The following is a 922,746-nucleotide window of genomic DNA, read 5'->3' on the forward strand; positions in this document are numbered from 1 at the left end:
TCGCGGTAATTTACCGGGTTTGCGCACGGGAACAAAACCAACGCCCAGAGACAAGGCAACCGGAGCGCCGAACAGAAAACCACGGGCCTCAGTACCGACGACTTTCGTCACGCCCGCATCCAAATAGCGCGCTACCAGCAATTCGATGCTGGCAGCATAAGCTAATGGGTCTTCCAGCAAGCTGGTCACATCACGGAACAGTATTCCCGCTTTTGGATAATCTGGAATAGTTTTGATACTGTCTTTAATATATTTAAGCTGTTGTGCTGTATTAGTTGCAGTAGCGGTCATAATTTGTGCCTGGATAAAACTGCTGTACATACTAAAGCGCGGCAGCCAATACCAAGGTGGCATTGGCTAAGTAATTGACTCTATCAATGACTCCACGATAGTTTAAATCACTGCATCCTGAACCCTAAGGACACAACGAGGGATTACCCCGCGCACGAAAACGCTCAAATCTATGCAAACTGGCGCAAAATTGCAACTGATGAGCAGCACTCAGCGCCGTTTTTGTTGCGACAGGTCAATAACCGGTATGCGCAACATAAAGGTCAACAATATGATTAGTATCAGAAGTAATATGCCTCTCACCCACCAAATTTTCACTAACCAAAGTGAAAGGGAAAATGTTAGCAGGGTAATCAATACTGCTTTCCATTTCGCCCCAGGAGGTAACGCACGGTGCTGTTGCCAGCTTCGAATATAGCTACCAAACCACGAACGATAGAGCAGCCAGTGGTGAAAACGGGGCGAAGAACGTGCAAAACACCCTGCCGCCAGCAACAAAAAAGGCGTTGTGGGTAAAAGAGGAAGCACGACACCTAAGGTCGCCAATACAACAGCTAACCACCCCAAAGCTATTAACAACCAACGAGACATAAACTCCCTTTATAATACTAACCAACATGACGCTATCATTAACGTATGCGGTGCTTACCTTCAACAGAAACTGTTGCCATTATGACTACAACGGGGTCCATCCTCTTTTATATACCTGTCAGACCGCTTGTAACCCCCGCAGTTCATAGGCAAGCTAGCGGCAAACGTTCAGGAGAAGCGCCATGAGTACAGAAAAGTTATTGCAGGTGCTTGAAAGCCAGATCGAAGCACTGTCGACACAAATCGCTCCGCAGGCCAATGCCCCTTCACAACAGGCACGCTTTGACCTGAATCTATTTGGTAATCATGGTAACCGTTTTCGCGATTACCTACAGGAAGTTCGCAAAAACATGACGCAACTGAAACAGGTTGTTGCACAAAGCCGTACACAGCAGGTTGCGTTCCTGGCGGAAAAACTGGTCGCCCAAATTTCTGCGCTACAAAGAGAGCTTGCTACACAAAAGCTGCGAAAATCCAATCCTGAACCCCGCAATACCAAGATGGACCCTTACCACAAGTTGGCTGAGCATCAAGATTATGAGCGGCGAATACTGGTAATGATCCATGATAGAGAGAGCCAACTGGGTAAACAGAGTCTGTTATCCGAACAGCAAAAAATCCAAAAAGAGCTGGCCGCACTGGAGGGCCGCTTGATGCGCTGCCGCCAGGCATTAATCAAAATAGAGCGCAGTATTGAAAGAAAAGAGAACGGTTTTTGAATATTTGTCACATTTTTTGAATTGATAGGGTTCCGGCATCGATTTGTTCTCTATAATATTTATGAATCGATTGAAGCCAGATAGCAATCTGCTGTATGACTTCCCTATTAACTGAAGATTAAAAATGTTGGCTACCTTATGTCAGTTGAACAAGCTTCACCAGAATTGCAACTGGCAGTAGATCTTATCTATCTGCTCGAATGCAATGAAATCGCGCCGGAAACTGCATTGGCCGCGTTGGCAATCGTGCAACTTGATTACCAACGTAAGCTCGGCCATAAAATCTCAGATTGAATATTCCGACTACGCGTTTAATACTTATCAGGCTGACGAAAAAGAGTCGAGCCTGATAAGTTATGTTATCAAGCCAGTGGCTTGTTGATATCCGGTAAGTCTGGTTTAGTATCACCTAAACCAGATTGCGGTACAGGTAAGCCTTTAGCATCAAGCGGGCGACTCACTTCTTGTACCTCGGTGCCATCCGCCTTATGCAGATACACTTCCAACTGATTGAATGCGATATTGATGTCATTTTCACGGCATAATTTATCAATTGCACGATTCAATTCGTCTACCGTATAACTGCGATCGCGTAATTCCCGCACATACAAACGCAGCTCGTGATCCAGAGTGCTGGCTCCAAAGTTAAGGAAGAACACCTGAGGCTCAGGATCTGTCATGACACGATGGTTTTCATGAGCGGCCTGTAGAAGTATCTCTTTTACTTTTTCCAAATCAGAACCATACGCAACCCCCACTTTAATAATTATGCGGGTGATGGTATCGGACAGTGACCAGTTAATCAGGCGCTCTGTGACAAATGCTTTATTCGGGATAATCACTTCTTTGCGGTCAAAATCGGTGATTGTCGTCGCCCGAATACGTATTTTACTGACATTGCCCGAGAAGGTACCAATGGTGATGGTGTCGCCGATACGAACTGGACGTTCAAATAGAATAATCAAGCCCGAGACAAAGTTGGCAAAGATTTCCTGCAAACCGAACCCTAAACCGACCGATAGCGCAGCAACCAGCCACTGCAATTTATCCCACGATACACCCAGTGAACTCAGCGCGGTTATCCCGCCGATGGCGGTAATAAGGTAAGTTAGGATAGTGGTGATGGCATATGAAGTGCCCTGCCGCAGTTGTAGACGTGACAGTACCACGACCTCAAGCAAGCCGGGCAGGTTGCGCGTCAAAATATAAGCAACGACCAACGCCATCAGAGCCACCAGCATATTTCCTAGTGTGACAGCCTGTACCACACTCGCCCCCGCTACGGTGGTGGTGTAATGCCATAAAGAGATGCTATCCAGATATGAAATAACCGTAATCAGATCGGCCCAAATCCAATAGAAACAGGTGGCGAAAATCACGAACAGCGCCAGGGTGGTCAAACGCAATGACTGCTGGTTAATTTGATCCAGTGCCAATGGGGGTTCTTCTACGGGTTCGCTACCTTCAGCCCCCTCTTTTGCCAAACTTTGCCTTCGGGCAATCGCTCGACGATAAGCCAAACGCCGCGCTGCAACACCTAAGCCACGGATTGCCGTCAGATAAACAATATTCCATAGGAATAATAAGTACAGGCTATCTATCCAACGCCCTGCAAGTTGTAACGTCGTATAGAAATACCCTGCCACCATTAGACCTATCAATATAATGGGTGTGGCAGCCACTGCGGTAACAATGACTAACCGCACCGCATGGGAGTCTTTCTCGCGCCAGCTATCACGGCAGAATGGGTAGACAAATAACGCTAATAATGCCAAGGCAATAACAATCACGACCTGCCCGATAACATCATCAACCAACCGTAGCGGGCTTTTATCACCCAATGCAGACCAGAATATCACCGGCAGTAACGTCCCCCCTAAGCGCACCATCTGACGGCGATAATGCGCGCAGCGGTCAACCGCTATCATAAAGTGCCGTTCAGTAATCCCACCGGGGGACAACATGCGATAAGTCAGATCGAATACCAGCCAGAACAGTGCCAAACGCTGGAAGAAGCTCCAAAATAATTCGCTGAGATTGAAGTCAGAGCGCAGACACCAGTAACCAATACCTAATATAACTAATGAGCCGGGTAAAACTTTCAGCAAGGTCAGCAGAATAGCGTTTGGGGTGTGCATTTGGCTGTCGTGTTTTAATTGCCCGACATCGGCGGCCAACCGGTTCAGATGCTTATTAATGACACCATAACGGGAGCGGATTACCCCAGCTACAAGTAGCATTGGTATCAGGAAAACCAGCGAATTAATGAGGCCAGTCAAAACATCACCCAGTGACAGAGTAAAGTTGAAGCTGCTCAGTTCGGCTTTGAGAGCACCTGGCAATGCTTTCAGCCAGGACCAATCCATCGGTTTATTGCTGCTAACCCAAAAAATCTGCTGTGTTAGCGTGTGTTGTAGCGATTCATTAACACTCAGTAGCTGTTGCTGATTAATTTGCAGATTAATCGACAGTGTCAGTTGGTTACCTAGCTGTTTATTGAGTTGATCCAGCAGCTCACGACGAATATCAACAATCTGCCCCAGTGCATCTTCTACGTCTGAGTTAATCTTTTCTTTGCTCTCATTAATCAGGGTTTGGATGTAATCATCCCCCTGGAATAGCTGGTCGCGCTGCTGATTAATTTCAAATTGCTCTAGCCGCAAATCAGCAATGCGCGGCCCCATATTGGTAATCAAACCGGAGGCGGGTAAGTTTAGCTGCTGCTGGTACAGAATACGTGATAGCAGCAAACTGCCGCGCAATACCGTGATTTGCTCTTTGAGGTTTCGCTCAGATTGCAGCGCACGATCCAGCCAGTTTTTTACTCTGATATTCTGTTGAACCAGTGTGTTACCTTCTTTCGTGGCGTTAATTAGCCGTTGGCTCAACTCTTTGTTAATCGCCAATTCACGGCTGACGAGCGGGTCATTCTGGATATCGGTGGCATCATTCGGCACCTGAGCTTCTTTGGCTGTTTTTTCCGAAAGAATCAACCGTTTACCACTAACAACTTCTTGCAGCAACTGAACATAACGCTCCAGTTGGTTAATGTGAGCGGTGGTGTAATCCCGCTGTTTTTGCAGTAAATCTTGTAACGTGGTATTGGCTTCCAGGTTTTTACGTTGTAAATCCAGTTGCGCATTGAGCATTACCTGCTCAGTTAACAGCTCTTGTTGCTGGCTAGGACGTAAAACCTCCGGGTTTGGGGACAATCCATTCAGTTGATTGCGAATCTGCATTAAACGCATAGATGCGTTATACATCGCACTCTGCACCCGTTCGGGCTGAGTTTGTAGAGAGATCAATTGGCTATTGTAGGCTGAGAGGTCTTCCTGAGCGGATTGCAAATCGTCCAGGGTTTCATTCAAACGCGACTCTAATTGGCGCAGAGAATAGTTTGCCAGTGACTCACGCGTTAATGTATCTGCTGAACTATTCTTAAGTGCATCCAACCCCTCAGTGGCCTGACGTAGCTTCACCGGAGCTTGTGCTAATTGCTGTTTAAGCTGATTGGCTTCCTGCCGGGTGCGTTCAATGGTATCAAGGTACTCTAACGTCTTGGTGAGATCCTGCTGCGACAGCTTTTCCGCTGGCGACAATATTTTTTGTTTGGATAACGCATCTAACTGACTCATCACTTCATTGCGAGTCGGTACATCAATATTGATTCCCGCCGCAAATACCGACGACATGCAAATTAAACTAATTATAAGCATGGTAAGCATCATCCACTGGCGTAATAAAAATACGCCCGATGACGCGGTCAATGGCAATGAAAAGCGTGAAGACAGTACTAAAGAAGATTGTGCATGAAATCTGCTGTTCATATTTGAACTTCATTTCAACAGAGAGGCTGAAATCCTATTACGTTCAGTCTCGGGCCATAATAAGAAAAGTCTTTCAGAGCATGAATGGCTGTAAGAATGCGGGCCGTTACGCACTTGTGATTGAAGAGGATGTAACAGCTAGCAATATCAGTTGATGAGTAAACGAAATCACAGTAAGCCTCTAATGGTTTAGAACGTCAAAACCTTATCTGCCGCCAGAGTCCATTGAGCAAGCTCCACCAGCGTACCAATCTCTACACCCTCAACCAATGTTAACCCACTCACGCCACGGGCATCGGCACAGGTTTTGCACAATTTAACTGGCACATTCTGGGCAGTCAGAATTTCCAGCATTTGCTGTAAATTATAACCTTCGCGTGGCTGCTGCCCCTTCAAACCGGCAATTACCGCATCCGACATCAGGAATAGGCGCAAATCCAGGCAAGCTTGCTGTTCTTTTAAAGCAATAGATAAACGCAGCGCATTGAATAAAGATTCATGGCCATAAGCGGCACCATTGGCAATCACAACCAGCGAACTCATCTTTTCACTCATATTTGTATTCATATCACTTTCCTTCCAGTTAATCCGATAGCTTGCTATTAGCCTCTTTGCGCAATGAAAGACTATAGTTCAGCATTTCCAGGTAGGCATCGATTAATACCGGAGCTTCTTGTTTTATATCAAAACTTTCTGGCATATAAAGCCAATTTTCCATCAAGCCGGTAATATAGGCTCTCATGATAATCGCAGCACGACGCGTATCAAGATCTGCTGGTAATTGATTGGCCGAAATACAGCCTTGCAAAGCCAGCTCAATTCGCTCATAACTAGCTAAATCAAGGACTTTACGCGCGTCATGGACAGAGGTCATTTCACCGACAAACTCACACTTATGGAATACAATCTCCATCAAAGCACGACGTCGGTGGTCCTCGCGGGTGGAAACCAGAATATAAATAAGGATTTCGCGCAATATACGGAGTGGATTATCGGGATATTTTGCCTGATACTCTAACTCGAGCTGATCAATTTTAGACTCTGATGACTCCCAAACTTCGTTAAACAGGTCTACCTTGTTTTTGAAGTGCCAGTAAATAGCGCCTCGGGTTACGCCCGCGGCGACAGCAATATCAGTAAGAGAGGTGCCGGAAACACCATGCGCGGAGAATTCCCGCACTGCGGCATCCAGAATATGTTGCCGGGTCTCTTCGGCTTGCTGTTTGGTTTTTCGTGCCATAGGGTTGTTTTTTCGAGGGGGTGCGATTTACATACATTCACGAATGTATGTACCATAGCACGCACATACAATTTACGCAGCAATGGGTTTTAAAGCTTGTGATCCATTGAATTAAATTAAAAATCGGACACTTGAGGTTTATCTATGAGCAAAAACAGAGGGGTAATGCCTCTGGCTGCAATTCTGGTACTTTCAGGCAGCTTAGTACTTATAGGATGTAATGATAAAGATGCGGCACAAGCCCATGCTCAACAGGCTCCTGAAGTTGGTATTGTGACATTGAAAGCAGCACCGCTGAATATCACAACCGAACTACCGGGCCGCACGTCCGCATTCCGTATTGCAGAAGTTCGTCCGCAAGTTAGCGGTATTATCCTTAAACGTAACTATGTTGAAGGCAGTGATGTCACCGCCGGAACATCCCTTTATCAAATTGATCCGGCGACTTATCAGGCCGCTTATGACAGCGCTAAAGGTGATTTAGCCAAAGCACAAGCCGCCGCTGAAATTGCGCGTCTGACGGTAAACCGCTACAAACCATTACTGGGTACCAACTACATCAGTAAACAAGAGTATGATCAGGCGGTGTCTGATTCTATGCAGGCCAATGCTGCGGTTCTGGCAGCGAAAGCCGCAGTGGAAACTGCCCGCATTAACCTGGCATATACTCAAGTAACCTCGCCTATCACTGGCCGTACCGGTAAATCTTCAGTTACCGAAGGCGCTCTGGTAACCAGTGGTCAGGCGACAGCAATGACCACGGTTCAACAACTTGATCCAATGTACGTTGATGTAACGCAATCAAGTGACGAGTTCCTACGTCTGAAAAAAGAGCTGGCTGATGGCACGCTCAAGCAGGAAAACGGTAAAGCTAAGGTTCGTTTGTTGCTGCAAAACGGCACTGAATATGCTGAAACCGGGACACTGGAGTTCTCGGGTGTGACCGTCGATGAAACCACCGGTTCAATTACTATCCGCGCTATCTTCCCTAACCCGAATGAAGCGCTGCTGCCAGGAATGTTCGTTCGCGCCCGTTTGGATGAAGGTGTGCGACCTGATGCGCTGTTAGTGCCGCAACAAGGTGTTACCCGTAACCCGCGTGGTGAAGCAACGGCAATGGTGGTTGGTGCAGATAACAAAGTTGAAATGCGCACGCTGACCGCTAATCAGGCTATTGGTAATAAGTGGTTGGTTACTGACGGATTGAAAGCAGGTGATCGCCTGATTGTTTCCGGCTTGCAGAAAATCAAACCGGGCGTACAGGTTAAAGTGCAGGAAGTTACTGACCCGGCGCAAAAACCAGCCCCGGCTGAAACAGCGAAGAAGTCTTAAAAGGAGCCGGTAATTCATGGCTAAGTACTTTATAGATCGCCCTATTTTCGCATGGGTTATCGCCATCATCATCATGTTGGCGGGTGCCCTTGCGATAATGAAATTACCCGTTGCGCAATATCCAACCATCGCGCCACCGGCAATTTCAATCTCCGCCAACTATCCAGGCGCCGATGCGACCACTGTGCAGAATACAGTAACGCAGGTTATCGAACAGAACATGAACGGTATCGATAACCTGTTATATATGTCTTCCAGCAGTGACTCATCCGGTAGCGTGCAGTTGACGTTGACCTTTAACTCAGGCACTGATCCGGATATCGCTCAGGTTCAGGTCCAGAACAAACTGCAATTGGCCATGCCATTGCTGCCGCAAGAAGTGCAGCAGCAAGGTGTGAGTGTTGAAAAGTCCAGTAGTAGCTTCCTGATGGTAGCCGGCTTTATTTCTGAAGACGGCACCATGCAACAAGAAGATATCGCTGACTATGTAGGCTCTAACATCAAAGATCCTATCAGCCGTACCGCTGGGGTGGGGGATGTTCAGTTATTCGGTTCCCAATACGCAATGCGTATCTGGATGGACCCGCACAAACTGAATAACTTCGGCCTGACGCCGGTTGATGTTATCAATGCTATCAAAGTGCAGAACAACCAGGTAGCAGCCGGTCAGCTCGGCGGCACGCCACCAGTACCGGGTCAGGAACTGAACTCATCAATCATTGCGCAGACCCGTTTAACTAACGCGGAAGAATTCAGCCAGATCTTGCTGAAAGTCAATACTGACGGCTCTCAGGTGCGCCTGAAAGATGTGGCTATCGTTCAACTGGGTGCTGAAAGTTATAACGTCATCGCCCGTTATAACGGTAAACCTGCTGCGGGTATTGGTATTAAGCTGGCAACCGGTGCTAACGCCCTGAACACCTCTGCGGCGGTTAAAGCCGAACTGGAAAAATTGCAACCATTCTTCCCAGCCGGGTTGAAAGTGGTTTATCCGTACGACACCACACCATTCGTTAAGATTTCAATCCACGAAGTGGTTAAGACGCTGATAGAAGCTATTATTCTGGTGTTCCTGGTAATGTACCTGTTCCTGCAAAACTTCCGCGCAACCTTGATCCCAACGATTGCAGTGCCGGTAGTATTGCTGGGCACCTTTGCCATACTTTCTGTTTTTGGCTATTCGATAAACACCCTAACGATGTTCGGGATGGTGTTGGCGATAGGGCTATTGGTGGATGACGCCATCGTCGTGGTAGAAAACGTCGAACGTGTCATGCAGGAAGAAGGGTTACCACCGAAAGAAGCCACCAAGAAGTCGATGGAGCAGATCCAGGGCGCATTGGTGGGGATCGCGATGGTACTGTCGGCGGTATTTATCCCGATGGCCTTCTTCGGCGGTGCAACCGGGGCGATTTATCGTCAGTTCTCTATTACTATCGTTTCGGCAATGGTGCTCTCGGTTCTGGTGGCATTGATTCTGACACCCGCGCTGTGCGCAACCATGCTAAAACCTATCGCCAAAGGCGAACATGGGCCGAAAACCGGCTTCTTCGGTTGGTTTAACCGCATGTTCGAAAAAAGCACTCACCACTATACTGACAGCGTAGCCAACATTCTGCGCAGCACTGGCCGTTATTTGTTGATCTACTTGGCAATTGTAGTTGGTATGGGCGTGCTGTTCCTGCGTTTACCTTCTTCATTTTTGCCAGAAGAAGATCAGGGCGTGTTCCTAACGATGGTGCAGATGCCAGCAGGTGCGACACAAGAACGTACTCAGAAAGTGCTGAACCAGGTGACTGACTATTACCTCGACAAAGAAAAAGATGTCGTTAACTCGGTGTTTACCGTTAACGGCTTCGGTTTTAGTGGTCAGGGGCAGAATACCGGTCTGGCATTCATCAGTCTTAAAGACTGGAGCGAACGTCCGGGGGCTGAAAACAAGGTTCCGGCAATTGTAGATCGTGCATCCGCAGCCTTCTCGCAAATTAAAGACGGTTTGGTGTTCGCCTTTAACTTACCCGCCATTGTTGAGTTGGGTACGGCTACCGGTTTCGACTTCCAGTTGATTGATCAGGGTAACGTCGGGCATCAGAAATTAACCGAAGCACGTAACCAACTGTTTGGCATGGCGGCACAACATCCGGATATGCTGATCGGGATGCGGCCGAACGGGTTGGAAGATACGCCGCAGTTCAAAGTGGAAGTGGATCAGGAGAAAGCCCAGGCTCTGGGAGTATCTATCTCTGACATCAATACTACGCTCGGTTCAGCTATGGGCGGCAACTATGTAAACGACTTTATCGACCGTGGTCGTGTGAAGAAAGTCTATGTCCAGGCTGCTGCACCATTCCGCATGTTACCGGATGATATTGATAAGTGGTATGTCCGTAACAACGTCGGTCAGATGGTATCGTTTAATACCTTCTCCAGCGCGAAATGGGAATACGGTTCACCGCGACTTGAACGCTACAACGGGTTGCCATCAATGGAAATCCTGGGTCAGGCTGCACCGGGTAAAAGTACCGGTGAGGCAATGGACCTGATGCAGGAGTTGGCATCTAAATTACCAAGCGGCGTCGGTTATGACTGGACGGGGATGTCCTATCAGGAACGTCTGTCTGGTAATCAGGCTCCGGCACTGTATGCCATCTCGCTGATAGTCGTGTTCCTGTGTCTGGCGGCGTTGTATGAAAGCTGGTCGATTCCGTTCTCCGTAATGTTGGTGGTACCACTGGGTGTCGTGGGTGCGTTACTGGCCGCTTCCTTACGCGGTCTGAATAACGACGTTTACTTCCAGGTGGGCTTATTGACCACTATCGGGCTATCGGCCAAGAACGCCATTTTGATTGTTGAGTTCGCCAAGGACTTAATGGATAAAGAAGGCAAAGGCTTGGTGGAATCAACACTGGAAGCGGTTCGTATGCGTTTGCGTCCAATTCTGATGACCTCACTGGCCTTTATCCTTGGGGTTCTGCCACTGGTTATCAGTAGTGGTGCAGGCTCTGGCGCACAGAACGCGGTAGGTACCGGTGTTATGGGCGGGATGATCACCGCGACCGTATTGGCTATCTTCTTTGTTCCGGTATTCTTTGTGGTGGTTCGTCGCCGCTTCAGTAGAAAAAATGAAGATATAGAGCATACTCATGCGGTTGACCATACGGTGAAGTAAATCGTATAGGTATTAGATACCGAGTTCATGTATTACTATAAAGGCCGCTCAGCGGCCTTTTCTTTTGGCTCACCGGCCCCACTTTAGACCAGATAAAACAGCACGCTATCACTATTATTCAGTCATCCGCTGCATTCGTAGGGTTATATTGTGATCAGTCTATCAAATAGCGTCTTACGCATTTACAGTCAGGTAATAAGTTACTAAGATGAAAACCCTCATAAAAATGAATATAACCCAAGAGAGTAGCCACACAGCGAATACACCTGAGTATTTATAACAGTAGAGCTATAATATGACTGCCACACCAAATTCGTCTTATGCTCAGGTTAAATATTCAAAATAATGAAATTATATAATATCGGTCCAACGCTATTGAGGTTGCCGCTGGGCGGCGAATAACGATGCAACGTCAAGCAAGAAGGGAATCGCGAAGGGATTTATATGCTACTGAAAGCACTAGAAAAACAGAATCCAGCACTCATAGATGCGGCGCTCACATTGTGGCAACGGGGAGCCATTAAGCCTGATACTTACGTCATTGACGTCGATCAGGTCAAAGACAATGCCCGTTTACTGTTGGAAACCGCAGCACGCTATGGCATTACCCTTTACCTGATGAGCAAGCAGTTTGGCCGCAATCCACAGCTATGCAAAATCCTGTTGGAATGCGGCTATAAAGGTATTGTCGCCGTCGATTATAAAGAGGCACGCCAGCTTTATCGGCACCATCTGCCCGTCGCTCATATCGGCCACTTGGTGCAGATCCCAAGCGGAATGGTGGATGAGATAGTTGCCCACCAACCGGAGGTCATTACGGTCTACAGCGTGGCAAAAGCAAAGGAAATCGCCGCCGCCGCGACACGTCTGGGAATAAAACAAGCCTTGCTGCTGAAAGTCTGCCATCCCGATGACTTGATTTATCCGGGACAGGAAGCCGGATTCTCGCTAGATGAACTGCCTGAGGTCATTAGTGAAATAAAAATGCTAGCCGGTGTGCGACTGGCGGGCGTCACCCACTTCCCTTGCCTGCTTTTTGACAGTGAAAAAGGCAAAACCTTACCCAGCCCGAACCTCAATACGCTACTTCAGGCAAAAAGTATTCTTGAGCATCAGGGGATTTGTGTCGATCAGGTCAATGGCCCATCGGCAACCAGCGTCGAGAGTATCCCGATACTCGCACACTACGGCATTACCCATGCCGAACCCGGCCATTCATTGACCGGCACGATGCCTTCCAATCAGCAAGGTGAGCAGCCCGAACATATCGCAATGCTCTATCTATCTGAGATTTCTCATTGTTATCAGAACCATAGTTACTGCTATGGCGGTGGGTACTATCGGCGCGGGCACCTCAATCACGCTCTGGTGTATGACCAACAATGGCGGCCAGGCAACGTATTGAGCCACGATAATGACAGCATTGATTATACCCTCGGCCTGGCTGAAGTGTTCCCTGTCGGCAGCCCGGTCATTATGTGTTTTCGTACCCAAATTTTTGTTACCCGCAGTGATGTGGCTCTGGTAACCGGCATCCAGTCAGGCCAGCCCATGCTCCTCGGCATTTTTGATAGCCAGGGAAATACCATTCCACCATCCACACATTAGGAGGGGTTATGAGTAAATTCATCATTTTGGTGATTGATAGCTTTGGGGTTGGTGCTATGCCTGATGCTGCACAGGTTCGCCCACAAGATGTCGGAGCTAATACCTGTGGTCATATTTTACAAACCTATCCGCAAATGCGTTTGCCCCACCTGGAAAAGCTAGGTCTGATGAATGCCTTACATCTGGCAGCCCCCCATTTCACTGATAGCGTCATGCAGGAGAATCCACAAGCCTGCTTTGGTGTTGCCCGATTACAACATGTTGGCGGCGATACCTTTATGGGGCATCAGGAAATTATGGGAACCCTGCCGTGCGCCCCACGTCTTATGCCCTTTTCCAGGGTAAAAGCGCGTGTGGCTAATGCGTTGATCCGGCAAGGTTATCAGGTTGAGGAGCGCGGTGCGCCTGACGATAGCAGCAAGTTACGCTTTCTGTGGGTAAACGATGCTGTCGCCATCGGTGACAATCTTGAGGCAGACTTAGGCCAGGTGTTTAATATTTGTGCTAATTTAAATGCCATCAATTTTGAGCAGGTAGAAAACATGGGGCGCATTGTGCGCCGTTACGTGGAGGTAAACCGTGTCATTGCCTATGGCGGGCTATTGATGGATAGCCATGAAATCATAAGATCAGCTGAAGTTAAACAACAGCAATATATTGGCATTAATAGCCCGAAGTCTGGTGTTTATGATAATGGATTTCAGGTTATTCATCTCGGTTATGGTGTCGATGCCGATGTTCAGGTACCTCATCAACTTGAGCAAGTTCGAGTACCAACGATATTGGTTGGCAAAGTTGCTGATATCGTGGCCAATAGTGCTGGGCGGAGTTACCCGCAGCGGGTTGATTCGCAAACCATTTTAGATATCACATTGGCAGAAGTTCAGCGCCCTAAGAGTGCGTTTATTTGTACCAATATTCAGGAAACTGACCTTGCAGGACACGCGCAGGATGTGGAGCGCTACGCAGAACGTCTGCAATTGGTCGATAGCATGTTAGGCAAAATCATGGCCGCCATGACAATCGATGATTGTCTGGTCGTGATGGCGGATCACGGTAACGATCCCACTATCGGCCACAGTAAACATACCCGCGAGCACGTCCCGGTACTGGTTTATCGCATCAATCAAACCGCAACACAGCTTGGCATACGCCAAACAATGTCAGACATTGGCGCAACGGTATGCGAATTTTTCGCAGCCAAGGCACCACAGAATGGCCGCTCTTTCTGGAAGCAGTTAGCTGAACCCCGCAACTGATTGAACGTAGTAACCCTGTGACCTTAGGTAATGAAGCCACACATACCGAGATGACACCCCGTCGCCTGATACAACGCCAGCAGTCGAACTCCATTCATAGAGCCTGCGAACTTCAGTTTGTGGGCTTTTTTCTTTTTATTAGGCTTGAAACCCCCAAGTGAAGAGTGCATAATTAATGTTATATTATAACATAACATATGAGATTCTTATGAAAACGGGCATCCATCCTAACTATCGTACGGTGGTTTTTCATGACACCAGTGCAGATACCTATTTCACCGTCGGATCAACCATCGCGACCAGCCGCACTATCGAGCGTGATGGTCAAACCTATCCTTATGTCACACTGGATATCTCCTCGGCGTCACATCCGTATTACACCGGAAAACAAAAAGAGTATGCAAAAGAAGGCAGTACTGCACGCTTCAACCAACGCTTTGGCAGTTTCCTAACCAAAAAAACCAGCTAACCCAGAGAATTAACCATGCAAGTATTAAGTTCATTACGTTCTGCGAAAAACCGCCATCCAGACTGCAAAATCGTCCGTCGCCGTGGCCGTGTCTATGTGATTTGTAAAAGTAACCCGCGTTTTAAAGCAGTTCAGGGGGGAACCCATAAAAAGCGGTGATATTGCTGGTGAAGCTATTTGTAAGTCAAAGCCCTGTTGCTGCCCAACGGGGCTTTTTTTGCCTGTCAGAAATGTCAGTGAAAACTGGCCTCATTTCAAATCAGAGGCCAGCACTCATGTTTACACCATTACTTCATGCTCTTCACGAGAGTATCCACATTGTGTTTAAAAGCGTCGGTATATGTCGCTGCCGGGCCATCGGCTAGGGACAATGCCTCAGGATAAAGCTCGCCTCCCGCCTGAGCACCGCTGGCTGCGGCAATTTGTTTTACCAGGCGGGGATCGGTCTGATTCTCAATAAAATAGGTTTTTACTTTTTCTTGTTTGATTTGCCTGATCAAGCCAGCCACATCGCTAGCGCTGGCTTCAGCTTCAGTTGAGAAACCGACAGGTGACAAGAAAGTAACCCCATACTCTTGGCCGAAATAGCCGAAAGCATCGTGGCTGGTCAGCACTTTACGCTGTTGTGCGGGAATTGCGGCAAACTGCGCTTTCGCAAAAGCATCCAGCTTTTCCAAGTGCTGAATGTACTCTCCACCACGTTTGCGGAAATAATCAGCATCTGCGGGATCTGCTGCAATCAAAGCATTCATTACATTGTTAGCATATTTGATACCATTCGCCATACTGTTCCATGCATGAGGGTCTGTGACAGTTTTACCCTCTTCATCCATTTTGCGGCTATCAACCCCATGTGAAGCCGTAATGACCTGACCTTTATAGCCAGATGCGGTAACCAAACGCTCCAGCCACCCTTCCAGCCCCAAACCACTGATAAATACCACATCCGCTTTCGCTATCTGCTTACTGTCCTTCGGTGACGGTGAAAAACCATGCGGATCGCCATTCGGCCCAACCAGTGTGACCACATTGACATGTTCGCCCCCCACCTGCTGGACGATATCACCCAAAATAGAAAAGCTGGCTACCGCTTCGACGACTTTAGCCATTGCCAACGGGCTTGACAGCAGGGCAGCTACCGCCAAACCAATAGGTAAACGTTTCATTTAACTCTCCTTTAATAACAGGCACTTCTCAACGGCGCGCGGCAGTCAAAACACCACCACGCGTTCCAAATAAAATAGACAAAAAGAAGATAAAACTGGCACTGAGCACAATGGCAGGCCCGGCGGGTAATGATGCGTAATACGACCAGAGCAGGCCGATAACACTAGCAGCCACACCAATCAACATGGCGACAACCAGCGTATTTGGTAGGTTTTTTGCCCAGAAACGGGCGCTGGCAGCCGGTAACATCATTAATCCTACTGACATTAACGTACCAAGGATCTGAAATCCGGCGACCAGATTGATAACCACCAATGAGAGAAACAAGGCGTGTACCACCATCAACCAGCGGCCCATACTGACGCGCAGAAAGACCGGATCAAATGACTCAATCACCAGCGCACGATAAATAGCCGCTAAAACCAGCATCGACACGGTGGTAATCGCGCCGACCAGCGTCATGGCTTCTCTATCGACCGCCAGAATAGAACCAAACAAAACATGTAGCAGATCCATATTGGAACCGCGCAGCGAAACCAATGTGACCCCTAACGCCAGTGAACCAAGATAAAAACCCGCAAAACTGGCATCTTCCTTTAATAATGTCCGGCGGCTCACCCAACCAGACATCATAGCCACCGCCAAACCAGCAATAAACCCCCCTATCCCCATCGCCACCAGCGACATGCCGGAGATCAAATAGCCGATAGCCGCACCGGGCAATACCGCGTGAGACAAAGCATCGCCTACCAGACTCATTCGTCGCAATAATAAGAAAACCCCAAGTGGCGCTGCACTAAGTGACAATGCCAGACACGCAACCAACGCCCGTCGCATAAAACCGAAGTCAACAAAAGGATCGGTAAGCAAATGAAATACCATCATAAATTGATAACCGCCTGAGATTCGGGCTGACGCAATACTGAGGAAAGGGGACAAGAGGTATGCTGTGATTGATGTAACCGCGCAAGAACCCGGGCCGATTGCTGCCAATCATAGTGTTGGGGCGTTAACCACAATGCCTCTGTAAAATGATCTGCAACCATCGACATATCATGCAACACCGCAATAATAGTGCGGCCTTCAGTATGTAACTGATGGATGACTGCGAGTAAAAGTTGCACCGTCTGGCTGTCAATACCGCTAAAAGGTTCATCCAACAAAATCAATTGCGCCTGCTGTACTAATACGCGCGCGAATAATACCCGTTGCAACTGCCCCCCCGACAGTTCGGCAACAGGTCGGCGTGCCATATCAACCATCCCAACGGTATCCAACGCCTGCTCGATACGTTGTCGTGATAGGTGGCTCAGCCCAGCGAGTAACCCACATTGCGGCCAGCACCCCATCGCCACCACATCTTGCACTACGATCGGAAACTGCTTATCCAATTCAGCCTGTTGAGGAAGATAGGCAATTTGAGGCGATTTCCCGCAAGTGAACGTCATTTTCCCTGAGAGCGCAGGCTGTAACCCGGCCAACGTTTTAAGTAATGTCGATTTACCGGTACCATTGGCACCAATAACCGCAGTCAATGACCCCTTCCTAAAGCAACCCGTTAACGGGGGTGTCAGAGCCTCTCGCTCATAACCCAGTGCAATATTTTCCAGATTTATCATGGTAATACATTCGCCCAAATGATGGCGCACCATAACAGCAGGCACAGTAAAGCGACTCCTGCTACACGCTGCAATGAGGGTAGTGAAAATAGCGTCCAATAAGGCAGAGAATTTAATCGGGTAAGGAAAGCCTGTTTATTCATAGCGAAAATGATTGAACATTAAGTGATACATTATAACATCACATAAGATAACCAAATTCAAGTGGCCCTGAGTATTTGTCAGACTTTAAACATAGCAAACCGTATCGTTACAGCTTGCATGAACGGATGCAAAACCGCCCCTTCTTGACCAAACCCACAATGCCTTCTAGCTTAATAGAGCGAAATGTTAGATTTACTGTTAGTAATAGACTTTAATATGGGAAATCCTATTTATAGGATGTTATTTTATCGAGGAATGATGGCTCAAATAACGCCATGATGGCTTAAATGGCAGCATGTGTTGAAAATCTCATTTATCTTGAGTTTTCTGATTTAAATCATGTAAGTAGTTACTATCGAAAAAAACAGTACATTCTTTTGAGTATTGCCCGGCGAAAATGAATTATTCCCACTATCATAAACGGACAATTAATGAACAATGAAATAGCTGGCGACTTCACTTCAGGTCATTACCCGATCTCATTACTGAAAAATGTTATCCGAAATAATATCCATACAATCGAAGAAAGTTTTGTTTCCGGGTTAATGTATTATTCGGAAGATGCGCACTATACACCGGGTTCATTAGAGATCCTTGAGATTATGCATATCGAAGATAACCGTTATTCAATGACTTACCGATATCAGTGGTATATCTTTAACGCATGTCTGGATATCAATACTGAAGAACTTCTAACGAACGCTGTAACATTTATTGTACATCCCAAAAGAATTCTCTTTGATATAATTAACAACGACAGACCTTCAACCGCAGATGAATTGTAAGATTAAGTAATAAAGTTACGCGGCGAGTGGAGAAATGATTTATATTCATAGTATGGCAAGTTTATTTAGTTTAAAGATAAGCCTCTGCGTTTATACGATTATCAATCTACTCACATTGTGTTATCAACACCGAATTAAGTCTTTACGGAGGGGATGATATGGATGAGTACTCGCCTAAGCGGCATGACATTGCCCAGTTGAAATTTTTATGCGAAAACCTGTATGATGAAGGCATTGCAACCCTTGGCGATAGCCATCATGGCTGGGTAAATGATCCTACATCTGCGGTAAACCTTCAGCTTAATGATTTGATCGAGCATATAGCTTCATTTGTGATGAGTTTTAAAATAAAATACCCAGATGACGGCGATTTGTCAGAGTTAGTGGAAGAATATTTAGACGATACTTATACTCTGTTTAGTAGTTATGGCATCAATGATCCCGAATTGCACCGCTGGCAAAAAACTAAAGAGCGTTTATTCAGACTTTTCTCAGGGGAATACATCTGTACCCTGATGAAAACTTAAGGGATAGTTTCCCTATATTAATTTGTATATCGAGAAGAAAAACCACCATGACAAAAACTGACTACCTGATGCGTTTAAGAAAATGTACGACTATTGATACGCTGGAACGTGTAATTGAAAAAAATAAGTATGAGCTTTCTGATGATGAGTTGGAATTGTTTTACTCTGCTGCGGACCACCGTCTGGCTGAGCTAACAATGAATAAGCTTTATGATAAAATCCCACCTACTGTCTGGCAACATGTGAAATAGTCTGCTTAACGCTGGTTAAGACACACAACGTTGAGCCGATAATCGCTATCGGCTTCAATGAGTTCGGTGGTGAGTAAGTGTTTTAATTTTTGATGACTTATTGATTAAGTGACGGTATTGAAAGCAAATTTCAATCCTGCGTTATTGTGTACCCCGAGTTTAGGTAAAACACCTGAGTCATCAGACTTATGTAAGAGCATTTAAGTAAAGTAGCTAGGAACTTTCCAATTTATTCAATTTTAGTTAATAGCCGATAATTGAAACATATTATTAGTCCGTTATATTTAGCTTACTAAAAACCCACATAGAAACATACTTCATTACATAATAAGAAAAATCCCATTCCCGGTTACAATTTACCGATGCATTAACATATGCCACAACAATGTCTTATCGATAAAATAAAATCCCAGAGGATAAGAATAACGCCCATCGGGTGATATTGATGCAAAGCATGTCAGACAGTTAGCAATACAACAGTTAAACAGGTCAAGGTACCCATCAAATAGATAACAAAAGGAGGTAATAGTAGTGCGAGTGGCACTGAGTGGTTAATAAATGAAGCTACAGAAATGGTGGAGGCCCTGCCAGCTACATCCCGGCACACACCTCGCCTGCTACGGCTGCTTCCTTCCGGATCTGACCGAGTTCACAAGTTAGTGTTGCGGGAGAACCAACAGGGCCTCCATTGACGTTGACGGCCCCTAAACTCTGGAGCGGTGGGCATTATCGACCATGAGCCAGCAAATAGCAAGGCAACACGCGCTGACCGGTGCTTTCTTGTCCAGCCTTCATCAGCTTAGCGCTAAATCTATTTTCCTCAGACACTAAAATCGCCGATGATAGCCTTTATGCAGGTAACGGCTAATGGCAAGTAACAGGAGGCGGTGATGCCATCAAAATACGCTAGCGTGGATCAAAATGGGTCTGACGCCGCCCGGCAAGACACTCCGCCCCATCAGGACAGCTTTCGTCAGCGGGTATTCTATGTGGTTGCGGCTATTCCTCATGGTCAGGTAGCAACTTATGGCGATATTGCGCAACTCATCGGCTCCCCCAGAGCGGCCAGGCAGGTGGGTGGCGTATTGAAACGCTTACCTGAAGGCTCGACGCTGCCTTGGTTCCGGGTGATCAACCGTTATGGTGAAATATCGCTAACCGGCGAAGATTACCTGAGGCAAAAGAAGGCGCTACAGGCCGAAGGAATAGAAATGGATGCGGCTGGCCGGGTTGATTTACCACAGTATCGTTGGAAAAACCGAACAAAATAGCGCCACAGGATAACGAGTAGCCTGCGGTGCTATGTCAGTTTATGCGTGCGGGGGATTACTGTATGGTCGCAGCGCCCAGTGTCGATGCTGCCAGAGGCGTTGTCTCAATTGCGACAGAGGTAACAGGAACCAGCAACAAATTAGCCTGGGTGCCTGCACCACGGTTTATCACTTCCGCAATGGTATCAGTGATAAACAATAGCCGCCCGTTATGGGTAACGGCTGCACTGACGATTATCCGTGCATTTGGCTGAATCTCTGCTGGGTTAAACGGCAAAATGTAATTAAACGGTGCCTGCTTACCCTCAGTGCGCATCGCTTTCTGACTAATCACCCGTGATGGTGCATCAGCCAGTGAAGCATCCGACAGCGTGACGGTCACTACCGCATCGGGTGGTAATGCTACGCGCTCGCGGATATTCACGGTCCCCTTCACCGCCGGTTGTGCAATAGCGGCGTTCGCCGTTGATGAGCCTGCGGGCGCGGGTTCCGCAACATGAGTCCCTTGATGAACACAACCGGCCAAGCTGACCACAACGGCTGCACCACCCACTATCTGCCAGAATTTCATTGGTTGCCAAGGTTTCATAGGTCGCACTCCTTCTTATTATTAAGATGCAGGCTATTGACATAAGCTTGCGTTTAATAAGTGGCTTCAACCACCTAGCAAGCTAATTATAGCACAAAGTGCTATTTATTATCAGTTCATACCCGATTAAGCTATTTATCAGACGATTCCTTATCAGAAAATCAGCAACAAATTTGGCTTTCACCGCAATATATTGACGACTGACCAGCAGATTCAGCACACTGTGTATGAACTCAATTATCAGAGGCCACAACATGAGCCAGCCATTACAAAAACTGCTCGAACTACTCTCTCTGGAAAAGATTGAGGAAGGGATATTCCGTGGCCAAAGTGAAGACTTGGGCTTGCGTCAGGTCTTTGGTGGCCAAGTGGTGGGTCAGGCTATTTATGCAGCCAAGCAGACGGTGCCCGCAGAACGCGATGCCCACTCTTTCCACAGCTATTTTTTGCGCCCCGGCGACAGCAGCAAACCCATAATCTATGATGTAGAAACCCTGCGCGATGGCACCAGTTTTAGCGCCCGTCGGGTCAGCGCGATTCAAAATGGCAAGCCCATCTTCTATATGACGGCCTCATTCCAAAGCCAGGAAGCCGGTTTCGAACACCAAAACACCATGCCGAATGTGCCGCCACCTCAAGGTTTGATGTCTGAAACTGACATTGCCCATAAGTTTGCTCATTTAATTCCTGAAAAAGTGCGGGAAAAATTTATTGGCCATCAGCCCATTGAAATGCGCCCGGTAAAGTTCCACAACCCGCTGCAAGGCGAAGTGGCCGAACCGCATCGCGCTGTCTGGTTCCGTGCTAACGGCACCATGCCAAATGATTTATCGGTTCATCAATATTTACTGGGGTATGCCTCAGATTTCAATTTCCTGCCTACCGCCTTGCAACCTCACGGCATCGGTTTCCTTGAGCCAGGCGTGCAAATTGCCACCATTGACCATTCTATGTGGTTCCACCGGCCATTCCGTTTGGATGATTGGCTGCTTTATGCGGTAGAAAGCACCTCAGCCTCTGGCGCACGCGGCTTTGTTCGCGGGCAGATATACAACCGTAAAGGTGTATTGGTGGCCTCGACAGTGCAGGAAGGGGTTATCCGATTACATCGTTGATACCGGCCAAATAGATAAGGGGCGATCTCTTCATCGCCCCTTTTACTTTCTTATTATTTATTTCCTGACATTTATAACTTACTGATTATAAGCATTTTCGCCGTGGCTATTAACATCCAACCCTTCGCGTTCTTGTTCTTCTGGCACCCTCAGGCCCACAACCAAATCAGCGATTTTGAAGGCAACGAAGGCAACAACACCAGACCAAACCAGACATACACCGACGCTGAATAACTGGACACCGACCTGATGACCCATCGTGACACCCGCAGCATAACCTGTACCGCCCAATGAAGCAGAGGTGAAAACGCCGGTTAAGATACAGCCGATAATCCCACAAACGCCGTGGATACCAAACACATCACAGGTATCATCTACACGCAGCCATTTCTTTAGCAGAACCACGCCCCACAGACCAGCAACACCCCCGACCAAGCCGATAATCAGTGCGCCCCCGACACCCACCGTACCTGCCGCGGGAGTGATCGCAACCAAACCTGCGATACATCCTGAACATGCGCCCAACAATGAAGGCTTGCCGCGTAAAATCCATTCGGCAAATACCCAGGACAAAATAGCCCCGGCAGTGGCGACCACGGTATTTAGGAAGGCAAGTGCCGCAATTTCGTTGGCTGCACTGGCTGAACCGGCATTGAAACCAAACCAGCCAATATACAAAATGGCAGTGCCGGTAAACACCATCGGTAAGTTATGCGGTTTGAATGCTTCTTTGCCGAAACCGGCGCGTTTGCCCAGTAAATAAGCGCCGACCAAGCCCGCAATCGCCGCATTAATGTGTACAACGGTGCCGCCAGCAAAGTCCAGCGCACCATCCATTGCCAGGAAACCGCCGCCCCACACCATATGCGCCATTGGCAGATAGGAGAAGGTGAACCACAGCGCCGCAAAGATTAATACCGCAGAGAAACGAATACGTTCAGCGAATGATCCCACCACCAATGCCACCGTGATACAGGCAAATGACGCCTGAAATACCACATGGATATATTGATAGAAGGTGCCACTCAAGCTGGTCAGGCCAATACCTTTCAGCATTGCCATATCAAAACCACCGAAGAAAGCGTTACCGGCACTAAATGCCAGGCTGTAACCGTAGAGAATCCACAGAACGCACACCAGCGCAAAACTCACCATCACCTGCGTCATCATCGACAACACGTTTTTAGAGCGCAGTAGGCCACCGTAGAACAGGGCAATACCGGGGACAGTCATAAACAAAACTAAAGCGGTACAGATCATCATAAAAGCATTATCTGCTTTATCAGCCACAGCCGGGGCTGCGGCCATTGCCAAAGAAGGCAGCATCGCTACCGTACTCAGGCCCAACATGGATAAAAGTTTTTTCATCATCAACCCATCCCTATTCACTCAATTTGAGCCTACAAATTACAGTGCTGATTCGTCTGTTTCGCCAGTACGGATGCGAATAACACGTTGCAATTCAGCAACGAAAATTTTGCCATCACCAATCTTGCCGGTGTAGGCCGCCTTACTGATCACATCAATCACTTCATCCAATTGGTCGTCGGCAATCGCGACATCAATTTTTACTTTAGGTAAGAAATTGACGCTGTATTCCGCTCCCCGATAGAGTTCTGCATGTCCTTTCTGACGACCAAATCCTTTGACTTCGGTTACGGTCAGCCCCTGAATACCCACAGAGGATAAGGCTTCACGCACATCCTCGAGTTTGAATGGTTTTATCACCACGGTAACCAGCTTCATATTTTCCCCTTCTCGAGTTAAGTCGAATTTATCTCCGCCACCAACACATGCCTGCCACAAAACAAATAAAGCAAAGGCTATGCCACAAATTGAGCAGACCATGATTTAGCGTCGAAATGGCAGATACAGGCAGGTCAAACGGACTGATTCAGAGGAGATATGAGATTAGCGATGGCAGTGAGCAGTTTTTGCGCACCAAAAGAGTGCGATATGCGTCACAAAAGTGCGTGCGCCCTTCGCTGCACAATTGCTCTGCCTGATTAGGGTGCTCCAGTCATCATAGATGTGCATTAATAGAGCGATAGCATCGTAGCCGTAGGGTTATGGGAAAGATGGGGCCATGACCTTCAGCCCCAACGGAATTTTGTTAACCCACCGCGCTTTCAACTTGATCAATTGCGGCCAAGTCTTCACTGACTAACTGCAATTGGTACATCTGATAATAGCGCCCATGAGCAGCCAGCAATGCCTGATGCTTACCTTGTTCAACCGCGACACCGCGATGCAACACCAAAATAGTATCAGCATCGACAATGGTTGAAAGGCGATGGGCGATGACCACCAGCGTGGTATTTTGGCGAATCAACTGCAACGCTCGCTGTATCGCCTGCTCGGTGCCAGAGTCAATATTAGCGGTTGCTTCGTCGAGGATCAGGATTTGCGGCGTCTGCACCAACACCCGCGCCATCGCCAGCAACTGCTTTTGCCCCACAGACAACGTATTGCCTTGCTCACCCAGCAAACTGTGCAAACCGTCAGGTAAGGCGCGAACTAACGGTGCCAATTGCACCGTTTCAAGTGCATCCCACACTTGCTGCTCACTGATATCACGCCCCAGCGTCACATTGGCAAAAAACGAGTCAGCCAATACCACTGGGTCCTGCTGCACCATAGCCACCCCATGACGCAGAGTTTGGTGAGATAACCCCGACAACGACCGCCCATCGAGCAATATCTCACCATGCACGACCGGATAATAACCCATCAGCAGGTTAGCTAACGTACTCTTGCCACTGCCGGTATGCCCCACCAACGCGATAAAACCGCGTGAGGGCACATCAAGAGAGATGTTTTGCAGCACCATCTTGTCGCTACGATACGCAAAACTGACATTATTAACCTGAATACGGCCACTGGTCAGAGGGCGATCATCGGTGCCATAACCCTGTTGAGCGCGATCCATCAGGTCAAAAATGCGTTCGCCCGCAACCACGGCTTGCTGCAAGACTGATTGCTGTGAAGTCAATTCAATTAATGGTTCATTCAGGCGGCCAAGGTAATTAATGAAGGCATACAGGACACCAACCCCAACCGAACCTTCCGAGCTGAAGCCAAATAACAGCAATAAACCACATAACACCAGTGCTGAAAATAGGCTTAATAATGGGCGTAATAAAAAGCCCTCCAGCCGCAGTGTCTGCATACGCGCAACGTAGTGGGCGCGACTGGCTGATGCCATCCGTTCGCCAAATCGGGCCTGTTGGCGGAATTGCTGAATGACGCTCATCCCATTGATGACTTCATTAAAACCGTCGTTAATATCAGCCAGATAAGCCCTTACACGGCGCACGATCGGCGTACTGTAGCGCTGATAAATCGCCATAACCACCAGCACTGCCGGGAAGATACAAATAGAAATCAGCGCCATGCGCCAATCCAAACTGAACATCGCCACCAGCATCGCACCAATTAATGCCGCACTTTTCAATACCGTCGACACCACCATGACATACAAATCTTTGATAACTTCGGTATCGTTGGTTACACGGGAAATCAATTGCCCTACCGGTTGAGTATCAAACGCGCTGAGTGGTTGACGCAAAGCGGCATCCATCACTTCAATTCGCAGGCGTTGCACCACACCAACGGCCGCGCGATTAAACAACAATGCTTGAAAATAGTGCAATGCTGCCGCCAACAGTTGCAGCAACAGATAAGCGAATGCCAAACCACTAACCAACCCTAGCGGAAGAGTGCCTTTTGCCACCACATGGTCAATGAAATAGCTGATAAGCAGCGGGCCACTGACTTCTGCGGCCGCCGCTATCCACAACATCAATACCGCCAACCCCAACGGCTTACGGTATGCGGAACCATAGGAAAGCAGGCGTTTTAGTGTCGGCCAAAGTTGCTGAACCTTACTCATCTGCTGGCACCTCTGGCTCACCCTCGTCCAGTGCGGCCTCTAATTGCTGATAACGGTACATCTCCCGGTACCAACCGGATTGATTGACCAATAAGTTATGTGCTCCGCGCTGCACCACCGTGCCATGCTGCATCACCAGAATTTCGCTGGCCTCGGTCAACGCGGAGAGACGATGCGCGCTGATAATCACCGTGCGATACTCTCCCCACTCACGCAGGTTTTTCAGAATTTGATATTCGGTCTGGCCATCAACGGCGGAAAGAGCATCATCAAGAATGAGGATTTCGGTCTCTAACAGCAGTGCTCTGGCAATAGAAATACGCTGTTTCTGCCCACCAGAGAGCATCACGCCACGCTCACCAACCTCGGTGTCATAACCTTGGGGCAGACGCAAAATATCCTCATGCACACTGGCTAAACGAGCGGCCCGCTCAATCTGCGCTGGTGTGGCGTCAGGTTTACCCAAAGCAATATTACCAGCAACAGTATCGGAGAACAGGAAAGGGGTCTGACTGACCACCGATAAACGGCCACGCCAATCATTTAAACGCAGATCCGCCAGCGGATGCCCTTGATAACAAATGGCACCATCATCTACATCAAATTGCCGCTGAATCAGTGCCAATAAGGTACTTTTACCTGAACCAGTTGGCCCGCACAGCCCCAGCATTTGGCCTGGAACCAATTTCAGCGCCACATCATGTAATGCCGGTTGTTCAGTGGCAGGATAATGAAAATGGCGAATATTTACCGTTAATGTGCCGCGCCCGTCAGATAATTCGATATCACCGTCTTTAACCACCGGCGCTTCTTCGAGCAAACTGCGAATGCGACTATAGGCGGCACTCCCGCGTTCCACGATATTAAACATCCAGGCCAATGCCAGCATCGGCCAGATCATCAGCCCCAGATACATCACAAAACTGGTTAATTGCCCCAAGGTAATACTGTGGTTAACCACCATCCAACTACCGCCGCCAATGGCTAATAAATTGGCAACACCGATAGCAATATAAATAGTCGGATCAAAACGGGCATCAATACGTGCCACATACATATTTCTGGCACCGGCCTCTGATGCCACCTGCGCAAACTGCTGCGACTGACTCTCTTCCAGCCCAAAGGCCTTAATCATGCGGATACTGGTGAGGCTTTCTTGCGCCTGATTATTGAGCATTGAGAAAGCGCCTTGGGCTGATTTGAAACGTTGATGCAGTTGGTCGCCGTAATATTTGATCACCACCGCCATCACAGGCATCGGTAACAGTGATAGCAGGGTTAATTGCCAGCTAATTTGGGTACTCATCACAATCAATACCGCGCAGCCCATCACCAGTGAATCAACCAACGTTAGCACCCCCTCGCCTGCGGCAAAAACCACGCGGTCGACATCGTTGGTCGCTCGGGCCATCAAATCACCAGTGCGATGACGCTGATAGAAGCCAGGAGCCTGCCGACTAAGTTGGCGATAGAAATTAGCCCGTAACTCCACGGCCAATTGATAAGACGCACCGAATAAGAGCACTCGCCAGACATAACGCAGCAGATAAACCACCACCGCAGTCACTAGCATGACACCAATCCACACCAGTAACCTATCGGCGGACATCTGTTTAGCGCTAATGCCATCCACAATTACCCCTACCAGCTTAGGTGGCAATAATTGCAGAACTGCAATAATAATCAGCAACAGCACCGCACCTACATAGCGACGCCATTCTCGGCGGAAATACCAGCCTAATTGTGCAAACAGTCTCACTCGGTTTTATTCCTGGTCTAACAACAAATTAGAGGGATGTTCTTCCCGCTAAACGAGAATACCCTTGCTAAAACAGTATTCACTCGGGGACAGGTAGTACCGTGGTGTATTTAATCTTCTCCATCGCAAAACTCGATGTCACATCAATCAGCCCCGGTACGCCGTTCACCATACGTTTGTAAAAACTATCGTAACTTTTCATATCAGCAACTTCGACCTGCATAAGATAATCAAATTCACCTGCCATACGGTAAAATGCTAACACCTCAGGCATTTGCTTAGTAAATTCAACAAACTCCTGATACCAGCCACTATTATGCTGCTGCGTCTTGATCAGTACAAATGCCGTCAATCCTAATCCTAACTTTTCGCTATCCAGTAACGCCACCCGCCCGCGAATAAATCCCTCATCCTCCAGGCGTTTCAAGCGTTTCCAGCAAGGCGTCGAGGTCAGATTAACGGCTTCAGCCAGTACTTGCAGTGATTGCGTGCAGTCTTCTTGCAGCATACGGAGTAACTTGCGGTCTGTTTTATCTAACATATCGATCACCGATAGAATAAATTTCTACCATTTGGCGATAAAGAAGTAAAAATGGCAACGTTTTTTTCTTTGCTAACCGTTACTCTAGTCATCATTAGTTAACTCCCGACATCGCAGGCCATAATATGACCAATACTTGGGTAAAAAATGCTATCAGTGAAATAGAAGCTGATTTTCAACGCTCCGCTGATACTCACCTGATCCGCTTAAATTTACCGGCGTTTCCCGGCATCTATCTTTATTTAAAAGATGAAAGCACCCACCCGACGGGCAGTTTGAAACACCGTCTGGCACGCTCACTGTTTTTATATGGCTTATGTAATGGGTGGATAACCGAAGGGACAACCATCATTGAGGCTTCATCCGGCAGCACTGCGGTATCTGAAGCCTACTTTGCCCGGTTGATAGGCTTACCCTTCATTGCTGTTATGCCAAGCTGCACGGCACGGCGCAAAGTTGAACAGATCACCTTCTACGGTGGCCGCTGCCATTTTGTTGAGAGCGCCGGGCAGATTTATGCCGCCTCAGAACAATTGGCACATGACCTAAACGGCCATTACATGGATCAGTTCACTTATGCCGAACGTGCTACCGACTGGCGCGGCAATAATAATATTGCCGATAGCATCTTCCGCCAAATGGCGCGAGAACCGTTCACGGTCCCCGACTATATCGTGATGAGTGCTGGCACTGGCGGTACCTCAGCCACATTGGGCCGCTACATTCGCTACCAAGGGCATGATACGCAACTGGTGGTAGTTGATCCGGAAAATTCGGTATTTTATGACTGTTTTTGCAATCGTGATCGCACGGTAACCGGCAGTTGTGGTAGCCGCATTGAAGGGATTGGCCGTCCACGGGCTGAACCTTCGTTTATTCCGGAAGTGATCGACAGCATGTTGCGTGTGCCTGATGCCGCCAGTGTGGCAACGATTCATTGGCTGGAAGGTATCCTGGGGCGCAAAGTTGGGGCTTCAACTGGCACTAACGTCTGGGGAGCCTTGCAGTTAGCCAAGCAGATGCGTGAGCAAGGTAAAACCGGTGCCATCGTGACCTTACTGTGTGACAGTGGCGAACGTTATCTGGATACTTATTACAACACTGAATGGGTCAGCAACAATATTGGTGACTTGACCCCATTCAGCAATGAATTAGCTAACCTATAATCCCATGATAAAAAGCGGTTTTCCCGTATTAATCGATAATGGGGAAAACCGCCTTTCTGAAGAAAAAAACCGGATGGTTATCCGGCTGGCTAATAGCTATCCCCAAAGTTCAATATCAAGAACCAAGGGCATATAACCTCAGAATTCGGGGGAATAGGTGAGGTGTGGTGAACTTAGCCAATGTTGCAAATAGTGGGCGACGCCTTGTTGCTCGCAGCGACCAATAACCTGTAAATGAGGTAACTCTTGTTTCAATTGAGGTAATGCATTCCCCATCACCACCCCATGCCCAACGCGCGACAGCATCTCTTTGTCATTCATCGCATCACCAAATGCCATGCAGTCTGCCAGCGTTAAACCGAGGTGATGGCTCAACCGTTCTAAAGCCGCTCCTTTGTTACATCCACGCGGCAAGACTTCCAAACAATCGATGGCCGAGAAACAGAAATCGGCCTCATTGCCCATCTGCTGCTCCAACTGTTCCTTGAGCGCCACCAATTCCTGATGGGGTGCAATGAAACAAATTTTGTGGTTTCCGGTCAGCGGTAATGTATCCAGTGCGGTGAGATGGAAATGAAAACCACTGGTTTTATGGGCTGCCAGTAGCGACGGATCATTACAATCGGTAAACCACCCCTCGTCACGGAATATATGGAGAGTAGCCGTGGTCTTCCAAGGAGTACGCAACACAAACGCCACCAGCTCCGCCGCTAAATCCATGCCATACAGCGCTTCACCCTGCGCGTCACAAACCCGAGTACCATTGCCAGTAATCAGATAACCGCTCAGGGAAGAATGAGATAAAATCCCTTTCATATCAATATAATGACGGCCTGTTGCAAAAGTGAGTATCACTCCGCTATCCACAAGTTGATGGAGCGCGCTCAATGTGGCACCACCAATATTATGATCACGCATCAACAAGGTTCCGTCCATATCAAAAGCGGCCAGGCGATACATTTAAAACCTCGAAGAATGTGAAATTAGTAGCATGGATAAAATTATGACGTAGTATTTACGGAACTAATAGTGAACAAATAATTTAAACTATTCCTGATTTAGAGCCTATCTCAGTAGGTGTCATTGTGACAGGCAGCTTGAACATAGATAGCGCGGAAGAACCGTAGCGTACTCGCAGTACATGCGGATTCTGTGCACTACCGAGTTCAAAATGGCAAATAAAATAGTCCTAATGGGTAGATTCTTAATTATGCGCATTATTCACCGGCTAACCCAATATCAGCGTTTATATCAGAAATTCGGTGATCACCCTGCTGCCACGACTGTCAGTGAACTCGCCGGCTTACTTTTTTGCAGCGAACGACATACCCGCACCCTAATTCAGCAGCTACAGGCTAATGAGTGGTTAAGTTGGCATTCGCAGGTTGGCCGGGGCAAACGCGCACAGTTGCAATGCCTGAAAACCCCTGATCTATTGCGCGCAACTTACCTAAAACTATTCCTTGAACGAGGTGATCATCAAGCCGCACTCGAATTGGCAAAACTGGAGCCAGAACGCCTACAAGCCTTGCTTAACCCGCATATGGGCGGGCAATGGCAAGCTGACAGCCCAATTCTGCGAATTCCTTATTATCGCGAACTGGAACCCTTAAATCCAATGATGGTGGCGGGCCGGGCGGAGCAGCACCTAATTTATACCTTGTATGCTGGCCTGACCCGGTTTAATACCGGTGACCCACAGCCCAAACCCGATCTCGCACATCATTGGCAGGTCAGCGAAGATGGTCTAACCTGGCAATTCTTCTTACGTAGCCAATTACGTTGGCACAATGGTGACCCCATCCACGGCAAACAGTTACTGCAAACACTGATACTCTTACAGGCAAACCCACGCAGCCAACCCAGCTTTACCAATGTTTTGGCTATCACCCTGCCCCATGCACTGTGTCTGCAATTTACGCTTGCCCAACCTGATTATTGGCTGGCACACCGTCTGGCAGATTTGCCATGCCGATTGTTTCATCCTGACTCACCATCACTGGGGGCTGGCCCATTTAAGCTGGCCACATTTGATAAACGCCTGGTGCGGCTGGAGCAACACGAGTTTTACCATTTGCAGCACCCTTATCTGGAAATTATCGAATACTGGATAACGCCCAAAGCGGCGATACACCCGACTGACAGCAGTTGCCAACATCCGGTGCGCATTACTATCGGTCAGGAAGAGGATTTCCCCCAAGCTCGCCCCGTTCAGCGCAGCATGAGCCTCGGTTTTTGCTATCTGGCTATTAATCATCACCTCAGTAAAATCTCACCACAACAAGCAGCCAGGTTACTGATGTTAATGCAAACTTCTGGCATATTAGAAGAGCTATCAATAAGCCACGGCGTGGTCACACCGAGTCATGAAATGCTACCCGGTTGGCCTATTCCTCAATTTACAGCGGATGAAGATCAACCACTTCCAGCTCATCTGATATTGACCTATCAACCACCAATGGAACTTGAAGTGGTTGCCCAACGGCTCAAAACAGTGTTAGCTGCGCATGGCTGCACGCTAACAATACGAGCCAGCCATGACAAACACTGGAAAGATACTCACCAGATTGAAGAAGCCGATTTATTATTGGCAGATCATTTAGTTGGCGAATCTCCAGAGGCGACAATGGAAAGCTGGTTGCGACTTGATCCATTATGGCGCGGTATCCTCTCTTCTGAACAGTGGCTACAGCAGCAACAGACTTTAGTGCTCATTCAACAGATAGAAAATACCCCGGAGCGTTTTCGTCAGTTGCAGGCATATTACAATCATCTGATGCAAGCAGGCTTAATATTGCCGCTGTTTAATTATCAATATCAGGTCAATGCGCCACCGCGAATTAACGGCGTAATGTTAACCGCTTACGGTTGGTTCGATTTCTGTCAGGCTTGGTTACCCCCGACAACAACCTGATCAATGCAGAGCGCCACAGCCCGCGCGATGAGCTACCGAACGACAGGTACCTACCTTTTAGTCTGCTAACTGGGTAACATACCGGCAGTTATTAATTTTTGCTGCCGGTTTGATGAATATCACTACCGCGTAGCTGTATGAGGTAGTTTTATGAAACGTGCCGTAGTTGTCTTTAGTGGCGGGCAGGACTCCACCACTTGTCTGATCCAGGCGTTACAGCAATATGATGAAGTCCATTGCATCACTTTCGATTATGGGCAACGCCACCGTGCAGAAATCGATGTTGCCCGTAAGCTTGCAATTCAACTTGGAGCAAAAGCCCACAAAGTGCTCGATGTGGGGATGCTTAATGAATTAGCTGTCAGTAGCCTGACCCGCGACAGCATCCCCGTGCCAACCTTTGACGAGGAGGATGAAGATAGCGTTCCGAGCACTTTTGTCCCTGGCCGCAATATCCTTTTTCTGACACTGACAGCTATCTATGCTTATCAAGTGCAGGCTGAAGCGGTGATAACCGGTGTCTGCGAGACGGATTTCTCCGGTTACCCAGATTGCCGTGATAAATTTGTCAAAGCACTCAACCACGCTATCGATTTAGGCATTGGCCGTGATATTGCGTTTATTACCCCACTGATGTGGCTGGATAAAGCTGAAACATGGGCTTTAGCCGATTATTATCAACAACTGGACCTTGTTCGCCATCATACACTGACCTGTTATAACGGGATTCAGGGTGAGGGCTGCGGCCAATGTGCGGCTTGCCATCTACGGGCTAAAGGGTTGTCACACTATTTGGCGAATAAGGCACAAGTGCTATTGAGCCTGAAAAAGAAGACCGGTTTGGTTTGATACGCTGATAGTTTGGTTGCCTGATTTTATATAAATAAGGCAACCCCATTGTTTTGTTAATCTCAGTGCGTTTTGCGAACCTCAACTAACCCGATTGACCAGTTCTTCCAGCTTGACACGTAAGTCACCTTCCAATGGTAAAGCCTTCTGACTACGCAAATCGATACACACAAATGTCAACTCGGCATCAACAACTGCGGCTCCTGCGGGTTCCAGTGTTACGGTTTGTTTCATCACACCACTTTTACCGTTTAGTTTCAGTAACTGGCTATCAATGCGCAGCAGGTCACCCAACACTGCCGGTCGGCAGTAATTAATATTAATATTCACCACAATGAAAGCAATCTGGCGCTCAGTCATCCAATCAAATGCTGGCTGCCCATCTAACCACTCCCAACGTGCTTCCTCAAGAAACTCTAAGTAGCGGGCATTATTAACATGTTGAAATACATCAATATGGAATCCCCGGACTTTAATATAAGTATGCATAACGACGAGATTCTCCAGTCTAATCATTGAAGTTTATAGGGTCACTAACGCTACTGGTTAGACCTCATGGCAAGATTAGCAGAGGAAAATCACTCCATAGCAAGCCCGCTATATAATCTCGATCAGAGTCACAGTTTTACGTTAATGCCTCTGTTGTCTTGCATGGTGAGCAACAGAGGATCGTTAATTAAACATCGATTTTCTAAACAACAATTTGTGACGAAAGGGCCAGGCAAATACTCATTAATATCCGCCTGACCAGTACATCGACTTATGGCAAACCAGAATCACATTTTGAGCTTATTGCTATTTCTCTCTAAAAATGAAGGGCCAATGCCGGGAATCTCAAGGAGTTGTTCTGCATCCGAGAAAGGGCCAAACTGTTCGCGGTAATTAACGATTGCTTCAGCTTTTTTTCTGCCAATACCACTGAGAAACTGTGCTAGTTGTTCTGCACTGGCACTATTTACATTGATTTGGTTCGTCTGATTTTCTGTTGGGTGAGCAGCGATTGTTTTAGGGTTCTCAGATTTACCTTCAGCCACTTTTGCAGACTTTTTGCTGATGTTATCGGTTACTGAACTAAGGGGCTGACTCAGTACTTTCTCCTGAGAACGGCTGTCAGCACTAACAGGAGCCGCGCTCACTGCCTGATGGATATTAAGACTGGCAAGTAATGTGGTGATTACAAATAATTTTCCTATGAATTTCATGCTGTATCCTCCTTGTGTTTGACAGCATGACTACCTTGCCGCAGCCTTTGCTTCATCGCAAAGGGCAGATTCCAGATATGCGAAAGGCCGCCAGAGCGACCTTTCGTTGTTACATCGGTTTGCAAATCAATGCGAACCTTATTGCGGCAATGACGTTATTGCGCTTGTTGTTGCTCCGCAGGCCCCATCTTGATGGTTGCCTGTTTGTGCAGATTTGCCATCAACGCATCAAAGGTAACATTGCTTGCTCCTTCGGCCATTTTAGCGGTAAAGGTCTTCATTTCGCCTTCCGGTAATTTACCCGGCGTCACGGACAGCAGTTCGATCAATACGATATTGTCCTGGCGATCCTGAGACAAACCATATACTGGTTGGTCTTGCTGCGGATGAGCCAGCGCAAAGATAGTTTGTACTAATCGATCACCATCTGGCGCGCGTGACAAGGTTTTCTTCTCGCCGAAGGTGAGGCCAGCGGCTTTCATGGCCTCTTCACCTTTACCTTGTTTCAGTGCCGTCAGAATCTTCTCGCCATCAAGACGGGCTTCTTGCTCTGCTTTCTGACGTTTTACCAATTCCGCAACCTGATCACGAACTTGATCAAATGGTTCTATCCCTTCTGGTTTGTGACCGACAATGCGGATAACAAAAGCACGATCGCCATCAACAGTAATGACATCTGAGTTGCTGCCGGGTGCGCCATTCTCACCCACCAGACCACCGCCAAAGATTGCCTGAACCACAGGTTTGAAATTAACCTCAGCTGGCACCGCATCACGGGTAAACCACCCGGTCTGCTGGGCTTTAGCGCCAGCGACTTCTTCTGCTGACGCCAGTGACTCGTTATCACTGGTTGCAGCTTCACTCACTTTTTGCTGTAACGCATAATATGCGTCAACCGCTTTTTCCTGCTTAACCTGCTTAGCCAGTGCTTCATGCACTTCTGACAGCGGCTTAACCAGCTCTGGTTTGATGTCGTTTAAACGAACAATCAAATAACCCACAGAGGATTTAACCACATCAGATAACTGGCCTTTTTCCGTAAGATTCGCTTGTTTCAGCTCATCAGCGGTCGTTTCAGGCTCCAACCAACCCAACTCACCGCCGTTTTTGCGCGAAATGATGTCAGTCGATTTCTCTTTTGCCATCGCAGCAAAATCAGCACCTTTTTTCAGTTCATCCAACGCAGCTTTGGCTTCAGCTTCTGTTTTAAACTGAATGACACTGTAGTTACGGCGTTCAGGTTGGGTATAGCTGCTTTTATGTTGCTCGTAATACGCAGCGATATCTTCTTCAGTTACCGTGATTTTGTCTTGCATCGCGGCAGCATCCATCGCAATGAAACTGACTTTCATCTGTTCCGGTGCAATAAAGCTATTTTTATTTTGCTCGTAATACGCTTTCAGCTCTTCATCGGTCACTTTCTGCTGTGCTTGAAGAGCTTTAAGGTCAATGGTGGCCAGACGAACGTCGCGTTGCTGCAAAATCAGCTCTGACATCGCCTGTGCTTCGATTGGCAGGACAAATCCGCTATCACCAAAGGCTTGCAGCAATTGTTGATTGATAAGCTGCTGACGCTGTAATTGCGCGAATTGCTCGAGGGTATATCCCATCCGGTTAACCAGTTCGAGATATTTGTTATTGTCGAACTTATTATCGGTCTGGAAATAAGGTGCCTGACGGATGGCCTCTTTCACTTGTGCATCACTGGCACTCAGACCCAATTTTTGAGCATATTGGTCAAGCAGCATATTGTTGACCAACTGCCCGAGCACCTGCTGACGCAGTTGCAGCATGTAACCTTCGTTCGCGGCCAACGCGGAGAACTGTTCGCCCAATTGCTGTTGCAAGCGGCCACGTTCACTCTGCACAGCTTGTTCTAGCTGGGCACGGCTAATGTCTTGGCCGTTAACTTTGGCTGCATAGTCGTTGGAGCCTCCAATCAAATAGCTGCCAACCCCGGTCAGGATAAAGGACAACATGATCAGGGCCAGAATGATTTTGAGCACGACGTTATTAGCAGCCGCGCGTAAATTGTCCATCATAATGTGACAATACTCCGCTGTAATGTGGATTAAAACTGTTGCGCAGGTCTAAATAAACCCAGCATTCCTTGCGACAGCCCATTGTGCTGCTGCGCGTTAAAACTGCTTACTGTCTTTTGTTACCGTACTTATCTTACTTTACTTATCAACGCTCAGCCGTTGGCAGACTTACGCCAGGCCCATAAATGATGTCAGCGCGGCAACTAAACGAAAAAAAAGCGCATCATTAACGATGCGCCTTGTATCTTACCTTACCAACTCAATTGCGTCAGGTTATTGTTTAACACAAACACCGCTGAGTATTGACGCGGCAATCAGTTTACAGCGTCTTTCAGACCTTTACCGGCGCGGAAGCCTGGTACTTTGGCTGCTGGAATACTGATTTCTTTGCCTGTCTGAGGGTTACGGCCAGTACGTGCAGAACGCTCACGTACTGCAAAAGTACCAAAACCAACCAGAGCTACATCATCCCCTGCTTTCAAGGATTCTGTTACAGAAGCAATAATTGCATCTAATGCGCGCCCAGCGGCCGCTTTGGAAATATCAGCACCTGCGGCAATTTTGTCGATCAGTTGTGACTTATTCACTCTTTCATCCCCTTTAGAATTCTATCGTCGCGCCGAAAATCCCTACGGACAACACGACAGCGCAGCTGTTATATCAATCCTGCCCAGCCTTGGCAAGCAGCCCAAAGACTTAAACTTTTGCCGGACAGCCGAACTAACTTAGCGGCACAAAAAATAGCTGGCAAGTAGCATTTCACTTACCAGCATCAGTTTTATCAATACTTCTTGCGATCCATCACTATTTTGACGCTACCGGCTGTGCCCCGAAGGCGGGATTTTGCAATGCAATGGCTAAAACATCATCAATTCGTTTAACCGGATGAATTTCCAGATCGGCGATAACGTTGTCTGGAATCTCTTCCAAATCACGTTTGTTATCATCTGGAATCAGCACCACTTTGATGCCACCACGGTGAGCGGCCAGCAATTTCTCTTTCAAACCACCGATTGGCAATACCAGACCACGTAAGGTAATTTCACCGGTCATCGCCACATCAGCACGCACCGGGTTACCGGTTAAACAAGAAACCAGCGCGGTACACATTGCAATACCGGCACTTGGGCCATCTTTCGGCGTGGCACCTTCAGGTACATGCACATGGATGTCACGTTTTTCGTAGAAATCAGGGTTAATCCCTAATTTATCCGCACGCGCACGCACTACCGTCAGCGCAGCCTGGATGGATTCTTGCATCACTTCACCCAGTGAACCGGTGTAAGTCAGCTTGCCCTTGCCCGGTACACACGCGGTTTCGATGGTCAGCAAATCACCGCCCACTTCTGTCCATGCCAGGCCAGTCACCTGACCGACACGGTTTTCAGTATCAGCACGGCCATAATCGACTTTCTGCACGCCAAGGAAATCTTTCAGGTTGTCACCGTTGATTTCGATGTGTTTAACCGTTTTATCCATCAGCAGATTTTTTACTGCTTTACGACACAGTTTGGAGATTTCACGTTCCAGACTACGCACCCCAGCTTCACGGGTGTAATAACGGATAATGCTCATGATGGCGCTGTCATCGATGGTCAGCTCGCCTTTCTTAATGGCGTTGCGCTCAAATTGTTTTGGCAGCAAATGCTGCTTGGCAATGTTGAGTTTCTCATCTTCGGTATAGCCGGACAGACGAATCACCTCCATACGATCCAGCAACGGTGCTGGAATATTCATGGAGTTAGAGGTCGCAACAAACATCACATCCGACAGATCGTAATCCACTTCCAGATAGTGATCGTTAAACGCCACGTTTTGCTCTGGATCTAACACCTCCAACAAGGCAGACGCCGGATCACCACGCATATCGGAGGCCATTTTATCGATTTCATCCAACAGGAAGAGTGGGTTTTTCACCCCAACTTTCGCCATTTTCTGGATCAATTTACCCGGCATCGAGCCAATATAGGTACGACGGTGGCCACGGATTTCCGCTTCATCACGCACACCACCCAGCGCCATACGCACATACTGACGGCCTGTTGCCCGAGCAATAGACTGCCCGAGCGAGGTTTTACCCACCCCAGGAGGCCCAACCAGACACAGGATTGGCCCTTTAATCTTGCTGACTCGGCTCTGGACTGCGAGGTATTCCAATATGCGATCTTTAACGCGTTCCAGACCGTAGTGATCGATATCCAGAACTTCCTGCGCTTTTACCAAGTCTTTTTTAACTTTACTGCGGCTGTTCCACGGCACCTGCAACATCCAATCGATGTAACCACGCACCACGGTAGCTTCCGCCGACATCGGTGACATCATTTTCAGTTTTTGCAGTTCCGCTTCCGTTTTTTCGCGCGCATCTTTCGGCATTTTAGCCGCTTCAATTTTACGCTTCAGCGCTTCATGTTCATCCGGCGTATCGTCCATTTCACCCAGTTCTTTCTGAATGGCTTTCATTTGCTCATTCAGATAGTACTCGCGCTGGCTCTTTTCCATCTGCTTTTTGACACGATTACGAATCCGCTTCTCGACCTGCAACAGATCGATTTCGGATTCCATCATTGCCATCAGATATTCCAGACGCTCGGTGATATCGAACATTTCCAGAACAGCTTGTTTATCATTCAATTTCAATGGCATATGCGCTGCAATAGTATCTGCAAGACGCGCTGCATCATCAATACTGTGCAACGAAGCCAGAACTTCTGGTGGGATCTTTTTGTTCAGTTTGATGTAGCCTTCAAACTGATTAATCGCCGTGCGAACCAAGACCTCTTGCTCACGGTCATCCATCACGGGTGCTTCAAGATATTCAGCCTGGGCCGCAAAATGCTCGCCGCTGTCGGAAAGCGTGGTGATACGCGCACGCTGTAGCCCTTCAACCAGCACTTTTACCGTACCATCAGGCAGCTTTAACATTTGTAAAATCGAGGCTACAGTGCCGACTGAAAACAGATCATTGATACCAGGCTCATCCGTCGAGGCTTCTTTCTGCGCAACCAGCATGATTTTTTTATCATGGTCCATTGCCGCTTCCAGGCACCGAATCGACTTCTCCCGGCCAACAAACAGTGGGATCACCATATGCGGATAAACCACCACATCGCGCAGAGGCAATACGGGGATTTCTATGCGTTCGGAACGCTCAGGGTTCATAGAGCTCTCTCTTAGTTTAGCTTCCGCCAGATTACTGGGAATCTCGTGAAACACGAGTCATCACGAGTTTCACTAAATAGGTATTTGAGTATATGGGGACGAATGTCTTACATTCAACGATAACAATGCGAGGAAAAAGAAATGGGGGATAAAATCCCCCATTGTCACACTAACCACCTGGATTATTTGGCTAATTATTCGCCAGAAGCCTGCGCTTCCGGTTGACCGTAAATTAGCATTGGCGCAGATTGACCAGCAATAACTGACTCATCTACCACCACTTTCTCCACACTGTCCATTGACGGTAAGTCGTACATGGTATCGAGCAAGGCACCTTCCACGATAGAGCGCAGGCCACGAGCACCTGTTTTACGCGCCATCGCTTTCTTGGCAATAGCGGTCAACGCTTCATCACGGAACTCAAGCTCAACACCTTCAAGATTGAACAACGCCTGATACTGTTTAGTCAGCGCATTTTTCGGTTCTTTCAGGATCTGAATCAGCGCGTCTTCGCTCAGTTCACTCAAGGTTGCAACCACGGGCAGACGACCAATAAACTCAGGAATCAAACCGAATTTAATCAAGTCTTCTGGTTCAGCCTGGCTCAACAACTCGCCTTCAGTTGCCTTTTCTGACTTGCCTTTTACCGTCGCCCCGAAACCAATACCGGTACCGGTGTTAATGCGCTGGCCGATAACTTTGTCCAGGCCCGCAAAAGCACCACCACAGATAAACAGAATTTTTGAGGTATCAACCTGCAAGAACTCCTGCTGTGGATGCTTACGCCCGCCTTGTGGTGGCACAGCGGCAATCGTCCCTTCAATTAATTTCAACAAAGCCTGTTGCACACCTTCACCTGACACGTCACGGGTGATAGATGGGTTATCAGACTTACGAGAAATCTTATCAATTTCATCGATATAGACGATACCACGCTGTGCTTTCTGCACATCGTAATCACATTTCTGCAATAACTTCTGAATGATGTTTTCAACATCTTCGCCCACGTAACCTGCTTCAGTTAGCGTGGTCGCATCTGCCATTGTAAATGGCACATCCAGGAAGCGAGCCAATGTCTCCGCCAACAGCGTTTTACCACTACCGGTCGGGCCAATCAGCAGAATGTTACTTTTACCCAGCTCGATACCATTACTGGTATCACCGTTACGCAGACGTTTGTAGTGGTTGTACACAGCAACGGCCAGCACTTTCTTCGCCGGTTCTTGCCCGATGACATAATCATCAAGGTGGTGGCGAATTTCGTGCGGCGTTGGCAGCGAGCTACGCTCCCGGTGCGGGGCAACTTCTTTGATCTCTTCGCGAATAATGTCATTGCACAAATCGACACATTCATCGCAGATATACACTGACGGCCCGGCAATTAGCTTACGCACTTCATGCTGGCTTTTGCCGCAGAAAGAGCAATACAGCAGCTTTCCAGAACCGTCTTTGCGCTTATCTGTCATCAGTAAACCTCTTCTTCAGTATCTGCCATACCGGAAACTAGGGTGGCAGTGAGACTATTCTCGCTATTTCTGGACACCACGCTAACGTTCAGCGGGCAGCCGATATATCAGGCAGGCACTCAACACGGTGCAATACAGCGGTTCGATTACACGAATTGTTCTATTTCCATACCACTGTTGTTTACCTACAACGGTTGTTTACCTACAACTATAGTATATCGGCTCACAGAAATAAGTCGTTAGTCACGACGGGTAAACACGGAATCAACTAATCCGTATTCTACAGCCTGCTGCGCAGACAGGAAACGGTCACGTTCCGTATCTCTCTCTATTTCTTCGAGAGATTTGCCCGTGTGATGTGCCATCAGTTCATTCATGCGTGATTTCACTTTCAAAATCTCTTTGGCATGAATTTCAATATCTGTGGCCTGCCCCTGGAAACCACCCAGCGGTTGGTGAATCATGACCCGTGAATTCGGCAAGCAGAAACGTTTACCTTTAGCGCCAGCCGTCAACAGGAATGCCCCCATTGAACACGCCTGCCCCATACAAATCGTGCTCACATCTGGCTTAATGAATTGCATGGTGTCATAAATTGACATCCCGGCAGTGATCACCCCACCTGGTGAGTTGATATACAAAAAGATATCTTTTTCTGGATTTTCCGCTTCCAAAAATAGCATCTGTGCAGTGATCAGGTTGGCCATATGGTCTTCAACTTGGCCGGTCAGGAAAATAATGCGCTCTTTCAACAGACGGGAGAAAATATCGTAAGAACGTTCCCCGCGTGAAGTCTGCTCAACCACCATAGGCACCAGAGCCATGTTAGGTGCAAATTGATCTCGTTCGCCACTGTATGACATTACCGTCTCCTAATAGAATTTACTTTGGCGCCATTCATAACCGATTCTACTTGAGATAAGTAATGATGACTATGTTCATGCGTGCGAACAGTCTGGTTATCCAGATACGTTCGACCGTGGCAATCAGCCAGTGTTTCATCAACACCTTATATGAACGTCTGTTAGGTTAATTGGGGGATTACTCTTCATTTTCAAGCCCCACTGACATCTTTTTAGCCTAATCACGTTTTTTAACCCAACAATGCTCTTTTCAGCCGACCTTCGTTATCTCTGCCGTAATCCCGACGCCCTATAGTTTAATTATCTGTTAAGCACTTCATTCACTTTTCAAATATAGCGCAGATTACTCAGAAACATGCCAGATTAATCATACTATTGAGGGATTATTGTTACTAAAAGAAAAAGCCCGTGACCAGAGGGCTACGGGCTTTTTCAATACACCAGATAGATTATATCCGGTTTGATGCGCTAAAAACTATTACGCCGTCGTGGTCTGATTCATCAGTTCACTAAAGGTCGTTGGTTTTTCAGTAACTTTGGCTTTAGACAGCAGAGTTTCTACCGCTTGTTCTTCCAGAGCAACGTTACGCATATTGTTCATCAGCTCTTTGTTCTTGCTGTAGAACTCAATAACTTCTTGTGGATCTTCATAAGCAGAAGCCATTTCTTCGATCAATGCTTTAACACGATCTTCATCAGCTTTCAGTTCATGCTGGCTGATAACTTCGCCCAGCAACAGACCGACAACAACGCGACGTTTAGCTTGTTCTTCGAACAATTCGCGTGGCAGTTCAGCAGCTTGTTTTTCGTTGCCACCGAAACGCTGTGCAGCCTGACGGCGCAGAACGTCGATCTCACCTTCGATCAGTGCCGCTGGAACGTCGATTTCATTCGCGCTAACTAAACCGTCGATTGCCTGAGTTTTCACACGGTTACGTACTGCGCCTTTCAGCTCACGCTCCATGTTTTTACGCACTTCAGCACGCAGACCGGCAACTGAACCATCAGCAACGCCGAAACGTTTGATGAATTCTTCAGTCAGTTCTGGCAGTTCACGCACTTCAACTTTCTTCAACACGATGTCGAATTTAGCGGATTTACCTTTCAGGTTTTCTGCGTGGTAATCTTCTGGGAAGTTTACGTCGATGGTGAATTCTTCACCGGCTTTGTGGCCGATAACACCTTCTTCGAAGCCTGGGATCATACGACCCTGACCCATTGCCAGTACGAAATCAGTCGCTTTGCCGCCTTCAAACTCTTCACCGTCGATAGAACCGGTGAAATCCAGAGTTGCGCGATCTTCAGCCGTTGCTACAGCATCAGTTTCTTTCCAGGTAGCTTGTTGCTTGCGCAGCGTTTCCAGCATGGTATCAACGTCAGCGTCGTTTACTTCAACAACTGGCTTTTCTACTTCAATGCTTTCCAGATCTTTCAGCTCAACTTCTGGATAGACTTCAAACTCAACGGAATAAGTAAAATCTTCACCCTCTTTGTACTCGCCCGGCACATAGTTAGGTGCGCCAGCTGGGTTGATTTTTTCTTTAATGATCGCATCAACGAAGTTACGTTGCATCAGGGAACCTAAAACGTCCTGGCGAACAGAAGCGCCGTAACGTTGTTCAACGATGTTCATAGGCACATGGCCTTTACGGAAGCCGTCAATTCGAACATTTTTAGCGGCTTTCACTAATTCGCTTTTTACGGCTTTCTCAATGCTGTTAGCAGCAACGGTAATTGTTACACGGCGGCCAAGGCCTTGGGTGGTTTCAACAGAAACTTGCATCTTGTTACCTCAAAAAAATTACAGTGCTCGGTCAACTCCAGAAGCTGCAAACGAAGCACCACCACTCCCCTTTCAGGAATGATGCGAACTCTGAAAACACCTTCTAAGAACCGGGACGGCCGCATTAAACAGAACCGAGTATCCCAGATGTCAGAAGCGTCCCGAAACCATTCCGGAAAAATAAGACGCGACATTATAGCGGTGCGCAGGGTATGAGTCGAGGAAAGCAAGCGAATGTTGTCGCGGTAAAATTCACGCGTGAGTTGATCCCTCGGCTAAAACTCCTGCGGCACACTAATGAAACAACGGTGTCGCCTATACAGAAACACAAACGGCCCTGAGGCCGTTTGCAAAATTCTCATCTACTTAATACCCTAAATTAGGTCAGAATTACTACTGCTATTCACTCTATTTCCGATAAAATGAACAAATTAAGCCAATGTACCTGCACCACGACAAGACGGCGAGCGAGGTACCGTATCTTGCAACCCCTCCCACTCTTTTTGGGTATAAGTGTGCAATGCCAACGCATGGACACTGCCCGCCAGTTCATCAGCCAACACACTATAAATCGCACGATGACGGCTTAAAAAGCGTTGATCTTGAAATTTATCGCTGACGATCACTATTTTAAAATGACTTTCAGAACCGGCCGGAACATTGTGGCGATAACTTTCATTAATCACCTCCAGATGATCCGGTTCGAATGCCAATTTTAGTTTTTCTTCAATTTGTTCCCGAATCAAAATCATCTTAACTCTCCTTACTACTGAGGCAAAAAAACTGCCCACACTACTATTGCAATAGTAGTTGATTTTCGCTGTTTTATAACATTTAAGCTACAAAATATCTTGCACATCTCCACCTTATAGGTGCAGTGCTATGAGGCAAATCCGATAGCCAGTTGAAAGGTTAACTTGTAAGGTCTTTCGCGAGAATGGAAGATGACCGAAGGGAAAACGCTTTTTTGCTGAATTTCTCTCCATCGGGATCTTCCCCCAGCCAATGGCAGTGTTATGATGTTGCAACTGCAAATTCGCAAAATAATATGGCAGCTATCCCGCTCTGTTTATTAAAGAATTCCATAACTATTGAGAAAGTGAACATGCTAAAAAAAATTCTTTTCCCGCTGTTGGCTGTTTTTATACTGGCGGGCTGTGCGGCCAGTAACAACACCTTGAACGTTACCCCGAAAGTGGTCTTGCCACCGCAAGATCCAACGCTGATGGGGGTGACTATCAGCATTAATGGCGCCGATCAGCGCCAGGATTCTGCCTTGGCTAAAGTGAATCGTGATGGCCAACTGGTCGTATTAACACCGTCTCGTGATCTGCGTTTCCTGTTACAAGAAGTGCTCGAAAAGCAAATGACAACCCGTGGTTATATGATTGGCACTAATGCTCCCGTTGATCTACAAATTGTTGTGAATCAACTGTTCGCTGATGTGCAAGAAGGCAACCTTCGCTACAACATCACCACCAAAGCCGATATTTCTATCACTGCTACGGCGAAAAACGGCAACAAGCAGGTTAAAAACTACCGTGCGTCTTACAACGTTCAGGGCGCATTTACCGCCACTAACGAAAAAATCACCAATGCTGTTAACACGGTGTTGAGCGATGTGATCGCGGATATGGCGCAAGATACCAGTGTCAGTAGCTTTATCAAACAAAACGCCCGTTAATCCGGTGTTAGCTTAATATCATTATTTCTGCTTAACAGAATGCTCTGCTGCGACCATAGGGCGGAGCATGTAGGTTACACATGTCCAATCGCTATTCGAACCTTTTTACCCAACGTAATTCACTGGTACTTTTATTGTTGGGGTTTGCTTCGGGCCTTCCCTTAGCTCTGACCGGTGGTACGTTGCAAGCCTGGATGACGGTTGAAAACGTCAGCCTAAAGACCATTGGTATTTTCTCTTTGGTTGGTCAAGCCTACGTCTTTAAGTTCCTCTGGTCCCCTTTGATGGACCGCTACACCCCTTCATTTCTGGGGCGACGGCGCGGCTGGTTGATCATCAGCCAACTGTTATTAATCGTCGCCATTGTCGCGATGGGCTTTATGGAACCGGCTAAACATTTATGGTGGCTGGCCGCTATCGCCGTGCTGGTTGCATTCTGTTCTGCATCGCAAGATATTGTTTTTGATGCCTATAAGACCGACTTACTCACGGCAGAAGAACGCGGCACAGGGGCTGCCATATCAGTATTAGGCTACCGACTGGCGATGTTAGTTTCTGGCGGGTTGGCGCTATGGATTGCCGATCGCTATCTTGGCTGGCAATCCACTTACTGGCTGATGGCTGGTTTGATGTTAATTGGGGTCTTTGCCACCATTTTCGCTCCTGAACCCGACATTCGAATTGCTCCGCCAAAAACGCTGGAAGAGGCAATCGTCGCACCATTACGTGATTTTTTTGGTCGCAACAATGCCTGGTTGATCCTGCTATTGATCATATTGTATAAAATGGGTGATGCTTTTGCGGCCAGCTTAAGCACCACATTTTTAATCCGTGGCGTTGGTTTTGATGCGGGCGAAGTGGGGCTGGTTAACAAGACTCTGGGGCTGATTGCTACCATTATTGGTGCGTTATATGGCGGCCTGTTAATGCAGCGGCTGAGTTTATTCCGTGCTTTGATGATATTCGGTATTTTGCAGGCAATCTCGAATGTGGGTTATTGGCTGCTATCCATCACGGATAAAAATATCTTATCGATGGGCAGCGCCATCTTCCTGGAAAACCTGTGTGGTGGCATGGGAACTGCCGCTTTTGTCGCCTTGCTGATGACACTGTGTAATAAATCGTTCTCCGCGACACAATTTGCCTTGCTCTCAGCACTCTCGGCTGTGGGACGAGTTTATGTCGGCCCTATTGCGGGTTGGTTTGTTGAGACTCATGGCTGGCCTCTTTTCTATTTATTCTCAATTGCAGCAGCCATTCCAGGGTTAATACTGCTTTATATCTGTCGCCAAACACTGGAACACACCCAGAAAACGGATGAATTTCTACCTCGAACCGCCTTTAAAAATGCCTACCGTTGGGCGCTGCGCTTCTTAACCATCGGCTGTGCATTACTTGCAGCATGGCTAATTTTGCTTATCACCAATGCACTGGATTGGACTTCTGCAACAGAAGTGGCCGATATCTTGCTATTGCGCGGAATTCAGCTCAGCGTGGTGGGCATGGTGTTAGGCGGGATACTGGATTATCTGGCGCTCAGGCGGGAAAAACTCGCGTAATACACCATATTGACAACATAAGGCCGGTACTTGTACTGGCTTTTTTATACCTGATGAATAAACCTGCCAAATACATCACCGCTCAATTATTGAGCCACATCACAAATTTCAGTAACCCTTGCAAATTATTATTCATAAAACGAGATCTTCATCACTCTGAACTATTTATCCTTTCGTGCTGTGAGACTATGATGAGCGCACTTTTTGTTAAGGACTGTGTCCTTTTGTTTCTTCTGACATCTTTTAACTACACAGAGGCATTTATGCGTAAAATTCTTATCGGTGCGCTCGCACTGACTGCAATCACTTTGGCTCCGGCAGCTCAAGCTGAGTACCAGTGGGGGTTTGGTAATATCAGCATGAACTATCTTGACTGGACCCGCAGCACTACGCATAAATCAGGTGATTCTTCACATAAAGATGACTTCGCCTATATCGAGTTGGAAGGCGGCGCTGGCTTTAGCTGGGGCGAGGTTTACGGTTTCTTTGACCTGGAAAACCCATTCAACTCAAAGACAGCACAACCGGGTGATAATCAACGCTATACCTTCAAAACGACGGGTCGTTACTATTTAGGCGATAGTGGTTTCAACTTGTATGGTCATGTTTACGGCACTTACTCACTGCCCAGCGCTGAAGGCAACAATTACAGCAACTTCCACGAAGTAAATACCCTGTACGGGATCGGCTATAACGCCACCGTCGCTGGCGTGTGGATGAAGCCTTTCGTCGCACTGCACTATGTTGACCAGACTTACTATTCAGGTAACAACGGTTATGTGGTCGGTTGGGTTGCCGGTTATGACTTTACCGCTTTTGAAGAAAAATTCAGTATCACCAACTGGAACGAGCTTGAATTCAACCGTGCAGAGCGTTATGCCGCAGGTAATGGTGGCCGTAATGGGGTAAATGGTGCCATCGCGCTTTGGTGGACACCAGTTAAGCAATTTACTACCGGTATTCAGTATCGTTATGCCTATAACAAATTAGGCGAAGATTTTTTACAAGATGGCATCATTTACTCAATTAAATATAATTTCTAACTGAGTGATTCCGAGGTGCCTATTTATGACGCCTCGGAATTATTTTTAATTAACCCCTGCATCACATATTATTTACAGAAAATAAGCTGACGTCTCAATTTAAAATCAGTATTTACCACGAATAAAAGCGTAATTAACGTTATTTTTCCTTAACATCCACGGTTTCCATACCTGACACTATCGCCAACATATTGTTGCCATTAGTAAATTGTCACGTAGAGTAACATCTGTGACCCCCTTAACATAAAGTGTCAACAAGCCGCTGACACAATCTTAAGCATGTTTACAGTCTTGCAACCTTCCCGTAAAATGCCCGCACACATGAAACGACAATAGAGCCCTTTTGTAATTGAGGTCGTTAGATGAGACTTAAGAAATACATTAAAAATATGGGGATGTTGTCTTTATTAGCCGCCACGGTAATGCTCAGTGGTTGCGATATGGTATTGATGAACCCCAAAGGCGCAATCGGAGTCGAACAGAAAACACTGATACTTACTGCTATCGGTTTGATGCTGATCGTCGTTGTTCCGGTTATTTTTATGGCGTTCGCTTTTGCATGGAAGTTCCGCGCGTCCAACAAAAGTGCGACCTACACCCCAAACTGGTCCCATTCCAACAAAATTGAGCTTGTTGTCTGGGCTGTTCCAATCATTATCATCGCCATTTTGGCAACGATAACCTGGAAAACCTCCCACGAACTTGACCCGTTTAAACCGATTGAAGTGGCCGGTAAAAAACCGATTACCATTGAAGTGGTTTCTCTCGACTGGAAATGGCTATTTATTTATCCAGAACAAGGTATTGCTACAGTAAATGAACTGGCTTTCCCTACTGATGTTCCGGTGAATTTTAAAATCACCTCTAATTCAGTAATGAACTCGTTCTTTATTCCCCAGTTAGGCGGGCAGATTTATGCGATGGCCGGGATGCAAACCAAGCTGCATCTTATTGCCAATGAAGCCGGTAAATACAATGGTATTTCCAGCAGCTTCAGCGGTAAGGGCTTCTCTGGTATGAAATTTACTGCAATCGCAACACCGACGCAGGAAGACTTCAACCAGTGGGTTGCACAAGTGAAAAAATCGCCAAATACCCTGAATACCACTGAGGATTTCAATAAACTGGCTGAACCGAGCGAAAATAACCCGGTTGAGTATTTCTCCAGCGTCAAGCCGGAGATGTTTAAAGGAATCATTGGCAAATTTATGGGCGATATGAACATGCACCAAAAAGGCGATGACATGCATAAAGGCATGGATATGAGTCAGGGCATGGATATGGGCGAACACGCCGCTCACGCCGGAGCCGAGGAATAAACGATGTTGGGAAAATTAACACTTGATGCGGTTCCGCTACACGAACCAATCGTTATGGTTACCGTTGCTGCGATTGTTCTGGGTGGGCTGGGATTAGTCGCCGCTCTGACCTATTTTGGCAAATGGAAATGGTTATGGAGCGAATGGCTGACTTCGGTTGACCATAAAAAAATCGGTATTATGTACATTCTGGTCGCCATGGTCATGCTGTTGCGTGGCTTTGCCGATGCCATTATGATGCGTAGTCAGCAAGCACTTGCTTCTGCTGGTGAGGCAGGCTTCTTGCCGCCTCATCACTATGATCAGATTTTCACCGCTCACGGCGTTATCATGATTTTCTTCATGGCGATGCCTTTCGTAGTGGGCTTGATGAACGTGGTCGTACCACTACAAATCGGTGCTCGTGACGTTGCCTTCCCGTTCCTTAACTCCCTGAGTTTTTGGTTCTTTGTGGTCGGGGTGGTGTTAATTAACATCTCTCTGGGGGTCGGTGAATTCGCGCAAACCGGTTGGTTGGCCTATCCGCCACTGTCAGGTAAAGAGTACAACCCAGGTGTCGGGGTCGATTACTGGATCTGGAGTCTACAGATTTCTGGTTTAGGTACCTTGCTGACCGGTGTTAACTTCTTCGCCACTATTTTGAAAATGCGTGCCCCTGGCATGTCGATGATGAAGATGCCTGTCTTCACATGGGCGGCACTTTGCACCAACATTTTGATTATCGTTTCTTTCCCGATCCTGACTGTGACCGTCGCGTTACTGACGCTGGACCGCTACCTTGGCACCCATTTCTTTACCAATGATATGGGTGGCAACATGATGATGTACATCAACCTGATTTGGGCCTGGGGCCATCCGGAAGTGTACATTCTGGTTCTGCCGGTGTTCGGTGTGTTCTCCGAAGTGACCGCGACCTTCTCCAGAAAACGCTTGTTTGGTTACACCTCTTTAGTGTGGGCCACCATCGCGATTACCGTTCTGTCGTTTATTGTTTGGCTACACCACTTCTTTACTATGGGGTCCGGTGCCAACGTTAACGCCTTCTTCGGTATCGCGACGATGATCATTTCCATCCCAACCGGGGTGAAAATCTTCAACTGGCTGTTCACTATGTACCAAGGCCGTATTCAGCTTAACTCAGCAATGCTGTGGACCATTGGCTTCATCATCACCTTCTCTATCGGTGGGATGACCGGGGTTCTGCTGGCGGTTCCGGGTGCAAACTTCGTGCTGCATAACAGTCTGTTCCTGATTGCCCACTTCCATAACGTGATTATTGGTGGTGTGGTGTTCGGTTGCTTCGCTGGTCTGACTTATTGGTGGCCTAAGTCCTTTGGCTTTACGCTAAACGAGAAATGGGGTATCCGTGCCTTCTGGTTCTGGATTATCGGCTTCTTCGTTGCCTTTATGCCGCTGTACGTACTGGGCTTTATGGGCATGACCCGTCGTTTGAGCCAGGATATCAACCCTGAGTTCCACTCAATGTTGATGGTGGCCGCTGGGGGCGCTGTACTGATTGCCTGCGGTATCTTGTGCCAGGTTATCCAGGTGTTCGTCAGTATTCGTGACCGCGAGCAGAATCGTGACCTGACCGGTGACCCGTGGGGTGGCCGTACGCTGGAGTGGTCTACCTCTTCCCCGCCGCCGTTCTATAACTTCGCCGTTGTACCTGAAGTGACTGACCGTGACGAATTCTGGGATATGAAAGAGAAAGGCGAAGCATACAAACGCCCAGCGAAATACGAAGAAATCCACATGCCGAAGAATACCGGTGCAGGTGTGATTATTGCTGGCTTCAGCTTGATCTTCGGCTTTGCCATGATCTGGTACATCTGGTGGCTGGCCATCGTTGGCTTCGTCGGCATGATTGTGACCTGGATTGTGAAAAGCTTCGACGAGGATGTTGATTACTATGTGCCGGTTGCAGAAGTGGAGCGCATTGAAGATCTTCATCATGAACAAATCAGCAAAGCAGGCGTGAATCATGTCAACTGAAACTCTGACTAACCATAACGTCGCCCATGCAGAGCATGGGCATCACGATGCAGGAGCGACGAAAGTCTTTGGCTTCTGGATCTACCTGATGAGCGACTGTATTTTGTTTGCGACATTGTTCGCAACTTATGCAGTGCTGGTAAACGGAACCGCTGGCGGCCCTTCAGGCCGGGATATCTTCGACTTGAACTTTGTTCTGGTTGAAACCTTCCTGTTGCTGTTCAGTAGTATTACTTACGGCATCGCTATGCTGGGCATGAACAAAGGCCACAAAAACCAGGTTAACACCTGGTTAGGTCTGACCTTCCTGTTCGGCCTGGGCTTTGTGGCAATGGAAATCTATGAATTCCATCACCTGATTGCTGAAGGCTATGGCCCGGATCGCAGTGCGTTCCTGTCCAGCTTCTTCGCACTGGTTGCCACCCACGGTATTCACGTTACCGCTGGCCTGGTTTGGATCATCATTATGATGATTCAAGTTGCAAAACGCGGCCTGAATGAAACTAACCGTACCCGCCTGATGTGTCTGAGCTTGTTCTGGCACTTCCTGGACGTGGTGTGGATCTGCGTATTCACCGTTGTCTATCTGTTAGGAGCCATATAATGAGTCACCAAACATCTGGTCATCCAACAACGACTCACGGTGGAGCCAGCCACGGTAGCTTGAAGTCATATCTTATCGGCTTCATTCTGTCGGTCATTCTGACTGTGATTCCATTTGCGATGGTGATGAGCGGTACCGCTTCTCATACCACTATTCTGGCCACGGTGGTCGGTTTAGCTGTAGTGCAGATTATCGTTCACTTAGTGTACTTCCTGCATATGAATGGATCGTCTGAAGAACGCTGGAATCTGGTGGCGTTCCTGTTCACCGCTATGATTATCGCAATCGTTGTAGTGGGCTCACTCTGGATTATGTACAACCTCAACATCAATATGATGGTTGACTGAAGAGCTGCATGTGATGATTAAGCAATACCTGCAAGTAACTAAACCAGGAATTATTTTCGGCAATTTAATTTCTGTCGTTGGGGGATTTCTCCTCGCTTCCAAAGGCGTGATTGATTACCCCCTTTTTCTCGCCACCCTGTTCGGTGTCTCGTTAGTTGTTGCCTCCGGGTGCGTATTTAACAACTATATCGATCGTGACATCGACCGCATCATGGAGAGAACGAAGAATCGTGTCCTGGTCAAAGGGCTTATTGATCCGAAAGTGAGCCTGATTTACGCATCCGTACTGGGTATTGCTGGCATGTTACTGCTCTACGTGGCTGCCAATCCATTAGCCATGTGGCTGGCAGTCATCGGTTTCGTTATCTACGTTGGGGTTTACAGCCTCTACATGAAACGTAAATCAGTCTACGGTACGTTGATCGGCAGCCTGTCAGGTGCCGCTCCACCGGTGATTGGTTACTGTGCAGTCACCGGTCAGTTCGATATGGGTGCATTGATTTTACTGCTGATTTTCAGCCTGTGGCAGATGCCGCACTCCTACGCCATCGCGATTTTCCGCTTTAAGGATTATCAAGCCGCCAACATTCCGGTGCTGCCAGTGATAAAAGGCATATCGGTCACCAAAAACCATATTACCCTTTATATCTTGGCATTTATGGTCGCCACCTTGATGCTGACCTTAAGTGGCTATGCCGGTTACAAATACCTGGTTGTCGCTGCTGCGGTAAGTGTCTGGTGGTTGGGTATGGCGCTGCGCGGCTACAAAGCGACCAATGACAGCGTTTGGGCGAGAAAACTCTTTGTCTTCTCAATCATTGCTATTACGTCATTGAGCGTCATGATGTCGGTTGATTTCAATGTTCCTTCCTCGGCTGGATTACTGACTTACATCGGGTAACACCATTCGTATTGATATTAAAGTGGCTGTCTTATCAGCCACTTTTTATTTCTGCCCTACCCTGCTAAACCGCCCCTGTAATACATTCTAAACATCAATAGATTTACCCACTGGCCCTAACATCATTACAATGGCGCAGAATGTTTTTTTGAGGTGGTAATGAACGACAATAAAATGACCCCGCTAGAGCTTCGGGCAACTTGGGGGCTGGGTACGGTATTCTCTTTGCGTATGCTTGGCATGTTCATGGTTTTGCCGGTTCTCACCACTTATGGTATGGCGCTTTCCGGTGCCAGCGAAGCGCTGATCGGCATTGCAATCGGTATCTACGGGCTGGCCCAGGCCATTTTCCAGATTCCCTTCGGATTGGTTTCTGATCGCATAGGCCGCAAGCCATTGATCGTCGGTGGCCTGTTAATTTTCGCTCTTGGCAGTGTGATTGCAGCCATGAGTGATTCCATTTGGGGCATCATTCTGGGCCGCGCGCTGCAAGGCTCTGGGGCTATCGCCGCCGCAGTCATGGCGTTGCTGTCTGATTTGACTCGTGAGCAAAACCGAACCAAAGCGATGGCTTTTATTGGCGTAAGCTTCGGCATCACCTTTGCTATCGCAATGGTGCTTGGGCCAATCGTGACTCACGCCTTTGGCCTACAGGCGCTGTTTTGGGGAATTGCTGTTCTGGCCTTGTTAGGCATCGTCATCACTCTGGCAGTGGTGCCGAACGCCGATAACCATGTGCTTAATCGCGAATCCAGTATCGTCAAAGGCAGTGTGAGCAAAGTGCTCAACAACAGCCGGCTACTCAAACTCAATTTTGGCATCATGTGCTTGCACATTTTATTGATGTCGAGCTTCGTGGCTTTGCCACAAATGATGGACAGTGCCGGTTTAGCCCCAGCCCAACACTGGGTTGTCTATCTGGTGACGATGTTGGTTTCCTTCGCCGCCGTGGTGCCGTTTATTATTTATGCTGAAGTTAAACGCCGCATGAAGCAGGTCTTTATGGGCTGCGTCGCCGTGTTGTTTGCCGCCGAAGTTGTATTGTGGTCTGCGGGGCAACAACTGTGGATTATTATTGCAGGTGTACAGCTATTTTTCATTGCTTTCAATGTGATGGAAGCAATCCTCCCCTCATTGATCAGTAAAGAGTCGCCAGCCGGTTATAAAGGTACGGCAATGGGGATTTATTCCACCAGCCAGTTTATTGGTGTGGCTATTGGTGGCAGCTTGGGTGGCTGGCTGTTTGGTATGGAAGGGGCAAGTATGGTATTTGCTGGCGGTGCGGCTATCGCGCTGGTGTGGTTTGGCGTGAGTGCCACCATGCAAGAACCCCCTTATGTCAGTAGCCTGCGAATTACCTTGTCTGAGCTGGCGGTAAAAGACTCGGCTCTGGAGGAGCGAATCAAGGCGCAACCGGGTGTCACGGAAGCAGTCGTGGTGAGAGACGAGCGCAGTGCTTACGTTAAAGTCGATACCAAAAAAACCAATCGTAACCAGCTAGAAGCGCTAGTCAACGCGATATAAACAAAAGCAGGTACAAAAGTGATATAGGCTTTTGTACCTGCCTTAGCTATAAATCAATCGCGGAAGTTATTGAACTGGAACGGCTGGCCCAGATCAGCGCCACGAATCAATGCCATCACGCCCTGCAAGTCATCACGCGCTTTGCCGGTAACCCGAACTTGTTCGCCCTGAATCTGAGCCTGAACTTTCAGTTTGCTGTCTTTAATCAGCTTAACCAGCTTTTTAGCCTGCGCACTTTCAATACCTTGCTTTAGTTTGGCGTCCACACTGTAGGTTTTACCACTGCGATCCATCTCTTTTGGTATTTCCAGTGCCGCACCTTCAATGCCGCGCTTACTCAATTGCGCCCGAAGAATATCCAGCAACTGCTCAACCTGAAAATCAGATTCGCTGGTGACTTTGATACTTTCGTTCTTCTCATTTAACTCAAAACTTGCCGGAATATTACGAAAATCCCAACGGTTCGCCAGATCACGGGTGGCGTTCTCAACTGCGTTACGCACTTCCTGCATATCAATTTCAGATACGATGTCGAAAGATGGCATGTTCCCTCCTCCTGATAAGATGAATGGTGAGCATAATAACCGCTTTATCGCCGTAGACAAAGCCAAGCCGTTGATAATGACTTAACTCACGCCATATGGCAGCTAAGCCTACGTTTAATGACTAAAAAGTCTATAATCAAGGCATAATACTTAGAAATAAACCGTGTGTTGTCCGCTGATACCAAGGAGGTCTCAATGATAATTACTGTGCTTGGTTGCGGAGCTCTCGGGCAGTTATGGTTATCCGCGTTATACCAACAAGGCCACGATGTACAAGGCTGGCTTCGAGTACCACGCCCCTTTTGTTCCGTCAATGTCATCACACTCAATGGTGAGGCATTCAATCAGAACCTCCCCACCAATGATCCAGAGCATCTGTGGGAAAGTGATCTCTTGCTGGTGTGCCTAAAAGCGTGGCAGGTGTCCAGCGCGGTCACGGTGTTGCTGCCCAAACTTAACCCTAAATGCAAAATTTTGCTGTTGCATAATGGCATGGGGGCGGATCAAGAATTACCGCGCAATGAGTTCACTATCCTGCAAGGTGTCACCACCCATGCCGCACGTCATGACGGTAACACGATTGTCCATATCGCCAGTGGGATTACTCATATCGGCCCAACCTCACCTACCGCAACCGATATCAGCCATCTGGCCGATGTATTGCATCAGGCGCTACCGGATGTGGCCTGGCATAACGATATCTCAGCGGCCTGTTGGCATAAGCTGGCGGTAAACTGCGTGATTAACCCGCTTACCGGCTTGTATAACTGCCGCAATGGTGACTTGCAGCGTTATCCTGAACTCATTGAGACATTATGTGCTGAAGTGGCCAGTGTGATGGAAATGGAGGGCTACCATACCTCAACAGAAAGCCTGCTCGGCTATGTTAATGATGTTATCCAGAGTACGGCAGATAATATCTCATCACTGCTGCAAGACTTGCGCTGTCAGCGGCATACCGAAATCGACTACATTACCGGTTATTTACTGCAACGTGCCCGCCACCACGGTATGGTTTTACCCGAGAATACCCGGTTGTATGACTTAATTAGACGTAAGGAAAATGAGTATGAGCGTATCGGCGCTGGTTTGCCTGGCTCCTGGTAGCGAAGAAACCGAGGCCGTCACCACGATTGATATTCTGGTGCGCGCCGGTATTAAGGTCACGACAGCCAGTGTCGCCAGTGATGGGGCATTAGAAATAGTGTGCTCACGCGGCGTCCGTTTATTGGCCGATGTCCGACTGGTGGATGTCACGGATCTAGAGTTTGATGTGGTAGTGCTACCCGGTGGTATTAAGGGGGCTGAGTGTTTTCGCGACAGCCCTATACTGGTAGAAATGGTACGCCAAACCCATAACGAGGGCCGATTAGTAGCTGCTATTTGTGCCGCCCCCGCTTTAGTGCTTGAGCATCACAAGTTATTCCCGGTTGGCAATATGACCGGTTTTCCGGCATTGAAAGATAAAATTGATCCGACTAAATGGATGAATCAACGCGTTGTTTATGACCGTCGAGTCAATCTGGTTACCAGCCAGGGGCCAGGCACATCCATTGATTTCGCACTAAAGATTGTTTTTTTACTGCTCGGACGAGAAAAAGCCGCAGAGGTTGCCTGGCAACTAGTACTACCGCCAGGGATTTATAACTATACCCTTCGGACTTGAAGCCGCAGGGTTGTTAGCTACGCGCGTTCACCCGAATCACTTACCGTCGTGCGCTCATCGGGATGAGTTTGCTGGCTGCCTACCTGCAACTCCAATTACTTTGGGTATATAATGAATATGATCATAGCAACCACTGCGCAAGCTCAGAATGGCAAAGCGCAGTAGCCGTTAACATCCCGCAACAAGGCGTAGCGAGCGAAAGCAGTTTGGGTGCGCCCTGCGCGCAGAACCCGGAGCGTACAGGTAGTACGTGAGGAGTTCGAGCACCGCGCAATCCCAAAATCCACACGCACAGTAGCCGTTAACTTATCACCGTTAAGGGCGGTAAACTTTCACGTTGGTATACCCCTGCTCGCGCAGATACAAAGCCTGCAAACGGCTCATCACACCACGATCACAATATAACAAATAGGTTTTGCTCTGATCCAAATCGGCAAATTGCGAACTTAGTTTATAGAATGGCAGTGCCCGCACTTCAACACCTTCCAGCTTGAGCGGTTTTTCATCTTGCTCATCCGGCGCACGGATATCGAGCAACACATCGCTATCCGCTAACTCTGCCACCGTTTCAACTTCCACCACTTGCTCACGGCTTTGTTCGGCAATTTCACGAATATCGACGTTTTTGGCTTCGCTGACTACCCGCGCCAGAATAGAGAAATCAAAGTGAGACTCCTCTTCTTCAATCTTGGCCTTAACCGCTTTTACCGTTGGGCTTTTTGAAATCACACCGCAATATTCTGGCATGGTCTTCGCGAAATCTTCAGTGCCGATTTCACGCGCCAAATTGATGATGTGCTCTTTGTCATGAGAAATCAGTGGGCGCAAGATCAGGGTGTCAGAAGCATTATCAATTAAACGCAAGTTGGTCAGTGTCTGGCTGGACACCTGCCCCAGCGCCTCACCGGTCACCAAAGCCTGCACGCCGTAACGTTCTGCCACTTGAGATGCTGCGCGCACCATCATGCGCTTCAATACCACGCCCATCTGACCGTCTTCGACTTTTTCAAGAATTTCGCCAACAACCGGCTCAAAATCAATGGCAACAAAACGCACCCGATGGGAGCTACCAAAACGATTCCACAGATAATGAGCCACTTGCTTAACGCCAATCTCATGGGCTGAGCCACCAAGATTGAAGAAACAATAATGCACACGACAGCCACGGCGCATCAGCATATAGCTGGATACACCGGAGTCAAAACCGCCTGAAATTAGAGATAAAACATCTTCCTGCGTACCAATCGGGAAACCGCCCAGCCCTTCGTGACGCGCCTTGATAAGCGTCAGTTTTTCCTGATCAACTTCCAGATGCACCGTTACCTGCGGATGGGTCAGTTTAACTTTAGCGCTTTCAATATGTTGATTCAGCCCGCCACCGACATAGCGCTCCACATCCCCAGAGGAAAACTCATGTTTACCACGACGCTTCACCCGAACACAGAATGTTTTCCCGACCAGTGTTTCGCGATAAGCTTCCAATGTCTGCTCAAAAATATTGTGCATATCGGTGTAGCTGCGATCTTCCACTTCGAGAATATGGTGAATGCCCGGTACACGGGTTAAAGCATCACAAATCTGTGGGCCAAGATTGTCATCTTTGGTACGAATTTCAATATGATCCCAATGGCGAACCACCGCGAGGGTATCATCCTCAAGGTTTTTCAATACGTTGCGGATATTGGTTGTGAGGATCTTAATGAAGCGCAATCGCACAGATTGACTCTTGATGGTGATTTCCGGGAACAATTTAATGATAAACTTCATGGCGGTTTTTAGTTGTCTGGTTATGGAGTGATGGCGTCGCTATCGATAGCAACAGTCAAAGCCGTTAGCAAAAATAGGCAAGCCGTGGAGTATATCATTATATGATGTGCGGCTGCGTACTAAAAACCAGACCTAAACGTCACGATTTCCCCGTCATTATCCGCTAGAATAGCCGGTAATAAATTTTGGCCTGAATGCTTTTGATCTGATGCACCGCTTGCATAAGCAGGAATACGTTTCGCGCCGTTAAGGTTACGTTTCATAAAAAATATCGAGTCGAATAAAAATTATGCCGAAAAAAGCCGTATCACCTGAAACCAAAGCTGCCAGTTTTGAAACATCGCTCAACGAGCTGGAGCAGATTGTGACCCGCCTGGAATCCGGTGAATTACCGCTGGAAGAGGCGTTAAACGAATTCGAACGGGGTGTGCAACTGGCACGTATCGGGCAACAAACCCTGCTACAAGCTGAACAGCGGGTGCAGATCCTCCTTAGCGACGACGCCACTGCGCCGCTTTCATCGTTCACCCCGGATGCCGAGTAGCCCTATGTCTGACACCCACTCTTCAGTTGATTTCAGCCAGCAACTCGCGGCGCATCAGCAACGGGTCAATCAGGCCCTGCTGGACTTTATTGCGCCACTGCCATTCGGTAACAGTGATTTGGTCGAAGCAATGCGTTATGGTGCCGTGCTCGGCGGTAAACGGCTGCGCCCTTATCTGGTTTATGCCACCGGCCAAATGTTTGGTCTGTCGCCCACCAATCTGGATGCCCCGGCAGCGGCCATTGAATGTATCCATGCCTATTCATTGATTCATGACGATTTGCCGGCGATGGATGACGACGATTTACGCCGTGGGCAGCCGACTTGTCATGTAAAATTTGGTGAAGCCAATGCGATTTTGGCCGGTGATGCGCTGCAAACGTTAGCATTTTCTATTCTGGCGCAAGCCCCGATGCCGGATGTGGCGGATAAAGATCGCCTGTCGATGATTGCAGAATTAGCCCATGCCAGCGGTGTCGCCGGTATGTGCGGTGGTCAGGCATTGGATCTGGAGGCCGAAGCGCGTCAAATATCACTGGAAGATCTTGAGCGTATCCACCGCCATAAAACCGGTGCATTGATTCGCGCAGCCGTGCGTCTTGGCGCATTCGCCGCAGGTGAACAGGGCCGCAAGGCACTTACGTTACTTGATCGTTACAGTGAAGCCATCGGCCTGGCCTTCCAGGTGCAGGATGATATTTTAGATGTCATCGGTGATACCGCAACCATTGGTAAACGTCAGGGATCAGACCAACAACTCGGAAAAAGCACGTATCCGGCACTTCTCGGGCTGGATTGCGCTAAAACCAAGGCAAGGGATCTTTATCAGGAAGCGATCAGCGCCCTGAATGCCTTGTCAGAGCAATCCTATAACACAGCGCCGTTGCAGGCGTTAGCCTGTTTTATTATTGAGCGTGATAATTAGAACTCTGCTGGCAGTCCGTGAATGCCTACTTAACACTTTTGATATGAGCATCGAATGAGTCTTGATATAGCCAAATACCCGACATTGGCCCTTGCACAGCATCCTGAAGAACTGCGCATGTTGCCAAAAGAGAGCCTGCCGAAGTTATGTGATGAACTGCGGCAATATTTGCTCGCCTCTGTCAGTCGCTCCAGTGGGCACTTTGCATCCGGGCTGGGTGTGGTCGAGCTAACTGTCGCGTTGCATTACGTCTATAACACGCCATTTGATAATCTGGTGTGGGACGTCGGCCATCAGGCTTATCCGCACAAAATATTAACTGGCCGCCGCGAACAGATCAGTACCATTCGCCAGAAAGATGGGTTGCACCCATTCCCGTGGCGCGGTGAAAGCGAATACGATGTACTGTCTGTTGGGCATTCCTCTACGTCGATCAGCGCAGGCCTGGGTATGGCCGTGGCCGCAGAACGTGAAGGCAAAGGGCGGCGTACCGTGTGTGTGATTGGTGACGGTGCTATCACAGCAGGTATGGCTTTTGAAGCTATGAATCATGCAGGTGATATTCACTCAGACATGCTGGTTATCCTTAACGATAACGAAATGTCTATTTCAGAAAATGTTGGCGGCCTGAATAATCATTTAGCTCAACTATTATCTGGCAAACTCTACACCAGCTTGCGTGAAGGTGGCAAAAAAGCATTTTCCGGTTTACCACCGATTAAAGACTTGCTGAAACGGACTGAGGAACACCTGAAAGGGATGGTGGTACCCAGCACCTTATTTGAAGAGTTAGGCTTTAATTATATTGGCCCGGTCGATGGCCATGATGTACAGGCATTGACGCAAACCTTGAAAAACATGCGCGACCTGAAAGGCCCGCAACTGCTGCATATCATGACCAAAAAAGGCAAAGGCTACGCACCGGCTGAAAAAGATCCCATTGGCTGGCACGCAGTACCTAAGTTTGATCCCGCCTCCGGCACCTTGCCGAAAAGTCAGGGTAGTTTGCCGACTTACTCCAAAATCTTTGGCGAATGGCTGTGTGAAACCGCCGCTAAAGACAGCAAACTAATGGCCGTTACTCCGGCAATGCGTGAAGGCTCAGGGATGGTGCGTTTCTCGCGTGAATACCCACAGCAATATTTCGACGTGGCGATTGCCGAGCAACATGCGGTCACCTTTGCTGCTGGTCTGGCAATTGGTGGTTATAAACCTATCGTTGCTATCTACTCCACTTTCCTGCAACGGGCTTATGACCAGTTAATCCACGATGTAGCCATCCAGAATCTGCCAGTACTGTTTGCCATTGACCGAGGTGGTTTGGTGGGTGCTGATGGACAAACCCATCAGGGCGCATTTGATCTATCATTCATGCGCTGCATTCCAAATATGGTCATCATGACTCCAAGTGATGAGAATGAGTGTCGTCAGATGCTGCACACCGGCTATCACCACAACGGCCCTGCGGCGGTTCGTTACCCGCGTGGTAATGGAACTGGCACGGGGCTAGAGCCATTGGCAATAATACCGATGGGTAAAGGGATCGTGCGCCGCGAAGGTAAAAAAGTGGCTATTCTGTGCTTTGGCACATTGCTCGCTCAGGCGCAAATTGTGGCCGACAATCTCAATGCCACACTGGTGGATATGCGTTTTGTGAAGCCACTGGATGAAGAGTTGGTGTTAGAAATGGCGGCCAGCCACGAGATAGTGGTCACTATTGAAGAGAATGCCATTATGGGTGGCGCAGGCAGTGGCGTGAATGAGTTACTGATGGCAAAACGCCAGCGAGTGCCCGTATTAAATCTCGGTTTACCGGATAGCTTTGTACCACAAGGTGAGCAAGATGAAATGCGAGCAGAATTTGGTTTGGATGCCGCGGGAATACAGAGTCAGATTGAAACGTGGCTGGAGTGATAACACTATCTGAAGCATAACCTCTGGCTATACCTCAGACTGCGGACAAACCCCAACGACTCGATCTTGTAAGGTGAGGACAGGCAGAAGGACGGCGCGGCTCGAGCCCCCAGGGATGGGTTTACGGCGTCTTTATGATCTGCCTGTTTTCGCCGCTATGGAGCACTTTGTTATTAATCTCTGACATAACTTCTTAGTTATGCCTTAATTTTAATAGCTATTTAATAAAATAGATCTGCTGGCCAGTAATGCCCCACGACAAAAATAATCGCAGCAGCAATCACCCCAGCAATGATGTCATCCACCATGATCCCCATGCCGCCGTGAACATTGCGATCAAACCAACGGATCGGCCAGGGCTTCCAGATATCAAAAATACGAAATGCCACAAAACCAGCGACTATCCATTGCCAATCATTAACTGGCAAAGCCATCAAGGTGATCCACATCCCGACAAATTCATCCCAGACAATGCTGCCGTGGTCATGCACCTTCATGTCTCTGGCGGTACGGTGGCAGATATAAACGCCGATGCAGATACTGAACATTACTATCAGAGAATAGAGCTGCCACGGTAGCTGAATCAATAACAGCCAGAAGGGAATGGCTGCAATTGATCCCATCGTACCGGGTGCCCACGGAGACAAACCACTACCAAAACCGGTTGCCAGCAAGTGCCAGGGGTTAGTTAACTGCAAACGGCGTTTGGCTTCATCCATGAGATTTATCCGTTGAGAAGTGATCAAAACCACGAAAATTCAGCTCTACAGGCTGCTTTTCACGAAGAAATTTAACCCCCTCCGATTGTGGCCCTATCTGACCAATACAGGTATAACCGGCCCCCGTATTGCTGAGAGCAACATCCAGCGCCCCACGGTTTATTTCTGGCACGGTAAAGCACAGTTCGTAGTCTTCCCCCCCACTCAAGGCCCAGCGTAGCGCTTGATCCGCATCAACCTGATTTTTTAGTGCATCAGAATACGGCAAATCCTCCAGCTCAATGCTGGCACCACAACCACTGGCTTTCAGGATATGTTGCAGATCAGAAATAAGCCCGTCAGAAATATCAATCGCTGAACTGGCAAGCGAGCGCAATGCCTGCCCTTGCAAAATACGCGGCTGTGGCCGCAAATGACGGTGAATTAACGCGTCCCGATCAGCCTCGTTATCAACCTGCAACTCATTTTGCAAAATAGCCAGGCCAGCAGCGCTATCTCCCAATGTACCGGTCACATAAATCCAGTCACCAATCCGGGCACCCGCGCGCGTCAATGCCCGCCCTGCGGGTACTAATCCTTGGATAGTCAGCGTCAAACTCAGCGGCCCACGGGTGGTATCACCCCCAATCAATTGCATACCGTAATAGTTTAGCTGTTCAAACAAGCTATCACTGAATGATTGCAGCCAATCTTCATTAACATTAGGTAGGGTCAGTGCCAGGGATAGCCAGGCGGGAGCGGCTCCCATAGCGGCTAAATCGCTAAGGTTTACCGCTAACGCTTTGTATCCAAGATCGGCCGGATCGATATCAGCAAGGAAATGAACACCCGACACCAGTGTATCTGTACTGATGGCCAACAGCTGTTTCTCTGCCACTGTAAGAAGTGCGCAGTCGTCTCCAATACCCAGCTCTACATCCCGGCGATGACTTTCGCACCGGTCAAAGTAGCGAGCAATGAGGTCAAATTCGCCACATGCCATAATACAATTCCAGAAAGGTTAACTGATCAATAAATTAAGGCCGGAAACCGGCCTTAATTCAAGTCGTTAATATAACGATTTACTTTTTCTTACGTACTGTGGGAGCCACTTTATCCAGCACGCCGTTGACGAACTTATGGCTATCTTCCGCACCGAAAGTTTTGGCAAGTTCGATCGCTTCATTGATTGCCACTTTATAAGGGACATCTTGACGTTTGCTCAGTTCAAACAGCGCAATACGCAGAACCGCTCTCTCAACCTGGCCTAATTCTTCGAGCTGACGGGAAAGAAATGGCTCCATTAGCGCATCCAGAGATGCGGCGTGAACGGCAACCCCAGACAGCAATTCGCGAAAATAGGCGATGTCGACATCTTTGACATCCTGCTCCGACAGGAACTGTAATTCAACATCAGCGATGTCGTTTTTAGACAACTGCCAAGAGTAAAGCGCTTGAACAGCGCACTCACGAGCGCGGCGACGAGCAGCAGGTTTCACGGAATTCCCCTTAACTTAACTAAATTCAGCCTTTAATAGCTTTGATTACATTAATCATTTCAAGTGCGGTCAGGGCAGCTTCTGCGCCTTTATTACCCGCTTTAGTGCCAGCACGCTCAATTGCCTGCTCAATACTTTCAGTGGTCAGCACACCAAACGCCACCGGAATATCGCTGTTCATGGCAACACTTGCCAAACCAGAACTCGCTTCACCAGCAACATACTCAAAGTGCGCAGTGCCCCCACGGATAACCGTACCCAGTGCAATCACCGCATCGTAACGATTTGTTTTTGCTAATACATTTGCAACTAACGGCAACTCATAAGCCCCCGGCACCCAGACAATAGTGATATTGTCATCAGATACCTGACCAATGCGCTTTAAGGCATCAATAGCACCTTCCAGCAGGCTGTCGTTGATAAAGTTGTTAAAACGCGCAATTGCAATCGCCACGCGGGCATTAGGAGTAGCAACAACACCTTCGATAACGTTCATAGCTTTCCTCAATATGGGTTCATACCCCGCAGGGGGGCGGATTCTATCATATTCTTTCACGCCCTGCCCCTGCGCATTTGTAAAACGCCTGACAAGACTATAATTGAGCGTCGGGAATTTCAGCCCGCAAACGCCGCTAGCACTTCGGTTTTAAGCGCAATCGCAGGTCAGGGCCAACCTGACGAACATCACTAAATACGAATTCGGGGGCATCCCTTAGCTGTGTTAACCCTGCCAAATGGCATAACCCGCGCGCATCGCTACCTAACAATTTTGGCGCAATATAAAGAATTAGCTCATCAACCACACCTGCCTGCAACAAGGCTCCGGCCAATTGCGGCCCAGCTTCAACCCAAATTGAATTAATCTGCCGCCTGGCTAATTGCATCATCAATAAAACCAAATCCACACCGTTATTATGGCGTGGTAGCAGCAGTTGCTCGACATTGTCAGGCCACGGCTGTTCGTCTGCGTCAACCCGAGCGAGCCAGCATGGGCCATCTTGCTGTATGACTTTATGCTCTGGCGTCACACGGTTATGGCTATCGAGTATAATTCGAACGGGTTGGCGCAATCTATCTTGAGGATACAGCGCCTGGGTTTGTGCATCTAATTCCTGCCAGCGCACAGTAAGCGAAGGGTCATCAGCTAATACCGTGGCACTGGTGCTGAGGATAGCGGCGCTTTGTGCACGAAAACGCTGCACATCCTGACGCGCCTGTGGTGAGGTAATCCACTGGCTTTCACCTGAAGCCATTGCGGTGCGGCCATCCAGCGACGCGGCCATTTTCAGTTGCAGGTAAGGGAACCCCGTGCGCATCCGTTTTAGGAAGCCACGATTAACGGCCTCCGCCTCCGCCAGCATCACACCATGATCAACAGCAATGCCTGCCTGCTTTAGTAAGTACAGCCCACGCCCGGCGACCTGCGGATTAGGGTCCTGCATGGCAGCTACCACGCGTACCACCCCTGCGGCAACCAGGGCATCGGCACAAGGCGGTGTACGCCCGTGGTGGCTACAAGGCTCTAGCGTGACGTACGCAGTGGCACCGCGCGCTTTCTCACCCGCCATGCGTAAGGCATGAACCTCGGCATGTGGTTCCCCAGCACGCAGGTGATAGCCCTCACCGACTATTTCCCCCTCACGTACCAGCACGCAGCCGACGTTGGGATTAGGTGACGTGGTAAAACGCCCCAGCCGCGCCAATTCAAAAGCGCGGGCCATATAGAATTCATCGGGCTGCATGGCTTTCCTTAATATTTATCGCGGCGCTTTATTGTTCGCAAAAATAGACTTGCGCGGCAATAGATCTTTCGATAACCAGTAAATAACGATTTGGCGCAGATTAATCCTGCAAACGGGCGATTTCTTCACCAAATTCGCGAATATCTTCAAAACTGCGATAAACCGACGCAAAGCGGATATAAGCCACTTTGTCCAAGCGTTTGAGCGCTTCCATCACCAGATTACCGACCATTTTGGTAGGCACCTCGCGCTCACCGGTGGCACGTAACTGAGATTTGATATGACTGATTGCCGTTTCGACATCATCCGAGCTGACCGGGCGCTTTTCTAATGCTTTTAGCATCCCACGCCGCAATTTATCTTCATTGAACGGTTCGCGTACTTCATCACTTTTAATCACGCGTGGCAGCACCAGTTCGGCCACTTCAAAAGTAGTAAAGCGTTCATTACAATCTAAACACTGGCGGCGACGGCGCACTTGGGAGCCATCGCTCACCAGACGGGAGTCAATCACTTTGGTGTCCACTGCGGCACAAAACGGGCAATGCATAGCGCTTCCTGATGAGTGAGCCTAAACTTGGGCACAGTTTACCGCGAACTGCCCTGACAACAAAGGGTGGATATAATAGCTCACCTCAACGCGGTGAAATATCGGTTCAAACGCGTATTTTCTGACTTCTCCTGAACCAATAGATGAGAAACCGATTCATACATAAGCAAAAAGCCCTGACACATACTGTATCAGGGCTTATCTTTTGTTCTACCGCAGACTAACGATTACGGCAGGATTGAAGGCTGATCTGCGCCTTCTTTCTCAACTTTTTGTTGCAACATATGTTCACGTTTCATACCTAATTTCAACGCCAGCGCAGAGGCTACGTAGATGGATGAAACGGTACCGATGGAAACACCGATCAGCATTGTCAGTGAGAAGCCTTGCAGCATCGCACCACCAAAGATAAACAGCATCAATACCACCATCAGCGTAGTTGCTGAGGTCATGATAGTTCGGCTCAAGGTTTGGGTCAGAGACACGTTCATGATTTCGTAAGGCGTACCGCGGCGGATCTTGCGGAAATTCTCACGAATACGGTCTGAAACCACAATACTGTCGTTGAGTGAGTAACCGATAACTGACATCAATGAAGCCACGATAGTCAGATCAACCTCAATATGGAACAACGACAAGACACCCAGAGTAATGACCACGTCATGGGCCAGAGCGATAACCGCCCCCAGCGCCAGACGCCATTCAAAACGGAAACCGACATAAACCAGAATACACAGCAACGCTATCAGCAACGCCATAGCACCTGCCTGGGCTAAATCACTGCCCACGCTTGGCCCGACGAACTCAATACGTTTCACTGAGGCATTCTTATCAACTGACTCATTGATAATAGAGATGACCTTGTTACCCAGCTCCTGCCCGGCAGTCCCGGTGGCAGGTGGCATCCGTATCATCACATCACGGGTACTACCAAAGTTTTGTAGTATTGGTGATTCAAAGCCCGCTTTTTCCAACGTGTCACGCAATTGATCAAGATCTGCGGGTTTATCCAGGCTAACTTCAATCACCGTACCACCGGTGAAATCCAGACCCCAGTTGAACCCTTTTGTGGACATAACCGCAATAGATGCTATCAATAACAGCAGCGAAACGCCGAAAGCAACATAATCCCAGCGCATAAAGTCATAGACTTTACGGCCATAGTTCAGTTGTTCAACAGTATAATCCTGTGCCACAACGTACTCCTCAAATAGACAGCTTGTTAATGCGCTTGCCGCCGTAAAGCAGGTTGACGATGGCACGAGTACCGACTATTGCCGTAAACATTGACGTTGCAACGCCGATGACGGTTGTAATAGCAAAGCCTTTAATCGAACCAGTACCCACAGCATAAAGAATAATCGCTGTGATAAGCGTCGTGACGTTGGCATCGACGATACTGGAGAAGGCACCTTTGTACCCTTCATGAATCGCTTGCTGGATCGTCCGCCCGTTCCGATACTCTTCTTTTATTCGCTCATTAATCAGTACGTTAGCATCAACAGCTATCGCCAGCGTCAGGACTATCCCGGCAATACCCGGCATGGTCAATGTCGCCCCCGGTAGCAGGGACATCACGCCCACGATCAACACCAGATTAGCCAACAGAGCAATACTGGCAATCACACCAAACTTACGGTAGTAAACCACCATAAACAGGATGGATACTGCCAAGCCCCACAAACAAGCTTCCAAACCTTGGGTAATATTCTGAGAACCCAATGTTGGCCCGATAGTGCGCTCTTCCACAATCTGGATCGGGGCAATCAACGCACCCGCACGCAGTAACAGGGAAAGCTGACGAGCTTCGGCCGGATTATCAATACCGGTGATACGGAAACTGTTACCCAAGCGCGATTGAATGGTCGCCACGTTGATAACTTCTTCCTGCTTAACCAGAATCGCCCGGCCATTGGCATCTTTTTTACCGCTGTCTTTATATTCTACGAACAGAGTCGCCATCGGCTTGCCGATATTGTCTTTGGTAAAATTAGACATCGCAGAACCACCGGCACTGTCGAGCGAGATATTAACCTGAGCCTGGTTATATTCGTCGGTGCTGGAGGTTGAATCGGTAATATGATCACCGGTCAGGATGACGCGTTTGTACAAGACAACCGGGCGGCCTTCACGCGTGTTTTTGACTTCTGAATCACCCGGTACACGGCCAGACGCAGCAACGGTAGCATCAACATTGCTGTTTACCAGACGGAACTCCAGCGTTGCCGTGGCACCAAGAATCTCTTTGGCACGCGCGGTATCCTGAATCCCCGGTAACTCAACCACGATACGATCTGAACCCTGGCGCTGAACCAATGGTTCGGCCACACCCAACTGGTTAACCCGGTTACGCAGAATCGTAATGTTTTGTTGAACAGCATATTCCCGCGCTTCACGCAGACGTTCATCGCTCATCACCGCTTTTAAGGTATTGCTACCATTGGAGCCAATAACCAGATCACGGTGGCGAGGAGAAAGGTAACTGATAGCATCGTCGCGAGTTTTATCGTCGCGAAAACGCACTTCAACACCATAGTTATCGAGCTTACGCACTGTGGCATACGGGATATTCTTCTCGCGCAAGTCAGAGCGCAAGGTATCCATCGTTTGCTCTTGCAGTTTGCCAAGTGCGGTGTCCATATCCACTTCCATCAGGAAGTGGACGCCACCACGCAGGTCAAGACCCAGTTTCATCGGCTCTGCGCCTAACCTGGCAAGCCAGGTCGGTGTTGCTGGAGCGAGATTTAGCGCGATAACGTATTTGTCCCCCATCGCAGCCATCAGTGCTTCACGGGCGCGTAGCTGGACGTCGGGATCTCTAAAGCGAGCCAGGATTGCACCGTTTTCCAGCGCAATAGACTTGCTCGCTATGTTGTCTTTTTCTAAAACGTCACGGACTTGGACCAGCGTTGTTTCACTGGCGGCGATTCCTCGCGCACCAGTGATTTGAACAGCCGGATCCTCACCATAAAGGTTGGGAAGTGCATATAGCAGACCGACGAAGATCACAACGATCAGCATCAGATACTTCCACAAAGGATAACGGTTTAACACGGCAATTCCCTTCGGGAAAATCAAAAATTACAGGGCTTTCATTGTGCCTTTCGGTAAAACGGCAGCAACGAAGTCACGCTTTATCATCACTTCAGTGGTGTCGTTCAGTGCGATAACGATATAGCCTGTTTCCGCAACTTTAGTAACACGACCCAGTAAACCACCTGTGGTCAATACTTCATCACCCTTACCGATAGAGTCCATCAGTTTTTTGTGTTCTTTAGCACGTTTTTGCTGTGGACGCAGGATCATGAAGTAAAAAATCAGACCAAATACCACCAGCATAATCACCAGGGAGTACGGGCTGCTCTGAGCCGGAGCCCCAGCGGATGCGACAGCATCGGAAATGAAAAGACTCATTAAAATTCCCTCATTGTTATCAATATCAGTAGTGTGAAATCAGTGCGATAAAACAGAAACGATCAATCGTAACTGTTAGCGCTATAAATACAAAGGCAATAATTTTAAAATCAAACGCTTAATGGTGGAACAGGTTTCCCTATCCGACCATAGAAATCTTCAACGAAGCTTTCTAATTTACCTTCTTCAATAGCCTGCCGTAAACCCGCCATTAAGCGTTGGTAGTACCGCAGATTATGAATCGTGTTGAGTCGCGCACCCAGTATTTCGTTGCAACGGTCAAGATGATGCAAGTAGGCACGGCTATAATTGCGACAAGTATAGCAATCACAATGTTCATCCAGTGTTGCTGTATCACTCTTATGCTTGGCATTACGGATTTTTACGACTCCGTCAGTGACAAACAAATGGCCATTACGGGCATTGCGGGTTGGCATCACACAGTCAAACATGTCGATACCGCGACGCACACCCTCAACCAAATCCTCTGGTTTGCCCACGCCCATCAGATAACGTGGTTTGTCCGCCGGGATCTGCGGGCAGACATGTTCCAGAATGCGGTGCATATCTTCTTTTGGCTCGCCTACCGCCAGGCCGCCCACAGCGTAACCATCAAAACCGATATCTACCAGCCCTTTTACCGACACATCACGTAAATCTTCGTAAACACCACCTTGGATAATACCGAACAATGCATTTTTATTGTTCAGTTCATCAAAACGGTCTCGGCTGCGTTTAGCCCAGCGTAATGACATTTCCATCGAACGCTTAGCATAATCCCAATCTGCTGGGTATGGCGTGCATTCGTCAAAAATCATGACGATATCAGAACCGAGATCGTACTGAATTTCCATTGATTTTTCTGGACTAAGGAAGACTTTATCGCCATTGATCGGATTTTGGAACGTCACCCCTTCTTCTTTGATTTTGCGCATTGCCCCCAGGCTGAACACCTGGAAGCCGCCGGAATCAGTCAGGATCGGGCCATGCCACTGCATGAAATCATGTAAGTCGCCGTGCAGCTTCATAATTTCCTGCCCTGGACGCAACCACAGGTGGAAGGTATTACCCAGCAAAATCTGTGCGCCAGTCTCTTTTACTTCTTCCGGTGTCATGCCTTTAACCGTGCCATAGGTACCAACCGGCATAAATGCTGGCGTTTCTACCACACCACGCTCAAAGACCAGACGACCACGACGAGCACGCCCATCCGTTGTTTGTAATTCGTACTTCACATAACCTCCAGCATTAGAGAAACAGTCTAATGTTGTTATTGCCTGATCACACAATAAATGTGACTTGAAATTTACGGGTTAACCGTCTCTTGCGGTGCCCGTGGATTACGGCTGATGAACATCGCATCGCCATAACTGAAAAAGCGGTATTGTTCTGCCACAGCTTGTTGGTATGCATTCATGGTATTTTTATAACCAGCAAAAGCAGAAACCAGCATTATCAATGTTGATTCAGGTAAATGGAAGTTGGTTATTAATGCATCCACCACCTGATAGTGATAACCGGGATAAATAAAGATTTTGGTATCGCCAAAGAAGGGGGCAATCAGGCCGTTATCGGTGGCCTTGGCAGCGCTTTCCAGTGAACGCACTGAGGTGGTGCCCACCGCGACGACTCGGTTGCCACGCGCTTTACACGCCAAAACCGCGTCGACGACATCTTGCGGCACTTCTGCATATTCGGAATGCATAATGTGCTCTTCAATGGTATCCACTCGCACGGGCTGAAATGTTCCCGCGCCAACGTGCAAAGTGACAAAAGCCATCTCAATGCCTTTTTCGCGCAGTGCGGCCAGCATTGGCTCATCAAAATGCAGCCCAGCGGTTGGTGCAGCTACTGCGCCCGGACGTTGGCTATACACCGTTTGATACAATTCACGGTCAGCATCTTCATCAGGGCGATCAATATAAGGAGGCAAAGGCATATGACCGACAGCATTAAGGATAGTGAAAACGTCCCGCTCATCGTCAAAACGTAGCTCGAATAGCGTGTCATGGCGTGCCAGCATGGTGGCTTGGATGCTCTCATCATCGCCCAACAGCAGCTCTGCACCGGGTTTCGGCGCTTTAGAGGCTTTGACATGAGCCAGTACACGGTGATCATCCAAAACGCGTTCAACTAACACTTCAAGCTTGCCGCCACTGGCTTTACGGCCAAATAAACGCGCCGGAATAACCCGCGTGTTATTGAATACCAGCAGATCACCAGGTAGTAGTTTATCCAGCAAATCAGTAAAAATGCCGTGCGTTAGTGTGCCCGTTGGGCCATCCAGAGACAATAAACGGCAGCCGCTACGCTGGGGCTGAGGGTAATGGGCAATCAGAGATTCCGGCAGCTCAAAAGAAAAATCGGCAACACGCATGGCTTTCCACTTCATATCAAAACAGACCCGACCAGCACAGATGATGGGCAGGTTCACAAAAACAGGCGGCTAGTCTAGAGCCCTCAAGGGCTGGCTGCAAGAAATAAGGAGAGTTAGCGGCTATTTGCATTATACTCAACGCATGAATTTTCTTGCTCACCTCCATCTGGCAACACTGGCTGACAGCTCTTTATTGGGTAATTTGCTGGCCGATTTTGTGCGCGGTAATCCACAAGGGGAATACTCCCCTGAGATAGTCGCTGGCATTATGATGCATCGCCGTGTTGATGTCATGACCGATACGCAGCCGTTGGTCAAAGAAGCCCGTTCTTATTTCAGTGCCGATTATCGCCGAGTTGCACCTATAACACTGGATGTTTTATGGGACCATTTTTTGGCTCGTCACTGGGATCAATTAATGCCAGACCGCACCTTGCCCGATTTTATCCTACATGCGCAAAGCCAGATTTTACCCCATTTACCACAAACACCGCCGCGCTTTCAGAACCTGAATGCCTATCTATGGTCAGAGCGTTGGTTGGAACGCTACGCTGAACTCCCCTTTATAGCGGATGTGTTACAAGGTATGGCAAGCCGCCGGCCAAAACTGGTGGCACTTGCTGGCTCTTTTGGCGACATAGAACAACACTATCAGCCGTTAGAAAATCTTTTTTTGACGTTTTATCCTGAGATGATGCAGGAAGCGCAACGCAAACAAATCTAGACAAAACCACTCAATTAGCATGGTTATAAAGACTAAGTCACTTGCGCTTTTCGTCAGAATGGGTATCTTAACAAGACTACGAATCTAAAATCGTTATAACGATAGGCAAAAGCTATCACAGCGATTGGTATTTATCCCTTTATTCATAGCGATTAAATACCTATGCTGTGCCGATACTTTTAAGACAACTGGTTAATCCATCCCTATTAACAGGAGTAATTTATGGTTCTGGTAACTCGTCAAGCCCCTGATTTTACAGCAGCTGCTGTTCTTGGTAGCGGCGAAATCGTTGAAAACTTCAACCTGAAAAAACACCTGAACGGTCGCCCAGCCGTCCTGTTCTTCTGGCCAATGGACTTCACTTTCGTTTGTCCTTCAGAGTTGATCGCTTTCGACCACCGTTACGAAGAATTCCAGAAACGTGGCGTTGAAGTTGTTGGTGTTTCTTTCGACTCCGAGTTTGTACATAACGCCTGGCGTAAAACCCCGGTTGATAATGGCGGTATTGGTGAAGTTAGATACCCAATGGTTGCTGATATCAAACGTGAAATTCAGAAAGCCTACGGCATTGAACACCCAGAAGCTGGCGTTGCATTGCGCGGTTCATTCCTGATCGACAAAAATGGTATTGTTCGCAGCCAAATCGTTAACGACCTGCCAATCGGCCGTAACATCGACGAAATGATCCGTACTGTTGATGCACTGCAATTCCACGAAGAACACGGCGAAGTTTGCCCTGCTCAGTGGGAAAAAGGCAAAGCAGGTATGGGCGCATCTCCAGATGGCGTCGCTAAATACCTGTCTGAAAACGCCTCTAAACTGTAATAACAGTTTATGCCACCCCTGATTTATTCGGGGGTATCAAGCCAGTCAGTTCACGCTGACTGGCTTTTTTTATTTTGTAAAATTTGCAAATGGGTGCTTGAAAACTGCTACCTGACAACGAAAGACGGGGATTGCTCCCCGCCCGATTGCCTTACCGTTCAGATTCGTAAGCTAAAATGGCCGCAACCTCTTTGTTTCCATCTTTTAAGCGTAATTCACACAGTGACTTATGCGTAATCAATGTAAATGCCAGTACTGTTATACAAACAATTAATAGGCATAGAACAAACGTTTTTTGTGGCATATTCAGCCTCCTTGCCTTGCCTTTCGGCGGGTATAAGGCTACCGTAACGTTGTCTGGCGTTACAGAGAGCCTCGTATTGATTAATTTTAATACGGGGCTTTTCTCTGCCTGCTTTCAGCCGAACATAAGCACTTAAAGCAGACAGCCTCAAGCACCCGCCGCAGAGTCTATATAATAATCTTTTCGATTCCCAGCTTATGCAATTTAGGAATATTTACTTATTTTCAATAAGTTATTTCTATTTATCTTCACTCCACTCAAACAAAACATACCTCCCTGTCTGGCAACAACTGACTTCTTTTCCTTGCGCTGCCAATTAATTAGCAAACATAAACATTAATTCTGCTATTAATTATTACTGATGTGTATTCTGCACATTTCATAAGCAGCAATTTTAAGCTGCCAAACAAAAATGATCAGGTAATCCCTGGCGAGCAGGAAATAACAGGAGTCAGAATGTTTTTTAAAAAATGGAACAAACCTATCACTGTATTGGCCTTACTGGTCAGCGGCACACTTCATGCCGCCTCTACACCCGCAGTAGAAGCAAAAAATGGCATGGTAGTCACCTCACAGTACCTCGCTTCACAAGTGGGGACTGACATCTTAAAAATGGGCGGAAATGCAGTGGATGCTGCCGTCGCGGTGGGATACGCGCAAGCCGTGGTGAACCCATGTTGTGGCAATATCGGCGGCGGCGGCTTTATGACCATTCATCTTGCCGATGGAACCGACACATTTATAAACTTCCGTGAAACCGCGCCAGCCGCAGCCAGTGCTGATATGTATCTGGATAAAGAGGGCAAAGTCACCAAAGATGCCAGTTTGTATGGCTATCTGGCCGCCGGCGTCCCCGGAACAGTGCTGGGTATGGACAGCGCACAAAAGAAATACGGCAAATTAACTCGCCAACAAGTGATGGCTCCGGCAATCAAACTGGCACGGGAAGGCTTTGTGTTAACTCGTGCTGACACGGATATTCTTGACACAACAGTTAAACGTTTCCGTCAAGATCCTGAATCTGCTCGTATTTTCCTGCGTAAAAACGGCGAAGCTCTGCAACCGGGGGATCGCCTGGTTCAAACAGATTTGGCTGATACCTTGACTGCAATATCTGAAGAAGGGCCAGATGCTTTCTATCAGGGCAAAATACCACAAGCCGTTGAAGCAGCAGCTAAAAAAGGCGGCGGTATTTTGACCGCTGCTGATTTTGCCAATTATAAAATAACTGAAACTGCACCGATCACCTGTAGTTATCGTGGCTATAAATTCGTTTCATCACCACCGCCCAGCTCAGGCGGGGTGACATTATGTGAAACGCTAAATGTTTTGGAAGGATATGACCTGAAAAGCATGGGTTTCAACTCTGCGGCTTATATCCATACCCTGACCGAAGCCATGCGCCATGCCTATATGGATCGCAACACCTTCCTCGGCGATCCTGAATTTGTTAAGAATCCGATTGACCGCCTTTTGAGTAAAAGCTACGCCGCCGATATCCGTAAACAAATTGTCGCGAACCAGGCGACCCCCTCGGTAGAAGTACAACCGGGTATGCAACCCCATGAAAAACCTGAAACAACCCATTATTCCATTGTCGACCATGAGGGTAATGCGGTTTCGACCACTTATACCGTTAATGGCCGCTTTGGTGCGGTGGTCATCGCGCCCGGCACCGGTTTCTTCCTGAATGATGAAATGGACGATTTCACCGTCAAAGTGGGTGAACAGAATCTGTATGGTTTAGTGCAAGGTGCAACCAACTCCATTGCCCCCGGTAAGCGCCCACTATCGTCTATGAGCCCGACATTGGTGACCAAAGACGGTAAGACATTTATGGTGTTAGGCTCTCCGGGTGGTTCACGCATTATCACTATTACCCTGCAAACTGCTCTGAATGTGATTGACCACGGTATGGCTCCGCAAGAGGCGGTAGATGCACCACGGATTCATCATCAATGGTTACCGGATGAGGTTTATTACGAACAGCGCGGTGTTTCGGCTGATAGCCTTAACCTTTTGACAAAAATGGGATACAAAATGGTTGAACAGAATCCGTGGGGCGCGGCTGAATTGATTCTGGTCGGTCTGGCGGGTATCGAAGGTGTTAGCCCAGCTAATTCGGGTAATGATTCTGCTGTCTCAGGGAAAGTACGAGAGGGCTACTTGTACGGTGCTAATGATGTTCGCCGCCCGGCAGGGGCCGCCGTCGGTTATTAATAATGTAAAATGATAAATCCCCCATCAAGGTATCGATAGGGGATATTTATCAGGATAAGTCATATCACCACGGCAATGAATGGCCTTGATAATCGATGAAAGCGTGCCCACCCTTGCCTGATACATGTTCGATTTGATCTACCACCCCTTTCACACTGGTCGCGATTGTCAGCGGTGCAGCATCGCCGCCCATATCCGTTTTCACCCAACCTGGATGAAGGGATAATATAGTCAATGTCGGGTCAGCCACTTCAGCGACCAGATTGCGCGTCATCATGTTCAGTGCGGCTTTACTGGCTGAATATAACGGTTTATGGCCGGAAGTATTATGGCCCAAGCTGCCCAGTTGAGAAGACATAAAAGCCAGCACGCTGTGAGCCAGATTTCGTTGCCCCAACAAGCGCTGGGCGATACGAATTGGCGAAATCGCATTCGTTTGGAACAATTCGAGGATCTCTTGCGGCGTGGCATCAACAGCAGATTGATGCTCAGGGCCGGAAATACCCGCATTAACAAATATCAGGTCAAATTTTTCATCTTTAATTTGCGGCAAGAACTGCTCGATACTTTCTGATTGATTAATATCCAATGTTAACCAATGAGCAGCATGTGCTCCGCTCTCTTTCGCCGCACCGCGGGTTGTCGCAGTGACCGCCCAGCCACGGCGACTAAGCTCATCAACCAGCCCGAGGCCCAAGCCCCGTGAAGCGCCGATAATCAATGCCTTTCTTTTAATGGTATTCATGTGTTCTTTCCTTCGCTGAGTTTGCCGGTTAACCAGTGGTCTATCATATATATACAGTATCTCAACAAAAGAAAAAGCAGCACCTGGCTGCTTTTAATCTCTATCGGGTAACTATTTAGTTAGCGCTCACCAACGCCACGCCATAGCGTCACACTTTCACCCAACAATTGTAGATTGGCTCCCACTTCAGTGACATTCAACGCGGATTTACCCTCCAGGCAGCGCCACTGAGTAACATTGAGTAAAGGGGATGAGGGCAGTTGGATATCAGCATCACTGTTACGTTGCAGTGCCACCAGTACCCGCTCACGCTGATAACTGCGTATAAACACCAGAGAGTCGCCATCAGCATGGATCACCTGACAACCGCCACGCCTGAGCGCCAGGCTCTTATGGCGCAAAGCCGCCATACGCTGACACAGTTTTAGCAGGTTGTTATCCCACTGTGACTCATCCCACGGGAACGGCTTGCGACAAAAGGGATCATTGCCACCATCCAGGCCGATTTCATCGCCATAGAATAAACAAGGCACGCCAATCCAGCTAAACAACCACACCAACGCCATCGCCATACGCGCTTTATCATTATTTAGTAGCGTTATAAATCGGGCGGTATCATGGCTGTCCAACTGATTAAATAGTCTAAGCTGCTGATTATGAGGCAGCCCAGCGCGGTATTCATCCATCCAGTAAGCACAATCCTTAGCCGTCAGTTTTATCGGATGATAAGCCACGTCAAGACCGGCTAGAAAGCCACGAACGGGCAGCGCAAATCCCATATAATTCATTGCCGAATCTTCTACCCCGGCATGTAACCAATGACGCGCATCACCAAAGTGTTCACCCAGAATATAGGCTTGTGGGTTCTCTTGTTTGGCGGCCTGATAGATACCCGCCAAATGGCGTAAATTACCTTTCGCACCGCCCTCTTCGCCCAGCATATGCACCACGTCCAGTCGCCAACCATCAATACTGTAAGGGGGCCGCAACCAATACCTTACGACGCTATCATCACTGCGATAAATTTTATTCACCACATCTTGATGGGCAAAATTGAGTTTGGGTAAACTCGCATTCCCTTTCCAATTCAGCGCCCGCCCATCCGGGAAGAAATTAAACCAGCCGCGATACGGCGAGTCCTCATGATGACAAGCCCCATTTTCACCTTGCTGATGGCGGTCAAACCAATGATGCGAGTCACCGGTATGATTAAATACACCATCAAGTATCAGCTTTATTCCTGCATCCTGAGTCGCCGCGCGTAATTGCAGAAAAGCACGCTCACCGCCAAGGTAGGGATCAACCTGATAATAATCTTGTGTGTCATACTTATGCACACTGGGGGCGGTAAAAATGGGGTTAAGATACAGCGCTGTAACACCAAGCTGTTGCAAATAAGGGATTTTTTGGCTGATGCCGGTCAGGTCACCACCATAGAATGTTGAAGCCGCATTCACATCATCCAGTGGGTATTGCCACTCACGGCGGGCAACCGCATGACCCGCAGCATGATGAAAATAGCTGCCATCTTGCACACCATGTTCACCCAGACTCGAGGCAAAACGATCGGGGAAAATTTGATAAAAAATCTGATCGGCAACCCAATCAGGCCCACGGTCTGGGAACGCTAACGCAAACTGTGCCAACTGTGCGGGTGGAACGACCGAAAATCCTAACGGGCCAAACCACTGCTGATTATCATCCCATAACAGTTTGAAACAGTAGCGCCGAGTAGGCTGGCCTTCGTGTAACGGCAACGTTGCGCGATAACGCCAAAAGCCATGATGCAGCTCGCCTTTCATGGTGAGCAACCACTCTTCATTATCTGGCTCACAGCGTAAAAACACCTGTGTGGGTAATGTATCGCTCTGCAACGCTTCGCCATGCAGCCATAAAGTAATATGGAATGTGTCACCGCGCTGACGGACAAACGGCGGGACGGGAAGATGCCAACCACTAAGCATAGAACTCTCCTGCTTTAACCCAAACGATTGCTGTTAAGGCTATCTGGTGCAGACATTAACGCCGCGACACATTCACCTGTATAAATAAACCGGTATCAACAATGCCATGTTGTGCAGAAAACCCCCTCATCTATTAGCATAAATATCAGGGATGAGAACGGGGGCGGAGAGGATTATTGAATGACTAAATGAAAGAGACAAAAAAGCCGGGATATTTCCCGGCTCAAACCGCTGACAGAATCAACTGAAGAGGAATCGTGCTACATGAGCCACTGGCGTGCTCTTCAACACGGTAACCCCTCACTCACTGAGCTATCAGCGGCGTTGTTATTAATATTTTACTCTGCTTCTTTCACTGCTACTGCCTGTTTCTTCTGATGGCTGACCTTGAAGTAGTATCCCACCAATAGCAGCACAATCCACACTAACCCGACATACAGCGAAACCCGCGTCGTTGGGAACCAACCAATCAGGCCAATGATGAATACCAGGAAAATGATTGCCAGCACTGAGGTTAATGTCCCACCTCGCAGCGGGAAGTCCAGCGCTTTAATTTGATCTTCGCTCAACGAACGGCGGAAACCAATCTGAGAGCACAAGATCATGATCCAGACCCACACCGTGGCAAATGTGGCCAGTGATGCAATCACCAGGAAGACATTTTCTGGCATGATGTAGTTCAGATAAACCGCAATCAGCATGGCAAACATCATCACCAACACCGTGACCCACGGCACACCACGTTTGGAAATCGCACCAAACACTTTCGGCGCATGGCCCTGTTCTACCATCCCATTCAACATGCGGCCAACGCCAAACACATCACTGTTAATTGCAGATAACGAAGCGGTAATCACCACAAAATTCAGAATACCGGCCGCAACGGTTATCCCCATATGTTGGAACGTTAAGACGAACGGGCTACCATTAGTCCCCACCTGATTCCACGGGTAGATAGACATAATGACGAACAGTGTACCGACATAAAACACCAGAATACGCCACGGTACAGAGTTAATCGCTTTCGGAATGGATTCTTTCGGATTTTCAGCTTCACCGGCCGTAATACCGATGATTTCAATCCCGCCATAAGCGAACATCACCAGTTGTAATGACAACATCATGCCAACAAAACCATTACTGAAGAAGCCACCGTTAGTCCATAAATTATGAATGCCGGTCGGTTGCCCCCCGTTACCGATACCCCAGACAATAATACCGACCCCGGCCAGAATCATGATGATGATGGTGGCGACTTTAAAGAATGAAAACCAGAATTCCAGTTCCCCGAAGACTTTCACGCTCATCATATTGACTGCGCCAATAATAAGAACAACACTCAGTACCCATACCCAATGAGGAACATCTGGGAACCAGACCCCCATATAGATACCGAATGCGGTCACATCAGCAATAGCGACAATCAATATCTCAAAGCAGTAGGTCCAACCCGTAATATAACCCGCCATTGGCCCAAGATAGTCTTGTGCATATCGTGAAAAAGAGCTGGCCTGCGGGTTATTGACCGACATTTCACCCAAGGCACGCATGATGATAAATGCCACCACGCCACCAATCAGGTACGCCAATAATACACTTGGCCCTGCCATTCTGATTGCATCAGCCGAACCATAGAATAAGCCAGTACCTATTGCCGAACCCAATGCCATAAAACGGATATGGCGCGTTGTCAGGCCACGTTTAAGCTTATTTTTGACTGGTAAATCCATGAACATTGCCCCGTCTTTTTTCAGCAAAAAGCCACGGGGGTGAGCCGTGGCTAAGAATACTTCCTGACTGTGTCGTTATTGCTTGGCAGCAATTTCCTGACGACAGCAGATGCGATCGTACAACCCTACGACGACGAATACCAGCAAGGAAGGTGATAACCATGCCAAACCTTGCTCAGCCAGCGGCAGATGCTGAGTCCACGCAGGCAAGAAATGAGCAAGTGTAGAGGCTTTTACCGCATCAAGGATGCCGAATATCAAGCTTATCAACATCACCGGAGCGACGATACGTGACGCGTTACGCCACCAGCGCAGAGTGAAACTCATCAGAACCAGTACGATACAAGGCGGATAAATCGCCGTCAGAACCGGAATCGAAATCTGAATCAGATGACTCAACCCCAAATTCGATACCAGCATTGAGAAGATACCGAGGATAAACACCAACGAGCGGTACGATAGCGGCAAATATTGTGCAAAGAACTCAGCACAGGCACAGGTCAGGCCCACCGCAGTAACCATACACGCGATGAAGATCAATGCTGCCAGAAACACGCTGCCTAAACCACCAAAGGTATGCTGAACGTACGCATGTAATACCACCGCGCCATTTTGCGCCTCTGGCACCAGGCTGCCACTGCTTGAGCCTAATTTAAACAGACTCAGGTAGACCAGTGTCAGACCAATACCGGCAATCAAACCGGCCCAGATGGTATAGCGGGTCAGCAATTGTGAGGATACAACGCCACGAGAACGGGCAGCATTAACAATAACGATACCGAAGACCAATGCCCCCAAGGTATCCATCGTCAGATAACCATTGACGAAACCAGAGGAGAAAGGCACTTGCTGGTAAGCATCGGTGGCCGGAATCAAGGGGCCAGCAGGCCAAATCAACGCCGCGATACCCAAAATTGCCAACGCTAAAATCTTCAGCGGAGCCAGAATATGACCAACCGTATCCAGCAGGCGACCAGGATACAACGAGATACCTATTACCAGCGCGAAATAGACAACGCTATAGATAAACAGGGGTAATGGGCCGTCACCGGTCAGCGGGGCGATACCCACCTCGAAGGACACGGTAGCCGTACGCGGCGTCGCAAACAGTGGGCCAACCGCCAGATAACAGACCGTTGCCAACACCAAACCGGCACTGCGGCCAATGGGGGTGCTCAATGCATCAATACCGCCACCAACGCGGGCTAGCGCGATAACAGTAATGACCGGAAGCCCAACGGCAGTGATCAGAAAGCCAATTGCAGCCCACCAGACATGTTCACCTGATTGCAACCCCACCATTGGCGGGAAAATGATATTGCCCGCGCCAACAAATAAGGCAAAGGTCATAAAACCTAATGCCATAATATCTTTAGATGATAAACGATGACTCATAGTGATGTGTGTTGCCTAGTTAAAATGACCAAAAGAAAAAGTGCTGAGTTGTGGTCTTTCCGACGTGTTCGAAACGATACAAAGCTCTGATAAACGCAAACTCCGGCGGTTAATAGGCAATCTATTTCGACAGTATGCAGTGTTTTTGAAGTTATTTGCAGGTGGAATAGGCCAACAACGGCGCTAAGTAGACCGTTTATAGCGGAGAAAGGCAAGTCAGGATCATAAAAGCAGAGTGATCATCCAGATATTATTGTAAAAGCAGCAAATAATGCCAGATTTAGATAAATACACGCCATATGATTTGTAGCATTTATAGCCAAACATTAACAATTAGCAGCCAATCGGCTCTGACAAACTCCGTCAATTCACACTTGAACTAATCAGTAAAACCCACGGTATTTCTCGTTTGAATCAGCATCTCAGGGGGAAGCGGCAGGTAGCCATCATGGGTAGCCAATCTTTGCCCCTCCGGTGATAACACCCGCTCAAGGAATGCCGCAGTCAATGGCTCCAATGGCTGCCCCGGTGCCTTATTGATATAAATATACAGATAGCGCGACAACGGATAACGCCCCTCTCTGACATTCTCAGCCGTCGGCATCACGAAATCCTGCCCAACGGCGGCCAGAGCTAAGGCTTTCACTCCACTATGGCGAAAGCCCATGCTGGCATAACCGATACCATTTAATGAACCTGCCACGGCTTGCGCCACCGATGAAGAACCCGGCAATTTATTGATATTTTTCATAAAATCGCCATCACACAGTACCCGATGCTTAAAAAAACCATAAGTTCCGGAGGCTGAATTACGGCTATAACGTTGCAACGATCGCTCAGCCCAATCGCCACTTAGACCTAACTCGCCGAAACGCCGAATCGGGCGAGGTTCTCCACAGCGGCGATTCTGAGAGAAAATGGCATCAAGCTGCAATAAAGTCAGTTTATTCAACGGATTATCCTGATGCACAAACACCACCAACGCATCAACCGCCACCGGTACTGCCAACGGCGGGTAGCCATAGCGTTGAATAAAGGCGTTAATCTCACCAGCTTTCATCGGCCTGCTCATCGGCCCGAGTTGAGTTGCCCCTGACGCCAGCGCCGCAGGCGCGGTAGAGGAACCCGCCGCCTGTATTTGTAGATTAACACCAGGATAGTGATGATTGAAATCATCGCCCCACAGGGACATCAGGTTGGCGAGAGTATCAGAACCGACACTGGAGAGGTTGCCTGACAACGTGTTCGCAGCCGAGGCAGGTATGACGTTATCACCTGTCACCACGGGGGGGACTGCCGCCACAGCGTACACTAACGCCGCACAACTAAACCATAATATGGCAGACAATTGCGCCAGTTTTCCCCATTTCATCAGGTTAATGTCCGAGCCTTCTAAGATTTGACTGCATTCTCAGCTAAAACCGACGGAACAATCAACCGGTTCGGTAAGGTAAAAATAAAACGGGTGCCCAAACCGATTTCGCTTATCACGTCCAGCCGCGCGTCATGATGACTCAATGCATGTTTCACAATCGCCAGCCCCAGCCCGCTGCCACCGGTTTGGCGAGATCGCGCCTTATCCACCCGATAGAAGCGCTCAGTCAAGCGTGGGAGATGTTCAGGGCTGATCCCCGGCCCATTATCGCTCACCTGGAATTGCGCGCCTTGAGGGGTTTGCTGCCAGCAGACTTCAATTTTAGTCCCCTCTGGCGTGTGGTTCACCGCATTATAAACCAGATTTGATACGGCACTGCGCAGTTGATCCTCATTACCAAAAACTCTTAGTTGCTCATTGACCCTGAAAGTAATCTCGTGACGACCATTGCTCAATGCCTGCACTTCGTGCTGCAACACTTTCAACATCAAGGGGATATCTACCCGCTCATTCATATCCACATTCGGCGCGGCTTCAATACGCGATAACGTCAGCAACTGCTTCACCAGCCCATCCATCCGCTTGGTCTGCTCCTGCATTGTGCCCAAAGCCTTATCGCGCAACGGCCCTGTCAACGCTTGGTCATGCATCATTTCCAGATAACCTTGCAATACTGTTAATGGCGTGCGCAATTCGTGGCTGACATTAGCAAAGAAATTGCGCCTTGCCCCCTCCAACTGACGCATCTGGGTCACATCGCGGGCCACCATCAGCAATTGCCCTTCGGTATAAGGCATCACCCGGAACTCCACGAAATAACCATTATTCAATTGCAGGGTTAACGGACGGGCGAACTCTTGCTGTTGCAGATATTGGCTAAATTCCGGATAACGCAATAAATTGAGGATATGCTGACCGTTATCCTCTGGCCATCGGAACCCCAGCAGATGTTGAGCCAGGCCGTTACACCAGAAAATATTGCCCTCGATGGTGGTGATAACCACTGCATCCGGCAGTGATTCCGCCCCACTGCGAAAACGCTTGATAAGCAATGCCAGTTCACGCCGACGCCTGCGATTACGCAGTTGCATCTGGTATAAACCATAAAATAGCGGCTCCCAACTCCAGCGGCCAGCAGGCGGGGTCATACTGCGGTCTAACCATAGCCAGTGGGATAATTTGAGTTGGTTATAAAAATTCCAGACCAGTGCTGCGACGACCGAAACTAATAATAGCCACGGCAAATAGCCGATGACAGCACCTAACAAGAGTGCGGGCAAACAAAAAAGAGCCAGCTCTATAGCCAGCATTTTCCATGATAAGCGTTCTAACACAACGAATTCTCCGGCACTGAAAACTCAGTAGCGCGTTGAGAAACGGTATCCGGTTCCCCGGACAGTTTGTACCATTTTATCATGGCCATCAGTTTCAAGCGCCTTACGTAACCGACGAATATGCACGTCAACCGTGCGGTCTTCTACATAAACGTTAGTGCCCCAGACATAATTAAGCAACTGTTCACGGCTGTATACCCGCTCGGGATGAGTCATAAAGAAGTGCAGCAGTTTGAACTCGGTCGGCCCCATATCGAGCGCGTGTTCATTAGACATGACACGATGCGATGAAGGATCAAGACTTAACCCTTGCATTTCAATCACTTCTTCGACTGCCATTGGCGATATTCGACGCATCACAGCTTTAATACGTGCCACCAACTCTTTTGGCGAAAAAGGTTTAGTAATATAGTCATCCGCGCCCACTTCCAGCCCACGCACCCGATCTTCTTCTTCGCCACGGGCGGTCAGCATCATCACTGGTATATCCCGTGTTAATGCTTCACGTTTCATATGTTTAATAAACTGGATACCCGAGCCGCCGGGCAGCATCCAGTCCAACAGCACTAAATCAGGGAAAGGCTCCGACAGGCGCATTACCGCACTGTCATAATCTTCGGCTTCTAACGGTTGGTAACCATTTTGTTCCAACACAAAGCACACCATCTCACGGATAGGTGCTTCATCTTCCACCACCAGTATGCGTCTTGCCATCATCAACCCTGCCAGTATGTTAGTGGTCACTATTTGAGTTCGGAAGCCATTATGCGTCACTTTTGTGACAGATTTATGAAAAATATCACACATCCGCAACCAATAAGCATAGTGATAAGTTTCATGAAATTTGCAAAATTCAGTAGCCAACGTTGCGAGACGTCTCGAAGATTTATCTCATCATATTTTTTTAGCCGCGACATCCTGTTACCAGCGTTTATAATCAGCGCCATTCACTTTGACCGATAACCTGCCATCGCGGGAGATTTATGCGTATTATTCATACCTCTGACTGGCATTTGGGGCAGCATTTTTATACCAAAAGTCGTGCTGCCGAACATCAGGCATTTCTGCACTGGCTCATTGAGCAGATCGAAGAAAATCAGGTAGATGCGCTGATCATTGCCGGCGACATATTTGACACAGGTTCTCCACCCAGCTATGCCCGCGAGCTGTATAACCGCTTTATTGTCAGCCTCCAGCCCACTGGCTGTCAGTTAGTCGTGCTCGGCGGTAATCATGATTCAGTGGCAACATTGAATGAATCGCGCGGTTTGCTTTCATACCTGAATACCACCGTAATCTCCTGTGCCAGCAACCGGTTGGAACAACAAATTATTATTCTAAAAAACAGGCAACAGCAACCGGCAGCCATACTCTGCGCCATTCCGTTCTTGCGGCCTCGTGATTTGGTCACCAGTCAGGCGGGTGAATCCGGTGGGCAAAAGCAACTGGCATTACAAGAAGCCATCGCAAACCACTATCAGGTGCTCTACCAACAGGCCGTGGAACTGCGCACCAAGCTTGGCCTGCCACTGCCCATTATTGCCACAGGCCATCTGACCACCGTCGGCGTCACCACTACTGACTCGGTCCGTGATATCTATATCGGTACATTGGATGCTTTCCCCGCGCAAGCCTTTCCGCCAGCAGATTATATTGCTTTAGGCCATATCCACCGTGCCCAGCAAGTGGCTAAATCTGAGCATATCCGCTATAGCGGCTCACCCATCGCTCTCAGTTTTGATGAGTTAAGCAAAGAGAAAAGTGTTTATCTGGTTGAATTTTCGCAACAAACATTGGCGTCAGTAACCCCACTTTTCATACCACAATTCCAACCCATGCAGCTAATCAAAGGTGACTTAATACAGATAGAGCAGCAACTGGCTGTATTCTCTCATCATCAGGGCTTACCGGTATGGCTGGATATCGAAGTCGCCACACAGGATTATCTCACCGATATTCAACGACGAATTCAGGCATTAGCCGCAGACTTACCTGTTGAAGTGGTGTTACTGCGCCGTAGCAAAGAACAGCGTAATACCAGCATTCAACAACATGAAAAAGAGACACTCAACGAGCTGAGTGTCTCTGATGTCTTTGAACGCAGATTGGCATTGGAGGTGGATCTCGTCGAACCACGCCAACAGAGGATGTGGCAAATGTTCAATCAGGTGGTGAATGACGTTACCTTAGGCAAAGATGCCACAGAGGAGCCATCCGCATGAAGATTTTAAGCCTGCGGCTAAAAAACATTAACTCCCTGCAAGGTGAATGGAAGATTGATTTCACCGTCGAACCGTTTCTCAGTAGCGGTTTGTTCGCCATCACCGGGCCAACAGGAGCGGGTAAGACCACACTGCTGGATGCCATCTGCCTGGCGTTGTATCACCAAACGCCACGTTTGAATGTCACTCCCAGCCAGAATGAACTGATGACACGCCACACCGCTGAGTCACTGGCAGAAGTTGAATTTGAAGTGAAAGGCGTCAGTTATCGTGCCTTCTGGAGCCAGAGGCGCGCTAAAAATAGCCCTGAGGGGAATCTTCAAGCACCTAAAGTCGAACTGGCGTTGTGCGAGAGCGGTAAAATTCTGTCCGATAAAGTGCGCGACAAGCTGGATATGATTGCAGAACTCACTGGCCTGGACTTTGGCCGTTTTACCAAGTCCATGATGCTATCACAGGGGCAGTTTGCAGCATTCCTCAATGCCGATGCCAATGATCGGGCTGAACTACTGGAAGAATTAACCGGTACCGATATTTATGGTCGGCTATCTGAACACGTATTTGAGCAACATAAACAGGCGAAGACCCATCTGGATGCATTGCATCAGCGAGCCAGTGGCATTGAACTGCTCAATGAAGAACAACGTTTAGCTTTGAGCCAAGAAATAGATACCCTCAGCCAACAAGAACAACAGCTCAGTGCAGAGCAACTGGCGTATCAAAATCAAATAAATTGGCTTACTCATTGGCAGCAGCAGCAAAGAAATCTACTGGAATATCAGCAGCAACAGCAACTCATCGAGCAAGAGTATCAACAGCTACTGCCCGAACTGCAACGATTGGCCCGTAGTGAACCGGCAGAAAAATTGCGCCCGTTACTACGCGAGTGCTCAAAAAGCCAGCAGGATCTGCAACAGACACAACTACGCATCACCACATTGACCCAACAGCAGCAGCAACTTCAGACTCGCCTAACCCCCTTGGCTCAGGCACTGGAACACGCTAATACCGCCCGCCAACAACAAGCGGTAAAACAGCATGAGCAAGAAACACTGATCGAACAAAAAGTGGCTCCGCTGGATAACCTTATTGCTCAGCAACAGCACTCACTGGCACAACTTGCCACCCAATTACAGCAATTGCGGGGCAAAGAACAACAAGGTAGACAACAACTTGAACTAAATGAGCAACAACTAAAACAAACTCACCGGCGTCTGCAACAACTGGCTGAGTACAGCCACCAGTATGCCCACCATCAACACTGGGAAAAAAACCTGCCGTTGTGGCGCGAACAGTTCCGCCAATTGCAAATACAGCAACAGCAATCGGTTGAAAGCGAGCAGCAATTACAGCAGCAAGCCATACTACTGAATACACTGCAACAACAAGCCGCAACACTGAATGATCAAGATAAACAGCAGCAAATAGCATTAGCACAGGCGGCCTCGCAAGCAGCCAGCATCCAGCAGCAATTATCCGAATTAGAACAGCAGCAGCCCTCGGCCCAACTGCGCCAGCAACTTGATGAACTCCAACAAAAACGCTCAGTCCGGCAACAATTAGCCTCGTTATCGCCTTTGGCACAGCAAGTACAGGCATTGCATGATAAGCAACAGCAGCAATTAGCCAACCAGCAGCAACAACTAAAACAACTCGAACAACAGCTAGCGGAAAAACGTCAGTTATATAAACAACAAAAACAGCATCTGATGGATCTGGAAACCTTGCTGGAACGCGAGAATCAGATAGTCAGACTGGAAGCGGAAAGAGCCAAACTGCAACCAGGAGAGTCCTGCCCGCTATGTGGCGCGCTGGATCATCCAGCGATTACCGAATATCAGGCAATAAAACCCTCTGAAACAGCCCTGCGCGTTGATAAACAGCGCCAACAAGTTGAACGGCTATCAACCGAAGGCTCGGAACTCAATGCCCAGACACAAAGTTTGCAACAACAGCTCAAACATCTGGAACAAGAATTACAGCACAGCAATCAGCAATTAGCTGATTATCAACAGCGCTGGCAACTTCTGGTGCGCCCATTAGCACTGACATTTGCATTAAATGAACCCGTTGTATTAGCGAATTGGCTGGAACAACAGGAACAATCAGAACAAAACTGCCAACTCAAACTGGCAGAATATGAACGACTCAATCAACAACACCAGCAAGCTAAAGAGCTTCTGACTCAAGCAGAACAACAGCAGCAAAAATATCTGCAACAGTTGGCATTAATTACTCAGCGCCAGCAGGATACCCAACAATCCCACCAACAGTTACTTGCACAGCATCAACGCCAGCAAGATGAATTGGCAAGAATGCGCCAAGATTTCAGTAACGCACTGGTTGCATTATCGCTAGCAATACCTGAAACAGACCAGCAGCAGAATTGGCTGGCACAGCGGGAAGAGGAAAACCAACGTTGGCAGCAGCACCTACAAGAGCAACAGCAGCTTGCTCTGGGGCAAAAAACTCTGGAAACACGGCTTGAGGATGAGCGTCGCCATTTACAAGAATGTATTGACCAGTTATCTGTGCTCATTCAACAACATCAACAAGCTGAAACCCTGTTACAGCAGCAGAATCAGCAACGTCAGGCACTGTTTGGTAGCACCAGCGTTGCCGAAGCACGCCAGTTATTGCGCCAGCAACAGCAACAAATCGAGCTGGCGCAGCAGAATGCAGCCGAAGCCCTGCAACAGGCACAATCTCAACTTAACTTGCTATCGGGTGAACTGGCGGGATTAGAACAACAACATCAACAAAATCAGCAACGCGCAATCACCGCGCAGGCTGAATTACAGCAAGCACTGGCAAGCAGTGAGTTTGACGATGAGGCGGCTTTAACCGCTGCATTACTGAGCGAAGATGAAAGGCAACGTTTGCAGCAATTGAAACAACAATTGGGTGAGCGTCAACAGCAAGCCAATATCCGTCAGCAGCAAGCCAGTGAAGCACTGGAGCAACAGTTACAATCCTGTCCAATCGGAGTCGATCAAACCACTGAATTAGCAGTATTACAGCAGCAATTGGAGCAATTATTGGCACAACTGAAAGCCAATACACTACGGCAAGGCGAATTACGTAACCAGCTAGAAACGGATACAGCTCGCCGCAGCAACCAGCACGCGCTATTTGAGCAAATTGAGCGTAGCCAACAGCAATATGATGACTGGAGTTATCTCAATCAATTAATCGGCTCCAAAGAAGGCGATAAATTCCGCAAATTCGCGCAAGGTTTGACGCTCGACCATCTGGTCTATCTGGCAAATAACCAACTCAGCCGTTTACATGGCCGCTACCAGTTACAGAGAAAAACCAGTGACGCTCTGGAGTTACAAGTGGTGGATACCTGGCAGGCGGATGCAATACGCGATACCCGCACACTTTCCGGTGGGGAAAGTTTTTTGGTCAGCCTGGCACTGGCATTGGCGTTATCTGATTTGGTCAGCCATAAAACCAGTATTGACTCACTATTTCTTGATGAAGGCTTCGGTACTCTGGATGCAGAAACGCTGGATATTGCCTTGGATGCTCTGGATAGTCTGAACGCTTCAGGTAAAACTATCGGGGTTATTAGCCATGTGGAGGCGATGAAAGAGCGAATTCCGGTGCAGATAAAAGTTAAAAAGGTCAACGGATTGGGAGTCAGCCGTTTAGACAGTATTTTTCAGGTGAAGTAGTATGATTTGGGTAAATCGAACAGGGCATTTACCCAAAGTCATTGGCGTTACAGCCAGGCAGCAAACGAGTGCACCCCGATGAGCTTACTCAAGTAAGTGATTCGGGTAAGCGAGAGCTGCTAACGACGCAGTGGCGTCAAGGGCGAAGGGTTGGCCACAACCAGGCTGCACCACGCACCCCACTCGAATCCCCGTGTAATGCTTTGCAAATGGGTGTCTCACACTCACCGCCAAATACCCACGGACGAATTAACTTTGGTAGTGTTTGGTATAAACGATCAACATTGCTCATTCCCCCACCCAGTACGATTACATCCGGATCAAACAGGTTAACGACATGAGCCAGCGACTTGGCAAAGCGCCGCTCATAATTGTGCATTGCTCGTTCAGCAATTACATCGCCCTGCTCAACCAACGCCATGATCTCGTTACCTTTTAGTGGTTTTCCACTCATACGAAAGTAATCCGTGGCAAATCCGGTACCGGACACAAACGTCTCGACACACCCTCTTTTACCGCAATAACAGGATACATCTTGTTGATATTGCTGCTCTTCTTCATCTTGCCACGGTAATGGATTATGCCCCCATTCACCGGCAATACCATTACCACCAGCATGTACCCTCCCATCAATAGCAATACCTGAGCCGCAACCTGTGCCGATAATGGCTGCAAAAACCAGGTGTTTGCCCGCTCCGGCACCGTCTGTAGCCTCGGAAACCGCAAGGCAATTAGCATCATTTGCCAGCCGTACCGGACGAGATAGTAACCCCGACAGATCCTTATCGAACATCTGACCATTCAGCCACACTGAATTGGCATTCTTTACTTTGCCAGTAAAGGGCGAAAGCGTGCCCGGAATTCCAACGCCAACACTGCCCTGCTCACCGGTAGCCGCCTCTGCATCTGCAACTAAAGTAGCAATAGCCTGTAAAGTCTTCTGATAATCATGGCGCGGTGTATCGATCCGTTTGCGGAAAAGCTCCTGCCCGTCATTGGCCAGTGCGATAACCTCTATTTTGGTGCCACCTAGATCTATACCAATGCGCATAGCGCCTCACCTCATTGACAGGATTATTCGTTGTTTCCACTAAGAGCCTTTAGCGCCAACTATTTTCAGCGATGAATCTCCGGTTTACCAAACGCTTTCTGCTGTAAGCGTACTCGGCAGTTAAGCGGTGGTGATAAAAAAATCTCATCTATCCAGTTTGGACAATACCGCGCTGTGGCACAATCTTTGTCGCCTGTTATTTTAAATTTCAACGGGTTTACTGGTATTTCGATGAAAACGAAATCCAATGAAGAACAGGCTTATGCTATTTTTTTCTTATTCTTTTTACTAGGGACACTCGCGCCAATTCGTTATCATGCCGCCCTGCGTTTGATTAACTCGCGCGCTCCAAGCGCGCCCGAGCCAGGGATAACACTATGCTGTGGTTTAAGAATTTGATGGTTTACCGTTTGAGCCGGGAAGTTTCGCTGTCTGCGGATGAAATGGAGAAACAGTTAAGCGCCCTAAGTTTTACGCCGTGTGGCAGTCAGGATATGGCGAAAACCGGTTGGGTATCACCGATGGGTTCACGTAGCGATGCGTTAACTCATACGGTTAATGGCCAAATCGTGATTTGTGCCCGCAAAGAAGAAAAGATCTTACCGTCACCGGTGATTAAGCAAGAGTTGCAGGCAAAAATTGAACGCCTTGAAGGTGAACAACATCGCAAACTGAAAAAAACTGAAAAAGACGCATTGAAAGATGAAGTGCTGCACAGTTTATTGCCGCGTGCATTCAGTCGCTTTAATCAAACCTATCTGTGGATTGATACCGTCAATGACCTGATTATGGTCGATGCCGCCAGTGCTAAACGGGCTGAAGATACGCTAGCATTGCTGCGTAAGAGTGTCGGCTCACTGCCCGTTGTCCCGCTGACCTTAGAAAATCCTATCGAACTGACATTGACCGAGTGGGTGCGTAGCAAAGAGCTGCCTGCTGGCTTTGCGCTGATGGATGAAGCCGAATTAAAAGCGATTCTGGAAGATGGTGGCGTGATCCGCTGCAAAAAACAGGATCTCTTCAGTGATGAAATTGCAGTACATATTGAAGCGGGTAAGCTGGTCACCAAATTAGCACTGGACTGGCAAGAACGCGTTCAGTTGGTGCTGTCTGACGATGGATCGCTCAAGCGCCTTAAATTTGCTGACACCCTGCGCGAGCAAAATGATGATATTGATCGGGAAGATTTTGCCCGGCGTTTTGATGCCGATTTTATCCTGATGACCAGTGAATTGGCCGCCTTGATTAAGAATCTGATTGAAGCATTGGGTGGCGAAGCTCAACGCTAATTTAAGCGCAAAAAACAACATCGCCCTGTCATGATGAGAGGGCGAAATTTTCACTCATACCGGATCATTTAGATAAATATTTACACAAATATGATGATGCTTCCGCAACTTGCAGAGTAAATTCACTGTTCGCCGGAACATAAAATTTTTCACCTGGTGTAAATATTTGCCAATCTGGCGAGCCAGGAATGAGCGCTTTTAAGCTACCGGTAATCACCGTCATCTCTTCCGGTTTCGCTGTACTGAAATTGTACTCGCCCTTTTCCATCACCCCAACGCTAACTGGCCCAATACTGTCACTGTTAAAACCAATAGATTTCACTTTTCCGGTAAAATACTCATTAAATTTCAGCATAGTTTTGCACCCGCGTCTTAATCAAGATTGAGCTTTCATATTAGAGTCACTATAAATGTTCTGTCACTGATTATTATGACGAAATGGGATCATAATCGGGATCGTTGCCAAAGTAGCGGATAAAACGCACGATTTGGCAGCGGATAGTGCTTTTCCCAGCGAATAAAACAGATTGTTGCGATAAAAATGGCATGACCTAAACACCTTCACAACACAGACGAAGGCTCATTGACAGAAACAGAGAGTGGGTTTAGAGGTTACGTAGAATGTATAATGCCAGTGACGCTTCAAAAAGTATGATCATTATTGACCAGAATGCTGGCATAAAATTAGTGTGTTGATGGATAAATAACTTGAAATTTTTCATCGGCCCGCCTTGAATGGCCCTGCCTTAAACGGCATTGGATGAACGCAAAGGATTTACGTTAGAATGATTACGTGGGTGATAATTGTACTCCCCGCATAATTATCAGGCAATCAGATGGGCCGACTATTTACGTCACAGATAAGTTGAATTACAAATAAGTCATATTACAAATCGAACTTACAATCCTCCGGCTATTTCACTACAAAACTACTTCACCGTTTCATTGGCCAAAACTTGCAAAATTAGCTCGATAACATGCTCTGGTGGCAGAGTCGCATCCAATACATGGTGGGCTGCTTCCTGATATAATGCTTCCCGGCTAGCCAATACGTCTCGTATTTCATCAACAATGGGTTTACCGGTCAGGCTTGGCCGCTGAGCATCTTCTGGCTCTTCAGTTAACCGTTCAACCAGCACATTGGCTGATGCACGCAGATAAAGAACCAACCCATGATTACGCATAAATGTACGATTTTCACGCGCCAACACCGCGCCACCACCAGTAGCAACCACCGTTTTAGGCGCTGTTACGGTCTGCAATGCCATACTTTCACGCAGACGAAAACCGTCCCATCCCTCGCGTGCAACCACGTCGGCAACCGTCATTTGCAAACTTTGCTGCATAAACGAATCCGTATCTATAAACCGATATCCCAACGCCTGTGCCAACGCTTTCCCTATCGTTGTCTTACCCGCACCACGCGCACCTACCATGAAGATAGTTTGTGTCATTACTTGAACGTCCTTTCTCATCAACTTCTGAGGATAAATTCTCAACATCAAAAAACCGACCATTATGTTGACCGGCTAAATACAGCGCCACGCTGTAGAGGCAAATCATACCGATAATTAAGAGTAGTGCAAACTTTACGGACATGTAAAAATTACGATACACCCTCAACTGTGGTGTTGTTTTACAACCTGACAGGGGACTGAGATCCATATCAGGTTGATAATATAATCAGAAATCAACACTGGCCCGCAAAATAAATTACCGAGGCTCTCCTACAGCCACCCGCAGATTACCACCACTTGATAGATAATAGGTTTTATCAAACAGGTTTTTCACATTGAGCTGCCATTTCACCCAATAATGATTAACCGGCAATGAGTAAGAAATGAAGGTATCAGCGGCGGTATAATCATCTAAGGTAAAACTATTTCGCCGCCCGAAGTAACGCGCCCTTGCGCCAATCCGTAGGTTATCGCCACTCCGCCAGCCGGTAAAGCCAAGCGTCTGAGTCAAGAATAGCGAAGCACGGTTACGGGCAGCATTAGCCATCTGATTGGCTTTATTCTCGGGATCTTAGCTAACACGCGCATCAATATAAGCATAAGTGGCAATCGCACTCAGATTGCCCGTCAGTTGCCCGGAGACATCTACCTCAACCCCTTGTGAACGCACGCGCCCTGCGGTACGGGTGACAGCCTCACCATCCACCAACTCATTGACCATGACATTTCGTTTGGCGATATCAAATAGCGCCAGCGTCCCCGTCGCCCCATCGGATCATTCCACTTTACTGCTCACTTTCCATGATTGCCCCTGCTCTGGTGGCAATGAGTCTATTTGGGTTGCGATAGATGAATTGGATTTGAAGGATTCACTGTAACTGCCGTACCACGAGATTTCCGGTGTCAGTTTATAAACCACGCCGGTACGCGGAATCAATTTGCTGTCTGAACTGTCGGTATTGGTGACTAAAGACCGCCCTTTACCGGCGAAAATATCAAAATGATCGTAACGTAAACCTGCCAGTGCACCCCATTTATCGGTCAACTCAATTGAGTCCTGCATAAACCAGCCATAACTTTTAAGGTTTTCACGCTGATCACTGTCTTTGGCACTGACTGCGGTTGAAGGCGGCATCAAACCATATATCGGATGATAGATATTAAAGTTCGAGTTCTTTTTGCCCCGAACCATGTCACCGCGATAAGTTCGATTATCTTCAAAATCAAAACCCACCAATATCTGATGACCGACGCCGACTAAACCAAGATCACCCATTAATGTCAACTGCACCGCCTCACAGCATTAGCGGTGACGTCAGCCTGACGGCTTACACTGGATTGAGCGCTAGCACTGAATGCACGCCGTCCTGTTAAGAGCGCTGCTAAACAGACAAAAATCAGTAGACCTTGAAAATATCGCATACATTTCACATAATCATAAATAAGTCGCGTGTGATAATGATTGTTATTTTCAATTGTATTATGTAGGGAGTTGCGCTGAGAGCGCGAAACTTCAGGAAGGCTCTCTCAATTCTCTCGTTGACGAATAATATTGGTTTTACGCCCGATAATCCTCTGGCAAACCAGAGGTTATGGCACTGCTAATCAGCAAAGGCTGACAAGGAATTATATTAACGAGGCTGGCAAATATAGACCAGTGCTGGGGGGAAATTACGCACGACGCGAATTCTCTTCCAGGTAAAATAACGGGAGAGTAACGGTTCAGAAAGATGGCTATATTGAAAGAGGACTAGCACCCCATTGTTTGCACGCAAACGCTGTTGAGCCTGTTGTAATATTCTGATACTGACCTTGGTTGGAATCGATAACAGCGGTAAACAGCAAAATACAGCGTCATAATCCTGATCCAGTGCTTCAGCAGAACGGCCAACCACCTGTAAACGCAGATCTTTAATTTGATGCAGTGCATGAACAAAATGGGGTTGAATCTCATAAGCCTGCAAACGTGAGTTAGTCGACATATGCGATAAAATACGCTTAGTCAGTACCCCATCCGCAGCCCCTAATTCGGCAATATTGAGATTCTGTGTCCAATTAACCTGATTCAACATCGCCTGGCATAACCAAGGCGATGAGGGGGCTAATGTACCCACGGTGCGGGGTGAGGCAATAAAGCGCTGTAAATAGGAAAACTGACTTTTAAAATTACGCCGGACAGTGTTTAACATAGCCTCTCCTCGGAAAACCGAATGGACTACAATAACACCTTATATTTCTTAAGTTCTCATTAAGATTGCTCTAAAAATTGATTATTTCCATCAAAAAAATAATGGCTTCAATGCGAATGAAAAAATGAAATGAACAAGCCCATTGTTAACGAGGATACTTTGCTGTCACTAACAGGCTTGTGGTATGAATGAAAAAGAATCTATGTGATAGACGAACCATATAAAAATATATTTATATACTAATACTGTATCTAAATATTTCGTTATTTAGCTCTTATCATAACAATTAACGATAAATCTCGGCGCTGGCAATGTACCTGCTGGAATCACCAGGGTTACTCATGCCGATAATCCGATAGTAACCAGCACCACTCGCCATCGCTTTAGCATCCAGAGCTGACTCAACATCCATCGGTGAACCACTAATATTAGACAGCGAAATCACCCCCATGCTTTGCAGCTTAGTGGCTTGAGTTGAATTAACTTCTTGTGCAGCCATAGTGGTAAATGAAGCGGTAGCAATAAGCGTTGCTGCGATGACAGGTAATAGTTTCATAATATGCTCCAACTGACAGGTTATCTGTAACATCTTGTAGGCGTCAATTATGGGTGCAGCAATGCAAGGAGACGTAATGCAATGTAAAGAAGTTCAATCATTGTGAGGGGAGTAAGGAGAAAATACATGAATTTGTGTCAAATCCTGCCGCTACCATAAAATAAAAAATGAACAATACTGAATGCAGGCGTCAGTATATTATCACCGACACCTGTTTTTAGAAATAATTAGTCTCGTTTTGCAACAATCATTATTATATCGCTGGTAAATGAGCCATCTACCCGAATTTCATAATGTCGAATAACACTCTCTGACGCCAATTTTTGCAACTCACGAATAGCCGTAGCAAAGTGCAGTGGTGTGCGCATTCGGGCAATCCAGCTACTGTACTCCAAAAACAGCCGATCTAACGTGACCTCATTTATGACTAACCCGGCATCAGTAAACAGTGACAGCCATTCGCCAGGTGAATAATTCCTCACATGCGAGGTATCACGTAATACCTCCACCGTTTGCAAATAGATATCCAGCACCGGGTTACCGGGAGACGCTACATCCATAAAAATAACGTTCCCTCCGGGGCGTAACACCCGTTTGACTTCGCGTAATGCCAAGCCAACATCATGCCAGTGGTGAGCGGAATAACGGCTGATCACGATATCAAAACTGTTATCAGCAAAAGGCAATGATTCTGCAAGCCCTTGCTGCACATTAATATTAGTCAGTTTTTTATCTGCCGCGGCCTGGCTCACCACCTGTAACATTTGTGCCGAAAGGTCATAAGCAACGACTTCTTTCACCACCGCAGCGGCGGTAAAACTGGCATGTCCTGCACCACACCCCAGGTCCAGTAAACGGGCATCACCATGAGGTTGCAATAGTGCCATCAGGCGCTGTAAATCATTACCTTGAGCATGGACCGCACTGGTCAGATAGGCATTAGCTTGATCGCCAAATTGCCGCTCCACTGCATCTTTATGGCTATTTTTTACTGTCATTATGGCCCAGCCTATGGTTTAACTGTTTAAGTTAGCGAGTATCAGACATTAATCAATGTAAACTCTGAGACAAAATTACTATACCCTAAATAATGAGAAGGGTAAGTAGGCCAGAACATCACAATAGCGCGGTTTTATTAAGGTAAATATGATGACAACGCTCAGAGCAATGCGTACTGAGGAACTCTATGATTATCGGAATCTCTTTATAACTGAGTATGCGCAAGATTTATCATCCAACAGTGGTTATAGTGCCGAGCAAGCACTGACTTATGCAGCACAGCTCTTTGATGGTTATCTGCCTGAGGGCGTTAATAGCATCGGCGATTATCTGTATTGCATCCAGAATAAAGATAAGATGAGTGATGATGACCAACGGGTAGGTTATTTATGGTATAGCTTAGGTAAGGATGATACTGCGGCCTTTATTAAAGACTTCTATGTATTGCCCGCTTATCAACGCAAGGGCTATGGTTCGGCATGTATGCAGGCACTGGAACAATTGCTCATTGCTCAGGGCATATTTGAGATAAAACTAAGAGTGGCGGCAGATAACCCACAAGCAAAACGATTATATGAACAGATGGCTTTTGTAGTGACGGGATTTAATATGTCCAAATCGCTGAAACCCAAATAGCCACGACAACCCTCTTATTACGGGTAATGGCAATATTCATAGGACGCTCACAGAACTGCAAACGAGAAAATAAAGCCTGACAACCGGACGAACAGTGATTGAAGCGTGATACCCGCTGTTCCTCTGATAAGTCAGCCTAAGACAAAGTTGAATGGAAATTAAAGCGTTTTATCCTCATCCATCTGTTGCAATTTATTTTTGTACGACTTCACTTTCTGGCGTTTCTTCATCCAAATAGAAAATGATACGACGAAAATTCCGCCTGCCAGGGTTAATACACCTAATTCATGCTGATAAAACAGCATAATAACGAAATAGAGAGCAGAAATAATTGCTACCCATTTAGCCGAATGACCAATAGAGCTTTTTTCGTCAGTCAAACGGCGGATACTCTCTTCTTCACTGATCCCCATACTTAATCCTCCTTGTTGGCGAAACTTTATCTTCTCAATTCTCTTGGTTAATTGTCTCTATAATATTGGGGCAGTTGCATGATAATTCAACATATTTTTTAGCTTTATTTTATACAGTCGGGATAACTCTGATTGACTATCCCGACCAAGCCGATACGTACTACAAAGTAATAATCAATTCATACTCACCGCCATCCAGCGCTACCCGTAACTCATTGGGTTGAGATGGAATAACGCAGCCATTCAGTGTGACGGTGCTAATCCCCTGCCCCCGTTCAGCAGGGCTTTCGACGCGAATAACATAGCGGGTGTTCTCCAGATTAACCGTCGCCTCAAAACCAGGCCAACTGGCGGGAATACAAGGATTAAGTACCAGTTCTTTTCCCTCACGGCGAATACCCAGAATGCCTTCAATCCCCGCACGATGCATCCAGCCAGCAGAGCCGGTATACCAAGTCCAGCCGCCGCGCCCGACATGAGGTGCCACCGAATATACATCGGCGGCAACCACATACGGCTCAACTTTGTAACGCGCGATTCCTGTTGCGGTATTACCATGATTGACCGGATTGAGTAATGCAAACAGCCGGTGGGCTTTATCTCCCTCCCCCAACGCCGCAAACGCTAAAATCGCCCACATAGCCGCATGACTATATTGCCCACCGTTCTCCCTTAATCCCGGTGGATACCCTTTGATATAACCCGGATCATCCTGCGTTTTATCAAAAGGTGGGGTGAACAGTAATGCTAAACCATCATCAGGGCGAATCAGATACTGCTCCAGCGAGGCCATCGCCTGCGCTCTTCGTTGCGAATCTGCACCACCGGATAGCACTGCCCATGACTGTGCAATCGAGTCAATCTGACATTCATCGCTGGCTTTAGAACCCAGCCAAGTGCCGTTATCAAAGGTTGCACGACGATACCATTCACCATCCCATGCCTCACGTTCCAGCGCGGCAATGACTGCCGTGAGGTGATCTTGCCATAGCGTAGCGCGACGGGGTTCACGTTCAACCGCCAGTGGGATAAACATTTTCAGCGTTTTCACCAACAACCAGCCCAGCCAAACACTTTCTCCTTTCCCCTCCTCACCGACCCGATTCATGCCGTCATTCCAGTCGCCGGTGCCCATAAGTGGTAAGCCAAGTTCGCCGGTCAGTTCGATACATTGATCCAACCCTTTGGCGCAGTGCTCAAACAACGAAGCACTCTCCTCAGCCACCAGCGGTTGGAAGAAAGCATCATGCTCGCCCGGATGCAATATCGGCCCTTCAAGGAAGGGCACTATTTCATCCAACACCCCAGCATCACCGCTGGTAAGAATGTAAGTTGCGGTGGCGAAAGCGAGCCAAACCCGATCATCAGAAATACGCGTTCGCACCCCTTGCCCGGAATGGGGGAGCCACCAGTGCTGAACGTCGCCTTCGACAAACTGCCGTCCAGCGGCACGCAACAGATGATGGCGGGTAGTATCAGGTTGGGCAAAGGTCAGTGCCATACCATCTTGTAATTGATCACGAAAACCATATGCGCCACTGGCCTGATAGAACGCAGATCGCGCCCAAACACGACATGCCAGCGTCTGGTAGAGCAGCCAACCATTGAGCATGATATCCATCTGCCGATCCGGTGTTTTTACCTGAAGGGTTTCCAATAGATTACGCCAGTAATCGGTGACCTCCGTCAGGACGGCATCTAAATCTGCATCGCGATAGCGCGTAATGAGATCCTGTGCTTTCATGACAGTGGCGCACTGACCGATAAACCACACCACCTCGCGCTGCTCGCCCGCCGCCAGTTCTACCGTCAGTTGTAATGCACTGCACGGATCAAACCCGGCTCCCGTCACCCCAGATAGCGGCGTCTTACTCAACAGTGCGGCTGGGCCACTGGTGTTACCATAATGGCCGAGAAATTCACTACGATCCGCCGTCCAGTGACTTTGCTGACCATTTAAATCGGCAAACGAGACTCTACCGGGGAAAGCGGTGCTCCACGGATTACGGGCCAGCATCGCACCTGTTGAATCATCCATCTCAGTGATAATAAACGGCCCCGTAGCACCACGGGAGCTGGCCAGAACCCACTCTGCATAGGCCGTAACGGAGATTCTCCGCGGTTTATCCGACATATTGTGCAACGTCAGGCGAGATATCTTGATGGGATCAGCCAGCGGTACATATTGCAACAGCGATAAACCAATACCGTTGGCCTGATGTTCAAACCGGCTGTAGCCGTGACCGTGGCGGGCAATATACGTACCGCCATCACGAATCGGCTGCGCAGTAGCCCCCCACAGTTGGCCTGACTCTTCATCACGCAGATATAAACATTCACCACAAGGATCGATGACCGGATCGTTAAACCACGGAGTTATCTGATTTTCGCGACTATTTTCAGCCCAACTATAACCGCAGCCTTCGGCTGAAACCTGAAAACCAAAGGTCTGATTAGAAATAACATTTATCCACGGTGCCGGGGTATTCTCTCCGTCATTCAGGTAAGTCACATACTCCCGTCCATGCAGACCAAAACCCCCCAGCCCATTAAAGAACTCCAGATCATCCGGTAGGGGTAACAACGTTGCGGTTGAGGTATTGGCTGATTTAACCAAGGTAAACGGCATTTTTCGATCGGGTGCCAGCGCCTTTTTATTCTGAGCTAATAGCCGTTTATCCGCGCTGAGGAGTCGCTTATCTGTGGCGAACAGTTTTTTGTCCGACCGAACCACTTTTTTATCCAGCGTGAACAACAGGTGATTAAGCTGATTGGCTAACCGGCCATAGCGGGCAGAAAGCACCACGCGCGCGACCGATTGCAACAAGGCGCGGGTATCGGCACTCATTAAATCGGCGCGCAAGGCATAAGCCGAACCTTGCCTTAGTTCATCCCCCATACGTGGCCGCGACTGGCTACTGCGTACCGCCGTTTCTATGGCAATTTGTAAATCCTGTACATAAGAGGATGCCCGCTCATTGATGATAACCAGATCAACCGCCAGACGCTTCATGCCCCAGTATTCATGCGCGCGCAGTAGCTGCCGCACCTGCTCGATATCTTCAATATCATCAATACGTATTAAAACGATAGGCAGGTCGCCAGAGATTGATTGCGCCCATAGCTCGGACTGAACACCGGCACCACGTATAATCGTTGCCGAAGGCGAACGGAAGCGGGAGTCGGCATACAAGATAGGGGCGGCCAGTTGTTGAAAATCGGCCGCTTCATCGGCTTTAATTTCCAGATGGCGCAATTGCACCTGTGCCTGTGTCCACGCCAGTGTTTTGGCCCGGTCATAAGCACTGCGGTCGCGGTGTTTATCCACCATATCCAGCAACGCTTCTTTTGATGATGCAATCAGCGTCCAGAAAGAAACCGTCACCGTCTTTCCGGCCGGAACCAACAGGCTTTGGCGCAGCGAGAATATCGGGTCTAACACCGTGCCAACAGTATTAGATAAGTCCTTTCCTACCTGCATGGCAGCAGACGTTGCCACCCGGTTACCACGGCCAATAAATTTGGCGCGATCTGATTCATATTGCAATTCACGCACCGCCAGGCCATCAGCCACGCAGAAATGCGCCGCCCAGACTTCAGGCTCCTGCGCTGTCCGTGGACGGCGGGTCGCAATTAATGCGCCCAGCTCAGGTAGAAACTCCGTGACCACAAACATTTTGGCAAATGCCGGATGAGCGTTGTCGGTTGATGGTGCGGTGAGTACCACCTCAGCATAAGAGGTCAGTTCAATCTCACGGGCGCGGCGACCGGTGTTGAGCAATGAGATGCGCCGCACTTCACCATCATCTTCGCTGGATATCAGCACATTCATGGTACTGGTTAAGGTACCGTCGCGGCAGATAAATTCAGCATGATCCTCACCAAAGACAACCTCACGATGCGCATTCTCACTGGCCGCTAATTGCGATCCCGCAGACCAGCTACGGCCACTGCGTAAATCGCGTAAGAAAATAAATGAGCCGTAATCATCACAAGTCACATCCTCCTGCCAACGGGTCACCGCCACATCTAACCAGCGGCTATAACCCGCGCCAGCAGAGGTCAGCATCACGGCATAGCGGCCATTGGAGAGCAGATGGGTAATCGGTGCCACGGCAACCGGCGATGACAGGCGACGTAGCGTCGGTAGAGCACTGTCAGCGACCGTGGAAAGCAGGACTTCTTCAGTGCGTGGATAGCTAATGGCGACGTTGCGCGGCATCCGTTCCTGCAACAACAATTCGCAGGCTTGAATCATCGGTTCATGATGAAAGCGATTACGCATCCGCCCCTGATGCAACGTGTTGGCAATAGCCACAATGGTCATGCCCTGATGATGTGCCATATAATTACGCACAATCACCATCTGCTCATTTTCCGGCAAACGTGAACGGGTAAAATCAAGAGCCTCATAAAAGCCATAACGCCCCAATGCGCCCATTTCGGCAAGCCGCTCATAATTTCTTAGTGCGCCATGCGGATCAATCATCGTTGCCAACCCGGTGGCATAAGGTGCAATCACGGTATTTTCTGACAACCCGCGCTTCAACCCCAAGCCCGGCACACCAAAGTTAGAATATTGGTAGGTAAACTCGATATCACGCGCACTGTATGCTGACTCGGAGATCCCCCACGGGATATTCAAACTACGCCCATAAGCCTGTTGGCGCTCAACAACCAACTGGTTGGTTTGCTCCAGTAAACTGCCCGCCGGTGCACGCATCACCAGTGACGGCATCAAATATTCAAACATCGAGCCAGACCATGAAATCAAGGCTGCGCCGTGGCCAATCGGTGTGGCAGCCCGCCCTAAGCGGAACCAATGGCGGGTCGGGACATCACCTTTGGCAATAGCAAATAAGCTGGCAAGACGGGCCTCAGAAGCCAGTAAGTCGTAACAGCTCGGATCAAGGCTGTTATCCACCAGTGAATAACCGATGGACAACAGTTTGCGTTCAGCATCGAGCAGGAAAGCGAAATCCATTGCTAACGCCATATGACGCGATTCAGCGGCCAGTTTCAGCAATCGGTCATTGACCTGCTCTTGTATCTCTTGAGTCAGTTGCTGGTCATATTCATGTTCAGCCGCAGCCAGATTCAACGCTTCAATCCAATAGCTCAGATCAATAAATGCGTTATCTTCAATCGAACGGGCAACGCCATGTACCATCGCTGATGCCTTGACCAGTAGCGGCTTTAGCGTCAGTGGCAGCATTTCTGCATCACTCACACTTTTTAAATCCATGCGTATTTGTTCCAATACCGCCCAGAGTTTGCGCTTAAAATCTTTATCTCCGGCAGGTAAGTGTCGAAATGCCTCCTCGGCCAACAACAGGTTATCCATCAACCCGTTTGCGCCATTGGCAGCCAGGGGTTGTGTCACCCACTCCTCGCAGGTATTGGCCAGCACAATTAAATGACCGGCGAGATTTCCACTGTCAACGGATGAAACATAAGCCGGTTCCAGCGCACGCAGGTCTTGTGTGTCATACCAGTTAAAGAAATGCCCTCTAAAACGAGCCAGCTTATTCATTGCCTCAAAGGTGGCTTCGAGCCGCACCAATGTGCGATAGGTGCCTGCCCAGCCAAAATCGCGTGCGGCCACGGTCGAGAGAATGTAAAGCCCAATATTGGTAGGCGATGTGCGGTGCGCCACCACCGGTTTTGGATCTTCTTGAAAGTTGTCCGGTGGCAACAGGTTTTCGCCAGGAGTCACAAAAGTTTCGAAGAAACGCCAGGTGCGGCGGGCAATCAGACGCAACTCAGGAATATCGTCCTCCGTCATTGAGTTACGTCGTGCAACCTGACGGGAACGACTGACCCAGAGTGCAATTGCTGGGGCAAATAACCACAATGCTGCAAACGGCAGAATCAGCGGCCACGCGGTAGGAGACCCCCTTAAAGCGATGGCCGCCATCAGTAAACCAAAGAGTGTACCACCGGCCATATGACGATAAAAACCAGCTAATCCGGGGCGCGGTTTACCCGCAGATTGGGCTGCGGTAGTCCATTCCAGCAAATGGCGATGCGTGATAAACAGGCGAATCAGTGTGCGGCCAATCGCATCTGCCATCTGCCAGGCATGATCGGCTAAAAAAACCACGGAAAGCAGCGTTTGGTTGCCTGCCCGTTTAACGTCATCCAATAAGGCACGCAGATGGTTGCTAAGGCGAATATTCGGGGCAGGCCATAAAGAACACAACACGGGCAAGAAGAAGGGGATTGCTATCAACAAGATAACCAGCAACACCCCACACCACGCAACGGGCATAGGTAACAACCAACTGATCCCCAGCAAAAGCAGTATTAGGGGAGCAATCAATGAACGCCGCAAGTTATCGACCATTTTCCAGCGCCCCAGCAGCGGAACCGCTTTACTGTCTTTGGTGCTGCTGACCACCCAACGGAGTAACTGCCAATCGCCACGGGTCCAACGATGCTGGCGTTTGGTCACAACATCGTAACGGGCTGGCGACTCTTCAACCACTTCGATATCAGAGGCTAAACCCGCACGAGCAAATATGCCCTCAAACAGGTCGTGGCTGAGTAGGGTATTTTCCGGCACCCTACCGGCCATTGACGCTTCAAAGGCATCGACATCATAGATCCCTTTGCCGGTATAAGAGCCTTCGCCAAACATATCCTGATAAACATCTGAAACGGCGGCAGCGTAAGGGTCCATACCACCTGGGCCTGAGAATACCCGTTGATACCGCGACCCTCCCTTCCCCGTCGGTAGCGCCAGTGTGACTCGGGGCTGAAGAATGCCATAACCATCAATAACCCGTTGTTTATCTGCGCTAAAACGTGGCTGGTTGAGCGGGTGTGCCATTTTACCGATCAGGCGAATAACCGCATCTCGCGCAAGACGAGTATCGGCATCTAACGTGATGACATAGCGCACATCAGCAGGCACCTGTGGCTCACCGGCGGCGGTGGCAATAAACGAGGTGTCTGTCGCCCCGCGCAACAAGCGATTTAACTCATGTAACTTCCCTCGCTTGCGTTCCCACCCCATCCAGCGATTTTCGCTCTCATTAAACATACGCTGGCGGTATAACAGCAGAAAACGCGGGCCTGCTGAACCGGAACCATATCGTTGATTCAGTGCTGAAATAGCCTCTGCGGCAATCTCCAGCAACAGGCTATCACTCGGTAATACTTGTTGATCGGCATCAACGCCATCTAACAGTAACGCAAAGGTCAACGAGCCACCCGCGCCGGATAAATGATGAACCTCTAGCTGCTCGATTTGCTCCAGTAGTTCGGTTTTTCCGGTGAGTAACGTAGGGACTACCACTAATGTGCGCAGCTCTTCCGGTACACCCTGGGTTAACTCCAGCCCCGGTAAAATCGTGGCGCCAAAGCTCCATGTGATAACCCGGTTAACCCATGCGGTGGCCACTTCGGTCGCAGGTAAGAACCCGATCACGGCAAATAAGATCCACCAGCCCATATCCAGACCGGGGTAGGAGAGCAGCCACAAAGCCAATGCCAGTAAAGCGCTGGTCACCAGTAGAATAGCGCTGATATAGCCGCCAATTCCCAGCCGAACACTCAAACGGCTGAACCATAAACGGGCTGAAGGGCTGAATCTGAGCTGGTTTTCTAATTCACGCCTTCCGGCACCAATTAGGTGGTAGCCGGGATCACGACAGCGCTCAACATTTTCCGCAGTAACAGTTGCTGCGGCCTGCTGCGCCGCCTGCAAAGCATATTCAGTCACCTCCAGCTCAGTGAACGTTGAGCCACGGCATAGTTGCTCAATGGCGCTGCGATATAAATTACGGGTTTGAAAATCCATACGGGCGAAAGTGCCCTGCTGCCGCAGACATGCATCCACCAGACTGACACTCTCGAACAAATCAGCCCAGTCAATATCAGAGATCACACGCATACTGGTGATGACATTTCGCACCGAAACATTAGATGCCCCCTGGCGTAATTGCGCCTGTTGCACCACCTCACTAACGGTCACGCCCTGTAACTTCAGCCGATCCTCCAGCCACCCGAGCGCCGGTGTGGTACTGGGGTCTTGATCCCGCAAATTTTTCGCCAGATGGGAAGCAAACGGCACAGAAAGCGGCTCACTGGAATGCATAACGTCGTCAGATTCCAACGCTAACGGATTACCGCCAGCACTCAGTAAACGAGCCGCTAATGCTTCGGCATCCATACGCGCTTTACGGCCCAGCATTATCTGATCCGCTAATCGGCGCAAATTTTCGATAAGCACGATACGCAGAGTAATCGCCACCGCCCACAGTTCACCTATCGTCAGCGGTTGAACACGCTGATAAGCCATGATGAAGCGACACAAAACTTCAGGATCAAGATGGCTGTCGGTGTGTGCCACAAATGCCCAGGTAATGCCAAATACCCGTGGGTAACCAGCAAATGGCCCGTCTGCCAGTTTCGGTAACTGACGATAATAGCCCGGTGGCAAGTCATCACGGATCTCGCGAATTTGCTCTTCAACCAGATGATAATTATCCAACAGCCACTCAGCGGCGGGAACAACCGCCCGCCCCCTTTCTAACTCTGTGGCACTGGCCCGATATGCCGTCAATAATCTATCGGCGTTATTACTCAGTCGTGTATGTAAGGTAGATACTTTGGGTGGCTGGGCCGTGACTGACTGTGCTCTGGCAAGGCTTTCGGCGTGCTGCTCTAACCGTTCGACACTGAACAGCTCTTCTCTTACCGGAGCAGAATCGTGCCAGGGTGCCGCACTCTTGCGCGGTCCGAGGATAGCCTGTAGCAATGATTTCATAGATAACCTTTCTGGTCGGGTTGCTCATACAGTCTTAGGGCAATCTGCATAACAAAAGTCAGGGATAGCGTGAGAAAAGCGCATCCAGATGAGCCTCAGGTATGTTTCCTGAGCCGTGCGAGCCGCGTGACATTGAACAGAAAACACCCTAGTAGGCTGAATGCTGCCAAAGTGCAGAATGAAGGTGAAAAGCAAAAGCCTGATACGCCAAAGCGTTCAGTCAAAAATGAGGCGAGTAAAGGCTGACAATACGCAATAAGCATACGACAGCAAAAAAGCTGAATAATATTAAATATAGCCTAAAAGAGAAATTATGGATCAGGGCGCGAGATGAGAGAGATAAATCAGAAGGTTACAGTAGCAGCTAGCATAGAAAATAAATACCTGTTACCTGGTCACTATGACACCGACCGCAGGTATTCACCCCATACTTTCAGTGACTCAGTATCTTACTGAAATTTTCGCGCTTTGGCCGTTTGCTGTTTTTCCAGTTCAAAAATAGCACGTTGTAACCCTTTTTCCTGAATAGGACTTAAACGAGGGAATTTAAAACTCAAACGTTGCACGGTGAGGGTTTCACCTTTGTTATTTACCACTTGTTTATCAATGGCTCGGATAAATTGCAGATCCACTTTAAAAATACCAAAGCCACATAAATCTACCGAAACATCACACAGAATACTGCACCCCTGGAGTGGGAACTCACTGCCTTTCGCGGCATACAACCCCATGCCTCCCAGAGAGATATCAGCCAGTGTATAAGAGAACTTACTGCCATCAGCAAATTTCCCAGTGCAATAATACGCAGGCCATTGCGGTATATTGACGCGGAAATATTCCCGCCGCTGAATGAAATAGAGCTGATCCGGAATCGCCGTGCTAAAAGCAGGCAATGATAAATATTGAATATCTTTCAGTGCATTACAAATAAACTCAATTTTGGCACCGGTAGGTTCGGCAATGATGGTGAGCTGTTGTGCTGCCAACGCTAATATGTTTTCATGTTCCACACTGCCAAAATCAAAAATAAATTGATTAGTCTCAGGCAGCACATCCAGAATACGGCTAATAAACTGCCCGCGAGCATGAACGACCATCACTGCCGTATCATTCTTCTTTAAATCGCGAAGAATTGCACAGATAGCTAATTTATTCGTTTTAACAAAGTTCTCTTTAGACGTTTCGCTCATCTGCCAATCCCCATCTTTAATTTATCGCTCTGGCAAGCCAGATTATTATCAAAATGAACAGAAATAGTAACGGTGTTATCGGCAGGTGAAAGCATAACTTTAACGATTTATTTTTTGGATGTGTTAATTCAGGATAGTTTACTGGAGCAGCAACAGGGTTGTGGAACATTTATTATCAGCAAAAACCTCAAGCATGATAATAATTATCTAAACAGTTCTACCAAGGCATCAGAATTTAAAACCATGCGAGCACCACAGGCGATTGCCAGTCAATCAAATATCACCTCTAACGATAAGACTTATTATCTCAATCAATTACATGATGCCGACAAACACTTTTACCCGTCATCCCAGCCCGAATATTAGATATAAAGCGATACCGACAGGTGCCGAATATCGCTTTACTGAATTGCATCTGTTCAAAATAAATTAGCTACGGACTAAATCATCGCCATAGCCAATCCATTTATAGGTTGTCAGCGCCTCTAATCCCATCGGGCCACGGGCATGGAGTTTTTGCGTACTCACGGCAACTTCCGCTCCCAAACCGAACTGACCGCCATCGGTGAAACGAGTGCTTGCATTAACATAAACTGCTGATGAATCAACTGCTCGCACAAAATGTTCAGCGCTACTAAGGGAACGGGTCAGGATGGCATCCGAATGGCTGGTGCCGTGTTCGCGAATATGATCGATCGCAGCATCGATGTCAGCCACGATAGTGACATTCAGATCCAGTGATAACCATTCATCATCGTAATTCGCCGCATCGACGGCCACGACCTGCGCTTTACCCTCTGCCAGATAAGGCATTGCCTGTAGGCTGGCATGTAATGTCACCCCGAACGCATACATTCTGGCACTCAATAGCGGCAAGAACTGCTCGGCAATTGCCTGATGAACCAGCAATGTTTCCAGCGAATTACAGGCACTTGGCCGTTGGATCTTGGCGTTTTCAATCACCAATAGCGCTTTTTCAAAATCAGCACTGTCATCGACAAAGGTATGGCAAACACCAATCCCACCGGTGATAACCGGAATAGTCGATTGCTCGCGGCACAACCGATGCAAACCAGCCCCACCACGCGGAATCAACATATCCACATAACGATCCATACGTAGCAACTCATTCACCAACTCACGATCCGGGCTTTCGATGGCCTGGACCGCTGCCGCAGGCAGACCACACTGTTCCAGCGCCCGCTGAATCACTTTGACTGTCGCCTGATTGGTGTGGTGAGTCTCTTTACCGCCACGTAAAATGACCGCATTACCGGTCTTCAAACATAAGCTAGCGACATCAATCGTAACATTGGGGCGAGCTTCATAAATAACACCAATCACCCCCAGCGGGACGCGGCGGCGCTCTAGTTTCAAGCCACTGTCCAGCAAGCTGCCATCAATAACACGGCCCACAGGGTCATTCAGGCGACATACCTGACGCACATCATTGGCAATAGCGGCTAAACGCGGAGCCGTCAATAACAGTCGATCAAGCAGTGCTTCGCTCATACCCGCCGCGCGCGCCACCGTCATATCTTGTTCGTTGGCCTGTAAAATGGCATCACTTTCCGACTCCAGCAGGTTCGCTATTACTGCCAGAGCCTGATTTTTCTTGGCCGTGCTCAATACGGCTAATTGCCAGGAAGCCTGTTTTGCAGCTTTCCCCATCTGTTCCAGGATGCTCATACTTGCTCCTTAGCTGACAATCATATCGTCACGATGAACCGCCACCGGGCCATATTCGTACCCGAGAATTTCGCTGATTTGTTGCGAGTGGTGCCCCGCCAACATGCGCAGCGCATCGCTGTTATAGCGTGACACGCCGTGGGCCAGATCGCGCCCATCAAGATTACGAATTCTAATCACCTCGCCACGCGAGAAATCGCCTTTTACGCTGCGAATACCTTTCGGCAGCAGTGAACTGCCACGCGCCATAATTGCGTCTACGGCACCATCATCTACCGTGATTTCACCCGCCGGTGGCGCACCGAAGATCCAGCGTTTGCGGGTTTCCAGCGGTGTTTCCAGCGCGTGGAATCGAGTGCCGACTGGCGTGCCGTCAATCACATCAGCAATCACACCCACCTGGCTGCCCGCCGCGATCACCACATCAATACCCGCACGGCACGCAACGTCAGCCGCTTGCAGCTTGGTCGCCATACCACCGGTGCCCAGGCCAGAGACGCTATCGCCGGCAATGGCGCGCAAAGTATCATCAATGCCATGCACTTCACGAATTAATTCAGCTTGCGGATTGTTGCGAGGATCGGCGGTGTATAACCCAGCCTGATCAGTCAACAACAGCAGCTTATCGGCACTGGCGAGGATCGCTGCCAGCGCAGAGAGATTATCGTTATCGCCCACTTTGATTTCAGCAGTGGCAACAGCATCATTCTCATTGATAACCGGCACTATGCGGTTATCCAGTAAAGCATTCATGGTATCGCGGGCATTCAAAAAGCGCTCACGATCTTCTAAATCGGCGCGAGTCAGCAACATCTGACCGATATGGATACCATAGATGGAAAACAGTTGTTCCCAGAGCTGAATTAACCGGCTCTGCCCGACTGCGGCAAGCAGTTGCTTGGATGCAATGGTGGCGGGGAGTTCGGGATAGCCCAGATGCTCACGCCCGGCGGCAATCGCCCCGGAGGTAACAATAACGATACGATGACCTTTTGCGTGTTGCTGGGCGCACTGGCGCACCAATTCAACAATATGGGCACGATTAAGACGACGGGAACCGCCTGTCAGAACACTCGTCCCCAATTTCACAACCAATGTCTGGCTGCCACTCATAATTTTTCTGCCGTTGGGATGAAGAATAAAAGAAAGGGTATAGGGGTCTTTTTAGCAGGTGGGCGACGTTATGCCAAGCACTTTGCAGATCAGCGTCTTAATTGGCATTGCAGGTTGGATATACCCGTCATATTTCAAGCTGCATATGCGTTGGCTGCTTTCGTTCACCCGAATCACTTACCTGAGTAAGCTGGGACTAATGAGCCTCATCCTTGAGGCTCACCCTACGGGCTAGCATAAATGCTGTTCAAATCGATTCCCGACCGATTTGTCTCTCCGTTGCCGCCTTCCCGCAACTCGCATTATTTAGGGTACAAGCCTGCAATGCCAGTTAAACAGGCCTATTCTTATGCCGACAACTTCACGGGTTGCTCGCTAAAATCTTGTGCTGGCTCCAGCCTCATTTCAATCGAGGTAAGCATCTCTTTAAGACGTTGATGGAAACCGCGCAATGTAGTTTCCAGTTTCTCTTGTACTTCAGAATCTTTAATCTTTTCTACTTTCCAGTTACCGTCTTTATTAAACAGGCCAAACTGGTAAACATAGGTAAAATGGTCAGCCGCCGGTTCCAGCTCTAACCACCATCCCCAGAACTCACGCTTCTCTGGAGCAAGCTTCACATTGACGCACACCGCCAAACAGTCAAAGAAAAAATGGTCGTTCTGACACTGCCCTTCACGTAGATATGGCCCTAAAGCTGCAAATCGTTTCATAAGCTTACTTTTAGGATGAGCACTGGTTGACGTCATTCTTAAATCTCCTTATGTAGAAGATCCTTTGTAGCAAACTGCTAAAAATTAGCAACTCATTAACGCATTTTATCTTCTAACCACTGGCTGGTTTGCAGTAATGCACGGTGGAAATTGTCATACAGCGGCGTTGATGGTATAGGCAGCAGTTTACCGTCGGCAGAGGAAGAACAAATAAGTTTAGCTTCGTCTTTCGGGCTAAACGGATCATTCTCCCAAAAACCCGCCAACATTGGCGTTTGGCAGCGTCGCCCTAATAACCCTTGAGTTTTTAAAGAATAGCGGTTCATTTCTGCTCTAAGTATTTCATCCGCAGCATCCGCCATACCTAAGCGACTGGCCATCACATCCATATACATGTCGGGAACCTTGCGCTGACTATCTGCGTTGCATAAAAGGTGGTGAACGATCGGCCCCAGGCACGCCACAGCGCGCACACGTTGCGGCTCCAAATACCCCAAACGCACCGCCACATTGGCACCAAAGCGGAAACCAAATACACTGACGCGCTGATGGTCAACCCACGCAATATTCGGCAATGCCTGCAATACTTGCTGATGCAGGAAACTGGTATCCTGAGTGAGTTTCCAGCGTGATGAAGCCCCGACCGATGGCATATCAATGGTCAACATCGCGATCCCTTTGGGGGCCAGATAGTCGCGGAACAGGCGATGATAGTCACTTTGCAAGGTATCCAACCCGCCACACATCAATACTGTCGGGAAGGGGGCGCTGCCGACCGTCGGCATATGCAAGAACCCAGTAAGCGTACCGCCATCTGAGATATCAAAACTGAGTTCTTTCAAGGTGTAAGGCAGATATTTAGCCGCTTCTTCATACGCGCGGTTAGACATCACCTCGACCTGCTCGGCCAACTCATCTCCTTTCAGATGTGGGTAGCCAGCAATACTGTATAAGTTAGCCGCATTCAGCCAATATTGGCCCGCGTTTATCGGCTCAGCCTCTTCCATGGCTTTTTGCTGCCACAACATTCCCTGATGCGCCCACTCGTAGATCCAGTTACCGTTACGGTAACCCACCACGGTATCGAGCAATTCGTTATCACTGTGTTCTGCTTTCGAGCAGGCAATGCGCGATAAAACCTCTTCAATTTCAAGGGGGTCAACACCACGCCAGGTCCAGATTAGGCGGTTGATCATGCGGTACCAATGGCTGGTAGTATCACCATCCAGTGCCGAATGAACATTCATTGCATTGTTGCAATGCGCGTGCCGCACTAACGTTGAGGTTTCAGGATGTTTAAATTTTGGTTTGAACAGAATTTCAGAAAGGTTGGCTTGTGCCATGATAACAATAGCCTCCATAAGCCGTGATTCAGGCCCGTTAAGGGCTGGTCAGATGGGGTCAAGTGTACTCATACTGCGGGAAAAATGAAACGCCCGGTAAGCACCGGGCATTGAAAGCGAACTAAATTACTTACCGCTGAGTGGGGCAACGAAGGTTACCGCCATATCCCACGGTTGTTCTATCCAGGTATCCTGAGGGATATCAATTACATAGTCATCAACCAATGGACTACCTGCGGGTTTGGCAAAAATGGTGACAAAATGTGCTTTAGGATACATTTCGCGAATAGCTCTCGCCGTGCCGCCAGTATCAACTAAGTCATCAATCACGATAAAGCCTTCACCATCGCCTTCGGCACGTTTCAGAACTTTAAGTTCGCCTTGGTTATCATGGTTATAGCTGGCGATGCAAACGGTGTCAACATAACGAATACCCAGCTCACGCGCCAAAATACCCGCCGGTACTAAGCCACCACGGCTAACCGCGATGATGCCTTTCCATTGATCCGCAGGCAGTAAACGCTGCGCCAATTTACGGGCGTGAATTTGCAACATATCCCAGGTAACGACGTATTTTTCGCTCATAAAGTGTAATCCCAGCCAGTATAAGAAGTGGCTTGCCATGAATCAAAAGGGGAAAAAAGGTTGCGCGAGATTATAGTGAGGCAGGCGGATAAAAACCAGCAATTATCGGGCTAATTAATCGAAACGAATGCGGTAATCGTGCGGCGGCACGCGCACGATGCCAATGAAAGTGATATTCTCAAACTATCTCGCCATCCCGATGGCGGTTTGTCATCACCCTTAAAATCTTTAGTCATCAACCCAATAGCACCTCTGACACCTCCCTTGCGAGGCTGCCGATATGAGTATGCTGTTACAGGAGACTTACAGTGTCTGAACTGTCTCAACTTTCGCCTCAGCCGTTGTGGGATATTTTCGCAAAAATCTGCTCTATCCCCCATCCGTCTTACCATGAAGAAGCGCTGGCACAACATATTATGACTTGGGCCAAGGAAAAAGGGCTGTACGCCGAACGCGACAAGGTCGGTAATATCCTGCTGCGTAAGGCCGCCACCAAAGGGATGGAGAACCGCAAGCCTGTGGCGCTGCAAGCGCATCTGGATATGGTGCCGCAGAAAAATAATGATACGGTACATGACTTCACCAAAGATCCCATCCAGCCTTATATCGACGGTGAATGGGTTAAAGCCCGTGGCACCACATTAGGGGCGGATAATGGCATTGGAATGGCCTCTGCGCTGGCAGTGCTGTCTGATGAACGCGTTGAACATGGCCCGCTGGAAGTGCTGTTGACCATGACCGAAGAAGCCGGCATGGACGGTGCGTTCGGCCTGCAACCCAACTGGCTGAAAGCCGATATTCTGATCAATACCGATTCCGAACAGGAAGGTGAGATCTATATGGGTTGTGCCGGTGGTATTGATTTTATTACCACCTTAGCCCTAAAGCGCGAAGCAATCCCCGCCGGTTATCAGACGCTGAAACTCACGATTAAGGGTTTGAAAGGCGGCCATTCTGGTGCCGATATCCATATAGGTTTGGGCAATGCGAACAAACTGCTGGCGCGCTTCTTGTTTGAACACACAACAGATCTGGACCTGCGGGTATTGGATTTGAATGGCGGCACGCTGCGTAACGCTATTCCACGAGAAGGTTCTGTCACCCTGGCGATTGCCGCAAACAAAGTGGATCAGTTAAAAAACCTGAGCCAAGAGTACCTGGCAACGTTGAAAAACGAACTGGCTGCGGTTGAAAAGAATCTGACCATTGTGCTTGAGCCAGTTTCTAGCGAGGCAAAAGCGCTAACCAAAGAGACGCAACAGCGTCTGGTAGCACTATTGAACGCCACACCAAACGGTGTCATTCGCATGAGTGATGCCGTTAAGGGCGTGGTAGAAACCTCACTGAACGTCGGTGTGGTGACCATGAGTGAGAACGAAGCAGAGATAGTCTGCCTGATTCGTTCACTGATCGACAGCGGCAAAGATTATGTGGTGAGCATGTTAACTGCCATTGGTCAGTTAGCGGGCGCGCAAACGGCACCGAAAGGGGGCTACCCTGGTTGGCAGCCTGATCCAACATCGCCGGTGATGGCGCTGGTGCGCGAAACCTACCAGAAGCTGTTTAATAAAACACCCAATATCATGGTGATCCATGCCGGTCTGGAGTGTGGTTTGTTCAAAAAACCTTACCCGGATATGGATATGGTTTCCATTGGGCCAACCATGACCGGCCCGCATTCACCGGATGAACAGGTTCATATCGAAAGTGTGGGTCAATATTGGCAGTTACTGACCGCACTGCTGAAGGCCATTCCAGAGCGTGCATAAGCCAATCTGATTGTTTTTTTATGTTATAACGGCGGCGCTCAGGCCCGCCGTTTTTATTGGCAGCACTATTCCCAATCTAACAGCAATTGCCGTTCAAGTTGTGGGTCGAGCAACGTGACATGCAGCCCCACCAGCCGCACACCGCGCTCGGCGCGTCGTTCATCCCAGGCCATGCGTGCCACTTGCAGTAAATCTGCTTTATTCAGCTCGGGCCAGACATGTTCCTGCGTAGTTTGTTGAAAATCATGAAATTTCAATTTAATGCCCTGACGTGCAATATGCAGGTCTGGCCTAACCTTGCGTAAGCGGGTTTCCAATTCAACATAAAGCTGCTCAATCAATGATTCACAGCTTTCCCAATCGTGAATATCCTCGGCTAGCGTCTGCTCAACGCCGACCGATTTACGTAACCGGTCTGGCGATATTCCGCGCTCATCAATGCCGTGGCTGCGCTCCCACAGCACGCGACCAAATTTGCCAAATCGCTTTAGTAATTCAGCCTGTGAATAGTTTTGTACATCACCGCAAGTTGCCAGCCCCAATTCTTGTAAGCGTTTAGCGGTCACTTTCCCGACGCCGGGAATTTTACTCAGCGGCAGCTCATATAAGAAAGGTAAGATCTGGTCAGGCGTAATCACATACTGACCATTCGGCTTATTCAAATCTGAAGCGATTTTGGCCAAAAACTTTATCGGGGCGATACCGGCAGAAGCCGTAAGATTCAGCTCATCATAAATGGTCTGGCGGATCTCTCGTGCGATCAAGGTAGCGGAACCACTACACAAGGTGCAATCAGAGACATCCAGATAGGCTTCATCCAGCGACAGCGGCTCAATCAGTGGGGTGTAGCGGGCGAAAATTTCACGGATATGCAGTGAGGCTTCTTTATAAGCCGCCATTCTGCCGGGGATCACTTTGAGTTGTGGGCATAACTTGAGCGCCATTGCCGTTGGCATCGCGCTGCGCACACCAAATCGTCTGGCCGGATAATTAGCCGTGCTGATAACGCCTCTCCGATCTCGGCTACCACCAATCGCAATGGGGATATCACGCAGGCTGGGGTCGTCACGCATTTCAACCGCCGCGAAGAAGCAATCCATATCGACATGAATAATCTTTCGCATGTTATCTTTCCCCCCCGCCAAAACAACTGTACAAGTATACAGTTATTCGCAGGGGGAATTCAAGATTATCCTAATTTACAGCCAGACCAAAGCGGCCCTTCGATAAGGCACTGGTGAGCCTGAGTAATATCGTCGTAACAGATTGCTAATGGGGCCATCTTCAGCGTCCCCCGCCGTCTTACAACTTGAAATGCAGGGGTAAGACGGCGGAACAGGCAACCTCAATATGGCGGAGATCACAACACTCAACAGTGGTTAAAAATGCAATTTTTCAGTGACTTATCTTGCTGATGACGCGCCAAGGCCAACTCAATCAGTGTGGTGATCAGTTGCGTATAACTCACGCCCGTGGCACGCCATAATTTGGGATACATACTGATATTGGTAAAACCTGGTAACGTATTGACCTCATTAACAATAACCTCATTATCCGGTGTTAAAAAGACATCAACTCGCGCCATACCAAGGCATTCCAGCGCGCGAAAAGCCTCTAGCGCCACAGTGCGAATTCTCAGGCTGGCTGCATTGTCTATCGCCGCAGGAATCACCACCTGCGCACCGGTTTCATTGATGTATTTGGTCTCGTAAGAGTAAAACTCATCACTGATCACTACCTCACCGCAGACACTGGCTTGTGGATCATCATTACCCAAAACTGCGCATTCAAGCTCTCGCCCAACGATGGCAGATTCCACCAGCACTTTATGGTCAAAATCAAACGCTAACGCAATGGCTTGATGATATTCGTCCTCATTGCGTACTTTGCTCACGCCAACTGACGAGCCTTGATTTGCCGGTTTGATAAATAGGGGTAAACCCAGTTTTGCGGTTATCGCTTCGAAGCGGTATTTGTTTTTATTGGTGCGAGTCAGCGTGATAAATGGCGCAACGTTCAGCCCAGCATCACGTAGCAGGCGTTTGGTCATGTCTTTGTCCATACTAACCGCAGACCCCACAACACCAGCACCGACAAACGGAATATTTACCATTCTCAGCAGGCCCTGCAATGACCCATCCTCGCCCAACGTGCCATGCACAATCGGGAAGATAACATCCAGTTGAGCCAGTGCGCTGCCATTATCCGCAGCGATAAGTTGCTGACGTTGTTGGCCTGGAATCAATGCGACATTTTTGTTTGAGTGATTTAGCGAGATCAGCGCCGGATTTTCTGCATTTAACAAGTAGTTGGATACATCGTTAACATGCCATTGACCCTGCTTATCAATCCCCAATAGCGTGACATCGAACTTTTCTTTATCAATCGCCTCAACGATGTTTTTGGCCGACTGCAATGACACTTCATGTTCAGCCGACTTACCACCAAAGATCACACCAACCCGCAATTTCGACACGCAACATTCCTTCTTAAAATCTGGCACATAGAGGTGCATAACCGGATAGAATCCGATATAACACTAAACCAATGACATCATGCTTAACTAATGGTTTTTAAGATTTAAGCAGAAATCTCTCATCACACAAAGGAGATTAATCTGAGTAAGAATATCAATTTAGACGCAATTCCCCAATGATTAGCGATATCAAGTGGCAGAACCGCGAAAGTGAAGTAAGATACATTTAGTGATTTTCCTAATCAAAATGACAACAAATTAAGCCAATAACAGAATTGAATTCTGTTATTGGCTTAATTTAGCATTTTGTTATTTATTTTTAATAAAAAACGATTAAATTCGACAGTGTCGAAAAAAGTTAGTTATATGATTACCCTTCATCTCACAAATTCATTATAAAATAATGAATGGAAACTATATATCATGCGAAATTATATAATGGCTACCTTACTGCTCACAGCTACTTTTATCGTTAACGCTCAATCAGTCACACTCCCTGCACCACAAATCATTGCACACCGTGCAGGGACCGCCGATGCTCCTGAAAATACCTTACCGGCAATCGATAAGGCGTTGTCTAATGGTGCGAATGCTATATGGATCACATTACAGTTATCTAAAGATATTATTCCTGTCCTCTATCGCCCTTCGGATCTTAAAGAATTAACGGATAAGTCAGGAGCGGTTTCCAGTTATACCGCCCAACAACTCGCTAAAGTGGATGCCAGCGTTGCCTTTAATAAGAAACATAATATTCAGGGCAAACCTGATTCACATATTGGCATTCCTACTCTTGATGAAGTGCTAAAAAAATATCCTGACACCACATTTTATCTGGATATTAAATCACCTGATGCCAATCCTGAAACATTCGCCAAAGCCTTGCAAAAAACGCTTTCAACTCCCTCTAAAGGTGAGAAAAACCGCTTTGCGCGTACCCGAGTTTACTCTACGGATGATAACTATCTAAACGCGTTGAATGAGGTTAATAAAGAGAGCGATGCTTCACATAAAGTCAAACTTTTCGAAAGCCGTAACTACACTCGTACTCAATTAGCGAATATCACGATGGATCACAAGTGTGAATTACCGGCAGATGATAAAGAGCGTTGGTATGGTTTAGAGCTGCATCGCAAAGTAAAAGTTGTGGAAGAATATACCTTGGGTACAGCAAGTTCTGACGCAGTGTTAAGCTGGGACAAAGAAGCGATGGACTGCTTTAGAAGAAACAGTAATGCACATATCATTTTCTTCGGGATAAATACCTCTGAAGACTATAAGAAAGCGAAAGAACTACAGATAAATGGTGTCATGGTTGATTCCCCTGCACTTTTTAAAGATATAGCTAACAAATAAGAATGTATAAGCAAAAATTAACACGACGGGTATAGCGACAAATCAGAACATGATGAATAATAGCTTTAACGCCGTAAGCCAAGAAAGCAGACCAGAAAAACCAGATAAGTAATGAACTCTTCACTAAGTAAATACAAAAACCCCAGTTAATTATTATTTGGCTGGGGGTTTTTCTTCTGTATAGAGAGCGTTCATAATTCTGTGTCACGTTAAAAAATCATTACAACGTAATCACTTTATCGAGGCGGCCTTCAAAATAAATCGCCAACTGGGACAATGTCAAATTCCAGCTCTGGATCGGCATTGTCCATTTTTCCTGCGCATTCATTAATCCCAGATACAGTAATTTCAACAGACTGTTTTCATTCGGGAACGCGCCTTTCGTTTTTGTTAGTTTTCTGAACTGGCGATGCACCGATTCAATGGCGTTTGTCGTGTAAATGACCTTGCGGATCGTTGCCGGATATCGGAAGTAACACGACAGATTGGCCCATTTTCTCCGCCACGACTGAAGTACCACTGGATATTGTTGGCCCCATTTTTCTTCCAGTTCGTCCAGTGCGATTTCCGCTGCCTCTTTTGATACCGCACGATAAACTGGCTTTAAATCAGCCATAAACGCCTTGTGATGCTTCGATGCGACATATTTTATCGAGTTACGGATCTGGTGAATGACGCACAACTGAACTTCTGTATCGGGGTAAATGCTGTTTATCGCTTCCGGGAACCCTGTCAGACCATCCACACAGGCAATCAGAATATCGTTCACACCACGATTTTGTAGATCGGTCAGTACCGACAGCCAGAAATTAGCGCCTTCACTTTCAGACAGATACAGGCCCAGTATCTCTTTTTTGCCCTCCAGATTCAGGGCGAGAACAGTGTAGACCGCTTTGCTCTGATAACGCCCGTCTTCGCGGATTTTATAGTGGATAGCATCCAACCAGACGAAGGGGTATACCGCTTCCAGCGGGCGTTGTTGCCACTGTTTCAGCTCAGGAATAACTTTATCGGTGACCGCGCTGATGGTGGCACTGGACACGCTGAAAGCATATAAATCCTCAATTTCCTGGCTGATATCTTTGTAGCTCATGCCAAGTGCGAACATACGGATGATCTTGCGCTCGATCTCATCGGAAAGTGTGGTCTGGTGCTTCTTCACCAACTGAGGTTCAAAAGTACCATTGCGATCGCGGGGCGTGGCCAGTTCAAAGCTGCCAGTGGGTGTTTTAACGGTCTTTTTGCCTGAGCCGTTTTTACGGTTGGCTTCAACGTCCTGAGCCAGATGCGAATCGAGTTCAGCAGCTAATGCAGCTTCGGTTAACTGTTTGATTAATGGCGTTAAGATTCCATCTTTCCCGGTTAATGCCTGACCGGACTGGAGTGCCTTAAGCGCTTTGTCGAAATCGAAGGGTTGGGACATGTGTCATTCCTTTTTGATTGCATATTACTGGAATGACACAGAATTTCTAACACTCCCGGTTTTCTTCTGTATATGATCCAGTCGTATATAACTAATTTTTATACACAACTACCACTGTATTGACCATATCGTGATCTATAATATCTTTTATAAGATACGATATTGCTCTAGCTTCTTCTGACGAGCAGCCTCTTTAGCCAACCGTTTCTTACGAGAATCACAAGGCTCTGGGCAATCACATACCTTTTCCATCCCTAAAGCCCCAATTCCGCCGCAACTGCCCTGCAAGGTTTTACGTTTTACGATATAACCTAACGACATCCCGCCGATGACCAAGAGAAAAAAGACAAAAGATGCGATAAAAGTTGTCAACATATCCCCTCCTGCTATGGCCTTTTTTGCAGATAGGGTTTGAATGCATCAGAATAACGCTCCTCAAATCCCTCGTCTGTTTTGACTATCATAAATACCGGAATCCCCAGCAAGTTGGCCAAGGCCATCCCGCGTTCAGGCCCAAGGACATCCAGACCGGTAGAAAGACCGTCTGCTGTCATACAGCTTGGATCTAACACAGTTATTGATACCAGCCGATGATTAATTGGCCGCCCTGTCTCTGGATCAATCGTGTGTGAGTAACGCACACCATTCTGCTCGAAGTAATTACGATAATCCCCTGAGGTTGCAATTGCCATTCGCCCCGGTTCGATAATCTCTTGAGCACTTTGTGCTGAGCCAGCAACTGGTTTCTCAATGGCGATGCGCCAGGGTTTATTTTCCCCATTATTACCGCGAGTCCGCACCTCACCGCCGATATCAACCATATAGTTGGTGATATTCTGTGCTTCCAAATATTCGGCAACCACATCAACCCCATATCCTTTCGCAATTGATGAGAGATCGACATACAACTCAGGGAGCCGTTTGACTAAAGCCCCCTGCTCCACGGCCAGCTTATCAATACCAACCCATGCCCGACGAGTGGCTATTTCCGCATCAGTTGGAACAACATCTGGCCGCCCTTCAGGGCCAAAACCCCATAAGTTGACTAACGGCCCAACGGTGACATCCAGTGCACCATCAGTCAGACGGTTTATACGAATAGCCTCACGCACCACTTTAGCGGTCGCAGCTGAAACCGGGAACGGTGTGTTCAGTTCGCGACTTTTATTGAAACGACTCAGTTCCGAGTCAGGCCGATAAGTCGACATCTGATCATTAACCCGTTCCAACTCCAGGTCGATTTCCTGCTGTAATTGCTCTGCGCCGGGGGTGGATGAGTCACTGACATATTTAATTGAATATGAGGTTCCCATCGTTTTACCTTCGAGATTGATTTGCTCAGGACCACACCCTGAGAGCAGTAAAACCCCGACCACCGCCATTAGCCAATGCGTTATATATTTCTGCACAATATCCCCAATTACTGTAAAAAGCCGAGTGGTGGCAAATCAACCACCAAAATCATCCAGCATAATATTGTCGTCTTCCACACCAAGATCTTTCAGCATTTTGATAACAGCCGCATTCATCATCGGCGGGCCACACATATAGAATTCACAATCTTCCGGCGCGGGGTGATTCTTGAGGTAATTCTCTAGCAACACGTTATGAATAAAGCCGGTATAACCCGTCCAGTTGTCTTCGGGTTGTGGGTCAGACAACGCAACATGCCAACGGAAATTCTCATTCTCAGCCTGTAGCTGGTCAAAATCTTCTTCATAGAACATTTCGCGGCGCGAACGTGCACCATACCAGAAGCTGATTTTACGTTTCGAATGTAGCCGCTTGAGCTGATCAAAAATATGTGAACGCATCGGTGCCATCCCCGCGCCCCCACCGATAAAGACCATTTCTGCATCAGTATCTTTGGCAAAGAACTCACCAAATGGCCCCGATATAACCACTTTATCACCCGGTTTTAATGACCAGATATACGAGGACATAATCCCCGGAGGCGCATCGGGTAATGACGGTGGTGGTGTGGCAATACGCACGTTAAGCATAATAATGCCACGCTCTTCGGGATAGTTTGCCATAGAATAAGCACGCACGGTTGGCTCACTAACCGCCGACTCGAAACGGAACAAATTAAATTTATCCCAGTCACCACGATATTCCGCCGGCACATCAAAATCTGTGTACTTGACCGTATGCGGTTCAGCTTCAATCTGAATAAATCCACCGGCACGGAAAGGAACAACATCACCATCAGGAATTTTCAGCTTCAATTCCTTGATAAATGTGGCTTTATTATCATTAGAGATAACTTCGCAAGTCCATTTCTTCACACCGAAAATCTCTTCCGGCAACTCAATTTTCAGGTTCTGCTTCACGTTAACCTGACAAGCCAATCGACAACCCTCTTTCGCTTCACGCTTGGATATATGAGAAAGTTCGGTTGGCAGAATATCACCGCCACCTTCTTTTATTGTCACACGGCACTGCCCACAAGAGCCACCACCGCCACAGGCTGAAGACACAAAGATGCCCTGACTGGAAAGCATATTCAGCAGTTTATCGCCTGCTGGCGCGGTAAAACTTTTATCCGCATCGTCATTAACATCAACGGTAATCTCACCGGTATTCACCAATTTTGATTTGGCGAATAAAATCATCACCGTCAATGCCAGCACGATGAGGGTGAACATCACTACACCCAGAATTATTTCCATCAATTATTCCTGCCTTTATAGGTTCACGCCGGAGAAAGACATAAAACCTAATGCCATCAATCCGGTGGTGATAAAGGTGATCCCTAACCCCTGTAAGCCCGCAGGCACATTGGCATATTTCATTTTTTCGCGAATACCCGCTAACGCGACGATGGCTAGCATCCAACCAATACCGGAGCCAAAACCATAGACAATTGACTCAGGGAAGTTGTAATCACGTTGTGCCATGAATGATACCCCGCCAAAAATGGCGCAGTTCACGGTGATCAGTGGCAGGAAAATGCCCAGCGCGTTGTACAGTGCAGGGAAGTAGCGATCGAGGATCATCTCCAGCACTTGTACGATAGCGGCAATGACGCCGATAAAAGTGATGAAATTCAGGAAGCTGAGGTCAACGCCCTCAACGAGCGCACCATCACGCAACACCAGGTTATAAACCAAATTGTTAGCCGGCACTGCGATGCCCAAGACCACGGTTACCGCAATCCCCAGACCAAAAGCGGTTGATACTTTCTTTGAAACCGCCAGGAAAGTACACATGCCCAAAAAGAACGCTAATGCCATATTTTCCACAAACACTGCGCGGACAAATAGACTGATGTAATGTTCCATCGTCAATTACTCCTTCTCAATCTGCGCAGGTTTCAGGGTGCGCAGACCCCAAATCAGCAAACCAATGATAAAGAATGCACTAGGTGCCAGCAGGAACAATCCGTTCGGCTGATACCAGCCACCGTTCTGCACTGTCTCCAATACCGACACACCAAACAACTTACCGGAGCCAATCAGTTCGCGAACAAAACCGACCAGTACTAGCACCACGCCATAGCCCAAGCCATTGCCGATGCCATCCATAAAGCTTTCGATGGGGGGGGATTTCATCGCATAAGCTTCAGCACGCCCCATCACAATGCAGTTGGTAATAATCAGGCCAACAAATACGGATAGCTGCTTGGATATCTCATAGGCATAAGCGCGCAGGATCTGATCGACCACAATGACTAATGAGGCAATAATCACCATCTGAACGATAATCCGCACACTGTTTGGAATATGATTTCGAATCAATGAGATAAAGAAACTGGAAAACGCGGTCACCAAGGTAACAGCCAGTGTCATCACTAAGGCTGTTTCCAATTTGGTGGTCACCGCCAGCGCTGAGCACACGCCTAGAATCTGTAATGCGATCGGGTTGTTATCAAATAACGGCCCGAATAAAACCCGCTTAATCTCTTTGGTATCAGCCATTTTTTAACGCTCCTTCGCGTACTTTTTTCAGGAACGGGCCAAAGCCGTTTTCACCGAGCCAAAAATCGAAGCTGTTTTGCACTCCGTTGGAGGTCAGCGTCGCTCCTGACAAACCATCTATTGCATGAGGATCGCCCTCAGGTGCGCGCCCTTTAACAATACGAATAGCCGGTTGCCCTTGATCGTCAAATAGCCGCTTACCAATCCATTGGTTACGCCAGATTGGGTTCTGAATTTCGCCACCCAGCCCTGGCGTTTCACCTTGATCATAATAGGTGATGCCGCGTACGGTTTTGCCATCAGTGTCAATCGCGACAAAGGCATACATCATCGACCACAAACCTGAGCCATAGATAGGAAGAACTATCTTGTTAACTTGCCCACTTTCACTACGCACCAGATAGATTTCAACCACGTTAGCGCGACGACGAATACCGGCGATATCTTGCGCTGGCGTCAGCGCGATACTCATTTGGTTATCGCGCAATGCCTGAGTACGGTCAAATGTTACCGGATCTTGTTGAATAAACGCGCCACTTTGTAAATCAAGCAAACGAGGTTCAATTCGTGTTGCAAACTCTCGCTGAACGTCTTCTGCCGGCATTCTTGGTTGCAGCAAACCGGCTACCGCCAGGATATTACGTTGCTTATCCAGCAGCCGCTGTTCTTGTTGCCGGGCTTTCAAGCCAACCGCAGCGCCAGCCACGACGACTGAGCACACCAGACACAGCACAATCACCACCAGCAACGTTTTGCCGATGCTGTCATTATTTCTTGGTTTATTACTCGCCACGGGCTTTCCTCCGCTTGATGTTGGCCTGAACAACCACATAATCAAACAGTGGCGCAAACAGGTTGGCGAACAGAATCGCCAGCATCATTCCCTCCGGATAAGCCGGATTCGCAACGCGGATTAACACACACATTGCACCAATCAGGCCGCCATACCACCACTTACCTTTATTGGTAAAGGAAGCGGATACCGGATCGGTGGCCATAAAGATCATGCCGAAAGCGAAACCGCCCAGAACCAGATGCCAATACCACGGCATAGCAAATAACGGATTGGTGGCAGAACCTATCCAGTTAAACAGACAAGCCGTTGCGATCATCCCGATCATCACACCGGCCACAATCCGCCAAGATGCCACACGACCAAACAGAATAATGGCACCGCCAATCAAGATCATCAGCGTGGAAACTTCACCTATAGAACCGGGAATATTGCCGAGGAAAGCATCCATCCACGTAATAGGTTGATGAGTGATGCTGTTAATTAAACTGTGGCTACCGTTGACACTCCATTGCGACAATGGGGTCGCACCGGAAAAACCATCCGCCGCAGTCCAAACCAAATCACCTGATATCTGAGCCGGATAAGCAAAGAACAGGAAAGCACGCCCCGCCAGTGCCGGGTTCAGAAAGTTACGCCCGGTCCCCCCGAAGATCTCTTTACCGATAACCACACCGAAAGAGATCCCCAACGCCGCCTGCCATAATGGCAATGTCGGTGGCACAATCAGAGAGAACAGGATTGAGGTAACAAAGAAGCCTTCGTTGATTTCATGCTTACGGACAATGGAAAAGACCACTTCCCAGAAGCCACCCACCAAGAACACCACCGCATAAATCGGCAGGAAATAGGCAGCCCCGAGCACCATTTTACTTATCCAGCCAGCGTCTGGCGTCAGTGATGCTCCTAACATTTGCGCCAGGCGATAATGCCAATCACCAGCAATAACCTGTTGCAACTGCGCGCCACTGTAGAGCTGATTTAAGGCCGGAATAGCCTGTAACCCTACGTTATACATACCCCAGAACATGGCGGGGAATACCGCCAGCCACACCAGAATCATCATCCGCTTTAAATCGATAGCATCGCGAACGTGAGAAGCGCCGGGGGTGACTTTACCCTGTGTGTAGAAAATAGTGGCAGCCGCTTCATAGAGCGGATAGTACTTTTCTAATTTGCCACCCGCTTCAAAGTGGTGTTCGATTTTCTCAAGAAAATTTTTCAAGCCCATCAGTTATCCTTCCTGCTCAATCTTGGTCAGTATGTCGCGCAGTACTGGGCCGTATTCATACTTGCCGGGGCAAACAAATGTACATAAAGCCAAGTCTTCTTCGTCCAACTCTAAGCATCCCAGCGCTTGCGCACTGTCAGTATCGCCAGATAGCAGGTCACGCAGTAGATGGGTGGCCAGAATATCCAGTGGCATCACTCGCTCATAGTTACCAATTGGCACCATCGAGCGCTCACCGCCATGCATATCGGTAGAGAATGCAAACAGCTTATGTTTGAAGAAATGGCCTAGCGTGGTGCGGGTGATTGAGTATTTATCACGGCCCGGCATCACCCAGCCGAATAGCTCTTTTTCTCGCCCTTCGCGGATAACCGACACTTGTTGATGAAAACGCCCAAGATAGCCATGAGTAGCTGAAGATGCAGTGCCACTGAGCACCGAACCTGAAATGATGCGGTTATCATCCTCTTTTAGCTTACCGGCGGTCAGTTCAGATAAACTGGCACCTAAGCGGGTGCGCAGTAACACCGGTTGATTTACCTGCGGGCCTGCCAGAGCGACGATACGGTCAGTACACAGCTCGCCACGGGTAAACAGTTTACCGATGGCAATAACGTCCTGATAGCCTACATGCCAAACCATTTTGCGCAGGCTGACCGGTTCGAGGAAATGAATGTGAGTACCAACCAACCCCGCGGGATGTGGGCCAGAAAACTCATTGTACGTCACCTGAGCGCTGGTATGCCCAGCAGTAGCCTGCCCCGGCGCATGGCAAACATGCACTTTACCTTCAGTCAGCCGGGTAAGAACGGTTAAACCGTGGTTAAAAGCCGCCAACTCAGTGGCAATAATCACCTGCGGGTTGGCCGCCAGTGGCTGGGTATCCATTGCGCTGACAAAAATAGCCCGCGGGCTACTGCCTGGTACCGGTGTTTTGCTGAAAGGACGGGTTCGTAGTGCAGTCCATAAGCCAGAAGCCAGCAATTGGCGTTGTACCTGTTCGCGGCTCAGTTGATTGAGGGTGGCTTCATCAAAATGCTCAAAAGGAACCTGCTCATCACCGTCAATATCAATCACAACGGATTGCAATACCCGACGCTCGCCACGATTGATGGCACTCACTTTGCCACTGGCGGGCGCGGTAAACAGCACTCCGGGATTTTTTTTATCTTCAAATAGCGGCTGGCCTTTCTTAACCCAATCACCTTCTTGCACCAGCATTGAAGGCCGCATACCGACATACTCTTCACCGAGTAGCGCTACATGATGAATAGCAGGCCCCTCCTCTATTACCTGAACAGGTGCTCCAGCGATGGGAAGGTCTAGCCCTTTCTTTATTTTAATCATAGGTTTAAACGACTTCATTAGTTATATCAGATGCTGTACATAAGCCAACAGCGTACAGCGGCGTAAAAATGAGATCCATTCACAGTACAGTTAAACGGCGCTTTACTACAAAACCATCCTATCATCGTGGTTTTAGCTGAAAGAATCTCGGAAATTAATACTGATACCCGAATTGAATGCCTGAAGATAAAATAGACTGAAATAGCATGACAGATGTGGGTGACCAGAAGCGCATGATTTTAGCATTTCCATCTCGCAGTGTCTGACAAATGCAGTGACCCAGGTCAAGCAAACACAAATAAATTACGGTTAATTTGTGTATATACTCGGTAAAACCGTATCACTAATTCACCTTTACCGACTTTGTGTTTATTTTATACAAACATATATTGCTAAAAATTTTCTGACTGATAATCTGCGCCTATAAATCAAAAGATGCAGTGGCATAATTTACATAATATAAGTAGGAATAATAAATGGGCAAAATTGCGCCGTCGTTTGCGGCGAGAATGTTTGCAACGATAATGTTTGCAGCGATAATTTGTTTGCCTGCGGTTTCGTTCATTAGCTCAGCCAGTGAGCCTGTGGCGGTATCCAAAGAGCTAAAACAGCAATTACTCGGTTCATCAGTCTATATTCAGATCTTCAAAGAAGAACGTACTCTGGAATTATATGCCAGATTACAGGGCGAATATCGTTTGGTACAAAGCTATCGTATCTGTGAATTCTCCGGTGGCCTTGGGCCGAAACGCCGTGAAGGGGATTTTAAGAGTCCGGAAGGTTTTTACACTGTTGATATGCGCCATTTGAAACCCGATAGTAAGTTTTATCGGGCAATCAATATTGGCTTCCCAAATGAATATGATAAATCGCAGGGCTATTCAGGGAAATATCTGATGATCCACGGCGCATGTAAATCAATCGGCTGTTATGCCATGACTGATGCCTATATGGACGAGATATTTAACTACGTACAGACGGCATTTATCTTCGGTCAGGAAAAGGTGGATATCAGTATTTATCCTTTCCGCATGACAGAACAGAACATGCAGCGCCACCGTAACTCATCTGATTATAACTTTTGGCGTCAGTTGCAGCCGGGATATGCTTATTTTGCCAAGAACCGGATGCCACCGTCAGTTGCGGTGATCAATGGGCAGTATGTGTTGAGCCGCCCTCCGGTCTCCAGTGCGCCAGCAACACAATATGTACTGACCCAATCAAATTCGCTCACCAAAACAGAATAATGCGAACTCACCTGGTGCAATTTTGTGCCAGGTTTCATTTGCGGTCAGTGGCGCTGTGGCAATCACCGTAACCACATCATTGGGTGTGGTCTGGCGCTGGAAATCAATTTCTACATCCCTATCCAGCAATGTTGCTTTGCCGAAAGGCGCACGGCGAGTAATCCAATAGAGATTGGTCGAGCAAAATGCCATCACAAAACGGCCATCCGACAGTAACATATTAAATACCCCTTTTGCCCGTAACTGTTCGCATAAGGTGCCGATATAACGGAATACTGCCGGCCAGTTACTTGGGGTGCGAGGGTAGCGTTTTGCCAGTTGATTAAGTAACCAGCAGAATGCATATTCGCTGTCTGTTTGACCTATCGGCCGGAAAGTCCCGGTGTCCAATTGGCGATAACCTTTGAGCTGGCCGTTATGGGCATAAGTCCAGTTGCGCCCCCACATTTCGCGGGTAAACGGATGGGTATTTTCCAACGCCACCTCACCGCGATTAGCCTGACGGATATGGGAAACCACCGCACAAGATTTTATCGGGTAATCCTGCACCAGACGGGCAATGGGTGAATTAAAACTCGGTTGCGGATCTTTAAACGTGCGACAACCATTACCTTCATAGAAAGTAATTCCCCAGCCATCTTTATGTGGGCCAGTTCCCCCACCACGTTGCACCAGGCCGGTAAAGCTAAAGCAAATGTCTGTTGGCACATTCGCGCTCATCCCGAGCAGTTCGCACATATATTCCTCCGCGCATATACCCTTTGTTGTTGACGTTGCACCGGTGGCCGTCACCCGAATCACTGACTTAAATCCGCTCTACGGGCTTTGCTTTTTTGCTGCCCACCAGCAACACCGATGAGTTTGGGTATAAACCTTTAAGCCACGATTGATACCGGCCAATCGCCATGCCGATCACCCACATTCAAGGTGATCAACACTCGTTGATCACCTCAGTACATCAGGCTTTTACCATCTCTTTTTCGATTAATTGAATCAAGATGTGAATTGCTTTGATGTGAATTTCCTGAATACGATCGGCATAACCGAAATGAGGAACTCGGATTTCAATATCAGCAGAACCGGCCATTTTGCCACCATCTTTGCCGGTCAGCGTGATGACTTTCATGCCTTTAGCGCGAGCAGCATCAATCGCTTTGATGATATTACCAGAATTCCCTGAGGTGGAAATGCCCAGTAATACATCACCTTCGCGGCCTACCGCTTCAACATAACGAGAGAAAACGTAGTCATAACCAAAATCATTACTGACACAAGAGAGATGGCTGACATCGGAAATCGCAATCGCAGGATAACCTGGGCGATTCTCACGATAGCGGCCAGTCAACTCTTCGGCAAAATGCATAGCATCACAATGGGAACCGCCATTACCGCATGACAATACTTTACCACCAGCTTTAAAAGAATCAGCCAGCAACACGGCTGCGCGCTCAATGGCATCAATATTGGCATCATCTTTTAGAAAGTTTGCCAATGTATCTGCGGCTTCGTTCAGTTCACTGCGGATTAAATCATGGTACATGGGAGCCTCTTTATCGTTCTATGCCATCAATATTTGTCCGTTGCCAGTGTACCGGATCGCATAAACAGCGAGAAGCGCTGTGATGAATTTGACCGCAGGCTTTTAACCTTTAATGCGGTCAGTTTGTGAGATTAGTTGTAAATAACATGTAATGGTATTGATAAAAATAATGGAATGAACTACAACAAATGTATCATTCAACAGGTCAGACCTCCTACATCTCAGGAGCTTCATTATGATGATTCTAAGCATTGTTGCCTTGCTGGTTCTTATTAGTGTGTTGTTCTATCACCAGGTGAACCTTTACCTCAGTAGTTTGATTCTTGTGGTTTATACCGCAGCAATCGGTGCGGTGCAGTTATGGTCATACTGGGCATTATTGCCTCTGGTGATTGTTTTGCTGCCACTGACCCTGACTCCACTGCGCCAGTCTCTGTTCTCAGCCCCAGCGTTACGCATTTTCCGTAAAGTCATGCCAGCCATGTCTCGCACCGAAAAAGAAGCGATTGATGCGGGCACCACCTGGTGGGAAGGCGATTTGTTCCAGGGCCAACCTGACTGGAAAAAACTGCATAACTATCCAAAACCGCAATTAACCGCAGAAGAGCAAGCCTTTATTGATGGGCCGGTCGAAGAAGCCTGTCGTATGGCCAATGATTTCCAGATTACCCATGAGTTGGCTGATCTGCCGCCAGAGCTGTGGGCCTATCTGAAAGAGAATCGCTTCTTCGCGATGATCATTAAGAAAGAGTACGGCGGCCTTGAGTTCTCAGCCTATGCTCAGGCACGAGTGCTACAAAAACTGTCTGGCGTGTCTGGCATATTGGCCATCACCGTCGGCGTACCTAACTCTCTTGGCCCCGGCGAATTACTGCAACATTACGGTACTGAAGAGCAAAAAAATCATTACCTGCCGGGTTTGGCCCGTGGCGATGAGATCCCTTGTTTCGCCCTAACCAGTCCCGAAGCGGGTTCAGATGCCGGTGCGATTCCGGATACCGGTACAGTTTGCATGGGTGAATGGCAAGGTAAACAGGTTCTCGGGATGCGGCTGACCTGGAACAAACGCTATATCACTCTCGCGCCCATCGCCACGGTGCTAGGGCTGGCATTCAAACTGTCTGACCCTGACCATCTGATCGGTGACACCGTTGATTTGGGCATTACCTGTGCGCTGATCCCAACCAACACTCCAGGGGTAGAAATTGGCCGCCGCCACTTCCCGCTAAACGTGCCGTTCCAGAATGGCCCAACGCGTGGTAACGATATCTTTGTCCCCATTGATTACATTATCGGTGGGCCAAAAATGGCCGGTCAGGGCTGGCGGATGCTGGTGGAATGTCTGTCGGTTGGTCGTGGCATTACCTTGCCGTCCAACGCCACAGGCAGCTTGAAAAGTGTGGCAATGGGTATTGGCGCTTACGCCTATATTCGCCGTCAATTCAAAATCTCAATCGGTAAAATGGAAGGGATTGAAGAGCCATTGGCACGTATTGCCGGTAACGCTTATGTGATGGATGCCGCTGCCACCTTAATTACCAGCGGCATTATGCTGGGTGAAAAACCGGCGGTGCTATCTGCCATTGTTAAATATCACTGTACCCACCGTGGTCAACGTGCGGTGATGGATGCGATGGATATCGCCGGTGGTAAAGGCATCTGCCTTGGCCCGGCCAACTTTGTGGCGCGTGGTTACCAAGGTGCACCAATCGGTATCACGGTGGAAGGCGCGAATATCCTGACCCGCAGCATGATCATCTTCGGCCAGGGCGCTATCCGCTGCCATCCGTTTGTACTGGATGAAATGGCGGCGGCGCAATCTAATGATGTCTCTGCCTTTGATAAAGCGCTGTTTGGTCATCTGGGCCATGTCGGTAGCTGCAAGGTACGTAGCTTATGGTTGGGCCTAACCAATGGCCGCACCAGTGCCACACCAACTAAAGACAGTACCCGCCGTTATTACCAGCAGTTGAACCGCCTGAGCGCTAATCTGGCATTGCTGTCAGATGTCTCAATGGGTGTGCTGGGCGGCAGTCTGAAACGCCGTGAGCGTATCTCTGCCCGTTTGGGGGATATTCTTAGCCAAATGTATCTGGCCTCAGCCACGTTGAAACGCTATGAAGATGAAGGTCGTCAGACAGAGGACTTACCACTGGTGCATTGGGGGGTGCAGGATGCGCTAAATCAGGCGGAACAAGCACTGGATGATTTGCTGCGTAACTTCCCCAATGGCCTTATCGCCGGGTTGATGCGGTTCGTGGTGTTCCCATTTGGTCGCGTACATCAAGCGCCGTCAGACCGTCTGGACCATCAGTTAGCACAACTATTACAAGTCCCATCTGCCACTCGCAGCCGTATTGGTCGTGGTCAGTACCTGACACCGAGTGAATTTAACCCAGTTGGTTTGCTGGAAGAAGCATTGCAAGATGTGATTGCGGCGGAGCCTATCCACAAGCGTTTGAGCAAAGAAGCAGGTAGAGGTTTGCCATTCACCCGCCTGGATATACTGGCACAAAAGGCATTAGCTGAAGGTAAAATCAATGCCGAAGAAGCGGCCATTCTGACCAAAGCAGAAAATAGCCGTTTGCGTTCAATTAATGTCGATGAATTTGAAGCCGATGCCTTGGCAGCGAAACCCGCCGTAAAGCAGCCGGCTAAACCACGGCAAATTGAAGCTGCATAGTAAATAAGTCTCATTGATGTAAGTGTCTACTCAAGCCTCCGTCAACTTAAGGAGGCTTTTCTTATTATTCATCTAGTTAGCAGTCATTTCGACATATTCACCTGATTACTCGCTCTGGCGCTCATCAAGCAGGCCACGGACAATCCGCCCGAATTGCTCCGGTTTACCGGTAAATAACACGCTGTCAGGTTGAATCGCTAATAACTGCTGCCGTAAGCTATTGCGCCAATCGGTGTCATTAATCAGACGTACCGTGGCTGCGATGTACTCTGCTATATTATGCGTGATCAGCTCCTCAGCCAGCCCCAAACGACGAAATAGCCCTTCATCAATATGCTCATGAACTTCCGATCCACTGAGGCAAACGCCCGGTAGCCCCTGACGCACGGTATCGACGATGCCATTGGTATTGCCAAAGGGAAACGGATTAATAAACAGATCACACTGGTTAATCACCTGTAAATAAGCGGGATAACTCAAATGCTCGTAAACTCTGGCTTCGGTAACCATATCAATGACCGCTTTTTCCATCACCCGATGGGTAATCCCCCAGCAGAAACCGACTAAAAAATGAAATACCACCGGAGTCGCCGCTTGATCAGCTATTTCGGCACAGGTCGCGAGAAAACGGGGGTTAATTTTCATCGCCGATGCACAAACAGCAATATGGACAACAGGCCGCTCATCAAATTGATGTATAGGTTCCGGCTGGCTGATATTTATCGGCGGCACATATGGCAAACAATCTTTAGGTAATGAAACGACTTTTTCAGAAAAGCAGCCACTATCGCCCAGATAATCCTCTTCCACTAATACCGCGTCGATGTAATCGGAATGGGTCGTTGCTGGATGCCCCAATGCCATCACCTGCAAAGGTGCCAGGCGCAAGTTACTCAAAGCAATGGTAAGTGGAAACATCCCGACACTGGGAAAATAGATAACATCCGGGCGCAGTTGCTGTGCCAGAGCGGCTATAGCTTCAACCGCCCCCGCCCGCAGCACCTCGGTGAAGTCATCAAAAACCTCGCGAGTTGTGGCATCGGTTGCCTCCATTATCGTAACACCATGAGTAGAAAACTGCTGGCGAGCGGCCCGCAGAGTGCTGGAGTGAGTGCGATAAATAGAATGCCCGCTGTTAAACCATTCTAAAATAACCAGCATCAAGGGTTTGCTGCGTGGTGGGGGGCGAGAGTCATTATCAGATAACCCATTGTGTAGCAGCGCATTACGCAGATGAAAATTAATGCTGCGCTTTATGGCATGTTTTTTCGCTATATCAGCGTAACTGCAATGCATGTACACATCGTGGAGGATGCGCTCAGGTAAGTGTTCAAGGCTCTCTAGGGTTAACAGTTTTTCAGGCAACCACGCTAATAACAGCTCACGTTTCGCATGGCCCGCCGCACGGGGTAAAATGCGCGGTGACAATAATGCCAAAAAAAGTGCCGCCGCCGCATGAGGATTAAATTGCCACAATAAATCCGGCTGAAGCGGAATACCCGATTCGGGTAAATACATCAGACAAAACTTCAGGAAATTATTGTGCTCAAACCGTAAAGGGTGAGCGCACCCCTCCCCCGCCTGGTTAAGATTAGTAATAACATGATCCGCATGAACAAAAGGTGATGCAGCAAATATCAACGCAATCCAGCGGTGGAAATTGATCAGTTGTAAAAAGCCTTTATCTGAAATCACAAAATCAGGATCAGAAAACAGGTTGCTAATGGCCGCAGCTAAACGATTACAGAAACGCTCCTGCTGCTGTACCGATTGTTGATTAAGCGAAAAAACATCCCAGCGGCCATATTGGGTGTCCAGTTGCTCCAATACCAAGAGTAATAATCGCCCGGCCTCCTCATAGCGCCGCACACAGACGAGAAACTCGAAATAAGGTAATGAAAAGTCTACCGGCGTATCTACTGCGGGTGTTAATTCAACCGTTTTGTCCACCATTGCCCGTCCTCTTTGTCACGTCGACATTCCGACTTCTCTAGCAAATTTAGTTAGTTAAGAATTTGTCACTTCAGATCTGAGATAGCAGGTAGAGGCTTCCAGCGGCCTAGAACATGCGTATCGCAAGGTTGCGGTGGCGTGTTAACACCTTCAGGGAGACAAACGGCGACACTGATATTGGCTGAGATATCATGTTCAGACTCGGTCACGATAGGCGCGGGTGAGGTATGCCCTTCAAGAGAACTGAGGATCTGGTTTCGTTTTATCAATAACAAATCCGGCTGACTCCCCTCCTGAAGCGGCATTACTGTAGCACCAGCCACTGTTGTTGTTCGCTCAGGTGAGATAAGAGCAGCTTGGGTATTGGCAGCCGTATTGGTATTGACAGTGGTATTGACAGTGGTATTGACCGAAGTATTGGTGGTGACAATGCTATCAGCCACGGTGTAATCATCCAGGTTATTTTTATCAACCGCCTGACCGTTAATAGTGACATTCTCACCGACGCTTTCCGGCAAGGTTATCAAGACAGAAAGCTTGCGGGTCATGGTGCTGCTGCCACCAATCATAATGTCACTAACAATAGCCGCATCATTGAGGAGGACGCCGTGGTTATTGCCAGAATTACCGCTTATCGCGCCACCGCTGACGGTACCATTGACGTGTACCCCATGACCGCTGTTAGAGGCTATGCCATTGACCGTAGTGTTACCGCTATTAGTCACCGGCCCGGACAGTTCCACACCATGACCATCGGTGGCGTTACCATTTAACGAGGTGTTATCGAGGATATTGAAACCGCCCAATGTAACGCCGATACCTTGCTCGCCGTGGGCATTGCCGCTCACCTGTAGCGAGTCATCCTCGCCGCCACCGCTCAGTGTGGCATCTTTACCCACATAAACACCTATGCCGTTGGTGGTATTCCCCTGCACCACACTGCCGTGAGCGCCAGACAAATTACCGACGATGTCTATCCCCCTGCCATCCGTGCTGCTGCCATTCAATGTGGCGTTATGCAGTTGAGTGTTCCCGTCAACTTTGATGCCGCTGCCCATATCTGATATACCGCTGACCGTTGCGCCACTGACAGCACCGGCAAGTTGTACACCGTTACCGCCAACCGCCTTACCGACAATCGTGGTATTACCTTCATTTTGCTGCAAGCCACCAATATCAACCCCCGTCCCGTTAGTGGCATTGCCTGCCAGCGAGGTATTATCGAGGATATTGAAACCATCCAATGTAACGCCAGTGCCTTTCTCACCGTGGGCGTTGCCGCTGATGACCAATAAATCAACACCATCGCCACCGTTAAGGTGGGTACTGATATCAACCTCTACTCCGGTGCCATTGACGGTATCACCATACACCGCACTCCCATTGCTACCCGCAAGGTCACCGGCGATTTCCACACCTTTGCCATTGATGCTGTTACCGTTCAAGATGGCGTTATTGAGGCTGGAGTCACCGCTCACCTTAATACCACGGCCATTGGTCGACCCACCCTCAATTCTACCGCCTGCGACAGCCCCGTTTAGTTGAATACCATCGCCATCAGTGGCTTTACCGTCGACAGTAGTATTGCCGCTGTGAGTAAACGGGCCATTGATATTGATACCAATGCCAGCGGTGGCATTACCACTCAGCTTGATATTATCAAGGGTATTATTACCCATCAGCGTGACGCCGCTACCTTGCTCACCGGTCGCATTACCGCTGATAATCAGCAGCCCCCCGGTTCCATCACTCGTGAGATTGAGATCGTGGCTTACATACACACCCGTACCGTTTACAGTATCGCCATGCACCGTACTACCAAAGTCACCAATGAGATCGCCTGAAATCTCCACGCCCTTACCCTCCGCACTATTCCCCATCAGCACGGTATTGTTAAGAACCGTTTCGTCATCGACTTTCACCCCACTGCCACTGGCAGAGACACCGTTGATACGGCTATCGTCAAGAGTGCCTCTAACTTGCACACCAATACCGCTGGCTGAGGTACCATTCACCACACTTTCGCTAAGCGAGCCATTAACCTGCACACCAATACCTGCACCGGAAGCCGTACCGGTTAATCCCGTATTGATACCGTCGGTTAGCGAACCACTGATATCTAACCCAATGCCGTCCACAGCAGAGCCATATAAGCTAGTGTTGCTTAAGTCATTATTTCCGTTGAGTTTTATACCATCACCAGAGCCAGTTATTGCAATACCGTTTATGGTAAGCAAATCAGCCTGACTGGTACCCGTGACATTTATATTTTCTTTAATGTTAACGCCATAACCAGTTCCATCAGTAATACCGTTAATGGTGCTTTGATTAATGCCATTGATATCACCGGTTATTTCCATTCCGATGCCGTTATTACTGCGGCCATTGAGCGTTGTATTATCCAAAATCGTGTTAGCAACCCCACGGGAACCCGGTAATGAATCCACCGTCACACCACTGCCATTAATTGACTTACCGGTCAGAGTAGTATCGGTAATTGTGGTATTACCGCTAATTCTCAGCCCTTCGGCATGAGCCGAATGTCCTGTGACATTAATGCGATTAATTTGATGTTCTGCACTGAAGAGATGAACACCGGTGCCGTCGGTACTGGCTCCGACAAGCGTCACGGGGCCGCTACTGTTATTAACAATGCCAGAAAGAGAAACACCCGTTCCCGCAATGCTACTGCCTTTAATTAACGTGTCACCCTCGCCATGTAATATCACCGTATTATTACTGGTAGGGAAATTAATTCCCGTACCGCTGCTGGAGCGGCCCTCCATGGTTAAAGAACCATTATTATTTATGGTTAACATCGTCGCACCTGAATGGGTTATGCCATCTCCTCCAGTAGTATTTGATGCGCCTTTATTTTCACCAAGGAAAGCTAATTGACTACCTTTAGCAATATTGAATGTATTACTACCATGAAAATCAATCCCTCGGCTTGCTGTATCCACACCGTCTGTCACACCGTGAAAAGCGACATTCCCGTCGACTGAAAATGTATTGCCTGATCTAAAACCAATACCTACGCCCTGGGTTATATTAAGTGCATTACCGGTAAACGAACCATTTTTAGCAACCAACGTGTTATTTCCCTCTAGAATTAATGCTGCACTTTGCGAAGAGGCTAATGGCGAATTAGTCTCCGCATAAATGGAAACATTACCTAGCGAGGCGTTAAAATCAATATTATTTATGTAAATACTCCCCATACCAACCGATGAGCCATTGATGTCAATATTCTTACTCTCAGATATCAAACTCAGGTTTGATAAATTAATTGATGAGTGACTGCCGGTGCTATTCTTACCTAATAGAGTGATATCTCCTTGCGCCGTAATATTATTGCGTGCGCCCACTGAATCACCTTGAATAATAACGCCATTCGCCTCCCCAACACCAATTAACGTAATGTTTTTCTGTGCATTCAATGATGAGTTTGGTTTAATAAAAACACCATTATTCATCGCTGTAGCATTAAAATTAATGCTACCGGCTGTCGAGGTGAAATTGACCCCCTCTAATACAACTCCATCAGCGCCAGTAGCATCAGAATTTACTTCAATACCATTGGCGGTTACATTAGCGTTGCTAAATAACATGCTCTTTACACCATGAGCATTGGCGGTGAAATTACCATTACCCGTTTCGATATTGGCATAATCGACAACAATACTGGCTCCAGCCCCCTGACCGGAATGACTCCCCACCATCGCTATATTAGCGCCAGCCTTAATATTCACATAGTTACTGGTATTACCACTGATATTTATACCATCAGCATCTGCTTGCATTCCCGTTGTGATACCGTTCATATTGATATCTTTATGAGCATTTACACTGCTATTGCCTGAGATCCAGATACCTTTATGCGTTGTAGTGACATTCGCATTAATATTACCAGAGGTTGCCGTCATACTCCCATCGAATAATAAAAATGCGTCAGCGCCAGCAACATGGCTTTTAATATTAATATTTTTCCCGCTAGCATGTGACGCATTTAAGTAAATACCTTTATTAGCTTCACTGATAATATCGCCATTAACACTAAAAGAAAGATCACCAGAATTAGCGGTTATCTTACTATTCTTGAATACTATCCCACCCCATGCATTACCATTAGCCTTGAATACAAGGTCTTTTCCGCTAACAATACTTACATTATTGAACGCTCCCATCCATGCTATTTTAGAGTTAGAGTTTATTTCGAAGATCATATCACCAGCACTGACTATGGATGAACCATCGGATATATCAACACCACGCCACCCTTGCTCATTAGCATTACTGCTTTCACCGGATATATGTACCTCCCCTGCCGCTGTAATATTAGCCGCGTGGCTAATATTCACCCCGACCTGAGATGCTGCCCCTGTATTTCCATTAAGAGTAAGGTTGCCGACATCATACCGTCCTCCAATTAACTCTATACGTGCGGTATTATTTTCGTTAGCATGCTTTGCGAGTAGGTCACCACCATTTAATAAGATATGACTATTATTTAATGTAATAACCGAATCTACCGTAGTATTACCCGCCAATAAGTTCAGATTAAGTCGCCCCGAAGTAGAAGTGATATTACTATCACTCACAATATTGCCATCAGCGTGCAACGTCAGCGTCGCATTACCCCCAGTGGTTTTATTGATATCGGCTTGCAGTGTAATATTGCACCAGCGACAACTCAATAGACTGCTATTACTGGTGGTAATTGTCACGTCGGTGCCATTATTAAGCTGAGCATTGATACTGCTATTTAATATTTGGGCAACATTGGCGGTTGGCGTGAAAACCTGTGTGTTGGTGGCATATCCGGCCGGAATATTGTCTATCTGAACTGATACCCCAATCTCAGCACCGCGACTAACAATATTTACCTCTGCCGGATCGAGCAACCAGCGGCCGCTACGACCATGAATACTCGCAGTATCAACATGACCAAAGACCTGTAAATTACGCCTACTGGATGTTTCAACCTGCCCACCATCACCCGACTGCGGCCCACCACGGGCATGAATATCACCATAAAAACCGGTGTAATATTCAGACCATAACACCGCAGTCCCCCCCGCGCCTTTGTTTGATGAAGAAACATTAATATTCGCACCTTTATCCATGACAACTGAGCGAGAGTTTCTTATGCGACTATTTTTGCCCTGCCAACCTCCTCCGACCAATACATTGCCACCGCCAATGCTCCCCTGTGCATCTATTTTGCTGCCGGCAACCAAATGTATATTTTCACCTTGCAGGATAACGTACCCGCCATAGCCCTGCGAGCTACTGACATCCATCAGCCCCTGCTGGCGCACAACCCCCCCCTCACTGCCGCCATCAAGAAAAATAACCCCATTCTTTTCAGACAAACCCTGAGCCCGCAAAATACCGGTATTATCAATCACGGTATTCATTAACATCTCTTTGCCGCGAGCTGTTAGTTGGATAACCCCTTCATTAGCCTGAATCAGCCCACCGTTTTTTAGCAAAGCGCTAACTTGTTCGCCCTGAACTTGCACACCCAGCAAGCTACCGTGATCCAAATTAAGCGTGACACGGCTCGCGCTCACTAATGCCACTTTCCCTTGCGGCGCGTTGATAACACCTGATGCCTGATTATCAACCTGCTGGCCAATCAGCGCGATATAACCGCCCGCAGTGGTTCTCAGATTGGCCTGATTAATCACTTGGCCTTCACTTTTTAGGCTGGTCAGCGTATAGGATCCGTTAATAAAATCATGATTAGACATCGACTTAGTACTGGCAACTAAACCACCAACATTAACTTGCGCACCTTTACCAAATAGAATGCCATTCGGATTAAGCAAAAAGACCTGTCCATTCGCTTTTAAGTTGCCATATATCTGTGATGCATCACGGCCTAGCACCCTATTTAGCGCAATGCTCTGCGCCCTTGGCTGGTTATAAATAACACTGTTGCCCTGAGCAATATCAAAACTCCCCCAGTTGATTGCCAGCTTATCGCTTTGCTGCATTACCGTGAGGGTGGTGTTATTAACATCCAATACACCTTGACCGACTACGATATTACCGTTAGCTGGCAGTGAAGGATGGGCGAATGCCAACGAGGGTAATGTACCTGGCACTATTCCCATCAACATGGCCAGACGGCTTAATATTCTTGCTTTTGTTTTGTGATCATTCACTCGTTTTCCACTGGCAGACGAAAATGAGCGGCCATAAGATCGGGTAAATTCACTGACGGCAATCAAACATCCCAACCGGCGGCAGAAAATAAGTTTGTATAATGTACTGTTCATTATTCGTATCCATTCAATCTGACAAATATGCCGATCAGCGCTAGAACATCTTGTAAGCGCTAAGCCATAATTGATCGTTATCCGGTTGAGGAGTTGCGGCCTGGCCGGTTCGATGTGCCCAGGTCAGATTCAGGGAATAATCTGCCGGACGAGAGAGAGTGATATAGGCACCAAAACCAGACAGGTTGATATTATTTCCTGCCAGGCCCTCGATAGGCTGGCGATAATAACTCCCCCAACCTTGGTCAAAAAATGCGGCAAACGTGACTTGATTTCCTGCCCCAGCCCAGAGTGGCAGTGGAGGCAACCAACGGGCACGTAATTCAGTGGTGAAAAATGTGCCTTTATCCACCGCACCCTCGCCGATGCCATAGGCCCGAACTGCGAGTGGCCCACCCAGCAACAGTTTTTGCGAGCTATCGAGGTTTTTGCTAGCCATTTGGCCAGTGAATTGATTGAAGAAAGAGAAGTCAGAGCCAAAGCCCTGATCATGACCAACACGATAATTAAAGCGGCCAAAAGTACCGTCAATGCCCGTCAAGGAGTTCATGCTTTGACTGAATTCGTCATCCAGCGTCAAGTGACCCGTTGTTCCCAGCAAATTGAAATTACTAAGCCCACGGGATACCGCAGCAAAAGTTCCATCAATACCAAACTCACCGGCATTCAGATTGCGTTTTTGTTCTGGCAACATAATGAGTGAGTCACGCATTCTCGACTGATAATAACCAGCACTCACATCAATTCTCACCGCCGAATTACGTATCCACGGATGACGTAAATTAATCCCCCAGCTATCGAAATAACCATGAGCATCTAATGGGTCAAACGGCCCTGTTAGGGTATAATTTAGATGACTATAATTAAGTGCTGCACGCGTACCGTAACTATTAATAGGAAAATTGTAATCCAGCAAACCGCTAAAAACATCTGCCGAACTGGATAAAATAAAATCGGCCCGTAATTGATCACCCCAACCAGTCATATTATTTAGCGCACCACCTGCTAATAAGCGATTGTGACCAGAGTAATCATTCCCCTGATTATCTACACCGAGATAACCCATCGCAGTTTGACCGGGGGTAATATCAGCATACACTCGAGTCATTCCTGATTGAGTGCCCGGTTTTAATGCTAAAGAAGCATCAACTCCGGGTATTTCATTAAGTATGAGGGCTGTACGTTCCAGGCGGGATAATTCAGCCAGAGAAGCCGTGCAATCTTTCCCACCTAAAAAACCGACTTCTTTGCTGCAACTATTACTTTCAATCACAGCAGTAGCAAATCGGGTGCTCAACCGGCTCTGATTATTTACTTCTGGTTTATCTAATCTGCCAGCAATAATACGCACGACAACAATGCCCCCATGAACTGCCTGGGGCGGTAATATAGCCTGAGCAGCAACCCAGCCTTGCTGTCGGTAAAAACGAGTTACAGCCAACGTCATAGCCTGTAAATCATTAAAGGTTAATCGCTGGCCGATCCAAGGCTTAATCACGCCTGGTAAGGCTTTATTATTTACGTTACCCGAGTGCAATAACTGGATATCCCCCTCAAACTTGACCTCACGTAAAATGATGGTGCCAGACGTATTAGAGCGTTCTGATAACACAGAAGAAGCCAAAGGTGGGAGATTAATTTCCGCCTCTTCTGGTGCACGTAATGGTTCTATTGTTGTTTGCCGTATTTCATTACTAATCGTACCAGCATTTGGCACACGTATTACCCGAGGGGCAGCAATTAACTGTGAGCAAAAAAAAAGAACAAACAATATTACACAGAATTTCAATTGGAACTGGCACCGTAGCACTGCTGGATAATAAAGATATCGCATAAAACATGCCTGCTTAACATGATTAAAACGCCAGCTAAAACAATACAAACCCTTGTTGTTTAATACTGGCCCGCATAGTTAGTTATTTTTAATTAGCAAGTAAATACTTTTATGAAAGCACATTAAAATAAATCCCAATAAGATCGAGAGATAGAAATAAACATCAAAACAGTCGTTCTTTGCTGCTTCAGCCTAGTAGCCACAGCTTATTTGTCACAAATAGTTATTTATGGTTGATATAGTATTATCGACATGAAAGAATAATTACTTTAAATATAAAATAATTATTCAAATAGCCATATACTACAGAAATGCAAATCCCATAACATAAGTTAGTGAAATATAAAAAATTAACAGATAAGCCAACTCTATGGTCACGCGAGAACCTACCAAAAAGCCAAACAAGACGTTATAAAAAGCACCATGCAGCAGACAAATAATAATAAAACCCGCATGACTGAACGGGGTTCTTATATTATCTTTAATATTATTAATCATGCTATTACATTAATAAATTTATCATCCATTCTGTCGAATGCGAGCAATTAAATCATCAATACCATCAATGTGTAATGCGGCTAATATCAAGGTTCGCCCCAAACTTAGTGCGTGGCGCTGGCATGTCCTGCGCATCTCATCATCAGCGATACTATCCAGATCAGCCACATGGGCCAACCCAATGGTGCGTCGAATCAATTCACTACCACAATATCCCACTGCATCTTGCCAAACCTGCTGTAGAAATAGCTGGGCGTAACCCGCCGTTGCGAGCGCTGAATCTTGTGTTTTTTCCTCGCTTAATGCCAGAAAACGGTGGGCGAAGGTTTCCCACAAAATATGAATATCTTTCAACCGCTGTTCACGGCCCGCCGCTGCATCCCTTGGGCCAGCTAACCCCGGTAAACCACAGTAGTTAAGCAGTAAATTACCCAGTGCGGTGCCCACATCAAAACCTATCGGGCCATAGAAACCAAACTCGGCATCGATGGCTTTCAGCCGCCCCTCAGCAACAAAAAGAGAACCGCTGTGAATATCACCGTGCAGCAATGCTTCGGCTTTGCTCAAAAAGCGGTGTTTTAGCGAAGCGACCGCCAACTTGAGTGCATTATCCTGACGTAATGCCAGCACCTCAGGTAATAACGCCGGATCGAAATTATTACGATCATGATCAATGTAGGGATCAGTAAAGAACAAATCTTCGGTAATTTGGCACAATTCCGGGTTGGTATAGCGGCTGACTGCGGCCTTTTTAGCTTGGGCCGACTGATAAAAATCGGATGTATGGAATAAGGTTTGCGCTAAATATTCAGCCAGTTGTGCTGCGGCCTGAGGATAATATTTACCCTGAATCAATTCACTGCGCCAGATTTCGTGATCAGATAAGTCCTCCTGAACCATCACCGCCAGCTCTGCATCGTGATGCAGAACAGTAACCGTATGTTGTGGGCAAAATTGGCTGTGGGTTAACAGAGTTTCTGCTTCAATTCTGGCGCGATCCAAGGTCAGCGGCCAAGACTCGCCCACACAACGCACATAAGGCAGTGCTTGTTTAACAATCACCCGGCTAATCCCGGTAGCATCACGGATTTTAAATACCAGGTTGAGATTCCCATCGCCAATCTCATCGGCAGTGACTAAAGATTGCGGGTCAGCTACCTGACCAAATTGGCGAGCATATTCAACGGCATCCGCAGCAGTAAATGTATGGTAGCGCGACATCTTTAACCTCATTATTCTTTATCTGATTCAGATTCACTCACCGCCAGTCATTTGCTTAGCCGTGAAATCATTCCCTGTTCGAGCAAAAAAACGCATTTAGGCGTAAAACCATGTAGACGTCCATACATCCGTAAGTTATGTTGGCAGAATAAGAAACCAGATGCAATAACGCAACATGGATTTAACTGACAATGCAGACGCTTAACACGCTTGATTTACAAACGACCAGCTTAAAGATTGTTGATGGGAAGCTGTGGATACTTGACCAACAGGCCTTACCACAGCGCCAGGAATGGCTAGCTGCCAATACGGTAGAATTGCTGATTGAGCATATTCAAGCACTGCGTGTACGTGGCGCACCATTGATTGGTTTATCTGCCAGCCTGCTGTTGGCTTTGTTGGCCGATCGCGGTTTGCCGCAAGCCCAGCTTGAACAAGCACTGATTGCGCTGCGGGAATCGCGTCCAACCGCCGTGAATTTAATGAATAATCTGGCGCGGATGCAACAGGCGTTATTGCAAGCTAATTGGGTCGCAGCCATGACTCACGAAGCATTGCGTCTGGTCGAGGAAGACCGCGAGTTATGTGAGCAGATTGCCCAACATGGGGTGCAATTGGTTAAGCCTGGCAGCAACTTACTCACCCACTGCAACACCGGCGGGCTCGCCACTGCGGGCATTGGTACGGCCATCGGCGTGCTACTGAAAGCGCATCAGCAAGGTAAGATCAAGCAGGTGTGGGTAGATGAAACCCGCCCATTGCTACAAGGTGGCCGCTTAACCGCTTGGGAACTCGGCGAATTAGGGATTCCCTATCAATTAATTTGTGATTCGATGGCCGCCAGCCTGATGGCACAGGGCAAAGTTGATGCTGTCTGGGTGGGCGCTGATCGCATTGCGGCGAATGGCGATATAGCCAATAAAATAGGCACCTACAGTTTGGCTGTATTGGCGCATTATCACCGTATTCCATTCTATGTAGCGGCCCCACATACCACCCATGATCCTAACTGCCCGAATGGCGCGGCCATCCCCATAGAGCAACGGGATGCCAGCGAAGTCAAAGGGGTATCCGGCGGTTTCGGCCATTGCCAGTGGGCGCCTGCGAATGCGCCGGTGTATAACCCGGCGTTTGATGTTACCCCAGCCGCATTAATCAGTGGCTGGGTGCTAGATAGCGGTGTTATCACGCCAGAACAAGTCACCACAGGATTCTTCCAGCCCAAGAATTAGCCGTATTTGAAATTTTATCCTGTTAACAATATTGATAAGCGGGGAAATGTGCCGGATGGGTCGTAGCGGCGTGCGCCGCCGGAGCGCCCATCGGTGCAGTCACCCCGCCAGTCCCCGTGCTAACTAATATAGGTTTTGTATTTTAGTCTAAGCGCGGGTAGGCATCGGCAATCTTATCGCCGGTAAAACGCGCCACCCAACCCTCTGGATTATCAAATACCCGAATAGCGGTAAAATTCGGTTTAGACCCCATATCAAACCAATGCGGTGTATCCGCTGGAACTGACAGTAAATCATTCTTTTCACAAAGAATTTGGTAAATTTTGTTATTGAGATGCAAGCAAAATAACCCGGCTCCTTCGACAAAGAAACGCACTTCATCTTCACCGTGGGTATGTTCGGATAAGAATTTCTCGCGCAAGACTTCACGCTGCGCATTATCAGGACGCATACTGATCACATCCCAGCTCTGATAGCCCTTTTCCGCGACCAATCGATCAATTTCATGCTGATACGCTGCAATCACCGCGTCCGGTTGTGGGTTCTCGCCCAGTTCGCGATCCGCCTGCCAGCGCTCAAATCGTACGCCAATAGCGGTCAATTGCTGTTGAATTTCCTCAGCATCGCGGCTTTGCCACAGCGGCTGTTCTGGCTGCTTATCACTAAAAATGGTTAATCCGCTCATGCTGTAAAACCCTCTATGTCTATTTCATCAAAACGGCTGACCTGGGGATGACGGCTTTCGCTGTCGGGAAGATCTCGAATAAACTGACAAGTCTGCCAACCGGCAAGCTGTGCGGCATCCAATTCCTGGCGAATATCAGATAAAAACAGCAATGCTTGCGGGGTAATAGCCAACTGATTGGCAATATTCAGGTAAGCGCTCACTTCGCGCTTTGCCCCAACATGGGTATCAAAATAACCACTGAATAATGGCTGTAAATCACCGGCATCACTGTAACCAAACAATAATTTCTGAGCATCAACCGAACCGGATGAATAGACATACAACTTCAGCCCTTGCTGCTGCCAATCAGCCAGTTGCGGCGCAACATCGGGGTACAGATGGCCACGAAAATCACCTTGCAGATAACCGCTGCGCCAAATAATGCCCTGAATGGCTTTTAGCGCAGTAGATTTGCGGTCTTCATCCATAAAACTGTGCAATGTGGCAATCAGCGTTTCACTATCTGCATCCGGTTGCTCAATCTCGCGCTGCAAGCTGAGTAATGCGCTCGCAACCTCTTCATCCTGCTGATGTTGACGTAAAAAAGGCGTCAGCCGCTCACGAGCATAGGGAAACAACACTTGGTGGACAAAGCGGATGTCGGTAGTGGTGCCTTCAATATCGGTCACTATTGCCTGAATCATTTTGCCCCCAGTTTAAAATTGGCATCCAATAGACGGCGTTGCAGTTCACACTGGAACAAAAACTCCAGCCCTTCCAAATGACGGCGGGCTTCAGACACACTATTTCCCCAACAATACAAACCATGCCCACGGACCAAAAAGCCATAACGTAATGGATGATTATCAGCCAGCGCGGCAACTCGCTGTGCCAAGGCCGGGATATCCTGATCATTATCGAAGATCGGGATCACCACGCTATCCAGATGACTGCGTTGCCCTGAGAGGGATTTCTGCATCTCGTAGCCGTGCAATACCAACTCATTGCTACGCTCGACGCGCGATAGCACCGTAGCATTCACCGAGTGAGTATGTAATACCGCATTGATTTCAGGGTACAACCGATAAAGCAGGGTATGCAGACCCGTTTCCGCTGACGGGGTGCGCCCGCTGGGGACATGGTTATTGCCCGTCTCCACCAGCAAAAAATCATCAGCGGTCAAACTCCCTTTATCTTTGCCCGACTCCGTAACCAAGCATTGAGCGGAGTCCAGTCGCAGGGACATATTGCCGCCGGTCGCTGGACACCAGCCCTTCTCGCCAATCCAGTGGCAGGCGGCTAGCAGCGCGCCGAGTTGTACATTTTCTGTCATTGCATATCCCTGTTGTGGTGTTGGTATGCCAGCGCATTTTGCCACTGCAATCAGCCAGACGATTATTCTAAGCACATTTTTCACTCATGCTTAGTCAACTTCGTCGTTTAGCCGTTTAACCATCTAAGCGTCTCGATTGCCAAATATTAACATCGTGTTATATTAACGGCAACATAACAGCGTCGGGAGTATTCATCCGCCATGAGCACGTTATCTTTTATTCCAGACAGTAAATTACCTGCACAGGGCACCACAATCTTTACGCAAATGAGTACATTGGCGCAAAAACATCAGGCAATTAACCTGTCGCAGGGCTTCCCTGATTTTGATGGCCCTGATTACCTGAAACAACGATTGGCCTATCATGTCAGCCAGGGCGCAAACCAATATGCCCCGATGATTGGTGTGGCTCCGCTGCGCCATGCTATTGCTGAGAAAACGGCTAAAATCTATGGCTGGCAGCCCGATGCTGAAAGCGAAGTCACCGTGACCACCGGTGCCAGTGAAGCGCTATTTGCCGCCATTACCGCGCTGGTACGCCCAGGCGACGAAGTGATTTGCTTTGATCCCAGCTATGACAGTTATGCCCCAGTGGTTAAATTGGCTGGCGGAATACTCAAACGCATTGCGCTTAAACCTCCCGCATTCAACACCGACTGGGCCGAGTTTGCCGATTTGATCTCTGAACGCACCCGATTGGTGATTGTGAATACGCCACATAACCCCTCGGCGACAGTTTGGCGCGCAGCAGATTTTGAACAATTGTGGCAAGTGATTGCTGAACGCAATATTTATGTTCTCAGTGATGAAGTATACGAACACATCTGTTTCAGCGCGGCAGGCCATGCCAGTGTGTTGGCCCACCCACAATTACGCCAGCGGGCCATTGCGGTTTCCTCTTTCGGCAAAACTTTTCATATGACCGGCTGGAAAGCAGGTTATTGCATCGCCCCCGCCGCGATCAGTGCCGAAGTGCGCAAAATTCACCAATATTTGACATTTTCGGTGTGCACTCCAGTCCAGTTAGCACTGGCGGACATGCTTAATAGCGAACCGGAACATTGGCAACAATTGCCGGAATTCTACCGCGCGCGCCGCGATCGATTCGTCAAGGCGCTGTCTGCCAGCCGATTCAACATTCTGCCCAGTGAAGGAACCTATTTCTTGTTGGCCGACTACAGCGCTATTTCTGATCTCGACGATGTTGAGTTCTGCCAATGGCTCACCGAACACGTAGGTGTGGCCGCGATACCGTTATCAGTATTCTGCGCAGGCCCGTTCCCGCATAAATTGATCCGGTTGTGCTTCGCCAAACAGGATGCCACGCTGGATGCCGCTGCGGAGCGATTGTGTCAACTTTAAAATTGACTCTGCTGCAACAACCGCTGGTGTGGCTGGATGCTCAGGCGAATCTACGTCACTTTGCCATGCTGCTGGAACCCATACAGCAGCGTGATGTGATTATATTGCCGGAAATGTTTACCACCGGTTTTGCCATGAATGCCGCTGAAAATGCATTGCCAGAAACTGAGGTCATTGATTGGTTACGCCATTGGTCGGTGCGCACCGATGCCCTGATTGGCGGCAGCGTAGCACTGAATACCCCTGACGGCGCGGTTAACCGTTTTCTGTTGGTGCAGCCGGATGGGATAATCCATCACTATGACAAACGCCACTTATTCCGCATGGCTGGTGAGCACCATCACTATCAGGCGGGAAAAGAGCGAAAAATTGTAGAGTGGCGCGGCTGGCGAATTCTGCCGCAAGTCTGTTATGACCTGCGCTTTCCGGTGTGGTCGCGCAATCAGCAAGATTATGATTTAGCCCTGTATGTCGCTAACTGGCCTGCCGCGCGAGCTAAACATTGGCAAACTCTACTGGCGGCGCGAGCAATAGAAAATCAGGCTTATGTCGCTGGCTGCAATCGGGTTGGTGATGATGATAATGGTCATTACTATCAGGGTGATAGTGTGATTTTGGATGCCCTAGGCGAAATTCTGGCCCAGACAGAACCGGGGCAAGCGGCACGACTGGATGCGGAATTATCATTGAAAGCACTGCTGAGTTATCGGAAAGCATTCCCCGCATGGCGGGATGGCGACAAGTTTTTATTGGTGTAAAAACCAACCGATACGGCACGTTGCCCTTCAGGGACCAGGTCGTATTTGCTACCGCCAGCCGCTTATTTAAAATTCATCAACTAAAAATAATAACTTTGATTATCATTATTAATTATCTAATACTATCGCCTGTCGCTTTTCTCAAATAAGAACAGTCTCTCCCATGATGCAAAAAGCTGAAAACGCCGGTTTAAGTCCGGCATTGATCGTGTTGATGTCGGTCGCTACCGGGCTGGCGGTTGCCAGTAACTATTACGCCCAGCCATTACTGGAAACCATCGCACAAGCCTTTAATCTTTCGGTCAATCAGGCTGGTTTTATCGTCACGGCCGCCCAGTTAGGTTATGCGGTGGGGCTAATGTTTCTGGTGCCACTGGGTGATATGTTTGAACGGCGCGGGTTGATTGTCGCTATGACTCTGCTGGCCGCAGGCGGCATGTTGATTACTGCCATGTCGCAAAACCTCACCATGATGATTATCGGCACCGCTCTCACCGGTTTGTTCTCAGTGGTGGCTCAATTGTTGGTTCCACTGGCGGCAACACTGGCTAGCCCAGAAAAACGCGGCAAAGTGGTCGGGATTATCATGAGCGGCCTACTACTGGGAATTTTGTTGGCGCGAACGGTGGCGGGCGCATTAGCTTCTATTGGTGGCTGGCGCACAATTTATTGGGTTGCCAGTGCATTGATGTTCGTGATGGCATTAGTCCTGTGGCGCTACTTGCCACGCTATAAACAACATACCGGTTTGAATTACGGCCAACTGCTGGGATCGATATTCTCACTGTTTATCCGCACGCCAGTATTGCGCACCCGCGCCTTGCTCGGTGCGTTGTCGTTTGCCAACTTTAGTGTGTTGTGGACCTCAATGGCCTTCTTACTGGCCTCTCCCCCATTCGGCTACTCAGAAGCGACCATCGGGCTATTTGGTTTGGTCGGTGCCGCCGGTGCGTTAATGGCGACGAAAGCCGGTCAATTAGCCGATAAAGGTAAAGCACGTATTACCACCAGCGTTAGCTTGGGCTTACTACTACTGTCATGGATACCGGTAGCGCTTGGTCAGCACTCAGTTATCGCGCTGATTATCGGAATTGTGGTGCTGGATCTGGCGGTACAGGGGGTGCATGTCACCAATCAGAGCGTGATATATCGTATGATGCCGGAAGCCCGCAATCGGTTAACCGCCGGTTATATGACTACGTATTTTATCGGCGGTGCATTAGGTTCGATGATTTCAGCCGCCGCATATCAACATGCAGGCTGGTATGGTGTGGCGCTGGCAGGTTTAGTCCTGTGCATACTGAATATCATCACTTGGCTGGCCGGTAAACGCTTTGATCCTGCGGCAGATCAGCCAGTCGAATAATTATTAATTACCTAACTAATAATCAATATAGATATAAATTTGGGTTGTAGGGTATTAAGACAATAACCACTCTGGTAATGTTACCTTACGTATTATTTCGCCCTGTAACCCAAAAATCTTATGCCAAACCCAATCACCAACGCCCCGCCAGCGACGCGGTCGACTGCCACCTTTATCGAGGGCGTTACCGATAGCCTGCCCATTGTTATCGGCTACTTACCTGTGGCTTTCGCCTTTGGTTTGAGTTCAGTAAAGCTGGGGTTTACACCGCTGGAAAGCATTTTCTTTTCTTGCATTATTTATGCCGGAGCCAGCCAATTCGTTATCACCGCCCTGCTCAGCGCGGGAATGTCACTGTGGGTTTCCGCCTTGACCGTGATGGCGATGGATGTTCGCCATATTTTGTACGGGCCGGCACTTAAACACCGCATTCTGGCAAAATTATCTGGCAAAAAAACCGCCCTGTGGGCTTTCGGCTTGACCGATGAAGTGTTTGCCGCTGCAACCACCAAGCTAATGAAAGACCAAAGACGCTGGAGCGAGAACTGGATGCTCGGTATCGCGTTCACTTCGTGGCTATCCTGGGTAGCAGGCACAGCTATTGGTGCGATGTTTGGTAATGGGCCGTTGGATAATTATCCGGCTATCGAAGCTTCCCTCTCCTTTATGCTACCGGCGTTATTTCTCAGCTTCCTGCTGGCCTCATTTAAGCGCCAATACAGCCTAACCGTCATTGCCTCGCTGACCGGAGCCTTGTTGGGCGCACTGTTGTTCTCTATTCCAGTGGCTATTTTGGCCGGGATCGGGGGGGGTTGCCTAGCCACCCTGCTGCAATCCGCTCCTGAAGCAGTAACAGAACAACATGAGAATAACGAACAGGAGCCAACACCATGAACAGTGAGGTTTTGATCATTGGCCTAGTGGTGGGAACGGTAAATTACTTATTTCGCTATTTACCGCTGCGACTCGGGCCAGCGCGCAAGCAAGCCGGATTGCCACGGGGGAAAATCTCGCTGTTGCTAGACAGCATTGGCATTGCCTCTATTTGCGCATTATTGGTGGTTTCCAGCGCACCGGAAATCGTGCATAACCCGCAGAAATTACTTCCCACATTAATTGGTTTTTTGGTTATCTGCGGATACTTTTACAAAACCAACAGTATCATTTTCGCCACATTATTCGGCGCACTCAGTTATGGCCTGACATTCAAGTTACTAATGATTCTTGGCTAATAAATTGACCGAATTATGAGCAAAAACACAATATCCCTACATTTATTAATACTAATTGCTCACACACCACGATTGAATAACACGAATTGCTAAATTTTTATCGTATTATACCGTTTACATTATTAGTAACTATCGTTACTGTACCGTTTGAAACTAATGAGGCTCCTTATAATGGAAAGTTCGTTCACGCCCATCGAACAAATGCTTAATTTTCGTGCAAAACGTCAGAAAGATTTCCCTTATCAAGAGATTCTGTTGACGCGTTTGTGTATGCATATGCACAGTAAATTACTCGAAAACCGTAACAAAATGCTTAAAGCACAAGGGATCAACGAGACCCTGTTTATGGCATTAATTACGCTGGATGCTCAGGAAAGTCACAGTATTCAACCGTCAGAATTGAGTGCTGCACTCGGTTCTTCGCGCACCAATGCCACCCGCATTGCTGACGAGTTAGAAAAGAAAGGTTGGATTGAACGCCGTGAAAGCCACAATGACCGCCGTTGCTTGCATTTGCATTTAACCGAGGCGGGTGTTGAGTTTTTAAATCAACTCCTTCCACCACAACATAAATGTCTGCACTTTCTCTGGTCTACGCTCGATGCCGACGAGCAGCAGCAGCTTGAAACGCTCACGCGTAAGTTACTGGTCCGCTTAGATCAAATGGAAGTTCCGGAACAGTAATTCCACCGGTTCTATCCAGATACATAACTTTATCCAGGTAAATCACTATGTCATCCCCACATAGCTGGAGACTCGCGCCCCTGTTCGCCGTGCTAATACTGGCAGGTTGCGCCTCAAGCGACAATATTGCTCCTCAGTCTCAAATGTTGGATAACCAGCAACTGCAACTGGCACAGCCCAAAGTCAGCTCGCTGGCATTAAGTCCTCAGTGGTGGCGGGTGTTGGAAGATGCCCAACTCGATGCGTTGATGACACAAAGCCTGCAAACCTCACCCTCGCTTAAACAAGCGGCGGCACGGGTACGGGAAGCGCAGAGTGTGATGGGCCAGGCTGACGCGGCCAATGGCCCAAATCTGGATTTGTACGGCAGCAGCACACGGGAAAAAGTCTCGCAAAATACTTTGCAGCCGTTTTTGCAGGCTTATCCTAATAAACCGTTGTATGAAACCTCCAACCAGCTTGGCCTGAATCTCAGCTATGAGTTTGATTGGTGGGGAAAATATCGCAATCGGGTCAATGCCGCTAATGCCCAAGTGAATGCCGCTCGTGCCGAACAGCAACAGGCCGCGCTGACGCTTACCAGTTCAGTGGCATCGGTTTATTACCAGTTGCAGAGCAACTTTGCACTGCAAAAAGTGTTGCAGCAGGAAGTGGATAACAACCAGCGGCTGGCTGATTTGCGCACTAAGCAATATCAAGCCGGTATCTATGGCATTGAAATTCCACAGCAAACGCAAGCTCAGGCTGACACGGCCAAACAACAAATTATTCAACTGCAATCTCAAGGTGAACAACTAAAACATCAGTTAGCAGCCCTGACAGGCCAAGGCCCAAGTGGTACGCAAAATCTGCGCCCAATACCATTGCCTGAAATCACCCGTTTAGCCCCGAAAGGCGAGCTAACTACCGACTTACTCGGCAAGCGCCCGGACATTACCGCCCAGCGCCAACTGGTTGAATCTTATGATCAACGAGTGAAAGCGGCACGTAAAGAGTTTTACCCAAGCCTATCGATTAGCGGATTTGCAGGTTTATCTACCACCAACTTCCAGGGCACCAACCCTAATTTATTGGAAGCCGCCAGCCAGGCATGGAACTTTGCTCCGGCTATTTCATTGCCTATTTTCCATGCAGGCGCGCTGCGCAGTCAGTTAGGCGAGGAATCAGCCCGTTATGATGAAGCGGTTGAATCCTACAATCAAACCATCCTCAATGCGGTGCAGGAAACGGCCGATGCCATCACGATTCAGCAAAGCAGCCAACGCCAGCTACAGCAAGCCATATCAGCATCGCAATCCATGCAGAAGGTTTATGGCGTCGCCGATGCGCGTTATAAGGCAGGGATTATTGGCCGTGATGAGCTGTTGATCAGCGAATCACAATATCTACAGCAGCAGCAAGCAGAGCTTACCGCCAGTAGCAATTTATTGCAGGCCAAGATTGGATTGATCCGTTCATTGGGTGGCGGCTATCAAGCCCCCGTCAGTGATAGTTCACAAAATAAAACACTATAAATGTGGGGAAAACCATGAGTACAAGCGCGGAAGCTCAAATCCCGCAACAACCGCAGAATAAAAAGAAGCAACGTAAACGCGTGCTGCTACTACTGACGGTTATTTTTATCATTATTGGGGTGGCTTACCTTATTTATTGGTTCCTGGTGCTACGCCATCACCAAGAGACTGATAATGCTTATGTTTCTGGCAATCAGGTGCAGATCATGTCGCAGGTTCCTGGCAGTGTCGTCAGTGTCAATTTCGAGAATACTGACCGGGTTAAAAGTGGTGATGTACTGTTAGCTCTTGATCCAACCGATGCCGAGCAAGCTTACGAGCAGGCAAAAACCGCATTGGCAAACACGGTGCGCCAAACCCACCAGCTTATGATTAATAGTAAACAGTATCAGGCCAATATTGCGCTGAAGAAAACGGAGCTGAGCAAAGCACAGAATGACCTGAAACGCCGTGTGGTACTGGGTTCAGTTGATGCTATTGGCCGCGAAGAACTGCAACATGCGCGTGATGCCGTAGATGCAGCACAGGCTTCATTGGACGTAGCAATTGCACAATACAATGGTAATCAGGCGCTGGTGCTCAATACACCGCTGGAAAAACAACCGGCGGTTGAACAAGCGGCGGCTAAGCTACGTGATGCCTGGCTCGCCCTGCAACGCACCAAGGTTGTCAGCCCGATCACCGGTTTTGTTTCACGCCGCAGTGTGCAGGTGGGTGCTGAAATTGCCAATGGTGCGCCATTGATGGCAGTGATTCCGGCGAACGAAATGTGGGTTGACGCCAACTTTAAAGAAACACAATTAGCCAATATGCGTATCGGTCAAAGCGCTACCGTTATCGCTGATTTCTATGGTGATGAGGTGGTTTATCAGGGGAAAGTGGTGGGTCTGGATATGGGAACGGGCAGTGCCTTCTCGCTGTTACCGGCACAGAATGCCACCGGTAACTGGATCAAAGTGGTGCAGCGCTTGCCGGTTCGTATCGCACTGGACGCCAAACAATTGGCTGAACATCCGCTACGTATTGGCCTCTCTACCACGGTGAGGGTAGATACCGCCAATACAGATGGCCAAGTGTTAGCGCAAAACGTGCGTAAAAAACCGGCATTTGTCACTAATGCGTTGTCACTGGATTTAGCGCCGGTGAATCAAATGATTAGCGACATTGTTCATGCGAATGCGGGTTAATGTTGATGCAAATGCAAGTTAAGCGCGCCGGAGGCCAGTGTGGCACAAAAACCGCTTGAAGGTGCCCAACTCGCCTGGATGACGGTCGCGCTATCATTAGCGACCTTCATGCAGGTGCTGGATTCCACCATTGCTAACGTGGCTATTCCGACGATTGCCGGAGATCTTGGTTCGTCCAACTCCCAAGGCACCTGGGTTATCACCTCATTCGGTGTGGCAAATGCGATTTCCATCCCGATCACCGGTTGGTTGGCAAAACGCATCGGTGAGGTCAGATTGTTCCTGTGGTCAACCGGGTTATTTGCCCTGGCCTCATGGTTGTGTGGTATTTCCAACAGTCTGGGGATGCTTATCTTCTTCCGCGTCATTCAAGGGCTGGTTGCCGGGCCATTGATCCCGTTGTCACAAAGCTTGCTTCTGAATAACTACCCGCCCGCCAAGCGAAGTATGGCCCTGGCATTGTGGTCGATGACCATTGTTGTCGCCCCCATCTTTGGGCCGATCCTCGGCGGTTATATCAGTGACAACTATCACTGGGGCTGGATCTTCTTTATCAACATCCCAATCGGGCTGCTAGTAATTTTAGTGGCGGGCAGTACGTTGAAAGGGCGAGAGACTAAAACCGAAATCAAACCGATTGATACCGTGGGATTGGTGTTATTGGTAGTGGGTATCGGTGCGTTGCAAATCATGCTCGACCAAGGCAAGGAGCTGGATTGGTTTAACTCGACCGAGATAATCGTCCTGACAGTGATTGCCGTAATTGCTATTACCTTCCTGATCGTGTGGGAGCTGACCGACGACCACCCCGTTATCGATTTGTCATTATTCAAATCGAGAAACTTTACCATCGGTTGTTTATGTATCAGCCTGGCCTATATGTTGTACTTTGGCGCAATTGTATTACTGCCCCAGTTACTACAGGAGGTATATGGCTATACCGCCACCTGGGCCGGCCTGGCGTCAGCACCAGTGGGGATCTTGCCGGTGTTGCTGTCACCCATCATTGGGCGTTTCTCGCATCGAATTGATATGCGACAGCTAGTCACATTCAGCTTCATTATGTATGCGGTTTGTTTCTACTGGCGGGCTTACACATTCGAACCGGGAATGGATTTTGGGGCCTCGGCGTGGCCGCAGTTTGTACAAGGTTTTGCGATAGCCTGCTTCTTTATGCCGTTGACCGCTATTACATTATCTGGCTTGCCACCGGAACGAATGGCGGCAGCATCCAGTTTGTCTAACTTCCTGCGAACACTGGCCGGGTCGATTGGTACCTCAATCACCACCACCTTGTGGACGCAAAGAGAATCGATGCACCATGCGCAGTTGACGGAGTTTGTTAATCCATTCAACCCAAATGCCACGCAGACTTATCATGAGTTGGAAAAACTGGGGATGAACCAGCAGCAAGCGTCGGCTTATTTGGCGCGGGAAATTACCAATCAGGGGCTGATTATCTCTGCCAATGAGATCTTCTGGCTCTCGGCTGGAGTGTTCCTGTTGCTTCTGGCTCTGGTGTGGTTTGCAAAACCGCCATTTACCTCCGGTGGAGGCGGCGGCGGTGCCCACTAACAGGGCAATGCTGAGCAACAAAAAGGGCGCTGACTTATCATCAGCGCCCTTTTTTATTTTATGGTTCAGTTATATATACCCAAAGTCATTGGAGTTGCAGGTAGGCAGCCAGCAAACACATTCCGATGAGCTTACTCAAGTAAGTGATTCGGGTGTGTGAGCGCCGCTAACACCCCTGCGGCTTCAAGGACGCAGGGTATTTTGACGCCACCACTCTGCCAGGAGAATACCGGTCGCGACAGACACATTCAAACTTTCGACTTTGCCCGTACCACCGATAGACACACTCACATCACCCTGCTGCCAGGCGCTGTCGGTCAGGCCATCACTCTCTTGCCCTAATACCAGCACCATTTTGGCTGGCAGTTCAGCTTTTGACAGGCTGACACCTTTATGGCTTGAGGTCGTCACGATGGTGTAACCGGCTTTACGGAAGGTATCCAGCACCGAGAGGAAATCATCAGCATTGATTGCTTTGATATGCTCCGCACCGCCTTCTGCGGTACGAACTGCCGCACCTGACTCTAGCATCGCCGGGTCTTGCAGCAACACACCGTTAATACCAAAGTGCGCACAAGTACGCATAATGCCACCCAGATTATGTGGGTTACCCACGTCTTCCAGTGCCAGAACACAATCTTTCGCCTGAGTCTGCTGTTGCAGATAAGTTTCTGCATCCAAGCCCTGACGTTTTTTAATCAGGAAGCACACGCCACCGTGGTGTTCAGTGCCAGACGCTTTTGCCAGTTCATCTTCTTCAACCACATGGTAAGCCTTGCGGTTAGCCGCCATCCATTTCAGCGCGTCGCGAAAACGTGGCGTCACGGACTGCACAAACCAGGCACGCACGATAGCATCAGGGCGGCTTTCAAACAGCGCTTTACAGGCATTTTCGCCATAAACGCGTGTCTCTTCAGCCCGTTGACGACGCAATTGCGCAGGATCCACATGACTTTTGCCACTGATACCGCCGTGATCAAACTCAGGTTCTTCAGATGGCGCACGAGACACGGTTTTCCACGGTGAATCGTAAGGGCCACTGCTATCAGAACGCGCCGGACGACTCGGACTCACGCGTTCATTACGGCCGGAATCGTTACGACGTGAGTCATTATTACGCGGTGAACTGCCCCGACCCGCATTATCACCCGGACGACCTTTGCCTGCCGGACGCGGGTTTTTACCCCGGTTATTGCTGTTACGGTCGTCGCTGCTGTTTTCGTCACTGCGGACGTACATCACTTTAACTTTGCCGTTTTTGCCACTAAATGAATCGTTCATTGTCTTCTCCACCAACGCGCAGGGCGCGAAGATTACCTGATGTCCGCCCGGTTAGCCATAAGCAAGCGCTAAAAGCTAACAACTATCGTATTCATCGAATAAACCTTTTTGGCACTTATCTCGTTTATCTCCATAATAGATAACATCAACGAAACAATTCAGTGATATTTGGCTGTCTGGTTTCTCTTCTATCTATTGAGATACTAAATAAAGGCTAATTTATGAATACGGTATGTACAGCTTGTATGGCGACCAACCGCCTACCGGAAGAACGTATTGATGACGGCGCTAAATGTGGGCGCTGTGGCCACTCTTTATTTGATGGCGAAGTGATTAACGCCACCGCCGAAACACTGGATAAACTGCTGCAAGATGACTTGCCGGTGGTCATCGACTTCTGGGCAACGTGGTGCGGCCCTTGCCGCAGCTTTGCGCCTATCTTTGAAGATGCAGCCACAGAGCGCGCCGGAAAAGTTCGCTTCGTCAAGATAGATACTGAGGCTGAACCCGAGCTCAGCGCCCGTTTCCGTATCCGCAGCATTCCGACTATTATGCTGTACCGAAACGGGAAAATGGTCGATATGCTAAGCGGCGCATTGCCAAAAGCTCCTTTTGATCATTGGTTAGATGAACAATTATCAGTAGAGCCGGTTGCCCGCTAGGGTAGTTTAACTCATTTATACCCGCCATACTTCAAGTTGCATGTGTTTTAGCTGCGCTCAAATACCCGATAAAGCCCACGCCCTGACAGTTTTCTGTTAGGGCGTTGTTTTTTCTTTTGTGGTATGACTGAGTACAAGGGTTAATTAGAATAGCGCTATTTCTTCAGGAGTCCGTCGTGACTGAATCATCTGATATCGACCATGTTTTGCCTACGGTCATAACGACGGAAAATGCCGTACTGCGTTTACGCCAACAGCGTTTAGCCGCATCTACCCGCGCTTATCGTGCCCGTGGCTGTCGCGCCATTCGCTGCCAAGGCTGCTTGCTGACTGAGCGTTTTTGTCTGTGTGATACCATCAAGCCACAACCAGCCAACAGCCGTTTTTGCCTTATCATGTTTGATACCGAACCCCTAAAACCCAGTAATACTGGCCGCCTGATTGCTGATATTCTGCCGGATACCCAAGCCTTTCTCTGGGCGCGCACAGAAGTTGAACCTGCGCTACTCACCGCTATTCGCGATCCTTCTCGCCAGCCTTATGTGGTATTTCCGGAAAAATACGCCGAACCCGAACGCCAAGTGCTCAATCAATTACCCATTAGCAATAAACCTCCATTATTTATTCTACTGGATGGTACCTGGAACGAAGCTAAAAAAATGTTCCGCAAAAGCCCCTATCTGGCCGGTCTACCGATGCTATCGCTCAATGTGGCGGGTACTTCAGATTATCTGCTACGCGAAGCACCACGGCCGGAACAACATTGCACCGTAGAGATTGCCGCCGCTCTGCTGCAACAAGCCGGTGATATTCAGGCAGCGGATGGATTAACCGCACATTTCCATTATTTCCGTCAGCAATATTTAGCCGGAAAACCTCATCATCCAGTGGGCCGAGTCACAGCAAGTATCGAAGAAATCGCATAAAATCAGATAAGCAGCCGTTGACTTCTCCCCAATAGATTTCGGGTACAGAAAGGCGACATGAGCTGGCATCAGTCAGTGATTTGGGAACATACCTGTTGGGAGCAGATTTGAACGTGGCTTACAGCGGCCTCAACGAGGCGAGGCTCATGGATGGGCCGAGTAAGCGAACGCAGCCAACACACCTGCAATTTGAAAGATGACGGGGATAAATTATGAGTCAACGTGGACTAGAAGCCCTACTACGCCCGAAGTCTATTGCGGTTATTGGCGCGTCCGAAAAGCCTGAGCGCGCCGGTTTCCTGATGATGCGCAATTTGCTGGATGGCGGCTTTAACGGCCCTATTCTCCCCGTCACCCCGTCTCATAAAGCAGTTTGCGGTGTACTGGCTTACGCCAATATCGCCAGCCTGCCCATCACGCCTGATTTAGCCATTTTGTGCACCCATGACCGCCGTAATCTATCACTGTTGGAAGATTTGGGTACCCGTGGCTGTAAGGCGGTGATTATCCTGTCTGCGGCAACGGAGCAATTTCCGGAACTAAAAGCCTGCGCGCAACGCCACCACATGCGTCTACTTGGCCCAAACAGCCTGGGTTTACTGGCTCCGTGGCAAGGGCTAAATGCCAGTTTCTCGCCAGTACCTATCAAGAAAGGGCGGCTGGCGTTTATCTCTCAATCCGCCGCTGTAGCTAACACCGTCCTCGATTGGGCACAGCAGCGGGAGGTGGGTTTCTCATATTTTATTGCACTGGGCGATAGCCTCGATATTGATGTCGATGACTTGCTCGACTTCCTTGCCCGAGACGGTAAAACCAGCGCTATCATGTTGTATATCGAGCATATTAGCGATGCGCGTCGCTTCTTATCGGCTTCACGCAGTGCGTCGCGCAATAAACCTGTTTTAGTGGTTAAAAGTGGCCGCAGCCAGCGCGCCCAGCAGTTACTGGGGGGACAGCAAGGGCTGGATGCCGCCTATGATGCGGCAATTCAACGAGCTGGCCTGTTGCGGGTGCAGGATACTCACGAACTCTTTTCGGCGGTCGAAACACTGAGCCATATGCACCCATTGCGCGGAGAACGACTATTAATTGTCAGCAATGGCGCGGCACCCGCAGCGATGGCACTCGATGAACTGATTAGCCGTAACGGTAAGCTGGCAATACTCGCGGATACCACTCAATCCGCCCTGAGCGCGGCGTTACCGTCTTTTGTCTCCTTACGTAACCCATTAGACCTGCGGGATGATGCCAACTCTGAGCGCTATCTGGCGGCGCTAAAACCCCTACTGGACAGTACCGACTATGATGCCTTGCTGCTAATACATTCACCCAGTGCGGCAGCTCCAGGCAGTAAAACTGCTGAGTTATTGATATCGGCTATTCGCCAGCATCCGCGTGGCAAACGTATCACCCTGCTCACTAACTGGTGCGGTGAATATTCATCACAAGATGCCCGCCGTTTGTTCACTGAGGCCGGTATCCCAACTTATCGCACCCCGGAAGGGGCTATCACTGCATTTATGCATATGGTGGAATACCGCCGCAACCAAAAACAGTTGAAAGAAACGCCATCGCTGCCTGTGGGCCTCACCGCGAATACCGCCCATGTGCATCAGTTGATCCGTCAGGCACTGGCTGAAGGCATTACTCAGCTCGACACCCATGAAGTACAACCGATCCTCGAAGCTTATGGCCTCAGCACGCTACCAACCTGGATTGCCAGTGATAGCGCGGAAGCCGTGCATATCGCCGAGCAGCTAGGTTACCCGGTAGCAATCAAACTGCGCTCACCCGATATTGTGCATAAATCAGAAGTTCAGGGGGTAATGTTATACCTGCGTACCGCAATGGAAGTGCAACGGGCAGCGGATGATATTCTCGATCGAGTGAAACATACTTTCCCCCAAGCCCGAGTTCAGGGGCTGCTGGTGCAAAGTATGGCCAACCGGGCGGGAGCACAGGAACTGCGGATTGCAGTAGAACAAGATGCGATTTTCGGCCCACTGATTATGCTGGGTGAAGGTGGCGTCGAGTGGCATCATGAGACACAAGCGGCGGTCGCGCTACCGCCGCTGAACATGGCGTTAGCCCGCTATCTGATCTTACAAGCAGTCAAAGGTGGTAAAATTCGCAGTCGCGGGGCGCTGCAACCTCTCGATATCCCAGGCCTTAGCCACTTATTGGTACAAGTTTCCAACCTGATTCTTGATTGCCCTGAAATTACCCGTTTAGATATTCATCCAGTGCTTGCGTCTGGCAGTGAGTTCACGCTACTGGATGTGTCAATGCAGCTAGCCCCGATGATTGGCGACCCGCAGGCACGGCTGGCAATTCGCCCCTATCCGCATGAGCTGGAACAGGCTGTGGTACTTAAAGATGGCTCTCATTGTTTATTCCGCCCCATCTTGCCGGAAGATGAACCACTGCTAAAACTGTTTATTGATCAAGTCACTAAAGAAGATCTCTACTATCGCTATTTCAGTGAAATCAACGAATTCAGCCATGATGATTTGGCGAATATGACGCAGATTGACTATGATCGGGAGATGGCCTTCGTTGCTGTACGCCAAACTTCAGCAGGGCCGGAAATCATTGGTGTCACACGGGCACTCTCTGATCCAGATAATATCGATGCTGAATTTGCTGTGTTGGTGCGTTCAGATCTAAAAGGACTTGGCCTGGGGCGGGAATTACTTGAGAAAATGATCCAATACACTCGCAGCCACGGGTTAGCCCGACTAACCGCGGTCACTATGCCAAACAACCAAGGCATGATTGGTTTGGCGAGAAAACTCGGTTTTAGTATTGATGTACAAATGGAGGATGGAATCGTTAATCTGGAGCTAACACTGTAATTTACGTTACATGAATCACCGTGATATCGCCCACGTAGCGAAGTGATTCGGTTATAGCCAGGCAAAACTTGCGCACAATCCGGAAAAGTAGTGGTATTATCGCCCGACTCAATGGATTAGTGTTTTTAGGATATGGCGGTTCTGCCATCAAATAACAAGAGAAGAAGCGCACTGTGATGTTGTCAAAATTCAAACGTAGTAAACATCAACAACACCTTGCCCAACTGCCCAAACTCCCCCAGTCAGTTGAAGATGTCCAAACACTTTATTGTCCTAAGGTTTTCCGCTCTACTCTGCTGGATTTAATCGGTTTGGCAACGCAACGTATTTATCTGGTGGCACTTTATCTTGAGCAGGATGATGCAGGTCGTGATGTGATGAACGCCCTCTATCAGGCCAAGCTCCTGCGCCCTGATCTAGAGATTTGCGTGTTAGTTGACTGGCACCGTGCTCAACGTGGCCGTATTGGCGCAGCGGCGGTCAATACCAATGCAGATTGGTATTGCGAGATGGCGGCCAAACATCCAAATGTTTGCGTCCCTATTTATGGTGTTCCGGTCAATACCCGCGAAGCGCTTGGCGTTTTGCATCTGAAAGGTTTTATCATTGATGATACCGTGATTTATAGCGGAGCCAGTATCAATGACGTCTATCTCTATCAAAATGATAAATATCGTTATGATCGCTATCAGCTAATCACCAACCCTGCGCTGGCAGCCGTTATGGTCGATTACGTGAAACAGCGAGTACTCAGTGCTGGAGCGGTTCAACGCCTTGATCGTGTAGATCGACCAACCAATCCTGAGATCAAAAATGAGACGCGGCAGTTCCGCTCATCACTGCGTGATATTGGCTATCAATTTTCGGCGCAAGCTGGCAACGATGAATTGACGGTGACACCATTGGTCGGCTTAGGCAAAAAGAGTCAGTTGAACAAAACAATCCATCACTTGATGGCCTCTGCGGATGAACGGCTGATTATTTGTACGCCATATTTTAACCTGCCAGCACTGCTGGTTCGTAATATCATTTATCTGCTGCGCGAAGGTAAACAGGTTGAGATTATTGTCGGCGACAAAACTGCGAACGACTTTTATATTCCAGAAGATCAACCGTTTAAAATTATTGGCGCACTGCCTTATCTCTATGAAATCAATCTACGTCGTTTCCTTAGTCGCTTACAGCGTTTTGTCGATAGCGGGCAATTAGTGGTGCGCCTGTGGAAAGACGGTGATAATACCTACCATCTGAAAGGAATGTGGGTAGATAACAATTGGCAGTTGATTACCGGTAATAACCTGAACCCACGAGCATGGCGTTTAGATCTGGAAAATGCCATTTTGATCCACGATCCTAAGCATGAGATGCATGAGCAGCGCGCAAAAGAGTTGGAATGTATTCGAACTCATACTAAAGTTGTTTCACACTACCTTGAACTGGAAAATATTCAGCAATATCCGGTCAAGGTACGCAAACTTATCCGCCGCTTACGCAGAATTCGTATCGATCGGCTTATTAGCCGTATTCTTTAATATCTAAAACATAAAAACCCGATCTATAGAGCGGGTTTTTGTATCAAGCCAAAGGAGAGGCTGCATGTGGTGCTCACCTTATCTTCGCCTTTTAATTATTGCCCCGCTACTTTTCACCAGTTCAGCATGTACCCATATTGCCAATGACAGTTGGACGGGGAAAGATAAAGCCCAACATTTCTTTGCCTCCGCAGCTTTTGCCGCTGCGGGCACCGCCTATGGCGAACACCAGAATTGGTCAGATGCAAGAAGCCGCAATTTCGGTCTGCTATTTTCGATAGGTATCGGCGCAGGTAAGGAGCTATATGATAGCCGCCAAGGTGGTACTGGTTGGAGTTGGAAAGATTTTGCCTGGGATGTTGCAGGCGCGGTGACTGGCTATAGCCTTTACCAAGCAGTTAACTAACGTGACTTCAGCACTAAATCAAACTAAGACGTCATATAGTTAGTAGCGTATTTAAACCTCACTGAGTGGATAGAAAGGAATAATAAGAACGATAAAGCCCGCCCCCAAGAGTTACCTTTAATTTATCTCTCAGTACATAATTCTATAAGCAAAAACCAACACTTGTAATGTTTTTTATATTTCGCACACAGCAAAAACCCCACGCTTTTGGCATGGGGTCTTGGCTTGATTTGATGCCTGGCAGTGTCCTACTCTCGCATGGGGAGACCCCACACTACCATCGGCGCTACGGCGTTTCACTTCTGAGTTCGGCATGGGTTCAGGTGGTGCCACCGTGCTATGGCCGCCAGGCAAATTCTGTTTTAATTAACCCGCTACACAGTTCCCTGCACAGCCAGCCAATCTAATCTCGGAACTTCGCTGAAAATCAATCTCTCAAATCCAAAACACCTTTGGTGTTGTAAGGTTAAGCCTCACGGATCATTAGTACTGGTTAGCTCAATGCATCGCTGCACTTACACACCCAGCCTATCAACGTCTTAGTCTTAAACGTTCCTTCAGGGGGCTTAAAGCCCCAGGGAAGACTCATCTCGAGGCAAGTTTCCCGCTTAGATGCTTTCAGCGGTTATCTCTTCCGAATTTAGCTACCGGGCAATGCCATTGGCATGACAACCCGAACACCAGTGATTCGTCCACTCCGGTCCTCTCGTACTAGGAGCAGCCCCTCTCAATCTTCCAACGCCCACGGCAGATAGGGACCGAACTGTCTCACGACGTTCTAAACCCAGCTCGCGTACCACTTTAAATGGCGAACAGCCATACCCTTGGGACCTACTTCAGCCCCAGGATGTGATGAGCCGACATCGAGGTGCCAAACACCGCCGTCGATATGAACTCTTGGGCGGTATCAGCCTGTTATCCCCGGAGTACCTTTTATCCGTTGAGCGATGGCCCTTCCATTCAGAACCACCGGATCACTAAGACCTACTTTCGTACCTGCTCGAGCCGTCACTCTCGCAGTCAAGCTAGCTTATGCCTTTGCACTAACCTCACGATGTCCGACCGTGATTAGCTAACCTTCGTGCTCCTCCGTTACTCTTTGGGAGGAGACCGCCCCAGTCAAACTACCCACCAGACACTGTCCTCACCCCGGATCACGGGGCCGAGTTAGAACATCAAACATTAAAGGGTGGTATTTCAAGGTTGGCTCCATGCAGACTGGCGTCCACACTTCAATGCCTCCCACCTATCCTACACATCAAGGCTCAATGTTCAGTGTCAAGCTATAGTAAAGGTTCACGGGGTCTTTCCGTCTTGCCGCGGGTACACTGCATCTTCACAGCGAGTTCAATTTCACTGAGTCTCGGGTGGAGACAGCCTGGCCATCATTACGCCATTCGTGCAGGTCGGAACTTACCCGACAAGGAATTTCGCTACCTTAGGACCGTTATAGTTACGGCCGCCGTTTACTGGGGCTTCGATCAAGAGCTTCGCCTTGCGGCTGACCCCATCAATTAACCTTCCAGCACCGGGCAGGCGTCACACCGTATACGTCCACTTTCGTGTTTGCACAGTGCTGTGTTTTTATTAAACAGTTGCAGCCAGCTGGTATCTGCGACTGGCTTCGGCGCCGGGAGCAAGTCCCATTACCTAACGCCAGCGTGCCTTCTCCCGAAGTTACGGCACCATTTTGCCTAGTTCCTTCACCCGAGTTCTCTCAAGCGCCTGAGTATTCTCTACCTGACCACCTGTGTCGGTTTGGGGTACGATTTAATGTTACCTGATGCTTAGAGGCTTTTCCTGGAAGCTTGGCATCAACTACTTCATCACCGTAGTGACTCGTCATCACACCTCAGCGTTGATAAGCAACCGGATTTACCAAGTCGCTCCGCCTACATGCTTAAACCGGGACAACCGTCGCCCGGCTAGCCTAGCCTTCTCCGTCCCCCCTTCGCAGTAACACCAAGTACAGGAATATTAACCTGTTTCCCATCGACTACGCTTTTCAGCCTCGCCTTAGGGGTCGACTCACCCTGCCCCGATTAACGTTGGACAGGAACCCTTGGTCTTCCGGCGTGCGGGTTTTTCACCCGCATTATCGTTACTTATGTCAGCATTCGCACTTCTGATACCTCCAGCAACCCTCACAGGTCACCTTCAACGGCTTACAGAACGCTCCCCTACCCAACAACACCTAAGTGTCGCTGCCGCAGCTTCGGTGCATGGTTTAGCCCCGTTACATCTTCCGCGCAGGCCGACTCGACCAGTGAGCTATTACGCTTTCTTTAAATGATGGCTGCTTCTAAGCCAACATCCTGGCTGTCTGTGCCTTCCCACATCGTTTCCCACTTAACCATGACTTTGGGACCTTAGCTGGCGGTCTGGGTTGTTTCCCTCTTCACGACGGACGTTAGCACCCGCCGTGTGTCTCCCGTGATAACATTCTTCGGTATTCGGAGTTTGCATCGGTTTGGTAAGTCGGGATGACCCCCTAGCCGAAACAGTGCTCTACCCCCGAAGATGAGTTCACGAGGCGCTACCTAAATAGCTTTCGGGGAGAACCAGCTATCTCCCGGTTTGATTGGCCTTTCACCCCCAGCCACAAGTCATCCGCTAATTTTTCAACATTAGTCGGTTCGGTCCTCCAGTTAGTGTTACCCAACCTTCAACCTGCCCATGGCTAGATCACCGGGTTTCGGGTCTATACCTTGCAACTAGACGCCCAGTTAAGACTCGGTTTCCCTACGGCTCCCCTATTCGGTTAACCTTGCTACAAAATATAAGTCGCTGACCCATTATACAAAAGGTACGCAGTCACCCAACTAGTAGGCTCCCACTGCTTGTACGTACACGGTTTCAGGTTCTATTTCACTCCCCTCGCCGGGGTTCTTTTCGCCTTTCCCTCACGGTACTGGTTCACTATCGGTCAGTCAGGAGTATTTAGCCTTGGAGGATGGTCCCCCCATATTCAGACAGGATGTCACGTGTCCCGCCCTACTCATCGAGTTCACAGAATGCGTGTTTTGGTGTACGGGACTATCACCCTGTACCGTGCGACTTTCCAGACGCTTCCACTAACACACAAACTGATTCAGACTCTGGGCTCTTCCCCGTTCGCTCGCCGCTACTGGGGGAATCTCGGTTGATTTCTTTTCCTCGGGGTACTTAGATGTTTCAGTTCCCCCGGTTCGCCTTGCATGGCTATGTATTCACCATGCAATAGTGCAACGAATTGCACTGGGTTTCCCCATTCGGGTATCGTCGGTTATAACGGTTCATATCACCTTACCGACGCTTTTCGCAGATTAGCACGCCCTTCATCGCCTCTGACTGCCTAGGCATCCACCGTGTACGCTTAGTCGCTTAACCTCACAACCCAAAGGTGTTTTTCGTTATTGGTGTGGCTGTGAACACACTCTGCTATGTTGTGCAGTGCGCGCAATCCTCATGAACGTTAAGTTCACTCCGGTTGCTGTGCGCTGTACGCCTTGCTGAGTGTCTTCTCGCTCACACTGCAACAAGGATTAACCCATTGGCATTGCGATTATTTGAGAGACTCTAATACAGGGTAATCCTTATCTCAGTACATCTACGGAGAGATAAGTTTCAGCTGTATTGTTTCAATTTTCAGCTTGTTCCAGATTGTTAAAGAGCAATATTTCACAACCCACTGTGTCTACGACCGCAGTACGTTTTGAAATAGTTTTTTTATATGGTGGAGCTAAGCGGGATCGAACCGCTGACCTCCTGCGTGCAAGGCAGGCGCTCTCCCAGCTGAGCTATAGCCCCATATAAAAAGCAAAATACCTTATCGGCATAACTCATTCTCAGACAAGACGCAGTCACGCGACGTTTATGGGTATAACCGCGTGTGTCTGTAACGCAGTATGAGGATGAGTTGGTGGGTCTGAGTGGACTTGAACCACCGACCTCACCCTTATCAGGGGTGCGCTCTAACCACCTGAGCTACAGACCCAACAAGGTACTAAAGCCCGACTAATCTCTCAGCCCGGCCTTATTTGCTCGTTACTTTCTATCAGACAATCTGTGTGGACACTGCGCAATGCGTATCGTTTAGGTAAGGAGGTGATCCAACCGCAGGTTCCCCTACGGTTACCTTGTTACGACTTCACCCCAGTCATGAATCACAAAGTGGTAAGCGCCCTCCCGAAGGTTAAGCTACCTACTTCTTTTGCAACCCACTCCCATGGTGTGACGGGCGGTGTGTACAAGGCCCGGGAACGTATTCACCGTAGCATTCTGATCTACGATTACTAGCGATTCCGACTTCATGGAGTCGAGTTGCAGACTCCAATCCGGACTACGACAGACTTTATGTGGTCCGCTTGCTCTCGCGAGTTCGCTTCACTTTGTATCTGCCATTGTAGCACGTGTGTAGCCCTACTCGTAAGGGCCATGATGACTTGACGTCATCCCCACCTTCCTCCGGTTTGTCACCGGCAGTCTCCCTTGAGTTCCCACCATTACGTGCTGGCAACAAAGGATAAGGGTTGCGCTCGTTGCGGGACTTAACCCAACATTTCACAACACGAGCTGACGACAGCCATGCAGCACCTGTCTCACAGTTCCCGAAGGCACCTAAGCATCTCTGCTAAGTTCTGTGGATGTCAAGAGTAGGTAAGGTTCTTCGCGTTGCATCGAATTAAACCACATGCTCCACCGCTTGTGCGGGCCCCCGTCAATTCATTTGAGTTTTAACCTTGCGGCCGTACTCCCCAGGCGGTCGACTTAACGCGTTAGCTCCGGAAGCCACGCCTCAAGGGCACAACCTCCAAGTCGACATCGTTTACAGCGTGGACTACCAGGGTATCTAATCCTGTTTGCTCCCCACGCTTTCGCACCTGAGCGTCAGTCTTTGTCCAGGGGCCGCCTTCGCCACCGGTATTCCTCCAGATCTCTACGCATTTCACCGCTACACCTGGAATTCTACCCCCCTCTACAAGACTCTAGCTTGCCAGTTTCAAATGCAGTTCCCACGTTAAGCGCGGGGATTTCACATCTGACTTAACAAACCGCCTGCGTGCGCTTTACGCCCAGTAATTCCGATTAACGCTTGCACCCTCCGTATTACCGCGGCTGCTGGCACGGAGTTTAGCCGGTGCTTCTTCTGCGAGTAACGTCAATCAACCGTGCTATTAACACGACTGCCTTCCTCCTCGCTGAAAGTGCTTTACAACCCGAAGGCCTTCTTCACACACGCGGCATGGCTGCATCAGGCTTGCGCCCATTGTGCAATATTCCCCACTGCTGCCTCCCGTAGGAGTCTGGACCGTGTCTCAGTTCCAGTGTGGCTGGTCATCCTCTCAGACCAGCTAGGGATCGTCGCCTAGGTGAGCCATTACCCCACCTACTAGCTAATCCCATCTGGGCACATCCGATGGCGTGAGGCCCGAAGGTCCCCCACTTTGGTCCGAAGACGTTATGCGGTATTAGCTACCGTTTCCAGTAGTTATCCCCCTCCATCAGGCAGTTTCCCAGACATTACTCACCCGTCCGCCGCTCGCCGGCAAAGTAGTAAACTACTTCCCGCTGCCGCTCGACTTGCATGTGTTAGGCCTGCCGCCAGCGTTCAATCTGAGCCATGATCAAACTCTTCAATTTAAGATTTGTTTGATTTGCTATGAGTTAACATAGCGATGCTCAAAGATTACTTTCTGCAAATATGCATTCGAACCGAAGTTCAAATGTGTACTGCTTTGGTCACTCTTCAAGACTTTGATATTTCTTCTGCCTGCCGAAACAGGCGTCGATATCGTCTTGCGAGTGCCCACACAGATTGTCTGATAAATTGTTAAAGAGCGTTCGTTACCCGTTTGCCTTGCGGCGAATCTTACGGTAACGCGGGAGGCAGATAATACGCTTTCCCGCTACAGAGTCAATCACTTAATTTCCTCTGTTCTTCTCGGCTACTCAGTGAAGTTGCTCACAGCGCCGTGTCGATGGATGCGCATTATAGGGAGCTGCGTCAGAATGGCAAGGGTTTATCTTAAAGTTTTTTCTGACTGCTTGATGTTTGAACATAAAGATTACTTCTAACGCGTTTTTATCGCTTTTGGTAGCTCTGCCAAGCTGTTTAGCACCCAATCAGCGATTGCCTCACCTTCTGCCGTAACAGGCTTGCCGGTACGAACTAACACTTTAGTACCGATATTTGCCGCTAATGCGGCCTGCATATCTTCAATTTTGTCACCAACCATATAAGAAGAAGCCAGATCGATGTTCAATTCACTTTGTGCTTGCAGTAACATGCCCGGTAATGGCTTGCGGCATTCACATGTTTCACGGAACTCCGCTACACTCGCGTCTGGATGGTGAGGACAGAAGTAGACGCCATCCAAATCAACACCGCGATCAGCCAGCGACCAGTCCATCCATTCGGTTAGACTTAAAAACTGATCTTCAGTAAACATGCCACGGGCAATACCCGATTGGTTGGTCACCAGTACTAGTGCAAAACCCATTTCTTTCAATTCACGACACGCATCTATAACGCCGTCTATAAATTGAAAATTATCGATTTCGTGGACATAACCGTGGTCGACATTAATTGTACCATCACGATCTAAAAATATTGCGGGAACGGGCTGAGTCACTTATTTGCTCCTGAGGGCTGTAAACCCCATTAGTATCGCATGTTTTATTACCGATTGAGAATGGAAGAGAATCAGTGCTGCCGGTTGACTTGGCCGTCTAGACGCCTTAACATCCGATCTATACTTTGGTTCTGCTGAAGTTTACTTTTTATCTAGCCACGGAAATAACGATAAAATAAGAATAATATGATTAAACTTTCTCACATCAGCAAACTGTTCCAGCAAGGAACACGCACCATAACCGCGCTTTCCGACGTGAGTTTGCACGTCCCTGCCGGGCAAATTTATGGCGTCATCGGTGCCTCTGGTGCCGGTAAAAGCACATTGATTCGGTGCGCCAATATGTTAGAACGCCCTACCAGCGGTCAGGTTCTGGTGGACGGGCAAGATCTGACAACCTTATCTGAACGCGAACTGACGCGTGCTCGTCGTCAGATTGGCATGATTTTCCAGCATTTCAATTTGCTCTCCTCCCGCACAGTGTATGGCAATATCGCGCTGCCACTTGAACTGGACAATATGTCTCGTGCAGATATAAAGAAGAGAGTGACTGAGCTATTGGATTTGGTTGGTCTGGCCGACAAGCAAGATGCTTATCCAGCGAATCTGTCTGGTGGCCAGAAACAACGCGTGGCAATTGCCCGTGCTTTAGCCAGCAATCCTAAAGTTCTGCTGTGTGATGAAGCCACCAGCGCGTTAGACCCTGCCACCACGCGTTCGATTCTGGAACTGCTTAAAGACATTAATCGTCGTTTGGGGCTGACTATTTTGCTTATCACCCATGAAATGGATGTGGTGAAACGCATTTGTGATCAAGTTGCAGTAATAAGTGAAGGCAAATTGATTGAAAAAGATAGCGTCAGCGAAGTGTTCTCTCATCCGAAAACGCCTCTGGCGCAGCAATTTATTCAATCCACCCTGCATTTGGATATTCCAGAAGATTACGCCAAACGTATGACGCAGGAGCCAACAGCGGATCGCGTTCCACTACTGAAATTAGAGTTCACCGGCCAGTCAGTTGATGCACCGTTAATTTCGCAAGCGGTGCGCCGATTCAATATCGATATTGGTATCCTTAGCTCGCAAATGGATTATGCCGGCGGCGTCAAATTTGGTGTCATGCTGGCAGAATTGCATGGCGATAATCAGGATGGCCTCGCTGCCATCAAGTTCTTGCAAGATCATCATGTAAAAGTAGAGGTTCTGGGTTATGTCTGAGGCAATGATGTGGTTAATGGGCCGCGGCGTCTGGGAAACTCTAATGATGACGTTTGTCTCTGGTTTCTTTGGTTTTGTTTTAGGCTTGCCGGTTGGCGTTTTGCTGTATATCACGCGTCCGGGGCAAATTATTGCCAACAAAAATATTTATCGCACGCTGTCCGGAGTGGTGAATATCTTCCGCTCCATACCTTTTATTATCTTATTGGTATGGATGATTCCATTTACTCGGATGATTGTCGGGACTTCGATTGGTTTACAAGCGGCGATTGTGCCGTTGACTGTCGGCGCAGCACCTTTTATTGCTCGCATGGTAGAAAATGCGCTACTGGAAATCCCCTCGGGTCTGGTTGAAGCCGCGCGTGCGATGGGCGCAACACCGATGCAAATCATCAAAAAGGTATTATTGCCAGAAGCCCTACCGGGTTTGGTCAATGCCGCTACTATTACACTAATTACCCTGGTAGGCTATTCCGCTATGGGGGGGGCAGTAGGTGCCGGCGGCCTCGGCCAGATCGGTTATCAGTATGGTTACATCGGCTATAACGCCACAGTAATGAATACAGTATTAGTATTATTAGTCGTCCTGGTTTACCTGATTCAGCTGAGTGGCGATCGGATCGTAAAAGCCGTTACCCACAAATAGTATTAACATATAGATTACCCAAAGAAATTGAGGTAGCAGGCCGGCAGTAAGCGAATGAATCCTGATGAGCTTACGCAAGTAAATGATTCAGGTGAGTAAACGTAGCTAATAAGCCTGCTGCCCCAAGTACGAAGGGTATAGCGACTGCCTCACACAGCGGCGCATCTTAACGAATGTTTATAGAGGAAGAGATATGTCTTTAAAATTCAAGTCTATCGCGGCTGTCAGCGCACTGATTGGTACCTTGGCTCTGGTGGGTTGCGGCCCTGCGGAAAAAGATCCAAACCACATTAAAGTCGGCGTAATTGTCGGCGCTGAACAGCAAGTTGCTGAAGTCGCTCAGAAAGTGGCAAAAGACAAATACGGTCTTGATGTTGAGCTGGTCACGTTCAATGACTATGTGTTACCGAACGAAGCACTGAGTAAAGGTGATATTGATCTGAATGCTTTCCAACATAAACCTTATCTGGATCAGCAAATTAAAGATCGCGGCTACAAACTGGTTTCTGTTGGTAACTCATTCGTTTACCCAATTGCGGGTTACTCTAAAAAAATCAAATCATTGGAAGAGCTACAGCCAGGTTCTCAGGTAGCACTGCCAAATGACCCGACGAACCTGGGGCGTTCTCTGTTACTGCTGCAAAAAGTAGGTTTGATTAAACTGAAAGACGGTGTTGGCCTGCTGCCAACCGTACTGGATGTAGTTGAGAATCCTAAAAATCTGAAACTGGTTGAGCTGGAAGCACCTCAGTTACCACGCTCTTTGGATGACCAACAAATCGCGCTGGCGATTATCAACACCACTTACGCTAGCCAAATCGGCCTGACACCGGCTAAAGATGGCCTGTTTGTTGAAGATAAAGATTCACCTTACGTTAATCTGATCGTGGCCCGTGAAGATAATAAAGATGCAGAAAATGTGAAGAAATTCGTTCAGGCTTATCAATCTGATGAAGTTTACGATGCAGCAAACAAAGCCTTCAACGGTGGTGCAGTTAAAGGTTGGTAATGGTTTATCAACTATTTTGCTGAACACAGCGTTAGCTAAATTCAATGTTTGCTAAATATATTGCAAGACGGGCTAAAGCCCGTCTTGTTATTTGCATAATAGATTGCTTCAATAGCGCCTCTTAAATAAAAAGGCTGAGGAATTTCTATGCGTGCGTTACCTCTGTGTCTGTTAGCCCTTTCGCTAACTGGATGTTCCATGCTTCAATCAAAGCCATCCACCACAGATAGCCCTGTTAAACAACCGACTGCGGTTGTCAAAACCAGCCCTACGCCAGCGCCACGTCCGGCACCGGTAAAGCTTTATAAAAGCGCTGAAGAGTTAGTTGGCAAGCCTTTCCGCGATTTAGGTGAGGTGTCAGGTGAGTCCTGCCAGACAACCATGCAGGATTCTCCACCGAGCATTTCAACGGCCCGCAAGCGAATGCAGATTCGCGCCTCTTATATGAAGGCCAATGCGGTCTTGCTGCATCAATGTGAAATCCAAAGTGGTGTTCCCGGCTGCTATCAACAAGCCGTGTGCCAAGGCTCTGCATTGAACGTTTCATCAAAATGAGTGTTTTCTCCTTTAATCAGATTGGGGTTATCCGCTCACCTTATAAAGAGAAGTTTGCGGTACCACGCCAACCCGGTCTGATTGAAGATGGCGGCGGTGAATTGCAGTTCATCCCGCCCTATAACCAGCCCGAAGCCGTACGCGGTTTATCTGACTTCAGTCATGTATGGGTGATATTTATTTTCCATCAGACGATGGAGGGGGGCTGGCGTCCGACGGTGCGGCCACCCCGCTTAGGTGGCAATACCCGGATGGGCGTTTTTGCCACTCGCTCCACTTTCCGGCCAAATCCTATCGGCATGTCGTTGATTGAGCTGAAAGGGATACGTTGCCAGGGCGCAGAGGTGATTCTAGAGTTGGGCAGTTTGGATCTGGTGGATGGCACACCGGTGATTGATATCAAACCCTACTTGCCCTTCGCTGAGAGCCGGCCTCAGGCACGAGCGGGTTTTGCTCAATCAGTACCGGATGCCGACATGCAGGTCTGTTTTTCGAGTCGTGCAGAACAACAGTTAGCAGACCAGCAGCAGCGTTATCCACAATTACGGCGTTTTATCAGCCAGGTTCTGGCGCAAGATCCACGTCCTGCCTACCGCAAAGGTGACCACGAAAGCCGAGAGTATGCTGTTCTACTGCTGGAATTTAACGTGTGCTGGCGAGTGATGGGAAGCCAAACAGAAGTGTTATCACTCGACCCACACTAAATTTTACCCTGCTCTCTTTTGACAACCGGTACTCACTGGTAAACTAAACCACTTTTTACTTTTTTGGCTGCCTCTATTTGTTGCAGCGCTAATGGAACCAAAACATCATGCGTACTAGCCAATATCTGCTCTCCACTCAGAAGGAGACACCTGCCGATGCTGAAGTGATCAGCCACCAACTGATGCTTCGTGCCGGGATGATCCGCAAACTGGCTTCAGGTCTTTATACCTGGTTGCCGACCGGAGTTCGGGTGTTGAAAAAAGTCGAAAACATCGTGCGCGAAGAGATGAATAACGCCGGTGCAATCGAAGTTTCGATGCCGGTGGTACAACCGGCTGATTTGTGGCAAGAGAGTGGCCGCTGGGAGCAGTATGGCCCTGAGCTGTTGCGTTTTGTCGATCGTGGCGAGCGCCCTTTTGTACTTGGCCCAACTCATGAAGAAGTCATTACTGACCTGATTCGCGGTGAGATCAACTCTTACAAACAGTTACCGCTGAATTTCTTCCAAATCCAGACCAAATTCCGTGATGAAGTTCGTCCACGCTTTGGCGTGATGCGTGCCCGTGAGTTCCTAATGAAAGATGCTTACTCTTTCCACACTACTCAGGAATCGTTGCAGGAAACTTACGATGCGATGTATACCGCTTACAGTAAAATTTTTGCGCGTATGGATCTGAATTTCCGTGCGGTGCTGGCAGATACAGGCTCAATTGGTGGCAGTGCATCCCACGAATTCCAGGTGCTGGCTGAAAGCGGTGAAGACGATATCGTGTTCTCAACCGAGTCAGACTATGCCGCTAACATCGAGTTTGCTGAAGCACTCGCACCGTCTGAACCACGCACCGGTGCGACAGAAGAACTGCGTATTATTGATACGCCAAATGCAAAAACCATCGCTGAATTGGTTGAGCAGTTCAAACTGCCGATTGAGAAAACTGTGAAAACCTTATTGGTTCATGCTCACGAAGAGAGTGGCCATAAGTTGGTTGCATTGCTGGTGCGCGGTGATCACGAACTGAATGAAATCAAAGCAGAGAAACTGCCACAAGTTGCTAAGCCACTGACTTTCGCCACGGAAGAAGAGATCCGCGCAGTAATTGGCGCAGGGCCAGGCTCATTAGGCCCAGTTAATTTACAGTTGCCTGTCGTAGCTGATCGCAGTGTTGTGGTGATGAGCGATTTCGGTGCTGGCGCAAATATTGATGATAAACATTACTTTGGCATCAACTGGGAGCGTGATTTGCCGTTACCCCAAGTGGCTGACCTGCGTAATGTCGTGGAAGGCGATATCAGCCCAGATGGTAAAGGCACGCTGCAAATCAAACGCGGTATCGAAGTGGGTCATATCTTCCAGTTAGGTACTAAATACTCGGAAGCGATGAAAGCCACAGTTCAGGGCGAAGATGGCCGTAATCAGGTCATGACGATGGGCTGCTACGGTATCGGGGTTTCCCGCGTGGTCGCTGCGGCCATTGAACAGAATTATGATGAGCGCGGTATTATTTGGCCGGATGCGATTGCACCATTCCAGGTTGCCATTCTGCCGATGAATATGCACAAATCTTTCCGTGTCAAAGAGCTGGCGGAAGAGTTGTATGCCACCCTGCGCTCACACGGTATTGATGTGATTCTTGACGATCGTAAAGAGCGCCCAGGGGTGATGTTTGCCGACATGGAGCTGATTGGCGTGCCACACAATATCGTCATTGGTGACCGCAATCTTGATAGCGAAGAAGTGGAATACAAAAACCGTCGCATCGGTGAGAAGCAGATGATTAAAACCAGTGAGATTATTGAGTTCCTACTGAGCCAAATCAAACGCTAATTAGCAGTTAATTGAATCACCACAAAACCGCTGGCGAGTGAATAGCTACCAGCGGTTTTTTATTGCCGTCACAATCGCCGTTATTTACTGTCGCAGCTCTTGTTCGCATTAAACTGAATATCACCTGCCGGAATCAGCGTCTTATCGGACTGCCCTTCTTCCATTGATGGCCGAATATCAAAATGACCATTGAGCGTCAGGAATACCGGCTCACCGACATTTTTACGCGCGTTTAAATACCCCCTTTCCAAGGCGATATTGTTTTCAACCGGGAAAGTTTTACCGGTTGCACAATCGGTAAATACTGCTGCATCAGCAAAATACTTATACATACCACTTAACGGCATCGGTGTTTTGGGTAATGGCTGATTACTCGGCGTAAGCTGGTAATTGAGGGTAGATTTAATCGGCAGCCCTTGTTGATCAAGCATCACCAAATTTTTACCGACCGGCAGGAAATAACGTTTCTCGCCCTGGCCGTTGGTTAACACTAATTTATCCGCCGTACGCGTCCACTGACCATATTCGGCAAAGGCTTTATCGCCTTCTTGGTTGTCAGCTGAATGCACAACGCCCCGATAAATTTCTTTCAAGACAAATGTTCCATCACTATCAAGGAACAGTGAAGTCTCTAAACCACTGCAATCGGCACAGGGCAACACCCCTTGATAACTTTGCTGCATAGGTTGTAAAGCCTGTTCAACCGGCTGATAGCGATTATTACACCCAAGTAATGACAGCGTACCTACTGCCAAAAACAGCGTTATCGTTAATTTTCTCACAGTTATTCTCCCATACTGTGTGCGACATATAAGGAACGAAGACGCCTGAGCCGCAATACAATGAGGCTCAAGACAGCTATCGGCATCATTCCTGATGAATTTTTCCACGCAACGCTTTGGTCGCGCCTTTACGAACTTTACTCTCGACTCGCCTTATTTTTGAGCCTTTGGTTGGTTTGGTCGCCCGACGAGCCTTTTCCACTACCATTGCCTGACGGATTAATGCCACCAGCCGCGCTAAAGCTGCCTCGCGATTCATATCCTGACTGCGATATTCTTGCGCTTTAATGATAACGACACCATCGGCAGTTACCAAATGGCTATTTAATAACAACAACCTCTCTTTATAGTACTCTGGCAGGCTTGAGGCCTTAATGTCAAAGCGCAGATGAATAGCTGTTGAGGTTTTATTGACGTGCTGGCCTCCCGCCCCCTGCGCCCGGATCGCGGTCAGCTCAATCTCGCTGTCGGGTAGACTGACACTATTCGATATAATCAGCACACTTATTGCCCATTATTTTGCCATTCGGCAAAACTAATTTCCAGATTATTCTGGGCATCTGATAACCAGATAGTCCCCTCTTGCAGCGTCGCCTGTAGTGACATATTACGGTGAGAAAGTGCTGCCAACTTAGCCATCTGGTCATCATCAAGGAAACGCACCCGCAGGTTACGGTGCCCGGATAATTTACCCTGAACTTGTGGCCACCACACTTTAGCGGCACGTTCGCTGTAAGCATATAACACGACCTGCTGTGACTGATTACAGGCTTTGCGCAGACGCTTCTCTTCCGGCAGCCCCAATTCAACCCACAATTCAATGCCATTATGGTCATTATGCCGCCAAATTTCCGGCTCATCGTCAGCGCTCAAACCTTTAGTAAACTGTAAACGCTCGTCAGCATGGCAAATCCATGCCAGTAAACGCAGCATCATACGTTGGTCAGTTTCAGACGGGTGTTGTGCAATAGTCAGGTTAATATCCTGAAAAAAATTACGATCCATATCTGCAATATTAACCGCAGCTTTATGGATGGTTGCTTTTAGTGCCATGTGTGACCTCTTAATTATCTGGTGGACAGTGTACTTGATTACGTCAGTCAACAGCCAGCGCGGTATAAAGAGGATTATTCGTGACATCAATACTAAAAAGAAAGCTTTGTTCTGTCTCTAATATCTCTATCACTCCTGTGCTATAGTCCTTATAAGTTCAGAGTTTATCTTCGTAGGTTGACAGTGTGCCGCTTCCGCTGAGAATCTACTGGGTTAAACTTTTCCAGGAGGATTACTGTGCAGCAATACTGTGAATTAGTACGCCGTTTTTATGCACAAATTGCGAGTGGTGACCAGGGCTACGTGTCAGATGCACTGGGTTGTGTATTGAAAACATTGGACGAAGTTGCGGCTAACGACGCACTCCCGTCCTCCGTTAGGGAACAGGCGGCCTTTGCCGCCGCTAACTTATTGGTGAGCGATTATGTCGATGAGTGAAGAGTATCAACCCATCAATTGTGATGACTACGATAATCTAGAGCTCGCCTGCCAACATCACCTGATACTGACGTTGAAGTTGAGAGGCGGTGAGATAGTAGAAGGGAAGGCCAGTGATCTGCTGCTAAGAAAAAAGGTCGAGTACCTGATTGTCGAACAAGAAGGGGCAGTACGCGAGTTGCGTCTGGACCATATCGCCAGCTTCAGTCACCCCGAGATTGGGACTGTCGTGGTGAGTGCATCATAGTTTCTATTCCATGATATTGACGACGGGCCGCTGAAAAGTGGCCCGTTCTGCATTGACTCGTCTGACTTCTCGCAGCCGTCGTGTTTAAGGTTTTAAACTCGCATAGTAAGCTGCCAAATCTGAAAAATCCTCATCAGACAAATTAGAAACATATGCCCGCATCACTTCAGCCTGCCCACCAGTGCGCCCCCCTTTCTTATACGCTGCCAATGCCTGTTCCAGATACATAGCATTTTGCCCAGCCAGATTAGGATACATCGGTACCGAAACCTTGCCTTCAGCACCATGACAAGCCACACAACTGGCGGATTTAACCCGCCCGGCCTCAATGTCATTTTTTGCCAATACCGAAAAGCTACACAAACTTAATGCCACTAGACTCACGACAAGTTTCATTATTGCTCCTCAAAATAGACCGTTTTATTTATTGTTATTTTATTATTCCGATTTGGCCCAATTAAGATGCCAACACGGTTCACCTTCTTTAGCCTGGCCTGCCTGAGCCACAAATACCCCAGCAGCAGCAATCAATTGTTCGCCAAAATAGAGCAGCGGAATACGTTCCCGTTGCCACGGCGGTACCCCCAACTCTTGCCATATCTTTTTGCTTTGACGTGAATGGTGCCGCCCGACAATATTGATCTCACCCTGTAAACCGAAACGGATGCTGATAACCTCACCGACCGCCGCCGCCCTGACGGTTTGCCCGCCATCAGCAACAAAGCTCAGTACTCCCAGATTAGCCGGTAAAACTAACGGCTGCGGCAATACATCGGTGGCCTTAACTACCTCCCAAGGCAGATGCGGGGTTTTTATCTCCGTCAAAGGAGATAATAGAAATAAATATTGCCGAAAGCGACGAACCTGATACGCCCCAAGCATCAGTTGCGGCTCGGCATCTTGCCGTGCCATTGCGACTTCCAACCATAAACGTTGCAACTGATTCTGTGACGGCATTGACGCCCCCAGCCCCGCCAGCCAACGGCGTAATAAGGCAGCCCGTTTCACCTCTGATGCCAACAATAACCCCTCAATAGAGAGTGAGCCATCAGGACGTTGCAGTTGTTGCAGATTATCGGCCAGTAACTCATCCAACAGTTGTTCCTGCTCGGCACATAGCCCCGCACTGCGCGCTGTGGATTGAGCAAAATGAGGCCAGCGCTGATAAAGCAAAGGTAAGACTCTTAAACGCAGAAAGTTGCGATCAAAACGATCGTCTTGATTGCTGTCATCCTCAATCCACGATAACTGTTGCGCACAGGCGTAGTTTTCTAACATCTCGCGGGAAAAAGCCAGCAATGGCCGCAACAATTGGCTGTGAGCAAATGGCAAGCTGGCCGCCATGCCAGATAGCCCCGCCGGGCCGCTGCCCCGTTTGAGAGCCAGCAGGAAGGTTTCACATTGGTCATCTAAATGTTGAGCGGTGAGTAACACCTCGTCTGCTGCCATATGAGAGGAGAATGCCTGATAACGCGCGGTTCTGGCGGCCGCCTCTACGCCATTTTGGCGCGAGTCAATTTTCACCCGCACCACCTCAAGCGGAACTTGCCATTGTTCACACTGCCGCTGGCAATGTTTTACCCAACTGTCTGCCAATGGGTTTAATCCATGATGAATATGAATCGCGCGTACTTTTAGCTCCGGAATCAGCTGCTCACGTAAACAAACCAACAAATGTAGCAATACACTCGAATCCAACCCACCGCTGAATCCCACCAATACATGGCGATGATCGCCCAATTGCGCGAATAGCGGGTTAAGTAACACATTAGGCATAAGGGCGGCTGAGTTCATGTCATTCCAACGTCATTTCGTATAGCTCCAGAGGTAAACCATCTGGGTCAGTAAAGAAAGTAAAACGTGATTGGGTATAGGGATCAATGCGAACCGCTTCGCAAATCACACCGTCAGCCGCCAGTTTGTTGACTGCCAGCTCGATATCATCAACCTGGAAAGCCAGATGGCGCAGGCCACAAGCCTCAGGGCGGCTAGGCCGTCCTGCTGGGGAAGGGAAGGAAAATAGCTCAACCGTATATTGCCCGTTTAAAGCTAAATCTGCTTTCCACGAGTCTCGCGCTTCGCGGTAAACCTCACTCATCAGCGTGAACCCCAGCACCTCGCAGTAAAATCTTTTGCTGACCTGATAATCTGAGCCAATGATCGCAATATGATGAATCTGACGTATTGCTAGCATGTATTACTCCAATTTAATCATTAGTCTTCAGCACATTGACCCAATAACGGCCATCATCGTCGCGTTTGGCACCATGAATATCCGTTTCAAATCCAGGGTAATGCGCGCCGATGGCACACAGCATCAGCAGGAAATCCAATACCGCACGGCTCTCTTTGCTGATCATTTCCCCCGGCATCACCAGCGGAACGCCCGGTGGATAAGGCAGGATCATGTTAGCAACCACTTTACCTATCAAGTCACTCATTTCACAGGCTACTATGTTACCGCGGATCTGTTGTTGGAACATATCGTATGGCGTCAGTTTCATCTCTGGCAGCACGTCAAAAGACTGGCGCATTAAACGCGGTAAATCATGTTGACGGATCAATTTATGGATACTGGCGGCCAAGTCCTGAATACGCATATGACGATAGAAATCAGGATCTTCTGCAAACAGGTCTGGCAGCATGTTTTTAACCCGCAAATTAAGATCATAAGCACGCTTGAACTCCATCAGGCCGCGTAATAAGCTCATTGCCTTGGTTTTATCAATACCAATACTGAATAAAAACAGCAAATTATACGGGCCGGTCTTTTCCACCACCACACCGCGTTCATCCAAAAATTTAGCCACCAATGCTGCGGGAATGCCTTCTTCTTCAAGCTCCCCCTGGCGGCTCATACCCGGTGTCAGGATGGTCACTTTGATCGGGTCCAGATACATATGATCAGCATCCGCATCACTGAAACCATGCCACTCTTGCCCTGGCTGTAGCGGCCAGCAAGCTATTTCATCAATATTATCCGGCTGCCAGACATCAAAGAACCAATTATCACTTTCCGAGCGTAAACGCCGCACCTCGTTGCGAAAATGCATTGCCCGCTCAATTGAGCGCATAATCATCCGCCTGCCCGGTTGACCACGCATCATGGCTGCGGCCGTTTCCATCGACGCAACAATAGCGTAATTCGGTGAAGTGGTGGTGTGCATCATATAAGCTTCATTAAAAGTGCCTTCATTGTAGTCACCTTTAATATGAATCATTGATGCCTGAGAGAATGCGGCCAGTAATTTATGCGTCGATTGCGTTTCATAGAATACTTTTCCTGTCATCCGCTCACCACTCATACCACTTTTCCCCTCATAGATTTCATGAAAGTTCGTGTAGGGCACCCAAGCAGAATCAAAGTGAATGGAGGGAACATCCAACGTCTGCTTAATATAATCAGTATTATAGAGTAACCCGTCATAGGTCGAATTGGTTATCACCGCATGTACCGGCCAGTGCGCATTGGGGGTCTGAGCCACTTTCTCGCTGATACTTTCGTGGGTAAATTCACGCTGGGGAATGCCGCCTAAAATACCGTAAGCATTACGGGCTGGGCACAAATAAATAGGAATAATATTAGTCATCATCAATAGATGAGTCAGCGACTTATGGCAATTACGGTCAATCAGCACGGTGCTACCGGAAGGTGCGGAGTACATCCCGACGATTTTATTTGCCGTTGATGTCCCGTTAGTCACCATATAGCTCTGTTCCGCATTAAATGTCCGAGCGATATATTCTTCAGCGTCCAGATGCGGCCCACTGTGATCTAATAATGAACCGAGTTCAGTGACTGAAATCGAAACATCAGCCTTGAGGGTATTAGCACCAAAGAAGTCATAGAATAAACTGCCCACCGGGCTTTTTTGAAATGCAGTCCCCGCCATATGACCAGGGGTACAGAATGTGTATTTCCCTTCTTTGACATAATTAAATAATGCCTTGGTTAAAGGCGGCGTAATGCTATCCAAATATTCAGCGGTATATTGTTCAATATGCTGTGCAATATCTTCTGCCGCACTCAATGCATATTCAAAGAAATAAAGCGCCATGCGCATTTCATGCAGGCTGACATCCAGTGAGGAAGTGGTATTGATAAATGAATAAATCGGGAGATATTCATTTAGCTCATTGATTTCAGCACAAAGATCAGCACTGTACTGATCCCAATCGAAAATCACACCAATAATCCGCGCATTATGTTCGATCAACTTGAGCAGATCGCCGCGATCCTGAGGATAGACCAACTGAAAACCTCTGGTCAGCAGGGCATCATTTAGCTCACGAATGGGTTCATCTTTATAGTAAACCCCCATCGGCCCCATGATAGCGATGATGTTCATCTGTAATCCTCATATTGTTCATCAATTATCTATAACAACATGAAAATTAAATTTTTGCCAAAAGTATTATGAAGTTAGATATTATTACTCGCGGCTTATAAACAAAAAATCCGACCCATAATATAAGGATCGGATTTCAATATCTCACTGAATCGCCCGGTAATACGGGCATGATTAATCAGCAATAACCATAAGTCATCAGACGCTGATAACGACGATTTAATAACTCTTCATTATTAAATACATCCAGATCAGTGAGGTCAGCCAGCAATTGAGCTTTCAGTGAAGCCGAAATTGCCGTGTAATCACGGTGTGCGCCACCGAGAGGCTCAGGGATAACCGAGTCGATCATCTTCAATTCTTTCAGACGATGAGCCGTAATGCCCATTGCTTCTGCGGCTAATGGTGCTTTATCGGCACTTTTCCACAAAATTGAGGCACAACCCTCTGGGGAGATAACGGAATAGGTGCTGTATTGCAGCATATTCACTTTATCGCCCACACCAATTGCCAATGCGCCGCCAGAGCCGCCTTCACCAATAACGGTACAAATAATGGGTACATTCAGACGCGACATTTCACGCAGGTTACGTGCAATCGCCTCAGACTGACCACGTTCTTCCGCGCCGACCCCCGGATACGCTCCTGGCGTATCAATGAAAGTGATGATTGGCAGCTTAAAGCGCTCAGCCATCTCCATCAGACGTAATGCCTTGCGATAACCTTCCGGCGCAGGCATCCCAAAGTTACGACGGATCTTCTCTTTGGTTTCGCGGCCTTTCTGATGACCAATGATCATCACCGGGCGACCATCCAGACGAGCAATACCGCCAACGATGGCTTTATCGTCAGCATAAGCACGGTCGCCTGCCAACTCTTCGAAATCAGTAAAGATATTAGCGATATAATCCAGGGTATAAGGACGACGAGGATGGCGTGCCAGTTGGGCAATCTGCCATGCGCCGAGGTCCGAAAAAATCTTCCGCGTCAGCTCAACACTTTTCTCACGCAGACGCTGGACCTCTTCATCCAGATTAATATCTAATTTTTCGTCTTGACGGCTGACTGCGGTCAGCGAGTCAATTTTCGCTTCCAGCTCTGCAATCGGCTGTTCAAAATCAAGAAAATTCAGACTCATAACATTCCTATTTTAGTCAAATTCCAGTTCTACCTGCTCATTACCTACCAACGTTCGCAAATCTATCAATAAGCGATCGGTGGGCGTCACGCGCCATGTGGCTCCAAACCGCAGCCGGGCGCGAGCATCTTCCCGTTGGTAATAAAGGTGCACTGGGATCGTCCCCGCTCGATGGGGTTCCAACGACTGACGGAGACGGTTCAAAAGCTGGTCATCAATTTGCCTGTCGGTCAGCGATATAGCAAGCCCACGGGCATATTTTTCACGAGCTTCACTGATGTCCATTAACTCACGGGCGGTCATTTTAAGTCCACCACTAAAGTCATCAAAGCTGACCTGCCCGGTGGCTATCAGGATACGGTCTTTTTCCAATAAATGCTGATATTTTTCCAACGCATCGGTAAATAGCATCACCTCCAGACGGCCAGAACGGTCATCCAGCGTACAAATGCCAATACGATTACCACGTTTTGTTACCATAACCCTTGCAGCGATGACCAGCCCCACCGCAGTGGTCATTTTGCCCCGATCCGTCGGATGCATATCTTTTAAACGCAGCCCGCCGGCATAACGTTCTATTTCCTTCAGATATTGGGTAATCGGATGACCGGTCAGATACAGCCCCAGCGTCTCCCGCTCACCGTCTAAAACTATCTGCTCTTGCCACGGCGGCACATTAGCATAAGATTGCTCAACCTGCTCAGGTGCATCCGCTAATACGCCAAACATATCTGCCTGACCAATGGCTTCGGCCTTAGCATGTTGATCCGCTGCTTTCAGCGCTTCGCCCAGCGAGCTCATCAAGGCAGCTCGGTGCGGCCCTAAGCGGTCAAAGGCACCTGACATGACCAGTTTTTCTAAGATTCGCCGATTCAGTTTTTTGGTATCAACGCGAGCGCATAAATCAAATAACTCTTTGAAGTAGCCGCCCTCTTTACGCGCGTCCAGAATGGCCTCGATCGGCGCTTCACCGACGCCCTTAATTGCGCCGATGCCGTAAACAATTTCACCCTCATCGTTTACATGGAAATGATACAAGCCGCTGTTGATGTCTGGCGGCAGTATTTTCAGCCCCATACGCCAACACTCATCCACCAAGCCAACCACTTTATCGGTGTTATCCATATCCGCAGTCATAACCGCTGCCATAAATTCAGCCGGATAATGGGCTTTTAACCATAGCGTTTGGTAGGAAACCAGAGCGTAAGCGGCGGAGTGAGATTTGTTAAAACCATAACCGGCGAATTTTTCCACCAGATCAAAGATCTTAATCGCCAGTTCTCCGTCAATCCCCTGCTCTTTCGCCCCATCTTCAAATACCGAGCGCTGTTTAGCCATTTCAGCCGGGTTTTTCTTACCCATTGCACGACGCAACATATCTGCGCCACCGAGTGAGTAACCCGACAGAACCTGTGCAATCTGCATCACCTGTTCCTGATACAAGATGATGCCATAGGTTGGCTCCAGCACTGGTTTTAGGCATTCATGCTGCCATTCAATATCTGGGTAAGAGATTGCTTCGCGACCATGTTTACGGTCAATAAAGTTATCTACCATCCCAGATTGCAGTGGGCCTGGGCGGAATAACGCCACCAGTGCTATCATATCCTCGAAGCAGTCAGGCTTCAGGCGTTTGATCAAATCTTTCATGCCCCTGGATTCAAGCTGGAATACCGCCGTCGTTTCCGAACGTTGCAGCATATCAAAGCTTTTTTTATCTTCCAGCGGAATGGAAGCAATATCAATCGGTTCCAGACCGGTTTTGGCACGCCGGGCATTGATCATCTCCAGCGCCCAGTTAATGATGGTTAAGGTGCGCAAACCAAGGAAGTCAAACTTCACCAGGCCGGCATATTCCACATCATTTTTATCGAACTGAGTAACCGGGTTTTTACCTTCAGCATCGCAATAGAGCGGTGCAAAATCGGTAATTTTGGTCGGTGCAATAACCACCCCACCGGCGTGTTTACCGGCGTTACGTGTGACACCTTCCAGCTTACGCGCCATGTCGATAAGCGCCCTGACCTCTTCGTCTGCCTCATAGATTTCAGGCAGTTGCGGTTCAGCCGCAAAGGCCTTCTCCAGCGTCATCCCCGGATCCGGTGGCACCAATTTTGAGATGCGGTCGACGAAACCGTAAGGATGCCCCAGCACACGGCCCACATCGCGGATCACCGCTTTCGCGGCCATTGTACCGAAGGTAATTATCTGGGAAACGGCGTCGCGGCCATACATTTCGGCCACATGTTCTATCACCAGATCGCGTTTCTCCATACAGAAGTCAACGTCAAAGTCCGGCATTGAAACACGTTCGGGGTTGAGAAAACGTTCGAACAGCAGGTCAAATTCCAGCGGGTCCAAATCGGTAATTTTTAGCGCGTAAGCCACCAGAGAACCTGCACCTGACCCTCGCCCCGGCCCGACCGGTACACCATTATCTTTCGACCACTGGATAAACTCCATAACGATCAGGAAGTAACCGGGGAACCCCATCTGGTTAATAACCTTTAGCTCAATATCGAGCCGTTCGTCATACTCTGGCCGTTTTTGTGCTCGCTCTTCAGGATCAGGGAAGAGCAACTCCAGACGCTCTTCCAGACCTTGCTTCGATTTCTCAACCAGAAAATCTTCCGTACTCATATCGCCAGTCGGGAACTGTGGTAAGAAGTATTCCCCAAGGCGAATGGTCACGTTACAACGTTTGGCGATTTCAACGCTGTTGAACAGCGCTTCAGGAATGTCCGCGAATAGCTCGCACATCTGCGCCTCATCGCGCATAAACTGCTGAGGGCTATAGTTTTTAGGTCGCTTAGGATCGACCAATGTAAAACCGTCATGAATAGCAACGCGGATCTCATGAGCGTCAAAGTCAGATTCATCGATAAAACGCACATCATTGGTGGCTACAACCGGCAAGCCGCGTTCCGTCGCCAATGCGACTGCGGCATGAAGATAGTTCTCTTCGTCTGGCCGACCGGTACGGATTAACTCCAAATAGTAGCTGTCAGGGAAATGCTCTTGATAAAAATCAAGGCACAGGTCAACCTGCACCTGATTGCCACGCAACATAAACTTGCCGACATCCCCCATCCGGCCACCGGAGAGCAGAATCAGCCCTTCTTTATGCTTAATAAGCCAGTCGCGATCAATGATCGGGCCAGCAGCGCCATAACCACGTTGATAAGCTTCGGATATCAGTAAGGTGAGGTTTTGGTAACCGTCATTATTACGGGCCAATACGGTGAGGTGAGCCAACTCATCACCCAGAATTTCACTTTGCACATAGAAATCTGCGCCAATGATGGGTTTAATCCCTGCACTGTGGGCGCTACCGTAGAATTTTACCAGACCACACAAGTTGGTAAAGTCGGTAATGGCCAGAGCGGGCATACCTAATGCAGCAGCTCTCTTCACCAAGGGCCCAATCTTGGCTAATCCATCGATCATGGAGTAATCGCTGTGAACACGCAGGTGGACAAAACGAGGTTCGGCCATATCCAGATACCAGAAATTAGTGGATTGAATCATATCCTGAGCAACTTATTGCCAAGGAGTCATACCCATATATTATGGATGTTGCTTGGTGATTTACACCAGACCCAGCACACGCTTGACCGGGCCAAAGCTACGCCGATGATGTTCGGTGGCCCCTAAAGCCGCTAGTCTTTCCAGATGAAAGGCGGTTGGGTAACCTTTGTGCTGTGCGAAACCATATCCAGGAAAACTCAGATCCAATTCAGTCATTTCGCGGTCTCGCGTCACTTTAGCCAAAATAGACGCGGCACTGATCTCTGCGACACGGCTGTCTCCTTTGACTACTGCCAATGATGGCATAGCCAGTTTTGGGCAACGGTTGCCATCAATCAGCACATAATCAGGTGCAATATGTAGCCCTGCAACGGCTCTTTGCATTGCGAGCATTGTCGCGTGCAAAATATTCAGTTGATCAATTTCTTCAGGTTCAGCACGGCCCAGGCTCCATGAGAGAGCCTTGTCGGTAATTTCATCATAAAGAGATAAACGGCGCTTTTCACTTAGCTTTTTTGAGTCAGCTAAACCCACGATTGGCCGTTTAGGGTCGAGAATGACCGCCGCAGTCACAACCGCCCCGACTAAAGGGCCACGACCCACTTCATCCACACCCGCAATCAGATTAGCCTGTGGATATATAAAGATATCGTTCATCACCCTGCCAACTCCAATACGGCCTGCGCTGCCTGTTCATCTGCACCACAGCGGATGCTCTGATGTAAAATCAGGAAACGCGCTTTTAACGCCTCAACGGCATCGCTACCTTGTAATAAGGGTAAAAGTGCATCAGCCAATTTTTGCGGCTGACACTCTTGCTGCAACAGTTCGGTGACTAACTCTTCGCCAGCCAACAAATTAGGCAACGAGACGTAAGGGGTTTTGACCAGCCGCTCGGCCAACCAGAATGTGAAGGGCTTCATGCGGTAACCAACCACCATCGGACACTTGGCCAACATACATTCTAGCGCGGCAGTACCGGAAGCCAGCAAAGTGGCATCACTGGCAATCATCGCCACACGAGCCTGGCCATTCAATAAATGTACCGATAAGCCAGGGGCAACCTCAGCCTTAATGCGTTCGAATTGATCGCGCCGCTTATCATTGACCAGAGGAACCAACACCTCCAACTCAGGTAAATGCTGCCTCAGGATGACGGCTGTGCGCAGAAAATCGGCACTGAGCATTTCCACTTCTGAGTGGCGACTACCCGGCAATAACGCTAAACAAGGTGCATGTGGCGCTATTCCAAGCTCTGCTCTTGCAGCCTGCTTATCCGGCGTCAGCGGCATGGCATCTGCCATTGTGTGACCGATAAAACGGCAGGGAACGTTAAAACGATCGTAAAACGCTTTTTCAAAAGGAAGAAAAGCCAATACCATATCGGTTGCTTTACCAATTTTGAAAACACGCTTTTGTCGCCAGGCCCAAACTGATGGGCTGACATAATGGATGGTTCGGATGCCACGTTGCTTCAAGCGCCCTTCAAGGGTGATATTGAAATCTGGCGCATCGATACCGACGAAAACATCTGGCGAGAGTTCGCTAAAGCGTTGAGTCAGATCTTTTCGGATCTTTAATAAGCGTGGCAGGCGTTCTAATACTTCCACAACCCCCATCACTGCTAACTCTTCCATCTCATACCAGGCTTCACATCCCTCGGCTTGCATCAGAGGCCCGGCAACCCCAACAAAGCGGGCATCCGGAACCTGAGCTTTCAGCGCACGAATCAATCCTGCACCTAAGATATCGCCGGAGGTTTCCCCGGCGACCAAACCGATGGTTAAGCGACGCCCGCTATTCGACGGGCGATCAACAACTAATGGGTTATTTTGCATAGATTAGCGAATAATACCGCGGGTAGAACGGGCAAAGAAATCACTGAATGCCTTCACTGCCGGAGACTGTTCCGCCAGTTCAGCAATTTCTGGTTTCACTTCATCCAACGTCCGGCCACTGCGATACAACAACTTATATGCATTACGGATAGCATGGAGAGATTCTTTGTCGAAACCGCGACGTTTTAACCCTTCAATATTGATACCAAATGGTGTTGCATGGTTACCCTGAGCAATGACATAAGGCGGTACATCCTGAGCAACGCCAGAACACCCCCCCACCATCACATGCGCACCAATCACACAGAATTGATGGATAGCAGTCATTCCGCCAATAATGGCAAAATCGTCAATTTCCACATGACCACCCAAAGTTGCATTGTTCGCAAGAATGCAACGGTCACCAATGATACAGTCATGGGCGATGTGGGCATTAATCATCAGCAAATTATCGCTGCCTACTTTAGTCAATCCACCACCTTGTACAGTGCCACGGTGGATAGAGACACTTTCACGGATGCGGTTGCGGTCACCAATCTCAACGCGAGTAGGTTCGCCAGCATATTTCAGATCCTGATTTGCTTCACCAATAGAGGCAAACTGGTAAATCTGATTGTCACAGCCGATTTTAGTTATACCATTAACAACGACATGGGATTTTAGTTCCGTGCCTGCGCCAATTTCCACCTGAGATCCTACAAAGCAGAAGGGGCCAATACGAACACCGGCACCAATAATGGCACCTTCTTCGACGATAGAACTTGGATGGATAATGGCGGTTTTGTCAATCACGTATCAGGACTCCTTGCTACGAGCACACATCATAGTCGCTTCACAAACAATTTTACCATCGACAGTAGCCACACCTTTAAAGCGGGTCAGTCCACGGCGTGTTTTTTCGAAAGTCACTTCCATAATCATCTGATCGCCAGGCACTACTGGGCGCTTAAAACGGGCTTCATCAATACCAGCAAAATAATAAAGCTCACCCGGTTCAAGTTTACCCACGCTTTTAAACGCCAGAATACCAGTAGCCTGCGCCATCGCTTCTAAAATCAGCACGCCTGGGAAAATAGGCTTACCGGGGAAATGGCCTTGGAAAAATGGCTCGTTAAACGTGACATTCTTCACTGCACGCAGAAATTTTCCTTCCTCGAAATCAAGGACGCGATCCACCAGCAAGAACGGAAAACGGTGCGGGAGTAGATCCAAAATCTCTGCAATGCCCAGAGTATGAGTGTTAGTAGTCAAAATACTCTTCCTGTCTAAAAAATAATGCTATCAACAACACGGCCTGCGCTGCCCCAAAAGGGAGGCATTAGGCAGGCCGCAAATTAAGAACTCTGTATATCCGTCGAACCTGAAGTGACAGCAGTTTAGCTGCGCATATACACCGAATCACTTGCCTGAGTATGTTCATCAGGATGATGAGATTCAGTAGAAGCTCACCCTGCGGGCCAGCGCAAGTGCTGCTCAAAATGGTTTACAACCAATTTGGTACCTCCCTGCAAACTCCAATTTCTTTGAGTATCTACTTTTGGCATCAACTGCCAATAAGCTTGATTATTTGATCAGAGTGTCGGGCTTGAGTGGCTATTCTTTATCGATTTTACGCTCTACTGCTTTTAAGCGTTTATTAATTCCATCAATATTCATCACTAAAGCCGCTGTCTTGCGCCACACTTTATTGGGTTGTAATGGAATGCCGGAGGAGTATAACCCAGGTTCAGTGATTGGCCGCATCACCATTCCCATTCCGGTGATTGTGACTTTGTCACAGATCTCCATATGACCATTGATCACACTGGCACCACCAATCATGCAATAGCGACCAACTTTGAGGCTACCGGCCATGATAACACCACCTGCAACTGCGGTATTGTCGCCAATAACAACGTTATGTGCAATCTGACATTGGTTGTCGATGATGACACCATTGCCAATAATCGTATTATCCAGCGCGCCACGGTCAATCGTGGTACAGGCGCCAATCTCAACACGGTCACCAATATGCACCGAGCCGAGCTGTGGAATTTTTATCCAGTTGCCGCGATCATTTGCATAACCAAAACCATCTGCACCAATGACCGTACCGGATTGAATCAGGCAACTCTTCCCGATAATAACGTCATGATAAACGGAGACATTGGCCCATAAACGGCTACCAGCACCAATGTGAGTATTTTTGCCAATAAAGCAACCCGCCCCGATAATCGTATTATCGCCCAGTATGACACCGGACTCTATCACTGCATTTGCACCAATAGAAACTCGTTCCCCCAGTGTTGCCTGTGGGGAGATCACCGCACTCGGCGCGATATCCTGAGCCGGCTGAGGAGTGGTATCCATTATCTGCGCCATGCGCGCATAGGTTAAATAAGGGTTTTTAACCACTAAAGCCGCAGATTTACAAAAAGGTAAATCTGCCTCAGTTAACACTACAGCACCGGCATTGCAGGTTGTGAGTTGTTCCTGATAGCGGCTATTTGACAAAAACGTGATTTGCGAAGGCTCGGCAGAATGCATAGAAGCGATGCCGGTGATGACAAGTGAGCCATCACCGAACACCTGTGCATCCAACTGCTGGGCTAAATCAGCCAGTCGAATTGAAAGCATGTTTTATTTAACCTGTTTCAGCACGTCAGCAGTAATATCTTTAGAAGAATCAGCGTATGCAACCGCATTCGCGTCAATTACTACGTCATAACCGCCTTTGCTAGCAACAGATTTAACAGCATCCTGGATACGGCTCAGGATTTTGTTACGCTCTTCCATCTGGCGACGGCGATTATCTTGCTCAAAAGCCTGGGCTTTAGTAGAGAAAGTCTCGCGCTGCTTCATTACTTCGCCTTCCAGCTTGGTACGATCGCTAGCCTTCATGGTAGAACCGTCACGTTGCAGCTTCTGCATTTTAGTCTGCAGATCGCGCTCCATTCCTTGCAGTTCGGTTGCACGGCCTTTGAATTCATTCTCCAGCTGCTTAGCCACGGTTTCACGCGCAGGTAATTGTTGGAAGATGCTGGAAACATTAACAATAGCAATCTTGTCAGCGGCTTGAACGCTGGCAGAAGCTGCCAATGCTAAACCAAGACCTGCGGCACACAACCACTTTTTCACTATAAACTCCTCACCATTACCTGTTTGTGTCAGAGACACCTTGAAGTGCACTTGATACTGAATCTTACCTGATGTAGCGCTAACCTGCGCCAACGCACATCAGGCTCTTCCAGTATCAGTGCTGTCTTTAAAATTCAGTACTGCTTTACCAATCAATTACCAAGTCTTACCAATGTTAAACTGGAATTGCTCTGACTTATCACCTTCATAATCTTTAACCGGTTTAGCATATGAGAACACAAGTGGACCCAATGGAGACATCCATTGCAGTGATACACCGGCAGAGACACGAATATTGCTCGCCTTACTGTAATCAGGAAGACCTGCGGCCTGTGTTGCTGCCGTATTTTCCCAATTAGTATCCCATACTGTACCGGAGTCAATGAAGAATGAGGTACGTACTGAGTTTGCGTATTTCTCACTGATAAACGGTGTCGGTGTTATCAATTCCAGACTGGCCACCGCCATCGCATTACCACCAACGGCGTCTGTAGAATTATAGACACTTCCGTTAGCATTGTAGTATGCCGCTTTAGGGCCGATGTTATTAGAGCGGAAACCACGCACAGAACTTGAACCACCAGCATAGAAGTTCTCGTAGAATGGCATCTCTTTAGAGCCAATGCCACCACCGTAGCCTAAGCGTCCACGCCCCAAGAGCACCCATGTCTTATCTTGATCTAACGGCTGATAAGATGAGGTATCAAAAGTCACTTTATAGAACTCGTTATCCGAGCCTGGTACCGTTACTTTACCATTGACCGAGGATTTCGTGCCCGACGTCGGGAAGAAACCACGATCCAGGTTGTTATATGTCCAACCCAGGTTCAAGGTAAAATCATCAGCAGTGAAGCTAGCACGGTCGGTTAAGTTAGGATTTTCCCCAACTGAATTAAGGTAGCGCCACATGGCAACCTGCGGCTGCATATCAGACAGATCGTTATGGACGTAACCGAGGCCCACACGCAATGAGTTATTCTCATTGATTGGGAAACCTAAAGTACCGTCAAGACCATAGCTACTGTTGGTATAGCCCGATAGATCCGCGTTATCCGCTTTAAAATCATTATAGAAGATGCGACCGCCCAGACTCACACCATCAACGGTGAAGTAAGGGTCAGTTAAAGTAAATTCAGCATAGGTCTGGTAGTCATTCTTCGTACCGTTGATACCCACTGTATTACCGGTACCGAGCCAGTTATCTTGCTGAACACCCACCTGGAAACTCACGCCACTTTCAGTACCGTAACCGATACCAAAGTTTAAGCTACCGGTGTTTCGTTCCTTAACTTTATAAGTCACGTCTACCTGATCAGCCGTCCCCGGAACGCGTTGCGTTTCAACATCAACGGTTTCGAAATAGCCTAAGCGGTTCAAACGTTCTTTACCCGCTTCAACCTGATCATTACCCAACCATGCGCCTTCCATCTGACGCATTTCACGACGCAATACCGAGTCTTTACTGGTATCGTTACCTTCAAAACGAACATTTCGAACGTAGAAACGGTTACCTGCATCTACGTTAATATGTAAGCTGACGGTTTTATCCGCGTCATTGATTTCTGGTTGAGATACCACACGCGGATAAGCATAACCATAGCGACCCAACAACTTCTTGATGTCATCTTCCATGCGTGTGACTTTACTGCCGTTAAACAATTCACCCGGCTCAATCTTCGTCAGCTTTTCGGCTTCTGATTGATGGCCTGCAAGATTACCGCTCACAATCACGCTATTAAGCTTGTATTGGTTGCCTTCGGTAATATTGATGGTGATATAGATGCCTTTCTTATCTGGCGTCAGACTCACCTGAGTAGAATCGATGTTAAATCGTGCATAACCGCGATCCAGATAGAAGCTGCGCAAGGTTTCAAGGTCGCCTGCCAGTTTCTGCTTCTGATATTTACGATCACCCACCACGTTCCACCACGGCACTTCATCACGCAGTTGGAAGCGAGAGATGAGTTCATCAGTAGTGAAGCTGTGGTTACCGACAATGTTAATCTGCTGAATTTTTGCAGACATACCTTCGGTAAAGACCAGTTTGAGATCAACACGGTTACGTGGCAGTGGCGTAACGACAGCTTTCACTGAAGCGCTGTATTTACCCACGCTGTAGTAGAAGTCTTCGAGTCCTTTTTCAATGCTGGATATAGTGGTTCGGTCCAAGGCCTCGCCAACCCGGACGCCAGAGGCTTCCAGATTCTGCTTGAGCATGTCATCTTTCACCGCTTTGTTACCGGAGAAAGTGATGCTAGCAATCGTTGGGCGTTCTTTGACTTGAACAATCAGCGTATTACCATCGCGCAGGACACGAACGTCCTCGAAGTTGCCTGTAGCAAACAACGCACGGATAGTTTTACCGATGTCTTCATCACTGACGGTATCGCCTACGCGAACCGGCATATTAAGTAACGCCGCACCGACGGCGACCCGTTGCAGGCCTTCGAAATGAATATCTTTCACTACGAACCCGTCTGCACCGTATACGGTGGCGCTGCCAAACAGCAGCGACGCTATGAGCAACTTTTTCATCGCCATCGTTGTTATGCGTTCTTCCTAACCTATCCCCTGCCGTTAAAGGCGGGAGAAATCATTGAAAAGTGCAAGCCCCATTAATAGCACCAGCAAAACCGAGCCGATGCGATAACTGAAGTCCTGTACTCGCTCAGAAACCGGCCCACCCTTCAGCTTTTCTATCGCCAGGAAGAGCAGATGTCCACCATCTAATACCGGTAATGGGAACAAGTTGATAATGCCCAAGTTGACGCTAATTAACGCCAAAAACATAAGGTAATACACCAACCCGTACTCAGCTGAAACCCCAGCGCCTTGTGCAATAGATATCGGGCCACTCAGGTTATTCAGTTTTACATCGCCAGTAATCAGTTTACCCAACATGTTTACCGTCAACCGCATCAACTGCCAGGTTTTATCCCCAGCTTGGTAGAGTGCCGTAAACGGACCATATTGGCGAATCGTTTTATACTCATCCGGAAGCGGTATAACTTTCGGAACTACACCCGCAAAACCTTCACTGCGGTTTTCTCCAACCGATTTTGTATCTGGTATCAGGGTCAAAGACAAGGGGGTACCTCCCCTTTCGATATCTAAAACCAACGGCTTACCGGGGTTATCACGTACTTGCAAAACAAATGTCTGCCAACGATCTAATAACTGACCGCCAACTTTAACTACCCTATCCCCTGCTTGTAAACCCGCCTTTTCTGCCGCTGACCCAGGCTGGACTTCTGCCAAGACAGATTCAATTTGCGGGCCGCGTGGGATAATACCTAGTGCGACCACCGGATCTTGTTTGTCAGGCTCAAATTGCCACTGACGCAAATCCAAGGTTTTTTCTACCACATTAGCAGAACCAAATGGAGCAACGCCAACTTGCGTTTGCTTATCACCAATCTTACCGACCAGTGCCAAACGAACAGAATCCCAGTCAGGCGTTTCGATACCATCGACAGACTTAAGTTCCATTTCAGGAGAAATATTGGCTTGTGCAGCAATGGATTGTGGCGAAATATCACCCACAACCGGACGCACACTTGGCACGCCGATAATAAATACCAGCCAGTAAGCAACAATAGCAAAAAGGAAGTTGGCAATAGGGCCCGCGCTGACGATTGCCGCGCGTTGTAAAATGGTTTTATTGTTAAAAGATTGATGACGTAGTTCCGGAGCAACCGCTTCTACGCGCTCATCCAACATTTTAACATAGCCGCCCAGTGGGATAAGGGCGATAACATACTCGGTTCCCTGACGATCTGTGCGACGCCATAACGCTTTGCCAAAACCAATGGAAAAGCGTTCAACACGGACACCACAGCGCCGCGCCACCCAAAAGTGGCCGAACTCATGCACTGTAATTAAGATCCCCAGTGCGACAATAAACGCGGCCAGGCTCCAGAGTATGCTCATCATATTTCCCTAAACTCCCCGTCAGTGACGGATTAAAACACTAACAGCATTAAGCAGGCAAATACCGGCACAGCTGCGGTCAGGCTATCGATACGATCCAGTATCCCACCATGACCAGGAATCAAATGACCACTGTCTTTGATTCCCGCTTCACGTTTAAACATACTTTCGGTCAAATCGCCGAGTACCGAGGCCAATGCAGCGACCACGGAACAGATTAACAGTTTTTCTGGGATGATATCCAACGGTGCGTATCGACCAAACAACCATGATATCAGAGCTGACGTCAGTAAACCGCCAATTAATCCTTCCCATGTTTTACCGGGTGAGACTTTAGGCGCTAACTTATGCTTACCGAACAACTTGCCAAACATATAAGCGCCGGAATCAGCTCCCCACACCAGCAGCATCACATACAACAGCCACCAGGCACCGATATTGTGATTATGCTCATAGCCATACTGACGTAGAGCAACCATTCCCCAGAAGAACGGGATAATAGTCAGAATGCCGAAAATGAGGCGCAGCAGACGTGAATCACGCCAAAAAGCAGCAGAGCGTGGGTAAGTCAACACCAGCAGCAATGCGGCAATCCACCACCCCATAGAGAGCCAAAGCGGGCCACTCACTTGCAAAAGATGAGCTGAATGTTGGTACGCAGGCAAACTAAGCAGCATCAGGACAAGTAAAAAGCCACAGAGTACCGCGAGCCAAATACGCTGAGAGCGACTGGCAAAGCCGGCTAATTGCCCCCATTCCCAGGCTGCAAGCATACAAACAACCAGAGTAACAATAGCAAAACCCACCGGCGGAAGCAGGAAGAGTGCACCAATGACAACCGGAATCAAAATCAAAGCAGTTATGAGACGATACTTCAGCAAAAGTTCCCCCTAGGATGCAGGTGCATCGATAGGTGTTGTTCCCCCGAAGCGACGCTCGCGTTGTGCAAATGCATTCAGCGCACCTTCAAAGACATGTTCATCAAAATCAGGCCAGAGTACATCAGTAAAGTAAAGTTCAGCATAGGCAATTTGCCACAACAAAAAATTACTGATGCGATGTTCACCACCGGTTCTGATCACTAAATCCACCTCAGATTGCTCATGCAGGCAGATATGCGAGTTTAGCGATTCTTCACTGATATCTGTGGGTTGCAATTCCCCTCGCTGCACTTGAGCAGCTAACTGGCGCATTCCCTGAATAATATCCCAACGACCACCATAATTAGCAGCAATGTTGAGCCTCAGACCGTCATTGTTTGCAGTTAATGCTTCTGAGCGGCGTATCCGCTCCTGCAAACGCCCACTAAAGCGGCTGATATCACCAATGACCGATAAACGAACATTATGTTTATGCAGGCTTTTTACTTCACTGTCCAGTGCGCGAACAAAAAGCTCCATCAGTGCAGTGACTTCCTGAGCAGGGCGATTCCAGTTTTCACTACTGAAAGCATAAAGCGTGAGTGCATCCAAATGATGAGTAGCGGCAAAACTGACCGCACGACGAACCGACTTCACTCCCGCTTTATGACCGAAAACCCTTAATTTACCCCGATTCTTAGCCCAACGCCCATTGCCATCCATAATAATAGCAACATGGCGTGGATTCAGGGGGGACAAGTTAGCCCTATCTTCATTTAAAGACGACATAATGCGAACTCATTTCCTCAAGAAATCAATTGTTCATCCCGAACATTAGGCAGCATACGCACAAAAAAAGCCGTGTACCCAGTCACGGCTTCTTAAGCGACAGCCAAAATAGACGGTTAAAATACCTATTGGGCCACTAATCAACAGTCTATCAGTCCATTGACGGTGCAGACTATACCATCTCAGCCCTAACCTCACAAATTCCCACAACGGCCAATGTAGATTAACGACTCAGTTTTGCGATGACCTGAGCCGCCACATCACGGGCTTTGCGGTCAATCACCAGAACCTCTTCAACACTAATTGGCTCTTGTAATGCCAATTGCTCAACCACTGTACAGTTAACCGCTACAATATCAGTGAAACGAATGTGCGAATTCAGGAATGCCATCACCGATACTTCATTCGCCGCATTGAGCGCGGTGGTTGCAGCCTGCCCGGCATGGCTGGCATCTATTGCCAGTTTTAGGCACGGATAACGTTGATAATCCGGCTCAGAAAAAGTCAGCTCGCGTATCTTGCAGAAATCCAATGGCGCGACACCAGAGTCAACTCGCGTCGGATAAGCCATCGCATGGGCAATTGGCGTGCGCATATCGGGGGTTCCCATCTGCGCCAATACGCTGCCATCATGATAGCGTACCATTGAGTGGATCACCGATTGAGGATGTAAAATAACCTCAACTTGCTCGGCACTGGCATTAAATAACCAGCGGGCTTCGATATACTCCAACCCTTTATTCATCATGGTTGCTGAATCGACTGAGATTTTACGCCCCATCGACCAATTAGGGTGAGCACAAGCCTGATCCGGTGTTACATCCGCAAATTGTGCGAGTGGGATTTCACGCAGTGGGCCACCAGAGCCAGTCAGAATAATGCGTGAAACACCGTTTTCGTGTAATGAAGAATAGCCCAGTTGCCGCTGAACTTTTTCAGGTAAACTCTGAAAAATCGCATTATGCTCACTGTCGATAGGCAGTAATTGCGCATGGCTGCGGGCAACTTCATCCATAAAGAGTTTGCCACAGGTAATCAGTGACTCTTTATTGGCCAGCAATACCTGCTTACCGGCGCGAATAGCCGCCAGTGTCGAGGGCAAACCGGCGACGCCGACAATGGCGGCCATCACCTGATCAACGCCATCTAAAGCGGCTAATTCGCAAGCGGCTTTAACGCCAGAATAGACTTCCGTCTTTGAACCCTTATCTGCTAATACCAGGCGCAGCGCTTTAGCCGAGTCCTCATCAGACATCGCCGCATAACGGGGAGTAAATTCAAGACATTGCTGCGCCATCTGTGCGACATTGCGGCCCGCAACCAATGCAGTAATTTTGAATAATTCAGGATTAGCGCGGACAACGGCCAGAGTGCTGTTGCCAATAGAACCAGTAGAGCCAAGAATAGTCAGTTGCTTCATGAGGGTGCTCTGAATAACTGTTTTTATGATAGGTGAGGCATCAAACCACCCGCCTGACAGACGGTACTTTAAATAACCTCATACCCAATTTTATGGCGTATTGCTGCCGATAAAGCATTGACCGAATAAAGCATTGGTCTGATAAGCATTGATGCAATAAAACACGAACCCCGCCAAGTCATTGATTTTAAATTGACATTAGCCAAATCCAAACCACTAACCTAACCAAAAACAAAGCGCCGCCTAAGCGACGCCCTGTTACTGCAAGCGAGGATTAGAAATTCATCAACTCAGCTTCTTTCGCAGCCAGTGCCGCATCCACTTTTTTGATAAAAGCGTCGGTCAGTTTCTGCACGTCGTCCTGAGAACGGCGATCTTCATCTTCACTGATTTCTTTGTCTTTCAGCAAAGCTTTCACTTTTTCGTTAGCATCACGGCGCACGTTACGAATCGAAACACGGCCCTGCTCTGCTTCTGCGCGCACAACTTTGATTAAGTCTTTACGACGCTCTTCGGTCAATGCTGGCAGTGGAACACGAATGACAGTACCGGCAGAAGAAGGGTTCAGGCCCAAATCTGAAGTCATGATCGCTTTCTCAACAGCAGCGCTCAGGCTACGGTCAAACACGGTCAACGCCAGAGTGCGTGAATCTTCAACGACAATGTTCGCCAGCTGGCGCAATGGCGTTGCAGTGCCGTAATATTCAACCTGAATACCATCAAGAATACTTGGAGAAGCACGACCGGTACGAATCTTACTGATATGATTCTGGAAGGCTTCAAGGCATTTTTCCATGCGCACTTCGGTATCTTTTCTAATTTCGTTAATCACGTTGTAAACCCTTGGAAACTGGTTACTTGGCAGGCCATAGCTTGAGTATAGCCGGTGAATATACAAACCAACATTTGCTGGTTAAAGGGGCACATCTGAAATCCACATGCCCCTGACAATACGGGCTGCCGCTTATTTAGCTGTTGGTATCACTTCTTTAGTGATTAATGTGCCTTCGTTCTCACCCATCACCACGCGACGCAGTGCGCCGGGTTTATTCATGTTGAAGACGCGAATGGGCAAGTTATGATCACGGGCCAAAGTGAAGGCCGCCAGATCCATCACTTTCAGTTCACGTTCTAAAACATCCTGATAGGTTAGCTGTTCGTACAGTGTCGCGTCAGGATTTTTTACCGGATCTGCAGAATAAACCCCATCGACTTTCGTGGCTTTCAGCACCACATCAGCTTCAATTTCGATACCGCGCAAGCAAGCAGCGGAATCGGTGGTGAAGAAAGGGTTACCCGTACCCGCAGCAAAAATCACTACACGGTTGTGGCGCAGCAGGCTGATAGCTTCGGCCCAACTGTAATTATCACACACACCATTAAGTGGAATAGCAGACATCAGGCGGGCGTTCACATAGGCACGGTGCAGTGCATCTCGCATTGCCAGGCCGTTCATCACGGTCGCCAGCATTCCCATGTGGTCGCCCACAACACGGTTCATCCCAGCCTGTGCCAAACCGGCACCGCGGAATAAGTTACCACCGCCAATGACCACACCGACCTGAATGCCCAATTCGACCAGCTCTTTCACTTCCTGAGCCATGCGATCCAAAACGCTTGCGTCGATACCAAAACCTTCTGCGCCTTGCAGGGCTTCGCCACTAAGCTTAAGCAGGATACGCTGATATACGGGTTTTGCATTGGTTGCCATGGTGTTCTGTCCTAAGCAGCAGTAATAGTTTGGAGACTTGACCGCCAGAGAGTCAACATGGCATTGCACATTGAAAACTGCACGGACTAAGTTTATACCCTAAATAATTCGAGTGGCAGGAAGGCGACAACGGAGCGAATCCTCAGGGCTTACATCAGTAAGTGACTGAGGTGAACTCAGGCAGTCAACGCACCTGTAACTTGAAATATAACGGGTATTGAGTGAATAAAATGGAACCGCCTGCTGGCGGCCCCATTTTTAGCATTAAGACTGTTTGCTCATTGCTGCAACTTCAGCAGCAAAGTCAGTCTCAACTTTCTCAATGCCTTCGCCCACTTCAAAGCGGATGAAGTTTACTACGTTAGCGTTGTTTTCTTTCAACAGATCGCCAACAGTTTTGCTTGGGTCCATCACGAAGTTCTGGCCGGTCAGAGAAACTTCGCCGGTGAACTTACGCATACGGCCTTCAACCATCTTCTCGGCAATTTCACGCGGTTTGCCGGATTCGATAGCGATGTCCAACTGGATTTGGTGCTCACGCGCAACAACCTCAGCAGGAACGTCGTCTGGCTTAACGTATTCAGGCTTGCTTGCAGCGATGTGCATAGCAATGTGCTTAACCAGCTCTTCGTCAGCGCCAGTTGCCGCAACCATAACGCCGATACGTGCGCCATGCAGATAAGTCCCCAGAACATCACCTTCCAGCACTGCGATACGGCGAATGTTGATGTTCTCACCGATTTTAGCAACCAGGTTTGCGCGTTGTTCTTCGAACTTAGCTTTCAGAACGTCGATATCGGTAATTTTGTCAGCCAGAGCTGCGTTGATCACTTCTTCGCCGAATGCTTTGAAGCCAGCATCTTTAGCAACGAAATCAGTTTCGCAGTTCAGTTCCAAAATCACACCGAATTTGCCGTCGGCTGAAACTTTAGCCAGGATGATACCTTCAGCAGCGATACGGCCTGCTTTCTTGGCAGCTTTAGCCTGACCAGATTTACGCATATTGTCGATGGCAAGCTCGATGTCGCCGTTAGCTTCAACCAACGCCTTTTTACATTCCATCATGCCTGCGGCAGTACGCTCACGCAGTTCTTTTACCAAAGCAGCGGTAATAGCAACCATTTCAATTTCCTCGGTTCTCTTGTGAAAACAAGATCTCACATTAGATACGCAAAGGGGGCCTATAAAAGGCCCCCTAACCAACATATTTCAATACCTGGTTAATAAGGGCTCACGACGAGCCTGACTTATTATTCAGCTTCTACGAAGCTTTCTTCCGCTTGAACGGCCAAGTCTTGAGAACGACCTTCACGGACGGCGGTAGCAACAGCATTCAGATACAGTTTTACTGCACGGATTGCGTCATCGTTACCAGGGATGATGAAGTCAACGCCATCTGGATCGGAGTTAGTATCAACGATAGAGAATACCGGGATACCCAGGTTGTTAGCTTCTTTGATAGCGATGTGTTCGTGATCAGCATCAACAACAAACAGTGCGTCAGGTAAACCGCCCATGTCTTTGATACCGCCCAGGCTATTTTCCAGCTTGGTCAGTTCACGAGTACGCATCAGCGCTTCTTTTTTGGTCAGCTTGTCAAAGGTGCCGTCTTGAGACTGGATTTCCAAATCTTTCAAACGTTTGATGGACTGACGAACGGTTTTCCAGTTAGTCAGCATCCCACCCAACCAGCGATGGTTCACGAAGAACTGGTCGCTGTTGTGGGCAGCTTCTTTTACCGCTTCGCTTGCTGCGCGTTTAGTACCAACAAACAGGATCTTACCTTTACGGGAAGAGATCTTGGTCAACTCAGCCAGAGCTTGGTTGAACATTGGTACAGTTTTTTCCAGGTTGATGATGTGAACTTTATTACGTGAGCCGAAGATGAAAGGCTTCATTTTCGGGTTCCAGTAACGGGTCTGGTGACCAAAGTGAACACCGGCCTGGAGCATGTCGCGCATGGAAACAGTTGCCATGATTAAAACCTCTATAGTATCAGTTGGGGTTATGCCTCCACATGTCCCATAACGCCGACCCCATAAGCAATTGATAATCATCAAAAACTTTAGGGCACCCCGGCGTATGTGTCGACACGTGTGTGTTATTTACACATATGAGTGCGATTGTATTACTCAGCTAAATCACTACCTGCCACCAGGACTTGACCTGAAATCTTGACCTGAAACACAGTGCGGTTCGCCGGCGCGCTTTATACCATAAACAGCAATGACACACCAACTTTTGTTGCATTTAGTGGCGTTGCTGCAAAGGAAAGTTTGGCAGCAAATTGCAGGGCTGATACCATTAGCGACAGATTTTTTATTTATACCCGTCATACTGCAACTCGAATTATTTAGGGTATATGATATTTATTTACCTGCTTATTCATATCACGGCGGCTGGTCAGTACTCACAGCCCCTACGGACACTTTTGCATGGCAATCTCAATCAAAACACCTGAAGATATTCAAAAAATGCGCGTTGCTGGCCGTCTGGCTGCTGAAGTGCTGGAAATCATCGAACCACACGTAAAACCGGGTGTGACTACCGGTGAACTGGATCGTATCTGTCACGATCATATCACTAATCACCAGCAAGCCATCTCCGCCTGCCTGGGCTATCACGGTTTTCCGAAATCAGTCTGTATCTCGGTAAATGAGGTTATCTGCCACGGTATTCCAAGTGATGAGAAAATCCTGAAAGAGGGTGATATCGTCAATATCGACGTTACTGTGATTAAAGAGGGTTTCCACGGCGATACCTCAAAAATGTTTATCGTCGGCAAGCCAACCATTTTGGGTGAGCGTCTGTGCCGCGTGACCCAAGAGAGCCTGTATCTGGCGATCAATATGGTGAAACCGGGTATCCGTCTGCGCACTCTGGGCAAGGCTATCCAGCAATTTGTTGAAGCCGAGAACTTCTCTGTGGTACGTGAATACTGCGGTCACGGCATTGGCGAAGGCTTCCATGAAGAGCCACAAGTGCTGCATTACGATGCCGATGACAATGGCGTCATTCTGCAACCGGGTATGGCGTTCACTATTGAACCAATGGTAAATGCAGGCGATTACCGCATCCGTACCATGAAAGACGGTTGGACCGTAAAAACTAAAGATCGCAGCTTGTCGGCGCAGTATGAGCATACTATTGTGGTAACTGATAACGGCTGCGAAATAATGACGTTGCGCAAGGATGACACCCTCCCCAACATCATAACGCACGAGTAATAATCGCAAGCCGGCAACCGCCGGCTTTTTTATGGGCTGCGTCTTCTCATCAGGTCTACATTAATCGGACTGTTTATCAACGGGGAATATATGTCTGACAACCACACCGATCACTCTCTGTCACCAAAACTCACCCCGGTTATTCCTGAGCAGCCCGCACCTCCCTGTACCTATCTTGATAGTGAGCTTGATTGCCCACAACTTAAGCAAAAGCTCGAAGCCTTTCAGCACTGGCTGGCTCAAGCCTTCAACGGTGGCATCAGTGCCGAGACACTGATTGCGGCACGCAGCGATTTTATCGATCGCCTGTTGCAACGGCTGTGGACATTCTCAGGCTTTGATGAGGTGCCGGAAACCGCGCTGGTTGCCGTCGGGGGTTATGGCCGCGGTGAACTGCACCCCCTGTCTGACATTGACGTTCTGGTGCTGAGTAAGCAACGCCTGAGTGAGGAGCACGCCCAGCGGATTGGTCAGTTGATTACCTTGCTATGGGACTTAAAACTGGAAGTCGGTCACAGTGTACGTACGTTAGAAGAGTGCTTACTGGAAGGGCTGGCTGACCTCAGCGTTGCCACCAATATGATCGAATCACGGCTAATTTGTGGCGATGTAGCTTTATTCTTACAAATGCAGAAACACATTTTTAGCGACAGTTTCTGGCCATCACCTCTCTTTTTCCATGCCAAAATCGCCGAACAACAAGAACGCCATAAACGCTATCACGGCACCAGTTATAATCTGGAGCCGGATATCAAAAGCAGCCCCGGAGGGTTACGCGATATCCATACTTTATTGTGGGTTGCGCGCCGCCATTTTGGTGCCACCTCGTTGAGTGAGATGGTTGATTTCGGTTTTCTAACTAAAGCCGAACGTGACGAACTAATTGAAAGCCAAAGTTTTTTGTGGCGAATACGCTTTGCCTTGCATTTGGTATTAACGCGTTATGATAATCGTCTGCTCTTTGATCGCCAACTGAGTGTGGCCCAGCTTTTGCAATATCAGGGTGAGGGCAATGAACCGGTCGAACGTATGATGAAAGATTTTTATCGTATGACGCGTCGGGTCAGTGAATTGAACAATATGCTGTTGCAGCTATTTGATGAAGCCATATTGGCGCTGGAGACTAACGAGAAACCGCGCCCGCTGGACGACGAGTTTCAATTGCGCGGCGATTTAATAGATTTACGTGATGAAAACCTGTTTGTTCAGCATCCTGAAGCCATTATGCGTATGTTTTATCTGATGGTGCGCAATCAGGACATCAAAGGCATCTATTCCACCACAGTGCGGCGCTTGCGTCATGCTCGCAGGCATCTGAAAACACCTTTATGCCACATTCCTGAAGCCCGTAAGCTATTTATGGCCATTTTGCGCCATCCGGGGGCAGTTTCCCGTGCGTTGTTGCCAATGCACCGTCACAGCGTGTTGTGGGCTTATATGCCGCAATGGGGCAGCATTGTCGGGCAGATGCAATTTGACCTGTTTCATGCCTATACCGTCGATGAACACACCATTCGGGTGTTACTGAAACTCGAAAGTTTTGCCGATGAAACCACCCGCCCACGTCACCCTCTTTGTGTCGAACTTTATCCACGCCTGCCTCAACCTGAATTATTGCTGCTGGCAGCACTGTTTCACGATATCGCCAAAGGGCGCGGTGGCGACCATTCCATCCTTGGCGCACAGGATGTATTGGCGTTTGCCGAGCAGCATGGACTGAACTCCCGCGAAGCCCAGCTTGTTGCCTGGCTGGTGCGTTGCCACTTATTGATGTCAGTGACAGCTCAGCGTCGTGATATTCAGGACCCGGCGGTGATTCAACAATTTTCAGCCGAAGTACAAAGTGAAACCCGCTTGCGCTATTTAGTCAGCCTGACGGTAGCCGATATTTGCGCGACCAATGAGAACCTGTGGAACAGTTGGAAACAAAGCCTGCTGCGCGAACTTTATTTTGCTACCGAAAAGCAACTACGGCGCGGGATGCTAAACAGCCCTGATCTGCGCGAACGCGTGCGTCATCACCGCCTGCAAGCCTTGGCACTGCTGCGGATGGATAATATCGATGAAGAGGCGTTGCACCGTATCTGGAGCCGCTGCCGAGCAGATTACTTCCTACGTCACTCGCCAAACCAACTCGCCTGGCACGCCCGTCACTTGTTAGAGCACGACTCAACCCAGCCGCTGGTTTTGGTGAGCCGACAGGCGACCCGTGGCGGCACTGAAATCTTTATCTGGAGCCCTGATCGCCCATCACTGTTTGCCGCAGTTGTCGGTGAATTGGACCGCCGCAATCTGAGTGTTCATGACGCACAAATCTTCACCAACCGCGATGGTATGGCGATGGACACTTTTATCGTGTTAGAACCCGATGGCAGCCCATTGGCGCAAGACCGGCACCCAATCATCCGCCAGGCATTGCAACAAGCCATGACTCAACCTAATTACCAGCCTCCACGCGTCAGGCGGTTATCGCCCAAACTACGGCATTTCAGTGTACCCACCGAAGCCAATTTCTTACCGACGCACAACGAGCGCCGCACCTATCTGGAGCTAATCGCTCTTGACCAACCGGGTTTACTGGCGCGCGTGGGTGAGATATTTGCTGATTTAGGTTTATCACTGCATAGCGCACGCATCACCACTATCGGCGAGCGGGTGGAGGATTTATTTGTGTTAGCGGATAAAGATCGCCGCGCGCTGAGCATTGAAACCCGTCACGAATTAGCACAGCGGTTGACAGATACCCTCAATCCGAACGATAAACTGTGATACAAATATCTTTTTAGTCATTAATTTTCTTACAATCGACCCCCCAAGATCATTGACGTTATTGCCCACACCGCAATGGCTTCAAGTACGAAGGGTATAACATCAGGAAAGAACAGGATGCAGCAACTACAGAACGTTATTGAAACCGCTTTCGAACGCCGTGCAGATATCACTCCGGCGAATGTTGATACCGTCACGCGCGAAGCGATTAACCATGTGATTGATCTATTGGATACCGGTGCTCTGCGGGTTGCCGAAAAAATTGACGGTCAGTGGGTTACCCATCAGTGGCTAAAAAAAGCCGTGCTGCTATCTTTTCGCATCAATGACAACCAGGTCATGGAAGGCGCTGAAACCCGTTACTACGATAAAGTCCCAATGAAATTCGCTGGTTATGATGAAGCCCGTTTCCAACGTGAAGGTTTCCGTGTCGTCCCCCCAGCCACCGTGCGTAAAGGGGCATTTATTGCGCGTAATACCGTGCTGATGCCTTCTTATGTGAATATTGGTGCGTTTGTTGATGAAGGCACCATGGTCGATACCTGGGCAACTGTGGGTTCTTGCGCGCAAATTGGTAAGAATGTTCACCTGTCCGGCGGCGTTGGCATTGGTGGTGTTCTGGAACCGCTGCAAGCCAATCCAACCATTATCGAAGATAACTGCTTTGTCGGCGCGCGTTCAGAAGTGGTCGAAGGGGTTATCGTCGAAGAAGGTTCAGTTATCTCAATGGGCGTATTTATCGGTCAAAGCACCCGTATTTATGACCGTGAAACTGGCGAAGTCCATTATGGCCGCGTTCCCGCAGGCTCTGTGGTTGTTTCAGGTAACTTGCCATCAAAAGACGGCAGCTACAGCCTGTATTGTGCGGTTATCGTGAAGAAAGTTGATGCGAAAACCCTCGGTAAAGTCGGTATTAATGAGTTATTACGCACCATCGACTAAGATGATAAATAGCGGGCTAATCACCCGCTATTTCTTGCGTTGTGACATTATCGCCTGCAATCACATACTTTGGCTAAATTTACCGTCATAATCATAAATTGTGGAATATAAAACTAAAAGGGTGGCGCTATGTACGACAATCTGAAAAGCTTAGGAATCACACAACCAGAAGATGTTGATCGCTATAGCCTGCGTCAGGAGGCCAACAACGACATTCTGAAAATTTATTTCCGCAAAGATAAAGGCGAGTTTTTTGCCAAAAGTGTGAAATTCAAATATCCACGCCAACGCAAAACGGTGGTGGCTGATAATGCCGGTCACGGCTATAAAGAAATCAACGAAATTAATCCCAATCTACGCTATGTTATTGATGAACTGGATCAACTCTGTAAACGTGATCAAATTGAAGTGGATTTGAAACGTAAAATTCTGGATGACTTACGTCATTTAGAGAGTGTGGTTACCAATAAGATTGCTGAAATTGAATCTGATCTGGAAAAACTGACCAGCGGGCGTTAAGTCTAGCTGAACAAGTATTGTGGCAGCACACTGCACGCCACAATACGTATTCATCTGAATAATAAATATCAAAAACAGCCTTACCATTCTAAATGAATTTATAATAATTTATATTTTTTAAATGTATATTCAACCCAATCACTTAACCACATTCAATAACTTACTTAAGTTTAGTAATTTGAAACAATCATTATTTATACACTTTTTTGCGACGCCTAAAAATCATAAACAATCCATTGACGCCAAGTCATATTAAATGATACTCCTAATAACGGAAAGCGCAGTTAATACTACATATTTTGCAGCTATCCATACCTATACTATAATGATAGATTAAATTTATATAATTAAAAGCTTAACATAATCAAAGCATTTATTAACAGCAACTTCCTTAACAGAACAATTCAAAATATTGATATTTACAACTTAATTAAGGAATCGATAATGTCTAGATTGCAGAAGGAAATCATTGATACTAAAACCGTAATTGATGTTAACAAAGCTAGAATAAATCAACCTCAGCGTCTAACCGATGATCTCATTGATCAGATTGCTGGCGGTTGGGTCAATGCTTTCTTAAACTGGTCCAAAAGCTTTTAACATCTATGTCTAATATAAGGGGCCACAATTTTTGTGGCCCCTATTGAATTTATCCTATAGCCCAGAAGTTTCAATCATGAAGGAGTGTGAAGCTATGGACAGCCAATTAAAAATAAACAGTATTAAACATCTTGAAATAATATTAAAAATAAGTGAACGCTGCAATATTAATTGTGACTACTGCTACGTATTCAATAAAGGAAACTCTGACGCTAATGACAATCCAGCCAGAATTTCTGGTAATAATATTAATCACTTGATCGGTTTTTTTCAGCGAGCCTGCCTGGAATATGATGTCCCTGAAGGGAATGAGTCTACGAGATATTATCGTGCTTGCTGATCGTCTTTCATTGGGTTCACGCCCAGTTAGGGCTGACTTGGACTCTATCCGTCAGCTAAAGACGCCTTGCATTTTGCACTGGTCATTTAACCATTTTGTGGTATTAAAGAAATTTTCTCGCCACGGGGTTCTCATCCATGACCCTGCAAAAGGCGAGAGAGAGATTTCAATAGCTGAGTTATCTCAACAATTTACTGGTTTCGCACTTGAGATTTGGCCGAATAAAAGCTTTCAGCGACGCTCTGAGAAGAAAACCATTCGGCTGCTGGACATGTTCAAAAGCGTTACCGGCTTGTCGCGGGTTTTAACTCAGGTCTTGGTTTTATCATTTTGTATTGAACTTCTTGCTATAGCGGTTCCAATGTCCGCTCAATTCACTATCGATATGGTTTTAATATCTGGCGATATTGATCTGGTTTCATTGATAGTGTGTGGAATTGTTGTCTTATTAATCCTCAGGGCGTTACTCAGTATTGTTCGATCCTGGACTGTTATGTCAGTTAAATACACGCTGAGTATTCAATGGAACTCCGGGCTTTTTAGCCACCTAATCCGCTTACCTGTCTCATATTTCGAAAAGCGTTATATCGGTGATGTTACCTCGCGTTTTAGTTCATTGTCGGCGGTGCAGGACGCTTTTACAGCAGATATGGTCGCATCACTATTAGATGTCGTAGTGGTGTTTGGACTCATCTTTTTGATGTGGGCCTACAATAACTATCTGGCGACAGTCGTTGTCTCAATATCATTAGTCTATGCGATTATAAAATTCCTTCTTTTTCGCACCTACCGATCTGCCAACCTAGAGGCGATTACTCATGAAGCAAAGCAACAGTCACATTTCCTTGAAACAGTACGAGCGATCACATGCATTAAAATCTTTGATTTGGCAGAACGCCGACGATCCGATTGGCTCAATTTGGTTACTGATGAAGCCAATGCAAAAATCTATCTTTTTAAGATCGATCTGATAACACAGACAGTAGGACTATTATTAATCGGGCTGTCTTCTGTAGTCACCTTGTGGCTAGGGGCAAAACTGATAGATGGGGGAACCATTACCACAGGTATGCTATTTGCTTTTTTGATTTACTCAGACATGTATGTCACCAGAACCATACGCGCCGTTGACTCTATTATCAAACTCCGCCTGATCGATATGCATAGCGAACGCCTGTCAGAGGTAGCTCTAGCCACGCCCGAACCTAATGAGGGCAGTACAGTTCTAGTCACACCAAATACAATCGCTGGAAGTATTAAAGTCACAAATCTTAGTTATCGTTATGGCGAAGGTGAAACCGCGGTATTAGAGAATATATGCCTGTCTATCAAAGCTGGCGAAAGCCTCGCCATCGTAGGGCCATCAGGCTGTGGTAAATCTACACTGCTTAAAATAATGGGGGGGTTAATACCACAAGAAAGCGGCCTTATTTTATTGGACGGCATAGACATTCGGCAGTTAGGTCTTGGTACCTACCGCAAACATATCGCTTGTGTCTTACAAGAGGATAGACTATTTGCAGGGTCCTTACAGGCTAACATCAGTTCTTTCGATATTCACCCTGATAATGAATGGGTGTTTGAGTGCGCACGTCTTGCTTCGATTCATACGGAAATCGAAGCCATGCCAATGAAATATGAAACAATGGTGGGTGATATGGGCAGTGCCCTGTCAGGTGGGCAACGGCAACGTATTTCTCTGGCTCGCGCCTTGTACAAACGCCCTCGGATACTCTTTCTTGATGAAGCAACTAGTGATCTCGATATCGATAACGAAGCCCGAATTAATGATTCAATACGCGAGCTGAAGATAACACGAATTTTTGTTGCCCACCGCCCAACCATGATCGCAATGGCGGATAAGGTATTTGATCTCAGCAACAACGCTGAAATGGAAAAGGAAAATTCTCATGTATTTTTTACTGAATAAATGCTTTATTGCATTCGGTCTCTTATCCACTGCAATCGTATTTATTGTCCCTTGTAGCGCTCAACAAAAGCAGCCAATCACTTCCGAAGCTGTCATGCATATGCCTTTTAAGTTGGATAGTGCTTCTATACCAATGACCACTGTTGAAATAAACGGTCAACGTCAAACATTTATGATCGATACAGGAGCCTCCTTTGCTTTGTACTTATTCAAAGATGTTATGATACAACTCTCCGGTTTGGTGCTTAATACAGGAAAACAACGCACAACTGATCTGACTGGAAAGGTTTTCCTCAATGACAAATTCCAGATTCCTCGACTTTCGATTAATGGAATGATATTTGAAGATATTAAGGGGATGTCTATTAGTTCCCCTCGGGGAATGCCCCTCACTCCCGACAGCAACCTCCCAAACACGATGATGATTGGTCTAGGTTTATTCAAGGAAAAGGCTGTACTTATTGATTATAAAAATCAGCGTCTATCGGTTGCGGACAACACCCAAGCACTGGGTATCAACATGACCGATGGCTGGATTTCATTACCGCTACAGGTTACACAAGAAGGAATTACAGTCAACGTTTCGCAGAATTCAAAGGAATACAACATGGTTTTGGACACTGGAGCATCAGTGTCAGTTTTCTGGAAAGAGCGACTTAAATCTCCTGCTATTGATATCTCTTGCCGGGCCGTGATGGCAGAAATGGATCATGAAGGCTGCGTATCATCAGAGTTTCGACTGAACGGAATTGGCCCAAAAGATATAAAACTAAATGCGGTACTGTTAGATGGAACATTCCAGCAGATGGATACAGATGGATTAATCGGTAAGAATTTCCTCGACAGATTCACCGTACTAATCGATTTCCCAGAGCAGAGATTACTTATTAAGAAAGTATAGCTATCAGAGATAATCACCGTGGAGTATGGCGACCGTAGATACGGTCGCTTTCAATGTAGTGGCTGAGCTAAGTATTTAAAGATTAAGCAAACGCCCCCATTTTTCTACCCACAACGCTGAAACCACTTCTGGCTCTGGGTGTTCCATCGCATCAATTTCCAGTCTTTCGCCAATCCGTGTCGCCCCCTGCTCTTGCAGCAGTGCATCAAATGCGCGCCCTGCGCCGCAGAAATTATCATAGCTACTATCACCCAAGGCAATAATGCCATAGCGCAGCTCTGGCTGGAACCCGACCTGATCGCGAACAGCGACAAAGAGAGGGGCAATACTGTCAGGGAAATCACCCTGTCCAGTGGTTGATGTCACCACCAATGCATAATGTTGACGGTAGTACTGCCAGGCTTCAAGCGTACCCTCATCAAACAATTTTACTTTATGCCCCTGGTCTTTCAGTATGTTCTCGGCGTCTTCCGCCACTAACAACGAATTACCGTAAACAGTGCCGACAAAGATCCCGACCTGAGCCATAAATAACATTCCTTTTTAACTAAAAAAATTACTCACTATCCTGACCCGCAGTAGCAGAAAACTCAACCCTTTCAACATCAGGAGCAATACCAGACCAACCAAAGTGTGACATCAATCCTTGCCACGACGCATCCCAGCGAGCGGTGAGCAAAAGTGCTTCACCGGTTACCGGATGGTTTAGTTGTAAATGACTGGCATGGAGCATCAGCCGCGGACAAGCAAAATGCTCCGCCACTCCCCGATTCTGGCGCAAATCACCGTGCGCGGTGTCACCGATGATAGGGTGGCGAATATGCGCCATATGACGCCTTAATTGATGCTTACGCCCTGTTTCTGGCTTGAGTGCCATCAGACTGTAGCGGGCGGTTTCATAGCGCCCAATAGCTAATGGTACTTCCACTTGAGCCACCGGCTGATAATGGGTCACGGATGGCTGCGGCGCTTTGTCTTGTCTGGCCCGTTTATCGGCAATTTTATCCAGCTCTTCAGCCATCGCATAATCAACGGTGCCGCTTTCCAGCACATAACCACGAACCACCGCATGATATGTTTTCTGGATTTGATGTTGTTCAAATTGCAAGGAAAGTGTACGGGCTACCTCACTAGATAGCGCCATTAGCAGTACGCCAGAGGTTGGCCGGTCTAACCGATGGACGGTATACACATGCTGACCAATCTGGTCGCGCACCGTCTGCATCACAAATACCGTTTCATTACTGTCCAGCCAACTGCGGTGTACTAACCATCCGGCAGGTTTATTTACCGCGACAATATGTTCATCTTGATAGAGTATTTCCAGCATTAGTGACTTTCTTTATTCAGCAGGTCATCGAGACGCTGTAATTCTACCAGCAGTAAGGTGCAATCCGGGCGACCCTCGCCAGTCAGCGCTTCTTCAAAATACGGCGTAATGGCAAAACGAGTGGGGAACGGGGCATTAGATTCCAATAATGCATACATTCTGGGAATAAATACCCATTGCAACCACTGCTCTGCTGACATGGTATCAATGCTGAACGGCTCGTTACTTGCGAAAGCTTCAACTGGCGGCGGGAAAGTTTGCCAGAGATCAACGGTACGCATAGCAAGCTCAATATCCTGTAGGTTCTGACGCACCTTATTTTCTGTACTCATGATTATGTTCTCAACCCAAAAACGGCCCATTACCGGGCTGGCTCAACGGCGGCAAAGCATACCATTGAAGCCGACGATGCCCAACTAACACCATAAACAACCGATTTGGTTTAAGCAAAATGTAGATAAAAAAAGGGGTACTGTTTTACCAGTACCCCTCTATTCGTTTCATAGCAATCCAGCTAAAAGTGATGCTCCCTGCTCAATCCTTGAAAACTTTTCCGTGTGGTTATCCTAACCGGCAATCCGTCGCGTTATCCTACACCATACCGGTGCTAATCCTACGGTTATCCTAACCCACCAATCATCCTGAACTGGCTCTCAGTCTCCATCCTGGAGGTGTCCTTTGTTTCATCCTGAAACGTCCCTTCACTCGTCCTAAGCAGTCCCTGTGTTCTTCATCCTGAAGCGACACCATCCCGATGTCTTCCTTCTCCGCCGGATCCTATCCTGCGGGTAAAGGATCGCTTAATCGACAAAATGAGACAAGGTACTGTAGCAAGAATGCGACAAACACTTTTACATACAAAAATATGAATTTTTATAACAAAATGATTTTATTGAAGATAAATGTAACACGGAGATTTTACATAAAAATAATAGAAGTGATGTCTCACAGCTGATGTGCGAGATATCTCACACCAACTGCGCCGAAATAGATAATAACCGTTACATTACTCAGGTAATACTGGGCGTAACGCATCAAGGAAATGGGCCAACGTTGCGGCAAGCAGCGTGCGTTTTCCACTGCCAAACTGCTCTAGCACCACGTTACCGCTGACATTACACAGAGAAGCCATCGTCATTTCCGACTCTGTGGTGGCTAAAAATAGGGTTGGCGAGAGTTTTAGTCTTTTTTGTGTCACCAGATGACCAATCAAATTTTCCTGTAAACGAATAAAATCATCGTCACTCCATACCTGCAACAATGTGAAGCGGTGGTCACCCAAATCAGCCACCATATCGCCTGCATATTGCAGAGTGTAAAAAGTATGAATATCTGGATGCAGCTTAATCTCCAACGCACGTTCAACATTGATCAACGTCGCCTCTGCCACAAATGGCTGGGGCAACCAAAGCACCTGATTATCACGGGTTTCCACAATGCATGGTGAAGGCACGCCATACAGCTCCTCACTGGCGGGTGGGTGTCCGGTGTGTTGCTGCCACTGCTCTATATAGCGTTGAGTGAAACTGCTCAGTGTCGCTGAAACATTCTGGTCCATTCTGACTCTCAGTATTGCGGCGAGTGACTCTGCAAGATTAAGGGGCGCGGATTCCCCCTTAGAAATGCAGTTAAACGCGGCATAAATTGATAAACTACGGCTATTGTACCTTTCTCTCATCAAGGGGACAGCATGTCTTCATATCAAGATAACAAGGCTCTGGCGCAACTGACGCTGGGTAAACCCACAGCTTATCGCGACCACTATGACGCAACACTGTTGCAGGCCGTGCCGCGCAGTATGAACCGCGAGCCTCTCGGTTTATATCCAGATAACTTGCCTTTTCATGGCGCGGACATCTGGACATTATATGAGTTGTCCTGGCTGAACAGTAATGGCCTGCCACAAGTTGCCGTGGGGGAAATCAGCCTGAATGCGAAAAGCGTTAATTTGATCGAGTCCAAAAGCTTCAAACTTTACCTCAACAGCTTCAACCAAACCGTTTTTGCTGACTGGGAAAGCGTGCAGGCCACGCTGCAACAGGACTTGGCCGTCTGTGCGCAGGGTGAGGTCAGCGTTCGGATATTCCCCCTTGATGATATAACCGAACAACCCATCGCTAATTTCAGCGGTGAATGCCTGGATCATCAGGATATTCGCATTGAGAGTTATGAATTCAGTGCAGACTATCTGCAAAACTCAACCCGTCAACATCATGTGGAAGAGAGTCTGGTAAGCCACCTGCTCAAATCCAACTGCCTGATAACCCACCAGCCGGATTGGGGTTCCGTGCAAATACGCTACCGTGGCCCACAGATTAATCGTGAGGCACTGCTGCGTTATCTGGTTTCATTCCGCCATCATAATGAATTTCATGAACAGTGCGTAGAGCGTATTTTCAACGACATCATGCGTTTTTGTCAGCCAGAAACATTATCGGTTTATGCACGCTATACCCGCCGTGGTGGGCTGGATATCAACCCGTGGCGCTCTAATACCGATTTTGTGCCCGCAACTGGCCGCCTGGCACGGCAATAAATGCGCGCGTCTGCGCAACATTGCGCTTTGCGCACGTTAGTATTAGCAAAAATCAAGAGACAACGTTAAGGTTAATTACAGTATCTCCACACGATTTTCAGTAAATAAATCAGTGAGTGATACAGAATGATCTGTTTGATATTCCACGGCAAAACAGAAAGCAGCATTCTGATATACCCAAAGTCATTGGCGTTGCAGGTAGGCGGCAAACAAATCCCGATGAACTCACATTAAGTCAGTGATTCGGGTGACACCCCTGCGGTTTCAAGAACGAAGGATATACACGGACACCACCCCCCTTAGAGGTGTAAAGGAGTAACTTTGATTACACATGTCAGCCCACTTGGTTCAATGGATCTGTTGTCACAGCTCGAAGTGGATATGCTCAAACGAACCGCCAGCAGCGACCTGTATCGTTTATTCCGCAACTGTTCATTGGCTGTTCTCAATTCAGGTAGCCTTACCGATAACAGTAAAGAGCTTTTATCTCGCTATGAAGGCTTTGATATCAACGTTCTGCGGCGCGAACGTGGCGTAAAACTCGAACTGGTCAATCCGCCAGAACATGCCTTTGTCGATGGTAAAATCATCCGCTCGTTGCAGGCAAACCTGTTTGCGGTCTTACGTGACATTCTGTTTGTGAATGGCCAGATCGTTAATGCTGGGCGCTTCCAACATCTTGATATGGAAAGCTCCAGCCATTTGACCAATCTGGTCTTTTCTATTTTGCGTAATGCCCGCGCCCTGCATCTTGATGAAGACCCGAATATGATTGTGTGTTGGGGCGGCCATTCAATCAATGAAACCGAATACTTGTATGCCCGCAAAGTAGGTAGCCAACTGGGTTTACGAGAGTTGAATATCTGTACCGGCTGCGGGCCAGGAGCGATGGAAGCACCGATGAAAGGTGCCGCAGTGGGCCATGCCCAGCAACGCTACAGAAATGGCCGTTTCATCGGGATGACCGAACCTTCAATCATTGCAGCTGAGCCACCCAATCCGCTGGTCAATGAATTAATTATCATGCCGGATATTGAAAAACGGCTTGAGGCATTCGTTCGTATCGCACATGGCATTATTATCTTCCCAGGCGGTGTGGGGACAGCGGAAGAGTTACTCTATCTGTTAGGTATTCTGATGAATCCGGAGAACAGTGAACAGGTATTACCACTGATCCTGACGGGGCCAAAAGAGAGTGCTGATTACTTCCGTGTTGTGGATGAATTTATCATGAATACGCTGGGCGATGATGCGCGTAAATATTACCAAATCATTATCGATAATCCGAATGAAGTTGCCCGCCAGATGAAACAAACGATGCCGCTGGTGAAAGAGAACCGCCGCAACACCGGTGATGCTTATAGCTTCAACTGGTCCATCCGTATTGCACCAGATTTACAACATCCGTTCGAACCGAGCCACGAAAATATGGCGAACCTCGATTTGTCTCATAACCAACCACCAGAACAACTGGCGGCAGCACTTCGCCGTGCATTCTCGGGCATTGTAGCGGGTAATGTTAAAGAAGTGGGGATTCAGGCCATTGAAGAGCACGGGCCTTACAAATTGCATGGCGATCCGCAATTGATGAAACAAATGGATAGCTTGCTGCAAGGCTTTATTGCGCAGCATCGCATGAAGTTACCGGGTACTGCTTATACGCCTTGTTATGAAATTTGCAGCTAAACCACCTTCTCCGGGCAGCATTAGCACTCAGTGCATCGGCTAACGCTGCCCGACATTAATCTGGCTTAACCTCATATAAGACAGGCTATGCAAATCCACCTTCTTATCGTCGATGCCCTTAATCTTATTCGTCGCATCCATGCGGTGCAGGGTTCACCCTGTATAAATGCCTGCCAACATGCGTTGCAACAGCTTATTTCACATAGCCAGCCTACTCATGCGGTTGCCGTGTTTGATGAGGATGACCGCTCCGATAGCTGGCGTCATCAATGCTTGCCGGACTACAAAGCAGGCCGCTCACCGATGCCAGATAATCTGCAACAGGAAATGCCGCACATCCGCGAAGCATTCAATGCACTGGGGGTTGCCTGCTGGCACTCACCGGGCAATGAAGCTGACGATCTGGCCGCGACATTGGTAGCAAAAATTAGTGGGGCGGGTCATCAGGCCACCATCGTTTCTACCGATAAAGGCTATTGCCAGCTATTGGCTCCCAATGTGCAGATTCGTGACTATTTTCAAAAACGCTGGCTAGATATGCCATTTGTGAAGCAGGAATTTGGGGTATTACCACACCAGTTACCTGATTATTGGGGGCTTGCGGGCATCAGTAGCAGCAAAATTCCGGGGGTCGTGGGTATTGGTGCCAAAACCGCCGCACTGCTATTGCAGCAAGTCAGCAGTCTGGAGGAATTGTATCAAAGCCTGGAATCCATACCGGAGAAATGGCGTAAAAAGTTGCAACAACACCAAGAAATGGCGTTTATCTGCAAGCAGATTGCCACATTGAAAACCGATTTGCTATTAAGTGGCAATTTACAGCAACTTCGACTGAAAAAATAATTTCAGTATAAAAATCAAGGGGCCAAAAGGCCCCTTAGACATAGCAATAGATGGCGGCTGATTAAAATCGCTCATCGCGACGGCCCGGCACACCCGCCCAGATACGACGCACATGTACCGTCACTTCTTCACGGTCATGGTAGAGCTGTTTAGCCTGGATATGGGCATTGATACCGTTTTCTTTCAGTTGCTCATCCATTATTTCCAGATTTTCCAAAACAATTTCAAAACGTTTCTTCATTGGCAATTTCAGATTGAAAATCGCCTCACGGCACCAACCGTTTACCAACCATTTAATGATAAGTTGCGTCACTTTGGCCGGTTTCTCGACCATATCGCACACTAACCAATAGATATTACTGCGCGTTGGCTCATATTTAAAACCATCAACACGGTGATGGGTTACCTGCCCGGTATCCATCAGACTTTGTGCCATTGAGCCATTGTCGATAGCTTCTATCATCATGCTGCGTTGTACTAACTGATAAGTCCAACCACCGGGGCACGCGCCTAAATCGACAGCGTGCATCCCACTTGCCAGGCGTTCTTCCCATTCATCGGCCGGGATAAATACATGGAAAGCCTCTTCCAGTTTTAACGTTGAGCGGCTTGGCGCATCTGATGGGAATTTAAGGCGTGGGATACCCATATAGAATGGGGAGTTATTATTGCTATAGGAATAACCCACATAGCAGCAACCCGATGCAATAAAGAACACATGAACTACCGGCCGGTGGGAATTCTCACGAGCAGAAAGAATTTTCTGTTCGCGCATAGCATTACGCAACGGCACCGTCAGCTTACGGCAGAATTTGAGCAACTCTTTGCTTTCATTGGTATCAGCGACTTCAACGCGTAACTCACCTGCTTTTTCGACAACACCAACTAACATACCCACTATCGGCGATACGCGATCTTCCGGTGGCAAATCTTTCAATAATTCCCCCACCACCATCATCTGGCGGGCGAAAATCAATTCGCGAAACGGCACTTCACGGATCAAACGGTCAGCATCTTCCAGTTGATAGCACTCAAACAGAACATAGCCGCTGTTATCTTTTACCCGTGCGAAACCAAATATTTCGAGCTGTGCCGCTTTGGCAGTAATTTCTGCCGCACACTCTTTCTCAAAACCTGAGCGGCAATATAAAGCAATTTTATTATTCATGGCGTTCGGCCCTTTTTCTTAGACGCAGCGCGCCAATCAACATCAAAATCCATCCCGCCAGAAAACATACTCCGCCGATTGGCGTGATATATACCCACAGTTTCAGGTGTGATAGAGCCAGGCAGTATAAACTGCCGCTAAAGAGCAGAATACCAAGCGCTAACAAGGCTCCGCTCCAGTAAAACCAAATACTTATCTGCCGTTGCATCGCAATGGCCAACGCCAAAATTGCCAGCGTATGGAACCCTTGGTATTCCAACCCGGTACGAACCCAGGCCATCTCATTCGGCCCCAAAGCGGCACTCAATACATGAGCACCAAAAGCACCGAAAGCTACATAGAAGAAACCGCTCAGGGCGGCAAATATCAGCATTAAACGACCATTCATCGTTATTAACCTTAAATTAGATAGCGTTACACCCAAGTTACTTAGAGATGCAGGCAGGCGGCAACCGAACAAATCCCAGACACTTAGATAGCTAAGTGTCTGGGTGAGTATGCGCAGCCAATACCCCTGCATCTTGAAGGGCAACGGGTATATACCCTCATAGCAGGTATGTCGTTACATCGCCCGACAATAACCCATTTTATCGTAGTGGATTACCATCATGAATGGGTTGTCATTACTACGCAGATACTGTGATTGATCAGCCGTCATAGCGAAAGCGCAACTTTTCCTGCTCGCTGGCAGCTTTGGCCAGTATCCACTGACGAAAGGCGGCTATTTTACCCAGTTCTGCCTGACTGTCATGACAAACCAGATAAAAAGCATTTTTACTTACCAATACATCATTAAATGGGCAGACTAAACGTCCAGCCTCAATCTCTGATTGCGCCATAACATTATTCACCAGCGCAATACCTTGCCCGTGTACGGCCGCCTGAACCACCATCGCACTGTGACTGAATATCGGGCCTTGCTGCACATTAATCTGCGGAACCCCCAGTTGTCGGGTATACGCCATCCAGTCACGGCGGGAAGTATCATGCAACAGAGTGTGATTAGCCAGATCTGCCGGTACTTTTAATCCATGTTCTCCCATCAGCAAGCTGGGGGCGCAAACCGGCAATAAGAATTCGGCATATAAACGTTCAGTGCGCAAGCCGCTCCAGTTGCCACGGCCATAAAATATCGCGACATCCACATCATCAGCCAGTTTGTCCTCTTCCCGATCAACCGCTTGAATCCTGACATCAATACCGGGATAAGCCGTATTAAAACTTGAAAGACGAGGAACCAACCATTGAATGGCAAAACTGGGGGGCAGGCTAACAGTTAGCGCACCTTTTGCACTGCGGGCCTGTAACTTGCGGGTAGCTTCGTTGATTGAGGTGAAAATTTCTTTGATATCAAGATAGTAACTCTGCCCCTCTTCGGTCAGAAGCAAAGAGCGGTTACGGCGGCGGAAGAGTTTTAGTCCAAGAAAATCCTCCAGCGACTTTATCTGGTGACTGACAGCAGCTTGAGTAACAAATAACTCCTCGGCTGCTTTAGTAAAACTCAGGTGGCGTGCGGCCGCATCGAAAACCCGCAAAGCGTTCAGGGGTGGCAATCGTTTTGACATTAATTGGATACTTTTTTATAACGGCTCATCTTCAGATGAAACCCTTTGTTTACTTATTAGTTTTTATAATCCGAGCCATTATAAATTGTCCGTTGATGATGCGCCAGCAAATACCTATAGTGGCGGCACTTCCCGAGCCGGAACGAAAAGTAGGTTTAGTATCCAGGTACTGAAATGCTTTTGGCTTTGTGGTTGTGATGTTGTGTTTGCAAATGGTCTGGTATGCCAGACATAGTAGCTAAGCTACTGTTTTTTCACTTCCTGTACATTTACCCTGTCTGTCCATAGTGATTTTATGCAGCACCGCTAATTTGCGGTGCTTTTTTTTACCTGATTTCCAGAGCTTATCTCTATTAAGAAGCTAAATATTCAGAAACTAAATGTAAGCGTCACCACGCATTGCACATCGATAAAGCTTAAATTTAACTTGTTGCTGATAAACTCAAAACGGTGATCAGGCTTCTTTTCAGTATTGACTCAGCAATAAACAACCTGCCTGCACGCTAAACTAGTTACCCTCAGCCATTTCTTTCACCTCAGAGCGGTTAATCTGCTGTTCGGTGCCATTGGCATCGATGTAACTTATCATTCCGGTATCATCATCTACTTTAGGTTTACCATCGGCAACGATAGTGCGACCATCATTGGTGTGCATAACGTAGTTGCTTGAACAAGCGGCTAAAGTAAAAGTAAGCATAAGTGCAGAAATTACGGCTGCGATCTTTTTCATGGGTGACTCCTTGCAGATTAAAATGCTAAAAAACTCATTTTAGTTACCAGACAAATTGTTATGTCCATTACTATTTAGCATAACCCGCTTCTGACATATTTCCAGCGTTCAGGGCTGTAAGCGGGTGATTTATGAACAAAATGTATCAAATTGAGACAGTTCCGAAGTGACCCAAAGGATGCAATAAACAGTATGAAGGTTTTTGAGCCAACGAATTTTCGTCAGGAATTTCCTGCACTTAGCGATGAAATAATCTATCTGGACAGTGCAGCAACGGCTCTGAAGCCGCGTGCAATGATTGAAGCAACACAACAGTTTTATCAGCAGGATGGGGCAACGGTACACCGTAGCCAGCATCAGTCAGCATGGTCATTGACGGTTCGTTTTGAAGAAACCCGCCAACAGGTTGCTGACTTTATCAATGCGCCCGCAGCAGAAAATATCATTTGGACCAAAGGAACGACCGAAGCGATTAATCTGGTAGCACAAAGTTATGCGCGCCCTCGCCTGCAAGCGGGGGATGAAATAATTGTCAGCGAAGCAGAGCATCATGCCAACCTTATCCCCTGGTTGATGGTGGCAGAACAAACCGGTGCCACAGTAGTAAAACTGCCTATCGGCCCTGATTATCAACCCGATTTACAGCAATTAGTCCAATTGCTTAATAAGAAAACACGAATATTGGCGTTGGGGCAGATGTCTAATGTGACCGGTGGCAGCCCGGACCTGGTGCAGGCGATTACACTCGCCCATCAATACGCTTGTGTGGTGGTCGTGGATGGCGCACAGGGTGTCGTACATAATCCGGCAGATGTTCAAGCGCTTGATATTGATTTTTATGCTTTTTCCGCCCATAAACTCTATGGCCCAACCGGAATTGGTGTGCTTTACGGTAAAACCGAATTACTGGAAGAGATGCCAGCCTGGCAAGGCGGCGGTAAAATGCTGACCCATGCCTCCTTTGGCGGCTTTACTTCCCATGAAGTGCCTTATCGCTTTGAGGCGGGAACGCCAAATATTGCGGGAGTCATTGGTTTCTCGGCAGTGCTTCGTTGGCTGGAGCGCATTGATCTGGAGGAAGCAGAAATATATAGCCAACACCTGGCTACAATGGCAGAAGATAAGCTGGCTAAATTGGCCGGTTTTCGCAGCTTCCGTTGCCAGCAATCCAGTGTGTTAGCCTTTACTTTCAACGGCATTCATCACAGCGATTTAGTGACCTTACTGGCCGAACAAGGCATCGCATTGCGTGCCGGGCAACATTGCGCACAGCCTTTAATGGCAGCATTGGGTGTCAGCGGTAGCCTGCGCGCCTCTTTTGCGCCTTATAATACCGCTAACGATGTTGAAGTCTTATGTGAGGCGATCACTAACGCTCTGGAGTTATTACAAGATTAAGCGCCAGCAGATTAAAATTCCGCTAATAAGAGAAGAAAATGATAATTGCACCACACCCTTTTGGTCACAGCCTAACTGCGACAACACTGCTTGAAACATTCAGCGCCCATAAGCAATGGGAAGATCGCTACCGTCAGTTGATTTTACTGGCCAAACAGCTCCCACCGTTACCCGAATCATTAAAGCACAATGAACTGGAGCTGACCGGTTGCGAAAATAGAGTATGGCTGGGGCATCAGCACCTACCGGATGGTCGTTTACATTTCTACGGTGACAGTGAAGGCCGGATTGTACGTGGGTTACTAGCAGTTATTCTCACCGCGGTGGAAGGTAAAACCCCACAGCAGATACTGAAAGAAGATCCCTTGGTTCTGTTTGAACAACTAGGATTACACCAACAGCTAAGTAGCTCACGCGCCAGCGGTTTACAGGCGTTGGCGCAAGGGGTGAAGGCTATCGCAGCTCAGTATGTAGGGTAGGGCTATTTCCCCTGACGGGCGGCTTTTGCCATCATTTTCTTCAACGCATGAGATACCGCGACAAAACCAAAGGTGGCGGTGACCATCGTGGCTGAACCAAAACCTGAAGTGCAGTCCATCTTTTTCGGCCCTTCGGCGGTACTGCGGGATGCACACACCGAACCATCCGCCTGCGGATAAACCAGTGGTTCGCTGGAAAACACACAATCAATCCCCAACTTGCCTTTACTATTTTTCACCACGTTAAAATCACTTTTCAATCTTTCACGCAGCTTGGCCGCCAACGGATCTTGAATAGTTTTCGCCAGATCAACCACTTCAATTCGGGTGGGATCGATCTGCCCACCAGCGCCTCCCGTTGTCACTACCGGGATTTTGTAGCGGCGGCAATAAGATAATAGCGCCGCTTTTGGGCGTACACTATCAATAGCATCAATGATATAGCTGAAATTATTGTTTAAAAGCTGTGCGACATTATCCGCAGTAATAAAATCATCAATACAGGTCACACGGCATTCAGGATTGATTGCCCGAATACGTTCTGCCATCACATCCGTTTTAGCCTGCCCAACATGGTGGCGTAAGGCATGGATCTGACGATTGGTATTGGTCACACAAACATCATCCATATCAATCAAAGTAATCGCACCAATACCGGTACGAGCCAACGCTTCCGCAGCCCAAGAACCTACACCGCCGATTCCAATGACGCAGACATGGGCCTGCGAAAACAGTTCCAGTGCTTGCTGACCATATAGACGCGCTATGCCGCCAAATCGCTGTTGGTAAGCATCGGAAAAGGTTGTGTTCATGGATTTATTACCTTAATTGCGTCGAAATGCTTTAATTATATCGATTATATGAATGGAAAAGCGGCCAGTTGGCCGCCTGACAAAGAGTAGAGTCTATCCGGCAAAATAGCCCGTTTACTGGCTCTGATTGCTCACTAATAACGAACTATTACCCGTGATGGTAGTTTTAGTACCACCTTGATAAGCGGTAAACAGCGGCCCGCTGCTTTGCGCATTTTTTAACACCCAAACACGGCCATAATGGTTGTAGAAGCCGGCAGCTTGCCCTGCTTCATGGCCAATCCCTTGATAGATATCAAAGTGTTGGCCTTTAATTGCACCACCGACATCCAATGCCACCATCAGGCGCATCTGATATTGGCCGGTGAATTTACCCTGATTATCCAGCAAAGGCACTTCCGCCAATAGCGTGCTACCCGCAGGGATTAGCGAGCGATCAGAGGCTACAGAGGCTTTGGCAATTAATGGAACCGCACTCGCGCCTTTTACCGGCGCATACATTTCCGGTTTAAAGAAGACAAAGGACGGATTCTGTTCTAACAGCTCCCGAACGTCCGATTCACTGTGAGTTTCAGCCCAATGACGGATAGCCTGCATCGACATATCCGCTTTTGCCACTTCGCCGCGATCAATCAGCACCTTGCCGATGCTCCGATAGGCATGGCCATTTTTCCCGGCGTAACCGAAGAAGGTCAGTGGCCGTCCATCGCCGTAATCCACATACCCGCTGCCCTGCACTTCCATCATAAAGTTATCCACCAGAGAATTGGTGTAAGCGATAACTAAATTTTTGTTATCCAATGCGCCTGCATATATCGCAGCGCGATCTGGTAAACGGCGTTTCCCTTTCGCGGGCATACGATACAGTGGATGGCGGAATTCACCTTGCGGTGTATAACGGGCCTGAAGCACCGGTGTGTAGTAACCGGTAAATTGCACATTACCAAAGTTATCTACCCCTTCCATCTGATAGGCATTCAGACCAAACAAACTCAACTTACTGGGATCAGCCCCCGCCAGCATCCAATTTTCTACTGCATTGAATGTACTACTATTGCGGTTATACAGACCCGGTGAGGATTGGTTAATCACTTTCACCTGATCAGAGAAATCTTTTGCGTTGACTGGCTTACCTGTTGCGTGTGGTTCATTCACTAACTCCAGTGGATGCTCCAGACGCCCATCTTTATATTGCTGCCCGCGATCCGTTGGCCGCGACTGGCAACCTGCCAAAACAGCAATCATTATTCCACTCAGTAGGTATTTACCCCAACGACTCGTCATTTCACGCCTTCTCTTACTTATTTTATCTACCGGCGAACGATAACAAACGCCTATAGAGAAAGGAATCAGCAGGTGGAAAAAAATCCCCTGACGCCGTTATGGGGAAAAAGGAAACAGATAGTTGATAAATTAATCGAAAAAACCTATTTACCCTAATTAAGTGGCAAAACTACTTGCAACAGATCTCATCCAGAGTATAGTGCGCTGAATCGGACGCGGGGTGGAGCAGCCTGGTAGCTCGTCGGGCTCATAACCCGAAGGTCGTCGGTTCAAATCCGGCCCCCGCAACCAACCGATACTGGCTACCAGCAGTATCAAATGTGGTTCGATAGTCTTGAAATTTAAGATGAATTAGGTAGAATAGCAGTCGAAGTAAATAGTGTAATGACGGACGCGGGGTGGAGCAGCCTGGTAGCTCGTCGGGCTCATAACCCGAAGGTCGTCGGTTCAAATCCGGCCCCCGCAACCAATTACACCATTAAGTAATGAAAAGTAGTAGCAAGATAGAAAATAGTATTAAGACGGACGCGGGGTGGAGCAGCCTGGTAGCTCGTCGGGCTCATAACCCGAAGGTCGTCGGTTCAAATCCGGCCCCCGCAACCAATTCTTAATTATTTTCGTATCAACATCAGACACCCTTCAGGGTGTTTTTTTGTTTCTGGCATTCAATAAATTACAACAATTCGGTTAAGCAAGGGCAATCCTGCCCCTGCTATATATCAATGCCCTTCCCAGTTACAACCGTGCCATCGCGCCACCATTGGCAAAATAAGCTTTGATGCCAGCAAAAATAGATTCAGCAATTTGCTGCTGAAAACTGCTGGTTCGCAATTTTCGCTCTTCTTCCAAATTACTGATAAAAGCGGTCTCAACCAGAATAGATGGAATATCGGGGGCTTTTAATACAGCAAAACCAGCCTGGTCAACACGATTCTTGTGCAGCTTATTGATTTTACCCATCCGATTCAGCACTTCTTTGCCGAACTTCAGGCTATCGTTAATCGTCGCCGTTTGTAGCAAATCAATCATGGTATGGTCCAGATAGCGATCACCACTTTTACTGATCCCACCAATCTGGTCTGCTTCGTTCTGTGTCTGAGCCAGAAAACGTGCCGTGGTACTGGTTGCCCCTTTGGTTGATAACGCAAATACCGACGAGCCTCTGGCCGCGCGATTGGTGAACGCATCGGCATGAATTGAAATAAATAAATCGGCACGCAACTTACGGGCTTTCGCCACTCGAACTTTTAGCGGAATAAACACATCTTCATTGCGGGTCATAAATACCCGCATATTGGCTTCTTTCTGGATGAGCGCCTGTAGCCGGCGAGCAATTTGCAGCACAACATCTTTTTCACGGGTTTTATTTTTACCAATCGCACCGGGATCTTCCCCGCCATGCCCAGGGTCTAGCATGATAACAATCGGTCTATCACGTCCAGCCTTACCCGCTTTAGGTGTCTCTGCCGGTAGGTTCCGCTCAACGTTCCCTTTATTGTAATCTTCCAATAATGCCAACAGTGGGTCATTTTCTGCTGAGCTTCCGCCCTCTTTCGGGTATAAATCGACCACCAGACGGTTACGGAACTCTGCAAAAGGTTTCAGGGTAAATAGTTGTGGGCTGATACTCTGCTTGAGTTCCAATACCAGGCGGACAGTATTCTTATCAAATTGCCCTACCCGCGCCTGTTTTAGATAAGGATCGCCGGACTGCACCTGATTACTGATCTCTTTCAGCACACTGTTTAGATGTACCCCCTCGATATCAACGACGATGCGATCAGGATTAGTCAGGTTGAACTGACGGTATTTCAGCGGGGTATTGGATTCCAGCGTTACGCGGGTATAGGTTGAAGAAGGCCACACCCGGACAGCAATAATATGTGACGAAGCAGCAAACCCAACCCGGCTGACACTCAGCATCCAGGCGCTCGCGGCACCTTGCAATAGACGGCGACGCCCAGAATTATGATTCGAATCTGCCATGTAACTCCAAAGTAACTACCAATATATGAAGAAAAAACGACCAAAAAAGTTTATGTGTAAAAACTTTAACGAATCAATCCCATGCTGTCATTAGAAAAACATTTTTATGTTATTCAATTTATTAATGAGTGTGAGCCATACATATGCATTCATTAGCAATTTGTTGCTTGCCATCCTGACCAAAAAAGAATAAAAATACAAAAATAGCGAATAAAAATTCAAAGAGGTCTGCCGTGAAGGAACGTAGTACCGAACTGGTTCAAGGGTTTCGCCATTCAGTTCCCTATATCAATGCGCACCGTGGCAAAACATTTGTAGTCATGCTGGGTGGCGAGGCGATTGAACATGAGAATTTCTCTAGTATCGTCAACGATATCGGCTTGCTACATAGCCTTGGGATCAGGCTGGTCGTGGTTTACGGCGCACGTCCACAGATTGACAGCAATCTGGCACAACACCATTACGAGCCTATTTATCATAAACATACCCGAGTTACTGACGCCCGAACACTGGAAATGGTGAAGCAGGCAGCGGGTTTATTACAGTTGGATATTACGGCCAGATTATCGATGAGCCTGAATAATACACCGCTGCAAGGTGCGCATATTAATGTAGTTAGCGGTAACTTTATTATTGCTCAGCCACTGGGTGTCGATGATGGTGTGGATTATTGCCATAGTGGCCGCATCCGCCGTATTGATGAAGAGGCCATTCATCGTCAATTGGATAATGGTGCGATCGTATTACTGGGGCCAGTTGCCGTATCGGTCACCGGTGAGAGTTTTAACCTTACGTCAGAAGAAGTCGCTACCCAGTTAGCGATTAAACTAAAAGCGGAAAAAATGATTGGCTTCTGCTCATCCCAAGGGGTGACCGATAGCGAAGGCAATATTATCTCAGAACTGTTCCCAAATGATGCGCAAAAGCGCATTGAAGATCTGGAACAAGACGGAGATTACAACTCAGGAACAGTCCGTTTTCTGCGCGGCGCGGTAAAAGCGTGTCGCAGTGGTGTACGCCGCAGCCATTTACTGAGCTATCAGGAAGATGGCGCATTGGTACAAGAGCTATTCTCTCGTGACGGTATCGGTACACAGATTGTTATGGAGAGCGCCGAGCAAGTGCGTCGCGCCACCATCAATGACATTGGTGGAATACTGGAATTGATTCGACCATTAGAACAGCAAGGGATATTGGTGCGCCGTTCGCGTGAACAGTTGGAAATGGAAATTGATAAATTCACTATTATTGAACGGGATAACCTGACCATTGCTTGTGCCGCGCTCTACCCGTTCCCCGAAGAACAGATAGGCGAAATGGCCTGCGTTGCAGTGCATCCGGATTATCGCAGCTCTTCACGCGGCGAAATGCTGTTGCAGCGGGTCACCAATCAGGCTCGCCAAATGGGGCTTAAGAAACTGTTTGTCCTGACCACCCGCAGTATCCACTGGTTTCAGGAGCGAGGCTTCACGCCGGCAGAAGTGGAGGTTTTACCGATTCAAAAGCAGGAATTGTATAACTATCAGCGACGCTCTAAGATCCTGTTGGCTGATCTGTGATGACCTCAAGGGGCTAACCGCCCCTTGGTTTTACTTCGTGACTCACCTTATTTCATTCAAACGATCGACCAATCCACTAAGGCGCTGTGTTGGTGTCCGAATCGCACTGCTCAACACGGTATCGTTGCAATATAAGGTTAATCGCTCGCGAGCACGCGTTATGGCGGTGTAGACCAATTCACGCGTCAATACTGGCATAAAGGTGCCAGGTAATACCAACGCGGTATGCTCAAACTCCGAACCTTGCGATTTATGCACGGTCATGGCATAAGCCGTTTCATGGCTGGGAAGGCGGCTGGGTTGCACCGATTTTATCGTGCCATCGGGTAACTGGAAATGCACCCGCAGCTCCCCCTCACAATCTAGCAAGGCGATGCCGACATCCCCATTGAACAGGCCAAGCGCACTGTCATTAAGCCCGATCATCACCGGCCGGCCAACATACCAGCGGCCAGATGGCCCCGGCGCACGATCAATCAACCTGTTGCGATGTAACAACTGCTCAATTCGCTCATTTAAGCCACTAACACCAAATGGCCCGGTGCGTAATGCGCACAGCAGTTGGTAACGGCCAAATGCCGCCAGCACTTCAGATGCATCCATACCCGCAGCAGCCAACTGAAGATAATGCTGATAACCCGTCATGCTGGCCTCCAGCAACACCTGATAATCATCCGTATCAACTAATGGAAAGCGTTCAACATCGCGATAAGTACCGTTTAAGACGGATAATGCCTCGCGATACTGACCGGCGTTAACCGCCAAAGCCAGTTGACCGATCCCCGATTTCTCATCAAAGCGATAGCTTTTACGCAGCAGGCACAGGCTATCGCGCACATTGGTCGCATCTTTATCACTACGTCCAACCGGAATCTCTCCGCTTAGTGCATATCCTGTCAGCCGTGTGAGCTGTTCAGCTCGCGAGTCGCTATAACCCAATTCAGCAAAACGGCAGATATCGCCCAGTACAGCTCCCGCTTCAACCGATGCCAGTTGATCGCGATCGCCAAGGAAAATCACCCGCGCTTTAGCCGGCAATGCCGCAATTAATCGCGCCATCATCGGCAAATCCACCATAGAAGCCTCATCCACCACCAGCACATCAAGACTTAACGGGTTACCTTGATGGAAGCGCAGCCGCTGGCTATTAGGTTGAGCACCCAACAGACGGTGCAAAGTTGATGCCTGATCTGGAATCAATTTTCGCTCATTATCATTTAGGGCGAGCTGGCGGATGGCTTTACCCAATGATTCAGTCAAACGCGCGGCGGCTTTCCCTGTCGGGGCAGCAAGCTGGATGCGTAACCGTTGAGCCGAGTTAAGTTGTATCAGTGCAACCAATAGCCTGGCAACGGTGGTGGTTTTACCGGTTCCTGGCCCACCAGATATAACCGAAATCCGGCGGGTAACTGCAACGGCGGCGGCGACTTTTTGCCAGTCGACCTCACGCGTTGCCACACCAAATAAGCGGTCCAACGTCTCCTTGAGTAACGGCTCATCAATGAGTAGGGATTCATTGGTAGCCGTGATCAGGCTATCGCTGGCGATAAACCGCACCACATCCCCTTCGTATTGCCACATCCGTTGCAGATACAAACGTTCATTTTGTAATACCAATGGTGTGGGCTGCGAGCCATCACTGACGGCCGGTGAGCGTTGCAACACCTGTAACCAGCGCGGCTTATCAGGGGCACCGGCGGCCTGCCACAGTGCTTGAGATAAATCAGGTTGCCGCCCACCAAAAAACTGAGCGGGTTGCAGGCAACTTATCGGCAGACAAACATGCCCGGCCCCGGCTTCTGCGCTAAGTATTGCCGCAGCCAGTTGGAGTTGTGGGTCATCATCACCGGCAATCATGCGCGAAAACTGTAGATCCAACGGGCGTAGTAAGTGGTCACGAACCGCCTGAGCCAATAAAGCCATCATATTGACGCCGCCTCCTGACGATGGGCCTTACCGCTAAATACGCGATCCATTCCTTCAATCAGCTCCCACTCAGGGCGGCAACTGAAAATACCGTTAGCTGGATTTTGCGGCTCGACCCCACGCAAGAAGAGATAAATCACGCCTCCGAAGTCGCGTTCATAATCGTAATCAGCCAGACGATGGCGTAAATAGCGGTGTAATGCCAGCGTATAAAGCTGATATTGCAGGTCATAGCGATGTTCAGCCATCGCCTGAGCCATCGCATCGTAGGTATAGGCGCTGCTATCTTCACCCAGCCAGTTGGATTTGTAATCCAGCAAGTAATACTTGCCCTGCCAGCAGAAAACCAGGTCAATAAACCCTTTGAGCATCCCTCGGACTTGCTGAAAATCCAGTGCCGGGCATTGGCGAGACAGTGGGTCATAGTGCTTGATTAAAGCGTCTAATTCATTGGCACATAACAGCGTGTCGATGGGCAGATAGAACTGTAATTCCGCCAGTTTGCTGTGCGGCGTCAATTGCGCCAATGTCACACCGGTTTCATTAAGAGGCGTTTGTACAATGTTGTTTAGCCACTGATATAACATCACTGACCACTGTTCGCCGAAGCCTTGTTGTTGAAGTTGCTCCGCCAGCCAGCCTGCGTCAATTGGCTGACTAAAATCGAGTGGTTCGAGTAAATCGTGCAAGAACGTCCCTGGTGCAGCCCCACGCGGGAAACTATGAGGAGTGAGACGTGCCTCAGCCGTTAATACCTGCTCACCCACGGCATCGATGTCCAGCCGTGGTAACAGTTCCTGAAGTGCAGTATTCAACATCAGTACCACACCACCTTTGGTAGAGCCATGTTGCTGCAAACCGGAGTAACTGGTCACTCGCCAATGATCTTGTAGCTGTCGGGTAAACTGACGCGCGGCAAGTTCCGGTAAGGTTTCTGGCGCTGGCTGCCAGGGCGTATCATCCAAATGCCCTGCGGGTGAAACGGAGATCTCACCGCCCTGTAACGCGGCCAATTCAGCTAACTTTTCAGCCAGATATTGGGCATCACCCGCTTGCCCCCGCTGCACCAAATAGCCTAATGCGCTGAGGTGCATGTCACTTTCGCCCTGTTTTTTGCGCCCACCCTTAATCAGCGGAGCAATACCAATGCTGCAATGATAGACCGCACGCGTTAGTGCCACGTAGAGTAATCGTAAGTCCTCCGCCAGCCGCTCTTCTTCCGCCAGAGCCTGGCTCTCTACATCGGCGTTTAGGTCAAGTAAGGCTTCAAAGCTGTGGCGATCGTGATACAACACGTCTTGCTGCTGGCGGAAATTAGCAATAAAAGGCAACCAGACTAACGGATATTCCAGCCCTTTCGATTTGTGGATAGTGATGACTCGAACCAAATGGCGGTCACTTTCCAGCCGTAACTGCTGGTTATCTGACTGATGATTGGGTTGCGCGATTTGCTGCGCTAGCCAGCGGATTAGTGCGTGCTCACTATCTAGCTGTGACGCAGTCTCTTGTAACAACTCCCCCAGATGCAGTAAATCTGTCAACCGGCGCTCTCCTCCCGCAGTGGCTAACAAATTTTCGGCTACATGACGGCGCGCAATAATCTCTCGCAACATAGGCAGCACACCACGGCGCTGCCAATGCTGACGATATCGGTCAAACTCATCGACCAGAGCATCCCAGGCGCGCTCATCGTGATTCAATGCATCCAGCATTTGTGCATCCAACCCCAACATCCCGGTCGCCATCGCACTGCGCAAGGCGCGCTCCTGCTCGGGTGCCAATACAGCTTGCAATAACCACAGCAGGTCTTTGGCTTCCGCCGTATCAAATACACTGTCACGATTGGATAAATAAACCGATGGAATGGCTAATGCACTCAGTGCATCGCGCACCAAGGCCGCCTCTGCCCGGCTGCGTACCAGAATAGTGATATCCGATGCCTGAACTGGCCTTGAGCCAGTTGCGGTGACTAAATTCGCCAGCCCCTGTTGACCGGCCGTTAGCCAGTCACGAATTTGGGCGGCGCACTGTCGCGCCATTAGTTGTTGGTACTCACTAACCCCAACACCTTCGCCCGATTGTAGCCAAAAGTGCATGGCTGGCTGTTTTTTCCCTTTAATTTCAAAAGACAGGCCGCTATTTTTTCCGGCTGCCGCCACATTAATAAAAGGAATCTGTTCAAACAGAAAAGGGCTATCCACCAGACTGAATAGCCGGTTCACTGAACGCACCATCGGGAAAGAGGAACGCCAGTTAGTTTCTAATGTGTAGTGGGCGCTTACTTCGGATCGAGCGCGAATATAGGTAAAGATATCAGCACCACGGAAAGCATAAATTGCCTGTTTAGGGTCGCCGATCAACAACAAGCCACACTCACCTTGCCCGCCGTAGAGCGTATGAAAAATACGGTATTGTTGCGGGTCGGTATCCTGAAACTCATCAATCATCGCAACCGGATAACGAGAGCGAATGGATTGGGCCAATAACTCACCGCCCTGTTGCTGTAATGCAGCATCCAGTTTACTGAGCAAGTCATCAAACCCCAACTGTGCCCGCTGACGTTTCTCTTGCTGCACAGAGGTGCGAATTTCACTGATAGCACGGGCTAAAATCAGATCCCGAAGTGTCAGCGGTTGCTCATATATCGTGTCGATAACACTGAACAGTGCGTGTTGCGGGGCGGCACCTTTTTTAGTTTTTTCCAATAACACTGACTGGCGAAATTTTTCCAGTTCTTTAGGCAACTGATAATCACCCGTCTCTTGGTTTGCCCATTCACCCACTTTTTCCAGCCAGTTAGGAAGATATCTGGCGCTATAGCTGCGTTTATCAACACCCGAACCACTAATTAATACTTCCAGCTCATGAGCGGCCAAACGCCACTGTGTTTTTACCGCATCAATTTTCACCACGATTTGCTGATGCCGGCTCAGTATCGTTTCATCATCACCAGGGGCTTGGCGAAACGTTGGCGTTTCGCCTTGCAAATAAGTGGAAAGGTCTTTGAGTAATGCCTCTGGCCCACTCCATTCCTGACTAACGGCACGGGCCACCGCCAGAGGAAGCGGATAGCAATGACGCCGCCAGAAATCGGCGCACGCTTGCCGTCGTAGCGGTAGCTCGTCCTGCACCAGAGTTTGTTCAAATAAAATGCCAGACTCAAAAGCATTATTAGCCAACATTCTCTGACAAAAGCCATGAATGGTGTAAATCGCTGCTTCATCCATCTGGCGCTCCGCTGCCAGCAATTGGGCAGCCGCTTCACTCAGATCGGCAATTTCAGCTAACAAAGCCTGATGCATTGGGTCAACACTGACTCCCCGCACGCAGGCGATACGCAACCCGTGAATATTGTCGCGAATTCGCCCTCTCAACTCTTCTGTTGCCGCTTCAGTAAAGGTCACCACAAGGATTTCCTCTACCATCAGAGGGCGACGAAATGCAGCATTGCCCCCTAACCCCAGCAACAACCGGAGATAAAGTACCCCGATGGTAAAAGTCTTACCCGTGCCGGCGGAGGCTTCAATCAGCCTCTCGCCGTACAAGGGCAGCGTCAGCGGCTCAAGCCGCTGGGGAGTGATTGATGTCATGGAGCCAAGACCTTCTGCGGCAAGGTCGCTTGCAAGGCTGATGTTGTGGGATAAGTTGTCCATCCATCAACAACAGCGTACCCGCCGCTAGATTGCCCCAGCCCCTTAACCTGAGAAAGCAGCGCCAAACCTTGCGGTTTGATGACAGCTTGCTGGAAGAAATCAGCCAACGCGGTGCTGTTAAGCTGTTTCACCTGAGCTATCATTTTCTCGCGGCTATCAAAGGCGAAATTATTACGATTGAAATCGTTACTAAAACGCCCGGCCTCTTCATCCAGCGTTTGTGGCCGTTGCATCAACTGATTGATAAGTGCTTGTTTATACTGCTCGAAATCAGCAGGTTTCATATCACGCAGGCGCTTTTCAGCTTGCGGATAGAAAGCGAGATAACGTTGATAAAGGTAAGCTGGTTGCTTGCTGTTGCTTTGCAACACGAAACCTAACCCCCACTGCCGCCCAACCGGCATCGGGAAGGCGAACACCGCATAGCCTAGCTGCTCTTCAGTGCGCAGTTGGTCATAGAACCACGGTTGGATGATTTGCCCAAGTAAGGCGCTATGGGCCATGCTACTGATCTCGTTGTAGCCGGTGGGTACATAAACAGCCGCCAGTGCGGCATCCGAGCTGCTGCCAATGCGTTCCATATTGGCTAACTGTGCTTTATCCACCACCACATCTTCGCCTGTCCACCAAGTAGTACCGGTCAGACTAAGCTGTTTTTTCAGCGCCTCGGTGAGTTCAGTGACTTGCTGAGCTGTCATGTTACCGACCGCTAACACTTCCACCGCCGATTGTTTCAGCAGGCTGTCGCGGTAAGTCACGACATCTTTTACGCTGATACTGTCGAGCAATTTACGCCGTTCGCTACGCTCCGAATAAGGCACTCGAGATAACATTTTCGCGGGTTGAATCGCCAATTCATAGGCTTTGCCTTTTTCGGCAACATCCAGTTGCTCCCGATACCAGGATTTAGCCTGGGCCAATTGATCTTCTGTCGGTGTAAAACCGGAATAGCCTTCAACCAATGAGGCCAACAACTGTGGCATACGCTGGGTGAAACCATTAGCGCTCACATACAAACCATTATTCGCAGCCGTTGAGAAGCTGATACCGCCAATTGAAGCCTGATAACTCAGTTCGTCGAGTGAAATGCCGGCCAGATAGTCTGTCAAAGCAAACAACACCTGATGACGGGCATTATCCAGCGCGTGTGGATTGCGGAAAGCTAACGCGATATCGGCTTTCGGTTCGTCAGCAAAATACTGGCTCGGCATATAAAACACCCGCAATCCCGGCTGATTGGCGGCATCTTGTGGCCGGGTAATATTTTTATCTGTTTTGATTAACGTGAAATTATCAGGGATATAGGGGTTAAGTGTAGGCAAACTCAGTGCCATGTTTTTACCCAGTTGCTGCCACGTTTTTATTTCCTGTGGGCTGATTTTAGCCACCTGATAAGGCGCATCGACAAAGTAGGCGACTTTATTGTGCGGCTCTTCCGGGCTGACATACCAGATACGGGCATTTTCTGCTGTCATTTCGGCCAGCCGGGCGGCAATCGCTTTAGGGTCATAATGGTCAGCCAAATAAGGGGCATCAAGTGTATGTGCAACAGGCACTCGCAGCATCATGTCCACCAGCCACTCAATGTAATCCATGTCGCGGGTAATCGAGGGGTAGCGGAAATCAAGATTTAAAACATGAGCAATTTCATCAAAATAGCTCTTTTTGATTCCCTCTTTCTGCAACATATTGATGTAATCGAAGATGGCAGCGACGACAACGTCACGTTTGGCTAATCCTTTATCGGTCAGTGATACCGAGATGGAGAATACCCCTCCATTTCTGTCCACCATCGGGTCAGCACCCGCATTGATAGCATCGGCCAGGCCCTGTTTTTGTAACCAATCAGACAACGTATCTTTGCTACGGTTACCAATCAGATAGCTAATATAGGTATCTGTTTTACTACGGAATTCTGCGCTGTTATTCGCAATGCGAAAATCTATTTTTAACTGCTTACGCGGCTGGGCGGGAACATAGTGAATAATGATACCGGTTTGAACCGGGGTCACTGCTGGCACGGTAATCGGCGGCACGGTGGCATCCCGATTTGGAATTCGGCCAAAAGTATCTGCCGCTAATTGCGCTAACTGTTCCAGTGACTGGTTGCTATACAGCACTCCCACCATCAGGTTGGCCGAGTAATAACGATGGTAGAAGCTCAGTAACTCGTCATGTAATTTGCCATCGGGCTTGTCTTTCAGCGTCTCCAGATTACCGCCGGAGAAACGCGCACTGGGGTGCGCGGGATTTAACGTTTCGGCATTAACCTGTGCCATGCGCATACCGTCACGGGAACGGGCCATCGTCAATTCAGCATTAACCGCATTACGCTCACGATCAGCATTAATCGGGTCTAACAAGGGTTCGGCAATGGCATCGGCCAAGCGTTCAACCGCGGGTGCCAAAGCATCATTTTCAATTTCAAGATAATAAGCGGTGCGATAAGAAGCGGTGCTGGCATTATGGCTACCGCCGTGCTTTTTCAAGAATTCAGAGAAACTACCGGGTTGCGGGAAACGTTTAGACCCCATCAGCACCATGTGTTCAAGATAATGGGCTAAACCCAGTTGGTTATTCGGATCTTCCAGTGATCCGACGGGCAGTGCCAATGCCGCCAGAGACTTAGGCGCTTGTGCATCAGAAACCAATAACACCGTCATACCATTAGGCAATTTTATTGCCTGATATTTACGCAGGTCATGTTCACTTTTGTGAATGGCTTCTGCCAGTGGTTGCCACCCCGGTTCCGCCGCCCAACTCAATGGAGCCAACAAACCCAGTAAGAAAAATATGCCAATAATGCGCGCCAACTGTTTATGCATTCCGTTTCTCCCTTAACCCCTTAAAATTGCCGCTAAAGCACTTACTCATGCTCTCTTGTATAACACGCTTACGGTTGTATGGCCTGACACATGCAGTTTTACGCCTTATTATGACGGGCTATCGGTAATAAATAACGTTCCGTTTCGTGTAAAATCATGTCGAGATTTTGGTTATCCATCAGCCTGAAAACCCGTTGGATATAGTGGTCTTGCCCCTCTCCCGCAACACGTTGGTCACCTTGCCAAACCTGTAGCAGCTTCATCCGCGCCTTAGTTTGCGTTTCTTCATCCCACAAAATCTGGCCAGAATCGCTATCAAAACAGTGGCTCAACCACGCCCAGCCACTTTTGCTTAACAGTAATAGCGGCTCACACATACCCTGTTGATAACCCGCGATAAGTTGCTGTAAATAGTGGCGAGCATCATCGTGACCAAGAGCATCATAGCGCCATGCGGTTCCTTTGCGGCCATACATGCGACTTTCTCCCGCGCCCCCCGTGGCACAATAAACTAAGTGCTCAATCCATAATAACAGTCCATCCACTGCGGTCAGGGCCGCAGGACGCCAACGCACTAAGCCATCCTCTTGAATCTGATGCATCCACCCTGTCAGGGTGGTAGCACCAAACTCAATATTTAGCTCAATACTGTGATTTTCTTTACGTTCAGCGCGAATTTGCTCAGCTAATGGCACCATTTCTTCTTGCTGACTTTCCCAGTAAAGCTCACCAAAAGATCCATAAGGAAGGCTACCGGCGGCTCTGGCCCGGGTGAATACCGTATTAATATCACCTTCATCTATCAAAACATTCAACAACTGCGTATTGAATTGATAGCGATTAAGGTTATCTAAGGTGAATGGTTCTTCATCGGACAGCTCGGTTTCTTCAATAACAAAGTTTACCCCCAGCCGTAACTGGAAAAAGGCGCGCACCGGATGACGATAAAAACGGATTAACTCATCCAGGGTAACTTCAGACAAAAGCTCAGGGGCGAGTACTTTATTAAACTCAGGATGCGCCTGCCCTTTGGATTCAGCCGAAGGCAGCCATTCCGCAGCATAACTTTGTAACTCGCTATTTTTAATGAAATTTTCTGGCGCAAATGGCATACGTGGATGCCAGCATAACAAATGCTCGATAACCCGACCGGCACTGTCATCGGCACTGAGGCATTCATCCCCCGGTAAGCGATAACTTTGCGAAATGTATTCAATTAATTCACTCACCAGGACGGAAGGGTAGCGCTTGCTGTTGTCCTGAATAGAGCGGCCAATGTAGCTGATATAGAGCTGCTGCTGCGCCGAAATAAGTGCTTCCAAGAAAAGGTAACGGTCATCATCACGGCGACTACGATCCCCACGTCGTACCTGTTTAGCCATAAGATCAAATCCCAGTGGCGGCAACGTGCGTGGGTATACACCGTCATTCATGCCCAATAAGCAAACCACCTTAAATGGAATCGAACGCATCGGCATCAAAGTACAGAAGTTAATCGGGCCAGCAAGAAAACGCTGGCTGATACGCTCATTGTCTAACCGGCCCGCTAAGTCATCTCGCAATAAATTTAGCGGCACCCTGTCTGGATACTGCGCCGCAATACCGTAGCTAATCACTTTCTGCCACTGCTGTTCAATCAACACCAGCACCGCTTCGGTATCATTATCAGGTTCAAAAAAGGTATCCAATAGTTGGCGACACAAGGGCAACCATTCACTCAGCACGCGGGGTTCGCTTAACCGCTGCCGCCATTGGCTCAGTTGCATCAGCATATCGGCCAATTGCCCGGCCAGTTCCGCCGCCAGGCCGCTCGACTCATCATAAGGCAGCACGCCTTGCCAATCCCCAGCGGTGCTGTCCATTGCATAGCCCAGCAGCATACGGGTTAAACCAAAATGCCAGGTATGCTGCCCAGTCGCGGGCAGGGACAACTCCCGTACATTGTCATCATCCAGCCCCCAGCGGATGCCTGACTCACCAACCCAGTGCCGTAAACGCCGTAGGTCATCTTCAGCAATACCAAATTTATTCGCTAAAGCAGGGACTTCCAAAAGTGCGAGAACGTGCTCAGAGGTAAAGCGGCTCTGAGGTAAGTCAAGCAAGGTAATAAATGCCTGCAAAGCAGGATGTGCCTGACTGGCTTTGCGGTCAGAAATTGTAAACGGCAGATAGCGCTCACCGCTTGCATTGCCAAATGTGGCCTGAATATAGGGGGTATAACTGTCAATATCTGCGACCATCACAATGATGTCGCGTGGAGTCAGTTCAGGATTTGCCGCCAGTAGCCCCAACAGACTGTCTTGTAGCACCTCGACTTCCCGCTGAGGGCTGTGACACACATGCAGGCTGAGAGAGCGATCGGATAACGCCAGCAGGCGCTTTCCCCCACTGTGGGCTAAGGTTTCCGGCGAGGTGCCAATAACCGCGTGGTCTTCCAGCTCCAAAATGTCATGCTGAACCCCCTGTAACAGGTTATCTGGCTCGATATCGACAAAAGCATGAACTTCTTGAATATCATCAACCTGAGACAGTAAAAACATATGATCACGCCCCAACCGCCCCCACGAAGCCAGTAGTGGGTTAGTCAGATCCTGTTCCCCATCAGCATTAAACAACTGCTCTGCTTGCTCCGGGTTTCTAAACAGGTTTAATTCAATCGATTCACGATAGTGGCGGCGTTTACGGCTTTGTAGTTTAGCGAGAAAGGCATAATCCTGAATATCGCCCCAGAAATAGCGACAGGGGTTAGTAAACATCAAATGAATATCAATGTGTTTACCCAATGCTTGTAGCGCCTGCAAATAAACAGGGGGCAGAGCCGAGATACCACAAATAAACACCCGTTTAGGTAAACCTACGGGGCAAACATCTGATTCGTGCAACGTGCGGATAAAACGCTGATAGAGATTGGCACGGTGCCATTCAGGTTGTTCTAACTGGCGGGTATAGCGCGTTAACTCCACCCATAACAAAGCCTGCCATTGTTGGGCTTCGTCGAGATTGTCAATCAGTTGCCCACGCTCCCAGCTATCAAGCCATTCAGGGCGATAGACCAGATATTGGTCAAAAAGGTCTGCGACCCGTGCTGCAAGTTGGTGAATCTTGCGTTTGTCGTCATCGTCACTTAAATAGCGTTTCATTGAGGAAAATACCGGATTCTCCAATAAATCCGGCAGCAGCCACATCAGTTTCCATGTCATAGCATCTTTGCTAAAAGCACTTTCTTTCGGGATTCCGGGCAAAACACGGGTAAACATATCCCAAATAAATGTTGCTGGCAGAGGAAACTCAATATTGGCTGCAATGCTAAATTGTTGTGCCAGTTGCATTTGTAGCCACTGCGCCATACCAGGGCTTTGAACTAACACCACCTCTTGCTGGAAAGGGTTATCCAACGGTTCTCTTTCTATCAGTGCCGTCGTCAGCGCTTTGAGTAAATCCAATTGATTAGAATGATAAACCGTGAACATTGTGACTCCCTTGAGACCCGATGGAAAATATCCACCAATAATTCAGTTAACTTATTTACACATATCCCCTTCCAACTTGAAGCAGCGATGTTGTCTGTCTACCGACAACGCCAATGACGTTGAGCGGGGTTCCTGACGGTTAATACTCTAACGTGATAATGAGTTAACGCCAATTGCCTTGGATATATTTGTACACTTCATTTTCCGCGGCCTTTCGAGGGCGGTGCCAAAGACGACGAAAGGTGTTAATCAGCGGCAGTTGCGGCGGTAACCATTGGAGTGTGCTCTCAACCGGGCAGGCGGTATCTCGCCTGACTGGATTGATAACAAACGTGGCTGAGGTGTGAAGTGGTATGGGGTTATCGGAATATCCATCTGAGTCTTATGGATATTGGCGAAAGGTGGAGGGGAAATATCGCGTTGCCTGGTTAATTAGGCTATCGCATCGTGACCTAAGGCGATCACCCGCAAGCTTCTTACACCTTGAGCACCGAAAATTAATACCCCTTCAATATCGGCGGTTGCCGAAGGGCCAGTCACTAATACGGCATATTTGGCATCAAAAAATGCGCGGTTACGATAGGCTACATGCAGATCAGGGACAATAGTGGCAATATCCAGTAACACCACCAGATGTTGAGCCAGATACCCCAGTGAGTTCACACATAACTCCTCCTCACTGAGAAATACTGACCCCGTTTCAGCGACACCAAACCGCCCACGAACAATCGCTACATCAATATCTTTGAGTGATGAAGGTACGGTATTAATAGTAATTTCACGATTTCCCGTGATACCGGCAACCGCAGAGCAAACGGAAGCGTCTGCGGCAAACAATTCGGTAATATAGCGAGTTAAAGCGGCATCATCCGGTTGTGTATGAATAAATGTGGTATCCCATATTCCCCCCATGATTTTGAGCATTTCACCAAATTCATGAGATGAACCAAGTGTGTCTGGCGAAAATGTGGGAATAGCAGGCAGTGGCGTTGCCGGGATCATATGTTGTTTCACCGCGTTCAAGATTTCGCTGCGATCACTCATTTTTATCTCCTGGTTTCTGTCGTTCGGCGAACCAACTATGGAATGTTTTCTGTGGAGACTCGGGCACTTCACGCGCCTCCCCCCAAGCATTTAGTGGATTATAGAGAATGAATCGAGGGATTTTAGGCAGCAGAGTGTTGGCAGTATTGAGCATTTTGCGGTAAAGCACTGGATTAGCCATGACTTTACCCGCCGCTTTCATGGCACTTTTCTTGGCAAAGGGGAGCTTATTATTTGCGGCGACAATTTCACGCCATTTATAGATCTGTTCATGAATGTTAATACGAACGGGGCAAACCTGAGTACAACTGCCGTTGAGTGTCGAAGCAAAGGGCAACGTGCTGTATTTCTTCAGATCCATACTTGGATTGATGATAGCCCCTATCGGCCCGGAATAGACTGCGCCATAACTGATCCCCCCACTGCGACGATATACCGGGCAGGTATTCATGCAAGCGCTACAACGGATACATTTTAGCGAGTACCAGAAATCCGTCATTGCCAGCCGCGCGCTACGGCCATTATCCACCAAAATAACGTGCATCTCACCGCCTTGACGCGGCCCACGGAAATGGGAGGTGTACTGGGTAATGGGCGAACCCAGTGCGCTACGTGACAGTAACCGTATGAAAACAGCCAGATCGTCCATCCGAGGCACCACTTTCTCAATGCCCATTGAGACAATATGCAGGTTCGGCACATTTGCGCTGAGGTCTGCATTACCTTCATTAGTGCATACCGTGATACTGCCGGTTTCAGCAACCGCAAAATTACAGCCCGTCATTCCTGCTGTTGCGCTTAAAATCAGTGGCCGGGTGGTTTCACGTTGCTGTTCGGCAAGATAGTAAGGGTCGGTATTATTCGGGTCAGTGTGCAAAGTACGGGCAAATACTTTGGATACATCTCGCGCCAGTTTATGTACTGCCGGGATAACGATATGGCTCGGCATTTCATCATCCAGCTGCTGTATCCGTTCGCCGAGGTCAGTTTCAACCACCTCAATACCGCGCTGTTCGAGATACGGGCGCATCTCACACTCTTCAGTCAGCATCGACTTGCTTTTTACCAGCGTTTTTACCTGATGTTGAGAGAGAATTTGGTGGACGATGTGATTGTGTGATGCGGCATCCTTTGCCCAGTGAACTTTCACTCCGTTAGCCAATGCGTTGCGCTCAAACATCTCAAGGTAATGATCAAGATGAGTCAGCGTATGCTCTTTTATTTCTGATGCCAATGTACGCAGGGTCTGCCATTCAGGAGTGGCTTTCATTTGGGCATCACGCTTTTTACGCAAACCCCACAGACGGTTATCAAGAAATGCCTGATGTTCAGTGGTCGCCAAAAATACGCGAGAACCTTTGACATGATCAATTGCTTTCATGGTCACTCCTCAGGCACTGTCGCCATTGAGAATCTGGGCAATATGGATAAATTTCATATTTAGCCCCATACGCTTTGCACACCCGTTTTGGTGCATAAGGCAAGACATGTCTGCTGACACAATATATTCAGCGCCGACATTGTGGTGGTCAGTCACTTTGTCATAGCCCATTTTCGCGGAGACGGGGGCTTCGGTGACACTGAAAGTCCCACCAAAACCACAGCACTCATCAGGTCTTTCTGGCATCACGAAATCAATACCGTTGACTTTGTTCAGTAGCGCCATTGGCTTGGAGAAATGCACATCGTCAACTTCAGAAATGCTGGCATGTTTGATGCCACGCAGTGCCGAGCAACTGTTATGTAACCCGACTTTGTGAGGGAAATTCGCCCAGGGAAAGTCTTGCACCTTGAGTACGTCATGTAAGAACTCAACCAACTCCCAGACATTGCGACGAACGCGGCGTGTTTCAGGGCTTTGTTCAATTGCAGTAAGGTGCTCGCGAATATGGTGTACACAACTGGCTGAAGGGCCAACAATATAATCATAATCGCTAAAATTACTGACAAATAAGGCTTCAGCACCCGCAGCATCACTGGCACAGCCACTGTTGGCCATCGGCTGTCCACAACAGGTCTGTTGCATAGGATAATCAACCTCACAGCCCAGACGCTCAAGTAATTCGAGTGTGGCAATACCCACTTTTGGGTAAAAAGCATCGATAAAACAAGGGATAAACAGGGCAACTTTCATTTCCGACCTTTCCTGTTTACCCCGCTAATTTGTTGCAATTAACGGGGTATCAAAGAGTGTGGTTTATTGGTATTGCATATAAACGACATGCGTTTGCAGATATTCTTCCAGGCCATGCCGACCATCAGCCCCACCAATACCCGATTTGCGCCATCCGGCATGAAAACCTTGCATGGCTTCAAAATTCTCACGATTAACGTAGGTCTCACCAAATTTCAGATGCTTGATCGCGCTCATGGCGACATTAATATTTTGCGTGAAGATAGAGGATGTCAGGCCATAGTCACTGTCATTTGCCATACCAATCACTTCATCCAGAGTATCGAAGGTGGTGATTGGCAATACCGGGCCGAAGATCTCCTCATGCATGATAGCCATCTCCTGGCGGACGTGGCTCAATACTGTTGGCTGAAAGAAGTAGCCTGTTCGTTGCTCTCGCTTGCCACCGAATACAACCTGAGCACCTTCACTGACGGCCTTAGCCACTTTTTCTTCGACCCGCTGAAGGGCGGCTTCAGAGATCAATGGTCCCATATCAAGCTCACGTTGCTGTGACGGATCACCGAATTTCACTTGTTTGAAAGCAACCAGCAATTTTGACATAAAAGCATCGTAGACCCCCTGCTGGACATAAACACGTTCAGCACAATTACAGACCTGCCCGGTGTTAATCACTCGCGAGCTGACAATAGCTTTTACGGCCAAATCCAGATCAGCATCCGCCATCACAATAGCCGGCGCTTTACCGCCTAATTCGAGAGAGACTTTAGTGACATTTGGAGCGCTGGCAAGCAGTGTCTGGACGCCAGCGGTAAGGCTGCCGGTTAAACTTATCATGCCGACATCTTCATGCGATGCCAGGGCTTGCCCCACCACCGGGCCATAGCCAGTAACCAAATTGAAGACACCTTTTGGCAGGCCGATTTCATGTAGGATCTCGGTAAAAATAATGGCACTCAGCGGGGTTAATTCGCTAGGTTTGATCACAATGGTATTCCCGGTGATCAAGGCAGGGGCGGCTTTGCGCGCAATCAAGAAGAACGGAAAATTCCACGGCAAAATACCAACAGTGACGCCAATGGCTTTTTTAAACACAAAAATATTTTCATTTGGACGATCGCTTTGTACTATTTCACCTTCATAACGACGCGCCCATTCAGCCATGTAATCCAAATAATCAGCGGTGAAGAGCACTTCGGTTTGTGCCAATCCATGCGTTTTCCCGCCTTCTGCGATAATGGTTTGAGTCAGTTCGGCCTCACGCGCTCTGACAGCCGATGCTATTTTATGCAGCCAGACACCGCGCTCCACGGCGGGTAGTGCTTCCCAGGCCGGTTGGGCTGCTTTGGCGGCCTTAATAGCCGCTTCAGCCTCTTCTGCTGTACCTTCAGGGATCTGCGCCAAGCGCTGCTCAGTGGCCGGATTGAACACGTCAATCCATTTATCACTGTCATGGGCAATAAATTTCCCGTTGATATACATAGATTTTCTTATTATTGTCATGGAATATTTCTCCGCAGATGTTGTGGGGCACCATTTGTTAATTAATGGGTTGTATTTTGTTAATTTATAGCAATGTTACGCATTTGAGCGTTTTATACCTTTCTCTCAGTGCCAGGGACGGGCTTTTTATGGCAGGAATGTCATAGTCGGTTTAACTGATTAACAATATTTATAGATGGTGATATCGACAGTTTTTTAAGCTGAGCGGCGATTAAACAATGTGTTTAAATCAGTGTGAGGAATGATTAGAAAGGAAAATATATTTGCTGATCTTGGTGTTAACCAACAAGAGGCTGTATTGCTTTATGCTGAGGTCATGCGAAATAGATAACACGTTAGCGATAGGTATTACTTAAACGTCGTATATTGGTGCTATTGACTATCTGACTTATCATTTAATCCATTCCTTTTTCTTGAAAGCATCACCGCGATAACGCCTTATTTTTACAGAAAAAGATCAACCTGAGGCGGGCTAATTTTGCACGACAAAGCCCCGCAGGGTTATCGTCACGCCGAGGTGACAAAATCCGTTGCAGGGATTAGCCGCTTGGCATTGACCAAAGCGCACGATCGTAGACACGGCAATCATGCCGCGGGCACAGTGGCTCTGGTAATAATAAGTAAGCAATGGTGAACGAGGCAGAGCATCGCAAGAGGCTCCGGGTTCTTTGGTGACCGGCAGTTCCGGCCTTGTTCAATTCACCCGGCTTAAGAGATTGGCCCTCCAAGGGAGTAATTAATCTCCCCGTCAAAGAGGTTGTCATCGAGGATTCAGCATCCACAGATACACGGGCAAGTTAAAAAAGTCTTCACGACTTAAGTCTTTTCTATTTTCCCATCGTGCGGCTACGGTAACGGCCCTCGTTGCTGTCACAAATAAACGTGCAGATACTCCACCAAGCATAGAATGGCCATCGCCTGGCCATAAGGCATGGAGGTGAGGGGTATCTGGCGGTAGTAGTCTGCGTTTTTGCCCATTGCAGTACCGAACGAGACTTGCATCAGCTCACCGTCAGCATTGATCTGTTTAACCACGCCCTGTAGCGCTTTCTCCGCGACCACCAGATACTTACCATCAATGTAGCGTTTGCGTACCGCCTTTAGGATACCGCATGCGAAACCGGCGGAGGAGGAGGACTCCAGATATGATTCAGGATCATCCAGCAGCGTGTGCCACAAGCCACTGTGGTGCTGGCATTGCGCCAACGCCGCCACCTGGCTCTCCAATACCTGGATCAGGAAGCGATGTGTGGCATCGTGTGCCGGTAGATCCAGCAGTTCGAGAAACTCTGGGATTACGATGGTCAGCCAACTGTTACCGCGTGCCCAACGGGCGTTGGCAAAGTTATGTTTCCCTTCGAAGCTCCATCCGTGAAACCACAAACCGCTTTCTCGTTCCATCAAGTACTGAACGTGGATCAAAAACTGATACTTGGCCTCCTCCACATACTGCGGCCGGTTCAGCAGTTTTCCTATTTTGGCCAGCGGTAACACACTCATCATCAGTGTATCGTCCCACAGTTGCTGATGGTTCTCTTCCGCCAAAGTGACGTGCTGCATCCCCCCTCGCTCTGTTCGTGGCATGTCGTACATCAGCCAATCTGCCCAATGCTCCAGATAAGGTAACCAGCGGGCATCGCCTGTTTCCTCATAACGGTAGGCGAGAGTAAGAAACGGGCAGACCGTATTGACATTTTTAGTGGGCGTGCCCTCGCTAAAGCGCGCAGTGAACCAGTCGTCAATAATGGCTCGCATTTTTAGGTCGCCGGTCTGGCGGTAATACTGGTTAATACCGTATAAGCCGATACCGTGCGTCCACTCCCAACCGCCCCAACCTTTGGTATCGATCACACGACCATCGTCAAGACGCAGCAGGAACTCACCAGTTTCATCCGTGATATTGATCAAATTATCCACCAAGCGGCCAATCAATTGATGTAACGCCTGACGGCTGATAAAACGCGCTGGCTGGCGCAGTAACGGGCTGTCTTTTACGGGATATACCAACATAGCGATGTCCTCTTGAACGTTAAGGTTAATGTGTCAGGCTGTCCGCCGTTTGTTGCTCTGGAATACCATTAGGTAATGGCAATGCAGCAGGTTTATTGCGGTTAAGGTAGCCAATATTGTTGTTCCCCCACAGCGATTCATAGGGCATTCCTGCCAACATTTCGACAGTAGCACGCGCCTGTGGCGTGATGTTGGCGGGTACGACATTACCCGCAATACGCATTTTTTCAGTTTCCTGACGCAGCACATTGTGGGTGGCCAGGTTGAGTTTGAAACGTAGCGAGACCGTGAAACCAACTGCCAAAACGGCCAGAGTACCAATGCTTAGGATCATCAAAATGGACTGGCTAACTTCGGGTGTCTGCTGGCCTTGACCGGAAACAAACCCTGACAGTTGCAAGATGATGCCAACCAGAATCACCGCACCGGCCTGCGATGCCTTACGGGTTAGAGTCATTATGCCGGCAAAGATGCCTTCACGACGTTGGCCAGTGACCACTTCGTCAACATCGGCGATATAGGTATAGATGTTCCAGGGTACGTAGTTGATACCACCACGCCCTAAACCGGCAAGGCCAGAAACCAGCAACAACAAAGAGAACACATCACTGAGGTTAGCGTAATACAGCACGACGTAGGAGAGGGTTCCCATCCCGAACAGTACAACCACCATGCGGTAAGAAGGGGCGGGACCAAAGCGGATACACAGCGGGATCATGGCGATCACCGCGACGAATTGCATGATGGCCATGACCCCCATCAGGTTGGAGGCAGTGGAGGCACTTTGCATCAACACGAACACCACATAATAGGTGAATACCGCATTGAAAACGTCCTGTGCAATATAACCACCTAGATACATCCCCAAATGCTGACGAAAAATACGGATACGCAGGGTGGAAGACAGCTCAACGTACAGCCGTTTCAGGCTCTGGATCAGCGTGAGTTTCTGTTTCTCGGCCTCCAGCGCAGCGGCAGATTTTTGCTCCGCAGGCCGTTCCCAAGTGAAGAAATAGACTAGCGTCAACACAATGGCGCAGATGATCGAAAACACTAAGCTGGAGTAGAAAAATGAAACGGCATTATCTTTGCCAAAGTAACTGAGCAGAATACCCGGCAAAAACGCGGCAAGAATGGCCGATAATTGTGCCAACGCAATACGCGCACCGGAGAATTTGGTCTTCTGCTTGAAGTCATCAGTCATCTCCGGCACCAGTGTTTCATATGGCACAAGGATCATGGTGTAGACCACATCAAAGAAAAGGTAGGTCAGCAGGTAGTACCAGTAACTCATATCGCCGACCCACATCAGGCTATAGCTAAAGACCAATGGAATACCGAGCAGGATAAAAAACTTACGACGGCCGAAGCGTTTACCCAGCCAGGTAGAACCAAAGTTGTCCGTCAGATACCCCATCAACGGGCTGACAATGGCATCGAGCACCCTTGCCATCGCAAAGATAAAGGTAGCTTCGATTGGGCTTAGCCCACAGAACGTAGTATAGAAATACAGTAGCCAGGCAGCAGTAAGTGCCGTGGTACCCGCACCGAGAAAATCCCCAGAACCGTAGGCAAGATAGTTGGATAAGCCTATTTTACGTGTTTTCATTGTTGCCATCCCCATAGCCACAGACATCACGTGTTATCTTCCCCGCAATATGCTGGGAATATCTGCAACATACCGCCATGACTGAGGGAACACCTTTGTGTTTTTGCCAGTTATTGCGCACCTGTGGCAAAGATAAAAAGGATTGGCCGATCAATATCTCTAATTTTATAAAACACTGTTTTATTTTTATGCGTTAATCAACCGTTTCCGCTCAGTCTTTGACCCGATGGGATGCCATTATTACTGCGTGGGGAGGCGGGATCGGCATACCCCTTGCCACTGAGTGGTGGTTATGTGCCAGCCAAGTGCCACCCAGCCAGATCCGATAGGAACGCGAAATACGCACTCTATTGAACCGCAATTGAACAGTTTGAACGTGCTATAAGAGAATTCAGATGTGCTGGCGCTGGCGTTGATAAGTCAGGGGCAGACAGCCTTCGGTCAACAATTGGATGGACAATTATTGCCATTCAATGATGTTATCGATTAATGATATTTCGCCAAAACTATCCCGCTATATCAAGTCCTGAAAGAAAATCGCTCTAGCCAGAGGGATATAAAAGATGACCATAGTCCAACTCTTTTCTCAGAATTAGACCGTTGAAAGGCTGATTCTCAGAAAAACCAAGATCCCATAGTTAATGCAATCACCGATACTCATCAATATGACTAATATTATTATCAATACAGCCTGACATCATGGCGTCTCCTACCGATTTGAATGCTCCCTTCACCTCAGCAAAAATGAGGTCTAAACTTATCACTATCTATTATTTACAACAGTGTCAGTTGAACTGCATAACATTATTATCGGCACATTTATTGAGCGAAAATTATATTTTTGATACTCAGTTAACATATTGAATATTCTATTAATTTATAAATTCTCACTAACACCAATAAAAATTAGGCATAGGTTAGTGACATTAGTGAACACATTGAGCGAAATACACACCTACTCTTTATATTACCTTTACTTCGCTGAATGTTCCTTTACCCAATACAAGGCGCTCCTATGATCAATCCTACGAAAACATTTGATAAGTTCAACTCTCCGGATTACACGTCCCACTTGCGCAGTCATATCCAAGGCGCTGAAGACCATCTAAAAAATGATTCAAATGAACTACGTCAATGCTCGCCAGAACAAATTCTATATGGCGAATACCAAAATGCTAATGCGCCACATGGCCCGGTTTTGTATGCTGCTAAAGGTGAGCACTGGAACGGGGTGTCACCAAAATTCCTTGAGTTTATTAATACTTTCAAATTATCACGCGAGCAAATGGGATATGCGGAATGTGGCTATGGAATCCAGAAACACCGTAGTTTTATGCGACAACTCATTGAGCGTGAACATCATCTAACTGACCGCCTTTCACCTAGTGAATTGGACATTGATGTTGGCTGTTTTGCTACGACAACACGGCTGGCGATGTACGATCTGGCCAAGGTGGCTATACGTTATGCACGCGAGAAGTACCCCCATCTATCGCCAGTAGCGCTTGTTCCTACCCCAGGCTGGGATTATCGTGGAATTCTTAAAGATGTCGGTTTTGAAGTCGCCTACTTACCTATCGAACCCAAAAATGGGTGGCTTCCAGACCTTGAACAATGGGCGCATATCGTTAATGAACTTTGCGCCGCTGGCAAGCATATTGCTTTTGCCGTCTCAAACCCACAACACAACCCGACAGGAAAACAGTGGCCAACCACGGTCACCCAATATTTATTAAACCTGTGCTTACAAGAAGATGCCTATCTGTTGTTGGACGATGCCTACTATTGCGTACACGACCCACGCGTACCTGTTGTTAATCATCTTAAATCGATCCTCAATAGTTTTGATCAAAACAGCGGTATTAATGCGCTGGCTGAGTCGGGGATGTTCGAACGCTGGATAGCGACCAGACCGTTCGGCAAGCAATTTAGTTGTAATTCTATGGGGGTTGCCGCTATCACGACATCGCCCAAGTTGTTACGACAACTCAACCGGGAATCGTGGGTAAATCGCTACCATACCAATACCCACAACGCCGAGATTATGTGTGCCTGGCTTGAGACGCCAGATGCGGCTGATTGGACGATTGAGACTGGCTTATTTTATACGCGCCAGAAAAAGCTCGTTCAAACGTACCTGAAAGAAACCCTGGGATGGCCGGATGATGGTGTATGTGTCGGGCCATCGACCTCTTACATGTTGATCAAAATTCCGAAGATATATCAAGGCTCGCTAAGCAGTATTGATAAGTTTCGAGATGACCTCTTCTACGCCACAGGTACGCTGGTTTCTGCATCCCTATTCAACCAATATCAAGCAGAGAAAATCCCGTTTGTCCGTCTGCACTTGGGCAGTCACCCCGACGTTATTGAGGAGTTTCTGAGTCGTTGGCAGAGGGCGGGGTTACATTATGATCAGGAGCAGATGCTTCCTGGAAAATCAGCCATGCAAAAGCCTCTCTCCCCGCGGAGAATGCGGACTTGCGTATAGATGAGACATATTTGTTGTAAATAATTCACAGCCAGATAATTTCTACTAAGAACGTTAGAAAAAGTTAAATGTCGCATTTTAAGCTTCAAATCCAATGAGGCTATAAAAAGCCGGTTATCCATCAAATGCGCCGGAGAATAAACCGGTGAAGCCAGGGGCCAGCGAGCACCTTGGCAAGCAATAGCACCCTTAGCGACGGCACACGTCGCTAAGGTGTAAAACACCACACAAGCAGCAGGCCGAATAGTAAAGCAACATCCTATAAATAAACGCATACCTTCGCTGGGCGCTTTAGCAAAGAATACAGCGATAAATTGAATTGATTACGGCAACAATCATGTCAAAACACGGAGTTTCGGTGAATGATTGAATAAAGCGAACATTAGGAAAACCGAGAATTCACTCTCTCACAGAACAAAACCAGCGGCTTAATTCCGCTCGCGGGTTTTGCCTAAAGGTGAGAGAAAAATTAAATTCAGTACACTCACCATCGGTTCTGCCAATCGACTGGCGGTACTGCCAATCAGGATTCATTTCAGCGTTGAACGCCTTTTCAGGTCGCCCATAAACCACACTTTCAATATGCTGATGAAGCAGTGTCCAGGCTTGACGCTGTTGCCATAACGATGAAAAACCCTGTAAGAGTGCCTGATGATATTGCAACAACCCCAGTAACGAAATGGAGAAAAATAGCGCTGCAACTAAGGCTTCAGGTAAGCTAAATCCGTATTGATGACACCGCTGGCATTTAATCCCCCTTCTCACTGGCCGTTGCTGGTTTCGAGTTGCGATGATTAATAAAGACAAAATTGTTCGTCCCTGTTTGGGCAAAAATCCAGCCATCCATTAGGCACTTTAGTTAATTGATAGCTACCCTTACGCTCGATGACCGCATCCATGCTGACGCGTTGATAAAGTATTAAAGGTGAGTTCCCCGCAAAGGGGAGGCTCTCACCCCTTAGGATAAAAGAATTTGCCAGTGATGAAGGCTTAATGCAGGCGGTTAAGCCATATCCCCGATGTACCACACAATGCCATGCAGCACCCGCTGGCCAAGGTATTGTCACCGCCCAATGTTGGCTCATCCCCCAATTTAGTGATGAAGCAGCCTGCTGATAAGCACGTAAATGCTGCTGTTCTTCCATTGTAATTTTCTGAATGTTATCTAACTGACGCTGTGAGGCTGATAGCACAAACAGGCCAAGAGTGAAAAGTGCCACCACCGCAGCCAATGAACTACTCCCCCGCTCATGCTGCTGACTCACAAGTTATTACCGCGCACGAGATGGGTAATCTGATGACGAATGGCAGGATTACCTGTCTTTTGCCCAGCCAGGCTAATGCTGAAAAACGTGTCGGTGTCTGAAAGTTGCCTGGATAGATAGTTGACTGAAAAATGCGTTACAGTCACTTCCTGCGGGTCAAATAACCGCTCCCAACCACTGCCATGACAATTCAACTCACCGCGCTGGCCTTCCAATGCCCGATTACGCAAGCGGTAGCCAAAATATTCGGACTCTTTATGTTTCGCGCCCTCCCATCGGCCATTACGGTTGAGGTCATAAGCTACGATCACGCAAGAATCCTTCATTTCGCCCAAATAATTTCCCGTTGTCACAGCATTGCCCAAACACTCGCCGCGGCAAAACCCCGCCCTGTGTATGTCTTTTTCCAATACCGCCATCACCTGCCTCATCACCAGCTCCAGACGATAGTGGTGTTGTAGCATCGATACTTGCTTGAGTAATTTGGGAAAAACCTGAGTAGCACTTAACACGATCAAACTACCAATACTTAATGCCAGCATCATTTCTGGTAGAGAAAAACCCATCGCAGGAATTCCAACTGTTCTGACTATTTTTGGCATAAACGAATTCCGCCAAGTGTTTTCCCCTCACTACACAACCTCATCCTCCCACGGGCAGAGATTACCAGACGGATTCTCCCTACCGGGTTACTCAGTATGATGCTGCCTGCTTGCGCAGTGTGACGCACACCATAAAAACCCATCTCTTTTTGCATCAAACTCGAGATAACGACATCAGGATAAGGAGGAGTAAATACGGTGTTTGTTGTTAAAGAACAGGGCAATATCGGTTTATCTCCGCTACCTAAACACCCTTGCCCACTCTGTTGTACCCATAATAATGCAGTACGGTTACTACGATGAGCTTGTGCCTGTAAGTGCGTTAAGAAACCCAGTAATTGACGTGCGCTATCAGCTAGCCTTTCCCGTTGACGGTAATGATGCCAACTTTGTGATGCCCATACCGCCATACTGCCAACCAGAGCAATAACCAACAGCAGTTCAATCAAGGTGATACCTTGTTGTTTTACAATAGAATAACCTAGTGTAAGAGGTGTTCTATTTAATCTTATGTTCGTTTTCATGCCACGAGTTTACGTGGCTGGATTTTTAGGTCGATAGGCTAATAACGAGAGCTGGAAGGGTTACGCAAAATTTTATTTACAAATACATAAATGCAAAACTCTATGCGGCATGGTTCGCATATTTTATCGTGTCAAAGATTGCCGTAAGAAATAGATTGCGGTGAGAAATATATTAGCAATGAAACAGCAGGTTATTATATTCAAAAGTAAACCGGAGCCATTGTGGCTCCGGTGTAGGACTAAATTGCAATCGGCGCTTTAATACCAGGGTGAGGGTCATACCCTTCAATTTCAAAATCGTCGAAACGATAATCAAACAATGAATCGGGTTTACGTTTGATAATAAGTTTCGGCAATGCCCGTGGCTCACGGCTTAGTTGCAGATGAGTTTGCTCAATGTGGTTGCTGTATAAGTGCGTATCGCCCCCCGTCCAGACGAAATCACCAACGTCCAAATCACATTGCTGCGCCATCATATGAACCAACAAGGCATAGCTGGCAATGTTAAATGGCAAGCCGAGGAACACATCACAAGAGCGTTGATACAACTGGCAAGACAACTTTCCATCAGCAACATAGAACTGGAAGAAGGCATGACACGGTGCCAAAGCCATTTGGTCCAGTTCGCCCACATTCCACGCCGAAACGATGATACGGCGAGAGTCTGGATCTTGCTTTAACTGTTTGACCACGTTACTCAGTTGGTCAATCTGGCGGCCATCAGCAGCGCCCCAAGCGCGCCATTGCTTACCATAAACCGGGCCAAGGGAGCCGTTCTCGTCAGCCCACTCATCCCAAATCGAGACGTTATTCTCTTTCAAATAAGCAATATTGGTATCGCCATTAAGGAACCATAACAGCTCATGAATGATTGAACGCAAATGGCAACGCTTGGTGGTCACCAACGGAAAGCCGTCTTGTAAATTGAAACGCATCTGATGCCCAAAAATCGACAGCGTCCCAGTCCCGGTACGGTCTGCTTTAGGGGTGCCTTCTTCCAGCACTTTTTTCATCAAATCCAGATACTGTTTCATATTACCTCACGAAAGTTGTTGCGCAGGGCGGCGATACGCCCAAATCATCATAATAATACCGGCCAGAATCATAGGCACAGACAGGAGCTGCCCCATGCTGATCACGCCGTCGAACAAGCCGAGTTGTGCATCTGGCTGGCGGAAATACTCCACAACAATGCGGAACACGCCATAACCTATCAGGAACAAGCCCGAAACACTGCCCATTGGACGCGGCTTGCGGATAAATAGATTCAGGATAATAAACAGCACCACCCCTTCAAGAATCATTTCATACAGTTGTGAAGGATGACGCGGCAATACACCGTATTGATTGAATATCGCCTGCCATTTAGCCGGATCAGCCGCAACCATCGCAATATCTTCGCTACGGGAGGTTGGGAACAGCATCGCCCACGGCGTATCCGTTGTGACCCGGCCCCACAACTCACCATTAATAAAGTTACCCAAGCGCCCAGCCCCTAAGCCGAAAGGAATAAGAGGAGCAATGAAATCAGCCACCTGGAAAAAGTTACGTTTAGTGCGGCGGGCGAACCATAACATGACGCAAATGACACCGATCAAGCCACCGTGGAATGACATGCCGCCATCCCATACTTTAAACAGATAAAGTGGATTATCGAGGAACATCGGCAGGTTATAGAACAAGACATAACCGACACGGCCGCCGACAAAGACGCCAAGGAAGCCAGCATACAGCAGATTCTCGACTTCTTCTTTGGTCCAACCGCTGCCGGGTTTATTCGCCCGACGAACCGCTAACCACATCGCGAAGACAAAACCCACCAGATACATCAGGCCATACCAATGGAGTGAAACCGGGCCAATCGAGAAAATGACCGGATCGAATTTAGGAAACGCCAGATAGCTATTGATCATCTATCACCACGATGTTGATTGTTTTATGGAAATTATTGTTCCTGCCCGTTAGGGCTATAGGTTGCGCATAATAGCATAGGCTGGGGCCACTCAGGGGAGCACCCTTAGGTAAAGTTCTGTAACATTACTTCCCGCCACGGATCAAGCCGCCTAATCCCCTACGCTCCATAAATGCTGCGGTTAAATGACGCACATCGGTGGTCATTTGCGCGGCCAAGACTCGCTCGGCTAATGCCTCAGCATCGGCCAACTCTATATTACGTAATAGATATTTGATGCGTGCCACGCTGCGCCCGTTCATGCTGAGGTTACGATACCCCAGACCAACCAGCAGCAATGCGCCCATCGGATCGCCGGCCATTTCGCCACACAGACTCACCTGTAAACCCGATTGGGTTGCCTGTGTCAGAATATGTTTGAGCACTTGTAGCATTGCCGGGTGCAGGTTGTCATACAGTGAAGCGACACGGGTATTATTGCGGTCCACGGCCAATAGATATTGCGTTAAATCGTTGGTGCCGACCGAGATGAAATCGACCCGAGATTTCAGATAAGGCAGCATAAAGATCATCGCGGGCACTTCAATCATCACGCCCAATTTAGGTTGTGGCAGCTCATAACCGAGGACTTCCTGCACTTCACGACCTGCCCGGTCAATCAGGCGTTTCGCTTCATCGACCTCTTCCAGGCTGGTAATCATCGGCAATAAAATACCCAGATTACCGGTTCCCGCATTGGCACGCAGCATCGCCCTGACCTGAATCAAGAAGATCTCAGGCTGATCGAGAGTGACTCGAATCCCCCGCCATCCCAGACACGGGTTTTCTTCGCTGATAGGCATATAAGGCAGTTGCTTATCTGCGCCGATATCCAGCGTTCGCAATGTCACCGGCTTGTGAGGATATAGCTGTAACATGCCTTGATACTGCGCAACTTGCTCTTCTTCTGACGGGAAACCGCTTTGCAGCATAAACGGGATTTCGGTGCGGTAAAGACCCACACCATCAACCCGCCCACCCAACAGTTGTTCATGTTCCGGGCTAAGACCGGCGTTCAGCAACACTTGTATCCGCTCGCCACTTTTCAGTGCTGCGGGCTGTTCAACATCATCTTCAGCCAGTTTACTAAGTTCTATCTCTTCCGTGACCAGCCGTTGATACTCTTTGACCAGCACCGGTTCAGGATCAACCAGAACCTCGCCACGATAGCCATCAACAATCAATAACCGCTGATTGAGCAACGCTGGCTGAATATCCGCCCCCATCACGGTCGGAATGCCCATTGCACGCACTAAAATGGCGGCGTGCGAGTTAGCCGCACCGTCGCGTACCACCACACCGGCCAGACGATCTTGTGGTACTTCGGCCAATAGGGTGGCAGTCAGCTCATCAGCCACCAGAATAAAACGTGCGGGCCATTGGCTGGCACCGGAAGTACTGTCATCGAGGTGGAATAACAAACGCTGCCCTAAGGCCCGCAGATCACTGGCACGCTCGCGCATGTAAGTGTCTTGCAGGCTGGCAAATTGTGCAGCAAATTGCTCAACGACTTGTTTTACCGCCCATTCAGCGACCGAACCGGTGTCAATTTGTGCGAAAAGTTCACGCTTGAGGCGAGCATCATTTAACAAGTGGGAATAGAGATCGAAAATCGCCGCGCTCTCTTTTTGTGAGCTGGCAGCAAAGCGCTTACTGAAGCGGCGGAATTCGGCCGCGGCCTCTTCCAAAGCCTGGGTTAAGCGTTCACGTTCTTGGGCGGTATCAAGGGTTGAAGCCTCGTAAACCAAATCGAGGGAAGGTTGCGAAGTATCCTGCCAGCCTTCAGCCACCGCAACACCAGGAGCCGCAGCCAGTGCGCGAATTCGTGTTTGACGATATTGACCAAAAATAGCATTAAGCTGAGATTGAGAAAGAATGCCTGCCAGCTGTGTTGCCAGCGTGACCATAAACGACTCTTCACTCTCATCAAACTGACGATGTTCACGTTGCTGCACCACCAGCACACCAAGCAACTGGCGGCGATAGATAATAGGCACCCCCAGAAACGCCCGGAAGCGATCCTCTTTAACTTGCGGCACATATTTAAAGCTGGGGTGGCTCTGTGCATCAGCGAGGTTTATTGGCTCGGCCAAACGCCCCACAAGCCCGACGATCCCTTCGTCAAAAGCCAATGTAATGGTGCGACCACGGGGCTTTTTCAAACCCCGTGTCGCCATCAGGTAGTAACAACGGCGGTCATTATCTGCCAGATAAATCGAGCAAACTTCCGTGTCCATCGCCAGACAGGTTTCATTGACCAATAGCTCTAACGCATCCGTTAGGCTGGTTGCCATCGCCACTTTCTCAACTATTTCTCGCAAACGCGTCAGCATGATCGGCTTAACTTAACCTCTTTTACGGCGATACGCAGGCGGCACTCGTGGCGGAGCGACCTCCTGCACAGGCATTACGGTTGCAGCAAACTCTTTCATCACACGACGATAAACATCACGTTTAAAAGAGACCACCTGACGCACCGGATACCAATAACTGACCCAGCGCCAGCCATCAAATTCCGGGGTACTGCTACGCTGCATGTTGATATCGGCTTCATTACACATTAACTGTAGTAGAAACCATCGCTGTTTTTGGCCGATGCATACCGGCTTTGTATCCCAACGCACCAAACGCTTGGGTAATTTGTAACGCAACCAGTTACGGGTTGAAGCCAGAATTCGGACGTCCTTTTTATTCAGTCCAACTTCTTCAAAAAGTTCACGGTACATTGCCTGTTCTGGTGTTTCACCGGGGTTTATCCCCCCTTGAGGAAACTGCCAAGAGTGCTGACCGTAACGCCTCGCCCACAACACTTCTCCCTGCCGATTACAAATTACGATACCCACGTTCGGGCGGTAGCCATCATCATCGATCACCGGACTACCTCGAAAACTTAAAACTTAAAGATGCTCTGATTGTTTCACACTAGCAACAGGCGGTAAACCACTGGTTATCAGCCAGCTAAACCTGATAACTTTGGGATAACTCACAGATATTAGCAAAGTTATGAACACCCAAAGGATTACACACGCCATTTTATTCACTTTTTCTGTGGATATAGGTGTGCAGAACTCCAGGGAAAGGCGGGTAAAACTCATTCTAAAGTTAAAAAACTAAAAAAATAACGGAGAAAATAAATGATTAATTTCAACAAAGTAACAGGTTTCCCACAGGTTTCCACAGAGAAAAAATGTGATCTATATCCGTTTAGGATCTGACGTTGGCTAAAGATCCAGCAATGCGGTTTTTATCCACAGATAATGCGTCGAAGTTATGCAAAAAAGAGTAAAACTCGCAAAAAAAGCGGTCGTCAAGGCTGTAAATTGAACCAGTGATCGCAATTTACTGAGGTTATCCCATAAATCTGTGGATAAATAGGTGTAAGATCCTGTTCATTGTTACTGTCAGCAGGTGTACAAGATAATCAAAATAAAAAGATCTCCCCAGCCAAAGGACAGAAAACTTACGTTAAATCATGCTATTATTAGTTTCTACTGCCCTAAACAACAATACATATACCATCACTTTTAATTCAGCTCGTTTTTTAACCGATTTTAACAGGTTTCGACAAATGTCTGTTTATTCACTGCCTCCAGCCCCACCCACTAATGAACATCAACTTTTTCAACGTGCTGAGGCATTATCAGGTTTTACTCTCGGCGAATTGGCAACCAGAGCGGGTTGGAACATTCCGGCGGATTTAAAACGGGTAAAAGGTTGGGTGGGTATGCTGCTGGAGTTCTATCTCGGGGCCAGCGCGGGCAGTAAACCTGAACAGGATTTTGCCGATATCGGTATTGAGCTGAAAACCATCCCTATCAGCGCTCAGGGCAAACCACTGGAAACCACTTTCGTTTGTGTCGCCCCACTAACCGGTAATAGCGGCGTGACTTGGGAAAGCAGCCATGTACGACATAAGCTGGCCAGGGTCTTATGGGTGCCGGTAGAAGGAGAGCGGCTGATTCCTTTAGCACAACGGCGGGTCGGTGCTCCCTTGCTGTGGAGCCCCAGCGCGCAAGAAGAGGAGCTGCTGCGCCGCGATTGGGAAGAGTTAATGGATCTTATCGTTTTAGGCAAAGTAGAAAGCATCACAGCCCGTCATGGCGAAGTTCTACAATTAAGGCCCAAAGCCGCTAATAGCCGCGCACTGACAGAGGCTATCGGCGAGCACGGTCAGCCGATCATAACCTTACCGCGTGGTTTTTATCTGAAGAAAACCTTTACCGGCCCGATGCTGGCTAGGCACTTTTTGCTTTAACAGACAAATCGGGTTATTCCGATTAATGAATAAACGCGTATAATCACTTTTTATATTTCTGGGTTTCCGTAAGGTAAAAGGCGCAATGTTTGAATGGATTGCCGATCCAAATGCCTGGTTGGCGCTAGGTACACTGACTATCCTCGAGATCGTTCTTGGCATAGACAATATTATTTTCCTTTCTTTAGTGGTCGCAAAATTACCTAAAGCACAGCAAAACAAAGCCCGCCGTATTGGTTTGGCTGGTGCGATGCTGATGCGTTTGGCATTACTGGCTTCGATTGCCTGGGTTATCCGCTTGACCGAACCGCTGTTTACTGTGGCTGGTCATGGTATCTCCATGCGGGACTTAATCCTGCTGCTGGGGGGGCTGTTCCTTATCTGGAAAGCCAGCAAAGAAATTCATGAGACGATTGAGGGCAGCGATACTGAACACACCAGTAATGTTAACTCGTTCTTTGCCGCCATTGTGCAAATTATGCTGCTGGATATCATCTTCAGCCTTGATTCTGTGATAACCGCGGTTGGGCTGTCAGACCATCTGTTTATTATGATGGCGGCGGTGATTATCTCGGTAGGTGTGATGATGTTTGCTGCCAGGCCGATTGGTGAGTTTGTCAATCGCCACCCGTCAGTTAAGATGCTGGCACTCTCTTTCCTGATTCTGGTCGGCTTTACGCTGATGTTAGAAAGTTTCCAGATCCACATTCCAAAAGGTTACATTTATTTCGCCATGTTCTTCTCAATGGGTGTTGAAACCCTGAACCTGATGCGCGGCAAAAAGAATAAACCTACTGATAAAAAAGCATAATGACCACCGGGTGCGGTTCACTGCACCCGTTTCTCACTTTTTCTGTACTTTTGTCAGGCACTCTTCCCCCTGCCGCAGCGCTTCGTTATAGTCGGGTAAGGCGGTTGGACTTAGCCTGACAATTTCAGACATTAAGGAAGGTCGGCAATGCAATATCATCGTATCCCCCACAGTACATTAGAAGTCAGCCTGCTGGGTCTGGGCACCATGACGTTTGGTGAGCAAAACAGTGAAGCCGATGCCCATGCGCAACTGGATTATGCCATTGCAGCCGGTATTAATCTGATCGATACCGCAGAAATGTATCCGGTTCCGCCAAAGCCAGAAACCCAGGGCTTAACCGAGCAATACATCGGTAGCTGGATCAAAGCCCGTGGTAGCCGAGATAAAATCATTTTAGCCAGCAAAGTCTCCGGGCCATCACGGGGTAACGATCAACCCATTCGCCCTAATATGGCACTAGATCGACAAAACATCCGTAAAGCGCTGGAAGACAGCCTTAAACGCCTCAATACCGACTATATCGATCTTTATCAGTTACATTGGCCGCAACGGGAAACCAACTGTTTCGGTAAGCTTAATTATCGTTACAGTGAGAATACGGTACCTGTCACCTTACTGGAAACACTGGAAGCGCTGAACGAGCAGGTGCGCGCCGGTAAAATCCGCTATATCGGCGTATCAAATGAAACACCTTGGGGCGTGATGCGTTATCTGAAATTGGCCGATAAACATGATTTACCGCGTATCGTCTCGATTCAAAACCCCTACAGTTTACTTAACCGCAGCTTTGAAGTGGGTTTGGCGGAAATCAGCCAGCACGAAGGGGTTGAGCTATTAGCCTATTCCAGTTTGGCGTTTGGTACTCTGAGTGGCAAATATCTCAATGGAGCACAACCCGCTGGCGCGCGTAATACGTTGTATAGCCGCTTTACTCGCTATACCGGCGCGCAAGCGCAATTAGCCGTGGCTGAATATGTTGCGCTGGCGCAACGCTACGGGCTGGATCCGGCTCAAATGGCACTGGCTTTTGTACGCCAGCAACCGTTCGTTGCCAGCACTCTGTTGGGTGCCACCTCGATGGCACAACTGAAAAGTAATATTGATAGTCAGGATGTCATTCTCAGCCAGGAAGTGCTCACTGCCTTGGAAGAGATCCACACCCGCTTTACCTTCCCTGCACCTTAATTCTGTCCCTATTTAAATAGCACAAAGGCCGCTAATGCGGCCTTCCGTTTATGTTGCTGGATCATTTAGCGACTTTACGCCGCTGTTGCCGCCACTGCCAGCCCCACAGCAAGGCAATTGCCAAAGCGAATATCACGCCAAAACCAATACCGACGGCCACCACTGGCACACCGAGTTTGACGACCACGGAGTACAACCCCAGCATCAGCAACATCGCGGTGTTTTCACCGAGATTTTGCACCGCAATGGCATTACCGGCACCGACACTATTTTTACCGCGCTCCTGCAATAAGGCATTTAGCGGCACCACAAAGAAGCCACCCAAGATCCCGATAATGATCAATAACAAATACGCCATTGGCATACTGTGTTGCAGTGAGAAAATAGCCACAGCGACACCAATCAATACCCCTGCCGGTAAACAACGCTTCACCGTTTTGAGTGTGACAAAGCGCGCCGCAGCCCCTGCCCCCAACACAATCCCGACAGCTACCATGGCATTTAACAGGGTTGGCGTCGCGTTATCAGCAATTCCTAGCGCCACCGGCACCCATAAGACCAGCAGGAAGCGCAGTGTAACCCCCGCGCCCCAGAACAGACTGGTGCCCGCCAGTGAAAAACGCGTTTCACCATCCCGCCAGAGGATCTGGCACGCGGAGAAGAAATTGCCTGTCATCGCGCGCGGCCGCCATGAGCGACCTGAGCGTGCAGCGCTCAGCCGAGGAATAAACAAATTAGCGAGCACGGCAATGGCATAAACCAGCGCACAAACACCCAGTGCTGCCATTAAATGCCAGTCTGCCAGCACACCACCGGCCACCGAACCCAACAAAATGGCAGCAATGGTGGAGGCTTCCATCATGCCGTTAGCTTTCACTAACTGCTCGCCGGAGGTAATCTCCCCCAAAATACCGTATTTAGCCGGTGAATAGGCCGCAGCACCTATCCCCACCAGACTGTAGCCAAGAAACGGGTTCAGGCCAAAACAGATCACTAATGCCCCCGCCAATTTCAGGCCATTAGCGAACATCATCACCCGCCCTTTGGCAAAGCTGTCAGCAACTTGCCCGACAAACGGCGCAAGAATGATGTAAGTCGCGACAAACGCCATTTGTAAAATCGGCTGGCTCCAGTCGGGATACAACTGCTGCTTAATCAGTGCCAGAGTGGCAAATAGCAGTGCATTATCGCCAAAAGCAGAAAAAAACTGGGCGCAGAGGACGGCAACCATCCCTCGGGATAACAAAGGTTTGTCGGTTAATATTTGCTGACTCATACGCTCATCTCCGGATCTTCCGCCATCTTGCTTAACGTCACAAAGTCAGGTTTGCCACTGCCAAGCAACGGCAAAGTTTTCACTAACCGAATATCACGGGGAACCGCCAATTCCGGCACACCGCACTCGCGCGCCGTTTTGATTAAGCGCTCGCGGGTAATATCGCTGTCGGTAGTAAACAGCACCAAAGCCTCACCTTTTGCACTGTCAGTTTTAGCCGCCGCGGCATGTTGCCCCTGCGGTGAGACTCGCAGTGCCAGTTGTTCGACACCTTCCAACGACACCATCTCACCGGCCAACTTAGCAAAACGCTTCATCCGGCCACGAATCGCACAGAATCCTTGATCGTCAAGAGTGACAATATCGCCGGTATCGTACCAACCGTCTTCGCGTTCACCCTGCGCATTCTCCGCCACCGGTTGTTCCAATATCCCCGGATGCTCAACCCGTAAGTAGCCACGCATAATATTGGGACCACGTAATTGCAAACGCCCACCCTGCTCGATGCCCGGTACTTTAATTAGCCGTGCCTCCATGCCCGGCAGAATTCGCCCAACGGTATTAACTTTCGCCGCCATAGGCACATTGATTGCCACCACCGGCGCACACTCGGTAACACCATACCCTTCGAGAATGCGAATCCCGAACTTATCCTGCCAAATCTGTTTGGTACTGTCGGCCAGTTTTTCCGCACCGGCAACCACATAACGCAAGCGGGCAAAATCATACGGATGGGCGAAGCGGGCGTAATTACCGAGGAAGGTTGAAGTACCAAACAGCACCGTACAGTTGCGGTCATACACCAGTTCAGGAACGATGCGATAATGCAGTGGGCTAGGATAAAGGAATACCCGGCTGCCGGTCATTAATGGTGTGAATAAACCGACAGTCAGGCCAAAAGCATGAAACAGCGGCAGTGACGACATAAAACGATCACGCGGTGTAAAGTCTGCAATAGTGCGAATTTGCTCAACGTTTGCCAATAAACTGGCGTGAGAATGTACCACGCCTTTTGGGTTACCTTCTGAGCCGGAGGTAAACAAAATCAAAGCACTATCATCGGCTTGTTGTGGCACCATTGCCCGACGCGGGCAGCATAAATGCAGTAAAATCCATAATTTATCAACCAGCGTAACCGTATCTTTTAAATCTTCCAGATAGACCCAATTTGCCTCAGTGACTTGCTCTGGCAGATGTGTCAGCTTACCTTTTTCTAAAAACTGGCGTGATGTAACAATGGTTTTCAACGAGGCGGCGGTAATCGCACTCTTCAGCCCTTTGGCCCCAGAGGTGTAATTTAGCAACGCAGGAATACGCCCCCGCAGCGAAGCACCAAAAATCGCCGCCGCAGTGATGGTGGCATTCGGCAGTAGCATCCCTACATGCTCACCTTGCGCGGTGAAGCGTTGCAGTATTCGGCTGACACCGAGCGTTTTTTTCAGCAGCGTTTGATAACTGTCTTCTTTAAATGCGATATCTTCGATACAGGGTTTAAAGCGCCCATAGCGCGTTTGTGCGGCTAGCAATGCTTCAAATAGCGTTTCGCGTGGCACGATAGCCATGCGTGCCGCCATCATAATGGCATGTAAGCGCTCACCCGCCAGCACCCGGCGATCGCGGGCGCGTGGAGCTTGTGGCATAGGTAAGGTGGTGGCCGGTAACACATGAATACTTATTTTTGGAAACCAACGCACTTTGAGCACGTCCTTCAAGCGGCCAAAGTGCGTGAACTCTGGGCCTTCCAAGCGAATCGGCACCACGGTTGCGCCTGACTTGGCAGCAATAAATGCCGCGCCATCATAGATCTTCATCAATGATCCGGTCACGGTGATACGCCCTTCAGGAAAAACCACTACCGGCCGCCCCTGTTCTACCATCCGCACCAGATGTTTAATGGCCATCGGCTTGGTCGGGTCCAGTGTGACAAAATCGATATAAGGCCGTAACCTGCGCATATACCAACTGTCAGTAATACTGGAATAGACCGCGAATACCGGCTTAATCGGCAGAAAAAGCACCAGTAATACGCCGTCGAGAAAAGAGACATGATTAGGAGTAATTAGCAGTTTTTTATGGGAAAACTGATCAGTTACCCCCTTAATGGTGACGCGAAATAACCCACGAAAAAGAGTGCGTAGCAAGCGGTAAGCCATGTCTATTTCTCTATAAATCGATGAATATGATAAGGAGAGAATACTATAAGAGAGGCTGTTTTATCGCTAAGATCACGCGGAGAACGAGGGGAGAAAACGGAAATAAAAAAAAACCTACGCATCTGCGTAGGTCGGTGCAAATAAAAAACTGGCTTCAAACACACAGCGTATGTTGATTATTCACCAATTAATACCTCTGGGATGACCACTTTAGCGGTTTCAGCCAAATCACAGCCAGCGTTGAATCGCAACATTTACGTGCAAAGTGTAACCAGTGGTGAACAATGTCAAAATGGCGAAATAGGTTTGTAATTCATTAGGCTATATTACCGTTATTACCGCGTAAGTTGCTCACCCAAACTTGGCAGTGCCGGTGGGCAAACCAAGGGATGGATATAGTTTTGTCAATTTAACCGCCCCTAAAATAGTATTCACTGCACCATAAAACCAAAGCACCATGTCGACTGAATGTAACCGACTTATACTAACGCGCGTCCACAGGTGATATCCCTATTTTCCATTTCTTTGGTTTTTCTCATCAAGTTGCGATCTTCCCCCCTTGCGGGCGCAGCTCTTTTCCGCAAAACTGAGTGATGTAAGCGATTACCCTGAAAATCTCTGGAAGAAAAATGGCCACTATTAAGGATGTTGCCAAGCTGGCGGGTGTTTCCGTCGCGACGGTATCTCGTGTTATCAATAATTCCCCCAAGGCCAGTGAAGCATCACGCATGGCGGTAGGTAACGCTATGGAACAATTGCAGTATCACCCGAATGCCAATGCCCGCGCGCTGGCTCAACAATCGACAGAAACCGTCGGCATGATTGTTTCTGATGTCTCCGATCCCTTCTTTGGTTCGATGGTAAAAGCGGTTGAACAGGTGGCTTATGCCACAGGTAACTTCCTGCTAATTGGTAACGGTTACCATGACGAAGAGAAAGAGCGTCAGGCCATTGAGCAATTGATTCGCCATCGCTGCGCAGCTTTAGTGGTTCACGCCAAAAAGCTTTCCGATGAAGAACTGACCTCATTAATGCAGCAAATCCCTGGAATGGTATTGATTAACCGTACCCTGCCCGGTTTCGAAACCCGCTGTGTGGCACTGGATGACCGCTATGGTGCCTGGCTGGCAACACGGCATCTGATTCAGCAAGGGCATAAACGAATCGCAATTATTTGCTCCAATCATCAGATTTCTGATGCCATTGATCGCCTGCAAGGCTATCTGGATGCACTGAAAGAGTTTGATATCCCAGTCGATGATCGTTTAATTGCCTACGGCACACCGGATGAAATTGGCGGGGAACATGCCATGACCGACCTACTTGGTCGCGGCAAACATTTCACCGCAGTGACCTGCTATAACGACTCAATGGCAGCCGGCGCACTCTCTGTTCTCAGTGATAACAGCATTGAAGTGCCACAGGAGATCTCACTAATAGGCTTTGATGATGTATTGATCTCGCGTTATTTACGCCCGCGCTTAACCACGATCCGTTATCCCGTGGTGGCGATGGCAACACAAGCTGCAAAGCTGGCATTGGCGCTTGCCAATAAAACGCCGCTGCCTGAAATTACCAATATGTTTAGCCCGACACTGGTACGCCGCCACTCGGTTGCCAGCCCACAACCCTCAACAGATGACTGAGATATATCGATAACAAAGATAACCCAGCCTGCGCTATGCTAAACTGCCGCTATATCCGGTAGTTACGACCCAGCTAAGAGGTTTACCATTGATGGTCACGATGTTGGATGTCTCTTTGCGTGCAGGTGTCTCAAAAGCCACGGTTTCCCGCGTGCTCAATGGCACCGGTCAGGTCAAAGAAAGCACCCGAAAAGCGGTGTTCAACGCGATGGATGAACTGGGTTATCGCCCGAATTTTCTCGCGCAATCGCTGGCGAATAAAAGCTCTAATAGCATTGGATTAGTGGTTTCCAATTTTGATGGTCCCTATTTTGGCCGCCTGCTGCGCCGTGCGGCAAAACTGACTGAAGCCAGTGGTAAACATCTTATCGTTACCGACGGCCATGATACGCCGGAAGGTGAGCAGCAAGCAGTAAGGCTGTTGGCTGATCGACGCTGTGACGCCATTATCCTCTACACCCGTTTTATGTCTGAAACTGATTTAATGCAGTTACTTTCCAGCCTGCCAACACCGTTGATGGTAATTAACCGCGATTTGCCACAACTGCGCGAGCGCTGTGTGTTTTTTGAACAGCAACAAGCCGCCTTTGACGCCGTCACTTATCTTATCCAGCAAGGCCATCGTGATATTGCCTGTATCACCGGCCCTATCACCACGCCGACGGCACAATCGCGCCTTGCCGGTTATCAGCAGGCGCTGGCAGAGCAGGGGATTACATTGGATAAGGATCTCATAGCCTACGGTGATAGTAGCGTGCCAGGGGGTTATGACGGATGTCAGGTGTTATTAGCACGCAATATCCCGTTCAGCGCGCTGTTTGCCAACAATGACGATATGACCATCGGAGCAATGAAGGCACTCAATCAGGCAGGTAAAAGATTACCGCAGGATGTGTCGTTATTTGGTTTTGATGACGAACCCAGCGCACCCTACCTACAACCCGCGCTTTCAACCGTTTACCTGCCGATTGATGCGATGATTGAAGCGGCCATTACCCAAGCGTTGAAGCTGATTGCTGGCCAAGAAGTACACCCACTGGCACCGTTTGTCGGCGAGTTGAAACTGCGCGAATCCGTGGTGCCAGGGCCATATTACGGTCAAAGCTGACGGTAAAATTAAACCAATTCTAAGGCAATAAGCTCTTCGATAGTTTGGCGACGGCGGATCAAGCGCGGCACTCCTCGCTCAAACAGCACTTCCGGTAACAGTGGGCGACTGTTGTAGTTGGAAGACATAGATGCACCGTAAGCGCCAGTATCGTGAAAGACCAGATAATCGCCAATGTGGGCGTTTGGCAATTGACGCGTCTCCAGTGCGCCCCCCGCTTCCTGCGTGAACACATCACCCGATTCGCACAACGGCCCGGCAATAACCGTATCAATCAATGGATCAGAATTCAGATCACGCCCATCGGCAGGCAGCAGTGAAATATGATGGTAGCTGCCATACAACGCAGGACGCATCAAATCATTGAATCCGGCATCGACCAGCACATAGTGGCGATTGCCCATATTCTTCACCGCCCGCACCTGTGCAATTAACACCCCTGACTCTGCGACCAAAAAGCGGCCCGGTTCAATTTCAAGGCTGACTGGGTGGCCGAGATGAGCAGCAATTCTCTCTCTGGCATCATTCCACAAGCCATAGTAATGCTGGGTATCAATTTTATCGGCATCACCAAACTGGTAGGGAATCGATAACCCACCGCCAGCAGAAATCGCGCTGATATCCTGCCCAAGGGCGATCACTTGTTGCACCATCGCATCACAGACTTGTTCCAGATGTTGATAGTCCACACCAGAACCAATGTGCATATGAATACCTATCAGTGTCAAACCATATTGCTGAACCTTCTCAATGGCTTGTGGCAAGTCTTTATACCAGATACCGTGTTTACTGTTCTCACCGCCGGTATTGGTTTTCTGGCTGTGACCATGACCAAAACCCGGATTGATCCGTAACCACACCGGATGACCGCGCTTTGTTTGCCCCAATTGGTCCAACATATCTATGGAACCGGCATTCACCGGAATATCTAGCGCCGTCACCCGTGATAACGTCGCTTCATCCAGCAGATCGGCGGTAAATACAATCTCGGCAGGCTCCTGCCCCGGTTGGAAGCCAGCACAGATAGCTCGCTCAATCTCCCCCAGCGATACTGAATCAACTTTGACACCCTGCTCACGCATCAATCGCAGAATATGAATATTCGAGCAGGCTTTTTGCGCGAAACGGATAACATCAAATTGGCGTAATTGGTTAATACGTTCAGCAATCACATCGCCATCATAAGCCCAAACCGGGCAGCCAAAACGCGCGGGTAATGCCATCAGATTCTGAGCGGTGAGTGCAGTCGAGGTATCGTTAAGTGCGCGCGGCATGGGTATTCCCTCATAATCGAGCTATCAATATGTTTGGCGAACCAACGTGATTTCGCAGATACCGTAGTATTAGCCACCGGTGGCGGGTTATGAAAATATCTATTTACCCTGAGTCTATTCATTTATGATATGGGTTATATTTTTCAGTCGCCCACGCTGGAGTGTTGTGATGGCCGCCATTTCCCTACGACAAATCGAGATTTTTCATGGTGTCATGACCACCGGCAATCTGACAGAAGCCGCGTTACTGCTGCAAACGTCACAACCTACCGTCAGCCGCGAGTTGGCGCGGTTTGAACAATTGGTGCAACTCAGGCTGTTTGATCGGGTACGTGGCCGCCTTTATCCGACGGTGCAAGGGCTGCGGCTCTTTGAGGAGGTCCAACGCTCTTATTACGGACTTGATCGTATTAAACAGGCCGCACAGGGGATTCGCCAATTCCAACATGCACAGCTTTCTATTGCCTGCCTGCCGGTATTCTCTCAATCATTGCTGCCTGCGGTATGTAAGCCCTTTATGGACAGATACCCGGAAGTGAGCCTGAACGTGATTCCGCAGGAGTCCCCCTTATTGGAAGAGTGGCTTTCGGCCCAGCGCCATGACCTTGGCCTGACGGAAAACGCCCAGACGCCGGCGGGAACCGTGCGCCATCCCCTGATGACCCTTAATGAAGTTTGTGTATTACCCCATGACCATCCATTGCAGAGCAAATCGGTACTGACACCACAGGATTTTGCAGGGGAGAATTTTATCAGCTTGTCGGTCACCGACAGTTACCGGCAGCTACTAGATAGCCTGTTTACCGATGAAAAGATCAATCGCCGCTTAGTGATGGAAACCCACAGTGCGGCCTCAATTTGTGCCATGGTACGCGAAGGCGTTGGTGTCTCAATAGTCAACCCACTAACGGCACTGGATTACATTAGTAAAGGGGCTGGCGAAGGGGTGTGCGTGCGGCCATTCAGTATCGAAATTCCTTTTACAATCAGCTTGATTCAACCGATACACCGCCCATCCTCGGCATTAGTCGATACTTTTATCGAACACTTAAAACAGCAGGCAGTCACTTTCCAGAATCGTCTGGCGGCGGTGATTGCCCACTAGCATTTATTCCTTGCTAAAGTTCGGCCACACTAACCTTACTCCCTCGAGCGCGGGAAAAGGTAAACAGGCACAGCAACAAGCCGATAACCGCCAGTGCGGCGGCCGCCAGCGGCACAGCCGTTAACCCCAACCCTTGAGCAATGACCACCCCGCCTACCCATGCGCCCAAAGCATTACCGACATTAAACGCAGCAATATTGAGCGTCGACACAAGATTGGGCGCTTTTTTGCCATAAGTAACCACGTTGATTTGCAAAGCGGGTACTGCTGAAAACGCCGCTGCTGACCATAAGAACAACGTCACTTCCGCCGCCAGCCAGGAGCTGCTGGTCCAACTGAACAGCACAGAAAAGAGAGCAATCAACAAAAATGTCATGGTCAGGCTGACGGAAAGACGCCAATCGGCTAACCGGCCACCGACGATATTACCGAGCGTCAGGCCAACACCCATCAACAACAAGGTCCAACTGACACCATGCTCTGATACATGAGTCACTTCGGTTAAAATAGGGGCGATATAGGTAAACAGAGCAAACATCGCGGCAGCAAAAAAAACCGTCATTAACAAAGAGAGCCAGATCCCACCACCACGCAGAGCGGCTATCTCCTTGCGTAACTCGGTCGGTGCTTCCTGTTGCGACGATGGCAGCTTACTGTACAGCGCGGCCAGTGAAAACAGGCCGATAACCGATACCACCCAAAATGTGGAACGCCAACCAAAAGCCTGCCCTAGCGCTGTCCCCAACGGAACACCCAGCACATTTGCCAACGTCAAACCGGTAAACATTAAGGCCACCGCAGAAGCCCGCCGGTTGGGTGCAACCAGATTCGCAGCAACCACCGCACCGATACCAAAGAAGGCTCCATGACACAAGGCGGTAATGACCCGAGCCAACATCAGGAAATCGTAGCTGTAGGCTAACGCACACATCAGGTTGCCGATGATAAAGATCACCATTAACAATAACAGTGTCTTTTTACGCGGCAGTTTTGCCGTCAAAACCGCCATAATCGGCGCACCAATGGCAACACCCAGCGCATAACCACTGATTAACCAACCCGCCGTTGGAATTGATACCTGCAAATCACCGGCCACCTGAGGCAATAATCCCATAATGACAAATTCGGTAGTCCCAATAGCAAAGGCACACAGTGCCAACGCCAGCAGCGCAACAGGCATAATACAAGCTCCCAGGCAGATCAAAAGAATGCCAGTTACGATTAATTAACCGACATGATGCAGTTGGTAGAAAAAGAGGAAAAAGATTATATCGTAGCTGGCGGATAACGCAGCAATAACCCTATATTCCGCCATACTTCAAGTGGCATAGCAGCTACAGCTTCAGATAAGCAGAGTTAAGCCAGCCGGGATTGGTTGCAAACCACTCAACCAGAAAATCTAACATTGTCCTCAATGCTGCTGGCATCTGTCGTCGCGAAGTATAGATGCCGTAAATACCCATCGCCTGCGGTTGATAATCCGGCAATAACCGAACCAGATCCCCGCTCGCGATATAGGGTGCGGCAGAATAACAGGGTTGCAAAGTAATACCCGCCCCTTCCAGAGCGCCATTCAGTAAAACCACCGACTCATTGGCACACAGATTGCCGCTCACTGCGACCACTGATTTCTCTCCCTGCAAATCAAAATTCCAGAGACTTTTGCCGAAATAAGAGTAAGTCAGGCAGTTGTGTACCGCCAGATCAGGGGGTGTTCGCGGAATACCCTGCCGTGACAGGTAGGCAGGCGCAGCGCAGACCACTGAATGACAAGTCGAAAGTGGCCGGGCTATCAGGTTAGGATCTAACTCATTGGTGATGCGCAATGCGAGGTCAATACGTTCCTCTACCAGATTGATGGCACGGTTATTCATCTGCAAATCCACAGCAACTTGCGGATAAAGGCGCAAATAATCAGTGACCGCAATCACCAGCGCGCTCTGCCCGAGTGACTGAGAACAACTGATACGCAGCAAACCACTCAGCACATCATGTTCAAGCCCCTCCGCCATATCCTGAGCGAACTCAAGCATCTGGCGGCAGCGTTCCAGAGTTGCTTCACCGGCATGGGTCAGGCTCAGTTTTCGCGTTGTCCGATGCAATAACCGCGCTCCCGCCCATCGCTCCATCTCAGCCAGATAACGGGTCACCATCGCCCGTGACATCGCCAATGCATCAGCAGCGGCAATCATACTACCGCGTTCAACAATCGCGACAAACACCTCAGCAGCCGTGACTCTATCCATGATTAGCTCGATTTAAGCAACAAACAATTGCTTATTATCCGGTTTTTCTATCAATTAATGCAATCTATTATCTACCCCATACCCAATCACTCTTCAGGAAAACCGATATGTTTAACAAAACACTATTACAAATGACCTTTGCTGGCCTGGCGACATTCGCCGCCGTCTCAACCGCCAGCGCGGCTGAACCACTGAAAATGGAAGTTTATAATCCGGGCGAGAAGAGTATCTTCCCTGTCTCGTCTGAAATCATCAGTGGCAAAACTGAAGTCGCCTTAATTGACGCACAATTTCAACGCAATGACGCTGAAGCGCTGATTAAAAAAATCCAACAAAGTGGTAAAAAACTCACCACTATTTATATCAGTCAGGCTGATCCTGATTTCTATTTTGGTTTGGATGTCATCACCAAGGCATTCCCTCAAGCCAAGGTGATCGCAACACCGCAAACAATTGAAGAAATTAAAGCAACAAAAGAGGGAAAATTGGCCTATTGGGGACCGATTCTGAAAGAAAATGCACCGAGCAGTGTGATTGTTCCTGAAGCATTGCAAGGTAAGAGTTTCACCGTCGATGGGCAAAAAATTGAAGTCGAAGGCCTTGATGGGCCATCGCCTGAGAAAACGTTTGTTTGGATACCCTCATTAAAAGCGGTGGTTGGCGGTGTCGCGGTATCCGGTAATATCCACCTGTGGGTTGCTGATACCCAAACAGCAGAGTCACGCCAGCATTGGCTGACGACACTGGAAAAAATCAAAGCCTTAAAACCAGTGACAGTTGTACCAGGCCATTATCTGGATAACGCACCGCAAACATTGGCATCAGTGACATTTACCCAGAACTATTTAACTACATTAAATAAAGAAATTCCTAAAGCCAAAGATTCCGCTGAACTTATTGCTGCGATGAAAAAACATTATCCTCAGCTGAAAGATGAGTCCAGTTTGGAACTCAGCGCCAAAGTATTAAAAAACGAAATGAAATGGCCGCAGTAGTTTCACTTTAAGCACAAGAATTAAGGAACACATGATGTCCGGTATAATTTTGCACTATATTTTCGACCCGCTATGCGGTTGGTGTTATGGCGCAGCACCATTGGTAAAAGCGGCACAAAACATGCCAAACCTGACGCTTAAATTACACGCAGGTGGCATGATGTCGGGGCCGAACCGCCGCCAGATCGATAGCCAGTGGCGTGGCTATGTCATGCCGCACGATAAACGTATTGCTGAACTGACCGGGCAGGTTTTTGGTGACAACTATTTTAACCGTCTACTAAATGATACCTCCGCGATCATGGACTCTACACCACCGATCGCCGCGATTCTGGCGGCGGAGGCGCTTGCCGGACGCGGAGTGAGTATGCTGCATCGTATTCAAACAGCTCATTATATAGAAGGCCGCCGTATTGCTGATGTTCCTATTCTGGTCGACATTGCCACTGAGATCGGACTGGATAGCCAGACGTTTATCGAGAACTTTAATGCGGCTCTAAAAACTTCAGCAGAACATATTGCTGAAAGTCGCGCTTTGCTCGCAAAAGTGTCAGGACACGGCTTCCCGACATTTTTATTGCAGGACGCGCAAGGGAAATTAAGTGTTCTGCCAGCGAATCACTACTACGGTAACCCAGCCGGGTGGAAAGAGGTGCTAATGGACACATCATGTACCAACGCGTGTTAGCAAACGGGGGCTATCCACTGGGTGCCCCAAGGATTGCTGCAAAAAAAGAGTATTAGCGTTTAAACGATAAAAAATAGGATAGCTCACATCATAGGGCGTATTCAGAGAATAGTTTAAACGCTGATCATTTGCGTTGATTATCGACATAGATAACACCTTACCAACAAAAATGTTTTTCTTAATATCGACAACACTAAATAAAATATGGCGTCTTGCAACGAGTAGGTTATTACTGTCATAAACATCAGCCGATGAGTTTATGTCTCGACTCATAATACTGACCCGAGAGAAGATATGATACTTACCTTTTAATGTATTTAAAACATGCTTAATCTCCCAATACCCTTCAATATCTTTCATTGGGTGTAAATATGAATAATAGGCCCCGCTCCCCCACCCTGTTATACAACCAATGAAAGCGCACACAAAAAATCGTGCAATTATATTTTCTCGCATGCTAAAGCCCCCTCATAAACCTGACAAACAATATAATCACCATTCTCCCTCTTTTTTAACAAAACATAAGGTTCACGTTGATAAGAAGACAAAAACTTTGCATCAATAACCTTATCCAAATTTATTAAGATGGGTAAAGATTTAACATCGACCACTTTCACTTGATGATGATCATATGACAATAAAAATAAAATAATGAAGCAAGATAATAGCGTTGCCAGAGTTACCTTAAGATCAAAAAAATCAATACCACGGAGAAACGATTTGCGTCTATCACCTGTAACATTGCCTAACACTACGTTTTTAATGATAGGAGTATCACTGGTAGAAAAATTAGGTTTCACTCCCAAACTATACCCCTTTTTGGGAATAGTAATAACTAACTCATGGTTTTTGTCATCAAGGGCATTACGCAAGTTACTGATCGTTTGGGTCAAAGTATTATCGGTCACATAACTTCCTGTCCATATCTCCCTTTCAATTACCTCGCGAGATATGGAGTCAGGATAATGGTGGCAAAGTAAAGTGAGAATTTCAGATTCTTTATTTCTTATTTTTGTATCATTCCCACTCCGACTAACCACTCTCTTTTTTGGTGTAAATAGAATATCACCAATTATTATTTCACTCATTTAACCTCTCATATATCATCGCTATATAAATTAAAGTAACAAAAAAAACACCAAAAGACACTCACTCACAAACATAAATAAATCTAGAAGTGATAGTTATTACATAAAACCAATAGCGAGATATATATGACAATGAAAATATTAGAAATATCCATGTTAATTATCATTATTACATCAAAGAATGCATCATCTAATGAACCCAAGATCTGTTTTTATGAAGATGATAACTATCATGGTGAACACATATGCATGAACCAAGGCGACAACATCAAAAATTTACCCATGAACTTAAATGATAAATTTTCGTCAATAAGCATTCCTTTTGGAATGGAAGTAATTGTGTACAAAGACAATCAATACTCTGGAATAAAATCCAAACTGACTAGAAACATGAATGTAGGAGAATTAGCCAAACTCGATCTTAATGATGAAATCAGTTCATTTAGAATAATGCCAGCCAGTTGTTTCTATTCACTGTCTAACTTTACTGGAGACAGTATCTGTTTATCCACGGGAAGAGAATTAGACATATACAATGAAAACAAATCAAGGATGGAAAGTAACATTCAAGTCATTCCAGTTTTAAACGACAATATCGAATCCATAAGTATTCCTGAAAAAAACCAAGTAACAATATACGAAAGTGATAGTTTTGGAGGTAACGCCTATGAGGTTACAGAAAGTATAGATTACAATATATTATTAAAAATAGGAATGGCCGCGGAGATAAGCAGTATAAAAACAAGTGAATGGTCAGGACTAAACTGCAATTTAAACTGCATAATAATAGACGTTCAGCACCTCAGTCTCCCCACTATATTTGGAGATATTTGGCATGAAGAACGACTACCTAATAAGCAGTTAATACTTAGTTTTGATACCCGAGCTAAAAATGAAGAGTTCCTTGTCACCATCGGAAGTCAGTTAATTATATCAGTAAGTAACAATGAAGTAATCATCGATAACTTAGAAGAAAAAAGTGAAATATCGTTCTACAGAAATAATAGCACTGAAAACTTGGCAATGATACTTCAAATAAGCAGCAATCAAATACAGATAATGCACATGGAAATATTGAATGAAATGGCTATTCATACAACACCTTTGATATCTTATAACTTTGATACCGATAATGAAACCACAGCGACCCTTACAATTAAAAACTTAAACAATAACGAACCATTGATAATTAACAAGGCAGTTGCGATGGCAGATAGCGGGCAAAGTTGGTCTAAAAGAGATGGACTTGGCAAGATTGCTTGTTGGTCTAATCCATTTTTAAATGTATACAATTACATTGTACAGGGAAATTGTAATCAGTTAGACGGAATTATAAATAATATATCTAAATATTTTCAAGATGATCATAAGGGAAAGTCCTTACATGTTGCAGGTAAAGCGGTACCAATAACCCCAATTAAAACAGCCGAAATGCCACAAGATACGACTGATCAACTGTCCCTCATTTATATTTATAGTAACCTTAATAAACAATCCATCTCGCTACCAGCAACAGCCAAAGCATGTAAAGTTCCAATCTATCCACTCATATCAGCACGCCAGCTTAGACAAATTCGTCCAGCCTGTATTACATGGACATTAGAAGTACTGACAGATTTCACCTTACTTTTTGGCAGTAATCTGGATACTTGGAATGCTGATTTTTTTGGAAAGGTCATCGACTCAATAATTCAGAATGGCAATACAGGCAGTAAGGTAAAAGACAAAGAAATTGAGACTCGACTCATTCAAGGCGTTACCACTCAAGTGGCATTACAATCCCCTCAAGAGAGCGCCACACATTTCAAAACTGCATTTGATTATGCACAACTCAGTTATGCTAATTATCTAACCCGTAACGATAGTCCATTAGCGGCATCGCCACCACAAGCAGTAGAACAATTGCCACTTGGTATATATGAGTTAGACCTCGATAATTATACGTATCAGGAAACTATGCCACGTATTCTTGAGCAGGGCCATTGGGTTCTTCATCCTGAATTAACATTTGAAGTGGAGATTTTTGAAATACCCACCCCAATAGAGCAAGAGCTTGCATCTGCTTCTGGCACAGACGTGAGCCCTGTGCAAAATGAATCTGTTTACCAACATATAAGTAGGACGGCCGCTTTATGGGCCTCATATTATGAATCAAGCCAAATGCCAACCGATCCAAGTGATAAAGAAATCGATGAATATACTAGCATTACCCATGCAGGGCGAATCGTCACCGGTATAATTCAGCGGCGCTTGAAGGTCCGCAGAGGAGGTGAAGTTTATGTCGTCGTCAAGCTACGTGGAGAAATTATTACTATTGCCTTAGCCGATCGTTTTCTCAGCAGTCATGATGTCGAATTAGTTGCCACCGCAACAAACCCACACTATGTTTTAAACCCTAATGCAGATAATACTATTCGCGAAGGAGGAACTGTAGCAGCAAGACATCTGGCGCGATATTTAAAGAAAAGAGGAGCTCGCGCCCTCATAGCAGAGGTTATTTCACAGCCATCAGCACGAGTGAAACAGAAAGTTGGTTTCAATTTTAAAGAAGAATTTTAGAATAAAAAACCAGATATAATCATCATAAAAATAAGATAGCAAAGCCTATTACTATAGCATTTTTATAACAAAATCAGATATGGTGGTATAAATAACAATACAGTAAAAGATTATCGTTCGACGACGACACTATCCCCCCTGACAATAACAGCCATAAAATATTTTGTATATTTATGTTATCCTTTTTATCAAATAACTGTATAAATAGCGAAAATACGTTATTACAGGGTATAAATACCGAATAGTAGCCTTTCTAAAATGGCAGCATTAGAGATATATTTATTAGATTAACATTCAAGTAGTATAATAGTAATTATATAAATATATCTAATCACCACTCAAAACAGAGTCAATTAACAACATGATTAATACATAGTTTAATATAACAACCTACTATCACACATAGCTTTTTAACATGCTGTTATATCCAAGAGGATATCAGCCATAACATGCCCTTTCTCCCTGTCTTCATGCCAATATACATCTGCTTTATAAAGTTCTACTCCTTTGTCATATAGAATAACTTCTAGCATATCTAACAGGTCAGAGAATATTGCAGATTCAATATTTATTGATAGCTTATTTCTGGATATAAAAATAAGCTCGAATGCAACCTTATGATAACTAAGTAACTCAGATATTTTTTTCTGAATACTGTACTTTCTCTCATCATCTAAGTAGATATTGCAGATAGGTTTTAGTTTAAACTTTTCCACTCTGGTTGAGTGTCTTATCATTTCATTATTTAACAAATCATAACCTTGTAATAATTTATTATTATTGTTATCCATAAAAAAACTAACCATGAACAATAAAATAACTGTTATAATTAGAATCAAGATAAATAGTGACTTTCTATTTTTAATAACAAGATATTTAATACCTTCCTCCTTTATTTTCTAAGGATACTTAAAAACCACCCTATCTTTACCACTTTCATTATATGATTGAGATATTTTAATTCTTTCATTTTCATTACCTTCCCATCCTGGAAAATCCATTTTCATACCCGGATCAATACGGTCAACATTGAAAAAAATCGTTTTATCTTCTTTACTAAAATGAAAGCTAACAATATCCAAGTCTTTATCATCGAAATAACCGAGCAAATAACTCAACAGATTAATAAAGTCCACTGAAGATTCGTTACGACTTAGATCTCCACTTGCATTTATTTCATTTACGATAGGAAATTGGCTATAATAAAAATTAGAATAAATATCTAACATATCAGTTGCTTGAGCTATTTTATAACCGTCATGCCATGTATTCAAACATATGATTAACGACAATAACACTCCCCAACCCGTAACTCTGGATATATATCTATGAGTGATACCCGCCCCATCATGAAATTTATACTTACCAGTCAGTAAACTACTATTACAGCTCTGTATATCTTTAGCCATGAAATGCAGTGGATCTTTATTTCGTATAACTCGCCAATTGACATTTTTAACATCACAATCATTCATGATATTAACTAGGGTTGATGAATACCAAGATGAATATATTTTCTCAAACAGTTCATCGCTAACTAGAAAACCTGACACCTCATTATTTCTTACTATCCATTCCTGATCTAGCTTAACTGCACTCCACTCGCCGTTAATAAATGGCAATACTAAAACATCAGGTATTAAATTTTTAATAATTACACCGTTTTTTTTTAACCAATATAACCATAACTCCATCATTTCATGTTCAACAATAGCAACATACAGAAATTCCTCATCATATTTTAAGATACTAACATGAAACTTATCTATATCATCTGCGATAGACTTTTCTATGGCAAATGAAATGGACCTAATACTTCTTATAACTTTGGCATTGGTTATTGTAAGTTTACGGAAAATTATTCCCCTTGAAGATACCAATACTTTTACCGAATTTTTTAAATATATATTAAGTTTATTTATTTCTGATATACTGCTCAATATACCATATTTGCTTTCATCATCACTCTTTGCATCCACTCGCCAATAGACAGGATCATGTTCTGTATTCCCTAACCTAATTGTAAGCAAGACATGCCTCCTCAAGGATATAATCCTTTTCTCATATAGCTTCGAGATAGAACAGTAATATCGTCTCGAGTAATGAGCAAATCACTCACCAACTGATAATGACCATAGTCATCTGCCCATAATAACAATCGTGAATAATACCTATCCGATAAAAATACAGATATTATAATATTCTGTAAAATTTTCATATCGTCCTTTGATATTGATGAGCTATTATGAATAAAGTTATACAAAGATAAATTACTTTTCCAACCATCATCAGGTCTTGATAAGATTAAATTTTCAATATCTTTTTCGCTAATAATATTCAACAGCATGGCCCTAACAAATTTAACGTGTCGTATGTCCAAGCTATTAATATTAATTAAAAGATCATCATCCTTACGATGGCATAGCATAGGCACTACCTTTGAATATATATCATCATTATGCGAGGATAGATAATATATTATATTCCCCTTACTTAATTCACTTGTCTCCAACGAGAAATCATTACTTTCTTTAATTAAAGAAACATGTTCAATGATGAAAGTAATAATGTCTTTTGTTTTTTTATCACTTACGCCACTGGCTAATAACAATTTATTAAAAACCTTCCAATGATAACTTTCGATAAGTGTCTTGTTACCCGTTAAACTCAGTGGTAAAGAGTTGGTATTAAAACAGTTGGTATCATCTACCATTTTTATTCTATAATCTTTATCATTTAACTTCATGACATCAGATGAATTAAATAACCGTAACAACCGATTATAATAATATTTTGTTGATAAATCTTTAACTGCACTCTTTAAAAAAATATTTTCAACTGCCAACAGTGGCCATTTACTTTCATGTTTACGTCTATATATTTCAGAGAAATATTTAACGTCAAATAAGTAATTATGTGATATATAAACCAGTGAGTTCATTAAGAAAATGATGGAAAGAACAAAAAACAAGGCCATGCCATACTGTTTCATTTTCCTCCTTATAATTCAATGGAATAATCACCCTCCGTAATAACCCGTAATTTTTCAACTTAATTATCACCTCTACAGCCTGAGGTATAACATCGCCACCACGCCACTCATTAAGCCACTTTCCATTATAATATACTCGCATATTAAACTCAGTAACGCCATCCAGTAATATTGAAACCTTCTCTTTATCTGGTTTTAACCTTTCTGATTTTACATAAACAACTCTCTCTAATGTTTTATTTTTAAATCTATAACTGATAGTTTCAGTCTGGGATTGGGATATAAAATCAATACTGTTTTTTTTACGATTAAGTAGATAAACATTAACACCCTCATTTATCTTATCACTCCCTAAATAAATAGGATGAGTTTCTTTGTTCTGACTCTTTGTCTTTTGATAGTATTTCGTAACATGAGTAATGTCTTGTTCAATAGTATCGATCACTTCTAATATTTTTCTTGTTTCATGTGTTTTATTTTTAATCGTAGCACTGCTTTTCGTTACAATCAAAAGGGACTGGTAGACAGTAAGACTCATCAATGTAAATATGATAATAGCCAGTAAAGCCTCTAATAGAGTAAAACCATAGGAAAAACGACTAACCATCAATAACCCTATATCCCATAAGTGAAGAACATGGCGGAACGTCCCCCTCATACTCACGAACTTCAATTATGATTATACCGATCTTTTCATTATGGGATATAGCCTCTTTCGACTGCCAATACCACTGTCTGTTAGCCATACTTCCCCGCCCTTTCAACCATTCTCCTGACTGTCTAACTCCATTAATTTTTATTTCAGTTAGAAGGTTATCTGCCCCCCAATAACATATCATTTTTTTATCCAAGTTTCTGACCATTATTAATTGCTCATTAACAATATACATAATACTAATCCCGGAGACGGCGAATATAGCCAGAGCAACCATCACCTCTAACAGAGTAAATCCAGTGTATTTGCGCAAAGAAAACCTATTTATAATTAAAAGTTAATATAAATTACCAATTACCTATGTCATCAGCCGTTTCCATAATCCTATCTGGACCTGCTGAATACAGATCAATTTGACTATGCTTGCCTGGATTAACCATTAGATAGTCATTTCCCCACGGATCTTTTGGTAAACGCCTAATATATCCATGAGGAGGATAGTCCCTTGGAACCGGTAATATTGTAGGCTTTGACACCAAAGCCTTGATTCCTTGTATCTCTAATGGGTAATGTCCATTATCTAGTTTATACATATCCAATGCATTCTCTATAGCAGCGATATCACTTAATACCTTTTGTTGATCAGCTCTATTTTTATTAGACATGAGACTAGGTATGGTCAAGCTGGCAAGAAGACCCAATATGACTATAACAACCATAATTTCTAACAAAGTAAATCCATGCTCAAGTTTAGCAGTCATAATCCCTCTAAAAATCATATAATTAAATTATTAATTTCTATTATTGGCTGAATTATTGCCAGAATAATAAAAAATATAAAGGACGCCATGAATAATATTATTACAGGTTCTAATAGGGCAATGAAAAAATTAATTCTCACAGTTAATTCATCTTCTTGAATAAGAGATACTCTTTCTAACATTGAATTCAATTTCCCACTACGCTCCCCTGAAATAATCATATGCACGATCATAGGAGATAAAACTCTACAGCGTTCTAAAGAAAAGGAAAGACTGCATCCCTCGCTGACCAATCGGGTAGAGATAAGTAATTTTTCTTTAAGATAATAATTACTTATCAATGCACTGCTCACATTCATTGATTTTACTAAAGGCACCCCATTAGAAATAAGGATACTTAGAGTTCTTAAATAACGAGACATATTTAAAGCAAGGCTGAGCCTACCTAAAACTGGTAATTTTAAATAATATCGATGCCAAAGATAACTCACTTCACTTACTCTAAATACACGATTAATACCAACACCAAAAGAAAAAAAAGTTATTGAGGCTGCAAGGAGATTTTCCTTCACAGTATAACTTATTAATATTAGCACTCTGGTGGACAAAGGTAATTCTTCTTCTGAAGATACGAACTGCTCGATTATATTAGGCACAACAAAAGCAAGTAGTGTTATAGAAACAATTATTGACATTAAAATTAGAATAACTGGGTAAATGAGTGCCTGAGTTACTTTCCTCTGTAATTGCTGTTTCTGCTCAATATAATCAGCTAATTGAGAAAGTGCTATGCCTAAATGGCCTGATAACTCCCCGGCTGTAATCAACGATTTATAGATTGGGCTGAATATAGCAGGGAATTGCGACAATGCGTCTGAGAAAGCATACCCCTCAATGATTTTCTTTCTTACTTCACAAACTACTTTAGTCAATTTACTGTTAGGGTTCTGCTTTACGATGACATCCATCACTTCATCTAAAGGCATACTAGCACTGACTAATGTAGCCATTTGTCTCGTTATAAGTACCAAGCCCTCTTTGTTGACGGGTTTATTAAACTTTAAAATTGAATTATCAGAATACAACTTTATTTTTATAATGCATAGTTTCTTTTGATAAAGTAGACATCTTGCTATTCGTATATTTCCAGCCTCAACATTACCGTTTACCTCCATACCTTTATTATCTATTGCGATATATTTAAATACTGCCATTTTCGTCCTCTAAACTAATCCTTATCACCTCTTCAATTGTCGTTAACCCAGCAATAACCTTATTTACGCCATCTTGCTGGATACTGCGTATAGATTCTTGTGCTAAATTAGCCAGTTCTATCTCGCCGCATCCTTTATAAATACCCTCTCGAAGATTTTTATTGATAATAAGGAGTTCATGCAAAGCAATTCGCCCCTGATAACCTGTTAAATTACATTTATTACAACCGGAGGCTCGGTATCCCGAAACCGTCAGACCTCCTTCTCGGATAACGTTCAAACGTTGTAGTTCATCTGACGTAAATACATATTCTTGTCGACACGCTATACATAATTTCCGCACTAGCCGCTGTGATAAAACCGCAAGTAATGAACTTGATAACATAAATGGCTCTACATTCATGTCTTTGAGTCTGGTTACTGCACCTATCGCACTATTCGCATGTAGCGTTGACAATACCAGATGCCCCGTAAGTGAAGCTTGTACCGCTATTTGGGCGGTTTCTACATCCCTTATCTCTCCTATAAGCACGACATCAGGATCTTGCCGCAATATCGCTCTCAAACAGCGTGCAAATGTCATATCTATTTTTGAATTGACTTGTGTCTGAGATATACCTGCTATATCGAACTCTATGGGGTCCTCTACAGTCATAATATTTCTTTCATTCGAGTCAATTCCCATTAAAGCTGCGTATAAGGTAGTACTTTTTCCCGCACCAGTAGGGCCGACAACCAGAATAATCCCGTGAGGGCGAATAACTAGCTCCTTCATGGCAGTACAATTGGCAAGAGACATACCTAAAGAGTGTAAATCCAACTTGATACTATTCTTATCTAATAAGCGCATAACAACACGCTCTCCATGATTTGACGGCAAAACTGAAACTCGCACATCTAAAGTTCTGTTGACTAAATTGAGTGTAATACGACCATCCTGCGGAATACGTTTTTCTGCAATATCTAGCTTTGCCATCACCTTAATTCGTGAAACCAATAATAGCGCCACCTGATGCTGCAACTCTAATATCTTTTTTAATACACCATCGATCCTAAACCTTATAATCATTTTTTTATCAAAAGATTCCATATGGATGTCTGATGCCAGCTCTCTAATTGCTTCGATCAGTATAGTGTTAATCAACTTAATTACAGGTGCTTCATTATCTGTGCTCAGCAAGTCCTGCCGGGCAGATATCTCGCCCGCGAAAGAGTAAAGATCAATATCATCATGTATAGAATTTATAATTTGGTATGACTGCGCAGCACTCTTTTGATATAAAAAAATAAGATTATTATTAAACTCATCATCGCTAACTAATTTTAATTCAATAGGATATTGGCCAACCCTATTACCTTCAAGTATAGCATCCAGAGAAGTGGAATGGCGGCAGAGTAGTTGACATCCTCGTTCCATCGGAAGTAACACAATACCATTGTCTCTTGCCCAGTCAAATGTCAGGGGTAATGCAATATCGTTATACTTTTCATCGTTCATAATCTCATCTCGGCGTATAAAAATCAGTTATATCCTTGCTAAGTTCAGTTAGAGCATCATAGTTTACGCCCATATCATAATTTAATGCCGTATCAATTAATTTCATATCATCTGCTATAGAATACTTTTTATTATTACTTACGTTATATTCCGAATATTTACCAGAGGTTACCAGACTATAGTCATCTACCTCTCTTAAAATCGTAGGCTTAATAAATAGAATAAGATTACTTTTTTCAACTTTTTCTTTAGTTTGCCTAAAAAGACCACCAATCAAGGGAATATCGCCTAAAAATGGAACTTTATTTATTATTCTATTGGTTTTTTTATCTAATAATCCACCAACGACAACAGTTTCCCCACTTCTTACTAGCACGGCATTATTTACCACTCGTTTATTAAAAACAGAACCTAAGTTATTGGTATTGGTATCGGTGCTATCAGCAACACTTGATACCTCCTGCCTAATCTCAAGCAAGACTGAATCACCCTGATTTATCTGTGGTTTTACCTTTAGCATTACACCTACAGGTTGTCTTGATATCGAGTTATATACCTTATCTGTCGCCGTTGTTTGCGTTGATGTCAGTACCGGAACCTCTTGACCTACGTTAAATTCAGCCTCCATATTGTCAAGAGTAACAATACTGGGTGTAGCAAGAATATTATTATTTGAATTAGTTGCTAATGCGCTAAATAGGCCATTCCAGTTTCCTTTGTAGAAACCTGCCGTTAATCCGGCAATCATCATTGGTATCCCTTTCTCACTGCTACTGGCTGTAGCCCCAGAATTATTGATAAAATTGACACCGCCTAAGAATTTGTTAGCCCATTGAATGCCAAGATTAAGCCCTTCTCCATTTTGAGTTTCAACAATAATAGCTTCAACCAATACTTGAGCACGCCGGACATCTAACTTATCGATGACTTGGCTCAGTTCTTTCATTAGCCCTGGCGCTGCGGTAATAACCAGTGCATTCGTTTGTTCATGTGCCCTTATTGTAAATCCCCCCGCCCTTTGCTTATTCGTTAACTTGTCTCTTTTCTCGCCTTGGAATCCCTGACTAATGCCATTAAGTACATCCACTAACTTTGATGCCTGAGCATATTTCATATAGATGACGTTGGTATTTCCATAACAATTCTGCTGTTGATCAAGTTGTTTCATCAACTGAATGGCTTTTTTCCTAATATGAATATCACCACTCACCAATATTGAGTTAGTTCTTTCGTCGGCAATTGCTTTACCAAGACTATACTGTTCTTGCTTTGTAGAATGCATTGGATTGATTACTTCATTAACCAATTTAATAACATCAGTGGCGACGGCATAATTTAGTTTGTATAACTCAATATCACTATCATCTCGTTGATCAAACATCTTAATTATTGAATATAAACGGTTTACCACTGCGGCACGACCTGTTATTAATATAACATTAGAAGATTCATAGTAAATAATACCACCGGGTTCTCCACTGTCATTCAATTGGCGTAAAAGTGGTGCAATTTTCTTTGATGATATATATTTAAGTTGAATAACTCTATTTATTAGCTCATCACTGCGTGGCTCGCCATCTTCTTTTGGTTTCGTGATTACTGATCCTTTCGCACGTTTTACTGGTATTACTTTCAATATGTTATGTGGCATTTCAACCACTGCATAACCATAAACATCAAGTACATTGAGGAAGAACTGATAGTATTTCTCCTCATCCAATAACTCATAACTTCGAACACTAACCACCCCCTGAACATGAGGGTCTATGATAATGGTCTTATTAGTATTTTTGCTTACCGTATTAATAAAATCTTTTATATCTGCATCTCGAAATGAAACAGAGAACTCAGCACACTTTATCCCCATTGAAAAAATAAATGTTAATACAACCACGTTAAGTTTTAATAAAAACATACTATAGCCCTTATTATGGGATATTTAGTGAATAGTATGAACCATCCCTCTCTATAATAACCTGGCCGGATAATATCCTAACTATTTTAGTCGTACCCTCGTCAAAAATATCGTGGGCATAATATGTTTCATGCTCTCCATTCACATCTAAAATAGCCATAGACTTGATCTCTTCACTATGTCTAACTGTCCCTAACAGCCTTATTCCACCCGTGTAGTCACCTGGAGTCACTCGATTAAAATTATCATTTTTTTTAACTATTTTTTTAGTGAACATTCCGAATTTTTTTATTCTTTCAACAGCGGAAACTATCTCGCCCTTCTCTTCAGTACTTTCTACATTGCCCTCATATAATACAGGAAGTACAAACTCATCTTTAACCAGCAATCCTTTCAACCCAATCCCTACATTATATATAACAATAAAAATAATTAGCCATTCAATCAAATATTTTATATTAAAAATAAAGAAACGAAAGAGCGTTATAGGTATATCTCTTGATAAATACAACACTCTTTCCTCTCAAAAATAGTCAGGAAAAATCAAAAAAATCGAACAATAAAATATGGCACACTAGACATACCCTGCAAATCGCTCATTTGTATTATTTGACATTACTGTCCGCAATATTCCAGAGTCTAACCTTAGTCCGTATCTATTTATTGTTTTTATAATTCCATCTGGAATGCCTGAGTTTTTCAAATGCACCCTAAACTTATGAATTAGCTGATGATAGTTATTATCAGAGATGCTTTTATGATTTTCGTACCACACAACCTTTATGATGTCCTGCTTTCTATTTACATCATTGAATAAGCACATAACCAATCTTTTTTGCTTTTCATTAATATCGATCGTCAACTTTTGTGTATGAAAGTGAATTTTGTTCATACAGCAGTCTAAGGACATCTCTTTTTCATAATCAATAACACCCTTCCCATTGATATCAATAAATTTACTACCAGAGACAACAGAGACTGTATCAACATACATATATGAGACCTCAACAATATTCATCCGATTTATAACACTAATCACAATAAAGAAGTGATAAGGGAACAAGTGATTATTATTGTTTTTACTTAATGAATAAAACAAATTAAATTATATATTTTAATTATATTTAATGGTTAAATAGCCTTTTAATTTAAATTTTGCACTGGTGTTTCAATGAGATACCCAAAGATAATATCGACATCAAGATAACAAACCTTAAATAACCATACAAACATACAATATATTAGTAGTGAAATAATACTTAAAAAAATGTTATTATAATTTATAATGCTTAAGTAAATTCTATTCATTTGAAAAACAACAAATAATCAGTTTTAATAAAGTACAATAATAACAAAAAAACTCAAGCGATAAATATTATTTAGTGGCAGAAAATATAATATTCAAACCTAATGCAAAACAATAACATTTATATATCGTTAGCTTTACAATTAATCATATTACTCACTTATTGCTTTATCAGAGTTATATTCCAAACTACTATATTTAAGAGGTTCTTATCAGTCACCTTGGTTGTTCAATGTCCGCATTATCATGCGTTTTGACTTAAACTATCTAATCACAACTTTTAATTATCGCCAACACTCAGGAACAAACAAAAAAAATAACAAGATACATAGAATAACTTCGCAACTGAAAATATCCCTACTTTCCCCCCTGAAATACATCAAGGGGAGAAGTAGGGTTTATTATATAAGGAAATCTACTTTCCCACCGTTTAAGTTATACATGCTCCCGACTATCTTAACCTTGCCTTCTTTTTCTAATTTACTGATTACTTTGCTATTTTTTCGTATATCATCAATTGTGTTTTGCACATTACTTATCGCTACGGCATCAACATACTTCCCATTTTTACTACTTTTCTCCCCCTCAAATTGAGTCGCGTCGATAGCTGGTTTAATTTTATGCAGTAGGCCGGTGAGATTTCCAAGTTCCACGTTATCTATCGCGCCCTTTATCGCACCACAAGCTGTATGACCCATGACTAAAATGACTTTTGCCCCTGCTGCTGCGCAAGCAAATTCCAGGCTCCCCAATAAATCATCATTTGCGATGTTACCAGCAATCCTAGCATTAAATGTTTCACCAATCCCGGTATCCAGAACAATCTCTGCCGGCGCTCTGGAGTCAATGCAGCTCAATATCACTGCCGTAGGGAATTGCCCTTCAGCACTGGCCCGCTTTTGTGCCAGATAGTCGTGTTGTTGCATTTTTCCTGAGATAAAACGCTTATTTCCTTCTTTTAATCCTTCGATTATCTGATCTGGCGTCAATTTATCTCGTTCTTCTCGAGTCATTGCGGCTGCATAGGTTATTTGAGGTAACCCGAGTCCAACCCCTCCAATAACACCTGCTACTGTAATGCCCAGCGCCGCTTTTAGGACAGCACGACGTCCATTTGGGTGGTCGTTATTTGAACAGCAATCCGTTAATTTACTCATACTTTCTCCAGAGGTTATTAATATAGCAATTGATACTGCCTATTTAGTGAACAGCCTTTTAAAAGTAGTATAAATAACATGCCTTATCCGGATAGTGATAACGTAATTGCTAAAATTAAGCATCCTGCCCCAGCCTTTTGATACAAGGTTACCCCGCACGACTGAGATCTTCGTGATGTTCTCTCATCCACAGCGCCAATGAATCGAGTGTCGCTCGCAACGTTTTGCCCAGCGCCGTAACTTCATACTCAACGCGCGGGGGGACTTCTGCATAAACCTTGCGATACACCAAACCACGCCGTTCAAGCGCACGTAATTGGCGAGTTAGCTCTTTTTGAGTGATAGGGGCGATAGCACGTTGCAGCTCACCGAACCGAATGGGGGCATCTGTAACAATCAAGCGATAGAGGATTGGAATCGCCCACTTGCCAGCAATAAGCTCAACAAATTGCACCATTGGACATTTCTCTTCGGGCAATAAAGTCGCTGGTGACGATAAATTTTTAAGGAGGGAGGGCTGATGGACTGTCATTGCTTTCCTGTTGCATCATTAGTATCAAATTGGAACTTACTATACTTTAGATACTTTTGCATTAAAAATGGTCTTCCATTTCTATCAATAGGAAGGCTGGCAATGAATCGTTTGAAGAATAAATATGCATTAATTACCGGAGGAACCAGCGGTATAGGATTGGAAACTGCCCGCCAGTTTATCGCTGAAGGTGCTACCGTGGCGATTACCGGCAGAAATGCCTCGGCCTTGCAAGTTGCTCAAGACGTACTCGGGGGGCACGTTTTGCTGCTTAACAGTGACGCCAGCAATATCACCGATCAATATCAGTTAGCTGCCACACTCTCAACCCAATGGCCACGTCTGGATATCGTCTATATTAACGCAGGTGATGTTACTCACCATTCAATAGAAGACTGGGATGAAGCGAGCGTTGACCGCGTGCTGGCAACCAATCTGAAAGGCCCTTTTTTCCTCTTGCAATCATTGTTACCACTATTAGCCAATCCCTCCTCCGTAATTCTTTGTGGCTCCGCCAGTGTCCATATCGGTTTGCCTCAAAGTAGTGTCTATGCGGCCAGCAAAGCGGGTTTACTCTCTCTTGCTCGTACCTTATCGGGGGAATGGGCTGAGAAAGGGATACGTGTGAACGGGCTAAGCCCTGGGCCGACCCAAACACCTGCGCTGCAAAAACTTGGGCTATCGGGTAGCGAACACGAAAAATTATTTGAGCAAATTCGCCAACTGGTGCCGATTAAACGGATGGGAACGCCTACTGAGCTGGCACATGCAGCCGTTTTTCTAGCCTCAGATGAGTCCAGTTTTGTCGTCGGAACAGAATTGCGGGTCGATGGTGGGGTCAGTAGCTTATAAATGTATTAGCCCGCGGCTCAACATAGTGTTTTCAATATACGTTGTTTTCAATATAGATAAGGGGAAGAGGGGGAACCGCGATACACAGACGCAATAAGAGCAGCAATACTCAGTCGGTTTCCGATAGATTTATCATCTGAATCGGGTTGGCCGGAGCGAAAAACCAACCCGATTAATGCGCTAAGAGACATGTAAAAAGCGATCTAACTGCCTGCGTAACTGGTCATTCTCTTTCTTTAAGTGTTCAATCTGGTCCAGTAAAGTCAGCGCCATTGCAACACCAGACCAGTCTAGGTCCAGCTCATTTTGTAGCCGCTGAGCGCGTTGCAGACAATGTAATGCATCAGCATCAAAAATCCACCATGTAGCGCCAGAGTCTAGTGGCACGATAACCCCCAGCCCGACCACCTCAACAAGCTCATCTTCTAATATCCCCGTGGACTGGCATAACTCAGTCACGGTGTAAGTGATTTCTACTTCAGCCATAATCTGTTACTCCCATCCAGTCCGTGGGTTGAATGATACTTGCTCGGACAGTTGCTTCCAGAGTTCACGCGTTTTCTCATCCGGCGTCGGCGGCATCACAACTTTAAGAATTGCGTACAGATCGCCGGTTCCTTTTTTGCTGACCAGCCCTTTGCCTTTGATGCGTAATTTCTGACCACTTTGGCTACCTGCCGGAATGGTTAAGGTGATTTTCCCGCTCAGGGTTGGCATCTCGATACTGCCCCCTAACGCCGCTTCCCACGGGGCTAACGGCACCACTAATTGCAAATTCGACCCATCAACATCAAATAGTGGGTGCGGTGCAATGCGGATAATCAAGAACAGATCGCCATTGGCTCCACCACCCAATCCCGGAGCACCCTGCCCTTTGAGCCGAATACGTTCGCCATCCCCCACCCCGGCTGGAATTTTCACTTTGAGGGTCTTGGCTGTTTCGGCCCCTGGACGGCCTGCTGCGTCGTAACTCGGTATCTTGTAAGAGATTGAACGAGTCTGCTCGGTTAGCGTTTCTTCTAAAAAGATTGGCAGTTCCATCTCAAGATCCTGCCCGCGAACACCACGAGATTGTCGAGTTGAATGATTCGCAGCCGATCCACGGTTGGCAAAGAAGGATTCAAAGAAATCTGAGAAGTCGTGAGTATCGCCACCTGCGCTGTGCCACTGCTGTCCACCGGGGTTATAGGCGGCTTGTTGCTGAGAAAAACGAGGGTCGTTACGATGCAGTCTGAGCTCATCATATTCTGCACGCCGCTCGGTATCTTTCAATACTTCGTAAGCCTCGGCAACTTCCTTAAACTTGTTTTCGGCATCAACTTCCGAGCTGACGTCTGGGTGATATTTACGTGCCAAGCGGCGATAAGCCGTCTTGATTTCTTTCAAAGAGGCGGTTGGCTCCACGTCCATAACGGCATAGTAATCTTTAAATTCCATGCGGCAATATCCTTAATTTCAATGTGCTATAAGGTATAAGATATCCCCATTTGTCTTATATAAAACCCATTTATACCTATTTCTCTTTTTGCGCGTCGTAAGCTGCACAAACCTAACTGTAAACTATAGCGGTAACTGCCTCTTTATGAGGGACATATTCATTACTTTCGCTACTACTATTACAGTGTTACAAATCATACAACTGATCAGTCGACTTATTCGCGGCAGGCATTACTCTCTTCTGATTGATTTGTTTTACCGAGGAACGCACCACCAGCTTCCCCTGCAATAAAGTATTGCTGAATGGCGCATCAGGGCGTAATAAACGCCGCTGCAATAGCTGAATAGCTTCCGCACCTAACTCATCACGGGGAACATGCACGGCTGTCAGTGGGACATCATGAATTTCTGCCAGATTAAAACCATCCATACTCATCACTGATACCCTATCAGGTACATTAATATTCAATTTATTCAATGCGTTTACTGCACCGACTGCCATATAATCGCCACCGGCTAAAATCGCCGTGGGTAACAGGCTTTTATCCTCGCAAGCCGTGAAGAATTGGGTGATTGCCTGTTCTGACTCTTCAGCGCCAAAGGTATTAGTGATGGCCAGATGTTGGCTATCATCAAAACTCATATTATGGCTAGCAAATGCCTCTTTAATCCCCACCACCCGCAGTTCCATAGTGTTACGACGCAGGCACTGTAAGGTCAAAATCCGCCGATGCCCTTGCTGAATCAGGTAGTTGGCAGAAAACTCACCGATCAACTGATGGTCGGGCGAAACGCTATCCAATGACATCTCATTATCACGGCAATTGATTAATACCGATGGCTTATTCACTCCAGCGGCTAACGCATGGATCCGTGGATCATCAATGCCCACAATGATCGCAGCCTCAGTTTGCGGATTAGTTATTTTTTCTAAAAACAGTGCGATATCACTGTGAGTTTCCGACAAACCGCAGTAGCGAACCATCACTTCATGTTGGCTCACTGCCTGCGTAATCCCTTGTATTACCTTGTAATAAAAAATATCGGTTCGTACATCAAAAGCCCGATGGGGAGCGAACACCATAATGTTATTTAGCATCAACCGCCCGCTGGATAAGTTCTGCAAAATCCCCTGCGCCTGCGCATAAGCCATAACTTGCTGTTTGGCTTTCACGCTGGTATTCGCTTTACCCGCTAAAACGCGTGAAACAGTGCTAATTGAAAGACCGGTTTGATTGGCTATTTCTTGTATTTTTAGCTTTCCATTCATTTTGTGATCTCTCTCAAATTAGCAAATGAAAAAATTTTCATTGTTACTGAATAGCCTATTCAGGCGGTTTCTGAATATAAATGATGAAATATTATCCGCCTTATGAAAATTTTTTCAAAAAAACGCGTATTAAAGCCAATTTAAGCTAGTTACCTTGTTTTGGTAAACCAATTTTAAAAACTTATCAGTCCAGTTAATGTAGATTAAAATATAAAAATTAAATAATTTCAATTAGTTGATATTTTTATAGCCGTTTTATTGTGAAGGGAGTCACATTAAAACTCAGCGTAATCTTAATAACTGAAAATAGATCATACCAAAACAATATGTTAGTCCGTTTAATTTGTTACCGACTAACACCAGGAGGCTTGGATGAGTGTTGAGATTAATCAATCGGCTAAAGTTGTCGGGCGACGCAAAATAAAATCATTACGTTGGTGGATGCTGGCGCTATTTTTACTTGGGGTGACCGTTAACTATATTACCCGCAACTCACTGGGTATTCTGGCTCCTGAGCTAAAAACCAGCCTCAACATGACCACCGAGCAATATTCATGGATTGTTGCCTCCTTTCAGCTAGCTTACACCGTGTTCCAACCCCTCTGTGGCTGGTTGATCGATGTCATTGGCTTAAAAATGGGGTTCCTGATTTGTGCCAGTATTTGGGCCGTGGTGTGTATGATGCACGCCGGAGCGGGCACCTGGTTCCAATTAGCGGTATTGCGCTTCTTTATGGGGAGCGCCGAAGCCGCCGCAACCCCCGCTAACGCCAAAGCGATTTCTGACTGGTTCCCGAAAAAAGAACGGCCAATAGCTGCTGGCTGGGCAGGGGTCGGCTTCTCTATCGGTGCCATGCTGGCCCCACCGATTATCGTACTCGCGCATGTGGCCCTCGGCTGGCAAGGGGCATTTTTATTCTCCGGCGCGCTGGCGATGATTTGGGTTCTGCTGTGGTGGCGTTTTTATCACTCTCCGGATACTCACCCCAATCTGAGTAAAGAGGAGTTTGAACTAATTCATCAGGACAATGAGCCAGTATTGCCACGGCTACCGTTCCTTAAATCATTAGCTATTCTCAGTAAAAACAAGAAATTCTACGGCATTGCTATTCCTGCATTTCTGGCGGAACCCGCCTGGGCGGTGTTTAGCTTCTGGGTTCCTCTCTATTTAGCGACCGAACGCGGCATGGACTTAAAACAAATCGCCATGTTTGCCTGGTTGCCCTTCCTGGCGGCGGATATCGGCAGCGTTGCCAGTGGCTACTTAACCAAACTTTATCAAAAATGGTTTGGTTGCAGCCGCACCAACTCGGTGGTGGCCAGTTCAGTCACCGGTGCCTTTATGATGGTTTCACTGGCCTTTGTGGCCATCACTAAAGACCCGTATCTGGCGATTGCATTGATCTCTATTGGCGGCTTTGGTCATCAGGTTATCTCTTGCATGTTAAGTGCATTAGTCGTTGATTCATTTGATAAAAATCAGGTAGCAACCGTCAATGGACTACGCGGTTCCTCCGCCTGGATTGCCAGCTTCCTGTTTACTTTATTAATTGGTGCCGTGTCCGACACCATCGGCTTTAACCCGCTGTTTATCGCGATGGGCTTCTTCGATTTGATTGGTGCTGTATTCCTGATTGCCCTGTTCGCTGAACGCCGTAACAAGTCCCAACCAGCGACTTAATGCTATTAACCCGGCGACAGTACACTGGTGCTGTTGCCAGAACAAAAGATGAGCTGTGATGAAAACATTAAAAAACTGGAAGTTAATCAATAAATACCCCGACCATTTGGAACTGCTGGTCGATGACCGACATATATTTTGTCTATATGTATTAGAGCCAAATCTCTGCCGGGTATTGATTAAAAAAGAGGGTAAGCTGGCACTGAACCGCACCTGGAGCATCGCACCAGAGGGTGATGTTCCGTGGTCTGGCCGTGATCGCCTGAGTTTGGCTGGCTTCTCTGTGCCGGGTTATCAACTAGAGCAGCACGAAAGCCGGTTGATAGTGACCACTAACAGTCTGCGAGTCACCATTCACCAGCCGTTATATTTAGAATGGGAATATAAAAATCAGCAAGGCGAATGGCAACCACTGGCAGCGGATAGACCAACCAGTGCTTATCTACTCAGCCCGCAAGGAGAAGCGATTGCTCACTATCAGCGCCGTTATCCCAATGAGCAATACTATGGATTAGGTGAAAAAGCCGGCGATCTTAACCGTGCTGGCCGTCGCTTTGAAATGCGTAATTTAGATGCGATGGGCTATAACGCCGCCAGCACCGATCCACTTTACAAGCATATTCCGTTTACCATCACCCGCCGTAATGATGTCAGTTTTGGCCTGTTTTATGACAATCTCAGCAGTTGCTGGTTAGACCTGGGCAATGAGATCGATAACTACCATCTGGCCTATCGCCGCTATCAGGCCGAAGCTGGCGATCTCGATTACTATATGTTCCTCGGCCCGAAAGTGCTGGATGTCACCAAAACCTTTGTTCGCCTGACCGGAAAAACCCAATTTGGCCCCAAGTGGAGCCTCGGTTACAGCGGTTCCACCATGCATTACACCGATGCTCCTGATGCGCAGGTACAACTGCAAAAATTCATTACTTTATGCCAACAGCATGATATTCCATGTGATTCGTTCCAGCTTTCGTCTGGTTATACCTCGATCAACAATAAGCGTTATGTCTTTAACTGGAACTACGACAAGGTGCCGCAGCCGAAAGTGATGAGTCAGACATTCCTGCAAGCCGGTATCAAGTTGGCCGCCAATATCAAACCTTGTCTATTGCAAGACCACCCTAAGTATCAAGAAGTTGCCAAGCGCGGACTCTTTATTCGCGATGGTGAAAGCGGGCTACCCGAACGCTCTTCATTCTGGGATGACGAAGGCTCTCACCTTGATTTTACCAACCCGGACACCGTGGATTGGTGGCAGGAGAATGTCACCAAACAATTGCTGGAAATGGGGATTGGTTCAACCTGGAATGACAATAACGAATATGAAGTGTGGGATGGCGAAGCGCGTTGTCATGGGTTTGGTGAATCCATTGCCATCAAACACATCAGACCGGTGATGCCTTTGCTGATGATGCGCGCCTCAATGGAAGCTCAACAGGCATTCGCACCAGAAATACGCCCATATCTGATATCTCGTTCCGGTTGTGCCGGAATGCAGCGCTACGCCCAAACCTGGAGTGGCGATAACCGCACCAGTTGGCAAACCTTGCGCTATAACATCCGCATGGGGCTGGGCATGAGCCTGTCTGGGTTATACAACTTGGGTCATGATGTCGGTGGTTTTTCCGGAGATAAACCTGAAGCCGAGCTGTTTATTCGCTGGGTACAAAACGGCGTAATGCATCCACGCTTTACCATCCACTCATGGAATGACGATAACACCGTCAATGAGCCGTGGATGTATCCGGCTGCCACTCCGATGATCCGCGATGCGATGGCGCTGCGCTATCGCCTGCTGCCCTATTTTTATACACTGCAATGGCAGGCTAGCCATGACGATGAACCGATGTTACGCCCAACATTCCTCGATCATGAGCATGATAGCAACACGTTTAAAGAAAATGATGACTTTATGTTAGGTCGTGACTTACTGGTCGCCAGTGTGGTGGAGTCCGGGCAACGCCTGCGTGAGGTTTACTTACCAGATAATCACGTCGGCTGGTACTGCTTCCACACCGGGCAGTGGTACAGCGGTGGGCAGACAATCACCTTAGATGCGCCGCTGGAGCGGTTGCCTCTGCTGGTGCGCGCGGGTGCGGCATTGCCACTGTCACGCCGTATTGCTTTCGTGAATGCAGAGCAAGATACCCAACGCGAACTGGCGCTTTATCCCACCAAAGGAGGCGGCCAATCCAGCGGGATGCTATTTGAAGATGATGGTGAGAGCCACCGTTGGCAGCAAGGGGGCGCATTGTGGTTGAGCTGGCAAGTGACGACCGATAATCACCGCATTGATATCACTTTTGAACGCACGGGAAGCTATCAACCCGCATGGCATGAGTTGGCGATTAACTTGCCACAACATGAACATCGCGAGTTATACATCAATGGCGTTGCCAGTGATAAATTGCAGATAAATCAAATTAGTTAATGCAATGAGCGGTGACCAAATGTAGCGTCAATAATCCAGAGCGGGTTCTATTCCAGAACCCGCTTATTTTTCACATGGTTTATTTTTCACATGATAATACTGACGATTTAGCGCAAGAGTTTTAATGCACCAGTCAATGAGCGCACCCACTTCTCCGGCCCAACCAATCCCAAACCATCGAGTTGTTCATCAGCCAGGGAACGTAGCGGAAATACCGCTTCATAATCCTGAAAACTGTGCATCGAGCGCGCAAATGCAGGGAAAGGCACAATCGCCCGCTCATGAGTGGCCGCTAAAGCTTTCAGCAATACGTCTCTCATCTGCGCAGCATCCGCCTGCAAAATAGGTACTGGTAATTTTGAGCTAACATCAATTTCATTCCCCCCCGAGTCAGACAATACCGTCCCCGCTAATTGCGGAAATTTTGCTGCTAAACCAATCCCTACAGCACTGCTGGTATTGGCAATTAAGCCAACAGGAAGCTCAGGATTAACAATAATTGCAATCCGTATTTGTTCTGCCATAGCCATACCCTTTTGCTATAAATAATGTGCAAAAGATCATATCCCGCCCTTGACGGTAAGTGCTTTCTTTTATCAGCATCATTCCGCTAGTATAGGTAAAACATACCCAAAACAAATGATAATCAGGTAGAAAATGCCATCACCATTGATAACATCGGCAGATATAAAAATTCTAAAGCAACTACAGCGTGCAGGCCGGATGACTAACCAAGAGTTGGCCGAAAAAGTGGGGATGGCAACCTCCCCTTGCTGGCGTCGAGTCAAGCAACTTGAAGAAAGCGGCATTATTACCGGCTATCAGGCCAATATTGATCGCCGAAAAATAGGTTTAGGGATTTTAGCCTTTATTCGGGTAAAAATTGACAGCCACAGCGAAGAGGAAGCGAAGCTGTTTGAAATGCAGGTTGGTGCGCTAAAACCAGTGATTGCTTGCTATGCCGTCGCGGGGGATGCCGACTTCCTGCTACAAGTGGTTGCCGAAGACCTCGACAGTTTCTCCACCTTCGCGATGTCGGTTATCCGCCGACTTTCGGGGATTAAAGAGATGCAAACAACATTTGTGCTGCGCGAAGTCAAACCGCTGGATCATTTGCCACTGGAGTAACTCACACCAAAAGATATCAACCGATGCCTTTTATCTCCTTATCTACGCAGCCAATACTCTACTTCGCCCGGAAGCTTTGGTGCGATAGAGTGTCTCATCCATGCGTTTAAACAAACTATCAGAATCTTCACCCACCTGATGTTACGCCATGCCAATGCTAACGGTAAATTGTGGCAGGTTAGGATAACTAATTCCCTAAACGCTCTGCCGAATTGACTCCGCAACACTCACTGCCCCTTCCAGATTGGTCAGTGGCAAGAGAATAACAAACTCCTCGCCTCCCCAGCGGAAAACCCTATCGCTCTCACGCGTTCTGGACTCTAAAGCTCTCGCCAGTAATACCCATACTTCATCACCTTTGTGATGGCCGTGCTTATCATTAACTGACTTAAAATGGTCTGCATCCACCAGCATCAAATTACCTGATTTTTGGGTTAAATATTCCATACGTCTGCTTCAACAAACTTCAGAACGGCGATGATCTGGTGCTCAGTGAATCGGGTCTTACGCATGGCACTCTCCTCCGGGAACATATTCTGTCTGTCGGAGAACGCTAAAAGTGAATGGTTCTTTTTAGTGGGATACTTACACTACGATTATGGTATTGTTCTTAACAAGGTTTTTGTTAACTCTATTCATCGGTTTGCACTATTCACATAAAGACCTATTTACTAAAGTCAATAAATATTATCTGTAATTAATAAAGGAAGTAATATAAGATACTGAAAGATCACTTACAGTAATGCAGCACTAAGGAACTATATGATTGAAAATATCATCATTGGGGTAATGACAGGAATTATAAGTGGGGGTTACACAGGTCTGGTAATCTCTAAGTACATTTTATTTACTTCATTACGTCGCGAAGCTCTCAGAATCATAAGACGTATTGACTACATTGATGGACAAGGTTACTCCAACTACGAGTCACTACCAGAAATGGTATTAATTTCCTCCGATTTACTTTCTCTTAATCACCAAAAGGCAGGTGATGGTATAATGGGAGTGTTCAAAAAAATCAACACAGAGTTATCAATGAGACCTCTTAGCACTAACGGAGATATAATATGTGAAGGTCAAAAAACCATAAGGAGTCTACCTGCTAACATTTGGGTTTTGATCAATCCGTTTTCTTTGAGAGTCTGATAGTTATCTTTCTATACCATTCCCTATTAGTGAGTCGTATTAAATATGTTTTCTCTCGACAATAAAAAGACAAAGAGCAGTCATAATATATGAAAAAGAAATTTTTACTAACTATGAATGGTGAAGATGTCACAGACAGCATACGTACATCGGTTTCCCAACTGGGATTATCCCCTGACATTATGAACCGCTGTAGTATCTTTCTTATCTTACAACTCCACGCTACAGTCATGTCTGGTATGGAGAATCCTTTTAAAGCTATTCGTGAACTTAATTTATTAGAGAATGACCCCACTACCAGTAGAACAAAGCCCCCGACCATGTACAGAGGTAAATATCTTAAAAATCTTTGGCACAAACATTATGAAGGTACTGGAATACAATCTCTTATGACCAATCTGCGAAATCAATTTAAGCTTAACCAAAAGAATCTCGGCTCGGGTCTACCCAAATTAGCCGCAGAAATCGCAGAAAATGAAAAGGCAGGTATGAAGAAATACTTTGAGCCAGAAGATGCATATAAAATTGCTAATGAATTTACAATAACTAACTTTCAACGACGTGTCGAAGAAAAAAAGATAACTGGTCATTGGATTATATATGCCAATTATAACAAGAAAAATTACTACCTGTGCCTTGCCAAACATTCCGATGATGATAAAGAGATTCGGCAACGTATTGATTCAATATGTCTTCAAGAGTTCCCTTTCCTAAAAGGTATTTTATCATCTTTGTAGTATTTGGCTAAAACTGGCCTCTCTCTGAATGTTCTATATAAGTATTCTTAGGGCTAATATCTTTTAATAATATCTCTATGTTAAAACTCTGAGTGATCTTTAATGGCATTTAAGTAAGTCCTTGTCGAGATGATGACCATAAATTAATATTAGCCATTCATATCTTTGCTATTCACTCATCGACTGACTCTGAGCGACACAAGAAGCAACGATAAAGGTCGCTGATTGTCTGATAATGGTCATCAGACCCTCTGAAAGGATACGATAAGTTACGGTGAATGTGTTCCCCCAATAGTGAGTCGTAACCTATCAGTAACTATTATATTGACAGAACTATTCCCCTTCTACTTGCTTAACAGTTTAAGGAGTTAATTAAGTAAGTTCACCAATACGAACACCAGTAGTAAGACCCAATATCTCTGATTAGCTATAGCTGTGATCGGCAATTTTTTGTTGACCACTTAAATTAAAACCTTTTCATAGCCTCTTCCTATAATAATAGTTTAATCAATAGCACTGTGGCACACACGTCAGACATCCTATGATTCACAACTAAGTTCCTCTTCTCCTGCGGAGAGTTAACTACTATTGATATCAGTACCCTATTCTCTATATCTAAGCAGGCTTCTTGTCTCTACCTTCAATTCCTTTTAGCTGATTCTCGGGCATACTATTAAACATAGTTTCGATCTCTTTAGGGCGAGTAATACGGTCAATAACGATAATATTCAACAACTTAAAGAGACTGCGAGCTAATTGAGGGTCATCATCAAGACTAATCTCTCCGGGATGGACTGCCTGATTACCTACAATACGACATATATCAGCAGCCCGTTGAATCATCGGTGGTAGACCTTTATCAACCAAGGACCTAATATCGGAATTGATGTTCTTGCCCGGTTCACCAAGATGAACCATCAGTTTCTGAAGGCAAAGGCGCAATAACGCAGCAGCCCCTTTAGATGACAAATTAACGATATTACGAGCCTCTATATAATCGTCCTTACAATCCTCTGGCATATCTGGGTTTGGCATTTCAATAGTGGTAATTAGAGGAAGAATTATAGTCTTCCCATGCCAATATGAGTAAGAACTACAATAGGCACACTGAGCACTACTTATTGGAGTTGAACCATGCCCCTGATACCCATACGCAAGTTTCTCCCATGACTGCTGAGCATAAGCACCACAGCTTGGACAATTAAAAGCGTTCTCACCAAACTCAGGCGGTACGAAATCAACCATTAGAATCTCTCTCTGTAGACCTCAGCCAACACTTCAACTAACCTATCAACTTCAACATCTTTTGCATATCGATCATAAGTAATCGACCCTGAGCTATGGCCCATAATAGCCTGAGCATAGGCTAACTCAACACCATGCTGTTTCATCAAAGTTGCTATTGAGTGCCTGAGTGAGTGGAACGCCAAGCCGTCACGGTCAGCAATGACTTTAGGTAATAATGTTCTATTAAACCACTTACTAATTTGTTCTCCATAGCCATTCTTCATCAAGCGGAGACCATCGAACACCATTGCAGTATCCCCCATTGTTTCTCTACGGTCTGCTACCAACTTCATAAAGTCAGCCAATACGAAACCATAAGCACCATCAACCAGAGGCACACAGCGATCACTATGCGCATTCTTGATGGATTTACCTGTTAGGTTACTGCCGTCTTCGTTGATATGAATGTAAGTAGTTCCAGCTTCGGTGGCTCTAATATCTTTGACCTGAAGTTGGGCTATTTCATTGAGTCTCGCACCTGTTATGGCAGCAAGAGTTGGCACATAGTAATGATAAGGCTTCCCTGAGTGCTTCAACGAGTATGCTTTAGATGCATTAAGTAATTTAGCCACTTGCTCTTGGCTAAAGGCTTTACGGGCATCTGAAGTTTTACGTGAGGGAACCCTTAGTTCAAGCCCTTCAGTTAAATTCTTTTCAATCAAATCGTTCTTCAAAGCCCACTTGAAGATAGCAGCCATTTTAATTAGATATTTATTATTGATGGTCACAACATCCAAGCCATCAGATTGATCTTCTCGCGCCAGTAATTCAGATAATGAGATGTTCTTAAAACGCTGCTTTCTGTTCTTAGGTAACTTCTGGAGAACTTCACGAACTTTCAGCATATCCGCACGGGTTGCCTTACTAACATCATTCAGACCCAGATAGTTAAATATCTCAATCAGGGTCAAATGAACTGACCGGTTTTCACTTAACGTTGCAGGCTTCCAGCTCTGAGAGTTCTCCTTCTCATACTGCTCAACAAGAGAAAGAAAAGTAATCACCTTTGGCTCTACAGATAGAAGCAGACTGCCATTCTTATTTGGTGATTCATTATCATTAGTACCATTGTTGTCATCGAAACTATCCAGATACTCCAAGAGTGGCCTGCTATTTCCTTCCAACCGCTTCATACAAGCCTTCAGTACACCAAAGGCCTCATTGATATAACGATGTTGGATGTCGGTAAGCGGCTCGCTGGCGACAGCATCTGTAAGATTCTGCCCTAACTCATTATACTGCTCATGATAGATACCCCACATGTGCGGTTCAAAGAGATCAGAACGCCCAGTAGAAAGCTCCCCCTCCGCTATGTCCCTAAGGTGCTCGCGCAGTTCTTCATAAGAAGCATCTGGGTTATCAGCATGTATCGCCTTTAAAGCTGATTTGATATGTCTTGCAGTAGCCATTGCTGTTCGTCTGTCCTTGGTGCGTAAAGAAACTGAAGTCATTCTATCAATGATTCGAGCTTTACGTATTCTAAGACGAAAGTAATAGACGCCATTGCGTTGATAGATATAAGTTTGATGTTTTGTGACAGGTTGTGGTGATGCAAGCTGAATCATGAATCTGCATGCCCTGTTAGGGTTACACAGTAGGTTACAGTGAGTAACTCTGTGAGACGGCTATAAGCCATATCCCTTGGGATTCAATTAGATAGATTGCTTTAAGAAAGGTTCTGGAGCGGGTGAAGGGAATCGAACCCTCGTATAGAGCTTGGGAAGCTCTCGTTCACTCTATCTCACCAGTGTAACTAAATGAAGTACCTGATTGCGGCATCTTAGAGGATTAATATGATGTCGATCAAGAACAATATGTACCTTTTCCAGAGAAATGATGGAATCTATGTTTTTCAGGTATTTGTGCCAAAGTATATGAGACACCTTACTGAGGGGAAGAGGGTTTTTAGGCGTTCATCTGGAGAACGAGAGCTACAGCGAGCACAGAACTTTCGTGACCATATGATTATTGAATTTAATAAAATTAAGAACCAGCTTAAACCCGATACTCATCAAATCAAGATACAAAGGGGCATTACTGCATTACATGCCCTGATAAATAAAGAATCTGAAAAACAGAATAATAGTAGATTGTGTATTAACAATATTAGTAATAATCACAGTGATAATAGTAAGTACATCACACCTGTAATCTGTCCGACACTCTCACAGATAAGAGATGAGTATCTATCTGAGTATAAAGACAAAAGAAAACTATCAACGTTATCTAAAACACTTTTAGCAGTTAACTTATATTTGGATTCATCTAACATTATTGATGTGCCAATGGACAGCATAAAGCGGACTCAAGTTGCTGCATTTATCAGAGAACAAAGGAAAGACAAGTCACCACAAACAATACAGAACTATTTATCTTCCTTATCAGCCATTTACACCTATGCAAGACAGGTATATGACTGCATACCTTCAGATTGCCCTTTCATAGGGTACACACTGGAAGCAAAAGCAACGGTAATCAGCTATGAACCATTTGAATTACATCAGATTGATAGTCTATTGCAGGAAGCAGAAGAAGAAATAAGGGACGTGATACTTATCGGATTATATTCAGGAATGAGATTAGACGAGATTTGTAGTTTAAAAAGAACTGAAATCATTACTATCGAGGGTATAACCTGCTTTAACATCACCAAGGGCAAGACCAAATCAGCAATAAGGTGCGTACCTATCCATTCAAAACTTATTTATATAGTGGATAAGTATCTTTCCCTGGCTAATGGAGAGTATCTGTTAACACATGCAAATCAGATTAAACGTAAAGACGGCAAGATAGGCCCGTATTACAGCCAGAAGTTTACCAGACTTAGGAATAGTGTTTTACCTTTAGCGACTGATAGACAATGCTTTCATAGTTTGAGGGGGATGTTCATCACTGCGTTAGATAAAAAGGGTGTAGCTGAAAACAGGATAGCAATGATTGTAGGTCATGGCAGAGGCAAGACTGAAAGTTTCAAAACTTACTCTCAAGGCTCTGATTTGAAGGAGTTACTGGGGTATATTGAAATAGTTAACTTTACAGTAATCTTAGAAGATCAATAAACATAATGGGATGCTCTGCTTCTTGGTTTTCTTTTGTATTAAGAAGCTCCATCCCTTTTTTGTGGTAAAAATCTATAGCACTTCTCTTTGCATCCGTTATTAAAAATCTACAACCGGCTAAGGGAAGAATATCATCTAGCGCTGTCATCAATGCATGTTCAAACAGCATTGAACCAATTCGCCGCGCGCGCGTTTTAGAATCAACAGCTAAACGTGCAATTTTTAAGGCAGGCAGGTATTCATATCGTTGTGCGCCAGCACACTCACCTAAGTCATAGTCTTTTAAATTGACCTGACTACAAGTTAGTGTGATGTACCCTAAAATTTTGTATGCACAATCATCTTTTGAAATAGCTTTATTTACTCGAAAATTATCATCAACGACAACATAGGTTTGAGCAATGCAACCATTCTGGAAAACTAAGGCGTCATTCTGAAGAAAGCTTTTTAGCGGCTGAAATTCAAGCATACCGCTACTGAATTTTTTATGGGAGTGATTTTTATTTAAAGGTAGGATAAGCAATTCAGGTTGTAAAACCTCATCCATTTTGTTTCACAACCTATTTTCCAGTAATAAATTATGCTCGTTTTGCTAGTTTCTGGCGTAACTCACGAGCATTTTGCAGAGAACGCTTCGCGTTTTCGTTTGGTTTACTGTTGCTCATCTGCTTGAGCATTTGTTCAGCATCTTTACCTGTAAGGACGGTACGGCCAAACATAGTACTTGATATAGCCATTTATACCTCCTATATGCACTATTGAATAAATGATCTTGTTTACTTATGTAAGCATTCTACTCTAATTGACCGACTCGTCAACATGACTGCACATAAATTATCCAGCAAGTGCAGCCATAATACAGCCTTGTCCCTTAGTTTTTAACGGTTAAGGTAGCTAGTGTTGATATCGTTAAGTACCTGCTCGTTGTAGTTACTAACATGCTCTGAAGCTATCACACTAAACACCCCCTCAAGCTTTCCTGAATCTATGTTCAATTTAACATCCGCAGGTTTCACAGTTATATGGTTTACTGGTGCTTGGTACTGACTACTAACTTGATATGGCTGTGGTCGCATTGCTGCCGCAGATGGAATCATTGCCTGTGGAGTCATGTTGTTTGCAACGGGTTTACTATCTTTAAACTGATTCTTCAATAGTTCCCAAGCTGAAAGCCCCATGATTAAACTAGAGTTGGAATTCAATCTCCTTACTGGCTCTTTGACGCTCTGAACTAACTCATTCTGTGTCTTTGGCTCGGCAAGTTGGCTAACAGAAAAACCAGTAAGTTTAATAATGTGGGCCACGGCTTTCCCTAAAGCTTCTACTAGTGGGGTTAATTGGCGCATAGCTTCCGCTAGACCATCGGCCCCGCCCATCGCACTACTAAGGGCTACTGAGAATCTATCGCTTAGGGTTTGTGCTGAATTTGAGACCGCTATTCCCCACTCTCTTAAACGGGTAAGGCTCGCTAACTGCTCTTCATTCAACATTTGTCCAGAATCCATCATTTGACCGATTGTATCTATAATTTCTTTTCCATTATCTGCATAAAGCCCTGATATATGAGATAAATCATTAACCGTTTCCTCATAATAGCGTTGGCTTTCGGCTGATTTATTCAAGGCTTTTGCATTAAGTTTCATTTGCACAATGAACTCACTAGAGGACATTTTAGCGATATCTTTCAATGTAAATCCCAATGGGGCAAATAGGTCGTTGTAGACGTCCGTAAGCTCACCCCCGCCTTTCAGCTTATGTGTTTTCTTGTCAAAAGTACCTTGGCTGGTAAGTTCACCAATCTTTTCTTGTAGGTCTTGAAACACATTTTCTAGATTAGCGTCGATCCCCTTATTTTGAACAAGTCTCTGCAATGCCTGAGCTTCGTAGCTATCTACACCGGCTTTTCCTAGCTTGTTAATCTGTTTAGCACGGTCAACGGAGGAAGACGCACTGCTGTACGCTGCATAAGCACCACCTACAGCCCCTGCAACAGCATACCCACCCAAGCCCACACCTAACAGAGCACCACCACCTTTACGGCCCTCTGCTGCTTTAGTTTTGGCTGTCTCTCTTTTCAATCGTCTGGCTTGTGCCTCAGCTTTTCTCGTATTGGCGATGAGGAACTTCATCTGCTGATTCATTTCAGATAAATCAAGATTTCCTTTCTTGTACTCATTAGCTAAAGCTTTAGCCTGTGCAATAGCTTTATAACGTTGCCCGACCCCCAGATTCTCCATTCTACTGATAGTAAACGTGGCATCACGGAGTTTCATTGTCCCGTTAATTTCCCGTTTCAGTGCTAATTCTGATTGTTTCTTTAACTGTAAACGACGTTTCTCTGCTAATGCTGCCTCTTTTGCCTGACGGGTGGCTTCTGACTGGGTTTTCCCCACACTATTCATTTGTTTCATTTGAGCGGCGGTTACCGCGGCCCAATCCTTGGTTGATGCTTTCCCCACCATACCTGTGCCGAAACCTGACTTAACTTTGTTTGCTTGATTGTAGACTTTTGAAATAGCTGCCATCTGTTGATTGGCTACGGCTTTTGCACTTGCTACGGCTTTATTGGCAGAGGCTGGAGAAATGCTTCCTACTGTCCCTATTGATTCTTTCCTCAGCTTTTTCATTTGTTCTTTTACTTTCTTTAAGCTTTGGATATCAGTATCAAATTTAATGACGTTACGTAACGTGGCGGCTGTTATAATCATTGTTTATCTTCCTTTTATTATTATTTTTCTCAGATAAATAAAAAGCCCAGTCTTTTTAAGACTGAGCTTTTATTATTTAGATACAGGCTCTGTTATTGCTTGAAACAAGCTATACCCATTTTTAAGTCGCCAATTAAGCGTAGATTCGTTAATTTTAAGAAAACGCGCTAATTGCCGTACATTCAATAAGTTCAATATAGTTTCATCACCACGAATACATTTAATTACACGTCCTGAATTGTCTTCTATTTTTAGTTGCATAAACTTACCCTCTATTTTTCTATAAAGCACAATAAAATTATAATAAAGACTGGAGGAAGATATACCCCCCAGTTAATTAGTAGCATTAGCCATAGATAAAAATAGAGAGCTATTACAAACTCTCTAAAATCCATTTAGCTTGCTGTGTTGGTAGCTTTTAGAACCACATTGGGTAGAAGAGAGGCTGGCAATAAGCTATGTTCATTATGAACGTTTACCATCTGCATATCTGTGTAAGTCCGATATGAATAAACACGTTGCGGTGACATCTGTGCTACATCCATATTCCTAGAAGCTGGTCCGAAATAACCTACATAAGGAGTAGTATTGGGTGAAAACTTAGGTACAAAATATGCTTCATTAGTGTCAATACCATAGCTTGCATCTTCTACACGAATAAACGTCATGTCCATAAAACGGAACATACTGAATCCAGGCAAATTTGCAGATTCTTTGTAGGTGGTAATAATATTGTTGCTGTTATCGGCTGCGCTTGTAAAAGTGAAAAGCTCTTTTACGCTGGCATGGAAGCGTAACTTGCTATAGAAGTTGCTGCCGCAAAACACAATAGTATCCTGCATTGCTGTTGATAGATTCCCCTGAACATTTCTGAGCTTAACCATTACATCATCGAGCCACATTGGGACATCAGTCGAAGCAGAAGCGAGATCAACAGTAGCTACCTGTTGGGAGAATCCGAACGTATCTACCCAATTGATATTCGGGTTTTCCGTTTTAGTTGCATCTACAGTGTTTTTAAACAGGCATTTTGCAAGTAATTGCTCTGTTGTACGGCGGTACGCTGTGTGATGTTTATCTAGATAATCAATGATTACACTGGTTACAGTCCGTTCAGAATCCGTCCCCATGGCGCGGCGTGACTGGAATGCTTCAGGTGTTACAACATCCTGACGGTAGAAATGTGGGATCTCTATATTATATGAGCTGTAACGATCTAAAATAGTGGTATTCTGATCAGTCCCATAGCGCATAGTTTCTGTATTAATAATAGCATTATCTGAAACCAGATAATCAACTGCAATGCTGCGCGTTGCGCTCGGCTTAAAATTAAATAGTCCTAAATTTTGTAATAGATAGTTTTGACTAGGGATTAGTTTAAAACTCTCGGTTAAATCTACAAGTTGATTAGGATTATTGTTAGCACTTAAAATTGTCATCACCCTTCCTTTATTATTATAGTTTTATAATTTGTTGTACAGGTTACTATTGAATTCGAATAAACCCAGAGTTTGTAATTAACTCCTTAGCTTTCTGTAAGCCACTATCCGCTACTATAAGAGAAGCCTCTTTTACTACAGCCAAAAGACCAACTACCCTGACCCGCACATTGGAACCTTTATCTGCATAATCCAAGCTAACATATACCTCGCCTGTAGTACTGGAGTTTACCAAAGCGCTACCGTCACTTTTCACTACTGACCCCGGTTCAAGGTCTACTACTAATGTGGAAAATACAACGGCTGTTTTCGAGAATACATCATCCGCAAAATAACTTAAAACGTCACCTTCATTCTTTATTTCTTTGTATGCAGCAATAGTCATTTAGTTAGACCCCTTATATTTTATTTTAATTAGCTCATTGAATTCATTTAAATCATTTTCTTCTTGTCGTTCTGATTTATTTATTTCAGCATCTGAATTCAGGACTACAGCGGATGTGTTAAGAATGTTTTCTTCATTGTGTTCTTCCGCTTTGATAGAAAATTGCTTTGCAATAAAAGCCATCTTATTGAGCAATTCCATATCATCGGAGTAATAGGTAATCTTATACTTTTTGTCACTTGTTGACATGATTTTATATTTCCTTCTTTTGGTGATGCTAAAATATTATTAGCACTTTGAAAGTCATTCTATTTTAAAATGACTTTGAAAATGATTTAAGTAAGACTCCAATTTATTAGACCACAATATATTATGGGTGAGGATTAATAAAAAACCCCACTCCAGAAAAGCAGGGTTTCTTACAACACAAACAACAAGGAAGTAAACAATGAAATCAGATTATCAGAGAAATGAGCGTGAAGAGCGATCATTTATTAACGTCTCTTTTATGAAAAGACCTTAAGAAATGTCACCTACTGGCAATGTGGTGCTGAATCACAAGGAACTGTCCAGAAGATGAGGCATTATTGTAATTAAAGTTTGATGGCACAATACTTTAATAATCTAAGGAGAGGAATTCTTATGGCTATTATTCGTGGTAATGAGTTTCAAATTATTCCTCTATATTCATATTATAACATTTTTCAGGGGTGACTACAATATATTGCAGTGGTTTTTCTTGACTATTTATTATTTATTTTAATATTCTTCTTATGCAAGAATATTACCCAGCCCTGTTAACTCATCTTGGAATTCTTTCACAGCTGCCTCTGCACATCAGAGGCTTTAACAGAAGAAATTACTAACTGTTGCATAGCAATCTCTGGTGGTGTAATAGCTTGCTGTTCAAGAATAGAGCCACGACTACCACGAAATTTATTATTAATTGGATTTAGTCTGTGATGAGCAATAGCCTTGGATGCAACCTTGAGCACATTTGTATAGTTCTTTATCGTTGTATCACAATAGCCTTTCTCATCATCATCAAACATTACCTTTTTTCTATCAAAGTAACTTCTTACTGTAATAGTGGATAGTGTTTCAAGTGCTTGTAAGGCACGAAAGAATCGATAAGGTGATAATCTTGTATCTTTCCCCGCCTGACCTAATGCACCACAAATACAATCATCAATCCAATCAGGTAACTCTTCATAATCCCAGTAATCATTTAAATAATGTTTTGTTTCTTTATTGCAGACAGTAATAACGCTACCCTTAGTTCTTGCCAATCTTCCTCCTATTTATTGTTATTGTTTAGCCTCTTCTTGCAATTCTTTTAACTTTTGTTCTAACACGTGCATTTTATAAAGTACGATGGCCTGTGAGTACATATTCCTGCGCGAAGCACTAAGACCAGATCTAGGTTGAATGTAAGTTCGAAGTGCTGAGTATGCGAGTTTCCCTGAAAGGATATCCGCTAATGTTTCTTCTGCGGTATTGCGAACTGTTTGTTTAGTTTTCTTCATTATTTTTTCCTTTTGTTCAATGCAAAAAGGCCACCTCTATTGGGTGACCTCAGACAATTAATTTATTTTAATTTGACTATCTTTCTAGCTTAGAAACAAACTCTCTTGCTCCTACTATTATAATACATCAGATTTGGAATAATGTCAATATATAAGTCATATTATTTTTGTTATATATATCCAATATTACAATAACAGAAATAAAACCGTTTTACAAGTGGTCTACCTAATTAATAGGTAAAACCTTGCACAGTTTAATCTCTCTGTATATCTCTTGTAATTCCCCTTTGTTTTAGCCCTTCATGTAGATAGGCTGTAGGTCATTTATAAAAGCCACTACTATAAGAGATAAGAATAAATCGACATCCCGACTGTCTTTCTGACACTCTGACTATCGATTACTTCTAACATTCGTTTACTGAGTTAATCACTCTAAGCTTATCGCTTCTCATGCTAACCTCAGACTCATGTTTATAAAACCCACTACTAATATATAGGGTCTTCTTTCGCTACGCTCACACCGAACACCCTACTAACTGTAACCGTATAATTAAATGATTAATGAACACGACAACCCCATGTCCCTTACTCTTTTAATGATAAGGTAACACTCGATAACCAAACCATCACATATGTAATGATAAAGATATTACACATTGCAATGTTCTTGGTCTCGTGTCTCTTCTATTTACTTGTGCAAGCTGTTAGCTAACCATAGGTTGCACAATATATGTATATATTAAGGTCTTGCATGGTTTACTGGTGTTGACCTTGTTCTTTGAGCCCTTATAGGCTTAAGATTATTCTTTTTCTTTCTCTGTTTATTAAAAACGTTCTTCTAAAAGCCTATTACATACTTTCCAGTTAGATTGTACATAGCTGGTACAGCGTTTACTGGAACACATTATCTGTTATGGCTGAGAACACTCTAACCGAGTGAGTATCACTCTTTCAGCCATTACTCTTATAGTAGTGGCTTTTATTCCTGACTCTTACAGAGTCTATAGTAGATCGTTTTATCGATGTAAGAATGGGATATTTAAGGAGTGAGTAACGACACACCGATAACTACTATAAGTATGTCGTTTTATTTTTAGTTAGAAACGCCTATTATCTTTGTTGTAATAGGATCAACAGATTCAACAATAAGCCCCGTTCTATGAGTATACCATCCAGGTGTCCATTTACCCTCTTTCGGTGCATCACCATTAAGCTTGTTTTTAAGCCCTGCATTCTCAATAGAAGCTAAAATAACTTCCTGACAACCTTTGGTTAAGTCTGCACTAGTAGTGTCATATTCAAAGCTACCACTACCATCTTTTGCTGACCATTCAACTTTATACTTAGGCATTATTTTATCCTTATTGCTGTGTGAGCATTAAAAGTAATCTATCCCAATATCAAGAAATGATATTAACCAGATATCCTCTTGTTTGATTTTATTGGAACAAGCCTACGTTCTGCAATTAACTTATAGTCATCTTCGAATCTGTCACTAAGCACGGATTCGTTACCCCCTTCATCTTGGAACTTCCTCATCCCATCCCAAAAAACCTTTTTACCATCAATGATAACTAGCCGTTTGGCCCAGATAGGAGCATTCATGAAGTCACCATCTACACCACTTAACAGTATCCAGCGCATTATCACCCCTAATAAAAATGATCTAAATCAATAAGTTAAAAACAAGACTTCTTTCGTATAGGGTAAACAACTATTAGTCATTTTGAAAACTGGTTGTGTCGATCGAACTCTCTTAATCGATCGGTTAAATCTATCGTTTATACCTATCATATTTACTTATTTGATTGCTTATACTGATCAAAAACAACAGTTAATCTAGGGTTTATATAGCCCTTAAATAACCGGTAATGATTTGCCTGGTTAGGTAGTGATTACACAGTGCATAGACATCTGCATACCTCTGTAAGCCCCGCCCTGTTCTGGCCTACATAATATTGTAGGAAAAAAGGCACTAAGCGAATATCCCTCTTAACTCTCAAAACCATGCAAAAAATGAACTACAAATGAAATTTTTTATTAATTATCATTATTGTTTGTTTTTGATATGCATTCTCATGTTTAACACCTAACAAAGAGGTGTTTAGATGTTATTTCTAAGTCACACATTATTATTCTGTGATATAGAAAACATGCGTAATCATTGACTATCCCATCATTTAGATTAAACTGACTTCATACTAAATATTCTGTGACTTAGAAAACCCAGTAAACAAAAGGAAGTGGCTAGATGAAACTCGTTGATGCAGTAAAAACCAGCGAACAATGTGAACAGGTAGGCGAACTACTCCTAAAGCATGGTAATCAAACCTATGCCGATATCTGGAACTTTGGCCTACAGGTAGCCTTACGCATATCTGACCTGCTATCCCTGACTTATGCAGACGTACAAGGGGACAGGTTGACTATCATTGAAGGGAAGACCAGCAAGCCTCGTCACATCGTGTTAAACGACAAGGCTAAAGCCATCGTAGAGCGTCGCAAAGCTGCCAACCCTACTCATGTATATCTATTTGAAGTCTCTACTAATAGAGCTAAAGGGAAGCCTATAAGTAGGGAGAACGTATCTAGAAAGTTCAAAGAGATAGGTGAGATTATAGGTATTGCTTTAGGCACTCACAGCATGAGGAAAACGAGAGGATGGGTGATGTACAATTCAGGGATAAACATAGAAACAATTGCCAAGGTTCTTAACCACAGCAGCCCAGCTATCACTATGCGTTATATCGGATTAGACCAACAAACAGTTGATAGTACTTACACTTCCTTCATCATCTAATCGCACCATGCTAGCGCCTTCCGACACGCTGTAAACAGCTAACGATATTTTAGGATTATAATGCGAATGATTCTCGCCTGTGGTGAAGTGTCAAGCAGTGCGGACACTGAGCAGGCAATATTTTAAGGCAAGAAAAGATAGAAAGTAGTCCCTTTTAAAAGAGGCCAGAAGGGGGGGGAGTAGAACTGTAGACAATAGAAGCCATAAAGCCCCGTTGGTGATACAACAAGCATAAGCGGAGCGTAGCGACTTCATCAGTATTCTCATTACACAATAACTTATCAGGATGCCTTGTGTACCAATAGAGGAGCGCGGGCGAGACGCAGATAGAGCTTGCGTGAGGTGGCAAGTACCATCACCATAAACCTGTTTTGGCTATCATAGACAGCACATCGGGCTTAAATGCTTATTGTGTAGTGTTTTTGGATAGAGTTTAGAGCCTACATGGTTTGTGCGGCATAGATTATCTTGTTGTGCTATCGCGGTAAGAATCTTGTAACGACCGCCAGCGGTTTGATATGCTACCCAAATTAACCACACACCAAAACGCGACAGGTGTTCGTGTAGTTCAATGGCAACAATTAGAGAGACTATGGATTTCTAACTTGTTGATTTAGCTGCGTAGTGTAGCTAAATGAGACAGTGGAGCGGGTGAAGGGAATCGAACCCTCGTATAGAGCTTGGGAAGCTCTCGTTCTACCATTGAACTACACCCGCTTCGGTGTGCGGTTTGCATTATAACCGGTTCTTCCTCGTGGGCAAGCGAAGATATAGCCTAAGCGTTGGTATTTTAAGCGATTAGATTAAACAAAGTATTACCACTACTCTTTTTGCTCAGTAAAAAGGGCGCTAAAGCGCCCTAATAGATTTACCGTTAGCCGGATTGACTTATTTTACCGGGCGCATCGCCGGGAACAAGATAACATCGCGGATGGTGTGGCTGTTGGTAAACAACATCACCATACGGTCGATACCGATACCCAAGCCTGCTGTTGGCGGTAAGCCATGTTCCAGTGCAGTAACATAGTCTTCATCAAAGAACATCGCTTCGTCATCACCAGCTTCTTTGGCGCTAACCTGATCAGCAAAGCGCTGTGCCTGATCCTCAGCATCATTCAGCTCGGAGAAACCGTTACCAATCTCACGCCCACCGATAAAGAACTCGAAGCGGTCAGTGATAAACGGATTGTCATCATTGCGACGTGCCAACGGTGAAACTTCTGCTGGGTATTCAGTGATGAAGGTTGGTTGAATCAGGTGGCTCTCTGCGGTCTCTTCGAAAATTTCGCATTGAACACGGCCCAAGCCCCAGCTCTTCTCAACCTTGACCCCTAATGATTCAGCGATAGCCACCGCTTTATCCATATCGTCTAAATCAGCCACGTTGGTTTCAGGACGATACTTGCAAATGGCTTCTCTCATGGTCAATTTGGCAAAAGGCTTACCAAAATCAAAGGTCTGCTCACCATACTGCACCACACTGCTACCCAATACGGTTTCAGTCAGCGTGCGGAACAGCTCTTCAGTTAGCACGATCAGGTCTTTGTAATCCGCATACGCCATATAGAGTTCCATCATGGTGAACTCTGGGTTATGACGCGGTGAAACACCCTCATTACGGAAATTACGGTTGATTTCGAACACACGTTCAAAACCACCGACAACCAGACGTTTCAGGTACAGTTCTGGCGCGATACGTAAGTACATATCGATATCCAGCGCATTGTGATGAGTCACAAACGGGCGGGCGGAAGCACCACCGGGAATCACTTGCATCATAGGGGTTTCGACTTCCATGAAGCCTTTTTCCACCATGAAGCTACGGATACCAGACATAACCTGTGAACGGATTTTGAAGGTATGGCGGGAATCGTCGTTCGCGATCAGATCCAGATAACGCTGACGATAGCGGGTTTCCTGATCCGCCAAACCGTGGAATTTATCCGGCAGTGGGCGCAGTGCTTTGGTCAGCAGGCGTAGTTCGCTACAGTGGATAGACAACTCACCGGTCTTAGTTTTAAACAGCTTACCGCGCGCACCCAGGATATCGCCCAGATCCCACTTTTTAAATTGTTCGTTATATACGCCTTCCGCCAGGTCATCGCGAGAAACGTACAGTTGGATACGGCCGCCGACATCTTGCAGCGTCACGAATGATGCTTTACCCATGATACGACGGGTCATCATACGGCCAGCAACAGTCACTTCGATGTTCAGTGCTTCTAACTCTTCATTCTCTTTATCGCCGTACTCAGTATGCAGCTGGTCAGAGATGTACTCACGGCGGAAATCATTAGGGAATGCAATCCCCTTCTCCCGCAGTACAGCCAATTTTTCCCGACGAGCTTGTAACTCATTATTGAGATCTTGCGCTTGCTCAGCGACTTGTGGTTTTTGCTCTGACATCTCAGTTCCTCATAGCCCGGCTTTCAAACTTGCTTCAATGAATTTGTCCAGATCGCCATCCAGTACCGCTTGCGTGTTACGTGTTTCCACACCGGTACGCAAATCTTTGATACGGGAATCATCCAGTACATAAGAACGGATCTGGCTACCCCAGCCGATATCAGACTTGTTATCTTCCAGAACTTGTTTGTCAGCATTTTTCTTTTGCATCTCAAACTCATACAGCTTTGCTTTCAACTGTTTCATGGCTTGATCTTTGTTTTTATGCTGAGAACGGTCATTCTGGCACTGTGTCACGATATTGGTTGGAAGGTGGGTAATACGTACCGCCGATTCCGTTTTGTTAACGTGCTGACCACCCGCGCCAGATGCGCGGTAAACGTCAATACGCAGGTCTGCCGGGTTGATTTCAATATCAATGTCATCGTCAACTTCTGGGTAGACAAAAGCAGAACTGAAAGAAGTATGACGGCGGCCACCGGAGTCAAACGGGCTTTTACGTACCAGGCGATGGACACCCGTTTCAGTGCGTAACCAGCCAAACGCATAATCACCGATGATCTTAATGGTGGCTGACTTCAAGCCAGCAACATCACCATCCGACTCTTCAATGATTTCAGTTTTGAAACCTCTGGCTTCCGCCCAACGCAGGTACATACGCAGCAACATACTGGCCCAGTCCTGAGCTTCTGTACCACCGGAGCCAGCTTGTAAGTCCAGATAACAGTTGGCACTATCATATTCACCAGAGAACATACGGCGGAATTCGAGCTGGCCTAGCTTACCATCGAGAGTATCTAACTCAGCTACAGCTTCGTTAAAAGTCTCTTCGTCGTCAGCTTCAATCGCCAACTCCAGCAGACCGGAAACGTCTTCCATACCTTGATCCAATTGATCAATAGTCGAGACTATCTCTTCCAGCGCTGAACGCTCTTTGCCCAACGCTTGTGCGCGATCAGGCTCATTCCAGACGTCGGGCTGTTCCAGCTCGGCGTTTACTTCTTCCAGTCGCTCTTTCTTGGCATCATAGTCAAAGATACCCCCTGAGAACGGCTGTCCGATCAGACAGGTCCTGAATTCGGTTTTTTACCGGGTTTATTTCAAACATGATTTTGAGTCTTACGTTAAGTCGTAGATGACGGAATGTCATTATACCCGTCATACGTCAAGCTGCATGTGTGTTGGCTGTCTTCGTTCACCCGAATCATTGACTGCCTATTGACCTTAAAATAAATAGACTCATCGGGATTTACTCAGTTGCCACCTGCCTGCAACTCAAATTATTTAGGGCACAGAATTGGTAATTCTAACGGATCTGTACGACGGTTTATAGCAAGTTGGCTGTATTTATAGCGCTATCTCGACGAATAGCGCTATAAGTTGCATTTACCCTGAGGTGAATCTTTAGATTAATAAGGCCACAAATGCTGAACCAGCAACTGGACACTACGATTACCGCGATATTCATTAATATCAAGTTTATAAGCCAGCTTGACTTCACGCACACTGCTATCCGGCCATAAGGTGGTATCAATATTAAAAGCAATACCATCCAGCAAAGGCCCGCCGTTTAGCGGTTCAATCATAAGTTTCAGGTGGCGTTCACCCACCAATCGCTGCTGTAAGATGCGGAATTTGCCATCAAATGTCGGTTCAGGGAAGGATTGCCCCCACGGGCCACCATCGCGCAGCAACTCTGCCGTTTCCAGTGATAATTCGTTGCCTTTCAGCTCACCATCAGACCAAATCACACCTTCTAATTGCGAAGCGTCCATCCATTCACCGACTAAATCAGCAAAGCGCTGGCGGAACTCATCGAATTTATCCTGTTCCAGCGATAGCCCCGCCGCCATTGCATGACCACCAAACTTCAGCATCAACCCAGGGTTCAATGTATCGAGACGCTCAAGTGCATCACGCATATGCAAGCCCGCCACACTGCGCCCGGAGCCTTTCAGTAAGCCGTCGCCCGCCGGGGCAAAAGCAATAACCGGCCGATGAAAACGCTCTTTAATACGAGAAGCCAGAATCCCCACCACACCCTGATGCCATTCGGGGTGATACATCGCGATACCGTAAGGTAATTCAGTGCTGGTGCGCTCTAATTGATCACATAGCTGCAAGGCTTCAACCTGCATCCCCTGCTCTATCTCACGCCGTGTCTGATTCAATGAATCGAGATCGATTGCCAGTGCGCGTGCTTGAGCAATATCGTCACTTAGCAGCAATGCAACCCCAATGGACATATCATCCAGACGGCCGGCTGCGTTGAGGCGCGGGCCGAGAGAGAAACCCAGATCGTTTGCTGCTAGCTGGCGCGCATCGCGGTTAGCCACTTCCAGCAACGCGCGAATACCCGGCCGACACTTACCCGCCCGGATACGGCTTAGCCCCTGATGCACCAAAATCCGGTTATTGGCATCCAGTGGCACCACATCTGCCACGGTGCCTAGCGCGACTAAATCCAGCAATTCAGCCAAATTCGGCACAGCTAACGCACGTTGCTCAAACCAACCGCAATCTCTAAGGCGGGCACGCAATGCCAGCATCAGATAAAAGGTGACACCCACCCCAGCCAGTGATTTGGAGAGAAAATCACAACCAGCCAGATTGGGGTTAATGATAGCCTCAGCCGCAGGCAAGGTTTCCCCTGGCAGGTGATGATCAGTGACCAACACCTGAATACCCAAGGCATGTGCCAAATCCACCCCAGAATGAGAGGAAATGCCATTATCCACCGTGACAATCAGTTCCGCACCACGGGCAGCCACCTGCTCAACCACTTCAGGACTCAACCCATAGCCATCTTCAAAGCGGTTGGGTACCAGATAGTCGATATTGCTGCCGCCCATGCTGCGTAATGCGAGCACTGCCAGCGCGGTACTGGTGGCACCATCGGCATCAAAATCACCGACAATGACAATCCGCCGCCGGTCAGCCAACGCTTGCTGCAACAGAGTAACACCGGCATCAATGCCATCCAGTTGCTGCCAGGCCAACAAGCCTTTGACACCCCGCTCCAGCTCTTCGGGGCTTTTTACACCCCGGCTGGCATAGAGGCGACGCAGCAACGGGGGCAAGTGTGCGGGCAAATGGCTATCATCCACCGCCTCACGGCGGCGAAGTTGAGTTTTCAACGTCACGAGTGATTAACCCGCCGCTTTTGAAGAAGCCTGATGTGCATTAAGCATCTGCAACATCTCTTTCGGCCCCTGGTATCCTGGAACGATAGTGCCATTTTGCAGCACGATAGCTGGAGTGCCCTGAATACCGAACTGCACACCTAGCTGATAGTGTTTGCTGATATCGATTTTGCAGGTTGCGGGGGAAACCGCATCGCCTTTCATGGCACCACTGAAAGCTTTATTGCGATCAGCCATGCACCAGATAGAACGCATATCTTTTTCTGCCTGAGAGCTTAAGCCCTGACGCGGGAATGCCAGATAACGCACGGTAATGCCCAGCGCGTTGTAGTCTTTCATCTGCTCGTGCATTTTACGGCAATAACCACAGGTGATATCGGTAAACACGGTGATAACATGTTTTTCCTGCGGCGCTTTGTACACAATCATTTCACCGCTCAATGCTTCTAATTTCTTCAGCAATATCTGGTTGGTGACATTGACAGGCTGGGGACCACTGACATCGTACAGTGGCCCCTGCAACAGATGTTTACCGTCGGCCGAGATGTACAGCACACCGCTTTCGGTCATCACCGTGCTCAAGCCCGGAATGGGTGATGGCAGGATATCCGCTTGCTGAATATCTAACTTTTTCAGTGTCTGTTGAATAGTGGCATCATCTGCATGAGCCAACCCCGTGAGTGCAGCGATTAACATCGGCAGCAGCAATAAACTTCGTTTCATTTATTAATCCTATCTCTTTCCACATTACATCTGTTTTCTGCAAAACCTGTATTTTCTACAAAGCAAAAAAACTATGCGCGTGGATGATGCTGTTGATGTAGCTGTTTCAAACGTTCTGTAGCTACATGTGTATAAATTTGGGTTGTCGACAGATCACTGTGACCCAGTAACATTTGTACTACCCGTAAATCTGCGCCGTGATTCAGCAAGTGCGTAGCAAAAGCGTGCCGTAATACATGAGGGGAAAGCCGCTCACTATCAATACCGGCAAGGATCGCATAGTGTTTAATGCGATGCCAGAAAGTCTGCCGGGTCATCTGCTGACTACGGTTACTGGGGAACAGCACATCCAGCGACTGACCATTAATCAGCCACGGACGCCCGTGTTCCATATAGTTCTCAATCCAGTACACCGCTTCTTCGCCCAGCGGAACCAGCCGTTCTTTATTCCCTTTACCAATGACTCGAACCACACCCTGACGCAAGCTGACATCGCTGATAGTCAGCCCAACCAGTTCAGACACTCGCAAGCCGGTGGCATAGAGCACCTCAAGCATGGCTTTATCGCGCAATTCTAAGGGGATATCAACATTGGGCGAGTTGAGTAGCGCATCAACCTGCGCCTCACTTAAATCTTTAGGTAAGCGCTGCGGCAATTTAGGTGACGATAGCAGCGCGGTCGGATCATCCTCACGCAACTTTTCACGGTATAAATATTGGAACAAACGACGCATGGCGCTCAGCAAACGGGCCGAACTGGTGGCTTTATAACCGCCCTCAATGCGCTCCGCAAGGAAGGATTGCAAGTCCTGCGGTACTGCGCGCAATAAATCACTACCGTGACATTCTAACCATCCAGTTAAAGCATGTAAATCCAGACGGTATGACGCCAGTGTATTCTCGGCCAGGTTTCTTTCCAGCCATAAGGCATCAAGAAACTGCTCAATCAGCGGGTTATTTTGCTGTTGCATGGCTGTTTCTCTCTTTGATTGATCTCAATAGCCATTATGCCTGATGACAGAACAAATCTGGTACACTCGATGCTATTCCTTATTAGTAATGTTATGGCTATACATCATGAAGATTGGTCTTTTTTACGGCTCCAGTACCTGCTATACCGAAATGGTGGCAGAAAAAATCCGCGACATTCTTGGTGAAGAACTGGTTGATTTGCATAACCTGAAAGATGTCAGCCCTCGCCTGATGGAAGAGTACGCCATCTTGATTCTGGGTATCCCCACCTGGGATTTCGGCGAGCTACAAGAAGACTGGGAGGCGGTCTGGCCGCAGTTAACGCAGCTTGATTTGAAGGGAAAGATTGTTGCTATGTATGGCATGGGTGATCAATTCGGCTATAGCGAATGGTTCCTGGATGCTCTGGGCATGTTGCATGACCATATTGCACCGCTGGGTGTGAAGTTTATCGGCTTTTGGCCAACCGAAGGGTTTGAGTTTACCAGCCCAAAACCGCTCAGTGCTGATGGCCAACATTTTGTCGGGTTAGCGTTAGATGAGGTTAACCAGTACGATTTAAGCGAACAACGTATCGAACAATGGTGTGATCAGATTTTGTTAGAGATGGATGCGTTGTTGTAATCGAATATAGCGTTGCAACCCAGATAATATCGCTGTCGTTAGCGAAACGGGCACCTGATATGCCCGTTTTTGTTGCTGAAATTTATCTTATTTCCATAAACGGAACGCGCCTGTGGCCTTACTCTCGGCAGATATCGATGCGTTTAACATCGGTTCAATATTGGGTTCGGAACACGTCTGCGCGGTGAAACGCTGCGGATTTGCCACCTGATACCAATCCAGCCTTCGGGTCAGCAACATCACCGCCGCCAGTATGATAAACAGCAATCCTGAGCCTAATAACAGCGCGTTATCCTCGGATTGCAGCAGCCCATATAATACGCCGTACAATAACAACAGACCGCAGGCAAACAGCGCACCACGCAGCCAGCCCCCCAATACCGCACTCAAATAGATGGCAATCAAACTGCTGCAACTCAAACTGGCGATAACATAAGCCATTGTGAAACCAAGATGCTCGGAGAACGCCAGTAACATGAGATAGAACAGCACTAGCGCTGCACCGACTAACAGATATTGAATGGGATGCACGCGTAATGACGTCAGGCTTTCAAACAGGAAGAAGCTAAAGAACGTCAGGCCGATAAACAGAATGGCATATTTGATAGCCCGCGCCGTCAATTGATAATGATCAACCGGTTCAATCAGGCTGGTCGTGAACGCTGGTAATTCATCAACATCGAAACGCACACTATCAGCGGCAAAATTAATGTTCATGCTGTTAGCCAGCCAGTTACTGCTCCAGTGCGCGCTAAAGCCGTTTTCATCAACCTTGCGCTGCATTGGTAAAAACTCACCGACAAAGTTCGGATGTGGCCAGTTACTTTGCAATGTCAGCTCACTGCTGCGCCCAACAGGAACTACCGACAGGCTGTTAGTGCCGGTCAGGGTCATGTTAAAATCAACATCAAACTTACCCTGCTGCACCTGCTCTAATGTCAGTGGCGCATGGACACCTTGAGCTGCCCGCCCAAGAAAAGCCCCTGGCTCGAAATTAATTTTAGTGCTGCCAATATTTAGTGGTGAAATCTGTTGAATGCCGCGAGAGTCACTTAGCGCCAGCACCAGAGATGGCGTACCGATAATCACCCCTTCACGGTGTAAATCACTTAGCGAAGAGGGTTCAAATTGCCCGTGGAAATAGAGTTCGCCCTGATAAACCTGCGCTTTATAAATACCTAACTGGCGAACCTCAACATCCGGCGCACCCTTTACCGTCATGACTTCAGGCAATAAATAACGATGACGACTGACTCGTTGCCCTTGCTTCTTGCCATCAACTTCACTTTCAACCCATTCGCTGTATGGCACCACAATCAACGGGCCGAGGATCTTCTGTGATCGGCTGGTACTGTCACTGACTTTATCGATCACACTCTGACGATAACCGCTGCGTTCATAGATGGCATTCAGCAGCATCTCTTTGGGGATCATCATCAACAAAATTAAGCCCAGTAACGTGGCAAGTTTCCAAAACAGAACAGATTTGAACATGATATGCACTCCTTTTAAGATCAGGAGAACAGCTTAAGAGAGTGAAGTGAAAGGAGAATGAGGTTATGTGAAGTGAAAGTGAAGTCAGCCGTTCAAGGGGCATCAATAGGTAGCATCAAACGGGCGCAAACCCCTTGTGGCAAGCGGTTTTCCAACTGAATACTCCCTTGATGGATAGCGATAACTTCACGCACAAAATTCAGCCCTAACCCGGTACTTTTTGGGCTATTGGCACGCGGTAAGGAATAAAAACGGTCAAAAATTTTATCTTGGGCATAAACAGGGATACCACTGCCATTGTCTTCAACGATAATAAGATATTCGTGATCCTGCCGCGTACCACTCAGGATCACATCCCCCCCAATGGGGGTGAAATCCAGTGCATTATCAATCAGATTGGTCAACGCCTGGCTAAGTAATAACCCATCCCCTAATAATACTGCACGGTCAGCACAGACTAATCGCAAGGTGATGCCACGGCTGACCGCCTGCGCCTCTTTAGCGTTGAAGGCTTGTTTGAGTATATTACTGATATCCAAAGACAATAGTTGTAAATCGACCCGACTCTCAAGCCGCGCTTGCACCAACATTTTATCGACTAATTGCCGAATGCGTACGCTTTGCTGCTCAATATTCGTTAGAAAACGTTGCGCGCTAGCGGGTGGCGGCGATTCGCGCAGTAGCTCTGCGGCCCCCGTAATGGCGGCCAGCGGGCTTTTTAGCTCATGAGTCAGCGTGTGAACATATTGTTCAATATAGGCTTTACCATCCAACTTCAGGCGCATACTTTCCAGCGCATGGGCTAAATCACTCAGTTCACTGCTGCCCATCGCTGGCAACGACGCCGGCAGCCCCTCGGCGACTCGCTCAGCGTAATCCACCAGCTTGCCGATAGAGCGGTTAATCCACCACACAAATACCAGCCCAATCAACAGAGCAATACCCAGTAATACGCCGCCAGCCAACAAGATTTTACGTTCACTGCGCTTAATCACCGGTGCCATTGAGATATTGGGTTTACCCACACTGAGCACGCCAACAATTCGGTTCTCAACTATGACCGGAGCGGCCACATACATCACCGAGCTTTGTTCATCATTGGGGTTGGTACGGGTACTACGTGCGCCATACTCACCACGCAACGTCAGCCAAACATCATTCCAGCGCGAATAATCTTGCCCGACAGCTTTACCTGATGAATCAAATATCACCCGCCCATCGGCATCAGTCAGATAAACCCGATATTCATTACGATCCTTACGGATACCCTCAATATTGGCACCAATTGGCCGCAAATTAAGTGAAGAAAAGGCTTGTGCCAATTGACCAACCGCCACTTTATTTCGCACCATATCCTGCCGGGCAAACTGTGCCAGCAACGTCGCGGTATCCACCAGCGTGCCTTCGGTTGCACGCCGCACTCCGGGTTTAACTTCTTGTACGAAAATACGAATAACAAAGTAACCGGCGATGGCGACGATAAGGAAGTAACCCAGCAGTAAACGGATGCCAATCTTCATTAACCGCAGCTCATAGCGAATAACTTAGGCTATAGCCCAGCCCGCGATGGGTGAGGATTGGCGACTCTTCATCGTGAATCATACGCAGTTTTGAACGCAGGGTTTTGATGTGGGTATCGACGGTGCGATCCTGGCTCTCTTCTGCTTGTGCCCAAACAATATCCATCAGTTGCTGGCGCGAAAATATGCGCTCGGGAGCCAATAACAATGTTTTCAGCAACAGATATTCATAGCGGGTTAACCCTAAAACTTGTTGATGGTAAGTCACCCGCACGCCAGCTTCATCCAGCGTGAAATCACCGAATTGATGCAGCGAGGCAGCCGCAGGTAGTCTTTGGGATTTTTGTAAGCGGCGCAGCACGGTACGCACTCTGGCACTCACTTCGCGCGGCGAGAAAGGCTTGGCAATGTAGTCGTCAGCCCCGATTTCTAAACCAACAATTCGATCCAGTTCTTCGCTGCGAGCAGTTAAGAACACCACCGGCAACTCCGGTGCCAACGCTAATATACGGCGACATAAATCAAAACCATTAATATCAGGCAGCCCGACATCAACTATCGCTAAGGCCGGTGGGCCATTAGCCAGAGCAGCAAGTGCAGGTTCCCCCCGGTCAAACCATCGAAGGGTAAAACCTTCACTTTCCAAACTATAAATTAGCGTGTCAGCAATACTTGGCTCATCTTCTATCAGCCAGATTAATGGCTTCATAGACTTTCTCCGTCATCAGAGCCAAATGAATACCGTAGCAGCACACATAACTGCCGCCACTCATCTTCCGACATGCTGTCGGCAGCCAGCCATAAACGTTTACGCGTCGAACAGCTACTGACCTGCTGTAAATTTAACAACACGCCATAATGGGTGATCCACGGCTGTTTGGTCACTTTCCATTCGTGCCTTTTCCATAGCACTAAATTGCCGGATTTTAACCTGATTTCGCCCTGACAGGACGTGATTTTCTTCTGGCTGCGGATACACTCAAACACCACCAGCGTCAGTAACACCAGCCATAAAGCGATGTACCCCTGCGGCCAGGGTGCCACCAACGTTAATATGACCAATACACCGTGTGCTAATAAAGAGAAGAGTTGAGTATGCCAGGATACCCGCAGGTCACATCGCCACTGGGCCACGGGCTTTATTTCGTGTTTGAATTAGTTTGACCATCTGACGCAGATCACTGTCCTGCGGCTCCCCGTGATTCATCAGCCAGTTGAATAAGTCTGGATCATCACACTCAAGCAAACGAATAAACACACATTTCTCATGTTCACTCAAGCCATCATACTCATATTCAAAAAATGGCATGATAGAGATGTCTAATTCACGCATCCCACGGCGGCACGCCCAATGGATACGGGCTTTATTATCAATTTCCATGTCCTGATTGACTCCTCAATGTAAGGATATTGTCCAAATCGGGCCGGTATTTTGCACCCGACTCAGCGCGTTATTATGCCTTGTAGCTAACGGAAAGATTACCCCGCCAAAGTGCAGGGTTAAGGCGCTAAATGCGTAACAGGCGCTGCTTTTTTAAGCATCATCTACACCCTGCCACGGAGTATGTGGTTATTGTACCTCAGATATTGGCAAACATTACTGAATCAATGGAATAACTGCTTGCAAAGCTAACCGGCTATTTTACCATTGGGGTATCAGCTCACTGCACCTCATTAGCAGGTGCTATTTATCGGCAGGTATAGCATGACATATAATACTCAGTTCACTGCACAACCACCGGTCGCCTCTTCCGGGTTGCCATTAACACTAATCTCTCTCGATGACTGGGCGTTGGTCACCTTAACCGGCGCTGACAGAGTCAAGTATCTGCAAGGTCAGGTGACCGCAGATATAGACGCCCTGCCTGCTGACCAGCATGTCCTTTGCGCCCATTGTGATGCCAAAGGGAAGATGTGGAGCAACTTACGGTTGTTCTATCGCGGCGAAGGTTTAGCCTTTATTGAACGACGCAGCCTGTTGGATAGCCAACTGAGCGAGCTAAAGAAATACGCCGTATTCTCCAAGGTGGTGATAGCACCACAGCCCGATGCCGTACTGTTGGGTATTGCCGGTACAGCAGCTAAAACGGCGCTGGCAGAAGTGTTCACCGAATTGCCAAGTACCGAACACCCGGTAGTGCAACAGGGGCAGAGTACGCTGTTGCATTTCTCACTGCCCGCCGAGCGTTTTCTACTGGTAACCGATGTAGAACAAGCACAGCAATTAGTGGCGACGTTATCTGGTCGTGCGCAATTTAACAACAGTAAACAGTGGCTGGCGCTGGATATTGAGGCGGGCTTCCCAATTATTGATAGCGAAAGTAGCGCGCAGTTTATTCCCCAAGCGACCAATATTCAGGCATTGAATGGCATTAGTTTCAGTAAAGGTTGTTACTCGGGGCAGGAAATGGTTGCGCGGGCAAAATACCGTGGCGCAAACAAGCGTGCGCTCTATTGGCTGGCAGGTCATGCCAATCGTGTCCCCGCCGCGGGTGAGGATTTAGAATGGCAGTTGGGTGAAAACTGGCGACGTACCGGTAGTGTACTGGCAGCGACTCAACTTAGTGATGGCACCGTGTGGGTGCAGGCGGTATTGAATAACGATCTGGATGCAGGCAGTGTGCTGCGGGTGCGCGATGATGTCGAGAGTGTGCTGACTATCCAGCCGCTGCCTTATTCACTGGCCGAAGATAAATAATATTTGCCTGTAATACAGTGAGGCCGGTTATCCGGCCTTAATTCATGTCACAAAAGCATCAAACGTATAAATAGATCGCCATAAAGTGGCAAACACTGCCAGCCAACACAAAACCGTGCCAAATGGCATGGCCGAAGCGGATACGTTTAGAGGCATAAAAAACCACGCCCAAGGTATACAGCAAGCCACCGAGGGTCAGCAATGCCAGCCCACCCATTTCAAGTTTTACCGCCAGTTGGTAAATCACAATCAGCGATAACCAGCCCATCGTCAGATAAGTCACCAGCGACAGCACTTCAAACCGGTGCGCGAAAGCCAGTTTAAATATCACGCCGAACAGCGCCAGCCCCCAGATAACCGCCATCAAACCACGGGCGAGTGGCGAATCCAACCCAACCAGTAGAAACGGTGTATATGTTCCGGCAATCAGAATGTAGATGGCGCAATGGTCAAACTTTTGTAACCACAATTTCGCCTTGCGGTGTGGAACCGCGTGATACAGCGTTGAAGCCAGAAACAACAAGATGATACTGCCACCATACAGGCTATAACTGGTCAGTGCTTTCGTATCGGCTCCGCTATCAACCGCTTGTACCAGCAGTAATACCAGCCCGATAATGCCAAATACCACACCAATTGCGTGGCTGATACTGTTTGCTATCTCTTCCGCCCACGGATAAACCGGTGTTGTGGCAAGCGTTGGCGCGACCAAAGTAGCCGATGACACTGATTTGTTCTTCAATACTGATTATCCTGCATATATATTATTATCTCACCCGATGAGCGGCACTGCGGCTTGCTAATCGCACAAAAAAACCACACTCAGGTTAACTGAGAATGATTCCAGTGTACACGTGTAAGCTTAAATATTCCGTCAGTAGATGTAACCCGCCATGTCTGCGGATCAATATGTTAGGTGAGAACGCGAAAGTGATAGTTAAATAGGCACCTGGTGGGATGGTAATCGCGTTATCACATTGATATCAGAGTGCTACTGTTTCTCTTTCATATACCCGATATCGACGATATAGAGTGAATATCGGGACAATACCGCCCCTATTCATTTGCCCCCTGCCATATCCAACACACTGCCAGTCACGTAAGAGGCGCTATCTGAAAGTAACCAGACAATCGCTTCTGCCACTTCTTGCGGATGCCCGCCCCGCTTCATCGGTAACAAACCTTGTACCCGATCAACTCGCCCAGGCTCCCCGCCGCTGGCATGCATATCGGTATAGATAAAGCCTGCCCGCACGCCATTAACTCGAATGCCTTCGCCAGCAACTTCCAGTGACAAACCGGTGGTCAGAGTATCAATAGCACCTTTAGAGGCAGCATAATCAAGATATTCCCCCGGCGCGCCCAAACGTGCAGCCGCAGAAGAAACATTAACAATCGCACCGCCACGACCACCATGACGCAATGCCATACGTTTGACCGCCTCACGACTACATAAGAAGTAACCGGTCACATTGGTAGATAGCACCCGATTGATGCGCTCGGCGGTTAGCCCTTCAATGCAGGTTTGCGGAAACAGGATACCGGCATTATTCACCAGTGCGCTGATTGGCCCAAGTTGGGCTTCAAGCTGTTCAAATAGCGCCACAACCTGTAGTTCGTCGGCAATATCCGCCTGTAGCGCGATCGCCAACCCCCCTGCGGCGGCTATCTCTGCCACCACCTGCCGCGCCGCCTGCTCATCGTTGATATAATTCACCGCAACCCGATAGCCATGTTTTGCCAGCAGCAATGCAGTCGCGCGACCAATTCCCCGGCTTCCACCAGTCACTAATGCAACTTTCTTATGCATATCCCTGCTCCATACTTAGCGGTGTATTTTTCCCAAATTAACACACCCGGCGACAAAATAATAAACCAGGCAAAAGGGCCGCTTGCGCGACCCTTTGTTATTTACAGTAAGGATTGTTCGTCTATCCAAAGTCATTGGCGTTACGGCAAGACTGCGCGCAACCGATTTGAATAGCATTGATGCTCGCCCGCAGGGTGAGCATCATTAACACAGCTGCAACGTCAAGAACGAAGGATATAATCACTGATAGGTACGCATGAGCAGAACAAATTACGGTCACCGTACACATCATCCAGACGTTTCACGCTCGGCCAGTATTTATTCTCCATCACACCAGCCACCGGGAATACCGCCAACTCACGGCTGTACGGATGCTGCCACTCACCGACCAGCTCAGCTTGAGTATGCGGCGCATTCACCAACGGGTTGTCTTCCAGTGGCCATTCACCACGAGCCACTTTCTCGATTTCCGCGCGGATAGCGAGCATGGCGTCGATAAAGCGGTCTAACTCAACTTTACTTTCTGATTCAGTCGGTTCCACCATCAGCGTGCCCGCCACCGGGAAGGACATGGTTGGCGCATGGAAGCCGAAGTCGATTAAGCGCTTGGCGATATCCATCTCGCTGATCCCGGTCGCTTCTTTCAGCGGGCGGATATCCAGAATACATTCGTGCGCCACGCGGCCACCGTGGCCGGTATACAGTACCGGATAAGCTTCTTTCAGGCGGGTCGCGATATAGTTGGCATTCAAAATGGCGACCTGACTGGCCTGTTTCAGCCCATCTGCCCCCATCATGCGAATGTACATCCAACTGATAGGTAAAATTGACGCACTGCCAAATGGGGCCGCCGAAACCGCGCCTTGTTGGGTTATCATACCGTCGATTTGTACCACACTGTGGCCCGGAACAAACGGTGCTAAATGTGCTTTAACACCAATCGGCCCCATACCTGGGCCACCACCGCCGTGTGGAATACAGAAGGTTTTATGTAAGTTCAGGTGAGAAACATCCGCGCCAATATAGCCCGGCGTGGTAATCCCCACTTGTGCATTCATGTTCGCGCCATCCAGATAAACCTGACCACCAAACTGATGCACAATTTGGCAAACTTCACGAATGGTTTCTTCATACACGCCGTGAGTCGACGGGTAAGTTACCATAATACAGGACAATTTATCCCCCACGTCCTCGGCCTTCTGGCGCAGGTCATGTAAGTCAATATTGCCTTGTTTATCACAGGCCACCACCACTACGGACATCCCCGCCATTTGCGCCGATGCGGGGTTAGTACCGTGCGCAGAGCTTGGGATCAAACAGACATCACGATTCGCCTGATTACGGCTCTCATGATAACGGCGAATCGCCAGCAGACCGGCATACTCACCTTGCGCGCCTGAGTTTGGTTGCATACAAACCGCGTCATAACCGGTCAGTTGCACCAGCCATTGTGACAATTGACCAATCATCTGCTGATAACCAGCCGCTTGCTCTGGTGGGCAGAAGGGATGTAACTCGGCGAATTCCGGCCAGGTGATCGGGATCATCTCTGCGGCGGCATTTAGCTTCATCGTGCAGGATCCCAGCGGGATCATCGCCTGATTCAGCGCCAAATCTTTGCGCTCTAAACGATGCATATAACGCATCATTTCGGTTTCGCTGTGGTAACTGTTAAATACCGGATGAGTCAGAATAGGATCACGACGCAACATAGTATCTTGAATTGATTGACTGTTCTGACTGACTTTGGCATCAAGCAGGTCAATATCCAGACCATGATTATCACCGGCGAATAGGGTAAACAAAGTCTGAATATCTTCGCGCGAGGTGGTTTCATCCAGCGTAATACCCACCGCACCATCAATATCAGTTCGCAGGTTGATACCAAAACTCAATGCACGGGCCAGCACGGTGGCTTTATCTTCGACTTCAACCGTCAGGGTATCGAACCAATTTTTGAAGCGCAGCGTCAGGCCCGCGTGTTGCAAACCGGCAGCCAGAATATCGGTCATGCGGTGAATGCGGCCAGCGATACGCTGCAAGCCTTGCGGCCCATGATAAACCGCATACAAGCTGGCAATATTGGCCAGTAAAACCTGAGAAGTGCAGATATTGGAGTTGGCTTTTTCGCGGCGAATATGTTGCTCACGGGTCTGCATCGCCATACGTAGCGCAGTGTTGCCCGCTGCATCACGCGATACCCCGATAATACGGCCCGGCATTGAGCGTTTAAATTCATCGCGGCAGGCAAAGAAGGCGGCATGTGGGCCACCGTAGCCCATTGGCACACCAAAGCGCTGAGCGGAGCCAAATACGACATCGGCACCTTGTTTTCCAGGGGCGGTCAACAGTACCAACGCCATGATATCGGCGGCAACGCTGGTAATGATTTTGCGTTTTCGCAGATGAGCCAGCAGCGCTGAATAATCATGCAGTTCGCCGGTGGTGCCCACTTGTTGCAGCAGCACCCCGAACACGCCGTCCAGCTCCCGCACACGTTCAGCACGACCAACAATCACTTCAAAACCAAAGGTTTCAGCGCGGGTACGCACCACATCCAAGGTTTGCGGATGCACGTCATCGGCGACGAAGAAGCAGTTCGCCTCTTTCAGTTTACTGGCACGTTTGGCCAGCGCCATCGATTCGGCAGCAGCAGTGGCTTCATCAAGCAAAGAAGCAGAGGCCAGATCCAACCCTGTCAGGTCTTGGGTTAATTGTTGAAAATTCAACAACGCTTCAAGGCGGCCCTGAGAAACTTCTGGCTGATAAGGGGTATAGGCGGTGTACCAACCTGGATTTTCCAGCATATTGCGCAAGATAACCGGCGGGGTCAGCACCGGGCTGTAGCCCATGCCAATATAGGATTTATAGCGCTGATTCTGGCTGGCAATCCCTTTAAGTTCCGCCAGCGCCTGATGTTCCGTGGCAGCATCACCAACTTGTGGTGGGCTTGGCAACTGGATATCTACCGGAACAATCTGTTGGATTAATGCACTTAACGAGCGGGTACCTACGGCTTCCAACATCTTTTGTTGTTGTTGAGCTGAAGAGCCAATATGGCGCTGAATAAAAGCATCGTTATGTTCAAGCTGGCTGAGATTCTGAGTCATGTGCTACAAATTCCTGAATAGGGCATGGGACGGGAAGTTGGACTTATTTCATAAAGCGTATTTTGTAGGGCGTAACTGTTGCAGGCCGTTTGGACTCGGACAGCGCACAGAAACCGGAGCGTACACCATGACCTTGTAAATAATGGCTACGTGAGGGTTTCGAGCACTGCCCAGGTTCAAAATGGCAAATAAAATAGCCCTAAACTCATTTACTCGTCGATCGTCGCCTGATAAGCCTCAGCATCCAACAAATCTGCCAATTCGCCTTCATCAGACGCTTTGATGCTGAACAACCAGCCATCGGTGTACGGCGCACTGTTCACCAGCTCTGGTGAGCTTTCCAGTTCGGTATTAACCGCAATGATTTCGCCGCTGATCGGTGCGTAAATATCGGAAGCGGCCTTAACTGATTCGGCAACGGCACAATCGCTACCGGCTGAAACGTCGCTACCCACTTCAGGCAAATCAACGAAAACCATGTCGCCGAGGAGTTCCTGCGCATGTTCCGTGATACCGACGCTATAAACACCATCACCGTCTGCACGAACCCACTCATGAGATGACGCATATTTCAATTCTGTTGGTACGTTACTCATTGATGCTCCTTAAATAGTGATAGAGCCAAAAGGGTGTGGCTCATAGAATTCGCAATAACGATCTACTCTCAATAATTACAGCGTGACCGGCTTACCTGCCCGTACAAAACCCGGTTTAACCACCCGAACCGGCATTTCACGGTTACGGATCTGTACCACCGCATTTTCACCAATCCCTGCGGGGACACGGGCCAGCGCAATGCTAAAGCCCAATGTTGGCGAGAATGAACCGCTGGTGATAACACCCACTTTTGGGTTGCCTGAGGCATCAGAAAAGTGTACCGGCAGCTCATTACGTAATACGCCTTTTTCCGTCATGATCAAGCCTACCAAGTGTTCAGTACCCCCCGTACGCTGCTTTTCCAGTGCTGCACGGCCGATAAACTGACGCTCTTCCGGCAACCAGGCCACGGTCCAGCCCATATTGGCGGCTAATGGCGAAACACCTTCGTCCATCTCCTGCCCGTAGAGGTTCATCCCGGCTTCAAGCCGCAAAGTATCGCGAGCACCAAGGCCCGCAGGTTTTACGCCTGCTGCCAGCAATTGCTGCCAGAACTCAACCACTTGCTCTTTCGGCAGCGCAATTTCATAGCCCGCTTCGCCGGTATAACCGGTGGTAGCGATAAACAAATCACCAGCTTGAATACCAAAGAACGGTTTCATTCCTGCGATCGCCTGTTGCTGCTCAGGAGTCAGTAAGGTTGCCACTTTCTGTTGTGCTGTCGGGCCTTGTACTGCCACCAGCGCCAAATCATCACGCACCGTCACTTCAACCTGATATGGCTCAGCATGTTGAATGATCCAGTCCAGATCTTTTTCACGGGTGGCGGAGTTAACCACTAAACGGAAATAGTCTTCACGTAGGAAGTAAACAATCAAATCATCGATAACACCGCCGGAGGCATTCAGCATTGCGGTGTAAAGGGCTTTGCCCGGTTGGGTCAGTTTGGCGACATCGTTGGCTAACAGATAACGCAGGAATTCACGGGTACGGGCACCGTGTAAGTCGACGATGGTCATATGAGAAACATCAAACATACCGGCATCCTGACGCACGATATGGTGTTCGTCGATTTGGGAGCCATAATGCAATGGCATCATCCAACCATGAAAATCTACCATCCGAGCACCGCATACTACGTGCTGGTCATACAACGGGGTCTGCTTAGCCATCTACTCTCCCTCAATAGTCCCCTTCGCACTTGAAGCCGTAGGGGCGTTAGCTACGCTCACCCACAACGCCAATTGCGTTAGGAATAACATGTCATGAGTGTCTGATATCAGTACGCTAACTCACCATAAACAGGCTTATACCCTCGATAATTCGGGTTGCAGTATGACGGGCCTACGCAAACGATACCCTTTGCCCAACGTTATCACCGAATCCATCAGGGAACCATAAGCTAAAATAGGCGATAACACGCAGGCAGCAGGCAAAAAACAAGGGTATTGTGCAGAGTTTTCCACTGTAAAACTGCGCACAGAGGCACATAATTAACAATTAAACCGTAAAAATAGCGATGTTATATAACCGAATAACCAAAACCCTGTCAGATTCAACTTATCAGGTTTTGGCCATGAGTGAAAAAAACTAATGCGAAAAGCAGGTTGAAATTAGATTATTTCAACTGAAGGTGGGTGTTAGCGGGTACAAGATTATTCGTCGAGCCAATCGGGTAAATCACTTAACCCCATCGCCTGGCGCACCAATTGAGGTTTGACCCCTGGCAAGTTATCAGCCAGCGTTAAGCCAATATCACGCAGTAGTTTTTTAGCCGGATTACTGCCCGCAAACAGGGAGCGGAAACCCTGCATACTGGCTAGCATCATCGCGGCACTGTGTTTACGGCGGCGCTCATAGCGGCGCAGATAAAGATGCTGACCGATATCTTTGCCCTGACGCTGCAAGCGGCGTAGTTCAGAAACCAGCTCAGCGGCATCCATAAAGCCCAGATTAACCCCCAGCCCGGCCAACGGATGCACGGTATGGGCGGCATCCCCCACCAGCGCCAGTCGGTGTGCAGCAAAGCTGCGGGCATAACGCCCCGCCAGCGGGAAAGTCTGCCGCTCACTTTCAAGCTGACATTGCCCCAAACGCAGATCAAATGCCATTCCCAACTCGCGGTTAAACTGCTCGGCGGGCAGCGCGGATAACTCGGCGGCGCGCTCAGGGGATAATGACCAAACTATCGAGCAAAGGTGTGGGTCACTAAACGGCAGAAAAGCCAAAATACCATCACCATGAAAGACTTGACGAGCGGTGGCTTGATGAGCCTCTTCCGTGCGAATGGTTGCTACCAACGCATGGTGGGCATAATCCCAAAATGTCAGCGGGATATCCGCATGTTGGCGCAACCAGGAGTTAGCCCCATCTGCCCCCACCACCAGTTTGGCACTTAGCATTCGGTCATCTGTTAAAGTGATAAAGGCTTCGCTTTCACCCCAAGCCACCTGTTTAAGGCTCGCAGGTGCCAGCAGGGTGACATCAGCCAGTTGACTGGCACGCTGCCATAACGCCTGCTGGATCACCCGATTTTCAATGATATGACCGAGATGACTGAAACCATATTCATCGGCATGGAAAGCAATTTTACCAAAACTGTCTTGGTCCCATACTTCCATTCCACTATAAGGGCTGGCACGCAGGGCTAAGATATTCTCCCATACACCAATTTTTTGCAGTAAGCGCTCACTGGCAGCATTGATCGCCGAGACACGAAGCGCCAACGCCCCCGCTACCGGTGCAGATAACGGCTCCACTATCGGCTGATGCTCAATAATAGCAATGCGCAACCCGCTGCCTTGTAGCCCACAGGCCAGTGCCAGACCGACCATTCCGCCGCCGGCGATTACCACGTCATATGATTGCATACCGAGATATATCCCATAAAAATATGAACTTCATTTACCCTATAAACTTCTCGATGCAGGAACGCGGCAAGCGAGATACAAATCGGTCGAGAACCGATTTGAACAGCATTTATACTGCCCGCAGGGTGAGCTTCAGCGATGAGGTTCATTAATCCCGCAGAGCTTACACCTGTAAGTGATTCGGGTTATTAAGCACAGCCAACACACCTGCAACGTAAAAGATGACGGGTAAAACTAACGCTTAACCCACCCCAATGTCTGCCGCGCAAAAGTATCACGTATTGCAGGCAACTGTTCCATTGACATCAGCGCAAGATTGCGGCCAACCACCAGCGGCCCATAGCGGTTGGCAAACAAGCGAATTAAACCATCGGTCACACCAACAGTCGCTTGTTGATCCGGCTGACGGCGCTGCTGATATTGGGCAAGCACGGCATAATCGCCGGGATCACGCTCTGCCTGAGCAACTGTTTCAGCTAACGATATTACATCGCGCAGGCCCAGATTAAAGCCCTGACCGGCGATCGGATGCAGCGTTTGTGCGGCATTGCCCACCAGCGCCAAACGGTGGCTGACATGGCGTGAGGCCGTGAGTAACTGCAACGGGTAGCTATGGCGTTTACCCGCATGGAGGATCCTCCCTAACCGCCAACCGAAGGCTTGCTGCAACTCCGCGACAAAGCGGGCATCATCCCAACTGTCAACCCGTTGTTGGTCTTGTTTGGCATGACACCAGACCAGAGAGCTGCGCCCTTCAGACATCGGCAATAATGCCAACGGCCCGTGGCGAGTAAAGCGCTCAAATGCACGTCCATTAGGCAATTGAGCGGTGGTGACATTGGCTATCACCGCAACCTGCTGGTAGTCCTGCTGTTGCCATTGAATATTACAGGTGCGCGCCAGCACCGAGTGAGAACCATCAGCGGCCACCAGTAATTTGGCACTTAGTTGCTGCCCGTTATCCAGCGTGACACTGGCTGATTCCGCGCGACGAACCACATCAACCACGGTTGCCGGGCAATGCAGTGTCACTCCTGGCGCGTTGTTCAGCAACGTAAATAGCCGCTGCCCTGCCTCATGCAGCTCGATAACATTGCCCAACGCCGGAACACGATAATCTGCCGCGCGTAAGTTCACAAAACCGGCATGGCCGCTATCACTGACATGCACATGTTTGATCGCGGTGGCGCAGTCAGCCAGCGACGACCAGATACCGATGCGCTCCAATTGCTGACAGGTGCCCTGCGCCAGTGCAATCGCTCTGGCATCAAAACCCGGATGTTGCCGGCTTGCAGGCAACTGTGCTTCAACCAAAGCAACGGGAACCCTCCCCTGAGTAAGAGAGGATATAGCCAGCGCCAGTGTTGCACCGGCCATGCCGCCACCCACAATGATTACACTCATCCGTTATCTCGCCGCCGCCATCAGTGCTTCAATGGCATCGGGATCTTTGACCACACTGGCGGTCAGGTTCTCATTGCCATCAGCAGTGATAACAATATCATCTTCAATACGAATACCAATGCCACGGTATTTCGACGGCACATCAGCATCTGGCGCGATATACAGACCCGGTTCAATGGTCAGCACCATACCCGGTTCCAGAATACGACCACGGTCACTATTGATATAATCGCCGACATCATGCACATCCAACCCCAGCCAGTGGCTCAGGCCGTGCATAAAGAAAGGCCGATGTGCTTGCTCGGCAATGAGCTGCTCGACATCCCCTTTCAGGATACCCAGCGTCACCAGACCGGCAACCATGATGCGCACCACTTGTTCGGTCACTTCGCGAATACTGGTGCCAGGCCGGTACAATTCCAGAGCTTTGTTAATTGACGCCAGTACGATGTCATAAATTTCGCGCTGAGCTGGCGTGAATTTACCGCTAACCGGGAAGGTGCGAGTGATATCACCGGCATAGCCCTGATATTCACAACCCGCATCAATCAGCACCAATTCGCCATCGCGCAGTTCACACTCATTTTCAGTGTAATGCAGAATACAGCCGTTTTCACCGCCACCAACGATAGTGTTATAGGCGGGATAACGCGCGCCGTGGCGGGTAAATTCATGCAGAATTTCCCCTTCCAATTGATACTCAAACATACCAGGGCGGCACTTTTCCATCGCGCGGGTATGGGCTTGCGCACTTATTTCACCAGCGCGGCGCATCATGGTAATTTCTTCTTCTGACTTAAACAGGCGCATTTCGTGCAGCCAGGGCCGCCAGTCAGTTAAGGTTGCAGGTGCGCGCAGATTTTTACGAAAACCGTTACGTAATCTTTCCAGCGCGGCGAAAACGATTTTATCCGCATAAGCATATTGCCCCTGCGCGTGATAAATCACATCAAGGCGATTAAGCAGTAAATAGAGTTGTTCGTCGATTTCATCGAAAGGGAGTGCGCGGTCAACACCCAACTTAGCGGGGGCGGCATCTTGCCCTAAACGGCGGCCAAACCAGATTTCAGCGGTTAAATCCCGCACCCGGTTAAACAGCACGCTGTGGTTATGGCTCTCATCGCTTTTTACCAGAATCAATACCGCTTGTGGCTCATTGAACCCGGTCAGATAGCTAAAATCGCTGTTCTGCCGATAAGGATATTCAGAGTCCGCACTGCGCGTAGCCTCAGGCGCGGCAAAAAACAGGGCTGCACTGCCCACCGCCATCTTCGCTAACAACGCCTGACGGCGGTTCTGGTATTCTTGTTGAGTCATCACACCCTCCTGAAATTGCCGAATTTAATCACCTGAATTCAATATATTACACGCTTTAAATTAATGTAACGTTGGCTTGCGCACTTCTGGAGCTGTCGGCTTTTGTCGAGTGAATTCGATATGACATAAAATCGCGGCTACACGTACATATTCGAGAACTTCTTCTAAGGATTGCGCCAGTTCTTCTTGATCTTCATCTTCGTCGTAACCTAATTGGGCAATATTACGCAGGTCATCAATGGCTTCGCCCACTTCATCTTTCACCTGAGCCAGCTTGGGTTGCAGCATCCCCAGCCCCAGCAGAAAGTGATTTACCCAGCCAGAAAGGGCATCTGCACGATCAAATACCGTGGCATCTTCCCCTTCAGGGAGAAGCAACTGGAACATAAAACCTTCGTTCTCCAATGCTTCTTGTGTTGCTTCATGTAACTGTTGTAACGGTAAACTGAGCGCTTGTGGGAAGGCGACACCTTCGTTAGTCAGATCATGCACCAGCGTCTGCCAGCCATTGTCTTTACTGCCACCACACAGCATACCGCTGATCAGGCCATGCATTTCAGCAGGGGTGAGTGCCACTCTGCCTGCTGGTTCAATGCCAGGGCAAGTGATTGGTAAGTTGGTAATGTATTCTCTATAGACATGCGTATTGGTCATCGTTGGCAGGATAAGTTCGTGTTATGCTACCACCAAGAAAGGTCGCTATACCAGAAAACGCAACACGCTATACCCTATGGGGATTAGGGGTTGAATCTTGGTATCAAGGTATATATAGTGACGCCCGCTTTGTAGCTACGAGCATTTTGCCTCTGGTTTGCAGGGCTGGCGCGAAAATTAGTCAGGAAGGTGGCATGTCTGCACAACCGGTAGATATTCAAATTTTTGGTCGCTCGTTAAGAGTCAATTGTCCGCCAGAACAACAAGATGCGTTGAACATGGCTGCAGAAGATCTTAACCAACGGTTGCAAGATCTTAAAGTTCGCACTAGAGTCACCAATACTGAGCAGTTAGTTTTTATCGCGGCATTGAATGTGTGTCACGAATTGGCTCAGGAAAGGTTGAAAACCCGTGACTATGCATCCAATATGGAGCAACGTATTCGGATGTTACAACAGACCATTGAACAAGCATTGCTTGAACAGGGTCGCATCTCTGAACGTCAGGATGCACAGTTTGAATAAATCTCTGTTGAGTGATAGATTCAGCAGTGAGTAAAAAATTTCTCTGAGGTGTTTGCCAGCGGGCCAGTCCCCTGAGCCGATATTTAATACCAACAGAATGTAGTGACTCCGTAACTGGTGCGCATGCTCGGTCCGCCGAGAAGCCTTAAGGTTGCGACGCTGCGTTCACCTTGAACCATGGGTTCAAGGGTTACAGCCTGCGGCGGCATCTCGGAGATCCCCTCTTTAACGGATAACCTGTATTCCAACGGTTATTACATTCAGTCTGACTAGTGGCAGCTCTTTGCCTACCTTAATCAATAACATGTCATATGAATCAACTATATACTCTTGAATCGATAACATGCATTTGAATCCGCAACATGCCCTTGAACGGCAAAGAATTCGCGGCGAAATACGTGAGCGTCGGCGTGTTTTAACTCCAGAACAACAACAGCATTCTGCCAATCTCGCAGCAAAACGCATTGCTTCCCATTACCGAATTCAGCAGGCCAACACTGTTGCCGTATTTCTCTCTTTTGATGGCGAGTTAGATACCGGCCCGGTTATTAAGCTATTGTGGCAGCAGAAAAAACAGGTTTATTTGCCCGTACTTCATCCCTTCAGCCCCGGTAATTTGCTGTTCCTGCGTTATCAGCCTGATAGCCCGCTCATTCGCAATCGCCTTAAAATTCTTGAACCACCATTAGATGTACGCGACGTGTTGCCCCTAAACCGGTTAGATGTGGTGATAACCCCGCTGGTGGCGTTTGATAGCCACGGGCAACGTTTAGGGATGGGTGGAGGGTTTTATGACCGTACACTGCAACACTGGCAACATGATGGCCCATATCCTATTGGCCTGGCCCATGATTGCCAATGGGTAGATCACTTACCATCTGAGCTGTGGGATGTGCCGTTACCTGAAATTGTGACACCAGCCAAAGTGTGGCAGTGGATTAATTAAAGTCCCGCGATAATAAATAAAAAACCCGGTATCCGCAGATACCGGGTTATCAGGCACCATTCGCCAGTGATGTTTTACTCATTAGTAAAGTAAACGCGCACGGATAGTTCCTGGAATTGCTTTCATCGCCAGTAATGCTTTCTCTGCATTTTCTGCATCATCCGTTTCAACATCAATAACGACGTAACCGATTTCAGCGCTGGTTTGCAAATATTGCGCCGCAATGTTGACGTTTTGTTCAGCAAAAATTTTGTTAATACTGGTTAGAATACCCGGACGGTTTTCATGAATATGCAGCAGGCGGCGGGTATTATCACCATGCGCGGGCAGAGAAACCTCAGGGAAATTCACCGCCGATAACGTTGAACCGTTGTCGGAATATTTCGCCAGTTTACCAGCCACTTCATCACCGATGTTTTCCTGCGCTTCCTGAGTAGAACCACCGATATGCGGAGTCAATAACACATTATCGAACTCGCACAACGGCGAATTAAACGGATCTTTATTGGTGGCAGGTTCTTCAGGGAACACATCAATGGCCGCGCCAGCCAAGTGATTACTCGCTAAAGCATCGCACAGCGCCGCGATATCAACCACCGTGCCGCGTGAGGCATTAATCAGGAGGGCACCCGGCTTCATTAATGCCAATTCTTCACGGCCAATCATATTCTTGGTGGAATGATTCTCCGGCACATGCAGGCTAACCACATCACTCATATTCAATAAGTCTGACAGGTGGCGAACCTGCTGCGCATTGCCCAAGGATAACTTGTTTTCAATATCGTAAAAAAACACCTTCAGCCCGACACTTTCAGCCAGAATCCCCAACTGAGTCCCGATATGACCGTAACCGATAATACCGAGCTTTTTACCGCGAGCTTCATAGGAGCCGACGGCCAGTTTATTCCACTCACCACGGTGCGCTTTAGCATTTGCCGATGGAATGCCACGGAACATCAGCAGTAACTCACCCAGCACCATTTCGGCCACTGAACGGGTATTGGAGAAAGGCGCGTTGAATACCGGCACGCCACGCTTGGTCGCGGCATTTAAATCAACCTGATTGGTACCGATACAGAAGCAACCCACTGCGACCAATTTTTCTGCTGCCGCAAAGACTTCTTCGGACAGATGCGTGCGCGATCGAATGCCGATGAAGTGAGCATCTTTAATCGATGCTTTCAGTGATTCGGTGTCTAAGGCACCTTTATGGTATTCAATATTGCTATAACCGGCTGCACGCAGATTATCAACCGTGCTCTGGTGAACCCCTTCCACTAACAGAAACTTAATTCTGTCTTTCTCCAATGATACTTTTGCCATGTCCCCGACCCTATTTTCAGACTTCAGATGTGGCTGCCGCTATCGAATGAATCCGGTCAGCACCCTGTCAACATAACAAATATTACGCCGGCAGCAATACAAACGATTGCCTGGCTGTCAGCATAACCATCAGTGTGGATGTTAATTTATGGAAGAAAAGACTGACAAAAATAGCGTTAATGGCAGGTTAATGAAATGAAATGGCGAAATGTGATATATATCACCAAATTTAGCCATTTAAAGAAAAGAGACTTAAAGGCAAAAAATCATCAGGATAAAGCGTCTAAACCTCATCCTGAAGCCATTTAACCGATCACTTTGCTATGATGGTTCTAACGCCATCAGCAGTACCAATCAGTGCCACATCAGCGCCACGATTAGCAAACAGCCCAACGGTGACCACCCCGGCAATACCATTGATTTTATTTTCAAGCGCAATGGCATCCAGAATAGTCAGATTGTGCACATCCAAAATAACGTTACCGTTATCGGTCAGCACATTCTGGCGATATTCCGGTAACCCACCCAATTTCACCAGTTCGCGAGCAACATAAGAACGCGCCATCGGAATAACTTCAACCGGCAGCGGGAACCTGCCCAGCACATCAACCTGTTTCGATGCATCTGCGATGCAAATAAACTTACGGGCAATGGCGGCAATGATTTTCTCGCGGGTCAGTGCCGCACCGCCGCCTTTGATCATCTGCATCTGGCCGTTAATTTCATCAGCGCCATCGACATAGATATCCAGTACATCGACTTCATTGCAATCAAATACCTGAATACCTAAACTTTTCAACTTAGCGGTAGAGGCATCCGAGCTGGAAACAGCCCCTTCTATCTGATGTTTAATCGAGCCGAGAGCATCAATAAAATGTGCCGCAGTGGAGCCAGTACCCACCCCAACGATAGTGCCGGGTGTGACATACTCCAACGCAGCCCAGCCCACTGCTTTTTTAAGTTCATCCTGAGTCATGGTAAGTTCACGCCTTGATGTGAAAGAAAACCTGACGTCATTATAGAGCATATACGTGATAAAACGTCGCAATAAAGCCTGCCTGCGGGGTGGTTAATTTTAGCTGGATCACAGTTTCGTCAGTTTATTTGTGGCGGGCCTATCTGCATTCCAACATAGAAAAATGATCAAAATGTGGCATAGTGCGGTATTAACTTAAATATTTGGAGAGATGACTCCGATGAAACGCCCAGACTACCGAACGCTACAAGCGCTGGACGCGGTGATCCGTGAGCGCGGCTTTGAACGCGCGGCACAAAAACTTTGCATCACCCAATCGGCAGTGTCTCAACGCATTAAGCAGTTGGAAAATCTGTTCGGTCAACCGCTACTGGTGCGCACGGTGCCTCCCCGCCCGACTGAACAGGGGCAGAAGTTGCTCGCTTTGCTGCATCAGGTTGAACTGCTGGAAGAAGAGTGGCTTGGCAATGATAACGGTGGCGATACGCCGCTGTTACTGTCATTGGCAGTCAACGCCGACAGTCTGGCGACCTGGCTGCTCCCTGCGCTGAAACCGGTGCTGGTAGACTCCCCTATTCGGCTGAATTTGCAAGTCGAGGATGAGACCCGAACGCAAGAGCGGTTACGTCGGGGTGAAGTGGTGGGGGCTGTCAGTATCCAACCACAACCGCTGCCAAGTTGCCTGGTTGATCAACTCGGCGCACTGGATTACCTGTTTGTTGCATCAAAACCGTTTGCAGATCGTTATTTCCCCAATGGCGTGACCCGCTCGGCATTGCTGAAAGCGCCAGCCGTAGCCTTTGACCATTTGGATGATATGCATCAGGCGTTTTTACAGCAGAATTTCGATTTGTCACCGGGCAGCGTACCCTGCCATATTGTTAACTCTTCCGAAGCCTTTGTGCAGTTAGCAAGGCAGGGAACCACCTGCTGTATGATCCCGCATCTGCAAATTGAAAAAGAGTTGGCATCTGGCGAATTGATTAATCTGACGCCGGGGCTATTGCAGCGGCGAATGCTGTTCTGGCATCGATTCGCACCAGAAAGCCGGACGATGAGAAAGGTGACTGACGCCCTGTTATCTCACGGGCGTCAGGTATTACGGCAAGACTAGCTTATTTCGCAGCGGTAGCAGGCGTGTTGGCACTGGTTTTCAGCTCAAATACTACGTCAACCTGATCATCAAAATGGATGGTCTGTTGTTCGTAGGTTTGAGCTGCATCACTTGCCGGAGCGGCTTCAGCACTTTTGAACATACGGGCTACCGGCATTGGCTGGTAGTTAGCAACATGGTAACGGATGCTGTATACCGGTCCCAACTTCACCTTAAATCCATCAGCCAACGAACCGGCCTGAGTGATGGCATTCTCAATGGCTTTTTTACGCGCCTGTTCGCGGTAAACATCAGGGTTTGCTACTCCTAATTCCACCGCACGAATCTCATTTAGGCCCGATTTCAGCGCACCATCCAGTAAATCATTCAATTTATCCAGTTGGCGCAGTGTTACCTGCACCTGACGCACCGCACGGTAGCCTTTCAGCACGGCTTCGCCGGTCTTCTGGTAATCGTATTCTGGCTGGGTACGAATGTTAGCCGCATTGATATCTTTCTTTTCAATGCCGTTTTTACGTAGAAAATCAAAATATTGCGCTACCCGCGTATCAACCTGTTTTTTCGCATCCGCAGCATCTTTGGACGATACGCTAACTTCAATTGCGATGGTCGCGATATCCGGTGTCGCATCAACGCTGGCAGTTCCGGAGGTGACAACATGCGGCCCTTCTGGCACTTCGGCAGCTTGAGCTTGTAGCGCCAAAGGTAACGTCCCTAATCCCATCATTGCGGCCAAAGCCAATGTCTTCAACTTCACGGTGCCTCCTAAGATAATCATAATAAAACTAAGACAACCGTAGCATATCTTACTGAATTAGGGATTCGGATTAATGATAAAAACTCACAGGTTCAATCCCTGTCGTGCTAACTGAAAAGCGATAAACCACATCACGCCGCCGACCAGTAAATTAATGACTCGCTGTGAGGTTGGCCGGTTAAGCCACGGCGATAACCACGCCGCCAACAACGCCAGCGCAAAAAACCAGGTAACCGAAGCGCTCACCGCACCAAAAGCAAACCACGGCCGCACATCAGGTAAAAGCTGCCCACCCAGGCTGCCCAGCACCACGAAAGTATCAAGATAGACATGAGGATTCAGCCAGGTCACTGCCAGCAGTGTTATCACTATCGGCCAGCGGCCCTGTGCACCGGTGGCTAGCATTGATGTGGCATCAGCTCCCCGCCATGCCGCCCTCAACGCGCCCCAGCCATACCACAGCAAGAATGCTACGCCACCCCAGGTAACCAATGCCAACAGCAAGGGGGAACGGCTCAGTAAGGCGCTACCGCCAAAAATTCCGGCACAAATTAAGATAATATCGCTCAACGCGCACAAAGAAGCACTCATCAGATGGTGCTGGCGTTTTATGCCCTGATTCATCACAAAAGCGTTTTGTGGCCCAAGGGGTAAAATCATCGCAGCACCAAGCACAAAACCCTGTAAATACACAGCTAACATACTGTTACCTCTAAATAATACTCAGAACTAACTGAGAGAAAATGAGAGCAATTAGCAGCATAGTACGGGGATAAAATCATCAGAGGAAATTGATATTTCTTATCTACTATAAGAAAAACTAATAATTAATAAACTGAAGCTCATGCGGGAGAAAAATAAATGAAAAAGAGAAAAAACGGGCTAAAAATAGCCCGTATTGACCACTGGCAAAGTCAACTGAAGGGGAATCGTGCCGTTGGGGTCATAGCGACGGAGTCGCCGGAGCGCCCCTAGGTGCGGTAACCCCTTCACTCACTAGCTATCAGCAGCTAAGCTGTCGGAGCAGATTCTGCTTTATCAACCTGATGCAAATGCACATCCATCTGTGGGTAAGGAATGCCAATTTTGTGAGCATCCAGCGCGCGCTTGAAGTTTTCCATCAGATCCCAATACACTTCCATCGCATCGCCATTAGTTGTCCAGACGCGCACGGTGAAGTTAAGGGAAGACGCGGCCATCTCATTTAGACGCACCGTGACACCGTTGTCATGCATGATGCGCTTATCTGCGGCAATGATGTCACCCAGCACTTTCTTCACCACATCAATATCAGCGTCATAGGCAACACCAATAACCATGTCGGTGCGGCGGTTCGGCTCACGACTGGTATTGATGATGTTGTTGGCAATGATTTTACCATTTGGCACTACAATGATTTTGTCATCAACCGTCCGCAGTGTGGTGGAGAAGATCTGCACCTGCACTACCGTACCCGCGACACCACCCAGATCAACATACTCGCCCGCTTTGAACGGACGGAAGGCCACCAGCAGCACACCGGCGGCAAAGTTGGACAGTGAGCCTTGTAGCGCCAAACCAACAGCTAAACCGGCAGCACCGATAACCGCAATAACTGACGCGGTCTGCACCCCAAGACGCCCCAGAACGGCAACAATAGTGAATGCCAGAATACTGTAGCGCGCCATTGCTGCCAGAAAATCAGCTACGGTGACATCAATGCCACGTAACTTCATGACACGGCCCAGCATCCGTGATACGACTTTAGCGATAATTGAACCGACAGTCAGTATCATCAGTGCGGCCACGACATTCACCGCATATTGAATCAGCAGATCCTGGTTATCCACCAACCAAGTGCTCGCATTATTGATTCCATCAACTACGTTTAATTCTTCCATTTAAACCATCCTACAAAAAGCTCCCAGCGGGAGAGATTACATAAAAATGAATAAAAAATGCCGACTAACACTCCAGACAACCTGCTTAGGGTAACGAACAATAGGAAACGTTGCCAATTCGAAGAAAGGGTTAAATTCTGAAATATCAGACAATTCTGCAAATAGTGGCACAAATAGCCGTGATTAATCGCAGAGTTCAGACAAGAAAAAAGGCCCCGCAGGGCCTTTTAGTCTTTTAAAGCGGAGCTGAATTACAGAACGTCTTTCGCGTTCAGTTCTTCAAATGCTTTTTCCAGACGAGCGACCATAGTCACCTGTGCAGCACGCAGCCACGCACGCGGATCGTAGAATTTCTTGTTCGGCTTGTCAGCACCTTCTGGGTTACCCAGTTGGCCTTGCAGGTAAGCTTCGTTCTTTTTGTAGTAGCCCAGAATACCTTCCCACGTTGCCCATTGGGTATCGGTGTCGATATTCATTTTCACTACGCCGTAGCTAACCGCTTCTTTGATTTCAGCAGCAGTAGAACCTGAACCGCCGTGGAATACGAAGTTCAAGCTGTTGTGCGGCAGATTGTGTTTCTTGGAAACATAATCCTGAGAATCACGCAAAATAGTTGGGGTCAGTTTCACGTTACCTGGCTTGTAAACACCGTGTACGTTACCGAAAGAGGCAGCGATGGTGAAACGTGGGCTGATAGCGTTCAGTTTTTCGTAAGCATAATCAACATCTTGTGGTTGAGTGTACAGTGAAGATGCGTCCATATGGCTGTTATCCACGCCATCTTCTTCACCACCGGTACAACCCAGTTCGATCTCCAGCGTCATACCCATTTTCGCCATGCGAGTCAGGTACTTGCTACAGATTTCGATGTTTTCTTCCAGGGACTCTTCAGACAAATCAATCATGTGAGAAGAGAACAGCGGTTTGCCGGTCGCTGCGAAATGTTTCTCGCCTGCGTCCAACAAGCCGTCTAACCAAGGCAGCAATTTCTTGGCGCAATGGTCAGTATGCAGAATCACTGGAACACCGTAGTGTTCAGCCATCTGATGCACATGGTGCGCACCAGAGATAGCGCCCAGAATTGCAGCACCCTGACCTTCTGCTTTAACGCCTTTACCTGCGATAAATGCAGCACCACCGTTAGAGAACTGCACGATAACCGGCGCACGCACTTTGGCTGCTGTTTCCAGCACTGCGTTGATAGAGTCGGTGCCGACACAGTTAACTGCTGGCAGAGCAAAGTTGTTTTCTTTTGCTACTGCGAACACTTTCTGAACGTCATCACCTGTGATGACACCTGGTTTTACGAAATCAAAAATTTTAGACATGTACGTTGTCCTGTTTCGTCGACTGAAGATAGCAGCTATCCGGGAGGATAGGCCCTAAATGTAAATCGGTTTCGCCAGCTAAAGCCCGCAGGCTCGATTAGCTAAAAGCGAAACGGGCGGCTCTCGCCCCCCGTTATCTAAATTACTGCTTGGCGCGCTCTTCCAGCATCACAACCGCTGGCAGTTTTTTCCCTTCTACGAACTCAAGGAATGCACCGCCGCCGGTGGAGATGTAAGAGATTTTGTCAGCAATACCGAACAGATCGATTGCTGCCAGAGTGTCACCGCCGCCTGCGATAGAGAATGCGTCGCTTTCTGCGATGGCACGAGCCACGATTTCGGTCCCTTTACGGAAGTTAGGGAACTCGAACACACCAACCGGGCCATTCCACAGAATGGTTTTGGCGTTTTTCAGGATCTCAGCCAGACGCTCCGCAGATTCGTCGCCCAAGTCCAGAATTTGCTCGTCATCTTTGATTTGGTTAGCCGGCTTGAGGGTTGCAGCGGCAGTTTCAGAGAACTCGGTTGCAACACGCACATCGGTAGGAACGGGGATATCACACGTTTCCAGCAGGCGTTTTGCTTCTGGGATCAAGTCTGCTTCATACAGAGATTTACCCACATTGTGGCCTTGAGCGGCAACGAAGGTATTGGCAATACCGCCACCAACAATCAGTTGGTCTGCAATTTTAGACAGAGCACCCAATACAGTCAGTTTGGTTGAAACTTTAGAACCACCTACAATGGCAACCATTGGACGCGCTGGGTTACCCAGTGCTTTGCCCAAGGCTTCCAGCTCGGCTGACAACAGCGGGCCAGCACAGGCGATCGGGGCAAATTTACCCACACCATGAGTAGAGGCTTGTGCACGGTGCGCAGTACCAAACGCATCCATCACATACACATCACACAGTGCAGCATATTTCTTAGACAGCGCTTCGTCGTCTTTCTTCTCGCCTTTGTTAAAGCGAACGTTTTCCAGCACCACTAACTCGCCAGCTGCAATTTCAACGCCATCCAGATAGTCTTTCGCCAAACGCACCGGAGCAGACAATTTGTCTTTCAGGTAGTTAACCACTGGCAGCAAGGAGAACTCTTCGTTGTACTCGCCTTCGGTCGGGCGACCCAAGTGAGAGGTAACCATTACTTTAGCGCCTTGCTTCAATGCCGCTTCAATCGTCGGCAGAGATGCACGGATACGCGCATCAGAAGTCACTTTGCCATCTTTTACCGGAACATTGAGGTCCGCACGGATCAGCACGCGAAGGCCTGCCAGACTCAGATCGGTCATCTTAATTACAGACATGGTGAATCCTCTTGTTGATTCTCTTTAAAGTTGCATAAGCTGCACATCAACGTTGATAAAATCGCAATAAAACACGAAAAATCAATACGTTAACGTGCCATACTAGAAACCACTTCTGGCCATCGCCAATGTCGTATCCAACATTCTATTGGCGAAACCCCATTCGTTATCGCACCATACCAAGGTCTTAATCAGGTGCTGCCCGCTGACCCGCGTCTGCGTGCAATCGACAATCGCACTGTGCGGATCATGGTTAAAATCGGTCGACACCAATGGTAATTCCGTATAGTCAACTATACCACGAAATGAACCTCTTGCTGCCTTTTGCAAAAGCTGGTTAACCTCAGCGACACCAACCGGGTTTGTCACACTGACGCTTAAATCGATAGCCGTGACGTTGATGGTTGGCACCCTTACTGAGATGGCTTCAAACCGGTCACAAAACTTCGGAAAAATACGGGTAATCCCTGCTGCCAGTTTGGTATCAACCGGAATAATCGACTGGCTTGCGGCTCGGGTACGACGTAAATCCTGGTGATAAGCATCAATAACCGGTTGGTCATTCATTGATGAATGAATGGTCGTCACCGTGCCGGATTCAATCCCATAGGCATCATCCAACAACTGAATAATAGGAATAATGCAGTTGGTGGTACAGGAAGCGTTGGAAACAATTCGGTGGTTCGCCTGTAAATCCAGATGATTAACCCCATACACCACCGTCGCATCCAAATCATGACCACCGGGATGGGCAAACAACACCTTTTTGGCACCGGAGGTTAAATGCGCCTCACCATCGGCACGGCTACCATAAACGCCGCTGCAATCCAGAACCACATCAATTCCTAACTCACCCCAGGGTAACTGCCCAATTTCTGGCTGATGTATCAGCCGGATAATATCGTCCCCAACGTATAATTTGTCACATTCCTGACGAACATCCCAGGCAAAGCGGCCGTGGCTGGAGTCATACTTCAACAGATGGGCCATCCCTTCTGCATTAGCTAACTCATTGATTGCGACCACTGAAATTTCTGCCCGCCGACCTGATTCATACAATGCGCGTAAAACGCTCCGGCCAATGCGGCCGAAACCATTTATCGCTATACGGATTGTCATGTTACTCCCTGCTGCTGGTTATTATCATGCAACCCCATAGCGTACTGCACCGCACCCTAAGATGTTAATCGTCTTATCACAATTGGGCCAGAATACTTCCGGTTTTTTCCTCAGCGAAATGTGCTGAAAGAGAAAGTGAATTATGACTGAAACGCTTCAGCCAGAATAAACCAAACTAATCATAAAAGGAATATCTGCCTGATAAAGGGCACAATTCATCCATCAATCGGCGAAAAAAAAGACCGCCGAAGCGGTCTTTTAACAGGTGCATTACCGGGGTTCTCATCACTATTTACAGCGATTGATAGCACTGGTAACGTCCTGCGGTTTGAACAAAAATTATTTCAACAACGCCTGAGCCTGAGCCACTACGTTTTCCAGGGTGAAACCAAACTCTTTGAACAGTAATTCCGCAGGGGCAGATTCACCGAAGGAATGCATACCCACAACAGCGCCATTCAGACCAACGTATTTGTACCAGTAATCTGCAATACCGGCTTCAACCGCAACGCGTGCGCTAACAGCCGATGGCAATACAGATTCACGGTAAGCCGCGTCTTGTTTGTCGAATGCATCGGTTGATGGCATAGACACAACACGGACTTTACGGCCAGCAGCAGTCAGTTGGTCAGCAGCGGCAACCGCCAATTCAACTTCAGAACCGGTAGCAATAAAGATCAGTTCAGGCTGGCCTGCACAATCTTTCAGCACATATGCGCCTTTAGAGATATTAGCTAACTGCTCAGCAGCACGTGGCTGTTGTGCCAGGTTCTGACGAGAGAAGATCAGTGCGCTTGGGCCGTCTTTACGTTCCAGCGCATATTGCCACGCTACCGCAGACTCAACCTGATCACATGGACGCCAGGTGCTCATGTTTGGTGTCACACGCAAGCTTGCCATCTGCTCAACCGGCTGATGGGTTGGGCCATCTTCGCCCAGACCGATAGAGTCATGGGTGTAAACAAAGATGCTGCGGATTTTCATCAGCGCAGCCATGCGCACTGCGTTACGGGCATATTCCACAAACATCAGGAAGGTTGCGCCGTAAGGGATGAAACCACCGTGCAGAGCGATACCATTCATGATGGCGGACATACCAAATTCACGCACACCGTAGTGAATGTAGTTACCCGCCAGATCGTCACCCAAAGACTTAGAACCAGACCAGATAGTCAGGTTGCTGGGTGCCAGGTCGGCGGAGCCACCCAAGAATTCAGGCAACACTTTACCGAAAGCTTCCAGCGCATTTTGTGATGCTTTACGGCTAGCAATTTTGGCCGGATTGGCTTGTAACTCTTCGATGAACTTCTTGGATTCAGTCGCCCAATTTGCTGGCAACTCACCGCTAACACGGCGTTTGAATTCAGCGGCCAGTTCTGGATATGCTTTAGCGTAAGCGGCGAACTTCTCGTTCCAGGCCGATTCTTTTGCCTGACCTGCTTCTTTAGCATCCCACGCGGCATAGATATCCTGTGGAATTTCAAATGCTGCGTATTTCCAACCCAAGGCTTCACGGGTAGCGGCAACTTCGTCAGCACCTAATGGTGCGCCATGTGAATCATGAGTGCCGGCTTTCTTCGGTGAACCAAAACCGATAATGGTTTTGCACATCAGTAGTGATGGTTTATCGGTAACTTTATGGGCGGCTTCGATGGCGGCTTTGATGGAATCAGCGTTATGACCATCAACATTCCGAACCACATGCCAGCCATAAGCTTCGAAACGTGCAGCGGTATCGTCAGTAAACCAGCCTTCAACATGACCATCGATAGAGATGCCGTTGTCATCATAAAATGCGGTCAATTTGCCCAGCTTCATGGTACCAGCCAGTGAGCAAACTTCGTGCGAGATGCCTTCCATCATGCAGCCATCACCCATAAATGCGTAGGTGTGGTGATCAACAACATCATGGCCAGGGCGGTTAAACTGTGCGCCCAGCGTGCGTTCTGCAATGGCAAAACCAACCGCATTAGCAACGCCCTGACCCAGCGGCCCGGTGGTAGTTTCTACCCCAGCGGTATAGCCGTACTCAGGGTGCCCTGGTGTTTTAGAGTGCAATTGACGGAAGTTTTTCAGCTCTTCCATCGGCAGATCATAACCGGTGAGATGCAGCAAGCTGTAGATCAACATGGAGCCGTGACCATTCGACAAGACGAAACGGTCGCGATCAGCCCAGTGTGGATTAGTCGGGTTATGGTTCAGATAATCACGCCACAGAACTTCTGCAATATCTGCCATGCCCATTGGGGCACCGGGGTGGCCGGAATTCGCTTTTTGCACGGCGTCCATGCTTAATGCGCGGATCGCGTTGGCAAGCTCTTTACGAGAGGACATGTTTTACTCCAGGTCGGATTAAAAAATAAAAAAAGCGTTCAAGGTTACCATTTTCTCAGACTCGACATTGAAACGGCAATCACTAAAACCAAATAAGCTATAACTTCCATATTAATGACCAATGGAATTTGCTGATTTTCAGAATAAAGCTATAGCTGTAACGCCCAAGGCGCGCTAACCTCGCTGCGTTTTTAGCCAAACAATGAGCAAATTAACCGCTCGGTGCGGCTGGAAGTATTCGTTTTTGCAAATAGACCGATACAAACCATACGTTGCAACGACTATTTCGGGCAAGACCTATTGCCGACAGAGTAGAACAACCGTCGTCGATTCAACAGCTATTAATGCGATAGTTGGCAATAATGTGATAGTGACTTAGGGATAATGAGGGTAAACAGATCCTCGCCCTTAATAAATTATTATCGCCAGCAAAATTGCCTTATCTAATGATAAAAATGGCATGACCACAGGAAGAAAGTGTTATGAAAATTCGTACCTCAATGATTGCACTAAGCCTTACGGCACTGCTTAGCGGTTGCCAGAATATGAGTGCTGATGGCTTGATGCAATCGGGCGCACAAGCGTTTCAGGCCGCAACCCTGAGCGATGCTGATGTCAAAACGCTCAGTGATAAATCTTGCGTAGAAATGGATCAGAAGGCTCAAATAGCACCGGCAGACAGCACCTATGCAAAACGTCTGGCCAAAATCTCAGCCGCATTGGGGGATAACATCAATGGTACGCCAGCTAACTATAAGGTTTATGTCACTAAAGACGTGAACGCTTGGGCGATGGCAAATGGCTGTATTCGTGTTTACAGCGGCCTGATGGACATGATGACCGACAATGAAGTCGAAGGCGTACTCGGCCATGAAATGGGCCATGTGGCGTTAGGCCATACCCGTAAAGCGATGCAAGTGGCTTACGGCACCACCGCCCTGCGCACTGCCGCAGCCTCTGCTGGCGGTGTTACCGGTCAGTTGTCCCAGTCTCAGTTGGCCGATATCGGTGAAAAACTGGTTAATGCGCAATTCTCACAAAAGCAAGAAAGCGAAGCCGATGATTACTCATTTGATTTGCTGAAAAAACGCGGTATCGATCCAAATGGTTTGGTCACCAGCTTTGAGAAGCTGGCAACGATGGAGGCTGGCCGCTCCAGCAGCATGTTTGATGATCATCCATCATCACAAGGGCGCGCCGATCATATCCGCCAACGTATCGCTGCCGGGAAGTAAATCCAAGTAGCTTATAATTATAACGCTCGTGATTATGCGGGCGTTATGACTCACTGCTGAACCTTCGTCACTGCTTATTTGTCATCCTTGAAGATCTATACTCAGATTGACCTCGATCTGGTCACCATTGATGCGCACCGGGTAGGTGTCTAAATCCCGATCACCGGGTTCGCGCAGACAGTATCCGGTTCGTACATCAAACAATGCGCCGTGCAATGGGCATTCGACTGTTTCACCCTCCATAAACCCCTGGCTTAACAATGCATTGGCATGAGGGCAAATATCCTCCATCGCAAAATATTCACCATTCACCAGATAGATACCGATGCTTTTACCCTCAGCCTGAGCGGAGAAAGGAGAGTCCGGCTTGACGTAATTGGCCTTACAAACACTAACCCATCCCATTAAAGCCCCCTCAGATTGTCACCATAAATCACTAACATTAGTGTGGTTGATATCCGCTGAATAACCAGTAACAGCACAAACAAAAAGGGCAAACTTGCGTTTGCCCTTTCGTCAATATTGGATAACCCGCTAGCCGTTATTCATCTTCAAGGTAGGTATAACCGTACAAACCCGCTTCGAACTCTTCCATAAATTGAGTTTGCAATTCTGCATCCAGATCCGTTTCTTTCACTTGATCGCGGAATTGGTTTAGCAATTTTTTCGGATTCAACTGCACATATTCCAGCATATCTGCGACGGTATCACCTTCGTCAGTCTGCTCGACTTCAACCGTGCCGTCAGGGAACACATACACATCTACTGCGGCAGTATCACCGAACAAATTGTGCATATTACCCAGAATCTCCTGATACGCACCCACCATAAAGAAGCCCAGCAGTGGAGGATTCTCTGCATCATACGGCGGCATCGGCATGGTGGTTGCCACACCGTCACCGTCGATATAGTGGTCGATAGTGCCGTCTGAGTCACAGGTAATGTCCAGCAATACCGCGCGGCGCTCTGGCGGCTTATTCAAGCCTTCGAGCGGTAATACCGGGAAGAGCTGATCGATACCCCATGCATCAGGCATGGATTGGAACAACGAGAAATTCACGTATAGCTTATCAGCCATGCGCTCTTGTAGTTCATCAATAATGGGCCGGTGCGCGCGATTGCTTGGGTCCAGTTGCTTCTGGATATCATTACAAATGCTCAAATACATCTGCTCTGCCCAAGCGCGTTGTGTCAGGTCCAGTATGCCGTGGGCATATTGGCTATGCACATCATGTAAGTCCATCTGGCTATCATGCAGCCATTCACGCAGTGAACGTCGATTTTCAGGCTCCTGCATCTCCTGCCAGGTATCCCACAGGCTTTCCAACGCACGAGGTGCATCTTCTTCCGGTGCCTGTGGTTCGCTGAACTCATTACGTTCCACACCAATAACATTGGATACCAGCACAGTATGGTGCGCAGTTACAGCACGACCAGACTCGGTAATCACGGTGGGATGTGGTAAGCCATGCTCGTTACAGGCATCACCGATACCCCAGATAACGTTATTGGCATATTCATTCAGGCCATAGTTAACCGAACAATCGGATTGGGAGCGTGTCCCTTCGTAATCCACCCCCAGACCACCACCCACATCGAAACACTGGATATTGACACCCAGTTTGTGTAATTCCACATAGAAGCGGGCAGATTCACGCACACCTGTGGAGATGTCACGGATGTTGGATAGTTGAGATCCCAAATGGAAATGCAGTAATTGCAGGCTCTCCAGGCTATTGGCTTTACGCAACATATCAACCAGTTGTAACACCTGAGTTGCTGACAAACCGAATTTAGATTTCTCACCGCCGCTCGCCTGCCATTTACCGGAGCCTTGTGATGCCAAACGCGCACGCACACCCAAGCGCGGCACAACATTCAGACGTTCAGCCTCTTCCAGTACCATTTTGATTTCTGACATCTTTTCGATAACCAGATAAACCTTATGGCCCAGTTTTTCACCGATCAACGCCAGACGAATATATTCACGGTCTTTATAGCCGTTACAAACAATAACCGAACGGGTCATGCCAGCATGAGCTAACACTGCCATCATTTCAGCTTTAGAACCCGCTTCCAGCCCTAACGGTTCACCGGAGTTCACCAGTGACTCAATCACCCGACGATGCTGGTTGACTTTAATCGGGTAAACCAGGAAATAATCGCCTTCGTAGCCGAAAGACTCACGCGCACGCTTAAATGCACCGTTGATTGAACGCAAACGGTGCTGCAAAATTTGTGGGAAACAGAATAACGCAGGCAGACGTTGCCCCTGTTCAAGCTGCATTCCTTTAACCAGTTGTGCCAAATCGACACGCGCCTCACGGACATCTGGATCAGGGCAAACACTAATATGACCCAACTCATTGACGTCATAATAGTTGCCACCCCAATAGGCGACGTTATATGTGCTCAGCATTTTGCTGGCATCGCGGTCATTCATGGCAACCTCCTGCATGGAGCGTAAAGAAACATGTGCGCCCGCAGCTACCGGACGGCCAATCAAGTTATCATCAGACATAATTCGCCTCTATTGCGATACTGACGATAAAGTCAGCCACTATCGCAGCCACAACCTGCAAGGACAAGCCGCGTGAATGCCAAACTGGCAGAAGATTGCACTAAAAAGCGCGCCCCACAAGCGGTTTATCTCAGCTATTCATTACCCAAAACAGGGTAAAACACGTTTAAATGTAAAATACGTTTGACTGTAAATACGTATTGAGATTTTGTGAATCGGATTAGCCGCAAAGTCCTCAAGCTAGCCGGATTCAGTGCTTCAGACGGTGATTAACCCGCCCGCGAATCCTGAGTCGCACCCATGTGGGTGTAACATCGCCTTGATGGTGTACAAGAAAGGAAGGTTGCAAGGGGAGATTGAACGTCAGAACGACGCAGCTGTTGATGTGCAGCAACCAGTAGACAACGGATCATTAATCCAACCACCTCCACGCATGCCGCTCTCAATGAACGGACAAGACCTTATTAATAGATAATAGACAAATTAAGTAACAGTTCGATGACGCCGCTATTTTAGTGCTCATCGCCGTTAAGCGCCTGAGTGTAAAACTCCGCGAATCTCACAATGAGCTAATGTCATCTTCTGCCATCTTCATCATTGCATATCAAATAAGCTGCGCGCGCAGTTTATACCTATAATGCGAGCAAAATGCAAAATGAAAATGGCCTGCAAGTGTATCAAGCGGTAAATAAATCAACTGACAACTAAAGCAAGAAATATCTTGATGCAAAAAGGGCTGGCATTAAGGGTAAAAGCTGACCTAAAATAGACGTCCAGATGTTAATACATCCAAAGATTCTAATTGCCAGAATGCTGAGTATGCGACAAATCATGCAAGGCTTCTAAATTGATATTCCCAAAAACGTGGTGTTGCAAGGTTGTTAGCTGCGGCGCCAGGTACGAATGGGATAAACTGCTAAGGCTTTGCCTAAAGAGGCGTTGCGAGATATCAACGTATCAGAATACTTCATTAAGTGAGGTTTCTGTTACCTGAAACTCAGCGCTATGCAGTGACTTTTCACTTGTATTTCAAGGTAAAGAAGATAATGGCTAAACACCTATTTACGTCAGAATCAGTTTCTGAAGGGCATCCGGATAAAATTGCGGACCAGATTTCTGATGCAGTTCTTGACGCGATTCTTGAACAAGACCCGAAAGCGCGTGTTGCCTGCGAAACCTATGTCAAAACGGGTATGGTCATGGTGGGTGGTGAAGTCACCACCAGCGCGTGGGTAGATATCGAAGAGATCACCCGTAATACCGTGCGCGAAATCGGTTATGTTAATTCTGAGATGGGTTTTGACGCCAACTCTTGCGCCGTTTTAAGTGCGATTGGTAAGCAATCTCCTGATATCAATCAAGGAGTTGACCGCTCAGACCCACTGGAGCAAGGCGCGGGCGATCAGGGTTTGATGTTTGGCTACGCCACCAACGAAACCAGCGTTTTAATGCCAGCCCCCATTACCTATGCTCACCGGTTGGTACAACGTCAGGCTGAAGTGCGTAAAAACGGCACGTTGTCGTGGCTGCGCCCGGATGCAAAAAGCCAGGTCACCTTCCAGTATGATAACGGCAACATTGTCGGGATTGATGCGGTAGTCCTGTCAACTCAGCATTCAGAAGATATCGGTCTGAAAGATTTACAAGAAGCGGTGATGGAAGAAATCATCAAGCCGATTTTGCCCGCCGAGTGGCTCACTGCAAGTACTAAATATCATATCAACCCAACGGGCCGTTTCGTGATCGGTGGCCCAATGGGTGACTGTGGTCTGACCGGCCGTAAAATCATTGTTGATACCTACGGCGGCATGGCACGTCATGGTGGCGGCGCATTCTCTGGTAAAGATCCATCCAAAGTTGACCGTTCTGCTGCTTATGCCGCACGTTACGTAGCAAAAAATATCGTCGCCGCGGGCCTGGCCGATCGTTGTGAAATTCAGGTTTCTTACGCCATCGGCGTTGCAGAACCCACCTCGATCATGGTGGAAACCTTCGGTACCGGGAAAGTTTCAGACGAGCAGTTAATTATTCTGGTGCGCGAATTCTTCGACTTACGCCCTTATGGCTTGATCAAGATGCTGGATCTGCTGCACCCGATCTATAAAGCAACCGCCGCTTACGGTCACTTTGGTCGTGAAGAGTTCCCTTGGGAAAATACCGACAAAGCCGACTTGTTGCGAGAAGCTGCTGGCCTGAAATAACTTTCAGACGGTAAGATCTCAATAAAAAAACCCCGCCAGCCGGGTTTTTTTTATGCTTGATTTTTTATGACTTTCGATAGCGCTCAATCAAGCTGAATATTGCCATTCCTGCCAGCATCGCGGCGACAAAGATGACACCTTTGTACATCCCCGCGCCCAGGAGCACCAACGCAGGCCCCGGGCATATCCCTGCCAACCCCCAGCCGATACCAAATAACACGCTACCGCCCATTAAACGCCGATCCACGCGGGTAGACGTTGGTATGTTAAGAGGAAGTCCTAGCCAAGTGGCGTTACGTTTTTTTGCCCAGCGAAAGGCCAGTGTCGCGACAACCACAGCCGCCATCATCACCAGAGCCAGTGATGGGTCCCATTGGCCGCCAATATCGAGAAACCCCAGAACCTTCACAGGGTTAGTCATACCGGCCACTATTAGCCCCAAACCAAAGAGCAGCCCCGCCAGCAATGAGAAGAATATATTCATAATCTGTTCCTAAGCCAGTAGATGACGAACCAACCACACCGTAATAAAACCGGACAGCATAAAACTCAAGGTGGCGACCAATGAACGCGGTGATAATCGGGCTAACCCACAAACACCGTGGCCACTGGTACAACCGGCACCATAGCGAGTCCCAATCCCGACCAGCAATCCGGCCAGAACCAGAACAGGTAAACTGCTATCAATCTGGATGATAGGTAGCGGGGTAAACAGGGAGTAAACCAAAGGAGAGGCCATCAATCCGGCAACAAACGCGACACGCCAAAAAACATCACCGATTTTCGGCGGCAGCAAACCACCTAAAATACCGCTGACACCTGCGATACGGCCATTCCATAACAAAAAAATAGCAGCAGCCCCGCCGAGAATAGCCCCACCAGCCAGTGCGCTGTAGGGCGTAAAGTTAGCCCAATCAATAGTCATCACTCACCTCTTGTTGTGGACAATAAAGCTGATACAACACCTCAAGCAGCGTCAATATCTTGCTATCAGCGATGGAATAAAATATGCGTTTCCCCTCTCGGCGGGTGTTTACCAACCCATCACAGCGCAAAATACCGAGCTGTTGCGAAAGTGTCGGTTGGTGAATGCCTAGTGCCGCTTCCAATTCACCAACGGCCTTCTCCCCCTGACTTAGTTGGCACAGTAATAACAACCGATCCTCATTCGCCAATATTCGCAGCACATCACAGGCTTGCCCTGCTGCATGCCTCATCAGAGTCATACTGATCATTTTATTGTTATTCATGTGTATCTCAGGTGTTGAAATTTCATTATATATTTTCATATTATATTTTTTTATATACTATTTCATTAAGAATAGACCAAACTACTGGCTTGCATCTGGTTATCTGCCGTTTTATTCTTCCGCGATATGAGTGCATTTAGAATCCCCATCGCGTTACAGCAAGCCGTTATGTGCTGTCTGCGCCACAAATTACAGCTGGCAAATCAGCATCTTGGCACCGACTATCCGGAGCCAAAAATTAACTACCATCAGCGCGGCACCAGCGCGGGCAGCGCTTATCTGCAATCCTTCGAAATTCGCCTTAATCCGGTATTATTGCTGGAAAATCAGCAGCCTTTTATTGATGAAGTTGTGCCCCACGAATTGGCCCATTTGCTGGTTTATCGCCAATTTGGTCGCGTTCCTCCGCATGGTAAAGAGTGGCGCTGGATGATGGAACAGGTATTGCAAGTCCCAGCCAGCCGCACTCATCAGTTTGAAGTCACCTCTGTGCGCAGTAAGACTTTCAATTACCAATGCAAGTGCCAGCAACACGCCTTAACCATTCGTCGCCACAATAAAGTGCAACGTGGTGAGAGCGAATATCGCTGCCGTCAATGTGGCGAAAAACTGCAATTTACGGTGGTAAAAAGCCGTTAGTAATTAACGTTACCTGTTATAAAACAGCACGTTAATTTGCCATCCATAAATATTATCTATAACCTGCCTGTTTTTCATCATCGGGCTGTTTTGAGATATGTTACGCAAACTTCTATTCCTGCTGGTTTTGTTCTCCCCACTGCTTGCGCTCCCCGGCTACAGCCAAAGTATCAATAACTTTTCTCAGGCAAAAGCGGTGGCTGCCAAAATCAATCAGGATGCGCCCGGTAGTTTCTACTGTGGTTGCCGCATTGATTGGCAAGGTAAAAAGGGTATCCCGGATCTACAAAGTTGTGGCTATCAGCCGCGAAAAAATGCCCAACGAGCTGCGCGAATCGAATGGGAGCATGTGGTTCCCGCCTGGCAATTTGGTCATCAGCGCCAATGCTGGCAGGAAGGTGGTCGCAAAAACTGCACAAAAGATCCTGTTTATCGTCAGATAGAGACTGACCTGCATAATCTGCAACCGGCTATCGGTGAAGTGAATGGTGATCGCAACAACTTTATGTATTCCCAATGGAATGGCGGCGACGGCCAATATGGTCAGTGTGCGATGAAAGTTGATTTCAAAAACAAGCTGGCAGAGCCTCCGGTTCGCGCACGCGGGACGATTGCGCGTACCTATTTTTATATGCGCGACCAGTACCAGTTGCGGCTTTCCAGCCAGCAAAGCAAGCTGTTTGATGCCTGGAACCGCCTCTATCCGGTAACAGAATGGGAATGTCTACATGATGAGCGCGTCGCAAAAGCACAAGGGAATCATAACCCTTATGTACAACGCGCTTGCCAGCAGCAAAAAGGCTAATCTAGTATATTGGCTGAGACATCCCTGCCTCTGGTATCCTTAGGCACTTATTTATTTCGTGTGGTGCCATTTGCCACACGGTATGTTTTCGTTTCAGGACGTCGATCAACTCATGCGTATACCCCGCATTTACCATCCGCAGCCTTTGCAAGCAAATACTGAACTGGCACTCAGCGATGAAGCGGCCAATCATGTGGGCCGAGTGCTGCGCATGATTGAAGGTCAAAATCTGCAACTCTTTGATGGCAGCAATCAGGTTTTCACCGCCGAAATTATCCGCGCCGATAAAAAAAACCTGATTGTACGCATCGCTGAAGGGCTGTTGGAAGACCGCGAATCACCACTAAATCTGCATTTAGGTCAGGTAATTTCTCGTGGCGAGAAAATGGAGTTTACCGTCCAGAAATCCATTGAACTGGGTGTCAATGTGATTACTCCGCTATTTTCCGAACGCTGCGGCGTTAAGCTCGATGGTGAGCGTCTGGCAAAGAAAATTCAGCAGTGGCAGAAGATTGCTATTGCGGCCTGTGAGCAATGCGGGCGCAATAAGATCCCGGAGATCCGCGAAGCAATGCAGCTATCTGAATGGTGTGCAGAGCAAGATGACAGCCTTAAGTTGAATCTGCATCCCCGCGCCAGCAACAGCATTAACACCCTCCCCTCGTCACTCAACAAAGTGCGTTTGTTGATTGGCCCGGAAGGCGGCCTTTCCGCCGATGAAATTGCCATGACCTCACGCCTTGGATTTACTGATATCCTGCTAGGGCCGCGAGTGCTGCGTACCGAAACTACCGCCCTTACCGCAATCACTGCTTTACAGGTGCGGTTTGGCGATCTGGGATAAAATTCGTTCCCGTTAGGAGAAAAGAATGATCAAGCTCGGCATCGTAATGGACCCAATCTCGTCCATTAATATCAAGAAAGACTCCAGCTTCGCTATGCTGTTGGAAGCGCAGCAGCGTGGCTGGGAACTGCATTATATGGAGATGGGTGACCTTTACCTGCGTGGTGGTGACGGCCGCGCTCGCACCCGCCTGCTGAATGTAAAACAGGACAAAGACGACTGGTTCAGTTTTGGCACAGAGCAAGACATCGCGCTGCATGATCTTGATGTCATTCTGATGCGTAAAGATCCGCCATTTGATACTGAGTTCATCTACGCCACCTATATTCTGGAACGTGCAGAAGATAAAGGCACGCTGGTGGTCAACAAGCCACAGAGCCTGCGCGACTGTAACGAAAAGCTGTTTACCGCGTGGTTCCCTGAACTCACACCAGACACACTGGTCAGCCGCAGTAAAGACCATATCCGCAAGTTCCATCAGGAACACGGCGATATTATTCTAAAACCGCTAGATGGTATGGGTGGCACCTCAATCTTCCGCGTGAAGCAGGATGACCCTAACCTGTCGGTTATTATTGAAACACTGACAGAGCTGGGCAGCCGTTTCTGTATGGCGCAGAATTTTCTGCCGGCCATTAAAGAAGGCGATAAACGTGTTCTGGTGGTCGATGGTGAACCGGTTCCTTATTGTTTAGCGCGAATTCCGGCGCAAGGCGAAACCCGCGGCAATCTGGCAGCCGGTGGCCGTGGCGAAGCCCGCCCACTGAGTGAAAGTGACTGGAAAATTGCTCGCGCGGTTGCACCGGTACTGAAGCAAAAAGGCTTAATTTTTGTCGGATTGGATATCATCGGCGATCGTCTGACGGAAATTAACGTCACCAGCCCGACTTGCATTCGTGAAATTGAAGCCGCCTTCCCGGATGTGTCGATTACCGGCATGCTGATGGATGCCATCGAAGTGCGGTTAGCAAACAAATAACCAAAAAATGACTTGAGCGCCGCTTACCGCGGCCTCATAAAAGTAAGGCCCAAGGATGGGCCGAATCATGAGCACAGCTAACAACCCTGCGGCTTCAAGGACGAAGGGGAGCCGTGACTTTATCCGCATTTATCCGCATACTGGCAGTATTTCATTCATTAACTCAGCGAATCCTCTCTATAACATAATGAATTTACAGCATCATTTTCTTATTGCTATGCCTTCACTTCAGGATCCTCAATTTAAGCGCTCGGTTGTCTATATCTGCGAGCACAATGATGAGGGGGCGATGGGGTTGGTCATTAACAAACCCTTGGAGCAGTTCACGGTAGAAACCGTATTGAAGAAACTGAATATCACGCCAACGCCTCGTGACCCATCAATACGCCTGGATAAACCAGTATTAGCGGGCGGGCCACTGGCAGAAGACCGTGGTTTTATTCTGCATTCGCCACGAGAAGGGTTTGGCTCCAGTATTCCTATCTCTCCTGAAACCATGATAACCACCTCTAAAGATGTGTTAGAGACATTTGGTACATCAGAGCAGCCTAAAAATCTGTTGGTAGCACTCGGTTATGCGGGCTGGCAGCAAGGGCAATTGGAACAGGAATTGCTGGATAACGCCTGGCTAACCACTGAAGCAGACACCAATATCCTATTTAACACGCCGATTGCTGAACGTTGGCAGGCCGCTGCCAATAAATTGGGTATTAATATCTTTAATATTGCTCCGCAGGCAGGACACGCATAATGTCTAACCGCACCATTATCGCCTTTGATTTTGGAACCAAAAGTATCGGCGTGGCTATCGGTCAGGAAGTGACCGGAACGGCTCGCGCCCTGACATCCTTTAAAGCGCAAGACGGCACACCGGATTGGCAGAAAGTCGAAAAACTGCTGAAAGAGTGGCAACCTGATTTAGTTGTGGTTGGTCTGCCACTGAATATGGATGGTACCGAGCAACCGCTAACAGCGCGTGCTCGCCGGTTTGCCAATCGTCTTCATGGCCGTTTTGGTGTACAGATAGCCTTACAGGATGAGCGCCTCAGTACCGTGGAGGCTCGCGCTAATTTATTCGACAGCGGCGGTTACCGTGCGCTGGATAAAGGCAGTGTTGATGCCGCCTCTGCGGTGATTATTCTGGAAAGTTGGTTTGACGAACAGGCAGGCTTGAACACACTAATTTAACCTTCATATCTGCTATTTTCCATTTACTGTTTCCGCGGCCAACCACTACAATCTTTGCATAACATGACACCCATACCCACAGAATTGTATACTGAACCTATGCCAATCAGCGGCTCAAAATATTGCGCCCCCCTTGCGGGTGTTTTTTACATTTATTGAGGTTTTCTCATGACAAAAGTAACTGTTGCTGCGACTCAAATGGCCTGTTCCTGGGATCTGCCTAAGAACATTGCAAATGCCGAGAAACTGGTGCGACAAGCCCACGCCAAAGGCGCGCAGATAATTCTGATTCAGGAGCTGTTTGCGGCACCTTATTTCTGCATTGATCAAAGCCCGGAACACTATGCGCTGGCCCAAGAGCTGGACAATAGCCCACTTATTCTACATTTTTCCAAGCTGGCAGCCGAGCTGGAAGTGGTATTGCCACTGAGTTTCTTTGAGAAAGCCAACAACGCCTATTATAACTCGCTGGTTATGATTGATGCTGACGGCTTAGTATTGGATGTATACCGCAAAACTCATATTCCTAATGGCCCGGCCTATCAAGAAAAGCAATTCTTTATTCCGGGCGATACCGGTTTTAAAGTCTGGCAGACCCGCTATGCCAAAGTGGGTGTCGGTATTTGTTGGGATCAGTGGTTCCCGGAAACTGCCCGTAGTCTGGCACTGCTTGGCGCTGAAGTAATCTTCTACCCGACGGCTATCGGCTCCGAACCCGCGTACCCCGACATTGACAGCCAACCGCACTGGACTCGTGTTCAGCAAGGCCATGCTGCCGCTAATCTGGTGCCTGTGATTGCCTCTAACCGTATTGGCACCGAGAAAAGTAAATATATCGATGGGTTAGAAATGACCTTCTACGGCTCTTCATTCATTGCTGATCAAACCGGTGCGCTACTGGCTCAGGCCAACAAAACCGACGAAACTGTTTTGGTGCATCAATTTGATTTACAAGAAATTGCAGCCCAACGCGCTTCATGGGGCCTGTTCCGCGATCGCCGCCCAGAAATGTATCAAGTGTTAGCCACTTCTGACGGCAAGACCCGGAGATAATGATGGCGGCACAAGACACGATTTTACCAACCCAGGCATTAGCAGGCACACCACAGCAGGATGGCTTCTTTATGCCTGCTGAATGGGCAAAGCAAGATGCCGTCTGGATGCTGTGGCCATATCGTCAGGATAACTGGCGCGGTAAAGGTATCCCTGCTCAACAAACATTTGCCAAAGTTGCCGAAGCGATTAGCCGTACAACGCCAGTATTTATGGGCGTGCCCGCTGAATTTATGCCACAGGCCAAAGCAACCCTACCTGCCAGCGTCACGCTGGTCGAAATGGCCAGTGACGACGCCTGGATGCGTGACACTGGCCCGACAATGGTCATCAACGCTGCCGGTGAACGCCGCGCGGTTGATTGGCAATTTAACGCTTGGGGTGGCCTTAACGGTGGCCTGTATACTGACTGGCAACAGGATGAGAAAGTGGCAGTCCAGGTCTGTGAGCATCTGCATTGCACCCATTACAGCGCACCATTGATACTGGAAGGGGGTTCTATCCATACCGATGGTGAAGGTACTCTACTAACCACCGCTGAATGTTTGCTCAATCCAAACCGCAATCCGCATCTCAATCAGGCACAGATTGAACAGTTGCTGCGTGAATACCTGGGTGTCAGCCATTTCATCTGGTTACAAGACGGCGTTTATAACGATGAGACCGATGGTCACATCGACAATATGTGCTGTTTCGTTCGCCCAGGAGAAGTTGCTCTGCATTGGACTGACGACCAGCAAGACCCACAGTACGCCCGATCTGTTGCTGCTTTTGAGGTGTTATCCAAAGCGGTTGATGCCCAAGGCCGTAAGCTGAAAATCTGGAAGTTACCCGCACCCGGCCCGCTGTATAACACCGAAGAAGAGACTTTCGACGTGTTATCCAGTGATGCTGTGCCACGAACTGCCGGTGAGCGTCTGGCGGGTTCTTACGTCAACTTCCTGATAAGCAATCAACAAATTATTTATCCGCTGTTGGATAGCCGCACTGACGGGCTGGCGCACGATCTGTTGCAGCAGATGTTCCCTGACTACGCGATTGTCGGTGTTCCTGCTCGAGAGATCTTGTTAGGTGGTGGCAATATTCACTGTATTACTCAGCAGATCCCAGCGGCTTAATTACGCCCATAGCATCGACTTGATATGGCCCGGATAACCCACCAGGCCATATCATTCGTCGAATTGAAACCGCAGCGGTGTTAGCCTTGCCTGGAATGACCGAATCAATGCGCTACGGCTAAAGTACCCCGCTCTCTCCGCTGCTCCATACTTTGTTCAAACGTCTGCATCCCCCACTGCTGGCCTGCCTGTATCACTGTGGGTAATTGGTAGGTTTTACCTTCACGAATCAAGTGGCTTACCGCCGTAGTCTGGGTGAGAACTTCGAACAGTGCCACACGGCCCCCACCCGCCTTATGACACAACTTTTGTGCAATTACAGCGCGTAAACTGGCCGCCAACTGCGCCCGAATCGTTGCCTTCTCTTCTGCCGGAAAAACATCGACTAATCGGTCTATTGCCTGCGTCGCGGTGCGGGTATGCAGTGTTGCCAATACCAGATGGCCAGTCTCCGCAGCCGTAAGCGCCAATCGAATAGTATCCAAATCCCGTAACTCACCAAGCAAAATGATATCGGGATCCTGCCGCAGCGCGCCACGTAGTGCACTGTTGAAACAGCGAGTATGGCAGCCTAGCTCTCGTTGCTGTATCAAACATGACTGATTGGAGTGAATAAATTCGATGGGGTCTTCGAGGGTAATGATATGACGTGCCTGCTGCTGATTAATGGCACTGATCATGGCGCTCAGCGTAGTAGATTTACCGCTACCGGTTGCACCCGTCACCAGAATTAGTCCATTCACTTGTAGAATAAGCTGATTAATAATTGGCGGCACATCCAATGCCACCAGCGACGGACTGGTTGTGGGGATCAGTCGAAGAGCGGCAGATTGCCCCAGCCTTTGATGAAAAACATTAGCCCGTAATCGTTGCCCATCGGGGGTGCTATAAGCGCAATCAACCTGCCCCTGTTGTTGTAATCGATATTGTTGCACCTCACTTAATAGATACTGACTTAGCCCGTTTAGCCAATGTTTACTGACTCGCGGCCAGTGAGTAAAAGTTTGTAACTCACCGTCAATACGCAATACCGGGTGATAACCGGTACAAAGGTGCAGATCCGAGGCATTATGATTTACACTAGCCACCACCTTATTAATAAAGTCCTGTTCATTAAAACCCTCACCGGTAAGATCAGGTTTTTCTAAATCAATGCTTTTGGCTGCTATGCAACTAAAGGCTGGGTTATCCGGGTCTGTGTTTCTGTCATCCAGACTGGTGAAATCCATATCAAACTCCTGGGTCCATATGAGCACAATTGAGCACAATCTACAGGATGTCAGAGCAAAAATCGCAACGGCTGCACGCAATTGCGCACGCTCTCCAGAAGAAGTTATCTTACTTGCTGTCAGTAAAACAAAACCTGTGACAGCCATCGAAGAAGCTATCGCTGCCGGGCAATACGCCTTTGGTGAAAACTACGTGCAGGAAGGCGTGGATAAAATCCACTATTTTGCCAATAACGCTAATCTTGAATGGCACTTTATCGGCCCGCTACAATCCAATAAAAGCCGATTAGTGGCAGAAAACTTTGCCTGGTGCCATACCGTTGATCGGTTGAAGATAGCGCAGCGCCTGAGCGCACAACGTCCGGCGGCAATGCCACCATTGAATGTGTTAATACAGGTCAATATCAGCGATGAGGAAAGTAAATCGGGTATTGCCTTAGCCGGGTTACCTGCATTAGCCGATAGCCTTAGCGAGTTGCCTAATCTGAATTTACGTGGGCTGATGGCAATCCCCGCAGTAGAAAGTGATTATCAGCGGCAACTGGCAGTATTTGAGCAAATGCATCAGGCGTTCTTGACTTTAAAAGCCCGCTACCCTCAGATGGATACGCTTTCTATGGGTATGACTGATGATATGGCTGCGGCGATTAGCGCCGGTAGCACGTTAGTGCGCATTGGTACGGCCATTTTTGGCTCCCGCGCTTAAACATACTAGTGCGAAGGGCACAGGAGAATTTGATGCAACATCGCAACATAACATTCATCGGCGCGGGCAATATGGCGCGCGCTATTATTGCCGGCTTAGTGGCTGGTGGTTATCCGGCCAACAAAATCAGTGTATGTGCTCCTTCGGCGAAGCATCGTGATGCACTGGCTGCTGAGTTCGGCGTTATCAGTAGTAATGATAATATTGCCCAAGCACAAAAGGCCCAAGTGGTGGTATTAGCAGTAAAACCGCAGTTAATGGCGGATGTCTGCCAGCCTTTAAAGGAATATATCGATTTTAACGGCAAGCTGGTGCTTTCCATTGCCGCCGGTGTGCAGGTTGCCCGTTTCGATGAGTTACTGGGCGATAAACTGAATCTGGTACGCATTATGCCTAACACGCCGTCATTAGTGGGCAAAGGCATGAGCGGCTTGTATGCACCGCAGCAGGTTTCGCAAAGTGATCGTGATTTTACTGCTGAGCTAATGAGTTCGGTGGGTAAAGTTTGCTGGGTAAATGATGAAAACGGTATCAATAGTATTATTGCCGCCGCAGGTAGCGCTCCGGCCTATTTCTTCCTGTTTATGGAAGCGATGCAACAAGAAGCTGAGCGATTAGGTTTTGACAGTGAAACAGCCCGTTTACTGGTGCAACAAGCAGCATCAGGGGCAACGGCGCTGGTGGAGGCTAACCCACAATTGCCACTGTCGACATTGCGTGAACAAGTCACCTCTAAAGGTGGCACCACCGCCGAAGCCATTCGTATCTTTAATGAACAGCATTTGCCGGAAATCGTTGCTAATGCCATGCAAGCGGCCATTAAGCGAGCTAAAGAGATGGAAAAACTGTTCTAGCCGCGCGAAATTTACAAAATCCGACACTGGCCCCGAGGCTTTCTCGTTAAGATAGGGGCAGTTAAAATAGACGAATACATTCTCATTTTATTAAGGACAAAAGCGACTCATGCTAACGCTGACTTTTCTGGCCAAAACGGTCATTGACCTGTACGTGATGGTACTGCTGTTACGTATTTGGATGCAGTGGGTTCACAGTGATTTCTACAATCCGTTCTCACAGTTTGTCGTCAAAATAACCCAGCCGATTATTGGCCCACTGCGCCGTATAATCCCGTCAATGGGGCCGATCGACAGTGCATCGTTGCTGTTGGCGTTCTTGCTAATGACCATTAAGTATCCGCTATTGGTGCTTATCCAGAGCAGTTCGATGTCTCTCAGTTTGTATAACCTTCTGTTCGGTGTTATTTCATTAGTAAAAGCCGCCGGTTATCTGATTTTCTGGGTAATGATTATCCGCGCATTGATGAGCTGGATAAGCCAGGGGCGCGGCCCGATGGATTATTTGTTGCTTCAGCTAACTGAGCCGCTAATGGCCCCGATCCGCCGCATCCTGCCGGCGATGGGAGGGATCGATTTCTCCGCAATGGTGGTTATCCTTATTTTGTATCTGATCAATTATTTAGGTATGGATCTGCTAGGCGAGCTTTGGTTCGTGCTGTGAGTGCAGTTACTCCCTTGCTGGACGGGCTGGTGCTCAGGCTATATATTCAGCCGAAAGCCAGCCGTGACCAGATAGTCGGTTTACATGGCGATGAACTTAAAGTCGCCATTACCGCCCCACCCGTTGATGGTCAGGCCAATGCCCATTTAATCAAGTTTATCGCCAAACAATTCCGGGTCGCCAAAAGTCAGGTAATTCTCGAAAAAGGCGAGCTAGGGCGGCATAAACAGATCAAAATCATTAACCCGCAGCAGATTCCGCCAGAAGTTGCGGCACTGATTGAGTAGCAGATATTTCGCTATAACTGTTTGCTCACATAAAATTCAGGACCCTCCATGCAAAAAATAGTATTAGCGACCGGCAATCCCGGCAAAGTGCGTGAGCTGGCAAACTTGCTGGCCGACTTTGGTTTGGATGTGGTAGCGCAAACCGAACTGAGTGTAGAATCCGCCGAAGAGACGGGTTTAACCTTTATCGAAAACGCCATCTTAAAAGCACGCCATGCAGCACAAATCACCGGTTTGCCAGCTATGGCTGACGACTCAGGTTTGGCGGTTGATGCATTAGGCGGTGCTCCGGGTATCTATTCCGCGCGCTATGCGGGTACAGATGCCAGCGACCAGGAAAATCTGGAGAAGCTACTGGTAGCACTGAAAGATGTCCCTGAGGCACAGCGGGCCGCCCAATTCCATTGCGTGTTGGTCTATATGCGCCATGCCCAAGACCCAACGCCATTGGTATTCCACGGTCAATGGCCGGGAGTGATTGCTCACCAACCCGCAGGTGAGGCCGGATTTGGTTATGACCCTATTTTTTATGTGCCAGAACTGGGTAAAACTGCCGCAGAACTGACTCGTGAAGAGAAGCACGCAGTATCTCACCGTGGTCAGGCGCTGAAATTGATGTTGGATGCGCTGCGCAATGCTTAAATTACCCCCGCTGAGTCTCTACATTCATATTCCGTGGTGTGTACAGAAATGCCCTTACTGTGACTTCAACTCTCATGCGCTGAAAGGCGATGTTCCTCATCAGGAATATGTAGAGCATTTATTGGCGGATTTGGATGCTGATGTTCCTTTGGTTAATGGCCGTGAAATCAGCACAATTTTTATCGGTGGCGGTACACCCAGCCTGCTCAGCTCCGAGGCGATGCAGCAGTTGCTTGACGGCGTGCGCGCAAGGTTACCGGTCGCTACTGATGCAGAAATCACGATGGAGGCCAATCCCGGTGCGGTTGAAGCTGATCGTTTCAGCGGCTACCAGCGTGCCGGTATTAATCGCATCTCCATCGGCGTGCAAAGCTTTAGCGCGCAGAAACTAACGCGTCTGGGGCGGATACACGGGCCGGATGAGGCAATACGGGCCGCAGAGCTGGCAACTTCACTGAATCTACGCAGTTTCAATCTGGATTTGATGCACGGGTTGCCAGATCAAACGCTGGAAGAGGCACTGGATGATTTGCGTCAGGCAATTGCGCTCAATCCACCGCATTTATCCTGGTATCAACTGACTATTGAGCCGAACACCGGTTTCAGTTCACGCCCGCCGTTGCTGCCGGATGATGATGCGTTATGGGATATCTTCCAGCAGGGCCACCAACTCCTCAGCGCTGCCGGTTATCAGCAATACGAAACCTCCGCTTATGCCAAGCCGGGTTATCAATGCCAGCACAACCTGAACTACTGGCGCTTTGGTGATTATCTGGGAATCGGTTGCGGCGCTCACGGTAAAATCACCTTCAGCGATGGGCGTATTTTACGAACCATTAAAACCAAACATCCACGCGGTTTTATGCAGGGTAAATATCTGGATAAGCAATACGAAGTGGCGGCAGTCGACCGGCCTTTTGAGTTCTTTATGAACCGTTTCCGCTTATTAGAGGCCGCACCGCGCGCCGATTTCACTCACTTTACCGGGTTAGCTGAAAGCACTATCCGCCCGCAGTTGGATGAGGCATTAGCAAAAGAGTATTTAATCGAAACAGCGGAATATTGGCAGATTACCGAGAAAGGCAAATTATTTCTTAACTCGCTGTTAGAACTGTTTTTATAGCATTAATTTTTAAACAGCAGGTTTAGATAACGCCTCAAGTCTAAACCTGCTTAATTGACTATTTGAGCGCCTGCAATAAATCCTTACGCTGCTGTTCCAACGATGTCACCCGGCCACACACTTCATGACCAAATTGCTGGAACTCCTGCTCCTGATTGTTCCATTCGTTCTGAATAGCCTGCTGTAACCCGCCCAGATTGCCCATAATGGCCTGTAACGGGTTATTACCCGCACTGCCGCTGGTTGCCTGTTTGACACCCATCTCATTCAGGCTATCTTGCAACACACCACCCATGCTTTGCTGCACCAACTGGCGGCCATCTTTTTCGACCTGATCAATAGCTTGATGATGGAAGGCTAAACCATCACTGCGCTTCTCAATAATGCGGCTCATTTGTTGCCTAAGCTGATCATTAAGGGTTGTCAGGCGGTTACGTACATTGCTGTTGCTGCCTAACTCTTTAACAATCACTTTATCTAAAGAAACGCGTGCTTTTTCCAGATGTTGCTGCGCACCCATCTCTATCCAGGGTAAATCTTTACGCAGCGCCGTCTGATAGCGGAACGCCTGTTGGCGCTGGGTATCAGTCAGCGTTAATGTTTTACCATTACGGATAATGTCGCCATCAGGTGAAATCTGCAAATTACCACTGGCTCCCACCACCTGCACCGACTGCGGGCTGATAATCACATCATCCTGCGGCTTTACGCTGCACTGATATTCAGCCTGTGCCTGCCCTGCGGTCAGCATCAATACCGCCAGACCCGCCGTTCGTAACGCTTTCATTTTATGTAACATAAGACTCCCAACAGACCTTTTTAAAAAATGGAACGACCAATGCGTTGTGCCAATAGTTCTAAGGCAGCGGTTCCTGCAAGAGAGTTCCCTGCGCCATCTAATTCAGGTGACCAAACAGCAATACACAACTCATCCGGCACAATGGCAATGATCCCCCCACCGACACCGGACTTACCGGGCATACCGACGCGGAAGGCAAACTCACCCGCGCCATCGTACATACCGCTGGTAATCATTAGCGCGTTAATTTGCCGCGCCTGCATTGGCGTAATTAAAGCATCATGTCCTGCGATATCGTGCCCCCGATTTGCCAGATAGACAAAACAGCGAGCCAATTCGATACAGCTCATGCGCAAAGCGCAATAATGGAAATAGGTTTGAAGTACCGTCAGCACATCGTTGTCGAAATTACCAAAAGACTTCATCAAGTAGGCAATCGCCGCATTGCGGTCTGAATGCTCAAATTCCGAACGGGCCACACGGGTATCATAGCTAATGCTGTCATCGCTCACTAATTGGCGCACCACCTCCAGCATTCGCTGTTTTGGCGCACTCAGGCGGCTTTGCAACATATCACACACCACCAGCGCTCCCGGATTGATAAATGGATTGCGCGGTTTGCCTTTTTCCAGCTCCAACTGAACCAATGAATTAAAGGGCTGACCGGAAGGCTCTTTGCCGACACGCTGCCACACATCCTGCTCGCTGTAACGGGATAAGGCCAGTGTCAAACTTAATACTTTCGAAATGGATTGGATAGAGAAACGCTCTTCGGCATCTCCAGCCTGGAATATCGTGCCATCCAGAGTGCAGACGGCAATGCCTAACTTATTAGCCGAGACTTCGGCCAGAGCCGGAATGTAATCAGCGACTTTACCCCGCCCAATTAGCGGGCGAACCTGCTGCAAGATATCACTCAGCAAGGCATTATCTAAGGCTGTTGCCACAACAAAACTCCCAACAAAAAACCAGTAACGGTTTACGCTAAAAGCGCCAGATAAAAACAAAGGCGCCTGCATAGGCGCCCTTATCGATTATCTACCGTTAAAACAGAAGATCAATCCCACCAGATATCAAACAGTTCGCTGGTTTCTACATTTTTTAACTTGCGAGCTTCCAACCATTTGGTCACCAGAGCACGGTGATCATCGGTGCAATGGCCGATCTCTTGCAGACAAATCAGACCTTCCCATTGCAGATAGCCGCTACCATCAAATGCCAGGCCGTTAGCTTCAATGACTTCATCGATAAATTCATCGACAGTTTTATCGATTACGTCAACGCCAGTTCCCTCAGGGAAGGCCCACTGTACGGAAAAACCTAATTCCTGAAACTCGTCAATATGCATCTTTTTGCGTAAACGACGACTGCGATTGTTAGCCATTATTCTTTCCTCTCAAACATCAGATCCCAAACGCCATGTCCCAGACGCTGGCCACGTAATTCAAATTTTGTCAGCGGACGCGAGTCCGGACGGGGAACATAATCATGTTGCGCTGAAAGATTGTGATAACCCTCTACCGCCGACATCACTTCCAGCATATGTTCCGCATAATGTTGCCAGTCGGTCGCCATGTGGAACACGCCACCCACTTTTAATTTACTTTTTACCAATTCAACAAAAGGAGTCTGGACGATACGACGCTTATTATGGCGCGCTTTGTGCCACGGATCAGGGAAAAATAGCTGCACCATATCCAGTGACGCATCTGGAATCATATTTTCCAGCACTTCAACCGCATCATGGCACATAATCCGCAGGTTACTCAGCCCAGCATCGTGTGCTGAACTCAAACAGGCTCCGACGCCCGGTGAGTGTACCTCAATACCCAAAAAATTTTGCTGGGGATTACTGGCGGCCATCGTCACCAAGGACGTGCCCATACCAAAACCGATTTCCAGTACTACTGGGGCCTCACGGCCAAACAAGGAACTCAGATCAACCGGTGCTGCCTGATACTCCACGCCCATCACCGGCCAGTAGTTATCCAGCGCCAGTTGTTGGCCCTTGGTCAGACGCCCCTGACGGCGAACAAAACTACGAATACGGCGCAGTGCGCGGCCGTTTTCATCAAATTCCGGAGATATGACGTCATTTATCATGGTGCTTTCTGTCTGTTGGTTGCGCATGTGAACGCGCATTATGCAAAGATACGCCAGTTTATCAACTATGAACGCCATAAGCACAAAATTAAGCGGTAAATAACCTATTAATGCCCAAACTAGTCAATTACAAGCAACCAACACCGCTGTAGCGCCAGAGACGAAGGGGATACAGAAAGTTCCGGTTTACAGCACGTAAACTCTATGCTGCAATCCAGCCCTAATTTATTTATCTGCCGGATATCGATACCTGCTTATGATGCAAGCGCAACAATTCGCGCACATGGTACTTGAGTGGTACCAACGCTTTGGCCGCAAAACCTTGCCCTGGCAATTGGATAAAACACCTTATCAAGTATGGCTGTCAGAAGTGATGTTGCAACAAACTCAGGTTGCGACCGTCATTCCCTATTTCCAGCGTTTTATGCTGCGGTTCCCTGATATCCGTGCACTGGCGGCCGCTCCGCTGGATGAAGTTTTACATTTATGGACAGGATTGGGCTATTACGCTCGCGCCCGAAATTTGCATAAAGCGGCTCAAACAGTTGTTGAATGCCATCAAGGTGAGTTTCCCACCACTTTTGACGAAATACTCGCGCTGCCAGGTATTGGGCGCTCAACCGCTGGTGCCATTTTGTCGCTCTCTTTAGGGCAACATTTCCCGATTTTAGACGGTAATGTTAAGCGTGTGCTGGCTCGTTGTTATGCCGTTGAGGGCTGGCCGGGTAAAAAGGAAGTCGAAAGCCGTTTGTGGCAAATAAGTGAGGATGTTACCCCAGCCAAGGGTGTGGGTCAGTTTAATCAGGCAATGATGGATTTAGGCGCAATTGTTTGCACCCGTTCTAAACCCAAGTGTGAGCTTTGCCCGCTAAATACTGGCTGCATGTCATATGCTAACCACAGTTGGGCGCGTTATCCGGGCAAAAAACCTAAACAAACCTTACCAGAGAAGACCGCCTATTTTCTGTTAATGCAAAATGGCTCGCAAGTCTGGCTCGAACAGCGCCCCCCCGTAGGTTTATGGGGCGGTTTATTTTGTTTCCCACAATTTGCCGAAGCCGAAGATCTTAACCGCTGGCTACAGCAACAAGGGATCAAATCCAGTGGATTGCAGCAGTTGACTGCGTTTCGTCATACCTTCAGTCATTTCCATCTGGATATTGTCCCGATGTGGCTGAATGAGGCATCCCCCGCTGGATACATGGATGATAGTGCGGGTCTCTGGTATAACTTAGCACAGCCACCGTCAGTAGGGCTGGCCGCCCCAGTTGAGCGCTTATTACACCAGTTGGCTAAGCAATAACCAGCCTATCCAAACAGCTTTATTTGGCAATTGCGCCACAGAAGAGGATTTATCATGAGTAGAACGATTTTTTGCACGTTTTTAAAGAAAGAGGCTGAAGGGCAAGATTTTCAGCTCTATCCCGGCGAAATTGGCAAACGGATCTATAACGAAATCTCAAAAGAAGCCTGGTCACAATGGATAACTAAACAAACCATGCTGATTAACGAGAAGAAGCTCAGCATGATGAACGTAGAAGACCGTAAACTGCTGGAACAAGAGATGGTTAACTTCCTGTTCGAAGGGCAGGACGTACATATTGAAGGTTATACTCCACCGAGTCAGTAACCACACGGGGCTGGCGTTGGCCCCGCTGTTATTTATTCCCTCATGGGAATGTTCCTCATCAAGATATGGCTTGTAAGATGAAGAAAATTTTAGCTTTGCTGATAATTGCACCCTTGTTAGTGTCTTGCTCAGGCAATAAAAATCAGGCAGAAAAAGAAGCCTATGTCAAAGACACCAATGGATTTGAGATTTTAATGGGCCAATTTGCCCATAACATTGAAAACATTTGGGGATTAAAAGAAGTCCTCATTGCGGGTCCGAAAGATTATGTTAAGTACACGGATCAATATCAAACCCGCAGCCATATCAACTTTGATGCCGGTACGATTACGGTTGAAACCATTGCCACGACCGATCCGGCGGCTCACTTGCGTCAAGCTATTATCACTACGCTGTTAATGGGCGATGATCCCGGTTCGATCGACCTCTATTCTGACGTAAACGATATTCAGATCAGTAAAGAACCGTTCCTTTATGGACAGGTGCTCGATAACAACGGCCAGCCGATCCGTTGGGAATGGCGAGCCGCACATTTCGCTGATTATTTACTGCAAAATAAAATGCAAAAACGCACCTCTGGCCTGCATGTCATCTGGTCTGTCACCTTGCAATTGGTGCCTAACCATCTGGATAAACGTGCCCATAAATATCTGCCTCTGGTGAGAAAGTCTGCTGAACGGTATGGCGTTGAGGAATCCTTGATTCTGGCCATTATGCAAACAGAATCAAGCTTCAACCCCTATGCGGTCAGTGGATCTGATGCTCTGGGCCTGATGCAAGTGGTACAGCATACCGCCGGTCGGGATGTGTTCAAGATGAAAGGCAAAAGTGGCCAGCCTAGCCGTAGCTATCTTTTTGATCCTGAAAATAATATCGATGCGGGGACCGCCTATTTGTCTATCCTGCAAAATACCTATTTGGGGGGGATTCAAAATACCACCTCGCGGCGCTATGCCGTCATTACTTCCTACAATGGCGGTGCGGGCAGCGTACTGCGAGTATTCTCCAGCGATAAGAATCAAGCAGTGAAGATAATCAACAATATGGCACCTGGCGATGTGTTCCAAACACTGACCACCAAACACCCATCCGGTGAGTCTCGCCGTTATCTGGTTAAGGTGAACGGTGCACAGAAGAGCTACCGTCGTTACTAGCTAGTGTTAGTACAGGCATTAATTGAAATGGCACAGCCCCAAGCTGTGCCATTTTTGAAATGATGGCAATCTTCTCCACTATGGTTGTTACCTACATTATTTTTGGCTCGGAAAAACACGCAGAGCGACAGTTTTTAGATACTTTTGAATGAAAAGAGAGCAAGTGGTCGGCTTTATATAAGAAACTCATTGACGATTTGGTGCCAATACGGTTTAATGCGCCCCGTTGCCCGGATAGCTCAGTCGGTAGAGCAGGGGATTGAAAATCCCCGTGTCCTTGGTTCGATTCCGAGTCCGGGCACCACTATTTATAAGGCCTCGCTGCAAAGCGGGGCTTTTTCGTATCTGGATTCTGGTCTATTTCCTGTCTGACACTTGACTCATTGCGACCCCTATTTCAACACGCAATCTCCCATTTCCCCCTGCACATCCCATCATAGTCATGTACTCTGACCTATACAGCCAGAGCCCCCATTCATCATATAATCGTCCTCATCCTTATTAACGCCCCCTTTATCACGCCACAAAAAGCAGAAAGACTCCGGTCCTGATCCGGTCTCCCCGTGACTCTCCCGTGCTTTCCCCGCAAATCCCCCGAAATCTTTGCGCGTAAAACCCTTGTTATACAACGTTAATTTACCCACCTCCCCGTTTTCCCGTTTATTTCACAGTAGGGGCCTCCTCTATTCTATATTTCTCATTATTCAAAAAATGATGTCACAGTATTGTGATGACTCATGAAGGTAATTTGTCTAAAAATCTATTTTTTTAGACAAATTACAATAACACCTCACTGTCAATTAACTTCAAATTAACTCATTGTAATATATCAATTTATTAATTATTAAATTTAAATAAAACCCATAAGATATGGAAAGTATTACGGGAGGGGAGTGAAAAAGTCATATTCCTCTCCCCAAGACATGTATGCCATTCAGAAAGCATAAGATGTGATGAGTGAGTCATCATTGAGTTGGCAACAGAAGAGTGCACAGTCATGAAAACTGAATAAACATGTTGTTTTTATATTTTATCTGAGATTAACAGAATAACCCTATCCCCATGCAGCATCAGCCTCGTTCTTCAAATACATATTATTACCCTGCCCCCACGCCTCAAACTCACGGGGAAACGGGGAAAAAACCCAAAAGTCATAGGATGAGAAGGCTTTCGGGCCCCCCAAAAAACGGGAAAACACCGGGAGAAAACCGGGGAAGACCAGAAATAGACCGGAACCCTACTCACCCAGTCGCCTTATCTCATCAGCATTGATCCACCCACTTCATACCCCTTGTTCATCTGCTCATATCAGTTCTCAACACCGACTGAGGTCAGGGACTCTTACCTCCCTGTCTCACTTGTTACGCGTATTACCCCATTAATCCACACCGGCATAAGGAGACTTCAGCATGCCTGTACCCCGTCGTTTTAAATTTACTCACCGGCTCATAGAGAGTTTGCCACCCAATCCATCCGATGCGCCGTCACGGGAAGCTGAATACAGTGATACCGAGATAAGCGGCCTAAAATGCCTGATTGGAAAAGGAGAAGGCAAAAAGAAATTTCTGCTACGTTATCTCTGGCAAGGACGCAAGCGCGCCATCAGTATTGGTCATCACCCCGAACTGGATATTGCCACAGCACGGCGTATTGCCTCAGAAATGAAACGCCAGATTGCCACTGGAACTGACCCCAGACAGGTGCGGGAGGGCCATAAAGCCATCCCCCTCCTGGATGAGGCGTTTAATGACTATTATCTTCCCTGGGCCAAAGTCCACAAAAAAAGCTGGAATAAAGATGTTCAACGCTTTCGGGACCATATTGCTCCCCTCCTTGGCCACCTGTTGTTAAATGAAGTTACCCCTCGCCATATCACCCAACTTCAATCCTCACTCTGTGCCACCTGCCAGCCTGCGACCAATAACCGGGTCATCGCCCTGCTCAAAGCCCTGTTCAGATGGTCCCAGAGACAGGAACTTATTCCCCTCAACCCCGCGACAAATATCCCGTTAATGCGGGAAAATAATGCCCGGCAACGGTACTTCTCAGAAAATGAGATCCGTAAAATATTTGATGCGGCTGCGCAGGACAACAACCAAGTCGCAGGTATCTATATTCGCCTGCTTTTGCTCACCGGCCTGCGCAGGGATGAGCTCAGACTGGCAAAATGGGAACATTACAGTGAACAACAAGGGACACTCTGGCTACCGGAAACCAAGAATGGCGTCGGCCGTCTGGTTCACCTCAATACCTGGGCACTGAATTTGATAAGCGAACTCCCCCGATATGGCGGAAATCTGTGGATGTTTGGTGGACGTTTACCTGGAAAGCCCGTTTGTAACGTCACCAAAGCCTTCAAACGCATTATACGACGCGCAGGCATACCCGATAAGGACGTCTGCATTCATACCTGTCGGCATTCTGTCGCCGCACTGATTGTGTCACGAGGAGGGACACTGTATGACGTTCAGTCACAATTAGGGCACCGTAGCATTCAGTCATCTCAACGCTATGCGCATCTGCATCCACACAGGTTGAAAGCGACTGGGCAGTTGATTGAAAAACATATCGGGCGGGCTATTCTCAACACCAGAGAACCAGACCCATTATTATACTGACATCGAAAAAAGGCAGCCGGTCTGGCTGCCTCTAAAGGTATGATTACAGTTTAGCTGTCAAAAATTCATGACGAATCAAGTAACCATTAGCTAACACGCCATTGATAGTTATGCGCGTCGTTAACCGGTCTCGTTCCTTACGCGTAAGAAAGTGGTGCTCATCCAGTAAGGCCGCCAGTCTTTTTGCCGTCATCCCAACCGCTTTCCCCCAGTTATCCAGCGTGTCAGGCATGATGAAGATGTCTTCGTTTACCCGATACCCGCCGATATCTCGCCCCTCACCAGATGACCGAGTAGCCTTAAAATCAACAAGTGCACCGTATATCCTGGACAGTTGATTTTGTAGCATGACAAGAAGACCACGTGAACTGCCAGAGCCATAACGATGATTATTCAGCCAACGGCGATAGGCCTCATAGACAATATCTGAAATCATATCATGTCCCCATGGGACCAGACTCCATCGACGAGCCAGATCCCCTGCAAGAAAAATGACGGAAAAACGCTGTAAAGCACGTGATTCAACCTGATTCAGTTCGGTATCTGTGCTGTGGATACGTCTCTGCATTTCCTCATGCAAGCTATCAAACTCTGTTTTCAACCAGCATGACGTTTCTTCCTGACTCAGTAATCGGCCTTCAGCATCACGTTGACTGATTAACTGACGAACGAACGCTTTCCCCACACTGCCGTGATTGTCACACATCGCCGATTTCAGTTGGTCTATTCGTCGCCGGGCTTGATCCGCATTCTCTTCAGGCATCCAGGAGTCCTCAGCACGGACTTCAATGGACAAACCGCGATGTTGCATCCCGTCCATCGACACTTCTTTCAGGCTATGAATTTTTTCTTCCAGAGAGATTTCCCCACTGGATAAAATAAACAGTGTCCAGAGCCGTTGAGCAAACGCACCACCCGTTTCGCCATCCATCCTGACTTTTGACATGCCCGAGACAATGTCATACAGAACTGGGGCAAAACTCCGCTCAGCAAAACTGCCCAACTCGTCCAGAGGTAAGGTCATGCCGTGACTACGAGCGGTCAGCAATTCAAGTCCATTCACGGTGGTTCGCCAGCGAGCAATCAACGTATTTTCCCCAGCACCGGGTTCACCCGCCAGACCGTTCACACTGGCACAAACTTGTAGCGCCAGCGTCTTACCGGTAGAACTGCCACCAAACAAGTGGAACATTCCGCCACTCTGCCCCAGCAAAGACAATAACGGCGAACTGAAGCCAGAAAGGGCAGCAAAAATTTGCGGCATCCCCTGAAGCTTTCGTGCGACATTATCGCACCATTCTTCAGCGGTGCCTTTTGACTGAGCCGCGCCATGAACATCCATCGAATTCGACAGGCATACGCCATCAATATTCTCCCGCTCCGGCATGAACAATGCGTCATGACCATGCAAAAAGATAAATTCGTTTTCCTGGAAACCAGGGCGTTCCACAAGACGATACTCCACCAAAGGTAACTGACAACACGCCTCAATAAAGCGAGTAAAAAGCTTCCCTTTGCTGTTAATAAAGACCCCCTGCCCCGCCAATTCTGGGATAATACGCTCTTCACCGGTTTTCAGCGCCTGAAGGTTCACGTTGACGATAACAGTGATATTGGCATAGTTGATACATTCCAGCCTGACATGAATGTTCTTGTTTTTATCTCGGTTACAGACAATCGCTATGGGCGTTATTCTCTGAGGAGAGATAGTTTCATCAGCCTGACCCTTATCAGTTCCGCTAAAACACAATCCGTCCAGGGTATTTGTAAAGCCTTCTGGCATCATCACTGGCTGAGTTTGACTATTATTTTCAGAATTCATTTTTCGGTCTCACTTATTTAGTGGTTATATGAACGCAGGCCAATGCTCATTCGTTCATCATTAATTGCATGGCCCGTTCAACATCGGCATGTTGCTGGCCGCCAAAATAACGGGCATATCGCTCTGACGTGCTTATTTGCTTGTGCCCCAAAAACTGTTTCACCGCATAAATATCCCGTGTGGCAGCCAGCATTGCTGAACCCGCGGTATATCTAAGCTCATGAATGGTGAATCGCGTTATACCCGCGTTTTCACACAAGGCCGCCATCAGACGCCGGGGCTCTGAGACCTTTTCCCCGGAAGAGGAACGAAATAACAATCCCTCCATGCCATATTTTTCTCGTTGTACATCAATAAGTACGATGGCAGCCTGACAAAGGGGGACCAGTCGAGAATCACCGGACTTCGTATCACGAAGAAACAAGGTCATCCGCCCCCTATCTGCATCTTGTATCAGTGCGGAACGCGCTTCTCCGAGCCGCATTCCTGTCAGTGCCAGAAACTCGAGGAGACACAATGTATCTCGCGCTTCTTTAACAATTTCCTGCCTAAGCACGCTGATGAAACGTTGAAACTCCGCTGGCTCCATGGCCCTTCGCATTGAGGCAGGCTCGCGAAAGGCTTTCATTCCAGCCGCAGGTGACACATCCCTGTATCCATAATCGACCGCATACGAGAATATTGCTTTCAGCAATGCCAGATGCCTGTTACGGGTCGAAAATTTCAGGTTCACCAATCCATTAATATAATCTTGAATATGTTTTCGACTTATTTCAGATAGCCGTAAGCCGCCCAGTACAGGGATAATATATTTCGAGATTTTTGAACAATCAGTACGGTAAGACTTTTTATACACCTTGGAATATTCAAGGTATATGATGACGAATTCAGCCAGCGTCATTTATTCGGGTAAAAATCATGCTGGCATACACTGTTTTCACATTTTCCTCCTGATATATTTTGTATTCTGTTTGTTGGCTTCTTCTGCCAACCCTTCGAGTGAGCTCAACACGGGGATAAAGTTAGCCGATATCCCCATGCCCGTAAATAATCCATTTACATGAAAACACCACCACCATAAAGAAAATATCATTAAAAAACAATTAGATGAATATGTTACAGTAAAGAATTGGCAGGGGGATTGGTGTGAGAATGAGATGTCGGATTGGCAGTTAAGGCAAAAAAAGTACCCGCAGCAATACACCGCTAAGGGTACCAGAAAATTCAAATCACCTTGAAGATTATTGTTTCTTTATGGGGTGGTTTCTTTATGGGGTGGTTTCTTTATGGGGTGGTTTTTTTATCTGCTAGCATGTCCGTACAGCATTTCGATTCATCTACCAGAATACTGTAGATAGCTCTGTCTCTACGGTGCTCATTGGTATCTATCCAGACAAAATTATCCTTAACGTTGATGAGAACATCCATATAAGAATGAGTCTTACTGTTATCTTCTTTCATTCTTTTGATTATCGAGAACAGAATGCATTTAAGTATAATTTTCTTTTGTAATTTTAGAACATTATTACTGCTCATATTAAATCGTCTTTTCAGATAATGGAGCGTAGGACGTTTTAATTTAATTTTTGTCTCTAACTGACCGACTGGTTGACTGACATTTTTCTTAAGCAAATCGATTTCATTAAATTGAGATAAAAGCAAGTACACAAAAACAGTATCAAATGCTATTTTCTTTTCCAGTTCCTTTCTTTTTTTATTATAAACATTAGAATCAAAATTATCGGCAAACTCAACAGCATCACGTTGACATTCTTCATATAAATTTAACGCATAGAATAGCACTAAAAACACAGAAGCGGGACGCTCGGGAGTATAGAGTGACATCACTTGTTCGATACCATCTAAAACCGAATCGTATAAAACCCTCATTAACGTCTCATCAAGTAAACCTAACGAATCCATCCCTTTATTCATGATAATATCGATGGCATGATTATAGTCTCTCATTTCACCCTCCCCCATCGCTCTCCTTGTGGGAAAAAAGGAATAACCATCAAGACTTTTGATATTTTCATAGTATGGCTCACACTGAGAACCATTATTAAGACTACCCAAATAAGAAATTCTCTCTATGTATCTATTCAAAACGCCTATTTGTTCAATGATATAGGCATCATGATACAAGTTCACTTTTACGTGACAAGGATGGTATATGCGAAGATAATTCCCCAAGAGACTTTTCTTGAACTCATCCGTTTTAAGTCCTTTTTCTCTATAACGAACATCTGAAAAGAATGACAATATAAACTGAGCTTTCTCTACACTCTGAAACTCAGACAATACAGAATGAACAACAGACTCCTCTATATTAGTGAGATAAACACTCCCATTCAAAAAACGAAAAAGCGTAGCTAATGTCACCCCTTTCAAATATTGTATATCTTTGTCTTTATCAAGAGTATTGAAATATCCATTTAATTCATCATCTATCATGTTATTCTCCCTCGATACGATTAAAAATAAAGCGCCATAAAACATTACTCAACTACATATTATTCTGATGCCCATTAACCTTAAGGACATCAATCATGCAACTTATACGCACACCGGGTGACGTCACCCAACTCCCCATCTCATTAATACAACATCAAACATTACTGCAGGCACTGACCGAATGCACCCACGGCAGTCTGACCCTGACCTGTGATTTATGGTCTGAAACAGAAACCTCACTACTTTACTTGATTGACGGAGATGAGGCATCTCTGACACCCGCGCTGACCACACAATTGCAATTTCTCATCTGTAACCCCGAGTATGTCATTCGCATTGATGACACCCTGTTTCTGGCCCTCGCTATCCTCAGTGATTCAGGGCAAGGGCTCTACCTGCTATTTTCCCCTACCGCGACCTTCAAGGGCGCTGACGCACTGATATCCATTGCAGAAAATGTTGGAGTCTGACATGAAGAAAAATCTCCCTGTGACACTCAAGAATGACTATACCCGCCTGCTAATCGGTGAGGCTGAGAAAATCAATCCGCACGCCACTGGGATGCTGCACTGGGAACTGGCAGCCGATATAAAATCTGGTGAACGCTGGTTGCGTATCACGGCCAATGACAGTGGAGGCCTGTTCTCTCGTGAATGGGTGGCCCTGAGTGCCATCAGAACTTTACTGAAAGAGGTGGAAAAAACGGATTTTCACTCCACGGTTCTGCGCCCCCTGTTCAGCAGTGCCAGCAGGAACAATGCCGGTTTTCTTGCAGCGATACTGCGCTCCTCCGATATCTGCCTGACCGAAGAAACTACGGGGCAGGTATTTTCTCACCGCTGCTATACCGACTGGGAAAAACGTATCGATAAACTGATGCAACTGACCCCCACACCAAAAGACTAACCACCCTCCCCCCTCTGTTTCTCCCCCGCGATGGACTTTTATCCTCACACTGCAAAACCATAAGGAGATTTTCTGTGTCCCCAATCACGCCATCACTGCAACAATCCGCATTTCAACTCCCCCTGAGCCGGACATTCATTCACCTGATGATGACACATCTGTCATCGGTTCCATCGAAAGCCGATAACGCTATTCTTCACTTTCGTGACCCACATTACAGCGCAGAAAGCGGAGGCTGGCATCCGATCGAAATCCGTGTTTACCGGACGTCGCATGATGCTGGCTGGTCCCTGGATTATCTGACGGATTTCAGCTGGCAAGGGAGTGCCTGGCCCGAACTGGCAAAAGAGTTTGATGTCTGCTGGTCACAAGGCTACGTCTGGCACTGCCTCTTTGGCGATTTACTTGATAACCGTGAACGTCGCGATTTCTGGACACTCTGGCAGAAAAACTTTGTCCATTATTGCCAGATGGACGTCTTCACTGTCAGCATGACCATTGACTGACCCCGTGCAGAGAGGAAATAAACATGTTGTTGACTGTCTCTCGCCTGCTGTTGTGCTACCCCCTCCTCCGTTTGCTGGAAAGTTTTACCGACAATGTCATCAGAGCCACCATTGATGAGCCTGCTATTGGCGGCATGGTCTGGTGTGAACTGGCGGGAGGAACCACAACGCACAGTGGTATCTATGTGGGCCATCAGCGGATTGTGCATCTGTCTGGCAGCGGTGACGTGCTGTTAAGTAACCGATATGATTTTCTTAACCGACTCGAGGGATACAACACCGCCTTGTCGCTGTATACCGACTGTCACGGCACGCATCCTGTGGGTAACACCAATGCTTCAAAACGGGCGCTAAGCCAGGTGGGAATCCATCGCCGCTACCATTTGCTCAATAACAATTGTCATCGTTTCACAGCAGAATGCGTTACCGGGAAAATAAATCCAGGCGTTTTTCTTCACCGCCACCTTTCGGCCCTGCAACGGGGCAATGACTGGCGAGTCTGGGAGAAATAATGGGGCTTCAAGCCGAAAAACTGGCCGAACGACTCTGTCAATGTGTCATTCTGCTCTGTCAGGGCCACACTTTAACGACGGCGGTATTGTGTGCACGATTTGGTATCTCAGAACGAACCGCACAACGTGATTTATCCCGGCTTGCCCGCATTACAGAGCAAACCCGGCCCGGACACTACCGATTGTCCCCTCTCCTTCGCCAAACCTTTCGCTAAATAAACCTCTTTTTTATTTTGTCCCGACACAACCTGTCAGGCAGCACCGATATGCTTGGCGCTGGAGAATCCCCTTAAAACAAGGAACTTTATGAAAACTGTACTGATGCCCAATGAAACACTGCTTCGCGAAGGAAGTGTCAATCTACAACGTGGTTTGGAAACCACCGGCGGTCGACTTTACCTGACCACCGAGCGCCTCATCTTTGAGTCTGGAAAATTCAATGTGGCAACCGGGCAAACAGCCATTACCCTGAGTGATATTCTCAGTGTGGAGACGGGCTGGACCAAACTTCTGGGATTTATCCCCCTCATGCCAAATGCGCTGGTAATTTCCGTCAAACAGGACCGTCGTTATCGCCTGAGTTTGTGGGGAAGGAAACGTTGGCGTGAAGCCTGCCTGAATGCCATGAAAGGGGCTACATCATGAAAAAATCGTTGTTGATAGCTACCGGTTTATTATTGAGCACATCGGCACTGGCATCCCCAATCAACACTGTCAAAGACGGGGTGATGGATATCTGCCCGGTTGTCACCGTGGAACAACAAATCAATCACTTTCTGGCCTCACCGCAGTGGCTGCAGTCGAAGAGTCATATTCCCACCTCACAAGTCGACGTCAGTGGAAAGGCCATACTGGACCAGCAACCGGTCAGTCTGACACTGCAGTTTGCCGTCAACGGTGACAGCTTTATGGCAACTCGCTTACTGATTAACGGACAACCGACCAGTGAAGAGGACCTCACTGACGTTCTGACGCTGTTGTGTGATAACGTGACCCGCCCTGTCACAGGGGTGCAACCTGCGCCTATCACGCCACAAGCCACGCGGCCCAACCCAAAACTGCCCAAAGGGTATGAGTCGATGGGCGGCATCGCCGTGAAAATGGCAGGAAAATTAGACAGCACCACGCTAGCAGGATTACTGGCAACCCCTGATGATGAGATGGCCTGGGATGGCTGTGATACTCCGGTAACACAGCGTATGACCATCAAGAACGTCACCCCGGTCAGCCGTACCGTAACGCACTTCACCGCAGCATCACCCAATGCCGATGTGAAAGAGTTTGATATTTCAGACCTGGAAGGAGAACTGCCTCAGTACCTCAAAAGCTATCTACCAAGACTGATCACTCCCGGAGAAACCCGAAAAGTAGCATGGCGAGCCTGTGGGTCGGCGGGACTCCCCACACTGGTCAGTATCGAGAAATAAGAAACGGGAGCTCAGGCTCCCGTTTCTTTAATGCCAATATTGGTCACTCATTTTTTATTTTAAAAATCAGGAAATTCTTCACAATATGTGGTTCATTCTTACATCGGCACTCACATAGGTGTCCAAGTATCACCCAATATACAAGTGCAGTACTAGCTGTTTGGCAACACGGAACGGAACACCCGAGCTGATTTACTCATATTCCTATAGGAACATGGAGGCCTGCAAATCAGCAAAGGTCATGAGCCTTCACCTCAACTCTTTTTCCAGAATATCCTACGTTCTCATCAATATAATCAAGTGTCGATTGGATACTGACATGCCCCAGTAGCTTTTTGACAGCGTGAAGGTTCTTGTCGAGGGATTTCATTATATACATAGCAAAAGTGTGTCACATGAAAATAAAAGTTTAGGCTGTCTGAAATAGAATAGAATTGTCATCAATCCATTTCTTTCTTTAAGGCCTTAATCTGAACCTGATAATAAGTCATGAGAACCTTTAACAATGCGTTCATCTCATTAATTTTACTGCCATAAAGAAGAGCCTTAGCCCCTTGTCTGTCTCGGTCATCGCGTGAGAGTTGCATAAAATCGAGGAGAACATCCAATTCTGGCATAAGCAATGCAGCATCATCACTAGCCTGAAAACCTTCTCGTACCCACGCAGCGTGAGCAAGAATAGCCTCTTTATCGAATTTGAAAGGGGCATCCAGCCATACTTGGAGAGTCTTATTCTCCTCATTCATGTAAGCACCGAAAGTATCACTAATGAGCCTTATCACCTCTGATTCGTAATCATTCTCAATATTATTTATCACTATCACGCCCTTGTTTAAAATCGATGCAATTATCCGCTTGATTTGCCCCATTAAGGGCCTCTTGGATATCACTTAATATACGTTGTCGCACTGAAGCAGGTTGTATCACTTCAACATGCGGTAGCCAGTACTTAATTAATGGGATAATTTGGTTCAAATGGTGGACCTGAGAAATCAACAACATCCCCCCATCCGGGGACGTATGGATTATTTCTTGCTGTGGGTAAAAGGCTCGACGGCGAAAGTGATGTGCTACCCGTGGCGATACAGAGAGTAATACCTCGAAATGTTCTTCGCCGTACCAGATACTGTCAGCCTTCTCAATACGGGCATGAATATTCGACTGAGAGGTAAACTCCACCTGACTGACCAACAATCCGCTAATACCCGAGACCACAAAACTCTTGAGGAGATGATTGTCCACGCCAGCCAGATACCAAATTCCCCGATCGCTCACTAAACGATACGGCTCAACGTCACAATGTTTCTTGTCACTATACGTAAAAGAAACGGTTTTAGACTGCTGGGTCGCCTCAGCCAGTGCATTTAGCGTGGAAAGAAAGACAGCGCAATTCTCAAAGGCACGCGGCTTAATCAGAAAAGGATTATTATCTGTCGCTCCCAGCAGTAACGTTAATAATGGATCATCCCAGCGCGGAAATAACCCATTGATCCCGAGAATATGGGTGAAACGCCGTAGATCAGTATTACTGCGCTGCCCCAATGCCCCTCGAGCCAGATAATAGTTTTTACCTTTTTTTTCAAGATGTAGGTATGCCAAACGCTCATGCATATCCCGATACAAGGTACGCTCGGATACATTAAATTCTGCCGACAATTCTGCCAAAGAGAGGCACTCACCATTATTGAGACGAGTCAGCACCACACCAAGGCGATATCCCAACTTGTCGTGTCGATCCATGCCAATAACCTGCCCAATTCAGTAAAAAAAGAATTATCCGGGAAGGTCAAGACAGGTTGTGTCGAGGAATAAAAGAATAACCATAAATATTAATCAGTTAAATTCAATAGATTACTTAAGTATATCTCTCTAATAATAGTCGTTGACACAACCTGTCATATCAAAAATTCACCGTAACTCCTCACCATTATTGAAATGTATTAGTATTAGATACCGCGTTCGGCAGATAATGAAAACCTTATTACTGCTAACTAAACACCCCGGGCGTCATCGCTACACTCTTATATCAAGAACCTGTTCGCTCCTTCCCTAAGTTCAGAGTAAACTAAGAAAGTGACATTAAAAACGACCGCAACAGAAATTAAAATTATTGTCGATAGCGAGTGTGTTGCTCAACATCAACGCAGTTTTATTAAAAACTGTTAGCGCCAATGATATAAGACTGTAATTCACCATTTGGATTGTCCGCTCCACCCAACATGTTGTTTTCTTAAGGTTCTGACACCAGAAAGGACATCAACATGCTGAACAGAGAGGACTTTTACATGATAAAGCAAATGCGTAAGCAAGGTGCGTACATTGTCGATATAGCGACTCAGGTGGGGTGTTCGGAGCGCACCGTCAGACGCTATCTTAAATATCCTGAGCCACCTGCCAGAAAAACACGTCATAAAATGGCCAAGCTGAAGTCGTTCATGGACTATATTGACACGCGCCTGGCCGATAATGTCTGGAATGGCGAGATCATCCTCGCAGAAATTAAAGCGATGGGGTACACCGGTGGACGCTCCATGCTGCGCTATTACATCCAGCCCAAGCGCAAAATGCGGCCGTCCAAGAGAACAGTCCGCTTCGAAACTGAGCCCGGCTAAAGGTTGCGGCGAGAGAAATATGATGCCGCACGGGCTGAGACAGAGATCAGCACTTCGGTGAGTTCGTCGCCATACCAGATGCTTTCCGCAAGTTCCACTTGCTGACTGACAACGGGATCAGGACTGAATCGCATATTGCTGACCTGTACATGGGTCATCGTAGAAACTGCAAAACTCTTCAACGTTCCTTCGTGGCGGGCGGCTAGATACCAGAGCCCTCTGTCATTCACGACACGATAAGGTTCAGCGCCCGAAAACGTCTTGTCTTTATAGGTAAACGCAATCTTCTGGGATGCCTGAATCGCCCCGGAAATGGCATTCAGGGTGGACATGAAAGCACCGCAATTCTCATAAGGGCGTTGCTTGATCTGGAAGGGATTGTTTTCGGTATCACCCAGCAACACATTCAGCAGGCGATCTTCCCTGCGGGGGAACAGCCCTTCGATACCGAGAATACGGGTAAAACGGCGCAAATCCGTGTTGCTGCGTTGCCCCAGAATACCTTTAGGCAGGCGGTACTGCTTTCCTTGTCGGAGCAGGTTCAGGTAAGCCAGACGTTCTGTCAGATCGCGCCGTATTGTTTTTTCGCAAACGTTAAATTCGTCAGCAAGGCCCCTGACGGTCAATGACTCGCCATTGTTGAGGCGCGTCAGTATCAATCCAAGTCGATATCCAAGTTTGTCGTGTCTATTCATCTGAGTATTCGAGGTTTAAAAACTGAATGCGAATTCTCAACGGTCAATTAGACAGGTTACGTCCACTTATAAATCAGCTTTAAAAAATAAATAAATGATTTTACTCATATACTTACATGCAGGATTCGCTTTTAGACTTAACCTGTCAACTCATACAATCACAACAAGTTTAAAAATCAATGTGTAATGTCAGCACTGAAGCTGAATAACTTCCAATCATATCCTTTATAAACAGTACGTTATCAATATTCCCATCCGAGCACATTACATTATGTTACCCATATGTTGCTCAACATAACTTCTACACGCCAATAATGGAAAGTCTAAAGATATAAGACTCACCAATTTGGAAACAACCCAATCTACAACAAATCGAGTATGCTTCTAGCTAAGTTCCATAGGCAAAACCACTCAAAAACACATTTCGTTGATAGTTATATGCTTTTCCATCAATCATCGAAATTTGTATATACGTAAAACTTCCAGATACAACTAACGTGCTGTAACATAAGGTTAAAACATATGGAGTAAACCACATCAGTGTTACAACTGAGGGCGGTAGCGTTCTTATTTTTTATAAAAAATAATCGCAACTAAGGTGAACATGTGCGCAGAAATCCAATACGATCAAGTAAATTATTTTATGATCCAAAGATCTTTAATGTAAACAGATGGACCTCAACAACAGAACTGAATAATAGGATCATTGAAGAAATAAAGAAATTCAATGTTTATAATGCAACCACACCAATATTCCAATTAGCTTCAAGCAATTTATTACCTAGGTTTTTTATACCAATTTATGACTCCAGTACAGAGCATTATGATGTTAGTAATGCAAGTAATTTACTCACCTCAAAAAATTATATATATTGGATGATTGGTCTTTTTTTCGGCAATGCCGATTTGTTAAAGGCATTTAATAATACAAGAAAAAAAATAAATAGCAGTATTTTAAACGGAACCCCTGAAAAAGCATTAACATTAATTGACGACTTAAATATTAGATGCAAAAGCTGGTGGGCCGTACAGATTAAGCTTCATATTCTTAAAGAATTTAACCTAGGAGATACACGTGATTATCTTGAGAAATTGCCCACAATGTTTCCTCGGGCAAACATCAAAAACAAAATAAGCGAATTACTATTAATTTCAGAAAGTAGCTCATATGAGATATTTACAAGAGAATTCTTATTACGAATGGATGAGTATAGAAGCTCATGCGTTCAATCAGCGATTGATGCAGGTGCAGTAGAGTCATTAAAATATCTACCTCCCTACATGGATAGCAAGAGAACATTATCTTTAGATTTAATAAAAATCGAAAATTATGAATCACTGATTGATCAATATATCTTTCTAAAAGAAATTATCTTGGAAGATAATGTTCTTAATTCAATACCTATTGATTTAAAATCATTGTTATTAGAACTATCTGAGTTGGTTGAAGATGATGAATTAAGAACACTTATAAATGATGATAACACAACAAAGGAAAACATCCGAGAAATAACAAAGCTATATACAATGGGTTGCTATGAAGATGCGAAGAAAAGCATTGACAGTCTAATAATAAATACTAACGATGAATACTATGGACTTATTGAAATATTAACAAGAACAAAAATATACTTAGATGAAACATCCCAAGAAGATACTCTACTGAATAAAATAACCGCCAATTTCTCACGAATCTTACAGTGTGACAAAAATACTTTAGACAGTTTAGATTTTTTAAAGAGCATTTGTTTTAAATTCAAATTAGAAAGTTGGGCTAAATCCCTTACATTTCATCTGCTATCAACACTAGAGGAGATTGTTGACTTAGATGATGTGGAGTCAGCTAGAACACAAACTCGTATTCTTGGAGAATTAAACACTTCAAAAGCAAGGATAAAAAATTACTCTCCTAAACCAAGTCTTTCAGAGTGTGGACAACTGCCAGAATATCGCGCTTTAAAATATGGTAAAAATGACACCAGTGAGGTTCTAGTAGATAGCTCTATCATTCCAATAAAATCTGATTTTATAAAGACTCAATGCCGCTACTTTATAGAAAACAATAAATTTACAGAAGCTATAGATTTTTGCATTGAAAATTATTTATCTAATACTTTTACATCGCTCTACCTGCCAATCGCAACATTATGTAGGTTAGTAACTGGTATCGATAAAAATGATAATGATATATTTATCAGCGCCTTAGTTATCTATGACATTATGGCCAGGGTAATAAACAATAACTATGAAGATATCAAAACGGATTTATTCGAAGAATTTATGGACTTCAATAAAACCCATAGACCTTCCAAAATATTCGAAACCAATCAATTCAGTGCTAAAGAAGAATACTTTCTAAAATATATATGTATTCCATCGCAATTAGATAATTTTACAGATTACGTTTCAAACGATGATGTAGTGCATGAGAGAATTGCAATTTTAGATTTACTAATAAATGCACAAAGCATTAATGAGGAACAAATAAAAAAGGAGAAAGATAGTGTGCTTGAAAATCTTTTCTCTGAGAAACTTAGGGCGAAAATTGAGTCTGGGAAATTATATGTCGATGTCCACTCCTTGGTGAATAAAAGAAAACACTTTTATCAGAACTTATTCGAGCAGGCTATCGAAACAAAAGGGGGTATTTTGCTTACTCCACTCGATAAGTCTAAAGGAATTAACTCCGAAGATTTATTCGAGATTGCTGAGGGAAATGCAGTTGCCTCAAGTAAAAAAATGGAAATGCTCTTTACAATTTTCAGAAACATAGTCGCCGATTTTGCACTTGATGAGAACTATGGCTTAGATAAGTATTTAAGCGCTGAAATTAGGCATATTGTATTTACGACACAAATTAGATCATGTTTCGAAAAAACGCATCTCGTCACTATAAAAAAGGAAGGAAAATATCTATCTAATGTCTATTGGACTGACAAGTATTCCTATGTAAACAATCATATTGTCAGAAAATTTGATGAATTACTCGGCCATTTTTCAGAAAAAATCGATAATTTACTACATGAGGTTAACGAGAACTTCCGTGTAGAAATATCCGATTTAAAATCTAAACATGTGTTTAACTACATAGTATATCATCATCGTTTGGTAAGAGTTTCAGAAATAATAACTAACGCCTCCGATTATGAAGAATTCTTTAGCAATCTTATTGATTATATGTGGGAAATAACTGCTGAGAACGCTCGCTCAGCACAAGACAAACTCAATGATTACCTTGCACCTGAAATATTAAATGCTCTAGACCTGCTTGAAGAAGGCATTAACTCAGTTAAAAGAGACGCAGCAATTATTGAACTTACGCAGGAAATAAAAAACACAAGAACCTTGTTCAAAAAAGAAATAGAATTAGTTTTGAACTGGTTCCGTTTTGTAGGCTCTGATGATATAAATAATTATGAAAAACTTTCAGTCGTTCTTGAAGCAACAATGTCCTCATTTGAAGAAATTTATGGGCATAAATATCACCCCCCTATATATGAATTCGTCAAGAATGACTTAATCTTAAATTACAGAGAATCACGCTCTTTATTTATATCTCTTTTTACCGCACTAGAAAACTCATGTAAATATGCTCATCCCAATACTGAAGTCTATGTATCCCATGATAACAGTGGAGGAATTAATACTATAAGAATAACTAACAAGCTTAATATAATATCCCAAGATGAAGCCCGTCAATTAATAACCAGAGAGAAAAGCAAATGGAATGAGAAACATTCTAGCCTAAACACAAAAGAAGGTGGGAGTGGATTATATAAAATATATAGCACACTAAAAAACTCTTCAGACGGTTTTTGTTTCGATATTGAAACAAGTGACAATTATTTCATATCAATATTTAGGTTGAAAAATGAATATTTTAATCATAGAAGACAATCTATTAAAGCGTGAAAAAATCGTTAATTTCCTAAATGAGTTCTATACAGCTAATATAGTTGAAGCAGCATCGTACAACAGTGGTCTTTCGGCAGCGCGTGATTCAACATTTGATTTTTTAATTTTAGACATGAGCATGCCCACTTTTGACAGAAGTGAAACCACACAAGGAGGTAGATTTCGTTCGATTGCTGGAAAAGAAATTGCTACAAAATTGAATAAGCTTGGGCAACTGCCATCTTTTGTTGTTCTTACTGGTTATAAAGATTTTAGCATCAATACAGAAAACCTAAGCCTTGAGCAAATACATGACTTACTTTCCACCTTTGGTGATAACTATAAAGGATGTATTCTATTCAATTCATCAGAAACTTTATGGCAGGAAAATCTTAAGGAAATTATAGGGAATTTAAATTGCTAAAGATAATTGTAGTCGATGACTCAGAAAAAAGAGTCGATCTCATCAAAAAGACTCTTTCTGAATGTGAATTCTTTACTCAACTCGATTTAAGCTATGTAGAAACTGCAGATAAAGCCAGGCAGTGCCTGCTTGAAGTTTCCGATATTTTAATACTCGATGTTCTCATACCAAAGAAATTAAACGGTATTCCTCAGGCGGTTCACAGCTTTAACTTATTAACTGACATATCAAATTCACAAAAAAAATATATTAGACCGAGCTTAATTATTGGGTTGACAGCGGATACATCTGAACTTGGAAACTATAGAAATACTTTCTATGAAAATGCATCTATAGTCCTTGATGGAAGTCTTAGCAACCATGATTGGTTAAATACCATTATTAAGCAAATAAGAACAGCTTTAGAATCCAAGAGAAAGGCATCTCAATTAATTCATGACAAAGTATTAATTACTATACATGGGATAAGAACATTTGGTAAATGGCAGGGGAATTTAGCGAATGAAATAAAATCCCATTCAAAATCGTTCGATTTCATAGAAATGAAATATGGTTTTTTCGATTTGGTATCATTTATTTTCCCACCACTAAGAAACAGAAAAACTAAGCAGATCGCAAAACGATTAAAGAATAACATCATCACCAATAAAGACAAAGATATTACTATCATTGCTCACAGCTATGGTACAATTATTTTATCTGATGCTCTAAAAGAGCTAAATAATGATTGTAAAATTGAGAATATAATACTTTGTGGAAGCCCGCTGACTTCATCATTTAACATAGAGCATTTTATATCATCAGCAAAACTAACAGTGAATGAATGCGGTACCAAAGACTATATCTTAGTAGCATCTAAGTGCTTAGTTCTAGGTTTAGGAGATGCCGGGAAAAGTGGATTTGACTATGATAACTCAGCAATTTTTTTAAATAGATATTTCAATGGTGGCCATGATCTTTACACTAAAGAAAAACAAAATGAAGTTTCATTTTCATCAAAGTACTGGCTTCCTCTTATTATTTCATCCGCACCACCCACAATGGTCGACGAACGTAAGAATTACATAGGAGAAGACCTATTACATATCCTATCTAAGTTAGCCTACCATATAAAACCATTTGCTTACGTTGCTGTTTTTTTACTTTTACTATACGTTGCGTATTAAATCGAAAGTTAGACTTAAACTAATACCGCTGTTAGCATGACCAGCCCCCGTTGATTAGTACACCCCGATGTTAGTAATGTCTTCATCAGCAACGTGAGGGACCCCATGAAGAAGCGTTTTTCCAACGAAAACCTTCACATGACCGAACGCCGTTTTCCATTCAGGTTACAAAGTGCCTCATCAGCACGATAAACCTCGGCACGGAAGGCTATTCACTTCACATTTAGCATCCCCAAGTACTTACTTTTTCTATTCGCGCAGGAAACACAGTGGTATTGTTTTAAGCTAATATCGATGATGTGATACGTACCGCCGAACATTGGATGGTAGCTTGTTGCTTTCATGAGTCATTTTGCCGTACAGCTGAAAGCGCAATCGACGCAGGGACTAAAAATGACCGGAGTATCTAGCGATCAATACGCTGCTGGTGAACAGGGCTTAGGGTATATCTATCAGCCTCGTTTTGCGCTACTTAAGCTTCTACAGTGGCCAGAAGATACATCTGTTTTGATCGAAAAAGATGATGACCTAGACTTCGTCAATTCTGATGGTGTCAAAACACTGGCATCGCTCAAACACAAGGGGGATGGGGATACTCTAACCGACCTGTCTACCGATTTCTGGAAGTCAGTCCGTATCTGGCTTGACCGCTATAATCGTGATGGTAAAACCGAAGCAAATCTTCGTTTCTTTCTGTTTACGACCGGAACTATCTCAAACGCCTCGTTCCTGCAACACCTCTTAGTCGAACCGCCAACAAAAGACGATAATTCAGTATCAATAACTCACCTCGCCAACACAGCTCTGGCTAGAAGCAAGTCAAAACTGATCACGGCAATAGCCGATGAGTTCAATAAACTGACTGATGAGCAAAAAGATGACTTCTTATCACGGATAGTCATATTTGATGGTGGGCCTCGCATTGAAGACCTCCCAGCAATTATTAAAAATCAGCACATGCGTATAATTAGACGCGATAACCGAGACGCTATTTTTGAACGACTTGAAGGGTGGTGGAATAACACCATAGTCGATCTGCTAACAGGGAAACGTAAAGAGGCGATTTTTGGTTATGAGATTTCCGACAAACTTGCAGCATTTTCTGAAGAGTACAAATCGGATAATCTGCCGATTACGTTCAGAGGAAAAATGCCCGTTGGAGAAATCGACGCGATGAATGATTCCAGGCTCTTTGTTATGCAGCTCCGTGAAATAGGGGTTTCCTCTAATCGTATCCGAAACGCTATTCTCGACTACTACCGAGCGTTTGAGCAGCGTTCTTCATGGGCTCGTGAAAACCTTTTGGTTACAGGAGAGATGGAAGATTATGAAGACCGCCTTGTTGATGAATGGAGTCGCTATAAAGACGTCGTTTTTGAAGAATTAGATGAAAATTCAGCTGACGAAGTACTTATTACTGCGGGAAAAGCATTGTATCAATGGGCCGATCTTGAAAGTGGTAATATTCACTCATTGCGTATCCGAGAACGAGTGACTGAGCCTTATGTAGTTCGAGGAGGATTTCACATCCTTGCGAACAGCAGACCACTACCCAAAATTTTCTGGCATCCCCACTTCCTAAATAGAGTTGGTCAATTGTTAGGAGCCCAAGCATGAAGCAATGGGATCAGCGTCCATTCGAGATAAGGAATCTTTTCAATCCTGCATTTTGTGGTGTTGTACTATTCAGAGCAATGCAGAGCTACGAAGAGGAAAACTCACAGGGCATACCATTTTCTCTGGCTCTTTTAGTTTTACCATTATGTCTGCAAAAAGATTCTCGCCAAGTGTTTGCTGAAAATCCTCGCCGCTACCTTTTGAAAACTATAGAAAACAACCCCAAATTACTCGTTAATTTTGCTAACCGCGTCAATAATATGCTTCCATTTACGCTTGAAGCTTTTGGAGTGCTCATGGAACGAGGATGTTTTGTTGTAACGCAAGACGGCCGATTGAAAACTGTACCTAATAAAGTTCGCAAATCGATCATAGGGACTGAAGAATCTATCTCATGCCAGCGTGTCGCGCGCTATATAGGAAAAGAATTTGCCCGTATTGCAGATCGCGTTACGGTGTACACGACCTTTGGAATACGCCCATGAAAATTAAGTCGATTCATGTCTACAGCCATGATGGCCAACGTCGGGACCTGCAATTTAAGGTTAATGGTTTAAATGTCATTACTGGCCGTTCCTCAACCGGTAAATCAGCTCTTTCTGAGATCATTGAATACTGCATGGGTCGCTCTACCTTTAACGTACCAGAAGGTATTATTCGCGATAAAGTGTCATGGTTCGCAGTCATTTATCAATTTTCACAGGAACAGGTACTGATCGCGAAACCAACACCAAATGCAGGAGCCACAAGCTGTGGCACCGTTATGCTGCGACGAGGAAATGAACTGACCGCACCGAATTTCAAAGACCTCTCGGTTAACACCGATGATAATTCGGTAGTCGCACTGTTGTCACGATTACTTGGCATCCGCGAGAACCGTACAGATGTGGCAATTGGGCACAGCAGAGAAAGCTTTGATGCAAACATCAAGCATACTTTTTATTACCTTTTCCAAAAGCAGGGCCTTGTAGCAAATAAAGATCAACTTTTTTATCGACAAAATGAGGCATTTCAGCCACAAGCTATTCGCGACACATTACCGATTCTTCTAGGCATTTCATCAAATGACCGCTATGAACTTGAGGCCAAACTCCGTACAGCGCAGCGAGATCTGAAAATCAACGCCAAACGTCTTGAACAAGCTCGCGATACAATCGATACATCACTGCTAAAAGGTTCTGGACTTTTATCTGAAGCCAGAGCCGTAGGTATCATCACACAAGACAAAGACAGAATCGGAACTGACGAAGTAATTAATGCTTTGCGTTCTGCAATGCAATGGATTCCGTCATCCATACCTGAAGACGATGGATATAGAATATCCATTCTTGAAAATGAAATTGCGTGTTTACGACAAGACAGACGTCAGATCCAGTCCCGAATTGATTCTGCTCGGTTGTATGCCAAGCAATCAGGTAATTTTGAAAACGAAGTTTTAGAACAGCAAGACCGATTATCTTCTATCAAGGCACTACCGAAAAATCCGGAAACTGGCGAATGGCAATGGCCATTCTGTGAAGCAAATTTAGCACTGGAATCTCCAATTGCAAAAGCACTCCTGAGCGAACTAACAACTCTCGACGCTGAAATGAGCATTGTAGTTGGTCAACGCCCTAAAATGGATGCTTATCTTACTGAACTAGAAGATGAGGTTCAGACCATTGTAAGTACGATAAGAGCCAAAGAAGTGGAGCTTGCTGCGGCAATCGCGGCAAACGAAGTTATTGAGCAATTAGGCACACGCAATAATGCTGCTGCAAGAGTAATTGGTCGTATTAGTTTGTTTCTGGAAGACCTTGTACCTAACTCAGAGCTGGCAACATATGAAGCAGAAAACCGTCGTCTCAAGCTCAAAGTCGAAGAACTACAAAGGAAAGTTGGAGCTGATAGCAGCCATGAAAGGCTCATATCTATTCTGAATAACATTTCGTCACAGATTACACGCTACATCCTGGCTTTTGATGCAGAATTTCAGGGGCTCCCTGCACGGTTTGATCTAAGCCAAATGACTATTATCTTTGATCGTACAGATCGTCCGGTACCGATGAGTCGAACTGGCGGTGGCGAAAATCATCTCGCTTATCACCTGTCTGCATTGTTAGCTCTTCATCTCTTTGCCTCAAAGAACAATTGCCCCATTCCTCAGTTTCTTCTAATTGATCAGCCTACCCAAGTTTATTTCCCTTCTGAAAAAATTTACCAGGAGGCTGATGGTACTGTTCAGAAAACGGAAGCAGATGCTGACTTAGCAGCAGTACGTAGGCTGTTTAAGTTACTGCTGAAGTTTACACAAGAAGAAGTCCCAGGCTTCCAGCTTATCGTGACAGAACACGCAAATCTTCGCGACCAGTGGTTCCAGGATGCTTTAACCGAGCTTCCCTGGACCAAGCCCCCTGCCCTGGTACCAGAAGACTGGCCTTTACCGTCAGAATTACCAAATTAATAAAAAAGTAGTTTTGAAAGATAAATAGGAACAGAGACCGCTAGAGGAATCAGGAAAATATCAACCGGTCAACATTTGAGCTATAGCGGCATAAATCATCGCCAGATGGCAGATTCAGGAAGGAGCTATGAACCCGTGGCGATTCACTTCGACTTCGAGGGTATAGGGCAATGGAGACATACACTGTCAGTTTTTATCTCGACATCTGAGCAACTTACTGAAGGACGCGAGAAAGCGCGACAAATTAATCATGAATTGTTTTAATCGTGACCAATTTAAGCACGAGTTTTGAAAATCCCCGTGTCCTTGGTTCGATTCCGAGTCCGGGCACCACTATTCATAACCTGCTTGTTAAGAAGTGAGATTCTTAACAAGCATGGTAAAGTGCCCGAATCATCATCGTGAAAGTAGGCTGTAACTGCTACACCTTGGTTGAATATAGAGTACGAAGAAACCGAAGAATGTTAATACATCTTCGGTTTTTTTATGTCAATTCTTTGCAGATATTGGCAGTTTTTTAACGTAACTGTCGATTTCCTATTAAGGAAAACGGTAATTTACTACCTTCAATACTTAAAACATCTTAAAAACATTTTCTAACCTGAAAAAACCTCTTCCAATGCCAATCTAAGACTGTCTATATTTCCCTCAACATATTCCAGCGTGACCGCAATACTTGAATGCCCTAGCAGGGTCTGAACCACTTTCAGATTACGATCCGGTGATTTCATCATCTCAGTGGCGATCGTATGCCGGAATCGGTGTGGGCTAATCGTACAGCGACATTCGACTGAAAGCCTGCGGAAGAAAGAACGTAATGGTGGATTATCCATATTTTCAGTGACAGACTCTTTTCTCCCGTCAAACCGACTGATATTGAATAACTGATCCACCTGATTAGCCCCTTTGTCTATCGCCGCTGCAACCAACCGCTCCAGTCTCGGACGTAACACTCGGGCTATCGGTACCCGATGTTCTTTATGGTTTTTCGAGGCCTCTGACCGTAGATTTATCCATCCATCATTTAGATTGACGTCCCCCAAGCGTATATGCAGGAGTTGATTTTGTCTCATACCGGTATAACGCAATGTATCAACCACCGTGAGCCAAAACCATGCGGGCCTTAATGCAGATCGTGATTTATCCATTATTCCAACATGCTCTTCCCTTTCTCTCGCTTCCATAATCAAATAAATTTTTTTAATTTCAGATTGAGTCAGTGTTTTTTTACGTTTCACATCAGGTCTGACTATCACTCCATTAAACGGATTATGTTTGAGTTCAACAAGATCATGTAAAAGCGCATGGTTAAAAATAGCTCTCATATGCGCCACTTTATTATTCCAGGTTATTGATGAAAGTCCCTGCTCATTTAAAACATACCGTCGCCAGTTCAGAACTGTTAGCCGACTTACTTCACTGGGTAACAGATTATCACCCGTATAACGTCTGAACGAATTGATTACCTTGCGATAACTCCATTCAGTTGCAGGTCTTAATGACTTACTAAAAAAATAGTCCTGAAGAATATCATCGTAATTAGCCGGATTCATTTCTATCTCCATATAGATTTATTGAATACGTTATTAACACTCTATTTATTAGGCGACAGCCACTTACTGTCATTGGGGAAAATTCCATGAGTAAAAATAAGAGTGAGCGGGATCATATAACCGAATGATTTGATAAATCGGCCATCCTTTTTTCCGTTTTCATATTTACGGTAAATATAGATACCCTTGTCGTTACGGGAATAATGACGGTTTAGTGCCTCAAAGTTCTTCTGAATATCATTCTTATCTATTTCAGAATTAGGCTCCGCGGCTAAATAACGATAAAAACAGTCTGGCGTCTGAACAAAAACATGCTGTTTTATGATATGTACCAAACTATCCCGGGCGTTAACTGTGAGCCGGCCATCGGCCACCGAAGCAACCAGCCAATGCCAGAAAGATTCTTCCGGTATTTCAGTGTTAACCGCCCCTTCACTTTGAAGTTTGGCAGAGAGGTTGTTATTAGCAGGACTGTCTGAGACAGGAATATGTCGTGCGGAAACCACAGTAAAATTGGAAGATTGGAGGCCGCATTTTTGCCGGGCTTCGCTGACAGCAGCATGAAGTACTCCACTAGCAGCTTTATTTCCTGATAAATAAGCCAACAGCTTTTCTGTTACCTCTGACCAGCGAGGGCTCTGTCGCATTAGTGACATGAAGTTGGCAAAAGTTGCGTTGTTGGTTATTTAGGCAGCCAGCAAGTAGAATTGTTCCGCGGCTGACAATCCCTCACTTTGCGGGTGTTGATATTGCCCTTTTCGTATCATGTTGAGCAGTTCGATGCCGGCCAGGATCGTCTGTGCCTGTCGAAACGATTTGAATCCCAGCATCGGGCGTATGCGGCGTTTTATATTGCGGTGATCTTGTTCAACCAGATTATTCAGATACTTGTTCTGCCTGACAGTCATGGTTTCTTCTTCTGGTTTGTCGGCGTTGAGTGTAGTCAGCGCTGCCGTGCCAGCGCCACTTTTATCAATGGTCACTATCTCAGGTTCGCCGTGGTGTCGAATGGCCTTGCGAAAGAAGCGTAATGCCGCGGCAGCATCCCGTTTGGCGGTCAGCAGAAAGTCGATGGTTTGGCCTGAAGTATCCACCGCGCGGTAGAGATATTTCCACTGGCCTTTGATTTTGATGTAGGTTTCATCCATTCGCCACCGCCGACCTACTGTGCGCTTGTGTCGGCGAAAAGCCTTATCCAGCAAGGGAATCAGACGGATAACCCAACGATGCAGCGTTGAATGGTCAACGACAATCCCGCGCTCTGCCATTATCTCTTCCAGGTTGCGTAAACTCAGTGAGTAAGCCAAATACCAGCGGATACACTGAGCCATATATCGGCGGGATAATGTAGGCGACTGAAAGCTTTTCGGATCAGAGACATGAGTAGGTAACATCACAAAAAATAGCATGTTACCGAACAGCGCCTTAATGCGACAGAGCCGTTTCAGCTATTTGGTGATGAGTACAGCTTAAATCCATCGCCATAACTCAATGATGCCCAGCATAATCGGGCGTTTTTTGCAGCAATTGCGACGGCTGCACGCCAGTAACCCCGGCGGTTGATCAGTGAACATACCCACCGACTGAAGGGATCCTGTTTATGCTCCACGCCGATCATTACAAACCTAGCGTCCTAAACCAGCAAAGTGCGCAAATAAGCGTCACCTGCTTTCGTTATTTCCCCCAGCCGGGCCTTACCTCCACTGCTGTGCTGTGATGGTGTCAGACCCAGCCAAGCTGCAAGCTGGCCACCGTTCTTAAAATCATGTCCAGTGCCAATACTGGCGATCAACACACTTGCTGTCGTAGTATCTACCCACCTGATTTTAATCATGTTTTTTTCTGTGGCTGACCTGAGCGGCTAAGTAGGTGCCCCCTCATCCCTTCTTGAAATATTAGGGATTTGGTCCACATGTACTATTCTCACAGGAACGACAAATCGCATGCCATCAACGGATGGCAACTTGGCCCCCTAGAAAGGACTGGGGTTTCACGGGCTACTTATTTTCGCCTCAAAAAAATCTCAAAGATAGCGTGCCTTTTGCTTCTGGGAATTGTTTAAAACAGGAAAAGTCAGATGAGAAATAAAGATAATTATCGTCAAAGGATAAGTTGCTTTACGCTGATTTTAGGACTCACCTATTCATTTATCCCCCTCACTCAAGCCGCAGTAAACGATGTGAATGCCAATCAATGGCACTATGAATTTACGCCCTACATTTGGGCCACTGGCCAACGCGGTACCCTAGGCTTAGATAAAGGCCCCGGCAACGGCCAGACATTCGATCAGAGCTTCTCTGATATCTGGGATCGTATGGATATCGGGGGAATGGCTGCTTTTGAGGCTCGCTATAACCGATGGGGGTTATTGCTGGATGGCATTTATCTTAGAGTCTCTGATCATGGCGGAATTTCAGGCCCCAATGGATTAGTCAGCCTTTCTGCAAACGGCAACATTACGCAACAGCAATACTCTGCTGCAGGTTATTACCGTGCCATTGATGGTCAAACTACCGTGGATACCCTGGCAGGGCTTCGCTATAACATCGTTGGTTGGGATATAAACGCTCAACTTAATTCACCACTGTTCCCTGGTACCACTATCTCCCGGAATTTTTCAGAGCGTAAGCGCTGGGTAGATCCCTATGCTGGAGTACGGATTACACACAGTTTTGATCAGCAATGGAGTGTTGTCGGCTATGCTGATATTGGCGGTGCCAGTTCAGGGTCGAACTTGACATGGCAACTCCTTGGCGGGGTTAACTATGCCTTTCGTCCCAACGTGATTGGTAAGCTGGGTTATCGCTATGTCTCCATCAATTATCAGAACGATGGATTTATCTATGATGTGGCAACTTCAGGCTTTTATACCGGGGTCGGCGTTACTTGGTAAACACAGACAACAAAATCAATCGCAAATCACATTACCAATTGTTAGCTTTTTTAAGGATACCTCTATGAAATTAAGCAAAATTGCACAATTTACAGCCATCATCATCGCGGCTAATACCCTCAGCCTCGCTCATGCAGCTGACGATAGTGTTAATACTAACGCCGATAGCGCCCATGAGCATTTCCATCCACAAGGGAAGCCACCGTCAAAATTTACTATTGAACTGTATAACCAAGTAAAGAAATCTTTGCCTTTTGAAGACACTCGTGATTTTGAAGAGTCGCAAAAAGGACTCATTGCTAAACCCCCTTTTAAACAAATTATGGCAGACGCTGGAAATGTAGCCTGGGATATGGGTAGTTATGAGTTTCTTTTGCAAGGTAAAGATTTTACCAGTATTAACCCCTCTCTGCAGCGTCAAGCTGTGCTCAACATGGCCTATGGCCTATATGAAGTGGTTCCCGGTCGTATCTATCAGGTCCGAGGATTTGATCTGGCGAATATGACACTGATTAAAGGCGACACTGGCTGGATCATCTTTGACCCGCTGACGGCAAAAGAAACCGCAGCAGCAGCACTGGCATTTGCGAATGAGAAACTGGGCAAACGTCCTGTAGTAGCAGTGGTATTCTCCCACTCACACGTCGATCACTTTGGCGGGGTTCGTGGCGTGGTCGATGAAAAAGAGGTGCAAAGTGGCAAAGTTCCTATTATTGCCCCAGAACATTTTATGCAAGCAGCCATCTCTGAGAACGTTTTTGCCGGTAACGCCATGGCAAGACGAGTTCAGTATCAGTACGGTGTGTTACTTGATCGTAGTCCATTTGGGCATGTTGATCAGGCGATAGGTAAGAATGTCGCTAACGGTAATACCGGATTGATTGCGCCGACCCGTTTTATTACCAAAGACTTTGAAGAGTTAACAATAGATGGGGTCAAGATGGTGTTCCAGAATACCCCCGATACGGAAGCTCCAGCGGAAATGAACACCTACTTCCCTCAGTTTAAAGCTTTCTGGGCGGCAGAGAATGTCACGGGAACCATTCATAATATTTATACATTGCGCGGTGCTGAAGTTCGCAATGCCCTTAACTGGTCAAAGCAGATCAACAGCGCACTCTATAAATTCGGTGATGATGTGCAAGTCATGTTTGCCTCTCATAGCTGGCCACGCTGGGGCAATGAGCGTATCCAGGAAGTGTTGAGGGCACAGCGGGATCTCTATGCCAACATGAATAATCAGGTACTGCACTATGCCAACCAAGGTGTCACTATCAACGAAATTCAAAATGTCTACCAGGCTCCTCCCAGTTTGCAACGCCAATGGGCCGCGCGTAGCTACCATGGCTCAGAAGGTCATAATACTCGGGGTATCATCAACCGTTATCTAGGATATTGGGATGGTAACCCCGCCACACTGGTTCCCTTGTCCCCGCGTGAATCGGCACCGCTCTATGTTGAGATGATGGGAGGAGCAGCCAAGATCCTGGCTAAAGGCAAGGAGTTGAATGACCAGGGTAAATATCTGGAAACTACCGAAATACTCAATAAACTGGTTTATGCGGAACCCAAAAATCAGGAGGCCAGAAATATGCTGGCTGATGCGTTTGAACAACTTGGTTACCAGAAAGAGAGCACAGGGGTGCGCAACAGTTTCCTGCAAGCCGCGTATGAATTGCGAAGCGGTCTACCTAACGCTTTAGCTCCCAGACCAACCGGTCCCGATGTTATCAGGGCGTTACCAACAGCACTTTGGCTCGATTTTCTGGCGATCAGCATGGATAGCCCGCGGGCCGATGGTATGAGTTTTACCATCAACCTGGTCACCCCGGATAATAATGAGAAATTTCTGATAGAGATGAGCAATGCAACGCTGACAAACATTGCTAACTATCAGGCTAAAAAACCGACACTAACCATTACCGTCAACCGTTCGGATCTCAATAGTGTCATGATGGGGGCAAACACATTCGAAGCATTGGAAACGGCAGGCAAGGCCAAATTTGAGGGTGATCGTACCGCTTATGAGAAGCTCAAAAGCACTCTGGTTAAATTCACGCCAAACTTCGAAATTATGCCGGGAACGTTAAACGCTAGCCCAACGCCTGCATCAGGAAAAGCTAACAACACAGCGCCAATTTATAATGCTAAGCCATTTGAATATGTTATCTATTCTGCAGAAGAGGATTAACAATCCACAGACAGAAGCAAGAGCTCGAATGATAAAGCACTTGGGGTCTTCTGAAAAAAATCTTGCGGATCAGTGCACTCTGCGTTATTTCTTTTAAACTTAAAGTGGCGACGATTTGGCTCCCTTAGCTCGAATGGCTCTGTCGCATTAGTGACATGAAGTTGGCAAAAGTTGCGTTGTTGGTTATTTAGGCAGCCAGCAAGTAGAATTGTTCCGCGACTGACAATCCCTCACTTTGCGGGTGTTGATATTACCCTTTTCGTATCATGTTAAGCAGTTCAATGCCGGCCAGGATCGTCTGTGCCCGTCGAAACGATTTGAATCCCAGCATCGGGCGTATGCGGCGTTTTATATTGCGGTGATATTGTTCAACCAGATTATTCAGATACTTGTTCTGCCTGACAGTCATGGTTTCTTCTTCTGGTTTGTCGGCGCTGAGTGTAGTCAGCGCTGCCGTGTTAGCGCCACTTTTATCAATGCCCACTATCTCAGGTTCGCCGTGGTGTCGAATGGCCTTGCGAAAGAAGCGTAATGCCGCTGCAGCATCCCGTTTGGCGGTCAGCAGAAAGTCGATGGTTTGGCCTGAAGTATCCACCGCGCGGTAGAGATATTTCCACTGGTCTTTGATTTTGATGTAGGTTTCATCCATTCGCCACCGCCGACCTACTGTGCGCTTGTGTCGGCGAAAAGCCTTATCCAGCAAGGGAATCAGACGGATAACCCAACGATGCAGCGTTGAATGGTCAACGACAATCCCGCGCTCTGCCATTATCTCTTCCAGGTTGCGTAAACTCAGTGAGTAAGCCAAATACTAGCGGATACACTGAGCCATATATCGGCGGGATAATGTAGGCGACTGAAAGCGTTTCGGATCAGAGACATGAGTAGCTAACATCACAAAAAAATAGCATGTTACCGAACAGCGCGTTAATGCGACAGAGCCCTTCCATCACATACAGCCCCCAGTACAACCTATGCACCGGGAAGCTGTGATAGCCTTTCTTATAAGACTTTAATACACGCGGTATTTATCTGACCAGTATCCGAACTCTCCTGGGCACCGTCACTAAGAAGGCCAGCATTACTACTGCTCAAGAATATTTTCTTGTGCCCACCCTCAGGGCCTGCAGTTGAAGTCCAGTAAACTTGCTGCCAACCAGAAGAATAAGCATCAAAATCCCCCCACTCACCGTAAGCATTCCCTAAACTTCGCGTGCTAATTCCGGAAGAACTTGTTACATTCGAAACATCTGAAGCGGATGGTAACTTTAAGCCACGATTTGAACAAACACTTACTGCTGGCGCGTAGGAAGTGGTGACTTGCATATCTGTTAACCATAAGTTAAGTGTAAAGCTAAACGTGATGGGTTTTCCCTGACCACTGTTCGGAGTCCCCGTAATAGTCACCTTGTTACCGGTGCCCATTCCGGTAAACTGCACCACGCCGTCAACTACCGATGCCCACCTGGCATCTGACGTCCAGGTGAAATCTGAAGGTTTACCACCATCCAGTTTTAGCGTGAAAACCGCCCCCTCAAATCCCGTAGTAGGGAATTTTGCATCTTTCGCAAAGGTATGACCGTTTACAGAAATTTCTTTTAATATGACAGGGGCTGTAATGACATAGCCGCCGGACTCCTTCGCCGTGCTCCAGCCAGACATTTTCACCGAGGCTTTATTCCCGGTGCTCGCCGTCGTCGCCGTGTAGACAACGGTATAGGTGCCCTTCGTCGCCCCCTCCGTCCATGCACTGCCCGCCTTCAGCGTCGCATGCGCAACCCCGGTGGTCCCCGACGTGAGCTGCACCGCAGCCCCCGTCACCGCGTTATCCTGTGCATCCCTCAGCACCGCCGTCACCGTCATGTCATCGCCCGCCACGTACGATGCCCTGTTCACCGAGACCTCCGATGCAGCCTGTGCCGCGCTGCCCTGGGTAATGACATAGCCGCCGGACTCCTTCGCCGTGCTCCAGCCAGACATTTTCACCGAGGCTTTATTCCCGGTGCTCGCCGTCGTCGCCGTGTAGACAACGGTATAGGTGCCCTTCGTCGCCCCCTCCGTCCATGCACTGCCCGCCTTCAGCGTCGCATGCGCAACCCCGGTGGTCCCCGACGTGAGCTGCGCCGCAGCCCCCGTCACCGCGTTATCCTGTGCATCCTTCAGCACCGCCGTCACCGTCATGTCATCGCCCGCCACGTACGACACCCTGTTCACCGAGACCTCCGATGCAGCCTGTGCCGCGCTGCCCTGGGTAATGACATAGCCGCCGGACTCCTTCGCCGTGCTCCAGCCAGACATTTTCACCGAGGCTTTATTCCCGGTGCTCGCCGTCGTCGCCGTGTAGACAACGGTATAGGTGCCCTTCGTCGCCCCCTCCGTCCATGCACTGCCCGCCTTCAGCGTCGCATGCGCAACCCCGGTGGTCCCCGACGTGAGCTGCGCCGCAGCCCCCGTCACCGCGTTATCCTGTGCATCCTTCAGCACCGCCGTCACCGTCATGTCATCGCCCGCCACGTACGACGCCCTGTTCACCGAGACCTCCGATGCAGCCTGTGCCGCGCTGCCTGTCGTTAGTGTCACCGTTGCAGACAGGCTGCCCAGCGGAGTACCGTTGTACTGCGGCACAATCATGTAAACGCCCGCACGCGCCCCCTTCAGGGTCGCCGTGTATCGTCCGGCCTGCTCCTCAGTGATATCGCTGAGAGTAACCGGTGCAGTGCTGCGGGCCCTGACGTTATTCTGGCTCAACGCCAGGGACAGTGTGTCCTTCACACCCGTCACCGGCAGGCCGTCTTTACTGTCCAGCGTGATGGTCAGGGCGGCAGTGGCCACGTTATCTGCCGGAATGGTATCCGGTGACGCGCTGAATGATGAGTGCTCCACATCCGGCGCGTTATCGCTGATAACTACCTTCGCGACAGGCAGACTGACGCCCTGTACCACCGGCGTGAGAGAAAGTGCTGTCGGCTGCATACCGGCAGTAACCGTCAGCTCTGCCACGCCAGCCTCTTTACTGACAAGGGCGGATACGCTGGCATCTGCCACATTACCCACCTTCATTTCAACGTCACTGACGGGGATGTTAACGGGATGTCCGTTCGTATCTTTCACGCTCAGGGTCAGGGTCTGTGTGCTCCTGCCGTTGGCAAGGAGCGCGGTTGAGGTTGGAGTGAATGTACTCTGCACAGCGCTAACCTGCGGAGCCTGTACCGTCACCTGAGTTTCAGCCTGACTTGAGCGGTTTCCCTTCCTGTCCACCGCCACACCTTTCACGGTATAGCTGTTGACATCAGAACGGTAAACCGGCATCACCACCGTCCAGTCCTCACCGCTCTGCACGATTTTACCTCCTGCAGCGATGAAGGGCGAAGCAGACCAGTCAATGCGCTCCAGCCCGTATTTGCTGTTGACGGATACCCCCAGAGACTTCTGCTCCCCGGTATAGCCCGTCACCAGGTCAGCCGTCTTCAGGCGTATGACCTCTTTCTTACGGTATTCCAAAACGATATTGTTGTTGCGCTCAACCAGGTCATAACGACTCCCCGCCAGGCTCCGCATTGCCGCCACCGCATCAGGATTAAGCTGTTGTTGCCACGGCATGCCCAACTGATAGTTTATTTCTACCCCGAACCGGGTGTCATTCTCACTCGATTTTCCCTGCCGTTGCTCCGCACTTAGCGTAATTAATGGCACCGGTGTGTAGGTTATCCCTGCCGTAATAGCATAGGGGTCACGCTGGCGATGGTCTTTGCCAAACAGCCCAACCTCCTGACCGTAATATTGCTCATAGGTCAGCTTGCCGCCCAACTGCGGTAGCGCGGGTAACCATGTCTCCGCACGAATGTCCCAGCCGTTGGCCGGGCGCTCTTCATAATCGGTAACATCCGGCGAATTCTTCCAGTTGCTCAGACGTTGGTACCCATTTACGCCCAATTTCAGAAAGTCACGCCAGTACTCAACGCCCATCCCCATACGGGCGTGGTCACGCGACAGGTCATAGTCCAAAAACGTATTCCCACCCAACATCCATGTGTCAGTGAACCAACGATATCCCATCCCCAGATTTGACTGAGTGCGGTCATCAGTACGGTGTAGACTACTTTGCGTAAAAACAAGACTGTCCTTTTGTTCATACAAAGGGACAAGCAAGTCAAATTGAGAGTTCTTAAGTGAGAAGTTTTTGCTGACGTCCAGTTGCACTCGAGCCGTTCCAAATCGACTCAGCCATGATTGGATTTCACTACCAGCTGCGCCTGTCGCCATTCCTCTCGCCATCGATGCCGCGGCATCACCGTTTGGATTATGGCTTAGGAAACTTCCAGCCTGCGAAGCTATTCCGGCCAGTTTTTGTGCTGGCACGTCGCTGTGCTCAGTGCCAAATGACTCCGCCGAACCACTTTTATGTCCATCCCATATGACGTCGGGTAATGGGGCGTAAGGGACATCCAGCTCATCTCCGGGTTGCAGGTGGTCAAAACCGTGCGAAAAAGTACGTAGCTGATTCAGTTGGCGCAACGTTAATAACGTTATATTGTACTTTTTTGCTACCGACTCAATGTTTTCTCCTGATGACAGGGTATATACCTGTGTTCGCATTGTTGTAAGGTCATTCGTATTTGCCAGAAAATGCTTGTCGCTGCCTGCCCCTGCCATCATAGGGGTGAATACTCCAGCCAGTGGGAAAGCAATTTGAGTGACGATATTCAACCATGCCAAAAGTTTGATGTGGTGTGGGTATTTAGTCGCGTGCCCATTATGCTGGGTATGAATAGAGTTTGAATCCATTATATTGCTTCGCTCTATCGTTATGTCATGAGTGAAATAACTCGAACCTAATCGAGGGTGTGATTTTATTTTTGGGATGGGTAACTGATATTATTTGAACGCACAATTACGCCAGTATTAAGCGACTGTAACCGAAATATTAATCCATACTGAAAGCATGTATATATCGTGAACCAGAATATGGCGTTTTAAAATACTCCATGTTATTAGCGAATAATTGTGAGTCTGTATTACCTGCTTTATTTGGGCGTCATTTCCCATACAGCCATAACAGCAATGTATCCCGCATCTCCTGCAAACTTATTTTTGCATCAATGACGACCGTATTAGTTCCAACTGTTTGTTGGCGAACCAAGGGCGTCATTTCATCCACCAAAAGCAGAGTGGGAAAACTCAACTGATAAAACTCGTTTTGCAGCCACTGAAGACTGCGGGCAATATCAATCGGAGAGCAGCCTGTCAGTGCGATAGCGTAATAAGTCGCGTGTTCCACACGGTAATGGGCAAAGTCACAGGATAAAGTCACGATGTCCCAATCGGCCTCAGGAAGCAGTGTCATGAGGCCAGTTGAAAAAAAAGGCGAAACAGAGAACAACCTGATCAACGGTGATGGTGTATTGCAATGAAGTGAGGGAAACATGGGTTGTCTGGCTCCATAATATAAAACCTGCACCTGATACAAATGCAATGTAGCCCAAAAAAATAACGCGGGGATAATCACACGTAATTATTGGGAAGTAGTTAGTCACGAGAACGAACTAATTAAAGCACAAACACAATTAATCAGCAAAAACGATCAATTAAGCCTTATTGATCGTTTTTAGCATTCATTACTGGCTAATTGATCGGCGGATTCGATCAAAATTATTCTGAGTAACTAGGAAAATTCTTAATTTTCATTAGGAAAGCAGAATTCATCAAAAATAAATAAAAACAACGATATATCTGTAAGTTGGCTGATACCACTCTCATATAGAAATAAACAATTACAATTGGTGACTCTTAATTACTTATTGGCGCGGCAGTAATTGGAGACCAAAAATCCAACCAATAAATAATAGTATTTATCCAAGCCTTGTTTACTTGCTGTTTAAATAAAAAAATATTCTAATGATATTATATTTTTTTATAAAAATTCCGTCCATTACATGAAGCCAATAAGGATAAATAAAAATATTTACCGAAATTCGACAGTTTCTGGTACCCACTATTTCTCTATTGTCCACTTTTGCAATATTACCTTCTCATGCAGTCGTGGCTAAATCTCAGCAATACATTTGTAGCGGCTCTCATAGTGATGCGGTGGGCTCAGGTCTGTGGGATGGTATTCTTAATGCTAATAGTGAAGCTGATGCGGCCAGCCAAGCAAAAGTTAAATTCATGCCACCAGGTCGTGGCGCATGGGTTAAGGTATTCTTTTGCAGAGTCTTGTAAGGTTTATTAGTAATTAAAAAATAAATACCTCGTTCGTGAAGTCAGCCCCATGGTCTGGCATAGGCTAAGAATCGCTGCGGATACTTCACTGGCCGCGCTTCACTTCATTTTCCAGATCGTGTAGGGCTGAGGAGATGGCCACCTCCATCAGTTTCATATTTACAGCAAAAATTACGGCATCTCATACGACGGTGGCATCGGATCTTCAGATAACCCGTTTCGGATCGTGATTGATAATTTTAGTTTTAATGTCGGTGATCGCTTTACCTACGAATACAACGTCTCTGAGCAATGGCTTCACGACATTTGTATTGAGGTTATTTATGAAGGCTCAATGTTTAAAACACCATTTTGTATGAGCGGTCATTGCATGCCCGGAGCAACACTGAGGATGAAGCCAATAAAACGCTGACGTCTCTGGAAGCCAGCGTTAATGCGGATGATGCAACAACGGTGGGTAATGTTCGGGCTTTTATTGACGACCTTGATGTTGTTCGGTTCAATCGCAATAAAATCAACCGACAACTGAGCAAGGTACTATAAACGGTGATACCTCTAATTGGTTGAATCTGATGTACAATATGAGCCTTTTAGGTTTGTTCATGGTCAGCGAGAATGTTCATTGTCCCCGGTGTAATTCTGCTCTAGTCTACCGTCATTGTCAGAACCCTAGTTTCCGCTGTCGTGAATGCTACTCTGTATTCTAGCTGACCTATACTTATCAAGTTAGGAAGCCCAGCGTTAAAGAGCAAATCGTTGATATGACCCTCAACGCCGCCGGGGTTCGCGATAGCGTAAGAACGCTGAAAATAGGTATTAGCACAGTTAAAAAACTCGCGACAAAGCGAATAACGTCTTCGCCAGTAGCCCACGCTGATGTCGCTCTTATCTGTGAACTCGATGAGCAATGGAATTTCGTTGGTAGCAAATCCCGGCAACACTGGCTTTGGATACACAAAGGACAACTTCATCATTCTGCTGGCGACGGATTGTCACCAGCAGAACAATTTTATCTGTTGGCAGCTTGAAAAGTAGATAGTGCTATTTTGTCGACCTCGATCTGTTAATGCGACAAAACCCTGTTACCCCTCTCCCCCCCACTCTCCATCATCTATAGGGCCACAATATGTTTGACTTGTCACCTTGTCTTTAATACAGACATGTACTGTGCCCGCATAAGAAAGTGAGGAAAACATCAGACACAAAGGCAACAATAATAACGTGTATTTTTTCATGGTTAACGACTCCTAGTCATTGGGGATTTCTATTAGTCCAACAACAATATAGTCACATACTTCAATTCGGTGATTAACTATCGGAGTATTATTGAGCTTATGTTTAACAATAAGGCCCAGTTGGTGACAGAAGGTGCGACCAGACAAGACTCGGCTCAGGGTATGGCCCTCTGAGAGAGCCCCTGTTTAAGAGAAAGCCTTCTGACTTTAAGTATGGTTTCCATGCACAGCATCCAAGGAGATCTCCGTAAAAACGGAGAGTTTATCAATAATCAGGGTGGTGCACTTTTACACCATAATTCCCCGATCCCTTGGTCTACTTTTGCACAATATTTAACAGCCATCGAATCGCTGAACAGCGTGATCCGTGCGGCTATCAGAAAGTGCAAAGCGTTCCCGACAGACGACTCGGTGCGAAAAGTTATTTATCTGGCGGTCAAGGATACGTCAAAAGAATGGAATATGCCGATCCAGGACAGGCGGTTGGCAATGAGCCGTTTTATTATCGAGTTCGGTGACCGTCTCAACGATCACCTTTAATACGCTGGCCGTTACACAGAATTACGGACAAGCTCCCACGCTCCAGCATCACACATTCTACTGCGTCCCTATAGCCTCGCAAAATTGTATGCAAATGCTCAGATAAGACAGTTATTTGTGAGTTAAGGTTTTATAGTCATTGAAGGTGTACTGATATGAGGTTTCCGTACTTTAGCTTTATGGATACCTGGTTTCTCAATGTGAGACTTTTCCACTTTAACGCCGTTGATACCGACTTTCACACTGGGTCCTGATATATGTGGTCTTGTAATATAGGGCTTTTGTACACTAAATCCATCAATACCCCCTTTGTTAACAACAATTTCGGCTTTTGCAGTAAGGGAAATGGAACATAAACACAACAATGGGATACCGATCAATGCAATAACTTTCATATCTCACTCTTAATCTTTCCTACTATAATGGATTGCATTATATGCTCACAGATAGCAATTTACTTATCATTTTCTATGTATGTCTCATTTTTAGGGTATATCCAGATGAGCTATATTGTATAACGTCAACACATATTAGTCATATTTAATGTAAGGAAAATCTCATTGTATCGATACCCAAATAAAAACATGAGCGCAAAGTAAAGAATACTTCATCACTGATGATGATATTTTCTTAAATAAAAAGTTCCAAATAAATGGGGTTGTATATGAAAAAAAACATTATTAGTTCTATCATATGTGGGTGCATCTTCTCAATTTCGATAAATTCGTCAGCTTGTACACGTACCCTTTATGTCGGTGAGGATAATACTGTCATTACTGGACGAAATATGGATTGGAAAGAGGATATGTCCTCTAATTTATGGGTGTTTCCAGCCGGTATACATCGAGACGGTGCCGCGGGTGAACACTCCATCAAGTGGATAGCAAAATATGGAAGTGTCGGCGTATCAGGGTATGATGCAGGCACAACAGATGGAATGAACGAAAAAGGCTTAGTCGCCAATTTACTTTACTTGGCAGAAGCTGACTACGGTGAAACAAAAGATGCGCCAATGCTCATGTCAATCTCGGTATGGCCACAGTATGTATTAGACAATTTTGCGACAGTTACAGATGCTGTAGACGCTTTGCGCAAAGAACCCTTTAAGATTGTTGCTCCGACACTGCCTAATGGCTCCAAGGCTTCACTGCATTTATCTATTTCAGATCGGTCTGGTGATTCTGCTATTTTTGAGTATATCAACGGTAAGCTAGTGATACACCATGGTAAGCAGTATACAGTAATGACCAATTCACCAACCTACGATGAACAGCTAGCATTGAATAAGTACTGGACGGAAATAGGTGGTCTAACATTCTTACCCGGAACAAACCGCGCAGCTGATCGGTATGCTAGAGCTTCATTTCTCATTAACGCAATACCAAAAAAACGTGATAACAACTACATCAAAGGAGTACCTAATCAATCGTTTAGTTATCAGGCGGTTGCTGGCGTATTAAGTGTTCAACGCGCGGTAAGTGTTCCTCTCGGAATAACAACACCAGATCAACCTAATATTTCATCTACGATATGGCGTACTGTTGCAGATCAAAAAAATCTAATGTACTACTTCGACTCGGCGACAAGACCGAATACATTTTGGGTCGATCTTAAGAAGCTAAACCTTGCTACCGGGGCAGAGGTTAAAAAGCTTACCATTGAGCATGGCGAAATATTTACCGGCGAAGTATCTGCTGATTTTAAAAATTCAAAACCATTTAAATTTTTATCTCCTGAGTGACAAGAAAGTTGCGTCGCTGCACTGAAGGGACGCAACTTTTTTATTATTAATATCTAACAGTTTTGTATCGAACTATGGAAGCTATATTTCTATCATTCAAAAACATTGGAGGTTCAGACTGAATTATTTATTTTATCTTTATGAAATTCGCCACAACTTATTTACAAAAATGTTTATTTTAATTTATTCGAAGGCTATTGCTGCACAACTTAGTGTCTTTATAAAAAGAAGTAATGAAGTGGATGTAGTGGCACACTAAATTTGGCCACCTGAATAGAGGTAATATCATCGCCTCATAGTCAAAACAGGTGACACAATGACCAGAAGTAACAAACGTAATTTCAGCCCAGAATTCAAACTTGAAGCCGCACAATTAGTCCTCGATTATGAAGATGTATACCTTTATAGACATCAGTCAACGACGGCGACCCAGCCAGATCACTTCCGGTTCCAACGCTGGTGATTCGAGATTGAGTTTGCTCAGCTGCTTATTAATTTTATTGCGGTTGAACCGGACTGCATCCAGGTCATCAATAAAAACCCGGATATCACCGACCGTTGTTGCATCATTCGCATTAACGCTGGCCTCCAGAAACACCAGCGTCTTATCTGCTTCATCCTCGCGGGTTGCTCCGGGCACAAGCCATGACCGCTAATACAAAATAGTGCTTTCAGCGTTGAGTCTTCATAAATAGCCTCAACACGAACGTCATGAAGCCAGTGCTCAAAGACGTTGTATTCGTAGGTAAAGCGATCGCCGACATCAAAACTAAAATCATCAATCACGATCCTGAACAGGTTATCCGGAAAGCCAATTCCACCATCGTAAGAGATACAGTAATCTTTGCCGTAAATATGAAACTGATGGAGGTAGTCATCACCCCAGCCCTGCACGATCTGGAAAAGGAAATGAAGCGCGGTCTGCAACGTATCAGCAGCGATTCTTAGCCGACGCCAGACCATAGGACTAACTCCACGAACAGCGATTTTGATGACGTAGATCTTCATAGTTGGATAACGGGGATTGTTATGAATGCAGGTTATTCTAGCCCCAGTGGGCAACTCATTTGGTGACTGCCCCACGGTTTTTCATGCTACCTTACTACGACTGGTTACAACATAAACTGTCGAACAGAAAACAGGGCGATAAACGTCTAATGTGGGCTGAAAATCAGGGGTAAATGCAGGTCGGATGATTTATAAACGCGGGTTACTACACATAGCCTGCGCTGGAAAGAAAAACCACTGCGACCAACGGTGGTTTTCAATATTATCTGGGCTACCAACTTGTTGAACTGTGGCAACTGGCTTTAAGTCGGATAAATTCCGTCAGTTTGGGTTCAGAACCCCTTATTGCGGGCGCTTAGCCAGATGTGGGCACTGCGAAGACCATTTTACGAATTTGGCGTTATAGACAGAGTCATCGTCACTGACGAACGAGACTTTACCCTCTTTCACGCCTTCCTTTAGCGTTCCCAGTAGGTCAGCTTGAACCGTCCGCTCATTAAACTCTTTGCCTTTTTCATCGAACGCTTTATAGCAGCCGACAAAACCGGTTAATTCAATTGGCTGTTTCATTCCATTATATACAACAACCTTAAATGTTTTTTCATACTTCGGCTGCCCTTCAACCACCACCGTACCTTCTGAGGAGGGAATGGCCTGGATGGTTAGTTTATTATGTAAATCTTCTGCTGCTACGGAAGAAAATGAAAGTAAAACAAGCGAAGAAAGAAGAACCGTATATAATTTTTTCATTACAAACTCCTTTATGAACAACGGGTGATTTATCCCGCAACCAGATTACGGGATAAAACTTAAACCCAGTCTTAATGAATATTACTCAACGCTTACTGCAATTATGGGGTTCAATGCCGTCACTGCCGAAAACGTTGTCACGCTTATCACTTGTTAAGTGAAAGAGGCTGGCTGGTTTCTTTACTCAGGGGCGACACAGGAACCGCCAAAACTCATAGCGCAAGAATCATCAGGCTCCTGATCTAGCATCCAGGTTGTGCCTTCGAAAAGGATGTTGCCCACGGCCTCATCCCAAGATTCTGTTACTACCAGTCTCGTGTTCACTGATAAAAATCGGCTTGATGGTTAGGAGACTCAATCAACTTTTTTATCTGAGCTGACATATTGTGATGACAGCCCCGAGTTTATTTAGATGTCACATCGATAATCATCCAATTTGGTTATGATTTATTGAGGCCAGAAGTGAAGTTAAATTGACGTAGGAAATTGTTCCTCCTTTTGTCGCACAAGGATGTATTGATATGAAAAAGCTTTTCATGACGGCTGCATTAACCGGTTTATTAGCCAGTAATAATTCGTATGCCGGAGAAAGTTATCTGGTCTATAACCCGCAAAATATTGCTGTATTTCAGGTGAGTTTCTTTGATGTTGGCGACGGCCCGTTTATGCCGGATTGGCCACAACCTTCTGAGTCAACTTGGGATCTGGGCCAGCAAAAAAAAGAAAAGATACTCGATGCTATGCGTTACTGGGCTGAAATTATCACCCCCAAGCTAGGGCAATTGCCCACCATTATCAATGTCGGTACGTTTAATGATGATAATGCCGCGGGTTCCAGCGATTCAGTATCTGATGGCATTATCAGTCTGACGCAGTTGCAGGGGGCTTTGAACGGCATTGATACCGGAGAGTTGACCTTCGGTTCTCATGCCCAGTTCATCATGGGGAAACTGGATTTTGACGACGTTCCCTATATGCCTTCGCAATTGCCGCGCACTGGAAGGATGGATCTGGCCAGCGTCGCTGTTCATGAACTGGCCCATGGCTTGGGCATCTCCAATATGGTTTCCGACCCGCAGGTGAAGGATACATTCACCCCGACCTTCGATACTCAGCCTTTCGGTTCCTGGACCAGCCATCTACGGGATGATCATGGCAATCCGGCCCGACCAGGGCAGGTAATACTGTGTCATGGATGCAGTAGCCCATGGGATCCGCAAGGCTTTGATGTACGGCTCGATAAAGGTTATTTCACCGGTAGATACGTAGATGAAGTACTCGCTGGCGCCATGCCTGGCGTACCGGTGAAAACGTTAGGGGACAATGGTTCGGTCGATAATAACTATATGAGCCATATCGAGTTTAAGAACAGCATGATGAGCCATCAGAACTACCGCAATTACACAACTTTTATGGAAGCGGAACTGGCGTTGCTGCAGGACATGGGGTATCAGATTGACCGGCGTAACTTCTTCGGTTTTTCGCTATATGGTGATGGACAAACGCTGACTAACCGAAATGGTTATTTTTTGCGTAATCAGCAGGGCAATGGCTATCTGGCGGGCCAATATAATACCGCGATGCTGGGGCTAGGGCTGCATGTTTATGGCAGCAATAACCGAATCTTTCAGCAAGCAGATCTGTTGACGCAAGGGGCTGGCGGTGCCGGTATTCGTATTGATGGGCAAAATAACACGCTGAACATAGAACCAGGAACACGCGTTTACGCCGATGGGCTTAATGGCCGTGGTGTCATGTTTGCTTACGGCAAACAGCATAACCTTCTTCAGCGCGGCGATATTCAGGCATTGGGAGCCAATGGCGTCGCCATCAGCTTTGATTTTGGCAATAACTTCTTAGGTAACAAAACGGACTATCGTGGCTCCTGGATCCATGCTGTGGGCTGGTATGTCGCCGCATTATTACCCGAGGTGCAGGGTGCCCTGGTAGATAATGCCGACATTAGCGGGCGGGTTGCCGGTAAAGGCGCGGCGATTTATATATCGCCAAATGCGCTGGTCGGCAATATCAATATATTAAATGGTGCCCGACTGGAAGGTGATATTTACTCGGATTATAACCAGCGGGATGCCTATGGCCAGCAGCGATTGACGCAGCTTTCTTTCGGGCGGATGGCCAATGCGCAAGGGCTGGCGACGGATCTGCCGGACCCCAATTTCAGCTTGAATTACCGCGGAAATATTGAAGGTATCAATAATCTGGCGTTGAGCTCTCGCGGGGGGAAAACCTCACTTAACGGCGAACATCAGATTTACAGCATGTATATCGCCCCCGGGGCCACATTATCCGGCAACGGTGGCTACACCCTCAATCAGGAAGGTCGCTTTGTAAATGACGGCATTCTCGCGCCGGGCAATTCACTCGGGCAAATCAATGTAACAGGCGCTTATCAACAGAGCGATAACGGGCAGTTGTTGTTGGAAGTCGATGGGCGCGGTGGGCATGACACCCTGGTGGTTGACGGCCACGCACAATTCAACGGCCAACTGACGTTTGTGCCACAGCCGGATTGGTATGCGGCAAACTGGCGACTGGATTCGCAAAATTTGCTAAAAACCGCCTCGCACAGCGGTGAATTCAGTGTGGTGAACAGCTTGCTCCGCTCACCCACGTTGACGCTACAGACAACGTCTTTGGGAGAGGATGGCTGGCAGCTCTCGATGCTGCGCGCCTCCAACGCTTACAGCCAGTATGCGCCGAATGACAATGCGCGGCAGGTGGGTCAGGCGTTGGATAAAATTGTGTCGATAGCCGATTCGGATATACAGCCGTTGTATCGTACGCTGGATTTCTCATCCGCCGATGGCGGGAGTATCAGCAATGTCTTGCAGCAACTTTCCCCAGCCGCTTACAGCGCCATGTTCGGCAGTTCCCTTAATCGTGAACAGCAGATAACGCGGATCATCAGTGGGCCTAATCCTGTCGCTACGCCGGCACCGTTGGCGGAAGGCGAATGGCACAGCTTTGCCATCCCCTTTGGCGGCAGCTTCTGGCAACAGCGCCAGGGTGGCAGTGTAGGGTACGACGCTCGCAGTTATGGCATGGTGTTTGGCGCCGAAAAACAAAACGAGCAGGACCGCAACTGGGTTTATGGCCTTCATGGTGCAGTCAGCGGCCAATCGGTGACGGTGAAATCACCAGAAACCGCAAATGGGAAAACCACCGCTTTCAATCTGGGCATCCAGGCGCGTTATGGTGTTGAAAGGCCCGAAGGGATGTATTTATTCGGCAGTGCTCGATTCGGCATTGAAGACAGCTGGCTGGATCGAAGCATTCATGTCGAAACCTACGGAGCAAGCCACCATGCCAGTTGGACTGGATTGACAGGCTCCCTTATGGCCGGGGGGGGCTATCGTTGGGCGCTGAATAATAATGTGAGCGCCGGACCGGTAGCTTCATTAAATTACACCACATTACATCGCCCAGGCGTGACGGAAAGCGGCAATGACGGTAGCCGGCTGATACTAGGCTCGGAGACCTTCGATTCTTTGCGCTCGAGTATCGGGGTGAATGGTCACTGGAATTTACCGCTCGCTTCAGGGGCTGCAATCTCAGCCGATCTGCAGATTACTTGGGATCATGAACTGCTGGATGGCGATGTGATGCAACAAGCCTCTTTTGCCAACTATCGTAGCACAGGGTTTAGTGCCAAGAATAAGGTATCTGGACGTGACTCAATGGGGATTAAGGCTGGAATGAGCTATAAAATCAACACCGATGTCGAGCTGGGCATCGGGATTGAAAGCGACGTATTTCGTTCTGGCTATGACTCGGTCGCGGGTAATCTTTCAGCCATCTGGCGTTTCTGATATCTGAGGATTATTCGGCTGGCTGTAATTAAATCTTGTAACACCCCGCTTTGCCGGGGTATGCCGGAAGAATTGGGCTTTGTTGAATTAAGCTTTCGTCGGGGCTTTGTCGCATTAAGGTGCAGGAAGATAACATGCTGTTTTTTTGATGTTGCCTACCTCTGTCTCTTATCCGAAAAGCCTTTAAGCGTCTGCATTATCCCGTCGATACTATTGCCCAGAGTGTTCACTGGTATCTCACCTATTCACTGAGCCTACGCAACCTCGAAGAGATGATGCTGAGCGTGGCGTTGTCGTTGACCATTCCACCCTGTATCGCTGTATTATCAGGCTGACACCCTTGCTGGATAAAGCCTTCCGCCGACACAAGCGCACAGTAGGTCGGCGGTGGCGAATGGATGAAACCTACATCAAAATCAAAGGCCAGTGGAAATATCTCTACCGCGCGGTGGATACTTCAGGCCAAACCATCGACTTTTTGCTGACCGCCAAACGGGATGCTACAGCGGCATTACGCTTCTTTCGCAAAGCCATTCGACACCACGGCAAACCTGAAGTGGTCACTATCGATAAAAGTGGTGCTAACAGAGCAGCGCTGACTACACTCAACACCGACAAACCCGATGAAGAAATCATCGCCATCAGGCAGAACAAATATCTGAATAATTTGGTTGCGCAAGATCACCGGAATATCAAACGACGGACGCGACCGATGCTGGGGTTCAAACCGTTTCGGACACAGACGCTCCTGGCCAGCATCGAGCTGATCCACATGATACGCAAAGGGCAGCTTGCTCACCCAACTGGATCCGCATTGTCACCGGTGGAACAATTTTATCTGTTGGTTGCCTACGCTAATGCGACAGAATCATCACTACGGAAACAATGAACATCAACGCTGGCCATGAGCACACCTCAAAAGCCTATATTATGCATCAAATCCAACTAATTGGACGCACTACCAAAACTAGGGTGCCTTTATCGAAAAGTATATGTTCTACTAATTGGAGTCATTACCACTTATATCATGACATTTTAACTGGATATATATCTGGAAAATGGCTGATCAGATTTTACTGGAAACATGCTAAAACAGTCCTCAAGTCAGTTTGACACGCAACAGCCAGATGAAATAAAACATATAATATTCAAGTACATACCCAACACAAGCCAACAAGAGTAATTATCAATATCGAAATGATAATTATTTGCATCAAAAAATTTATAATGCTATATATATCCCGCCTTGGACGGAATAATAATCGTTTTTCTTTTAACGTTAGCCAAATGACAAATAGGAATACCTAGAGCATGGATATTAATCCCTCAGGTATATCTGGGCTTATTATTCGCTGAAATTCTACTCTTCAATAGGGACACTATAGAGATGGCTTCAATGCGGAAATTCAATGATAACTATATCCAACATCTTAATGGCGAGAACTGGTCTCGTGCGAATACCCATTTAGTTGGGAAAATACTGCGTGAATTAAGCCATGAGAAATTGATTGCGCCAACCCGTCTGGAAACGCAGGCGAATGGCCTTTTTCGCTATAGTTTTTGCCCCGACAGCGTTAGCTCCAATCACAACAAAATAGAATATCGCTTCAGTGCCTCCCCTTATCAGCTAGATCATCTGGATATTGAAACAGATACGTTAATCAAAACCGTAGAGGGTAAACAGCAACCGCTGGATGCGTTACAACTTATCATTGAATTAAATAGCCTGCTTTGTATTTCCGAAAAGATGCTGCCACTCTATTTAGATGAGATCTCCAGCACCCTTTATGGTTACGCATTTAAATATCACCATAATAATCTGAGTTCGACACAGTTAACTCAGGCAGACTACCAAAGCGTAGAAACAGCGATGAGCGAAGGGCATCCAGTTTTTATTGCTAATAATGGTCGCATTGGGTTTGATATTGCAGATTATGCTCACTTTGCGCCGGAAAGTGCTCATTCGATCAAACTTATCTGGATTGCGGTACACAAAAATAAAACCGTTTTTGCCAGCTTAACTGGTCTTAGTTATCAGCAGTTAATGCAGGAAGAACTGGGGAATTACCAGACAGAAGATTTCCTCCGTCAGTTAACTTCTCGTAGCCTGAACGCTAACGACTATTTCTTTATGCCATTGCATCCGTGGCAATGGTACGAAAGAATTGCCACTAGCTTTGCCGCCGATATAGCACGCAATGACATTGTTTATCTGGGTCAAGGGCAGGATAGCTACCTAGCTCAACAGTCAATTCGCACATTTTTTAATATCTCTAATCCGCAAAAGAATTACGTTAAAACGGCGCTGTCGATTCTGAATATGGGCTTTATGCGTGGGCTTTCCCCACACAGTATGGCCACCACGCCGCGAGTGAATGAATGGCTGGCAACGCTGGTTTCCCAAGACCCATTCTTTCAACAGAAAAAATTCACCATACTGCGGGAACGCGCAGCAATGGGTTATTTCAATGATTATTTTGAAACCGCGCTGATTAAAGACAACCCGCATAAGAAAATGCTTTCAGCGCTATGGCGAGAAAGCCCAATTCCCTTACTCGCCAACCATCAGCGTTTAATGACCATGGCCTCTTTGTTGCACCGAGATAATACCGGTAACTCGGTCGTGGCCGCATTAGTTCATTCTTCTGGTTTAGCCACAGATAAATGGATTGCACAATATCTGGATGCCTATCTTTCTCCGTTATTGCACGCCTTCTTCACCTACGATCTGGTCTTTATGCCTCACGGGGAAAACCTGATGTTGGTACTGGAGAATAACGTTCCAGTACATGTGTTAATGAAAGATATCGGAGAAGAAATTGCCATTCTTAACGGCGATATAATACTGCCCGAGGAGATTAAAGATCTGCATGTCACTGTCGAGGACGATATGAAGATCAATTATATTTTTCTGGATATTTTTGACTGTTTCTTCCGTTATCTCACGCCAATTCTACAAAAAGACCTGGGACTGCCCGAACACCAATTCTGGAAATTGATAGCGGACTGCATTTATGCCTATCAGGCCCAGTATCCGGCACTGGCCGATAAATATAACCAATTCGATCTGTTTAAAGCCGACTTTGTTCGCACCTGTCTGAATCGCCTGCAAATGGCCAATAACCAGCAAATGATCGATCTCGACGATCGGGAGAAGAATCTCAAATTTGCCGGCACCTTAGCAAACCCGATTCATGCCTTTAAAACGGCAGGTTAATTAATTACGGCAGCGGCGTGGGTCGCAGCCTACCCCAGTGGCACAACCTTATATTTGGTGAAAAGAATAATGAAAAGAAGTGACGGCAAGAACCAGATTCGCCTGCAATCTTCGCACAGAGTTAAACCCGTGGCATGGTTTTTTGCCGCTAATTTATCGCTATTGGGTAGCGCTTATGCCGCCAGCGATAATAATAATGACAGCGAGAAGTCATCGCCGAAAAACAGCGCTGAAGAAACGACTATGACCGTAATTGCCTCGGCGCTAAACCACGCTGGCGTAACGGAAGACAGCGGCAGTTATAATACATCTTCAATGTCTACGGCCACCGGCCTGAATATTTCTGCTCGCGAAACGCCACAGTCGGTCAGTATTCTGACGAAACAGCGTATGCGCGATCAAAACCTGACCAGCGTAGAAAGCGCGGTCAATAATATTACCGGCCTGAACGTTCGCCAGTTTGATAGCGATCGCTTCGGTTTTACCTCACGCGGCATGAGTGTGAATAATATTATGCGCGATGGCGTCGCAACTTTTTACGATACCCGTTTTAATTACGGCGATAATACGCTGGATACCGATATGTTCGATCGGATTGAAGTGGTACGAGGCGCGGCAGGTTTAATGACCGGGCCGGGAAACCCATCGGCTGTGATTAATCTGGTACGTAAACGCCCGACTCAGGATTTTCGCGGCAGCGTTTCTGCCAGCGCTGGCTCATGGGATAAATGGCGTACTACGCTGGATCTTTCTGGTCCGCTGAATAACGATGGCAGCGTCCGCGGGCGTTTTGTTACGGCGTATCAGGATACCCATTCTTTCGTTGACCGATACAACCAAAGCAGCAATCCATTTTACGGCATTCTGGAAGTGGATCTGACGCCAGACACCCTGCTGACCTTGGGTGCCGATACTCAACGCAATATGACCCGAGGAGGCATGTTTGGCGGGTTGCCGCTGTTTTACAGCGACGGTGGCCGAACTCATTATGGTCGATCGGCCAGCACCGCGCCGGACTGGGCTTCTTCCGAAACTCGAACCCAGTCGCTGTTTAGCAGCCTGCAACACCAGTTCGATAACGGCTGGAACATCAAGGGCACCTTTACTTTTGATAATGATAAACTGCTGCAAAACGTGATGTGGGCCGATGGTTATCCGGATCGCACGACCAATATCGGCATGCGCCCAGGGAGTATGTCGCTTATTGACGGAACTCGCCGTCAGCAAAACTATGATATTCAGGTTAACGGTCACTACAGTCTGTTTGGGCGTCAGCATCAGCTTGGCTTTGGCTGGAACCACCAGCGCCAGAATTTTGATAACGACTATTACAATCCTGCCAATTGCAGCACCCGCAGTACTTGCCCCGGTCTGGGGGATTTTACTCAGCCGGGCTGGCAGTATCCTAAACCGATCTGGAGCAATACTCGCGCCTACGGTTCTAAAGGGCGCAACGATCAAACCGCGCAATATGTGGTGACTCAGCTTTCTCTGGACGATCCGTTAACGTTGATTCTCGGCGGCCGTTTGACCACTTGGGAAACCCAGGGCGATAACTTTGGCACGCCGCAAAATGCCAAATATAAAAATCAGTTCGTGCCATACAGCGGCCTGATTTACGACATCAACAGCAATTTTTCGGTTTATACCAGCTACACCGAAATCTTTAATCCGGAAAATCGCCGCAATCGCGATAACCAATTGTTGGACCCGATCAGTGGGCAAAACTACGAAGTGGGAATGAAAGGCGTCGCCTTCGACAACAGCATTGATTACTCGTTAGCGGTGTTTGAAATTCGTCAGGACAACATGCCGGTAGCGGATACCACCGCGCCGCGCCTGCCAGATAACAGTAGCCCTTACTATGCCGTAGACGGGACTAAAACCCGTGGTTTTGAAGCGGAAATCAGCGGGAAAGTCACTGAAAATTGGAACCTGTTCGCCGGTTACACCCAATATCATGTGCAACGGCCAAATGGGCAAACTTTCACTCCGATCACTCCGCAAAAAGTCCTGAAAGTTTTCACCACCTATACCCTGCCAGGGCCGATGAAAGACCTGACTCTCGGCGGCGGTGTCAACTGGCAAGGCAAGACCTACAGCGATGTAACCAGCCCGACCGGCGTGCAGCGCGTGGGTCAGGATAGTTTTGCGGTATACAGCCTGATGAGCCGCTATCAGTTCACTCCGCAACTGTCGCTTACGGTGAATCTGGATAACCTATTCAATCAGCATTATTACTCGCAAATTGGTCAGTACAGCCAATACCTGATGGGCAAGCCGCGTAATGTGGATGCCACCATGCGTTACACCTTCTGATTATTGTTAATACCGCCAACACCACGGAGCGAGATTTTCGGCTCCGTGGCTGCTTGTGATAACGCTAAGGAAAAACTTTCGCCCCAAATGTTATTGATAAATAATTCCCGAAGTCCCTATGGATTCGCCCGTCATCGCACGGGGAGAATAGTCGCTGTATTAACCGGCCTGTTTGCGCTGGTTTTTTTGCTTTCCGGCTGCGATAACGCTTCTGCGCCAGACGGCGTAACAGCGGCTCGTGAAAAAGGCTTCCCACGGCAGGTAGCGACCGCTCTCGGTACTGCGGTGATTGAGCGTCCACCGGTACGCATCGTGACTCTGGGAGCCGGATCGGAGGATATTGTGCTAGCCCTGGGGCAGGTTCCGATTGGCATTGAATCCCATCGCTGGGGCGGCGACGAGCAGGGTTATCTGCCCTGGTTTCGTCAGGCGCTGGAACAGCAAGGACAAACTCTACCGACAATTCTGCACATGTATCCCGAATTGGATATTGAGCAGCTAATTAACCTGAAGCCCGATGTGATTATTGCCACTCAGTCAGGTATTAGCCAAAGCCTATACGATCAGCTGTCGCGCTTCGCGCCGGTGGTCGCCTATCCCGGTTTGCCCTGGCTGACATCTACTCGCCAGCAGATTGAATTGATCGGCCATACTTTGGGTAAAGAAGCACAGGCTCAGGATTTACTACAGCAATTAGAAAGCACTCTGGCCGATGCGGGAAAAACGGTGCCGGGCATAGCGAGACTGCGCTTCGCTTACATTAAAGCGGCGGCTAACAATGCCAATCTATCGGTATATGTCGCGGGCGATCCTCGCGTGGATACGCTCTCTGCAACCGGCCTGCAATTGGCTCCCTCAATTAAAAACCTGACCGCGTCCCGAGGCAGTTTCGCCTCAAATCTTGGGCTGGAAAATGCTGACCGACTGAATGATGTGGATATTCTAGTGACCTGGTACAACAGCGAGCAGGAGCGCCAGCGAGTAGAACAGCAGCCATTATTTAATGCAATTGCGGCAGTGCGCCACGGTGGCTACATCCCGATGACCGATCAGGCAATAGTGATGGCAATGTCCTACGGCACGCCTTTAAGCGTCGACTGGGGATTGCAACGCTTTATGCCACTGATCGCAGAGAAAGCGCGCCATTTGGCTGCCGTTTCGGAGACTCCGCCATGACTCAGCAGATTCATCGGCGGCAGCGAGCATGCCGCATTTGGGGCTGGATAGGACTCTTGCTGCTCGCCCTACTCTGCATTTTTGCCAGCCTGACGTTAGGAGCCAAACCCTTACCTCTCAGCGCGGTCTGGCACTATTTCAGCGCCGATGACCGTAACTATAACGATTTGGTGATAGATGCCAGATTGCCCCGAACCTTAATTGGTCTGATGGCCGGTGCGGCGCTGGCATTGTCCGGAGCCGTTACGCAAGGACTGCTACGTAATCCACTCGGCGATCCCGGTTTATTGGGCGTCAACGCGGGCGCATCAGCTATCATCGTCAGCTTTGCCTTTTTTCCTGCGCTGGCCGCTATTCCTCGCTTTTGGCCTGCATTGATCGGTGCTGCGCTAGCAACCCTGCTGTTTTATCTATTAGGCGGTGGCAGAAATAATAGCAATCCAACCCGTCTGGTACTGATTGGTGCGGCGATCAATGCCTGCCTGTTCGCCTATGTGCAAGGCGTGGTGCTACTCCATCCCGCCGTGTTAGAGAACTATCGCTTCTGGGTGCTTGGCTCACTGTCGGGTATGTCGATGACGGCTATGCTGCCGGTAGTGCCCTATTTTATCGGCGGATTAGCCCTCGTTCTCGCTATTGCGCCGTCCCTTAACATCATGGTTTTCGGTGAGAATATCGCCACTGCGCTGGGTGCCAATACGGTACAAACCCGGTGGATGGCCTTAATTGGCGCGACCATGCTGGCCGCAGGGGCAACGGCACTGGCAGGCCCAATCACCTTTATCGGTCTGGCCGCACCTCATTTGGTTCGTGCCATGATTGGCAGTGATTTCCGTTGGCTGTTGCCCTACAGCCTGTTGGTCGGGCCAATTCTACTGTTAACTGCCGATATCATCGCCAGAGTGATTATTGCTCCAGGCGAAGTGATGGTCGGCGTGATTACCGCCGCCGTGGGAGGCCCATTGCTTTATGCGGTCGCCAATCGTAAAAAAGGATTTGCCGATGCCTGCCACTAATTCCTGTAAAACGCTAACGCTGGGATCTTGGGTATTTTTGGCTCCGGTTCCCGCTACGCAGCGTTATCTGCTGCTGATGTTACCTACTCTATTGTTATGCCTGCTTGTCGCCATGGTATTGAGCCATAACGGGTTTGAATGGGTAAAAACACTCAATGTCCTCTCCGGGCAAGGCAGTCAATTTGAACATTTTATTTTGCTGCAATTGCGGCTTCCCCGCGCTTTAGTCGCATTAGGAGCGGGAGCCGCACTGGCAATTTCTGGCGCTATTTTCCAGACCACTACCCGTAACGCATTAGGCAGCCCGGATATTATTGGCATTACCGCCGGTGCCTCCGCTGGCGTAGTGGCAACCCTGTTGCTCTGGCCGGGCATCATTCCTGTCCCCGTAGGTGCCTTCCTCGGTGCCTGTTGCGCCGTCGCATTGGTCTACGCAGGCAGTATTAACAGCCTATCTCATTCGGGGAAAATTGTTATTTCAGGTATTGCCGTCGGTGCGCTTTGCATGGCTTTCGTCAACTTCGCCATTTCGCAAGTACGGCTCGAACAGGCAAACCAGATGGCCGCATTGCTCAGCGGCAGCCTGGCGGAGAAAAACTGGTGCGACGTATGGATTATCGGCCTAACGTTAAGCGTAGTAACACCGGGGTTGGTGTATCTCAGTCGTCAACTTAACTTTCTGAGTCTGGGGAGCGGGGTTGCCCAGTCATTGGGCGTCAACATTGGTCTGACACATCTGTTGAGTCTGTTACTGGCAATAGCTTTGGCTACCGCAGCGGTATTGGTGGTTGGCCCGGTTGCATTTATCGCTTTATCTGCGCCGCAAATTACCCGCCATCTGCTCCGTTCCAAAGGAATCGCGCTGCTGTGCACCGCGTTGATGGGCGCGCTACTGCTGCTGGCGTCAGATATTATCACTCTGCTGCTGCCCACGCCTTCCCGGCTTCCGGTCGGCGTAATCACCGCAGCCGTTGGCGGTATCTATTTGATGTATTTGCTGTACGCTGAAGTCAGGAGAATAAAATGACGTCCCCACGCGAGTTAGACTTCCTTTCTACGCCGTTATCTTCGGAGTCATTGGCCGCAACGCCGTACCACACCGATGAGCCACGTTTAACGACTCACTTATTGTCCTTAAGCTACGGCCCGCGGACTATCGTCGATAAACTCAGCGTTGGCATTAAAAACGGGTCTTTTAGCGTAATTATTGGGCCAAATGGTTGTGGGAAATCGACGCTATTGCACACTTTAAGTCGCGGTTTATCGCCACAAAGTGGCTGTATCAAACTGGATCGGCAAAATATTCAGCATATCAGAGCTAAAGCCTTAGCCTGCCAGCTATCGCTACTTTCCCAAGGTGCTGGCGTCTCCGAAGCCCTGACGGTCTTCGATTTGGTTTCACGGGGCCGCTATGCCCACCAATCCTTTTTCCGTCAATGGTCTGCCGCAGACGATAATATCGTTCGCGCAGCTATTAAGGCGGTCAACCTGGAGCCATTAGCGCAACAGATGGTCAGTGAATTATCCGGTGGGCAGCGGCAGCGTGCGTGGTTTGCCATGACTTTGGCGCAGCATACTCCAATAATGTTACTGGATGAGCCGACTACCTATCTGGATATCGCCCATCAGATTGAAATACTGGATTTATGTCAACAATTGCATCAGCAGGGCAAAACGCTGGTGCTGGTCTTGCACGACATTAATCAGGCTCTACGCTATGCCACTCACCTTATCATGCTAAAAGAAGGGAAGATTTTTGCCGAAGGATTGCCAGAAGCCATAGTGACTGAAGAAAGTATTGAGGCAGTATTCGGCCTAAGTTGCCGAATTATTACCGACCCTGAATCAGGAAAACACTTAGTTATTCCTCGCTATCGCCCTCGCTAGTCCGGCCCTCAACCAAGAGTTAACGCCCCGGGAAATTGCCTCCGGGGCACAGTAGTATTGATGTCCCTGATAACTAAACGGCAGGTATGCCAAAGGTAACTAATGGATTGATCAAATCGTCGGCAAATTTCAGACTCTGTGCCGGATCGGCTAAATCCAGCATTTGGCGATTATTGGCCAACTGTAACCGATTGAGGCAACAACGCTTAATTTCGGGAGTAAACAGTTCATAACGTGCAAATTGCCCGGCCAGTTCAGGATGCTGCCGTTGATATTCCCAAATGCAGTTCGCCACCGCAGACCAGAAACGCCCTTCTGAATAATTCCCCTGCTGATCGAGGATCGCCGCCAGATAGCGAAATACGCCGTCAAACACATCGGAAAGAATTGTCAGGGTTCTCATATCCACCGGCATATCCACTTTGATCCGCTGCGCCTTTTCCGGTAAATCTGCGGCAGGGTTCATCACCAGAATTTCCTCTGCCAGGTCTTTCATAAAGATATGCTGAGGTGCGGCGTTCTCCAGCACTAGAATGATATTTTCCCCATGGGGCATAAACATCAGATCGTAGGCATACAAACAGTGCAATAGCGGTGATAAATAACATTGTAAATAACGAGCTATCCATTGTTCTGTGGACAATCCTGAGGCAGTAATGAGCTCAGGCAAAAACGCCTTTCCCTGCTGATCCAGATGCAGCAATGCCGCCATAGTCATCACCTGCTGACCCGGCTGAATCAATTGCAGCGGGTTTTCTCGCCATAAGGCTGCGGCCATTTTTTTGTACGGCGTATCCCCGCTCACCGCCTGTTCGTAATAACTGTTGCGGAAACCCACGCTGGCGACTTCACGTAAAATCTTAAAACCGTAGTTGCGCAGCGTCTCATCCTTTTCCACCAGCTCAAACAGCCATTCATTAATGCCCGGAGTAGTAGCCATATAATAAGGTGACAATCCGCGCATAAAGCCCATATTCAGGATAGATAGCGCCATTTTTACGTAATATCGTAGCGGTTCGCTTCGATTGAAAAAAGTCCGAATCGATTGCTGAGCCTGATAGACATCTTTCCCCGCCCCTAAGAACACCAGCATTTGGTTAGCAATATCCGCAGCAAATACCGAAGACACTTTGCTCAGCCACTGCCATGGGTGCACCGGCATCAGCAGATAATCCTGCGGATTGAGATCTTTGGCGATCAACCGTTGCTCAAATTCTGCCAGCGCTTCCTCGCCCAACTCTTGCAGCATCAGTTGCCGATAATCTAGCTGTTCGATGCTGGCAAAATGCGCTTTGCTTTTATGCGCGGCCAGCCAGACCAAATGAACGTCCGAAGCGGCCTCCGGGCTGAACTGCTGGAAATCCTGCCCATTAAAACCAATACGCCCATTATTGGCGACAAAGGAAGGATGACCTTCCATCATTTCCTGCTCTAATAGCTGGAAGCTGGCGTTGACCAGTTCAGACGCACTAATACCCACCCGGCTGTGTTTATACGCACTGCTGTATAAGGTACTGGTAATCTCCTCCAGATAAGTCGGTAACACCGCGTCGCTAATGCCAAGTTCATCTTTGAATTCAATGATAAATAACAGCGAATCCAAATCGACCAGTCGCCCATCAACGGTTTTCTGCAAAGACGAAGGATCCAGTAGCCAGTGATCCAGCGCCAACCGGCGGGCACGGAAAACGTAACGAAGCCGGTTATCTGACGTAACCAGTTGGTAAGGGTGGTAACCCTCACCGTCCTGTCGACTCATCAATGCCTGAGGAGCGAATAAGCGCTCGTGGGAAAACTCGGAAATAGCTTTACACAAGTGCAAACGATTCACTTTTTGCCATAGTGACGGCTGCAAATGCGCCACGGCTAATCCGTGGGGCTGAACGGCAGCGACGGAATCGGCTATCATAATTGACGCTCCAGTTGACGCGCAGACTGAAGCGCAAGTTGATGTTGTTCTCTGGTGCAAAAAGCCAGCCATGCCGTCTTGTGAGGCATTTCTAACCGTTGCTGATAAACAAAACCGGCGAGCCTATTCAGACGATGAATTTTCTCATTTCGTACATCCGGTTCCACCACAATGCGCGCCACCAGTGGATCACTGAAAATAAACGCCATAATGCTTTGAAATACGCGCCAAGTGAAACCTGCCACTTTATTTATCGGTGGAGCGACCAAAATATGCATACCAACATCGTCCGGCTGCGCCGGATAATATTCAGCAATTACATCTTCTTTGGCGAGATAACGTTCCAGCAAAAAGGCAGGTTGCTGATGTTTCATCCCAACAAATACGCTGCCCGGCTTCCGGTCGAGTAATTCCTGATAAAACGCCAGTACCTGTGACTCGCGATGATTTTGCATTCCCCAGTACTGGGCATATTCGCGACTGACCCAATTACTCAGCCAGCTAATATCCTGCATCAAATCTAAAGGTCGCAGTGTGAACCCGCCGCTTTCCACTGGCGTCAGTGGGTTAATTTTCGCCGTTGCCTGCGTCATTGTGTGACTCCCTGTGCTGGCACGCTGAAACGCTGGAAAGCAATGCTTTCTTCAATAGGATAATGTTCAACCCCGGTTATTTCGCGGATCAAACAGGAATTACGGTAGCAGGCCATTCCCAAATCCGGCGTAACAAAACCGTGGGTATGCAGCTCGACGTTTTGCACAAAAATACTGTTGTGGCGATCAATACTGTAATTGCGCTGAACGTCGTATCGGCCTTTATTATCCCAACGGATTAACTGGCTAATACCTTCGATAAACGGCGGCGGCTGATATTGATACCCAGTAGCCAATACCACGCCTTCGGACGCCAAAGTGAACGGCTGATTCTGTTCATGCTGTAATAAAGACAGACTCAGCCCTTTGCCATTACGATTTTCCTCCACCTGTTGTAATTCGCTGTTGGTATACAAATTCACATTTAGGACACCGTCCAAACGCTTGGTGTACAGCAGATCGAAAATATCGTTGACCAACGAGCTATTAATGCCTTTGTACAATTGTTTGTGAGTCAGATTCAGCTCATCGCGCTTTTCTGCCGGGAGGTTATAAAAGTAATCGACGTATTCCGGTGATGTCATTTCCAACGTCAGCTTGGTGTATTCCAGTGGAAAGAAACGGGGGGAACGCGTGAGCCAGTTGAGTTGATAACCAAAGCGATCTATATCACTGAGTAGATCGTAAAAAATCTCCGCCGCACTCTGTCCGCTGCCTAACACAGTAATAGAGGCCTTCTTCTGCAAGGCCACTTTGTTATCCAGATAATTGCCAGAAGTCACCATTTTCGCGGTGAAAGGTCGGCAGCATTCCGGAATACACGGCGATGGCCCAGTCCCTAACACTAATTTTTTACATTGATATTCGTGATAATCGCCGGTGCGCAAGTCCAGACAACGCAGCTTATACAGTGCGGTTTCCTCATCATACTCCAGGGTTTCAACCCGAGTATTGAAACGCAGGTTAGGCAATTGCGCGGCGGCCCATTGGCAATATTGGTTATATTCCTTACGCATCAGAAAGAAATTTTCCCGAATATAGAAGGAATAAATTCTGCCCTGCTGTTTGATGTAATTTAAAAAGCTCAACGGGTGCGTTGGCGACGCTAAAGTTACCAGATCCGACATAAAGGGTGTTTGCAGAGTAGCACTTTCCAGCATCATCCCTGGATGCCAGTCAAAACCTGGATTTTGATCGATGAATAAACTATGAACATCGTTCAGCGGTTGGGTTAAACATGCCAATCCAAGATTAAAAGGACCAATGCCGATGGCAATAAAATCATAAGGTCGCATGGACATAATTATTCCTTGTTTGGCGCGGCGACATGATGCTGACTCGCATAGTTCTGCCCGTGGGTTATAATGGCATCAATAATTTCATTTAAATGCTGAATCCCAGTAGTCGGGTTCAGAAAGGTAAATTTTAAATACTGGTGGCCATTTACTTTGGTTCCGGCAATGACCGAATTTCCCTCTCGGAATAACGCCTTACGAATATAAGCATTGGTGAGATCAGTTTCCGCATCACTGCGGGAATCCAGCGGTATAAAGCGGAATACCAGCGTGCTCAACGTGGGTCGATGCAACAGTTCAAAATATGGGTTCGGCCGCATTAATTGATAAGCGACCTGCGCGGTCTCCATTAATCGGTCGAAAGCCAGGCCCAATTGCTTTGCGCCCATAATACGCAACGTCAGCCACATCTTTAGGGCATCAAATCGCCGCGTGGTCTGGATACTTTTATTCACCAGGTTGGGCGTTCCGTCCTGTAATGCACTTAACGGATTGAGATACTCGGCGTGATAGGTCAAATAGGAAAAATGCTGTTTATCTTTGACAAAGAAGGCGCTACAGCTCACCGGCTGGAAAAAGGATTTATGGTAATCCACGGTCACAGAGTTCGCCATCTCAATACCGGCGAGCAGTTGCCGATGCTGGGAAGAAACCAGCAAGCCACAACCGTAGGCCGCGTCAACATGCAGCCAAAGGCCATATTGCTGAGCTAAAGCTGCAATAGGACGTAAAGGATCTATGCTGCCAAAATCAGTGGTTCCCGTGGTCGCCACCACCGCTAAAGGGATATTTCCCTGCGCCAGACAGCTTTCGATACTTAACACCAAGGCGTGAGTATCCATTATGAATTCACTGTCGTAGGGAATAGGAACCACTGCGTTGTAACCCAAGCCTAATAATGCGGCCGCTTTTTGCGTGCTGAAGTGGCTAACCGCCGATGTGAAAATGCGGAATTTGTGAAAATCGGCTGGGAGTCCCTGTAATTGATTTTTATGGGCGGGATCTCGCTGATGGCAAAAATGATCGCGAGCCAGTAGCATAGCCATTAAATTAGATTGAGTTCCGCCGCTGGTGAAAATCCCATCTCCCTCTTCACCTAACCCTATTTTATCTCGGGTCCAATCCAGCACTTTCTGTTCAATCAGCGTGCCACCTGCGCTCTGATCCCAGGTATCTAAAGAGGAGTTAATCGCACCAATAATGCTTTCCCCCAGCACCGCCGGCAGCACCACAGGGCAATTCAAATGCGCTACATATTTAGGATGATGAAAATAAACAGCATCTTTAATATACAACTGTTGTAATTCATCCAGCGCAGAATCCAGTGAGGTCAGTGGATTATCCAGGTTTATTCCAGAAATATGCGGTGACAATTCATTCGGTAATATCCCGCTAAAGGGTTTATCAACAACCTTTAATATACCCTTAATTCTTTCAGTGATATTATTGATTCCTTCCTGATAATTGTCGGCACTTTGTTTATTTAGGAAATTTCCTAAATAAAGCACTTCACTTATATCATCACTCCCTGATAAAAAAGGGGTTTCAGTATGGGCTACTTCGTACATGATATATCCTTATAATATATATAGATGCGCTCAGATTACTGTTCCATGATATTTTTATTATAAGCAATGATTACTGGATATATAGACGACAACTCTAAGAGAGAGTTAAATAGTCACTACAAAAAACCACCAGCCAGAAGCAAGAGGTTATTTCAGAATAAATAATGCCTTTATAGCGTTATTTCTAGCGGACAATCATGACAATTACCCACACCCGGTAGCTTATTACGCTGGCAACAGCTACGGCGCTGCAGGGTGCCATTACGTAGTATAACTGTGCGATAAAGCGGATTTTCGCGGCCATCAGGCAGGATCATAGTCATAAAAAGACCTTGAATAACAGCCTGATAAACATCTTCTTTCATGCGTTTTTTAAACTCACCCAGATACCAGTACATCAGGTATCCGATATTATTCCACAGTAATCGCCCGTTTATACCTTGATAGGACTCAATTTTATTAGCTATTGGAATAACATGGTTGTTAATCAGTGCATAATAACGTTCTAGTAAATTTTCCGCGCCCTGATCTTTCCATTTTAGCTGATAGTAAATAATATCTGGCCTGCCGCTATCATGAAATGCTACTTTAAAGTTTCGACAGTCGGAGTCAATTTCCTGCGGATATTCCATTAATAACAACATCATTGGAGGAATAACCAGGCCGAAATACCATTGTGTCCAGAGCGAATAAAGTGCCTTCTGATTCGGTTTTATATTATTACTGCCGTAATACTCATTTTGATAAATTTCCATCAGTGACGGAAAATTATCATCATTTGACCAATGATTGAAACTCATACTTTTGGAAGGGATATTATAGGAATCCACTTTAAACGTTACAGAAAAATGAGCGAAGGTTTGCTCAAAGAGCTGTGCTATATCCGCTCTTACCCTTACAGGTGAAGGTGTAATTAAATTATCTGTATTTGACACCTTCTACCTCCAACCTAATAGATGTTGAATGCATTATTATACATAATGGTAATGATTATCAATACAATTCTCATTTGAAATGAAATGCCGTTTATAGGTAGTGCATCCAATTAGTTGGATTTGACGTATAATATAGGCCTTTGAGGGGTTGTGTCGCCTTAAGGCGTCGTCAGGTAACATGCTGTTTTTTTCTGATGTTACCTGACCATGTCTCTAATAAGAAAAGCCTTCCGTCGCCTGCATTATCCCGTCAATGTTATCGCACAGTGTGTTCGCTGGTATCTGGCTTACGCCCTGAGCCTGCGCAATCTCGAAGAGATGATGGCTGAACGCGGTATTGCCGTTGACCATTCCACGTTACACCGCTGGGTTATCCGCTTGGTACCTTTGCTGGATAAGGCTTTCCGTCGGCATAAACGCAGCGTGGGACGTCGGCAATGCATGGATGAGACCTACATCAAAATCAAAGGCCAGTGGAAATATCTGTACCGCGCGGTGGGTACTTCAGGCCAAACCATCGACTTTTTGCTGACCGCAAAACGAGATACTACAGCGGCATTACGCTTCTTTCGCAAAGCCATTCGACACCACGGCAAACCTGAAGTGGTCACTATCGATAAAAATGGTGCTGTAGTCCCTCCTGAATTTAGTCTTACAGCTTAATGGCGTTCTCTGGTTAAAATACAACCAGCGGAGGCTCATCATGAAGAAAGCGCGTTTCACTGAAACTCAAATCCTACGAGCTCTGAAAGAAGTTGAAGGGGATCGGCATGTGAGGGATGGCTGCCGCGAAAACAGTGTGTCCGAAGCCAGCTATTACAACTGGAAATCCAAATACGGCGGCATGACATCCTCTGATATCAAACGAATGAAAGAGCGGGAAGAGGAAAATCGTCGGTTAAAGCAGATGTATGCCTCTCTAAGCTTAGACCATGAAATTCTTAAGGATGTTGTAGCAAAAAAACTTTAACGGTGCCTGAAAAACGTGAGCTGGTGCGTTATGTTATGACGGAACATCAGACCAGCGAACGGCGCGGGATATGCCTGTAGTCCTGAAGGTGTTCCCGCATTTTCAGGGCATTGCAATTACAGCGGTTATTACCATCAATAATTTCAAAGTACTATTTTTGTGGCTGATGGAAACCACAATTATTCTGATTCGAGTTATTTTCCTAACCAATTGTCGACAATCAGTCCAGGCACGCGATCAAATTCTTTGCGGTTATTTGTGACTAATATCAATCCAGTACTTCGGGCATGACCTGCGATATGCAAATCATTAACACCTATGGGTGTTCCTTTTTGCTCCAGACTCGCACGTATCGAACCATAGTGAATTGCGGCTTTATCGTCATAATCCAGTACAGTAAGACGTGAAATAAAGTCCTCAACAATACTCAAATTGCGTTCAGGTGCCGCGCTTTTCTCTACGCCATGCAATAACTCAGCAAGTGTGATGGAAGAAATAACCATTCTGCCCGCATTAGCGTTAAACCGACCTAACATTTCTATAGGCCGGCGTTTAATGACGTATATAACGATATTCGTATCAAGCATGTACTTATGCATTAAAATAATTCACGCTCTGATTGATGCTGTTCTGCACGTTCCGTCAGAAAATCGTCTGAAACACGCGGACTATTGAAGAAGAAACTATCCCAAGAGTTTTCAACGGGTGACAAGATACGCTCATTCCCTACAGCTCTGACCGTCACTGATTTAACATTCTCTGGAAAGCGCATATCCACCGGTAAACGTACATTTTGAGTACGATTGTTTGTAAAAATGGTGCCCTGTGACATGTTGAGCCTCCTCTATATAAATTATGGCTAAAGTATATACAACGCCTAGCTATAGAGCAATGCTATATAGCGTATGTGTAAGCAAAAAAATAGAATTTAAGAGAACGCATTGATATATAAATTGCGAGAGTTTTATTGATTCAACTTAGTTATTTTAACCGATAACACACTCGGAAAGAGGCGGAGTTCTGATGGAGTTTCACTTTCCACACCGAGCATAGTGAATGATTAATGGTGGATCTGCGTTAGATCTTCATCACTCAGCCCCGTCATTTTCATTACTGTGGCACGGTCAAGGCCATTGACCAGCATAGTACGGGCAACTTCCAATTTGCCTTTCTTAAGCCCGTTAGCCTCACCGATCTGTATTCCTTCCACTCGGCCTTCTTGTTTCAGTTTTTGCGCCACAGCATAAGTAGCTCCTTGTGCTGTGGCGAACGACGGGCCAGTTCCCAGATAAAAGTTTTCGGGGTAGCAGCGTCGCCATCTTGTAGCATGTAATTCATCAATGATTTTCCCATGGAGTAACTGCACTCACATAGACAATATTGCCGCCCTTAGAAATCACACTGCGGGTTAAAGAGCCAAGTGAAGGATCATTTGTCAACTACCAGATAAATACATGGGTATCAATCAGGAGGCGTTTTATTCACCGGCCTCAAACATCCGTTGGATTTCTACATCTGCTTCACTAAAGCGTTGATCAATAATGATTCTATTCTCATATCCACCTGGTATCCGATCTCTTTGCATTATGGGAACCAGTTGAACATAGGGCTTATCTGCCTTGGCGATAATGACTGTTTCGCCATCTGCGGCTTTGTCAGCAAGCTGACTCAAGCGAGATTTTGCTTCATGCATGCTTGCCTGGACTGTCATAAAACACCTCCTTAGCTAACCAAGTATATTGTAAAAAAAGTCCCCGTAAGAAAAGAACACCACATCAATACTATTCAGGATAAAAGTCACTATCCATGATTTGATCAAATGTCCACGGGCAGGATTTAGGGAATACCTTGTCATCCATGCCGGTTTCTCTGGCTGCCGATAAAATGGCATCGCCATAAGCATCCGTTGTCATTTCATCAAGCTCTCGTTTAATACTTGGATTTTTCGAGAACCGACGAGCAACTTTACGTCGCTGTTCAGCGATGGTGAGTTGCCAACTACGACCACGGTGCGAAGGTTGAAATACCCACTTCAGGAGGTGGAGGAACAATACCTCAAGAAGGGATTCCAGCTCGCTTCGTTGGCTATTCCCCATGCTCTCTATTTCCGCCAAAAGGTTTTGGGTGTCTAACTGATTTAGACTACCAGAGCGCAGCAAATCAGCCTGATCCTGAGTCCAACCATAGAAATCCGTATCATAACGGTTAGTCATAGTGTTCTCCGCTAACATTGCACCTACCTTAATAAAACGAGTCTGTCAGAGAAAATAACATCAGTCAAAACTGGCAGGTTAATTGGCTGTAATTAAAGAAAAATTCCCGCAATACCAGCGATGATAGTTAAGCTATCGCATAGAACACGGCACGGCAGCCCTCTACCCGAGTCCGCTGGGCTGGTGTATATCCATCTGGGCTTGAAATGAATTTTCGGCGTAACTTTGATGCTGAAATTAATTATGCGCTGGCGGCATTGATCACCGCACAGGTGAATTCATCATTATTGCCTGAGGCAGGCTACTGTTCAAAATCAGGTTCAGGTGTAAAACCTATCACTTCAGCTGAAACATCAATCCAAGCCTGACAGCTACGGCTAACAAAACTCCCCGAGCGACGGATCAGGGCTAAATCATACAATAGGGGGGGTTGAATAACAGGAATAGTAGTAAAAACAGACGCTGTATTATCTTTCCAAATTGAACCAGGAAGTAAAGAAACCCCCATACCCGAATGTATCATAGCGGTGACTAAGTCAAAGTTACTGCTGCGTCCGACAACTTTAGGAGTTAATCCATATAAGCCAAATGCGCATAATATCAACTCATTGATTTTGAATGATTCAGTGAATTGTATGAAGGGCTCATTAGCAAACTCAGGCAAGGTGACACTACTCTTATTAGCTAATAAGTGTGTATTAGGGACGACTAAAACCAGAGAATCTGTTGCAAATAACTGCGTTTTATAATTCTGCGACTCAAGTGGCAATATGCCTGCCGCAATATCAACTTTGCCTTCTTGTAGCGCTCTTTCCAATTCAGTCGTCGGAATTTCGATGATCTCTAATTCAACCAGTGGACAGCGATTGCGGAAGTAAAGTATGACTTGTGGAAAATAGGTAGAGCTGATGACCGGTGGTAACCCTACACGTAATGTTCCGGTGATCTCGTCTCCGATGTCGAGCAGTTCTCTATGCAAATTGCGCTCTTGCTGGAGCATATTTTCCGCATGGCGGAATAAGATACGCCCTCTTTCTGTTAAACGTACCCCTTTGGGGTCACGTATCAATAACTCCCCTCCTAATTCCCCCTCCAGTTGCTTAATCGCACGGCTGATTGCTGGTTGTGTCACATACAGTTTATCGGTTGCCCGGCCAAATCCATTATTACGAACAACTTCGACGAAGTAATGCAGTTCTCGTAACTTCATACATCCTCACTTGGATAACAATTTGTTATGAGTTGCATAATTATAAGGCATTTCCATTATCAGGGTAAGAGAGGAATACTACAAAAACACCCACACTACTTATCAGTAAGTTAGGAAAAGATCATGACTAAGACAGTTGTTCAACATGTACTTTCACGTTTGTATGATTTAGGTATCAGCGATATTTTTGGTGTTCCAGGCGATTTTGCCTTCCCTATTCAGGATGCGGTGTGTGAAGATTCACGACTGCGTTGGATTGGGAACTGTAACGAATTAAATGCCGCTTATGCTGCCGACGGTTATGCTCGTATCCGCGGTATGGCTGCACTAAATACGACCTTTGCTGTTGGTGAGCTGAGCGCTCTGAACGGTGTCGCAGGGGCATTTGCCGAGTCTTTACCTGTTTTTCATTTGGTCGGTATGCCATCAAGCACGGTTCAGGCATCAGGTGTGATTGTTCACCATACGCTGGGTGATGGTAATTTCACCGCATTTTATGAAGCAACCAAACACTTTGTTTGTGCTCACGCCATCATGACACCGGAAAACTGTGTGGCTGAAACAGAACGCCTTATCGCAGCGGCTCTCCGTTACCGTAAGCCTGTGTATATGGGCTTTCCGAGTGATTATGCTGAGATGCCAATTATCGAGTCTGACGTACCACAAGCCACGGCAGCACAAAGTAACCCGGCGGCCTTGAGCTTGGCTGTAGACGCTATCGCAGAGCGTATGAACCGCAGCCAGAAAACCTGTATCTTGCCGGGGATATCGATTGCGCGCCATAACTTGCGCCAAGAGGCATTGGAGTTAGTTAACAGCACCAATCTCCCGTTTGCAACCATGTTTATGGATAAGAGCGTCCTGGATGAATCACACCCTAACTATGTCGGGATCTACAATGGCCACTTGCTGAATGATGACGTGAGTGAGTTTGTTGAAGGGTGTGACTGTATCCTGAAGATAGGTGCCATGTTATCTGATTTTAATACCGGTGCTTTTACCGCAGATTTTTCCCGTGCCGATACCCTTAACATCGAACCCGAATTTGTGCAGATCGGCGAGACACGTTATAACAACGTGATGATGCGAGATGTGTTGACGTCTCTGGTCGGAAAAGTGGCAAGAAGAACAGAAACAACCTCCATGCCTCACGCTACCGCGATACCATTGGTTTCAGAGACAGGAAAGATAACCGCTGATTACCTCTATTCTCGCTGGCAGGAAATGCTGAAACCTGACGATATCCTCGTTGCAGAGACTGGCACTGTATCTATGGGGATGGGCTTTGCGCTGCTGCCACAAGGTGCAACATTCCATAATCAAACGTTATGGGGTTCCATTGGTTGGGCAACACCAGCAGCGTTAGGTGCAGCCATCGCAGCACCAGAAAAGCGAACCGTTCTGGTCACAGGAGAAGGCTCCCACCAGTTAACAGCTCAAGAGATCAGCCAGTTCCATCGTTATGGCCTCAAACCTACTATTATCGTGCTGAATAATGACGGTTATTTGATCGAGCGTTTACTCTGTAAAGACAGTGATATTTATTACAACGATTTGGCTCAATGGAAATACAGTAAATTGCCAGAGGCAATGGGTTGTGAAGGCTGGTACAGCATTCGTGTCACGACATGCGAAGAATTGAATGACGCCATTGAGTATGCAGAAACATGTGATTGTGGTGTCTATATTGAGGTGGTGACGGAGAAATATGTCACTTCAGCATTAGCTGCTAAGTTACACGACTCAATTGACACATTATATTCTATGTAAGGCTCTGTCGTATTAAGGCGACGCCAGGTAACGCATTGTTTTTTTGATGTTACCTGCCCATATCGCTGATCAGAAACTGACGTGGTCAACAAAAGTTGGCCACGGTTTTAAAGTTTTCCCAATACAAACGCTCTGATTCCTTAGGTGTTAATCCAGCGTTATATTGGCGGGGTCTGAGCTGGCATTAATAACCGATGATATAATTAATTATGGTTCTATTTACTTCATTAAGATTAGCGTATCCACAGTTGGGTGACATCAGGGTATTGACCAACTGACTATAACTGAACAGCCTTCCCTGGCTGTTGTAAAGCGTTACGGTGTGGCCACTTGCGGCCTGCTTACCTGTTGCAAATAATCCAGCACGTCCTGTACTCGCTGCCATTTCATCCAGGTTTGATCATCCAGAGGCTGTTCCGTATATTTTTCCACTGCGGATACCAACTCCAACATCTCCAGCGAATCTAGGTGGAGATCGATAATCAGGCGCGATTGCAAATCCCAACTTTGTATCGCGCCTGCATAGGCGCGAATCTGCGTTAACTCTGACTTGAGCCAGCATTCTTGAGGGTTCTCTGGTTGCATCACTTAGCCTCTTGCGGGTTATTGGGTGAACTACTATTGGTGAATTTACCCGCGCGATATCGATCTTTCTCAGTAAGACCGCGAGTCCCTGCCCCCTCTTGAGTCATTACCACACTAGCACCCTTGTTATTGTTCCAGGATTGTGTCAACTCAGGGATCGGAGTATTTTTTCCAACTCCAACAAACTGATTACCAAACGCATTGACCGAAGAGACATTTTTTTGCGACGAGCCCCCCAACTGGTAACGTTTTTTCCCAGCGGGATCGCGAGTCTGCCCACCAGAAGTCGTTATCACATCAGAACTGGTGTATAGCTTGGATGGTGCTGGCTTATTAGTACTCAACTCAGCCCCCCACGGATTAACACGCTTGTCAGCCGTTACTTTAGTCGCGGAAACCACTGGATTAACACCATCAGCGTGATTGGCTGTTGTGTTTGAATTTAATTCAATATCCAGCGTAGTCATAAAGTTAGTTTTTTTGCTGGTACGTTTAAATCCACCTTATAACTCACGGGCGGCACATTCTGCTGAATCTTAGTCGCATCGGGGGCGGCTGTTGTCGCAGGGTTCGGTTTTGCCGTCTCCTTATTAAGCTGGCTCTCAGCCTCGACCATAGCGGGAACCGCATGATAAATACCATCCGCAGTTTGTTGCAATGTTCCGTCTGAATTCACTTGAATATCGAGCGTAGTAATAAAGTTAGTTTTTTTTACTGCTACGAGTGAATCCGCTTTATAACTCACTTGTGGCGCATCCTGCTCAGTCTTATCCACGCCGCGTAATGCTGTGGCCACAGAACTTTGTGGCATAATCCCTTGAAATGCAGTCCCAAATTTATTGACTACATTAGGCTGTTTTTCCTCAACATTTCCTTTCGCATAACGCTGTTTTCCAGCAAGACCGGAAACCTGCCCACCAGACGTCGTTATCACATCAGAACTTGTGTGTAGATTAGATGGTGCCAATGCATCCATACCGAATAAAGTCCCCTGAGCATTATAAGACTTACCCGTCACCAGCTTAGCCGGAGGCATCTGTTTAGTATCGCCAGCGCCTCCCGACACCTCTTCTGAGTTCAACGTATTATCCGACACAGGAATATCTTTTGCTGCGGATAAACCCTGCGTATCAATCACTTGAGACGCATCTTGCTTGACCTGCTCAATCTTACCCGTACCGCCAGTGGTAAATTCTGATGACGGCATTGGCGAGCTATCAACTACATCGAATTGAGTAGAAGAGTGCGCCATATCTGCTTGTGTTTGATTGGTCGCTGTACTCTGCGACTTGCCATTCTCAGGTTTAGTGGTGGCCGTCGTGCCTGACAAATTAATATTAATGGTCGAAACATTATTTGAGGTCGGTGGCGGCGCATTATAAGTAATATAATAATTATTAGTAATATTAGTAATATTAGACGCGGCAGGCCCAGGACTAGCCGCTTTATTACCATCAACTGGATGTGACGGCCCTATATCATTGTCGGCGGCAAGCTCGGCAGGGGGTGATGCATCCTGGGCCTCAGCGTTTGTAATAAGCCCCGCAATCATTTGCGTTTTTTGCTCCAATGCCTGGATCAGTGAAGACATTACCACCATTTGATCGCCTGTATTTTTGTGCCCAAAAAACTCTTTCTTCAACTCCTTAATTATAGAGTCGTTAGATCTATTTTGGTCAACATAAAGATGCTCAACGACCTTCTCTGGATTATTTTTTAACTCTTCCAGACGCTCAGGTGACAATACACTCGCCAGCTTAGCAATAACATCCGAATAAACAGAACGTTCAAGATAGTCTGAGCAAAACTTTTCCAAGTTAGCTTCTTGTCCAGTTTTCTCAGAGAAACCTATCTCGTTATAGATATCAGAAGTAAATATTTTTAACGCATTATATGCTGAATTTTTATTTGCGGTGGAATCAGGGTTTTGGGATAACTTATCCATCGCATTATAGAAGCTCTGTGCCTTATCCATCAATGCATCATTTTGCTTTTCTGTAGGCAAAGCATTAAATAATGTTAGCGCCACTTTGGTGCCATATTTTAATGTTGATTTTTTTAAACCACTATCGCCACCTTGATTCATCACCTTGGTGAATTCATCTAAATTATCGATTTTGACACCCTTTTCTTGCAAGCTATTGAAAAAGGTCTCTATATGGATGGCACTATTCACCTCCCTTAATGGTTGACCATTAACAGAGTTTGATTCGAAATAGAAAACTCTACCACTAACCCCCCCTTCTTCGAAGGAAACTGGGCAAGGTTGTGAATTGGTCACTGAAATCCCAGAGAGGTTTCCCGCCACAGTATTCTGATTCGGGGCAGAAGATTTACCAAGACCAATTCGTGGCATACAGGATTGAGAGCGTTGTAAAGTCGGCTGCGCAATCATAAATAACCTACCTTTTATAAACAGTTTAAAAAATTTGCAATACAACAGTGCGCACCGGTTTCAAAAAAAATATCCAGCACTCTGCGGCATACCGCTGTCTAAATATTTTAAGACGATTATATTATTACGGATTTGCGTCACGCTGCCTGAATAAGTAGCAGGCCATAAACCCTGCCACCATTTATTTATTGTATATAACCTAGATTATATTGGTGTAAATCTTTCGTCATTTGCACCAGCAACTGAATAAAGGTTTCAAAGGTACTATTATCCTGACGAAATCGCTCTAGCAATTGTGACACACTGCTATTGACGGTATTTTTCTGGCTATCGATAGAGGCTTGCAAACTCTGAAATGCTTGCGAACTTGTGTCCCCCCCCTCCCAATCGGCTTCACTATGAGCGATGCTGCTATAAATACTTCTAATAGGGTCTAAATTAGGCAGAACCAGAATATTCTTCCCATCATCACTCTGCTTTACAATAAAACCATCACCCAGCTTATTTTGCCAGAAATCTTTCGTGCTATGATCACCCTCAAACGTATAAATAGCTAATGTGGCACTATTATCAGGAGACCAGTTTTCATAAGCAGCTTTATAATCATTACCTATTTCATAGCTTGTATATTGTTTAAAAACTTTATCCAGTGATTCTAAAAAATCCTTGGGTCTGAAATTTATTTTTCCATCACCACCGGCTTTGATAAAGTCACTTATTTTCCCCAACGCAGTATTAACATCTTTCATATACTCCGCGGCTTTCTGGTTAATTTTGGCATAAGTCTTCTGATAATTATCATGAATATTGCCAATCATGTTTTCCAGCGCCTTGATATGGGCTGGCGTCCCTTGATCATTTTTCTTGGCGCTCAATCCTTTTGCCTCAGCCTGTTTCATTTGCGCGGCAAACTCTCTAAGCTTAGCTTGGTAGCCGTCGCTACTCATTTTTCCCATGCGGATGATCTCCCGCGCCTTCATTTCCATATCTGTCGGTAACTTAGGTGACTCTGGGAGGGTGAACGCTTTAGGATTGCTGTCTATAATCTGTTGTGCTTGTGTATAAGGATCGTCCCCAAGTTGATACAAGGCAGAGAGGTTCATATCTTTCACGGGTATCTCCTGGGTGCTCGTTTCGGGGGCACTAGCCCCCATACTGTTCATAGCGAGCCAGGGTTCCGCAGTATGTTGCATGGATGAAATATCAAGTCCCATATTAATTCCTCCTTAACCCCGCATAACAATGTTGCGAAGGGTAGATCCGGTATCATTAACCAGGCCACTCAAAATCCCCAGAATCTCTTTCAGATCCTGCAATAACTTATCAATCTGTTTGTCTTTATCATTAGCAACACCACGGGCCGCATCTGACGCGGAACTCTCCATCATTTTATCCGCTTCAGCCCGTTTGACTTCCTGCGTATTAGAAGCACTGGCCATCTGCCCCATGTTATCTGACAAGCGCGTGCTTTGATCCGCCACACTTTTTGCAGTGCTAAGGTCAGCGTTTTTCTGATCAAATTTCTGTCGCTGCAAATCACCCGCGCTCTCTGCTTCATTCACTCTTTGCTGCTGTTGCTGCTTAAATCGCGCCTGTTCGGTTTTGCTCGGTGTCGCAACTTGTGTCAAGGTTTTCCCATCCGCGCCAGTGTGGCTGACGGTACTCTTGGCTGACGCGCCAGTTTGATGCATCGCAAGTTTGAGTTCATTTGCATTTGCATGGTGCTGATTGGCGGGCTTCAGATGTTTATTAACTGCCTGATGTTGCTTAACGGTGATCCCAGTCTGCACGGCAGATCCTGCCAGAGTAACCCCAAAGCTGGTACAGAAACCGATGACGGCACTTCGGTAAATCTCTTTGCCTTCACGAATAGTTGAATCCGCGGCCATCTGAGTCATCTCAGCATTCAACGTATTGAACATGCTATGAATATTACGCTCAGCGATATTCAGTTCAGCCATTACCTGACGTAGCATACTCAGCAAAAAGTGCATCATGTCGCTAGACTGGATACCGATAAATTTGAGTTGTTTTGCCGAGTCCGCAGATTCAATTTTATTGATCCCCCCCTCCTGTCCGGTGCCGACTTTTTTGACTTCTTCTTGTAAGAAATCGGCCAGCATCGCCTGAGCAAATACCGCCAACTGACGCTGTTGCTCAGGATCTGCTACCAGTGCATCAAACTGGATGCGGTCACTGGCACTCATATCGACTTTAGCGTTTTCTCGTTGCAGCACCGCCGTCAGTACTTGTTGCTGTCGCGATAGTACGGAAGAATTATCCGAACGACTGGTTTTTACATCCGTAAGCAGTTCACCAATCTGTGTCGACATCTGGTCAAGATTTATCGCCACAGTAGGAAGCGGCAATTGCGGTTTACCACCAGCACTGCCAAATTCTCTGGTTGCCATCTCGACATCTTGCAGGGCCAGCTTGCCGGTAGCATTTTGCTCTGGTCCCTGTAACAGCGACAGCAGTTCTTGATTCGGCTCAATATTGATGGCAGAACGATGTAGAGTTGGGTTATTAATTTGTACATTCATAAATAGTTTCTCCTAAAATTAAACAAAGCTGCTGCTTTTCATCATATTGGCTTTCGCCGCGCCGGATTCATTTAATGCTGCCATCATGCCCTCAAACATCTCATTGAGCTGTTCATGGCTTTTAGACATTGACTTAATTAACGCCTTTAATAATTCATCGAGCGCCTGGATAAAAGCAGTGTTCAGCATCATGCCCGCCAGCATCTCTTTCATATCGCGGATAAAAGAGTTGGCATGTACACTCAGCCCGCCACTGACCGCCGCATTGGTCACCCCAAGCACCATATTGGTACTGTTAAGGCCTATTTCTATTTTACGTGCGGTTACATCACTGACTTTAACCATGTTGCCGGCTTTGCCAGCCATATTCGTCAATGGCTTGCTGAGGTTAGCCACCTTGCTCCCCATTTTTCCTGCGGCATTGATGAAATCACGCGGCAGCGCTTTCACTGCGCTTTTCATCAGACCAGCCACTTGTTTGCCGACATTTTTCGCGACATTGGTCACGGTCTGACCTATATTTTTGGCAAAAGATGACATCGAAAATAGAGAAATCGCGAGGAACACAATGGCCGCCAATACCATTCCTATAATGCCGCCAATCTCTTTAGCCTTTTCTGCCGGTACACCACAGGCAATCAGCATGTTGGTAATACCCTTGGAGATTTCTGTGGATAGCATCTGCATCAGACTACTTTGGCCAGTCTCTTCCAGCACGATATCGGCCACCGTCATGGCAATACCAATCGCAGCGACAGCCAACATCAGCGGCCCGGCAGTGCCAAAGGAGGCGATGGTTGCCACAACTGACACTGCCAGCATGATGTAACCAAAAATCTTACTGGCACAAGAAGCCGCTTTATTTCCTTCCTCAGCTTTGGCCCGAGCCTCTTCTGCTTCTTTAGCTTTTTTCTCTGAATCTTTACGTGTGGCTTCATTGATGGTTGCCATCACTTCCTGCTGTTGACGCATATTTTTAATTGAGTCGTCGTTCAACGCCTTCTTCAGTTGCGCGGTCAACAGCGTCAGTAGCGCCAGTGAACTCTCCCAACGCTCACCGTCAACTTCTGGCGGTCGGGGCGCATTTTCAATAAAGTTATTGATTTCTTTTCGATTATTGTCTGTCTTTAGCCCGACAACCGTCGACTGCAGCAGGGCCTGCTCATAACTATCCTGAAGCTGCGCTGTGTCAGATTCGGCCAGGCTCAGCTTACCATTCAGTGCCGTGAGGCTATTGGACACCTGCGTGACTGTTGTTTGTAATGTACGTTGTCCGCTGCTCAGTAAGGTTATCTCAGCCGTCAGCGACTCAAATTGCGCCTGCTGGGCCGGGGTTTGCGGTGGTGTAGGAAGTGCCTTCAGTTCCGACGTAGCCTGAGCCAACTTCTGCTGAGTTTTGCTTAATTTATCTTCAGCGCTAACAAGTTGTGTTTTCATGCCTTGCTGCTGCTGCTTCAGCTCTGTCACCGTCTCTTTGCTTTGTTGCCAGGCCTGATTGCCTTTTTCAACCTTATCGGTGGCAATTTGTAACTCATTGGTACTGCTTTCCAGTGCCGACAACAGCACCTCTCCCTGTGCGCGCAGGGCAGAGGATTCGGCGTTAATCACTTGTAGACGACCGCGCAACTCTGCCAGATTGCCACTACTTAATATCTGGCGCAGTGTTGCTATTGAGCCTATCAGCGATGCTGTAGCATTAAAGCCAGAAGCCTTGCTGCTTGCCTCTGAGCCAAGCATCCCTGCGGCACCCGCAGCAGCGGAGGCACCTGCTTCTTCTGCTGGCTGCTGATAAGTTGAAGCCTCAGCTTTAGCCTGCGCCAAGGTCATCTTAGGTGCCGTAAGTCGTGGCGCGCCCTCTTTGGCAGAACGCCGCTCTTGTTCAGTGGAAGCCAGCTCGCGGCAAGCATCCTCCAGTGCCAGAAGATTTTTGGTGCTATCATTACGTATCGCATTAATATTCACGCCTTGAGTAAAGGCGCGAATATTATTAATTCGATCACTGTTAATCTGCGTTATATCGGCCATATTATATATTTACCTTATTCAATCAGAGTTATTCTTCTGCTGGCTCATTCTCTGTCAGGTTTTTCTTTAATGCGGTTAGATATACGGAGGATTTTTGTTGTAACTCCGAATCATTACTCTTATTAAAGGTACTTTCAAAACAATGCAACGCAGCACTACTTTTTTTCAGCATTAAATTACATTGTCCGGCATGGAATAATGGGCGGTAATCATCTTTTGCCAAAACAAAAGCCAGTGAATAAAGTTCTGCCGCTTTTTCATAACGTTTTGTCAGCTGGTAAACCGCTGCCAGCCCCATAACATAATCAGTATTATAAAAATCATAAATACTGAGGAAACGGAAAAACGTTTCGGCTTCACTCAATTTACCTTGTTGATAAAACTCATAGGCATAAGCATAAAGTCCGTCCATAGTATTTTGTGGGATACCATGAATATCTTTATAACTGGTTCCATCCATTAATGCCTGGCAAAGTTCATCAAAAACAATATCCATATTTTCTGTCTGATTTTGTTCTGCATCATGTTTCTTGTTCATATATTTTCCTAATTAATAATATTTGAATATGATGCAATGCTGATGTTTGCATCATAAATAGTTAGAACGGTTGGTTCTTATAAAAAGCGATTCAATCTAACTTGGTGTACTGCCGTTAGTTTCTTGCTGTGCCTGCTTACTGGCAGCGCTGTTTTCCTCAAGCAGCTCCAGCGCGGCATCCACATCAATGCCCATTTTTTCCAACTCCACCCGTATCAGCCAGTTAATGACATGCATCACATCATCCAGCCCCTGCTCATCAATAAAGCTGTCTTTGCGATAATGTCGCCATAGCTGGCGTGCTAAAGGAATATCCCTCACCACCGGTACACCCTGGCTTTCGGCATAGGCAACCACTGCTTTTGCCTGTGACCCCTTAGTTTTCATCATAATAAATGGCAGCGGTGCAATATCCGTATTAAAATAGATTGCCATCGCGATATGCGTGGGGTTCGCCATAATAAAGGTTGAGTCACGAACATTCGCTTTCACCTCTTCTGACAATAATTCCTGATGCAACCCTCTACGGGCACTCTTAATATGCGGATCGCCATCGTTATCTTTGTGTTCCTTTTTCACTTCTTGTTTTTCCATTTTCAAATCTTTCATAAACAGGAAAAACTCAGTCAAGGTATCAATTAACAAAATCAACAATGCCACAGCCAAAAAAACGATAATAAAAGTAATACACAAGTGCCCCCACTGGCCGATCATCCCATTAATTGTCGTACGGTAGAGCATAAATATCTCTTGCCGCCAGAAAATAAAGAATAACGCCGCCGAAGCACCGAACACTAATAAATAAAGAAACGCTTTCACCAACTCTTTTAATGAGCGCAGTGAAAAGATCTTTTTAAATCCAGAAATCGGATTTAAGTGAGAAAAGTCAATTTTTAATGCTTCAGTCGCTAAACGAAAGCGGCTCTGTAGCAACGAAATAATGGCACCCGGTAAAAAACAGGCCAACAGTACTGGGACAACCGCCAATAAAAACAAGCTGTAAAGCTTATCCAGTAATGCCTCGACACCAATTGCTGAGGGTGAGAGCAAAATCTTTTGCAGTAAACTGCCCAAGCCCATCAAACTGGAAAAACCCGATACTGCAAAAGCCCCGGCAACCAGCACCACTGCGGCAACCATATCCTTACTTTTAAAACTTTGCCCTTTCTTCGCCGAGTCACGAATCTTTTTGTCTGTGGGCTTCTCTGTTTTTTCAGCCATAACGTCTCCCCACGATTATTACTGCGTCACACCAAAGATGTCGTGCAACGGACTCAAGGAGATCATATTAGCCAGAATAGAGGGAACCTCATTCTGGAAATAGAGCAGGAAGACCATAAATGCAACAACAGATTTAATTGTTAATGATAATGAAAAGGCATTAAGCTGCGGGCAAAAACGGGAATATAGCCCAAGCGCTACCTCAGTAATAAATAACGTCACCAGAATAGGGGCGGCTAATATAATGCCCTGCACCACTAACTGGTTAAGCCAACGCCCCAATGGCAGGCTGTCAAAATGAGTGAATCCACCCGCAAACGGCAGCAGTCGGTAACTCTCGGCAAGGGTCTGCGCCAATTGATACATCCCCCCCTGCGCCAGGAAAATCATGACTACAATATGGCTAACTAACACCGACATCTCTGAGGATTCCACACCATTAGCAGGGTCGATGGTATCGCTAATGGTCGCTCCACGCTGGTTATCGATCAGTTCACCGATAATATTTGCAATAAGAAACGGCAGGCTCAGGATAAAAGCCAATACCAAACCGATTGCCAGTTCATAAATAATTATTTCGCCAAGGCTGGTCTCTTCCCAGTTAATTTCACGGGCGGAGAAAAAAGGCCACAGCCCCAGAGCCAGAAAGATGGCAACACAGTTTTTGATCATGCCGCTGTTAAGTAACTTGCTACTGAGAAAAGGCAAGAAAAAGAATACCGGCGCAATCCGCACCCAAGCCAACGCTAACTTCATCAGCCCAGTCTGAAATGTAGAATAGAGCGATACATAAAAAGTCAGCATATCCTGATTCATCACCCCACTCCTGCTGGCGATAACGCGATGGCCAGCACTTCTGTGGCGTAGTTCATTATCTTGTCCGACAACCAACCTGAAATCATAAAGAGCGTGCCAAATACCGCGAGTAATTTGATACCAAAAGGCAGTGTCTGCTCTTGTAGCTGGGTCACGGTCTGAATCAGCCCGATGAGCAGGCCCACGGCCGTCGCTACCATCACCGGAATCGCCGACAGCAGCACAATGAGAAGCATGGCTTTATTACTGGCGTAAATAATTTCTTCCATAAGTTTGTTACCTGGCTAATGCTGTGCCAGCTCCATGTATTGCATAATCAGCCCCTTAGAAATCAGCGACCAACCGTCGATTGCCACGAACAAGATCAGTTTTACCGGAACAGAAATAGTCACCGGACTCATCATCATCATCCCCAATGCAAGCAGAATGCTGGAGATAATCAGGTCTATCACCACAAAGGGCAGATAAATATAAAACCCAATTTCAAACGCCGATTTAATTTCACTCAGCGCGTAAGCCGGTAGTAGGGAAAACAGTGTTGGCTCACGAGTATCTGCCTCGTCCATCGCCTGTTCTTCACTACGCCCTTGTTGCAACGACTCGAAAAAATTGAGCAATTCTGGATCGGAGTACTTCTTTAAGTAGGCTTTGTAACTCCCCAGTCCGCCTTCGACGAAGTTATCCACCGAATCAACATTGCTGAAATCAACCTGTTCGGTGCGCATATATTGATTTACATCCTGGATCACTGGCATCATTACAAACAGTGACAATAATAGTGCGATCCCGTTGAGCGTCAGGCTGGATGGTACCTGTTGCACCCCCATAGCGTTGCGCACCATGATGAGTACGATTGAGATTTTCAGGTAACAGGTTCCCGCCGCGATGATAAAAGGCAGTAACGTCGAAAATGCGATAATCGCCAGTAACGGGATATCCCCTGGTATCGTTGGCATAATACTTATGCCTCCAGGCTGCCCTGGCACGCCAACCTTGTGACCTCCAGACCCAGTTCTTCGTCATCACCGATATAGACCAACTCCCCTTCAGCCACCAATTGTTTATTGGCGTAAACCTTCACTTCCCGGTCTTTATCCGCCCCCAGTGAGTACACCGCTCCTGGCTGGATATGCGCCAACTCTTCCAGCGGAATCTCACTGTGGCCCAGTACAAAGGTCAACTTCACGGTCAGTTTGCTCACATCGAAGTGACTTGGTAAGTTTTCAGGCAGCACCTCATCTAGTGTGGGTACCGTTTCTTCCACTTCCTCTATATTGTCAATATTCTCTTCTATCACGAACGCGCCCTCTTGCTGTTTTTGAAAGCGGGCCACCGGGCGGCCCGTTACTATTAAGTGCAATTGCAACTGTTGGATACGGAGCACATCGCGCAACGCTAATGATTGTAATAATCCGGCGCTGATGTGGCTGTATCCCAACACCCAGTCAATCTGCTGAGTGACACCTTTCCATACCTGCTGCCCGGCGGGCAGTGCCGTAAGTTGGCTGAAAGGAGAAGCTGTTAGTACCGTACCCAGCGTGGGTTCTACCACGGTTAACCAAGGCTGATTGACCTCTTCACCATCGACAATCCCAAAACTTGCTATGCGAAATGTGTCAGAGAAAAAAGTACGCTTACTGTTTTCTTGAGTAAAAATGTCAACCAGGCTTTGGTTATCCAGCCCCTGCCAGGCACAACTGTTCAGTTCGGGCCAGCAGAAGCGGCACCAATCTTCAACCGCAACCAGTGCTGAAATGTTTTCAGTGACACTGCTCAGTTCCAGTCGGAAATAACGCTCTCCCGCTTGGGGAGTGATGGCGTTTCTGTCTGGTTGATAGCGCTGCTGCCAGCGCGTAACCTGAACCTGACGCGTACTGAGTCGACGGATATTCAGCATAATTATGTTTCATCCTCCTGCTCTGACTGTTGCTGACCACGGCGTTCTTCATCATGGCGCTCATCGCGAAAATGCAGCGGATTCTCCGACTCCAATAAATGGTGATGACTCTCTAAAGTCTGCTGAACTTCAGCACTGTTGGTCATGGCGGTCAGTTCGCCCGCTTTGGATAATTCAAATGTCACCACCGGGCTGTTTTTCCACTGAGTAAAGGTGTAACTCAAGGTTCGACGCCCTGCGATCGCATCACCCTCTGGCGCGGCAGACTCAGGTAACGCCGCCGTCAATGCCGAAGGCGCTGTTTTCACCTCATCAGGCTGAGTGATGGTGGCTGCCTGAGTCGCCCATTGCGGCGTAGTCAGCACTTGTGTTCGGTTATCGTTTAGCGTGCTTTCCTTTTTCTCCGCCAGCGGCAAAGAAGATGTTAATTCAGGTGCAGACTCAGATGAGGCCACCATCGGCTGTTCAACTGCAAAACGAGGCATCTCCTGCGAAACAGAGGTGTAAGACATCTCTTCTTTCTGCCCCGCCCCTGGAACAGAAGCGGCAGAGACTGTCGACATCTCCGGCTTCTCTCTGCTTGCTGAAACCAAACGAGGCTGTGGCTGCTCGCCGTTACCTCTCGGGACAACATGCGACTGCGTCAATGTTTCTGTCAGTTTGGTCAATACTTCTGTCGCCACCGCACCACTCGCTTTATCCACAACAGGTTTTGTTCGCGTTTCCTCTAAAACCGGTGGCCGTTCTGCCCCCTTATGTGCTGGCACCCAAACACCCTGTTTTTGTACTGGCATCGCGTCTGGTTGTTGCGCAATATTCGGTAACGCCATCTGTTTACTTAACGGCATACTTTTTGTTGTCATCATCGGCGTAAACTGGGAGGCCGATAACTGCTCCTCGCCCTGCTTTTTGCGCAGCTTTGCTTTAGCCAGCAACTCCGCCATTTTTTTTTTGCGCCTCCTGCTGAACTGATTTCACTGCCTGCCCATTATCGCCACGCAATGTTTCTGGCCGGGATACAGCGGCAGGTTCATCTTTTCGGATATCAGGAAGGGCGTTATTCGCTACCTGTTTTATCGCCACCATATGTTGATAATTCCTCAATTTCGTATTGCTGTTGAAGCTCTCTATTTAAACGTCTTCTGGTACTTTCCCGCTTCAGATAAGTTCGGAATTTCTCGCACCGATTGTTGGTATCTCGTAATTGGCGCTGCATCTGCCTTTGCCTCTGCTCTTGCGCCTTCTGTTCCGTCTGGACATTTTCCAAGTCATATAACTGACGGGCAATTTCAGACAATAAGGTCGCCTTATGACGCTGGCGTTCAAAGAAAGCTTCACGGGTTAGTTCCGCAGCCTGGTCATACAGGCTGCTTTGAGTTTCCATAACCTGGATGCGCGTGCGGATATCATGCTGCTGCTGCTGTAGCGCCAAGATTGAGCGCCGTAACATCTGCTGATCATGTTTGATCCGCTCCAGCCGCCGTTGTGTGAGGCTCAGCAGATTCTTTACCATCAGTCTGCCAACTCACTGAGTTGATTGAGAGTAGCTAAAAATTCGCCGGGTTCTTCCATCTGCTGCTGCAAGAAAGACTCGATCACTTCTCTGTTGTCCAATGCATGGTCGTTGTCGGTATTCTCACCGCGCTGGTACTCCCCAAGATCGAGATAGAGCTGAATTTGTGCCAGTCGTGCGAGCATATCGCGCGTTTTGGCCGCATCCTGACGATGTTGTGGTGTGGTAACCTTTGAGAAAACACGACTGATACTGTGTAGAACATCAATCGCTGGGTAGTGACCGCGCCCGGCAAGTTGTGCGCTAAGGTAGATGTGGCCATCGATTATCGAGCGAATCTCATCACCAATCGGATCGGATTCTTCTTCGCTCTCCAGCAGTACGGTATAAAAAGCCGTAATAGAACCCTTCAGCAATGCGCCGGGCCGTTCCAGTAACAGTGGAAGTTGCTCGAAGACCGATGCCGGATAACCGCGCCGTGCTGGAAGTTCCCCCGCCGCCAATGCCACATCTCGCAAGGCGCGGGCGTACCGGGTCATGGAATCGACAAACAGCAGCACATCTTTGCCCTGATCGCGAAAATATTCCGCCATCGCCGTCGCCAGTAGAGCCGCATTACAACGCTCAACCGCAGGGCTGTCTGACGTGGCGTACACCAAAATGGTTTGCGCTGCACGCGGGGAAGCCTGCAATTCATGAATGAATTCCGTCACCTCACGGCCACGTTCGCCAATTAGCGCAATGACACAAATATCGGCCACCGCATGGTTCATTATCATGCTCATCAGGGAGGTTTTGCCGCTACCCGCCGCTGCAAAAATCCCCATACGCTGCCCCTGACCACAGGTGAGCAAGCCATCAATAGCTCTGACCCCGGTCACCAGCGGAGTAGTAACCGGGCGGCGTAAATTGACGCTGACTGGTGGGCTATCAACTCGACACAGAGTAGTGAGTGGTGGTTCTGACGATGCAGTAACATTGCTCAGCACCCCCACTTCTTCTCCTGCGGCATTGTAAATTTTGCCCGCCAAGTGCTCTCCCATCACAAAGACAAAAGGTTGGCCTGTGGGACGGATCACCACTTCACGCGTCAGCCCTTGTGCTCGCCCGATCAGACTGAGAATGGTAAGCCCTCCCCTAAAACCCACCACCTGAGCTTTAGCAATCACTTCCGGCTGACACAAATCACGCTCGATCAGACAAATTTCGCCAATAAAGACTCCGTGTAGCGGAGCCTCAATCAAGCAACCGTGGATACGCGATGGGTGCGCGCAGATATCAAAGAGATTCATAAATCAGGCAGTCAGCAGCGTGGTTAGTCGATGACTGCGCTCATAAAACTCATTTAGACTGTCAGCAAATAACTGTGAATCATTCATCGCTTCCTCACGCATCACGGCGGAAAGCACCAAAGTGTTATCCATGAAACTCAATGCGGGCTGCCCGATTTGAAAATTACGTGGGGTATATTCCAGCAATTCACTCAATAATGTGTGGCCAAGCGCTTCAAGATGCCCCATTTGGCATTCAGACAAGTTGCTCCATAAAATAATATCGTTAGTTAACAGATCAACATTAATAGGTGGTGCCTCATTCAGCTCTAACTGAATAGTTGAATGACAGTCGAGTTGCGAGTTAATGAGATCCTGACGCCCTTCGGTGGATAAAAAAGAATTCAATGCATCAACAAAACGGTATTTCATGGTAGTTCTCCTTACACGGTTTTAATTACATTCACTTTCACTGTCTCGGAGATCTCGTTAAATGAGAGCACCTCCAGTTCAGGAAAACGACTTTCAAGAATTTTTTTCACAAAACGACGAATATCTACAGGCACCAGTACATTCATATCTCGAACAGAGAGATAACTGTTTTCCACTGCCTGAGCGAATGCCTGAATAATGTCATCGGTTTTTTCTGGCGCAAGGCTGAGGAAACCACCGCCAGAAGCCTGACGAATCCCTTGGCGAACCATGTCTTCAAATTGATCATTAATCATCAGGACATTCAATCGACCGTCGGTCGCAAAACGAGATGAGATATAACGGGCCATCGCACCACGTACATATTCCACCAGCATCATGCTGTCCTTCTCTTTTGGCACCCACTGCACAAGAGTTTCCAAAATCAGTTTCATATTACGGATGGAGATTTTTTCCATCAGCAGACGTTGAAATACTTCAGTAATCTTTTGTACCGTCGCGTGGCGATAACACTCTTTTAATAATTCAGGGTATTTCTTTTCCAGATCGTCGAGCAGATTTTTAGTTTCCTGAATCCCGAAGAACTCATTAATATGATGCAATAATAAAGTTCCGATACAGTCGATAATTTCGCTAATATCATCACGCACCATTAAGCCTAGTTGTTTAATCTCTTCCTTATGTTTACTGGCAATCCAGGTACTGATGGCACCATGATCATCAGTAAAACGGGTTAAATCCAGCCCCAGATATTCCAGCTCATCATTTATAGTAAGAAGACGTAAACCACCAAAGCAAATGTTATAATCTCCCGCACGAATTTCATTAATCAGAACAATAATTTTGTCGTTTGGCACCACCGACGAATAGTTAATAGCAATATCAGGAATACGGTAGCCATAGCGCACAAAAATATCTTTCTTAATACGTGAGAGAAAACTATTTTCCTCTAGCAATGACTTATGTACCTGGCTCACCGAAATAATAATGGGCAGCGTTTCCGGTACATATTCATCTTCGGATACCTGACTTTCTCGTCGCGTTTCGCCTTCCGCCACTTCAGAGCTGACTTCAGCGTCACTCTGTTCTTCACCGGAGACACGTTTTTTATCCTTGCGCTTCTGATGATGGCGATACCACAACAGCGCCACCATTAAACCGGATAAGAATAAGAAAATGGATGTAGGAAACCCTGGCAGGAAACCGATACTACAGACGATAATAGCGGTAACCAAGATAGTGAAATCCTTGGCAAATAACTCAGAGACAATATTTTCACCGAGGTTTTTATCATTGCCGCCCACGCGAGTCACAATAAAGCCCGCACTAATGGAAATAAGCAGCGCTGGAATTTGCGCTACCAAGCCATCACCAATGGTCAGCAAGGTAAAAGTATTCAGTGCCGTAGACATATCCATGCCTAATTGCGCCATTCCGACGGAGATACCACCAATCAGATTGACAAAAATAATGATAATCCCAGCGATAGCATCGCCTTTAATGAATTTCATCGCACCATCAAAAGAACCGTACAGTTGGCTCTCATTTTCCATATCACTGCGTTTCTGTTTTACTGTTTCCTCATCGATCACACCGGCACGCAGATCAGCATCAATGCTCATCTGTTTACCCGGCATGGCATCGAGTGAGAAACGTGCAGCCACTTCAGCAATACGTTCTGAGCCTTTGGTAATAACAATAAACTGCACGATAGTTACGATGGCAAATACCACCATCCCAACCACCAAGTTATCCTGAATAACAAACTCGCCAAAGGTGGCTATAATGTCGCCGGCATCAGCTTCCAGTAAGATAAGGCGACTGGTACTGATCGATAACGCTAATCGGAATAAGGTTGTAATCAATAAAATTGAGGGAAATGAACGAAAGTCCAGTGCTCTGGTAATATAAAAAGATCCCATAAAAATTAGCACTGAAATCATAATATTCAGGCCAATCAACAGATCTACTAAAATCGTCGGTAACGGTATAATCAACATGGCAATGACCATGACCATGATGACCAATACTAATAATTCAGGACGATTGCGAATATTTAATAATAGCCCGCTAATCTTATTCATGGAATATTCTCTTCTTTGTCATTTAATACCCGTCGAGCCATAGCAAACTCTTGATCCATAAGATGGCTCATACTTTCCTTCAATCCGTCAATAAGATGCTCGCGCTCTTCTAACGATGGGAAAATACCTATCGGCAATACGGAAAAGGCAATAATTAAAATCTGCAAAAAACGTGCGCGCATATCCGTGCTTAATGCACCAAGTTGCTGTGAATAAAATGTGAGCAAGTTATCGTTAAAACTCTCTTGACCACGAATGCCACTGGTAAATAATTTGCTGAGCAGTTTCTCATCGCTCAAACCAATAAAGGAAAAATCAGTCTGCGCAAAGCGTTGGCGGAAGATTCCTTCCAGTGACTGCATCTCTCTTAATCGACTGATACGATTAAACAGAGCACCAAATTCACTGACATTAATGCTCCCCAACGGTAATACTTGTAAGTCACAAGCTAAGGCTCGTGCCAGGTAACATATGATATTTTCACGCTCGTGGGCCACCAGCTCCTCTACCCATTGCTCATAGAGATAAACTGCCGGGCCGTCATAGCTGAGAAACTCTCGATACAGCATTCTCAAATTGCCCGCCGATTGCTGCATTTTCTGCGCAAATGCTTTTGCCACCAGAGCAATATTGATACCGGCCTGGGCACGGCGATCGAGGTCTTCCGCCTCTAGCTGCTCGCGTAATGCCTCCAGTTGTTCGAGCTGCTTACGCTTTAAGCGGCTGCGGTGAATCAATGCAGCCAACGCCATCAGCATATCGCTGGTATCAGTAAAATACTGGAGCAAAAAAGTGCGTAGCTGCTGTGGCGTCATCAACTTGCCGTTAAGCGCACCCTCAACTCGCAGGATTTTTTCATCCGCCTCACTATCCAGAATACGTTCAGAAAAACGCATCCATTCTTCTTTGTGATCAGTCGTCGGCCCTCGGCGGCGCACATGGCTGGCCGCCAACATAGACATCGAGGCATATTCGCTACTGTTATCAATGACTCCCTGCCCACGCGCCGCTTCGTCAGCATCATCATTGGCCTGTGCTGCCGAGGTACTTTTGTCACGTTGCCCCACTAAAAAGCGTGAGTTACCGCCAACAGGCCCTATTGCCACGGCTGACTCGCATACTTTTTCAGAAACTCAACGGTGCCACGTAACTGGCCATCGTGTCGGGTCAAACGTTCATTATCAGAGAACTGGCGACCATCCCAGGCTTCATTTTCATCCAGCAAACGTGGCTGAATCAGGAAGATACGGATCATTTTCTGCTGGTTATGCGAACGATACTTAAATAAGTTACCCAGCAATGGAATATCGCTTAACAGAGGAATACGCGTTTCACCCTCTTCAACTTGATCTCGGGTATATCCACCAATCAGCAGACTTTTGTCGCGACCGATGCGGGCTACAGTATTAATGTTGGTGCGATTAACTTCCGGCAGCCCACCGATATCAGCAACCTTACCGGTGTTATCGCGATTTAATCCACCGTCTTCAATATTGACTTCCATTTCAACACCGCTCCCCCCGGAGAGGCACGGCAGTACACTGATCATGGTGCCATAGGTCACCTGTTCTAGTGTCGCGACCCGATCCCCCTCCACCCGAGCATAAAAGCTGGTGTTGTTATCAAATAGCGCGGGAACATTCTCCTGTGTCAAGATGACCGGGCGAGACACAATGCGGGCATTACCGGTTTTACTGATAGCGTCTATCTGAGCCAGAAACGTTTTGCTATCACTTAACGTACTGCGGTTAAAGGTGACTGAGCCGCCAGCCACACCGATATTCCCCGCCTCCCAGCGCACCCCCAGATCGTCCACTTTGCTTTGCGTCACATCGATAATCCACAGTGATAGCTCCACTTGGCTACGACTGTTATCTAGGGTATGTACTAACTGACGGACATAGCGAATCTGTTCTGCACTGCCTTTCACTACCAAACTATTGCTGTCGGGATACGCCACCAGTGAAAACGGGCTGCTACGTTTAGAGTAAGTCGCGGGCTTCACTGCACTACTGAGTGGCCCGGTAACTGATGGTGGTACTGGAAACCCTGACTCAATATTGGGTTCCCCTTCTCTCGGCTGTATCGTCAAGGTACTTTCCGCCGTACCATTGTTGTCTTTGAACAGCGCATTCAGTGCCGTTAACATGCCGGGAATAGTAATGCTCTGCCCACGTTGGTTATAGGTACGGTCAGTAACTGATGAGTGTTTTAGCGGGATCACCGCGACTTCACCGCCGCTGGCCAAATCCTCTTGCTTAATGCGCTCATCAAGATACGCCGCAGCGGCACTAATCAACTCCACATAAAGCGGTGGCCCTGAGACAAACAGTAAACGGTTATCGCCTTGGGTACGCACTGGAAAACGCTTATCATAAATTCCGGTTTTCTGAATATAATTAAGCACCTGCCCACTGCCAGCAGCCTGGGTGTGAACAATGGCACTGCGCATCTCACTGTTGTCATAAACATAAATTCCAGCGCCATCGTCGTACCACACCAGTGCCATACGTCGGGACAATGCTTTAAACATCTCATCAGCATTCGCCAGATTAAAGTTCCCGGTAACACGCTTTTGTGCCGCCAACTTACTGAGAATAATCGGCTTATCCAGCCGCTCGGCTACGGCATCAAACAGCTTACCGACCATGACATTATTAGCGACAAAGGAGTCATTCACTTTTTCCTGCCCAACGGGTAATGCCGTGATTACCTCTGCATTAAGATGACTCATATTGCCCGCTAACAAAAAGAGTGAGAAATAGATCACTCCTCTAAATTTAACTTTCATATAAAATAGACTCCAAACGTCTTATTTCTGAGGGTGTTAACCCCAACTCTTTCTTGAGATCATTAGTAAAATGCGAAGCTGAGCAATATCCGGCGTCAAGGCCCACATCAAGGATTGAACCTTCACTTTCGATAAGTTGTAATACGGCAGATGCCATACGCACACTCATCATTTTTTTCTTGGCTGTTGCCTTAAAATTCTCTCTATACAATTGCCTGAAATAGGCCGCAGAGACGCCATATCGCTGACTTAAATAATTAATACTGACATTATCTTTTTGTTCCGAAGACGATAATAGAAAGCACATCATTCCGTAGGCTTCATATTTCCTTAATAGATCGCACCAAGTATTGAATTCCATTTGGTTACGCAGAATTAAATCAATCACTGTATTATTTACTGACATTTTGGTCGTACAATTTGTTGTATCGATGGAAATCACCTCTGGCCACGGACGTGCCGCTACAGATGCTTTTTCTCCAGTATCCAAAAATGATTTACCCAATGCAGAATCAATCGTTGCGAGAGTCTCAGTGAGGTTGGCTAACGTGATACTGTGTAAAAACCAGTGAGTTTTATCTCCCTCAATCTTGTCGGGGTTGTTGCAAATAAACAGTGAAGGTTGAGTAATTACGACGTTTTTACCCGAATAAACAGAGCGAAACGTCAACGCCAGCGCCTGATCATCAGGTACAGCCAACACCAGGCTATCCTCCAAGGATAAACAATGGGCCGATTGCGTTACCGGCTTAGAATCATTATTTATTGCTGTCATCGCTCTTCGTCTCCAGCTCGTTATTTGAGTTGCAACACAATGACCGATGACGTCGATTTATTAAACGGAATCACTCGGAATAGCCATTACTCCCGCTAGAAATCCCCCCGGTAAGAAATAGTCCGGTCAATTCCGCTGACAAAAAAATCGTACTCGGCTTTACTTAGCACCAATTTGGTACAACGAGAAAATATTATGAGGGACACAGACAACCGCGTCTTAATAATGAGGATTGCCAGTGGGCCTCTAAGCGGTAATGAATTAATGCTCAAAGCGGGTAGCCACCGGATAGTCATTGGCCCTGAGCAAAGCTATTCAACTGAAACAGATAGTGACGGCTTCACCACCTATTATTTGCCTGGTGAACAGGGTAATTATGAACTGGCGATCGTCTGCGACGATGATGTAATTTCAGAGCAGGAAACTGAGAGTGTTGACCAGTGGTATCTCACTTTAAACGGTGATTGCCCTGATATTAAACAACCGGTGATATTTCAAGAAGTGATGTTGGCTGAGCAGTTTCCTGTGGTGATTAAAATGTTGAACACCCCGTGGAATAGTGAGGAGAGTTTACCCCTTAACGTGCAAACAACTGATGTAGAAAATGCAGTAAGTGATATCCGCACCAGCCAATCCGCAGAGCGTAAGTTTAATTCGGTTTATGTGGCCGGAATTATGCTTACCGTACTTGCGACATTTATTGGTTGGCAGGTACTGAACTACAATAGTGAAGCGCGACAGGTCAAAACACTGGAAACCCTACTTCAGGGTAGCAGCTCTCCATTGACGGTAACGACCGGTGAAAATGGTCAGAGTTTGGTATTGGTAAAAACACAGCGTGATTTGGACTGGAGTACCCAGCGTTTATTGCGGGAGCATTATCAAGAACCGGTGACATTGAAAAAAATCACCAGTTTAGAAGAAGAGATCGAAACTCAGCTTGGCAAGCAAATACCTGGTCTGTTGAAAGTGGATTTAACTCTTCCTTGTCAGCCGGTAATTCGCTGGTTAAAAGGCGACTATCCCGCACCAGATAATAAACAGGTTTTGCAGACACTGACACGTTTTCTCGGTTGCCCGGTAAAAAGTCAGTTAGAGAGTTACAGCGCGACCGAACTGATGCATAAAGCAGAGCAAGGCCTGACCGAAAGTAATGTGCCGTGGCGGGTGAGTAATAAAAGCGGAACTTCTGTTTTTATTATTAATGCCAGTCTGAACGATAAGCAGGCGCTGTCGGCAATTGATTTTTCCAAACATTTCACAAAGAGATATGGAGTACGTCATATACAGTTCTCTATATCTTTGAGCACGAATCATCTGGCAGGAAAGTCGCTCGTCAATAATCCGAACGGCTATGTTCTATTGGATAATAACCACTGGTACTTTAATCCAGTGTCATTTTAAAACTAATACTAAATAACAAGGATATATATTATGCCTAATACAGTTGCACCAGCTCAAACGCCTAGCGGCGCATGGAGCACCAATGACTATGAAAAGTTTGATGCCAATTCACCATATGGGATGATGTACCGTACCGGTGGATTACTAAGCGACCGTGTTAAATCGCTGGCTGACAAACTGAATACAAAGCTTGCAGATAAAACAATTGAAATGGATAACCCGGTTGTACTGGCAGAGATCTCTGCTCTTAATGGGCATTACAATAGTGTGCGTCAAGCACAAAGTAATATTATGAAGTCTGTTAAAGATACCTCTCAGGCGATTATTCGTAACTTGTAATTTTATTATTAACTCATATCCCCAAAGTCATTGGAATTACAGCTAACCACTGTAATCTCAAGAACTATGGGGAGGTGATATTGCGTCACTATTAAGGATAGTTATGTCAATGTTTATTAATATCTCTCCGGCTGTTCAGCCGATGGTAGAACAAAATATTCCGGCGATGGCTGCGGGTGGCTCTGTAGAAGACAGGGTTAGAAGCCAGTTTGCCAACTACAGTGTTGCTGCCAGTCAGGAGAAAGCCGCGATTATTAATCAGGTAAATAGTGGCGATGCGACTAACCCCGCTGAGTTATTACAATTACAGAATCGGATGGGTAATTATAGCCTTGGCATCAATTTGATCAGTACGCTAACCCATAAGAGTGCCTCGGCGATCGACTCTGTCTTAAAAGCGCAGTAAATCATGAATAAGCTGACAAAACTTCTACTGATAAGTGCTATCTGGTTGTGATAACCAAGTGCTACTCACGGAACTTAGCCAGCGCCAGAGCAATGAAGTGCTGGCAGTCCTACAGGAAAATGGCGTGGAAGGCACACGCAGGGAAAATGGCAAACTGGGCAATTCCATTAAAGTTGCGCGCAGTGATTTTGTTACCGCAGTGGATTTGTTACGCCTGTACAACCTGCCTTCGAAAGAGTCAGTGGAAATTATTCAGGCGTTCCCAGGGGATTCACTGGTGGCCTCGCCCCAAGCGGAACGCTCACGCCTGCTGTCCTTAATTGAGCAGCGGCTGGAACAATCGCTACTGACTATTCCCGGCGTGGTGAACGCCAGAGTCCATGTCAGTTATCCCTTAAGTGGCAATAATCGGGTCAAGCAGCCACAGCAGGTTTCAAGTCTGGTGACTTACGCTGGGAATGAAGATCCTAAACTGATGATGAGCAAAATTAAGTTATTTCTCACCAACAGTTTTGCTGAAGCCAGCTTTGACAATGTTTCGGTGGTGGTCGTCGAACGCCCGCCATTGCAGCGTCAGGTCAGAAATGAACCTGAGTTCCCGGTGCCACCGGTGTTATTGATTGGCGTTGCTGCCGCTCTGATGACGGGTGCCGGCGCAATTTTGTTACTTTGGCGTCGTAAGCAACAAAACAGTAAGAAAGAATCACCCTCGAACAGTACGGAGCAAAAACCATGATAGCCAATCCCGGCAGGTTTAGTTTCGCTTGCCAGCATAAAATTTTGCTGGCACCGGGTGGCTACTTTCACGCAGAACACAGCGGCATTGATTACCCTGCCCTACCTCAGGTGTTACAGCAAGCTCATAATCAGCGCTTGCTAACGCAGTATCAACTGCCCATGCCTGATAGAAACACCCTGCCGTTGCCCGACTTTATTGTTGAGCATTGGTCACAATTACCCAAGGTTGCCTGGGCGCTGGGAGTGTTGTTGCACCCAGCCCCTCTGCCGTGGTGGGTGGAAACATCCAAATATACTGGGCTACACCAACGCACGAACGATAATTTCCGCCAATCGCAGGAAGTACCATCATCGCCACAAATACTTCTGGCTACAGGGGCTGCACAACTGCTGACGGGTCTGGCACCTTTTGGCCGCGTCTATACCGTTCGCGCCAGCTATATGTTCAGTGCCATAACCCGACAGTTAATGGAAACGCCGGTGAAAAATGCCCTCCCGTGGAATGTGATAGAAGGAGCTTGCCGCTATGTCACCACAATCTGAGCCGGATATTCGGCAAACCGCAGTTGAAAAAGTCTTGATTAAACATCAAGCCATGAAAGCGAACCGCTATCAAAAAATACTGACCGCACAGGCCAGAAAACAGGCCACGGAACACTGTCAGCAAGCTCAGCAAGAAGCAGAGGAAATACAACGTATTGCTTATCAGCAAGGCTATCAGGATGGGCTGCAAAAACTGTTAGCCGATTTATTGTTCGGGTTGGAGTCAAGCCAGCGCCAATATCAACAGGCAGTGGCGAGTAGTGAAGCCCGCTTGCAGACGCTGTTGGAAGAGATGTTTAGTGACCCACGAACCTATGAAATTGTCAGTGACCATCTTATCCGGCAACACCCTGAATCCACAAAGATTCAGATGCATCTTCCCCCCTCAATGCTGAAAAAGCTAAAACCCGCGCTGGCGGAAATTCAGCACATCAGTGTGCTCGGTGGTACAGAGGGGAGTATTGCGCTGGAGGTGAATAATGAAATCCTCCATTTCTCGCCACAGAGTGCGGCACAACGAACGTTGCCACATATTTTATCCCTGCCTGCACGCTGCACTATTTTGCAGTCGAAAAAGGCGTTGTACCACAAATTTTCCGAACAATTCAGTCAATCAGGAGAGACACATGACAATTTCGATGATTAACTCTACGCTGAAAATGGCAGCAGCGCTCACCGACGCTAAACCTGTGGCCCACAGTAACAATGTACAACAGCGGGTCGCACAGGCATGGCAGGGCAATCCGGCGGGGAAAACACCTGCGATGCAGAAACAGGAATCTGCGCCACAATTTTCGGCAAAAGAGCAATCAGCAATCGATGATTTTGTTGAAAGTCTGCGCACCACAGAAGATAAGAAGGCGCTATTTGGTCTGCTTAATAAGAAGCTAATGAGTTTGTCGTCAGCAGAACGCGTAAAATTTCTTACCGGATTGGACATGACAATCAAAAGCTCCGAGGTGCCGGGAGATGACGCTTTACTGAAAGAAAAGTTTAATCCGGCTTATGCAATGTATATTGCCAACGACATGTTCCTAAACCAAATGAAGGAAGAACTCTTCTCTAAAATGGGCAAAGTGTCTGATGAAGATGATGAAGAGCCAGACGAAATTTAAAATTATACCTCTATGAAAAATATTATTTATTATTTATCAATACTGTTGTTTCTCAGCCCAGTGGTCGCTCAGGCATCTTGTTTATCTAATGCGGCGATACGTTGGGATGTGCCAGAAATCATTCTTGAAGCGATTATTCTTCATGAATCTGGCGGTCAACCAGATGCCCGTAACATTAATAAGAATGGTAGCCATGATTATGGTCTGATGCAGATTAACACCATTAATGTCAAGCCACTAAAATCTAAAGGAATAATACAGAATGAACGGATGCTAATGCACCCTTGCACCAACATTGAGGCAGGGGCCTATTTGCTGAGTCTGAAGTTTAAAAAATATGGCTATAGCTGGCGTGCTGTTGGTGCATATCATTCAGAAACAGCCCATTATAGAGATAAGTACGCCAGTAAAATTATGAAAATTGTCAGTTCCGGCCCTGATTTTGCCCAACGGAACGCATCGCTATTAATATCCTCTCCCACTTCTTAATATTAAGCATAAAAAAGAGGAATAATCCCCAAACACATAGAGAGCACTCTCCAAACGCATGGAGAGTATTCTTTATTATACCCATTAACCCTTTCCACTGTTGAGAACCTGTCATTGAGGATGTATAAAACACACCTCGATTACAGACAATCCTATATGAAAGGGAAAATATTATGACTAATAATGAACTGACTCCACCAAGTGTCATTTTATGCGAAGGCGTTATTTTTAATTCTTGGAAGAGAACATTAACTAAGAAAGAAACCGTCGTCGTGCTTTCAGAAAGCGAGTCCTGCCTGTTAAAAATGCTGCTGGCAAAAACATGTAGTAAAAGAGAAGTCATGTACGCTATTTGGGAAAAACGTGGCGTTATTGTGACGGAAAGTAGTTATTATAAACTGGTGAGACAATTACGCTGTTCATTTAAGAAAGCCAACCTGGATGAAACCCTGATCGCTACCTTACCGAGGATCGGGATTTCATACACGGGCACCAAGCAAGTACTGCCTGATGAGTCGACGTTGCCTGCTCCCGTACAGAGTAAAACGGTACGTCAAAAAGGTATCATCGATGCAGCTATTACGACCTGTACGCTCGCTATCGCCGCCAGTTGTTCTTATTTTTATATTTTTACTGCAGGATGAACAGATGAAATCTCTTTTAAATACCCACAAAAATTTTTATTCCTGTTGCTTTGTCTTATTTCTGACGTTGGTCTTATCCGGATGCAGTCATCGTAACGGTATTAACAACAATTATAGTAGGGATTATCTTCAGGGAAATATTCAAAGCAATAATAGGATTATACCTGAAAATGTTAAAATTACGCTCTCAATTTCCCAAAATAAGGCCTCTGGAGAGAAAGAATACACACTTCATGAATATAGTTTTATGAACCAAACGAAAAATTTTACAATTCCATTTCGCTTGCAGATGCCGAATGAGTTATCATTATCCCCACAGCCTCTTAATATCAGCGTCAGAGTTGAGAAAGAGGGTGAATTGATTATGATGAGTGACAAGCTCACACCGTTCCTACGTCAATCAGGTGAAAGGCTAATACTGACAGTGAATGACAGTTAGTACTTGCCCCACTTGATCGGGGCCATTATGACGAAAACGTTAAAGATAGCATTGATCGAAGACGAGCCTTTCAGTCGCCTTGCACTGATGGAAATCTTAAAAAAGTATCCTTACCATCATAAAGAACCGCAGCTCCAGCTTATTTACAGTGACTTTTCGCTCCAGCTCGTCGGCTGTGTCAGCAATACGCCCGAACTCATTACGCTACTAGAAAGCGCCCCTGAGATCGAAGTATTGTTGCTAGATTATTCACTTGCAGCCAGTGAAATAGACGAGGACGCATCGCAATCTCAGGATGGCGTTGGGCTGATCAAGCGCCTGCTTCAGTTACATCCTACATTGAAAATTATTGTCCATACCGCTCATAAAAGCTTGGCAGTCGCGCGTCTCGCCTGGCAAGCAGGCGCATGGGGATTTGTACAAAAAAGCAGCGATATTCAGGAGCTGTTTTTTGCTATTTCGTATGTCGCCCGAGGTAAGAAATTTTTCCCTATTGAGCTGGCAGCACTGTCTCAGGCCACGCAGCAAAACGCACACCATACTTTAACCGGCCGTGAAACCGAAGTGCTGAGGATGCTGCTCAATGGTGTGAAGCAGAAAGAAATCAGCGTGCGTCTCAATATCAGTTTTAAAACCGTATCCAATACTAAAACGCGCGCTTTCAAAAAGCTGGGGCTTACTTCAAATACCGATTTTTTCCAATATGCCCATGAACTTTCTCTATAAAACATATCAAATACTGGCGCTGACCCTGCTTTCATCAGCGACCGGTTATGCTGCGGGCGACATTATATTTACGCCGGAAGAGCTGCGTTATATACAGGCTCACCCGGTTATAAAATACGGTATTTCTCCACATTTTTATCCTATTGAAAATTTTAATAGCACCGGAGAGCATATTGGATTGACGCGGGATTATATTGATTTAATCTCTGCCGCCACTGGAATAAAATTTCAGCCGGTATTCAGTAACAATAACAATAGACCTTTTGCTAATCTACAATCTGGTCACGTCTCGCTACTCACCAGTACATCCAGCGCATTTGCACAGGCCAAAGGGCTGGCAAGCAGTGTTCCGATGTTTGCCACCTGGCCGGTCACTGTTACGCGCAAAGCCACACGGAATATCGTCACCCCGGATGACCTCTTGGAGGGATATGTTTCCATCACCGACTATTTATCGCTAATTGAGTGGTTTACTGAACGATTTCCAAATGTTGATTACAAAATATCTCGTTCACCCGAGGAAGCCATCGGTGAGGTGATACATGGGCGGGCTAAAGCCGCCGTCGTCCTCTCGCCCACCGCCCTTTATTATATGAATGTCGTTCATCCGGGGCAGTTAAAAATGTCACCTCCCCATAAAACCAAGATTCCCAGAGTGATGAGTGCGCGCCCCGAAGACCAGCTCCTGATCGATATTATTAACAAAGTCATCGCATCTATTTCCGCTAAACAGCAAGCTGAACTCATGGGAAAATGGATGCTCAGCGACATTATTCCACTGTCGGACAATCGCCGATCGGGTTGGTACTGTTATAGCCTGACCACTACTTTGTTACTCCTATTGATATTTATTTTTTATCGCCACCGACGCTTACAAATGGAGTTAATCCGATTGGGTTCGAAAAACAACCTGGAACTGTCGGTGCTGGCACATGAGTTGCGCACGCCACTCATTGGCATCCTGACCGCCTGCGAAGGGCTGGTACACAAAATAACATCAACCAGCCAGCGGGAAAGGCTCGCAAACGTCATTCATGTCACCCGCGAATTGCTGGACAATCTTGACCTGTCACTGGATAACGCCAAAATCAATGCCGGTTCGGTCACGCAGAATCCGCAACCGCATTTACTGGCTGAATTGTGCGATACCACGGTCAAACTGTTTATCAGTTTTGCCGAAACACACACCACCACACTTCAGGTCCGTTACCTGTCAAAACAGTATTTTCTGCCCCACCTGATCGATGGCACCCTGCTCTCTCAGGCACTGAATAATGTTGTCAGCAATGCCATTAAGCACACTCATGCCGGCATGGTATTGATTGAGTGCTCATTGTTGCAAGTGGACGGCAAAAACATGTTCAGTATTGAGGTGATCGACACCGGTACTGGTATGCCCCCCAAGGTATTGGCACGGCTTTCAGAACCGTTTTATCAGGGTAAATTTTCTCGCACGGATGGCGACGCTCCACGTCCTAAGGGCACCGGGCTGGGATTATTCGTCGCCAAGAAAAACATGCATCTCACCGGGGGGCATCTGGCTATCGCCAGTCAGCCGGGGGTGGGTTCACGGGTGACCATTGCCTTACCCGCAACGCCCGCTCACTATGCTATCGAAAACCCGCTACCTGAAGGATTGTATGTGGTGATGCCTGCACAGATCCCCACCTCACTAATCGGTGAAATCACTCAGGCTCTTGATGGCTGCGAGTTACCTTATTATTCCGCCGCAGATCCGTTCCTCACTACCGCCCGTGGGCCTGCACTCCACTTGCAACTGGATCTGCCGCAGAACCATTGGCAACTGAGCAATCAAGAGGGTGAATCGGTCGTCGTTACCCGCCCGCTGCACGCCTCAGCGCTCTATCTTGCCATCAGCGACTTGTGCAATGAGGAGCAATCGCTGGAGAGCACCAATGAGACTCCCAAGATCAACTCACCCTGCGCTATTACAGAGTCACGGCGTTTATTGATGGTGGAGGATGAGCCACTGCTGCTGGAAGTTCAACATGAGCTGTTTAGCAGTATGGGCTTTGAGGTTGATGCCGTAGCGAACGCTCAGCAGGCTTATCAGAGCTGGTTGCAGCACCAACATACTATTATTATTACCGACTGCCGGCTAGATGAGAGCGACGGTTTTGAACTGGTTCGTCACCTGAGAAAGTTGATGCAAGGCACTCCTGAACAGGTACTGATTATCGGTCAGTCTGCTTCATTAAAAGCAGAAGATGCGCAGCGTGCACGCGAAGTCGGTATGGATTACCTGCTACAAAAACCCATCGCCCGTGAGCAATGGCAGCAGTTGATACGTGACTATTTTGCCTCAGAAAATAAGCATAAATAAGCCCAGCACCTCGAAAAGTGAAAGCACGCATTCTGACTGGATGACAGACTCTAGTTTTTACATCTCCCAGATAGGCCACACTATGTTGATTAATTTTTTTAAACCAGTGGACAGTTTCAGTCTATTTGCTAAGAAGAGTAACCCCACGATTGCTGAATGCACGAAAGCAGAAGCACACCTAAAAAATAAAATAGACAAAGTTGAGAATATACTTAAGGGGCACGCTTACAAACGCAATATAATTGAACGTAACACTTATGGAGAAATAAAACTCCGCAATAGAACGGACATTATAAATAGCCCAAACGATTGGAATTTAGTCGCAAAAAAATTAATGGGCATCACCAGTCATAACACCACAGCTAAAGATCGTGATTTCACTAAAGAAATCTCTAAGCTGAGTAAGTCCTTAGATAAATATATTATTCAGACTGAAACGCTAGAAAAAAACAAACAAACAGCAAAACTACATAAATTACATGAAATAGTAGAAGCAAAAAATAAATTAGCCAACTTATATTTGGATAGTGGTTTACCCGCATCAGTAGAGATCCAAAAGCTAGCTAACACACTAGAGCTAGAAAAAATATCAGTGACCGCTATAAAGCCTAAAATAGAGCTTGAACCATCACAACTTAGAGCCATTAACAATATTATAATGCTTAGTGATAAAATCAATAGCAACCCCGAATGGTTACAAGAGAAAGGAATATTCAGGGTGCCTGGGAATAATAATAAAATAAAAAACATCACCGAGACCATGAAGGAAGGTAGTGTTAAAGAGATAAAAGATATTTTAATGAATAATGATAGTCACCATGATATTTTTGGAACAATGAAAAATCAGCTTGGCTTGGCATTAACTGAATTGGAAAAAAGTAGAATATGTAATCTCTCAATAAATTATAAAAACACAAAAAATGACAGTAATTATCGCCTCCCATCGATAATGGAACTGCCATTATCGTTGCAGAAACTGATGCCTCTGTTAATAAACATTGATAAAAACAAAGAAATAAACAAGATGGACGCACAAAATATAGCTATGGTATTAGCACCACGCATAGCAACGTTGGAACCTGGGAAAGGTGACCAAATGAAAGAAATGAAAGAAATAAGTGCACAAACGAAAATTATTGAAAACTTCCTAGCTGCAATTATTAATCATCATAGTCGAATCCAAAATCGTGAACTACCGGAGGTTCCATCGCATAGTAAGAAAGAGCTAGCACCGCTAAACACTAGCCATTTGCAAGCTTCTGGCAATCTGGAAATTTTTGTGTAATATATTTAACACTCAAACAACCTTCCTTTTTATAAGGAAGGTTGTATTAGGATAAATAAACAATATAACTTTGCGGATGTAGGAGAGGTAGTGGGAAGGTTATTACTCTCTAAAACTGCTAACGAATTACTCCCTAAATTTAATTGCCAGATAGACTACCCAAAGGCATCATAGCTATAGCGCCCTCAGAGCGGAGTTTCTTAAACCAAGGAAGTCAACGCAAACGTTTTTATTGAATGCCTCAACCGGATATATCAGACAGAGATACTGGATGTTTATCTGTTCAAGACGTTTAATGGAGTATGGGACATCACAGAGAAATATCTGAGCGAATATAACTTTAAGCGTCCATATTAGCTCCTGAATAACCTGACTCTGGAAGAATACCTACGGCTGAATTTTCACGCTGGAAACTCAAAAAGTGTGGGGTACTAAAACGGGTGCCTTTACATACTCAATTCCATAAACCTGCTGAACAACAGAATAATAAAAATGAATAATTATCTAATAACTTCAACCTTGTAGTTATGGAGTGTAGACTTAGTTACTTTTAAAAAAATCTAAATATGGGTAAAGGAAGATCGCGGGGTTTGGATAACTAGTAAATATTAAAATAGCCGGATAGACTTTCCGGCTATTTTTTTAAAACTCTATAAAGGCATCATTTTCATAATAAAAAATAAATGCTTCAAATAATTGTTCTATTTTAGGATCACCAAGCTGATAACCTACATTGTCAATTATATCTTCAACGCTTGCACCGTCTAGGGTCTCGACCCAACCATCATTTTCAACCTGAATAGGCAAATAATCATCAGAGTCCGGTGGAAAATCTGAGCTATCTAATGAAAAAACACCCTGTGTATCTAAATTCCATCTAGATTTATCCGGAGGAAGATAAAACCAACCAGTTAGATAATTTTCTGGATGAGTTAAAAACTCACGAATAGTAACTAGTTCCATACCTTATTCCTCAATTGATAATACGTTAACCACACTTGCTACGAAGTGCTTTAAATCTGCCGCCTTGATTAGGGTGTAAACTCGCCTGAACTGGCCCCGGTGCTTTATGTTGTGACCTAGGCACTAATTCAATTTTCGTTGGATCTTGGGCATTATGATGCCAATTTTGATCCGGCGGACTCTTATCACTAAAACCACCTCTCGGCTTTGGTTGAACATGAGCAACAACTTCCGGGGGTAATGACTGACCTAAATCAGGGTTTTTCTGTATTGCTTCGTATAATTGTTGGTTTGCATTTCTAAAATGCTGTGCTCTGGTTCCTGATTGAATATCAGCAGGAATTTCTGCTTGATGCCAGACGCTATAATTAAGACTAGATAGTGGTCGCCCTGAAGCATCTGTACCGGTTAACCCCAGCGGATCCACCCATCCCAACGGGTTATGCACGTATGCATAAGGGTTCATCCCCCCCAACAGCCCTATCGGGTCTGGGCATAAGTATTGCCCTGTTTCACCATCATAATAGCGGAAACGGTTGTAATGCAACCCGGACTCCGCATCCGCGTACTGACCGGCAAAACGCAGGTTGCAGGTGACATTATCTTCATCGTTCGCCGCTTGCCGCCATAACTCGGCGCGGCCCCAGGTGCTCAGGCGGTTCGCCCACACCACTTTGCCTTGCTCATTGAGCAGCTCGCGCGGCGTGCCAAGGTGGTCGGCTACCACATAATGTAATTTACCGTTTTCATAGCGGGCCGCGGGCGTTAATGTCCCCGGTGCATATAGCCAGTGAATACTTTGCTCGTAAGCCGCCGTGCCATCAGCATAGATCGGCACTTCTTCAATCAGCTGATCGCCACTCCACAGGTATTCATAACCCACCTGGCCGGTTTTCTCTGATGCCGTCGGTTCATCACCTTGAGTTGAAGCGGCTGGCGCGTTGCTGACCAAACGCAATTTCCTAATTCGCCGCCCAAATGCGTCGGCCAACGAATAAATCAAAACTACCGTATACATTGCGTATATTTTTGCCAACGCCATATTGTGCAATGATCCAGATGAAGGTTGGTAAGTGGTTTTTATAAAATATTAGACGTTAATACAACGTGATAATATTCACCAAACTATATAATAATAAAAAGGAGGGATATATCTAATGGAAGAATAATTGTTCTACAGCAACTACCGGCGGGTTTATTTCGGCGATAATTATCAATGGCGGAATATTATAAATATCTGTTTTTTCACAGATGTAGAATTTAAAATAGAGTCAAGTCAGAATGGATTGATAATAATGTTAGTCTCTAATGAGGCAGAGATTGCGCGGCTATTATTGGAGGTGGCCCCCCCATATTAGCACGGACTGGATACGGGATAACGATGGGCTGTATCTGGCGGGGGACTGGCTGACGCAGTGTAGACTTACCGGGCAATCAGCGTGATACCCGGCAAGGTGGTGATCCGGGTGCAGCAGGGTAATATATTAGCGTAACAATAGATAAAAATAGCCGTAAAAATCCAGAGAGGATCTTTACGGGCTTTTATATTATTTTTTATTACTGTATCGACTTATCCATCCATCTTCTGTAAACAACTCACCTGATAACCCGTCACTTACTTCTATAACATTAACATCTGACATTAATATTTTTTTATCTTCATCTTCTTCAAACATAAAAAGAAAATTAAATATAGTATTATCAATGCACTCAGTAATTAAATCTTTAATTACATCTTTCTGCTTATCATCAAACGTTGATAATAAATTATGTAGTTCTAAAGCTCTTTGTGATTTTAACGTCCCTGACTGGATTTTATCAAATCTATCAATGGAACGATCACGAACCATATGCATAACAGCACAACCAAACTCATCCAAAATCTCTTTATTCATCATAGTTACACCCTATTGATACCAAGGAATATTTGAGGGGGAAAGTGCGCCTTGAGAACGTAAATTCCATAATGATTGAGCAACAAGGTCTCTTGCTTGCTGTGTTGTTGCGCCCCCTGCCTCTAATGCATTGACTGCTATTTTCGTGTGTTCGCTAAAAGAATTAGAACGCCCACTATTATAAAGATTTTTGAACGCCTGTCTTTGATATGAGGTCATAGCCTGATGGTCTAATCCCATCTTATCCATATAATCTTGGCTAATTGAAAATCCTTTTTTAGGATCATACTTGACGTTATTTTTAAACCCTGCTTTAGCATGTACGTGATGGCCACCAACATCTTTATATTCGCCAACGCCACATTTTGCTAACCCTAGCGGATCAGTCCACGTCAGTGGGTTTGGAACATATGCATAAGGGTTCATCCCCCCCAACAGCCCTATCGGGTCTGGGCATAAATATTGCCCTGTTTCACCATCATAATAGCGGAAACGGTTGTAATGCAACCCGGACTCCGCATCCGCATACTGACCGGCAAAACGCAGGTTGCAGGTGACATTATCTTCATCGTTCGCCGCTTGCCGCCATAACTCGGCGCGGCCCCAGGTGCTCAGGCGGTTCGCCCACACCACTTTGCCTTGCTCATTGAGCAGCTCGCGCGGCGTGCCAAGGTGGTCGGCTACCACATAATGTAATTTACCGTTTTCATAGCGGGCCGCGGGCGTTAATGCCCCCGGCGCATATAGCCAGTGAATACTTTGATCATAAGCCGCCGTGCCATCAGCATAGATCGGCACTTCTTCAATCAGCTGATCACCACTCCACAGGTATTCATAACCCACCTGGCCGGTTTTCTCTGATGCCGCCGTTTCATCACCTTGAGTTGAAGCGGCTGGCGCGTTGCTGACCAAACGCAATTTCCGAATTCGCCGCCCAAAGGCATCATAACCATAGCGCCAACGCTCACCGGAAGGGGTCATCAACTCGGATAACTGATCCTGTTCATCCCAGTGATAGCGCCACACCTGTGGCCGGAACCCGTCCTTAAGTTCACGTTTTTCACTCAGTCTTCCCGCTTTATCGTAGTGATATTGGTTGTTACCGCGCGAAATAACCCGCCCCGCTAACTGATGTTGCGCATCCTGTTCTAAAACCGCCGTCGCACCCCGCGGTAAACGCGCCTGCCAGGTCAGGTTGTGGTTTGCATCATAGCTAAATTGCTCCTGCAACGGCAGGAAGCCACCGAAGTCAGCACGCACTATCTGGTCGTTAAGGTCATACTGATAGCGGGTTTTCCCCCAGCGGCTATCATCAATCCCCACCACATTATACGCACGATCATACTGCCAACTGCGATTGACCGCGCTGCCGTACAACGCGGGAGTTGCCGCGCCCTCCGGTGCCGCCAACTGTTGTTGGAATAGCGCAGAGTTGCGCCCCGCAGCCTGATTAGCCAACAGCCCGGTCGGGGTATAATTGCTCGCCTGAATAAACCCGGCCGCACTTTCGCGCACGGTTTCCCGCCCTAACTTATCGTGCTGCAAACGCAGGGGCTGATGACCGGCAAGCTGTAGCTGGGTCAGTTCCCCCAGTGAGCCGTAAACAAATTCCAGCCCCAGTTCACCCACCCGACGGGCGCTCGGTGTGCCGGTTAACGCATCCCATTGATGCTGTATTTCACGGCCATTGAGCCGTTCGGCGATTAGCTGGCCTGAATCGTCGTAGTCGAATTCAACCACCGCAGCCGCATTCTCCGCTTTAAGCAAACGGCCGCTGTCGTCATAGTTATAACTGACACGGGCAACCAGCGAGGAGCTGAGTTCATCGCAGCGCCAGGTCTGTTGCTCCACGACCTGATCACGGATTGAATAGTGCCAGCGGATCAGACGGCCATCGGGATAGCGCGCCCAAATGCGTCGGCCAACGGCATCGTATTGATAGTGAAGGGTGCGCCCGGTAAAATCCGTTTCAGCTACAATTTGTCCGGCTAAATCATGGCTATAACGATATGTTTCCCCTAATGCATTGGTCACCTGATTAAATCGCGTCAGCTTGTCATAACCAAATTGCAGTCGTTGCCCATCGGGGCGCGTCAGGCCAACCAGTAAATCAAAACCACCGTACTCATAGCGCGTGGTTTTGCCTGCACCATCGGTCAGAGCCGCGACTCGTTTTTCACTGTCATAGGCTATCGCCTGCTCCACGCCATCGGGGAGATAGACGTGATTCACGCTGCCAGCGGGACTGGCATGTTGTGGGCTGTAGATAGAGCGGGTCGTCTGACCTAACGGGTCTTGGGTATCGAGTATCCGGCCAAAAATGTCCTGATTCAGCAAGGTTACGCCGCCATCGGGGGCGATAATCTCACTAACTTGATACTGAGTGTTATAGCGATAACGCCATTCAATGCCGTCGGGCAAGATTTGCCGCACCAGCTCACCCTGCTCACCATAACGGTATTCCTGCCGCCGCCCCTGTGGGTCAACAACGTTGCACAATTCACCGTTATCGCCGTAGATAAATTGCCAGCACTTACCATCAGGTAAGGTGCTTTGCGTGATTTGCCCAAAACCATTGTAGTCATAGCGATAGGTATCACCTGCGGGGGTAACCACCTGCTGCAATTCACTGTGCGGATTGCGCTGGAACACCAGAGTGCGCCCTAAGGCGTCCGTTTCTGAAAGTTTATTGCTGAATGCCCACTCCGTCAGGTGCTCGCGCCCCAATGGGTCAACTTCGCGGATCACCTGACCATCAGTGTTATACCAAAAGCGAGTGAATCCCCCTTCGGCATCCTGATAGGTAGTACAGCGGGCCACATCATCATAACTAAAGCGATCCTGATAATGTCCGCTGGCGGTGCGGGTAGAAAGCACTCTGCCAAGTTGGTCATAATGAATATAGGCATCAGTTTTGTCAGTATCATGCCAGCGAGTCATATGGCCGGCGGCATTATAGGTATGATAAAGGTGGGTGAACTGGAAGGTGTCGCATTCAGCCAACAGGCCATTTTCGTCATAGCGACATTTAACCAGCCATTGGCGTTGAGCCGCAGTGACCAGCTCAATCAGGGTCAGTTGCTGCTGCTGATAGCTCAGTTCAAGCGCATAACCCACACTATGCTCAATGCGGGAAAGCTGCTGATCAACAGAATAACGAAAACGAATTTGGTTACCAAAACGGTCGCTGATTGCCGATAAGCAGCGAGAATCACCCTGTCTTTCTGCAAAACTCAGGATCTGTTGGGTTTGGCGGTTGAAGATATGCAGCACACCGCTACGTTGGCCGTATAACAGGTACTGGCCTTCATGCAGGTTTACCGCTTGAACATCATCGTCATCTTGCGGCGCATCATAGCTCAGCAACACGCCTTCATGGTTGCGAAAACGAATAATATCCTGCTCAATAATAAGATGCTGTGACCAACTATCGGCCCATTTAGCACCAAAACTGCCCGATAATGTCCCGCTGGAACGGTAGAGCCGGGTCAAATTGAGTGGCAGTAATCCGGGGATATCAATCATCGGCCACACTTGCAGGAAGTCGCCTGTGGCCGCATCTACCGGCTCACCCGGTCTGGTACATTTATTGTTGCTACACCCTTCTGCTTCAACGGATTTTTTAGGTTTCTCGCCTTTTTTCCCTTTTGGCAGTGGCAGGTAACTGGCAACAATTGTCACCCAACGTAAGGCTGAACTACGGCTGTCTTTTACGGCAAAGACTTGTGCTGTTTCTTTAGTTTCAGCGATAGTGGCAGCACCGCTATTGATATTGGCATCACAGGTGGTACGGTGCCCCAAACGGGCAATCTGCTTGCCGTTGGCATAAACCGTTTTTGCCCCTTCAGCGATAACCGGCGGCGCTCCGGGATGGTCGCTACAAATAATGGGATCGCCCACTCGCGCGACGGGTTTGCCCTCAAAAAACACGTCAGGAGAACCGCTAAGAATCGTACCTTTATTATCACCGTACTGCCCCATCACCGCTCCGGCCACGGCAACACCGGCTCCTACAAAACCACCTGCGGCAGCAGCGGCGGCCACCACCACCAGCGCGGCACCACCGGTTGCGACCACCAGTGCCCCGACAGCGACAGCGGCAACCGCCCCCAGCAGTATGCCGCCCAGTGCCCCCCAAGAACCGAGATCTTTTTTCTGGTGCGCAATAAAATCACCCATACGAGCCGGAGCATCGCCATCTGTTGCGACCTTTTTCCAGCCCAGTGACTCAGCAATGGCGTCACCTGCTTTTTCACCGACATAGCTCCCAGCCTTGGCCCCGACATAACCTGCGGCCAACCCCACGGCAAAGGGTGCCCCCGCGCCAGTAGCAATGGCATAAGCGCCCATGCCTGCGGTAACCGTATTGTTTACCCCTTCACTTTCCATAAAGTTGAGGGCTTGTTCATTAAAAGACTCAGCACCGCCTTCATTGGTGTTGGGTGGCGATGCACCACGTTGCTGATCCATCACTTCTTGACGAACAGCCGACCGGCCACCCGCAGCACCGGCACCTGTCCATACTCCTTGCCCAATACTCATCATCCTCTCCTATTACTGTGCTTCGGCTGTACCTGCCGCGGCGGTATCCCGTAATTGGAATGTATTCATCAGCAGACCTATTTGCTGTCGCTGTTCATCAGTCATATTTCCGGGGATGGTAGCGGTAAATACTAAGACTTTTGGGGTAAGATCCAGCAGCATCATTAATTGATGGATTGGCCCTTGTGGTGATGACCAACTGAACTCGGAAATAATGGTTTTACGGGCGTTGAGTTCTCGATCTTCTTTATTTATTTGCTGATAATCTTTCAGTTGGTTAGATAAGCTGGAAATTTCGCTTTCACCAAACTGATTAAATGACATTCCCCACGCAATAACATCTCTGGATATAGTGAAACTAATACCACTCTTATCGTTATCCGCCGCACTCAGCACCAATACGCTGAGATCTTTCCAGGCAGCAGGTAGCTCAATAGAGCCTTCGTTAAAATGAAAAGGCGAAAGTTCATTCGGATTAGACATAGGTGATCCCTGATTAATAATATGACTTGGGTGCCCAATCAATTCGGGCACCGTTAGTAATGCATTTATTTATTCAAATTAATAACCGGGCCATTAATGAATATCCCTCCGGCATCAAGCTGAATACTTGAGCCAGCAAATTTGAGCACAATACTTGAGGTAGTCATTTTTATTTCACCGGCTCCGACTTTCAGCGTAATATCATCCGATGCTTCATAAAGCTGTGTTCCCGCCCCACTTTTACCGGCTTTCGCTTTAACCTGAACCTGGTTGGCGTCAGTGCTTCTCATGGTGCAGACGTTTTCTGACAGCCCCCCTTGCTTCACCGTTTTGCTTTCGTTACCCGCAAGAATATTTAATGTTCGATTGCCTGACTCAACGGTGAGGTTTTGGTCATTTTTTACCGTGGTGGTCATATCCTTCTGGGCATGAAGAAACAGCCCTTCCCCCCCCTTGGCATCCTCAAACCTCATCTCGTTAAAGCCTTCGCCTTTATGGGTTTTCGAACGGAACGCCATCTGGGTTTTACTGGCGGGCAATGATCCGGGCGGGATGTTGTTGGCGTGATAGGTGCGCCCGGTGACGATAGGTTGGTCTGGATCGCCATGCAGGAAATCAACCACCACTTCCTGACCGATACGCGGAATCGCCAGCATTCCCCAGCCCTGACCGGCCCACGGTTGTGTCACGCGTATCCAGCACGAACTGTTATCATTACTTTGACCATAGCGATCCCACAGGAATTGCAGGCGGATACGGCCAAACTCATCACAGTAAATCTCTTCCCCCGGCGGCCCGACAACCATCGCTATTTGCGGGCCATCCATCGCCGGTTTTGGCAATGGCGTTGGCCGCCAGGTCTGTGTTGGTGGGATAAAGCTGAAATGGTTGAATAGCACCGTACCTTGGTCACCGGACTCTTGCTCCAGCGCCTGCATCTGTTTGCCAGTATGTTGAACACCAAGCAGTTGCCATGAATGATTTAAATCACTGCGCGGGTGGTTGGTTAAGCTGAATAATTGCCCCGGTTGCAGGGTAAAATCGTTGCTTTCACCTTGTCCAAGGTTGGCGTCATTACGCAGCGCTTCCAGGCGATAACGGGTAAAGTCCTGACCGTGCTGTTCGTCTTTAAACCGCCCAGGGAAATCAAAGTGTTCATAGTCTGGGCGCTGGTTTTGCAGTTCACCGGATTGTTCGCTAAATGCGGCGGACCAATTCGGATTTTTGAAGGTGTAATCTTTTAACTGCACCATTGCCGGGCGCACCTGCGCACTGCGGGTAAAGGTGGTCACACACAACTCTTGCGCTTGTGCCGCCACATTGGGGTTATACGGCAGTGATGCGCCCTTAGGCAGGGAGCCAACGTCATCGGCATACACTATCGTGTTCTTGCCAGCGCTGAATTCGAAGTAGTAAAAAATCCCTTCTTCCGCCGTCAGGCGCTGGATAAAATCAAAATCAGATTCTTGGTATTGCACGCAAAACTCGCGCGCGGGATGTGGATTGCGAAAGCCAAAAGCAAAATCATTAATGCCATTTTCTTTTAGCAGCGTGGTGGTAATGCTTTCAATCGATTCTTGCTGGAAGATACGTGAGTTACGCCGCAAGCTGGTGCGCCACAGCGCCGGGCGAATGACCATGCTATAACGGGTCTGATGAAACCCGGTATCCCCTTGCTCAAAGCTGGCTACCATGCCGGTCACACTGCGTTGCAGCACGCCATCGCGCCAGACAAACAGTGTCGCATCTTCATCCAGCACCGCCGCAAAATCCACTGAAGGGTCAGCACTTGCCAGCCCGACATTGAGTACAAACGGCGATGAGAGCATTTCACTTAATGAAAAGTCTACCACCACAAATGTCTGCGGCGCTAAACCGGCGGTGGTCAGCGTAAATTGTAGGCCGGAGGGCTGTTTTATCGCAGCAGCAAGCGCAGATGCCCCCGGTAGTGCAGCACCCACACCAGAACTCATGCCTGCCATTGTTCCACCGCTCAGTGTGGGTGCCTTACCGGCAATAGCATTCGTGGGTACAATCCCCCCATCCAGCACTTTGGCTTTGGCGTCCAGCGCTGTTTTTGCCAAGTCCGCAGCCTGATTAACGCGTTTGCCTGCGGTTCCGCCCACCACGTCACCCAAACCACCTGCCATCCCCACAACCTGTTCACCACTGAGCGTCGCGGCGGCATCTGGCGTTACCGTATTATTTGGCTTTACACTGCCTTTCACGTTGGCTTTTTTATCATCAGCAAACATATTTGCTCCTTCCAGGATGTTAACGTGCAGAGTTGGTCTGCTGCGTTAATTGGTGATAACGGCTGAGTAATGCGTTCCAGCGCTCATCTATCTGTTTGATTAATACCGGTGACGCCGGTTGGTGTTGCTCACGGGTCACGGCCAGTTGTCGCAGTAACTCTTCCAGTGGTATTTCTCGGTTCAGTTCGGTTTGCATTTGGTAAACCGCCGTTTTCAAATAAGAGATAGTCAGGCTGCCGCGTGATTGCTCCTGTTCGATCAATTTCTGAGAGAGCGCTTGCAGCCGTTGCTGTATTTGGAAATAACTACTCTCAGCGACTCTCGTGCCAATACGAGCTTGTAACAACTGCGCCCAACGTTCACTTTCAGCCACCTGATTCGGGTCTGCTGGCCAAAGCTGGCGGGCCAGTGCCACCGAGATATCGGCTGTGCGTAACCCGGCCAATGGAGAGATATTTTCCAGGCTGCTCAGTTGGTTGCCATAAGTGGCCACCTGCGGGTGGCTGAGCCATAACAACGCCGCCCCTTCAGGTTTCGCTGCCAATGCCGCAAGTTGCTGCTGCATGGGCTTGATATGGACGAAATAAACCACGCCAGCGGCCAGAACGCTGAGCAACACACCGGTGGCAAAGCCCCACAAGGCTGGCATACGTTTTTTGGCCGGTGCGGCAAAACGGACTTCAATGTTGGTGGACGACTCTTGTGTCGATTGGCGTTCTGCGGCAGAAAATGCGGTGCGAATCGGCTCTGAATCCGCAACAGATAGATACACCAGTGAGGGCATTTTGAGAGGAGCTGACGCGGGCTGTTTTGCCGCTTCATTCTCCGCTTCAAGCCTTTTTGCGGTGTTCTGCATCAGATAAAGCAAGTTTTCCAAGCGCGGAACCCGCTTTAGCTCGACTTGTTGCAGCTTGTCACAAAGCAACTGCAATGCCCGCTCAGCGCGGTACACCAGGCGCAAATCATCACGGCTAAAATCGTGCTGACGCAGTTGGCTACCGACTCTGGCATTAAACCATTCCAATATTTCAGTGCGAGCCTGCGGTTGCTCCGGCCATAGTTGCTCCCACTGGCTGATAACCATCCCCGCCAGCAACTCACAACCTTCGGTAAACCCGGCCAATCCATTTCTCTGCGTGCGCGCCAGGGTGTAATACACCGCCGTTTGCAGATCCACCCCATTGGTGCGAAACAGGGTTAGCGCCAATGATTCGATGAGACGCCAACTTACTTCTGGCCGCGCTGGGTGATTGATCTTGTTGATCTCTTCACGAATAGCACTGAACTCCGGCCTGTGTCGCGGATCAGTACCGATTTGAATGATGATATCTTGCGAGGTTTCGCTCATGCGTACTCATCCTTTAGCTATCTCCCTGCGCGTTGCAGGGAGACTCGATGACAACGATTAATACAGGGTGTCCGGCAGGCTGAATTGACTAAATAGCCCACCTGCGAATGGGTTATCTGACTCATCAACGGAGATGCGATACGTCATTTCACCACCATCGACCATAAAGCGGACATCAAAGGAGTTGCTGCCAACATTGGTTAGCTCGCCGGCATTAATCAGCCGTAATTGTGCCCACGGGCCAGTAAAGCTCAGGGATCGCGGCGATTTGCCGCTTTCATCCGGCACCAAGGTCAACTTGCTTTCGACACCCGCACGCATGGAGTTTGGCCAAACCAGATTCACCACACCGCTGCGGCCATGCGCGTAATCCAGCAGTTGCCCGTCCAGATTCAATACGCTGCGCCGTTTATTACCACTCAACATGACCGGTTCAATCGCAAACTGCGTGCCCAGACCATTTTGTGCCGAGAAGAAGGTGTCGCGGATCTTCTGCGCCTGCGCCAGTTGTTGTAAAACATCAGGCCGGATCAGCAATTGACCATCACTGCCGCTGGTCAGGTTGTTCTCAACAAAGGGCTTCAAGTTTTGTTGATAGAACGCATCAAGGGTGCCTTTTGGCCCAAAGAAGCGTTCAAACTCACTCAATGGCACATCCTGTTTTGAGTTAGGATCGAACGGATAACGGCCAGCCAGATAGGTTTGATACTGTTTGATCACAGTCTCATTCCACTCGACTTCCAGTGATTGGATAGCCTCCATCATCACCACCCGCCAGGCTTGTTCAGCCAGGTCGCCCACCCAGCGATTCAGGGGTTCCGGCAAGTTTTTTGCCTGCTGCTGTACTTCGAAGATAGGATCACTGTTGTTTTGATCCAAACGCAATTGAACCGCTTTCAACGCCGCTTTCCCTGGCGCAGGTGAGTTCTGAATCGCCAACAGATAACGGTGTAATTCGGTCAATTTCTGGTAAACGCTCTGGATCACGCTGCCTTTGTCGCCATTCTCAACCAATATCGCCGTCTCAGGCGCAAACTCACGATTGATACGTGCCAGCAGCAGGTAATCTGACTTCTGCATCAGATCCTGACGCTCTTTAGCGACTATTGAATCAGGTATGGCGGGTAAGCGCGTGTTATCACTCAGCGTCTGTAATGCGCGGCGGAAAGGCTGCTCGCCGCTGATCACCTGTTCAATCGCACTGATCGCTTGCGGTAAATCCTCAAACTCACCGACTGACAGGTTATTCATGGCAGCGCGCCAGGTGGCGGTATAGTCGCCGAGGTACTGTTCGGTAACCTGCCGCTGGATCTCTTTACGATCAGCTTCGCTATACTCAACATTCTTGCTGAGATTGAGCACCCAGCTATCCATCACGGTCAGTTCAACCAGTTGATCATTCTGTTTGACAAAATAGTTCTGCAAACCGTTACGTGTCAGAAACTGCGGAATAACCAACAAACGATCGTTACTGGAGACAAATACATCATCAAAACTTGCGCCAATCTGGTCACGTAGGTCGAGCGCTGGCGGCAATGCATCTTGCGCTTTGATGCGCAGATTCTGATAAACACGTTGATAGATAGAGAGTTTACTTAACTCTTGCTGCGCTAACTGAATCGGCTTCAGATAAGGTACAAAACTCTTAATCGCATATTGATCGCCATCTTCCCGCGCAGCGTGCCAATCGGTATGTTGTAACGCATAGTTCAAATGACCCAGCAATTGCTGTTGCAGCTCGCGCTGACCATTGAATTGCTGACTCCAGCGATGGCTCATATATTGTTCAACCAGCGGTATATTTCGCCCACTGCCGTCTTCTAACATCCGCATCACACGCAGGATCTCAAGCTTCTCCTCGCTGCCCTTTGGGGCGGCATTCAACTGCTCCAACAGGCCGCTCATCAGCGCCGGAACAAAACGCTGCTGTAGCAGTTGCAGGTAGGTGCTTTCAACGTATGGGCCGATATTATTGCCCTGATACAGCCCCATATCAGCGAGGAGAGAGTTTCGCTCATGGTAATTGCCATAAGCCAGCGTGGCATCACGAATGGGGTTCAGCAAGGGCAGTTGTAAATTGCCAAAGCGATCATCACCTTTGGGTGGCGGGATCGATAAGAAGGTTTTTGCTTGCGCTAATACCTCTTGCCCAGCGCGGTAGTTTGCCTGGTAGTAATAGTGCCAATAGCCCCACAGGATCAGGGCTGTCAGCGCGCCAATACAGGAAAAAACGATCATGCGCTTTCTGGCATGACGCAACCAGATACTATTTTCTCCCGCCAAGTTAGGCTCGGCCAGCAGCACTTGATTAAACAGCGCCTTGGTAAAATAAGGAGCGGTATCGGCAACCGGCCAGGTCGGGAATGCCTGCGGCGCAAGGTGATACTGCACAGCCGCCGATTGGGTAAAGATATCGTCCATTTGCCCACGCTGCTGGGCGGAGGTGAGATAAATACCGCGAAGCAATGGCTGGGCATTATCCCCGCTGTACAAAATCCCCTCCAGCAATTGCACCACGTACTCATGCAGCCCTTGCACCTGGCGGGTAAAACTGAACAACTGACTGCGTTGGCCTGCATCAACACTGTTAAGCATCATATCTGGCATCGCGCTGTTGAGTTGGGTGACCCATTGCTGCCAAAACTGTTGTAACTCCGTGCGCCACTCTTCTGGATTCACGGCATTTAGGCTAAACGTCACCCCCAATACCGCTTCACGCTGGGCTTTATCCAGCGATTGATACATTGCTTCGAACCCATACAACAGATCCATTTTGGTGAAAACGACATACAGTGGCACCTGGCAGTGCAATGCCAACCGGATATCCTGCAAACGCTGATGGATATCGGCAACGTAAGTCTCACGCTGGGTTTTATTCGAGGTCATCATCTGATGGAGATCAACCGTAAGAATAATGCCATTCAGCGGTTGACGTTGACGCTGCGCCACCAGCCAGGACAGTAAACTCTGCCATAAGCGGCTGTTTAGTGACGTTTTTCCTGCTATGGAGGTAACAGGTTGTTCTATCAACTCACCGGCGGGATCAATAATGACCGCCTGCTCCCCTAACCAGCATCTGACGCGCAGATCCGCCGCGTCCTCCATATTAATTCGCGCTGAGGGGGCGATTTCTGTCAGCTTATACCCCTCTTTGATCAGCGTACTTTTACCACTGTTGCGTGCGCCAATAACCATATACCACGGTAAGCGATACAAGTATGACGGGGTATTCAGGTGACGCTGAAGTTGCTGCTTCCAGACATTCAGGTAGTGGTTTTGTTGTTCAATATCAGCACTGATAGGGTCATCAATTTGCGTTTTTACCTGCAACTGGAGTTTTTCCAATTGTTGTAACCGCTTCATGACTTTCAGACTCAGCCAGCAAACAGCCACCAGGACAAAAATGGCAGTCACCAACCAACGGCTTAACCGTGTCTCAAACGGGTGATCTTCCCCAAGCTGCCACGCGGGGCCGTAGATCCACACCCAAATTAATGCCGCGCAAGCCAATAAGATCAATACCACCGGTACTGACGCTTTTAGCCGAGGAATTGCGGGCTTGGCAATGCGTATAAAAAAGGGCAGTTTCATGCACTAACGCTCCTGTTCCAGGGCAAGATCATCATGGTTTGAGCTGTCGCTGTTTTTCTGTCAGCAACGCCATCAACGCAGGCTCCCATTCGCTTAACTGCAATTGCTGTCCGACCTGCAATAAGCTGTGGTATTGCTGCTGCGCCAGTGCAGTTAAACCCGCTTTTTCCAATAACTGTGCACTGAGCAATTGATGGTAAAAACGGTCCCGTGGTTCGGATTGCTGCGGTTGCCTGTCGATAACCTGTAATGCGGCTTCCAATCCTTGCTGTTGATAGCATTGCCAAATTTCATCCTGTTCAAGAGTGCTACTGCCGCTCTGATGCCCGGTATCCTGCTGTAACCAGACGGTGGATTCAGCGGAAATAAAGGGTGTCATATCAGTAAAAAAGAGGGTTCTTAGTGTGGGAATTCGGGCTAAAAAAGTGTTGAGTTCGTCATTGATAGCCTGTGCAACGGGTTCATAACCAAGCCGTTTTGCAATTTGCGCCGAAAGTACATGTCCGTCGAACCAATAGGGTGCGAGTGTCAGGCTCTGTTCCACCTGCTGCCACAATGACAAATCGGCATTGGGCAACTGCGCTAAATAATCAGCGACTCGATCTCCTGAAACTGCGGCCAACGGGGTACGTCCATCACTCTGCGCCATCGGCGGAGCCGTTAACGTTCCCCACACCGCATGACGTCGCAATCTAAATCCTATCGCCACATCGGGCTGAAGCTCACACAACAAATCGGCCATTTTGAGCAATGTTTGCCGCCAGGCTTTGTCACTAGAGTTATCAATGCTCATCGTCGGCGTGGTCGCGGTGGTCGGGGTTGTTGCCGCGATGACCGAATGGGGTGGGTGCGGCTGCTCAGTTGTAATTGCTTCAACAAACCGTTCGGGTTTTCGCGCATAACGCGCACGTAATCCATCCACCTCTTTTGCCAGACTCGGTTCACTGCTATGCCAAACCTGCGCTAAATGAGCCAGCAACCCTTGCACACTCTCGCGCTGTGCATCATTTGCCCGCTGGCTAAAACTGCTGCTGGCACTGTCGAAACGTTTCAGAATTTGTTGGGCAAAACGCCGTTTATGGGATGGGTTTTGCGGCCATGCCTCAATCCAAAAAAGTTGCACGTATTCGGTCAGTAATGAGATAGCCAGCATCAGTTCATCCGGCTGCCCTGCGTGTTGTAAGGTGCGAAGGAGATGTACCATCAGGCGGAAATCTTTGCTTTCCTCAGACAGCAGTGCCATCGCCTGTTGCTGAATATCATCAATATTCAGCGTGGTATGGGCCAGCGAACCTAACTTAACCATTTGGCCATCAATGTATTCCCACTGCGGGTTATCATCGGCCAATGGCTGTGCGGTCTGTTCTGGTGACAAAGGCATCCGCAGTAATTTATGCCACGGATGCTGTGATGTAATATCCATAGACCTTACCAATGACAGGCGTTACGCAGCGGTTTCAATGCCTGCGTTAACTGGGAAATGTTAAATGTCAGCCGAGGGAAGTTGCCATGAGTGCTCTCGATAGTCAGTGTCTCAGCCGACATCAGGCGCTTAATCTCATCAATCCCCGCCAGACCACGGCTGGACTCAAGCAAGTAGCCGTTTTCACGTAAAAACCAATGCACGTCAAAACGGGTATTATCAGCAGCCAACGTGACTTCACCCTCTTTCTGTGGCCCCACCAGGGCAACTTGTAGGCGAGTGATATTGTCAATACAGCTCAACATCAGCACCGGTCGCGGTGGCGGAACGCCAATCGCCGGGGTGGTAATAAGCACCATCGGATTCACACCTTCACCTTGTGTCACCAGGAATGCGGTGGAGTGGTCAGTGCGCCCTTTTTCCTGATTCATGGCTCGTTGCCACGCAGGGCCGGTGTTCTGCGAACGTTGCCCGACGTCTGATGGTGAGGAGAGCGCATTGTCATAACAATCCAGCCGCACCAATGCCGAGGTTTCACTGCGACAGCGCATCACTATCGCCAGCTTGCTGGTATCTTCCGCAGGGCGGCTTACTCGCATGTCCAAAAAAGCGCCCGTATGCGGGTTGGAGAAGAGCAACAGACTTATCAATAACCACGTATTCATATCTGGCACCTGTATTTCGCCAACTTATAGGCTAAGGTGCGCGGTGCTATCCCCAAACTGGCAGCAATGCGGTTTTTATCCTTACCGTATAAACGCTGGCGCTGCGTCAATACGGCACATTCCAATGCCTCTACGGCTTCAGTCAGATCATCTATCTTGCTGTAATCTTGAGATAAACCCGGCAAGGCGTTGCTATCAGACGTGCTTAGCGACACCAGCAACTCATCTAACTGTTTCTCACGTTGCCGCTGCTGCTTAAATACACTGCGAATCTGGCTTAATTGTGATCTCAGTGATTCCATCTCCTGCAATTTATGCAGACGATGCTGAAATATGTGGCAATAAATACCAAATATTCCACGGGTATCAGCGAAGCGCTCAATGTTCTCGGCAAAAACCGCAATCACACCACATGCGCGCCCCTGAAAATCAAACAGTGGCAGGGCATACAAGCCGCATCCGGTGGGTAATTCCTGAATAAAGCCACGGAAATCATCATCTTCAATCCGCACCCCCTGATACAAACTGTCCCAGGTTTCGGGTAAGCCATTGCGCAAAACTTGAATTAACGGATGATTAACATCTTCAATATTTGCGTCTAACTTCAATGAGATACGTTGATTTTTATCGGGATAATGATAACAATCAAGACGCCCTTCACTGGCGTTAAACATCGATACCATCAAGGCACTGAACCTTTGCCGGCGATGGTTAACCTCAAGAAAGCAGTGGATCAGTTGTTCGACAGAGTCATTGTCCAGCAGAGTGAGTGCGCTCTTTAGCCGTTGTCTCATGTCGCTTCCTCGACTTGTGCGGTAAACACATTCCCCTCAACCGCAATCCGAATATGGCTAATAGCGACGCTGGCAGCCATTTTTTGCAATAACAGCAGCGAAACTGGCGGCAACAGTGCACCATCAATAATTGACTCAAGCATACGTGCGCCATTCTCCGCTCGGGTGGCACGCTGTAATATCTCGTCAATTACCTCAGGTTCAATCACCACATCAGCGTTAAAACGTTGGCGCAACAGCGTATCCAAACGGTTCAGTTTGCCGTGGATAATGGTTTGCAGCGTTCCCTTGCCAAGCGGTAAATAAGGGATAACTTCCATCCGGGCGAGCAGAGCAGGTTTAAAGAATTCAGCCAATTCAGGATAAAGTTGCTCATTCAGCAATGCGGGGTTTTCGGCATTATCAACAATGGTCTGGTAGCCCAGATTGGAGGTCAGGAAAAACACGATATTCTTACAATCAATGATTCTGCCTTCGCCATCAGCCAGTTCACCTTTATCAAAGGCTTGATAGAACAGGTTCAGCACATCTGGATGCGCCTTTTCTACTTCATCAAGTAGTACCACCGAGTAGGGCTTCTGACGGATAGCTTCCGTCAAAACGCCCCCTTCGCCATACCCGACATAGCCCGGTGGCGAACCAATCAGACGGGAAACTGTATGTTTTTCCTGAAATTCAGACATATTGATGGTGGTGAGATATTGGCGGCCACCGTAGAGCAATTCAGAAATCTGTAATACCGTTTCTGTTTTACCCACCCCGCTTGGCCCCACTAGCAGGAAAGCGCCCATCGGTCGGCCGGGGCGACGTAAATCTGCCCTTGCCGTCAGCATGTGTTGGTGTAGGCAATGGATTGCCAAATCTTGCCCTTTGATTTGCTGACCCAGATAAGCTGGCAACTCGGTAACGACCGCCAACTCACTCTGAGAAAGGCGATTTAACGGAACACCGGTCCATTCTGCAATAACTGCCGCAATCTGAGTTTTATCCACATGTGGCGACACTAGCGTCTGATGTTGCTGCAACTGTGCCAGCTCATCACCCAGCGCGGCCAGACTAACCACTTGCTCATCCGTTGCCAACGCATCTTGTGCCAGTAGAATCGCGCGTTGTGCGATAATCTGCTGCACCAAGTCTTGTTGTTTTTCCCAGCTCGCATTCAGTTCGGTGAGCTGCTGTTCAATAGCCATGCGCTGCTGTTTTAGTACGGTTAAACGCTCATCCGGGCAGCTTAAGCCCAGGCGCAATTCGCGCTCCAGTATCTCTATTTCCATCGCCTGATGGTGCAACTGGTTTTTCAGCGCCGAAACCTGACGCGGGGGTGAAGTGAGGTTAATAGCGACACGCGCAGCGGCGGTGTCGAGTACATCGATAGCTTTGTCTGGCAGTTGGCGGCCAGAAATATAACGATCACTGAGCATGGCTGCCGCCTGCAATGCTTCATCATCGATCAGTACGCCGTGCGCTTGTTCATATACCGTGCGCAGGCCGCGCATGATAATCGTTGCCTCTTCCGCACTGGGTTCGGCGACTTTAACCAACTGAAAACGACGCGACAGCGCGGCATCTTTCTCAAAATATTTTTTGTATTCGCTCCAGGTGGTTGCGGCGATGGTTTTTAACTCACCCCGCGCTAAAGCGGGTTTGAGCAGATTTGAAATGTCTAACCCGCCTTGCTGATTCCCCGCGCCGATCAGCGTATGTGCTTCATCTATAAACAGAATAATCGGTGTAGTAGATTGCGCTATTTCCGCCATAATGCCTTTGAAGCGTTTTTCAAACTCCCCTTTCACCGCAGCACCGGCCTGAAGCGCCCCTAAGTCCAGTGTCATTAATTCACTGTTACGTAGCTTTTCCGGCACATGGTTATCCACGATGCGCAGGGCTAAACCTTCGATTAACGCACTTTTGCCGACACCTGCCTCCCCCACCACAATCGGGTTGTTTTTACGGCGGCGACACAGAATATCGATCATCAGATCGATCTCTTCATCGCGACACAACACCGGGTCCAGCGAGCCATTACGCGCCTGTTCAGTCATATTGCTGGTGTAGCGTGCGAGTAGGCTTTCACCATTAATTGCCGTGCTGCTGCTCGCATCCGCACCTTTTTCCCGCTGTGGTGCTTCTGCCGAATCTGCCGTCCAGTCGCTAAAGTTCTGGCGCAATAACTCACGATTAACCGGCGATAATAATCGACTGGCCGTGGGTATGAGATAGCGCAGTGGACTGAGCAATAATGTCAGTAACATCACGCCACTGCGTAACTGGCTATGTTCCATCTCGGTTGATGCCAGCAACCAACTATCCTGTAGCCACTCCACCAATAATGGGGAAAAGCTCGGATAGGCTTGAGTGATAGCTTGGTAGCCTGAAACGCGTTGGTCGAGCAGTTCTCGCAGCTCATCCACTTCAACCCCAGCATGATTCAGTATCAATCTGACATCACATAGCGGTGTAGCGATCATCTGGAACAAGACCTGAGAAACGGTAACTTCAGCTTCTTGCTGATTGACGCAATGTGCAGCCGCCGCTTCCAGCGCGTGGCGGGCGATAGGATTAAGGCGGTTTACCAGTGTGGGCAAGTCAATTTGAATCATCAGTGCGTCCCTAGCTCAATAAATTGTTTAGCTGTTGCAAAATATCCTGAGTCTGGTTGTGCAGATGGACGGCATAAAACAGATAAATCACCACCAGCAACCCCACGCCACCCCATAGCAGATGTTTAATGGTCAAACGCTTATTGAGGTGATAACGACTACTTAGGCGGCTCCCCTGCTGAAACAGCACCGTCGGCGGCGCATCACCACGTAACTGATGCAACTGGTGATACAGTCGGCGAAACAGTCGCTCAAAATCATCACTGTTTTGTGATGTCACTTTGTAGCGGCCACGGTAGCCCAAACAAAAACAGAGATAGATAAACTCCAACAAATCCTGATAACGTTTGGGTTCTCCCATCAAACGTTCCAGCAAGACGTACACTTTCTCGCCACCCCAGGTTTCATTATGAAAATGCACCAGCAGCGATTGCTGTAACCAACCGTTCTGTGTGTTCCAGCCATGTCCTAATGCGGTTTCATCGATGAATGTACACAGCACATAGCGGAAAGAGATGATGGCTCCCGGTTCATAACCTTTGGTTTGCAGGTATTGTTCAATGGCACGGATATCCGTCACCACCTGCTGATAGAGTTGCTCTGGTAAAGATTGGTTTTCCATATCTTTGAGCCGCAAGACCATGCCAAGCAACGGCGTGGCGGCGTCTATCATCGTGTTTAGGCTTTCGCCACGCAGTGGCAACTGATACTGCCGATAGGAGGTAACGGTTTCCTGTGCGGGGAATGCGGTGCTGTCGCTCGCAACATCCATTTTCATTAGCTACTCCTGATGGCCCAGAATTGCATGTCCAGATCAGGGAAATCACCCGAAACGTGGAAGGCAATGGCATTGCTTTGCTGGATTTCTTTCCATGCCGGACTTTGCAAGTCCAGCATGAAGTAGGTGTATCCTGAATGGTAAGGGAGTTGCCGTGGCGCAGCAGACAGTGCCACCAACGGTACTCCGGGCAGTTGTACACTGACCAGATCGCGTATTTTTTCGAGTGAGGTGATTTTTGTTTGCTGAACAAACTGCCGACGTAACTGCTCTTGAGGTATTTGGGCGCGTACTGCCAATACAAAATCAGCGCTGCGCAGCAAGTCGCGATCATTAATGGTCGCCACGCGGATGCCATGCGCCTGCATATGTAGCTGAATGGAGATGGCTCGCGGTGTCAGCACGGTACTCAATGCCTGACGCATCGCCAGAAACAGCGGCTGGAAACTGTCGGTTAAGTTGTCGTGGTTATAAACTGGAAATACCCCGGCCAAACGCGACTCATCGGTAAAAGTGCGTAATTCGCCGCAGGTTTGTACCAGTTGACGGTAAAAGTCTTGCGGATGCATCACCGCCTGATGTGCTAAATGGGTAAATAATGGCTGCGCACGGTTGAAGACCTGTAACATCATAAATTCAGCGACATCGGCAATACCTTGCTGCCCCGGTGATCCAATCCGTTTTGCCAGCAGTTGAGCACGTTCAACCAAGGTGCCTTCCACTTCGTCCATAAAGGTTTTCAACTGGTTTGATACACTGAGCGTAGTACAGGTAGGGATGAACTCTTCATCCAGAATCAACGAACTGTCGGGTCTTTTCTCTTTGACGCGGCACAAAGGCAACACGGAGTAAGCACTGAGATCTTCTGAGCCTTGCATCAAACGTGGTGCTAACTGCGCCAATATTAGCTGGCTGACATCGCCACCCTCGGTATGCAAATCTCGAATATCTTCACTGTATTCACGATAACGAATCGCACCTGGCATCTGCCCTTGCTGCCCTGCAACCTCATTAATGGCATCATTGAGCATTGGCAGCGCCAGATAAATGTCGCGACTTGCCGCATCATTACAATTCAGGACATCCAATGGCTTGGGTAAATGGTCTTGATAAGGAATGTCGAATACGGTGCCATCGGCCATAACGCCGCTGGCGGCAGATAACCCGATGCGCCCCAGTTTTAATAATTCCTGATTGAGGATGAGCGAACTGAAACCGTAGCTATAACCCTCTAGGGCAACTACCCGCCGTTGTAGCAAGTAATCGTTATGTCGCTGCTGCTGTTGAAAGTGCTGTGGCTTGATAAACAATCCTTCGCGCCAAATCACCCGATTCTTGGTTGGCATGGTTACTCTTCCTCTTTCCTTAGCTCGATATCGTTCGCTCTGACATGGACCAAAACGTTATAGTTATGACCGATTCCTTTCACCTTAATGATCTTCTTCCATTCACTGCGATTGGCATCGGCGTAGCGCGCAACAACCCCCAAATAGCTGTTTTTCTCTTCCAGCTTGATTGGCTCCAGCGGCTTAAATTGCGCAGGCAATAAGGTATATTCCTGGTGGTCGATGTAGTTCTTACCTAAGGTTTTCTCCAAGGTTTCGCTACTGAGTTGATCATAATCAGCCGCCAGCAGCTTGGAGTTCTCACTGAGGTACAGCACCACAATCTCCGTCGGTGTCGCTTCCCCTTTCTCATTAGGGTTGATATCCGGTTCAGCCAACAGTGTCAGCCGGACGGTTGAGGGTTGAGAGGATGCCTGCCCAACCGGAATATCGGGGTCCATCACCACTTTGCCGACCTTTTTAGTGGCTTCCCAAGCACCACCGCACCCTGATAGCAGGAACATCACGCACAATGAACATGTCAGGAGACAACCTCTGGCGTTGCGCATTACTCGCTATCCTTCATGCCTTGACGCAATGCCCGGTCATAGGCTTGTTCGTACACTTCACCAAATAACTTTTCAAAGCCTTGCTGACGGCTGGACGCGAGCTCGTTGTAGTAGTTTTTGTACATCTCCCAAGCCCAGGCTGAATCCCTTTCCTGGCGTTCATTACTGCGCAGATAATGCGTAAAGCGGGTCAATAGGCGCTCAGGAGAAAAGGCTTCCAACATGGTGTTAAGTGCCTGTGCGATCGCCTGTTGATTGGCCTGATGATGTAAACGCAGGTTATCCAGACTTTCCGCCACCGCAGCAGGAGCTGAAAGATGTACCGGGCTTTTTTGATCAGCAAACATCAAGCTGAGGGTGGTGTCGTAATCCATATTCAGGCGCAATGGGTTATCTTCAATTGGCCGTAAGTGTTTATCGCGCAACCCATTTTGGCTGTGCTGTAACGCAAGCAGACCTTCGATGGCCGCCTTGAGGGTTTTTCCGGCCTCTTCCAGAAAATCATTAGCTTCCTGACTATTTCGAATCGGGAGTTGAGCACCAAAACCGCGCATCAGTGGGGTGATGGCGACATGCTGTTGATCCATTTTTCCGTCGGGTTCATCTTGCTTGCCGTTAAGAAAAGTGCTGATTTGTGGCAGATCGATAAATGCCTGATCCATGGCACTGTCCTTGGTGTTATCAGAAAGTGGGGAAGCGAAAAGCGGGTTACGATATCGGTCTTGCTGCAACGAGTGATCAGCATCAGATACCGCGGTGGCGTGGCCTTGTGTGGTTAGGCTTTCGGTTTCCAGTACCCGCAATGGGTCATGGCTGAAGTTATTGGCGACAGTGGGCGCTAATCGGCTGTCTTGAGGGTTGTGCGGTGCCGCCTTGATACCCTCGGCCATCATGGCATCCATCGGGTTGCTATAACTTGATACCAATGATTCCGGCGATACCATCAGCGGATCAAGCATATCAGCGGCAGAACGGCTGATATGGCTCTTGATAACCAGACTCCCTAACGTCATTTCATCCCCCTGCTGTAGGCGAACAAACCCTGAAGCGGGTGTCAGTACCGACTGATTAATATGCAGGGAGCCGCTCAACATCCGCAGGCAAAAAGAACCGTCACGCCATTCAACGGTAAACTGTGAGGGGTTGATATTGCCGCTTTGATCCTGAATCGACCAATGATGGCCGGCATCACTCCCCACAATCCCCCCTTGGGTGTGAAACAGGCTGCTGGCTTGTTTACCACTTTCCAATTTATCGCTGTTCACTATCCGCAATGACAGCGTTGGTTGTTTTTTATCCATGATATCTATTCCTGAAGACTGGTTGTCATTCCATAACGCTGATGGTGACGTGGGGTTTTTGTTCCGGGTGCCCAAGGAAACTGGTCCAACCCAACAGGGTATTCTGCTTAACGCCCAAAACCATTCCGCCGACCTGTTTTTCCGCCAATCCAAGGCGTAAATCCCATGCGAACTGATCGCGCATAATGAAGGCAACAAACATCACTAACGGCGCATAATTGGCTCCGTTGGGCAAAAAAGAGAGAAACTGTTCTCGGCTCAGTTTATTTATGCATAACAAGAACTTCCCACTGCGATCCGCCACACGAGAACCAATCGAAAAATTGACACCCAGCACCGATTTCTCATCATATTTTTTGCCACGCACTTTCACTTTTGTGCCCAACCGATTCTGCTGCGAAGGCGCGATATCAACCTTGCGCAGTTGCCAACTGTGTAATGTGATATCTGGCAAGTTGAAACAGTGTGAAACCAGGCTGCAAATGACTTCCGGTGCTCTGCCGGGGCTGGCCAACAGCCCGGCATAAGCCAACATCTTGCTGTGGTTAATTTGCAATTTGTTGCGAACCACCTCACAGCCCAACCCCACCAGCGAAAACATCCGCTGCGAAAAAGCATCGCCGCCCCCATTGTCAAAACAGATGTAGTAACGGTATTTGCGCCAAATCTGGTGCAGCAGTGTGAGTAAGCGGTGATTGAATACGTTGAGGAAATCTGTCAGCCGATTTTCGTTCTGTGCATCTTCCCAGGCTAACGAATCGAGGTAATACCCTGGTAGCGGCGATTGGCTGCCATGCAAACCGAGAAAGGAAACTTCCAGCTCAAACTGGCCACGGGCAGAGGTATCCAGCGCAATTACATCTCGGGTAGGAAATGCCAGGCTAGCCGTTGATTTAAAGCGGATAGCTTCATTCGCTGGCATCGCTGTGCTGGCGGAATTTTGCCACGCTACCGCCAATTGGTTGAGCAGCTCGACCAATTGATAAAAGTTATAACGTGACACATCCAGCACCTGCCCTTCTGGTGCTGCTTCAACAACATCTACATCAATGCATGTTGACCTGTTTGTACCGGCCATTCGTAACATTCCTGATTATCAAGATTGACGACTTTCAAAAGGTGAAACGCATTTACGCTGGCATAGAGTGAAAAGAAATGAGCCAATACCGTACTGAAGAGATAAAGCTCACCTTCAGAGCTAAATGCTCGTTGCTCTAGCCAAAGTGTGGTTTGCAACCCTCTGACGGGTAATCCGCGAAACAGTCTGTCGATAGGTTGCGTTTCAATACGCTGGATAGCATCTAGCCTTTTTTGTGACGCACGGGCTGATTGCCGATTGTGTAGGCTTGGGAAATCATAGGTATGCAGAATTTGTTTTAACGCATCTTTATCGAGTAAAGACATGTAATTCAAAGACATATTGGAAAGTAACGACCAATGTAAACTGCCATCCATCACCGGATACAACGGGACTGAAGGCCGGGTGATATTGCGAAAAGTCGCAAATGAAGGGCTTTCCTTCGTTGGCTGATTAATATCGCCGACACGAAGTAACAGTGGCAGTTCACGGTTGGTACATGTCAGGCTAACAGAGACATTCTCTTCAGCCAGAGCTAGCTTCGATTCGTCACTACGAACAAAAGAAATATAGTGCTCAAATCCCTTACGAAACAATGAGTTTTTCACGCGTAAACGGTAATAAAGTGCGGTGCGCTCTTGCGCATGTTCAATCTGATGATGAAAACTCTCAAAAGAGGTATAAACACGGGCCTGCCCACGCGATCGCCCCTGAGTGGTGCCTTTTTCATTAAGCCAACTATCAACCCGATCAACTGAAAAGATGTCGTAGTGATCCGGATGATGGTAACTGGCGCTGAGTGGATATTCCGTTTGCGTGCCGTCCAGATCAATCGCTTCACTGTCATGCTGGAACAGATTTATGGCTGGAGAGCAATTCAGCCTAAGCGTGGTCGAACGGACTTTCACTTCCGGCGGCAATGGCAGAGAAAAGTACAAATTCAATGTGAATGCGTTGGCATTTAAATGGGGCGGAAAATCAACAAAACCCTCAACATCAAAAAACAGGAAGCCTTCAGGGAAGCAAAAATACTCCTGCAAAATGCGGTAACCCATATAAGCGTTTTTCGGGTACGGCAATAAGGCATCATCACGCTCAAAACCCACCGGTTTAAAGTCGAAATCGGGCATCGGTATGGTTATCCCATTGACAACCAATTCGGCGCGCTCGAAATAGTGATTAATCCAGAAATAGAGTTGTGTACTGGTGTAATCGTCTTCGCCCAAATAAAAACGCAATTTATCCAGACGCAAGTCTTGTAGATTCAATTCCGCTTTCGAGGCGAACTGAATACTTAAAATTCCCTGCTCGTTGCTGCTGTTTGCTGAAATATCCCGAATGGACATTGGGAACAGCCAAACATCACGACACAGCGTAAAAATACACTGTGGCCCTGCCTGGGTATTATTGTTCGTAAATGAACTGTGCCCGCCGTTTTGTACAATAGGCGTACTCATCACCTGACAACCCCGTTTAATCAGGGTTGCCTCAGTAATCACACTTTCATCAGGTGTATATTCTATGATGGTCATGCTAGGGATTGGCCGCAAATAATTAGGCCACAGCATGTTCAATAAACCGTGAGTTAATTCAGGGAACTGATCATCAATCTTCTCTCGCAAGTTACCCGTTAGAAAAGCAAAACCTTCCAGTAAGCGTTCAACATCCGGATCAGAACCTTGCTCAGAGAGAAACATGGCGAGATGAGGCCGTTCAACAGCGGCATCGCGCCCTAATTGCCGGAGGTAATCCAGCTCGTCCCTGAAGTACTTTTCGAACGACATTATGCTTCCTGGTTAAAACAGTAACGACGGTTAGTGTCTAACTGAATATTGAATTCAACGACATCAGCCATGTCGTCAAAATTGACCCGCGCACTAATATGGAAACTCAATAACAGCGGATCGCCGCTATTTATTAAGGATTGAACAGTGACGGCAGAGATTCTTGGCTCGTAATTCTCAATACAATGCTTGATGGCTTGTTCAATACTTTTGCGGAAATCGGACGAAGCGGCCGTAGCATCATTAAGGTCAATAACCCCAAGCTCTACGGCACTCTGGCAAGCACCAGGACGAGAATTAAGGACTTCATTCAAATTCTGTTTGATTGAATGCAATAAGTCCTGAACACGGCTACGAGGGGAAGGGCTAAAACCCTTCCCCTGGATGCGGTTAAACAAGCTGGCAGAACTCCCTCTAGACCAATTAAGAAGCGCAGCCATGACTGTTATTCCTTATCCAAACGACCAACCAGTGACAGCTCAAAACTTGCACCCATGTATTTGAAATGCGGGCGTACCTGCATCGCAACCTGGTACCAGCCTGGATCACCTTCAACATCTAACACCTGGATTTGAGCTGAACGCAGCGGGCGGCGGCTACGAACATCGGTCGGTGGATTCTCCTGATCGGCGATGTATTGTTTCAGCCAAATATTGAGTTCACGCTCAAGATCCTGACGCTCTTTCCATGAGCCAATCTGCTCGCGCTGAAGAACTTTGATGTAATGCGCAAGGCGGTTAATGATGAACATATAGGGCAGTTGTGTACCCAACTTGTAGTTGGTTTCTGCCATTTTCCCTTCGCGAGTATTCGGGAATACCTTCGGTTTTTGTACCGAGTTGGCAGAAAAGAACGCGGCGTTATCGCTGCCTTTACGCATGGTCAGGGTGATGAAGCCCTCTTCCGCCAGTTCGAATTCACGACGATCGGTGATAAGCACTTCTGTTGGGATCTTCGCCTGGATCTGCCCCATCGCTTCATAGAGATGAACCGGGAGATCATGAACCGCACCACCGCTTTGAGGGCCGATGATATTCGGGCACCAACGGTACTTGGCAAAACTGTCAGTCAAGCTAGATGCGAGCAGAAATGCGGTATTGCCCCACAGGAAATGCTCGTGATCGCGGCTCACATCTTCGTAGTAGTTGAAGTTCTTGATTGGGTTCTCAACGGTGGAGTAAGGCAGCCGTAGCAAGAAGCGAGGTGTCGTCAAACCAAGATAACGTGAGTCTTCAGATTCTCTCAGAGCACGCCATTTAGTATGGGCTGGCCCTTCAAATACAGATTTAAGATCTTTAATGGCGGGTAATTCAGTAAAACTGTTGATACCAAAGAAATCAGGGGCAACGCTGGATAAGAATGGCGCATGAGCCATTGCGCCAACCGCACTCACATATTGCAATAACTTCATGTCAGGCGAGCTGTTATTGAACGCGTAGTTGCCAATAATAGCCGCGGTTGGTTCCCCACCAAATTGGCCGTATCCCGAGGAGTAAACGTGTTTATAGAATCCAGACTGAATAATTTCAGGCGAAAACTCAAAGTCTTCCAGCAACTCTTCTTTCGTTGCGTGCATAATATTGATTTTGATATTTTCACGGAAATCGGTACGATCAACTAGCAATTTCAATGAGCGCCATGATGATTCGATCTCGCGGAACTCACGGGCATGTAGAATTTCGTCCATCTGAGCACTCAACTTTTTGTCGAGTTCAATAATCATTTTGTCGACTAACAGTTTGTTAATCGGCTCAGCGTTAGTTCCAGTATCCAGAATACTGGCAATAAAAGCGGCAACACCTTGTTTAGCAACGTCATAGCCGTCATTTCCCGGAGTCATACGCGTTTGAGACATAATTTCGTCAAGCAAGAATGTTGCGCTGGCAGGTTCCGTGGCTAAAACAGTATTTTCTTCGTGTAACGACATACGTAAAACTCCCTCTTACCCGCTCTAATTACTTTTGATTAAGAATGTCCAGCTCTTTTAGCAACTGCTCACGCTTCTCTTGATTGCCAAGCAAATCCTGTAGACGAGAGCGGAAAGCGGGGATATTCCCCAGTGGCCCTTTCAATGCCACCAGCGCTTCTCGCAATTCCAGAATTTTTCTAAGCTCTGGAACTTCTTTTGCCACATTGTCTGGTGAGAAATCATTCAATGAATTGATGGATAATGCGACCGACATATCGTCTTCACCTTCCAGACGATTAGGAACATTGAAAGTCAAATTGATATTCGCCTCGTTCATTACTGAGTTAAAGTTATTTTTATTTACCGAAATAACTTGTCGCTCTTCAATCGAGGTATCTTCACGAGTGCCTTTAATATCACCAATAACCAGCAGATTAAGCGGCAATTCAACTTCTGCAACCTGATCGCCAGTATTAGGGACATACTTGATATTAATCCTTTCCTTCGGCGCAACACTGCTTTGATTATTCTTACTCATAATTCGTCCTTTTAGTTACTATAAGTGATGCTGGCCAACGCCCTTATTTTGGACATCACAAACACTCACCGTAAATGAAATTTAGATATCATCGGTGTCAGTAGACTTAGCGCTGCCGTCTATTTTTGGTAGGGTTAAATTAGTACGCTTACTGCAAATTTCAGCCCCTAATAAATGGTAACAATAAGTATCTTAAAGTTAAAAAATGAGTCATTCAAAAAGATACTCACCTCTCTTGAAATAAGAAAAATCTTACAGGAAAATAGGAACTATCGATTATTACCCTAATTTCAATAAATATATCGTCCACTATCTTCATGGCAAAATCCATAAATTTTTCTGTATAGTTTGATGTCGACCCAATTCTTGTGATGGTGTTACCATTTTGTATATGATCAAAGAAAATAATTTTGTTAAAAATAACTATTAAATACAAAACAATGTGTTATGAAAAAAATCAGCAACTAACCCCCCGGTCACTGTTAAATAAATTTGTCATAACAAAACATCATAACAATACAAAACACTAATTATGCAAATATTATAATTTTTTCTTCTACTTTAGTTGGAGAATAAAAATCACATATCGAAGATAACTTGGAACCGCTCAGAGACCTGCTTATAGTAATGCTGGAAAGTGAAGTAATGGAGCGAGTTACCTTCTGGGTTGATTAATATTGACCGCCGAAGTAACTCGCGTTTGAGCAATGTGAAGCAAACTATCAAGGATAATTAAGATGCCAACTCCGGCTTATATCTCAATCACAGGTAAAACTCAGGGCAATATTACTGCTGGTGCTTTCACTGCCGAATCGGTAGGAAATATCTTCGTTCAAGGTCATGAAGACCAAATGCTAGTTCAAGAGTTTGAGCATATCGTTACTGTGCCAACTGATCCTCAATCTGGGCAGCCTTCAGGTCAACGTGCGCATAAACCATTACGTTTCACCGTTGCGTATAATAAAGCCGTTCCGTTGCTTTATAACGCCCTGGCATCTGGAGAAATGTTGCCAGAAGTTGAATTAAAATGGTATCGCACCTCAATTGAAGGTAAGCAAGAACACTTCTTCACAACTAAATTAGAAGATGCCACCATTATCGATATCGACTGCAAAATGCCTCATTGTCAGGATTCGACAAAAGCTGAGTTTACACAATTAGTTCGTGTCTCTTTGGCATACCGTAAGATCAACTGGGAGCACACAACTGCCGGTACTTCTGGTGCCGATGATTGGCGTGCACCGATCGAAGCGTAAGCATATTTTATACCAGCGGCCAACTCTTGGTTGTGGCTGCTGGTATAGCAATAGCACCATCCAGACGAACGAAGGCCGCATCCTTGCAGCCTGCGTCTTACACCAACCCTAGCAGGGTATTTAGTTGTGTAATCTTCTGTTGCCACTGGCGCTGCAACTCTGGCTTCTGATGCCTGGGTTTACGCGCCAGATCGCCTTCCAGCTTGCTTTCCAACGCCAATAGAGTCGCCAACAGACGTTCCTCTTCGCTTTCTACGAGCGTTATCGGCGCTGCTCTCAATACTGCACTTGGGGGCGTTTCTGGTGCTGACTTATCCGCCAAAATAGCGTAAACCGGCGTCAGGTCATGCCACTCCTCCAGCCGTTGTTGATCGATTAACCAAAAACGATTACAACTTTGTTCAATCAAGATGCGGTCATGTGAAACCAGCACAAAGCTGCCCGCCCACTCCAGCAGAAACTGCTCCAGCCAAAGCAACGTAGGTAAATCTAAATGGTTGCTGGGTTCATCCAGCAGCAGTAAATCAGGTTGGCGAATCAGCGCCCGGGCCAATAGCAGCCGGGTGTGCTGCCCTCCGCTCAAAGTACCGGCGGTTAACTCCCAAGCCGCTTCATCAAAGCCCAGACTAACGAGCAAGACCTCAGCTTGCCAGCGTTCGGGGGGGTACAGGCTGTTTGGCAAATGATGAAGTACCGCATCCAATAGGGTGTAACCCGCCAGTGCCACGGGCAGATGTTGCTCAACCCGTGCCATCAGACATTGATTGGCGGTAGTGATAGTGCCTGAGGTGGCATACAAATCGCCGCTGAGGATTTTTAGCAGCGTGCTTTTGCCACTGCCGTTATGACCTATCAGGCCAATGCGGTCACCTTTTTTCAGGCCGAAAGAGATGTCAGCCAGCAGCGGGCCGAAAGTATTGTCGTAACAGACAGATTGTGCAGAAAGTAATGTGGTCATGGCTTACTCAAGTTTTACAGGCATAGAAATGCCGATCGTCAAAAAGACTGACGATAACCAGTAAGCTGGAGGGAAGTTCTCGGATTGTTAGTTAGCTTCGCTCAAGCAGGTTATCGCAGCACGATACCGGTAATGCTTGAGCAATCACGATCACTAAAGACGAGTGAATAAAGAAATAATTCACGAGTCAACATAGGAGCCTCCTTAAATAGTGTTGGTTAATGACTGAACAGATTATATTGGGGTTTCTGCTATTGTGCCAGTTTCAGCGTTTGACTAAATCGTCAGACGTATCACGATACTATTTACTTAACCTTTTTTGCAGAAAAGCGACTAATAACGCTACTGACCATCCTGAAAGCAACGTGCCAATTAACCCCTCAAAAGCCCCCACAAGCCTAAGTTGCGGCGGCAATAACAGATCGCCATAGCCGATAGTGGTATAGCTTGAAAGTGAGAAATACAGTGCATCTTCGTAAGAAGTAAATGCTTCGCGATAGACATAAAATAACGAGAAAAGCACCGTTTCCGCAAAATGCATTAGCAACAACACGCAAAATAATCTGGCTGGAACCGCCACCCCCGAATGAGACGCGTGGATATAAACGCGCCAAATTCTGGCACTTCCGACTGAGTGAAGAGCAACACAGAGGGAAGCTAATAACAAAGAATAAAAGATATCCTGTATAATCATATCGTTAACCTTAGTTACTTTCTGCACCACGGTACAAACTGGCCGTCAGTGCTTTTCTTTAAATTCATGTTTTATATCAATCAGAATATCCCATTTATCTCTCCGTTGTTGGCATTCGCACACCCCGTATAAATCATCAACAGAATTGTGATAGTTTTGTGAACAATCTCTAAAGATAAAATAATTAAATTGACCTATCTACGCGGGTAGATACACTAAAAGAAAGGACCAACATTAACCTTTGCTAATGTTTACGCCTCAAACACCTCTTCACCGGTTGCTCCGGTTGTTGAGTGAGAGAGTAATAAACACACTGAGGTTAATGCGTGAACATGATGCTTCAACACCAGGGGAAACTTTTAAATGACGTCACTGAATAGCGCTGAAACAGACAATGCTCCATCAGAGAGCATGGCTGCCGAAGAGCGTCTGGCTACGCCCGAAGGTCGTAAAGATTTTTGGCGCGCAACCTTTTCTTGTTGGCTGGGTACTGCTATGGAATATGCAGATTTTGCACTCTATGGTTTAGCCGCTGGCATTATATTTGGTGATGTATTCTTCCCTGAAGCAACACCTGCGATCGCCTTGTTATCCAGCTTTGCGACCTATTCTGTCGGTTTTATTGCTCGCCCCATTGGTGCGCTATTTTTTGGCAGACTAGGTGACCGCAAGGGCCGGAAAGTTGTCATGATAACCACCATCACCCTGATGGGGGCATCAACAACCCTGATTGGCCTGATCCCAAGTTACGCCTCCATTGGCTTGTGGGCTCCCGCCTGTCTGGTATTTTTACGCTTTATGCAAGGATTGGGCGCTGGCGCTGAACTCTCCGGCGGTGCGGTGATGCTGGGCGAGTATGCTCCGGCTAAAAAGCGCGGTCTGGTTTCATCAATCATCGCCTTAGGCTCTAACAGCGGTACACTACTGGCAGCGCTAGTCTGGCTGCTGGTATTGCAGATGGACAAACAGAGCCTACTTGACTGGGGCTGGCGTATTCCGTTCCTTTCCAGCATTTTAATCGCCGGTGCTGCACTGTTTATTCGCCGTCATATGCGTGAAAGCCCGGTATTTGAGCGGCAAAAACGGGTACTGGAACAGCAGCGTCAACACGCTTTGGCACTGGGTCGTGAACACGTAGCCGAAGTGGATAACCGCACCTTCTGGCAACGCAGTAAGTCATTCTGGATCATGGTTGGTCTGCGTATCGGCGAAAATGGCCCCTCTTATCTGGCACAAGGCTTTATGATTGGTTATGTCGCCAAAGTGCTGATGGTGGATAAGTCAGTGCCTACAATGGCGGTATTCATTGCCTCCTGCCTTGGCTTCTTGATTATTCCATTATCCGGTTATCTATCCGACCGCTTTGGTCGCCGTATCACTTATCGCTGGTTCTGCCTGCTGTTGATTATCTATGCCTTCCCGGCCTTTATGTTACTTGAAACCCGCGAGCCAATTATTGTGATGGGGACTATCATTATTGGTATGGGTCTGGCATCACTGGGCATCTTCGGGGTACAGGCAGCTTGGGGGGTCGAACTGTTTGGTGTGACTAACCGTTATACCAAGATGGCCGTGGCAAAAGAGCTAGGCTCAATACTGTCCGGAGGCACTGCGCCGCTGATGGCATCCGCCATGTTGACCTTCACCGGCCACTGGTGGCCTATCGCACTATACTTTGCAGGGATGGCAGCGATTGGGTTTGTTACGACCTTCTTCGCGCCAGAGACGCGTGGGCGTGACCTGAACTTACCGGAAGATGCGATTTAGTACCGAAAGCACCGGTTGATACTCTACATAAATCAAGTTGCAGTAAGTCAGAAACAAACCGGTCAATGGCCGGTTTGAGCAGTATTTATGTCGCCTCATCGGGTGATAAAACGGTTTAGCAGCGAGGGCGGTGTAGCCAACGCTCCGCCAGCTTGAAGTATAATAAGTCTTGTAAAGTGAATGCCTGTTATTCTCAGTAAAGTGAGATCTTACTGGAAATTTCCCTATGTATAGCCTCTATTTCAGGCATCTGAGGTCACCTTGTTAAAAAAGCAGCCCCATCGTATTACGCGCTCTGATGTTGCACGAGAAGCTGGCACTTCTGTGGCAGTAGTGAGTTATGTCATCAATAATGGGCCGCGCCCGGTAGCCCAGGCAACCAAAAAACGTGTACTGGATGCCATCAAAAAAATCGGTTATCGCCCTAATGGGATAGCCAGAGCGTTAGCATCTGGCACCACCCAAACCTATGGACTGGTAGTGCCAGACATCTCAAATCCATTCATTTCTTCAATGGCTCATGCCCTGCAACGTGAAGCTTTTAGCCGTGGGCAAGTGCTGTTGTTAGGTGATGCGGGTGACTCTCGTCAGCGTGAACTCGAACTCATCAACAATTTGCTGCATCGCCAGGTGGATGGCTTGCTGTACACCAGTGTTGACCGACACCCTTATATTGAACTCATTCAGGCTTCTGGCACCCCGTTTGTCATGCTGGATAGAGTCGATCCGGCTCTAAAAATCAATACCATCCGTGTCGATGAGCGTGCCGCCGCTTTCCAGGCAACCCAACACTTGATTGAACACGGGTATCGCGATATCGCCATTATTTGCGGTCCGCTGGATATGCTTAATACTCAGGATAGGGTCAATGGTTGGCGCGATGCCTTGCAACTGGCAGATTTAGCCATACATAACGAGTGGATATTCTCCACCTCCTATACTCGCCCCGGTGGCTATCTGGCCGCGCAGCAGATGCTCAAAGGGCCATTGCCACAAGCCCTGTTTGCAACCAATGAATTACAGGCATTTGGCTGTCTGCGGGCGATGGCAGAACACCATCTGAGCGCACCGCAAGATCTGGCGTTAGTGTGTTTTAACGGCACCATTGAATCTGAATATAACGTGCCCTCCCTGACAACAGTACGACAACCGGTAGATGCGATGGCGAAAACCGCTATCGATATGCTAAAAAACGGGGATGGTACGCCGATAATTCGCGAATTCGATTTTTCGCTGCAAATCGGTGAATCCTGCGGCTGTTGCAGCAGTAAAAAGATTAACTTCCCAATATAAAAAGATAAAAATATGCGTTTGATTATTGATTGTGACCCAGGAAATGGCGTGCCCGGCGCCAATATAGATGATGGCCTAGCATTGGCGCTTGCCATTGCAGCCCCGGAAATAGAGTTGGAATTGATCACTATCGTGGCGGGTAATACGCCCAGCGAGGTGGGATATTCTGTTGCCCATGATCTGGTGACCCGCCTAAGGCTGGACATCCCCATTCGGCGCGGGGCCTCACGGGCGCTGGTCGAGCCTGCTGCGCCGTGGCGCGATAAACTGGATAACGGAGCCGCAAGGCTTGGGCTATCTGCACTTTGGCAACACGTCCCGACACCGCAAGTTATCAACACCAGTGCACCGTTGGCAGCTCATGCGATTGGTGAGTTAATCTGCAACAATCCCGGTGAAATCACCTTAGTTGCCATCGGCCCGTTAACCAATATCGCCCATGCAATGCAACTTTATCCGCAATTGGCATCATCGGTAGCCGAAATTGCCATCATGGGCGGCGTATTTAATGTCGATGGCTATCTTAAAGACACTAATTTTGGGATCGATCCCGAAGCGGCACATGTGGTTCTAACCAGCGGAGCCAATATCACGCTGGCCCCTTTAGATGTCACCACTCAGACACAACTGCTCCATCAAGATTTGGACCGCATTGCCCAAATTGACTCCCCCCTTAGCCGCTATTTAGTGGAAACAATCCGGCCGTGGATTGATTATTCGATACAAACCCGCAACCTGCCTGGCTGCTGGGTTCATGATGCCTTGGTGGTCGCTTGGTTGATCGATAAGAGTATAGTGACCATCACCCAGGACTATGTTGATGTCGTACTGGAAGGTGCACTAACTCGCGGTAGCACCTGGCGTTTCAGCCCAGAAAAGCTCCGTTTGGACGTGGGTATTCCGCCGCCGCAGGGAAAACCGGTCACCATACTGCAAACTGTTGATAATAAAAAACTCCTGGATATCCTTTATCACTCCCTGAGTTGTTATCATTAGTCTGGCTGAACACCTGTTAGGCAGGCATCAGCTATCATATCTATCCATCATGGGGCTTTTTTGCTGTCGGGCAGCCCCAGCTTAAATAGGATCTGACTGACATCAGTGTAAGGCCGCAAGCCTCACCACAACTGAGATTAACTATGCTGACACTGCTCCATCTGCTCTCTTCCGTCGCCCTGCTGGTCTGGGGGACACATATAGTTCGCACCGGTATTATGCGCGTCTATGGTGCTGACCTGCGCCGAGTGTTAAGCGCCAGTATCCAGAAAAAACCGACGGCATTTGTTGCCGGGATTGGCGTGACTGCACTGGTACAGAGCAGTAATGCGACTGCATTGCTGGTTATCTCTTTTGTATCACAAGGGCTGATTTCATTATCACCGGCATTGGTGATTATGTTAGGAGCTGATGTCGGAACCGCACTGATGGCGCGAGTACTGACCTTTGACCTCTCCTGGCTATCGCCACTGTTAATTTTAAGCGGGGTGATCGTCTTCCTCGGTCAGCGCAAAACGCGAGTCGGCCAAATGGGTCGAGTGGGAATTGGCCTTGGGTTGATTATTTTAGCGCTGCAATTAATCGTCACCTCCGCAGGGCCTATCACACAGGCAACTGCGGTCCAGGCCATTTTCTCCTCACTGACCGGCGATACCATTCTGGCGCTATTGATTGGGGCGCTGTTTGCCATGATCAGCTATTCCAGCCTGGCGGCGGTATTGCTGACCGCAACTCTGGCGGCAACCGGCTTGGTTCCGCTGAACATCGCGCTGTGCATTGTTATTGGCTCGAACCTTGGCAGCGGCATGTTGGCGTTAATCAGTAGCCGTGGGCAGAACGCTATCTCGCGTCAGGTGGTATTGGGCAGTCTGCTGTTTAAAGTGATTGGCTGTGTTTTAGTCGTGCCGTGGATCAATCCACTGGCACAATGGCTGGCTGGCCATAAATTACCGGCCGCCGAAGTGGTTATCTACTTCCACGTCTTCTACAACCTGCTGCGCTGCCTGCTGATGCTGCCGTTTGTTGAAGCAATGGCGCGAGTCTGTACCCGATTAGTCAAAGATGCCCCAAACGGCCTACAGCCTCCAGCCCCTCGTTATCTTGATATTACCGCCATCGATACCCCATCACTGGCCCTCGCCAACACGGTGCGCGAAACCCTACGGATGGGGGATGTGCTGGAACAAATGCTACTGCGTTTTAAAGAAGTGCTGGAGGGGAATAAACAACAAAAACATGAAGTAAGCTTGCTAGAAGATGAAGTCGACATGCTGTATAGCGCGATAAAATTGTATCTGGCGCAAATTCAACAAGATGAGTTAGGTGAAATAGATTCTCGCCGCTGGGCAGAAATCATTGATACGGCGATGAACCTTCAGCAAGCAGGGGATATTATTGGCCGGATGACCGCAGATGTGGCCGCAAAATCACTCAATGCACGTAAGCCTTTTTCCGCTGAAGGGTTTGAAGAGCTGAACACCCTACATACCCGGTTGATTGCAAATTTAGATCTGGGGATGTCAGTATTTCTATCGAGCGATATCAATAACGCCAAACGTCTGCGCCGTGCCAAGCACCGTTTCCGCTTGCTCAATCGCCGTTATTCTCACACCCATGTTGAACGTTTACACCAACAAAATGTGCAAAGTATTGAAACCAGTAGTCTGCATATGGGGCTGTTAGGGGATATGAAGCGCCTGAATTCACTGTTCTGTTCAACAGCCTATCATGTGTTGGAAGTGCAGGAAGACGCGCTGGATTAAGGCAATACGAGCAGCATTTAGAAAGGTAATAACAACGTCCCCTTATTGACGCTTTCACCGCAGCTTATTTCTGTCGCAGGCAGCAGATAGCCCGAAAGCAAAAACAATCCATCATCAAACCATAAAAAAACGGCGCATACCTTACGATATGCGCCGCGATGATTCACAGGTTAGCCATCTCAGTTAGAAATTATATTTAATCCCTAACATTACGCTGGTTTCGCTGTAGCCGTTATTACCCACTTGCTGGCCGACATTGCCCCACAAGTTCAGCTTGTTATTCATCTGACCTTCAACACCCAGTTTGACTTCAGCCACATTTGCCGCACCCGCTTGCTTCACGGTCATGCCGTCTAATGTAGTGCCGAAATCTTTGGTATTGTGAATCCAGTTAGTCTCAACAAAAGGCTTAAATACTGGCCCTTTGGCTTTATCAGCACCCAGTTGCGGGCTGATAAATGCCTTCACACCCAAACGGGTCTGAATGTTGTTATTACCGTCACCGGTGACAACCGTACCATTAGTTTCGGTATGGGAGTCTGCCTTCACGCCCATCCAGGTTATTTGTGCTTTTGGCTGAATGAAGTAACTACTGTTAGCATTTTCACCTACTTTAAAGGCATAGCCGCTCTCAACTGAAGCAGTAAACCCTTTTGAATCGTATTTTTCAGCCGCTAAATCCTGCCCATTAACCTGATTGTTAAACCAGCTGTATTGCAGCCACGAATCAACGTAAGCACCGGCCTTATCCTCACCATCAGCAAACCATGTGCCATACATACCCACACTGTAACCGTTGACTGAACCGGTAGAACGATAACCCGTACCTTGTGCAACGGTAGAGCTGCTGCTGTTGGCATAACCGGCCATCATACCGACACGCCACAAGTCCTGCGAGTTACGGCTCCATTGCGCCACATCACCGCCCAGTTGCACGACATAACGGTTATCCTGAGTTTTTAACTCGCCGCTATTGTCACGAGAACGGTTATGGCTGCCTTCATTACGTAACCACAAGCTGGTGGTTTTCTGTTCGCCGGTAAAGACATCGGTATACAGTGTCTCACCTGCGCGATCAGCCAGGCTGGTGACAAACATGTTGTTCGCTGCTGCCAGGTTCGCGGTATAACTTGCCGGTTCTGGGCGACGATCATCGGCTTGAGTACGCAGATACCAATCACCATCAGTTGGCGAGCTTACGCCCCCCTGATACAAGAAGTACTCATAAGCACCGGCCACTGCACGCCCATTCAGGGTAAACTCACCGGCTGAATTACCACCGACATTGATGATTTTAATGCCTTCAGACGTCCGCGCACCATTGCCACCGATGTTGTTCACCGTGACATAACTCTGCCCTGCGGTGTCACCTGTAATCAACAGTCGATCCGTTACGGATGAATCTCCAGCCAGAATGGTATTGAAGACCACCGTCCCATTCACACCTGTATAATTACCATCAATGGTAAAGGTGCCAAAGTCACCACCGGTTAATGCATTAGGCATAATCAGATTGCCACGGTTTTCCACATTCCCCGTGACCTGACCATATCCGCCCAAGGAGCCAGTTGCTGTAACCAGCACATTACTGGCCAGATTAACGACATTCGAAGCCACGGTCATAACCAGTGAACCGGTTGATGGCACTTCATCCAATAACAGTGTCGATGTTACCGCCGAACTGCCTAACTGCAACAGACCCTGTTCAATCGTCGTCAGGCCAGCGCTGACAGTGCTACCTTCAACAATAACTGTACCACTGCCACGTTTAACCAGCGTACCGCTGCCACTAATGGTATTGGTTAAGCTCCACTGTGATGCTGTATCCAGCACTAATTCACCGCTGTTTACAACGCTGCTAGCGCCCAGGTTCTGGGCATTATTGGCAGTCAGTACTGTCCCGGCATCCGTGCTAAATGAACCAGAATAGCCGCTGTTGTTACCCGCCAACTGGATATTACTGTTGTTGGTCAACAATACATTACCGCTGCTACCCGTCAGTACATTCGACAATACCCCAGCGCTGCTATCCAAATTCAGAAGGCCGTTATTATTAATATTCCCACTGCCCAACCCCTGAACCTGATACAGATGAGCCGTCGCGCCACTGGCTATATCAGTGCTGCCAGTAAAGCCGCTATTCCCCTGAGTAACGCTCAGTGTGCCTGCGGTCAAGGCAAGCTCGCCATTACCAACCAGTGCGCCATCAACCTGGCCGCCACCGGTGACCGACAATTTGCCGCCGTTGAAATTCAGTGTACTGCCGGTTTCCGTGGCGAGTTCACCCACAGTCTGCTGAGTTCCGTTGAGATCCACATTGGTCAGGTTGCTCATCGCCAGCAAAGAGGTTTGCCCCAATGCAGAGTCAGCATCCAGACGTAAATTGCCTGAACGAACCCACGTCGCACCGGTGTAGCTGTTGGTTGAGTTCGATAATGATGCAGTACTGCCATCATTAGCAGAATCAAAAGCCAGATCGCCACTGCCAGTCACTTGAGCGGAGAGGTCATTTGACTGCTTACCGTTATTCGCCAATATCGCCGTCAGGATCAGGGCGTCATTACCGGTGCTTAACAGTTCCAGCGCTTTCAGCCCATAATTGACATACAAACCGTCATAGTTGTTGCCAGTTGTCATGCCGTAATTAAACGAACCGAGCGCAGCCGGAGCGCTGCCGCCAGTGTTATAAATATTCTGGTAGAAAATAGAGCTTATTGGATCGCCGTTCTCATCGGTTAAGGTCAGTTCGTGCCCAGTACCGGTGGCCGTACCGGTGCCCAGCGTCACAATAATCTCACCTTCATCCAATTCCATTACCGACAAACCCGCCAGGCTTGGCGTCACATTCGCAGGTAAATTAACCCGAACAGTACCCCCACCGGTTGTATTGATGTTATTCGCCGCGATAGTCCCTTCGGAGCTGATGACACCTGAATTATCAACCAGATTGTTAAACAGAATAGTACCGCCGTTCATCGATAGTGCGCCGATATTCTGCACACCATCAGCCACCGAAGCAAAGCTACCGTTGGATAACTTCAGGGTGGAATTCGTCAACGCAGAAGTATTCAAACCATCGAGATTAAAGGTGGTGTTTTGCAGATTCACGATGCCGCTGAACGCGCCGCCCACTGAGGAGCCAAAATCAAACGCGGTGCTGGCATCATTCTTCGCCACATTCAGCGTGCCGTTGCCGGTCAGTGCATTATTGAACAGCGCGATATCCGCCAGATTCAGCGCCGCATTAGCGATATCCACCGTGACCGCACTGCCCACGCCGTTGCTGCTGGTCAACGTGGCGTTCGAGCCATTGGTGACCTGCAATTTACCGTTGCCGCTCACTGTGTTGCCAAAGGTGCCGTTGAAGCCACTCAGCGCCAGAATGTCCTGCGCGCCCGCCAGCGCAATGTTCGATGCCGCGCCCAGATTGGCCGTCGAGGCAACCGTCAGTGTGCTGTTCCCTGCCAGAGCGTACTGGCCGGAGAAGCCGCTGTTATTGCCGGTCAGTGCCGTGTTGGAGCCATTGACGACAGCAATGGTTGAACCGCTCACCCCGCTGAGTGCGTTGGCAATGCTGCCGCTCAGCGCGTTCAATACCAGCCGTGAGGTGGCGGTATCGAGGCTGACCGTCGCCGCAGCAGAACCCAGATTGCTGGCCTGACCCACGGTTAATGCCCCCGCCGCACCGATATGGTGTGCGCCGCTAAAGCTGTTATTGCCGGTCAGCGTGACCGCCGCGTTGGTATTGATTGCCCCGTTGCCACTGAGCACGTTCGCCAGTGCCGCATTGGCTCCGTTCAGGTTCAGGTCGCCCAGCACATTGACCGCACTGTTGCCCAGCGTACCGGCCCCGTTCAGGGTCGCCGCCGCGCCACTGGCAATGTTAGTCTGACCCGCCAGGCCGCTGTTGGCACCACTGATAGCCAGATTGCCACCGTTAACATTCAACGTACCGGCACCGGTCAAACCGCCGGTCGCCGTTGAAGTCCCGCCGGCGCTCAGGTTCAGCGTACCGCCGGTAAGATTAACCGTGCTGGTGTTGGTCAGCAGGCCGCTGTTCAGCACCCCGCCACTGCCCAACGTCACCGTGCCGGCGTTAGTCAACGCGCCCACCGTCTGGCTGTGGCCGTTGATATTGGCACTTGCCCCGCCGAGCACATTCAGCAAAGCTGTCTGGCCGAAGGCGTTATTAGCACCAAGGATCAACTCACCGGCATTAACGCGGGTTTCGCCGCGGTAGGTGTTATTGCCGTTCGCCAGTGTCAGCGCGCCGTTGCTGGCATCAACCTGCAAACCACCCACACCGGAGACCAGTGCGTTCAGCTCTTTATTAGACGAAACGTTACTGTCGGTCGCCAGCAACAAGCCATTCGCGCCGTCGGTTAACAACTCCAGTGCGCTCAGGCTGTAATTGACATACAAACCGTTGCCGCCAGCACCGTTATTACTGGTCAGACCGTAGTTATGGGTCGCATTGGCAACCGTACTGCCGCCCTGCTGGATGGTGGACAACACCCCCTGCGAGCCAGAAGTAACGGAGGTGCCGTTGATCATCAGATCCAGATCGTTGGCATTTCCGGTCACATTATTAGCGTTAATCAGTTCCAGCATAATATTGCCGCGATCCTGATCGAGGATCGACAGGTTCGGTGCGACAACCGGATTACTGTTATTCCAGCTACTCGTGCCCGTTACGCTGACCGTGCCGCTGTTCAGTGCCAGATCAGTCACCGTAACCACGCCGCTGGCCTGCGACTGCGGTGCCGCACCGTCAAAGATCAGGGTGCCGCCGCTCAGATCCACCCCGTGCAAGGTACGATCGGTGGTACCAACCGTGGTCACGTTATTCGCCGACAGTTTCAACGTGGCATTCGCCAGCGCTGCGCTGTTGATGGCATTTAACGCAAAGGTCGAGTTGGTCAGATTCACGATCCCGCTGAACGCGCCGCCCACTGAGGAGCCAAAATCAAACGCGGTGCTGGCATCGTTCTTCGCCACATTCAGCGTGCCGTTGCCGGTCAGTGCATTATTGAACAGCGCGATATCCGCCAGATTCAGCGCCGCATTAGCGATATCCACCGTGACCGCACTGCCCACGCCGTTGCTGCTGGTCAACGTGGCGTTCGAGCCATTGGTGACCTGCAATTTACCGTTGCCGCTCACTGTGTTGCCAAAGGTGCCGTTGAAGCCACTCAGCGCCAGAATGTCCTGCGCGCCCGCCAGCGCAATGTTCGATGCCGCGCCCAGATTGGCCGTCGAGGCAACCGTCAGTGTGCTGTTCCCTGCCAGAGCGTACTGGCCGGAGAAGCCGCTGTTATTGCCTGTCAGTGCCGTGTTGGAGCCATTGACGACAGCAATGGTTGAACCGCTCACCCCGCTGAGTGCGTTGGCAATGCTGCCACTCAGCGCGTTCAATACCAGCCGTGAGGTGGCGGTATCGAGGCTGACCGTCGCCGCAGCAGAACCCAGATTGCTGGCCTGACCCACGGTTAATGCCCCCGCCGCACCGATATGGTGTGCGCCGCTAAAGCTGTTATTGCCGGTCAGCGTGACCGCCGCGTTGGTATTGATTGCCCCGTTACCACTGAGCACGTTCGCCAGCGCCGCATTGGCTCCGTTCAGGGTCAGGCTGCCCAGCACATTGACCGCACTGTTGCCCAGCGTACCGGCCCCGTTCAGGGTCGCCGCCGCACCACTGGCAATGTTGGTCTGGCCCGCCAGGCCGCTGTTGGCACCACTGATAGCCAGATTGCCACCGTTAACATTCAACGTACCGGCACCGGTCAAACCGCCGGTCGCCGTTGAAGTCCCGCCGGCGCTCAGGTTCAGCGTGCCGCCGGTAAGATTAACCGTGCTGGTGTTGGTCAGCAGGCCGCTGTTCAGCACCCCGCCACTGCCCAACGTCACCGTGCCGGCGTTAGTCAACGCGCCCACCGTCTGGCTGTGGCCGTTGATATTGGCACTTGCCCCGCCGAGCACATTCAGCAAAGCAGTCTGGCCGAAGGCGTTATTAGCACCAAGGATCAACTCACCGGCATTAACGCGGGTTTCGCCGCGGTAGGTGTTATTGCCGTTCGCCAGTGTCAGCGCGCCGTTGCTGGCATCAACCTGCAAACCACCCACACCGGAGACCAGTGCGTTCAGCTCTTTATTAGACGAAACGTTACTGTCGGTCGCCAGCAACAAGCCATTCGCGCCGTCGGTTAACAACTCCAGTGCGCTCAGGCTGTAATTGACATACAAACCGTTGCCGCCAGCACCGTTATTACTGGTCAGACCGTAGTTATGGGTCGCATTGGCAACCGTACTGCCGCCCTGCTGGATGGTGGACAACACCCCCTGCGAGCCAGAAGTAACAGAGGTGCCGTTGATCATCAGATCCAGATTATCTGCGTCACCCGTGACGTTATTGGCGTTGATCAATTCCAACATCACACCACCACGATCCTGATCGAGGATCGACAGGTTCGGTGCGACAACCGGATTACTGTTATCCCAGCTACTCGTGCCCGTTACGCTGACCGTGCCGCTGTTCAGTGCCAGATCAGTCACCGTAACCACGCCGCTGGCCTGCGACTGCGGTGCCGCACCGTCAAAGATCAGGGTGCCGCCGCTCAGATCCACCCCGTGCAAGGTACGATCGGTGGTACCAACCGTGGTCACGTTATTCGCCGACAGTTTCAACGTGGCATTCGCCAGTGCTGCGCTGTTGATGGCATTTAACGCAAAGGTCGAGTTGGTCAGATTCACGATCCCGCTGAACGCGCCGCCCACTGAGGAGCCAAAATCAAACGCGGTGCTGGCATCATTCTTCGCCACATTCAGCGTGCCGTTGCCGGTCAGTGCATTATTGAACAGCGCGATATCCGCCAGATTCAGCGTCGCATTAGCGATATCCACCGTGACCGCACTGCCCACGCCGTTGCTGCTGGTCAACGTGGCGTTCGAGCCATTGGTGACCTGCAATTTACCGTTGCCGCTCACTGTGTTGCCAAAGGTGCCGTTGAAGCCACTCAGCGCCAAAATGTCCTGCGCGCCCGCCAGCGCAATGTTCGATGCCGCGCCCAGATTGGCCGTCGAGGCAACCGTCAGTGTGCTGTTCCCTGCCAGAGCGTACTGGCCGGAGAAGCCGCTGTTATTGCCTGTCAGTGTCGTGTTGGAGCCATTGACAACAGCAATGGTTGAACCGCTCACCCCGCTGAGTGCGTTGGCAATGCTGCCGCTCAGCGCGTTCAATACCAGCCGTGAGGTGGCGGTATCGAGGCTGACCGTCGCCGCAGCAGAACCCAGATTGCTGGCCTGACCCACGGTTAATGCCCCCGCCGCACCGATATGGTGTGCGCCGCTAAAGCTGTTATTGCCGGTCAGCGTGACCGCCGCGTTGGTATTGATTGCCCCGTTGCCGCTAAGCACGTTCGCCAACGCCGCATTGGCTCCGTTCAGGGTCAGGTCACCCAGCACATTGACCGCACTGTTGCCCAGCGTACCGGCCCCGTTCAGGGTCGCCGCCGCACCACTGGCAATGTTAGTCTGACCCGCCAGGCCGCTGTTGGCAGCACTGATAGCCAGATTGCCACCGTTAACATTCAACGTACCGGCACCGGTCAAACCGCCGGTCGCCGTTGAAGTCCCGCCGGCGCTCAGGTTCAGCGTACCGCCGGTAAGATTAACCGTGCTGGTGTTGGTCAGCAGGCCGCTGTTCAGCACCCCGCCACTGCCCAACGTCACCGTGCCGGCGTTAGTCAACGCGCCCACCGTCTGGCTGTGGCCGTTGATATTGGTGTTAGTGCCCGCCGCGGTGATTAACGCGGATGTCTGGCCCAGCGCATTATTGCTGCCCAGATTCAAAATACCGCCATTCACCGTGGTCGTACCGGTGTAATCATTGGCAATATTGCTCAGCGTTATTTCAGCATTATCAGCACCGATAATCAGATTACCGGCTGCGGTCAGTTTCGCTACCAGCGTATTATCGGCATTGAGCGCGCCTTGTGAGGTCAGCGTCAGGCTCTGCCCGCTCGCCAGCGCCAGTTGGGTCAGCATCGAGGTGACACTCAGGCCACCACCGTCACCGGATAATGCATAGTTATACAGCGCCTGCGCTACCGTATTGCCCCCCTGAATAACGTTCTGAGTGGTGCCACTGCCCAGACCGTTCCCGGTGGTGTCTTCCAGAGCCAGTTTCGCCAACTCGCCCGCTGACAGCGTATTGCTGCTGTTGATTAACTGAGATGAGTTACCGGTATCCTGATCCAGTAAATTGCCACCGGTACTCAGCGTCGGATCAACGCGAACGGTACTGTTGTCGGTCACCGCCAATGTGTCGGTGGTGATCAGACTGCCGGTATTGAATGTGGTGGTGGCCCCATGGAGGGTCAGATCGCCAATCGCCTGATTACCACTTCCCACGACCATCGCCGTGCCCGCAGAGGCAACCAATTTGGCGTTGGTCAATGCGCGGGTATTGTTGCCATTCAGCGCAAATTGGCTGTTCTTCATATCAACCGTACCGGCAAATGCCGTGCCGGTGGTGCCACCAAAATTGAACGCGTTATTGGTGGTATCAATATTCAGTAGCCCGTTGCCGGTCAGTGCATTATTGAACAGCGCGATATCCGCCAGATTCAGCGTCGCGTTGGCGATATCCACCGTGACCGCACTGCCCACGCCGTTGCTGCTGGTCAACGTGGCGTTCGAGCCATTGGTGACCTGCAATTTACCGTTGCCGCTCACTGTGTTGCCAAAGGTGCCGTTGAAGCCACTCAGCGCCAGAATGTCCTGCGCGCCCGCCAGCGCAATGTTCGATGCCGCGCCCAGATTGGCCGTCGAGGCAACCGTCAGTGTGCTGTTCCCTGCCAGAGCGTACTGGCCGGAGAAGCCGCTGTTATTGCCTGTCAGTGTCGTGTTGGAGCCATTGACAACAGCAATGGTTGAACCGCTCACCCCGCTGAGTGCGTTGGCAATGCTGCCGCTCAGCGCGTTCAATACCAGCCGTGAGGTGGCGGTATCGAGGCTGACCGTCGCCGCAGCAGAACCCAGATTGCTGGCCTGACCCACGGTTAATGCCCCCGCCGCACCGATATGGTGTGCGCCGCTAAAGCTGTTATTGCCGGTCAGCGTGACCGCCGCGTTGGTATTGATTGCCCCGTTGCCGCTAAGCACGTTCGCCAACGCCGCATTGGCTCCGTTCAGGGTCAGGTCACCCAGCACATTGACCGCACTGTTGCCCAGCGTACCGGCCCCGTTCAGGGTCGCCGCCGCACCACTGGCAATGTTAGTCTGACCCGCCAGGCCGCTGTTGGCAGCACTGATAGCCAGATTGCCACCGTTAACATTCAACGTACCGGCACCGGTCAAACCGCCGGTCGCCGTTGAAGTCCCGCCGGCGCTCAGGTTCAGCGTACCGCCGGTAAGATTAACCGTGCTGGTGTTGGTCAGCAGGCCGCTGTTCAGCACCCCGCCACTGCCCAACGTCACCGTGCCGGCGTTAGTCAACGCGCCCACCGTCTGGCTGTGGCCGTTGATATTGGTGTTAGTGCCCGCCGCGGTGATTAACGCGGATGTCTGGCCCAGCGCGTTATTGCTGCCCAGATTCAAAATACCGCCATTCACCGTGGTCGTACCGATGTAATCATTGGCAATATTGCTCAGCGTTATTTCAGCATTATCAGCACCGATAATCAGATTACCGGCTGCGGTCAGTTTCGCTACCAGCGTATTATCGGCATTGAGCGCGCCTTGTGAGGTCAGCGTCAGGCTCTGCCCGCTCGCCAGCGCCAGTTGGGTCAGCATCGAGGTGACACTCAGGCCACCACCGTCACCGGATAATGCATAGTTATACAGCGCCTGCGCTACCGTATTGCCCCCCTGAATAACGTTCTGAGTGGTGCCACTGCCCAGACCGTTCCCGGTGGTGTCTTCCAGAGCCAGTTTCGCCAACTCGCCCGCTGACAGCGTATTGCTGCTGTTGATTAACTGAGATGAGTTACCGGTATCCTGATCCAGTAAATTGCCACCGGTACTCAGCGTCGGATCAACGCGAACGGTACTGTTGTCGGTCACCGCCAATGTGTCGGTGGTGATCAGACTGCCGGTATTGAATGTGGTGGTGGCCCCATGGAGGGTCAGATCGCCAATCGCCTGATTACCACTTCCCACGACCATCGCCGTGCCCGCAGAGGCAACCAATTTGGCGTTGGTCAATGCGCGGGTATTGTTGCCATTCAGCGCAAATTGGCTGTTCTTCATATCAACCGTACCGGCAAATGCCGTGCCGGTGGTGCCACCAAAATTGAACGCGTTATTGGTGGTATCAATATTCAGTAGCCCGTTGCCGGTCAGTGCATTATTGAACAGCGCGATATCCGCCAGATTCAGCGTCGCGTTGGCGATATCCACCGTGACCGCACTGCCCACGCCGTTGCTGCTGGTCAACGTGGCGTTCGAGCCATTGGTGACCTGCAATTTACCGTTGCCGCTCACTGTGTTGCCAAAGGTGCCGTTGAAGCCACTCAGCGCCAGAATGTCCTGCGCGCCCGCCAGCGCAATGTTCGATGCCGCGCCCAGATTGGTCGTCGAGGCAACCGTCAGTGTGCTGTTCCCTGCCAGAGCGTACTGGCCGGAGAAGCCGCTGTTATTGCCTGTCAGTGTCGTGTTGGAGCCATTGACAACAGCAATGGTTGAACCGCTCACCCCGCTGAGTGCGTTGGCAATGCTGCCGCTCAGCGCGTTCAATACCAGCCGTGAGGTGGCAGTGTCGAGGCTGACCGTCGCCGCAGCAGAACCCAGATTGCTGGCCTGACCCACGGTTAATGCCCCCGCCGCACCGATATGGTGTGCGCCGCTAAAGCTGTTATTGCCGGTCAGCGTGACCGCCGCGTTGGTATTGATTGCCCCGTTGCCGCTAAGCACGTTCGCCAGCGCCGCATTGGCTCCGTTCAGGGTCAGGTCGCCCAGCACATTGACCGCACTGTTGCCCAGCGTACCGGCCCCGTTCAGGGTCGCCGCCGCGCCACTGGCAATGTTAGTCTGACCCGCCAGGCCGCTGTTGGCACCACTGATAGCCAGATTGCCACCGTTAACATTCAACGTACCGGCACCGGTCAAACCGCCGGTCGCCGTTGAAGTCCCGCCGGCGCTCAGGTTCAGCGTGCCGCCGGTAAGATTAACCGTGCTGGTGTTGGTCAGCAGGCCGCTGTTCAGCACCCCGCCACTGCCCAACGTCACCGTGCCGGCGTTAGTCAACGCGCCCACCGTCTGGCTGTGGCCGTTGATATTGGTGTTAGTGCCCGCCGCGGTGATTAACGCGGATGTCTGGCCCAGCGCGTTATTGCTGCCCAGATTCAAAATACCGCCATTCACCGTGGTCGTACCGATGTAATCATTGGCAATATTGCTCAGCGTTATTTCAGTGTTATCAGCACCAACAGCCACATTACCGCTACCCATCAACTGTGCGGTGAGTAATCTGCTGGCATCAAGTGCGCCTTGCGAGGTTAAGGTTAATGTCTGACCAGAGATCAATGCTAATTTTGTCAGTACCGAGGTAAGACTTAAGCCGCCTCCTACACCAGATAATGCGTAGTTATAGATGGCTTGCGCTACAGTGTTTGCGTTTTGAGTCACATTCACGGCGGTATCAGTGCCAATGCTATTGCCTAAGGTATCCCGTAATGTCAGCTGCGCTAGTTCTCCCGCCAACAACGTATTAACGCTGCTAATTAACCGAGATGAACTGCCGGTATCTTGATCAAGTAAATTCCCGCCGGTCGTGATGGTGGGATCGACTCTGACGGTACTGTTACTCGTTACCGCCAGCGTACCCGTGCTCATCAAACTACCGTTGACAAAACCAACAGTTCCGCCGTTGAGGGCAAAGTTACCTATCACCTGATTGCCGCTATCAACCCCGACCGATGCACCGGTAGACGCGATAAACGAAGCATTACGCAATGCGCCAGTATTATTGCCGTTCAGAGAAAAGTTACTGTTCCTCATATCAACCGTACCGGCAAATGCCGTGCCGGTAGTGCCGCCAAAATTGAACGTGTTATTGGCGTTATCGATATTCAATAACCCGTTGCCGGTCAGGGCATTATTCGATGTTGCTACACCGTTCAGGTTTAACGTGCCGTTCAGCGCAATAGTTGTTGCACCCAGCTGATTACTGTTGCTGGCTGTCAGGGTTCCACCCTGATTAATCTTCCAGTCGCCAGCAAAAGCATTGGCCTGATTTAGTGTTACGTTAGCGCCGTTATTAACGATAGCTGAACCATCACCACCAGCGACATGGCCTAGAGATGCATTCAGGGCGCTATTAAATGTGCTACCAAAAAGCAGTTCACTGCCGCCATCAATATTAATGACACCACTACCCACGTTAGTGCCAGAAACCAATGTTATATGGCTACCAGTAAGATTGATATTAGCGAAACCTTGCAACGATGTGCTCGCAGCCAGAGCATCAGTTGAGGTATTGAAGTTTAAGGTGTTAGTACCAGAACCGGCATTCAAAGAACCTAAATAAGTGCTTCCTACCGTCATGTTATTGATATTGAAAGTATCATTACCGGTACCCGTGGTAATGGATGACACTTGAGCACCGTTCTGGATAGTCACGTTATTGCTGCCATCACCCAGATCAATCGAACCGTTACTTTGTGACGTGCTGCCAAGAACCAAAGAGTCATTACCCGAACCGGTGGTTAATGTACCATTCAATATGCCATTGTTATTAATAGTCTTATCAGCAATCCCTGCAAATATGACCGCACCATTCAGAGTACCGTTATTGTTTAATGTTTTCGCGCCGGTACCGGTGAAATTGATGGCTGTCGCACCCGCTGCATTGATGTGGGTATTAGCCCCAATCGTGGTAATAGCAGTACCATCGGTTATCAGCAACCCAGTGCCACCGCTGTTAGTGACATTAATATTGAGATTTGCACCAGAGAAATCTACCCCACCACCGCTGGCGTTTATTCCTGTACCCGCACCTGAAACATTTATATCTAATGCTGCCGGATTCAGTGCGCTCAAAGCCGTGTTAGTGGTGGCAATCCCGGTGCCAGTGCCGGTGACATTAATGGTATTGCGGCCATTAGCACTACTGGCAAATGTCAGCCCCGCCAGCGTATCTAACGCCGTTCTGTTCGCGGTATTGAGTGTGACGTGGCTTAGCGTCAAATTGGTCGCAGCAGCTTTAGAAAAAGCAAGCCCTGTACCGCCCAGATTGATGATCAAATCAGCCAGAGCATGATTACCGGTGCCCGCGAAAGTTAAGCCATTTGCGGCGTTAGTGATATTGATAGTGCCGCCAACCATATTTAACAGCGCATTCGTCAGAACATTAATACCGGTTCCTGCGGTGGCATTAATTATACCGCCGCTATTATCAACATTAACGGTTTGCGTTGAGCTAGAGGATAATGCAATCCCAGCGGTGGTGCTGTTAATGGTGCCTTTGTTCGCAACGTCGATAGTTGCGGTGCCGGTATTGGTCGCTGATATCCCCGTTGCAGATGTAATGTTACCCGCAGCTTTATTTTCTAATAGGATCTTACCGCTACCGGCATGTGAGGCTGAAATACCCGCAGTAGCGGCATTAATAGCGGCACCAGAGCTGATATAAATTCCGCTGGTATTGCCCGCATTTTTGGTCGCGACAATCCCAGAACCGGTCGCCTGTAAAATAGAACCGGTGGCCAGGTTGTAAATCACATCTGTAGTACCCGTGGCACCATTATTGATACCCGCAGTATTCGTGGTGGCGTTATCAATCGCATTACCTGAAATAATACCGCCGCCAGTCGCCCGCGCTCGCAAGATAATTTTTGCTCCAGCACCGAACCCAGTTAGAGCATCGTAACTGCCAATTTTCAAGCCTCTATTCGTATTGGTTCCACTGAAAACGTTCTGATTGGCGATGAGTTCGAAGGCAGAGTTATCGGCAAAATCGTAGGCAAAGGCGTTGGTACCTGTATTTGTCAGGTTTGCAGTTGACCCTGTTCTATCAATTTTTACATCCGCACCACTGAGGAAATCCATGGTTGAGGTATTACTTGCTCCGCTGGCGTTTTGGAAAGATACAGCTCCGCCTAAATGCGTAACATGGAACCGGCCGGTATACCTAAGTTTATTAACTTCACCAATTTCCTGGCCTCTATCGTTAACAACCACATCTGACAATATATTGCCAAACGTCATCACACTGTTGGTAACCCCACCATTACCGCCCATAAAAATGAGCTGTGACGAGCCAAGATAGCCAATATTGTCATAAACCACGTTGACCGCAGTACTGCCACCCGTCAAATAGACCATGCTGTAATAGTTAGCAGAATCAATTTTTGACATATTTTGGAGCGTTAATGTCCCAGTACCGGATGATACCGCCAAGCCATTGGTTACGGTATTGGCAACCGTCAAACCGTACAGGCCATTACCATCAATCACGACATTTTGACTCGCCATGTTGACGGTTAATAATTGGGTAAGCGCAATATCTGCACCCAGAATAATCTTATCGTAACTACCATTGGATAAGGCTGCTGAAAGACCGGCTTGGTCTGTGACCGTAATATCCAAGGCAAACGCTGAATGCATTCCAAAGAAACCGAAACTACCTATAGATATGGCTAAAAGATTTTTTCTGAAATTTTTCCAGATTGCATCTTGTTCAACGACGCTTGATTGCCCAGCATTAGTCAATGAATTGCCAGCACTTCTGGTTTTCACTATGCCTTTAGCCAACTCACTCACAACAATCCATGTGTTTAAGGTTGAGTTCCAAATTACTTTAAAAATTGCATTCATATATATACCTTCAATGGAGTCACATATTCATTAAAACGTTAATTATTAGCAGGATTAGCGCTATACAGATTTAGATAGCGAACCCAATGTTATTCACTAATCACTTAATGAATCGCGCCCCATTAAAAAAACGAGCTATCATTAATCATAGTGGCAAGTTGTACTGCCGGTGGATTTTTATATTAATCAATATGATAGCCATCTGAACACATTTAAATAATGATAAATAAGTATCAAAGCACCTCAATTAATTAAGTGGGATTTATACTCATTTATTAATATTAGACAAGATTTATCCGATGGTCGAATATCTTGAACTAATTAAATTAAACAGAATTAAAAACCACAAAAAACATAAAAAAATAAATAAAAAACCAATAAAATAAGAAAATAAGCACAAAACACCTGAAACAGCAAGGATTGGCAGGCATATATCTTATTTCTTATTACAATCAAAAAAAGAACTCGCCTACAAGCTGATAGGATAAATCCTACAAAATGAGTTATGCAGTCTTAGCTTAATCTATCATTATAAGAAACAAAGGAGGCACCGAAGCAAATACGGCATTTAGGATTTTTTGCAAAAAAAACTAATGGTACTTTTATAGACTGAATGACCGTAATAACACAACGACAGCACCAACTGTACTTACCTGAGTCATGAGAAACTCATTAATTGTTAAAGACTAATATTATTAATCTTTAACTTTATTAATCTACTAGCCTACGAAACGATAATCATTACATTATTTTAATGTTTCGTATTTAGCCCATAAAAAAAACCAGCCGTTAAGCTGGTTTTTTATGGGCTAATATTCACTTATTTTTTTAATTTCAGTGTTGTCATGCAGGTTTGGCTTTCTGTGTGAGTCGCAAAGGGTGACGTAGCTGTCAGCCCTTGGTAAGTCACTTCAAGGGTTCCTTCAATATTGCGGGGCAACCACACGCCAATAAAACCGTTCTGATAGCTAGTGATCTTATCTTGCATAATGATTTGCCCAGTTTTATCAGTAATCTTCACATCGAAAGCCGCATTTGCCAGTTCGCCACGGCATCCAGACAAACTGTGATTAAAGCAAGGATGTGTTTGGTTCACATAGGGGGCAAATGACAAATAAAACTTATCGCCTAGCGGATAAGAGAATACCTGCTGCCCATCAGAGAGTTTTAATTCTGTGCCTGTGACTGATGCGGAATAAGCCAGAGGGCGCTCCTGCTTCGATTGATCGATGGTATCAATCATTTGTTCAGTCGTTTTCCCCACCAAACCATGTTGAGTCAGGAATTCAGTTTCAGCAGCAGATATGGGCTGCGCTGAGGCAAACTGGCTGAAGGTAGCTGCGGCCAGAGCAATAATTGCCAGCCGTGCTGCCGAAGCGAATATCTTATTCATTGTGATGGTGTCCTTTCGATAAGAGTAATAATGTCTATAGAAATAGGAATAATTACGCATAAATGTAAACCCTCCCCTTAGGGAAGGGTCAAAGACAGATTTGAATAGAAAGGTAAACCATTGTATAGAAATACATTTTATTGATCTAAATCAGATTAGAACCAAGCGATGCCCTCCAATCCTGATTAGTTAATGTCAGGGTGTTGGGCCGTCAGATTCTTCCTTTTCTTCTCCAGATCCGCTATTTGTTGATCAATATCTTCAATATTCTGTTCGATATGGTCATGGTGCTCCTGCAGTATTTCTTTTGCTTCTGCCCGGTCAGATGCTGCTGGCGTAGCCCCTTTTAATGGCCTGTTTGCCGTCTCTTTCATAAATATGCCGGTGACTAACCCAATCACTGCGACCACCATCAGATAATAAGCAGGCATATACAGATTCTGTGTGGTTTCAACTAACCATGCCGCAGCGGTGGGGGTCAACCCTGCCACCAGTACAGAGATATTGAAAGCGATAGCCAATGCACTGTAACGAATATGTGTTGGGAACATCGCGGGTAATATTGAGGCCATCACACCGGTAAAACAGTTCAGCAAGATTGCCAGAATTAGCAAACCACAAAATATCAGACCAATAATGCCGCTGTTAATCAGAATAAAGCTAGGAATAGCAAGTAGGAATAGCCCCACACTACCAACAATAACAAAAGGTTTTCGACCAAATCGATCACTCATTAGCCCCATAACCGGCTGAACAAATAACATACCCAACATAATGGCAAGAATGATCAATACGCCGTGATCTTCAGAGTAATGCAGGCTATGCGACAGATAGCTCGGCATATAGGTCAGTAGCATGTAATAGGTGACATTAGTGGCAATCACCATCCCCACACAGATAGTCAGATTCTTCCACTGGTTGGTTAAAATTTCGCGGAAAGAGACTTTCGGGGGCTGGGCAATATTATGGCGTGAATCACTATCAATTTTATCTATATGTTGCTGAAAGGTCGGAGTTTCTTCTAACGCATGACGCAAATAGATCCCAATTAATCCCAATGGGGCAGCAACGAAGAACGGAATACGCCAGCCCCATTCAAGGAAACTCGCTTCACCGAGAATACTGGAGATGAGCAGAACGACCCCAGCCCCAAGGACAAAACCAGCAATCGAACCGAAATCCAGCCAACTTCCCAGGAAGCCACGTTTTCTATCTGGTGAATACTCAGCTACAAATATTGCCGCGCCAGTATATTCACCGCCAACAGAAAAGCCCTGCGCTAATTTAGCCAGTAACAGCAAGATGGGGGCCCAGATACCTATCGAGGCATAAGAGGGAATTAAACCAATACAGAAGGTGCTGACCGACATAATAATAATCGTGACCGACAAAACTTTTTGCCGCCCATACTTATCACCCAATGCGCCAAAGAATATACCGCCCAACGGCCTGACCAAAAAAGGAACGGAGAAGGTCGCCAGTGCTGCGATCATCTGAATACCAGGATCGGCTCCGGGGAAAAACACCTGGCCCAGTGCGAATGCGACGAAACCATACACACCAAAATCGAACCACTCCATCGCGTTACCCAACGCGGCTGCGGTGATTGCTTTCTTCAGTTTGGCATCATCAATGATAGTTATATCATTGATTTGCATTGGTTTAACACTCTTTCTTCGTAGTCCCATTTTCTCTTCCTTATGTGCTCAATAGCTCCACTGCATAAAGCTTAAAATGATGACGTGCAGTCATACCCGTAATACGTTCAAATTTAGTGAGATATTTACATGAATAGTTGTAATACGGGGAGGTGTGTAGACCAAACTGGCCTACAAACATTAGATATGTTAACTGAAAACACTCAATAAATCATATTTACGTGGAGAAAACCTGTAAAAAAAATCGCTATTTACATGATTTTTATATTTAAATTCAGTTATATGTGAAATTAAAACAAACCCTGTTTCAGCCAGCATAAGTGCAGCTTAATATGAGATTTTCTGACATCACTCCCCTTAACCAGCACATGACCGAAATAGCGAAAATCTCGTAGTCGCCAACGAGGCTTTTATGTTCAGGGCTTAATTAAGATAGGGTTTCATCAAGGCAGGGATTAGCCATACTCTGGTGCCACGTTAATGTTTTACGGACAAAAACGCCGATTACACCTAATGACCAAAATAATTAATTGAGGTAATAATCTGCGACCATCACCACAAGAGCCAGAGAGAAGGTGGCACTGCCAGGTAATTCAGCGCATAACTCTGATGATATGATTGAAATCAATCGATATAAGTTTTTAAACTCGCCATAAATACGAAACTGAGTGTAATCATTTATACTTACATTTCAGACAGAATTGGCCGTCGTGGTGGTCACACCTTCAATCCTTATCGTATAGAAATAACTAGTTACTCGGTTATTTAGCCTAAGCTCAGATTATAACTAAACAGATCTATGGTAGTTTATATGGCCTCAGAGTCTCACTAACTGCTGATTAAACAGAGACTAAGTCTATCCGGTGTATCAGCCCAATTATGCAAGCGCTAAGGGAATTCACGATGACCGACGCCAACCAGCCAGAAACAACGTCACGCGTGAGAAGGGAAAATCTTTTCTTTGCCAAACGGACGTTGCAGGCTATGGCCTTGCTGATTGGGATTACCATCATGATTGCCGCTATTGGCATTATCTTTATTGCTTCTCAATTAAACGAACAAGCACTATCACAAAGCCGCTTTTTAGTCGAAAAAGCTTGGCACATGCGTCAGGACGCGATAAAAGCCAGAATTAAAGATAATGCTTTTTGGGGCGACGCTTACCAGCACCTCTCTGTCACCGTCGATACTGACTGGGCCTACGTCAGCCAAAACCTGGGGCCATCACTTTATAAAGATTTTAGCTATGAAGGCGTTTTCGTTATTGATGGACGGGGCAATACCCGTTATTCCGTTATCAACGGGCAACTGGTACATACTGACCTGCGAAGTTGGCTAACCCAAGATATTACGCCATTAATTGACACGGCACGCCAGCGCACCTCGATGCAATATATCGCCACACAAACGCTTATGATTTCAGGCCAGCCAACCTTAATTGCCGCAGCGAAATTAACCACTGGAGGCGATCCACGGGTACAGAATGTTGCTGGCACCGATTCCGTGCTGGTCTTTGTCGATATCCTGACGCAACCTGAGCTGGGGGCATTGGGCGAGGGTTATGGCATCAATAACCTGCACGCCCAGCAAAATAACAACGAGACCTCGTCAGGTGCCTCAATACTGATTTCTTCCAGCGATAATCGTATTCAGCGTTTAGGTTGGGATCAGAACATGCCTGGCGCGCAACTGCTCCATCTTCTGTTACCCTTATTAGCGCTGGTCGCCTTGATTCTTGGGCTGACCGGCTGGCTGGTTATCCGCCGCGCTATCGCTGAGGCTCAGGTCGCGGATGACAATAAAACGGCACTGACCGCCAGCGAAGAGCGTTTTCGCCATGTCGCAGAATCCGCCACTGACTGGTTATGGGAGACGGATACCGAGCTGCGTATCACCTATCTGTCACAGCGTTTTTTAATTATCACCGGGCTAAGTATCGAACATTGGATGGGGCGCAATCTCGACTCACTGTTAAATTGTGACATTATTCCGCTACGATCCTGGTTACAGCACACGCATCTGGCGGAATCCCGCAATGAACTGCAATGCACTTACTTTTCCGCCAAAGGCGACAGACGGATTTGCCGGATTTACGCTAAACCCATTATCAATAATGATGAAACTATCGGCTATCGCGGCACCGCATCGGATATCACCAGCGAAATAGAAGCGCAGGAACGTATCCAGCATCTTTCAATGCATGACGCGCTGACCGGTTTACCCAACCGAATTCGGATGAAAGAATTCCTTGAGAACAAACTGCGAAATCTGCCGGTGGCGCAACATCCGCTGGTAGTCCTAAATGTTGATCTGGATAAATTTAAACCAGTCAATGATACCTATGGTCATGTCACTGGCGATACCGTGCTACATCAGGTGTCCGAACGTTTAAGGAGCTGTTTGCGTGACCAAGATATGGTCGCTCGCCACGGTGGGGATGAATTTGTTCTGATTATTACAGGTCTTTCATCAGTGAAAGAAATAGAACAGTTGTGCGCCAGAGTGATTACCCGCATCGAAGCGCCTTATGTGGTAGATGCTCAGGACATCTATATTGGTGCCAGTATTGGCATTGCGCTGGCACCTCAGGACTCCATACAGGCTGAGGAACTACTGCGTTTCGCCGATATCGCCATGTATGAAGCCAAGAGCAATGGCCGTAACTGCTGGAGCTTCTATTCCAGTGAGATGAACGAGCGTCTGATGCAACGCAGTGAATTGGAGCGTTTTTTGCGTCAGGCCGTAAAAAACCGTGAATTCAGTCTTTATTATCAGCCGCGCTATCGCATAGAAGGCATACAACTGACCGGAGCAGAAGCGCTGGTACGCTGGAATCATCCAGTGCTCGGGCTACTGATGCCAGACCAATTTATCGCATTAGCGGAAGAGACGGGTCTTATCACCTCAATAAGTGATTGGACCATGTTGCAGGCATGTAAAGATGCCATTACATGGCACCCTTCTCTGATTGTTTCAGTCAATATCTCTGCCGTTGAATTTAGGAGTCAACACCTGATAGAAAGGGTGCGTCAAGTATTACGACTGACCGGCTTACCCAGCCATCGATTGGAACTGGAAATAACGGAACGCATTATGATTGAAGATGCTGATGGCGCGTTCAAAATCATGACCGCTTTGAAAGCACTTGGTGTACGTCTGGCAATGGATGATTTTGGTACTGGCTACTCTTCCCTTAATTATCTGCGCCGTTTCCCATTCGATGCACTGAAGATTGATAAAAGTTTTATCGATGAACTGGCCGAATCACACGAAGGTCAGTCAATTGTTGAAGGTATTATCAACCTCGGCCATGCACTCACCATGACGGTCACCGCCGAAGGTGTTGAAACAGCAGAACAACTCGGGTATCTGCGAAACTTAAAATGCGATGAAGTACAAGGCTACTTTCTCAGAAAACCGATGCAATTAGATGATTTATCAGCACTTATGCTCAACGAACGCTACAAATAAAATACCGTTCAGCCCCTCATCTCATTGGCAAAAGAAGCAGAACGAGGGGCATATATTTAAGGCGTTGGCTGGCTTTTTGCTTTGAAATTAACAATATCGTAAACCAATGTATCCATTGTACTTCTCACTTCATCAGCCGTAATCGGCTCACCGCTGTTACTGACATCCTTACCGTAAGCCTTGCGCACGACAACAATCACCGGTTTACCGGTATTGGAATCGATAACCTGAACTTCTAAATAAAGTGCCGTCTTTTGTGTCCGATTACCCGTGGCAGCCATCGTGCCAGCAACAACTGCGGCGATGGGGACCATTTCATAAACTTCCAGGTCTTTATCTTCGGCAGAAACGGCGGTAATAGCGGCTCGGACAATCAGTATATTGCGCTTCTTAGGTGAACTGACTAACGGTAATTGTTCACTAACGGCTTCTTTAAGTCGTTTATTGGCGTAAGCTAATATTTGATCTAGCGTTTTCTGGCTTACACGGGGTGTCGGTGTCGGGCCGGGGAAATAAACCAGCGGTTTATAATAAACCCCGGTATATTTGGCGACATTAAAATCAGGCGAAATCCAACGGAGCACCGGCTGACCACTGGCCGACGTCGTTTCTTGTAATTTACTGTAATCAGACAGAAAACCCGAAAACTGCGCGTTAGTTGTTACATTTGACGCACATCCTGCAACTAATATCCCGACGGCGAACAGTGCCGCTATCTTATAACTACTCACTCTAGCCATTAGATTTTCCTATTTATTAGATAATAAAAAACGGGGATGTAGAAAACACCGAGAATACCTAAACGCAAAATAGAGCAATAAACGTGCTCTATTTTAAGCGTAAACGATGTAAAAACATTTGCTGAATATAATATTGAAAGAGTAATAGCCTCTGGCAGAAGCCATTAAACATATTTGCTGCGGCTTCAACAACGAAGGTTATACAGACCATCCAGAAAGGCGGGAATAAAGCTCCCCGGCCCGGCAACCTGCTGCGCTACCTGCCCACCAACCTGTGACATCAGCCAGCAGGCGGTGGCAACATGATGCAAGCGATCTCCCTCCAACGCACAAAATGCAGCCACAACGGCAGAAAGTGCACAACCGGTACCGACCACCCGTGTCATTAACTTATCGCCACCACTCACCGCAAAAACACGTTCGCCATCAGTGATATAATCTACCGCACCGGTAACCGCGACTATCGCCCTGGTTTGCTGTGCTAATTGGCGGGCCGCTGGCAGTGCTGCCCGTGAGTCATCCAGGCTATCAACCCCGCGCCCCATAGCCGTCAGGCCGCTGAGAGCCATGATTTCCGAGGCATTACCGCGTATCGCTGCCGGTTTCAGCACGAGTAAATGGTGGGCAAAATCAGTGCGATAGCTCAATCCACCGACCGCCACGGGGTCCAGCACCCACGGCGTTGCTGATTGATTGGCAGCCGTAATCGCCGCCAGCATGGATTCGGCCCGTGCCCGATACAACGTACCAATATTGATCAGTAAACTATCAGCCGCAGCACTGAATTGTGCCGCCTCTTGTGCCTCAACCACCATTGCCGGGAAAGCACCCAATGCCAGCAATACGTTAGCGGTAAACGATTGCACCACCTCGTTAGTCAGGCAATGAACCAACGGTGGCGTGAGGTAAAATTGCTGTAAACCGGCTTCGGCCAGTGCATCAGGGAACGGTGTGATTGAAATGTCAGAGTGAGTGGTGTTCATGATATCCCCACCAGCGAACAAGAAGGGGTACCGTTGCTTATGAACTCAACAAGGATACCGCGACTTCCCTCCGCTGGTATAATCCAGATCAGGTAATACGGGTAAGATCTCAGCCATTGCGTTATTTAGCGCCAGGCACCCCGAGTCAACGAGCTTTATTATTAACACAATTAGCAGTAATCAAACACCCTTAGGCATAATCAGCACTTATCGCATTTTGACGCAGCCGCTATCAGTGCCTGCCCCAGTGCCAAGCCACCATCACCAGCAGGCAGGCGCTGGGGCATCAATAGCTGGAAGTCGTGCAATTGTTCGCTAAGTAATTCACGTAGCAATCGGTTATGCAGCACGCCGCCAGAAAATGCAATAGTTTCAATACCAAAGCGCTGTGCTGCCTGCCGCGCCAAAGTCGCAAACCCCTGTGCCAGAGCAAAATGAAAGGCATAAGCCCGTTCAGCCGGTGCAGCATCAAAAGCCAGCCATTGCTGCCAGAAGGTGGCCAAGTCCAATTGATTATCGCGCAGTGGCATAGTGACGGGTGGAACTGTTCTGGAACTTTGCCATGCCAGTGCCTCCAACAGGCAAGCAGCTTCTCCCTCCCAGCTGATGGCCTGCGGTATAATATTTAGCGCCGCCGCTACCGCATCAAATAACCGCCCCGCCGATGAAGCTAATGGCGCATTAATACCGCGCGCAATCGCCCGCGCCAGTACCTCACCCTGCGGTTGGGGGATCGCTGCTGCCTCGGGCACGTTTTGCCAATTCGGGACAAAACGCTGAAACTGCGCCAGTAAATTACGCCACGGCTGGCGCGAGGCCAAATCCCCACCGGGTAAAGCCACCGCAGGCAAACCGCCAACGTATTCACAATTCACATAATCCACTCGTAGGCATTCGCCGCCCCACAGTTGCCCATTCGCGCCATAGCCCAGCCCGTCCAGCGCCAGGCCTATCACCGCTCCAGCTTGACGCGGCCAACCATGCTCTGCCAGGCAAGCCGCCAAATGAGCATGATGATGCAGCACTTCCACGCAGGGAATGTTGTGTTGCGCCGCCCATTCTCGGCCAAATTGGTGACTGACATAAGCGGGATGCGCATCTACCACCACCGCCTGCGGGGTAAAATGATAAATATCGCAAAACAGCGCGAGTAACTGCTGCTGTTGCTGCGCAATATCGCGATCGTCCAGATCACCCAAATGCTGACTTAGTACCGCATTGCTGTCTCGCAGCAAGCAAAAGGTATTTTTCATATCGGCCCCCAGCGCCAAAATAGCGGGTTGCTGGCTAAACCCTGGCGGCAACTCGAAAGCGTCTGGTACATAACCTCGGGCGCGGCGCAGCATTTCAGCCCCGCGCGGCGTCAGGCGCACCAATGAGTCGTCTGCGCGTTGCACGATTTCCCTGTCGTGCAGCAGCCAGTAATCGGCAATTTCACTCAAGGCACTCAGGGCCTGTTGATTACTCAGAGCGGGCGGCTTACCTCTACCATTACCGGAGGTCATCACCAACGGGCGCGCCACCTGTTGCAGCAGCAAATGTTGCAGTGGGTTAGCCGGCAGCATCACGCCAATTTCGGGTAACTCGGGCGCAACCGCCGCACAAAGTGGGCTTTCCGGCTGTTTCGCCACCAGAACTATCGGGGCGGCCGGGCTGCGTAGCAAACCGAGCAACGCAGCATGATCAGCACCTTGTACACAGCTTTGCAGCCAATCGGCATCTGGTAACATTACCGCCAGCGGCTTGGTGGGGCGATGTTTGCGTTCACGCAAGCGGGCCACGGCGATAGCATTGGTGGCATCCACCGCCAGATGAAAACCACCCAGCCCTTTGACGGCCACAATTTCGCCCGCCAACAGTGCAGCAGCGGCTTGCTCTAATGCGGAGAAGCCCTGCGCTAAAGCCTGCCCATCCGCTCCCGTTAGCCACAGTTGCGGGCCACAATCCGCGCAGGCATTGGGCTGGGCATGAAAACGACGGTCTGCGGGGTGGTCATATTCGGCCTGACAAGCCGCACACAACGGGAACTTGCTCATGGCAGTATAGGGCCGGTCATACGGCATTTGGTGGATAATAGTAAAACGTGGGCCGCAATGGGTGCAGTTGATAAAAGGATAATGGTAGCGACGGTTAGCAGGGTTATTCATTTCACTCAGGCAAGCATCACAGGTCGCGGCATCCGGCACAATTTGGGTGTCCATCTGCCCGGCCCCGCTGTGCTGAATCACGAAATCCAGCGGCGGCCGTACCCAATGGTATGGTGTGGTATCAATGCTATCAATGTGCGCCAATGGTGGGCAATCTTGTGGCAACAGTTGCAAGAAATCTGCCACCGCTGGGGCTTGCCATAGGTGAACCGTCACCCCCGCACTGTCGTTACTAACATCCCCTTGCAGGCCAAAACGGTGGGCAAGTTGCCAGATATAGGGGCGAAAACCCACCCCTTGCACCTTACCTTTTATCCGCAGACTGAGACCGTTTTTATCCACAAAAACTCCTTCGCAAGGCTGCCAGCAACCTATTTTATAGCTTGGAGATCGCGGGGCGACTGCACCGATGGGCGCTCCGGCGACTTACGTCGCTACGACCCATCCGCCACATTTCCCCGCCTATCAACTTTTTTAATCACCTGCGACTTCAAGAACAAATGGGATCCCAAAAGCCATTGGAGTTGCAGGTAGGCAGCAAGTAAGCAAATCCCGATGAGCTGACACAAGTCAGTGATTCGGGTGCGCGAACGCAGCTAACACCCCTGCGGCTTCAAGGACAAATGGGATTAGCATATACGGGGCAATGGCTCATCCAACGGCAAATCCAGTTTACGTGAAACGCCAAATGCGCCACATAACCGCACCTGTTTATTCTCGGTCACCTGCCCGATAACGGCGGCAGCACGGCCGAGTGGGTGGCGTTGTAATTCAGCTAAAACAGCATCTTGCGCCTCAGGTGAGACCACCAGCACCAGCTTGCCCTCATTGGCAAAGTTGAGCGCATCCAGCCCGAGTAATTCACAAATGCCGCGTACCGCCGGTTTTAAGGGTAAATCCGCTTCGTTGATTTCCATACCACAGCCGCTGGCGGCGGCAAATTCGTGCAGAATCGCCGTGACGCCACCACGAGTAGCATCACGCAGCGCCCGCACACCGCTAATATGGCGTAGTGGCGCAATCAACGGTGCCAGCAGCGCGCAATCACTGGTCAGTTCCGCCTCCAGCCCCAAACCTTCGCGTAGATTTAGGATAGTTGCGCCATGATCGCCCAAGGTGCCACTGACCACGATCCGATCGCCCGCGCGGATCATCGCGGTTCCCCAGTGGATATCTGCTGGGATCACGCCGATGCCGGTGGTATTGATAAAGATCTTATCAGCCGCGCCGCGCTGAACCACTTTGGTGTCGCCGGTGACTATCTGAATGCCCGCTTGCTGTGCGGTGGCCGCCATTGAATGCACAATGCGCTCAAGAGAAGCCATCGGTAGCCCTTCTTCCAAAATAAAACCACAGGAAAGATAGCGCGGAGTCGCGCCACTCACCGCCACATCATTGGCCGTGCCGCACACCGCCAGTTTGCCGATATCGCCGCCGGGAAAGAAAATAGGATCAATCACATAGCTGTCGGTCGATACCGCCAGTCGATCCCCCTGTGCAACCAGATCCGCCAGCGCAATACGCGCCTGATCTTCCCGCTCATTCAGAGCCGGGTTAGAAAACGCCGCCAAAAACAGAGATTCTATCAAGCTCTGCATTGCCCGCCCGCCACTACCGTGTGCCAGGGTAATCTCTTGTTTATTCATTTAGTTGTGACCCATTGAAAATAATACCTAAAGTAATTGGAGTTGCAGGTAGGCAGCAAGCGAACGCATCCCGATGAGCTTACACAAGTAAGTGATTCGGGTAAGTGAGCGCCGCTAACACCCCTGCGGCTTCAAGTACGAAGGGCTATCGGTATTGATGATAGGCGGCGCAAGCCCCTTCGGAGGAAACCATCAGCGCCCCAAATGCATTATCTGGCGTGCATTCGCCACCAAACAGCGGGCATTGATCCGGTTTGCAACGCCCGGTCAATACATCGCCGCAGCGGGATCGCGGATCATCGGCCACTTGCTGCTGCTGCGGGGTGAAGCGCCGTTCAGCATCAAACGCCTGATAAGCCGGGCTAAGCTGTACACCGGAATCAGCGATTTCGCCCAAGCCACGCCACTCGCTGCGCTCTTTGGTGGCAAATACCTCGGTCAGCGCCTGTTGCGCTAGCAGGTTGCCGCTGTCGGGCACAATGCGCCGATATTGATTTTCCACCGCACAACGCCCACTGACCATCTGCTCCAGCAGCATCACCAGCCCTTGCAAAATATCCAGCGGCTCAAAGCCGGTGACCACCAGCGGTTTATTGAATTGGCTGCATATAAAGTCGTATGGCGTAGTACCAATCACCATGCTGACATGGCCGGGTGCGAGGAAACCGTCAATGCGCACATCGGGTTGTTGTAGCAGGCTGCGCAAGGTAGGAATGATAGTGATGTGCTGGCAGAACACGGTGAAGTTGGTCAGCCCCAGCCGTTTGGCTTGTTGCAGTGTTAAGGCGGTAGCAGGCATGGTGGTTTCAAAACCGAGGCCGAAAAATACCACTTCGCGATCAGGATGGCGCTGTGCCAATGTCAGGGCATCCAGCGGCGAGTAAACCACACGAATATCTGCCCCGCGCCGCTTGGCATCCAGCATTGAGCCATTACGCCCTGGCACCCGCATGGCGTCGCCGTAAGTGCAGAAAATCACCTGTGGGTGAGCGGCAATTTCCAAACAACTGTCGATACGGCCCATCGGCAATACACACACCGGGCAACCCGGCCCGTGAACAAATTCCAAACCCTCTGGCAGCAGTTGATCCAGACCAAATTTGAAGATCGCGTGCGTGTGGCCGCCACACACTTCCATAATTTGCAGCGGCAAGCGTTGTTGATCGGCAAGTTGTGGCAGTAAGGTTTCGATCCGCTGTAATAATGCACTGACCAGTGCTGGATCGCGGAATTCATCAACGTAGCGCATCATTAGCCTCGCTGGCGACATCATCCAGATCCAGCCCAACGGCTTGCATATGGGCTAATGCCGCCAGTGTTTGCCGGGCTTCGTCTTCATCAAGCAAGCTCATAGCAAACCCGACATGCACCAATACCCATTGGCCGAGCAGGTCAGACGGTGACTCGTCGCACACCAACGCGATATTGATTTCACGTTTGACGCCACTCACTTCCACCCATGCCAGTTGATGAATATCTTCCCCCACCGCAACTATTTTGCCAGGTACGCCTAAGCACATCGCTGTGCCTCCAGCCATTCAAGCCACAACTCCATTCCCTCGCCACTACTGGCTGACAGCGCAATCACCTGAATTTCAGGATTCACCTGACGGGCATAATTAATACACTGCTCAATATCAAAATCCAGATAGGGCAACAGGTCGATTTTATTGATAATCATCAGTGTGGAAGCGGCAAACATATGGGGATATTTCAGCGGTTTATCTTCGCCTTCTGTTACCGAAAGCACCGCCACTTTATGCCGTTCGCCAAGGTCAAAGCTGGCCGGACACACCAAATTACCCACGTTCTCAATAAACAACAGGCTGTCATTGCTGAGATTCAAGCGGTGCGCGGCATCATGCACCATCTGCGCATCCAGATGGCAGCCTTTGCCGGTATTGACCTGAATCGCCGGGACACCGGTGGCGCGAATGCGTTCGGCATCATGGGTCGTTTGCTGATCACCTTCAATCACCGCGCAAGGCACTTGCCCAGCCAGCAACTGCAAAGTGGTGGTCAACAGCGTAGTTTTGCCGGAACCGGGGCTGGAAACAAAATTCAGCGCCAGAATATGTTGCTCGACAAAATGCTCACGGTTATGGCTGGCTAACTGATTATTTTTGCTCAGCACATCTTGCTCGATTTGCAACAAACGGCGCTGCCCCATGCCCGGCGCATGGCTACCGGCTTCACCCTGACCATAATGCAGCCCCAGCTTGTCAGCATGAACTTGCGGGGTGAAAGGCTCAGCGGCGGGGGCGTCTGTGTCCTCGGGTTCAGTTATCGCTATCGGTTCTGGCGCTTTGCCATGATAGTGATGGTGAACATCACCCTGATGGTAATAGTAGTGGTGGTGAACAATCACCGGCTGCATCCCCTTGGCAACATATTTGTGTTTATGTTTATGCTGAATCTTTTGCGCCGGGGCATCACTTTCGTGATGATCATGGTGGTGGCCGTCATCGTGATGATGATGATGGTGATCGTCATGGTGGTCGTGGTGGTGATCATCATGTTGATGATTGTCGTCGCCCTCGATCGTTCTCTCGCCGCTGGCGCAACCACAAGTCGTACACATAGGAATTCACTCCTTCAGAATTATTCCACTTCTATCTGTTTCACCTGCAAATTGCTGCCACTCTCTACTTGCAGAGCATGGCTGCCGCAATGCGGGCACCCGGCATCATGCCGTTCAATGGCAACACTGTTACTGCACTCCCAACACCAGGCCACTGCGGGCAAGGTGCTGAGATGCAATTGGCAATTTTCTGCCAGTGTTTTGCGGCTGGCGGCCTCAAAACTGAAGCGTAAGGCACTCTCTTCAATACAGGAGAGCGCGCCAATTTCCAGCCAGACCGCGGTTATTCTTTTGGCACCGTTAAGCCGCGCCTGTTTTTCAATCAGCTCCAGTGTGCTGAGACACAAACTGATTTCATGCATGTTGATTCTTGATTTGGCTAACTTTGTTAAACAACGCCCGCCGCCGTGGGTTGGCGGGAGCATCGGCATCCACTACCGGCAGTGAGAGCGCCATACGCGCACTTTGCTCCGCCAGTTGTAACGCCTGCTCAGCACTGAGCGAGGTGTCCAGCGGTGACATCAATGAGCGGCTCAAATACTGGCCGCAACCGGTGATTTCGCTGACAATAAAACCAATGCTACCGCAAGGAAGTGCCAACATCAGGCGCTCCCCCACCGCACGACGTTGCCAGCTCTGCTGCGGCCCTGGTAATACCACTAAACTCAGCATCCACGGGGTCAATAACGCGCCAATCCATTGCTGCTCAAATAACTGAAATCCGCAGGCGCGCAGCGCAATGTGGTCACGGTAAAAGGGCAAGCCGCGCATTTCATCGGCAGCCACCTGGCCGAAAACCTGTTCCAGCAATGCCGCTGGGTTTTGCTCATGACCGGCAATAACATCAGACATGACTTTCTTCTCGTGCCTTGAGTGTGACTCCACTGGCCTGTAATGCCGCCAGAATCTGTTCCAGCGCTGGCTCTATGGCCCGCGTGACTGTCGGCGTCAGGCCGATATTCGGTGCCAGTGATTCGGGCACCACCCCCACCAGAGTGAGCTGGCGCGGGAACTCATCAGTCAATTGCAGCGCCATCAGCACATCACATAACCCCAACTGATGCGGTGACACTTTGCGGCTAAACATCGCCGGGATCTCTTTATCGCGCAGTACCGCAACACTACCCGGTGGTTGCCCGGTGAGCACCGCATCAGCCACAATCAAATGTTCGCGATTCGCCATCGCTTCCATCAGTTCCAGCCCAGCCGTGCCACCATCCAGTACGTCAAGCTCCGGTGGGATGTGAAAGCGCTGCTCCAGCGCTTCAACAATTCGCACACCGACAGCTTCATCGCTGAGTAATAAATTACCTATACCTAATACCAAAATCCCCATCACAGCACCTTGACTTTGGTCACTTCGTTGCCCGTTGTATCAACAATATGTACAGCACAGGACATACACGGGTCGAATGAGTGAATGGTTCGCACCACTTCGAGCGGTTTGGCCGGATCTGCAACCGGTGTCCCCACCAGCGCTTGCTCGTATGGCCCCGGCTCATCGTTATAATTGCGTGGGCCAGCGTTCCAGGTTGATGGCACCACCGCCTGATAGTTGGCGATTTTGCCATCCTTGATAACCACCCAGTGCGACAACATGCCGCGTGGCGCTTCTTCAAAGCCCACACCGCGAATTTCGCCGGTTAACGGAATATCCGGCTTGATAAAGGTTTCGACATCACCAGTACCAATATTGGTGACCAGCGCGGTCCATTGCTGGGCTAGGGTTTCATGCAGCACACAGCAATGCACCGCACGGCCAATAATGCGCCCCAGAGTCGAGGGCAACTGTTCGGCGGTAATGGCCTGCCCGCTCAGTTTTTGGTAAGCCGCACCGATGTCAGTGAAATGCTGTTTAGTCGGTGCATGTCCGGCGGCCAGCCCGCACATCAGCCACGCCAGCGGCCCCACTTCCACGGTTTTGCCATAGAAAGTGGGCGCTTTTACCCACGAATATTTGCCGTCTTCCTGCCAGCCGGTGTAATTCGGGTTGGTTTTCCCCTCCCACGGGGCCAGCGGTTCGTCGTCCTGATACCAAGCGTGTTTGCCGCTCTCGGCGATACCTTCTATCAAATACGGATCGTTGTGATTGGCTATCGGGCGGAAAGCCCCCTTTGCCAGATAACCGCCCGGCAGCAGGAAGGTTTCCCCTTTACGATCGGTTGGCAGCTCCGGCACGCTAAGGTAGTCATCCGCCCCTTTGCCCAGATTGAGCCAGTTCGGATAGTGAGCAGCGATCACCGCGGTATCGACCTTATAAACCTGCTCAATAAAGCTGCCCAGCCGGTCAATAAAGGATTTCACCAACATCAGGCGTTCCAGATTGAGCACACTTGGCATATCCAGATTGATTGGGTTGGCAACCCCGCCCACCGCCAGATTCTGAATATGCGGTGTTTTACCGCCGAGCACCGCCACTATACGGTTGGCATCACGCTGGCATTCCAGCGCTTGCAGGTAATGCGCTACTGCAATCAAATTGACCTCTGGCGGCAATGCCATCGCCGGATGGCCCCAATAGCCGTTGGCGAAAATGCCTAACTGCCCGCTGGCGACCAAATCTTTGATTTTCTGCTGTACCCGGGTGAACTCTTCAGCACTGTTCAACGGCCAACTGGACAACCCACTCAGCATCGCCGCCGCTTTTTGTGGCGAGGCTTGCAGCGCCGAGGTGATATCCACCCAATCGAGCGCCGAGAGTTGATAGAAATGGACGATATGGTCATGAATACTGTGCGCAGCCAGAATCAAGTTACGGATATGCTGCGCATTAACCGGCACTTCCATCCCTAATGCATTTTCCACTGCCCGCACTGAAGCAATGGCATGAATGGTGGTACAGACGCCGCAAATGCGCTGCACAATCATCCAGGCATCGCGCGGATCGTTACCTTGTAAAATTTCTTCCATGCCACGCCACATGGTGCCGGAGGACCAGGCTTTAATGACTTTGCCGTCCTCAATTTCGCAGTCGATCCGCAGGTGCCCCTCAATACGGGTGACGGGATCAATGGTGATGCGTTGGCTCATGCTTTACCTCTGTCTGATTATTCTTATGTAACTGTCCGTGAGCAGGAAGCACCGGCAACAGTCGAATCAATAAAATGTAGGCACAGACCTCAATGGCAACGAAGCCGATGGAGATCAGGATTTCACTGGTGGTAGGGAAGTAGTTGTAGCCGCCGCCGGGGTTGAAGGCTAAGAGTGAGTAATTGAGCCGCCACAGCGCCCCACCACTTATCATGCAAAGCGCCCCGATAAACAGTAAGCGGCTATCTTCTCTGGCCCGCCGAATACGGAAGATCAGTAGCGGCAAGGCCATCAGGACAATTTCAGCCCAGAAAGCGATGGCATAGCGGTCAAAATGCCACAGGTATTCCGTCTTATGGCGCACCATAACTTCACCGAGGCGAAACACGATAAACAGCAGTAAAAAGATGTCGATGATGGTGGTTAATCGTGTGAATAATGGCGCTTCATTGGCTCCCCGCCCCCGTAATCCGGCCTGTACCAGCGAGCCTTCGAAAATAACAATCGAGAAGCCCAAAATGGCGGCGGTCAGTAGGGAGAACAGCGGCAACATCTCGTAGCTTTGCCATAACGGATGGATCTTGGCACCGGCGGCGATCATTAATGATCCCATTGAAGACTGGTGCATGGTCGGCAACAGCGCACCGAGCGCGATAACAAAAAACATCACTTTGTTCAGCCGCTTGAGCGAAACTTTCCAGCCCAAGCGTTCAAACAGCGCCGGAGCAAACTCCACTGCCATCACGCCGATATAAATGGTCATACAGACGGCGGTTTCGAATAGCACCGAATTGACGTTGAAATGGCCGGGAATAAAGAAGTAAGGCAAGTTCCAGTAACGGCCCACGTCAATGGTGATGGATAGCCCACCGAGCGCGTAACCAAACAAACTGGCGAGCAGCGCCGGGCGCACCAGCGGGTGATATTCGCCTCGGTTGAACACGTAAACCGCCCAGGCCAATGCGCAGCCGCCGCACGCCAAACCGGTGCCGACCAGCAAGTCGAAAGCAATCCAGATCCCCCACGGGAAGCCGCCATTCAAGTCACTGACCGACCCCAAGCCCAGCACCAAACGTTTGACAATCAACAGCGCGCACAGCACCACAAAAGGCGCTAACAGCATCACCGGCCAACTGACCAGCCGCCCACCCAGTGGGCTGGATTTATGCATCGTCATCATGGCCGTCCTTTTTATCGTGCTTGTCAGAATCGCTGTCTTTGCGCTCATCACGGGTATTGCGATGCACCAACGCGGTGACCCCCGCCAAGACCGCCAGCGGTAGGATCATGCCTTTGTACAAGGTGTGCTGGACATGCTCAGAGCGCGCGCCGGTCGCCAGTTCTGCCAGAGGGGGTAAATCGAGTTTCTCGGTCGGAATGCCAGCCAGCACCAATACCTGAGTGCCGCCGCCCTCTTTCTCGCCATAAATATGCTGATCATAATGAGCGACCGGATGCTCGTAGGTGTCGTTGGCGCTGAGTGTTTGGCGCGGGAAGCGATAATTCTCGCCCGGTTTCAACGTCAGCCGCCGTTGTGCTTCTGACAGCAATTCTTCGCGGGTGCCGAATATCACCGCTCCAGTCGGGCAGACCTCGACACAGCCGGGCAAACCGCCTTTATCAAGCCGCTCGACGCCCTTCTGGTTGCACAATTCACATTTATGAATCTTGCCAAACGGGTTGTGATAATCGTATTTCGGCACATTGAACGGGCAGCCGACCATGCAGTAGCGGCAACCGGTGCAGACATCCGGGTCATAGTGAACAATGCCGGTTTTAGCATCTTTGCGCAGCGCACTAACCGGGCAGACGGAAACACAATTAGGATCAACGCAGTGCATACATTGCTTTTTGATATAAGCGTAGCCGTCTTCTAATTGATCTTTATGAATACCCGCACCGCTAGTCCAGACCTGAATGATATTGTTGGTATAGGGGCTGAGTTTGTCATTATCAGACCAAAGGGCTTCACCACTGACGTAGATCTCGTTGTGATTAACCTGCTGACATTTGCTCACACAGGCCTGACAGCCCACACATAATGTCGAGTCATACAACATGCCCAGCGCACCGGGGATCGGTGGTCGATTCTGTACCTCAGCTTTGCTGCTGGGGGAAAGCCCCGCCAACAGCACGCCGCCGGACGCTAATTTGAAAAAGTGACGTCGGTTCACGGCTATTCCTCCCGCGATGAGTGATCGTCATCTTTAGGGCGCTGCTTCTGTTGCCGCCCCAGTTCACGTACCGTCATCAGGCTGACACCGGCGACCAATCCCACCACGCCGCCCAGCAGTGCCGTCGCGGTCGTCGAAATCTCGCCGCCTTCTGGATTATGAATCAGGGGTTTTTCAGCACGCGGTGTCGGGTTCTCGACATTCGCCAGTTGGGCGATGCCTTTGGTGAAGCCAATCCCTTCTTCATTACAGCCATAGCAAGGGTGCCCAATCCCTACCGGCCAAATCCCGCCGCCAACATCGCAGAACTCCAGTGTCGGGCAGTTGCCGTAGGTCTCCGGCCCTTTGCAGCCGAGATGATAAAGGCACCAACCCTGCCGATGACCTTCATCGCCAAACTGGCGGGCAAAACGGCCAGCATCAAAGTGGGGTCGGCGCTCGCAGTTTTCATGGATCAAGCGGCCATAAGCAAAGGTCGGACGGTTTTTGCTGTCCAATGCCGGTGGCCGCCCGAAGGTAATGATATGGGCCACTGTTGCCAGGAAATTATGTGGATTGGGTGGACAGCCGGGGATATTTATCACGGTTTTGCCCGGTAGTGCTGCTTGCAAACTCACCGCACCAGTCGGGTTGCCACCGGTCGCTGGCACACCGCCCCAGGCGGAACAGGAACCAATAGCAATAATGGCCGCCGCATGTTCTGCAGCTTCACGGATATGCTCGACAATCGGTTTACCCGCCACCATGCAGTAAATTCCACCGTCTTTCAGTGGAATCGACCCATCCACCACCAGCACATATTTTCCTTTGTACTGCTCAATAGCCCGGTGTTTATTCTCCTCCGCTTGCTCACCAAAGGCAGCAGAGAGCACTTCGTGATACTCCATTGAGATAACACTCAACAGCAGGTTCTCAATGGTCGGGTGAGTTGAACGTAACAGTGATTCAGTACAACCAGTACACTCCTGAGCGCCAATCCAGATAACCGGCGGGCGCTGGGGTGAACTGACTGTGTTGGCAATTTCAGCAACCGCTTTGCTGCTAAGACCCATGGTGGCCGCCAATGCGGCACAGAGCTTCATAAAATCACGACGGTTAACGCCATGCTGGGAAAGCATGTTTTTTTCCCCTGTCATTATTATTCTATTGTTCACATACCCGAGATTAACAACGGGTATATCCCTATAAAAAGAATGGTTTCTGTTAATAGTTTGTAACTTTGAGTTTTTAATTAAGTTGATCTTTATCAATGGAAATTGATTGAGTGCAGACAGGGGAAATATCTGTGAACTAAAACCGTTTCAGCAACTATTTCATTTGCCAGAAATTTAAAAACCTGTCAGGTAGCAATATGACGCGGGTTAATACAATTGAATATCATTAGGCTCAATAGAGTGGCTCGCCATAATTAATTTAATTAATTATTAGTTTTTTTAGTTACTTAACTAGAAACAAAAATTTCACTTTCATAAAAAATGAAATGAGAAAAATTCGTAAATATAAATCTGACATGGCAATTTATAATTAATTTAACAGCAGCACTAATATGAATTGTTAAATCTGGCAGCCATCAGATTTTTATCAATTTCATTCAGTTTGAAGATTTGTCACCGGTGTTTTTACCCTTTTTAGTAGCACATATCAATGTTACAAAACGGATCATCATGGGATAACAGTTGAAATATAATGAGTTAATTATGTACTTTGTGCATGAATCAATTTATGGCGAAGCAAGTCGTGCCATGCTTAATTTACCGATTAATATTCAATCAGTTATATACTAAAAGGGGTGACCTATCTCCATACTAGTCAATGGGTTACGATCACAACACAAGGTAATACGGTCACTATCACACCATGCTGATATTTTAGTCGCACAAAAACTACCGCTCAATCTGTAAAGTTCAAGGGCAGATCAGACTGGACGGTGAAAATAGCTCTCTGACATTTTTCACCACATCCTCTTGATTAGCAAAAAAGGATTAAGGTGACTCCCGGCTATCTCCAGTGATTACTGGAACACCATTCGGCTGATTACTACACCGTCAAATGGCATTTCTGAATTTAAATATTCAAATTCTTTTCTATATTCGTCCATTAGCTGGCGGCGCAAATCAGTAATAGATATTTGACGAACTGTCTGATAATCGCGATTGGAAAGCAAATTCACCGTCGCTGCACGAATAACCGGCACCATCGCGATCACTCTCTTAACATCATCATCATCACCAGTGGCAATCCCTAATTCCAACTGTAAATAACGCTCCGATTTATTATCGTCCAGCGTAATGATCATGTTCTTAATTTCGACAAACTGAACCGTTTTTTCGCCTCGAACAAAAGACTTGCCAGTCGTTACTAACTCACGGTTTAACTTCGCCCAGAACGTATTACACCCCAACAAAGTTATAGTGGCTAATATGGCTAACAATAGAAACAACCATATTTTCAACGGAAATGTTACTTTCTTCCTGTTCATTGATAGTCCTTTATACAGTTATTAGAACCGTACTGTCATCACCTACAGTATTTGGCAAGATGTGTGCCAATACTTAACAAATTGATAATAAAAAATATTTTAAAACAACCAAAAATGGCCCTCTCAGCAGCAGAGATTGGCAGAGAGATACCCGCTAAAATATTTCCACATGATCAATATCACCGATAGAACCAACAACTTCTCCAGTTTATTAAAGACACTTTAAGCCACCATGATTTATTCTTTACTTTTCACAAAATGAAAACACATTTAGCCCCCGATAATGATGAGCATTTCCACAACTATTTACCCTGGGATGGTGCAAAGAATAATATGAAAAACGTCACTTATATCATTAATCACTGGTCAATTGACTTGACTTCAGGTTTTATCACTCACCAAGTGACACAAGAACAGAAACGCTTGGGTGAATACCAATTAAAACTGATCTCTGTGCTGCTGGAACATGCCGGTCAGATTTTATCCCGCGAACAATTAACCACTTTAGTATGGAAACGCCGGGTTATTGGCAATAACAGTCTGCCGAATGCTATTCACACTTTACGTATGGCACTGGGCGACAAAAATAAGCAACAGCGTATTATTCAAACTATCCCTAAAATGGGTTATCTATTGGACACCTCCTTTTGCGAACTTATTGAAAAAAGCGCCGAAGCAGAACTTGAGTCTCCCACAGAACCAATGACCGGCGATCAGGCACTATTTTCCTCCACCGCTCCACGACAAATAGTGGAAGCAGCAGAGCTGGCGGCTAATTCACCTAAAAATGAACATACTGCGGCAACACAAGTGACAATACTAGCTCAGAATAATCACGCTGTGGTGCCTATACCAGGTGCAACCCATTCCCTACAACGCATTTTTAACAGCAGACGTCTGTCAGCCAGTTTGTTGTTAGTTATCATAATTATTACCAGCTTCAGCTATTTATTACTGCAACAACAAGAGAGGCCACAATATCCCACTATCGAAAAAAAACAGGAGATGTATAACAATACCGCCTGTTCTAATCAGCCGATATCCGATGTACGCTGAATACCACTTTTCAGATTGCCCCTTGTGTTAAGCGGCAGTGAATAATGACAATTTACCACTAGCATCAGAGTATTCAGCGCGATAGAGAGAGACAAATGGTTACTGCACGTAATTGCCTGTCGATATTGTAGAGAAAACAATATCAGGCAATTACATAAATAATGTTAGAGATTTGACTTACTGAATTTATCAGCTATAAAATCATCTATCTTGGTGGCAAAAACATGATGCAACTCTTGTGATGGGTGTGAGTTATCATTAAAAGAAAAACCATGCTGAATATTCAACTTACTTTTCCTCCCGAATTCAATATATCCCGAGTGATATGACATTTCATTCTCATACCCCAGCTCTTCCGCTTCAGCCAAGATATCAATCAAGTCTTTATTAATATCATAAAAATATATATTTAAATCCTTATTTTCAATATTAAGTCTATCAACCAAGAATTCCAATCTAAAATTATGAGATTTAGCGATATTTGAAATATCTTTTTGGAACTGCTTATCTTTTATCTTTTTTACACCCGGCGTAACTGAAGGGTCAGGCATCCCCATAACCACTATGTTTTTTGCTCCTTTTTTTATCATTCTATTAATATTTTTTTCCTGACTACGGATAACTTTGTCAACATCTCGTTTATGGAATGTCATATAATCGTTTGAACCAAGGGATATGATAGCTAAATCATCATTTTTAAACTTAACCCCTTTAATTTGTTTAGACAAATTAGACATAAAACAGAACGTTGGATTTAATTTACTGTAGCTTGCAGAAACAGCACCACCTTCAGCTTTATTGATAACTTCAACATTCATATATAGTGGTGACGTCAGAAAATCAACCCACGTAAATCCATTGGTGAATCGGCCTTGATGATATTGCGACGCAGATGGAAGTAAACCAAAAGTTTTATTTAACATTCTGCCCTTAGAGTCAGAAAGACTATCACCAAAAACGAGCACTTTTTTAATACCCGTGGGATCACGCAGTTGAATATGAGAATTAGTTGCTGCTATCATTTTTTGAGCTAAGGGGAATTCTTCTTTAGTCGGATTTTGTAATGCAGAACCGTCAATAACATCTTGACTGTTGATTTCATTCTGATGCTGACACCGATGAGCAAAAATACGCGCTTCGTTTAAATTAATAAATATCATAATCCCCTCAACTATTTATAGAAAAAACCAAAATTGTTAATTAATAATACACATTAAGATACTGACACATATAAATAAACCCAACAAGACAAACATAACCCTGCTGAATACAAAATCACTTAATATACATTCATTATAGTTAGGGAATTATGGCATATATTTATAATCTATCTTTCATATTTCGCGTTTGATATTACACTTATATCTAAAATGATTCGAGTTGCAGGAGGTCAGCAACTCGAATCATTTAGGATATACTTCTATTTATTATTAAAATAATCTCAATAACTCAAAATTAATCGTAGATTTAGAGCACCATTAAGCGACTTGCTTATTATCCGATAGATTAAAAACAGAAACAGCCTCTGTCAGTTGGCGAGCCTGTTCTTCCAACGAAGCGGCGGCAGCAGCAGACTCTTGTACTAATGAAGCATTTTGCTGGGTAACACCGTCCATTTCTGCCACCGCCTGACCAATCTGGCTGATACCACGACTTTGTTCATCTGAAGCAGAGGCAATCTCTCCCATAATGTCGGTTACATTAGTCACTCTGTTCATCGTTTCTCCTGCTTCAGCAACTTGTCGTGAGCCAACATCAACCCGCAACACCGATCACTGATCAGCCCTTCAATTTCCTCAGCAGCCTGCGCACTGCGTTATGCCAAATTACGTACTTCACTCGCAACCACAGCAAAACCACGCCCCTGCTCACCGGTTCGAGCAGCGTTAACTGCGGCATTCAACGCCAGAATATTTGTCTGAAAGGCAATACTGTTTATTACGCCGATAATATCTGCAATACGGCGTGAGCTTTCAGTAATGCTGCTCATGGTTGCGACCAATGCCGCCAGTAGTGCCTGCTGACACCATGTAACCAATAATGCGACCCGCAAGCTGGCAGCGTCGGTTGCTTTATCGACGGCGGAATTGTCCCCCTCTACTGCACTACCAAACTCGCGGCTAAGGGAGGGATAGTCGTGGTTAAACACACGTTGAAAATCTTCATAGCGATCTTCTTTGACCGCCTTAAACATAGGCTCGCCCCCTATTACTTAATAATTCAGACCAACTTTGGATCGCTTTATCTGCCAGTAAGGGGTCTATCGCTACATGGGATTGCAGCTTAAATCTTGCTAAATCCTCTTGGGTATTTTTAAGCGCCGCACCTGTCGAAGTCAGTTCACGATCAGCATCTGCCGTTGCCCCATTTTGACGATATATTGCCGCTCGGATTAAACGAGTAGCCACACGAAAATATTGGTTATTACCTTTATTAATAATACTCACACTCTTCTGTTGATTGGCGCTTACCTGCAAAGAATGAGTTAATTGATTAAGTGAAAATAATGTAAATATTGAGACGTCGCCCCATAACAACAAAAATATAACAAGAAATAATAATAACGCCATCCTGATGGTGATATGTTTTAGGAAACTCACGGCAATCCCCCTACTTCTTATTTTTTAATTTATTCCCCTAATAATTCAAGGTGTTTATCGTTGATAATCTCTATGGCAAAAGTCATTAATTACCAAGACTAACTGCAAAAACAGCATAAAACCACAGCAAAAGATCAGCACAACCGAGCGATAATAATAAATTGATTGATCCAGTCTATTAAAGTGTAATGAACGATCACTTTATTTGATAGATAAATGATTAACAACTCTCGCTAGTTTCAATTAGATATGTATTTATTCTGAATATAAATACGGCATAACCTTTCCCATTAGCGGGTGGAATTACAAGCTAAAAAATTAATCTATTTATTTACAGAACAGAGATTACCAAAAATTATAATAACAGAATTAAATTAGATTTGACGTAAAAAATAAAATAATAACAAAAATTCATATCAAACCATCATTAGGTGATTTACTACAAAACTTATCTACTTATCTTCTTTTATTGCTCATCTCTTGCTTCATCCGAAAAAAATGGTGAGTGAGGATCCGTTTTATTCATAGAATACCGCGGGTATTTTGCATAACTGGCAATGGGATACGGAGCAGTCAGGAACCGTAACTTTTTTCATCATAAAACAGTGGGAAAAAGTGTAAATGCAAATAATAATTACTACCATTTAATGTTTGGCGTGATAAATTACGTCTCAGTATTTTTAAATTAGGAAGAGAACACGTCGTTATGCTCCCGATCTCGCATAAAACATCATGTTTCCTACTCACCATATTCGCCTGCCTATGCCTTATTTTAGGGTTATCCGGCTGTAAACCAGCGGAAGAAAGCAGCATCTCTACTGCGAGCGAAAATACATCAGCCTGGTCGCGTACGGTTGAAACAGCCAAAGGGCCGGTCACACTCACTCATCAGCCGCAACGTATTGTTTCTACAAGCATTACTATCACTGGTACCTTGCTGGCGATTAACGCCCCCATCATTGCCAGTGGTGCCACAATGCCTAATACCACGGTGGCCGATGCTCAAGGGTTCTTTACGCAATGGTCAGACGTCGCACAAGCCAGGCATCTGGTTCCTATTTATCAAACGGAGCCGAATGCTGAAGCAGTTGCCGGAATGAATCCTGACTTGATTATTATTTCCGCCACCGGGGGAGATTCCGCGCTGAAGTTGTACGAACAGTTATCTGCCATCGCGCCGACGCTGGTGATAAATTACGATGATAAAAGTTGGCAGCAACTGGCGATATTACTGGGGCAGGCCACCGGTCACGAGGCCGATGCTGAACAAGTGATAGCGAAATTTACTCGTCGGGTGAATGAAGTGAAGCAAAATATTACTCTGCCACCACAGCCGGTTTCTGCTTTCGTTTATCAGGCCGCTGGTAGTACCGCCAACCTGTGGACTGACAGCTCGGCACAGGGAAAACTGCTGCAAGAATTGGGTTTCACGCTAGCCAATGTGCCGGATGCCGTAAAAGGGAATACCAGCATGGGGCACCGTAAAGATATCATTCAGTTGGGCGGGGAGAAGTTGGCTGAGGGGTTGAATGGTGAAACTGTTTTACTGTTTTCAGGTCAGCAACCGGCTGTTGATGCTTTGAAAAGTAATAAGTTTCTAGCCCATATTCCGGCCATTGAGCACCACCGTGTCTACGCGGCCGGTTACGATACTTTCCGCCTGGATTATTACAGTGCGAGTAATTTGCTCACCAGGATTGAGAGGATGTTTAGAGGCTCACAGTGAGGTTGGTCTGGTTATAGCTTAAAACCAGGCCAGCCCCCTGCTTAGGTTAAAGCGAGAGTCAATCTGGTAATAAAAACAATGATCTAGCTCCGATAAGGGTAGATTTTTACCGATGCATTCTCGTCATAATTCGTGCTAATATGCTTTGGATTAATAATGATAATCATTTACTAAAACGCGTTCACTAAAAACACGTATTGATTAAAAAAGAGTTACGATGCCAGCAACTTACGCCTCAAATCCATCGTCAATAAAATCGCCGTCATCAGCAATCATTTCAGGTGCTCAAACAGTGCGCAGGCGTGGTTTTTTACTGTTACTCAGCGTGGTAGTACTGTTATTTGTTATGGCTGCCAGCCTGGTACTCGGTGCCAAAGCGATTCCCTTTTCAGTGGTTTGGCAGAGCTTGCTGGGTGAACACAGCAATGCAGACAGCATTTTAATTCTGGAATCACGCCTGCCCCGTACACTGATTGGTGTACTCGCGGGGGCGGCATTGGGGTTATCGGGTGCCGTGATTCAGGCATTGACCCGCAACCCGCTGGCCGACCCCGGTATTCTGGGTGTCAATGCTGGAGCCAGCTTTGCTGTGGTTATCGGTATCCTCGTTTTCGGCGTTAATGCCATTTATGGTTATATGCTCTCTGCTTTTATCGGCGCAATGGTCACGACCTTAGTGGTGTATTGGGTCGGTTCACTGGGCGGTGGCCGGGTAAACCCTTTACGCCTGACCCTCTCCGGTGTCGCCATCGGCGCGGTGTTGATGGGGATCTCCTCAGGGATATCGCTAACTCATCCACAGATCTACGACAGTATGCGTTTCTGGCAAGCGGGTTCACTGGATATCAGAAATATGTCCGTGGTGTTGGCTGTAGCACCGGCTATCCTTATCGGCTGCCTGATCGCTCTGTTACTCGCTCGGTCACTCAATGCCATGCATATGGGTGATGATTTAGCGGCAGCTATTGGTGCCCGTATTGGGCGCACTCAATTCTGGTCGGTTATCACTATAACCCTACTGTGCGGTGCCGCTACCGCTGCGGTTGGCCCTATCGCTTTTGTTGGCCTGATGGTTCCCCATATTGCTCGCTGGATTGTCGGCCCGAACCAATGTTGGATATTGCCCTTCACCCTGGTTTTGACACCTATTTTATTACTGGTATCTGACATTATTGGCCGTTTTCTGGTGCCGGGTGAGTTACGCGTTTCTATCGTCACCGCGTTTATCGGTGCGCCGCTACTGATCTGGTTAGTTCGAAGTCACAAAAGGATGAGTGCATTATGAAACCAGCGGCGGCCACCGCATGGCTATTGGGTCGGTCAAATGGCGCGATAAATTTGCGCATCCAGCCACGCAGCCTGATTGTCAGTGGATTACTCCTGCTTGCCTGTTTATCAGGTGCGCTGCTGGCATTAATGATTGGTACTCTGACACTATCCCCTCAGCAGGTGCTCGCGGCATTGTTTGGCCAAGTGAACGGTGCGGCGAATATTATCGTCAATCAATGGCGGCTCCCCCGTGCAGTGATAGCATTGCTATTTGGTGCCGCACTGGGAGTCAGTGGCGCAATATTTCAGTCGTTGGTACGTAACCCACTGGGTAGCCCAGATATTATCGGCTTCAATGCCGGTGCTTATACCGGTGCTCTGGTGGCGATCATTTTATTTAATGGCAGCTATTTTGAGATTGCCAGTAGCGCCCTGGGAGGAGGATTGCTGGCAGCCATCGCCGTTTATCTGCTCGCTTATCGTCAGGGGATTCAAGGGTTTAGACTGATTATTGTCGGTATTGCGATAGGTGCTATGCTAACCGCATTCAATACCTGGCTGACCATCACCGCCTCTCTGGAGGCCGCGATGACAGCTGCCGCTTGGGGTGCAGGTTCGCTAAATGGCATGACCTGGGCTAAGGCTATACCCTCGCTGATTTTTATTATGATTGCGACGCTGGTTGCCCTACTGCTCAGCCGTCGTATGCCATTGTTGGAAATGGGCGATGATGCCGCCGGTGCTTTGGGTGTTCCGGTGGAGAAAACACGCCTGAGCCTGATGGCCGTTGGTGTGATTCTAATCGCAGCAGTGACGGCAGCGGCTGGGCCAATATCCTTTATTGCACTGGCAGCACCACAAATCGCACGGCGGCTAACCGGAACCTCGTCAGTCACACTCACAGCTTCCGCACTGATGGGCGCATTGCTGTTAACCGTAGCGGATCTTGGCGCACAACATCTTTTCTCACCAAATCAGTTACCCGTCGGAGTGGTCACGATCAGTATCGGCGGGCTGTATCTTATCTGGCTTTTAATCCGGGAATCTGGTCGTTCATGAGTATTGTTAACTCCGCCGCCACACACTCGCCTCGCCTGCGAGCCGATGCGCTGACCTTAGGCTATGACGGCAAGATAATCAGCAAGAATCTGAGTGTTACAATCCCCGATGGTGAGTTTACGGTGATTGTCGGCCCTAACGCCTGCGGTAAATCGACCCTGCTGCGCGCGCTAAGTCGTTTGATGAAACCGCTGGCCGGTCAGGTAATTTTAGATGGCAAAAACATTACCCGCTATGACACCCGTGAAGTAGCACGCAACTTGGGCCTATTGCCGCAAAGCTCCCAAGCGCCGGATGGCATCAGTGTGTTGGATCTGGTTGCCCGTGGCCGCTACCCTCACCAAAAGTTATTACAGCAATGGACCCAAGCCGATAAACTGGCGGTGAACCATGCAATGCAAGCCACTGGAATCAGTGAACTGGCCAACAGATCCGTCGATGCATTATCAGGTGGACAGCGCCAGCGGGTGTGGATAGCAATGGTGCTGGCGCAGCAGACACCGTTGCTGCTGCTGGATGAACCTACGACCTACCTGGATATCGCCCATCAAATTGATTTACTTGAGTTATTCAGCAATCTTAATCAGCAACATAATCATACTCTGGTGGCAGTGCTACATGACCTTAATCATGCCTGCCGTTATGCCACTCATATCATCGCCATGCGCGATGGCAAGATAGTGACACAAGGCCACCCCAGAGAGGTGATCACCGCTGATCTGGTGGAACAGGTGTTTGGAATGCCCTGTTTAATTATTGACGATCCGGTTTCGCATACGCCGTTGGTGATCCCAAAGGGGCGGTTTTAATTTCAGATCAAACAAAATCGGAGCAGGGTTTTGGTTTATAACCCGCTCCCAGCAATCTATCACCCCAACAAACACGCTAATCCATCAATCAATCCACCCCGCCAGCACAGTGAATCATGTCCACCGGCATAAACCCGGTAATGAAGTCGGTGGTCAGAGTGACGTAGCGCCTGACTCATCGCCTGATTCACTTGATAAATTACATCTTCTCGGCGGCCTGCCTCCATAAAGATATGCAACGGATGCGCAGCGCCCAATCCCTGATAAACCTGTTCAGTCAGCCACCCCTGACGTTCGGCAGTGCCTGCCGTCAATGCCTTGAAATTATCAACATCCGGCCACCAGAATGATCCGGACTGACTCAGCACGCAGCCAAATCGCTGCGGCCAGTGTAACCCGGCATATAAGGAAGCCAGGCCACCGAAACTCTGCCCTGCCACTACCGTGCGCGATGCCTGATCCGTAAATGGCTGAAAATCAGATACTTGAACTAATAGCTCGGTTTGCAGTGCTTGCCAGAAATCTTGATTGCAGGGCAGTTCCTCCGAGCGATGCGATTGGTCAATAATATCTATTAAGACATATACGCTGGCGGGCAACTTACCGGCGGCAGTTTCGTTATCCAATACACCAAATACCGGCTGATGTTGCGCCCAATACTGACCATCCAACAGAATAACCAGCGGGCGATTAGCTAAATCCTCCGTACCCGCAGTGTGATAAATCCATACATTGCGACTATTACCCAATAACAGGCTATTCCAGCGAATGAGTTGCAGCCGCCGGGGATCAGTTGGCAGAGGTTGGCCGCTGTCGGCAGACTGCCAGGCGGGTTGAGGCAAAGCATCAGCTAAATGAATGGCAGAGAGCGGCATCCCGCGATAACTATGATGAGCTGCCGTGTGATTCAACGGATCGCTTTCTGCCAGCCCCATCAGCGAGATCCACCAATTGCGTTGAGCCAGATACTGCTCTTGTGGGCTACCCGGCCGCAGCCGTAAGCAGTTTTCGGCTGTCGCGGGAATAAAGCTGTAGCTGCCGCGAAAATCAGATTCCACCTCAGTCTGCCAATACCAGATATCACTCTGGCCCAATCGCTGGAGTGATTCAGGGTTAATACTGTGATGGTCCGTTACACCGTTGACATCGATATAGACTCGACTATAAACCGAGTCACGCGCTTTGCCCTGCCGGTCGCGCCATAGAAATGTCAGCTTTACTTTGCCAGTACCCATTGGCTCCATTAGCGGTGTTCCCCATTGTGCTATTTGCTGCCACCATTGTTCATGGCCCGCCGATGGGTCTTGTAACAAACGCCGGCTATCTGGATATTCACTCGCAACTGTCACTTCAGCCCCTTCATTTTATCACTCAGGCCAACGAACGACTGACCATAACAGCCTGTTTATCACTGATGGCAGCCCGATACAAAAACTCCATGTATTTAAAATTAATACACGAAAGCGAATAGTATTGAGAAGTATTACTGTTTGCAATAACATGTTTCGCGCACAAACAATTAACGTACAAATAGTTCAATAAGCCATACCGTGGCAAACACTAAGTCCGGGTGGCATCAAGAACTTGCCTTTATCAAGTTCCGATATTTTTCATTACTGTGTTCTCAGGTAGGGATAAATCATGTTTGATATTTCTGGCAATACCTTGCCAAGGAAATTGCCATTCCGCACCACAGCCTCAAAGACCTTATTATTGACCTCCACACTGATATTAATACCGGTACTGCCTGCCTCTGCTGCCACCACAGCTAAAGAGACTCATGCGGCGAAAGAAGACAAATTAGTCGTTGTCGCGAAGCCTGATAACGGGCAGCAAGATGAAGGCTTCGTCGCCAAAAACAGTTCCACTGGCAGCAAAACAGATACGCCACTGATTCGAACGCCACAATCAATTTCAGTCATCACCCGCCAGCAAATACAAGATCAAGCCGCAACCTCGGTGGCACAAGCGCTGCGCTATACCGCAGGCGTGGTACCGGAGTATCGCGGCGGCTCCAATATGAATGATGAAGTGATCATTCGTGGCTTTGGCTATGCCCCCCGTTTTCTTGATGGCCTAAGCTATAATTCTCTGGGCGGGGCGCGGCGCGGCGGCCAAATTGACCCTTGGTTGTTGGAGCGGGTTGAAGTAGTTCGTGGTCCAGCGTCGGTATTATATGGGCAGGTAAATCCCGGCGGCCTGATCAATATGATCAGTAAACGCCCAACAGCAGAAAGCATTCATAAGGTGCAGGTAAGTGCCGGTAACAATAGCCTGGCAGCTGCTGCTTTTGATTTTGGTGGCGTGCTGGATGATGAAGGTAAAGTCCTTTATCGCCTGAACGGACTAGGCAGAACACAAGATGACGCCGTTAATAGCTTCAAACAGGAACGTTTTGCTATTGCACCGGCATTGACCTTTATTCCCAATGAAGACACCACGTTCACCTTACTGACCAGCTACCAGAAAGAACCGCAAGCAGGTTCACGTAATTTTCTGCCGGCCACCGGTACCGTATTTGGTACTGCTTATGGTTATATTCCATACGATTTTAACGTCAGTGATCCGTCATTTGACCACTCAGAGCGCGAGCAGACCTCGGTCGGTTATGCGCTCGAGCATTACATCAATGACACCTTTAAATTCCGCCAGAACCTGCGCTACAGCTACAACAAACAAGATTATAGCTATCTGGTGTTTATGAATTTACTGGCTGATAACCGTACCATGACCCGCCGCCCACAAATCGAGCGCCAAACAACGGCTGAATTCGCCGTTGATAATCAGCTACAAGCCGATTTCTGGACCGGTCAACTGAACCATACCGTGCTGACCGGGTTGGATTACAAACGCAGCCGTATCGACAGTCAGTTCTATATGGGTACCGTGCAAAATAAATATAATCTGGATTGGGTGTCACCGGTTTATGGCCTGAACATTCGGGAAAGTGATTTATCACTTAACAGTAATGATCTGACCAAACTTGATCAGGTGGGTGTCTATTTACAAGATCAGATCGAACTGGATAGGTGGAACCTCCTGTTATCCGGCCGTTACGACTGGTCACAGTTGAAAACCCTGAGCCGCAAAAACGCCATGCAGGATCAACAAGACGATCACGCTTTCACAGGGCGCGGTGGCATATTGTATGCTTTTGATTCTGGCATCTCGCCTTATGTCAGCTATAGCACCTCATTTGAGCCAAGCACGGCCAAAGGCGCACCCGGAACCGGCGCACTGGACCCAGTAACGGCCCGTCAGGTGGAGATCGGCATCAAATATCAGCCGCCGGGAAGCAGCACCTTGCTGACCACTGCGCTGTATGATTTGCGCCAGAAAAATATCAGCCAATATGATCAGATTCTGGCCTATAACGTGCCAATCGGGGAAATACAATCTCAGGGTATCGAAAGCCAATTAAACAGTGAGATTAACGATAATATCAACCTGATTGCCGCTTATACCTACACTATTGGTAAAGTACGCGAAACCAAAACAGCAACTGAACGGGGTAAAATGCCCGCGCGGACACCAAACCATTCGGCTTCGCTGTGGGGTATGTATACCTTTGATAAAGGTGTGGTCGATGGCTTATCCACCGGTATTGGTGTCCGTTATATCGGTACCAGTTGGGGGGATGCGAAGAACAGTTTTAAAGTCCCGGCGGTTACGCTGTATGACTGGATGATGCGCTATGAACTCGGCCAGGCATTGCCTTCACTGCAAGGCACCAGCTTACAGGTTAACGTCAACAACCTATTCAGCAAGGAATATGTTGCCAGTTGCGCCCAGACAGCGGCTTGCTTCTACGGCAGTGGCCGTGTCGCTACCGCCACAGTCAGCTACTCCTGGTAAGTACCCTGTGGTTTAATATCACTACCGCGCCAGTTTATTGGGCTGGCGCGGGTTTTAACCCAGTAACGTGCAAATGATAAATTAAAGAAAAGTAAATTCTCGCCTCAATTCGGCTTGTTTCAAGACTTACCTTTAAAATTAATCAAGTAAACTCAGCGAACTAACCCTTATTGACTCCTGCGCAACCCCACGAAACCACTCTAAAAACAGAGAGATGGCCCTATACTCGTTAGCTGGTCATTTAACACTATTTTTTATTCAGGTAAAAACATGCCAGCGTTTATAGCGACATCTGGCCAAACCGCAGTATAAAGCTGAACGATACAGCAGATGTTCGCACTTTTAAGGGTTACCAACGTATTGCTGCGCCGATGATCGGCGGGATGTCCAGCGTGTCGCTACTTTCAATATTAGTTAGCCCAGCGGGATATATGTTGCTGCATAAAAAAGAGGCTTAGCAACGGTAAACCTCAGCAACATCACTCTGGCCTGTTTTCCTGACTGACTTGATTGAGGGCTTTCTTATTAGAATCTCATAATTTCTTAATGTACCCAAGGTTAAGTTAACCCAATGTACCGCCGCCTCACTCACGCCAAGCAGTAGCATACCGTGATAACTCAAACGAAATGCCCCTATCCCCTACATTTTTGCACCAGGGCATATTGGGCTGCTGAGCAAATAAACCCAGCGTTATACAATATATCCCCCCAAGCCATCCCCTTTAGCGATTAAGAATCTTACGGTTAACTCAGTACTTACCTGGAACACAGACCGTCACTCGTTCTCAAAGCATATCGATTAACAGAATATCTATAATGTAAGTTGATAAACTCTGCACTGCTAACCTGTTGTTTATTGCCCACTATTTGCAATAAAGTAAATATCATATTTAACAAGACAAACACATAAATATAAAAAACAATGAATAAAAACAGAAGAATGTGAACCTAAAGAATGAATTTAATATTTTTAAAGTTAATTAAGCATACATTGAACGTAAGGGCTAATAATGAAAAGTAATAAACAATACTACAACAAAAACAAATAACCGCTTGTTAAGAATAATTGCTAAATGCAAAAATAGTCACGAATAACCTTTAACGAAGATTAAGGGATCAAATAAAGACAAAACACGTAAATCTTAATAATCTTACAACTATCATTTCATAGCAAAGAATTTACATTAAGCACTAGCAAGGTCAAAACCTAAAACATCATGTGATATAAACAGGGTTTAATCATAGCAGAAAAATTTAAAACAATTTAAGAATAAACAGACACATTATACAAGACAGGTAGCCACCAATATGGAGATAAATGAGATTGTGTTTAAATTAGAAGGAACGGTGCTATTCTCTCCCGCACAACGTTGTTTAAATGGTCCTAACGGTTCAATTGCAATATTAACTGAAAATAATCTTAGATTTTTACAGTTGTTGCTTAATGGTGTGACGGAAAAAGAACAAATTATCAATCAGGTCTGGAAAGAGCAGCGCGGAGCCATCAGTGAAAGTAGCTATTATGGGCAATTGTATATGTTGCGTAAGGCCTTTGTGCAGGTGGGGCTGAAAGAGTCACTTATTCATACCATTCCACGCAAGGGTGTGCGCTATACCGGTTCAGTCACTCAAGTGACTATTAACCAACAACCTGAAATACAGCAGCACAGTAAAGAGCAAAAAACTATGGAACCAGATATGCATCAGGTTGGTGTAGCAACCGCCCCCTTCAATAGCACAGTTATACCGGTGTCAAAGCGGGTAGTTAGGCAAAGCTTTCTGCAAAGCTATCGCTGGAAGAAATTGATTTCTTTATTAGCATTTTTCTCATTCTGTTGGCTCTCATTCCTCTCAGCATTGATCATTATAATATTATTAAACGGTGATACCCCGTAGTCTTAATACTAAAATTAAGCTGAGAGTAATTTAAAAAGACTAAATGATAACGAAAAAAGGATTTCCTACCTGATAAACGGTTTAATAGCTACCACTACGAACGAGGCGATGAGTTAATAATTCAATTCGGAAAGTAGCAATATAAAGACTAAATATCTTAATAAAAATGGGAACAACTCCCAATAATCATTGAAAAGGAAACTCTATTATGATGAACAAGATGACTAAAGGTTATGTAACTGTACAACTTAAAACCCAAGAATTCCTGAAAGATAATCGAGGTTCAGTTATTGAATATGTAATGGTCATCGCGTTAGCAGGTATTCTTGTTGCGTCAGTTCAATCACCATTAAATGGCCTTGTAACTGAACTAGTAGCCGCGGCTAAAAAATCCGTAACTGGAGCGTAAACTTAAATAATAATTATGGCAACATTAAGTTGCCATAATTAAGATAGACTATCAGGATTTCAAATTGGACATCCTTAAAATACTACTAACCACATTGTTAGTATTTCAATTTCTTTTAATATGTTATACCGACATTCGCTATAGGGTTATCAGCAATGGAATTATTATTACGATTGCACTCAACAGCATCGGTCTGGGATTTGCAGTTAACAATACTGTTAACGTCATAATTCCACTATTTTCGTTACTGATCGGCTATATTATTTTTCATTTAAAACTTATTGGAGGCGGCGATGTAAAGTTAATCACCGTATTATTATTGGCACTAACTGCCACACAATCACTGGATTTCATTCTCTATACCGCAATTATGGGTGGCGCAGTGATGATAATAGGCCTGTTTGTTAACAAAAAAGATATTCAACAGAGAGGTGTCCCCTATGCTGTTGCGATCAGCTTGGGATTTTTGTTAGTAAAAATCACTTAAAAAAGTCACCATAAAAGTAATAGCATAAAGGTTATTTTAATGAATCGTAAGTTTCTCCTGTTATTTTCACTTTTGATTGTCGCAATAGGAGCTACCGGAATTCTGATAAATATCGGAGATGATAAAGATATTCCCAATGGTTTTGTCGATATGAAAAAAGAAAAGGAAGTCAGCATCGTGCTGGCACAATCAACCCATGATATTGCCTCTGGAACACTACTGACCCAAGATGACTATAGTTTAAAAACAATCATCGTACCTGAGTCAAGCACACTAATAAGAAGTGATATATCAAACAGCACCAATATTAATAATAATTTATTGAAAAGTAATCTTCTGGCTGGATCTTATATAACAAAAGATCTCCTGGTCTCACCCGATAGTGATGAGTTTCTTCGTCTGAATTTAAGTAAAGGTGATGTTATTTATAAATTTAATATCAAACAGCATAATGAATACTTATTAGATACATTACAGGTCGGTGATGTACTTGCATTTCAATTGAGGCTACTTGAAACAGATAAAAAGAGTGGAATGGACAATGGTATATCAATCAATACCAAGGACATAAACGATAGAAAAAATCAAATATACTCGTTAAATAAAATAATTCCCGCAATGAGAATTGTAAGAATAAAAAAATATTTAGAAGATGAATTATCAGAAAAAAACAAAAAAAACCAAAAGACCGGAGAGTTATTAACTGGTTTTATCGAAGTCATAGTTAAAAGAGATGAACTTGACATCATACATATAACAGAAAAGTCCGGTGATACCTTTCTGACACCAAGTTCGAACGACGAAAAAAACAAAATTATAAATTTATATGATGTTATACCCAAACTACGTACAACAAGAGAGCTAAGAGGATGATAATACTCTGGACAGGATATACCAAATGGAATGTCCTATTCTTTTCACTTATAATTATAGTTATGCAGGTTACAGTTAATCACTGCCATGCCAAACCTGTCTATTTATCCGCTGGTGAATCTTATATTCTAAAGACACCCGAAGAGATTGACACTGTTTTTGTCTCCGCCGCAGCCATTGCAGATTATGAACTGGTTGGTAAGAATAGTGTAATCGTTTACGCTAAACAGGAAGGGATAGCTGAATTTATTTTGTTCAATAGAAACAATCAACCGATGATAAAAACAGTGGTTCTGGTAAATAACATCATCAATCTTGTGTACCAAAGAATAAAAGTAGAATATCCTGATAGTAACATAGAAATAAATAAAATAGGTGACAGCTACATTCTAACCGGGCAAGCAGAATCAGAAGAGGCTAAAGATACTATTGCCAGTATGGTTGGGGAAGCAGTAAACAATAGAAGAGAGATAAAACATAAAGACCAATATCTTAACAATCATAACTATTTAGGCATCATTAATAAGATTAAATTACCTCGACCTAATCAAGTCAATGTAAAATTAACCATAGCAGAGGTTACCAAAGATTTTAGTGAAAATATCGGAATAGATTGGAGCAGCATAGGAGAGTCTGTTGGCTCCTTTCAGTTTTTAAAGTTTAATGCCTCAGGGATTAGTACACTAGTTCATGCAATTAATGATGACTCTATTGCCCGTGTTTTAGCAGAACCTAATCTATCAGTCTTATCCGGTGAAAGTGCCTCATTCTTAGTCGGTGGTGAAATACCTTTATATAATACGACACAGAATAGTACTATTATTAAATATAAGCCCTACGGTATCAAACTGAGTATTTCTGCCAAAGTCAATGAGCATAGTAAAATACGAATTAAAGTAGATGAAGAAGTCAGTAATATAGGTAAGCGATTTAATGTTGAAGGGGGAAATGCCTATCCAACACTGGAAACACGTAAAGCAGCGACTACATTAGAATTGGCTGATGGTGAGAGTTTTATTCTTGGTGGTTTGATCACTAAATCGGAAAGAGAGTCGCTTAAAAAAATCCCATTTATTGGTGACATTCCAATTCTGGGTGCATTTTTTCGTAATGCACAAACTGAGAACAAACAAACTGAGTTGGTAGTGGTAGCAACGGTCAGCCTGGTAAAACCGCTAGCTGGAACAGAAGTAGAATTACCTGACTTCATGAACACTTCAACGTTAGAGCGTTTGTTTAATTTTACCCGAATTATTGAAGTAAAAAGAAAGAAGGTTGCAAAAGAATTCTTGCGTAAAGGAGGTTTTATCAAATGAAGTTATTAACTCTCTGGTTAGTAAATCTATTTTTTATATCTACTTTTTGCCATGCCACACTCATTATCGAACCTAATAATAAAGATCGTGCCTACCTTTTAAAAACACAAGATTCAAAAAATAGTTTGACATATAAAGAAAAACCTCAGAAGAAAAAAGAAATACATTGCAGATATCAACTCATTGATTATCGCACTGAGAGAAATAACGAAGTGGGGTGTGCTATAAATAAAAATGAAATAAATTCAAAACAGCATAATTAAAACAGATAATATATTTATATGGTGACATATGCAATTAATTCTCAACAAAGATATAATAAATAAAAAAGACAATAAAACAAAAAATACTATTGCTATAATTTCCGACAGAAAATGGTTATCTAATGATACCTCGGAGAAAGTGCGTCTGGCAGATATTAATGATATCAAAGTAATTGAAGAAAATATCTTCACCATGTCAAAGATAAACTTATCTGATCAAATCATCGGAGCTATTATTGACATTGGAAGTAATGATGAAATCATAAGTACATTGAACGTAATAAAAAGTCATGTACCTCGGAATTGTTGGTGTATCCTAATCGGAGATATTGACTCAATTAGCATAGCTCAACAATTTATTCACCGCGGAATATTATACTTAAATATACAATCACAACTCTCTGAACTGACACAACACTTACTTAAAGGTATTAATATAGAGTCAGAGAGAAAAGCATTCTTCATCAGTATATTGGGCTGCAAAGGAGGTATTGGGACCACGTTGCTTAGCTATCATCTAGCCAGCACAGTAACTCAGATCAAACAATTACCAACACTGTTATTACAAGGTAATCAAGGTTCTCAGGATCTTGACCTTGTCACAGAAAAAAAAATGGTTACAGATATAACCGAATTACAAAAGAATTTTTTTATCATGTTCTGTAAAGAGAAAGAAATAAATAATATTGATGTAAATATAAATAATAAACATAACTTTATTGTATTTGATCAACCTATCCACAACACATCAAAAGAAAGACTCACTGATTATATTGAGTATTCTAATTGTATTATATTATTACTTGACAATAGTATGATGTCAGTACGTGTCGCCAAAAACTTCATTGACATATATGACCGTTTTAAGCGAGATAATAGACAAGCTACCAGGTTATTAGTTTGTCTAAATGAAAGCAGGCCGATAACAAGAGATATGCTGGATACTTCAGATATTCCCTCATTGCTGGGGCGTAAGATAAATATACGCATCCCTTACATGCATAAAACAAAAGAATCATTAAGTGACCAAAATTATTTTGGCCGAAAGAAAACTATAATCATCGAGTTAGCCAAGCATACCTTAGGTATCAGTGCTGATTTATCCCATAATAGGGGGTCATGGATTAGTAAAATCATAAAGACAAGAGGTAAAATATGAAAGTATCATTAGCTATACAGGAAAACATTCGAGAGAAAATGCTCGCCAATATTGATATAGATAAGGTTGAAGACTTAGTTGATGATTATGTAAAACTCATCAGTCTGTTGTCACAAACATATTACTCTTTATTCAATGATAACGAATATAAGTTAACTACTCAGGATCAGAAATATATTATTTCAATGATAGCTGATGAAATCACTGGTTTTGGCCCATTAAGAGAACTAATGGAAGATGATTCCATTAGTGACATTATGGTTAATGGCCCTGAAAAAATATTTGTTGAACGCTATGGGTTACTGACATTAACTAAACATCGTTTTATCAATAATAGTCAATTGACAGATATTGCCAAACGCCTAATGCAAAGAGTCAATCGCCGTATTGATGAAGGTAGGCCGCTAGCAGATGCACGTTTAATTGACGGTAGTCGAATCAATGTTGTAATTAGCCCCATAACTTTAGACGGTACAGTACTTTCTATCCGAAAGTTCAGTACTAACAAACGAAAGCTAGAAGATCTGGTTGATATGGGAGCAATGAGTAGCGATATGGCTAATTTTTTAATCATTGCCGCCTGCTGCCGAGTCAACATTATTATTTCTGGTGGTACTGGGTCAGGAAAAACAACGCTATTAAATGCCTTATCAAAATATATCTCTGAAACCGAAAGAGTGATTACTCTGGAAGATGCCGCAGAATTAAATCTGGAGCAACCACATGTTGTTAGAATGGAGACACGATTAGCTGGATTGGAAAATACTGGGCAAATTACTATGCGTGACCTAGTGATAAACTCACTGCGAATGCGCCCCGATAGGATCATTATTGGTGAGTGCCGGGGTGAGGAAACATTTGAAATGTTACAGGCCATGAATACCGGCCATAATGGCTCAATGTCAACCCTACATGCTAATTCCCCCCGTGACGCAATTGCTCGACTTGAAAGTATGATTATGATGGGCCAAGTAAACATGCCTTTATTTACCATTCGCCGCAATATTGCATCTGCGATTAATCTGATTGTACAAGTTTCTCGTATGAGTGATGGCTCTCGTAAAGTACGCTATATCAGCGAAATTATGGGAATGGAAGGTGAGAATGTGGTACTACAAGACATATTCTCATTTGAACCATCAAAACAACGTGATGAGAAAGGGAAAATTCAGGGTGACTTTATTAATCACGGTTTATTTAATCGTTCATCAGTCAGGGTAAACTCTGATATATACGGTTTATCAACTGAATTAAATAGCATTTTTTCTGTGGTAAAATAATGATTTATTACATAATACTTTCATCCGGGCTACTACTACTTTTACTCATCAATATGAAATGGATAAAAATTAAAAAATCCATTAATACAACAAAAAAAAGACAGATTAACTACGATTTATTTCTTACATATACTACAAAAAAAATATTTAATGAATGGGTAAGTTATTTTCTAACCATAAATAAAAACAAAAAACATATAGTCATATCTATAATTTATGCCATATGTGTTTATATAGCAAATAATATCTGGTTCAACATAAATATTATTGCCGTACTGGCCTTCATTTTACTCAGCATCCTCGCTTACCAAATACGCTTTGCCAGAAAGAATCATCATACACTTTTTAAAAGAGACTTCCCTGAGGTGCTATTGATGATAAATATGGCGGCCAGCAGCGGTGCAAGCATTCATCAAATATTAGAACGTTGTGGGAAAGAAGTCAGTGGCCCACTAGGCAATGAGCTAAACCTGATTTGTCGTCGCTTAAATGTTGGTGAATCTCCTGAAACTGTTTTTTATGATTCTTATCAAAGATTTAATTTTCCTGAGTTCTATTTTTTGATTACTATTATTTTACTTAACCTACAACAAGGAGGGCAACTAAGAGAACTCACCAGCCGTCTTTCTCAAGTGATAACGAAAAGCAAAACCTCCGAACAGAAAAAAGCCGTTATGACGGCTCAAACAAGAATGTCAGTAAATATCATATCTATTATGCCGTTTGCATTCTCTCTTTTGCTTTATTTTATGGACCCCACAGTTATGGAATCCATGTGGAACCATCCTATAGGTAGGAATATTTTTTACTATATTCTTGCAAGTGAAACTACTGGGATAATCTTAATAAGATCAATGCTAAGGAAAGCACTATGAGTATAATACTATTTATGGTAGTAGCTCTATTTGGCCTGAGCACTTTTCTGATAACCAATAAAAGATCAAATAAAACTATTATATACAAAAAAATAAATGATAAAGATGTATCACAAGATAGTCATGAGAGTAAAAAAACAAAGACAAAAAAAGAAAATGATTTATCTTGTTTTATAAAACTACCTTATATGATTCATAATATCACTTATCTCAGGATGCTATTATTTATGATACTCTTCACAATTTCATGCATATTAATAGCAACAGATGTTATAGCCACTAATTCTGTCACCTTACTTTACTTTTGTTTTATTATGCTAATAGTAGTTATATACTTTCCTCGAGTTATAATAAGAAATATTGTAAGTAAAAAAATAAGAACCTTACTGCAATCGCTACCTTTTTTTATTGACATTACAGCTGCATGTGTTCAATCAGGGATGACAATTGACAGTTCATTGAGTTATACAGCTAAAAAGTTCAAATTAATCAACGCTGATCTTAGTCTAATAATGTTAAAGATTACCAAGAGAGCGGAAATCAATGGCTTAGAAAATGCAATTAAGGAGTTTCAGCAATACTCTACGGAGACAGAGATAAAAATGTTCTGTAGTGCACTTCAATACAGTATTATTTTCGGTTCTACCGTTTATGATCAGCTGATTAAGTTATCTCAAGATATGAGAGAAATGCAGTTGTTAGTTACAGAGGAAAAAAATAGTAAATTATCTTCAAAGCTTACTTTGCCCTTATTCGTTTTTATTCTTATCCCTTTTGTTGCGTTGGTTATATCACCCAGTGTTTTGGAGTTACTTAAGTATGTACAAACAATTTAATGCAAATATTACTGTTTTAATTTTTATTTTCGTTATCAGCGGTTGTTCTTGGAATAGTAGAATTGGTAACAAGGATTTTTATTATCGTGAAAGTATTTTACTAAAGGCGAATAATCATGCAGGTTTAATTACCTTATATCGGGATAAATTGAAGCAAAAAGAAGATGATGCCGTTAGGCTAAAACTGGCTAACGCCTACTATCTTACGGGTGACACTAAATCATCTTTGTATTATTTGCAGCCAATCGCGCACAAAGACGATGAATCAATATATATATTGCAGGCGAAAAACTTGATTAATAAAGATGACAATATAGGTGCAGCAGCAGTTATTAATAAGTTATTGGCTATCTCACCAAATAATGCTGAAGCATATAATTTAATCGGTATTGTATTCGCTAATAGTGGTGAAATTAGTAATTCTGAAACAGCTTTTGAAAAGTCACGAGCCTTGTTTATACCCGATGAAATAGCAATGAATAATCTCGCTGTTGCTGCAATGTTTGATGACCGCTATAGCGATGCTATAAGAATACTATTGCCAGACTATCTGGCGGGAAAGCGAAATCCTTTGATGTTGCATAATCTGGTTTTTTCGCTAATTCAATTAGGTGATAAACAGTATGCTAAAAAGATTATTATTGCGGAAAAAATGGCAAAAGATCCAGATGAGTTAATATTAGCACTAAGTCAGGTAGATAATCTTAGTCAGCAGAAACTACCAACAAGGGACTATGATGAGTAGAGTGAAATTATATTTTATTCGTTCAAATAGAGGGGCTATTCACATTGAGTTTTCAATTGTAATCATTTTATTCTTATTTACCTTACTATCTTGCGCGGAAATAGCACGTTTGCTATATATCTCTGCCAGTCTGGATCTGGCCGTTTCAGAAGCTGCCAAGTCGGCTAAAAATAAAGAGAAAGATGATAACACAACTTATCAAGAGGCATTCCAGGAAAAGTTAATATCTCAACAGGGGGTGTTTTGTTCATTTATAACAAACAATAACTCTGCCGTTATCGATATTAATTTCAGTAACAGTATCACAGGAATAATTAACTCCGATTCAAATGCATCCGTTAATAGAATAAATACAATATACAACAATGAAATATTGGCTCGTTATACAGTGAATTATACTTACCAACCTGTATTTCTTCCTTTTAATTCTATTTTTACTGATACTTTACTGCGGCGTGAGGTGATCTTTGTACAGGAAAAATAATTATAATACTTTTATAAAGAACAATAACGGTCAGATTATTATCGAGTTTATACTTGTTGTTTCAATTATTGCACTACTTATTAAATTATTGATTTCAATAACACAATACCAGTCAACTGTCGGTAAATTAGATCGTATTTCATATTCAATTGCTGGAATCGTACGGGAACGAGAGAGATTATATGATAACAGCACTCTATTAACACAAAATAACGTTAATGAGTTAGCAAGTTTAGCGAACCACATGCTATCCGGTTCAGGTGTATCTGCTAGAGATCTGGCGATAACTATAGAAACATTACATTTTAACCCAGTAAGTTCTGCTGCATCTGGGGATAAAACTATCGATAATGCTCATAGCTTGGAACTTAGCGTCGGAACCTGTCACCCAGCCAGATCATTACGTGAAATGGCCAATTTATCGCCCTACAGTAATCGTGGCCGCTGGATGCCGCTATATCAGGTGACATTATGCTTACCTGCACCTGAGTGGTATCGCCTGGGAGGAACAATTCCCACGATGACATCATCTGCTATAACTATCGAACGATCATCAGTCAGGAATACTGATTAGATAATCCATGATTAAAGGGAATTTATGTTCAAGAATAAGGCTATTCGTTTTAAACAATATTCAGTGGGAATATTTATAAAAGATGAAACAGGTGCCATTTTATGGCCATTTATTATATTTCTACCACTTTTTATTGGGCTATTATACTTATCTTTTGAGATTTCACATTATTTGCAAAAAGCAGCTAAGCTTTCAGATGCTATTGAGCAAGCAACATTAGCACTAACAATAGAAAATAACACTAATAATCCAGATGAGACTCAAACTGAGAAGAATATTTCATTGGTAAATGCTTATGCTAGAGCTTACCTTCCATCTGAAAGCTTCTCTGCTCCGGTGATTGATATCATTTCTCACCCCAATCATATAGAATATCGGGCAGCAACCACCCTGAATTATACACCTAAATTCTTGACCAAAGAACTTATTACTAATATTGATGGAAGAATAATCGTGGCAGATAATGGTGTAGCCATAAAGAATAAATTCACATCGCCTGGAGAAATAACTGATGTGGTTTTTGTCGTGGATTACTCCGTCTCAATGGATGGTAATTTTGGTGATGAAAAAAAAACAACTAAAATACAAGAATTAAGAAGAATATTTGAAGATTTAAATAATACCATATTGAAAAATAATAATATTCACACTATTGGATTTGTTCCTTTTTCATGGGGGACGAAGGAAATGATCGGGAAAGGTATACATAGAAAAATATATTGTCACTTTCCTTTTGTTCCTAAGATACCCATGCCACCTAGCTATTATCTGGGAGATTTAAACAGTTATAACCCAGCGAAAGAATTAACTGATGCGGTAAAAAACAATATTGATTATGATGCAACTATTAAGTCTATAACTGCAAATTATAACTTTATTAACATACCTATAGATGATATTAAACCTAGTTCTTTTTGTTTAAAAGGTTCTGATGCCTACACTTTAAGATCTGATGATATAACAAATGATAATATTCAAGAAAATATAGAACATGATGTCAATGGGTTGACATTAATAAGTTCAGGAATATTAGTTGCGAATGACATATTTAGAAAAGACAGTAAGAATAAAGATAAACTAATGATTATTATCTCTGATGGTAATGATCAGGAGATTTCTTCAGACCTTACTCAAGAGAAAATAACCAAAACACTTATAGAAAAAGGCATGTGTGAAAGAATAAAGGAAAATAATATCAGAATGGTATTTATTGGCATTGCGTATACCGTTAAAGAGATTGAGTGGGAAGACTGCGTCGGTAAGAGGAATTATTATGAAGCGCAAAATGCCCATGAACTGGAAGCTGACCTACGGCAAGCATTAGAGACAATAGAAGCCAGTGAGGTGGGCCGCAATATCCCTAAAAATTAATGTCAGGCGCGGTTGTCACAACCGCGCCTGTTGCAGACTATTTTGCACCGCCCGCTTCCATTCCGACTAATCCAACCTTGAGATAACCCGATTTACGCAGTGCATCCATCACACTCATCAGTGTCTCATAATCCACCACTTTATCTGCCTGGAAGAAGATGGTGGTTTCTTTATTAGAGTGAGTCGCCTTGTCCAGCATAGCAGCCAGTGAGTCGCGATCCACCGACTGGTCACCGACGAACAACTGGTTATCAGCTTTAACTGTCAGAAATACCGGTTTCTCTGGCCGTGGTTGTGGCACCGCAGAGGATGCAGGTAAATCGACTTTAATATCTACCGTTGCTAATGGTGCCGCCACCATAAAGATAATCAACAGCACCAGCATCACATCGATAAAGGGGGTTACATTAATTTCGTGCAATTCACCGCTTTCATCGAGGTTGTCATTCATCCGCATGGCCATAAATTACCCCGCACGCAATTGGTGAGGATGTTTTGATGACTTTGCTTCTGCACTGCTGCACAAATCCAGATCACGGCTCAACAGCAGTAACACCTGAGCCGCAACATCCCCTACTTGAGCACGGTAACTGCCAATCAAGCGGGCAAAAATGTTGTAGATAACGACCGCTGGGATTGCCGCAACCAAACCTAATGCGGTTGCCAGCAGAGCTTCAGCGATACCCGGAGCGACGACAGCCAAATTGGTCGTTTGTGAATGAGCAATACCGATAAAGCTGTTCATAATGCCCCAAACCGTACCGAACAAGCCGACAAATGGTGAGATAGCACCGATCGTAGCCAAGAAACCATTACCTTTGCCCATTTGCCGGCCAATTGCCGCCACGCGACGTTCTAAACGAAACGCGGTACGTTCTTTAATACCATTATTGTCGTCAGACTCTGCCGATAGCAGACGCTCATTTTGTGCTTCACGCAGTAGCAATCCGCTGATGCTATCTGCGGTAAACGCCTCAGCACGTTCTGATGCAGTATCAAGATCGGTAACCGCACCAATCACTTCGTATTCTTGCTGCAAACGGCGGCGCGCACGGAACAATTCAGTGCCTTTTGAGAACAGAATGGTCCAGGTCACGATGGATGCTAACACCAAACCAATCATTACCCCTTTAACCACAACGTCTGCGTGCTGATACATACCCCAGACAGATAAGTCCATCGCCAACCCTTGTGGCACAGGTTGAATCATCGGTGCCGGGCTTGCCGGTGCGATTGCCTCGGCTGATGTCGCCGCGACTGATGTAATCTCTGGTGCAGGTAATGGTGTTGAAGTTGCCGCTGTTGGTGCGGCAACTGTGGTAGCAATGCTGTTGCTATTACCCGGTGCGGCCTGTACCTGACCGATTAAACCGGCCACCAGTAACAGTGCCATCGCACCTTTTATCATCCGATTCTGTGCGAATGATTTATCTTTAATTTCTTTGCCAGCTATTTTCACGCTGTGCCTCCACCCTAATGTGTATTGCAATTTAAAGACCAAATCAGTTGCTGATCATATCAAACAAATGGCGGATTGATAGTAATTATCATTAGTATTTGGGCTGATTTTTTAAGAAAATTGACTAATTATTCCTGATGAAACAATTGTGTAACCTAATGGAATAGATAATAACTTCCGCCGTGTAACTGAAGTCATATGAAATATGAGGATAAGAAGTCATTGATTGAGCTGAATAACTCATTTTTTATTCCTTAATATATTCCTCGTTTCACGGCTTAAACAGAATTTCTCCAACGCTAACCGGTGGAAAACAGCGGGTCACCCTCTTTAGTTTTTTTCATGATGAAAGCGGCCCCCACACAACAACCATCATGCTAACGTAAGGAATATATCCCAAAATGCATCTGGCTAATAAACGATAGGCCAGGCTTATAAAAAGGTGACAACGCTATATGTCTGCAAACAAAAAAAGCACAGAAAAGCTGGAAACTACATTAGTGACTGCGGGTAGACGTAAGAAATTCACCCAAGGCTCGGTGAATAGCGTGATCCAACGGGCATCATCGATCGTTTTCGACTCACTTGAAGCGAAAAAACAGGCCACCATCAATCGCGGAAAAGGTGAACTATTTTATGGCCGCAGAGGCACGCTGACCCACTTCTCCTTACAAGAAGCAATGACTGAGCTGGAAGGCGGCGCGGGTTGTGTGCTCTATCCTTGTGGAGCCGCCGCGATCAGCAATGCGATTTTATCGTTTGTCTCCGCAGGCGACCATGTGCTGATGACCGGTTCAGCTTATGAGCCAGCACAGAGTTTCTGCGACAAAATTTTATCGCGTCTGAATGTCACTACCACCTATTTTGATCCGATGATTGGGGCTGAGATAGCCTCCCTCATCACGCCGGCAACTCGCGTGGTATTTCTTGAATCTCCCAGCTCCATCACGATGGAAATACAAGATATTCCCGCAATAGTGAACGCTATCCGTGGGGTTGCGCCGGAAGTGATTATCATGATGGACAATACCTGGGCGGCAGGTGTGCTGTTTAAAGCGCTGGATTTTGATATCGATATCTCTATCCAATCAGGAACGAAATATATTATTGGCCATTCCGATGCCATGCTGGGGATAGCGGTTGCCAATGCCCGCTGTTGGGAGCAACTGCGGGAAGACTCTTATCTGATGGGGCAAATGGTTGATGCGGATACCGCCTATCTTGCTAGCCGCGGCTTGCGTACTTTAGGCGTCCGGCTGAAACAGCATGAGAAAAGCAGTCTCGAGATTGCCCAGTGGCTCGCTCAACGCCCTGAAGTCGCGGCGGTTTACCACCCGGCATTGCCCGATTGCAAAGGTCATGAGTTCTATAAACGAGACTTCAATGGTTGTAATGGTTTATTTTCGTTCGAGTTAAAAGAAGCATTGAGCCAGCAGCAGCTCGAGGCTTATCTTGATAACTTCACTCACTTCAGTATGGCCTTCTCATGGGGCGGTTTTGAATCATTGATTTTAGGCTATCAACCCAAAGACATCCGAGCTATACGCAAATATGACCGTGCTGACATCAAAGGAACATTAATTCGCCTACATATTGGTCTGGAGAATGTGCAAGACTTGCAGAGTGATTTAGCTGCTGGATTTGAACGTATCCAAAGCGCCAAAAACTAAGCAGCGAATACCTTGAATGCGCGGCAACACTCCCCGCGCATTTATTACTGCTTACATAAAAACATCAACCGCACGTATATAGCCCCGCAAAAATTTGGTTAATGAGGATAAGATCAATGTGGATTGGCGTCATTGCAGATACACTAGCAGCAGTTCCGACCAACGATATCCTCACACGATAGGCACACAGGAAGAGAAATGGATGTATTACGCGAAATCCTTCATGCCCTTTGGCAGCAGGATTTTAGTAAACTGGCAGACCCCAATGTGATTTGGGTCATTTACGGCATACTTTTTACCACGTTATTTTTAGAAAATGGCCTGCTCCCCGCCTCTTTTCTTCCCGGCGATAGCTTGCTGTTATTAGCCGGAGCATTGATAGCCAAAGGTGTGATGAGCTTTTTGCCGACGATAATCATTCTAACCGCAGCAGCCAGCCTGGGCTGTTGGTTAAGTTACCTGCAAGGGTTGTGGTTAGGGGATACCAAAGTGGTCAAAAAGTGGCTGTTGCAGCTCCCTCTTCAGTATCGGCAACGCGCCCATACCCTCTTTGTGCGCCACGGGTTAGCGGCTCTGATCATTGGCCGTTTTCTGGCATTTGTACGCACCTTACTGCCGACGCTTGCCGGTATCTCCGGTCTGAATAGTGCGCGGTTTCAATTCTTTAACTGGCTCAGTGGGCTGTTATGGGTCGGTAGCGTCGTTGGGTTAGGCTTCGCCCTCAGCCATATTCCACTCGTTAAACACTATGAAAATCAGGTAATGACAGTATTGATGATTTTGCCTCTCGTGTTACTGTTGGCAGGCTTGATCGGCACACTGATTTTAGTGTGGTGCAAACGTAAAAGCGTGACAGAGTAGGCGGTCTTTCCGATCCCGATACTTACCGTTATTCAAGCAAAAACGGCGTTCAATACGCCGTTTCGTTGCTGAAATTAAACGGTATCACAATCAGTTGGTTCTCAACTTGGCAACTTCCTCACTCGGTGTATGGCCGAAATAACGTTTAAATTCTCGGCTAAACTGTGAAGCACTCTCATATCCTACTTTAATAGCAGCCGTACTGGCCTTTAGCCCATCATGTAACATCATCATCCGTGCACGATGCAGCCGATAAGACTTAAGATATTGCAACGGTGAGGTATTGGTTACGGCTTTGAAATTATGGTGGAATGCAGAAACACTCATATTTACATCAGCGGCTAACTGTTCAACAGTTAAGTTATCTGCAAAATGGTTTTCGATTCGCCGTAACGTTTTGGTGATTTGATTAAAGTGCCCGTGGCGGTTAACCAGCGCCTGCAATGCCCCGCCGCATTGGCCACATAACACGTAGTAGATAATCTCTCTTACAATTTGTGGCCCGAGCACTTTTGCATCGCGCGGTTTGGACATCACATCCAGCAGCCGTTCAGTGGCACACAGCATCTCGTTGGTGAGGGCAGCAGAGTTCACACCTGACGAATTGCCCAAAGGTTTACCCACTTCATCATCACCAATATCTATTAGTAAATCCTGTAGCATTTGGCTGTCTATATGAATGGATATTCCTGCCAGAGGAATCTCAGGGCTGGCAAAAGTTTCACATTCAAATGGCAGCGGCACGGTCAGGATAAGATAATTTTTCGGGTCATACTGAAACACTTTACTGCCCAGATAACCCACCTTATGTCCCTGAAATATAATCACTACACTCGGGGTATACATTACCGGAGTACGCGGTTGATGCACCGTGGAATAAAAAACTTTTACCCGCGGTACAGCTGAAGGCGTTACGCTATTGCCTTTAGCCAATCGGGTAATCTTCGCGGCCATCTGCGCCTGAATATCATTAGCCTCAACCATTATGCCCCCAATTTCCCCTACCAGCCTGAAATCTGACTTATCATATATTTTGCAGAATAATCTGACATAGATTGTGCCTTATTTATCGAGTTTCCTACAGTGTTTTGGATAAATAGGCAAGACCAAGGCAGGAATGTACCTATTGACGACGGATAGATTGAGTTTTAGTCAATACCTATCTGTACATCTCATAACAAATACAACCCATTAATCAACAAGATAGTTAAGATATAAATTATTAATAATCGTTTTATGATATTAATAATATTAATATATAACTATTATCTATCAAATGATTTTTCTGGATCGGTTTTACATATACGTAAGCACTTATCGTAACTTTTCGTGAATTTATGAACATGCCCTAATCCATAGGCATGGTATTACGCTCATCGATAATTTTAGGATTGGAGGCCACCAGAAAAAATACGTTATATTGATTTGATAAGGAAGCAATGAAGTGAAGTATTCCAGAACGTTATTAAGCTTAATGATTACAGGAGCGCTATCTATTACATCATTAAGCGCCAATGCAGTAGGACAGAATTGTGCGAGTGAAACAATACCATCGTTAAGCGGTACTGTACTGACATGTTCCACCGACTTGGGTATTAATCCTAACCAGGGGATAGATCTATCAGCCGAAGTCATTGCTGCTTTATCTGATGGTAAATCACTATTCTTGCCAGCCGGCAGCTATCTTATTGGTAGCGATATTATCTTGAATGGAAAAAATAGTTTGGTGGGTTCTGAGTCCGGAGTAACAATACTTCGTGGTGTAAAACCAGATGGTTCCATATCTATTGGTAATAAAACTTACAGCATTCCTGTCAATCAATTAACAATCAAAAATATTATTTTTGATAATGCAACAGTTAATTTTTATGGAAATAAGAAAAACATATCAATCACAAATAATGCTTTTGTTAATACTGTTTCTGAAAAAGAGCAACTGACTGTATCACATCATCCTTTTACTATTCATGGTAATATCTTCCTACGAGATAAAAACCATCCAGGACTGGGTATTAGTACCTACAGAAATACTAAAACAAAAGTTGAAAATAATGTCATTGGTGATATCTCTGACGAAAACATCCTCTTGACCATGAATTATTATGATGTTGGAACCTATAATTTAATTAGAAAAATAAAACAAGCAGCCAGAGACAAGCAGCTAGAGATTTTGGATGAGCAGGGCTACTTTATCGCAGGCTGGTATGCTACCGATGGTTTAAAAGACTCTGTTTTCCGTAATAATATCGTTTCAGGTAACACTCTGGATTGTTTAGATGTTAGTGGCGAAACAGAGAAAGCTAAGTGTGCAATGACCAGAGACCACGTTATCTATATAAAACAATATAATAACGTTGATGTAGTTAATAACTATTTTAGTGGCTGGCCACTTGATGCCGCAGGTCAATTAAAATTCCGTAATGCATCACACCTATATTTTGCCGGTAATTACCTCAATAAAACTGAGTTCAATGCCAGACCTTACGATCACAGCGAAAAACGAAATATGGATAATACCTTCATATTTAATAATACATTACAAGATACCATGATCGGTTATTGGCAGAACTTTGAAGACAGCGATGACTACTACATAAACGCGAAAAACTTTGTTGTCTTCGATAATTTATTTATCGCTGAAGATCAAGCAGCTAAACGTATTAGTGGTACCTGGCGTAGTACGCACGGTGAATTTTTAGAAGCGAATAATCGCTATGCTGATCAAACGCCGGTGGTGACTCAAGAGTTTCAGTCAGTGGATATTTCCATCGCCAAAGAACGTCTGCCTGCGGATAAAACGGCTTTGTTAGCAGTAAAACCGATTCCATTATGGAGAAAGGTAGGTGATATCAGTGGCAAAGAGCTGAAAGATAACCAACTGGCGCGGTTAGATATTGAAGTTGACGGCTATCCATCTCAATTTGTAGTTTATGCGCCCGATAGAAAAGATAATTACCCCACCCATCGTTGGGCGGCAAAATTGACTGCCTTGTTTAATGAGAAAATAAAAGGGGCGTGTGCCGGGGTACTTACCAGCAAAGTGATGACTGACAATAGCTGTAAATTTATGGCTCCAAAGGGGTCAAGTTATTTAAACAATATTTATACCACTGAAGGCGGGGCTGCAACTTACACCACCAAAATTATCGATAAATATCTTGAAGTTGGCTATATTTCCGGTTCAAACATCCAACTTGGTCAGACAGTTAGATTAGCGGTCACGTTCGAAGATGGAACGCATAAAGAAGTCACTTATACGCCAGATCATGAATACCGCACTGCCGGTCATCGCTGGACAACTGAGTTGGCACGTAAAATAAATACCAATATACCTGGCTTATGTGCCGGTAAGTATACGGAATCTAAAGCACAGGGTAATGGCATATCTGAATGCGGATACGTGGTCCCCTCCGGCTCATCATATTTAAACAAGATTTATACTGTTAATGGGCAAGCTGCGAAAGTAGATATCAGTATTAGTAATTAATTGTTAGCGATAGAAAGCAAAAGATATCAACTTTAGTGACAATCAGTTAAACGGGCAGGAAAATAATTTCCTGCCCGTTTTTATTCTCGCGTACATCCCCCGTAACCCAATTACCGACTTCTATTATCTAAAGTAAACTATCATCTAAATCAATCTGGCATAAATTATGTCTGATTTATCAAGTTTCCTACAAAGATTTAGAGAAATAGGCAAGAGCAAGGCAGGAATGTGCATTGAGGTATCACGCCAAGTTGCCGACAATGGCAACCAATGATACGGCTACAATTAACTGTAGCGTCGAAAGGTAATATTCATTGTTCCTATTTTTTATTCACCATCAATGTTCATCACTCATAAGCTGGAAGACAAATCATGCAAAACTTTACCCTACATACCCCAACTAAAGTGCTGTTCGGTACTGGTCAAATAGCGCAACTGAGTAAAGAAATTCCCGCAAATGCTCGCATTTTAATTACCTATGGCGGCGGCAGCATCAAACAAAATGGCGTGCTGGATCAAGTCCATCAGGCACTAAAAGGTTTTGATTTCCTCGAATTTGGCGGCATCGAACCGAATCCAACCTATGAAACGCTAATGAAAGCCGTTGAGGTTTGCCGCACAGAAAAAATTAACTTCCTGCTGGCCGTCGGTGGTGGCTCCGTGCTGGATGGCACCAAGTTCATTGCAGCCGCCGTTAGTTATCCACAAGATCCGTGGCATATTCTGGAAACGACCGGTCGTGATATTAAACAAGCGCTACCAATGGGTTCGGTGCTAACCCTGCCCGCGACCGGATCCGAAGCGAATAATGGCGCGGTAATCAGCCGCCGGAGCACCGGTGACAAGCAACACTTCTTCTCACCACATGTACAACCACTATTTGCCGTGCTGGACCCCGTTGTCACTTACACTTTGCCATCGCGCCAGGTAACCAATGGTGTCGTTGATGCTTTCATTCATACCATTGAGCAATATTTGACTTATCCGGTTGATGCGAAAGTGCAAGATCGCTTTGCTGAAGGGTTGCTATTAACGCTGATTGAAGAAGGCCCGAAGGCATTAGCCGAACCAGAAAACTATAATGTTCGCGCCAATATTATGTGGAGCGCTACGATGGCTTTAAACGGCCTGATTGGTGCCGGAGTGCCACAAGACTGGGCAACCCATATGCTGGGGCACGAACTCACAGCATGTCATGGCCTTGACCACGCGCAAACACTGGCGGTCGTGCTACCCGCGCTGCTGGCCGCGAAAAAAGAGCAGAAACACGCCAAATTACTGCAATACGCAGATCGTGTATGGGGCTTACGTGACGGTAGTGAAGAGCAGCGTATTGAGGCAGCGATTGAAGCCACTCGCAAATTCTTCGAAGACATGGGGATTGCTACTCGCTTGTCAGCCTATGGACTCGATGGTAGCTCAATTCCGCATCTGATTAAAAAGCTGGAAGAGCACGGCATGACGCAACTGGGTGAACACAGAGACATCACTTTAGCCGATAGCAAACGTATTTACGAAGCCGCGGTCTAATCTTAAGACTGAATGAATTTATGCATTTCAGGATGGGAGACATTACCGAACAGAATGCCTTCCATTCAATATTTATTTACTCTTTTCGCCTACTACAAAAGAGGCGCTATCGTCATTTAGTGCTAGGCTTTAGCCTGTCGCCACGCATTGCGCTGTTCATATCTCAGTGGCAGATCGGCTGCGGATCTGTGCACATATTTATACTTCTCACACACATAATTAATCGCTAGTAAGATCATAAATAGAATGATCACGACTAAACTTACATTACCGGTAAACAGGGCATATATCGCCCAATCTGTAAGCTAAGGAGATAGACATGGCAACACAACCCATTATCAAATTGCACGATGGAAACCTGATGCCACAACTCGGCCTTGGCGTTTGGCAGGCGAGTATTGAAGAAGCGCAATTTGCGGTCAGCAACGCTCTTGAAGTTGGTTATCGGTCAGTTGATACCGCAGCTATTTATAAAAATGAGGAAGGTGTCGGTAAAGCGCTGAAAACAGCAGGCATCGCCCGTGAAGAGATGTTTATCACCACCAAACTGTGGAATGACGATCAGCACTTACCTAAGCAAGCTCTGGAAACCAGCCTGGAAAAACTCCAACTCGATTACGTCGATCTCTATTTGATCCATTGGCCGGACCCAAAACAGAACCGCTATGTCAGCGCATGGCGTGAGCTGCTCGCATTGAAAGAGCAAGGTTTGGCGCGCAGTATCGGTGTCTGTAACTTCCAAATCCCACATCTACAACGCCTGATTGATGAGACTGGTATCGCTCCTTCGGTGAATCAGATTGAGTTGCACCCATTATTGCAACAGCGCCAGCTCCACTCCTGGAATGCTACGCATCATATTGCGACAGAATCCTGGAGTCCGCTGGCTCAAGGGGGAGAAGGGGTATTTGACCAAGCGATCATTCATCAATTGGCACACAAATATAATAAATCACCGGCTCAGATCGTCATTCGCTGGCATCTGGATAACGGTTTGATTGTTATCCCTAAATCCGTGACACCTGCGCGTATTAGAGAAAACTTTGACGTGTTTGATTTTAAACTGCACAAAGATGAACTGACGACGATAGCTAAATTGGATAGCGGCAAGCGGCTGGGGCCAGACCCGGATGCTTTCGGATCTGACGCCTAATATCAGGTAGATAACAGCAATTTAAACTATTAACATCCATTTAATGATGTTTTGCTTTCCCCTTTGCTCCGGCTGTCGCGCTATTTAGCGGGGATTTTTTCGCCCCGGCTTTGTTTGCCGACGGTTTAGCCGCAGGTGTGCCACTGGCAACCAGTGGCTTTCTGCCTGTTGACGCAGTATTGGTTTTACCACCCGGCTGACGCTGGCGAGTTATTGAGGTGTGCTTAGTCAACGCTGGCGTATGATAGCGCAGCGCACGGCGTGCTTCACGTTGCTCTTCCAACGTCGGTGCTGGAACCAAACATTCACGGCGGCTGCCAATCAGATTTTGCAGCCCCATCTCCTCCAACGCACTGCGGATCATCGGCCAGTTAGCCGGATCGTGGTAGCGCAATAACGCCTTATGTAACCGCCGTTGGCGATCCCCCTTCGGCACCACAACGTCTTCACTTTTATAATCCACTTTCCCCAGCGGATTCTTACCGGTGTAATACATAGTGGTAGAGTTAGCCAGTGGCGACGGATAGAAGTTCTGCACCTGATCCAAACGGAAGCGGTTTTTCTTCAGCCAAAGCGCCAGGTTAACCATGTCTTTATCTTCCGTCCCTGGATGGGCAGAGATGAAATAAGGGATCAAATACTGCTCTTTTCCAGCTTGTTTGGAATAGGTGTCAAACAGCTCTTTAAAGCGCTGATAGCTGCCCATCCCTGGCTTCATCATTTTGGAAAGCGGCCCTTCCTCTGTGTGCTCTGGGGCAATTTTCAAGTAGCCGCCGACATGATGACTCGCCAACTCTTTGATATAACGTGGATCTTCAACGGCCAAGTCGTAACGCACTCCAGATGCAATCAGGATCTTTTTAATTCCTTTCAGATCACGCGCTCGTCGATACAGGGAAATGGTCGGTTGATGGTTGGTGTCCATATGCTGGCAGATTTCAGGATAAACGCACGATGCACGGCGACAGGTTTGCTCGGCCCGTGGTGACTGGCAGCGCAACATATACATGTTTGCCGTAGGGCCACCCAGATCCGAGATAATGCCGGTAAAACCAGGAACTTTGTCGCGAATTTCTTCGATTTCACGAATGATGGAGTCTTCTGAACGGCTCTGAATGATACGCCCCTCATGCTCAGTAATAGAGCAAAATGAACAGCCACCATAGCAGCCACGCATAATATTGATTGAGAAGCGAATCATATCGTAAGCGGGTATCGGCGACTTACCATAGGACGGATGCGGCACACGCTGATAAGGTAGCGCAAAGACGCTATCCATCTCTTCGGTACTCAGCGGAATAGCTGGTGGATTGATCCAGATGTAGCGATCGCCATGTTTTTGCATCAAAGCCCGCGCACAGCCGGGATTAGTTTCATGATGCAAAATCCGCGAGGTGTGAGCATATAACACTCTGTCTGCTTTCACTTTTTCGTAGGAAGGCAGTAAAACGTAAGTTTTCTCCCACGGCTTGGGTTTAGCCGCACGCACCGTAATCGGCTTAGCATCCGGTTCAGGAATGCTGTCAGTCGCGCACGGCAGATCGTCACCATAAGGATTAGGGATCGCTTCAATACGGCCCGGCTTGTCCAGACGCGTTGAATCGACACCACTCCAACCCGGTAATGCGGTTTTACGCATCACAACGGTATTACGAACATCCTGAATATCAGCAATTTTCTCACCCGCAGCCAGACGGTGTGCGACTTCAACCAAAGGGCGCTCGCCATTGCCATACACCAGCATATCGGCTTTTGCATCCACAATAACCGAGCGGCGCACGGTATCCGACCAATAATCATAATGAGCAATGCGACGCAAGCTGGCCTCAATCCCCCCCAGCAGTACCGGCACATGGCTATAGGCTTCTTTGCAGCGCTGGCTATACACCAATGTGGCCCGATCTGGCCGCTTACCACTTTGGTTATCCGGTGTATAAGCATCATCGTGGCGCAATTTTCGATCCGCGGTATAACGGTTAATCATCGAATCCATATTGCCAGCGGTCACACCAAAGAACAGATTTGGCTCGCCAAGGCGCATGAAATCGTTTTTATTGGTCCAATCTGGCTGGGCAATAATCCCGACGCGAAATCCCTGAGCCTCCAACATTCGGCCAACGATAGCCATACCAAAGCTGGGGTGATCCACATAAGCATCGCCGGTAATCACAATAATGTCACAGCTATCCCAGCCCAAAATGTCCATTTCTGCTCGAGACATCGGTAAAAATGGCGCAGTGCCATAGCATTCAGCCCAATAAGGCTGATAAGAAAATAGGTCACGCTCTGGCTGGATCAAGCTGGTACTCATGGCAACACTCTTTGAATTGGGGAAGGTTGAGGTGGTTCGGGTTAAGAAATCATCACCGGGCGGCGATTATACGCATTTATCCATGAAAAGAGGAAGGATATAGACAGCTTTTAGTTTTTTTACTGTATTAGAAAAATAACGCTTTGATGAGTCAGTCGATAATTGAACCTGTTACGCTCCCAAAAGGAACACAATTTATGTGGCCCTTTTGGGAATAGAAACAATTACTTAATATTGATTACTGCTGTCATTTTACAGGTTGCCATTACGGTTGCTCCGCGAGGCGTTGTCACTTGAACTTGATCACCAGACTTCTTGCCTGCGCAAGGTTTGATCAAGTGCTCTTCAAAACTCTTTTTTGCCTGTTCCGTTTGCTGATCTGCTGCTTGAGCAAAAGAAGAGACAACCGCGGTAGCAAAAATTACAGAAACCAAGATTTTCTTAAACATGAGTAGCTCCATTAATTCTGATTAATTGCGCATAGAGATCGCATACATCGCCAACGGAGCATACATTCGATATTTATTATTAGTTGTAAGAAAATAACAGTTACTGTGACTATATTATATATAAATCAATAATTTAGGATAATTCTTCTGCATGGGAGAATTATCTGTCTTTGAATACTGGATATCTGGTGGGCAACGCCAAACACCCAATATTCACGCGTAACTTAGCTCGGTATGGCCTGTGTCACCAACTGCCCAGCCGAACCGCGATCTGCCATCTCCAGCGTCTGGCTGTAGAATAAGAATGGGAAGTGTTCAGAGGAAACCTGATTGAAATACACCAGCAGCTCAACATCTCCATCCACCCAGACGGTATCCTTCCAGCCACGATCCTCGGCCATCGCCGGCGCACCATTCACATTTTTCACCAAAAACGAAACGCCCTGGATATGGAATGCTTGTGGCATGTCAGCATGTATTGTCCAGCGCTCCCAAGTCCCTTGCTGCGCTTGAGCATCAACCCGATTCATATCCCAAATGGCCCCATTAATTCCCGGCAGGTCATCACCCAAGCGGAATTCACGGGAACGGATCACATTGCCGTCCAAAATTTGATCCGCCAGTAAGCGCATCGGGAGGTTGTCTGTCACCAGTGGCAGTAAACCGGTTGGTTTTAATGTCAGTACCAAAGTAGAAATCAGAATACTTGATGGTTCGAACAGCCCGCGTAGCCTGTCCATGATACCGGCAGATTCGCCCGCCGTGATGGAGACTTCATTGCCTTGCGACATATCAATCACCACTTCACGCCGTTCACCCGGTGCTAATGAGAGCTGTTGTACTGCGACCGGTGCAGGCAAGAACCCCTGATCACTGGCGACAACATGCAAAGGGCGACCATCACTGAGCTGCAAGGTATAGCGGCGGGCGTTAGAAGCGTTCAGTAAACGTAACCGAACCCAGCCACGAGAGACTTCAACAAACGGACTTTGCGCACCGTTAACCAACAAGGTATCGCCGACAAAACCACCTTTGGCTGGCGGGTCATACTGTGGCACGCCAAAACTATCGAGCCGTTTGTCCTGGATGATAATCGGGAAATCATCAACACCGTAATGGCTCGGCAGCGGCATCGCTTTACTGACTTCATCCTCCACCAGCCACATCCCAGCCAGACCGTTATAGATATGAGGAGCCATGCGATTAGGCGTGTTGGCATGATACCAGCAGGTAGCTGCCGGTTGACGCACGGGTAGCACTGGTGACCAATCCACACCAGGGGAAATCATGCGTGCCGCCCCGCCCATCAGGGTGCCGGGAACTTGCAACCCACTGATTGTCATTGATACCGGTTCCGTCAGCCGGTTACTGTAGATGAGCTTGACGTCGTCACCGCGATACACCCTAACCGTTGGCCCCAAATACATGCCGTTAATCCCCCAAACAGCAGATTTCTGGCCGCGACTAAATGCCCAGTGCGCTCGCTGCAAAGTCAAAAACAGCGGCTGACCACGGCGGGATTCCAGTAACGGAGGAACAGGTAATGGGGGTTGCTGGGTACTATTAGCCTGTGCCCTCAATGGCAACGAGCCTGCGCCTAGCGCTAAACCCGTAGCCTGAATGAACTGGCGACGACTGAGTGACATATCTTCTCCGTGAAAACCACAATCAAACCTACTGCAAAATTTTGCCTGACTGCGAATAACGCTGAAGGACGGCAAAACGCTCACGACTTGCGTCGCTTAAAAGAAACAAAAACTTGCTTTAATAATAATAATCAATAACACCAACCAACACCGTATCTTGCCCGCAGAGGGATAATGATTACTTCTCTGTAACGGCCCGTTGTGCTTGCTGGGCGATTTCCGCATCCAACTGCGCTATTTTGGCTAACATCAAATTACGGCAATGCTCGGACAACTCACGAACACGCTCTTTACTGTAACCGGTGGTATCTACCGGTGGCATAATTTCTACAATAACGTTGCCATTTGACCAACGGTTTAGGTTGATGTGATTAGTGCTGGAAACACAAATAGGCACGATAGGTACACCCGCTGCGATAGCCGCATGAAAAGCCCCCGTCTTAAAGGGCAGCAAACCTCGGCCACGGCTACGGGTGCCTTCCGGGAACATCCAGATCGAGACATTTCTTTTCTTAACCTGTTCAACCACTTGTGCAATAGTGCCATGCGCTTTGGCGCGATTGTCGCGGTCAATCAGCAGGTTGCCCGTCAGCCAGTATAACGGGCCAAATAAGGGCACCCACAGCAGACTTTTTTTACCCACTGTCACAGTGCCAGACTGAACGACATTCGACATGGTGACCATATCGTAGTTGTTCTGATGGTTGGCAATATAAATACACGTACCGTAGTTGGCGGCCTCTTGCGGAATACGCTGCTCGACAGTAATACCAAATAGCACTGACATTCGGCCAAACAGGTGCGCAAATGTCGCGAGATTACGGGGGTTTCGCGGCCTAAACAGGCAATAAATCGAACCAAACACACACACCAGAATACAATATAAAACTGCCAGCACCGTGCGTAAAATTAATAGCATAACAACCTCTTAAACACTTACTCATAGACACGCAATCGACGCTAGTATAACGGCTCACACGTAAAATACCGCGCAGATTCCTTGCCATAATTATGTTACGCGACAACGCCCGCAAATTGCCTGCGTTGTCTGTTACATTCTATCTGCTGATGCCTGAAGGTGACGCCAATAGCTTTGGGTATGTATGATATTACGCTTCACTGTCCGTTGGTATCACCCGTGGCGGCGCGTCAATGTCAACCCGATCAATACGTTGCAACCCGCGAGGGAGCGGCGAACCTTTCCGGCCACGTTCAGCACGGAATTTCTGCAAATCTTCTGGGCGCAAGGTTAGCTTACGTTTGCCAAAGTGCAAAGTAACCGACGTCTGAGGTGGTAAGACAAATAACCAGGCCAGACGATCCTCACCCGCCGCAGCTTGTGCTGCTGGAATCGAAACAATCTTATTGCCTTTACCCTTGGATAACTCAGGCAAATCAGCAACCGGGAACATCAACATCCTGCCAGCGGCAGTGATGGAAAGCAGCATGTCATCCGGCCCGTGAATTTCTAATGGCGGTAACGCTTTGGCATTTTCCGGCAGAGTAATCATCGTTTTACCCGCACGGTTTTTGGCAACCAAATCATTGAAAGTACATACGAAACCGTAGCCGGCGTCTGATGCCATCAATAGTTTTTGGTCGTCCGGAGCCATCAATACCTGTTCAATGGCCGCACCTGGTGGCGGTGTCAGCTTACCGGTCAGTGGCTCCCCTTGCCCACGAGCTGAGGGCAGTGTCAGCGGATCTAACGCATAACTGCGCCCCGTCGAGTCAATAAACACCACCGGCTGATTGCTCATACCACGCGCTGCGGCACGGAAGCTGTCACCCGCTTTATAACTTAATCCACTCGGATCAATATCATGGCCTTTGGCACTGCGCACCCAGCCCATCTCAGACAGCACAATGGTCACCGGCTCAGAAGGCACGATGTCGTGCTCGCTCATGGCTTTAGCTTCACCGCGTTCGGTCAGCGGTGAACGGCGATCGTCGCCATAAGCGGCAGCATCAGCCTGAATCTCTTTTTTGATCAGGGTATTAAGTTTACGCTCTGAGGCCAGCAACGCCTGCAATTGATCGCGCTCTTTGGCTAATTCGTCCTGCTCACCACGGATCTTCACCTCTTCCAGCTTGGCTAAATGGCGAAGTTTCAGTTCGAGGATGGCTTCAGCTTGTGTCTCTGAAATAGAGAAATGCTGCATCAACAGCGGCTTAGGCTCATCTTCAGTTCGGATGATATGAATAACTTCATCAATATTCAGGAAGGCTATTAATAAACCTTCTAAAATATGTAGCCGCTTGAGGACTTTTTCCAGGCGGTAATTCAATCGGTTACGTACAGTTTGGCGGCGGAATACCAGCCATTCGGTCAGGATCTCTAGCAGCCCTTTTACTGACGGGCGGTGGTCCAAACCGATCATGTTCATATTGATGCGGTAACTTCTTTCCAGATCCGTGGTGGCGAACAGGTGGTTCATCACTTGATCCAGATCGACCCGGTTGGTGCGTGGAACTATTACCAGGCGAGTCGGATTTTCATGGTCAGATTCATCGCGCAAATCTTCAACCATTGGCAATTTTTTGGCGCGCATCTGGTTGGCAATCTGCTCCAACACTTTGGCCCCGGAAACCTGATGCGGCAGTGCTGTAATCACGGCGCTGCCGTCTTCTTTTTTCCACAGCGCGCGCATCCGTACCGAGCCACGGCCATTTTGATAAATCTTACGGATTTCATCACGCGGAGTTATGATTTCGGCTTCCGTAGGAAAATCTGGCCCTTGTACGAACTCCAGCAGCTCGTCGAGGGAAGTCGCCGGTTTATCGATCAGTGCAATCACCGCCTGCGCAATTTCACGCACGTTATGCGGCGGAATATCCGTGGCCATGCCCACCGCGATACCGGTAGTACCATTGAGCAAGATATTGGGCAGTCGTGCAGGTAGCATTTTCGGCTCTTGCATGGTGCCGTCAAAGTTTGGCACCCAATCGACAGTTCCTTGCCCCAGCTCACCCAATAGTACTTCTGCATATTTGGATAAGCGAGATTCGGTGTAACGCATCGCCGCAAAGGATTTAGGGTCATCCGGTGCCCCCCAGTTTCCCTGCCCATCCACCAGCGGATAACGATAGGAGAATGGCTGCGCCATCAATACCATCGCTTCATAACACGCGCTGTCGCCGTGTGGATGATATTTACCCAGCACGTCACCCACGGTACGGGCTGACTTCTTGAATTTAGCGCTATTGTTTAACCCCAGTTCGGACATCGCGTAGACAATGCGCCGCTGTACCGGTTTCAAACCATCGCCGATAAACGGCAACGCCCGATCCATGATGACGTACATGGAGTAATTCAGATAGGCGTTTTCAGTAAAGGTGTGCAGCGGTAAGCGTTCTGCACCGTCATGAGTCAAATCACTCATTACTCAATTATCCTCAGACTCTGGAATGACGATCGCTGGGCTTCAACAGATCGGCACCGTAAGTTCATTGTCAATTTCTGCCCGCGATAGTACCTCATCTGCGGGGTTACTGTCACAGCCCACAGATAATCTCACTCTTTCCATCTTGGTAGCGGCAATGTTAACCCCAGTAAAGAAAGCACTAATCCATCCCTTTTGTTGCTTATTTAGCAACAGTGTTATGCATTATGGTCCATTTTTCTCTGGCGTTAAAACTATTAGCATACTCATCATTCCGATTGGCTGACACCAGCTTCTTCGTCTCTTAAAGGTAATATCAATGAGTAACATATTAATTATTAACGCAATGAAAGCGTTTGCACACTCCAAAGGGGCGCTTAATCTCACTCTCACTAATGTCGCTGCCGATTTTCTGCGTGAAAATAACCATCAGGTGAAAATCACCACAGTCGACAAAGGCTATGATATTGAAAGTGAAATTGGAAAGTATCTGTGGGCAGATACCGTGATTTATCAAATGCCCGGCTGGTGGATGGGTGAGCCGTGGATCATGAAAAAGTATATTGATGAGGTTTTTACCGAAGGTCATGGCCGCCTGTATCAAAGCGATGGTCGTACCCGCTCTGATGTCACCAAAGGCTATGGTTCCGGTGGCTTGATTCAGGGTAAAACCTACATGCTTTCAGTAACCTGGAATGCACCTATTGCAGCATTTACTGACCCGAATCAGTTCTTTGAAGGCGTCGGCGTTGACGGTGTTTACCTGCATTTCCATAAAGCGAACCAGTTCCTTGGCATGAAACCATTGCCCACATTTATGTGTAATGATGTGATTAAGCAACCGGACATTGAAGGCGATATCAGCCGTTATCGTCAGCATTTGGCCGATAACTTTAACAATCAGGCGGTTTGATTGTATCTCGGACACAAACAGAGGCAGTTATGATTACCGTTTTTGCAGAAATAAAAGTCAAACCGGGGCGTCGTCAGGCGGTATTGGCCGCAATTGAGACGTTACTCCCTGCTGTGTTGGCAGAGGAAGGTTGCGGTGGCTATGTGCCGATGATTGACTTGCCCACCCAGCTTGACTGGCAAAAAAGCTCGCCGGACTCTATTTTCATGCTGGAAAAATGGCAAAGTGTTCACCATCTGGAATTACATTTGCAGATGGAACATATGCACCAACACCTTGAAATCATTAAGGATGATGTGCTGGATGTGAATATTCACATTTTAGATAACGCTTAATCGCCCTATCCCCAAAGTAGTTGAAGTTGCAGGTAGGCGGCAAGCAAACGCATCCCGATGAGCTTACTCAAGTAAGTGATTCGGGTAAGTGAGAGTCGCCAACACCCCTGCGGCTTTAAGAACGAAGGGGATCTTTTAGCCAGTGACTACCCTGCAACTTGATCTGCTCACTCGCGTAATCCAGAAAACAGGTAATCCGCGCTGCAAGCTGAGTATTACGATAATACACCGCGTTAATCGGCTGCCAGGTTTCCAGCGTTTGGGAGGCCATCACCTCGACCAAACGGCCCGCCAGTTGATCTTCTCGGGTCATAAAATCGGATAATTCGACGATCCCTTCCCCCTGCAAGGCCAGCAGCCGCAGTGTTTCACCACTGGACGCAGCCAGATTGGGAATGATAGCAGAGCGCCCGGCAGGTAAATGAGGTAATGACCATTGATTGAGAGATTCCGGCTGAGTAAATCCTAACAAGCTGTGATCGGCCAGTTGATCGATGGTAAGAGGAGTGCCGTGGCGATGCAGATAATCAGGGCTGGCGAGGATGCGTACCCGGCTGGCCCCCAATAAACGGGCATGGATGGTGGAATCACGCAGCGCACCGATACGAATCGCAATATCAGTACGTTGCTCCAGCAAATCGATATTCAGATCGTCGGTATTCAGCTCAAGAATGATTTGCGGATAGAGCGCACGAAAACCGCTGATCATCGGCACAATCACATGCTGCATAAAGGGTGCCGCGGCATTCACCCGCAAGCGACCGGCCGGTTTTAGCCGCCGCAGGGCGATTTGCTCTTCAGCATCATCTACCGCGCCAAGAATCTGCCGCGCATGGCTGAGGAACAACTCGCCCTCTTCAGTCAATTCCAACCGCCGAGTGGTACGGCGCAGCAAGGTGGTCGCCAGCTTCTGTTCCAGCCGACTCAATGCACGGCTGATACCCGATGTGGTCTGGCTGCGCTGCTCCGCCGCCGCCGTTATGGAGCCGCAGTCAACTACCGAGGTAAACGCCTGCAACTCCTCTAAGGTGACCTTCATCGATCAGACCTCAATCTCAGCGGTATCTCCTTTCTCTTGCAACCAATTGCGGCGGTCTTCAGAACGCTTCTTCGCCAGCAACATATCCATCATAGCCATCGTTTTATCGATATCATCATCGCTGATAGTCAATTGCACCAAGCGGCGCGTATTAGGATCGAGGGTGGTTTCACGCAGTTGCAGCGGGTTCATTTCACCCAGCCCTTTAAAGCGCTGAACGTTAGGTTTACCGCGCTTGCGTTTCAGTTGCTCCAGGACACCGGCTTTCTCTTCTTCATCCAGCGCGTAGAACACTTCTTTCCCTAAATCAATACGATACAACGGTGGCATCGCTACATAAACGTGGCCATTACGCACCAGCGCACGGAAATGGCGCACAAATAGCGCACACAGCAGGGTAGCAATGTGCAAACCATCGGAGTCCGCATCCGCCAGGATACAGATTTTGCCGTAACGCAACTGGCTCAAATCTTCGCTGTCGGGATCAATCCCAATCGCTACTGAGATGTCGTGTACTTCTTGTGATGCCAATACTTCATCAGAGGAGACTTCCCAGGTATTTAGGATCTTACCTTTCAGCGGCATGATCGCCTGATACTCACGATCACGCGCTTGCTTGGCGGAGCCACCTGCGGAATCCCCTTCCACCAGAAACAGCTCGGTCATGCTTAAATCTTGCGAAGTACAGTCAGCCAGCTTGCCGGGCAATGCCGGGCCGCTGGTCAGTTTCTTACGCACCACTTTCTTGGCCGCACGCATACGGCGCTGAGCACTGGAAATGGCCAATTCAGCCAGTTGCTCTGCGGCCTGCACATTTTGGTTTAGCCACAAGCTGAAAGCATCTTTTACCACGCCGGAGACAAAAGCCGCGCACTGACGTGAGGAGAGCCGCTCTTTCGTCTGGCCAGCAAATTGTGGATCTTGCATTTTGACTGACAATACGTAAGCGCAGCGCTCCCAGATATCATCTGCTGAGAGTTTGACACCGCGTGGCAGGATATTGCGGTATTCACAAAAATCGCGCATGGCATCAAGCAAGCCCTGACGCAGGCCATTCACATGAGTACCGCCCTGCATGGTCGGAATCAAGTTGACGTAGCTTTCTGTCAGCAGTTCTCCGCCCTCAGGCAGCCACAACAACGCCCAGTCTATGGCTTCGGTATCCCCGGCGAAAGAGCCAACAAACGCCTTTTCTGGCAGGGTAATCAAGCCATCAACCGCTTCCATCAGGTAGTCAGTCAGGCCATCGGCATAGCACCAACGCTGTTCAGTATTGTTCACCAAATCTTTGAAGACGATTTCCACGCCGGGGCACAACACGGCTTTGGCTTTCAACAAATGCGATAAGCGTGAAACTGAAAAACGCGGGCTATCGAAGAACGAGACATCTGGCCAGAAATGCACACTGGTACCGGTATTGCGCTTACCGCAAGTGCCGATGACCTGTAATTCCTGCACTTTATCGCCATTTTCGAAGGCGATGCTATAAATTTGACTATCGCGGCGTACCGTGACCTCTACCCGCTTGGATAAGGCATTCACAACTGAAATACCGACACCGTGCAAACCACCAGAGAACTGATAGTTTTTATTGGAGAATTTACCGCCGGCATGTAAACGACACATAATCAGTTCAACAGCCGGAACGCCCTCCTCCGGATGGATATCGACCGGCATCCCGCGGCCATCATCAATTACTTCCAGTGATTGATCGGCATGAAGGATAACGTCAATACGACGGGCATGACCCGCCAACGCTTCATCGACGCTGTTATCAATCACCTCTTGACCAAGGTGGTTTGGCCGCGTGGTATCCGTGTACATTCCCGGACGACGACGCACTGGTTCTAAACCGCTGAGTACTTCAATGGCATCAGCGTTATAGCTGGATTCAGTCATGGTTGATTAATATTCGGCTAATGGTTGGAAGGCTGGCGGTGGCGCTTACACCGCCTGATATCAGGTGGTCGCTAGCCCTAAAAAAGTTACAATCGGTGAGAAATAGTGATCAAAGCCAACAAAGGCATGATTTCCACCGGATTCTACCGTTTGCCGGCAAGGGGTGTAATAGGCCACCGCTTGACGGTAATCGAGGATTTCATCCCCAGTTTGCTGCAATAACCAGAGTAAATCCGGTGATTCCAACTTTTCAATTTGCATGACTTTCAGGTCATAGATGTGCCGTGACTCTAACACATATTGTTGCCCGGTGTAGGGGTTCTGATTTTCTCCCAGGTAATCACCGAGCAGCTCAAATGGCCGGACTGCCGGGTTAACCACCACGGCGGGAATACTGAAGCGCTGGGAAAGCCAGGTTGCAAAATAGCCGCCAAGGGAAGAGCCAACAATACCCACGGATTGCCCGGCTTTATCCATTACGATACTTTCCAGCATTTCTGCGGCTTCCGCCGGATAAGGCGGCAATTGAGGTATCAGCATCTCAATATGAGGGTGATGTTGCTGCAACCAGCTTTTGAATGTCGTTGCTTTAACCGAGCCGGGAGAGCCATTAAAGCCGTGAATGTATAAAAGAGTACTCATCAATAACCATCCGAGTCCATGTCCGGGCAGAATTCATCACTCGCTAATCGACGAACGTCAGTTTCAAGCGTTCCATCAGACAGTAAATCGAGGTAGCGCCATCCCGGTGCCACAGTATCAAGCGTAAAATTAGTGCAATGCGGTTTAAACTGCACACACGTAGAAGGGCTGGCCAGCAGGCGCTTGCCATACCAGTCCAGATCCAAGTCCTGATGAATATGACCACACAGTAAGGTGGTTACCCGTGGATAACGCGTCAGAACCGCCGCCAGCACATGGGCATTGCGCAAACTATGCTGATCCAGCCAGGTACAGCCTGACGGCATCGGGTGATGGTGTAGCAATATCAGCGTATAACGCTCTGGGTGCGCAACTAAGCAACGCTCCATCCATTCCAGTTGATAATCGCTCAATTCACCATAGGGAACGCCGAAGACCTGGCTGTCCAATAACAGAATCTGCCAGTTGTCCCCTACCAGAACCTGCTTTGATGGCGCAATACCGGCATCGGCTAAGGCATCGACCATCGCGGGCTGAAAATCGTGATTACCCGGTAGCCAAACACAAGGTGCTGACAGGCGAGCAATGCCCTTGGCAAAATTCTGATAGGCTGCAACAGAGTGATCCTGCGCCAAATCGCCAGTGGCAACGATAAGATCAAAGGGATGCTGCTCAGCGATAATCGCTTCCAGCACAGCGCGATAACTGCGGGAAGTATTCACACCCAGCAAGGTTTCATGTTCCCCCGCAAAGAGATGAGTATCTGTTATTTGTAAAATTCTGACCTTGGCCCCACTCGCCATAGGCAGTTTAAACAGGCTTTCCAAATGGTGTCCTTGTTTTTGCCACTTCACCAACCAGATAGGTTCTACCAGTGAAACTATAAGTCTGTCTAACAAACTGGAACTGCCACCGCGCCATGTGCCATGCAATAGCGCAACCAGTCAGCAAGAAACTGGTTAATTTGATGCTTTTCGTCCCGCTGATGCAACTTTTTATTCGGATAATCATAACTCGCTTTGAAGCGAGAGATCTGCTGACTGGCACACACTTCCGCGACCTTGGCATCATGATAAAGGCGCACGACCATCGATGGTAGGCTCCAGTGACTCACCGCAGGCTCAGTCTGCACAATGTCTACCACCGAAGTGTAACGGGTCGATTCGATAATTGTCAGCCGATAACTTACGCCTTTAACCTGATAAGCCACACTTTCACCCACTTCATCGATGCGGGGTATTAAACGACGCAATTGTGCGAAGTTAGTTTCGCAGATACGCATCATTTCAGGGAAATCAGGTGTATAGCGCTTACTCATACTGTTTCTCGCTTCTCTTTATGATTGCCATTCCGCTCTCAGCGATTGATGGTGCAACGCCAGCCATTGCAATGCAATGATTGAAGCTGCGTTATCAATTGCACCTTCTTCAACCCAACGATAAGCCTGCTCGCGGCTCACCACATGCACCCGAATGTCCTCGTTTTCCTCTGCCAGTCCATGAATACCGGCTGCGGTAGAGGCATCAACTTCACCCACCATAATCGACAAACGCTCACTGGTTCCGCCTGGGCTTGCCAAATAGCTAAGCACCGGCTTACAACGGCCAATGTGAATCCCGGCCTCTTCTTCTGCTTCGCGACGAACCACCTCTTCTACGGTTTCGCCTTGCTCAATCATTCCCGCGACCATTTCTAATAACCAGGGTGACGCACTGCTGTCAATGGCGGCAATCCGCAGTTGTTCAACCAACACCACTTCATCACGCTGCGGGTCATAAGGTAATAACACCGCAGCGTGGCCGCGTTCAAAAATCTCGCGCGTGACCTCACCACTCATTTCGCCATTAAACAGCCGGTGACGAAAACGATATAAATTCAGCGAAAAAAAGCCCTTATACAATGACTCTCGTGCAATAATTTCCACATCGTTCTGATTGAAAGTCACCGGTGAGGGTTGTAGTGATGACATAGACTTCTCTCCTAACATTAGTATCAAGCCTGAATTGTACTTTTTGATGACAACCGAACGCCACAGGCTACAGGATTTTAAAATAGCAGGCATAGAGTTAGCGGATAGAAATGCTTTTGATAAAGATTATTTGACAAAGATGGCCGATACCGATTAGTTGTCTCAATACTCATTTAGCTTTGTGTTAGATTTAAGTAAATTAAGGCAGGATGGCACAATCAGCCACCTTATCCCATTGGCAGACTCTGATAGAATCGGCAACAATTCGTCTATCGACAGCTACCATAGTAATATTGCCGCACAACTGCTGCACAACAAGGACTGCAAATGAAGAAACTGCTCCCCCTTCTTATCGGGCTGAGTCTGGCTGGTTTCAGTACCATGAGCCAGGCAGAGAACTTGCTGCAAGTTTATAAGCAAGCCAGGGATAGTAACCCGGACTTACGCAAATCGGCTGCTGATCGCGATGCTGCATATGAAAAAATTAATCAAGCACGCAGCCCGCTGCTACCACAACTTGGTTTAGGCGCAGGTTATACCTATACCAATGGTTTCCGCGATGCGTCTAATAGCCCGGATAGCAATGCCACGTCTGGCTCGCTGCAACTGACCCAGACCATTTTTGATATGTCTAAATGGCGTATCCTGACCTTACAGGAAAAAACTGCGGGCATTCAGGATGTGGTATTCCAGACCAGCGAACAAACGCTGATTCTGAACACCGCCACGGCCTATTTTAACGTGTTAAAAGCGATTGATACGTTGTCTTACACCGAAGCCCAGAAACAGTCGGTATACCGCCAGTTGGATCAAACCACTCAACGCTTCAATGTGGGCTTGGTTGCTATCACTGATGTGCAAAATGCCCGCGCCAGCTACGACACCGTGCTGGCTGACGAAGTCACTGCGCGTAATAATCTGGATAATGCGCTGGAGAATCTGCGTCAGGTGACGGGTGTTTACTACCCTGAATTGGCATCATTGAGCGTCGATCGTTTAAAGACTAAACGCCCAGAGGCTGTCAATAACCTGCTGAAAGAAGCTGAAAAACGTAACCTTTCTTTACTTTCTGCCCGTTTGAGCCAAGATTTGGCTCGTGAGCAAATAAGATCAGCTGAAACCGGTTATATGCCAACCATCGATTTGACGGCAGGATCTTCCGTTACCAATACCCGTTACAGCGGTGGGACACCGAGTAGTCAGCAAGTTAACAATGATTCAGGCCAAAACCAGGTTAGCCTGAAATTGAGCTTGCCGCTGTACAGCGGGGGTGCCACCAATTCTGCGGTGAAACAAGCGCAGTACAACTTTGTGGGTGCCAGCGAACAACTGGAAAGCGCGCATCGTGGCATGGTGCAAACCGTGCGCTCTTCGTTCAATAACATCTCAGCATCTATCAGTAGCATCAATGCTTATAAGCAAGTGGTTGTTTCTGCACAAAGTTCATTGGATGCAATGGAAGCTGGCTATCAAGTTGGTACGCGTACCATTCTTGATGTTTTGAACGCGACCACCACCTTATACAACGCGAAACAGCAGTTGGCCAATGCCCGTTATGACTATTTAATCAATCAGTTAAATATTCAATATGCGTTGGGTACGCTGAACATGAATGATTTGACGTCACTGAATCAGGTCTTGGATAAACCCATCCCAACCTCAGCGGCCAGTCTGGCACCGGATAACGCCAACCAGAATGCTTACGCCGATGGCGACAGCACTCAGGCCGCAGCGCCAACAGCAACGCCGGTAAGCCAAACGCAAACAACACCTGCTACCCCAGCACGTAATGGCAACCCATTCCGTAACTGATTTTAAGCAGCGCTAACTCACCGGGTACAGCGGCAAGCGTACCCGGTTTATTTTTCAGTTCCCCCCAATTTCTTCACCGCAAAGCATTTTTCGTCAATGAAAAAAGTGAGTCTGCTGGCAGCATTTCGTATAGCTTTGTAAAGTCTGCCGCTTGCTAGCCCCTACGCTTTAATTTTATACATATTTCCCCTATTCTAGAGCGTACTTACTGGGAATGGGCATCAAACGCCCGGAAATGAGACAATAAATGATGAAACGGACTAAAAACATCAATCAAGAGACTTTCCGTAAATCCTGGCGCAATTACCGCCTTGCGCCCGTAGCTTTGGCGGTCAGTGCTGTATTTATGCTGGCTGGCTGCGAAAAAACCGATGAAACCGTCTCTTTGTATCAAAATGCCGATGACTGCTCACAAGCGAATCCATCGAAGAGCGCGGAATGTACCACCGCTTATAATACTGCGTTGCAAGAAGCGGCTAAAACAGCGCCGAAGTACGCAACGCGTGAAGATTGTGTGGCTGAATTTGGTGAGTCCCAGTGTACTCAAGCCCCTGCTCAGGCAGGCATGGTGCCAACGTCATCATCTTCTGAAACCACAGCCGCAGCACCGCAGCAAAGCGGCAGCATGTGGATGCCATTGATGGCCGGTTACATGATGGGCCGCATGATGGGTGGCGGTGCAAGTCAGCCACTGTTTACCTCAAAAGCCCCTAATAGCCCGGCTAACGGCAAATTTGTCGATTCGACCGGTAAAAACTTTGGCTCCGCCACCACAGGCCGCACCATGACCGTGCCAAGAACCGCTATGGCACCGAAACCCGCGGTAACCAATACCATCACCCGTGGCGGTTTTGGTGAATCGGTTGCTAAGCAGTCTACGATGCAGCGTAGTGCCGCTACCTCATCCAAAACCAGTACGCGCAGCATGGGTGGCTAAGGTCTTTAATGAAACGTTTAGCAATTAGCGAACGCCCGGACTGGCGTGAAAAAGCCACCGAATTTGGTTTCCGTTTTCACACTATGCATGGCGAGCCGTACTGGTGTGAAGATGCGTATTACGAATTCACACTGGCACAAATTGAAGAGTTGGAAGAAACCACCGCTGAGTTGCATCAGATGTGTCTGCAAGTGGTTGAGAAAGTAGTAAATAGCGATCAATTGATGGCTAAATTCCGCATTCCAAAACATTGCTGGGATTTTGTACGTAGCTCATGGAAGACCAATCAGCCTTCGCTCTATTCACGCCTTGATCTAGCCTACGATGGCGTAAATCCAGCTAAATTGCTGGAAAACAACGCTGATACTCCGACCTCATTGTATGAAGCCGCCTTCTTCCAGTGGCTGTGGTTGGAAGACCAGATCAATGCGGGTAATTTGAACGCAGAGTCTGATCAGTTCAACAGTATGCAAGAGAAGCTGATTGAGCGTTTTGCTGATTTGCGCGATAACCACGGCTTTAGCTTACTGCATCTGGCCTGCTGTCAAGACAGTGAAGAAGATCGCGGCACCGTGCAATATCTGCAAGATTGCGCGCTGGAAGCCGGCCTGCCGACCGAGTTCATGTTTATGGAAGAGATCGGTTTGGGAGAGAAGGGGCAATTTACTGATCTGGATAATCAGGTTATCAGTAACTTGTTCAAGCTCTATCCGTGGGAATTTATGTTCCGCGAAATGTTTTCCACCAAACTGGAAGACGCTGGCGTGCGTTGGCTGGAACCGGCGTGGAAGAGCATTATCTCCAATAAAGCCTTGTTGCCCCTGCTGTGGGAGATGTTCCCCAATCACCCGAATCTGTTACCTGCTTATTTTGCTGAAGATGATCATCCCAAGATGGATCACTATGTCACCAAGCCGCTGTTCTCGCGGGAAGGTGCCAATATCCAGATCGTGGAAAACGGCAAAGAAGTCGCGCGCGTTGATGGGCCATACGGCGAAGAAGGCATGATTGTTCAGCAATTCCATCCACTGCCTAAATTCGGCGACAGCTACACGCTAATTGGTAGCTGGCTGGTGAATGATCAACCATGCGGTATTGGTTTGCGTGAAGACCGCGAATTGATCACCCAAGATCTGTCACGTTTTTACCCACATATCATTTTAGGTTAAGGTTGCGAAAGAATAAGCTGAAAAGCTAACACCTTAAAATTGTTGATAAAGCTAAACCAAGGGGAAACACTCCGTTGGGGCCGTAGCGGCTTATGCCGCCGAAGCGCCCGTAGGAGTGGCCAACCCTTGGCTCGCTGATTTTAGTTTTTATAACACCAAGCTTAACCGACAACATACTAAGCGACCCCATCTCAATCCCATCCGTTGGGATCGAGATCGACTCTTTACCGTCCCAGCTCCCCAGTGCGTACAACAATGGCAGGAAATGTTCTGGCGACGGATTAGACAATGCGGCTCCTTCATGTTGCATAAAGTTCACCAGCGGATGATTATCGCCCTGATAGCTCAGATTATCTCGCACAAACTGATTGAAAGATTCAGCCCACGGATACGGGCTACTTTCTCCCTGCCATCTCACCATTCGCAAGTTATGTACCACGTTGCCACTGGCGACAATCATCACACCCTGCTCACGCAACACCGCCAGCTTACGGCCTAACTCATAGTGATAAGCCGCCGGTTGGGTGCCATCAATACTCAATTGCACCACGGGAATATCTGCCTCCGGATACATTTTAATCAATACCCCCCAGCTCCCGTGATCCAGGCCCCACTCACCGGTGTCAGCCAGCACCGCGACAGGTGCCAACAATTGTTGGATTTGTACCGCCAACGCAGGCGAGCCTGGTGCGGGGTATTCAGTATCAAACAAAGCCTGCGGGAAGCCACCAAAATCGTGAATAGTTCGGGGTTTATCCATAGCTGTCACCGCAGTTCCACGGGTATACCAGTGGGCGGAAATCGCTAAAATCGCTTTAGGCCGTGGCAAAGTTACACCTAACGCACGCCAAGCTTGGGTGTAACTGTTTTCTTCCAGCACATTCATCGGGCTACCGTGGCCAAGAAACAGTGCAGGCATACGAGAGGTTTTCATTGCAAATCCTTACTGTTAAGTCATTTACTGTTAAGAAACAGAGCGGCGTTTAAACCTTAAACAGTAGATTACGCGCTTTCTTTTTATGACACAGCCGGATAACAATGATGAAGATATTCAATAAATTTGAAGGGGGGAAACAGCACAGGAAGCAGTAAGAAAATTAGACAAAAAAGAAATAACCGGGCCACAGTCTATTCAGGAAAATAGAGGCAACCCGGTGTTTACACCGCGCGATGAACAGATGATATCATCGCTATCTGATTAGCTGACTTTTTGTACCTGAGGCTGGATAGCCTCAATGTAGGCGGCCAGATCATCAATTGTCACTACCGGCATCTCATGCGATTTGGCGAACTCAACGACTTCCGGTGCATGAGCCATGCTGCCGTCGTCATTGGTCAGTTCACACAACACACCTGCGGGTTTAAAACCGGCCAGAGTGACTAAGTCGATAGAGGCTTCGGTGTGACCACGGCGAGACAATACGCCACCCGGTTGAGCACGCAGTGGGAATACATGCCCTGGGCGATTAAGGTCTGCAGGTTTCGCGTTATCCGCAATTGCCGCGCGAATAGTCGTTAAACGGTCAGCCGCAGACACACCGGTGGTTACACCTTGAGCCGCTTCGATAGTCACGGTAAACGCGGTTTGGAACTGACTGGAGTTATTGGTGACCATCATTGGCAAGTCAAGCTGCTGGCGGCGTTCGTCGGTGATACACAGGCACACAATCCCACTACCATGGCGGATGGTCAGAGCCATTTGCTCAACCGTCATCGTTTGGGCAGCAAAAACCATATCACCTTCGTTTTCACGACTTTCGTCATCCAACACCATAACACCACGGCCATCACGCAGAGCGTCGATAGCACGTTCTACACGCTCAACAGGCGTGCCGAAATCTGATAGAAGGGTCTGATTCATGGTAAAAAACCTCATTAAAATTATGGATTACCAGAATCAGGGCGGTCTTTGAGGAGTAAAAGGCCATTCATTTATATAAATAATAAAAATAGCCGAAATAACGCAGCGAGTTATTTAATACAATAAATAAGCTCATCAGATACCGTTACTCTCTCCCATCCGGACTATAACCGTCGGCCCCGGAATCACACCGGATCTGCTGACCTCTACCTTACACTCTCCAAGGAGAGGCAACGTGAGCGCTCGCGGGCTTTTGCACCACGACACAGGAATGCCGCAACACAATTTACCGCCGGTGGGGACTTGCACCCCGCCCTGAGAATAAGCCTTACGACTATAGCGCTATTGATTCATCGGAGCAATTACCAAAATGGTGATATGTGAAGGTTTATACAATTGCCATCAGGCATTACACTAGAGGGAATCATCACACAGCTAATTAGGGAAATATCATGATTGACCCGAAAAAAATTGAACAAATCGCCCGCCAGGTGCATGAGTCTATGCCAAAAGGCATTCGCGAATTCGGGGGCGACGTTGAAAAGAAAATCCGTCTGGTTCTGCAATCGCAGTTAACCCGTTTGGATTTGGTTAATCGTGAAGAATTCGACGTGCAGACTCAGGTATTGCTGCGCACCAGGGAAAAACTGGCGTTGTTGGAACAACGCGTAGGGGAGCTTGAAGCCAAATTCAACAACGCGCCTGCCGTGAGTGATGATAAAACGGGCGAATAATAATGGGTAAGACGTTATTACGCACAAGGGCGCATTAGTATGCGCCCTTCGTTAAGACTGCTGCCCGCAGCGTTCAAATCGGCTCTCGGTAGATTTATCTCCCGAATCACTGGTTCAAGACAGCGCATCGGGATTAATGAGCCTGCTGAGGCTCACCGCATAAATGCTGTTTAAACCGGCGCTGACCGCTTTATCACGCGTTTGCCGCCTACCTGCAACGATCAAGATCGAGGGTATTTAGCCAAGGCCATTCTTAATTGACTGAATAATACGGGTGGTCGAAATACCGTTTTCAAAATTCAGCACTTTAACTTCACCACCCGCAGCCCACACTTCTGCACTGCCTGCTATCTCATCAGGCTTATAGTCACCCCCTTTTACCAGCAGGTCTGGCAGAATGTCAGCGATCAAACGCTGTGGGGTATCTTCTTCGAACGGCACCACCCAATCTACCGCTTCCAGAGCGCCCAACACAATCATGCGCTGTTCCAGTGGATTGACTGGCCGCTTTTCGCCTTTCAGACGTTTGGTGGAGGCATCGCTGTTCACGGCGACAATCAGGCGGTCACCCAGTTTGCGGGCATTGGCTAAGTAAGAAACATGGCCTGCGTGGAGAATGTCGAAGATACCATTGGTCATCACCACTTTTTCACCACGCTGACGCGCCTGCGCAACGGCTTTTTTCAGTTGCTGCTCATCCATCACGCCGAAACCCGTCTCAGCACGGCCACGGATCGCATTTTCCAGCTCAATCGGTGAGACAGTCGATGTTCCCAACTTACCGACCACCACGCCTGCGGCAGCATTCGCCAGGAAGCAGGACTCTTCCAGTGTATTCCCCGCAGCCAGTGCGGCAGCCAGCACGCCAATCACCGTATCACCAGCACCGGTCACATCAAACACTTCTTGCGCCTGTGTTGGCAGGTGTAGTGGCGGTTTGCCCGGTTGCAGCAAGGTCATACCCTGTTCGGAACGGGTCACCAGCAAAGCGGAAAGCTCGAAATCGGCCACCAGCTTCATACCACGGCTGACCAACTCTTCGTCATCTTTGCAGCGCCCCACCACGGCTTCAAATTCAGACAAATTAGGCGTTAACAGGGTCGCACCACGATAGCGTTCAAAATCACTGCCTTTCGGATCGATCAGAACCGGCACTTTGGCTTTACGCGCTAATTGGATCATCTGCTGCACGCTACTCAATGCGCCTTTGGCATAATCAGATAATACCAGCGCGCCAATCTGTGGCAGCGCCTGTTGAATGCGCTCAAAAATCGGCTGCGGATCAACGCCGTCAAAGCCTTCTTCAAAATCCAGACGGATTAACTGCTGGTTACGCGAAAGTACCCGCAACTTGGTGATAGTCGGGTGAGTGGGCACCGAGACAAAATCACAGCGCACATGCACTTCATTCAACTTGCTGGTCAGCGCACGCGCGGCATCATCGATACCGGTCAGCCCGACCAGACGTGAAATAGCCCCAAGGGAGGCGATGTTCATCGCCACGTTAGCTGCACCACCCGGGCGTTCTTCAATGGTATCGACTTTAACGACTGGCACGGGTGCTTCTGGCGAAATACGGCTGGTAGGCCCGTACCAGTAGCGGTCTAACATGACATCCCCAACGACCAAGACACCGGCGCGGCAAAAATCAGGCAGTGTAACTTTCATCCCTTAGCTCCAAACTCGTCATTATATTGCGGCTGATAATATCACAAGCTCACGCCAACCAATGCTGCCAACTGGCAGCCACCTGCTCTCTTTCACGGATAAAACAATCAGCAGAGACTTTACTTGATTGCTCCTGCAAGGCCAGATGATGAATCTCATCGCGCATGGTGACATAGGCATGGGTCAGTGCTGCGGCCTCTTGTGGCTCCATGATGTCGTAATAGGCCATCAGCTCGAAAATTCGCACATTATCAGACCAGCGGGTCAGGCGCGGTTCACTGGCGGCATAGCGCAGCACCAGATATTGCGCGATAAATTCAATGTCAGTGATCCCACCTTTATCGGTTTTAATATCAAACACATCGCGCTGTTTACTGCCGAGATGATTGCGCATTTTCTCGCGCATCTCGCGCACTTCCTGCTGTAATTGCGCATCGTCTCGATGGCGGCACAAAACTTGCTGGCGGGTGGCGTCAAACTTTTGATGTAACTCAGGGCAGCCATAGACAATGCGGGCGCGCACCAACGCCTGATGCTCCCACGTCCAGGCTTCATTATGCTGATAATCAGCAAAAGCCTCTACGGTACTGACCAACATGCCCGCCTCACCGGATGGTCGCAAGCGGGCATCGACCTCATACAAAATACCGGATGAGGTGCGGGTACTGAATAAGTGCATTATCCGCTGTGCCAGCCGCAAATAGAACTGGCGACCATCAATACTGCGCTCGCCATCGGTCATCACATCCAGCGGGCAATCAAGCAGAAAGACCAAATCCAGGTCAGAGCTATAACCCAGCTCCCAGCCACCCAATTTGCCATAACCTATCACCGCAAAACCACGGCCTTCGCGCTGCTGCAAATGACTCGGCTGACCATAGCGAGCCACCATCTGATTCCAGGCCTGCTGGATAACCGCATCGATGATGGCCTCCGCCAGATAGGTTAAGTGGTCACTCACTTTCATTACCGGCAGCGCCTCAGTGATATCCGCAGCGGCAATGCGTAACTGTTGAGCCTGTTTGAACTGGCGCAACGCTTCTAGTTGCTGCTCTTCATCATCTTCCGGGACTCGCAGCAGATATTGGCGTAATTCATCGCGATAGGCACCTGGCTCCAGCGGTTGGTATAACGATTGCGGATCAAGCAATTCATCCAGCAACAAGGGGTAACGCGCCAACTGGCTGGCCACCATCGGCGAGGCTGAACACAAACGAATGACATGCTTGAGCGCGGCATGATATTCCACCAGCAGCTCCAGATAAGTGGTGCGGGTGACAATACTGAGCAACAATTGAATCAGGCGGCTGAGGGCGATATTAGCGTCTGCCCGTGGGCATACTTCGGCAAACAGCCGGGGCATCAGTTGATCCAGCACCTCACGGCCACGGGGACCGATAGTGCGTTTATCAACATCGTGGCGAAAACCATTAATTGTGATTAGTAATTGACGGCGAGCAGCTTCATCCAAATGCGGTGTCAGCGGGGCTAAGTCGCACTCTTCCAGCACATCCTGCCATAAGCTTTTGTACAGTGAATGGCAGGGATCTTCGCCAATGTCAGGGGCATCATCGCCAATCAGGTCGTCAAATACCAGCCTAACCGCCTGCATGTGTTGTTCAAGCACAACACTCATTGCGGCCCAATCGCTGTAGCCCATTCCCCAGGCCAAACGGGCCTGATTTAGTGCATCACTGGGTAACGTCTGGGTTTGCTCGTCGGCAATCGCTTGCAGCAGGTTTTCTAAACGGCGTAAAAACAGATAGCTACCACTGAGATCTGCCACCTGTTGTTCGGGTAACAAACCCATCTCAGCCACGGCCTGCAATGTGGGTAGCAAAGCGCGCTCTTGTAAGCGAGGCTCACGGCCACCTCGAATCAGTTGGAAGACCTGCGTAATGAATTCAATTTCACGAATCCCTCCCGCCCCCAGCTTAATATTGTCTTTCAGGCCGCGCCGCCGCACTTCACGGGCAATCATCCCTTTCATGTTTCGCAGTGACTGAATCACACTAAAATCAATATAACGGCGAAAGACGAATGGCCGCAGCGTCTGGCGTAGCTCTTGGCTGTAATGATCTTCAGCACCGCCCATCAAGCGTGCTTTCACCATCGCATAGCGTTCCCAGTCGCGCCCTTGCTCCTGATAGTAATCTTCCAGTGCGGCGAAGCTCAGCACCAGCGGGCCACTGTCACCAAATGGGCGCAAACGCATATCAACACGGTAGACAAAACCATCAATGGTTTGTTGATCCAGGGCTTTAATCAGCCGTTGGCCTAATCGGGTAAAGAACTGGGCGTTGTCCAGTTGACGCCGCCCGCCCTGCGTTTGGCCATTTTCCGGATACGCAAAAATCAGATCGATATCCGACGAGAAATTCAGCTCACCACCACCGAGTTTACCCATCCCCAGAATCAGCAATGGCTGCGCAACCCCATCGCCATTGCAAGGGGTGCCAAACTCACGACAACAAGCTTGGTATAACCAATTACGGGCAGCGATAATTACGGTTTCAGCCAACCAGCTCAGTTGCTGCAAGGTATCCGTGGTCGAACTGGTTTGCAGTGCCTGTGACCAGGCGATGCGCACCATTACGCGGCGGCGAAACAGCCGCAGCGCCGTGAATAATGCGGCTTCATCCTGCACCGCTGACAGCGCCTGACTCAGCCATTCTGAATAATGTTGCCACTCCTGCGGCTGCGGAGGCTGCTGATGCAACGCCTCCAGCCATTCAGGGTGAATCAGTAACATGTCACTGACAAAATCACTCAACGCCAGTACCGCGATATCTTCATCTCGCAGCTCAGGCGAAGTCGGTAACTCATTAAAGCGCTGCTGTATATTCAGAGCCTGAATCTGTAATTCCGAAGAGAGTGGCAACATAAAGCATTCCTCAAGCGACTATCAATTAACTGGCAGCACCGTTCAGCCAAAAAGCGGGCTGGGACAACGCTTCTTTACGAGCGGTATCACGCCAGTGGCCTTGACGCTCCATAATCGCCCACTGCAAGCCAAACCACCCATCAATATACGGGTGCCATTCACTCTGTGGATAGAAACCAGAGAGCAACTGGAAGGCTATAATCTGCCGATTGAGGCGAGGAAGTTGCGCCACATAACCATCGTCATCCAGATTATGGCCAAAGGCTTCTTTCAAATCGGCAGCACTGCGGCTGAGCATGATGTCGCAAAAACGCTTAAACGAACCTTCAAACTTGGTCTGGGCTTTGGCATCCATAAAGGGCCGCCAGCCAGAAGTGACCAGCCACGATGTGAGCGCTAACTTACATTTTAGATAATCTGCGCTATAGCAAAGCTGCTCGGCATCAACGTTCTTCGGCTCTAACTGTGGCTCCAGCGCCAGCAACCCGGCACGCAGTGCCGTGCTGGCTTTGCGTGGTACCAAACCACCAAAAATAGCCAATGATTGGCGCACCATCGCTAATGCTTCAATAATCATGCCCTTGGCTGCGGGCTCGCCACGCAACCACAGCTCTTCATGGTATTGCCAGTGATCCAACGCCATTTCCAATCCGGCGACCATCCCCTGTTCAACCGTGGATTTCGCCGCAGGTTGCAATACCAGTAACGGCCGCAGCTCACGCGGCAAGTTACCTTGAGCTAAATGATAACCACGCGCCGCTTTGCTCAGATTACCCTGACGTAAGCCGCCGATGGGTGCCAGTTCAGCCGCCAACGCCAGTAAATCGTTCTGATTGCCTTTTTTTAGCTCCAGCTCAATTTCACTCAAAGGTTCTGACAGCTCACCTGCACTGATAGAACCCTGATCAACAGCAAGCTCTATCTCGCTCTCCCCGTAAGTGATTACCCACTTCTCACGGGTGAAATCCGTGCGGAATAATGGCTGTAACTCGGCTTGCAGCGTGTCAATAGCCCAACCCTCTGGCCAAATATCAGCCGGGAAACGAGCCAGATCTAATTTGTCGCTATCAATATCGACATTATATTCTGGCCGTTGATGTAAACCACCCACCACTTTGCCACCGGTTTTCACTGTCATTTCATAACGGCCATCATAACCACGAATACGTAAGCCAATATCATGCTGGCGCAACCGGTTATCGGCAGTTTCAAAATAGATGTTGGTCAACGTCTGTGGGGCGAAATGCTGGCTTTGCCATGATGCAAGCTGCTCCGGCAACGCAGCGATCGCCACAGGAGTCGCAATAAATTTTAGTTCGATTTCAACGGTCATAATTTCATTCACACCGGTATGTTACGAGATTACGGACATTATGCCTTTTTTGCGGTGATTTGCCTGTTTTAGACAAACTTCTCTCGTTTAAAACAAGAAACCACGCACGCGACTGCCCCAAGTCAAACCCTATTTTAACCTGTTTTTACAGGTCTGCCCTAAGGCTTCATTAGACAAATTTTCAGCGCGGTTAAAATGAGCAGTAATGTGGCTCAAGCCGCGCAGGCTATGAGAGTAAGATAGTTCTCATTCCTGTTTATGCGTTGCGTCGGCAAACTGAACACACTACTATCGTTCCATAAATTCACTCACAAATGACTCCCTAATGCAGAAATTACGCCTAATTTGCCTCACGATACTCAGTTTAAGCCTCTCATGGGGTGCCAACGCTGAAGAAAAACGCTACATCTCTGATGAGCTGGATACCTACGTTCATAGCGGCCCCGGTAACCAATACCGTATTGTGGGCACGCTGAAAGGTGGGGATGAAGTCACCCTGATAAGCGTTGATGATGGCACCAATTATGGCCAAATCCGCGACAGTAAAGGGAAAACCACCTGGATCCCACTGAATCAATTGAGTGAAATGCCCAGTCTGCGCATTCGCGTGCCTGATCTGGAACAACAGGTCAAAACACTGACTGACAAGCTGGCCAATATTGATAATAGCTGGAACCAACGCACCGCAGAAATGCAGCAGAAAGTGGCTGCCAGCGATAGCGTAATTTCCGAGCTGCAAAAAGAAAACGAATCGTTGAAAAACCAATTAGTGGTGGCACAAAAGAAAGTCAGTGCAGTAAATCTGCAATTGGATGACAAACAGCGCACTATCATTCTGCAATGGTTCATGTACGGCGGCGGTGTTGCCGGTATCGGCCTGCTGATTGGCCTGGTATTGCCACATCTGATCCCAAGCCGCAAAAAGAACAACCGCTGGATGAACTGATCGCGGTTCAATAAAACTGCAACGTCAAGAACGAAGAGCCTATCCAACGTTATTGGCGTTCCAGCCAGGCAGCAGCGAGTGACAAATCGGTCGAAGACCCGTTTGAACAGCATTTATGCTAGCCCGCAGGGTGAGCCTCTTTGAGGCTCATTAATCCCGATGAACTTACATAAGTAAGTGATTTGGGTGAGTGAGAGCCGCTAACAACGCTGCAACGTCAAGAACGAAGGATTTATATGAAAACCTATTTGGTCGGCGGTGCCGTACGCGACAGCTTATTAAACCTAACCGTGACCGAGCAGGATTGGGTAGTGGTAGGTGCTACGCCAGAACAGCTACTCGCGCAGGGTTACCAACAGGTCGGTAAAGATTTCCCGGTCTTTCTGCATCCGGTCAGTCATGAAGAATACGCACTGGCGCGCACCGAACGTAAATCGGGCTCTGGTTATACTGGCTTTACCTGCTATGCCGCGCCAGATGTCACGTTGGAAGAAGATTTACTGCGCCGCGATTTGACCATCAATGCCATTGCCCGTAGCGCGGATGGCCAGTTGTTCGATCCCTACCACGGTCAACAAGATTTAGAAAACAGAGTATTACGTCATGTCTCTGACGCCTTCGGTGAAGATCCATTACGTGTTCTGCGTGTCGCCCGCTTCGCCGCCCGTTTCGCTCATTTGGGCTTTACCGTTGCGCCCGAAACACAAGCATTGATGACTACAATGGCACAAAGCGGCGAACTTTCAGCACTGACTCCGGAACGAGTATGGAAAGAAACTGAGAAAGCGCTGAAAACACAAAGCCCACAAATCTATTTTCAAGTGCTACGCGATTGTAGTGCGCTGGCGGTACTGTTCCCGGAAATTGAGCGCTTATTCGGTGTCCCTGCGCCAGAAAAATGGCATCCAGAAATTGATACCGGCATTCATACTCTGATGACATTGACCATCGCCGCTCAACTCAGCCCTGACATCGATGTGCGCTTTGCCGCTCTATGCCATGATTTAGGCAAGGGGCTGACACCAAAAGAGCTTTGGCCACATCATCACGGCCACGGCCCAGCAGGTGTGAAATTAGTCCAACAACTGTGCCAGCGTTTACGTGTACCCAATCCGGTACGTGATTTGGCAAAACTGGTGGCGGAATATCACGATCTCATTCATACGGTGAATAAACTACGCCCCGAAACCCTGCTGAAGCTGTTTGATGCCATTGATGTATGGCGCAAGCCAGAACGCCTTGAGCAGATGATCCTGACCAGTGAAGCGGATGCCCGTGGCCGTACCGGATTTGAAGAAAATCCTTATCCACAAGGCGATTATTTGCGAGCTGCATTCCATGTTGCAAGCGGGGTGTCAGTACAAGAAGTGGTTGCCAGCGGGTTGCAAGGGCTGGCTATCCGCGACGAATTGAAACGCCGCCGTCAACAAGCATTGGCTGAGTGGAAACAAACACAGGAACAGGTTTCTGGATAAATCCATATTATCTAAGATATAAAAAAGCCCTGATTAATCAGGGCTTTTTTATTGTATCCGCCGAGTATTTTACTACATAAACACCCAATACACGGCTGCCGCCACAATAAAGCGATAAATGGCAAACGGGACAAAAGAGATACGTTTAATCAATGACAGGAAGGTTTTGATCGCAATCAGTGCGACGATAAATGCGGTGGTAAATCCGACCGCAAACATCGGTAAATCGCCCAATGTCAGGAAGTGCAGGCTCTTATAGAGATCCAACCCACTGGCCCCGATCATCATCGGCACCGCCAGGATGAAGGAGAACTCGGATGCGGCATAACGGTTCACACCGACCAACATACCGCCGGAAATCGTCGCGCCTGAACGGGAGAAACCCGGCCACAATGCCAGACACTGGAAGCAGCCAATGGCGAAGGCTTGACGGTAAGTAATGTCATCCAATCCTATAGATTTTGGATTCTTAGGTTTAAACCATTCCGCTACCAGCAAAAGTACCCCGCCCGCAACCAAGGCGTACATGACATTCCTTGGATCAAACAGCGACTTGATAACATCGTGGAAAGCCAACCCCAGAACAACTGCCGGGATCATCGCCAGTAAGATATGGCCTAATGTCAGATGGCCGCTGGTTTTCCCTTCATGAGGCACCTTGCCAAAATGGATACCAATCAGGCCAAACAACCGCCGCCAGAACACAACAACGACGGCCAGGATTGAACCTAACTGAATGATAACTTCAAAGGTTTTCGCTTTATCACCGGTAAAGCCCAACAACTCGCCGACAATGATCATATGTCCGGTGGATGACACCGGTAAAAACTCAGTCAGCCCTTCGACCACGCCTAAAACAAAAGCTACAAACAGCGAATACATATCCGTCATCTACGATACCCAATGCCATGTAATAGAAAATCACAAAAAACGGCAATATTGAAAGCCCCAGGGTTTCTAAAATAATGCCGTTCAAATTCGATATTTATTAAAGTTATCACGCCATTCGATGCAATCAGACCACATTATCAATGCAGGGTTGCATTTTTATGTCATCACTGCATAAAAATCACTTAGGCCGCTGACCACGCTCAATAATCACACCAACATTACGTGATTGTGCAACCGCCCCCGGTTTGCTGACCTTAATCCGCACCCACGGCGATTTGAAACGCTGCAATAGTAGATCGGCTATCTCTTCTGCCACCCGCTCAACCAGAGCAAAGCGCTGTGATTCCACATATTTTATCACCGCTACGCTGATATCAGCGTAGCTCAGGCAATCATTTACATCATCACTGGCTGCCGCTTTACGGTTATCCCAGCCCATTTCGATATCGAACACCAGCTTTTGCTGAATGGTCTGTTCCCAGTCATAAACACCAATGGTAGTTATGACACTGAGTTCTTCAATAAATACGATGTCCATCACGTCATTCTCTGTTTTTGTGCCTGCCGGATACCACTTCCAGCCGAATATGCGTATTATCCACAGATGTTGCGATTAAAACGATCATTATTCGACAGGGCGGTGTTATGAGTGCTATCGCGCTTGGCATGATTATCTTCGCGTATTTGTGTGGCTCAATTTCCAGTGCAGTCCTGGTGTGTAGGGTTGCTAAGCTGCCAGACCCGCGAGTGCATGGCTCCGGTAACCCCGGTGCTACCAACGTATTGCGCATCGGTGGCCGTACCGCCGCGGCAACAGTGCTGGTTTTTGATGTACTGAAAGGGATGTTGCCCGTTTGGATTGCTTACCTGCTGCACCTTTCCCCGTTTTATCTCGGCCTGACGGCCATTGCCGCCTGCCTTGGCCACATTTATCCGGTGTTTTTCCACTTTAAAGGTGGCAAAGGTGTCGCCACAGCCTTTGGTGCCATCGCACCGATTGGCTGGGACCTGACTGGCCTGATGACGGGCACTTGGCTACTGACGGTTTTATTAAGCGGCTATTCATCTTTGGGCGCAATTATCAGCGCGCTGATCGCCCCCTTTTACGTCTGGTGGTTCAAACCGCAATTCACCTTCCCGGTCGCCATGCTTTCTTGCCTGATCCTGATGCGTCATCACGATAATATTCAGCGTTTATGGCGCGGTAAAGAGAGTAAAATCTGGGACAAACTCAGAAAGAAAAAACAGAAAACCCCTGCTGAAGAAGCCGCAGAGTTAGAAGAGGAAGAAGATTAGTTTACCTCTCCCGCCCAATCAGAATGACTGAGCGGGAGCGAGACAAGGCACTAGGAATTAAGCGCGCGGAGCATACATCAGTATGTGAGCATCGCGAGATGACGCAGCAACACAGCCGCAGCCCCGCTCAGACTTTCGACACCAATCCAGAATGACTGAGCGGGAGCGAGGCAAGACGCCAGGAATCGAGAGAGCGGAGCATACATCAGTATGTGAGCATCGCGAGATGACGCAGCAACACAGCCGCAGCCCCGCTCAGACTTTCGGTAACTCACTCAAAGGCCAGCGCGGCCTAACCGACACACTCAACTCGCTATTCACGCCACTTTTCAGCCTGATCAACCCAGCATAGGCGATCATCGCACCATTATCGGTACAAAACTCTGGCCGGGCGTAGAACACTTCACCGCCGCGTTTTTGCATCATTTCTGCCAGTTTCGAACGCAAGGTTCTATTGGCGCTAACCCCACCGGCAATAACTAATCGTTTAAAACCAGTCTGATCCAATGCACGTCTCGACTTGATAGCCAAGGTATCAACCACCGCGTCTTCGAATGCGCGGGCGATATCGGCGCGAGTTTGGTCGTCAGTGCCATTGGCTCGAATAGTATTGGCGGCGAAAGTTTTCAGGCCAGAAAAGCTGAAATCCAGCCCAGGGCGATCAGTCATTGGGCGCGGGAAAGTAAAGTGCCCCGCCGTTCCACATTCAGCCATACGTGACAACATTGGCCCACCGGGGTAATCCAGACCTAGCAATTTTGCTGTTTTATCAAAAGCTTCACCTGCCGCATCATCGACAGATTCGCCCAGTAACAGATATTCGCCAATACCGGTCACACTGATCAACTGAGTGTGACCACCGGAAACCAGCAGAGCAACGAACGGGAACTCTGGTGCATTCTCTTCCAGCATCGGGGCCAGCAAGTGGCCTTCCATATGATGGACCGGCACCGCCGGAACACCCCAGGCAAACGCCAATGCGCGGCCCACAGTAGCGCCAACCAACAATGCCCCCACCAGGCCAGGGCCTGCGGTATAAGCCACGCCATCGATGTCCTGAGCGCTCAAATTAGCTTCTTTCAACGCCGCCTGAATCAACGGCACCGTTTTGCGCACATGATCGCGTGAGGCGAGTTCAGGCACTACGCCACCATAGTCAGCATGTAATTTAACCTGACTATACAGTTGGTTAGCCAATAGACCGGCTTTATCGTCATAGACTGCAATTCCGGTTTCATCGCAGGACGTCTCTATACCCAAAACTCGCATTACATTTCCCATCATTCGCGTGCGGCCGATAGTTTAGCATAACAGCGCCACGAGTTATGATTTCTGACAACTATCGACCGCATTTTCGCGACTGAGCCATGTAAATGTGGTCGATAGTTGTCATATTTGAAAAGAGTGTTGATTAATTCGATTAACAGCCCTGTTTAGTATATAATCAGCGGCCGTCGCACTCTCGGCACCACTTTCTTGTAAAGAACGAGGGCGACATCACAGGAGCGTGCCTGTTTCAATTTGCTGTGGTGCTTTACAAAGCAGCATCCATTGAAGTAAAATTCCGCACCATTTTGAGAAGGCTGGCGATTGGCCAGCAGCAAACCGATTTCTATTGAGGTGAGAGGCACATGCCGGTAATTAAAGTACGTGAAAACGAGCCATTCGACGTAGCTCTTCGTCGTTTCAAACGCTCTTGTGAAAAAGCAGGTGTTTTAGCTGAAGTTCGTCGTCGTGAGTTCTATGAAAAACCGACTACCGAACGTAAACGCGCTAAAGCTTCTGCTGTAAAACGTCACGCGAAGAAATTGGCTCGCGAAAACGCACGCCGCACTCGTCTGTATTAATTCTTCGGGGGTAACCCCAACGCGTAGTTTTTTATGTTCTAAGAACGCGCAGATCGAGTAGTTGCATACGAAGGCCGTGCTTTCCGAAAGGAATGCGCGGCTTGTTCTCGTTTATGGACTGACCGAATAGGGGCTTATGGCTGGACGAATTCCACGCGTATTTATCAATGACTTGCTGGCTCGTACCGATATTATCGATCTGATCGATGCGCGGGTAAAGCTGAAGAAGCAAGGCAAAAATTATCATGCGTGCTGTCCGTTCCATCATGAGAAAACACCCTCATTCACCGTTAACGGCGAAAAGCAGTTTTATCACTGTTTCGGCTGTGGCGCGCATGGTAATGCGGTTGATTTCTTGATGAATTACGACCGACTCGAGTTTGTCGAGAGTATCGAGGAATTAGCCACTATGCACGGGCTGGAAGTGCCTTACGAGGCAGGAACCGGCACCACCCAGTTAGAACGCCATCAACGACAAAGTCTTTATCAACTGATGGAAAGTCTCAGCGGCTTCTATCAACAGTCACTCAAGGGCAAGACTGCCAATCAGGCACGCGAATACCTTAAACATCGCGGTTTGAGTGAAGAGATCATCCAACATTTTGCTATCGGTTTTGCCCCTTCTGGTTGGGACAACGCCTTAAAACGTTTTGGCCGTGATGGTGAGAGCCGTACCGCGCTGAACGATGCCGGAATGCTGGTGACTAATGATACAGGGCGGGTTTATGATCGTTTTCGTGAACGCGTCATGTTCCCTATCCGCGATAAACGTGGGCGGGTAATCGCTTTTGGCGGGCGAATTCTGGGTGATGGAGTGCCAAAATACCTCAACTCACCAGAAACAGAAATTTTTCATAAGGGCCGCCAGTTATACGGCTTGTATGAAGCACAAGTGAATCATCCCAACCCGACACGGCTACTTGTCGTAGAAGGTTATATGGATGTGGTGGCATTAGCGCAATTTGGTATTGATTATGCCGTTGCCTCGCTGGGAACAGCGACCACAGCGGAACATATTCAATTGTTATTCCGCGCCACCGATAACGTAATCTGTTGTTATGACGGTGATCGGGCCGGCAGAGATGCCGCCTGGCGAGCATTAGAGACAGCACTGCCCTATCTAAATGACGGGCGTCAGCTACGCTTTATGTTTTTGCCCGATGGCGAAGATCCAGACACACTGGTACGTAAAGAAGGGAAAGACGCATTCGAACAGCGGATGGAGAAGGCGCAGCCACTCTCAACCTTCTTGTTCGAAACGTTAATGCCACAAGTGGATTTGAGCAGCCCCGACGGGCGCGCCAAGTTAAGTACACTGGCATTACCTTTAATTACCCAAGTACCCGGTGAGACTTTGCGCCTTTATCTACGCCAGCAGCTCGGTAATAAGCTAGGGTTGCTTGATGATAGTCAGCTCGACAAGCTGATGCCGAAACAGGCCGAAAATGCGAATACCTACCAGCCGCCCCAGCTAAAACGCACAACCATGCGTATACTTATAGGGCTATTGGTACAAAACCCACAACTGGCTACACTTATCCCCTCATTACAAGGGGTAGAACAAGCCAAGCTAGCGGGTTTACCGTTATTTATTGAGTTGGTTGAGACCTGTTTAGCTCAACCAGGGCTGACCACCGGGCAGTTATTAGAACTGTATCGTGATAATAAATTCAGCCAACAGCTTGAAACTCTCGCAACATGGAACCACATGATTGTTGAGGATAGAGTAGAACAGACTTTTGTCGACACGCTAACCAGCCTGTATGACTCCATATTGGAGCAACGCCAGGAAACCCTAATAGCGCGTGAGCGAACACATGGATTAAACGCCGAAGAACGTAAAGAGCTTTGGTCTTTGAATCTGGCATTAGCCAGAAAAAAATGAAACACCCAACGGCTTAATTGCCGATAAATGTGGGGGCGACTCCCCACAATATGCCGCCATAGCGGGCAGCGGCGACAAAAAAAGGCCCCAAATGCTATTGTTGGCGGTTTCGCCGACCGACACCAACCCAAATACTCTGAAGTGTGGATACCGTCTTATGGAGCAAAACCCGCAGTCACAGCTAAAGCTACTTGTCACCCGTGGTAAGGAGCAAGGCTATCTGACCTATGCTGAGGTCAATGACCATCTGCCGGAAGATATCGTCGATTCCGATCAGATCGAAGACATCATCCAGATGATTAATGACATGGGCATACAGGTGCTGGAAGAAGCGCCTGATGCCGATGATTTGATGCTGGCCGAGAATACCACGGATACCGACGATGACGCGGCTGAAGCTGCGGCACAGGTGTTGTCCAGTGTTGAATCCGAAATCGGGCGTACAACCGACCCGGTGCGTATGTACATGCGCGAAATGGGCACCGTTGAGCTATTGACGCGTGAAGGCGAGATTGATATTGCCAAACGTATCGAAGAGGGTATCAACCAGGTTCAGTGCTCTGTTGCTGAATACCCTGAAGCCATTACTTATCTGTTGGAACAATATGATCGCGTCGAAGCGGGTGAAGCCCGTTTATCTGACCTGATCAATGGCTTTGTCGATCCCAATGCCGAAGAAGATATTGCGCCGACAGCGACTCACGTTGGTTCTGAATTATCCACTGAAGAAATGGATGAAGACGACAAAGAAGAAGACGAAGAAGAAGAAGAAGACGACAACAGCATCGATCCTGAGCTGGCACGTCAGAAATTCAGTGAATTGCGTGACCAGTATGAAAACACACGCTTGGCAATCAAGAAAAATGGCCGCAGCCACGCCAGTGCTGCAGCAGAGATTCTGAATCTTTCTGAGGTGTTCAAACAGTTCCGTTTGGTACCGAAGCAGTTCGACTATCTGGTCAATAACATGCGTGCCATGATGGATCGCGTTCGTACGCAAGAACGTATCATCATGAAGCTGTGTGTTGAGCAGTGTAAAATGCCGAAGAAAAACTTCGTTACCCTGTTCGCCAGCAATGAAACCAGTGATACCTGGTTCGCAGCAGCGATCGCGATGGGTAAACCGTGGTCAGAAAAGCTGAAAGATGTGTCGGATGATGTACAACGTAGCTTGCAGAAACTGCGCCAGATCGAAGAAGAAACCGGTCTGACCATCGAGCAAGTAAAAGACATCAACCGCCGTATGTCTATCGGTGAAGCGAAAGCGCGTCGTGCCAAGAAAGAGATGGTTGAGGCTAACCTGCGTCTGGTTATCTCTATTGCGAAAAAATACACTAACCGCGGTTTGCAATTCCTTGATTTGATTCAGGAAGGTAATATCGGTTTGATGAAAGCAGTAGATAAATTTGAATACCGCCGTGGTTATAAGTTCTCAACTTATGCAACGTGGTGGATTCGTCAGGCTATCACCCGATCTATCGCGGACCAGGCACGTACCATCCGTATTCCGGTACATATGATTGAGACAATTAACAAACTCAACCGTATCTCACGCCAGATGCTGCAAGAAATGGGCCGTGAACCAACGCCGGAAGAGCTGGCTGAACGCATGTTGATGCCGGAAGACAAGATTCGTAAAGTGCTGAAGATCGCCAAAGAGCCTATCTCGATGGAGACGCCGATCGGTGATGATGAAGATTCACATCTGGGCGATTTCATCGAAGATACCACGCTGGAGCTGCCGCTGGACTCTGCTACCTCTGAGAGCCTGCGTTCTGCGACTCACGACGTGTTGGCTGGCCTGACCGCGCGTGAAGCGAAAGTTCTGCGTATGCGTTTCGGTATTGATATGAACACTGACCACACTCTGGAAGAAGTGGGTAAGCAGTTCGACGTCACCCGTGAGCGTATTCGTCAGATCGAAGCGAAAGCATTACGTAAACTGCGCCACCCAAGCCGTTCTGAAGTGCTGCGCAGCTTCCTCGACGATTAATTGTCAGTTGCAGCAATAAGCACACAAAAAACCTCGGCATACCGGGGTTTTTTTTTGCCTTCCGCTCAGACTCTGATACCAATATTAACTGACTATTTTCTACTACATACTTAAAAAACCTTAAATTTGTACAGAAAACATCCATCTGATTTATCAGCCCTAGACCGCAGGATAAAAACTACCGTATAATCAGCGTCCAAGTTTGGCCCCTTAGCTCAGTTGGTTAGAGCACGCGACTCATAATCGCTTGGTCACTGGTTCAAGTCCAGTAGGGGCCACCAAATTTTAGCTGTTAAATCAGTACATTAAGCCAACTTTCGAGTTGGCTTTTTTGTTGATTGAAATGGCGATGGCGATAGAATGGCGATGCAGCTAGCTGTAAAACTGCTTTTAAGTGAAAATCTGAAGAATCTGAAACAGGAGGATAGCGCTAAGAAGGAAGCATAATGCTAGAGTATCGTTAACCTGCCTGACGTGAATTATTGCCTATACAAGCCAGAACGTCACTGCCAGCACGGCAATAGCGAAAGTAACTGTAGAACCCCAAGCATAATCAGGCCAGTATGACACCGCCAACATGCCAAAAATAATGATGCAAATAACTGGCACATAAGCAGTGAAAAAATATCGAAGCTGTCTTCCCAGCCAATCTTTGAAGAACTTTTTCATTAACGAATCATCCCCATAATTGCTGAGGCTACTTCACTATCTGTTGCCATTGATGGTCTAAAAAAATGGTCATTTCTGCTTATGACAGGTTCGATAAGAAAATATAACATTTCCAGTTTCAGGCTATATAACGCCAAATAATAAGGTTTGTTCCGCATTTTCAGTCGTTGAGCAGCACTGGCAGCTTGTTGTACATGTCCATACAATCCCGTAGCAGTTACTGCAATGGCAGAAATCTTATTCAGCTTGCTATCTATTGATAACCTCATACTCACGCTGTAATAGACTGATGCAGTTATAGCGCTGCTGAATGCCTGATTACTCATTGATGTGGAAGCAATATCAGCCCCCATTTTACTGAGCAATCTTTGGATTTTGGGAATGCGCTCTTCTTTAACACCCTTTAAAAACTGATCTACATAGATAGCGACCATTTCACGAATGATATCATTATGCTTTAACAACTGGACTAGAGCTTCCATGAAGCGAATGTCTTCTTGCTTCTGACTGGCACATACATCTTGATAATTTGAGGCAAAACACGACGCGTAAAAGCTCAGTCGAGTTACCCCCATATCTAAGAGTTTCGCCTGCTCTAAAACCTGCTTTTTAACTCCTTGCAATGCCTGCTCAAGCCGCAGAGCAAAAATCTTATCGGCTTGCATTTTACTAATGATTATTGAGTTATACATATCCCTTTTCCATTTATTACAAGCAGCTCTATCAAAAATAGACTGATATAAAAATAGTCTCTTTGCTGCTTATATTCCCTTTGTCTGTTGGTCTATTTATATCATTTTTACTGTATAAAGTCTGCACTCCGAATATTAAACCAACTTTCGAGTTGGCTTTTTTTCTAGTTAAAATGCCACTGGATATTTTGGTGATCGTTTAGTTGGGGCGAAAAAAACCGCTTGCGCAGGCTTCTTTTAATACCAAAACACGGCTTGATTATTACGACTCGGATGGGGCGGCGCTGGTTTTTTTCCCCCGGTTTAACAATTATCCGATCAACCGTTTCATGAGTAGCAAAGGTGCAACTACAGTTTATATTTGTGCACTGGTGATAACGTTCTTTCGTTTGTTCACTCAGGTAACGGCTAGACTTTCATAGTTTCCGTCATGATTACGTTTCTTCCGTGGCATGTTATGCTGCGTGTGCGGGCCGTGGCTGGCGTGATCCATTTTGGGTATGCGGTATGATGATGGGTTTATTGCGTAGCGTGTCGGGCTACTGGCAGTGCTTTTAGATGGGTGTAAAAAAGCCCGCGCGCGGCAGGTTTAAACTCTCGGATCAAGAATATCTTTTGGCATTTAATATAGCGGCTAACTCATCAACATCTAAATCGCGCCCATCCAAATCTTTACGGATTGGTTCAAAGACCTTATTCATTCGTGCATAAACGGCCAGAGATTGAGCATGTGAATTTAAATCCCGCCCCTCAAATCGAGAGAAGCGATCTAATTTATTAATTAAGAAATCAGCAATCCCTAAATGTTCTGTTTCATTATTTCCATCAAACCCTTTAAACCTTACATTCTTACCGAATGGTTCGGCTTTGACTGCCAATCCACTTTTCTCAGCAGCTGAAAGCTCTTCATAAGACATCTCGATAAAATCCCACATATCCAGAATATCTACAACCTCAGTAACTTCTGGAGGATTATGGTCAGTATTATCAGAGAAAATACCACTATATTTCCATTCGAATGCCCACGTATTATCACTGTATATGGCATCTTTGACGAAATCTGGATCGATTTTATCACCACCATTAATACCTAGTTTTTCATATATCTCACTCAGCATTATCAAAGTTAATTTTTCTGGATTTGTGAGTTTCATCTTTTCTAGATTCCATTTAGAAGACACGACTAACACCTTAGTACCGACCTTGGTTAATACAAGTTTGGAAGCTCAGTTATCCGATCACAGGGGAATATTTATCACGTAATCCGTCTGACTTGGCCCCGGTGGCAGTGATTTGAGCTATTAACCCTATTTACCGGTTATAAAGGCCTTTCGAGTGTTATTTTTACGGCTGACGTACAGGAAAAACTCCATGATGTAATCATTTGAATATCATAAATTTTATTTATAACTATGTTGTTCGAACTATACTCATAATAGTTATTGATAGCTGAGTTCAGATAATACAGGAGTAACAATCATGCTGAATATAAATCAGAAATACCTGATGAACCTTGATGAAGGTGCGTTAAAAAAGCAACGGCTGATCATGCGAACCATTGCAGCTCTACTGCTGTTAGGTGGGATTTTTTGCCTTATTAACCCATTAGCATCCGGCGTCGTGCTGAGTAAAATCATCGGTGCACTGCTCCTGCTTAGTGGTATCGCGCTGGTCATCGGTATGGTGACTAACCGCCGTTCCCACGACATATGGCCAATGGTAACCGGTATTTTGCTGGGTGTGGCCTATATCGTGATGGGTTATGTATTTATCACCAACCCTGCGGTGGGAATGATCAGTCTGGCGATAGTGCTGGCAGTTCTGTTTGCCTTTGGTGGAGTCATCCGGCTGATTACTGGCTTTAAAATATGGGGGATGCCAGGTGCATGGCTGCAAATTTTGCTTGGAGTGCTGGATTTGGTGATCACCTATTTGTTGGTTAGCGCAGGGCCATTGATGTCAATCACGATAGTAACCACCTTGGTCGGGATTGAAATGCTGTTCAGTTCATTTAGCTGCTTTATGGTTGCAGGTTTATATAAACGCAACGCCTAACCCCTACGCCGCTATCAGTTAGCAGTGTTGCGCTGAGCCCCACCGGTGGGCATTCGGTGACTGATTCAATTACCTTACTTTGATAAGCGAAGGGAATGCGTGCATCACAGTAGATCCCTTCGCTATTGCCCACAGTCTATTCCTTCATGCCATATTCATGACGGCTATCACAATCAGCACACAACGATTTCCCAAGCTGTACAGCAACGTCTAAATTTGAATAAAAATCTCATCCGACCACTTACCCAGTTCAGTGGTGGCGGCGGAGAAATAACAATAACGGTTTGGCGGCATGACACTGATTTATGCAGTGTCATGCCGCCAGAAGTACACCCGATGGAGACTGCAATGTTAGCTTACCCTCACCTGCTCACCCCCCTTGATCTTGGTTTTACTACACTGAAAAATCGCGTATTAATGGGTTCAATGCATACCGGGCTGGAAGAGTTACCCGATGGCCCGCAACGCCTGGCCGCATTCTATGCTGAGCGAGCTACGGGGGGGGTGGGCCTGATTGTCACCGGTGGAATTGCCCCCAATAGCAAAGGCGTGGTGTATCAAGGTGCCTCAGTATTAAATGACGTAGCGCAACTCCCGCATCATCAAATTGTAACCGATGCAGTTCACCAGGCTGGCGGTAAAATCGCATTGCAAATTCTCCATGCAGGCCGCTACAGCTATCAGAAATACCCCGTGGCCCCTTCTGCATTACAAGCGCCGATCAACCCTTTTACACCGCAAGCGCTGAGCGGCGATGAAGTGCTACAAACCATTGCCGACTTCGCTCACTGCTCACAGCTCGCGAAACAAGCCGGTTATGATGGTGTTGAGGTGATGGGTTCTGAGGGGTATTTGATTAATCAGTTCTTAACCGCACGAACCAATCAGCGCGATGATGAATGGGGGGGAGATTTCACTCACCGAATGCGTTTTGCGGTAGAAATTGTGCGGGCAGTACGGCAGGCGACCGGGCCTGATTTCATCCTAATTTACCGCCTGTCGATGCTTGATCTGGTGGAAGAGGGTTCAAGTTGGGAAGAGGTTGTTCAGTTAGCACAAGCTATTGAGCAGGCTGGAGCCACGCTGATCAATACCGGTATCGGCTGGCATGAAGCGCGCATTCCAACCATTGCCACAATGGTGCCACGGGCTGGGTTTAGCTGGGTCACCCACAAGTTGATGGGGAAAGTAACCATTCCTCTTATCACCACTAACCGCATCAATGATCCCACAGTGGCCGAACAAGTATTAGCAGACGGCTGCGCCGATATGGTATCGATGGCACGCCCATTCCTCGCTGATGCGGCTTTTGTACAAAAAGCGGCACAGAATAGAGCTGATGAAATTAATACCTGCATTGGTTGTAATCAAGCCTGTCTGGACCAAATTTTTGATGGCAAACTGACCTCATGCCTGGTTAATCCGCGTGCCTGCCGTGAAACTGAAATGCCAATAGTAGCCACTAAGATCCCGAAACGGCTGGCCGTCGTAGGCTCCGGCCCTGCTGGGTTAGCGTTTGCCGTCACTGCCGCCAGCCGCGGGCATCAGGTCACGCTCTTTGAGGCTGCCGCCGATATCGGCGGTCAGTTTAATATCGCCAAACAGATCCCTGGCAAAGAAGAGTTCTACGAGACACTGCGCTATTTCCGCCGCCAGTTAGTGTTGCACGGCGTGGAACAACACCTGAATACGCGGGTGCAAGCGGCACAACTGGCTGCGTTTGATGAGGTGATCCTCGCTTGTGGCATCCAGCCACGCTTACCGGATATCAGCGGTATTGACCATCCTAAGGTACTGACTTATCTGGATGTGCTGCGCGATAAAAAACCGGTCGGTGACCGTGTGGCAATTATCGGGGCGGGCGGGATTGGTTTCGATACCGCCGAATACCTCAGTCAGTCGGGTGAGTCCAGCAGCCTTAACAGCGAAGCCTTCAGCAGCGAATGGGGCATCGATCAAGCGCTGGAACACCGTGGCGGGCTGGCACCGGAAGGCGCTAAAGTACACTCATCCCCACGGCAGATCTTCTTGTTACAACGAAAACCCAGCAAGGTCGGCGAAAACTTAGGTAAAACCACTGGCTGGATCCACCGCACCAGCCTGGCCATGCGCGGCGTAAAAATGCTCAATAGTGTCAGCTATGAGGCAATTGATGATGAAGGTTTACATATCACCCGTGCCGATCAACACAGTTGCCTGCCAGTCGATACCATTATTATTTGCGCCGGTCAGGAACCGCGCAGAGAATTACATCAGCCACTGCTGGAGATGGGTAAAACCGTACATTTAATTGGCGGCGCAGATGTGGCGGTCGAGCTGGATGCCCGTCGAGCGATTGATCAAGGGACACGTCTGGCGCTGGCAATATAAGTAGAAATAAGAAAATAGGGTGTGCGGTTAACGGCAAAGTGACTTATAGCTTAGTGAGTGAAGGGTTGACCGCACCTCGGGGCACTCCGACGGCACGTTTCCCCTTCATTTGGCTTTGTCAGTAGTCTGACAGGAGGTGGAAGCCCCCTGTCAGACTACGATTAAAAGTCACTGTATGACATATCCAGGCTACCACTACCACCGCCCTCAGAGCGAGATGAGGCCGTTTTCACCGCTTTCAGCACCATAAACTTCTGGTTTGAATCCAGCGTTTCGCAGTTACCGAACAAACGTTTAAGTTTGTGGAAGTAATCCAGATGGCGGTTCCCGACAATCATCAGCTCGCCACCGGTCTTCAGGCAGCGCTTGGCATCACAGAACATCTGCCATGCTACATGGTCGCTAACCGCGTGCTGCTGATGGAACGGAGGGTTGCATAGCACCAATTGCAGGCTCTCACGTTCGACCCCCGCCAAACCATGACTCACCATGAATTCACAGCGTGACAAGTCTTGTGGGCGGTTATAGGTGATATTCAGCTCGCTCGAAGCCACTGCCATGTAGGATTCATCGACAAACAGCATCTCTGCCAGTGGGTTTTGCTCTAGCGCAATTAACCCGACAACCCCGTTACCGCAGCCCAGATCCGCTATCTTACCGCTCACATCATACGGCAGGATCTCCATAAAGAAGCGCGCGCCGATATCCAGATTATTGCGGGAAAATACATTAGCGTGGTTATGGATAACATACTCGGTATTAGCCAGTGGCCAGTCGACCGTTTCCGGCGCATCTGCCAGAGGGATATCCGCCACTTCACAGTGGATCAAGCGCGCTTTCTTCCACGCCAGCGTGGTTTTTGTCGGCCCGAGAATTTTTTCAAATAATTGTAGGGTGGAATTATGAACATCGCGCGATTTCGCACCGGCGATAATCACCGTATCTGGCGCAACCACACGACGCAGAGCATGTAATTGATGCTCGAGCAACGCTAATGCTTTAGGGATCTTAATCACCACCAGCTTAGGTGCTTGCGGCAAGGCATCCATGCAGCTCAATAACGTTACCGCATCTTCATCCAGATGGTTTAAACCCAAATTATGCGTCGTCGCCAGTTGGCTCATATAAGAGTCACTGACACTGAACGGGCGATGGGCGTGTAATGCGCAAGCCAGCGTGCCAAATTGATCGTTAAACACCAGCACAGGGCGGCCATCAATCTGGTCTAAGTCAATGTTTTGTAGCAGATATTCATCTGCTGCTTCCCACGCCTGTAGGGTCGTGGAATTTTCCTGCGGGGGGAAACGTTCCAGCTCAAGGCTCTGCGTTCCCAGTAAGAGTTGGCTCATCACCGCTCCTGAATAATAAATTTGGGCTGTTTATCCCCTAAAACGGGCGATCAGTAAAATGTTTTTTTACTTAAATGCTGTTTTATCGAAACCAAGGCCGGCTAAAAGGGGGAGATAACTAGGGCATGGCTGGGAAATCAGGCTAACAAACGCCTCAAAAATGCTTAATGAAGCGTGTATTTTACCCCGACACCAATCATTACAAAACCTTGTTTTCATGCTAATTCATTATCAATTGATTCAAATTCTGTTGGATCAACATAGAATTTCCCGTCAGACGAATCTCAATAGGTTATTAATTATATATGATGAGTCATTCATAAAACCAATTAAATAATAAATCATTTAATTGCACCTGAAATTATTTTTATATCAAAAATAAACTTTCGGACTAACCGTTATATTTTTCGTCATTCATAAAGTTTTAATATTAATTACCAGGAAGGTAAATCAATAATGTATATATCAAATATTACTCAGCCGGGTGGTCATACCCTTACCCGGAAGATATCTTCAAATCATCGCCTATCTCCATGCGCCAAGGCCATCGGTGCCTTGTTGCTTATTCTGAACAGCACCGCCGCGTGGGCCAATGTTGATGCTGTAAAAAAAACACATATACAGGGAATTGAAAATACAGAAGACCACAGGCTACAGCAGCGGATACGTGAAATGCAAAGTCACTCCCTGCATCTGAGAATCGATCTTAGGGAGGTAATGACAAAACTTGATCAATACAAGAACTTATATACTGATATTAAACCACTTTCCATCCAAGAAGTGAGCAACCTGGAAGATAAGAAGAAGTATCTGGAGAGGCAGATAGTGCAACATGATGCTCATGAGCGGCAACTACAACAGTTAATCGAATCTCGAAATCCCCGTCTGCTGACCGAGGATGATACATATAAGCCACAACCATTGTCCCCATCAACAAAGCCCACACCATCTGAATCTAAATTACCGTATCGTGAAATTACCGATATCGTAATGAACGTTATCGAAGTGGTTGAAATAGCAGCAGACATACCAGAATTTATAAAATATACAACAGAAGAACGAGCGGATATACAAACAAGAAGAAACAGAACGATTGCAACTGCTACTCGGTCGGAAATAGTGCCATTACTTTTCACTAATTTACTCATGGCCCAGCCAGCAGTGAAAGAAAGAGTCGACGCAGAAATTATAAGAATGGCACAAATAAAGGCTTTGCAACAAAACATTGATAAGTTAAATAATAAACAATTCCCGGATAAGGAAGAACAACGTAAGAAATCGACAAAAGATGAAAATGTAACGACTTCAAATAAAGTTGTTGAAGATACAATGTCCGCAGAAGTAAATGATGTTTTTACTGAGATTGATCAACTCGGCCAGGCTGTATTCTCTAATATATTGTTTACTGCTAAACCAGAGGTTAGCGCCATAGAAACAGTCAAAAATAAATCTGAAAATAAATTAGGGAGTACATCTACAAATGTAAATGCAGACATATCTCCCACTCATGAGGGAGTAGTGAATAAGTATAAAATACGAGTAACGCAAAAAGCGGAGAATGCTGTCCTCAATGACTCAGGTTCATTAACGCTCATTGGTAACGCCCAAGCGGTCAATACTCTAGTTGATACCGATAATCAGTGGTCATTTTTTGCATTAGAGAACGAAAGTCACGCTGATACCACTACAATTCGCAAGGGTACTATGTCGGTAACAGGCAATGCCACTGCTTCAAAGACTTTTGTCGGTTTAACTGAAGAGGAAAATAAGCAGCAACCAGTAAGCTCTGAAACAACGATAAAAATGGATATATCCACAACCAAGAAAGTCACAAATACCACAGTTGGAATGCATGGCAAAGTCGATCTCAATCGTAATGCAATTATGGAAAAAACGCATATAAAAAAAGGAGGAGAATTAGTCGTTAAAGGGGAAGACAACCCAACGCTATCAGACACCACAGTTGAAGGTACCTTAGAGTTACAAATGAGTGATGTAATACTAAATGGCAAAACTGTATTTTTGCCCGGTTCAGTATTAAAAGGCAATAACTATAGCATTACGAATAATGGCGATATTATTTTCGAAGGCACTGGTGGCGAAATAGCAGTATATTCATATATGGACGGCGATGGTTCATTAACCATAGACAGTCCTGAAGAAACACTCACATTACAAGGTGCAGAATATATATATATAGGTCTAACCAATATACAAGCAGGTACATTACAAATATCAGAAACAAACTTTTCTTCTAGCCCAATTATAGGTCAGGCAGGTGCTGAACTCGTATTATCTAATAGTTTACTCGAGACCAGTGTTAACGGTGGTCGTATGGCTCTCAATGAGAAAAGCATATGGAATATAACTAGAGATTCTCGTGTTGATGGACTTTATACTTCAAAAAATAGCCAGCTCAATCTTAGTAGTAAATTATTCGGCCATCACCGGATAGGTAACAAACTGACCATTAACGGAGATTATCACAGCAGCGGTGGTGAATTGACTTTTTATAGTAAGTTAGCAGGGGATAATTCCGAGACTGACTCTATGCTGGTTGAAGGCAATACATCGGGTCACACTAACGTGCGAGTCATTGATTTAATGGGGGAAGGTGCGCAAACTGATTTAGGTATTCTATTAATTGAGGTTAAAGGTCAATCTAATGGAGACTTTAAACAAGTTGGCCGTATTACCGCCGGTGCTTATGAATATAAGCTAGGTCGTGGTGAGGCGGCCCGTAACAAAAATTGGTACCTGACCAGTAATACTGACAAATTCGCACCAAAAGAAAAAGATAAGGCTGAAGTTATACCTGAAAAAGATGATAAAATAGTTAAACCATACAGTTCACCACATGAGGTCATAAAAGCCTCCAGCAAGAGTCATTACCCCGCAAATCGTATAGATGCATTCCTGACTACACTAGAAATGGCATTTAAACCAGTAGAGTCGGAGGATACGTCAGTTGTTAAACCCACAGAGACTCCAGCTAATGCCCTGCCAACAGCTATTGTGGCAACGCCAACCAACGCTAAACCCGAGAGCACTCCAGTGCCTAACCCCACAGAGACGCCAGCCAAAGCTCTGCCAACGGCTATTGTAGCAACGCCAACCAACGCTGAACCCGAGAGCACTCCAGTGCCTAACCCCACAGAGACGCCAGCCAAAGCTCTGCCAACGGCTATTGTAGCAACGCCAGCTAACGTTAAGAACAGCACAAAAATCCCCCAAAAAACCTATAAACCAGTTTATCGGCCAGAAAATGGCAGTTATATTGCCAATATCTCAATGGCGAGAAATCTGTTTACTTCAGGCTTAGAAAATCGCTCTGGCAATTATCACTATAAGGATGCTATTACCGGCGAATGGCGTGTTTCCAGCATGTGGATGCATACTCAAGGCGGAAGAAAACAGTTTGGTAACACTATTGACCAATTGAATATCAAAGGTAAATACCACTCTATTCAACTTGGCGGGGATCTTGTTCAGTGGGATATCGGTACTCAAGGCAGCGGGCGGATTGGAGTGTTGGCCGGATTAGGCAAAGCAACTAACTACAGCCAATCTAAGGTCACAGGCTATTACTCTAATGGTTCTGTTAATGGTTATAACCTTGGTGTATATGCAACCTGGCTTACTGACCAGCAAGAGAGCATCGGCTTCTATATTGATACTTTGGCACAATATAGTTGGTTTAATAATAAGGTAAATGGTCAGGAACAGATAGAAGAGAAATATAAATCGTCTGGTTTCACCAGTTCAGTAGAAAGCGGTTATGCCTTTAATATTGGCAGCACTGAGCAACTGAGTTATTTCATTCAGCCCAGCGCACAAATTACCTGGGTGGGTATAAATGCTAAAACTCATACTACAGCCAATAAAGATGTAATAACTTATGACAATAAAGGTCAGTTAATTACTCGCATTGGTGCGAAAACTTACCTGAAAACCATTAATAACCCGAACAAACAATTTATGCCATTTATTGCTGTTAACTGGCTTCACCAAAATAAAAATACCGGCACACAACTTTCTGGTAAAAGTGTTGAAGACAACAACAAAAGTAGTGCTGAATTTAAGATTGGTATAGAGAGTAAAATTGACCAAAATTTACATGCTTGGGCAAATGTAAATCATCAAATAGGACATGATAATACAAACGACACTAATGCCTTAGTCGGCATAAAGTACTCTTTCTAAGAGCAACAAAAGATACCTGCAAATATATTGCAGGTATCTGCCTATTGGTTTGAACAATATGGGTAAACCATTTCCTAAAAACTCAGATTAGCCAGGGCACCTTAGCAACGTTTCGCAACACAAATATTATCCTCTGGAGAGTTACTCTAAATGGGTTAAGGGTTAAGGGTTAAGGGTTAAGGGTTAAGGGTTAAGGGTTAAGTATGAACGAGAAGAAACTCATTCAAGTTTAATGATGTTGGTATTGAGCCTTTGTAACTAACGATTAGAGGTTATCCAAGGAGTGAGTTCTGTCTAAACAATAGGATTTTGTCTAAACAGTAGGAAAACGCTATTATCGTCCTAATACAACCATCAATAACTTCATTAAATTAGGTAGAACAAACGCATATGCAGGAACTGACTTATCTGCAAGGCTACCCCGAACACTTACAATCTCAGGTGCGTCAGCTCATCACTGAGCAGCGGCTGGGCAATGTATTACGTCAGCGCTATCCGCAACCACATGATTACAAAACGGATAAAATGCTGTACCAATATACGATTGATTTAAAAAACCAATATCTACGCAATTCCCAGCCACTGAGTAAAGTGGCCTATGACAGTAAAATTCAAGTGATGAAGCACGCACTCGGCCTACACACGGCTATTTCCAGAGTGCAAGGCGGTAAATTGAAAGCCAAGGCAGAGATCCGCGTAGCAACAGTGTTTAAAAACTCGCCAGAAGCCTTCCTGAAAATGATTGTGGTCCATGAGTTAGCGCATTTGAAAGAGAAAGATCACAACAAAGCATTCTACAGTTTGTGTTGCCATATGGAGCCGCAATATCATCAGTTAGAATTTGATACGCGCCTCTATCTGACACACTTGGATCTATTTGGCACAATTTACTAGTATTTGATTTACAAATAATATTCGCCAAGAAAGCAAACAGTGGCTCTACGGAGTATGCCATTTGGCGATTCACCGTGTTTTTATTCTATAGGAATGGAGTTCACTATGATTCGCTTCGCTGTTATTGGCACCAACTGGATCACGGCACGCTTTGTCGATGCTGCCCATGAAAGTGGGAAAATGAAACTGGTGGCGGTTTATTCCCGCAAGCTGGAGCAAGCTCAAGGGTTTGGTGATGACTATAACGTCACTGAATGCTTCACTGATCTGGCAGCACTTGCGGCCAGCGATCAGATTGACGCGGTGTATATTGCCAGCCCAAACTCACTGCATTACTCTCAGGCACACCTCTTCCTCAGCCATAAGAAGCACGTTATTTGTGAGAAATCACTGTCATCAAATCTGGCTGAAGTTGAGTCCTTGGTTGCCTGCGCCCGCCAGCATCAAGTGGTGTTGTTTGAAGCCTTTAAAACCGCCTATCTGCCTAACTTTATTGAGTTAAAAAAATCGCTACCGCGCATAGGGAAAATGCGCAAAGCTTTTATTAATTTTTGCCAATATTCATCGCGTTATCAGCGTTATCTGAATGGCGAAAACCCCAATACCTTTAATCCGGCATTTTCCAACGGTTCAATTATGGATATTGGTTATTATTGTCTGGCCAGTGCATTGGCATTGTGGGGCAAGCCGAAATCCGTGTTGGCAAGCGCCAGTCTGCTGCCAAGTGGTGTCGATGCGCACGGTACCGTCATCTTGAATTACGGTGATTTCGATGTGGCTATTATTCACTCAAAAGTGAGTCAGTCAGATATCCCAAGTGAAATTCAGGGGGAAGCCGGTTCACTGGTTATCGAAAGTATCTCTGAATGCCTGTCTGTTGCTTTTACTCCACGCGACAGCCATTCCCAAGATCTGACGCAGCCACAGCACATTAATACTATGCTGTATGAAGCTGAGGTTTTTGCCAATCTGGTGGAAAACAATCAGGTGGAACACGATGGATTACAGCTATCATTGCTGACATCACGTATCCAAACTGACATCCGCCGCCAAACCGGTGTTACCTTCCCGGCCGATACCCAGCCACCGGCTGTCAGTTAATTTGCTTTCAGTGATTGACCAACAGCCCATTTTCTATTATTTTTGCGCGGCAAAGGGGAGTAACTTCATTGCCGGTCAGCCGTCATTACGGTGCGAAAGCACCCGGTTACCGGGCAACCTCATGATGTACAGGCACCTGTTCGGGGCTAATACATCATCAGATGTTGTAAGTGAGACCTTGCCGGAAGGCGAGGTTTGCTTGCAGCTCAGACATAGCGGCTGGCGTCTTCCGACGTTGGCCGTTTTGTTTTTATGAGGTTTATAAATGATGAATACCGTGGGTACTCCCTTACTGTGGGGTAGTTTTGCTGTCGTAGTGACAATTATGCTCGCCATCGATTTACTGGCACAGGGACGGCGTGGTTCGCAAACCATGACACTGCGTCAGGCTGCCTGTTGGTCGCTAGTGTGGGTTAGCTTATCGTTGCTGTTTAACGCCGGCTTCTGGTGGTATTTGGCAGAGACAGTCGGTCGCGAAATTGCCGACAAACAAGCTCTCGCCTTTTTGACCGGCTACCTGATCGAAAAAGCGCTCGCGGTCGATAATGTCTTCGTCTGGCTAATGCTGTTTAGCTACTTCGCCGTTCCTGCCAATTTACAGCGTCGAGTGCTGATTTACGGTGTTCTGGGCGCTATCGTGCTAAGAACCATTATGATCTTTGCAGGTAGCTGGCTGGTATCACAATTCAGTTGGATTCTGTATCTGTTCGGTGCTTTCCTGCTGTTTACCGGGATCAAAATGGCATTGGCGAAAGAAGACGATACGCCGATTGGCGAGAAACCGTTGGTTCGCTGGATCCGCAATCATCTGCGCATGACCGACGAGCTGCATGGCGACCGCTTTATTGTGCGCAAAAATGGCTTGATCTACGCGACGCCGCTGGTGCTGGTGCTGATTCTGGTTGAGTTGAGTGACGTTATCTTTGCCGTCGACAGTATCCCGGCTATTTTTGCGGTGACCACCGATCCGTTTATCGTACTGACCTCTAACCTGTTTGCGATTCTTGGCTTGCGTGCCATGTACTTCTTATTGGCAAATGTGGCCGAACGTTTCTCGATGCTGAAATATGGTCTGGCCGTGATTCTGGTGTTTATCGGTACCAAAATGATGATTATCGATCTATTCCATATCCCGATCAGCATTTCATTAGGCGTCGTGGCGGGTATTTTAGCCCTGACATTACTGATTAACGCTTGGGTGAATCATCGTGCGGACCGCCGTTCCGTAGCGGATAAATCTGCCCATAAATAAGCACTCCAACGCTACAATCTCTTATGCGGGGTAAGTCTTGCCCCGCATTTATCTCGCATATCACCTTAACAGCCAAATGTTATTGCGATCACACAAATGTAAACAAAATGTTATGAAATATTGATCCGCATTGTATTTTGCTGATTGGCTCTTTCCTGCTCAATAGATTCCCTTATACTGACAAAGCAAATACACCCAGTTACAAATAATATTAAGTTACAGGTGTGAAGAATAACCACTCAGCCCCGTTCCGGCTTGGGTGATAAATAGCAAAAAATAAAACAAGTTTAACTTGGGAAGAGGTATCACCGGAAACTATGGAAAAGACACCATCTGGATTTATCGGGCTTATCGCTCGCGGCAGTTTAGTTAAACAGATACTTGTTGGCCTGATCGCCGGCATCGTTTTAGCATTAGTCTCAACTCAAGCTGCAATGGCTGTGGGTCTGTTAGGCACATTATTTGTTGGCGCATTGAAAGCCGTCGCACCAGTATTGGTATTGATGCTAGTAATGGCTTCTATTGCCAACCATAAACAGGGCCAAAAGACCAGTATCCGCCCTATTTTGTTCTTATATCTGTTAGGCACTTTTTCAGCCGCGCTTATTGCCGTGGTGGTTAGCTTTATATTCCCATCGGTTCTGATTCTGGCCACGAATACTGCCGAAATCACCCCGCCAAGTGGAATTGTCGAAGTCCTTAAAGGCTTGTTGAGCAGCATAATTGCCAACCCAATCCATGCGCTGCTTAATGCCAACTATATCGGTATTCTGGCTTGGGCCGTGGGGCTGGGGATCGCCTTACGCCATGCTGCGGATACAACGAAAGCACTCATAAATGATATGTCTGATGCGGTGACCAAAGTGGTGCGAGTGGTTATTCGCTTCGCTCCGCTGGGTATTTTCGGCCTGGTGGCGTCCACGATGGCAGAGACAGGTTTTGGCGTGTTAGTGAGCTATGCACAGTTATTAGTGGTATTGATTGGATGTATGTTACTGGTGGCATTAGTAGTTAACCCACTGATTGTTTACTGGAAAATCCGCCGTAATCCCTATCCGTTGGTGTTTGCCTGCCTGCGTGAGAGTGGTGTTACCGCCTTCTTTACCCGCAGTTCTGCCGCCAACATTCCCGTTAATATGGAAATGTGCAAGAAGATGAATCTGAATGAAGACACCTACTCCGTCTCCATTCCGCTGGGTGCCACCATCAATATGGCGGGTGCGGCAATTACCATTACCGTGCTAACACTGGCGGCAGTTCATACACTGGGTATTCCAGTTGATTTGCCAACGGCTCTGCTGCTGAGCGTAGTCGCGGCAGTCTGTGCCTGTGGTGCATCTGGCGTAGCCGGTGGCTCGCTGTTACTGATCCCGCTGGCGTGCGGCATGTTCGGTATTCCGAACGAAATCGCCATGCAAGTAGTTGCTGTAGGTTTCATCATCGGCGTATTGCAGGATTCAGCTGAAACCGCGCTGAACTCCTCAACCGACGTGCTGTTTACCGCCGCAGCCTGCCAGGCTGACGATGCCAGACTGGCTAACCCAGACCCATTGGCGAGCCGTAAATCGGTCTAAATCGCGTCACAAAGATAAGCGTTGGGGGCTTTATTGCCCCCATTTTCACTATGCGACTTCTGCTTTTTTCACTATGTCTTTTTCCCCTTTCTTCTCCGTCAGGAATGGGTCTATCCCTTTCAGTTGCAGGCGATAAAAACGAATAATATTGAAGCCGTTAAGCAGTAAGAAACTGCCTTCAATCAATGAGCCGCCGATAGAACCCAACCAGACATTATGGATAACCCAGCAGACGGTAGATACCCACATCACGCAGCGGGTGGTCAGGCCCGTGGTGCGAAATAGTGCCCAAGTGCTGATAACGGTGCCAAAAATCGGCAATATCTCGATTGCGTGCTGCATACGCCAGAAACCAAAAGCCAACGTCAACAGGATAAATACCATCATGGCAATACTGCTGCGGGTTTTGGCGGCCACAAGGTTTCGTAGCGCATTAAGCATAGCGCTACTCCCGGCAGCACTGGCTCCCATCAGGAAGAAATGGCAACCGATAATGGTGCTGTAAGCAGAGAGTTGAAGTTTGAAACGCCGCTCATCGCGGTTGAAAAACATGGTAATACCGACAAAAAATGCCAGTACACCAATGGCTTGAGCAAACCAATAGAGGGTCATGGTGGAAAATCCTGATGTACGGTGACCGTACAAATTAATAAGCAAACGGCATTTAATTCATAAAAATAAAACGCCGTTTCATATTAATCAAAAGACACAATACTTACAAGGTGACGCCACTTTTAAAGATAGCCAGTTCACGGAAGTCATTCACTTCATTGCGCGCCGGTTTGCCGTTAGCAATATCGACGATCAGATCGACAAACTCAGTCAACAGGCTGTCCATTGAGGTGCCGTGGATAAGCTTGCCCGCATCGAAATCGATCCAGTGGGGCTTTTTCGCCGCCAGCTCACTGTTGGTCGCCAGTTTCACTGTCGGTACAAAGCCACCGTAAGGTGTGCCTCGGCCAGTACTGAATAGCACCATATGGCAACCCGCCCCCGCCAACGCACTGGTGGCGACCGCATCATTACCCGGCGCACTGAGCAAGTTCAAACCAGGGCGTTGCAGGCGTTCGCCATATTTCAATACATCGACCACTTTGCTCTGACCCGCCTTCTGGGTGCAACCGAGCGATTTCTCTTCCAGTGTGGTGATACCACCGGCTTTATTGCCCGGCGATGGGTTTTCATAAATCGGTTGGTTGTGCGCAATAAAGTACTGTTTGAAGTCATTGACCATACTGACAGTCTTTTCAAAGGTTGCTTCATCGCGGCAACGGCTCATCAGAATACGTTCCGCACCGAACATTTCGGGTACTTCGGTCAATACTGAGGTGCCGCCATTAGCAATCACATAGTCGGAGAAGCGCCCCAACAGAGGGTTGGCGGTAATCCCCGATAAGCCATCGGAGCCGCCACATTCCAGACCGAATTTTAGTTCACTTAGCTTGCCCGGCACCCGAACGTCATGGCGCATCACCTGATACAGCGCATGTAAATGCTCAAGACCCGCTTCAACTTCATCATCTTGCTGCTGGCAAACCATAAAGTGCACGCGATTTTCATCAACCGGGCCTAAAGTCGTTTGGAAAACGTCTACCTGGTTGTTTTCACAACCCAAACCAATCACCAGCACCGCACCTGCATTGGGGTGGCGTACCATGTTTTGCAGCATGGTGCGGGTGTTTTCATGATCCTGACCCAACTGTGAGCAACCAAACGGGTGGCTGAACAGATAAACGCCATCAATACCTTCAGCGTCTTGCGTCTCTTTCAGGAAACGTTGTTGGATCTGACGGGCGATGCCATTCACACAACCCACCGTCGGAACTATCCACAACTCGTTACGAATGCCCACATTGCTGTTGGCACGGCGATAGATTTGCACTTCACGATCCGCCATTTGCGGTGGCAGTTCACTGAATTCTGGCTGATATTGATACTCGTCCAAATCACTCAGATTGGTTTTGGCATTCTGCGAATGGATATGTTCGCCTGCCGCTATCAGCGTTAAAGCATGGCCGATCGGCAAACCATACTTAACGATCATCTGGCCCGGCTCGATAGCCGTTAAAGCAAACTTATGACCACGAGCCACAGGTTGAGCCAGCTTGACACTGAACTCACCGGTCTCAATCACCTCATCTGCGGCCAGATCTTGCAGCGCGACAGCGACATTATCCAGCGGATGAATTTTTATAATACTTTGCATAGTTAAACCTTTAGCTATATGCCGCTACTGCCGCTCTCATTCCGCGGTCAAGAATGGTTTGCAGTTGTTCTGTCACCTGAGCCGCCAACTGTGGCACTGCGGTCAAATCCTGCCCCCAATGGTCGCGGTCAGACAGCACGCTGTTCACCAACGCCGCCAAAGTGCTGTCACCGTGTTTTACCCCATTCCATAGGGTGGAATAACGTTCCAGCCAGTGGGCATCATCTTGTAATGGGTAAGTTTGCCCATCACGCTCACCACGGTAGAAGGCGATCAGTGCTGCCAGCGCGAAAGTCAGGCGCGGCGGCAACTTGCCTTGCTGCTGCTGATAAGTAAGCAGTTGTGGCAAGATACGCGTGCGAAATTTTATCATACTATTCAATGAGATAGACAATAGCTGATGCTGAATGAACGGGTTGCGGAAACGGCTCAGTACCGCCTGAGAGAATGACAACAACTCGTCTTCCGGCAGATCCAGTACCGGAACAATTTCTTCGGTAATGGTTTTTTCCACAAAGCGGCTGATTTGTGCGTCATCCATCGTCTGGCCGACAGTATCCAGCCCCGCCAGATAAGCGACCGGTACTAATGCAGTATGAGCACCATTGAGAATGGCAACTTTGCGTTCTTTATAGGGTTTTATGTCATCAACGATACGTATATTCAGATCTAATTGATCCAGACGCAGTTCTTGCGCCAACGATTGTGGCCCTTGAATAACAAACAGATAGAAGTATTCAGCGGTATCGAGGAAGCTGTCCTGATAGCCCAGTTCAGTTTGCAAAGCAGTAACTTCGTCACGCGGATAACCGGTCACGATACGGTCTACCAATGTTGAACAGAACGTGTTGTTTTCAGTTAGCCATTGGGTGAATGCCGCCGGCAACTGCCATTGACTGGCATACCGCAGCACCAGTTCGCGCAGCGCTTCACCATTGTAATCAATCAGTTCGCAAGGCAACAGCACCCAGCCTTTATCGGCGGCACCGTCAAAATGCTCAAAACGTTCGAACAGCAGACGAGTGAGTTTGGCGGGGAAAGAACTCGGCGGTGCATCACTGAATTGATCCGCTTCATTCCAGGCAATACCGGCTTCGGTGGTATTCGAAAACATAAAGCGAATATTAGGATCACGCGCCAGCGCCAGATATTCATCGAACTGATGGTAAATATTGATTTCACGGTTAACTGAGCGGATCAGGCGGGATTCACGCACCGCTTCACCCTGCTCGTTCAAACCACGGATCACCGCAGTATATAGGCCATCCTGTGTACTGAGCGAAGGTGGGAAATCGCTATCAATTGGGCGAATCACCACGATCCCAGCATTCAGATCAGTGTGTTCATTCAGCAAGTCAATCTGCCAGTCCACAAAAGCACGCAGGAAGTTGCCTTCGCCAAATTGGATAATCTTGTCAGGATGGCTGCGGCCGGGGAAGTCGCGGCGATTCAGGGTTTGCATCAGGGTTTACCTCATAACGCCGCCGGGCGTTAAATAAACAATGAGTTAATATTATATGGGGCTGATATGCAGCCCCGTGATTATTGTTATCTATTCATCACTAAAACAGTGCGGCGATTACAGTTCGATGGCGAAATATTCCTTCGCGTTATCAAAGCAGATGTTTTTCACCATTGAACCCAGCAGCTCAATATCTGCCGGAGCCTCGCCGTCGGCCACCCAGCGGCCAATCATCTGGCATAGGATGCGGCGGAAGTATTCATGACGAGTATAAGACAAGAAGCTGCGGCTATCGGTCAGCATCCCAACAAAGCGGCTTAGTAAACCAAGTTGTGCTAATTGGGTCATTTGGCGCTGCATCCCATCTTTCTGATCGTTAAACCACCAGCCAGAACCGAACTGCATTTTCCCCGCAGCTCCCTCGCCTTGGAAGTTACCGACCATAGTGCCGATCACTTCGTTGTCGCGGGGGTTCAAGCAGTAAAGGATGGTTTTTGGCAGTGCATTGCGCAGGCCCTGTGCATCCAATAAGCGAGATAAAGGCTGTGCCAGCGGTTGGTCATTAATCGAGTCGAAACCGATATCCGGCCCTACCAGATTGAACATGCGGCTGTTGTTATTGCGCAGTGCACCAATGTGATACTGCTGAACCCATTCACGGCGGTGATACTCGCCAGACAGGAACAGCAATACTGCGGTTTTAAATTGCGCGATCTCTTGGCTAGTTGGTTGCTCTCCAGCCAAACGGCGCGCCAGGATTGCGTCTAACGTGGCTTCATCAGCTTCACCGTAAACCACGACATCCAGTGCATGGTCAGAGACTTTGCAACCGTGGGCGGCAAAGTGGTCCATACGTTTATTCAGCGCAGTACACAAATCGGCAAAGCGGCTAATTGAAGTGTCAGCGGCAGCTTCAAGACGCTGCATATAGTCGTTGAAACCGGCGGCTTCAATGTTGAAGGCTTTATCCGGACGCCAGCTTGGTAACACTTTGATATTGAAGCTGTCATCAGCGGCAATCGCTTTATGGTGGCGCAGGTCATCGATTGGATCGTCAGTGGTTCCGACCATTTTCACATTCATCTGCTGCATGATACCGCGAGCAGAGAAGCTATCCTGAGCCAGTAGTTCGTTTCCGCGCTGCCAGATTTCGTCAGCGGTAGCTGGGGACAATAACTTACCTGTAATACCAAATGGGCGGCGCAGTTCAAGATGTGTCCAATGATATAGTGGGTTGCCAATAGTGTGAGGAACCGTTGCCGCCCAAGCCTCGAACTTCTCGCGGTCACTGGCATCACCAGTACAAAAACGCTCCGCAACACCGTTAGTTCGCATTGCCCGCCATTTGTAGTGGTCACCTTTCAACCAGATGTCATACAGGTTCTTAAAACGGGTGTTTTCGGCGATCTGCTCCGGCGGTAAATGACAGTGATAATCGTAGATAGGCTGATCTTTAGCATAGTCATGGTACAGACGACGAGCGAATTCAGTGTCCAGTAAAAAGTCTTCGGTTAAAAACTGCGACATATTATGTTCCTCACATGAGTACATCTTGAGTTCTGCTTTCTTTATCGCAAAGTTATCACACCAATTTCATCTATCGTCCAGTACTTTCTTATAGAGATTGATCGCAAAAACCTAACAAAAAGAACAAATACTCAACATTTATAGTCCATATAGTCCCTTGCGGCACTAAGTCTGCTGGCTTCTATTATTCCCTAATTGAAAAGTGGTTTTTGTGATATCACTCAACTTTTAAATCTGTATGACAAGTTATTGTTGCGTCGCCCTCAGTCATCTCGTACGAATTTTCTTACTGATTGTGCAGATTTGGCCTGGATGGGAATAAGCAAGAATAAGAGTCGCTGACAGCACTGCGGCTTTAACTCGAATAAAAAGGTATTACTCAGTGTGTGGCTAGCTCATGCACAGCAATGTCGGGTGAACCAAATTGCGCCATGAAACGCCACGACAGAACGCGTTTCATAGCAGTAATCTTAGACTGGGAGAGAGTTAGAAATGGTGCGTAAAATTAAAGGCTTACGCTGGTATATGATCGCTTTGGTCACCGTCGGCACAATATTGGGTTACTTAACACGTAATGCGATTGCAGTTGCTGCACCGACGTTGCAAGAGCAGTTACATATCACAACACAGCAATATTCTTATATTATCGCTGCTTATTCAGCCGCTTACACCTTAATGCAACCAGTAGCCGGTTATATCCTGGATGTAATGGGGACGAAAGTCGGTTATGCCATGTTTGCCGTGATGTGGGCCATATTCTGTATGAGTACCGCATTAGCCAGCAGTTGGGGTGGTTTAGCTATCGCTCGTGGTGCAGTAGGTGCGGCAGAAGCGGCGATGATCCCTGCGGGTCTGAAAGCGACCAGTGAATGGTTCCCGGCAAAAGAACGTTCCATTGCCGTGGGCTACTTCAACGTAGGTTCTTCTATCGGCGGTATGATAGCGCCTCCATTAGTGGTGTGGGCAATCGTGATGCATAGCTGGCAGATGGCATTTATCATCACCGGCGTGCTCAGTCTGATTTGGGCCATTGCCTGGTTAATCCTGTACAAACACCCGAAAGACCAGAAAAAACTGTCAGATGAAGAGCGTGAGTACATCCTCAGTGGTCAGGAAGCACAGCACTCGACAGCGAACGCCAAAAAGATGTCTGCAATGCAGATTATCCGTAACCGTCAGTTCTGGGGCATTGCTATCCCACGTTTTCTGGCAGAACCTGCCTGGGGTACTTTCAATGCTTGGATCCCGCTGTTTATGTTCAAAGCTTATGGCTTTAACCTGAAAGAAATTGCGATGTTTGCCTGGATGCCAATGCTGTTTGCTGATCTGGGTTGTATTCTGGGTGGTTACCTGCCGCCTTTGTTCCAAAAACACTTCAAAGTTAATCTGATTGTTTCTCGTAAGTTAGTGGTAACAATGGGGGGGTTGCTGATGATTGGGCCAGGGACTATTGGCCTGTTTACCAGCCCTTATGCGGCTATCGCCTTGCTGTGTGTCGGCGGGTTTGCCCACCAATCCCTGTCCGGCGCACTGATCACCTTGTCCTCTGACGTCTTTGGCCGTAACGAAGTTGCCACCGCGAATGGTCTTACCGGCATGGCGGCCTGGACTGCCAGTACGTTGTTCGCTCTGGTGGTCGGGGCATTGGCCGATACGATGGGCTTCAGCCCACTGTTTGCTGCATTGGCTGTATTTGATGTGCTCGCAGTGGTGGTCATCTGGACGGTGCTACAAAACCGCCCGGCAGCAGAACCGGCCACCGATCCGGTGCAACAAACGCCAGCCGGGCAGAACTAATTCCAATCACCATAATTAAGCTATAAATGCTAGCAGCCCGGTAGACACTTACCGGGCTTTTTACTGTCTAAACGTCATCGATTTACCGCACCTTTTCCATCATAACTGTGATAGCAATAACTAGAACCCAATAGGGATAAGTGGTATAACAAGTCCTATTGTATCCCCTGCGGGATATCATGCCTTCCAGACAAAATGAGCCGCTAATTTTGCCGCCTCAATTGATCCCAAGAGCCTTAATCATGGAATTCACAGAAACCAGACGGTTGTACCAGCAATTAGCCGCAGAATTGAAACGGCGTATCGAAGCGGGTGTTTATCCGGTGGGTGATAAATTGCCAGCAGAACGCTACATTTCCGAAGAAATGAATGTCAGCCGAACCGTGGTTCGTGAAGCGATAATCATGCTGGAAGTGGAAGGTTATGTAGAAGTGCGCAAGGGTTCCGGCATCCATGTGATGTCGAATCAACAAAAACATTTGGTGATGCCCAACCAAAGCATTGAATTTGCCACCGCAGGGCCGTTTGAGCTGTTGCAGGCGCGCCAGTTGATTGAAAGCAATATTGCGGAATTCGCCGCCACGCAAGTGACCCGGCAAGATATTGTACAATTAATTGAAATTCAAAAACATGCGCGGCAGGAAGATCGTTTTCGCGACTCGCAATGGGATCTCAAATTCCACGTACAAGTGGCACTGGCAACGCAGAATACCGCGATGGCCACGATTGTCGAGAAGATGTGGAGCCAGCGGGTACATAACCCTTACTGGATTAAACTGCACGAGCACATTGATGATAAGTCGATCGAGAGCTGGTGCGAAGATCACGACCGGATCCTTGAGGCGCTGATGCGTAAAGATCCTTACGCCAGTAAGCTTGCCATGTGGCAACATCTGGAAAACACCAAGCAGATGCTGTTCCGCGCCACAACGGATGATTTTGAATTTAATGTCGATCGTTACCTGTTCACAGAGAACCCGGTGGTTCATCTCGATAACCTGATGATGAATAACAACATGGCTACCGACAGCAAAAACTGAGCGCAGCCCACTAATAGATAATCCGCAGGAAGGGAATTGGCACTATTCATTCACTTCACTGTGTGATTATCCCGCGTTACAGTCAGTAAATGTTGAGTTCTGTCAGAAAATGTCAGCCTCACGCCTGTTTTTTAAACTCTTGTTCAATAACCACCCAATAGATATCTATATTTCCCTGTTTCATATCCCGCTATTTTGCTAAAGTGGCAGTACTTTTTTATTCGGATGCTTTGGGAGCGAAACGCAAATATATGCGCTGGTTGTTTGCTCTGCTTATTGCCGTATCTTGCTGGGCCAATGCGGTCTCAGGCAAATTGCTATTGCCCGTGCATCCTCTCTCAACAGGTATGTCGTTATCTGCGCTGAGCCAGATTTCACCTGACTGCGACTCGTCAAGCCATCGCACACTGTCTTTCAGTTCGTTTCCACCCTATCTGAACCTACAAAACCAGGCCGCGCATCCTCAATTGCGCCTGCTGGGTGTTCCCGTCAAAAAAACGGCGATAAAAAACCGACTGGGTGCGACAAAATTTACCGGTTTGGTGAATCCCTCATCAGCCAATAATACCTGGCCCTGGCCCGCTGCTTATCACGGGATGTTCCATACCCGCCGGGCAGATGAAATCTATAAACAGCCGCGGCAATCACAGCCACTGCTTAACTATTCCAACTGGATATTTCATGCATCGACACAGCAAAATCGTGTGGGCGGCTGGAAAGAGAGTAATATTCAATATAGCGGGATGCTGACCTACCACCATGACGGTGTGATGAGTTCTATGTTGTTGTCGTGCTGAAGCGGCTATAACAGAAAGTGAACTTACCTTTAGATATCAGCGAATTGGTTTGCCCTGAATCCATTTATCAAAACCATCGCTAAAACACGAAACTACCGGACATCATCGTGGATCGTGTTTATAAACTAACAGATATACCCAAAGTAATTGGTGTTACAGGTAGGCTGCAAGCGAATGGTAAATTGGTTGTAAACCATTTTGAACCGCGCTGGCACAGGCCCGTAGGGTAAGGCTCAAAGAGGCTCATTAGCCCCGATAAACTTATTTATAGTAAGGTCTACTACGAGTAAGTGGTTCAGGTGAGTAAAAGCCGCTACCCCCTGTGTAGTGTCAAGTACTAAGGGCATATAACAATGACGTTTTAGGAATACCAGATGGATATCATTAAAGAACTCTTACATGCTCTGTGGGCACAAGACTATGAGACACTGGCGAACCCGTCTCTGGTTTGGGCCATCTATATCCTGCTGTTTATGATACTTTTTCTGGAAAACGGCTTGCTTCCTGCGGCTTTTTTACCGGGCGATAGTCTGCTGATTCTGGTGGGAGTGCTGATTGCAAAAGGTGCGATGAGTTTCCCTGTCACGATTGTCGTGCTAACCACCGCAGCCAGCCTCGGATGCTGGCTCAGCTATATTCAAGGGCGATGGCTGGGCAACACTAAAATTGTGCAAGGCTGGCTGGCGCATCTACCGGCCCACTACCATCAGCGTGCGCATAATTTGTTCCACCGTCATGGTTTATCGGCATTGCTGGTGGGCCGTTTTCTGGCGTTTGTGCGTACCTTGCTACCAACAATTGCCGGTCTTTCTGGCCTGAGTAATGCCCGTTTTCAATTCTTTAACTGGATGAGCGGATTACTGTGGGTATTGATTCTGACCACGATGGGCTTTGCCTTTGGCAAAACACCGGTATTCCTGAAATACGAAGACGAAGTGATGTTCTTCCTGATGTTATTGCCACTGGCATTACTGGTCATCGGACTGGTGGGTTCCTTGTATGTACTTTGGCGAAAAAAACATCCGGCCCCGGCTCAAGTCGGCGATGATAAGAACAAAGGTAACCCAGAGTGATTAACCTCAGGGACCGTATTGGTCGCCCAGTCTGGTACTATTTTCTCGTCCCAACTGCCGCTTTTTTATTGGTAGCCCTGTTGTTTACGCCGCTTATCATGTGTACCGAGAGTGCATTGAAAATCAGGCCAAACCAGCAAGGGCTGTCATTACCAGATGGGTTTTATCTATACCAACATCTTGATCAACGCGGTATCCGCATCAAGAGCATCACACCGGAGAATGAAAGTCTGGTGGTAAGTCTGGAGTCACCGGAGCAGCAGCAGAAAGCTATAGAGGCGCTGCAAGACATATTGCCAAGCGGCTATGTGATTATTTCGAGTGAATCGAAGAAACGCCAACGTCTGCTGCCCGCCTTTAGAAGTAGTATGCAAAATCTGGGGTAGCGGTCATAAAGGGGAGGACACACCTCCCATCCCTACATATTAATTCTGCTGATATCTGATTAATATATAAAAAATCCAGTGGTAAACTTGGGTATCACATAATTCAGCGCTATGATTAAACATCCACGGCAACCTGTCTCACCCTTGAATCCCGTTGTAAAAGGAAGCTCTACTATGTTGTTACGTCGTTCTCTGTTGTTGGTTTTACCGATTATTGCTTTTTGTGGCTTTGCCCAAGCTGCCGCCACTAATGAATGCGATATCAAAGCCCAAGAAATCCAACAACAGATTGATTATGCCAAACAGCATGGCAATACAAACCGCGCCGCAGGTCTGGAAACGGCGTTAAAAGAAGTGAAAAGCAATTGTACGGTGGAAAGCCTGAAAGCTGAACGGCAGAAAAAGATCAGACAAAAACAGCAAAAAGTCTCTGAGCGTCAGGAAGAGTTAAAAGAGGCTCAGCAAAAAGGCGATACCAGTAAAATTGCCAAGCAACAGAAGAAGTTAGCTGAAGCACAAGCTGAACTGAAACAAGCCAAGGCACAGAAGTAACAGCGCCAGTTTTAAGTACCGCATCACGTTCGAGCAACCGTCTTTAAATACGAGATACTTGTATTATCCGGTGAGTTTTTCGGATTTTTAACCTTTAAACTCATCAGAAAATCCGCTACGTTTGTTATTCATCTCAGTTATGTTAAGGAGCTATAACATGCCACAAGATAAAACCTCTGAACATTTACGTGCTGAACTTAAGTCACTGGCAGATACTTTGGAAGAAGTGCTGCAATCTTCAACCGACAAGCCAAAAGCTGAGTTAGAAAAATTACGCGCCAAAGCGGAAAATGCACTGAAAGATACGCGCGAGCGCTTGAGCGAAACCGGTGACAGAATCGCGGCTCAAAGCAGAGAAATTGCTGATAAAGCTGACACTTATGTTCGTGACAACCCGTGGACTGGCGTAGGTATTGGTGCTGCGGTTGGTGTGGTGTTGGGCGTTCTGTTGTCCCGTCGCTGATTATGGCAGAAATTCCTAAGGTGCAGGGCCCCGGTAAAGGGGTCCTCGATACTGTCCATCGCATTGCCACTATCGTGGTCGGGATGGTTGAAACCCGTGTCCGACTGGCCATTATTGAACTGGAAGAGGAAAAAGCAACACTGATTCAGTTGCTGATAATGGCGGGTATTACCCTGCTGTTTACCGCTTTTGGTTTAATGAGCCTACTGGTATTGGTCATCTGGGCTATTGATCCCGCCTATCGTTTAATGGCGTTAGCCACAACCACCGCGGTGTTACTATCACTGGCATTGATAGGTGTTATCTGGACACTCACCAAGGCGCGCCGCTCCACATTGCTGGGTTCTACCCGTAAGCAATTGGAAACAGACCGCGAGCTACTGGAGAAAGACCATTGAGCCGCCGCCAATTAGCACAAGAAAAGGAAGCGTTGTTACGCAAGATCCAACAGCAAAGAGAGGATCTCGCGAATAGTACTGCACATTGGATTGACGTTACCGCGCCATACGATCGTGGCTGGGCGCAGATTGTCGGTATGCGAAAATATTTGATGATTGGCTCCAGCTTAGTGGCTCTGTACGGTGTTCGTCATCCAAGCAAACTTATCCGCTGGTCCCGACGTGCAGTCAGTGCATGGGGTACTATCCAGTTGTTTCGACGGACTTTTTCTTCGCGCTAATTTGCGGTTTCTGCTTACCCATTCCCCTGTTTGTATTGCCTTACGGTTTATCGCCTTAAGGCACCGTGCGGCCCGTCGAATATCACCTCTGAGAGCTTCAACGCTGTCACTTCAGTTTTTTTGATAAAAAACGACAGTTTTACTTGCTAACAACTTCCCAACTTCTCCACTAACATTCCCTCATCAACTCTTACTTATCAACCCAGGGAGCTTGCGGGATAACACCAGCAAGTAACCAAAAAAAATTAGCGCCCGCAGATGCCAGGCATTAATACACACAAACTTTTTGGAGAAGTCTCGATGAACAAATTACAAGATACTGGCCTGTTGGTAGCACGCATTCTGATACCCATTCTGTTTATTGTGGCCGGTTACGGCAAAATGGGTGATGCCTACGCTGGCACCCAACAGTATATGCAGGCAATGGGCGTTCCCGGCTTCTTCCTGCCACTGACTATTTTGTTGGAATTTGGCGGTGGTTTGGCGATTTTGTTCGGTTTCCTGACCCGTACTACCGCACTGTTTACTGCCGGTTTCACTATTCTGACCGCGTTGATTTTCCATACTAACTTTGCGGAAAGCGTTAACCAACTGATGTTCATGAAGAATCTGACCATCGCGGGTGGTTTCATCATCCTTGCTGTTGCCGGCCCAGGTGGTTTCAGTATCGACCGCCTGCTGGGTAAGAAGTGGTAACACGGCTTTAACCCAAAGTCATTGTCGTTACAGAAAGGCAGCAAACGAATGCATCCCGATGAGCTGACTCAGGTCAGTGATTCGGGTAAACGAGATCAGCTAGCACGAAGGGGATAGAATGGGGCAGCTCATAGACGGCATGTGGAAAGACATCTGGTATGACACCCAATCTACCGGCGGCCACTTCAAACGTTCCACATCACAGTTCCGCAATTGGGTTAGCGCTGATGGTCAAGCAGGCCCGCAAGGTAACGCCGGTTTTAAAGCCGAGGCACATCGTTACCATTTATATGTTTCTCTCGCCTGCCCGTGGGCGCACCGCACCTTATTAATGCGCAGCTTGAAAGGGCTTGAATCACTGATTTCAGTATCAGTGGTGCATCCGCTGATGCAGGAGAATGGCTGGACATTCGACAGCGACTTCCCCGCAGCCACTGGCGATGAGCTGTATCAGCTTGATTATCTGTATCAACTCTATCTGCGCGCAGACCCCCATTATAGTGGGCGCGTGACAGTGCCGGTGTTATGGGATAAACAGCAGCAAACTATTGTCAGTAATGAATCTGCCGATATTATTCGCATGTTCAATAGTGCTTTCGATAGCGTAGGGGCAAAAGCGGGTGATTACTATCCGCTTGTATTACGTGGATATATTGATGACATCAATGGTTGGATTTACGATCAAGTCAATAATGGTGTTTATAAAACGGGGTTTGCTACCACGCAGAGCGCCTACGACGAAGCGGTAAATGTGTTGTTCGATGCATTGGACAAAGTAGAGCAAATTCTGGCAAAACAACGTTATCTGACCGGCAAGCAGTTAACTGAAGCCGATTTGCGTTTATGGACTACGCTGGTGCGTTTTGATTCAGTGTATGTCACGCATTTTAAGTGTGATAAGCACCGTATCAGCGATTATCACAACTTATATGGCTTTTTACGCGATATTTACCAGATAGCTGGAATCGCCGCAACGGTAGATTTTGCCCATATTCGTCATCATTACTATCGCAGCCACGGCACCATCAACCCTTACGGTATTATTTCCATCGGCCCACAGCAAGACCTGCTGGAGCCGCATGGCCGAGATACCCGTTTTGCTTAGTAACAGGTTAACACACTGTCGCCGCTCACTTATTCGCAAACAGTTTGGGGATCTCGCGCAGACACCACGACTTGGCCTCACCCATACTGTCACGCCGCCATGCCATAATAATATCGGCCTCACGGCTATATTCCGGCCCGACAACCTTTAAGCGCCCCGCTTCAATGTCTTTCTCTACCATCTCATACGGCATGGTTGCAACCCCCAGGCCCGCTAACAATGCCCGCCGCTTATCTTCAATGGTACTGACAGTGAGCCGTTGCTGTTTATCCAACAGTTGTACCGAAATAACGGGGCGCTCACGGGCCGTATCTGCCACAGCAACGGCGCGATATTTTACCCGCGTAAGCTCAGAGAGCGGCTCTGGTTCCAGATGAATGGGGTGATCCGGACTGGCAACATAAATACTGGTCACTTTATACAGTTTACGGCTGTTAATCTCCGAAGATGCGCGAAAATGCATATCTGGTGCAATCACGATATCGGCACGCCCCTGCTCTAGTCGCTCCCATGCACCGGCTAATACTTCAGTAAAAATAGACACTTGGGTATTGGCTTTAAGTGCCAATTTGTCGATAAGGGGGAACAACTTCCACGCCGGAGATAACGCCTCGCTGACGATAGTGATGTGAGTTTCCCAACCGCGTGCCAATGCCTCGGCATCCGTGGTCAGCTTATCAGCCGCCTCCAACAGCACCCTGCCGCGATCCAATAACATGCGCCCGACGTTGGTAAATTTTGTGCGATGCCCTGACCGGTCAAATAACACCACATCCAGTTCATCTTCCAACTTCTGCATGGTATAGCTCAACGCAGAAGGCACACGACCCAGCTCATCGGCCGCTGCCGCAAAACTGCCACGGCGATCAATGGCATCCATCACTCTTAATGCTTCTAACGTTAGCGCCCGATCTTTAGCCATTATTCTTCTCAATCAGGAAATTTGAATATTGCGACCAGATTAACTGGCTAACAATCCGGCGTCCAGACGATTACCATCTGTTTATCGATTAATATTGGGATAGAACAATCATGATCACATGCAGAACAGCAAAACAGTGCGGGCAAGCTGACTATGGTTGGTTTCAGGCGCGTTATACTTTCTCTTTTGGCCACTATTTTGATCCTAAATTATTAGGTTACGCTTCACTGCGCGTTTTGAATCAGGAAGTGCTGGCACCGGGTGCGGCCTTCCAACCAAAAACCTACCCACCTGTCGATATTCTGAACCTGATTTTACAAGGTGATGCAGAGTATCGGGACAGCTTGGGTAACCATGTGAGCGCTAAAACTGGTGATGTACTGCTGTTCTCCACCCAGCCCGGCGTCAGCTATAGCGAACATAATCTAAACAGTGATAAGCCATTGACCAGAATGCAATTATGGCTGAATGCTTGTCCTAAACAGGAAAATAATCCAGCTCAGCGGCTGTCATTATGTACACAACCATTACGGCTTTTGGCCTCGCCTGATGGTGAGCACGGCAGCCTGACACTGCGCCAGCAAGTATGGGTACATCATCTGGATTTAGCCGCCGGCGAACAACATACGATTCATTTGCACGGTACCAGAGCTTATCTGCAATCCATTCATGGAACCGTCGCCGTGGCAGGCCCTCAAAGCAATGAGCCACAGCGACTGACCTGCGGTGACGGCGCGTTTGTGCGAGAAGAGCAGCATCTGGTGATTAAAGCTGAAACCCCACTGCGGGCGCTGCTGATTGATTTGCCTGAGTGAATGAGGGCGGTAAATCCGGTCAATACTTAATGGGAGGAACACGAGGTTCCACCCGAGTTAACCCAGCGGGCAGATTACAATCCAGTGAGTTTTTCCAGAGCTTCAGGATAGCGCTCACCGGTTAAGGTCACTTTTGCTGCCGCACTATCAATCTCTTGCAAGTCAGCAGCGCTCAATTCTACATTTATCGCCCCCAGATTCTCTTCCAACCGATGCAAATTACGCGTACCGGGGATCGGAACAATCCACGGTTTTTGTGCCAATAACCATGCCAACGCGATTTGTGCCGGTGTCGCGCCCTTTTGCTGGGCCACTTCCTGAATCAAGCTAATCAATACCTGATTCGCTTTTAATGCCTGCGGTGTGAAGCGTGGCAGCGTGCTACGAAAATCATCACTGGCAAGCTGCGTTGACTCACTTATCTTACCGGTCAGATAGCCTTTACCCAGTGGACTATAAGGCACCAAACCAATCCCAAGCTCCTCCAACATTGGAATGATTTCCTGCTCCGGCTTTCTCCACCATAAGGAATATTCACTTTGCAATGCACTCACCGGCTGAATAGCATGGGCACGGCGAATTGTTGCCGCTCCAGCCTCGGATAGGCCAAAGTGTTTTACTTTGCCCTCTTTGATTAAATCCTGAACCGCGCCGGCCACATCTTCAATCGGCACGTTCGGATCGACGCGATGTTGATAGAACAAGTCAATAACATCGGTTTTCAAGCGCTTAAGTGACGCTTCTGCCACTCTTTTGATATGTTCTGGTCGGCTATTCAAACCGATCCATTTCGGCCCGCCGTTAGGATCGGCCTGAAAGCCAAATTTGGTGGCAATCACCACTTTGTCACGCAATGGAGCCAACGCCTCACCCAATAATTCTTCATTGGTGTAAGGCCCGTAGACCTCGGCGGTATCAAAGAATGTTACCCCCAGATCTACCGCTTTATGCAGTAAGGACGTCATCTCCTGCTTATCCGCAGCCGGGCCATAACCGAAACTCATCCCCATACAGCCTAAACCCATTGCTGATACTTCCAGATTACTGCGACCTAGTCTGCGCTTTTGCATTGTCTTTACCCCTATCGGTTGTTATTTACCATCACAAGGCATTCGCCAAATGAATATCGGTTGCAGAAAAGGTAGCAAATGCCTGGGCTGAGTATTAGAGGGATAAATGTGCATGGGTATATGAATTTAATTCATAAATATAGCTATACTCGAAAATACCATTCGCTAATCGGTCAGGCATTCCTGATGTTAAAAGAGAATTTTAACGACTTAATTTCATTTCTCATGGTGGTCACAGAACGTAGCTTCACCAAAGCGGCGGCTAAATTAGGCGTTTCGCAATCAGCGTTAAGCCACTCTATTCGCGGGCTGGAAGAGCGCCTTGAACTTCGCTTACTAACCCGAACTACCCGCAGTGTCGCGCCAACCGAAGCAGGGGAAAGGCTGGCAAACAGCCTTGGGCCACGTTTTGCCGAAATTGAAAGTGAACTGGATGCGTTAAGTGAAATGCGCGCCCGGCCCGCAGGTAACATCCGCATCACCGCCGGAGAACATGCTGTCGATTCAATTCTCTGGCCAGTGCTGAAATCATTCCTGGTGGAATATTCTGATATTAATGTGGAAATCACGGTGGATAACACCTTAACCGACATTGTGACTGGCCGCTTTGATGCAGGTATCCGCCTTGGAGAACAAGTCGCAAAAGATATGATTGCGGTGCGAATTGGCGCGGACATGAGTATGGCCGTCGTTGGCTCACCATCATATCTGGCTAAATACGACATCCCTGTCACACCGGCTGATTTGCAGAATCACCGTTGCATCAATATGCGCCTGCCAACGATGGGTGGCCTATATGCATGGGAATTTGAAAAAGCGGGCAGAGAGCTAAAAGTGCGAGTCGACGGACAACTGACGTTTAATAGTTTACGACAACGTATTGACGCCGCAACCATCGGTTTTGGCCTAACAATGGTGCCAGCAGACACGGTAAAAACAGAGATTGCCGATGGCAGTTTAATCAGAGTACTGGAGGAGTGGTGTGAACCGTTCCCCGGTTATTACCTCTATTATCCAAGCCGCAGACAACACACCACCGCATTTTCGTTGTTTGTCGACGCCTTACGTTATCAGTGTTAATCCAAACAAAAACCCCGCCGAAGCGGGGTTTTATGGAATGAGTGGAGTTGACCGGTAAGGAAGCCAGCCAAAGAAAAGGCCGTTTCCAGCTTAATTTTCAAGTAGTTAAAGGTCTTAGTGTATCTCTGCTTGTATCCCATCATAGTACTATCTCACATGCTGAGAATGAAAATACAGCTACTGTTTGCACCCCTTCAGAAAGGGCCACATATAGATATTTTGTATTAATGCCTTGGCCTTGTATGTCAAAGAGTAGACGGTGGCCAGCCTCACAACCTTTAATTACCCAAGTCACACACTATTGGCGATAATGGCTTTACTACTGCGCTAAATTTTGCAGTTGGGATATAGCCAGAGAAGTAAGCAGTAACTAATGGTAAGTATTAATAAGAATGTCTTAATAAAATAGGCCAAATCTTATCTATATCCTGATTTAACTCAAGTTTAGGAAAGCTGTTACTGTCATTTGTGCAATAATTGTTGTAATTTCATAAATTCACTCATGATATAATGGAATTGAAATGGCGAATTTAATTTATCTAACACTCAAGGGAAAGAAGCAGGGTCTTATATCTGCGGGGTGTTCTTCTCTCGATTCAATAGGAAATAAATGCCAAACTGATCATGTTAATGAAATACTGATATATAGCCTGAGCCACTCTATAACTAGAGAGCAGAATTCCAGCCATCACCCGGTCATTATCCAAAAGCCTATCGATAAATCATCCCCGCTGTTAGGTGTTGCCATTTCGGATAATGAATCTCTGGATTGCGCTTTTAATTTTTACCGCACTAATCCCAATGGCACCTGGAGCTGTATTACACATTGCAACTCACCGATGCCACCATTACCGAGCTATCAGTATTCTATCCCCATTCACTGACACATAACGAATCCCAGCCGCAAGAGAATGTTGCTTTCAAATACAAGAGTATTATCTGGAATCATCATGCCGCCGGCACCAGTGGCTATAGTCTGTGGGAAGATAGAGTTTCCTAAGCGACAGGCTTATTTCAGGGGCAGAAAATGAGAATTATTGACTTACGATGTCAGAAGTTATCGACAAACTATTATGATTTGATCATGTCACCTTCAGTCGCTAAAAGGCTACTGTTAAGAGAATACAGTCTGTGCCAAACACCGGGTGTTACATTTGGCCCATTGCCAGGCTACACATTAACGGCTGGCCCATCGAGCAGTCAGAGCTGTGGTGGCTTAGACCCCCTATTTCAACTTATCAACTCTGGTTATATCGTCGTTGTAAGTCAAAACATTCCGTGGAGCTATAGAGATAATCCTTTCTTGATAGTTGAGGACCGATCTCTGGTTCAGATCGGAACCTCTGAAGGGTTTTCTGGTAAAGATTACATAATCCAGAAATACAACGCCCAAGTAGCTATTTCTGGCATCCCGGAAAGATCAACAAATACCGCCGGTCAAATGCCACAAACTCCTCAATATGGGCCAGGGCATTGGGTCACGATAGATAACAATAAACGAGGTCTGAGAAATACCGGCATTATGGCCCTTAACCGGTTATTTAGTGTCGGGGAAGAAGGACGGTTTTTTGGCTCTGATGGAAAAGATCTGATGCATACCGTACAAGATAAAATACAAGAATGGCGACCGATCCCCACAGGAACTGCATATAGCATTGCCTCGCGCTCTGTTATTAGAAAATACGGAGAGATACGAAAGATAAAGCAAAATTATCTTGAAGGTGATGATAATTGGCAAGTTGAAGGGAAGTCTTGGCACTGGCAACCGGTACAAATGGATGATGAATATGAATTTCAGAAATAAAGTGTTCCTGCTATGGGGGATAATGGATACCTATTATATTTTAAGGTTTATATACGTCAGTGTGTTTGACGGTAGAATACCTATATACAGCGATATAAAAAATTTCATTTTTTTAGGAGGAGATGAACATATTGAATATATTATTTTTTTCTCATGTTCGATGCTACTCACATTGTCTACAATAGTCACTGCGTATTTGTTCCTAAAGAAAAGCAAATATGCCATCACCGTAGCATGGATTCAAGAGCCATTTCGCCTATTCTTAGTCGTTCCATCCATATCACTCATTCCTACATTCCTCTCAATTACTGGGTTGCAAATAATAGTTCTAAACGTGTTCCTGCTATTGTCCTCTGAGTTTTTGAAATGCTACACACTGCTTAAAGCGAGGAAATTGTAACGTCATAACTCGGGGTGGATATTTATCCCCCTTTGAGTAATAGAACGCCACAATTTATCTCAGTACATGCCAAAGATGATTTAAAAAACGGTTATCTGGTAAACGAAAGTAGAGGTAGAAAGTACTATTGCGGTGGAACATATAAGGAAGAGAACAAAAGTTGATGTATCCCATCCTGTATCCCACTTAATATGAAATGCAGACAGGACATACCAATTCATTGTTTTTAAAAAGGAGTGGAGTTGACCGGTAAGCCGCTTTCTTTTGGTGAAAAGCGTCGTGGACAGTCATTTCTCTCAACCATATATCACATAAACAAAACCCCGCCGAAGCGGGGTTTTGCGAAATGAGTGGAGTTGACCGGTAAGCCGCTTTCTTTTGGTGAAAAGCGTCGTGGACAGTCATTCCTCTCAACCATATATCACATAAACAAAACCCCGCCGAAGCGGGGTTTTATGGAATGAGTGGAGTTGACCGGTAAGGCAACTAGCCAAATGAAAGGCCGTTTCCCGCTGCATTTACACGTAGTTAAAGGTTAGTGTGTATCTCAGTTTGTATCCCATTTTATAGATAACTAGGCGCTGTCGCTAGGGCTTCCTCGGCTCTGCTAACTGTATCCAAATTATTCTACTAGATATGTAGTTAAAGGAACTTGAGGATAGGTCACTCGTACTATGCAATACGTTTTATCGCTAAATAATGCTAATGAGTTATTTAGCTTTTATGTGACTTATAGTCCGTGGACTCATAGTCATCATAAAACTAATCATGTCTCTCACATTTATGGGAGACTGAGATGTCAGAAGAGAAGATCCTTAAGGCCTTTGGCAGAAAGCTTAACAGTCTAAGAATAGAACGAAAGTTGAGTCAGGAAAAAATAGCTGAACTTGCTCAACTCGATCGTACTTACATTAGTTCTGTTGAGCGTGGTCGGCGTAATATTAGCCTTCTGAATATTTACAAACTGGCAACAGCGTTGGATGTTTCGCCAGACAGTCTCCTAGCCAATCTAGGAGATTACAATGAGTAGTAGCACTCTTGATGATGCATATTCATTCTATGCCAATCACATCTATGATGAAGAAATAATCAATTTACTTCAACAACATAATCTTAAGGTTGCAGGCCATGTTCCTTCAGTTATCTGGGAGCTTTTTGGCTCAATACTTACAGGAAGAAAAGGTAACGGTATAACAGGGGCCGATCTTCAGGGATGGGAAGTTAAATCTTCTACTTGGGGTGGTTCTTTTGAGTACCAGTACCACTTGAACACTGGAGAGCATAAACTTCATGAAGACTGTGTCGTTAATCATCTATTCTGTTCTTATTCGCCAGATTATCGAGAGGTCGTAGTCAAAGTAATTCCAGGCCCTGAGTTAAAAGAAAGGTTTTTTGACGTTTGGCTTCCAGAGTATCTAACTAATTATGATAGAACGGCATTAAGTACCGCTAGGCGTCAGCGCTTTAGAAAAGCGATTCCGTTTGGCTTTGTACAGCAAAATGGACGTACGCTCTTAGAGGTTAGGGGTGGTATTATGTACAGTAAAAATGATAGTCTCTTGGAAGAGTTCAATCGCTTGGTAATATAGTTGGATATGAAATTTGCAGAGTTTTTTGCCGGGGTAGGCCTTATACGTGAAGGTCTATCAAGTTCAGGATGGAAATGCGTGTGGGCCAACGATATTTCAGCTGATAAAATGGCTACTTACGTGGCTAACTATGGTGAAGAACATTTTCATTTAGAAGACATATGGAAAGTAGCAGCTAACCCGGGCGCAATTCTCCCTGAAGGAGTTTTCTTATACACGGCCTCGTTTCCTTGTACTGATTTATCTGTTGCTGGAGCTAGAGCTGGGCTAGCGGGAGTGGAGTCTGGGACTCTTAATGCATTACTCAAGATTCTCGAGTATAAGCAGTCTGTTGGGGATTCCCCGAAGGTCGTGATGCTTGAAAATGTAAGTGGTTTTCTTACTTCACATAATGGAAATGATGTTGCCGAAACTGTAAGGGCTTTATCAAACCTCAATTATATCGTTGATATTATAGAACTAGATGCAGCTTTGTTCACCCCTCAAAGTAGACCACGGGTTTTTGTGATTGCAGTTCTTAGAGATATTGCTTCATCAGTAATGCATATTAAGCAGACAGATAATATTTTCGATGCTTGGTGGCAAAAATTTGATGAACAACCTAGCTTACGTTCGAATAAACTGAAGAGAATAATAGCTTCAAACGAAGGGCTTAACTGGGGATTGATTGACGTCCCTCTTCCAGCCCAAAGAACAAGCGAACTCGCTGATATTATTGATATTGATATCCAAGACGATTCAAAATTATGGTGGAATGAAACTCGTAAACAACATCTTTATTCCCAGATGAACCCCAATCATCAAGCAAAACTATCAGTCATGATACAAAGCTCATCTTATGTCTACGGGACGGTTTTCCGTAGGATGCGTGCTGGTTCATCTATGGCTGAGTTGAGAACTGATGGTGTAGCTGGCTGCCTTAGAACCCCAAGAGGAGGATCGAGCAAACAAATTTTAGTGAGAGCTGGAGGAGGCTCTTGGGATGTAAGGCTCCTAACCCCCAGAGAATACGCAAGGTTACAGGGTGTACGTGATACTTTCCTGCTACCCGATAATCTTAATAAAGGCTATTTTGCGATGGGTGATGCTGTATGTGTTCCTGCTATTGAGCATCTCTCAAAATATGTTTTATTGCCTCTATTTAAGAGTATCCAATAGGTATTGTGTCGGTCAGTGGTTATGTATTTTTGATAAAAAAGTAGTCAATAAAAACGGCCCCCAGCGCTGACGTTCTCCCAAACCCACTACAAATTTGAAGGAAATAACTCAGTGTCGCTAAGCAGTTTTCATAGAGTATAAAACCTAGCTCCGATCTTTCTCAAATATCACCCATCATCTGTCTCAGATACTGAAGTTGGTAGTTCACCCTAGGAACTACGGGAGAAATTTGTGGCGGTGCCGCAGCGGAGGTTTACAGGTACACAATGAAAGACTTTCGCTAAAAAGGTTCTAAGGGGAAGCTGGGGCCTAAGCCCCAACTTTGAAGAGAGCGTTCATAATTCTGTGTCACGTTAAAAAATCATTACAACGTAATCACTTTATCGAGGCGGCCTTCAAAATAAATCGCCAACTGGGACAATGTCAAATTCCAGCTCTGGATCGGCATTGTCCATTTTTCCTGCGCATTCATTAATCCCAGATACAGTAATTTCAACAGACTGTTTTCATTCGGGAACGCGCCTTTCGTTTTTGTTAGTTTTCTGAACTGGCGATGCACCGATTCAATGGCGTTTGTCGTGTAAATGACCTTGCGGATCGTTGCCGGATATCGGAAGTAACACGACAGATTGGCCCATTTTCTCCGCCACGACTGAAGTCCCACTGGATATTGTTGGCCCCATTTTTCTTCCAGTTCGTCCAGTGCGATTTCCGCTGCCTCTTTTGATACCGCACGATAAACTGGCTTTAAATCAACCATAAATACCTTGTGATGCTTCGATGCGACATATTTTATCGAGTTACGGATCTGGTGGATGACGCACAACTGAACTTCTGTATCGGGGTAAATGCTGTTTATCGCTTCCGGGAACCCTGTCAGACCATCCACACAGGCAATCAGAATATCGTTCACACCACGATTTTGTAGATCGGCCAGTACCGACAGCCAGAAATTAGCGCCTTCACTTTCAGACAGATACAGGCCCAGTATCTCTTTTTTGCCTTCCAGATTCAGGGCGAGAACAGTGTAGACCGCTTTGCTCTGATAACGCCCGTCTTCGCGGATTTTATAGTGGATAGCATCCAACCAGACGAAGGGGTATACCGCTTCCAGCGGGCGTTGTTGCCACTGTTTCAGCTCAGGAATAACTTTATCGGTGACCGCGCTGATGGTGGCACTGGACACGCTGAAAGCATATAAATCCTCAATTTCCTGGCTGATATCTTTGTAGCTCATGCCAAGTGCGAACATACGGATGATCTTGCGCTCGATCTCATCGGAAAGTGTGGTCTGGTGCTTCTTCACCAACTGAGGTTCAAAAGTACCATTGCGATCGCGGGGCGTGGCCAGTTCAAAGCTGCCAGTGGGTGTTTTAACGGTCTTTTTGCCTGAGCCGTTTTTACGGTTGGCTTCAACGTCCTGAGCCAGATGCGAATCGAGTTCAGCAGCTAATGCAGCTTCGGTTAACTGTTTGATTAATGGCGTTAAGATGCCATTTTTCCCGGTTAATGCCTGACCGGACTGGAGTGCCTTAAGCGCTTTGTCGAAATCGAAGGGTTGGGACATGTGTCATTCCTTTTTGATTGCATATTACTGGAATGACACAGAATTTCTAACACTCCCGGCTGGTAGTTGCCCCAGTAAGAAGATATTTCGTTAGACTTTTATTATCAAATCCATTCGATACTATCGACTACAGACAATAGGGCAGATAGTTCAAATGTAGTGGTATACACTTGTGTTTGCCCAATCTTAGAATGCTCGTGCCCAACGACTTGCTGAATAAGGTTAACATTCCCGACTTTACTCTGTGCGTTCGTTATAAATGTGTGCCTTAGGCTATGCACGACCCTTCGATTACCCTTAAAACTCACAGGGGGAATTTTAAGGCGATCCCTAATCTGGATAAATGTTTTGCTGATTCGGTTCACATAACCAATTTCAGGAAAAAGATCATTGATTTGGCTTTTGGTTTTTCTACTTTCAACGAAACCTAGAAAGCCCCAATCTACTAGCTTACGATGTAAAGGAATACTCCGAATCCCAGCTTCAGTTTTGCTTTCTTTTATATATATGAAATAGCGTTGGGAATCATCATCAAACTTAATATCCTCCGCATTTAACTTTGCTATTTCTCCCCTACGTGCACCAGTGTAGGATAATAATAAAAACACCCATTTCTCCCAACCAGATAGGCTCAGGAAATGAGTTACGAGCTTTGCCATTTCCTTACGAGAGTACGAACCATAACTTTGACTTTTTGCAGGATACCTAACATTCGTCGTTGGTGAGCTAGTTAAGACATCAACTTCCCGTGTCAAATAACCTGAAAAAAATGACTGACATACTTTCAAATACCCATTAACAGATCTAGAGGAAATCAAATCCTCCTCAGGAATATCTGTATCAAGACATTCCTGAAATGACATATTCCTGTACTTCCCTTTATTCCTCTGCGGTAAGGACTCCGCTATATCCAGCATATCGATTATATTTCTCTTGGTAATTGATACCACCCGTGTTTCAGCCCCAAGTGCAAATTTTATGAACTCAAAATTCGCTTCATTATCTTTTTGGGTTTTAAGTGTCCATTTCTTCTTCTGTGAGGTAAATGCTACAAAATCATTCCAAGCCTCAACCAAGGTAAGCTGATTCTCGCTGTTGGAACCGTCAGCCATTGGTGCAGTGATATAAATAGGAACATTAAGTGTTGGAGGTTTTAAAGACTGAACAATATCGTCATAGTCTTTTAGGTTCCTGCTGAAAAAAGCAGTTCTGGCATCCTGCCATTGTTTGAGGAAATAGTCGTACTGTACAGATGCTTCCGTAAGCTGATTTTCCATTCCAGTTACATCAAATTGAGCACTGAAATAATCGGTTATATGATCATTGGAAAATGGTTTAGCTCCATTGTAAAGAGTATCATCTAGGTGCTCTCCTGCGAACTCTGAGAATCCTTTAGCTAAATCGACGGGTATTGGCTTACATCCAGAAGTAGACTCTTCCCTAGCCTCAAATTTGGTCCTACGGGCTTCTTCATAGATTTCTGTTTGAACTTCTAGTAGATAATCATCAATATCATTTTGCGTTAACTGTCTCATTTTTCTCACAATCGTCTGTAACTGGCTGTTTTCTATCCTACCAAGTTTCAGCAATGAAATGAAAAACATCAGTCTGGATGTGAGAAATCTCGCCCTTTTTATCTCAGTACATGCCAAAGATGATTTAAAAAAGCGGTTATCTGGTAAACGAAAGTAGAGGTAGAAAGTACCATTGCGACGGAACGTATAAGGAAGAGAACAAAAGTTGATGTATCCCATCATGTATCCCACTCAATGTGAAATGCAGACGGGACACACCAACTCATTGTTTTTAAAGAGGAGTGGAGTTGACCGGTAAGCCGGGTTCTGTCGTGGACAGTCATTCCTCTAGGCCAGCAATCGCTCACTGGCTCAAGCAGCCTACCCGGGTTCAGTACGGGCCGTACCATGTGAACCCCTATTTGGCCTTGCTCCGGGTGGAGTTTACCCTGCCACGAACTGTTGCCAGCCGCGCGGTGCGCTCTTACCGCACCCTTTCACCCTTACCTGATCCCACTTGCGTGGGCCATCGGCGGTTTGCTCTCTGTTGCACTTGTCGTAGGCTTGCGCCTCCCAGGCGTTACCTGGCACCCTGCCCTATGGAGCCCGGACTTTCCTCCCCTTCACCTGTCTCCCCCGAAAGGGACGGCAGCGAAGCGGCGACTGTCTAGTCAACTCCGCGGCGGATTATAATCACATTACTGTTGAATGTCATCTTCCGCTTGCTCTTGAGCACTATCTTGCTGTTCAAGTGCATACTTATAGAGCGCATTCTTTTTCACGCCGTGGATTTCAGCAGCCAGCGCGGCGGCTTTCTTCAGTGGCAGCTCTTTTTGCAATAATGCTAAAGTACGTAATGCAGCGGCCGGTAAAGCATCATCAGCCTGCACTTTATGCCCTTCAACAATCAAGACCATCTCACCCCGACGGCGGGTTTCTTCTTCCTGAACCCAGGCCAGTAGCTCACCAACCGGCGCACCGTGAATAGACTCATAGGTTTTGGTTAACTCTCTGGCAAGTACCACATAGCGTTGTGGGCCAAGTACGGTTACCATGTCCTGTAAACTTTCCAATAAGCGATGGGTTGATTCATAGAAGATCAGTGTTCGAGGTTCCTCAATCAGCGCTTGCAGAGTATCCTTACGGCCTTTGGTTTTCGCAGGCAGGAAGCCTTCGTAACAAAAACGATCAGAAGCAATACCTGCGGCAGAAAGTGCTGTAATCGCCGCGCAAGCGCCCGGTAATGGCACAACGCGGATGCCCGCTTCACGGCAACGGCGTACTAAATGGTAGCCCGGATCGTTAATCAGCGGCGTGCCTGCATCTGAAACCAGTGCAATACTCTGGCCTGCTTGCAGTTTTGCCAGCAATACATCAGCTTTTTGTTGTTCGTTATGGTCATGAAGTGCAAACAGGCGGGCGCTAATCGCAAAGTGCTGTAACAGCAGCCCCGTATGGCGTGTATCTTCTGCCGCAATCAAATCAACGCCTTTCAGTACCTCTAGCGCCCGGTGGGTAATGTCCCCTGGATTACCGATTGGGGTAGGTACCACATAAAGCGTAGATGCAGAAATCACTGCTCGATCGTGTTGATTCATTGTTTCATCCGAATTACCGATTTAATATTGAGCATCTTGAAAAAAACATCACTGGATACAGTATGCTTTCCTCAACATTCGTTCGTTCCAAAGCAGGGCTTGTCCCTGTTGTTCTGGCTGCACTGATTCTGGCAGCCTGTTCAGGCAGAGCGCCACAAACGCTGCCACCTGCAAATATACAGGACGAAGCAAGCGCTAACTCTGATTATTATCTGCAACAGTTGCAACAGAGCAGTGATGATAACAAGGCTGACTGGCAATTACTCGCCCTTCGTGCCCTGTTACGCGAAGGGAAAATCCCTCAAGCGGCGGAACAGCTCGGTACTTTGCCAGCGGACCTGAGTGATACTCAGCGTCAGGAACAACAATTGCTGACCGCAGAATTGCTGATTGCGCAGAAAAATACCCCTGCCGCAGCCGATGTTCTTAGCAAGCTCGATGCCAGCAAGCTCTCAGCAAATCAGCAAGTTCGCTTCTATCAGGCGCAAATCGCCGCCAATCAGGGTAAAGCGACTCTGCCGCTGATTCGTGCGTTTATCGCTCAGGAGCCGCTGTTGAAAGATAAGGCCCATCAGGACAATATCGATGGCACCTGGCAAGCGCTGGCGCAGCTCACGCCACAAGAATTAAATAACATTGTGATTAACGCGGACGAAAACGTGCTGCAAGGCTGGTTGGATTTACTGCACGTCTATCAGGATAACAAACAAGACCCCGATATGCTGAAAGCTGGCATTAAAGATTGGCAAAACCGTTATCCACAAAATCCGGCAGCGAAAAACCTGCCGACAGCGTTAACGCAAATCAGTAATTTTAGCCAGGCATCCACTGCAAAAATTGCCCTACTGCTGCCATTAAGTGGCCCAGCACAGGTGTTTGCCGATGCCATCCAACAAGGTTTTACTGCCGCGCAAAATGGCTTGCCAGTGAATGCCCCGGCTCCGGTGACACCAGATGCAACGGCCACGACACCAACTGATGCCACTGCAACACCGGTGACTGATATTGCCACGCCAGCGCCAGTGGCAACCCCTGTTGCCACCAGCAATGCACAGGTAAAAGTCTACGACACGACGACTCAACCGATCGCAGCATTGCTTGCACAAGCTCAACAAGATGGCGCGACGCTGGTGGTCGGCCCGTTATTGAAACCGGATGTAGAACAACTGAGTGCAACACCCAGTACGCTCAATATTCTGGCATTGAATCAGCCGGAAGTAAGCAAAAACAATCCGAATATCTGTTACTTCGCCCTGTCTCCAGAAGATGAAGCGCGCGATGCGGCTCATCATTTATGGAGTCAGGAAAAGAGAATGCCGTTGCTGCTGACACCGCGTGGTGCCTTTGGTGATCGCGTCGCCAAAGCCTTCGCAGAAGAGTGGCAGAAGCAAGGTGGGCAGACGGTATTGCAGCAAAACTTTGGCTCAACGGCTGAGTTGAAACAAGCCATCAACAGTGGTGCGGGCATCCGCCTGACCGGTCAACCGGTGAGTGTTTCAAGCGCACCTGCCACAACACCAGCATCTGTTACCATTGCGGGCCTGACTATTCCCGCACCGCCGGTCGATGCACCTGTGGTTTCAACGTCTGTCGGTGGTAACATTGATGCGGTTTATATCATTGCCACACCAGCCGAACTGACACTGATTAAACCGATGATTGATATGGCGACCACCACCCGCAGCAAACCATCGCTGTTTGCCAGCTCACGCAGCTATCAGGCCGGTGCTGGCCCGGATTACCGTCTGGAAATGGAAGGCGTGCAGTTTAGCGACATTCCATTAATGGCAGGGTCTAATCCAGCACTGATGCAACAGGCATCGGCTAAATATGCCAACGACTATTCTCTGGTGCGATTGTACGCGATGGGGATTGATGCATGGGCATTGTCGAATCACTTTGCCCAAATGCGCCAAATTCCTGGTTTCCAGGTCAGCGGTACTACCGGTGATTTGACCGCATCAGAAGATTGCGTGATCACCCGTAAACTGCCTTGGCTGCAATATCGTCAGGGGATGGTGGTGCCAGCAGCATAAAGTGATTCGGGTGACAAATCTGTCTGGAACCGATTTGAACGCTGCGTGCAGCGGCCTCGCAGAGGCGAGGCCCATGGACGGGCCGAGTAGTGAACGTAGCTAACACCCTGCAACCTCAAGGACGAAAGAAAAATGAGCCAACGGAGTATTGGCAAACAGTATGAAATTCAGGCCCGCCACCATCTGGAGCGGGCAGGTTTAGCTTTTCAGGCAGCCAATGTGACCTGCCGTGGTGGTGAAATTGACCTCATCATGCGTGACGGGGCAACTTGGGTATTTGTGGAAGTTCGCTTTCGACGCAATGCCCTGTTTGGTGGTGCTGCGGCCAGTATCACCTTTAGCAAGCAACAACGGCTACTCCGTGCCGCCGCCGTTTGGCTGGCACAGCGGGGCGCCAGTTTTGCCACCACACCGTGCCGTTTTGATGTATTTGCCATCACGGGTAGCCAGACAGAGTGGCTGCCTAATGCCTTCAATGCGGATTGACAATTTTCTCCGGTCTGATGCCGGGCGATATCTTACTGAGTGAGTTAAATCAACGTGCTGGATAGAATCAAAGTCTGCTTTACTGAAAGTATTCAAACCCAGATTGCCGCGGCAGAGGCACTGCCTGACGCCATATCTCGTGCAGCGATGACGTTGGTTCAGTCACTGCTCAACGGCAATAAAATTCTTTGCTGTGGTAACGGCACCTCTGGGGCTAACGCGCAACATTTTGCGGCCAGTATGATAAACCGTTTTGAAACGGAGCGGCCAAGTCTGCCTGCCATCGCTTTAAATGTTGATAATGTTGTGCTGACCGCCATTACTAACGACCGTTTGCACGATGAAGTCTACGCCAAACAGGTGCGGGCACTCGGCCATGCCGGTGATGTTTTGCTCGCCATTTCCACTCGCGGCAATAGCCGTGATATTGTGAAAGCTGTCGAAGCGGCAGTCACCCGAGATATGACCATCGTCGCACTTACCGGTTACGATGGTGGTGAACTGGCCGGTTTGTTGGGTCAGCAGGATGTCGAAATCCGCATTCCTTCACACCGCAGCGCCAGAGTTCAAGAAGTACATATGCTCACAGTGAATTGTCTGTGTGACTTAATTGATAACACCCTATTTCCTCATCAGGACGATTAAAGGAGCACGAATGAAGGTTGGTTACATATTTGCCCTGCTATTCAGCGCCCTGCTGTTGCAAGGTTGTGTCGGCGCAGTGGTGGTTGGCACCGCAGCAGTTGCAACCAAATCCGTCACGGACCCACGTTCGGTCGGTACTCAGGTCGATGACGGTACATTGGAAGCCCGAGTCGTTAACGCATTAAGTAAAGATCAGCAGATAAAAAGTCAGACGCGATTTGTGGTTACCGCTTATCAAGGGAAAGTCCTGCTCACGGGCCAAACACCAAACGCAGAGCTGTCTAGCCGCGCGAAACAGATTGCAGCGGGTGTCGACGGTGCAACAGAAGTGTACAACGAGATGCGCTTGGGTAAACCGGTTGATCTGACCACCGCATCAATGGACACCTGGATCACCACTAAAGTCCGGTCACAGCTACTGACCGCCGACTCGGTTAAATCCTCTAATGTGAAGGTGACCACTGAAAACGGCGAAGTGTTCCTGCTGGGCCTGGTAACTCAGCAAGAAGGGCAATCAGCGGCACAGATTGCCAGCCAGGTTAGTGGCGTTAAGCATGTCACTACAGCGTTTACTCTCGTGAAATAATCCGTTAGTTAGAAAGAGCAATCCTATTATGGGCCAGGAGAAATCCAGGCCCATTTTTAACTATCCAAAACATCAAACCATTAGTCTAAATCATTCGCCTGAATGAACTCTTTCCCACCCAACTGCCGCATCTGGCGCAATATCCACTGTTGGCGTGAAATGACATAACCCGATGGCGCATTCACCTTAAAACGCAGTGGATTGGGTAGAACTGCCGCTAATAGAGCGGCTTCTGATGCGCTCAATTTACTGGCCGGTTTATTGAAGAAATGGCGAGCCGCCGCTTCTACGCCAAAAATACCGTCGCCAAACTCCGCAATATTCAGATAAACTGTCAGGATACGACGCTTGGTCCACACCAACTCAATACCTGCGGTCAATCCCACTTCCAGACCTTTACGCACCCAGCTACGGCCATCCCAGAGAAACAGGTTTTTGGCGGTTTGTTGTGACAGGGTGGATGCACCACGGATACGATTTTGATTACGCTGGTTATGGGATAACGCCGACTCGATAGCACCAACATCAAAGCCCCAATGCCCGGGGAATTTTTGATCCTCAGCCGCCATAACCGCCAGCGCCATATAAGGTGAGATCTCATCCATCGGCACCCAGTCGGAGTGCGCAACATAAGAAAAATCACCGGTAAGCCAGGCTCCCAGTTGCCTTTCGATCATCACCATAGAAAAAGGAACCGGCAAAAAGGCGAAAATCAAAATGCCCGCCAACCACAGCGCGACGATGCCGATAATCCCCCGTTTCCCCCAATACCACAGCCAATTCAATTTGCGCCTGACTGACGTCATTGAGTTAAATCCAGCACCTTAGTCACCAATTTATCAATGCCTTTTGCTGCTTCAGAAATTGACCCTGCCAACATGTAAGCCGGTGTTGTCACCACTTTATTTTCAGCATCAACCACCACATCATCAGCAGGGCAAATAATATGCTCTCCGCCCATAATTTCAATTGCCTCAATCGTGTCGGGATCGTTACCAATAGTCAGGCGTACTGGCTTACCCAGCAGTTTGGGCAGCATTACCGGAGAAATACACATAAACCCAATTGGTTTACCTGACTTATGCATTGATTGCGTCAACTTAACTAAATCCGGATCAATAACACATTCAGGACCTTGTATTGCAAAATCGCTCAAGTTCTTTGCCGAACCAAAACCCCCAGGGACAATCAGGGCATCTAGTCGGTTTGAGTCCGCATCGCAGAGCGGAGCAATCTGTCCACGGGCAATCCGCGCAGACTCCACTAAAACATTCCGCTCCTGCGCAACCACCTCACCATTAAAGTGATTAATAACATGAAGTTGTGGTTTATCTGGCGCGAAGAACAATACGCGTGCACCCGCACGATCCAATGCCAGAATGGTTAAGACAGACTCATGTATCTCGGCACCGTCGTAAACACCACATCCACTGAGTACCACACCGACTGTTTTCATCTCACCTCTCCTTTTCTCACTATGTCAATCGCTTAATACGTTCGAGTAACAAAGATGTGTCTCTATCACAAATTTTAATGAATCTTGTAACAAGAGCGCTTACATTTGCTATGTTGTTGCTTGTATGATGTATGGACGAATCCTTACAATCTGCGAATTCACTCGAAATCGAAATAATATACTCTCAATAATTCGAGTTACAGGATGGCGGCAACTGAGCGAATCCCCAATCGGTAAACGATTGGGCGAATGAAAGCAGCCAACGCACATGTAACCTGGAGTATGACGAGTGTCGCAGGTTAACGATTTCCCTGGTGTTGGCGCAGTATTCGCGCACCCCGGCCTCGGTAGGGGTTATTTTTTTTCAGCTTTCGCCGCCCACTCACGTAACACCTGCACATCATTGCGCCATTCTAATTTTAATTCATCAACCCAATCCTGCACGTTGTCCCACCATGCTGGCAGTGTCGGGGTTTGAATTTGTTGTGCAAGCTGCTGTATGTGGCGTAAACCTACCGACCCCGCCGCACCCTTAATTTTATGTGCTTCTTCGGTAATGCCCTTTTGATCCCGCGCCGTCATGTTCGAATCCAGCACCGCCAAATAACTCGGCATCATTTGTTCAAACATTTCCAGGCTTTGATAAATCAATTGTGGGCCAACCAGGTCGATGTATTGTTCCAGCATGGCTGTATCAAGTAACGATTCGTGGGTTTGCATCACTTTATGCTCCTGTTTTTTTGCCGCGTTTAAGGGCTTCTGATCCCAGAATTGCTTGATCATCGCCGTAAGAGCGGGAACTGACAACGGCTTACTCAGCACATCATCCATTCCGGCATCTAAATATTCTTTTTTATCTTTTAGAACGTTAGCGGTTAACGCGACCAGCGGTGGTAACGATTGCTGGCCATAGTCCGCACGAATTTTCCGCGCAATATCCAACCCACTCATATCTGGCAATTGAATATCCAGCAGCACCAAATCAAAATCATCGGGCTTGAACATCGTCAGGGCATCGTGGCCGTTCATCGCCACTTCAACACTGTTACCTAATTTTTCTAATACAGAGCGCGCTACAATGACATTCAGCTCGATATCTTCCACCAGCAATATGTGCAGAGCAGGTAGTGGTATCTCCTCGCTTGACGGCACACTGAAAGCCTCCGGCACTGCGGGAGCCTGGATAGTCAGCGTAAAGCAAGAACCGGCACCTTGCCGACTTTTCACGGTAATATCGCCTCCCATGCTTTGTGCCAGACGTTTAGAAACCGCCAGGCCGATACCCGTACCGGTAGCCGGCTGACCACCATTGCGGTCTTTCACCTGATAGTACATGGCGAAAATCTTATCTTGTTCTTCTTCAGGGATACCCATGCCAGAGTCTTCTACTTCAAAAGTCAGGCGGTCGGTATCCTCACGGTGTACCCGTACCACAATTTTGCCTTGCTGGGTAAACTTCACCGCATTACCAATTAGATTCCATAGGATTTGGCGCAAGCGAGTGCCATCGGTAATCACCTTTTCCGGCAATGGCAGTTGCGGTTCCATAATGAATTTCAGCCCTTTCGGTTGAACCAACAGGCCAGAGAGGTTTTCCAGATCCGCCATAAAACCAGTAAAATCAATTGGTTGATTATCAAGCTGAACTTTCCGTCGCTCAAGTTTATCCATCTCAATGATATCGTTGAAAATATTCCCAAGTGTGATAGCACTGACGTGAATGGTTTTGAGGTATTTCAGTTGTTCTGCGTCTAATTCAGTATCCAGCAGGATACGGCTCAGGCCAACAATGCCATTAAGGGGGGTCCGCAGCTCATGGCTGATAGTTGAGATGAAGGTGGTCTTATCCCTACTGGCGTTCTCCAGCGCGTCCTGATAGCGCTTACGCTCGGTTATATCGCGCCCGAAGCCCATCAACCCATGCCGTTTGCCTACACGATCATAAAACGGCACTTTTCGCAGCTCAAAGCAGGCTTTACGGCCATCGGGATACACCAACCACTGTTCGTAGGTCAGGGAAACATTGTGGCGGAAGACTTTCTCATCGGTTTCCATCACTTTTTCAGCGATATCGGGGGCGTAAACATCTTTTGGCGTCAATCCGACTAGCTGCTTCTCACTCTTACCGGTTAGCAGTTCCATCGCCCGGTTGCAGCCGGAGAACTCATTGTCTTCGTTACGGTAATAGACCAAATCCGGTGAGGCATCCAAAAAAGAGCGCAATAAGGCCGACTGCTGCCCTAGCTCAACCTGAGCCTGTTCACGGTGACCCATTTCTTCTTTTAGTTTGTCGACCACTTGCAGATGCGCTTTTTCGGCTTTTTCCCGTTCGACGATTTCCTGATTAAGTTGCGCAATATTTTCCGTCAATTGCTTATTCAGCTCCAGATCGCGATACCGCATCACTTCAAGCTTTTCGACCAGCCGTGACAGGCGCTGGCGCGACTCCTCCAGTTGCTCAACCACCACCGATAAGAAGTAGACCGCCCACGGGGTTATCAGCAAGCCAAAGAAGATAGAGCGCACCAGATCAAGAATCCCGACAGAACCGCTCAAGACTAACGTGACGGCCATCTGAACCACCATCGCCAGCAACACCAACACCGATGCCAATAGCAACGAGAAGCGGACCAGCCCTAACTTAACCATTAAATCAACGTAGTACTGGGCTAATACCCTGATTTGCTTCATAGCAACTCCTGTCTGTGTTTCTGGATATCCCTTGGAATCTATACCCAAAGTCATTGGAGTCGCAGGTAGGCAGCCAGCAAGCGAATCCCGATGAGCTTACACAAGTAAGTGATTCGGGTAAGTGCGCACAGCTAACAACCCTGCGACTTCAAGTACGAAGGGTATAAATCATACCGCAAAACTGGGCCGAGATAAGATGGCTTGCTTAGAAGTGTGGAAAAGATTGCAAATCACAATGAGAGATTGAGAAACAACGCGCAGTAGCTGGTCACAAAGCAGAGGCTTGTCCACCATGTTCAAGCATATAATTATTCAACTCATTCATACCGGTCCAGCGATTGGCGCACCACAATGGCGCAAGCAACGTCGGCCTGCGCGCACTGGCAGAAATCCGATGATAGACAATCTCAGCCGGGGTATGGCGGATCATTTCACCGGCAATCAGCACATAGTCCTCCAACGCCAGTTCTGACAAACGCCCTGCTCGCCACGCTTTGCCCATCGTGCTGCCCTCAACGATATGCAGTGGGTGCAGTTTTATCCCATCAACACCGGTTGCCACCACATTATCCAGAGTCTCCATGCACTGAGCCTGACTCTCACCGGGCAAACCGACAATCAGATGGCAGCATACTTTCAGCCCTCTGGCACGAGCACGACGGGCTGTTTGTTGGTAGCAGGCAAAATCATGGCCGCGATTAATACGTTTGAGGGTTTTATCATTGGCGGTCTGTAACCCCAGTTCCAACCAAACTTCATAACCCTGCTGCTGATAGCCACTGAGTAAATCCAGCACCGCATCTGGCACACAATCGGGGCGCGTCCCGACACACAAACCGACAATATCCGCCTCGGCCAACGCCAGCTCATACATCGCCGCGAGCGTATTCACTTCTGCATAAGTACTGGTATAAGCCTGAAAGTAAGCCAGATAACGGTTTGCACGATTGGCTTTTTTAGCCTGCTCTGCCAGTTGCTGCGCAATGCCCTGTTGCTGCATTTGCTCATCGGCAAATGAGGCCACATTACAAAAGGTGCAACCACCACGCCCAAGAGTGCCATCGCGGTTCGGGCAGCTAAACCCACCGTGCAGCGTGAGTTTATGGATCTTTTCACCGTAGCGACGCTGTAAATCCGCACCAAACATATTGACTAATTTCTGCAACTGCATAATCTTGGCACTGCCTGTCAAAAAAGAGCTTAAGGCTACCCGCTAGCGATACAATTCGCGATGACAGAGATCAACTCCCACACCCTTGGGTGCAACTCCGCATAATCATTCACTATAAACGCAAATAAAATCACTTGACCGATGATTAAATTTTCTTATTTCAGCCAAGCTCATAGTGCTTCCATTACAATTCAGTGAAAAATAGTTTTAAATTCCAATAAATAAACAAATAACAGCATATAACTCCAACATCACCACCAGCACTAGCATGGTGCAGAGATTTGACGATTGCCCTATAGTGAGACAGCTCACATTTTAGGACCTAACACTACCCGTCCAGGATCAAGAAAAAACACCAATAAAATTATATTTATCATAATGATGTAATCATTTATTACCTTAAAGATAGTTCTTAAGCCTATATTTGACCTGAGTATTCTTTCTCGCTAAGTTGGAAGTCCGCTGGAAGCTTTCTAGACGGGCAAACGTCTAGTCATAATTATGCAGTAATTTAAGACTCCCTCTTAAAACAAGTCTTATACCACTTGTGAGAACCGTCACAAGAGGCCATTGGCGGAGGGCGGAAAAGCAGATTTGTCGCGAAATACGCGCCTGTCAGCCCACCCCGTCTGATGTAACCATGTCCTTCTGGAGTCGGTTTGTGAGAGTCTCGCAGAGCCTGGGGAGGTTCACTGATATGTTGTACGATAAATCCCTTGAGAGGGACAACTGTGGTTTCGGCCTAATCGCCCACATAGAAGGCGAACCTAGCCATAAGGTCGTGCGTACCGCTATACACGCACTGGCCCGAATGCAACACCGGGGCGCGATCCTTGCTGATGGCAAGACCGGCGACGGTTGTGGCCTGTTATTACAAAAACCGGATCGCTTTTTCCGAATGGTCGCAGAAGAACGCGGATGGCGTTTGGCCAAAAATTATGCCGTCGGTATGATATTCCTCAGCCAGGATGAAGAACTCGCCAAGGCAAGCCGCCGCATTGTAGAAGAAGAATTGCAAAACGAAACGCTGTCGATTATCGGCTGGCGCGAAGTGCCGACTAACCCGGATGTTCTCGGTGAAATTGCCCTCTCCTCCCTGCCTCGGATTGAACAAATTTTTGTGAACGCCCCTGCTGGCTGGCGTCCACGCGATATGGAGCGCCGCCTGTTCGTCGCGCGTCGCCGTATTGAAAAGCGTATTTCAGAAGATAAAGATTTCTACGTCTGTAGCTTCTCTAACCTGGTCACGATCTACAAAGGCTTGTGTATGCCTGCGGATCTGCCCCGTTTTTATCTTGATTTGGCTGATCTGCGCATGGAGTCGGCTATCTGCCTGTTCCATCAGCGCTTCTCAACCAACACTGTACCGCGCTGGCCGCTGGCTCAACCATTCCGCTATCTGGCGCACAATGGTGAAATCAATACCATCGCCGGTAACCGCCAATGGGCGCGGGCGCGTGCTTATAAATTCAAAACACCATTAATCCCCGATTTGCAGGATGCGGCTCCTTTCGTCAATGAGACCGGTTCGGACTCCAGCTCACTGGATAACATGCTGGAACTGTTCCTCAGCGGCGGGATGGACCTGCTCCGTGCCATGCGTCTGTTAGTGCCACCGGCCTGGCAAAACAACCCGGATATGGATACCGACCTGCGCGCCTTCTTTGACTTCAACTCCATGCATATGGAGCCGTGGGATGGCCCGGCCGGGATTGTAATGTCAGATGGCCGCTATGCTGCCTGTAACCTTGATCGTAATGGCTTGCGCCCTGCGCGCTACGTTATCACCAAAGATAAACTCATCACCTGCGCCTCTGAAGTCGGTATCTGGGATTACCAGCCCGATGAAGTGGTGGAAAAAGGCCGTGTTGGGCCGGGTGAATTGATGGTTATCGATACCCGCAGCGGTAAAATCCTGCATTCCGCCGAAACCGATAACGATCTGAAAAGCCGCCACCCGTATAAAGAGTGGATGGAGAAGAACGTTAAGCGTCTGGTGCCATTCGAAGATCTGCCTGAAGATCAAGTAGGTAGCCGCGAGTTAGATGACTCGACGCTGGAAACTTATCAGAAGCAATTTGGTTACAGCAGCGAAGAGCTGGATCAAGTCATCCGCGTGCTGGGTGAAATTGGTCAGGAAGCAACCGGTTCAATGGGTGATGACACCCCGTTTGCCGTGCTTTCCAGCGGCCCACGTATTATTTACGATTACTTCCGCCAGCAATTTGCGCAGGTCACCAACCCACCAATTGATCCGCTGCGGGAAGCGCACGTCATGTCACTCGCCACCAGTATTGGCCGTGAAATGAACGTATTCTGCGAAGCCGAAGGTCAGGCGCACCGTCTGAGCTTTAAATCGCCGATCCTGCTCTATTCTGACTTCCAGCAGTTAACCACGCTGGAAGGGGAATACTACCGCGCTGATCGGCTGGATCTGACTTTTGATCCGGCTGAAACTGACCTGGAACAAGCGGTTCTGGCGTTATGCGAAGAAGCAGAACGTAAAGTGCGTGATGGTGCCGTGATGCTGGTGCTGTCAGACCGCGCCATTGCCCCTAACCGCCTGCCGGTGCCGGCTCCTATGGCAGTGGGTGCTATCCAGACTCGCCTGGTAGAAAAAAATCTGCGTTGCGATGCCAACATTATTGTTGAAACCGCCAGCGCCCGCGACCCACATCACTTCGCGGTATTGCTCGGTTTTGGTGCTACTGCGATTTACCCTTATTTAGCTTATGAAACACTGGCTAAATTGGTTGATACCCAAGCTATTGATAAGAAGTATCGCGATGTGATGCTGAACTATCGTAACGGTATCAATAAAGGGCTGTACAAAATCATGTCCAAAATGGGCATTTCAACCGTGGCATCATACCGTTGCGCCAAACTGTTTGAAGCCGTTGGCCTTCATCGTGACCTGACCGACTTGTGTTTCCAGGGCGTGGTTAGCCGCATCGGCGGAGCCAGTTTCAGTGATTTCCAACAGGATTTACAGAATCTGTCCAAACGCGCCTGGCTGAAACGCAAACCACTGGATCAGGGCGGGTTACTGAAATTTGTTCACAACGGCGAATACCATGCATATAACCCGGATGTGGTCAGCACCTTACAAACTGCGGTTCATAGCGGCGAATACAGTGATTATCAGGTTTACGCCAAGCTGGTGAATGAGCGCCCGGTTGCCACGTTACGCGATCTGTTAGCCATCAAACCGCAAGGCACCCCGATCCCAGTCGATCAAGTTGAACCGGCTGAATCACTGTTCAAGCGCTTTGATACCGCGGCCATGTCCATCGGCGCACTTAGCCCGGAGGCCCATGAATCATTAGCCATCGCCATGAACAGCCTTGGCGGGTTCTCTAACTCCGGTGAAGGCGGTGAAGACCCTGCGCGCTATGGCACTAATAAGGTGTCTCGCATCAAGCAGGTGGCATCAGGCCGTTTCGGTGTCACACCGGCGTATCTGGTGAACGCCGATGTTATCCAGATCAAAGTGGCACAAGGGGCGAAACCGGGTGAAGGCGGCCAATTACCGGGTGATAAAGTCACACCGTATATCGCCAAACTGCGTTATTCCGTGCCGGGTGTGACCTTGATCTCCCCACCACCGCACCATGATATTTATTCAATCGAAGACTTGGCACAGCTCATTTTCGACTTAAAACAGGTCAACCCAAAAGCACTGATTTCGGTGAAACTGGTATCTGAACCCGGTGTTGGCACCATTGCCACCGGTGTGGCAAAAGCTTATGCCGACCTGATTACTATTGCAGGATACGACGGTGGTACCGGTGCCAGCCCACTCTCCTCAGTGAAATATGCCGGCTGCCCGTGGGAGCTGGGATTAGTTGAAACACAACAGGCACTGGTTGCCAACGGCCTGCGCCATAAAATCCGCCTGCAAGTGGATGGTGGTCTGAAAACTGGCGTTGATATTGTTAAAGCGGCGATTCTGGGTGCAGAAAGCTTCGGTTTCGGCACTGGCCCTATGGTGGCGCTCGGTTGTAAATACTTACGTATTTGCCACCTGAATAACTGCGCCACCGGTGTAGCAACCCAGGATGAAAAGCTGCGTCGTGACCATTACCACGGCTTGCCTGAGCGTGTAGTGAACTACTTCCAGTTTATCGCGCGTGAAACCCGTGAAATCATGGCCGAGCTGGGTATCAGCCAACTGGTTGATTTGATTGGCCGTACCGACATGCTGTTGGAACTTGATGGTATCTCTGCCAAGCAAAATAAACTGGATCTGTCGCCAATGCTGCAAACCGCAACGCCACATCCGGGCAAAGCGCTGCATTGCACCGAAAATAATCCGCCGTTCGATAAAGGCTTATTGAACAAAGAGTTATTGGCGCAAGCTGAACCCTACATTGAAGCCAAACAGAGCAAGACGTTTTACTTTGATATCCGCAACACCGACCGCTCCGTGGGTGCGGCGTTATCCGGCGCGATTGCCACCAAACATGGCGATCAGGGCATGGTAACTGACCCGATCAAAGCCTACTTCTCCGGCACTGCCGGTCAGAGCTTTGGCGTGTGGAATGCCGGTGGCGTTGAGCTGACCCTAACAGGCGATGCCAACGACTATGTCGGTAAAGGCATGGCCGGCGGCCGCATTGCGGTGCGCCCTCCTGTGGGTTCTAACTTCCGCAGCCACGAAGCCAGCATTGTCGGCAACACTTGCCTGTATGGTGCCACTGGCGGCAAGTTGTTCGCTGCTGGCCGGGCCGGTGAGCGTTTCGCGGTACGTAACTCCGGGGCGATTACCGTCGTGGAAGGTATCGGCGATAACGGTTGTGAATATATGACCGGTGGGATTGTCTGCGTACTGGGCCGTACCGGAATTAACTTCGGTGCTGGCATGACCGGTGGTTTCGCTTATGTTCTTGATGAAGATGGCGAATTCCGTAAACGTGTTAACCCTGAGCTGGTTGAAGTTCTGGATGTTGATCAATTGGCAATCCATGAAGAGCATCTGCGCGGTCTGATCACTGAACATGTTCAGTTGACCGGTTCTAGCCGTGGTGAAGAAATTCTGGCTAACTGGCCGGAATGGGTGACCAAGTTTGCTTTGGTTAAACCGAAATCCAGCGATGTGAAAGCACTGTTGGGCCACCGTAGCCGTTCCGCAGCTGAGCTGCGGGTTCAAGCGCAGTAAGGGGTTGAAATGAGTCAGAATGTTTATCAGTTTATCGACCTACAGCGTGTAGATCCGCCGAAAAAGCCGCTAAAGATCCGTAAAATTGAATTTGTTGAGATTTACGAGCCATTCTCGGAAACACAGGCTAAAGCACAGGCCGACCGCTGTTTGTCGTGCGGTAACCCCTATTGCGAATGGAAATGTCCGGTGCATAACTACATCCCTAACTGGCTGAAACTGGCCAACGAAGGGCGAATTATGGAAGCGGCGGATCTGGCGCACCAGACCAATAGCTTGCCAGAGGTTTGTGGCCGCGTATGCCCGCAAGACCGCTTGTGTGAAGGGTCTTGTACTCTGAATGACGAGTTCGGCGCGGTGACCATCGGTAACATCGAGCGCTATATCAGTGACAAAGCCATTGAGATGGGCTGGAAACCTGATATGTCTCATGTTCACCCGACCGGTAAACGTGTGGCGGTGATTGGGGCTGGCCCTGCCGGGCTGGCCTGTGCCGATGTATTGGCGCGTAACGGTGTACAAGCGGTGGTGTTTGACCGTCATCCAGAAATTGGTGGCTTACTGACCTTTGGTATTCCGGCCTTTAAGCTGGAAAAAGAAGTGATGATTAAGCGGCGCAAAATCTTCTCTGAGATGGGTATCGAATTTAAGTTGAATACTGAAGTTGGCAAAGACATCACGATGGATGCGCTGCTGCAAGAATATGACGCGGTGTTCCTCGGTGTGGGTACTTACCAATCCATGCGGGGTGGTCTGGAAAACGAAGATGCATCTGGTGTGTATGATGCGCTGCCATTCCTGATCGCTAACACCAAACAGTTGATGGGTTACGACGCTGCACCTCACGAGCCTTATATCAATATGCAAGGCAAGCGTGTCGTGGTGCTGGGTGGGGGTGATACTGCAATGGACTGTGTGCGTTCTTCCATTCGCCAGGGGGCTACTGACGTCGTTTGTGCCTATCGCCGTGATGAAGCCAACATGCCGGGTTCCAAGCGGGAAGTGAAAAATGCCCGTGAAGAGGGGGTCGAATTTAAATTCAACCTGCAACCGTTGAGCATTGAAGTGAACAGTAATGGCAAGGTCAGTGGCGTGAAGATGGTTCGTACCCAACTGGGCGCACCTGATGCACAGGGGCGTCGCATGGCTGAGCAAATCCCAGGCTCAGAACATGTTCTGCCAGCAGATGCTGTGGTTATGGCGTTTGGCTTCCGCCCGCACAGCATGGAATGGCTGGCCGCTCATGACGTAGCATTGGATAAACAAGGCCGTGTTGTGGCACCAGAGCGCACTGATAATGCCTTCCAGACCAGCAACCCAAAAATCTTTGCCGGTGGTGATATTGTTCGTGGCTCTGATTTAGTGGTGACCGCCATTGCTGAAGGCCGCAAAGCCGCTGAAGGCATCATGAATTATTTGGAAGTCTGATACCAAAAATCCTGTCATATACATCCAAAGACATCAAGGGCTGGTTATCCAGCCCTTTTTATTGCTATTTTCCACTGCATATCCACTCTCATTCAAGATTTTGTAACAATCTCAGTCGCCTTATTTGCAGCATTTTATGCTTTAAGCGCTATAGTAAAGACCAAGTTTGTATTTTCTTAGGCTGTTGGCCGAATCTCATGGCTGGTCTTATTATTATTATTACGCCTTGTTTTAAATAAAGGATTATCTGTTATGAAATCTCACTTACTTTTTATTGCTGGTGGCTTGCTGGCGATCAGCGGCAGTGCATTAGCAATGTCGCTTAATTATCAAGAAGTTGGTTATAACATTGAGGCTCGAGGTGCTCGGGCTGTGGTGGCGGAACTGGCAAAATCGGGGCAACTACCGGCGCTCGAGAACAATATCAAGTTAGGTGATGATAACTGGATTGCAATGGCACCCAAACTGGCTGATGGTGGTAATGCGAAGTTTACCGCAGAGGTCAAATCAGCTCTCTCTTCTGCGCTAATTTATAACCCGGCCGCGGTGTTAAAAGCCGTGAGTAACAGCAAAACATTGCCATTATCAGAGATTTGCACTGCACCGGCAGATGCCAAAGATAGCGCGGCAAAAACCAGCTTCCAACAACGCGCTTCTCATACCTTATCGACTATCAAAAACAACGATATGATGAGTCAGCGTGATAGCTGCCTGGCTGAATTGAAAAAGTTATCTTAATGGTTCAGTTGATATGATAAGGGCGGCAAATGCCGCCCTTATCAGGTAGGTAATACTGACCGGAAAATAACTGCGGTGCGTTACTTAACAACCCGCAAAGCCGGACGGCCACTACTGCGTGGCGGTTGCGGCGGTTCATCATCCGGTGAGTTATCATCGTCCTGTGACGTTCTGATGTCATCGGTGACCAGCACCAGATTATCAGCTGGCATATTCTCGTTATCGTCTTGTTCGATACTGTCAAAATTACCATCAGCATCAGAATCATACGCAGCTTCTGGCTCGAACATCGTGCCGGAGCCGTTTTCACGCGCATAGATTGCCATCACAGCCCCCATAGGGGCGACAACCTGACGAGGTACACCACCGAAACGGGCATTAAAACTCACACAATCATTACCCAGTTCCAGATTACCCACGGCACGCGGTGCCACATTCAATACAATCTGCCCATCGCGGGCAAACTCCATCGGCACCGAAACGCCTGGCCGGGTAACATCCACGACCAGATGTGGCGTCAGTTGGTTATCAATCAACCACTCGTAAAATGCGCGCAACAGGTAAGGACGGCGCGGAGACATATCCGACATCTCCATGATGATTAACCCCGAGTTGACAGGCGCATTTCACGCTCAACTTCAGTTAGTGACGCCAGGAACGCATCACGCTCAAACACGCGTGTCATATAGCCTTTAAGCTCTTTAGAACCCGCACCGCTAAACTCAATACCTAACTGCGGTAAACGCCACAGCAGCGGAGCCAGATAGCAATCGACCAGACTGAACTCTTCGCTCATAAAGAAAGGCATTTCATTAAATACCGGTGCGATAGACAGAAGCTCTTCGCGTAACTGCTTACGGGCCGCATCAGCTTCCTGCGCATTCCCTTTCTGAATTTTCGCCAGCAGGGAATACCAATCCTGTTCAATGCGGTTCATCATCAAACGACTGCTACCACGCGCGACAGGATAAACCGGCATCAATGGCGGATGAGGAAAACGTTCATCCAAATATTCCATGATAATGCGGGATTCATACAGAGTCAGCTCACGATCAACCAAAGTAGGGACGGTGCGGTAGGGGTTGAGGTCAATCAAGTCCTGCGGCAGATTATCATCTTCAACCTGCTCAATCTCAACACTGACACCTTTCTCCGCCAGTACGATACGTACTTGATGGCTAAAGATGTCGGCCGGGCCGGAAAACAGCGTCATTACCGAACGTTTGTTGGCAGCGACAGCCATGAAAACCTCCAAGATTATCTAGAAAACAGTGCGAATAGCCCACGGTGAGGTGGCTATCCTGAGTCGTTTTACCGCCGGTTCGCAATCTTGACCGCCGTTACCGTAAATAAACCTTGGGTGAGATAAGAATTCAGCCAGGGAGAGATACGGACGCCAACAGTTCACCGAACAGGCACAAAAGTGGATAATAGTTTACCAGATTTTGCATGTTTTGTGGGGCTGGAGGCACGATTTGATGATCAATTGTCTATCTGACAATAAGTTAACGGCGAAAAGAAAGTAAATAGAACGGTAGAAAGGTATTTTTCGGGCATAAAAAAACCCGGTGAGACACCGGGTTTTTACCATTAATCTGATACCGTAAAGGCAAAAAATTAACGTTTGGAGAACTGCGGACGACGACGTGCTTTACGCAGACCCACTTTCTTACGCTCAACTTCACGCGCATCACGCGTTACGAAGCCTGCTTTACGCAGTTCAGGGCGCAGAGTCTCGTCATATTCCATCAGTGCACGAGTAATACCGTGACGGATAGCACCGGCTTGACCAGAAATACCACCACCTTTAACAGTGATGTACAGGTCAAACTTACCAACCATATCTAACAGTACCAGAGGCTGCATAACGACCATGCGGCCAGTCTCGCGACCGAAGTACTGTTCGAGGGTACGTTGGTTAATAACGATATTACCGCTACCCGGCTTGATAAAGACGCGTGCAGCAGAACTTTTGCGGCGACCAGTGCCGTAGTTTTGATTTTCAGCCATTGCCATAATCCCGATTAAATGTCCAGAACTTGCGGTTGCTGTGCCGCATGATTGTGCTCAGTACCCGCGTAAACTTTCAGTTTACGGAACATAGCACGGCCCAGCGGCCCCTTCGGCAACATGCCTTTAACCGCGATTTCAATCACACGCTCAGGACTGCGGGCAATCATCTCTTCAAAGGTCGCCTGTTTGATACCACCGACATAGCCGGTGTGACGGTAATAGATCTTGTCTGTACGCTTGTTACCGGTTACAGCAACTTTTTCTGCGTTCAGAACGATGATGTAATCACCAGTATCGACGTGCGGGGTGTATTCCGCTTTGTGCTTGCCGCGTAAACGACTTGCCAGTTCAGTTGCGAGGCGACCTAAGGTCTTACCATCCGCATCAACAACATACCAGTCGCGTTTTACGGTTTCTGGTTTAGCTGTAAAAGTTTTCATTAAAAGCTTACCCAATTAATAAGTTACACGTTGGTGAACACCCAAACGTTCAAAAACAGTTGAGGCTCACACGACCATCAGTCCAGCAAACCTACCCCTTCGAATAGCCAATGCTGGCACTATCAAAGTTTTTGGGAAAAAAACTTTGTTGTAACGTGGGGTCGCAAGATTATAGAGAAGTCGACGTTAAAGATCGAACTGTTTTTGACGAGAAAAGTATAAATTAAACATGTTAAGTAAGGGCGAAGGAAAATCGCCCGAAGTAGAATAACATTTCTACCGCCAGAAAGTGAACCACAACGGCGCAGATAACCGCGATTACGGCAAATGGGGTAACGAAAGATACTCTTCACTTTGCATCTCTTGCAACCGCGACAGACAACGTTGATATTCGAATTTAAGCCGCTCGCCGCAGTAAATTTCAAACATGGGTGCCTCCGCAGCAATAACCAACTTCACTCGCCGCTCATAAAATTCATCCACCAGAGCCAGAAAACGCCGCGCCGTATTCTCATCTCGCGTCGCCATACTATGGACGTTGTGCAGCAATACCGTGTGATAAAGTTTGGATAAAGCAATGTAATCCAACTGGCTGCGAGCCTCTTCACATAATGTATGGAAATCAACCGCCAGAACCCCTTGTGCCACACAGATCGCAGGCAAAGGCCGGTGATTTACCTGCAATATCGGCGCACGTTCGCCCTCTTTACCCGCAAGTTTGACGAAAATCTGCGCCATCATCTGCTCTGTTTGCGCATTCAGTGGTGTCAGATACAGGTTTGCCTGAGTCAACGTGCGCAGCCGGTAGTCGATACCGGCATCCACGTTCATGACATCACAATATTGCTTAATCAACGCGATGGCTGGCAAGAAGCGACTGCGCTGTAAGCCATTGTGGTACAAGTTATCTGGCGGAATATTGGACGTGGCCACCAGCGTGATGCCTCGCGCAAAAAGGGCTTCCAATAATGTTGCCAGTATCATGGCATCAGTAATATCTGAGACAAAAAACTCGTCAAAGCAGAGGATGTCGGTTTGGCTTTTAAAGCCATCGGCAACAATTTCCAATGGATTTTCATGGCCTTGCAGCTCGGTTAACTCTTGATGAACCCGTAGCATGAAACGATGAAAATGCAGACGAAGCTTACGATCACCCGGCAAGCTGTGGAAAAACAGGTCCATTAGCCAGGTTTTCCCCCGCCCGACCCCGCCCCACATGTATAAGCCCTGAATCGGGCGTACGGGTGCGCGCGGCGTTGGCTTGCCAATCAAACGATGCAGATGCCTGCGTAAGCCCACACTGGCCGGTGGCGTATTTGGGCGCTGAATGAATTCCTGATAAAGAGTCTCCAACCGCGCCACGGTGCGCCGTTGAACCTCGTCAGGTTGGTAGTCGCCAGCATCAAGTGCCTGCTGGTAAAGTGCTGTAGGTGTGCTCGGTTGCATGTTTATCAACAATCCCTGATAAAATAGTTAGCTACTTTTTGCGGTACTTTCTTGCTGATTTATCGGGCAATCGCAGCATTTACCGACTCTGTTGCTGTGAAAAAAGCCTGATAACCATAGGCAATGTTGCATCAGGATTCCACTCAGACAAGGTTAACGGTTATAGTGGGTATTATTAAGTGAAAAAGTCCTGCTGAACAATGAAGTCAAAATAAGGAGTCATCATGACCTGGGAGTACGCGCTTATTGGGTTGGTTGTTGGTGTTGTGATTGGCGCGGTAGCTATGCGCTTTGGCAACCGCAAATTGCGTCAGCAGCAAGTGCTGCAAAATGAGCTGGAGAAGAGCAAAACAGATCTGGAAGAGTATCGTCAAGAACTGGTTGGGCACTTCGCCCGCAGTGCTGAATTGCTCGATAACATGGCTCGTGATTATCGCCAGCTCTATCAGCATATGGCGAAAAGCTCCAATAACTTATTGCCTGACTTACCATTACAGGATAATCCGTTCCGCTACCGTGTGACTGAATCTGAAGCCGATAACGATCAAGCACCGGTAAAAATGCCACCGCGTGATTACTCGGAAGGAGCATCAGGTTTACTGCGTCCGGAACACCAAACCCGCGATTAAACACATACCATCATGCTGGCTACAGAACTGTGGCCAGCACATTTACACTTCTATACTTACCTCTCCTTGAATTGCCTTATCCTGGCCCTTATATCAAGCGGTACGTTATATACTGATGTTAAAGCAACAGTAGCCTTTTGAAATAAGTGAATTTTTCAGCTCATTCAGAGTCTGAATTTACAATAGCCTGTAGCAGCTATCCACCCTATTCATTCACCGTTAGGTATTGAGAGAGTTTAAACCAATGAAGAAGAAATCATTATTTCTTAGTGCGCTGGCAATGAGCGTCGCCTTAGGCTTCGCTGCTGCCCCAATGGTGAACGCAGCAGCACTTCCCGCAGCGGTTGCTGGTCAGGCGGTACCGAGTCTGGCACCGATGCTGGAGAAAGTGTTACCCGCAGTTGTCAGCGTGCATGTCTCTGGCACCCAGGCTCAGCAACAACGTTTACCCGAAGAGTTCAAGTTCTTCTTTGGCCCAAATGCGCCAACGGGGAAAGAGACTAACCGCCCATTCGAGGGGCTGGGTTCTGGTGTGATTATTAATGCCGAAAAAGGCTATGTGCTGACCAATAACCACGTTATCAATAACGCGGATAAAATTCGTGTGCAGCTCAATGATGGTCGCGAATATGATGCCAAACTGTTAGGCCGTGATGAGCAAACCGATATCGCGTTATTGCAGTTAACTGATGCCAAAAATCTGACTGCGATCAAAATGGCTGATTCTGATAATTTGCGCGTAGGTGATTTTGCAGTCGCGGTAGGTAACCCATTTGGTCTGGGGCAAACGGCCACATCAGGGATTATTTCTGCATTGGGTCGCAGTGGCTTGAATCTGGAAGGGTTAGAAAACTTTATCCAGACTGACGCCTCCATCAACCGCGGTAACTCAGGCGGTGCGCTGGTTAACCTCAATGGTGATTTGATTGGTATTAACACCGCCATTTTAGCTCCGGGCGGCGGTAATATCGGTATCGGCTTTGCAATTCCAAGCAATATGGCACAGAACCTCAGCCAGCAGTTGATCGAATTTGGTGAAGTCAAACGCGGTCTGCTGGGGATTCGTGGTACTGAAATGACTGCGGATATGGCAAAAGCCTTCAATATTGATGCGCAGCGTGGCGCTTTTGTCAGTGAAGTATTGCCAAAATCTGCGGCATCTAAAGCCGGTATCAAATCAGGTGATGTGTTGATTTCTGTCGATGGCAAGCCAATCAGCAGCTTTGCTGAGTTGCGCGCCAAAGTCGGCACCACCGGGCCGGGCAAAGCCATTAAAGTAGGCTTGCTGCGCGGAGGTAAGCCGCTTGAGGTGACTGTCACACTGGAAAACAGCAGCCCAACCTCAACCAGCGCGGATACCTTATCACCCTCGTTACAGGGCGCATCCCTGAGCAATGGCGAGATCAAAGGTGGCAGCAAAGGTATCAAAGTTGAGAGCATCATCAAAGGCTCACCAGCAGCGCAATCTGGCTTACAAAAAGACGATGTAATTATTGCTGTAAACCGTGAGCGTGTTCAGGACATTACCCAGTTACGCAAAGCTATCGAAGCGAAACCGGCTGTCATCGCGCTGAATATCGTGCGCGGTGAAGAGAATATTTACCTATTAATACGGTAATTTGCAGAAAAATCGGACACAGCACAATGCTGTGTCCGCCAAACTCATGCTATTCTCCTGTCATCTATCCATTCACGCCTTAAACCTTATGTTTCTTAAGCTATTGCGTTCTATTATTTTGGGGCTAATTGTTGCCGGTATCTTGCTGGTCGCAATGCCTATGCTTCGCAATCCTGGCCACTTATTTTCTGGCAATAGCAATAGTTTAGATGACGAGGTTCCTGCCAGTTATAACCAGGCAGTACGCCGCGCAGCACCTGCGGTAGTGAATGTGTACAACCGCAGTCTGGGTTCCTCGCAGGAGGGGCTGGCCATCCGAACGCTAGGTTCTGGCGTGATTATGAGTGATAAGGGCTATATCCTTACCAATAAACACGTTATCAATAATGCAGAACAGATCATTGTGGCATTACAAAATGGCCGCATATACGAAGCATTACTGGTTGGCTCAGATAGCCTGACTGATTTAGCCGTTCTGAAAATTGATGCCACCAATCTGCCAATTATTCCCATTAATATTAACCGCACGCCGCACATTGGTGATGTGGTACTGGCAATCGGTAATCCTTATAACCTTGGCCAGACCGTGACTCAGGGGATTATCAGCGCCACCGGGCGTATTGGTTTAAGTGACTCAGGGCGACAAAATTTCCTTCAGACAGATGCCTCGATCAACCAGGGTAATTCCGGTGGTGCGCTGGTGAATACATTGGGCGAGCTGATGGGGATTAATACCCTCTCGTTTGATAAAAGTAGCAATGGTGAGACACCGGAAGGTATTGGCTTTGCGATTCCAACCGCGTTGGCGACTAAAGTGATGGAGAAACTCATCCGTGACGGGCGGGTTATCCGTGGTTATATCGGGATTACCGGTGAGGAATATCCGCCTTTCAATGCCAGCGGAAATAGTGCAGATCGGATACACGGAATTAAGGTCAATGCCATATCAGAACACGGTCCGGCGGCCGAGGCGGGTCTACAAATTGGCGATATCATTCTTAGCGTTAATAATAAGCCAGCGACGTCCGTTATAGAAACTATGGATCAGGTGGCAGAAATCCGCCCTGGCACCACAATTCCTGTTTTGTTATTACGCCATGGTCAGCAGCTCACAACGCAGATTATTATCAGTGAGTTAGATCAGAATGCCGTGCTGGGCCAGCAGCCAACGTCACAGCGGTAAGGTTCATCGGCTTAAAAAAATGCCAGCTCGGTATCATCGGCTGGCATCTGTCTTTTAGCGCTTCAGTGACGACTTACTCGCCTTTAATACGCTCAATTTTGGCACCCAGTGCGCGCAGTTTATCTTCAATGCGTTCATAGCCGCGATCGATATGATAGATCCGGTCAACAATCGTCACCCCTTCCGCGATGCAACCGGCTAATACCAAGCTGGCAGAAGCTCGCAAATCGGTCGCCATCACCTGCGCTCCGGAAAGCTGCTCGACACCATAGCAAATCACGGTATTGCTTTCGATTTCTGCATGTGCGCCCATACGAATAAGCTCAGGTACATGCATGAAACGGTTTTCAAAGATTGTTTCAGTGATAACACCCGTACCTTCAGCCACCAGATTCAATAAACTAAACTGGGCCTGCATGTCAGTCGGGAACCCCGGATGCGGCGCGGTGCGCAAGGTAACGGCTTTAGGGCGTTTACCGCGCATATCGAGGCTAATCCAGTCATCACCAACTTCAATATCCGCACCAGCTTCACGCAACTTAGCCAATACCGCATCCAAAGTATCAGGGCGAGTCTGATGACAAACGACTTTGCCACCTGAAATGGCCGCGGCAACCAGGAAAGTACCGGTTTCGATACGATCAGGTAACACGCGGTATACGCCGCCACCCAAGCGAGCCACGCCTTCGATAGTAATACGGTCAGTACCTGCGCCACTAATTTTGGCACCCAGCGTATTTAGGAAATTCGCTGTATCAACGATTTCCGGTTCACGGGCCGCGTTCTCAATTACGGTAGTACCTTCAGCCAGTGTCGCAGCACTCATAATGGTGACGGTCGCGCCAACGCTGACTTTATCCATGACGATATGTGCGCCTTTCAAGCGCCCATTAACGGATGCTTTAACGTAGCCTTCTTCCAGCTTGATTTCTGCACCCAATTGTTCCAAACCGGTGATATGCAAGTCAACCGGACGTGCGCCGATAGCGCAGCCGCCCGGTAAGGAAACTTGCCCTTTACCAAAACGTGCCACCAGCGGCCCCAGTGCCCAGATAGAGGCACGCATGGTTTTTACCAAATCATAAGGCGCGCAAAACTCATCAACACCACTGGCATCAACAAAAACAGAGCCGGAAGCATCACGCTCAATTTTAGTACCCAATTGGCTCAGTAGCTTGATAGTGGTATCAATGTCTTTAAGCTTTGGGACGTTTTGCAATTCTACCGGTTCTTCCGCCAATAAAGCGGCGAACAATATGGGTAACGCGGCGTTTTTCGCACCAGAAATAGTGACTTCACCGCTCAGGCAAGTCCGCCCCTCTACACGAAATTTATCCATTATGACCACTCTCAGTTGTTGTCAAAATACTAGTGTCAAATTCGAATTCACTGCCCGCCTGATAAGCTGTTTACGACACGTCCGGACAGCCCATCAGCCGACAGTATTAAAAACCGTTTAGCTTGCGATCCCGTTGCCACTCTTGCGGCGTATAAGCCTTGATTGATAAGGCATGGATACGGTTATCAGCGATATATTCCATCAGCGGCGCATAAACAGCCTGCTGTTTCTTTACCCGGCTCATGTCGGCAAACAGCTCGCCGACAGCAATCACTTGAAAGTGGCTGCCTTCACCCGTTACATGAACTTCTTGCAGTGCTAATGCATTCATCAGCACGTCTTTAATTTCGTTAGTATCCATAAGATTCAGTCTATTTTAAGAGGAGCATAGCCAGCCAAACATATTAGTGGAATACGGCTTGCTCCGAAACTAAAGAAAAGCCCCTGCGTCATAAATACTCACAGGGGCCTGAAAAACGTTATCTTTTAGATAAACGACGGCACAAATAACCGCTCACTTAACTCTCTAGAGGGCCGTTTCCACCGGGATGATGTGCTGGAGATTGTACAGCTCAATCAAGGTCGAAAGCCGATCACTGACACCGATGACAGTTAATGAGACACCTTGCCTGGCACGCAGTTCACGAAAATGCACCAGTAATGCCAAACCGGATGAATCGACGCGCTGTAATTGGCTGACATCGATATGCGTCTTATCCGCCAGCAACACCTCACGTTGCTGCCAAAGCGGGAGCAACGTTTCACGATCCAATTCACCTTGTAGTATCAAGGTCTCCTGCTGAGACAGCCAGCTTAGTTTGTCTGCCATAATTAGGGTTTATCTAAGGTAATAGGCTGTTTCGCAGCGCTCAACAACTGTAGCGTCAGGCCATCAATCCCTTGCTGACGCAGGATAGAGGCCCACTCATTTTGCTTGGTGCTGATCATGCTCACCCCTTCGGCTATCATGTCATAAGCCTGCCAGTGACCGGTCTGGCTGTTTTTACGCCACTGGAAATCGAGTCGAACCGGTGGGCGGCCATTCGGATCGAGAATAGTGACACGAATGGCAACGATATTGTCTTCACCCAACGGCCGGTCTGGGGCAACATCGTAAGTCTGGCCGTGGTACATCGCCAATGCCTGACCGTATGCCTGCTCCAGATATTGGCTGAAAGCATTAAAGTAGGCTTCGCGTTGGGCGGGCGTCGCGGCTTTATAGTAGCTGCCTAACACCAATGCACCGGCATACTTGATTTGAACAAATGGCAGCAGCTCTTCACGCACGATGGTACGCAAATAATCGGGATTTTGCTTAATCTGCGACTGCTCGTTCTTCAGTCGCGTAAAGGTTCTTTGCGCTGCTTCATCCATCATGCGGTATGGGTTGGTCTGATCGACCGCATTAGCCAAAGGTGCGACGACCAACAAGGCGACCATAAGTAAACGTTTAAACATTCAAATACCCTCTTAAGGATGTTGCGTTGCAGGTAAGCTGCCATTTTCAGCAGGTACGGGTGCCGCAGCCGTTGGAGCTGCCTCGCCAGTTGGTGTATCGGAATTGCCCCCCCCACTCTTGTACAGGAACTGACCAATAAGGTCTTCCAGAACCAGCGCAGATTTGGTGTCTTGAATTATGCCACCATCTTTCACGATACCGGTCCCCATTTCAGGATCTTCAAAACCCACACTCAATGCCAGAAATTGTTCGCCCAATAAACCCGAAGTGCGTACAGCCAGTGAGCTGGTGTCCGGGATATGGTTGTAACGTTGCTGAATATCCATCGCAACACGCGGCGTATAGTTTTTGGTATCCAGCGTAATTTCCGCCACCCGGCCTACGACCACGCCGCCAATTTTGACGGGTGAATTGGTTTTCAACCCGCCGATATTGTCAAAATTTGCATAAATGCGGTACGTCGGTTGATTGCCTACTGACTTGATATCCGCAACTTTCAGGCAGAGAAATACCACAGCCAGAATAGCTATCAGTATAAACACCCCTACCCAGACTTCACTTTTCTTCGTTTGCATCGACTCAATTCCCAAACATCAGTGCTGTCAGCACAAAATCTAATCCCAATACCGCCAGTGATGAATGCACCACGGTACGGGTCGTTGCCCGGCTAATCCCTTCAGACGTTGGGATCGCATCATAACCATTGAACAGCGCAATCCAGGTCACGGTAATCGCAAATACCAGACTCTTAATCAGGCAATTCAGTAAATCTGTCCGCCACTCGACGGCATTTTGCATCGCTGACCAGAAGAAACCCGCATCAATTCCCTTCCAATCAACACCGACCACTGAACCGCCCCAAATACCGACGGCCACAAAAATAGCGGTCAACAGTGGCATACTGATAAGCCCCGCCCAGAAGCGGGGTGCAACCACCCGCCGCAGGGGGTCGATAGCCATCATTTCCAGGCTGGAAATCTGCTCGGTAGCCTTCATCAAACCGATTTCCGCGGTCAGCGCGGAACCGGCGCGGCCGGCAAACAGCAGTGCGGTCACCACAGGCCCCAGTTCACGCAACAGCGATAAGGAGACCATCATGCCAAGACTGGCCTCAGCACTGTAGGTCGTGAGGATCAAAAAGCCCTGTAACCCCAAAACCATGCCGATAAACAGGCCAGAAACCACAATAATCAGTAACGATTGCACTCCAACGCTATACAGCTGTTTTACGAGCAATGGCCACTGTTTTCGCGGTTCGGGCCGCCCGATAAGGGCATTGAACAGCATTAAACCTGCGCGACCAAAGGATACGCAGACATTAATGCCTCTGCGCCCTAAAGACGCTAACGCCTGTACTAACATGAATACTCCATCAGCCTATACCTTTCGTATTTGAACCTGCACGCGTGCTAGCTTGCGGCCGTCCTGCAACGCCAATTACTTGGTGTAAAGCAGCTCAGTTTTATAATCCCCGGCTGGGAAACGGAAAGGTACCGGCCCATCGGCAATGCCATCAAGAAACTGGCGCACCCGCGTGTCACCATTCGTTTGTAACTGCTCAGGCGTCCCTTCGGCGATAACATGTTGATCAGCAACGATATAGGCATAATCAGCAATACTAAGCACCTCAGGCACATCATGGGAGACCACCACACAAGTGACTCCCAGCGCATGATTCAGCTCATCAATCAATTTTACCAGTACACCCATCGTAATCGGATCCTGCCCGACAAAAGGCTCATCAAACATAATCAGTTCAGGATCAAGAGCAATCGCCCGCGCCAATGCAGCACGCCGCGCCATACCACCGGAAAGCTCGGCTGGCATCAAGTTAGCAGCGCCGCGCAAACCGACAGCTTCCAGCTTCATCATGACGGTGCTGTGTAGCAACTCTTCCGGCAAATGACTGTGTTCGCGTAATGGGAAAGCCACATTCTCAAATACGGTTAAATCAGTAAACAGTGCCCCCGATTGAAACAACATGCTCATTTTCTTACGCACATCATACAAACGCTGACGCGAAAGCGCTGGAATATTATCACCATCGAACCAGATTTCACCGGTATCAGGTGTCAATTGTCCACCAATTAGGCGTAACAATGTGGTTTTACCAATCCCGGAAGGCCCCATAATCGCAGTCACCTTGCCGCGTGGAACCGTCATATTGATATCAGTGAATATAGGGCGCTCTCCACGGGTAAAACTCATCCCGCGAATTTCTATCAAATTCGACGCCAGTTGGTTCATTATTATTCGTCCCTTAAGGCCATTTATGACTCATTTTGACACCAATGCTACATCAAATAGCAGCAATGAGCGCAATTGGAAGTATTTTGGCAATTTATTGACGCTTTTTTGTCGCCAAAGTTGCCATAAGTTTTACTTTTCTGGTTCTCACAGTCAAAATTAGAGGGAAAGTAAAAAAAGTGTATTTTCAGTCATTGTTGCCTGACGGCTCACATGTACCAACAGCGAAAACTGCTACCAACGGATCAAGATTATATATCCAAAGTCATTGGCGTTGCAGGAAGGCGACAAGCGAACGATCCCCTGTAACTTCAAGGACACAGGGTATACCCAATAAAGGACTCTGCATGTTTCTTGCAATAACACTATTAATCATTGGATTGGTTTTATTAGTGTATGGCGCTGATCGATTAGTCTATAGCGCTGCGGTATTATCCCGTTCTTTCGGCATCCCCCCATTAATTATTGGGATGACTATCGTCGGTATCGGTACGTCACTGCCGGAGTTGATTGTTTCAGTGACAGCGGCCCTGAACGACCAAACCGATATGGCGGTGGGGAATGTGCTGGGGTCGAATATTACCAATCTGTTGCTGATTGTGGGGGGCGCGGCCCTTATCCGCCCGCTGACGGTACGCTCAGAGATCCTGCGGCGCGAACTGCCGTTGATGTTGGTCGTCACGGTATTGTGTGGTTTTCTGCTGGCTGATAATCATCTGAGCCGGGGAGATGGCGTTGTCTTGCTGCTGGCAGCGGCGATATTTATCATTTTAATACTAAAAATCGCGCGGCTGGCACACGCTCAGGGCAATGATATCCTGACCCGTGAGCAATTAGCTGAATTACCTCAGGATAGTAGCAATACCGTCGCATTATTGTGGCTGGTTCTGGCCTTCATTATTTTACCCCTGTCAGCCAAAATGATTATCGATAATGCCACAGTGATTGCCAGAGTCGCGGGAGTCAGTGAGTTGGTTATTGGCCTGACGGTCATCGCTATCGGCACCAGCCTGCCAGAATTGGCGACGTTTATCGCCGGGGCGCTGAAAGGGGAAGATGATATGGCTGTCGGCAATATCATCGGCTCAAATATTTTTAATATCGTGATTGTTCTCGGTGTACCCGCTCTGCTATCACCGGGAGAAATCAATCCCGAGGCTTTCCAGCGTGATTATTGGGTGATGCTCGGCGTCAGCGTGGTATTCACGCTATTGTGTCTGGGGCGCAAACATCGAATCAACCGTATGGCTGGCACTCTGTTATTATGTGGGTTTATCGCTTATCTTGCGGTGCTGTTTTTCGCTCCATTCAGTGCGGCATAACATAAACAATGCCGTATACAGGAACCAAATATGTCTACTTTTGATTTACAGCCGGATCTTGATTTACAGCGAGGAGTGAATTTCCAGCAGGCGGGTAAACAGGTATTACACATTGAGCGCGAAGGGTTGGCACAACTCGATCAATACATTAATGACGATTTCGCCAAAGCCTGTGAGACGATATTTAACTGTCATGGCAAAGTCGTGGTAATGGGGATGGGCAAATCTGGGCATATTGGTTGCAAAATTGCCGCCACTTTTGCCAGCACAGGCACGCCTGCATTCTTTGTTCATCCGGGCGAGGCCAGCCACGGTGACCTTGGCATGGTGACACGCCAGGATATTGTGTTAGCCATCTCCAATTCAGGGGAATCCAACGAAATTCTCGCGTTGATTCCGGTGCTTAAGCGCCAGAGAATCCCGCTTATCTGCATGAGCAATAACCCTGAAAGCACGATGGGTAAAGCCGCTGACATCCATTTGTGCATTAAAGTGCCACAAGAAGCCTGTCCGCTAGGTTTAGCCCCTACCACCAGCACCACCGCGACGCTGGTGATGGGCGATGCGCTGGCGGTCGCGTTGTTGCAAGCGCGTGGTTTCACTCAGGAAGATTTTGCCCTTTCTCACCCCGGCGGCGCGCTGGGCCGCAAATTGCTGTTACGGATCAGCGATATTATGCACACCGGTGCAGATATTCCTCACATCAGCCCTGATGCTTCATTACGAGATGCCCTACTGGAAATTACTCGGAAAAATCTGGGTTTAACCGTAATCTGTGACGATTTGATGATGATTAAAGGTATCTTTACCGACGGCGACTTGCGGCGAGTATTTGATATGGGAATTGATCTGAATAACGCGAAAATTGCGGATGTCATGACCGGCGGAGGTATCCGGGTGCGGCCAACCATGCTGGCGGTGGATGCTCTCAATCTGATGGAGTCACGCCATATTACCGCATTGTTAGTGGCCGATGGCGATCAATTGCTGGGTGTGGTGCATATGCACGACATGCTGAGAGCCGGTGTAGTTTAATAAAAGGTAAATTATGAGCACCCCTTATCTGGACACATGCTATGGGCCAGTCGCAAGCAGCGTGATGCAGCGCGCGGCGAAAATTCGCCTGCTGATTTGTGATGTTGATGGCGTGATGTCCGATGGCCTGATTTATATGGGTAATCAGGGCGAAGAGCTGAAAGCATTCAACGTACGTGATGGCTATGGCATCCGCTGCCTGATAACCTCAGGTATTGAAGTGGCGATTATTACTGGTCGCCAGGCCAAATTATTGGAAGACCGCGCTAACACATTGGGCATTACCCACCTTTATCAAGGGCAATCTGATAAGCTGATCGCCTATAATGAATTATTAGCGGCATTACGATGTGAGCCTGAACAAGTGGCTTATATTGGTGATGACCTGATCGATTGGCCGGTAATGGCCCGTGTTGGGTTATCGGTCGCCGTAGCTGATGCTCACCCATTGCTGCTGCCAAAAGCGCACTACGTCACACAGATTAATGGCGGGCGCGGTGCGGTACGTGAAGTCTGTGATTTAATATTATTGGCTCAAGATAAGCTTGACGGTGCCAAAGGATTGTCGATATGAGTACAACAAGACGCTGGATAACAATATTTCTGGCACTGGTTGCTTTGGCACTAATTGGCTGGAATATGTCCGGTTTTAATCAGCAGAGCATCCCAAAAGTGACGGATGACACTGAGCCGTCTTCGCAGAGCCAACATACTGTGACCGTGGTTTTTAATCCAGTCGGGCAATTAAATTACAAATTGGTGGCGGAAGACGTTCAGAACTTCAGTGTTCAGGAATTAACCTGGTTTACCAAACCGGTTATGACTCTGTTTGGTGATAATGCGGTTGCGACCTGGACTGTGCGGGCTGATCGCGCCAAGTTGACCGATGATAAAATGCTCTATTTGTATGGTCATGTTGAAGTTGATAGCCTGACCCCGGACGCACAGTTACAAAAAATTAAAACCGATAACGCCCAGGTTAATTTGATCACTCAGGATGTATCCTCAGACGATGAAGTTACCCTCTTTGGTGTTGGATTTACATCTAACGGCATGAAAATGCGTGGGAACTTGCGGGATAAAACCGCCGAGCTGATTGAAAAGGTTAAAACCTCTTATGAAATCCAAAAATAAAATTCGTCATCTTTTGCTTGCCAGCTCACTTTTGGCCGCAAGCCTGCCTGCTCTGGCGTTAACCGGCGATACCGATCAACCGGTTAACGTTGACTCAGTCAAACAAGCGTTAGATATGGCGGCGAATACCGTCACCTTCACCGACAACGTGATTATCAGGCAAGGTACCATTGAGATTAAGGCTGATAAAGTGGTTGTTACCCGCCCTGGCGGTGATCAGAGCAAAATGGTCATCGAAGGCTATGGTAATCCAGTGACTTTCTACCAGATGCAGGACAGCGGTAAGCCGGTCAAGGGGCACGGGCAGAAATTGCGTTACGAAGTCGCTAATGATTTTGTCGTCTTGACCGGTAATGCCTACCTGGAGCAACTTGATAGTAATATCAAAGGCGACCGCATCACTTATCTGGTGAAAAAACAGCAGATGGAAGCCTTCAGTGATAAAGGCAATCGCGTGACAACGGTACTGTTACCGTCCCAATTACAAGACAAAGGGCCAGCAGCGTCAGGCCAAAAGAAGAGTAAGTAATCATTTATGGCAACATTAATCGCAGAAAAGCTGGCTAAGGCGTACAAAGGCCGTAAAGTAGTCGAAGACGTCAGCCTGAACGTGAAGTCCGGTGAGATTGTGGGCCTGCTTGGGCCGAACGGCGCGGGTAAAACCACCACTTTTTATATGGTCGTCGGCATTGTCCAGCGTGACGCCGGGCGTATTGTGATTGATGACGAAGATATCAGCCTGTTGCCTCTGCATGAACGTGCACGCCGTGGTATTGGCTATTTGCCACAAGAGGCTTCTATCTTTCGTCGCCTGAGTGTTTTTAACAATCTGATGGCGGTGCTGGAAATCCGTAAAGACCTGTCAACTGAACAGCGTCAGGAACGGGCTGATGAATTAATGGAAGAGTTCCATATTACTCATTTACGTGACAGCCTGGGCCAATCACTCTCCGGTGGTGAACGTCGCAGGGTTGAAATCGCCCGCGCACTGGCTGCAAATCCTAAATTCATTCTACTGGATGAGCCGTTTGCTGGGGTTGACCCGATTTCTGTTATCGATATCAAGAAAATTATTGAACATCTGCGCGACAGTGGCCTTGGCGTTCTGATTACCGACCATAACGTGCGTGAAACGCTGGACGTTTGTGAGCGGGCTTATATTGTAAGCCAGGGGCACTTAATCGCTCACGGTACACCACAGGAAATTTTGGCTGACGAACAAGTTAAGCGTGTTTATCTCGGTGAAGAGTTCCGCCTCTAACCGCACGATTAACTGGGTAAGACGCTTGTCATCCATAAAGGAAAATTAATACCGCATTATGAAGCAAGGTTTGCAACTCAAGTTCAGCCAACAACTGGCGATGACTCCGCAGCTTCAACAGGCCATTCGCTTGTTGCAACTTTCTACGCTTGAACTCCAGCAGGAGATTCAATTAGCGTTGGAGAGTAACCCCCTGCTTGAGCAAACTGATCTTCACGAAGAGATTGATGCCAAAGAAGTCGTAGACAGTGAATCGCTTGATACCCGCGAGGCGCTGGAACAAAAAGATATGCCGGAAGAGTTGCCGCTTGATGCCACCTGGGATGAAATTTACACCGCAGGAACGCCATCAGGTATGGGCAATGATTACAGCGAGGACGAATTACCGGTCTATCAGGGGGAAACTACCCAAACGCTGCAAGATTATCTGATGTGGCAAGTGGATTTGACGCCGTTCTCTGATACCGATGCCGCCATCGCAACCTCTATCGTCGATGCCGTGGATGAGACGGGCTATCTCACCGTCCCGCTGGAAGACATCTTAGAAAGCATGGGCGATGAAAATGTCGCACTAGATGAAGTCGAAGCGGTACTCAAGCGAATCCAACACTTTGATCCCATTGGTGTTGCCGCCAGAAATCTGCGTGAATGCCTGCTGGTACAGTTATCGCAATATGCCAAAGACACCCCCTATCTGGCTGAAGCACGCCTGGTCATTAGCGAATATCTGGATTTGCTAGGCAACCATGATTTCCGCACGATGATCCGTTTAAGTCGGCTAAAAGAAGATACACTGAAAGAAGCGATCGCCTTGATCCAGTCGTTGGACCCGCGTCCTGGCCAATCTATCAATACCGGGGAGTCTGAATATGTCATCCCCGATGTGCTGGTACACAAAGACAAAGGCCAGTGGGTGGTCGAACTGAATGCCGATAGCATTCCCCGTCTGAAGATTAATCAACAGTATGCGGCGATGGGCAGCAGTACGCGCAATGATAGCGACGGGCAGTTTATCCGTAGCAATCTACAAGAAGCGAAATGGCTGATAAAAAGCCTTGAAAGCCGTAATGAAACGCTACTCAAAGTGGCGCGTTGCATTGTTGAGCAACAGGTCGCATTCTTTGAAAATGGGGCAGAATTTATGAAACCTATGGTGCTGGCTGATATTGCCCAAGCCGTAGATATGCATGAATCGACGATCTCCCGCGTGACCACGCAGAAATTCCTGCACAGTCCTCGGGGGATTTTCGAGCTGAAATATTTCTTCTCCAGTCACGTCAATACCGATAGCGGGGGCGAAGCCTCTTCCACTGCTATTCGTGCACTGGTGAAAAAATTGGTTGCGGCAGAAAACCCAGCCAAACCACTGAGTGACAGCAAGCTCACCACACTGTTATGTGAACAAGGCATTATGGTGGCGCGGCGCACTGTTGCGAAGTACCGAGAGTCGTTATCCATCCCGCCGTCAAATCAGCGTAAACAGTTGGTTTGACCTGAACTGAGAAGGAAGACACTATGCAGCTCAACATTACCGGTCATCATGTAGAAATAACCGAAGCATTACGCGAGTTTGTTACCACAAAATTTGCCAAACTTGAGCAATATTTTGATCGCATTAACCAGGTGTATGTGGTTTTAAGTGTCGAAAAAGTAAAACAAATTGCAGAAGCAACGGTGCATGTGAATGGAGGCGAGTTGCACGCTAGCTCGGACCAAGAAGATATGTATGCCGCAATTGATATTTTGGTTGATAAACTGGCCCGCCAGTTGAACAAACATAAAGATAAATTGAAACAGCATTAAGAATCTTTGCGGCTATTATTCACCAACCAAGGTTTACACTCGCTACTTAGCCTGAACCGGTAGTAGGAAATATCTCCACCACCGGTTTCAGGTGTAAAACAGCGTTTAAGTGAAAGATGAGATGATCAACGATCCAGCATTGCAATTAAGCTCGGTATTAAATATCGAGTGCACCAAAAGCGCCGTACATTGCACCAGTAAAAAACGGGCTTTGGAAATTATCAGCGAGTTAGCGGCCAGGCAGCTAAACCTACCATCACAGGTCGTTTTCGATGCGGTACTAACACGCGAACGCATGGGCAGTACCGGTATTGGTAACGGTATCGCGATACCTCACGGCAAGTTGGAAGAAGATACACTGCGTGCAGTGGGTGTATTTATCCGTCTGGAACAACCAATAGCCTTCGATGCTATTGATAACCAACCGGTTGATCTATTATTTGCCTTGTTGGTTCCGGCAGATCAATGTAAAACTCATTTACACACTTTGTCTTTAGTGGCCAAGAGATTAGCTGATAAAACAGTGTGTCGGCGTTTACGTGCAGCGCAAAGTGATGAAGAGCTTTATCAGATAATGACAGAAGTGCCGTCAGAAACAGCGTAACTTGGCAAATAGCGTCTGTTTTGTTCGCTATGTCCGGCTCTTATAGCCAGAATGCAGGTTCCTAATTGTGGCGATAAACGCCAATGAGATACCAAGGGGAGTCACTCACATGGTGCTGATGATTGTCAGCGGCCGTTCCGGTTCAGGGAAGTCTGTTGCTTTGCGTGCCTTGGAAGATATGGGCTTTTATTGTGTCGATAACTTGCCCGTGGTTCTGCTGCCACAATTGGCGAATACACTTGCCGGGAGGAATATCTCGGCCGCGGTGAGCATAGACGTGCGCAATATGCCGGAATCTCCTGAGGTATTTGAACTCGCGATGACTCAACTGCCGGACAGCTTCTCACCACAGTTGCTATTTTTGGATGCTGACCGTAATACCCTGATTCGCCGCTACAGTGATACTCGTCGTTTGCATCCGTTGTCGGCTAAGAATCTGTCATTAGAAAGTGCTATCGATGAAGAAAGTATCCTGCTGGAGCCTCTGCGCTCACGGGCTGATCTGGTTATTGATACCTCGGAAATGTCAGTACATGAGCTGGCCGAAATGCTGCGTACCCGCCTGTTGGGTAAACGTGAGCGCGAGCTGACGATGGTGTTTGAGTCCTTTGGCTTTAAACACGGTATTCCTATTGATGCCGATTATGTCTTCGATGTTCGTTTCCTGCCAAACCCACACTGGGACCCCAAATTACGTCCGATGACAGGCTTGGATAAACCGGTAATCTCCTTCCTCGATCGCCATACTGAAGTGCATAACTTTGTTTATCAGACCCGCAGCTATCTGGAACAGTGGCTGCCGATGCTGGAGACCAATAACCGCAGTTATCTGACGGTTGCCATTGGTTGTACCGGCGGTAAGCACCGTTCGGTCTATGTTGCTGAGCAATTAGCAGATTATTTCCGCGCTCGCGGTAAAAATGTCCAATCACGCCACCGAACTCTGGAAAAGCGTAAACAATGACCGTCAAACAAACTGTTGAGATCAAAAACAAGCTGGGGATGCACGCCCGGCCAGCCATGAAACTGTTTGAGCTGGTCCAAAGTTTTGATGCAGAAGTAATGTTACGCAATGACAGTGGTACCGAGGCTGAAGCCAGCAGTGTGATTGCACTGCTGATGCTAGATTCTGCCAAAGGTCGTCAGATTGAAGTTGAAGCCACCGGCCCTGATGAGATTCAGGCGCTGGCGGCAGTGATTGAGTTGTTTAATTCCGGGTTTGATGAGGACTGAGGTTTCAGTTCATGATTCACTGAAAGCAAATTCGAACTAACTCCCATTAGTAATCGTTTGCTAATCATAAAAAATACGGCTTTTCCCTCTTGCAGAGAAATCCCACGCGAGTATAATTCGCCACAATTTGCCGGGAGAAATGATGAAAAGCCGCTTGAATTTTGCTAAACATCGTCGTTTTGTTGAAAATGACCCGATCGACGGTCGACAAAATAGACTGCTAGCAGGCAGCCAATTGCCATTCTTTCTCCCGTTGCTAAACCGATCTCGTAAAGCCCCTCATTGAGGGGCTTTTTTTTGTCTGCTGATCGGAGCCAAATTAAGCATTATCACTAATTAAAATATATACCCTAAATAATTCGAGTTGCAGGAAGGCGGCAACTGAGCAAATCCCCAGGAGCTTACACAAGTCAGCGGCTGGGGTGAGCGAAAGCCGCCAACGCACATGCAGCTTGAAGTATAACGGGTCACACAGGAGAGCGAAAATGGCCAACCCGTTGTATCACAAGCATATCATCTCAATTAACGACTTATGTCGCGAGGAGCTGGAACTGGTATTGCGCACAGCCGCCAGTTTGAAAAGCCACCCGCAACCCGAGTTGTTAAAACACAAAGTGATCGCCAGTTGCTTTTTCGAAGCCTCGACCCGTACCCGCTTGTCATTTGAAACCTCGATTCACCGCTTGGGCGCATCAGTGGTTGGCTTCTCCGATAGCAGCCATACGTCGCTGGGTAAGAAAGGCGAAACACTAGCCGATACTATGTCGGTCATCAGCACCTATGTGGATGCCATTGTGATGCGCCACCCGCAGGAAGGCGCTGCACGGCTGGCTGCCCAATTCTCAGGCAATGTGCCGGTGGTCAACGCGGGCGACGGTGCCAACCAGCATCCAACGCAAACTCTGCTCGATTTGTTTACTATTCAGGAAACCCAAGGGCGGCTGGATAACATCAATATCGCGATGGTTGGCGACCTAAAATATGGCCGAACCGTACATTCACTAACGCAAGCGCTGGCCAAATTCGATGGTAACCGCTTCTTCTTTATCGCCCCAGACGCACTGGCAATGCCTACTTATATCTTGCAAATGCTGGAAGAAAAGGGGATTGAATACAGCTTGCATCAAAGCATAGAAGAAGTGGTGCCGCAGTTAGATATTCTCTATATGACCCGCGTGCAGAAAGAGCGCCTTGACCCCTCTGAATATGCTAACGTCAAAGCGCAGTTCATCTTACGTGCGGCAGATTTGAATAACGCACGGGACAACCTTAAAGTGCTGCACCCGCTGCCACGTATTGATGAGATCACCACCGATGTTGATAAAACCCCCTACGCCTACTATTTCCAACAGGCAGGTAACGGTATTTTTGCACGTCAGGCGCTGCTGGCGCTGGTATTAAACGCAGATTTGGCTCTTTAAGGGGATTGAACATGACTCAGGATTACAAACTACAGGTTGAAGCGATTAAATGCGGTACCGTGATTGACCATATTCCGGCGCAAATCGGCTTTAAATTGTTATCGCTGTTCAAACTCACGGCAACGGATCAACGCATCACTATTGGATTGAATTTGCCGTCAAAACGCTCTGGCCGTAAGGATCTGATTAAAATAGAAAATACCTTCCTGACTGAGCAGCAAGCTAACCAACTGGCCATGTATGCCCCCGATGCAACTGTTAACCGCATTGATAACTACGAAGTGGTAAAGAAGCTGACCCTCTGCCTGCCAGAGCATATTGACGCCGTACTTACCTGCCCCAACAGTAACTGCATCAGCCACAACGAACCGGTTAATTCCAGCTTTAAAGTGAAAGCACAAAAAGGTGAAATCCACCTTAAATGCAAATATTGCGAGAAGGAGTTCGACCATCAGGTGGTTTTACAGGCAGATTAAATGCTGCAAAAGGGTAATGTCCTGCCCAAGCGAATATTGGCGCACGTAACATTTACACTAGTGGCAATATTTTCCATCGTGGAACATCGCAAACTTAACGTGCCTGGGTTGCTGTAATCCAACCCATCTTTATAATAGAACTAATTAAATCCAGTCGATTTCACGGTGCAGGAAAGCGGATTATAGCGGCCTCGTAGGGGCAAGGCCCAAGGATGGGCCAAGTAGCGCGCAGCCAACACTCCTGCAATGTGAAAGATGACAGGTTCCTTTCGCATTACGTAACCAGGAGTCAATATGTCACGCATTATCAGCACTGAGCTAGCCCCTGCCGCCATCGGCCCATATGTTCAGGGTGTTGATCTGGGCAGTATGATCATCACGTCCGGTCAGATCCCGGTTGATCCGAAAACCGGTCTGGTGGCCGATGACGTTTCCGCTCAAGCTCGTCAATCACTGGAAAACGTGAAAGCCATCGTCGAAGCGGCAGGTTTAAAGGTTGCCGATATCGTGAAAACTACGGTATTCGTGAAAGATCTGAACGATTTCAGCACCGTAAACGCCACTTACGAAGCTTTCTTCAATGAACATAACGCACCGTTCCCTGCCCGCTCATGTGTTGAAGTTGCACGTCTGCCAAAAGATGTGAAAATAGAAATCGAAGCTATCGCGGTACGTCGTTAATTCCGATATAAACCGTCTACGGCTGACTATTGTCAGCCGTTTTTGCCGCTATCAATCCCGAATCCAATAAACGCCCTCATACTCTCGCAAAACCATCTCCTGTGGTTGGAAGGCGCTTTCACCATAGCTGCTCATCAGCAATTGCCAATGGCCATCCCGCTCTATCCCCTCCGGCTGCCATTGTTGCGGTTCACTGCTCAAGTTAGCCACCACCAGCAATTGCTTACCCTGCCAGTAACGTAAATAACACCACAAATTAGGGTGTTGTGGGCAGAGATCCTGATAGTCGCCAAAGGTGAACACATCATGTCGCTTGCGCAGGGCTATCAGATATTGATAAGCATAAAATACCGAATCGGCATCAGCCAGTGCGCTATCAACATTAATCTCAGCATAGTTACTGCATGGGGCAATCCACGGTGTTCCTTGGCTGAATCCGGCATTGTGGCGACTATTCCATTGCATCGGAGTGCGGCTATTATCACGGGATTTAGCCGCTAAAATCGCCAATAATTCGTCCGGTTCGCGCCCTTGCGCGCTCAACTCAGCAAACATATTCAGGCTTTCAACATCACGGTATTGATCAATTGAGGTGAAGTTGGGATTGGTCATACCAAGCTCTTCACCTTGATAGATATACGGCGTGCCCTGCATTCCATGCAGCACCATTGCCAGCATCTTGGCCGCTGGCAGACGCAATGCGCCCTCATCGCCAAAGCGTGACACAATGCGCGGCTGGTCGTGGTTGCACCAGAACAGCGCATTCCACGCACGGTTGTGCATCCCTTGTTGCCACTGATTAAAAATCTGCTTGAGTTCCACTCGATCCGGCGGCATCAGCGACCATTTCTCACCATTAAGATAATCCACTTTCAAATGATGGAAATTGAAGGTCATCGACAGCTCATCCCCTCCCAATGCGGCATAACGCTGGCAATGTTCAAGGCGAGTAGAGGACATCTCGCCCACCGTCATCAAGCCACGCGGCTGAAACACATCGCGGCTCATTTCTTGCAAAAATTCGTGGATACGTGGGCCATCGGTATAGAAACGGCGGCCATCTCCGTCTAAATCACTGGGGAAATCTTGCTGCTTGGACACCAGATTAATCACATCCAGACGCAAGCCGTCCACACCAATATCAGCCCAAAATTCGCACACTTTTTTCAATTCATCGCGTACCGGTGGGTGCTCCCAGTTGAGATCAGCCTGCTCGGTGGCAAATAAATGCAGATAATATTGGCCGCTTGTTGCGTGCCATTGCCAGGCATTGCCACCAAACTTTGAGCGCCAGTTATTCGGGGCATTCTCGCCCTCACCGTCACGCCAGATATAAAACTGACGGTATCGGCTATTGCGTTGTTGTGCGGCCTTAAACCAGGCGTGTTCAGTGGACGTATGATTGAACACCATATCCATCACGATACGAATACCACGTTGATGGGCGGCAGCAACCAGCGTTTTGAAGTCATCGAGGGTGCCATAAGCGGGGTCAATGGCGCAGTAATCCGCAACGTCATAGCCGTTATCTATTTGTGGTGAGACATAAACCGGCGTCAGCCAAATAGCATCGACACCGAGCTTTTGCAGATAATCCAGCCGTTGCGTCACCCCCGCCAGGTCACCATAACCATTACCGGTGCTGTCCTGAAAACTCTTCGGGTAAATCTGGTAAATGACGCCGTTTTGCCACCAAGGGATAGGATTATTCATCGCAGGCTCTTATTCATAGAAAAAATAGAAAAATGGAGATAAGGCTCCGCCAAAAGATAGCCGCTGGCGGAGGAGCGTGATTCAGACCGGTAATTCGCCGCGGCGGTCTTTACGTTTATAAACCAAAATGGTCAGGACTAACGGCACCACAATCGCCACTAATATCGCAAGAGCATAAATTCCCCAGAACTGCGGTTTGATCGACAAAATACCCGGCAGGCCGCCGACACCAATACCGTTCGCCATCACCCCGGTCAGCCCACAGATAAGGCCCGCCAACGCAGAACCGACCATTGCGCACAGCATCGGGAAGCGATACTTAAGATTAATACCGTACATTGCCGGCTCGGTAACCCCCAAATAAGCCGAAATCGCTGCGGGGACTGAAATCTCACGCTCATTGACCTTACGACTGATGATAATAATGCCCAGTACCGCAGAGGCTTGCGCGATGTTAGACAGCGCAATCAGCGGCCAAACGGGGGTTCCGCCCATGCTCTGAATCATCTGCATATCAATGGCTAACGTAGTCTGATGCACTCCGGTAATCACCAACGGCGCATAGAGGAAGCCAAACAGTGCCGCACCAATCGGAGCGAAGCTGCCGGTCATCACCGCTTTCACGCCCCATGCCACACCATCACCAATCATGCGGCCAAACGGCCCGATCAGTGTATGGGCAAGGAACACCGCCAGCAGCAGTGAAACCACTGGTACCACCACCAAATAGAGGTATGCGGGGATAATTTTCTTCAGATTAGTTTCAATCCAACCCAGTGCCAACCCCGCCAAAATGGAAGGAATAACCTGCGCCTGATAACCCACTTTCTCAATAGTGAACCAACCGAAGTTCCAGACCTCTGGGGTCTGTTGCCCCAGTAGGTAAGAATTCATCAATTGCGGTGATACCAGCGTGATACCCAGCACAATCCCCAATACCGGAGTGCCGCCCATTTTCTTCACGGTCGACCAGCAGATAGCCACCGGTAGGTAGAAGAAGATGGCTTCACCCAGTAACCACAGGAAGTCGTAAATGGTTTTCCACGCCGGATACATCTGCGCCAGCGTTTTACCGTCGGACATCGGAATATCGCCAATCACGTTACGAAAGCCAAGGATCAAGCCTCCGCTGATCAGCGCCGGTAACAGCGGAAAGAAGATCTCGGCAAAGTGAGAAATACCGCGCTCAAACCAAGTCATGTTCTGCCGTGCCGCCAGCTTGGTTTGTTCTTTATCTACCTCATTCCGGCCAATCTTAGCGATTAGCGCCTGATAGTAATCATCCACTTCTGGCCCGATAACCACTTGAAATTGACCGGCATTAGTAAAACAGCCCTTGACCATCGATAGATTTTCGATCTCTTTTGGCGCGGCCTTCGACGGATCATTTAACACAAAACGCAACCGGGTAATGCAGTGGCTGACGGTGGCAATATTCTCTCTGCCGCCCACCAGTACGATCAATTGATCAATATCTTGTTGTTTTACTTTGCTCATTTAATCTTACCTTTCGTAAAGGTGGGATAGCGTGCGAGTTGTAAGGTGTGCTTAATCAAAGCGCTAAGGTCGTTATTAACGACAAAGTCAAACTAGTAGCTGATTAAATAGTCGCCTGTTAAATATTATCCAGATATTAATTATTATGGAATGGGAACGTTCCCAACTTGCGTTGACGATCACAATTTGGCAGCGCTTGGTACTGTTTTTTGTGGTCAACTCATCGTGGAATGGTGTGTCACACAGCAACTAGCAACGGTATAACCCCACCTCAGGCAACAGGATGGCCGTGACGAAAAATAATGCTACCAGAGGTTCAGGCAAGCTTCCCTGGAATTATAATTTGTTGAATTTGATTACTATTATTAAGCTGTTCAAGCAGTTGCTGCGCAGCTTTCATACCTGCGCAGCCATAGCCCAGTTCAACGGACAGGGTATTGGGAAACAGGAAATGCAGCAGCGGCGTATTACCGATACCGCATACCTGAATATGCTGCTGGCTTTGCTGTTGTAAATACTTACTCACACCCATCGCGATGGTGTCAGAGGCACATACCAGCGCCGAGGTATCGGGTTTTATTACCTGAGGCGCTAACAAGAAGCCACTCTGATAACTCAGCTCCCCCAGCGCGACCGTCGCAGTCAGGCCATGCTGTTGGCTATAATCGAGATAAGATTGGTGACGGCGCATCCCGGTTGTGGCATCGGAAGGCTGTACACCGATGTAACTGATATGGCGATGTCCGGCGTGGCGCAGGTTATCCATCAGCAGGCGCACCGCCCCCTCATCGTCGTAGCAGACAGAAGAAAAACCCTCATATTCACGCGCCAGTACCACCATTTTGTCCTGCCACGGGTTAAGCATTTCAGCGCTTAACCCGGAGAAACCAAACAGGATCACACCATCGACATGACGCTGTTGCAGAACATGTAAATGCTCACTGACCAATTCAGGATCAAACTGGCTCTCCATCAAGATAGGGTCATAACCTTGCTGATAGAACAGGGGCAACATGGTGCGAACAGCCTGATTCTCCGAGGGAGAGTCGAGACGTGAAACAATGATACCGACCACTTTATCGCTCTGCCCCCGCATGGCGCGGGCTGATTTTGATGGGGTAAATCCTTGCTGGCGGATCACTGCCTCAACTCGCTCCCGAGTCTGTGGGCTGACACTGCTTTCATTGTTTAATACCCGTGAAACCGTGGATTTTCCAACTCCACTCATGCGGGCAATATCCTTAATGGTCAAACGGTTTTGCATGGTTTACCTAATGTTTAGGTTTGGAAACATATAATAAATGGATTATTTATATTTAACGCAGTTGTGGGAAGTTTATCATGCAAAGAATCAGACTCAGCGCATGATATCCCCATAGCACGCGGCATACAGCTACCCTGACCAGGTTATCTCACCGTTAGGGTGGTTTTTTGACGCGGCAAGAACAGCGATACTGGTTAGTCTCTGGGTGGATGTCGCATAGCGCCTACCCTGTCTTTTAATTTACCGGAGGTGGATTACCCAATGGACCCCGTTCCCTCACCCCGCACCTTTTGGTGTACCCGGTAAGGCCATTCCCCTCTGAAGTGGCAACCTTACCGGATGAAGAGCAATCTGGTAGGCGGTCATAGCGCACACGTTCCCCGCGTTGATCTCTGCTGATTACATTTTTTTGCCATCTCTACGGCAGGTTTGCCGTGGGCGCAACATGAAGATAGTTCATGGCATGACAGTAAGGTTTGAACCATGCAAGTTAAAAATTTCACCCGGCAGTTGCTCAATGTATTGAGCCGTAACCTGCCCCGCCGCCTGATTCGCCGGGAAACCATGTTAGAAGGTCTGCCGCAAGGAAGTGCGGCTAAAGATCTGCCTATCGCGCTGACTCAACAACGTTTGCAATGCGCTAATGAAGCGCCACAACAGCTTTACCAGCGCTTTCAGAGTCACCCTGAGGGGCTAACCGAACCGGAAGCCGAGGCTATCCGCCTGCGAACTGGCAGTAATCTGATTGAGAATCAGCAGGCAACTCGCTGGTGGGTCCATCTGTGGCATTGCTATCGCAATCCGTTTAACTTGCTACTGACCCTGCTGGCCCTAATTTCCTATGCTACCGAAGACCTCACCGCCGCACTGGTGATTGGCGCAATGGTGCTAATTTCCACTCTGATGCATTTCATTCAAGAAGCCCGTTCCAACCGTGCGGCAGATGCGCTAAAAGCGATGGTCAGCAATACCGCCACAGTGGTGCGCAGTGATGCCCATACCGGTAAAAGCGGTCATCGTGAGTTACCCATATCTCAGTTGGTTCCTGGCGATATCATCAAGTTGTCTGCGGGTGATATGATCCCGGCAGATTTACGCATTCTGGTGGCGAAAGACCTGTTTATCAGCCAGGCCGCTCTGACCGGTGAATCGCTACCGGTTGAAAAAGTGGCGCAATGCCGTGAATGTGAAGAACAGAACCCACTAGAGCGGGACACGCTGTGCTTTATGGGCACCAATGTCGTCAGCGGTTCGGCACTGGCTATCGTCATCGGCACCGGTAACCAGACCTATTTCGGTCTGTTGGCGGAACGTGTGACACATCAGGATGAGCAACCTAACGCCTTCCAAAGCGGTATCAGTAAAGTTAGCTGGTTGCTGATTCGCTTTATGCTGGTTATGACCCCGATTGTGTTATTAATCAACGGGTTTACTAAAGGTGACTGGTGGGAAGCGTCACTATTTGCCTTATCGGTTGCCGTCGGCTTAACCCCGGAAATGCTGCCAATGATCGTCACCTCGACGTTGGCGAAAGGGGCGGTAAAACTGTCGAAACAAAAAGTGATCGTCAAACGATTGGATGCCATCCAAAACTTTGGGGCGATGGATATTCTGTGTACCGATAAAACCGGCACTCTGACTCAAGATAAAATCGTGCTGGAGAGCCACACCGACGTATTTGGTGCTAATTGTGAACGAGTACTGCACTACGCCTGGCTTAACAGTTACTACCAAACTGGCTTAAAAAACCTGCTGGATGTGGCTGTATTATCTTCAATGGCTGAGTCAACAGAGGTGGAGCCTCAAGCTGCTGCTACGCTGGCGGGTTATCACAAGATAGATGAGATCCCATTCGATTTCGAACGCCGCCGCATGTCAGTGGTAGTCAGCGGTAAATCTGGCTATCACGAGCTTATCTGCAAAGGGGCGCTGGAGGAGATGCTCTCCATCTGCCGCCATGTCCGCCAGGGCGATGACGTCATCCCCTTGACCGACACGCTGCTGACCCGCATCCGCCGCATCACCGATGAACAAAATCAACAAGGGCTGCGAGTGGTCGCGGTGGCGACTCGCATCATGCCGGATTATCAGCGCGATTATGCCGTTGCAGATGAGTATGACTTGATTTTGGAGGGGTATATTGCCTTCCTTGACCCGCCCAAAGAAAGCACCGCACCCGCACTGCGGGCATTGAAGAAAAATGGCGTAACGGTAAAAATTCTTACCGGTGACAATGAGTTAGTCGCCCGTAAAGTGTGTAAAGAGGTCGGATTATCGGTTGAACACGTTCTGCGTGGCAGCGATATCGAACCGATGACCGACGCAGAGCTAACGGAAGCCACCCGTACCACCACGGTGTTCGCCAAACTCACCCCAATGCACAAAGAACGCATCGTGCAGAACCTGCGCAGTGCTGGCCATGTAGTAGGTTTTATGGGGGATGGTATCAATGACGCGCCAGCCATGCGCGCTGCCGATATCGGCATTTCGGTGGATTCAGCGGTAGATATCGCCAAAGAAGCCGCCGATATCATTCTGCTGGAAAAAAGCTTGATGGTACTGGAGCAGGGCGTGATTGAAGGCCGCCGCACCTTCGCTAACATGCTGAAATACATCAAAATGACGGCCAGTTCTAACTTTGGTAATGTCTTCAGCGTACTGATTGCCAGTGCATTCTTACCCTTCCTGCCAATGTTGCCATTGCATCTGTTAATCCAGAACTTAATGTACGACATTTCGCAAATAGCCATTCCGTTCGATAACGTAGACGAAGAACAACTCACCAAGCCACAACGCTGGAACGCCGGCGATCTGGGGAGATTTATGGTGTTCTTTGGGCCGATAAGTTCAATTTTTGACGTTTTGACATTCAGCCTGATGTGGTGGGTATTTAAAGCCAATACACCGGAGATGCAGACGCTGTTCCAGTCCGGCTGGTTTATTGAAGGGCTGCTGTCACAGACATTGATTGTACATATGATTCGCACACGCAAAATCCCGTTCATTCAGAGCCGTGCGTCATGGCCACTGTGTCTAATGACGCTGGCAGTCGTTGTGGTCGGTATCGGGCTGACCTTCTCGCCACTGGCCGGATTCTTGCAATTGCAGGCGCTGCCACTCGCTTACTTCCCGTGGCTGATTGTGATTCTGACCGGCTATATGGTGACGACGCAGTTAGTGAAAGGATGGTTTGTGCGTAGATATGGGTGGCAGTGATTTGATTTGGTTATCGGCTCGGTTAACATGAGTTTAGTGCTCATCTGCCCTCCGATGCTTTAACCACCAAAGGGGCCATCAGCGTGGCCCCTTATGGAATCCCGCGCTTCGCACTCATCATTTCGCTGACTGAGTGGTGTGATTCGCGCGGGCTCGTCAGCCCGAAAGACGCAGGCGGTGGCGGTGGCAATATTTCGCGCAAGCCACAGGTGTTGTGGCCGGTAATGGCCAGGTCATCACGGAACGATGATCAACCGATAACAATGATCCGATCTGCACTAACAACCGAACTAATCTTTGGATAAACAAGCTCAATCACTAAGCAAATTGCCATTTAAATTCGACTTAAACAATCAATCGCGATTGCCTTAAAACTATCAAAATGCTGGCTGCTCAATAAACGGCTCATCGAACGCTCGCGCACGAAGGTGACGAACAAGTCGTAAATTGCCATTGCTTCTTCATAATCGGTTTTACTAATGGCCAACAGGAAGATGACATAGGCCACCTCTCCCTCCCCCCAGACGATGCCATTGGGCGCCAGCAAAGTGACAACGACCGTCTTCTTGGCTAACAAGCCCAGTGAGTGTGGCAGCGCAATCCCCTCCCCCAGCATGGTGGAAACAATCGCTTCGCGTTCAACCACGGAGGGGTAGAAGTCTGCATCGACAAACCCTTCCTCTTCCAGTTGGCTACACACTTTTTTGAATAACTGCTCTTGCGTCATCGGCTGGTCGATTATCATAAAGTGGTTACTATCAAAAAACTTTTCCAGCATATAGGGCCGGGTACGATCAACCAAGACCAGCTTACCAAGTTGCTCTAACTGATATTCAGTCGGAAACGGTGACATCACCACCACTGGCTTATTTTTTTCTACCAACCGCGAATTCGAAATAATGAAATCTTCGTCGATATAGTCGAGATTTTCGTAATCGCGTAGGGAAATAGTCTGAGTCATCACAATTTGCGGATACTTACGTGAAATCTGCGCCTGAATCATCCGGGTGGTGGAATTACCGGTATCACACACCAACATCACCTGTGGATGGCGCTCATAACCAATATTGTAATGGCGCTCCAGCCCAACCCCGATATGCAGCACCAAATAGCCGATCTCATTTTCACTCAAGCTATAAGGGCTATATTTACCCCAACTGGATACCGCCGCCAATGTCACGTCATAGGCCATCGGATAATGCTGTTTAATATTAGATAACAGTGGGTTAGGGATGGTTATTTGATACTTAACCCGTGTTATCATGGTTTTAATATGGGTAAGTAAATCAATTCGTAACTGCTTATCACCCTGCAAATTGTAGTTATAGTGGGCGTTAATATACGAAAGGATGTAATCCACCAGCGTCTCTTCATCATCGGCATTGATTTCACTGGGGCGACTGGCATCGGCGGGCTGACTGGCCTGCACTCGACGGGCCGCGATATTAACCCGTAAGTACGCCTCTTCTGCTGGCGAAATATCTTTACCTGACAATAACCTAAGCTCGCTTGCCAAACGCCCTGACGCCAGTTTGACTGCCTCATCCACATCTTCTGCGTCGAAATCAGATAAAGGATAACCGTCGGTGATACGCTTGATGGCTACCGCACAGTAGAAAATGAGGTATTGCTCGCCCTCGTCGGTTAAACGCACGGTATATTGAGCCAATAGATCATGCAGCAATCCAGTCAATTCCGGAATGGTTTGCATACTGAGTAGCTCATTTTTCAATAACGGATTATCGGCATCTTGTAACTGTAATTGGAACAACAAATCCGTCAGGCAGGTGCGAATTGCCAGCTCGCTACCAAACAGTTTCATCCCATAGCGCGGTTTGGTTTCGATGGTCAGATGGTATCGATTAAGCCTTTCTCTCACCTCAGCCATATCATTTTGCAATGTGCCACGGCTAACAAACCATTCATCGGCTAAATCTTCCAGCTTCAACGAAAAAGCAGAGGTTAGAAAACGGATTAACAAATAGTGTACCCGCTCATTGGCGGTACGGGGAGTCAGGTGCGTTTTACGATTTTGCTGTTGTAAACCACGAAAACGCTCCGCATCATCGATCATTAAACGATAACCAAAACCCCGGCTATGGACGAAGTGCGCACCATAATGCTCAAGAATATCATTCAACGCCGTGATATCAGCCCGCACTGTACGAGTAGAAACCGCAAAGCGTTTCGCCAACTCATTCTGAGGCAGCGTTTCCGATTGCAGCGCATCGAACATATAGGCCAGACGTTGATAGGGAAATCTCACCGCTCCACTCCGTTATTAAGGGTACTTTTGGTGCCCCCGCGGTTTTACGATGGGCTGCCAACTGGGCTATAACCTGGTACAAAAGTCAATCATAAGTCTAATTCGAAAAACAGCTCAACGCTTGCATTATCCGGTTGATACCATTCTTCGCACCTACTGGCTGGTCGGTGATCCAACGGCAATACTTACTAAAAACTAATGTAAGACATGCTTTTTTTGAAAGTATCACCGCCTATAACTCAGTAGAGTATTTTAATAACTAATGATAAGGAGAGAATTATTATGCCAATTTGCATCTCATCATCCGTAAAATCTAATTCCCAGCTAATAAGGCCCGTAGATACAACACAGAATAAATCCTCAGTACCTATCAAAAAAGTTAAACAAAGAATGCTCTCATTTTTGCACCCATTAGCTAAATCTAAATTAGCGGAAACTGCAATTAAAACAACGCAAGATATCGATAAGCAACTCTCTCCTGGCGTTATCCTAGGTGTAAAGGAGGATATTGCCAATTGGCTACAAAATTATATGGATTCCTCAAGCAAGCATAAAAACTATCTGAATGGCTACACAAAAAAAGAAGATATAGGCCAATATATTAAGATAGAATCTATGCATGAAAAAGACACTGTTATTATACAAGAAACACCTGACACACTAAAAAAATAACAAACTTAATCAAGCAATTACTAGAGGGTCACAGCAAGAACGGTTCTTTGTATAAAGAACTTAAAAAAGTCATGACATCAGAACACACCTTAGGAAAATTATTCAGCGTTGATAAATCTTCAAGCATAGTTACCAAGATTGCTCATGTAATTATTGGTAAAAATATAAAAATCGAAATACATAACAATCAAACAACAGCTTCCCCTAGCATCAAATCCGTAAAAAGTAGCATTCCAGCCCCCAGACCTGAGGATAAATCAACTCAGGTAGATATCAATAAACTAAAAGCTGAGATTGAAAAAAAGTACGATCCATATATTGAGTTAGCCCATTGTAACAAACTCCTCAATGAGTTGTTGTTGATGTATATACAACAGTTTGGGTATTTATCACCGATAAACACAAATGGTTCAAATTTACCTCTACTACGAAAAGAAGGAATATTGGCGTATAACGATTGCGATCTATTGAAATCCGAGTATACAAAACTAGACAATGCTATCCAATCGCATGAAGAGCAGTACAAAGAAAATATGACACTACTGTCAAACTTAACGCCAAAAACAGCAATACTGCCATCACCGGTACCGGACATTATTCAACAAGCCATAGATAACTTAAAAAGTCCTCCTCAGAGTTTATGGGTTCGATTTATCCGTTTTATTTCCCCTGTTCAAGTAGCCAGACAACAGGAAAATAGCCGAAAAATGATAGATAAACTGACTAGTTTGCAAGATTTAGTGCCTCAATTAGAAAAGACCAAACAATTTGAACATGTGGGCAACGCGCCGTGGCTCCATAACATGCTACGTGACCTCTTAATTAAGGCGAAACCGGAAAAGTACTCAGTTAAATTTTTCAAACTCCGCATCAGCCTTCCCTCCCCAGAACGTAAAGCTTGGAAGACCAAGTTGAAAGCCTGGGGCTGTTGAGAAAAACCGGTTAAAAACCCGATGCAATCACCGGCGGGCTACAGATTATCTCAATACACTGAGACTGCGCCGATCATCGCCGCAGTCTCACATCCCACCTTAACTCAGTTTCTGCCAGTAAATCAGTTTGTTACGGCACTATCTTTTTCACGATATCCAACAAGATTTTCACATCAGCCGGGCGGGTATTGCCGGTTTTGCTGTCAATAATCGAGCTGTAGATGTGAGGAATGATTTTGGTCACCCCGGCATCCAGTGCGATTTGCACAATTTGTTCGAAATTATCCAGATCGATACCACCGGTTGGCTCCAACCAGAAACCGGTCGCCGCACAAGCCTCAGCGACAAAACGGTACTCATCAATCGAATCCAATCCATTCATCGGGAAGAACTTCACCGAGCTTCCCCCCATGTCTTTCAACATCGCAATGGCGGTAGTAACCGGAACAATCGCGTCCTTTTGCTGTGAGCTGAGCGGGCCGGTGGAGATTTTTACGTAACCCACTTTACCAGTGGGTGAAATCAGACCATTCACTACAGAATCATGCTGCCCCAGTAACGCACGACTTGGGCCGACACCGGTGAAAACCTGATTCACATGTTGCGGCTGAACCTGTTGTGAGATCTGGCTGACCATAGTCGATTGTTTCGGATCACCGGCCCCCAGGCCAACTGACAAAGCATTATCAATAAGCGCCGCGTACTCGCGCATGTCTTTGACTGCGCTATCAACATCGGGATAATTCTTCGATAACACGCCGACGAGGACATGGCCTTCAGCCGCCTGATAAATCTCACGCGCATTCTCTTTCGAACCGGCCAGCACATTCAGGCAGACACGGTCACGGTAATAATTCGGGGTTAACTTCATCGGTCAGGCTCCTTTAACCAAGTGGTTAATACAACGGTAAATAGTGTCAAGCTGTGGCGGGGTAACACTTCGCACATCAACTTCAATCTTACCTTCGTTAGCTTTATAGGCGCGGAAATAGATTGCGATATCGCCATTTTGCAGCGCGTCCACCAAATCCGGTGTCGAGCGGCCAATTTTGGCTTCATCAAAACTGATTTCGGTACGGGCAATATCACGCCCGGCAGCATCCCAAACTACTTTGGCAGATACGCCATCAACGGTATTTAGCTGGCTGATAAACGGCGTCATTTTGGTTATCATTTGCTGGCCAGTTTCCTTCTCCAGCGTCATATAACTTTCAATGGCACGGGTCAGACCGAGGATACCCTCTTTGCCCACTTTCATCGCCCGCCCAATGCCGCTTGATTGCAATTTCACCCATTCAACATAGGTTTTTTTGCCTAAAACTAGCCCACTGGTTGGCCCTTCAATGGCTTTGGCACCGCTGTAAATCACCAAGTCAGCGCCCATCTGGTAGTAACACTGCAAGTCTTCTTCTGCTGCTGCATCGACAATTAATGGCAATTGATGTTTACGTGCGATCACCACCGCCTGTTCGACTGATAAAATGCTTTTTTGTACGCAATGGTGCGATTTTATATACAAGATCGCGGCTGTATTTGGCGTGATCGCCGCTTCTAGCTGTTCAGGCAAACATTCGTTGGCATAACCAGCTTCGACGACTTTTCCGCCCCCCAGCGTCACCATCGTATCAACTGGCGCACCGAAATTAACGTTGTGGCCTCTTGGTAAGACAATTTCATGCGGCACCGTGCGGGGTGCAGCATGAAGATTAACCCGTAAATTAGCGTCATCTTTCACAATCACCGCGGCGACCGACTGGGCAATCCCGGCGGAAGCGCAGGACACAACGACTGCGCTCTCAACATTTAGCAAGTTAGCAATGTAAGCACCGGTCTTATTCACCAAATCTTTCATTTCAAAGTAATGGTTTAAACCCAACTCTACCGCTTCAACCACATCTTGTCGTGGCGTTGAAACACCCAACATCGTCATGCGACCAGAAGCATTAATTACATGTTTTAACTGGTATTTCTCATAGACTGAAGACATCTTTAGACTTCCCTTCGTCAGTTAACACTACGTCACCAGCTACCACGGCAGCCAGCGGCACCAGGTACTTCTCACCGGTTACCGATTTACCTTCTGAATCATTGAATACCTGAGGTTGCTGCTTAAGCTCAAAAATCGTCAGGTCAGCGTCATAGCCCGTCGCCAGCACGCCTTTATCGGTTAAACGCAAGGCTTGCGCCGCATTTTCTGTTACGCAGGCGATCACCTGCTCAAGGTTCAAACCGATGGTGAAAAATTTGGACATCACCGTTGCCAGGCTGTGCACTGGGCCACTGATGCGGTTACGACAATAAATGTCAGAGCTGATGGTGTGCGGATAAATCCCTTGTTTGATGGCAAGCTCTGCGACATCAAAACTGAAGCTGGCGCTACCGTGCCCCACATCCAGTAACACGCCGCGTTCCAATGCCCGCTGGATAGATTCACGTAAAACACCGGCGGGCGTCAGGATACGATTGGGTTTACCGTTGTAACAGTGGGTAATGATGTCACCCTGCATGAGCAAATCAGCAATTTCGTCCAGATCCGGGGGGTTATTACCAATATGTACCATCAGCGGTAATTGGTTGTTTTCCTGCTGAATTTCTTTGGCACGGACTAGCGGCTTAATGCCATTCTTACCCACTACGCTGCCGCTCATCCGGGCTTTAATACCAATGATAAAACCGGGGTTACGGGCAATCGCCTCGCTAACACTCTGTTTATCAATTTGCGCCATATCAGCTAATTCGTTTTGCGTAACAATGCCAGTTTTCGCAATATTCAAAAAAGCATAGACATGGGTTTTAGCCTCACGGGTCAGGCGGTAAAAATCATCAACATCATTAGCCCCAGTGCTGCCTGCATCCACGACTGTCGTCACACCGCTGGCAACGCCAACCAAATCAGCTTCATCATGATAAATAGGAGATGCGGGATAACAATGAACGTGAGAATCAATCCAGCCGGCACTGATGTAATATTTCCCAGCGAGACTCAACACCTTTCTGGCGGAATAAACCGAAGGTTCGGTTTTATTATGTTCTTCAGCAGTAATAGCTGCATCGACTGCAACTATTTTTCCATCATTAATTATGATATCAACCTGACGACCGTCAACTAATACTGCTTGTTTGATAATAAAGTCATACATTATCTTATACCCTTCTTACTTGACGCCGCAGTGGTGTTAGCAGGGTAAATATCGGTAATTTTAATATTTACCCTGTACATCATTAAATAGCGACTGGGAAAATAGAACCTAAAATCATGGCACCCAAAATCGCGCCACCGGTAATAGGTTTATTCCACAGATAAAATAGTAGTGCACCACCTAAAGAGCCAATTCCAATCGGAATAGATGCAGTAATAGCAGACAGGATTATCAATGGCCCTAAGAAACGGCCAGAGGAATTACCTGCCCCCATCATGACATCAGCACCGTAAGTTGAATTACTTTGGTTAATCGTAAATTTACGCGCCAAAATAATCAGATAACCTATAGCTAAACCAATAATCAGGCCGGTGACCAGTGATGCGGCAAAATTAGCAACCGGGAAGACAAACCCAGCCCCCAGTAATAATGCTGGCACACCCAGCCCCACACCGGTTTGAATCGCACCACCGATATCCAAAATACCAACTAGCGAACCCTCAATAATACGGGCAAATAAGAAACTGGCACCAAATGCGGCAACCGCACCATAAACACCGGTATCCATCCCAGCACGCAACATTGAAACAAATGCCACTTCGTTAAATGCACCGATACCATATAAATAATACATATGAGTACCAGCAAATACGCCGGAGGATAATAATCCTACAAAGATTGGGAATGACCAGTCGGCATACCAAAAATCATTCTTGGTTTTTTCATCCATCATCAAGCTCCTATTGCTGTGTTATTTTCCGCTCAATGCGTTATGAATGGTATCGAGCCAGACGGGCACACCCAGACTGAATGACTCCAGGAATTTCATGTCAAATCCGCGGAAGAAACCACTGAGAACAAATAACAGCACAATGACTGTCATCATGATCTTGGTGACTTTATTCCAACCGCTTTCCTCAACACCTTTACCAATTAAAATGCCCAGAACCAGACCTGGAACGGCGTTACCCATAATTAACTGTGCTAAACCGCCGAAAATAGTGGCCCAGAACCCGGAGCGACGCCCGGCGTCAATTGCGGCTAACCAGAAAATAACCGGCATCACCGTATTAACCAGAATATTTGCCGCAGGTACTAACACTTTAATTGCCGTTACCTGCAATGCTGCTGGCACCGCAGAAGCAGTGGTATTCAAGAAACTGACAACAATAACCCCAATAATCCCACAGGCGATGGCCATCTTTTTCGGGTTATGCATAGTTTCCGCTACATTGCGATTTTTGATCATCAATGCTGCGGCACCCCAGTTAGGAATAATGCGATGGTCAACGTCCTGAGTAAATGCACCTGCCGCGACCGAAGAGGCCCAGGCGTTGAAGAAGAATCCTAAACCAAAGGAGAAGTGCGATGCTGGATCCCCCTCACACGAGTTTAACTCGCCCAAGGTACGAAACGCGCCCATTCCCTGTATTGTCGGTGCATGGAACATACGGGCGGCCCCAACACCGACCCCCACACCAACCAGTCCGCCGATAATAATCGACTTAAAAAGAATGATTAAAAACATCAGTATATCCTTTTCATCTATAAGCTATACCCAAAGCAATTGGAGTTGCAGCTAACCCCCTGCGGCTTCAAGTACGAAGGGGATATCCTTTTTATTTAGAAACGAAAACGACCTTATCTGTATTAATGATTGTCACGTTCACGGTAATATCTAACTCAACGCTGTATGTCTTTCTTTCCCGAGGCAGAAAAAAATATAAAAATTTTTCATTTTTAACGGATAGTTCTGCACTTAATACTTTTACGTCTTGTGGCTCAATCCTTAGTAGAATATTTTGTGTCGATTTCAACACCGTATTCTGGACATTACCCAGTGCGTTTGCGAAAGCTTTACCTTTAGTATCGCCTTTGCCTTTTACCTTAACCTGTGTGGTATATTGCTCTTTCATTACGGTTGGCCGTATTTCTTAATATAGGCTTCAACTAATTTCTGCCCTAACTCTTCTTTATCCATAAATCCAAAACCCAATACTTTGTAGCCTTCATTTATTGCCGTTACGCCTTCTTCAACTGAACGCATACCGTATTTTGCTTTATAGCCATATTTGTTTTGTGCTGTAATGGCACCGGCACCACCACTACCACAGAATGAAATACCGAAATCCGCTTTTTCGCTATTCATCATATCACCCAGTTTCATGTCTGCGGCAACGCCAGGAATAACGACAACACGGCCACCCGCTAATTCAACACCTTGGCCTACTTTCTGGCCTTTTCCTAAACGGTCGCCAATCACAACGGTAATTTGACTCATAGTTTCTTCTCCAGATCAGTATTTATGGGTTATTATCTTTCGCTACTTCAAAATGGACAGACAACAGGTAAGCTTCTTCAATCGGCAAACTAACAAACTTATCGACGACTTGCTGTGCCATTTGCATCGAATGTGCTGAAATCTCATCAAATAATGACTTATCCACTTCAGGTAACGGCTCACCAGTAATTGAGCGTAATACCATTGCCCGAATATGTGATGTCAACATTTGCTGCTGAACGTCATTAGTAAAAATATTTTCAGCATTTAACATCGCGGTAATTTCAGCTAATACCCGCTCGGTGATGATATTTGCTTCCTCCATTCCTGGGACCTCGGCTGCATTCACTGCGGCTATATCATTCACGCTGGCAATCCTCTATTCCTTGCTATAACAAATTTATGACTGCAAAGATAAGTTCAGTGATTTATCTACCCTCCCTTGCCTTTGCGCTATGACATCACCCTACCTGCTCGCGGAATGGGTGTGTAGCGGCTTTTTTTCCAGTTCAAAGTGGAAAAGTAATGTACCGGAGGGATCACATTCGCAAAAATGCACAATGACATCGCTAACTTAATCATTAACAACAAAATAACTTCGCTATAAATACGTAGAGTTCATTTGTAGCGAAAAAAAGTTCGTGATCCGGATCTCTTTCTTTTCTAGCCGGAAGCGCCTAATATCAGAGTAATAATAGATTATTTTCTAACACCCCCTCTCCTATGGCGCGGGGGTGTTGTTTTTATGTTTTGCTGAAATTGAATTGGAGAGTGGTATGACCAAGCCAACCATCACGATTAACGAGCTGGATGCTGAACGTTTGGATGCATTACTGGCACAACCGGCCTTTGCCGGTACGGTGGTCGCACAAGCGCTCAACGAAGAACTGGATCGTGCAGAAATTCTGCCACCTAACGCCATTCCTGCCGATGTGGTGACGATGAACAGTCGCGTGCGTTTTCGTGATTTGAACAGTCAGGAAGAGCATATCCGCACATTGGTTTACCCGGCATCGCTAAAAGACAGCAACGAGCAACTTTCAGTGATGGCACCGCTGGGTGCGGCATTACTAGGAATGCACGTCAATGACGAAATCAGTTGGCAACTGCCAGGTGGCGATGAGACGCGTATAACCGTACTGGAATTGCTTTACCAGCCGGAAGCCGCCGGTGAATATCACCGCTAAACACCAGACCTAAAGCGATTGACGTTACAGCCAGCTAGCGAAGCGCGCTGTAACGTCAAGGACAGGGGATACTATTAACGGTACTTTTTATGGTAGGTATCACGGGTAAGTTTGAAGTCTTGCGCGGCTTTTTTAGCCTCATCGGTCTTGCCTTGATTCGCTAAAGCCAACGCGCCATCAATCTGCCCGATGAGTAAGTCGAGGCCGTGGCGAAAATCCTTCACCTCAGCGCTACCCTCGCCTTTACTCTTCAGCTTGGTAGGGATGCCCTTCTGCGCATCCTGCGCCGCCGCACGCATCGCTTCTAAGCCTTGTTTAACCACATCTGTTGACGCAGACTTCAGCACCTTGCCATAATTCTCAGCAATCGTCTCCATGTTGTCTGCCACACTCGCCGCCATCGCTACAGTGCTGGCACTGAGTAATACTGCCGCCATTAACGCCATCATTTTCTTACCCATGCTCACATTCCTTCTATCCCCCTCAAATTCGGCGTTGCCACGTTTTGCAGCAATACCCAGTTTGGGCGGATTATTGTTATTGAAATAGTGTGTATTAGTACATTGCTCCTATTTAACATAGGCAATGGGAGCAAAAACTGACAATGATTTTGTGTAATCGGTTGAGAAATGAGGTGCGGTTAGATTGAGGCCAAAAAAAAGCTGGCAACAGATGCCAGCCTTAGATTCACAGCAACAATTTATTATTCTCCCGCAATCTTCATCGCAGGTAATAAGATTGAGCCACACTGAATATTACTGCGGGTTTCGATATCGCTGCCTACACTGACAATATTGCGCAGCATATCTTTCAAGTTTCCGGCAATGGTTATCTCGCTAACCGGATACTGAATTTCACCGTTTTCAACCCAGAAGCCTGCCGCGCCACGGGAATAATCACCAGTCACGGTGCTAACCCCCTGGCCCATCAACTCAGTTACCACCAAGCCTTTATCCAGTTGCTTTAGCATTCCGGCAAAATCCTGCCCTTGACCGGCAATGCGCCAGTTGTGGATACCACCCGCGTGGCCGGTGCTTTGTAGCCCCAATTTACGGGCAGAATAGCTGGTCAACAGGTAGGTTTGCAGCACTCCATCTTTAACGATTTCACGTTGTACCGTGCGCACACCTTCACTGTCGAATGGCGTTGACGCCAGGCCACGCAATAAGTGCGGGTACTCCTCAATGGTCAGCCATTCAGGTAAAATCTGTTTTCCCAGATGATCGAGCAGGAAGGTGGATTTGCGGTAAATATTGCCGCCACTGATAGCCGAAACCAAGTGACCAAACAGGCCGGTCGCAACTTCAGCGGCAAACAACACCGGCGATTGCATCGTAGGCAGTTTACGTGGCGAGAGGCGCGACAACGTGCGCCGAGCACACTCTGCACCGACCCATTCCGGGCTGGCTAAGTCCTCCATGCGCCGACCAATGGTATAGGCGTAATCCCGTTCCATGTCGCCATTGTGCTCAGCAATAACGCTGCTGGAAAGCGAATGACGGCTGGAGCAATAGCTTTGCAACATACCGTGGCTGTTGCCAAAGACTTTAATACCATAATGGCTGTTGAAACTGCCGCCTTCGGTATTGGTAATCCGCTTGTCTGCCTGCAATGCCGCCTGTTCCGCGCGAGCGGCCAACACGATACCTTGCTCAGCATCTAAATCGCTCGGATGGAACAAGTCCAGATCCGGTGCTTCAAATGCCAGCAGCGATTTTTCAGCCGGCCCTGCAAAAGGGTCCGGTGAGGTATAACGGGCGATATCCAGCGCCGCCTGAACGGTGCGGGCAACCGCATCTGGGTTTAAATCGGTAGTAGACGCACTGCCTTTGCGCTGCTGGTGATAAACGGTAATTCCCAGCGCACCATCGCTGTTGAACTCCACGTTTTCCACTTCACCAAAGCGTGTGCTGACGCTAATTCCGGTGGTTTTGCTGACGGCAACTTCGGCCGCATCAGAGCCAGCACGAGCCAATTCTAACGCCTGTGCAACCGCTTGTTCCAGCGTTTTACGCTGTTCTGCAACTTGAGTGACTACTTTCATCAGTCTGCCATAATTAATGAGATAATCGTTCAGGAAAGTGTCGTAATACGACGGCTTTCACGGATAAAATAGAGAATGCCTTAGTTCTGAGTCTATCAGAGATCTTTGTACAATTTCGCAGAAAGCCAACAACCTGCTAGGATTAGCCTCTTTTTAAGGAATTTGACCATGAACAAACAGCCCGAAGACTGGCTAGATGCAGTCCCAGAAGATAAAAACGAAGATGATGATGAGATAATCTGGGTCAGTAAAAGTGAAATTAAACGTGATGCCGAAGCACTGAAAGACCTCGGTACCGAGCTGGTTGAGCTGGGTAAAAACGCACTGGAACGGATCCAATTGGATGAAGATCTGCTGGCCGCCGTTGAGCTGGCACAGAAGATCAAAAAAGAAGGCCGCCGCCGTCAGATCCAGTTGATCGGCAAGATGTTGCGCGCCCGCGATGTAGAACCGATTCAGACTGCGTTGGATAAACTGAAAAACCGCCATAACCAGCAAGTATCGCTGTTCCATAAACTGGAAATGCTGCGTGATCGTTTGGTTGAAGAAGGTGATGAGGCGATCCCAACGGTATTAGAATTGTACCCAGATGCTGATCGCCAGCAACTGCGTAGCTTGGTGCGTAACGCACAGAAAGAGAAAGCCACCAATAAACCACCAAAATCCTATCGCCAGATCTTTCAGTATCTGCGTGAATTGGCAGAGAAACAGCGTTAATCGGGCGGGGCCGGGTCTAACCCGGCTCCCGACTCACATGCACCGACTATCATGTGATATTGAAGCGTAAGCTACCCGCCAGCTCCTCTTCTGCTTCTTCAAATAGCAGCACTATTGCACCAAAACGGCGTTTGTGGCGGGGATTGAAGTGAATAAATTCAATCTCTACCGGTAATGCTATCTCTCCGGTAACAACATCCCACAATGCATCCAGATTGGCACCAAACTCTTCGCTCAGCGAAAACTTCTGGCGAAATGTGGCATAGAATGCGGGAAAGTCCGGTATATGGTCGAAATCGAATACCACTTTTACCATCTTCTCACTCCACCCGAATGAAATGCTTATAGTGATCCTGAGTTAGATAAATCAGGCCGTCACTCGAATACAACAAACGGTAACTACCACGGTGCCCGCAACGATAGTTCACATCAGCCTCATGCCAATTACGGCCTTTGGCTTCCGGTAACTGACGCTCACGGTTGGAAAATCGATCACCGCCAATCGCTTTACCTGGCAATATGTTACACAAATTGCCTATCTTTGGTTCCCAGCCCTGTGCACGGGCTTGCTGCTTAGTGATGTAAAAATCCGGCAAGCGATGATGCGCTTGCAAGTATTTTACTACCGGCTTGAGCTGGGTTAATTGCTCAATGGAAGCAGAGCCAGTGATGGTTTGAGCTGTTATCGGGGAGCGCTCCAAGTCCGGCGATTGACCGATATCTCGTGCAGTGACGCCGCCAACCCCCAGCAGTGCCGCTAGCGCCAGTAACAATACCCCGCTCAGAATGGCCATAAGCTTTTTATTCATGGTTTTCCTTAACCCTAAAACTTCCAATAACGGTTTTATTCATCATCACGATAACCCACGCTCACTGTTGGCTCATCAATCTAATTTATAAATTACCCAAATGAAGAGTTTTGACTTCCATAAACTCATCCAGCCCTAATACCGAACCTTCACGGCCAAGACCGGATTCTTTCACGCCGCCGAAGGGAGCCAGTTCGGTAGACACCGAACTTTCATTGACACCAATCATACCGCTTTCCAACGCATCAGAAACCCGGAATACGCGTTGCAGATTCTGTGTATAAAAATAAGCCGCCAACCCAAACGGGGTGCTGTTTGCCCGTTGAATCACTTCTTCTTCAGTTTTGAAACGGAAACAGGCTGCCAGTGGGCCAAACGTCTCTTCCGATGCCACTTTCATCTGTTCATTTGCATCGGCAATCACGGTGGGTTGGTAGAAATTCCCGCCCAGCGCATGACGATGCCCCCCGACTAGCAGACGCCCTCCCTTCTCAAGCGCATCTTTGACGTGATCTTCTACTTTTTCCACTCCGGCAATATTAATTAACGGCCCCATATGTACGTCTTTATCCATGCCGTTGCCGACCTTCAGTTTTTTAACCTCAGCAGCCAGACGGGTGACAAACTCGTCATACACGCCATCCTGAATATAGAAGCGATTGACGCACACACACACCTGGCCGGCGTTACGGAATTTACATGCCATAGCACCGGCAACCGCTGCATCCAAATTAGCATCATCAAACACAATATAAGGCGCGTTGCCACCCAGTTCCATCGAGATTTTCTTCATGGTGGCGGCCGCATTACGCATCAATGTTTTGCCGACCTCGGTCGAACCGGTAAAGGAAATTTTACGTACTTTAGAGCTGGCCATAATGGCATCACTGATAGCCTGTGTATCACCGGCAACCCCGTTGAGCACCCCCGCAGGCACACCCGCTTGTTGAGCCAGCGCCAGCAAGGCAAAAGCCGATAAGGGAGTGTTATTAGCCGGCTTAATCAACCCAGTACAACCGGCGGCCAGTGCTGGCCCAAGTTTGCGGGTTAGCATCGCCAGCGGGAAATTCCACGGCGTAATGGCCGCTACCACGCCGATCGGCTCGCGAGTTGCCAAAATGCGCGCACCTTCTTTGGCTGGCGGAATGATTTCACCGTTGGCCCGTTTGGCCTGCTCACTAAACCATTGAATAAAGCTGGCGGCATAAACAACTTCGCCCAGCGCTTCTTTCAATGGTTTACCTTGCTCAGAAACCATTATTTCAGCCAATGATTGCTGGTTTTCCATTATCAGCAAATACCACCGTTGCAAAATCTCAGCGCGCTGTTTAGCGGGCATCCTGCGCCAGGCGGGAAAAGCCTCACTGGCTGCGTTGATAGCCGCTTCAGTCTCTTTTTTACCGGATTTCGCCACTTTTGCCACCAGCTCGCCGGTCGCAGGGTTATGCACCTCGAATGTCTCTTCGCCCTGATGCCAACATCCTGCGACAAAATAGCCGATATGGTATACACCGTCGTGGTGTCGTTGGGATTGTAATGGGTCGTGTAATCGATGGTGTGATGGGCTTTGTGCAAACATCTTGTCAACCTCCTGAGGGGAATGGTGCCCTCTGTTGGTAGAGGGCGAGGAAGGACGGCTCCAGACTCAGTATAACCCCGGATAAGGTTATGGGAACAGTTTAGCCCTATTAAGACGCTCACTAAATAAGCGCACGCTGGTACTTGTGTAGTATGTTAGCCAACAGTCTAACCGGGTGAGTCAATGTGTCAGGCGATTGATAATCTGCCAGTTTTTGTTGATATTGATCCATTTCCTGTAGCAAGCAGGCGAAGTAATTGCGCCGTTTCTGATCGTTTTTTGCATTAATAACCCGTTCGGCGGTATAGCGGATCTGTTTGTGGAAAGCGCTCAATTCGGGGTTCGCCGGGATTTCAGTATTATTGAGCCGCTGATGCACAATGATCAGCGTCAAGGCCAAACGATACTTATCAATATCACCGGGAAACATCATCATGAGCTGATTCAGTTGCTGGTATAACACCGGTAAATTATTCTCGCTGCGGCGGGCTTTATTGGTGGTCAACGACGATACTGCACTATAAACAAAGCGGTTCAGTAAGGTTCTGCCCGTTCTGTCTTTGGCGTTATCACGGATCAACAACAGTACAATCAACGACACGAAACAGCCGACAATCTGGCCCAGAGCGCTGTCGAGAAACATGCTGACATTAAATTCCATTGGGTTACTCAGCACTATAATGTTGATAGTACTGGCCAGTGTCCCAAGTGATCCTAGCCGCCGCTTTTGCACCTCGATACCGATAATAAAAGCCAATAGCCCGAGGCTGATACACAGCAGCAACATGCTTTGTTGAGTCGATGGAATGATAAACATAAAGTAGAGCGCGCCAATGGGCAGCGCCATGATGCCCCCCATCAGGAAGTCCATCGCGACCATGCGTGGGTTAGGCGTGCGCATTGCCAGTGAGGTCACCACTGCAATCATCACCATGCAGCCAGCACCGGATGTCCAACCGGTCCACAACCAGAACAGCCCACCAATCGCCGTGGCAATACCGGTCCTAAGGCCATTGATCATCGCATGATGGCCTTCGGCTGAAACGTATTTGACCGGGACATCCGAGGCCAGAATTTCTTCTTCCACTCGGCTGATACTGCTGTTGGTATGAATCCCTTTTGACAGCAATAAATAGCGTGTCGCCGCCCCGACCCAACGGCTAATCGTTGGGGGGATAGCCTTGCTGTGACTGGCACCGATATAGCCACGCAATATTTTCATCCGCTGATGAATTTCAGCCGGAGTTTTGGCCGGTTCGCTTAATATTGCTTTCAGCTCAGCGCTCAGCATGTCAGGGTGATTAAGCCCTACCAGATAGCTTTCACATGCCTGGGTGATAAGCGCCAGTGACTCGGTATGCAATACCCGCAAACGGCTGTTACAACGCTGCCAACGGGAAGACTCCATCATCAGATAGCTGCGCATCCCATTGAGTGCAGAAGTATTTTTGACTAGATCATTCCAGGCACGATCGATATCATTTTTTTCTGCCGGACGGATACATAACTGCAATAACGTATATTGATCGACCAGCACTTTATCGACCAACCGATCAATATCCTGTTTGATCGATCGCGGAGAAAACAGCAGATCCGCCATCACCGCACAGACAATCCCCAGCACAATCTCGCTACAGCGCTCAACCGCAAACTGCGGTGTTAAAAGCGGTGTTCCGCTGGTGGTCACAATGATAATCAGCGCGGTGTAACCCGCCAGACCGAATGCGTAAGAGTTCTCAACCCGTACCAGTGAAGAGATCCAGGTACAAACCCCGGCCCACAGGCAGCAAAGCATCAGGGTTAATACCGGCGCTCTGATAGTCAGAACTATAATAACCAAGCCACCGATGCAGCCAATGAATGTCCCGATAATACGTAACCAACCACGGTGACGAATAGCACCGGAGAATGGCTCACCACCGGCGACAAAAGCAGGGCCTGCGGCGACAATCGCCGCGGTCAGCACCGACCAACGTGGCGTTTCCAATTGCAGGTGAAAACCCAGAAACAGTGCGGCCACAATGGCAAAACTGAGTTTGAACGCAAAGCGCAGGCGGATAAAGGTCGGGCTGGTCATCTTAGCCAAACTCGCGTAGACGATGCATCAGTTTGACGATCGGCGAAATTTGGTTTGGAGTGCGGTCATTCGCTCTAGTGATAACGACTGTCGCAGTCGTGCCCGCCGGATACGAATGCTGCTGATCTCCACTATCGAGGTGGATCTTCACCGGCACGCGTTGCGCCAAGCGAACCCATTCCAGATTGTTATCAATCGTCGCCAATCCTTTGGTATCAATACTGCTGCTACTGTTGGTGATCCCCGCCGAGATGCTGTCGACAGTACCGTGCAAGATACGGTTGCTGCCCAATGGGGTGATTTCCGCCCGATATCCCGGTTTAACTCCTTCTAATTTAGTCTCTTCCAAATAAGCTAAAATATAAAAAGTATCTTTTTTAACCAATGCAACGGCGGTGGCACCACGGTTAATAAACTCTCCGGCATGGACATTCAGGTTTGTAATCCAACCTTGCGCAGGTGCCCGCACGGTAGTTCGCTCTAAATCAAGTTTGGCCAAATCACGAACTGCGATGGCTTTAGCCAACTGATGTCTTACGGTTTGCAATACGTTGTTGGATTGATCAATCTCTTCTTGTGACATGGCCTGAATTCCCAGGCGCTGCCGTCTGCCGGACTCACGTTGTTTTTCCGCAGCCAGCGTCTGGTAGTAAGCCACATCCGCTTCAGATTCTGCCAATGCCTGCTGGTAACGGGGTTGGTCAATAACGAATAAGATCTGGCCTTTTTGCACCAGTTGGTTATCTTTTACTGGCACCTCGGTGATAAGCCCACTGACATCTGGCGCGATAGCGACCACATCGGCAGTAAATTTAGCATCACGAGTCCACGGTGATTCGGTATAAAAAGCCCAGACTTTGAAAATAGCGATAACCGCCAGTAAAACCACCAATAAGGTGATGCCGATACGGATTATTTTTAATGAAAAAGTACTCACGGCGACCTCAGGAAAAAAAACAGGATATTAAGTAGAAAAGGCAACAAAACAGCGCGGAATTAAAGAGAGCTGGATGCCAAACAAATTCATAAATGCCAGTGGGTTGCAGCACACGGTGCAAAACAAAGAACAGCGCCAGCGAAAGGAGCAGCTCAAAAAATATTGGCGGAAACGAGAGACCAAATATCACCATCACCGGAAGCAACGTCATTCTGTAGATCCTTTCTATATATAAGTGCCAGTGAACCAGCTTGAATAAATAATAAAACGCACGAGTGAACTCATCCAATCACCAGAAACCACTACCAAAGCATCAGCCAAATGGCTGACTTATAGGTTAAACTTGATTGATCAGTGCGACTGCAACGTGAACCCGGTGAGATAACACTTCGACTGCGCGGTTTTCAAACCTAAAACGATTCTCCCGACCGCTGTATATTAGCCTGCTTATTATAAACTTATCTACAATGCGTGATCTAAATCACTTTTAAGCCAGAGTTAACAATCAATCACACGTTAACAATTGATACAGAGCAAAAAATCAACTCAAGGTGAATAATGGAAAGATTAAAACGGATGTCAGTATTCGCCAAAGTGGTTGAGTGTGGGTCTTTTACTGCCACAGCCCGGCAGTTGGAGATGAGTGTGTCGTCCATCAGCCAAACAGTATCAAAGCTGGAAACGGAGCTGAATGTTAAGCTGCTTAACCGCAGTACTCGCCGTATTGGTTTAACGGAAGCAGGCCGGATTTATTATCAGGGTTGTCGGCGGATGTTGCAGGAAGTGCAGGAAGTTCATGAGCAGTTATATGCTTTTAACAATACGCCAACCGGCACCTTACGCATCGGATGTTCCTCAACGATGGCGCAAAATGTGCTGGCCACCATGACCGTAGAGATGCTCAAAGAGTATCCCGGTCTGTCGGTTAATTTAGTCACCGGCATTCCCGCGCCCGATTTAATTGCTAATGGTTTAGATGTGGTGATCCGCGTTGGCGCGTTGCAGGATTCAGGGTTATTTTCGCGCCGTCTCGGCTCTATGCCGATGGTGGTCTGCGCCGCTAAAAGTTATTTAGCGCAACATGGCACGCCAGAAAAACCCAGCGATATGACCAATTTCTCCTGGCTGGAATACAGCGTGCGGCCTGACAGTAACTTTGAATTGATCGCGCCGGAAGGCATTACCACGCAAATATCCCCCCAAGGTCGCTTTGTCACGAACGACTCACAAACCATGATCCGTTGGCTCAACGCTGGTACGGGCATTGCTTATGCGCCATTGATGTGGGTAATAGAAGAAATCAAGCGGGGCGAGGTGGAGATACTGTTCAAAAAATACCATTCCGATCCCCGCCCGGTATATGCGCTATATACCGAGAAAGATAAAATGCCGCTCAAGGTTCAGGTCTGTATCGATTATTTGATCGAGTATTTTAAACGGGTTGCAGAGGTATATCAGGGCTATCGCTGAATACATCATAGTTATTCGGTGCTTAATTTAATTCTAAACTAAGCACCCAGCTAACCACTTTTACGCTGTACCGCCTACTGTCAGATTATCCAGCTTCAGGGTTGGTTGACCAACACCCACCGGCAGGCTTTGCCCCTCTTTTCCGCAAACGCCGACACCTTTATCCAGCGCCAGATCGTTACCGACCATCGAAATCTGCTGCATGGCTTCAATACCGGAGCCAATCAAAGTGGCCCCTTTTACCGCGCGGGTGATTTTGCCTTTTTCGATTAAATACGCTTCAGAGGTTGAAAACACAAACTTACCGGAAGTGATATCCACCTGACCACCACCAAAATTAGGTGCATACAGGCCATACTCCACACTGGCGATAATCTCTTCCGGTGTCGATTTACCGGCCAACATATAAGTGTTAGTCATCCGAGGCATGGGTAAGTGTGCATAGGATTCACGGCGGCCGTTACCGGTCGGTGCAACCCCCATCAGGCGCGCATTCAGTTTATCCTGCATATAGCCTTTCAGAATACCGTTCTCAATCAATACGTTGTATTGGCCCGGTACACCTTCATCGTCGATCGCCAGCGATCCGCGACGGCCTTGCATGGTGCCATCATCCACCACAGTACAGAGTTCTGAAGCGACCAATTGACCCATTTGCCCACTAAATACCGAGCTGCCACGGCGATTGAAGTCACCTTCCAAACCATGACCGACCGCTTCATGCAGCAACACGCCCGGCCAGCCTGCGCCCAATACAACTGGCATTGCACCGGCAGGTGCTGCGACAGCAGATAGATTCACCAGCGCCATACGAACCGCTTCATTGGCAAAGTTATCGGCACGCACTTCACCGTCGACAGTTTCCAGGAAGTAATCATAGCCGAAACGGCCACCGCCACCACTGGCACCGCGTTCGCGTTTACCATTGTCTTCCACCAATACGCTAACCGATAACCGCACCAGTGGGCGCACATCTGCCGCCAGTGTGCCATCCGTTGCGGCGACCAGGATTTGCTCATAGACACCGGTCAAACTGGCGCTGACTTCCTGTACGCGCTTATCAGCAGCGCGCGCGACTTTATCCACGCGATGCAGTAAAGCGATTTTGTCTTCGCGCGACAAACTTTGTAGCGGGTCGAGCAGCGGATAGAGTGCCTGATAGCCAATCTCACCCAAGGTACGCACTTGACCGTTACCGGTGTCACGTACAATGCTGCGCGCGGCATGGGCACTTTGCTGCAAAGCATTCAGAGTGATTTGATCCGCGTAAGCAAAACCGGTCTTTTCACCGCTGACCGCACGCACGCCCACGCCCTGATCAATATTGTAAGAGCCATCTTTAATGATGCTGTCTTCCAACACCCATGCCTCATGGAAGCTGGACTGGAAATACAGGTCAGCATAATCGAGGCGGCGTTCAGCCAACTGCCCCAACACTGAGAACAAGTCCTGATGGTTCAGCTTGTTAGCAGCGAGTAACTGCTCACTGACAAACGAGAGGCTCATAATTTTCACTCTTAATTAGATGGTTTATTCAACGACGGCACCAGCGGCGGCAGGAAGCGATTATGCTGCAACACCGGCATCTGGTTACGAATATTTTTCAAACCTGTGGTTTCAATTTTGACTTTTAAAGCAGCAACCGCATCTGGATTCTGCCCAATGATTTTACCCCAGGCATCAACCGCCATGGAGTGGCCCCAAGTGCGGCGAGTGGCACCATGCCGCCCGACCTGTGCTGCGGCCAGTATCACACACTGGTTTTCAATCGCCCGTGCGCGCAATAATATTTCCCAGTGCGCTTCACCGGTCATTTTGGTAAAGGCTGCTGGAACAGAGATAATCTCAGCACCTTGCGCCCGCAAAGCCTGGAACAAACCAGGGAAACGCAAATCATAGCAAACGGTCATGCCAAGGCGACCTACCGGCGTGTCCACCACGGTCAGTTGCTGGCCCGGTTGATAGGTATCAGACTCACGGTAGTGGCCATGTGTATCGTTAATGTCCACATCAAACATATGTATTTTGTCATAGCGGGCTTTCAACTCACCTTGATCATCAAACAACAAGCTGCTGCTGGTGATCAAATCAGGTGACTCGCGGCTTTCCATCGGCATGGAGCCAACCTGTATCCAGACACCATACTTACGCGCCATTTCACGCACTTCCTGTTGCAATGGCCCATCATTATGTGGCTCGGCATTCTTTCGATAAGACGCTGCATTGGCGAATAGCAATGCGTTTTCAGGCGTCATAACCAGTTTAATACCTGAGCTTAACTGTTTGATCTGTTGCTCAATTTGAGCCAGATTGTCACGGATATTTTCACCGCTGCATAACTGCAATAATGCAACATTGGCATTTTTCATGGCGCCTTACTCTCCTTTAGCTGGCGTAATACTTCATGGATATTCGGTTGATCGATGTTGCCGGTAATCTGGTAACGAATCAGCGAAACCTTACTCCATAACGGCCCTAAAATCTTAGATGCCGCAAAGACGGCTGCGCCAACCACTGGATTAATTGCAAAGGCGGTCGCGACACCGACGGTAGCTGAAATATCGGGGGTGATAACCGCTTCCATATCTATCTGCCGCTTAACCAAATCGACATTGCCGTTCATAGCAATATCGGCCGCCAGGCCATCCACCACTAAGTCATTGGTATGCATCACGCCATTTTTAATGTCGGCAGTACCGCGAATTGAGTCAAATGCGAAGTCACGACTAAACGTATCACTAAAATCGAGCTGGAGCTTACGTAATAGTGCGTCAAAACTCACCAGACGCAGTAACTGCCCCGCGCGTCCACCACCGAGATCACTCAGTTGGCCTCTGCCCAATTTAGTTATTAATGTCCCATTCAGGGTATTTATCTGTGGCTGCCAGGGAACACCGTGCCAGCTTACATCGGCGTTGATATCAAAAGATGCGCCCTTGATCGGGGTTGATAACCCAAAGAACGAGATAGTTTCATCAATTTTTGGCCCATTCAGCGTAATGTTAAACGCCGTTTTATCACCATTACCATCTTGCTGCCATTGACCGGAAACTTTAGCTCCTCCATTACCCGCTTCAATCAATCCGTTAGTCAGCGCCAGTACCGAGCCTTTCGGTGTTAAATCTGCATTAACCCGCCCAATATTCTGGCCCAAAATCCAGCACTCTTTGCAACGCAATTGCAGTGCTGGCCAATCATGGAACGAGATTGTGTTGGCACTTTTTGGCGTCTGCAAGGCCGCTTGTTTGAGCGGATTTTTCGCCTCACTGCCGCCCCATTGCGGGTTGTAATAGAGGTAACTGATATCGCCATGCCACGGGGCATGGGCCGCCATTAGCAAGCTACCATCAACCTCTTGCCCTTTGGCTGTCAGTTTCGTGCCACTTAGCAGCGGCTCGATCAATAAGGTCAATTGGTGCCATGCCTGCCCACCCACGAATAGCTGTGGTGTCTGCAAGGTCAGGCGTTTCGGCAAAATGACATTGGTGCTGCTGCCTTTGATTTTCGCTTGATCCGCTGAAGCGAAAGGGGCGGCTATCACCGCAAATTGCGGAGCCAACAATGCCAGCCAGCGTTCCCCATCAAGGGCGGGTAATTTGAGCACCAGACCGTTGCTTTCAGGGAGCTGCGGTATTTTTTTGCTGTCGGTTTGCCAAATGGCTCGCGCCAACTCTACGTTCTCTTTTTGCAGTAACCACTGGCTGTTGAAAGCGCTATTGTTACCCGCCGTCCCTGAGAGGGTGAAATCGCCCAGTCCCCCTACCGCCTGAACATGTAACGGTAACACCTGACCCGTTGTTTTATCCAGCGGTGGTGGTAAGTGACTGCTCACTTTTTTCAAGTCGGCGTTGACATCAATTTTGTAATTTGGCTTACCATTCTTAGGCAATTGTACCGCGACCTTACCTTGCCAGTTGGCACTGCCATTAAGTAATTTCGCCACTTCATCCGGTACGCCGGGTAACTTCGCGGGTAACCAGTCGCCGCGCAGCCCTACATTGACCAGAAAGTTCTTCGGCTGCTCTTGTGTAGTGAAATCAACCACCAGCGGCTGCCCGAACCAGTTGGCGGATAAGGTATCGCTATCGAGATTGCCATCATTAAAACGGAATTTACCGCTGATATTCTCTAACTGACTCTGTAACGGCTTAACCAGCAGGCTGTTGTTATGCAGCGTCACTTCACCACTGGCATGAGTGATGCGATTCTCTTCCAACGGAATATCTAGATGTAAGCGCCCACTAACTTCACCACCCACCTGCAACTCTTCCAGTGCTGCCGCGACCGAATCATTAAGTGGCGTCTCGGTAAAGTAGTCATGGACATCGCTCCCCTCACCGACAACCTCAGCATCGACATATAACTTTTCTTTCAGATAATCCGGAATAATCGCCGTGATATTGCGGCCCGTGACATTCCCCAGCATGGCGTGGGGGGCGTCCATCCACAGCCCTTCATTGAGGAAATCGAGGTCGATAGCCAGATTTTCAAGCGCGGGCCAATCCGGTTGGAACTGGAAGGTGGCGTTACGCAGCGGCACATAAACCTGAAACTGCCCCTCTTTCTTTTTGTAAGGGAAATCATGAGGATTGCCGTTATAGATAAGCGTGGCGTTGTCTACCTGCCCACCCTGTAACGCCTCGGTCAGATAGTCTGCCAGCTTCTTACCCATCAGCGGCTCAGGGAAATAGCGCCAGGCATCGGTCGCATCATACAGGCGGATACCGGCCAGAATTTTCAGCCAAGGCTGCCCTGTATCCGGTTGCTGATAGCGGAAACTGCCGGTACTCCACAAAGACTTAGCCCGCACATCCAGTTGGTCGCTCCACAGCTCCCAGCCTTTATTATCCACCTGCCAGTTCAGTGATCCACTGGCCTGACTCACTTCCAGCGGCGCGCGGAACATATCACCATAGGGCAATGTGCTGTCTTTGAGGTTGATATCCAATCGCCCATTTTCAGCCGACCCCCTCAGCGCACCGGCAAAATGATTCACCCCTGGCAGCAGATTCCAGTGTTGCCAACTGACATCGTGCCATTTAGCTTGAAAACGGGTTTTTTCCGGCTGGCTAATGGGAATGTCCAATGCCAGTGCATCCACGCGGCCTTGTGGTTGTAAGTCAGCCCAGCTATCGAGTAGTTCCGGTGTGAAAAGTGACAGGGTGGGTAACAATGGTCCCACCCGCTCCAACTGAATATTGGTAGCACGAATACGTAACTCTTGAGGTTGATCCGGGCCGATGAATTGGGTATTTTCAGGTAGCCACAGTGCGGACAAATACCCTTTAGGCCATGTCTGACCATCGGTTTTCAGATTCAGTTCCGGCGCATCAATTTGCCAACCATTGCCCTGTCGGCGGCCTTCCAGCACAAAATTATCCACCGCTAGCTGATGTGCTTTACCCGCCACAGTCCAGTTAGCCTGCCCCTCGCTGAGCAGCACATTGCCGTGGTAGATTTCGCCACTTTTAATCGTTAACCACGCCGCCAGGCTGAATTCTGCGCTATTCAACCCGGTATTAGCCCGTAGCCAGCGACTGATCCACGGTTTCAGGTCGATATTGTCGGCCTGCATATAAACTGTGCCGTTATTAAGAATGCCCTGATTGTCGTGCAAATCCATCCGCACCTGCACTACACCATGCTGGCCATTAATGGTGGACAGACTGATTTCGCCTTCAGCACGATGCCGGTTATGGGAGTTAAGCCAGGTCAGTTGTGGTATATCTAATTTGGCACGCGGGCCAGAGGGAGTGAGAAACGAAATACGGCTGTCACGCAGGTCAAAATGGTCTAACCGACGCAAGAAGATATCGGCCAGATTACCCGCTTCAAGATTGCGGCTGTTATTTTGCTGCATATCCAGTGTGGTGTTGAGGTTCAACTGCAACTGATAGAAGGTCATATCGCGCAATTGCCAGCGCCAGTGCAGCAGCGATTGCCATACATCCAGTGCCAGCGTTACCCGTTGTACCTGCCAATCGGCGTGCGGCAATTTCACCTGGATATCGCGTAATTCTAACGTCGGGCCAAAAGATTCCCACGCCCCTTGCATGAACCCTATTTCCAGAGGGATACCGCTGACGGACTGGATCTTAGCCACTATTTGCGGGCGATAATCGTTGATGAGCGGCAACATCATGCGTAGCCCACTGACCAACAGCGCCACCACAACAACTATTGTGACGCCTGTTGCGAACATTATCTTGGGCAGTCGCCTCACACTTCTCTCCTTGGCATCCGCTACAAATGTGGCAGCGGGTATTGATAGACCCCATGCCCAATAGATTTCGAAATGCAGGAAGGCGGCAAGCGAATGAATCCCGAATCACTTACATCAGTTAAGTGATTCGGGTGATTGAACGCAGCCAACACACCTGCAGTTTGAAAGATGACGGGTATATCCCTGTAAGGCCAGGGAGTGCTTACATCATCACCACATCAAACTGTTCTTGGTTATACAGTGGCTCAATCTGAACTTTCACCTGCTTACCGACGAAGATTTCCACTTCTGCCAGCGCATGAGATTCTTCGCCTTTCAGCGCTTCCCCTACCGCTGGTGACGCATAAACCAAAAAGCGATCAGAATCATAAGCATGGTGTACACGGACAATTTCACGCAAAATTTCGTAGCACACCGTTTCAACCGATTTCACCGTGCCACGGCCACGACACGTCGGGCATTCATTGCACAACACATGTTCGATGCTCTCCCGCGTGCGTTTGCGGGTCATTTCAACTAAGCCTAGCTGAGAGAAACCGTTAATACTGGTTTTTACCCGATCTTTACTGAGAGCCTGTTCCAGTGAATGCAATACACGCCGGCGATGTTCTTCATTACTCATATCAATGAAATCAATAATGATAATTCCACCGAGATTACGCATCCGCAACTGGCGGGCGATGGCTTGCGTGGCTTCAATATTGGTATTGAAAATAGTTTCGTCCAGATTGCGATGGCCGACAAAAGCACCGGTATTAATATCCACCGTCGTCATGGCTTCTGTCTGATCGATAATCAGGTAACCGCCTGATTTTAGCTCAACTTTCCGTTCTAACGAGCGCTGAATTTCGTTTTCGACATCAAAGAGATCAAAAATCGGCTGCTTGCCGGTATATAACTCCAGCTTCGCGGTCATTTCCGGAATATATTCGCTGGTAAATTCTACCAGCAAATCGTAAGTCAACTTGGAGTCAACGCGGATTTTATCCAGCGCAGCCCCGGCAAAGTCACGTAACACACGTTGCGCCAGCGCCATCTCGCCATACAGCTTATATTTGGTGATATTGCGCTTCTTACGTTCCTGAACTTTAGTCCACAAACGTTTAAGGAAGGCAGCATCGGCAGATAATTCCTCTTCACCAATACCTTCCGCAGCGGTGCGAATAATAAATCCACCCTGCTCATCACAATACGCGGCCACGGTCTTTTTCAGCCGTTCGCGTTCAGCTTCACTCTCTATACGCTGAGAAACGCCCACATGTGCCGCTCCGGGCATTAGCACCAGATAACGGGAAGGCAGGGTGATATCGGTCGTCAAACGTGCGCCTTTGGTGCCAAGTGGATCTTTCACCACCTGTACCATTAAATCCTGCCCCTGACGGACCAGTTCGGCGATATCGCGCACATTGAAATTTTTCTGTTCATCCCCAGCCACGCATTCGGTGTGGGGCATGATATCGGAGGCATGAAGGAAGGCTGCCTTATCCAGACCTATATCGACAAAAGCCGCCTGCATCCCCGGCAACACCCGGCTGACACGGCCTTTGTAGATATTGCCGACGATCCCTCTTTTGGCTTCACGCTCAATGTGTATTTCTTGCAGGATGCCACCATCAATATAGGCAACCCGCGTTTCAGACGGTGTGATATTGATCAGTAATTCAGCTGTCATGTATTCCTCTCACATTACGTAGCGCAATGAAATTACTTAGTAATTCATGGGTTTCAACTAACGGCAACCCCACCACGGCATGATAACTGCCAGCAATGGATCTGACGAAGCAACCACCTTTCCCCTGAATACCGTAAGCGCCCGCTTTGTCCGTGGGTTCACCGGTAGCAATATAATTACTGATTTCTAATTGGGATAACACACGAAATGTCACATCTGTCACCACCATGACAGATAATACGTCTTGCCGGTCAGCGAGCGACACCGCAGTGATGACCTGATGCGATTTGCCGGATAATGCACTCAACATTTGCTGTGCATGTGTTTTATCTCGTGGTTTTTCCAGCACTTGCCCATTTAACACCACGATGGTATCTGCCCCTAATACCGGCAAATCCTGTGGTGCAACCATCACACCTGCTCGTGCTTTGTCCTGCGCCAGGCGTTGTACATATTCTGACGGGCTTTCCTCAGGGCGACGTTGTTCTTCAACATCGGTTTGTAACACCTCAAAGGACACATCAAGCAGAGTCAGTAATTCGCGGCGACGCGGGGAACCGGAGGCAAGATACAGGGCGGTCATGGGTCTTCAGTCCTTATTGCACCGAAAATTTACGGCGAATTTTACGCATTAATAAGAATAGCCAAGGCCATAGAATACCGTTTACTACACTGCTCCAGAAAACTTCTGGGCGGAATGAGACATTAATCACTAAAAACTCAGACCAGAACACCACGACATCCATTGTCAGCGAAAGGAGCATGACGATGAGCGCCTGCTGCCACAGTGCCATGTTGCGGAAAAGCTGAAACTTAAACGCCACCAGATAGGCCACGATACTCAGTGCCAGCGCACGCACCCCAAGGGTTGATCCTAAAATGAGATCCATAATCAGCCCAAGAATAAATCCGGTACCTACATTCACCCGGTGCGGTAACGCCATCACCCAATAAATTAATATCAATGCCAACCAAGAGGGGCGGAACATATAAATCTGTTCCGGCCACGGCATAATTTGCAGCACCATAGCAATCAGGAATGATAACCAGATAACCCAACGTCCATTACTGCTGTAACGGTTCATGGCGAGACTCCCGGCGTAGTGACTGTGGCGGGAGCCACCATCGCAGGCGGAGCCGGTGGCCCCATCGCGTCAGCAGCAGGTAGCACCTGTGACATCATTGGTGCCAGACGTTCGTTCGCCACGCGACGCACTTCATCCGCGGGTAACGGAACATCGCCATTACGATCAGCGCCCCACAATAACAACAGGTAACGTAAGCGTTGTAAATCAGCGGTTGGGCGTGCCTGAATCACGGTGTAAGCACGCTGGTTATCCACTTTGACAGAAGACACTACGGCCACCGGATACCCTTCGGGGAAGCGACCACCCAAGCCAGACGTGACCAATACATCACCAACACGAATATCGGTATTGCTAGGCAAATGCTCCAGTAATAGGTCATCAGTACAACCACTGCCGGCAGCAATCACCCGAATATCATTGCGCAGTACCTGAATAGGTAGCGCATGGGAAGCATCGCAAATCAATAATACGCGGCTGGTTAACTTACTCACCGCGACAACCTGGCCTACGACACCACGGTCACTAATAACCGGCTGGCCTTCGTACACGCCATTGTTAGAACCTTTATCGATAACAACCTGATCACTATAGGGATCTGTCCCACTGGACATCACCTGAGTCACCATTTTTTGCTCATCTTGACGCAACGGAGAACCAAGCAATTCACGTAAGCGGTTATTTTCCTGCTTAAATTGCCCAAGTAACTGTAAATCAGTATTTTTCAGTAACAACTCTTGGCGCAATGCACGGTTTTCCAGCTCCAACTGCCCACGGGTAGCCAGAGTTTCGGAAACATTGTCGAGAACTTTTCGTGGCCCGTTGGCCAGAAAATAGAAAGGACTGACGGCGGTGTCCATGTAGGTCCGTATTTTAACAAACGTACCCAACCGGCTATCGGCGATAACCAACGCAATGGCTGCAAGAACGGCAAAAAAAAGTCGCAGTTGCAGGGATGGACCCCGGCTAAAAATCGGCTTCATAAGTTATGCGTATTCCTCGACGACAAAAGGAGGTGCCAAACAATCTGATCTGGCCCTCCTCTTTTTTGGCTGACTATTATTCTTCGCTGAACAAATCGCCGCCATGCATGTCGATCATTTCCAACGCTTTACCACCGCCGCGTGCTACGCAGGTCAATGGATCTTCTGCTACCACCACCGGAATACCGGTCTCTTCCATCAGCAGGCGATCCAGGTTGCGCAACAATGCGCCACCACCGGTCAATACCATACCGCGTTCAGAGATATCGGAAGCCAATTCTGGCGGGCACTGCTCCAGCGCAACCATAACCGCGCTAACAATACCGGTCAGTGGCTCTTGCAGCGCTTCGAGAATCTCATTGGAGTTCAGAGTAAAGCCACGAGGTACACCTTCAGCCAGGTTACGGCCACGGACTTCGATTTCCAGAACTTCATCACCCGGATAAGCAGAACCAATGCTGTGCTTGATACGCTCAGCCGTGGCTTCACCAATCAATGAACCGTAGTTACGACGCACATAATTAATGATAGCTTCATCGAAACGGTCACCACCGATACGAACAGAAGAAGAGTAAACCACGCCATTTAGAGAGATAACGGCCACTTCTGTGGTACCGCCACCAATATCCACAACCATTGAACCGGTTGCTTCAGAAACAGGCAGGCCAGCACCAATCGCTGCGGCCATTGGTTCTTCAATCAGAAACACTTCACGCGCACCTGCGCCCTGAGCAGATTCACGGATCGCACGGCGCTCAACCTGAGTTGCCCCGACCGGTACGCACACCAAGACACGCGGACTTGGGCGCATAAAGCTGTTGCTGTGAACTTGCTTGATAAAGTGTTGCAGCATTTTCTCAGTGACAAAGAAATCGGCAATAACGCCGTCTTTCATCGGGCGAATAGCTGCGATATTGCCAGGGGTACGCCCTAGCATCTGCTTGGCATCATGGCCCACAGCCGCAACGCTCTTCGGTGAACCGGCACGATCCTGGCGAATAGCAACCACTGAAGGTTCATTCAGTACAATGCCTTGTCCTTTAACATAAATAAGGGTATTGGCGGTACCCAAGTCGATGGACAAGTCGTTGGAAAACATGCCACGAAATTTCTTAAACATAACGAAAGGATAATCCTGCAAGCTGGGGGCGGAAAATAAAATCCGCCTACTTTACCAACCACACGAAGCAGCGACAAGGCGCAAAAACGTCCTGATTCGGTGAAAAAGTAGCTGCGTTATTCACATCTCGTTGCAATCAAAGCCCATCTTGCCAGTAAAGGTTGAATAACCGCCCCGACACAACACGGACTCTGTGTAACGACTGGCGTAACACAGCACATAAAATCTAACATTTAACCTGATTCTCGTTGAAAGTAAGCGCCCACCAACGATTTACGGAAATGGTTGACACATTCTACGTTAATTTTTGCTCAACGATCAGGCTAAACATGGCCCTATTACGAATATTTTTTCTTTCCGGCGTTCAAAGGCATCGGCGGAGCAAAAAAATTGCCCTGCCCGCCATGAACACCTTTCGCCTGTAGCGTTTGCCATTCTTCACGGGTAAGAACTTCTGCCGCAAAAACTTTCGCATGTGTTCCTGCACAGGCACCGGTCAAACTTTCGACAAATAGCTGATTTTCATAACGTAAATTAATGCTTCTTACTAATCCGGGATGAAGCTTTATCATTTCAACCCGCAACAACTTAAGATAAGAGGTGCTGACAACCGTCAATCCAGCCTGTGAAACCATCACTTTGCACCCTACACCGAGCAGCAAACGGATCATCGGGCGGATTTGATCGATATGTTGACACACATCTGCCTCTGCAAGTTCAAAGATAATACGCTTTCTGTCAGATTTTCTGCATTGCAATAGCGTATCCCGCAGCCAGCGCTGGAAAGGACGCTGTAATAATGAATCAACGCAGATAGAAAATGCCAGAGTTTCGTCCGGCCATAAAGCTAATAAAGGAATTATCCGATCAATTTTCTGACGGTCATAGCGTTCCGCTAATCCGAGCAATTGTACCAATGGCATGAATTCAGCAGCCAGTAACTCTTTCTCGCCATCATATATACGGCTAATCACTTCACGATGATGAACTTTACCGTCTACAGTAATGACGGGTTTTTGATATAACCGTGGGCCACCGTTTACCAGTGTTTGTTCCAGCAAAGTACGCCATTTAACACTACCACGGCCACTTTCGGGTACCTGCGTATCATACACATACCAACCGTTACCCCCATACAACGCCGCATTTTTAGTCGCTTGTCCAGCATTATCCATAATCTGTTCTGCCGATTCTCCACGGCGGTAAGCCACAATTCCAATATGCAACAGTGACTCACGGTCAATTATATGTGGTTCTGGTAGCGATCCGACGGCGTTGACCAACTGAGCGGCCATAACCTCAGCATCTTTCAGTGTTTTGTGTGGCAATAAGATTGCCATGTCACTATTTAGATAACGGGCTAGCAAGGCCGAGGGGTAACGGGCGACAAATGTGGACAGCAGGTTAATCAACGAACTCATCAATTCTTGTACTTGCTGATTATCTCTCGTGTCATTCAGGCTATCAAAGTCCGGTAACTGCACCACCATGACTACACCATGCGCGCCGGGTTCCTCCAACTGAGTCGTCAGTTGGTTATCAAAAAACTGGCGGTTGTTTAGCCCGGTCTTGCCATCCTGAGCAGCAAACGTGCGAATTAACGTATCAACGCGATTACGCTCTTCGCGAACCTCCGCTAACTCCGCCAATAGATGGTCGATGGCCCGGCTCGCACAAGGAGGCCATTCATAATCCTCACTACGAATGGCATATTCGCGTTCACCATTGAGAATACGCTTGGCTCGTCGCTCAAGTTTCTCCTGCCCTGCCGTTTGATCCCGCAGCCAGCGGAAGCTCAGTAGCAGCGTCAATCCCACCAGCACAACGACCAGTGACAGAATTGCCGCCGCATAAAGGGAGCGGGTATAGCTTTTGAGGGGGTCGATATAGGTAAAATGCATAGTCGCCCCCGACTGATGCAGCATCGGCAGCGCCAAAGTGCGATAGCGGCTTGCTTGATTCCAGGGAGCATAAATCGCTGGGAGTTTAAGATGATACAAGGTGCTGGTCTGGTTATTCACACTGAGTTCCACCACACCAATGGCCTGCATCATCAGCGGCAACCATTCACGTTGTTTATCTGCCGGTTGCTGTAATAGTGACTGATCATAAGCCGTCACGATGCTCTGGAGACGGTGCTCCATTTTTTTCTGGCATAAATAGAAGAAACTGACGGTACTGCCCAGTAACACTAAACACATCGCCAATACGACCAGCAGCGTCATAAACGCAGAAAGTTTGGTTGTAAATCGCATCCCTTAGCCTTGCGTTGTGCAATTAAATGGAAAAAAGCCCTCAGCTCCTTGGGGAGAACACTATATGACAAAAACCGGGCGCAACGCTGATTTTTTACCTCATGATGCGATAAATACACAATAATTTGCTCTTTTTCCCTGACGTTCGTGCAATCCCTGGTTAAAGAATAGCTGCTGACAAAAACCATCGACATGATTTTTGTCCTTGATCAGGCTCAAAAGTTGCCGTTAACACTATATTGGCTCACTCTTAGCCCATACGTTTCTGTGTTTCTCATAATGCATACCTCACCTCATTGGCGTTGCAGCCAGTAAGTATCGATGATAACCACGCTGCAACGTGAAGCCGGCAGGGTATTAGGAGTGTTATATGCGAGCGCTTGTCCTTGAGCAAATTGAAGGTCGTACTACCGCCGAAGTACGTAACATCTCACCCTCACAACTGCCTGCGGGTAATGTCACGGTTGACGTCAATTGGTCCAGTCTGAATTATAAAGATGCATTGGCGATCACCGGAAAAGGGAAAATTATCCGCGAATTCCCGATGGTGCCAGGCATTGATTTTGCCGGAACCGTTCATAGCAGCGAAGATCCGCGTTTTCATGTCGGCCAGTCAGTGTTACTGACCGGTTGGGGAGTTGGCGAAAACCACTGGGGTGGTTTAGCGGAACAAGCGCGCGTTAATGGTGACTGGCTGGTGCCGATGCCTGAAGGGATGGACCCACGTAATGCCATGATTATCGGCACCGCCGGGTTTACCGCGATGCTGTGTGTGATGGCGCTGGAGGAAGGTGGTGTGACGCCAGAAAGCGGCGAAGTGGTGGTCACCGGGGCCAGTGGCGGTGTCGGCAGCACCGCAATCGCCCTGCTCTGCGCGCTGGGATATCAGATTGCTGCCATTTCTGGCCGCGACAGTAACAGCGAATATTTGAAGAGTCTGGGCGCGCATCGGGTGCTATCGCGCAACGATTATCTTGATGCTTCGCGTCCATTGGAGAAACAATTGTGGGCCGGTGCCATTGATACGGTTGGCGACAAGTTACTGGCTAAAGTGCTGGCACAGATGAGTTACAACGCCACCGTCGCAGCTTGTGGTTTGGCTGGCGGTTATTCGCTCCCTACCACCGTGATGCCCTTTATTCTGCGCAATGTGCGCTTGCAGGGCGTGGATTCGGTGATGACACCGCAACCGCGCCGCCAACAAGCCTGGCAGCGGCTGCTGAAAGTCTTACCTGAAAGCTTCTATCGGCAAGCATCACAATCCATCACGCTGGCTGATACACCAGATGCGGCGGCAAACCTGCTAGCCAATAAAGTTACCGGCCGGACGTTGGTTAAGATTCGCTAATATTTGTTTTACTAAAAACAGGCATCGGGTGGCTATCTCTGTCACCCGTATTTCCCCTCCTCAGAAATTTCATATTTTTCTTCATTCCCTCGCACTTCCCCCCATAAGCCGCCATGATTGATACATTCACTGTCCGTATGACTCCCCAGACCAATGGAGTAATGCTATGCGCAATTTTTTATCTCATTTAAGTCATCAGGCTAAAAAGCCAGCCAAGTTGACTGAAGCGGATGTCACACCGGAAAGCCTTTTTTACCAGCGCCGTAAGATATTACAGGCATTGGGCGTCACCGCTGCCACACTGGCGTTACCCACATCAGCGCAGGCGGATTTACTGGCCTGGTTTAAAGGTAATGGCCGCCCTAAAGCGCCGTCAGGCAAGCCATTGACGTTTACCCAATCAACGGCTTATCACCCCGATCTGGCAATGACGCCAGAAGACAAAGTGACCGGTTACAATAACTTCTATGAGTTTGGTCTGGATAAAGCCGATCCTGCGGCCAATGCGGGCACGCTAAAGACAGAAGGTTGGCAAATACGGATTGATGGAGATGTGGCTAAACCGATGACACTCGACATTGATGATCTCATGAAACGCTTCCCGCTTGAAGAGCGCATTTACCGGATGCGCTGCGTTGAAGCCTGGTCAATGGTGGTGCCGTGGATCGGTTTTGAATTGGGCAAATTGCTAAAACTGGTTGAACCCACCAGTAATGCCCGCTACGTCGCGTTTCAGACACTTTACGCACCGGATCAAATGCCAGGGCAGGAAGATCGCTTTATTGGCGGCGGCCTGAAATACCCTTATGTCGAAGGATTACGCTTGGATGAGGCCATGAACCCACTGGCCTTTATGACTTTAGGTGTGTATGGCAAAGCCCTACCGCCACAAAATGGTGCACCACTGCGGCTTATCACGCCGTGGAAATACGGTTTTAAAGGAATAAAGTCCATTGTTCATATTCGCCTGACTCATGACCAGCCGCCCACCACCTGGAACCTGAGTGCGCCTAACGAATACGGTTTTTATGCCAACGTAAACCCGCATGTTGACCACCCACGCTGGTCGCAGGCTACCGAGCGTTTTATCGGTTCAGGCGGCATTTTAGATGTACAGCGCCAACCGACGCTACTGTTTAACGGTTATGCCGATCAGGTTGCCTCGCTGTATCGTGGTTTAGACTTAAGGGTGAATTTCTGATGCGACTCAGCTTGCGGCAAATTAAATGGCTAAAAGTGGCTATCTGGCTGGCGGCATCCTTACCGTTCCTGTGGCTGGTTTTATCGGTCGATCAGGGTTGGTTCAGCGCTGATCCCGCCAAAGACATTCAACACTTTACCGGCCGCATGACATTGAAATTGTTACTGGCGACATTGTTGGTCACGCCGCTGGCACGCTACGGCAAGCAGCCATTGCTGATCCGCTGCCGTCGCCTGCTCGGATTGTGGTGTTTTGCCTGGGGCACGCTGCATCTGGTCAGTTATTCTGTTCTGGAGTTAGGATTGAGTAATATCAGCCTGTTAGGGCGAGAACTGGTTACCCGCCCCTACCTGACGTTGGGCATTATCAGTTGGCTATTGTTACTCTCGTTAGCCGTAACATCCACTTTGTGGGCGCAACGAAAAATGGGACCCAACTGGCAAAAACTGCATAATTTGGTGTATGTTGTCGCCATTCTTGCACCAATTCATTATCTTTGGTCGGTTAAAACGCTGTCTCCACAGCCTATTTTGTACGCAATAACGGCAATCATCTTGCTGGCGCTGCGTTATAAAAAATTCCGCCAATGGTGCCGCTAACTGCCTGAACTTATCATCGTTCTCCCCATCATAAATAATGCCAAACGCACAGTTCGCTATTTTTTCTATTGAATATCTTCGCTGATAAGACCAGTATTTAGCTGCTAATTGCTACGATATCATTATAATGCCCGACCTTAGTGCCGATCGCAGTGTCAATTTCGTCGTAAAAAGGTGACAAATCGGTGACATCAGGTTATTTTTTACGATGATGGACTAATTGCCGGAGATACCTGCACAATGTCGGATAAGTTTCACATTTTGCTTCTAAATGGCCCAAACCTGAATCTGCTTGGAACGCGTGAACCGGAAAAGTACGGTTACACCACACTGGCTGAGATTGTCAGCCAGTTAGAGGCTCAAGCTCAGGGAATGGATGTGGCGCTGTCCCATTTGCAGTCGAATGCAGAACATGCGCTGATCGATAGAATTCATCAGGCTCGGGGTAATATCGATTTTATCCTGATCAACCCGGCAGCGTTTACGCATACCAGCGTGGCGCTGCGCGATGCATTGCTAGGTGTGCAGATCCCGTTTATCGAGATCCACTTGTCTAACGTGCATTCCAGGGAGCCTTTCCGTCATCATTCATATCTCTCTGATATCGCGGTTGGCGTAATCTGTGGACTTGGCGCAGATGGCTACAACTTTGCTTTACAGGCAGCGGTAAATCGCTTGTCAAAATCCAACTAATGCAACACACAAAGAGTACGGAATCACACTCATGGATATTCGTAAGATTAAGAAACTGATCGAACTGGTTGAAGAGTCCGGCATTTCAGAGCTGGAAATCTCAGAAGGCGAAGAGTCAGTACGTATCAGTCGTGCTCCCGCCGCACCAAACTACCCAATGATGCAACAGCCGTATGCGTTTGCTGCACCACAGCAACAGCCAGCGCTGGCAGCAGCCGTTGCTCCAGCACCTGCTGAAGCCGCAGCACCGGCTGCTATCAGTGGCCATATAGTGCGCTCCCCAATGGTCGGTACTTTCTACCGCACCCCGAGCCCGGATGCGAAAGCCTTCATTGAAGTAGGTCAGAAAGTTTCTGCTGGTGACACTCTTTGCATCGTTGAAGCGATGAAAATGATGAACCAAATCGAAGCAGATAAATCCGGTACTGTAAAAGCCATTCTGGTTGAAAATGGTCAACCGGTTGAATTCGACGAGCCTCTTGTCGTCATCGAGTAACGAGGCGTTCCATGCTTGATAAAATCGTAATCGCTAACCGCGGTGAGATTGCGCTACGTATCCTGCGAGCTTGTAAAGAGCTGGGGATCAAAACTGTGGCAGTTCACTCTGTTGCGGATCGTGATCTTAAACACGTATTACTGGCTGACGAGACCGTCTGTATTGGTCCCGCGCCATCTGTTAAAAGCTATCTGAACATCCCGGCAATCATTTCTGCTGCTGAGATCACCGGCGCGGTGGCAATTCACCCCGGCTATGGTTTCCTGTCTGAAAATGCTGATTTTGCCGAACAGGTAGAACGTTCAGGTTTCATCTTCATCGGCCCACGCGCCGAAACCATTCGCCTGATGGGTGACAAGGTTTCCGCGATCAATGCTATGAAGAAAGCCGGTGTACCTTGCGTACCAGGCTCTGATGGCCCACTGGATGACGACACTACCAAGAACAAAGCCTTTGCCAAACGAATCGGTTATCCGGTCATTATCAAGGCATCTGGCGGTGGCGGTGGTCGTGGTATGCGTGTAGTTCGTCACGACAAAGATCTTGAACAATCCATTAACATGACCCGTGCGGAAGCCAAAGCGGCTTTCAATAACGACATGGTTTACATGGAAAAATACCTGGAAAACCCACGCCATATCGAAATTCAGATTTTGGCTGACGGTCAGGGTAAAGCTATCTATCTGGCTGAACGTGACTGCTCTATGCAGCGCCGTCACCAGAAAGTGGTTGAAGAGGCACCAGCCCCCGGTATTACCAGCGAAATGCGCCGTTATATCGGCGAGCGCTGCGCGAAAGCTTGTGTGGATATCGGTTATCGCGGTGCAGGAACCTTTGAGTTCCTGTATGAAAACGGCGAGTTCTATTTCATTGAAATGAACACCCGTATTCAGGTTGAACACCCAGTTACCGAAATGATTACCGGTGTCGATTTGATCAAAGAACAGCTGCGCATCGCGGCGGGCCAACCTCTCTCTATCAAACAAGATGAAGTGAAGGTACACGGCCACGCAGTGGAATGCCGTATCAACGCCGAAGATCCAAACACCTTCCTGCCAAGTCCGGGTAAAATTACCCGTTTCCATGCGCCGGGCGGTTTTGGTGTGCGTTGGGAGTCTCATATTTACGCCGGTTATACCGTGCCGCCATATTATGACTCCATGATCGGCAAGCTGATTACTTACGGTGAAAACCGTGATGTTGCTATTGCCCGCATGAAGAATGCGCTGGCAGAACTCATTATCGATGGCATCAAGACCAACGTTGAGTTACAGCAACGCATCATGAACGACGAAAACTTCCAGCACGGTGGCACCAATATCCACTATCTGGAGAAAAAACTCGGGTTGCAAGAAACCTAATATTTCGCCTTTCATGAGTTTTACCTTTTATATCAGGGCCGGTTAATCATCGGCCTTTTTCTTTTTAAACTTTGTTTATGCTTTTATACCCAAGTCATTGGCGTTGTAGCAAAGCGGCAATCTAATGAAATCCGATAAGTTAATTCGGGTACGTGAGAGCAGCTAACAACACTGTAGTGCCAAGTACCAAGGGTATGGGGAAAAGACATGGATACAAGATTTCTACAAGCCAATAAAGAAGCGCGCTGGGCCTTTGGCTTAACGCTGGCTTATCTGGCTGGGTGGATAATAACGGCGTATTTACCGGGTAACATTGCTGGGATAAGCGGCCTACCGGTCTGGTTTGAAGCCGCCTGTATCGCGCTGCCACTGGTGTTTATTGTATTTTGCGTTCTGATGGTGCGTTTTGTCTTCCGCGACATCTCACTGGAGGACGATAATGCAAACTGATGTTGTCCTGCCACTGGTGGGCTATCTGGTCATGGTATTTGGCTTATCCGTGTATGCCTATACCCGCCGCAAAACAGGAAATTTTCTCAACGAATACTTTATCGGCAATCGCTCGATGGGGGGATTCGTACTGGCAATGACCCTAACCGCCACTTATATCAGTGCCAGCTCATTTATCGGCGGGCCGGGTGCAGCCTATAAATATGGCCTTGGTTGGGTGTTATTGGCGATGATCCAGTTACCTGCGGTCTGGCTGTCACTGGGCGTTCTGGGTAAGAAATTTGCCATTTTAGCCCGTCGCTATAACGCCGTAACCCTCAACGATATGCTGTATGCCCGCTATCAGAGCCGGTTACTGGTGTGGCTGGCCAGTGTTAGCCTGTTGGTGGCGTTTGTCGGAGCCATGACGGTACAATTTATTGGTGGCGCTCGTTTACTGGAAACCGCGGCAGGTATTCCTTACGATACCGGCTTATTAATATTTGGTATCAGTATCGCGCTGTATACCTCTTTTGGTGGCTTCCGCGCCAGTGTGCTGAATGATGCTTTGCAAGGGCTGGTAATGCTGGTTGGCACCATCTTGCTACTAGTGGCGGTAATCCATGCCGCAGGCGGGCTGCATAAAGCCGTCGAAACCCTGCAACATATCGATCCAGCGCTAGTTTCCCCGCAAGGGGGCGATCAGATCCTCGATCTGCCCTTTATGGCATCATTCTGGATTTTGGTATGCTTTGGGGTCATTGGCCTGCCACATACCGCCGTGCGCTGTATTTCGTATCGTGATAGCAAAGCGGTACATCGCGGTATTATCCTTGGCACCATTGTGGTGGCAATCCTGATGTTTGGTATGCATCTGGCTGGCGCATTGGGGCGGGCGATCCTACCGGATCTGAAGGTTCCCGATCAGGTGATCCCAACGCTGATGATAACCGTGCTGCCACCGTTTGCTGCGGGGATCTTTCTGGCAGCACCGATGGCGGCGATCATGTCCACCATCAATGCTCAGTTGCTGCAATCTTCTGCCACCATCGTGAAAGATTTATATCTCAATCTGTGGCCAGATGAGTTGAAGAATGAACGTAAGTTGGCGCGAATTTCCAGCTTATCGACACTGGTTCTTGGGCTATTACTGCTGCTTGCCGCCTGGCGGCCACCAGAAATGATTATCTGGCTTAACCTGCTGGCCTTTGGCGGCCTGGAAGCGGTATTCCTGTGGCCATTGGTGCTGGGGCTGTACTGGGAGCGGGCCAATGCTCACGGCGCGCTTAGCGCGATGATTGTCGGTGCGGTATGCTATACCGTACTGGCCAGTTTCAACCTTAAAATAGCCGGTCTGCACCCGATAGTGCCGTCGCTGGTGCTCAATCTACTGGCGTTTTATATCGGTAATCAGTTTGGCGACCGGGCTAGAGCGCGACAGCCCGTGGTAGTTAACGCTGATTAGAAACGATTAATTTATATCAGCTCAATTATATACCCAATCGATTTCAAGATGCAGGAAGGCGGCAAGCGAGGGCATCCCGATGAGCTTACACAGTCAAGTGATTCGGGTGCGTGAGCACAGCCAACATCCCTGCGACTTGAAAGATTAAGGGAATTGAGCTTTTGAGAGAAAAGTTATGCCTTGGATTCAACTAAAATTAAACACTACCGGCAATCAGGCCGAATCCCTTGGGGATGCGCTAATCGAAAGCGGCGCAGTATCGGTAACGTTTCAAGATACTCACGATAATCCGGTGTTTGAGCCGCTACCAGGGGAAACCCGGCTGTGGGGTGATACCGATGTCATCGGTCTATATGATGCTGAAACCGATATGGCAGACGTGATTGCCATGCTGGAATACAATCCGCAGCTCGGTAAAGGTTTTGTCCATAAAATCGAGCAACTGGAAGATAAAGATTGGGAACGTGAATGGATGGATAACTTCCATCCAATGCGTTTTGGCGAGCGCTTATGGATTTGCCCGAGCTGGCGTGATGTGCCCGACCCAACGGCGGTCAATGTGATACTCGACCCCGGTTTGGCCTTTGGTACCGGCACCCATCCGACCACCGCATTATGCCTGCAATGGCTCGATAGCCTGGATCTGACCGGCAAGACGGTTATCGATTTCGGTTGTGGCTCTGGCATCCTGGCGATAGCGGCGCTAAAACTCGGTGCAGCGCACGCTATTGGCATCGATATCGATCCTCAAGCCATTCAAGCCAGCCGTGATAACGCGCAGCGTAACGGCGTTTCAGAGCGTTTGGCGCTATATCTCGCCAAAGACCAGCCGGCAGACTTATCTGCTGACGTGGTCGTCGCTAATATTCTGGCTGGCCCATTGCGAGAACTGGCTCCGCTGATAAGCGTCCTGCCCGTTGCAGGCGGGCATCTGGGTTTATCCGGCGTGCTGGCAACTCAAGCTGTGGGTGTCGCGCAGGCTTATGAGGATAAGTTCACCCTCGATGCGGTCGCTGAGAAAGAAGAATGGTGCCGCATCACCGGTATCAAAAAGTAAAAATGCAAGAACTGCCCTCGCGAACACAGTACACCAGCGCGGGGGGCAAGGTTGTCCATATCGAATGAGTATTGAGTGCAACCCAAGACAACTTTTTTTGTCCGAAATTTGATATACGACTGATTTATATCTGTGCTTTATCGTTGATTTGATGAATAAATCAGCACTATTGACCGCATTCATACTGCATAACCAGTCGATAATGATGTTGTTTAGCAGAAAATATCAAAGCGCATCATTTAACCAAATAGAATTAACATCATGTTATATATGAATAAATAATTAATTAACCCAGATTATCTTATTCTTTATTGCGCTTTTTTAATTAATTGGTCAAAGTTTGGCCTTTCATCTGAGCGCAAAAATGCGTAATATACGCGCCCTTACGGACACAGTGTGGTCATTCTTTGTCTATGCGCATTGGACACATCCAGCTTACAAATTGCCTGATTGCCGCTCCGATGGCGGGTATCACAGATCGCCCCTTCAGAACGCTATGTCATGGCATGGGGGCTGGGATGGCTGTATCTGAAATGCTCTCTTCTAATCCAGAAGTGTGGCGGACAGATAAGTCGCGTTTGCGCATGGTTCATAGTGATGAGCCGGGGATTCGTACCGTGCAAATTGCCGGTAACGACCCGCATGAGATGGCAGCAGCCGCCAGAATCAATGTGGCGAATGGTGCTCAAATCATTGACATCAATATGGGATGCCCGGCCAAGAAAGTGAATCGCAAACTGGCAGGATCAGCATTATTGCAGCATCCTGAACTGGTCAAACAGATCCTCTCCGCTGTGGTTAATGCGGTAGATGTTCCAGTAACGTTGAAGATCCGGACGGGTTGGTCGCCAGAACACCGTAACTGTATAGAAATTGCCCAACTAGCCGAAAACTGTGGTATACAAGCCCTGACGATTCATGGCCGAACCCGTTCTTGCCTGTTTAATGGTGAGGCGGAGTACGACAGTATTCGGGCAGTTAAGCAGACTGTTTCCATTCCCGTTATCGCGAATGGTGACATCACTGACCCGCATAAAGCCAGAGCGGTGCTCGACTACACTGGAGCTGATGCTCTGATGATAGGACGTGCCGCTCAGGGAAGACCTTGGATCTTCCGGGAAATCCAGCATTACCTGGACACAGGGGAGCTGCTGCCACCGATGCCACTTGGCGAAGTACAGCGCTTGTTAAACGGGCATATACGGGAATTGCACGACTTTTATGGTCCAGGCAAGGGATTTCGTATTGCACGTAAGCACGTCTCTTGGTATCTCCAGGAGCACGCCCCTAACGACCAGTTTCGGCGCACATTCAACGCCATTGAGGATGCCAGCGAACAGCTGGAGGCGTTGGAGGCATATTTCGAAAATCTTGCGTAAACAGAAAAAAGAGCTGACAGAACTATGTTCGAACAACGCGTAAATTCTGACGTACTGACCGTTGCAACCGTAAACTCACAAGATCAGGTGACTCAAAAGCCTTTGCGTGACTCGGTTAAACAAGCACTGAAGAACTATTTTGCTCAACTGAATGGTCAAGATGTAAGTGACCTGTATGAGTTGGTACTGGCTGAAGTTGAACAGCCATTGTTGGACATGGTGATGCAATACACCCGTGGCAACCAAACCCGCGCTGCCCTGATGATGGGCATCAACCGTGGCACGCTACGTAAGAAATTGAAAAAATACGGCATGAACTGATACTAGTCAGTTAAGTTGTTGTTTAAAAAGGCGTACTCCACACGGAGCGCGCCTTTTTTGTTAGGCCATTTCTACCCGGTTGCGCCCCTGCTGTTTCGCCCGGTACAACGCTTCATCCGCCTGTTTCAGGGCATCTTCTGGCGAGCCATTCTCACCATCCCAGTGCGCTACACCCAATGAAATCGTAATGGGGCGAACATCCGCTATCACCATCGTTTCGACATTATGACGTAGCCTGCTGGCGACCTGCCCAGCGACATCCCGTGATATACCTGGTAATAACATTAGAAACTCTTCCCCACCGCTACGGCACAGAATGTCGGTATCACGAGAGCTATCACGTATTTGCAACGCCAGTTGTTTGATAACTTCATCACCCACATCATGGCCGTAGGAGTCATTGATCATTTTGAAGTGGTCAATATCGAGCGCAATGGCGGAAAAATGCTGCCCGAGCTGTGAAATAGGTTCGAGGGTGGTTGCCAACCCACGGCGATTATACAGCCCCGTCATCGGATCGGTTTGTGCCTCAAATTTCAACTTACCAATTTTCTTTTGTAATAGGCTAATGCCTATCAATAACGCCCGCTTAAGTTGCGTCGATTCAAAATACCAAGATGGGATCTCTTTGATACTGTTGGCAATATCTGGCTTATCCATGTTATTGGCACTGCCCGCAAGTAGCCATAATGGGCGGGCAATCAGCCGGGAGAGCAGCCAAACCCCCAGCAACGTGAGTATCGCCAGCGGCGTGATATGGCCCAATCCCTTAAGCATTAGCCCTTCCAGCGGCTTTAAGGTTGATGCCTCCGGCCGCAGGGTAATGATTTCCCAACCTGATGGCTCTACAATGGCGTAGCCCGCCAACATCGACTCACCACCAGTACTGGTGACCATCAAACTCCCATTGGTCGCGGCTTTGGCTACCTCAGTGATGGGCCTTGGTTCCAGAATCTCCCCGATACGGTTCACATCCCGGTGATAAAGGATGCGACGATCACGGTCGAGCACCACGATGTAGGAACCATCACGATAGTAATGCTCACCCAATAACTCATTTAAAATACTTTGCTTACGCAGATAAATAGTCCCGCCGATATAACCACGGTACCGTCCATCCGGCGTAATGATAGGTGTCGATATATTGATAACGAGATTATTTGTAGCAGATATATAGGGTTTGCTGATTATCGGGCGGCGCAGCTTTAATGCTTCCACCGAACCTGGGGATGACAAGACGCGGCCTAATAACTGGAGGCTGTCTGGGGATGTTGCACGTATAACCCCATGCGCATCGGTTATCACCACCGAGTTAAAGCTGTCAGTCTGGTATTTTAGCCGCGCGGTTTCTGCTTGCAGAACGGCCTGATCATCAAAATGCTTAGCGGCGATCATGCTGCTGTAATGAAGCTGCTTTTGCGCACTTCTTAGGAAGATTTCAGTACTGGACGCCAGCTTAGTCGCATAAACACGATTAGCCTCCAGCGTGTTATCAATCAGTAACTACCGCTGTACTCGATAACTGGCATAAAAGCTGTTCGCCAACGTCACAAACGCGCTCATCACAGCCAGAATAAGGATTAAGCGACCTAAGTCGAGGCGGAAAATTTTGCTGGAAATAATAGAGCGTGACAAGACAGCATTCCTGAGACGATAAATAGCCATGTATAGCATTGACGGTAACACGAAAATAAGCCGAGAATCCGCCTATATCGACCGTGATATCATATTTATCTGCTCAGATTAATCGTTCTCACGCTATAGTCATTATTAACAACTATCTATACCAGAGTAATTGACGTTGCAGGAAGTGGATTGCTGACGGAAGTCTGACTTGGACTGATAATAGGGGTTGATTATGAACAAGCTGGTCATTGTCGTAGCACTCGCAGCCACCGTATTAAGTGGTTGTGCGAATAACAGAACGGCGTCTGGTGATACTTTCACTGCCTCTCAGGCACGACAAGTACAGACCGTCACTTATGGCACCGTGGTTTCTGCACGGCCGGTCACTATCCAAGGTGGCGATAAAAATAACGTCGCGGGTGCTATTGGCGGCGCGGTTGTTGGCGGGTTCTTAGGTAATACCATCGGTGGGGGCCGTGGTAATAGCCTGGCAACCGCGGGTGGGGTGGTTGCTGGTGGGATGGCAGGCCAGGGCGTCCAAAGTGCCATGAACAGAAGTGATGGTGTGCAGTTAGAAATCCGCCGTGATGATGGCAGCAGTATTGTGGTGGTTCAGGCGCAGGGGCCAACCCGCTTCAGTGCCGGTCAACGCGTCATTATTGCCAGTGATCGTAGCGGCACCGTGACGGTTTCTCCTCGTTAAAGCCAAAAGCCGGGGGCCATCCTCCGGCCTTTACGACAAAATCATTAATATCTTCACTTTATTTCACCACCAGCGCGCATCTGCGTAACAAGCTGTTTTATCACATCAAACACCGTACTCACGCCAGAAAATAGATGAAAAAACCATTCATATTGATTACATCAGTTGAATATTAGGTTGCCACGATGAATGTGTTGTGGTTTAATGCGTCATCGGTTTGGAACACAGACCTTATGAAAGCAGTTTTAGTAAAGCAGTCCTCAGTTCAAGCGCTATCCATAGATATCCCTTCTCCGTGAGTCTCCTCCTAAGTGCCTAAGTAAGTTACCTTCTGAAAACAGACCACGTTCGCTACACTATTGTGGCAAAAAAATTGAAGGAAGTATCTCTATGTCTAATAAAATGACTGGTTTAGTAAAATGGTTTGACGCTGGTAAAGGTTTTGGTTTTATCACTCCTGCTGACGGCAGCAAAGATGTGTTCGTTCACTTCTCTGCTATCCAGAGCAATGATTTCAAAACCTTAGATGAAGGCCAAAAAGTGGAGTTCTCTATCGAGAGCGGCGCTAAAGGCCCATCAGCGGTAAACGTAGTCGCTCTGTAATACAGCGTGATTAGGGGAGCAGGCTGCCGATAGCGATGACGGCCAGACCCGAGCAGTGTAGCCAGCTCCCCAAGTAAAGTATGAAAGTCGTACCCGGTTGACAGTAACATTTATGCAAGCAGTTTTAGTAAAGCAGTTCTCCGTATTAGCGTTATCAGACAGATACCTCTTCTCCGCGAAATTCCTTCTAAGTGCCCCCATAAGTTGTGCCCAAGCCTCTCCGCTCGCCTATGGCAGCAATATAAAAAAATTGAAGGAAGTATCTCTATGTCTAATAAAATGACTGGTTTAGTAAAATGGTTTAACGCTGATAAAGGTTTCGGTTTCATCACGCCTGCTGACGGCAGCAAAGATGTGTTCGTTCACTTCTCTGCTATCCAGAGCAATGATTTCAAAACCTTAGATGAAGGCCAAAAAGTGGAGTTCTCTATCGAGAGCGGCGCTAAAGGCCCAGCAGCGGCAAACGTTGTTGTGCTGTAAAGCCAATAATTAGAATAACTTACGATAGCGATGAAGGTGATAGCCCTGAGCAGTTAAGTTATTCTGAATAAAAAAAACCGCCTTAGTGCGGTTTTTTTGTTTTTGTATGGCACCAACCGCTTACTGTGACTTGCGCAATTCAATACCCACATCCCCACCGGGGTGTACCGCCAGTAATGTTTCTTTGCTAAAACCACTGCGAGCCATTAGACAAACACAAATGGCATCAAACAGTGCTAACACTAAAACAATGGATGTCGTAGCTAACATATTCAGCGGGTCTATCTCTTGCTGCACATGTGTTTTTAGCACTAAAGCAGAAACCTGCGCGATAGCCGACTGCTCATTCTCCGTCACGCTGATAATCTTCACCTGTTTGCGTTGCAGAGTCGGCAACAAACGAGTCAACTCATCTGAGTTACCGCCACGGGAAATGAGGATAATGATATCCTGTGGCCCCAGAAATCCTAAATCGCCATGCGCGGCATCGGTGGCATTCAAGTAAATCGCGGGTTGTTCCACACAAGCCAACATATGAGCCACTTTTCGCGCCGCAATACCTGATGTACCCACGCCCGTTACCGCAATTTTGCCACGGCACCCGGCCAGCATCCCCAGCACTTGTAACCACACTCGTTGATCGACATTATCCTTTAATGCTGCCAGCTCACGGCTGTAAGTCATCCATGCATCACTGGCCATCCGCCATTCATCACTCTGGCTCATGCCTCCTCCTGCATCAATTCCTGATAACGTATATGGTCGTGATACATCTGGTGGAACACCCGATATTTGCGATCGTAATAAGCTTTGATTTTATTAGTTTGCGGCGTGACCGTTTTACCAATTCGGCTCATGGCCGTCATCGCCTCTGGCAGCGACTCAAATACACCAGCGGCCACCGTGCCCATCATGGCGCTGCCCAACAGCATGGCTTCACTCTCTTCCGGTAACAACATGGCGCAGCCGGTAGCATTAGCATGTTCCTGCACAAAAATTGGATTCTTGGTGCCGCCGCCACTGGCCATCATGGTATCAATTCTATATCCATTCTGATTCATGGTTTCGATGATATGTCGCGTACCTAACGCCAGCGCCTGAATGGTCGCCAGATAGCGCAACGCCATATCCTCGAAGGTTATCGAGAGCTTCAATCCGGTAATAATACCGGTCAGATTCGGGTTAGCCCGCGGCGAACGGTTGCCGTGGAAATATGGCAAAATATGAATGTCCTTGGTCAGGAAGGCGATATTCTCCGGCTCCCCGGCAAGCTGGCGTAGAATGTGATTCAACGCCTCATAGATGGTTTCCCCTTTGCTTTTAGCCTGAGCCAATAACTCCGGATAACACGGATGTGTCTGAATAATATGATCAATTAAGGCTCCGGTTGCCGACTGCCCGCCCTCATTCAACCAGTATTCCGGTAGAATGGCAGAATAATATGGCCCCCAGATGCCACCAATGAAATGCGCAGAACGGGACATCGCCATATGTGCAGTGGAGGTGCCGCCAATCAGCGCAATTCGCCGATCAAAATTGGCATTTTCGCCAGTAACCCCGCTGGCACCTAAAATACCAATGGTGCCCGCGTGAGCATCAATAATCGAGACGCTGACCGCAGTGCCGGGGATCAGGCCCATTTCTGACGCCGCCCGTTGACTTAATCCTCGTCCCAATGGCTCCCCCATTGGTTTAACCGTAGCACCGATTTTCGCCGCATTGTTATCCAGCAAATCAGCCAGCCCGATCAATTTGAAATAGGACGGGGCCCAGCGATCCTCATGGCCCAGATAGGTCCATTTACATACCGTGGAACAGAGCGAACGGGTTTCATCTTTTGTTGCACGCCAGGTCAAAAAATCCGGTAAATCAAAAAGATGACCGACATTACTCCAGGTGGTTGGCATGTGCTGTTTTAGCCATAATAGCTTTGGCGTTTGCATTTCAGGTGAAATCACCCCGCCGACAAACTCCAGCACCGGGTGTTTGGTGGCATTAATCCGTTCCGCCTGCGTAATCGCGCGATGATCCATCCAGACAATCACGTTTTGCTCACTGCGCCCCGACGGGCTGACCGTCAGCGGATTGCCTTCTTTGTCCAGCACCACCAGCGAACAGGTGGCATCAAAACCCATCCCTTTCACCTGGATCGGGTTGATATCGGCCTGATTAACCGCATCGCGCACCGCATTACACACCGCCTGCCAGATGTTATCGGAAGACTGCTCCACAAAATCGGCCTTAGGCTTAAACATGGTGATTTCACGGCTAGCCTGCCCGACCATACGGCCCTGCAAATCGAATACTCCCGCTCTTGCACTGCCGGTTCCTACATCTACGCCGATAAAGTAACTTGCCATTGTTTTATCCCTCAATTCTTAAGCCTTACGATTCTGTAATGCGATAAAGAGGATCAGCACCCCACCCCATAACGCCATAGTCAGGTAGCTACTCACCCCCAGCAAATTCAGGCCACTTTCCAGTAATTGCAGTACCACCAATGCCAAAATCAGACCAATAATGCGGCCAAAACCACCATCCGGGTTAATCCCACCCAGCACCGAGGCCAGAATGGTCACCAACAGATAGGATTCGCCGTAACCGGCTTTGGCGGAGTTAAATTTTGCCATCATCAGGATGGCCGCCCCCCAACCCAATAAGGCTGACAGGATATAAACTGCAATCTGAACCCGATGGGTATTCACACCGCTAAAGCGAGTCGCCTGCTCATTAGAGCCGACCAGATAAATACTGCGCCCCAGCGTAGTATGTTCGAGCAGCACCCATAACCCTGCCGAAACCAGCAAGAACAGAATCATCGCCACAGGAATACCGGCAATAACACCGCTACCAATGTATTGAATTACTGGCGGGAATCCGGAGATAACATCCCCGTTGGACAACAAGATATTCAGGCCGGTAATCAGCGTCATGGTTCCCAGTGTGGCCAGAATCGGTGATACACCAATCACCGAAATCAACATGCCGTTTAAGGTGCCAATCGCCACCGCCACCAGCAATCCGGCGACTAAAGCCAACAGCAGGAACAACGGTTGATCTGGATGGCTAACAATGATGGCCGCCATGACTAATGAGCAAGCATTGGCTCCGGCAATAATCGATAAGTTAATGCCGCCAGTTAGCATGGTCAGCCCCATTCCCAGCGCCAACATGCCTAAAATGGGCAACTGCGAGGAAATAGACTGGAAATTACCCAAACTGAAAAAGCGTTGCCCCAAGGTCAGTGAGAAGGCCAACATCACTGCAATCAAAATCAGCAATTGCAGGCGGATAATGCGGTCGTCAGGAATCATTCGGTTTAGCCAGGTCATATCAGTGCTCCCTCAGCAATTTACGTTTTTCATTCCATGCGGTGCTACTGATACTCACCAAAATGATCGCGCCACTGAAAACCGTATGCCAGTAAGAGGAGACACTCAGTAGCGTCAGGCCGTTTTGTAAAAATGCCAGCAACATGACACCGAGCACAGTGCCGGTTAATGTGCCACGACCGCCACTCATACTGGTGCCACCGAGTACCACCGCGGCCAGTACCGTCAGCTCAAATCCCATCAATGAGTTAGGTGCAACTGATTGAGAAATCTGCGCCTGAACCACCGCCGCAACCCCCGCCAGCAACCCCATATAGCCATAGACATACAGATGCAACCGCAGAATATTAATGCCCAAACGGGAAGCCGCATCTTTGTTACTACCCATCGCAAATATCTGCCGCCCAAGACGGGTATAATTCATCAGCACACCGGTAAAGATAATGGTGGCAGCCAGGCAAAATAGCGGTAATGTCAGGCCATAGTCATAACCGTCACTGCCGGTAAACGAGAACCAGTTAATCCCGGTCATAAACCAATCTGGGAAGCCGTACAGCCAGGTGCCGTTAGTGAAATAAACCAGTAGCCCGTAGAACAGATTCAGCGTGGCAATGGTGATAATAATCGCCGGCACTTTCAGCCAATACACCAGCAATCCATTTACCAGCCCCAGTACCAAACCAACGGCCATAGCCAGAACGAATGCAAGTGGGAAGCTGCCACCGTGGGTAATCACCCATGATGCCATCACGTATTGCGCGATTGCTGTTACTGCCGGAAACGAGATATCAATCCCACCGGCGATCAGCACCACAAACAGCCCGCAAGCCAGAATACCCAAGATGGCATAACTGGTCGCGACATCGGTTAGGTTCCCCAATGTCAGGAACTCCGGGCTTTTCACACTCAGGCCAATAGCCAACAGCAATACCAGCAGGCCGAGATAAAACTCATGCCGCCCTGTTAGTTGACGTAGTTTTAGCTTATCCATTGACCACCTCGGCTACCTGTTGTTCGGTGCATTGATGCGGATAAAACTCGGCCACCAGTTCACCTTTGCGCATCACTAATATCCGGTGACTGTTGTAGTAAGCCTCCGGGATCTCGTCACAAATCATCAATACCGCCATTCCCTGCTCTGCCAGCGCCTTGGCAATGTGGTAAATCCCTTCTTTGTTGGCGATATCCACCCCTACCGTCGGGGAGTCGAGGATCAAAATACGCGGTTGCGTTGCCACCCATTTGGCAATGGCAATACGCTGTGCATTGCCACCAGACAGTGTTTTCACCGGCAGCGCGGTATCGGATACTTTGATGTTCAGATCCAACACCAGCTGTTTCACCAGCGCGCTAGCTTTGGTGTGATCCAGCAATCCACTGCGGGTATGCAATTTGTCGAAAACCGAGACAATAGTGTTGTCATAGATCGACTGTTCCATGATCAACCCTTGCGTTAGACGATCCTCAGAGACATAGCCGATCCCGTGGCGGATAGCATCGCGGTTATTGCGAAAATGCACCGGCTCACCGGCCACCCGCAACTCACCACTATCGGGTTGGGTCATGCCAAATAAGCTCAGACACAACTCGGTTCGGCCTGCGCCAAGTAAGCCAGTGATAGAGACAATCTCACCCTGATGTAGAGTCAAATCGATATTACGGTACTGCGTGCCACGGCTGAGTTTTCTCACTTCCAGCAAAGGTACAGCCTTGGCTGCCAGCGGTGGTAGCGGGCTATAAGTAAAGCGTTGGCCAGTCATCAGGAATGCCAACTCATGGCTATCTAACTCGCTGGCAGGCCAGGTGCCAATTAACTTACCATCGCGCATCACACTGATACGGTCGGCCACTTCCATCACTTCATCCAACCTATGGCTGACAAATACTACGCAGATGCCTTGTGATTTGAGGTCACGTACCACGTTCAACAAACCTTTCACCTCCTGGCTGGTCAGCGAGGCGGTGGGTTCATCCATAATCACCAAGCGGGCATCGGCAGCGATGGCGCGGCAAATCGCCACTAACTGGCGGTCGGCAATGGAAAGCTGTTCAACTTTTTTATCGGGATCGAGAGTCACGCCGACTCGCTGCATAGCGGCCAAGGCGCGCTCACGCATACTTTTGCGTTTCACCCAAAAGTCGCCACCCGGCAAATAGCGGTGGACGGCAATGTTCTCGGATACGGTTAAATTGGGGAATAATGACAGGTCTTGATAAATCACCTGCACGCCGTAGAAGAATGAGAGTTGCGGCGTAAACTGATGAAACAGTTTGCCGTCGATCAAGATACTCGCGCCTTTCTCTGGCTGATAAACTCCTGAAATCACTTTGATAATGGTGCTCTTGCCGCAGCCGTTCTGACCTGCCAGACAGTGCACTTCTCCTTTATTCAGCGTGAGATTCACATTATCCAGCGCCAGTACACCGGGGAACCGCTTACTGATATTTTCAAGAGTGATAAATGCGTTAGCCTGAGTCATGACAATACCTTCCCTAACGCCATTAGCATGGCGCTATGTTTGCAACCATTTGGTGATGATGGTGAGGGCCGCGGGGCTGATTTCCCGCGGCCTGATTTACTGTCTAACACGGCTAATCAGCCGGTAATCCCCAGATATGGCGACTGAAGGTCAGAAGCCTAACGTTTTCGCATTATCTTTGGTGACTTCGAGAATTTTGTTGAAACGAATCACGCCTTTCTCGCTATCCACATCAGCTTTACCCAAGCCGTCAACGGTCAGATCTGGTGTGATTTTCTGGCCTTTCAGCAGTTGATCGGCAATCACGACGACCGCAAAACCGGCGTCTTTCGGATCCCACAGCAATGCTTTCTTGATATCACCGCGCATCAGATAAGGTGCTGCTTGTGCTGGCATCGCAATACCGACCACAGCAATATGATCTTTAGCCCGTTTCTTGGCTACCGCTTGACCGGCACCGATTGGCCCCAGTGAACCGAAACCGATGATCCCTTTCATTTGCGGATAAGTTTTCATCAGATCCAGCGTGGTGGAGTAAGATTTATCAATGTTCTCGGCCACGGGCAGGCGTGGGGTGACTTCAAACATATCCGGGTATTTTTCTTTCTGATATTTAATGGCGTAATCAGCCCAAGCGTTATGCAATGGTACAGTCAGCGAGCCTACATAAATGGCATAACCGCCCTTGCCACCCATCGCTTTTGCCAGTTCGTCCATATTGGCCTGAGCATATTTCTCGCTATCGATGGTTTCAACATCCCACTGGCCGATGCGTTGATCGGGCGATTCATGAGTGAGTACCACGATACCTTTCTCTTGTGCTTTTTTGAGCACCGGCTCCAGCACTTTGGCATCGTTCGGTACCACAATAATGGCATCCACATTTTTAGCGATAAGATCTTCAATTACTTTAACTTGTTGCGCAGGATCTGGTGTTGCTGGCCCAACCTGATAAGCATTAATATTCAGTTTTTTTGCCGCTTCATTTACACCGACTTCCATGCGGGTAAACCAGGGAATACCAGTAACTTTCGCGACGACAGCAATTTCATATTTTTTCTCCGCCATCGTTTGCGTGGTGAACAGCATACATGCAGAAACAACACATGCATTCAGTAATGCGAGATTAAGTTTCATAGCAATACCTTCTTGTTTTTTTCAGGTAACGGGTTAGTTGCAGGGTGAAGAGTCCGTGGTGTTGTACCGTGACGGTATTATTTTCATGTGACTGCTTTTCACATAACGGAGGTTAACAAAGGAACACAAGAGGCTGCGCGACAAGTCGTCGCGAGATGTGATGCAAGCCCAAAAAGGTTAAATCTAATGAGTTAATACGTTAAATTTTGGTTAATTATCTAAGTAAATGAATGTAAGTGATCAGATAATAAGTTAATAAATGCAAAAACGACTAGATTAATTTACATAAATTAAACAATAAAGACGATATTATCTTTCTGTAGCACGCAGATATCTCCATGACATTCATCTTCGCGATAACAATTATCCAAAATTGGGATAAAGCTCTCACTCCCCTGCTGGTTGGGAAATACTCTGCACACTTTTCACTATTAACGACTGTCTTTACAGTAAAAAAACGCGTTATTTGTATCGATACAACTCAAGTATCGCGTTTGCCTTTGATCTTTTTCTTTCATTTATTACGGTTATGATATAATTAATTAAAAGCGTCTTCGCTACAGATAGCCTGCCTTTTATGCCAAATCACTACGCGACCCCCGCTTTTAATGTAAAAATTGCATCAATTATAGTATTCAGCAAAACAATAGTTGACCATCAGTGTCTGAAGATATGTACCGCTATCGAGTTATGTCCTTATGCGTTACACATTCGCACTTAACGCAAAATGATAGAGTTCATATGATAAAGCCGCAGAAATTCCATATTTCCCTACTCCGTCCACGCTATTGGCTAACCTGGTTTGGCCTTGGTGTCCTGTTTTTACTGGTGCAGCTCCCTTATCCACTCCTGAATAAATTAGGCATCTGGCTGGGTCGTACTTCGATGCGCTTCCTTAAACGGCGTGTTTCCATTGCACGACGCAATCTGGAGCTGTGTTTTCCTGATATGGACCAACAGACGCTGGAGCGCACCATCGTTGGTAATTTCGAATCTTTGGGCATGGGGTTGTTGGAAACCGGTATGGCGTGGTTTTGGCCTGACGCCAGAATTAAACGCTGGTTTACCGTTACCGGCCTGGATAACCTGAAAAAAGCACAGGAAGGTCATCGGGGGGTTCTGGTCATTGGTGTTCATTTTATGTCGCTGGAACTGGGTGGCCGCGTGATGGGGCAGTGCCAACCAATGATGGCCATGTACCGCCCACACAACAATAAAGTAATGGAACTGGTACAGACTTGGGGTCGTATGCGCTCGAATAAAGCGATGCTAGACCGCAAAGACCTGCGTGGCATGGTGCAAGCACTGAAAAAAGGTGAGGCCGTTTGGTTTGCACCGGATCAAGATTATGGCCCGCGTGGGAGCGTATTTGCGCCGCTGTTCGCGGTGGATCAGGCCGCGACCACCAGCGGGACCTTTATGTTAGCCCGGTTAGCAAAACCAGCACTGCTGCCGTTGGTTTTACTACGCAAAGCTGATGGCAGTGGCTATGACCTGCTGATCCAGCCTGCGCTAGAGGACTATCCGATTGATGATGAGATAGCCGCTGCCAGCTATATGAATAAAGTGATCGAAAAAGAGATCATGCGCGCACCTGAGCAATATCTGTGGTTACATCGCCGCTTTAAGACCCGCCCGGTTGGGGCACCGTCACTGTATTAAGTGAATTTCAGATAGCAAGAACCCGGCCCTCAAACCGGGTTTTTTATTCCCTAAAATCTACTCAATTACGGCCTGATTTTGACTGGTTTCTGCTTCCACCAGAGCATCTATCTCAGCAACATCGGCAACTGCTGCGGTAAGCTTACGCCCCGGTAAGGTTTTACATGCGGCTCCCCCCTCAGGTGGTGCGGTGGTGGGGTAAACCTCTTTCGGCGAAATGTACACCGGTGTGGTGGCCACAAAGCCATCGCTGAAAGTAGCTTCAATGAAGGTCGCTTGCCAGCCCGTGGCTGGGGCGCTGAGTGCGACTTCAAGGGTATTCGACGGGGTTACCGCCAACGGGAAGGCGTTATATCGCACATCACAAGCGTAACGAAAATCGCGGGCATGGGGGTTAATCGCCGTCCAGAGCAGTACCTTCTCTGGAACCTCTGATAAACTGACCGTCAGTGTTTGCACCTTATCTTTCATGCCAATACTGCTATTCAGTTGCGGCATGGGTATCGATTGCTGAAAGCGATTAACAAAGGTAATCAATGATTGTTCGCTGAATGCTTTGATACCATAGTGGCTGGTATTAGGCGCGACGCGAAGTGCTTTGCTGTTCGGTAATTTATCGTAGTAAAAATCAGTATTATCAGGCACATAAAAATCATCGCCACTGGCGTTGATGATGTACTTGGGAATATCAAGGCGGGATTGATACTCAGTACCCAAATACTGCAATGGATCAGATATTTGCATCAGTTTGGCAAAACCTGTGCTATCGAGTTTTTTATCAATCTCTTGCTGATAGTAGGGGGTAAACGCAATCGGCCAGTTACCGCCATAAGATTGATACATATGCTCCAACGCGACACGGGTATCCAGCAGGTCAATCACAAACGGCACAATGCCCTCAACACGCGGTTCAGCAATGGCGGTGAGCCAGGTGGCCCAACCGCGCTTAGATAAGCCAGTGACCATAAAACCGCTTAATGCTTTATCTGGTAACTCCTGCTGCACCATCGTCATGGCTTGAGAAATAGCCGCCGCCATAGGTACATGCAGTGGCAATATAGAGCGTGCCTCTGGTGCATCCATAAATAAAGCCCAGCTACGAGCGACGCTATAATCTTCTTTAAGTGGCTCTCCATCCGCTTGATATTCAAGATATTGATTAGGGACAGTGCTGACAGATACCACGACCGTATTTGTGGCACGCGCAATCGCTTGTAAAGTATCTATCGAAAAATCCGTTGGGGCAGAGGGCGAAATGGTGGCGGTGCCGTGGTTAGTCCCGTTGTTGATAACCACTAACGCGCGTTTTGATGTGCTGGTCTCGGGTATAAAGACTTCAACTTCGTGCTGCCACGCCGCAGGTGATACCAGATTGCCGGGCGACCAATTCTGTGAAGTGAGTTGGTAGCGCCGCCACTCCAACCCCGGCAGGCTCTCCTGACTCAGTAAATTGTAGATAAGCGGTTCTGCTGCCAGCTTCTCCCGGTAACAGGCGAGAACCTGCGTAAAATCTGTATTGCTGCATGTTGTTGATTTGGCATCCGTTGATGCTAAACAACCGGCCATTGACGACAATGGCAACCCAAGCACCAAAATCAAAGCAATTATATAACGAGGCATCATCCCTATCCTTTTCTGTCATGTGTTTCGGTTAAAACACGTTCAAGAAGATTAGATAACGAATCAGAGATGTAAAAAATCCGAATTTCACCTGTATCTAGCGTTTTTTATGATATTACCGTTCCAAAATACATACGGTGAATAGCGCCAATCCCCCTTATTCCCCACTCGCCCTGAACATAAGATTTTCTGCGCTAAAAGCTTCAGTTTGCTGTTAAACGCGCTATTTATGACCGAAGGCACCAGTGATCCAAGTCGGGATAGCACGGTTTAAAGATACCCGTCTGGTCATCATCGATAGGGTGATTTTTATGGATCGCGGGGGAAATAGTTGATCAAGCGAATGCTTCTCCAGCCCAAAATCAGAGCGCACCCAGTTTTTTTTTGGCACAGGTTATTCACTACGAATTCATTACTTTGGGAATTTCATTGTGTACTTATAGGTGAGGGCATCCTCACCCTTTTTTACCCTTACTCACCCACAATATTGTCAAACAGAATTCGGTCGTGAGTGATATGCGACTCTGGACATAAAAATACAAACTTAACATCGGTTGTTGCGGCCAGTTGATGGGTTGTATCAGGATAAATACAGAATACTGAACCTTTAGCAAACTCATCTACGCGCTTACTTTTTAACGCCCCAGCAATAACATCCGCAGTCCAGATAGCCCCTTTTCCTATACCATTCTTCACCTTTGCTATGACTGTGGCATCCTACGCATTCCCCCTGCGTAACCTTGGCTCCATAGGCCTGTAAACCTACTTTTTAAACATCGTGATAATTGATATTCCAACCTGAGTATCTTCTATCGCATTATTATCATTAAAACCCGCGAAGTTTATCATATGACATCTCCTTACGTATGACAGAGTCAATAATGCACTGCAAGGTAAAAGTAACTTGCTATTTAAAATCATAGGAAATAAACGTTAACCATACTAATAATTAATTAGTATCGGGAGATGAAAAAATGGAAAAATCACCCGCACCACTTAAAGCTTTAATACAATCTTGGGCGAACAGCTAAGAACTGCCGGGGCCAAAGATAATAAATCAAGATTTATTCATGAAAACAATAGATACTATAAATTATTATCATAACCTGATAAACACTCTCCAACAGAGAATGGGAAGTGTTATTTTATATTCATTCCAAAGTAAAAATATTGCCAACAAACTGGGTTTATCGACAAGGATTGCCTGTAATATCACCCAAGCCATCTATAATAAAGCAGGAGTTTCCAGTAAACGACAAATTATAGATTATTGTTATGAACAAAAAATCAATAACTATATTCCCCAAAGCTTCTTCGAATCCACAGGCTCTTTTACATTAATATGATGCCAAATAAAAACCAGCATCAATGATGATAACTACCACAGCAAATGCCCTATCAGCGGTGCACCGATAACCGTAATAATACCCGCCAGCATCATCACCAGGCTGGATACCACCCCCTCTTGCTGCCCCATTTCATACGCTTTGGCCGTCCCTGCACCGTGAGAGGAAGCCCCCAGGCCCGCGCCTTTTGCCAGGCCACTGCGCACAGAAAGGCGTAAAAACAGCAAATCCCCTACCGCCATGCCAAACACCCCAGTAATCACCACAAATAGCGCCACTAAATCCGGTTGCCCCCCCAACTGCTTGGCCGCTTCCAATGCAAAAGGCGTGGTAATCGAGCGCACCGCCAAGCTGCGCTGTACTTCTTCTGAGAGAGTCAATAACTTCGCCAACCACACCGAGCTGACCACCGCCACGGTAATCGCGGTGATAACCCCCGCAGTCAGGGACAACCAGTGACGGCGAATAATCGACAGATTCTCATAAACCGGCACCGCAAACGCGATGGTTGCTGGCCCCAATAGCCACAATAACCAATGCGTTTCACCAATATAATCCTGATAAGAGATATGGGTAACCACCAGCAGCAACACCAACACCAGCGGCGTCAATACCAAGGGCATCAACAATAGTGACCGGCGGCGGCGATAGAGTTTTTTGTTGGCAAAATACAGTGCCAGCGTGGCAAGAAAGCACGCGATGCTGATAATAAAATCATTCATGATGATTAGACTTGCGGCGTTGTAGCCACACCTCAAAACGGTAAACCCGGTCAACCACCAAACCCGTTGCCGCCAGGGTTAGTGAGGTACTGACCGCGATAACAGCGAAAATCTTCCAACCGTCCACCATGATTAACTGGGCATAATTCACCACCGCCACCACCGCTGGAACAAAGAACAACAGCATTTCAGCCAACAGCCAGCGTGAACCGGCCTGAACCCAGCGCACCGGTAAAATGCGCAACATAATCATAGCCAGCAGCAATAACATCCCAACGATATTAGCCGGTAACGGCAAGTGGAGTACGTTAACCAGTTGATCAGAAATAATAAATATCCCAGCATACAACGCGACCTGAACCGGTACTTGTAAACGCGTGAGAACAGACGGCGCAAAACTGTGTAACGCCAACGACATGAGAAACCCCAATGGGAAATTTTGACAGTGTTTAGTATAGGCCGCAGGTAACATTGCTAAAAATGAATTAAAATCATTGTTATCATGCCTAAATGGCATACTTCTCCGCTCGCCGACAGGAAAAATAATGGATATTCGAACACTGCGTTATTTCGTCGAAGTGGTGCGCCAGCAAAGTTTCACCCGCGCGGCAGAAAAGCTGTTTGTTACCCAACCCACCATTAGCAAAATGCTGCGTAATCTGGAAAATGAATTGGAGTGCAGCTTACTCACGCGTGAGGGGCGACGCCTGCATTTGACCGACAGCGGGCAGGCGGTTTATCAGCGCGGGCTGGCTATCCTCGATCAATTTCAGCAGTTGGAAGCGGAGCTGGAAGATATCAGCTCATTGAAGAAAGGTAAGCTGCGACTCGGCATTCCGCCGATGGTTGGCACGCAAATGGCAGTACTTATCAGCGAATTTCGCCGCAGTTACCCCGGCGTAGAACTGCAAATTGCCGAATTTGGTGGTTTAACCGTGCAACAGGCGGTGCTCTCCGGTGAATTGGATTTAGCCCTGACCGCCCTCCCCGCTGACGCCGATTTGCCGCTGACATCATTGCCGCTGTTTAGCCATCCATTATGTGTGGTGGTGCCACGCACCGCATTCTGGCTTAACCGCACCACCCTCACTATTCCTGAGTTAGCTGACCAGCCGATTCTGATTTATAACGAGGATTTTGCCCTCTACCGCCAGTTAATGGATGCTTTTGCCGCTGGGGGATTTACGCCGCAAATCGCCGTGCGCAGCGGCCAGTGGGACTTTCTGGCCGCGATGGTGCAAGCCAATATTGGTATCGCCATCTTGCCAGAGCCTATCTGTCAGCGGCTGGATAAGAACGCACTATTATGGCTACCATTAGAACCGCTGATGCCGTGGCAGTTGGGGCTTATTTGGCGTCAGGGCAGCTATCTTTCTCACAGCGCGCAGGCATGGATTAGCCGCTGCCGGGAATTTTGGCCCAATGGTTCGTTGGTGGAAATAAAACCGGCCACTGATCAGTGGCCGGATTAGGGGATATTAACCGAGGTTAATGACAAAGTGCCTGTAGTGGTGAAAACAGGCAGATCGTAAAGACGCCGTAAACCCATCCCTTAGCGCGGACGCTTTACTCTTCTACTTGTCCTCACCTTGCAAGATCGAGTCGTCGGGGTTTGTCAGCCGTCTGATATTAACCTTCTTTTTCGATCAACAATGCTTCCAGCAAGTCCAAATCGTGCAACAGTTTTTGCAGTGTTTCATTACTGATTTTCTGCGTCGCGCGCAAATGATACAACTCACCGCGTTCAGCCCGCAGCGCGGTTAAGCGAAAGCGTCGCTCCAGATTTTCGATAAGTAAAGTGTTCTCAATTTCATCTTTACTGCCGGTGCGTCGTCGCAAAGTCCCGATAACGCGAGAGCTGACCTCTTTCAGCAATTCGGGATCGATATTCTCCTCGCTGCTGGCCGCCAGACGCTCTTCCATCTTGTTTAAGCTGACAATCGCCACTTCCGCCGCCGCCGCCTTCGCAAAACGCACTTCTTCACGGCTGGCACTCTTATCTGCAACTCTCACGCCACGCAGTAACGGCGGCAAAGCAATCACCCCAACAATAACCGATAACAAAATGACGCCGGTGGCGATAAATACCAACTGATAACGGGATGGGAAAGCGGAACCATCGCTAAGGAATAATGGAATTGACAGAACACCGGCAAGCGTAATCGCTCCACGCACCCCGGCGAATGAAGCAACCCACAACTCACGGGTGGTATAATTGCCAAATTCCAGTGGCCGCTTGGTCAACACGCGCTTGCTGATTTTCTTCATCGCCCACAACCAGCTAAAACGCAGCACCAGCAACGCGCCATAAATAATGGCAACATCGGCAAACAGGTTCCAGGTTTGGATGGTCGGGTCCAGTTCTGCCTGCACGATAGAGGTTTCCAGAATCCCCGGCAGTTGCAGGCCCAGCAGGATAAACACCATGCCGTTAAACACGAACTCCAACATTGACCACACGCTATCAGCACGTAACCGCATCGCCAACGGCGCATTACGAATAACCCCTGACTGGCTGATGGTCATACCCGCTGCGACGGCGGCTAAAATGCCGGAGACACCAATATGTTCTGCAATCAAGTAAGAGGCGAACGGCAGCAGCAGCAGCAAGACGATTTGTGTTGCCGGATCATCACCGCTCCAGCGGCTCATCAGGCGCAGCGACTTACTGTATAGCCAGGTGACGGCGACACCGGCCAGCAGGCCGCCAATCGCCACTTTCAAGAATTCCAGCGTTGCACCAGACACTGTAAACACCATCGTGCCCATCGCAACAGCAATAGCAAACTTCAGCGCCACCAGACCGGAGGCGTCATTCATCAATGCCTCCCCTTCCAGTACGCCCATAATTGATTTCGGTATGCGACCTTTCCCCACGATACCGGATAACGCCACAGCATCGGTTGGCGACAGTACTGCCGCTAGCGCAAAGGCCGCCACCAGAGGAATCCCCGGTACCATCCAGTAAATCAGATAGCCGATGCCCACCACCGTGACCAGCACTAATGCCAGTGCCAGACCAAAGATCTCGCGCCCGTGGTGAATAAACTCCCGCGTCGGCGTCTTCCAGCCATCGGCAAATAACAGCGGCGGAATAAACAGCACCAGGAATAATTCCGGATCAAAATCGACATGCAAACCAAAGTGGGGAAAGGCCAATAAGGCACCACAGACAATCTGCATCAGAGGAAGGGGAATTTGAAACGGTAACATCCGCGTGACAACGCCAGAAAGCGATACCACCAAAATCAGGATGAGGATTGTAAAAAAGATTTCCATGCTTTCCTTAGACTCAACACGACATTCGTTCTGACATACCCGCCCATCACCAGGGCTGAAGTGTAGCTTTTGATAGTAGATCACTTTTTCATGTAATGGGGAAAAAAGCTGTTACAAATGGTAGGAAAAACAAAGATAGGAAGGTTATTCAGAATAGTCTGGCATCAGGGCCGCATTGACTGCTGATGCCAGTATAAATCTGCAATAGCGTGAACTTAAATCGCCCAGCCGCCAGCATAGAATGCCACCAGCGCTACCGCAATAATCACCGTACCGAGATTCAATTTACGCCATTCACCAGAAAAGATGCGGCCAATGACCAGTGAGCTGAAGCCCAGCATGATACCGGTCACGATATTACAGGTCAGCACGATAAACACCGCACACAGTAAGCCCGACATGGCATCTACGAAGTCTTCAAAATCCAGTTTGGAAACGTTGCTCAGCATCAGCAAACCGACGTACATCAGAGCCGGTGCTGTGGCATAAGCGGGAACCAAATAGGACAGCGGTGAGAGGAACAGCATCAACAGGAACAGGATACCGACGACGGTTGCTGTCAGACCGGTTTTGCCGCCTGCCGCAGTACCGGCCGCAGATTCAATATAAACCGCCGCAGGAGCCGCCCCCACTAAACCGGCGAAGATGCTACTGACGGAATCAGAGGTCAGCGCTTTACCGCCACTGATGATCTGGCCATCTTTATCCAGCAAATTTGCCTGCCCTGCTACCGCGCGGATAGTCCCGGTGGCATCAAATACGGCGGTCATCACCAATGCCAATACACTTGGCAACACCACCGGCTTCAAAGCACCCATGATATCAAGACTGAAAATCAATGAGTTACCATCAGCGTCAGCCAGGCTTGGCATGGCAAACAGCCCTTGATAAGTCACGCTGGGATCAAAAATCAGTCCGATAACTGAGATGGCGATAATCACCAGCAGAATGCCACCCGGCACCCGCAGTTTCTCCAGGCCAAAAATCACCGCCAGACCCAGCAAGGTCATAATCACCGGGAAAGAAGTAAATGCGCCCAATGCGACCGGCAAACCTTCGATAGGGTTTTTGATAACCAGGCCGACACCGTTGGCGGCAATCAGCAGCAGGAACAGACCAATCCCAATCCCCGTACCATGCGCCACGCCCATCGGCAGGTTACGCAATATCCACGAGCGGATACCGGTGACGGAGATAATGGTAAACAGCACCCCCATCAGGAATACCGCCCCTAATGCCACGGGAATACTGATGTGTTGGCCTAATACCAAACTGAACGCAGTAAATGCAGTCAGTGAAATAGCACAACCAATTGCCATTGGCAGATTTGCCCACAAGCCCATGAGCAGAGAGCCAAGGCCCGCCACCAGACAGGTTGCAACAAACACCGCCGTTGGTGGGAAGCCCGCTTTACCTAACATGCTCGGCACAACAATCACCGAGTAAACCATAGCCAGAAAGGTTGTTAGGCCAGCCAGCACTTCCTGACGTACATTACTGCCACGTTCACTCAACTTGAAAAACGCATCAAGCGAACTCTTCGGCTTTAATGCCTGATTCGCTTGAGGATTGGTGCTAGACATGGTGATGTCCCCTGTGTGTCATTTTTAAAATAGTCAGCAAGTCACACGCTTTTCCCATACGTAATCGTTTCCGTTGCTGCCGATTAACTCATCAACTCCGCCATTACGCAAATGGTGAAGAGAATAGCAAACGATTAGTTGGGAACACGCATGACTGAAAAAAATCGAAGTTTAAGGTGGATGAAATTCAAGGCAAACGATTATCTAGCTATTCACAGCGACTAATCAACACCAGATAGCCACATTTACTGCATTTTTTTACATTAATTTGTTTGGACGCATTTATTCTCAGGGGAAATCAAAGTGTGAGCAGCCTCACACCTGTTTTGTTTGCGTAATTCTTAATAGCTAATGATGGATTATTAGCTTTCTAATTTAAAAGCGCCGCCCTTTTCAATCGCCTGTTGGTAAGCTGGGCGCTGATGGATGCGCACTAAGAAATCTTGCAGTTTCGGGAACCCCGCAAAACCGCCGCGCATATTTATTGCCTCAATAGGAAAACTCATCTGAATATCTGCCGCGCTAAAATCGCTGCCAGCAAACCATTGATTCTTTTCTAAATGCTGTTCCAGATAATCGCGGTGAGTGGCAATTTGCTTATTCAGGTAACTTTTCTGTACCCCATCACCCAATGCTTTGGCGACCGGACGGATAATCCACGGTACTGGCGGCCCACCCAGGCGGCTGAAAATAAGTTTCATCACCAGCAATGGCATCAGTGAACCTTCGGCATAATGCATCCAATAACGGAACTGCTGACGATCATAATGGCCGGTGGGTTTAAGCAGCCCTTGTGCATCATAGGCTTCCTGCAAATACTCAATGATGGCACCCGATTCCGCCAGTGTTAAGTCACCGTCAGTAATCACCGGTGATTTACCCAGCGGATGGATTTTCTTCAATTCAGATGGTGCCAACAAGCTGCCAGGATCGCGCTGATAGCGCTTCAACTCATAAGGTACTTGCAATTCTTCCAACATCCACAAGATCCGCTGTGAACGTGAATTATTCAGATGGTGAACAATGACCATAGCTAAGCTCCAGATGGTAAGTGACAGAATGAGTTGCAACTATTGATACATGATTATAGTTGAGTCACGGATAGCGCTTTACTATTCTGATATCACCGTAAAAAACAGTCTTTAGACTGTAAACTCCAATAACAGCTTAAGAGTTGTATTTTGCTTTTACAGCTTATTCATTGTATTGTTAAATTACAGTTTATACACTGTATTTTGCTACTGTGCACCATTCTCTGCTGAGAGGTCTTGATGGACTATCCCATTAAAATTTTGAGTCAATTACGCCCGACGTTGATTGGTTTTCGAAAAAATAAAGGGCTGACTCAGGCCAGCCTGGCACAACTGTTAGGTATCACCCAGCAGTCCTATGCAAAGCTTGAAGCTGATCCCGCCTCGGCCAGTGTTGAACGGCTTTTTAAAGTATTACAACTTTTAGACGTAGAACTGATCCTTGGTGAGAAAAAAAACGCCAACTCGTATCCCAGTAAAACCCACCAGCCAGAACAAAGCCAGACGATAGATTTACCGTCAAAACAAGAGGATTGGTAATATGGCTCGTCGCATTCAACGGCTCAATATCTGGATGAATGGTCAGCATGTTGGCTATTGGGAAAAAAATCGAGGTGAAGAATCACTGGTTTATTCCCAAGAATGGTTAGCAAACGAACAAGGTCGCCCGCTATCGTTATCATTGCCTTTCACTGCCAATAATCAGGTTTATAGAGGTAATATTGTCCGGGACTATTTTGATAATTTATTGCCCGATAGCGATGATATCCGGCGGCGGCTGGCAACTAAATATCACGCTGACAGCATCAGCCCTTTTGATCTACTCGTTGAATTAGGGAGAGATTGTGTCGGTGCAATACAATTGCTGGCTGATGATGCTCCTCCCTCTGATCTATTCTCAATTCAACAACAACCACTAACAGAAAGCGATGTGGCTCGCATCCTACGAAACTCATTATCTGACAATGCATTTGTGCACCCTGAACACGATGAGGATCTCAGATTATCTATTGCTGGAGCACAAGAAAAAACAGCCCTTTTGTTTCACGACAACCGATGGTGCCTCCCATTGGGCAGCACTCCCACCACCCATATATTCAAACTTCCGTTGGGTTTAGTCGGCAATATGCAAGCTGATATGAGGACCTCGGTTGAAAATGAATGGCTGTGTGCAAAAATTCTGGCAAGTTATAACTTGCCGGTTGCCCGTTGTGAAATTGGCCAGTTTGAAGATCAAAAGGCATTGATTGTTGAGCGTTTTGACCGACGGTTATCGCGTGACAAGAGTTGGATCGTCAGATTGCCGCAAGAAGATATGTGTCAGGCCACAGGGACTTCCCCCTTAAAAAAATATCAAATGGATGGTGGCCCCGGTATTACCACCATAATGGAGATTTTGAGTGGTTCGGATAATGCCAGTGAGGACAGAAATGCTTTCTTTAAAACGCAGATTATTTTCTGGTTATTGGCCGCAACTGATGGACATGCAAAAAACTTTAGCATTACGCATTTGCCTGGGAATCATTATCACCTCACCCCGCTTTACGATGTGCTATCGACCCACCCGATTATTGGTTCGGGCCGTTATCAAATTGCATCCCAAAAAGCCAAGTTAGCGATGGCGGTGAGAGGGAGTGAAAATTACTATTTGATTAACCAGATTCAACGCCGTCATTGGCGAAAACAGGCAGAATTTGTTGGACTAGGAGCGATTCAAGCTGACACTATTATTGATGAAATAATTGCCGCAACCCCACGGGTTATCACACAAGTACAAGCCCAACTTCCGGCTAATTTTCCTGCTGACTTAGCAGATAATATCCTTGCAGGCCTTGATCGACAGTGCAAAAAAATAGCTGCAATGCCTTGAAGATGAATAATTTAAGTATAAAAAAACCCAGCTATTACACTGGGTTGGTTTGATTTCTATTACTAATTTGCGTAGATCAGAACGGAATATCGTCGTCGAAATCCATTGGTGGCTCATTGCCGCCTTGTGGTTGCGCAGCTGGTGCTGATTGAGCCGGGCGTGAAGCCTGCTGACCACCGCTGAACTGGCTGCCACCTTGTGGTTGCTGAGGCTGACCCCAACCGCTTTGCGCGCCGCCGTCTTGTGATGCACCACCACCCGCCGGAGCACCACCGCCTTGACGACCACCCAGCATTTGCATGGTGCCGCCGACGTTAACCACAACTTCAGTGGTATATTTCTCAACACCAGCCTGATCTGTCCATTTACGGGTTTGCAATGCGCCTTCGATATAGACCTGAGAGCCTTTGCGCAGATATTCACCAGCAACTTCTGCCAGTTTGCCGAACAACACCACACGATGCCATTCCGTTTTTTCTTTCTGCTCGCCGGTTGCCTTATCACGCCAGCTTTCGGAAGTGGCCAGGGTGATATTGGCAACAGCGCCGCCATTAGGCATGTAGCGGACTTCCGGGTCTTGGCCCAAATTCCCGACCAAAATCACTTTGTTTACGCCTCTGCTGGCCATGTGAACTCTCCTGATGAAATAAATTTTGTACGGTACATACCCTAAATAATTCGAGTTGCAGGAAGGCGGTAAGCGAGATAATACCGATAAGCTTACTGTAGTAAGTGATTCGGGTTATTAAGCGTGGCCAACGCACATGCAACTTGAAGTATGACGAGTATAAGCGAGTAAGTTTAACACGCTAGCGGGTAAACGGCACAACTGATCATCACTGCGCAATGCATTGCAAATTTATTGCAATAACTGCCTTAATTGCACCCGGATACTGGATATCCATTCAGGTTTTTTTGTGTCATAATTATCCGTTTCGTACTGGCTGTGTCCTTTTTTGGCGTTGCAAAATGCGTCTATACATTACTCAAAGTGATTGGAATTGCAGGTAGGCGGCAAGCGAGCAAATCTCGGTGAGCTTACAACCAGTAAGTGATTCGGGTGAGTGAACGCAGCCAACAACCCTGCGGCTTCAAGTACGAAGAGTAAAAAAGGGCATGGTGAGAGGCTCAGTTTACATCCGGGAAATGTTTGAATGGATAATATCGAAGTTCGGGGCGCTCGCACCCATAATCTTAAGAATATCAACCTGATTATCCCGCGCGACAAACTGATCGTGGTCACCGGTCTATCGGGTTCAGGCAAATCCTCACTGGCTTTTGATACCCTGTATGCCGAGGGCCAACGCCGCTATGTTGAGTCTCTTTCCGCCTATGCGCGCCAATTTCTATCGCTGATGGAAAAACCGGATGTCGACCATATTGAAGGTCTGTCTCCGGCCATCTCCATCGAGCAAAAATCGACTTCTCATAACCCGCGTTCTACCGTGGGCACCATCACTGAAATTCATGATTACCTGCGTTTGCTGTTCGCCCGTGTCGGCGAGCCACGCTGTCCGGATCATGATGTACCGTTGGCGGCCCAAACCGTCAGCCAGATGGTGGATAACGTCATCACCCAGCCCGAAGGCCGCCGCCTGATGCTACTGGCACCGGTGGTAAAAGATCGCAAAGGCGAGCATACCAAGACGCTGGAAGGCCTTGCTATGCAGGGCTACATCCGTGCGCGGATCGACGGTGAGGTTTGTGATCTGTCTGATCCACCGAAATTAGAACTGCAAAAGAAACACACCATTGAAGTGGTGGTCGATCGCTTTAAAGTGCGCGAAGATCTGGCTCAACGGCTGGCAGAATCGTTCGAAACCGCATTGGAGCTTTCCGGTGGGACTGCTATGGTCGCCGATATGGATGACCCTCACGCCGAAGAACTGTTGTTCTCCGCCAACTTTGCCTGCCCGATTTGCGGCTATAGCATGAGTGAGCTGGAACCGCGCCTGTTCTCCTTTAACAACCCGGCCGGTGCCTGCCCGACCTGTGATGGTCTGGGTGTCCAGCAGTTCTTTGATCCAGACCGCGTGCTACAAAACCCTGAGCTGTCACTGGCCGGTGGCGCGATTCGTGGCTGGGATCGTCGCAACTTCTATTACTTCCAGATGCTGCGCTCACTGGCTGATCATTATAAGTTTGATATCGAAGCACCGTTTAACTCGCTGGATGCCGCAACACAGAAAGCGGTATTGTACGGTTCCGGTAAAGATACTATTGAATTCAAATATATAAATGACCGCGGTGACACCACCGTTCGCCGCCATCCATTCGAAGGTGTGCTGCACAATATGGAGCGCCGTTATAAAGAAACGGAATCCAGTGCGGTGCGTGAAGAACTGGCTAAATTTATCAGTAACCGCTCTTGTGCATCCTGCCACGGCACCCGCTTGCGCCGCGAAGCGCGCTATGTGTTTGTAGAAAATACCACGTTGCCAGAGATTTCAGAACTGAGCATCGGCCATGCGCTGAGCTTCTTCCAAAACATGAAGCTCAGTGGTCAGCGGGCGCAAATCGCCGAAAAAATATTGAAAGAAATTGGCGATCGGCTGAAGTTCCTGGTTAACGTCGGGCTAAACTATCTGTCACTGTCCCGCTCTGCGGAAACCCTCTCCGGTGGTGAAGCGCAGCGTATTCGTCTGGCCAGCCAGATTGGTGCCGGTTTGGTGGGTGTCATGTATGTGCTGGATGAACCGTCCATCGGTTTGCATCAGCGCGATAACGAACGTCTGCTGGAAACACTGATCCATCTGCGTAATCTGGGTAATACCGTGATTGTGGTGGAACACGATGAAGACGCTATCCGCGCCGCTGACCATGTGATTGATATCGGCCCCGGTGCCGGTGTGCATGGTGGTGAGGTGGTAGCAGAAGGGACTGTCGATGACATCATGGCGGAACCGAAGTCACTGACCGGCCAGTTCCTCAGCGGTAAACGCGAAATTGCTATTCCAGCACAACGTGTCGCCGGCGATCCGACCAAAGTATTGAAACTGATTGGTGCCAGCGGTAATAACTTGAAAGATGTCACTCTGACGCTGCCTGTTGGGTTATTTAGCTGCATTACCGGTGTTTCTGGCTCGGGTAAATCGACGCTAATCAACGATACTTTATATTGCATCGCACAGCGTCAGCTAAACGGCGCGACCAGTAATGAACCCGCGCCGTATCGTGAGATTCAAGGGCTGGAGCATTTCGATAAAGTCATTGATATCGACCAAAGTCCGATCGGCCGTACCCCACGCTCTAACCCTGCGACCTATACCGGCATCTTTACGCCAATCCGCGAGTTATTTGCCGGTGTACCTGAGTCTCGTACCCGTGGTTATACGCCGGGCCGTTTCAGCTTTAACGTTAAAGGTGGGCGCTGTGAAGCCTGTCAGGGTGACGGCGTCATTAAAGTCGAAATGCACTTCCTGCCGGATATCTATGTGCCATGCGACCAGTGTAAAGGTAAGCGTTATAACCGTGAAACGCTGGAAGTAAAATACAAAGGCAAGAGCATTCACGAAGTGCTGGCGATGACTATCGAAGAGGCGCGTGAGTTCTTTGACGCCGTACCGGCACTGGCGCGTAAGTTGCAAACCTTGATGGATGTGGGCCTGTCCTACATCTGCCTGGGCCAATCCGCGACCACGCTGTCCGGTGGGGAAGCGCAGCGGGTGAAACTGTCGCGCGAGTTGTCAAAACGTGGCACCGGCCAGACACTCTATATTCTGGACGAACCCACTACCGGCCTGCATTTTGCTGATATCCAGCAACTACTGGCGGTGTTGCATCAGTTGCGCGATCAGGGCAATACCATCGTGGTGATTGAGCATAATCTGGATGTGATTAAGACCGCAGACTGGATTGTCGATCTGGGGCCAGAGGGCGGCAGCGGCGGCGGCGAGATTTTGGTATCAGGCACGCCAGAGACCGTTGCGGAGTGTGCTGCGTCACATACAGCTCGCTTCCTCAAACCGATGTTGCAGCGTAAGTAGCCATTAAATGAGCGCTCCGGGGCAATCAGTCAGTTGTCCTGGAGTGCTATTTTAGCCTTCAGACAACTAACTCTTGCCGCCGATGTTCGGGCAATCCCTGCAAAACCAATTGATAAGAACGGTCAATCAACGAATAAAACTGTGAGTTGGGTAATTTGCCATCCAGAAACACCGTGTTCCAGTGCGCTTTGTTCAAGTGTTCACTCGGCACGATCTCCGGATGTTGCTCTCTCAGGCTTTCTGCCAATTCAGGGCTGGTTTTCAATGAGATAAAGGGGCGTCCTTCCGTCTCGCCTACCATAGCAAACATCACATCTGCGACTTTAATCTGATTCGCCTGCCACTTCTCATGGTCGCTCTGCTCTGCCCCAGGTTTGGACATGCAGTATTCCAGTAATGCTGAATTATTCATGTGGATATCTCCTGTAATGGGCCGGTACGGTCTCGCGAAACGGCCTCATAAGCTATTTATTCCATAAAGGCTTCATTGAACAGTGACACATGCTGAAGCATCAGTTTGCACCTTTGACAACAGATTTACTGTGAGCAATGAATGATCGTTTGGCATGTATCAACCACATCAATTAGTATATTCTTTAATCGATTTACAGCCATCGGTCTTGGACTAAACAAGTAGAAGATAAAGGTAACTCACGGAAAGGTGGCGAAAAAAATAAACAAAAAAGGCGATATTGCTATCGCCTCAGACTGCTGATAAACCCTAACGGCTCGATCTTGCAAGGTGAGGACAGGTAGAAGAGTAAAGCGTCCGCGCCACCAGGGAAGGGTTTACGGCCTCTTTACGATCTGCCTGTTTTCACCGTTACGGGCACTTTGTCATTAACCTCAGGCGATATTGCTATCGCCTTAATTTTAATCACATCAATATCAGATTACTGTACCGCAGCAAAAGCTGCCGCAACACGCTGAACATTACTGTGATTGACGCCAGCCATGCACATCCTACCGCTGGCTATCAGATACACGCCGAACTCTTCTCGCAGGCGATCCACCTGTGCTGCGCTAAAACCGGTGTAACTGAACATGCCGCGTTGTTGTAGCAGGTAATCAAAATTACGGCTTGGCAAAGAGGCTTTTAAGGCGTCAACCAACGAGCTACGCATCTCAATAATACGCAGCCGCATCTGTTCTACTTCTGCCTGCCATTGACCGCGTAACTCACTGTCATGCAAGACTTTTGCGACCACCTGCGCGCCGAAGTTTGGCGGACTGGAATAGTTACGACGCACTGTCGCTTTCAGTTGGCCTAACACCCGCCCCGCCGCTTCTTCACTTTCGCATACCACTGACAGGCCACCGACCCGCTCGTTATACAAAGAGAAGATTTTGGAGAAAGAGTTACTGACCAGACAGGGCAGTTCAGCCGCCGCCATCGCGCGAATGGCGTAAGCATCTGCGTTCAGCCCAGCACCAAAACCTTGATAAGCGATATCGAGGAACGGAATCAAATCACGCCCTTTAGCCACTTTAATGACGTGATCCCATTGCGCATTGGTAAGGTCAGAACCCGTCGGGTTGTGGCAGCAAGGATGCAGTAAAACGATACTTCTGGCAGGCAATTGCTGCAATGTTGCCAGTATTTGGTCGAACTTTACGCCCAACTTGTCGTTATCGAAATACGGATAGGTATTCACCTTGAACCCTGCGCCACTAAAGATAGCAACGTGGTTCTCCCAGGTAGGATCACTGACCCAGACCTGTGAGTCAGGGAAATAGTGATACAGGAAATCAGCACCGACTTTCAATGCACCCGATCCACCCACGGTTTGAATCGTCGCCACCCGTTGCTGAGTCAGCATCGGATGATCGCTGCCAAATAATAACTGCTGGATAGCCGTTCGGTAGGCGAGCAACCCTTCCATCGGCAAATAAACCGGGGTCCCGTGCGGCTGCGCATTCAATTGTGCTTCCGCAGCTTGAACCGCTTGCATCAACGGGATCTCACCCTGTTCGTTGTAATAAAGCCCGATGCTCAAATTTACTTTATGCGCACGGCTATCAGCTTTAAAACTTTCCATCAGCGACAGGATCGGATCACCTGCGTAAGCGTCAACATTCTGGAACACGGTGCTGCTCTCCTTTATCGATAGTCATTATCTATGCCTTTATTAGGCAGCTTACCTTATTCCCCTAGATATTCCATCGCTACGCGGGAGGTCAGCTTAGTGATCAACTCATAAGCACTGATACCGGTGTAAGCCGCAATTTTCTCAACCGGCAATTCGGAACCCCACAACAGCACTTCATCACCCACTTTATCGCTGGCATCCGGCCCAAGATCAACTGAGATCATATCCATAGAGACTCGTCCGACAAGGCCCACTTCGCGGCCATTGATCCGCACGGGAGTGCCTGATGGTGCGCTGCGCGGATAACCGTCACCATAGCCAATTGCCACCACACCCAAACGGGTATCGCGATCACTGACCCAGGTGCCGCCATACCCTACTGGCTCACCGGCTTTGTGCTCACGAACAGCAATCAGGCTGGATTTCAGTGCCATTGCCGGTAATAAATTATAATGGCTGGCATGGGGCGAATCCAAAGGTGAAACACCGTACAGAATAATGCCTGGCCGAACCCAGTCACGATGCGCCTCTGGCCACAGCAAAATACCGCCAGATGCGGCGATAGACTTCATCCCCGGTTTACCGGCAGTAAAGGCATCAAAACAGCTTAGTTGCTGACGAGTGGTCTCCACTTGCGGCTCATCTGCGCGGCTAAAGTGGCTCATGATATTGACTGGCTGAATAACATTATCGCAGGCACTCAGGCGCTGATAGAAAGCCTCCGCCTGTTCAGGGCGAACCCCCAAACGGTGCATTCCAGTATCAAGTTTCATCCAGACATTAATCGGAGCAGGCAGTTGCACGTTTTCCAGCGCTTCTAATTGCTCAATGCTGTGTACTGCGGTTTCAATACGATTAGCCACCAGAATTGGCAAATCTTCTGCGGCAAAGAACCCTTCCAGCAGCAGAATCGGCTTTACAATCCCGCCAGATCTCAGCATCAGTGCTTCGCCGATACGCGCCACACCGTAGCAATCAGCATCTTGTAGCGTGTGTGCTATTTCTAATAACCCGTGGCCATAAGCGTTTGCTTTCACAACTGCTATCAGGCGGCTTTGTGGCGCGATATGCCGTATCTGTTGCAAGTTATGTCGCAGAGCGCGGCGGTCGATTACTGCTGTTGCCGCTTTCATTTCTTATCCTTAATAGAGGTTATACCCAAAGCCAAGGCCGCAAGTGAAAAAACCTGCAACTTCAAGGATAAAGGGGATATTATTCGTCGTCGTATTGCGGGCCTGCATAATTATCAAAGCGCGACCACTGACCGTTAAATTTCAGCCGGACAGAACCGATCGGGCCATTACGCTGTTTACCCAAAATGATTTGTGCGATCCCTTTCTCATCACTGTTCTCGTGATAAACCTCATCACGGTAAATAAACATGATTAAGTCAGCATCCTGCTCGATAGAACCTGATTCACGTAAATCGGAGTTAACTGGCCGCTTATCAGCACGTTGCTCCAAACTACGGTTAAGCTGTGATAACGCCACTACCGGCACTTGCAGCTCTTTTGCCAGCGCTTTCAGCGAGCGAGAGATTTCCGCGATTTCCAGCGTTCGGTTATCTGACAAGGACGGCACCCGCATCAATTGCAGGTAGTCGATCATGATCAGGCTCAAACCACCGTGTTCACGGAAGATACGCCGCGCACGAGAGCGCACTTCAGTGGGGGTCAGGCCGGATGAGTCATCGATGTACATATTGCGTTTTTCCATCAATATACCCATCGTGCTCGAAATACGCGCCCAATCCTCATCATCAAGCTGACCGGTACGAATACGCGTCTGATCCACATGCGATAAGGATGCCAGCATACGCATCATTATCTGATCACCGGGCATCTCCAAACTGAAGATTAATACCGGTTTTTCCTGCATCATCGCGGCGTTTTCGCACAAGTTCATCGCAAAGGTGGTTTTCCCCATCGATGGACGCGCGGCGACAATAATTAAATCTGATTTCTGCAAGCCGGCAGTCTTTTTATCCAAATCAGTAAAACCGGTAGAAACACCGGTGACACCATCATGAGGCCGCTGATAGAGCTGTTCAATTCGCGCGACCGTAGCTTCGAGGATCTGATCGACGCTTTTCGGCCCTTCATCTTTGCTGGCACGGCTTTCGGCAATCTGGAACACTTTGGATTCAGCCAGATCCAGCAGGTCTTCACTACTACGTCCTTGCGGATCATAACCGGCATCGGCAATCTCGTTGGCCACCGAGATCATTTCACGAACAACGGCACGTTCGCGTACGATATCAGCATAAGCACCGATATTCGCCGCACTTGGCGTATTTTTTGAGAGTTCGGCCAGATAGGCAAACCCCCCTACCGAATCCAAATCCCCTTTTTGTTCCAGCGATTCAGACAATGTTATCAAATCGATTGGCTTGCTGTTCTCCAGCAAACGCTGCATTTCAGTAAAGATCCGGCGATGCGGGCGGCTGAAAAAGTCATTGCTGGCAACGCGTTCAGACACGTTATCCCAGCGTTCGTTATCCAGCATTAAACCGCCCAACACGGACTGCTCTGCCTCCAGCGAATGAGGCGGGAGCTTCAGCCCTTCCATCTGGCGGTCTCGTGGCGCGGTCATATTGTTGGTTGGTTTTTTTGCTGCCATGAAAAGTGTTCTTTACCTTTGTTGCGATAGGAAAATATCGAATAGAAAATATAACGACCTAGTATATACACAAAGTAATTGGAGTTGCAGATAGACAGTAAATGAATAAATCCCAATGAGCGGAAAGAAATCAGCGATTCAGGTGAGTAGATGCAACTGACTTCAAGTACCAAGGGAATTGATGATGATATCAGTCACGGCAATGGGTTTCAGCCGGTACTTGGCACACCATGCAGATCCCTGTAGGGTGAAAATACATCTATTGCGAAGGAACTGACATGGCAAAGCATATCCAATTTAGCACCACCGGCGGGCCAGACGTATTGCAATACCTTGATTTTACACCTGTTGACCCTGCTGCACATGAGGTTCAGGTCGAAAATAAGGCAATTGGTATTAACTATATTGATACCTATATCCGTGGCGGGCTTTATGCACCGCCACATCTCCCGAGTAGGTTGGGAACAGAAGCCGCCGGAATTGTGACCAAAGTCGGGGCCAAGATTAGTGCGATAAACGTCGGTGATCGAGTGGTCTATGCCCAATCTGCTCTTGGCGCTTACAGCGAAGTCCATAATGTCGCCGCTGACAAAATTGCCATACTCCCTGATAATATCTCTTTCGAGCAGGCTGCGGCATCATTCCTCAAAGGGCTGACCGTCCATTATCTGTTGCGCCAAACTTACGCAATTAAACCGGGCGAAGTATTCCTGTTCCATGCCGCAGCAGGGGGAGTTGGGCTGATTGCCTGTCAATGGGCAAAAGCACTGGGAGCCAAGCTGATTGGTACGGTAGGCTCTGATGAAAAAGCTGAATTAGCAAAAGCTAAAGGAGCTTGGGCGACCATTAACTATCGTACAGAAAATATCGCCGAGCGGGTTGCAGAACTGACCAACGGCGAGAAAGTAGGCGTAGTATATGACTCCGTTGGCAAAAGCACCTGGCTGGACTCGCTCAACAGCCTTAGGCGCAGAGGTTTAATGGTTAGCTTTGGCAACGCTTCCGGCCCGGTGACAGGAGTAGACCTTGCTATCCTGAACCAAAAAGGCGGGCTGTATGTTACCCGCCCGTCCCTCAACGCTTATGTTACTCATCGGCAAGAGCTGGAAAATGCCAGTGAACAATTATTCTCACTCATTGGCAGTGGAGCAATTAACGTTGATGTCGCTAAAGCGCAGCAATTCCCGTTAAGTGATGCTCACCGCGCACACCAAATATTAGAAAGTCGCCAAACAACCGGCTCAAGCTTACTTATTCCTTAATAACTCAGACTAATAATGGATAGTTAATTATCACTATCCATTACTTACAGTTATAACTTATTAAAAATATTATCTCCTATTACTTTAAGACGGTAGTTCAATATATCCTAATTGCCCTCCTGCAAGGAAATATATATCCTCAAAACGTCACATCCAGATTACTGCCATCATCAATCACATACACTGAGGTTTAAACAATGAGTCACTCTGTAAGTAATAGGGACATAAATGAATTGCTAAGTAACATTTATCATGATAATAAAATAAACAACATAGAGTTTCAAAAGTTACGGGACTTCGCTGATGGTAAGTTTGATTTCCTATTAAATAGCTATGGTGAAAACAATAACTTATCTGCATTACAGAAGTCTATGGATGTCACCGTCCAATTGATGCAGCAGAGTTTTTTTGATATCAAAAAGAAATGTAAAAACGACGAAGATAATAAATTAGCAAAAGAAGCTTTTGATGCACAAATTTCTTATATGATTGCCAACTATGATCGATTATTTTCTAATCTTTAATATCACTATTTAGTTTATTACTTACCGGAGGTTCTGCTCGCCGAGTCTCATACCGAAAGTAATAACCAGGGCTTCTAACAATCAGAAGCCCTGGTTACACTGTTTTCTTTTAGTGCAAGCGTAGGGGTACTACAGGGTAGTCCGCCAGAACCGAGTGCCATTTATACAGCTATTTTTAGCTCTGACAGGGATGAAAATGTGATACCAAATCGTATCGGTAAGCATCCTAGCAAGCACATCCAAGAAAAAACACGTTTTCTCCCAGATTCGTCTTACTAATCTTTCAGGCTGTGATCGCTGCCGCAAGAAAGTGAAATTTAGTAACGTCTAACTACCGGCTTTTGCATTGAACGCCATATCCAGACCACCACGATGGCCAAGATTAACCAAGGCAACAGTTTAATCATCATGACAAATAAGCCGCCCAACATCATAAAGGCAGCCGCAACCAGCAGCGCAGCAAAGATGCCGAACAAAGATATACCGGTCACCATCAGCATGATAAAAAAACCGATAACAAAGAAAATTTCGAACATGGCTGGCTCCTAAATAAGGGTTTATTTCCCACAACCACATCATCATATATAACGATCAAATCGGGGGGTTATAAGGAGTATTACAAGAAACATGCCAACAAAAAAATTACGTTAACCAACTGAATATTTTCGTTATTTAATAAGAAAACCTACCAGTGAGACTGGCAGGCATGGTCAATTTGACTAACTTATAGCGAACTTTATTACAGAGAACTAACCTGTGGGCGAGTGACCATTGCCAACGCTTGTTCCACCACGGAGACATCAGCACCGGGCTTATGAGCATTTTCACTTAAATGGCGACGCCATTGACGCGCACCGGGAATTCCCTGGAAAACACCCAGAATATGACGGGTTATGTGGCCAAGGTAAGCACCGCGTGATAACTCTTGTTCGATATAAGGATAAAGCGCTTCAATGGCCTTAACGCTATCCACCACGAGAGCATTGGGATCAAACAGTTCGCGGTCCACTTGTGTCAGGATACTGGGATTCTGATACGCTTCGCGCCCCATCATGACGCCATCAAGGTGTTTTAGGTGCTCTTTGGCCTCTGCCAGTGTTTTTACACCACCGTTAATGGCAATGGTCAGTGCCGGAAAATCGCGCTTGAGCTGATACACCCGCTCATAATCCAGCGGCGGCACTTCACGGTTCTCTTTCGGACTCAATCCTGAGAGCCAGGCTTTACGGGCATGAATAGTGAAAATGTTGCATTCGCCACGTTCTGCCACGGTTTGCACAAATTCGCACAAAAACTCATAGCTATCTAGCTGGTCAATACCAATCCGTGTTTTTACTGTCACCGGAATAGAAACCACATCGCGCATCGCTTTAATGCAATCAGCAACCAGCTCGGCCTCCCCCATCAAGCAGGCACCAAAACGGCCATTTTGCACGCGATCCGACGGGCAACCCACATTCAAGTTGATTTCATTATAGCCGCGCAATTCTGCCAATTTAGCACAATGCGCTAAAGCCAGAGGATCACTGCCCCCCAGTTGCAAGGCCACCGGATGGTCCTGTTCGCTATAAGCCAGATAATCCCCTTTACCGTGAATAATGGCTCCCGTCGTCACCATTTCGGTATATAACAACGCTTGCTTAGTTAACAACCGATGAAAGTAGCGACAATGGCGATCGGTCCAGTCGAGCATCGGCGCAACAGAGAAACGCTGTAGGGGGTAGCGTGCTAACAGGCTTGATTCACTTTTTTTCATGGCTAAGTCTGCCAAAGTATTTTCTTGATACATTCGTTGAGTTTGTTCTTGATAGACCCCGATACAGACCCAAAAATGAGGCTAAGGCTGAACGAGAATTACGGAAAACGGCCCTAATGATAGCATAAAAATGTATCAGTCAATCTGGGGAGATGTATCGACCGTAATTTGAATTACAGATAGCACTCCCCCTATTGCGATAACTTACTTTTCGTCAATTAAGTCTATTGGCACGTCCATAATAGGTAATTGGCCTAACACTAACTTCGCACCTGCATTAGAAAGATGACTTCCTTGATTATATAGCCCCCCATTTTTATTAATAATCAGACAGTTATGCCCCTCACAAAGACTATCCACAGGATTAATAATCATTAAGTTAGGGCTTGGTTTTATATAGGCATTCAACTTTTCACTCAATGCACTTGCTGCATTATATCCTTTAGTACTTTTATCATAGACTTTCCCGACGTTACCATTACTAATATTAAGCAATCTAAAATAGTCTCGTTTAACATCCGTTCGAACCGTAGGGATTGGGTAAACTAAAACAACTCGATGCCCCATAGAGAGCAATTTATTAATGTTGCTGGCTAAAGATACCCATACCAACTCGTCAGGCGCAGCAGGTTCAGATACTACATTCATACTCAGGGCTTTACCTGGTGAACCCTCAACCAATTTTGTATCTTTAAATTGTGCATAATTAGCTGCAATTAAAAATGTCTTTTTACTTGAGAACGCATTAATAACCCCCCAACGTCGGCGATTAATATCAGGGCACTCGGGAGCCGTTCCGAACCATAATTTGTCAGAGACAAAAGAACATTGTTCATAAGTTAGAGATATTATTCCTTTTCCCTTTTTTGCTAATTCTGTTTGCAAAGCATATTCAAAAGAAGCAGCGTAGCTATCTCCTATGACAACCCAACTTTCATCACCAAACTTGCACGCCCCTGATGGATCTCTATTCCCACACAGATGTGTAGGTTTGCCTGAAAGGTAATTACGGCCGGTGGTTACACTCTCCAATCTACGGAATTCAGGAACTTTAAAATCTTCATACATCTTTTTTGCCAAGGGTGATAAACGTTCACCTGCAGAATCAGCAAAACCGTTTTTAATTATGGTCACCCCAGAGAAAAGTATCAAAATAAATGCAGATACCCCCATCACAGCCCATTTCCATAGAGCAAGCTGTTTCTTCCTAAATGGTTTCTCAATTAAATAGAACGATATGATGGCAAGAATTACAGAGATCATAATAAGTACTAGCGATGTTTGAGTGTCTATGCTCCCCACTTTTATTCTATAGAATACAAACAGCGGCTGGTGCCAAAGATAAATAGAATAGGATATTGCCCCAATAAAGATAACTGGTTTAGCTGATAGTAGTGATGTCGTTATATCTCGCTGGCGAGAAAAGAAGATAATAATAAGACAAATATTAATGCAGGTAGAATTCGCTTGGATCTTCTTAAGAAAAAATCACTTACTGAGAAATTACCTTTTTTTAAGTCTGAAAATATAATAGATGTTATCAAAAAACCGGATAATACAAAAAATATATCTACGCCTAAAAAGCCTCCTCTGAATAGTTCATAGCCAAAAATAGACAATTTTGCATGATAAAAAACGACTGCGAAAACAGCGACGGCTCGTAATCCATCCAACTCAGTTCTATATCTCGTGTTGTGGGACATACAATTCTCTATATTACAATGAGTTTTTATTTTCTTCTTTCAAAAAACAATTATATACAGAAGTATTTACACAGGTAAACGCATTAATGCAACCAGTTGATTTATATCATATTAACAAGTTATCCGCGAAGGAAACTACGCAGTTAAATCTGTAATATAATACAACTTATTCCTAATGCTCGATGAGATCACTGTATGAGAATATGCTGTGAGATATTTTTGTGAGATGAAAAACATTGCTCAATTCAAACACCTGTCAATATGACGTCTCGCGCAAACATGGTAGAATCTATTGATGACTACGTTGCGAGATTACAATCATGAAACCGATCAATGAGGAAACGCTGCTCGCTAAGGCTGAAAGCCTATGCCTACAACGAAACGTCCGGTTGACCCCGCAACGTCTAGAGGTATTACGTTTGATGGCCCAGCAGCCCGGTGCTATCAGCGCTTATGATTTACTGGATCTGCTACGAGTTTCTGAGCCGCAAGCCAAACCGCCTACAGTTTATCGCGCATTGGACTTTCTGTTGGATCAAGGGTTTATTCATCGCGTCGAGTCAGCTAATAGCTATGTGTTATGCCATCATTTTGAAGAGCCGACTCATACTTCAGCGCTATTTATCTGTGACCGCTGCAAGATAGTGACCGAGCGCACTACCGTCGGGATTGAAGAGGCCTTGGCGCAATTGGCAAAGCAATCAGGTTTTGCACTGCGTCACAGCGTAGTAGAGGCACACGGTTTATGTGCGGAATGTGGGGTAGTTGAAGCATGTGAAAGCCATGATCACTGTGATCACGACCACTCAATTGTGACGAGAAAGAAGTAGATACCTGGCGATAAAGATCACACTGTCGCTAAAAGGCGGCAGTATTAGACAGCTTTGAGCAATACAAACAGATTTACCCCAGTGCAATAGACGTAAATACTGATATATAAATAGAGTGTGGGTAGCATTCTTCAGGATAAGACACATCCATGTGTCTATAGCGATATAAATCAGACAGTTAGAATGGATTATATTAAAATATATTCACTCACTTCATTGTCAATTATATATTATCACACTAACAAGAAGGTATTATTTAATTAAAACATTCATGAAAATAAGAAAGCCGATTAATTTATACCCTAAATAAACGCTTATATCAGATCCAGTCGCCATTACGGATGACACCAACGGCCAATCCTTCAATAGTGAAGCTTTGTTCACGCAGATCGACAACAATCGGCTGGAACTCACTATTTTCTGGCAGAAGTTGTACGATATTACCCTGTTTCTTCAAGCGTTTGACCGTCACTTCATCATCAATTCGTGCGACAACCACTTGCCCATTACGCACATCTTGCGTTTTATGTACCGCTAGCAAGTCGCCATCCAGAATACCGATATCTCTCATCGACATTCCGTTTACCCGCAGCAGAAAATCTGCGCTCGGTTTAAACATGGAAGGGTCTACTTTGTAGTGGCCTTCGATATGCTGCTGTGCAAGCAATGGCTCACCTGCGGCAACTCGGCCAATCAACGGCAAACCGTCTTCTTCTTCCATCAGTAAACGAATGCCACGGGAAGCGCCGGAAACAATCTCGATCACGCCTTTACGGGCCAGTGCTTTTAAATGTTCTTCCGCGGCATTTGGAGAGCGAAACCCCAGACGCTGCGCGATTTCGGCACGGGTCGGTGGCATACCGGTTTGCGCTAAGTGATCGCGAACCAGGTCATAAACCTCTTGCTGTCTGGTAGTTAGTGCTTTCATTCCGCCCCCTGTTTGTTTATACAGTCTTGCTGTGAGTATATACAGGTAAGCGAGCATTGGGAACCAAAGAGTGAATAAAAACAGGGATTAATCACTGTTTACATCGACAGCACTGTTCGAGCCTTTATTGACCAATATGCTGCCAAAGTACCGTTATCCATACAAATAGTGCTAATCCAATCGCTAAAAACACTGCGGCTGACCCCATATCTTTTGCCCGGCCAGAAAGTTCGTGAAACTCACTACCAATACGATCGACGATAGCCTCGATAGCACTGTTTATTACCTCTATAATGATAACTAAGATCACGCTGGAAATAAGTAAGATACGCGCTATGGCACTCACATCTAGCCAGAAAGCCAGTATGATGGCAGCAATAGCGGTGACGATTTCCTGACGAAAGGCGGCTTCGTTTTTCCAGGCTGCCATTAACCCTTTAACAGAATAACCGGCCGCTTTATAGATTCGGGTTAATCCTGTTGATTGATTCGCCATGTTTTATTGCCTTTATCTTAAGTTAATGATGATTTTTGCCATTTTATGTTGTCTCATCACCACAGATCTCAAAACCAGTTTCTGGTATCCTTGCGACGAATTGCTAACAAGAGGCTTCATGTAGTTATGTCAGGTTGGCGTAAAATATATTATAAGTTACTGAATTTACCACTTAAACTGTTGGTAAAAAGCAAGGTTATTCCGGCAGATCCTGTGACTGAGTTAGGGTTAGACCCTTCTCGTCCCATTCTGTACGTTTTGCCTTACAATTCTAAGGCTGATTTACTGACTTTGCGAGCGCAGTGTCAGGCACAGGATCTGCCCGACCCATTGATTCCATTGGAAATCGATGGTGTGCAGCTGCCCAGCCATGTCTTTATCGATAACGGCCCAAGGGTGTTTCGTTACTATGCACCCAAACAAGAATCGGTAAAGCTATTCCACGATTATCTCGATTTACATCGCAATAATCCGGCGCTGGATATCCAAATGCTGCCGGTTTCCGTGATGTTTGGCCGCTCTCCAGGGCGTGAAGGCCACGGTACGCCACATCTGCGCGTACTGAACGGCGTGCAGAAATTTTTTGCCGTATTGTGGCTGGGGCGCGATAGCTTTGTGCGTTTCTCTACCACGGTTTCACTGCGCCGTATGGCCAGTGAGCATGGTACAGATAAAACGATTGCCCACAAACTGGCGCGCGTAGCAAGAATGCACTTCTCACGTCAGCGTCTGGCCGCGGTTGGTCCAAGCCTACCGGCGCGTCAAGACCTGTTCAAGAAGCTTTTGACCTCCAAAGCGATTGAAAAAGCGGTCGCCGATGAAGCGCGCACCAAAAAAATCTCCCACGAGAAAGCACAGCAGAACGCCATTACACTGATGGAAGAGATTGCCGCAGACTTTTCATATGAAGCCGTGCGTCTGTCTGACAGGGTTTTGAGTTGGACGTGGAACCGCTTGTATCAGGGAATTAACGTCCACAATGCAGAGCGCGTGCGGCAGTTGGCGCAAGATGGTCATGAAATCGTCTACGTGCCTTGCCATCGCAGCCATATGGATTATCTGCTGCTCTCTTATGTGCTTTATCATCAAGGGCTGGTGCCGCCGCATATCGCCGCCGGTATTAACCTTAATTTCTGGCCTGCCGGCCCAATCTTCCGCCGTTTGGGTGCGTTCTTTATCCGCCGTACCTTTAAGGGCAACAAACTCTATTCAACGGTATTCCGTGAATATCTGGGTGAGTTGTTCACCCGTGGCTACTCAGTGGAATACTTTGTTGAAGGTGGGCGCTCACGTACCGGCCGCCTGCTGGAACCTAAAACCGGCACGCTGTCGATGACCATTCAGGCCATGCTGCGGGGTGGCTCACGTCCAATCACGCTGGTGCCGATTTACATCGGTTATGAGCATGTAATGGAAGTGGGTACTTACGCTAAAGAGTTGCGCGGGGCGACCAAAGAGAAAGAGAGCCTGTTGCAGATGCTGCGTGGCTTGCGCAAACTGCGTAATCTCGGTCAGGGCTATGTGAACTTTGGCGAACCCATTCCGCTGACAACCTATCTGAATACCAACGTGCCGCAATGGCGCGATGCTATCGATCCGATTGAAGCACAGCGCCCAAGTTGGTTGACGCCTGTAGTAAATGATTTGGCCGGTAAGATTATGGTCAGAATCAATAATGCGGCAGCGGCGAATGCCATGAACCTGTGTTCAACCGCATTATTGGCTTCACGTCAGCGTTCACTCACTCGCGAGCAGTTGCTTGAGCAACTCGATTGCTACCTGCAATTATTGCGTAACGTGCCTTATGCGAAAGACGTCACCGTGCCGGATAAAACACCCGAAGAGTTGCTTAATCACGCCTTGAATATGAATAAATTTGAGGTGGAGAAAGATAACATTGGTGACATCATTATCCTGCCACGGGAACAAGCGGTGCTGATGACTTATTATCGCAATAACATCCAGCATTTGCTGATCCTGCCATCACTGATTGCCAGTATGGTGATGTACCAGCGGCGCATCACACGCGCCGAATTGTTACGTCAGGTCAGCATGATCTATCCCATGTTGAAAGCTGAATTGTTCCTGCATTACAGTAAAGAACAGTTGCCACAAACGTTGGATACGCTGATTGATGAACTCGCTCGCCAGCAGTTGATCTGCGATAAAGGGACTGAAGTAGTACTGAACCCGGCCCGCATCCGCCCACTGCAATTACTGGCAGCCGGTGTGCGGGAAACCCTGCAACGTTATGCGATTACTCTTTCGTTACTCAGTGCGAACCCAAGCATCAATCGGGGTGCGCTGGAGAAAGAGAGCCGCATTATGGCGCAGCGTTTGTCTGTGCTGCATGGAATTAACGCACCGGAATTCTTTGATAAGGCGGTGTTCTCAACATTGGTCGCCACCTTGCGAGAAGAGGGCTATATCAGTGACACCGGTGATGCCGTGCAAGAGCATACACTGGAGGTTTACAACATGCTGAGTGTGTTAATGACGCCGGAAGTGAAGCTGACCATCGAGAGCGTCAGTATGCCGGCTGAAACCAATAATCTGCTGCCTCAACCCGCAGCAGAGGATAAACCGGAAGGTTGATTACTCACAGCTTTAAGCAAAAGTAATAAACAAAAATGGCCGGATTCATCATCTGGCCATTTTTTTGACTGTTTTCCAGAGGCTTATTTACTGCCAATAACTGATCAGAATCCCAAGGAACAGCACCAACCCGACGTAGTTATTATTCAAAAACGCCCGAAAGCAGGGATCACGCTGACGTCCGGCAATCATCTTCTGTTGGTGGACAAACAGCGCACCCGCCAGCAAGACTGACCAATAAAACGCCCCGCCAAGATTCATCAACCAGCCAACCGCCACCATCAGCACCAGAGTTGCCAGTTGCAGCAATCCGATGATCAGTTTGTCCTGCTGACCAAACAAAATTGCGGTAGATTTGACACCAATTCTCAGATCGTCATCACGGTCAACCATCGCATATTGAGTGTCATAAGCCACCGTCCAACAGATATTTGCCAACAATAACAGCCAACAAACCAGTGGCAAACTTTCGCTGACCGCAGCGAAGCCCATCGGGATTGACCAGCCAAACGCAGCACCTAGCACCACCTGCGGCAGGTGAGTTACCCGTTTCATAAACGGATAAATCCAGGCCAACGCCAGTGCCGCTAGCGATAACCCGATGGTCATGCTATTGAGGGTTAGCACCAAAGCAAACGAGAGCAATACCAAGACCACAAACAGGATTTTGCTTTCTTTCTCACTGACAAGGCCGCTGGGCAAGGGCCGTGATGCAGTGCGTTTTACAAAGCCATCAATATGTCGATCAGCGTAATCATTGACGACACAACCGGCTGCGCGCATGAAAAGAACACCCAAGACAAAAACAATCAATATTTTGGTGTCGGGAATCCCTTGCCCTGCGAGCCACAAGGCCCATAACGTCGGCCACAGCAGCAATAATGAACCAATAGGTTTATCAAGACGCATCAAACGGCAATACGCTAGCCATTTGGTATGAACAGTATTTCCCTTCAATTTATCAGTCTCCAAAATCTCACCACCACTTAAACTGAATACAGCGGCGAGGCTGGTAAAAAAACTTCCGTCAATAATAGGGGTTTGCCCGACAAACGCAGTAGAGAGCGGCGCGCCCACTGCGCCTCTTGGCGGCCTACTTGGATATAGTCTCGGGTTAGATTGTCACCACCGAATAAATAGCGCCCAAGGGGGAGTGTGCCTAGATCCACCAGCGCCCGATCAGGCCCAGACAGTGTTTCTTCGGGGATGATAGTGCGCCCCAGCAGCCACGGCTCATTATCACCGCACAAGATGATTTCCCGCAGCCAATAGCGCTCACTCACCGGCAGATACTCTGCATCTTCCCCTAACTCATTACGCGTAATAAAGCGTTCTCGCTGGGGTTCGACATGAACTCGTTGGCAATGTTGCTCAAAACGCCGGGTCATCGACCCCAACTCCATCAGCCAATCGGCAATAGCGGCTGGCAAATTCGGCTGCTCAATGGCAGACCATTGGATAGGTTTTATAATTGATGTATCGCCGGTAGACATACAACTCGCTCCCTGACGAGGATAAAACATCTATCCCGCTAAGTCGTAAATAGGGTGGCATTGTAGCGCAGATTAGACAGTTAGCGGCATCTGATTATCATAACCACAACAGCTAATTAACCAAGATGCCTTCGACGAATATATAAGCCATATGATATTTAAATGAGGTGGGAGAGTAGTTAAGCAAGGCGCAGTAGCCGTATATTAAACCCAACGAAAAAAGGTGCGCCAAAGCGCACCAATCATCCAGCCATATTCAGCAGTGCCGGGAGTTAACCCTTGCCTTTTACACTACTAATAAAGGTTTTTCGGGCTGAAGTTGAGCCTAAATGTTCTGCCTCATTCAACAGTTTCAGCGCCTTATCGACATCACCGGCTTTCACCGCATCTTTAATCGCCTGGTTGAAGTAGTTTTCAGTCTCACTCAGCATTGGCTCTGCCACTTTTGTCGGCTGTGGCGCTGCGGCTACAGCAGCAGGCTGAGGAGTATTACCGACCACAACTGGCGTTGGATTTGGCGCTGACTGAATCAAACCAATCATCACATTGCCCATGCCCTGTTCGGCAGTGGCTTTGATTTTCAAGTTGCCGGTTGGAGTATGTTTAGCCATTGGGTCTGGAATATCAGGCACCGCATTACCCACGCCCATCGCATAAGCTTTGGCAGGATCCAACAGTTTGGTGGTTTTGACCAAATCATCGCGGGTGGTGTAGACCAGCAGATAAATTTGTTTCTGACCCAGCGCTGGCGTCAGTTTCATCACCCCTTGCAGGCGGTCACTGGTCATAATACCCGCTTTTTCATAAGTGAAATAGCTGGACGGATAGTACGCTGCGGGGCGCATTTGCTCATCCAACACTAATACGCTAGGAGAATAAAGCTGATTATCGATCACTAAACTGCTAAGTGTAATCTCCATTGAGCCACGGTCAGCAGGTAAAGCAAAAGCCGCAACCGCCCCTGTAATATTGCCCTGCGAAATTTGCGGGCTGGCAGAAGTCAGTTTGATATCTTGCGTCGCCGGTGGCACTAATGGCTGCCACGGCACATGCTGTAACGTGGCTGTACTGATTGTCGGCGCGATAGAAACATTTGCCGGAGAAATCGTTGATTCGGCTTGCACCGCCAGAGGTGCAATCACCCCCATAGCCAATGCCAGACAGAGTGACAGAAGATTCTTTTTCATTGTTATACCTCATACATTGAGCGTCAGCGCTAACTGTGCACAGGCAAGGTCGGCAGAGTTAACCAATCTACCCGTCGTATTTCAAGCTGCATGGGCGTTGGCTGCACTCCATCACCCGGCTCACTTACTTGTTGTAAGCGCATCGGGATTATGAGCCTCAGCTCACCCTATGGGCCTGCGCAAGCGCTGTTCAAAATGGTTTACAACCAATTTGTCTCTCGCTTGCCGCCTTCTTGCAACTCGAATTACTTAGGGCATCTCACTTTTCTTGTTTAAAAAATCAAACAGCCGCCCCAAAGGACGGCTGCGTCACTGCTGTTACCACCAGGCTTCGAATTGCGCACCAAAGGTCACTTCATTGCTCTTACCACGGCTGTCAGTACCTACGGAGCCGTTCTGTGCCAAGCCGTAATCAGGGCCGTTGGCACCATTTGGCAATGTAGCGTTGTTATAGCCCCACTTCTCATCCCAGTTGGCGTAAGTTGCGAATACACGAATTGCCGGACGTGACCAGATGCTGTCGCCCGCTTGCCACTGTTGTGCCAACGTCAGTTTGTACTGGCCGTTACGGTCACCGGTATGCTGCGACTTAACGTTATCGTAACCCACTTCCAGCAAGGTACTCATGATTGGCGTCCATTTGTACATCGGGCGCACGCCCACGCTGTACCAGGTGGTGCCGTTGTTGTTGTCCCAGTCAGTATCCTGATATAAGGCAACGTACATCATGTCCCACTTCTCAGCCAGATTAATGGCACCGTGGTCAATCACTCGTAACATATGGCCGTTATTATTGATTGATGTCCCTTGGGAATGACCACTGTTGTAGGAGGTCATTGAATCTGTGGCATATTGCAGAACAAATTTGTTAAAACCACCCATCATGCTTTGGGTATGTTCGGTGGTCAGCATCACGCCATCTTTAGAAGCCCCCGGAGCCAGAGAGTAATCATCCTGAGCATTGGCGCGGCCGTAATCCACACCAAATTCCAGCGTTCCGCCTGGATTGGTCTCTAAACCAGCCAAACGCACGTCAAAGACGTCGTTAACGGTGTGATCAGCATCTTTACGTTGATTGTCGATCCAGGCACTTGACCCACCCGCTTCTGAGTTACGGGTTGCTGCCAGAGATAACTTGCCAAAGCCCAGATCAATCGCTTCCACACCTGCACCTGGGCCTGAGATATCCCAGTAGTAGAAGTCAATCATATGGACGTCATGACGTTGGTAGAAGCGTTTACCGGCCCACATGGTGGAGCCTGGTAACCATTCGATCAGATTTTTACCCTGCACGTTGGCTTCGCGAAAAGCCGGTGAAGTAGATTCCCAGTCATCGCGCTGTGAAACGGAATACGCCACGTTGGTATCGAAGTAGAAGCTCTTGTCGCCTTCTTTCCACAATTCCTGGCCTAACTTGATTTCCGCATAGGTTTCACATTCGTTACCCAGACGGTATTTGCTTTGAGCACCGGTGGCTTTGAAACATTGTTGTTCGCCACCACTTCCCGTCCAGCCGATACCGGAACGTGCATACCCGTGGAAATCGACAGCCATAGCTTGAGTGGAAAGAACACCAGCGGCAACAGCCAGTGCTATCGGTAACTTGCGCAGAGTAATCATCAGTAATCTCCTGTTATATTTGCCTGTCGGCATGCGTGCTTTACATTCGGCGTTGGCTAAACGCCCAGCTCTTGATACAGCCGTTTACACGCTGTGCCATCCTCACGGAACAGATGACAGCGTTGTGGCGGCAGGCCAATCGCGAATGTTGCACCTTCTTCTACCAGCACCACGTCGTTCTGGCGGTAAACCAGGTTCTGACGAATTGCCGGGATTTGGATATGTATTTGCGTTTCGTTACCCAATTGCTCCACCACCTGAATGTCGCCTTCCAGCGTCACTTCAGAGGCACTGCTTGGTAGCAGATGTTCCGGGCGAATACCCAAAGACATATTTGCACCGACCTGAACCCTCTCTCCCTCCACTGGCAGCCACACTAGCTGACCATTGGGATTTGGCAGTTCTATCTGCACCTGATGAGGTTCAACTGCGGTCACTTTTACCGGTAAAAAATTCATTTTTGGCGAGCCGATAAAGCCCGCGACAAAGCGGTTGGCGGGGTAGTGATACAGCTCCAGCGGCTTACCGACTTGCGCCACATTGCCGGCATCCAGCACCACAATTTTGTCGGCCAAGGTCATGGCTTCGACCTGATCGTGGGTGACGTAAATCATGGTGCGCTGTAGACGCTTGTGGAGGCGCGATATCTCAATGCGCATCTGTACTCGCAGCGCGGCATCCAGATTGGAAAGAGGTTCATCGAGCAGGAATACATCCGGCTCGGCGACCAGAGTGCGGCCTATCGCCACGCGTTGGCGCTGGCCACCGGATAGCGCTTTTGGTCGTCGCTCCAGCAGGTGGGCCAATTGCAGCACTTCAGCAACCTGATTCACCCGTTGGTTGATTTCCGCTTTCTTCACACCGGCCAATTTCAGGCCAAACGACATGTTCTCTGCCACTGAAAGATGGGGATAAAGCGCATAGGACTGAAACACCATGCCAATACCACGCTCAGACGGCGGCACGTCGTTCATCCGTTTGCCACCAATCAGCAGCTCACCGGAGGTAATGTCCTCAAGACCGGCAATCATCCGCAGTAGCGTCGACTTGCCACACCCTGATGGGCCGACAAACACTACAAACTCACCGTCATCGATTTCCAAATTGATGTCTTTGGAAATCACAGCCTCACCAAAGGCTTTATAAACGCCGCTCAGCGTCACATTAGCCATCTGTTACTCCTTTGCTCGCGCAAACAACTCTTCATATGGACCTGAATAAAGAAAATGGCGGAAGCAAATCCCGGCATGACCCTTCGATAACTTCCCACCCTAATGACTCTCTGCTGCGCGCCGTACCGCCATGCTTCGCAAGGTTGCCCCGGACGACGTCGCGGCCTGAGTATAGGGCTGCACGTTAGTTAACGCGTCAATGTCTTGATCTATTTGGGTAATAATTAATCGAACAACACCCTTTAATGGATAAGCCCTGCTTCAATGGCGAAGCTGCCCTTCAATGGCGGTGATAGTGCGCGACTGTGCTTATCCGGTAATCATCCGTAACAAAACTTTTCATGGGGGAGGAGATAGGAGGATGAGAGAACGACCGATGTGGGCATAAGTTCCACTGCAAAGACAAATTCGTGATCTGGCTTACAAATTTCGACCTGCATTATCGTGCCTGACACCACAGAATAGGTCGCAGTGTTAAGTGGGTCACAATAACTCGCAGGGGGGCGTAGAGAGGGGGAGGATGGTCTATGTCAGGTTGTGACTCACTATGTCAGCGTATTCATTTACAGCTTATGATTCACCAAAAGTCGGTACCCACAAATTTGGATAAAAGGATTGGACTATGACTCGCAGCTTCACAAAATCCGGCCTGAGTAAGACCGCTCGTATTTTGGCTATTTCGGCGCTAACCACGCTGGTGCTCTCTTCCTCTGCTTTTGCCAAGATTGAAGAAGGTAAACTGGTTATCTGGATCAATGGCGATAAAGGCTATAACGGGTTGGCAGAAGTCGGTAAAAAGTTTGAAAAAGACACCGGCATCAAAGTGACTATCGAACACCCAGACAAACTGGAAGAAAAATTCCCACAAGTAGCCGCCACTGGCGATGGCCCGGACATCATCTTCTGGGCACATGACCGCTTTGGCGGTTATGCACAATCGGGCTTATTGGCAGAGCTGCACCCGTCGAAAGCGTTCCAGGAAAAACTGTTCCCATTCACATGGGACGCCGTTCGCTTTAACGGCAAACTGATTGGTTACCCAGTGGCCGTCGAAGCGCTGTCGCTGATTTACAATAAAGACCTTATCAAAGAAGCACCGAAAACCTGGGAAGAAATTCCGGCGTTGGATAAAACCCTGCGTGCCAATGGCAAAAGTGCCATCATGTGGAACCTGCAAGAACCCTACTTCACCTGGCCGGTTATCGCCGCAGATGGCGGTTATGCCTTCAAATTTGAAAATGGCGTGTATGACGTGAAAAACGTCGGTGTCAATAATGCCGGCGCGAAAGCGGGCCTGCAATTTATCGTCGATCTGGTGAAGAACAAACACATCAATGCTGATACCGATTACTCCATCGCCGAAGCGGCCTTTAACAAAGGCGAAACTGCGATGACCATCAATGGGCCGTGGGCCTGGTCTAACATTGATAAGAGCAAAATCAATTACGGCGTAGCCTTGCTGCCCACTCTTCACGGCCAACCCTCCAAGCCATTCGTTGGCGTGCTGACAGCAGGTATCAACGCCGCCAGCCCGAACAAAGAACTGGCGACCGAGTTTTTGGAAAACTATCTGTTAACCGATCAGGGATTGGCGGAAGTAAACAAAGACAAACCACTCGGCGCGGTAGCTCTAAAATCATTCCAGGAGCAACTGGCAAAAGATCCACGTATTGCGGCAACGATGGCTAACGCGACCAAAGGTGAGATTATGCCAAATATTCCACAAATGGCCGCCTTCTGGTATGCAACCCGCAGCGCGGTGCTAAATACCATCAACGGGCGTCAAACGGTAGAAGCTGCACTGAACGATGCAGCAACGCGTATTACCAAATAACCGTTTAACTTGCAAAAGGGGCGCGGTTCACCGTGCCCTGACACCGTTTTCAGTCGTAGAAGTCGCTAATAGAATGAGCTTAAGGGAACATTATGCCGTTATCCCACACCGAGTTTGAAAGCCGTAAAAAGAAAACCACCTGGTGGCAGAGTGATGCGCTTAAGTGGCTGATTATCGGCGTATTAAGCCTATTCACCTGCTATTTAATCATTTTGATGTATGCTCAGGGTGAATATCTTTTTGCCATAGTGACGTTAACTCTGGTGAGTCTGGGGCTGTATGTTTTTGCTAATCGTCGAGCCTATGCCTGGCGCTATGTTTACCCCGGCGTGGCAGGTATGGGGCTGTTTGTGCTGTTCCCACTGATTTGCACTATCGCTATCGCTTTTACCAACTACAGCAGCACCAACCAGTTAACCTTTGAGCGTGCCCAGTCCGTATTGATGGACCGGCAGTTCCAGACCGGCAAAACACTCACCTTTGGTCTTTATCCCAGTGATAGCCAATGGCGTTTGCAGCTCACTAATCCAGATGACAGTACAGTCCTGATTTCAGAACCATTCAGTTTTGATGCCACCGGCGAGCAAAGAATTAAAGTCGCACCCGCCAACGCAGGACAGACCGGTGAGCGCGCCTCACTACGCATCATTACCCAAAATCGTCAGGCACTCAGTAGCCTGGTCGCCCTGCTGCCGGACGGTGGCGAGCTGCGCATGAGTTCGCTGCGTCAATTCTCCGCTACCCGCCCACTGTATAAATTGGCCGCTGACGGTAAAGAGCTTATCAATCAACAAACTGGCGTGGTCTATCGGCCAAATCCTGATGTCGGTTTCTATCAGGCCATTAATGCCGACGGCCAGTGGCAAAATGAAAAACTCAGTCCCGGTTTTACTGTCACTATCGGTTGGAAAAACTTCCTGCGGGTGCTGCATGACGAGGGTATTCAGAAGCCTTTTGTCTCAATTTTTATCTGGACCATCATCTTCTCGCTACTGACCGTCGTGCTCACCGTTGCCGTCGGTATGATTCTGGCCTGTGTGGTGCAATGGGATTCCCTAAAAGGGAAAGCAGTCTATCGGGTACTGTTAATCCTGCCCTATGCCGTGCCAGCCTTTATTTCCATATTGATTTTCAAAGGGTTATTTAACCAGAGTTTTGGTGAAATCAACCTAATGCTGAGTCACCTGTTTGGTATCAAACCGGCGTGGTTTAGTGATCCGATTACCGCAAAAAGCATGATTCTGATCGTCAACACCTGGCTCGGCTACCCTTACATGATGATTCTGTGCATGGGGTTACTGAAAGCCATCCCTGAGGACTTATATGAAGCCTCGGCGATGGACGGGGCTGGCCCGTTCCAGAACTTCTTCCGCATCACCTTGCCGCTGCTGATTAAGCCATTAACGCCGTTGATGATTGCCAGTTTTGCTTTTAACTTTAATAACTTCGTGCTGATTCAGTTACTAACCAATGGTGGCCCGGACATGATTGGCACCACCACACCCGCGGGATATACCGACTTACTGGTCAGTTACACCTACCGTATCGCCTTTGAAGGCGGCGGCGGGCAGGACTTTGGTTTAGCGGCTGCGATCGCAACCCTGATTTTCATTCTGGTAGGTGCGCTCGCGATACTGAACTTGAAAGCCAGCAAAATGAACTTTGATTAAGAAGGAGAGGCAAATGGCAATGGTTCAACCGAAATCCCAGCGTTTGCGTCTATGGGGCACCCATTTTCTGATGTTGTGCTTTATTGCGCTGATTATGTTCCCGCTGCTGATGGTGATTACCATTTCGCTGCGGCCCGGTAACTTTGCCACCGGCAGCTTGATCCCGGATCAGATTTCATGGGAACACTGGAAACTGGCTCTGGGCATGAGTGTGACCCATGCCGACGGCAGCGTGACTCCGCCGCCGTTCCCGGTGATGCTGTGGCTGTGGAACTCTATCAAAATTGCGGTAATTACTGCTATGGGCATTGTTACGCTGTCCACCACCTGCGCTTACGCCTTTGCCCGGATGCGTTTTCGCGGTAAAAGTACCCTGCTGAAAGGCATGTTGATTTTCCAGATGTTCCCAGCGGTACTGTCACTGGTGGCGTTATATGCATTGTTTGACCGCATCGGCCAGTATCTGCCATTTATTGGGCTAAATACCCACGGTGGGGTGATTTTTGCTTATATGGGCGGTATTGCCCTGCACGTCTGGACCATCAAAGGCTATTTTGAAACCATTGATAACTCGCTGGAAGAAGCCGCAGCACTGGATGGCGCGACCCCGTGGCAAGCTTTCCGGCTAGTGCTTTTACCGCTGTCAGTGCCAATTTTAGCCGTGGTGTTTATTCTGTCGTTTATCGCCGCTATCACCGAAGTCCCGGTCGCATCACTGCTATTACGTGATGTGAACAGCTACACGCTGGCAGTGGGTATGCAGCAATATCTGAACCCACAAAACTATCTGTGGGGCGATTTTGCCGCGGCTGCGGTGCTATCCGCCATTCCGATCACCGCCGTCTTCTTACTGGCACAGCGCTGGCTGGTCGGTGGCTTAACGGCAGGTGGAGTGAAAGGTTAAAGATTCAAAATTTCATCACCCAATACCCAAAGTAATTGGAATTGTAGCCAGGCAACAAACGAGTGAATCCCGATGAGCTGACTCAAGTCAGTGATTCGGGTGAGAGAGTGCAGTAAACAACGCTACAATTTCAAGTAAGAAGGGTATTTTTTCCCTCTGGTACTGTGTCTTTAGGGCGGCCGTAATGGCCGCCATTTTTATTCTCTTTTCAGCCGCTCGGTATTGGCTAAATACAAAGTCACCACCAGCAATAATATCGAGCCGGAATAAATCAGCGTATCAATTGGATTCTCATGATCGACAATGATCAACCGGATAATTGCGGTAATCCCAATATAAATAAAATAGCGCAGTGGGAAGTGATAACCAGACTCAAAGTACTTAACAATCAATGCGATAAACTCGAAATACAGAAAGTAAATTACAATCCCTTCAATCAGCATGTAAGAAGACGCATCCTGATTATTGACGAATAAAACCTTGCCAAGATGGAAGGTTTCTTTTATCAAAAAGACCACCAAAATAGCGGCCAATGCGATCAACCCCACATTCAGTAAACGCTGTAGATTTTTGGCTATCCACTGTGAGCGCGAATTTTTGGCCATAAATACTCCTATTGAAAGTAGGTGAAATAATCCGGGCCGAAAAAAAGCCCCTTACTGGGTAAGGGGCTAATAAGCACGGATCAAAGAGCTTAGCCCGTTAGCTTAACGCCAGCTCTTGAAACGGTTAATCAACGCATTGGTAGAACTGTCATGGCTGGTGACATCTTTCTTATCGGCCAGCTCTGGTAAAATGCGGTTAGCCAGTTGTTTACCCAGCTCTACACCCCATTGGTCGAAGGTGTAGATATTCAGGATAATCCCTTGGGTGAAGATCTTGTGTTCATACAGCGCAATCAATGCACCCAAGCTGAACGGTGTGATTTCGCGCAGCAAGATAGAGTTGGTCGGGCGGTTACCTTCAAACACTTTGAATGGTGCGACATGAGCCACTTGCTCAGGCGTTTTACCGGCCGCAGCGAATTCGGCTTCCACTTCTGCCAGTGATTTGCCAAATGCCAGCGCTTCGGTTTGTGCAAAGAAGTTAGACAGCAGTTTCGCGTGGTGGTCACTCAGCGGATTGTGGCTGATAGCCGGCGCGATAAAATCACAAGGAACCAATTTGGTGCCCTGATGGATCAATTGATAAAACGCATGCTGACCATTGGTGCCTGGCTCACCCCAAATAATTGGGCCAGTCTGGTAATCAACTGGTTTACCATCACGGCCAACATATTTACCGTTGGATTCCATATTGCCCTGCTGGAAGTAAGCCGGGAAACGGTGCATATATTGGTCATATGGCAGGATGGCTTCGGTTTCTGCGCCAAAGAAATTGTTGTACCAGATACCGATCAGCGCCAACAAAATTGGCAGGTTTTGTTCAGCCGGGGTTTCCTTAAAATGCTTATCCATCGCATGTGCGCCACTGAGCAGTTGTTCGAAGTTTTCGAAACCCACTGATAACGCGATAGACAAGCCGATAGCAGACCACAGGGAATAACGGCCACCGACCCAATCCCAGAACTCAAACATATTGTTGGTATCAATACCAAACTCGCCTACCGCTTTGGCATTGGTCGACAATGCGGCAAAGTGTTTCGCAACATGTTTCTCATCACTCGCCGTCGACAAGAACCAGTCGCGCGCACTGTGGGCGTTGGTCATGGTTTCTTGAGTGGTAAAGGTTTTTGATGCGACCAGGAACAGTGTGGTTTCCGGGTTCAGCGGTTTCAACGTTTCAGCAATATGGGTGCCATCAACGTTAGAAACGAAATGCATATTCAGATGATTTTTATACGGGCGCAGCGCTTCGGTCACCATGTAAGGGCCGAGATCTGAACCACCGATACCGATATTCACCACATCAGTAATCGCTTTGCCGGTATAGCCTTTCCACTCGCCACCAATCACGCGGTCACAGAACTGCTTCATTTTAGCCAGTACCGCGTTTACTTCTGGCATCACATCTTTGCCATCCACCACAATCGGCGTATTACTGCGGTTACGCAGAGCAATATGCAGTACTGCGCGGTCTTCGGTACGGTTGATTTTCTCACCAGAGAACATGGACTTAATTGCACCGGCCAGATCAGTTTCTTTTGCCAGAGCTTGCAGTTTTTCTAAGGTTTCGCTGGTAATGCGGTTTTTGGAGAAATCCACCAGCATTTGATCGTCAAAAGTCGCTGAAAATTGGCTAAAACGCTGGTCGTCCTTGGCAAACAGACTGCTGATAGTGACATCTTTCATCTGTTCAAAGTGTTGCTGTAACGCTTTCCAGGCAGCGGTTTGACTAGGATTGATATTTTTCATAGCGGCGCTCTTCTAGGCTTAAGGATAATGAAACGAATACCTTGATTGTATCCTGTAACCCTGTGATTGAGATCTCTTTTCTTGCGATAGGTATTATCTCTCGAAACAACATTTGATCTCATCCCTGTTTTCTCAATATGTCGCTTCATCTTAAGATTTCTAATCATAATCTGGAGACCTTCAATCAGATACTCTAAATAATTCGAGTTGCAGGAAGGCGGCAACAGAGTAAATCCCCAGGAGCTTACATGAGGTAAGTGACTGGGGTGCGCGAAGGCAGTCAACGCACATGCAGCTTGAAGTATGACGAGTATAGTGGCCGCTCACATTCGGGCCAGCATCCAATCAATTTAGTGATATCACAGCGCACATTATTAAAGATGAAAATACCTCATAGCCATTTCATTGACAGAAAGTGGATAACCCGTTATTTCCTTGTACAGAGAAAAATTCAGATACCTACCCAGATGGCATCCCCGACACGAGGTTTTTTTAGATGATTCCCGCTTCACATCAACAGATAACACCCCAACAGAGCCGTAGCGCCCCTTCCACAATGGTGGTGGCCAAATTTGGTGGCACCAGCGTGGCAGATTTTGATGCCATGAGTCGCAGCGCCGATGTGGTTTTATCGAACCCGGATGTTCGCTTGGTTATCTTGTCGGCTTCTGCCGGTATTACCAATCTGTTGGTCGCCCTTGCCGATGGCTGTGAGCCTGAAAAACGTGAACTTCATTTAGCCGATATTCGCCGCATTCAATACGATATTCTGACAAAACTCGGCAATCCGGTGGTGATTCGCGATAAGATTGATCGCATGTTGGAAGATATGTCCATGCTGTCTGAAGCGGCCAGTCTCGCGACCTCTGCGGCCCTGACCGATGAACTGGTCAGCCACGGTGAATTGATGTCCACTCTGCTATTTGTCGAGCTAATCCGCCAGCGTCAGGTGGCGGTGGAATGGTTTGATGTGCGCAAAATCATGCGAACCAATGACCGTTTTGGCCGTGCGGAACCGGATACCCATGCGCTGTCTGAATTAGCCCAAACGCAATTGGCCCCGCGTATCGCGCAGGCCATTGTTGTCACACAAGGTTTTATCGGCAGTGAAAGTAAAGGTCGCACCACCACTCTTGGCCGTGGCGGTAGCGATTACACCGCCGCTTTGCTGGGTGAAGCGCTGAATGTCAGCCGTGTCGATATCTGGACCGATGTCCCAGGGATTTACACTACCGACCCGCGCGTGGTTCCGGGGGCAAAACGTATTGATAAAATTGCCTTTGAAGAAGCCGCTGAAATGGCGACATTTGGTGCCAAAGTGCTGCATCCGGCCACCTTATTACCCGCGGTTCGTAGTGATATTCCGGTATTCGTCGGTTCGAGCAAAGATCCCGCCGCCGGTGGCACGCTGGTGTGTAATGAAACGGAGAACCCGCCGCTGTTCCGTGCGCTGGCGTTACGCCGCAAACAGACACTGCTGACACTGCATAGCCTGAATATGCTGCACGCACGCGGGTTCCTGGCGGAAGTGTTTAACATTCTGGCACGCCACAATATCTCGGTCGATTTGATAACCACCTCTGAGGTGAGCGTGGCACTGACACTGGATACCACAGGCTCGACATCAACGGCGGGCAGCCTGCTCACCAGCTCGCTACTGACGGAGCTTTCGTCGCTGTGTCGGGTTGAAGTGGAAGAGGATCTGGCATTGGTGGCAATTATCGGCAACAACCTGTCACAGGCTTGTGGTGTCGGTAAGGAAGTGTTCGGTGTGCTCGATCCATTCAATATCCGTATGATTTGCTACGGAGCCAGCAGCCATAATCTGTGCTTCTTAGTGCCGGGTCACGATGCAGAAAAAGTGGTGCAAACCCTGCATCACAATCTGTTTGAACTGTAAGTTATTCACGCAATAAGCGATTCAAATAACCCGCAGTTTAAGTCACAGTAAAAACTCACTATAACCAGATAACCAACCGGGCGATTTCGTCCGGTTTTTCATATCTCTGACACTGACGATTAAGGATTCTCGCCTCATGTTAGTAAAAATCACCCGGTTGTTCCCACTGTGGGCACTGCTGCTCTCTGTCGCCGCCTATTTCCGCCCGACTACGTTCATTGGCATTGGGCCTTATATCGGCCCGCTATTGATGCTGATCATGTTTGCTATGGGGGTCACTCTGCGGCTGGATGACTTTAAACGTGTACTCTCGCGCCCGGCACCCGTGGCTGCCGCGACATTCCTGCATTATCTGATCATGCCGCTCACCGCCTGGATTCTGGCAATGCTGTTTCGTATGCCGCCGGACTTGTCTGCCGGTATGGTTCTGGTGGGTAGCGTCGCCAGCGGCACGGCCTCTAACGTGATGATCTATTTAGCGAAAGGTGATGTGGCGCTTTCAGTCACCATCTCTGCTGTTTCTACGCTGGTCGGGGTTTTTGCCACCCCACTGCTGACTCGGTTATATGTCGATGCGACTATCAGTGTTGATGTGATGGGAATGCTGAAAAGTATTCTGCAAATCGTGGTGATCCCAATTACCGCGGGGTTGATTGTCCATCACACCTTCACCAAAACGGTGAAACGTATCGAACCATATCTGCCCGCGATGTCGATGGTCTGTATTGTTGCTATCATCAGCGCAGTCGTTGCGGGTAGCCAAGGCCATATCGCTTCAGTCGGTTTCGTGGTGATTATTGCGGTTATTCTGCACAACGGCATTGGTTTGTTAACCGGCTACTGGGGCGGGAAGCTGTTCGGCTTTGATGAATCGACCTGCCGCACGCTGGCGATTGAAGTCGGGATGCAAAACTCAGGGTTAGCAGCCACGCTGGGTAAAATTTACTTCTCACCGCTGGCCGCTCTGCCCGGCGCGCTATTCTCTGTTTGGCATAACTTATCTGGCTCACTGCTGGCGGGTTATTGGTCGGGTAAGCCGGTCAACAAAGAGAAAAAATAGATAATTATCTGATAGTTAAAGAATGTAGTGTTGCAGGCAGGTGATAAGCGCCTTCTGCAACATCTCATCCAAGCATCGATCAATCCGCATCATAACCCAGGTTCGGGGCTAGCCAGCGCTCCACTTCCGCGACCGGTATCCCTTTGCGGGCGGCGTAGTCTTCAACCTGATCACGCTGAATCTGTGCCACAGCAAAGTATTTACTGTCCGGATGGCTGAAATACCAGCCCGATACTGAGGCCCCTGGCCACATGGCGTAGGATTCGGTCAGTTTCATGCCGGTGTGAGTTTCCACATCCAGCAACTGCCAGATTTGGCCTTTCTCTGTATGTTCTGGGCAGGCAGGATACCCCGGAGCCGGGCGAATCCCCTGATAGTTCTCGCGCACTAACTCTTCGTTGGTCAGATTTTCATGGGGCGCAAATCCCCAATAGACTTTGCGCACCCGCTCATGCAGATATTCTGCAAAAGCTTCAGCCAAACGGTCTGATAGCGCCTTAATCATGATTTTGTTGTAATCATCATGTTGAGCGTCATAGGCATTAGCCAGCGCATCTTCTTCCAGCCCACCGGTAACAGCGAAAGCACCGTAGTAATCGGCTTTACCGCTGGATTTAGGCGCAACATAATCCGCCAGACAGTAGTTCGCGAAATCAGTTTTCTCGGTTTGCTGACGTAAATGGCGGCTGACCACCAGCACCTCATCGCGCCGCTCATCACGATAAATTTCGATATCATCGCCAACACTGTTGGCCGGGAATATCCCCACTACACCTTTCGGATGCAGCAAGTCTTGTGCTGACAGCTTATCCAGCATTTCATTGGCATCGGCAAGCAGACGTTTGGCCTCTTCACCCACCACTTCATCTTCCAGAATGCGTGGATACTTACCCGCCAGCGACCAGGTCATAAAGAATGGTGTCCAGTCGATGTAGTTACGCAAAGTTTCGATACTGACTTCGATGCTCTGCACACCTAATTTATGCGCCACTGGCGGGGTGTAATTCTCCCAATCGATAACCGTATGGTTATCTCGTGCCGCCGCTAAGCTAACCGGTGGGGTACGCGGTTTTTTACGTGCATGTTGGATACGGACAGTTTCATATTCTTTGCGGGTTTTCGCTATAAAATCATCGCGTTGCGTATCAGACAATAACGCTGAAACTACGCCAACACTGCGCGAGGCATTAGACACATAAGTGGTCGAGCCGCTGTAGTTCTGCTCGATTTTAACCGCCGTATGCGCTTTAGAGGTGGTAGCTCCCCCAATCAGCAACGGCAAGGTAAAGCCCTGACGCTCCATCTCCTTGGCCACGTTGACCATCTCATCGAGCGATGGGGTTATCAGGCCAGATAAACCGATGATATCGACTTTTTCTTCCCGTGCGGTACGCAAGATTTTCTCGGTTGGCACCATCACGCCCAGATCGATAATCTCGTAGTTGTTACACTGTAAAACCACGCCAACAATATTTTTACCGATGTCATGCACATCGCCTTTGACTGTCGCTAGCAATATCTTACCGGCGGTAGTGCCTTTCTGTTTGCTGGCTTCAATATACGGTTCAAGATAGGCGACCGCCTGTTTCATCACTCGGGCAGATTTCACCACCTGCGGCAGGAACATTTTCCCTTCACCGAACAGGTCACCCACCACATTCATCCCCGCCATTAGCGGCCCTTCGATCACCTCAATAGGCCGATCAGCTTGCTGGCGGGCTTCTTCGGTATCCAGCTCGATGAACTCGGTAATCCCTTTAACCAGTGAGTATTCCAGCCGTTTTTTTACCTCCCAGCCACGCCATTCCGCTTGCTGAATCGCCACTTCACCACTTTTGCTGCTGCGGTATTTTTCGGCCAGATCCAACAAGCGCTCGGTGCTGTCGCTACGGCGGTTAAGAATGACATCCTCAACCGCGTCTCGCAGCTCATCCGACAGGTCGTCATAGATAGCCAACTGCCCGGCATTGACGATACCCATATCCATCCCATTACGAATGGCGTAATAAAGAAATACGGCGTGAATAGCTTCACGCACCGGATCATTACCACGGAAGGAGAAAGAAACGTTGGATACGCCGCCTGAAATCATGGCATGTGGCAGTTCGGCTTTAATATCAGCACAGGCTTCAATAAAGTCGACCGCATAGTTGTTATGCTCTTCAATCCCGGTTGCGACCGCGAAAATATTCGGGTCAAAGATAATGTCTTCCGGCGGGAAACCCACGGTTTCGGTCAATATCTTATAGGCACGGCGGCAAATCTCAATTTTGCGGGCGCGAGTATCAGCCTGCCCGGTTTCATCAAATGCCATCACCACCATCGCCGCACCATAACGGCGAACCAGTTTGGCGTGATGAATAAAGGCAGCCTCACCCTCTTTCATCGAGATAGAGTTCACGATGCCCTTGCCCTGAATACATTTCAGCCCTTTTTCAATCACATCCCACTTGGAGGAGTCGATCATGATCGGCACGCGGGCGATATCAGGTTCACCGGCAATCAGGTTAAGGAAGCGTACCATTGCGGCTTCAGCATCCAGCATCCCTTCATCCATATTGATGTCGATTATCTGAGCGCCGCTTTCAACCTGTTGGCGCGCTACATCCAGCGCCTCATCATATTTATCTTCTTTTATCAGCCGCTTAAAACGGGCCGAGCCGGTGACGTTGGTACGCTCACCAACGTTAACAAATAGCGAATTGGCATCGATAGTCAGCGGTTCCAGACCGGCCAGGCGGCAAGCCACCGGAATATCCGGCAACTGGCGCGGAGGCACACCCGCCACCGCTTTGACCATCGCAGCAATATGCCGTGGCGTGGTACCACAGCAGCCACCGACGATATTTAGAAATCCCGCCCGCGCCCACTCGCCAATCTGATCAGCCATCTCTTTGGCTTCCAGATCGTATTCACCAAAGGCATTCGGCAAACCAGCATTCGGATGCGCACTGACATAATATTCAGAAATACGTGATAACTCAGCCACATATTGGCGTAACTCATCTGGCCCCAAAGCACAGTTGAGGCCGAAAGAAAGGGGTTTAACATGGCGCAGAGAGTTATAAAACGCTTCCGTGGTTTGGCCAGATAAGGTGCGGCCAGAAGCATCGGTAATGGTGCCGGAAATCATCACCGGCAACAGCACGCCCATCGCTTCAAATTCAGATTCGACCGCAAAGGTGGCAGCTTTGGCATTAAGGGTATCAAAGACCGTTTCAATCATAATCAGATCGACACCGCCCTCAATCAGCGCGCGGGTCGATTCACGGTAAGCCTCAACCAACTGATCAAAACTGACATTACGGAATGCCGGATCATTAACTTTAGGTGAAATAGACGCGGTTCGGTTGGTAGGGCCAAGCACCCCGGCGACATAACGTGGCTTATCTGGTGTGCGAGCCGTCCATTCATCGGCGCAAATGCGCGCCAAACGAGCTGCTTCATAGTTAATTTCAGCGGATAGCGACTCCATCTGGTAATCCGCCATCGCAATGGGGGTGGAGTTAAATGTATTGGTTTCGAGAATATCAGCACCGGCTTCAAGATAGGCGTTATGAATAGCAATAATCACATCCGGCTGAGAAAGCACCAGCAAGTCATTGTTACCTTTAAGATCACTTGGCCAATCAGCGAAACGCGCCCCGCGATAATCCTCCTCTTCCAACTTATAGCTCTGGATCATGGTACCCATACCACCATCCAGCACTAAAATACGTTGTGCCAACTGCTGGTGTAACTCTTTAACATTTTCTTTCGTAAATGCTCTGTTACTTATTACTGTATCCACCACTACCGCCTCTTTGCCCTGTTGCCTTGCCATCACCCGATGCATCTTTTGCCGTGCGCACCTTTCGATATGTCGCAAAACTAATCTGCTACAAAAATAAGCCATTCGACAAACTCGTCAATCATCCTAGCACAAGTTATCAACGTAATGAGTCCACTCACAGTTGAGACTTTTTCAGGTTGAAAAGCTGACTCATCGGATGAGCATTCCTTGGGGTTTACATGCATAATTGAAAAACGAAAATGAATTCCATAAAAATATCTGAGAGGCTAATTTATGGCGTTACCGATTCCGATCAAACGGGGAAAGAAACCCAAGGCGGCTGCGCAAACTACCACAGCAGCAACCGGTCAGGTTCAGTCATTGACCCGCGGGCTTAAATTACTGGAATATATTTCCGAAGCGCAGGGAAGTGTGGCACTGACAGATTTGGCGCAACAGGCAGGTTTACCCAATTCCACCACTCATCGTCTGTTGACCACCATGCAACAGCAAGGTTTTGTCCGTCAGGTGGGGGATTTAGGGCTGTGGACGATGGGCGCTCACGCCTTTATTGTCGGCAGCAGCTTTCTGCAAAGCCGCAATTTGCTGGCGATGGTTCACCCGATGTTACGCCGATTGATGGATGAATCCGGCGAAACCGTGAATCTGGCGGTGCTTGACCATAGCGACTATCAGGCCATTATTATCGATCAGGTGCAATGTACCGCGTTGATGCGAATGTCTGCGCCGATTGGCGGCAAGCTGCCGATGCACGCCTCTGGGGCAGGTAAGGCGTTTCTCTCCACCCTGCCAGACGAGCAATTAGTGCAACTCCTGCATAAGAAAGGGCTACATGCTTACACACAGCATACCCGCACCAGCCCTGCCAGTTTGAAAGAGAATCTGGCGCTAATTCGCAAACAAGGTTATTCATTCGACGATGAAGAACATGCTCTCGGACTGCGCTGTATCGCCGCCTGCCTGTTTGATGAACACCACGAGGCTTTTGCAGCAATCTCTATTTCCGGCCCAGTATCGCGCATTACCGACGATCGTGTCACAGAGCTTGGCGCATTGGTTATTCATGCCGCGAAAGAAATCACTCAATCATATGGCGGCGGGAATCGGAGTTAATTAGTTAAAACTTTGTCGTTCGGCGAGAACAGGCAGATCGTAAAGACGCCGTAAATACTTCCCTGTAGGCTCGAGCCGCGCCGTCCTGGCGCGGACGCTTTACTCTTCAGCCTGCTCTCACCTCTCTGAATCGAGAACTAATTACTCACAACAGTGTTTCTTTACATTCCCGCTCAAGGCGTAGCGAGCTAAGTCAGTTTAGGTGCGGCCAGCGCGGAAAAACCGGAGCGTACACGAAGTACGTGAGGATTTTAGTCGCGATTGCTCCCCCTGCGGGCCGCCCTAAAGGGCGTTCAAAATGCATGCATTTTGTGAGCACTGCCCAATCCTAAAATGACAACGCGCAGTAGCCGTTAATTTAAAGCCCGCTGGGAGAAGCGTTGTTTTCGGCGATAGGCAAAAACATCCTCCACATGCCCATCACGGATACGCTGCTGCAAACCGCGCCAGTAACTGGCATGGAACAAGTCACTGTGCATTTCCTCGAAATAATGCCGTATTTTCAAGTCAGTACATAGGAAGTGGCGGAACTCTTCTGGAAAGACATCATTGGGTGACACGCTATACCACGGCTCGCTGGCCATCTCATCTTCTGGGTAGCGCGGTGGCGGAATATCGCGGAAATTCACCTCGGTCATATAGCAGATTTCATCATAATCGTAGAACACCACACGGCCGTGACGGGTTACCCCGAAGTTCTTAAATAACATGTCGCCGGGGAAGATATTCGCCGCTGCCAATTGTTTAATGGCATTGCCATATTCTTCGATAGCATCTTTCAACTGCTGATCATTTGCCTGCTCCATATAGAGATTCAATGGCGTCATCCGCCGCTCCATATACAGGTGCTTAATGATGATCTGATCGCCTAAGTCTTCCAGCTTTTCCGGTACTTCCCGCTGTAATTCAGTAAGTAATTCCGAGCTGATGCGATGCTTATCAATGACAAAATTCTCATACTCTTGGGTATCCGCCATGCGCCCGACACGATCGTGTTCTTTAACCAATTGGTAGCATTCTAAAACCCGCGCCTGAGTCACCTCTTTTTGCGGCGCAAACTCATCTTTAATCACTTTAAATACCCGATCAAATGACGGCAATGTGAATACCAGCATCACCATGCCTTTGACGCCAGGAGCAATGATAAATTGTTCGCTGGATTGATGGACGAAAGTGAGATATTCACGATAGCTTTCCGTTTTACCGTGTTTTTGGCAACCAATCGCCATATACAATTCAGCCGTCGATTTGCCCGGTAATATTTCTCGCAGCCATTCCACCATCGCCGCAGGTAAAGGGGCATAAACCATAAAATAAGAGCGGGCGAAACCAAATACAATACTGGCCTCTGCTTTACTGGTTAAGCAGGTATCAATAAATAGCGCGCCAGATTCATTGTGATGGATTGGTAGCAAGAATGGATAGACATCCTCAGCCAGCCGCAATTTACCCACTAACCAAGCCGCTTTGTTGCGATAAAACAGTTCATTAGCGATTTGGAAATGCGCATTAGCGAGTTGTTCATCGGTAAAGGTTTGACGCAATGCAACTGTAATATAATCAATATCCCGCGCCAGATTCTCCCACGGCAAACGCAGCGGTAAATCACTCAGAACCACCTGCAACATGCCACTCAAGGCCCCTTTTGGGGAAAAATCGCGCGCTAAGGGACGTGGGATCTCACGAAAGCGCCGCTCAGGTTGCGAGCTGAACACAAACAACTTATCCGGTGTTAAATCACGATGTTTAAACAAGCGGCAGTAAACCGAATTAAAAAAACTCTCCGCAATTTCAAAACGTGGATAATCTGGTAACAACTCAGTGTAGATCGCTTTTACTCGCGCCAGAAATTCCGCATCAAAACAGCGCTGATCAGTGATGTGCTTTAGTTGCTCAACCACCAAACCAACGTGGTGATCATAGAGATGAATACGCTTTTTCATCGCCTGTTGTACGGCGTGCCACTCCGCTTGTTCAAAACGATGCTGAGCGCCGGCGGTGACCTCTAAAAAACGGCCATATTGCGCGTCGAATCCCTGCAAAATTGTCTGAGCGATCAGTTGCTCCAGTTTTACCGCCATGCTCACCTCCTGCTCTACAGAACAGAGCCTGCATATGCAGGCTCCAGATCAGACACGCGTTCAGTCAAACAGCATTTAGAATTGCTGTTCTTCCGTCGAACCGGTCAGTGCAGTGACTGATGATTCGCCACCCTGAATGATATTGGTGACTTTATCAAAGTAGCCAGTACCCACTTCCTGCTGATGTGATGCGAAGGTATAGCCGCGCTCAACCGAGGCAAATTCGGGCTGCTGCACCTTCTCAACGTAGTGCTTCATACCTTCACCCTGCGCGTAAGCATGGGCCAGATCAAACATGTTGAACCACATGCTATGGATACCCGCTAAGGTAATAAACTGGTATTTGTAACCCATCGCAGACAGTTCATCCTGGAAGCTGGCAATCTCTTGGTCATTCAAGTTTTTCTTCCAGTTGAACGACGGTGAGCAGTTGTAAGCCAATAATTTTCCTGGGAACTTTTCATGAACCGCGTCGGCAAAACGTTTAGCCAATGCCAAGTCCGGCGTGGAGGTTTCGCACCACACCAAATCGGCATAAGGGGCATAAGCCAGGCCACGGCTGATGGCTTGCTCGATACCCGCATGAGTGCGGAAGAAGCCTTCTGGTGTTCGCTCACCGACCACAAACTCGCTGTCATATGGGTCACAATCAGAGGTCAGCAAATCAGCCGCATCAGCATCGGTACGGGCAATCAGCAATGTTGGCACACCTAACACATCTGCGGCCAGACGTGCTGCGACTAACTTCTGAATCGCTTCCTGAGTCGGCACCAACACTTTACCGCCCATATGACCACACTTCTTCACCGCCGCCAGTTGGTCTTCAAAATGTACGCCCGCCGCACCGGCCTCGATCATCGCTTTCATCAATTCAAACGCGTTTAGCACGCCGCCAAAACCCGCTTCAGCATCCGCGACAATGGGCAGGAAATAGTCAGTGTAACCCTTGCTACCCGGTTCAATATTATTCGACCACTGAATCTGATCAGCACGACGGAAACTGTTATTAATACGCTTTACCACTGCTGGAACCGAGTCCACCGGGTACAAAGACTGATCCGGATACATACTGGAGGCGGTATTAGCATCTGCGGCAACCTGCCAGCCCGACAGATAAATCGCCTCGACACCGGCTTTTGCCTGTTGCAGAGCCTGACCACCGGTTAACGCCCCCAGACAGTTGATATACCCTTTACGCGCACCACCGTGCAGTAATTCCCACAGTCTGTCCGCACCGTGCTGTGCCAGCGTGCATTCTGGGTTCACTGAACCGCGCAGTTTGATCACGTCTTCCGCACTATATGGGCGGGTAATGCCCTCCCAGCGCGGTAATTTCCATTCATCTTTCAATTGCTGAATCTGTTGAGCACGAGAGGTCGTCATGGCGATATTCCTTATTATTTAATTTTGTAGGGTCAAATAGCAGGCCTAGGCGAGTAATGCATAGCCCGGCAACGTCAGGAAGTCGATAAGCTCGTCTTGTGTTGTAATCTGCTCCATCAGGCGCGCAGCTTCTTCAAACCGCCCGCCATCAAAGCGCTGTGCGCCAAGTTCCAGCTTCACGACCTGCATTTCTTCACTCAACATGCTGCGAAACAGCTCTTTGGTCACCGTCTGGCCGTTACTCAGGCTTTTTTGGTGATGTATCCATTGCCAAATAGAAGTACGGGATATCTCAGCCGTCGCCGCATCTTCCATCAGGCCATAAATCGGCACACAACCATTGCCAGAAATCCAGGCTTCGATGTATTGCACTGCCACGCGGATATTGGCCCGCATTCCCTCTTCGGTACGATCGCCAGTACAAGGCTCCAGTAATTCAGTGGCAGTAATCGGTTTGTCCTGCCCGCGGCTCACCTCTAACTGATTTGGCCTATCGCCCAACACCTTGTTAAACACCTCCATCACCGTATCAGCAAGCCCTGGGTGGGCAACCCAAGTACCGTCATGACCATTACTGGCTTCTAACTCTTTGTCTACACGGACTTTATCCAACACCTGCGCATTTTTCTCTGGGTCTTTATTCGGGATAAAGGCCGCCATACCCCCCATCGCCAGAGCACCGCGTTTATGACAGGTTCTAATCAGTAAACGGGAATACGCACTCAAGAACGGTTTATTCATGGTGACTGACTGACGATCTGGCAGTACGCGATCGCCGTGATTTTTCAGTGTTTTGATATAACTGAAGATATAGTCCCAGCGACCACAATTCAGGCCAACAATGTGATGGCGCAGGTGATAGAGGATCTCATCCATTTGGAAGACAGCAGGTAACGTCTCAATTAATACGGTGGCTTTAATCGTACCTTGCGGAAGATCAAACCGCTGCTCGGTAAAGCTGAAAACATCACTCCACCACGCGGCTTCCTGATAAGACTGCATCTTCGGCAAATAAAAATAAGGACCGCTGCCATTGGCAAGTAATTGCTTATAGTTATGGTAGAAATACAAAGCAAAATCGAACAGGCCGCCAGGAATCGCTTCGCCCTGCCATTTAACATGTTTTTCCGGTAAATGCAGGCCACGAACTCGCGCAATCAGTACCGCAGGGTTAGGTTTGAGCTGATAAATCTTGCCGGATTCATTTTTATAAGAAATGGTTCTATTCACCGCATCATGCAGATTAATTTGGCCGTCGATAACTTTATCCCAGCTCGGTGCCAGAGAATCTTCAAAATCCGCCATAAAGACTTTTACGTTGGCGTTGAGAGCATTAATCACCATTTTACGCTCAACCGGCCCGGTAATCTCAACTCGACGATCACGTAAATCAGCAGGTATCCCCTGAATTTTCCAGTCAGACTCACGAATGGAATTGGTTTCCGAAATAAAATCAGGCAACCCACCCTGGTCGATCACCTGTTGACAGGATGCCCGTACAGCAAGGAGTTTGCTACGAGAAGCAGCAAATTTCACCACCAATTCGGTCAAGAATTCAATCGCCTCTTCTGGCAAAACCTGCCTCTCAGCAGCATTAAAATGCTGTGTAAAAACTAACTCCGTGCTAACTAACTGTTGTGTCATTATCCTTCCCCTTACCCATCTCACGACGTTTACATCAACGCTAACGCAGCGTCACTGTTGGATTCTCATCGGGTAATGCATTCCGGCTGGAAATTAAAGACTGGATTTCATCGTTATTTTTTAACCCGACAGCACTAAGAATAATCAATTAATTATTAAAATCAAAAACGATTTCCATTTTTATTAAAAATACTTTTTTAATCTTTATTTATCATTATGTTAACACAATATCAATAATTCAAATAACAGGAATGAGATTCCATTAGATGATTAAAATCGAGATAACTCCTTGTTTAGCAAAGAGATCAGACCAGTTTAAGGGTGGGTAATTAGAATAAAAGAAAGGGGAAATGGGCAGGCGGCCTCGATTCAGCCGCCATTATTAACATTCAGAACGGGGATAGATTAGTCGAGAGTAGGATTCATGTGGCGTAAATCAAATGGCGTGATTTGGTACACGTAATAGTTTAGCCAGTTGGCAAATAGCAAATGTCCGTGGCTGCGCCAGGACGCTTTGGGTGGCAAAGATGCATCGTTATGCGGGAAATAATTGAGAGGCACCTGTGGATTAAGGCCCGCAGCCAAATCACGCTGATATTCACCTGCCAGCGTACCAACATCGTATTCAGGATGGCCGGTAACAAAGGCGACCCGCTTATCTTTACTGGCAAACAGATAGGCTCCAGCCTCTTCTGATGAAACCAAAATATCCAGATCCGGGTATTGCTTGAGTACCTCAAGTGGAAAGTCAGCATAGCGAGAATGAGGAGCCAGAAATGTCTCGTCAAAACCACGCGTCAGCAGCGCCAGCGGTTCCAACGTTTGATGCTGATAAATACCGGACAGCTTCACCTCTCGGGTCATCTTAGGAATGCCATACAAGATATTTAATGCCGCCTGTACCGCCCAACACACGAATAAGGTTGAGGTCACATGCTCCTTTGCCCAAGCAATAATACGCTCGATCTGTGGCCAATAGGCGACGTCACAAAAATCGACCAACCCCAAAGGGGCACCCGTTACGATCAGCCCGTCAAAATTCTGGTCCTGGATATCGTCAAAGTCACAATAGAAGTTGTTCAGATGCTCCGTCGGCGTATTTTTTGACTCACGGCTATCAACGCGTAGCAATTGGATATCGATCTGTAGGGGTGAATTAGAGAGTAAACGTAGGAATTGATTTTCCGTCTCAATTTTCTTAGGCATTAGATTCAAAACCAACACTTTCAGCGGGCGAATCTCCTGAGTTTTCGCACGCGATGAGGTCATGACAAAAACATTCTCATTGCGTAAGAAACTCACTGCGGGCAATTCATCGGGAACCCGAATTGGCATGCCTATATCCTCAATATGTCCGTTTATACGTTTAGACTTCTAGATGCCCGAAGATAGCGGATTTTGAGTAAAAAGTCGAGAGATCTGAGACAACCTGAAAATGTTTCATTGCTGAAATTTCAGCATATAAAGTGTAGCAAATGGTAGGCATGAATTTTCTATACTTGTAGGAATGCAAAAACCAGGTTGATGCAGTATGTTAAGGAGGCGATATTAATATGATTAATAACATAATATAGGCAGCATGACTGCTATTGTGATGAGGATACGCCGCCGACTGTTAAGCCATTGAGCCTTACCGAGAGATATTTACTGAATAGTAGAAAAGCAAAAACCCCACGCTTTTGGCATGGGGTCTTTACTTGATTTGATACCTGGCAGTGTCCTACTCTCGCATGGGGAGACCCCACACTACCATCGGCGCTACGGCGTTTCACTTCTGAGTTCGGCATGGGGTCAGGTGGGACCACCGCGCTATTGCCGCCAGGTAAATTCTTTTCTATTACTGCCGAACTTTAAACCCATGTAACTGGTGCTGATACCCAGAGTCGAACTGGGGACCTCACCCTTACCAAGGGTGCGCTCTACCAACTGAGCCATATCAGCATACTAAATTTGATGCCTGGCAGTGTCCTACTCTCGCATGGGGAGACCCCACACTACCATCGGCGCTACGGCGTTTCACTTCTGAGTTCGGCATGGGTTCAGGTGGTGCCACCGTGCTATGGCCGCCAGGCAAATTCTGTTTCAATTAACTCGCTCGGTATTTCTACCCAGCCAGCCAATCCAATCTCGGAACTTCGCTGAAAATATCTCTCTCAAACACAAAACACCTTTGGTGTTGTAAGGTTAAGCCTCACGGATCATTAGTACTGGTTAGCTCAATGCATCGCTGCACTTACACACCCAGCCTATCAACGTCATAGTCTTTAACGTTCCTTCAGGGGGCTTAAAGCCCCAGGGAAGACTCATCTCGAGGCAAGTTTCCCGCTTAGATGCTTTCAGCGGTTATCTCTTCCGAATTTAGCTACCGGGCAATGCCATTGGCATGACAACCCGAACACCAGTGATTCGTCCACTCCGGTCCTCTCGTACTAGGAGCAGCCCCTCTCAATCTTCCAACGCCCACGGCAGATAGGGACCGAACTGTCTCACGACGTTCTAAACCCAGCTCGCGTACCACTTTAAATGGCGAACAGCCATACCCTTGGGACCTACTTCAGCCCCAGGATGTGATGAGCCGACATCGAGGTGCCAAACACCGCCGTCGATATGAACTCTTGGGCGGTATCAGCCTGTTATCCCCGGAGTACCTTTTATCCGTTGAGCGATGGCCCTTCCATTCAGAACCACCGGATCACTAAGACCTACTTTCGTACCTGCTCGAGCCGTCACTCTCGCAGTCAAGCTAGCTTATGCCTTTGCACTAACCTCACGATGTCCGACCGTGATTAGCTAACCTTCGTGCTCCTCCGTTACTCTTTGGGAGGAGACCGCCCCAGTCAAACTACCCACCAGACACTGTCCTCACCCCGGATCACGGGGCCGAGTTAGAACATCAAACATTAAAGGGTGGTATTTCAAGGTTGGCTCCATGCAGACTGGCGTCCACACTTCAATGCCTCCCACCTATCCTACACATCAAGGCTCAATGTTCAGTGTCAAGCTATAGTAAAGGTTCACGGGGTCTTTCCGTCTTGCCGCGGGTACACTGCATCTTCACAGCGAGTTCAATTTCACTGAGTCTCGGGTGGAGACAGCCTGGCCATCATTACGCCATTCGTGCAGGTCGGAACTTACCCGACAAGGAATTTCGCTACCTTAGGACCGTTATAGTTACGGCCGCCGTTTACTGGGGCTTCGATCAAGAGCTTCGCCTTGCGGCTGACCCCATCAATTAACCTTCCAGCACCGGGCAGGCGTCACACCGTATACGTCCACTTTCGTGTTTGCACAGTGCTGTGTTTTTATTAAACAGTTGCAGCCAGCTGGTATCTGCGACTGGCTTCGGCGCCGGGAGCAAGTCCCATTACCTAACGCCAGCGTGCCTTCTCCCGAAGTTACGGCACCATTTTGCCTAGTTCCTTCACCCGAGTTCTCTCAAGCGCCTGAGTATTCTCTACCTGACCACCTGTGTCGGTTTGGGGTACGATTTAATGTTACCTGATGCTTAGAGGCTTTTCCTGGAAGCTTGGCATCAACTACTTCATCACCGTAGTGACTCGTCATCACACCTCAGCGTTGATAAGCAACCGGATTTACCAAGTCGCTCCGCCTACATGCTTAAACCGGGACAACCGTCGCCCGGCTAGCCTAGCCTTCTCCGTCCCCCCTTCGCAGTAACACCAAGTACAGGAATATTAACCTGTTTCCCATCGACTACGCTTTTCAGCCTCGCCTTAGGGGTCGACTCACCCTGCCCCGATTAACGTTGGACAGGAACCCTTGGTCTTCCGGCGTGCGGGTTTTTCACCCGCATTATCGTTACTTATGTCAGCATTCGCACTTCTGATACCTCCAGCAACCCTCACAGGTCACCTTCAACGGCTTACAGAACGCTCCCCTACCCAACAACACCTAAGTGTCGCTGCCGCAGCTTCGGTGCATGGTTTAGCCCCGTTACATCTTCCGCGCAGGCCGACTCGACCAGTGAGCTATTACGCTTTCTTTAAATGATGGCTGCTTCTAAGCCAACATCCTGGCTGTCTGTGCCTTCCCACATCGTTTCCCACTTAACCATGACTTTGGGACCTTAGCTGGCGGTCTGGGTTGTTTCCCTCTTCACGACGGACGTTAGCACCCGCCGTGTGTCTCCCGTGATAACATTCTTCGGTATTCGGAGTTTGCATCGGTTTGGTAAGTCGGGATGACCCCCTAGCCGAAACAGTGCTCTACCCCCGAAGATGAGTTCACGAGGCGCTACCTAAATAGCTTTCGGGGAGAACCAGCTATCTCCCGGTTTGATTGGCCTTTCACCCCCAGCCACAAGTCATCCGCTAATTTTTCAACATTAGTCGGTTCGGTCCTCCAGTTAGTGTTACCCAACCTTCAACCTGCCCATGGCTAGATCACCGGGTTTCGGGTCTATACCTTGCAACTAGACGCCCAGTTAAGACTCGGTTTCCCTACGGCTCCCCTATTCGGTTAACCTTGCTACAAAATATAAGTCGCTGACCCATTATACAAAAGGTACGCAGTCACCCAACTAGTAGGCTCCCACTGCTTGTACGTACACGGTTTCAGGTTCTATTTCACTCCCCTCGCCGGGGTTCTTTTCGCCTTTCCCTCACGGTACTGGTTCACTATCGGTCAGTCAGGAGTATTTAGCCTTGGAGGATGGTCCCCCCATATTCAGACAGGATGTCACGTGTCCCGCCCTACTCATCGAGTTCACAGAATGCGTGTTTTGGTGTACGGGACTATCACCCTGTACCGTGCGACTTTCCAGACGCTTCCACTAACACACAAACTGATTCAGACTCTGGGCTCTTCCCCGTTCGCTCGCCGCTACTGGGGGAATCTCGGTTGATTTCTTTTCCTCGGGGTACTTAGATGTTTCAGTTCCCCCGGTTCGCCTTGCATGGCTATGTATTCACCATGCAATAGTGCAACGAATTGCACTGGGTTTCCCCATTCGGGTATCGTCGGTTATAACGGTTCATATCACCTTACCGACGCTTTTCGCAGATTAGCACGCCCTTCATCGCCTCTGACTGCCTAGGCATCCACCGTGTACGCTTAGTCGCTTAACCTCACAACCCAAAGGTGTTTTTCGTTATTGGTGTGGCTGTGAACACACTCTGCTATGTTGTGCAGTGCGCGCAATCCTCATGAACGTTAAGTTCACTCCGGTTGCTGTGCGCTGTACGCCTTGCTGAGTGTCTTCTCGCTCACACTGCAACAAGGATTAACCCATTGGCATTGCGATTATTTGAGAGACTCTAATACAGGGTAATCCTTATCTCAGTACATCTACGGAGAGATAAGTTTCAGCTGTATTGTTTCAATTTTCAGCTTGTTCCAGATTGTTAAAGAGCAATATTTCACAACCCACTGTGTCTACGACCGCAGTACGTTTTGAAATAGTTTTTTTATATGGTGGAGCTAAGCGGGATCGAACCGCTGACCTCCTGCGTGCAAGGCAGGCGCTCTCCCAGCTGAGCTATAGCCCCATATAAAAAGCAAAATACCTTATCGGCATAACTCATTCTCAGACAAGACGCAGTCACGCGACGTTTATGGGTATAACCGCGTGTGTCTGTAACGCAGTATGAGGATGAGTTGGTGGGTCTGAGTGGACTTGAACCACCGACCTCACCCTTATCAGGGGTGCGCTCTAACCACCTGAGCTACAGACCCAACAAGGTACTAAAGCCCGACTAATCTCTCAGCCCGGCCTTATTTGCTCGTTACTTTCTATCAGACAATCTGTGTGGACACTGCGCAATGCGTATCGTTTAGGTAAGGAGGTGATCCAACCGCAGGTTCCCCTACGGTTACCTTGTTACGACTTCACCCCAGTCATGAATCACAAAGTGGTAAGCGCCCTCCCGAAGGTTAAGCTACCTACTTCTTTTGCAACCCACTCCCATGGTGTGACGGGCGGTGTGTACAAGGCCCGGGAACGTATTCACCGTAGCATTCTGATCTACGATTACTAGCGATTCCGACTTCATGGAGTCGAGTTGCAGACTCCAATCCGGACTACGACAGACTTTATGTGGTCCGCTTGCTCTCGCGAGTTCGCTTCACTTTGTATCTGCCATTGTAGCATGTGTGTAGCCCTACTCGTAAGGGCCATGATGACTTGACGTCATCCCCACCTTCCTCCGGTTTGTCACCGGCAGTCTCCCTTGAGTTCCCACCATTACGTGCTGGCAACAAAGGATAAGGGTTGCGCTCGTTGCGGGACTTAACCCAACATTTCACAACACGAGCTGACGACAGCCATGCAGCACCTGTCTCACAGTTCCCGAAGGCACCTAAGCATCTCTGCTAAGTTCTGTGGATGTCAAGAGTAGGTAAGGTTCTTCGCGTTGCATCGAATTAAACCACATGCTCCACCGCTTGTGCGGGCCCCCGTCAATTCATTTGAGTTTTAACCTTGCGGCCGTACTCCCCAGGCGGTCGACTTAACGCGTTAGCTCCGGAAGCCACGCCTCAAGGGCACAACCTCCAAGTCGACATCGTTTACAGCGTGGACTACCAGGGTATCTAATCCTGTTTGCTCCCCACGCTTTCGCACCTGAGCGTCAGTCTTTGTCCAGGGGGCCGCCTTCGCCACCGGTATTCCTCCAGATCTCTACGCATTTCACCGCTACACCTGGAATTCTACCCCCCTCTACAAGACTCTAGCTTGCCAGTTTCAAATGCAGTTCCCACGTTAAGCGCGGGGATTTCACATCTGACTTAACAAACCGCCTGCGTGCGCTTTACGCCCAGTAATTCCGATTAACGCTTGCACCCTCCGTATTACCGCGGCTGCTGGCACGGAGTTAGCCGGTGCTTCTTCTGCGAGTAACGTCAATCAACCGTGCTATTAACACGACTGCCTTCCTCCTCGCTGAAAGTGCTTTACAACCCGAAGGCCTTCTTCACACACGCGGCATGGCTGCATCAGGCTTGCGCCCATTGTGCAATATTCCCCACTGCTGCCTCCCGTAGGAGTCTGGACCGTGTCTCAGTTCCAGTGTGGCTGGTCATCCTCTCAGACCAGCTAGGGATCGTCGCCTAGGTGAGCCATTACCCCACCTACTAGCTAATCCCATCTGGGCACATCCGATGGCGTGAGGCCCGAAGGTCCCCCACTTTGGTCCGAAGACGTTATGCGGTATTAGCTACCGTTTCCAGTAGTTATCCCCCTCCATCAGGCAGTTTCCCAGACATTACTCACCCGTCCGCCGCTCGCCGGCAAAGTAGTAAACTACTTCCCGCTGCCGCTCGACTTGCATGTGTTAGGCCTGCCGCCAGCGTTCAATCTGAGCCATGATCAAACTCTTCAATTTAAGATTTGTTTGATTTGCTATGAGTTAACATAGCGATGCTCAAAGATTACTTTCTGCAAATATGCATTCGAACCGAAGTTCAAATGTGTACTGCTTTGGTCACTCTTCAAGACTTTGATATTTCTTCTGCCTGCCGAAACAGGCGTCGATATCGTCTTGCGAGTGCCCACACAGATTGTCTGATAAATTGTTAAAGAGCAGTGAGTTAGCAACCTTCCGGTCGGTAACTCGAGGTGCGCATATTACGCTTTCCTCATTCAGAGTCAACATTTTATTTCGTTGAATTTCTCTGTTCTCTTTGCCGGTCACTTAACTACTTGATTCGTTGTGTGCCGTCTCGATGGATGCGCATTATAGGGAGTTCTCAGCGGGCCGCAACCGCTAATTTCAATAAAAATGACTGTTTGCTGTATTCCACAGCAAAACCCCACTTTATACCCTGTTGTGCACAAACTTATCCACAGATTGAAACTGAACTCAAAATTGACGAGCGCCGCGCAATCGTTTTCGCTACAATTCCCCGCGTAGAAAAAGAGTGACCTTGTTGGCAAAATAGCGCTGGCTTGAAGTGATTTTTTATAAAATGGGCAAATGCAGCGCGCGATAAAGCGCATTTAGGTGGTGTGAAGGGCTTATTGCCACATAAAAGTCACCATTAGCTAGTATCGCCCTCTGCTGGGACGTTATCTGAATCTGTTTTTCTCTTTATATCTCTATATAGATAGAAGAGATTCACGTAACGCTCTATTGATTGATGTGAAGAACAACTGCGACTCCAAAGCCAAGGGATAAAACCATGCAACAACGCCGCCCAATCCGCCGTGCTCTACTCAGTGTGTCTGACAAAGCCGGTATCGTCGAATTCGCCACCGCACTTTCTCAGCGTGGTATCGAGTTACTTTCCACCGGCGGGACTGCCCGCCTGCTGGCTGATGCAGGTCTACCTGTCACCGAAGTGTCTGACTACACCGGCTTCCCAGAAATGATGGACGGACGCGTTAAGACTTTGCATCCCAAAGTACATGGCGGCATTTTAGGCCGTCGCGGCCAGGATGATGGAATCATGGCTCAACATGATATTCAGCCAATTGATATTGTAGCCGTGAATTTATATCCCTTTGCCCAAACCGTGGCCCGCCCGGATTGTTCATTGGAAGACGCCGTTGAGAATATCGACATCGGTGGCCCAACTATGGTGCGTTCTGCGGCCAAGAATCATAAAGATGTCGCTATTGTGGTTAAGAGCAGCGACTACCCAGCAATTATTGCCGAGCTGGACGTGAATGACGGTTCATTGACGTACCCAACCCGTTTCAACCTGGCGATCAAAGCTTTCGAACACACCGCCGCTTACGACAGCATGATTGCCAACTACTTCGGTGCGCTGGTTCCAGCTTATCATGGTGATACCGAACAGCCATCAGGCCGCTTCCCTCGCACCCTGAATCTTAACTATATAAAGAAACAGGATATGCGTTACGGTGAGAACAGCCACCAGCAAGCGGCCTTCTATATAGAAGAAGATGTGAAAGAAGCATCTGTAGCTACCGCGCAGCAATTACAAGGCAAGGCGCTCTCCTATAATAATATCGCCGATACCGATGCTGCACTTGAATGTGTGAAAGAGTTCGGTGAACCTGCCTGTGTGATCGTCAAACATGCCAACCCATGCGGCGTGGCGATTGCTGATACTCTGCTGGCCGCCTATGACAAAGCCTATAAAACTGACCCAACGTCAGCTTTCGGCGGCATTATCGCCTTTAACCGTGAGTTGGATGCCGCAACAGCCAGCGCCATTATCAGCCGTCAATTTGTTGAAGTGATTATTGCCCCCTACGTCAGTGCTGAAGCCTTAGCGCTATTAGCTGCCAAACAGAATGTGCGTGTTCTGACTTGTGGTCAGTGGCAACAACGTTCTGTCGGCCTGGATTTCAAACGTGTTAATGGTGGTTTGTTAGTACAAGACCGTGATTTGGGTATGGTGACTGAGGCGGATCTGCGTGTGGTGTCCAAACGCCAGCCGACCGAGCAAGAGCTGCGTGATGCGCTGTTCTGCTGGAAAGTGGCTAAGTTTGTTAAATCTAATGCCATTGTTTATGCGCGCGACAATATGACTATCGGCATAGGTGCGGGCCAGATGAGCCGCGTGTACTCAGCCAAGATAGCCGGAATCAAAGCGGCAGATGAAGGTTTAGAAGTAGCCGGTTCTGCCATGGCTTCTGATGCCTTCTTCCCATTCCGCGACGGTATTGATGCGGCAGCAGCCGTCGGGATCACTTGTGTTATCCAACCGGGTGGTTCAATCCGTGACGATGAAGTTATTGCTGCGGCTGATGAGCATGGTATCGCCATGATCTTTACCGATATGCGTCATTTCCGCCATTAATTAACCCGCTTAACGGAGTCACCTGATGAATATTTTGATTATTGGCAATGGCGGGCGCGAACATGCGCTGGGCTGGAAAGCAGCACAGTCACCTTTAGCCGATAAAATTTATGTCGCACCGGGCAATGCCGGTACTGCGCTGGAACCCACGCTAGAAAATATCGATATCGCTGCCACCGATATTGCCGGTTTACTGGCATTTGCGCAAAGCCACGATATTGGCCTGACTATCGTCGGCCCAGAAGCACCACTCGTCATCGGTGTGGTTGACGCCTTCCGCGCGGCGGGTCTGACTATCTTTGGCCCAACACAAGCCGCTGCTCAATTGGAAGGTTCTAAAGCTTTCACCAAAGATTTCCTGGCGCGCCATAATATTCCAACCGCGTTTTACCAGAATTTCACCGAGGTCGAACCCGCTTTAGCTTATGTGCGCAAAATTGGTGCGCCAATCGTGATTAAGGCTGATGGACTGGCGGCCGGTAAAGGCGTGATTGTGGCAATGACGCTGGAAGAGGCAGAAACCGCAGTTCATGACATGCTGGCTGGCAATGCGTTTGGTGATGCCGGCCATCGTATCGTGGTGGAAGAGTTCCTCGATGGCGAAGAAGCCAGCTTTATTGTGATGGTTGATGGTGAAAACGTGTTACCGATGGCCACCAGCCAGGATCATAAGCGCGTTGGCGATGGTGATACCGGCCCGAATACCGGCGGCATGGGCGCTTATTCTCCGGCACCTGTCGTCACGGATGAAGTCCATCAGCGCGTGATGAGTCAGGTTATCTGGCCCACCGTGCGCGGTATGGCCGCAGAAGGCAATGTTTACACCGGTTTCCTCTATGCAGGTTTGATGATCTCCGCCGATGGGCAACCCAAGGTTATTGAATTCAACTGCCGCTTTGGCGACCCTGAAACCCAGCCAATTATGCTACGTATGCGTTCAGACTTGGTTGAGCTTTGCTTAGCCGGTGCACAAGGTAAATTGGATGAGAAAACCTCTGACTGGGATGAACGCCCATCTCTGGGGGTAGTTCTGGCCGCAGGTGGTTATCCCGCGGATTACCGTCAGGGTGATGTCATTCATGGGTTGCCACAGCAAGAAGTGGCTGATGGCAAAGTGTTCCATGCAGGAACCAAGCTAGACAGTAATAATAATGTGGTGACCCGCGGTGGGCGCGTATTGTGTGTGACGGCACTCGGGGCAACGGTTGCACAGGCACAGCAACATGCCTATAAGTTAGCGGAAAACATTCAGTGGGAAGGGGTGTTTTGCCGTAAAGACATTGGCTATCGGGCGATTGCTCGTGAAAAATAATTACTCGCGGTAAAGTAAGTCTTCAATTCTTTCAAGGGGCTACGGTTTATCGTGCCCCTAATTTCACAGACTACCGGCTTTAGGTTCCCAGCGGCAGAAGTCTTGATTCGCCACCAGCAGTAATTGTTGGCCTTCTGGTGAGTCCAACCACGCCACACCTAGCGGCTGCGCACTATTTGCTCCCCGCTTGTTCACCCACGCCTGCGAATCGTTATCCAGGCTTAGGCGTAACGTTTTCCCAGCACAGGTTGTCACAATACCATCCTGCCACTGCCCTTGGATTAATGTGATATTCCCAGCACGGAGTGCATTGCTCAGTTCGAGAATACGTTTAGCTTCTAGCTGATAAACCGCAATATTATCCGCAGAGAGTTGCTCACGCCGTGTTGCCAGTTGGCGTTGCATAAAACTAACCTGCCCTTGCTTATCAAAACGTAACGCAACACTTTGCGCATCGTGGCCCAAATCATTGCGCCGAATTTCCCGCAAAAAACCATTCTGGTATTCATAGAAGGTGACGCGGGTATTATCCCCAGAGTAGGGGCTGTAGACGCTCATCAGCACCAGTGGCTGCTGTTGTGCATTATCCTGACGCCATAACCGAACCACACCGTTATCGGCGATATATCCGCTGGCACTGAATTGAGGGGAGCCGGATTGACTGCTACAGGCACTGAGACCAAAGGCTAAACCCAAGGTCATCAGCACCCGCTGCATAAACAAAAGGGGCTTTGCCACCCCCCTGTTTATTATTTTCACTGACACACTATTAAGATTTAACAGCGTCTTTCAATGCCTTACCAGAAACAAACGCTGGCACATTAGCTGCAGCAATTTTGATTTCTTTACCGGTTTGTGGATTGCGGCCAGTGCGCTCATTACGATGGTTTACTTTGAAGGTACCAAAACCAACCAATTGTACTGCATCACCCTCTTTCAGAGATTCGGTAATTGCACCCAGTGTCGATTCCAAAGCCGCTTTAGCTTGTGCTTTAGAAAGGTCCGCTTTGTCCGCGATTACGTCAATCAGTTGAGTCTTATTCATAAGTTATCCTTACAGTGTATTTATCGTTTGCAAAGCATCAAGTGCGACGGATATGCCGATTGACAGCACTCTCCTGCATACACGCACCGATAGCCACTTTTTTTCGCCCCCCAAATGTAGAACAGACAGGGGGCAGATGTGAAGCCTTAAGACGTGACAAATCAGGCGTTAAATCACGTTTTCTTGCCTTATTGCGTTAAATTTATGCCAATATTGCTAACTGCCGCTTCTCGTAGGTCAGATCGTAACCCTTTGATCAGATCCAAATCGCGCTCTTCGCAGTCTGCTAACAGGCGAAAAATCTCCCATTGGATATCCCATTCTTCTTCAATCGCAGGCAAGATTTTCAGTTCTTCATCGGTCATTTCTTTACCGGCCAGCGTCATTTCCAACATCGCAACAGTGCGGATCGACGTTTCGCTGATCGCGATAGCATGTTCCAGTGTTTCACCACTCAAACGTGAATGAATAGCCTCGCTCAATGCAATACACGCATCGATAGCAGGATAAACACCGTAGATAGCATAGTCATCAGCGGAAGGAATTGCCTCTTCCAATTTCTCTAATTGACTATCAAAGTTCACTTTTGCGTCTTTTACGACCAAAGTTTCCCAAATCAGATCCAGAATGCGCCGGTAAACAGCCGGATCGCCAAATTCAGTTTCCAGACAAAATTGCTGATAGTTGGGATACATCCGCTCGCACAAACACGCCATGAAAGTCAGGTGTTGCCAACCTTCCAGCTTTTCGAGGCGTAGATGAATCGGATTACGTATCATTATGAGTTCTCATTATTCATTATCTGCGCGGCAGTGTACCCGAAATTAAATCATATCCCTATGCTTGCCAAGCAAATCAGGACTTTTCCGCACCCAGCGCTGAAATTGCGGGCGGTTTGAGGCGATAGCATCCGCCCAACGAGTTGGCTCCGGCAAACGGTAACCCGCTATACAATGTTGAACCCACTCTAATGCGCTGCCCATACTCACCCGATGGCCGGGTGAAATAAATAGCGGATTACAACGGTTTTTGCTACGCCATACCCAACCTAGCTGCTCATCGGCATCAATCAAAGGCTGTAATGCACCGTTCTCACTGCCCAATGGCTGAAAATGCCCACACAGGCGGCTTTTGGCAACACCAATAGTCGGAACATCCACCAACAGGCCAAAATGACTGGCAACCCCGAAACGGCGGGGATGCGCAATACCCTGCCCATCAACAAAAACCAATTGGGGCCGTTGCTGTAACTGCTCCCAAGCGGCTAATAATGCGGGATATTCGCGAAAAGAGAGTAAACCGGGGATATACGGGAGTGAAGTTGCCACGCGGGCAACCTGATATTCCACCAATTCCAGCGACGGATAACGTAAAACGGCAACCGCAGCACGGGTCACCTCCCCCTGCTGCTCAAAACCGACATCGGCCCCCGCGATAAAGCGCACGGACTCACTTGCGATATCATCTTGAAGACTAATTTCAGATGCGCGTTGACGCTGTTCTGCCCGTAACGCTTTGGTGTCTACCATCTGCCACCCTGTCTATAGATTGATTACTTTTGGTGATAAGGCTTTGATAACGCATGTACCGCCTTAACAAAAGCACCGGCATGTTCTGGCGGAACATCCTGATGGATGCCGTGGCCCAGGTTAAACACATGCCCTTCCCCCTGACCAAAGCTGGCCAGAATCGTGCCAACTTCCTGTTCAATACGTGCCGGTGGTGCATAAAGAACAGAAGGGTCCATGTTGCCTTGCAGAGCAACTTTATCCCCCACACGGCGGCGCGCGTCGCCGATATCCGTGCTCCAATCCAACCCCAATGCATCACAACCGGTCGCTGCCATCGCTTCCAGCCATTGCCCACCGCCTTTAGTGAATAAGGTAACCGGCACCCGACGCCCGTCATTTTCACGGATCAGGCCATTGACGATTTTATGCATATAATTCAAGGAGAATTCAAGATAGTCGCGCCCGGTCAGCACACCGCCCCAAGTGTCAAAAACCATCACGGATTGGGCACCGGCCTTGATTTGAGCATTGAGATACAAGATGACGCTATCGGCCAGTTTATCCAGCAACAAATGCAACGTCTGCGGCTCGGCGTACATCATTTTTTTCAATTTAGTGAAAGCCTTGCTGCTACCGCCTTCGACCATATAAGTCGCCAGCGTCCAGGGGCTACCGGAGAAACCAATTAATGGCACTGCACCGGCCAACTCACGACGAATGGTTCTCACCGCATTCATCACATAACCCAATTCCTGTTCTGGATCGGGAATGGGCAGTTTTTCAACATCGGCACGACAGGTAATCGGCGACTGGAAGCGCGGGCCTTCGCCGGTTTCAAAGTACAGTCCCAGCCCCATCGCATCAGGAATAGTCAGAATGTCTGAAAACAAAATCGCGGCATCCAGCGGGTAACGACGCAATGGTTGCATCGTCACTTCACAGGCTAACTCTGCGTTTTTGCACAGTGACATAAAGTCCCCGGCAACCGCACGGGTAGCTTTATATTCAGGCAAATAGCGGCCCGCCTGACGCATCATCCAAACCGGTGTAACATCAACCGGTTGACGCAATAAGGCACGCAGATAGCGATCGTTTTTCAACTCAGTCATGGTGAGGCTCCCTTAGTTATCTGCACGCATTGTAGCATGACAAATAATACTTTCCTGTTGTGGCTAAAGGTGGTTTTTTAGCTACTCTCCCGTGTCGAACTGCTCTTCACGACATAACACCACGGTATCTTCAATCAGCCGGCGTGCCACGGTGCCTGGCGGGGGCAGTAATGGCAATTGGTCATAGCGATACCAACCGGCATTTAACAGCTCTTTAGGATCGTGTTGCAGCTCACCGCAGTCATACTCCGCCATAAACGCCATCATCAGTGAATGCGGGAATGGCCAGGGTTGTGACGTCACATAGCGCAAGTTCTTAATGTGGATATTGCTCTCTTCCAGCACTTCGCGGGACACTGCCTGTTCCAACGTCTCCCCCACCTCGACAAATCCGGCTAACACCGTGTTAATACCACCACGATGACGAACATGTTGCGCCAATAAAATCTCATCACCGCGGCGAATGGCAACAATCACGCACGGGGCGATTTGTGGGTAATAGCGTTCACGACAGTGATTGCACAAACAGGCCCATTCGGTACGGCTGGCATGCATTTGATGCCCACAATAGCCACAATAGCGGTGAGAGCGGTAAAACTCGGCTAATTGCACGCCGCGCCCCGCCAGTTGGAACAAACCGCGATCGACATCCAGTAATTGCCGTACAGAACCCATATCCGCAGACATCATCTGGCGAATAAGCCAAACCGCCTGCCCTTGCCATTCACCAATTTGCCTTGCGGTCGCACCCTGTAATGACCAATTGGCCGCGTTACCTTGTGGTAACTCCCCTTTAGGTAACCATAATTTGTTTTCATGGCTGACAATCCACCAGCCACTTTCTTTACCTGTAAGTTGTAGTTCCATATCGTTGTTGCACAACCTCGACTTCACTGGCAATCTAGAATCCGGCTTGTTACATTTTTGTAACCCATTATTACTTTACGGAGTCGATCTCATGCTAAACCGACTGGAAAGCCTGACTCAACGCGTTGGCGGCAGTAATGAATTAATTGATCAATGGCTTCATGCGCGTAAAGAACTTTTAGTTTCGTATTGCACAGTGATCGGTATTAAGCCGCAAAAAGAAAAGCATACCCCGCTTAATGAAAAAGCGTTGGAGAACTTTTGCCATAATTTAGTGGACTATCTCTCTTCGGGTCACTTCCATATCTATGACAGAATTATCAAACAGGTAGAAGGCGCGTTCAGCCCGAAAATGGCGCTGACCACCAAAGTATATCCTGCGTTAAAAAATAACACTCAAACTATCATGGCATTCCATGATCGTTATACAAACATTGAGATCGATGACGATAGCTGTAGCGAGTTTCAACAGGCTTTATCCGATATAGGCGAGGCATTGGATGCCCGTTTTCGCTTGGAAGATCAATTAGTTCAATGGGCGGCTGAGTCATGGCAAGCCGCTCAGTCAGAAGGCAAAAAGGGGCCAGTAGAATAGCCCAGTGATCAATGCGGGCTTGTAGTTTTAATGCAACCTCGTATAGTAAGGACTCTTGTCGGAGTGCCTAGCACCTGTTTTCTTAAGAAAGCAAACGCAGGCTGAGACCGTTAATTCGGGATCCGCGGAACCTGATCGGGTTAATACCCGCGAAGGGAACAAGAGTAATTTATCGCTACAGGCCCGGCATTCCCTTGACAGGTGTCTGCCGGTCACTGGCCAACATCGTTACTCCCGCCAAGCTCCAGACAAGCAATTTTCCCTATAAACCGCACCGGTAGGAATTGCTATGTCTAATAATACAACTGCTAAAAATTCATCATACTCACGTAAACCCATTCCACGTAAGCAACAACGTGAAAATGCTCAAGAATTTATTGATACCTTGCAAGGTGTCACTTTCCCCAATTCACAACGTATTTATCTGCAAGGCTCACGGCCTGATATTCAAGTGCCGATGCGTGAGATCCAACTCAGCCCGACGTTGATCGGCGGCGGCAAAGACTCACCTCGCTATGAAGATAACGAAGCCATCCCGGTATATGACACCTCCGGCCCTTATGGCGACCCGAGCGCCAAACTGGATGTTCATGTCGGTTTGCCCAAATTACGCAATAGCTGGATAGCCGATCGTCAGGATACCGCGGCACTCAACTGCGTTAGCTCTGGTTTTACCCAACAACGTTTGGCTGACGAAGGTTTGGATCATTTGCGTTTTGAGCATCTGCCACGCCCGAAAAAAGCCATTGCAGGTAAATGTGTCACCCAATTGCATTACGCCCGTCAAGGTGTCATCACCCCAGAAATGGAGTTTATCGCGCTGCGAGAAAATATGGGGCGTGAACGTATTCGCGGTGAAGTCTTACGCCAGCAACATCCGGGGCAGGCTTTTGGCGCTAACTTACCCGAAAATATCACCGCAGAATTTGTCCGACAGGAAGTCGCCGCAGGGCGGGCCATCATTCCAGCAAATATTAACCACCCCGAATCTGAACCAATGATTATTGGTCGCAACTTTTTAGTGAAAGTAAACGCCAACATCGGTAACTCTGCCGTGACCTCCTCCATTGAGGAAGAAGTGGAAAAACTGGTGTGGTCTACCCGCTGGGGTGCCGACACCGTGATGGATTTGTCCACTGGACGCTATATCCATGAAACCCGTGAATGGATACTGCGTAATAGCCCAGTCCCTATTGGCACTGTCCCTATCTATCAGGCGCTGGAAAAAGTGAATGGGGTGGCAGAAAACCTCACTTGGGAAATGTTCCGTGACACCTTGCTAGAGCAGGCCGAGCAAGGTGTCGATTACTTCACCATTCATGCTGGCGTGCTGCTGCGCTACGTGCCGATGACCGCTAAACGACTGACCGGTATTGTCTCTCGTGGCGGGTCGATTATGGCGAAATGGTGCCTTTCTCATCATCAGGAAAACTTCCTGTACCAACATTTCCGCGAGATTTGCCAGATTTGTGCTGCTTATGATGTTTCATTATCACTGGGTGATGGCCTGCGCCCCGGTTCTATTCAGGATGCCAATGATGAAGCCCAATTTGCCGAATTGCATACCTTGGGTGAATTGACCAAAATTGCCTGGGAATATGATGTGCAGGTGATGATTGAAGGCCCAGGGCATGTGCCAATGCAGATGATTCGCCGCAATATGACCGAAGAGTTGGAACATTGCCACGAAGCGCCATTTTATACCTTAGGCCCGTTGACCACCGATATTGCCCCCGGCTATGACCATTTCACCTCCGGCATCGGTGCCGCGATGATTGGCTGGTTCGGTTGCGCGATGCTGTGTTATGTCACACCGAAAGAACATCTTGGGCTTCCTAATAAAGAAGATGTGAAACAAGGGCTTATAACTTATAAAATCGCCGCTCATGCCGCTGATTTAGCCAAAGGCCATCCCGGTGCGCAGATCCGTGACAACGCCATGTCAAAAGCCCGCTTTGAATTCCGCTGGGAAGATCAGTTCAATTTGGCTCTCGACCCAGAAACCGCGCGGGCCTATCACGATGAAACCCTGCCACAAGAATCTGGCAAAGTCGCTCACTTTTGCTCTATGTGCGGGCCGAAGTTCTGTTCGATGAAGATTTCGCAAGAAGTGAGAGATTATGCAGCCAGGCAAGAACAGGCCGCCGCTCAGCCCATTGAAGTGCTGCAATCGGGTATGGAGCAGATGTCAGCCGAGTTCCGCTCCCGTGGCAGTGAGTTGTATCACAGCCCGGCAAATCTAAAAGCGGAGGCCGATAATGAAACCATCTGATACACCGCTCTTCTCGGCTCAGCAGGGTTTTCCGACGACTGAACCGCGCCTTGGCTTATATCCGGTCGTCGATTCCGTGCTGTGGATAGAGCGCCTGCTGGCGGCAGGAGTAACCACTATCCAGTTACGCATCAAGGCGTTAGATGACACACAAGTAGAGCAGGATATTGCCGCAGCAATTGCATTGGGCAAATGCTATCAGGCGCGCTTATTTATCAATGATTACTGGCGGCTGGCGATTAAGCATGGCGCTTACGGTGTACATCTGGGGCAAGAAGATTTGCAGACCACTGATTTGGCCGCCATACAACAAGCCGGATTGCGGCTCGGGGTATCTACCCACGATGAGCACGAACTGTCGATAGCTAAAGCTGTGCGGCCTTCTTATATCGCCATAGGCCATATCTTCCCGACCCAAACCAAGCAAATGCCGTCATCCCCTCAGGGGCTGGCGGTGCTCAAGCAGATGGTGGAAAACACACCGGACTACCCCACCGTTGCCATCGGTGGCATCAGCATTGAGCGCGTTCCCGCGGTATTAGCAACCGGCGTGGGCAGTGTGGCTGTCGTTAGCGCCATTACTCAAGCTGAGAATTGGCAGCAAGCCACGGCACAATTGCTACGTCTGATTGAGGGCAAGGAGCTGAGCGATGATAAACAAGCATGAGCTGAGTGACAGTGAATTCTTGCGCTACAGCCGCCAGTTGTTGCTGGAAGATATTGGCCCGGAGGGCCAACTGAAGCTGAAAAGTGCTCGTGTGTTGATCATCGGTCTGGGTGGCCTTGGCTCCCCTGCCGCACTCTATTTGGCGGCCGCTGGTATCGGTAAATTGTTACTGGCTGACGATGACCAATTGGATCTGAGCAACTTACAGCGCCAAATCCTGTACCGTACCACCGATATCAACCAGACCTCTGCCAGCAACCAAACTAAAGTGCGGTTAGCCCAGCGTCATTTGCAAAATCTTAATCCGCTGATTGAGATTGTCGCCTTCGATACCAGGCTGGCTGATGCGGCATTGGCTGATGCGGTGGCGAACGCTGATTTGGTGCTCGATTGCAGTGACAACATGGAAACCCGCCATCAGGTGAACGCCGCCTGTATCACCGCACAAAAACCCTTAATCAGCGGCAGTGCTGTGGGGTTTAGCGGACAATTACTGGTGATTGAACCGCCTTTTTCCCACGGTTGCTACGCCTGCCTTTATCCCGATAAAGAATTGCCGCAGCGCAACTGCCGTACATCTGGTGTTTTGGGGCCGGTGGTCGGCGTTATCGGCACCTTACAAGCGCTGGAAGCCATCAAAATGTTGGCCGGTCTTCTGTCTGCATTGAGCGGGAAGCTGCGCTTATTCGATGGCAAGCAGCAAAGCTGGAGCACCTTGCAACTGACGCGGGCGCAGCATTGCCTTGTCTGTGGAGGCTCACAGTGAAGAGTGACCATATAAACATTGTGCTTAATGATCAGCCGCTTGAGGTGAAATGCACCATAACCGCTGAAAAGTTGCTCCAACAACTGAACCACCACCAGCCGGGCACGGCACTGGCGGTTAATCAGGTCATCATCCCGCGCACTGACTGGGACAAATGTCAGTTGCACCAAGGTGACAAAATTTTGCTATTCCAAGCCATTGCCGGAGGCTGACATGCTGAAGATCGCCGATACCACTTTTACCTCACGTTTATTTACCGGTACGGGCAAATTTGCCACGGCTGAATTGATGCTGGAAGCACTACGCGCCTCCGGTTCACAACTGATAACGATGGCGATGAAACGAGTAGATTTACGGGCGGGTAACGATGCCATTCTTGCGCCGTTGCGCCAGCTAGGCGTGCGCTTACTGCCTAATACCTCGGGGGCTAAAACTGCGCAAGAAGCTGTATTTGCTGCCCGTCTGGCGCGCGAAGCACTGGGTACCCATTGGGTAAAATTGGAAATTCATCCGGATGTGAAGTATTTACTGCCCGATCCAATAGAAACCCTGAAAGCTGCCGAAATACTGGTGAAAGAGGGATTTGTGGTTCTGCCTTACTGCGGCGCAGACCCGGTATTGTGCAAACGGCTGGAAGAAGTCGGCTGTGCGGCCGTCATGCCATTGGGGGCACCGATTGGATCAAATTTAGGCTTACGTACTCGCGACTTTCTGCAAATTATTATCGAGCAGGCCAAAGTACCCGTGGTGGTCGATGCTGGAATTGGTGCGCCAAGCCATGCACTTGAAGCTATAGAACTAGGCGCTGATGCTGTTCTGGTGAATACCGCGATAGCTGTTGCGCGCTCACCGGTGCACATGGCGCATGCTTTCCGTTTGGCGGTTGAATCCGGTGAATTGGCGCGTCAGGCTGGGCTTGGCAACCAACAGTTTGGCAAGGCCATTGCCACCAGCCCACTGACTGGCTTTCTCAGCCAGCTTGAGGAAGAAAATCATGTCTGAAGGGTTCAGCCAGCGCTGGCAGCAATTGAATTGGGATGATATTTCGCTGCGCATCAACAGTAAAACCGCCGCCGATGTTGAGCGAGCGATTCACGCGGCCAAACCCAGCCGTGAAGATCTCATGGCATTGATTTCACCGGCGGCTTTGGCTTATCTGGAGCCGATGGCACAGAAGGCGCAGCAACTGACGCGCCAGCGTTTTGGCAATACCGTCAGTTTTTATGTGCCGCTTTATCTTTCTAATCTGTGCGCCAATGATTGTACTTACTGCGGTTTCTCGATGAGCAATCGTATTAAGCGCAAAACATTGAATGAAGCTGAAATCATCCGTGAGTGTGAAGCCATCAAAGCATTAGGCTTCGAACACTTGCTGCTGGTCACCGGTGAGCATCAGGCAAAAGTGGGAATGGACTATTTTCGCCGTCATTTTCCAACTATTCGCAATCAATTCAGCTCGCTGATGATGGAAGTTCAGCCATTGGCGCAAGAAGAGTATGCAGAGCTAAAAACGTTGGGATTGAATGGCGTGATGGTTTATCAGGAGACCTATCATCCGGCGACTTATCAGCAACATCATTTGCGCGGCCATAAACAGGATTTTCATTGGCGGCTGGCAACCCCTGATCGTCTCGGTCGGGCTGGGATCGACAAGATCGGATTAGGTGCGTTGATTGGCTTGTCGAGCAGTTGGCGCACCGACTGCTACATGCTGGCGGAGCATCTGTTTTACCTGCAACAAACCTATTGGCAGAGTCGCTACTCAATTTCATTCCCACGTCTGCGCCCATGTGCCGGGGGAATTGAGCCAGCTTCTCTGATGAGCGAACCACAACTGCTGCAATTGATCTGTGCTTTTAGATTGTTTGCTCCGGATGTAGAACTGTCACTCTCAACCCGTGAATCGCCTTTCTTCCGCGATAACGTGATTCCGGTCGCGATTAATAATGTCAGTGCGGGTTCCAAAACTCAGCCGGGCGGATATGCCGATAATCATCCTGAACTTGAGCAATTTGCCCCTCATGATAATCGAACGCCTGAACAGGTGGCTCAGGCATTAACGCTGGCAGGGCTGCAACCGGTGTGGAAGGATTGGGATCGTCATTTCGGGCGCATATCCCAATAAATTTCGTGCTTTCATTCTGAAAAATAAGCAAAAAAAAACCGCTCCGAGAGGAGCGGTTTTTACGTTGGTGACGAACAAAGAGATTAGTCTTTGCTGTTACCAAAACCGGCGTTAAGCAATTCAGCCAGGTTAGCAGTTGCTTCATCCGCGCTCACTTGCGGTACAACTGGAGCTTCACCTTGTGCTTTACGGCGTGCACGATCCTGATGATAAGCGTAACCGGTACCGGCTGGAATCAGACGGCCGACGATAACGTTTTCTTTCAGGCCACGCAGTTCATCACGTTTACCGGCAACCGCCGCTTCAGTAAGAACGCGCGTGGTTTCCTGGAACGAAGCCGCAGAGATGAAGGACTCGGTCGCCAAGGATGCCTTGGTGATACCCAGCAGGTCACGGGTGAACGTAGCCTCAATTTTGCCTTCGGCTGCCAGCTTACGGTTAGCGATTTTAACGCGAGACATTTCTGCCTGCTCGCCTTCCAGGAAGTCGGTGCTACCAGAGTCAACGATGGTGCCTTTACGCAGCATCTGACGAACGATAACTTCAATGTGTTTATCGTTAATCTTAACGCCTTGCAGACGGTAAACTTCCTGCACTTCGTTGGTGATGTAACGGGTAACCGCGTGAACGCCACGCAAACGCAGAATGTCATGTGGAGATTCTGGGCCATCGGAAACCACGTCACCGCGTTCTACAATTTCACCTTCGAACACGTTGAGCTGACGCCATTTCGGAATCATCTCTTCGTATGCATCGCTACCATCTAACGGTGAGATAACCAGACGACGTTTGCCTTTGGTCTCTTTACCGAACGAGATGATCCCGCTGATTTCAGCCAGGATTGCAGGCTCTTTCGGACGACGTGCTTCGAACAAGTCAGCAACGCGTGGCAGACCACCGGTGATATCCTTAGTACCGCTTGATTCCTGAGGAATACGCGCCAGGGTATCACCTGCACCGATCTGAATGCCGTCTTCCAACTGTACAATCGTTTTACCTGGCAGGAAGTATTGAGCAGGCATATCAGTACCTGGGATCAATACATCGTCGCCTTTAGCATCAACGATTTTCAGTGCCGGACGCAGGTCTTTACCGCTGCCGGTACGCTCTGCACTATCCAGTACTACCAGAGAAGACAAACCAGTCAGTTCGTCGGTCTGGCGGGTAATGGTCTGGCCGTCAACCATGTCCGCGAAGCGAATGAAACCGCTCACTTCGGTCACAACTGGCATGATGTGCGGATCCCAGTTAGCAACGGTTTCGCCGCCCTGGACTTCTGCGCCATCGCCTTTAGCCATGACAGCACCGTAAGGCACTTTGTAGCTTTCTTTAGTACGACCGAATTCGTCGATCAGCTTCAGCTCGGTATTACGAGACGTAATAACCAGCTTGCCCGCTGCATTGGTAACGAACTTGACGTTGCTCAGTTTCAAGCTGCCTTTGTTCTTAACCTGGATGCTGGACTCTGCCGCCGCACGAGATGCCGCACCACCGATATGGAACGTACGCATCGTAAGCTGGGTACCCGGCTCACCGATGGACTGTGCTGCAATAACACCAACCGCTTCACCTTTGTTGATGATGTGACCACGAGCCAGGTCGCGACCATAGCAGTTTGCACACACACCAAAGTCAGTTTCACAGCTTACAACTGAACGAACTTTAACGCTGTCGACGGAGTTTTCTTCTAACAGATCACACCATTTTTCGTCCAACAGGGTGTTACGCGGAACCAGAATATCAGCCGTACCCGGCTTGATAACTTCTTCTGCGGTCACACGACCCAGAACGCGATCGCGCAGTGGCTCTTTAACATCACCACCTTCGATAACCGGGGTCATCACGATACCGTTATGGGTACCACAATCGTCTTCGGTTACCACCAGATCCTGTGCCACGTCAACCAAACGACGGGTCAGGTAACCGGAGTTCGCAGTTTTCAATGCGGTATCCGCCAAACCTTTACGCGCACCATGCGTTGAGATGAAGTACTGAAGTACGTTCAAACCTTCGCGGAAGTTCGCAGTGATTGGCGTTTCAATGATCGAACCATCTGGCTTGGCCATCAGACCACGCATCCCGGCAAGCTGACGAATCTGTGCAGCAGAACCACGCGCACCGGAGTCGGCCATCATAAAGATGCTGTTGAATGACACTTGCTGTTCGACAACGCCGTCACGGTTGACAACATCTTCTACCGACAAGTTATCCATCATCGCCTTGGCAACACGTTCGTTAGCCGCGGCCCAGATATCGATCACTTTGTTATAACGTTCGCCTGCGGTTACCAGACCAGATTGGAACTGCTCCTGGATCTCGGCAACTTCAGTTTCAGCTTCTTCGATGATCCCTGCTTTCGCTTCTGGGATAACCATGTCATCGATACCTACAGAGGCGCCTGAGCGTGCTGCGTAAGCAAAACCGGTGTACATGATCTGGTCAGCAAAGATAACCGTTGGCTTCAAGCCCAGGATGCGGTAACAGGTGTTCAGCATCTTGGAGATAGCTTTTTTGCCCAGCGGCTGGTTCACGATAGAGTAAGGCAGGCCTTTCGGGACGATCATCCACAAAATAGCACGGCCAACTGTCGTATCGATGATGCTGGTACGCGTAATGCTTTCGCCTTCGACATTACGGATTTCTTCCGTAATACGCACTTTTACGCGGGCATGTAAAGATGCCAGGCCACCACGATAAATACGTTCAGCTTCTTTCGGGCCAGTCAGAACCATGCCTTCGCCTTTGGCGTTAACACAGTCGCGGGTCATGTAATACAGACCCAATACAACGTCCTGAGAAGGAACGATGATTGGCTCGCCGTTCGCTGGTGACAGGATGTTGTTGGTAGACATCATCAACGCACGCGCTTCTAACTGAGCTTCCAGTGTCAGCGGTACGTGAACAGCCATTTGGTCACCATCGAAGTCGGCGTTATAGGCCGCACAAACCAGTGGGTGCAACTGGATTGCCTTACCTTCGATCAGAACCGGTTCAAACGCCTGGATACCCAAACGGTGAAGGGTGGGTGCACGGTTCAGCAGCACTGGGTGTTCGCGGATAACTTCATCCAGGATATCCCAAACCACAGCTTCTTCACGCTCAACCATCTTCTTGGCGGCTTTAATGGTGGTAGCAAGACCACGCAATTCCAGCTTGCCGTAGATGAACGGTTTGAACAGCTCAAGAGCCATTTTCTTAGGCAGACCGCACTGATGCAGACGCAGGTATGGACCAACGGTAATAACCGAACGGCCTGAGTAGTCAACACGTTTACCCAGCAAGTTCTGACGGAAACGACCTTGCTTACCTTTGATCATGTCAGCCAGTGACTTCAACGGACGCTTGTTAGAGCCGGTAATCGCACGACCGCGACGGCCGTTATCCAGCAATGCATCTACTGCTTCTTGCAGCATACGCTTTTCGTTGCGCACGATGATGTCAGGAGCCGCCAAGTCCAGCAGGCGCTTCAAACGGTTGTTACGGTTGATCACGCGACGATACAAATCGTTCAGATCAGAAGTCGCAAAACGACCACCATCCAACGGAACCAATGGACGCAAGTCTGGCGGCAGCACAGGCAGCACGGTCAGGATCATCCACTCTGGCTTGTTGCCAGACTGTACGAACGCTTCCAGCAGCTTGATACGCTTGGTCAGCTTCTTACGCTTGGTTTCAGAATTTGTTTCGTTCAATTCTTCGCGCAGGATCTCGCACTCCGCTTCCAGATCCATGTTTTTCAACAAGGCTTGGATCGCTTCTGCGCCCATTTTCGCGTCGAACTCATCACCAAACTCTTCCAACGCGTCCAGATACTGCTCTTCAGTCAGGATCTGACGACGTTCCAGGTTGGTCATACCGCCTTCAACAACCACATAGGATTCGAAGTACAGTACACGTTCGATGTCACGTAATGGCATATCCAGCAGCAAACCGATGCGGGATGGCAGCGATTTCAGGAACCAGATGTGCGCAGTTGGAGAAGCCAGTTCGATGTGACCCATACGCTCACGGCGTACTTTGGTTTGAGTCACTTCAACGCCGCATTTCTCACAAATAACACCGCGGTGTTTCAAACGCTTGTACTTACCGCACAGGCATTCATAATCTTTTACTGGGCCAAAGATACGGGCGCAGAAAAGGCCGTCACGTTCTGGTTTGAACGTACGGTAGTTAATGGTTTCCGGCTTTTTAACTTCACCGAACGACCAGGAACGGATCATGTCTGGCGAGGCCAGAGCAATTTTGATCGCATCAAACTCTTCGGTCTTAGTTTGCGCTTTCAGAAACTTTAATAAGTCTTTCACGGATTGGCTCCTGTCGGAGTTAGACCTGATAGGCGCTCAAAACGAAATTTGAGCGCCCCTGTGACCAGTGCGAACCACCAGCAAGCTCCCGGCTATAAGAGCTTGCCGTCTGGTGAAGAATTACTCTTCTTCCAGCTCGATATTGATGCCCAGCGAGCGGATTTCTTTCAACAATACGTTGAAGGACTCCGGCATACCTGGTTCCATACGGTGATCGCCATCCACGATGTTTTTGTACATCTTGGTACGGCCGTTTACATCGTCGGACTTGACGGTAAGCATTTCCTGCAATGTGTACGCGGCGCCATAAGCTTCCAACGCCCACACTTCCATCTCACCGAAGCGCTGACCACCGAACTGAGCCTTACCACCCAGCGGCTGCTGAGTAACCAGGCTGTAAGAACCGGTAGAACGCGCATGCATCTTGTCATCAACCAAGTGGTTCAGTTTCAGCATGTACATGTAGCCGACAGTAACCTGACGTTCGAATTGCTCGCCGGTACGGCCGTCAAACAGAGTAATCTGACCAGAAGTTGGCAGACCACCTAGCTGTAACAGTTCCTTGATCTCTTTCTCTGTCGCACCATCGAAGACGGGTGTTGCAATTGGCATACCTTTTTTCAGGTTCTCAGCCAGACGCAATACTTCGTCATCGGTGAAGGTGCTCAGATCAACTTTCTGACAAACGTTGTCGCCCAGATCGTAGGCTTTCTGGATGAACTCACGCAGTTTGGCAACTTCTTCCTGCTTTTTCAGCATGGCGTTGATTTTCTCGCCGATGCCTTTCGCTGCCATCCCTAAGTGGGTTTCCAAAATCTGACCGATGTTCATACGCGATGGTACGCCCAGCGGGTTCAGAACGATGTCTACCGGCGTACCGTTTTCATCGTAAGGCATATCTTCGATCGGGTTAATCTTAGAGATAACACCTTTGTTACCGTGACGACCGGCCATCTTGTCACCCGGTTGAATCTGACGTTTAACCGCCAGGTACACCTTGACTATCTTCAGTACGCCGGGTGCTAAATCATCGCCTTGGGTGATCTTACGACGCTTGGCATCCATCTTCTTCTCGAATTCGGATTTCATTTCGTCGTACTGCTCTGCCAACTGTTCCAGTTGGTTTTGCTTGTCTTCGTCGGTCAGGCCCAGTTCGAGCCAACGATCACGAGGTAACTTGCTCAGCTTGTCAGCTTCGATGCCACCAGAAACCAGTACTGCATGGATACGTGCAAACAGGCCCGCTTCCAGGATCTGCAACTCTTCCGTCAGGTCTTTCTTGGCCTGCTTCAGTTGCATCTCTTCGATTTCTAACGCACGTTTGTCTTTTTCTACGCCATCGCGAGTAAAGACCTGCACGTCAATAACCGTACCGGAAACACCATTTGGTACACGCAGAGAAGAGTCTTTAACATCAGACGCTTTCTCACCGAAGATCGCACGTAACAGCTTCTCTTCTGGCGTCAGTTGGGTTTCACCTTTAGGTGTTACCTTACCCACCAGAATGTCGCCACCAGTCACTTCAGCACCGATATACACGATACCGGACTCATCCAGTTTGGACAGTGCAGCTTCACCCACGTTCGGGATATCAGCCGTTATCTCTTCTGGCCCCAGCTTGGTGTCACGGGACACACATGCCAGTTCTTGAATGTGGATGGTGGTGAAGCGATCTTCTTGTACCACGCGCTCGGAGACCAAGATGGAGTCTTCGAAGTTGTAACCGTTCCAAGGCATGAACGCTACGCGCATGTTCTGACCCAATGCCAGTTCGCCCAGGTCTGTTGATGGGCCATCTGCCAGCACGTCGCCGCGCTCAATTGGCTCACCCAGATTCACACACGGCATCTGGTTGATACAGGTGTTCTGGTTAGAACGGGTGTATTTGGTCAGGTTATAAATATCAATGCCTGCTTCGCCCGGATACATCTCGTCTTCGTTAACTTTAATCACGATACGGGATGCATCTACGTACTGAACAGTACCGCCACGTTTGGCTACAGAGGTTACCCCTGAGTCAACCGCTACTGCACGTTCCATACCAGTACCCACCAACGGCTTATCAGCACGCAGAGTAGGAACCGCCTGACGTTGCATGTTCGCACCCATCAAGGCACGGTTGGCGTCATCGTGTTCCAGGAATGGAATCAGAGAAGCACCAACGGACACCACCTGTTGAGTGGAAACGTCCATGTAGTCAACTTGATCGCGGCTAAATAGGCTTGATTCGCCTTTGCTACGACAAGTGACCAAGTCTTCGATGAAGCGGCCGTCTTCGTCCAGGTTGGAGTTCGCCTGAGCGATAACGAAGTTGCCTTCTTCAATAGCAGACAGATAGTTAATTTCATCGGTCACCACACCATCGCGCACGCGACGATAAGGGGTTTCCAGGAAACCATACTCGTTGGTCTGTGCGTACACGGACAAGGAGTTGATCAGACCGATGTTTGGACCTTCTGGCGTTTCGATTGGACATACGCGACCGTAGTGAGTCGGATGAACATCTCGAACTTCAAAGCCAGCACGTTCACGGGTCAAACCGCCCGGGCCCAATGCAGAGATACGACGTTTATGCGTAATCTCAGACAACGGGTTGTTCTGGTCCATAAATTGTGACAACTGGCTGGAACCAAAGAACTCTTTCACCGCCGCCGAAATCGGCTTGGCGTTGATCATGTCCTGAGGCATCAGAGTGTCGAGGTCGCCCAGAGACAAACGCTCTTTAACTGCACGCTCAACACGAACCAGACCTACACGGAACTGGTTTTCAGCCATTTCACCAACGGAACGAATACGACGGTTGCCCAAGTGGTCGATATCATCCACTTCGCCGCGACCATTACGGATATCGATGAGCTTTTTCATCACTTCGGTGATGTCTTCTTTGCTCAGGATACCGGAACCTTCGATTTCGTCACGCAGCAGAGAACGGTTGAACTTCATCCGGCCAACCGCTGACAAATCGTAGCGGTCTTCAGAGAAGAACAGGTTCTCAAACAGGTTTTCAGCGGCTTCGCGTGTTGGTGGCTCACCAGGACGCATCATGCGGTAGATTTCAACCAAAGCGCTCAGACGATCGCTGGTTGGGTCAACACGCAGGGTCTCGGAGATATAAGCACCGTGATCCAGGTCGTTGGTGAACAATGTTTCGATGTGCTTGTGGCCAGACTGGCTCAGCTTAGCCAGCAAATCCAGTGACAGCTCCATGTTGGCTGCACAGATAAGCTCGCCGGTGTTCGTATCGATATAGTCTTTTGCAACTACTTTACCGGCAATGTATTCAACCGGAACTTCGATGCGATCAATGCCGTCTTTTTCAAGCTGGCGAATATGACGTGCAGTAATACGACGCGCTTTCTCGACGTAAACCTTGCCATTCGCTTCAATATCAAAGGATGCCGTTTCACCGCGCAGGCGCTCTGGAACCAATTCCATCTGCAGCTTGTTGTCACGAATTTCAAAGACCACTTTATCAAAGAACAGATCCAGGATCTGTGCCGTGGTGAAACTCAATGCACGCAGAATGATGGTTGCAGGCAATTTACGACGACGGTCAATACGGACAAACAGGTTGTCTTTCGGGTCAAACTCGAAATCTAACCATGAACCGCGGTAAGGGATGATACGTGCGTTATACAGCACTTTGCCCGATGAATGGGTCTTACCCTTATCACTGTCAAAGAATACACCAGGACTACGATGCAGCTGAGATACGATAACCCTCTCAGTACCGTTAATGACAAAGGTACCGTTTTCGGTCATGAGTGGAATTTCACCCATGTAGACTTCTTGTTCTTTGATGTCTTTGACCGTACCTTCCGGAGCTTCACGCTCATAGATAACCAGGCGCAGTTTAACGCGCAGTGGTGCGGAATAAGTCACACCGCGGATCTGGCACTCTTTGACGTCAAATACTGGCTCACCAAGACGGTAGCTAACGTATTGCAGCTCCGAATTGCCGCTGTAGCTCTGAATAGGAAAAACAGAACGGAATGCTGCTTCCAGACCGTGTTGTCCTTCGGGATCTTGCTCGATAAATTTCTGGAACGAGTCAAGTTGGATAGAAAGGAGATAAGGGATATCCAAAACTTGTGGACGTTTCCCAAAATCCTTACGAATACGTTTTTTCTCGGTATAGGAGTAAACCATAGGGTTCCTCAGCTCGCTGAAAAGTCGACCCACTCTGTCTGCCCTGAAACCAGGACAGGTCGTGCAACACTATTATTTAGAATGAGAAGTCGAAACACTTCTCGGAATACTCTTTTCTATCACTCTTAAACCATTTCATCGCGTTACTTTGACTACCGAGCTACCCGAGTGGGTCGTAGCTGAGAACGCAGTATATTAAGTCGTCAATAGAAAGGAATATTTGGGGTCAGCCAGCCGCTAAACAGTGTGAAATGCGACTAACGCCCTACAGCGCAAAAAGGCTGATGACTAAAAAGTCACCAGCCATCAGCCTATAAGTTAGGCTGCAAACTCAAAGCTTAACTTACTTGATCTCAACTTCAGCACCAGCTTCAGTCAGAGCTTTTTTCAGTGACTCAGCTTCGTCTTTGTTCACGCCTTCTTTCAGAACTGCCGGTGCAGATTCAACCAAGTCTTTAGCTTCTTTCAAGCCCAGGCCAGTTGCGCCGCGAACAGCCTTGATTACTGCAACTTTGTTAGCGCCGAATGAAGTCAGAACAACGTTGAATTCAGTTTGTTCTTCTACAGCTTCAGCAGCAGCAGCAGGACCTGCAGCAACAGCAGCAGCTGAAACGCCGAATTTCTCTTCCATAGCAGAGATCAGTTCAACGATTTCCATTACAGACAGAGCTGCAACGCCTTCCAGAATTTGGTCTTTAGTGATAGTTGACATAACAATTGTTCCTAAAATACAGAAATAGTTTATACGTTAAAAAGCAACGATGGAGAAAAAAGGCAGTTAAGCAGCTTCTTTCTGATCGCGCAGTGCAGCCAGAGTACGAACCAATTTGCCGGCAGCGGCTTCTTTCATGGTTCCCATCAGACGTGCGATTGCTTCTTCGTAGGTTGGCAGAGTTGCCAGGCGGTCGATCTGAGCCGCAGGGATTAACTCGCCTTCAAAGGCTGCTGCTTTAACCTCAAATTTCGCATTATCTTTAGCAAATGCTTTGAACAAACGAGCAGCTGCGCCCGGGTGTTCAGAAGAGAATGCAATCAAGGTTGGACCAACAAACGTGTCTTTCAGGCAATCGAATTGAGTGCCTTCAACAATGCGACGCAGCAAGGTGTTACGAACAACTTGCATGTGAACGCCAGCTTCACGACCTGCTTTACGCAGTTCAGTCATTTTATCAACGGTAACGCCACGAGAATCCGCAACAACCGCAGACAGCGCACCTTTGGCTACTTCTTTAACTTCAGCAACAATCGCTTGTTTGCCTTGAAGATTTAGTGCCATTAGTTCTTGCTCCTGGATTAACCGGGGAGTAATTCCCCGGAACTCACGTCACCCAATCCACTACAAAATGCAATGAAAGGGCGTTGAAACACGGTGAGCAGAATCCAGCAAAGGCACTTCTTGTTTTTTATAAATAAAAAGAAGAAGAAAAAATGCTTTAGGTTCTGTCACCGTCTACGCAGGGAATTAAGTGTTTTTTACAACACACCTGCGGTCTTGGACGGAGGCTTGGATAAGGCCAAGCTCCAACCGATAAATTCTGGTGTTCTGATAATGAGTCAAACCCATCAACAGAAGCATGGGCGTAAGATTCTAGACAAACCTTACGCCCACGTAAAGCGATAAAAGCAAATAGTGATTAGACCACTACTGCTGACAGGCCGCTTTGATCAATAGAAACGCCGGCGCCCATAGTGGTGGACAGGCTGATTTTCTTGATATAAACGCCTTTCGCTGTAGCAGGTTTAGCACGCTTCAGCGCAACAACCAGAGATTCTAAGTTTTCTTTCAACTTCTCTGAGTCGAAATCAACTTTACCAATGGTGGTGTGGATAATACCGTTTTTGTCGTTGCGATAACGAACCTGACCTGCTTTAGCATTCTTAACTGCTTCAGCAACGTTAGGAGTAACAGTACCCACTTTAGGGTTAGGCATCAGGCCACGTGGGCCCAAGATTTGGCCCAATTGACCTACAACGCGCATTGCATCTGGGGAAGCAATAACAACGTCGAAGTTCATTTCGCCTTTCTTGATTTGATCAGCCAGATCTTCCATACCTACCAATTCAGCGCCTGCTTCTTTCGCAGCTTCAGCGTTTGCACCCTGAGCGAAAACAGCAACGCGGACTGAACGGCCAGTACCGTGTGGCAACACAGTTGCACCACGAACGTTCTGGTCAGATTTACGTGCGTCGATACCGAGGTTAACGGCAACGTCCACACTTTCTACGAATTTAGCAGTAGCCAGCTCTTTCAGCAGGGCAACAGCTTCGTTGATATCGTATTGCTTAGTAACATCAACTTTGTCACGGATCACGCGCATGCGCTTGGTCAGCTTAGCCATTTATTAACCCTCCACTACCAGGCCCATGGAACGAGCAGTACCTTCGATTGAACGCATCATAGCGTCAACGTCAGCACCAGTCATATCCGCAGCTTTGGTTTCTGCGATTTCACGAACCTGAGCACTGGTCACAGTCCCTACTTTGTCTTTGTTCGGCTTGCCGGAACCAGACTTAATACCTGCCGCTTTTTTCAGCAGAACTGCTGCTGGCGGGGTTTTAGTAACGAAAGTGAAAGAGCGATCAGAATAAACAGTAATAACAACAGGGATCGGCAGGCCTTTTTCAATGCTTTCAGTCTTAGCATTGAACGCTTTACAGAATTCCATGATGTTAACACCCTGCTGACCCAATGCTGGGCCAACTGGTGGACTTGGGTTCGCCATACCAGCTGCAACTTGCAGCTTGACATAGGCTTGTACTTTCTTAGCCATTTACGATTTCCTCGATTTGGGTAGTATCGCCTCGCGTTCGAGGCTCCCCGTGTTTTGTCTCGCTATTATTTACAATGAAATAAGTTGTCACGGATGACAAAAAGCAAGACATCTAAAAACAAAAGGCGCGAAATTATATTGTAATTTCACGCCTAAGACAAGACTCAAATTTCAACCAATGGCGAAAAATGAATCAGCCTTTTTCTACCTGACTGAAATCCAGTTCAACCGGCGTTGCACGGCCAAAAATGGAAACAGACACTTTCAAGCGGCTCTTTTCGTAGTCCACTTCTTCAACAACACCGTTGAAGTCTGCAAACGGACCATCGCTAACACGAACCAACTCACCTGGCTCAAACAGTGTTTTAGGACGTGGTTTATCACCCACTTGTTGAAGGCGATTCATAATCGCATCAACTTCTTTATCACTGATGGGTGCAGGACGATCGGATGTACCGCCGATAAAGCCCATGACACGCGGCACGCTACGCACTAAGTGCCAGCTGGCATCGTTCATCACCATCTGCACCAGCACATAGCCTGGGAAGAATTTACGTTCACTTTTACGACGTTGACCGCCACGAATTTCGACGACTTCTTCCGTTGGAACCATGACTTCGCCAAACAGCTCTTCCATGTCATGTAACTTGATATGCTCACGTAGCGATTGAGCTACGCGGCCTTCAAAACCGGAAAACGCCTGAACGACGTACCAACGCTTTTTGGGTGCTTCAGACATCTTAGAACCTCAGGCCAGTAATAAATGAGACCAGGCGAACCAGAATACCATCCAGTCCCCATAGAATCAGTGACATTACAGCAGTTACCGCCGCAACGATTAATGTCGTGTGCAGCGTTTCCTGACGGGTAGGCCAAATCACTTTACGCACTTCCGTGCGTGCTTCACGAGCAAACGCTACAGTGGCTTTGCCTTTTGCCGTCATCAATGCAACAGCACCGGCAACCGCGATAATTACTACAACTGCCAACGCACGTAGCGGCAAGCTGAAATCACGGTAATAATAATTACCGACAATAGCTGCAACTAACAATACAGCAACGATTAGCCATTTAGCCGTTTCCAGGCCACGTCCGCTCCCTGGAGCCTCGGTATTCGCACTCATAAACCAACCTGTCACTATGATTCAGAACAACAACTTTGCTTCGCATCGCAAAGCAAACCAAGCTGAAAGATGCTCTAGAGACTCTCTAATCAGCACCATTCAGCACTATTCGCCGTACTTCCAGAGCCCATCTCACCAGTAATTATGATTAAAAAACCACTGATGAGATAGGTTCTAGCATGACAACGTAGAAAAAGGGCATCAAATGATGCCCTTTTATCGCATGTCGCGTCAAATCTTATTCAATGACTTTAGCAACAACGCCAGCGCCGACAGTTCGACCACCTTCGCGAATCGCGAAGCGCAGACCGTCATCCATTGCAATAGGAGCGATCAGGTTAACAATCATTTGAATGTTGTCACCTGGCATCACCATTTCAACGCCTTCTGGTAATTCGATGGTACCGGTTACGTCAGTTGTACGGAAGTAGAACTGAGGACGGTAGCCTTTGAAGAACGGAGTATGGCGGCCGCCTTCATCTTTGCTCAGAATATAAACTTCTGATTCAAATTTGGTATGTGGCTTGATAGAACCTGGTTTAGCCAGAACCTGACCACGTTCGATCTCTTCACGTTTAATACCTCGCAGCAGAACACCGACGTTCTCACCTGCACGGCCTTCGTCCAGCAGTTTGCGGAACATTTCAACGCCGGTACAAGTAGATTTAACGGTGTCTTTCAGGCCAACAATTTCAACTTCTTCGCCAACTTTAACAATACCGCGCTCTACACGACCGGTAACTACCGTACCACGACCGGAGATAGAGAATACGTCTTCGATTGGCAGCAGGAACGGCTTATCGATAGCACGCTCTGGTTCAGGAATGTAAGAATCCAAGTAGCCAGCCAGTTCGATAATTTTTGCTTCCCACTCAGGCTCGCCTTCCAGCGCTTTGAGTGCTGAGCCACGAACAACCGGTGTATCATCGCCAGGGAAATCGTAGGTAGACAGAAGATCACGCACTTCCATTTCTACCAATTCCAGTAACTCTTCGTCATCCACCATGTCACATTTATTCATGAAGACAATGATGTAAGGAACGCCAACCTGACGACCCAACAGGATATGCTCACGCGTCTGTGGCATTGGGCCATCAGTCGCAGCAACAACCAAGATAGCGCCGTCCATTTGAGCAGCACCGGTTATCATGTTTTTAACGTAGTCGGCGTGCCCTGGGCAGTCAACGTGCGCATAGTGACGAGATGGGGTGTCATATTCAACATGAGACGTGTTGATGGTGATACCACGCGCCTTCTCTTCCGGAGCGTTGTCAATCTGGTCGAATGCACGAGCACTCCCGCCGTAGGTTTTAGCCAAAACGGTGGTGATTGCAGCAGTTAGGGTAGTTTTACCATGGTCAACGTGGCCGATAGTACCCACATTAACGTGCGGTTTTGTACGTTCAAACTTTTCTTTAGACATCGATTGTCCCTCTAAGACACGGAATCGGTGGTTTCACCACATCAACCAAGCATATGCTTGCTGAATCCATAACGCAGAAAGAAAATCAGGGGACGAGAAGATGAGAAATGGTGCTGATAGGCAGATTCGAACTGCCGACCTCACCCTTACCAAGGGTGCGCTCTACCAACTGAGCTATATCAGCACATCTTGGAGCGGGCAGTGGGAATCGAACCCACATCATCAGCTTGGAAGGCTGAGGTAATAGCCATTATACGATGCCCGCGTCTTAGAACTCGGCTACCTGACTTAATCTGCAGAAATTTGAAAGGAAGGGCTTTGCCACTTCACTCTTCATCGAGAGCACAGCTCTCGCCTTGAGTGTTGACTGGGAGGTTCGGTCTTCTGAATCACCCTGGGACTCAAGGTCAAACATGGTGGTGAGAGAAGGATTATTAATCACTTCGTTCCTCGACCTTCGGGCCGCCGCTATGCGTTGTTGACTCACTACGCACGACTCGAAACTTCGCGAAGGTTTTCACCTTCCCTTGAAGGGCCTCATTTGGATTCTCTATTTTGAATCGGCTTGAGACTCAAGGTTAAAAATGGTGGTGGGGGAAGGATTCGAACCTTCGAAGTCGATGACGGCAGATTTACAGTCTGCTCCCTTTGGCCGCTCGGGAACCCCACCTAATTTTTAGTACTTGAATGGTGCCGGCACCAAGAGTCGAACTCGGGACCTACTGATTACAAGTCAGTTGCTCTACCAACTGAGCTATGCCGGCATCAAGTGCAGCGCATTCTAGGTAGACCGAGGCTATGATGCAACAAAAAAATCGCATATTTTGCTCTTTCGCTCATAAAACCACCACTTTTCAAATGCATGGTGGATTATTAAACTCGCTTCGCTCAATTAGCAACCAGGGCGCTAAGTATTGTAACCATTCTGTTGATCAAAATCCGTTCTAAAAGCAGTGTCAGATCTCATTGCCGGATAAACGTACGCTCGCCCTGGAATGAGATTTACGCCCCAAAACGGTGAAACAGTCCCCAGGAGAGTGCAAATTTATCTAAAAATTATTGGAATATCGTCGTATTCGCATCGCTGTATGTTTGGCTTGTTTATTGCTTAAACATAAATATAAGCAATATATGGCCTATGGATATTAGACCAACGCGGCTACAGATGAGGAACATCACTATGAAAATAGTACAACTTAATACAGCAACAATGCCAGTATACCAAAGTGGACTGGTAAGCTTATTAATTGATGCCGTGGCCCACGGCGCGTCCGTAGGTTACGACACGCACAGCCTGCCGCAGGACGCTGCTGAACGTTATTTTCATAGTCTGCGCCCGGACATGGAAAAGGGTACACTATTGCTGTGGATTGCCCGCGACGAACAAGGCATTGTCGGTACAATCCAGCTTAATCTTTGCCAGAAACCGAATGGGTTGAATCGGGCAGAAGTACAGAAACTACTCGTACACAGCCGCAGCCGTCGCTCCGGTATTGGACATAAGTTAATAATTGCGATGGAGGGCAAGGCATTACAACTGTCGCGCGGGCTATTGTATCTCGATACCGAGGCAGGCTCTGCCGCCGAATCTTTTTACCGCTCACAAGGTTATCGCTATATAGGCGAGATTCCTGATTATGCCTGTTCGCCCGACGGTTACTATCATCCTACAGCCATCTATTTTAAGCGTTTATTTACTATTAATCAGATGCATACAGCCATAGTCCGATAATCACTCCATCGCATACCGTAATTGTCCTTAATTATATGGAATAGTTACGCATATCAAAGAAATCACTTACTAAGCACAAAAATGTCTACGCCAAAAACCAAGCTGCCTATAATATGCAGCTTGTTTCTTATCTGGAGTTGGCGTCCAGCGCCTTTCCCAACCTGCGTTAACAGGCAGAATTTGGCTTATGACAAAAAGAGATCAATCTTTAGCGACGCCTTATCTACAGTTCGATCGTACTCAGTGGGCTGCTCTACGTGACTCAGTACCCTTGACACTGACAGAAGAAGAAATCGTTAAACTTAAAGGGATTAACGAAGACCTTTCATTAGACGAAGTGGCACAGATTTATCTACCACTGTCGCGCTTACTTAATTTTTATATCAGTTCTAATTTGCGTCGTCAGGCCGTCCTGGAGCAATTTTTGGGTACGGATGGCCAACGCATTCCCTATGTCATCGGTATTGCAGGGAGTGTCGCTGTCGGTAAAAGCACCACTGCACGCTTGCTGCAAGCATTACTCAGCCGCTGGCCGGAGCACCGGAGTGTAGAACTCATTACCACCGATGGTTTTCTTCATCCTAATAAAGTGCTGAATGAACGTGGATTGATGAAGAAAAAGGGATTCCCTGAATCCTATGATATGCATAATCTGGTAAAGTTTGTTTCTGAGGTTAAATCCGGCGCAGACCATGTGACCGCGCCTGTTTATTCCCATTTGATATACGATGTGGTCCCTGATGGTAATAAAATCATTAAGCAACCTGACATTCTTATATTAGAAGGTTTAAACGTATTACAGAGCGGAATGGATTACCCTCACGACCCTCATCATGTATTTGTCTCTGACTTTGTCGACTTTTCTATATATGTTGATGCCCCTGAGGACTTGCTGCAAAGTTGGTATATCAATAGATTTCTTAAATTCCGACAAGGTGCATTTTCAAACCCTGACTCCTATTTCCATAATTACGCAAAACTACCCGAGACTGAGGCGGTTAAAATTGCCACCCAGCTGTGGAAAGAAATTAATGGATTGAATTTAAAGCAAAATATATTACCAACTCGTGAGCGGGCAAGTTTGATTATGACTAAGAGTGCCAATCACGCAGTGGAAAATGTACGTTTACGGAAATAATAAAAGTGGGAGGATTTAACCTCCCATTTATTATTTAATTAAACGCCGCGCAGGGATATTTCACCACCAATATAAGGTTTTATAATACCATCCTGATCTAGTAATAATGCACCCTGCTCATCAATACCCCTGGCAATACCGAATATATCTTGGTCGCCAATAATCAATTTTACAGGGCGACCAAGATAATTATCCATTTCTCGCCAACGGGAAATAAAGGCGGATAAACCTTCATTTTCAAATTTAACGACTGCAAGTCTTAATTCAGATAGCAGCTCTGCCGTGAGTTTATTACGATCAATATTAACACCAGCTTCTTGTAAATTGATCCAGTGTTGATTGATAACGTTGGTGGTCGACTCACGCATTGTCAAATTAATACCTGCACCGATAACCAACTGAGCGGCATCGCCCGTCTTCCCTGTCAGCTCAACCAGTATGCCTGCCAGTTTTTTATCATTTAAATACAGGTCATTTGGCCACTTAACACGAACCTGTTCGGCACCGAGTTTACGCAGAACTTCGGCCATAACAATCCCAACAACGAGGCTTAACCCCATTGCAGCAGCAGGGCCTTGTTCCAACCGCCAGAACATAGATAAATAGAGATTAGCACCAAAGGGAGATACCCAGTGACGCCCTCGTCTCCCTCTGCCAGCATGTTGGTATTCAGCCACACAAGCGTCGCCAGATTTTAATTCAGCGATGCGCTCCAACAAGTATTGATTGGTAGAGTCAACTACCGGCAAAACAGTCACTTGACCCGCGGGGAGATAACTTAATATTGCTTGCTCATCGAGCAATTGAATCGCTGAAGGCAAGCTATAGCCCTTACCCGGAACTGTAAAAACATCTAACCCCCACTCTCTGAGTGTTTGCATATGTTTATTAATCGCAGCACGGCTCATCCCAAAGGTTTCACCTAATTGCTCCCCTGAATGGAAAGCACCATCAGCTAATATACTAATTAACCGTAAAGGGATTTTAATATCTTTCACGACAAACGCTCCACAGCATTAACTTCACCATCATTCGCAATAAAGCGCACTTCTGGCTCCAGCCAGACCCCGAACTTCTGTGCCACTTGCTGGCGAATATAACTCGCAAGGCCTATTACATCCTCTCCAGTGGCCTCTGCAAGATTAATGAGTACTAGAGCTTGCTGCTGGTGTACCGCCGCACCACCAACTTTGTATCCCTTGAGAGCACATTGATCGATTAACCAACCTGCGGCCAGTTTTACTGATCCGTCTGATTGTAGGTAATGAGGAATACCAGGGTTATTCTTAACAAGATCGTTAGCTATCGCAGCATCCACGATCGGATTTTTGAAAAAACTCCCCGCATTACCGGTGATAGTTGGGTCAGGTAACTTACTACGCCGCATCGCACAGACTGACTTGAAGATATCTTGTGCCGTTACGGTCAATGGGTCTAAGCGAGTTAAATCACCATAACCGAGTGTAGGTATCCATGCTTTCATCAACTGAATACCCACCGCTACGATAGCAAACCCATCAACATAGCGATGTTTGAAAATACTGTCACGATAGCCAAACTGGCAATCATGTGCTGAGATGCGTTGGATAGAGCCGCTGTTCATATCAAGCAGATCGACGTATTCACATACCTTCTGTAATTCAACGCCGTAGGCTCCAATATTTTGGATTGGTGCAGAGCCGACACAGCCGGGAATCAGCGCCAAATTCTCCAATCCTGGCATATTATTTTCTAATGTATAACATACCAGGTCATGCCAGTTTTCTCCGGCTCCAACATGTAAATGCCAAGCCACGCTATCCTCAGAGAAAGTAATACCCTTGATGCGATTAAGTAGCACTGTCCCAAAGAAATCTTCAATAAATAGCACATTACTACCTTCGCCAAGCAATAAAACTGGCTGACTCTTGGATACTGACTCATTCCATGCGCTTATTAATTCTTCAGAAGAATTGGCACTGATGACATTACTTGCATAGGCTGGTAATGCGAATGTATTGAGGTGTTTTAGCGGGGAAAGTTGGCTCGACATTACTTTAGATACTCATTCTGACTGACTCTGTTGCTAGTCTAACCGATCATAATACTCAGGTTGTATTTGTTTTATATAAAGACTGAAAAAAACAAACTTAGCACACCTTCGGCTAATGCGAATTGGCTTTACGCCTATATTAAATGCTTATCCCCTTATGATCTCTGAATTCTAACCATAAAAAAGGCCACCCGTTAGGGTAGCCCTTCTCTTTTATTTGGTTTTCACACATAAAAATCCACGCCACACTCCACGCAAAAAACAATAGAAATAGTTTTTTATATTTCCCACACAGCAAAAACCCCACGCTTTTGGCATGGGGTCTTGGCTTGATTTGATGCCTGGCAGTGTCCTACTCTCGCATGGGGAGACCCCACACTACCATCGGCGCTACGGCGTTTCACTTCTGAGTTCGGCATGGGTTCAGGTGGTGCCACCGTGCTATGGCCGCCAGGCAAATTCTGTTTCAATTAACCCGCTACACAGTTCCCTGCACAGCCAGCCAATCCAATCTGGAATCATCGCTGAAAATGAATATCTGTCTCTCAAACACAAAACACCTTTGGTGTTGTAAGGTTAAGCCTCACGGATCATTAGTACTGGTTAGCTCAATGCATCGCTGCACTTACACACCCAGCCTATCAACGTCATAGTCTTTAACGTTCCTTCAGGGGGCTTAAAGCCCCAGGGAAGACTCATCTCGAGGCAAGTTTCCCGCTTAGATGCTTTCAGCGGTTATCTCTTCCGAATTTAGCTACCGGGCAATGCCATTGGCATGACAACCCGAACACCAGTGATTCGTCCACTCCGGTCCTCTCGTACTAGGAGCAGCCCCTCTCAATCTTCCAACGCCCACGGCAGATAGGGACCGAACTGTCTCACGACGTTCTAAACCCAGCTCGCGTACCACTTTAAATGGCGAACAGCCATACCCTTGGGACCTACTTCAGCCCCAGGATGTGATGAGCCGACATCGAGGTGCCAAACACCGCCGTCGATATGAACTCTTGGGCGGTATCAGCCTGTTATCCCCGGAGTACCTTTTATCCGTTGAGCGATGGCCCTTCCATTCAGAACCACCGGATCACTAAGACCTACTTTCGTACCTGCTCGAGCCGTCACTCTCGCAGTCAAGCTAGCTTATGCCTTTGCACTAACCTCACGATGTCCGACCGTGATTAGCTAACCTTCGTGCTCCTCCGTTACTCTTTGGGAGGAGACCGCCCCAGTCAAACTACCCACCAGACACTGTCCTCACCCCGGATCACGGGGCCGAGTTAGAACATCAAACATTAAAGGGTGGTATTTCAAGGTTGGCTCCATGCAGACTGGCGTCCACACTTCAATGCCTCCCACCTATCCTACACATCAAGGCTCAATGTTCAGTGTCAAGCTATAGTAAAGGTTCACGGGGTCTTTCCGTCTTGCCGCGGGTACACTGCATCTTCACAGCGAGTTCAATTTCACTGAGTCTCGGGTGGAGACAGCCTGGCCATCATTACGCCATTCGTGCAGGTCGGAACTTACCCGACAAGGAATTTCGCTACCTTAGGACCGTTATAGTTACGGCCGCCGTTTACTGGGGCTTCGATCAAGAGCTTCGCCTTGCGGCTGACCCCATCAATTAACCTTCCAGCACCGGGCAGGCGTCACACCGTATACGTCCACTTTCGTGTTTGCACAGTGCTGTGTTTTTATTAAACAGTTGCAGCCAGCTGGTATCTGCGACTGGCTTCGGCGCCGGGAGCAAGTCCCATTACCTAACGCCAGCGTGCCTTCTCCCGAAGTTACGGCACCATTTTGCCTAGTTCCTTCACCCGAGTTCTCTCAAGCGCCTGAGTATTCTCTACCTGACCACCTGTGTCGGTTTGGGGTACGATTTAATGTTACCTGATGCTTAGAGGCTTTTCCTGGAAGCTTGGCATCAACTACTTCATCACCGTAGTGACTCGTCATCACACCTCAGCGTTGATAAGCAACCGGATTTACCAAGTCGCTCCGCCTACATGCTTAAACCGGGACAACCGTCGCCCGGCTAGCCTAGCCTTCTCCGTCCCCCCTTCGCAGTAACACCAAGTACAGGAATATTAACCTGTTTCCCATCGACTACGCCTTTCGGCCTCGCCTTAGGGGTCGACTCACCCTGCCCCGATTAACGTTGGACAGGAACCCTTGGTCTTCCGGCGTGCGGGTTTTTCACCCGCATTATCGTTACTTATGTCAGCATTCGCACTTCTGATACCTCCAGCAACCCTCACAGGTCACCTTCAACGGCTTACAGAACGCTCCCCTACCCAACAACGCCTAAGCGTCGCTGCCGCAGCTTCGGTGCATGGTTTAGCCCCGTTACATCTTCCGCGCAGGCCGACTCGACCAGTGAGCTATTACGCTTTCTTTAAATGATGGCTGCTTCTAAGCCAACATCCTGGCTGTCTGTGCCTTCCCACATCGTTTCCCACTTAACCATGACTTTGGGACCTTAGCTGGCGGTCTGGGTTGTTTCCCTCTTCACGACGGACGTTAGCACCCGCCGTGTGTCTCCCGTGATAACATTCTTCGGTATTCGGAGTTTGCATCGGTTTGGTAAGTCGGGATGACCCCCTAGCCGAAACAGTGCTCTACCCCCGAAGATGAGTTCACGAGGCGCTACCTAAATAGCTTTCGGGGAGAACCAGCTATCTCCCGGTTTGATTGGCCTTTCACCCCCAGCCACAAGTCATCCGCTAATTTTTCAACATTAGTCGGTTCGGTCCTCCAGTTAGTGTTACCCAACCTTCAACCTGCCCATGGCTAGATCACCGGGTTTCGGGTCTATACCTTGCAACTAGACGCCCAGTTAAGACTCGGTTTCCCTACGGCTCCCCTATTCGGTTAACCTTGCTACAAAATATAAGTCGCTGACCCATTATACAAAAGGTACGCAGTCACCCAACTAGTAGGCTCCCACTGCTTGTACGTACACGGTTTCAGGTTCTATTTCACTCCCCTCGCCGGGGTTCTTTTCGCCTTTCCCTCACGGTACTGGTTCACTATCGGTCAGTCAGGAGTATTTAGCCTTGGAGGATGGTCCCCCCATATTCAGACAGGATGTCACGTGTCCCGCCCTACTCATCGAGTTCACAGAATGCGTGTTTTGGTGTACGGGACTATCACCCTGTACCGTGCGACTTTCCAGACGCTTCCACTAACACACGAACTGATTCAGACTCTGGGCTCTTCCCCGTTCGCTCGCCGCTACTGGGGGAATCTCGGTTGATTTCTTTTCCTCGGGGTACTTAGATGTTTCAGTTCCCCCGGTTCGCCTTGCATGGCTATGTATTCACCATGCAATAGTGCAACGAATTGCACTGGGTTTCCCCATTCGGGTATCGTCGGTTATAACGGTTCATATCACCTTACCGACGCTTTTCGCAGATTAGCACGCCCTTCATCGCCTCTGACTGCCTAGGCATCCACCGTGTACGCTTAGTCGCTTAACCTCACAACCCAAAAATGTTTCTTATGTTCAAGTCGGTTGCGCGTCGTGAATACAGCGTTGTGCGGTACTCGGAATGCTCATGAACATGCAGTTCACTCCGCTTCCTCTGTGCCGTACGCCTTGCCTTCACTTAGCTCACGCGACTCTCTTCATCAGAATACACATTGGCATTGCGATTATTTGAGAGACTCTAATACAGGGTAATCCTTATCTCAGTACCTCTACGGAGAGATAAGTTTCAGCTGTATTGTTTCAATTTTCAGCTTGTTCCAGATTGTTAAAGAGCAATATCTTAAACACGACTTGTTAAAGTCATCTTTAAGATATTCAGTTGATAATGTCTTTCACACATTATCGGAGTGGCGTCCCCAAGGGGATTCGAACCCCTGTTACAGCCGTGAAAGGGCAGTGTCCTAGGCCTCTAGACGATGGGGACACAAAAATTGCTACTGAATCATGGATTCAGTATTTTTGTGTAAAGGTGAGAATGTGGTGACACATTCGAACGACTGATGCAGTAAAAACTCGATGCCGAGGTCTTATTACACAATCATCACCCTCATCAACAGGTGCTCTTGCTCATTTACATTCATCAGACAATCTGTGTGGACACTACGCAATGCGTATCGTTAGGTAAGGAGGTGATCCAACCGCAGGTTCCCCTACGGTTACCTTGTTACGACTTCACCCCAGTCATGAATCACAAAGTGGTAAGCGCCCTCCCGAAGGTTAAGCTACCTACTTCTTTTGCAACCCACTCCCATGGTGTGACGGGCGGTGTGTACAAGGCCCGGGAACGTATTCACCGTAGCATTCTGATCTACGATTACTAGCGATTCCGACTTCATGGAGTCGAGTTGCAGACTCCAATCCGGACTACGACAGACTTTATGTGGTCCGCTTGCTCTCGCGAGTTCGCTTCACTTTGTATCTGCCATTGTAGCACGTGTGTAGCCCTACTCGTAAGGGCCATGATGACTTGACGTCATCCCCACCTTCCTCCGGTTTGTCACCGGCAGTCTCCCTTGAGTTCCCACCATTACGTGCTGGCAACAAAGGATAAGGGTTGCGCTCGTTGCGGGACTTAACCCAACATTTCACAACACGAGCTGACGACAGCCATGCAGCACCTGTCTCACGGTTCCCGAAGGCACTAAAGCATCTCTGCTAAATTCCGTGGATGTCAAGAGTAGGTAAGGTTCTTCGCGTTGCATCGAATTAAACCACATGCTCCACCGCTTGTGCGGGCCCCCGTCAATTCATTTGAGTTTTAACCTTGCGGCCGTACTCCCCAGGCGGTCGACTTAACGCGTTAGCTCCGGAAGCCACGCCTCAAGGGCACAACCTCCAAGTCGACATCGTTTACAGCGTGGACTACCAGGGTATCTAATCCTGTTTGCTCCCCACGCTTTCGCACCTGAGCGTCAGTCTTTGTCCAGGGGGCCGCCTTCGCCACCGGTATTCCTCCAGATCTCTACGCATTTCACCGCTACACCTGGAATTCTACCCCCCTCTACAAGACTCTAGCTTGCCAGTTTCAAATGCAGTTCCCACGTTAAGCGCGGGGATTTCACATCTGACTTAACAAACCGCCTGCGTGCGCTTTACGCCCAGTAATTCCGATTAACGCTTGCACCCTCCGTATTACCGCGGCTGCTGGCACGGAGTTAGCCGGTGCTTCTTCTGCGAGTAACGTCAATCAATCGTGCTATTAACACGACTGCCTTCCTCCTCGCTGAAAGTGCTTTACAACCCGAAGGCCTTCTTCACACACGCGGCATGGCTGCATCAGGCTTGCGCCCATTGTGCAATATTCCCCACTGCTGCCTCCCGTAGGAGTCTGGACCGTGTCTCAGTTCCAGTGTGGCTGGTCATCCTCTCAGACCAGCTAGGGATCGTCGCCTAGGTGAGCCATTACCCCACCTACTAGCTAATCCCATCTGGGCACATCCGATGGCGTGAGGCCCGAAGGTCCCCCACTTTGGTCCGAAGACGTTATGCGGTATTAGCTACCGTTTCCAGTAGTTATCCCCCTCCATCAGGCAGTTTCCCAGACATTACTCACCCGTCCGCCGCTCGCCGGCAAAGTAGTAAACTACTTCCCGCTGCCGCTCGACTTGCATGTGTTAGGCCTGCCGCCAGCGTTCAATCTGAGCCATGATCAAACTCTTCAATTTAAGATTTGTTTGATTTGCTATGAGTTAACATAGCGATGCTCAAAGATTACTTTCTGCAAATATGCATTCGAACCGAAGTTCAAATGTGTACTGCTTTGGTCACTCTTCAAGACTTTGATATTTCTTCTGCCTGCCGAAACAGGCGTCGATATCGTCTTGCGAGTGCCCACACAGATTGTCTGATAAATTGTTAAAGAGCGTTCGTTACCCGTTTGCCTTGCGGCGAATCTTACGGTAACGCGGGAGGCAGATAATACGCTTTCCCGCTGAAGAGTCAAGAGTTTATTTGGTTTCTTTCGAAGTCAAACTCAATCATTTCTTTTCCTGACCCGGCGAAGTGTGTTTCGTTGTTCCCGGTCAGTGGAGGCGCATTATAGGGAGTTCCTGACAGCCTGCAACCCCTAATTTCAAAAAACTTTTCAACCGTGTTTTATTTCAACGATTTGCTGTGATAATCAGCATTAATGCTACTTTTCGTACTGTAATGCAGAGAAATCCTGAGCAAAACCGCTTACCTGCTGCCAATCCGTATATTCAACTTCTTTACTGGTATCTGTTTCTCCGTCGGTCATGCGCATAATAAGCTGAATCATGACTCTATCTATCCAACGATAGCGAGGATAACGCAGAGCTCCCGCAAATACCGTACATAACGTGGGTTGCCACGGCGTGCTGAGTAAGAACTTGCGAACATAGGCATTCGTTTGTGGGGAACGTTTTTCTGGCTTACGCGCGGTCAGATTCACTGCAAAGAATGCACTCGGCATCTGATTTAGCTGTTCAACGTGTTTATTGACGAATTTACTCAATACCGAATTGAAGTGGCCATAACGCACAGAGGCACCAATCATGACCTGTTGGTATTGGCTTAAATCGATTTGCCCCACCTGCGATAGATCCTGTATTTCGCAGGTGGCCACCGCCGATAATTGTTTAGCTATATAAGAAGCAATGGCTTGCGTTTGGCCATCTCGGCTGGAGTAAAGAATAAGGGCTTTCATTGCAATGTTCCTTATGCAGAGTTATTCACGCCAGAATGTTGGGGTGAAAAGAACCAGCAAGGTGAAAACTTCTAACCGGCCAAATAGCATTGTTATCACCAATATCCACTTGGCGGCCGGGTTCATTGAGGTGAAGTTGTCCGCGACGACACCCAAACCTGGGCCAAGGTTGTTCAGTGTCGCGGTCACCGCCGCAAAAGCAGAAAACTCATCAACACCAGTCGCGACAATCGCCAACATGCTGATAATGAATACCAGAGCGTACGCGGAGAAGAACCCCCACACGGCTTCCAGTATCCGCTCCGGCAATGCTCGCCGCCCTAGTTTGATGGTATAGACCGCGTTCGGGTGTACCAATCGTTTTAACTCGCGCGAACCTTGCAGGTAGAGCAACAGAATACGAATGACTTTCAGGCCGCCACCGGTAGAACCCGCACAGCCGCCTATAAAAGCAGAGCATAATAAGAGTATCGGCAGGAACAACGGCCATTTGGAAATACTGTCAGTAGTGAAGCCCGCCGTCGTCGCCATTGATACTACTTGGAAAAACGCCTGATTCACCGTTTCTAAACCGGATTTATAGACATTATGGTACCAAAGCACCAAGGTACAAACGATAACCAGCGTCAATTGCACAACAATGAACATGCGGAATTCGGGGTCACGCCAATAGACTTTTAAACTGCGCCCACTCAATACCGCAAAGTGCAAACCAAAGTTACAACCAGAAATCAGTAAGAAAACAGCAATAATGGTGTTGATGGTCGGGCTGTTAAAGTAGCCGATACTGGCATCATGGGTAGAAAAACCGCCAATCGCGATTGTTGAGAAACTGTGAGAAATAGCATCAAATACTGACATCCCAGCGCCCCACAAAGAAAGCGCACAGGCAATGGTCAGCAAGACATAGATGAGCCACAGCGTTTTAGCGGTTTCAGCAATGCGAGGCCGCATTTTATTGTCTTTCAGCGGGCCGGGCATTTCCGCCCGATAGAGCTGCATTCCCCCAACGCCCAAAATAGGCAGGATTGCCACCGCCAGCACAATGATCCCCATGCCACCGAGCCATTGCAGCATTTGTCGATAGAATAGTATTGCTTTAGGCAGTGAATCCAGCCCCACCAACGTGGTCGCTCCGGTAGTGGTCAGCCCGGAGAATGATTCAAAGAAGGCATCAGTTAATGAAAGATTCGGGCGCTCTGAGAATAAAAAAGGTAATGCTCCCACGCTGCCCAGCACCGTCCAGAAGAGCACGACAATTAAAAAGCCCTCACGGGGTTTTAGCTCATGCTTCTGCTTTCGATTCGGTAGCCAAAGAAAGAGGCCAATCGCCAGAGCAACAAAAAAGGTTTCGCTGAAGGCACGTCCAGCGCCATCACGATAGATCAATGCCACCAGTCCGGGAATAAACATTGTTCCGGAGAATAGGATGACCAGCAGACCAACAATACGGGTTATGGCACGAAAATGCATTCCGGCACGTTCCTTAGCAATTCACTTGGATGGGGATTATTGCGAAATGGGCGCCAATTGCAACGTGCCACGGCTGAGATCACGCAATTTATCACCGACCTGACTGGCCTGCCTTGCTGGTAAAGAGAGATGAAGCGTCACGAATTCCGCATATTCACTCTGTAAAACCTGGCCGTCAACCTGCTGTAATAACATCTCTACCATCGCAAGCTGCGCATAGTCACACTGCAAAGTATATTCTAACTGTGGGACTTTATATTTTACTTCAATCTGCGTTAACGCCTGCTGTACACCGCTACCGTATGCCCTAACCAACCCACCGGTACCCAGCTTGATACCCCCATAGTAACGCACCACAACAGCGGTAACTTCACCGATATGACTGCCCATTAATTGGGCCAGAATGGGTTTGCCCGCCGTCCCGGATGGCTCACCATCATCGGAAAAACCGAGCTGTTGTGAATCTGTCGGTGCTCCGGCAACAAAAGCCCAACAATGATGCCGGGCTGTGGGATGCTGCTGCTTTACCTGCTGAATAAAACTTTTCGCATCATTCACCCCACAGGTATGAGCCAGTAAGGTGATGAAACGACTTTTTTTAATCTCTTCGCTGCTCGTCACCGGTATCGCAGGTATCAAATAAGGCTGCATCAGGCCAGTTTCAGATCACGCGTCATATTCTCAACCCGATGATCATGGATAACGATATTGTCCTCTATACGAATACCACCATAAGGCTTCAGCGCGTCAATACGATCCCAATTGAAATGCTTACTGAACTCGCCACTACGCCACGGCGCAAGTAGAGATTCGATGAAGTACAGACCCGGTTCAATGGTCAGCACCATACGCGGTTGCAGAATGCGGGTACAACGTAGATAAGGATATTTGGCTGGTGCAGCTAAATGGGTTCCTCTGTCGTCTTGCATAAAACCAGCACTGTCATGCACTTGCAACCCAAGCGGATGACCCAAGCCGTGTGGCAGGAACGGACAGGTGATGCCTTGTTCAACCATCGCCTCTTCGCTGATACCGGTGACCAGATTATGAGTGCGCAGTAACTTCGCAATACGTTGATGCATCTGAACATGATAATCGGTGTAGCGCTCACCACTTTTAATGGTTTTGATCAGCTCAAGCTGCTCAGTATTCAGGTCTTTGATCAATGCAGCAAAGTCGTTTTCACTATCTGCGGCATAGGTACGGGTCAAGTCAGCAGCATAGCCGTTGTATTCAGTACCCGCATCAATCAGGAAGCTGCGTAGTTCGGCTGGAGGCTGATGCTGCAAGGTGGTGTAGTGGAGTACGGCCGAGTGTTCATTCAGAGCAACAATATTATCGTAAGGGACATCAGTATCTCTATGACCGGTAGCCATCAAATAGGCCAAATTGATATCGAACTCACTCATCCCAGATTGGAATGCTTCATGCGCAGCACGATGGCCGACAACCGCAGTCTTTTGTGCTTCGCGCATACACGCCAGCTCATAATCAGTTTTATAGGAGCGGTAATAGTGAAGGTAATCCAACACAGGCTGCGGGTTAATGTTTTCAGCACTGAAACCTAGAGCCTGCGCACGATGCTGTGCATAGCCAATGTAGGCCACACGATCACGCTGTGTCGGTAACAGTTGTGCAATATCATTAGCGTTTGCCAATGGTTGAATATCAATCGTTTGAGTCCAGAAACTGTCTGGTAGCGGCTCAACACAGTGCCAATAATCAGCGGGAGAGTAGAACCATAACTTTGGTGTATTTACACCATCTACCCATAACCAGCAGTTTGGTACTTGGGTTACCGGGACCCAAGCTTTAAATTGGGCATTCACTTTAAAGGGATAATCACGGTCATCAAGGAAAATTCGTTGTAATTCACCAGAGTGAATCAGCATCGCATCCAACTGATGACGTTCCAGCACATCACGGGTGCGCTGTTGTAGGGTGGATAAATGTTCGTTATATAAAGAAGCCAGCGTTTCCATCACAGTACCCTTTGCTATTAGAACTTAGTTTTTTTCATCTTATCATAGTCGCTGAAAGCATGTTTCGACGACCATATATCGATCAATCAAATACGTTGCGGCCGGTGGTGAACCTCATATTCATCTACTCAAATTGCCACGAATAAATATGATAATAATCAATTAGTACTCGCTATTGACTGTGATCTTCTCCGCAAAAAAACAATCTCTTATTTGCAATTCATTAACAAAATAATCACACTTCCTGAATATCTGGTCATACCAGATCACATGCGCTTATTCAGGAGATAGATATGCTCTACCAAAGCGAAACACTACAGCTTCACTGGTTGGAAGATGGTATTGCCGAGTTGGTGTTTGATGCGCCGGGTTCAGTTAATAAGCTGGATACCAAAACCGTAGCCAACTTGGGTGAAGCCCTTTCTGTATTAGAAAAACAAAGTGAACTCAAAGGGTTGTTACTGCGCTCCGCCAAAGCAGCCTTTATTGTCGGTGCCGATATTACCGAGTTTCTGTCCCTGTTTAATGCCCCGCCAGAAAAACTGCATCAGTGGCTGGTTTTCGCCAATGATATTTTCAATCGACTGGAAGACCTGCCGGTTCCAACTATTGCCGCAATCAATGGTTACGCGCTAGGTGGCGGATGTGAATGTATTTTAGCAACAGATTTTCGCGTGGCCTCACCAGAGGCACGTATTGGCCTACCGGAAACCAAACTCGGTATTATGCCGGGCTTTGGCGGTTCAGTTCGCTTACCGCGATTGTTAGGCGCTGACAGTGCGTTGGAAATTATCGCTGCGGGCAAAGATATTATTGCCAAAGAGGCGTTAAAAGTTGGGCTGGTTGATGCCGTTGTGGCACCAGAGAAGCTGGCCGATGCCGCACTCATCATGTTGAAACAGGCCATTGACGGTAAACTTGACTGGCAGGCAGCCCGTCAACCGAAACTTGACCCACTGAAACTCAACTCAACAGAAGCCGCGATGTGCTTTACCATTGCCAAAGGCATGGTCATGCAAGTGGCAGGAAAACACTATCCTGCACCGATGACGGCGGTTAAAACCATTGAAGCCGCTGCGAAACTTGGCCGCACTGAGGCATTGAAGCTGGAGACTAACAGTTTTGTGCCATTGGCAGGTTCAAATGAAGCTCGCGCATTGGTGGGCATTTTTCTCAACGACCAGTTTGTTAAAGCGCAGGCTAAAAAACTGTCCAAAGGGGTCAGCGCACCTAAGCAGGCTGCGGTGCTGGGTGCCGGAATTATGGGCGGAGGGATTGCCTATCAATCGGCGCTGAAAGGTGTGCCGATCATTATGAAGGATATTAATGATAAATCCCTGACTCTGGGAATGAATGAAGCCGCCAAATTACTGAATAAGCAGTTAGAACGTGGCAAAGTGGATGGCATGAAGATGGCTAACATTCTGGCAACCATCCGACCAACGCTTGATTACACGGGTATTGAACGCGCTCAAATCATCGTGGAAGCAGTGGTAGAAAATCCAAAAGTGAAAGCGGCGGTCCTGGCTGAAGTTGAAGCACTAATCGGTGAAGATACCGTTTTAGCCTCCAACACCTCTACAATCCCGATCGACCAACTCGCAAAATCACTTAAACGGCCAGAAAACTTCTGCGGAATGCATTTCTTCAATCCGGTACACCGGATGCCGTTGGTTGAGATTATCCGGGGCGCAAAAACCTCAGATAAGACTATCGCTGCTGTAGTGGCATACGCTACACAAATGGGTAAAACGCCGATTGTAGTGAATGATTGCCCAGGCTTCTTTGTTAACCGCGTCTTATTCCCGTATCTGGCAGGGTTTGGCATGTTGGTCAGAGACGGTGCGGACTTCCGCCAAGTTGATAAAGTGATGGAAAAACAGTTTGGTTGGCCGATGGGCCCTGCTTATCTGCTGGATGTGGTGGGGATTGATACCGCACACCATGCACAAGCGGTCATGGCCATCGGTTTCCCTGAACGCATGAATAAAGATTATCGCGATGCGGTCGACGTGATGTTCGATAACCAACGATTTGGTCAGAAAAGCGGCCAGGGCTTCTATCGTTATACGCAGGATGCAAAAGGTAAACCGCGCAAAGAGAACGACGAGCAGGTTGATACCTTACTGGCAACCGTCAGCCAACCCACACAGAAATTTAGCGACGACGAGATCATTGCCCGCACCATGATCCCGATGATCAATGAAGTGGTGCGCTGCCTGGAAGAAGGCATTATTGCCAGCCCGGCTGAAGGCGATATGGCGCTGGTGTATGGCCTTGGTTTTCCGCCGTTCCACGGCGGTATCTTCCGTTATCTTGATACGATCGGTAGCACAAATTATGTCGAAATGGCCCAACGGTATGCCCACCTTGGCGCGTTGTACCACGTCCCCGCAGGGCTGAGAGCCAAAGCTGAACATAACGAAACCTATTATCCTGTGGCAGCAGCGCTGCTTGATGTTTCTACCCGTCAACCGGCATGAGGTCTGAAAATATGGAAAATGTAGTCATTATTGATGCCGTCCGTACACCGATGGGCCGCTCCAAAGGGGGCGCATTCCGTCAGGTTCGGGCTGAAGATCTCTCCGCTCACTTAATGCGTGAAGTCTTAAGCCGTAACCCTAAGCTGAATGCCGCCGAAATCGACGATATCTATTGGGGTTGTGTGCAGCAGACTCTGGAGCAGGGCTTTAACATCGCCCGCAATGCCTCTTTACTGGCAGAAATTCCCCATAACGTGCCCGCGGTTACGGTTAACCGCCTGTGCGGTTCCTCAATGCAGGCGTTGCATGATGGTGCCAGAGCTATCATGGTGGGTGATGCGCAAGTCAGTTTGATTGGTGGCGTGGAACATATGGGCCATGTGCCGATGAACCACGGCGTGGATTTCCATCCGGGCATGGGCCGAACGGTGGCTAAAGCTGCTGGAATGATGGGATTGACCGCTGAAATGTTGGCAAAAATCCACAATATCAGCCGCCAGTCGCAAGATGAATTTGCGGTGCGCTCCCATCAGCGCGCTTATGCTGCGACTCAGGCGGGCCATTTTTCCAAAGAGATTGTCGCCACCAATGGCCATGACGCTGATGGCATACTGAAACGTTTTGATTTTGATGAAGTTATTCGCCCTGAAACCAATATTGCTGGTTTGTCCGCTCTGCGCCCAGCCTTTGATCCAGTGAATGGTACTGTGACGGCAGGAACCTCATCAGCACTTTCCGATGGTGCCTCTGCGATGCTTATCATGAGCGAATCCCGCGCAAAATCATTGGGTTTAACCCCGCGTGCCCGAATTCGCTCAATGGCAGTCGTTGGTTGTGACCCATCGATTATGGGTTATGGCCCAGTACCGGCCAGCCAACTGGCATTAAAACGTGCCGGTCTTAAGCTCGAAGATATTGGTTTATTCGAATTAAACGAAGCGTTTGCCGCTCAATCACTGGCTTGCCTGAAAGGGTTGGGTTTGCTGGAGAGCATGGATGACAAAGTGAACCTGAACGGGGGAGCCATTGCACTCGGCCATCCCTTAGGCTGTTCAGGAGCGCGAATCTCAACCACATTGCTCAATCTGATGGAGCGCCGTGACGTGCAATTCGGCCTGGCAACCATGTGCATTGGTTTAGGTCAGGGCATCGCGACTGTTTTTGAACGTGTATAACGAATCTGCAAAATATTAAGGGCCTGAATACAGGCCCTGTTACCGGAGTTTAGTTGCCGTTTTCCCGCCTGTCAGGGGCGGGCTTTTTTATCTGCCGTTTTACTTAGATAAAAGCGAAAGCATCACCATAGATATGCGCTTCCAGCGCACCGCGCTCGGCACAAAAACGCTCTCGGGCAATCTTCGCCATTTCAAAACGACCGGCAATATAGATATCCTGCTCAGCAAGCGAGCCATAATCTTGTAACACCGCACTCAATACGGTGCCGATTCGGCCACGCCAACCGTCTTCCGGTTGCTCCACCACAGGAATGACTTTTAGCTGCGGATACTGAATCGACAGCGCTTCAAGCTCGCTTAAATCGTATAAGTGTACCGCTTCACGCCCCCCCCAATAGATGGAGACTTCGCGATCGGCTTGCTCTGCCAATGCAGCCAGCAAGATAGAGCGCGCATAGGAAAAACCCGTACCGCCTGCTATCAAAACCAATGGCCGGGTGCTGTTTTCACGGAACCACGCCTCACCATGAGGGATGTCCACATCCAGCGTTTTTTCTTTCAAAATCCTGTCCATCACCGCCATTGCGTAGAGATTTAGCTCTGAGGCTCCAATATGTAGCTCAATAAAATCTTGCTGCAACGGCGTGGATGCCATAGAGAATGGGCGCTTATCACGCTCATCCATAACTACCATCAAATACTGCCCGGCACGGAAAGAAAAAGCAGATGCAGGGACTAATTGCACCCGGTACACCGTATCGGTAATGGCCTCTACGGAGGTTACTTTACAGCTTAAAGTTGTCATGCCTTCCCTCTGTCGGGTCATCAAATGCAAAACTAAGGACAAAGCCGACGCCGGTTAGCGTTTCGTCTCTTTGTCACTGAAAATGGCGAGTTCATCCCAAATAGCATCAATGCGGGTGCGAACGGCTTCATCCATTTTAATGGGACGCCCCCACTCACGCTGAGTCTCAGCGGGCCATTTATTGGTGGCATCCAGCCCCATTTTCGATCCTAAACCGGAAACCGGTGAGGCGAAATCCAAATAATCTATCGGGGTATTCTCAATTAATACCGTATCGCGGGATGGGTCCATGCGGGTAGTAATCGCCCAAATAACGTCATTCCAATCACGAGCATTAATATCATCATCACAAACAATAACAAATTTGGTATACATAAACTGGCGTAAAAACGACCAAACGCCCATCATCACGCGTTTGGCATGGCCCGCATACTGCTTCTTGATGGTCACAACAGCCAGCCGATACGAACACCCTTCTGGCGGCAGGTAAAAATCAACAATTTCCGGAAATTGCTTTTGCAGGATGGGCACGAACACTTCATTAAGTGCAACCCCGAGCACAGCAGGCTCATCCGGCGGGCGACCAGTATAAGTAGAATGATAAATTGCGTCTTTACGCTGTGTAATATGTGTGACGGTAAACACGGGGAAACTATCAATCTCATTGTAATAGCCTGTATGGTCACCATAAGGGCCTTCCGGTGCCATATCACCCTGCTCAATATATCCTTCCAATACAATTTCTGCACTCGCGGGAACTTCAAGTGAGTTGGAAAGACACTTCACCACTTCAGTCTTATGCCCACGCAACAAACCAGCAAAGGCATATTCAGACAGTGTATCGGGTACCGGAGTGACCGCCGCTAAAATGGTGGCAGGATCAGCTCCCAGCGCTACCGCTACCGGGAAACGTTCACCGGGGTGAGTTTCACACCATTCCTGATAATCCAGGGCACCACCACGGTGGGATAACCAGCGCATAATGAGTTTGTTTTTGCCTAACACCTGTTGGCGATAAATACCCAGGTTCTGCCGCTCTTTGTGCGGGCCTCGGGTAATAGTCAACCCCCAGGATACCAATGGAGCAGCATCCTCAGGCCAGCAATGCATAACCGGAATGCGGCTTAGATCGACATCATCACCTTGCCAGACTTGCTCCTGGCAGGGGGCCGAGCTAACGCATTTGGTCGGCATATTCAATACTTGCTTAAATTTCGGTAAGTTATCGTATAAATCACGGAAACCTTTTGGAGGCTCAGGCTCTTTTAGGAAAGCCAACAATTTACCAACATCACGCAGTGCGCTGACATCTTCTTGCCCCATCCCCATAGCAACGCGTTTGGCAGTACCAAACAGATTGCACAGCACAGGCATACTGTAGCCCTTTGGATTCTCAAAAAGTAACGCAGGCCCACCGGCACGCAAGGTACGGTCGGCAATTTCTGTCATTTCCAGATAAGGATCAATGGGTTGGCTAATACGTTTAAGCTCGCCCCTCTGTTCCAGCAACGAGAGGAAGTCGCGTAAGTCACGGTATTTCATGCTGATCATTTCGTCGGCTAAGGGATGCGCCATTATAGGCTGTCTTTATAGCAGTTGCTGTCTTTTTGTTAAAATTGACGCAGGTTCACTCTAAAAAAATATCATGCGGCTATTTATCATCAGCTTAAATATGGTTTTTTTGCGAAAGCATGAACTAACCTTTTGTATAAAAAACTATATATACCAAATGATACATTTCGGCTCACTATATATATCCCCCTGCTTTTGATATGCTGCCGGGTAGCACTTAAAGGTATGTGAGATTATGAAACATTGGCATTTATTATATTGTAAACGCGGTCAGCTTCTGCGCGCTAAAGAGCACTTGGAACGACAAGCAGTGAACTGCTGGACACCAATTGCCACTATCGAAAAGATAGTGCGTGGAAAACGAATTAAGACGACTGAGGCTTTATTCCCAAATTATCTGTTTGTGGAATTTGATTCAGAACATATCCATACCACAACCATCAGTGCTACCCGTGGCGTAAGCCATTTCGTCCGTTTTGGTGCACAACCTGCCGTGATCCCAGCCATCGTCATTACAGATATGCAGTCTCATGCTGCGGATAAAATAATTGCCCCAGAAGTCCCTGTAACCGGCGATATCGTTACTATTACAGAGGGGGTTTTTGCCGGACTACAGGCAATATATACAGAACCCGACGGCGAAGCGCGCTCAATGCTGCTGCTAAATATGCTAAATAGCCAGATTATGCAAAGTCTGGATAATCGTCAGTTTGAAAAACACTAATATATTAGCTGCAAGAAACTGAAGAGCAATAAACAATTAAATAGCCCCGAGATACCTGTTGCACTGACCTCGGGGCTATTTACTTTGCTGACTTAACGCTGCATTTTATCGTCATGCAACCATTGCGCAACTTGTTTGGCGAAATAGGTTAACACCCCGTCCGCACCTGCCCGCTTAAAGCACAATAATGACTCCATCACCGTCGGTTTCTCTTGCAACCAACCATTCTGGAAAGCCGCCATGTGCATGGCATATTCCCCAGACACCTGATAGGCAAAAGTAGGCACACCAAAGGTATCTTTCACGCGGCGGATCACATCCAGATAAGGCATACCCGGCTTGACCATTACCATGTCTGCCCCTTCCTGCAAGTCCTGAGCGATTTCTTGCAACGCTTCATCACTATTGGCCGGGTCCATTTGATAGGTTTTTTTATTACCTCCTTTCAAATTGCTGCTGGAACCAATCGCATCGCGGAATGGACCGTAGTAGCAAGAGGCATATTTCGCTGAATACGCCATAATTTGCGTGTTAACCAGCCCTTGCAGTTCAAACTGATCGCGAATAGCCCCGATACGGCCATCCATCATGTCGCTAGGAGCAACAATCTCTGCCCCGGCCTCAGCATGAGATAACGCCTGGCGAACTAAAATCTCTTTAGTTATGTCATTAATGACATAACCGTCAGCATCAATGACGCCGTCTTGCCCATGTGTTGTATAAGGGTCGAGAGCAACATCGGTCAAAATACCTAGCTCCGGCACTGCATCTTTTAAGGCACGAACGGTTCGCTGCACCAGACCATTTGGGTTGTAAGCTTCTTCCGCATGTAATGACTTCAAGCCAGACTCAATAACCGGAAATAACGAGATAACCGGCACACCAAGTTTGGCAATGGCCTCTGCCTCTTTCACTAGCAGGTCAATTGTCATGCGTGAGACGCCCGGCATGGAAGAAACAGCTTGCTGCTGATTAACACCCTCCATGACAAAAACCGGATAAATCAGGTCGTTTACGGTCAGTTGATTTTCAGCAACCAGACGACGGCTGAAATCATGACGACGCACACGGCGCATACGGCGACCAGGAAAGGTGCCCGGAAATGCATAACTCATCTTGTTCTCCTAACTCAAACCAACCGGAAGATCCGGCGGGCGTTTTCATCACTCTTCTGCCCCAGCCATGTAGGGTCTTCTTCTCGCCAGACAGCCACCTGCTGGACAATATGGGGCAAAAAGCAGGGTTCATTGCGACGAGATGCAGGTTTAGGGTGCAAATCCCTTGGCAACAAATAGGGTGCGTCAGTTTCCAGCAACAATTGCTGGACAGGAATTCGGGGCAGCAATGCTCTCAGTTCAAGACCACGGCGCTCATCGCAAACCCAACCGGTGATACCAATAGATAAACCTAATGCCAGGCAAGCATCTAATTCATCACCTGAACCGGTAAAACAATGCACGACAGCAGCAGGGATTTTATCTAGCCAAGGCGAAAGTAGAGTGATGAAGCGTTCGTGAGCCTCCCGGCAATGCAAAAATACCGGCAAGGAAAGCTCAGCAGCCAAGGCTAGCTGCGCAGTAAAAGCTATTTCCTGTTCTGCGGGAGTAGAGAAATTGCGGTTAAAATCCAGCCCACATTCACCAATAGCAACCACCGAGGGGTTGGCGGCCAGAGCGCGAACCTGCTGCTCAACACTGGTTTGCCAACTGCTCGCCTGATGGGGATGAACACCGGCAGTCGACCAACAGTAACCTGGATATTTAACAGCCAAGGCAAGAGCGGCCTGACTTTCTTCAGCATCAGTACCGGTAATCAGCATACCGGTAACTCCTGCATCTCTTGCCCGATCAACCACCAACTGGTTATCTTTTACAAACTGTGAGCTGGTTAAATTCACACCAATATCAAACATATGCGTTCCAAAACAGAAGCCGCCCTACCAGGTGGCTAAAACATCAAAGCATATACCTGACATCGTTCAGGTTGCTGATTTGCTGACGGTTTGCAGTACTCGACCCATCAATAGATTTTGCCTCTATGAGGCTGCGGCAAACAGTGTTTAAGTCGCGCCAATCACATACTGTCGTATGCTTATTCCCTACATTTTGTAGATCTAGCAAGGTCTCTATTTATGGCACTTTCGGATAGTTGTTTGCTTCTTCATCCTCTTCCTCAATATCTACGCGGCGCTGTTTACCGGTATAGAAACGAGCAAAGAACACCCCTATCTCAAATAGCAGATACATTGGGATAGCCAAAAGTGTTTGCGACAATACATCAGGAGGCGTAAGAAGCATCCCGACCACAAAAGCCCCCACAAACACATAAGGACGCTTCTTCTTTAATGCCTCTGGCGTTGTTACACCCGCCCAACACAATAGGATTATCGCGATTGGCACTTCAAAAGAGATACCAAAAGCCATAAAGAGCGCCATGACGAAATCAAGATACTTAGTGATATCCGTTGCGATAAGCACGCTTTCCGGCGCGGTTTTGGCGAAAAAACCAAATGCCAGCGGGAAAACAATAAAGTAGGCAAAGGCCATCCCCAGGTAAAACAACAAACTACTGGATATCAACAACGGAACCATCAGGCGACGTTCATGTTTATACAACGCAGGGGCAATAAATGCCCAAACCTGATAGAGGATCATCGGCGCAGAGACAAACACCGAGACCATCATGGTTAACTTAATCGGAGTAAAGAAAGGTGATGCAACATCAGTTGCGATCATACTGGAGCCAGCAGGCAGCTGTTTGATTAACGGTGCTGATACCAGGTGATAAATATCATTGGCAAAAAACACCAATACCAGAAAAACCACCAAAATGGTGATTATGCAGTTCAATAACCGCTTACGCAGTTCTATCAAATGAGTGATAAGAGGTTGGGTATCATCAACAGCCATGTTTACCGATCGCCGCCAGTTGGGTGAATACGAGGTTTGTCAGCACTGAGAGACTCGGTGCCACGGGCATCAGTTGCAGCCGATTGCGGCTTGATGACAGAGATATCCACAATATGCACAGGCTCCCTTTTGGCGGTAGGAGTAGGTTTAATCAACTCACCAGCCTCAACCGCAGGTTGCTCGACATGAACAGAAACTGCCTCCGCAATTGGTTGAACAGCTTCGACATAATGAGTACCGGGAACTTGTGGCGCGGCAGAAACCTGAGTTGCAGACTCGGCTGGCGTAACCCCATCATGAATCGCTTCAGGTTCAGTCACTAATGGATTATGGATAGTATGGGGGTCTTTCGAGCCAATATCTGCACTGTAAGAGCGTTTAAGCGCTTCAGCGGCTTCTTTAAGCTCATCCATTGACGCCTTTAATTCCGGCGTTAGATTTTGTAAACCTGCCTGCTCTGCTTTCTTCAAGCTGTCTTGCAATTCTTGCAGCTTTAATTCTTGCGCCAACTCATTCTGCACGGTTGCGGCAAGTGAACGCAATGTACGAATCCAGCCTGCGACAGTTCTTACCGCTACGGGCAACCGTTCCGGCCCAAGGACGACCAGACCGATCACAAGAATCAGTAGCAGTTCACTAAACCCGATGTCGAACACAGCTTATCCCTGCTCTTTGTCGTGACTCTTAGACTTAGACTCTTCAGCTTTCACGACCGGCTGCTGTACTTCAGTAATCGATTTCGCAAAATCAGCATCATTACTGGTTTTATCGACATTGGTTGGAGGAGTTTGTGTGTCATCGCCAATCGCTTTTTTAAAGCCTTTGATGGATGCACCCAAATCTGACCCTAGTGTCCGCAGTTTGTTAGTGCCAAACAACAGAACAACGATCACGGCAATGATTAATAACTGCCAAATGCTTATACCGCCCATTACATTCACCTCTATATAAAAGGGTTATTCCACAGAGGAGCGCATTATACGGCATACTGGCTCTATGGATACTGATCTAACTTACCGCATTATGAACTAACGCATAGCTCTTCATGAAAATTATCTCTTCCTGAAGAATTGTTACATCACACCTAAGTCATGTAATAACTCAAAACTCGGAATTACGAACAATAAATAAGTTAGCTTGTTCGCCGCCAACCGAGAAGCCAAGCCAATACACCCGCGATGACAAGCCCTGTAGAGGCTTCCATCGCACCAGCCAGAAAGAAAATAGTACCACTGACTAATAGTGTAGCGCCAACGCCGAACAAATACCGTGATTGGCCTTGGCGTTGCTGCTGGCCTTGCATTTGAGTTGTGAGTTTATCGACACTTTGTTGTAATAATTTGTGCTGCTGCAAACTGTCATACACAAGCTCTGGCAGCTCAGGAAACTTTTCAGCCCAGAATGGTGCTTTTTCTTTCAATGCACGAATAACCGCAGGCAACCCGACTTGGTCTCGCAGCCAGCTTTCCAGGAAAGGCTTGGCTGTCGTCCAAAGGTCAAGCTGAGGATAAAGTTGACGCCCTAAGCCTTCGACATACAACAAAGTTTTTTGCAGCAAAACTAACTGCGGCTGCACTTCCATATTAAAGCGGCGGGCGGTGTTAAAGAGATTCAATAGCACATGGCCAAAGGATATTTCGGCTAGCGGCTTTTCAAAAATAGGTTCACAGACGGTACGGATAGCGAATTCAAAATCTTCAACATTGGTATCACGAGGAACCCAGCCAGAATCAACATGCAGCTCTGCAACCCGCCGATAATCCCGATTAAAGAAAGCAATAAAGTTTTCCGCAAGATAACGTTTATCGGCTTTATTCAGTGAACCGACAATACCACAATCAATACCGATATAGAGTGGATCATGGGGATGCTCATAGCTGACGAAAATATTTCCAGGGTGCATATCTGCGTGGAAAAAACTGTCACGGAAAACTTGAGTGAAGAAGACTTGGACCCCGCGTTCAGCCAGCAGCTTCATATTGGTGCCTTGATCTTCAAGAGCTGCAATGTCAGATACCGGAATACCGTAAATCCGCTCCATCACCAATACGCTTTCTCGACAATAATCGGAATAAACCTCGGGAATGTAGAGCATTGGGCTATCTTCAAAATTACGGCGCAATTGAATGGCGTTCGCCGCTTCTCGCAGTAAATTTAGCTCATCCAATAGCGTTTTTTCATATTCACGCACCACTTCCCGCGGCCGCAATCTGCGGCCATCAGGTAATAGTTTCGGCACCCATCCCGCCAGGCGATACATCAACCGCACATCAGCTTTAATAATTGGCAGAATATCAGGACGAATCACTTTGAGCACAACTTCCTGACCATTCTCTTTTAAACGTGCCGTATGTACCTGGGCAATAGAGGCGGAGGCCAAAGCCTCTTGTTCAAAATCGTCAAACCATGTTTCTAATGGCCCACCCATTGCTATCTCAATGTGTTTTCGCGCGAGTGCGCCATCAAATGGGGCAACTCTATCCTGTAATAAAGCCAGTTGATCAGCAATAGTTGGCGGAAATAGGTCACGTCGGGTTGACATCATTTGGCCAAATTTGATCCAGACAGGCCCTAACTCCTGCAAGGCGAGGCGCAAACGCTCACCCAAAGGCATATCTTTATGGCGATTGGGCAACCAGAAAAATAGATGACGACCAATACGTAAAGGTAACGTCAAACGTATATTCGGAATTAATTCATCCAGTCCGTAGCTTAAGAAAACCCGAATGATTAGATACAGGCGCCGAAGTTCTCCTGGCGTCATTGTTTTGTCTCCATAGTTGCCAATCTGGTGCTCAAAACTTCTATTGCGCGGGAAGTGGCATCAACTTCTTCGTTAAACCACACTACCTCAAGTGGGGCTGGGGCCATTTTCCATTCTTCAGTGATAGCTTCGGCCAGATAATGCTGCTGCTGGCATACCTGTTTCCTTAAAAAACGGCCACTGTTATGAATTGCCTGCCCGACGGTTTCTGCTGCTATATCGCCAATATACGGCGCTAACCACTCCGCAGGCTCCCACTCGGCAAGGTCCAAGAGCGCAACGAGTTGCTGAACGACCTGGATATCACCCTCGACAATCAACTCGCCAGAACGCATCAAAGGTGAAAGCTGTTGGCGATCTCGCAGTTTTGCTAACACCGCAACATTCGTTTTAACGATACAGTCTGCTTCACCATCCCATTGGGTCAAAATATCGATCTGCCGTTCACTGAATACTAATAGCAAGGGAAAATTCATCTCATTCAATTCGATGCGTAGAACTTTCCCTACCAGACGCAACCGCGCGGCTTTCATACTGTTATCGCGAAATAGCACACTATTTAGCGACGTTTCTAATACAGCCGTTATGAGTGGTGCCAGCTGCATTGGCTTCAATAAAAAAGGTTTTAATATCAGTGATTTTAGCGGCATAGCCATATTCCTGTCAGAACTTGAAGCCCCGATGTAACGCAACAATGCCACCGGTTAAATTGGAATAGGTTACGTTTTCAAACCCGGCATCCATCATCATGCCCTTCAGTGTTTCTTGGTCGGGGTGCATCCGAATAGACTCAGCTAAATAGCGGTAACTTTCAGAGTCCTGTGCCACAAGCTCACCAATCTTAGGCAAAATATGGAAGGAGTAAGCATCATAGGCTTTACTTAAAGGTTCCAGAAGTGGCTTAGAGAACTCAAGAACCAGTAAGCGGCCTCCGGGCTTTAATACCCGAAACATTGAGCGCAGTGCCTTTTCTTTTTCAGTAACGTTTCTTAAACCAAATGAAATGGTAATGCAGTCAAAGTAATTTTCAGGGAAAGGTAAAGATTCGGCATTGGCCTGAACATAACTAACATTACCAACGACACCTTTGTCACGTAGCTTTTCACGCCCCATACGCAACATAGATTCGTTGATGTCCGCCAGAACCACCTCACCCTGCTCACCTACCAAACGGGAGAACTTGGCAGTCAAATCGCCTGTACCACCAGCAAGATCCAAGACCCGTTGACCGCGACGCACGCCGCTACAATCAATGGTAAAACGCTTCCAAATACGATGGACGCCGAACGACATCAGGTCATTCATCAGATCGTATTTAGCTGCTACGGAATGAAAAACTTCTGCCACCATGCCTTCTTTTTGTTCTTTGGCTACGGTGCGGAAACCAAAATGAGTGGTTTCCTTCTCCTGATCTACCATTTTCTATGCCTGCTTTTCAGTCAATCTTTCGAGGAAGTGTACCAGAACTCCGATGAAAGCCCCACCTCACCTGGCATTAAGCAAACTGCTTAATCGCAGCTTTCCCAACATCATGCAGAAGAGGAACGTGCAACTAACTCTGATACTTCAGCGGTGCAGGATCATCTGATTCTGCATCATCGGATAGAGTCAAATCACCCTCTGGTTGATGCTCCGCACTGGCTTTTTCTGCCAGCAAAGGGCTGATAGGCCGTTTTACCTCGACCCCCAAAGTGCGAAAACCTTCTACTTGCCCAATCAGGTTACCACGGCCTTGCGACAGTTTGTTCATTGCCTGACGATAACTTAGTTGTGCTTTATCGAGGCTTTGCCCCAATGACTCCATATCGTCAACAAATAAGCGCAGTTTGTCATAAAGTTTGGCTGCTTTATCAGCGATTCGCTGTGCATTCTGGCTTTGATGTTCGTATCGCCATAAATTGGTAATAGTGCGTAGAGCCACCAGCAATGTTGTCGGGCTAACCAACATAATATTGTGTTGTAGCGCTTCACTTATCAATTCCGGTTGGCGATCAATTGCCACCAAAAAGGCAGGCTCAACAGGAATAAACATCAATACGTAATCGAGAGAACGTAAACCGGGAAGCTGCTGATAATCCTTGCGACCTAGCATCCTGATATGCGCACGTAGTGACGATAAATGCTCACTTAATGCCGCTTCGCGCTCAATATCATCTTCACTGTTAAAATAGCGCTCATAGGCTGTCAGTGACATTTTGGCATCAATAACAACATCTTTACCCTGCGGCAAGCGCACAATGACATCTGGCTGCATACGGCTATTAGTATCAATCTTTACACTAACCTGGGTTTGATATTCATAACCCTCGCGTAACCCCGAAGCTTCAAGTACCTTAGCTAAAACGACTTCACCCCAGTTTCCCTGGGTTTTATTATCCCCTTTGAGGGCCTTGGTCAGGTTTAGAGCTTCCCGCGCCATTTGAGCATTGAGCTGCTGTAAGCTACGGATTTCATGGGTTAAAGTATGGCGTTCACGAGCCTCTTGCCCAAAGCTATCCTGTACCTGTCTACGGAAACCATCTAGCTGCTCCCGTAGAGGTAACAGTAAGCGATCCAAGCTTTGCTTATTTTGTTCATCTGCCCGGCGACCAGTTTGTTCAAAAATGCGGTTCGCCAGATTTTCAAATTGAGCGGTCAGACGCTGTTCACTGTTAAGCAACAGACGCTGTTTTTCCTCTGCGGCCAGTCGCGTTTCTTCCAAGCGAATAGTCACTTCGCGCAATTCAGCCTCTTGAGCACTATTCACTTCCCGTTGCGCACGTAATTCCTGATTAAGCTGGTCGCATTCATTGCGCCAATGCGCTAGCTGCTGGAGTTTCTCGGCATTTCCCGCTAGCTGGCTGTGCAAATTGCGCTGCTCTAATTCATTTTGCCGTAATTGCTGTTCATTGCGCTGCTGAACTGCCTGTAATTCTGCGACATTCTGTTGAGCCTGCTGCATAGCCTGCTCCAGTAAACGCCGCTCGATATCTTGTTGTGCTCTAGCCCGCTGTTGATACAGACTGGCAATTAGCCAACCTATAAGCCCACCAACCAGGCAGCCTCCGAGGCCATAAAATAAACTGATATCCACGGTTATCTCCCCATTAACCTACTGCCAGTCAAGGTAAGGGGATACTGTATGGATGTCCAGAGTGTTTTTCCGTTACATGCCACATTGCGAAGCTGTTCGCATAAATAATACGCAGTTCAAAATTCACTCACTTCCCTATCGGAAAATAGGTTAAAACAGGCATCTGTTGGCAACCAGCGTGGCACTCATGTGTTTAATCCATCCAGTGAGAAAGCCATTGAATACCAAATGCCCCCGGAGCCAAAATACCAAATGCCCAAATTAAGGCGGAGGTGATATTAGCTAGTTGGAAATAACGCTTAGGCATTGCACAAATGCCGGCAACTAAAGGGACAACCGCACGTAAAGGGCCAAAGAAACGACCAATAAATGCGCCAAAGAACCCCCAGCGCTCAAAGAAAGCATGTCCGCGCACGAGTAATTGCGGGTTGCGAGAAAGTGGCCATAGGGTACCGACACGATCTTTGTAGTGGACACCAATCCAGTAAGAGAGCCAGTCACCAAAGAAAGCGCCAGCGGCGGCAGCGCCCCAGATTGGCCAGAAAGGAATACCACTTTCGCCAATTAATGCTCCCAGACCAAGCAAAATTACCGTTGCGGGCAATAACAGTGAAAGAAAGGCGAGAGATTCGCCAAAAGCCAGAAAAAACACAATTGGCATGGCCCACACTTCATGGTTGCGCACAAAATCGGTAATGGTAGTAATGACGTCATTCAAAGTCACACGCGTTTTCCTGTTTTTGATAAAAGTGGCTACCAGCATACTCAATGTGTCGCGGTCTTGGCTCAACAAAAAATAAACGGCCAGAAGATTCTGGCCGTTTGAAAGGGTTAATGCTCTGAATTTGGAATGTCAGAGATATCAGGCGTTGGCAGTGACTACCTTATTGCCTGCCATCTCGGCTGATCTGCGAATCCACAGCTCACGCCATTTCTTCAGTGCTGATATCAGGATAATGACACCCAGTGTCATCATGATGATAGAGATGATGCCATTAAACAGGTTGTAACCTTTCGCTGCTGAATTGAAGTACACATGGGTGATCATCCAGTAACCAGCATAGTTTACGGTGACAAACAGGTAAGCCAATGGAATCACGCAAGTCAGCATGTAAATCCGTTTGGTTGCCAGACGCAGAATAATAGTGGCACCGATAATCAAACCAACAGAAGCCATTAGCTGATTTGATACACCGAACAGCGCCCAGACTGAGTTGATATCACCGGAGTTAAGGAGGTAACCCCACAGCGCACAAGCAATAACACTACATGCTAGTGTACCCGGTAACCAATCAGTACGTTTTAGTGGAGCCCAGATATCGCCCAGGAAATCTTGCAGCAGGTAGCGAGCAACACGAGTACCTGAGTCAACTGCTGTCAGGATAAACACCGCTTCAAACATCACGACAAACTGGAAGAAGTAGGCGGCCATGCTGCTAAACCACGGTACACGAATGAAAATATCTGTCATACCGACGGCAAGAGTCACGGCACCACCGGTACGTCCATACAAGTCCAAACCAATTTCTTCGCTCAGTTTCGGCAGATTAACCACATCCATACCGAGTGCGCTCCAGGCTTCGGCAGATGAGTTAATAGCAAAGTAATCAGCAGGATGTAGCGAGGTTGCAGCGATCAGAGCCATAACCCCAACCATGCACTCGGCCAGCATCGCACCAAAACCAACGGGTAAGATATCACTCCATTTATCGATCTGTTTTGGTGTAGTACCTGAACCAATAAAGGCGTGGAAACCAGAAATAGCGCCACAAGCAATAGTAATAGAAATAAACGGCCAAACGGGGCCAGCCAGTACAGGACCACCACCGTGGATAAACTGTGTTACTGCTGGGAATTGAATCTCAGGGTTAATAAACACAACACCCACAATCAGGGCACCGAATACGCCAATTTTCATAAAGCTGGAGAGATAACCGCGAGGGGTCAATAACATCCAGACAGGTAGGGCTGTCGCGAAGAAAGCATACATTGGAAGAATGATACTGACGGTATCGGCTTTCAGCATGAGCCATTCGCCAAGCCAGGTGTGTTCAATATAAGGGCCGACGAACACGCACACCATAATGGCGGCGATACCGACATAAGAAGCCCCTTTCATGCTGCCGGTCATGCGTTCCCATAAGCCAACACAAATCGCGATAGGGATTGTCATGAACACCGCGAAAGTACCCCAAGGGTTACGTTCCAGCGCATGTACTACAACCATTGATAACCCGGCCATAGTAATCGTAATGATAAATAGCATTGCCAGACCGGTACACCAGCCCGCGACTGGCCCGAGTTCTGATTTAGCCACTTCAGATAGAGATTTACCCTGATGTTTCATCGAAGCGAACAGAACAACGGTATCGTGAACGGCACCGCCGATAACACAGCCAATCAATAACCACAGGAAGCCGGGTAAATAACCATACTGGGCCGCCAACACAGGGCCAACCAAGGGGCCAGCCGCAGCAATGGCTGCAAAGTGGCTACCAAAGTTCACCCATTTTTTAGTTGGAACGTAATCTTTACCATCTTCAAAGGTGTGGGAAGGTGTTACTTCACTGTCATCGACGCGCAGAACCTTACGAACAAAAAAGATACCGTATAAACGGTAGCAGATCGTAAGGATACAGGCGGAGGCGATAACAAAGGTAATCGCATGTTGCATGAGCATTCTCTCCAGGGAATTTGTCAGGCGTTAACATACGCTTGCTCCCTAAGAGAAATATCAGCGAACTGGTTAAGCGGTAGTTTGCATCATTAAGCGGTTAAAAAGAGCCACTTAGTGGTGGCTCAATACAGAAGAAATGAGAAGATTACTCTCTTGGGAAATAATTATTCCAGGAAATATGACTGCAACTTTTCGCGCTCAATGCTGCCAAGACCAAATTCCTGCTGTAGCCATTGCTCGCGGCTACCATAGCGCTCTTGAATACTGCGCAGTGCGGTTTGGATGAATTCTTCACGGGCCGATAAAACAAATGCAAACTGCCCTAGCGCCTGAGAATTTAGTTTTAGTGCCAGTTCCGCCAGCATGTGTTCACGAAAAGGTGCCAGTGTTGTTTCAGTCAACAGATAATCTTCCAATACCGTCGATTCATCGGCACCTAAAGCAAACAGCACCAAAGCCGAACCCACTCCAGTACGGTCTTTCCCGACGGCACAATGCTGTACCACGCCAGCAGCGGCATGCTCTGGTGACGCGCTATTTTGTAGCAAACAGACTAACTGTTTATAAGCTTGATTATTAAATGGCAGGCGACGGTACAGCTCTAACATGAAAGCTCTGGCATCAAATGTCGCTAACGTCTCGTTAGTCAGTTTTTCCAGATTGGCGTTAACTTCACTGCTGAGGGGGTTGGCTGGAATATTGTGATAACTGGCACCTTGCCACACGATATCGGGCTTAGCCTGAACTTCATCTGCATCACGGTAATCAAGGATTTGAGCGACAGAGCCACTGCTAAGAACAGCACAATCTTTGGTGCTCAAACGGTCAAGTGATCCTGAACGAAACAATAGCCCGCGCTTAATACGCCGACCATCTGCAACGATGTTACCACCGAGATCACGAAAGTTAATACCACCATCCAGTGGCAATAGGGAAGGATGAGATAGAGCAGGTGTCGTCATATTTTCCTCTTATTATTGCTCGTTATAAGAGTGATGACCTTACCAGATAAAGCGCTGAAATAAAAAACGAGCCAGTAAACTGACCCGCTCATTTGGTATTCATTGATTCGCTTATTGCGGGTTTTACCCATAAGCCGTCTGTATTACAGCAGGTGACGAGCCGCTTCAACGACAATTTTTACTGCATGGCTTTCAGTTGCTTTCATGGTTTCTTCGTTCGGGATCTCTTGTTGAGTGCGGTTAACAATCACCCCTGCGACCATACCGGCACGCAATCCTTGGCTGGCACACATTGTCAGCAGAGTGGCAGATTCCATTTCATAATTCATCACGCCCATAGATTGCCATTCCTCCATAGAACCTTTAAAACGGCTAACTACGCGGCCAGAGTAGGTATCGTAACGTTCCTGCCCTGGATAGAAAGTATCTGAAGACGCGGTAACGCCAATATGAGTCGTCGCACCGACTGATTTAGCCGCGTTAACTAATGCCGTGGTGCAATCGAAATCAGCCACCGCCGGGAATTCCATTGGTGCGAAATGCAAGCTGGCACCGTCTAAACGCACCGCTGCGGTGGTGACCAAAACATCACCGACATTAATATGTGGCTGGATAGCGCCAGTAGTACCAATACGCAGAAACGTCCGCACACCAAGTTGTGCCAACTCTTCAACTGCAATAGAAGTTGACGGGCCGCCGATACCGGTTGAGCAGACAATCACAGCTTTGCCATCGAGTTCGGCACGCCATGAGGTAAATTCACGATGTGAAGCCAGATGTACTGGGTTATCCATCAATTTAGCGATTTTCTCAACACGCTGTGGATCACCCGGAACGATCGCCAGAGTCGCCCCTTGCAGATCATTTTTAGTCAGGCCCAGATGAAAAACGTCGGATTTAGCCATGTGTGAGACTCCTCTGTCATGAGAGATGTTATGTCCATCATACTTCAAGCTGCATGTGCGCTGGCTACTTTTAACCCTACCGAATCAATTACTTATGTAAATTCATCGGGATTAATGAGCCTCAAAGAGGATCATCCTACGGGCTAGCATAAATGCGGTTCAAATCGGTTTTCACCGAGTTGTCATTCACTTACCGCCTTCCTGCAACTCGCATTATTTAGGAATATAGGGAGGTACAAAGGAATACTTTACTCAAAATCATCACATAATTTCGTGACGACAATCACTTTGATAAAAGAAATGATAAATACAAATACATTAAAAATGTGACTTAAATCACAATCTAAGGCTATCTAGCCTGAACTTCATGCAAACACTGTCCACCGCAGTAGTGATTTATATATGAATATCAATAGTAGGACTCATTGAGCAATGTTGGATGAATATCTTGTTATCAGCAACTGACTTATCTACCGTACTCATGTCGCAATAAAATGCTTAATTACTGTAAACCTCATCTCATTAATCCCAAAGATTACCTATAGTTAAAGTCGTCAATAGCAAATATCAAGGGCAATGGATAGCTCAACCCAATACGGTTTACCGAGTCATACTTTCCTCATTTCATAAGGAGACCACCGTGAAAACTGATCAATCTATGACTCTCAGGCAGGCGACAAGCGGATTCACACCCGCAGTAAATCCTCTGGCCTCGACGATACGTCATACCGACCAACAAGGTATTCACTGCATAGAAACCACCATCCCTTCTCAAGGCGATGAGTTGCCGGCTTACATTGCCAAGCCAGCGCAACACTCGGGGCCATATCCGGTGGTGATTGTGGTGCAAGAAATCTTTGGTGTGCATGAGCACATTCAAGATATCTGCCGCAGATTGGCAAAGCAGGGTTATCTGGCCATTGCTCCTGAGCTGTTTTTCCGCCAAGGGGACGCCAAAGAATACGATGATATCAATGCATTAGTGAGAAACTTAGTCAGTAAAGTACCTAACCGACAGGTGATGGTCGATCTTGATCATACCGCCCACTGGGCATTCCTTCACGGTGGTGACCCCAGCAAATTAGCCATCACGGGATTTTGCTGGGGTGGGCGCATTGCATGGTTATATGCCGCCCATAATCCGCAACTGAAAGCCGCAGTGGCCTGGTATGGTAAATTGGTCGGGGAGAAAACCTTGCTACTACCGAAATATCCGGTTGATATTGCCGTCAACCTTAACGCCCCGGTGCTGGGGCTGTATGGCGGTAAAGACGGTAGTATCACGCAGGAGCATATCGATACCATGCGTCAGGCATTACGAGCAGCAAATGCTGATGCCGAAATCATTGTTTATCCAGATGCAGGGCACGCATTTAATGCTGATTACCGCCCAAGCTACCATGAAGAATCGGCTCTTGATGGCTGGCAGCGCATGCTTGACTGGTTTGCGCAGCACGGAGTCGCAGCGAATCCTATTAACGAAGATGATAAATAACCGCCATAAAAAAGGGCGCAAGATATGCGCCCAAAGTTTCACAACACAGAGTAAACCGTTATTAATCAGACCTGTTCTTCACGCAGACGTTGTGCTGCCAGTACCATGTTTGCCAGCGCCTGACGGGTTTCCGGCCAACCACGGGTTTTCAGGCCACAGTCGGGGTTAACCCACAAACGTTCCGCCGGGATACGTTGGGCCGCTTTGCGCAGTAAAGCTTCAATCCATTCCACACTTGGCACATTCGGCGAGTGAATATCATAAACACCGGGACCAATTTCATTCGGATACGCGAAATCTTCAAATGATTCCAACAGTTCCATATCTGAGCGGGAGGTTTCGATGGTAATTACATCAGCATCTAGCGCAGCAATAGAATCCATGATGTCATTGAATTCGCAATAACACATATGGGTGTGAATCTGAGTATCGTTTTGCGCAACCGCAGCATTCAATTTAAAAGCATCAACCGCCCACTGTAGATAAGCTTGCCAGTCAGCACGGCGCAGAGGCAGGCCTTCACGCAGCGCGGGTTCATCAATCTGGATGATACCGATACCGGCTTTTTCCAGATCTTCCACTTCATCACGCAGTGCCAACGCAATTTGCTTCGCGATGGTTTCGCGGCTGACATCTTCGCGTGGGAATGACCAACACAGAATAGTCACCGGCCCGGTCAACATGCCTTTTACCGGTTTATCGGTCAGTGATTGAGCATATTTCGCCCATTCAACGGTGATGGCTTCAGGGCGGCTGATATCACCAATAATGACCGGCGGCTTAACGCAACGCGAACCGTAGCTCTGTACCCAACCATTTTGCGTAAAGACAAAACCGTCCAGATGCTCGCCGAAATATTCCACCATGTCATTACGTTCGGCTTCACCATGAACCAACACATCCAGCCCCAAACGTTCCTGTTCAGCAATCGCTTGTTTGATGTGTTCGCTAATACCGGTGCGGTAGTTTTTACCATCCAGGCGGCCTTGTTTGAAGTCCAAACGCAAGCCACGGATCTCGGTCGTTTGTGGGAATGAGCCGATGGTGGTGGTCGGCCAGGCCGGCAAATTAAAGCGCTTACGTTGGGCAGTTGCACGCGCCTCATAAGGCCGTTGGCGTTCAATATCTTGCGCGGTGATCGCCGCCAGACGCTGTTCTACTTGCGGATTATGCACACGGCTGGAAGCGCGACGAGCGCGGATTGGGGCGCTGTAAGCCGCTAATTCAGCCCGTTTGGCTTCACTTGGTGCATTCAATGCCTGGGTCAACAGCGCCAGTTCGGCACATTTTTGCAGGGCGAAAGCAAACCAGCTCTTCACTTCGGCATCAAGACGCGTTTCTTCACTTAAATCAATCGGGCTGTGCAATAAGGAACAAGAACTCCCCAGCCACAGCGGGCGGCTATTCACCAGCGGTTGCAAGCGCTCAAACCAGTGACTCAGATCGGCACGCCATACGTTACGGCCATTGATAACGCCCAGTGATAGCAACCACGCTTGCGGCAATGTTGCATTCAGCTCAGCAATATCATCCTGACCGGCAACCACATCAACATGCAGCCCTTGCACTGGCAGAGCGCGGATGGTGTCGAGGTTATGACCGATACTGTCGAAATAGGTGGTCAGCAACAATTTAACCTGACCTTGCAGCGCCTGATAAGCCGGTTGATAAGCATCCAGCCACGCTTGTGGCAATTCCAGCACCAATGCCGGTTCGTCAATTTGCACCCACTCGATACCGCGTTTGGCCAATTCGCCCAACACTTGCTGGTACACCGGCAGAATGTCTTTCAATAATGACAAGCGATCAAACTGCTCACCTTTCACTTTACCCAGCCACAGATAGGTTACCGGGCCAAGCAGTACCGGCTTGATTTTGTGACCTAATGCCAGTGCTTCATCCACTTCATCCAGCAGCTGAGTCCAGCCCAATTTGAACTGCTGACCTTGTTGGAACTCTGGCACCATGTAGTGATAATTGGTATTAAACCATTTGGTCATTTCTGCCGCTGCCGCCGGTTTACCGGTGGGTGCGCGGCCACGGCCAATGCGGAACAAGGTATCCAAATCAATCGAACCATCAGCATTCTGATGACGCTCCGGGACATTACCCAGCAGCAAACTGGTGGTCAGGACATGGTCATACCAGGCGAAATCACCGACTGGCACTAAATCAACGCCAGCTTGCTGTTGCTGTTGCCAATGGCGGGCGCGCAATTCACGACCCACATTGAGCAATTCTTCTTGCGTGGAGTTGCCTGCCCAGTAACTTTCTTGTGCTTTTTTCAGTTCACGTTTCAGACCTACACGCGGAAAACCCAGTGTGTGATTTAAAATTGTCATCGTCTTATTTCCCATTTAGCCGTCCAGATGTTTACACATCCATAATCAGCAGGTACTGTATTAATCACAAGCGCAATTTGTTCACTGTCACTGTGAAGGACTCTCATGATCGAACTAAAACACTTACGCACCCTGCAAGCTCTGCGTAATACCGGCTCACTGGCGGCGGCAGCAACACAGCTTCATCAGACTCAATCGGCGTTGTCCCATCAATTCAGTGATCTGGAACAGCGCCTGGGTTTTCGTCTGTTTGTGCGTAAAAGCCAGCCGTTACGTTTCACAACACAAGGTGAAATCCTGTTGCAATTAGCGGAACAAGTGCTGCCGCAAATCAAGCAAGCGCTGCAAACCTGTAACGAACCACACCAAACCGCGCTGCGTATCGCCATCGAATGCCATAGTTGTATTCAGTGGCTGACACCCGCGCTGGATAATTTCCACAAAAGCTGGCCACAAGTGGCGATGGACTTCAAATCAGGCGTGACTTTCGATCCACAACCAGCCTTGCAGCAAGGGGAGTTGGATCTGGTGCTGACATCGGATATTTTGCCGCGCAGTGGCCTGCATTATTCGCCGATGTTTGATTTTGAGGTGCGCTTGGTATTGGCACCTGACCATCCATTAGCCAATAAAGCGCGTATCGAACCGGAAGATTTAGCGCAAGAAGTGTTAATGATTTACCCGGTGCAGCGCCAACGGTTGGATATCTGGCGGCATTTTCTGCAACCGGCGGGGGTTAATCCCGCATTGAAAAATGTTGATAACACCTTGCTGCTGATCCAAATGGTCTCAGCACGAATGGGGATCGCCGCCCTGCCACACTGGGTAGTTGAGAGCTTCGAGCGTCAGGGGCTGGTGGTGACGAAAACACTGGGAAATGGTTTGTGGAGCCGGTTATACGCTGCCGTCCGAGACGGGGAACAGCGCCAACCGGTCACTGAAGCTTTTATTCGTTCGGCCCGGCAACACGCTTGCGAGAGTCTGCCGTTTGTAAAGAATGCGGAGCGACCCAACGCCGGTGTACCCATAGCGAAGCCATTATCACCATTGCCCCAATGATAAAGCTGGGCCAATGGGGCTTTTCTTGCCAAATGGCCAGATTCACCAGTAACCCAGCCGGAACATGCACGTTATTCATGATACCCAGGGTGCCGGCATCAACTTGTGTCGCACCATAGTTCCACATGAAGTAGCCCAAGGCCGAAGCCCCGACACCAAGCCAAACCAGCACCCCCCACTGCAACGGCGTGGTGGGCAGTTTTTGTGGATTGCCGAAAGCAAACCAGGCAATGACAGCAACAATCAAAGCACCAACATAGAACCATGAAAAGGCCACATGCTGCGGGATAGGATGGACTTCCATCAACCGTTTGTAGCCCACCTGCCCGATGGCAAAACAGATATTTGCCGCCTGAACCAGCACCAATCCCCACCAAAAATGTTCACTGAGATGGTCATAACGGATGATTGCCGCCCCAGCCACAGCCAGCAAGGCACTGAGGGCATAGCCCCACCGCAAGCGCTGACGGCGCAGCAAATCATAGATTAATGTGACATACAGCGGCGTCATCACGGTGAACAGCAGAAACTCCGGTACCGTCAAATAGAGATACGCGCGGAAGCTGAACAAGTACATGATACCTAGCTGGATTGCGCCCACCGTCATATACAGCACAATCACCCGCCAATTGATATTGCGCCAACGCAGGAAAGGCAGAAAAACCAGCGCCGCCAGCCCGACACGCATTAGCACAGAGAACCAGCTGTCCACCTGTCCGGCCAGATATTCGCCAATCAGGCTAAAAGAGAACGCTCATAAGATGGTGGTAATGACCAGTAACAACACAATAGTTGGCTCTTTGAGGTGATAAAGCGCAATTGTAGCGGAAGTTGGACGCTAATCATTAGCGAAGTAGGTTTACATATGAGTAATAATAAACCAAACGAATGATATCCACTATCAGGGATATCATTCGCTGGAACAACTCATCTTCTGCGGTTAAGACATCCCGACACCAATAATGGTCAGAATCAGTGGGGTTGTCACCGCCGCCAGCACCGTGGACATCACTAAACTCGCGGCGGCCGGGCCGGTCAGCACATTAAATTGGCGCGACATCAGATAAACGTTTACACCCGTTGCCATTGACCCGAGCAATACCACAACTTGCGTTTCCAGCGCGGGTAAATTCATTGCCCATGCCAGCGCCCATATCACCATCGGCTGCACAATTAGCTTCAAAAAACAGATGGCACTGCTGATTTGCCAGCCCTCACTCACGCGGTATTCCGCTAACCCCATGCCCAGCACAATCAATGACAGCGGCGGAGCCACCTGCCCTAACATCGTGACCGGTTGGTCGATAAATTGCGGCAATTGCAAACCGGTCAGGCTAAATAAAGTACCGGATATAATCCCGATAATCAGTGGGTTAGTCAGTACGCTGCGAGCGGTTTTCGCAAACCCGGCTAACGTTGGTGAGCCATTGCGCGCCCACTCCACGGAGATAGTGACTAATGTCCACAAGATCAATCCGTTAAATACCAATACCAACGCCACTGCGGGAATAGATTTCTCCCCCAGCATAATGGTGGCAATGGGTAGCCCCAGCATCACGTTGTTGGAAAAAATCCCCCCGAGGGCAAATACCGAGCCGGATACACCATCCAGATGAAATACCCGGCTGGCGATGGTTCGCCCGATAACAAACACCACCAGACAACTGCCAAAAAAGGCAATCAGCAAGCGGGCATCCACCGCCGGGCGCTCAGAGAAATCGCACATCATACGAAACAGCATGGCAGGTAACGCGAGGGAGAAGACAAAGCGGGTCAGGCCATCAGTAATCGTGGATGGCCATTTACCCAATCGAACCAAACCGTAGCCCAGCGCGAGCAGAACAAACAGCGGTGAAGACAACACAATCTGGTGCCAGAGCGAAATAACAAAGGCGGGCATGGTTCACTTCCTGTCAAACCGGGCCAGGTCAGCCCGTACATGTAAGAGTGGCTGACCGCTCTGTTTCCTGTTCTGTTTATATCAAAGTCATTGGAGTTACAGGTAGGCAGCAAGCTAACGCCCCTGTAGCTTCAAGGACGAGGATACTATATCAAAGTCATTGGTGTTACAGGTAGGCAGCAAACGAGCACATCCCGATGAGCATACACAAGTATGTGATTCGGGTGAGTGAGCGCAGCTAACGCCCCTGTAGCTTCAAGGACGAGGATATATCAAATCTATACAGTCAGTACAGACACAGTCAACGCCCCAATTTAACAATTCCTGCGCCCGCGCGGGTTGGTTGACGGTATAAACCAAAATACGCAGCCCGGCGGCTTTGAGTAACGCCACCCGCTCGGCTGTCAGCTGTTTGTGGTTGATATGCAAAGAAACGCAATCCAATTCGCGCGTCATCGCCTGCCAGTTATCATCCCATTTATCCAGCAATAAACCGCGTGGCAACTCAGGTGCTGCCTGCTGCGCCGCCACTAATGCCTCATACGAAAAAGAGGATAATAACGGTGGAATCACCTGACCTTGCCACAACAGACGGGCGGCTAAAGCAATGGCCCGACCGGTGGGAGTTTCAGTCCCGGTGGTCGGTTTAATTTCAATATTTGCCGCCATGCCATGCTGGATACAGCGGGCCGCCACCTCAGAGAGCAATGGCAGGCGCTCACCACGAAATGCGGTGCTATACCAATCACCGGCATCCAACTGGATCAGCTTCTCCCAGGGTAAATCTCCGGCCACACCCCAGCCGTTGCTGGTGCGCTCCAGTGTGTCGTCATGCAGCAGAAATATCTGGCCGTCTTGCGATAACTTGGCATCAAACTCAATCATTTTGTGGCCGTGACGCGCGCCCACATCAATCGCCGCCAAGGTATTTTCTGGCGCTAACGAACCGCCACCGCGATGAGCAACAATCGTTGGGTAAGGCCAGTTTTTACTCATGATTCCATCCGTAGTCCGCTTTCTGAATCAAAAAAGTGCAGCGCCGCAGGCGGCAGATATAAATATAACGTACTGCCCGCTGCGGGCATCTCTTCATGGGATAAACGAGCAATCACACTCTGCCCACCCCACAGCCCATGCGCCAAATTATCCGCCCCCAATAATTCGAGCGTTAATAAAGCCATCGGCACCCCCTGCGCTGGCGTTTTTTGCTGAGATACCGTTTGCTGAATATGCTCCGGACGGATACCCACGGTCAAGCGCCGATCTGCCCATTGTGGCCGTGGCACCTCCAGCGGCAAAGTCATACCATCGGCTAAAATAAAGGCGTGCCCGTCCGAACTGACCGTTCCGGCTAGCAGGTTCATCGCCGGTGAGCCAATAAAACTGGCAACAAATAGGGTCGCAGGGCGTTGATATACTTCACTTGGCGTACCAATTTGCTCCGCCACACCTTTGTTCATCACAATCACCCGCTGGGCCAGCGTCATGGCTTCAACCTGATCATGAGTGACATACAAACTGGTGGTTTTTAAGCGCCGGTGTAATAGTTGCAGCTCAAGGCGCATCTGTACCCGCAGCTTGGCATCCAGATTGGACAGCGGCTCGTCGAATAGAAACACCGCCGGTTCGCGCACAATCGCGCGCCCCATTGCGACTCGCTGGCGCTGGCCACCGGATAACTCGCGCGGTTTGCGTTTGAGCAGTGGCTCTAGTTCCAAAATTCGAGCGGCTTCATCCACGCGCTGGCGGATCTGCTCTTTACCAAAACCACGGATTTTCAAGCCATAAGCCATATTGTCAAACACGCTCATATGGGGATATAGCGCATAGTTCTGAAACACCATAGCGATGCCACGATCTTTAGGTTCCATATCCGTCACCCGCAGATTATCGATATAGATATCCCCGCTGGTGGTGCGTTCCAGCCCTGCCACCATCCGCAGCAGTGTCGATTTACCGCAACCGGACGGGCCGACCATCACGATGAATTCACCATCAGCGACATCTAAATCAATCTGCTTTATTACTGGCGTCACGCCGTCATAAGATTTGGTTACTGCCTGAAGCTTTAAACATGCCATATCAGATTACTTCTCACTGTCTACCAGGCCGCGTACAAACCAACGCTGCATCAGAAGGACCACCGCGACCGGTGGAATTAAAGTCAAAATCATTGCTGCCATCACCTGATTCCACTGAGTTGGAGCGCCTGAACTGGAAATCATGCTTCTGATCCCCGCGACCGCCGTCCCCATAGAAGCATCACTGGTAATCAGGATTGGCCAGAGATATTGGTTCCAACCATAGATAAAAGTGATAACAAACAGCGCTGCCAAATTGGTTTTTGATAGCGGCAAAACGATATCCCAGAAAAAGCGCATAGCGCCCGCCCCATCAATGCGCGCTGCTTCCAATAGCTCATCTGGCAAGGTCATAAAGAACTGGCGGAATAAGAAAGTGGCGGTAGCGGATGCCATCAGCGGCAGAGTCAGACCGGTGTAGCTATCTAGCATATTCAGGTTGGCAATCACCTGAATCGTCGGGAAAATTCGCACTTCCACCGGCAGCATCAGAGTGAGAAAAATTAGCCAGAAGAACAGGTTACGTAGCGGGAAGCGGAAATAGACGATGGCATAGGCAGACAGCATCGATACCGTGATTTTGCCGACGGTAATCGCCAATGCCATTACAAAGCTATTAAACAGCATCAAGCCAAAAGGTGCGCTGTTATTGCCCACACCAGCATGCCAAATATGGCTGATGTTCTGCCATAAATGCGGGCCAGGCATCAGCGTCATTGGCACCTGGAACACTTGGGTATCATCCAGAGACGCCGCCACAAAAGCCACGTACAGCGGGAACAGAATCAACAGCACGCCGATAATCAGCATGACGTGGCAAAAGATATCCAGCCCACGGCGATTCTCAATCATTGGTAACGCACCTTACGCTCAACAAAGCGGAACTGGATAACCGTCAGGCCAATCACCAGCAACATCAGGACAACCGACTGAGCCGCTGAACTGGATAAGTCCAACCCGGCAAAACCTTCGCGGTAAATTTTATAAATCAGAGTGGTGGTCGCCTGCATCGGGCCACCGCCGGTTGCGGCATCAATTACCGGGAAAGTATCGAAGAAGGCATAGACCAGATTCACCACCAGCAGAAAGAAGCTCACCGGTGAAATCAGCGGCAAGACCAAATTGAAGAAGCGGCGCACTGGCCCGGCTCCGTCAATGGCTGCGGCTTCAACTAATGAGCGCGGGATGGATTGCAGTGCAGCAAGGAAAAACAAAAAGTTATAACTGATTTGCTTCCACACCGACGCCAATACCACCAGAAACATCGCCTGCCCACTGTTTTGGGCGTGATTCCAGTTGTAGCCGAGTGAGGCCAGAAAATGAGTGATCAACCCCAGACCGGGATTGAACAAAAAAATCCACAACACGGCCGCCACGGCAGGGGCTACGGCATAAGGCAGAATCATTAAAGTTTGATAGATACGGCTGCCGCGCAGCACATAATCCACCATCGCCGCCAGAAATAGCGACACCACTAAGCCAATTCCCGCCACCAGCGAGCTAAAAATCAGTGTGGTGTAAAATGAAGCTAAATAATATTCATCGTGAAACAGCGCAATAAAGTTACTCAGCCCAACAAATTCGCTGGAAAGGCCGAATGGATCGAGCATTTGCACCGAATACCACAGCGCTTCACCGGCGGGCCACAGGAAGAAAACAGCGGTAATAGCCAGTTGCGGTAATACCAGCAGGTAAGGTAACCAACTACAGGAAAAACCGGGACGGGAAGATGACATAAAATTAACCGTTTATCGAACAAGATGCTAATGGCAACACAGAGTCATTGGACTGACGAATACGGCCAGTTTGGGTGCCAAAACATCTCACTCAAACTGGCAAGTAAAGTAGCCAAATAATATTACTTGTTGGTTTGCTCGAAACGACGCAGCAACACATCGCCTCGTGATACGGCGGTATCTAATGCTTGCTGTGGCGTTTTCTTACCCGTCCATACACCTTCCAGTTCTTCGTCTACCACCGTGCGAATCTGTGGCATATTCCCCAGACGCAAGCCCTTGGTGTCCGGCAATGGCGGCTTGTTCAGCATTTGGCGAGTGGCGACATCAGCACCTGGATTCTTGTCATAGAAGCCCTGTTGCTTGGTTAGCTCATAAGCAGCGGTGGTGATAGGCAAGTAGCCTGTTTTCTGGTGCCATTCAGCAGCAATTTCCGGCTGGGTCAGGAATTGTAGGAATTCAGCTACGCCCTTATAAGTATCTTTGTCTTTACCATCCATCACCCACAGGCTGGCTCCGCCAATAATGGCGTTTTGTGGCGCATTTTTGGCATCCGCATCGTAAGGCATCATGCCAACACCGTAATTAAATTTGGCGTAATGGCGAATATCCGCAAGTGATCCGGAAGAGGCGGTGGTAATAGCACAATCACCGTTATAGAACTTGGCAGTCGATTCATCTTTACGACCAAAATAGGTGAAATCACCTTTCTTGTTCATATCAGACAGCAATTGAATATGCTTAACCTGCAAAGGCTTATTGAATTCCAATACCGCATCGGTGCCATCAAAACCATTATTACGGCTGGCAATGGGCTGACCATGCCAGGCACTAAAGTTTTCAATTTGAATCCATCCCTGCCACCCGCTGGCGTAACCACAACTTGAGCCAGCAGCGCGCAATTTTGCTGTATCTGCAGCCAGTTCCTGCCACGTTTTTGGTGGTTGATCCGGGTTCAAACCTGCTTTTTTGAAAGCATCTTTGTTGTAATACAACACCGGCGTGGAGCTGTTAAATGGCTGAGATAATAAGTGACCGGTTTTGGCATCAGTGTAATAACCCGCAACCGTCGGGACGAAAATCGATTCATCAAAATTAATATTGGCGTCTTTAAATACCTGGAAAACCGGCTTAATCGCCTTGCTCGCCATCATTGTGGCGGTGCCAACTTCATAAACCTGCAAAATAGCTGGCGCTTTCCCTGAACGGAAAGCAGCAATACCTGCCGCCAGACTTTGTTCGTAGTTACCTTTATAGACCGGCACAATTTTATAATCGCTATGCGACTGGTTAAAGCGATCAGCTAACGAGTTAACTTCTACACCTAACTCCCCTTCCATCGAGTGCCAGAAAGGAATTTCAGTTACCGCCATCGCATTGGCACTGAATGCCAAGGTCAGCGCAACACAAATCGACGTTTTACCAATAGCATTGTTAAACATATCTGGCCTCTGAATAAATCTGTATGGCTCATCTCAATGAATTTCTGTGGATGAGCGAAATAAATCAGTTTTTGTTCGGAAGCAAACATGACAGTTTTTCATTACAGAAATATAACCCCGACATGACAGAAACATGACAAAGGTATGAATGAACGATGAAAATAAAGAGTCGATCATGATGCATAAAGTGATTAAATAACACCAACAACTAATTTAATTACATTATTCACCTTAAAAATAGAAACAACGACAACTAAAATTTAAACATAAAAAATAAACAGACCTAAACCTATAACTTAATACCATGAATTGATATTATTAATAATATATATAAATATAAGAAATCAAGTATAATAAAATAGGACAAACTCTTGCTTGAAACAATGACAATTAAAATGTTAGTGTTCCTCCCAGCTTATGAGGAGGTATATTAACGTGACAATTTAACACCCTCGTTATCATTTTCAATATATGCTCATAAGCAGAGAAAGCCACTAACTCCCCTCCATTCGGATAGGGTTTATATATAACGGACTATTGGGTATTTATCATGAAAAAGACACTACTTTCTATCGTTACTATGGCTATATTAGCTAGCAGCAGTGTTTATGCTGCATCTGTAAACAAAGATATTGATGTTGAAGTTGAAGTCTTATCCTCAGTAAAAATGACCAGTCCTACTGGTGTGGAAATTAAGCAATTGAAGTTGGATTATGATACAGCATTGGGTGATGGTAATTACAATATTTCTCAGCCAATAGAAATATCCTCAATTAATGGATACAATAAAGTTAAACTTAGACTTGCAGAGGAGTTTAAGTTAGAAGAAAGCAATGGCACGGGTAAAGAGTTTACAAAAGTTGGAGTTATGGTGGGCGGTTTAACTATAGATCATACCACTGACCAAACGATTAACTTAGCCAATGGAAAAACAAACCAAATACTAACAGTGGCTGGTAAAGCAAGCGTTGATGCCTTAGATGGTGAAGTATACGCTGGTACGGTTAGACTTGTTATGGAACCATCAGCCTGATAAGAACATTATAATTTCCTTATAGTTAATACATACAGTCAGGGGTTTCCCTTGGCTGTATGCCAATTCCAGTAAAAAATAAAGCCCAATAGTGTTAATCAAACCATCAATATAAAATATATTTATAAGAGCGCGCATATTGCCATTATTAATAATGGAATGGAATCCCATGACAAATAACGTAATAACTAACAAAGTCACTTTATTTATTTGCTTATTTTCCATGCTTAACTCGGCTGGGGCCGAGGATATTACTATTGAACATTTAGTCCCAGCCGGTTTCTCCGCAGCAGAAGAAAGTAATGCACGGCAATTATTGGGTATATTAGACGGAAAAACCTTACCCAGTCCGCTGTTCTTCTCTGAAGAACAACAGCAGTTAAGTTTCGATAAATCACTCTATCGTAATAATCAGGTTGATGAGATATCCATTGCTTTATTAGAAGAAATCTTACCTCAAATACCTTATTTACAGTGCAAAAACGGCTGTGACTACAACTTAGCAAACCATCGCGTCACCATAGACAACGTAAATCATGTTGTAACGATAACCAATAACAACAATCGGTATTTAATACCGGTTACCACTTGGGGATTGGTACACAACCAATCCTTTGACCTGCGATTGACCGCCAAAAATTATCGTGCCGTTTCAGCGCGTGGGCAAGGATACCTTGGCCTCCCATTTCAATCTTTTGCCTTTGCCCATTGGTTTTATAACACTACTCGCACAAAAAATAATTACTCATTTGCAAATCAATCACGATACCAGCAACAAACCCAGATGGGCATCGGTAGCTGGTACCTGCAAAAGAATTTTCAGGCTCACTATTTACGGGCTGGCCGACAAAACAATCTCGATAACAGCGCGGGTAGTATTCATACCCTAATCAATCCAGCTTTAGACCAATTCGTAACTCTGGGTAGCCAAAGCTATTTGGCTATTGATAAACCCTCCGCCGGTAGCCTGGTGCTATATGCCACAAGCGATGGCGATTTCGAAATCTATCGTGATAATCAGCTTATCCGCCGTATCCCTGCACAACTGGGGCGTAACGAAATTGATTATAGCCAACTTCCAGGAGGCTATTACAACGTTGAGATTCGTTTAGTGGATCGAACCGGCAGAGTGGTCAATCAGGAGAGTCAGACCATCAGTAATATTGGCACTCAGACTAATAACGGCTGGTTCTTGACCGTGGGCAGAGGCGCAGCACCTGATAATAATCACCCTCACTTGGTGCAGTTTGGCCGCAGCATAAATATGAAAAGCCTACAAACCAATATCACGCTACTTAAAGATACAGCCAACCATTGGGCAGCCGAAGGCAATGCCTCACATCCATTAGGAACTTCCAGTCTGAATATCACCCCAACACTGGGGCTGATGTCTGGCGAAAAAAGCAGTGGTGGGTATATGCGCTTAACCGGTGGAAATGCGGGTTTAGGGTATGCATCGGTCGCCCGTTATCAAACACCAGATGTCTCGATATACGCACCTAATGCGGGTAGCACGTCCGCCTCTTATAGCCGTCGTTTTGGTCCAACCCAACTCAGTTATCAATTCAATCAATATAAAAATGGTCGGCAACATCGAATTCAAGGCCGCTGGGACTGGCAGCAGCCGCAATATGGCCTTGCTTTATCCCTCGGCGTACAAAAAGGTGGGCAATGGAACAGCCAAAGTAATTACGGCGTATTCCTGAATACCACGCTGTCATTCCTCAAAAAAAGTGCCAGCATCAACAGTGCCTATGTTAGCCAGCAGTGGACCACCGGTGCCAGTTATCAAAAAGAGTTTAGTGATAACTATGGCACCAGTTCCATTGGAATTGATGCCAGCACCAGTGGAAAAACAAACAGTTTCGGCAGTTTTGCTCATCGCAGCGGTAGCCGTGGTGATGTGTCGGCACGGGCAGGGGTCGATAACAAAATAGCCAATGGCGGTATCAGCTATAACGGCATGTTGGCCATTAGCCCACAAGGCATAGCATTAGGCCGCAGCAGCTACAGCGGAGTTGCATTGCTGATAGAAACACCGGATCTGGCAGACACCCCTTACAGTTTCCATGCCGAGGGCCATCCAATAGGTGGCAGTGGTGTGTATGCCATACCGATTCCACGTTATCAGGATCGTTTCTTCGTCCGTACACACAGTGGCCGCAGTGATCTAGATATGAATATTCAGCTGCCGGTCAATATCGTGCGCGCTCATCCCGGCCAAGTCTTTTCCAGCCAGGCAAACATCACTTTAGATCTACTTTACAACGGTTTCCTTAAAGACTCGCAGGGGCAACCTGTTAGCGGGGTTATTGAAGAAACCGGTGACACAGTTCATCCCAATGGGCTGTTTTCCATACATTCTGGCGTCATGCTAAAGAGTATTACCGTTCAAGCACACTTAGCACGTTACCGCTGCGATATGCGCCAGCAACACGGTCACATTTACCTTTGTTATTTGGATTAATACCGACAGGATTGGTTATGAAATATGCTTATTTATTTTCCACTTTAGTATTGTTCTTAGCTCCTATAACCACAGCTTATGGGCAACTAATGGCGATCCCTACCCGCACTACAGTTGAAGCACTAGATAAACATCGGACAATTCAGGTCTATAACAGCGGTGATAAACCGCTTTATCTGGATATCACATTGCAGCGTGTCGATAACCCTGGGGTGAATTCCGAACAAAAGACACTGATCAGTGACATCACTCAGCCTGAAATGATTTTTAATCCTAACCGTATTACTTTAGGGCCGAAACAAAAGCGTGACATTAGGTTATTACCCTTGAAAGCGCCAGCTCAGGAAACACTTTATCGTTTGTATATCAATCCAGTAGTCGACATCAAGGCAGTCAAAAATAAAGAGAATGATAAGAAAATTCATGCGCCAGTGACCATCAGCATTGGTTACGGAGTACTCATTCATCATGTTCCATCTCTGGCTGTGCAAACTCGTCACTGGCAGCATCAATGCTCACCTAATGGCACTATTACACTCAATTCCACCGGTACCGTGCACAGTAAATTCGATCAGCTAAAGTCCGGTGATAATCCAACACTGACAGACAGCCTGAATCTATACCCTGGCACACCTGTCACGCTGTCAGCTAAACAACTTAGCGGTAGGGCGGATAATGAAACGTTTACTGTTCATTGTGGCTAGCGTCCTGTCACTCAGTACCTTTGGTGCCATAGATATTCAGCCACATGTGCTGGAAATACAGCAGGACAGTGCAGTGGTAACTGTGACCAACCACGGTTCAGATCCTGAGTACATCTCTGTACAGCTCTATCGGCTCAATAATCCCGGTGAACCGCCTGAGCGGGAGTCACTAACGTCAGTGGGCGAACAATCACAACCCGCGCTGTTTGCCGCCCCAGCAAAACTGACATTAGGCCCGAAACAGAGCGGAAAGATATTCCTTAAAACACTCCGCACACCAGATAAAGAACAGGTATATCGATTAGCCGTCATACCGGTGAATAGCCGCAGTATCAGCGGGAATGGCGTCGTCCTTGGCGTGCAACTCAGTTATATGGGGTTAGTCAGGCACTTGCCAGCCTTACAACAGTACCAATGGATACACCGCTGTATTGCAGGAAAGGTAGAGTTACACAATACCGGTAATACCCGCCTACAGTGGTATCAACTAAAAACTCAGGGGCAGGTTATTGAAGACTTTAATCTTTATCCCGATCAGCAGCGTCAACTGGGCGTGAGCCATATTCAGGGCATGGTCGAGGATAAAGTGTTCAACTTGCGTTGCCCTATCGGTTAAGAATAAGGAAGGTTATGAACACAATAAAAATTGCACTGATATTACTCTTACTCCCTTTGCAGGTCAGAGCAGATCCTATTCCTCTAGGGGATATCGATGTTACGCTAGACGTTACTGCACAGCCCAGAATAGAGGTTGAAAAACCGCAAGGTGGCTGGTACGGCAGTATTAAACTCAAAAACACCCCGGAAAATCATTCTATTTATCAGGCCGAAGTCCCGATAACCGTAAAGCTACGCCGACAAGAAAGTTACCGTATCTCCGTGAAAAAACCGCTAATACTCGCCCGTCACTCAGGTGTTATGTATACCTCAGCTCAGGAGTTCTCTCCTGCTGAAATAAGCTGGGGAACGGATCGTACCAATATGCGCCAGCTATCGGCAGAACCGGAAACATTCAGCGTAGCTAAAGATACATCAAGCCAGATCAGTACAGACTATTTACTGCGGATTTCTGCGCAGGCCCCCAGCGGGTTGGATATAACCGGTAAATATCATGGCCAGCTAACATTATTGTTTGAAACAAATAGCTGAGACGACTAACTGACAGTCATGGAGAGACAATCAAGTGAATGTTAAAACAAAAATATATTTTATGGGGTTATTGTTATTAATAATACAACCAATAGCTATGGCCAATACTTATTTTTATCCCTATATCAAGAGTTACTCTAATTGTTCCATAACAATATTAGATGATGAAGATAATAGTGTAGAGGTTTCTTTTCGCGCCCATCTGGTTGATGACCTATTTGCTGATAAAAACTCACATATTGAACAGTGGGAACAGCTAATTAACGCATCCAATGGTGAGTCAATTACATTAAGTCCGGAACACGCCTTACTCTCACTTTATTTTTATAAAGCCGATGGCTCACCCGAAATTAACATTACACTTAATGCTATTAGTGGCCTTTCTCTCAATGGCGTTAGTCATAATAATAGTGGTAATAATATTCAAAAAATCACTTTCAATAGCGGTGCCAACGCATTAAATAATACATACTATGACGTGTCATTCAAAGTTTCCTCTCATGCTCTTCCACCTATCAGAATAGGTGCAACTGTGGGCGGTGTGCTCAATAGGGATCAACAACAGCACTCTTTGCTTTCATTAAAAGGTGTTTCTTTTGGCTCGACAGGTAAACAATGTGAAAATTTTGAGCCTCAGACAGCAGTTGCTCCGGAGGCAATCAAAGTTGATCCTAAATTCCGTTTATCCTCGGCTATATGGAAATTAAAACCAGTCGATTTAGACCTATTACTCGATAACACAGAAAATGGTAGTGGTTTAAACGTTCCATTAGATAATTCAGAAGCCAACCGTTTTTGTATTCATTATCAGCCTATGGGCGTAAAAAGGGTGATACATCGTATTCAAGCCAATAATCTGAACGGATTATCCAAAGATAGAAATCACTTCCAATTAAAAGACAAAGAAAAAGTAATTAATTACCAAGTCATATTGATAACTGAATATAGTTCCTCTGACTTTTTCTTACCAGAGGATTATTACCTTACTTACTTAGACAAAGATGTAAAAAAAATGTGTTGGACACCTAAAATACAACTTTTCAGTACCGAGACGACCGATAAAGGCAGCTATAGCGACACGCTGAACTTTACTATCATGCCTCTAGCATAAAATAATAAATAATAAGGCCCAAATATGGGCCTTAAATTACAATCTGATTAAGAGACCGACAGCTAGCAGCCCAAATAAGCGGAACGCACCGCTTCATTCGCCAGCAAAGCAGCTCCCGTATCCTCCAAAACGATACGCCCATTCTCCAGTACATAACCGCGATCTGCCAGCTTTAACGCTTGATTTGCGTTTTGCTCAACCAGGAAGATCGTCATCCCTTCTTCTCTTAATTGTTGAATAGTATCAAATATTTGTAGAATAATAATCGGAGCCAGCCCCAGAGAAGGCTCATCCAATAGTAACAATTTTGGCTGGCTCATCAGTGCGCGGCCTATCGCCAACATCTGTTGTTCGCCACCTGACATGGTTCCAGCCCGCTGGGTTCTACGTTCAAATAAACGTGGAAACAAGTCGTACACCCGCTCGATACGCTGTTGATATTGCTGGCGATCAGCAAAAAATCCCCCCATCGCCAGATTCTCTTCAACCGTCATGCGGGAAAACACCCTGCGCCCTTCTGGCACGATCGCTATCGCTTCACGCATGATGCGCGCAGTCTGCCAGCCAGTAATATCTTGATCACCGAAAACAATACTGCCCTCAGTCGCTCTCGGTTCACCGCACAATGTCCCGAGCAGCGTAGTTTTACCCGCACCGTTAGCGCCAATCAGTGTAACGATTTCGCCTTGCTGAATGTGCAGGCTAACCTGATGTAATGCCTGAATTTTGCCGTAATGGGCTGAAACCTTATTAAATGACAACATGTTATATTTGTGCCTCGCCCACTTTTCATTTACCCCAAATAACATTATTCGCCCAGATAAGCCCGGATCACATCCGGATTATTACGGATTTCCGCTGGTGTACCTTGTGCTAACGGCGTTCCCTGATTCACCACATAAATACGGTCAGAAATCCCCATCACCAGTTTCATATCATGTTCAATCAGCAATACTGAAACCTGATGTTGGTCACGCAGCTCCATGATTAACTGATTCAGCTCTTCTGTTTCTTTTGGGTTCAAGCCTGCGGCGGGTTCATCCAACATTAATAGTTCAGGGCGCGTAACCATACAACGCGCAATTTCCAGCCGTCGTTGCTGACCATATGCCAAATTTCCTGCCTGGCGGTTCGCCAACTCGAGTAAACCTACACGCTCCAGCCAGGTTGCCGCACGTTCCAATGCATCTGCCTCTGCACGCCGAAACCCCGGCGTTTTCAGCAAACCAGCGAATACGCCACTCTTAAGGTGCTGATGTTGAGCCACCAGCAAATTCTCGACTACCGTCATTTCACGGAACAAACGCACATGTTGAAAAGTACGAATCACCCCCATGCGGGCAATCATCTGGCCGGGTAACCCTTCCAGATGGCGATCACGTAACTTAATGGTGCCGCCGGTCGGACGATAAAAACCGGTCAAACAGTTAAAAATAGTGGTTTTACCCGCACCATTTGGGCCAATCAAGGAGACTATCTCCCCCTGATTCAAGGTCAGACCAACATTATTGACTGCCAGTAATCCGCCAAAACGCATCGACAGCCCTTCAACAGCTAACAAAGGTTGTGTGTTCATGTCTGATCCCCTTTTTTAGCTTTTATATCAGCAACTTTCAGCTTCAGTTGTGGGCGTTTCATTGGCAGCAAACCTTGTGGACGCCAGATCATCATCAATACCATCAATGCACCTAACAGCAACATACTGTAAGCATTGAGATCACGCATTAATTCGCGCGAAACCACCAGTAGCACGGCGGCCAGAATCACTGCAAATTGTGATCCCATGCCGCCTAATACGACAATCGCCAACACAAAAGCCGATTCGACAAAAGTGAAAGATTCCGGGCTAACAAAACCTTGCCGGGCAGCGAACAATGTCCCCGCAAAACCAGCAAAAGCGGCGCTGATAGTAAATGCAGTCAGCTTAATTTTAGTTGGGCTAAGGCCCAGTGAACGGCAAGCAATTTCATCTTCACGCAACGCTTCCCATGCCCGACCCAGCGGCATACGCAGCAATCGATTGATCACAAATAACGTTAGGATCACCAATAATAGCGCCACCAAATACAGGAAAATGATACGGTCACTTGG

764 protein-coding genes, 16 tRNA genes, 10 rRNA genes, 4 other RNA genes, 25 pseudogenes and 3 riboswitches (2 of these 822 running past the window's edge) are annotated in these 922,746 nt (G+C 47.7%); of the genes and pseudogenes, 322 read left to right on the forward strand and 497 right to left on the reverse strand.

Annotation, left to right across the window (positions count from 1 at the left end; all coding sequences use genetic code 11):
• On the reverse strand, positions 1-291 hold the 5' portion of the coding sequence (apt, locus tag AT01_RS06980; RefSeq protein WP_042548534.1) for an adenine phosphoribosyltransferase. Its footprint begins 273 nt before the window's first position; 291 of the gene's 564 nt are visible here — the first part of the coding sequence; the start codon lies at positions 289-291; its stop codon lies off the left edge, out of view.
• Positions 292-501: 210 nt separating this feature from the next.
• Positions 502-882 (reverse strand): DUF454 family protein, encoded by a 381-nt coding sequence (locus tag AT01_RS06985; RefSeq protein WP_042546616.1) that lies wholly within the window; start codon positions 880-882, stop codon positions 502-504.
• 182 nt (positions 883-1,064) lie between these two features.
• On the opposite strand from AT01_RS06985, the gene priC reads away from it, so the two are divergent.
• Positions 1,065-1,601, forward strand: a complete 537-nt coding sequence (priC, locus tag AT01_RS06990) for a primosomal replication protein PriC (protein ID WP_042546617.1) — start codon at positions 1,065-1,067, stop codon at positions 1,599-1,601.
• 138 nt (positions 1,602-1,739) lie between these two features.
• A complete protein-coding gene (rsmS, locus tag AT01_RS06995) occupies positions 1,740-1,895 on the forward strand; it encodes a pleiotropic regulatory protein RsmS (RefSeq protein ID WP_004703304.1) in 156 nt (51 codons plus the stop codon).
• 68 nt (positions 1,896-1,963) lie between these two features.
• On the opposite strand, the gene mscK is transcribed toward rsmS, so the two are convergent.
• The 3 genes from mscK to acrR form a co-directional block, all read right to left on the reverse strand.
• Positions 1,964-5,392, reverse strand: a complete 3,429-nt coding sequence (gene mscK, locus AT01_RS07000) for a mechanosensitive channel MscK (RefSeq protein WP_042548535.1) — start codon at positions 5,390-5,392, stop codon at positions 1,964-1,966.
• A 225-nt stretch (positions 5,393-5,617) separates the two neighbouring features.
• Positions 5,618-5,971 carry a DsrE/DsrF/TusD sulfur relay family protein gene (locus tag AT01_RS07005; protein WP_042548536.1) on the reverse strand — a complete coding sequence of 118 codons (354 nt, stop codon included), beginning with the start codon at positions 5,969-5,971 and terminating at the stop codon, positions 5,618-5,620.
• Between the two features lie 40 nt (positions 5,972-6,011).
• Positions 6,012-6,668 (reverse strand): multidrug efflux transporter transcriptional repressor AcrR, encoded by a 657-nt coding sequence (gene acrR / locus AT01_RS07010; protein ID WP_042546618.1) that lies wholly within the window; start codon positions 6,666-6,668, stop codon positions 6,012-6,014.
• 144 nt (positions 6,669-6,812) lie between these two features.
• Here acrR and acrA point away from each other — a divergent pair, with 144 nt between their 5' ends.
• The 6 genes from acrA to ykgO all read left to right on the forward strand — a co-directional run bounded on the left by acrA (position 6,813) and on the right by ykgO (position 14,664).
• Positions 6,813-8,000 carry an efflux RND transporter adaptor subunit AcrA gene (gene acrA, locus AT01_RS07015; RefSeq protein WP_042546619.1) on the forward strand — a complete coding sequence of 396 codons (1,188 nt, stop codon included), beginning with the start codon at positions 6,813-6,815 and terminating at the stop codon, positions 7,998-8,000.
• A gap of 16 nt (positions 8,001-8,016) precedes the next feature.
• Positions 8,017-11,169: an efflux RND transporter permease AcrB gene (gene acrB, locus AT01_RS07020; protein WP_004703313.1), complete on the forward strand. Its 3,153-nt coding sequence runs from the start codon at positions 8,017-8,019 to the stop codon at positions 11,167-11,169.
• A gap of 444 nt (positions 11,170-11,613) precedes the next feature.
• On the forward strand, positions 11,614-12,777 hold the full coding sequence (locus AT01_RS07025; protein ID WP_042546620.1) for a YhfX family PLP-dependent enzyme: 1,164 nt from the start codon (positions 11,614-11,616) through the stop codon (positions 12,775-12,777).
• An 8-nt stretch (positions 12,778-12,785) separates the two neighbouring features.
• The gene (locus tag AT01_RS07030) at positions 12,786-14,036 is read left to right on the forward strand and encodes a phosphopentomutase (protein WP_042546621.1); all 1,251 of its coding nucleotides are present in this window, start codon (positions 12,786-12,788) and stop codon (positions 14,034-14,036) included.
• A 208-nt stretch (positions 14,037-14,244) separates the two neighbouring features.
• Entirely contained in the window at positions 14,245-14,505 is a 261-nt protein-coding gene (locus AT01_RS07035) for a type B 50S ribosomal protein L31 (protein ID WP_004703318.1), read from the forward strand.
• A gap of 15 nt (positions 14,506-14,520) precedes the next feature.
• Positions 14,521-14,664: a type B 50S ribosomal protein L36 gene (gene ykgO / locus AT01_RS07040; protein WP_002208618.1), complete on the forward strand. Its 144-nt coding sequence runs from the start codon at positions 14,521-14,523 to the stop codon at positions 14,662-14,664.
• Between the two features lie 128 nt (positions 14,665-14,792).
• On the opposite strand, the gene AT01_RS07045 is transcribed toward ykgO, so the two are convergent.
• The 3 genes from AT01_RS07045 to AT01_RS07055 are packed head-to-tail and all read right to left on the reverse strand — an operon-like array spanning position 14,793 to position 17,291.
• Positions 14,793-15,671 (reverse strand): metal ABC transporter substrate-binding protein, encoded by an 879-nt coding sequence (locus AT01_RS07045; protein ID WP_004703326.1) that lies wholly within the window; start codon positions 15,669-15,671, stop codon positions 14,793-14,795.
• Positions 15,672-15,699: 28 nt separating this feature from the next.
• On the reverse strand, positions 15,700-16,557 hold the full coding sequence (locus AT01_RS07050; RefSeq protein ID WP_042546622.1) for a metal ABC transporter permease: 858 nt from the start codon (positions 16,555-16,557) through the stop codon (positions 15,700-15,702).
• Complete coding sequence (locus AT01_RS07055) at positions 16,554-17,291, reverse strand: metal ABC transporter ATP-binding protein (RefSeq protein ID WP_042548537.1); 738 nt, start codon at positions 17,289-17,291, stop codon at positions 16,554-16,556. The genes AT01_RS07050 and AT01_RS07055 overlap by 4 nt, the downstream gene beginning before the upstream one ends.
• 575 nt (positions 17,292-17,866) lie before the next feature.
• On the opposite strand from AT01_RS07055, the gene AT01_RS07060 reads away from it, so the two are divergent.
• The 3 genes from AT01_RS07060 to ymoA all read left to right on the forward strand — a co-directional run bounded on the left by AT01_RS07060 (position 17,867) and on the right by ymoA (position 18,998).
• Positions 17,867-18,220, forward strand: a complete 354-nt coding sequence (locus AT01_RS07060) for a hypothetical protein (protein WP_042546623.1) — start codon at positions 17,867-17,869, stop codon at positions 18,218-18,220.
• Positions 18,221-18,378: 158 nt separating this feature from the next.
• A complete protein-coding gene (gene tomB, locus AT01_RS07065) occupies positions 18,379-18,747 on the forward strand; it encodes an Hha toxicity modulator TomB (RefSeq protein WP_004703332.1) in 369 nt (122 codons plus the stop codon).
• A gap of 47 nt (positions 18,748-18,794) precedes the next feature.
• Positions 18,795-18,998 (forward strand): expression modulating protein YmoA, encoded by a 204-nt coding sequence (gene ymoA, locus AT01_RS07070; protein WP_002208622.1) that lies wholly within the window; start codon positions 18,795-18,797, stop codon positions 18,996-18,998.
• Between the two features lie 582 nt (positions 18,999-19,580).
• On the opposite strand, the gene ffs is transcribed toward ymoA, so the two are convergent.
• Positions 19,581-19,677: signal recognition particle sRNA small type (gene ffs / locus AT01_RS20645), an RNA gene on the reverse strand.
• A 211-nt stretch (positions 19,678-19,888) separates the two neighbouring features.
• Between ffs and AT01_RS07075 the strand changes: the two genes are divergently transcribed.
• Positions 19,889-20,269, forward strand: a complete 381-nt coding sequence (locus AT01_RS07075; protein WP_082039561.1) for an MGMT family protein — start codon at positions 19,889-19,891, stop codon at positions 20,267-20,269.
• 55 nt (positions 20,270-20,324) lie between these two features.
• Here the strand turns inward: AT01_RS07075 and AT01_RS07080 are convergent, their stop codons facing one another.
• Positions 20,325-20,858 carry a YbaY family lipoprotein gene (locus AT01_RS07080; RefSeq protein WP_042546625.1) on the reverse strand — a complete coding sequence of 178 codons (534 nt, stop codon included), beginning with the start codon at positions 20,856-20,858 and terminating at the stop codon, positions 20,325-20,327.
• A 254-nt stretch (positions 20,859-21,112) separates the two neighbouring features.
• Between AT01_RS07080 and tesB the strand changes: the two genes are divergently transcribed.
• Positions 21,113-21,973, forward strand: a complete 861-nt coding sequence (gene tesB / locus AT01_RS07085) for an acyl-CoA thioesterase II (protein ID WP_042546626.1) — start codon at positions 21,113-21,115, stop codon at positions 21,971-21,973.
• 78 nt (positions 21,974-22,051) lie between these two features.
• On the opposite strand, the gene amtB is transcribed toward tesB, so the two are convergent.
• The 5 genes from amtB to AT01_RS07110 form a co-directional block, all read right to left on the reverse strand.
• Complete coding sequence (gene amtB / locus AT01_RS07090; RefSeq protein ID WP_042548538.1) at positions 22,052-23,341, reverse strand: ammonium transporter AmtB; 1,290 nt, start codon at positions 23,339-23,341, stop codon at positions 22,052-22,054.
• 39 nt (positions 23,342-23,380) lie between these two features.
• A complete protein-coding gene (glnK, locus tag AT01_RS07095; RefSeq protein ID WP_042546627.1) occupies positions 23,381-23,719 on the reverse strand; it encodes a P-II family nitrogen regulator in 339 nt (112 codons plus the stop codon).
• 367 nt (positions 23,720-24,086) lie between these two features.
• Positions 24,087-25,865, reverse strand: coding sequence for a SmdB family multidrug efflux ABC transporter permease/ATP-binding protein (locus tag AT01_RS07100; protein ID WP_042546628.1), 1,779 nt, complete (start codon positions 25,863-25,865; stop codon positions 24,087-24,089).
• Entirely contained in the window at positions 25,858-27,624 is a 1,767-nt protein-coding gene (locus AT01_RS07105; protein ID WP_042546629.1) for a SmdA family multidrug ABC transporter permease/ATP-binding protein, read from the reverse strand. The genes AT01_RS07100 and AT01_RS07105 overlap by 8 nt, the downstream gene beginning before the upstream one ends.
• A gap of 79 nt (positions 27,625-27,703) precedes the next feature.
• Positions 27,704-28,165, reverse strand: coding sequence for an Lrp/AsnC family transcriptional regulator (locus tag AT01_RS07110; protein WP_042546630.1), 462 nt, complete (start codon positions 28,163-28,165; stop codon positions 27,704-27,706).
• A 125-nt stretch (positions 28,166-28,290) separates the two neighbouring features.
• On the opposite strand from AT01_RS07110, the gene AT01_RS07115 reads away from it, so the two are divergent.
• Positions 28,291-29,331, forward strand: a complete 1,041-nt coding sequence (locus AT01_RS07115) for a PLP-dependent cysteine synthase family protein (protein WP_004703348.1) — start codon at positions 28,291-28,293, stop codon at positions 29,329-29,331.
• A gap of 138 nt (positions 29,332-29,469) precedes the next feature.
• Here AT01_RS07115 and cof read toward each other — a convergent pair whose 3' ends face one another.
• The gene (gene cof, locus AT01_RS07120) at positions 29,470-30,291 is read right to left on the reverse strand and encodes an HMP-PP phosphatase (protein WP_042546631.1); all 822 of its coding nucleotides are present in this window, start codon (positions 30,289-30,291) and stop codon (positions 29,470-29,472) included.
• Between the two features lie 250 nt (positions 30,292-30,541).
• Here cof and AT01_RS07125 point away from each other — a divergent pair, with 250 nt between their 5' ends.
• Positions 30,542-32,245, forward strand: coding sequence for an SgrR family transcriptional regulator (locus AT01_RS07125; protein WP_042546632.1), 1,704 nt, complete (start codon positions 30,542-30,544; stop codon positions 32,243-32,245).
• Positions 32,246-32,395: 150 nt separating this feature from the next.
• Positions 32,396-33,094 carry a 7-cyano-7-deazaguanine synthase QueC gene (gene queC, locus AT01_RS07130; protein WP_004703357.1) on the forward strand — a complete coding sequence of 233 codons (699 nt, stop codon included), beginning with the start codon at positions 32,396-32,398 and terminating at the stop codon, positions 33,092-33,094.
• Positions 33,095-33,175: 81 nt separating this feature from the next.
• Here the strand turns inward: queC and AT01_RS07135 are convergent, their stop codons facing one another.
• The 9 genes from AT01_RS07135 to bolA all read right to left on the reverse strand — a co-directional run bounded on the left by AT01_RS07135 (position 33,176) and on the right by bolA (position 44,361).
• Positions 33,176-33,583, reverse strand: a complete 408-nt coding sequence (locus AT01_RS07135) for an acyl-CoA thioesterase (RefSeq protein WP_004703358.1) — start codon at positions 33,581-33,583, stop codon at positions 33,176-33,178.
• Between the two features lie 287 nt (positions 33,584-33,870).
• Positions 33,871-34,296, reverse strand: a complete 426-nt coding sequence (locus AT01_RS07140) for a ComEA family DNA-binding protein (RefSeq protein WP_042546633.1) — start codon at positions 34,294-34,296, stop codon at positions 33,871-33,873.
• 155 nt (positions 34,297-34,451) lie between these two features.
• Positions 34,452-36,338: a peptidylprolyl isomerase gene (gene ppiD, locus AT01_RS07145; RefSeq protein ID WP_042546634.1), complete on the reverse strand. Its 1,887-nt coding sequence runs from the start codon at positions 36,336-36,338 to the stop codon at positions 34,452-34,454.
• Positions 36,339-36,652: 314 nt separating this feature from the next.
• Positions 36,653-36,925, reverse strand: a complete 273-nt coding sequence (gene hupB / locus AT01_RS07150) for a nucleoid-associated protein HU-beta (protein ID WP_004718701.1) — start codon at positions 36,923-36,925, stop codon at positions 36,653-36,655.
• A gap of 217 nt (positions 36,926-37,142) precedes the next feature.
• On the reverse strand, positions 37,143-39,497 hold the full coding sequence (lon, locus tag AT01_RS07155; protein WP_004703361.1) for an endopeptidase La: 2,355 nt from the start codon (positions 39,495-39,497) through the stop codon (positions 37,143-37,145).
• Positions 39,498-39,691: 194 nt separating this feature from the next.
• Entirely contained in the window at positions 39,692-40,963 is a 1,272-nt protein-coding gene (clpX, locus tag AT01_RS07160) for an ATP-dependent protease ATP-binding subunit ClpX (RefSeq protein WP_004703362.1), read from the reverse strand.
• Positions 40,964-41,202: 239 nt separating this feature from the next.
• On the reverse strand, positions 41,203-41,826 hold the full coding sequence (gene clpP, locus AT01_RS07165; protein WP_042546635.1) for an ATP-dependent Clp endopeptidase proteolytic subunit ClpP: 624 nt from the start codon (positions 41,824-41,826) through the stop codon (positions 41,203-41,205).
• A 478-nt stretch (positions 41,827-42,304) separates the two neighbouring features.
• Complete coding sequence (tig, locus tag AT01_RS07170) at positions 42,305-43,609, reverse strand: trigger factor (RefSeq protein WP_042546636.1); 1,305 nt, start codon at positions 43,607-43,609, stop codon at positions 42,305-42,307.
• A 431-nt stretch (positions 43,610-44,040) separates the two neighbouring features.
• Positions 44,041-44,361, reverse strand: coding sequence for a transcriptional regulator BolA (gene bolA / locus AT01_RS07175; RefSeq protein ID WP_082039563.1), 321 nt, complete (start codon positions 44,359-44,361; stop codon positions 44,041-44,043).
• A 353-nt stretch (positions 44,362-44,714) separates the two neighbouring features.
• Here bolA and AT01_RS07180 point away from each other — a divergent pair, with 353 nt between their 5' ends.
• From AT01_RS07180 to AT01_RS07220, 9 genes are all read left to right on the forward strand, one after another.
• Positions 44,715-45,293: a lipoprotein gene (locus AT01_RS07180; protein ID WP_042548540.1), complete on the forward strand. Its 579-nt coding sequence runs from the start codon at positions 44,715-44,717 to the stop codon at positions 45,291-45,293.
• An 80-nt stretch (positions 45,294-45,373) separates the two neighbouring features.
• Positions 45,374-46,852 (forward strand): muropeptide MFS transporter AmpG, encoded by a 1,479-nt coding sequence (gene ampG, locus AT01_RS07185; RefSeq protein ID WP_042546637.1) that lies wholly within the window; start codon positions 45,374-45,376, stop codon positions 46,850-46,852.
• 263 nt (positions 46,853-47,115) lie between these two features.
• Positions 47,116-47,895 carry a nucleoside-specific channel-forming Tsx family protein gene (locus AT01_RS07190; RefSeq protein ID WP_004703386.1) on the forward strand — a complete coding sequence of 260 codons (780 nt, stop codon included), beginning with the start codon at positions 47,116-47,118 and terminating at the stop codon, positions 47,893-47,895.
• A gap of 362 nt (positions 47,896-48,257) precedes the next feature.
• Positions 48,258-49,214 carry a cytochrome o ubiquinol oxidase subunit II gene (cyoA, locus tag AT01_RS07195; protein ID WP_004703387.1) on the forward strand — a complete coding sequence of 319 codons (957 nt, stop codon included), beginning with the start codon at positions 48,258-48,260 and terminating at the stop codon, positions 49,212-49,214.
• Positions 49,215-49,217: 3 nt separating this feature from the next.
• Positions 49,218-51,209, forward strand: a complete 1,992-nt coding sequence (gene cyoB, locus AT01_RS07200) for a cytochrome o ubiquinol oxidase subunit I (RefSeq protein ID WP_004703389.1) — start codon at positions 49,218-49,220, stop codon at positions 51,207-51,209.
• On the forward strand, positions 51,199-51,813 hold the full coding sequence (locus AT01_RS07205) for a cytochrome o ubiquinol oxidase subunit III (RefSeq protein ID WP_042546638.1): 615 nt from the start codon (positions 51,199-51,201) through the stop codon (positions 51,811-51,813). The genes cyoB and AT01_RS07205 overlap by 11 nt, the downstream gene beginning before the upstream one ends.
• Complete coding sequence (locus AT01_RS07210; RefSeq protein WP_042546639.1) at positions 51,813-52,160, forward strand: cytochrome o ubiquinol oxidase subunit IV; 348 nt, start codon at positions 51,813-51,815, stop codon at positions 52,158-52,160. The genes AT01_RS07205 and AT01_RS07210 overlap by 1 nt, the downstream gene beginning before the upstream one ends.
• 13 nt (positions 52,161-52,173) lie before the next feature.
• A complete protein-coding gene (gene cyoE / locus AT01_RS07215; protein ID WP_004703393.1) occupies positions 52,174-53,061 on the forward strand; it encodes a heme o synthase in 888 nt (295 codons plus the stop codon).
• Between the two features lie 159 nt (positions 53,062-53,220).
• Positions 53,221-54,585, forward strand: a complete 1,365-nt coding sequence (locus AT01_RS07220) for an MFS transporter (protein WP_042546640.1) — start codon at positions 53,221-53,223, stop codon at positions 54,583-54,585.
• A gap of 53 nt (positions 54,586-54,638) precedes the next feature.
• On the opposite strand, the gene AT01_RS07225 is transcribed toward AT01_RS07220, so the two are convergent.
• Complete coding sequence (locus AT01_RS07225) at positions 54,639-55,130, reverse strand: YajQ family cyclic di-GMP-binding protein (RefSeq protein WP_042546641.1); 492 nt, start codon at positions 55,128-55,130, stop codon at positions 54,639-54,641.
• A 195-nt stretch (positions 55,131-55,325) separates the two neighbouring features.
• Here AT01_RS07225 and panE point away from each other — a divergent pair, with 195 nt between their 5' ends.
• Together panE and yajL are read left to right on the forward strand one after the other, a co-directional pair.
• Entirely contained in the window at positions 55,326-56,237 is a 912-nt protein-coding gene (gene panE, locus AT01_RS07230) for a 2-dehydropantoate 2-reductase (RefSeq protein ID WP_042546642.1), read from the forward strand.
• Positions 56,200-56,796, forward strand: a complete 597-nt coding sequence (yajL, locus tag AT01_RS07235) for a protein deglycase YajL (RefSeq protein WP_042546643.1) — start codon at positions 56,200-56,202, stop codon at positions 56,794-56,796. The genes panE and yajL overlap by 38 nt, the downstream gene beginning before the upstream one ends.
• 315 nt (positions 56,797-57,111) lie before the next feature.
• Here yajL and thiI read toward each other — a convergent pair whose 3' ends face one another.
• On the reverse strand, positions 57,112-58,563 hold the full coding sequence (thiI, locus tag AT01_RS07240; RefSeq protein ID WP_042546644.1) for a tRNA uracil 4-sulfurtransferase ThiI: 1,452 nt from the start codon (positions 58,561-58,563) through the stop codon (positions 57,112-57,114).
• Between the two features lie 289 nt (positions 58,564-58,852).
• On the opposite strand from thiI, the gene xseB reads away from it, so the two are divergent.
• The 3 genes from xseB to dxs are packed head-to-tail and all read left to right on the forward strand — an operon-like array spanning position 58,853 to position 61,946.
• Positions 58,853-59,107: an exodeoxyribonuclease VII small subunit gene (gene xseB / locus AT01_RS07245; RefSeq protein WP_004705478.1), complete on the forward strand. Its 255-nt coding sequence runs from the start codon at positions 58,853-58,855 to the stop codon at positions 59,105-59,107.
• Between the two features lie 4 nt (positions 59,108-59,111).
• The gene (ispA, locus tag AT01_RS07250) at positions 59,112-60,032 is read left to right on the forward strand and encodes a (2E,6E)-farnesyl diphosphate synthase (RefSeq protein WP_042546645.1); all 921 of its coding nucleotides are present in this window, start codon (positions 59,112-59,114) and stop codon (positions 60,030-60,032) included.
• 54 nt (positions 60,033-60,086) lie between these two features.
• Positions 60,087-61,946, forward strand: a complete 1,860-nt coding sequence (gene dxs, locus AT01_RS07255; RefSeq protein ID WP_042546646.1) for a 1-deoxy-D-xylulose-5-phosphate synthase — start codon at positions 60,087-60,089, stop codon at positions 61,944-61,946.
• 221 nt (positions 61,947-62,167) lie between these two features.
• On the opposite strand, the gene pgpA is transcribed toward dxs, so the two are convergent.
• The 11 genes from pgpA to queA form a co-directional block, all read right to left on the reverse strand.
• The gene (gene pgpA, locus AT01_RS07260) at positions 62,168-62,665 is read right to left on the reverse strand and encodes a phosphatidylglycerophosphatase A (RefSeq protein WP_042546647.1); all 498 of its coding nucleotides are present in this window, start codon (positions 62,663-62,665) and stop codon (positions 62,168-62,170) included.
• Complete coding sequence (gene thiL, locus AT01_RS07265; protein ID WP_042546648.1) at positions 62,658-63,647, reverse strand: thiamine-phosphate kinase; 990 nt, start codon at positions 63,645-63,647, stop codon at positions 62,658-62,660. Before thiL ends, pgpA begins: the two co-directional genes overlap by 8 nt.
• A gap of 79 nt (positions 63,648-63,726) precedes the next feature.
• A complete protein-coding gene (nusB, locus tag AT01_RS07270) occupies positions 63,727-64,143 on the reverse strand; it encodes a transcription antitermination factor NusB (protein WP_004705483.1) in 417 nt (138 codons plus the stop codon).
• A gap of 25 nt (positions 64,144-64,168) precedes the next feature.
• Positions 64,169-64,639: a 6,7-dimethyl-8-ribityllumazine synthase gene (gene ribH / locus AT01_RS07275; RefSeq protein ID WP_004705484.1), complete on the reverse strand. Its 471-nt coding sequence runs from the start codon at positions 64,637-64,639 to the stop codon at positions 64,169-64,171.
• A 136-nt stretch (positions 64,640-64,775) separates the two neighbouring features.
• Positions 64,776-65,885: a bifunctional diaminohydroxyphosphoribosylaminopyrimidine deaminase/5-amino-6-(5-phosphoribosylamino)uracil reductase RibD gene (gene ribD / locus AT01_RS07280; protein ID WP_004705485.1), complete on the reverse strand. Its 1,110-nt coding sequence runs from the start codon at positions 65,883-65,885 to the stop codon at positions 64,776-64,778.
• A 100-nt stretch (positions 65,886-65,985) separates the two neighbouring features.
• Positions 65,986-66,435, reverse strand: a complete 450-nt coding sequence (gene nrdR / locus AT01_RS07285) for a transcriptional regulator NrdR (RefSeq protein WP_042546649.1) — start codon at positions 66,433-66,435, stop codon at positions 65,986-65,988.
• A 227-nt stretch (positions 66,436-66,662) separates the two neighbouring features.
• Complete coding sequence (gene secF, locus AT01_RS07290) at positions 66,663-67,631, reverse strand: protein translocase subunit SecF (protein ID WP_004705587.1); 969 nt, start codon at positions 67,629-67,631, stop codon at positions 66,663-66,665.
• 10 nt (positions 67,632-67,641) lie between these two features.
• Positions 67,642-69,489 (reverse strand): protein translocase subunit SecD, encoded by a 1,848-nt coding sequence (secD, locus tag AT01_RS07295; RefSeq protein WP_004705586.1) that lies wholly within the window; start codon positions 69,487-69,489, stop codon positions 67,642-67,644.
• A gap of 27 nt (positions 69,490-69,516) precedes the next feature.
• Positions 69,517-69,849, reverse strand: coding sequence for a preprotein translocase subunit YajC (gene yajC, locus AT01_RS07300; protein ID WP_005166605.1), 333 nt, complete (start codon positions 69,847-69,849; stop codon positions 69,517-69,519).
• A gap of 110 nt (positions 69,850-69,959) precedes the next feature.
• Positions 69,960-71,084 (reverse strand): tRNA guanosine(34) transglycosylase Tgt, encoded by a 1,125-nt coding sequence (gene tgt / locus AT01_RS07305; protein ID WP_042546650.1) that lies wholly within the window; start codon positions 71,082-71,084, stop codon positions 69,960-69,962.
• A 71-nt stretch (positions 71,085-71,155) separates the two neighbouring features.
• Positions 71,156-72,226: a tRNA preQ1(34) S-adenosylmethionine ribosyltransferase-isomerase QueA gene (gene queA, locus AT01_RS07310; protein WP_042546651.1), complete on the reverse strand. Its 1,071-nt coding sequence runs from the start codon at positions 72,224-72,226 to the stop codon at positions 71,156-71,158.
• Between the two features lie 142 nt (positions 72,227-72,368).
• On the opposite strand from queA, the gene AT01_RS07315 reads away from it, so the two are divergent.
• Together AT01_RS07315 and AT01_RS07320 are read left to right on the forward strand one after the other, a co-directional pair.
• Positions 72,369-72,950: an acyl carrier protein phosphodiesterase gene (locus AT01_RS07315; protein WP_042546652.1), complete on the forward strand. Its 582-nt coding sequence runs from the start codon at positions 72,369-72,371 to the stop codon at positions 72,948-72,950.
• 222 nt (positions 72,951-73,172) lie between these two features.
• Positions 73,173-73,775 (forward strand): peroxiredoxin C, encoded by a 603-nt coding sequence (locus tag AT01_RS07320; protein ID WP_042546653.1) that lies wholly within the window; start codon positions 73,173-73,175, stop codon positions 73,773-73,775.
• Positions 73,776-73,926: 151 nt separating this feature from the next.
• Here the strand turns inward: AT01_RS07320 and AT01_RS07325 are convergent, their stop codons facing one another.
• Positions 73,927-74,079 (reverse strand): type I toxin-antitoxin system Hok family toxin, encoded by a 153-nt coding sequence (locus AT01_RS07325; protein ID WP_004704431.1) that lies wholly within the window; start codon positions 74,077-74,079, stop codon positions 73,927-73,929.
• Between the two features lie 456 nt (positions 74,080-74,535).
• Between AT01_RS07325 and ggt the strand changes: the two genes are divergently transcribed.
• Positions 74,536-76,299 (forward strand): gamma-glutamyltransferase, encoded by a 1,764-nt coding sequence (ggt, locus tag AT01_RS07330; protein WP_042546654.1) that lies wholly within the window; start codon positions 74,536-74,538, stop codon positions 76,297-76,299.
• Between the two features lie 64 nt (positions 76,300-76,363).
• Here ggt and AT01_RS07335 read toward each other — a convergent pair whose 3' ends face one another.
• From AT01_RS07335 to phoB, 7 genes are all read right to left on the reverse strand, one after another.
• The gene (locus tag AT01_RS07335; protein WP_042546655.1) at positions 76,364-77,044 is read right to left on the reverse strand and encodes an SDR family oxidoreductase; all 681 of its coding nucleotides are present in this window, start codon (positions 77,042-77,044) and stop codon (positions 76,364-76,366) included.
• A gap of 119 nt (positions 77,045-77,163) precedes the next feature.
• Positions 77,164-79,008, reverse strand: a complete 1,845-nt coding sequence (gene malZ, locus AT01_RS07340; protein WP_042546656.1) for a maltodextrin glucosidase — start codon at positions 79,006-79,008, stop codon at positions 77,164-77,166.
• Positions 79,009-79,346: 338 nt separating this feature from the next.
• Positions 79,347-80,738 (reverse strand): proline-specific permease ProY, encoded by a 1,392-nt coding sequence (gene proY, locus AT01_RS07345; protein WP_042546657.1) that lies wholly within the window; start codon positions 80,736-80,738, stop codon positions 79,347-79,349.
• Between the two features lie 75 nt (positions 80,739-80,813).
• The gene (gene brnQ / locus AT01_RS07350; protein WP_004704436.1) at positions 80,814-82,133 is read right to left on the reverse strand and encodes a branched-chain amino acid transport system II carrier protein; all 1,320 of its coding nucleotides are present in this window, start codon (positions 82,131-82,133) and stop codon (positions 80,814-80,816) included.
• 379 nt (positions 82,134-82,512) lie between these two features.
• Positions 82,513-83,505, reverse strand: coding sequence for a PstS family phosphate ABC transporter substrate-binding protein (locus AT01_RS07355; RefSeq protein ID WP_042546658.1), 993 nt, complete (start codon positions 83,503-83,505; stop codon positions 82,513-82,515).
• Positions 83,506-83,525: 20 nt separating this feature from the next.
• Positions 83,526-84,842 (reverse strand): phosphate regulon sensor histidine kinase PhoR, encoded by a 1,317-nt coding sequence (phoR, locus tag AT01_RS07360; RefSeq protein ID WP_042546659.1) that lies wholly within the window; start codon positions 84,840-84,842, stop codon positions 83,526-83,528.
• Between the two features lie 24 nt (positions 84,843-84,866).
• Complete coding sequence (gene phoB / locus AT01_RS07365; protein ID WP_042546660.1) at positions 84,867-85,556, reverse strand: phosphate response regulator transcription factor PhoB; 690 nt, start codon at positions 85,554-85,556, stop codon at positions 84,867-84,869.
• Positions 85,557-85,825: 269 nt separating this feature from the next.
• Here phoB and sbcD point away from each other — a divergent pair, with 269 nt between their 5' ends.
• Complete coding sequence (gene sbcD / locus AT01_RS07370; protein WP_042546661.1) at positions 85,826-87,064, forward strand: exonuclease subunit SbcD; 1,239 nt, start codon at positions 85,826-85,828, stop codon at positions 87,062-87,064.
• Positions 87,061-90,744, forward strand: a complete 3,684-nt coding sequence (locus tag AT01_RS07375; protein WP_042546662.1) for an AAA family ATPase — start codon at positions 87,061-87,063, stop codon at positions 90,742-90,744. The genes sbcD and AT01_RS07375 overlap by 4 nt, the downstream gene beginning before the upstream one ends.
• A 136-nt stretch (positions 90,745-90,880) precedes the next feature.
• Here the strand turns inward: AT01_RS07375 and mak are convergent, their stop codons facing one another.
• Entirely contained in the window at positions 90,881-91,795 is a 915-nt protein-coding gene (gene mak / locus AT01_RS07380) for a fructokinase (protein ID WP_042546663.1), read from the reverse strand.
• Between the two features lie 377 nt (positions 91,796-92,172).
• Between mak and rdgC the strand changes: the two genes are divergently transcribed.
• The gene (rdgC, locus tag AT01_RS07385) at positions 92,173-93,084 is read left to right on the forward strand and encodes a recombination-associated protein RdgC (protein ID WP_042546664.1); all 912 of its coding nucleotides are present in this window, start codon (positions 92,173-92,175) and stop codon (positions 93,082-93,084) included.
• A gap of 64 nt (positions 93,085-93,148) precedes the next feature.
• Here rdgC and ppnP read toward each other — a convergent pair whose 3' ends face one another.
• From ppnP to AT01_RS07415, 6 genes and pseudogenes are all read right to left on the reverse strand, one after another.
• A complete protein-coding gene (gene ppnP, locus AT01_RS07390) occupies positions 93,149-93,439 on the reverse strand; it encodes a pyrimidine/purine nucleoside phosphorylase (protein WP_042546665.1) in 291 nt (96 codons plus the stop codon).
• Between the two features lie 574 nt (positions 93,440-94,013).
• A complete protein-coding gene (aroL, locus tag AT01_RS07395; RefSeq protein WP_042546666.1) occupies positions 94,014-94,538 on the reverse strand; it encodes a shikimate kinase AroL in 525 nt (174 codons plus the stop codon).
• Positions 94,539-94,797: 259 nt separating this feature from the next.
• Positions 94,798-95,873, reverse strand: a pseudogene (locus AT01_RS07400) (TonB-dependent siderophore receptor); the annotation flags it as partial.
• Positions 95,874-96,172: 299 nt separating this feature from the next.
• The gene (locus AT01_RS07405; protein ID WP_004704450.1) at positions 96,173-96,730 is read right to left on the reverse strand and encodes a class I SAM-dependent methyltransferase; all 558 of its coding nucleotides are present in this window, start codon (positions 96,728-96,730) and stop codon (positions 96,173-96,175) included.
• 286 nt (positions 96,731-97,016) lie between these two features.
• Positions 97,017-97,286: a YdgH/BhsA/McbA-like domain containing protein gene (locus tag AT01_RS07410; RefSeq protein WP_042546667.1), complete on the reverse strand. Its 270-nt coding sequence runs from the start codon at positions 97,284-97,286 to the stop codon at positions 97,017-97,019.
• 227 nt (positions 97,287-97,513) lie between these two features.
• Positions 97,514-98,284 carry a class I SAM-dependent methyltransferase gene (locus tag AT01_RS07415; protein ID WP_042546668.1) on the reverse strand — a complete coding sequence of 257 codons (771 nt, stop codon included), beginning with the start codon at positions 98,282-98,284 and terminating at the stop codon, positions 97,514-97,516.
• Between the two features lie 151 nt (positions 98,285-98,435).
• On the opposite strand from AT01_RS07415, the gene AT01_RS07420 reads away from it, so the two are divergent.
• Entirely contained in the window at positions 98,436-98,921 is a 486-nt protein-coding gene (locus AT01_RS07420; RefSeq protein WP_042546669.1) for a GNAT family N-acetyltransferase, read from the forward strand.
• A 158-nt stretch (positions 98,922-99,079) separates the two neighbouring features.
• Here the strand turns inward: AT01_RS07420 and AT01_RS07425 are convergent, their stop codons facing one another.
• The 3 genes from AT01_RS07425 to AT01_RS07435 all read right to left on the reverse strand — a co-directional run bounded on the left by AT01_RS07425 (position 99,080) and on the right by AT01_RS07435 (position 109,297).
• Positions 99,080-99,334, reverse strand: a complete 255-nt coding sequence (locus tag AT01_RS07425) for a hypothetical protein (RefSeq protein WP_004704454.1) — start codon at positions 99,332-99,334, stop codon at positions 99,080-99,082.
• A gap of 160 nt (positions 99,335-99,494) precedes the next feature.
• A complete protein-coding gene (locus tag AT01_RS07430; protein ID WP_042546670.1) occupies positions 99,495-108,107 on the reverse strand; it encodes a GH36-type glycosyl hydrolase domain-containing protein in 8,613 nt (2,870 codons plus the stop codon).
• Between the two features lie 449 nt (positions 108,108-108,556).
• Positions 108,557-109,297, reverse strand: coding sequence for a flagellar brake protein (locus AT01_RS07435; RefSeq protein WP_042546671.1), 741 nt, complete (start codon positions 109,295-109,297; stop codon positions 108,557-108,559).
• 72 nt (positions 109,298-109,369) lie between these two features.
• Between AT01_RS07435 and AT01_RS07440 the strand changes: the two genes are divergently transcribed.
• Entirely contained in the window at positions 109,370-109,663 is a 294-nt protein-coding gene (locus tag AT01_RS07440) for a GntR family transcriptional regulator (RefSeq protein WP_042546672.1), read from the forward strand.
• A 63-nt stretch (positions 109,664-109,726) separates the two neighbouring features.
• Here the strand turns inward: AT01_RS07440 and proA are convergent, their stop codons facing one another.
• The 5 genes from proA to gpt all read right to left on the reverse strand — a co-directional run bounded on the left by proA (position 109,727) and on the right by gpt (position 114,740).
• A complete protein-coding gene (gene proA / locus AT01_RS07445) occupies positions 109,727-110,980 on the reverse strand; it encodes a glutamate-5-semialdehyde dehydrogenase (RefSeq protein ID WP_042548542.1) in 1,254 nt (417 codons plus the stop codon).
• Positions 110,981-110,995: 15 nt separating this feature from the next.
• The gene (proB, locus tag AT01_RS07450) at positions 110,996-112,099 is read right to left on the reverse strand and encodes a glutamate 5-kinase (protein WP_004704460.1); all 1,104 of its coding nucleotides are present in this window, start codon (positions 112,097-112,099) and stop codon (positions 110,996-110,998) included.
• A 347-nt stretch (positions 112,100-112,446) separates the two neighbouring features.
• The gene (gene crl, locus AT01_RS07455; protein ID WP_042546673.1) at positions 112,447-112,848 is read right to left on the reverse strand and encodes a sigma factor-binding protein Crl; all 402 of its coding nucleotides are present in this window, start codon (positions 112,846-112,848) and stop codon (positions 112,447-112,449) included.
• 59 nt (positions 112,849-112,907) lie between these two features.
• A complete protein-coding gene (frsA, locus tag AT01_RS07460) occupies positions 112,908-114,155 on the reverse strand; it encodes an esterase FrsA (RefSeq protein ID WP_042548543.1) in 1,248 nt (415 codons plus the stop codon).
• A gap of 126 nt (positions 114,156-114,281) precedes the next feature.
• Positions 114,282-114,740 (reverse strand): xanthine phosphoribosyltransferase, encoded by a 459-nt coding sequence (gene gpt / locus AT01_RS07465; RefSeq protein ID WP_004704022.1) that lies wholly within the window; start codon positions 114,738-114,740, stop codon positions 114,282-114,284.
• A 308-nt stretch (positions 114,741-115,048) separates the two neighbouring features.
• Here gpt and pepD point away from each other — a divergent pair, with 308 nt between their 5' ends.
• Positions 115,049-116,509, forward strand: a complete 1,461-nt coding sequence (pepD, locus tag AT01_RS07470) for a beta-Ala-His dipeptidase (RefSeq protein WP_042546674.1) — start codon at positions 115,049-115,051, stop codon at positions 116,507-116,509.
• A gap of 65 nt (positions 116,510-116,574) precedes the next feature.
• Here the strand turns inward: pepD and dinB are convergent, their stop codons facing one another.
• Both dinB and ddlA read right to left on the reverse strand, forming a co-directional pair.
• A complete protein-coding gene (dinB, locus tag AT01_RS07475) occupies positions 116,575-117,633 on the reverse strand; it encodes a DNA polymerase IV (protein WP_042546675.1) in 1,059 nt (352 codons plus the stop codon).
• 245 nt (positions 117,634-117,878) lie between these two features.
• A complete protein-coding gene (ddlA, locus tag AT01_RS07480; RefSeq protein ID WP_042546676.1) occupies positions 117,879-118,985 on the reverse strand; it encodes a D-alanine--D-alanine ligase in 1,107 nt (368 codons plus the stop codon).
• 438 nt (positions 118,986-119,423) lie between these two features.
• Here ddlA and AT01_RS07485 point away from each other — a divergent pair, with 438 nt between their 5' ends.
• Entirely contained in the window at positions 119,424-120,341 is a 918-nt protein-coding gene (locus AT01_RS07485) for a glycerophosphodiester phosphodiesterase family protein (protein ID WP_082039719.1), read from the forward strand.
• 220 nt (positions 120,342-120,561) lie between these two features.
• Here the strand turns inward: AT01_RS07485 and AT01_RS07490 are convergent, their stop codons facing one another.
• The 9 genes from AT01_RS07490 to AT01_RS07530 all read right to left on the reverse strand — a co-directional run bounded on the left by AT01_RS07490 (position 120,562) and on the right by AT01_RS07530 (position 129,055).
• Positions 120,562-121,764 (reverse strand): IS256 family transposase, encoded by a 1,203-nt coding sequence (locus AT01_RS07490; protein ID WP_042546678.1) that lies wholly within the window; start codon positions 121,762-121,764, stop codon positions 120,562-120,564.
• Positions 121,765-121,911: 147 nt separating this feature from the next.
• A complete protein-coding gene (gene nqrM / locus AT01_RS07495; RefSeq protein ID WP_042546679.1) occupies positions 121,912-122,139 on the reverse strand; it encodes a (Na+)-NQR maturation NqrM in 228 nt (75 codons plus the stop codon).
• Positions 122,140-122,150: 11 nt separating this feature from the next.
• A complete protein-coding gene (locus AT01_RS07500; protein WP_071841500.1) occupies positions 122,151-123,173 on the reverse strand; it encodes an FAD:protein FMN transferase in 1,023 nt (340 codons plus the stop codon).
• Positions 123,174-123,212: 39 nt separating this feature from the next.
• Positions 123,213-124,436: an NADH:ubiquinone reductase (Na(+)-transporting) subunit F gene (nqrF, locus tag AT01_RS07505; protein WP_042546681.1), complete on the reverse strand. Its 1,224-nt coding sequence runs from the start codon at positions 124,434-124,436 to the stop codon at positions 123,213-123,215.
• Positions 124,437-124,451: 15 nt separating this feature from the next.
• Positions 124,452-125,048: an NADH:ubiquinone reductase (Na(+)-transporting) subunit E gene (gene nqrE, locus AT01_RS07510; protein ID WP_004704031.1), complete on the reverse strand. Its 597-nt coding sequence runs from the start codon at positions 125,046-125,048 to the stop codon at positions 124,452-124,454.
• A gap of 6 nt (positions 125,049-125,054) precedes the next feature.
• Positions 125,055-125,684, reverse strand: a complete 630-nt coding sequence (locus AT01_RS07515) for an NADH:ubiquinone reductase (Na(+)-transporting) subunit D (protein ID WP_042546682.1) — start codon at positions 125,682-125,684, stop codon at positions 125,055-125,057.
• Positions 125,677-126,477 (reverse strand): Na(+)-translocating NADH-quinone reductase subunit C, encoded by an 801-nt coding sequence (locus AT01_RS07520; protein ID WP_042546683.1) that lies wholly within the window; start codon positions 126,475-126,477, stop codon positions 125,677-125,679. The genes AT01_RS07515 and AT01_RS07520 overlap by 8 nt, the downstream gene beginning before the upstream one ends.
• Positions 126,467-127,708, reverse strand: a complete 1,242-nt coding sequence (locus tag AT01_RS07525) for an NADH:ubiquinone reductase (Na(+)-transporting) subunit B (protein ID WP_042546684.1) — start codon at positions 127,706-127,708, stop codon at positions 126,467-126,469. Before AT01_RS07525 ends, AT01_RS07520 begins: the two co-directional genes overlap by 11 nt.
• A gap of 3 nt (positions 127,709-127,711) precedes the next feature.
• Positions 127,712-129,055 carry a Na(+)-translocating NADH-quinone reductase subunit A gene (locus tag AT01_RS07530; protein WP_042546685.1) on the reverse strand — a complete coding sequence of 448 codons (1,344 nt, stop codon included), beginning with the start codon at positions 129,053-129,055 and terminating at the stop codon, positions 127,712-127,714.
• A 476-nt stretch (positions 129,056-129,531) separates the two neighbouring features.
• Here AT01_RS07530 and dpaA point away from each other — a divergent pair, with 476 nt between their 5' ends.
• Positions 129,532-130,302, forward strand: a complete 771-nt coding sequence (gene dpaA, locus AT01_RS07535) for a peptidoglycan meso-diaminopimelic acid protein amidase (RefSeq protein ID WP_042546686.1) — start codon at positions 129,532-129,534, stop codon at positions 130,300-130,302.
• Here the strand turns inward: dpaA and AT01_RS07540 are convergent.
• Both AT01_RS07540 and lpcA read right to left on the reverse strand, forming a co-directional pair.
• Positions 130,276-131,040, reverse strand: a complete 765-nt coding sequence (locus AT01_RS07540) for a class II glutamine amidotransferase (RefSeq protein ID WP_004704037.1) — start codon at positions 131,038-131,040, stop codon at positions 130,276-130,278. The two genes, dpaA and AT01_RS07540, sit on opposite strands and share 27 nt — an antisense overlap.
• A 220-nt stretch (positions 131,041-131,260) precedes the next feature.
• Positions 131,261-131,842: a D-sedoheptulose 7-phosphate isomerase gene (lpcA, locus tag AT01_RS07545; protein ID WP_004704038.1), complete on the reverse strand. Its 582-nt coding sequence runs from the start codon at positions 131,840-131,842 to the stop codon at positions 131,261-131,263.
• A 235-nt stretch (positions 131,843-132,077) separates the two neighbouring features.
• Between lpcA and fadE the strand changes: the two genes are divergently transcribed.
• A complete protein-coding gene (gene fadE / locus AT01_RS07550) occupies positions 132,078-134,525 on the forward strand; it encodes an acyl-CoA dehydrogenase FadE (protein ID WP_042546687.1) in 2,448 nt (815 codons plus the stop codon).
• A 105-nt stretch (positions 134,526-134,630) separates the two neighbouring features.
• On the opposite strand, the gene AT01_RS07555 is transcribed toward fadE, so the two are convergent.
• The 4 genes from AT01_RS07555 to mtnK form a co-directional block, all read right to left on the reverse strand.
• Positions 134,631-136,478, reverse strand: a complete 1,848-nt coding sequence (locus AT01_RS07555; RefSeq protein ID WP_042546688.1) for a hypothetical protein — start codon at positions 136,476-136,478, stop codon at positions 134,631-134,633.
• 65 nt (positions 136,479-136,543) lie between these two features.
• Positions 136,544-142,765 carry a two-partner secretion domain-containing protein gene (locus tag AT01_RS07560; RefSeq protein ID WP_042546689.1) on the reverse strand — a complete coding sequence of 2,074 codons (6,222 nt, stop codon included), beginning with the start codon at positions 142,763-142,765 and terminating at the stop codon, positions 136,544-136,546.
• Between the two features lie 40 nt (positions 142,766-142,805).
• Complete coding sequence (locus tag AT01_RS07565; protein ID WP_042546690.1) at positions 142,806-144,599, reverse strand: ShlB/FhaC/HecB family hemolysin secretion/activation protein; 1,794 nt, start codon at positions 144,597-144,599, stop codon at positions 142,806-142,808.
• A gap of 519 nt (positions 144,600-145,118) precedes the next feature.
• Complete coding sequence (gene mtnK, locus AT01_RS07575) at positions 145,119-146,318, reverse strand: S-methyl-5-thioribose kinase (RefSeq protein WP_042546692.1); 1,200 nt, start codon at positions 146,316-146,318, stop codon at positions 145,119-145,121.
• Between the two features lie 191 nt (positions 146,319-146,509).
• Here mtnK and mtnA point away from each other — a divergent pair, with 191 nt between their 5' ends.
• The gene (gene mtnA / locus AT01_RS07580) at positions 146,510-147,550 is read left to right on the forward strand and encodes an S-methyl-5-thioribose-1-phosphate isomerase (RefSeq protein WP_042546693.1); all 1,041 of its coding nucleotides are present in this window, start codon (positions 146,510-146,512) and stop codon (positions 147,548-147,550) included.
• 142 nt (positions 147,551-147,692) lie between these two features.
• Here the strand turns inward: mtnA and AT01_RS07585 are convergent, their stop codons facing one another.
• From AT01_RS07585 to AT01_RS07595, 3 genes are read right to left on the reverse strand one after another with little or no spacing between them, the layout of a single operon-like run.
• Positions 147,693-148,235 carry a 1,2-dihydroxy-3-keto-5-methylthiopentene dioxygenase gene (locus AT01_RS07585; RefSeq protein ID WP_042546694.1) on the reverse strand — a complete coding sequence of 181 codons (543 nt, stop codon included), beginning with the start codon at positions 148,233-148,235 and terminating at the stop codon, positions 147,693-147,695.
• Positions 148,232-148,921, reverse strand: coding sequence for an acireductone synthase (gene mtnC, locus AT01_RS07590; protein WP_042546695.1), 690 nt, complete (start codon positions 148,919-148,921; stop codon positions 148,232-148,234). Before mtnC ends, AT01_RS07585 begins: the two co-directional genes overlap by 4 nt.
• Positions 148,918-149,550, reverse strand: a complete 633-nt coding sequence (locus AT01_RS07595; RefSeq protein ID WP_042546696.1) for a methylthioribulose 1-phosphate dehydratase — start codon at positions 149,548-149,550, stop codon at positions 148,918-148,920. Before AT01_RS07595 ends, mtnC begins: the two co-directional genes overlap by 4 nt.
• A 201-nt stretch (positions 149,551-149,751) precedes the next feature.
• Between AT01_RS07595 and AT01_RS07600 the strand changes: the two genes are divergently transcribed.
• The 9 genes from AT01_RS07600 to emrB all read left to right on the forward strand — a co-directional run bounded on the left by AT01_RS07600 (position 149,752) and on the right by emrB (position 159,228).
• A complete protein-coding gene (locus AT01_RS07600) occupies positions 149,752-150,912 on the forward strand; it encodes a pyridoxal phosphate-dependent aminotransferase (RefSeq protein WP_042546697.1) in 1,161 nt (386 codons plus the stop codon).
• Complete coding sequence (locus tag AT01_RS07605) at positions 150,900-151,670, forward strand: amidohydrolase (protein ID WP_042546698.1); 771 nt, start codon at positions 150,900-150,902, stop codon at positions 151,668-151,670. The genes AT01_RS07600 and AT01_RS07605 overlap by 13 nt, the downstream gene beginning before the upstream one ends.
• A gap of 166 nt (positions 151,671-151,836) precedes the next feature.
• Complete coding sequence (locus AT01_RS07610) at positions 151,837-153,036, forward strand: MFS transporter (RefSeq protein WP_144404980.1); 1,200 nt, start codon at positions 151,837-151,839, stop codon at positions 153,034-153,036.
• Between the two features lie 120 nt (positions 153,037-153,156).
• Positions 153,157-153,930, forward strand: a complete 774-nt coding sequence (locus AT01_RS07615) for an AzlC family ABC transporter permease (RefSeq protein ID WP_042546700.1) — start codon at positions 153,157-153,159, stop codon at positions 153,928-153,930.
• The gene (gene ygaH, locus AT01_RS07620) at positions 153,927-154,268 is read left to right on the forward strand and encodes an L-valine transporter subunit YgaH (RefSeq protein ID WP_042546701.1); all 342 of its coding nucleotides are present in this window, start codon (positions 153,927-153,929) and stop codon (positions 154,266-154,268) included. The genes AT01_RS07615 and ygaH overlap by 4 nt, the downstream gene beginning before the upstream one ends.
• Positions 154,269-154,439: 171 nt before the next feature.
• Positions 154,440-154,952, forward strand: coding sequence for a transcriptional repressor MprA (gene mprA, locus AT01_RS07625; RefSeq protein ID WP_004704055.1), 513 nt, complete (start codon positions 154,440-154,442; stop codon positions 154,950-154,952).
• A gap of 47 nt (positions 154,953-154,999) precedes the next feature.
• On the forward strand, positions 155,000-156,466 hold the full coding sequence (locus AT01_RS07630; protein ID WP_042546702.1) for an efflux transporter outer membrane subunit: 1,467 nt from the start codon (positions 155,000-155,002) through the stop codon (positions 156,464-156,466).
• Positions 156,467-156,480: 14 nt separating this feature from the next.
• The gene (gene emrA / locus AT01_RS07635; RefSeq protein ID WP_042546703.1) at positions 156,481-157,653 is read left to right on the forward strand and encodes a multidrug efflux MFS transporter periplasmic adaptor subunit EmrA; all 1,173 of its coding nucleotides are present in this window, start codon (positions 156,481-156,483) and stop codon (positions 157,651-157,653) included.
• A 39-nt stretch (positions 157,654-157,692) separates the two neighbouring features.
• Entirely contained in the window at positions 157,693-159,228 is a 1,536-nt protein-coding gene (gene emrB, locus AT01_RS07640; RefSeq protein ID WP_004704058.1) for a multidrug efflux MFS transporter permease subunit EmrB, read from the forward strand.
• 183 nt (positions 159,229-159,411) lie between these two features.
• Here emrB and AT01_RS07645 read toward each other — a convergent pair whose 3' ends face one another.
• Positions 159,412-160,509, reverse strand: a complete 1,098-nt coding sequence (locus AT01_RS07645; protein WP_042546704.1) for a tRNA/rRNA methyltransferase — start codon at positions 160,507-160,509, stop codon at positions 159,412-159,414.
• Between the two features lie 221 nt (positions 160,510-160,730).
• On the opposite strand from AT01_RS07645, the gene trxC reads away from it, so the two are divergent.
• The 5 genes from trxC to AT01_RS07670 all read left to right on the forward strand — a co-directional run bounded on the left by trxC (position 160,731) and on the right by AT01_RS07670 (position 166,890).
• On the forward strand, positions 160,731-161,171 hold the full coding sequence (gene trxC, locus AT01_RS07650; protein WP_042546705.1) for a thioredoxin TrxC: 441 nt from the start codon (positions 160,731-160,733) through the stop codon (positions 161,169-161,171).
• Between the two features lie 176 nt (positions 161,172-161,347).
• Positions 161,348-162,097 (forward strand): tRNA-uridine aminocarboxypropyltransferase, encoded by a 750-nt coding sequence (locus tag AT01_RS07655; RefSeq protein WP_004704062.1) that lies wholly within the window; start codon positions 161,348-161,350, stop codon positions 162,095-162,097.
• A 212-nt stretch (positions 162,098-162,309) separates the two neighbouring features.
• The gene (locus tag AT01_RS07660) at positions 162,310-164,952 is read left to right on the forward strand and encodes a bifunctional acetate--CoA ligase family protein/GNAT family N-acetyltransferase (protein WP_042546706.1); all 2,643 of its coding nucleotides are present in this window, start codon (positions 162,310-162,312) and stop codon (positions 164,950-164,952) included.
• A 179-nt stretch (positions 164,953-165,131) separates the two neighbouring features.
• Complete coding sequence (pssA, locus tag AT01_RS07665) at positions 165,132-166,484, forward strand: CDP-diacylglycerol--serine O-phosphatidyltransferase (RefSeq protein WP_391592600.1); 1,353 nt, start codon at positions 165,132-165,134, stop codon at positions 166,482-166,484.
• A 64-nt stretch (positions 166,485-166,548) separates the two neighbouring features.
• Positions 166,549-166,890, forward strand: coding sequence for a YfiM family lipoprotein (locus tag AT01_RS07670; RefSeq protein ID WP_042546708.1), 342 nt, complete (start codon positions 166,549-166,551; stop codon positions 166,888-166,890).
• A 235-nt stretch (positions 166,891-167,125) separates the two neighbouring features.
• On the opposite strand, the gene rrf (AT01_RS07675) is transcribed toward AT01_RS07670, so the two are convergent.
• From rrf (AT01_RS07675) to gmhB, 6 genes are all read right to left on the reverse strand, one after another.
• Positions 167,126-167,241, reverse strand: a 5S ribosomal RNA gene (rrf, locus tag AT01_RS07675).
• A 111-nt stretch (positions 167,242-167,352) separates the two neighbouring features.
• Positions 167,353-170,259, reverse strand: a 23S ribosomal RNA gene (locus AT01_RS07680).
• A gap of 344 nt (positions 170,260-170,603) precedes the next feature.
• Positions 170,604-170,679: transfer RNA gene (locus AT01_RS07685), tRNA-Ala, on the reverse strand.
• 110 nt (positions 170,680-170,789) lie between these two features.
• Positions 170,790-170,866 (reverse strand) — tRNA-Ile (locus AT01_RS07690).
• Positions 170,867-170,969: 103 nt separating this feature from the next.
• A 16S ribosomal RNA gene (locus tag AT01_RS07695) occupies positions 170,970-172,512 on the reverse strand.
• The 16S, 23S and 5S rRNA genes sit together here with 2 tRNA genes alongside, the layout of an rRNA operon.
• A 431-nt stretch (positions 172,513-172,943) precedes the next feature.
• The gene (gene gmhB, locus AT01_RS07700) at positions 172,944-173,504 is read right to left on the reverse strand and encodes a D-glycero-beta-D-manno-heptose 1,7-bisphosphate 7-phosphatase (RefSeq protein ID WP_004704297.1); all 561 of its coding nucleotides are present in this window, start codon (positions 173,502-173,504) and stop codon (positions 172,944-172,946) included.
• A 186-nt stretch (positions 173,505-173,690) separates the two neighbouring features.
• Here gmhB and metN point away from each other — a divergent pair, with 186 nt between their 5' ends.
• From metN to proS, 6 genes are all read left to right on the forward strand, one after another.
• The gene (metN, locus tag AT01_RS07705) at positions 173,691-174,722 is read left to right on the forward strand and encodes a methionine ABC transporter ATP-binding protein MetN (RefSeq protein ID WP_004704300.1); all 1,032 of its coding nucleotides are present in this window, start codon (positions 173,691-173,693) and stop codon (positions 174,720-174,722) included.
• The gene (locus tag AT01_RS07710) at positions 174,715-175,368 is read left to right on the forward strand and encodes a methionine ABC transporter permease MetI (RefSeq protein WP_042546709.1); all 654 of its coding nucleotides are present in this window, start codon (positions 174,715-174,717) and stop codon (positions 175,366-175,368) included. The genes metN and AT01_RS07710 overlap by 8 nt, the downstream gene beginning before the upstream one ends.
• Before the next feature lie 193 nt (positions 175,369-175,561).
• Complete coding sequence (locus AT01_RS07715) at positions 175,562-176,377, forward strand: MetQ/NlpA family lipoprotein (protein WP_004704304.1); 816 nt, start codon at positions 175,562-175,564, stop codon at positions 176,375-176,377.
• A gap of 147 nt (positions 176,378-176,524) precedes the next feature.
• A complete protein-coding gene (rcsF, locus tag AT01_RS07720; protein ID WP_042546710.1) occupies positions 176,525-176,932 on the forward strand; it encodes an Rcs stress response system protein RcsF in 408 nt (135 codons plus the stop codon).
• Positions 176,929-177,636, forward strand: a complete 708-nt coding sequence (tsaA, locus tag AT01_RS07725; RefSeq protein ID WP_042546711.1) for a tRNA (N6-threonylcarbamoyladenosine(37)-N6)-methyltransferase TrmO — start codon at positions 176,929-176,931, stop codon at positions 177,634-177,636. The genes rcsF and tsaA overlap by 4 nt, the downstream gene beginning before the upstream one ends.
• Positions 177,637-177,743: 107 nt before the next feature.
• A complete protein-coding gene (gene proS, locus AT01_RS07730; protein WP_004704307.1) occupies positions 177,744-179,462 on the forward strand; it encodes a proline--tRNA ligase in 1,719 nt (572 codons plus the stop codon).
• 80 nt (positions 179,463-179,542) lie between these two features.
• Here the strand turns inward: proS and nlpE are convergent, their stop codons facing one another.
• From nlpE to AT01_RS07745, 3 genes are all read right to left on the reverse strand, one after another.
• Positions 179,543-180,244: an envelope stress response activation lipoprotein NlpE gene (gene nlpE, locus AT01_RS07735; RefSeq protein ID WP_042546712.1), complete on the reverse strand. Its 702-nt coding sequence runs from the start codon at positions 180,242-180,244 to the stop codon at positions 179,543-179,545.
• Positions 180,245-180,329: 85 nt separating this feature from the next.
• Positions 180,330-180,746, reverse strand: coding sequence for an alternative ribosome rescue aminoacyl-tRNA hydrolase ArfB (gene arfB, locus AT01_RS07740; protein ID WP_004704311.1), 417 nt, complete (start codon positions 180,744-180,746; stop codon positions 180,330-180,332).
• Positions 180,747-180,748: 2 nt separating this feature from the next.
• On the reverse strand, positions 180,749-181,297 hold the full coding sequence (locus AT01_RS07745; protein ID WP_004704313.1) for a YaeQ family protein: 549 nt from the start codon (positions 181,295-181,297) through the stop codon (positions 180,749-180,751).
• 237 nt (positions 181,298-181,534) lie between these two features.
• Here AT01_RS07745 and AT01_RS07750 point away from each other — a divergent pair, with 237 nt between their 5' ends.
• Both AT01_RS07750 and rof read left to right on the forward strand, forming a co-directional pair.
• Positions 181,535-181,735 (forward strand): YaeP family protein, encoded by a 201-nt coding sequence (locus tag AT01_RS07750; protein WP_004704314.1) that lies wholly within the window; start codon positions 181,535-181,537, stop codon positions 181,733-181,735.
• Positions 181,722-181,982, forward strand: coding sequence for a Rho-binding antiterminator (rof, locus tag AT01_RS07755; RefSeq protein ID WP_042546713.1), 261 nt, complete (start codon positions 181,722-181,724; stop codon positions 181,980-181,982). Before AT01_RS07750 ends, rof begins: the two co-directional genes overlap by 14 nt.
• Before the next feature lie 84 nt (positions 181,983-182,066).
• Here the strand turns inward: rof and AT01_RS07760 are convergent, their stop codons facing one another.
• From AT01_RS07760 to rpsB, 21 genes are all read right to left on the reverse strand, one after another.
• Entirely contained in the window at positions 182,067-182,381 is a 315-nt protein-coding gene (locus AT01_RS07760; protein ID WP_042546714.1) for a c-type cytochrome, read from the reverse strand.
• A 39-nt stretch (positions 182,382-182,420) separates the two neighbouring features.
• Complete coding sequence (gene tilS, locus AT01_RS07765) at positions 182,421-183,758, reverse strand: tRNA lysidine(34) synthetase TilS (protein ID WP_391592602.1); 1,338 nt, start codon at positions 183,756-183,758, stop codon at positions 182,421-182,423.
• 19 nt (positions 183,759-183,777) lie between these two features.
• Positions 183,778-184,176, reverse strand: coding sequence for a VOC family protein (locus AT01_RS07770; protein WP_042546716.1), 399 nt, complete (start codon positions 184,174-184,176; stop codon positions 183,778-183,780).
• A 13-nt stretch (positions 184,177-184,189) separates the two neighbouring features.
• A complete protein-coding gene (locus tag AT01_RS07775; RefSeq protein WP_042546717.1) occupies positions 184,190-186,331 on the reverse strand; it encodes a lysine decarboxylase LdcC in 2,142 nt (713 codons plus the stop codon).
• 178 nt (positions 186,332-186,509) lie between these two features.
• A complete protein-coding gene (gene accA, locus AT01_RS07780; protein ID WP_004704326.1) occupies positions 186,510-187,469 on the reverse strand; it encodes an acetyl-CoA carboxylase carboxyl transferase subunit alpha in 960 nt (319 codons plus the stop codon).
• A gap of 12 nt (positions 187,470-187,481) precedes the next feature.
• On the reverse strand, positions 187,482-190,964 hold the full coding sequence (gene dnaE / locus AT01_RS07785) for a DNA polymerase III subunit alpha (RefSeq protein WP_042548544.1): 3,483 nt from the start codon (positions 190,962-190,964) through the stop codon (positions 187,482-187,484).
• Positions 190,965-191,057: 93 nt separating this feature from the next.
• A complete protein-coding gene (rnhB, locus tag AT01_RS07790) occupies positions 191,058-191,654 on the reverse strand; it encodes a ribonuclease HII (protein ID WP_042546718.1) in 597 nt (198 codons plus the stop codon).
• Complete coding sequence (gene lpxB, locus AT01_RS07795; protein ID WP_042546719.1) at positions 191,654-192,835, reverse strand: lipid-A-disaccharide synthase; 1,182 nt, start codon at positions 192,833-192,835, stop codon at positions 191,654-191,656. Before lpxB ends, rnhB begins: the two co-directional genes overlap by 1 nt.
• A gap of 3 nt (positions 192,836-192,838) precedes the next feature.
• Positions 192,839-193,627 carry an acyl-ACP--UDP-N-acetylglucosamine O-acyltransferase gene (gene lpxA / locus AT01_RS07800; RefSeq protein ID WP_004704332.1) on the reverse strand — a complete coding sequence of 263 codons (789 nt, stop codon included), beginning with the start codon at positions 193,625-193,627 and terminating at the stop codon, positions 192,839-192,841.
• A 3-nt stretch (positions 193,628-193,630) separates the two neighbouring features.
• Complete coding sequence (fabZ, locus tag AT01_RS07805; RefSeq protein ID WP_004704335.1) at positions 193,631-194,086, reverse strand: 3-hydroxyacyl-ACP dehydratase FabZ; 456 nt, start codon at positions 194,084-194,086, stop codon at positions 193,631-193,633.
• Positions 194,087-194,428: 342 nt separating this feature from the next.
• Positions 194,429-195,451 (reverse strand): UDP-3-O-(3-hydroxymyristoyl)glucosamine N-acyltransferase, encoded by a 1,023-nt coding sequence (gene lpxD / locus AT01_RS07810; RefSeq protein WP_042546720.1) that lies wholly within the window; start codon positions 195,449-195,451, stop codon positions 194,429-194,431.
• Positions 195,452-195,454: 3 nt separating this feature from the next.
• Positions 195,455-195,952, reverse strand: a complete 498-nt coding sequence (gene skp, locus AT01_RS07815; RefSeq protein WP_042546721.1) for a molecular chaperone Skp — start codon at positions 195,950-195,952, stop codon at positions 195,455-195,457.
• Between the two features lie 156 nt (positions 195,953-196,108).
• Positions 196,109-198,493 (reverse strand): outer membrane protein assembly factor BamA, encoded by a 2,385-nt coding sequence (gene bamA, locus AT01_RS07820; RefSeq protein ID WP_042546722.1) that lies wholly within the window; start codon positions 198,491-198,493, stop codon positions 196,109-196,111.
• 36 nt (positions 198,494-198,529) lie between these two features.
• Entirely contained in the window at positions 198,530-199,885 is a 1,356-nt protein-coding gene (rseP, locus tag AT01_RS07825) for a sigma E protease regulator RseP (RefSeq protein ID WP_042546723.1), read from the reverse strand.
• Positions 199,886-199,914: 29 nt separating this feature from the next.
• Complete coding sequence (gene cdsA / locus AT01_RS07830) at positions 199,915-200,763, reverse strand: phosphatidate cytidylyltransferase (protein ID WP_042546724.1); 849 nt, start codon at positions 200,761-200,763, stop codon at positions 199,915-199,917.
• Between the two features lie 9 nt (positions 200,764-200,772).
• A complete protein-coding gene (gene ispU / locus AT01_RS07835; RefSeq protein ID WP_042546725.1) occupies positions 200,773-201,531 on the reverse strand; it encodes a (2E,6E)-farnesyl-diphosphate-specific ditrans,polycis-undecaprenyl-diphosphate synthase in 759 nt (252 codons plus the stop codon).
• Positions 201,532-201,754: 223 nt separating this feature from the next.
• Positions 201,755-202,951, reverse strand: a complete 1,197-nt coding sequence (gene ispC / locus AT01_RS07840) for a 1-deoxy-D-xylulose-5-phosphate reductoisomerase (protein WP_042546726.1) — start codon at positions 202,949-202,951, stop codon at positions 201,755-201,757.
• A 274-nt stretch (positions 202,952-203,225) separates the two neighbouring features.
• Entirely contained in the window at positions 203,226-203,783 is a 558-nt protein-coding gene (gene frr / locus AT01_RS07845; protein ID WP_042546727.1) for a ribosome recycling factor, read from the reverse strand.
• A gap of 132 nt (positions 203,784-203,915) precedes the next feature.
• On the reverse strand, positions 203,916-204,662 hold the full coding sequence (gene pyrH / locus AT01_RS07850) for a UMP kinase (RefSeq protein ID WP_004704356.1): 747 nt from the start codon (positions 204,660-204,662) through the stop codon (positions 203,916-203,918).
• A gap of 264 nt (positions 204,663-204,926) precedes the next feature.
• Positions 204,927-205,784 (reverse strand): translation elongation factor Ts, encoded by an 858-nt coding sequence (tsf, locus tag AT01_RS07855; protein ID WP_042546728.1) that lies wholly within the window; start codon positions 205,782-205,784, stop codon positions 204,927-204,929.
• A 128-nt stretch (positions 205,785-205,912) separates the two neighbouring features.
• Positions 205,913-206,638, reverse strand: coding sequence for a 30S ribosomal protein S2 (gene rpsB / locus AT01_RS07860; RefSeq protein ID WP_004704361.1), 726 nt, complete (start codon positions 206,636-206,638; stop codon positions 205,913-205,915).
• Between the two features lie 459 nt (positions 206,639-207,097).
• On the opposite strand from rpsB, the gene map reads away from it, so the two are divergent.
• The 8 genes and pseudogenes from map (at position 207,098) to AT01_RS07890 (ending at position 215,890) form a co-directional block, all read left to right on the forward strand.
• Positions 207,098-207,889, forward strand: a complete 792-nt coding sequence (gene map, locus AT01_RS07865) for a type I methionyl aminopeptidase (protein WP_042546729.1) — start codon at positions 207,098-207,100, stop codon at positions 207,887-207,889.
• 90 nt (positions 207,890-207,979) lie between these two features.
• Positions 207,980-210,658, forward strand: a complete 2,679-nt coding sequence (glnD, locus tag AT01_RS07870; RefSeq protein ID WP_042546730.1) for a bifunctional uridylyltransferase/uridylyl-removing protein GlnD — start codon at positions 207,980-207,982, stop codon at positions 210,656-210,658.
• Between the two features lie 117 nt (positions 210,659-210,775).
• Positions 210,776-211,600, forward strand: a complete 825-nt coding sequence (gene dapD / locus AT01_RS07875; RefSeq protein WP_004704369.1) for a 2,3,4,5-tetrahydropyridine-2,6-dicarboxylate N-succinyltransferase — start codon at positions 210,776-210,778, stop codon at positions 211,598-211,600.
• A gap of 129 nt (positions 211,601-211,729) precedes the next feature.
• Positions 211,730-212,119: a DUF3461 family protein gene (locus tag AT01_RS07880; protein WP_004704370.1), complete on the forward strand. Its 390-nt coding sequence runs from the start codon at positions 211,730-211,732 to the stop codon at positions 212,117-212,119.
• Between the two features lie 444 nt (positions 212,120-212,563).
• Entirely contained in the window at positions 212,564-212,719 is a 156-nt protein-coding gene (xyeA, locus tag AT01_RS20665) for a XyeA family cyclophane-containing RiPP triceptide (protein WP_071841501.1), read from the forward strand.
• 94 nt (positions 212,720-212,813) lie between these two features.
• Positions 212,814-213,017: pseudogene (locus AT01_RS22240) on the forward strand (cyclophane-forming radical SAM/SPASM peptide maturase XyeB); the annotation flags it as partial.
• The gene (locus tag AT01_RS07885) at positions 213,010-214,989 is read left to right on the forward strand and encodes a peptidase domain-containing ABC transporter (RefSeq protein WP_042546731.1); all 1,980 of its coding nucleotides are present in this window, start codon (positions 213,010-213,012) and stop codon (positions 214,987-214,989) included. The pseudogene AT01_RS22240 and the gene AT01_RS07885, both read left to right, overlap by 8 nt.
• A complete protein-coding gene (locus tag AT01_RS07890; RefSeq protein WP_042546732.1) occupies positions 214,970-215,890 on the forward strand; it encodes an aspartyl protease family protein in 921 nt (306 codons plus the stop codon). The genes AT01_RS07885 and AT01_RS07890 overlap by 20 nt, the downstream gene beginning before the upstream one ends.
• A 75-nt stretch (positions 215,891-215,965) precedes the next feature.
• Here AT01_RS07890 and AT01_RS07895 read toward each other — a convergent pair whose 3' ends face one another.
• The 4 genes from AT01_RS07895 to syd all read right to left on the reverse strand — a co-directional run bounded on the left by AT01_RS07895 (position 215,966) and on the right by syd (position 218,778).
• Positions 215,966-216,418, reverse strand: coding sequence for a flavodoxin (locus tag AT01_RS07895; RefSeq protein WP_042546733.1), 453 nt, complete (start codon positions 216,416-216,418; stop codon positions 215,966-215,968).
• Positions 216,419-216,446: 28 nt separating this feature from the next.
• Positions 216,447-217,220, reverse strand: a complete 774-nt coding sequence (truC, locus tag AT01_RS07900; RefSeq protein ID WP_042546734.1) for a tRNA pseudouridine(65) synthase TruC — start codon at positions 217,218-217,220, stop codon at positions 216,447-216,449.
• Positions 217,220-217,552: a YqcC family protein gene (locus AT01_RS07905; RefSeq protein ID WP_042548545.1), complete on the reverse strand. Its 333-nt coding sequence runs from the start codon at positions 217,550-217,552 to the stop codon at positions 217,220-217,222. The genes truC and AT01_RS07905 overlap by 1 nt, the downstream gene beginning before the upstream one ends.
• Before the next feature lie 674 nt (positions 217,553-218,226).
• The gene (gene syd / locus AT01_RS07910; RefSeq protein ID WP_004705112.1) at positions 218,227-218,778 is read right to left on the reverse strand and encodes a SecY-interacting protein; all 552 of its coding nucleotides are present in this window, start codon (positions 218,776-218,778) and stop codon (positions 218,227-218,229) included.
• Positions 218,779-218,910: 132 nt separating this feature from the next.
• Here syd and queF point away from each other — a divergent pair, with 132 nt between their 5' ends.
• The 3 genes from queF to xni all read left to right on the forward strand — a co-directional run bounded on the left by queF (position 218,911) and on the right by xni (position 222,285).
• Entirely contained in the window at positions 218,911-219,756 is an 846-nt protein-coding gene (queF, locus tag AT01_RS07915; RefSeq protein WP_042546735.1) for an NADPH-dependent 7-cyano-7-deazaguanine reductase QueF, read from the forward strand.
• A gap of 321 nt (positions 219,757-220,077) precedes the next feature.
• Positions 220,078-221,442: a nucleotide 5'-monophosphate nucleosidase PpnN gene (gene ppnN / locus AT01_RS07920; protein WP_042546736.1), complete on the forward strand. Its 1,365-nt coding sequence runs from the start codon at positions 220,078-220,080 to the stop codon at positions 221,440-221,442.
• A gap of 87 nt (positions 221,443-221,529) precedes the next feature.
• Positions 221,530-222,285 carry a flap endonuclease Xni gene (gene xni, locus AT01_RS07925; protein WP_042546737.1) on the forward strand — a complete coding sequence of 252 codons (756 nt, stop codon included), beginning with the start codon at positions 221,530-221,532 and terminating at the stop codon, positions 222,283-222,285.
• 61 nt (positions 222,286-222,346) lie between these two features.
• Here xni and rlmM read toward each other — a convergent pair whose 3' ends face one another.
• The 4 genes from rlmM to AT01_RS07945 all read right to left on the reverse strand — a co-directional run bounded on the left by rlmM (position 222,347) and on the right by AT01_RS07945 (position 225,748).
• Positions 222,347-223,453: a 23S rRNA (cytidine(2498)-2'-O)-methyltransferase RlmM gene (gene rlmM, locus AT01_RS07930; protein ID WP_042546738.1), complete on the reverse strand. Its 1,107-nt coding sequence runs from the start codon at positions 223,451-223,453 to the stop codon at positions 222,347-222,349.
• Positions 223,446-223,841, reverse strand: coding sequence for a DUF423 domain-containing protein (locus AT01_RS07935; protein WP_082039567.1), 396 nt, complete (start codon positions 223,839-223,841; stop codon positions 223,446-223,448). The genes rlmM and AT01_RS07935 overlap by 8 nt, the downstream gene beginning before the upstream one ends.
• Positions 223,842-224,100: 259 nt before the next feature.
• Entirely contained in the window at positions 224,101-225,018 is a 918-nt protein-coding gene (locus tag AT01_RS07940) for a transcriptional regulator GcvA (protein ID WP_042546739.1), read from the reverse strand.
• Between the two features lie 508 nt (positions 225,019-225,526).
• Positions 225,527-225,748 (reverse strand): YgdI/YgdR family lipoprotein, encoded by a 222-nt coding sequence (locus AT01_RS07945; protein ID WP_042546740.1) that lies wholly within the window; start codon positions 225,746-225,748, stop codon positions 225,527-225,529.
• Positions 225,749-225,940: 192 nt separating this feature from the next.
• Between AT01_RS07945 and csdA the strand changes: the two genes are divergently transcribed.
• Together csdA and csdE are read left to right on the forward strand one after the other, a co-directional pair.
• A complete protein-coding gene (gene csdA, locus AT01_RS07950) occupies positions 225,941-227,146 on the forward strand; it encodes a cysteine desulfurase CsdA (RefSeq protein ID WP_042546741.1) in 1,206 nt (401 codons plus the stop codon).
• Between the two features lie 38 nt (positions 227,147-227,184).
• Positions 227,185-227,625, forward strand: a complete 441-nt coding sequence (gene csdE / locus AT01_RS07955) for a cysteine desulfurase sulfur acceptor subunit CsdE (protein ID WP_042546742.1) — start codon at positions 227,185-227,187, stop codon at positions 227,623-227,625.
• Between the two features lie 2 nt (positions 227,626-227,627).
• On the opposite strand, the gene tcdA is transcribed toward csdE, so the two are convergent.
• Positions 227,628-228,437, reverse strand: a complete 810-nt coding sequence (gene tcdA / locus AT01_RS07960) for a tRNA cyclic N6-threonylcarbamoyladenosine(37) synthase TcdA (protein WP_042546743.1) — start codon at positions 228,435-228,437, stop codon at positions 227,628-227,630.
• A 114-nt stretch (positions 228,438-228,551) separates the two neighbouring features.
• Entirely contained in the window at positions 228,552-229,721 is a 1,170-nt protein-coding gene (gene mltA, locus AT01_RS07965) for a murein transglycosylase A (RefSeq protein ID WP_042546744.1), read from the reverse strand.
• Positions 229,722-229,935: 214 nt separating this feature from the next.
• Here mltA and AT01_RS07970 point away from each other — a divergent pair.
• The 3 genes from AT01_RS07970 (at position 229,936) to AT01_RS07980 (ending at position 230,324) form a co-directional block, all read left to right on the forward strand.
• Positions 229,936-230,012, forward strand: a tRNA-Met gene (locus AT01_RS07970).
• 101 nt (positions 230,013-230,113) lie between these two features.
• Positions 230,114-230,190: transfer RNA gene (locus AT01_RS07975), tRNA-Met, on the forward strand.
• 57 nt (positions 230,191-230,247) lie between these two features.
• Positions 230,248-230,324, forward strand: a tRNA-Met gene (locus tag AT01_RS07980).
• A gap of 132 nt (positions 230,325-230,456) precedes the next feature.
• On the opposite strand, the gene amiC is transcribed toward AT01_RS07980, so the two are convergent.
• A complete protein-coding gene (gene amiC, locus AT01_RS07985; protein WP_042546745.1) occupies positions 230,457-231,707 on the reverse strand; it encodes an N-acetylmuramoyl-L-alanine amidase AmiC in 1,251 nt (416 codons plus the stop codon).
• Positions 231,708-231,940: 233 nt separating this feature from the next.
• On the opposite strand from amiC, the gene argA reads away from it, so the two are divergent.
• A complete protein-coding gene (gene argA / locus AT01_RS07990; protein WP_042546746.1) occupies positions 231,941-233,266 on the forward strand; it encodes an amino-acid N-acetyltransferase in 1,326 nt (441 codons plus the stop codon).
• Positions 233,267-233,308: 42 nt separating this feature from the next.
• On the opposite strand, the gene recD is transcribed toward argA, so the two are convergent.
• The 10 genes from recD to AT01_RS08040 form a co-directional block, all read right to left on the reverse strand.
• Complete coding sequence (recD, locus tag AT01_RS07995) at positions 233,309-235,192, reverse strand: exodeoxyribonuclease V subunit alpha (RefSeq protein WP_042546747.1); 1,884 nt, start codon at positions 235,190-235,192, stop codon at positions 233,309-233,311.
• Entirely contained in the window at positions 235,189-238,782 is a 3,594-nt protein-coding gene (gene recB, locus AT01_RS08000) for an exodeoxyribonuclease V subunit beta (protein WP_042546748.1), read from the reverse strand. The genes recD and recB overlap by 4 nt, the downstream gene beginning before the upstream one ends.
• Positions 238,779-241,670: a pitrilysin gene (ptrA, locus tag AT01_RS08005; RefSeq protein ID WP_042546749.1), complete on the reverse strand. Its 2,892-nt coding sequence runs from the start codon at positions 241,668-241,670 to the stop codon at positions 238,779-238,781. Before ptrA ends, recB begins: the two co-directional genes overlap by 4 nt.
• 98 nt (positions 241,671-241,768) lie before the next feature.
• Complete coding sequence (gene recC / locus AT01_RS08010) at positions 241,769-245,140, reverse strand: exodeoxyribonuclease V subunit gamma (RefSeq protein WP_042546750.1); 3,372 nt, start codon at positions 245,138-245,140, stop codon at positions 241,769-241,771.
• Positions 245,141-245,572: 432 nt separating this feature from the next.
• Complete coding sequence (locus tag AT01_RS08015) at positions 245,573-246,184, reverse strand: LutC/YkgG family protein (protein WP_042546751.1); 612 nt, start codon at positions 246,182-246,184, stop codon at positions 245,573-245,575.
• Positions 246,177-247,565, reverse strand: a complete 1,389-nt coding sequence (locus AT01_RS08020; RefSeq protein WP_042546752.1) for a lactate utilization protein B — start codon at positions 247,563-247,565, stop codon at positions 246,177-246,179. Before AT01_RS08020 ends, AT01_RS08015 begins: the two co-directional genes overlap by 8 nt.
• A 9-nt stretch (positions 247,566-247,574) precedes the next feature.
• A complete protein-coding gene (locus tag AT01_RS08025; protein WP_042546753.1) occupies positions 247,575-248,318 on the reverse strand; it encodes a (Fe-S)-binding protein in 744 nt (247 codons plus the stop codon).
• A 63-nt stretch (positions 248,319-248,381) separates the two neighbouring features.
• Entirely contained in the window at positions 248,382-249,821 is a 1,440-nt protein-coding gene (gene aldA, locus AT01_RS08030) for an aldehyde dehydrogenase (RefSeq protein ID WP_042546754.1), read from the reverse strand.
• Between the two features lie 870 nt (positions 249,822-250,691).
• Positions 250,692-251,831 (reverse strand): beta-galactosidase BglB, encoded by a 1,140-nt coding sequence (gene bglB, locus AT01_RS08035; RefSeq protein ID WP_042546755.1) that lies wholly within the window; start codon positions 251,829-251,831, stop codon positions 250,692-250,694.
• 25 nt (positions 251,832-251,856) lie between these two features.
• Positions 251,857-253,440 (reverse strand): MFS transporter, encoded by a 1,584-nt coding sequence (locus AT01_RS08040; protein WP_042548547.1) that lies wholly within the window; start codon positions 253,438-253,440, stop codon positions 251,857-251,859.
• 1,015 nt (positions 253,441-254,455) lie between these two features.
• On the opposite strand from AT01_RS08040, the gene AT01_RS08045 reads away from it, so the two are divergent.
• The gene (locus AT01_RS08045; RefSeq protein ID WP_042546756.1) at positions 254,456-255,931 is read left to right on the forward strand and encodes a pyridoxal phosphate-dependent aminotransferase; all 1,476 of its coding nucleotides are present in this window, start codon (positions 254,456-254,458) and stop codon (positions 255,929-255,931) included.
• Positions 255,932-256,330: 399 nt separating this feature from the next.
• Here the strand turns inward: AT01_RS08045 and AT01_RS08050 are convergent, their stop codons facing one another.
• The 8 genes from AT01_RS08050 to rppH all read right to left on the reverse strand — a co-directional run bounded on the left by AT01_RS08050 (position 256,331) and on the right by rppH (position 263,146).
• Positions 256,331-256,696, reverse strand: coding sequence for a prepilin-type N-terminal cleavage/methylation domain-containing protein (locus AT01_RS08050; protein WP_042548548.1), 366 nt, complete (start codon positions 256,694-256,696; stop codon positions 256,331-256,333).
• Positions 256,697-256,725: 29 nt separating this feature from the next.
• Positions 256,726-257,196 carry a YgdB family protein gene (locus AT01_RS08055; RefSeq protein WP_042546757.1) on the reverse strand — a complete coding sequence of 157 codons (471 nt, stop codon included), beginning with the start codon at positions 257,194-257,196 and terminating at the stop codon, positions 256,726-256,728.
• The gene (locus AT01_RS08060) at positions 257,193-257,798 is read right to left on the reverse strand and encodes a prepilin peptidase-dependent protein (RefSeq protein ID WP_042546758.1); all 606 of its coding nucleotides are present in this window, start codon (positions 257,796-257,798) and stop codon (positions 257,193-257,195) included. Before AT01_RS08060 ends, AT01_RS08055 begins: the two co-directional genes overlap by 4 nt.
• Positions 257,786-258,322 (reverse strand): prepilin peptidase-dependent protein, encoded by a 537-nt coding sequence (locus tag AT01_RS08065; RefSeq protein WP_042546759.1) that lies wholly within the window; start codon positions 258,320-258,322, stop codon positions 257,786-257,788. The genes AT01_RS08060 and AT01_RS08065 overlap by 13 nt, the downstream gene beginning before the upstream one ends.
• Before the next feature lie 239 nt (positions 258,323-258,561).
• Positions 258,562-259,356, reverse strand: a complete 795-nt coding sequence (gene thyA / locus AT01_RS21670; protein ID WP_004702561.1) for a thymidylate synthase — start codon at positions 259,354-259,356, stop codon at positions 258,562-258,564.
• A gap of 6 nt (positions 259,357-259,362) precedes the next feature.
• Positions 259,363-260,235, reverse strand: coding sequence for a prolipoprotein diacylglyceryl transferase (gene lgt, locus AT01_RS21675; protein WP_004702563.1), 873 nt, complete (start codon positions 260,233-260,235; stop codon positions 259,363-259,365).
• Positions 260,236-260,359: 124 nt separating this feature from the next.
• Positions 260,360-262,606, reverse strand: coding sequence for a phosphoenolpyruvate--protein phosphotransferase (gene ptsP / locus AT01_RS08080; protein ID WP_042546760.1), 2,247 nt, complete (start codon positions 262,604-262,606; stop codon positions 260,360-260,362).
• 12 nt (positions 262,607-262,618) lie between these two features.
• Positions 262,619-263,146 (reverse strand): RNA pyrophosphohydrolase, encoded by a 528-nt coding sequence (gene rppH, locus AT01_RS08085; protein ID WP_042546761.1) that lies wholly within the window; start codon positions 263,144-263,146, stop codon positions 262,619-262,621.
• A 695-nt stretch (positions 263,147-263,841) separates the two neighbouring features.
• On the opposite strand from rppH, the gene mutH reads away from it, so the two are divergent.
• The 3 genes from mutH to AT01_RS08105 all read left to right on the forward strand — a co-directional run bounded on the left by mutH (position 263,842) and on the right by AT01_RS08105 (position 266,527).
• Positions 263,842-264,528, forward strand: a complete 687-nt coding sequence (mutH, locus tag AT01_RS08095; RefSeq protein ID WP_042546762.1) for a DNA mismatch repair endonuclease MutH — start codon at positions 263,842-263,844, stop codon at positions 264,526-264,528.
• A gap of 85 nt (positions 264,529-264,613) precedes the next feature.
• On the forward strand, positions 264,614-265,339 hold the full coding sequence (locus AT01_RS08100) for a TerC family protein (RefSeq protein WP_004702572.1): 726 nt from the start codon (positions 264,614-264,616) through the stop codon (positions 265,337-265,339).
• A 147-nt stretch (positions 265,340-265,486) separates the two neighbouring features.
• Positions 265,487-266,527 (forward strand): NADP(H)-dependent aldo-keto reductase, encoded by a 1,041-nt coding sequence (locus AT01_RS08105; RefSeq protein WP_042546763.1) that lies wholly within the window; start codon positions 265,487-265,489, stop codon positions 266,525-266,527.
• Positions 266,528-266,588: 61 nt separating this feature from the next.
• Here AT01_RS08105 and lplT read toward each other — a convergent pair whose 3' ends face one another.
• Together lplT and aas are read right to left on the reverse strand one after the other, a co-directional pair.
• On the reverse strand, positions 266,589-267,803 hold the full coding sequence (gene lplT, locus AT01_RS08110) for a lysophospholipid transporter LplT (RefSeq protein WP_042546764.1): 1,215 nt from the start codon (positions 267,801-267,803) through the stop codon (positions 266,589-266,591).
• On the reverse strand, positions 267,800-269,956 hold the full coding sequence (gene aas, locus AT01_RS08115; RefSeq protein ID WP_042546765.1) for a bifunctional acyl-ACP--phospholipid O-acyltransferase/long-chain-fatty-acid--ACP ligase: 2,157 nt from the start codon (positions 269,954-269,956) through the stop codon (positions 267,800-267,802). Before aas ends, lplT begins: the two co-directional genes overlap by 4 nt.
• 629 nt (positions 269,957-270,585) lie before the next feature.
• On the opposite strand from aas, the gene galR reads away from it, so the two are divergent.
• Positions 270,586-271,602 (forward strand): HTH-type transcriptional regulator GalR, encoded by a 1,017-nt coding sequence (gene galR / locus AT01_RS08120; RefSeq protein WP_004702580.1) that lies wholly within the window; start codon positions 270,586-270,588, stop codon positions 271,600-271,602.
• A gap of 91 nt (positions 271,603-271,693) precedes the next feature.
• Positions 271,694-272,710 (forward strand): LacI family DNA-binding transcriptional regulator, encoded by a 1,017-nt coding sequence (locus AT01_RS08125; protein ID WP_042546766.1) that lies wholly within the window; start codon positions 271,694-271,696, stop codon positions 272,708-272,710.
• Positions 272,711-272,718: 8 nt separating this feature from the next.
• Here AT01_RS08125 and lysA read toward each other — a convergent pair whose 3' ends face one another.
• Positions 272,719-273,984, reverse strand: coding sequence for a diaminopimelate decarboxylase (gene lysA / locus AT01_RS08130; RefSeq protein ID WP_004702587.1), 1,266 nt, complete (start codon positions 273,982-273,984; stop codon positions 272,719-272,721).
• A gap of 169 nt (positions 273,985-274,153) precedes the next feature.
• On the opposite strand from lysA, the gene AT01_RS08135 reads away from it, so the two are divergent.
• Positions 274,154-275,089 carry a LysR family transcriptional regulator gene (locus AT01_RS08135; RefSeq protein ID WP_042546767.1) on the forward strand — a complete coding sequence of 312 codons (936 nt, stop codon included), beginning with the start codon at positions 274,154-274,156 and terminating at the stop codon, positions 275,087-275,089.
• A 13-nt stretch (positions 275,090-275,102) separates the two neighbouring features.
• Here AT01_RS08135 and AT01_RS08140 read toward each other — a convergent pair whose 3' ends face one another.
• On the reverse strand, positions 275,103-276,269 hold the full coding sequence (locus AT01_RS08140) for an MFS transporter (RefSeq protein WP_042546768.1): 1,167 nt from the start codon (positions 276,267-276,269) through the stop codon (positions 275,103-275,105).
• Between the two features lie 154 nt (positions 276,270-276,423).
• A complete protein-coding gene (locus AT01_RS08145; RefSeq protein WP_042546769.1) occupies positions 276,424-277,335 on the reverse strand; it encodes a LysR family transcriptional regulator in 912 nt (303 codons plus the stop codon).
• A 107-nt stretch (positions 277,336-277,442) separates the two neighbouring features.
• On the opposite strand from AT01_RS08145, the gene AT01_RS08150 reads away from it, so the two are divergent.
• Both AT01_RS08150 and AT01_RS08155 read left to right on the forward strand, forming a co-directional pair.
• A complete protein-coding gene (locus AT01_RS08150) occupies positions 277,443-278,330 on the forward strand; it encodes an MBL fold metallo-hydrolase (protein WP_042546770.1) in 888 nt (295 codons plus the stop codon).
• 34 nt (positions 278,331-278,364) lie between these two features.
• The gene (locus AT01_RS08155; protein WP_042546771.1) at positions 278,365-279,018 is read left to right on the forward strand and encodes a DsbA family protein; all 654 of its coding nucleotides are present in this window, start codon (positions 278,365-278,367) and stop codon (positions 279,016-279,018) included.
• Here the strand turns inward: AT01_RS08155 and AT01_RS08160 are convergent.
• Together AT01_RS08160 and AT01_RS08165 are read right to left on the reverse strand one after the other, a co-directional pair.
• Positions 278,998-279,474, reverse strand: a complete 477-nt coding sequence (locus tag AT01_RS08160) for a hypothetical protein (RefSeq protein WP_042546772.1) — start codon at positions 279,472-279,474, stop codon at positions 278,998-279,000. The two genes, AT01_RS08155 and AT01_RS08160, sit on opposite strands and share 21 nt — an antisense overlap.
• Positions 279,459-280,106: a winged helix-turn-helix domain-containing protein gene (locus AT01_RS08165; RefSeq protein ID WP_042546773.1), complete on the reverse strand. Its 648-nt coding sequence runs from the start codon at positions 280,104-280,106 to the stop codon at positions 279,459-279,461. The genes AT01_RS08160 and AT01_RS08165 overlap by 16 nt, the downstream gene beginning before the upstream one ends.
• Positions 280,107-280,238: 132 nt before the next feature.
• On the opposite strand from AT01_RS08165, the gene AT01_RS08170 reads away from it, so the two are divergent.
• Positions 280,239-282,665 carry a beta/gamma crystallin domain-containing protein gene (locus AT01_RS08170; protein WP_042548549.1) on the forward strand — a complete coding sequence of 809 codons (2,427 nt, stop codon included), beginning with the start codon at positions 280,239-280,241 and terminating at the stop codon, positions 282,663-282,665.
• A gap of 410 nt (positions 282,666-283,075) precedes the next feature.
• On the opposite strand, the gene AT01_RS08175 is transcribed toward AT01_RS08170, so the two are convergent.
• From AT01_RS08175 to AT01_RS08235, 13 genes are all read right to left on the reverse strand, one after another.
• A complete protein-coding gene (locus AT01_RS08175; protein ID WP_042546774.1) occupies positions 283,076-283,456 on the reverse strand; it encodes a hypothetical protein in 381 nt (126 codons plus the stop codon).
• Between the two features lie 108 nt (positions 283,457-283,564).
• Complete coding sequence (gspL, locus tag AT01_RS08180; RefSeq protein WP_158503536.1) at positions 283,565-284,695, reverse strand: type II secretion system protein GspL; 1,131 nt, start codon at positions 284,693-284,695, stop codon at positions 283,565-283,567.
• Positions 284,696-284,706: 11 nt separating this feature from the next.
• On the reverse strand, positions 284,707-285,657 hold the full coding sequence (locus AT01_RS08185) for a hypothetical protein (protein WP_144404922.1): 951 nt from the start codon (positions 285,655-285,657) through the stop codon (positions 284,707-284,709).
• Positions 285,578-286,264 carry a type II secretion system minor pseudopilin GspJ gene (gene gspJ / locus AT01_RS08190; RefSeq protein ID WP_042546777.1) on the reverse strand — a complete coding sequence of 229 codons (687 nt, stop codon included), beginning with the start codon at positions 286,262-286,264 and terminating at the stop codon, positions 285,578-285,580. The genes AT01_RS08185 and gspJ overlap by 80 nt, the downstream gene beginning before the upstream one ends.
• Positions 286,257-286,592, reverse strand: coding sequence for a type II secretion system minor pseudopilin GspI (gspI, locus tag AT01_RS08195; protein WP_144404923.1), 336 nt, complete (start codon positions 286,590-286,592; stop codon positions 286,257-286,259). Before gspI ends, gspJ begins: the two co-directional genes overlap by 8 nt.
• Before the next feature lie 67 nt (positions 286,593-286,659).
• A complete protein-coding gene (gspG, locus tag AT01_RS08200; protein ID WP_042548551.1) occupies positions 286,660-287,073 on the reverse strand; it encodes a type II secretion system major pseudopilin GspG in 414 nt (137 codons plus the stop codon).
• 14 nt (positions 287,074-287,087) lie between these two features.
• Positions 287,088-288,287 (reverse strand): type II secretion system F family protein, encoded by a 1,200-nt coding sequence (locus tag AT01_RS08205; protein WP_042546778.1) that lies wholly within the window; start codon positions 288,285-288,287, stop codon positions 287,088-287,090.
• Entirely contained in the window at positions 288,274-289,785 is a 1,512-nt protein-coding gene (locus tag AT01_RS08210) for a GspE/PulE family protein (protein WP_042546779.1), read from the reverse strand. The genes AT01_RS08205 and AT01_RS08210 overlap by 14 nt, the downstream gene beginning before the upstream one ends.
• A gap of 4 nt (positions 289,786-289,789) precedes the next feature.
• Entirely contained in the window at positions 289,790-291,700 is a 1,911-nt protein-coding gene (gene gspD / locus AT01_RS08215) for a type II secretion system secretin GspD (protein ID WP_042546780.1), read from the reverse strand.
• Between the two features lie 13 nt (positions 291,701-291,713).
• On the reverse strand, positions 291,714-292,211 hold the full coding sequence (locus AT01_RS08220) for a type II secretion system protein N (RefSeq protein ID WP_144404924.1): 498 nt from the start codon (positions 292,209-292,211) through the stop codon (positions 291,714-291,716).
• Between the two features lie 63 nt (positions 292,212-292,274).
• The gene (locus AT01_RS08225; protein WP_042546782.1) at positions 292,275-292,694 is read right to left on the reverse strand and encodes a winged helix-turn-helix domain-containing protein; all 420 of its coding nucleotides are present in this window, start codon (positions 292,692-292,694) and stop codon (positions 292,275-292,277) included.
• Positions 292,695-293,407: 713 nt separating this feature from the next.
• Positions 293,408-294,163 carry a carbonic anhydrase gene (locus tag AT01_RS08230; protein WP_042546783.1) on the reverse strand — a complete coding sequence of 252 codons (756 nt, stop codon included), beginning with the start codon at positions 294,161-294,163 and terminating at the stop codon, positions 293,408-293,410.
• 148 nt (positions 294,164-294,311) lie between these two features.
• The gene (locus AT01_RS08235) at positions 294,312-294,695 is read right to left on the reverse strand and encodes a winged helix-turn-helix transcriptional regulator (protein ID WP_042546784.1); all 384 of its coding nucleotides are present in this window, start codon (positions 294,693-294,695) and stop codon (positions 294,312-294,314) included.
• A 102-nt stretch (positions 294,696-294,797) separates the two neighbouring features.
• Between AT01_RS08235 and AT01_RS08240 the strand changes: the two genes are divergently transcribed.
• Complete coding sequence (locus tag AT01_RS08240) at positions 294,798-295,547, forward strand: SDR family oxidoreductase (RefSeq protein ID WP_042546785.1); 750 nt, start codon at positions 294,798-294,800, stop codon at positions 295,545-295,547.
• Between the two features lie 180 nt (positions 295,548-295,727).
• On the opposite strand, the gene cbpM is transcribed toward AT01_RS08240, so the two are convergent.
• The 3 genes from cbpM to AT01_RS08255 form a co-directional block, all read right to left on the reverse strand.
• On the reverse strand, positions 295,728-296,033 hold the full coding sequence (gene cbpM / locus AT01_RS08245) for a chaperone modulator CbpM (RefSeq protein ID WP_004702634.1): 306 nt from the start codon (positions 296,031-296,033) through the stop codon (positions 295,728-295,730).
• A 6-nt stretch (positions 296,034-296,039) separates the two neighbouring features.
• Positions 296,040-296,984: a curved DNA-binding protein gene (gene cbpA, locus AT01_RS08250; RefSeq protein ID WP_042546786.1), complete on the reverse strand. Its 945-nt coding sequence runs from the start codon at positions 296,982-296,984 to the stop codon at positions 296,040-296,042.
• A gap of 187 nt (positions 296,985-297,171) precedes the next feature.
• The gene (locus tag AT01_RS08255) at positions 297,172-298,254 is read right to left on the reverse strand and encodes a LacI family DNA-binding transcriptional regulator (RefSeq protein WP_042546787.1); all 1,083 of its coding nucleotides are present in this window, start codon (positions 298,252-298,254) and stop codon (positions 297,172-297,174) included.
• A 372-nt stretch (positions 298,255-298,626) separates the two neighbouring features.
• On the opposite strand from AT01_RS08255, the gene AT01_RS08260 reads away from it, so the two are divergent.
• Complete coding sequence (locus AT01_RS08260) at positions 298,627-299,934, forward strand: MFS transporter (RefSeq protein WP_042546788.1); 1,308 nt, start codon at positions 298,627-298,629, stop codon at positions 299,932-299,934.
• A 58-nt stretch (positions 299,935-299,992) separates the two neighbouring features.
• Positions 299,993-302,368 carry a glycoside hydrolase family 31 protein gene (locus AT01_RS08265; protein WP_042546789.1) on the forward strand — a complete coding sequence of 792 codons (2,376 nt, stop codon included), beginning with the start codon at positions 299,993-299,995 and terminating at the stop codon, positions 302,366-302,368.
• A gap of 107 nt (positions 302,369-302,475) precedes the next feature.
• Here the strand turns inward: AT01_RS08265 and AT01_RS08270 are convergent, their stop codons facing one another.
• Positions 302,476-302,898 carry a DUF2000 domain-containing protein gene (locus tag AT01_RS08270; RefSeq protein WP_162484230.1) on the reverse strand — a complete coding sequence of 141 codons (423 nt, stop codon included), beginning with the start codon at positions 302,896-302,898 and terminating at the stop codon, positions 302,476-302,478.
• A gap of 127 nt (positions 302,899-303,025) precedes the next feature.
• On the opposite strand from AT01_RS08270, the gene AT01_RS08275 reads away from it, so the two are divergent.
• Positions 303,026-303,496 carry an Lrp/AsnC family transcriptional regulator gene (locus AT01_RS08275; RefSeq protein WP_042546791.1) on the forward strand — a complete coding sequence of 157 codons (471 nt, stop codon included), beginning with the start codon at positions 303,026-303,028 and terminating at the stop codon, positions 303,494-303,496.
• Positions 303,497-303,538: 42 nt separating this feature from the next.
• Here the strand turns inward: AT01_RS08275 and AT01_RS20680 are convergent.
• Positions 303,539-303,916 (reverse strand): annotated as a pseudogene (locus tag AT01_RS20680) (GGDEF domain-containing protein); the annotation flags it as partial.
• A gap of 342 nt (positions 303,917-304,258) precedes the next feature.
• Here AT01_RS20680 and AT01_RS08285 point away from each other — a divergent pair.
• The gene (locus tag AT01_RS08285) at positions 304,259-304,642 is read left to right on the forward strand and encodes a hypothetical protein (protein WP_042546793.1); all 384 of its coding nucleotides are present in this window, start codon (positions 304,259-304,261) and stop codon (positions 304,640-304,642) included.
• Between the two features lie 89 nt (positions 304,643-304,731).
• Positions 304,732-305,379, forward strand: coding sequence for a hypothetical protein (locus tag AT01_RS08290; RefSeq protein ID WP_042546794.1), 648 nt, complete (start codon positions 304,732-304,734; stop codon positions 305,377-305,379).
• 615 nt (positions 305,380-305,994) lie between these two features.
• On the opposite strand, the gene AT01_RS08295 is transcribed toward AT01_RS08290, so the two are convergent.
• Both AT01_RS08295 and AT01_RS08300 read right to left on the reverse strand, forming a co-directional pair.
• Positions 305,995-306,624 (reverse strand): DUF4145 domain-containing protein, encoded by a 630-nt coding sequence (locus tag AT01_RS08295; RefSeq protein WP_042546795.1) that lies wholly within the window; start codon positions 306,622-306,624, stop codon positions 305,995-305,997.
• Positions 306,624-308,231 (reverse strand): site-specific integrase, encoded by a 1,608-nt coding sequence (locus tag AT01_RS08300; protein ID WP_042546796.1) that lies wholly within the window; start codon positions 308,229-308,231, stop codon positions 306,624-306,626. The genes AT01_RS08295 and AT01_RS08300 overlap by 1 nt, the downstream gene beginning before the upstream one ends.
• A 228-nt stretch (positions 308,232-308,459) precedes the next feature.
• On the opposite strand from AT01_RS08300, the gene AT01_RS08305 reads away from it, so the two are divergent.
• Positions 308,460-309,725: a site-specific integrase gene (locus AT01_RS08305; RefSeq protein WP_327212970.1), complete on the forward strand. Its 1,266-nt coding sequence runs from the start codon at positions 308,460-308,462 to the stop codon at positions 309,723-309,725.
• On the opposite strand, the gene AT01_RS08310 is transcribed toward AT01_RS08305, so the two are convergent.
• From AT01_RS08310 to AT01_RS08350, 11 genes are all read right to left on the reverse strand, one after another.
• Complete coding sequence (locus AT01_RS08310; RefSeq protein ID WP_042546798.1) at positions 309,700-310,272, reverse strand: GNAT family N-acetyltransferase; 573 nt, start codon at positions 310,270-310,272, stop codon at positions 309,700-309,702. The two genes, AT01_RS08305 and AT01_RS08310, sit on opposite strands and share 26 nt — an antisense overlap.
• A 31-nt stretch (positions 310,273-310,303) precedes the next feature.
• On the reverse strand, positions 310,304-310,462 hold the full coding sequence (locus AT01_RS22040) for a hypothetical protein (protein ID WP_167335164.1): 159 nt from the start codon (positions 310,460-310,462) through the stop codon (positions 310,304-310,306).
• Positions 310,463-310,603: 141 nt separating this feature from the next.
• On the reverse strand, positions 310,604-312,433 hold the full coding sequence (locus AT01_RS08315) for a hypothetical protein (protein ID WP_042546799.1): 1,830 nt from the start codon (positions 312,431-312,433) through the stop codon (positions 310,604-310,606).
• 72 nt (positions 312,434-312,505) lie between these two features.
• Complete coding sequence (locus AT01_RS21680) at positions 312,506-312,694, reverse strand: hypothetical protein (protein ID WP_143707657.1); 189 nt, start codon at positions 312,692-312,694, stop codon at positions 312,506-312,508.
• Between the two features lie 134 nt (positions 312,695-312,828).
• Positions 312,829-313,872 carry a major capsid protein gene (locus AT01_RS08320; protein WP_042546800.1) on the reverse strand — a complete coding sequence of 348 codons (1,044 nt, stop codon included), beginning with the start codon at positions 313,870-313,872 and terminating at the stop codon, positions 312,829-312,831.
• A gap of 46 nt (positions 313,873-313,918) precedes the next feature.
• The gene (locus AT01_RS08325) at positions 313,919-314,257 is read right to left on the reverse strand and encodes a hypothetical protein (protein WP_042546801.1); all 339 of its coding nucleotides are present in this window, start codon (positions 314,255-314,257) and stop codon (positions 313,919-313,921) included.
• Complete coding sequence (locus AT01_RS08330; RefSeq protein ID WP_042546802.1) at positions 314,258-314,506, reverse strand: hypothetical protein; 249 nt, start codon at positions 314,504-314,506, stop codon at positions 314,258-314,260.
• A 569-nt stretch (positions 314,507-315,075) separates the two neighbouring features.
• The gene (locus AT01_RS08335; RefSeq protein WP_042546803.1) at positions 315,076-315,546 is read right to left on the reverse strand and encodes a hypothetical protein; all 471 of its coding nucleotides are present in this window, start codon (positions 315,544-315,546) and stop codon (positions 315,076-315,078) included.
• Between the two features lie 18 nt (positions 315,547-315,564).
• A complete protein-coding gene (locus tag AT01_RS08340) occupies positions 315,565-315,783 on the reverse strand; it encodes a hypothetical protein (RefSeq protein WP_019210090.1) in 219 nt (72 codons plus the stop codon).
• 1,093 nt (positions 315,784-316,876) lie between these two features.
• Positions 316,877-317,134 carry a hypothetical protein gene (locus AT01_RS08345; RefSeq protein WP_042546804.1) on the reverse strand — a complete coding sequence of 86 codons (258 nt, stop codon included), beginning with the start codon at positions 317,132-317,134 and terminating at the stop codon, positions 316,877-316,879.
• A 62-nt stretch (positions 317,135-317,196) separates the two neighbouring features.
• The gene (locus AT01_RS08350) at positions 317,197-317,427 is read right to left on the reverse strand and encodes a hypothetical protein (protein ID WP_042546805.1); all 231 of its coding nucleotides are present in this window, start codon (positions 317,425-317,427) and stop codon (positions 317,197-317,199) included.
• 607 nt (positions 317,428-318,034) lie between these two features.
• Between AT01_RS08350 and AT01_RS08355 the strand changes: the two genes are divergently transcribed.
• Positions 318,035-318,583: a tyrosine-type recombinase/integrase gene (locus AT01_RS08355; protein ID WP_042546806.1), complete on the forward strand. Its 549-nt coding sequence runs from the start codon at positions 318,035-318,037 to the stop codon at positions 318,581-318,583.
• A 643-nt stretch (positions 318,584-319,226) separates the two neighbouring features.
• On the opposite strand, the gene AT01_RS08360 is transcribed toward AT01_RS08355, so the two are convergent.
• The 6 genes from AT01_RS08360 to xerD all read right to left on the reverse strand — a co-directional run bounded on the left by AT01_RS08360 (position 319,227) and on the right by xerD (position 325,826).
• A tRNA-Gly gene (locus AT01_RS08360) sits at positions 319,227-319,300 on the reverse strand.
• 171 nt (positions 319,301-319,471) lie between these two features.
• The gene (gene lysS / locus AT01_RS08365; protein ID WP_042546807.1) at positions 319,472-320,989 is read right to left on the reverse strand and encodes a lysine--tRNA ligase; all 1,518 of its coding nucleotides are present in this window, start codon (positions 320,987-320,989) and stop codon (positions 319,472-319,474) included.
• Between the two features lie 9 nt (positions 320,990-320,998).
• Positions 320,999-322,097 (reverse strand): peptide chain release factor 2 gene (prfB, locus tag AT01_RS08370; RefSeq protein ID WP_144404925.1). Its coding sequence is split into 2 segments (ribosomal slippage): positions 320,999-322,021 and positions 322,023-322,097, totalling 1,098 coding nucleotides; the frame shifts between segments, so codons are not numbered across the junction.
• A 301-nt stretch (positions 322,098-322,398) separates the two neighbouring features.
• The gene (gene recJ / locus AT01_RS08375) at positions 322,399-324,132 is read right to left on the reverse strand and encodes a single-stranded-DNA-specific exonuclease RecJ (protein WP_042546808.1); all 1,734 of its coding nucleotides are present in this window, start codon (positions 324,130-324,132) and stop codon (positions 322,399-322,401) included.
• A 6-nt stretch (positions 324,133-324,138) separates the two neighbouring features.
• Positions 324,139-324,855, reverse strand: coding sequence for a bifunctional protein-disulfide isomerase/oxidoreductase DsbC (gene dsbC / locus AT01_RS08380; RefSeq protein ID WP_042546809.1), 717 nt, complete (start codon positions 324,853-324,855; stop codon positions 324,139-324,141).
• A gap of 71 nt (positions 324,856-324,926) precedes the next feature.
• The gene (xerD, locus tag AT01_RS08385) at positions 324,927-325,826 is read right to left on the reverse strand and encodes a site-specific tyrosine recombinase XerD (protein ID WP_004703419.1); all 900 of its coding nucleotides are present in this window, start codon (positions 325,824-325,826) and stop codon (positions 324,927-324,929) included.
• A 106-nt stretch (positions 325,827-325,932) separates the two neighbouring features.
• On the opposite strand from xerD, the gene fldB reads away from it, so the two are divergent.
• Complete coding sequence (gene fldB / locus AT01_RS08390) at positions 325,933-326,451, forward strand: flavodoxin FldB (protein WP_004703421.1); 519 nt, start codon at positions 325,933-325,935, stop codon at positions 326,449-326,451.
• A gap of 87 nt (positions 326,452-326,538) precedes the next feature.
• Here the strand turns inward: fldB and creD are convergent, their stop codons facing one another.
• The 5 genes from creD to sdhE form a co-directional block, all read right to left on the reverse strand.
• Positions 326,539-327,945: a cell envelope integrity protein CreD gene (gene creD / locus AT01_RS08395; RefSeq protein WP_042546810.1), complete on the reverse strand. Its 1,407-nt coding sequence runs from the start codon at positions 327,943-327,945 to the stop codon at positions 326,539-326,541.
• 92 nt (positions 327,946-328,037) lie between these two features.
• Positions 328,038-329,465 (reverse strand): two-component system sensor histidine kinase CreC, encoded by a 1,428-nt coding sequence (gene creC / locus AT01_RS08400; protein ID WP_042546811.1) that lies wholly within the window; start codon positions 329,463-329,465, stop codon positions 328,038-328,040.
• A gap of 10 nt (positions 329,466-329,475) precedes the next feature.
• The gene (creB, locus tag AT01_RS08405; RefSeq protein ID WP_042546812.1) at positions 329,476-330,174 is read right to left on the reverse strand and encodes a two-component system response regulator CreB; all 699 of its coding nucleotides are present in this window, start codon (positions 330,172-330,174) and stop codon (positions 329,476-329,478) included.
• Complete coding sequence (locus AT01_RS08410; RefSeq protein ID WP_042546813.1) at positions 330,171-330,599, reverse strand: protein YgfX; 429 nt, start codon at positions 330,597-330,599, stop codon at positions 330,171-330,173. The genes creB and AT01_RS08410 overlap by 4 nt, the downstream gene beginning before the upstream one ends.
• Positions 330,580-330,846: an FAD assembly factor SdhE gene (sdhE, locus tag AT01_RS08415; protein WP_042546814.1), complete on the reverse strand. Its 267-nt coding sequence runs from the start codon at positions 330,844-330,846 to the stop codon at positions 330,580-330,582. The genes AT01_RS08410 and sdhE overlap by 20 nt, the downstream gene beginning before the upstream one ends.
• A 324-nt stretch (positions 330,847-331,170) precedes the next feature.
• Between sdhE and ygfZ the strand changes: the two genes are divergently transcribed.
• Positions 331,171-332,163 carry a tRNA-modifying protein YgfZ gene (gene ygfZ, locus AT01_RS08420; RefSeq protein WP_042546815.1) on the forward strand — a complete coding sequence of 331 codons (993 nt, stop codon included), beginning with the start codon at positions 331,171-331,173 and terminating at the stop codon, positions 332,161-332,163.
• 58 nt (positions 332,164-332,221) lie between these two features.
• Here the strand turns inward: ygfZ and trhA are convergent, their stop codons facing one another.
• The 9 genes and pseudogenes from trhA to AT01_RS08465 form a co-directional block, all read right to left on the reverse strand.
• Positions 332,222-332,905 carry a PAQR family membrane homeostasis protein TrhA gene (gene trhA, locus AT01_RS08425; RefSeq protein WP_086016810.1) on the reverse strand — a complete coding sequence of 228 codons (684 nt, stop codon included), beginning with the start codon at positions 332,903-332,905 and terminating at the stop codon, positions 332,222-332,224.
• A gap of 318 nt (positions 332,906-333,223) precedes the next feature.
• Positions 333,224-333,973, reverse strand: a complete 750-nt coding sequence (locus AT01_RS08430; protein WP_042546816.1) for an SDR family oxidoreductase — start codon at positions 333,971-333,973, stop codon at positions 333,224-333,226.
• A 221-nt stretch (positions 333,974-334,194) separates the two neighbouring features.
• Entirely contained in the window at positions 334,195-337,083 is a 2,889-nt protein-coding gene (gene gcvP, locus AT01_RS08435) for an aminomethyl-transferring glycine dehydrogenase (protein WP_042546817.1), read from the reverse strand.
• Positions 337,084-337,292: 209 nt separating this feature from the next.
• Complete coding sequence (gene gcvH, locus AT01_RS08440; RefSeq protein WP_004703442.1) at positions 337,293-337,679, reverse strand: glycine cleavage system protein GcvH; 387 nt, start codon at positions 337,677-337,679, stop codon at positions 337,293-337,295.
• A 75-nt stretch (positions 337,680-337,754) separates the two neighbouring features.
• Complete coding sequence (gcvT, locus tag AT01_RS08445; protein ID WP_042546818.1) at positions 337,755-338,852, reverse strand: glycine cleavage system aminomethyltransferase GcvT; 1,098 nt, start codon at positions 338,850-338,852, stop codon at positions 337,755-337,757.
• A gap of 483 nt (positions 338,853-339,335) precedes the next feature.
• On the reverse strand, positions 339,336-340,550 hold the full coding sequence (ubiI, locus tag AT01_RS08450; RefSeq protein WP_042546819.1) for an FAD-dependent 2-octaprenylphenol hydroxylase: 1,215 nt from the start codon (positions 340,548-340,550) through the stop codon (positions 339,336-339,338).
• A 234-nt stretch (positions 340,551-340,784) separates the two neighbouring features.
• On the reverse strand, positions 340,785-341,954 hold the full coding sequence (gene ubiH, locus AT01_RS08455) for a 2-octaprenyl-6-methoxyphenyl hydroxylase (protein ID WP_042546820.1): 1,170 nt from the start codon (positions 341,952-341,954) through the stop codon (positions 340,785-340,787).
• 3 nt (positions 341,955-341,957) lie between these two features.
• Positions 341,958-343,271, reverse strand: coding sequence for a Xaa-Pro aminopeptidase (gene pepP / locus AT01_RS08460; protein ID WP_042546821.1), 1,314 nt, complete (start codon positions 343,269-343,271; stop codon positions 341,958-341,960).
• 60 nt (positions 343,272-343,331) lie between these two features.
• Positions 343,332-343,912 (reverse strand): annotated as a pseudogene (locus AT01_RS08465) (YecA/YgfB family protein).
• Between the two features lie 207 nt (positions 343,913-344,119).
• Between AT01_RS08465 and zapA the strand changes: the two are divergent.
• The 3 genes from zapA to AT01_RS08475 all read left to right on the forward strand — a co-directional run bounded on the left by zapA (position 344,120) and on the right by AT01_RS08475 (position 345,395).
• On the forward strand, positions 344,120-344,449 hold the full coding sequence (gene zapA, locus AT01_RS08470) for a cell division protein ZapA (RefSeq protein ID WP_004706812.1): 330 nt from the start codon (positions 344,120-344,122) through the stop codon (positions 344,447-344,449).
• A gap of 37 nt (positions 344,450-344,486) precedes the next feature.
• A non-coding RNA gene (gene ssrS, locus AT01_RS20685) (6S RNA) lies at positions 344,487-344,670 on the forward strand.
• 122 nt (positions 344,671-344,792) lie between these two features.
• The gene (locus AT01_RS08475) at positions 344,793-345,395 is read left to right on the forward strand and encodes a 5-formyltetrahydrofolate cyclo-ligase (RefSeq protein ID WP_042546822.1); all 603 of its coding nucleotides are present in this window, start codon (positions 344,793-344,795) and stop codon (positions 345,393-345,395) included.
• A gap of 81 nt (positions 345,396-345,476) precedes the next feature.
• On the opposite strand, the gene serA is transcribed toward AT01_RS08475, so the two are convergent.
• Both serA and rpiA read right to left on the reverse strand, forming a co-directional pair.
• Entirely contained in the window at positions 345,477-346,718 is a 1,242-nt protein-coding gene (gene serA, locus AT01_RS08480; RefSeq protein WP_042546823.1) for a phosphoglycerate dehydrogenase, read from the reverse strand.
• A 313-nt stretch (positions 346,719-347,031) separates the two neighbouring features.
• Positions 347,032-347,694: a ribose-5-phosphate isomerase RpiA gene (gene rpiA / locus AT01_RS08485; RefSeq protein WP_004703465.1), complete on the reverse strand. Its 663-nt coding sequence runs from the start codon at positions 347,692-347,694 to the stop codon at positions 347,032-347,034.
• A 220-nt stretch (positions 347,695-347,914) separates the two neighbouring features.
• Between rpiA and AT01_RS08490 the strand changes: the two genes are divergently transcribed.
• Positions 347,915-348,808, forward strand: a complete 894-nt coding sequence (locus AT01_RS08490; RefSeq protein WP_042546824.1) for a LysR family transcriptional regulator ArgP — start codon at positions 347,915-347,917, stop codon at positions 348,806-348,808.
• A 1-nt stretch (position 348,809) separates the two neighbouring features.
• Here AT01_RS08490 and AT01_RS08495 read toward each other — a convergent pair whose 3' ends face one another.
• The 7 genes from AT01_RS08495 to tkt all read right to left on the reverse strand — a co-directional run bounded on the left by AT01_RS08495 (position 348,810) and on the right by tkt (position 357,532).
• Positions 348,810-349,565 carry an oxidative stress defense protein gene (locus AT01_RS08495; RefSeq protein ID WP_042546825.1) on the reverse strand — a complete coding sequence of 252 codons (756 nt, stop codon included), beginning with the start codon at positions 349,563-349,565 and terminating at the stop codon, positions 348,810-348,812.
• 84 nt (positions 349,566-349,649) lie between these two features.
• Positions 349,650-350,267 (reverse strand): arginine exporter ArgO, encoded by a 618-nt coding sequence (argO, locus tag AT01_RS08500; protein WP_042546826.1) that lies wholly within the window; start codon positions 350,265-350,267, stop codon positions 349,650-349,652.
• Between the two features lie 308 nt (positions 350,268-350,575).
• Entirely contained in the window at positions 350,576-351,445 is an 870-nt protein-coding gene (gene mscS, locus AT01_RS08505; protein WP_042546827.1) for a small-conductance mechanosensitive channel MscS, read from the reverse strand.
• Between the two features lie 251 nt (positions 351,446-351,696).
• Positions 351,697-352,773, reverse strand: a complete 1,077-nt coding sequence (gene fbaA, locus AT01_RS08510; RefSeq protein WP_004703478.1) for a class II fructose-bisphosphate aldolase — start codon at positions 352,771-352,773, stop codon at positions 351,697-351,699.
• 142 nt (positions 352,774-352,915) lie between these two features.
• The gene (pgk, locus tag AT01_RS08515; protein WP_042546828.1) at positions 352,916-354,079 is read right to left on the reverse strand and encodes a phosphoglycerate kinase; all 1,164 of its coding nucleotides are present in this window, start codon (positions 354,077-354,079) and stop codon (positions 352,916-352,918) included.
• Between the two features lie 102 nt (positions 354,080-354,181).
• Positions 354,182-355,198, reverse strand: a complete 1,017-nt coding sequence (gene epd, locus AT01_RS08520; protein WP_042546829.1) for an erythrose-4-phosphate dehydrogenase — start codon at positions 355,196-355,198, stop codon at positions 354,182-354,184.
• Positions 355,199-355,537: 339 nt separating this feature from the next.
• Positions 355,538-357,532, reverse strand: a complete 1,995-nt coding sequence (gene tkt, locus AT01_RS08525; protein WP_042546830.1) for a transketolase — start codon at positions 357,530-357,532, stop codon at positions 355,538-355,540.
• Between the two features lie 482 nt (positions 357,533-358,014).
• On the opposite strand from tkt, the gene loiP reads away from it, so the two are divergent.
• The gene (gene loiP / locus AT01_RS08530) at positions 358,015-358,767 is read left to right on the forward strand and encodes a metalloprotease LoiP (protein WP_004703487.1); all 753 of its coding nucleotides are present in this window, start codon (positions 358,015-358,017) and stop codon (positions 358,765-358,767) included.
• 81 nt (positions 358,768-358,848) lie between these two features.
• On the opposite strand, the gene AT01_RS08535 is transcribed toward loiP, so the two are convergent.
• From AT01_RS08535 to AT01_RS22645, 3 genes are all read right to left on the reverse strand, one after another.
• Positions 358,849-359,172 carry a non-heme iron oxygenase ferredoxin subunit gene (locus tag AT01_RS08535; RefSeq protein ID WP_042546831.1) on the reverse strand — a complete coding sequence of 108 codons (324 nt, stop codon included), beginning with the start codon at positions 359,170-359,172 and terminating at the stop codon, positions 358,849-358,851.
• A gap of 136 nt (positions 359,173-359,308) precedes the next feature.
• Positions 359,309-361,288, reverse strand: coding sequence for a biosynthetic arginine decarboxylase (gene speA / locus AT01_RS08540; protein WP_042546832.1), 1,980 nt, complete (start codon positions 361,286-361,288; stop codon positions 359,309-359,311).
• Between the two features lie 269 nt (positions 361,289-361,557).
• Positions 361,558-361,701 (reverse strand): hypothetical protein, encoded by a 144-nt coding sequence (locus AT01_RS22645; RefSeq protein ID WP_418394564.1) that lies wholly within the window; start codon positions 361,699-361,701, stop codon positions 361,558-361,560.
• 633 nt (positions 361,702-362,334) lie between these two features.
• Here AT01_RS22645 and metK point away from each other — a divergent pair.
• Positions 362,335-363,489, forward strand: a complete 1,155-nt coding sequence (gene metK, locus AT01_RS08545; protein ID WP_042546833.1) for a methionine adenosyltransferase — start codon at positions 362,335-362,337, stop codon at positions 363,487-363,489.
• 64 nt (positions 363,490-363,553) lie between these two features.
• On the opposite strand, the gene AT01_RS08550 is transcribed toward metK, so the two are convergent.
• From AT01_RS08550 to AT01_RS08560, 3 genes are read right to left on the reverse strand one after another with little or no spacing between them, the layout of a single operon-like run.
• Positions 363,554-363,973, reverse strand: coding sequence for a DUF6691 family protein (locus tag AT01_RS08550; RefSeq protein ID WP_042546834.1), 420 nt, complete (start codon positions 363,971-363,973; stop codon positions 363,554-363,556).
• A 9-nt stretch (positions 363,974-363,982) separates the two neighbouring features.
• Positions 363,983-364,414 carry a YeeE/YedE family protein gene (locus AT01_RS08555; protein ID WP_042546835.1) on the reverse strand — a complete coding sequence of 144 codons (432 nt, stop codon included), beginning with the start codon at positions 364,412-364,414 and terminating at the stop codon, positions 363,983-363,985.
• Positions 364,404-364,739, reverse strand: coding sequence for an ArsR/SmtB family transcription factor (locus AT01_RS08560; RefSeq protein WP_042546836.1), 336 nt, complete (start codon positions 364,737-364,739; stop codon positions 364,404-364,406). The genes AT01_RS08555 and AT01_RS08560 overlap by 11 nt, the downstream gene beginning before the upstream one ends.
• 126 nt (positions 364,740-364,865) lie before the next feature.
• Here AT01_RS08560 and AT01_RS08565 point away from each other — a divergent pair, with 126 nt between their 5' ends.
• From AT01_RS08565 to aguA, 8 genes are all read left to right on the forward strand, one after another.
• On the forward strand, positions 364,866-365,378 hold the full coding sequence (locus AT01_RS08565; RefSeq protein WP_042546837.1) for a SprT family zinc-dependent metalloprotease: 513 nt from the start codon (positions 364,866-364,868) through the stop codon (positions 365,376-365,378).
• A 97-nt stretch (positions 365,379-365,475) separates the two neighbouring features.
• Positions 365,476-366,183, forward strand: a complete 708-nt coding sequence (endA, locus tag AT01_RS08570) for a deoxyribonuclease I (protein ID WP_042546838.1) — start codon at positions 365,476-365,478, stop codon at positions 366,181-366,183.
• 112 nt (positions 366,184-366,295) lie between these two features.
• The gene (gene rsmE, locus AT01_RS08575) at positions 366,296-367,027 is read left to right on the forward strand and encodes a 16S rRNA (uracil(1498)-N(3))-methyltransferase (RefSeq protein ID WP_042546839.1); all 732 of its coding nucleotides are present in this window, start codon (positions 366,296-366,298) and stop codon (positions 367,025-367,027) included.
• A 25-nt stretch (positions 367,028-367,052) separates the two neighbouring features.
• On the forward strand, positions 367,053-368,006 hold the full coding sequence (gshB, locus tag AT01_RS08580; RefSeq protein ID WP_042546840.1) for a glutathione synthase: 954 nt from the start codon (positions 367,053-367,055) through the stop codon (positions 368,004-368,006).
• A gap of 187 nt (positions 368,007-368,193) precedes the next feature.
• The gene (locus tag AT01_RS08585) at positions 368,194-368,757 is read left to right on the forward strand and encodes a YqgE/AlgH family protein (RefSeq protein WP_004703504.1); all 564 of its coding nucleotides are present in this window, start codon (positions 368,194-368,196) and stop codon (positions 368,755-368,757) included.
• Entirely contained in the window at positions 368,757-369,194 is a 438-nt protein-coding gene (ruvX, locus tag AT01_RS08590) for a Holliday junction resolvase RuvX (RefSeq protein ID WP_042546841.1), read from the forward strand. Before AT01_RS08585 ends, ruvX begins: the two co-directional genes overlap by 1 nt.
• Before the next feature lie 168 nt (positions 369,195-369,362).
• Positions 369,363-370,247 (forward strand): N-carbamoylputrescine amidase, encoded by an 885-nt coding sequence (gene aguB, locus AT01_RS08595; RefSeq protein WP_042546842.1) that lies wholly within the window; start codon positions 369,363-369,365, stop codon positions 370,245-370,247.
• 2 nt (positions 370,248-370,249) lie between these two features.
• Positions 370,250-371,365 (forward strand): agmatine deiminase, encoded by a 1,116-nt coding sequence (gene aguA / locus AT01_RS08600; RefSeq protein ID WP_042546843.1) that lies wholly within the window; start codon positions 370,250-370,252, stop codon positions 371,363-371,365.
• A 104-nt stretch (positions 371,366-371,469) separates the two neighbouring features.
• Here aguA and AT01_RS08605 read toward each other — a convergent pair whose 3' ends face one another.
• Complete coding sequence (locus AT01_RS08605) at positions 371,470-372,594, reverse strand: type IV pilus twitching motility protein PilT (protein WP_042546844.1); 1,125 nt, start codon at positions 372,592-372,594, stop codon at positions 371,470-371,472.
• A gap of 19 nt (positions 372,595-372,613) precedes the next feature.
• Here AT01_RS08605 and AT01_RS08610 point away from each other — a divergent pair, with 19 nt between their 5' ends.
• The 6 genes from AT01_RS08610 to hemW all read left to right on the forward strand — a co-directional run bounded on the left by AT01_RS08610 (position 372,614) and on the right by hemW (position 376,870).
• Entirely contained in the window at positions 372,614-373,300 is a 687-nt protein-coding gene (locus tag AT01_RS08610) for a YggS family pyridoxal phosphate-dependent enzyme (RefSeq protein ID WP_042546845.1), read from the forward strand.
• Positions 373,301-373,332: 32 nt separating this feature from the next.
• Complete coding sequence (gene proC, locus AT01_RS08615) at positions 373,333-374,154, forward strand: pyrroline-5-carboxylate reductase (RefSeq protein WP_042546846.1); 822 nt, start codon at positions 373,333-373,335, stop codon at positions 374,152-374,154.
• Positions 374,155-374,263: 109 nt separating this feature from the next.
• Positions 374,264-374,818 (forward strand): YggT family protein, encoded by a 555-nt coding sequence (locus tag AT01_RS08620; RefSeq protein ID WP_004703512.1) that lies wholly within the window; start codon positions 374,264-374,266, stop codon positions 374,816-374,818.
• Positions 374,815-375,105, forward strand: coding sequence for a DUF167 family protein YggU (gene yggU / locus AT01_RS08625; protein ID WP_042546847.1), 291 nt, complete (start codon positions 374,815-374,817; stop codon positions 375,103-375,105). Before AT01_RS08620 ends, yggU begins: the two co-directional genes overlap by 4 nt.
• Positions 375,106-375,153: 48 nt before the next feature.
• Positions 375,154-375,747 carry an XTP/dITP diphosphatase gene (locus AT01_RS08630; protein ID WP_042546848.1) on the forward strand — a complete coding sequence of 198 codons (594 nt, stop codon included), beginning with the start codon at positions 375,154-375,156 and terminating at the stop codon, positions 375,745-375,747.
• Entirely contained in the window at positions 375,740-376,870 is a 1,131-nt protein-coding gene (hemW, locus tag AT01_RS08635; RefSeq protein ID WP_042546849.1) for a radical SAM family heme chaperone HemW, read from the forward strand. Before AT01_RS08630 ends, hemW begins: the two co-directional genes overlap by 8 nt.
• 58 nt (positions 376,871-376,928) lie before the next feature.
• On the opposite strand, the gene AT01_RS08640 is transcribed toward hemW, so the two are convergent.
• The 4 genes from AT01_RS08640 to trmB all read right to left on the reverse strand — a co-directional run bounded on the left by AT01_RS08640 (position 376,929) and on the right by trmB (position 379,772).
• Positions 376,929-377,669 (reverse strand): YggN family protein, encoded by a 741-nt coding sequence (locus tag AT01_RS08640; protein WP_004703520.1) that lies wholly within the window; start codon positions 377,667-377,669, stop codon positions 376,929-376,931.
• A 20-nt stretch (positions 377,670-377,689) separates the two neighbouring features.
• A complete protein-coding gene (glsB, locus tag AT01_RS08645; protein WP_042548552.1) occupies positions 377,690-378,616 on the reverse strand; it encodes a glutaminase B in 927 nt (308 codons plus the stop codon).
• A 110-nt stretch (positions 378,617-378,726) separates the two neighbouring features.
• Positions 378,727-379,053, reverse strand: coding sequence for a YggL family protein (locus AT01_RS08650; protein ID WP_042546850.1), 327 nt, complete (start codon positions 379,051-379,053; stop codon positions 378,727-378,729).
• A complete protein-coding gene (trmB, locus tag AT01_RS08655; protein WP_042546851.1) occupies positions 379,053-379,772 on the reverse strand; it encodes a tRNA (guanosine(46)-N7)-methyltransferase TrmB in 720 nt (239 codons plus the stop codon). The genes AT01_RS08650 and trmB overlap by 1 nt, the downstream gene beginning before the upstream one ends.
• Before the next feature lie 256 nt (positions 379,773-380,028).
• Between trmB and mutY the strand changes: the two genes are divergently transcribed.
• The 5 genes from mutY to AT01_RS08685 all read left to right on the forward strand — a co-directional run bounded on the left by mutY (position 380,029) and on the right by AT01_RS08685 (position 385,174).
• The gene (gene mutY / locus AT01_RS08660; protein ID WP_042546852.1) at positions 380,029-381,075 is read left to right on the forward strand and encodes an A/G-specific adenine glycosylase; all 1,047 of its coding nucleotides are present in this window, start codon (positions 380,029-380,031) and stop codon (positions 381,073-381,075) included.
• Between the two features lie 54 nt (positions 381,076-381,129).
• The gene (locus AT01_RS08665; RefSeq protein WP_004703528.1) at positions 381,130-381,402 is read left to right on the forward strand and encodes an oxidative damage protection protein; all 273 of its coding nucleotides are present in this window, start codon (positions 381,130-381,132) and stop codon (positions 381,400-381,402) included.
• A gap of 77 nt (positions 381,403-381,479) precedes the next feature.
• Complete coding sequence (gene mltC / locus AT01_RS08670) at positions 381,480-382,556, forward strand: membrane-bound lytic murein transglycosylase MltC (protein WP_042546853.1); 1,077 nt, start codon at positions 381,480-381,482, stop codon at positions 382,554-382,556.
• 228 nt (positions 382,557-382,784) lie between these two features.
• Positions 382,785-382,860 (forward strand) — tRNA-Phe (locus AT01_RS08675).
• A 1,105-nt stretch (positions 382,861-383,965) separates the two neighbouring features.
• Complete coding sequence (locus AT01_RS08685) at positions 383,966-385,174, forward strand: tyrosine-type recombinase/integrase (protein ID WP_042546855.1); 1,209 nt, start codon at positions 383,966-383,968, stop codon at positions 385,172-385,174.
• 43 nt (positions 385,175-385,217) lie between these two features.
• Here the strand turns inward: AT01_RS08685 and AT01_RS08690 are convergent, their stop codons facing one another.
• From AT01_RS08690 to AT01_RS08700, 3 genes are all read right to left on the reverse strand, one after another.
• Positions 385,218-386,996 carry a DUF927 domain-containing protein gene (locus tag AT01_RS08690; RefSeq protein WP_042546856.1) on the reverse strand — a complete coding sequence of 593 codons (1,779 nt, stop codon included), beginning with the start codon at positions 386,994-386,996 and terminating at the stop codon, positions 385,218-385,220.
• A 46-nt stretch (positions 386,997-387,042) separates the two neighbouring features.
• A complete protein-coding gene (locus AT01_RS08695) occupies positions 387,043-387,897 on the reverse strand; it encodes a tyrosine-type recombinase/integrase (RefSeq protein WP_052489955.1) in 855 nt (284 codons plus the stop codon).
• Positions 387,898-388,280: 383 nt separating this feature from the next.
• Complete coding sequence (locus AT01_RS08700) at positions 388,281-389,450, reverse strand: hypothetical protein (protein WP_042546857.1); 1,170 nt, start codon at positions 389,448-389,450, stop codon at positions 388,281-388,283.
• A 95-nt stretch (positions 389,451-389,545) separates the two neighbouring features.
• Between AT01_RS08700 and AT01_RS20190 the strand changes: the two genes are divergently transcribed.
• The 7 genes from AT01_RS20190 to AT01_RS08730 all read left to right on the forward strand — a co-directional run bounded on the left by AT01_RS20190 (position 389,546) and on the right by AT01_RS08730 (position 392,801).
• Complete coding sequence (locus tag AT01_RS20190) at positions 389,546-389,920, forward strand: hypothetical protein (RefSeq protein WP_052489956.1); 375 nt, start codon at positions 389,546-389,548, stop codon at positions 389,918-389,920.
• 1 nt (position 389,921) lies between these two features.
• A complete protein-coding gene (locus AT01_RS08710; protein ID WP_052489957.1) occupies positions 389,922-390,356 on the forward strand; it encodes a hypothetical protein in 435 nt (144 codons plus the stop codon).
• Positions 390,357-390,430: 74 nt separating this feature from the next.
• On the forward strand, positions 390,431-390,862 hold the full coding sequence (locus tag AT01_RS08715) for a DUF2787 family protein (RefSeq protein ID WP_235427255.1): 432 nt from the start codon (positions 390,431-390,433) through the stop codon (positions 390,860-390,862).
• 23 nt (positions 390,863-390,885) lie between these two features.
• Positions 390,886-391,374 (forward strand): lecithin retinol acyltransferase family protein, encoded by a 489-nt coding sequence (locus AT01_RS08720; RefSeq protein ID WP_042546858.1) that lies wholly within the window; start codon positions 390,886-390,888, stop codon positions 391,372-391,374.
• A complete protein-coding gene (locus AT01_RS22565; RefSeq protein WP_071841503.1) occupies positions 391,374-391,589 on the forward strand; it encodes a DeoR family transcriptional regulator in 216 nt (71 codons plus the stop codon). Before AT01_RS08720 ends, AT01_RS22565 begins: the two co-directional genes overlap by 1 nt.
• Positions 391,590-391,680: 91 nt before the next feature.
• Positions 391,681-392,019, forward strand: a complete 339-nt coding sequence (locus AT01_RS08725; RefSeq protein ID WP_042546859.1) for a GRAM domain-containing protein — start codon at positions 391,681-391,683, stop codon at positions 392,017-392,019.
• Positions 392,016-392,801, forward strand: a complete 786-nt coding sequence (locus tag AT01_RS08730) for a hypothetical protein (RefSeq protein ID WP_042546860.1) — start codon at positions 392,016-392,018, stop codon at positions 392,799-392,801. The genes AT01_RS08725 and AT01_RS08730 overlap by 4 nt, the downstream gene beginning before the upstream one ends.
• Before the next feature lie 440 nt (positions 392,802-393,241).
• Here the strand turns inward: AT01_RS08730 and AT01_RS08735 are convergent, their stop codons facing one another.
• Entirely contained in the window at positions 393,242-393,619 is a 378-nt protein-coding gene (locus tag AT01_RS08735) for a hypothetical protein (RefSeq protein ID WP_042546861.1), read from the reverse strand.
• Positions 393,609-394,541 (reverse strand): helix-turn-helix transcriptional regulator, encoded by a 933-nt coding sequence (locus AT01_RS08740; RefSeq protein WP_071841504.1) that lies wholly within the window; start codon positions 394,539-394,541, stop codon positions 393,609-393,611. Before AT01_RS08740 ends, AT01_RS08735 begins: the two co-directional genes overlap by 11 nt.
• Positions 394,542-395,062: 521 nt before the next feature.
• Between AT01_RS08740 and AT01_RS08745 the strand changes: the two are divergent.
• A pseudogene (locus AT01_RS08745) lies at positions 395,063-395,410 on the forward strand (IS21 family transposase); the annotation flags it as partial.
• Here AT01_RS08745 and AT01_RS08750 read toward each other — a convergent pair.
• Positions 395,410-396,108 (reverse strand): helix-turn-helix transcriptional regulator, encoded by a 699-nt coding sequence (locus AT01_RS08750; RefSeq protein ID WP_042548558.1) that lies wholly within the window; start codon positions 396,106-396,108, stop codon positions 395,410-395,412. The pseudogene AT01_RS08745 and the gene AT01_RS08750 overlap by 1 nt on opposite strands.
• Before the next feature lie 606 nt (positions 396,109-396,714).
• Between AT01_RS08750 and AT01_RS08755 the strand changes: the two genes are divergently transcribed.
• The 6 genes from AT01_RS08755 (at position 396,715) to AT01_RS08780 (ending at position 405,652) form a co-directional block, all read left to right on the forward strand.
• The gene (locus AT01_RS08755; RefSeq protein ID WP_042546863.1) at positions 396,715-400,020 is read left to right on the forward strand and encodes a hypothetical protein; all 3,306 of its coding nucleotides are present in this window, start codon (positions 396,715-396,717) and stop codon (positions 400,018-400,020) included.
• Positions 399,980-400,426, forward strand: coding sequence for a response regulator (locus AT01_RS20195; RefSeq protein ID WP_052489958.1), 447 nt, complete (start codon positions 399,980-399,982; stop codon positions 400,424-400,426). Before AT01_RS08755 ends, AT01_RS20195 begins: the two co-directional genes overlap by 41 nt.
• Entirely contained in the window at positions 400,420-401,592 is a 1,173-nt protein-coding gene (locus AT01_RS08765) for an alpha/beta hydrolase (RefSeq protein WP_042546864.1), read from the forward strand. The genes AT01_RS20195 and AT01_RS08765 overlap by 7 nt, the downstream gene beginning before the upstream one ends.
• A 393-nt stretch (positions 401,593-401,985) precedes the next feature.
• Positions 401,986-403,209, forward strand: a complete 1,224-nt coding sequence (locus tag AT01_RS08770; RefSeq protein WP_042546865.1) for an ABC-three component system protein — start codon at positions 401,986-401,988, stop codon at positions 403,207-403,209.
• Positions 403,206-403,694 carry a three component ABC system middle component gene (locus AT01_RS08775; protein ID WP_042546866.1) on the forward strand — a complete coding sequence of 163 codons (489 nt, stop codon included), beginning with the start codon at positions 403,206-403,208 and terminating at the stop codon, positions 403,692-403,694. The genes AT01_RS08770 and AT01_RS08775 overlap by 4 nt, the downstream gene beginning before the upstream one ends.
• Positions 403,691-405,652, forward strand: a complete 1,962-nt coding sequence (locus AT01_RS08780) for a DUF3732 domain-containing protein (protein WP_042546867.1) — start codon at positions 403,691-403,693, stop codon at positions 405,650-405,652. The genes AT01_RS08775 and AT01_RS08780 overlap by 4 nt, the downstream gene beginning before the upstream one ends.
• A gap of 596 nt (positions 405,653-406,248) precedes the next feature.
• On the opposite strand, the gene AT01_RS08785 is transcribed toward AT01_RS08780, so the two are convergent.
• The 4 genes and pseudogenes from AT01_RS08785 to AT01_RS08800 form a co-directional block, all read right to left on the reverse strand.
• Complete coding sequence (locus AT01_RS08785; RefSeq protein WP_042546868.1) at positions 406,249-407,205, reverse strand: tyrosine-type recombinase/integrase; 957 nt, start codon at positions 407,203-407,205, stop codon at positions 406,249-406,251.
• Positions 407,206-407,246: 41 nt separating this feature from the next.
• Positions 407,247-407,810: a conjugal transfer nickase/helicase domain-containing protein gene (locus tag AT01_RS08790; RefSeq protein ID WP_235427257.1), complete on the reverse strand. Its 564-nt coding sequence runs from the start codon at positions 407,808-407,810 to the stop codon at positions 407,247-407,249.
• Between the two features lie 81 nt (positions 407,811-407,891).
• Positions 407,892-408,586 (reverse strand): IS6 family transposase gene (locus AT01_RS08795; RefSeq protein WP_235427259.1). Its coding sequence is split into 2 segments (ribosomal slippage): positions 407,892-408,535 and positions 408,535-408,586, totalling 696 coding nucleotides; the frame shifts between segments, so codons are not numbered across the junction.
• A 63-nt stretch (positions 408,587-408,649) separates the two neighbouring features.
• Positions 408,650-409,021: pseudogene (locus tag AT01_RS08800) on the reverse strand (transposase); the annotation flags it as partial.
• 261 nt (positions 409,022-409,282) lie between these two features.
• Between AT01_RS08800 and AT01_RS08805 the strand changes: the two are divergent.
• A complete protein-coding gene (locus AT01_RS08805; protein WP_042546869.1) occupies positions 409,283-410,098 on the forward strand; it encodes an outer membrane protein in 816 nt (271 codons plus the stop codon).
• 64 nt (positions 410,099-410,162) lie between these two features.
• Positions 410,163-412,289, forward strand: a complete 2,127-nt coding sequence (locus tag AT01_RS08810; protein WP_082039575.1) for an alkyl/aryl-sulfatase — start codon at positions 410,163-410,165, stop codon at positions 412,287-412,289.
• Positions 412,290-412,476: 187 nt separating this feature from the next.
• Here the strand turns inward: AT01_RS08810 and AT01_RS08815 are convergent.
• From AT01_RS08815 to AT01_RS08825, 3 genes and pseudogenes are all read right to left on the reverse strand, one after another.
• Positions 412,477-413,171, reverse strand: a pseudogene (locus tag AT01_RS08815) (IS6 family transposase).
• A 120-nt stretch (positions 413,172-413,291) separates the two neighbouring features.
• A complete protein-coding gene (locus tag AT01_RS21685) occupies positions 413,292-417,074 on the reverse strand; it encodes an inverse autotransporter beta domain-containing protein (protein WP_052489959.1) in 3,783 nt (1,260 codons plus the stop codon).
• 250 nt (positions 417,075-417,324) lie between these two features.
• Positions 417,325-417,633: a hypothetical protein gene (locus tag AT01_RS08825; protein WP_042546870.1), complete on the reverse strand. Its 309-nt coding sequence runs from the start codon at positions 417,631-417,633 to the stop codon at positions 417,325-417,327.
• 1,053 nt (positions 417,634-418,686) lie between these two features.
• Here AT01_RS08825 and AT01_RS22245 point away from each other — a divergent pair.
• From AT01_RS22245 to AT01_RS21985, 3 genes and pseudogenes are all read left to right on the forward strand, one after another.
• The gene (locus AT01_RS22245) at positions 418,687-418,920 is read left to right on the forward strand and encodes a plasmid pRiA4b ORF-3 family protein (protein ID WP_235427300.1); all 234 of its coding nucleotides are present in this window, start codon (positions 418,687-418,689) and stop codon (positions 418,918-418,920) included.
• Positions 418,921-419,110: 190 nt separating this feature from the next.
• Positions 419,111-419,458, forward strand: a pseudogene (locus AT01_RS21285) (IS1 family transposase); the annotation flags it as partial.
• A gap of 624 nt (positions 419,459-420,082) precedes the next feature.
• Positions 420,083-420,283 (forward strand): annotated as a pseudogene (locus tag AT01_RS21985) (transposase); the annotation flags it as partial.
• A gap of 122 nt (positions 420,284-420,405) precedes the next feature.
• Here AT01_RS21985 and AT01_RS08845 read toward each other — a convergent pair.
• The gene (locus tag AT01_RS08845) at positions 420,406-420,678 is read right to left on the reverse strand and encodes a hypothetical protein (protein WP_042546872.1); all 273 of its coding nucleotides are present in this window, start codon (positions 420,676-420,678) and stop codon (positions 420,406-420,408) included.
• 269 nt (positions 420,679-420,947) lie between these two features.
• Here AT01_RS08845 and AT01_RS08850 point away from each other — a divergent pair, with 269 nt between their 5' ends.
• On the forward strand, positions 420,948-422,024 hold the full coding sequence (locus AT01_RS08850; protein WP_144404927.1) for a linear amide C-N hydrolase: 1,077 nt from the start codon (positions 420,948-420,950) through the stop codon (positions 422,022-422,024).
• A 415-nt stretch (positions 422,025-422,439) separates the two neighbouring features.
• On the opposite strand, the gene AT01_RS22250 is transcribed toward AT01_RS08850, so the two are convergent.
• From AT01_RS22250 to AT01_RS08865, 3 genes and pseudogenes are all read right to left on the reverse strand, one after another.
• Entirely contained in the window at positions 422,440-422,664 is a 225-nt protein-coding gene (locus AT01_RS22250) for a hypothetical protein (protein ID WP_042546873.1), read from the reverse strand.
• Positions 422,665-422,714: 50 nt separating this feature from the next.
• Positions 422,715-423,032, reverse strand: a pseudogene (locus tag AT01_RS22255) (plasmid pRiA4b ORF-3 family protein); the annotation flags it as partial.
• 342 nt (positions 423,033-423,374) lie between these two features.
• Positions 423,375-423,782 (reverse strand): DUF4354 family protein, encoded by a 408-nt coding sequence (locus AT01_RS08865; RefSeq protein ID WP_042546875.1) that lies wholly within the window; start codon positions 423,780-423,782, stop codon positions 423,375-423,377.
• A 521-nt stretch (positions 423,783-424,303) separates the two neighbouring features.
• On the opposite strand from AT01_RS08865, the gene AT01_RS08870 reads away from it, so the two are divergent.
• From AT01_RS08870 to AT01_RS08905, 8 genes are all read left to right on the forward strand, one after another.
• On the forward strand, positions 424,304-427,612 hold the full coding sequence (locus tag AT01_RS08870) for an autotransporter outer membrane beta-barrel domain-containing protein (RefSeq protein WP_042546876.1): 3,309 nt from the start codon (positions 424,304-424,306) through the stop codon (positions 427,610-427,612).
• A gap of 161 nt (positions 427,613-427,773) precedes the next feature.
• A protein-coding gene (locus tag AT01_RS08875) for an IS6 family transposase (protein WP_144404928.1) occupies positions 427,774-428,501 on the forward strand; the annotation gives its coding sequence in 2 pieces (ribosomal slippage) (positions 427,774-427,891 and positions 427,891-428,501; 729 coding nt in all).
• Positions 428,502-428,999: 498 nt separating this feature from the next.
• Complete coding sequence (locus tag AT01_RS08880) at positions 429,000-430,829, forward strand: IucA/IucC family protein (RefSeq protein WP_042546877.1); 1,830 nt, start codon at positions 429,000-429,002, stop codon at positions 430,827-430,829.
• 69 nt (positions 430,830-430,898) lie between these two features.
• A complete protein-coding gene (locus AT01_RS08885; protein ID WP_042546878.1) occupies positions 430,899-433,148 on the forward strand; it encodes a TonB-dependent siderophore receptor in 2,250 nt (749 codons plus the stop codon).
• Between the two features lie 87 nt (positions 433,149-433,235).
• A complete protein-coding gene (locus AT01_RS08890; protein ID WP_042546879.1) occupies positions 433,236-434,324 on the forward strand; it encodes an iron-siderophore ABC transporter substrate-binding protein in 1,089 nt (362 codons plus the stop codon).
• Complete coding sequence (locus AT01_RS08895) at positions 434,321-435,340, forward strand: FecCD family ABC transporter permease (RefSeq protein WP_042546880.1); 1,020 nt, start codon at positions 434,321-434,323, stop codon at positions 435,338-435,340. Before AT01_RS08890 ends, AT01_RS08895 begins: the two co-directional genes overlap by 4 nt.
• Positions 435,327-436,367 (forward strand): FecCD family ABC transporter permease, encoded by a 1,041-nt coding sequence (locus AT01_RS08900; RefSeq protein WP_042546881.1) that lies wholly within the window; start codon positions 435,327-435,329, stop codon positions 436,365-436,367. The genes AT01_RS08895 and AT01_RS08900 overlap by 14 nt, the downstream gene beginning before the upstream one ends.
• Positions 436,364-437,227 carry an ABC transporter ATP-binding protein gene (locus tag AT01_RS08905; RefSeq protein WP_235427263.1) on the forward strand — a complete coding sequence of 288 codons (864 nt, stop codon included), beginning with the start codon at positions 436,364-436,366 and terminating at the stop codon, positions 437,225-437,227. Before AT01_RS08900 ends, AT01_RS08905 begins: the two co-directional genes overlap by 4 nt.
• Positions 437,228-437,300: 73 nt before the next feature.
• Here the strand turns inward: AT01_RS08905 and AT01_RS08910 are convergent, their stop codons facing one another.
• From AT01_RS08910 to fhuF, 5 genes are all read right to left on the reverse strand, one after another.
• On the reverse strand, positions 437,301-439,136 hold the full coding sequence (locus AT01_RS08910) for an IucA/IucC family protein (protein WP_042546882.1): 1,836 nt from the start codon (positions 439,134-439,136) through the stop codon (positions 437,301-437,303).
• The gene (locus AT01_RS08915) at positions 439,133-439,729 is read right to left on the reverse strand and encodes a GNAT family N-acetyltransferase (RefSeq protein ID WP_042546883.1); all 597 of its coding nucleotides are present in this window, start codon (positions 439,727-439,729) and stop codon (positions 439,133-439,135) included. Before AT01_RS08915 ends, AT01_RS08910 begins: the two co-directional genes overlap by 4 nt.
• Complete coding sequence (locus tag AT01_RS08920; protein ID WP_042548567.1) at positions 439,726-441,024, reverse strand: lysine N(6)-hydroxylase/L-ornithine N(5)-oxygenase family protein; 1,299 nt, start codon at positions 441,022-441,024, stop codon at positions 439,726-439,728. The genes AT01_RS08915 and AT01_RS08920 overlap by 4 nt, the downstream gene beginning before the upstream one ends.
• 8 nt (positions 441,025-441,032) lie before the next feature.
• Entirely contained in the window at positions 441,033-442,592 is a 1,560-nt protein-coding gene (locus AT01_RS08925) for a pyridoxal phosphate-dependent decarboxylase family protein (RefSeq protein WP_042546884.1), read from the reverse strand.
• Between the two features lie 170 nt (positions 442,593-442,762).
• Positions 442,763-443,527 (reverse strand): siderophore-iron reductase FhuF, encoded by a 765-nt coding sequence (fhuF, locus tag AT01_RS08930; protein WP_042546885.1) that lies wholly within the window; start codon positions 443,525-443,527, stop codon positions 442,763-442,765.
• Between the two features lie 207 nt (positions 443,528-443,734).
• Here fhuF and AT01_RS08935 point away from each other — a divergent pair.
• Both AT01_RS08935 and AT01_RS08940 read left to right on the forward strand, forming a co-directional pair.
• Positions 443,735-444,157 (forward strand): annotated as a pseudogene (locus AT01_RS08935) (IS6 family transposase); the annotation flags it as partial.
• Positions 444,158-444,230: 73 nt separating this feature from the next.
• Positions 444,231-444,565: pseudogene (locus AT01_RS08940) on the forward strand (transposase); the annotation flags it as partial.
• Between the two features lie 126 nt (positions 444,566-444,691).
• Here the strand turns inward: AT01_RS08940 and vapC are convergent.
• The 6 genes and pseudogenes from vapC to AT01_RS08970 all read right to left on the reverse strand — a co-directional run bounded on the left by vapC (position 444,692) and on the right by AT01_RS08970 (position 447,920).
• Entirely contained in the window at positions 444,692-445,096 is a 405-nt protein-coding gene (vapC, locus tag AT01_RS08945) for a type II toxin-antitoxin system tRNA(fMet)-specific endonuclease VapC (protein WP_042546887.1), read from the reverse strand.
• On the reverse strand, positions 445,096-445,329 hold the full coding sequence (gene vapB, locus AT01_RS08950; protein WP_042546888.1) for a type II toxin-antitoxin system VapB family antitoxin: 234 nt from the start codon (positions 445,327-445,329) through the stop codon (positions 445,096-445,098). Before vapB ends, vapC begins: the two co-directional genes overlap by 1 nt.
• Positions 445,330-445,557: 228 nt before the next feature.
• A pseudogene (locus AT01_RS21290) lies at positions 445,558-445,841 on the reverse strand (Rpn family recombination-promoting nuclease/putative transposase); the annotation flags it as partial.
• A gap of 133 nt (positions 445,842-445,974) precedes the next feature.
• A complete protein-coding gene (locus AT01_RS08960) occupies positions 445,975-446,208 on the reverse strand; it encodes a type II toxin-antitoxin system Phd/YefM family antitoxin (RefSeq protein WP_144404929.1) in 234 nt (77 codons plus the stop codon).
• Between the two features lie 70 nt (positions 446,209-446,278).
• The gene (locus tag AT01_RS08965; RefSeq protein WP_042548570.1) at positions 446,279-446,710 is read right to left on the reverse strand and encodes a DUF29 domain-containing protein; all 432 of its coding nucleotides are present in this window, start codon (positions 446,708-446,710) and stop codon (positions 446,279-446,281) included.
• A gap of 301 nt (positions 446,711-447,011) precedes the next feature.
• Complete coding sequence (locus AT01_RS08970) at positions 447,012-447,920, reverse strand: LysR substrate-binding domain-containing protein (protein ID WP_042546890.1); 909 nt, start codon at positions 447,918-447,920, stop codon at positions 447,012-447,014.
• Positions 447,921-448,043: 123 nt separating this feature from the next.
• Between AT01_RS08970 and AT01_RS08975 the strand changes: the two genes are divergently transcribed.
• Positions 448,044-449,690: an alpha-keto acid decarboxylase family protein gene (locus AT01_RS08975; RefSeq protein ID WP_042546891.1), complete on the forward strand. Its 1,647-nt coding sequence runs from the start codon at positions 448,044-448,046 to the stop codon at positions 449,688-449,690.
• An 85-nt stretch (positions 449,691-449,775) separates the two neighbouring features.
• Here the strand turns inward: AT01_RS08975 and AT01_RS22570 are convergent.
• From AT01_RS22570 to AT01_RS09075, 22 genes and pseudogenes are all read right to left on the reverse strand, one after another.
• Positions 449,776-449,901 (reverse strand): annotated as a pseudogene (locus AT01_RS22570) (IS3 family transposase); the annotation flags it as partial.
• 104 nt (positions 449,902-450,005) lie between these two features.
• A complete protein-coding gene (locus AT01_RS08980) occupies positions 450,006-450,275 on the reverse strand; it encodes an acyl carrier protein (protein ID WP_042546892.1) in 270 nt (89 codons plus the stop codon).
• On the reverse strand, positions 450,275-450,742 hold the full coding sequence (locus AT01_RS08985) for a hypothetical protein (RefSeq protein ID WP_042546893.1): 468 nt from the start codon (positions 450,740-450,742) through the stop codon (positions 450,275-450,277). Before AT01_RS08985 ends, AT01_RS08980 begins: the two co-directional genes overlap by 1 nt.
• Positions 450,739-452,670, reverse strand: a complete 1,932-nt coding sequence (locus tag AT01_RS08990; RefSeq protein ID WP_042546894.1) for a hypothetical protein — start codon at positions 452,668-452,670, stop codon at positions 450,739-450,741. The genes AT01_RS08985 and AT01_RS08990 overlap by 4 nt, the downstream gene beginning before the upstream one ends.
• Positions 452,671-452,855: 185 nt before the next feature.
• Positions 452,856-453,884, reverse strand: coding sequence for an IpaD/SipD/SspD family type III secretion system needle tip protein (locus tag AT01_RS08995; RefSeq protein ID WP_042546895.1), 1,029 nt, complete (start codon positions 453,882-453,884; stop codon positions 452,856-452,858).
• 12 nt (positions 453,885-453,896) lie between these two features.
• Positions 453,897-455,213: an IpaC/SipC family type III secretion system effector gene (locus AT01_RS09000; RefSeq protein ID WP_042546896.1), complete on the reverse strand. Its 1,317-nt coding sequence runs from the start codon at positions 455,211-455,213 to the stop codon at positions 453,897-453,899.
• A gap of 18 nt (positions 455,214-455,231) precedes the next feature.
• A complete protein-coding gene (gene sctE / locus AT01_RS09005; protein WP_042546897.1) occupies positions 455,232-457,238 on the reverse strand; it encodes a type III secretion system translocon subunit SctE in 2,007 nt (668 codons plus the stop codon).
• Positions 457,239-457,266: 28 nt separating this feature from the next.
• On the reverse strand, positions 457,267-457,776 hold the full coding sequence (sicA, locus tag AT01_RS09010) for a type III secretion system translocator chaperone SicA (RefSeq protein WP_042546898.1): 510 nt from the start codon (positions 457,774-457,776) through the stop codon (positions 457,267-457,269).
• A 96-nt stretch (positions 457,777-457,872) separates the two neighbouring features.
• Positions 457,873-458,997, reverse strand: coding sequence for an EscU/YscU/HrcU family type III secretion system export apparatus switch protein (locus AT01_RS09015; RefSeq protein ID WP_042546899.1), 1,125 nt, complete (start codon positions 458,995-458,997; stop codon positions 457,873-457,875).
• Positions 458,998-459,015: 18 nt separating this feature from the next.
• Positions 459,016-459,813, reverse strand: a complete 798-nt coding sequence (gene sctT / locus AT01_RS09020; RefSeq protein WP_042546900.1) for a type III secretion system export apparatus subunit SctT — start codon at positions 459,811-459,813, stop codon at positions 459,016-459,018.
• Positions 459,813-460,082, reverse strand: coding sequence for a type III secretion system export apparatus subunit SctS (sctS, locus tag AT01_RS09025; protein WP_042546901.1), 270 nt, complete (start codon positions 460,080-460,082; stop codon positions 459,813-459,815). The genes sctT and sctS overlap by 1 nt, the downstream gene beginning before the upstream one ends.
• A 15-nt stretch (positions 460,083-460,097) precedes the next feature.
• Positions 460,098-460,760, reverse strand: coding sequence for an EscR/YscR/HrcR family type III secretion system export apparatus protein (locus tag AT01_RS09030; protein ID WP_186367104.1), 663 nt, complete (start codon positions 460,758-460,760; stop codon positions 460,098-460,100).
• 14 nt (positions 460,761-460,774) lie between these two features.
• Entirely contained in the window at positions 460,775-461,710 is a 936-nt protein-coding gene (locus AT01_RS09035) for a FliM/FliN family flagellar motor switch protein (RefSeq protein WP_042546902.1), read from the reverse strand.
• Positions 461,711-461,712: 2 nt separating this feature from the next.
• Entirely contained in the window at positions 461,713-462,654 is a 942-nt protein-coding gene (locus AT01_RS09040) for a SpaN/EivJ family type III secretion system needle length determinant (RefSeq protein ID WP_144404930.1), read from the reverse strand.
• The gene (locus tag AT01_RS21960; RefSeq protein ID WP_158503538.1) at positions 462,635-462,796 is read right to left on the reverse strand and encodes a hypothetical protein; all 162 of its coding nucleotides are present in this window, start codon (positions 462,794-462,796) and stop codon (positions 462,635-462,637) included. Before AT01_RS21960 ends, AT01_RS09040 begins: the two co-directional genes overlap by 20 nt.
• Positions 462,768-463,223 (reverse strand): hypothetical protein, encoded by a 456-nt coding sequence (locus AT01_RS09045; protein ID WP_042546903.1) that lies wholly within the window; start codon positions 463,221-463,223, stop codon positions 462,768-462,770. Before AT01_RS09045 ends, AT01_RS21960 begins: the two co-directional genes overlap by 29 nt.
• A complete protein-coding gene (gene sctN / locus AT01_RS09050; RefSeq protein ID WP_042546904.1) occupies positions 463,223-464,515 on the reverse strand; it encodes a type III secretion system ATPase SctN in 1,293 nt (430 codons plus the stop codon). Before sctN ends, AT01_RS09045 begins: the two co-directional genes overlap by 1 nt.
• Before the next feature lie 3 nt (positions 464,516-464,518).
• A complete protein-coding gene (locus AT01_RS09055) occupies positions 464,519-464,926 on the reverse strand; it encodes an InvB/SpaK family type III secretion system chaperone (RefSeq protein ID WP_042546905.1) in 408 nt (135 codons plus the stop codon).
• An 11-nt stretch (positions 464,927-464,937) separates the two neighbouring features.
• On the reverse strand, positions 464,938-467,010 hold the full coding sequence (locus AT01_RS09060; protein WP_042546906.1) for an EscV/YscV/HrcV family type III secretion system export apparatus protein: 2,073 nt from the start codon (positions 467,008-467,010) through the stop codon (positions 464,938-464,940).
• Positions 467,007-468,116: a type III secretion system gatekeeper subunit SctW gene (gene sctW / locus AT01_RS09065; protein WP_042546907.1), complete on the reverse strand. Its 1,110-nt coding sequence runs from the start codon at positions 468,114-468,116 to the stop codon at positions 467,007-467,009. Before sctW ends, AT01_RS09060 begins: the two co-directional genes overlap by 4 nt.
• Positions 468,107-469,801, reverse strand: coding sequence for a type III secretion system outer membrane ring subunit SctC (gene sctC / locus AT01_RS09070; RefSeq protein ID WP_042546908.1), 1,695 nt, complete (start codon positions 469,799-469,801; stop codon positions 468,107-468,109). The genes sctW and sctC overlap by 10 nt, the downstream gene beginning before the upstream one ends.
• A complete protein-coding gene (locus AT01_RS09075) occupies positions 469,791-470,576 on the reverse strand; it encodes a helix-turn-helix domain-containing protein (protein ID WP_004703637.1) in 786 nt (261 codons plus the stop codon). The genes sctC and AT01_RS09075 overlap by 11 nt, the downstream gene beginning before the upstream one ends.
• A 195-nt stretch (positions 470,577-470,771) precedes the next feature.
• Here AT01_RS09075 and AT01_RS09080 point away from each other — a divergent pair, with 195 nt between their 5' ends.
• The 13 genes from AT01_RS09080 to AT01_RS09140 all read left to right on the forward strand — a co-directional run bounded on the left by AT01_RS09080 (position 470,772) and on the right by AT01_RS09140 (position 481,048).
• Positions 470,772-471,980 carry a PrgH/EprH family type III secretion apparatus protein gene (locus tag AT01_RS09080; RefSeq protein WP_042546909.1) on the forward strand — a complete coding sequence of 403 codons (1,209 nt, stop codon included), beginning with the start codon at positions 470,772-470,774 and terminating at the stop codon, positions 471,978-471,980.
• Between the two features lie 30 nt (positions 471,981-472,010).
• On the forward strand, positions 472,011-472,319 hold the full coding sequence (locus AT01_RS09085; RefSeq protein ID WP_042546910.1) for an EscF/YscF/HrpA family type III secretion system needle major subunit: 309 nt from the start codon (positions 472,011-472,013) through the stop codon (positions 472,317-472,319).
• 103 nt (positions 472,320-472,422) lie between these two features.
• A complete protein-coding gene (sctI, locus tag AT01_RS09090) occupies positions 472,423-472,725 on the forward strand; it encodes a type III secretion system inner rod subunit SctI (RefSeq protein ID WP_042546911.1) in 303 nt (100 codons plus the stop codon).
• A gap of 58 nt (positions 472,726-472,783) precedes the next feature.
• Positions 472,784-473,461 (forward strand): type III secretion system inner membrane ring lipoprotein SctJ, encoded by a 678-nt coding sequence (sctJ, locus tag AT01_RS09095; protein ID WP_235427267.1) that lies wholly within the window; start codon positions 472,784-472,786, stop codon positions 473,459-473,461.
• Positions 473,458-474,006 carry a hypothetical protein gene (locus tag AT01_RS09100; RefSeq protein ID WP_042546912.1) on the forward strand — a complete coding sequence of 183 codons (549 nt, stop codon included), beginning with the start codon at positions 473,458-473,460 and terminating at the stop codon, positions 474,004-474,006. The genes sctJ and AT01_RS09100 overlap by 4 nt, the downstream gene beginning before the upstream one ends.
• A complete protein-coding gene (locus AT01_RS09105) occupies positions 473,990-474,652 on the forward strand; it encodes a hypothetical protein (protein ID WP_042546913.1) in 663 nt (220 codons plus the stop codon). Before AT01_RS09100 ends, AT01_RS09105 begins: the two co-directional genes overlap by 17 nt.
• Positions 474,633-475,121, forward strand: a complete 489-nt coding sequence (locus AT01_RS09110) for a hypothetical protein (RefSeq protein WP_235427268.1) — start codon at positions 474,633-474,635, stop codon at positions 475,119-475,121. Before AT01_RS09105 ends, AT01_RS09110 begins: the two co-directional genes overlap by 20 nt.
• A 12-nt stretch (positions 475,122-475,133) precedes the next feature.
• Complete coding sequence (locus AT01_RS09115; protein ID WP_004703649.1) at positions 475,134-475,610, forward strand: lytic transglycosylase domain-containing protein; 477 nt, start codon at positions 475,134-475,136, stop codon at positions 475,608-475,610.
• Between the two features lie 173 nt (positions 475,611-475,783).
• Positions 475,784-476,254 (forward strand): winged helix-turn-helix domain-containing protein, encoded by a 471-nt coding sequence (locus AT01_RS09120; protein WP_004703650.1) that lies wholly within the window; start codon positions 475,784-475,786, stop codon positions 476,252-476,254.
• A 4-nt stretch (positions 476,255-476,258) separates the two neighbouring features.
• Positions 476,259-476,693, forward strand: coding sequence for a hypothetical protein (locus AT01_RS09125; protein WP_042546914.1), 435 nt, complete (start codon positions 476,259-476,261; stop codon positions 476,691-476,693).
• A 27-nt stretch (positions 476,694-476,720) separates the two neighbouring features.
• Positions 476,721-477,419, forward strand: coding sequence for a response regulator transcription factor (locus AT01_RS09130; RefSeq protein WP_042546915.1), 699 nt, complete (start codon positions 476,721-476,723; stop codon positions 477,417-477,419).
• Positions 477,397-479,763 (forward strand): ATP-binding protein, encoded by a 2,367-nt coding sequence (locus tag AT01_RS09135; RefSeq protein WP_042546916.1) that lies wholly within the window; start codon positions 477,397-477,399, stop codon positions 479,761-479,763. The genes AT01_RS09130 and AT01_RS09135 overlap by 23 nt, the downstream gene beginning before the upstream one ends.
• Before the next feature lie 82 nt (positions 479,764-479,845).
• On the forward strand, positions 479,846-481,048 hold the full coding sequence (locus tag AT01_RS09140; protein ID WP_042546917.1) for a RhoGAP domain-containing protein: 1,203 nt from the start codon (positions 479,846-479,848) through the stop codon (positions 481,046-481,048).
• 642 nt (positions 481,049-481,690) lie between these two features.
• Here the strand turns inward: AT01_RS09140 and AT01_RS09145 are convergent.
• The 21 genes and pseudogenes from AT01_RS09145 to tssB all read right to left on the reverse strand — a co-directional run bounded on the left by AT01_RS09145 (position 481,691) and on the right by tssB (position 510,889).
• The gene (locus AT01_RS09145) at positions 481,691-482,011 is read right to left on the reverse strand and encodes a DUF7716 domain-containing protein (RefSeq protein WP_042546918.1); all 321 of its coding nucleotides are present in this window, start codon (positions 482,009-482,011) and stop codon (positions 481,691-481,693) included.
• Positions 482,012-482,420: 409 nt separating this feature from the next.
• A pseudogene (locus AT01_RS22650) lies at positions 482,421-482,891 on the reverse strand (RHS repeat-associated core domain-containing protein); the annotation flags it as partial.
• 667 nt (positions 482,892-483,558) lie between these two features.
• Entirely contained in the window at positions 483,559-483,909 is a 351-nt protein-coding gene (locus AT01_RS09155; RefSeq protein WP_042546919.1) for a hypothetical protein, read from the reverse strand.
• 9 nt (positions 483,910-483,918) lie between these two features.
• On the reverse strand, positions 483,919-488,448 hold the full coding sequence (locus AT01_RS09160; RefSeq protein ID WP_071841506.1) for an RHS repeat-associated core domain-containing protein: 4,530 nt from the start codon (positions 488,446-488,448) through the stop codon (positions 483,919-483,921).
• 12 nt (positions 488,449-488,460) lie between these two features.
• A complete protein-coding gene (locus AT01_RS09165) occupies positions 488,461-488,931 on the reverse strand; it encodes a DcrB-related protein (protein WP_042546920.1) in 471 nt (156 codons plus the stop codon).
• A gap of 65 nt (positions 488,932-488,996) precedes the next feature.
• A complete protein-coding gene (locus AT01_RS09170) occupies positions 488,997-490,913 on the reverse strand; it encodes a type VI secretion system Vgr family protein (RefSeq protein WP_391592614.1) in 1,917 nt (638 codons plus the stop codon).
• 292 nt (positions 490,914-491,205) lie between these two features.
• A complete protein-coding gene (locus AT01_RS09175) occupies positions 491,206-492,534 on the reverse strand; it encodes a VasL domain-containing protein (protein WP_042546922.1) in 1,329 nt (442 codons plus the stop codon).
• A gap of 57 nt (positions 492,535-492,591) precedes the next feature.
• Positions 492,592-496,125, reverse strand: coding sequence for a type VI secretion system membrane subunit TssM (tssM, locus tag AT01_RS09180; RefSeq protein WP_042546923.1), 3,534 nt, complete (start codon positions 496,123-496,125; stop codon positions 492,592-492,594).
• Positions 496,126-496,156: 31 nt separating this feature from the next.
• A complete protein-coding gene (gene tssA, locus AT01_RS09185) occupies positions 496,157-497,548 on the reverse strand; it encodes a type VI secretion system protein TssA (RefSeq protein WP_042546924.1) in 1,392 nt (463 codons plus the stop codon).
• A 5-nt stretch (positions 497,549-497,553) separates the two neighbouring features.
• Positions 497,554-498,213, reverse strand: a complete 660-nt coding sequence (gene vasI, locus AT01_RS09190) for a type VI secretion system-associated protein VasI (protein ID WP_042546925.1) — start codon at positions 498,211-498,213, stop codon at positions 497,554-497,556.
• Positions 498,210-499,007: a Fis family transcriptional regulator gene (locus AT01_RS09195; RefSeq protein ID WP_042546926.1), complete on the reverse strand. Its 798-nt coding sequence runs from the start codon at positions 499,005-499,007 to the stop codon at positions 498,210-498,212. Before AT01_RS09195 ends, vasI begins: the two co-directional genes overlap by 4 nt.
• Positions 499,004-501,607: a type VI secretion system ATPase TssH gene (tssH, locus tag AT01_RS09200; protein WP_042546927.1), complete on the reverse strand. Its 2,604-nt coding sequence runs from the start codon at positions 501,605-501,607 to the stop codon at positions 499,004-499,006. The genes AT01_RS09195 and tssH overlap by 4 nt, the downstream gene beginning before the upstream one ends.
• A gap of 10 nt (positions 501,608-501,617) precedes the next feature.
• Positions 501,618-502,379, reverse strand: a complete 762-nt coding sequence (icmH, locus tag AT01_RS09205) for a type IVB secretion system protein IcmH/DotU (protein WP_391592615.1) — start codon at positions 502,377-502,379, stop codon at positions 501,618-501,620.
• Positions 502,380-502,384: 5 nt separating this feature from the next.
• Positions 502,385-503,731, reverse strand: a complete 1,347-nt coding sequence (gene tssK, locus AT01_RS09210) for a type VI secretion system baseplate subunit TssK (protein WP_042546929.1) — start codon at positions 503,729-503,731, stop codon at positions 502,385-502,387.
• Between the two features lie 2 nt (positions 503,732-503,733).
• Positions 503,734-504,279, reverse strand: a complete 546-nt coding sequence (gene tssJ / locus AT01_RS09215; protein WP_042546930.1) for a type VI secretion system lipoprotein TssJ — start codon at positions 504,277-504,279, stop codon at positions 503,734-503,736.
• The gene (tagH, locus tag AT01_RS09220) at positions 504,279-505,580 is read right to left on the reverse strand and encodes a type VI secretion system-associated FHA domain protein TagH (RefSeq protein WP_042546931.1); all 1,302 of its coding nucleotides are present in this window, start codon (positions 505,578-505,580) and stop codon (positions 504,279-504,281) included. The genes tssJ and tagH overlap by 1 nt, the downstream gene beginning before the upstream one ends.
• Positions 505,581-505,605: 25 nt before the next feature.
• Positions 505,606-506,658, reverse strand: coding sequence for a type VI secretion system baseplate subunit TssG (gene tssG, locus AT01_RS09225; protein ID WP_042546932.1), 1,053 nt, complete (start codon positions 506,656-506,658; stop codon positions 505,606-505,608).
• Positions 506,622-508,442 (reverse strand): type VI secretion system baseplate subunit TssF, encoded by a 1,821-nt coding sequence (tssF, locus tag AT01_RS09230; RefSeq protein WP_042546933.1) that lies wholly within the window; start codon positions 508,440-508,442, stop codon positions 506,622-506,624. Before tssF ends, tssG begins: the two co-directional genes overlap by 37 nt.
• Positions 508,442-508,882, reverse strand: a complete 441-nt coding sequence (gene tssE / locus AT01_RS09235; protein ID WP_042546934.1) for a type VI secretion system baseplate subunit TssE — start codon at positions 508,880-508,882, stop codon at positions 508,442-508,444. The genes tssF and tssE overlap by 1 nt, the downstream gene beginning before the upstream one ends.
• 5 nt (positions 508,883-508,887) lie before the next feature.
• Positions 508,888-510,369: a type VI secretion system contractile sheath large subunit gene (gene tssC / locus AT01_RS09240; protein ID WP_004704542.1), complete on the reverse strand. Its 1,482-nt coding sequence runs from the start codon at positions 510,367-510,369 to the stop codon at positions 508,888-508,890.
• Between the two features lie 28 nt (positions 510,370-510,397).
• Complete coding sequence (tssB, locus tag AT01_RS09245) at positions 510,398-510,889, reverse strand: type VI secretion system contractile sheath small subunit (protein WP_004704543.1); 492 nt, start codon at positions 510,887-510,889, stop codon at positions 510,398-510,400.
• A gap of 737 nt (positions 510,890-511,626) precedes the next feature.
• On the opposite strand from tssB, the gene AT01_RS09250 reads away from it, so the two are divergent.
• On the forward strand, positions 511,627-512,145 hold the full coding sequence (locus AT01_RS09250) for an Hcp family type VI secretion system effector (RefSeq protein ID WP_004704544.1): 519 nt from the start codon (positions 511,627-511,629) through the stop codon (positions 512,143-512,145).
• A gap of 355 nt (positions 512,146-512,500) precedes the next feature.
• Here AT01_RS09250 and AT01_RS09255 read toward each other — a convergent pair.
• Positions 512,501-513,103, reverse strand: a pseudogene (locus tag AT01_RS09255) (ATP-binding cassette domain-containing protein); the annotation flags it as partial.
• Between the two features lie 301 nt (positions 513,104-513,404).
• The gene (locus tag AT01_RS21710) at positions 513,405-513,797 is read right to left on the reverse strand and encodes a potassium channel family protein (protein ID WP_042546936.1); all 393 of its coding nucleotides are present in this window, start codon (positions 513,795-513,797) and stop codon (positions 513,405-513,407) included.
• Between the two features lie 363 nt (positions 513,798-514,160).
• Between AT01_RS21710 and AT01_RS09265 the strand changes: the two genes are divergently transcribed.
• The 4 genes from AT01_RS09265 (at position 514,161) to AT01_RS09280 (ending at position 519,616) form a co-directional block, all read left to right on the forward strand.
• Complete coding sequence (locus tag AT01_RS09265) at positions 514,161-515,564, forward strand: MFS transporter (protein WP_042546937.1); 1,404 nt, start codon at positions 514,161-514,163, stop codon at positions 515,562-515,564.
• 324 nt (positions 515,565-515,888) lie between these two features.
• Entirely contained in the window at positions 515,889-516,857 is a 969-nt protein-coding gene (locus tag AT01_RS09270; protein ID WP_042548574.1) for a LacI family DNA-binding transcriptional regulator, read from the forward strand.
• A 12-nt stretch (positions 516,858-516,869) separates the two neighbouring features.
• Positions 516,870-517,853, forward strand: a complete 984-nt coding sequence (locus AT01_RS09275; RefSeq protein WP_042546938.1) for a nucleoside hydrolase — start codon at positions 516,870-516,872, stop codon at positions 517,851-517,853.
• A gap of 143 nt (positions 517,854-517,996) precedes the next feature.
• Positions 517,997-519,616 carry a Na/Pi cotransporter family protein gene (locus AT01_RS09280; protein WP_042546939.1) on the forward strand — a complete coding sequence of 540 codons (1,620 nt, stop codon included), beginning with the start codon at positions 517,997-517,999 and terminating at the stop codon, positions 519,614-519,616.
• Between the two features lie 183 nt (positions 519,617-519,799).
• Here the strand turns inward: AT01_RS09280 and AT01_RS20740 are convergent, their stop codons facing one another.
• The 4 genes and pseudogenes from AT01_RS20740 to proP all read right to left on the reverse strand — a co-directional run bounded on the left by AT01_RS20740 (position 519,800) and on the right by proP (position 537,481).
• Positions 519,800-532,939, reverse strand: a complete 13,140-nt coding sequence (locus AT01_RS20740) for an autotransporter outer membrane beta-barrel domain-containing protein (RefSeq protein WP_456156790.1) — start codon at positions 532,937-532,939, stop codon at positions 519,800-519,802.
• Between the two features lie 1,425 nt (positions 532,940-534,364).
• Positions 534,365-534,430: pseudogene (locus AT01_RS22580) on the reverse strand (ESPR domain-containing protein); the annotation flags it as partial.
• Between the two features lie 820 nt (positions 534,431-535,250).
• The gene (gene cueP / locus AT01_RS09290; protein WP_042546941.1) at positions 535,251-535,823 is read right to left on the reverse strand and encodes a copper-binding periplasmic metallochaperone CueP; all 573 of its coding nucleotides are present in this window, start codon (positions 535,821-535,823) and stop codon (positions 535,251-535,253) included.
• A 185-nt stretch (positions 535,824-536,008) separates the two neighbouring features.
• Entirely contained in the window at positions 536,009-537,481 is a 1,473-nt protein-coding gene (gene proP, locus AT01_RS09295; RefSeq protein WP_407703553.1) for a glycine betaine/L-proline transporter ProP, read from the reverse strand.
• Positions 537,482-538,384: 903 nt separating this feature from the next.
• On the opposite strand from proP, the gene AT01_RS09300 reads away from it, so the two are divergent.
• The gene (locus AT01_RS09300; protein ID WP_042546943.1) at positions 538,385-540,952 is read left to right on the forward strand and encodes a bifunctional diguanylate cyclase/phosphodiesterase; all 2,568 of its coding nucleotides are present in this window, start codon (positions 538,385-538,387) and stop codon (positions 540,950-540,952) included.
• Positions 540,953-541,008: 56 nt separating this feature from the next.
• On the opposite strand, the gene AT01_RS09305 is transcribed toward AT01_RS09300, so the two are convergent.
• The 15 genes from AT01_RS09305 to AT01_RS09375 form a co-directional block, all read right to left on the reverse strand.
• Entirely contained in the window at positions 541,009-541,692 is a 684-nt protein-coding gene (locus tag AT01_RS09305; RefSeq protein WP_042546944.1) for a DUF3313 domain-containing protein, read from the reverse strand.
• 185 nt (positions 541,693-541,877) lie between these two features.
• Positions 541,878-542,648 (reverse strand): hydroxyethylthiazole kinase, encoded by a 771-nt coding sequence (gene thiM, locus AT01_RS09310; protein ID WP_162484242.1) that lies wholly within the window; start codon positions 542,646-542,648, stop codon positions 541,878-541,880.
• 75 nt (positions 542,649-542,723) lie between these two features.
• A riboswitch (TPP riboswitch) is annotated at positions 542,724-542,828 on the reverse strand.
• A 47-nt stretch (positions 542,829-542,875) separates the two neighbouring features.
• The gene (gene hypF / locus AT01_RS09315) at positions 542,876-545,164 is read right to left on the reverse strand and encodes a carbamoyltransferase HypF (protein ID WP_042546946.1); all 2,289 of its coding nucleotides are present in this window, start codon (positions 545,162-545,164) and stop codon (positions 542,876-542,878) included.
• A gap of 287 nt (positions 545,165-545,451) precedes the next feature.
• Positions 545,452-546,468 (reverse strand): hydrogenase expression/formation protein HypE, encoded by a 1,017-nt coding sequence (gene hypE / locus AT01_RS09320; protein ID WP_042546947.1) that lies wholly within the window; start codon positions 546,466-546,468, stop codon positions 545,452-545,454.
• 145 nt (positions 546,469-546,613) lie between these two features.
• Positions 546,614-547,717 carry a hydrogenase formation protein HypD gene (gene hypD, locus AT01_RS09325; RefSeq protein WP_042546948.1) on the reverse strand — a complete coding sequence of 368 codons (1,104 nt, stop codon included), beginning with the start codon at positions 547,715-547,717 and terminating at the stop codon, positions 546,614-546,616.
• Positions 547,704-547,988 carry a hydrogenase maturation factor HybG gene (gene hybG, locus AT01_RS09330; protein ID WP_042546949.1) on the reverse strand — a complete coding sequence of 95 codons (285 nt, stop codon included), beginning with the start codon at positions 547,986-547,988 and terminating at the stop codon, positions 547,704-547,706. Before hybG ends, hypD begins: the two co-directional genes overlap by 14 nt.
• Positions 547,979-549,049, reverse strand: a complete 1,071-nt coding sequence (gene hypB / locus AT01_RS09335; RefSeq protein WP_042546950.1) for a hydrogenase nickel incorporation protein HypB — start codon at positions 549,047-549,049, stop codon at positions 547,979-547,981. Before hypB ends, hybG begins: the two co-directional genes overlap by 10 nt.
• Before the next feature lie 20 nt (positions 549,050-549,069).
• Positions 549,070-549,411, reverse strand: a complete 342-nt coding sequence (gene hypA, locus AT01_RS09340) for a hydrogenase maturation nickel metallochaperone HypA (RefSeq protein WP_042546951.1) — start codon at positions 549,409-549,411, stop codon at positions 549,070-549,072.
• The gene (gene hybE, locus AT01_RS09345; RefSeq protein ID WP_042546952.1) at positions 549,404-549,901 is read right to left on the reverse strand and encodes a hydrogenase-2 assembly chaperone; all 498 of its coding nucleotides are present in this window, start codon (positions 549,899-549,901) and stop codon (positions 549,404-549,406) included. Before hybE ends, hypA begins: the two co-directional genes overlap by 8 nt.
• Positions 549,894-550,385 (reverse strand): HyaD/HybD family hydrogenase maturation endopeptidase, encoded by a 492-nt coding sequence (locus AT01_RS09350; RefSeq protein ID WP_042546953.1) that lies wholly within the window; start codon positions 550,383-550,385, stop codon positions 549,894-549,896. Before AT01_RS09350 ends, hybE begins: the two co-directional genes overlap by 8 nt.
• Complete coding sequence (hybC, locus tag AT01_RS09355) at positions 550,385-552,079, reverse strand: hydrogenase 2 large subunit (protein WP_042546954.1); 1,695 nt, start codon at positions 552,077-552,079, stop codon at positions 550,385-550,387. The genes AT01_RS09350 and hybC overlap by 1 nt, the downstream gene beginning before the upstream one ends.
• On the reverse strand, positions 552,057-553,256 hold the full coding sequence (hybB, locus tag AT01_RS09360) for a Ni/Fe-hydrogenase cytochrome b subunit (protein ID WP_042546955.1): 1,200 nt from the start codon (positions 553,254-553,256) through the stop codon (positions 552,057-552,059). Before hybB ends, hybC begins: the two co-directional genes overlap by 23 nt.
• Positions 553,243-554,253, reverse strand: a complete 1,011-nt coding sequence (gene hybA, locus AT01_RS09365; RefSeq protein ID WP_042546956.1) for a hydrogenase 2 operon protein HybA — start codon at positions 554,251-554,253, stop codon at positions 553,243-553,245. The genes hybB and hybA overlap by 14 nt, the downstream gene beginning before the upstream one ends.
• Positions 554,254-554,255: 2 nt before the next feature.
• Positions 554,256-555,389: a hydrogenase 2 small subunit gene (gene hybO / locus AT01_RS09370; RefSeq protein ID WP_071841507.1), complete on the reverse strand. Its 1,134-nt coding sequence runs from the start codon at positions 555,387-555,389 to the stop codon at positions 554,256-554,258.
• Positions 555,390-556,264: 875 nt separating this feature from the next.
• A complete protein-coding gene (locus AT01_RS09375) occupies positions 556,265-556,732 on the reverse strand; it encodes a flagellar basal body-associated FliL family protein (RefSeq protein WP_042546958.1) in 468 nt (155 codons plus the stop codon).
• A 333-nt stretch (positions 556,733-557,065) separates the two neighbouring features.
• On the opposite strand from AT01_RS09375, the pseudogene AT01_RS22585 reads away from it, so the two are divergent.
• Positions 557,066-557,393 (forward strand): annotated as a pseudogene (locus AT01_RS22585) (winged helix-turn-helix domain-containing protein); the annotation flags it as partial.
• 559 nt (positions 557,394-557,952) lie between these two features.
• Here AT01_RS22585 and AT01_RS09385 read toward each other — a convergent pair.
• The 3 genes and pseudogenes from AT01_RS09385 to AT01_RS22660 all read right to left on the reverse strand — a co-directional run bounded on the left by AT01_RS09385 (position 557,953) and on the right by AT01_RS22660 (position 560,388).
• Positions 557,953-558,948: an SGNH/GDSL hydrolase family protein gene (locus AT01_RS09385; RefSeq protein ID WP_144404932.1), complete on the reverse strand. Its 996-nt coding sequence runs from the start codon at positions 558,946-558,948 to the stop codon at positions 557,953-557,955.
• 318 nt (positions 558,949-559,266) lie between these two features.
• Positions 559,267-559,805, reverse strand: a pseudogene (locus tag AT01_RS22655) (methyl-accepting chemotaxis protein); the annotation flags it as partial.
• 169 nt (positions 559,806-559,974) lie between these two features.
• Positions 559,975-560,388 carry a Tar ligand binding domain-containing protein gene (locus tag AT01_RS22660; RefSeq protein ID WP_235427272.1) on the reverse strand — a complete coding sequence of 138 codons (414 nt, stop codon included), beginning with the start codon at positions 560,386-560,388 and terminating at the stop codon, positions 559,975-559,977.
• A gap of 706 nt (positions 560,389-561,094) precedes the next feature.
• Between AT01_RS22660 and fepB the strand changes: the two genes are divergently transcribed.
• From fepB to AT01_RS09410, 4 genes are all read left to right on the forward strand, one after another.
• The gene (fepB, locus tag AT01_RS09395; protein ID WP_042546959.1) at positions 561,095-562,114 is read left to right on the forward strand and encodes a Fe2+-enterobactin ABC transporter substrate-binding protein; all 1,020 of its coding nucleotides are present in this window, start codon (positions 561,095-561,097) and stop codon (positions 562,112-562,114) included.
• Between the two features lie 217 nt (positions 562,115-562,331).
• Positions 562,332-563,399, forward strand: coding sequence for a Fe(3+)-siderophore ABC transporter permease (fepD, locus tag AT01_RS09400; RefSeq protein ID WP_042546960.1), 1,068 nt, complete (start codon positions 562,332-562,334; stop codon positions 563,397-563,399).
• Positions 563,396-564,442, forward strand: a complete 1,047-nt coding sequence (gene fepG, locus AT01_RS09405) for an iron-enterobactin ABC transporter permease (RefSeq protein WP_042546961.1) — start codon at positions 563,396-563,398, stop codon at positions 564,440-564,442. The genes fepD and fepG overlap by 4 nt, the downstream gene beginning before the upstream one ends.
• Positions 564,439-565,251: an ABC transporter ATP-binding protein gene (locus tag AT01_RS09410; protein ID WP_042546962.1), complete on the forward strand. Its 813-nt coding sequence runs from the start codon at positions 564,439-564,441 to the stop codon at positions 565,249-565,251. Before fepG ends, AT01_RS09410 begins: the two co-directional genes overlap by 4 nt.
• Before the next feature lie 59 nt (positions 565,252-565,310).
• On the opposite strand, the gene fes is transcribed toward AT01_RS09410, so the two are convergent.
• The gene (gene fes / locus AT01_RS09415; protein WP_042546963.1) at positions 565,311-566,600 is read right to left on the reverse strand and encodes an enterochelin esterase; all 1,290 of its coding nucleotides are present in this window, start codon (positions 566,598-566,600) and stop codon (positions 565,311-565,313) included.
• A 292-nt stretch (positions 566,601-566,892) separates the two neighbouring features.
• Here fes and AT01_RS09420 point away from each other — a divergent pair, with 292 nt between their 5' ends.
• From AT01_RS09420 to AT01_RS09490, 15 genes are all read left to right on the forward strand, one after another.
• The gene (locus tag AT01_RS09420) at positions 566,893-569,106 is read left to right on the forward strand and encodes a TonB-dependent siderophore receptor (protein WP_042546964.1); all 2,214 of its coding nucleotides are present in this window, start codon (positions 566,893-566,895) and stop codon (positions 569,104-569,106) included.
• A gap of 1,308 nt (positions 569,107-570,414) precedes the next feature.
• The gene (locus AT01_RS09425; protein ID WP_004703055.1) at positions 570,415-571,002 is read left to right on the forward strand and encodes a winged helix-turn-helix domain-containing protein; all 588 of its coding nucleotides are present in this window, start codon (positions 570,415-570,417) and stop codon (positions 571,000-571,002) included.
• A gap of 208 nt (positions 571,003-571,210) precedes the next feature.
• On the forward strand, positions 571,211-571,411 hold the full coding sequence (locus AT01_RS09430) for a hypothetical protein (protein ID WP_042546965.1): 201 nt from the start codon (positions 571,211-571,213) through the stop codon (positions 571,409-571,411).
• A 64-nt stretch (positions 571,412-571,475) separates the two neighbouring features.
• Entirely contained in the window at positions 571,476-571,898 is a 423-nt protein-coding gene (locus tag AT01_RS09435; protein WP_042546966.1) for an A24 family peptidase, read from the forward strand.
• 39 nt (positions 571,899-571,937) lie between these two features.
• The gene (locus AT01_RS09440) at positions 571,938-572,771 is read left to right on the forward strand and encodes a hypothetical protein (protein WP_042546967.1); all 834 of its coding nucleotides are present in this window, start codon (positions 571,938-571,940) and stop codon (positions 572,769-572,771) included.
• Positions 572,768-574,087, forward strand: a complete 1,320-nt coding sequence (locus tag AT01_RS09445; protein WP_042546968.1) for a type II and III secretion system protein family protein — start codon at positions 572,768-572,770, stop codon at positions 574,085-574,087. Before AT01_RS09440 ends, AT01_RS09445 begins: the two co-directional genes overlap by 4 nt.
• A complete protein-coding gene (locus tag AT01_RS09450; RefSeq protein WP_042546969.1) occupies positions 574,084-574,350 on the forward strand; it encodes a hypothetical protein in 267 nt (88 codons plus the stop codon). The genes AT01_RS09445 and AT01_RS09450 overlap by 4 nt, the downstream gene beginning before the upstream one ends.
• A 28-nt stretch (positions 574,351-574,378) precedes the next feature.
• Positions 574,379-575,509 (forward strand): pilus assembly protein CpaE, encoded by a 1,131-nt coding sequence (locus tag AT01_RS09455; RefSeq protein WP_042546970.1) that lies wholly within the window; start codon positions 574,379-574,381, stop codon positions 575,507-575,509.
• The gene (locus tag AT01_RS09460; protein ID WP_042546971.1) at positions 575,506-576,789 is read left to right on the forward strand and encodes a CpaF family protein; all 1,284 of its coding nucleotides are present in this window, start codon (positions 575,506-575,508) and stop codon (positions 576,787-576,789) included. Before AT01_RS09455 ends, AT01_RS09460 begins: the two co-directional genes overlap by 4 nt.
• Positions 576,789-577,664 carry a type II secretion system F family protein gene (locus tag AT01_RS09465; RefSeq protein ID WP_042546972.1) on the forward strand — a complete coding sequence of 292 codons (876 nt, stop codon included), beginning with the start codon at positions 576,789-576,791 and terminating at the stop codon, positions 577,662-577,664. Before AT01_RS09460 ends, AT01_RS09465 begins: the two co-directional genes overlap by 1 nt.
• Positions 577,661-578,500 (forward strand): type II secretion system F family protein, encoded by an 840-nt coding sequence (locus tag AT01_RS09470; RefSeq protein ID WP_042546973.1) that lies wholly within the window; start codon positions 577,661-577,663, stop codon positions 578,498-578,500. The genes AT01_RS09465 and AT01_RS09470 overlap by 4 nt, the downstream gene beginning before the upstream one ends.
• Positions 578,484-579,245 (forward strand): tetratricopeptide repeat protein, encoded by a 762-nt coding sequence (locus AT01_RS09475; protein WP_042546974.1) that lies wholly within the window; start codon positions 578,484-578,486, stop codon positions 579,243-579,245. Before AT01_RS09470 ends, AT01_RS09475 begins: the two co-directional genes overlap by 17 nt.
• Positions 579,238-579,729, forward strand: a complete 492-nt coding sequence (locus AT01_RS09480) for a TadE/TadG family type IV pilus assembly protein (protein WP_042546975.1) — start codon at positions 579,238-579,240, stop codon at positions 579,727-579,729. The genes AT01_RS09475 and AT01_RS09480 overlap by 8 nt, the downstream gene beginning before the upstream one ends.
• Positions 579,713-580,303 (forward strand): tight adherence pilus pseudopilin TadF, encoded by a 591-nt coding sequence (tadF, locus tag AT01_RS09485; RefSeq protein ID WP_042546976.1) that lies wholly within the window; start codon positions 579,713-579,715, stop codon positions 580,301-580,303. Before AT01_RS09480 ends, tadF begins: the two co-directional genes overlap by 17 nt.
• 24 nt (positions 580,304-580,327) lie before the next feature.
• On the forward strand, positions 580,328-581,674 hold the full coding sequence (locus AT01_RS09490; RefSeq protein ID WP_042546977.1) for a TadE/TadG family type IV pilus assembly protein: 1,347 nt from the start codon (positions 580,328-580,330) through the stop codon (positions 581,672-581,674).
• A 37-nt stretch (positions 581,675-581,711) separates the two neighbouring features.
• On the opposite strand, the gene exbD is transcribed toward AT01_RS09490, so the two are convergent.
• The gene (gene exbD / locus AT01_RS09495) at positions 581,712-582,137 is read right to left on the reverse strand and encodes a TonB system transport protein ExbD (RefSeq protein ID WP_004703077.1); all 426 of its coding nucleotides are present in this window, start codon (positions 582,135-582,137) and stop codon (positions 581,712-581,714) included.
• Positions 582,138-582,140: 3 nt separating this feature from the next.
• Entirely contained in the window at positions 582,141-583,133 is a 993-nt protein-coding gene (gene exbB / locus AT01_RS09500) for a tol-pal system-associated acyl-CoA thioesterase (protein WP_082039584.1), read from the reverse strand.
• A gap of 455 nt (positions 583,134-583,588) precedes the next feature.
• Here exbB and metC point away from each other — a divergent pair, with 455 nt between their 5' ends.
• Together metC and AT01_RS09510 are read left to right on the forward strand one after the other, a co-directional pair.
• Positions 583,589-584,803 carry a cystathionine beta-lyase gene (gene metC / locus AT01_RS09505; RefSeq protein WP_042546978.1) on the forward strand — a complete coding sequence of 405 codons (1,215 nt, stop codon included), beginning with the start codon at positions 583,589-583,591 and terminating at the stop codon, positions 584,801-584,803.
• A 198-nt stretch (positions 584,804-585,001) separates the two neighbouring features.
• Positions 585,002-585,664 (forward strand): DedA family protein, encoded by a 663-nt coding sequence (locus AT01_RS09510; RefSeq protein ID WP_004703090.1) that lies wholly within the window; start codon positions 585,002-585,004, stop codon positions 585,662-585,664.
• Between the two features lie 90 nt (positions 585,665-585,754).
• Here AT01_RS09510 and AT01_RS09515 read toward each other — a convergent pair whose 3' ends face one another.
• Positions 585,755-586,648, reverse strand: coding sequence for an AraC family transcriptional regulator (locus AT01_RS09515; RefSeq protein ID WP_042546979.1), 894 nt, complete (start codon positions 586,646-586,648; stop codon positions 585,755-585,757).
• A gap of 460 nt (positions 586,649-587,108) precedes the next feature.
• Here AT01_RS09515 and AT01_RS09520 point away from each other — a divergent pair, with 460 nt between their 5' ends.
• From AT01_RS09520 to dkgA, 3 genes are all read left to right on the forward strand, one after another.
• Positions 587,109-589,151 (forward strand): pectate lyase family protein, encoded by a 2,043-nt coding sequence (locus tag AT01_RS09520; RefSeq protein ID WP_082039585.1) that lies wholly within the window; start codon positions 587,109-587,111, stop codon positions 589,149-589,151.
• Positions 589,152-589,523: 372 nt separating this feature from the next.
• Complete coding sequence (gene yqhD / locus AT01_RS09525) at positions 589,524-590,681, forward strand: alcohol dehydrogenase (protein WP_042546980.1); 1,158 nt, start codon at positions 589,524-589,526, stop codon at positions 590,679-590,681.
• A gap of 319 nt (positions 590,682-591,000) precedes the next feature.
• Positions 591,001-591,834 carry a 2,5-didehydrogluconate reductase DkgA gene (dkgA, locus tag AT01_RS09530; RefSeq protein ID WP_042546981.1) on the forward strand — a complete coding sequence of 278 codons (834 nt, stop codon included), beginning with the start codon at positions 591,001-591,003 and terminating at the stop codon, positions 591,832-591,834.
• Between the two features lie 40 nt (positions 591,835-591,874).
• On the opposite strand, the gene AT01_RS09535 is transcribed toward dkgA, so the two are convergent.
• The 5 genes from AT01_RS09535 to parC all read right to left on the reverse strand — a co-directional run bounded on the left by AT01_RS09535 (position 591,875) and on the right by parC (position 599,623).
• On the reverse strand, positions 591,875-594,145 hold the full coding sequence (locus AT01_RS09535; protein ID WP_042546982.1) for a YgiQ family radical SAM protein: 2,271 nt from the start codon (positions 594,143-594,145) through the stop codon (positions 591,875-591,877).
• A 224-nt stretch (positions 594,146-594,369) separates the two neighbouring features.
• Positions 594,370-594,594 carry a hypothetical protein gene (locus AT01_RS09540; RefSeq protein WP_004703107.1) on the reverse strand — a complete coding sequence of 75 codons (225 nt, stop codon included), beginning with the start codon at positions 594,592-594,594 and terminating at the stop codon, positions 594,370-594,372.
• A gap of 224 nt (positions 594,595-594,818) precedes the next feature.
• On the reverse strand, positions 594,819-596,240 hold the full coding sequence (ftsP, locus tag AT01_RS09545) for a cell division protein FtsP (RefSeq protein ID WP_004703109.1): 1,422 nt from the start codon (positions 596,238-596,240) through the stop codon (positions 594,819-594,821).
• 178 nt (positions 596,241-596,418) lie between these two features.
• Positions 596,419-597,159: a 1-acylglycerol-3-phosphate O-acyltransferase gene (locus AT01_RS09550; RefSeq protein WP_042546983.1), complete on the reverse strand. Its 741-nt coding sequence runs from the start codon at positions 597,157-597,159 to the stop codon at positions 596,419-596,421.
• A 190-nt stretch (positions 597,160-597,349) separates the two neighbouring features.
• Entirely contained in the window at positions 597,350-599,623 is a 2,274-nt protein-coding gene (gene parC / locus AT01_RS09555; protein WP_042546984.1) for a DNA topoisomerase IV subunit A, read from the reverse strand.
• A gap of 319 nt (positions 599,624-599,942) precedes the next feature.
• Here parC and AT01_RS09560 point away from each other — a divergent pair, with 319 nt between their 5' ends.
• The gene (locus AT01_RS09560) at positions 599,943-600,536 is read left to right on the forward strand and encodes an NAD(P)H-dependent oxidoreductase (RefSeq protein WP_042546985.1); all 594 of its coding nucleotides are present in this window, start codon (positions 599,943-599,945) and stop codon (positions 600,534-600,536) included.
• A gap of 29 nt (positions 600,537-600,565) precedes the next feature.
• Positions 600,566-600,871, forward strand: coding sequence for a putative quinol monooxygenase (locus AT01_RS09565; protein ID WP_042546986.1), 306 nt, complete (start codon positions 600,566-600,568; stop codon positions 600,869-600,871).
• Between the two features lie 115 nt (positions 600,872-600,986).
• On the opposite strand, the gene AT01_RS09570 is transcribed toward AT01_RS09565, so the two are convergent.
• From AT01_RS09570 to nudF, 6 genes are all read right to left on the reverse strand, one after another.
• Entirely contained in the window at positions 600,987-601,910 is a 924-nt protein-coding gene (locus AT01_RS09570; RefSeq protein ID WP_042546987.1) for a LysR family transcriptional regulator, read from the reverse strand.
• A gap of 3 nt (positions 601,911-601,913) precedes the next feature.
• Complete coding sequence (gene parE / locus AT01_RS09575) at positions 601,914-603,809, reverse strand: DNA topoisomerase IV subunit B (protein ID WP_004704462.1); 1,896 nt, start codon at positions 603,807-603,809, stop codon at positions 601,914-601,916.
• A 60-nt stretch (positions 603,810-603,869) separates the two neighbouring features.
• Complete coding sequence (yqiA, locus tag AT01_RS09580) at positions 603,870-604,451, reverse strand: esterase YqiA (protein ID WP_042546988.1); 582 nt, start codon at positions 604,449-604,451, stop codon at positions 603,870-603,872.
• A complete protein-coding gene (gene cpdA / locus AT01_RS09585) occupies positions 604,451-605,278 on the reverse strand; it encodes a 3',5'-cyclic-AMP phosphodiesterase (protein ID WP_042546989.1) in 828 nt (275 codons plus the stop codon). Before cpdA ends, yqiA begins: the two co-directional genes overlap by 1 nt.
• Positions 605,279-605,343: 65 nt before the next feature.
• Positions 605,344-605,769 carry a DUF1249 family protein gene (locus tag AT01_RS09590; RefSeq protein ID WP_042546990.1) on the reverse strand — a complete coding sequence of 142 codons (426 nt, stop codon included), beginning with the start codon at positions 605,767-605,769 and terminating at the stop codon, positions 605,344-605,346.
• 18 nt (positions 605,770-605,787) lie between these two features.
• Positions 605,788-606,420: an ADP-ribose diphosphatase gene (gene nudF, locus AT01_RS09595; protein ID WP_042546991.1), complete on the reverse strand. Its 633-nt coding sequence runs from the start codon at positions 606,418-606,420 to the stop codon at positions 605,788-605,790.
• A gap of 327 nt (positions 606,421-606,747) precedes the next feature.
• On the opposite strand from nudF, the gene tolC reads away from it, so the two are divergent.
• The 3 genes from tolC (at position 606,748) to AT01_RS09610 (ending at position 610,338) form a co-directional block, all read left to right on the forward strand.
• Entirely contained in the window at positions 606,748-608,232 is a 1,485-nt protein-coding gene (gene tolC / locus AT01_RS09600; protein WP_042546992.1) for an outer membrane channel protein TolC, read from the forward strand.
• A 250-nt stretch (positions 608,233-608,482) separates the two neighbouring features.
• Entirely contained in the window at positions 608,483-609,169 is a 687-nt protein-coding gene (locus tag AT01_RS09605; RefSeq protein ID WP_042548579.1) for a DUF1190 family protein, read from the forward strand.
• Positions 609,170-609,177: 8 nt separating this feature from the next.
• On the forward strand, positions 609,178-610,338 hold the full coding sequence (locus AT01_RS09610; protein ID WP_042546993.1) for a glutathionylspermidine synthase family protein: 1,161 nt from the start codon (positions 609,178-609,180) through the stop codon (positions 610,336-610,338).
• Between the two features lie 154 nt (positions 610,339-610,492).
• Here the strand turns inward: AT01_RS09610 and ygiD are convergent.
• Both ygiD and ribB read right to left on the reverse strand, forming a co-directional pair.
• Positions 610,493-611,272, reverse strand: a pseudogene (ygiD, locus tag AT01_RS09615) (4,5-DOPA-extradiol-dioxygenase); the annotation flags it as partial.
• Positions 611,273-611,536: 264 nt separating this feature from the next.
• On the reverse strand, positions 611,537-612,199 hold the full coding sequence (gene ribB, locus AT01_RS09620; protein WP_042546994.1) for a 3,4-dihydroxy-2-butanone-4-phosphate synthase: 663 nt from the start codon (positions 612,197-612,199) through the stop codon (positions 611,537-611,539).
• A gap of 143 nt (positions 612,200-612,342) precedes the next feature.
• Positions 612,343-612,526, reverse strand: a riboswitch (FMN riboswitch).
• Positions 612,527-612,651: 125 nt separating this feature from the next.
• Here ribB and ubiK point away from each other — a divergent pair.
• Entirely contained in the window at positions 612,652-612,933 is a 282-nt protein-coding gene (ubiK, locus tag AT01_RS09625; protein ID WP_042546995.1) for a ubiquinone biosynthesis accessory factor UbiK, read from the forward strand.
• Positions 612,934-613,170: 237 nt separating this feature from the next.
• On the opposite strand, the gene hldE is transcribed toward ubiK, so the two are convergent.
• Genes hldE through AT01_RS09640 form a run of 3 tightly spaced genes read right to left on the reverse strand, consistent with a single transcriptional unit; the run spans position 613,171 to position 618,818 of the window.
• Positions 613,171-614,601 carry a bifunctional D-glycero-beta-D-manno-heptose-7-phosphate kinase/D-glycero-beta-D-manno-heptose 1-phosphate adenylyltransferase HldE gene (gene hldE, locus AT01_RS09630; protein WP_042546996.1) on the reverse strand — a complete coding sequence of 477 codons (1,431 nt, stop codon included), beginning with the start codon at positions 614,599-614,601 and terminating at the stop codon, positions 613,171-613,173.
• 49 nt (positions 614,602-614,650) lie between these two features.
• Entirely contained in the window at positions 614,651-617,485 is a 2,835-nt protein-coding gene (glnE, locus tag AT01_RS09635; protein ID WP_042546997.1) for a bifunctional [glutamate--ammonia ligase]-adenylyl-L-tyrosine phosphorylase/[glutamate--ammonia-ligase] adenylyltransferase, read from the reverse strand.
• Positions 617,486-617,510: 25 nt separating this feature from the next.
• The gene (locus AT01_RS09640) at positions 617,511-618,818 is read right to left on the reverse strand and encodes a CYTH domain-containing protein (RefSeq protein ID WP_042548581.1); all 1,308 of its coding nucleotides are present in this window, start codon (positions 618,816-618,818) and stop codon (positions 617,511-617,513) included.
• 325 nt (positions 618,819-619,143) lie between these two features.
• Here AT01_RS09640 and AT01_RS09645 point away from each other — a divergent pair, with 325 nt between their 5' ends.
• Both AT01_RS09645 and AT01_RS09650 read left to right on the forward strand, forming a co-directional pair.
• On the forward strand, positions 619,144-619,764 hold the full coding sequence (locus AT01_RS09645; protein WP_004704478.1) for a TIGR04211 family SH3 domain-containing protein: 621 nt from the start codon (positions 619,144-619,146) through the stop codon (positions 619,762-619,764).
• A 236-nt stretch (positions 619,765-620,000) separates the two neighbouring features.
• Positions 620,001-621,239: a multifunctional CCA addition/repair protein gene (locus tag AT01_RS09650; RefSeq protein WP_042546998.1), complete on the forward strand. Its 1,239-nt coding sequence runs from the start codon at positions 620,001-620,003 to the stop codon at positions 621,237-621,239.
• Between the two features lie 72 nt (positions 621,240-621,311).
• Here the strand turns inward: AT01_RS09650 and bacA are convergent, their stop codons facing one another.
• Both bacA and folB read right to left on the reverse strand, forming a co-directional pair.
• Entirely contained in the window at positions 621,312-622,130 is an 819-nt protein-coding gene (gene bacA / locus AT01_RS09655; RefSeq protein WP_004704480.1) for an undecaprenyl-diphosphate phosphatase, read from the reverse strand.
• Between the two features lie 178 nt (positions 622,131-622,308).
• A complete protein-coding gene (gene folB, locus AT01_RS09660) occupies positions 622,309-622,668 on the reverse strand; it encodes a bifunctional dihydroneopterin aldolase/7,8-dihydroneopterin epimerase (RefSeq protein ID WP_042546999.1) in 360 nt (119 codons plus the stop codon).
• Positions 622,669-622,775: 107 nt separating this feature from the next.
• Here folB and plsY point away from each other — a divergent pair, with 107 nt between their 5' ends.
• Complete coding sequence (gene plsY, locus AT01_RS09665) at positions 622,776-623,426, forward strand: glycerol-3-phosphate 1-O-acyltransferase PlsY (protein WP_042547000.1); 651 nt, start codon at positions 622,776-622,778, stop codon at positions 623,424-623,426.
• Between the two features lie 255 nt (positions 623,427-623,681).
• Here plsY and tsaD read toward each other — a convergent pair whose 3' ends face one another.
• Complete coding sequence (gene tsaD / locus AT01_RS09670; RefSeq protein WP_042547001.1) at positions 623,682-624,695, reverse strand: tRNA (adenosine(37)-N6)-threonylcarbamoyltransferase complex transferase subunit TsaD; 1,014 nt, start codon at positions 624,693-624,695, stop codon at positions 623,682-623,684.
• A gap of 362 nt (positions 624,696-625,057) precedes the next feature.
• Between tsaD and rpsU the strand changes: the two genes are divergently transcribed.
• The 4 genes from rpsU to AT01_RS09690 all read left to right on the forward strand — a co-directional run bounded on the left by rpsU (position 625,058) and on the right by AT01_RS09690 (position 629,432).
• Positions 625,058-625,273 (forward strand): 30S ribosomal protein S21, encoded by a 216-nt coding sequence (gene rpsU / locus AT01_RS09675; protein WP_001144069.1) that lies wholly within the window; start codon positions 625,058-625,060, stop codon positions 625,271-625,273.
• A 136-nt stretch (positions 625,274-625,409) separates the two neighbouring features.
• On the forward strand, positions 625,410-627,158 hold the full coding sequence (dnaG, locus tag AT01_RS09680) for a DNA primase (protein WP_042547002.1): 1,749 nt from the start codon (positions 625,410-625,412) through the stop codon (positions 627,156-627,158).
• A gap of 157 nt (positions 627,159-627,315) precedes the next feature.
• Entirely contained in the window at positions 627,316-629,151 is a 1,836-nt protein-coding gene (gene rpoD / locus AT01_RS09685) for an RNA polymerase sigma factor RpoD (protein ID WP_042547003.1), read from the forward strand.
• Between the two features lie 204 nt (positions 629,152-629,355).
• Positions 629,356-629,432, forward strand: a tRNA-Ile gene (locus AT01_RS09690).
• A 205-nt stretch (positions 629,433-629,637) separates the two neighbouring features.
• Here the strand turns inward: AT01_RS09690 and AT01_RS09695 are convergent.
• From AT01_RS09695 to AT01_RS09705, 4 genes and pseudogenes are all read right to left on the reverse strand, one after another.
• Complete coding sequence (locus AT01_RS09695) at positions 629,638-629,820, reverse strand: hypothetical protein (protein WP_042547004.1); 183 nt, start codon at positions 629,818-629,820, stop codon at positions 629,638-629,640.
• Positions 629,820-630,512, reverse strand: coding sequence for a hypothetical protein (locus AT01_RS09700; RefSeq protein ID WP_042547005.1), 693 nt, complete (start codon positions 630,510-630,512; stop codon positions 629,820-629,822). The genes AT01_RS09695 and AT01_RS09700 overlap by 1 nt, the downstream gene beginning before the upstream one ends.
• 237 nt (positions 630,513-630,749) lie before the next feature.
• Positions 630,750-630,913: pseudogene (locus AT01_RS20750) on the reverse strand (ogr/Delta-like zinc finger family protein).
• A 201-nt stretch (positions 630,914-631,114) separates the two neighbouring features.
• Positions 631,115-631,693, reverse strand: coding sequence for a YfbU family protein (locus AT01_RS09705; RefSeq protein WP_235427274.1), 579 nt, complete (start codon positions 631,691-631,693; stop codon positions 631,115-631,117).
• Positions 631,694-631,991: 298 nt separating this feature from the next.
• Between AT01_RS09705 and AT01_RS09710 the strand changes: the two genes are divergently transcribed.
• Entirely contained in the window at positions 631,992-632,567 is a 576-nt protein-coding gene (locus tag AT01_RS09710) for an HdeD family acid-resistance protein (protein WP_042547007.1), read from the forward strand.
• A 348-nt stretch (positions 632,568-632,915) separates the two neighbouring features.
• A complete protein-coding gene (locus tag AT01_RS09715) occupies positions 632,916-634,937 on the forward strand; it encodes an NADPH-dependent 2,4-dienoyl-CoA reductase (protein ID WP_042547008.1) in 2,022 nt (673 codons plus the stop codon).
• Between the two features lie 161 nt (positions 634,938-635,098).
• On the opposite strand, the gene rlmG is transcribed toward AT01_RS09715, so the two are convergent.
• Positions 635,099-636,286, reverse strand: a complete 1,188-nt coding sequence (rlmG, locus tag AT01_RS09720; protein ID WP_042547009.1) for a 23S rRNA (guanine(1835)-N(2))-methyltransferase RlmG — start codon at positions 636,284-636,286, stop codon at positions 635,099-635,101.
• A 456-nt stretch (positions 636,287-636,742) separates the two neighbouring features.
• Here rlmG and AT01_RS21920 point away from each other — a divergent pair, with 456 nt between their 5' ends.
• The 5 genes from AT01_RS21920 (at position 636,743) to sstT (ending at position 645,310) form a co-directional block, all read left to right on the forward strand.
• Positions 636,743-640,489, forward strand: coding sequence for an autotransporter outer membrane beta-barrel domain-containing protein (locus tag AT01_RS21920; RefSeq protein WP_052489962.1), 3,747 nt, complete (start codon positions 636,743-636,745; stop codon positions 640,487-640,489).
• Between the two features lie 390 nt (positions 640,490-640,879).
• A complete protein-coding gene (locus AT01_RS09730; RefSeq protein WP_042547010.1) occupies positions 640,880-641,383 on the forward strand; it encodes a M48 metallopeptidase family protein in 504 nt (167 codons plus the stop codon).
• 105 nt (positions 641,384-641,488) lie between these two features.
• Positions 641,489-642,484: a Gfo/Idh/MocA family protein gene (locus tag AT01_RS09735; protein ID WP_042547011.1), complete on the forward strand. Its 996-nt coding sequence runs from the start codon at positions 641,489-641,491 to the stop codon at positions 642,482-642,484.
• 265 nt (positions 642,485-642,749) lie between these two features.
• Positions 642,750-643,736, forward strand: coding sequence for a TerC family protein (locus tag AT01_RS09740; RefSeq protein ID WP_042547012.1), 987 nt, complete (start codon positions 642,750-642,752; stop codon positions 643,734-643,736).
• Between the two features lie 317 nt (positions 643,737-644,053).
• A complete protein-coding gene (sstT, locus tag AT01_RS09745) occupies positions 644,054-645,310 on the forward strand; it encodes a serine/threonine transporter SstT (protein WP_004705281.1) in 1,257 nt (418 codons plus the stop codon).
• 48 nt (positions 645,311-645,358) lie between these two features.
• Here the strand turns inward: sstT and AT01_RS09750 are convergent, their stop codons facing one another.
• From AT01_RS09750 to uxaC, 4 genes are all read right to left on the reverse strand, one after another.
• Positions 645,359-645,922 carry a YgjV family protein gene (locus AT01_RS09750; protein WP_042547013.1) on the reverse strand — a complete coding sequence of 188 codons (564 nt, stop codon included), beginning with the start codon at positions 645,920-645,922 and terminating at the stop codon, positions 645,359-645,361.
• 103 nt (positions 645,923-646,025) lie between these two features.
• Positions 646,026-647,516: a UxaA family hydrolase gene (locus AT01_RS09755; RefSeq protein ID WP_042547014.1), complete on the reverse strand. Its 1,491-nt coding sequence runs from the start codon at positions 647,514-647,516 to the stop codon at positions 646,026-646,028.
• A 10-nt stretch (positions 647,517-647,526) separates the two neighbouring features.
• Entirely contained in the window at positions 647,527-648,978 is a 1,452-nt protein-coding gene (locus tag AT01_RS09760) for a tagaturonate reductase (protein WP_042547015.1), read from the reverse strand.
• A 117-nt stretch (positions 648,979-649,095) separates the two neighbouring features.
• Positions 649,096-650,505, reverse strand: a complete 1,410-nt coding sequence (gene uxaC, locus AT01_RS09765; protein ID WP_042547016.1) for a glucuronate isomerase — start codon at positions 650,503-650,505, stop codon at positions 649,096-649,098.
• 492 nt (positions 650,506-650,997) lie between these two features.
• On the opposite strand from uxaC, the gene AT01_RS09770 reads away from it, so the two are divergent.
• From AT01_RS09770 to AT01_RS09820, 11 genes are all read left to right on the forward strand, one after another.
• Positions 650,998-652,302 carry an MFS transporter gene (locus tag AT01_RS09770; protein WP_042547017.1) on the forward strand — a complete coding sequence of 435 codons (1,305 nt, stop codon included), beginning with the start codon at positions 650,998-651,000 and terminating at the stop codon, positions 652,300-652,302.
• 242 nt (positions 652,303-652,544) lie between these two features.
• Complete coding sequence (exuR, locus tag AT01_RS09775) at positions 652,545-653,342, forward strand: transcriptional regulator ExuR (protein WP_042547018.1); 798 nt, start codon at positions 652,545-652,547, stop codon at positions 653,340-653,342.
• A gap of 251 nt (positions 653,343-653,593) precedes the next feature.
• Positions 653,594-654,139: a hypothetical protein gene (locus AT01_RS09780; RefSeq protein WP_042547019.1), complete on the forward strand. Its 546-nt coding sequence runs from the start codon at positions 653,594-653,596 to the stop codon at positions 654,137-654,139.
• A gap of 374 nt (positions 654,140-654,513) precedes the next feature.
• A complete protein-coding gene (locus AT01_RS09785) occupies positions 654,514-655,212 on the forward strand; it encodes a DedA family protein (protein WP_004705297.1) in 699 nt (232 codons plus the stop codon).
• Positions 655,209-655,598: an EnvZ/OmpR regulon moderator MzrA gene (mzrA, locus tag AT01_RS09790; protein ID WP_042547020.1), complete on the forward strand. Its 390-nt coding sequence runs from the start codon at positions 655,209-655,211 to the stop codon at positions 655,596-655,598. Before AT01_RS09785 ends, mzrA begins: the two co-directional genes overlap by 4 nt.
• A 174-nt stretch (positions 655,599-655,772) precedes the next feature.
• Positions 655,773-656,150: a DUF1090 domain-containing protein gene (locus AT01_RS09795; protein ID WP_042547021.1), complete on the forward strand. Its 378-nt coding sequence runs from the start codon at positions 655,773-655,775 to the stop codon at positions 656,148-656,150.
• A gap of 157 nt (positions 656,151-656,307) precedes the next feature.
• Entirely contained in the window at positions 656,308-656,613 is a 306-nt protein-coding gene (locus AT01_RS09800; RefSeq protein WP_004705304.1) for a DUF883 family protein, read from the forward strand.
• Between the two features lie 2 nt (positions 656,614-656,615).
• Complete coding sequence (locus AT01_RS09805) at positions 656,616-657,011, forward strand: phage holin family protein (protein WP_004705306.1); 396 nt, start codon at positions 656,616-656,618, stop codon at positions 657,009-657,011.
• Positions 657,008-657,292 carry a YqjK-like family protein gene (locus AT01_RS09810; protein WP_042547022.1) on the forward strand — a complete coding sequence of 95 codons (285 nt, stop codon included), beginning with the start codon at positions 657,008-657,010 and terminating at the stop codon, positions 657,290-657,292. The genes AT01_RS09805 and AT01_RS09810 overlap by 4 nt, the downstream gene beginning before the upstream one ends.
• 300 nt (positions 657,293-657,592) lie before the next feature.
• The gene (locus AT01_RS09815; RefSeq protein WP_042547023.1) at positions 657,593-657,988 is read left to right on the forward strand and encodes a DoxX family protein; all 396 of its coding nucleotides are present in this window, start codon (positions 657,593-657,595) and stop codon (positions 657,986-657,988) included.
• 118 nt (positions 657,989-658,106) lie between these two features.
• A complete protein-coding gene (locus AT01_RS09820) occupies positions 658,107-659,093 on the forward strand; it encodes a glutathione S-transferase family protein (RefSeq protein ID WP_042547024.1) in 987 nt (328 codons plus the stop codon).
• Positions 659,094-659,118: 25 nt separating this feature from the next.
• Here AT01_RS09820 and AT01_RS09825 read toward each other — a convergent pair whose 3' ends face one another.
• Entirely contained in the window at positions 659,119-660,015 is an 897-nt protein-coding gene (locus AT01_RS09825; protein ID WP_042547025.1) for a LysR family transcriptional regulator, read from the reverse strand.
• A 110-nt stretch (positions 660,016-660,125) separates the two neighbouring features.
• Between AT01_RS09825 and AT01_RS09830 the strand changes: the two genes are divergently transcribed.
• A complete protein-coding gene (locus AT01_RS09830; protein WP_042547026.1) occupies positions 660,126-660,830 on the forward strand; it encodes a pirin family protein in 705 nt (234 codons plus the stop codon).
• A gap of 74 nt (positions 660,831-660,904) precedes the next feature.
• Here AT01_RS09830 and AT01_RS09835 read toward each other — a convergent pair whose 3' ends face one another.
• Positions 660,905-661,900 carry an aldo/keto reductase gene (locus tag AT01_RS09835; protein ID WP_042547027.1) on the reverse strand — a complete coding sequence of 332 codons (996 nt, stop codon included), beginning with the start codon at positions 661,898-661,900 and terminating at the stop codon, positions 660,905-660,907.
• A 186-nt stretch (positions 661,901-662,086) separates the two neighbouring features.
• On the opposite strand from AT01_RS09835, the gene AT01_RS09840 reads away from it, so the two are divergent.
• From AT01_RS09840 to AT01_RS09865, 6 genes and pseudogenes are all read left to right on the forward strand, one after another.
• Complete coding sequence (locus tag AT01_RS09840) at positions 662,087-662,980, forward strand: LysR family transcriptional regulator (RefSeq protein WP_042547028.1); 894 nt, start codon at positions 662,087-662,089, stop codon at positions 662,978-662,980.
• A gap of 521 nt (positions 662,981-663,501) precedes the next feature.
• Positions 663,502-663,980, forward strand: a pseudogene (locus tag AT01_RS20755) (Hcp family type VI secretion system effector).
• A gap of 27 nt (positions 663,981-664,007) precedes the next feature.
• A complete protein-coding gene (locus tag AT01_RS09845) occupies positions 664,008-664,784 on the forward strand; it encodes a hypothetical protein (protein ID WP_042547029.1) in 777 nt (258 codons plus the stop codon).
• Between the two features lie 1,196 nt (positions 664,785-665,980).
• Positions 665,981-666,214: a helix-turn-helix domain-containing protein gene (locus AT01_RS09855; protein WP_042547031.1), complete on the forward strand. Its 234-nt coding sequence runs from the start codon at positions 665,981-665,983 to the stop codon at positions 666,212-666,214.
• Positions 666,207-666,773: a hypothetical protein gene (locus AT01_RS09860; RefSeq protein WP_042547032.1), complete on the forward strand. Its 567-nt coding sequence runs from the start codon at positions 666,207-666,209 to the stop codon at positions 666,771-666,773. The genes AT01_RS09855 and AT01_RS09860 overlap by 8 nt, the downstream gene beginning before the upstream one ends.
• 6 nt (positions 666,774-666,779) lie before the next feature.
• Positions 666,780-667,931 carry a DNA cytosine methyltransferase gene (locus tag AT01_RS09865; RefSeq protein WP_071841509.1) on the forward strand — a complete coding sequence of 384 codons (1,152 nt, stop codon included), beginning with the start codon at positions 666,780-666,782 and terminating at the stop codon, positions 667,929-667,931.
• 364 nt (positions 667,932-668,295) lie between these two features.
• Here AT01_RS09865 and AT01_RS09870 read toward each other — a convergent pair whose 3' ends face one another.
• The 4 genes from AT01_RS09870 to rsmI all read right to left on the reverse strand — a co-directional run bounded on the left by AT01_RS09870 (position 668,296) and on the right by rsmI (position 672,610).
• Positions 668,296-669,498, reverse strand: a complete 1,203-nt coding sequence (locus AT01_RS09870; protein WP_042547033.1) for an IS256 family transposase — start codon at positions 669,496-669,498, stop codon at positions 668,296-668,298.
• Between the two features lie 104 nt (positions 669,499-669,602).
• Positions 669,603-671,255, reverse strand: coding sequence for a tyrosine-type recombinase/integrase (locus AT01_RS22275; RefSeq protein ID WP_235427276.1), 1,653 nt, complete (start codon positions 671,253-671,255; stop codon positions 669,603-669,605).
• 57 nt (positions 671,256-671,312) lie between these two features.
• Positions 671,313-671,691, reverse strand: an RNA gene (gene rnpB, locus AT01_RS20330) — RNase P RNA component class A.
• A gap of 19 nt (positions 671,692-671,710) precedes the next feature.
• Positions 671,711-672,610, reverse strand: coding sequence for a 16S rRNA (cytidine(1402)-2'-O)-methyltransferase (gene rsmI, locus AT01_RS09880; RefSeq protein ID WP_042547035.1), 900 nt, complete (start codon positions 672,608-672,610; stop codon positions 671,711-671,713).
• 62 nt (positions 672,611-672,672) lie between these two features.
• Between rsmI and AT01_RS09885 the strand changes: the two genes are divergently transcribed.
• The 4 genes from AT01_RS09885 (at position 672,673) to dolP (ending at position 676,363) form a co-directional block, all read left to right on the forward strand.
• Positions 672,673-674,646 carry a penicillin-binding protein activator gene (locus AT01_RS09885; protein ID WP_042548584.1) on the forward strand — a complete coding sequence of 658 codons (1,974 nt, stop codon included), beginning with the start codon at positions 672,673-672,675 and terminating at the stop codon, positions 674,644-674,646.
• A gap of 132 nt (positions 674,647-674,778) precedes the next feature.
• Positions 674,779-675,132, forward strand: coding sequence for a YraN family protein (locus tag AT01_RS09890; RefSeq protein ID WP_004701322.1), 354 nt, complete (start codon positions 674,779-674,781; stop codon positions 675,130-675,132).
• Positions 675,133-675,186: 54 nt separating this feature from the next.
• Positions 675,187-675,777 carry a DnaA initiator-associating protein DiaA gene (diaA, locus tag AT01_RS09895; RefSeq protein ID WP_004701325.1) on the forward strand — a complete coding sequence of 197 codons (591 nt, stop codon included), beginning with the start codon at positions 675,187-675,189 and terminating at the stop codon, positions 675,775-675,777.
• A 10-nt stretch (positions 675,778-675,787) separates the two neighbouring features.
• Positions 675,788-676,363: a division/outer membrane stress-associated lipid-binding lipoprotein gene (gene dolP, locus AT01_RS09900; RefSeq protein ID WP_004701326.1), complete on the forward strand. Its 576-nt coding sequence runs from the start codon at positions 675,788-675,790 to the stop codon at positions 676,361-676,363.
• Positions 676,364-676,443: 80 nt separating this feature from the next.
• Here the strand turns inward: dolP and mtgA are convergent, their stop codons facing one another.
• The 4 genes from mtgA to AT01_RS09920 all read right to left on the reverse strand — a co-directional run bounded on the left by mtgA (position 676,444) and on the right by AT01_RS09920 (position 681,681).
• Positions 676,444-677,169, reverse strand: coding sequence for a monofunctional biosynthetic peptidoglycan transglycosylase (gene mtgA, locus AT01_RS09905; protein WP_042547036.1), 726 nt, complete (start codon positions 677,167-677,169; stop codon positions 676,444-676,446).
• Entirely contained in the window at positions 677,166-677,819 is a 654-nt protein-coding gene (gene elbB, locus AT01_RS09910) for an isoprenoid biosynthesis glyoxalase ElbB (protein ID WP_042547037.1), read from the reverse strand. The genes mtgA and elbB overlap by 4 nt, the downstream gene beginning before the upstream one ends.
• Positions 677,820-678,173: 354 nt before the next feature.
• A complete protein-coding gene (gene arcB, locus AT01_RS09915; protein WP_042547038.1) occupies positions 678,174-680,510 on the reverse strand; it encodes an aerobic respiration two-component sensor histidine kinase ArcB in 2,337 nt (778 codons plus the stop codon).
• 268 nt (positions 680,511-680,778) lie between these two features.
• Entirely contained in the window at positions 680,779-681,681 is a 903-nt protein-coding gene (locus tag AT01_RS09920) for a TIGR01212 family radical SAM protein (RefSeq protein WP_042547039.1), read from the reverse strand.
• A gap of 697 nt (positions 681,682-682,378) precedes the next feature.
• Between AT01_RS09920 and gltB the strand changes: the two genes are divergently transcribed.
• From gltB to AT01_RS09935, 3 genes are all read left to right on the forward strand, one after another.
• Positions 682,379-686,839 (forward strand): glutamate synthase large subunit, encoded by a 4,461-nt coding sequence (gltB, locus tag AT01_RS09925; protein ID WP_042547040.1) that lies wholly within the window; start codon positions 682,379-682,381, stop codon positions 686,837-686,839.
• Between the two features lie 9 nt (positions 686,840-686,848).
• The gene (locus AT01_RS09930) at positions 686,849-688,267 is read left to right on the forward strand and encodes a glutamate synthase small subunit (protein ID WP_042547041.1); all 1,419 of its coding nucleotides are present in this window, start codon (positions 686,849-686,851) and stop codon (positions 688,265-688,267) included.
• Between the two features lie 252 nt (positions 688,268-688,519).
• A complete protein-coding gene (locus AT01_RS09935; RefSeq protein WP_004701340.1) occupies positions 688,520-689,005 on the forward strand; it encodes a hypothetical protein in 486 nt (161 codons plus the stop codon).
• Positions 689,006-689,085: 80 nt separating this feature from the next.
• Here the strand turns inward: AT01_RS09935 and sspB are convergent, their stop codons facing one another.
• The 5 genes from sspB to zapE all read right to left on the reverse strand — a co-directional run bounded on the left by sspB (position 689,086) and on the right by zapE (position 692,904).
• A complete protein-coding gene (sspB, locus tag AT01_RS09940; protein WP_042547042.1) occupies positions 689,086-689,601 on the reverse strand; it encodes a ClpXP protease specificity-enhancing factor in 516 nt (171 codons plus the stop codon).
• A gap of 5 nt (positions 689,602-689,606) precedes the next feature.
• Complete coding sequence (gene sspA / locus AT01_RS09945; RefSeq protein WP_004701343.1) at positions 689,607-690,248, reverse strand: stringent starvation protein SspA; 642 nt, start codon at positions 690,246-690,248, stop codon at positions 689,607-689,609.
• A gap of 374 nt (positions 690,249-690,622) precedes the next feature.
• Entirely contained in the window at positions 690,623-691,015 is a 393-nt protein-coding gene (rpsI, locus tag AT01_RS09950; RefSeq protein WP_042547043.1) for a 30S ribosomal protein S9, read from the reverse strand.
• 14 nt (positions 691,016-691,029) lie between these two features.
• Positions 691,030-691,458 (reverse strand): 50S ribosomal protein L13, encoded by a 429-nt coding sequence (gene rplM, locus AT01_RS09955; RefSeq protein ID WP_004701348.1) that lies wholly within the window; start codon positions 691,456-691,458, stop codon positions 691,030-691,032.
• A gap of 318 nt (positions 691,459-691,776) precedes the next feature.
• Positions 691,777-692,904 (reverse strand): cell division protein ZapE, encoded by a 1,128-nt coding sequence (zapE, locus tag AT01_RS09960; RefSeq protein WP_042547044.1) that lies wholly within the window; start codon positions 692,902-692,904, stop codon positions 691,777-691,779.
• A 224-nt stretch (positions 692,905-693,128) separates the two neighbouring features.
• Between zapE and zapG the strand changes: the two genes are divergently transcribed.
• The 3 genes from zapG (at position 693,129) to degS (ending at position 696,334) form a co-directional block, all read left to right on the forward strand.
• Positions 693,129-693,533: a Z-ring associated protein ZapG gene (zapG, locus tag AT01_RS09965; RefSeq protein ID WP_004701352.1), complete on the forward strand. Its 405-nt coding sequence runs from the start codon at positions 693,129-693,131 to the stop codon at positions 693,531-693,533.
• 244 nt (positions 693,534-693,777) lie between these two features.
• Positions 693,778-695,151 carry a serine endoprotease DegQ gene (gene degQ, locus AT01_RS09970; protein ID WP_004701353.1) on the forward strand — a complete coding sequence of 458 codons (1,374 nt, stop codon included), beginning with the start codon at positions 693,778-693,780 and terminating at the stop codon, positions 695,149-695,151.
• An 88-nt stretch (positions 695,152-695,239) separates the two neighbouring features.
• Positions 695,240-696,334, forward strand: a complete 1,095-nt coding sequence (gene degS / locus AT01_RS09975) for an outer membrane-stress sensor serine endopeptidase DegS (RefSeq protein WP_042547045.1) — start codon at positions 695,240-695,242, stop codon at positions 696,332-696,334.
• Between the two features lie 73 nt (positions 696,335-696,407).
• On the opposite strand, the gene murA is transcribed toward degS, so the two are convergent.
• The 7 genes from murA to mlaF all read right to left on the reverse strand — a co-directional run bounded on the left by murA (position 696,408) and on the right by mlaF (position 701,379).
• Positions 696,408-697,673 (reverse strand): UDP-N-acetylglucosamine 1-carboxyvinyltransferase, encoded by a 1,266-nt coding sequence (gene murA, locus AT01_RS09980; protein WP_042547046.1) that lies wholly within the window; start codon positions 697,671-697,673, stop codon positions 696,408-696,410.
• Positions 697,674-697,779: 106 nt separating this feature from the next.
• The gene (gene ibaG / locus AT01_RS09985; RefSeq protein ID WP_042547047.1) at positions 697,780-698,034 is read right to left on the reverse strand and encodes a BolA family iron metabolism protein IbaG; all 255 of its coding nucleotides are present in this window, start codon (positions 698,032-698,034) and stop codon (positions 697,780-697,782) included.
• A 165-nt stretch (positions 698,035-698,199) separates the two neighbouring features.
• Positions 698,200-698,502: a lipid asymmetry maintenance protein MlaB gene (gene mlaB / locus AT01_RS09990; protein WP_004701360.1), complete on the reverse strand. Its 303-nt coding sequence runs from the start codon at positions 698,500-698,502 to the stop codon at positions 698,200-698,202.
• 2 nt (positions 698,503-698,504) lie between these two features.
• The gene (gene mlaC / locus AT01_RS09995; protein ID WP_004701362.1) at positions 698,505-699,131 is read right to left on the reverse strand and encodes a phospholipid-binding protein MlaC; all 627 of its coding nucleotides are present in this window, start codon (positions 699,129-699,131) and stop codon (positions 698,505-698,507) included.
• A 12-nt stretch (positions 699,132-699,143) separates the two neighbouring features.
• A complete protein-coding gene (gene mlaD, locus AT01_RS10000) occupies positions 699,144-699,707 on the reverse strand; it encodes an outer membrane lipid asymmetry maintenance protein MlaD (RefSeq protein ID WP_042547048.1) in 564 nt (187 codons plus the stop codon).
• A gap of 4 nt (positions 699,708-699,711) precedes the next feature.
• Entirely contained in the window at positions 699,712-700,494 is a 783-nt protein-coding gene (gene mlaE, locus AT01_RS10005; protein ID WP_042547049.1) for a lipid asymmetry maintenance ABC transporter permease subunit MlaE, read from the reverse strand.
• A 75-nt stretch (positions 700,495-700,569) separates the two neighbouring features.
• Positions 700,570-701,379 (reverse strand): phospholipid ABC transporter ATP-binding protein MlaF, encoded by an 810-nt coding sequence (gene mlaF / locus AT01_RS10010; RefSeq protein ID WP_004701368.1) that lies wholly within the window; start codon positions 701,377-701,379, stop codon positions 700,570-700,572.
• 347 nt (positions 701,380-701,726) lie between these two features.
• Between mlaF and AT01_RS10015 the strand changes: the two genes are divergently transcribed.
• The 14 genes from AT01_RS10015 (at position 701,727) to ridA (ending at position 712,349) form a co-directional block, all read left to right on the forward strand.
• Positions 701,727-702,701 (forward strand): calcium/sodium antiporter, encoded by a 975-nt coding sequence (locus tag AT01_RS10015; protein WP_042547050.1) that lies wholly within the window; start codon positions 701,727-701,729, stop codon positions 702,699-702,701.
• Positions 702,702-702,731: 30 nt separating this feature from the next.
• Entirely contained in the window at positions 702,732-703,736 is a 1,005-nt protein-coding gene (kdsD, locus tag AT01_RS10020) for an arabinose-5-phosphate isomerase KdsD (RefSeq protein WP_042547051.1), read from the forward strand.
• 13 nt (positions 703,737-703,749) lie between these two features.
• The gene (gene kdsC, locus AT01_RS10025) at positions 703,750-704,310 is read left to right on the forward strand and encodes a 3-deoxy-manno-octulosonate-8-phosphatase KdsC (protein WP_042547052.1); all 561 of its coding nucleotides are present in this window, start codon (positions 703,750-703,752) and stop codon (positions 704,308-704,310) included.
• Positions 704,307-704,870, forward strand: coding sequence for an LPS export ABC transporter periplasmic protein LptC (gene lptC / locus AT01_RS10030; protein ID WP_042547053.1), 564 nt, complete (start codon positions 704,307-704,309; stop codon positions 704,868-704,870). The genes kdsC and lptC overlap by 4 nt, the downstream gene beginning before the upstream one ends.
• Positions 704,854-705,399 (forward strand): lipopolysaccharide ABC transporter substrate-binding protein LptA, encoded by a 546-nt coding sequence (lptA, locus tag AT01_RS10035; RefSeq protein WP_042547054.1) that lies wholly within the window; start codon positions 704,854-704,856, stop codon positions 705,397-705,399. Before lptC ends, lptA begins: the two co-directional genes overlap by 17 nt.
• 6 nt (positions 705,400-705,405) lie before the next feature.
• Positions 705,406-706,131, forward strand: coding sequence for an LPS export ABC transporter ATP-binding protein (gene lptB / locus AT01_RS10040; RefSeq protein ID WP_004701380.1), 726 nt, complete (start codon positions 705,406-705,408; stop codon positions 706,129-706,131).
• 58 nt (positions 706,132-706,189) lie between these two features.
• Complete coding sequence (gene rpoN, locus AT01_RS10045; RefSeq protein ID WP_042547055.1) at positions 706,190-707,623, forward strand: RNA polymerase factor sigma-54; 1,434 nt, start codon at positions 706,190-706,192, stop codon at positions 707,621-707,623.
• A gap of 23 nt (positions 707,624-707,646) precedes the next feature.
• A complete protein-coding gene (gene hpf, locus AT01_RS10050) occupies positions 707,647-707,934 on the forward strand; it encodes a ribosome hibernation promoting factor (protein ID WP_004701384.1) in 288 nt (95 codons plus the stop codon).
• Between the two features lie 121 nt (positions 707,935-708,055).
• The gene (gene ptsN / locus AT01_RS10055) at positions 708,056-708,538 is read left to right on the forward strand and encodes a PTS IIA-like nitrogen regulatory protein PtsN (protein WP_042548585.1); all 483 of its coding nucleotides are present in this window, start codon (positions 708,056-708,058) and stop codon (positions 708,536-708,538) included.
• 109 nt (positions 708,539-708,647) lie between these two features.
• Positions 708,648-709,502 carry an RNase adapter RapZ gene (rapZ, locus tag AT01_RS10060; RefSeq protein ID WP_004701387.1) on the forward strand — a complete coding sequence of 285 codons (855 nt, stop codon included), beginning with the start codon at positions 708,648-708,650 and terminating at the stop codon, positions 709,500-709,502.
• Complete coding sequence (gene npr / locus AT01_RS10065; protein ID WP_005162489.1) at positions 709,499-709,771, forward strand: PTS phosphocarrier protein NPr; 273 nt, start codon at positions 709,499-709,501, stop codon at positions 709,769-709,771. The genes rapZ and npr overlap by 4 nt, the downstream gene beginning before the upstream one ends.
• Positions 709,772-710,256: 485 nt before the next feature.
• Positions 710,257-711,192 carry an aspartate carbamoyltransferase gene (gene pyrB, locus AT01_RS10070; protein WP_042547056.1) on the forward strand — a complete coding sequence of 312 codons (936 nt, stop codon included), beginning with the start codon at positions 710,257-710,259 and terminating at the stop codon, positions 711,190-711,192.
• An 11-nt stretch (positions 711,193-711,203) separates the two neighbouring features.
• On the forward strand, positions 711,204-711,668 hold the full coding sequence (pyrI, locus tag AT01_RS10075) for an aspartate carbamoyltransferase regulatory subunit (protein ID WP_042547057.1): 465 nt from the start codon (positions 711,204-711,206) through the stop codon (positions 711,666-711,668).
• Positions 711,669-711,962: 294 nt separating this feature from the next.
• Positions 711,963-712,349 (forward strand): 2-iminobutanoate/2-iminopropanoate deaminase, encoded by a 387-nt coding sequence (gene ridA / locus AT01_RS10080; protein WP_042547058.1) that lies wholly within the window; start codon positions 711,963-711,965, stop codon positions 712,347-712,349.
• Positions 712,350-712,400: 51 nt separating this feature from the next.
• On the opposite strand, the gene treC is transcribed toward ridA, so the two are convergent.
• The 3 genes from treC to treR all read right to left on the reverse strand — a co-directional run bounded on the left by treC (position 712,401) and on the right by treR (position 716,823).
• On the reverse strand, positions 712,401-714,062 hold the full coding sequence (gene treC / locus AT01_RS10085; RefSeq protein ID WP_042547059.1) for an alpha,alpha-phosphotrehalase: 1,662 nt from the start codon (positions 714,060-714,062) through the stop codon (positions 712,401-712,403).
• 81 nt (positions 714,063-714,143) lie between these two features.
• The gene (gene treB / locus AT01_RS10090) at positions 714,144-715,559 is read right to left on the reverse strand and encodes a PTS trehalose transporter subunit IIBC (RefSeq protein WP_042547060.1); all 1,416 of its coding nucleotides are present in this window, start codon (positions 715,557-715,559) and stop codon (positions 714,144-714,146) included.
• A gap of 316 nt (positions 715,560-715,875) precedes the next feature.
• Positions 715,876-716,823 (reverse strand): trehalose operon repressor TreR, encoded by a 948-nt coding sequence (gene treR, locus AT01_RS10095; RefSeq protein WP_042547061.1) that lies wholly within the window; start codon positions 716,821-716,823, stop codon positions 715,876-715,878.
• Positions 716,824-717,306: 483 nt separating this feature from the next.
• On the opposite strand from treR, the gene mgtA reads away from it, so the two are divergent.
• Positions 717,307-720,039, forward strand: coding sequence for a magnesium-translocating P-type ATPase (gene mgtA, locus AT01_RS10100; protein ID WP_042547062.1), 2,733 nt, complete (start codon positions 717,307-717,309; stop codon positions 720,037-720,039).
• A gap of 334 nt (positions 720,040-720,373) precedes the next feature.
• Here the strand turns inward: mgtA and AT01_RS10110 are convergent, their stop codons facing one another.
• Positions 720,374-722,305 carry a BglG family transcription antiterminator gene (locus AT01_RS10110; protein WP_082039587.1) on the reverse strand — a complete coding sequence of 644 codons (1,932 nt, stop codon included), beginning with the start codon at positions 722,303-722,305 and terminating at the stop codon, positions 720,374-720,376.
• A gap of 282 nt (positions 722,306-722,587) precedes the next feature.
• Between AT01_RS10110 and AT01_RS10115 the strand changes: the two genes are divergently transcribed.
• Both AT01_RS10115 and AT01_RS10120 read left to right on the forward strand, forming a co-directional pair.
• The gene (locus AT01_RS10115) at positions 722,588-722,977 is read left to right on the forward strand and encodes a hypothetical protein (protein ID WP_042547064.1); all 390 of its coding nucleotides are present in this window, start codon (positions 722,588-722,590) and stop codon (positions 722,975-722,977) included.
• A 47-nt stretch (positions 722,978-723,024) separates the two neighbouring features.
• Positions 723,025-723,909 carry a hypothetical protein gene (locus AT01_RS10120; RefSeq protein ID WP_042547065.1) on the forward strand — a complete coding sequence of 295 codons (885 nt, stop codon included), beginning with the start codon at positions 723,025-723,027 and terminating at the stop codon, positions 723,907-723,909.
• Between the two features lie 130 nt (positions 723,910-724,039).
• Here the strand turns inward: AT01_RS10120 and dagF are convergent, their stop codons facing one another.
• The 8 genes from dagF to AT01_RS10160 all read right to left on the reverse strand — a co-directional run bounded on the left by dagF (position 724,040) and on the right by AT01_RS10160 (position 729,697).
• Entirely contained in the window at positions 724,040-724,780 is a 741-nt protein-coding gene (gene dagF, locus AT01_RS10125; protein WP_004701411.1) for a 2-dehydro-3-deoxy-phosphogluconate aldolase, read from the reverse strand.
• Positions 724,781-724,783: 3 nt separating this feature from the next.
• Positions 724,784-725,896 carry a DgaE family pyridoxal phosphate-dependent ammonia lyase gene (locus tag AT01_RS10130; protein WP_042547066.1) on the reverse strand — a complete coding sequence of 371 codons (1,113 nt, stop codon included), beginning with the start codon at positions 725,894-725,896 and terminating at the stop codon, positions 724,784-724,786.
• Positions 725,880-727,049: an amidohydrolase/deacetylase family metallohydrolase gene (locus tag AT01_RS10135; protein ID WP_042547067.1), complete on the reverse strand. Its 1,170-nt coding sequence runs from the start codon at positions 727,047-727,049 to the stop codon at positions 725,880-725,882. The genes AT01_RS10130 and AT01_RS10135 overlap by 17 nt, the downstream gene beginning before the upstream one ends.
• Positions 727,050-727,131: 82 nt before the next feature.
• Entirely contained in the window at positions 727,132-727,782 is a 651-nt protein-coding gene (locus AT01_RS10140; protein WP_004701417.1) for a DUF4310 family protein, read from the reverse strand.
• A gap of 18 nt (positions 727,783-727,800) precedes the next feature.
• Positions 727,801-728,577, reverse strand: a complete 777-nt coding sequence (locus AT01_RS10145; RefSeq protein ID WP_004701420.1) for a DUF4311 domain-containing protein — start codon at positions 728,575-728,577, stop codon at positions 727,801-727,803.
• A gap of 91 nt (positions 728,578-728,668) precedes the next feature.
• Positions 728,669-728,965: a DUF4312 family protein gene (locus AT01_RS10150; protein ID WP_042547069.1), complete on the reverse strand. Its 297-nt coding sequence runs from the start codon at positions 728,963-728,965 to the stop codon at positions 728,669-728,671.
• Entirely contained in the window at positions 728,965-729,330 is a 366-nt protein-coding gene (locus AT01_RS10155; RefSeq protein WP_004701422.1) for a glycine-rich SFCGS family protein, read from the reverse strand. The genes AT01_RS10150 and AT01_RS10155 overlap by 1 nt, the downstream gene beginning before the upstream one ends.
• 22 nt (positions 729,331-729,352) lie before the next feature.
• Positions 729,353-729,697, reverse strand: coding sequence for a PRD domain-containing protein (locus AT01_RS10160; RefSeq protein WP_042547070.1), 345 nt, complete (start codon positions 729,695-729,697; stop codon positions 729,353-729,355).
• A 409-nt stretch (positions 729,698-730,106) separates the two neighbouring features.
• Here AT01_RS10160 and rnk point away from each other — a divergent pair, with 409 nt between their 5' ends.
• Entirely contained in the window at positions 730,107-730,517 is a 411-nt protein-coding gene (gene rnk, locus AT01_RS10165; RefSeq protein ID WP_042548587.1) for a nucleoside diphosphate kinase regulator, read from the forward strand.
• A gap of 74 nt (positions 730,518-730,591) precedes the next feature.
• On the opposite strand, the gene cybC is transcribed toward rnk, so the two are convergent.
• On the reverse strand, positions 730,592-730,978 hold the full coding sequence (gene cybC, locus AT01_RS10170; protein WP_004701428.1) for a cytochrome b562: 387 nt from the start codon (positions 730,976-730,978) through the stop codon (positions 730,592-730,594).
• Positions 730,979-731,220: 242 nt separating this feature from the next.
• On the reverse strand, positions 731,221-732,561 hold the full coding sequence (gene pmbA / locus AT01_RS10175) for a metalloprotease PmbA (RefSeq protein ID WP_042547071.1): 1,341 nt from the start codon (positions 732,559-732,561) through the stop codon (positions 731,221-731,223).
• A gap of 168 nt (positions 732,562-732,729) precedes the next feature.
• On the opposite strand from pmbA, the gene yjgA reads away from it, so the two are divergent.
• Positions 732,730-733,278, forward strand: coding sequence for a ribosome biogenesis factor YjgA (yjgA, locus tag AT01_RS10180; RefSeq protein ID WP_042547072.1), 549 nt, complete (start codon positions 732,730-732,732; stop codon positions 733,276-733,278).
• Positions 733,279-733,327: 49 nt separating this feature from the next.
• Here the strand turns inward: yjgA and AT01_RS10185 are convergent, their stop codons facing one another.
• The 6 genes from AT01_RS10185 to aaeX all read right to left on the reverse strand — a co-directional run bounded on the left by AT01_RS10185 (position 733,328) and on the right by aaeX (position 738,891).
• Positions 733,328-733,594: a barstar family protein gene (locus AT01_RS10185; protein WP_042547073.1), complete on the reverse strand. Its 267-nt coding sequence runs from the start codon at positions 733,592-733,594 to the stop codon at positions 733,328-733,330.
• 4 nt (positions 733,595-733,598) lie between these two features.
• Entirely contained in the window at positions 733,599-734,087 is a 489-nt protein-coding gene (locus AT01_RS10190; protein ID WP_042547074.1) for a ribonuclease, read from the reverse strand.
• Between the two features lie 85 nt (positions 734,088-734,172).
• Entirely contained in the window at positions 734,173-735,666 is a 1,494-nt protein-coding gene (locus AT01_RS10195) for an NAD-dependent succinate-semialdehyde dehydrogenase (RefSeq protein WP_042547075.1), read from the reverse strand.
• Positions 735,667-735,787: 121 nt separating this feature from the next.
• Positions 735,788-737,743 (reverse strand): p-hydroxybenzoic acid efflux pump subunit AaeB, encoded by a 1,956-nt coding sequence (gene aaeB, locus AT01_RS10200; RefSeq protein ID WP_042547076.1) that lies wholly within the window; start codon positions 737,741-737,743, stop codon positions 735,788-735,790.
• A 1-nt stretch (position 737,744) separates the two neighbouring features.
• Entirely contained in the window at positions 737,745-738,680 is a 936-nt protein-coding gene (gene aaeA / locus AT01_RS10205; protein WP_042547077.1) for a p-hydroxybenzoic acid efflux pump subunit AaeA, read from the reverse strand.
• A gap of 7 nt (positions 738,681-738,687) precedes the next feature.
• The gene (gene aaeX, locus AT01_RS10210; protein WP_042547078.1) at positions 738,688-738,891 is read right to left on the reverse strand and encodes a p-hydroxybenzoic acid efflux pump operon protein AaeX; all 204 of its coding nucleotides are present in this window, start codon (positions 738,889-738,891) and stop codon (positions 738,688-738,690) included.
• Positions 738,892-739,238: 347 nt separating this feature from the next.
• On the opposite strand from aaeX, the gene aaeR reads away from it, so the two are divergent.
• Positions 739,239-740,150: an HTH-type transcriptional activator AaeR gene (aaeR, locus tag AT01_RS10215; protein WP_042547079.1), complete on the forward strand. Its 912-nt coding sequence runs from the start codon at positions 739,239-739,241 to the stop codon at positions 740,148-740,150.
• Between the two features lie 60 nt (positions 740,151-740,210).
• Here the strand turns inward: aaeR and tldD are convergent, their stop codons facing one another.
• The 9 genes from tldD to csrD form a co-directional block, all read right to left on the reverse strand.
• A complete protein-coding gene (gene tldD / locus AT01_RS10220; RefSeq protein WP_042547080.1) occupies positions 740,211-741,656 on the reverse strand; it encodes a metalloprotease TldD in 1,446 nt (481 codons plus the stop codon).
• An 11-nt stretch (positions 741,657-741,667) separates the two neighbouring features.
• Positions 741,668-742,519: a deaminated glutathione amidase gene (gene nit1, locus AT01_RS10225; RefSeq protein WP_042547081.1), complete on the reverse strand. Its 852-nt coding sequence runs from the start codon at positions 742,517-742,519 to the stop codon at positions 741,668-741,670.
• Positions 742,516-746,373, reverse strand: coding sequence for an AsmA2 domain-containing protein YhdP (gene yhdP, locus AT01_RS10230; protein ID WP_071841511.1), 3,858 nt, complete (start codon positions 746,371-746,373; stop codon positions 742,516-742,518). Before yhdP ends, nit1 begins: the two co-directional genes overlap by 4 nt.
• Before the next feature lie 202 nt (positions 746,374-746,575).
• Positions 746,576-748,045, reverse strand: coding sequence for a ribonuclease G (rng, locus tag AT01_RS10235; RefSeq protein ID WP_042547083.1), 1,470 nt, complete (start codon positions 748,043-748,045; stop codon positions 746,576-746,578).
• Positions 748,035-748,628 carry a Maf family protein gene (locus AT01_RS10240; RefSeq protein WP_004701458.1) on the reverse strand — a complete coding sequence of 198 codons (594 nt, stop codon included), beginning with the start codon at positions 748,626-748,628 and terminating at the stop codon, positions 748,035-748,037. Before AT01_RS10240 ends, rng begins: the two co-directional genes overlap by 11 nt.
• Positions 748,629-748,641: 13 nt before the next feature.
• Positions 748,642-749,130: a rod shape-determining protein MreD gene (mreD, locus tag AT01_RS10245; protein WP_042547084.1), complete on the reverse strand. Its 489-nt coding sequence runs from the start codon at positions 749,128-749,130 to the stop codon at positions 748,642-748,644.
• The gene (gene mreC / locus AT01_RS10250) at positions 749,127-750,113 is read right to left on the reverse strand and encodes a rod shape-determining protein MreC (protein ID WP_042547085.1); all 987 of its coding nucleotides are present in this window, start codon (positions 750,111-750,113) and stop codon (positions 749,127-749,129) included. Before mreC ends, mreD begins: the two co-directional genes overlap by 4 nt.
• A gap of 76 nt (positions 750,114-750,189) precedes the next feature.
• Positions 750,190-751,233, reverse strand: coding sequence for a rod shape-determining protein MreB (gene mreB, locus AT01_RS10255; RefSeq protein WP_002228205.1), 1,044 nt, complete (start codon positions 751,231-751,233; stop codon positions 750,190-750,192).
• A 338-nt stretch (positions 751,234-751,571) separates the two neighbouring features.
• A complete protein-coding gene (gene csrD / locus AT01_RS10260) occupies positions 751,572-753,488 on the reverse strand; it encodes an RNase E specificity factor CsrD (RefSeq protein ID WP_042547086.1) in 1,917 nt (638 codons plus the stop codon).
• Positions 753,489-753,858: 370 nt separating this feature from the next.
• On the opposite strand from csrD, the gene acuI reads away from it, so the two are divergent.
• The 11 genes from acuI to fis all read left to right on the forward strand — a co-directional run bounded on the left by acuI (position 753,859) and on the right by fis (position 763,837).
• Positions 753,859-754,836, forward strand: coding sequence for an acrylyl-CoA reductase (NADPH) (gene acuI, locus AT01_RS10265; protein WP_042547087.1), 978 nt, complete (start codon positions 753,859-753,861; stop codon positions 754,834-754,836).
• Positions 754,837-755,002: 166 nt separating this feature from the next.
• Complete coding sequence (msrP, locus tag AT01_RS10270) at positions 755,003-756,037, forward strand: protein-methionine-sulfoxide reductase catalytic subunit MsrP (protein WP_042547088.1); 1,035 nt, start codon at positions 755,003-755,005, stop codon at positions 756,035-756,037.
• Positions 756,037-756,636 carry a protein-methionine-sulfoxide reductase heme-binding subunit MsrQ gene (gene msrQ, locus AT01_RS10275; RefSeq protein WP_042547089.1) on the forward strand — a complete coding sequence of 200 codons (600 nt, stop codon included), beginning with the start codon at positions 756,037-756,039 and terminating at the stop codon, positions 756,634-756,636. The genes msrP and msrQ overlap by 1 nt, the downstream gene beginning before the upstream one ends.
• 240 nt (positions 756,637-756,876) lie before the next feature.
• On the forward strand, positions 756,877-757,329 hold the full coding sequence (gene aroQ, locus AT01_RS10280) for a type II 3-dehydroquinate dehydratase (protein WP_042547090.1): 453 nt from the start codon (positions 756,877-756,879) through the stop codon (positions 757,327-757,329).
• Between the two features lie 31 nt (positions 757,330-757,360).
• Positions 757,361-757,825, forward strand: coding sequence for an acetyl-CoA carboxylase biotin carboxyl carrier protein (gene accB / locus AT01_RS10285; RefSeq protein ID WP_004701474.1), 465 nt, complete (start codon positions 757,361-757,363; stop codon positions 757,823-757,825).
• A gap of 11 nt (positions 757,826-757,836) precedes the next feature.
• A complete protein-coding gene (gene accC, locus AT01_RS10290) occupies positions 757,837-759,186 on the forward strand; it encodes an acetyl-CoA carboxylase biotin carboxylase subunit (protein WP_004701476.1) in 1,350 nt (449 codons plus the stop codon).
• Between the two features lie 207 nt (positions 759,187-759,393).
• Complete coding sequence (locus AT01_RS10295) at positions 759,394-759,636, forward strand: YhdT family protein (RefSeq protein WP_042547091.1); 243 nt, start codon at positions 759,394-759,396, stop codon at positions 759,634-759,636.
• The gene (gene panF, locus AT01_RS10300; protein ID WP_042547092.1) at positions 759,626-761,080 is read left to right on the forward strand and encodes a sodium/pantothenate symporter; all 1,455 of its coding nucleotides are present in this window, start codon (positions 759,626-759,628) and stop codon (positions 761,078-761,080) included. Before AT01_RS10295 ends, panF begins: the two co-directional genes overlap by 11 nt.
• Before the next feature lie 175 nt (positions 761,081-761,255).
• A complete protein-coding gene (prmA, locus tag AT01_RS10305; RefSeq protein ID WP_042547093.1) occupies positions 761,256-762,137 on the forward strand; it encodes a 50S ribosomal protein L11 methyltransferase in 882 nt (293 codons plus the stop codon).
• Between the two features lie 413 nt (positions 762,138-762,550).
• On the forward strand, positions 762,551-763,516 hold the full coding sequence (gene dusB, locus AT01_RS10310; protein ID WP_042547094.1) for a tRNA dihydrouridine synthase DusB: 966 nt from the start codon (positions 762,551-762,553) through the stop codon (positions 763,514-763,516).
• A gap of 24 nt (positions 763,517-763,540) precedes the next feature.
• A complete protein-coding gene (gene fis, locus AT01_RS10315; RefSeq protein WP_002210061.1) occupies positions 763,541-763,837 on the forward strand; it encodes a DNA-binding transcriptional regulator Fis in 297 nt (98 codons plus the stop codon).
• 60 nt (positions 763,838-763,897) lie between these two features.
• Here the strand turns inward: fis and AT01_RS10320 are convergent.
• Positions 763,898-765,460 (reverse strand): annotated as a pseudogene (locus tag AT01_RS10320) (diguanylate cyclase).
• A 235-nt stretch (positions 765,461-765,695) separates the two neighbouring features.
• Here AT01_RS10320 and AT01_RS10325 point away from each other — a divergent pair.
• The 3 genes from AT01_RS10325 to cspG all read left to right on the forward strand — a co-directional run bounded on the left by AT01_RS10325 (position 765,696) and on the right by cspG (position 767,249).
• Positions 765,696-766,166 carry an outer membrane lipoprotein gene (locus tag AT01_RS10325; RefSeq protein ID WP_004701487.1) on the forward strand — a complete coding sequence of 157 codons (471 nt, stop codon included), beginning with the start codon at positions 765,696-765,698 and terminating at the stop codon, positions 766,164-766,166.
• Positions 766,167-766,556: 390 nt separating this feature from the next.
• Complete coding sequence (gene cspE, locus AT01_RS10330; protein ID WP_011817288.1) at positions 766,557-766,769, forward strand: transcription antiterminator/RNA stability regulator CspE; 213 nt, start codon at positions 766,557-766,559, stop codon at positions 766,767-766,769.
• Between the two features lie 267 nt (positions 766,770-767,036).
• Positions 767,037-767,249 (forward strand): cold shock protein CspG, encoded by a 213-nt coding sequence (gene cspG, locus AT01_RS10335; RefSeq protein ID WP_042547095.1) that lies wholly within the window; start codon positions 767,037-767,039, stop codon positions 767,247-767,249.
• A gap of 120 nt (positions 767,250-767,369) precedes the next feature.
• On the opposite strand, the gene AT01_RS10340 is transcribed toward cspG, so the two are convergent.
• The 6 genes from AT01_RS10340 to AT01_RS10365 all read right to left on the reverse strand — a co-directional run bounded on the left by AT01_RS10340 (position 767,370) and on the right by AT01_RS10365 (position 774,198).
• Positions 767,370-767,975, reverse strand: coding sequence for a KpsF/GutQ family sugar-phosphate isomerase (locus AT01_RS10340; protein WP_042547096.1), 606 nt, complete (start codon positions 767,973-767,975; stop codon positions 767,370-767,372).
• Positions 767,972-769,609, reverse strand: a complete 1,638-nt coding sequence (locus tag AT01_RS10345; protein ID WP_042547097.1) for an FGGY-family carbohydrate kinase — start codon at positions 769,607-769,609, stop codon at positions 767,972-767,974. The genes AT01_RS10340 and AT01_RS10345 overlap by 4 nt, the downstream gene beginning before the upstream one ends.
• 18 nt (positions 769,610-769,627) lie before the next feature.
• Positions 769,628-770,581 carry an ABC transporter permease gene (locus tag AT01_RS10350; protein ID WP_042547098.1) on the reverse strand — a complete coding sequence of 318 codons (954 nt, stop codon included), beginning with the start codon at positions 770,579-770,581 and terminating at the stop codon, positions 769,628-769,630.
• Position 770,582: 1 nt separating this feature from the next.
• Positions 770,583-771,572 (reverse strand): ABC transporter permease, encoded by a 990-nt coding sequence (locus AT01_RS10355; RefSeq protein WP_042547099.1) that lies wholly within the window; start codon positions 771,570-771,572, stop codon positions 770,583-770,585.
• Complete coding sequence (locus AT01_RS10360; protein WP_042547100.1) at positions 771,565-773,061, reverse strand: sugar ABC transporter ATP-binding protein; 1,497 nt, start codon at positions 773,059-773,061, stop codon at positions 771,565-771,567. The genes AT01_RS10355 and AT01_RS10360 overlap by 8 nt, the downstream gene beginning before the upstream one ends.
• A 150-nt stretch (positions 773,062-773,211) precedes the next feature.
• Positions 773,212-774,198: an autoinducer 2 ABC transporter substrate-binding protein gene (locus AT01_RS10365; RefSeq protein ID WP_042547101.1), complete on the reverse strand. Its 987-nt coding sequence runs from the start codon at positions 774,196-774,198 to the stop codon at positions 773,212-773,214.
• 741 nt (positions 774,199-774,939) lie between these two features.
• Here AT01_RS10365 and lpxP point away from each other — a divergent pair.
• Complete coding sequence (lpxP, locus tag AT01_RS10370) at positions 774,940-775,860, forward strand: kdo(2)-lipid IV(A) palmitoleoyltransferase (protein WP_004701509.1); 921 nt, start codon at positions 774,940-774,942, stop codon at positions 775,858-775,860.
• A gap of 57 nt (positions 775,861-775,917) precedes the next feature.
• On the opposite strand, the gene AT01_RS10375 is transcribed toward lpxP, so the two are convergent.
• Positions 775,918-777,480, reverse strand: coding sequence for a PhoPQ-activated pathogenicity-related family protein (locus AT01_RS10375; protein WP_042547102.1), 1,563 nt, complete (start codon positions 777,478-777,480; stop codon positions 775,918-775,920).
• Positions 777,481-777,951: 471 nt separating this feature from the next.
• Positions 777,952-778,176: a hypothetical protein gene (locus AT01_RS22280; RefSeq protein ID WP_235427130.1), complete on the reverse strand. Its 225-nt coding sequence runs from the start codon at positions 778,174-778,176 to the stop codon at positions 777,952-777,954.
• Positions 778,177-778,599: 423 nt separating this feature from the next.
• Between AT01_RS22280 and AT01_RS20760 the strand changes: the two are divergent.
• Positions 778,600-778,826: pseudogene (locus tag AT01_RS20760) on the forward strand (helix-turn-helix transcriptional regulator); the annotation flags it as partial.
• 32 nt (positions 778,827-778,858) lie between these two features.
• On the opposite strand, the gene AT01_RS10385 reads toward AT01_RS20760, so the two are convergent.
• Positions 778,859-779,548, reverse strand: coding sequence for an LrgB family protein (locus AT01_RS10385; RefSeq protein ID WP_042547103.1), 690 nt, complete (start codon positions 779,546-779,548; stop codon positions 778,859-778,861).
• Positions 779,541-779,966, reverse strand: a complete 426-nt coding sequence (locus AT01_RS10390; RefSeq protein WP_042548589.1) for a CidA/LrgA family protein — start codon at positions 779,964-779,966, stop codon at positions 779,541-779,543. Before AT01_RS10390 ends, AT01_RS10385 begins: the two co-directional genes overlap by 8 nt.
• A 127-nt stretch (positions 779,967-780,093) precedes the next feature.
• Here AT01_RS10390 and AT01_RS10395 point away from each other — a divergent pair, with 127 nt between their 5' ends.
• Entirely contained in the window at positions 780,094-781,020 is a 927-nt protein-coding gene (locus AT01_RS10395; RefSeq protein ID WP_042547104.1) for a LysR family transcriptional regulator, read from the forward strand.
• A 157-nt stretch (positions 781,021-781,177) separates the two neighbouring features.
• On the opposite strand, the gene AT01_RS10400 is transcribed toward AT01_RS10395, so the two are convergent.
• The 3 genes from AT01_RS10400 to AT01_RS10410 form a co-directional block, all read right to left on the reverse strand.
• Complete coding sequence (locus AT01_RS10400) at positions 781,178-782,827, reverse strand: Na+/H+ antiporter (RefSeq protein WP_004704764.1); 1,650 nt, start codon at positions 782,825-782,827, stop codon at positions 781,178-781,180.
• Between the two features lie 215 nt (positions 782,828-783,042).
• Positions 783,043-784,410 (reverse strand): NCS2 family permease, encoded by a 1,368-nt coding sequence (locus AT01_RS10405; RefSeq protein WP_042547105.1) that lies wholly within the window; start codon positions 784,408-784,410, stop codon positions 783,043-783,045.
• Positions 784,411-784,772: 362 nt separating this feature from the next.
• The gene (locus tag AT01_RS10410; protein ID WP_042547106.1) at positions 784,773-785,441 is read right to left on the reverse strand and encodes a glutathione S-transferase family protein; all 669 of its coding nucleotides are present in this window, start codon (positions 785,439-785,441) and stop codon (positions 784,773-784,775) included.
• A gap of 240 nt (positions 785,442-785,681) precedes the next feature.
• Between AT01_RS10410 and AT01_RS10415 the strand changes: the two genes are divergently transcribed.
• Together AT01_RS10415 and AT01_RS10420 are read left to right on the forward strand one after the other, a co-directional pair.
• Positions 785,682-785,981: a helix-turn-helix transcriptional regulator gene (locus AT01_RS10415; protein WP_042547107.1), complete on the forward strand. Its 300-nt coding sequence runs from the start codon at positions 785,682-785,684 to the stop codon at positions 785,979-785,981.
• Between the two features lies 1 nt (position 785,982).
• A complete protein-coding gene (locus AT01_RS10420) occupies positions 785,983-787,311 on the forward strand; it encodes a type II toxin-antitoxin system HipA family toxin (RefSeq protein ID WP_042547108.1) in 1,329 nt (442 codons plus the stop codon).
• Positions 787,312-787,387: 76 nt separating this feature from the next.
• Here the strand turns inward: AT01_RS10420 and AT01_RS10425 are convergent, their stop codons facing one another.
• On the reverse strand, positions 787,388-787,939 hold the full coding sequence (locus tag AT01_RS10425) for a single-stranded DNA-binding protein (protein WP_042547109.1): 552 nt from the start codon (positions 787,937-787,939) through the stop codon (positions 787,388-787,390).
• Between the two features lie 526 nt (positions 787,940-788,465).
• Here AT01_RS10425 and uvrA point away from each other — a divergent pair.
• Complete coding sequence (uvrA, locus tag AT01_RS10430; protein WP_042547110.1) at positions 788,466-791,297, forward strand: excinuclease ABC subunit UvrA; 2,832 nt, start codon at positions 788,466-788,468, stop codon at positions 791,295-791,297.
• A gap of 58 nt (positions 791,298-791,355) precedes the next feature.
• On the opposite strand, the gene AT01_RS10435 is transcribed toward uvrA, so the two are convergent.
• The 4 genes from AT01_RS10435 to dnaB form a co-directional block, all read right to left on the reverse strand.
• Positions 791,356-791,709 carry an MmcQ/YjbR family DNA-binding protein gene (locus tag AT01_RS10435; protein WP_004704757.1) on the reverse strand — a complete coding sequence of 118 codons (354 nt, stop codon included), beginning with the start codon at positions 791,707-791,709 and terminating at the stop codon, positions 791,356-791,358.
• A gap of 481 nt (positions 791,710-792,190) precedes the next feature.
• Positions 792,191-793,384: an amino acid aminotransferase gene (locus AT01_RS10440; protein ID WP_042547111.1), complete on the reverse strand. Its 1,194-nt coding sequence runs from the start codon at positions 793,382-793,384 to the stop codon at positions 792,191-792,193.
• A gap of 56 nt (positions 793,385-793,440) precedes the next feature.
• Positions 793,441-794,520, reverse strand: coding sequence for an alanine racemase (alr, locus tag AT01_RS10445; RefSeq protein WP_042547112.1), 1,080 nt, complete (start codon positions 794,518-794,520; stop codon positions 793,441-793,443).
• A 79-nt stretch (positions 794,521-794,599) separates the two neighbouring features.
• Positions 794,600-796,006 carry a replicative DNA helicase gene (gene dnaB, locus AT01_RS10450; protein WP_004704751.1) on the reverse strand — a complete coding sequence of 469 codons (1,407 nt, stop codon included), beginning with the start codon at positions 796,004-796,006 and terminating at the stop codon, positions 794,600-794,602.
• A gap of 278 nt (positions 796,007-796,284) precedes the next feature.
• Between dnaB and AT01_RS10455 the strand changes: the two genes are divergently transcribed.
• Both AT01_RS10455 and AT01_RS10460 read left to right on the forward strand, forming a co-directional pair.
• Entirely contained in the window at positions 796,285-797,268 is a 984-nt protein-coding gene (locus AT01_RS10455) for a quinone oxidoreductase (protein ID WP_042547113.1), read from the forward strand.
• A 197-nt stretch (positions 797,269-797,465) separates the two neighbouring features.
• Positions 797,466-797,792, forward strand: coding sequence for a hypothetical protein (locus AT01_RS10460; protein ID WP_042547114.1), 327 nt, complete (start codon positions 797,466-797,468; stop codon positions 797,790-797,792).
• A 317-nt stretch (positions 797,793-798,109) separates the two neighbouring features.
• Here the strand turns inward: AT01_RS10460 and pspG are convergent, their stop codons facing one another.
• The 4 genes from pspG to AT01_RS22285 form a co-directional block, all read right to left on the reverse strand.
• Positions 798,110-798,328 carry an envelope stress response protein PspG gene (pspG, locus tag AT01_RS10465; protein WP_004704747.1) on the reverse strand — a complete coding sequence of 73 codons (219 nt, stop codon included), beginning with the start codon at positions 798,326-798,328 and terminating at the stop codon, positions 798,110-798,112.
• Positions 798,329-798,531: 203 nt separating this feature from the next.
• A complete protein-coding gene (dusA, locus tag AT01_RS10470; protein ID WP_042548590.1) occupies positions 798,532-799,548 on the reverse strand; it encodes a tRNA dihydrouridine(20/20a) synthase DusA in 1,017 nt (338 codons plus the stop codon).
• Positions 799,549-799,752: 204 nt separating this feature from the next.
• Positions 799,753-800,811, reverse strand: a complete 1,059-nt coding sequence (locus tag AT01_RS10475; protein ID WP_186367590.1) for an SGNH hydrolase domain-containing protein — start codon at positions 800,809-800,811, stop codon at positions 799,753-799,755.
• 140 nt (positions 800,812-800,951) lie between these two features.
• Positions 800,952-801,251: an acyltransferase family protein gene (locus tag AT01_RS22285; RefSeq protein WP_235427131.1), complete on the reverse strand. Its 300-nt coding sequence runs from the start codon at positions 801,249-801,251 to the stop codon at positions 800,952-800,954.
• A gap of 320 nt (positions 801,252-801,571) precedes the next feature.
• Between AT01_RS22285 and zur the strand changes: the two genes are divergently transcribed.
• On the forward strand, positions 801,572-802,081 hold the full coding sequence (zur, locus tag AT01_RS10480; RefSeq protein WP_042547115.1) for a zinc uptake transcriptional repressor Zur: 510 nt from the start codon (positions 801,572-801,574) through the stop codon (positions 802,079-802,081).
• A 319-nt stretch (positions 802,082-802,400) separates the two neighbouring features.
• On the opposite strand, the gene lexA is transcribed toward zur, so the two are convergent.
• Both lexA and AT01_RS10490 read right to left on the reverse strand, forming a co-directional pair.
• Complete coding sequence (lexA, locus tag AT01_RS10485) at positions 802,401-803,009, reverse strand: transcriptional repressor LexA (protein WP_004704739.1); 609 nt, start codon at positions 803,007-803,009, stop codon at positions 802,401-802,403.
• Positions 803,010-803,133: 124 nt separating this feature from the next.
• Complete coding sequence (locus AT01_RS10490; RefSeq protein WP_004704738.1) at positions 803,134-803,505, reverse strand: diacylglycerol kinase; 372 nt, start codon at positions 803,503-803,505, stop codon at positions 803,134-803,136.
• 126 nt (positions 803,506-803,631) lie between these two features.
• Between AT01_RS10490 and plsB the strand changes: the two genes are divergently transcribed.
• Positions 803,632-806,100: a glycerol-3-phosphate 1-O-acyltransferase PlsB gene (plsB, locus tag AT01_RS10495; protein WP_042547116.1), complete on the forward strand. Its 2,469-nt coding sequence runs from the start codon at positions 803,632-803,634 to the stop codon at positions 806,098-806,100.
• Positions 806,101-806,187: 87 nt separating this feature from the next.
• Here the strand turns inward: plsB and ubiA are convergent, their stop codons facing one another.
• The 5 genes from ubiA to malK all read right to left on the reverse strand — a co-directional run bounded on the left by ubiA (position 806,188) and on the right by malK (position 811,572).
• A complete protein-coding gene (gene ubiA, locus AT01_RS10500; protein WP_042548591.1) occupies positions 806,188-807,057 on the reverse strand; it encodes a 4-hydroxybenzoate octaprenyltransferase in 870 nt (289 codons plus the stop codon).
• A 29-nt stretch (positions 807,058-807,086) separates the two neighbouring features.
• Positions 807,087-807,593, reverse strand: coding sequence for a chorismate lyase (gene ubiC, locus AT01_RS10505; protein WP_042547117.1), 507 nt, complete (start codon positions 807,591-807,593; stop codon positions 807,087-807,089).
• A 272-nt stretch (positions 807,594-807,865) separates the two neighbouring features.
• Entirely contained in the window at positions 807,866-808,780 is a 915-nt protein-coding gene (malM, locus tag AT01_RS10510) for a maltose operon protein MalM (RefSeq protein WP_042547118.1), read from the reverse strand.
• Between the two features lie 318 nt (positions 808,781-809,098).
• Positions 809,099-810,400 carry a maltoporin gene (locus AT01_RS10515; protein ID WP_042547119.1) on the reverse strand — a complete coding sequence of 434 codons (1,302 nt, stop codon included), beginning with the start codon at positions 810,398-810,400 and terminating at the stop codon, positions 809,099-809,101.
• A 56-nt stretch (positions 810,401-810,456) separates the two neighbouring features.
• Complete coding sequence (malK, locus tag AT01_RS10520; RefSeq protein ID WP_042547120.1) at positions 810,457-811,572, reverse strand: maltose/maltodextrin ABC transporter ATP-binding protein MalK; 1,116 nt, start codon at positions 811,570-811,572, stop codon at positions 810,457-810,459.
• A gap of 622 nt (positions 811,573-812,194) precedes the next feature.
• On the opposite strand from malK, the gene malE reads away from it, so the two are divergent.
• From malE to malG, 3 genes are all read left to right on the forward strand, one after another.
• Positions 812,195-813,406 carry a maltose/maltodextrin ABC transporter substrate-binding protein MalE gene (gene malE / locus AT01_RS10525; protein WP_042547121.1) on the forward strand — a complete coding sequence of 404 codons (1,212 nt, stop codon included), beginning with the start codon at positions 812,195-812,197 and terminating at the stop codon, positions 813,404-813,406.
• 92 nt (positions 813,407-813,498) lie between these two features.
• Positions 813,499-815,076 carry a maltose ABC transporter permease MalF gene (malF, locus tag AT01_RS10530; protein WP_042547122.1) on the forward strand — a complete coding sequence of 526 codons (1,578 nt, stop codon included), beginning with the start codon at positions 813,499-813,501 and terminating at the stop codon, positions 815,074-815,076.
• A 13-nt stretch (positions 815,077-815,089) separates the two neighbouring features.
• On the forward strand, positions 815,090-815,980 hold the full coding sequence (gene malG / locus AT01_RS10535; RefSeq protein ID WP_042547123.1) for a maltose ABC transporter permease MalG: 891 nt from the start codon (positions 815,090-815,092) through the stop codon (positions 815,978-815,980).
• Between the two features lie 197 nt (positions 815,981-816,177).
• Here the strand turns inward: malG and psiE are convergent, their stop codons facing one another.
• On the reverse strand, positions 816,178-816,585 hold the full coding sequence (psiE, locus tag AT01_RS10540) for a phosphate-starvation-inducible protein PsiE (RefSeq protein ID WP_004705335.1): 408 nt from the start codon (positions 816,583-816,585) through the stop codon (positions 816,178-816,180).
• 102 nt (positions 816,586-816,687) lie between these two features.
• Entirely contained in the window at positions 816,688-818,334 is a 1,647-nt protein-coding gene (pgi, locus tag AT01_RS10545; RefSeq protein ID WP_042547124.1) for a glucose-6-phosphate isomerase, read from the reverse strand.
• A 496-nt stretch (positions 818,335-818,830) separates the two neighbouring features.
• On the opposite strand from pgi, the gene lysC reads away from it, so the two are divergent.
• Complete coding sequence (lysC, locus tag AT01_RS10550; protein WP_042547125.1) at positions 818,831-820,234, forward strand: lysine-sensitive aspartokinase 3; 1,404 nt, start codon at positions 818,831-818,833, stop codon at positions 820,232-820,234.
• A 136-nt stretch (positions 820,235-820,370) separates the two neighbouring features.
• Positions 820,371-821,294: a ketopantoate/pantoate/pantothenate transporter PanS gene (panS, locus tag AT01_RS10555; protein ID WP_042547126.1), complete on the forward strand. Its 924-nt coding sequence runs from the start codon at positions 820,371-820,373 to the stop codon at positions 821,292-821,294.
• A gap of 79 nt (positions 821,295-821,373) precedes the next feature.
• Here panS and metH read toward each other — a convergent pair whose 3' ends face one another.
• Positions 821,374-825,087 (reverse strand): methionine synthase, encoded by a 3,714-nt coding sequence (metH, locus tag AT01_RS10560; protein ID WP_042548592.1) that lies wholly within the window; start codon positions 825,085-825,087, stop codon positions 821,374-821,376.
• Between the two features lie 273 nt (positions 825,088-825,360).
• On the opposite strand from metH, the gene iclR reads away from it, so the two are divergent.
• Positions 825,361-826,200: a glyoxylate bypass operon transcriptional repressor IclR gene (gene iclR, locus AT01_RS10565; protein WP_042547127.1), complete on the forward strand. Its 840-nt coding sequence runs from the start codon at positions 825,361-825,363 to the stop codon at positions 826,198-826,200.
• Between the two features lie 353 nt (positions 826,201-826,553).
• On the opposite strand, the gene aceK is transcribed toward iclR, so the two are convergent.
• From aceK to AT01_RS10620, 11 genes are all read right to left on the reverse strand, one after another.
• Positions 826,554-828,281 (reverse strand): bifunctional isocitrate dehydrogenase kinase/phosphatase, encoded by a 1,728-nt coding sequence (gene aceK / locus AT01_RS10570; protein ID WP_042547128.1) that lies wholly within the window; start codon positions 828,279-828,281, stop codon positions 826,554-826,556.
• A gap of 75 nt (positions 828,282-828,356) precedes the next feature.
• Positions 828,357-829,664 carry an isocitrate lyase gene (aceA, locus tag AT01_RS10575; RefSeq protein WP_042547129.1) on the reverse strand — a complete coding sequence of 436 codons (1,308 nt, stop codon included), beginning with the start codon at positions 829,662-829,664 and terminating at the stop codon, positions 828,357-828,359.
• A gap of 45 nt (positions 829,665-829,709) precedes the next feature.
• On the reverse strand, positions 829,710-831,308 hold the full coding sequence (gene aceB, locus AT01_RS10580) for a malate synthase A (protein ID WP_042547130.1): 1,599 nt from the start codon (positions 831,306-831,308) through the stop codon (positions 829,710-829,712).
• 405 nt (positions 831,309-831,713) lie between these two features.
• Positions 831,714-832,643 (reverse strand): homoserine O-acetyltransferase MetA, encoded by a 930-nt coding sequence (metA, locus tag AT01_RS10585; RefSeq protein ID WP_042547131.1) that lies wholly within the window; start codon positions 832,641-832,643, stop codon positions 831,714-831,716.
• Between the two features lie 372 nt (positions 832,644-833,015).
• Positions 833,016-833,131 (reverse strand): 5S ribosomal RNA (rrf, locus tag AT01_RS10590).
• A 42-nt stretch (positions 833,132-833,173) separates the two neighbouring features.
• Positions 833,174-833,249, reverse strand: a tRNA-Thr gene (locus AT01_RS10595).
• Between the two features lie 14 nt (positions 833,250-833,263).
• Positions 833,264-833,379, reverse strand: a 5S ribosomal RNA gene (rrf, locus tag AT01_RS10600).
• 109 nt (positions 833,380-833,488) lie between these two features.
• Positions 833,489-836,395 (reverse strand): 23S ribosomal RNA (locus tag AT01_RS10605).
• 344 nt (positions 836,396-836,739) lie between these two features.
• Positions 836,740-836,815 (reverse strand) — tRNA-Ala (locus AT01_RS10610).
• 110 nt (positions 836,816-836,925) lie between these two features.
• Positions 836,926-837,002 (reverse strand) — tRNA-Ile (locus tag AT01_RS10615).
• Between the two features lie 103 nt (positions 837,003-837,105).
• Positions 837,106-838,648: ribosomal RNA gene (locus AT01_RS10620) — 16S ribosomal RNA — on the reverse strand.
• 796 nt (positions 838,649-839,444) lie between these two features.
• On the opposite strand from AT01_RS10620, the gene purH reads away from it, so the two are divergent.
• Complete coding sequence (purH, locus tag AT01_RS10625) at positions 839,445-841,034, forward strand: bifunctional phosphoribosylaminoimidazolecarboxamide formyltransferase/IMP cyclohydrolase (RefSeq protein WP_042547132.1); 1,590 nt, start codon at positions 839,445-839,447, stop codon at positions 841,032-841,034.
• A 25-nt stretch (positions 841,035-841,059) separates the two neighbouring features.
• Positions 841,060-842,346: a phosphoribosylamine--glycine ligase gene (gene purD / locus AT01_RS10630; RefSeq protein ID WP_042547133.1), complete on the forward strand. Its 1,287-nt coding sequence runs from the start codon at positions 841,060-841,062 to the stop codon at positions 842,344-842,346.
• A gap of 63 nt (positions 842,347-842,409) precedes the next feature.
• Here the strand turns inward: purD and AT01_RS10635 are convergent, their stop codons facing one another.
• The 6 genes from AT01_RS10635 to nudC form a co-directional block, all read right to left on the reverse strand.
• Complete coding sequence (locus AT01_RS10635; protein WP_004704719.1) at positions 842,410-843,063, reverse strand: DUF1481 domain-containing protein; 654 nt, start codon at positions 843,061-843,063, stop codon at positions 842,410-842,412.
• A 52-nt stretch (positions 843,064-843,115) separates the two neighbouring features.
• Entirely contained in the window at positions 843,116-843,391 is a 276-nt protein-coding gene (gene hupA / locus AT01_RS10640) for a nucleoid-associated protein HU-alpha (protein WP_004704718.1), read from the reverse strand.
• A gap of 188 nt (positions 843,392-843,579) precedes the next feature.
• Positions 843,580-844,170 (reverse strand): YjaG family protein, encoded by a 591-nt coding sequence (locus AT01_RS10645; protein WP_004704716.1) that lies wholly within the window; start codon positions 844,168-844,170, stop codon positions 843,580-843,582.
• 45 nt (positions 844,171-844,215) lie between these two features.
• Positions 844,216-844,920 (reverse strand): deoxyribonuclease V, encoded by a 705-nt coding sequence (nfi, locus tag AT01_RS10650; protein WP_042547134.1) that lies wholly within the window; start codon positions 844,918-844,920, stop codon positions 844,216-844,218.
• A gap of 23 nt (positions 844,921-844,943) precedes the next feature.
• Complete coding sequence (gene hemE, locus AT01_RS10655) at positions 844,944-846,011, reverse strand: uroporphyrinogen decarboxylase (protein ID WP_042547135.1); 1,068 nt, start codon at positions 846,009-846,011, stop codon at positions 844,944-844,946.
• 81 nt (positions 846,012-846,092) lie between these two features.
• The gene (gene nudC, locus AT01_RS10660; RefSeq protein WP_042547136.1) at positions 846,093-846,878 is read right to left on the reverse strand and encodes an NAD(+) diphosphatase; all 786 of its coding nucleotides are present in this window, start codon (positions 846,876-846,878) and stop codon (positions 846,093-846,095) included.
• Between the two features lie 91 nt (positions 846,879-846,969).
• Between nudC and AT01_RS10665 the strand changes: the two genes are divergently transcribed.
• The 7 genes from AT01_RS10665 (at position 846,970) to thiH (ending at position 853,303) form a co-directional block, all read left to right on the forward strand.
• On the forward strand, positions 846,970-847,473 hold the full coding sequence (locus AT01_RS10665; protein WP_042547137.1) for an Rsd/AlgQ family anti-sigma factor: 504 nt from the start codon (positions 846,970-846,972) through the stop codon (positions 847,471-847,473).
• A gap of 49 nt (positions 847,474-847,522) precedes the next feature.
• A riboswitch (TPP riboswitch) is annotated at positions 847,523-847,648 on the forward strand.
• 114 nt (positions 847,649-847,762) lie between these two features.
• Positions 847,763-849,745: a phosphomethylpyrimidine synthase ThiC gene (gene thiC, locus AT01_RS10670; RefSeq protein ID WP_042547138.1), complete on the forward strand. Its 1,983-nt coding sequence runs from the start codon at positions 847,763-847,765 to the stop codon at positions 849,743-849,745.
• Entirely contained in the window at positions 849,732-850,412 is a 681-nt protein-coding gene (gene thiE / locus AT01_RS10675; RefSeq protein WP_042547139.1) for a thiamine phosphate synthase, read from the forward strand. Before thiC ends, thiE begins: the two co-directional genes overlap by 14 nt.
• Complete coding sequence (locus AT01_RS10680) at positions 850,396-851,178, forward strand: HesA/MoeB/ThiF family protein (RefSeq protein WP_042547140.1); 783 nt, start codon at positions 850,396-850,398, stop codon at positions 851,176-851,178. The genes thiE and AT01_RS10680 overlap by 17 nt, the downstream gene beginning before the upstream one ends.
• Positions 851,175-851,390 (forward strand): sulfur carrier protein ThiS, encoded by a 216-nt coding sequence (gene thiS / locus AT01_RS10685; protein ID WP_042547141.1) that lies wholly within the window; start codon positions 851,175-851,177, stop codon positions 851,388-851,390. Before AT01_RS10680 ends, thiS begins: the two co-directional genes overlap by 4 nt.
• A gap of 1 nt (position 851,391) precedes the next feature.
• Positions 851,392-852,180 (forward strand): thiazole synthase, encoded by a 789-nt coding sequence (locus tag AT01_RS10690; RefSeq protein WP_042547142.1) that lies wholly within the window; start codon positions 851,392-851,394, stop codon positions 852,178-852,180.
• Positions 852,173-853,303, forward strand: a complete 1,131-nt coding sequence (gene thiH, locus AT01_RS10695; RefSeq protein WP_042547143.1) for a 2-iminoacetate synthase ThiH — start codon at positions 852,173-852,175, stop codon at positions 853,301-853,303. Before AT01_RS10690 ends, thiH begins: the two co-directional genes overlap by 8 nt.
• Positions 853,304-853,386: 83 nt before the next feature.
• Here the strand turns inward: thiH and rpoC are convergent, their stop codons facing one another.
• The 14 genes from rpoC to AT01_RS10765 all read right to left on the reverse strand — a co-directional run bounded on the left by rpoC (position 853,387) and on the right by AT01_RS10765 (position 867,838).
• Positions 853,387-857,607, reverse strand: coding sequence for a DNA-directed RNA polymerase subunit beta' (rpoC, locus tag AT01_RS10700; protein WP_042547144.1), 4,221 nt, complete (start codon positions 857,605-857,607; stop codon positions 853,387-853,389).
• A 120-nt stretch (positions 857,608-857,727) separates the two neighbouring features.
• The gene (rpoB, locus tag AT01_RS10705) at positions 857,728-861,756 is read right to left on the reverse strand and encodes a DNA-directed RNA polymerase subunit beta (RefSeq protein WP_042547145.1); all 4,029 of its coding nucleotides are present in this window, start codon (positions 861,754-861,756) and stop codon (positions 857,728-857,730) included.
• A gap of 343 nt (positions 861,757-862,099) precedes the next feature.
• Entirely contained in the window at positions 862,100-862,468 is a 369-nt protein-coding gene (gene rplL, locus AT01_RS10710) for a 50S ribosomal protein L7/L12 (RefSeq protein ID WP_004704684.1), read from the reverse strand.
• A gap of 66 nt (positions 862,469-862,534) precedes the next feature.
• Positions 862,535-863,032 (reverse strand): 50S ribosomal protein L10, encoded by a 498-nt coding sequence (gene rplJ / locus AT01_RS10715; protein WP_004704682.1) that lies wholly within the window; start codon positions 863,030-863,032, stop codon positions 862,535-862,537.
• A 358-nt stretch (positions 863,033-863,390) separates the two neighbouring features.
• Positions 863,391-864,095 (reverse strand): 50S ribosomal protein L1, encoded by a 705-nt coding sequence (gene rplA / locus AT01_RS10725; protein WP_042547147.1) that lies wholly within the window; start codon positions 864,093-864,095, stop codon positions 863,391-863,393.
• A gap of 3 nt (positions 864,096-864,098) precedes the next feature.
• Complete coding sequence (rplK, locus tag AT01_RS10730; protein WP_004704678.1) at positions 864,099-864,527, reverse strand: 50S ribosomal protein L11; 429 nt, start codon at positions 864,525-864,527, stop codon at positions 864,099-864,101.
• Positions 864,528-864,720: 193 nt separating this feature from the next.
• Positions 864,721-865,266 carry a transcription termination/antitermination protein NusG gene (gene nusG / locus AT01_RS10735; RefSeq protein WP_002210671.1) on the reverse strand — a complete coding sequence of 182 codons (546 nt, stop codon included), beginning with the start codon at positions 865,264-865,266 and terminating at the stop codon, positions 864,721-864,723.
• 1 nt (position 865,267) lies between these two features.
• The gene (gene secE, locus AT01_RS10740; RefSeq protein WP_004704671.1) at positions 865,268-865,651 is read right to left on the reverse strand and encodes a preprotein translocase subunit SecE; all 384 of its coding nucleotides are present in this window, start codon (positions 865,649-865,651) and stop codon (positions 865,268-865,270) included.
• 238 nt (positions 865,652-865,889) lie between these two features.
• A complete protein-coding gene (gene tuf, locus AT01_RS10745) occupies positions 865,890-867,074 on the reverse strand; it encodes an elongation factor Tu (RefSeq protein ID WP_004704670.1) in 1,185 nt (394 codons plus the stop codon).
• 108 nt (positions 867,075-867,182) lie between these two features.
• Positions 867,183-867,258 (reverse strand) — tRNA-Thr (locus AT01_RS10750).
• Positions 867,259-867,264: 6 nt separating this feature from the next.
• Positions 867,265-867,339, reverse strand: a tRNA-Gly gene (locus AT01_RS10755).
• Positions 867,340-867,488: 149 nt separating this feature from the next.
• A non-coding RNA gene (locus tag AT01_RS20780) (RtT sRNA) lies at positions 867,489-867,615 on the reverse strand.
• Between the two features lie 44 nt (positions 867,616-867,659).
• Positions 867,660-867,744, reverse strand: a tRNA-Tyr gene (locus AT01_RS10760).
• 18 nt (positions 867,745-867,762) lie between these two features.
• Positions 867,763-867,838, reverse strand: a tRNA-Thr gene (locus AT01_RS10765).
• 416 nt (positions 867,839-868,254) lie between these two features.
• Here AT01_RS10765 and AT01_RS10770 point away from each other — a divergent pair.
• Positions 868,255-868,806, forward strand: a complete 552-nt coding sequence (locus AT01_RS10770) for a GNAT family N-acetyltransferase (protein WP_042547148.1) — start codon at positions 868,255-868,257, stop codon at positions 868,804-868,806.
• A 187-nt stretch (positions 868,807-868,993) separates the two neighbouring features.
• Positions 868,994-869,944, forward strand: coding sequence for a type I pantothenate kinase (coaA, locus tag AT01_RS10775; RefSeq protein WP_042547149.1), 951 nt, complete (start codon positions 868,994-868,996; stop codon positions 869,942-869,944).
• A gap of 38 nt (positions 869,945-869,982) precedes the next feature.
• Here coaA and birA read toward each other — a convergent pair whose 3' ends face one another.
• The 10 genes from birA to pepQ form a co-directional block, all read right to left on the reverse strand.
• Positions 869,983-870,942, reverse strand: coding sequence for a bifunctional biotin--[acetyl-CoA-carboxylase] ligase/biotin operon repressor BirA (gene birA, locus AT01_RS10780; protein ID WP_042547150.1), 960 nt, complete (start codon positions 870,940-870,942; stop codon positions 869,983-869,985).
• Positions 870,939-871,976, reverse strand: coding sequence for a UDP-N-acetylmuramate dehydrogenase (murB, locus tag AT01_RS10785; protein WP_042547151.1), 1,038 nt, complete (start codon positions 871,974-871,976; stop codon positions 870,939-870,941). Before murB ends, birA begins: the two co-directional genes overlap by 4 nt.
• Before the next feature lie 339 nt (positions 871,977-872,315).
• A 5S ribosomal RNA gene (rrf, locus tag AT01_RS10795) occupies positions 872,316-872,431 on the reverse strand.
• Positions 872,432-872,548: 117 nt separating this feature from the next.
• Positions 872,549-875,455 (reverse strand): 23S ribosomal RNA (locus tag AT01_RS10800).
• A gap of 359 nt (positions 875,456-875,814) precedes the next feature.
• Positions 875,815-875,890 (reverse strand) — tRNA-Glu (locus AT01_RS10805).
• Between the two features lie 198 nt (positions 875,891-876,088).
• Positions 876,089-877,631: ribosomal RNA gene (locus AT01_RS10810) — 16S ribosomal RNA — on the reverse strand.
• Between the two features lie 467 nt (positions 877,632-878,098).
• A complete protein-coding gene (hemG, locus tag AT01_RS10815) occupies positions 878,099-878,632 on the reverse strand; it encodes a menaquinone-dependent protoporphyrinogen IX dehydrogenase (protein ID WP_042547153.1) in 534 nt (177 codons plus the stop codon).
• Between the two features lie 21 nt (positions 878,633-878,653).
• A complete protein-coding gene (gene trkH / locus AT01_RS10820) occupies positions 878,654-880,105 on the reverse strand; it encodes a Trk system potassium transporter TrkH (RefSeq protein ID WP_004703908.1) in 1,452 nt (483 codons plus the stop codon).
• A 36-nt stretch (positions 880,106-880,141) separates the two neighbouring features.
• Complete coding sequence (locus AT01_RS10825) at positions 880,142-880,756, reverse strand: IMPACT family protein (protein WP_042547154.1); 615 nt, start codon at positions 880,754-880,756, stop codon at positions 880,142-880,144.
• Positions 880,756-882,087 carry a Xaa-Pro dipeptidase gene (gene pepQ, locus AT01_RS10830; RefSeq protein WP_042547155.1) on the reverse strand — a complete coding sequence of 444 codons (1,332 nt, stop codon included), beginning with the start codon at positions 882,085-882,087 and terminating at the stop codon, positions 880,756-880,758. The genes AT01_RS10825 and pepQ overlap by 1 nt, the downstream gene beginning before the upstream one ends.
• A gap of 293 nt (positions 882,088-882,380) precedes the next feature.
• On the opposite strand from pepQ, the gene fadB reads away from it, so the two are divergent.
• Entirely contained in the window at positions 882,381-884,570 is a 2,190-nt protein-coding gene (gene fadB, locus AT01_RS10835) for a fatty acid oxidation complex subunit alpha FadB (protein ID WP_042547156.1), read from the forward strand.
• Between the two features lie 11 nt (positions 884,571-884,581).
• Positions 884,582-885,745: an acetyl-CoA C-acyltransferase FadA gene (fadA, locus tag AT01_RS10840; RefSeq protein WP_042547157.1), complete on the forward strand. Its 1,164-nt coding sequence runs from the start codon at positions 884,582-884,584 to the stop codon at positions 885,743-885,745.
• A 103-nt stretch (positions 885,746-885,848) separates the two neighbouring features.
• On the opposite strand, the gene fre is transcribed toward fadA, so the two are convergent.
• Together fre and ubiD are read right to left on the reverse strand one after the other, a co-directional pair.
• Positions 885,849-886,550 carry an NAD(P)H-flavin reductase gene (gene fre, locus AT01_RS10845; protein ID WP_004703912.1) on the reverse strand — a complete coding sequence of 234 codons (702 nt, stop codon included), beginning with the start codon at positions 886,548-886,550 and terminating at the stop codon, positions 885,849-885,851.
• A gap of 54 nt (positions 886,551-886,604) precedes the next feature.
• Positions 886,605-888,101, reverse strand: a complete 1,497-nt coding sequence (gene ubiD / locus AT01_RS10850; RefSeq protein WP_042548593.1) for a 4-hydroxy-3-polyprenylbenzoate decarboxylase — start codon at positions 888,099-888,101, stop codon at positions 886,605-886,607.
• A gap of 256 nt (positions 888,102-888,357) precedes the next feature.
• Between ubiD and rfaH the strand changes: the two genes are divergently transcribed.
• The gene (gene rfaH / locus AT01_RS10855; protein ID WP_042547158.1) at positions 888,358-888,846 is read left to right on the forward strand and encodes a transcription/translation regulatory transformer protein RfaH; all 489 of its coding nucleotides are present in this window, start codon (positions 888,358-888,360) and stop codon (positions 888,844-888,846) included.
• A 92-nt stretch (positions 888,847-888,938) separates the two neighbouring features.
• Here rfaH and hemB read toward each other — a convergent pair whose 3' ends face one another.
• From hemB to udp, 13 genes and pseudogenes are all read right to left on the reverse strand, one after another.
• The gene (gene hemB / locus AT01_RS10860; RefSeq protein WP_004703915.1) at positions 888,939-889,961 is read right to left on the reverse strand and encodes a porphobilinogen synthase; all 1,023 of its coding nucleotides are present in this window, start codon (positions 889,959-889,961) and stop codon (positions 888,939-888,941) included.
• 14 nt (positions 889,962-889,975) lie between these two features.
• Complete coding sequence (gene tatD / locus AT01_RS10865; RefSeq protein WP_042547159.1) at positions 889,976-890,758, reverse strand: 3'-5' ssDNA/RNA exonuclease TatD; 783 nt, start codon at positions 890,756-890,758, stop codon at positions 889,976-889,978.
• A 217-nt stretch (positions 890,759-890,975) separates the two neighbouring features.
• Positions 890,976-891,755 (reverse strand): Sec-independent protein translocase subunit TatC, encoded by a 780-nt coding sequence (gene tatC, locus AT01_RS10870; protein ID WP_042547160.1) that lies wholly within the window; start codon positions 891,753-891,755, stop codon positions 890,976-890,978.
• A gap of 244 nt (positions 891,756-891,999) precedes the next feature.
• Positions 892,000-892,411: pseudogene (gene tatB, locus AT01_RS22595) on the reverse strand (Sec-independent protein translocase protein TatB); the annotation flags it as partial.
• 3 nt (positions 892,412-892,414) lie between these two features.
• The gene (gene tatA, locus AT01_RS10880) at positions 892,415-892,687 is read right to left on the reverse strand and encodes a Sec-independent protein translocase subunit TatA (protein ID WP_004703919.1); all 273 of its coding nucleotides are present in this window, start codon (positions 892,685-892,687) and stop codon (positions 892,415-892,417) included.
• Positions 892,688-892,887: 200 nt separating this feature from the next.
• Positions 892,888-894,519: a ubiquinone biosynthesis regulatory protein kinase UbiB gene (gene ubiB / locus AT01_RS10885; protein WP_042547162.1), complete on the reverse strand. Its 1,632-nt coding sequence runs from the start codon at positions 894,517-894,519 to the stop codon at positions 892,888-892,890.
• On the reverse strand, positions 894,516-895,169 hold the full coding sequence (gene ubiJ, locus AT01_RS10890) for a ubiquinone biosynthesis protein UbiJ (protein ID WP_042547163.1): 654 nt from the start codon (positions 895,167-895,169) through the stop codon (positions 894,516-894,518). Before ubiJ ends, ubiB begins: the two co-directional genes overlap by 4 nt.
• A gap of 13 nt (positions 895,170-895,182) precedes the next feature.
• Positions 895,183-895,938 (reverse strand): bifunctional demethylmenaquinone methyltransferase/2-methoxy-6-polyprenyl-1,4-benzoquinol methylase UbiE, encoded by a 756-nt coding sequence (ubiE, locus tag AT01_RS10895; RefSeq protein ID WP_042547164.1) that lies wholly within the window; start codon positions 895,936-895,938, stop codon positions 895,183-895,185.
• 133 nt (positions 895,939-896,071) lie between these two features.
• A complete protein-coding gene (gene rmuC / locus AT01_RS10900; RefSeq protein WP_042547165.1) occupies positions 896,072-897,592 on the reverse strand; it encodes a DNA recombination protein RmuC in 1,521 nt (506 codons plus the stop codon).
• A gap of 193 nt (positions 897,593-897,785) precedes the next feature.
• A complete protein-coding gene (locus AT01_RS10905; protein ID WP_042547166.1) occupies positions 897,786-898,316 on the reverse strand; it encodes a DedA family protein in 531 nt (176 codons plus the stop codon).
• A 138-nt stretch (positions 898,317-898,454) separates the two neighbouring features.
• Complete coding sequence (locus AT01_RS10910) at positions 898,455-900,266, reverse strand: carbon starvation CstA family protein (protein ID WP_042547167.1); 1,812 nt, start codon at positions 900,264-900,266, stop codon at positions 898,455-898,457.
• Between the two features lie 167 nt (positions 900,267-900,433).
• Positions 900,434-901,231, reverse strand: coding sequence for a tyrosine-protein phosphatase (locus AT01_RS10915; protein WP_042547168.1), 798 nt, complete (start codon positions 901,229-901,231; stop codon positions 900,434-900,436).
• 143 nt (positions 901,232-901,374) lie between these two features.
• Positions 901,375-902,136, reverse strand: a complete 762-nt coding sequence (gene udp / locus AT01_RS10920; protein ID WP_004703927.1) for a uridine phosphorylase — start codon at positions 902,134-902,136, stop codon at positions 901,375-901,377.
• Between the two features lie 640 nt (positions 902,137-902,776).
• On the opposite strand from udp, the gene AT01_RS10925 reads away from it, so the two are divergent.
• Entirely contained in the window at positions 902,777-903,631 is an 855-nt protein-coding gene (locus AT01_RS10925; protein ID WP_042547169.1) for a dienelactone hydrolase family protein, read from the forward strand.
• 65 nt (positions 903,632-903,696) lie between these two features.
• On the opposite strand, the gene metE is transcribed toward AT01_RS10925, so the two are convergent.
• Complete coding sequence (gene metE / locus AT01_RS10930; protein ID WP_082039591.1) at positions 903,697-905,973, reverse strand: 5-methyltetrahydropteroyltriglutamate--homocysteine S-methyltransferase; 2,277 nt, start codon at positions 905,971-905,973, stop codon at positions 903,697-903,699.
• A 105-nt stretch (positions 905,974-906,078) separates the two neighbouring features.
• Here metE and metR point away from each other — a divergent pair, with 105 nt between their 5' ends.
• On the forward strand, positions 906,079-907,032 hold the full coding sequence (gene metR, locus AT01_RS10935) for an HTH-type transcriptional regulator MetR (protein WP_042547171.1): 954 nt from the start codon (positions 906,079-906,081) through the stop codon (positions 907,030-907,032).
• Here the strand turns inward: metR and AT01_RS10940 are convergent.
• The 7 genes from AT01_RS10940 to ugpB form a co-directional block, all read right to left on the reverse strand.
• Positions 906,920-907,771, reverse strand: a complete 852-nt coding sequence (locus AT01_RS10940) for a carboxylate/amino acid/amine transporter (RefSeq protein WP_235427306.1) — start codon at positions 907,769-907,771, stop codon at positions 906,920-906,922. The genes metR and AT01_RS10940 overlap by 113 nt on opposite strands.
• Before the next feature lie 201 nt (positions 907,772-907,972).
• Positions 907,973-908,932, reverse strand: a complete 960-nt coding sequence (locus AT01_RS10945; protein WP_042547172.1) for an AEC family transporter — start codon at positions 908,930-908,932, stop codon at positions 907,973-907,975.
• A 255-nt stretch (positions 908,933-909,187) separates the two neighbouring features.
• Positions 909,188-909,928, reverse strand: coding sequence for a glycerophosphodiester phosphodiesterase (gene ugpQ / locus AT01_RS10950; protein WP_042547173.1), 741 nt, complete (start codon positions 909,926-909,928; stop codon positions 909,188-909,190).
• Positions 909,925-911,013, reverse strand: coding sequence for a sn-glycerol-3-phosphate import ATP-binding protein UgpC (locus tag AT01_RS10955; protein ID WP_042547174.1), 1,089 nt, complete (start codon positions 911,011-911,013; stop codon positions 909,925-909,927). Before AT01_RS10955 ends, ugpQ begins: the two co-directional genes overlap by 4 nt.
• A 6-nt stretch (positions 911,014-911,019) precedes the next feature.
• Positions 911,020-911,865 (reverse strand): sn-glycerol-3-phosphate ABC transporter permease UgpE, encoded by an 846-nt coding sequence (gene ugpE / locus AT01_RS10960; RefSeq protein WP_042547175.1) that lies wholly within the window; start codon positions 911,863-911,865, stop codon positions 911,020-911,022.
• Complete coding sequence (gene ugpA, locus AT01_RS10965; RefSeq protein ID WP_004703935.1) at positions 911,862-912,749, reverse strand: sn-glycerol-3-phosphate ABC transporter permease UgpA; 888 nt, start codon at positions 912,747-912,749, stop codon at positions 911,862-911,864. Before ugpA ends, ugpE begins: the two co-directional genes overlap by 4 nt.
• Positions 912,750-912,871: 122 nt before the next feature.
• The gene (gene ugpB, locus AT01_RS10970; RefSeq protein ID WP_042547176.1) at positions 912,872-914,191 is read right to left on the reverse strand and encodes a sn-glycerol-3-phosphate ABC transporter substrate-binding protein UgpB; all 1,320 of its coding nucleotides are present in this window, start codon (positions 914,189-914,191) and stop codon (positions 912,872-912,874) included.
• A gap of 550 nt (positions 914,192-914,741) precedes the next feature.
• Between ugpB and AT01_RS10975 the strand changes: the two genes are divergently transcribed.
• The 6 genes from AT01_RS10975 (at position 914,742) to AT01_RS11005 (ending at position 920,655) form a co-directional block, all read left to right on the forward strand.
• Positions 914,742-915,224, forward strand: coding sequence for a CS1 type fimbrial major subunit (locus tag AT01_RS10975; RefSeq protein WP_042547177.1), 483 nt, complete (start codon positions 914,742-914,744; stop codon positions 915,222-915,224).
• A 154-nt stretch (positions 915,225-915,378) separates the two neighbouring features.
• Positions 915,379-917,691, forward strand: coding sequence for a TcfC E-set like domain-containing protein (locus AT01_RS10985; protein WP_082039592.1), 2,313 nt, complete (start codon positions 915,379-915,381; stop codon positions 917,689-917,691).
• Positions 917,692-917,708: 17 nt separating this feature from the next.
• Positions 917,709-918,395 (forward strand): fimbria/pilus periplasmic chaperone, encoded by a 687-nt coding sequence (locus AT01_RS10990; protein ID WP_042547180.1) that lies wholly within the window; start codon positions 917,709-917,711, stop codon positions 918,393-918,395.
• Positions 918,367-919,011 carry a fimbrial biogenesis chaperone gene (locus tag AT01_RS10995; RefSeq protein WP_042547181.1) on the forward strand — a complete coding sequence of 215 codons (645 nt, stop codon included), beginning with the start codon at positions 918,367-918,369 and terminating at the stop codon, positions 919,009-919,011. The genes AT01_RS10990 and AT01_RS10995 overlap by 29 nt, the downstream gene beginning before the upstream one ends.
• A gap of 14 nt (positions 919,012-919,025) precedes the next feature.
• Positions 919,026-919,544: a hypothetical protein gene (locus tag AT01_RS11000; RefSeq protein ID WP_004703943.1), complete on the forward strand. Its 519-nt coding sequence runs from the start codon at positions 919,026-919,028 to the stop codon at positions 919,542-919,544.
• A gap of 34 nt (positions 919,545-919,578) precedes the next feature.
• The gene (locus AT01_RS11005; RefSeq protein ID WP_042547182.1) at positions 919,579-920,655 is read left to right on the forward strand and encodes a hypothetical protein; all 1,077 of its coding nucleotides are present in this window, start codon (positions 919,579-919,581) and stop codon (positions 920,653-920,655) included.
• 62 nt (positions 920,656-920,717) lie between these two features.
• Here AT01_RS11005 and livF read toward each other — a convergent pair whose 3' ends face one another.
• The 3 genes in view from livF to AT01_RS11020 are tightly spaced (at most 44 nt apart) and all read right to left on the reverse strand, a layout consistent with a single transcriptional unit that may run on beyond the window.
• Positions 920,718-921,419: a high-affinity branched-chain amino acid ABC transporter ATP-binding protein LivF gene (gene livF, locus AT01_RS11010; RefSeq protein ID WP_042548594.1), complete on the reverse strand. Its 702-nt coding sequence runs from the start codon at positions 921,417-921,419 to the stop codon at positions 920,718-920,720.
• Positions 921,420-921,463: 44 nt separating this feature from the next.
• Positions 921,464-922,231, reverse strand: coding sequence for a high-affinity branched-chain amino acid ABC transporter ATP-binding protein LivG (gene livG / locus AT01_RS11015; protein ID WP_042547183.1), 768 nt, complete (start codon positions 922,229-922,231; stop codon positions 921,464-921,466).
• A protein-coding gene (locus AT01_RS11020; RefSeq protein WP_042547184.1) for a high-affinity branched-chain amino acid ABC transporter permease LivM crosses the window boundary here: on the reverse strand, positions 922,228-922,746 show its 3' end. Its footprint extends 768 nt past the window's final position; the window shows 519 of its 1,287 coding nt (coding positions 769-1,287); its start codon lies off the right edge, out of view — the gene reads right to left on this strand; its stop codon occupies positions 922,228-922,230. The genes livG and AT01_RS11020 overlap by 4 nt, the downstream gene beginning before the upstream one ends.

The organism is Yersinia aldovae 670-83, assembly GCF_000834395.1.
Taxonomy (GTDB): domain Bacteria; phylum Pseudomonadota; class Gammaproteobacteria; order Enterobacterales; family Enterobacteriaceae; genus Yersinia; species Yersinia aldovae.

What these genes read in the sequence shown, in the direction of transcription:
- AT01_RS10995 (WP_042547181.1), top strand. Translation starts at nt 918,367, where the DNA reads ATGAAACGTTTACTGTTCATTGTGGCTAGCGTCCTGTCACTCAGTACC.
- proY (WP_042546657.1), bottom strand. Translation starts at nt 80,738, where the DNA reads ATGGATTTACCAGTCAAAAATAAGCTTAAACGTGGCCTGACAACGCGC.
- AT01_RS08865 (WP_042546875.1), bottom strand. Translation starts at nt 423,782, where the DNA reads ATGAAAAAATTATATACGGTTCTTCTTTCTTCGCTTGTTTTACTTTCA.
- AT01_RS09175 (WP_042546922.1), bottom strand. Translation starts at nt 492,534, where the DNA reads ATGAGCGAAACCTCGCAAGATATCATCATTCAAATCGGTACTGATCCG.
- AT01_RS10975 (WP_042547177.1), top strand. Translation starts at nt 914,742, where the DNA reads ATGAAAAAGACACTACTTTCTATCGTTACTATGGCTATATTAGCTAGC.
- AT01_RS20190 (WP_052489956.1), top strand. Translation starts at nt 389,546, where the DNA reads ATGCAACTTATACGCACACCGGGTGACGTCACCCAACTCCCCATCTCA.
- proC (WP_042546846.1), top strand. Translation starts at nt 373,333, where the DNA reads ATGCAACATCGCAACATAACATTCATCGGCGCGGGCAATATGGCGCGC.
- nqrM (WP_042546679.1), bottom strand. Translation starts at nt 122,139, where the DNA reads ATGTTGACAACTTTTATCGCATCTTTTGTCTTTTTTCTCTTGGTCATC.
- AT01_RS07190 (WP_004703386.1), top strand. Translation starts at nt 47,116, where the DNA reads ATGCGTAAAATTCTTATCGGTGCGCTCGCACTGACTGCAATCACTTTG.
- sctT (WP_042546900.1), bottom strand. Translation starts at nt 459,813, where the DNA reads ATGAATCAGGATATGCTGACTTTTTATGTATCGCTCTATTCTACATTT.
- AT01_RS07880 (WP_004704370.1), top strand. Translation starts at nt 211,730, where the DNA reads ATGTACGACAATCTGAAAAGCTTAGGAATCACACAACCAGAAGATGTT.
- mlaD (WP_042547048.1), bottom strand. Translation starts at nt 699,707, where the DNA reads ATGCAAACGAAGAAAAGTGAAGTCTGGGTAGGGGTGTTTATACTGATA.
- AT01_RS10185 (WP_042547073.1), bottom strand. Translation starts at nt 733,594, where the DNA reads ATGGTAAAAGTGGTATTCGATTTCGACCATATACCGGACTTTCCCGCA.
- ugpQ (WP_042547173.1), bottom strand. Translation starts at nt 909,928, where the DNA reads ATGAGTAAAAACTGGCCTTACCCAACGATTGTTGCTCATCGCGGTGGC.
- AT01_RS09855 (WP_042547031.1), top strand. Translation starts at nt 665,981, where the DNA reads ATGTCAGAAGAGAAGATCCTTAAGGCCTTTGGCAGAAAGCTTAACAGT.
- AT01_RS08610 (WP_042546845.1), top strand. Translation starts at nt 372,614, where the DNA reads ATGAGCACAATTGAGCACAATCTACAGGATGTCAGAGCAAAAATCGCA.
- AT01_RS09540 (WP_004703107.1), bottom strand. Translation starts at nt 594,594, where the DNA reads ATGTTTAAGAAAATCTTGGTTTCTGTAATTTTTGCTACCGCGGTTGTC.
- amiC (WP_042546745.1), bottom strand. Translation starts at nt 231,707, where the DNA reads ATGGCAGATTCGAATCATAATTCTGGGCGTCGCCGTCTATTGCAAGGT.
- metE (WP_082039591.1), bottom strand. Translation starts at nt 905,973, where the DNA reads ATGACAATTTTAAATCACACACTGGGTTTTCCGCGTGTAGGTCTGAAA.
- AT01_RS08320 (WP_042546800.1), bottom strand. Translation starts at nt 313,872, where the DNA reads ATGACAATTTTAAGTGCTAACAATAATCCTAATCAACTTGTAGATTTA.
- AT01_RS09110 (WP_235427268.1), top strand. Translation starts at nt 474,633, where the DNA reads ATGACAATTTCGATGATTAACTCTACGCTGAAAATGGCAGCAGCGCTC.
- AT01_RS09645 (WP_004704478.1), top strand. Translation starts at nt 619,144, where the DNA reads ATGCAGAAATTACGCCTAATTTGCCTCACGATACTCAGTTTAAGCCTC.
- AT01_RS07770 (WP_042546716.1), bottom strand. Translation starts at nt 184,176, where the DNA reads ATGCTAGCAATACGTCAGATTCATCATATTGCGATCATTGGCTCAGAT.
- AT01_RS08065 (WP_042546759.1), bottom strand. Translation starts at nt 258,322, where the DNA reads ATGAAAACGAACATAAGATTAAATAGAACACCTCTTACACTAGGTTAT.
- gshB (WP_042546840.1), top strand. Translation starts at nt 367,053, where the DNA reads ATGATCAAGCTCGGCATCGTAATGGACCCAATCTCGTCCATTAATATC.
- AT01_RS07935 (WP_082039567.1), bottom strand. Translation starts at nt 223,841, where the DNA reads ATGAATGGTCGTTTAATGCTGATATTTGCCGCCCTGAGCGGTTTCTTC.
- AT01_RS11000 (WP_004703943.1), top strand. Translation starts at nt 919,026, where the DNA reads ATGAACACAATAAAAATTGCACTGATATTACTCTTACTCCCTTTGCAG.
- recB (WP_042546748.1), bottom strand. Translation starts at nt 238,782, where the DNA reads ATGACATCAATCACTCCCCAGCGGCTTGAGCCGCTGACGCTGCCCTTG.
- rseP (WP_042546723.1), bottom strand. Translation starts at nt 199,885, where the DNA reads ATGATGAGCATACTCTGGAGCCTGGCCGCGTTTATTGTCGCACTGGGG.
- rdgC (WP_042546664.1), top strand. Translation starts at nt 92,173, where the DNA reads ATGCTGTGGTTTAAGAATTTGATGGTTTACCGTTTGAGCCGGGAAGTT.
- gcvH (WP_004703442.1), bottom strand. Translation starts at nt 337,679, where the DNA reads ATGAGTAACGTACCAACAGAATTGAAATATGCGTCATCTCATGAGTGG.
- acrR (WP_042546618.1), bottom strand. Translation starts at nt 6,668, where the DNA reads ATGGCACGAAAAACCAAACAGCAAGCCGAAGAGACCCGGCAACATATT.
- lpxB (WP_042546719.1), bottom strand. Translation starts at nt 192,835, where the DNA reads ATGCAAAATAACCCATTAGTTGTTGATCGCCCGTCGAATAGCGGGCGT.
- vapC (WP_042546887.1), bottom strand. Translation starts at nt 445,096, where the DNA reads ATGCATAAGTACATGCTTGATACGAATATCGTTATATACGTCATTAAA.
- mscS (WP_042546827.1), bottom strand. Translation starts at nt 351,445, where the DNA reads ATGGAAGAATTAAACGTAGTTGATGGAATCAATAATGCGAGCACTTGG.
- ribB (WP_042546994.1), bottom strand. Translation starts at nt 612,199, where the DNA reads ATGAATCAGACCCTTCTATCAGATTTCGGCACGCCTGTTGAGCGTGTA.
- AT01_RS07945 (WP_042546740.1), bottom strand. Translation starts at nt 225,748, where the DNA reads ATGAAAAAGATCGCAGCCGTAATTTCTGCACTTATGCTTACTTTTACT.
- AT01_RS06985 (WP_042546616.1), bottom strand. Translation starts at nt 882, where the DNA reads ATGTCTCGTTGGTTGTTAATAGCTTTGGGGTGGTTAGCTGTTGTATTG.
- AT01_RS07595 (WP_042546696.1), bottom strand. Translation starts at nt 149,550, where the DNA reads ATGACAGAAAATGTACAACTCGGCGCGCTGCTAGCCGCCTGCCACTGG.
- ptrA (WP_042546749.1), bottom strand. Translation starts at nt 241,670, where the DNA reads ATGCATAAACAGTTGGCGCGCATTATTGGCATATTTTTCTTACTGGGT.
- AT01_RS07435 (WP_042546671.1), bottom strand. Translation starts at nt 109,297, where the DNA reads ATGAGCGAAACGTCTAAAGAGAACTTTGTTAAAACGAATAAATTAGCT.
- rcsF (WP_042546710.1), top strand. Translation starts at nt 176,525, where the DNA reads ATGCGTGCGTTACCTCTGTGTCTGTTAGCCCTTTCGCTAACTGGATGT.
- AT01_RS09080 (WP_042546909.1), top strand. Translation starts at nt 470,772, where the DNA reads ATGAGGGACACAGACAACCGCGTCTTAATAATGAGGATTGCCAGTGGG.
- AT01_RS09470 (WP_042546973.1), top strand. Translation starts at nt 577,661, where the DNA reads ATGAGTATAATACTATTTATGGTAGTAGCTCTATTTGGCCTGAGCACT.
- AT01_RS09640 (WP_042548581.1), bottom strand. Translation starts at nt 618,818, where the DNA reads ATGACCGTTGAAATCGAACTAAAATTTATTGCGACTCCTGTGGCGATC.
- lpxP (WP_004701509.1), top strand. Translation starts at nt 774,940, where the DNA reads ATGATAAAGCCGCAGAAATTCCATATTTCCCTACTCCGTCCACGCTAT.
- AT01_RS07325 (WP_004704431.1), bottom strand. Translation starts at nt 74,079, where the DNA reads ATGCCACAAAAAACGTTTGTTCTATGCCTATTAATTGTTTGTATAACA.
- lysC (WP_042547125.1), top strand. Translation starts at nt 818,831, where the DNA reads ATGATTCCCGCTTCACATCAACAGATAACACCCCAACAGAGCCGTAGC.
- AT01_RS21680 (WP_143707657.1), bottom strand. Translation starts at nt 312,694, where the DNA reads ATGCAACTAAAAATAGAAGACAATTCAGGACGTGTAATTAAATGTATT.
- AT01_RS07205 (WP_042546638.1), top strand. Translation starts at nt 51,199, where the DNA reads ATGTCAACTGAAACTCTGACTAACCATAACGTCGCCCATGCAGAGCAT.
- bolA (WP_082039563.1), bottom strand. Translation starts at nt 44,361, where the DNA reads ATGATTTTGATTCGGGAACAAATTGAAGAAAAACTAAAATTGGCATTC.
- fldB (WP_004703421.1), top strand. Translation starts at nt 325,933, where the DNA reads ATGAAGATTGGTCTTTTTTACGGCTCCAGTACCTGCTATACCGAAATG.
- livF (WP_042548594.1), bottom strand. Translation starts at nt 921,419, where the DNA reads ATGTTGTCATTTAATAAGGTTTCAGCCCATTACGGCAAAATTCAGGCA.
- rlmG (WP_042547009.1), bottom strand. Translation starts at nt 636,286, where the DNA reads ATGAGCCAACTCTTACTGGGAACGCAGAGCCTTGAGCTGGAACGTTTC.
- AT01_RS08025 (WP_042546753.1), bottom strand. Translation starts at nt 248,318, where the DNA reads ATGAAAGTTGCCCTGTTTATCCCTTGTTTTATCGATGCTTTTTACCCA.
- AT01_RS07940 (WP_042546739.1), bottom strand. Translation starts at nt 225,018, where the DNA reads ATGTCAAAACGATTGCCACCCCTGAACGCTTTGCGGGTTTTCGATGCG.
- ptsP (WP_042546760.1), bottom strand. Translation starts at nt 262,606, where the DNA reads ATGCTGACGCGTTTGCGAGAAATAGTTGAGAAAGTGGCGATGGCAACC.
- thyA (WP_004702561.1), bottom strand. Translation starts at nt 259,356, where the DNA reads ATGAAACAGTATCTGGATTTGATGAAAAAAGTGCTGGAAGAAGGCACC.
- emrA (WP_042546703.1), top strand. Translation starts at nt 156,481, where the DNA reads ATGAGTACAAGCGCGGAAGCTCAAATCCCGCAACAACCGCAGAATAAA.
- ubiK (WP_042546995.1), top strand. Translation starts at nt 612,652, where the DNA reads ATGATTGACCCGAAAAAAATTGAACAAATCGCCCGCCAGGTGCATGAG.
- AT01_RS09440 (WP_042546967.1), top strand. Translation starts at nt 571,938, where the DNA reads ATGAATCGTAAGTTTCTCCTGTTATTTTCACTTTTGATTGTCGCAATA.
- AT01_RS09740 (WP_042547012.1), top strand. Translation starts at nt 642,750, where the DNA reads ATGATGAATACCGTGGGTACTCCCTTACTGTGGGGTAGTTTTGCTGTC.
- ftsP (WP_004703109.1), bottom strand. Translation starts at nt 596,240, where the DNA reads ATGTCACTCAGTCGTCGCCAGTTCATTCAGGCTACGGGTTTAGCGCTA.
- tssE (WP_042546934.1), bottom strand. Translation starts at nt 508,882, where the DNA reads ATGGCTGCGCTTCTTAATTGGTCTAGAGGGAGTTCTGCCAGCTTGTTT.
- AT01_RS09275 (WP_042546938.1), top strand. Translation starts at nt 516,870, where the DNA reads ATGCGTTTGATTATTGATTGTGACCCAGGAAATGGCGTGCCCGGCGCC.
- psiE (WP_004705335.1), bottom strand. Translation starts at nt 816,585, where the DNA reads ATGGCCAAAAATTCGCGCTCACAGTGGATAGCCAAAAATCTACAGCGT.
- hldE (WP_042546996.1), bottom strand. Translation starts at nt 614,601, where the DNA reads ATGAAAGTTACACTGCCTGATTTTTGCCGCGCCGGTGTCTTGGTCGTT.
- proB (WP_004704460.1), bottom strand. Translation starts at nt 112,099, where the DNA reads ATGAGTGGCAGCCAGACATTGGTTGTGAAATTGGGGACGAGTGTTCTG.
- lptC (WP_042547053.1), top strand. Translation starts at nt 704,307, where the DNA reads ATGAGTACAACAAGACGCTGGATAACAATATTTCTGGCACTGGTTGCT.
- AT01_RS09045 (WP_042546903.1), bottom strand. Translation starts at nt 463,223, where the DNA reads ATGGTAAAGAATCTGCTGAGCCTCACACAACGGCGGCTGGAGCGGATC.
- mreD (WP_042547084.1), bottom strand. Translation starts at nt 749,130, where the DNA reads ATGAACCGTTACAGCAGTAATGGACGTTGGGTTATCTGGTTATCATTC.
- AT01_RS08550 (WP_042546834.1), bottom strand. Translation starts at nt 363,973, where the DNA reads ATGAATATATTCTTCTCATTGCTGGCGGGGCTGCTCTTTGGTTTGGGG.
- exbD (WP_004703077.1), bottom strand. Translation starts at nt 582,137, where the DNA reads ATGGCCATGCGGATGAATGACAACCTCGATGAAAGCGGTGAATTGCAC.
- recD (WP_042546747.1), bottom strand. Translation starts at nt 235,192, where the DNA reads ATGATGGCTTTATTGGCTCAGGCGGTTCGTGACCACTTACTACGCCCG.
- malK (WP_042547120.1), bottom strand. Translation starts at nt 811,572, where the DNA reads ATGGCTAATGTGACGCTGAGCGGCGTTTATAAAGCCTTTGGTGAGGCT.
- AT01_RS09155 (WP_042546919.1), bottom strand. Translation starts at nt 483,909, where the DNA reads ATGATGAATAAAGAGATTTTGGATGAGTTTGGTTGTGCTGTTATGCAT.
- AT01_RS08990 (WP_042546894.1), bottom strand. Translation starts at nt 452,670, where the DNA reads ATGATTGCGCAGCCGACTTTACAACGCTCTCAATCCTGTATGCCACGA.
- metN (WP_004704300.1), top strand. Translation starts at nt 173,691, where the DNA reads ATGATTAAACTTTCTCACATCAGCAAACTGTTCCAGCAAGGAACACGC.
- bamA (WP_042546722.1), bottom strand. Translation starts at nt 198,493, where the DNA reads ATGGCGATGAAAAAGTTGCTCATAGCGTCGCTGCTGTTTGGCAGCGCC.
- AT01_RS09125 (WP_042546914.1), top strand. Translation starts at nt 476,259, where the DNA reads ATGAAATCTCTTTTAAATACCCACAAAAATTTTTATTCCTGTTGCTTT.
- csrD (WP_042547086.1), bottom strand. Translation starts at nt 753,488, where the DNA reads ATGCGATTTACAACCAAACTTTCTGCGTTTATGACGCTGCTGGTCGTA.
- mgtA (WP_042547062.1), top strand. Translation starts at nt 717,307, where the DNA reads ATGCAAGTTAAAAATTTCACCCGGCAGTTGCTCAATGTATTGAGCCGT.
- argO (WP_042546826.1), bottom strand. Translation starts at nt 350,267, where the DNA reads ATGTTAGCTGTGTATTTACAGGGTTTTGTGCTTGGTGCTGCGATGATT.
- AT01_RS21920 (WP_052489962.1), top strand. Translation starts at nt 636,743, where the DNA reads ATGTATATATCAAATATTACTCAGCCGGGTGGTCATACCCTTACCCGG.
- mprA (WP_004704055.1), top strand. Translation starts at nt 154,440, where the DNA reads ATGGAAAGTTCGTTCACGCCCATCGAACAAATGCTTAATTTTCGTGCA.
- AT01_RS10395 (WP_042547104.1), top strand. Translation starts at nt 780,094, where the DNA reads ATGGATATTCGAACACTGCGTTATTTCGTCGAAGTGGTGCGCCAGCAA.
- pgi (WP_042547124.1), bottom strand. Translation starts at nt 818,334, where the DNA reads ATGAAAAATATCAATCCTAGTCAAACCGCTGCCTGGAAAGCGTTACAG.
- xni (WP_042546737.1), top strand. Translation starts at nt 221,530, where the DNA reads ATGCAAATCCACCTTCTTATCGTCGATGCCCTTAATCTTATTCGTCGC.
- dsbC (WP_042546809.1), bottom strand. Translation starts at nt 324,855, where the DNA reads ATGAAACGAAGTTTATTGCTGCTGCCGATGTTAATCGCTGCACTCACG.
- yqhD (WP_042546980.1), top strand. Translation starts at nt 589,524, where the DNA reads ATGCAAAACTTTACCCTACATACCCCAACTAAAGTGCTGTTCGGTACT.
- dagF (WP_004701411.1), bottom strand. Translation starts at nt 724,780, where the DNA reads ATGAAGTTAACCCCGAATTATTACCGTGACCGTGTCTGCCTGAATGTG.
- livG (WP_042547183.1), bottom strand. Translation starts at nt 922,231, where the DNA reads ATGAACACACAACCTTTGTTAGCTGTTGAAGGGCTGTCGATGCGTTTT.
- mlaB (WP_004701360.1), bottom strand. Translation starts at nt 698,502, where the DNA reads ATGGCAGACAAACTAAGCTGGCTGTCTCAGCAGGAGACCTTGATACTA.
- AT01_RS08850 (WP_144404927.1), top strand. Translation starts at nt 420,948, where the DNA reads ATGAAAAAAAACATTATTAGTTCTATCATATGTGGGTGCATCTTCTCA.
- AT01_RS07060 (WP_042546623.1), top strand. Translation starts at nt 17,867, where the DNA reads ATGAACAATGAAATAGCTGGCGACTTCACTTCAGGTCATTACCCGATC.
- recC (WP_042546750.1), bottom strand. Translation starts at nt 245,140, where the DNA reads ATGTTCACGGTTTATCATTCTAATCAATTGGATTTACTCAAAGCGCTG.
- yajL (WP_042546643.1), top strand. Translation starts at nt 56,200, where the DNA reads ATGAGCGTATCGGCGCTGGTTTGCCTGGCTCCTGGTAGCGAAGAAACC.
- AT01_RS07415 (WP_042546668.1), bottom strand. Translation starts at nt 98,284, where the DNA reads ATGACAGTAAAAAATAGCCATAAAGATGCAGTGGAGCGGCAATTTGGC.
- AT01_RS10420 (WP_042547108.1), top strand. Translation starts at nt 785,983, where the DNA reads ATGGCTCGTCGCATTCAACGGCTCAATATCTGGATGAATGGTCAGCAT.
- AT01_RS09475 (WP_042546974.1), top strand. Translation starts at nt 578,484, where the DNA reads ATGTACAAACAATTTAATGCAAATATTACTGTTTTAATTTTTATTTTC.
- AT01_RS22285 (WP_235427131.1), bottom strand. Translation starts at nt 801,251, where the DNA reads ATGTCCCACAACACGAGATATAGAACTGAGTTGGATGGATTACGAGCC.
- AT01_RS10240 (WP_004701458.1), bottom strand. Translation starts at nt 748,628, where the DNA reads ATGACCGCCCTGTATCTTGCCTCCGGTTCCCCGCGTCGCCGCGAATTA.
- AT01_RS09565 (WP_042546986.1), top strand. Translation starts at nt 600,566, where the DNA reads ATGATTACCGTTTTTGCAGAAATAAAAGTCAAACCGGGGCGTCGTCAG.
- AT01_RS10390 (WP_042548589.1), bottom strand. Translation starts at nt 779,966, where the DNA reads ATGTCGTTGGCGTTACACAGTTTTGCGCCGTCTGTTCTCACGCGTTTA.
- AT01_RS08890 (WP_042546879.1), top strand. Translation starts at nt 433,236, where the DNA reads ATGTTATTGATAAATAATTCCCGAAGTCCCTATGGATTCGCCCGTCAT.
- AT01_RS08300 (WP_042546796.1), bottom strand. Translation starts at nt 308,231, where the DNA reads ATGATTCAGCTTGCATCACCACAACCTGTCACAAAACATCAAACTTAT.
- epd (WP_042546829.1), bottom strand. Translation starts at nt 355,198, where the DNA reads ATGACAATCCGTATAGCGATAAATGGTTTCGGCCGCATTGGCCGGAGC.
- AT01_RS08205 (WP_042546778.1), bottom strand. Translation starts at nt 288,287, where the DNA reads ATGGCAGTATTTAAATATATCGCAATAGATAATAAAGGTATGGAGGTA.
- glnK (WP_042546627.1), bottom strand. Translation starts at nt 23,719, where the DNA reads ATGAAGCTGGTTACCGTGGTGATAAAACCATTCAAACTCGAGGATGTG.
- thiE (WP_042547139.1), top strand. Translation starts at nt 849,732, where the DNA reads ATGAAACCATCTGATACACCGCTCTTCTCGGCTCAGCAGGGTTTTCCG.
- rsmE (WP_042546839.1), top strand. Translation starts at nt 366,296, where the DNA reads ATGCGTATACCCCGCATTTACCATCCGCAGCCTTTGCAAGCAAATACT.
- AT01_RS07375 (WP_042546662.1), top strand. Translation starts at nt 87,061, where the DNA reads ATGAAGATTTTAAGCCTGCGGCTAAAAAACATTAACTCCCTGCAAGGT.
- AT01_RS10115 (WP_042547064.1), top strand. Translation starts at nt 722,588, where the DNA reads ATGCCAATTTGCATCTCATCATCCGTAAAATCTAATTCCCAGCTAATA.
- alr (WP_042547112.1), bottom strand. Translation starts at nt 794,520, where the DNA reads ATGAAAGCGGCAACAGCAGTAATCGACCGCCGCGCTCTGCGACATAAC.
- AT01_RS07670 (WP_042546708.1), top strand. Translation starts at nt 166,549, where the DNA reads ATGTGGTGCTCACCTTATCTTCGCCTTTTAATTATTGCCCCGCTACTT.
- AT01_RS09105 (WP_042546913.1), top strand. Translation starts at nt 473,990, where the DNA reads ATGTCACCACAATCTGAGCCGGATATTCGGCAAACCGCAGTTGAAAAA.
- nusG (WP_002210671.1), bottom strand. Translation starts at nt 865,266, where the DNA reads ATGTCTGAAGCACCCAAAAAGCGTTGGTACGTCGTTCAGGCGTTTTCC.
- sctN (WP_042546904.1), bottom strand. Translation starts at nt 464,515, where the DNA reads ATGAATCTCTTTGATATCTGCGCGCACCCATCGCGTATCCACGGTTGC.
- panS (WP_042547126.1), top strand. Translation starts at nt 820,371, where the DNA reads ATGTTAGTAAAAATCACCCGGTTGTTCCCACTGTGGGCACTGCTGCTC.
- tssC (WP_004704542.1), bottom strand. Translation starts at nt 510,369, where the DNA reads ATGTCGTTACACGAAGAAAATACTGTTTTAGCCACGGAACCTGCCAGC.
- AT01_RS22565 (WP_071841503.1), top strand. Translation starts at nt 391,374, where the DNA reads ATGGGGCTTCAAGCCGAAAAACTGGCCGAACGACTCTGTCAATGTGTC.
- dusB (WP_042547094.1), top strand. Translation starts at nt 762,551, where the DNA reads ATGCGCATTGGACACATCCAGCTTACAAATTGCCTGATTGCCGCTCCG.
- AT01_RS10825 (WP_042547154.1), bottom strand. Translation starts at nt 880,756, where the DNA reads ATGCAGCCTTATTTGATACCTGCGATACCGGTGACGAGCAGCGAAGAG.
- hybC (WP_042546954.1), bottom strand. Translation starts at nt 552,079, where the DNA reads ATGAGCCAACGCATCACCATTGATCCCGTCACCCGTATTGAGGGGCAC.
- AT01_RS08895 (WP_042546880.1), top strand. Translation starts at nt 434,321, where the DNA reads ATGACTCAGCAGATTCATCGGCGGCAGCGAGCATGCCGCATTTGGGGC.
- zapA (WP_004706812.1), top strand. Translation starts at nt 344,120, where the DNA reads ATGTCTGCACAACCGGTAGATATTCAAATTTTTGGTCGCTCGTTAAGA.
- AT01_RS08560 (WP_042546836.1), bottom strand. Translation starts at nt 364,739, where the DNA reads ATGAATAACAATAAAATGATCAGTATGACTCTGATGAGGCATGCAGCA.
- lplT (WP_042546764.1), bottom strand. Translation starts at nt 267,803, where the DNA reads ATGAGTCAGCAAATATTAACCGACAAACCTTTGTTATCCCGAGGGATG.
- rfaH (WP_042547158.1), top strand. Translation starts at nt 888,358, where the DNA reads ATGAAACATTGGCATTTATTATATTGTAAACGCGGTCAGCTTCTGCGC.
- cyoB (WP_004703389.1), top strand. Translation starts at nt 49,218, where the DNA reads ATGTTGGGAAAATTAACACTTGATGCGGTTCCGCTACACGAACCAATC.
- tilS (WP_391592602.1), bottom strand. Translation starts at nt 183,758, where the DNA reads ATGCCTAATGTGTTACTTAACCCGCTATTCGCGCAATTGGGCGATCAT.
- hemE (WP_042547135.1), bottom strand. Translation starts at nt 846,011, where the DNA reads ATGACTGAGTTGAAAAACGATCGCTATCTGCGTGCCTTATTGCGTCAA.
- csdE (WP_042546742.1), top strand. Translation starts at nt 227,185, where the DNA reads ATGATAATTGCACCACACCCTTTTGGTCACAGCCTAACTGCGACAACA.
- AT01_RS10195 (WP_042547075.1), bottom strand. Translation starts at nt 735,666, where the DNA reads ATGTTTGCACAAAGCCCATCACACCATCGATTACACGACCCATTACAA.
- AT01_RS08960 (WP_144404929.1), bottom strand. Translation starts at nt 446,208, where the DNA reads ATGACAGTCCAGGCAAGCATGCATGAAGCAAAATCTCGCTTGAGTCAG.
- AT01_RS07490 (WP_042546678.1), bottom strand. Translation starts at nt 121,764, where the DNA reads ATGTCCCAACCCTTCGATTTCGACAAAGCGCTTAAGGCACTCCAGTCC.
- AT01_RS07885 (WP_042546731.1), top strand. Translation starts at nt 213,010, where the DNA reads ATGATGTCCCTGAAGGGAATGAGTCTACGAGATATTATCGTGCTTGCT.
- AT01_RS07135 (WP_004703358.1), bottom strand. Translation starts at nt 33,583, where the DNA reads ATGCATACTTATATTAAAGTCCGGGGATTCCATATTGATGTATTTCAA.
- purD (WP_042547133.1), top strand. Translation starts at nt 841,060, where the DNA reads ATGAATATTTTGATTATTGGCAATGGCGGGCGCGAACATGCGCTGGGC.
- AT01_RS07515 (WP_042546682.1), bottom strand. Translation starts at nt 125,684, where the DNA reads ATGGCTGATACCAAAGAGATTAAGCGGGTTTTATTCGGGCCGTTATTT.
- pgk (WP_042546828.1), bottom strand. Translation starts at nt 354,079, where the DNA reads ATGTCTGTAATTAAGATGACCGATCTGAGTCTGGCAGGCCTTCGCGTG.
- AT01_RS09100 (WP_042546912.1), top strand. Translation starts at nt 473,458, where the DNA reads ATGATAGCCAATCCCGGCAGGTTTAGTTTCGCTTGCCAGCATAAAATT.
- AT01_RS08165 (WP_042546773.1), bottom strand. Translation starts at nt 280,106, where the DNA reads ATGAGTGAAATAATAATTGGTGATATTCTATTTACACCAAAAAAGAGA.
- AT01_RS09840 (WP_042547028.1), top strand. Translation starts at nt 662,087, where the DNA reads ATGTTAAAAGAGAATTTTAACGACTTAATTTCATTTCTCATGGTGGTC.
- fadB (WP_042547156.1), top strand. Translation starts at nt 882,381, where the DNA reads ATGCTCTACCAAAGCGAAACACTACAGCTTCACTGGTTGGAAGATGGT.
- AT01_RS22040 (WP_167335164.1), bottom strand. Translation starts at nt 310,462, where the DNA reads ATGGCTATATCAAGTACTATGTTTGGCCGTACCGTCCTTACAGGTAAA.
- degS (WP_042547045.1), top strand. Translation starts at nt 695,240, where the DNA reads ATGTTTCTTAAGCTATTGCGTTCTATTATTTTGGGGCTAATTGTTGCC.
- mtnC (WP_042546695.1), bottom strand. Translation starts at nt 148,921, where the DNA reads ATGATTCAGGCAATAGTGACCGATATTGAAGGCACCACTACCGACATC.
- AT01_RS10985 (WP_082039592.1), top strand. Translation starts at nt 915,379, where the DNA reads ATGGAATGGAATCCCATGACAAATAACGTAATAACTAACAAAGTCACT.
- AT01_RS07315 (WP_042546652.1), top strand. Translation starts at nt 72,369, where the DNA reads ATGAATTTTCTTGCTCACCTCCATCTGGCAACACTGGCTGACAGCTCT.
- treR (WP_042547061.1), bottom strand. Translation starts at nt 716,823, where the DNA reads ATGCAAAACCGTTTGACCATTAAGGATATTGCCCGCATGAGTGGAGTT.
- hemW (WP_042546849.1), top strand. Translation starts at nt 375,740, where the DNA reads ATGCTTAAATTACCCCCGCTGAGTCTCTACATTCATATTCCGTGGTGT.
- tolC (WP_042546992.1), top strand. Translation starts at nt 606,748, where the DNA reads ATGAAGAAACTGCTCCCCCTTCTTATCGGGCTGAGTCTGGCTGGTTTC.
- pgpA (WP_042546647.1), bottom strand. Translation starts at nt 62,665, where the DNA reads ATGGATGAAGCCAAACGCCGTTTGCAGTTAACTAACCCCTGGCACTTG.
- AT01_RS09800 (WP_004705304.1), top strand. Translation starts at nt 656,308, where the DNA reads ATGCCACAAGATAAAACCTCTGAACATTTACGTGCTGAACTTAAGTCA.
- AT01_RS07555 (WP_042546688.1), bottom strand. Translation starts at nt 136,478, where the DNA reads ATGGTGGACAAAACGGTTGAATTAACACCCGCAGTAGATACGCCGGTA.
- parE (WP_004704462.1), bottom strand. Translation starts at nt 603,809, where the DNA reads ATGACTGAATCCAGCTATAACGCTGATGCCATTGAAGTACTCAGCGGT.
- AT01_RS08210 (WP_042546779.1), bottom strand. Translation starts at nt 289,785, where the DNA reads ATGAACGATGAAAAGTATAACGATATTGCATTACCCCTGACATTTGAC.
- AT01_RS09465 (WP_042546972.1), top strand. Translation starts at nt 576,789, where the DNA reads ATGATTTATTACATAATACTTTCATCCGGGCTACTACTACTTTTACTC.
- AT01_RS08640 (WP_004703520.1), bottom strand. Translation starts at nt 377,669, where the DNA reads ATGTTACATAAAATGAAAGCGTTACGAACGGCGGGTCTGGCGGTATTG.
- AT01_RS09480 (WP_042546975.1), top strand. Translation starts at nt 579,238, where the DNA reads ATGAGTAGAGTGAAATTATATTTTATTCGTTCAAATAGAGGGGCTATT.
- AT01_RS08740 (WP_071841504.1), bottom strand. Translation starts at nt 394,541, where the DNA reads ATGGATCGACACGACAAGTTGGGATATCGCCTTGGTGTGGTGCTGACT.
- AT01_RS07335 (WP_042546655.1), bottom strand. Translation starts at nt 77,044, where the DNA reads ATGAATACCATTAAAAGAAAGGCATTGATTATCGGCGCTTCACGGGGC.
- hypE (WP_042546947.1), bottom strand. Translation starts at nt 546,468, where the DNA reads ATGAATAAACAAGAGATTACCCTGGCACACGGTAGTGGCGGGCGGGCA.
- sctC (WP_042546908.1), bottom strand. Translation starts at nt 469,801, where the DNA reads ATGAAAGTTAAATTTAGAGGAGTGATCTATTTCTCACTCTTTTTGTTA.
- AT01_RS08475 (WP_042546822.1), top strand. Translation starts at nt 344,793, where the DNA reads ATGCATTTGAATCCGCAACATGCCCTTGAACGGCAAAGAATTCGCGGC.
- AT01_RS08290 (WP_042546794.1), top strand. Translation starts at nt 304,732, where the DNA reads ATGAAAAAGAAATTTTTACTAACTATGAATGGTGAAGATGTCACAGAC.
- AT01_RS09730 (WP_042547010.1), top strand. Translation starts at nt 640,880, where the DNA reads ATGCAGGAACTGACTTATCTGCAAGGCTACCCCGAACACTTACAATCT.
- AT01_RS09035 (WP_042546902.1), bottom strand. Translation starts at nt 461,710, where the DNA reads ATGCTGAATATCCGTCGACTCAGTACGCGTCAGGTTCAGGTTACGCGC.
- malF (WP_042547122.1), top strand. Translation starts at nt 813,499, where the DNA reads ATGCCGTTATCCCACACCGAGTTTGAAAGCCGTAAAAAGAAAACCACC.
- fepB (WP_042546959.1), top strand. Translation starts at nt 561,095, where the DNA reads ATGCTCCCGATCTCGCATAAAACATCATGTTTCCTACTCACCATATTC.
- AT01_RS08775 (WP_042546866.1), top strand. Translation starts at nt 403,206, where the DNA reads ATGAAGCAATGGGATCAGCGTCCATTCGAGATAAGGAATCTTTTCAAT.
- AT01_RS07560 (WP_042546689.1), bottom strand. Translation starts at nt 142,765, where the DNA reads ATGAACAGTACATTATACAAACTTATTTTCTGCCGCCGGTTGGGATGT.
- AT01_RS08685 (WP_042546855.1), top strand. Translation starts at nt 383,966, where the DNA reads ATGCCTGTACCCCGTCGTTTTAAATTTACTCACCGGCTCATAGAGAGT.
- AT01_RS10410 (WP_042547106.1), bottom strand. Translation starts at nt 785,441, where the DNA reads ATGGTCATTGTTCACCATCTGAATAATTCACGTTCACAGCGGATCTTG.
- AT01_RS08710 (WP_052489957.1), top strand. Translation starts at nt 389,922, where the DNA reads ATGAAGAAAAATCTCCCTGTGACACTCAAGAATGACTATACCCGCCTG.
- gspG (WP_042548551.1), bottom strand. Translation starts at nt 287,073, where the DNA reads ATGACTGCTAAACTTGAGCATGGATTTACTTTGTTAGAAATTATGGTT.
- kdsD (WP_042547051.1), top strand. Translation starts at nt 702,732, where the DNA reads ATGTCTACTTTTGATTTACAGCCGGATCTTGATTTACAGCGAGGAGTG.
- rpsU (WP_001144069.1), top strand. Translation starts at nt 625,058, where the DNA reads ATGCCGGTAATTAAAGTACGTGAAAACGAGCCATTCGACGTAGCTCTT.
- AT01_RS07645 (WP_042546704.1), bottom strand. Translation starts at nt 160,509, where the DNA reads ATGAACGATTCATTTAGTGGCAAAAACGGCAAAGTTAAAGTGATGTAC.
- AT01_RS09835 (WP_042547027.1), bottom strand. Translation starts at nt 661,900, where the DNA reads ATGCAAAAGCGCAGACTAGGTCGCAGTAATCTGGAAGTATCAGCAATG.
- ispA (WP_042546645.1), top strand. Translation starts at nt 59,112, where the DNA reads ATGTCTGACACCCACTCTTCAGTTGATTTCAGCCAGCAACTCGCGGCG.
- mtgA (WP_042547036.1), bottom strand. Translation starts at nt 677,169, where the DNA reads ATGACGTCAGTCAGGCGCAAATTGAATTGGCTGTGGTATTGGGGGAAA.
- nqrF (WP_042546681.1), bottom strand. Translation starts at nt 124,436, where the DNA reads ATGGAAATAATTCTGGGTGTAGTGATGTTCACCCTCATCGTGCTGGCA.
- AT01_RS10690 (WP_042547142.1), top strand. Translation starts at nt 851,392, where the DNA reads ATGCTGAAGATCGCCGATACCACTTTTACCTCACGTTTATTTACCGGT.
- gpt (WP_004704022.1), bottom strand. Translation starts at nt 114,740, where the DNA reads ATGAGCGAAAAATACGTCGTTACCTGGGATATGTTGCAAATTCACGCC.
- AT01_RS08695 (WP_052489955.1), bottom strand. Translation starts at nt 387,897, where the DNA reads ATGACGCTGGCTGAATTCGTCATCATATACCTTGAATATTCCAAGGTG.
- ampG (WP_042546637.1), top strand. Translation starts at nt 45,374, where the DNA reads ATGTCCAATCGCTATTCGAACCTTTTTACCCAACGTAATTCACTGGTA.
- AT01_RS08225 (WP_042546782.1), bottom strand. Translation starts at nt 292,694, where the DNA reads ATGTATGTTGATACAGTCTCTGTTGTCTCTGGTAGTAAATTTATTGAT.
- sstT (WP_004705281.1), top strand. Translation starts at nt 644,054, where the DNA reads ATGGAAAAGACACCATCTGGATTTATCGGGCTTATCGCTCGCGGCAGT.
- xerD (WP_004703419.1), bottom strand. Translation starts at nt 325,826, where the DNA reads ATGCAACAGCAAAATAACCCGCTGATTGAGCAGTTTCTTGATGCCTTA.
- AT01_RS09650 (WP_042546998.1), top strand. Translation starts at nt 620,001, where the DNA reads ATGAAAACCTATTTGGTCGGCGGTGCCGTACGCGACAGCTTATTAAAC.
- AT01_RS09820 (WP_042547024.1), top strand. Translation starts at nt 658,107, where the DNA reads ATGGGGCAGCTCATAGACGGCATGTGGAAAGACATCTGGTATGACACC.
- AT01_RS08620 (WP_004703512.1), top strand. Translation starts at nt 374,264, where the DNA reads ATGCTAACGCTGACTTTTCTGGCCAAAACGGTCATTGACCTGTACGTG.
- AT01_RS08040 (WP_042548547.1), bottom strand. Translation starts at nt 253,440, where the DNA reads ATGAAAACACGTAAAATAGGCTTATCCAACTATCTTGCCTACGGTTCT.
- AT01_RS09515 (WP_042546979.1), bottom strand. Translation starts at nt 586,648, where the DNA reads ATGGTTGAGGCTAATGATATTCAGGCGCAGATGGCCGCGAAGATTACC.
- fbaA (WP_004703478.1), bottom strand. Translation starts at nt 352,773, where the DNA reads ATGTCTAAAATTTTTGATTTCGTAAAACCAGGTGTCATCACAGGTGAT.
- AT01_RS21960 (WP_158503538.1), bottom strand. Translation starts at nt 462,796, where the DNA reads ATGGTGGCGATAAAACAGGTAGCGAATAACGCCCTTCCTGATATCCGA.
- sdhE (WP_042546814.1), bottom strand. Translation starts at nt 330,846, where the DNA reads ATGGAAATTGATAATAAAGCCCGTATCCATTGGGCGTGCCGCCGTGGG.
- AT01_RS09450 (WP_042546969.1), top strand. Translation starts at nt 574,084, where the DNA reads ATGAAGTTATTAACTCTCTGGTTAGTAAATCTATTTTTTATATCTACT.
- AT01_RS09265 (WP_042546937.1), top strand. Translation starts at nt 514,161, where the DNA reads ATGACGTCACTGAATAGCGCTGAAACAGACAATGCTCCATCAGAGAGC.
- AT01_RS08725 (WP_042546859.1), top strand. Translation starts at nt 391,681, where the DNA reads ATGAAAACTGTACTGATGCCCAATGAAACACTGCTTCGCGAAGGAAGT.
- AT01_RS08170 (WP_042548549.1), top strand. Translation starts at nt 280,239, where the DNA reads ATGAAAATATTAGAAATATCCATGTTAATTATCATTATTACATCAAAG.
- sctS (WP_042546901.1), bottom strand. Translation starts at nt 460,082, where the DNA reads ATGGAAGAAATTATTTACGCCAGTAATAAAGCCATGCTTCTCATTGTG.
- gltB (WP_042547040.1), top strand. Translation starts at nt 682,379, where the DNA reads ATGTTGTACGATAAATCCCTTGAGAGGGACAACTGTGGTTTCGGCCTA.
- rplL (WP_004704684.1), bottom strand. Translation starts at nt 862,468, where the DNA reads ATGTCAACTATCACTAAAGACCAAATTCTGGAAGGCGTTGCAGCTCTG.
- ruvX (WP_042546841.1), top strand. Translation starts at nt 368,757, where the DNA reads ATGTCTAACCGCACCATTATCGCCTTTGATTTTGGAACCAAAAGTATC.
- AT01_RS09040 (WP_144404930.1), bottom strand. Translation starts at nt 462,654, where the DNA reads ATGGCGGAGTTGCTGGCTAAAGCAAAGCTGCGCAAAAAGCAGGGCGAG.
- AT01_RS10515 (WP_042547119.1), bottom strand. Translation starts at nt 810,400, where the DNA reads ATGATTACTCTGCGCAAGTTACCGATAGCACTGGCTGTTGCCGCTGGT.
- speA (WP_042546832.1), bottom strand. Translation starts at nt 361,288, where the DNA reads ATGTCTGATGATAACTTGATTGGCCGTCCGGTAGCTGCGGGCGCACAT.
- AT01_RS09060 (WP_042546906.1), bottom strand. Translation starts at nt 467,010, where the DNA reads ATGAATAAGATTAGCGGGCTATTATTAAATATTCGCAATCGTCCTGAA.
- queC (WP_004703357.1), top strand. Translation starts at nt 32,396, where the DNA reads ATGAAACGTGCCGTAGTTGTCTTTAGTGGCGGGCAGGACTCCACCACT.
- aroQ (WP_042547090.1), top strand. Translation starts at nt 756,877, where the DNA reads ATGTCGGATAAGTTTCACATTTTGCTTCTAAATGGCCCAAACCTGAAT.
- AT01_RS09590 (WP_042546990.1), bottom strand. Translation starts at nt 605,769, where the DNA reads ATGAGTAAGCGCTATACACCTGATTTCCCTGAAATGATGCGTATCTGC.
- AT01_RS09165 (WP_042546920.1), bottom strand. Translation starts at nt 488,931, where the DNA reads ATGTCTAATCCGAATGAACTTTCGCCTTTTCATTTTAACGAAGGCTCT.
- nqrE (WP_004704031.1), bottom strand. Translation starts at nt 125,048, where the DNA reads ATGGAACATTACATCAGTCTATTTGTCCGCGCAGTGTTTGTGGAAAAT.
- plsB (WP_042547116.1), top strand. Translation starts at nt 803,632, where the DNA reads ATGTCAGGTTGGCGTAAAATATATTATAAGTTACTGAATTTACCACTT.
- AT01_RS08910 (WP_042546882.1), bottom strand. Translation starts at nt 439,136, where the DNA reads ATGATAGCCGATTCCGTCGCTGCCGTTCAGCCCCACGGATTAGCCGTG.
- mutY (WP_042546852.1), top strand. Translation starts at nt 380,029, where the DNA reads ATGATGCAAGCGCAACAATTCGCGCACATGGTACTTGAGTGGTACCAA.
- AT01_RS07210 (WP_042546639.1), top strand. Translation starts at nt 51,813, where the DNA reads ATGAGTCACCAAACATCTGGTCATCCAACAACGACTCACGGTGGAGCC.
- AT01_RS09815 (WP_042547023.1), top strand. Translation starts at nt 657,593, where the DNA reads ATGAACAAATTACAAGATACTGGCCTGTTGGTAGCACGCATTCTGATA.
- ribD (WP_004705485.1), bottom strand. Translation starts at nt 65,885, where the DNA reads ATGCAGCCCGATGAATTCTATATGGCCCGCGCTTTTGAATTGGCGCGG.
- ppnP (WP_042546665.1), bottom strand. Translation starts at nt 93,439, where the DNA reads ATGCTGAAATTTAATGAGTATTTTACCGGAAAAGTGAAATCTATTGGT.
- AT01_RS09445 (WP_042546968.1), top strand. Translation starts at nt 572,768, where the DNA reads ATGATAATACTCTGGACAGGATATACCAAATGGAATGTCCTATTCTTT.
- hypD (WP_042546948.1), bottom strand. Translation starts at nt 547,717, where the DNA reads ATGCGCTACGTTGATGAATTCCGCGATCCAGCACTGGTCAGTGCATTA.
- rpsB (WP_004704361.1), bottom strand. Translation starts at nt 206,638, where the DNA reads ATGGCAACTGTTTCCATGCGCGACATGCTCCAGGCCGGTGTTCACTTT.
- AT01_RS10145 (WP_004701420.1), bottom strand. Translation starts at nt 728,577, where the DNA reads ATGTTTTTAATCATTCTTTTTAAGTCGATTATTATCGGCGGACTGGTT.
- prmA (WP_042547093.1), top strand. Translation starts at nt 761,256, where the DNA reads ATGCCTTGGATTCAACTAAAATTAAACACTACCGGCAATCAGGCCGAA.
- rnk (WP_042548587.1), top strand. Translation starts at nt 730,107, where the DNA reads ATGACCAAGCCAACCATCACGATTAACGAGCTGGATGCTGAACGTTTG.
- cyoA (WP_004703387.1), top strand. Translation starts at nt 48,258, where the DNA reads ATGAGACTTAAGAAATACATTAAAAATATGGGGATGTTGTCTTTATTA.
- aceA (WP_042547129.1), bottom strand. Translation starts at nt 829,664, where the DNA reads ATGACGACCTCTCGTGCTCAACAGATTCAGCAATTGAAAGATGAATGG.
- AT01_RS07410 (WP_042546667.1), bottom strand. Translation starts at nt 97,286, where the DNA reads ATGAAACTATTACCTGTCATCGCAGCAACGCTTATTGCTACCGCTTCA.
- AT01_RS22645 (WP_418394564.1), bottom strand. Translation starts at nt 361,701, where the DNA reads ATGATCCGTTGTCTACTGGTTGCTGCACATCAACAGCTGCGTCGTTCT.
- AT01_RS10455 (WP_042547113.1), top strand. Translation starts at nt 796,285, where the DNA reads ATGGCAAAGCATATCCAATTTAGCACCACCGGCGGGCCAGACGTATTG.
- ribH (WP_004705484.1), bottom strand. Translation starts at nt 64,639, where the DNA reads ATGAACGTTATCGAAGGTGTTGTTGCTACTCCTAATGCCCGCGTGGCG.
- dnaG (WP_042547002.1), top strand. Translation starts at nt 625,410, where the DNA reads ATGGCTGGACGAATTCCACGCGTATTTATCAATGACTTGCTGGCTCGT.
- tssB (WP_004704543.1), bottom strand. Translation starts at nt 510,889, where the DNA reads ATGAGTAAGAATAATCAAAGCAGTGTTGCGCCGAAGGAAAGGATTAAT.
- AT01_RS09550 (WP_042546983.1), bottom strand. Translation starts at nt 597,159, where the DNA reads ATGCTATTAATTTTACGCACGGTGCTGGCAGTTTTATATTGTATTCTG.
- mlaC (WP_004701362.1), bottom strand. Translation starts at nt 699,131, where the DNA reads ATGTTTAAACGTTTACTTATGGTCGCCTTGTTGGTCGTCGCACCTTTG.
- acuI (WP_042547087.1), top strand. Translation starts at nt 753,859, where the DNA reads ATGCGAGCGCTTGTCCTTGAGCAAATTGAAGGTCGTACTACCGCCGAA.
- mltC (WP_042546853.1), top strand. Translation starts at nt 381,480, where the DNA reads ATGAAGAAAATTTTAGCTTTGCTGATAATTGCACCCTTGTTAGTGTCT.
- glnD (WP_042546730.1), top strand. Translation starts at nt 207,980, where the DNA reads ATGTCTGACAACCACACCGATCACTCTCTGTCACCAAAACTCACCCCG.
- pepP (WP_042546821.1), bottom strand. Translation starts at nt 343,271, where the DNA reads ATGACTCAACAAGAATACCAGAACCGCCGTCAGGCGTTGTTAGCGAAG.
- csdA (WP_042546741.1), top strand. Translation starts at nt 225,941, where the DNA reads ATGAAGGTTTTTGAGCCAACGAATTTTCGTCAGGAATTTCCTGCACTT.
- msrP (WP_042547088.1), top strand. Translation starts at nt 755,003, where the DNA reads ATGCGCAATTTTTTATCTCATTTAAGTCATCAGGCTAAAAAGCCAGCC.
- AT01_RS08885 (WP_042546878.1), top strand. Translation starts at nt 430,899, where the DNA reads ATGAAAAGAAGTGACGGCAAGAACCAGATTCGCCTGCAATCTTCGCAC.
- acrB (WP_004703313.1), top strand. Translation starts at nt 8,017, where the DNA reads ATGGCTAAGTACTTTATAGATCGCCCTATTTTCGCATGGGTTATCGCC.
- AT01_RS09055 (WP_042546905.1), bottom strand. Translation starts at nt 464,926, where the DNA reads ATGAAATACCGTTTTGTTGATGCATTGAATTCTTTTTTATCCACCGAA.
- AT01_RS10770 (WP_042547148.1), top strand. Translation starts at nt 868,255, where the DNA reads ATGAAAATAGTACAACTTAATACAGCAACAATGCCAGTATACCAAAGT.
- thiH (WP_042547143.1), top strand. Translation starts at nt 852,173, where the DNA reads ATGTCTGAAGGGTTCAGCCAGCGCTGGCAGCAATTGAATTGGGATGAT.
- AT01_RS08240 (WP_042546785.1), top strand. Translation starts at nt 294,798, where the DNA reads ATGAATCGTTTGAAGAATAAATATGCATTAATTACCGGAGGAACCAGC.
- xseB (WP_004705478.1), top strand. Translation starts at nt 58,853, where the DNA reads ATGCCGAAAAAAGCCGTATCACCTGAAACCAAAGCTGCCAGTTTTGAA.
- trmB (WP_042546851.1), bottom strand. Translation starts at nt 379,772, where the DNA reads ATGATAAATGACGTCATATCTCCGGAATTTGATGAAAACGGCCGCGCA.
- amtB (WP_042548538.1), bottom strand. Translation starts at nt 23,341, where the DNA reads ATGAAAAAACTTTTATCCATGTTGGGCCTGAGTACGGTAGCGATGCTG.
- ispU (WP_042546725.1), bottom strand. Translation starts at nt 201,531, where the DNA reads ATGTCGTCTTTAAATGAAGATAGGGCTAACTTGTCCCCCCTGAATCCA.
- murB (WP_042547151.1), bottom strand. Translation starts at nt 871,976, where the DNA reads ATGTCGAGCCAACTTTCCCCGCTAAAACACCTCAATACATTCGCATTA.
- AT01_RS21710 (WP_042546936.1), bottom strand. Translation starts at nt 513,797, where the DNA reads ATGATTATACAGGATATCTTTTATTCTTTGTTATTAGCTTCCCTCTGT.
- AT01_RS20740 (WP_456156790.1), bottom strand. Translation starts at nt 532,939, where the DNA reads ATGGTTGGCGGCACTATCAATATCACTAACGCCGCAAATGGCTTAACT.
- dusA (WP_042548590.1), bottom strand. Translation starts at nt 799,548, where the DNA reads ATGAAAAAAAGTGAATCAAGCCTGTTAGCACGCTACCCCCTACAGCGT.
- AT01_RS10435 (WP_004704757.1), bottom strand. Translation starts at nt 791,709, where the DNA reads ATGAATAATTCAGCATTACTGGAATACTGCATGTCCAAACCTGGGGCA.
- AT01_RS08020 (WP_042546752.1), bottom strand. Translation starts at nt 247,565, where the DNA reads ATGAAAGCAATTGATCATGTCAAAGGTTCTCGCGTATTTTTGGCGACC.
- ubiI (WP_042546819.1), bottom strand. Translation starts at nt 340,550, where the DNA reads ATGCAATCATATGACGTGGTAATCGCCGGCGGCGGAATGGTCGGTCTG.
- AT01_RS09845 (WP_042547029.1), top strand. Translation starts at nt 664,008, where the DNA reads ATGAGAATTATTGACTTACGATGTCAGAAGTTATCGACAAACTATTAT.
- AT01_RS07585 (WP_042546694.1), bottom strand. Translation starts at nt 148,235, where the DNA reads ATGAGCGGATTAACCATTTTTAGTGATAAGCAGCCAGAACAGCCGCTG.
- AT01_RS07615 (WP_042546700.1), top strand. Translation starts at nt 153,157, where the DNA reads ATGCCAAACCCAATCACCAACGCCCCGCCAGCGACGCGGTCGACTGCC.
- cspE (WP_011817288.1), top strand. Translation starts at nt 766,557, where the DNA reads ATGTCTAATAAAATGACTGGTTTAGTAAAATGGTTTGACGCTGGTAAA.
- mutH (WP_042546762.1), top strand. Translation starts at nt 263,842, where the DNA reads ATGTCTGTTTATTCACTGCCTCCAGCCCCACCCACTAATGAACATCAA.
- kdsC (WP_042547052.1), top strand. Translation starts at nt 703,750, where the DNA reads ATGAGCACCCCTTATCTGGACACATGCTATGGGCCAGTCGCAAGCAGC.
- ubiD (WP_042548593.1), bottom strand. Translation starts at nt 888,101, where the DNA reads ATGATCAGCATGAAATACCGTGACTTACGCGACTTCCTCTCGTTGCTG.
- tsf (WP_042546728.1), bottom strand. Translation starts at nt 205,784, where the DNA reads ATGGTTGCTATTACCGCTGCTTTGGTAAAAGAACTGCGTGAGCGTACT.
- map (WP_042546729.1), top strand. Translation starts at nt 207,098, where the DNA reads ATGGCAATCTCAATCAAAACACCTGAAGATATTCAAAAAATGCGCGTT.
- tssK (WP_042546929.1), bottom strand. Translation starts at nt 503,731, where the DNA reads ATGCCAACCAAGAATCGGGTGATTTGGCGCGAAGGATTGTTTATCAAG.
- dpaA (WP_042546686.1), top strand. Translation starts at nt 129,532, where the DNA reads ATGGGCAAAATTGCGCCGTCGTTTGCGGCGAGAATGTTTGCAACGATA.
- thiC (WP_042547138.1), top strand. Translation starts at nt 847,763, where the DNA reads ATGTCTAATAATACAACTGCTAAAAATTCATCATACTCACGTAAACCC.
- AT01_RS08880 (WP_042546877.1), top strand. Translation starts at nt 429,000, where the DNA reads ATGGCTTCAATGCGGAAATTCAATGATAACTATATCCAACATCTTAAT.
- tssM (WP_042546923.1), bottom strand. Translation starts at nt 496,125, where the DNA reads ATGAAACTGCCCTTTTTTATACGCATTGCCAAGCCCGCAATTCCTCGG.
- AT01_RS08665 (WP_004703528.1), top strand. Translation starts at nt 381,130, where the DNA reads ATGAGTAGAACGATTTTTTGCACGTTTTTAAAGAAAGAGGCTGAAGGG.
- lptB (WP_004701380.1), top strand. Translation starts at nt 705,406, where the DNA reads ATGGCAACATTAATCGCAGAAAAGCTGGCTAAGGCGTACAAAGGCCGT.
- nit1 (WP_042547081.1), bottom strand. Translation starts at nt 742,519, where the DNA reads ATGAAAAATGCCAATGTTGCATTATTGCAGTTATGCAGCGGTGAAAAT.
- AT01_RS08925 (WP_042546884.1), bottom strand. Translation starts at nt 442,592, where the DNA reads ATGTACGAAGTAGCCCATACTGAAACCCCTTTTTTATCAGGGAGTGAT.
- xyeA (WP_071841501.1), top strand. Translation starts at nt 212,564, where the DNA reads ATGTCTAGATTGCAGAAGGAAATCATTGATACTAAAACCGTAATTGAT.
- AT01_RS08175 (WP_042546774.1), bottom strand. Translation starts at nt 283,456, where the DNA reads ATGGATAACAATAATAATAAATTATTACAAGGTTATGATTTGTTAAAT.
- AT01_RS10955 (WP_042547174.1), bottom strand. Translation starts at nt 911,013, where the DNA reads ATGGCATGTTTAAAGCTTCAGGCAGTAACCAAATCTTATGACGGCGTG.
- AT01_RS07895 (WP_042546733.1), bottom strand. Translation starts at nt 216,418, where the DNA reads ATGGCTCAGGTCGGGATCTTTGTCGGCACTGTTTACGGTAATTCGTTG.
- gcvP (WP_042546817.1), bottom strand. Translation starts at nt 337,083, where the DNA reads ATGACTCAGAATCTCAGCCAGCTTGAACATAACGATGCTTTTATTCAG.
- uxaC (WP_042547016.1), bottom strand. Translation starts at nt 650,505, where the DNA reads ATGTCGCAGTTTTTAACCGAAGACTTTTTACTGGACACTGAATTCGCT.
- tsaD (WP_042547001.1), bottom strand. Translation starts at nt 624,695, where the DNA reads ATGCGAGTTTTGGGTATAGAGACGTCCTGCGATGAAACCGGAATTGCA.
- proS (WP_004704307.1), top strand. Translation starts at nt 177,744, where the DNA reads ATGCGTACTAGCCAATATCTGCTCTCCACTCAGAAGGAGACACCTGCC.
- AT01_RS09195 (WP_042546926.1), bottom strand. Translation starts at nt 499,007, where the DNA reads ATGAGACAACGGCTAAAGAGCGCACTCACTCTGCTGGACAATGACTCT.
- crl (WP_042546673.1), bottom strand. Translation starts at nt 112,848, where the DNA reads ATGACGTCAACCAGTGCTCATCCTAAAAGTAAGCTTATGAAACGATTT.
- mtnK (WP_042546692.1), bottom strand. Translation starts at nt 146,318, where the DNA reads ATGTCGCGCTACCATACATTTACTGCTGCGGATGCCGTTGAATATGCT.
- AT01_RS07320 (WP_042546653.1), top strand. Translation starts at nt 73,173, where the DNA reads ATGGTTCTGGTAACTCGTCAAGCCCCTGATTTTACAGCAGCTGCTGTT.
- ugpB (WP_042547176.1), bottom strand. Translation starts at nt 914,191, where the DNA reads ATGTTTAACAATGCTATTGGTAAAACGTCGATTTGTGTTGCGCTGACC.
- AT01_RS07075 (WP_082039561.1), top strand. Translation starts at nt 19,889, where the DNA reads ATGCCATCAAAATACGCTAGCGTGGATCAAAATGGGTCTGACGCCGCC.
- iclR (WP_042547127.1), top strand. Translation starts at nt 825,361, where the DNA reads ATGGCGTTACCGATTCCGATCAAACGGGGAAAGAAACCCAAGGCGGCT.
- AT01_RS08330 (WP_042546802.1), bottom strand. Translation starts at nt 314,506, where the DNA reads ATGTCAACAAGTGACAAAAAGTATAAGATTACCTATTACTCCGATGAT.
- AT01_RS08145 (WP_042546769.1), bottom strand. Translation starts at nt 277,335, where the DNA reads ATGGATAGAGTCACGGCTGCTGAGGTGTTTGTCGCGATTGTTGAACGC.
- mreC (WP_042547085.1), bottom strand. Translation starts at nt 750,113, where the DNA reads ATGAAGCCGATTTTTAGCCGGGGTCCATCCCTGCAACTGCGACTTTTT.
- degQ (WP_004701353.1), top strand. Translation starts at nt 693,778, where the DNA reads ATGAAGAAGAAATCATTATTTCTTAGTGCGCTGGCAATGAGCGTCGCC.
- AT01_RS09385 (WP_144404932.1), bottom strand. Translation starts at nt 558,948, where the DNA reads ATGATATTTATTAATTTAAACGAAGCGCGTATTTTTGCTCATCGGTGT.
- AT01_RS08230 (WP_042546783.1), bottom strand. Translation starts at nt 294,163, where the DNA reads ATGAGTAAATTAACGGATTGCTGTTCAAATAACGACCACCCAAATGGA.
- AT01_RS10475 (WP_186367590.1), bottom strand. Translation starts at nt 800,811, where the DNA reads ATGATCTCTGTAATTCTTGCCATCATATCGTTCTATTTAATTGAGAAA.
- AT01_RS08350 (WP_042546805.1), bottom strand. Translation starts at nt 317,427, where the DNA reads ATGCGCTGGATACTGTTAAGTGGTGTAGATGGTGACTTCATGAATGCT.
- ispC (WP_042546726.1), bottom strand. Translation starts at nt 202,951, where the DNA reads ATGAAGCAACTGACTATTCTTGGCTCTACTGGTTCTATTGGCAACAGC.
- AT01_RS08810 (WP_082039575.1), top strand. Translation starts at nt 410,163, where the DNA reads ATGAAATTAAGCAAAATTGCACAATTTACAGCCATCATCATCGCGGCT.
- creC (WP_042546811.1), bottom strand. Translation starts at nt 329,465, where the DNA reads ATGAAGATTGGCATCCGTTTACTGCTGGGTTACTTCCTTATCGTCGCC.
- AT01_RS07025 (WP_042546620.1), top strand. Translation starts at nt 11,614, where the DNA reads ATGCTACTGAAAGCACTAGAAAAACAGAATCCAGCACTCATAGATGCG.
- rpiA (WP_004703465.1), bottom strand. Translation starts at nt 347,694, where the DNA reads ATGACTCAGGATGAACTTAAAAAAGCAGTGGGCTGGGCTGCGTTGGAG.
- lpxD (WP_042546720.1), bottom strand. Translation starts at nt 195,451, where the DNA reads ATGCTTTCAATTCGACTGGCTGATTTAGCCCAGCAGTTGGATGCACAG.
- cbpA (WP_042546786.1), bottom strand. Translation starts at nt 296,984, where the DNA reads ATGGAATTTAAAGATTACTATGCCGTTATGGACGTGGAGCCAACCGCC.
- AT01_RS09795 (WP_042547021.1), top strand. Translation starts at nt 655,773, where the DNA reads ATGTTGTTACGTCGTTCTCTGTTGTTGGTTTTACCGATTATTGCTTTT.
- AT01_RS09120 (WP_004703650.1), top strand. Translation starts at nt 475,784, where the DNA reads ATGACTAATAATGAACTGACTCCACCAAGTGTCATTTTATGCGAAGGC.
- loiP (WP_004703487.1), top strand. Translation starts at nt 358,015, where the DNA reads ATGAAAATTCGTACCTCAATGATTGCACTAAGCCTTACGGCACTGCTT.
- AT01_RS10130 (WP_042547066.1), bottom strand. Translation starts at nt 725,896, where the DNA reads ATGTCTTCAGTCTATGAGAAATACCAGTTAAAACATGTAATTAATGCT.
- gcvT (WP_042546818.1), bottom strand. Translation starts at nt 338,852, where the DNA reads ATGGCTAAGCAGACCCCGTTGTATGACCAGCACGTAGTATGCGGTGCT.
- panE (WP_042546642.1), top strand. Translation starts at nt 55,326, where the DNA reads ATGATAATTACTGTGCTTGGTTGCGGAGCTCTCGGGCAGTTATGGTTA.
- msrQ (WP_042547089.1), top strand. Translation starts at nt 756,037, where the DNA reads ATGCGACTCAGCTTGCGGCAAATTAAATGGCTAAAAGTGGCTATCTGG.
- sspB (WP_042547042.1), bottom strand. Translation starts at nt 689,601, where the DNA reads ATGGAGATGTCGGATATGTCTCCGCGCCGTCCTTACCTGTTGCGCGCA.
- hybB (WP_042546955.1), bottom strand. Translation starts at nt 553,256, where the DNA reads ATGACGATGCATAAATCCAGCCCACTGGGTGGGCGGCTGGTCAGTTGG.
- AT01_RS07530 (WP_042546685.1), bottom strand. Translation starts at nt 129,055, where the DNA reads ATGATTAAAATAAAGAAAGGGCTAGACCTTCCCATCGCTGGAGCACCT.
- AT01_RS10945 (WP_042547172.1), bottom strand. Translation starts at nt 908,932, where the DNA reads ATGCCCGCCTTTGTTATTTCGCTCTGGCACCAGATTGTGTTGTCTTCA.
- bglB (WP_042546755.1), bottom strand. Translation starts at nt 251,831, where the DNA reads ATGTTGGTATATCCCGTAAAAGACAGCCCGTTACTGCGCCAGCCAGCG.
- AT01_RS09420 (WP_042546964.1), top strand. Translation starts at nt 566,893, where the DNA reads ATGTTTGATATTTCTGGCAATACCTTGCCAAGGAAATTGCCATTCCGC.
- AT01_RS08905 (WP_235427263.1), top strand. Translation starts at nt 436,364, where the DNA reads ATGACGTCCCCACGCGAGTTAGACTTCCTTTCTACGCCGTTATCTTCG.
- AT01_RS09350 (WP_042546953.1), bottom strand. Translation starts at nt 550,385, where the DNA reads ATGGGGATTTTGGTATTAGGTATAGGTAATTTATTACTCAGCGATGAA.
- AT01_RS10405 (WP_042547105.1), bottom strand. Translation starts at nt 784,410, where the DNA reads ATGTCTAGCACCAATCCTCAAGCGAATCAGGCATTAAAGCCGAAGAGT.
- tomB (WP_004703332.1), top strand. Translation starts at nt 18,379, where the DNA reads ATGGATGAGTACTCGCCTAAGCGGCATGACATTGCCCAGTTGAAATTT.
- AT01_RS08900 (WP_042546881.1), top strand. Translation starts at nt 435,327, where the DNA reads ATGCCTGCCACTAATTCCTGTAAAACGCTAACGCTGGGATCTTGGGTA.
- creD (WP_042546810.1), bottom strand. Translation starts at nt 327,945, where the DNA reads ATGTTCAAATCTGTTCTGTTTTGGAAACTTGCCACGTTACTGGGCTTA.
- ykgO (WP_002208618.1), top strand. Translation starts at nt 14,521, where the DNA reads ATGCAAGTATTAAGTTCATTACGTTCTGCGAAAAACCGCCATCCAGAC.
- galR (WP_004702580.1), top strand. Translation starts at nt 270,586, where the DNA reads ATGGCCACTATTAAGGATGTTGCCAAGCTGGCGGGTGTTTCCGTCGCG.
- AT01_RS08185 (WP_144404922.1), bottom strand. Translation starts at nt 285,657, where the DNA reads ATGAAACAGTATGGCATGGCCTTGTTTTTTGTTCTTTCCATCATTTTC.
- tssH (WP_042546927.1), bottom strand. Translation starts at nt 501,607, where the DNA reads ATGATTCAAATTGACTTGCCCACACTGGTAAACCGCCTTAATCCTATC.
- AT01_RS09805 (WP_004705306.1), top strand. Translation starts at nt 656,616, where the DNA reads ATGGCAGAAATTCCTAAGGTGCAGGGCCCCGGTAAAGGGGTCCTCGAT.
- AT01_RS09785 (WP_004705297.1), top strand. Translation starts at nt 654,514, where the DNA reads ATGGATATCATTAAAGAACTCTTACATGCTCTGTGGGCACAAGACTAT.
- AT01_RS08730 (WP_042546860.1), top strand. Translation starts at nt 392,016, where the DNA reads ATGAAAAAATCGTTGTTGATAGCTACCGGTTTATTATTGAGCACATCG.
- aas (WP_042546765.1), bottom strand. Translation starts at nt 269,956, where the DNA reads ATGGCTTACCGCTTGCTACGCACTCTTTTTCGTGGGTTATTTCGCGTC.
- AT01_RS08585 (WP_004703504.1), top strand. Translation starts at nt 368,194, where the DNA reads ATGAATTTACAGCATCATTTTCTTATTGCTATGCCTTCACTTCAGGAT.
- ridA (WP_042547058.1), top strand. Translation starts at nt 711,963, where the DNA reads ATGTCACGCATTATCAGCACTGAGCTAGCCCCTGCCGCCATCGGCCCA.
- sspA (WP_004701343.1), bottom strand. Translation starts at nt 690,248, where the DNA reads ATGGCTGTCGCTGCCAACAAACGTTCGGTAATGACGCTGTTTTCCGGC.
- tagH (WP_042546931.1), bottom strand. Translation starts at nt 505,580, where the DNA reads ATGGATAAAAAACAACCAACGCTGTCATTGCGGATAGTGAACAGCGAT.
- AT01_RS10635 (WP_004704719.1), bottom strand. Translation starts at nt 843,063, where the DNA reads ATGCAGCGGGTGCTGATGACCTTGGGTTTAGCCTTTGGTCTCAGTGCC.
- AT01_RS07030 (WP_042546621.1), top strand. Translation starts at nt 12,786, where the DNA reads ATGAGTAAATTCATCATTTTGGTGATTGATAGCTTTGGGGTTGGTGCT.
- malG (WP_042547123.1), top strand. Translation starts at nt 815,090, where the DNA reads ATGGCAATGGTTCAACCGAAATCCCAGCGTTTGCGTCTATGGGGCACC.
- AT01_RS07080 (WP_042546625.1), bottom strand. Translation starts at nt 20,858, where the DNA reads ATGAAACCTTGGCAACCAATGAAATTCTGGCAGATAGTGGGTGGTGCA.
- malZ (WP_042546656.1), bottom strand. Translation starts at nt 79,008, where the DNA reads ATGCTTAGTGGTTGGCATCTTCCCGTCCCGCCGTTTGTCCGTCAGCGC.
- yjgA (WP_042547072.1), top strand. Translation starts at nt 732,730, where the DNA reads ATGAACAAACAGCCCGAAGACTGGCTAGATGCAGTCCCAGAAGATAAA.
- AT01_RS08650 (WP_042546850.1), bottom strand. Translation starts at nt 379,053, where the DNA reads ATGGCTAACAATCGCAGTCGTCGTTTACGCAAAAAGATGCATATTGAC.
- phoB (WP_042546660.1), bottom strand. Translation starts at nt 85,556, where the DNA reads ATGGCAAGACGCATACTGGTGGTGGAAGATGAAGCACCTATCCGTGAG.
- AT01_RS07565 (WP_042546690.1), bottom strand. Translation starts at nt 144,599, where the DNA reads ATGCGATATCTTTATTATCCAGCAGTGCTACGGTGCCAGTTCCAATTG.
- AT01_RS10140 (WP_004701417.1), bottom strand. Translation starts at nt 727,782, where the DNA reads ATGATGGATGAAAAAACCAAGAATGATTTTTGGTATGCCGACTGGTCA.
- ubiE (WP_042547164.1), bottom strand. Translation starts at nt 895,938, where the DNA reads ATGGTAGATCAGGAGAAGGAAACCACTCATTTTGGTTTCCGCACCGTA.
- treB (WP_042547060.1), bottom strand. Translation starts at nt 715,559, where the DNA reads ATGAGCAAAGTAAAACAACAAGATATTGATCAATTGATCGTACTGGTG.
- AT01_RS07100 (WP_042546628.1), bottom strand. Translation starts at nt 25,865, where the DNA reads ATGAGTAAGGTTCAGCAACTTTGGCCGACACTAAAACGCCTGCTTTCC.
- AT01_RS08155 (WP_042546771.1), top strand. Translation starts at nt 278,365, where the DNA reads ATGTCCGGTATAATTTTGCACTATATTTTCGACCCGCTATGCGGTTGG.
- AT01_RS09300 (WP_042546943.1), top strand. Translation starts at nt 538,385, where the DNA reads ATGACCGACGCCAACCAGCCAGAAACAACGTCACGCGTGAGAAGGGAA.
- ymoA (WP_002208622.1), top strand. Translation starts at nt 18,795, where the DNA reads ATGACAAAAACTGACTACCTGATGCGTTTAAGAAAATGTACGACTATT.
- malM (WP_042547118.1), bottom strand. Translation starts at nt 808,780, where the DNA reads ATGAAAAAGAATCTTCTGTCACTCTGTCTGGCATTGGCTATGGGGGTG.
- AT01_RS07600 (WP_042546697.1), top strand. Translation starts at nt 149,752, where the DNA reads ATGAGCACGTTATCTTTTATTCCAGACAGTAAATTACCTGCACAGGGC.
- AT01_RS09140 (WP_042546917.1), top strand. Translation starts at nt 479,846, where the DNA reads ATGTTGATTAATTTTTTTAAACCAGTGGACAGTTTCAGTCTATTTGCT.
- AT01_RS08870 (WP_042546876.1), top strand. Translation starts at nt 424,304, where the DNA reads ATGAAAAAGCTTTTCATGACGGCTGCATTAACCGGTTTATTAGCCAGT.
- AT01_RS10490 (WP_004704738.1), bottom strand. Translation starts at nt 803,505, where the DNA reads ATGGCGAATCAATCAACAGGATTAACCCGAATCTATAAAGCGGCCGGT.
- fepG (WP_042546961.1), top strand. Translation starts at nt 563,396, where the DNA reads ATGAAACCAGCGGCGGCCACCGCATGGCTATTGGGTCGGTCAAATGGC.
- cyoE (WP_004703393.1), top strand. Translation starts at nt 52,174, where the DNA reads ATGATTAAGCAATACCTGCAAGTAACTAAACCAGGAATTATTTTCGGC.
- AT01_RS08780 (WP_042546867.1), top strand. Translation starts at nt 403,691, where the DNA reads ATGAAAATTAAGTCGATTCATGTCTACAGCCATGATGGCCAACGTCGG.
- ggt (WP_042546654.1), top strand. Translation starts at nt 74,536, where the DNA reads ATGTTTTTTAAAAAATGGAACAAACCTATCACTGTATTGGCCTTACTG.
- AT01_RS09865 (WP_071841509.1), top strand. Translation starts at nt 666,780, where the DNA reads ATGAAATTTGCAGAGTTTTTTGCCGGGGTAGGCCTTATACGTGAAGGT.
- ubiB (WP_042547162.1), bottom strand. Translation starts at nt 894,519, where the DNA reads ATGACGCCAGGAGAACTTCGGCGCCTGTATCTAATCATTCGGGTTTTC.
- AT01_RS08825 (WP_042546870.1), bottom strand. Translation starts at nt 417,633, where the DNA reads ATGACACTGCTTCCTGAGGCCGATTGGGACATCGTGACTTTATCCTGT.
- hemG (WP_042547153.1), bottom strand. Translation starts at nt 878,632, where the DNA reads ATGAAAGCCCTTATTCTTTACTCCAGCCGAGATGGCCAAACGCAAGCC.
- AT01_RS20195 (WP_052489958.1), top strand. Translation starts at nt 399,980, where the DNA reads ATGAATATTTTAATCATAGAAGACAATCTATTAAAGCGTGAAAAAATC.
- pyrI (WP_042547057.1), top strand. Translation starts at nt 711,204, where the DNA reads ATGACTCAGGATTACAAACTACAGGTTGAAGCGATTAAATGCGGTACC.
- AT01_RS08340 (WP_019210090.1), bottom strand. Translation starts at nt 315,783, where the DNA reads ATGAAGAAAACTAAACAAACAGTTCGCAATACCGCAGAAGAAACATTA.
- AT01_RS09145 (WP_042546918.1), bottom strand. Translation starts at nt 482,011, where the DNA reads ATGGAACTAGTTACTATTCGTGAGTTTTTAACTCATCCAGAAAATTAT.
- AT01_RS08565 (WP_042546837.1), top strand. Translation starts at nt 364,866, where the DNA reads ATGAGTGCATTTAGAATCCCCATCGCGTTACAGCAAGCCGTTATGTGC.
- tig (WP_042546636.1), bottom strand. Translation starts at nt 43,609, where the DNA reads ATGCAAGTTTCTGTTGAAACCACCCAAGGCCTTGGCCGCCGTGTAACA.
- AT01_RS08255 (WP_042546787.1), bottom strand. Translation starts at nt 298,254, where the DNA reads ATGAATGGAAAGCTAAAAATACAAGAAATAGCCAATCAAACCGGTCTT.
- AT01_RS08430 (WP_042546816.1), bottom strand. Translation starts at nt 333,973, where the DNA reads ATGCATAAGAAAGTTGCATTAGTGACTGGTGGAAGCCGGGGAATTGGT.
- tldD (WP_042547080.1), bottom strand. Translation starts at nt 741,656, where the DNA reads ATGAGCCTCTCGTTTGTCAGTGAGCAGTTACTCGCTGCTAACAAGCTG.
- AT01_RS08285 (WP_042546793.1), top strand. Translation starts at nt 304,259, where the DNA reads ATGATTGAAAATATCATCATTGGGGTAATGACAGGAATTATAAGTGGG.
- AT01_RS10295 (WP_042547091.1), top strand. Translation starts at nt 759,394, where the DNA reads ATGGATACAAGATTTCTACAAGCCAATAAAGAAGCGCGCTGGGCCTTT.
- AT01_RS08980 (WP_042546892.1), bottom strand. Translation starts at nt 450,275, where the DNA reads ATGCAACCAGAGAACCCTCAAGAATGCTGGCTCAAGTCAGAGTTAACG.
- AT01_RS09920 (WP_042547039.1), bottom strand. Translation starts at nt 681,681, where the DNA reads ATGCAGTTGCAGAAATTAGTCAATATGTTTGGTGCGGATTTACAGCGT.
- pyrB (WP_042547056.1), top strand. Translation starts at nt 710,257, where the DNA reads ATGGCCAACCCGTTGTATCACAAGCATATCATCTCAATTAACGACTTA.
- AT01_RS09750 (WP_042547013.1), bottom strand. Translation starts at nt 645,922, where the DNA reads ATGACCCTCTATTGGTTTGCTCAAGCCATTGGTGTACTGGCATTTTTT.
- cspG (WP_042547095.1), top strand. Translation starts at nt 767,037, where the DNA reads ATGTCTAATAAAATGACTGGTTTAGTAAAATGGTTTAACGCTGATAAA.
- AT01_RS09135 (WP_042546916.1), top strand. Translation starts at nt 477,397, where the DNA reads ATGCCCATGAACTTTCTCTATAAAACATATCAAATACTGGCGCTGACC.
- AT01_RS08315 (WP_042546799.1), bottom strand. Translation starts at nt 312,433, where the DNA reads ATGATTATAACAGCCGCCACGTTACGTAACGTCATTAAATTTGATACT.
- truC (WP_042546734.1), bottom strand. Translation starts at nt 217,220, where the DNA reads ATGCTGGAAATACTCTATCAAGATGAACATATTGTCGCGGTAAATAAA.
- ugpA (WP_004703935.1), bottom strand. Translation starts at nt 912,749, where the DNA reads ATGTCATCTTCCCGTCCCGGTTTTTCCTGTAGTTGGTTACCTTACCTG.
- sctE (WP_042546897.1), bottom strand. Translation starts at nt 457,238, where the DNA reads ATGGCCGATATAACGCAGATTAACAGTGATCGAATTAATAATATTCGC.
- aaeB (WP_042547076.1), bottom strand. Translation starts at nt 737,743, where the DNA reads ATGACCAGCCCGACCTTTATCCGCCTGCGCTTTGCGTTCAAACTCAGT.
- AT01_RS08140 (WP_042546768.1), bottom strand. Translation starts at nt 276,269, where the DNA reads ATGCCTGTTGCGCTGCTGGCGTTGGCACTGTGTGCCTTTGCTATTGGG.
- AT01_RS07890 (WP_042546732.1), top strand. Translation starts at nt 214,970, where the DNA reads ATGTATTTTTTACTGAATAAATGCTTTATTGCATTCGGTCTCTTATCC.
- coaA (WP_042547149.1), top strand. Translation starts at nt 868,994, where the DNA reads ATGACAAAAAGAGATCAATCTTTAGCGACGCCTTATCTACAGTTCGAT.
- gspD (WP_042546780.1), bottom strand. Translation starts at nt 291,700, where the DNA reads ATGTTTTTATTAAAACTTAACGTGGTTGTATTAACATTTATTTTTTCA.
- hybG (WP_042546949.1), bottom strand. Translation starts at nt 547,988, where the DNA reads ATGTGCTTAGGCGTACCTGGCAAAATAGTTGCGGTGGGGGAAGATATT.
- AT01_RS09610 (WP_042546993.1), top strand. Translation starts at nt 609,178, where the DNA reads ATGAAACGTTTAGCAATTAGCGAACGCCCGGACTGGCGTGAAAAAGCC.
- lgt (WP_004702563.1), bottom strand. Translation starts at nt 260,235, where the DNA reads ATGATCAATAGCTATCTGGCGTTTCCTAAATTCGATCCGGTCATTTTC.
- AT01_RS08805 (WP_042546869.1), top strand. Translation starts at nt 409,283, where the DNA reads ATGAGAAATAAAGATAATTATCGTCAAAGGATAAGTTGCTTTACGCTG.
- serA (WP_042546823.1), bottom strand. Translation starts at nt 346,718, where the DNA reads ATGGCAAAAGTATCATTGGAGAAAGACAGAATTAAGTTTCTGTTAGTG.
- AT01_RS09755 (WP_042547014.1), bottom strand. Translation starts at nt 647,516, where the DNA reads ATGCAAAGTATTATAAAAATTCATCCGCTGGATAATGTCGCTGTCGCG.
- ygaH (WP_042546701.1), top strand. Translation starts at nt 153,927, where the DNA reads ATGAACAGTGAGGTTTTGATCATTGGCCTAGTGGTGGGAACGGTAAAT.
- AT01_RS07125 (WP_042546632.1), top strand. Translation starts at nt 30,542, where the DNA reads ATGCGCATTATTCACCGGCTAACCCAATATCAGCGTTTATATCAGAAA.
- AT01_RS10155 (WP_004701422.1), bottom strand. Translation starts at nt 729,330, where the DNA reads ATGAGTCAAATTACCGTTGTGATTGGCGACCGTTTAGGAAAAGGCCAG.
- AT01_RS09130 (WP_042546915.1), top strand. Translation starts at nt 476,721, where the DNA reads ATGACGAAAACGTTAAAGATAGCATTGATCGAAGACGAGCCTTTCAGT.
- ppiD (WP_042546634.1), bottom strand. Translation starts at nt 36,338, where the DNA reads ATGATGGACAATTTACGCGCGGCTGCTAATAACGTCGTGCTCAAAATC.
- rlmM (WP_042546738.1), bottom strand. Translation starts at nt 223,453, where the DNA reads ATGAATAATAAAATTGCTTTATATTGCCGCTCAGGTTTTGAGAAAGAG.
- ygfZ (WP_042546815.1), top strand. Translation starts at nt 331,171, where the DNA reads ATGACATATAATACTCAGTTCACTGCACAACCACCGGTCGCCTCTTCC.
- metA (WP_042547131.1), bottom strand. Translation starts at nt 832,643, where the DNA reads ATGCCAATTCGGGTTCCCGATGAATTGCCCGCAGTGAGTTTCTTACGC.
- ubiH (WP_042546820.1), bottom strand. Translation starts at nt 341,954, where the DNA reads ATGAGTGTAATCATTGTGGGTGGCGGCATGGCCGGTGCAACACTGGCG.
- AT01_RS09770 (WP_042547017.1), top strand. Translation starts at nt 650,998, where the DNA reads ATGGTGCGTAAAATTAAAGGCTTACGCTGGTATATGATCGCTTTGGTC.
- uvrA (WP_042547110.1), top strand. Translation starts at nt 788,466, where the DNA reads ATGGATAATATCGAAGTTCGGGGCGCTCGCACCCATAATCTTAAGAAT.
- lysA (WP_004702587.1), bottom strand. Translation starts at nt 273,984, where the DNA reads ATGCCGCGCGCACTTAACGATACCTCGACTGCACTCACCGCTCAGAAT.
- AT01_RS10190 (WP_042547074.1), bottom strand. Translation starts at nt 734,087, where the DNA reads ATGAATAAAAAGCTTATGGCCATTCTGAGCGGGGTATTGTTACTGGCG.
- AT01_RS07180 (WP_042548540.1), top strand. Translation starts at nt 44,715, where the DNA reads ATGCTAAAAAAAATTCTTTTCCCGCTGTTGGCTGTTTTTATACTGGCG.
- pmbA (WP_042547071.1), bottom strand. Translation starts at nt 732,561, where the DNA reads ATGAAAGTAGTCACTCAAGTTGCAGAACAGCGTAAAACGCTGGAACAA.
- secE (WP_004704671.1), bottom strand. Translation starts at nt 865,651, where the DNA reads ATGAGTGCGAATACCGAGGCTCCAGGGAGCGGACGTGGCCTGGAAACG.
- AT01_RS10355 (WP_042547099.1), bottom strand. Translation starts at nt 771,572, where the DNA reads ATGGATAAGCTAAAACTACGTCAACTAACAGGGCGGCATGAGTTTTAT.
- AT01_RS09075 (WP_004703637.1), bottom strand. Translation starts at nt 470,576, where the DNA reads ATGACAGCAATAAATAATGATTCTAAGCCGGTAACGCAATCGGCCCAT.
- AT01_RS10665 (WP_042547137.1), top strand. Translation starts at nt 846,970, where the DNA reads ATGCTAAACCGACTGGAAAGCCTGACTCAACGCGTTGGCGGCAGTAAT.
- rnhB (WP_042546718.1), bottom strand. Translation starts at nt 191,654, where the DNA reads ATGAACGATATCTTTATATATCCACAGGCTAATCTGATTGCGGGTGTG.
- zapG (WP_004701352.1), top strand. Translation starts at nt 693,129, where the DNA reads ATGACCTGGGAGTACGCGCTTATTGGGTTGGTTGTTGGTGTTGTGATT.
- AT01_RS10345 (WP_042547097.1), bottom strand. Translation starts at nt 769,609, where the DNA reads ATGGCAAGTTACTTTATCGGCGTAGATGTAGGAACCGGCAGTGCAAGA.
- dnaE (WP_042548544.1), bottom strand. Translation starts at nt 190,964, where the DNA reads ATGGCCGAACCTCGTTTTGTCCACCTGCGTGTTCACAGCGATTACTCC.
- AT01_RS08275 (WP_042546791.1), top strand. Translation starts at nt 303,026, where the DNA reads ATGCCATCACCATTGATAACATCGGCAGATATAAAAATTCTAAAGCAA.
- cueP (WP_042546941.1), bottom strand. Translation starts at nt 535,823, where the DNA reads ATGAATAAGATATTCGCTTCGGCAGCACGGCTGGCAATTATTGCTCTG.
- AT01_RS07005 (WP_042548536.1), bottom strand. Translation starts at nt 5,971, where the DNA reads ATGAGTTCGCTGGTTGTGATTGCCAATGGTGCCGCTTATGGCCATGAA.
- aguA (WP_042546843.1), top strand. Translation starts at nt 370,250, where the DNA reads ATGGCGGCACAAGACACGATTTTACCAACCCAGGCATTAGCAGGCACA.
- dinB (WP_042546675.1), bottom strand. Translation starts at nt 117,633, where the DNA reads ATGCGAAAGATTATTCATGTCGATATGGATTGCTTCTTCGCGGCGGTT.
- AT01_RS09735 (WP_042547011.1), top strand. Translation starts at nt 641,489, where the DNA reads ATGATTCGCTTCGCTGTTATTGGCACCAACTGGATCACGGCACGCTTT.
- AT01_RS09455 (WP_042546970.1), top strand. Translation starts at nt 574,379, where the DNA reads ATGCAATTAATTCTCAACAAAGATATAATAAATAAAAAAGACAATAAA.
- AT01_RS08305 (WP_327212970.1), top strand. Translation starts at nt 308,460, where the DNA reads ATGATGTCGATCAAGAACAATATGTACCTTTTCCAGAGAAATGATGGA.
- dapD (WP_004704369.1), top strand. Translation starts at nt 210,776, where the DNA reads ATGCAGCAACTACAGAACGTTATTGAAACCGCTTTCGAACGCCGTGCA.
- panF (WP_042547092.1), top strand. Translation starts at nt 759,626, where the DNA reads ATGCAAACTGATGTTGTCCTGCCACTGGTGGGCTATCTGGTCATGGTA.
- AT01_RS08720 (WP_042546858.1), top strand. Translation starts at nt 390,886, where the DNA reads ATGTTGTTGACTGTCTCTCGCCTGCTGTTGTGCTACCCCCTCCTCCGT.
- queA (WP_042546651.1), bottom strand. Translation starts at nt 72,226, where the DNA reads ATGCGTGTTGCCGATTTTTCTTTTGAGCTGCCGGAATCTCTGATTGCC.
- AT01_RS07630 (WP_042546702.1), top strand. Translation starts at nt 155,000, where the DNA reads ATGTCATCCCCACATAGCTGGAGACTCGCGCCCCTGTTCGCCGTGCTA.
- AT01_RS08355 (WP_042546806.1), top strand. Translation starts at nt 318,035, where the DNA reads ATGAAACTCGTTGATGCAGTAAAAACCAGCGAACAATGTGAACAGGTA.
- AT01_RS10415 (WP_042547107.1), top strand. Translation starts at nt 785,682, where the DNA reads ATGGACTATCCCATTAAAATTTTGAGTCAATTACGCCCGACGTTGATT.
- dolP (WP_004701326.1), top strand. Translation starts at nt 675,788, where the DNA reads ATGAAGGTTGGTTACATATTTGCCCTGCTATTCAGCGCCCTGCTGTTG.
- AT01_RS07355 (WP_042546658.1), bottom strand. Translation starts at nt 83,505, where the DNA reads ATGAAATGGGGAAAACTGGCGCAATTGTCTGCCATATTATGGTTTAGT.
- cbpM (WP_004702634.1), bottom strand. Translation starts at nt 296,033, where the DNA reads ATGGCTGAAGTAGAAATCACTTACACCGTGACTGAGTTATGCCAGTCC.
- AT01_RS07055 (WP_042548537.1), bottom strand. Translation starts at nt 17,291, where the DNA reads ATGATAAATCTGGAAAATATTGCACTGGGTTATGAGCGAGAGGCTCTG.
- aldA (WP_042546754.1), bottom strand. Translation starts at nt 249,821, where the DNA reads ATGACAATAATAAGAAAATCTATGTATATCAACGGGAAATTTATTGCC.
- tatA (WP_004703919.1), bottom strand. Translation starts at nt 892,687, where the DNA reads ATGGGCGGTATAAGCATTTGGCAGTTATTAATCATTGCCGTGATCGTT.
- AT01_RS10365 (WP_042547101.1), bottom strand. Translation starts at nt 774,198, where the DNA reads ATGAAACTTAATCTCGCATTACTGAATGCATGTGTTGTTTCTGCATGT.
- AT01_RS07045 (WP_004703326.1), bottom strand. Translation starts at nt 15,671, where the DNA reads ATGAAACGTTTACCTATTGGTTTGGCGGTAGCTGCCCTGCTGTCAAGC.
- AT01_RS09860 (WP_042547032.1), top strand. Translation starts at nt 666,207, where the DNA reads ATGAGTAGTAGCACTCTTGATGATGCATATTCATTCTATGCCAATCAC.
- AT01_RS07110 (WP_042546630.1), bottom strand. Translation starts at nt 28,165, where the DNA reads ATGTTAGATAAAACAGACCGCAAGTTACTCCGTATGCTGCAAGAAGAC.
- AT01_RS09825 (WP_042547025.1), bottom strand. Translation starts at nt 660,015, where the DNA reads ATGGCTAAAGATCGGGCGCTAACGTTAGAAGCATTAAGAGTGATGGAT.
- rpoD (WP_042547003.1), top strand. Translation starts at nt 627,316, where the DNA reads ATGGAGCAAAACCCGCAGTCACAGCTAAAGCTACTTGTCACCCGTGGT.
- AT01_RS09715 (WP_042547008.1), top strand. Translation starts at nt 632,916, where the DNA reads ATGTTAGCTTACCCTCACCTGCTCACCCCCCTTGATCTTGGTTTTACT.
- AT01_RS08270 (WP_162484230.1), bottom strand. Translation starts at nt 302,898, where the DNA reads ATGGCTATGGCAGAACAAATACGGATTGCAATTATTGTTAATCCTGAG.
- AT01_RS09870 (WP_042547033.1), bottom strand. Translation starts at nt 669,498, where the DNA reads ATGTCCCAACCCTTCGATTTCGACAAAGCGCTTAAGGCACTCCAGTCC.
- AT01_RS08555 (WP_042546835.1), bottom strand. Translation starts at nt 364,414, where the DNA reads ATGACTATTGATTGGGCTAACTTTACGCCCTACAGCGCACTGGCTGGT.
- tatD (WP_042547159.1), bottom strand. Translation starts at nt 890,758, where the DNA reads ATGTTTGATATTGGTGTGAATTTAACCAGCTCACAGTTTGTAAAAGAT.
- mlaE (WP_042547049.1), bottom strand. Translation starts at nt 700,494, where the DNA reads ATGTTAGTACAGGCGTTAGCGTCTTTAGGGCGCAGAGGCATTAATGTC.
- syd (WP_004705112.1), bottom strand. Translation starts at nt 218,778, where the DNA reads ATGGACCAGAATGTTTCAGCGACACTGAGCAGTTTCACTCAACGCTAT.
- fadE (WP_042546687.1), top strand. Translation starts at nt 132,078, where the DNA reads ATGATGATTCTAAGCATTGTTGCCTTGCTGGTTCTTATTAGTGTGTTG.
- AT01_RS08100 (WP_004702572.1), top strand. Translation starts at nt 264,614, where the DNA reads ATGTTTGAATGGATTGCCGATCCAAATGCCTGGTTGGCGCTAGGTACA.
- AT01_RS10400 (WP_004704764.1), bottom strand. Translation starts at nt 782,827, where the DNA reads ATGGAAATCTTTTTTACAATCCTCATCCTGATTTTGGTGGTATCGCTT.
- proP (WP_407703553.1), bottom strand. Translation starts at nt 537,481, where the DNA reads ATGCAAATCAATGATATAACTATCATTGATGATGCCAAACTGAAGAAA.
- AT01_RS07715 (WP_004704304.1), top strand. Translation starts at nt 175,562, where the DNA reads ATGTCTTTAAAATTCAAGTCTATCGCGGCTGTCAGCGCACTGATTGGT.
- rsmS (WP_004703304.1), top strand. Translation starts at nt 1,740, where the DNA reads ATGTCAGTTGAACAAGCTTCACCAGAATTGCAACTGGCAGTAGATCTT.
- AT01_RS07420 (WP_042546669.1), top strand. Translation starts at nt 98,436, where the DNA reads ATGACAACGCTCAGAGCAATGCGTACTGAGGAACTCTATGATTATCGG.
- mtnA (WP_042546693.1), top strand. Translation starts at nt 146,510, where the DNA reads ATGCAGACGCTTAACACGCTTGATTTACAAACGACCAGCTTAAAGATT.
- AT01_RS10910 (WP_042547167.1), bottom strand. Translation starts at nt 900,266, where the DNA reads ATGCAACATGCGATTACCTTTGTTATCGCCTCCGCCTGTATCCTTACG.
- malE (WP_042547121.1), top strand. Translation starts at nt 812,195, where the DNA reads ATGACTCGCAGCTTCACAAAATCCGGCCTGAGTAAGACCGCTCGTATT.
- pepQ (WP_042547155.1), bottom strand. Translation starts at nt 882,087, where the DNA reads ATGGAAACGCTGGCTTCTTTATATAACGAACATTTATCCACCCTACAA.
- AT01_RS08295 (WP_042546795.1), bottom strand. Translation starts at nt 306,624, where the DNA reads ATGGTTGATTTCGTACCGCCTGAGTTTGGTGAGAACGCTTTTAATTGT.
- mreB (WP_002228205.1), bottom strand. Translation starts at nt 751,233, where the DNA reads ATGTTTAAGAAATTTCGTGGCATGTTTTCCAACGACTTGTCCATCGAC.
- dkgA (WP_042546981.1), top strand. Translation starts at nt 591,001, where the DNA reads ATGGCAACACAACCCATTATCAAATTGCACGATGGAAACCTGATGCCA.
- AT01_RS10385 (WP_042547103.1), bottom strand. Translation starts at nt 779,548, where the DNA reads ATGAATGATTTTATTATCAGCATCGCGTGCTTTCTTGCCACGCTGGCA.
- sbcD (WP_042546661.1), top strand. Translation starts at nt 85,826, where the DNA reads ATGCGTATTATTCATACCTCTGACTGGCATTTGGGGCAGCATTTTTAT.
- AT01_RS10150 (WP_042547069.1), bottom strand. Translation starts at nt 728,965, where the DNA reads ATGAAAGAGCAATATACCACACAGGTTAAGGTAAAAGGCAAAGGCGAT.
- tssF (WP_042546933.1), bottom strand. Translation starts at nt 508,442, where the DNA reads ATGTCGTTCGAAAAGTACTTCAGGGACGAGCTGGATTACCTCCGGCAA.
- thiI (WP_042546644.1), bottom strand. Translation starts at nt 58,563, where the DNA reads ATGAAGTTTATCATTAAATTGTTCCCGGAAATCACCATCAAGAGTCAA.
- AT01_RS08970 (WP_042546890.1), bottom strand. Translation starts at nt 447,920, where the DNA reads ATGAAGTTACGAGAACTGCATTACTTCGTCGAAGTTGTTCGTAATAAT.
- AT01_RS07225 (WP_042546641.1), bottom strand. Translation starts at nt 55,130, where the DNA reads ATGCCATCTTTCGACATCGTATCTGAAATTGATATGCAGGAAGTGCGT.
- AT01_RS21685 (WP_052489959.1), bottom strand. Translation starts at nt 417,074, where the DNA reads ATGGATTCAAACTCTATTCATACCCAGCATAATGGGCACGCGACTAAA.
- AT01_RS10325 (WP_004701487.1), top strand. Translation starts at nt 765,696, where the DNA reads ATGAACAAGCTGGTCATTGTCGTAGCACTCGCAGCCACCGTATTAAGT.
- glnE (WP_042546997.1), bottom strand. Translation starts at nt 617,485, where the DNA reads ATGTTGCCACTCTCTTCGGAATTACAGATTCAGGCTCTGAATATACAG.
- AT01_RS10645 (WP_004704716.1), bottom strand. Translation starts at nt 844,170, where the DNA reads ATGATACGTAATCCGATTCATCTACGCCTCGAAAAGCTGGAAGGTTGG.
- AT01_RS10135 (WP_042547067.1), bottom strand. Translation starts at nt 727,049, where the DNA reads ATGTATGACTTTATTATCAAACAAGCAGTATTAGTTGACGGTCGTCAG.
- aceK (WP_042547128.1), bottom strand. Translation starts at nt 828,281, where the DNA reads ATGGCGGTAAAACTGGAGCAACTGATCGCTCAGACAATTTTGCAGGGA.
- AT01_RS08235 (WP_042546784.1), bottom strand. Translation starts at nt 294,695, where the DNA reads ATGACAGTCCATCAGCCCTCCCTCCTTAAAAATTTATCGTCACCAGCG.
- brnQ (WP_004704436.1), bottom strand. Translation starts at nt 82,133, where the DNA reads ATGAGTCATCGTTTATCATCTAAAGATATTATGGCATTAGGTTTTATG.
- mlaF (WP_004701368.1), bottom strand. Translation starts at nt 701,379, where the DNA reads ATGAACCAACTGGCGTCGAATTTGATAGAAATTCGCGGGATGAGTTTT.
- zapE (WP_042547044.1), bottom strand. Translation starts at nt 692,904, where the DNA reads ATGCAACCGAGCACACCTACAGCACTTTACCAGCAGGCACTTGATGCT.
- hpf (WP_004701384.1), top strand. Translation starts at nt 707,647, where the DNA reads ATGCAGCTCAACATTACCGGTCATCATGTAGAAATAACCGAAGCATTA.
- metK (WP_042546833.1), top strand. Translation starts at nt 362,335, where the DNA reads ATGGCTAAACACCTATTTACGTCAGAATCAGTTTCTGAAGGGCATCCG.
- AT01_RS09085 (WP_042546910.1), top strand. Translation starts at nt 472,011, where the DNA reads ATGCCTAATACAGTTGCACCAGCTCAAACGCCTAGCGGCGCATGGAGC.
- mak (WP_042546663.1), bottom strand. Translation starts at nt 91,795, where the DNA reads ATGCGCATTGGTATAGATCTAGGTGGCACCAAAATAGAGGTTATCGCA.
- vapB (WP_042546888.1), bottom strand. Translation starts at nt 445,329, where the DNA reads ATGTCACAGGGCACCATTTTTACAAACAATCGTACTCAAAATGTACGT.
- AT01_RS09305 (WP_042546944.1), bottom strand. Translation starts at nt 541,692, where the DNA reads ATGGCTAGAGTGAGTAGTTATAAGATAGCGGCACTGTTCGCCGTCGGG.
- AT01_RS09760 (WP_042547015.1), bottom strand. Translation starts at nt 648,978, where the DNA reads ATGCAAACCCTGAATCGCCGCGACTTCCCCGGCCGCAGCCATCCTGAC.
- AT01_RS09710 (WP_042547007.1), top strand. Translation starts at nt 631,992, where the DNA reads ATGCTGAATATAAATCAGAAATACCTGATGAACCTTGATGAAGGTGCG.
- rpoB (WP_042547145.1), bottom strand. Translation starts at nt 861,756, where the DNA reads ATGGTTTACTCCTATACCGAGAAAAAACGTATTCGTAAGGATTTTGGG.
- plsY (WP_042547000.1), top strand. Translation starts at nt 622,776, where the DNA reads ATGAGTGCTATCGCGCTTGGCATGATTATCTTCGCGTATTTGTGTGGC.
- icmH (WP_391592615.1), bottom strand. Translation starts at nt 502,379, where the DNA reads ATGGATGTTGCGAGCGACAGCACCGCATTCCCCGCACAGGAAACCGTT.
- tatC (WP_042547160.1), bottom strand. Translation starts at nt 891,755, where the DNA reads ATGGCTGTTGATGATACCCAACCTCTTATCACTCATTTGATAGAACTG.
- rplJ (WP_004704682.1), bottom strand. Translation starts at nt 863,032, where the DNA reads ATGGCACTAAATCTTCAAGGCAAACAAGCGATTGTTGCTGAAGTTAAA.
- AT01_RS08150 (WP_042546770.1), top strand. Translation starts at nt 277,443, where the DNA reads ATGTTTAACAAAACACTATTACAAATGACCTTTGCTGGCCTGGCGACA.
- tssA (WP_042546924.1), bottom strand. Translation starts at nt 497,548, where the DNA reads ATGGATATTACATCACAGCATCCGTGGCATAAATTACTGCGGATGCCT.
- AT01_RS10375 (WP_042547102.1), bottom strand. Translation starts at nt 777,480, where the DNA reads ATGCCTCGTTATATAATTGCTTTGATTTTGGTGCTTGGGTTGCCATTG.
- AT01_RS08700 (WP_042546857.1), bottom strand. Translation starts at nt 389,450, where the DNA reads ATGATAGATGATGAATTAAATGGATATTTCAATACTCTTGATAAAGAC.
- purH (WP_042547132.1), top strand. Translation starts at nt 839,445, where the DNA reads ATGCAACAACGCCGCCCAATCCGCCGTGCTCTACTCAGTGTGTCTGAC.
- aaeX (WP_042547078.1), bottom strand. Translation starts at nt 738,891, where the DNA reads ATGACGTTGCTTCCGGTGATGGTGATATTTGGTCTCTCGTTTCCGCCA.
- AT01_RS08135 (WP_042546767.1), top strand. Translation starts at nt 274,154, where the DNA reads ATGGCCGCCATTTCCCTACGACAAATCGAGATTTTTCATGGTGTCATG.
- tssG (WP_042546932.1), bottom strand. Translation starts at nt 506,658, where the DNA reads ATGGCCGGTACAAACAGGTCAACATGCATTGATGTAGATGTTGTTGAA.
- AT01_RS08770 (WP_042546865.1), top strand. Translation starts at nt 401,986, where the DNA reads ATGACCGGAGTATCTAGCGATCAATACGCTGCTGGTGAACAGGGCTTA.
- AT01_RS08535 (WP_042546831.1), bottom strand. Translation starts at nt 359,172, where the DNA reads ATGGGATGGGTTAGTGTTTGTAAGGCCAATTACGTCAAGCCGGACTCT.
- sicA (WP_042546898.1), bottom strand. Translation starts at nt 457,776, where the DNA reads ATGAACAAGAAACATGATGCAGAACAAAATCAGACAGAAAATATGGAT.
- hemB (WP_004703915.1), bottom strand. Translation starts at nt 889,961, where the DNA reads ATGAGTTATGCATTTCCGGGCACCTTTCCTGGTCGCCGTATGCGCCGT.
- ugpE (WP_042547175.1), bottom strand. Translation starts at nt 911,865, where the DNA reads ATGATTGAGAATCGCCGTGGGCTGGATATCTTTTGCCACGTCATGCTG.
- AT01_RS08310 (WP_042546798.1), bottom strand. Translation starts at nt 310,272, where the DNA reads ATGGATGAGGTTTTACAACCTGAATTGCTTATCCTACCTTTAAATAAA.
- tuf (WP_004704670.1), bottom strand. Translation starts at nt 867,074, where the DNA reads ATGTCTAAAGAAAAGTTTGAACGTACAAAACCGCACGTTAATGTGGGT.
- accC (WP_004701476.1), top strand. Translation starts at nt 757,837, where the DNA reads ATGCTTGATAAAATCGTAATCGCTAACCGCGGTGAGATTGCGCTACGT.
- AT01_RS08975 (WP_042546891.1), top strand. Translation starts at nt 448,044, where the DNA reads ATGACTAAGACAGTTGTTCAACATGTACTTTCACGTTTGTATGATTTA.
- AT01_RS09425 (WP_004703055.1), top strand. Translation starts at nt 570,415, where the DNA reads ATGGAGATAAATGAGATTGTGTTTAAATTAGAAGGAACGGTGCTATTC.
- AT01_RS09700 (WP_042547005.1), bottom strand. Translation starts at nt 630,512, where the DNA reads ATGTATAACTCAATAATCATTAGTAAAATGCAAGCCGATAAGATTTTT.
- lexA (WP_004704739.1), bottom strand. Translation starts at nt 803,009, where the DNA reads ATGAAAGCACTAACTACCAGACAGCAAGAGGTTTATGACCTGGTTCGC.
- lon (WP_004703361.1), bottom strand. Translation starts at nt 39,497, where the DNA reads ATGAACCCTGAGCGTTCCGAACGCATAGAAATCCCCGTATTGCCTCTG.
- hypB (WP_042546950.1), bottom strand. Translation starts at nt 549,049, where the DNA reads ATGTGTACGACTTGTGGTTGCGCCAGCGGCGAGAGAACGATCGAGGGC.
- AT01_RS09930 (WP_042547041.1), top strand. Translation starts at nt 686,849, where the DNA reads ATGAGTCAGAATGTTTATCAGTTTATCGACCTACAGCGTGTAGATCCG.
- AT01_RS08985 (WP_042546893.1), bottom strand. Translation starts at nt 450,742, where the DNA reads ATGACTACGCTGGATATTGAATTAAATTCAAACACAACAGCCAATCAC.
- nrdR (WP_042546649.1), bottom strand. Translation starts at nt 66,435, where the DNA reads ATGCATTGCCCGTTTTGTGCCGCAGTGGACACCAAAGTGATTGACTCC.
- AT01_RS09410 (WP_042546962.1), top strand. Translation starts at nt 564,439, where the DNA reads ATGAGTATTGTTAACTCCGCCGCCACACACTCGCCTCGCCTGCGAGCC.
- clpP (WP_042546635.1), bottom strand. Translation starts at nt 41,826, where the DNA reads ATGTCATACAGTGGCGAACGAGATCAATTTGCACCTAACATGGCTCTG.
- aaeR (WP_042547079.1), top strand. Translation starts at nt 739,239, where the DNA reads ATGGAAAGATTAAAACGGATGTCAGTATTCGCCAAAGTGGTTGAGTGT.
- AT01_RS07035 (WP_004703318.1), top strand. Translation starts at nt 14,245, where the DNA reads ATGAAAACGGGCATCCATCCTAACTATCGTACGGTGGTTTTTCATGAC.
- tsaA (WP_042546711.1), top strand. Translation starts at nt 176,929, where the DNA reads ATGAGTGTTTTCTCCTTTAATCAGATTGGGGTTATCCGCTCACCTTAT.
- rpoN (WP_042547055.1), top strand. Translation starts at nt 706,190, where the DNA reads ATGAAGCAAGGTTTGCAACTCAAGTTCAGCCAACAACTGGCGATGACT.
- cof (WP_042546631.1), bottom strand. Translation starts at nt 30,291, where the DNA reads ATGTATCGCCTGGCCGCTTTTGATATGGACGGAACCTTGTTGATGCGT.
- AT01_RS10425 (WP_042547109.1), bottom strand. Translation starts at nt 787,939, where the DNA reads ATGGCCAGCAGAGGCGTAAACAAAGTGATTTTGGTCGGGAATTTGGGC.
- tcdA (WP_042546743.1), bottom strand. Translation starts at nt 228,437, where the DNA reads ATGAACACAACCTTTTCCGATGCTTACCAACAGCGATTTGGCGGCATA.
- AT01_RS10015 (WP_042547050.1), top strand. Translation starts at nt 701,727, where the DNA reads ATGTTTCTTGCAATAACACTATTAATCATTGGATTGGTTTTATTAGTG.
- AT01_RS09015 (WP_042546899.1), bottom strand. Translation starts at nt 458,997, where the DNA reads ATGGCTGAAAAAACAGAGAAGCCCACAGACAAAAAGATTCGTGACTCG.
- AT01_RS08160 (WP_042546772.1), bottom strand. Translation starts at nt 279,474, where the DNA reads ATGCGAGAAAATATAATTGCACGATTTTTTGTGTGCGCTTTCATTGGT.
- lpcA (WP_004704038.1), bottom strand. Translation starts at nt 131,842, where the DNA reads ATGTACCATGATTTAATCCGCAGTGAACTGAACGAAGCCGCAGATACA.
- AT01_RS09430 (WP_042546965.1), top strand. Translation starts at nt 571,211, where the DNA reads ATGATGAACAAGATGACTAAAGGTTATGTAACTGTACAACTTAAAACC.
- yajC (WP_005166605.1), bottom strand. Translation starts at nt 69,849, where the DNA reads ATGAGTCTTTTCATTTCCGATGCTGTCGCATCCGCTGGGGCTCCGGCT.
- parC (WP_042546984.1), bottom strand. Translation starts at nt 599,623, where the DNA reads ATGAGTGATTTGACTCATGACGGTGCAGAACGCTTACCGCTGCACACC.
- dnaB (WP_004704751.1), bottom strand. Translation starts at nt 796,006, where the DNA reads ATGGCAGCAAAAAAACCAACCAACAATATGACCGCGCCACGAGACCGC.
- zur (WP_042547115.1), top strand. Translation starts at nt 801,572, where the DNA reads ATGAAACCGATCAATGAGGAAACGCTGCTCGCTAAGGCTGAAAGCCTA.
- AT01_RS08920 (WP_042548567.1), bottom strand. Translation starts at nt 441,024, where the DNA reads ATGCGACCTTATGATTTTATTGCCATCGGCATTGGTCCTTTTAATCTT.
- AT01_RS07775 (WP_042546717.1), bottom strand. Translation starts at nt 186,331, where the DNA reads ATGAACATCATCGCTATCATGGGGCCGATGGGGGTTTACTATAAAGAT.
- AT01_RS09375 (WP_042546958.1), bottom strand. Translation starts at nt 556,732, where the DNA reads ATGAACAGGAAGAAAGTAACATTTCCGTTGAAAATATGGTTGTTTCTA.
- metR (WP_042547171.1), top strand. Translation starts at nt 906,079, where the DNA reads ATGATCGAACTAAAACACTTACGCACCCTGCAAGCTCTGCGTAATACC.
- AT01_RS09695 (WP_042547004.1), bottom strand. Translation starts at nt 629,820, where the DNA reads ATGAAAAAGTTCTTCAAAGATTGGCTGGGAAGACAGCTTCGATATTTT.
- AT01_RS09830 (WP_042547026.1), top strand. Translation starts at nt 660,126, where the DNA reads ATGATCACATGCAGAACAGCAAAACAGTGCGGGCAAGCTGACTATGGT.
- AT01_RS09535 (WP_042546982.1), bottom strand. Translation starts at nt 594,145, where the DNA reads ATGAGTACCAGCTTGATCCAGCCAGAGCGTGACCTATTTTCTTATCAG.
- hybO (WP_071841507.1), bottom strand. Translation starts at nt 555,389, where the DNA reads ATGACAGGGGAAAAAAACATGCTTTCCCAGCATGGCGTTAACCGTCGT.
- ubiJ (WP_042547163.1), bottom strand. Translation starts at nt 895,169, where the DNA reads ATGCCGCTAAAATCACTGATATTAAAACCTTTTTTATTGAAGCCAATG.
- AT01_RS08045 (WP_042546756.1), top strand. Translation starts at nt 254,456, where the DNA reads ATGATCAATCCTACGAAAACATTTGATAAGTTCAACTCTCCGGATTAC.
- AT01_RS09115 (WP_004703649.1), top strand. Translation starts at nt 475,134, where the DNA reads ATGAAAAATATTATTTATTATTTATCAATACTGTTGTTTCTCAGCCCA.
- tssJ (WP_042546930.1), bottom strand. Translation starts at nt 504,279, where the DNA reads ATGCGCAACGCCAGAGGTTGTCTCCTGACATGTTCATTGTGCGTGATG.
- nudF (WP_042546991.1), bottom strand. Translation starts at nt 606,420, where the DNA reads ATGTCATCACTACAACCCTCACCGGTGACTTTCAATCAGAACGATGTG.
- AT01_RS08325 (WP_042546801.1), bottom strand. Translation starts at nt 314,257, where the DNA reads ATGACTATTGCTGCATACAAAGAAATAAAGAATGAAGGTGACGTTTTA.
- treC (WP_042547059.1), bottom strand. Translation starts at nt 714,062, where the DNA reads ATGAATAATCCTATCCCTTGGTGGCAAAACGGCGTCATTTACCAGATT.
- endA (WP_042546838.1), top strand. Translation starts at nt 365,476, where the DNA reads ATGTTACGCAAACTTCTATTCCTGCTGGTTTTGTTCTCCCCACTGCTT.
- AT01_RS07405 (WP_004704450.1), bottom strand. Translation starts at nt 96,730, where the DNA reads ATGTTAAACACTGTCCGGCGTAATTTTAAAAGTCAGTTTTCCTATTTA.
- AT01_RS08845 (WP_042546872.1), bottom strand. Translation starts at nt 420,678, where the DNA reads ATGAAAGTTATTGCATTGATCGGTATCCCATTGTTGTGTTTATGTTCC.
- AT01_RS09170 (WP_391592614.1), bottom strand. Translation starts at nt 490,913, where the DNA reads ATGGCAGGCATGAGTTCTGGTGTGGGTGCTGCACTACCGGGGGCATCT.
- AT01_RS09160 (WP_071841506.1), bottom strand. Translation starts at nt 488,448, where the DNA reads ATGAGTATTGGGCAAGGAGTATGGACAGGTGCCGGTGCTGCGGGTGGC.
- lysS (WP_042546807.1), bottom strand. Translation starts at nt 320,989, where the DNA reads ATGTCAGAGCAAAAACCACAAGTCGCTGAGCAAGCGCAAGATCTCAAT.
- pspG (WP_004704747.1), bottom strand. Translation starts at nt 798,328, where the DNA reads ATGTTCGAAATTTTCTTTGTTATCGGTTTTTTTATCATGCTGATGGTG.
- aceB (WP_042547130.1), bottom strand. Translation starts at nt 831,308, where the DNA reads ATGACACAACAGTTAGTTAGCACGGAGTTAGTTTTTACACAGCATTTT.
- trkH (WP_004703908.1), bottom strand. Translation starts at nt 880,105, where the DNA reads ATGCATTTTCGTGCCATAACCCGTATTGTTGGTCTGCTGGTCATCCTA.
- clpX (WP_004703362.1), bottom strand. Translation starts at nt 40,963, where the DNA reads ATGACAGATAAGCGCAAAGACGGTTCTGGAAAGCTGCTGTATTGCTCT.
- AT01_RS09570 (WP_042546987.1), bottom strand. Translation starts at nt 601,910, where the DNA reads ATGAAGGTCACCTTAGAGGAGTTGCAGGCGTTTACCTCGGTAGTTGAC.
- AT01_RS08125 (WP_042546766.1), top strand. Translation starts at nt 271,694, where the DNA reads ATGGTCACGATGTTGGATGTCTCTTTGCGTGCAGGTGTCTCAAAAGCC.
- npr (WP_005162489.1), top strand. Translation starts at nt 709,499, where the DNA reads ATGACCGTCAAACAAACTGTTGAGATCAAAAACAAGCTGGGGATGCAC.
- AT01_RS10360 (WP_042547100.1), bottom strand. Translation starts at nt 773,061, where the DNA reads ATGACTCAGGCTAACGCATTTATCACTCTTGAAAATATCAGTAAGCGG.
- mltA (WP_042546744.1), bottom strand. Translation starts at nt 229,721, where the DNA reads ATGACGAGTCGTTGGGGTAAATACCTACTGAGTGGAATAATGATTGCT.
- AT01_RS08690 (WP_042546856.1), bottom strand. Translation starts at nt 386,996, where the DNA reads ATGAATTCTGAAAATAATAGTCAAACTCAGCCAGTGATGATGCCAGAA.
- murA (WP_042547046.1), bottom strand. Translation starts at nt 697,673, where the DNA reads ATGGATAAATTTCGTGTAGAGGGGCGGACTTGCCTGAGCGGTGAAGTC.
- gspJ (WP_042546777.1), bottom strand. Translation starts at nt 286,264, where the DNA reads ATGGTTAGTCGTTTTTCCTATGGTTTTACTCTATTAGAGGCTTTACTG.
- bacA (WP_004704480.1), bottom strand. Translation starts at nt 622,130, where the DNA reads ATGACGGATATGTATTCGCTGTTTGTAGCTTTTGTTTTAGGCGTGGTC.
- ibaG (WP_042547047.1), bottom strand. Translation starts at nt 698,034, where the DNA reads ATGGATACTAACGAAATTAAAGACGTGCTGATGAATGCATTAGCACTG.
- tesB (WP_042546626.1), top strand. Translation starts at nt 21,113, where the DNA reads ATGAGCCAGCCATTACAAAAACTGCTCGAACTACTCTCTCTGGAAAAG.
- aguB (WP_042546842.1), top strand. Translation starts at nt 369,363, where the DNA reads ATGACAAAAGTAACTGTTGCTGCGACTCAAATGGCCTGTTCCTGGGAT.
- AT01_RS07710 (WP_042546709.1), top strand. Translation starts at nt 174,715, where the DNA reads ATGTCTGAGGCAATGATGTGGTTAATGGGCCGCGGCGTCTGGGAAACT.
- rplM (WP_004701348.1), bottom strand. Translation starts at nt 691,458, where the DNA reads ATGAAAACTTTTACAGCTAAACCAGAAACCGTAAAACGCGACTGGTAT.
- rplK (WP_004704678.1), bottom strand. Translation starts at nt 864,527, where the DNA reads ATGGCTAAGAAAGTACAAGCCTATGTCAAGCTGCAAGTTGCAGCTGGT.
- AT01_RS10990 (WP_042547180.1), top strand. Translation starts at nt 917,709, where the DNA reads ATGAAATATGCTTATTTATTTTCCACTTTAGTATTGTTCTTAGCTCCT.
- AT01_RS07220 (WP_042546640.1), top strand. Translation starts at nt 53,221, where the DNA reads ATGAACGACAATAAAATGACCCCGCTAGAGCTTCGGGCAACTTGGGGG.
- folB (WP_042546999.1), bottom strand. Translation starts at nt 622,668, where the DNA reads ATGGACATCGTATTTATTGAAGAACTCAGTGTCATAACTACCATTGGT.
- accA (WP_004704326.1), bottom strand. Translation starts at nt 187,469, where the DNA reads ATGAGTCTGAATTTTCTTGATTTTGAACAGCCGATTGCAGAGCTGGAA.
- exuR (WP_042547018.1), top strand. Translation starts at nt 652,545, where the DNA reads ATGGAATTCACAGAAACCAGACGGTTGTACCAGCAATTAGCCGCAGAA.
- AT01_RS08995 (WP_042546895.1), bottom strand. Translation starts at nt 453,884, where the DNA reads ATGGGACTTGATATTTCATCCATGCAACATACTGCGGAACCCTGGCTC.
- ptsN (WP_042548585.1), top strand. Translation starts at nt 708,056, where the DNA reads ATGATCAACGATCCAGCATTGCAATTAAGCTCGGTATTAAATATCGAG.
- arcB (WP_042547038.1), bottom strand. Translation starts at nt 680,510, where the DNA reads ATGAAGCAAATCAGGGTATTAGCCCAGTACTACGTTGATTTAATGGTT.
- AT01_RS08015 (WP_042546751.1), bottom strand. Translation starts at nt 246,184, where the DNA reads ATGAGTGATCGCAGCGAAATCTTGAACGCGGTGAAACAACATATGATC.
- aroL (WP_042546666.1), bottom strand. Translation starts at nt 94,538, where the DNA reads ATGACACAAACTATCTTCATGGTAGGTGCGCGTGGTGCGGGTAAGACA.
- AT01_RS08265 (WP_042546789.1), top strand. Translation starts at nt 299,993, where the DNA reads ATGAAAACATTAAAAAACTGGAAGTTAATCAATAAATACCCCGACCAT.
- AT01_RS09780 (WP_042547019.1), top strand. Translation starts at nt 653,594, where the DNA reads ATGCGCTGGTTGTTTGCTCTGCTTATTGCCGTATCTTGCTGGGCCAAT.
- fepD (WP_042546960.1), top strand. Translation starts at nt 562,332, where the DNA reads ATGCCAGCAACTTACGCCTCAAATCCATCGTCAATAAAATCGCCGTCA.
- AT01_RS07905 (WP_042548545.1), bottom strand. Translation starts at nt 217,552, where the DNA reads ATGAGTACAGAAAATAAGGTGCGTCAGAACCTACAGGATATTGAGCTT.
- AT01_RS10915 (WP_042547168.1), bottom strand. Translation starts at nt 901,231, where the DNA reads ATGACGACACCTGCTCTATCTCATCCTTCCCTATTGCCACTGGATGGT.
- AT01_RS09885 (WP_042548584.1), top strand. Translation starts at nt 672,673, where the DNA reads ATGCTTTCCTCAACATTCGTTCGTTCCAAAGCAGGGCTTGTCCCTGTT.
- hybE (WP_042546952.1), bottom strand. Translation starts at nt 549,901, where the DNA reads ATGTCTGATGTTATTGCCGGTCATGAGCAAAACCCAGCGGCATTGCTG.
- priC (WP_042546617.1), top strand. Translation starts at nt 1,065, where the DNA reads ATGAGTACAGAAAAGTTATTGCAGGTGCTTGAAAGCCAGATCGAAGCA.
- AT01_RS09935 (WP_004701340.1), top strand. Translation starts at nt 688,520, where the DNA reads ATGAAATCTCACTTACTTTTTATTGCTGGTGGCTTGCTGGCGATCAGC.
- AT01_RS08260 (WP_042546788.1), top strand. Translation starts at nt 298,627, where the DNA reads ATGAGTGTTGAGATTAATCAATCGGCTAAAGTTGTCGGGCGACGCAAA.
- AT01_RS09280 (WP_042546939.1), top strand. Translation starts at nt 517,997, where the DNA reads ATGCTGACACTGCTCCATCTGCTCTCTTCCGTCGCCCTGCTGGTCTGG.
- AT01_RS07050 (WP_042546622.1), bottom strand. Translation starts at nt 16,557, where the DNA reads ATGATGGTATTTCATTTGCTTACCGATCCTTTTGTTGACTTCGGTTTT.
- AT01_RS08105 (WP_042546763.1), top strand. Translation starts at nt 265,487, where the DNA reads ATGCAATATCATCGTATCCCCCACAGTACATTAGAAGTCAGCCTGCTG.
- metC (WP_042546978.1), top strand. Translation starts at nt 583,589, where the DNA reads ATGTCTGCAAACAAAAAAAGCACAGAAAAGCTGGAAACTACATTAGTG.
- accB (WP_004701474.1), top strand. Translation starts at nt 757,361, where the DNA reads ATGGATATTCGTAAGATTAAGAAACTGATCGAACTGGTTGAAGAGTCC.
- rapZ (WP_004701387.1), top strand. Translation starts at nt 708,648, where the DNA reads ATGGTGCTGATGATTGTCAGCGGCCGTTCCGGTTCAGGGAAGTCTGTT.
- AT01_RS07430 (WP_042546670.1), bottom strand. Translation starts at nt 108,107, where the DNA reads ATGAAATCATTGCTACAGGCTATCCTCGGACCGCGCAAGAGTGCGGCA.
- rpsI (WP_042547043.1), bottom strand. Translation starts at nt 691,015, where the DNA reads ATGGCTGAAAATCAAAACTACGGCACTGGTCGCCGCAAAAGTTCTGCT.
- AT01_RS08915 (WP_042546883.1), bottom strand. Translation starts at nt 439,729, where the DNA reads ATGACGCAGGCAACGGCGAAAATTAACCCACTGACGCCAGTGGAAAGC.
- AT01_RS09890 (WP_004701322.1), top strand. Translation starts at nt 674,779, where the DNA reads ATGAGCCAACGGAGTATTGGCAAACAGTATGAAATTCAGGCCCGCCAC.
- AT01_RS22275 (WP_235427276.1), bottom strand. Translation starts at nt 671,255, where the DNA reads ATGATGGGATACATCAACTTTTGTTCTCTTCCTTATACGTTCCGTCGC.
- rof (WP_042546713.1), top strand. Translation starts at nt 181,722, where the DNA reads ATGTCGATGAGTGAAGAGTATCAACCCATCAATTGTGATGACTACGAT.
- AT01_RS07425 (WP_004704454.1), bottom strand. Translation starts at nt 99,334, where the DNA reads ATGGGGATCAGTGAAGAAGAGAGTATCCGCCGTTTGACTGACGAAAAA.
- AT01_RS07660 (WP_042546706.1), top strand. Translation starts at nt 162,310, where the DNA reads ATGAGTCAACGTGGACTAGAAGCCCTACTACGCCCGAAGTCTATTGCG.
- AT01_RS10350 (WP_042547098.1), bottom strand. Translation starts at nt 770,581, where the DNA reads ATGACCTGGCTAAACCGAATGATTCCTGACGACCGCATTATCCGCCTG.
- AT01_RS09560 (WP_042546985.1), top strand. Translation starts at nt 599,943, where the DNA reads ATGAGTAACATATTAATTATTAACGCAATGAAAGCGTTTGCACACTCC.
- nudC (WP_042547136.1), bottom strand. Translation starts at nt 846,878, where the DNA reads ATGGAACTACAACTTACAGGTAAAGAAAGTGGCTGGTGGATTGTCAGC.
- nfi (WP_042547134.1), bottom strand. Translation starts at nt 844,920, where the DNA reads ATGGTAGACACCAAAGCGTTACGGGCAGAACAGCGTCAACGCGCATCT.
- dxs (WP_042546646.1), top strand. Translation starts at nt 60,087, where the DNA reads ATGAGTCTTGATATAGCCAAATACCCGACATTGGCCCTTGCACAGCAT.
- AT01_RS08345 (WP_042546804.1), bottom strand. Translation starts at nt 317,134, where the DNA reads ATGCCTAAGTATAAAGTTGAATGGTCAGCAAAAGATGGTAGTGGTAGC.
- rsmI (WP_042547035.1), bottom strand. Translation starts at nt 672,610, where the DNA reads ATGAATCAACACGATCGAGCAGTGATTTCTGCATCTACGCTTTATGTG.
- AT01_RS07525 (WP_042546684.1), bottom strand. Translation starts at nt 127,708, where the DNA reads ATGGGCTTGAAAAATTTTCTTGAGAAAATCGAACACCACTTTGAAGCG.
- AT01_RS08490 (WP_042546824.1), top strand. Translation starts at nt 347,915, where the DNA reads ATGAAACGCCCAGACTACCGAACGCTACAAGCGCTGGACGCGGTGATC.
- ubiC (WP_042547117.1), bottom strand. Translation starts at nt 807,593, where the DNA reads ATGTCTACCGGCGATACATCAATTATAAAACCTATCCAATGGTCTGCC.
- fadA (WP_042547157.1), top strand. Translation starts at nt 884,582, where the DNA reads ATGGAAAATGTAGTCATTATTGATGCCGTCCGTACACCGATGGGCCGC.
- thiL (WP_042546648.1), bottom strand. Translation starts at nt 63,647, where the DNA reads ATGGCATGTGGCGAATTTGACCTCATTGCTCGCTACTTTGACCGGTGC.
- AT01_RS07115 (WP_004703348.1), top strand. Translation starts at nt 28,291, where the DNA reads ATGACCAATACTTGGGTAAAAAATGCTATCAGTGAAATAGAAGCTGAT.
- AT01_RS09490 (WP_042546977.1), top strand. Translation starts at nt 580,328, where the DNA reads ATGTTCAAGAATAAGGCTATTCGTTTTAAACAATATTCAGTGGGAATA.
- AT01_RS08060 (WP_042546758.1), bottom strand. Translation starts at nt 257,798, where the DNA reads ATGCCAAAAATAGTCAGAACAGTTGGAATTCCTGCGATGGGTTTTTCT.
- elbB (WP_042547037.1), bottom strand. Translation starts at nt 677,819, where the DNA reads ATGAAAACAGTCGGTGTGGTACTCAGTGGATGTGGTGTTTACGACGGT.
- hupA (WP_004704718.1), bottom strand. Translation starts at nt 843,391, where the DNA reads ATGAATAAGACTCAACTGATTGACGTAATCGCGGACAAAGCGGACCTT.
- sctI (WP_042546911.1), top strand. Translation starts at nt 472,423, where the DNA reads ATGTCAATGTTTATTAATATCTCTCCGGCTGTTCAGCCGATGGTAGAA.
- AT01_RS09250 (WP_004704544.1), top strand. Translation starts at nt 511,627, where the DNA reads ATGCCAACTCCGGCTTATATCTCAATCACAGGTAAAACTCAGGGCAAT.
- AT01_RS09460 (WP_042546971.1), top strand. Translation starts at nt 575,506, where the DNA reads ATGAAAGTATCATTAGCTATACAGGAAAACATTCGAGAGAAAATGCTC.
- AT01_RS09510 (WP_004703090.1), top strand. Translation starts at nt 585,002, where the DNA reads ATGGATGTATTACGCGAAATCCTTCATGCCCTTTGGCAGCAGGATTTT.
- cybC (WP_004701428.1), bottom strand. Translation starts at nt 730,978, where the DNA reads ATGGGTAAGAAAATGATGGCGTTAATGGCGGCAGTATTACTCAGTGCC.
- fre (WP_004703912.1), bottom strand. Translation starts at nt 886,550, where the DNA reads ATGACAACTTTAAGCTGTAAAGTAACCTCCGTAGAGGCCATTACCGAT.
- AT01_RS08785 (WP_042546868.1), bottom strand. Translation starts at nt 407,205, where the DNA reads ATGAATCCGGCTAATTACGATGATATTCTTCAGGACTATTTTTTTAGT.
- AT01_RS08605 (WP_042546844.1), bottom strand. Translation starts at nt 372,594, where the DNA reads ATGGATTTCACCAGTCTGGATGACAGAAACACAGACCCGGATAACCCA.
- tkt (WP_042546830.1), bottom strand. Translation starts at nt 357,532, where the DNA reads ATGTCCTCTCGTAAAGAGCTTGCCAACGCGATCCGCGCATTAAGCATG.
- queF (WP_042546735.1), top strand. Translation starts at nt 218,911, where the DNA reads ATGTCTTCATATCAAGATAACAAGGCTCTGGCGCAACTGACGCTGGGT.
- AT01_RS08965 (WP_042548570.1), bottom strand. Translation starts at nt 446,710, where the DNA reads ATGACTAACCGTTATGATACGGATTTCTATGGTTGGACTCAGGATCAG.
- trxC (WP_042546705.1), top strand. Translation starts at nt 160,731, where the DNA reads ATGAATACGGTATGTACAGCTTGTATGGCGACCAACCGCCTACCGGAA.
- frsA (WP_042548543.1), bottom strand. Translation starts at nt 114,155, where the DNA reads ATGGCACAAGCCAACCTTTCTGAAATTCTGTTCAAACCAAAATTTAAA.
- AT01_RS10340 (WP_042547096.1), bottom strand. Translation starts at nt 767,975, where the DNA reads ATGAGCCAGAGTGATGAATGGCGGATGGCCAGTGATGCATGGATGACT.
- rplA (WP_042547147.1), bottom strand. Translation starts at nt 864,095, where the DNA reads ATGGCTAAGCTGACCAAGCGCATGCGCGTGATCCGTGACAAAGTTGAT.
- AT01_RS07540 (WP_004704037.1), bottom strand. Translation starts at nt 131,040, where the DNA reads ATGTGCGAACTGCTCGGGATGAGCGCGAATGTGCCAACAGACATTTGC.
- AT01_RS10460 (WP_042547114.1), top strand. Translation starts at nt 797,466, where the DNA reads ATGAGTCACTCTGTAAGTAATAGGGACATAAATGAATTGCTAAGTAAC.
- fis (WP_002210061.1), top strand. Translation starts at nt 763,541, where the DNA reads ATGTTCGAACAACGCGTAAATTCTGACGTACTGACCGTTGCAACCGTA.
- creB (WP_042546812.1), bottom strand. Translation starts at nt 330,174, where the DNA reads ATGAAGCCATTAATCTGGCTGATAGAAGATGAGCCAAGTATTGCTGAC.
- udp (WP_004703927.1), bottom strand. Translation starts at nt 902,136, where the DNA reads ATGGCTAAATCCGACGTTTTTCATCTGGGCCTGACTAAAAATGATCTG.
- AT01_RS07140 (WP_042546633.1), bottom strand. Translation starts at nt 34,296, where the DNA reads ATGAAATTCATAGGAAAATTATTTGTAATCACCACATTACTTGCCAGT.
- yqiA (WP_042546988.1), bottom strand. Translation starts at nt 604,451, where the DNA reads ATGAGTACTCTTTTATACATTCACGGCTTTAATGGCTCTCCCGGCTCG.
- AT01_RS10680 (WP_042547140.1), top strand. Translation starts at nt 850,396, where the DNA reads ATGATAAACAAGCATGAGCTGAGTGACAGTGAATTCTTGCGCTACAGC.
- vasI (WP_042546925.1), bottom strand. Translation starts at nt 498,213, where the DNA reads ATGAATACGTGGTTATTGATAAGTCTGTTGCTCTTCTCCAACCCGCAT.
- AT01_RS07485 (WP_082039719.1), top strand. Translation starts at nt 119,424, where the DNA reads ATGGCTACCTTACTGCTCACAGCTACTTTTATCGTTAACGCTCAATCA.
- AT01_RS07745 (WP_004704313.1), bottom strand. Translation starts at nt 181,297, where the DNA reads ATGGCACTAAAAGCAACCATCCATAAAGCTGCGGTTAATATTGCAGAT.
- AT01_RS08750 (WP_042548558.1), bottom strand. Translation starts at nt 396,108, where the DNA reads ATGAATAGACACGACAAACTTGGATATCGACTTGGATTGATACTGACG.
- AT01_RS08630 (WP_042546848.1), top strand. Translation starts at nt 375,154, where the DNA reads ATGCAAAAAATAGTATTAGCGACCGGCAATCCCGGCAAAGTGCGTGAG.
- pyrH (WP_004704356.1), bottom strand. Translation starts at nt 204,662, where the DNA reads ATGGCAACCAATGCAAAACCCGTATATCAGCGTATCCTGCTTAAGCTT.
- AT01_RS09000 (WP_042546896.1), bottom strand. Translation starts at nt 455,213, where the DNA reads ATGAATGTACAAATTAATAACCCAACTCTACATCGTTCTGCCATCAAT.
- AT01_RS07610 (WP_144404980.1), top strand. Translation starts at nt 151,837, where the DNA reads ATGCAAAAAGCTGAAAACGCCGGTTTAAGTCCGGCATTGATCGTGTTG.
- acrA (WP_042546619.1), top strand. Translation starts at nt 6,813, where the DNA reads ATGAGCAAAAACAGAGGGGTAATGCCTCTGGCTGCAATTCTGGTACTT.
- hypA (WP_042546951.1), bottom strand. Translation starts at nt 549,411, where the DNA reads ATGCATGAAATCAGTTTGTGTCTCAGCACACTGGAGCTGATTGAAAAA.
- lptA (WP_042547054.1), top strand. Translation starts at nt 704,854, where the DNA reads ATGAAATCCAAAAATAAAATTCGTCATCTTTTGCTTGCCAGCTCACTT.
- AT01_RS09605 (WP_042548579.1), top strand. Translation starts at nt 608,483, where the DNA reads ATGAAACGGACTAAAAACATCAATCAAGAGACTTTCCGTAAATCCTGG.
- rng (WP_042547083.1), bottom strand. Translation starts at nt 748,045, where the DNA reads ATGACAGCTGAATTACTGATCAATATCACACCGTCTGAAACGCGGGTT.